The sequence below is a fragment of the Paracoccus actinidiae genome (genome assembly GCF_030863885.1).
Classification (GTDB): domain Bacteria; phylum Pseudomonadota; class Alphaproteobacteria; order Rhodobacterales; family Rhodobacteraceae; genus Paracoccus; species Paracoccus everestensis.
Window position 1 is genome coordinate 1,901,944 of record NZ_CP132956.1, and the last position, 902,498, is coordinate 2,804,441.

General features: G+C 64.4%; 845 protein-coding genes, 17 tRNA genes, 1 other RNA gene, 28 pseudogenes and 5 riboswitches (2 of these 896 only partly in view). Of the genes and pseudogenes, 459 read left to right on the forward strand and 432 right to left on the reverse strand.

Going from position 1 to position 902,498, the window contains the following annotated elements; translation table 11 throughout:
• The 6 genes and pseudogenes from Q5701_RS09530 to Q5701_RS22850 all read left to right on the forward strand — a co-directional run.
• Nucleotides 1-767, forward strand: the 3' portion of a protein-coding gene (locus Q5701_RS09530; RefSeq protein WP_306754996.1) for an isocitrate lyase/PEP mutase family protein. The gene continues 127 nt to the left of window position 1, outside the view; 767 of the gene's 894 nt are visible here — the last part of the coding sequence; its start codon lies beyond the left edge, outside the window; its stop codon occupies nt 765-767.
• A 16-nt stretch (nt 768-783) separates the two neighbouring features.
• A complete protein-coding gene (locus Q5701_RS09535; RefSeq protein WP_306754997.1) occupies nt 784-2,184 on the forward strand; it encodes an FAD-dependent oxidoreductase in 1,401 nt (466 codons plus the stop codon).
• A gap of 17 nt (nt 2,185-2,201) precedes the next feature.
• On the forward strand, nt 2,202-2,975 hold the full coding sequence (locus Q5701_RS09540) for an aspartate/glutamate racemase family protein (RefSeq protein ID WP_306754998.1): 774 nt from the start codon (nt 2,202-2,204) through the stop codon (nt 2,973-2,975).
• Complete coding sequence (locus tag Q5701_RS09545; protein WP_306754999.1) at nt 2,972-3,748, forward strand: aspartate/glutamate racemase family protein; 777 nt, start codon at nt 2,972-2,974, stop codon at nt 3,746-3,748. The genes Q5701_RS09540 and Q5701_RS09545 overlap by 4 nt, the downstream gene beginning before the upstream one ends.
• 13 nt (nt 3,749-3,761) lie before the next feature.
• Complete coding sequence (locus Q5701_RS09550) at nt 3,762-4,007, forward strand: hypothetical protein (protein WP_306755000.1); 246 nt, start codon at nt 3,762-3,764, stop codon at nt 4,005-4,007.
• Nucleotides 4,004-4,048 (forward strand): annotated as a pseudogene (locus tag Q5701_RS22850) (hypothetical protein); the annotation flags it as partial. The gene Q5701_RS09550 and the pseudogene Q5701_RS22850, both read left to right, overlap by 4 nt.
• 96 nt (nt 4,049-4,144) lie before the next feature.
• On the opposite strand, the gene Q5701_RS09555 reads toward Q5701_RS22850, so the two are convergent.
• The 3 genes from Q5701_RS09555 to Q5701_RS09565 all read right to left on the reverse strand — a co-directional run bounded on the left by Q5701_RS09555 (nt 4,145) and on the right by Q5701_RS09565 (nt 6,111).
• Nucleotides 4,145-4,924: a GntR family transcriptional regulator gene (locus Q5701_RS09555; protein WP_306755001.1), complete on the reverse strand. Its 780-nt coding sequence runs from the start codon at nt 4,922-4,924 to the stop codon at nt 4,145-4,147.
• Nucleotides 4,921-5,859, reverse strand: a complete 939-nt coding sequence (locus Q5701_RS09560; protein WP_306755002.1) for a 3-hydroxyacyl-CoA dehydrogenase NAD-binding domain-containing protein — start codon at nt 5,857-5,859, stop codon at nt 4,921-4,923. The genes Q5701_RS09555 and Q5701_RS09560 overlap by 4 nt, the downstream gene beginning before the upstream one ends.
• Nucleotides 5,860-5,955: 96 nt before the next feature.
• Nucleotides 5,956-6,111 (reverse strand): hypothetical protein, encoded by a 156-nt coding sequence (locus Q5701_RS09565; protein ID WP_306755003.1) that lies wholly within the window; start codon nt 6,109-6,111, stop codon nt 5,956-5,958.
• Between the two features lie 320 nt (nt 6,112-6,431).
• On the opposite strand from Q5701_RS09565, the pseudogene Q5701_RS09570 reads away from it, so the two are divergent.
• Nucleotides 6,432-6,596, forward strand: a pseudogene (locus Q5701_RS09570) (IS110 family transposase); the annotation flags it as partial.
• Nucleotides 6,597-7,208: 612 nt separating this feature from the next.
• Nucleotides 7,209-7,415, forward strand: a pseudogene (locus tag Q5701_RS09575) (phosphoglucosamine mutase); the annotation flags it as partial.
• 69 nt (nt 7,416-7,484) lie between these two features.
• Here the strand turns inward: Q5701_RS09575 and Q5701_RS09580 are convergent.
• Nucleotides 7,485-8,612 (reverse strand): FAD-dependent oxidoreductase, encoded by a 1,128-nt coding sequence (locus Q5701_RS09580; RefSeq protein ID WP_306755004.1) that lies wholly within the window; start codon nt 8,610-8,612, stop codon nt 7,485-7,487.
• Nucleotides 8,613-8,616: 4 nt separating this feature from the next.
• Nucleotides 8,617-9,039, reverse strand: a complete 423-nt coding sequence (gene dksA / locus Q5701_RS09585) for an RNA polymerase-binding protein DksA (protein ID WP_234853705.1) — start codon at nt 9,037-9,039, stop codon at nt 8,617-8,619.
• Between the two features lie 162 nt (nt 9,040-9,201).
• Here dksA and Q5701_RS09590 point away from each other — a divergent pair, with 162 nt between their 5' ends.
• Both Q5701_RS09590 and Q5701_RS09595 read left to right on the forward strand, forming a co-directional pair.
• Nucleotides 9,202-10,041, forward strand: coding sequence for an AAA family ATPase (locus Q5701_RS09590; RefSeq protein WP_306755005.1), 840 nt, complete (start codon nt 9,202-9,204; stop codon nt 10,039-10,041).
• Between the two features lie 141 nt (nt 10,042-10,182).
• Complete coding sequence (locus Q5701_RS09595) at nt 10,183-11,463, forward strand: O-acetylhomoserine aminocarboxypropyltransferase/cysteine synthase family protein (protein ID WP_306755006.1); 1,281 nt, start codon at nt 10,183-10,185, stop codon at nt 11,461-11,463.
• Between the two features lie 29 nt (nt 11,464-11,492).
• Here Q5701_RS09595 and Q5701_RS09600 read toward each other — a convergent pair whose 3' ends face one another.
• Nucleotides 11,493-12,608, reverse strand: coding sequence for an SIMPL domain-containing protein (locus Q5701_RS09600; RefSeq protein WP_306755007.1), 1,116 nt, complete (start codon nt 12,606-12,608; stop codon nt 11,493-11,495).
• Between the two features lie 189 nt (nt 12,609-12,797).
• On the opposite strand from Q5701_RS09600, the gene Q5701_RS09605 reads away from it, so the two are divergent.
• Nucleotides 12,798-15,659, forward strand: coding sequence for a hypothetical protein (locus tag Q5701_RS09605; protein ID WP_306755008.1), 2,862 nt, complete (start codon nt 12,798-12,800; stop codon nt 15,657-15,659).
• 3 nt (nt 15,660-15,662) lie between these two features.
• On the opposite strand, the gene Q5701_RS09610 is transcribed toward Q5701_RS09605, so the two are convergent.
• Entirely contained in the window at nt 15,663-16,670 is a 1,008-nt protein-coding gene (locus tag Q5701_RS09610) for a TraB/GumN family protein (RefSeq protein ID WP_306755009.1), read from the reverse strand.
• A gap of 196 nt (nt 16,671-16,866) precedes the next feature.
• On the opposite strand from Q5701_RS09610, the gene Q5701_RS09615 reads away from it, so the two are divergent.
• The 3 genes from Q5701_RS09615 to Q5701_RS09625 all read left to right on the forward strand — a co-directional run bounded on the left by Q5701_RS09615 (nt 16,867) and on the right by Q5701_RS09625 (nt 20,384).
• Nucleotides 16,867-17,154, forward strand: coding sequence for a co-chaperone GroES (locus Q5701_RS09615; protein WP_234853711.1), 288 nt, complete (start codon nt 16,867-16,869; stop codon nt 17,152-17,154).
• Between the two features lie 35 nt (nt 17,155-17,189).
• The gene (gene groL, locus Q5701_RS09620; protein WP_306755010.1) at nt 17,190-18,827 is read left to right on the forward strand and encodes a chaperonin GroEL; all 1,638 of its coding nucleotides are present in this window, start codon (nt 17,190-17,192) and stop codon (nt 18,825-18,827) included.
• A gap of 603 nt (nt 18,828-19,430) precedes the next feature.
• The gene (locus tag Q5701_RS09625; protein ID WP_306755011.1) at nt 19,431-20,384 is read left to right on the forward strand and encodes a hypothetical protein; all 954 of its coding nucleotides are present in this window, start codon (nt 19,431-19,433) and stop codon (nt 20,382-20,384) included.
• 71 nt (nt 20,385-20,455) lie between these two features.
• On the opposite strand, the gene Q5701_RS09630 is transcribed toward Q5701_RS09625, so the two are convergent.
• The 4 genes from Q5701_RS09630 to Q5701_RS09645 are packed head-to-tail and all read right to left on the reverse strand — an operon-like array spanning nt 20,456 to nt 26,145.
• Nucleotides 20,456-21,982 carry a Ppx/GppA family phosphatase gene (locus tag Q5701_RS09630; protein WP_373568635.1) on the reverse strand — a complete coding sequence of 509 codons (1,527 nt, stop codon included), beginning with the start codon at nt 21,980-21,982 and terminating at the stop codon, nt 20,456-20,458.
• Between the two features lie 58 nt (nt 21,983-22,040).
• Nucleotides 22,041-24,206 (reverse strand): RNA degradosome polyphosphate kinase, encoded by a 2,166-nt coding sequence (locus Q5701_RS09635; protein ID WP_306755012.1) that lies wholly within the window; start codon nt 24,204-24,206, stop codon nt 22,041-22,043.
• Between the two features lie 25 nt (nt 24,207-24,231).
• Nucleotides 24,232-24,930 carry a P-loop NTPase family protein gene (locus tag Q5701_RS09640; RefSeq protein ID WP_306755013.1) on the reverse strand — a complete coding sequence of 233 codons (699 nt, stop codon included), beginning with the start codon at nt 24,928-24,930 and terminating at the stop codon, nt 24,232-24,234.
• Nucleotides 24,931-26,145 carry an AI-2E family transporter gene (locus Q5701_RS09645; protein WP_306755014.1) on the reverse strand — a complete coding sequence of 405 codons (1,215 nt, stop codon included), beginning with the start codon at nt 26,143-26,145 and terminating at the stop codon, nt 24,931-24,933. It abuts the gene before it with no gap.
• Nucleotides 26,146-26,280: 135 nt separating this feature from the next.
• On the opposite strand from Q5701_RS09645, the gene proS reads away from it, so the two are divergent.
• From proS to Q5701_RS09680, 7 genes are all read left to right on the forward strand, one after another.
• Nucleotides 26,281-27,642 (forward strand): proline--tRNA ligase, encoded by a 1,362-nt coding sequence (gene proS / locus Q5701_RS09650; protein ID WP_306755015.1) that lies wholly within the window; start codon nt 26,281-26,283, stop codon nt 27,640-27,642.
• Nucleotides 27,639-28,130, forward strand: coding sequence for a DUF2937 family protein (locus Q5701_RS09655; RefSeq protein WP_306755016.1), 492 nt, complete (start codon nt 27,639-27,641; stop codon nt 28,128-28,130). Before proS ends, Q5701_RS09655 begins: the two co-directional genes overlap by 4 nt.
• Nucleotides 28,131-28,244: 114 nt before the next feature.
• Nucleotides 28,245-29,429 (forward strand): ABC transporter substrate-binding protein, encoded by a 1,185-nt coding sequence (locus Q5701_RS09660; protein ID WP_306755017.1) that lies wholly within the window; start codon nt 28,245-28,247, stop codon nt 29,427-29,429.
• Nucleotides 29,430-29,541: 112 nt separating this feature from the next.
• Complete coding sequence (locus Q5701_RS09665) at nt 29,542-30,324, forward strand: ABC transporter ATP-binding protein (RefSeq protein WP_306755018.1); 783 nt, start codon at nt 29,542-29,544, stop codon at nt 30,322-30,324.
• Nucleotides 30,321-31,154: an ABC transporter ATP-binding protein gene (locus Q5701_RS09670; RefSeq protein ID WP_306755019.1), complete on the forward strand. Its 834-nt coding sequence runs from the start codon at nt 30,321-30,323 to the stop codon at nt 31,152-31,154. The genes Q5701_RS09665 and Q5701_RS09670 overlap by 4 nt, the downstream gene beginning before the upstream one ends.
• Before the next feature lie 3 nt (nt 31,155-31,157).
• The gene (locus Q5701_RS09675) at nt 31,158-32,165 is read left to right on the forward strand and encodes a branched-chain amino acid ABC transporter permease (RefSeq protein ID WP_306755020.1); all 1,008 of its coding nucleotides are present in this window, start codon (nt 31,158-31,160) and stop codon (nt 32,163-32,165) included.
• A gap of 11 nt (nt 32,166-32,176) precedes the next feature.
• Nucleotides 32,177-33,508 (forward strand): branched-chain amino acid ABC transporter permease, encoded by a 1,332-nt coding sequence (locus Q5701_RS09680; protein WP_306755021.1) that lies wholly within the window; start codon nt 32,177-32,179, stop codon nt 33,506-33,508.
• An 80-nt stretch (nt 33,509-33,588) separates the two neighbouring features.
• Here the strand turns inward: Q5701_RS09680 and Q5701_RS09685 are convergent, their stop codons facing one another.
• A complete protein-coding gene (locus tag Q5701_RS09685) occupies nt 33,589-34,116 on the reverse strand; it encodes a CAP domain-containing protein (RefSeq protein WP_306755022.1) in 528 nt (175 codons plus the stop codon).
• A 100-nt stretch (nt 34,117-34,216) separates the two neighbouring features.
• On the opposite strand from Q5701_RS09685, the gene guaA reads away from it, so the two are divergent.
• The 6 genes from guaA (at nt 34,217) to Q5701_RS09715 (ending at nt 40,279) form a co-directional block, all read left to right on the forward strand.
• The gene (gene guaA / locus Q5701_RS09690) at nt 34,217-35,791 is read left to right on the forward strand and encodes a glutamine-hydrolyzing GMP synthase (RefSeq protein WP_306755023.1); all 1,575 of its coding nucleotides are present in this window, start codon (nt 34,217-34,219) and stop codon (nt 35,789-35,791) included.
• Nucleotides 35,792-35,818: 27 nt separating this feature from the next.
• The gene (locus Q5701_RS09695; protein WP_306755024.1) at nt 35,819-36,625 is read left to right on the forward strand and encodes a GNAT family N-acetyltransferase; all 807 of its coding nucleotides are present in this window, start codon (nt 35,819-35,821) and stop codon (nt 36,623-36,625) included.
• A gap of 65 nt (nt 36,626-36,690) precedes the next feature.
• Nucleotides 36,691-38,508, forward strand: coding sequence for a M3 family oligoendopeptidase (locus Q5701_RS09700; RefSeq protein ID WP_306755025.1), 1,818 nt, complete (start codon nt 36,691-36,693; stop codon nt 38,506-38,508).
• Nucleotides 38,509-38,510: 2 nt separating this feature from the next.
• Nucleotides 38,511-39,692 (forward strand): dipeptidase, encoded by a 1,182-nt coding sequence (locus tag Q5701_RS09705; RefSeq protein WP_306755026.1) that lies wholly within the window; start codon nt 38,511-38,513, stop codon nt 39,690-39,692.
• Nucleotides 39,693-39,695: 3 nt separating this feature from the next.
• Nucleotides 39,696-40,079: a D-ribose pyranase gene (rbsD, locus tag Q5701_RS09710; RefSeq protein WP_306755027.1), complete on the forward strand. Its 384-nt coding sequence runs from the start codon at nt 39,696-39,698 to the stop codon at nt 40,077-40,079.
• Between the two features lie 62 nt (nt 40,080-40,141).
• Complete coding sequence (locus Q5701_RS09715) at nt 40,142-40,279, forward strand: entericidin EcnAB (RefSeq protein WP_234853731.1); 138 nt, start codon at nt 40,142-40,144, stop codon at nt 40,277-40,279.
• A gap of 59 nt (nt 40,280-40,338) precedes the next feature.
• Here Q5701_RS09715 and Q5701_RS09720 read toward each other — a convergent pair whose 3' ends face one another.
• A complete protein-coding gene (locus tag Q5701_RS09720) occupies nt 40,339-40,587 on the reverse strand; it encodes a hypothetical protein (RefSeq protein WP_306755028.1) in 249 nt (82 codons plus the stop codon).
• Nucleotides 40,588-40,664: 77 nt separating this feature from the next.
• Between Q5701_RS09720 and Q5701_RS09725 the strand changes: the two genes are divergently transcribed.
• The gene (locus Q5701_RS09725) at nt 40,665-41,042 is read left to right on the forward strand and encodes a hypothetical protein (protein WP_306755029.1); all 378 of its coding nucleotides are present in this window, start codon (nt 40,665-40,667) and stop codon (nt 41,040-41,042) included.
• Here Q5701_RS09725 and Q5701_RS09730 read toward each other — a convergent pair.
• On the reverse strand, nt 41,039-41,551 hold the full coding sequence (locus Q5701_RS09730) for a GAF domain-containing protein (RefSeq protein WP_306755030.1): 513 nt from the start codon (nt 41,549-41,551) through the stop codon (nt 41,039-41,041). The two genes, Q5701_RS09725 and Q5701_RS09730, sit on opposite strands and share 4 nt — an antisense overlap.
• Nucleotides 41,552-41,676: 125 nt before the next feature.
• Here Q5701_RS09730 and Q5701_RS09735 point away from each other — a divergent pair, with 125 nt between their 5' ends.
• Nucleotides 41,677-42,156 carry an REP-associated tyrosine transposase gene (locus Q5701_RS09735; protein WP_306755031.1) on the forward strand — a complete coding sequence of 160 codons (480 nt, stop codon included), beginning with the start codon at nt 41,677-41,679 and terminating at the stop codon, nt 42,154-42,156.
• Between the two features lie 174 nt (nt 42,157-42,330).
• Here the strand turns inward: Q5701_RS09735 and Q5701_RS09740 are convergent, their stop codons facing one another.
• Genes Q5701_RS09740 through Q5701_RS09755 form a run of 4 tightly spaced genes read right to left on the reverse strand, consistent with a single transcriptional unit; the run spans nt 42,331 to nt 46,445 of the window.
• Nucleotides 42,331-42,984: a hypothetical protein gene (locus Q5701_RS09740; protein ID WP_306755033.1), complete on the reverse strand. Its 654-nt coding sequence runs from the start codon at nt 42,982-42,984 to the stop codon at nt 42,331-42,333.
• On the reverse strand, nt 42,985-44,784 hold the full coding sequence (gene lepA, locus Q5701_RS09745; RefSeq protein WP_306755034.1) for a translation elongation factor 4: 1,800 nt from the start codon (nt 44,782-44,784) through the stop codon (nt 42,985-42,987).
• 49 nt (nt 44,785-44,833) lie between these two features.
• Nucleotides 44,834-45,715, reverse strand: a complete 882-nt coding sequence (locus tag Q5701_RS09750; protein WP_306755035.1) for a DMT family transporter — start codon at nt 45,713-45,715, stop codon at nt 44,834-44,836.
• Nucleotides 45,708-46,445, reverse strand: a complete 738-nt coding sequence (locus Q5701_RS09755) for an HAD family hydrolase (RefSeq protein WP_306755036.1) — start codon at nt 46,443-46,445, stop codon at nt 45,708-45,710. Before Q5701_RS09755 ends, Q5701_RS09750 begins: the two co-directional genes overlap by 8 nt.
• Nucleotides 46,446-46,479: 34 nt before the next feature.
• Here Q5701_RS09755 and Q5701_RS09760 point away from each other — a divergent pair, with 34 nt between their 5' ends.
• The 7 genes from Q5701_RS09760 to Q5701_RS09790 all read left to right on the forward strand — a co-directional run bounded on the left by Q5701_RS09760 (nt 46,480) and on the right by Q5701_RS09790 (nt 52,509).
• Nucleotides 46,480-46,671, forward strand: coding sequence for a heavy-metal-associated domain-containing protein (locus tag Q5701_RS09760; RefSeq protein WP_306755037.1), 192 nt, complete (start codon nt 46,480-46,482; stop codon nt 46,669-46,671).
• A 138-nt stretch (nt 46,672-46,809) separates the two neighbouring features.
• Nucleotides 46,810-47,112 carry a hypothetical protein gene (locus Q5701_RS09765; RefSeq protein ID WP_234853741.1) on the forward strand — a complete coding sequence of 101 codons (303 nt, stop codon included), beginning with the start codon at nt 46,810-46,812 and terminating at the stop codon, nt 47,110-47,112.
• 4 nt (nt 47,113-47,116) lie between these two features.
• Complete coding sequence (locus Q5701_RS09770) at nt 47,117-47,794, forward strand: NAD-dependent deacylase (protein ID WP_306755038.1); 678 nt, start codon at nt 47,117-47,119, stop codon at nt 47,792-47,794.
• 29 nt (nt 47,795-47,823) lie between these two features.
• Nucleotides 47,824-48,016: riboswitch (cobalamin riboswitch) on the forward strand.
• A 132-nt stretch (nt 48,017-48,148) separates the two neighbouring features.
• Nucleotides 48,149-50,008 carry a TonB-dependent receptor plug domain-containing protein gene (locus tag Q5701_RS09775; RefSeq protein ID WP_306755039.1) on the forward strand — a complete coding sequence of 620 codons (1,860 nt, stop codon included), beginning with the start codon at nt 48,149-48,151 and terminating at the stop codon, nt 50,006-50,008.
• The gene (locus Q5701_RS09780) at nt 49,995-50,789 is read left to right on the forward strand and encodes an ABC transporter substrate-binding protein (RefSeq protein ID WP_306755040.1); all 795 of its coding nucleotides are present in this window, start codon (nt 49,995-49,997) and stop codon (nt 50,787-50,789) included. Before Q5701_RS09775 ends, Q5701_RS09780 begins: the two co-directional genes overlap by 14 nt.
• Complete coding sequence (locus tag Q5701_RS09785; RefSeq protein ID WP_306755041.1) at nt 50,786-51,772, forward strand: FecCD family ABC transporter permease; 987 nt, start codon at nt 50,786-50,788, stop codon at nt 51,770-51,772. The genes Q5701_RS09780 and Q5701_RS09785 overlap by 4 nt, the downstream gene beginning before the upstream one ends.
• Entirely contained in the window at nt 51,772-52,509 is a 738-nt protein-coding gene (locus Q5701_RS09790; protein WP_306755042.1) for an ABC transporter ATP-binding protein, read from the forward strand. Before Q5701_RS09785 ends, Q5701_RS09790 begins: the two co-directional genes overlap by 1 nt.
• Here Q5701_RS09790 and parA read toward each other — a convergent pair.
• Entirely contained in the window at nt 52,506-53,141 is a 636-nt protein-coding gene (parA, locus tag Q5701_RS09795; protein WP_306755043.1) for a ParA family partition ATPase, read from the reverse strand. The two genes, Q5701_RS09790 and parA, sit on opposite strands and share 4 nt — an antisense overlap.
• 60 nt (nt 53,142-53,201) lie before the next feature.
• Entirely contained in the window at nt 53,202-53,543 is a 342-nt protein-coding gene (locus Q5701_RS09800; RefSeq protein ID WP_306755044.1) for an antibiotic biosynthesis monooxygenase family protein, read from the reverse strand.
• A gap of 121 nt (nt 53,544-53,664) precedes the next feature.
• On the opposite strand from Q5701_RS09800, the gene Q5701_RS09805 reads away from it, so the two are divergent.
• Complete coding sequence (locus tag Q5701_RS09805) at nt 53,665-54,705, forward strand: dipeptidase (RefSeq protein WP_306755045.1); 1,041 nt, start codon at nt 53,665-53,667, stop codon at nt 54,703-54,705.
• A 73-nt stretch (nt 54,706-54,778) separates the two neighbouring features.
• Here the strand turns inward: Q5701_RS09805 and Q5701_RS09810 are convergent, their stop codons facing one another.
• Nucleotides 54,779-56,050, reverse strand: a complete 1,272-nt coding sequence (locus Q5701_RS09810) for a helix-turn-helix domain-containing protein (protein WP_306755046.1) — start codon at nt 56,048-56,050, stop codon at nt 54,779-54,781.
• Between the two features lie 110 nt (nt 56,051-56,160).
• Nucleotides 56,161-57,390, reverse strand: coding sequence for a 5-aminolevulinate synthase (gene hemA / locus Q5701_RS09815; RefSeq protein ID WP_306755047.1), 1,230 nt, complete (start codon nt 57,388-57,390; stop codon nt 56,161-56,163).
• 165 nt (nt 57,391-57,555) lie between these two features.
• On the opposite strand from hemA, the gene Q5701_RS09820 reads away from it, so the two are divergent.
• Nucleotides 57,556-58,941, forward strand: a complete 1,386-nt coding sequence (locus tag Q5701_RS09820) for a M20/M25/M40 family metallo-hydrolase (RefSeq protein WP_306755048.1) — start codon at nt 57,556-57,558, stop codon at nt 58,939-58,941.
• Between the two features lie 84 nt (nt 58,942-59,025).
• Here the strand turns inward: Q5701_RS09820 and Q5701_RS09825 are convergent, their stop codons facing one another.
• Entirely contained in the window at nt 59,026-59,646 is a 621-nt protein-coding gene (locus Q5701_RS09825) for a transglycosylase SLT domain-containing protein (RefSeq protein ID WP_306755049.1), read from the reverse strand.
• A gap of 302 nt (nt 59,647-59,948) precedes the next feature.
• Here Q5701_RS09825 and gatB point away from each other — a divergent pair, with 302 nt between their 5' ends.
• Together gatB and Q5701_RS09835 are read left to right on the forward strand one after the other, a co-directional pair.
• Nucleotides 59,949-61,538 (forward strand): Asp-tRNA(Asn)/Glu-tRNA(Gln) amidotransferase subunit GatB, encoded by a 1,590-nt coding sequence (gatB, locus tag Q5701_RS09830; protein ID WP_306755050.1) that lies wholly within the window; start codon nt 59,949-59,951, stop codon nt 61,536-61,538.
• A gap of 36 nt (nt 61,539-61,574) precedes the next feature.
• Nucleotides 61,575-62,015, forward strand: coding sequence for a DUF4177 domain-containing protein (locus Q5701_RS09835; RefSeq protein WP_234853754.1), 441 nt, complete (start codon nt 61,575-61,577; stop codon nt 62,013-62,015).
• Between the two features lie 4 nt (nt 62,016-62,019).
• Here Q5701_RS09835 and Q5701_RS09840 read toward each other — a convergent pair whose 3' ends face one another.
• From Q5701_RS09840 to Q5701_RS09875, 8 genes are all read right to left on the reverse strand, one after another.
• Nucleotides 62,020-62,814, reverse strand: a complete 795-nt coding sequence (locus tag Q5701_RS09840; protein ID WP_306755051.1) for a class II glutamine amidotransferase — start codon at nt 62,812-62,814, stop codon at nt 62,020-62,022.
• A gap of 60 nt (nt 62,815-62,874) precedes the next feature.
• Nucleotides 62,875-63,174 (reverse strand): DUF1330 domain-containing protein, encoded by a 300-nt coding sequence (locus Q5701_RS09845; RefSeq protein WP_306755052.1) that lies wholly within the window; start codon nt 63,172-63,174, stop codon nt 62,875-62,877.
• Entirely contained in the window at nt 63,171-65,828 is a 2,658-nt protein-coding gene (gene alaS / locus Q5701_RS09850; protein WP_306755053.1) for an alanine--tRNA ligase, read from the reverse strand. Before alaS ends, Q5701_RS09845 begins: the two co-directional genes overlap by 4 nt.
• A 177-nt stretch (nt 65,829-66,005) precedes the next feature.
• Nucleotides 66,006-67,076 (reverse strand): recombinase RecA, encoded by a 1,071-nt coding sequence (recA, locus tag Q5701_RS09855; RefSeq protein ID WP_306755054.1) that lies wholly within the window; start codon nt 67,074-67,076, stop codon nt 66,006-66,008.
• A 168-nt stretch (nt 67,077-67,244) separates the two neighbouring features.
• Nucleotides 67,245-69,329 carry a hybrid sensor histidine kinase/response regulator gene (locus Q5701_RS09860; protein ID WP_306755055.1) on the reverse strand — a complete coding sequence of 695 codons (2,085 nt, stop codon included), beginning with the start codon at nt 69,327-69,329 and terminating at the stop codon, nt 67,245-67,247.
• 80 nt (nt 69,330-69,409) lie between these two features.
• Complete coding sequence (locus Q5701_RS09865) at nt 69,410-70,552, reverse strand: RsmB/NOP family class I SAM-dependent RNA methyltransferase (protein WP_306755056.1); 1,143 nt, start codon at nt 70,550-70,552, stop codon at nt 69,410-69,412.
• Nucleotides 70,549-71,718: a nucleotide sugar dehydrogenase gene (locus Q5701_RS09870; protein ID WP_306755057.1), complete on the reverse strand. Its 1,170-nt coding sequence runs from the start codon at nt 71,716-71,718 to the stop codon at nt 70,549-70,551. The genes Q5701_RS09865 and Q5701_RS09870 overlap by 4 nt, the downstream gene beginning before the upstream one ends.
• 59 nt (nt 71,719-71,777) lie before the next feature.
• Nucleotides 71,778-71,864 (reverse strand) — tRNA-Leu (locus tag Q5701_RS09875).
• 103 nt (nt 71,865-71,967) lie between these two features.
• Between Q5701_RS09875 and lipB the strand changes: the two genes are divergently transcribed.
• From lipB to Q5701_RS09900, 5 genes are all read left to right on the forward strand, one after another.
• Nucleotides 71,968-72,612, forward strand: coding sequence for a lipoyl(octanoyl) transferase LipB (gene lipB / locus Q5701_RS09880; protein ID WP_306755386.1), 645 nt, complete (start codon nt 71,968-71,970; stop codon nt 72,610-72,612).
• A gap of 105 nt (nt 72,613-72,717) precedes the next feature.
• Nucleotides 72,718-73,146, forward strand: coding sequence for a c-type cytochrome (locus Q5701_RS09885; RefSeq protein WP_234853763.1), 429 nt, complete (start codon nt 72,718-72,720; stop codon nt 73,144-73,146).
• 148 nt (nt 73,147-73,294) lie between these two features.
• Entirely contained in the window at nt 73,295-73,732 is a 438-nt protein-coding gene (locus Q5701_RS09890) for a universal stress protein (protein ID WP_306755058.1), read from the forward strand.
• Between the two features lie 144 nt (nt 73,733-73,876).
• Complete coding sequence (gene ctaD, locus Q5701_RS09895; protein WP_306755059.1) at nt 73,877-75,553, forward strand: cytochrome c oxidase subunit I; 1,677 nt, start codon at nt 73,877-73,879, stop codon at nt 75,551-75,553.
• A 44-nt stretch (nt 75,554-75,597) separates the two neighbouring features.
• Nucleotides 75,598-76,047, forward strand: a complete 450-nt coding sequence (locus Q5701_RS09900) for a DUF2244 domain-containing protein (protein ID WP_373568637.1) — start codon at nt 75,598-75,600, stop codon at nt 76,045-76,047.
• Nucleotides 76,048-76,095: 48 nt separating this feature from the next.
• Here the strand turns inward: Q5701_RS09900 and Q5701_RS09905 are convergent, their stop codons facing one another.
• Complete coding sequence (locus tag Q5701_RS09905) at nt 76,096-76,167, reverse strand: hypothetical protein (RefSeq protein ID WP_306755387.1); 72 nt, start codon at nt 76,165-76,167, stop codon at nt 76,096-76,098.
• A gap of 83 nt (nt 76,168-76,250) precedes the next feature.
• Complete coding sequence (locus tag Q5701_RS09910) at nt 76,251-76,712, reverse strand: GatB/YqeY domain-containing protein (protein WP_306755061.1); 462 nt, start codon at nt 76,710-76,712, stop codon at nt 76,251-76,253.
• A 129-nt stretch (nt 76,713-76,841) separates the two neighbouring features.
• On the opposite strand from Q5701_RS09910, the gene carA reads away from it, so the two are divergent.
• Both carA and Q5701_RS09920 read left to right on the forward strand, forming a co-directional pair.
• Entirely contained in the window at nt 76,842-77,993 is a 1,152-nt protein-coding gene (gene carA, locus Q5701_RS09915; RefSeq protein WP_306755062.1) for a glutamine-hydrolyzing carbamoyl-phosphate synthase small subunit, read from the forward strand.
• Between the two features lie 54 nt (nt 77,994-78,047).
• Complete coding sequence (locus tag Q5701_RS09920; protein ID WP_306755063.1) at nt 78,048-80,108, forward strand: glycosyltransferase; 2,061 nt, start codon at nt 78,048-78,050, stop codon at nt 80,106-80,108.
• Nucleotides 80,109-80,133: 25 nt separating this feature from the next.
• Here the strand turns inward: Q5701_RS09920 and Q5701_RS09925 are convergent, their stop codons facing one another.
• Entirely contained in the window at nt 80,134-82,926 is a 2,793-nt protein-coding gene (locus Q5701_RS09925; RefSeq protein WP_306755064.1) for a [protein-PII] uridylyltransferase family protein, read from the reverse strand.
• A 207-nt stretch (nt 82,927-83,133) separates the two neighbouring features.
• On the opposite strand from Q5701_RS09925, the gene Q5701_RS09930 reads away from it, so the two are divergent.
• The 3 genes from Q5701_RS09930 to ilvN all read left to right on the forward strand — a co-directional run bounded on the left by Q5701_RS09930 (nt 83,134) and on the right by ilvN (nt 86,497).
• The gene (locus Q5701_RS09930; protein ID WP_306755065.1) at nt 83,134-83,973 is read left to right on the forward strand and encodes an arginyltransferase; all 840 of its coding nucleotides are present in this window, start codon (nt 83,134-83,136) and stop codon (nt 83,971-83,973) included.
• A gap of 146 nt (nt 83,974-84,119) precedes the next feature.
• Nucleotides 84,120-85,874: an acetolactate synthase 3 large subunit gene (locus Q5701_RS09935; RefSeq protein WP_306755388.1), complete on the forward strand. Its 1,755-nt coding sequence runs from the start codon at nt 84,120-84,122 to the stop codon at nt 85,872-85,874.
• A 62-nt stretch (nt 85,875-85,936) separates the two neighbouring features.
• Nucleotides 85,937-86,497: an acetolactate synthase small subunit gene (ilvN, locus tag Q5701_RS09940; RefSeq protein ID WP_306755066.1), complete on the forward strand. Its 561-nt coding sequence runs from the start codon at nt 85,937-85,939 to the stop codon at nt 86,495-86,497.
• A 6-nt stretch (nt 86,498-86,503) separates the two neighbouring features.
• Here the strand turns inward: ilvN and Q5701_RS09945 are convergent, their stop codons facing one another.
• Complete coding sequence (locus Q5701_RS09945) at nt 86,504-86,845, reverse strand: hypothetical protein (RefSeq protein ID WP_306755067.1); 342 nt, start codon at nt 86,843-86,845, stop codon at nt 86,504-86,506.
• 299 nt (nt 86,846-87,144) lie between these two features.
• Entirely contained in the window at nt 87,145-87,903 is a 759-nt protein-coding gene (locus tag Q5701_RS09950) for a M48 family metallopeptidase (RefSeq protein WP_306755068.1), read from the reverse strand.
• Between the two features lie 157 nt (nt 87,904-88,060).
• On the opposite strand from Q5701_RS09950, the gene Q5701_RS09955 reads away from it, so the two are divergent.
• From Q5701_RS09955 to Q5701_RS09965, 3 genes are read left to right on the forward strand one after another with little or no spacing between them, the layout of a single operon-like run.
• Nucleotides 88,061-88,300: a DUF8831 family protein gene (locus Q5701_RS09955; protein ID WP_234853775.1), complete on the forward strand. Its 240-nt coding sequence runs from the start codon at nt 88,061-88,063 to the stop codon at nt 88,298-88,300.
• Between the two features lie 50 nt (nt 88,301-88,350).
• On the forward strand, nt 88,351-88,923 hold the full coding sequence (locus Q5701_RS09960; RefSeq protein WP_306755069.1) for a nitroreductase family protein: 573 nt from the start codon (nt 88,351-88,353) through the stop codon (nt 88,921-88,923).
• The gene (locus Q5701_RS09965; RefSeq protein WP_306755070.1) at nt 88,920-89,636 is read left to right on the forward strand and encodes an EI24 domain-containing protein; all 717 of its coding nucleotides are present in this window, start codon (nt 88,920-88,922) and stop codon (nt 89,634-89,636) included. The genes Q5701_RS09960 and Q5701_RS09965 overlap by 4 nt, the downstream gene beginning before the upstream one ends.
• Here Q5701_RS09965 and Q5701_RS09970 read toward each other — a convergent pair.
• Together Q5701_RS09970 and mce are read right to left on the reverse strand one after the other, a co-directional pair.
• The gene (locus Q5701_RS09970) at nt 89,593-89,862 is read right to left on the reverse strand and encodes a DUF1467 family protein (protein ID WP_306755071.1); all 270 of its coding nucleotides are present in this window, start codon (nt 89,860-89,862) and stop codon (nt 89,593-89,595) included. The two genes, Q5701_RS09965 and Q5701_RS09970, sit on opposite strands and share 44 nt — an antisense overlap.
• Nucleotides 89,862-90,266, reverse strand: a complete 405-nt coding sequence (gene mce, locus Q5701_RS09975; RefSeq protein WP_306755389.1) for a methylmalonyl-CoA epimerase — start codon at nt 90,264-90,266, stop codon at nt 89,862-89,864. The genes Q5701_RS09970 and mce overlap by 1 nt, the downstream gene beginning before the upstream one ends.
• A 152-nt stretch (nt 90,267-90,418) precedes the next feature.
• On the opposite strand from mce, the gene Q5701_RS09980 reads away from it, so the two are divergent.
• Nucleotides 90,419-91,129 (forward strand): response regulator, encoded by a 711-nt coding sequence (locus Q5701_RS09980; RefSeq protein WP_306755390.1) that lies wholly within the window; start codon nt 90,419-90,421, stop codon nt 91,127-91,129.
• 6 nt (nt 91,130-91,135) lie between these two features.
• Here Q5701_RS09980 and Q5701_RS09985 read toward each other — a convergent pair whose 3' ends face one another.
• The 7 genes from Q5701_RS09985 to Q5701_RS10015 all read right to left on the reverse strand — a co-directional run bounded on the left by Q5701_RS09985 (nt 91,136) and on the right by Q5701_RS10015 (nt 98,835).
• Nucleotides 91,136-92,314, reverse strand: coding sequence for a DUF1501 domain-containing protein (locus tag Q5701_RS09985; protein ID WP_306755072.1), 1,179 nt, complete (start codon nt 92,312-92,314; stop codon nt 91,136-91,138).
• A gap of 4 nt (nt 92,315-92,318) precedes the next feature.
• On the reverse strand, nt 92,319-93,665 hold the full coding sequence (locus Q5701_RS09990) for a DUF1800 domain-containing protein (protein WP_306755073.1): 1,347 nt from the start codon (nt 93,663-93,665) through the stop codon (nt 92,319-92,321).
• Nucleotides 93,666-93,734: 69 nt separating this feature from the next.
• Nucleotides 93,735-95,510 carry an aspartate--tRNA ligase gene (gene aspS / locus Q5701_RS09995; protein ID WP_306755075.1) on the reverse strand — a complete coding sequence of 592 codons (1,776 nt, stop codon included), beginning with the start codon at nt 95,508-95,510 and terminating at the stop codon, nt 93,735-93,737.
• 62 nt (nt 95,511-95,572) lie between these two features.
• Nucleotides 95,573-96,229: a CPBP family glutamic-type intramembrane protease gene (locus Q5701_RS10000; RefSeq protein WP_306755077.1), complete on the reverse strand. Its 657-nt coding sequence runs from the start codon at nt 96,227-96,229 to the stop codon at nt 95,573-95,575.
• Nucleotides 96,202-96,960 carry a glycoside hydrolase family 25 protein gene (locus Q5701_RS10005; RefSeq protein ID WP_306755078.1) on the reverse strand — a complete coding sequence of 253 codons (759 nt, stop codon included), beginning with the start codon at nt 96,958-96,960 and terminating at the stop codon, nt 96,202-96,204. Before Q5701_RS10005 ends, Q5701_RS10000 begins: the two co-directional genes overlap by 28 nt.
• A 141-nt stretch (nt 96,961-97,101) precedes the next feature.
• Nucleotides 97,102-97,407, reverse strand: a complete 306-nt coding sequence (locus Q5701_RS10010) for a hypothetical protein (protein ID WP_306755079.1) — start codon at nt 97,405-97,407, stop codon at nt 97,102-97,104.
• A gap of 48 nt (nt 97,408-97,455) precedes the next feature.
• Nucleotides 97,456-98,835 (reverse strand): FAD-binding oxidoreductase, encoded by a 1,380-nt coding sequence (locus Q5701_RS10015; protein ID WP_306755080.1) that lies wholly within the window; start codon nt 98,833-98,835, stop codon nt 97,456-97,458.
• 147 nt (nt 98,836-98,982) lie between these two features.
• On the opposite strand from Q5701_RS10015, the gene Q5701_RS10020 reads away from it, so the two are divergent.
• Nucleotides 98,983-99,876: a glycosyltransferase gene (locus tag Q5701_RS10020; protein ID WP_306755081.1), complete on the forward strand. Its 894-nt coding sequence runs from the start codon at nt 98,983-98,985 to the stop codon at nt 99,874-99,876.
• Entirely contained in the window at nt 99,876-100,703 is an 828-nt protein-coding gene (locus Q5701_RS10025) for an NAD-dependent epimerase/dehydratase family protein (RefSeq protein WP_306755082.1), read from the forward strand. The genes Q5701_RS10020 and Q5701_RS10025 overlap by 1 nt, the downstream gene beginning before the upstream one ends.
• 54 nt (nt 100,704-100,757) lie before the next feature.
• On the opposite strand, the gene cobT (Q5701_RS10030) is transcribed toward Q5701_RS10025, so the two are convergent.
• The gene (cobT, locus tag Q5701_RS10030) at nt 100,758-102,620 is read right to left on the reverse strand and encodes a cobaltochelatase subunit CobT (RefSeq protein WP_306755083.1); all 1,863 of its coding nucleotides are present in this window, start codon (nt 102,618-102,620) and stop codon (nt 100,758-100,760) included.
• A gap of 151 nt (nt 102,621-102,771) precedes the next feature.
• Between cobT (Q5701_RS10030) and Q5701_RS10035 the strand changes: the two genes are divergently transcribed.
• Complete coding sequence (locus Q5701_RS10035; RefSeq protein ID WP_306755084.1) at nt 102,772-103,353, forward strand: NADPH-dependent FMN reductase; 582 nt, start codon at nt 102,772-102,774, stop codon at nt 103,351-103,353.
• 43 nt (nt 103,354-103,396) lie between these two features.
• Here the strand turns inward: Q5701_RS10035 and Q5701_RS10040 are convergent, their stop codons facing one another.
• The 3 genes from Q5701_RS10040 to Q5701_RS10050 are packed head-to-tail and all read right to left on the reverse strand — an operon-like array spanning nt 103,397 to nt 106,337.
• Nucleotides 103,397-104,266 carry a hypothetical protein gene (locus Q5701_RS10040; RefSeq protein WP_306755085.1) on the reverse strand — a complete coding sequence of 290 codons (870 nt, stop codon included), beginning with the start codon at nt 104,264-104,266 and terminating at the stop codon, nt 103,397-103,399.
• Nucleotides 104,267-104,289: 23 nt separating this feature from the next.
• Complete coding sequence (locus Q5701_RS10045) at nt 104,290-105,687, reverse strand: TolC family outer membrane protein (RefSeq protein WP_306755086.1); 1,398 nt, start codon at nt 105,685-105,687, stop codon at nt 104,290-104,292.
• Nucleotides 105,684-106,337, reverse strand: a complete 654-nt coding sequence (locus Q5701_RS10050) for a protein-L-isoaspartate O-methyltransferase family protein (RefSeq protein ID WP_306755087.1) — start codon at nt 106,335-106,337, stop codon at nt 105,684-105,686. The genes Q5701_RS10045 and Q5701_RS10050 overlap by 4 nt, the downstream gene beginning before the upstream one ends.
• A gap of 123 nt (nt 106,338-106,460) precedes the next feature.
• Between Q5701_RS10050 and Q5701_RS10055 the strand changes: the two genes are divergently transcribed.
• Nucleotides 106,461-106,534 (forward strand) — tRNA-Cys (locus tag Q5701_RS10055).
• A gap of 31 nt (nt 106,535-106,565) precedes the next feature.
• On the opposite strand, the gene opgC is transcribed toward Q5701_RS10055, so the two are convergent.
• The 7 genes from opgC to Q5701_RS10090 form a co-directional block, all read right to left on the reverse strand.
• Complete coding sequence (gene opgC / locus Q5701_RS10060) at nt 106,566-107,699, reverse strand: OpgC domain-containing protein (protein WP_306755088.1); 1,134 nt, start codon at nt 107,697-107,699, stop codon at nt 106,566-106,568.
• The gene (mdoH, locus tag Q5701_RS10065) at nt 107,696-109,795 is read right to left on the reverse strand and encodes a glucans biosynthesis glucosyltransferase MdoH (RefSeq protein WP_306755089.1); all 2,100 of its coding nucleotides are present in this window, start codon (nt 109,793-109,795) and stop codon (nt 107,696-107,698) included. Before mdoH ends, opgC begins: the two co-directional genes overlap by 4 nt.
• Complete coding sequence (locus tag Q5701_RS10070; protein WP_306755090.1) at nt 109,792-111,369, reverse strand: OpgD/OpgG family glucan biosynthesis protein; 1,578 nt, start codon at nt 111,367-111,369, stop codon at nt 109,792-109,794. The genes mdoH and Q5701_RS10070 overlap by 4 nt, the downstream gene beginning before the upstream one ends.
• A gap of 135 nt (nt 111,370-111,504) precedes the next feature.
• Nucleotides 111,505-113,751, reverse strand: coding sequence for a phosphoenolpyruvate--protein phosphotransferase (gene ptsP / locus Q5701_RS10075; RefSeq protein WP_306755091.1), 2,247 nt, complete (start codon nt 113,749-113,751; stop codon nt 111,505-111,507).
• 62 nt (nt 113,752-113,813) lie between these two features.
• Nucleotides 113,814-115,070 (reverse strand): aspartate kinase, encoded by a 1,257-nt coding sequence (locus Q5701_RS10080; protein ID WP_234853797.1) that lies wholly within the window; start codon nt 115,068-115,070, stop codon nt 113,814-113,816.
• Nucleotides 115,071-115,172: 102 nt separating this feature from the next.
• Complete coding sequence (locus Q5701_RS10085; protein ID WP_306755092.1) at nt 115,173-115,580, reverse strand: DUF1178 family protein; 408 nt, start codon at nt 115,578-115,580, stop codon at nt 115,173-115,175.
• A gap of 35 nt (nt 115,581-115,615) precedes the next feature.
• On the reverse strand, nt 115,616-116,806 hold the full coding sequence (locus Q5701_RS10090) for a 3-deoxy-D-manno-octulosonic acid transferase (RefSeq protein ID WP_306755093.1): 1,191 nt from the start codon (nt 116,804-116,806) through the stop codon (nt 115,616-115,618).
• A 623-nt stretch (nt 116,807-117,429) separates the two neighbouring features.
• Here Q5701_RS10090 and Q5701_RS10095 point away from each other — a divergent pair.
• Nucleotides 117,430-117,506, forward strand: a tRNA-Met gene (locus Q5701_RS10095).
• Between the two features lie 163 nt (nt 117,507-117,669).
• Here the strand turns inward: Q5701_RS10095 and Q5701_RS23085 are convergent.
• The 6 genes and pseudogenes from Q5701_RS23085 to Q5701_RS10120 all read right to left on the reverse strand — a co-directional run.
• A pseudogene (locus tag Q5701_RS23085) lies at nt 117,670-117,955 on the reverse strand (IS30 family transposase); the annotation flags it as partial.
• A gap of 260 nt (nt 117,956-118,215) precedes the next feature.
• Nucleotides 118,216-118,356, reverse strand: a pseudogene (locus tag Q5701_RS22855) (hypothetical protein); the annotation flags it as partial.
• 297 nt (nt 118,357-118,653) lie between these two features.
• A pseudogene (locus Q5701_RS10105) lies at nt 118,654-119,293 on the reverse strand (DDE-type integrase/transposase/recombinase); the annotation flags it as partial.
• Nucleotides 119,244-119,396, reverse strand: coding sequence for a hypothetical protein (locus tag Q5701_RS10110; RefSeq protein WP_306755094.1), 153 nt, complete (start codon nt 119,394-119,396; stop codon nt 119,244-119,246). The gene Q5701_RS10110 and the pseudogene Q5701_RS10105, both read right to left, overlap by 50 nt.
• A 221-nt stretch (nt 119,397-119,617) precedes the next feature.
• Nucleotides 119,618-120,013 carry a hypothetical protein gene (locus Q5701_RS10115; RefSeq protein WP_306755096.1) on the reverse strand — a complete coding sequence of 132 codons (396 nt, stop codon included), beginning with the start codon at nt 120,011-120,013 and terminating at the stop codon, nt 119,618-119,620.
• An 87-nt stretch (nt 120,014-120,100) separates the two neighbouring features.
• Complete coding sequence (locus Q5701_RS10120; protein ID WP_306755097.1) at nt 120,101-123,445, reverse strand: M10 family metallopeptidase C-terminal domain-containing protein; 3,345 nt, start codon at nt 123,443-123,445, stop codon at nt 120,101-120,103.
• Between the two features lie 140 nt (nt 123,446-123,585).
• Here Q5701_RS10120 and Q5701_RS10125 point away from each other — a divergent pair, with 140 nt between their 5' ends.
• The 7 genes from Q5701_RS10125 (at nt 123,586) to Q5701_RS10155 (ending at nt 130,471) form a co-directional block, all read left to right on the forward strand.
• Nucleotides 123,586-123,837 carry a hypothetical protein gene (locus Q5701_RS10125; RefSeq protein ID WP_306755098.1) on the forward strand — a complete coding sequence of 84 codons (252 nt, stop codon included), beginning with the start codon at nt 123,586-123,588 and terminating at the stop codon, nt 123,835-123,837.
• Nucleotides 123,834-125,030 (forward strand): M24 family metallopeptidase, encoded by a 1,197-nt coding sequence (locus tag Q5701_RS10130; RefSeq protein ID WP_306755100.1) that lies wholly within the window; start codon nt 123,834-123,836, stop codon nt 125,028-125,030. The genes Q5701_RS10125 and Q5701_RS10130 overlap by 4 nt, the downstream gene beginning before the upstream one ends.
• 174 nt (nt 125,031-125,204) lie before the next feature.
• Nucleotides 125,205-126,806: an ABC transporter substrate-binding protein gene (locus tag Q5701_RS10135; RefSeq protein WP_306755102.1), complete on the forward strand. Its 1,602-nt coding sequence runs from the start codon at nt 125,205-125,207 to the stop codon at nt 126,804-126,806.
• A 74-nt stretch (nt 126,807-126,880) separates the two neighbouring features.
• Nucleotides 126,881-127,888, forward strand: coding sequence for an ABC transporter permease subunit (locus Q5701_RS10140; protein ID WP_234855150.1), 1,008 nt, complete (start codon nt 126,881-126,883; stop codon nt 127,886-127,888).
• On the forward strand, nt 127,885-128,784 hold the full coding sequence (locus Q5701_RS10145; protein WP_306755104.1) for an ABC transporter permease subunit: 900 nt from the start codon (nt 127,885-127,887) through the stop codon (nt 128,782-128,784). Before Q5701_RS10140 ends, Q5701_RS10145 begins: the two co-directional genes overlap by 4 nt.
• Before the next feature lie 5 nt (nt 128,785-128,789).
• On the forward strand, nt 128,790-129,629 hold the full coding sequence (locus Q5701_RS10150) for an ABC transporter ATP-binding protein (protein WP_306755105.1): 840 nt from the start codon (nt 128,790-128,792) through the stop codon (nt 129,627-129,629).
• Nucleotides 129,626-130,471, forward strand: coding sequence for an ATP-binding cassette domain-containing protein (locus Q5701_RS10155; protein WP_306755106.1), 846 nt, complete (start codon nt 129,626-129,628; stop codon nt 130,469-130,471). The genes Q5701_RS10150 and Q5701_RS10155 overlap by 4 nt, the downstream gene beginning before the upstream one ends.
• 129 nt (nt 130,472-130,600) lie before the next feature.
• On the opposite strand, the gene Q5701_RS10160 is transcribed toward Q5701_RS10155, so the two are convergent.
• Entirely contained in the window at nt 130,601-131,524 is a 924-nt protein-coding gene (locus tag Q5701_RS10160) for a LysR family transcriptional regulator (RefSeq protein ID WP_306755108.1), read from the reverse strand.
• Nucleotides 131,525-131,674: 150 nt separating this feature from the next.
• On the opposite strand from Q5701_RS10160, the gene Q5701_RS10165 reads away from it, so the two are divergent.
• The 12 genes from Q5701_RS10165 to Q5701_RS10220 all read left to right on the forward strand — a co-directional run bounded on the left by Q5701_RS10165 (nt 131,675) and on the right by Q5701_RS10220 (nt 145,694).
• Nucleotides 131,675-135,064, forward strand: a complete 3,390-nt coding sequence (locus Q5701_RS10165) for an indolepyruvate ferredoxin oxidoreductase family protein (protein ID WP_306755109.1) — start codon at nt 131,675-131,677, stop codon at nt 135,062-135,064.
• Between the two features lie 86 nt (nt 135,065-135,150).
• The gene (locus Q5701_RS10170; RefSeq protein ID WP_306755111.1) at nt 135,151-135,963 is read left to right on the forward strand and encodes a glutamate racemase; all 813 of its coding nucleotides are present in this window, start codon (nt 135,151-135,153) and stop codon (nt 135,961-135,963) included.
• A gap of 19 nt (nt 135,964-135,982) precedes the next feature.
• Complete coding sequence (gene ccmE, locus Q5701_RS10175) at nt 135,983-136,432, forward strand: cytochrome c maturation protein CcmE (protein ID WP_306755391.1); 450 nt, start codon at nt 135,983-135,985, stop codon at nt 136,430-136,432.
• A gap of 425 nt (nt 136,433-136,857) precedes the next feature.
• Complete coding sequence (gene purL / locus Q5701_RS10180) at nt 136,858-139,038, forward strand: phosphoribosylformylglycinamidine synthase subunit PurL (protein WP_306755112.1); 2,181 nt, start codon at nt 136,858-136,860, stop codon at nt 139,036-139,038.
• On the forward strand, nt 139,035-140,177 hold the full coding sequence (locus Q5701_RS10185; protein ID WP_306755113.1) for a bifunctional 2-C-methyl-D-erythritol 4-phosphate cytidylyltransferase/2-C-methyl-D-erythritol 2,4-cyclodiphosphate synthase: 1,143 nt from the start codon (nt 139,035-139,037) through the stop codon (nt 140,175-140,177). The genes purL and Q5701_RS10185 overlap by 4 nt, the downstream gene beginning before the upstream one ends.
• 4 nt (nt 140,178-140,181) lie before the next feature.
• A complete protein-coding gene (locus Q5701_RS10190) occupies nt 140,182-140,679 on the forward strand; it encodes a phosphatidylglycerophosphatase A family protein (protein WP_306755115.1) in 498 nt (165 codons plus the stop codon).
• Nucleotides 140,676-141,146 carry a CinA family protein gene (locus Q5701_RS10195; RefSeq protein ID WP_306755116.1) on the forward strand — a complete coding sequence of 157 codons (471 nt, stop codon included), beginning with the start codon at nt 140,676-140,678 and terminating at the stop codon, nt 141,144-141,146. The genes Q5701_RS10190 and Q5701_RS10195 overlap by 4 nt, the downstream gene beginning before the upstream one ends.
• A 75-nt stretch (nt 141,147-141,221) precedes the next feature.
• Nucleotides 141,222-141,833, forward strand: coding sequence for a holin-associated N-acetylmuramidase (locus Q5701_RS10200; protein WP_306755117.1), 612 nt, complete (start codon nt 141,222-141,224; stop codon nt 141,831-141,833).
• Entirely contained in the window at nt 141,824-142,345 is a 522-nt protein-coding gene (locus Q5701_RS10205) for a holin family protein (RefSeq protein ID WP_306755118.1), read from the forward strand. The genes Q5701_RS10200 and Q5701_RS10205 overlap by 10 nt, the downstream gene beginning before the upstream one ends.
• A gap of 101 nt (nt 142,346-142,446) precedes the next feature.
• The gene (locus tag Q5701_RS10210) at nt 142,447-144,408 is read left to right on the forward strand and encodes a heme lyase CcmF/NrfE family subunit (protein WP_306755119.1); all 1,962 of its coding nucleotides are present in this window, start codon (nt 142,447-142,449) and stop codon (nt 144,406-144,408) included.
• Entirely contained in the window at nt 144,405-144,860 is a 456-nt protein-coding gene (locus Q5701_RS10215; protein WP_306755120.1) for a cytochrome c-type biogenesis protein, read from the forward strand. Before Q5701_RS10210 ends, Q5701_RS10215 begins: the two co-directional genes overlap by 4 nt.
• A gap of 63 nt (nt 144,861-144,923) precedes the next feature.
• Complete coding sequence (locus tag Q5701_RS10220) at nt 144,924-145,694, forward strand: enoyl-CoA hydratase-related protein (RefSeq protein ID WP_306755121.1); 771 nt, start codon at nt 144,924-144,926, stop codon at nt 145,692-145,694.
• Here Q5701_RS10220 and Q5701_RS10225 read toward each other — a convergent pair whose 3' ends face one another.
• The 3 genes from Q5701_RS10225 to Q5701_RS10235 all read right to left on the reverse strand — a co-directional run bounded on the left by Q5701_RS10225 (nt 145,695) and on the right by Q5701_RS10235 (nt 148,259).
• Nucleotides 145,695-146,429 (reverse strand): NUDIX hydrolase, encoded by a 735-nt coding sequence (locus Q5701_RS10225; protein WP_373568639.1) that lies wholly within the window; start codon nt 146,427-146,429, stop codon nt 145,695-145,697.
• On the reverse strand, nt 146,375-146,785 hold the full coding sequence (locus Q5701_RS10230) for a DUF983 domain-containing protein (protein ID WP_306755123.1): 411 nt from the start codon (nt 146,783-146,785) through the stop codon (nt 146,375-146,377). The genes Q5701_RS10225 and Q5701_RS10230 overlap by 55 nt, the downstream gene beginning before the upstream one ends.
• Nucleotides 146,786-146,873: 88 nt before the next feature.
• Nucleotides 146,874-148,259 (reverse strand): diguanylate cyclase domain-containing protein, encoded by a 1,386-nt coding sequence (locus Q5701_RS10235; protein WP_306755124.1) that lies wholly within the window; start codon nt 148,257-148,259, stop codon nt 146,874-146,876.
• 99 nt (nt 148,260-148,358) lie between these two features.
• Here Q5701_RS10235 and Q5701_RS10240 point away from each other — a divergent pair, with 99 nt between their 5' ends.
• The 4 genes from Q5701_RS10240 (at nt 148,359) to hydA (Q5701_RS10255) (ending at nt 151,860) form a co-directional block, all read left to right on the forward strand.
• Complete coding sequence (locus Q5701_RS10240) at nt 148,359-148,646, forward strand: DUF3572 domain-containing protein (protein WP_306755125.1); 288 nt, start codon at nt 148,359-148,361, stop codon at nt 148,644-148,646.
• Nucleotides 148,647-148,698: 52 nt separating this feature from the next.
• A complete protein-coding gene (locus Q5701_RS10245; RefSeq protein WP_306755126.1) occupies nt 148,699-149,214 on the forward strand; it encodes a hypothetical protein in 516 nt (171 codons plus the stop codon).
• The gene (locus Q5701_RS10250; protein WP_306755127.1) at nt 149,211-150,221 is read left to right on the forward strand and encodes a GGDEF domain-containing protein; all 1,011 of its coding nucleotides are present in this window, start codon (nt 149,211-149,213) and stop codon (nt 150,219-150,221) included. Before Q5701_RS10245 ends, Q5701_RS10250 begins: the two co-directional genes overlap by 4 nt.
• Before the next feature lie 205 nt (nt 150,222-150,426).
• Entirely contained in the window at nt 150,427-151,860 is a 1,434-nt protein-coding gene (gene hydA / locus Q5701_RS10255; RefSeq protein ID WP_306755128.1) for a dihydropyrimidinase, read from the forward strand.
• Nucleotides 151,861-151,863: 3 nt separating this feature from the next.
• On the opposite strand, the gene Q5701_RS10260 is transcribed toward hydA (Q5701_RS10255), so the two are convergent.
• From Q5701_RS10260 to Q5701_RS10295, 8 genes are all read right to left on the reverse strand, one after another.
• Entirely contained in the window at nt 151,864-152,823 is a 960-nt protein-coding gene (locus Q5701_RS10260) for a CobW family GTP-binding protein (protein WP_306755129.1), read from the reverse strand.
• Entirely contained in the window at nt 152,816-153,109 is a 294-nt protein-coding gene (locus Q5701_RS10265) for a hypothetical protein (RefSeq protein WP_306755130.1), read from the reverse strand. Before Q5701_RS10265 ends, Q5701_RS10260 begins: the two co-directional genes overlap by 8 nt.
• A gap of 6 nt (nt 153,110-153,115) precedes the next feature.
• Nucleotides 153,116-154,018: a polysaccharide deacetylase family protein gene (locus Q5701_RS10270; protein WP_306755131.1), complete on the reverse strand. Its 903-nt coding sequence runs from the start codon at nt 154,016-154,018 to the stop codon at nt 153,116-153,118.
• Entirely contained in the window at nt 154,015-155,034 is a 1,020-nt protein-coding gene (locus Q5701_RS10275) for an asparaginase (RefSeq protein ID WP_306755132.1), read from the reverse strand. Before Q5701_RS10275 ends, Q5701_RS10270 begins: the two co-directional genes overlap by 4 nt.
• Nucleotides 155,035-156,150, reverse strand: a complete 1,116-nt coding sequence (locus Q5701_RS10280) for an ABC transporter ATP-binding protein (protein ID WP_306755133.1) — start codon at nt 156,148-156,150, stop codon at nt 155,035-155,037. It lies immediately after the preceding gene.
• A complete protein-coding gene (locus Q5701_RS10285) occupies nt 156,147-156,986 on the reverse strand; it encodes an ABC transporter permease (RefSeq protein WP_306755134.1) in 840 nt (279 codons plus the stop codon). Before Q5701_RS10285 ends, Q5701_RS10280 begins: the two co-directional genes overlap by 4 nt.
• A 9-nt stretch (nt 156,987-156,995) precedes the next feature.
• Nucleotides 156,996-157,868 (reverse strand): ABC transporter permease, encoded by an 873-nt coding sequence (locus tag Q5701_RS10290; RefSeq protein WP_306755135.1) that lies wholly within the window; start codon nt 157,866-157,868, stop codon nt 156,996-156,998.
• A gap of 63 nt (nt 157,869-157,931) precedes the next feature.
• Nucleotides 157,932-159,230 carry an ABC transporter substrate-binding protein gene (locus Q5701_RS10295; protein WP_306755136.1) on the reverse strand — a complete coding sequence of 433 codons (1,299 nt, stop codon included), beginning with the start codon at nt 159,228-159,230 and terminating at the stop codon, nt 157,932-157,934.
• Between the two features lie 241 nt (nt 159,231-159,471).
• On the opposite strand from Q5701_RS10295, the gene Q5701_RS10300 reads away from it, so the two are divergent.
• On the forward strand, nt 159,472-160,500 hold the full coding sequence (locus tag Q5701_RS10300; RefSeq protein WP_306755137.1) for a GntR family transcriptional regulator: 1,029 nt from the start codon (nt 159,472-159,474) through the stop codon (nt 160,498-160,500).
• Nucleotides 160,493-161,650 (forward strand): ABC transporter substrate-binding protein, encoded by a 1,158-nt coding sequence (locus Q5701_RS10305; RefSeq protein WP_306755138.1) that lies wholly within the window; start codon nt 160,493-160,495, stop codon nt 161,648-161,650. Before Q5701_RS10300 ends, Q5701_RS10305 begins: the two co-directional genes overlap by 8 nt.
• Nucleotides 161,651-161,699: 49 nt before the next feature.
• Here the strand turns inward: Q5701_RS10305 and Q5701_RS10310 are convergent, their stop codons facing one another.
• The 8 genes from Q5701_RS10310 to Q5701_RS10345 all read right to left on the reverse strand — a co-directional run bounded on the left by Q5701_RS10310 (nt 161,700) and on the right by Q5701_RS10345 (nt 170,747).
• Complete coding sequence (locus tag Q5701_RS10310) at nt 161,700-162,428, reverse strand: SDR family oxidoreductase (RefSeq protein WP_306755139.1); 729 nt, start codon at nt 162,426-162,428, stop codon at nt 161,700-161,702.
• A 59-nt stretch (nt 162,429-162,487) separates the two neighbouring features.
• Entirely contained in the window at nt 162,488-163,213 is a 726-nt protein-coding gene (locus Q5701_RS10315) for an SDR family oxidoreductase (RefSeq protein ID WP_306755141.1), read from the reverse strand.
• 8 nt (nt 163,214-163,221) lie between these two features.
• The gene (locus tag Q5701_RS10320; protein ID WP_306755142.1) at nt 163,222-164,889 is read right to left on the reverse strand and encodes an FGGY-family carbohydrate kinase; all 1,668 of its coding nucleotides are present in this window, start codon (nt 164,887-164,889) and stop codon (nt 163,222-163,224) included.
• Nucleotides 164,890-164,903: 14 nt separating this feature from the next.
• On the reverse strand, nt 164,904-165,887 hold the full coding sequence (locus Q5701_RS10325) for an ABC transporter permease (RefSeq protein ID WP_306755143.1): 984 nt from the start codon (nt 165,885-165,887) through the stop codon (nt 164,904-164,906).
• On the reverse strand, nt 165,877-167,379 hold the full coding sequence (locus Q5701_RS10330; protein WP_234855186.1) for a sugar ABC transporter ATP-binding protein: 1,503 nt from the start codon (nt 167,377-167,379) through the stop codon (nt 165,877-165,879). The genes Q5701_RS10325 and Q5701_RS10330 overlap by 11 nt, the downstream gene beginning before the upstream one ends.
• Nucleotides 167,380-167,447: 68 nt before the next feature.
• On the reverse strand, nt 167,448-168,362 hold the full coding sequence (locus Q5701_RS10335; protein ID WP_306755146.1) for an ABC transporter substrate-binding protein: 915 nt from the start codon (nt 168,360-168,362) through the stop codon (nt 167,448-167,450).
• 96 nt (nt 168,363-168,458) lie between these two features.
• Nucleotides 168,459-169,343, reverse strand: a complete 885-nt coding sequence (locus Q5701_RS10340) for an AraC family transcriptional regulator (RefSeq protein WP_306755149.1) — start codon at nt 169,341-169,343, stop codon at nt 168,459-168,461.
• Between the two features lie 360 nt (nt 169,344-169,703).
• On the reverse strand, nt 169,704-170,747 hold the full coding sequence (locus Q5701_RS10345; RefSeq protein WP_306755150.1) for an NAD(P)-dependent alcohol dehydrogenase: 1,044 nt from the start codon (nt 170,745-170,747) through the stop codon (nt 169,704-169,706).
• 262 nt (nt 170,748-171,009) lie between these two features.
• On the opposite strand from Q5701_RS10345, the gene Q5701_RS10350 reads away from it, so the two are divergent.
• Both Q5701_RS10350 and Q5701_RS10355 read left to right on the forward strand, forming a co-directional pair.
• Entirely contained in the window at nt 171,010-171,714 is a 705-nt protein-coding gene (locus tag Q5701_RS10350) for a cytochrome c oxidase assembly protein (protein WP_306755151.1), read from the forward strand.
• A complete protein-coding gene (locus Q5701_RS10355) occupies nt 171,711-172,211 on the forward strand; it encodes a CopD family protein (protein ID WP_306755152.1) in 501 nt (166 codons plus the stop codon). The genes Q5701_RS10350 and Q5701_RS10355 overlap by 4 nt, the downstream gene beginning before the upstream one ends.
• Here Q5701_RS10355 and Q5701_RS10360 read toward each other — a convergent pair.
• Nucleotides 172,199-172,720 carry a DUF2231 domain-containing protein gene (locus Q5701_RS10360; RefSeq protein WP_306755153.1) on the reverse strand — a complete coding sequence of 174 codons (522 nt, stop codon included), beginning with the start codon at nt 172,718-172,720 and terminating at the stop codon, nt 172,199-172,201. The genes Q5701_RS10355 and Q5701_RS10360 overlap by 13 nt on opposite strands.
• A 57-nt stretch (nt 172,721-172,777) precedes the next feature.
• Here Q5701_RS10360 and Q5701_RS10365 point away from each other — a divergent pair, with 57 nt between their 5' ends.
• The 9 genes from Q5701_RS10365 to Q5701_RS10405 all read left to right on the forward strand — a co-directional run bounded on the left by Q5701_RS10365 (nt 172,778) and on the right by Q5701_RS10405 (nt 180,424).
• Complete coding sequence (locus Q5701_RS10365) at nt 172,778-173,410, forward strand: cytochrome c oxidase subunit II (protein WP_306755155.1); 633 nt, start codon at nt 172,778-172,780, stop codon at nt 173,408-173,410.
• Nucleotides 173,407-175,914 carry a cytochrome c oxidase subunit I gene (gene ctaD, locus Q5701_RS10370; protein WP_306755157.1) on the forward strand — a complete coding sequence of 836 codons (2,508 nt, stop codon included), beginning with the start codon at nt 173,407-173,409 and terminating at the stop codon, nt 175,912-175,914. Before Q5701_RS10365 ends, ctaD (Q5701_RS10370) begins: the two co-directional genes overlap by 4 nt.
• Nucleotides 175,914-176,225: a hypothetical protein gene (locus Q5701_RS10375; RefSeq protein WP_306755159.1), complete on the forward strand. Its 312-nt coding sequence runs from the start codon at nt 175,914-175,916 to the stop codon at nt 176,223-176,225. Before ctaD (Q5701_RS10370) ends, Q5701_RS10375 begins: the two co-directional genes overlap by 1 nt.
• A gap of 46 nt (nt 176,226-176,271) precedes the next feature.
• Entirely contained in the window at nt 176,272-177,213 is a 942-nt protein-coding gene (locus Q5701_RS10380) for a 2-hydroxyacid dehydrogenase (RefSeq protein WP_306755161.1), read from the forward strand.
• A gap of 182 nt (nt 177,214-177,395) precedes the next feature.
• Nucleotides 177,396-177,683 carry an Asp-tRNA(Asn)/Glu-tRNA(Gln) amidotransferase subunit GatC gene (gene gatC / locus Q5701_RS10385; RefSeq protein ID WP_234855197.1) on the forward strand — a complete coding sequence of 96 codons (288 nt, stop codon included), beginning with the start codon at nt 177,396-177,398 and terminating at the stop codon, nt 177,681-177,683.
• Nucleotides 177,680-179,161 (forward strand): Asp-tRNA(Asn)/Glu-tRNA(Gln) amidotransferase subunit GatA, encoded by a 1,482-nt coding sequence (gatA, locus tag Q5701_RS10390; protein WP_306755163.1) that lies wholly within the window; start codon nt 177,680-177,682, stop codon nt 179,159-179,161. The genes gatC and gatA overlap by 4 nt, the downstream gene beginning before the upstream one ends.
• Nucleotides 179,162-179,189: 28 nt before the next feature.
• The gene (locus tag Q5701_RS10395; protein WP_306755164.1) at nt 179,190-179,552 is read left to right on the forward strand and encodes a hypothetical protein; all 363 of its coding nucleotides are present in this window, start codon (nt 179,190-179,192) and stop codon (nt 179,550-179,552) included.
• Nucleotides 179,549-180,214, forward strand: a complete 666-nt coding sequence (locus Q5701_RS10400) for an N-acetylmuramoyl-L-alanine amidase (protein ID WP_306755165.1) — start codon at nt 179,549-179,551, stop codon at nt 180,212-180,214. The genes Q5701_RS10395 and Q5701_RS10400 overlap by 4 nt, the downstream gene beginning before the upstream one ends.
• A gap of 135 nt (nt 180,215-180,349) precedes the next feature.
• A tRNA-Glu gene (locus Q5701_RS10405) sits at nt 180,350-180,424 on the forward strand.
• A gap of 118 nt (nt 180,425-180,542) precedes the next feature.
• On the opposite strand, the gene Q5701_RS10410 is transcribed toward Q5701_RS10405, so the two are convergent.
• Nucleotides 180,543-181,205, reverse strand: a complete 663-nt coding sequence (locus tag Q5701_RS10410; protein WP_306755166.1) for a tyrosine-type recombinase/integrase — start codon at nt 181,203-181,205, stop codon at nt 180,543-180,545.
• Between the two features lie 43 nt (nt 181,206-181,248).
• Between Q5701_RS10410 and Q5701_RS10415 the strand changes: the two genes are divergently transcribed.
• From Q5701_RS10415 to Q5701_RS10430, 4 genes are all read left to right on the forward strand, one after another.
• Nucleotides 181,249-181,602, forward strand: a complete 354-nt coding sequence (locus tag Q5701_RS10415) for a hypothetical protein (protein ID WP_306755167.1) — start codon at nt 181,249-181,251, stop codon at nt 181,600-181,602.
• Between the two features lie 3 nt (nt 181,603-181,605).
• On the forward strand, nt 181,606-181,833 hold the full coding sequence (locus Q5701_RS10420; RefSeq protein WP_306755168.1) for a phage upper tail fiber protein: 228 nt from the start codon (nt 181,606-181,608) through the stop codon (nt 181,831-181,833).
• Between the two features lie 4 nt (nt 181,834-181,837).
• On the forward strand, nt 181,838-182,155 hold the full coding sequence (locus Q5701_RS10425; RefSeq protein ID WP_306755169.1) for a hypothetical protein: 318 nt from the start codon (nt 181,838-181,840) through the stop codon (nt 182,153-182,155).
• A gap of 286 nt (nt 182,156-182,441) precedes the next feature.
• Nucleotides 182,442-184,355: a hypothetical protein gene (locus Q5701_RS10430; protein ID WP_306755170.1), complete on the forward strand. Its 1,914-nt coding sequence runs from the start codon at nt 182,442-182,444 to the stop codon at nt 184,353-184,355.
• Here Q5701_RS10430 and Q5701_RS10435 read toward each other — a convergent pair.
• On the reverse strand, nt 184,352-184,993 hold the full coding sequence (locus tag Q5701_RS10435; RefSeq protein ID WP_306755171.1) for a hypothetical protein: 642 nt from the start codon (nt 184,991-184,993) through the stop codon (nt 184,352-184,354). The genes Q5701_RS10430 and Q5701_RS10435 overlap by 4 nt on opposite strands.
• Before the next feature lie 150 nt (nt 184,994-185,143).
• Between Q5701_RS10435 and Q5701_RS10440 the strand changes: the two genes are divergently transcribed.
• Nucleotides 185,144-185,416, forward strand: coding sequence for a hypothetical protein (locus tag Q5701_RS10440; RefSeq protein WP_306755172.1), 273 nt, complete (start codon nt 185,144-185,146; stop codon nt 185,414-185,416).
• Between the two features lie 77 nt (nt 185,417-185,493).
• Here the strand turns inward: Q5701_RS10440 and Q5701_RS10445 are convergent, their stop codons facing one another.
• The 5 genes from Q5701_RS10445 to Q5701_RS10465 form a co-directional block, all read right to left on the reverse strand.
• A complete protein-coding gene (locus Q5701_RS10445) occupies nt 185,494-189,081 on the reverse strand; it encodes a vitamin B12-dependent ribonucleotide reductase (RefSeq protein WP_306755173.1) in 3,588 nt (1,195 codons plus the stop codon).
• A gap of 451 nt (nt 189,082-189,532) precedes the next feature.
• Nucleotides 189,533-190,069: a 5-formyltetrahydrofolate cyclo-ligase gene (locus Q5701_RS10450; RefSeq protein ID WP_306755392.1), complete on the reverse strand. Its 537-nt coding sequence runs from the start codon at nt 190,067-190,069 to the stop codon at nt 189,533-189,535.
• A 5-nt stretch (nt 190,070-190,074) separates the two neighbouring features.
• Nucleotides 190,075-191,466, reverse strand: coding sequence for a magnesium transporter (mgtE, locus tag Q5701_RS10455; RefSeq protein ID WP_234855206.1), 1,392 nt, complete (start codon nt 191,464-191,466; stop codon nt 190,075-190,077).
• Nucleotides 191,463-192,251, reverse strand: coding sequence for an inositol monophosphatase family protein (locus tag Q5701_RS10460; protein WP_306755174.1), 789 nt, complete (start codon nt 192,249-192,251; stop codon nt 191,463-191,465). Before Q5701_RS10460 ends, mgtE begins: the two co-directional genes overlap by 4 nt.
• Before the next feature lie 133 nt (nt 192,252-192,384).
• Nucleotides 192,385-192,744 (reverse strand): helix-turn-helix domain-containing protein, encoded by a 360-nt coding sequence (locus tag Q5701_RS10465; protein ID WP_306755175.1) that lies wholly within the window; start codon nt 192,742-192,744, stop codon nt 192,385-192,387.
• 159 nt (nt 192,745-192,903) lie between these two features.
• Between Q5701_RS10465 and Q5701_RS10470 the strand changes: the two genes are divergently transcribed.
• From Q5701_RS10470 to Q5701_RS10480, 3 genes are all read left to right on the forward strand, one after another.
• The gene (locus Q5701_RS10470) at nt 192,904-193,881 is read left to right on the forward strand and encodes an NADPH:quinone oxidoreductase family protein (protein ID WP_306755176.1); all 978 of its coding nucleotides are present in this window, start codon (nt 192,904-192,906) and stop codon (nt 193,879-193,881) included.
• Between the two features lie 116 nt (nt 193,882-193,997).
• Nucleotides 193,998-194,744 (forward strand): Bax inhibitor-1/YccA family protein, encoded by a 747-nt coding sequence (locus Q5701_RS10475; RefSeq protein WP_306755177.1) that lies wholly within the window; start codon nt 193,998-194,000, stop codon nt 194,742-194,744.
• Nucleotides 194,745-194,914: 170 nt separating this feature from the next.
• Nucleotides 194,915-196,201 (forward strand): solute carrier family 23 protein, encoded by a 1,287-nt coding sequence (locus tag Q5701_RS10480; protein WP_306755178.1) that lies wholly within the window; start codon nt 194,915-194,917, stop codon nt 196,199-196,201.
• Nucleotides 196,202-196,207: 6 nt separating this feature from the next.
• Here Q5701_RS10480 and Q5701_RS10485 read toward each other — a convergent pair whose 3' ends face one another.
• Nucleotides 196,208-197,479: a hemolysin family protein gene (locus Q5701_RS10485; protein ID WP_306755179.1), complete on the reverse strand. Its 1,272-nt coding sequence runs from the start codon at nt 197,477-197,479 to the stop codon at nt 196,208-196,210.
• A gap of 135 nt (nt 197,480-197,614) precedes the next feature.
• Complete coding sequence (locus Q5701_RS10490; RefSeq protein ID WP_306755180.1) at nt 197,615-198,616, reverse strand: TerC family protein; 1,002 nt, start codon at nt 198,614-198,616, stop codon at nt 197,615-197,617.
• A gap of 244 nt (nt 198,617-198,860) precedes the next feature.
• Here Q5701_RS10490 and Q5701_RS10495 point away from each other — a divergent pair, with 244 nt between their 5' ends.
• A complete protein-coding gene (locus Q5701_RS10495) occupies nt 198,861-200,099 on the forward strand; it encodes an AGE family epimerase/isomerase (protein WP_306755181.1) in 1,239 nt (412 codons plus the stop codon).
• Between the two features lie 70 nt (nt 200,100-200,169).
• Nucleotides 200,170-201,588 (forward strand): alkaline phosphatase D family protein, encoded by a 1,419-nt coding sequence (locus tag Q5701_RS10500; protein ID WP_306755182.1) that lies wholly within the window; start codon nt 200,170-200,172, stop codon nt 201,586-201,588.
• On the opposite strand, the gene Q5701_RS10505 is transcribed toward Q5701_RS10500, so the two are convergent.
• Both Q5701_RS10505 and Q5701_RS10510 read right to left on the reverse strand, forming a co-directional pair.
• Nucleotides 201,585-202,154 carry a retropepsin-like aspartic protease family protein gene (locus tag Q5701_RS10505; RefSeq protein WP_306755183.1) on the reverse strand — a complete coding sequence of 190 codons (570 nt, stop codon included), beginning with the start codon at nt 202,152-202,154 and terminating at the stop codon, nt 201,585-201,587. The two genes, Q5701_RS10500 and Q5701_RS10505, sit on opposite strands and share 4 nt — an antisense overlap.
• Complete coding sequence (locus tag Q5701_RS10510) at nt 202,151-202,771, reverse strand: MarC family protein (RefSeq protein ID WP_306755184.1); 621 nt, start codon at nt 202,769-202,771, stop codon at nt 202,151-202,153. Before Q5701_RS10510 ends, Q5701_RS10505 begins: the two co-directional genes overlap by 4 nt.
• Before the next feature lie 203 nt (nt 202,772-202,974).
• Here Q5701_RS10510 and Q5701_RS10515 point away from each other — a divergent pair, with 203 nt between their 5' ends.
• The 4 genes from Q5701_RS10515 to Q5701_RS10530 are packed head-to-tail and all read left to right on the forward strand — an operon-like array spanning nt 202,975 to nt 205,439.
• Nucleotides 202,975-203,247: a twin-arginine translocase TatA/TatE family subunit gene (locus Q5701_RS10515; RefSeq protein ID WP_234855218.1), complete on the forward strand. Its 273-nt coding sequence runs from the start codon at nt 202,975-202,977 to the stop codon at nt 203,245-203,247.
• Between the two features lie 27 nt (nt 203,248-203,274).
• Nucleotides 203,275-203,751: a Sec-independent protein translocase protein TatB gene (gene tatB / locus Q5701_RS10520; RefSeq protein ID WP_306755185.1), complete on the forward strand. Its 477-nt coding sequence runs from the start codon at nt 203,275-203,277 to the stop codon at nt 203,749-203,751.
• Nucleotides 203,752-204,600: a twin-arginine translocase subunit TatC gene (gene tatC, locus Q5701_RS10525; protein WP_306755186.1), complete on the forward strand. Its 849-nt coding sequence runs from the start codon at nt 203,752-203,754 to the stop codon at nt 204,598-204,600. It begins immediately after the preceding gene.
• Complete coding sequence (locus Q5701_RS10530; RefSeq protein WP_373568640.1) at nt 204,600-205,439, forward strand: ATP-binding protein; 840 nt, start codon at nt 204,600-204,602, stop codon at nt 205,437-205,439. The genes tatC and Q5701_RS10530 overlap by 1 nt, the downstream gene beginning before the upstream one ends.
• Here Q5701_RS10530 and Q5701_RS10535 read toward each other — a convergent pair.
• Genes Q5701_RS10535 through Q5701_RS10550 form a run of 4 tightly spaced genes read right to left on the reverse strand, consistent with a single transcriptional unit; the run spans nt 205,436 to nt 209,453 of the window.
• Nucleotides 205,436-207,100, reverse strand: coding sequence for a thiamine pyrophosphate-dependent enzyme (locus tag Q5701_RS10535; protein ID WP_306755188.1), 1,665 nt, complete (start codon nt 207,098-207,100; stop codon nt 205,436-205,438). The genes Q5701_RS10530 and Q5701_RS10535 overlap by 4 nt on opposite strands.
• Nucleotides 207,101-207,124: 24 nt before the next feature.
• Complete coding sequence (locus Q5701_RS10540; protein WP_306755189.1) at nt 207,125-208,480, reverse strand: sensor histidine kinase; 1,356 nt, start codon at nt 208,478-208,480, stop codon at nt 207,125-207,127.
• Nucleotides 208,480-209,142 carry a response regulator transcription factor gene (locus Q5701_RS10545; protein ID WP_306755190.1) on the reverse strand — a complete coding sequence of 221 codons (663 nt, stop codon included), beginning with the start codon at nt 209,140-209,142 and terminating at the stop codon, nt 208,480-208,482. The genes Q5701_RS10540 and Q5701_RS10545 overlap by 1 nt, the downstream gene beginning before the upstream one ends.
• A complete protein-coding gene (locus Q5701_RS10550; RefSeq protein WP_306755191.1) occupies nt 209,142-209,453 on the reverse strand; it encodes a PepSY domain-containing protein in 312 nt (103 codons plus the stop codon). The genes Q5701_RS10545 and Q5701_RS10550 overlap by 1 nt, the downstream gene beginning before the upstream one ends.
• Nucleotides 209,454-209,593: 140 nt before the next feature.
• Here Q5701_RS10550 and Q5701_RS10555 point away from each other — a divergent pair, with 140 nt between their 5' ends.
• From Q5701_RS10555 to Q5701_RS22860, 4 genes are all read left to right on the forward strand, one after another.
• Nucleotides 209,594-210,256 (forward strand): calcium-binding protein, encoded by a 663-nt coding sequence (locus Q5701_RS10555; protein ID WP_306755192.1) that lies wholly within the window; start codon nt 209,594-209,596, stop codon nt 210,254-210,256.
• A 135-nt stretch (nt 210,257-210,391) separates the two neighbouring features.
• Nucleotides 210,392-213,343: a hybrid sensor histidine kinase/response regulator gene (locus tag Q5701_RS10560; RefSeq protein WP_306755193.1), complete on the forward strand. Its 2,952-nt coding sequence runs from the start codon at nt 210,392-210,394 to the stop codon at nt 213,341-213,343.
• Nucleotides 213,344-213,383: 40 nt separating this feature from the next.
• Nucleotides 213,384-213,516, forward strand: a riboswitch (FMN riboswitch).
• Nucleotides 213,517-213,591: 75 nt separating this feature from the next.
• Nucleotides 213,592-214,065, forward strand: a complete 474-nt coding sequence (locus Q5701_RS10565) for a 6,7-dimethyl-8-ribityllumazine synthase (RefSeq protein WP_306755194.1) — start codon at nt 213,592-213,594, stop codon at nt 214,063-214,065.
• A 141-nt stretch (nt 214,066-214,206) separates the two neighbouring features.
• The gene (locus Q5701_RS22860) at nt 214,207-214,320 is read left to right on the forward strand and encodes an integrase core domain-containing protein (RefSeq protein WP_373568654.1); all 114 of its coding nucleotides are present in this window, start codon (nt 214,207-214,209) and stop codon (nt 214,318-214,320) included.
• Nucleotides 214,321-214,579: 259 nt separating this feature from the next.
• Here the strand turns inward: Q5701_RS22860 and glmS are convergent, their stop codons facing one another.
• Both glmS and glmU read right to left on the reverse strand, forming a co-directional pair.
• Entirely contained in the window at nt 214,580-216,496 is a 1,917-nt protein-coding gene (gene glmS, locus Q5701_RS10570; protein WP_306755195.1) for a glutamine--fructose-6-phosphate transaminase (isomerizing), read from the reverse strand.
• Nucleotides 216,496-217,839 (reverse strand): bifunctional UDP-N-acetylglucosamine diphosphorylase/glucosamine-1-phosphate N-acetyltransferase GlmU, encoded by a 1,344-nt coding sequence (glmU, locus tag Q5701_RS10575; protein ID WP_306755196.1) that lies wholly within the window; start codon nt 217,837-217,839, stop codon nt 216,496-216,498. The genes glmS and glmU overlap by 1 nt, the downstream gene beginning before the upstream one ends.
• Before the next feature lie 114 nt (nt 217,840-217,953).
• Here glmU and Q5701_RS10580 point away from each other — a divergent pair, with 114 nt between their 5' ends.
• Nucleotides 217,954-218,628, forward strand: coding sequence for an HAD hydrolase-like protein (locus Q5701_RS10580; RefSeq protein WP_306755197.1), 675 nt, complete (start codon nt 217,954-217,956; stop codon nt 218,626-218,628).
• 172 nt (nt 218,629-218,800) lie between these two features.
• On the opposite strand, the gene bfr is transcribed toward Q5701_RS10580, so the two are convergent.
• Both bfr and Q5701_RS10590 read right to left on the reverse strand, forming a co-directional pair.
• The gene (bfr, locus tag Q5701_RS10585; RefSeq protein WP_306755198.1) at nt 218,801-219,286 is read right to left on the reverse strand and encodes a bacterioferritin; all 486 of its coding nucleotides are present in this window, start codon (nt 219,284-219,286) and stop codon (nt 218,801-218,803) included.
• Nucleotides 219,234-219,527 (reverse strand): (2Fe-2S)-binding protein, encoded by a 294-nt coding sequence (locus tag Q5701_RS10590; protein WP_234855755.1) that lies wholly within the window; start codon nt 219,525-219,527, stop codon nt 219,234-219,236. The genes bfr and Q5701_RS10590 overlap by 53 nt, the downstream gene beginning before the upstream one ends.
• A gap of 119 nt (nt 219,528-219,646) precedes the next feature.
• Between Q5701_RS10590 and queA the strand changes: the two genes are divergently transcribed.
• The 5 genes from queA (at nt 219,647) to Q5701_RS10615 (ending at nt 226,109) form a co-directional block, all read left to right on the forward strand.
• A complete protein-coding gene (gene queA, locus Q5701_RS10595; RefSeq protein ID WP_306755199.1) occupies nt 219,647-220,693 on the forward strand; it encodes a tRNA preQ1(34) S-adenosylmethionine ribosyltransferase-isomerase QueA in 1,047 nt (348 codons plus the stop codon).
• A 75-nt stretch (nt 220,694-220,768) separates the two neighbouring features.
• On the forward strand, nt 220,769-222,028 hold the full coding sequence (locus Q5701_RS10600) for an MFS transporter (RefSeq protein WP_306755200.1): 1,260 nt from the start codon (nt 220,769-220,771) through the stop codon (nt 222,026-222,028).
• A 65-nt stretch (nt 222,029-222,093) separates the two neighbouring features.
• The gene (lpdA, locus tag Q5701_RS10605) at nt 222,094-223,488 is read left to right on the forward strand and encodes a dihydrolipoyl dehydrogenase (RefSeq protein ID WP_306755393.1); all 1,395 of its coding nucleotides are present in this window, start codon (nt 222,094-222,096) and stop codon (nt 223,486-223,488) included.
• Between the two features lie 109 nt (nt 223,489-223,597).
• The gene (locus tag Q5701_RS10610; RefSeq protein WP_306755201.1) at nt 223,598-225,892 is read left to right on the forward strand and encodes a glycosyl hydrolase family 28-related protein; all 2,295 of its coding nucleotides are present in this window, start codon (nt 223,598-223,600) and stop codon (nt 225,890-225,892) included.
• Nucleotides 225,867-226,109 carry a hypothetical protein gene (locus tag Q5701_RS10615; protein ID WP_306755202.1) on the forward strand — a complete coding sequence of 81 codons (243 nt, stop codon included), beginning with the start codon at nt 225,867-225,869 and terminating at the stop codon, nt 226,107-226,109. The genes Q5701_RS10610 and Q5701_RS10615 overlap by 26 nt, the downstream gene beginning before the upstream one ends.
• A 34-nt stretch (nt 226,110-226,143) precedes the next feature.
• Here the strand turns inward: Q5701_RS10615 and Q5701_RS10620 are convergent, their stop codons facing one another.
• Nucleotides 226,144-226,620, reverse strand: a complete 477-nt coding sequence (locus Q5701_RS10620) for a pyridoxamine 5-phosphate oxidase (RefSeq protein ID WP_234855234.1) — start codon at nt 226,618-226,620, stop codon at nt 226,144-226,146.
• 229 nt (nt 226,621-226,849) lie between these two features.
• Between Q5701_RS10620 and Q5701_RS10625 the strand changes: the two genes are divergently transcribed.
• Together Q5701_RS10625 and Q5701_RS10630 are read left to right on the forward strand one after the other, a co-directional pair.
• Nucleotides 226,850-227,005: a hypothetical protein gene (locus tag Q5701_RS10625; protein WP_306755203.1), complete on the forward strand. Its 156-nt coding sequence runs from the start codon at nt 226,850-226,852 to the stop codon at nt 227,003-227,005.
• Between the two features lie 30 nt (nt 227,006-227,035).
• A pseudogene (locus tag Q5701_RS10630) lies at nt 227,036-227,703 on the forward strand (IS30 family transposase); the annotation flags it as partial.
• 71 nt (nt 227,704-227,774) lie between these two features.
• Here Q5701_RS10630 and Q5701_RS10635 read toward each other — a convergent pair.
• Nucleotides 227,775-228,206, reverse strand: a pseudogene (locus tag Q5701_RS10635) (aldehyde dehydrogenase family protein); the annotation flags it as partial.
• A gap of 29 nt (nt 228,207-228,235) precedes the next feature.
• Nucleotides 228,236-228,352: pseudogene (locus Q5701_RS10640) on the reverse strand (IS5/IS1182 family transposase); the annotation flags it as partial.
• Between the two features lies 1 nt (nt 228,353).
• On the opposite strand from Q5701_RS10640, the pseudogene Q5701_RS23090 reads away from it, so the two are divergent.
• A pseudogene (locus Q5701_RS23090) lies at nt 228,354-228,827 on the forward strand (IS30 family transposase); the annotation flags it as partial.
• Nucleotides 228,828-228,940: 113 nt separating this feature from the next.
• On the opposite strand, the gene Q5701_RS10645 reads toward Q5701_RS23090, so the two are convergent.
• The 4 genes from Q5701_RS10645 to pyrC form a co-directional block, all read right to left on the reverse strand.
• A complete protein-coding gene (locus Q5701_RS10645; protein WP_306755205.1) occupies nt 228,941-229,297 on the reverse strand; it encodes a DMT family protein in 357 nt (118 codons plus the stop codon).
• Complete coding sequence (locus Q5701_RS10650) at nt 229,288-230,775, reverse strand: replicative DNA helicase (RefSeq protein ID WP_234853311.1); 1,488 nt, start codon at nt 230,773-230,775, stop codon at nt 229,288-229,290. Before Q5701_RS10650 ends, Q5701_RS10645 begins: the two co-directional genes overlap by 10 nt.
• 105 nt (nt 230,776-230,880) lie before the next feature.
• The gene (locus Q5701_RS10655; RefSeq protein ID WP_373568641.1) at nt 230,881-231,552 is read right to left on the reverse strand and encodes an orotate phosphoribosyltransferase; all 672 of its coding nucleotides are present in this window, start codon (nt 231,550-231,552) and stop codon (nt 230,881-230,883) included.
• A complete protein-coding gene (gene pyrC, locus Q5701_RS10660) occupies nt 231,552-232,592 on the reverse strand; it encodes a dihydroorotase (RefSeq protein ID WP_306755206.1) in 1,041 nt (346 codons plus the stop codon). The genes Q5701_RS10655 and pyrC overlap by 1 nt, the downstream gene beginning before the upstream one ends.
• A 135-nt stretch (nt 232,593-232,727) precedes the next feature.
• Between pyrC and Q5701_RS10665 the strand changes: the two genes are divergently transcribed.
• Nucleotides 232,728-233,030, forward strand: a complete 303-nt coding sequence (locus tag Q5701_RS10665) for an antibiotic ABC transporter (protein WP_306755207.1) — start codon at nt 232,728-232,730, stop codon at nt 233,028-233,030.
• Between the two features lie 35 nt (nt 233,031-233,065).
• Here Q5701_RS10665 and gap read toward each other — a convergent pair whose 3' ends face one another.
• The 4 genes from gap to purB all read right to left on the reverse strand — a co-directional run bounded on the left by gap (nt 233,066) and on the right by purB (nt 236,756).
• Nucleotides 233,066-234,067 (reverse strand): type I glyceraldehyde-3-phosphate dehydrogenase, encoded by a 1,002-nt coding sequence (gap, locus tag Q5701_RS10670; RefSeq protein ID WP_306755208.1) that lies wholly within the window; start codon nt 234,065-234,067, stop codon nt 233,066-233,068.
• A 108-nt stretch (nt 234,068-234,175) separates the two neighbouring features.
• Nucleotides 234,176-234,319, reverse strand: coding sequence for a hypothetical protein (locus tag Q5701_RS10675; protein ID WP_306755209.1), 144 nt, complete (start codon nt 234,317-234,319; stop codon nt 234,176-234,178).
• 39 nt (nt 234,320-234,358) lie between these two features.
• Entirely contained in the window at nt 234,359-235,372 is a 1,014-nt protein-coding gene (locus Q5701_RS10680; protein ID WP_234853306.1) for a FliG C-terminal domain-containing protein, read from the reverse strand.
• Between the two features lie 70 nt (nt 235,373-235,442).
• Nucleotides 235,443-236,756 carry an adenylosuccinate lyase gene (gene purB / locus Q5701_RS10685; protein ID WP_306755210.1) on the reverse strand — a complete coding sequence of 438 codons (1,314 nt, stop codon included), beginning with the start codon at nt 236,754-236,756 and terminating at the stop codon, nt 235,443-235,445.
• Nucleotides 236,757-236,902: 146 nt separating this feature from the next.
• Here purB and Q5701_RS10690 point away from each other — a divergent pair, with 146 nt between their 5' ends.
• A complete protein-coding gene (locus Q5701_RS10690) occupies nt 236,903-237,610 on the forward strand; it encodes a hypothetical protein (protein WP_306755211.1) in 708 nt (235 codons plus the stop codon).
• Between the two features lie 24 nt (nt 237,611-237,634).
• On the forward strand, nt 237,635-238,660 hold the full coding sequence (locus Q5701_RS10695) for a YihY/virulence factor BrkB family protein (RefSeq protein ID WP_306755212.1): 1,026 nt from the start codon (nt 237,635-237,637) through the stop codon (nt 238,658-238,660).
• Here the strand turns inward: Q5701_RS10695 and Q5701_RS10700 are convergent.
• From Q5701_RS10700 to Q5701_RS10735, 8 genes are all read right to left on the reverse strand, one after another.
• Nucleotides 238,657-240,336 carry a peptidoglycan -binding protein gene (locus Q5701_RS10700; protein ID WP_306755213.1) on the reverse strand — a complete coding sequence of 560 codons (1,680 nt, stop codon included), beginning with the start codon at nt 240,334-240,336 and terminating at the stop codon, nt 238,657-238,659. The genes Q5701_RS10695 and Q5701_RS10700 overlap by 4 nt on opposite strands.
• 3 nt (nt 240,337-240,339) lie before the next feature.
• A complete protein-coding gene (locus tag Q5701_RS10705; protein ID WP_306755214.1) occupies nt 240,340-241,695 on the reverse strand; it encodes a hypothetical protein in 1,356 nt (451 codons plus the stop codon).
• A gap of 79 nt (nt 241,696-241,774) precedes the next feature.
• Nucleotides 241,775-242,332, reverse strand: a complete 558-nt coding sequence (locus tag Q5701_RS10710) for a gamma-glutamylcyclotransferase (protein ID WP_306755215.1) — start codon at nt 242,330-242,332, stop codon at nt 241,775-241,777.
• A 57-nt stretch (nt 242,333-242,389) separates the two neighbouring features.
• Nucleotides 242,390-243,310: a prephenate/arogenate dehydrogenase family protein gene (locus tag Q5701_RS10715; protein ID WP_306755216.1), complete on the reverse strand. Its 921-nt coding sequence runs from the start codon at nt 243,308-243,310 to the stop codon at nt 242,390-242,392.
• On the reverse strand, nt 243,307-244,398 hold the full coding sequence (gene hisC / locus Q5701_RS10720; RefSeq protein WP_306755217.1) for a histidinol-phosphate transaminase: 1,092 nt from the start codon (nt 244,396-244,398) through the stop codon (nt 243,307-243,309). The genes Q5701_RS10715 and hisC overlap by 4 nt, the downstream gene beginning before the upstream one ends.
• 99 nt (nt 244,399-244,497) lie before the next feature.
• Complete coding sequence (locus Q5701_RS10725; RefSeq protein ID WP_306755218.1) at nt 244,498-245,691, reverse strand: Hint domain-containing protein; 1,194 nt, start codon at nt 245,689-245,691, stop codon at nt 244,498-244,500.
• Nucleotides 245,692-245,880: 189 nt separating this feature from the next.
• Nucleotides 245,881-246,501, reverse strand: coding sequence for a 30S ribosomal protein S4 (gene rpsD / locus Q5701_RS10730; protein WP_234853296.1), 621 nt, complete (start codon nt 246,499-246,501; stop codon nt 245,881-245,883).
• 125 nt (nt 246,502-246,626) lie between these two features.
• A complete protein-coding gene (locus Q5701_RS10735; protein ID WP_306755219.1) occupies nt 246,627-247,733 on the reverse strand; it encodes an ROK family transcriptional regulator in 1,107 nt (368 codons plus the stop codon).
• A 119-nt stretch (nt 247,734-247,852) separates the two neighbouring features.
• Between Q5701_RS10735 and Q5701_RS10740 the strand changes: the two genes are divergently transcribed.
• The 4 genes from Q5701_RS10740 to Q5701_RS10755 all read left to right on the forward strand — a co-directional run bounded on the left by Q5701_RS10740 (nt 247,853) and on the right by Q5701_RS10755 (nt 251,447).
• Nucleotides 247,853-248,881 (forward strand): sugar ABC transporter substrate-binding protein, encoded by a 1,029-nt coding sequence (locus tag Q5701_RS10740; protein WP_306755220.1) that lies wholly within the window; start codon nt 247,853-247,855, stop codon nt 248,879-248,881.
• Between the two features lie 57 nt (nt 248,882-248,938).
• Entirely contained in the window at nt 248,939-249,994 is a 1,056-nt protein-coding gene (locus Q5701_RS10745; RefSeq protein WP_306755221.1) for an ABC transporter permease, read from the forward strand.
• Nucleotides 249,991-250,767, forward strand: coding sequence for an ATP-binding cassette domain-containing protein (locus Q5701_RS10750; RefSeq protein ID WP_234853292.1), 777 nt, complete (start codon nt 249,991-249,993; stop codon nt 250,765-250,767). Before Q5701_RS10745 ends, Q5701_RS10750 begins: the two co-directional genes overlap by 4 nt.
• A gap of 77 nt (nt 250,768-250,844) precedes the next feature.
• Nucleotides 250,845-251,447, forward strand: coding sequence for an AAA family ATPase (locus Q5701_RS10755; RefSeq protein WP_306755222.1), 603 nt, complete (start codon nt 250,845-250,847; stop codon nt 251,445-251,447).
• On the opposite strand, the gene Q5701_RS10760 is transcribed toward Q5701_RS10755, so the two are convergent.
• From Q5701_RS10760 to thrS, 4 genes are all read right to left on the reverse strand, one after another.
• Nucleotides 251,406-252,626 (reverse strand): multidrug effflux MFS transporter, encoded by a 1,221-nt coding sequence (locus Q5701_RS10760; RefSeq protein ID WP_306755223.1) that lies wholly within the window; start codon nt 252,624-252,626, stop codon nt 251,406-251,408. The genes Q5701_RS10755 and Q5701_RS10760 overlap by 42 nt on opposite strands.
• 56 nt (nt 252,627-252,682) lie before the next feature.
• A complete protein-coding gene (locus tag Q5701_RS10765) occupies nt 252,683-253,306 on the reverse strand; it encodes a DsbA family oxidoreductase (RefSeq protein ID WP_306755224.1) in 624 nt (207 codons plus the stop codon).
• 78 nt (nt 253,307-253,384) lie between these two features.
• Nucleotides 253,385-253,591 carry a cold-shock protein gene (locus tag Q5701_RS10770; RefSeq protein ID WP_234853288.1) on the reverse strand — a complete coding sequence of 69 codons (207 nt, stop codon included), beginning with the start codon at nt 253,589-253,591 and terminating at the stop codon, nt 253,385-253,387.
• Nucleotides 253,592-253,797: 206 nt separating this feature from the next.
• The gene (thrS, locus tag Q5701_RS10775) at nt 253,798-255,744 is read right to left on the reverse strand and encodes a threonine--tRNA ligase (protein WP_306755225.1); all 1,947 of its coding nucleotides are present in this window, start codon (nt 255,742-255,744) and stop codon (nt 253,798-253,800) included.
• A gap of 119 nt (nt 255,745-255,863) precedes the next feature.
• On the opposite strand from thrS, the gene Q5701_RS10780 reads away from it, so the two are divergent.
• Complete coding sequence (locus Q5701_RS10780; protein WP_306755226.1) at nt 255,864-256,604, forward strand: alpha/beta fold hydrolase; 741 nt, start codon at nt 255,864-255,866, stop codon at nt 256,602-256,604.
• Between the two features lie 88 nt (nt 256,605-256,692).
• Nucleotides 256,693-257,547 (forward strand): alpha/beta hydrolase, encoded by an 855-nt coding sequence (locus tag Q5701_RS10785; protein ID WP_306755227.1) that lies wholly within the window; start codon nt 256,693-256,695, stop codon nt 257,545-257,547.
• Nucleotides 257,548-257,602: 55 nt separating this feature from the next.
• Here the strand turns inward: Q5701_RS10785 and phaZ are convergent, their stop codons facing one another.
• Entirely contained in the window at nt 257,603-258,910 is a 1,308-nt protein-coding gene (phaZ, locus tag Q5701_RS10790; protein ID WP_373568655.1) for a polyhydroxyalkanoate depolymerase, read from the reverse strand.
• A gap of 433 nt (nt 258,911-259,343) precedes the next feature.
• Here phaZ and phaC point away from each other — a divergent pair, with 433 nt between their 5' ends.
• The 4 genes from phaC to Q5701_RS10810 all read left to right on the forward strand — a co-directional run bounded on the left by phaC (nt 259,344) and on the right by Q5701_RS10810 (nt 262,683).
• Entirely contained in the window at nt 259,344-261,128 is a 1,785-nt protein-coding gene (gene phaC / locus Q5701_RS10795; protein ID WP_306755228.1) for a class I poly(R)-hydroxyalkanoic acid synthase, read from the forward strand.
• Between the two features lie 184 nt (nt 261,129-261,312).
• A complete protein-coding gene (locus tag Q5701_RS10800) occupies nt 261,313-261,777 on the forward strand; it encodes a Phasin (RefSeq protein ID WP_234853284.1) in 465 nt (154 codons plus the stop codon).
• 160 nt (nt 261,778-261,937) lie between these two features.
• Nucleotides 261,938-262,555: a polyhydroxyalkanoate synthesis repressor PhaR gene (phaR, locus tag Q5701_RS10805; RefSeq protein WP_306755229.1), complete on the forward strand. Its 618-nt coding sequence runs from the start codon at nt 261,938-261,940 to the stop codon at nt 262,553-262,555.
• A 38-nt stretch (nt 262,556-262,593) separates the two neighbouring features.
• Nucleotides 262,594-262,683, forward strand: a tRNA-Ser gene (locus tag Q5701_RS10810).
• A gap of 408 nt (nt 262,684-263,091) precedes the next feature.
• Here Q5701_RS10810 and Q5701_RS10815 read toward each other — a convergent pair.
• The 8 genes from Q5701_RS10815 to Q5701_RS10850 form a co-directional block, all read right to left on the reverse strand.
• Nucleotides 263,092-263,853, reverse strand: a complete 762-nt coding sequence (locus tag Q5701_RS10815) for a hypothetical protein (RefSeq protein WP_306755230.1) — start codon at nt 263,851-263,853, stop codon at nt 263,092-263,094.
• A gap of 74 nt (nt 263,854-263,927) precedes the next feature.
• Nucleotides 263,928-264,341: a hypothetical protein gene (locus Q5701_RS10820; protein WP_306755231.1), complete on the reverse strand. Its 414-nt coding sequence runs from the start codon at nt 264,339-264,341 to the stop codon at nt 263,928-263,930.
• Between the two features lie 840 nt (nt 264,342-265,181).
• The gene (locus Q5701_RS10825; RefSeq protein ID WP_306755232.1) at nt 265,182-265,490 is read right to left on the reverse strand and encodes a hypothetical protein; all 309 of its coding nucleotides are present in this window, start codon (nt 265,488-265,490) and stop codon (nt 265,182-265,184) included.
• On the reverse strand, nt 265,487-265,753 hold the full coding sequence (locus tag Q5701_RS10830; protein ID WP_306755233.1) for a helix-turn-helix transcriptional regulator: 267 nt from the start codon (nt 265,751-265,753) through the stop codon (nt 265,487-265,489). Before Q5701_RS10830 ends, Q5701_RS10825 begins: the two co-directional genes overlap by 4 nt.
• 234 nt (nt 265,754-265,987) lie before the next feature.
• Nucleotides 265,988-266,797 carry a metallophosphoesterase family protein gene (locus Q5701_RS10835; protein WP_306755234.1) on the reverse strand — a complete coding sequence of 270 codons (810 nt, stop codon included), beginning with the start codon at nt 266,795-266,797 and terminating at the stop codon, nt 265,988-265,990.
• Nucleotides 266,798-267,654: 857 nt separating this feature from the next.
• Entirely contained in the window at nt 267,655-269,823 is a 2,169-nt protein-coding gene (locus Q5701_RS10840; RefSeq protein WP_306755235.1) for an AAA family ATPase, read from the reverse strand.
• A 196-nt stretch (nt 269,824-270,019) separates the two neighbouring features.
• Entirely contained in the window at nt 270,020-270,562 is a 543-nt protein-coding gene (locus Q5701_RS10845) for a hypothetical protein (protein WP_306755236.1), read from the reverse strand.
• 11 nt (nt 270,563-270,573) lie between these two features.
• Entirely contained in the window at nt 270,574-271,200 is a 627-nt protein-coding gene (locus Q5701_RS10850; protein WP_306755237.1) for a hypothetical protein, read from the reverse strand.
• A 324-nt stretch (nt 271,201-271,524) separates the two neighbouring features.
• On the opposite strand from Q5701_RS10850, the pseudogene Q5701_RS10855 reads away from it, so the two are divergent.
• The 11 genes and pseudogenes from Q5701_RS10855 to Q5701_RS10905 form a co-directional block, all read left to right on the forward strand.
• Nucleotides 271,525-271,754 (forward strand): annotated as a pseudogene (locus tag Q5701_RS10855) (hypothetical protein); the annotation flags it as partial.
• 131 nt (nt 271,755-271,885) lie between these two features.
• Nucleotides 271,886-272,095 (forward strand): methylation-associated defense system helix-turn-helix domain-containing protein MAD1, encoded by a 210-nt coding sequence (gene mads1 / locus Q5701_RS10860; RefSeq protein ID WP_306755238.1) that lies wholly within the window; start codon nt 271,886-271,888, stop codon nt 272,093-272,095.
• Nucleotides 272,088-275,138 carry a BPTD_3080 family restriction endonuclease gene (locus Q5701_RS10865; RefSeq protein ID WP_306755239.1) on the forward strand — a complete coding sequence of 1,017 codons (3,051 nt, stop codon included), beginning with the start codon at nt 272,088-272,090 and terminating at the stop codon, nt 275,136-275,138. The genes mads1 and Q5701_RS10865 overlap by 8 nt, the downstream gene beginning before the upstream one ends.
• Before the next feature lie 136 nt (nt 275,139-275,274).
• A complete protein-coding gene (locus Q5701_RS10870; RefSeq protein WP_306755240.1) occupies nt 275,275-275,847 on the forward strand; it encodes a hypothetical protein in 573 nt (190 codons plus the stop codon).
• On the forward strand, nt 275,844-279,029 hold the full coding sequence (locus Q5701_RS10875) for a site-specific DNA-methyltransferase (RefSeq protein ID WP_306755241.1): 3,186 nt from the start codon (nt 275,844-275,846) through the stop codon (nt 279,027-279,029). Before Q5701_RS10870 ends, Q5701_RS10875 begins: the two co-directional genes overlap by 4 nt.
• A complete protein-coding gene (locus tag Q5701_RS10880) occupies nt 279,029-279,442 on the forward strand; it encodes a hypothetical protein (RefSeq protein ID WP_306755242.1) in 414 nt (137 codons plus the stop codon). Before Q5701_RS10875 ends, Q5701_RS10880 begins: the two co-directional genes overlap by 1 nt.
• On the forward strand, nt 279,439-280,104 hold the full coding sequence (locus Q5701_RS10885) for a hypothetical protein (RefSeq protein WP_306755243.1): 666 nt from the start codon (nt 279,439-279,441) through the stop codon (nt 280,102-280,104). Before Q5701_RS10880 ends, Q5701_RS10885 begins: the two co-directional genes overlap by 4 nt.
• 3 nt (nt 280,105-280,107) lie before the next feature.
• A complete protein-coding gene (locus Q5701_RS10890; protein WP_306755244.1) occupies nt 280,108-282,198 on the forward strand; it encodes a 3'-5' exonuclease in 2,091 nt (696 codons plus the stop codon).
• 305 nt (nt 282,199-282,503) lie between these two features.
• The gene (locus Q5701_RS10895) at nt 282,504-282,806 is read left to right on the forward strand and encodes an ArsR/SmtB family transcription factor (RefSeq protein ID WP_306755245.1); all 303 of its coding nucleotides are present in this window, start codon (nt 282,504-282,506) and stop codon (nt 282,804-282,806) included.
• A gap of 56 nt (nt 282,807-282,862) precedes the next feature.
• Nucleotides 282,863-284,230, forward strand: coding sequence for an NAD(P)-binding domain-containing protein (locus Q5701_RS10900; protein WP_306755246.1), 1,368 nt, complete (start codon nt 282,863-282,865; stop codon nt 284,228-284,230).
• Nucleotides 284,221-285,381, forward strand: coding sequence for an MFS transporter (locus tag Q5701_RS10905; RefSeq protein ID WP_306755247.1), 1,161 nt, complete (start codon nt 284,221-284,223; stop codon nt 285,379-285,381). Before Q5701_RS10900 ends, Q5701_RS10905 begins: the two co-directional genes overlap by 10 nt.
• Here Q5701_RS10905 and arsJ read toward each other — a convergent pair.
• The 3 genes from arsJ to Q5701_RS10920 all read right to left on the reverse strand — a co-directional run bounded on the left by arsJ (nt 285,368) and on the right by Q5701_RS10920 (nt 288,487).
• The gene (arsJ, locus tag Q5701_RS10910; protein ID WP_373568656.1) at nt 285,368-286,555 is read right to left on the reverse strand and encodes an organoarsenical effux MFS transporter ArsJ; all 1,188 of its coding nucleotides are present in this window, start codon (nt 286,553-286,555) and stop codon (nt 285,368-285,370) included. The two genes, Q5701_RS10905 and arsJ, sit on opposite strands and share 14 nt — an antisense overlap.
• An 80-nt stretch (nt 286,556-286,635) precedes the next feature.
• Nucleotides 286,636-287,643 (reverse strand): ArsJ-associated glyceraldehyde-3-phosphate dehydrogenase, encoded by a 1,008-nt coding sequence (locus Q5701_RS10915; RefSeq protein ID WP_306755249.1) that lies wholly within the window; start codon nt 287,641-287,643, stop codon nt 286,636-286,638.
• A gap of 4 nt (nt 287,644-287,647) precedes the next feature.
• Nucleotides 287,648-288,487, reverse strand: coding sequence for a metalloregulator ArsR/SmtB family transcription factor (locus Q5701_RS10920; protein ID WP_306755250.1), 840 nt, complete (start codon nt 288,485-288,487; stop codon nt 287,648-287,650).
• A 159-nt stretch (nt 288,488-288,646) separates the two neighbouring features.
• Between Q5701_RS10920 and Q5701_RS10925 the strand changes: the two genes are divergently transcribed.
• The 4 genes from Q5701_RS10925 (at nt 288,647) to Q5701_RS10940 (ending at nt 290,632) form a co-directional block, all read left to right on the forward strand.
• Complete coding sequence (locus tag Q5701_RS10925; RefSeq protein ID WP_306755251.1) at nt 288,647-288,820, forward strand: hypothetical protein; 174 nt, start codon at nt 288,647-288,649, stop codon at nt 288,818-288,820.
• On the forward strand, nt 288,817-289,815 hold the full coding sequence (locus Q5701_RS10930; RefSeq protein ID WP_306755252.1) for a permease: 999 nt from the start codon (nt 288,817-288,819) through the stop codon (nt 289,813-289,815). The genes Q5701_RS10925 and Q5701_RS10930 overlap by 4 nt, the downstream gene beginning before the upstream one ends.
• A gap of 13 nt (nt 289,816-289,828) precedes the next feature.
• The gene (locus tag Q5701_RS10935; RefSeq protein ID WP_306755253.1) at nt 289,829-290,056 is read left to right on the forward strand and encodes a thioredoxin family protein; all 228 of its coding nucleotides are present in this window, start codon (nt 289,829-289,831) and stop codon (nt 290,054-290,056) included.
• A gap of 66 nt (nt 290,057-290,122) precedes the next feature.
• Nucleotides 290,123-290,632, forward strand: a complete 510-nt coding sequence (locus tag Q5701_RS10940) for a DUF2703 domain-containing protein (protein ID WP_306755254.1) — start codon at nt 290,123-290,125, stop codon at nt 290,630-290,632.
• 326 nt (nt 290,633-290,958) lie between these two features.
• Here the strand turns inward: Q5701_RS10940 and Q5701_RS10945 are convergent, their stop codons facing one another.
• Complete coding sequence (locus Q5701_RS10945; RefSeq protein ID WP_306755255.1) at nt 290,959-292,269, reverse strand: tyrosine-type recombinase/integrase; 1,311 nt, start codon at nt 292,267-292,269, stop codon at nt 290,959-290,961.
• Between the two features lie 968 nt (nt 292,270-293,237).
• Here Q5701_RS10945 and Q5701_RS10950 point away from each other — a divergent pair.
• Both Q5701_RS10950 and Q5701_RS10955 read left to right on the forward strand, forming a co-directional pair.
• Nucleotides 293,238-293,375 (forward strand): annotated as a pseudogene (locus tag Q5701_RS10950) (IS3 family transposase); the annotation flags it as partial.
• A gap of 200 nt (nt 293,376-293,575) precedes the next feature.
• Nucleotides 293,576-294,571 carry an NYN domain-containing protein gene (locus Q5701_RS10955; protein ID WP_306755256.1) on the forward strand — a complete coding sequence of 332 codons (996 nt, stop codon included), beginning with the start codon at nt 293,576-293,578 and terminating at the stop codon, nt 294,569-294,571.
• Between the two features lie 55 nt (nt 294,572-294,626).
• On the opposite strand, the gene Q5701_RS10960 is transcribed toward Q5701_RS10955, so the two are convergent.
• The 4 genes and pseudogenes from Q5701_RS10960 to Q5701_RS10980 all read right to left on the reverse strand — a co-directional run bounded on the left by Q5701_RS10960 (nt 294,627) and on the right by Q5701_RS10980 (nt 297,516).
• The gene (locus tag Q5701_RS10960; RefSeq protein ID WP_306755257.1) at nt 294,627-294,872 is read right to left on the reverse strand and encodes a hypothetical protein; all 246 of its coding nucleotides are present in this window, start codon (nt 294,870-294,872) and stop codon (nt 294,627-294,629) included.
• Nucleotides 294,873-295,189: 317 nt separating this feature from the next.
• Nucleotides 295,190-295,663, reverse strand: coding sequence for a hypothetical protein (locus Q5701_RS10965; RefSeq protein ID WP_306755258.1), 474 nt, complete (start codon nt 295,661-295,663; stop codon nt 295,190-295,192).
• Between the two features lie 48 nt (nt 295,664-295,711).
• Nucleotides 295,712-296,150: pseudogene (locus Q5701_RS10970) on the reverse strand (integrase core domain-containing protein); the annotation flags it as partial.
• A 249-nt stretch (nt 296,151-296,399) separates the two neighbouring features.
• Nucleotides 296,400-297,516 (reverse strand): annotated as a pseudogene (locus Q5701_RS10980) (IS3 family transposase).
• A 383-nt stretch (nt 297,517-297,899) separates the two neighbouring features.
• On the opposite strand from Q5701_RS10980, the gene Q5701_RS10985 reads away from it, so the two are divergent.
• Both Q5701_RS10985 and Q5701_RS10990 read left to right on the forward strand, forming a co-directional pair.
• Nucleotides 297,900-298,139, forward strand: a complete 240-nt coding sequence (locus Q5701_RS10985) for a hypothetical protein (protein WP_306755259.1) — start codon at nt 297,900-297,902, stop codon at nt 298,137-298,139.
• 13 nt (nt 298,140-298,152) lie between these two features.
• Complete coding sequence (locus tag Q5701_RS10990; RefSeq protein ID WP_306755260.1) at nt 298,153-299,490, forward strand: deoxyguanosinetriphosphate triphosphohydrolase family protein; 1,338 nt, start codon at nt 298,153-298,155, stop codon at nt 299,488-299,490.
• A gap of 460 nt (nt 299,491-299,950) precedes the next feature.
• Here Q5701_RS10990 and Q5701_RS10995 read toward each other — a convergent pair whose 3' ends face one another.
• The 6 genes from Q5701_RS10995 to Q5701_RS11020 form a co-directional block, all read right to left on the reverse strand.
• Nucleotides 299,951-302,983: a type I restriction endonuclease subunit R gene (locus Q5701_RS10995; protein WP_306755261.1), complete on the reverse strand. Its 3,033-nt coding sequence runs from the start codon at nt 302,981-302,983 to the stop codon at nt 299,951-299,953.
• 7 nt (nt 302,984-302,990) lie between these two features.
• A complete protein-coding gene (locus Q5701_RS11000; RefSeq protein WP_306755262.1) occupies nt 302,991-304,283 on the reverse strand; it encodes a restriction endonuclease subunit S in 1,293 nt (430 codons plus the stop codon).
• On the reverse strand, nt 304,280-306,730 hold the full coding sequence (locus tag Q5701_RS11005) for a type I restriction-modification system subunit M (protein ID WP_306755263.1): 2,451 nt from the start codon (nt 306,728-306,730) through the stop codon (nt 304,280-304,282). The genes Q5701_RS11000 and Q5701_RS11005 overlap by 4 nt, the downstream gene beginning before the upstream one ends.
• 279 nt (nt 306,731-307,009) lie before the next feature.
• Nucleotides 307,010-307,405 (reverse strand): hypothetical protein, encoded by a 396-nt coding sequence (locus Q5701_RS11010; RefSeq protein WP_306755264.1) that lies wholly within the window; start codon nt 307,403-307,405, stop codon nt 307,010-307,012.
• Nucleotides 307,402-308,760, reverse strand: a complete 1,359-nt coding sequence (locus Q5701_RS11015; protein WP_306755265.1) for a recombinase family protein — start codon at nt 308,758-308,760, stop codon at nt 307,402-307,404. The genes Q5701_RS11010 and Q5701_RS11015 overlap by 4 nt, the downstream gene beginning before the upstream one ends.
• Nucleotides 308,757-309,209, reverse strand: a complete 453-nt coding sequence (locus Q5701_RS11020) for a DUF2924 domain-containing protein (RefSeq protein WP_306755266.1) — start codon at nt 309,207-309,209, stop codon at nt 308,757-308,759. Before Q5701_RS11020 ends, Q5701_RS11015 begins: the two co-directional genes overlap by 4 nt.
• 1,220 nt (nt 309,210-310,429) lie before the next feature.
• On the opposite strand from Q5701_RS11020, the gene Q5701_RS11025 reads away from it, so the two are divergent.
• The 12 genes from Q5701_RS11025 (at nt 310,430) to Q5701_RS11080 (ending at nt 326,923) form a co-directional block, all read left to right on the forward strand.
• Complete coding sequence (locus tag Q5701_RS11025) at nt 310,430-311,488, forward strand: hypothetical protein (protein WP_306755267.1); 1,059 nt, start codon at nt 310,430-310,432, stop codon at nt 311,486-311,488.
• A 194-nt stretch (nt 311,489-311,682) separates the two neighbouring features.
• Nucleotides 311,683-312,525: a DUF3616 domain-containing protein gene (locus tag Q5701_RS11030; RefSeq protein ID WP_306755268.1), complete on the forward strand. Its 843-nt coding sequence runs from the start codon at nt 311,683-311,685 to the stop codon at nt 312,523-312,525.
• 101 nt (nt 312,526-312,626) lie between these two features.
• A complete protein-coding gene (locus Q5701_RS11035; protein ID WP_306755269.1) occupies nt 312,627-313,544 on the forward strand; it encodes a trypsin-like serine peptidase in 918 nt (305 codons plus the stop codon).
• Between the two features lie 77 nt (nt 313,545-313,621).
• Nucleotides 313,622-315,694: a S8 family serine peptidase gene (locus Q5701_RS11040; protein ID WP_306755270.1), complete on the forward strand. Its 2,073-nt coding sequence runs from the start codon at nt 313,622-313,624 to the stop codon at nt 315,692-315,694.
• Between the two features lie 788 nt (nt 315,695-316,482).
• Nucleotides 316,483-318,348, forward strand: a complete 1,866-nt coding sequence (gene dhaL, locus Q5701_RS11045) for a dihydroxyacetone kinase subunit DhaL (RefSeq protein ID WP_306755271.1) — start codon at nt 316,483-316,485, stop codon at nt 318,346-318,348.
• Nucleotide 318,349: 1 nt separating this feature from the next.
• Entirely contained in the window at nt 318,350-319,012 is a 663-nt protein-coding gene (gene dhaL / locus Q5701_RS11050) for a dihydroxyacetone kinase subunit DhaL (protein ID WP_306755272.1), read from the forward strand.
• 125 nt (nt 319,013-319,137) lie between these two features.
• A complete protein-coding gene (locus Q5701_RS11055) occupies nt 319,138-321,066 on the forward strand; it encodes a bifunctional sugar-binding transcriptional regulator/dihydroxyacetone kinase subunit DhaK (RefSeq protein ID WP_306755396.1) in 1,929 nt (642 codons plus the stop codon).
• A gap of 132 nt (nt 321,067-321,198) precedes the next feature.
• Nucleotides 321,199-322,182, forward strand: a complete 984-nt coding sequence (locus Q5701_RS11060) for an ABC transporter permease (RefSeq protein WP_306755273.1) — start codon at nt 321,199-321,201, stop codon at nt 322,180-322,182.
• 144 nt (nt 322,183-322,326) lie between these two features.
• Nucleotides 322,327-323,262 carry a substrate-binding domain-containing protein gene (locus tag Q5701_RS11065; RefSeq protein ID WP_205049038.1) on the forward strand — a complete coding sequence of 312 codons (936 nt, stop codon included), beginning with the start codon at nt 322,327-322,329 and terminating at the stop codon, nt 323,260-323,262.
• Nucleotides 323,263-323,341: 79 nt separating this feature from the next.
• Nucleotides 323,342-324,940, forward strand: coding sequence for a sugar ABC transporter ATP-binding protein (locus Q5701_RS11070; RefSeq protein ID WP_306755274.1), 1,599 nt, complete (start codon nt 323,342-323,344; stop codon nt 324,938-324,940).
• A complete protein-coding gene (locus tag Q5701_RS11075; protein ID WP_306755275.1) occupies nt 324,937-325,956 on the forward strand; it encodes an ABC transporter permease in 1,020 nt (339 codons plus the stop codon). Before Q5701_RS11070 ends, Q5701_RS11075 begins: the two co-directional genes overlap by 4 nt.
• A gap of 22 nt (nt 325,957-325,978) precedes the next feature.
• A complete protein-coding gene (locus Q5701_RS11080) occupies nt 325,979-326,923 on the forward strand; it encodes a carbohydrate kinase family protein (protein WP_306755276.1) in 945 nt (314 codons plus the stop codon).
• A gap of 9 nt (nt 326,924-326,932) precedes the next feature.
• On the opposite strand, the gene Q5701_RS11085 is transcribed toward Q5701_RS11080, so the two are convergent.
• Together Q5701_RS11085 and Q5701_RS11090 are read right to left on the reverse strand one after the other, a co-directional pair.
• Nucleotides 326,933-327,271, reverse strand: a complete 339-nt coding sequence (locus Q5701_RS11085) for a sugar-binding domain-containing protein (RefSeq protein WP_306755277.1) — start codon at nt 327,269-327,271, stop codon at nt 326,933-326,935.
• Between the two features lie 268 nt (nt 327,272-327,539).
• Nucleotides 327,540-328,934, reverse strand: coding sequence for an FAD-binding oxidoreductase (locus Q5701_RS11090; RefSeq protein ID WP_306755278.1), 1,395 nt, complete (start codon nt 328,932-328,934; stop codon nt 327,540-327,542).
• 111 nt (nt 328,935-329,045) lie between these two features.
• Here Q5701_RS11090 and Q5701_RS11095 point away from each other — a divergent pair, with 111 nt between their 5' ends.
• The gene (locus Q5701_RS11095) at nt 329,046-329,777 is read left to right on the forward strand and encodes a FadR/GntR family transcriptional regulator (RefSeq protein WP_306755279.1); all 732 of its coding nucleotides are present in this window, start codon (nt 329,046-329,048) and stop codon (nt 329,775-329,777) included.
• Between the two features lie 20 nt (nt 329,778-329,797).
• Nucleotides 329,798-330,793 carry an MDR family oxidoreductase gene (locus tag Q5701_RS11100; RefSeq protein ID WP_103173656.1) on the forward strand — a complete coding sequence of 332 codons (996 nt, stop codon included), beginning with the start codon at nt 329,798-329,800 and terminating at the stop codon, nt 330,791-330,793.
• A gap of 35 nt (nt 330,794-330,828) precedes the next feature.
• Here the strand turns inward: Q5701_RS11100 and Q5701_RS11105 are convergent, their stop codons facing one another.
• From Q5701_RS11105 to Q5701_RS11155, 11 genes are all read right to left on the reverse strand, one after another.
• Nucleotides 330,829-332,484, reverse strand: a complete 1,656-nt coding sequence (locus tag Q5701_RS11105) for an acyl-CoA synthetase (protein ID WP_306755280.1) — start codon at nt 332,482-332,484, stop codon at nt 330,829-330,831.
• 35 nt (nt 332,485-332,519) lie between these two features.
• Nucleotides 332,520-332,912: a rhodanese-like domain-containing protein gene (locus tag Q5701_RS11110; RefSeq protein ID WP_306755281.1), complete on the reverse strand. Its 393-nt coding sequence runs from the start codon at nt 332,910-332,912 to the stop codon at nt 332,520-332,522.
• A 1-nt stretch (nt 332,913) separates the two neighbouring features.
• Nucleotides 332,914-333,492, reverse strand: a complete 579-nt coding sequence (locus Q5701_RS11115) for a peroxidase-related enzyme (protein ID WP_306755282.1) — start codon at nt 333,490-333,492, stop codon at nt 332,914-332,916.
• On the reverse strand, nt 333,489-335,804 hold the full coding sequence (locus Q5701_RS11120; RefSeq protein WP_306755283.1) for a molybdopterin guanine dinucleotide-containing S/N-oxide reductase: 2,316 nt from the start codon (nt 335,802-335,804) through the stop codon (nt 333,489-333,491). The genes Q5701_RS11115 and Q5701_RS11120 overlap by 4 nt, the downstream gene beginning before the upstream one ends.
• Nucleotides 335,805-335,813: 9 nt before the next feature.
• On the reverse strand, nt 335,814-337,358 hold the full coding sequence (locus Q5701_RS11125) for an acetolactate synthase large subunit (protein WP_306755284.1): 1,545 nt from the start codon (nt 337,356-337,358) through the stop codon (nt 335,814-335,816).
• Nucleotides 337,355-338,848 (reverse strand): FGGY family carbohydrate kinase, encoded by a 1,494-nt coding sequence (locus Q5701_RS11130; protein ID WP_306755285.1) that lies wholly within the window; start codon nt 338,846-338,848, stop codon nt 337,355-337,357. Before Q5701_RS11130 ends, Q5701_RS11125 begins: the two co-directional genes overlap by 4 nt.
• A 3-nt stretch (nt 338,849-338,851) precedes the next feature.
• Entirely contained in the window at nt 338,852-339,529 is a 678-nt protein-coding gene (locus tag Q5701_RS11135; protein ID WP_306755286.1) for an L-fuculose-phosphate aldolase, read from the reverse strand.
• A 7-nt stretch (nt 339,530-339,536) separates the two neighbouring features.
• Nucleotides 339,537-340,583, reverse strand: a complete 1,047-nt coding sequence (locus Q5701_RS11140; RefSeq protein WP_306755287.1) for a 2-hydroxyacid dehydrogenase — start codon at nt 340,581-340,583, stop codon at nt 339,537-339,539.
• Nucleotides 340,580-341,779, reverse strand: a complete 1,200-nt coding sequence (locus tag Q5701_RS11145; protein ID WP_306755288.1) for a CaiB/BaiF CoA transferase family protein — start codon at nt 341,777-341,779, stop codon at nt 340,580-340,582. Before Q5701_RS11145 ends, Q5701_RS11140 begins: the two co-directional genes overlap by 4 nt.
• Nucleotides 341,776-342,450 (reverse strand): CoA transferase, encoded by a 675-nt coding sequence (locus Q5701_RS11150; RefSeq protein ID WP_306755289.1) that lies wholly within the window; start codon nt 342,448-342,450, stop codon nt 341,776-341,778. The genes Q5701_RS11145 and Q5701_RS11150 overlap by 4 nt, the downstream gene beginning before the upstream one ends.
• A gap of 86 nt (nt 342,451-342,536) precedes the next feature.
• Entirely contained in the window at nt 342,537-343,313 is a 777-nt protein-coding gene (locus Q5701_RS11155; protein ID WP_306755290.1) for a CoA transferase subunit A, read from the reverse strand.
• Nucleotides 343,314-343,537: 224 nt separating this feature from the next.
• Here Q5701_RS11155 and Q5701_RS11160 point away from each other — a divergent pair, with 224 nt between their 5' ends.
• From Q5701_RS11160 to Q5701_RS11180, 5 genes are all read left to right on the forward strand, one after another.
• Nucleotides 343,538-344,686 (forward strand): ABC transporter ATP-binding protein, encoded by a 1,149-nt coding sequence (locus tag Q5701_RS11160; protein WP_306755291.1) that lies wholly within the window; start codon nt 343,538-343,540, stop codon nt 344,684-344,686.
• Nucleotides 344,683-346,464 carry an ABC transporter permease subunit gene (locus Q5701_RS11165; RefSeq protein ID WP_306755292.1) on the forward strand — a complete coding sequence of 594 codons (1,782 nt, stop codon included), beginning with the start codon at nt 344,683-344,685 and terminating at the stop codon, nt 346,462-346,464. Before Q5701_RS11160 ends, Q5701_RS11165 begins: the two co-directional genes overlap by 4 nt.
• A gap of 29 nt (nt 346,465-346,493) precedes the next feature.
• Nucleotides 346,494-347,570, forward strand: coding sequence for an extracellular solute-binding protein (locus Q5701_RS11170; protein ID WP_306755293.1), 1,077 nt, complete (start codon nt 346,494-346,496; stop codon nt 347,568-347,570).
• 93 nt (nt 347,571-347,663) lie between these two features.
• Nucleotides 347,664-348,419, forward strand: a complete 756-nt coding sequence (locus tag Q5701_RS11175; RefSeq protein ID WP_306755294.1) for an IclR family transcriptional regulator — start codon at nt 347,664-347,666, stop codon at nt 348,417-348,419.
• A 24-nt stretch (nt 348,420-348,443) separates the two neighbouring features.
• The gene (locus Q5701_RS11180; RefSeq protein WP_306755295.1) at nt 348,444-349,886 is read left to right on the forward strand and encodes an NAD-dependent succinate-semialdehyde dehydrogenase; all 1,443 of its coding nucleotides are present in this window, start codon (nt 348,444-348,446) and stop codon (nt 349,884-349,886) included.
• A 280-nt stretch (nt 349,887-350,166) separates the two neighbouring features.
• Here the strand turns inward: Q5701_RS11180 and Q5701_RS11185 are convergent, their stop codons facing one another.
• Complete coding sequence (locus Q5701_RS11185) at nt 350,167-351,003, reverse strand: amidohydrolase family protein (RefSeq protein WP_306755296.1); 837 nt, start codon at nt 351,001-351,003, stop codon at nt 350,167-350,169.
• 120 nt (nt 351,004-351,123) lie between these two features.
• On the opposite strand from Q5701_RS11185, the gene Q5701_RS11190 reads away from it, so the two are divergent.
• Genes Q5701_RS11190 through Q5701_RS11245 form a run of 12 tightly spaced genes read left to right on the forward strand, consistent with a single transcriptional unit; the run spans nt 351,124 to nt 361,372 of the window.
• Nucleotides 351,124-352,422 carry an ABC transporter substrate-binding protein gene (locus Q5701_RS11190; protein WP_306755297.1) on the forward strand — a complete coding sequence of 433 codons (1,299 nt, stop codon included), beginning with the start codon at nt 351,124-351,126 and terminating at the stop codon, nt 352,420-352,422.
• 57 nt (nt 352,423-352,479) lie between these two features.
• Nucleotides 352,480-353,376, forward strand: a complete 897-nt coding sequence (locus tag Q5701_RS11195) for a carbohydrate ABC transporter permease (RefSeq protein WP_306755298.1) — start codon at nt 352,480-352,482, stop codon at nt 353,374-353,376.
• A gap of 1 nt (nt 353,377) precedes the next feature.
• The gene (locus tag Q5701_RS11200; RefSeq protein WP_306755299.1) at nt 353,378-354,244 is read left to right on the forward strand and encodes a carbohydrate ABC transporter permease; all 867 of its coding nucleotides are present in this window, start codon (nt 353,378-353,380) and stop codon (nt 354,242-354,244) included.
• A 2-nt stretch (nt 354,245-354,246) separates the two neighbouring features.
• Nucleotides 354,247-355,332, forward strand: a complete 1,086-nt coding sequence (locus tag Q5701_RS11205; protein ID WP_306755300.1) for an ABC transporter ATP-binding protein — start codon at nt 354,247-354,249, stop codon at nt 355,330-355,332.
• 1 nt (nt 355,333) lies between these two features.
• Complete coding sequence (locus tag Q5701_RS11210) at nt 355,334-356,452, forward strand: mandelate racemase/muconate lactonizing enzyme family protein (RefSeq protein ID WP_306755301.1); 1,119 nt, start codon at nt 355,334-355,336, stop codon at nt 356,450-356,452.
• On the forward strand, nt 356,449-356,778 hold the full coding sequence (locus Q5701_RS11215; RefSeq protein WP_306755302.1) for an L-rhamnose mutarotase: 330 nt from the start codon (nt 356,449-356,451) through the stop codon (nt 356,776-356,778). The genes Q5701_RS11210 and Q5701_RS11215 overlap by 4 nt, the downstream gene beginning before the upstream one ends.
• Nucleotides 356,768-357,814: a Gfo/Idh/MocA family protein gene (locus tag Q5701_RS11220; RefSeq protein WP_306755303.1), complete on the forward strand. Its 1,047-nt coding sequence runs from the start codon at nt 356,768-356,770 to the stop codon at nt 357,812-357,814. The genes Q5701_RS11215 and Q5701_RS11220 overlap by 11 nt, the downstream gene beginning before the upstream one ends.
• Nucleotides 357,807-358,253 carry a MaoC family dehydratase gene (locus Q5701_RS11225; protein WP_306755304.1) on the forward strand — a complete coding sequence of 149 codons (447 nt, stop codon included), beginning with the start codon at nt 357,807-357,809 and terminating at the stop codon, nt 358,251-358,253. The genes Q5701_RS11220 and Q5701_RS11225 overlap by 8 nt, the downstream gene beginning before the upstream one ends.
• Nucleotides 358,250-358,564, forward strand: a complete 315-nt coding sequence (locus Q5701_RS11230; RefSeq protein WP_306755305.1) for a UxaA family hydrolase — start codon at nt 358,250-358,252, stop codon at nt 358,562-358,564. The genes Q5701_RS11225 and Q5701_RS11230 overlap by 4 nt, the downstream gene beginning before the upstream one ends.
• The gene (locus Q5701_RS11235) at nt 358,561-359,757 is read left to right on the forward strand and encodes a UxaA family hydrolase (protein ID WP_306755306.1); all 1,197 of its coding nucleotides are present in this window, start codon (nt 358,561-358,563) and stop codon (nt 359,755-359,757) included. Before Q5701_RS11230 ends, Q5701_RS11235 begins: the two co-directional genes overlap by 4 nt.
• Nucleotides 359,758-359,768: 11 nt before the next feature.
• On the forward strand, nt 359,769-360,518 hold the full coding sequence (locus Q5701_RS11240; RefSeq protein WP_306755307.1) for an SDR family oxidoreductase: 750 nt from the start codon (nt 359,769-359,771) through the stop codon (nt 360,516-360,518).
• 14 nt (nt 360,519-360,532) lie between these two features.
• The gene (locus Q5701_RS11245) at nt 360,533-361,372 is read left to right on the forward strand and encodes a fumarylacetoacetate hydrolase family protein (RefSeq protein WP_306755308.1); all 840 of its coding nucleotides are present in this window, start codon (nt 360,533-360,535) and stop codon (nt 361,370-361,372) included.
• Between the two features lie 72 nt (nt 361,373-361,444).
• On the opposite strand, the gene Q5701_RS11250 is transcribed toward Q5701_RS11245, so the two are convergent.
• Nucleotides 361,445-362,527 (reverse strand): lactonase family protein, encoded by a 1,083-nt coding sequence (locus Q5701_RS11250; protein ID WP_306755309.1) that lies wholly within the window; start codon nt 362,525-362,527, stop codon nt 361,445-361,447.
• Between the two features lie 96 nt (nt 362,528-362,623).
• Here Q5701_RS11250 and Q5701_RS11255 point away from each other — a divergent pair, with 96 nt between their 5' ends.
• The 13 genes and pseudogenes from Q5701_RS11255 to Q5701_RS11315 all read left to right on the forward strand — a co-directional run bounded on the left by Q5701_RS11255 (nt 362,624) and on the right by Q5701_RS11315 (nt 375,506).
• Nucleotides 362,624-363,391 (forward strand): IclR family transcriptional regulator, encoded by a 768-nt coding sequence (locus Q5701_RS11255; protein ID WP_306755310.1) that lies wholly within the window; start codon nt 362,624-362,626, stop codon nt 363,389-363,391.
• 145 nt (nt 363,392-363,536) lie between these two features.
• Nucleotides 363,537-364,697 carry a CaiB/BaiF CoA transferase family protein gene (locus Q5701_RS11260; RefSeq protein WP_306755311.1) on the forward strand — a complete coding sequence of 387 codons (1,161 nt, stop codon included), beginning with the start codon at nt 363,537-363,539 and terminating at the stop codon, nt 364,695-364,697.
• A complete protein-coding gene (locus Q5701_RS11265; RefSeq protein WP_306755397.1) occupies nt 364,697-365,818 on the forward strand; it encodes an ABC transporter substrate-binding protein in 1,122 nt (373 codons plus the stop codon). Before Q5701_RS11260 ends, Q5701_RS11265 begins: the two co-directional genes overlap by 1 nt.
• 52 nt (nt 365,819-365,870) lie before the next feature.
• On the forward strand, nt 365,871-367,046 hold the full coding sequence (locus Q5701_RS11270) for a substrate-binding domain-containing protein (protein WP_306755312.1): 1,176 nt from the start codon (nt 365,871-365,873) through the stop codon (nt 367,044-367,046).
• 5 nt (nt 367,047-367,051) lie between these two features.
• On the forward strand, nt 367,052-367,789 hold the full coding sequence (locus Q5701_RS11275) for an ATP-binding cassette domain-containing protein (protein WP_306755313.1): 738 nt from the start codon (nt 367,052-367,054) through the stop codon (nt 367,787-367,789).
• Nucleotides 367,782-368,510: an ATP-binding cassette domain-containing protein gene (locus tag Q5701_RS11280; RefSeq protein ID WP_306755314.1), complete on the forward strand. Its 729-nt coding sequence runs from the start codon at nt 367,782-367,784 to the stop codon at nt 368,508-368,510. Before Q5701_RS11275 ends, Q5701_RS11280 begins: the two co-directional genes overlap by 8 nt.
• Complete coding sequence (locus Q5701_RS11285; protein ID WP_306755315.1) at nt 368,507-369,433, forward strand: ABC transporter permease; 927 nt, start codon at nt 368,507-368,509, stop codon at nt 369,431-369,433. The genes Q5701_RS11280 and Q5701_RS11285 overlap by 4 nt, the downstream gene beginning before the upstream one ends.
• Nucleotides 369,430-370,386, forward strand: a complete 957-nt coding sequence (locus Q5701_RS11290; RefSeq protein ID WP_306755316.1) for an ABC transporter permease — start codon at nt 369,430-369,432, stop codon at nt 370,384-370,386. The genes Q5701_RS11285 and Q5701_RS11290 overlap by 4 nt, the downstream gene beginning before the upstream one ends.
• A 166-nt stretch (nt 370,387-370,552) precedes the next feature.
• A complete protein-coding gene (locus Q5701_RS11295; protein ID WP_306755317.1) occupies nt 370,553-371,482 on the forward strand; it encodes a C4-dicarboxylate TRAP transporter substrate-binding protein in 930 nt (309 codons plus the stop codon).
• Nucleotides 371,483-371,487: 5 nt separating this feature from the next.
• Complete coding sequence (locus tag Q5701_RS11300; protein WP_306755318.1) at nt 371,488-371,991, forward strand: TRAP transporter small permease; 504 nt, start codon at nt 371,488-371,490, stop codon at nt 371,989-371,991.
• Complete coding sequence (locus Q5701_RS11305) at nt 371,988-373,298, forward strand: TRAP transporter large permease (RefSeq protein ID WP_306755319.1); 1,311 nt, start codon at nt 371,988-371,990, stop codon at nt 373,296-373,298. The genes Q5701_RS11300 and Q5701_RS11305 overlap by 4 nt, the downstream gene beginning before the upstream one ends.
• A 666-nt stretch (nt 373,299-373,964) precedes the next feature.
• Nucleotides 373,965-374,722, forward strand: a pseudogene (locus tag Q5701_RS11310) (IS5 family transposase).
• A 74-nt stretch (nt 374,723-374,796) separates the two neighbouring features.
• A riboswitch (cobalamin riboswitch) is annotated at nt 374,797-374,980 on the forward strand.
• Between the two features lie 37 nt (nt 374,981-375,017).
• On the forward strand, nt 375,018-375,506 hold the full coding sequence (locus Q5701_RS11315) for a copper chaperone PCu(A)C (RefSeq protein ID WP_306755321.1): 489 nt from the start codon (nt 375,018-375,020) through the stop codon (nt 375,504-375,506).
• Nucleotides 375,507-376,088: 582 nt separating this feature from the next.
• Here Q5701_RS11315 and Q5701_RS11320 read toward each other — a convergent pair.
• Together Q5701_RS11320 and cobO are read right to left on the reverse strand one after the other, a co-directional pair.
• Complete coding sequence (locus tag Q5701_RS11320) at nt 376,089-377,519, reverse strand: cobyric acid synthase (protein ID WP_306755322.1); 1,431 nt, start codon at nt 377,517-377,519, stop codon at nt 376,089-376,091.
• 11 nt (nt 377,520-377,530) lie between these two features.
• Entirely contained in the window at nt 377,531-378,154 is a 624-nt protein-coding gene (cobO, locus tag Q5701_RS11325; protein ID WP_306755323.1) for a cob(I)yrinic acid a,c-diamide adenosyltransferase, read from the reverse strand.
• A gap of 37 nt (nt 378,155-378,191) precedes the next feature.
• Nucleotides 378,192-378,402, forward strand: a riboswitch (cobalamin riboswitch).
• A 125-nt stretch (nt 378,403-378,527) separates the two neighbouring features.
• Between cobO and Q5701_RS11330 the strand changes: the two genes are divergently transcribed.
• The 7 genes from Q5701_RS11330 to cobJ are packed head-to-tail and all read left to right on the forward strand — an operon-like array spanning nt 378,528 to nt 386,274.
• Nucleotides 378,528-378,878: a DUF1636 domain-containing protein gene (locus Q5701_RS11330; RefSeq protein WP_306755324.1), complete on the forward strand. Its 351-nt coding sequence runs from the start codon at nt 378,528-378,530 to the stop codon at nt 378,876-378,878.
• A gap of 1 nt (nt 378,879) precedes the next feature.
• Nucleotides 378,880-379,896 (forward strand): cobalamin biosynthesis protein CobW, encoded by a 1,017-nt coding sequence (cobW, locus tag Q5701_RS11335; RefSeq protein WP_306755325.1) that lies wholly within the window; start codon nt 378,880-378,882, stop codon nt 379,894-379,896.
• Nucleotides 379,896-383,105, forward strand: coding sequence for a cobaltochelatase subunit CobN (cobN, locus tag Q5701_RS11340; RefSeq protein WP_306755326.1), 3,210 nt, complete (start codon nt 379,896-379,898; stop codon nt 383,103-383,105). Before cobW ends, cobN begins: the two co-directional genes overlap by 1 nt.
• The gene (locus Q5701_RS11345) at nt 383,102-384,205 is read left to right on the forward strand and encodes a ferredoxin-like domain-containing protein (RefSeq protein WP_306751093.1); all 1,104 of its coding nucleotides are present in this window, start codon (nt 383,102-383,104) and stop codon (nt 384,203-384,205) included. Before cobN ends, Q5701_RS11345 begins: the two co-directional genes overlap by 4 nt.
• Nucleotides 384,195-384,824 carry a precorrin-8X methylmutase gene (locus Q5701_RS11350; protein WP_306751094.1) on the forward strand — a complete coding sequence of 210 codons (630 nt, stop codon included), beginning with the start codon at nt 384,195-384,197 and terminating at the stop codon, nt 384,822-384,824. Before Q5701_RS11345 ends, Q5701_RS11350 begins: the two co-directional genes overlap by 11 nt.
• Nucleotides 384,825-384,826: 2 nt before the next feature.
• Nucleotides 384,827-385,543 (forward strand): precorrin-2 C(20)-methyltransferase, encoded by a 717-nt coding sequence (gene cobI, locus Q5701_RS11355; RefSeq protein ID WP_306751095.1) that lies wholly within the window; start codon nt 384,827-384,829, stop codon nt 385,541-385,543.
• A complete protein-coding gene (gene cobJ, locus Q5701_RS11360; protein WP_306751096.1) occupies nt 385,540-386,274 on the forward strand; it encodes a precorrin-3B C(17)-methyltransferase in 735 nt (244 codons plus the stop codon). The genes cobI and cobJ overlap by 4 nt, the downstream gene beginning before the upstream one ends.
• Here the strand turns inward: cobJ and Q5701_RS11365 are convergent.
• Nucleotides 386,253-387,017 (reverse strand): cobalt-precorrin-6A reductase, encoded by a 765-nt coding sequence (locus Q5701_RS11365; RefSeq protein WP_306751097.1) that lies wholly within the window; start codon nt 387,015-387,017, stop codon nt 386,253-386,255. The two genes, cobJ and Q5701_RS11365, sit on opposite strands and share 22 nt — an antisense overlap.
• Here Q5701_RS11365 and cbiE point away from each other — a divergent pair.
• From cbiE to cobA, 5 genes are all read left to right on the forward strand, one after another.
• Nucleotides 386,995-388,170 carry a precorrin-6y C5,15-methyltransferase (decarboxylating) subunit CbiE gene (gene cbiE, locus Q5701_RS11370; protein ID WP_306751098.1) on the forward strand — a complete coding sequence of 392 codons (1,176 nt, stop codon included), beginning with the start codon at nt 386,995-386,997 and terminating at the stop codon, nt 388,168-388,170. The two genes, Q5701_RS11365 and cbiE, sit on opposite strands and share 23 nt — an antisense overlap.
• Nucleotides 388,171-388,244: 74 nt before the next feature.
• The gene (locus Q5701_RS11375; RefSeq protein WP_306751099.1) at nt 388,245-388,535 is read left to right on the forward strand and encodes a cobalamin biosynthesis protein; all 291 of its coding nucleotides are present in this window, start codon (nt 388,245-388,247) and stop codon (nt 388,533-388,535) included.
• Complete coding sequence (gene cobM, locus Q5701_RS11380; RefSeq protein ID WP_306751101.1) at nt 388,532-389,305, forward strand: precorrin-4 C(11)-methyltransferase; 774 nt, start codon at nt 388,532-388,534, stop codon at nt 389,303-389,305. The genes Q5701_RS11375 and cobM overlap by 4 nt, the downstream gene beginning before the upstream one ends.
• On the forward strand, nt 389,302-390,609 hold the full coding sequence (locus Q5701_RS11385; protein ID WP_306751102.1) for a cobyrinic acid a,c-diamide synthase CobB: 1,308 nt from the start codon (nt 389,302-389,304) through the stop codon (nt 390,607-390,609). The genes cobM and Q5701_RS11385 overlap by 4 nt, the downstream gene beginning before the upstream one ends.
• Nucleotides 390,606-391,352, forward strand: a complete 747-nt coding sequence (gene cobA, locus Q5701_RS11390; RefSeq protein WP_306751103.1) for a uroporphyrinogen-III C-methyltransferase — start codon at nt 390,606-390,608, stop codon at nt 391,350-391,352. Before Q5701_RS11385 ends, cobA begins: the two co-directional genes overlap by 4 nt.
• On the opposite strand, the gene cobF is transcribed toward cobA, so the two are convergent.
• Nucleotides 391,310-392,077, reverse strand: a complete 768-nt coding sequence (cobF, locus tag Q5701_RS11395) for a precorrin-6A synthase (deacetylating) (protein ID WP_306751104.1) — start codon at nt 392,075-392,077, stop codon at nt 391,310-391,312. The genes cobA and cobF overlap by 43 nt on opposite strands.
• 253 nt (nt 392,078-392,330) lie before the next feature.
• A riboswitch (cobalamin riboswitch) is annotated at nt 392,331-392,529 on the forward strand.
• Between the two features lie 118 nt (nt 392,530-392,647).
• On the opposite strand from cobF, the gene Q5701_RS11400 reads away from it, so the two are divergent.
• From Q5701_RS11400 to Q5701_RS11445, 10 genes are all read left to right on the forward strand, one after another.
• Nucleotides 392,648-392,812, forward strand: coding sequence for a hypothetical protein (locus tag Q5701_RS11400; RefSeq protein ID WP_306751105.1), 165 nt, complete (start codon nt 392,648-392,650; stop codon nt 392,810-392,812).
• 42 nt (nt 392,813-392,854) lie between these two features.
• The gene (gene cobU / locus Q5701_RS11405) at nt 392,855-393,358 is read left to right on the forward strand and encodes a bifunctional adenosylcobinamide kinase/adenosylcobinamide-phosphate guanylyltransferase (RefSeq protein WP_306751106.1); all 504 of its coding nucleotides are present in this window, start codon (nt 392,855-392,857) and stop codon (nt 393,356-393,358) included.
• Complete coding sequence (gene cobT, locus Q5701_RS11410; protein WP_306751107.1) at nt 393,355-394,362, forward strand: nicotinate-nucleotide--dimethylbenzimidazole phosphoribosyltransferase; 1,008 nt, start codon at nt 393,355-393,357, stop codon at nt 394,360-394,362. The genes cobU and cobT (Q5701_RS11410) overlap by 4 nt, the downstream gene beginning before the upstream one ends.
• Nucleotides 394,359-395,096 (forward strand): adenosylcobinamide-GDP ribazoletransferase, encoded by a 738-nt coding sequence (locus Q5701_RS11415; protein WP_306751108.1) that lies wholly within the window; start codon nt 394,359-394,361, stop codon nt 395,094-395,096. The genes cobT (Q5701_RS11410) and Q5701_RS11415 overlap by 4 nt, the downstream gene beginning before the upstream one ends.
• Nucleotides 395,093-395,707, forward strand: a complete 615-nt coding sequence (locus Q5701_RS11420) for a histidine phosphatase family protein (RefSeq protein WP_306751109.1) — start codon at nt 395,093-395,095, stop codon at nt 395,705-395,707. The genes Q5701_RS11415 and Q5701_RS11420 overlap by 4 nt, the downstream gene beginning before the upstream one ends.
• The gene (locus tag Q5701_RS11425) at nt 395,704-396,477 is read left to right on the forward strand and encodes a propanediol utilization protein (protein WP_306751110.1); all 774 of its coding nucleotides are present in this window, start codon (nt 395,704-395,706) and stop codon (nt 396,475-396,477) included. The genes Q5701_RS11420 and Q5701_RS11425 overlap by 4 nt, the downstream gene beginning before the upstream one ends.
• On the forward strand, nt 396,467-397,426 hold the full coding sequence (gene cbiB, locus Q5701_RS11430) for an adenosylcobinamide-phosphate synthase CbiB (protein ID WP_306751111.1): 960 nt from the start codon (nt 396,467-396,469) through the stop codon (nt 397,424-397,426). The genes Q5701_RS11425 and cbiB overlap by 11 nt, the downstream gene beginning before the upstream one ends.
• A complete protein-coding gene (locus Q5701_RS11435; RefSeq protein WP_306751112.1) occupies nt 397,426-398,376 on the forward strand; it encodes a threonine-phosphate decarboxylase in 951 nt (316 codons plus the stop codon). The genes cbiB and Q5701_RS11435 overlap by 1 nt, the downstream gene beginning before the upstream one ends.
• A 480-nt stretch (nt 398,377-398,856) precedes the next feature.
• Nucleotides 398,857-399,387, forward strand: coding sequence for a sigma-70 family RNA polymerase sigma factor (locus Q5701_RS11440; RefSeq protein WP_306751113.1), 531 nt, complete (start codon nt 398,857-398,859; stop codon nt 399,385-399,387).
• Nucleotides 399,374-399,703 carry a hypothetical protein gene (locus Q5701_RS11445; protein ID WP_306751114.1) on the forward strand — a complete coding sequence of 110 codons (330 nt, stop codon included), beginning with the start codon at nt 399,374-399,376 and terminating at the stop codon, nt 399,701-399,703. Before Q5701_RS11440 ends, Q5701_RS11445 begins: the two co-directional genes overlap by 14 nt.
• 11 nt (nt 399,704-399,714) lie before the next feature.
• On the opposite strand, the gene Q5701_RS11450 is transcribed toward Q5701_RS11445, so the two are convergent.
• Nucleotides 399,715-400,986 carry a CAP domain-containing protein gene (locus Q5701_RS11450; protein ID WP_306751115.1) on the reverse strand — a complete coding sequence of 424 codons (1,272 nt, stop codon included), beginning with the start codon at nt 400,984-400,986 and terminating at the stop codon, nt 399,715-399,717.
• Nucleotides 400,987-401,597: 611 nt separating this feature from the next.
• Between Q5701_RS11450 and Q5701_RS11455 the strand changes: the two genes are divergently transcribed.
• Nucleotides 401,598-401,888 carry a hypothetical protein gene (locus Q5701_RS11455; RefSeq protein ID WP_306751116.1) on the forward strand — a complete coding sequence of 97 codons (291 nt, stop codon included), beginning with the start codon at nt 401,598-401,600 and terminating at the stop codon, nt 401,886-401,888.
• Nucleotides 401,889-402,041: 153 nt separating this feature from the next.
• Here the strand turns inward: Q5701_RS11455 and Q5701_RS11460 are convergent, their stop codons facing one another.
• Nucleotides 402,042-403,283 (reverse strand): calcium-binding protein, encoded by a 1,242-nt coding sequence (locus tag Q5701_RS11460; RefSeq protein ID WP_306751117.1) that lies wholly within the window; start codon nt 403,281-403,283, stop codon nt 402,042-402,044.
• A 712-nt stretch (nt 403,284-403,995) separates the two neighbouring features.
• Nucleotides 403,996-404,457: a helix-turn-helix domain-containing protein gene (locus Q5701_RS11465; protein ID WP_306751118.1), complete on the reverse strand. Its 462-nt coding sequence runs from the start codon at nt 404,455-404,457 to the stop codon at nt 403,996-403,998.
• A gap of 373 nt (nt 404,458-404,830) precedes the next feature.
• Here Q5701_RS11465 and Q5701_RS11470 point away from each other — a divergent pair, with 373 nt between their 5' ends.
• Nucleotides 404,831-405,442 carry a VPLPA-CTERM sorting domain-containing protein gene (locus tag Q5701_RS11470; protein WP_306751119.1) on the forward strand — a complete coding sequence of 204 codons (612 nt, stop codon included), beginning with the start codon at nt 404,831-404,833 and terminating at the stop codon, nt 405,440-405,442.
• A gap of 764 nt (nt 405,443-406,206) precedes the next feature.
• On the opposite strand, the gene Q5701_RS11475 is transcribed toward Q5701_RS11470, so the two are convergent.
• The 4 genes and pseudogenes from Q5701_RS11475 to prfB all read right to left on the reverse strand — a co-directional run bounded on the left by Q5701_RS11475 (nt 406,207) and on the right by prfB (nt 408,859).
• Nucleotides 406,207-406,282: transfer RNA gene (locus tag Q5701_RS11475), tRNA-Ala, on the reverse strand.
• A 189-nt stretch (nt 406,283-406,471) separates the two neighbouring features.
• Nucleotides 406,472-406,547 (reverse strand) — tRNA-Val (locus tag Q5701_RS11480).
• Between the two features lie 57 nt (nt 406,548-406,604).
• Nucleotides 406,605-407,671: pseudogene (locus tag Q5701_RS11485) on the reverse strand (patatin-like phospholipase family protein).
• A 60-nt stretch (nt 407,672-407,731) separates the two neighbouring features.
• Nucleotides 407,732-408,859: a peptide chain release factor 2 gene (gene prfB, locus Q5701_RS11490; protein WP_234853638.1), complete on the reverse strand. Its 1,128-nt coding sequence runs from the start codon at nt 408,857-408,859 to the stop codon at nt 407,732-407,734.
• Between the two features lie 98 nt (nt 408,860-408,957).
• Here prfB and Q5701_RS11495 point away from each other — a divergent pair, with 98 nt between their 5' ends.
• Entirely contained in the window at nt 408,958-409,524 is a 567-nt protein-coding gene (locus tag Q5701_RS11495; protein WP_306751120.1) for an MgtC/SapB family protein, read from the forward strand.
• Here the strand turns inward: Q5701_RS11495 and Q5701_RS11500 are convergent.
• The 3 genes from Q5701_RS11500 to Q5701_RS11510 all read right to left on the reverse strand — a co-directional run bounded on the left by Q5701_RS11500 (nt 409,518) and on the right by Q5701_RS11510 (nt 414,483).
• Complete coding sequence (locus tag Q5701_RS11500) at nt 409,518-412,070, reverse strand: penicillin-binding protein 1A (protein ID WP_306751121.1); 2,553 nt, start codon at nt 412,068-412,070, stop codon at nt 409,518-409,520. The two genes, Q5701_RS11495 and Q5701_RS11500, sit on opposite strands and share 7 nt — an antisense overlap.
• Before the next feature lie 80 nt (nt 412,071-412,150).
• Nucleotides 412,151-413,350, reverse strand: a complete 1,200-nt coding sequence (locus tag Q5701_RS11505) for an N-acetylmuramoyl-L-alanine amidase (RefSeq protein ID WP_306751122.1) — start codon at nt 413,348-413,350, stop codon at nt 412,151-412,153.
• Nucleotides 413,347-414,483 (reverse strand): pyridoxal phosphate-dependent aminotransferase, encoded by a 1,137-nt coding sequence (locus tag Q5701_RS11510; RefSeq protein WP_306755398.1) that lies wholly within the window; start codon nt 414,481-414,483, stop codon nt 413,347-413,349. The genes Q5701_RS11505 and Q5701_RS11510 overlap by 4 nt, the downstream gene beginning before the upstream one ends.
• Before the next feature lie 156 nt (nt 414,484-414,639).
• Between Q5701_RS11510 and Q5701_RS11515 the strand changes: the two genes are divergently transcribed.
• Nucleotides 414,640-415,380: a DsbA family protein gene (locus Q5701_RS11515; protein WP_306751123.1), complete on the forward strand. Its 741-nt coding sequence runs from the start codon at nt 414,640-414,642 to the stop codon at nt 415,378-415,380.
• A 59-nt stretch (nt 415,381-415,439) separates the two neighbouring features.
• Here the strand turns inward: Q5701_RS11515 and betA are convergent, their stop codons facing one another.
• From betA to betI, 3 genes are read right to left on the reverse strand one after another with little or no spacing between them, the layout of a single operon-like run.
• Entirely contained in the window at nt 415,440-417,059 is a 1,620-nt protein-coding gene (betA, locus tag Q5701_RS11520) for a choline dehydrogenase (protein WP_306751124.1), read from the reverse strand.
• A 12-nt stretch (nt 417,060-417,071) separates the two neighbouring features.
• Entirely contained in the window at nt 417,072-418,517 is a 1,446-nt protein-coding gene (gene betB / locus Q5701_RS11525; RefSeq protein ID WP_306751125.1) for a betaine-aldehyde dehydrogenase, read from the reverse strand.
• Entirely contained in the window at nt 418,514-419,080 is a 567-nt protein-coding gene (betI, locus tag Q5701_RS11530; RefSeq protein WP_306751126.1) for a choline-binding transcriptional repressor BetI, read from the reverse strand. The genes betB and betI overlap by 4 nt, the downstream gene beginning before the upstream one ends.
• Nucleotides 419,081-419,164: 84 nt before the next feature.
• Between betI and choX the strand changes: the two genes are divergently transcribed.
• The 4 genes from choX (at nt 419,165) to Q5701_RS11550 (ending at nt 423,281) form a co-directional block, all read left to right on the forward strand.
• The gene (gene choX / locus Q5701_RS11535) at nt 419,165-420,106 is read left to right on the forward strand and encodes a choline ABC transporter substrate-binding protein (RefSeq protein ID WP_306751127.1); all 942 of its coding nucleotides are present in this window, start codon (nt 419,165-419,167) and stop codon (nt 420,104-420,106) included.
• A gap of 43 nt (nt 420,107-420,149) precedes the next feature.
• On the forward strand, nt 420,150-420,998 hold the full coding sequence (choW, locus tag Q5701_RS11540) for a choline ABC transporter permease subunit (protein ID WP_306751128.1): 849 nt from the start codon (nt 420,150-420,152) through the stop codon (nt 420,996-420,998).
• Nucleotides 420,995-422,011, forward strand: a complete 1,017-nt coding sequence (gene choV, locus Q5701_RS11545; RefSeq protein WP_306751129.1) for a choline ABC transporter ATP-binding protein — start codon at nt 420,995-420,997, stop codon at nt 422,009-422,011. The genes choW and choV overlap by 4 nt, the downstream gene beginning before the upstream one ends.
• 106 nt (nt 422,012-422,117) lie before the next feature.
• On the forward strand, nt 422,118-423,281 hold the full coding sequence (locus tag Q5701_RS11550) for an NAD-dependent epimerase/dehydratase family protein (RefSeq protein WP_306751130.1): 1,164 nt from the start codon (nt 422,118-422,120) through the stop codon (nt 423,279-423,281).
• 117 nt (nt 423,282-423,398) lie between these two features.
• On the opposite strand, the gene Q5701_RS11555 is transcribed toward Q5701_RS11550, so the two are convergent.
• A complete protein-coding gene (locus Q5701_RS11555; protein WP_306751131.1) occupies nt 423,399-423,782 on the reverse strand; it encodes a DUF2147 domain-containing protein in 384 nt (127 codons plus the stop codon).
• 137 nt (nt 423,783-423,919) lie between these two features.
• Here Q5701_RS11555 and hisA point away from each other — a divergent pair, with 137 nt between their 5' ends.
• Nucleotides 423,920-424,636: a 1-(5-phosphoribosyl)-5-[(5-phosphoribosylamino)methylideneamino]imidazole-4-carboxamide isomerase gene (hisA, locus tag Q5701_RS11560; RefSeq protein ID WP_306751132.1), complete on the forward strand. Its 717-nt coding sequence runs from the start codon at nt 423,920-423,922 to the stop codon at nt 424,634-424,636.
• Between the two features lie 4 nt (nt 424,637-424,640).
• Here hisA and Q5701_RS11565 read toward each other — a convergent pair whose 3' ends face one another.
• The 10 genes from Q5701_RS11565 to gmk form a co-directional block, all read right to left on the reverse strand.
• The gene (locus tag Q5701_RS11565; protein ID WP_234853652.1) at nt 424,641-424,964 is read right to left on the reverse strand and encodes a 2Fe-2S iron-sulfur cluster-binding protein; all 324 of its coding nucleotides are present in this window, start codon (nt 424,962-424,964) and stop codon (nt 424,641-424,643) included.
• A 68-nt stretch (nt 424,965-425,032) separates the two neighbouring features.
• Nucleotides 425,033-425,569 carry a 2'-5' RNA ligase family protein gene (locus tag Q5701_RS11570; RefSeq protein ID WP_306751133.1) on the reverse strand — a complete coding sequence of 179 codons (537 nt, stop codon included), beginning with the start codon at nt 425,567-425,569 and terminating at the stop codon, nt 425,033-425,035.
• A 122-nt stretch (nt 425,570-425,691) separates the two neighbouring features.
• Nucleotides 425,692-427,248, reverse strand: coding sequence for a Do family serine endopeptidase (locus tag Q5701_RS11575; protein ID WP_306751134.1), 1,557 nt, complete (start codon nt 427,246-427,248; stop codon nt 425,692-425,694).
• Between the two features lie 173 nt (nt 427,249-427,421).
• On the reverse strand, nt 427,422-428,681 hold the full coding sequence (hflC, locus tag Q5701_RS11580) for an SPFH domain-containing protein (RefSeq protein ID WP_306751135.1): 1,260 nt from the start codon (nt 428,679-428,681) through the stop codon (nt 427,422-427,424).
• A complete protein-coding gene (gene hflK, locus Q5701_RS11585; RefSeq protein ID WP_306751137.1) occupies nt 428,681-429,943 on the reverse strand; it encodes an FtsH protease activity modulator HflK in 1,263 nt (420 codons plus the stop codon). Before hflK ends, hflC begins: the two co-directional genes overlap by 1 nt.
• Before the next feature lie 105 nt (nt 429,944-430,048).
• Entirely contained in the window at nt 430,049-431,446 is a 1,398-nt protein-coding gene (gene gorA, locus Q5701_RS11590) for a glutathione-disulfide reductase (RefSeq protein WP_306751138.1), read from the reverse strand.
• A gap of 3 nt (nt 431,447-431,449) precedes the next feature.
• Nucleotides 431,450-432,205: a ribose-5-phosphate isomerase RpiA gene (rpiA, locus tag Q5701_RS11595; RefSeq protein WP_306751140.1), complete on the reverse strand. Its 756-nt coding sequence runs from the start codon at nt 432,203-432,205 to the stop codon at nt 431,450-431,452.
• Nucleotides 432,206-432,275: 70 nt separating this feature from the next.
• The gene (locus Q5701_RS11600) at nt 432,276-433,385 is read right to left on the reverse strand and encodes a sensor histidine kinase (protein ID WP_306751142.1); all 1,110 of its coding nucleotides are present in this window, start codon (nt 433,383-433,385) and stop codon (nt 432,276-432,278) included.
• Nucleotides 433,385-433,906, reverse strand: coding sequence for a gamma carbonic anhydrase family protein (locus Q5701_RS11605; protein ID WP_306751143.1), 522 nt, complete (start codon nt 433,904-433,906; stop codon nt 433,385-433,387). The genes Q5701_RS11600 and Q5701_RS11605 overlap by 1 nt, the downstream gene beginning before the upstream one ends.
• Entirely contained in the window at nt 433,903-434,532 is a 630-nt protein-coding gene (gmk, locus tag Q5701_RS11610) for a guanylate kinase (RefSeq protein WP_306751144.1), read from the reverse strand. Before gmk ends, Q5701_RS11605 begins: the two co-directional genes overlap by 4 nt.
• Before the next feature lie 193 nt (nt 434,533-434,725).
• Here gmk and Q5701_RS11615 point away from each other — a divergent pair, with 193 nt between their 5' ends.
• Nucleotides 434,726-435,502 (forward strand): PAS domain-containing protein, encoded by a 777-nt coding sequence (locus Q5701_RS11615; protein ID WP_234853661.1) that lies wholly within the window; start codon nt 434,726-434,728, stop codon nt 435,500-435,502.
• Nucleotides 435,503-435,545: 43 nt separating this feature from the next.
• On the opposite strand, the gene rnd is transcribed toward Q5701_RS11615, so the two are convergent.
• Together rnd and tgt are read right to left on the reverse strand one after the other, a co-directional pair.
• Nucleotides 435,546-436,715: a ribonuclease D gene (gene rnd / locus Q5701_RS11620; RefSeq protein ID WP_306755399.1), complete on the reverse strand. Its 1,170-nt coding sequence runs from the start codon at nt 436,713-436,715 to the stop codon at nt 435,546-435,548.
• A 109-nt stretch (nt 436,716-436,824) separates the two neighbouring features.
• The gene (gene tgt, locus Q5701_RS11625) at nt 436,825-437,955 is read right to left on the reverse strand and encodes a tRNA guanosine(34) transglycosylase Tgt (RefSeq protein WP_306751146.1); all 1,131 of its coding nucleotides are present in this window, start codon (nt 437,953-437,955) and stop codon (nt 436,825-436,827) included.
• Nucleotides 437,956-438,078: 123 nt separating this feature from the next.
• Here tgt and Q5701_RS11630 point away from each other — a divergent pair, with 123 nt between their 5' ends.
• From Q5701_RS11630 to Q5701_RS11650, 5 genes are all read left to right on the forward strand, one after another.
• Complete coding sequence (locus Q5701_RS11630) at nt 438,079-438,432, forward strand: SUF system Fe-S cluster assembly protein (RefSeq protein ID WP_306751148.1); 354 nt, start codon at nt 438,079-438,081, stop codon at nt 438,430-438,432.
• Nucleotides 438,433-438,551: 119 nt separating this feature from the next.
• The gene (locus Q5701_RS11635) at nt 438,552-438,923 is read left to right on the forward strand and encodes a HesB/IscA family protein (RefSeq protein ID WP_234853664.1); all 372 of its coding nucleotides are present in this window, start codon (nt 438,552-438,554) and stop codon (nt 438,921-438,923) included.
• 86 nt (nt 438,924-439,009) lie between these two features.
• Nucleotides 439,010-439,756, forward strand: coding sequence for a triose-phosphate isomerase (gene tpiA, locus Q5701_RS11640; protein ID WP_306751150.1), 747 nt, complete (start codon nt 439,010-439,012; stop codon nt 439,754-439,756).
• A gap of 23 nt (nt 439,757-439,779) precedes the next feature.
• The gene (locus Q5701_RS11645) at nt 439,780-441,264 is read left to right on the forward strand and encodes an MFS transporter (RefSeq protein ID WP_306751151.1); all 1,485 of its coding nucleotides are present in this window, start codon (nt 439,780-439,782) and stop codon (nt 441,262-441,264) included.
• A gap of 31 nt (nt 441,265-441,295) precedes the next feature.
• Nucleotides 441,296-442,747 carry a TrkH family potassium uptake protein gene (locus tag Q5701_RS11650; RefSeq protein WP_306751153.1) on the forward strand — a complete coding sequence of 484 codons (1,452 nt, stop codon included), beginning with the start codon at nt 441,296-441,298 and terminating at the stop codon, nt 442,745-442,747.
• Here Q5701_RS11650 and Q5701_RS11655 read toward each other — a convergent pair.
• Nucleotides 442,744-444,045 (reverse strand): peptidoglycan-binding domain-containing protein, encoded by a 1,302-nt coding sequence (locus Q5701_RS11655; RefSeq protein ID WP_306751154.1) that lies wholly within the window; start codon nt 444,043-444,045, stop codon nt 442,744-442,746. The two genes, Q5701_RS11650 and Q5701_RS11655, sit on opposite strands and share 4 nt — an antisense overlap.
• Nucleotides 444,046-444,151: 106 nt before the next feature.
• On the opposite strand from Q5701_RS11655, the gene Q5701_RS11660 reads away from it, so the two are divergent.
• The 3 genes from Q5701_RS11660 to glyS are packed head-to-tail and all read left to right on the forward strand — an operon-like array spanning nt 444,152 to nt 447,854.
• A complete protein-coding gene (locus Q5701_RS11660) occupies nt 444,152-445,081 on the forward strand; it encodes a glycine--tRNA ligase subunit alpha (RefSeq protein ID WP_306751155.1) in 930 nt (309 codons plus the stop codon).
• Nucleotides 445,078-445,542 carry a DUF6446 family protein gene (locus Q5701_RS11665; protein WP_306751156.1) on the forward strand — a complete coding sequence of 155 codons (465 nt, stop codon included), beginning with the start codon at nt 445,078-445,080 and terminating at the stop codon, nt 445,540-445,542. The genes Q5701_RS11660 and Q5701_RS11665 overlap by 4 nt, the downstream gene beginning before the upstream one ends.
• Nucleotides 445,542-447,854, forward strand: coding sequence for a glycine--tRNA ligase subunit beta (gene glyS / locus Q5701_RS11670; RefSeq protein ID WP_306751157.1), 2,313 nt, complete (start codon nt 445,542-445,544; stop codon nt 447,852-447,854). Before Q5701_RS11665 ends, glyS begins: the two co-directional genes overlap by 1 nt.
• Nucleotides 447,855-447,947: 93 nt before the next feature.
• On the opposite strand, the gene Q5701_RS11675 is transcribed toward glyS, so the two are convergent.
• The 13 genes from Q5701_RS11675 to Q5701_RS11735 all read right to left on the reverse strand — a co-directional run bounded on the left by Q5701_RS11675 (nt 447,948) and on the right by Q5701_RS11735 (nt 457,751).
• The gene (locus tag Q5701_RS11675) at nt 447,948-448,727 is read right to left on the reverse strand and encodes a succinate dehydrogenase iron-sulfur subunit (RefSeq protein ID WP_234853672.1); all 780 of its coding nucleotides are present in this window, start codon (nt 448,725-448,727) and stop codon (nt 447,948-447,950) included.
• A gap of 11 nt (nt 448,728-448,738) precedes the next feature.
• On the reverse strand, nt 448,739-449,575 hold the full coding sequence (locus tag Q5701_RS11680; RefSeq protein WP_306751158.1) for a hypothetical protein: 837 nt from the start codon (nt 449,573-449,575) through the stop codon (nt 448,739-448,741).
• A complete protein-coding gene (locus Q5701_RS11685; protein WP_306751159.1) occupies nt 449,575-450,294 on the reverse strand; it encodes a glycosyltransferase family protein in 720 nt (239 codons plus the stop codon). The genes Q5701_RS11680 and Q5701_RS11685 overlap by 1 nt, the downstream gene beginning before the upstream one ends.
• A gap of 417 nt (nt 450,295-450,711) precedes the next feature.
• Nucleotides 450,712-451,029, reverse strand: coding sequence for a hypothetical protein (locus Q5701_RS11690; RefSeq protein ID WP_234853675.1), 318 nt, complete (start codon nt 451,027-451,029; stop codon nt 450,712-450,714).
• Between the two features lie 4 nt (nt 451,030-451,033).
• Nucleotides 451,034-451,399 (reverse strand): hypothetical protein, encoded by a 366-nt coding sequence (locus Q5701_RS11695; RefSeq protein WP_306751162.1) that lies wholly within the window; start codon nt 451,397-451,399, stop codon nt 451,034-451,036.
• A complete protein-coding gene (gene sdhA, locus Q5701_RS11700) occupies nt 451,399-453,201 on the reverse strand; it encodes a succinate dehydrogenase flavoprotein subunit (RefSeq protein ID WP_234853677.1) in 1,803 nt (600 codons plus the stop codon). Before sdhA ends, Q5701_RS11695 begins: the two co-directional genes overlap by 1 nt.
• 7 nt (nt 453,202-453,208) lie before the next feature.
• The gene (locus Q5701_RS11705; protein WP_234853678.1) at nt 453,209-453,595 is read right to left on the reverse strand and encodes a succinate dehydrogenase, hydrophobic membrane anchor protein; all 387 of its coding nucleotides are present in this window, start codon (nt 453,593-453,595) and stop codon (nt 453,209-453,211) included.
• A 13-nt stretch (nt 453,596-453,608) separates the two neighbouring features.
• A complete protein-coding gene (sdhC, locus tag Q5701_RS11710; protein WP_306751163.1) occupies nt 453,609-454,001 on the reverse strand; it encodes a succinate dehydrogenase, cytochrome b556 subunit in 393 nt (130 codons plus the stop codon).
• A gap of 222 nt (nt 454,002-454,223) precedes the next feature.
• Nucleotides 454,224-455,258 (reverse strand): MaoC family dehydratase, encoded by a 1,035-nt coding sequence (locus Q5701_RS11715; protein WP_306751164.1) that lies wholly within the window; start codon nt 455,256-455,258, stop codon nt 454,224-454,226.
• A complete protein-coding gene (locus Q5701_RS11720; protein WP_306751165.1) occupies nt 455,255-455,461 on the reverse strand; it encodes a DUF1737 domain-containing protein in 207 nt (68 codons plus the stop codon). Before Q5701_RS11720 ends, Q5701_RS11715 begins: the two co-directional genes overlap by 4 nt.
• Before the next feature lies 1 nt (nt 455,462).
• Nucleotides 455,463-456,011 carry an NnrU family protein gene (locus Q5701_RS11725; protein WP_306751167.1) on the reverse strand — a complete coding sequence of 183 codons (549 nt, stop codon included), beginning with the start codon at nt 456,009-456,011 and terminating at the stop codon, nt 455,463-455,465.
• Between the two features lie 42 nt (nt 456,012-456,053).
• Complete coding sequence (locus tag Q5701_RS11730) at nt 456,054-456,896, reverse strand: HpcH/HpaI aldolase/citrate lyase family protein (protein WP_306751169.1); 843 nt, start codon at nt 456,894-456,896, stop codon at nt 456,054-456,056.
• 81 nt (nt 456,897-456,977) lie between these two features.
• Entirely contained in the window at nt 456,978-457,751 is a 774-nt protein-coding gene (locus Q5701_RS11735; RefSeq protein ID WP_306751170.1) for a sulfite exporter TauE/SafE family protein, read from the reverse strand.
• Nucleotides 457,752-457,859: 108 nt separating this feature from the next.
• Here Q5701_RS11735 and mdh point away from each other — a divergent pair, with 108 nt between their 5' ends.
• The 13 genes from mdh to Q5701_RS11800 all read left to right on the forward strand — a co-directional run bounded on the left by mdh (nt 457,860) and on the right by Q5701_RS11800 (nt 470,173).
• Nucleotides 457,860-458,822, forward strand: a complete 963-nt coding sequence (gene mdh / locus Q5701_RS11740; RefSeq protein ID WP_306751171.1) for a malate dehydrogenase — start codon at nt 457,860-457,862, stop codon at nt 458,820-458,822.
• Between the two features lie 115 nt (nt 458,823-458,937).
• On the forward strand, nt 458,938-459,273 hold the full coding sequence (locus Q5701_RS11745; RefSeq protein ID WP_234853686.1) for a hypothetical protein: 336 nt from the start codon (nt 458,938-458,940) through the stop codon (nt 459,271-459,273).
• 172 nt (nt 459,274-459,445) lie between these two features.
• On the forward strand, nt 459,446-460,639 hold the full coding sequence (sucC, locus tag Q5701_RS11750; RefSeq protein WP_234853687.1) for an ADP-forming succinate--CoA ligase subunit beta: 1,194 nt from the start codon (nt 459,446-459,448) through the stop codon (nt 460,637-460,639).
• Between the two features lie 82 nt (nt 460,640-460,721).
• Nucleotides 460,722-461,606, forward strand: coding sequence for a succinate--CoA ligase subunit alpha (sucD, locus tag Q5701_RS11755; RefSeq protein ID WP_234853688.1), 885 nt, complete (start codon nt 460,722-460,724; stop codon nt 461,604-461,606).
• Nucleotides 461,607-461,677: 71 nt separating this feature from the next.
• Nucleotides 461,678-462,025 (forward strand): hypothetical protein, encoded by a 348-nt coding sequence (locus Q5701_RS11760; RefSeq protein WP_306751173.1) that lies wholly within the window; start codon nt 461,678-461,680, stop codon nt 462,023-462,025.
• Nucleotides 462,026-462,086: 61 nt separating this feature from the next.
• On the forward strand, nt 462,087-462,485 hold the full coding sequence (locus tag Q5701_RS11765) for a hypothetical protein (RefSeq protein ID WP_306751174.1): 399 nt from the start codon (nt 462,087-462,089) through the stop codon (nt 462,483-462,485).
• 7 nt (nt 462,486-462,492) lie between these two features.
• The gene (locus tag Q5701_RS11770) at nt 462,493-462,960 is read left to right on the forward strand and encodes a hypothetical protein (protein ID WP_306751175.1); all 468 of its coding nucleotides are present in this window, start codon (nt 462,493-462,495) and stop codon (nt 462,958-462,960) included.
• A 46-nt stretch (nt 462,961-463,006) separates the two neighbouring features.
• A complete protein-coding gene (locus tag Q5701_RS11775) occupies nt 463,007-465,973 on the forward strand; it encodes a 2-oxoglutarate dehydrogenase E1 component (RefSeq protein WP_306751176.1) in 2,967 nt (988 codons plus the stop codon).
• Between the two features lie 4 nt (nt 465,974-465,977).
• A complete protein-coding gene (gene odhB, locus Q5701_RS11780) occupies nt 465,978-467,579 on the forward strand; it encodes a 2-oxoglutarate dehydrogenase complex dihydrolipoyllysine-residue succinyltransferase (protein WP_306751177.1) in 1,602 nt (533 codons plus the stop codon).
• Between the two features lie 54 nt (nt 467,580-467,633).
• Nucleotides 467,634-467,888: a hypothetical protein gene (locus Q5701_RS11785; RefSeq protein WP_306751178.1), complete on the forward strand. Its 255-nt coding sequence runs from the start codon at nt 467,634-467,636 to the stop codon at nt 467,886-467,888.
• 4 nt (nt 467,889-467,892) lie between these two features.
• Nucleotides 467,893-468,282, forward strand: coding sequence for an MAPEG family protein (locus tag Q5701_RS11790; protein WP_306755400.1), 390 nt, complete (start codon nt 467,893-467,895; stop codon nt 468,280-468,282).
• 33 nt (nt 468,283-468,315) lie between these two features.
• Nucleotides 468,316-469,710 (forward strand): dihydrolipoyl dehydrogenase, encoded by a 1,395-nt coding sequence (lpdA, locus tag Q5701_RS11795; protein WP_306751179.1) that lies wholly within the window; start codon nt 468,316-468,318, stop codon nt 469,708-469,710.
• A complete protein-coding gene (locus Q5701_RS11800; protein ID WP_306751180.1) occupies nt 469,703-470,173 on the forward strand; it encodes a transglycosylase SLT domain-containing protein in 471 nt (156 codons plus the stop codon). The genes lpdA (Q5701_RS11795) and Q5701_RS11800 overlap by 8 nt, the downstream gene beginning before the upstream one ends.
• An 81-nt stretch (nt 470,174-470,254) precedes the next feature.
• Here Q5701_RS11800 and Q5701_RS11805 read toward each other — a convergent pair whose 3' ends face one another.
• Entirely contained in the window at nt 470,255-471,460 is a 1,206-nt protein-coding gene (locus Q5701_RS11805) for a phosphoglycerate kinase (protein WP_306751181.1), read from the reverse strand.
• Nucleotides 471,461-471,621: 161 nt separating this feature from the next.
• Between Q5701_RS11805 and Q5701_RS11810 the strand changes: the two genes are divergently transcribed.
• From Q5701_RS11810 to Q5701_RS11840, 7 genes are all read left to right on the forward strand, one after another.
• Nucleotides 471,622-472,128: a peptidylprolyl isomerase gene (locus Q5701_RS11810; protein ID WP_234853698.1), complete on the forward strand. Its 507-nt coding sequence runs from the start codon at nt 471,622-471,624 to the stop codon at nt 472,126-472,128.
• Entirely contained in the window at nt 472,121-472,711 is a 591-nt protein-coding gene (locus Q5701_RS11815) for a peptidylprolyl isomerase (protein WP_306751182.1), read from the forward strand. Before Q5701_RS11810 ends, Q5701_RS11815 begins: the two co-directional genes overlap by 8 nt.
• A 77-nt stretch (nt 472,712-472,788) precedes the next feature.
• Entirely contained in the window at nt 472,789-475,329 is a 2,541-nt protein-coding gene (locus tag Q5701_RS11820) for a putative PEP-binding protein (RefSeq protein WP_306751183.1), read from the forward strand.
• A gap of 296 nt (nt 475,330-475,625) precedes the next feature.
• Nucleotides 475,626-476,279, forward strand: a complete 654-nt coding sequence (locus tag Q5701_RS11825; RefSeq protein ID WP_234853700.1) for a cell wall hydrolase — start codon at nt 475,626-475,628, stop codon at nt 476,277-476,279.
• Nucleotides 476,280-476,321: 42 nt separating this feature from the next.
• Nucleotides 476,322-477,104 (forward strand): dihydroneopterin aldolase, encoded by a 783-nt coding sequence (locus Q5701_RS11830; RefSeq protein ID WP_306751185.1) that lies wholly within the window; start codon nt 476,322-476,324, stop codon nt 477,102-477,104.
• Entirely contained in the window at nt 477,101-478,072 is a 972-nt protein-coding gene (gene folP / locus Q5701_RS11835; RefSeq protein ID WP_306751186.1) for a dihydropteroate synthase, read from the forward strand. The genes Q5701_RS11830 and folP overlap by 4 nt, the downstream gene beginning before the upstream one ends.
• 336 nt (nt 478,073-478,408) lie before the next feature.
• On the forward strand, nt 478,409-478,816 hold the full coding sequence (locus Q5701_RS11840) for a DUF6477 family protein (protein WP_306751187.1): 408 nt from the start codon (nt 478,409-478,411) through the stop codon (nt 478,814-478,816).
• On the opposite strand, the gene Q5701_RS11845 is transcribed toward Q5701_RS11840, so the two are convergent.
• Complete coding sequence (locus Q5701_RS11845) at nt 478,779-480,341, reverse strand: helicase HerA-like domain-containing protein (protein ID WP_306755401.1); 1,563 nt, start codon at nt 480,339-480,341, stop codon at nt 478,779-478,781. The two genes, Q5701_RS11840 and Q5701_RS11845, sit on opposite strands and share 38 nt — an antisense overlap.
• A 461-nt stretch (nt 480,342-480,802) precedes the next feature.
• Between Q5701_RS11845 and Q5701_RS11850 the strand changes: the two genes are divergently transcribed.
• On the forward strand, nt 480,803-481,546 hold the full coding sequence (locus Q5701_RS11850; RefSeq protein ID WP_306751188.1) for an invasion associated locus B family protein: 744 nt from the start codon (nt 480,803-480,805) through the stop codon (nt 481,544-481,546).
• Between the two features lie 54 nt (nt 481,547-481,600).
• On the opposite strand, the gene Q5701_RS11855 is transcribed toward Q5701_RS11850, so the two are convergent.
• Genes Q5701_RS11855 through Q5701_RS11870 form a run of 4 tightly spaced genes read right to left on the reverse strand, consistent with a single transcriptional unit; the run spans nt 481,601 to nt 485,806 of the window.
• The gene (locus Q5701_RS11855) at nt 481,601-482,809 is read right to left on the reverse strand and encodes a beta-ketoacyl-[acyl-carrier-protein] synthase family protein (protein ID WP_234855764.1); all 1,209 of its coding nucleotides are present in this window, start codon (nt 482,807-482,809) and stop codon (nt 481,601-481,603) included.
• A gap of 50 nt (nt 482,810-482,859) precedes the next feature.
• Nucleotides 482,860-483,126: an acyl carrier protein gene (locus tag Q5701_RS11860; protein WP_234855419.1), complete on the reverse strand. Its 267-nt coding sequence runs from the start codon at nt 483,124-483,126 to the stop codon at nt 482,860-482,862.
• Between the two features lie 12 nt (nt 483,127-483,138).
• Nucleotides 483,139-484,239 (reverse strand): UDP-3-O-(3-hydroxymyristoyl)glucosamine N-acyltransferase, encoded by a 1,101-nt coding sequence (gene lpxD, locus Q5701_RS11865; protein ID WP_306751189.1) that lies wholly within the window; start codon nt 484,237-484,239, stop codon nt 483,139-483,141.
• Nucleotides 484,240-484,279: 40 nt separating this feature from the next.
• Complete coding sequence (locus Q5701_RS11870) at nt 484,280-485,806, reverse strand: L,D-transpeptidase family protein (protein WP_306751190.1); 1,527 nt, start codon at nt 485,804-485,806, stop codon at nt 484,280-484,282.
• A 383-nt stretch (nt 485,807-486,189) separates the two neighbouring features.
• Here Q5701_RS11870 and mepK point away from each other — a divergent pair, with 383 nt between their 5' ends.
• Together mepK and Q5701_RS11880 are read left to right on the forward strand one after the other, a co-directional pair.
• Nucleotides 486,190-486,750, forward strand: a complete 561-nt coding sequence (mepK, locus tag Q5701_RS11875) for a peptidoglycan L,D-endopeptidase MepK (protein WP_306751191.1) — start codon at nt 486,190-486,192, stop codon at nt 486,748-486,750.
• Nucleotides 486,751-486,923: 173 nt separating this feature from the next.
• Nucleotides 486,924-487,499, forward strand: a complete 576-nt coding sequence (locus tag Q5701_RS11880) for a TetR/AcrR family transcriptional regulator (protein WP_306751193.1) — start codon at nt 486,924-486,926, stop codon at nt 487,497-487,499.
• Here the strand turns inward: Q5701_RS11880 and Q5701_RS11885 are convergent.
• Nucleotides 487,496-488,113: a TetR family transcriptional regulator C-terminal domain-containing protein gene (locus tag Q5701_RS11885; protein WP_306751194.1), complete on the reverse strand. Its 618-nt coding sequence runs from the start codon at nt 488,111-488,113 to the stop codon at nt 487,496-487,498. The genes Q5701_RS11880 and Q5701_RS11885 overlap by 4 nt on opposite strands.
• A gap of 200 nt (nt 488,114-488,313) precedes the next feature.
• Here Q5701_RS11885 and Q5701_RS11890 point away from each other — a divergent pair, with 200 nt between their 5' ends.
• From Q5701_RS11890 to preA, 9 genes are all read left to right on the forward strand, one after another.
• Nucleotides 488,314-489,579, forward strand: a complete 1,266-nt coding sequence (locus tag Q5701_RS11890) for a Zn-dependent hydrolase (RefSeq protein ID WP_306751195.1) — start codon at nt 488,314-488,316, stop codon at nt 489,577-489,579.
• A gap of 65 nt (nt 489,580-489,644) precedes the next feature.
• A complete protein-coding gene (gene hydA / locus Q5701_RS11895; protein ID WP_306751197.1) occupies nt 489,645-491,096 on the forward strand; it encodes a dihydropyrimidinase in 1,452 nt (483 codons plus the stop codon).
• Between the two features lies 1 nt (nt 491,097).
• The gene (locus Q5701_RS11900; RefSeq protein WP_306751198.1) at nt 491,098-491,871 is read left to right on the forward strand and encodes an ABC transporter ATP-binding protein; all 774 of its coding nucleotides are present in this window, start codon (nt 491,098-491,100) and stop codon (nt 491,869-491,871) included.
• The gene (locus Q5701_RS11905; RefSeq protein ID WP_306751200.1) at nt 491,864-492,775 is read left to right on the forward strand and encodes an ABC transporter permease; all 912 of its coding nucleotides are present in this window, start codon (nt 491,864-491,866) and stop codon (nt 492,773-492,775) included. The genes Q5701_RS11900 and Q5701_RS11905 overlap by 8 nt, the downstream gene beginning before the upstream one ends.
• Nucleotides 492,772-493,614, forward strand: coding sequence for an ABC transporter permease (locus Q5701_RS11910; RefSeq protein WP_306751201.1), 843 nt, complete (start codon nt 492,772-492,774; stop codon nt 493,612-493,614). Before Q5701_RS11905 ends, Q5701_RS11910 begins: the two co-directional genes overlap by 4 nt.
• A gap of 22 nt (nt 493,615-493,636) precedes the next feature.
• Complete coding sequence (locus tag Q5701_RS11915) at nt 493,637-494,617, forward strand: ABC transporter substrate-binding protein (RefSeq protein WP_306751202.1); 981 nt, start codon at nt 493,637-493,639, stop codon at nt 494,615-494,617.
• Between the two features lie 110 nt (nt 494,618-494,727).
• A complete protein-coding gene (locus Q5701_RS11920) occupies nt 494,728-495,330 on the forward strand; it encodes a YitT family protein (RefSeq protein WP_306751203.1) in 603 nt (200 codons plus the stop codon).
• 227 nt (nt 495,331-495,557) lie between these two features.
• Nucleotides 495,558-496,916 (forward strand): NAD(P)-dependent oxidoreductase, encoded by a 1,359-nt coding sequence (locus Q5701_RS11925; protein ID WP_306751204.1) that lies wholly within the window; start codon nt 495,558-495,560, stop codon nt 496,914-496,916.
• Between the two features lie 12 nt (nt 496,917-496,928).
• Nucleotides 496,929-498,230, forward strand: coding sequence for an NAD-dependent dihydropyrimidine dehydrogenase subunit PreA (preA, locus tag Q5701_RS11930; protein ID WP_306751205.1), 1,302 nt, complete (start codon nt 496,929-496,931; stop codon nt 498,228-498,230).
• A gap of 4 nt (nt 498,231-498,234) precedes the next feature.
• On the opposite strand, the gene Q5701_RS11935 is transcribed toward preA, so the two are convergent.
• The 4 genes from Q5701_RS11935 to pdxH form a co-directional block, all read right to left on the reverse strand.
• Nucleotides 498,235-498,311: transfer RNA gene (locus Q5701_RS11935), tRNA-Pro, on the reverse strand.
• A 40-nt stretch (nt 498,312-498,351) separates the two neighbouring features.
• A complete protein-coding gene (locus Q5701_RS11940) occupies nt 498,352-498,852 on the reverse strand; it encodes a DUF192 domain-containing protein (protein ID WP_306751206.1) in 501 nt (166 codons plus the stop codon).
• Nucleotides 498,839-499,444 (reverse strand): cold-shock protein, encoded by a 606-nt coding sequence (locus Q5701_RS11945; protein ID WP_234855404.1) that lies wholly within the window; start codon nt 499,442-499,444, stop codon nt 498,839-498,841. The genes Q5701_RS11940 and Q5701_RS11945 overlap by 14 nt, the downstream gene beginning before the upstream one ends.
• A 158-nt stretch (nt 499,445-499,602) precedes the next feature.
• A complete protein-coding gene (pdxH, locus tag Q5701_RS11950) occupies nt 499,603-500,217 on the reverse strand; it encodes a pyridoxamine 5'-phosphate oxidase (RefSeq protein ID WP_306751207.1) in 615 nt (204 codons plus the stop codon).
• A gap of 81 nt (nt 500,218-500,298) precedes the next feature.
• Here pdxH and fabI point away from each other — a divergent pair, with 81 nt between their 5' ends.
• From fabI to Q5701_RS11970, 4 genes are all read left to right on the forward strand, one after another.
• Nucleotides 500,299-501,126: an enoyl-ACP reductase FabI gene (gene fabI, locus Q5701_RS11955; RefSeq protein WP_306751208.1), complete on the forward strand. Its 828-nt coding sequence runs from the start codon at nt 500,299-500,301 to the stop codon at nt 501,124-501,126.
• 9 nt (nt 501,127-501,135) lie between these two features.
• Nucleotides 501,136-501,747: a LysE family translocator gene (locus Q5701_RS11960; RefSeq protein ID WP_306751209.1), complete on the forward strand. Its 612-nt coding sequence runs from the start codon at nt 501,136-501,138 to the stop codon at nt 501,745-501,747.
• A gap of 11 nt (nt 501,748-501,758) precedes the next feature.
• On the forward strand, nt 501,759-502,259 hold the full coding sequence (gene gpt, locus Q5701_RS11965; RefSeq protein ID WP_234855400.1) for a xanthine phosphoribosyltransferase: 501 nt from the start codon (nt 501,759-501,761) through the stop codon (nt 502,257-502,259).
• Nucleotides 502,260-502,367: 108 nt separating this feature from the next.
• Entirely contained in the window at nt 502,368-503,207 is an 840-nt protein-coding gene (locus Q5701_RS11970; RefSeq protein WP_234855399.1) for a PRC-barrel domain-containing protein, read from the forward strand.
• Nucleotides 503,208-503,259: 52 nt separating this feature from the next.
• Here Q5701_RS11970 and trpE read toward each other — a convergent pair whose 3' ends face one another.
• From trpE to Q5701_RS11990, 4 genes are all read right to left on the reverse strand, one after another.
• On the reverse strand, nt 503,260-504,762 hold the full coding sequence (trpE, locus tag Q5701_RS11975) for an anthranilate synthase component I (RefSeq protein WP_306751211.1): 1,503 nt from the start codon (nt 504,760-504,762) through the stop codon (nt 503,260-503,262).
• A complete protein-coding gene (locus Q5701_RS11980) occupies nt 504,762-506,615 on the reverse strand; it encodes a peptidylprolyl isomerase (RefSeq protein ID WP_306751212.1) in 1,854 nt (617 codons plus the stop codon). Before Q5701_RS11980 ends, trpE begins: the two co-directional genes overlap by 1 nt.
• 66 nt (nt 506,616-506,681) lie before the next feature.
• Nucleotides 506,682-507,866, reverse strand: coding sequence for an aminotransferase (locus tag Q5701_RS11985; RefSeq protein ID WP_373568548.1), 1,185 nt, complete (start codon nt 507,864-507,866; stop codon nt 506,682-506,684).
• Entirely contained in the window at nt 507,859-508,476 is a 618-nt protein-coding gene (locus Q5701_RS11990) for a hypothetical protein (protein ID WP_306751214.1), read from the reverse strand. Before Q5701_RS11990 ends, Q5701_RS11985 begins: the two co-directional genes overlap by 8 nt.
• 105 nt (nt 508,477-508,581) lie before the next feature.
• On the opposite strand from Q5701_RS11990, the gene Q5701_RS11995 reads away from it, so the two are divergent.
• From Q5701_RS11995 to Q5701_RS12005, 3 genes are read left to right on the forward strand one after another with little or no spacing between them, the layout of a single operon-like run.
• Complete coding sequence (locus Q5701_RS11995) at nt 508,582-509,172, forward strand: anthranilate synthase component II (RefSeq protein WP_306751215.1); 591 nt, start codon at nt 508,582-508,584, stop codon at nt 509,170-509,172.
• Complete coding sequence (gene trpD, locus Q5701_RS12000) at nt 509,169-510,194, forward strand: anthranilate phosphoribosyltransferase (RefSeq protein ID WP_373568549.1); 1,026 nt, start codon at nt 509,169-509,171, stop codon at nt 510,192-510,194. Before Q5701_RS11995 ends, trpD begins: the two co-directional genes overlap by 4 nt.
• Nucleotides 510,191-510,829 (forward strand): uracil-DNA glycosylase, encoded by a 639-nt coding sequence (locus Q5701_RS12005; protein WP_306751216.1) that lies wholly within the window; start codon nt 510,191-510,193, stop codon nt 510,827-510,829. Before trpD ends, Q5701_RS12005 begins: the two co-directional genes overlap by 4 nt.
• Nucleotides 510,830-510,913: 84 nt before the next feature.
• Here Q5701_RS12005 and hflX read toward each other — a convergent pair whose 3' ends face one another.
• The 9 genes from hflX to dusB all read right to left on the reverse strand — a co-directional run bounded on the left by hflX (nt 510,914) and on the right by dusB (nt 522,982).
• Complete coding sequence (gene hflX / locus Q5701_RS12010; protein WP_306751217.1) at nt 510,914-512,251, reverse strand: GTPase HflX; 1,338 nt, start codon at nt 512,249-512,251, stop codon at nt 510,914-510,916.
• Nucleotides 512,252-512,485, reverse strand: coding sequence for an RNA chaperone Hfq (gene hfq / locus Q5701_RS12015; protein WP_020949330.1), 234 nt, complete (start codon nt 512,483-512,485; stop codon nt 512,252-512,254). It abuts the gene before it with no gap.
• A gap of 86 nt (nt 512,486-512,571) precedes the next feature.
• Nucleotides 512,572-514,200 carry a potassium transporter TrkG gene (locus tag Q5701_RS12020; RefSeq protein WP_306751224.1) on the reverse strand — a complete coding sequence of 543 codons (1,629 nt, stop codon included), beginning with the start codon at nt 514,198-514,200 and terminating at the stop codon, nt 512,572-512,574.
• A gap of 6 nt (nt 514,201-514,206) precedes the next feature.
• Complete coding sequence (trkA, locus tag Q5701_RS12025; protein WP_234855391.1) at nt 514,207-515,583, reverse strand: Trk system potassium transporter TrkA; 1,377 nt, start codon at nt 515,581-515,583, stop codon at nt 514,207-514,209.
• 94 nt (nt 515,584-515,677) lie between these two features.
• Nucleotides 515,678-517,069 carry a nitrogen assimilation response regulator NtrX gene (gene ntrX, locus Q5701_RS12030; RefSeq protein WP_306751226.1) on the reverse strand — a complete coding sequence of 464 codons (1,392 nt, stop codon included), beginning with the start codon at nt 517,067-517,069 and terminating at the stop codon, nt 515,678-515,680.
• Nucleotides 517,066-519,330 (reverse strand): sensor histidine kinase NtrY-like, encoded by a 2,265-nt coding sequence (locus Q5701_RS12035; protein WP_306751227.1) that lies wholly within the window; start codon nt 519,328-519,330, stop codon nt 517,066-517,068. Before Q5701_RS12035 ends, ntrX begins: the two co-directional genes overlap by 4 nt.
• Before the next feature lie 72 nt (nt 519,331-519,402).
• On the reverse strand, nt 519,403-520,857 hold the full coding sequence (locus Q5701_RS12040) for a response regulator (protein ID WP_306751228.1): 1,455 nt from the start codon (nt 520,855-520,857) through the stop codon (nt 519,403-519,405).
• An 11-nt stretch (nt 520,858-520,868) separates the two neighbouring features.
• Nucleotides 520,869-521,987 carry a two-component system sensor histidine kinase NtrB gene (locus Q5701_RS12045; RefSeq protein WP_306751230.1) on the reverse strand — a complete coding sequence of 373 codons (1,119 nt, stop codon included), beginning with the start codon at nt 521,985-521,987 and terminating at the stop codon, nt 520,869-520,871.
• Entirely contained in the window at nt 521,984-522,982 is a 999-nt protein-coding gene (dusB, locus tag Q5701_RS12050) for a tRNA dihydrouridine synthase DusB (protein WP_306751231.1), read from the reverse strand. The genes Q5701_RS12045 and dusB overlap by 4 nt, the downstream gene beginning before the upstream one ends.
• 229 nt (nt 522,983-523,211) lie before the next feature.
• Between dusB and Q5701_RS12055 the strand changes: the two genes are divergently transcribed.
• The 4 genes from Q5701_RS12055 (at nt 523,212) to Q5701_RS12070 (ending at nt 528,500) form a co-directional block, all read left to right on the forward strand.
• Complete coding sequence (locus Q5701_RS12055) at nt 523,212-524,594, forward strand: L-serine ammonia-lyase (RefSeq protein WP_306751232.1); 1,383 nt, start codon at nt 523,212-523,214, stop codon at nt 524,592-524,594.
• A 105-nt stretch (nt 524,595-524,699) separates the two neighbouring features.
• Nucleotides 524,700-525,557 (forward strand): COG3650 family protein, encoded by an 858-nt coding sequence (locus Q5701_RS12060; RefSeq protein WP_306751234.1) that lies wholly within the window; start codon nt 524,700-524,702, stop codon nt 525,555-525,557.
• Between the two features lie 118 nt (nt 525,558-525,675).
• Complete coding sequence (locus Q5701_RS12065; RefSeq protein WP_306751235.1) at nt 525,676-527,850, forward strand: YjbH domain-containing protein; 2,175 nt, start codon at nt 525,676-525,678, stop codon at nt 527,848-527,850.
• Nucleotides 527,847-528,500, forward strand: coding sequence for a YjbF family lipoprotein (locus Q5701_RS12070; protein ID WP_306751236.1), 654 nt, complete (start codon nt 527,847-527,849; stop codon nt 528,498-528,500). Before Q5701_RS12065 ends, Q5701_RS12070 begins: the two co-directional genes overlap by 4 nt.
• A 37-nt stretch (nt 528,501-528,537) precedes the next feature.
• On the opposite strand, the gene Q5701_RS12075 is transcribed toward Q5701_RS12070, so the two are convergent.
• The 7 genes from Q5701_RS12075 to Q5701_RS12105 form a co-directional block, all read right to left on the reverse strand.
• Nucleotides 528,538-530,010 carry a mannitol dehydrogenase family protein gene (locus tag Q5701_RS12075; protein WP_306751238.1) on the reverse strand — a complete coding sequence of 491 codons (1,473 nt, stop codon included), beginning with the start codon at nt 530,008-530,010 and terminating at the stop codon, nt 528,538-528,540.
• Between the two features lie 13 nt (nt 530,011-530,023).
• Nucleotides 530,024-531,025: an ABC transporter ATP-binding protein gene (locus Q5701_RS12080; protein WP_306751239.1), complete on the reverse strand. Its 1,002-nt coding sequence runs from the start codon at nt 531,023-531,025 to the stop codon at nt 530,024-530,026.
• A gap of 11 nt (nt 531,026-531,036) precedes the next feature.
• Nucleotides 531,037-531,861, reverse strand: a complete 825-nt coding sequence (locus Q5701_RS12085; protein ID WP_306751240.1) for a carbohydrate ABC transporter permease — start codon at nt 531,859-531,861, stop codon at nt 531,037-531,039.
• Nucleotides 531,862-531,871: 10 nt separating this feature from the next.
• Entirely contained in the window at nt 531,872-532,741 is an 870-nt protein-coding gene (locus Q5701_RS12090) for a carbohydrate ABC transporter permease (RefSeq protein WP_306751241.1), read from the reverse strand.
• A 98-nt stretch (nt 532,742-532,839) separates the two neighbouring features.
• Complete coding sequence (locus Q5701_RS12095) at nt 532,840-534,162, reverse strand: ABC transporter substrate-binding protein (RefSeq protein WP_306751243.1); 1,323 nt, start codon at nt 534,160-534,162, stop codon at nt 532,840-532,842.
• Nucleotides 534,163-534,307: 145 nt separating this feature from the next.
• Nucleotides 534,308-535,267, reverse strand: coding sequence for a sugar-binding transcriptional regulator (locus Q5701_RS12100; protein WP_306751244.1), 960 nt, complete (start codon nt 535,265-535,267; stop codon nt 534,308-534,310).
• Nucleotides 535,264-535,938, reverse strand: coding sequence for an HAD family hydrolase (locus Q5701_RS12105; RefSeq protein WP_306751245.1), 675 nt, complete (start codon nt 535,936-535,938; stop codon nt 535,264-535,266). Before Q5701_RS12105 ends, Q5701_RS12100 begins: the two co-directional genes overlap by 4 nt.
• Before the next feature lie 88 nt (nt 535,939-536,026).
• Here Q5701_RS12105 and Q5701_RS12110 point away from each other — a divergent pair, with 88 nt between their 5' ends.
• Complete coding sequence (locus Q5701_RS12110; RefSeq protein ID WP_306751246.1) at nt 536,027-537,241, forward strand: glycosyltransferase; 1,215 nt, start codon at nt 536,027-536,029, stop codon at nt 537,239-537,241.
• On the opposite strand, the gene Q5701_RS12115 is transcribed toward Q5701_RS12110, so the two are convergent.
• Nucleotides 537,213-537,716, reverse strand: coding sequence for a DUF2585 family protein (locus Q5701_RS12115; RefSeq protein WP_306751247.1), 504 nt, complete (start codon nt 537,714-537,716; stop codon nt 537,213-537,215). The genes Q5701_RS12110 and Q5701_RS12115 overlap by 29 nt on opposite strands.
• A gap of 165 nt (nt 537,717-537,881) precedes the next feature.
• Between Q5701_RS12115 and crtY the strand changes: the two genes are divergently transcribed.
• The 3 genes from crtY to Q5701_RS12130 are packed head-to-tail and all read left to right on the forward strand — an operon-like array spanning nt 537,882 to nt 541,425.
• Nucleotides 537,882-539,039, forward strand: coding sequence for a lycopene beta-cyclase CrtY (gene crtY / locus Q5701_RS12120; protein WP_306751248.1), 1,158 nt, complete (start codon nt 537,882-537,884; stop codon nt 539,037-539,039).
• A complete protein-coding gene (locus Q5701_RS12125) occupies nt 539,036-540,511 on the forward strand; it encodes a phytoene desaturase (RefSeq protein WP_234855371.1) in 1,476 nt (491 codons plus the stop codon). The genes crtY and Q5701_RS12125 overlap by 4 nt, the downstream gene beginning before the upstream one ends.
• Complete coding sequence (locus Q5701_RS12130; RefSeq protein ID WP_306751249.1) at nt 540,508-541,425, forward strand: phytoene/squalene synthase family protein; 918 nt, start codon at nt 540,508-540,510, stop codon at nt 541,423-541,425. Before Q5701_RS12125 ends, Q5701_RS12130 begins: the two co-directional genes overlap by 4 nt.
• Before the next feature lie 124 nt (nt 541,426-541,549).
• Here Q5701_RS12130 and Q5701_RS12135 read toward each other — a convergent pair whose 3' ends face one another.
• A complete protein-coding gene (locus tag Q5701_RS12135; RefSeq protein ID WP_306751251.1) occupies nt 541,550-542,509 on the reverse strand; it encodes a polyprenyl synthetase family protein in 960 nt (319 codons plus the stop codon).
• Nucleotides 542,510-542,575: 66 nt separating this feature from the next.
• Here Q5701_RS12135 and fni point away from each other — a divergent pair, with 66 nt between their 5' ends.
• Complete coding sequence (gene fni / locus Q5701_RS12140) at nt 542,576-543,637, forward strand: type 2 isopentenyl-diphosphate Delta-isomerase (RefSeq protein WP_306751253.1); 1,062 nt, start codon at nt 542,576-542,578, stop codon at nt 543,635-543,637.
• A gap of 47 nt (nt 543,638-543,684) precedes the next feature.
• Here the strand turns inward: fni and Q5701_RS12145 are convergent, their stop codons facing one another.
• Both Q5701_RS12145 and Q5701_RS12150 read right to left on the reverse strand, forming a co-directional pair.
• The gene (locus tag Q5701_RS12145; RefSeq protein ID WP_306751254.1) at nt 543,685-544,674 is read right to left on the reverse strand and encodes a YsnF/AvaK domain-containing protein; all 990 of its coding nucleotides are present in this window, start codon (nt 544,672-544,674) and stop codon (nt 543,685-543,687) included.
• Entirely contained in the window at nt 544,664-545,098 is a 435-nt protein-coding gene (locus Q5701_RS12150) for a YsnF/AvaK domain-containing protein (protein ID WP_306751256.1), read from the reverse strand. The genes Q5701_RS12145 and Q5701_RS12150 overlap by 11 nt, the downstream gene beginning before the upstream one ends.
• Before the next feature lie 509 nt (nt 545,099-545,607).
• Between Q5701_RS12150 and Q5701_RS12155 the strand changes: the two genes are divergently transcribed.
• Entirely contained in the window at nt 545,608-546,585 is a 978-nt protein-coding gene (locus tag Q5701_RS12155; RefSeq protein WP_306751257.1) for a trypsin-like serine peptidase, read from the forward strand.
• Here the strand turns inward: Q5701_RS12155 and Q5701_RS12160 are convergent.
• The gene (locus tag Q5701_RS12160) at nt 546,582-548,867 is read right to left on the reverse strand and encodes a hypothetical protein (protein ID WP_306751259.1); all 2,286 of its coding nucleotides are present in this window, start codon (nt 548,865-548,867) and stop codon (nt 546,582-546,584) included. The genes Q5701_RS12155 and Q5701_RS12160 overlap by 4 nt on opposite strands.
• 110 nt (nt 548,868-548,977) lie before the next feature.
• Between Q5701_RS12160 and Q5701_RS12165 the strand changes: the two genes are divergently transcribed.
• From Q5701_RS12165 to Q5701_RS12195, 7 genes are all read left to right on the forward strand, one after another.
• Nucleotides 548,978-550,075: a trypsin-like peptidase domain-containing protein gene (locus Q5701_RS12165; RefSeq protein ID WP_306751260.1), complete on the forward strand. Its 1,098-nt coding sequence runs from the start codon at nt 548,978-548,980 to the stop codon at nt 550,073-550,075.
• Nucleotides 550,072-551,118 (forward strand): effector-associated domain EAD1-containing protein, encoded by a 1,047-nt coding sequence (locus Q5701_RS12170; RefSeq protein ID WP_306751261.1) that lies wholly within the window; start codon nt 550,072-550,074, stop codon nt 551,116-551,118. The genes Q5701_RS12165 and Q5701_RS12170 overlap by 4 nt, the downstream gene beginning before the upstream one ends.
• The gene (locus Q5701_RS12175; protein WP_306751262.1) at nt 551,118-554,384 is read left to right on the forward strand and encodes an AAA family ATPase; all 3,267 of its coding nucleotides are present in this window, start codon (nt 551,118-551,120) and stop codon (nt 554,382-554,384) included. The genes Q5701_RS12170 and Q5701_RS12175 overlap by 1 nt, the downstream gene beginning before the upstream one ends.
• A gap of 84 nt (nt 554,385-554,468) precedes the next feature.
• Nucleotides 554,469-554,744 (forward strand): AI-2E family transporter, encoded by a 276-nt coding sequence (locus tag Q5701_RS12180; protein WP_306751263.1) that lies wholly within the window; start codon nt 554,469-554,471, stop codon nt 554,742-554,744.
• Nucleotides 554,745-554,905: 161 nt separating this feature from the next.
• Entirely contained in the window at nt 554,906-556,030 is a 1,125-nt protein-coding gene (locus tag Q5701_RS12185; protein WP_306751264.1) for an alpha/beta hydrolase, read from the forward strand.
• A 232-nt stretch (nt 556,031-556,262) separates the two neighbouring features.
• Complete coding sequence (locus tag Q5701_RS12190; RefSeq protein WP_306751265.1) at nt 556,263-556,808, forward strand: hypothetical protein; 546 nt, start codon at nt 556,263-556,265, stop codon at nt 556,806-556,808.
• A 109-nt stretch (nt 556,809-556,917) separates the two neighbouring features.
• Nucleotides 556,918-557,379, forward strand: a complete 462-nt coding sequence (locus Q5701_RS12195; protein WP_306751266.1) for a helix-turn-helix domain-containing protein — start codon at nt 556,918-556,920, stop codon at nt 557,377-557,379.
• A 188-nt stretch (nt 557,380-557,567) separates the two neighbouring features.
• On the opposite strand, the pseudogene Q5701_RS12200 reads toward Q5701_RS12195, so the two are convergent.
• The 8 genes and pseudogenes from Q5701_RS12200 to dapD form a co-directional block, all read right to left on the reverse strand.
• A pseudogene (locus Q5701_RS12200) lies at nt 557,568-558,566 on the reverse strand (IS110 family RNA-guided transposase).
• A 246-nt stretch (nt 558,567-558,812) separates the two neighbouring features.
• Nucleotides 558,813-559,007, reverse strand: coding sequence for a DDE-type integrase/transposase/recombinase (locus Q5701_RS12205; RefSeq protein WP_373568550.1), 195 nt, complete (start codon nt 559,005-559,007; stop codon nt 558,813-558,815).
• Nucleotides 559,008-559,037: 30 nt separating this feature from the next.
• The gene (locus tag Q5701_RS12210; protein ID WP_306755404.1) at nt 559,038-559,298 is read right to left on the reverse strand and encodes a transposase; all 261 of its coding nucleotides are present in this window, start codon (nt 559,296-559,298) and stop codon (nt 559,038-559,040) included.
• Between the two features lie 267 nt (nt 559,299-559,565).
• Nucleotides 559,566-559,748 carry a hypothetical protein gene (locus Q5701_RS12215; RefSeq protein WP_306751267.1) on the reverse strand — a complete coding sequence of 61 codons (183 nt, stop codon included), beginning with the start codon at nt 559,746-559,748 and terminating at the stop codon, nt 559,566-559,568.
• Nucleotides 559,732-560,019, reverse strand: a complete 288-nt coding sequence (locus Q5701_RS12220) for a hypothetical protein (protein WP_306751268.1) — start codon at nt 560,017-560,019, stop codon at nt 559,732-559,734. The genes Q5701_RS12215 and Q5701_RS12220 overlap by 17 nt, the downstream gene beginning before the upstream one ends.
• 404 nt (nt 560,020-560,423) lie before the next feature.
• The gene (carB, locus tag Q5701_RS12225) at nt 560,424-563,762 is read right to left on the reverse strand and encodes a carbamoyl-phosphate synthase large subunit (protein WP_306751269.1); all 3,339 of its coding nucleotides are present in this window, start codon (nt 563,760-563,762) and stop codon (nt 560,424-560,426) included.
• A 117-nt stretch (nt 563,763-563,879) separates the two neighbouring features.
• Nucleotides 563,880-564,341 (reverse strand): YaiI/YqxD family protein, encoded by a 462-nt coding sequence (locus Q5701_RS12230; RefSeq protein WP_306751270.1) that lies wholly within the window; start codon nt 564,339-564,341, stop codon nt 563,880-563,882.
• Between the two features lie 10 nt (nt 564,342-564,351).
• Entirely contained in the window at nt 564,352-565,173 is an 822-nt protein-coding gene (gene dapD, locus Q5701_RS12235) for a 2,3,4,5-tetrahydropyridine-2,6-dicarboxylate N-succinyltransferase (protein WP_306751272.1), read from the reverse strand.
• Between the two features lie 80 nt (nt 565,174-565,253).
• Between dapD and Q5701_RS12240 the strand changes: the two genes are divergently transcribed.
• A complete protein-coding gene (locus Q5701_RS12240) occupies nt 565,254-566,096 on the forward strand; it encodes an LOG family protein (protein WP_306751273.1) in 843 nt (280 codons plus the stop codon).
• Here the strand turns inward: Q5701_RS12240 and Q5701_RS12245 are convergent.
• The 3 genes from Q5701_RS12245 to Q5701_RS12255 all read right to left on the reverse strand — a co-directional run bounded on the left by Q5701_RS12245 (nt 566,093) and on the right by Q5701_RS12255 (nt 568,619).
• Nucleotides 566,093-566,683: a hypothetical protein gene (locus tag Q5701_RS12245; RefSeq protein WP_306751274.1), complete on the reverse strand. Its 591-nt coding sequence runs from the start codon at nt 566,681-566,683 to the stop codon at nt 566,093-566,095. The genes Q5701_RS12240 and Q5701_RS12245 overlap by 4 nt on opposite strands.
• 112 nt (nt 566,684-566,795) lie before the next feature.
• Nucleotides 566,796-567,968: a dual-specificity RNA methyltransferase RlmN gene (rlmN, locus tag Q5701_RS12250; protein ID WP_306751275.1), complete on the reverse strand. Its 1,173-nt coding sequence runs from the start codon at nt 567,966-567,968 to the stop codon at nt 566,796-566,798.
• Between the two features lie 129 nt (nt 567,969-568,097).
• On the reverse strand, nt 568,098-568,619 hold the full coding sequence (locus Q5701_RS12255; RefSeq protein ID WP_234854250.1) for an invasion associated locus B family protein: 522 nt from the start codon (nt 568,617-568,619) through the stop codon (nt 568,098-568,100).
• A gap of 153 nt (nt 568,620-568,772) precedes the next feature.
• Here Q5701_RS12255 and Q5701_RS12260 point away from each other — a divergent pair, with 153 nt between their 5' ends.
• Nucleotides 568,773-569,759: an asparaginase gene (locus Q5701_RS12260; protein ID WP_306751276.1), complete on the forward strand. Its 987-nt coding sequence runs from the start codon at nt 568,773-568,775 to the stop codon at nt 569,757-569,759.
• On the opposite strand, the gene Q5701_RS12265 is transcribed toward Q5701_RS12260, so the two are convergent.
• The 5 genes from Q5701_RS12265 to Q5701_RS12285 all read right to left on the reverse strand — a co-directional run bounded on the left by Q5701_RS12265 (nt 569,756) and on the right by Q5701_RS12285 (nt 574,460).
• Nucleotides 569,756-570,514 (reverse strand): TSUP family transporter, encoded by a 759-nt coding sequence (locus Q5701_RS12265; protein ID WP_306751277.1) that lies wholly within the window; start codon nt 570,512-570,514, stop codon nt 569,756-569,758. The two genes, Q5701_RS12260 and Q5701_RS12265, sit on opposite strands and share 4 nt — an antisense overlap.
• 397 nt (nt 570,515-570,911) lie before the next feature.
• A complete protein-coding gene (gene serB / locus Q5701_RS12270) occupies nt 570,912-571,790 on the reverse strand; it encodes a phosphoserine phosphatase SerB (RefSeq protein WP_306751278.1) in 879 nt (292 codons plus the stop codon).
• Nucleotides 571,791-571,816: 26 nt separating this feature from the next.
• Complete coding sequence (locus Q5701_RS12275) at nt 571,817-572,659, reverse strand: C40 family peptidase (RefSeq protein ID WP_306751279.1); 843 nt, start codon at nt 572,657-572,659, stop codon at nt 571,817-571,819.
• Nucleotides 572,656-574,020, reverse strand: coding sequence for a leucyl aminopeptidase family protein (locus Q5701_RS12280; RefSeq protein WP_306751280.1), 1,365 nt, complete (start codon nt 574,018-574,020; stop codon nt 572,656-572,658). Before Q5701_RS12280 ends, Q5701_RS12275 begins: the two co-directional genes overlap by 4 nt.
• Nucleotides 574,021-574,082: 62 nt before the next feature.
• Nucleotides 574,083-574,460 (reverse strand): hypothetical protein, encoded by a 378-nt coding sequence (locus Q5701_RS12285; protein ID WP_234854242.1) that lies wholly within the window; start codon nt 574,458-574,460, stop codon nt 574,083-574,085.
• Nucleotides 574,461-574,603: 143 nt separating this feature from the next.
• Between Q5701_RS12285 and Q5701_RS12290 the strand changes: the two genes are divergently transcribed.
• Complete coding sequence (locus Q5701_RS12290; RefSeq protein WP_234854241.1) at nt 574,604-575,251, forward strand: carbonic anhydrase; 648 nt, start codon at nt 574,604-574,606, stop codon at nt 575,249-575,251.
• A 15-nt stretch (nt 575,252-575,266) separates the two neighbouring features.
• Here the strand turns inward: Q5701_RS12290 and Q5701_RS12295 are convergent, their stop codons facing one another.
• Both Q5701_RS12295 and Q5701_RS12300 read right to left on the reverse strand, forming a co-directional pair.
• Nucleotides 575,267-575,866, reverse strand: a complete 600-nt coding sequence (locus Q5701_RS12295) for a DedA family protein (protein ID WP_306751282.1) — start codon at nt 575,864-575,866, stop codon at nt 575,267-575,269.
• 4 nt (nt 575,867-575,870) lie between these two features.
• A complete protein-coding gene (locus tag Q5701_RS12300; RefSeq protein ID WP_306751283.1) occupies nt 575,871-576,893 on the reverse strand; it encodes an aspartate-semialdehyde dehydrogenase in 1,023 nt (340 codons plus the stop codon).
• A 144-nt stretch (nt 576,894-577,037) separates the two neighbouring features.
• Here Q5701_RS12300 and Q5701_RS12305 point away from each other — a divergent pair, with 144 nt between their 5' ends.
• Nucleotides 577,038-577,430, forward strand: a complete 393-nt coding sequence (locus Q5701_RS12305) for a DUF6152 family protein (RefSeq protein WP_306751284.1) — start codon at nt 577,038-577,040, stop codon at nt 577,428-577,430.
• Nucleotides 577,431-577,436: 6 nt separating this feature from the next.
• On the forward strand, nt 577,437-577,904 hold the full coding sequence (locus Q5701_RS12310) for a DUF2214 domain-containing protein (protein WP_306751285.1): 468 nt from the start codon (nt 577,437-577,439) through the stop codon (nt 577,902-577,904).
• Here Q5701_RS12310 and Q5701_RS12315 read toward each other — a convergent pair.
• Genes Q5701_RS12315 through Q5701_RS12325 form a run of 3 tightly spaced genes read right to left on the reverse strand, consistent with a single transcriptional unit; the run spans nt 577,901 to nt 580,744 of the window.
• The gene (locus tag Q5701_RS12315; RefSeq protein WP_306751286.1) at nt 577,901-578,515 is read right to left on the reverse strand and encodes a glycosyltransferase family 29 protein; all 615 of its coding nucleotides are present in this window, start codon (nt 578,513-578,515) and stop codon (nt 577,901-577,903) included. The two genes, Q5701_RS12310 and Q5701_RS12315, sit on opposite strands and share 4 nt — an antisense overlap.
• Nucleotides 578,512-579,549 (reverse strand): glycosyltransferase family 4 protein, encoded by a 1,038-nt coding sequence (locus tag Q5701_RS12320; protein ID WP_306751288.1) that lies wholly within the window; start codon nt 579,547-579,549, stop codon nt 578,512-578,514. Before Q5701_RS12320 ends, Q5701_RS12315 begins: the two co-directional genes overlap by 4 nt.
• Before the next feature lie 4 nt (nt 579,550-579,553).
• The gene (locus Q5701_RS12325) at nt 579,554-580,744 is read right to left on the reverse strand and encodes an MFS transporter (RefSeq protein WP_306751290.1); all 1,191 of its coding nucleotides are present in this window, start codon (nt 580,742-580,744) and stop codon (nt 579,554-579,556) included.
• A gap of 151 nt (nt 580,745-580,895) precedes the next feature.
• Between Q5701_RS12325 and leuB the strand changes: the two genes are divergently transcribed.
• The 3 genes from leuB (at nt 580,896) to Q5701_RS12340 (ending at nt 583,104) form a co-directional block, all read left to right on the forward strand.
• Nucleotides 580,896-582,020: a 3-isopropylmalate dehydrogenase gene (leuB, locus tag Q5701_RS12330; RefSeq protein WP_306751292.1), complete on the forward strand. Its 1,125-nt coding sequence runs from the start codon at nt 580,896-580,898 to the stop codon at nt 582,018-582,020.
• Nucleotides 582,020-582,979 carry a DMT family transporter gene (locus Q5701_RS12335; protein ID WP_306751293.1) on the forward strand — a complete coding sequence of 320 codons (960 nt, stop codon included), beginning with the start codon at nt 582,020-582,022 and terminating at the stop codon, nt 582,977-582,979. The genes leuB and Q5701_RS12335 overlap by 1 nt, the downstream gene beginning before the upstream one ends.
• Before the next feature lie 48 nt (nt 582,980-583,027).
• A tRNA-Pro gene (locus tag Q5701_RS12340) sits at nt 583,028-583,104 on the forward strand.
• Between the two features lie 19 nt (nt 583,105-583,123).
• Here Q5701_RS12340 and Q5701_RS12345 read toward each other — a convergent pair.
• Genes Q5701_RS12345 through Q5701_RS12365 form a run of 5 tightly spaced genes read right to left on the reverse strand, consistent with a single transcriptional unit; the run spans nt 583,124 to nt 586,819 of the window.
• Entirely contained in the window at nt 583,124-584,050 is a 927-nt protein-coding gene (locus tag Q5701_RS12345; RefSeq protein WP_234854229.1) for an AEC family transporter, read from the reverse strand.
• 14 nt (nt 584,051-584,064) lie between these two features.
• Nucleotides 584,065-584,343, reverse strand: a complete 279-nt coding sequence (locus Q5701_RS12350) for a sulfurtransferase TusA family protein (RefSeq protein ID WP_306751294.1) — start codon at nt 584,341-584,343, stop codon at nt 584,065-584,067.
• A complete protein-coding gene (locus tag Q5701_RS12355; protein WP_306751295.1) occupies nt 584,340-584,852 on the reverse strand; it encodes a DUF2478 domain-containing protein in 513 nt (170 codons plus the stop codon). The genes Q5701_RS12350 and Q5701_RS12355 overlap by 4 nt, the downstream gene beginning before the upstream one ends.
• Before the next feature lie 5 nt (nt 584,853-584,857).
• Nucleotides 584,858-585,481, reverse strand: coding sequence for a response regulator (locus tag Q5701_RS12360; RefSeq protein WP_306751296.1), 624 nt, complete (start codon nt 585,479-585,481; stop codon nt 584,858-584,860).
• A gap of 15 nt (nt 585,482-585,496) precedes the next feature.
• Nucleotides 585,497-586,819: an ATP-binding protein gene (locus Q5701_RS12365; RefSeq protein ID WP_306751297.1), complete on the reverse strand. Its 1,323-nt coding sequence runs from the start codon at nt 586,817-586,819 to the stop codon at nt 585,497-585,499.
• A gap of 85 nt (nt 586,820-586,904) precedes the next feature.
• On the opposite strand from Q5701_RS12365, the gene msrC reads away from it, so the two are divergent.
• Genes msrC through Q5701_RS12385 form a run of 4 tightly spaced genes read left to right on the forward strand, consistent with a single transcriptional unit; the run spans nt 586,905 to nt 588,997 of the window.
• On the forward strand, nt 586,905-587,357 hold the full coding sequence (gene msrC, locus Q5701_RS12370; RefSeq protein ID WP_306751298.1) for a free L-methionine (R)-S-oxide reductase MsrC: 453 nt from the start codon (nt 586,905-586,907) through the stop codon (nt 587,355-587,357).
• Nucleotides 587,350-587,727 carry a GFA family protein gene (locus Q5701_RS12375; RefSeq protein WP_306751299.1) on the forward strand — a complete coding sequence of 126 codons (378 nt, stop codon included), beginning with the start codon at nt 587,350-587,352 and terminating at the stop codon, nt 587,725-587,727. The genes msrC and Q5701_RS12375 overlap by 8 nt, the downstream gene beginning before the upstream one ends.
• Nucleotides 587,724-588,350 (forward strand): LysE family translocator, encoded by a 627-nt coding sequence (locus tag Q5701_RS12380; protein ID WP_306751300.1) that lies wholly within the window; start codon nt 587,724-587,726, stop codon nt 588,348-588,350. Before Q5701_RS12375 ends, Q5701_RS12380 begins: the two co-directional genes overlap by 4 nt.
• The gene (locus Q5701_RS12385) at nt 588,347-588,997 is read left to right on the forward strand and encodes a pseudouridine synthase (protein WP_306751301.1); all 651 of its coding nucleotides are present in this window, start codon (nt 588,347-588,349) and stop codon (nt 588,995-588,997) included. Before Q5701_RS12380 ends, Q5701_RS12385 begins: the two co-directional genes overlap by 4 nt.
• Here the strand turns inward: Q5701_RS12385 and Q5701_RS12390 are convergent.
• Entirely contained in the window at nt 588,994-589,446 is a 453-nt protein-coding gene (locus Q5701_RS12390) for an RrF2 family transcriptional regulator (RefSeq protein ID WP_306751302.1), read from the reverse strand. The two genes, Q5701_RS12385 and Q5701_RS12390, sit on opposite strands and share 4 nt — an antisense overlap.
• Before the next feature lie 143 nt (nt 589,447-589,589).
• On the opposite strand from Q5701_RS12390, the gene Q5701_RS12395 reads away from it, so the two are divergent.
• The 3 genes from Q5701_RS12395 to Q5701_RS12405 all read left to right on the forward strand — a co-directional run bounded on the left by Q5701_RS12395 (nt 589,590) and on the right by Q5701_RS12405 (nt 590,972).
• Nucleotides 589,590-590,063 (forward strand): Lrp/AsnC family transcriptional regulator, encoded by a 474-nt coding sequence (locus Q5701_RS12395; RefSeq protein ID WP_306751303.1) that lies wholly within the window; start codon nt 589,590-589,592, stop codon nt 590,061-590,063.
• A 91-nt stretch (nt 590,064-590,154) separates the two neighbouring features.
• Nucleotides 590,155-590,763, forward strand: coding sequence for an RBBP9/YdeN family alpha/beta hydrolase (locus Q5701_RS12400; RefSeq protein WP_306751304.1), 609 nt, complete (start codon nt 590,155-590,157; stop codon nt 590,761-590,763).
• Nucleotides 590,764-590,828: 65 nt separating this feature from the next.
• A complete protein-coding gene (locus tag Q5701_RS12405) occupies nt 590,829-590,972 on the forward strand; it encodes a hypothetical protein (protein ID WP_306751306.1) in 144 nt (47 codons plus the stop codon).
• 10 nt (nt 590,973-590,982) lie between these two features.
• On the opposite strand, the gene Q5701_RS12410 is transcribed toward Q5701_RS12405, so the two are convergent.
• Nucleotides 590,983-591,576: a TetR/AcrR family transcriptional regulator gene (locus tag Q5701_RS12410; protein WP_306751307.1), complete on the reverse strand. Its 594-nt coding sequence runs from the start codon at nt 591,574-591,576 to the stop codon at nt 590,983-590,985.
• Nucleotides 591,577-591,683: 107 nt separating this feature from the next.
• Between Q5701_RS12410 and Q5701_RS12415 the strand changes: the two genes are divergently transcribed.
• Together Q5701_RS12415 and Q5701_RS12420 are read left to right on the forward strand one after the other, a co-directional pair.
• Nucleotides 591,684-592,886 carry an efflux RND transporter periplasmic adaptor subunit gene (locus Q5701_RS12415; protein WP_306751308.1) on the forward strand — a complete coding sequence of 401 codons (1,203 nt, stop codon included), beginning with the start codon at nt 591,684-591,686 and terminating at the stop codon, nt 592,884-592,886.
• 6 nt (nt 592,887-592,892) lie between these two features.
• The gene (locus Q5701_RS12420) at nt 592,893-596,003 is read left to right on the forward strand and encodes an efflux RND transporter permease subunit (protein ID WP_306751309.1); all 3,111 of its coding nucleotides are present in this window, start codon (nt 592,893-592,895) and stop codon (nt 596,001-596,003) included.
• Nucleotides 596,004-596,226: 223 nt separating this feature from the next.
• Here the strand turns inward: Q5701_RS12420 and Q5701_RS12425 are convergent, their stop codons facing one another.
• Both Q5701_RS12425 and Q5701_RS12430 read right to left on the reverse strand, forming a co-directional pair.
• On the reverse strand, nt 596,227-596,916 hold the full coding sequence (locus Q5701_RS12425; protein WP_306751310.1) for a fumarylacetoacetate hydrolase family protein: 690 nt from the start codon (nt 596,914-596,916) through the stop codon (nt 596,227-596,229).
• Nucleotides 596,917-596,971: 55 nt separating this feature from the next.
• The gene (locus tag Q5701_RS12430) at nt 596,972-597,787 is read right to left on the reverse strand and encodes an MBL fold metallo-hydrolase (protein ID WP_306751312.1); all 816 of its coding nucleotides are present in this window, start codon (nt 597,785-597,787) and stop codon (nt 596,972-596,974) included.
• Nucleotides 597,788-597,925: 138 nt separating this feature from the next.
• Between Q5701_RS12430 and hmuQ the strand changes: the two genes are divergently transcribed.
• On the forward strand, nt 597,926-598,246 hold the full coding sequence (hmuQ, locus tag Q5701_RS12435) for a heme-degrading protein HmuQ (protein WP_306751313.1): 321 nt from the start codon (nt 597,926-597,928) through the stop codon (nt 598,244-598,246).
• Nucleotides 598,247-598,267: 21 nt separating this feature from the next.
• Nucleotides 598,268-599,890 carry an acyl-CoA synthetase gene (locus tag Q5701_RS12440; protein ID WP_306751315.1) on the forward strand — a complete coding sequence of 541 codons (1,623 nt, stop codon included), beginning with the start codon at nt 598,268-598,270 and terminating at the stop codon, nt 599,888-599,890.
• Here the strand turns inward: Q5701_RS12440 and Q5701_RS12445 are convergent.
• The 5 genes from Q5701_RS12445 to Q5701_RS12465 form a co-directional block, all read right to left on the reverse strand.
• Nucleotides 599,866-600,312 (reverse strand): DUF1284 domain-containing protein, encoded by a 447-nt coding sequence (locus tag Q5701_RS12445; RefSeq protein WP_306751316.1) that lies wholly within the window; start codon nt 600,310-600,312, stop codon nt 599,866-599,868. The genes Q5701_RS12440 and Q5701_RS12445 overlap by 25 nt on opposite strands.
• Nucleotides 600,309-600,872 (reverse strand): biotin transporter BioY, encoded by a 564-nt coding sequence (locus Q5701_RS12450; protein ID WP_306751317.1) that lies wholly within the window; start codon nt 600,870-600,872, stop codon nt 600,309-600,311. Before Q5701_RS12450 ends, Q5701_RS12445 begins: the two co-directional genes overlap by 4 nt.
• Before the next feature lie 87 nt (nt 600,873-600,959).
• A complete protein-coding gene (locus Q5701_RS12455; protein WP_306751318.1) occupies nt 600,960-601,583 on the reverse strand; it encodes a GntR family transcriptional regulator in 624 nt (207 codons plus the stop codon).
• A 39-nt stretch (nt 601,584-601,622) separates the two neighbouring features.
• Nucleotides 601,623-602,168, reverse strand: a complete 546-nt coding sequence (locus Q5701_RS12460) for a DUF924 family protein (protein WP_306751319.1) — start codon at nt 602,166-602,168, stop codon at nt 601,623-601,625.
• Nucleotides 602,169-602,172: 4 nt separating this feature from the next.
• Complete coding sequence (locus Q5701_RS12465; RefSeq protein ID WP_306751320.1) at nt 602,173-603,114, reverse strand: pirin family protein; 942 nt, start codon at nt 603,112-603,114, stop codon at nt 602,173-602,175.
• A gap of 160 nt (nt 603,115-603,274) precedes the next feature.
• On the opposite strand from Q5701_RS12465, the gene Q5701_RS12470 reads away from it, so the two are divergent.
• Both Q5701_RS12470 and Q5701_RS12475 read left to right on the forward strand, forming a co-directional pair.
• Nucleotides 603,275-604,789: a VOC family protein gene (locus tag Q5701_RS12470; protein ID WP_306751321.1), complete on the forward strand. Its 1,515-nt coding sequence runs from the start codon at nt 603,275-603,277 to the stop codon at nt 604,787-604,789.
• 82 nt (nt 604,790-604,871) lie between these two features.
• Nucleotides 604,872-605,078, forward strand: a complete 207-nt coding sequence (locus Q5701_RS12475; RefSeq protein WP_306755405.1) for a GNAT family N-acetyltransferase — start codon at nt 604,872-604,874, stop codon at nt 605,076-605,078.
• Nucleotides 605,079-605,112: 34 nt separating this feature from the next.
• Here Q5701_RS12475 and Q5701_RS12480 read toward each other — a convergent pair whose 3' ends face one another.
• From Q5701_RS12480 to Q5701_RS12490, 3 genes are read right to left on the reverse strand one after another with little or no spacing between them, the layout of a single operon-like run.
• Complete coding sequence (locus Q5701_RS12480; RefSeq protein WP_306751322.1) at nt 605,113-605,871, reverse strand: VOC family protein; 759 nt, start codon at nt 605,869-605,871, stop codon at nt 605,113-605,115.
• On the reverse strand, nt 605,868-606,428 hold the full coding sequence (locus Q5701_RS12485; RefSeq protein WP_306751323.1) for an NADPH-dependent FMN reductase: 561 nt from the start codon (nt 606,426-606,428) through the stop codon (nt 605,868-605,870). Before Q5701_RS12485 ends, Q5701_RS12480 begins: the two co-directional genes overlap by 4 nt.
• 49 nt (nt 606,429-606,477) lie before the next feature.
• Nucleotides 606,478-607,419: a ring-cleaving dioxygenase gene (locus Q5701_RS12490; RefSeq protein WP_306751324.1), complete on the reverse strand. Its 942-nt coding sequence runs from the start codon at nt 607,417-607,419 to the stop codon at nt 606,478-606,480.
• Between the two features lie 122 nt (nt 607,420-607,541).
• On the opposite strand from Q5701_RS12490, the gene Q5701_RS12495 reads away from it, so the two are divergent.
• The gene (locus tag Q5701_RS12495; RefSeq protein WP_306751325.1) at nt 607,542-608,441 is read left to right on the forward strand and encodes a LysR family transcriptional regulator; all 900 of its coding nucleotides are present in this window, start codon (nt 607,542-607,544) and stop codon (nt 608,439-608,441) included.
• A gap of 63 nt (nt 608,442-608,504) precedes the next feature.
• The gene (locus Q5701_RS12500; protein WP_234854192.1) at nt 608,505-608,687 is read left to right on the forward strand and encodes a hypothetical protein; all 183 of its coding nucleotides are present in this window, start codon (nt 608,505-608,507) and stop codon (nt 608,685-608,687) included.
• Here Q5701_RS12500 and Q5701_RS12505 read toward each other — a convergent pair whose 3' ends face one another.
• Nucleotides 608,688-610,289 carry an alpha-glucosidase family protein gene (locus Q5701_RS12505; protein ID WP_306751326.1) on the reverse strand — a complete coding sequence of 534 codons (1,602 nt, stop codon included), beginning with the start codon at nt 610,287-610,289 and terminating at the stop codon, nt 608,688-608,690. It lies immediately after the preceding gene.
• A 325-nt stretch (nt 610,290-610,614) separates the two neighbouring features.
• Between Q5701_RS12505 and Q5701_RS12510 the strand changes: the two genes are divergently transcribed.
• From Q5701_RS12510 to Q5701_RS12530, 5 genes are all read left to right on the forward strand, one after another.
• Nucleotides 610,615-610,824 (forward strand): hypothetical protein, encoded by a 210-nt coding sequence (locus Q5701_RS12510; RefSeq protein ID WP_306751327.1) that lies wholly within the window; start codon nt 610,615-610,617, stop codon nt 610,822-610,824.
• Nucleotides 610,824-612,080, forward strand: a complete 1,257-nt coding sequence (glgC, locus tag Q5701_RS12515) for a glucose-1-phosphate adenylyltransferase (protein ID WP_373568551.1) — start codon at nt 610,824-610,826, stop codon at nt 612,078-612,080. The genes Q5701_RS12510 and glgC overlap by 1 nt, the downstream gene beginning before the upstream one ends.
• Entirely contained in the window at nt 612,077-613,504 is a 1,428-nt protein-coding gene (gene glgA, locus Q5701_RS12520) for a glycogen synthase GlgA (RefSeq protein WP_306751329.1), read from the forward strand. Before glgC ends, glgA begins: the two co-directional genes overlap by 4 nt.
• Complete coding sequence (gene glgX / locus Q5701_RS12525; protein ID WP_306751330.1) at nt 613,501-615,582, forward strand: glycogen debranching protein GlgX; 2,082 nt, start codon at nt 613,501-613,503, stop codon at nt 615,580-615,582. Before glgA ends, glgX begins: the two co-directional genes overlap by 4 nt.
• 151 nt (nt 615,583-615,733) lie before the next feature.
• Nucleotides 615,734-618,118 carry a glycogen/starch/alpha-glucan phosphorylase gene (locus Q5701_RS12530; protein WP_306751331.1) on the forward strand — a complete coding sequence of 795 codons (2,385 nt, stop codon included), beginning with the start codon at nt 615,734-615,736 and terminating at the stop codon, nt 618,116-618,118.
• On the opposite strand, the gene Q5701_RS12535 is transcribed toward Q5701_RS12530, so the two are convergent.
• From Q5701_RS12535 to Q5701_RS12570, 8 genes are all read right to left on the reverse strand, one after another.
• The gene (locus Q5701_RS12535) at nt 618,115-618,849 is read right to left on the reverse strand and encodes an ABC transporter permease (RefSeq protein WP_306751333.1); all 735 of its coding nucleotides are present in this window, start codon (nt 618,847-618,849) and stop codon (nt 618,115-618,117) included. The genes Q5701_RS12530 and Q5701_RS12535 overlap by 4 nt on opposite strands.
• Nucleotides 618,846-619,766: an ABC transporter ATP-binding protein gene (locus Q5701_RS12540; RefSeq protein WP_306751335.1), complete on the reverse strand. Its 921-nt coding sequence runs from the start codon at nt 619,764-619,766 to the stop codon at nt 618,846-618,848. The genes Q5701_RS12535 and Q5701_RS12540 overlap by 4 nt, the downstream gene beginning before the upstream one ends.
• Complete coding sequence (locus tag Q5701_RS12545; RefSeq protein ID WP_306751336.1) at nt 619,763-620,899, reverse strand: ABC transporter permease; 1,137 nt, start codon at nt 620,897-620,899, stop codon at nt 619,763-619,765. Before Q5701_RS12545 ends, Q5701_RS12540 begins: the two co-directional genes overlap by 4 nt.
• A 7-nt stretch (nt 620,900-620,906) precedes the next feature.
• Nucleotides 620,907-621,812, reverse strand: a complete 906-nt coding sequence (osmF, locus tag Q5701_RS12550; RefSeq protein WP_306751337.1) for a glycine betaine ABC transporter substrate-binding protein OsmF — start codon at nt 621,810-621,812, stop codon at nt 620,907-620,909.
• Nucleotides 621,813-621,887: 75 nt separating this feature from the next.
• Complete coding sequence (locus Q5701_RS12555) at nt 621,888-622,466, reverse strand: DUF1190 domain-containing protein (protein WP_234854181.1); 579 nt, start codon at nt 622,464-622,466, stop codon at nt 621,888-621,890.
• Between the two features lie 12 nt (nt 622,467-622,478).
• Nucleotides 622,479-623,705, reverse strand: a complete 1,227-nt coding sequence (locus Q5701_RS12560) for a glutathionylspermidine synthase family protein (protein WP_306751338.1) — start codon at nt 623,703-623,705, stop codon at nt 622,479-622,481.
• A 46-nt stretch (nt 623,706-623,751) separates the two neighbouring features.
• Nucleotides 623,752-624,216 (reverse strand): Lrp/AsnC family transcriptional regulator, encoded by a 465-nt coding sequence (locus Q5701_RS12565; RefSeq protein ID WP_306751339.1) that lies wholly within the window; start codon nt 624,214-624,216, stop codon nt 623,752-623,754.
• Nucleotides 624,213-624,668 (reverse strand): Lrp/AsnC family transcriptional regulator, encoded by a 456-nt coding sequence (locus Q5701_RS12570; protein WP_306751340.1) that lies wholly within the window; start codon nt 624,666-624,668, stop codon nt 624,213-624,215. Before Q5701_RS12570 ends, Q5701_RS12565 begins: the two co-directional genes overlap by 4 nt.
• Before the next feature lie 126 nt (nt 624,669-624,794).
• On the opposite strand from Q5701_RS12570, the gene ilvC reads away from it, so the two are divergent.
• Nucleotides 624,795-625,817 (forward strand): ketol-acid reductoisomerase, encoded by a 1,023-nt coding sequence (ilvC, locus tag Q5701_RS12575; RefSeq protein ID WP_234854177.1) that lies wholly within the window; start codon nt 624,795-624,797, stop codon nt 625,815-625,817.
• 139 nt (nt 625,818-625,956) lie between these two features.
• Here the strand turns inward: ilvC and yghU are convergent, their stop codons facing one another.
• Nucleotides 625,957-626,820, reverse strand: a complete 864-nt coding sequence (gene yghU / locus Q5701_RS12580) for a glutathione-dependent disulfide-bond oxidoreductase (RefSeq protein WP_306751341.1) — start codon at nt 626,818-626,820, stop codon at nt 625,957-625,959.
• Nucleotides 626,821-626,923: 103 nt separating this feature from the next.
• Between yghU and Q5701_RS12585 the strand changes: the two genes are divergently transcribed.
• A complete protein-coding gene (locus Q5701_RS12585) occupies nt 626,924-628,003 on the forward strand; it encodes a PA0069 family radical SAM protein (protein ID WP_306751342.1) in 1,080 nt (359 codons plus the stop codon).
• A gap of 238 nt (nt 628,004-628,241) precedes the next feature.
• Here the strand turns inward: Q5701_RS12585 and Q5701_RS12595 are convergent.
• The 5 genes and pseudogenes from Q5701_RS12595 to Q5701_RS12615 all read right to left on the reverse strand — a co-directional run.
• Nucleotides 628,242-628,427, reverse strand: a pseudogene (locus Q5701_RS12595) (IS66 family transposase); the annotation flags it as partial.
• Between the two features lie 196 nt (nt 628,428-628,623).
• Nucleotides 628,624-628,700: transfer RNA gene (locus Q5701_RS12600), tRNA-Arg, on the reverse strand.
• 61 nt (nt 628,701-628,761) lie between these two features.
• Nucleotides 628,762-629,784 carry a hypothetical protein gene (locus tag Q5701_RS12605; protein ID WP_306751344.1) on the reverse strand — a complete coding sequence of 341 codons (1,023 nt, stop codon included), beginning with the start codon at nt 629,782-629,784 and terminating at the stop codon, nt 628,762-628,764.
• An 87-nt stretch (nt 629,785-629,871) separates the two neighbouring features.
• Nucleotides 629,872-630,780, reverse strand: a complete 909-nt coding sequence (rpoH, locus tag Q5701_RS12610) for an RNA polymerase sigma factor RpoH (RefSeq protein WP_306751346.1) — start codon at nt 630,778-630,780, stop codon at nt 629,872-629,874.
• Nucleotides 630,781-630,923: 143 nt separating this feature from the next.
• The gene (locus Q5701_RS12615) at nt 630,924-631,946 is read right to left on the reverse strand and encodes an RluA family pseudouridine synthase (protein ID WP_306751347.1); all 1,023 of its coding nucleotides are present in this window, start codon (nt 631,944-631,946) and stop codon (nt 630,924-630,926) included.
• Here Q5701_RS12615 and Q5701_RS12620 point away from each other — a divergent pair.
• Nucleotides 631,945-632,250, forward strand: a complete 306-nt coding sequence (locus Q5701_RS12620; protein WP_306751348.1) for a DUF6476 family protein — start codon at nt 631,945-631,947, stop codon at nt 632,248-632,250. The genes Q5701_RS12615 and Q5701_RS12620 overlap by 2 nt on opposite strands.
• On the opposite strand, the gene Q5701_RS12625 is transcribed toward Q5701_RS12620, so the two are convergent.
• Nucleotides 632,241-632,489 (reverse strand): accessory factor UbiK family protein, encoded by a 249-nt coding sequence (locus Q5701_RS12625; protein ID WP_306751349.1) that lies wholly within the window; start codon nt 632,487-632,489, stop codon nt 632,241-632,243. The genes Q5701_RS12620 and Q5701_RS12625 overlap by 10 nt on opposite strands.
• A gap of 161 nt (nt 632,490-632,650) precedes the next feature.
• Here Q5701_RS12625 and lgt point away from each other — a divergent pair, with 161 nt between their 5' ends.
• From lgt to dacB, 5 genes are read left to right on the forward strand one after another with little or no spacing between them, the layout of a single operon-like run.
• A complete protein-coding gene (gene lgt, locus Q5701_RS12630) occupies nt 632,651-633,538 on the forward strand; it encodes a prolipoprotein diacylglyceryl transferase (RefSeq protein WP_306751350.1) in 888 nt (295 codons plus the stop codon).
• Complete coding sequence (locus Q5701_RS12635) at nt 633,535-634,593, forward strand: class I SAM-dependent methyltransferase (protein ID WP_306751351.1); 1,059 nt, start codon at nt 633,535-633,537, stop codon at nt 634,591-634,593. Before lgt ends, Q5701_RS12635 begins: the two co-directional genes overlap by 4 nt.
• A complete protein-coding gene (gene pgeF, locus Q5701_RS12640) occupies nt 634,577-635,341 on the forward strand; it encodes a peptidoglycan editing factor PgeF (protein WP_306751352.1) in 765 nt (254 codons plus the stop codon). Before Q5701_RS12635 ends, pgeF begins: the two co-directional genes overlap by 17 nt.
• Entirely contained in the window at nt 635,341-635,943 is a 603-nt protein-coding gene (locus Q5701_RS12645) for a nicotinate-nucleotide adenylyltransferase (RefSeq protein ID WP_306755406.1), read from the forward strand. Before pgeF ends, Q5701_RS12645 begins: the two co-directional genes overlap by 1 nt.
• The gene (gene dacB, locus Q5701_RS12650; protein WP_306751353.1) at nt 635,940-637,316 is read left to right on the forward strand and encodes a D-alanyl-D-alanine carboxypeptidase/D-alanyl-D-alanine endopeptidase; all 1,377 of its coding nucleotides are present in this window, start codon (nt 635,940-635,942) and stop codon (nt 637,314-637,316) included. Before Q5701_RS12645 ends, dacB begins: the two co-directional genes overlap by 4 nt.
• On the opposite strand, the gene Q5701_RS12655 is transcribed toward dacB, so the two are convergent.
• The gene (locus tag Q5701_RS12655; protein ID WP_306751354.1) at nt 637,317-637,739 is read right to left on the reverse strand and encodes a tellurite resistance TerB family protein; all 423 of its coding nucleotides are present in this window, start codon (nt 637,737-637,739) and stop codon (nt 637,317-637,319) included.
• A gap of 93 nt (nt 637,740-637,832) precedes the next feature.
• Here Q5701_RS12655 and Q5701_RS12660 point away from each other — a divergent pair, with 93 nt between their 5' ends.
• Nucleotides 637,833-639,416, forward strand: a complete 1,584-nt coding sequence (locus tag Q5701_RS12660; protein ID WP_306751355.1) for a lysine--tRNA ligase — start codon at nt 637,833-637,835, stop codon at nt 639,414-639,416.
• Here the strand turns inward: Q5701_RS12660 and recR are convergent.
• The 6 genes from recR to trpA form a co-directional block, all read right to left on the reverse strand.
• Nucleotides 639,413-640,012 carry a recombination mediator RecR gene (gene recR, locus Q5701_RS12665; RefSeq protein WP_306751356.1) on the reverse strand — a complete coding sequence of 200 codons (600 nt, stop codon included), beginning with the start codon at nt 640,010-640,012 and terminating at the stop codon, nt 639,413-639,415. The two genes, Q5701_RS12660 and recR, sit on opposite strands and share 4 nt — an antisense overlap.
• 3 nt (nt 640,013-640,015) lie before the next feature.
• Nucleotides 640,016-640,360: a YbaB/EbfC family nucleoid-associated protein gene (locus Q5701_RS12670; protein ID WP_234855474.1), complete on the reverse strand. Its 345-nt coding sequence runs from the start codon at nt 640,358-640,360 to the stop codon at nt 640,016-640,018.
• Between the two features lie 3 nt (nt 640,361-640,363).
• Nucleotides 640,364-642,136: a DNA polymerase III subunit gamma/tau gene (locus Q5701_RS12675; RefSeq protein ID WP_306751357.1), complete on the reverse strand. Its 1,773-nt coding sequence runs from the start codon at nt 642,134-642,136 to the stop codon at nt 640,364-640,366.
• Between the two features lie 66 nt (nt 642,137-642,202).
• Nucleotides 642,203-642,934 (reverse strand): molecular chaperone DjiA, encoded by a 732-nt coding sequence (locus tag Q5701_RS12680; RefSeq protein WP_306751358.1) that lies wholly within the window; start codon nt 642,932-642,934, stop codon nt 642,203-642,205.
• A 59-nt stretch (nt 642,935-642,993) separates the two neighbouring features.
• Complete coding sequence (locus Q5701_RS12685) at nt 642,994-643,491, reverse strand: GNAT family N-acetyltransferase (protein WP_306751360.1); 498 nt, start codon at nt 643,489-643,491, stop codon at nt 642,994-642,996.
• Nucleotides 643,491-644,288 carry a tryptophan synthase subunit alpha gene (gene trpA, locus Q5701_RS12690; protein ID WP_306751361.1) on the reverse strand — a complete coding sequence of 266 codons (798 nt, stop codon included), beginning with the start codon at nt 644,286-644,288 and terminating at the stop codon, nt 643,491-643,493. Before trpA ends, Q5701_RS12685 begins: the two co-directional genes overlap by 1 nt.
• A gap of 228 nt (nt 644,289-644,516) precedes the next feature.
• On the opposite strand from trpA, the gene Q5701_RS12695 reads away from it, so the two are divergent.
• Nucleotides 644,517-645,332 (forward strand): NF038132 family protein, encoded by an 816-nt coding sequence (locus Q5701_RS12695; RefSeq protein ID WP_306751363.1) that lies wholly within the window; start codon nt 644,517-644,519, stop codon nt 645,330-645,332.
• Between the two features lie 39 nt (nt 645,333-645,371).
• Here Q5701_RS12695 and Q5701_RS12700 read toward each other — a convergent pair whose 3' ends face one another.
• On the reverse strand, nt 645,372-646,238 hold the full coding sequence (locus tag Q5701_RS12700) for a LysR family transcriptional regulator (protein WP_234855480.1): 867 nt from the start codon (nt 646,236-646,238) through the stop codon (nt 645,372-645,374).
• 137 nt (nt 646,239-646,375) lie between these two features.
• Between Q5701_RS12700 and Q5701_RS12705 the strand changes: the two genes are divergently transcribed.
• Nucleotides 646,376-646,603, forward strand: coding sequence for a DUF1127 domain-containing protein (locus Q5701_RS12705; protein ID WP_234855481.1), 228 nt, complete (start codon nt 646,376-646,378; stop codon nt 646,601-646,603).
• Nucleotides 646,604-646,672: 69 nt separating this feature from the next.
• Here the strand turns inward: Q5701_RS12705 and Q5701_RS12710 are convergent, their stop codons facing one another.
• From Q5701_RS12710 to Q5701_RS12735, 6 genes are all read right to left on the reverse strand, one after another.
• The gene (locus Q5701_RS12710) at nt 646,673-647,155 is read right to left on the reverse strand and encodes an arsenate-mycothiol transferase ArsC (protein ID WP_234855482.1); all 483 of its coding nucleotides are present in this window, start codon (nt 647,153-647,155) and stop codon (nt 646,673-646,675) included.
• Between the two features lie 2 nt (nt 647,156-647,157).
• Complete coding sequence (locus Q5701_RS12715) at nt 647,158-647,637, reverse strand: UPF0262 family protein (RefSeq protein WP_234855483.1); 480 nt, start codon at nt 647,635-647,637, stop codon at nt 647,158-647,160.
• The gene (gene hisD / locus Q5701_RS12720) at nt 647,634-648,947 is read right to left on the reverse strand and encodes a histidinol dehydrogenase (protein ID WP_306751364.1); all 1,314 of its coding nucleotides are present in this window, start codon (nt 648,945-648,947) and stop codon (nt 647,634-647,636) included. The genes Q5701_RS12715 and hisD overlap by 4 nt, the downstream gene beginning before the upstream one ends.
• A 71-nt stretch (nt 648,948-649,018) precedes the next feature.
• Complete coding sequence (locus tag Q5701_RS12725) at nt 649,019-649,510, reverse strand: DUF2948 family protein (protein WP_234855485.1); 492 nt, start codon at nt 649,508-649,510, stop codon at nt 649,019-649,021.
• A gap of 3 nt (nt 649,511-649,513) precedes the next feature.
• The gene (gene murA, locus Q5701_RS12730; RefSeq protein ID WP_306751365.1) at nt 649,514-650,782 is read right to left on the reverse strand and encodes a UDP-N-acetylglucosamine 1-carboxyvinyltransferase; all 1,269 of its coding nucleotides are present in this window, start codon (nt 650,780-650,782) and stop codon (nt 649,514-649,516) included.
• Complete coding sequence (locus tag Q5701_RS12735; RefSeq protein ID WP_234855487.1) at nt 650,783-650,947, reverse strand: hypothetical protein; 165 nt, start codon at nt 650,945-650,947, stop codon at nt 650,783-650,785. It lies immediately after the preceding gene.
• A gap of 132 nt (nt 650,948-651,079) precedes the next feature.
• On the opposite strand from Q5701_RS12735, the gene Q5701_RS12740 reads away from it, so the two are divergent.
• Both Q5701_RS12740 and Q5701_RS12745 read left to right on the forward strand, forming a co-directional pair.
• Nucleotides 651,080-651,154, forward strand: a tRNA-Thr gene (locus Q5701_RS12740).
• Between the two features lie 76 nt (nt 651,155-651,230).
• Nucleotides 651,231-652,826, forward strand: coding sequence for a peptide chain release factor 3 (locus Q5701_RS12745; RefSeq protein ID WP_306751366.1), 1,596 nt, complete (start codon nt 651,231-651,233; stop codon nt 652,824-652,826).
• Nucleotides 652,827-653,061: 235 nt separating this feature from the next.
• Here Q5701_RS12745 and Q5701_RS12750 read toward each other — a convergent pair whose 3' ends face one another.
• Entirely contained in the window at nt 653,062-653,529 is a 468-nt protein-coding gene (locus Q5701_RS12750) for an SspB family protein (protein WP_234855489.1), read from the reverse strand.
• Nucleotides 653,530-653,670: 141 nt separating this feature from the next.
• Nucleotides 653,671-654,025: a transfer-messenger RNA gene (gene ssrA, locus Q5701_RS12755) on the reverse strand.
• 55 nt (nt 654,026-654,080) lie between these two features.
• Between ssrA and Q5701_RS12760 the strand changes: the two genes are divergently transcribed.
• Entirely contained in the window at nt 654,081-654,338 is a 258-nt protein-coding gene (locus Q5701_RS12760; protein WP_306751367.1) for a PepSY domain-containing protein, read from the forward strand.
• 47 nt (nt 654,339-654,385) lie between these two features.
• On the opposite strand, the gene gnd is transcribed toward Q5701_RS12760, so the two are convergent.
• The 4 genes from gnd to Q5701_RS12780 form a co-directional block, all read right to left on the reverse strand.
• On the reverse strand, nt 654,386-655,786 hold the full coding sequence (gnd, locus tag Q5701_RS12765; RefSeq protein WP_306751368.1) for an NADP-dependent phosphogluconate dehydrogenase: 1,401 nt from the start codon (nt 655,784-655,786) through the stop codon (nt 654,386-654,388).
• A 90-nt stretch (nt 655,787-655,876) separates the two neighbouring features.
• A complete protein-coding gene (locus Q5701_RS12770; protein ID WP_373568552.1) occupies nt 655,877-656,305 on the reverse strand; it encodes a PaaI family thioesterase in 429 nt (142 codons plus the stop codon).
• A 10-nt stretch (nt 656,306-656,315) separates the two neighbouring features.
• Entirely contained in the window at nt 656,316-657,152 is an 837-nt protein-coding gene (gene pdxY / locus Q5701_RS12775; RefSeq protein WP_306751369.1) for a pyridoxal kinase, read from the reverse strand.
• Nucleotides 657,149-657,826 (reverse strand): MOSC domain-containing protein, encoded by a 678-nt coding sequence (locus Q5701_RS12780; RefSeq protein ID WP_306751370.1) that lies wholly within the window; start codon nt 657,824-657,826, stop codon nt 657,149-657,151. The genes pdxY and Q5701_RS12780 overlap by 4 nt, the downstream gene beginning before the upstream one ends.
• 135 nt (nt 657,827-657,961) lie before the next feature.
• Here Q5701_RS12780 and Q5701_RS12785 point away from each other — a divergent pair, with 135 nt between their 5' ends.
• Both Q5701_RS12785 and Q5701_RS12790 read left to right on the forward strand, forming a co-directional pair.
• Nucleotides 657,962-659,083, forward strand: coding sequence for a Ppx/GppA phosphatase family protein (locus Q5701_RS12785; RefSeq protein ID WP_234855494.1), 1,122 nt, complete (start codon nt 657,962-657,964; stop codon nt 659,081-659,083).
• Nucleotides 659,083-659,844, forward strand: coding sequence for an RlmE family RNA methyltransferase (locus Q5701_RS12790; protein WP_234855768.1), 762 nt, complete (start codon nt 659,083-659,085; stop codon nt 659,842-659,844). The genes Q5701_RS12785 and Q5701_RS12790 overlap by 1 nt, the downstream gene beginning before the upstream one ends.
• On the opposite strand, the gene Q5701_RS12795 is transcribed toward Q5701_RS12790, so the two are convergent.
• Entirely contained in the window at nt 659,832-660,272 is a 441-nt protein-coding gene (locus Q5701_RS12795; protein ID WP_306751371.1) for a helix-turn-helix transcriptional regulator, read from the reverse strand. The genes Q5701_RS12790 and Q5701_RS12795 overlap by 13 nt on opposite strands.
• A gap of 258 nt (nt 660,273-660,530) precedes the next feature.
• Nucleotides 660,531-661,391 carry a tRNA (adenosine(37)-N6)-dimethylallyltransferase MiaA gene (miaA, locus tag Q5701_RS12800; protein WP_306755408.1) on the reverse strand — a complete coding sequence of 287 codons (861 nt, stop codon included), beginning with the start codon at nt 661,389-661,391 and terminating at the stop codon, nt 660,531-660,533.
• A 120-nt stretch (nt 661,392-661,511) separates the two neighbouring features.
• Here miaA and pyrH point away from each other — a divergent pair, with 120 nt between their 5' ends.
• The 8 genes from pyrH to Q5701_RS12840 all read left to right on the forward strand — a co-directional run bounded on the left by pyrH (nt 661,512) and on the right by Q5701_RS12840 (nt 670,042).
• Nucleotides 661,512-662,246 (forward strand): UMP kinase, encoded by a 735-nt coding sequence (pyrH, locus tag Q5701_RS12805; protein WP_234855497.1) that lies wholly within the window; start codon nt 661,512-661,514, stop codon nt 662,244-662,246.
• Nucleotides 662,247-662,362: 116 nt separating this feature from the next.
• A complete protein-coding gene (frr, locus tag Q5701_RS12810; RefSeq protein ID WP_306751372.1) occupies nt 662,363-662,926 on the forward strand; it encodes a ribosome recycling factor in 564 nt (187 codons plus the stop codon).
• Nucleotides 662,927-662,935: 9 nt separating this feature from the next.
• A complete protein-coding gene (uppS, locus tag Q5701_RS12815) occupies nt 662,936-663,670 on the forward strand; it encodes a polyprenyl diphosphate synthase (RefSeq protein WP_306751374.1) in 735 nt (244 codons plus the stop codon).
• Entirely contained in the window at nt 663,667-664,512 is an 846-nt protein-coding gene (locus Q5701_RS12820; RefSeq protein WP_306751376.1) for a phosphatidate cytidylyltransferase, read from the forward strand. The genes uppS and Q5701_RS12820 overlap by 4 nt, the downstream gene beginning before the upstream one ends.
• A gap of 3 nt (nt 664,513-664,515) precedes the next feature.
• Nucleotides 664,516-665,673, forward strand: coding sequence for a 1-deoxy-D-xylulose-5-phosphate reductoisomerase (dxr, locus tag Q5701_RS12825; protein WP_306751377.1), 1,158 nt, complete (start codon nt 664,516-664,518; stop codon nt 665,671-665,673).
• Complete coding sequence (gene rseP / locus Q5701_RS12830) at nt 665,670-667,001, forward strand: RIP metalloprotease RseP (RefSeq protein WP_306751378.1); 1,332 nt, start codon at nt 665,670-665,672, stop codon at nt 666,999-667,001. Before dxr ends, rseP begins: the two co-directional genes overlap by 4 nt.
• Before the next feature lie 105 nt (nt 667,002-667,106).
• Nucleotides 667,107-669,407: an outer membrane protein assembly factor BamA gene (bamA, locus tag Q5701_RS12835; protein WP_306751379.1), complete on the forward strand. Its 2,301-nt coding sequence runs from the start codon at nt 667,107-667,109 to the stop codon at nt 669,405-669,407.
• Nucleotides 669,407-670,042, forward strand: coding sequence for an OmpH/Skp family outer membrane protein (locus tag Q5701_RS12840; RefSeq protein WP_306751380.1), 636 nt, complete (start codon nt 669,407-669,409; stop codon nt 670,040-670,042). The genes bamA and Q5701_RS12840 overlap by 1 nt, the downstream gene beginning before the upstream one ends.
• A 1-nt stretch (nt 670,043) precedes the next feature.
• Here Q5701_RS12840 and Q5701_RS12845 read toward each other — a convergent pair whose 3' ends face one another.
• Nucleotides 670,044-670,982, reverse strand: coding sequence for a nucleoside hydrolase (locus Q5701_RS12845; protein ID WP_306751382.1), 939 nt, complete (start codon nt 670,980-670,982; stop codon nt 670,044-670,046).
• Nucleotides 670,983-671,092: 110 nt separating this feature from the next.
• Between Q5701_RS12845 and Q5701_RS12850 the strand changes: the two genes are divergently transcribed.
• Nucleotides 671,093-672,898 (forward strand): ABC-F family ATP-binding cassette domain-containing protein, encoded by a 1,806-nt coding sequence (locus Q5701_RS12850; RefSeq protein WP_306751384.1) that lies wholly within the window; start codon nt 671,093-671,095, stop codon nt 672,896-672,898.
• On the opposite strand, the gene Q5701_RS12855 is transcribed toward Q5701_RS12850, so the two are convergent.
• Nucleotides 672,895-673,869, reverse strand: a complete 975-nt coding sequence (locus Q5701_RS12855) for a zinc-binding metallopeptidase family protein (RefSeq protein ID WP_306751385.1) — start codon at nt 673,867-673,869, stop codon at nt 672,895-672,897. The genes Q5701_RS12850 and Q5701_RS12855 overlap by 4 nt on opposite strands.
• Before the next feature lie 263 nt (nt 673,870-674,132).
• On the opposite strand from Q5701_RS12855, the gene rplU reads away from it, so the two are divergent.
• The 4 genes from rplU to Q5701_RS12875 all read left to right on the forward strand — a co-directional run bounded on the left by rplU (nt 674,133) and on the right by Q5701_RS12875 (nt 676,566).
• The gene (gene rplU / locus Q5701_RS12860; RefSeq protein WP_154762834.1) at nt 674,133-674,495 is read left to right on the forward strand and encodes a 50S ribosomal protein L21; all 363 of its coding nucleotides are present in this window, start codon (nt 674,133-674,135) and stop codon (nt 674,493-674,495) included.
• Between the two features lie 12 nt (nt 674,496-674,507).
• Nucleotides 674,508-674,780 carry a 50S ribosomal protein L27 gene (gene rpmA, locus Q5701_RS12865; RefSeq protein ID WP_306751386.1) on the forward strand — a complete coding sequence of 91 codons (273 nt, stop codon included), beginning with the start codon at nt 674,508-674,510 and terminating at the stop codon, nt 674,778-674,780.
• A 109-nt stretch (nt 674,781-674,889) separates the two neighbouring features.
• Nucleotides 674,890-675,438, forward strand: coding sequence for a GNAT family N-acetyltransferase (locus Q5701_RS12870; RefSeq protein WP_306751387.1), 549 nt, complete (start codon nt 674,890-674,892; stop codon nt 675,436-675,438).
• Nucleotides 675,439-675,579: 141 nt separating this feature from the next.
• Nucleotides 675,580-676,566 carry an LLM class flavin-dependent oxidoreductase gene (locus Q5701_RS12875; RefSeq protein WP_306751388.1) on the forward strand — a complete coding sequence of 329 codons (987 nt, stop codon included), beginning with the start codon at nt 675,580-675,582 and terminating at the stop codon, nt 676,564-676,566.
• Nucleotides 676,567-676,732: 166 nt separating this feature from the next.
• Here Q5701_RS12875 and trpS read toward each other — a convergent pair whose 3' ends face one another.
• Nucleotides 676,733-677,767 (reverse strand): tryptophan--tRNA ligase, encoded by a 1,035-nt coding sequence (gene trpS, locus Q5701_RS12880; RefSeq protein WP_306751389.1) that lies wholly within the window; start codon nt 677,765-677,767, stop codon nt 676,733-676,735.
• A gap of 76 nt (nt 677,768-677,843) precedes the next feature.
• Between trpS and Q5701_RS12885 the strand changes: the two genes are divergently transcribed.
• The gene (locus Q5701_RS12885; protein WP_306751390.1) at nt 677,844-678,545 is read left to right on the forward strand and encodes a rhomboid family intramembrane serine protease; all 702 of its coding nucleotides are present in this window, start codon (nt 677,844-677,846) and stop codon (nt 678,543-678,545) included.
• Here the strand turns inward: Q5701_RS12885 and murJ are convergent.
• The 3 genes from murJ to Q5701_RS12900 form a co-directional block, all read right to left on the reverse strand.
• Nucleotides 678,542-680,071 carry a murein biosynthesis integral membrane protein MurJ gene (murJ, locus tag Q5701_RS12890; protein ID WP_306751391.1) on the reverse strand — a complete coding sequence of 510 codons (1,530 nt, stop codon included), beginning with the start codon at nt 680,069-680,071 and terminating at the stop codon, nt 678,542-678,544. The two genes, Q5701_RS12885 and murJ, sit on opposite strands and share 4 nt — an antisense overlap.
• A gap of 4 nt (nt 680,072-680,075) precedes the next feature.
• Nucleotides 680,076-682,796, reverse strand: a complete 2,721-nt coding sequence (locus tag Q5701_RS12895; RefSeq protein WP_373568657.1) for a [protein-PII] uridylyltransferase — start codon at nt 682,794-682,796, stop codon at nt 680,076-680,078.
• Between the two features lie 65 nt (nt 682,797-682,861).
• The gene (locus Q5701_RS12900) at nt 682,862-684,070 is read right to left on the reverse strand and encodes a penicillin-binding protein activator (protein WP_306751392.1); all 1,209 of its coding nucleotides are present in this window, start codon (nt 684,068-684,070) and stop codon (nt 682,862-682,864) included.
• Between the two features lie 88 nt (nt 684,071-684,158).
• Here Q5701_RS12900 and rsmI point away from each other — a divergent pair, with 88 nt between their 5' ends.
• On the forward strand, nt 684,159-685,064 hold the full coding sequence (rsmI, locus tag Q5701_RS12905) for a 16S rRNA (cytidine(1402)-2'-O)-methyltransferase (protein ID WP_306751393.1): 906 nt from the start codon (nt 684,159-684,161) through the stop codon (nt 685,062-685,064).
• A 92-nt stretch (nt 685,065-685,156) separates the two neighbouring features.
• Nucleotides 685,157-685,507 carry a YraN family protein gene (locus Q5701_RS12910; protein WP_306751394.1) on the forward strand — a complete coding sequence of 117 codons (351 nt, stop codon included), beginning with the start codon at nt 685,157-685,159 and terminating at the stop codon, nt 685,505-685,507.
• 356 nt (nt 685,508-685,863) lie between these two features.
• Here Q5701_RS12910 and Q5701_RS12915 read toward each other — a convergent pair whose 3' ends face one another.
• Entirely contained in the window at nt 685,864-686,640 is a 777-nt protein-coding gene (locus Q5701_RS12915) for an alpha/beta fold hydrolase (RefSeq protein ID WP_306751396.1), read from the reverse strand.
• Nucleotides 686,637-687,236 (reverse strand): 2-hydroxychromene-2-carboxylate isomerase, encoded by a 600-nt coding sequence (locus Q5701_RS12920; protein WP_306751397.1) that lies wholly within the window; start codon nt 687,234-687,236, stop codon nt 686,637-686,639. Before Q5701_RS12920 ends, Q5701_RS12915 begins: the two co-directional genes overlap by 4 nt.
• Before the next feature lie 86 nt (nt 687,237-687,322).
• Between Q5701_RS12920 and Q5701_RS12925 the strand changes: the two genes are divergently transcribed.
• A complete protein-coding gene (locus Q5701_RS12925; protein ID WP_306751398.1) occupies nt 687,323-688,342 on the forward strand; it encodes a ribose-phosphate pyrophosphokinase in 1,020 nt (339 codons plus the stop codon).
• Nucleotides 688,343-688,402: 60 nt separating this feature from the next.
• Here Q5701_RS12925 and purD read toward each other — a convergent pair whose 3' ends face one another.
• On the reverse strand, nt 688,403-689,659 hold the full coding sequence (gene purD / locus Q5701_RS12930) for a phosphoribosylamine--glycine ligase (protein WP_306751399.1): 1,257 nt from the start codon (nt 689,657-689,659) through the stop codon (nt 688,403-688,405).
• A gap of 62 nt (nt 689,660-689,721) precedes the next feature.
• Here purD and xseA point away from each other — a divergent pair, with 62 nt between their 5' ends.
• Complete coding sequence (xseA, locus tag Q5701_RS12935; RefSeq protein ID WP_306751400.1) at nt 689,722-691,275, forward strand: exodeoxyribonuclease VII large subunit; 1,554 nt, start codon at nt 689,722-689,724, stop codon at nt 691,273-691,275.
• Here xseA and Q5701_RS12940 read toward each other — a convergent pair whose 3' ends face one another.
• From Q5701_RS12940 to trhA, 3 genes are all read right to left on the reverse strand, one after another.
• Entirely contained in the window at nt 691,276-692,478 is a 1,203-nt protein-coding gene (locus tag Q5701_RS12940) for an MFS transporter (protein WP_306751401.1), read from the reverse strand. It lies immediately after the preceding gene.
• Between the two features lie 2 nt (nt 692,479-692,480).
• A complete protein-coding gene (eda, locus tag Q5701_RS12945; RefSeq protein WP_306751402.1) occupies nt 692,481-693,125 on the reverse strand; it encodes a bifunctional 4-hydroxy-2-oxoglutarate aldolase/2-dehydro-3-deoxy-phosphogluconate aldolase in 645 nt (214 codons plus the stop codon).
• A 101-nt stretch (nt 693,126-693,226) separates the two neighbouring features.
• Nucleotides 693,227-693,877 (reverse strand): PAQR family membrane homeostasis protein TrhA, encoded by a 651-nt coding sequence (trhA, locus tag Q5701_RS12950; RefSeq protein ID WP_306751403.1) that lies wholly within the window; start codon nt 693,875-693,877, stop codon nt 693,227-693,229.
• Nucleotides 693,878-694,111: 234 nt separating this feature from the next.
• Here trhA and rpsB point away from each other — a divergent pair, with 234 nt between their 5' ends.
• From rpsB to Q5701_RS12965, 3 genes are all read left to right on the forward strand, one after another.
• Nucleotides 694,112-694,897 carry a 30S ribosomal protein S2 gene (gene rpsB / locus Q5701_RS12955; RefSeq protein ID WP_234855635.1) on the forward strand — a complete coding sequence of 262 codons (786 nt, stop codon included), beginning with the start codon at nt 694,112-694,114 and terminating at the stop codon, nt 694,895-694,897.
• A gap of 85 nt (nt 694,898-694,982) precedes the next feature.
• Entirely contained in the window at nt 694,983-695,894 is a 912-nt protein-coding gene (gene tsf, locus Q5701_RS12960; protein ID WP_306751404.1) for a translation elongation factor Ts, read from the forward strand.
• Nucleotides 695,895-696,016: 122 nt separating this feature from the next.
• Nucleotides 696,017-696,601, forward strand: a complete 585-nt coding sequence (locus Q5701_RS12965) for a (d)CMP kinase (protein ID WP_306751405.1) — start codon at nt 696,017-696,019, stop codon at nt 696,599-696,601.
• Between the two features lie 4 nt (nt 696,602-696,605).
• On the opposite strand, the gene Q5701_RS12970 is transcribed toward Q5701_RS12965, so the two are convergent.
• A complete protein-coding gene (locus Q5701_RS12970) occupies nt 696,606-696,878 on the reverse strand; it encodes an I78 family peptidase inhibitor (protein ID WP_306751406.1) in 273 nt (90 codons plus the stop codon).
• A 78-nt stretch (nt 696,879-696,956) separates the two neighbouring features.
• Between Q5701_RS12970 and Q5701_RS12975 the strand changes: the two genes are divergently transcribed.
• Entirely contained in the window at nt 696,957-697,259 is a 303-nt protein-coding gene (locus Q5701_RS12975) for a hypothetical protein (RefSeq protein ID WP_306751407.1), read from the forward strand.
• Between the two features lie 3 nt (nt 697,260-697,262).
• Here Q5701_RS12975 and Q5701_RS12980 read toward each other — a convergent pair whose 3' ends face one another.
• Nucleotides 697,263-697,796, reverse strand: a complete 534-nt coding sequence (locus Q5701_RS12980) for a superoxide dismutase family protein (protein WP_306751408.1) — start codon at nt 697,794-697,796, stop codon at nt 697,263-697,265.
• Nucleotides 697,797-697,918: 122 nt separating this feature from the next.
• On the opposite strand from Q5701_RS12980, the gene Q5701_RS12985 reads away from it, so the two are divergent.
• From Q5701_RS12985 to Q5701_RS13000, 4 genes and pseudogenes are all read left to right on the forward strand, one after another.
• Nucleotides 697,919-698,227 (forward strand): ETC complex I subunit, encoded by a 309-nt coding sequence (locus Q5701_RS12985; RefSeq protein ID WP_306751409.1) that lies wholly within the window; start codon nt 697,919-697,921, stop codon nt 698,225-698,227.
• 130 nt (nt 698,228-698,357) lie between these two features.
• Nucleotides 698,358-699,311: an MYG1 family protein gene (locus Q5701_RS12990; RefSeq protein WP_306751410.1), complete on the forward strand. Its 954-nt coding sequence runs from the start codon at nt 698,358-698,360 to the stop codon at nt 699,309-699,311.
• A 310-nt stretch (nt 699,312-699,621) separates the two neighbouring features.
• Entirely contained in the window at nt 699,622-701,166 is a 1,545-nt protein-coding gene (locus Q5701_RS12995; RefSeq protein WP_306751411.1) for a dsDNA nuclease domain-containing protein, read from the forward strand.
• Nucleotides 701,167-701,245: 79 nt separating this feature from the next.
• A pseudogene (locus Q5701_RS13000) lies at nt 701,246-701,359 on the forward strand (IS5/IS1182 family transposase); the annotation flags it as partial.
• A gap of 267 nt (nt 701,360-701,626) precedes the next feature.
• Here the strand turns inward: Q5701_RS13000 and Q5701_RS13005 are convergent.
• Nucleotides 701,627-702,067 carry an iron-sulfur cluster assembly scaffold protein gene (locus Q5701_RS13005; RefSeq protein ID WP_234852967.1) on the reverse strand — a complete coding sequence of 147 codons (441 nt, stop codon included), beginning with the start codon at nt 702,065-702,067 and terminating at the stop codon, nt 701,627-701,629.
• Nucleotides 702,068-702,128: 61 nt separating this feature from the next.
• Between Q5701_RS13005 and hisI the strand changes: the two genes are divergently transcribed.
• The gene (hisI, locus tag Q5701_RS13010) at nt 702,129-702,485 is read left to right on the forward strand and encodes a phosphoribosyl-AMP cyclohydrolase (protein ID WP_306751412.1); all 357 of its coding nucleotides are present in this window, start codon (nt 702,129-702,131) and stop codon (nt 702,483-702,485) included.
• Here the strand turns inward: hisI and gluQRS are convergent.
• The 5 genes from gluQRS to Q5701_RS13035 form a co-directional block, all read right to left on the reverse strand.
• Entirely contained in the window at nt 702,482-703,327 is an 846-nt protein-coding gene (gene gluQRS, locus Q5701_RS13015; protein ID WP_306751413.1) for a tRNA glutamyl-Q(34) synthetase GluQRS, read from the reverse strand. The two genes, hisI and gluQRS, sit on opposite strands and share 4 nt — an antisense overlap.
• Entirely contained in the window at nt 703,309-704,646 is a 1,338-nt protein-coding gene (trmFO, locus tag Q5701_RS13020) for a methylenetetrahydrofolate--tRNA-(uracil(54)-C(5))-methyltransferase (FADH(2)-oxidizing) TrmFO (protein ID WP_306751414.1), read from the reverse strand. The genes gluQRS and trmFO overlap by 19 nt, the downstream gene beginning before the upstream one ends.
• Nucleotides 704,647-704,738: 92 nt before the next feature.
• Nucleotides 704,739-705,359 carry a 50S ribosomal protein L25/general stress protein Ctc gene (locus Q5701_RS13025; protein ID WP_306751415.1) on the reverse strand — a complete coding sequence of 207 codons (621 nt, stop codon included), beginning with the start codon at nt 705,357-705,359 and terminating at the stop codon, nt 704,739-704,741.
• Between the two features lie 65 nt (nt 705,360-705,424).
• Nucleotides 705,425-706,633: an alpha-hydroxy acid oxidase gene (locus tag Q5701_RS13030; RefSeq protein ID WP_306751416.1), complete on the reverse strand. Its 1,209-nt coding sequence runs from the start codon at nt 706,631-706,633 to the stop codon at nt 705,425-705,427.
• A gap of 56 nt (nt 706,634-706,689) precedes the next feature.
• Nucleotides 706,690-706,938 (reverse strand): hypothetical protein, encoded by a 249-nt coding sequence (locus Q5701_RS13035; RefSeq protein ID WP_306751418.1) that lies wholly within the window; start codon nt 706,936-706,938, stop codon nt 706,690-706,692.
• A gap of 75 nt (nt 706,939-707,013) precedes the next feature.
• Here Q5701_RS13035 and Q5701_RS13040 point away from each other — a divergent pair, with 75 nt between their 5' ends.
• From Q5701_RS13040 to ribD, 7 genes are all read left to right on the forward strand, one after another.
• Nucleotides 707,014-707,598 carry a TetR/AcrR family transcriptional regulator gene (locus Q5701_RS13040; RefSeq protein ID WP_306751419.1) on the forward strand — a complete coding sequence of 195 codons (585 nt, stop codon included), beginning with the start codon at nt 707,014-707,016 and terminating at the stop codon, nt 707,596-707,598.
• A 32-nt stretch (nt 707,599-707,630) separates the two neighbouring features.
• Nucleotides 707,631-709,514, forward strand: coding sequence for a DNA primase (gene dnaG / locus Q5701_RS13045; protein WP_306751420.1), 1,884 nt, complete (start codon nt 707,631-707,633; stop codon nt 709,512-709,514).
• 141 nt (nt 709,515-709,655) lie between these two features.
• Nucleotides 709,656-711,629 (forward strand): RNA polymerase sigma factor RpoD, encoded by a 1,974-nt coding sequence (gene rpoD, locus Q5701_RS13050; protein ID WP_234852975.1) that lies wholly within the window; start codon nt 709,656-709,658, stop codon nt 711,627-711,629.
• A gap of 105 nt (nt 711,630-711,734) precedes the next feature.
• The gene (locus Q5701_RS13055; RefSeq protein ID WP_306751422.1) at nt 711,735-713,165 is read left to right on the forward strand and encodes a DNA recombination protein RmuC; all 1,431 of its coding nucleotides are present in this window, start codon (nt 711,735-711,737) and stop codon (nt 713,163-713,165) included.
• A complete protein-coding gene (locus tag Q5701_RS13060; protein WP_306751423.1) occupies nt 713,162-713,584 on the forward strand; it encodes a secondary thiamine-phosphate synthase enzyme YjbQ in 423 nt (140 codons plus the stop codon). The genes Q5701_RS13055 and Q5701_RS13060 overlap by 4 nt, the downstream gene beginning before the upstream one ends.
• Before the next feature lie 120 nt (nt 713,585-713,704).
• Nucleotides 713,705-714,169 (forward strand): transcriptional regulator NrdR, encoded by a 465-nt coding sequence (gene nrdR, locus Q5701_RS13065; protein WP_234852978.1) that lies wholly within the window; start codon nt 713,705-713,707, stop codon nt 714,167-714,169.
• A 1-nt stretch (nt 714,170) separates the two neighbouring features.
• Nucleotides 714,171-715,181 (forward strand): bifunctional diaminohydroxyphosphoribosylaminopyrimidine deaminase/5-amino-6-(5-phosphoribosylamino)uracil reductase RibD, encoded by a 1,011-nt coding sequence (gene ribD / locus Q5701_RS13070; protein ID WP_373568553.1) that lies wholly within the window; start codon nt 714,171-714,173, stop codon nt 715,179-715,181.
• A gap of 259 nt (nt 715,182-715,440) precedes the next feature.
• Here ribD and Q5701_RS13075 read toward each other — a convergent pair whose 3' ends face one another.
• Entirely contained in the window at nt 715,441-717,858 is a 2,418-nt protein-coding gene (locus Q5701_RS13075) for a penicillin acylase family protein (protein ID WP_306755411.1), read from the reverse strand.
• Nucleotides 717,859-717,932: 74 nt separating this feature from the next.
• Between Q5701_RS13075 and Q5701_RS13080 the strand changes: the two genes are divergently transcribed.
• Nucleotides 717,933-718,874 (forward strand): NAD(P)-dependent oxidoreductase, encoded by a 942-nt coding sequence (locus Q5701_RS13080; protein WP_306751424.1) that lies wholly within the window; start codon nt 717,933-717,935, stop codon nt 718,872-718,874.
• On the opposite strand, the gene Q5701_RS13085 is transcribed toward Q5701_RS13080, so the two are convergent.
• From Q5701_RS13085 to Q5701_RS13095, 3 genes are read right to left on the reverse strand one after another with little or no spacing between them, the layout of a single operon-like run.
• Complete coding sequence (locus tag Q5701_RS13085; protein WP_306751425.1) at nt 718,871-719,644, reverse strand: hypothetical protein; 774 nt, start codon at nt 719,642-719,644, stop codon at nt 718,871-718,873. The two genes, Q5701_RS13080 and Q5701_RS13085, sit on opposite strands and share 4 nt — an antisense overlap.
• Nucleotides 719,641-721,050, reverse strand: coding sequence for a dihydrolipoyl dehydrogenase (locus tag Q5701_RS13090; RefSeq protein WP_306751427.1), 1,410 nt, complete (start codon nt 721,048-721,050; stop codon nt 719,641-719,643). Before Q5701_RS13090 ends, Q5701_RS13085 begins: the two co-directional genes overlap by 4 nt.
• Nucleotides 721,051-721,109: 59 nt before the next feature.
• A complete protein-coding gene (locus tag Q5701_RS13095; RefSeq protein ID WP_306751428.1) occupies nt 721,110-721,844 on the reverse strand; it encodes a 2-dehydro-3-deoxygalactonokinase in 735 nt (244 codons plus the stop codon).
• 162 nt (nt 721,845-722,006) lie between these two features.
• On the opposite strand from Q5701_RS13095, the gene Q5701_RS13100 reads away from it, so the two are divergent.
• From Q5701_RS13100 to Q5701_RS13115, 4 genes are all read left to right on the forward strand, one after another.
• Nucleotides 722,007-722,822, forward strand: coding sequence for a TIGR00282 family metallophosphoesterase (locus Q5701_RS13100; protein WP_306751429.1), 816 nt, complete (start codon nt 722,007-722,009; stop codon nt 722,820-722,822).
• A 91-nt stretch (nt 722,823-722,913) separates the two neighbouring features.
• Complete coding sequence (locus Q5701_RS13105; protein ID WP_306751430.1) at nt 722,914-724,692, forward strand: SLC13 family permease; 1,779 nt, start codon at nt 722,914-722,916, stop codon at nt 724,690-724,692.
• 131 nt (nt 724,693-724,823) lie between these two features.
• On the forward strand, nt 724,824-725,045 hold the full coding sequence (locus tag Q5701_RS13110; RefSeq protein ID WP_306751431.1) for a DUF1127 domain-containing protein: 222 nt from the start codon (nt 724,824-724,826) through the stop codon (nt 725,043-725,045).
• Nucleotides 725,046-725,182: 137 nt separating this feature from the next.
• Nucleotides 725,183-725,926 (forward strand): YebC/PmpR family DNA-binding transcriptional regulator, encoded by a 744-nt coding sequence (locus Q5701_RS13115; RefSeq protein ID WP_234852987.1) that lies wholly within the window; start codon nt 725,183-725,185, stop codon nt 725,924-725,926.
• 58 nt (nt 725,927-725,984) lie between these two features.
• Here Q5701_RS13115 and Q5701_RS13120 read toward each other — a convergent pair whose 3' ends face one another.
• A complete protein-coding gene (locus tag Q5701_RS13120) occupies nt 725,985-726,845 on the reverse strand; it encodes a LysR family transcriptional regulator ArgP (protein ID WP_306751433.1) in 861 nt (286 codons plus the stop codon).
• Nucleotides 726,846-726,923: 78 nt separating this feature from the next.
• Between Q5701_RS13120 and Q5701_RS13125 the strand changes: the two genes are divergently transcribed.
• Both Q5701_RS13125 and Q5701_RS13130 read left to right on the forward strand, forming a co-directional pair.
• Nucleotides 726,924-727,520, forward strand: a complete 597-nt coding sequence (locus tag Q5701_RS13125) for a LysE/ArgO family amino acid transporter (RefSeq protein WP_306751434.1) — start codon at nt 726,924-726,926, stop codon at nt 727,518-727,520.
• Nucleotides 727,521-727,558: 38 nt separating this feature from the next.
• The gene (locus Q5701_RS13130; RefSeq protein WP_306751436.1) at nt 727,559-728,467 is read left to right on the forward strand and encodes a DMT family transporter; all 909 of its coding nucleotides are present in this window, start codon (nt 727,559-727,561) and stop codon (nt 728,465-728,467) included.
• Nucleotides 728,468-728,520: 53 nt separating this feature from the next.
• Here Q5701_RS13130 and glyA read toward each other — a convergent pair whose 3' ends face one another.
• A complete protein-coding gene (gene glyA, locus Q5701_RS13135; protein WP_306751438.1) occupies nt 728,521-729,816 on the reverse strand; it encodes a serine hydroxymethyltransferase in 1,296 nt (431 codons plus the stop codon).
• A 168-nt stretch (nt 729,817-729,984) separates the two neighbouring features.
• Between glyA and Q5701_RS13140 the strand changes: the two genes are divergently transcribed.
• The 7 genes from Q5701_RS13140 (at nt 729,985) to Q5701_RS13170 (ending at nt 735,867) form a co-directional block, all read left to right on the forward strand.
• On the forward strand, nt 729,985-730,746 hold the full coding sequence (locus Q5701_RS13140; RefSeq protein ID WP_234852991.1) for an NAD kinase: 762 nt from the start codon (nt 729,985-729,987) through the stop codon (nt 730,744-730,746).
• A gap of 64 nt (nt 730,747-730,810) precedes the next feature.
• Nucleotides 730,811-731,827 (forward strand): alanine racemase, encoded by a 1,017-nt coding sequence (gene alr, locus Q5701_RS13145; protein WP_306751439.1) that lies wholly within the window; start codon nt 730,811-730,813, stop codon nt 731,825-731,827.
• Entirely contained in the window at nt 731,824-732,588 is a 765-nt protein-coding gene (locus Q5701_RS13150) for an MlaE family ABC transporter permease (protein ID WP_306751440.1), read from the forward strand. Before alr ends, Q5701_RS13150 begins: the two co-directional genes overlap by 4 nt.
• A complete protein-coding gene (locus Q5701_RS13155) occupies nt 732,585-733,298 on the forward strand; it encodes an ABC transporter ATP-binding protein (RefSeq protein WP_306751441.1) in 714 nt (237 codons plus the stop codon). Before Q5701_RS13150 ends, Q5701_RS13155 begins: the two co-directional genes overlap by 4 nt.
• A 61-nt stretch (nt 733,299-733,359) precedes the next feature.
• Nucleotides 733,360-734,436: a PhoH family protein gene (locus Q5701_RS13160; RefSeq protein ID WP_306751442.1), complete on the forward strand. Its 1,077-nt coding sequence runs from the start codon at nt 733,360-733,362 to the stop codon at nt 734,434-734,436.
• Nucleotides 734,429-734,923: an rRNA maturation RNase YbeY gene (gene ybeY, locus Q5701_RS13165; RefSeq protein WP_306751443.1), complete on the forward strand. Its 495-nt coding sequence runs from the start codon at nt 734,429-734,431 to the stop codon at nt 734,921-734,923. Before Q5701_RS13160 ends, ybeY begins: the two co-directional genes overlap by 8 nt.
• A complete protein-coding gene (locus Q5701_RS13170) occupies nt 734,923-735,867 on the forward strand; it encodes a hemolysin family protein (RefSeq protein ID WP_306751445.1) in 945 nt (314 codons plus the stop codon). The genes ybeY and Q5701_RS13170 overlap by 1 nt, the downstream gene beginning before the upstream one ends.
• Here the strand turns inward: Q5701_RS13170 and Q5701_RS13175 are convergent.
• Together Q5701_RS13175 and Q5701_RS13180 are read right to left on the reverse strand one after the other, a co-directional pair.
• Nucleotides 735,864-736,748, reverse strand: coding sequence for an alpha/beta fold hydrolase (locus Q5701_RS13175; protein WP_306751447.1), 885 nt, complete (start codon nt 736,746-736,748; stop codon nt 735,864-735,866). The genes Q5701_RS13170 and Q5701_RS13175 overlap by 4 nt on opposite strands.
• A gap of 76 nt (nt 736,749-736,824) precedes the next feature.
• Nucleotides 736,825-737,109 (reverse strand): SCP2 sterol-binding domain-containing protein, encoded by a 285-nt coding sequence (locus Q5701_RS13180; protein ID WP_234852999.1) that lies wholly within the window; start codon nt 737,107-737,109, stop codon nt 736,825-736,827.
• A gap of 188 nt (nt 737,110-737,297) precedes the next feature.
• On the opposite strand from Q5701_RS13180, the gene Q5701_RS13185 reads away from it, so the two are divergent.
• From Q5701_RS13185 to Q5701_RS13215, 7 genes are all read left to right on the forward strand, one after another.
• Complete coding sequence (locus tag Q5701_RS13185) at nt 737,298-737,765, forward strand: tetratricopeptide repeat protein (RefSeq protein WP_306751448.1); 468 nt, start codon at nt 737,298-737,300, stop codon at nt 737,763-737,765.
• Nucleotides 737,766-737,768: 3 nt separating this feature from the next.
• Nucleotides 737,769-740,723, forward strand: coding sequence for a helicase-related protein (locus Q5701_RS13190; RefSeq protein ID WP_306751449.1), 2,955 nt, complete (start codon nt 737,769-737,771; stop codon nt 740,721-740,723).
• Complete coding sequence (locus Q5701_RS13195) at nt 740,720-740,998, forward strand: RNA-binding S4 domain-containing protein (RefSeq protein WP_306751450.1); 279 nt, start codon at nt 740,720-740,722, stop codon at nt 740,996-740,998. The genes Q5701_RS13190 and Q5701_RS13195 overlap by 4 nt, the downstream gene beginning before the upstream one ends.
• Nucleotides 740,999-741,149: 151 nt before the next feature.
• Nucleotides 741,150-741,488 carry a ferredoxin FdxA gene (gene fdxA, locus Q5701_RS13200; protein ID WP_306751452.1) on the forward strand — a complete coding sequence of 113 codons (339 nt, stop codon included), beginning with the start codon at nt 741,150-741,152 and terminating at the stop codon, nt 741,486-741,488.
• Nucleotides 741,489-741,811: 323 nt separating this feature from the next.
• Entirely contained in the window at nt 741,812-742,321 is a 510-nt protein-coding gene (locus Q5701_RS13205) for a CarD family transcriptional regulator (RefSeq protein WP_234853004.1), read from the forward strand.
• A gap of 163 nt (nt 742,322-742,484) precedes the next feature.
• On the forward strand, nt 742,485-742,895 hold the full coding sequence (locus Q5701_RS13210) for a GNAT family N-acetyltransferase (RefSeq protein ID WP_306751455.1): 411 nt from the start codon (nt 742,485-742,487) through the stop codon (nt 742,893-742,895).
• A 39-nt stretch (nt 742,896-742,934) separates the two neighbouring features.
• Nucleotides 742,935-743,011, forward strand: a tRNA-Arg gene (locus Q5701_RS13215).
• A 103-nt stretch (nt 743,012-743,114) separates the two neighbouring features.
• On the opposite strand, the gene Q5701_RS13220 is transcribed toward Q5701_RS13215, so the two are convergent.
• Both Q5701_RS13220 and Q5701_RS13225 read right to left on the reverse strand, forming a co-directional pair.
• On the reverse strand, nt 743,115-744,584 hold the full coding sequence (locus Q5701_RS13220; RefSeq protein ID WP_306751457.1) for an APC family permease: 1,470 nt from the start codon (nt 744,582-744,584) through the stop codon (nt 743,115-743,117).
• Between the two features lie 78 nt (nt 744,585-744,662).
• The gene (locus tag Q5701_RS13225) at nt 744,663-745,559 is read right to left on the reverse strand and encodes a LysR family transcriptional regulator (RefSeq protein WP_306751458.1); all 897 of its coding nucleotides are present in this window, start codon (nt 745,557-745,559) and stop codon (nt 744,663-744,665) included.
• 185 nt (nt 745,560-745,744) lie between these two features.
• Between Q5701_RS13225 and Q5701_RS13230 the strand changes: the two genes are divergently transcribed.
• The 8 genes from Q5701_RS13230 to Q5701_RS13265 are packed head-to-tail and all read left to right on the forward strand — an operon-like array spanning nt 745,745 to nt 754,542.
• Nucleotides 745,745-746,947, forward strand: coding sequence for an ABC transporter substrate-binding protein (locus tag Q5701_RS13230; RefSeq protein ID WP_234853008.1), 1,203 nt, complete (start codon nt 745,745-745,747; stop codon nt 746,945-746,947).
• Between the two features lie 15 nt (nt 746,948-746,962).
• On the forward strand, nt 746,963-747,736 hold the full coding sequence (locus Q5701_RS13235) for an ABC transporter ATP-binding protein (protein ID WP_306755412.1): 774 nt from the start codon (nt 746,963-746,965) through the stop codon (nt 747,734-747,736).
• Nucleotides 747,733-748,437 (forward strand): ABC transporter ATP-binding protein, encoded by a 705-nt coding sequence (locus Q5701_RS13240; RefSeq protein WP_306751459.1) that lies wholly within the window; start codon nt 747,733-747,735, stop codon nt 748,435-748,437. Before Q5701_RS13235 ends, Q5701_RS13240 begins: the two co-directional genes overlap by 4 nt.
• Before the next feature lie 2 nt (nt 748,438-748,439).
• A complete protein-coding gene (locus tag Q5701_RS13245; RefSeq protein WP_234853011.1) occupies nt 748,440-749,327 on the forward strand; it encodes a branched-chain amino acid ABC transporter permease in 888 nt (295 codons plus the stop codon).
• 1 nt (nt 749,328) lies between these two features.
• Nucleotides 749,329-750,327, forward strand: coding sequence for a branched-chain amino acid ABC transporter permease (locus Q5701_RS13250; protein ID WP_306751460.1), 999 nt, complete (start codon nt 749,329-749,331; stop codon nt 750,325-750,327).
• Entirely contained in the window at nt 750,327-751,925 is a 1,599-nt protein-coding gene (locus Q5701_RS13255; protein ID WP_306751461.1) for a GMC family oxidoreductase, read from the forward strand. Before Q5701_RS13250 ends, Q5701_RS13255 begins: the two co-directional genes overlap by 1 nt.
• A 51-nt stretch (nt 751,926-751,976) precedes the next feature.
• The gene (gene ggt, locus Q5701_RS13260) at nt 751,977-753,575 is read left to right on the forward strand and encodes a gamma-glutamyltransferase (protein ID WP_306751462.1); all 1,599 of its coding nucleotides are present in this window, start codon (nt 751,977-751,979) and stop codon (nt 753,573-753,575) included.
• A gap of 7 nt (nt 753,576-753,582) precedes the next feature.
• Nucleotides 753,583-754,542: a 2-hydroxyacid dehydrogenase gene (locus tag Q5701_RS13265; RefSeq protein WP_306751463.1), complete on the forward strand. Its 960-nt coding sequence runs from the start codon at nt 753,583-753,585 to the stop codon at nt 754,540-754,542.
• Between the two features lie 54 nt (nt 754,543-754,596).
• Here Q5701_RS13265 and Q5701_RS13270 read toward each other — a convergent pair whose 3' ends face one another.
• A complete protein-coding gene (locus Q5701_RS13270; protein WP_306751464.1) occupies nt 754,597-755,967 on the reverse strand; it encodes a dicarboxylate/amino acid:cation symporter in 1,371 nt (456 codons plus the stop codon).
• Between the two features lie 206 nt (nt 755,968-756,173).
• On the opposite strand from Q5701_RS13270, the gene Q5701_RS13275 reads away from it, so the two are divergent.
• Together Q5701_RS13275 and Q5701_RS13280 are read left to right on the forward strand one after the other, a co-directional pair.
• A complete protein-coding gene (locus Q5701_RS13275; protein WP_306751465.1) occupies nt 756,174-757,859 on the forward strand; it encodes a sensor histidine kinase in 1,686 nt (561 codons plus the stop codon).
• Nucleotides 757,856-759,178 carry a sigma-54-dependent transcriptional regulator gene (locus Q5701_RS13280; RefSeq protein ID WP_306751466.1) on the forward strand — a complete coding sequence of 441 codons (1,323 nt, stop codon included), beginning with the start codon at nt 757,856-757,858 and terminating at the stop codon, nt 759,176-759,178. Before Q5701_RS13275 ends, Q5701_RS13280 begins: the two co-directional genes overlap by 4 nt.
• Here the strand turns inward: Q5701_RS13280 and cysW are convergent, their stop codons facing one another.
• From cysW to Q5701_RS13320, 8 genes and pseudogenes are all read right to left on the reverse strand, one after another.
• Nucleotides 759,179-760,009, reverse strand: coding sequence for a sulfate ABC transporter permease subunit CysW (gene cysW / locus Q5701_RS13285; RefSeq protein WP_306751467.1), 831 nt, complete (start codon nt 760,007-760,009; stop codon nt 759,179-759,181).
• Nucleotides 760,006-760,863, reverse strand: a complete 858-nt coding sequence (gene cysT, locus Q5701_RS13290) for a sulfate ABC transporter permease subunit CysT (RefSeq protein ID WP_306751468.1) — start codon at nt 760,861-760,863, stop codon at nt 760,006-760,008. Before cysT ends, cysW begins: the two co-directional genes overlap by 4 nt.
• Nucleotides 760,860-761,855, reverse strand: coding sequence for a sulfate ABC transporter substrate-binding protein (locus Q5701_RS13295; protein ID WP_306751469.1), 996 nt, complete (start codon nt 761,853-761,855; stop codon nt 760,860-760,862). Before Q5701_RS13295 ends, cysT begins: the two co-directional genes overlap by 4 nt.
• Complete coding sequence (locus Q5701_RS13300; RefSeq protein ID WP_306751470.1) at nt 761,852-762,949, reverse strand: sulfate/molybdate ABC transporter ATP-binding protein; 1,098 nt, start codon at nt 762,947-762,949, stop codon at nt 761,852-761,854. Before Q5701_RS13300 ends, Q5701_RS13295 begins: the two co-directional genes overlap by 4 nt.
• Nucleotides 762,950-763,156: 207 nt before the next feature.
• On the reverse strand, nt 763,157-765,148 hold the full coding sequence (locus Q5701_RS13305; RefSeq protein WP_306751471.1) for a capsule polysaccharide biogenesis protein: 1,992 nt from the start codon (nt 765,146-765,148) through the stop codon (nt 763,157-763,159).
• Between the two features lie 7 nt (nt 765,149-765,155).
• The gene (locus Q5701_RS13310; RefSeq protein WP_373568658.1) at nt 765,156-766,256 is read right to left on the reverse strand and encodes a polysaccharide biosynthesis/export family protein; all 1,101 of its coding nucleotides are present in this window, start codon (nt 766,254-766,256) and stop codon (nt 765,156-765,158) included.
• Nucleotides 766,257-766,395: 139 nt separating this feature from the next.
• Nucleotides 766,396-767,460: pseudogene (locus tag Q5701_RS13315) on the reverse strand (capsular polysaccharide export protein, LipB/KpsS family).
• Nucleotides 767,457-767,699: a hypothetical protein gene (locus tag Q5701_RS13320; protein WP_306751472.1), complete on the reverse strand. Its 243-nt coding sequence runs from the start codon at nt 767,697-767,699 to the stop codon at nt 767,457-767,459. The pseudogene Q5701_RS13315 and the gene Q5701_RS13320 overlap by 4 nt, the downstream one beginning before the upstream one ends.
• Nucleotides 767,700-767,890: 191 nt before the next feature.
• On the opposite strand from Q5701_RS13320, the gene Q5701_RS13325 reads away from it, so the two are divergent.
• From Q5701_RS13325 to Q5701_RS13345, 5 genes are all read left to right on the forward strand, one after another.
• The gene (locus tag Q5701_RS13325) at nt 767,891-768,508 is read left to right on the forward strand and encodes a riboflavin synthase (RefSeq protein ID WP_306751473.1); all 618 of its coding nucleotides are present in this window, start codon (nt 767,891-767,893) and stop codon (nt 768,506-768,508) included.
• Nucleotides 768,509-768,561: 53 nt separating this feature from the next.
• Nucleotides 768,562-769,050 carry a transcription antitermination factor NusB gene (gene nusB, locus Q5701_RS13330; RefSeq protein WP_234853026.1) on the forward strand — a complete coding sequence of 163 codons (489 nt, stop codon included), beginning with the start codon at nt 768,562-768,564 and terminating at the stop codon, nt 769,048-769,050.
• Between the two features lie 74 nt (nt 769,051-769,124).
• Entirely contained in the window at nt 769,125-769,436 is a 312-nt protein-coding gene (locus tag Q5701_RS13335) for a hypothetical protein (RefSeq protein WP_306751474.1), read from the forward strand.
• Nucleotides 769,437-769,847: 411 nt separating this feature from the next.
• Nucleotides 769,848-770,825, forward strand: a complete 978-nt coding sequence (locus tag Q5701_RS13340; protein WP_306751475.1) for a DUF481 domain-containing protein — start codon at nt 769,848-769,850, stop codon at nt 770,823-770,825.
• Nucleotides 770,826-771,149: 324 nt separating this feature from the next.
• A complete protein-coding gene (locus Q5701_RS13345) occupies nt 771,150-771,614 on the forward strand; it encodes an MmcB family DNA repair protein (RefSeq protein WP_306751476.1) in 465 nt (154 codons plus the stop codon).
• On the opposite strand, the gene Q5701_RS13350 is transcribed toward Q5701_RS13345, so the two are convergent.
• Complete coding sequence (locus tag Q5701_RS13350; RefSeq protein WP_306751477.1) at nt 771,595-771,813, reverse strand: DUF6324 family protein; 219 nt, start codon at nt 771,811-771,813, stop codon at nt 771,595-771,597. The two genes, Q5701_RS13345 and Q5701_RS13350, sit on opposite strands and share 20 nt — an antisense overlap.
• A gap of 100 nt (nt 771,814-771,913) precedes the next feature.
• Between Q5701_RS13350 and Q5701_RS13355 the strand changes: the two genes are divergently transcribed.
• The 3 genes from Q5701_RS13355 (at nt 771,914) to Q5701_RS13365 (ending at nt 773,200) form a co-directional block, all read left to right on the forward strand.
• Nucleotides 771,914-771,990, forward strand: a tRNA-His gene (locus tag Q5701_RS13355).
• Nucleotides 771,991-772,096: 106 nt separating this feature from the next.
• A complete protein-coding gene (locus Q5701_RS13360) occupies nt 772,097-772,531 on the forward strand; it encodes an ElaB/YgaM/YqjD family protein (RefSeq protein ID WP_234853031.1) in 435 nt (144 codons plus the stop codon).
• A 9-nt stretch (nt 772,532-772,540) separates the two neighbouring features.
• Complete coding sequence (locus Q5701_RS13365) at nt 772,541-773,200, forward strand: phage holin family protein (RefSeq protein WP_306751478.1); 660 nt, start codon at nt 772,541-772,543, stop codon at nt 773,198-773,200.
• 50 nt (nt 773,201-773,250) lie between these two features.
• On the opposite strand, the gene grxD is transcribed toward Q5701_RS13365, so the two are convergent.
• The 8 genes and pseudogenes from grxD to Q5701_RS13405 form a co-directional block, all read right to left on the reverse strand.
• Entirely contained in the window at nt 773,251-773,613 is a 363-nt protein-coding gene (gene grxD / locus Q5701_RS13370; protein ID WP_234855783.1) for a Grx4 family monothiol glutaredoxin, read from the reverse strand.
• A 44-nt stretch (nt 773,614-773,657) separates the two neighbouring features.
• Nucleotides 773,658-773,900, reverse strand: a complete 243-nt coding sequence (locus Q5701_RS13375; protein ID WP_234853033.1) for a BolA/IbaG family iron-sulfur metabolism protein — start codon at nt 773,898-773,900, stop codon at nt 773,658-773,660.
• A gap of 111 nt (nt 773,901-774,011) precedes the next feature.
• Nucleotides 774,012-774,179 carry a hypothetical protein gene (locus tag Q5701_RS13380; RefSeq protein WP_234853034.1) on the reverse strand — a complete coding sequence of 56 codons (168 nt, stop codon included), beginning with the start codon at nt 774,177-774,179 and terminating at the stop codon, nt 774,012-774,014.
• Nucleotides 774,180-774,631: 452 nt separating this feature from the next.
• A pseudogene (locus tag Q5701_RS13385) lies at nt 774,632-775,564 on the reverse strand (IS5 family transposase); the annotation flags it as partial.
• Between the two features lie 434 nt (nt 775,565-775,998).
• Nucleotides 775,999-778,263, reverse strand: coding sequence for an adenosylcobalamin-dependent ribonucleoside-diphosphate reductase (locus tag Q5701_RS13390; RefSeq protein ID WP_306751479.1), 2,265 nt, complete (start codon nt 778,261-778,263; stop codon nt 775,999-776,001).
• Nucleotides 778,264-778,324: 61 nt separating this feature from the next.
• Nucleotides 778,325-779,176: a lyso-ornithine lipid O-acyltransferase gene (olsA, locus tag Q5701_RS13395; protein ID WP_306751480.1), complete on the reverse strand. Its 852-nt coding sequence runs from the start codon at nt 779,174-779,176 to the stop codon at nt 778,325-778,327.
• Complete coding sequence (gene olsB / locus Q5701_RS13400) at nt 779,173-779,982, reverse strand: L-ornithine N(alpha)-acyltransferase (RefSeq protein WP_306751481.1); 810 nt, start codon at nt 779,980-779,982, stop codon at nt 779,173-779,175. Before olsB ends, olsA begins: the two co-directional genes overlap by 4 nt.
• A 126-nt stretch (nt 779,983-780,108) precedes the next feature.
• Nucleotides 780,109-780,288 carry a DUF3553 domain-containing protein gene (locus Q5701_RS13405; RefSeq protein WP_234855619.1) on the reverse strand — a complete coding sequence of 60 codons (180 nt, stop codon included), beginning with the start codon at nt 780,286-780,288 and terminating at the stop codon, nt 780,109-780,111.
• A gap of 39 nt (nt 780,289-780,327) precedes the next feature.
• On the opposite strand from Q5701_RS13405, the gene Q5701_RS13410 reads away from it, so the two are divergent.
• The gene (locus Q5701_RS13410; protein ID WP_306751482.1) at nt 780,328-780,951 is read left to right on the forward strand and encodes a histidine phosphotransferase family protein; all 624 of its coding nucleotides are present in this window, start codon (nt 780,328-780,330) and stop codon (nt 780,949-780,951) included.
• 27 nt (nt 780,952-780,978) lie between these two features.
• Here Q5701_RS13410 and Q5701_RS13415 read toward each other — a convergent pair whose 3' ends face one another.
• The 4 genes from Q5701_RS13415 to Q5701_RS13430 form a co-directional block, all read right to left on the reverse strand.
• Nucleotides 780,979-782,244, reverse strand: a complete 1,266-nt coding sequence (locus tag Q5701_RS13415; protein WP_306751483.1) for a glutamate-5-semialdehyde dehydrogenase — start codon at nt 782,242-782,244, stop codon at nt 780,979-780,981.
• Between the two features lie 84 nt (nt 782,245-782,328).
• Nucleotides 782,329-782,405: transfer RNA gene (locus Q5701_RS13420), tRNA-Asp, on the reverse strand.
• 26 nt (nt 782,406-782,431) lie between these two features.
• Nucleotides 782,432-782,508 (reverse strand) — tRNA-Asp (locus tag Q5701_RS13425).
• 66 nt (nt 782,509-782,574) lie between these two features.
• Nucleotides 782,575-783,702, reverse strand: coding sequence for an anhydro-N-acetylmuramic acid kinase (locus Q5701_RS13430; RefSeq protein ID WP_306751484.1), 1,128 nt, complete (start codon nt 783,700-783,702; stop codon nt 782,575-782,577).
• Nucleotides 783,703-783,761: 59 nt separating this feature from the next.
• Between Q5701_RS13430 and tyrS the strand changes: the two genes are divergently transcribed.
• Both tyrS and Q5701_RS13440 read left to right on the forward strand, forming a co-directional pair.
• A complete protein-coding gene (gene tyrS / locus Q5701_RS13435; RefSeq protein ID WP_306751485.1) occupies nt 783,762-785,006 on the forward strand; it encodes a tyrosine--tRNA ligase in 1,245 nt (414 codons plus the stop codon).
• A 121-nt stretch (nt 785,007-785,127) separates the two neighbouring features.
• On the forward strand, nt 785,128-785,265 hold the full coding sequence (locus tag Q5701_RS13440; protein ID WP_234855614.1) for a hypothetical protein: 138 nt from the start codon (nt 785,128-785,130) through the stop codon (nt 785,263-785,265).
• A gap of 72 nt (nt 785,266-785,337) precedes the next feature.
• On the opposite strand, the gene Q5701_RS13445 is transcribed toward Q5701_RS13440, so the two are convergent.
• The 6 genes from Q5701_RS13445 to Q5701_RS13470 form a co-directional block, all read right to left on the reverse strand.
• Nucleotides 785,338-786,297: an SPOR domain-containing protein gene (locus Q5701_RS13445; RefSeq protein ID WP_306751486.1), complete on the reverse strand. Its 960-nt coding sequence runs from the start codon at nt 786,295-786,297 to the stop codon at nt 785,338-785,340.
• 67 nt (nt 786,298-786,364) lie between these two features.
• Complete coding sequence (gene upp / locus Q5701_RS13450) at nt 786,365-786,997, reverse strand: uracil phosphoribosyltransferase (RefSeq protein WP_306751487.1); 633 nt, start codon at nt 786,995-786,997, stop codon at nt 786,365-786,367.
• Nucleotides 786,994-787,953: an adenosine deaminase gene (locus tag Q5701_RS13455; RefSeq protein ID WP_306751488.1), complete on the reverse strand. Its 960-nt coding sequence runs from the start codon at nt 787,951-787,953 to the stop codon at nt 786,994-786,996. The genes upp and Q5701_RS13455 overlap by 4 nt, the downstream gene beginning before the upstream one ends.
• Nucleotides 787,950-789,137, reverse strand: a complete 1,188-nt coding sequence (locus Q5701_RS13460) for a phosphopentomutase (RefSeq protein WP_306751489.1) — start codon at nt 789,135-789,137, stop codon at nt 787,950-787,952. The genes Q5701_RS13455 and Q5701_RS13460 overlap by 4 nt, the downstream gene beginning before the upstream one ends.
• Nucleotides 789,134-790,417 carry a thymidine phosphorylase gene (locus Q5701_RS13465; protein WP_306751490.1) on the reverse strand — a complete coding sequence of 428 codons (1,284 nt, stop codon included), beginning with the start codon at nt 790,415-790,417 and terminating at the stop codon, nt 789,134-789,136. Before Q5701_RS13465 ends, Q5701_RS13460 begins: the two co-directional genes overlap by 4 nt.
• Nucleotides 790,414-790,809, reverse strand: a complete 396-nt coding sequence (locus Q5701_RS13470) for a cytidine deaminase (RefSeq protein WP_306751491.1) — start codon at nt 790,807-790,809, stop codon at nt 790,414-790,416. Before Q5701_RS13470 ends, Q5701_RS13465 begins: the two co-directional genes overlap by 4 nt.
• 123 nt (nt 790,810-790,932) lie before the next feature.
• On the opposite strand from Q5701_RS13470, the gene Q5701_RS13475 reads away from it, so the two are divergent.
• The 3 genes from Q5701_RS13475 to Q5701_RS13485 all read left to right on the forward strand — a co-directional run bounded on the left by Q5701_RS13475 (nt 790,933) and on the right by Q5701_RS13485 (nt 795,773).
• The gene (locus tag Q5701_RS13475) at nt 790,933-793,212 is read left to right on the forward strand and encodes an NADP-dependent malic enzyme (RefSeq protein WP_306751492.1); all 2,280 of its coding nucleotides are present in this window, start codon (nt 790,933-790,935) and stop codon (nt 793,210-793,212) included.
• Between the two features lie 235 nt (nt 793,213-793,447).
• Nucleotides 793,448-795,343: a propionyl-CoA synthetase gene (locus Q5701_RS13480; RefSeq protein WP_306751493.1), complete on the forward strand. Its 1,896-nt coding sequence runs from the start codon at nt 793,448-793,450 to the stop codon at nt 795,341-795,343.
• Nucleotides 795,344-795,392: 49 nt separating this feature from the next.
• A complete protein-coding gene (locus Q5701_RS13485; protein WP_234855607.1) occupies nt 795,393-795,773 on the forward strand; it encodes a VOC family protein in 381 nt (126 codons plus the stop codon).
• On the opposite strand, the gene aroA is transcribed toward Q5701_RS13485, so the two are convergent.
• On the reverse strand, nt 795,770-797,098 hold the full coding sequence (aroA, locus tag Q5701_RS13490) for a 3-phosphoshikimate 1-carboxyvinyltransferase (protein WP_306751494.1): 1,329 nt from the start codon (nt 797,096-797,098) through the stop codon (nt 795,770-795,772). The two genes, Q5701_RS13485 and aroA, sit on opposite strands and share 4 nt — an antisense overlap.
• Nucleotides 797,099-797,208: 110 nt before the next feature.
• Between aroA and Q5701_RS13495 the strand changes: the two genes are divergently transcribed.
• Nucleotides 797,209-797,883 (forward strand): DNA alkylation repair protein, encoded by a 675-nt coding sequence (locus Q5701_RS13495; protein ID WP_306751495.1) that lies wholly within the window; start codon nt 797,209-797,211, stop codon nt 797,881-797,883.
• Here the strand turns inward: Q5701_RS13495 and Q5701_RS13500 are convergent.
• Nucleotides 797,871-798,377, reverse strand: a complete 507-nt coding sequence (locus tag Q5701_RS13500; RefSeq protein ID WP_306751497.1) for a hypothetical protein — start codon at nt 798,375-798,377, stop codon at nt 797,871-797,873. The genes Q5701_RS13495 and Q5701_RS13500 overlap by 13 nt on opposite strands.
• A gap of 108 nt (nt 798,378-798,485) precedes the next feature.
• Here Q5701_RS13500 and moaA point away from each other — a divergent pair, with 108 nt between their 5' ends.
• Complete coding sequence (gene moaA / locus Q5701_RS13505) at nt 798,486-799,493, forward strand: GTP 3',8-cyclase MoaA (RefSeq protein ID WP_306751498.1); 1,008 nt, start codon at nt 798,486-798,488, stop codon at nt 799,491-799,493.
• 53 nt (nt 799,494-799,546) lie between these two features.
• Here the strand turns inward: moaA and ispG are convergent, their stop codons facing one another.
• From ispG to Q5701_RS13525, 4 genes are all read right to left on the reverse strand, one after another.
• Nucleotides 799,547-800,677 (reverse strand): flavodoxin-dependent (E)-4-hydroxy-3-methylbut-2-enyl-diphosphate synthase, encoded by a 1,131-nt coding sequence (gene ispG, locus Q5701_RS13510; RefSeq protein WP_306751499.1) that lies wholly within the window; start codon nt 800,675-800,677, stop codon nt 799,547-799,549.
• 76 nt (nt 800,678-800,753) lie between these two features.
• A complete protein-coding gene (locus Q5701_RS13515) occupies nt 800,754-801,416 on the reverse strand; it encodes a thiamine diphosphokinase (protein WP_306751500.1) in 663 nt (220 codons plus the stop codon).
• Nucleotides 801,413-801,625 carry a DUF2842 domain-containing protein gene (locus Q5701_RS13520; protein WP_306751501.1) on the reverse strand — a complete coding sequence of 71 codons (213 nt, stop codon included), beginning with the start codon at nt 801,623-801,625 and terminating at the stop codon, nt 801,413-801,415. Before Q5701_RS13520 ends, Q5701_RS13515 begins: the two co-directional genes overlap by 4 nt.
• A gap of 158 nt (nt 801,626-801,783) precedes the next feature.
• A complete protein-coding gene (locus tag Q5701_RS13525; RefSeq protein ID WP_306751502.1) occupies nt 801,784-803,076 on the reverse strand; it encodes an adenylosuccinate synthase in 1,293 nt (430 codons plus the stop codon).
• Nucleotides 803,077-803,215: 139 nt separating this feature from the next.
• On the opposite strand from Q5701_RS13525, the gene ftsY reads away from it, so the two are divergent.
• A complete protein-coding gene (ftsY, locus tag Q5701_RS13530; protein ID WP_306751503.1) occupies nt 803,216-804,220 on the forward strand; it encodes a signal recognition particle-docking protein FtsY in 1,005 nt (334 codons plus the stop codon).
• Between the two features lie 65 nt (nt 804,221-804,285).
• Here ftsY and hisG read toward each other — a convergent pair whose 3' ends face one another.
• The 3 genes from hisG to hisS are packed head-to-tail and all read right to left on the reverse strand — an operon-like array spanning nt 804,286 to nt 807,502.
• On the reverse strand, nt 804,286-804,963 hold the full coding sequence (gene hisG, locus Q5701_RS13535; protein WP_306751504.1) for an ATP phosphoribosyltransferase: 678 nt from the start codon (nt 804,961-804,963) through the stop codon (nt 804,286-804,288).
• A complete protein-coding gene (locus Q5701_RS13540) occupies nt 804,960-806,021 on the reverse strand; it encodes an ATP phosphoribosyltransferase regulatory subunit (RefSeq protein WP_373568659.1) in 1,062 nt (353 codons plus the stop codon). The genes hisG and Q5701_RS13540 overlap by 4 nt, the downstream gene beginning before the upstream one ends.
• On the reverse strand, nt 806,021-807,502 hold the full coding sequence (hisS, locus tag Q5701_RS13545) for a histidine--tRNA ligase (RefSeq protein WP_306751506.1): 1,482 nt from the start codon (nt 807,500-807,502) through the stop codon (nt 806,021-806,023). Before hisS ends, Q5701_RS13540 begins: the two co-directional genes overlap by 1 nt.
• Nucleotides 807,503-807,553: 51 nt before the next feature.
• On the opposite strand from hisS, the gene Q5701_RS13550 reads away from it, so the two are divergent.
• The gene (locus tag Q5701_RS13550; protein WP_306751507.1) at nt 807,554-807,772 is read left to right on the forward strand and encodes a SlyX family protein; all 219 of its coding nucleotides are present in this window, start codon (nt 807,554-807,556) and stop codon (nt 807,770-807,772) included.
• A gap of 64 nt (nt 807,773-807,836) precedes the next feature.
• Here Q5701_RS13550 and pgi read toward each other — a convergent pair whose 3' ends face one another.
• Genes pgi through Q5701_RS13575 form a run of 5 tightly spaced genes read right to left on the reverse strand, consistent with a single transcriptional unit; the run spans nt 807,837 to nt 813,389 of the window.
• Entirely contained in the window at nt 807,837-809,447 is a 1,611-nt protein-coding gene (pgi, locus tag Q5701_RS13555; protein WP_306751508.1) for a glucose-6-phosphate isomerase, read from the reverse strand.
• 23 nt (nt 809,448-809,470) lie between these two features.
• Nucleotides 809,471-810,142 (reverse strand): 6-phosphogluconolactonase, encoded by a 672-nt coding sequence (gene pgl / locus Q5701_RS13560; RefSeq protein ID WP_306755414.1) that lies wholly within the window; start codon nt 810,140-810,142, stop codon nt 809,471-809,473.
• 2 nt (nt 810,143-810,144) lie between these two features.
• Nucleotides 810,145-811,596 (reverse strand): glucose-6-phosphate dehydrogenase, encoded by a 1,452-nt coding sequence (gene zwf / locus Q5701_RS13565; RefSeq protein ID WP_306751509.1) that lies wholly within the window; start codon nt 811,594-811,596, stop codon nt 810,145-810,147.
• Nucleotides 811,597-811,656: 60 nt separating this feature from the next.
• On the reverse strand, nt 811,657-812,196 hold the full coding sequence (locus Q5701_RS13570; RefSeq protein WP_306751510.1) for an RSP_2648 family PIN domain-containing protein: 540 nt from the start codon (nt 812,194-812,196) through the stop codon (nt 811,657-811,659).
• A complete protein-coding gene (locus tag Q5701_RS13575; protein ID WP_306751511.1) occupies nt 812,196-813,389 on the reverse strand; it encodes an RSP_2647 family RNA methyltransferase in 1,194 nt (397 codons plus the stop codon). The genes Q5701_RS13570 and Q5701_RS13575 overlap by 1 nt, the downstream gene beginning before the upstream one ends.
• A gap of 144 nt (nt 813,390-813,533) precedes the next feature.
• Between Q5701_RS13575 and edd the strand changes: the two genes are divergently transcribed.
• Complete coding sequence (gene edd / locus Q5701_RS13580; RefSeq protein ID WP_306751512.1) at nt 813,534-815,336, forward strand: phosphogluconate dehydratase; 1,803 nt, start codon at nt 813,534-813,536, stop codon at nt 815,334-815,336.
• A gap of 46 nt (nt 815,337-815,382) precedes the next feature.
• Nucleotides 815,383-815,472, forward strand: a tRNA-Ser gene (locus tag Q5701_RS13585).
• Nucleotides 815,473-815,714: 242 nt separating this feature from the next.
• Here Q5701_RS13585 and Q5701_RS13590 read toward each other — a convergent pair.
• Together Q5701_RS13590 and Q5701_RS13595 are read right to left on the reverse strand one after the other, a co-directional pair.
• The gene (locus tag Q5701_RS13590; protein WP_306751513.1) at nt 815,715-816,599 is read right to left on the reverse strand and encodes a tyrosine-type recombinase/integrase; all 885 of its coding nucleotides are present in this window, start codon (nt 816,597-816,599) and stop codon (nt 815,715-815,717) included.
• A 59-nt stretch (nt 816,600-816,658) separates the two neighbouring features.
• Nucleotides 816,659-817,045, reverse strand: coding sequence for a hypothetical protein (locus Q5701_RS13595; RefSeq protein WP_306751514.1), 387 nt, complete (start codon nt 817,043-817,045; stop codon nt 816,659-816,661).
• Between the two features lie 1,481 nt (nt 817,046-818,526).
• Between Q5701_RS13595 and Q5701_RS13600 the strand changes: the two genes are divergently transcribed.
• The 4 genes and pseudogenes from Q5701_RS13600 to Q5701_RS13615 form a co-directional block, all read left to right on the forward strand.
• Nucleotides 818,527-818,661 (forward strand): hypothetical protein, encoded by a 135-nt coding sequence (locus Q5701_RS13600; RefSeq protein WP_306751516.1) that lies wholly within the window; start codon nt 818,527-818,529, stop codon nt 818,659-818,661.
• Between the two features lie 236 nt (nt 818,662-818,897).
• Entirely contained in the window at nt 818,898-820,433 is a 1,536-nt protein-coding gene (locus Q5701_RS13605) for an ADP-ribosylglycohydrolase family protein (protein ID WP_306751517.1), read from the forward strand.
• A 26-nt stretch (nt 820,434-820,459) separates the two neighbouring features.
• On the forward strand, nt 820,460-821,623 hold the full coding sequence (locus Q5701_RS13610; RefSeq protein ID WP_306751518.1) for a metallophosphoesterase: 1,164 nt from the start codon (nt 820,460-820,462) through the stop codon (nt 821,621-821,623).
• A gap of 390 nt (nt 821,624-822,013) precedes the next feature.
• Nucleotides 822,014-822,157, forward strand: a pseudogene (locus Q5701_RS13615) (transposase); the annotation flags it as partial.
• 36 nt (nt 822,158-822,193) lie between these two features.
• Here Q5701_RS13615 and Q5701_RS22865 read toward each other — a convergent pair.
• From Q5701_RS22865 to Q5701_RS13630, 4 genes and pseudogenes are all read right to left on the reverse strand, one after another.
• A pseudogene (locus Q5701_RS22865) lies at nt 822,194-822,301 on the reverse strand (hypothetical protein); the annotation flags it as partial.
• On the reverse strand, nt 822,270-822,827 hold the full coding sequence (locus Q5701_RS13620) for a J domain-containing protein (RefSeq protein WP_306751519.1): 558 nt from the start codon (nt 822,825-822,827) through the stop codon (nt 822,270-822,272). The gene Q5701_RS13620 and the pseudogene Q5701_RS22865, both read right to left, overlap by 32 nt.
• A 312-nt stretch (nt 822,828-823,139) precedes the next feature.
• Complete coding sequence (locus tag Q5701_RS13625; protein WP_306751521.1) at nt 823,140-823,988, reverse strand: viperin family antiviral radical SAM protein; 849 nt, start codon at nt 823,986-823,988, stop codon at nt 823,140-823,142.
• A gap of 418 nt (nt 823,989-824,406) precedes the next feature.
• On the reverse strand, nt 824,407-825,033 hold the full coding sequence (locus Q5701_RS13630; RefSeq protein ID WP_306751522.1) for a hypothetical protein: 627 nt from the start codon (nt 825,031-825,033) through the stop codon (nt 824,407-824,409).
• Nucleotides 825,034-825,505: 472 nt separating this feature from the next.
• On the opposite strand from Q5701_RS13630, the pseudogene Q5701_RS23095 reads away from it, so the two are divergent.
• The 7 genes and pseudogenes from Q5701_RS23095 to Q5701_RS13665 form a co-directional block, all read left to right on the forward strand.
• Nucleotides 825,506-825,694: pseudogene (locus tag Q5701_RS23095) on the forward strand (transposase); the annotation flags it as partial.
• A gap of 340 nt (nt 825,695-826,034) precedes the next feature.
• Nucleotides 826,035-827,483: pseudogene (locus Q5701_RS22875) on the forward strand (ISNCY family transposase); the annotation flags it as partial.
• 153 nt (nt 827,484-827,636) lie between these two features.
• Nucleotides 827,637-828,089: pseudogene (locus Q5701_RS13645) on the forward strand (transposase); the annotation flags it as partial.
• Nucleotides 828,090-828,434: 345 nt separating this feature from the next.
• Nucleotides 828,435-829,928 (forward strand): ATP-binding protein, encoded by a 1,494-nt coding sequence (locus Q5701_RS13650; RefSeq protein WP_306751525.1) that lies wholly within the window; start codon nt 828,435-828,437, stop codon nt 829,926-829,928.
• Nucleotides 829,925-832,681, forward strand: a complete 2,757-nt coding sequence (locus Q5701_RS13655) for a Z1 domain-containing protein (RefSeq protein WP_306751527.1) — start codon at nt 829,925-829,927, stop codon at nt 832,679-832,681. Before Q5701_RS13650 ends, Q5701_RS13655 begins: the two co-directional genes overlap by 4 nt.
• Nucleotides 832,668-833,636 (forward strand): PD-(D/E)XK motif protein, encoded by a 969-nt coding sequence (locus Q5701_RS13660; RefSeq protein WP_306751529.1) that lies wholly within the window; start codon nt 832,668-832,670, stop codon nt 833,634-833,636. Before Q5701_RS13655 ends, Q5701_RS13660 begins: the two co-directional genes overlap by 14 nt.
• Complete coding sequence (locus Q5701_RS13665; RefSeq protein ID WP_306751531.1) at nt 833,623-835,713, forward strand: AIPR family protein; 2,091 nt, start codon at nt 833,623-833,625, stop codon at nt 835,711-835,713. The genes Q5701_RS13660 and Q5701_RS13665 overlap by 14 nt, the downstream gene beginning before the upstream one ends.
• 21 nt (nt 835,714-835,734) lie before the next feature.
• Here the strand turns inward: Q5701_RS13665 and Q5701_RS13670 are convergent, their stop codons facing one another.
• A complete protein-coding gene (locus tag Q5701_RS13670; RefSeq protein ID WP_306751532.1) occupies nt 835,735-837,228 on the reverse strand; it encodes a DNA cytosine methyltransferase in 1,494 nt (497 codons plus the stop codon).
• A gap of 125 nt (nt 837,229-837,353) precedes the next feature.
• Here Q5701_RS13670 and Q5701_RS13675 point away from each other — a divergent pair, with 125 nt between their 5' ends.
• Nucleotides 837,354-837,800: a very short patch repair endonuclease gene (locus tag Q5701_RS13675; RefSeq protein ID WP_306755415.1), complete on the forward strand. Its 447-nt coding sequence runs from the start codon at nt 837,354-837,356 to the stop codon at nt 837,798-837,800.
• Nucleotides 837,801-837,900: 100 nt separating this feature from the next.
• Here the strand turns inward: Q5701_RS13675 and Q5701_RS13680 are convergent.
• Nucleotides 837,901-838,190, reverse strand: a pseudogene (locus Q5701_RS13680) (integrase core domain-containing protein); the annotation flags it as partial.
• A 348-nt stretch (nt 838,191-838,538) separates the two neighbouring features.
• A pseudogene (locus Q5701_RS13685) lies at nt 838,539-838,814 on the reverse strand (IS3 family transposase); the annotation flags it as partial.
• Between the two features lie 404 nt (nt 838,815-839,218).
• Between Q5701_RS13685 and Q5701_RS13690 the strand changes: the two are divergent.
• The 4 genes from Q5701_RS13690 (at nt 839,219) to Q5701_RS13710 (ending at nt 848,667) form a co-directional block, all read left to right on the forward strand.
• Complete coding sequence (locus Q5701_RS13690; RefSeq protein ID WP_306751533.1) at nt 839,219-844,384, forward strand: PDDEXK-like endonuclease domain-containing protein; 5,166 nt, start codon at nt 839,219-839,221, stop codon at nt 844,382-844,384.
• Between the two features lie 674 nt (nt 844,385-845,058).
• A complete protein-coding gene (locus Q5701_RS22880; RefSeq protein ID WP_373568660.1) occupies nt 845,059-845,763 on the forward strand; it encodes an HIRAN domain-containing protein in 705 nt (234 codons plus the stop codon).
• A gap of 1,266 nt (nt 845,764-847,029) precedes the next feature.
• Nucleotides 847,030-847,569 (forward strand): hypothetical protein, encoded by a 540-nt coding sequence (locus tag Q5701_RS13705; RefSeq protein WP_306751536.1) that lies wholly within the window; start codon nt 847,030-847,032, stop codon nt 847,567-847,569.
• Nucleotides 847,570-847,641: 72 nt separating this feature from the next.
• Nucleotides 847,642-848,667, forward strand: coding sequence for a cache domain-containing protein (locus tag Q5701_RS13710; protein WP_306751537.1), 1,026 nt, complete (start codon nt 847,642-847,644; stop codon nt 848,665-848,667).
• Here the strand turns inward: Q5701_RS13710 and Q5701_RS13715 are convergent.
• The 3 genes from Q5701_RS13715 to Q5701_RS13725 all read right to left on the reverse strand — a co-directional run bounded on the left by Q5701_RS13715 (nt 848,651) and on the right by Q5701_RS13725 (nt 852,903).
• Nucleotides 848,651-850,630, reverse strand: coding sequence for a glycosyltransferase (locus Q5701_RS13715; RefSeq protein WP_306751538.1), 1,980 nt, complete (start codon nt 850,628-850,630; stop codon nt 848,651-848,653). The two genes, Q5701_RS13710 and Q5701_RS13715, sit on opposite strands and share 17 nt — an antisense overlap.
• Nucleotides 850,630-851,805, reverse strand: coding sequence for an HlyD family secretion protein (locus Q5701_RS13720; protein ID WP_306751540.1), 1,176 nt, complete (start codon nt 851,803-851,805; stop codon nt 850,630-850,632). Before Q5701_RS13720 ends, Q5701_RS13715 begins: the two co-directional genes overlap by 1 nt.
• A 90-nt stretch (nt 851,806-851,895) precedes the next feature.
• Nucleotides 851,896-852,903 carry a family 8 glycosyl hydrolase gene (locus tag Q5701_RS13725; protein WP_306751542.1) on the reverse strand — a complete coding sequence of 336 codons (1,008 nt, stop codon included), beginning with the start codon at nt 852,901-852,903 and terminating at the stop codon, nt 851,896-851,898.
• 690 nt (nt 852,904-853,593) lie between these two features.
• On the opposite strand from Q5701_RS13725, the gene Q5701_RS13730 reads away from it, so the two are divergent.
• Entirely contained in the window at nt 853,594-854,034 is a 441-nt protein-coding gene (locus Q5701_RS13730) for a YybH family protein (protein ID WP_306751543.1), read from the forward strand.
• Nucleotides 854,035-854,161: 127 nt separating this feature from the next.
• Here the strand turns inward: Q5701_RS13730 and Q5701_RS13735 are convergent, their stop codons facing one another.
• Entirely contained in the window at nt 854,162-854,476 is a 315-nt protein-coding gene (locus Q5701_RS13735; RefSeq protein ID WP_234853409.1) for an FYDLN acid domain-containing protein, read from the reverse strand.
• A 61-nt stretch (nt 854,477-854,537) separates the two neighbouring features.
• On the opposite strand from Q5701_RS13735, the gene Q5701_RS13740 reads away from it, so the two are divergent.
• Together Q5701_RS13740 and Q5701_RS13745 are read left to right on the forward strand one after the other, a co-directional pair.
• Nucleotides 854,538-855,287, forward strand: a complete 750-nt coding sequence (locus Q5701_RS13740) for a M48 family metallopeptidase (RefSeq protein ID WP_306751544.1) — start codon at nt 854,538-854,540, stop codon at nt 855,285-855,287.
• 32 nt (nt 855,288-855,319) lie between these two features.
• Entirely contained in the window at nt 855,320-855,967 is a 648-nt protein-coding gene (locus tag Q5701_RS13745; RefSeq protein WP_234855805.1) for a GntR family transcriptional regulator, read from the forward strand.
• Here the strand turns inward: Q5701_RS13745 and Q5701_RS13750 are convergent.
• Together Q5701_RS13750 and hemB are read right to left on the reverse strand one after the other, a co-directional pair.
• Complete coding sequence (locus tag Q5701_RS13750; RefSeq protein ID WP_306751546.1) at nt 855,964-856,623, reverse strand: lipid-binding SYLF domain-containing protein; 660 nt, start codon at nt 856,621-856,623, stop codon at nt 855,964-855,966. The genes Q5701_RS13745 and Q5701_RS13750 overlap by 4 nt on opposite strands.
• A 111-nt stretch (nt 856,624-856,734) precedes the next feature.
• Nucleotides 856,735-857,739 (reverse strand): porphobilinogen synthase, encoded by a 1,005-nt coding sequence (hemB, locus tag Q5701_RS13755; RefSeq protein ID WP_306751548.1) that lies wholly within the window; start codon nt 857,737-857,739, stop codon nt 856,735-856,737.
• Between the two features lie 90 nt (nt 857,740-857,829).
• Between hemB and Q5701_RS13760 the strand changes: the two genes are divergently transcribed.
• From Q5701_RS13760 to Q5701_RS13775, 4 genes are all read left to right on the forward strand, one after another.
• Entirely contained in the window at nt 857,830-858,402 is a 573-nt protein-coding gene (locus Q5701_RS13760) for a hypothetical protein (protein ID WP_234853406.1), read from the forward strand.
• Nucleotides 858,403-858,440: 38 nt separating this feature from the next.
• A complete protein-coding gene (gene mfd / locus Q5701_RS13765) occupies nt 858,441-861,887 on the forward strand; it encodes a transcription-repair coupling factor (RefSeq protein WP_306751549.1) in 3,447 nt (1,148 codons plus the stop codon).
• Nucleotides 861,888-861,949: 62 nt separating this feature from the next.
• Nucleotides 861,950-863,002 carry an aminodeoxychorismate synthase component I gene (locus Q5701_RS13770; protein ID WP_373568661.1) on the forward strand — a complete coding sequence of 351 codons (1,053 nt, stop codon included), beginning with the start codon at nt 861,950-861,952 and terminating at the stop codon, nt 863,000-863,002.
• Nucleotides 862,954-863,604 (forward strand): aminotransferase class IV family protein, encoded by a 651-nt coding sequence (locus tag Q5701_RS13775; RefSeq protein WP_306751551.1) that lies wholly within the window; start codon nt 862,954-862,956, stop codon nt 863,602-863,604. The genes Q5701_RS13770 and Q5701_RS13775 overlap by 49 nt, the downstream gene beginning before the upstream one ends.
• Before the next feature lie 125 nt (nt 863,605-863,729).
• Here Q5701_RS13775 and clpA read toward each other — a convergent pair whose 3' ends face one another.
• Entirely contained in the window at nt 863,730-866,051 is a 2,322-nt protein-coding gene (gene clpA / locus Q5701_RS13780) for an ATP-dependent Clp protease ATP-binding subunit ClpA (protein ID WP_234853403.1), read from the reverse strand.
• 212 nt (nt 866,052-866,263) lie between these two features.
• Nucleotides 866,264-867,010, reverse strand: a complete 747-nt coding sequence (gene gloB, locus Q5701_RS13785; protein ID WP_306751553.1) for a hydroxyacylglutathione hydrolase — start codon at nt 867,008-867,010, stop codon at nt 866,264-866,266.
• Nucleotides 867,011-867,068: 58 nt separating this feature from the next.
• Here gloB and Q5701_RS13790 point away from each other — a divergent pair, with 58 nt between their 5' ends.
• From Q5701_RS13790 to Q5701_RS13815, 6 genes are all read left to right on the forward strand, one after another.
• Nucleotides 867,069-867,896 (forward strand): class I SAM-dependent methyltransferase, encoded by an 828-nt coding sequence (locus Q5701_RS13790; protein ID WP_306751555.1) that lies wholly within the window; start codon nt 867,069-867,071, stop codon nt 867,894-867,896.
• Between the two features lie 481 nt (nt 867,897-868,377).
• Nucleotides 868,378-868,944, forward strand: a complete 567-nt coding sequence (locus Q5701_RS13795; RefSeq protein WP_234853400.1) for a F0F1 ATP synthase subunit delta — start codon at nt 868,378-868,380, stop codon at nt 868,942-868,944.
• Nucleotides 868,944-870,479, forward strand: coding sequence for a F0F1 ATP synthase subunit alpha (gene atpA, locus Q5701_RS13800; protein ID WP_234853399.1), 1,536 nt, complete (start codon nt 868,944-868,946; stop codon nt 870,477-870,479). The genes Q5701_RS13795 and atpA overlap by 1 nt, the downstream gene beginning before the upstream one ends.
• A 12-nt stretch (nt 870,480-870,491) precedes the next feature.
• Complete coding sequence (locus tag Q5701_RS13805; RefSeq protein WP_306751556.1) at nt 870,492-871,370, forward strand: F0F1 ATP synthase subunit gamma; 879 nt, start codon at nt 870,492-870,494, stop codon at nt 871,368-871,370.
• 17 nt (nt 871,371-871,387) lie between these two features.
• A complete protein-coding gene (gene atpD / locus Q5701_RS13810) occupies nt 871,388-872,812 on the forward strand; it encodes a F0F1 ATP synthase subunit beta (protein WP_234853397.1) in 1,425 nt (474 codons plus the stop codon).
• Nucleotides 872,813-872,821: 9 nt separating this feature from the next.
• Nucleotides 872,822-873,271 carry a F0F1 ATP synthase subunit epsilon gene (locus Q5701_RS13815; RefSeq protein ID WP_306751557.1) on the forward strand — a complete coding sequence of 150 codons (450 nt, stop codon included), beginning with the start codon at nt 872,822-872,824 and terminating at the stop codon, nt 873,269-873,271.
• Between the two features lie 52 nt (nt 873,272-873,323).
• Here Q5701_RS13815 and Q5701_RS13820 read toward each other — a convergent pair whose 3' ends face one another.
• Nucleotides 873,324-874,298, reverse strand: a complete 975-nt coding sequence (locus tag Q5701_RS13820; RefSeq protein ID WP_306751558.1) for a GlxA family transcriptional regulator — start codon at nt 874,296-874,298, stop codon at nt 873,324-873,326.
• 147 nt (nt 874,299-874,445) lie between these two features.
• Between Q5701_RS13820 and Q5701_RS13825 the strand changes: the two genes are divergently transcribed.
• On the forward strand, nt 874,446-875,852 hold the full coding sequence (locus tag Q5701_RS13825; RefSeq protein ID WP_234853394.1) for a class II 3-deoxy-7-phosphoheptulonate synthase: 1,407 nt from the start codon (nt 874,446-874,448) through the stop codon (nt 875,850-875,852).
• 18 nt (nt 875,853-875,870) lie between these two features.
• Here the strand turns inward: Q5701_RS13825 and Q5701_RS13830 are convergent, their stop codons facing one another.
• The 10 genes from Q5701_RS13830 to Q5701_RS13875 all read right to left on the reverse strand — a co-directional run bounded on the left by Q5701_RS13830 (nt 875,871) and on the right by Q5701_RS13875 (nt 887,606).
• On the reverse strand, nt 875,871-878,489 hold the full coding sequence (locus Q5701_RS13830; RefSeq protein WP_306751559.1) for a nitrate reductase: 2,619 nt from the start codon (nt 878,487-878,489) through the stop codon (nt 875,871-875,873).
• Nucleotides 878,490-878,498: 9 nt separating this feature from the next.
• Complete coding sequence (nirD, locus tag Q5701_RS13835; RefSeq protein ID WP_306751560.1) at nt 878,499-878,834, reverse strand: nitrite reductase small subunit NirD; 336 nt, start codon at nt 878,832-878,834, stop codon at nt 878,499-878,501.
• On the reverse strand, nt 878,831-881,260 hold the full coding sequence (nirB, locus tag Q5701_RS13840) for a nitrite reductase large subunit NirB (protein WP_306751561.1): 2,430 nt from the start codon (nt 881,258-881,260) through the stop codon (nt 878,831-878,833). The genes nirD and nirB overlap by 4 nt, the downstream gene beginning before the upstream one ends.
• A gap of 11 nt (nt 881,261-881,271) precedes the next feature.
• A complete protein-coding gene (locus tag Q5701_RS13845; RefSeq protein WP_306751562.1) occupies nt 881,272-882,477 on the reverse strand; it encodes an MFS transporter in 1,206 nt (401 codons plus the stop codon).
• A gap of 347 nt (nt 882,478-882,824) precedes the next feature.
• Nucleotides 882,825-882,900, reverse strand: a tRNA-Ala gene (locus Q5701_RS13850).
• A 34-nt stretch (nt 882,901-882,934) separates the two neighbouring features.
• Nucleotides 882,935-884,290: a cytochrome P450 gene (locus Q5701_RS13855; protein ID WP_306751563.1), complete on the reverse strand. Its 1,356-nt coding sequence runs from the start codon at nt 884,288-884,290 to the stop codon at nt 882,935-882,937.
• Entirely contained in the window at nt 884,287-885,480 is a 1,194-nt protein-coding gene (locus Q5701_RS13860; RefSeq protein WP_306751564.1) for a hypothetical protein, read from the reverse strand. Before Q5701_RS13860 ends, Q5701_RS13855 begins: the two co-directional genes overlap by 4 nt.
• Before the next feature lie 57 nt (nt 885,481-885,537).
• Nucleotides 885,538-886,221 (reverse strand): M48 family metallopeptidase, encoded by a 684-nt coding sequence (locus Q5701_RS13865; protein WP_306751565.1) that lies wholly within the window; start codon nt 886,219-886,221, stop codon nt 885,538-885,540.
• Nucleotides 886,222-886,260: 39 nt separating this feature from the next.
• Complete coding sequence (locus Q5701_RS13870; protein ID WP_306751566.1) at nt 886,261-887,442, reverse strand: vWA domain-containing protein; 1,182 nt, start codon at nt 887,440-887,442, stop codon at nt 886,261-886,263.
• Nucleotides 887,442-887,606, reverse strand: a complete 165-nt coding sequence (locus tag Q5701_RS13875) for a hypothetical protein (protein WP_306751567.1) — start codon at nt 887,604-887,606, stop codon at nt 887,442-887,444. Before Q5701_RS13875 ends, Q5701_RS13870 begins: the two co-directional genes overlap by 1 nt.
• Nucleotides 887,607-887,706: 100 nt before the next feature.
• Between Q5701_RS13875 and Q5701_RS13880 the strand changes: the two genes are divergently transcribed.
• A complete protein-coding gene (locus Q5701_RS13880) occupies nt 887,707-887,889 on the forward strand; it encodes a hypothetical protein (RefSeq protein ID WP_306751568.1) in 183 nt (60 codons plus the stop codon).
• Nucleotides 887,890-887,902: 13 nt separating this feature from the next.
• Here the strand turns inward: Q5701_RS13880 and Q5701_RS13885 are convergent, their stop codons facing one another.
• The 5 genes from Q5701_RS13885 to Q5701_RS13905 form a co-directional block, all read right to left on the reverse strand.
• Nucleotides 887,903-889,216: a GH1 family beta-glucosidase gene (locus Q5701_RS13885; RefSeq protein ID WP_306751569.1), complete on the reverse strand. Its 1,314-nt coding sequence runs from the start codon at nt 889,214-889,216 to the stop codon at nt 887,903-887,905.
• A 12-nt stretch (nt 889,217-889,228) separates the two neighbouring features.
• Nucleotides 889,229-890,053, reverse strand: coding sequence for a metal ABC transporter permease (locus Q5701_RS13890; RefSeq protein WP_306751571.1), 825 nt, complete (start codon nt 890,051-890,053; stop codon nt 889,229-889,231).
• Complete coding sequence (locus tag Q5701_RS13895; protein ID WP_306751573.1) at nt 890,050-890,901, reverse strand: metal ABC transporter permease; 852 nt, start codon at nt 890,899-890,901, stop codon at nt 890,050-890,052. The genes Q5701_RS13890 and Q5701_RS13895 overlap by 4 nt, the downstream gene beginning before the upstream one ends.
• Nucleotides 890,902-890,971: 70 nt before the next feature.
• The gene (locus Q5701_RS13900; protein ID WP_306751574.1) at nt 890,972-891,817 is read right to left on the reverse strand and encodes a manganese/iron ABC transporter ATP-binding protein; all 846 of its coding nucleotides are present in this window, start codon (nt 891,815-891,817) and stop codon (nt 890,972-890,974) included.
• A complete protein-coding gene (locus tag Q5701_RS13905; RefSeq protein ID WP_306751575.1) occupies nt 891,810-892,685 on the reverse strand; it encodes a metal ABC transporter substrate-binding protein in 876 nt (291 codons plus the stop codon). The genes Q5701_RS13900 and Q5701_RS13905 overlap by 8 nt, the downstream gene beginning before the upstream one ends.
• Nucleotides 892,686-892,798: 113 nt before the next feature.
• Here Q5701_RS13905 and Q5701_RS13910 point away from each other — a divergent pair, with 113 nt between their 5' ends.
• Both Q5701_RS13910 and Q5701_RS13915 read left to right on the forward strand, forming a co-directional pair.
• Nucleotides 892,799-893,218, forward strand: a complete 420-nt coding sequence (locus Q5701_RS13910) for a Fur family transcriptional regulator (RefSeq protein WP_234853367.1) — start codon at nt 892,799-892,801, stop codon at nt 893,216-893,218.
• Nucleotides 893,219-893,225: 7 nt separating this feature from the next.
• Nucleotides 893,226-893,582 carry a YigZ family protein gene (locus tag Q5701_RS13915; RefSeq protein ID WP_306755416.1) on the forward strand — a complete coding sequence of 119 codons (357 nt, stop codon included), beginning with the start codon at nt 893,226-893,228 and terminating at the stop codon, nt 893,580-893,582.
• Here the strand turns inward: Q5701_RS13915 and Q5701_RS13920 are convergent.
• The 6 genes from Q5701_RS13920 to Q5701_RS13945 all read right to left on the reverse strand — a co-directional run bounded on the left by Q5701_RS13920 (nt 893,579) and on the right by Q5701_RS13945 (nt 899,079).
• Nucleotides 893,579-894,598 carry an LLM class flavin-dependent oxidoreductase gene (locus Q5701_RS13920; protein WP_306751577.1) on the reverse strand — a complete coding sequence of 340 codons (1,020 nt, stop codon included), beginning with the start codon at nt 894,596-894,598 and terminating at the stop codon, nt 893,579-893,581. The two genes, Q5701_RS13915 and Q5701_RS13920, sit on opposite strands and share 4 nt — an antisense overlap.
• A gap of 100 nt (nt 894,599-894,698) precedes the next feature.
• A complete protein-coding gene (locus tag Q5701_RS13925) occupies nt 894,699-895,571 on the reverse strand; it encodes a lysophospholipid acyltransferase family protein (RefSeq protein WP_306751578.1) in 873 nt (290 codons plus the stop codon).
• Nucleotides 895,568-896,491, reverse strand: coding sequence for a DMT family transporter (locus Q5701_RS13930; RefSeq protein ID WP_306751579.1), 924 nt, complete (start codon nt 896,489-896,491; stop codon nt 895,568-895,570). The genes Q5701_RS13925 and Q5701_RS13930 overlap by 4 nt, the downstream gene beginning before the upstream one ends.
• 1 nt (nt 896,492) lies before the next feature.
• Nucleotides 896,493-897,458, reverse strand: coding sequence for a site-specific tyrosine recombinase XerD (locus Q5701_RS13935; RefSeq protein WP_306751580.1), 966 nt, complete (start codon nt 897,456-897,458; stop codon nt 896,493-896,495).
• The gene (locus Q5701_RS13940; RefSeq protein ID WP_306751581.1) at nt 897,455-898,912 is read right to left on the reverse strand and encodes a hypothetical protein; all 1,458 of its coding nucleotides are present in this window, start codon (nt 898,910-898,912) and stop codon (nt 897,455-897,457) included. Before Q5701_RS13940 ends, Q5701_RS13935 begins: the two co-directional genes overlap by 4 nt.
• The gene (locus tag Q5701_RS13945; RefSeq protein ID WP_306751582.1) at nt 898,909-899,079 is read right to left on the reverse strand and encodes a hypothetical protein; all 171 of its coding nucleotides are present in this window, start codon (nt 899,077-899,079) and stop codon (nt 898,909-898,911) included. Before Q5701_RS13945 ends, Q5701_RS13940 begins: the two co-directional genes overlap by 4 nt.
• A 123-nt stretch (nt 899,080-899,202) precedes the next feature.
• On the opposite strand from Q5701_RS13945, the gene Q5701_RS13950 reads away from it, so the two are divergent.
• Nucleotides 899,203-899,754 (forward strand): shikimate kinase, encoded by a 552-nt coding sequence (locus Q5701_RS13950; RefSeq protein WP_373568554.1) that lies wholly within the window; start codon nt 899,203-899,205, stop codon nt 899,752-899,754.
• Nucleotides 899,751-900,860: a 3-dehydroquinate synthase gene (gene aroB, locus Q5701_RS13955; protein ID WP_306751583.1), complete on the forward strand. Its 1,110-nt coding sequence runs from the start codon at nt 899,751-899,753 to the stop codon at nt 900,858-900,860. Before Q5701_RS13950 ends, aroB begins: the two co-directional genes overlap by 4 nt.
• Before the next feature lie 20 nt (nt 900,861-900,880).
• Here the strand turns inward: aroB and ssb are convergent, their stop codons facing one another.
• A complete protein-coding gene (gene ssb / locus Q5701_RS13960) occupies nt 900,881-901,378 on the reverse strand; it encodes a single-stranded DNA-binding protein (RefSeq protein ID WP_306751584.1) in 498 nt (165 codons plus the stop codon).
• Nucleotides 901,379-901,544: 166 nt separating this feature from the next.
• Here ssb and Q5701_RS13965 point away from each other — a divergent pair, with 166 nt between their 5' ends.
• Nucleotides 901,545-902,177 carry a lytic transglycosylase domain-containing protein gene (locus Q5701_RS13965; RefSeq protein ID WP_306751585.1) on the forward strand — a complete coding sequence of 211 codons (633 nt, stop codon included), beginning with the start codon at nt 901,545-901,547 and terminating at the stop codon, nt 902,175-902,177.
• Between the two features lie 87 nt (nt 902,178-902,264).
• On the opposite strand, the gene Q5701_RS13970 is transcribed toward Q5701_RS13965, so the two are convergent.
• On the reverse strand, nt 902,265-902,498 hold the 3' end of the coding sequence (locus Q5701_RS13970; RefSeq protein WP_306751586.1) for a homoserine dehydrogenase. 1,056 nt of this gene lie beyond the right edge of the window; the window shows 234 of its 1,290 coding nt (coding positions 1,057-1,290); the start codon falls outside the window, past its right edge; its stop codon occupies nt 902,265-902,267.

Genomic DNA, 902,498 nt, shown 5'->3' on the forward strand with positions numbered 1-902,498 from the left:
TGACCGGGGCCGGAACATCGGCCACGCGGCTGGGCTATCCCGACGTGGGGCTGCTGACCATGACCGAGATGGTGGACAACGCCACCCGCATCGCCGACGCATCAGACCTGCCGCTGATCGCGGATGCGGACAACGGCTTCGGCGGACCGCTGAACGTGCGCCGGGCGATCCAGCTTTACGAACGCGGCGGCGTGGCGGCGGTCCACTTGGAAGACCAGGTCCTCCCCAAGCGCTGCGGCCACCTGTCGGGCAAGCAGTTGATCAGCGCGGAAGACATGGTCGCCAAGGTCAAGGCTGCCGTGGATGCGCGCGTGGATCCCGACTTCGTGGTCATCGCCCGCACCGACGCCCTGGCGCTGCACGGCCGCAACGTCGCCTTCGACCGGGCCGAGATGTATCGCGAGGCAGGCGCCGACGTGATCTTCATCGAAAGCCCCCTGCCCGACGACCTGCCCCATGTCGCACCACGTTTCCCCGGCATCCCGCTGCTCTACAACATGGCGACCTCGGGCAAGACGCCGTTCCTGACGCGCACGGAAATCGAGGCGCTCGGCTTCAAGCTGATCATCTATCCCAACTGGCTGCTGCTGTCGGCCTGCGAGGCCGCGCGCAAGACGCTCGAGGTGCTGAAGCGCGAGGAAACCATCGCCTCGGTCGCGCCCCATGTGATGAGCTTCAAGCAGTTCTTCGACACCGCCCGCATGGCCGAGGTGCAGGAACTGGAAGCCCGCTATGGCACGCCGGAAAACAGCCGCACCGATTACTGACCACAAGGAAGACACCATGGCCGTTCTGTCCGCCGATGGCGTGGATTTCGACTTCGAGATGCCGGTCGTGGTGATCGGCGCAGGCGCCTGCGGCCTTGTCGCGGCGCTTGCCGCCCATGACGCGGGGCAAGAGGTGATGATCCTCGAACGCGACGACAACCCGCAAGGCTCGACCTCGCTGTCGGCGGGCCTGATCCCGGCGGCAGGCACGCGGTTGCAGCGCGAGGCCGGGATCGACGACGACCCCGAGTTGTTCGCCGCAGACATCGTGGCCAAGACGCACGGCCATACGCCGCAGGACATGGCGCTTCTGACCGCCCGCACCTCGGGTCCGATGATCGACTGGCTGATGGACAGCCACGCCGTCAGCTTCCGGCTGGTGACGGGATTCCTGTATCCCGGCCATTCGCGGATGCGGATGCACGGGCCGGACAGCCGCACCGGGGTGGATCTGGAACAGGCGCTGCTGTCAGCGGTGTCGCGCGCGGGCATCGACCTGCTGACCGGCGCCTCGGTCGAGGATCTGTTCGTCGATGCCGAGGGCCGCGTCACCGGCGTGCGCTTCCGCCGTCCTGATGGCGCCGTGGAGACCTTGGGCTGCAAGGCGCTGATCCTGGCCTGCTGCGGCTTCGCAGGCGACGCGGACATGGTGCGCCGCCACATCCCGGAAATCGCCGACGCCGAATGCTGCGGGCATCTGTCGAACACCGGCGACGCGGTGAAATGGGGCGCGGAACTGGGCGCGCAACTGGCCGACATGGGCGCGTATCAGGGCCACGGATCGGTCGCGCATCCCCATGGGTTGCCGCTGACCTGGGCCGTGGTCACGCAGGGCGGCATCCTGGTCGACACCGAGGGCCGACGGTTTTCCAACGAGATGCGCGGCTATTCCGAACACGGGGCCGAGGTTGCGGCACAGCCAGGCCATGTCGCCTGGGACATCTTCGATGCCCGCTGCGAGGAAGCCGCGCTGGATTTCCATGACTATCGCGAGATCCGCAAGCTGGGGGCGGTGAAGTCCGCCGATACAGTCGAGGATCTGGCTACGGTGACAGGCCTGCCCCTTGATTCGCTGCAAGCTGAACTGGATGGCATCGCCGCCGCTGCAGCCAGCGGCATACCCGACCGCCTGGGCCGCAGCTTCGCGCCCGACCAGGTGCTGGTCCCGCCCTTCCGCGCGGTCAAGGTGAATGGCGCGCTGTTCCACACCCAGGGTGGGCTGGTCATCGACCATGACGCACGGGTGCTGCGGACCGATGGCACGCCGCTGCCGAACCTGATGGCGGGGGGCGGGGCCGCGCGCGGCCTGTCCGGCGATTCCAACTATGGCTATCTGTCCGGCAACGGCCTGCTGTCGGCCACCGCTTTCGGGCGCCTGGCCGGCATCACCGCCGCGCGCATCGCAGCCGAGGCATGACGAGGATGGAGGAAAAGATGAAGAACATCCTGGTGATCGTCCCCTTCCCCATGGGAGACGAGGATCTTGCCCTGCGGCAGGCGCAGATGGGCGCGGTGGACCTGGGTCCGGGGATCAGGTTCGACTATCGCCCCGTGCGCGTCGGACCCGGGAACTACTCCAGCCAGCACGATATGGCGCTTGCCGATTTCTCGATCCTGGATGCGGGGCTGGATGCCCAGCTCGAAGGCTATGACGCGGTCTGCATCGACACCATGTCCGACAGTGGCATGGCGATGCTGCGGTCGGTGCTGGACATCCCGGTCATCGCGCCGGGGCGGCAGTCCATGCTGGTCGCGCAGATGCTGGGCGAGAAATTCTCGATCCTGATAATGTGGGACCGCTGGAAGATGCTTTACACCAAGACGCTGGGCGAGTTGGGGATGGAGCATAAATGCGCCTCCATGCGGTCGATCGGCGTCACGCCCGACAACAAAGCGCTGCTGTCGGGCAAGGAAGATCAGGTCTTTCCCCTGCTGCTGGATGCCGCCCGGCGCTGCATCGACGATGACGGCGCGCAGGTGCTGATCCTGGGATCGACCACCATGCATCAGGCGCATGACTGGTTGGCAAGCCGCCTGGACGTGCCGGTCATCAATCCCGGCCCGCTGACCTACAAGCTGGCCTCGGTCGCGCTTGATCTTGGGCTGACCCATTCTAAGGCCACCTGGCCCGCGCCGCTTTCCCCCAAGCACGACATGATCCGCGCCATCGGCGCCGCCGGGGCCGCCTTCCTGGAGGACCGCCCGTGACCCGCATCCTTGTCATCGTCCCTTTCGCGTTGGATGACGAGGGCATCCGCAACCGAGAGGCGCAGTCGGCCTATGTTACCCTGCCCGCCGACTGGCAGCTGACCTATCGCCCGGTCACCTGCGGGCCGACGTCCTTCATGTCGCCCCATGACTGGGGCTTGATGGATATGGCGATCTTCGAGGCGGGCTGCACCGCCCAAGACGAAGGCTTCGACGCGGTCTGCATCGACACCATGTCGGACAGCGGCATGGTCATGCTGCGGTCGGTCCTCGACATTCCGGTGATCGGCGCGGGCAAGGCGTCCATGCTCTATGCGCTGACACTGGGCGGGCGGTTTTCGATCCTGGCGCAATGGGAACCTGCCCTGCCCCGCTATCGCAAGGCTATCCGCGAATACGGCTTCGACCGGCAATGTGCATCGGTTCGCAGCTTAGACCAGCCGCCCGATTTCGCGAACCTGCTGGGCGGGAAAGAGGATCAGGTCTTTCCCCGGATGCGCGATGTCGCCCTGCGCTGCATCAACGAGGACGGGGCTGAGGTGATCTGCCTGGGGTCCACCACCATGCACCAGGCGGGCGAATACCTGGCCGAACACCTGCCGGTCCCGGTGGTGAACCCCGGCCCCCTGACCTACAAGCTGGTCGAGACCTTCCTGGCGCTTGGCCTGACCCATGGCCGTGCCGCCTATCCCGCGCCTGTCGAGCCGCGTCTGGACATGCTGCGGACGATGATGAAGGCGGGGGCGGAGGCAGAAGCGCAGGCGAAGGGCTGAGGCGGTGGAGGCGGTGCGGATTCTGTCGCTCGCAGCCGCCCGCAGCGATTTCGGCGCCCTGACTGCAGGGGATCAGGCTCTCTGGCGCGACTTCGTCCTCGATACCCTGGCGGTCATGGCTGCAGGGGCGGCGCATCCCTCGGTCAGCGCCGCACGGGGTGCGATGGCGGTTTCAGGATGTGCCGGCCCGGCCTCGGTCATTGGTCATGCACAGGGTGCTGCTGCGGAACGGCTGCCCTTGCCAACGGCATGGCGATGACGGTGCTGCAGCTTCAGGACGGTCATCGCCGCGCCCGGGGCCACCCGATGAGCCATGTCCTGCCTGCGGCCCTGGCCCTTGCCGAGGAAACGAGCGCGGCGACCGCTTGGCCGCGTGCTGCGCCAAGGCTTCGCGCCTCAGCCCGGCTGAGAGCCATCCAGCAGGAAATCCTGGCCCTGTTCGCGTTTCAGCGAGACGCGGTATTCATAACGGTCGGCGCAATACAGGATCTCGGCCGCATAGAAAGGCACCATCTGGTCGTTGAAGAAGAAGCGGTTGACGCGCATCAGCGGCGCGCCGATCGGCACCTGCAGAAGCTCTGCCGCGTATTCGTCGGCCAGTGTCGCGGTCAGCACCTGTTCCACCTGCTCGACCACCGCGCCCTCGCGCTGCACCAGGTCGATCATGTTGGTCGTGGCCAGATCCTGCCGTGTCAGCCCGGCACCCACATCGGGCAGAAGATAGGCCATCGACAGCGAATAGGGCCGCTTGTCCAGGTCGCGCACCCGAACCGACCGGACCAGTTCCGTGGTGGGGGCGATCCCCATCTGCGCGCAGATCCGGGGCGGCGCCTCGCCCCGGTCCAGGCTGACGACCCTTAGCCGCGTGCTTTGGCCCACGGTGTTGAGATAGCTGAACAGCCCGTTGATGTTCGACACCACCGCCCGGTTCAGGGCCGATTTCTGCGCCCGGTCGGTGACAAAGGTGCCGCGCCCGCGCATCCGGGTGATCAGCCCTTCGGCCGACAGCATCTCCATCGCCTTGCGGACGGTGATGCGGCTGACGCCGAAGCTGCCGGACAATTCCGCCTCGCTGGGAACAGGGAGGTTGTCGGGGTAATAGCCATTCACGATCCGCTCTCGCATGACGGCATAGACCCGATGATAAAGGGGCGTCGGAGAATTGGCTTTGGTCATGTCGGCCCCGCCTTTCCCGGCTTCAACGACCGCAAGGCCCGCTGGACCGCGATCAGCCCCGTGTCGCGTTCTGCCTCCAGCGTGGCAATGTCGCGGCCCGCGGCTTCGGACGCGATTCCCTTAACCAGCTTGGCGCAGGTGGCGGCGTCCAGCCGGGGCTGCCCCAGATCCTGCCAACGCCGTTCCTGGCTGGGACCGAGATGGGACAGGTATTGCGCCATTCCCCCTGCCCCGCCCCCCAGGTGATAGGCCATGTGCGCCCCCACTACCGACCACCGCAGGCCGGGGCCATGGACAAGCGCCGCGTCGATCTGGTCCACATCGGCGATGCCTTCGGCGACCATGTTCACCGCCTCTCGCCACAGGGCCGAGGACAGGCGGTTGGCGATATGGCCCACGGCCTCTCGCCGCAGGAAGACCGGGTGGCGGCCCAGGCTGCGATAGAAGGCGGCGGCCGCCTGGATGCGGCCGGGATCGGGGCCAAACAGTTCGACCAGGGGCATCAGGTGGGGCGGATTGAAGGGATGGGCGGTGATCAGCCGCGACGGGTCGGCCATGTCGGCGGAAAGCTCCGACCAGACCAGCGACGATGTGCTGGAGGCAATGGTGATGCCTGCCGGGGCCGCAGCCTCGATCGCGGCATAGATCGCCCGTTTCAGGGATACCTTCTCGGGCACGTTCTCCTGAATCCAAGCCGCGCCCTGAACCGCTTCCTCAAGGCTGCCCGCAAGATGCAATCGCCCCCGTGCCGGAAGGCCGGGGATCAGTTCCGCGACCTGGACGATCGGCCGCGCAACTGCCCTGGGGATTGCACGGCGCAACGTTTCCTCATGCTCGAACAGGGCGACGTCGTGTCCCCAGGCGAGAAACAGCGCCGTCCAACTGATCCCAATCAGCCCGCCGCCGATCACCGCGATTGGGTCACCCTTCCGCACCAATCCTGCCGTTTCCATCAAACACCCCCTGTTTGGCATAACTTCATGCCAATCCGAGGCAGAATTCAATGAATTAAAATCATACTTTTATGATAATCAAGCACTGTCATAAGCCAGTGACGAACTGGCTTCGGGCAGCGGGGGAGCATCAAGGCGGCCGGCCCATTTGCCATCGCCATGCACCTCGGCTGCTGGCCCACCGAGCGGGAACACCTGATGATCGTCGTCGTTGATCGAGGTGACCTTGTTCAAATCTTTGGCGACGCGGTGCCAGACGTCTTTTGCGCTATCTGGGGCCAAGCCAGGACGTGGTGTCAGGCCAGGACGATCACCTTAGCCTGGGATCACCTGATCTCCCACGGCTTTTCGGAAAGCGTTTGACGCGCCGCCGCAACAGGATCCTGATTATAGTCGTTAACGGTGATTGTGGTCCGTCGGCCAGATGCCCACCAGCAACCTTAGATGCGGCCGAGGGCAAAAATTAGTTTAAGGAACCTTCAGTAGCTGTTCTCCGGCGTGTTGCCTCACATAACTTTGCTACCGCTTGCCTCGTTGCAAGTTCGAAGGGGGATATCGCGCAAGATCGTCACAATCTTGATCTGCGCCGGAAGGCTTACACTGCCATCGCAGCCAAGATGGCGCGCACCGTTCACGCCGTGATCAAATCCGGCGAACCCTTCGAAGCGACGAGCTTAGACGGAAAGACCTTTCTCTCAAAGGGCCGTGGAGGCGCATGAGGCGACCTCGTAGGATGTTCGGGCCTTCCGCTTGGGATTTAGGATCTTGTCTTCAGGACAGTGAGGGCGGCAAACTGGTCGGCCCTTTACTCGGTTCATGGAAGAGTCCGCTTCTTGACGGCGAAGCCCGCTTTGCCAATCATCCTCGGGGTATCCGTTCGCCTAGATGCCCTGCGATCTGACGCCTAAAACGGCAAATCCTTTCCGACATAGGACGCTGTCCAGGGCCGGCATGGCAAGCCGGTGGGGACGCGCTCAAGCGCTTCAACAACCAGGGTGCCTTCCAGGACAATGATGGGTGTGGCCTCTGTCCATCCGCTGGCGATATCGGTCAGAGCAGACCATGAACGCAGCTGCCGCAGTTGACCTCCCCGCAATGCGCCACAAGGTCCATTTCCATCCCGCCAGAAGGCGCATGACATGGGTCATCTTCGTCTTCATGACGCCATCCCTCATGGCGAGGGCATCATGCCGTTGACCTGCCCCCCGGAAGTTCCCTCTCCGTGATGTAGAGTCTGCCCAACCTGAGAAGGAGCAGACGACATGAGGAAAAGCCGTTTCACCGATGAGGAGGGACCGTGGCCCCGGTGGGGCCGCGTAAGCCCGACGAACTACGCCGCAGGAGCCGATCCGCTGTCTGCGGCCAAGGTCCGCGCGGTCATCGCCGATGCCGAGGCGCGGCTGGCGGGCACCGGGCGCGTGCTGATCCGCAAGTCGGGGACCGAGCCGCTGATCAGGGTCATGGCCGAGGCCGAGAACGAAACGGTGCTGCGCGAGGTCGTGGACGGGATCGTCGCGGCGGTCGAAAAGGCCGCCTGAAGGCGGCAAGGCCGGGGGTTTCACACCCCCGGACCCCCGTGGGATATTCTTCCAAGGCAAAAAGACCGGTCAGGGCGTTTCCGCAACAGGATCGAAGTCATAGATCCAGTCGAATCGCGACAGGATCGCGTTCGGGGCAATCTTGCCGCCGATGCGCAGTGCAACATGGGCAGCCAGGCGCTTGGGTCCGGTCAGGTGATAGTTGCGCGCATTGTCATTCGCGGCGGCGACGATCCGGGCTGTGCGCGGCCTGCGCAGGTTTTCATATCGGGACAGCGCGGCTGCCTGATCGGGCGTGGCGTCCAGGCAGGCGGCAAGGGTCCAGGCATCCTCGACCGCCATGCAGGCACCCTGGGCCATGAAGGGCAGCGTGGGGTGGGCCGCGTCGCCCAGGATCGCCACGCAGCCATCCTGCCAGCGGGTTGCCACCTTGTGCCGGAACAGCCCCCAGACATGAACCGCATCCACCCGCGCCAGCCAGTCAGGGACAGGGCCGCCGAAGCTGGCAAAGGCCGCACGCACGTTGGCGGGGTCGTCGGGATGGGACCAGCCTTCGTCCTGCCAATCGCGAGTTTCCAGAACCGCCACGATGTTGCGCAGGCCGCCTGCCAGCGGATAGCTGACCAGGTGGCGCCCCGGTCCCATGAAGACCTGCGCCTCGGGGGTGGCATCCTCGTCTGCAATCACGGCGCGCCAGGCGGTCTGGCCGGTAAAGAACGGCACCTCGTGTCCATTGAGGGCGGCGCGGATGCGACTGTGAAGGCCGTCCGCCCCGATCAGGAGGGACGCATCGGGCGGGGTTTCGACGGGGCGGTCCAATTCGATCCGCACACCGGCCATGCGGGCGGCCTGTTCCAGAACCTCGATCAGCCGGGCGCGGTGGACCAGGCGGAACCGGGCCTGCGGGCGGTGGCGGGCCAGATCCAGCCGCACCACCTCGCCGCCGCGGGCATCGCGCAGGCGCACCGCGCAACTGGGAAGCGACACGGCGTCAAGCGCGGGCAGCAGGCCAAGCGCATCCAGCACGCGCAACGCGTTGGGGGACAGTTGCAGGCCCGCGCCCACCTCGGCAATGGCAGGCGCGCGTTCCAGGACGGCAACATCGGCGCCCCGCTGCCGCAGCGCGATGGCTGTCGTCAACCCCGCGACCCCGCCGCCAACGACGGTGACAGGCCGGGAATGCAAGGCCCCGGTCATGGGATCAGTCGTCGCGGTGGACCCGTTCGCGCCGTTCGTGGCGTTCCTGCGCTTCCAGCGTCATAGTGGCGATGGGGCGGGCGTCCAACCGTTTCAGGCTGATCGGTTCGCCCGTCATCTCGCAATAGCCGTATTCGCCGGTCTCGATCCGGCGCAGGGCCGCGTCGATCTTGCTGACCAGCTTGCGCTGGCGGTCGCGGGTGCGCAGTTCGAGGGCACGGTCGGTTTCCTCGGACGCGCGGTCGGCCAGGTCGGGAACGGCGCGGGCGCTGTCCTGCAGACCCTCCAGCGTTTCGGCGGATTGATCCAGCAGTTCCTGCTTCCAGGATTCCAGCTTGCGCCGGAAATATTCAAGCTGCCGGTCGTTCATGAACGGCTCATCCTCGGCGGGACGATAGTCCTGGGGCAGGAAGGTCTGGGCTTTCATAAATCCTCTCCGGCGGCGCCGGGTTGGAACGGAAACCGACACCTTGCGCGCCCCCTTAAAGTATGACGTCCTGCTTGTCACTAGGCGAAACGTTCAAGGTTGAATGACAAGCAACACCATGCGTTGTTCACCCCCAAGTGTTTCACCTGAAAGGAGAGTTTGATGCAGTTTACCGGCACCGACCGATATGTGGCCTCGCCCGACCTGGCAATCGCGGTCAATGCCGCCGTGACGCTGGAACGCCCGCTGCTGGTCAAGGGGGAACCGGGGACGGGCAAGACCGAACTGGCGCGGCAGGTGGCCCAAAGCCTGAACCTGCCGATCATCGAATGGCACGTCAAATCAACCACCAAGGCCCAGCAGGGGTTGTATGAATACGACGCCGTGTCCCGCCTGCGCGACAGCCAGTTGGGCGACGCGCGGGTCCATGACGTTGCCAATTATATCCGCAAGGGCAAGCTGTGGCAGGCCTTCACGGCACCCGGAAAGGTGGTCCTGTTGATCGACGAGATCGACAAGGCCGACATCGAGTTTCCCAATGACCTGCTGCAGGAACTCGACCGGATGGAGTTTCACGTTTACGAGACGGCCGAGACGATCCGGGCCGCGCACAGGCCGGTGGTCATCATCACCTCGAACAACGAAAAGGAACTGCCCGACGCCTTTCTGCGCCGGTGCTTTTTCCATTACATCCGCTTTCCCGATGCCGATACGCTGCGCGCCATCGTCGATGTGCATTATCCCGGACTGAAACGCGGGCTGCTGGATCAGGCGCTGCACCAGTTCTTCGAATTGCGCGAAACGCCGGGGCTGAAGAAGAAACCCTCGACCAGCGAGCTGCTGGACTGGCTGAAGCTGATCCTGGCCGAGGATCTGGCGCCCGAGGATCTGCGGCGCGATCCCCATACGATGCTGCCCCGCCTGCACGGGGCGCTGCTGAAGAACGAACAGGACGTGGCCTTGTTCGAGAAACTGGCCTTCATGGCCCGCCGCCAGCGATAAGGCCCTGGCCCCGGCTGCGGGATCGTCGGCATGACGGCGTGATCATGGGGCGGCACGGCGGGGACAAGCCTGATATTTCCCAATTGAAACCGTGGCGCCGCCGTGACCTTCTGCCCGCAACGCAATGCAGAGGAGAGAAACATGACCCAGGGCTTTGACACCACCGCCATTCACGCAGGCGCGGAACCCGATCCCGCCACGGGCGCGCGGCAGGTGCCGATCTATCAAACCACGTCCTATGTCTTCAGGGACGCCGACCACGCCGCCCGCCTGTTCGGGTTGCAAGAGGTCGGATACATCTATTCCCGCCTGACCAATCCCACGGTCGGCGCATTGCAGAACCGGGTGGCCGCCCTGGAGGGCGGCGCGGGGGCGGTTTGCTGTTCGTCTGGCCATGCGGCGCAGATCATGGCGCTGTTCCCGCTGATGACGCCGGGGCGCAACATCATCGCCTCGACCCGGCTTTACGGCGGCACGGTCACGCAGTTTAGCCACACGATCAAGCGGTTCGGCTGGTCCGCGAAATTCGTCGATTTCGACGACCTCGACGCCCTGCGTGCCGCCATCGACGACGACACGCGGGCGGTGTTCTGCGAATCGATCAGCAATCCCGGCGGCTATGTGACCGACATTCCGGCAGTTGCCGAAATCGCGAAGGCGGCGGGCATCCCGTTGATCGTGGACAACACGCTGGCCACGCCATACCTGTGCAAACCCATCGAGATGGGGGCGACCCTGGTCGTCCACAGCCTGACCAAATACCTGACCGGAAACGGCACCGTCACGGGCGGCGCGGTCGTGGACAGCGGCAGCTTTGACTGGTCGGCATCCGACAAGTTCCCCAGCCTGTCGGCGCCGGAACCCGCCTATCACGGGCTGAAATTCCACGAAACCTTTGGTCCGGCGGCCTTTACCTTTCACAGCATCGCCATCGGCCTGCGCGACCTGGGCATGACGATGAACCCGCAGGGCGCGCATTATACCCTGATGGGGATCGAGACTCTGGGCCTGCGCATGGCCCGCCATGTCGAAAACGCCCAGACTGTCGCCGAGTGGCTGGAAAACGACCCGCGCGTGACGGCCGTGACCTATCCCGGGCTGGAATCCTCGCCCTGGAATGCCACGGCGAAGCGGCTTTACCCGAAGGGGGCGGGAGCGCTGTTCACCTTTTCGGTCAAGGGCGGCTATGACGCGGCCGTCAAGGTCGTGGGCGCGCTGAAACTGTTCAGCCATGTGGCGAACCTGGGCGATGCGCGGTCGCTGGTGATCCACTCGGCATCGACCACGCACCGGCAACTGACTGCCGATCAGCAGCGCGCCGCCGGTGCGGCGCCCGACCTGCTGCGCCTGTCCATCGGGATCGAGGATCCGGCGGACCTGATCGCCGATCTGGATCAGGCCCTGGCCGCGGCGGTCGCATAAGAAAAGGGGGCGCAAGGCCCCCTTTCCTGTCAGTTTGCGGGCGCGGGGGTTTCCGGCGCCTGTCCCATCGGAACCACAGGCTCGCCCGGTTCGGGCGTGCCGGTATCGGTGCCCAGCGGCGGCGGCAGGTCGCCCGGGGGCGGGGCAAGGGGGTCGCTGCCCGGAGCGGCGGCTTCGGGACCGCCCTCGGGCGCCGGAGCCTCGATCCCCGGCACGGGCGGATGGCCCGGGGGCAGACCGCCCTGGTCATGGTCGTGGTCGTGGTCAGGGGCCTGATCGGAACCGGGGCCCTTGCCCTCCCTGCCCTTGGGGTCATGGCCCCCTTCATGATGACCGCCATGGCCGTGGCCCTTGCCACCGGCATGACCGTGCATGCCCTTTCCGCCCATCGCGCCGCAATCCTGACCGGTCAGCGCAAACTGCATCTCGACATTGGCGGTCAGCGCCACTTCGCCCGCCGCGATCGGCACCTTGGCCGAATCCGCCGCCGCGCGCGCCTCCATCATCATCGGGCGCGGGCCTTCCATCATGGGCGTGTCGCGCAGCACCAGGACCGGGCCAAGCGTCAGGTCGGCGGCCTCGGCCAGGATCTCGGCCTTGTGGCGGGCATCGGCAACTGCGGCACGCCGCGCCTCGTCCTCGGTGGCGCTGCTGTCGTCGCGGATAAAGGTGATGCCGTTGATCTCGTTTGCGCCCGCAGCGACGATGGCGTCCAGAACCTCGCCCAGCCGGGCCACGTCCTTGACCCGCACCGTGACCATGTTGCTGGCCTGATAGCCCGTCACCGTGGGCGCGCGACCTTCGGCGTAGTCCATCACCGGGTTCAGGTTCAGCCCCGAGGTCTGGACATCCGCCTGGTCGATCCCCACCCCGGTCAGCGCCTCGATCACCGCAGCCTGCTGGGTGGAGTTCTGGCGCATGGCATCGGCGGCACTGGCCGCCTGCGTGGTCACGCCCAACTGGATCGTCGCCAGGTCGGGGGCCACGCGCGCCTCTCCCTGGCCGGTCACGGTCAGGCGGGACATCCCCGGATGGCACATGGACGAACCGTCCCTGCCAGGCGCGGCTGATGCGGGGACGCCAAGCGCCAGGGCTGTCGATGCCACCAGGGCGGCCCCTGCCAGCCTGCGCGAAACCTGTGTCATGTGATTGTCCTTTTTGCCGAAAATGCCATTGCCCCATCAACACCGGGGCCAGGGGCGAAGTTCAATGCAATTCCGTTCACGCCTGCGCCAGATTCGCTTTCCCCATCGGGCAATTTCCGGTAGATCTGTTTCAACCCCACCAAATCGCGGACCCATAAAACACGCGATCGCAATCGAGCAGTCCATTACATGAACAGACATATTGCGCCGCCCGAATTCGCCATGAGCTTTACGCCCGAGGCGGTCCTGCTGGAACATCGCGACGGGCCTGGCTGGCGCGCCCTGGGTCAGGCTTCCTTCGCTGGCCAGGAAATGACCGCAAGGCTGGCCCAGTTGCGCGACAAGGCGGGAACGGCGCCCAGCCAGCTGGATACGGTTCTGGTCATTCCCGACGACCAAATCCTGTACAGCACCCTGACGGTCCCGATGGGATCGGACACCCCCACGGCCATTGCCCGTGCGTTGGAGGCAATGACCCCCTATGCTGCGGACGAACTGGCCTTTGACTGGTGCCCCGCCGCCAATGGCGACATCGAAACCCTGCGCATCGCTGCCGTCGCCCGCCGCACGCTGGAGGAGGCCGAGGATTTCGCCCGCGCCCAAGGGTTCCGGCCATCGGGCTTCGTGGCCCGGCCCGGTGACGACCGCTTCGACGGCCAGCCTGATTTCGGTCCCAGCCGCCTGGCCGCCGAACGCTTTACCCGCCCGCCCTTCAGCCAGCCGGATCTGGCCCAGGCGCGCGTGACCGACCCGGTGGTGGCGGTTCCTGCCGCCCCGGCGCAGACGCCCGTCGTCGTCAGCCGCATCGTGCCCCATGTGATGGTGCCGCCCGCCCGGGAAGGGGCCGAGCCTGCGGAAGCCGCCGCGCCTATGCCCGCCCCCGGAGTGATCCGCCACAAGGAAATCAAGGCCCCCGTCGCGGTTCCCCGCGCCTTGCCGCCGCGCGCCCAGGCCGTTCACGACCGTGCCCGCGAAGCCCGCGCCCTTGGGGGCGAAGCGACGCAGGAAGCGGCTGCCATGCCGTCGGTCATGGCGCGGCTGCGCGGGCTGGATCCGGGACGGCTGCCCGTCCTGATGGGGATGCTGGTTCTGGGCCTTGTGATCGTGCTGGCCTTTTTCGGCGCGCCATCCGGCGATGCCCCGGAACCCGTGGCCGTGACCGAACCCGTGGCGGCTCGTGCGCCGGTCGAACAGGTGGCGCAGCCTGCGCCGGTCGAAACGCCAGGCGCCCAAACGCAAGCGCCTGTCCAGACCGTGGACCTTCCGCCCTTTGTCGATCCCGCCGCGACAATCCCCGCCCCGGAACCCCGGCAAGCAGAGGCGACGGCAGATCCGCTTGCCGCCCCCCTGCCCCCTGTGGCCCCTGTGGCCCCGGAAACCGCCCCCGTGGCGGCTGTCCCGGCCCCCGCACCTGCCCCTGCCGCTGTCCCGGCCGATCCCGGAACCGCGATTGCGGCCACGCGCCCCCAGCCCGCACCCGCACCCGCACAGCAGCCTGCGGCTCCTGCCGCGCAAGGCGATGACGCCTTGAGCCAGGCGCTGACGCAAGCCATGGCCACACCGCCCGCCGCCGCCCCGCAAACGCCGATCAGCGCCGCGACCATGGGGGACGCGCCTGCGCCCGCTCCGGCCCCGGCCACCGCGACACCCCCTGCGACCGCAGCTGCCCCCGTAGCCGTTCCGGCAACACCAACGGCCCGTGTGGAACCCCCGGCACAGCAACTGGCCAGTTCGGCACGCCCGCCCCGCGTGGCCCCCGTCCGGGCTACGGTGCCCGCCCGGACCGATGCGCGCCCCGTGGTTCCTGCCAGCCCGCCGCCTTTCGCCGAACGCACGCGTCCCGAAGCCGCACGGCTGACCGGATCGCGCCCCCCCGAACGGCCCGCCGCTGCGACGCCCGCGGTAACGCCCGCCACAGCCCCGGCTGCTGCCCCCGCCGCCCCGGCTGCCGACTCCTCTGCCCGCCCGCCTGCGCGACCCCAGCGGCAAAGCCTGATCGAGGAAGGCAGCCGGTCCGAGGACGGCCAGCCCACCCGCCTGACCCGGGCCGAGGAACGCGCGCTGACAGACGTGCTGCGCGACCTGCGCACGGCCCAGGCGGGGGCAAGGGGGCTCAGCGATGCGGAACGCGGCGCGGTGATTCGGCTGGCCGACGCCCGCCCGTCCCGCAAGCCGGTCGCCGTCGGCGGTCCGTCGCAACGGGCGGTGCGCGATGCGGTGGCGGCAGCCGTTGCGGACACGCCCCGCGCGCAATCGGGGCTGGGGCAATCGGCCCGGCCCGCCGCACGACCCGGCGGGACGCGATCCGTGGCCCGCAGCGACCCCAGTCCCGGCAACGCAAGCCTGTCGGGCGGCGCCATAGACCGAGCCGTCGCCGCAGCCGTTTCAGAAAGCTCTCCCTTGCCAGGCGCCGTCGCTTTGACGGCGCTTCGTTCATCTGCGCTTCCGCCGCGCCGCGCGGCGGGCGCGGGGGCCGCTGCGGTGGCTGCCGCCGTTGCCGCCGCACCCCTTTCCCCCACGACCGAGGATCTGCGCGCCGCAGCCCAGGCCCAGTCCCAAGATGCGGCCCTGGCCGAACAGCGCCGCCAGGACGCCGAATTGCAGGCCCAGGCCGAGGCCCGCGCCCGCGCCCATGCCGCAGCCGATGCCCAGGCCGAGGCGCAGGCCCGCGCCCAGGCCGAAGCCCGCGCCCGCGCGCAGGCCGAGGCCGAGGCCCGCGCCGCCGCCGCCCGCCAGCAACGCTATGCCCCGCCCGAGGCCGAGGATGAACCCGAGGTTGCAGCCAACATTCCCGACGGGCGCACATCCACCACGGCGGGCGCGGCCGCCACGGTCAAGGACGGTATCCAGATCAGCCGGACCCAGATCATCGGCACCATCGGCGCGGGCAAGGCCAGCCGTGCGCTTGTGCGGCTGTCGAACGGACGCGTTCTGACGTTGCGGCTTGGCGACAAGATCAACGGCGGCACGATCACCGATATCGGCAACAGCCGCATCACCTTCGTCAAGGGCGGCCAAGCTCAAGCCTTGGCGGTCTTGGGCGGACGCTGAGGCCTAGCCGTCCAGGCGGGTGATCGTCCAGCCGTCCTGTTCCAGCAGATGCAGCACGCCCTGTTCCCCGGGCAGATGCAGCGCGCCGAAACCCGCGACGATGCCCTTGCCCTGGGCAGCGGCATCCTGCGCGCCCTTGGTCAGCGGTCCGATCCAGGCCTGGTTGCGCCGGTCCATCAGCTGTTCCTTGGCCAGCCGCATCTGCTGATCGACCTGGTCGCGTGTCAGACCCGAATTGCGATACGCATCGAAGCGCCCGAATTCCCAGATCGCCCAGACATCACCCGCGAAATAGGCCTTGGTCAGCGTCACCGCATAATCGTCGGCATGGGCTGCTGCGGGAAGAGCCGCGCGGATCATCTCGATTTCCTGCTGGGGCGTGAGATGGCTGAACAGGGTAAAGACCGTATCCCATGGCTCCAAGGCGCGGACGGGGACATCCAGGGCTTCGGCCCGGTTCACAAGGCGGCGGTCCAGACCCTCGACCCCGCCCTTGGCAACCTGCTGCATCATGCAGGGGCTGACCCCCAGCATCATGGCCACATACCAGGGTCGCAGCTTCGACGTGACAACGGCAGGCGTCCCGCGTTCCGCCATGGCCGCCGACAGCAAGGCCCAATCCCGGTCGTCCAGCCGTTCGGGCAGGGTCGGCCCGGTCGGATCGACCATCAGGGTGGGATCGGATGCCAAGGCCTCGGTCAGCTTGCGCTCCTCGGCCGGACCCGCCTCGACAAACAGGGCGGCGGCATCGGCGATCAGCGGTTCCAGGCGGGCGACGATCGCATCGTGACGGGGATCGCCGAAATGATAGGTGCCGACCAGGGTGATGACCTGCCGGTCCTTTGCGGCCTGCCACAAGATGCCCTTGTGATGGGAAACGCCGGCAACCGCCGCGTCGATCTCGGCCCGCTGATCGGCGGGCATGGTATCGAACAGGTTCGTGCCCAGGCATTCCGATGCCGGGGCCGCCGCCGCCCAAAGCGTGAAGATTCCTGCCAAAAACACCCGCATCCGTTGATCCCCCGCCGCCAGCCGCCGCAAGGCTGTCACAGGGGCGGACCGTTGACCAGCCGCCCCGAATACACATTTGGGCGACAGCTCGCCGTTGACAGTTCCGATCTCATGGCCTAGATCACCGCCATTGGCACTCGCTTGCCGTGAGTGCCAACAACGCAACACTGTAACCTGAAACACGGAGTGTTCACATATGGCATTCACACCGCTTCATGACCGCGTTCTGGTCCGCCGCGTCCAGTCGGACGAGAAGACCAAGGGCGGCCTGATCATCCCCGACAGCGCCAAGGAAAAGCCCGCCGAGGGCGAGATCATCTCGACCGGCGAAGGCGCGCGCAAGGATTCGGGCGAACTGATCGCTCCTTCGGTCAAGGCGGGCGACCGGGTGCTGTTCGGCAAATGGTCGGGCACCGAGGTCACGATCGACGGCGAGGAGCTGCTGATCATGAAGGAAAGCGACATCCTGGGCGTCATCGCCTGATCCGCATCCTTCAATCATAAATCTAGGAGAGTCACATGGCTGCGAAAGAAGTCAAGTTCAACACGGACGCCCGCGACCGGATGCTTCGGGGTGTCAACATCCTGGCCGACGCCGTCAAGGTCACGCTTGGGCCTAAGGGCCGCAACGTCGTGATCGACAAGTCCTTTGGTGCGCCCCGCATCACCAAGGACGGCGTGACGGTTGCCAAGGAAATCGAACTGTCCGACAAGTTCGAGAACATGGGCGCCCAGATGGTCCGCGAAGTGGCCAGCCGCACCAATGACGAAGCGGGCGACGGCACCACCACCGCGACCGTGCTGGCCCAGGCCATCGTCAAGGAAGGCATGAAGGCGGTCGCCGCCGGCATGAACCCGATGGATCTGAAGCGCGGCATCGACATGGCGACCCTGAAGGTCGTCGAGGCCATCAAGGCCGCCTCGCGTCCCGTCACCGACAGCGACGAAGTCGCCCAGGTCGGCACCATTTCCGCCAACGGCGAGACCAATATCGGCCGCTTCATCGCCGATGCGATGCAGAAGGTCGGCAACGAGGGTGTGATCACCGTCGAAGAGAACAAGGGGATGGAGACGGAAGTCGAAGTCGTCGAAGGGATGCAGTTCGACCGCGGCTATCTGTCGCCCTATTTCGTCACCAATCCCGACAAGATGATCGCGGATCTGGAAGACGCCTATATCCTGCTGCACGAGAAGAAGCTGTCGTCGCTGCAGCCGATGGTTCCGCTGCTGGAGGCCGTGATCCAGTCGGGCAAGCCGCTGGTGATCGTTGCCGAGGACGTCGAAGGCGAGGCCCTGGCCACGCTGGTCGTCAACAAGCTGCGCGGCGGGCTGAAGATCGCTGCCGTCAAGGCTCCGGGCTTCGGCGATCGCCGCAAGGCCATGCTGCAGGACATCGCCATCCTGACCGGTGGTCAGGTGATCAGCGAAGACCTGGGCATGAAGCTGGAAAACGTCGGCATCGACATGCTGGGCCGCGCCAAGAAGGTCACGATCAACAAGGACAACACCACCATCGTCGATGGCAACGGTGAAAAATCCGAGATCGAGGCCCGCGTTTCGCAAATCCGTCAGCAGATCGAGGAAACCACCTCGGACTATGACCGCGAAAAGCTGCAGGAACGTGTGGCCAAGCTGGCAGGCGGCGTTGCCGTCATCCGCGTCGGCGGCATGACCGAGATCGAGGTGAAAGAGCGCAAGGACCGCGTCGATGACGCGCTGAACGCCACCCGTGCGGCCGTGCAGGAAGGCGTGGTCGTCGGCGGCGGCGTGGCCCTGGTGCAAGGCGGCAAGGCCCTGGAAGGCCTGAAGGGCGAAAACTCGGACCAGGAAGCGGGCATCGCCATCGTGCGCCGCGCGCTCGAGGCTCCGATGCGCCAGATCGCCGAGAACGCCGGCGTTGACGGCGCCGTGGTTGCCGGCAAGGTCCGCGAATCCGACGACCGGACCTTTGGCTTCAACGCGCAGACCGAAGAATATGGCGACATGTTCAAGTTCGGCGTGATCGACCCGGCCAAGGTGGTTCGCACCGCCCTGGAAGACGCGGCCTCGGTCGCGGGCCTGCTGATCACCACCGAAGCCATGATCGCCGAAAAGCCCGAGCCGAAATCGGCTGGCGGCGGTATGCCCGACATGGGCGGCATGGGCGGGATGATGTAATCATCCCTTGCCTTTGCGGCAGACACGGAAAGGGCGCCTTCGGGCGCCCTTTTTCCAATTCCGCCTCTGCCGTATCAGGCCGAGGTCGTGTTTCAGGAAGGACAGATCAGCGACCGGATTTCATCAAGCCGCCCGGCCATGCAGGAATATCCAGCGCCAAGTGCAGCATCGTGTGGATCGGATCGACGACGATGCGCCTTCAGCGACAGCCGGCCCATGCCCCATGTGCGGCTGATGATTGCGTTCGGTGTCAACGCGAAAAGCATAGCTGTTGGATATGCTACAAGCTGAAACCTTAAGCTGCGATCAAAACCGTAGTCCGGCCCAGACTAAAGGGACTATTTTCAATTATAAGAATATTCAAGATTTTCGCGTAATCTGCCGGTTGAAAATCGGCAAGAAGGAAATTCCATCAATTTTCATTAATATATTGTATTATATTTCATTTTTTACATCGGTATTGAAAATCTTACATTCCTACTTGACGGTCTTGCTTCCAATCGGGCCTAATCGTGCCACCTAATGACCAAGCGATATGCGGCGCAGTCAAGCCGAAACATCCTTTGGTGCCAGCTGAAGTGATGGTTTCGGAGTTATTGAGGCATGACGTCGCAGAGTTTCAGTGTTGAGACAGCCTTGGATATTGAAAAAGGCGACCCTCAATACGCGGGAACCCTGCTCTACCTGGCCTATGGCAAAGGTCAGCATATCAAGGAAGCCGTCTTTTCGCTGCTCACGGCCGCTCATTTTGAGCCGTTCGGCACCGGCCGCGTCCGCTATGTGGTCTATACCGATCATCCCGAGACTTTCGCGGCCCTGGAGGGGGTAACCGTGCTGCGGATCGACAAGGCCAAGCTGGATGCCTGGCTTGAGGGAAGTGATTACACCCACCGGCGCAAGCTGATGGTCATTATCGAGGCGCTTGAGAAATACCGGGGCAAGCTGGCATTCGTCGATACGGATACCTGTTTTCAGCGTTCGCCCATGCTGCTGTTCAATCGCATCGGCCCCGGGCGCAGCTGCCTGCATGTTGCCGAGAAAAACCTCCGCCTGGCCTCGGACCGGATCACCCGGAAAATCCGGGACGGTATCCGCAACCACCCATTCACATGGAGCGACGGCACGAAGGCGGTTCTGCGCAATCATAGCAAGATGTGGAATTCGGGCATCACCGGCTTCCACTACAGCGACATCGGCGTCCTTCATGAAAGCCTTCGCCTTTGCGACCATCTCTGGCAGCAAACCCGGGTCCATACCTGCGAACAGCTTGCAGTGGGCATGGCTGCCGAACGGACAACCAGAATCTTTTCCGCGTGGGACGTCGTCTTTCATTACTGGCACAAAACTCTCAAGCTTTCGTTCCAGGACCGCTTGGAAAGCCTGCTTCCGCCCATACTGGCATTGCAGCCGCATCTGCGTCCAAAGGCGGCATATGATGCGCGGCTGAAGGTGACGCCTGTGCAATGGCTGCGGCAAAAGGCCAGATACCTTGTGGTGCACGTCGGACAACCCGCCTATGCGAGTCTTAAATCACTCAAGCGGGATCGCGGTCGATAGGGCGCCGAAATCCAAGTGGTTATCGCATGAAGGATGCATGAATTCCGCAAGGCGCTGAATCGCGGCAAGATCTAGACGATAGCGCCTTCCAGACCAAGTGCCCCGCACAGCGACCGGAACCGCGCCTCGGCCACTTCGCCCATCAGCTTGCGGCCGGTGGGGGTCAGGTGCAGGCGCAGTTCCCCGTTTTCGCAGGTCAGGCGCCCGGCATCGGCAGGATCGTCCAACGCCAGCATCGCGCCAAAGCGCATGGCCTTGCCCAGAACCTCGGCATCGTTGATCTGCGCGTCCGACAGCAGCTTGAACAAGGGCGCCATGAGGGATCCCGCACGGCTGTTCTTGTAGCGATGCAGCAGGGCCAGCCCCAGGAACACGCGTTCGGGATGAGACAGCGCGGCCATGTTGGCGCGGGTGACATTGTCGAAGCAGGCCTCGGCCCGGTAATCGGGATGGGCGCGCCAGCTTGTGTCGTGCAAAAGGCAGGCGGCGCGGATCAGGCGGTCTTGTTCCGGCGGCGTGTTTGCGAACAGCGGTTGCAGGAACTGATACAGCTTCTTGCCCGATCCCGGCATCCGGGCCATCTGGCGTTCCGTGAACCGTGCGGCCTCGATCAGGGGGTCGCGCTTGCGCAGGCTGTCGGGCATCTGTTCGTACAACAGACCCTCGCGGATGCCATAGCTGCTGACGGCCAGTTCGGTGGGCGCAAACGTCTCGGCCAGTTGCAGCAGCACCTGAGAGGCCAGCGGCACCAACTCCATGCGAGAGGTCGAGATCCCCACCTGCGCGCGCAGATCGTTCAGCTCATGCGCGCCTATCCAGGCGACCGTGTCGGCCACAGCCGCGGGCGTCATGCGGTATTCGTGCAATACCGTCATGGGATAGCCCACGCGTTCCATGTCCAGCCGGGCAATGGCGCGCCAGCTGCCGCCGACCAGATAGATGCGCTCGTGATGGGTGCCCATGACCTGGGCCAGTTCCGCCATCACCTTCCTGATATGCTTGCGCAGCCCGTCCTTGCCGCCCGGCACCTGCTGCAGGCGGAAGGGGCCAAGCTGGGACGACACGCGTCGGCCCACCTGCCCGTCCGCGACCTCGGCCAGTTCCATCGAGTTGCCGCCGATGTCGCAAACCAGCCCGCGCGCGTCCGGCCAGCCCAGCAGCACGCCCTGGGCGGACAGGCGGGCTTCCTCCTCTCCGTCGATGACCCACATCTTGATGCCGGTTTCGCGTTCGACGCGGGCCTGGAATTCGGGGCCGTCCGCCGCCTCGCGCACGGCGGCGGTGGCCACGCAGGTCAGCGGGTCGATGTCCATGCCCTTGGCAAGCGCCGCAAAGCGTTGCAAGGCGGCAAAGCCCCGCTGGACGCCTTCGGGGTTCAGGCGGCCGGTCTGGGCCATCTTGGCCCCCAACCCGGCCATGACCTTTTCGTTATAGAAATAGGCGGGCGAGCGCGCCGCGCCGTCAAAGACCACCAGCCGGATCGAGTTCGATCCCACATCGACCACCCCCACCCGCGACAGGGCCCGCTTGGGCAGGGTCGCGAACATCTTGCCGAAAGGCTCGATCTTCTTGCCGGTCGTTGTCCGCACGCCGTTCATCGCGCCTCTCCTGCATGGGTCGCATCGCATTTGTTAATGACCCGCCGTGACGGGGGCGTCAATCATTCGAATGGGTCAGTGCCGGAACGTCGCCGGCCCCCGCCGTGCCCCGCCCCGACAGCGACGGATGGTCCATGAAGAAGCGGTGACAGTTGAACAGGTCGTCCCGCCCGTCGGGAAGATAGCGCACGAACCGGCCATCGGGTTGCAACAACCAGCTTTGCGCCTCGTCCGCCATGTTGGCGGCCATGATCTGGCTGACGATCTGCGCCTTGACGGTTTCGTTCACGCATTCGACAAGGGTTTCGACCCGGCGGTTCAGGTTACGGTCCATCCAGTCGGCCGAACTGATGAACACCCGCGCCCGTTTCGACGGCAGGCCATGGCCATTGCCGAAGCACACGATGCGCGAATGTTCCAGGTATCGCCCGACGATGGATTTGACGCGGATGTTTTCCGACAAGCCCCGGATGCCTGGACGGATTCCGCAAATGCCGCGCACGACAAGGCTGATCCTGACGCCCGCGCTGCTTGCGGCATACAACGCGTCGATCACGTCCTTTTCGATCAGCGAGTTCATCTTGGCCCAGATCGCCGCCGGACGGCCCTGCCGGGCCAGTTCCGCCTCTCGCCCGATCAGGGACAGCAGCCGGTCCTTGAGGTCGATGGGCGAAATTGAAATGTTTTCCAAGCCCACGGGCTGAACATAGCCCGACAGGTAGTTGAACACCTTGGTGGCATCGCGGCCCAGTGCCGGATCGCAGGTGAACAGCGACAGGTCGGTATAGATGCGCGCCGTGATCGGGTGATAGTTGCCGGTCCCGTAATGGGTATAGGTGACAAGGTTGTCGCCTTCGCGCCGCACCACCGTGCTGATCTTGGCGTGCGTCTTGTAGTTCACGAAGCCATAGACGACATGGGCGCCCGCCCGTTCCAGACGGCGGGACTGGCGGATGTTCGCGGCCTCGTCAAAGCGGGCCTTCAGCTCGACCAGGGCCGTGACCGACTTGCCGGATTCGGCGGCCTCGCACAGGGCCTCGACGATCGTGCTGTCGCGGCTGGTGCGATACAGCGTCTGCTTGATCGCCAGCACGTTGGGGTCGCGTGCCGCCTGCGCCAGGAAACGGACCACCATGTCGAAGGTCTCGTAGGGGTGGTGCAGCAGCATATCCTTGTGCTTGATGGCCGCGAACATATCGCCGTCGTGGTCCTGAACCCGTTCGGGAACGCGCGGGGTAAAGGCGGGCCACAGCAGGTCGCGGCGATTGTCCAGCACCAGTTCGGACAGGTCGGCCACGCCCAGCAGGCCTTCGACCTCGATCACCTCGTCGGGGCCGACCTCCAGTTCCTCCATGATCAGGCGGCGCAGGCGGTCGGGGGCGCCGCGCGTGATCTTCAGCCGGATCACGCTGCCCCGGCGGCGGCGCTTCAGCGCGGTCTCGAACTCGCGGACCAGATCCTCGGCTTCCTCCTCGACTTCGAGGTCGCTGTCGCGCAGCACGCGAAAGGCGCAATGGCCCGTGTCGCGATAGCCGGGAAACAGCGACGACAGGTGCATCAGCAGCAGATCCTCCAGCCGGAAGAACCGCTCGCTGCCCGGCAGGGAAATGAACCGGTTAAGCTGCGCAGGGATCGGCAGCAGCGCCTGCATCTGCCGCCCGTCGGTTTCGCGCGCCAGTTCCAGGGCCAGCGAAAAACCGGCATTGGGGATGAAGGGGAACGGATGGGCGGGGTCGATGGCCAGGGGCGACAGGACCGGAAAGACCTTGCGTTCGAAATGATCGTGCAGGAATTCCTCCTCGGCGCGCGTCAGGCGGGACCGGGACAGGATGACGATGCCCGCTTCCTCCATTTCCCGGCGGATGCGGTTCCAGACGCCTTGCTGCGCGCCCATCAGGCGGCGGGCGTCGGCGTTGATCATCGCAAGCTGTTCGGCAGGCGTCAGCCCGTCGTCCGAGGGGGTGGCGTTCCCTTCCCGCACAAGTTCGCGCAGGCCCGCGACACGGACGGTATAGAATTCGTCCAGGTTGGTCGCGCTGATCGACACGAAGCGCAGCCGTTCCAGCAGCGGCACGCGGGGATTGCGCGCCTCGTCCAGGACGCGCCAGTTGAAGGACAGCCAGCTGATTTCCCGGTTGAAGAAGCGCGCGCCGTTCTGGGGGACGCCTTCGGGCAAGTCCTGCGGTTCGGGGAATGGGGTCCGAAGAAAATCGGCTTGCGTCATGGTCCTGGCCTTCAAAGCGGATGAATCAGGTCTCGGTGTCGGATAAACCGTGCAGCAGTTCGGCGGCAATGCGCCGCGTGATCGGCCGCTTGTCGGCCATGGCGGCCTGGTCGATGGCGGCGACCAGGCGCCGCGCCAAGCCCAGGTCGCGCGGCATATGCAGGACCAGCCAGTCGATCAGGTCGGCGGGCACCGCCTGCTGGCGGTCGGCGAACAGCTTGACCAGCACGGCGGCCAGCAGCGATTCATCGGGCGGCCCCAGCCGGACCTGGGGCATCGCGTCCATGCGCGAGCGCAGGTCGGGCAGCACCAGGCCCCAATCGCGCGGCGGGGTGCGGGCCGTCAGCAGCAGCAGGCAATCGCGCGGCGCGCACAGGTTCCACAGGTGGAACAGCGCCTGCTCGGCCCCCGCCGCCCGGCCCGCACGGTCGGCATCCTCGATCACCAGGGCACCGCCCTCGGGGGTAAGCCCGTCCGCCGCGTCGGGACGCAGGGCCGAGGCCTTGACCCGCCGCGCGCCGTTTTCCGCCGCCCAGAACGCCGCCAGATGCGACTTGCCCGCGCCCTCGGGCCCGATCAGCAGCATCCGCCCCAGCGGCCAGTCCTGCGGCGCATCCAAGGCCGCAAGCGCCGCCCGGTTCGCGGGCGCGGGCAGGAAATCGGCGCGCGAATGGGCCGGCGGCGTGGTCAGGTCCAGCGTCAGTTGCCGAGAACTCGCGCCCATCTATCCCACGTCAGGATGCTTGCGGGCGATTTCCTCGCGCATGATCTCGATCTGGCCCTGGGCGCGGTTCTGGTCGGCGCGGATGCGCGCCTCGCGGATGGTGTTGGACACGGTGCCCTGGGGCACGATCTCGACCAGCATCGGCTGGCCCGGGTCGGGGGGCAGCGCCTGGCCGGTGAACAGCGCGCTTTCCTGATACCGCTGCGTCAGGAACCGCCCGACCACTCCAAGGGCCGCGGCCAGCGGCACCGCCATGACCATGCCCACGAAACCGAACAGCGCGCCAAAGACCGACAAGGCCAGCAGCAGCCAGACCGGGTGCAGGCCGACATGGTGGCCGACGATCTTGGGTTGCAGATAATTGCCCTCGACGATCTGGCCGATGGCAAAGATCGCCACCACCAGGCCGATGAACAGCGGATCGCCCCAGAAGCTGAACAAGGCGACCCCGATCGCCGTGGCCCCCCCGATCAGCACGCCCACATAGGGGATGAAGGACAACAGCGCCGCCATTACCCCGATGAAGAAGCCGAAGGGCAGGCCCACGATCATCAGCCCGATGGCATACCAGGTGCCCAGGATCAGCATCACCAGCCCCTGCCCGCGCACGAAGCCCGACAGCGCCTCGTCGATTTCCCGCGACAGGCGGCGCAGCGTGGGCGCGTGTTCGCGGGGCAACAGCGTGTCCACCCGGTCAACCAGATGGTCCCAGTCCAGCAGCAGGTAGAAGGCCACCACCGGCACGATCACCAGGATCGCGATGGCGCTGATGATGCCGCCCACCGACGACAGCAGCCTGGAGGCCAGCGTGCCCATCTGTTCGCCCATGGCCGCGCCCAGGTCGGTCAATGCCGTGCCCACATCGCCATTGACGGGCAAAAGCTCGGGGAACCGGGCGGACAGGAACAGGCGCGCCTGTTCCAGCATGGTGGGCGCGGTTTCGATCAGAGAAGTCGCCTGGCGCAGCATGACCGGCACGACCAGCAGCACCACCCCTGCGAAGGCCAGGACGGCGGCCACGGTGATGACCACCACCGACATGACCCGCGACAGGCCCGACCGTTCCAGCCGGTCGGCCACCGGATCCAGCAGATAGGCCACGCCCGCGCCCAGGATAAAGGGCAGGATCGCATTGCCCAAAAGCCACATCGCCAGCAGCAGCACCACCGCCGATACACCCCACCACATCAGTTGCTTGTGTATCGGTATGCGCATGGCCGGTTCCTGGTGCTTCTTGTCGCGCAGACTGTGACCCTGACGGGCGTCAGTTGCAAGCGGGCGCGGGTTCTTGGCAAGGCAGGGCCGATCCGCTAACGCTGTGCGCCAAACGCTGTCAAAGGACCACGCCCCATGCGTCTGTCGCACTATTTCCTGCCGGTGCTGAAGGAAGACCCGAAAGAGGCGCAGATCGTCAGCCACCGGCTGATGCTGCGCGCCGGAATGATCAAGCAGCAGGCCGCGGGGATCTATTCCTGGCTGCCGCTGGGCTTCAAGGTGCTGAACCGCATCCAGCAGATCGTTCACGAGGAACAGCAGCGCGCGGGCCATATCCCGCTGCTGATGCCGACCCTGCAACCGGCGGACCTGTGGCGTGAATCCGGCCGTTACGACGATTACGGCGAGGAAATGCTGCGCCTGCAGGACCGCCACAAGCGCGACCTGTTGTATGGTCCCACGAACGAGGAGATGATCACCGACATCTTCCGGTCCCATGTGAACAGCTACAAGGATCTGCCGCTGACGCTGTATCACATCCAGTGGAAGTTCCGCGACGAGATCCGCCCCCGCTTCGGCGTGATGCGCGGGCGCGAGTTCCTGATGAAGGACGGCTACAACTTCGACCTGAACAGGGACGCGGCGCTGCACGCCTATAACCGGCATCTGGTCAGCTATCTGCGCAGCTATGAACGCATGGGATTGCAGGCGATCCCGATGCGCGCGGACGGCGGGCCGATCGGCGGGGATTACACGCATGAATTCCTGGTCCTGGCGGAAACCGGGGAATCCGAGGTTTTCTATGACAGCCAGATCACCGACCTGACCTTTGGCGACCGGCAGATCGATTACGACAGCGTCGAGCAATGCCAGGCCGTGCTGGAGGAGTTCACCAGCCGCTATGCCCGCACGGATGAAACCCATGACGAGGCGGTCTTTGCCCAGGTGCCGGAAGAACGCCGCCGCACCGCGCGCGGGATCGAGGTGGGCCAGATCTTCTATTTCGGCACCAAGTATTCCGAGGCCATGGGCGCCACCGTCGTCGGTCCCGATGGGGCCCGAGTGCCCGTCGAAATGGGCAGCCACGGCATCGGCGTGTCCCGCCTGCTGGGCGCCATCATCGAGGCCAACCACGACGATCGCGGCATCATCTGGCCCGAAGGCGTGACGCCCTTCCATGTCGGCATCGTCAACCTGAAACAAGGCGACAATTCCACCGACAGCGCCTGCAATGCGATCTATGCGGAATTGCAGGCGCGGGGGCTGGATCCGCTGTATGATGACCGCGACGACCGGGCAGGGGCGAAATTCGCCACGATGGATCTGATCGGCCTGCCCTGGCGGATCACCGTCGGCCCGCGCGGGCTGGCCGCCAACAAGGTCGAACTGACCAACCGCCGCACGGGCGCGACCGAGGAAATCTCGCCCAAGGACGCCATCGCGCGGCTGGAACAGGTCTATGCCCCCGTGCTGGGCCTGAAGGTGCAGGACAAGTGATCGGGCTGCTGCGGCTGGCGGTGGCGGTGTGTTGCGCCATCGTCCTGTCGCAGTTCCCGGCCTTCTCGGACCAGTATGTCCAGCGGCTTGGCGGGCAGGTCGATGCCCTGTCCCGCGTTGCGGCGGAATTCGACATCAGCGCCCAGGCCGCAGGCTTGACCCGCGATCAGGCCTTGGCGGACCTGGGGGGCAGCACCTTCCGCGATGCCCATCGGGACAATATGCGCGATGTCTTCACTCGCCTGGACCGCGCGCGCGGCGACCTGCAGATGCTGCGGATCGCGGGCCCGCTGGAACGGATGCTGCTGCCCCATCGCCTGCGCGATCCCGAAACGCTGGCAGCGGCCTGGGGCGATTTCAGGCCCGCCGTGCCGGTGACGGCTGCGGGGCTGTGGGCGGCGGGCATGGGGCTGGCGCTTGGCTGGCTGCTGACCGCCCTGCCCGGCCTGATCTTCCGCCGCCGGCAAGACAGGCTCGGCTGGCGCTAACCCTGCGTAACCCAACCATAAAGTCAGGCTTTGTTGACAATATCGTGCTTTTCTTTTGGGCAAGGCGCTTCTAACGTGCCCGTCAGGACATTGTTCCAACTGGGAGACAAAGTAATGAAAAAACTTCTTCTGGCCACTGCTGCCGGCGCATTGCTGGCCGGTGCCGCATCCGCCGAGGAGATCAAGCTGGGCATGTCGCTGGGCTTTACCGGCCCGCTGGAATCCATGGCCCCCGGAATGCGGTCGGGCGCCGAACTGGCCATGAAAGAGGTCAGCGATTCCGGCCTGCTTCTGGACGGATCGACTGTGATTCCGGTCCAGGGCGATTCGACCTGCACCGACGCCGCAGCCGCCACCGCGACCGTGGAACGCCTGATCACCGCCGAAGGGGTCAAGGGCATCGTCGGCGGAATGTGTTCGGGCGAGGCAATCGCGTCCTTGCAGAACGTGGCCGTGCCGAACGGCGTGGTGATGATCTCGCCTTCCGCGACCTCGCCCGCGCTGTCCACGATCGAGGATAACGGCCTGTTCTTCCGCACCTCTCCGTCCGATGCCCGCCAGGGCGAGGTGATGGCCGAGATCATGATGGAAAAGGGCATCAAGAACGCCGCCATCACCTATACCAACAACGATTACGGCAAGGGGCTGGCCGACGCCTTCGCGGCGGCCTTCCAGGAAAAGGGCGGCACCGTGACGGTGAACAGCGCCCATGACGACGGCAAGGCCGACTATTCGGCCGAGGTCGCGGCCCTTGCGGCGGCGGGCGGCGACGCGCTTGTCGTCGCGGGCTATGTCGATCAGGGCGGTTCGGGCGTGGTGCGCGCAGCACTGGATACCGGCGCCTTTGACACCTTCGTCTTCCCCGACGGCATGGTCGGCCAGGCCCTGGTCGACAACTTCGGCGACGAGATCAGCGGCAGCTTTGGCCAGAACCCCGCAGCCGAAGGAGAGGGCCGCGAGAAGTTCCTGGCCATGGCCGAGGAAGCGGGCTTCGAAGGCACCAGTGCCTATTCCGCCGAAGCCTATGACGCGGCCGCGCTGATGCTGCTGTCCATGGCCGCCGCCAAGTCCAGCGATCCCAATGTCTGGAAGAACAACGTGATGGATGTCGCCAACGAACCGGGCGAAAAGATCCTGCCGGGCGAACTGGCCAAGGGTCTGGAGATCCTGAACGGCGGCGGCGACATCGACTATGTCGGCGCCTCGTCCATCGAGATGGTGGGCGCGGGCGAGACCGCCGGCGTTTACCGCGAGGTGTCTTTCGACAACGGCGAAATGACTGTTGTCGGCTATCGCTGACGTGTAAAGAATGCTCTGGCCCGGCAGCCTAACGGTTGCCGGGCCATTTTTCATGACAAAAGCCGCAGAATGCGGTCACACTTCACCAATGGCGTGAAGACGGGGTGAACGAATGATCAGGGTCGAAGACCTTCACCGGCATTTCGGGGGCTTTCGCGCCGTCGATGGCGCCAGCCTGACGATCGAGACCGGCTCGATCACCGGGCTGATCGGGCCGAACGGCGCGGGCAAGTCCACGCTGTTCAACGTCATTGCGGGCGTGCTGCCGCCCACATCGGGCCGCGTCTTCATGGATGGCGAGGATATCACCGGCCTGCCGCCGCACGAGTTGTTCCACAAGGGCCTGCTGCGCACCTTTCAGTTGGCGCATGAATTTTCCAGCATGACCGTGCGCGAGAACCTGATGATGGTGCCGGGCGCGCAATCGGGCGAGACGATCTGGAAGACCTGGTTCCAGCGCGGCCGGATCGAGCGCGAGGAAGACGCGCTGCGCAAGCGCGCAGACGAGGTTCTCGACTTCCTGACCATCCGCCACCTGACCCATGAAAAGGCCGGCAACCTGTCGGGCGGGCAAAAGAAGCTGCTGGAGCTGGGCCGCACCATGATGGTCGATGCCAAGGTGGTCTTCCTGGACGAGGTGGGCGCGGGCGTGAACCGCACCCTGCTGATGACCATCGCCGACGCGATCATCCGGCTGAACAAGGAACGGGGCTATACGTTCTGCGTGATCGAGCATGACATGGATTTCATCGGCAAGCTGTGCGACCCGGTGATCGTCATGGCCGAGGGCAAGGTGCTGGCCAAGGGCTCTGCCGCCGACATCATGAAGAACGAGGCCGTGATCGAGGCCTATCTGGGCACCGGCCTGAAAAACAAGGACATGGTGGGCGCATGAGCGATCAGGACGCAGTCTTCGGCAAGCGGGGCAACCGCGACCTGTCGGTCGTGAACCCCGGCGGGCGCGGCACCATCGACGGCACCCGCCGTTCCGGTCCCGTGGGACCGGGACATTCGGGGGACCCCTTCCTGATCGGCGAAAACATGACCGGCGGCTATGGCAAGGGCGCCGATATCCTGCATGATTGCACCATTGCCGTGGAACAGGGCCAGATCGCCGTGATCGTCGGCCCCAACGGCGCGGGCAAGTCCACCGCCATGAAGGCCATCTTCGGGATGCTGAACCTGCGCAAGGGCAGCGTGCGGCTGAACGGGCGCGACATCACCGCCCTGAACCCTCAGGACCGCGTCAAGGCGGGCATGGGCTTCGTGCCGCAGGTCAACAACATCTTCCCGTCCATGACGGTCGAGGAGAACCTGGAAATGGGGGCCTATATCCGGGGCGACGACATCCGCCGCACCATGGAACAGGTGTATGAACTGTTCCCTGCCGTTGCCGCCAAGCGTCGACAGGCCGCGGGCGAATTGTCCGGCGGGCAGCGCCAGCAGGTGGCCGTGGGCCGCGCGCTGATGACCCAGCCGTCGGTGCTGATGCTGGACGAACCGACGGCGGGCGTCAGCCCCATCGTCATGGACGAGCTGTTCGACCGCATCATCGCCATCGCCCGGGGCGGTCTTCCGGTGCTGATGGTCGAACAGAACGCCAAGCAGGCGATGATGATCGCCGACAAGGCCTATGTGCTGGTGCAGGGCGCGAACGCCCATACCGGCACCGGCCACGAGTTGATGCAGAACGACGAGGTGCGGCGCACCTTCCTGGGGGGCTGAACCTTGGATATCCTCAACGCCCTTGTGGCGGTCCTGAACTTCGTCTTCATCCCCGCCGCGGCCTATGGCGCGCAGTTGGCGCTTGGTGCGCTTGGGGTGACCCTGATCTATGCGATCCTGCGGTTTTCGAACTTCGCCCATGGCGACACCATGGCCTTCGGCACCGCCGTCACGATCCTGACGACCTGGGGGCTGCAATCCCTGGGGGTGTCGCTGGGTGTGCTGCCCACCGCGCTGCTGGCCCTGCCGGTGGGGATCGCGGTGACGGCCCTTCTGGTGCTGGGCACGGACCGGGCGGTCTACAGGTTCTATCGCGCGCAAAAGGCCGCGCCGATCATCTTCGTCATGGCATCGGTGGGCGTGATGTTCGTGATGAACGGGCTGACGCGCCTGATCATCGGCGTGGACGACCAGCGCTTCGACGACGGCGCGCGCTTCATCATAAACGTCCGCGACTTCCGGGAATGGTCGGGCCTGACCGAGGGGCTGGCCCTGCGGTCCACCCAGGCGCTGACGGTGATCGTCACGGTGATCGTCTGCGCGGCGCTGTTCTGGTTCCTGAACCGCACCAAGTCCGGCAAGGCCATGCGCGCCTATTCCGACAACGAGGATCTGGCCCTGCTCTCGGGCATCGACCCCGAACGCGTGGTGCGCCTGACCTGGATCATCGCCGCGGGGCTGATGACCATCGCGGGCGTGCTGTACGGGCTGGACAAGTCCTTCCGCCCTTTCAACTATTTCCAGATCCTGCTGCCGATCTTTGCCGCAGCCATCGTGGGGGGCCTGGGTAATCCCGTGGGCGCCATCGCGGGCGGCTTCCTGGTGGCATTCTCCGAGGTGGCCGTGACCTACCCTTGGGTCAAGGTCGCGGGCTATCTGTTCCCGGACTGGCAGCCGGGCGGGCTGCTGCAACTGCTGGGCACCGAATACAAGTTCGCCGTCAGCTTCGTCATCCTGATCGTGGTCCTGCTGTTCCGCCCGACCGGGCTGTTCCGCGGCAAGTCGGTGTAAGGGGGTCCGTCATGTCAAGCAACCGTCAAGCCGCCGCATCCAATCCCTGGCGCGCGCCCATCCTGTTCGCGGTCCTTGCCGTTCTGTTCCTGCTGGAAGGCACGGTCAGGAACGGCATGTTCTCGGGGTCGTGGAACACCTCGCTGGCGATCCTGAACATGGGCCTGATATCGGCCATCACGGCCTTGGGCGTGAATATGCAATGGGGCTATGCCGGGCTGTTCAACACCGGCGTGGTGGGCTTTCTGGCCATCGGCGGGCTGGCCCCGGTGCTGGTGTCCCTCCCCCCGGTCGAAGGCGCCTGGGCCGCCGGCGGGCCGCGCCTGATCGGGGCGCTGGCCGTGGGCCTGGGCACGCTGGCCCTGGCCAAGATCGCCTATGCCCGCACCCGCCGCGCCTGGATCATGGTTCTGGTGCTGATCGGGGGCTTTGTCGCCTATCGCTGGCTGTTCGACCCCGCCGTCACCGCGATCGAGGCCAATGATTCCGCCCGCACCGGCAATATCGGCGGCCTCGGCCTGCCCGTTCTGCTGTCTTGGCTGGTGGGTGGGGCCTTTGCCGCCGCCGCCGCTTGGGCGGTGGGCAAGGTCGCGCTTGGGCTGCGGTCGGATTACCTGGCCATCGCCACGCTGGGCATCGGCGAAATCATCGTCGCCGTCCTGCGGAACGAGGATTGGCTGGCTCGCGGCGTCAAGAACGTCGCGGCGATCCCCCGGCCGGTGCCCTATGAAACCGACCTTCAGCAGAACCCTGCCTTTGTCGACTTCGCCACCAGTTGGGGCTTCAGTGCCGCCGAGGCGTCGGGGATCTGGGTCAAGCTGTGCTATATGTCGCTGTTCCTGGTGGTGCTGCTGTTGGTCATCCTGCTGGCCGAACTGGCGCTGAAATCGCCATGGGGCCGGATGATGCGCGCCATCCGCGACAACGAGACCGCGGCCGAGGCGATGGGCAAGGACGTGACCGCCCGCCACCTGCAAGTCTTCGTGCTGGGGTCGGCGGTGATCGGCATCGCGGGGGCGATGATGATCACCCTGGACGGGCTGATGGCGCCCAACAGCTATAACCCGCTGCGATACACCTTTCTGATCTGGGTAATGGTCGTGGTCGGCGGGTCGGGCAACAACTGGGGCGCGGTGCTGGGCGCGATCCTGATCTGGTTCCTGTGGATCAAGGTCGAGGTCTGGGGTCCGAACCTGATCGGCGCCCTGGTCGCACCCCTGCCCGACGGCGACATCAAGGCGCATCTGCTCAACAGCGCGGCCCATATGCGCTTCATCGCCATGGGCCTGGTGCTGCTTCTGGTGCTGCGCTTTGCGCCCCGGGGTCTGGTGCCGGAGAAGTAACGGGGTGTGCCGCGCCCTTTGCCTTGACTTGGATATGCCCGCAGGGCCGGGGGCGAAACGCCTTCGGCCCTTGTCACAGATTACCGGCAGTTGTCGCCCAGAACCACGCTGTAGTAACGCGTCCCGTCCGCGCCGGTGGCATATCCGCTGCCAACCTGACTGCTGGTCTGGCCCAGCAATTCGGTGCGCTGTGCATCCTGGCGCAGCCAGTTCGCCACCGCGTCCGCCGGGCCGCCGCCCCGCCCGACAAGCTGCACCACGCCGCAGGTCGGGTATCCGACCGCCCGCGCCCGGTCCACGACGCTGGACCCGTTCGACCCTTCCACATCGACTCGGCCAAGCGCGGCCATGTCGCAGGCATGGCTTTGCGCGACCTGCTGCAGCAAGGGCGCGCTGTCCAGCAAGGTCTTGCCCTCGGCCTGGCGGGCGGCATTGATGGCACCGTCCAGCACGGGCGCCACGGTCGCATCGCCTTGGCAGGACGCCGCCAGGGCTTGCTCGACCGGGGGTTCCGGCTGGCCCCAGGGCAGCGTCAGGGCCGGTTCCTGCCCGCAGGCAGCCAGCAGGGACAAGGCAAGGAACGGGACAAGGGGACGAATGGCGGGCATGGAAACCTCTCTGGTTGCCGGCGGAACGCGGGGTTTGCAACGCCAGTTCCGGGCTGCCAAATCCCTTGCACGACGGCATGGGCACGCTTAAAGCGCATCCATGACCCAGCACCAACGCCTTCTGATCATCGACTTCGGATCCCAGGTGACGCAACTGATCGCGCGCCGCCTGCGCGAACTGAACGTCTTTTGCGAAATCCACCCCTATAACCTGCTGACCGACGACATCCTGCGCGGCTTGAACCCGCAGGCCGTGATCCTGTCGGGCGGGCCTGACAGCGTAACCCGGGGGGGCAGCCCCCGCGCGCCGCGGGCCGTGTTCGACCTGGGCGTGCCGGTCTTCGGCATCTGCTATGGCCAGCAGGTGATGATGGAACAACTGGGCGGCGCGGTCGAAGGCGGGCACCATGCCGAATACGGCCGCGCCTTCATCGGCCCGGCGGAAGGCCACAAGGGCGACGGCATCTTCGCGGGCCTGTTCGATACGACGAACAAGGATAGGGGCCGCGAGGAAGTCTGGATGAGCCATGGCGACCGCGTTACCGCGCTTGCGCCGGGCTTCGAGGTGATCGGCACCTCCCCCAACGCGCCCTTCGCGATGATCGCCGATGAATCCCGCCGTTTCTATGGCGTGCAGTTCCACCCCGAGGTGCATCACACCCCGAACGGGCGCATCATGCTGGAAAACTTCATCCGGCTGGCGGGATTTACCGGCGACTGGACCATGGCGGGCTATCGCGACGAGGCGATCCGCAAGATCCGCGAGCAGGTGGGCGACAAGAAGGTGATCTGCGGGCTGTCGGGCGGCGTGGACAGTTCCGTCGCCGCCGTCCTGATCCACGAGGCGATCGGCGACCAGCTGACCTGCGTCTTCGTGGACCACGGCCTTCTGCGCCTGAACGAGGCCGAGGAAGTCGTGACCATGTTCCGCGACAACTACAACATCCCCCTAATCCACGCGGATGAATCCGAACTGTTTCTGGGCGCGCTGGAAGGTGTGTCCGACCCCGAGGTCAAGCGCAAGACCATCGGCCGGCTGTTCATCGACGTGTTCCAGCGTTACGCCAGCGGCATCGAGGGGGCCGAGTTCCTGGCGCAAGGCACGCTTTACCCCGACGTGATCGAAAGCGTCAGCTTCAGCGGCGGGCCGTCGGTCACGATCAAGTCGCACCACAATGTCGGCGGCCTGCCCGAGAAGATGGGCCTGAAGCTGGTGGAACCCCTGCGCGAGCTGTTCAAGGACGAGGTTCGCGCCCTTGGCCGAGAACTGGGCCTGCCTGCAAAATTCATTGGCCGCCATCCCTTTCCCGGCCCCGGCCTTGCGATCCGCTGCCCCGGAGAGATCACCCGCGAAAAGCTGGACATCCTGCGCAAGGCCGATGCGGTCTTCATCGACCAGATCCGCAAGCACGGTCTTTACGACGAGATCTGGCAGGCCTTCGTGGCGATCCTGCCGGTCCGCACCGTGGGCGTGATGGGCGACGGGCGGACCTATGATTTTGCCTGCGCATTGCGGGCAGTGACCTCGGTCGATGGCATGACGGCGGATTACTATCCCTTCACCCACGACTTCCTGGGCGAAACCGCGACGCGGATCATCAACGAGGTCAAGGGCATCAACCGCTGCACCTATGACATCACCTCGAAGCCGCCGGGCACGATCGAGTGGGAATGACCCTTCTGACCCCCTGAGAGGACCATCATGACCTGCGCCTGCGGCCATCATCATTCGCCCCGCCACCATCACGCGGCCACCGGCACGCCCGTCGCGCTGCCCAAGCCGATGGTTGCGCTGACCGGGCGTCTGACCTGCGCGGATGCGGGGCAGATGATGACCGCGCTGTCGCTGCTGCCGGGTCACGTCGCGCTCAGCCGCGATGAACCCGGCTGCCTGCGCTTCGAGTTGTGGCAGGACGACGATCCGCTGGTGTGGCACCTGTCCGAACTGTTTGTCGATGCCGATGCCTTTGCCGCCCATGGCAAGCGCACCGCAGACAGCCCCTGGGGCCGGGAAAGCGCAGGCATCGGACGCGATTTCCAGCGCCACGAGGTGATGCCGGTCATCCGCCGCGAAACCCGGCAGGACCTGGACGCCATCGACACCCTGCTGCGCACCGCCTTTGGCGGCGATGCCGAGGCGCGGCTGGTCCGCCAATTGCGCGAGGATGGCGACCTGTCGTTGTCCTTGGTGGCCGATGCGGCAGGCACCATTGTCGGCCATGCCGCGCTGTCCCCGCTGGGCGCAGATCGCCCCGCCTTTGCGCTTGCCCCCGTCGCGGTCGCACCCAAGGCGCGGCGCCTTGGCATCGGCGCGGCCCTGATCCGCCAGGCCGTGGCATGGGCGGACGAGGCTTCGGTCGTGGTGCTGGGCGATCCCGGCTATTACGGGCCGCTGGGCTTTCTGCCCGCGCCCCTTGATTCGCCCCATGCAGGGCCAGGCCTGCAGATGATCGGCGATCTGCCACACGGCAGCGCCATCCGCCATGCCGCGGCTTTTGCCGGATTCTAGGATGCCCGCAGACTTGCGCATCGGCCCGGGTGGGTTACATCTGGACCAGCAAGAAAGGGATACCCATGGCAGGACAACCGACCTTTGACGCGCGCGAGCAGGTCACGGACAGCGAATTCGGCATCCTTCCGGCATGGGATCTGTCCGATCTGTATCCCGCGCCGGATTCCGCTGAACTGACCGCCGACATCGCGCAACTGGAAACCGAGGCCGCAGCCTTTGCCGCACACTACCAGGGCAAGCTGGCGGACCTGACACCCGCCGAAATGCTGGCCTGCATCGAAACCTATCAGCATATCGACATCACCGCCGGGCGGATCATGTCCTATGCCGGGCTGCGCTATTACCAGAACACCACCGATGCGGCGCGCGCCAAGATGATGGGCGACCTTCAAGGTCGGATCACCGACATCACCACGCCGCTGGTCTTCTTCGGCCTTGAATTCAACCGCATCCCGGACACGACCTATGACGCGGTCTTTTCCGCAGCCGACGGGCCTGCGCGCTACAAGCCCGTCTTCGACCGAATGCGCGCCATGCGGCCGCACCAGTTGTCCGACGAGCTGGAACAGTTCCTGCACGACACCTCTGTGGTGGGTGCCTCGGCCTGGAACCGGCTGTTCGATGAAACCACCGCCGCTCTGGAATTCGACGTGAACGGCGAAACCCTGGGCCTGGAAGCCACGCTGAACCTGCTGACCGACCATGACCGCGCGCGGCGCGAGGCTGCGGCCCGCGCCCTGGCCCTTGTGTTCACGAAGAACGTCAAGCTGTTCGCGCGCGTCCACAACACCCTGGCCAAGGAAAAGGCCATCGAGGACAAGTGGCGCAAGATGCCCACGCCGCAATATGGCCGTCACCTTTCGAACCATGTCGAACCCGAGGTGGTCGAGGCGCTGAGGAATGCCGTCACCGCCGCCTATCCGCGCCTGTCGCATCGTTACTATGCGCTCAAGGCCAAGTGGCTGGGCCTGGACAAGCTGCAGATCTGGGACCGCAACGCGCCGCTGCCCACCGCCCCCGCCCGCACCATCGACTGGGACGAGGCGCGGACGACGGTCCTGGACGCCTATGCAGGATTTTCACCCCGGTTGGCGGACCTGGCTGAACCCTTCTTCGACAAGGGCTGGATCGACGCCGCCGTGACGCCCGGCAAGGCCCCGGGCGCCTTCGCGCACCCGACCGTGACAACGGTTCATCCCTATGTGCTGCTGAACTATCTGGGCAAGCCGCGCGACGTGATGACGCTGGCGCATGAACTGGGCCACGGCGTCCACCAGCGGCTGGCCGCGGGACAGGGCGAATTGCTGGCCTCAACGCCCCTGACGCTGGCCGAAACCGCCAGCGTCTTCGGCGAGATGCTGACCTTCCGCGCGCTTCTGGCCAAGACCACCGACCCGGCCGAAAAGAAGGCCCTGCTGGCCGGCAAGGTCGAGGACATGATCAACACGGTCGTCCGCCAGATCGCCTTCTATGATTTCGAATGCAAGCTGCACGCGGCCCGGGCCGACGGGGAATTGACCCCCGACGACATCAACGCGTTGTGGATGTCGGTCCAGCATGAAAGCCTGGGTCCGGTCTTTGACTTCATGCCGGGATACGAGACCTTCTGGACCTATGTCCCGCATTTCGTCCATTCGCCGTTCTACGTCTATGCCTATGCCTTCGGCGACGGATTGGTGAACGCGCTTTATGCGGCATACGAAGACGGGCTGCCGGATTTCCAGCAAAAGTATTTCGACCTGCTGGCGGCGGGCGGATCGAAGCATCACAAGGAACTGCTGGCCCCCTTTGGGCTGGATGCCTCGGATCCCCGGTTCTGGGACAAGGGCTTGTCGATGATCGAGGGGTTCATCGACGAACTTGAAGCCCTGGAAGCCTGACAATGCGGAAAAGGCTTCTCGGGGGTGTCGCGCTGCTGGTCGTGCTGGCGGCGGCGGCATTCCTCGTTTTCGCGCCCGGCTATGTCGAACGGGGGCTGAACCCGCTGCGGATGCCGCCCGAAGGCTGGCCTGTGTCGCCCCAGGCGCAGGCGCTGCATGACCGGCTGGTGATCGGCGACTGGCATTCCGACGCGCTGCTGTGGGACCGCAATATCCTGGACCGGGCAGACCGGGGCCACACGGACGTGCCGCGCCTGCTGGAAGGCAATGTGGCGGTGCAGGTCTTTACCACCGTCACCAAAAGCCCGCGCGGCCAGAACTACGACCAGAACAGCGCCGAAGCGGGCGACAACATCACGCCTCTGTTCATGGGCCAGCTGCGCCCGCTGCGGTCGTGGTTTTCGTTGCGCGAACGCGCCCTGGTGCAGGCCGCGGCCCTGGCGCGCGCCGCCGAGGCAGCGCCGGACCAACTGCACCTGATCCGCACGCGCGCCGACCTACAAGCCGTGCTGGACGCGCGCGCCGGCGGGCAACGGATCCTGGGGGCGGTCCTGGGATCCGAGGGCGCGCATCCGCTGGAAGGCGACCTTGCCAACCTGGATGTGCTGCATGACGCGGGTTTCCGGCTGCTGGGATTGACGCATTTCTTTGACAACGAGCTGGGCGGCAGCCTGCACGGCGAAGGCGGCACGGGTGCCGGGCTGTCGGATTTCGGGCGCCAGGTGGTCGATGGGATGATCCAGCGGGGCATGGTGATCGACCTGGCCCATGCCTCGCCCCTGATGGTCCAGGATGTGCTGGCGATCCCCGATGCGCGGCCGATCCTGTCCCATACCGGCATCCACGGCCATTGCGGCAGCGCGCGGAACCTGGACGATGCCTTGGTTCAGGCCATTGCGGCCAAGGGCGGCGTGATCGGCATCGGCTTCTGGGCCGACGTGGTCTGCGGCGGCACCCCCGCCCATATTGCCGAAAGCATCCTGGCCGCCATCGACCTGGTGGGCGAAGATCACGTCTCGCTGGGATCCGATTATGATGGGTCGGTGGGCGTGCCCTTTGACGCGGCGCATCTGTCGGCCTTGACGCAGGCGCTGATGGACGAAGGCCTGACCGAGGCGCAGATCGCCAAGGTCATGGGCGGCAACATGATCCGACACCTGTCCGAAACCCTGCCCGAAGGCTGATCCATGAAACGCACACCCCTGCTTCATTCCGAACTGTCCGGGCTGATCGCCGCGATGGGTCATGGCGACCTGCTGGTCATCGGCGATGCCGGGCTGCCCGTCCCGCCCGGCGTGCGCTGCATCGACCTGGCCGTGACGCGCGGCGTGCCCCGGTTCTTCGACGTGCTGGATGCCATACGGGCGGAACTGGTGGTGGAACGTTCCGCCTGGGCCAGCGAGGCATCGGCCGACTTGGATGCCGCACTGCGCACCCGCGCCTTGGGCGAAAACCGGACCCTGGCGCATGACGCCTTCAAGGCCCTGACGCGCGACGCCCGCGCCATCGTGCGCACCGGGGAATTCACGCCCTATGCCAATGTCGCCCTGTGGTCGGGCGTGGCGTTCTGAGCGTGGCGGAACCGCCCGCGCAAAACCGCGTTCCGTCGCAGATCATGCAAAGGAGTGGACGGATGCAGAAGACGCTTATCGGCCTCGGCGCGGTTCTTGCAATGCTGACCCTGGCCGGATGCCAGACCGCGCAGGGCCTGGGCCGCGACGTATCGACCGCGGGACAGGTGATCCAGCAGGAAAGCGCCGAGGCGATGTAGGACGGATCGACGGATCAAAGGCGGCCCCGCAGGGCCGCCTTTGTCATTTCGGGGGGTGGTCAGGGTTTCTGACGCGCGGCCGAGCGGATCGAATTGGCGATGGGCCATGTCCAGCCAATTTCGCGCGACCGGTTGGGCCGAAGATAGACCCAGTTCAGCAGCGCAGCCGGGATGCCCAGGGCCAAGCCGATGATCGCGCCCCAGATGAAGGTGGCGACAGTGACATAGCCCATCGCCAGACCCGCGATCACCACCGCGCCTGCAATCGAGGCGACCCAGATATGGATCAGGAACAGTCGAAGATGCATGATCATGCTCCGATAAGGGTGACTGCGAAACGAACGGATGGCGGCGGCGGTTCCGGCCCCCGCGACAGGAGGTTTCGATGCGACTGACGATCCTTGCGCTGCTGCTGCCGCTGCCCGCGGCGGCATTCACGGCGCAGAACGGCATGACGGCGGTGCAGACCGCACCGTCCGAGATCACGGTGATCCACGAGGTGCGGCGCGAGGATACCGATTATTGGTGCGCGGCGGGCGATCTGGTGCAACGCGAAATGGGCCTGCCGGGCAAGACGCGGCTTTGGCGCGCCTCGCCCAAGCCGCGCGGGGCGGGGGATGGGATCGTCTTCACGCTGGATCCGGCCAAGGCCGCCCCCGGCGCAGGGCTGTCGCAATTTGGCAGCGGGCCGCGCGACGGATCCATTCCGGTCGGCATGGCGGTGGGCACCTTCTGCCGGGTGATCGTGCCCTTTTTCGACTAAGCGGCGCTTGCGGGCAGGTCAACGGCGCCGCTGCCCAGCCTGTCTAGGCGCCTGGCCACCAGGGACGAATGCGTTTCGACCAGGTGAAGCGCGTCTTCGGTCAGGTCGGGGCGCGGGTGGCGGCTGAGAAAGCAGAACATGCCGAAGATGCTGCCGTCGGGACGGTGGACCGGCACCGAAAGATGGCTGCCGATGGGGATCATCTGGGTGATGGGCAAGTCGGTCGCGATCTTGTGGCGGCTGGTGTCGGGCATGAGGCGGGGCAGATTGCCGTCGATGATGTGCTTGCAGTAAACCTCTCGCAGATCCATGCTCTGGCTGGGCTGGATCATAGCTTCCAGACCCGGGGCGCTGACGGCGCGAAAGACCGCGCGGCTGTCGACGAATTCCGACAGATAGGCAACCTCCATCCCCAGCGTTTCGCGCACGGTTTCCAGAGATTGCTGAATGGCCGCGTGATCGGCGGTGTTTTCGGCGACGGTGGACAGGGCGGGCGAAAGGCTGGGCATGGCATCCTCGTTAAGCGACAGGATTGCAAGCTAGCACGGCAAAGGCCGCAGGCGAGGCCGGAAATACCTCCGTTTTTATCCGTTGTCGTTAACCGCTTTTGAACCGGAGCGCGCGATGATGGCGTATGTCGCGCTGTTTCCGCCCCCGCCTGCCCGGCGTTCCGATCTTCTTCACCGTCGCCCTGGCGCAGCGGGGGGGGCGGGTGCTGGTCGATCAGGTCGAGGTGCTGCGCGATGCGGTGCGAGCAACGCGGGGGGAACGGCCCTTCGGGATAGACGCGTGGGTCGTACTGCCCGATCACCTGCATTGCATCTGGCGGCTGCCGGATGGAGATTGTGATTATTCGGTGCGGTGGCGGCTCATCAAAGCCAGGTTTTCCCGCGCCATGCTGATGGGGCCGTTGCGCGACAGCCAGAGGGCGCGACAAGAGCGCGGCATATGGCAGCGGCGATTTTGGGAACATCACGTCCGGGATAATGAAGATCACGCGGCGAATATCCGGTATTGTTGGTTCAACCCGGTAAAGCATGGCTTGGTCGAGCGGCCAGAGGATTGGCCGTATTCGTCATTCCACCGCGACAAAGCCGCCGGAAAGGTGGCGTAGGGTGCGTTTTTACACGTACCATGCAACGGTGAAGCGGGTGGAAGGAGTAGCGGCGCAGGCACGAGCGGATCGTTGACCTTATAGCGAACCCGTAGGGTGCGTGTTCACACGCACCGTTGACACGGCGCCGAGGGCGTGGTGCGTGCAAGCACGCACCCTACGCTTGCTGGCAGGTTAAGAATTAAGTGGCTCATCAAAAGCTTCAGGTACTTCTTTTCTTACAAAATCGACAATACGTTCAAGCCGAATTCCCGCAGAACTTGCTAATCTGTCAGCATTGCGACTTTCCCTTAGAAGACTATCGTAATGCTCTTGATTAACTTCATTAAAGGGCTTGTAGCCAATTTTCTGTTCGCCAAAAATATCTTGGGGAGCAGTATCGGTAGCTAATTTGATAATTAATTTTTGTACATCTTCCATAAACGCATCAAGCATATTGGATAACTCGACATCTTGGAAAAATAATATTCCCCTCTTCCAATCTCTATGAACTTTTTTTAAAGGCTCTAGTTCCCCCGAAGAAAGCCATGACCAATACATATGATCATTTAATAGATACCCTAGAGCTCCCGATGCTGCCTTAGCTAACCCTCTCGCGACACGAACATCGTTCTTGCTATAAGTTCTTGTAAAGCCAGACTGTTCAACAACCTCTGGTATTTCTGACGTAGGACGGATCTCTGACCAAAACCAGGCACCCAATCCTGACAGTGCCGTTAACAGCAAACCTTGGTCAAATTCGCCACTGCCCAGAGTATATCCGAAAAACGACCAAGATACTCCGGCAATTAGCCCTAGCCCCAGTCGCTCTAGTGTCGCCCGCTGCACTCACCCATCCATCTTCAACGCCTGGATAAACGCCGTCTGCGGGATCTCCACTTTCCCGAACTGACGCATCTTCTTCTTGCCGGCCTTCTGCTTTTCCAGCAGCTTCTTTTTCCGCGTCGCGTCGCCGCCATAGCACTTGGCGGTGACGTCCTTGCGCATGGCCGACAGCGTTTCGCGCGCGATCACCCGCGCCCCGATGGCGGCCTGGATCGGGATCTTGAACATGTGCCGGGGGATCAGTTCCTTCAACTTTTCGACCATCACCCGGCCCCTCGCCTCGGCACGGTCGCGGTGGACCATGATGGACAGGGCGTCCACGGGCTCGTCATTGACCAGGATCGACATCTTGACCAGGAAATCCTCGCGGTATTCGCTGATCTGGTAATCGAAGCTGGCATAACCCTTGGTCACGGATTTCAGGCGGTCGTAGAAGTCGAAGACGACCTCGGCCAGGGGCAGGTCATAGACGACCATGGCGCGGCTGCCCGCGTAGGTCAGGTCCAGCTGGATGCCGCGGCGGTCCTGGCACAGCTTCAGCACGTCGCCCAGGTATTCGTCGGGAACCATGATCGTGGCCTTGATGCGCGGTTCCTGAATATGGTCCACATGGGTCAGGTCGGGCATATCGGCGGGGTTGTGCAGGTCGCGCACCTCTCCGTCGCGCATATGCAGCTTGAAGACCACGCTGGGGGCGGTGGTGATCAGGTCCAGGTCGTATTCGCGTTCCAGCCGGTCGCGGATCACCTCGAGGTGCAAAAGCCCCAGGAAGCCGCAGCGGAAGCCGAAGCCAAGCGCGGCCGAGGTTTCCATCTCGTAGCTGAAGCTTGCGTCGTTCAGGGCCAGCTTCTCGATGGCGTCGCGCAGGGCCTCGAAGTCGTTGGCGTCCACGGGGAACAAGCCGCAGAAGACCACCGGCTGGGCGGGCTTGAAGCCCGGCAGCGCAACATCGGCGCCCTTCTTTTCGTGGGTGATCGTGTCGCCCACACGGGTGTCTCGCACCTGCTTGATGGATGCGGTGAAGACGCCGATCTCGCCCGGTCCCAGTTCGGGGATGTCCACCATCTGCGGGGTCAGGACGGCCAGCTTGTCGATGCCATAGACCGCGCCGGTCTGCATCATCTTCACCCGCTCGCCCTTGCGGATCACGCCGTCCATGACGCGGATCATGACGACGACGCCCAGATAGGCGTCGTACCACGAATCCACCAGCATCGCCTTCAAGGGCGCGTTGCGGTCGCCCTTGGGGGCGGGCAGGCGGGTGACGATGGCTTCCAGCACGTCAGGAATGCCCAGGCCGGTTTTCGCGGAAATCGGGATCGCGTCCGAGGCGTCGATGCCGATCACCTCCTCGATGTTTTCCTTGACCCGGTCCGGCTCGGCGGCGGGCAGGTCGATCTTGTTCAGGACCGGCACGATCTCGTGGCCCGCGTCGATGGCTTGGTAAACATTGGCCAGCGTCTGCGCCTCGACCCCCTGGGATGCGTCCACGACCAGCAGCGATCCCTCGACCGCGCGCATGGACCGGCTGACCTCGTAGGCAAAGTCCACATGGCCCGGCGTGTCGATCAGGTTCAGCACATAGGTCTGTCCATCCTTGGCGGGATAGATGATGCGGACGGTGTTGGCCTTGATGGTGATGCCCCGTTCACGCTCGATATCCATGCTGTCCAGCATCTGGGCCTTCATGTCGCGGTCGGCGACAGTGCCCGTGGACTGGATCAGCCGGTCGGCCAGGGTGGATTTGCCGTGGTCGATATGGGCCACGATCGAAAAATTGCGGATGAGGGAAAGTTCGGTCATGGCCGGGCTATACAAGGGCTTTGGCCCTGCGGGAAGGGGATTTTACGACCTATAGTTCGGCCAGAAGCGCCCGGCGCAACCGCGCCTCTCTCCACATGGCATAGATGCCCGCGCCCGCGATCAGCGCGGCCCCCAGAAGGGTCAGCGCATCGGGCCGTTCGCCGAAGACGGTCACCGCCAGCAGCATCGCGAACAGCAGACGGGAATAGCGGAAGGGCGCGATGACCGCGATTTCCGCGATGCGGGTGGCGATGACCATGGTGATGTATCCCAAAAGGCCAAAGCACAGCGTTGCGGCCATCAGCGCCCCCTGCCCTGCTGTCGGCGCAACGGCCTGCTGCCCGCCGATCAGCAGCAGCACCAGCCCCGCAATGCCCATCGACCCGAAGGCGCCTGCAGACAGCAGGCCCGACCCCACCTCGGGCGGCAGGCGGCGGGTCACCAGGTCGCGGACGGCCAGGGTGATGACCGCGATGATCGCCAGGACGGAACTGAACTCGAAGGCCGCTGTGCCGGGCTTCACGATCAGCAGCACGCCCGCAAAGCCCGCCGCGATGGACAGCCAGCGGCGCCAGCCGACCTGCTCGCCCAGGAAAAGCGCCGCCCCCAGCGTCATCAGCAGGGGCTGCGCCTGCAGGATGGCCGAGGCGATGGACAGATCGCCGGTCGCAAGGGCGGTGACGAAGGTGATGGCGCAGATGCCTTCGCACAGGTTGCGCAGCATGACCGGGGGACGCAGCAGGTTCCGCAGCCGCAATCCCTCGGGGCCAATGGCGATCCACAGGGCAAAGACGATCATCCCGGCAAAGCCGATCACGGCCAGCAACTGCCCGGTGGGAATGGTTCCCGACAGCCCCTTCAGCAGCGCGTCTTCGCAGGCAAAGGCGGCCATGGCCAAGACCATCAGCAGGGCCGCGCGCAGGTTATGCATCGCCAGCCTCCAGCCGGGCGATCAGGGCGGGCAGATCGGCGATGCTGTCCAGCCGATGCAAGCGGGGGTGTTCTGGCGCATCCGCCTGTTCAATGGCCCAGGTCAGTGCGTGCGGGATCAAGACGCCGTGGCCGCCCAGGGTCACGACCGGCAGCACGTCGCTTTTCATCGAATTGCCGGCCATCAGGAAATCCTGCGCCGCGACATCCGCGCGAAACAGCACGCGGGCATAGGATTCGGGTGTCTTGTCGGCCAGGATCTCCACCGCCTCTAACCGCTCGGCCAGTCCCGAGGCGGCGATCTTGCGTTCCTGGTCGATCAGGTCGCCCTTGGTGATCAGGATCAGCCGCCGCCCTTCCAGGGCATCCAGCATCTGCGGCACGCCGGGCAGCAGGTCGACCGGATGGGCCAGCATTTCGGCCCCCAGGTCCAGGATGCGGCCGATGGCGCGGCCGTCGATGCGCCCGTCGGTCAGTTCGATGGCCGTCTGGACCATCGACAGCATGAAGCCCTTGATGCCGAAACCATAGCGGGCCAAGTTCGCGCGTTCCACGTCCAGCAACCGGCTGGCGATGTCGGCGCCGTCGGCATATTCGCCCAGCAGGGCCACGAATTCGCCCTCGGTCACGCGGAAGAAGGTCTCGTTCTCCCACAGGGTATCGTCGGCATCCAGTCCGATGGCCTTTATCATCGCATCCCCCGCCTTGCCCTTGGCGCCATGCAGGATCATGCTGGCAACAGCTTGTCAAACCCATAGGACTGCCATGACCTTCACCGTTCCCGACATGACCTGTGGCCATTGCAAGGCCGCCGTCGAGGCCGCCATTGCCGAGGCAGGCGGTCGCGCCACCGTCGATCTGGCGCAAAAGACCGTCACCGTCGAAGGTCTGGATGACGCCCGCGCGGCCGAGGCGATTCGCGGTGCCGGCTACGAGGTTGCCGAAGCAAGGCCTTGAAGCGGCGCATGAACCCTGCGGCACACCGCCTGATTGAGCGGGCGGGCCGTTGCTGATACCATCACTGCCGGACGGGCATCGCAGACCGGGACAACCGGCCCCCGCCAGACCCATGAGAAACCACGAGGAGACAGTTTCATGTTCAACCGCATGATCATTGCGGCCGCAGCCATCATGCTGACCGCGCCCCTGGCCGTTGCCGGTCCCATCGACAGCGCCTGCGTCCGGTCCGACCGCGCCCGAGGCAACGCGCCCTTGTGCGGCTGCATCCAGCAGGTCGCCAACCAGACCCTGTCGCGGTCCGATCAGCGCCGCGCCGCGTCGTTCTTCCGCGACCCGCACGAGGCGCAAGAGGTTCGGATGTCCAAAAGCAACGCCGACAACGCCTTCTGGGCGCGCTACAAGCGGTTCGCTTCCCAGGCCGAGGCTTACTGCCGGTAAGCCCTTGCGCATCACCGTCCTGACCGGCGCGGGCATTTCCGCCGAAAGCGGCCTTGCGACATTCCGCGCCGTCAACGGTCTGTGGGAAAACCACCGGATCGAGGATGTGGCGACGCCCGAGGGGTTTGCCAGGGATCCGGCGCTTGTCCACCGCTTCTACAATATGCGCCGCGCGGATGCTGCTGGCGCACAACCCAATGCAGCGCATCTGGCCCTGGCCGACCTGGCCCGGCGCCACGACCTGACCTTGGTCACGCAGAATGTTGACGACCTGCATGAACGTGCAGGCAGTCCGGATGTGATCCATATGCACGGAGCGCTGACCGGCGCCTTGTGCGCCGCCTGCGGGCATCGCTGGCCCGCGCCGGCAGTCATGGCCCCCCTGGATCCCTGCCCCGCCTGCGCCCGTCCCGCGACCCGCCCCGACATCGTCTGGTTCGGGGAAATGCCCTATCACATGGAGCGGATATGGGACGCGCTTGAAGGCGCCGACCTGTTTGCTGCCATCGGCACGTCGGGCAATGTCTATCCGGCTGCGGGCTTTGCCCAACACGCCCGGCGGCGCGGGGCGGATTGCGTGGAACTGAACCTGGAGGCCAGCGTGAACGCCCGCGATTTCCATCGCCGCATCATTGGCCCCGCCAGCCGCATCGTGCCCGACTGGGTTGCCTCACTGGGCTGATTGCGCTTGCCTGCCCGTCCCTGTCTGGGCTATGGCACTCCTGCCTCGGTTCCGGGCTTGTGCCCGGTTAAAAGGGAACGCGGTGAGATTCCGCGACTGCCCCCGCAACTGTCAGCGGAGAGCCGGGCCGGACAACGCCACTGTTCCCGCATGCGGGAATGGGAAGGCCCGGCCAAGCGATGACCCGCAAGTCAGGAGACCTGCCGAACGCGATCACCCTGACGGCGCGCGAGGGGCGCGCCGGAAACGGAAACTTCCGTCGTGGTGGTGTCGCTGTCCGGGGGTACATTCCCATCGGATGAACCGCATCGCGTCCGGGCCATGGGTGCCCGGGTTCCTGGAAGGACGTCATTCGTGACCCCAAGACCGCTATTTTTGACCCTGACCGCCGCCTTGGCGCTGACAACCGCCCTGCCCGTTGCGGCGCAGGACGCCGCCCGTGACGCCTTTGTCCTGGACGACATCACCTTGACCGCTAACCGCGAACCGACCGAGCTGAGCCGGTCGGGAAGTTCGGTATCCGTGCTGACCGGCGAGGATCTGCAAGGACGTGCAGGACAGCCGCTGGCGCGCAGCCTGACCAAGCTGCCAGGCGTGACGCTGCGCCAGGAAGGGCCGCTTGGCACCACCGGCTCTCTGCAAGTCCGGGGCGCACCCGGAGAGTATCTGCCGGTTTTCATTGACGGAATTGAAGTCTCTGAACCCACAGGGCCAAAGCCGCGCTATGATATCGGCGGCCAGATCAGTGCCGGTGTGGACCGGGCGGAACTGCTGCGCGGCGCGCAGTCCGCGCAATATGGCTCGCGGGCCGTTGCCGGCGTTCTGTCGCTTCAGTCGCTGCGCCCGACCGAAGATGGTTTGCATCATCACTTCGCCATCGAGGCCGGAACCTACAATACCCTGACCGCCAGCTATGGCGCCACGGTGCGCCGCGAAAATACCGACTTGGCCTTCCAGGTCAGCCATGTCCGCACCGACGGCTTCTCGGCCAGGGACGAAAGCGACGGCAACTTCGAGGACGACGGATACGAGGCAACGCGCCTGTCCTTTTATTCCGCCCATCAGTTGCAGAACGGCGTGACGATCGGCTTCAACGGCTTCTGGGAAGACAGCGCGGGGGATTTCGATGACTTCGTGGGCGATGTGCTGGGCACGCCCGGCAATGACGACTTCGAGCGCGAAAGCTATGGCCTGCGCGCTTTTGCACAGTTCAGGACCGGGGCGGTGGACCAGGACGTTGCACTGACCCGTTATCGCTTCAAGCGGGTATCGCGTCAGGACTTGACTGACTTCAACGACCCTTCTGCCGTGAACACGAGCGAGTTTATTGGCACCCGCACCAAGCTGTCTTGGCAGGGGGCCGCTGACATCGGACAAGGTATCCGCGCCGTCTTTGGCGCCGATACCGAGAAGGAAGAATACGACGACGAGGGCAGTGCGCGTATTTCCGGCGTCTTTGTCGAAACAACTTCTGCCTTGGGGGAACAGATCGACGTCACGACCTCGCTTCGCCGCGACGATCATTCGCGTTTCGGTGGGTTTACCTCGGGCCGGGTGGCGGCAGTCTATCGGCTGCAGGATGATCTTCTGTTCCGGGCGGCGCTTGGGAACGGCTTTCGCGCACCTTCGCTTTATGAACTTTTCGGCGAATACGGCGATCCTTCGCTGGAGCGCGAGGAAAGCCGCACCTATGAACTGGGCGTCGAAAAGAGGTGGGGCGACAGCCATTTTCGCGCAACGGCCTTCTGGCTCAAGGCGGACAGCCTGATCGGGTTCGACCCGGCAGCGACAGCCTGTGGCCAGCTCTTTGGCTGCTATGCCCAAGTGGACGGCACCGCCCGCCGCCGGGGGATCGAGATCGACGGCCGCTATGCCTTTGGCGCGGGCCATGCGCTGACGGCCAGCTATACCTTCATCGACAACCAGACCGATGTCCCGGAATGGGCCCGCGTGCCGGAACGCGTCCTGAACCTGGGGGCCGAAACCACCTTCGCCACCGGCACCACGGCGGGCATCGACCTGCAGCACGTGGCGGGCCGGGCGGATGGCATGGACGATTTCACCACCGTCGATCTGCTGGTCAGCCATCCGGTACGCGACAACGCGACCGCCTATCTGCGACTGGAAAATGCCCTGGACGAGGATTACCAGTGGGTCGACGGCTATGGCACTTCGGGCCGGGCGATCTATGCGGGGCTGCGTGCGTCGTTCTAGGACCATCCTGGCGGCGGCGGTCCTGATCGCCGCCGCCCTGCCCGCGCAGGCGGAACCACAGCGCGTGGTGTCGATGAACCTGTGCAGCGACCAGTTGGCGATGATGCTGGCGGGGCCGGGGCAGTTGATCTCGGTCAGCAGCCTGGCGCAGGATCCCCGCCTGTCGCCCATGGCCCAGGAAGCCGCGGCGTATCGTCCGAACAGCGGCCGGGCCGAGGAGATCTATCTGATGCGCCCCGATCTGGTGATCGCGGGCACCTATACCCCGCCTGCAACCGTGGCGATGCTGCGCCGCCTGGGCATCCGCGTCGAAACGCCGCCCCCATCCGAGGATTTCGATGCCATCCGCGCCGACATCATTCGCATGGGCGACTGGCTGGGCCGCCGGGACGCCGCGCGCGACCTGCTGGCGCGCTTTGACGCGGACTTGGCTGCCGCGCGCAGTCCCCGGGGCCGGGGCCGCGCGGCGCTGTATTACGCCAACGGCTTCACCTCGGGGTCGGAAACGCTGGCCGGGGCGATCCTGGACGCGGCCGGTCTTGGCAACATCGCCTCTGACTATGGTATCGCCGCAACGACGCCCTTGCCCCTGGAACTGCTGGTCATGGCCCGCCCGGACCGGCTGATCACCGGGGCCAAATGGCCCGGCCAGTCCCGGGGCGAGGCGATCCTCGACCACCCCGCCCTTGCCGCCGCCTCACCCGCCCGGGCGCAGGTCACGGACCTGCACTGGACCTGCGGCACGCCTTTTGTCACCCGCGCCATCCGATCCCTGCGATGAGGGCGCTGCTTCTGGCCTTGGCGGCCCTTGTGTGTGCCTTGTTCCTTGCGTCCCTGCTGACCGGTCCGGCGGGGCTGCCCGTGCTGGAGTCGTTGCGCGCCCTCGCCTTGGGCGGGGAAGGCCCGATCCCCATCGTGATGCGCGAAATCCGCCTGCCCCGCGCGATCCTGGGCGCGGCCGTCGGCGCAGGCTTGGGACTGAGCGGCGCGGCCTTGCAGGGATACCTGCGCAATCCGCTGGCCGAACCGGGGCTGATCGGCATATCCGGCATGGCGGCGCTTGGCGCGGTGCTGTCGATCCAGACCGGGCTGTCGCTGCTGGCGGTTCTGGCCCTGCCGCTGGCGGCCTTCGCAGGCGCTGCGGTCGGCGTGGCGATGCTGATGGCCCTGGCCGGACCGCGCGGCGGGTCGGTTACGCTGATCCTCGCAGGCGTAGCGATATCCGCCCTCGCAGGCGCGGGAACGGCCCTGGTGCTGAATCTGTCGCCCAATCCTTATGCCGCGAGTGAGTTCGTCTTCTGGCTGATGGGGTCGCTGGCCGACCGGTCCATGCTGCATCTTTGGCTGGCCGTGCCGCCCATGGCGCTTGGCGCCGCTGTGATCCTGTCTACTCGGCGCGCCCTGGATGCCCTGACCTTGGGCGAGGCTGCCGCCCAGGCCCTTGGCAAGGCCGGGCCGGCTCTGCGCTGGCGGTTGGTTGCGGGCACGGCGCTGATCGTCGGCCCTGCCACCGCCGTGGCCGGGGCCATCGGCTTCGTGGGACTGGTAGTGCCGCATATCCTGCGGCCTTTCGTGGGGGCGCGGCCATCGGCGCTGCTGCCTGCCTCGGCGCTAGGCGGGGCGGCGCTGCTGCTGGCCTCCGACATTGCGGTACGGCTGGTCGTGCCCGACCGTGACCTGAAGCTGGGCGTGCTGACCGCCATCGTGGGCGCACCGCTGTTCTTGCACCTGATCTGGAAAACCCGCAGCGGGGGACGCGTCTAATGGTCCTGACGCTGAACGGCCTGTCCGTCACCCGCCGCCGCCGACCGGTGTTGCACGGGGTCCGCCTGTTTCTCGGACCCGGCGAATTCGTGGGCCTGATCGGCCCGAACGGCGCGGGAAAATCGTCCCTGATGGAAGCCGCGCTTGGCCTGATCCCCTTTACCGGCACGTCCAGCCTTGCCGCGATGCCCGCCGACCGGCGTGCCCGCCACGCCGCCTATCTGCCACAAGCGCGTGAAATCGCCTGGCCCGTCAGCGTCGAGGATCTGGTGGCCCTTGGCCGCATCCCTTGGCCCGGAGGGGGACGCAGCGGCATAGACCGCATCGCCACCGACGCGGCCATAGACCGCATGGGGCTGGAGGCGTTCCGCAAGCGCACCGCCCTGCGCCTGTCGGGGGGTGAACAGAACCGTGCCCTGATCGCCCGGGCGCTGGCGCAGGACACACCCCTGCTGATTGCGGACGAACCCATCGCGGGCCTGGATCCGGCGCAGCAACTGGCCTGCCTGCGCCTGTTCCGGGATCTGGCGGCCGAGGGGCGGACGGTCCTTGCCTCGATCCACGACCTGGGGCTGGCAGCACGGTTCTGCACGCGGCTGGTCTTGCTGTCGAACGGGCGCGTGCTGGCGGATGGTCCGGCCGACAGGATCCTGCGCGACGACCTGCTGCGTCGCGCCTTTGGCATCACCGTGCGGCGGGTCGATACACCAGACGGCCCGGCGATCCTGCCGGTTTAGCCGATCGCCGCCAGAACCTCGTCGGTCAGCGCAGCGATCTCGTCCCGGGCCGGTCCGCTGCGGGCGCGTTCCAGGGCGCCGACGCCCTGGCCCAGGGTTTCCGCGTAAAGCACGCGGTTCGACACCTGCGTTTGCGCCACATCGGCCCCCAGGGCAGCGGCCTTGTGCGAAACCTCGGCCGACAGGCGGGTGTTCGGGCGCACGCGGTTCATCACCACCAGCACCGGCGCCTTTTCCCGACGCGCCAGATCCAGCACGCCTTCGGTTGCCCACAGATCCACATGGCTGGTCGCCACCGGCACCAGCACCAGATCGGCCACCCGCAGTGCCGGACGCAGGTCGCTGTCGATCTTGGGCGGCGTGTCGATGATGACGAAATCGAACCGCTTCTTCAGCTTTTCGGATTCGTAACTGGCACCCCAGGCAGAGGATGTTGAGAAATCCATAGCCTCGTCCTCGCCTTGGGCCTGCATCCGTTCGATGAACCAGCGGCCCAGGCTGCCTTGCGGATCGGTGTCGATCAGCGCAACGGAATGGCCCCTTTCAAGCAGGCTGACGGCCAGGTTGACGGCCAGCGTCGTCTTGCCCGACCCGCCCTTTTGCTGGGCGACCGTGATGATCCTGCCTGCCATCGTCCCTCCTGCCGGTTGACGCATGGGCACGGTAGCAGGCAGGCCGCGCGATTGCACAGTCTATTTCGCGGTTGCAGCATCTGTGTGAAAGACGGCCTGCACCTCGTACATCACCGGCTCGAAGCTTTTGCACATGCTGTTGATGTCGCGGTTCCGCCGCCGCATTTCCTCGTGGCGCAGCATGGCCTGGTAATCCTTGCGGTCGCGCCATTGGGAATAGGTGGCGATCCGGGTCTGCGCGTCGTTCAGGTGAATCGCGCCCGAGACAAAGCCGGGCTGGCGGCGGATCACCTGGTCCCAGGCATCGGTCAGCAGATCCAGCACGTCATGGGCGCTGCCAGGCGTCACCTCGAAGGTGGTGATGACGGTCTGGCCGTCAAAATCGCGGCGGATGTCGGGCATGGCTGGCGTCTCCTTTGCTTGCCGGGGCCAGCCTAATGCCGAATCGCGGCGGAGGCCAAGCGCAGCCATTGCCGCCCGCGCCGGGATGTGCATGGTCGGGGCACGATCCAAGGAGAAGCGGATGATCCCGGTATTCGACGGCCATAACGATTTCCTGCAACGCGTCGTGGCGGGCGGCACCGGCATCTGGCTGAAAGGCGACGGCACCGGCCATCTGGACCTGCCGCGCGCCCGGGCTGGCGGCCTGGTGGGTGGGTTCTTTGCGATCTGGATCCCTGCGCCCCAGGGACCGAACGATGCCGCCGCCGCGGCATTGATGGAAAACCCGCCCTTTGCCATGCCCCTGCCGGATGAAATTCCCTTTGCCCAGGCCCTGCCCCATGCCTTTGCTCAGGCCACGGCGCTCAAGGCGCTTGAGCGGACGGGAACGCTGGACATCGTGACCTCGGCCAGCAGCCTGCGCCGGGCTGTCGCCGCAGGCCGCCTTGCCGCGATCATGCATATGGAGGGGGCCGAGGCGATCCCCGACATGGACGCCCTGCACCTGTGGCACGCAGCGGGGCTGCGGTCGCTGGGGCCGGTCTGGTCGCGCCCCACCGCCTATGGCCATGGCGTGCCCTTTGCCTTTCCGTCCTTGCCCGATACCGGGAACGGGCTGACTGATTCGGGCCGGGCCTTGGTCCGCGAATGCAACAGCCTGCGGATCATGCTGGATTTGTCGCATCTGAACGAAGGCGGGTTCGATGACGTGGCCTCCCTGTCGGATGCGCCCCTGGTCGCCAGCCACAGTTGCGTCCACGCCATCAGCGAAAGCAGCCGGAACCTGACCGACCGGCAGTTGCGCACCATTGCCGACAGCCAGGGCCTTGTGGGCCTGAACTTCGCCTCCAGCTTTCTGCGCGCCGATGGCCGCCGCCTGCCGCTGGAAGGCTTTGACACCATGCTGCGGCATCTGGATCACCTGCTGGATATCTTGGGAGAGGATGGCGTGGCGCTCGGGTCCGATTTCGACGGCGCCCTGATGCCGCGCGATCTGCCCGATGCCGCCGCCCTTCCCGCACTGATCGGCGCGATGGAGGCGCATGGCTACGGCAGCACCCTGATCCGCAAGATCGCCAGCGAAAACTGGATCGGCGTGCTGGAACGCACCTGGGGGGAATGATCCCCGTTCATCTTGGTCCAAATATCCCACAGGGGGCCTGGGGGACGTGAAGTCCCCCAGCATTCGCGGGACGCTATTCGGTCACCGTCACAGGCGCGTCGGGGGCAGGTGCCGCCTGCGCGACCGACACGATCTGCGCCAGTTCGGGATCGGCGTTCAGATCGGCCAGGGCAAAGCTGCCGGTCACGTCATCCGGGGACAGCTTGATATTCTTGACGACCTGCGGGCCGGGGGCGGCAGGACCATAAGTCTGGCCGTTTACCGCGAAATAGACCGCGCCCGAATTGCCCGTGCGCAGCAGCGGCGGTTCCTCCAGCGCCGGCAGGGTAAAGCGCTCCCCAGCGTCCATGATCTTTTCCAGAAGAACTGTTCCATCGGCCGACGTCACACGGACCCAGGCAGGCCGGGCGGCCAGCAGTTCCAAGGCAGGCGCGTCCGGCGCCACGGTGATCGCGGCCGCGGACTGTTCCGGCAGGGGGGGTCCGAATTCGGCAGCCCCCGCCTCGGCCAATGCGCGCTGAATGGCGGTTCCAGCATCGGGGGGGGCCTGGTCCGCGGCCATGTCCTGGGCTGCGGGCACCTGCGTCAGGCCGGGGTCGATGGCGGCGATCGGACCATCGCGCGCGGTCAAGACCGGCGCTTCCAGAATCTGCGGGCGATACAGCCTGTCCAACCCCTCGGGTTGAGGCAGGGCCTGAGCCAGATCGGTGGTGTCGGACAGATCCAGGGCCGGTTCGGCCATGCCCGTCCCCTCGACCGGATCCAGGGCGGTGACGACGCCAGGCGCGTTTTCGCCCGGGGCCAGAGTGACACGCTGAACCTCTTGCAACAAGGACCAGCCGCCGTAGCCCAGGCCGCAGACCAGGGCGATCAGCACCAGAACGGCGCCGATGGCACGGGGTTCGATGTCGGACCAGAAGCTTTCCTGCTGCGGAATGAACAGCGCCTTGGGATTGGCCAGGGCCTCGACAGGGTCGGACGGCTTGCGCGCAGGTTTTGGCCCGGCGGCGGTGGGCGCCATGCCATGCGTGGGCTGGAAACCGGACTCCAGGCAGAACCGGCGAAAGGTCCAGTCGGGGTCCATGTTCAGATAGCGCGCATAGGACCGGACATAGCCCGCCACGAAGCTGGGCGTGTCGAATGCAGTGATGTCGCAATTCTCGATCGCGGCAACATAGGACGCACGGATGCGCAATTCACGCTGCACGTCCAGCAGGGACTTGCCCAGGGTCGCCCGTTCGCCCCGCAGGATATCGCCAAGGCGCGTGTCGTCGTCGAGGAAATGGCCCACTTCCCCCACCTGCACATTCTCCTCTGCCGGGTAATCAGCCCGCAGCCTGCTCATGTCTTGCCTGCCTCATCGCCCGATGCCGGTAACGTCCGAATCAGACGTTACCTTTTGTTCTTTAACGCGAGCTTATCACGCAGGCGAGAGCAGTTCACCCGCCGAATGAATCAGGCGCTCATTTCCTGGCGGTTGAGTGCGCAATGTGACCACAACTTGTCCATGGCCTTGACCAGATGGTCGATCTGGCGGGGCGCATGGACCGGCGACGGGGTAAAGCGCAGCCGTTCCGTGCCGCGCGGAACGGTCGGGAAGTTGATCGGCTGGACATAGATGCCATAGTCGCGCAGCAGCATGTCCGACAGCATCTTGCAGTGGACCGGATGGCCGACATGGACCGGCACGATATGGCTGCCATGGTCGATGATGGGCATCCCCAGCGATTTCAGCCGCATCTTCAGGATCCGGGCGTGCAATTGCTGCGCATCGCGCAGATGCTGGCCTTCCGGGCCCTTCAGCAGTGCGATCGAGGCCGCAGCCCCCGCAGCCACCGCCGGCGGCAGCGAGGTCGTGAAGATGAAGCCCGGCGCATAGGACCGGATCGCGTCCATCATCTTGGCCGTGCCCGCGATATAGCCACCAAAGACGCCAAAGGCCTTGCCCAGCGTGCCGTTGAAGATGGTGATGCGATCCATCAGCCCGTCGCGCTCGGCCACGCCGGCACCGCGGGGGCCATACATGCCCACCGCATGAACCTCGTCCAGATAGGTCAAGGCATTAAACTCGTCCGCGAGATCGCAGATCGCCTTGATCGGGCCGAAGTCGCCGTCCATCGAATAGATCGATTCAAAGGCGATCAGCTTGGGCGCCGTGGGATCGTCGGCGGCCAGAAGCTGGCGCAGATGGGCCACATCATTGTGCCGGAAGATCCGCTTGGCGCCGTCGAACCGCTTGATCCCCTCGATCATCGAGGCGTGGTTCAGTTCGTCAGAATAGATGATCAGTCCGGGGAACAGCTTGCGCAGGGTGGACAGCGTGGCGTCATTGGCGATGTAGGCGCTGGAAAAGACAAGTGCCGCTTCCTTGCCATGCAGGTCGGCCAGCTCTGCCTCCAGGCGCTTGTGATAGATGGTGGTCCCGGAAATGTTGCGCGTGCCGCCGGATCCGGCGCCAACGGCATCCAGGGCCTCGTGCATCGCCTCCAGCACCGCCGGATGCTGGCCCATGCCCAGGTAATCGTTGCCGCACCAGACGGTGATGTCCTGCTTTTCCCCATCGGGGCGCGTCCACACGGCTTGGGGAAACTGGCCCTTCGTCCGCTCGATGTCGATGAAGGTGCGATAGCGGCCTTCCTCGTGCAGCCGACCGATCGCCTGGTCCAGGGCGGCATCGTAATTCATTGCGGGCGTTCCCTTGCATAGCTGGCTGGGGCAATCATTGTCAGATCGCGCGCGGTGTGACGTTGATATATGTCAAAGGGCGCGAATGACAGGTTAAAATTGTCGCAGGTCGACCAAAAGACCATCTGGAATGCTTATAAAACGACTCGGAAAACAGAGGACAGGATGTCACAGGATACCACATTGGACGCCGTTCTGCATAGGCTCGACCAAGGGCTTGATGCCGCTGTCGACCGGCTTGCAGCCTTTCTGAGCATCCCCTCGATCTCGACCGATCCGGCCCATGCAGGGGATGTGCGCAGGGCGGCAGAATGGCTGCGTGACGAACTGGCGGGGATCGGCTTTCAGGCATCGGTCCGCCACACGGCCGGGCATCCCATGGTGGTGGCCCGGTCGCAACCCGGCGAGGCGCGGCCCCTGCTGTTCTATGGCCATTACGACGTGCAGCCGGTCGATCCGCTGTCGCTGTGGGACCGCCCGCCATTCGACCCGCAGATCGAGGATACGCCGGACGGCAAGGTGATCCGGGCGCGCGGGGCATCCGACGACAAGGGCCAGCTGATGACCTTTGTCGAGGCGTTCCGGGCCTGGCGCGAGGTCCATGGCGCCCTGCCCTCCGACCTCGTCCTGCTGTTCGAGGGCGAGGAGGAATCCGGCTCACCTTCCCTGCGACCCTTCCTGCGCGACAATGCCGATGAATTACGCGCATCGCTCGCGATTATCTGCGACACCGAACTGTTCGGGGGCGCGCGCCCCGCCATTGTCACGCAACTGCGCGGCCTGGTGGGCGAGGAAGTCATCATCCGTGCCGCGGATCGCGACCTGCATTCCGGCCTGTTCGGCGGACTGGCGGCCAATCCGATCATGGTCCTTGCGCAGGCGCTTGCGGCGCTGAAGGATGCCGATGGCCGTGTCACCCTGCCCGGCTTCTACGACGGGGTCGAAGACCTTTCGGATGACTTGCGCCGCGACTGGGAATCGTTGGGTTTCGACGCAGGCGCCATGCTGGGCCGGGTGGGCCTGTCCCATCCCGTCGGCGAACAGGGCCGGATGCCGGTGGAAATGGCCTGGAACCGTCCCACGGCGGAAATCAACGGCATCACCGGCGGCTATACCGGCGACGGCTTCAAGACCGTGCTTCCGGCCCAGGCGCGCGCCAAGGTCAGCTTTCGCCTGACCGGGCAACAGGATCCGGCAAAGGTGCGCGCGGCCTTTCGCGACCATGTGCAGGGCTTCCTCCCGCCCGATTGCAGCGTGGAGTTCCACGAACACGGCGCCAGCCCGGCCTCCGTCATGGATACTTCGGACCCCGCCTTCGCTGCGGCGCGGCAAGCCCTGGGCGAGGAATGGGGGCAGGCCGCGGCCTTTATCGGCAGTGGCGGGTCGATACCGATCGCGGGGGATTTCAAGACGATCCTGGGCATGGATTCGATGCTGATCGGATTTGCCCGCGACGACGACCGCATCCATTCCCCGAACGAGAAATACGACATCCGCAGCTTTGCCAAGGGCGCGCGATCCTGGGCGCGCATCATTGCCGCGTTGCGATAAGCGAAAAGGCGGGACACGGATCCCGCCTTCTTCTTCATCCAAATATCCTGGGGTGAGGTCCGAAGGACCGATGGGCAAAGCCCCTTAGGCTTTTGGCTGGCAATAGCTTTGGCTGCTGGTCCAGGCGGCGATATCCGCGCGCTTGGTGGCGTTGCGCAAGGGTGCCCAGTCCCGCGCGATACCGCGCCAGCCGCTGCCGTCATGGGCAACGGCATTGTCCCGCGCCACCTGCCGCGACATGATCTTGACCGCGCAGGACATGTTGTCGCCACCGTTCTTGATGTTGCCGTTGCAATCGTAATTCCGCCAGGTCGCCGGCGCGATCTGCATCAAGCCCAGCCACTTGCCGCCGCCGCCGCTGGCCTGCGGATTATAGGTGCTTTCATGCTTGGCCACTGCCGACAGCAGCCCGGCCCAAAAGGCCTTGCGCCCGGTGGTGTTCAGTTCGGCGTAATTTGGGCAGAAGGCGTTGATATCGCCCGGAACGCGCGACAGGATCGTGACCCCTTCCCGATCCAGCGCCGACAGCGTTGCCTGTGTCCATTGGTCCGATCCGGCTGCCTGACCCCAACGCATCGGCGGCTTGCTGGCCAGCTGCATCTGCTGCGCCTCGGCTGCGGCCTTGCTTTCGGATTGCGGGGACAGGGTTGACTGGCACGCGGCCAGAAACGCCAGGGCGGCAAGGGGCACAAGCGCAGCGCGCATCAGATCCTCGTGGGATTGTTTCGTCGCCTATCCCCATAGCCCGACTGGGAAATTCTGCAAGAATGCAGCAAAAACATAGGCGGCATCACGCCAAAGGGCGGAATCCCCATGGTCGGAATTCCGCCGACAGGCCCAATTCATGCCCCGGCATTAACGATTCAAAGCCGCTTTTCTGTCAGCCCAGCGATTCGCCTGCCTCGGATGCGCGAACGATTTGCGCCCGCCGCCCCCGTGACATCACCCGCGCACTGACCTAAAAGACCCGCACCACCGAAAACCCGTCCGCCTATCCGAGGTTCCCGATGCTTGACCATCTTTCCTTCACCGCGCCCCGACCCAAGACCATCGCGGGGGCAAGGGGCGACTGGGAACTGGTCATCGGGCTGGAGGTCCATGCCCAGGTCGCCTCCAAGGCCAAGCTGTTTTCCGGCGCCTCGACCGCATTCGGGTCCGAACCCAACAGCAACGTGGCTTTCGTCGATGCGGCCATGCCGGGGATGCTGCCGGTCATCAACGAATTCTGCGTAGCTCAGGCCGTGCGCACCGGGCTGGGGCTGAAGGCCGCAATCAACCTGCGCAGCGCCTTCGACCGCAAGAACTATTTCTATCCCGACCTGCCCCAAGGCTATCAGATCAGCCAGCTTTACCACCCCATCGTGGGCGAGGGAGAGGTGATCGTGGACATGGGACCGGGCATCGCCCGCCGCGTGCGCATCGAACGCATCCACCTGGAACAGGACGCGGGCAAGTCGATCCACGACATGGACCCCACCATGTCCTTCGTGGACCTGAACCGCACGGGCGTGGCCCTGATGGAAATCGTGTCGCGTCCCGACATTCGCGGGCCTGAGGAAGCGGCGGCCTATGTCGCGAAGCTGCGCCAGATCATGCGCTATCTGGGCACCTGCGACGGCAATATGCAGAACGGCAACCTGCGCGCCGACGTGAACGTGTCGGTCTGCCCCCCCGGCGCCTATGAGCGTTACCAGGAAACCCAGGATTTCAGCCACCTGGGCACGCGCTGCGAGATCAAGAACATGAACTCGCTGCGCTTCATCCAGGCCGCCATCGAATACGAGGCCCGCCGCCAGATCGCCCTCATCGAGGATGGCGGCACGGTCGTGCAGGAAACCCGCCTTTATGACCCCGACAAGGGCGAAACCCGGTCAATGCGGTCCAAGGAGGAAGCGCATGACTATCGCTATTTCCCCGACCCCGACCTGCTGCCTCTGGAAATCGAGCAGGCTTGGGTGGACGGTATCGCAAGCGCGATGCCGGAACTGCCGGATGAAAAGAAGGCCCGCTTCGTCCGCGAGATGGGCCTGTCGGAATACGACGCGGGCGTTCTGACGGCCGAGGTGGAAACAGCAGACTACTTCGAGGCAATGCTGGATGGGCCTGGGGGCAAGATTGTTGAACCTAAAAAAGCTGCTAACTGGGTTATCAACGAGATTTTAGGACGTATGAACAAGGCTGGGATCGACAAGTCGGTGTTAGCTGTCGGTCCTGACAAGCGCCTTCTTCATTCAGAAAACAATCTTTCACTCCACATTTCAGCGCTCCAGCCGCAAGCAAACAATGTAATCGTGAGCATGGTGTTAGAGAATCAGATCAGCGGCAAGATTGCGAAAGATGTCTTCGATATTCTGGCTGATGTAGGCGGCGACCCCGCCCAGATCGTTGAATCGCGCGGGATGCGCCAGGTAACCGACTTAGGCGCCATTGAAAAAGCCGTGGACGACATCATCGCGGCCAACCCCGCCCAGGTCGAAAAGGCCCGCGCCAATCCCAAGCTTGCCGGCTGGTTCGTGGGCCAGGTGCTCAAGGCCACCGGCGGCAAGGCCAACCCCGCCGCCGTGAACGACCTTGTCGCCCGCAAACTGGGAATGTGACGGCCCATCCGTCGCCCGCATCAAAGGAACAGCGCCTTGAGCCATTTCGAATACCGCGTCATTCCCGCCCCTTCGCGTGGTGAAAAGGCCAAGGACGCGAAAACGCCCACGGACCGTTATTCGGTCGCTCTGACGGCTGAACTGAACCGGATGGCGCAGGACGGCTGGGAATATGTCCGCGCGGACGTGCTGCCGTCCGAGGAACGCAGCGGGCTGACCGGGCGCAGCACAGTATATCACAACCTGCTGGTCTTCCGCCGCAATGCCCCGGCCCCTGCGGCAGCGGCGCTGCCTGTCCGGCAGCCGCAGCCGGAATATGCCGCCGCCGCCTCTCCGGTGCGTGCGCCGGAACCCGTGCCGGTCCTGCCGCAAGCCGCAGCCCCGCAGCCCAGCGATCACTCCGCCGGCACCGGGGCTGGTCCTGAATCGGCCGAGGCGACGCCCCCTGCCCCGCGCCACGCGCCGTCGCAGGCCTGAGGGGTCAGGCGGCGCGGGACTGCAGGTGCGGCAGAAAAGGCTGAACCGTCACGCTGTCCCCGTCAAAGATGCAGAAACTGCCCGGCGGCACCTCGGTCCAGTCGTTCTCGTCCGTTTCCAGCGGCTCGGACACCACCGCGCGTCCGTTGCGGGTCAGGGACCAGCGGTGGAACAGGCTGGGCGCGTGGTCGTCGCTGGCATGGCGGATCGCATAAAGCCGCCGGCCATCGGAAAAGGCGCAGGCCGCCCGCACAAAGGGGGCCGTGCCGCGCCGCATCGACAGATCGGTCAGCCGGGCCACCGCGCGTTCCATGGCACCCTTGGGATCACTGTCCAGCCCCTCGCCCAAGGCGATCAGGAACAGCGCCTCGCTGTCGGTGGCGCCCTTGCGATGGGGATAAAGATCGTCGGGGATCATCACATCGGCATCGCGGCGGAACGCGTCATAGCCGCCGAATTGCCCGTTATGCATGAAGGACCAGCGGCCCGACACAAAAGGATGGCAGTTGTTGCGGCTGGTCGCCGTTCCGGTGGATGCGCGGACATGGGCCATGAACAGCCCCGACCGGACCTGCGCCACCAGGCTGTGCAGGTTCGGATCCGACCAGGCGGGCATCACGTCGCGGTAGAGCCCCGGCTCGGGCCGTTCGCCATACCAGGCCAGGCCGAAACCATCCGCATTGACCGGCGTCAGGCAGCGGCGCGCGCCCTGACTTTGCCGGATCAGCGAATGATCCGGCAGGCTGACGATGTCTTCAAGAAAGATCGGTTGGCCCACATAGGCGGCCCAACGGCACATATCCTGTCCCTTCGTGTCTTATTTCCGTCATGGATAGCACGAAAGGATGAAGAAAATAGCCTATTTCGCCGGCGGCGGCGTTTCCTCGACGATCACAAGGTCGCGTTCGGACGCGGCTTTGGCATGGGCCAGCGCCGCCTGATATGCGCTGCTGTTATAGCAGGCAACGGCGTCGTCAAAGCTGGGAAAGCGCGCGACCACGTTGCGCGGACGATCATGCCCTTCCATCTGCTGGTAACGCCCGCCGCGCGCCAGGAAAACCCCGCCATGGGCGGCGATGGCTGGACCCGCCGCCTGGGCATATTTCGCATAGGCTTCAGGATCTGTGACGGTCACATGGGCAATCCAAAGGGCAGTCATGCCGTTTCCTCCAGCAGTTTCTCGACCTGGGCGATGGCGTCATCGGCAGCGGCCAGACTGGGCGCACCGCCCTGCGCGCGGTCGGGACGCCCGCCGCCGCCCTTGCCGCCAAGGGCCGCCGTCGCGGTTTGCACCAGCGTCACCGCGCTGATGCGGTCCACCAGATCAGCAGTCACGCCCGCCGCGACCGTGGCCTTGCCATCAGCCTCTGCCAGCACCAGAACCGCGCCGCTGCCCAGTTGCGACTTCATCTCGTCAACCAGGGCGCCCAGTTCCTTGCCGCCCACGCCCTCGACCCGGCGGCCGATGAACTTGACGCCACCGATATCCTTGGCTGCCTGCGCCTGCCCGCCACCCATGGCAAGCTGGCGCTTCAGTTGCGCGACCTCGTTGGCAAGCGCCTTGCGTTCGTCTGCCAGCGCCTTGACGCGGTTGACGACATCGCCCGCCTGCGCCTTGAGCAGGCCGGCAATTTCAGACAACTGGCTGTCAGAGGCGCGCAGATGCGCCAAGGCCGCCTGCCCGGTCAGCGCCTCGATCCGGCGCACGCCCGCGCTGGATGCGCTGTCGCCCAGCAAGGCCATGGCACCGATATCGCCCGTTCGCGCGACATGGGTGCCGCCGCACAGTTCCAGCGAATAGGTGACGCCGTCCGCGCCCTTGCCGCTGTCGGCAAGACTGCCCATCGACACGACCCGAACCTCGTCCCCGTATTTTTCGCCGAACAATGCCTGCGCACCCAGGGCGCGGGCATCGTCGGGGGTCATGATCCGAGTTTCGACCGCGCTGTTCTGGCGGATGAACTCGTTCACCTCGGCCTCGACCCGCGCCAGATCCTCGGGGGATACGGCGCTGTTGTGGCTGAAGTCGAAGCGCAGCCGGTCCGGCGCGTTCAGGCTGCCGCGTTGGGCGACATGATCGCCAAGCGCGCGGCGCAGCGCCTCGTGCAGCAGATGGGTGGCCGAATGGTTGGCCCGGATGGCGCTGCGGCGGTCGTGATCCACGGATAGCATGGCGCCTTGTCCGCGACTGATCGTGCCCAGCGTCACCTCGGCCACGTGCAGGAAGACGCCCGCGACCTTTTTCGTATCCGTCACGCGGGCCGCGCCGGTTTCCGTCTTGATCAGCCCGGTATCGCCCACTTGCCCGCCGCTTTCGGCATAGAAGGGCGACTGGTTCACGACGATCGACACGGACTGCCCTTCGGTCGCCTCGCCCCTGCCGGCACCATCAACCACGACGGCAAGGATCTGGCCCTCGGCCTCCTCGGTGTCATAGCCCAGGAATTCGGTCGCGCCGTGCTTTTCAGCCAGCTCGAACCAGATCGCGGCGTCCTTGGCTTCGCCCGAGCCGGACCATGCCGCGCGGGCCTTGGCCTTTTGCTCGGCCATGGCGGTGTCGAAACCTGCGGTATCGACCGCCCGCCCCTGCTCGCGCAGCGCGTCCTGGGTCAGGTCCAGCGGGAAGCCATAGGTATCATACAGCTTGAAGGCCGCCTCTCCGGGCAGGTTCGCCCCTTCGGGCAGGCGGGCCAGTTCGTCGTCCAGCAGCCGCAGCCCGCGATCCAGCGTTTGGCGGAAGCGGGCTTCCTCGCTGCGCAGGGTTTCCTCGATCAAGGCCTGCGCCCGGGTCAGTTCCGGGTAAGCCGTGCCCATCTGACGGACCAGGGCGGGCACCAGCTTGTGCATCACCGGATCCTGCGCGCCCAGCATATGCGCGTGCCGCATCGCCCGCCGCATGATCCGACGCAGAACGTAACCGCGCCCTTCGTTCGAAGGCATCACCCCGTCGGCGATCAGGAAGCTGGTGGACCGAAGGTGGTCGGCGATCACCCGATGATGGACCTTGCCCGGCCCGTCGGGGTCGTTGCTGGTGGCATGGGCCGATGCCTCGATCAGGCTGCGCATCAGGTCGGTGTCATAGTTGTCGTGCTTGCCCTGCAGCAGCGCGCCGATCCGTTCAAGCCCCATGCCGGTGTCGATCGACTGCATGTCCAGCGCGCGCATCGAGCCGTCCTCGAACTGCTCGTTCTGCATAAAGACCAGGTTCCAGATCTCGATGAAGCGGTCGCCGTCCTCATCCGCCGAACCCGGGGGGCCGCCCCAGATATGGTCGCCGTGGTCGAAGAAGATCTCGGTGCAGGGACCGCAGGGGCCGGTCGGACCCATTTGCCAGAAATTGTCGCTGGTGGGGATGCGGATGATCCGGTCGTCGGTCAGGCCCGCGACCTTCTTCCAGATGTCCGCGGCCTCGTCATCGGTGTGATAGACGGTGACCAGCAGCTTGTCCTTGGGGATGCCGAAATCCTTGGTCAGCAATTCCCAGGCATAGGGGATCGCCTGTTCCTTGAAATAATCGCCAAAGCTGAAATTGCCCAGCATCTCGAAGAAGGTATGGTGACGGGCGGTATAGCCCACATTGTCCAGGTCGTTGTGCTTGCCGCCCGCGCGGACGCATTTCTGGGCCGTGGTCGCACGCTTGTAATCGCGGGTTTCCACCCCGGTGAACAGGTTCTTGAACTGCACCATGCCCGAGTTGGTGAACATCAGCGTCGGATCGTTGCGCGGCACCAGGGGTGAGGAGTCGATCACGCGGTGGCCGTTGCGTTCGAAAAAGCCGAGGAACGTGGATCGGATGTCATTCAATGTGGGCATGGGGGCCTTCGCAATCTGGTGGCGGGTCGGACACGCCGGGCTGGCGAATGGTCTATAACCGGCAGGCCGCCCTGTCCAGCAATCGCCGCAGGGCCTGACGCGCCCGGCAAGGACCGGGACAAAGAAAAACGCGCGGACAATACTGCCCGCGCGTCCCGTCTTGCCGGCGCCTGCCGATCACTCCTCGGTCAGGCTGTCGTCTTCGTTGCCTGCGACGGCGAATTCAAGGCCGTGGCTGGCGCGGATCTTGTCCTCGATCGCGGTGGCCTTTTCAGGGTTGTCGCGCAGGAACTGCTTGGCGTTCTCGCGGCCCTGGCCGATGCGTTCGTCGCCATAGGAATACCAGGCGCCCGACTTCTCGACCACGCCGGCCTTGACGCCCAGGTCGATCAGTTCCCCAACCTTGCTGATGCCTTCGCCATACATGATGTCGAATTCCACCTGCCGGAAGGGCGGCGCGACCTTGTTCTTGACGACCTTGACGCGGGTCGCGTTGCCGATCACCTCGTCCCGGTCCTTGACGGCGCCGGTGCGGCGGATGTCGAGGCGAACCGAGGCATAGAACTTCAGCGCATTGCCGCCGGTCGTGGTTTCCGGGTTGCCGAACATCACGCCGATCTTCATGCGGATCTGGTTGATGAAGATCACCATGCAGTTCGACCGGCCGATGCTGGCGGTCAGCTTGCGCATCGCCTGGCTCATCAGGCGGGCCTGGCTGCCCATCTGCATATCGCCCATGTCGCCCTCGATTTCGGACTTGGGCGTCAGCGCCGCGACCGAATCGACCACCACCAGGCTGACCGCACCGGACCGCACCAGCGTATCCACGATCTCCAACGCCTGTTCGCCGGTATCGGGCTGGCTGATCAGCAGATCATCCAGGTTCACGCCCAGCTTGCGGGCATACAGCGGGTCAAGCGCGTGTTCCGCGTCAACAAAGGCACAGACGCCGCCCTTCTTCTGTTCCTCGGCCACGACATGGAGCGTCAGCGTGGTCTTGCCCGAGCTTTCCGGGCCAAATATTTCGATGATGCGACCCTTGGGCAGACCGCCGATGCCAAGCGCGATGTCCAGCCCCAGTGAGCCTGTCGAGGTCGCCTCGATCTCGGCCACCGGGTTGTCCTTGCCCAGCTTCATGATCGAGCCCTTGCCGAACTGCCGTTCGATCTGGGCCAGGGCGCTGTCGAGCGCCTTCTGCTTGTCCGCGCTGCGCTTGTCGTTCATGTCGAAAATGCTCGCCTGTGCCATATGGTCCTTACCGTTATTTCACAGCCAGGCCGACACAGCAATCTGCCGACCATGGGGGTTCATGTTCACTTCTTGTTCCTGGTCATAGATGCGTATCTCCCAAACGTTTTTCAAGCGTCATCCGTTGCCGGAAACCCGTTTTTTCGGGTCGGATTGCATATTTCGGCATCATGCATCCAGCCTCGGTGGCGGGGCTTGCATCTGCCGGGCGACGATCTGGATCAACTCGTTCAAGGTAAAGGGTTTTGACAAAAAGGCCGCGTTCGGGATCGGGTCATGGCCTTCGCCGAAAATGTCCTCGGTATAGCCGGACATGAAGACAACCCTGGTTCCGGGCCGGTCCTGCAAGGCGGCCCGCACCCAGCTTGGTCCGTCCATCCCCGGCATGACCACATCGGTGACGAAGATATCAACCGGCAATCCGCCGTTCAGCATGGCCAAGGCATCCTCGGCATTGGCGGCTTCGTGGACCTCGTATCCCTTCAAGCGCAGGGCGCGGGCGGCAAAGGCACGAACCGGGGCCTCGTCCTCCACCAGAAGAACGCTGGCGCGCTGCACGGGCTGGGGCATCGCAACAGGGGCGGGCGCGGGGCGCGCGATCTGCTGCATTCCCGCCTGGGCGGGGAAATAAAGCGAAAAGCAGGTGCCCTTGCCCAGTTCGCTGTCGCAAAAGATATAGCCGCCGGTTTGCTTGACGATGCCATAGGCGGTGGAGAGGCCAAGTCCCGTTCCCTCGCCCACGCGCTTGGTGGTGAAGAACGGCTCGAAGATCTTGTCGCGAAGCGCCGGGTCGATGCCGCAGCCTTCGTCGGTGACGCGGATGCGCAGGTAATCGCCTTTCGGCAAGGATACCTTGTCGCGGGCCAGATCTCCGTTGATCGCCAGGACATCTGTCCTGATCTCGATATTGCCGCCCGCAGGCATGGCGTCGCGGGCATTCACGACAAGGTTCATGATGACCTGTTCCAATTGTCTCTTGTCGGCCCGGATCGGGCGCAGGGCGGAATCGTGGCTGATGGCCAGGGTGATCTTTTCGCCCACCAGGCGGTTCAGCAGATGGGTCAGTTCCGCCAGCACGTCGCGCGTATCCAGCGTTTCAAGCTGCAACTGCTGGCGGCGCGAAAAGGCCAGAAGCTGGCCCACCAGGGACGCCGCGCGGTTGGCGTTCTGGCCGATCTGGTCCAGATCCGCGTAATCGGGGTCGCCCTTGTCATGACGCAGCATCAGAAGGTCGCAATGGCCCCGGATGGCGGTCAGCAGGTTGTTGAAGTCATGCGCGACGCCGCCCGCCAACTGGCCGATGGCCTGCATCTTCTGGCTTTGCACGAACTGCGCTTCCAGCGTCTTCAAGGCGCTTGCATCGTTCAGGACGGCGATAAGGCCGGGCTGCTCGACCGGATCCATGGCCAGCGTGACCTGGAAATGCTGTTCCTTGGCCGCGTCGTCGGGCGAGCGCAGGCGCAACACCTCGGCCCGGCCGTCGCTGCGCCGCGCGGCGTGGGTTTCGGCGATCCATTCCCCCGCCAGACGGCCCGGGCCGTCCAGGATGCTGCCGATGTGAACGGGATCGGTCCCCAGGGGCAGGCTCGCCCCCAGCAGTCGCCGCGCCGCCGCATTCGCGCGGCGGATATAGCCGTTGGGCGCGATGCGCAGCAGGGCCACCGGGATCGCCTCGAAGTCGTCGGGGGTCTCGGTCTCCTCCTCGGCCAGGGGGACGGCGGCTTCAGCGCCGCGCCGGTGGTAGGACCAGACCTGCAAGGGCGCATCCTCGGCCCGGCTGAGGGTCAGCATATCGCCCGAGGCAAGCGCCAGGTCGGCGCAACCGACATAGCCTGCCCTGCGCACCAAGCCGCCCATGTCGTCCAGGGCATCGGCGCGCAATTGCGACACAAGCCGCAGGATGTTCTGCCCGGCGATGTCGCCAAAGCCCGTGCGCGATGCGTCGTTCTGCATCATCACCTGGCCGTCGGCGTCGCAGATCCAGATCGGATCGGCGGCCTCGGCCACCTCGTTCCGGATGGCCGCCAGGGCACGCCGCGCCGCCAGCCGGTCCAGCACATAGCCCAGAGAGATCACGCCCCCCAGGATATACCAGGCGACTGCGATGGTGCCGATGACAAGCGCCGCCAGTCCATAGCCGCTTTGCGGCAGGATCAGGGCAGCCACGGCCGCGACCACCACCGGCAGCATCAGCAACGGAAGCGCCACGGCCGCATTGCGAGAGACGGCGGATTGCGTTTCCCCGAATGTCATCCGTCTAGCCCCCTTCCAAGCCTTCAGGATGTTCGATACCGCCAAACCGCTTAACATAGCGTTAATGGCGCCCGCCCGTTTCACACCCGTCCCATCAGCGAAAGGAAAAAGCCGTCGCTGGCATCCAGGGGCGTCCACACCTGTCGCGAAACCTCGCGAAAGGCCGGATCCTGTTGCAGGAAGCCGGCAACCTGCGCGCCGTTTTCAGAATCCAGAAGCGAACAGGTCATATAGGCCAGATGCCCGCCCGGCCTGACAAGGGGCGCCACCTGACGCAGGATCCCGGCCTGGACCGCAACCAGATCGCGCAGTCCCGCCAGGGTCAGGCGCCATTTCGAATCGGGGGTGCGCCGCCAGGTTCCTGAACCGGAACAGGGCACATCGACAATGACCAGATCGAAGCTGCCCTTCGGGGCAGTCTCGATGAAGACCTTGGCCCCTGCCCGTTCCGCCCGTTGCGGCAGATCCCGCATCCGGGCCGAGTCGGCGTCATGGGCCACCAGGGTCAGCCCAGGCGCCCGCCCCGCGATGGCCAGCGTCTTGCCGCCGCCGCCCGCACAGTAATCCAGCACCCGCATTCCTGCCGCAACCGGCAAGGCGGCACAGGCCAGTTGCGGGGACAGATCCTGAAGTTCTACCAGACCGTCGCGATAAGCACCGCTTTGCGACAGGCGCCGTTCATTGGCCGTGACCCGCAGGGCGGTAGGCAGGCGCGAATCAGGCTCCGCCAGGATCCCGTCCCGGGCAAGCGCGCCGATTGCCTGATCGGCATCGGCCTTGAGCGGGTTGACCCGCAGCCAGACGGGTGCGCGGTGGCGCATTCTGTCGGCAATGGCATCGGCCTGATCGTCCAGGGATTCGTCCCAAAGCGGACGGATCCAGCCAGGGATATCCGTGGCATCTTGCGCATCGCTCGGCTGGTCTTCGGGACGCAGGGACGCGGGTGCATGGCCTTGGCCCGTAAAGAACTCGGCCGGGTCCCGTCCTGCCGCGCGCAACCCGCCGATCATCAATCCCCGCCCGGTCAATTCTCCGCCAAGCGCCGCATGGCTGTCGCGGCAGCGCAGGGCGTCGAACACCAGGTCGCGCACCGCCGCCCGGTCCCCCGATCCCGCGAACCGGCTGGCCCGCGACCACCGCAGCAGCGCCTGTTCCGCAGGCTGGCCCGCAAGAACCTGGTCCAGAACCCCGATCGCGGCAGAGATGCGGGCGGCTGGCGTCATATGTCGCGTTGCAAAAGATCGCGGGTGAACAGCTTGTCCGCGACATCGGCCAGATCGTCGTGGCGGCGGTTTGCGATGATCAGGTCCGATTTCGCCTTGAATGCCGCCAGATCGCGTTCAACCGGGGAATGAAAGAAGTGATCGTCCTGCAGGACGGGTTCATAGACGATGCAGGCGATGCCCTTGGCCTTGATCCGCTTCATGATCCCCTGGATCGCGCTGTCGCGGAAATTGTCCGACCCTTCCTTCATCACCAGGCGATAGATGCCGACCGTTTCCGGATTCCGGGCAATAATCTGGTCGGCAATGAAATCCTTGCGGGTGCGGTTCGAATCGACGATTGCCGCGATCAGGTTCTGCGGCACGGCCGAATAATTCGCCAGCAACTGCTTGGTATCCTTGGGCAGGCAGTATCCGCCATAGCCGAAGGACGGGTTGTTGTAGTAATCCCCCACGCGTGGATCCAAACCCACCCCTTCGATGATGGCACGCGGATCCAGGCCGTTGGTCAGGGCATAGCTGTCCAGTTCGTTGAAATAAGCCACGCGCATCGCCAGGAAGGTGTTGGCGAACAGCTTGATCGCCTCCGCCTCGGTCGAGTTGGTGAGCAGCAGCGGCACGTCCCGGTCCAGCGCGCCTTGCGCCAGAAGCGCCGCAAACCGCCGCCCTGCCTCGCTCTGGTCGCCCACGACGATCCGGCTGGGATGAAGGTTGTCGTGCAGCGCCAGCCCTTCGCGCAGGAACTCGGGCGAGAAGATGATGCCCTGGAACCCGGTTTCCGCCCGCATCCGGTTGGTGAAGCCGACCGGAACCGTGGACTTGACGATGATCGGGGTGGCGGGGGCGTGCTTGCGGGCCAGGGCAATCACCGCCTCGACCGATGAGGTGTCGAAGCTGTTTGTCCGGGCGTCGTAATTCGTGGGCGTGGCGACGATCACGAAATCCGCGCCCGCCAAGGCTTGCTGCGGATTAGTGGTGGCGGACAGGTCCAGCTCGCGTTCCGCGAAGAAGCGGGTGATCTCGGCGTCCTCGATGGGGCTTTTGCGGGCCTCGACGGCGGCCACACGGCTTTCGTCGATATCCAGGGCCACCACCGTCGAATGCTGCGCCAGCAGAACCGCATTCGACAAACCGACATAGCCCAAGCCGACAACGGCAATCTTCATCGCATCCCTCGTTCAAAACGGGCGAAAGCCCGGTTTTCCTGGATGGATTCAAGGAAGGATGGTGCGGTCGAGAAGACTCGAACTTCCACTCCGGTTAAGGAACAGCGACCTCAACGCTGCGCGTCTACCAATTCCGCCACGACCGCATCCGGGCAGTGCGGCGGGTGATAGCCGAGGCGGGAAGGATTGAAAAGGGGGATTCTGACGGCTCGGCTTGACGCCGGGCGCGTGCCGGGCCAGACCGGCCGCATGGTGGAATGGATCACGGCGCAGGGCCTGACGAATTACGACGACGCGGTCGCCTTCATGGAAGCGCGGGTCGCCGCGATTCACGAAGGCCAGGCAGAGGAGTTGATCTGGCTGGTCGAACATCCGCCGCTTTATACGGCAGGGACCAGCGCGCGGGACGGCGACCTGCTGGACGCGCGCTTTCCGGTTCATGTCGCCGGACGGGGCGGGCAATACACCTATCACGGGCCGGGACAGCGCATCGTCTATGTGATGCTGGACCTGAACCGGCGCGGGCGCGACGTGCGCGCCTTTGTCGCCCGGCTAGAGGCCTGGATGATCGCCGCCTTGTCGGATTTCGGCGTCACGGGCGTGATCCGCGACGGGCGCGTGGGCGTCTGGGTGCCGCGCCCGGACAAGCCCCCCCTGCCCGATGGCAGCCCGCGCGACGACAAGATCGCGGCCATCGGGGTCAAGCTGCGCCGCTGGGTCAGCTTTCACGGCATCGCGATCAATGTGGAACCGGACCTGAGCCATTATTCGGGAATCGTTCCCTGCGGGATCAGCGGGCATGGCGTGACCAGCCTGGTCGATCTGGGCCTGCCCGTCGGCCTGGCCGATATGGATCTGGCGCTGCGCCGGAATTTCGATACGGTCTTCGGCTGACCGCCTGCAAACCGGATGCGACCTTCTGACGGGTGGCAATTGAACCGATCTGGCTTAAGTGAGTTGGTTGGGACTTCCAATTTCTTTGGAATAGCGAGGAACAGAATGAGATTTGCGATCATCGGCGCCCTGTTGGGTGCGACCCTAGCCATGCCCGCCCTGGCCCAGGATGCCGGCGATGCCACGGTCGGCGAAAAAGAATTCCGCAAGTGCAAGGCTTGTCACATGATCCAGTCGCCCGAGGGCGAGGATATCGTGAAGGGCGGCGCCACCGGACCGAACCTTTACGGGATCGTCGGGCGTCCGGCAGCGGCCCAGGAAGGCTACAAGTATTCCGAGGCGCTGGTCGCGCTGAAGGATGCGGGTGAAGTCTGGACGGTCGAGGATTTGGCGGCCTATGTCACCGACCCCAACAAATATGTCCAGGAAAAGACCGGGGACAGTTCGGCCCGCACGAAGATGACCTTCAAGCTGAACAAGAACCAAGCCGACATCGCGGCCTATCTGGCAAGTGCGTCGCCTGCGGCGCAATAGCGCAGCCTTTCTGGAACTCGTGCCGGGCCGATCCCTTGGGTCGGCCCGTTTGATTTAAATCATACTTTCCCCGCCCTCCCTGTGGCAGCGTCCGTTGCGCAACCAGGCCCGTGCCGCTGTGGCGCGGCGCCGCGAGAGGAGGAACAACGTGTTCAAGCATATCCTGATCCCGACCGACGGGTCCGAACTGGCAACCCAGGCCGTTGACAAGGGGTTGGCCCTGGCCGCCAGCGTGGGCGCGGCCGTGACGATCGTCACCGTGACCGAGCCGTTCCATATCCTCAGCGCCGACGCGATGCAGGTCGAAAGCACGCGGGCCAGCTATGACATCGACGCGGCAGCCTATGCGGACAGGATCCTGGCGGCCGCGCGGGACAAGGCTGCGGCTGCGGGCGTTCCGGTCGAAACCCATCACAAATGGCACGACAACCCCTATCAGGCGATCATCGACACCGCCCTGGAGGAAGGCTGCGACCTGATCGCCATGGCGTCCCATGGGCGGCGCGGGATGGCCGCGGTCGTGATGGGCAGCCAGGCCACCCGGATCCTGACGCATTCCAAGATCCCGGTTCTGGTTTATCGCTGAACCTTTCCTGCGGCCATTTGCCACCAAAAGCTGTCGTTCCGGCAACCTTAGGGCATTGCCGGGTCGGCACGGCTGGTCTAGAACACACCCAAAGGGAATTGCCGGTCTGCCGGACCGGATCATGATATCTGAGGGAGTTCGGGTATGGCAGACGCAGCCGTTCATGGCCACGACGACCATCACGACACACGCGGGTTCTTTACCCGCTGGTTCATGTCCACCAATCACAAGGACATCGGTGTTCTTTACCTGTTCACCGCAGGAATCGTGGGGCTGATCGCAGTCAGCTTTACGGTCTACATGCGGATGGAACTGCAAAATCCCGGCGTGCAGTTCATGTGCCTGGAAGGCGCGCGCTTCATTGCCGATGCAACTGCCGAATGCACCCCGAACGGCCATCTCTGGAACGTGATGATCACCTATCACGGCGTCCTGATGATGTTCTTCGTGGTGATTCCCGCGCTGTTCGGCGGCTTTGGCAACTACTTCATGCCGCTGCACATCGGCGCCCCGGACATGAGCTTTCCGCGGCTGAACAACCTGTCCTACTGGATGTATGTGGCGGGCGTCGCGCTTGGCGTGGCGTCCCTGCTGTCGCCGGGCGGATCGGACCAAATGGGTTCGGGCGTGGGCTGGGTTCTGTATCCGCCGCTGTCCACGACCGAGGCCGGGTATTCGATGGATCTGGCGATCTTCGCGGTTCACGTCTCGGGCGCGTCCTCGATCCTGGGCGCGATCAACATCATCACCACCTTCCTGAACATGCGCGCGCCCGGCATGACGCTGTTCAAGGTGCCGCTGTTCGCCTGGTCGGTCTTCATCACCGCCTGGCTGATCCTGCTGGCCCTGCCGGTTCTGGCCGGCGCCATCACCATGCTGCTGATGGACCGCAACTTCGGCACCAACTTCTTCAACCCGGCTGGCGGCGGCGACCCGATCCTGTACCAGCACATCCTGTGGTTCTTCGGCCACCCCGAAGTCTACATCATCATCCTGCCGGGCTTCGGCATCATCAGCCACGTCATCGCCACCTTCGCCAAGAAGCCGATCTTCGGCTATCTGCCGATGGTGTTGGCCATGGCCGCGATCGGGGTGCTGGGCTTCGTGGTCTGGGCGCACCATATGTACACCGTGGGGATGTCGCTGACCCAGCAGTCCTATTTCATGCTGGCCACCATGACGATCGCCGTGCCCACGGGCATCAAGGTCTTCTCGTGGATCGCGACCATGTGGGGCGGCTCGATCGAGTTCAAGACGCCAATGCTCTGGGCCTTCGGCTTCCTGTTCCTGTTCACCGTGGGCGGCGTGACCGGCGTGGTGCTGTCGCAGGCGCCGCTGGACCGGGTTTATCACGACACCTACTATGTCGTGGCGCACTTCCACTATGTGATGTCGCTGGGCGCGGTCTTTGCGCTGTTCGCAGGCATCTATTACTGGATCGGCAAGATGTCAGGCCGCCAGTATCCCGAATGGGCAGGCAAGCTGCACTTCTGGATGATGTTCATCGGGTCCAACCTGACCTTCTTCCCGCAGCACTTCCTCGGCCGCCAGGGGATGCCGCGCCGCTATATCGACTATCCGGTCGAATTCGCCTATTGGAACTATATCAGCTCGCTGGGCGCCTATCTGTCCTTCGCGTCCTTCCTGTTCTTCATCGGCGTCGTCTTCTATACTCTGTTCGCAGGCAAGCGCGTGACCCAGAACAACTACTGGAACGAGCATGCCGATACGCTGGAATGGACCCTGTCCTCGCCCCCGCCCGAACACACGTTCGAGCAACTGCCCAAGCGCGAGGATTGGGACCACAGCCACGCCCACTGATGCCTTATGAATGGCAAGATACGGCCCCGGATCAATCCGGGGCCTTGTCATATCGGCTGCGGCTTTGGCCTTACCAGTCCTTGCCGCGAAAGGGCTTTGTCTGGTTTATTGGCGTGACGGCGGCGTTCATGGCCCTGCCCGTGGTGGCAATGCTGGGAACCGCTGTCTTGTGGGGCCTGCTGCCCTTTGCCCTGCTGGTGATCGGCGGGCTGTGGTATGCGATCCAGCGCAGCTATGCCCAAGGCGAGATGACCGAGGAATTGTTGCTGGACCGCCGCATGGCGCAGGTCATCCGCCACGATCCGGGCGGGGGACTGCGGGAATGGACCACCAACAGCTATTGGCTGCGCGCGAACCTGCGGCGCGGACCGGTCGAGTCCTATCTGACACTGACCGACGGGCAGCGGGAAATCGAACTGGGCGCCTTCCTGACCCCCCAGGAACGCCGCCACCTGCATGACGACCTGTCGCGGCGGCTGGCCAGCCTGCGCTGATCAGCGGTCTTTATGCTTGGACCCCGCAACGTCCTCCGGCTCGCTCGCTCATGCATCGGACATATCCTTCGAGGCGCTAGTCAAATCCTGGACCTGCGCATCGCCGCGCCTGGCGGACAAGGCGGCGCCTGCCTCCTGCTGGGGGCTTTTGATTTGGCGGGCATGGCTGTGGCCTCCTGCCCGTCCTGGCGCCCATGGGCGGTTCAGTTCAGCAGGCGTGCCTTGACCATCGGTCCGACTGCCCCGAAATCCATCTGCCCTGCATGACGGTCGCGCAGTTCGGCCATGACACGGCCCATGTCGCGGATGCCGGTCGCCCCAAGGGCGGCGATGGCCCCGTCGATGGCGGTGGCGGTTTCCGCATCGGACAATTGTCGGGGCAGGAATTCCTGGATGACGCCGATCTCGGCTTCTTCCTTCTGGGCCAGTTCCAGACGGCCCCCTTCCTCATAGGCCCGGGCGGATTCCTGGCGCTGCTTGACCATCTTCGACAAGATGGCAATCAGGTCATGATCGCCCAGCGTGCCGTCGCCGTCGCCTCCGCGGGCCGCAATCTCTCGGTCCTTGATGGCGGCACCGATCAGGCGCAGCGTGGACAGGCGTGCGCTGTCCTTGGCCTTCATGGCATCCTTGGTGGCGGCTTGCAGGGTGGCTCGCAGATCCATGTCGCTTCCTTCGGGCACGAAAGCCTGCGATCTAGGGTAATGCCCGTGTCAAAGCAAGACGGCGTTGTTCTTGACCTTGCCCGCTCCGCCCCCTATTCACCGGCAGATTTCACACAAGGGGTGCTTGCCATGGCCAACAAACCGACCGCCTGCCTTGCGCTTGCCGACGGAACCGTCTTTTACGGCCAGGGCTTCGGTGCACCCGGCCAGGTCGTGGCGGAACTGGTCTTCAACACCGCGATGACCGGCTATCAGGAGATCATGACCGATCCGTCCTATGCCAGCCAGGTCGTCACCTTCACCTTTCCCCATATCGGCAACACCGGCATCACGCCGGAAGACGACGAGGCCCCCGACCCGGTCGCCAGCGGCATCGTCGTCCGCTGGGATCCGACCGATCCGTCGAACTGGCGCGCGGCGGGCGACCTGCCCGGCTGGATGGCCCGGCGCGGCCGTATCGGCATGGGTGGGGTCGACACCCGCCGCCTGACCCGCGCGATTCGCCAGCAGGGCGCGCCTCATGTGGTGCTGGCCCATGACCCGGACAGCAATTTCGACATCGCCGCAATGGTTGCCAAGGCCCGCGACTGGGCCGGTCTTCTGGGCCTGGATCTGGCCCGCGACGTGACCTGTCGGCAAAGCTATCGCTGGGATCAGGGTGCATGGGAATGGGGCAAGGGCTTCGGAACCTCGCCCGAACAGAAGCCCTTTAAGGTCGTGGCGCTTGATTACGGCGCAAAGCGCAACATCCTGCGGTCCCTGGTGGCCTATGGCGCCGACGTGACCGTGCTGCCCGCCACCGCCACGGCCGAGGAGGTCATGGCCCATGAACCCGAGGGCGTGTTCCTGTCGAACGGTCCCGGCGATCCGGCGGCGACCGGCGAATATGCCGTGCCCATGATTCAGACCCTTCTGGGCCGCGACTTGCCGATCTTCGGCATCTGCCTGGGCCACCAGATGCTGGCCTTGGCCCTGGGCGCCAAGACGGTGAAGATGAGCCATGGCCACCACGGTGCGAACCATCCCGTTCGCGACACGGAAACCGGCAAGGTCGAGATCACGTCGATGAACCACGGCTTCGCGGTGGACAGCCAGTCCCTGCCGGTGGGCGTGATCGAAACCCATGTCAGCCTGTTCGACGGCAGCAATTGCGGCATCCGCGTTCAGGACAAGCCGGTGTTTTCAGTCCAGTACCACCCCGAGGCCGCGCCCGGCCCGCAGGACAGCCTGTATCTGTTCCAGCGGTTCACGGATGCGATGCGCGCGCGCCGGGGGGCTTAACCGCTTCTTAACCGCTTTCGTGCCAGTCATGGGCGATCCACAAGGGAATCGTCCATGGTCAGTCCGCAAATTGTTGCCCGTCCCTTTCCAGCTGCGCCCGCGCAGCCGACGATGGCGCCGCGCAACCAGTTGCCGTTGGGCCAGATCCTGCTGGAGGACGGTGCGGTCGATCCCGGCAACCTGCTGAAGGCCAGCGTGATGCGCGGGCGGCAAAGCAGCCGCCTGGGCCAGATCCTTCTGTCGCAAGGCTGGGTCACGCCCGAGGCCTTGCTGCGCGCCCTGTGCCGCCAATGGCGCACCACCGCCTTGGATCCGGCAAAGACACCCGGCGATCCGCGGCTGATCGACGCCCTTGGAGCCGAATTCTGCCTGGGCCATGCCATCCTGCCCTGGCGGTGCATCGGCGGCGTCACCTGGATCGCCACCGCCCGCCCCGAAGCTTTCGCGGATCTTGTCCCCGGGCTGCCCGAAAGCTTCGGTCAGGTGCGGATGCTGTTGTGTTCCGAAGACCAGATCCAGGCCGCGATCCTCGCCTCGCGCCGCATTGCCATGATCCGCAAGGCGGAAATGCGCGTGCCGGCCGCCGAAAGCTGCCGATCCCGGAACGAGGCGCGGACCGGCCGCGTCGCGCTTGGTGCCATGGCCGCGCTGGCGCTTGGGCTTTGGCTGGTGCCGGTGGCGGTCTTGTCGGTGCTGACCCTGTGGGCCACGCTATCGCTGGTGGCGCAAAGCGGGCTGAAGCTGGCGGCGCTTGTCGCCACCCGCCGAATCCGGGCCGAGGAACGGTCCCATTCCGATGACTTGGCCCAAGGCCGCGTCGCGCGACAGGAAATGACCGGCCCGCTGCCCGTGATCTCGGTCATGGTGCCGCTGTTTCGCGAAAGCGATGTCGCGGGCAAGCTGGTGGGCCGCCTGTCGCGCCTGGACTATCCGCGCGAACTGACCGACATCCTGCTGGTGATCGAGGCCAGCGACCATGTGACGCAGAATGCCCTGAAGGGCGCCCGCCTGCCCGGTTGGATCCGCGTGGTCGAAGTGCCGAACGGCCCCATCCAGACCAAGCCGCGCGCGCTGAATTACGCCCTGAACTTCTGCCGGGGCGCGATCATCGGCGTCTGGGATGCCGAGGATCGGCCCGATCCCGACCAGTTGCACACCGTCGCGCGGCGCTTTCATTTTGCGCCCGCCGACGTGGCCTGCCTGCAAGGCGCGCTCGATTACTATAACCCGCGCACCAACTGGCTGGCGCGCTGTTTCACCATCGAATACGCGGCCTGGTTCCGGGTGATCCTGCCCGGCGTCGCCCGCCTTGGCCTGGTCGTCCCCCTGGGCGGCACCACGCTGTTCTTTCGTCGCGACGCATTGGAACAGGTGGGCGCCTGGGACGCCTGGAACGTGACTGAGGACGCCGACCTGGGCGTGCGCCTGGCCCGCCGCGGCTGGCGGACCGAGATCATCGACACCACCACCGACGAAGAGGCCAATTGCCGCGCCCTGCCCTGGATCAAGCAGCGGTCCCGCTGGCTCAAGGGCTATGCGATGACTTGGGGCGTCCATATGCGCGACCCGCGCGCCCTATGGCGGGAACTTGGCCCCCGGCGCTTCCTAGGCTTTCAGATCCAGTTCCTGGGCAGCCTGTCGCAATACCTGCTGGCGCCCATCCTGTGGAGCTTCTGGCTGTTGAGCCTTGGCTTGCCACATCCGTTGCGCGAACCGCTGGCGGGGATTTGGGGCGGTTACGCGATCCCGGCGCTGTTCGGCACATTCGTAGTATCCGAACTGCTGTCCATCGGGGTGGGCATATGGGCCGTGCGTGGCGACAAGCACCGGCATCTGATGTACTGGGTGCCCTCTTTGCACCTGTATTTCCCGCTAGGCTGCCTCGCCGGCTGGAAGGCAATCTATGAGGTCGTGGTAAAGCCTTTTTACTGGGACAAGACTGCCCATGGCATCTACGACGCGGCGGATGCGGAGGTGACGATCCCCCAGGCCACGGTGTCCATCCCCCTGTTGGGGCAGATCGGCGATCCTGTCCCTGCGAAAAGACCTGGCGCGCCCGCAGCCCCCCTGGACCTTGCCGCGCCCCAGGCTGCGCCCGTGCGGAAAACCGCCTGATCCGGCGGGGCGGCTGGCCCGCCTGTCAGCCAGCCTCGACCGGCAAGGCGGCGTCGATCAGACAGGCAGCCTCGGCGCAGTCATCGCGCAGTTGCCGGGCCAGGCCGTCCACGCTGGCCACGCCGCTTTCCCGCAGCAGGAACTCCTGTCCGCCCTGGCCGATTTCGTCCATGTCCAGCGGCTTTGCCGTCAACAGCCGCCCGGAGGCGTGAAGCCTCCACAGGAACCGCCATATCGACGCCAGCCGGTCCGCATCAGCCGCCGCGATCAGCCCGGCCCGCCGTCCTGCGCGCAGTTGCGCCAAGGTGTTGCGCGCCGGATCGCCAGACCGCAGCGCCAGGGATTGCGCCAAAAGATCGATGTCCTGCAAGCGGCCTGGTCCCACCTTCGCCTCCCACACGCCATCCAGGGGGCGGGCGGCGAAGATGCGTTCGCGCATATCCGCCAGATCGGGCATCACGCGCGGATCGCGGCCCCGCTGGCGCAAGACGTCCAGGCGCAACGCCTCGACATCATGGGCCAGCCCCTCGGCACCCGCGCCCGCCATTGCCACGACACGGGCGCGGGTCAGGGCCAGGTGTTCCCATGTCCAGGCCTCGGAGAGCTGGTAATTCCGAAAGCTTTCGATTGCGGTCGCGACCGGCCCCTGCCGCCCCGAGGGACGAAGGCGCATATCCACCTCGTATATCCGCCCCTCGGCCGTGGGGGCCGAGGCTGCCGTGATCATCGCCTGCGTCAGCCGCGCGTAATAAGGACGCGCGGCCAGGGGACGCGGTCCGTCCGAGGCGTCAGTGCCATCGGCGTCATAGATCACGATCAAGTCCAGATCGGACAAGGCGTTCAGGGTGCGTGCGCCCAGCGACCCCATGCCCAGCACCACCGCCCCCCGGCCCGGCGGGGCGCCATGCTTGCGGGCGAAATCGGCGGCGGTGACGGGAAACAATGCCCCAATGCAGCCATCGGCAATGTCGCCATATTGGCCCGCAGCCTCGTCCGCGTCGATCAGGCCCCGCAGGTGATGGACACCCACGCGGAAATGCCATTCATGCGCCCAGCGTCGGGCCGTGTCCAAGGCGGCCTCGTATCCGCCCCCCGGACCGTTCAGCGCCGCTTGCAAGACCCGGTCCAAATCCGCGCGCAGGCCGGTGGCGCCGGGCCAGGGGGAAAAGAAGCTGCCCCCCAGGACTGCATCCAGCACCGCAGAATGCCGCGTCAGATAGGCGGCAAGGCCCGGCGCGCTGCCGCAGATATCGACCAGCAGGTCGATCAGCTGAGGATTGGCCTCGAACAAGGAAAAGATCTGCACCCCGGCAGGCAGGGCGGACAGAAAGCCGTCGAACCGCTGCAAGGCCTCGGCCGGGTGGCCGGTGCGGGCCATGCGCGACAGCAGTTCCGGTTCGACCCGCCGGAAAATCTGCTGCGCGCGGGCCGAACGCAGCGCCGGATAGGTTTGCCAGCGGTCGATGATGGCCTGCGACTCAGCCGAAATCGAGGGACGAGGCACCGCCTCGCCTGGCGCAAAGAAGCTTTCGGTCAGCTTGTGCACATGATCCAGCCGCGTGCGGAGCCGGGCTGACCAGGCATCGGTATCCCCCTCGCCCATCATGGCGGCAATCACGGCCAACCCGCCCGGGTCGCGCGGCAGGATGTGGGTTTGGGCGTCGTTGACCATCTGGATGCGATGTTCGATGTCGCGGTGCTGGCGGTAATGATCCGTCAGGTCGCGGGCCACATCGGCGGGGATCCAGCCCTTGGCGGCCAGCGCCCCCAGACCGCCTGCCGTGTCCCGGCACCGCAGGCCGGGGTCGCGCCCCCCCGCGATCAACTGGCGGGTCTGGGTGAAAAACTCGATTTCCCGGATCCCGCCCCGGCCCAGCTTCATGTTGTGGCCGGGAATCTCCAGCCGCCCGCCCAGGCCCTTGTGGTCGCGGATGCGCAGCCGCATGTCGTGCGCGTCCTGGATGGCTGCGAAATCCAGGTGCTTGCGCCAGACAAAGGGGCGCAACTCGCGCAGAAAGCGTTCGCCCGCCGCGATGTCACCTGCCGCCGCGCGTGCCTTGATGAACGCCGCGCGTTCCCAGGTGCGCCCCTCGGCCTCGTAATAGGCCAGCGCGGCAGCGGCCGAGATGCAGACCGGCGTGACCGCCGCATCGGGCCGCAGCCGCAGGTCGGTGCGAAAGACATAGCCGTGTTCCGTCACGTCCGACAGCATCAGGGCCATCTTGCGCGTGGCGCGGATCAGCGCGGCACGCGCGTCCTGCTGGTCGCCATCCGCATAGGCGGCATCGTCGAACAGCACGATCAGGTCGATATCGGAACTGTAGTTCAGTTCCCGTGCGCCGCCCTTGCCCATCGCCAGGGCGAAAACGCCGCCTGCATCCGCGTCGGCGTCAGGCAGCTTTCCCCGGCGGCGTTCCTGGGCCACTTGGGCGCGCAGGGCCAGATCAACGGCGCGATCGGCAAGATCGGACAGCGCCCCCGTCACCTGTTCCAGCGGCCATACCCCGCCCAGGTCGGCCAATGCGGTATGAAGCGCGACCCGCCGCTTGGCCCGGCGCAGGGCCACGGCCAGTTCGTCGGTCCCAAGGTCGTCGAAGCCGGCGGTTTCCCGCGCCACCACATCGTCATGGTCAAGCGCGCCAAGCAGCCAGTCGGCTTCCTTCTGGAAAAGCCCCGCCAGATAGGGGCTGCATCCCGCGGCCCCCGCAATCAGGGCCGAAAGCGATGGATCAAGCGTCGGGAACAGCGCAAGCGCATGGCGTGCCCGGTCGGGATCGGCGGGGATCGGGTGGCGGGCGATGCGGGCTGCGAAATCCATGCGCGGCAGACTAGCCAAAGCCCCTGCCCCGTCAACGGCTCCGGCAGCCGGAAGCGGTCTGGGAACAGTTCAAGCTTTAACCCTTTCCCGGCTTGGCGGGTGACGCAATCATTGTTAGGCTTTCGCGCAAACAACACACGGGCATACGGATCCTTTTTGGCGCATGATCAGTTCTGGAACGACAATCCGCCGTAAGGGCCTGCGCTGATGCGTCACACCCTGCCCCATGCGCCGCAATTCTATGTGACGGCCCCGCAGCCATGCCCTTATCTGCATGGCCGGGCAGAACGCAAGCTGTTCACCGCGCTGCATGGCGACAACGCGTCTGACCTGAACAACGCGCTGTCGCGCCAGGGCTTCCGGCGGTCGCAGAACGTGCTGTATCGGCCCAGTTGCGAAAGCTGCGTGGCCTGTATGTCGGCGCGCATCCGGGTGGCGGATTTCCAGCCCTCGCGCACGCAGCGGCGGTTGATGCGGCGCAATGGCGGTCTGCGGCGGTTGGCCACCAGCGCCTGGGCTACCGAAGAACAGTTCGAATTGTTCCGTCGTTACTTGGACAGCCGCCATGCCGATGGCGGGATGGCGGACATGGATATCTTCGAATTCGCCGCCATGATCGAGGAAACGCCGGTCAAGACCCGCGTGATCGAATACCGCTGCAACGCCGACCGGCCCGAACGGCTGGCGCCCGGCGACGATTTCCTGGCCGCCGTCTGCCTGACCGACGTGCTGGATGACGGCCTCAGCCTAGTTTACAGCTTTTATCACCCGCTTTTGCAACCGGCGAGCCTGGGGACATACCTGATCCTGGACCATATCGAGATCGCACGGGCGGCCAAGCTGCCCTATATCTACCTGGGATACTGGGTGCCGGGCAGCCGCAAGATGGATTACAAGGCGCGCTTTTCGGCGCTGGAGATCTACAAGGGCGGGGTCTGGCAGAACATCGGCAACCCCGAAGATCATTCGAACGAAGCCCATCCCTTGTCAGTGGATCCGATCGTGGAGCAGGTCGCCAAGATCGCCTTGCCCCAATTCGATCGCTGACCTGCGAAAGAAAATTACAAAAATCAGTCGGAACGCGTCATTTTCTCCGCGAACCCCCATTGACCCTGCCCTGACAGGTCCATAGTTTGCGCCGACGCGCAGGCGGGATTCCCCTCGCGTCCGCTTGGTCCTGATGGAGAGAAATGATGTCCCGAATGATGACGGGTGCGAGAATGGTTGTCGAAGCCTTGCGTGATCAAGGCGTCGATACGGTATTCGGCTATCCGGGCGGGGCGGTACTACCCATCTATGACGAGATTTTCCAGCAGAACGACATCACCCATGTTCTGGTCCGTCACGAACAGGGCGCGGTCCACATGGCCGAAGGCTATGCCCGGTCCACGGGCAAGCCGGGTGTCGTGCTGGTCACGTCGGGTCCGGGGGCCACGAATGCCGTGACCGGACTGACGGATGCGCTGCTGGATTCGATCCCGCTGATCGTCCTGTCGGGCCAGGTTCCGACCTTCATGATCGGCACCGACGGTTTCCAGGAAGCCGACACCGTCGGCATCACCCGGCCCTGCACCAAGCACAACTGGCTGGTCAAGGACACCGACAAGCTGGCCGGGACGATCCACAAGGCCTTCCAGGTTGCGACTTCGGGCCGTCCGGGCCCGGTGCTGGTCGATATCCCGAAGGACGTGCAGTTCGCGACCGGCACCTATGTCGGCCCCAAGCAGATCGAGCCGGGGCGCTACCAGCCGATCCGCAAGGGCGACATTGCCGCCATCACCCGCCTGGTCGAGCTGATCGAGGGCGCAGAACGACCGATCCTTTATACCGGCGGCGGGGTGATCAACTCTGGCCCGGGGGCCAGCCAGCTTTTGCGTGAACTGGCCGAAGCGACGGGCTTTCCCGTGACCTCGACCCTGATGGGTCTGGGGGCCTATCCGGCATCAGGGCGGAACTGGCTGGGTATGCTGGGAATGCACGGCTTGTACGAGGCGAACCTGGCCATGCACGGCTGCGACCTGATGATCAACATCGGTGCGCGTTTCGACGACCGGATCACCGGGCGCATCGCCGATTTCAGCCCCCATTCGATCAAGGCGCATATCGACATCGACCCGTCCAGCATCAACAAGGTGGTCCGGGTGGACATCCCCATCGTTGGCGATGTGGGTCACGTTCTCGAGGATTTGCTGAAGGTCTGGAAATCGCGCGGCCGCAAGACCAACAGCGCCGCGCTGAACCAGTGGTGGCAGCAGATCGAGGGCTGGAAATCCAAGAATTGCCTGTCCTATCGCAACAGCGACACGATCATCAAACCGCAATACGCCCTGGAACGGCTGGAGGCGCTGACCAAGGGCCGCGACCGCTATATCGCGACCGAGGTCGGCCAGCACCAGATGTGGGCCGCGCAATACCTGCATTTCGACCAGCCGAATCGCTGGATGACCTCGGGCGGGCTGGGGACCATGGGGTATGGACTGCCCGCCAGCATCGGCGTGCAGATGGCACACCCGGATGCCCTGGTGATCAACGTCGCGGGCGATGCAAGCTGGCTGATGAACATGCAGGAAATGGGCACGGCGGTGCAGTTCCGCCTTCCCGTCAAGCAGTTCATCCTGAACAACGAACGCCTGGGCATGGTCCGTCAATGGCAGCAACTGCTGCATGGCGAACGCTACAGCCAGAGCTGGTCCGACAGCCTGCCCGATTTCGTCAAGCTGGCCGAGGCTTTTGGCTGCAAGGGCGCGGTGGTCAGGGATCCCAAGGATCTGGATGACGCCATCCAGCAGATGCTGGATTACGACGGGCCGTTCATTCTGGATGTGCTGGTCGAAAAGCACGAAAACTGCTTCCCGATGATCCCGTCCGGCAAGCCGCATAACGAAATGCTGCTGGGCGAGGCCGCGACATTTGGCGTGATCGAATCCGAAGGCGCCGTGCTGGTGTGACCGTTGCGTGGGGGCGCCGCCCCCGCATCCCTGGATATTTTATGCCAGATGAAGGCAAGACAATGAACGCTTTGAACATTCACAAGGGTGCATCCAGCCATTCGGCCTATGACTTGCGCGACCCCAATTCGCAGGTCGAGGAAAGCCATACCCTGGCCGTGCTGGTCGAGAACGAACCAGGCGTGCTGGCCCGCGTGATCGGGCTGTTTTCCGGGCGCGGCTATAACATCGACAGCCTGACGGTGGCCGAGGTGGATCACACCGGCCATCGGTCGCGAATCACGCTGGTGACGCGCGGCACGCCTGCCGTGATCGCGCAGGTGAAGGCGCAACTGGGCCGGATCGTGCCGGTCCACGAGGTTCACGACCTGACGGTCGAGGGTCCGGCAGTGGAACGGGAACTGGGCCTGTTCAAAGTGCGCGGCCAGGGCGAAAAGCGGGTCGAGGCCCTGCGCATCGCGGAAATCTTCCGCGCCAATGTCGTCGATTCGACGCTGGAAAGCTTTGTCTTCGAACTGGTCGGAACGCCGACCAAGCTGGATGCCTTTGCCGACCTGATGCGACCCCTGGGGCTGGCCGACTTGGCCCGCACCGGCGTAGCCGCCTTGTCGCGGGGGATCTGAGGCGGGTTAGCCGGCGGCGATCCGAAGCTCTGGCTGGGTCGCCAACTGCTCGCGCGCCTCAGGGGCCGAGGATACGATTCGCAGATGCGGCTCGGCCGGTGGGGTGGTGGCACGCAGCATGGCGGGCAGATGTGCGAATTCCTGTTCGGACAGCATCGTGACACGACGGGCATTGCGCAACGCGCCTATGACCTCGCTTTCCAATTCCACCAGATCGCCGGGCTGGGGCCAGCAGGCAGGATGGGCAAGATTCTCGCGTCCTTGCAGATACGCCAAGGCCGCATGATCTTCGCACCAGATCACCGCCTTTTCACGTTCCGCACTGCTCCACACAACTACGCCGATCATTCCGACACTCCAAACGGATGCCGGAGCATCGCGTCAACTTGGTCAAATACAATTGCACTTTATGTGCATGGTAATGACTACAAAAGCAGAATTCCTCTGCTCTAGCAGCTTTTTTTTCATCCACCGAGAAATATTTCTGCTGCCGCACTTGGGGACATTTGGCATTTCTAATAACGCGCTGATATTCCGTAACGATTTTTTCGTGCTTTCAGCAAGGCAAGTTTCCCCTAGGGCAATGAGATACGTCGCGTATTGCTGGATGTGGCATTAATGCCGCATCTTCACGGATTTATGAAATCTCAGCGTATTCGTCCGCTTTGGACATCCGCAACGGCACGGCGAACCTGGGCCAAGCGAGCCGCCCGAGGGGGATGGGTGCCAAGGATATGGTCGCCGGGATCGGGGATTCGTTCAAAGAATCGGGATCCGTTGATTGGGTCGAAGCCCGCGTTCAGCGTCATGACGGCGCCCAGGTAATCTGCCTGAAGTTCCCAGTCGCGGGAATAATAGCGCGACCCGACAGAGGCACCGATGCGTTGCGCGGTTTCGATTGCTTCCTGGTTATTGCCGTAAACCGAGGCGATGCTGCCCAGAATCACCGCCCCTGCGGCAGCGGCCCCGGCCTTTCGATCCAGATGGTTCAGGATGTGATGGCTGGCCTCGTGACCCACCACAAAGGCGATCTCGTCGCCGTTACGGGTCTGGGCGATCAGCGACAGGGTAAAGCCGATGATCGGACGGCCGCTGGCATCGATGGTCTGGAAGGCATTGGCTTCCTGCCCCGGGCGATCGTCCACGACGAACTGGAAATCGCAGTTGATGGGCTGGGTGCGGCGTTGCAGGCATTCGCGCTCCACTGCCGGTTCCATCCGCCGCATCACGGCCACGAACATACGGGCCGTGGATTGCGGGGTGCCGTCATTGGTCAGGACCGGCGCGGGTTGGGACTGGGGCGCGCCATAAGGACCGGTCGGAATGGTCACGGGTTCCATCGGAACCGGCGCGCAGGCCGCGATGCCCAGAAGTCCCGCCCCCAAGATTGCCGTGACCCGCTTCATTGCCTGCCCTTTGCCCCGATGCCGCGCCTTGTCCCGGCGCGGTCGTTACCTCTGCTTTGCGCCGATCTTAACCGGTCGTGAAAACCCACGCAAACCCTGCCCGCTTGCCCATGGCGTCACATCACGCGAATGTCGGCAGGAAACAAGGAGGCCCGCGATGTTTACCATCGAGCATGATTTCGACGCCACCGTCATCACTCTGATCGACGAGGCCGACCCCAACACCGGCCCCCTAAACGAGGATGTGGTTATCCTGTCCTTCGACGATCGCGTGGTGCTGGAACAGGTCGGTCCCGATGACGAGGTGGTTCGCATCACCCTGTCGATGCACCAACTGACCGAACTGCGCCTAGCACTGAACCTGCCCGAAGGAAACTACCGGATCGAGCGGGGCTAGGTTGCGCGGCCCGCCGCTTTCGTAAAAGAACGGAAGGGAAGGAGACTGCCATGACCTATCGCAACGATGCCGCACTCGATTTCCTGGCGACGCGCCGGTCGCATCCCCCCAAGATGCTGCGCGAACCCGCCCCAGACCGGGCCGAGATCCTGCGCCTGCTTACCCTGGCCGCCCGCACCCCGGACCACGGCAAGCTGGAGCCCTGGCGATTCATCGTGCTGGAACGCGCCGTGCTGGATCGCTTGGCGCCGATCCTGCGCGACCAGGTGCTGGCTGCGGGCCAGGACGGGGCGGCGGCCGACAAGGCGGCATCGGCCTTCACGTCCCCGGTGATCGTGGCGGTGGTGTCGGCGCCGGTCGCCAGCGACAAGGTGCCGGCGTGGGAACAGTTCCTGTCGGCGGGCGCGGTCTGCCTGGGGCTGGTGAATGCGGCGCTTGCCTCGGGCTGGGGGGCAGCATGGCTGACCGGGCCCGCGGTCCTGGACGAGACCTTCGGGCGCAGCCACCTGGGCCTGTCGGACAGCGAACGGATCGTGGGGCTGGTCCATCTGGGCAGCCGGGGGGACACTCCGCCCGAACGCCCCCGTCCCGATGTCGCCACCAAGACAAGCTGGCCGGAATGATCGTTTCACGCGCCCTGGTCCTGGCCTGGATGGACCTGCTGCGGCCCCGGATCCTGCGGCTGGCCTTGATGGGGATCGCGCTGACGATCCTGCTGTTCGTGGTCTTGCAATCGGCGCTGTTCTGGGTGGTCCGCACCCTTGTCCCGGGCGACCTGGTGCTGCCCTGGATCGGTACGCTGGATGTCGGGGCGGCCCTGTCCTGGGGAACGCTGGCGCTGTTTCCGCTGATGGGGTTCTTTCTGATGGCCCCGGTCGCGGCGGGCTTTGCAGGCCTTTTCGCCGAACGCGTAGCCGACGTGGTCGAGGAAGTGCATTATCCCGCCCGACGCGGCGCGTCGCTGGATTTCCTGGACGGGCTGCTGGAATCGGTAGCCGTGGTGGCCGCGATTCTTGCGGTGGCGGTGGTGTCGCTGTTCCTGACGCCCGGCCTGGGTCCGCTGGCGCCGGTGCTGCTGTTCACCGCGAACGGCTGGCTGTTGGGGCGCGAGTTCTTTCAGATGGCGGCGCGCCGCCACATGGACGAACCCGGGGCGACCGCGTTACGCCGCGCCAATGCGGGGCGCGTGACGCTGGCAGGGGTTCTGATCGCCATCGCCCTGGTGATTCCCCTGGTCAACATCGCGGTGCCGCTGCTGGCGGCAGCGGCTTTTACGCATCTGTTCCATCTTATCAGCGGAACATCCGGTCCAGGTTCGCGACATCCGCGCGGGTGATTAGCCCGCCCAGGATCACATAGGCGAGCACCGCCCAGATGAGTCCCGCAATCACCGTGGTCCAGATCAGCTTGCCCCGCAACCGCAGGTCGGCTGGCGCGCCCGCAGGGGTGCCGGGCACGACTTCGCCCGCGTCCTGCTGGCTGCGCTGCCCGATCAGGACGACGATGAACAGCGTCAGGAACCACAATACGGCGTACAGGACGATGCCTCCGGTCAGGTTCATCAGACTTGCTCCAATTCGATCAGGCAGCCGTTGAAGTCCTTGGGATGCAGGAACAGCACGGGCTTGCCATGGGCACCGATCTTGGGTTCTCCGCTGCCTAGGACGCGCGCGCCTTCGGATTTCAGGCGGTCGCGGGCGGCCAGGATGTCGTCCACCTCATAGCAGATGTGATGAATGCCGCCTGACGGATTCTTGTCCAGGAATCCCTTGATCGGGCTGTCATCTCCCAGGGGATACAGCAGTTCGATCTTGGTATTGGGCAGTTCGATGAACACGACCGTCACGCCGTGGTCTGGCTCGTCCTGGGGGGCGCCCACCCTGGCGCCCAGCGTGCCTGCGTATTGGGCTGCGGCGGCGGTTAGGTCGGGAACCGCAATGGCCACGTGATTCAGGCGTCCGATCATCATTTCCTCCGGGTTTTGCGTGGTTCTAGGGGTTTCGGGGCGGCGGCGAAAGGAAAACCCCACGGCGTTAACCGCTTCTTAGCGAATCGGCGGCTAACTGACAGGGCGACATCGGTAGGGGATATGACATGCAGAACGACATCGTGCCCGCCATGATCGACGCCTTGCCCATGTGGCGGGTGTCGCTGCCCAACCGGCCTCTGACGGGCCTGACGGTGCTGGTGGTCGAGGATTCGCGCTTTGCCAGCGAGGCCGTGCGGCTGCTTTGCCTGCGGTCAGGCGCCCGGATCCGGCGGGCCGATTGCCTGCGTTCGGCCGCGCGGCACCTGCAAACCTATCGCCCGGCGGTGGTGATCGTCGATCTGGGCCTTCCCGACGGCAATGGCGCCGACCTGATCCGCCAGATCGCCACGACCGAACCCCGGGTGCCGGTGTTGCTGGGCATATCCGGCGATCCCGACCTGGCCGATACCGCCTTGGCGGCGGGGGCGGACGGGTTCCTGCCCAAGCCCATCGAAAGCCTGGCCGTGTTCCAGCAGACCATCTTGTCGGCCCTGCCGGTCGAGGCGCGCGGCACCGGCCTGCGCATCCTGCCGGATGAGGTGATCCAGCCCGATCCGTCTGGGTTGCGCGACGATCTGGCCCATGTGGCCGAGATCCTGTCCACCGCCCAGGATACGGCGGCGGTCGATTACATCGCGCATTTCCTGGCGGGCATTGCACGATCCGCCCATGACCCGGTGCTGGAAGCTGCGGCCACGGCCCTGGCCCGCGACCACAATGCAGGGCATTCCCTGGCAAGCGACCTGGCACGGATCAGCGGGCTGGTGCAGGAAAGGCTGGCCCGCGTCGCCAGCATGTGACGGCTGTCAGGCCAGGATGCGCGGATTGTCCCCCAGGTCGAGGCCGGGAAAGACGCTGCGTTCCAGCACATCGCGCGGAATGTCGAACAGATCCCGCATGACCCAGGCGGCATGAGCACGGATATCGCGCAAGGGCATCAGGTCGCGCCCGGCATACAGGTCGCCCTCGGCCAGGCCCGGCCAGCCGCCAAGCGCGCGCCCGCCCCGGATGTTGCCGCCCGCCACCAGCATCGCGCCCCCGGTGCCGTGATCGGTGCCGCCTGTGCCGTTTTCGCGCACGGTGCGGCCGAACTCCGTCATCGCCAGCACCGTCGTACGCCGCCAGTTCGCGCCAAGATCGGCGCGCAGCGTCAGGATCGCCGCACCCAGCCGCTGCAGGGCGCGGTCGATCACCGGACCTTGGCGCGCATGGCTGTCCCAGCCCGATATCGAGAAACTGGCAATGCGCGTCTCGCCATTCAGGCGGTCGGCGGTGAACCGTGCCAGCGCCTGGGCGTCGCGGGTGGGGCCGTCGTCGGTTTCGACCCGGACAAGATCGTCGTTGATGATCTCGATGGCCTGTTCGCCCGCTGGCCGGAACAGCGGATCGTCGTGCCAAACATGGGCCAGCAGCCTTTGCCCCTGCGCCGACAGGCGAAAGCGCGTCTGGGGTGCCCAGCTTTTAGCGGGTGCGGCGCCGTCCAGGATGCGCATATCATCCAGACCCACCGAATAGGCGGTTTCCGATTGCACCCCCGGCATGGCCTGCAACAGCCGGTTCAGCCAGCCGTCGCGCAGGCGCATGGCGTCCACATCGGTGCCAGTCCCCGCTTCCAGCATATCCTGGCCGTCGAAATGGCTGCGCTTGTCGCGGTATGGGGTGGATACGGCAGGCGCAAAGGCCAGCTCGCCCGCCTGCCACAAAGGCATCAGCGGGGCCAGTGCCGGGTGCAGGGCGAAGAACCCGTCCAGGTCATGCGCGCCCCCTTCCGGCCCCGTCGACAGGGTCTTGCGCAAGGTTCGCAGGCTGGGATCGCCATAAGGCTGGAACACGTCCAGCCCGTCCATCGCGCCGCGCAGGATGATGACGACCAGGCGGTTGTCGCCCGGCATGGAGGCGAAGGCGATCGGGGACAGCAGCGGATGGGCCGCGGCCGAACAGCCGATCAGGGCCGTGGATTTCAGGAACAGGCGGCGGGACAGCATCGCGTCATCTCCGGTTGAAATCGGGCGAGGCGAGGATCAGGGCCAGCCCCTCGGCCGGGCTTTCGGCGCGCGGCACGGCCTGGCGCAGCGTATCGGACGCCGTGTCCCCAAGGGCGGTCTGAAGCACATCGCGGGGGTCGGGCAGGTCCGGGCGCAGCTTGGGCAGCCGGCGCATCGTCCAGTCGATCCGCCCGGCCAGCCCCTGCGCGGTGGCCCAGGCCGCCGCATCCTCGGGCCAGCCGTCGGGACCGCGCGGGCTGCCCCATCTCATGCCCATTCCCGCCATGCCGCTCAGCAGTTGGTTCTGAAAGACGGGTTGGTCCAGTGCCATGATGTTTCCGGGCCGGATGCCACAGGCGCGCAACGCCGCCACGATGTAATCGAAGGGCTGGCGGACCTTCTGCCGGAAACAGTCTTGCAGTTCCGGTGCTTCTGCCAGCGCCAGATAAAGGGACGGCAGATCGCCCCCGCTGTCCTGGAAAACCTGGGCCAGCCGCTTGATCAGGCTGTCGGGCGGATCGTCGGACACGAAATGCGCCGCCAGCTTGCGCGCGATGTGCCGGGCAGTCGCCGGATGCTCCGCAAGGTCATGGATCGCCTGCAGGATTGCCCCCTGCCCTTCGCCCCGGTCATAGGTCTTGCCCAGAACCTGAAAGGCGCCCGGCTCTGCCCAGTTCTTGTTGAAGAATGCCGTGGCGTCCCGGTTCGGCCGGAAGGTGAGGCCGGTCAACAGTAGCGCCAGTTGCCGCACGTCGCGCTGAGAATAGCCGGACCCGGCCCCCAGGCTGTGCAATTCGATCATTTCCCGGGCCAGGTTTTCATTGACGCCGCGCCCGCGCTTTCCTGCCGGGGAACTTGGCCCGACCGAAAGCGCTTGGTCCAGATAGGCGATCATCCGGGGATGGGTTTCGGCGGCAACCATCAGGTCGGCGAAACGGCCCAACAGGTGCGGGCGGATCGCCTCGTCCACAAAGGCGGCGGCGGAAATGCTGTCGAACAGGTTGCCCGCCGTGACGGTGAAGTGATCGGCCCAGAACTGGACCAGCCGTTCGCCAAAGCCGCCGTCGCCCACCGCCCGCGCAACCCTGATACGGGGCGCACGCAGGCCGATGTCGCGCATGATGTCCTTTACCGCCTGCAAGGCCGCCGGGTCTTGCTGCGCGCCCTGGCGGTTCAGGTCGGCATAGCGCGTCCGATGGGGCAGGTAATCGCGCGCCATTGAAAAGGCATCGCCGTCTGGAGCGGCGGATGCCACCGATTCGACCCAAGCCACCGGATCGGCGGGCGGATCGGCCCAGGGCGACAGTCCATAGCCAAGCCGGATCGCAGCCAGTTCGGGATATGCCGGCATTCGCGCCCCCTTGCAGTGCGGGGGCGATCCCCCGCGCCAAGGTTATGCACGCAAAGGGCGAATGTCAGATCACTCTTTCGGCAGGGGGCGCAGGCGCAGGTCGCGCAACTGTTCGTTGGTGGGTTCAGAGGGCGCGCCCATCATCAGATCCTCGGCCCGTTGGTTCATCGGGAACATGATGACCTGACGGATGTTCGCCTCGTCCGCCAGCAGCATCACGATCCGGTCGATGCCCGCAGCACAGCCCCCGTGCGGCGGCGCGCCATAGCGGAAGGCCTTGACCATGCCGCCGAAGCGTTTTTCCACCTCGGACGCCGGATAGCCCGCCAGTTCGAAGGCCTTGAACATGATTTCCGGCTTGTGGTTGCGGATCGCGCCGGAAATCAGTTCATAGCCGTTGCAGGCGAGGTCGTATTGATAGCCCTTGACCTGCAAGGGGTCGCCGTTCAGCGCATCAAGCCCGCCCTGCGGCATCGAGAACGGATTGTGGCTGAAGTCGATCTTGCCGTCGTCGGTCTTTTCGTACATCGGGAAATCGACGATCCAGGCGAACTTGAACTGGTTTTCCTGGGTCAGGCCAAGCTCTCGGCCGATCTCGTTGCGGGCCCGGCCCGCGACGGCCTCGAACTGCTCGGGCTTGCCGCCCAGGAAGAAGACGGCATCGCCCTCGCCCAAGCCAAGCTGCTGGCGGATCGCCTCGGTCGGCTCGACGCCCAAGGCCTTGGCGATGGGGCCGGCAGCCTCGGTCGAACCATCCTCGGCCTTCCGCCAGAAGATATAGCCCATCCCCGGCAACCCTTCGCGTTGTGCGAAGGCGTTCATGCGGTCGGCGAACTTGCGGCTGCCGCCGGTGGGGGCGGGGATGGCACGGACCTCGGTGCCTTCCTGTTCCAGCAGCTTGGCGAAGATGCCGAAGCCGGAACCGCGGAAATGGTCGCTGACCACCTGCATCTCGATCGGGTTGCGGAGGTCGGGCTTGTCGCTGCCGTATTTCAGCAGGGCTTCCGCATAGGGGATGCGCGGCCAGTTCGCATCCACCGGACGGCCTTTTCCGAACTCCTCGAACAGACCTTGAATGACGGGCTGGATCGCCGCGAACACATCCTCCTGATCGACAAAGGACATTTCCAGGTCGAGCTGATAGAAATCGGTGGGGCTGCGGTCGGCGCGGGGGTCTTCATCGCGGAAGCAGGGCGCGATCTGGAAATACTTGTCGAAGCCCGCGACCATGATCAGCTGCTTGAACTGCTGGGGGGCCTGCGGCAGGGCATAGAACTTGCCCGGATGCAGGCGCGAAGGCACCAGGAAGTCGCGCGCGCCTTCGGGCGAGGAAGCCGTGATGATCGGCGTCTGGAATTCTGTGAAGCCCTGGTCCCACATCCGGTTGCGGATCGACCGCACCACCTGCGACCGCAGCATGATATTGTTGTGCAGCGACTCGCGCCGCAGATCCAGGAAGCGATAGGCGAGGCGCGTTTCCTCGGGGTATTCCTGGTCGCCGAAGACCGGCAAGGGCAGTTCGTCCGAAGGCCCCAGAACCTCGAGATCGGTGGCATAAACCTCGATCGCGCCGGTGGGCAGCTTGGGATTGACCAGCGACGCATCGCGCAGCTTCACGCGGCCGTCGATGCGGATAACGGTTTCGGCGCGCAAGCGGTCCATCGCGGCAAGGACCGGGCTGTCGCTGTCGGCCAGCACCTGGGTCATGCCGTAATGGTCGCGCAGATCGACGAACAGCACGCCGCCATGGTCGCGGATCCGGTGGACCCAGCCCGACAGGCGGACGGTTTCCCCGGCATGGGCGGCGGTCAGATCGCCGCAGGTATGGCTGCGATAGGCGTGCATGGTCGTTCCCCGAATAATCCGCGCCCCGCATCAAGCGCGGCAAGGTCGGGAAGTCAACCGCCCTAGAACGGTCGCACCACGTTGCCAGAGTAGAAATAGGCGCCCATGCCAACGGTGAACAGCAGGTTCCCGGCTAGGGCGTGCAGCAGCCAGGCCGCCGGAAAGCCGTGCCGCAGATAGGCACGTGCAAAGATCCAGCCGCCCACGAAGGTCATCACCGCCACGACCGACGACCAATACATCAGATGCGCGAACGAAAAGATGGCCGCGTTGATGGCAATGGCGCCATGGCCGGATGGAAGCAGCGCCCCATAGCGATGAAAGAACAGCGGGCGGAAGATCAGTTCCTGGGGCAGCGCCGACAGGATCGGGTAAAAGACCCAGATCAGCGGCAGCATCCCTGATCGCACCATCGCGAACAGCCGTTCGGGATAGGTGAAATACAGGATCGCCGTGCCTGCCAGAAGGGTCGCCACCGACAGGCCCAGAACCTCTAGCCAGGGCATCCTGCTCCACCCCCTGACAAGGGACCGGAACCCGAAGCCGCCGGTGCGCCACAGCAGGAACAGGCCCACCAGCGAAAAGACCGCCAGGGCCTCGAACAGCAGATGGACCGGCATGAACAGCGCAATCGCCAGCGGCGCCCCGATATAGAGCGCCGCGAACTCGATCCCCAGCCAAAGGCGGGGTCTTACCGTGTCAGGCGTGTTTGCAACCATCGCACCCAGTCCGCCCGTGTTCCGGCAAAGGCATTGAGGTCGGTATTGCCTCGAATGCCCGGCACGATCCCGGTGCCGGTATATTGCCAGAACGCCCACTGCTGGCCGGGATAAGGAACGCTGGGATGGTTCGCGACCGAACGCAGCCAGAATTCCGCCCGCATATCGCCCAGCCGGTTGTCGCGATAGAAATCGACCGTGGTATAGATGATCGGCCGCTGACCATAGTGGCGGCCCACGATGTCCATGAAGATGGAGGCCTGCTGCTTGATTTGCGCAGGCGAAGGCCGATACGGGCAGGTCCGGGAATTGGTCCATTCCAGGTCGATGACCGGCGGCAGCGATCCGATCTCACGCGGGACCTGGCGGATGAACCATGCCGCCTGCTCTGCCCCACTGCGGCAGAAATAGTAATAGTGATAGGCGCCGCGCGGGATCCGGGCTGCTGCGGCCTCTCTCCAATAGCGGTGGAAGCTGGGGTCGTAATGATCGCCCCCTTCAGTTGCCTTGATAAAGGCAAAGCTGATCCCCGAGCCACGGACGCGGTTCCAGTCAATGTCCCCTTGCCAGCGCGACACGTCGATGCCGTGGACCGCATGGCCATAGGGGTGGCGTCCGCCCCAATCATGCGGGGCCGAATCGCCCAATTGCGGAACGGCGCCGGGACCGGGCGCGGGGCGGTATCCGCCGCGTTCAGGCGTGCGCGCGCAGGCCACCGCCAATACCAACATAAAGCCAAGCAATAGCTTAGAAAAAATCCTCATCCTGCCCTCGAATGCCGTCCTGAACCGGATCTTGTTGCGCCCCGCTTATTGCAAAGGCGTAAAGCAAAGTCACCGGTTCGTGACGGTCACGAGTGCGTCAGACGGGTCTTACTGGTCGGCAGCCTCGCCCTCGGCCGCGGGTGCGGCTTCGGTGCCGCGCACCTCGCCTTCTTCCATCTGCGGGGTTCCCTCGGGGGATACCACGGGCGGCGCCGTGCCGTCGGTTCCCTCGGCATTGGTGATGGGCGTTTCAGCAGGCGGGGGCGTGGTGGCGATGCCTTCGTTCTGCTCGTTCGTGCCGGGCATGAAGACCAGAAAGGCGATAAGCGCGGCCAGCAAGGCCACGGCAATGGCGATCAGTGCGGGCCGGTGCCGGCTGGCGGATCGTTGCGGATTGTTGTCATTATGGGACATGGGTGCATTCTCCGAATGGCTTGGAAAGGCAACGGCAGGACGCAAGGCCTAGTTCCGGTCCGGCACCAGCTTTCCAGGGTTCAGGATGTCGTGGGGATCAAGTGCCGCCTTGATCTGCCCCATCACGCCCCAGCCCTCGCCATGCTGGGCGGCCATCAGTCCCCGCTTGCCGATGCCCACGCCATGTTCGCCGCTGATCGTGCCCCCCACGGCAAGAGCGCGTTCGGCCATGCGAATGGCGACGCGCTTGGCGGCGGCCATCTCGTCGGCATCGGCGGGATCGACCAGCAGCAGCGAATGGAAGTTGCCGTCGCCCACATGGCCCAGGATCGGACCGACCAGACCTTCGGCCGCAATATCGGCGGCTGCGGCATGAACGGCGGCAGGAAGGTGCGACATCGGCACGCAGACATCCGTGATCAGCCCCGAGGCGCCGGGCCGCAGCGCCAGGCAGGCATGATAGGCGCCGTGCCGCATCCGCCACAACCGGGCGCGATCCTCGGCGGTGGTGGCCCAGGCGAACCCTTCGGCGCCGAATTCGGCGGCAATGTCCCCAAATCGGGCCGCATCCTCGCGGACAGAACCGGGCGATCCATGGAATTCGATCATGAGATGCGGTTTTTCCGGCAGACTGCTGCCCGAATGCTGGTTGAAGGCACGGGCCGAGGCCGCATCGACGAATTCGATCCGCGCCATGGGGATGCCCGACTGGATCGTCGCGCTGACGCATTCGACCGCGTGATCCAGGCTGTCAAAGGCGCAGACAGCGGCCGCGACCTCCTCGGGCTGGCCATGCAGCCGCAGGGTCAGTTCGGTGATCACGCCCAGCGTGCCCTCGGACCCGACAAACAGCCCGGTCAGGTCATAGCCCGCGCTGGATTTCGCGGCCCGCGTGCCGGTGCGGATGATCCGACCGTCCGCCAGCACCACCTGCAAGGCCAGCACATTGTCGCGCATCGTGCCATACCGCACCGCCGTTGTGCCGCTGGCCCGCGTCGCGGCCATCCCGCCCAGGCTGGCATTGGCACCCGGATCCACCGGGAAGAACAGCCCGGTCGCGCGCAGTTCGGTATTCAGCGCCTCGCGCGTGACGCCGGGCTGGACGCTGGCCTGCATATCCTCGGGCCGAACCTCGACCACCTTGTCCATGCGCGACAGATCCAGGCTGATGCCGCCCCGGACCGGCAAGGCGTGACCCTCCAGCGAGGTGCCGGTGCCCCAGGCGATCACCGGAACACGGGCATCGTTGCAGGCCGCCAGGATCGCCGCCACCTCCTCGGCGTTTTGGGGCCAGGCCACGGCATCGGGCGGGGGCGAGCGGTGAAAGGCTTCGGACTGCGCATGATGGTCGCGGTCTGCCGCTGCCTCGGACAGGCGCGTGCCAAGGATGCCGCGCAAGCGGTCGGAAAATTCGGCAGGCAGGCTCATGGATCATTCCCTTGGTTGTTGCCAACAGGTTAGCGCCAAGATGAAACTTGGCAAACCTTGCCGCGTTCTGTCATCAACGGTTTACAAAAACGCCATATCGTCGCATCTGCCGCCGTTGCCAATGTTTCGGACTTCCCAGGATCGCCCATGGACAGAAACCGGATTTCCCCGCTCTATCCCACCCCGCCGCAGGGCAGGTACGATGCCCTGCCGGATGGCCTGCACGCCGAAACGGCGGCCCGATCGGACCGGGCCTATGTCACGCTTGTGACCAATTCCGACTATCTGCCGGGGGCCGAGGCGCTGTTGCGGTCGCTGAAGCTGACAGGCACGCGGGCCGATCTGGTGGTGATGCACAGGGGTCTGGGTCCCGCCCATCTGGCGCGGCTGCGCGCGCATGGCGCCCGGCTGATCGCGGCTGACCTGCTGCCCACGTCGGACAGCTTCGACCGCACCCATGCCCGCGATGCGCTGCACGCGCGCGCGGCCTTTACCCAGGGCGGCAAGCCCGATTTCCACACGCCGCTGGACAACTTCGTCAAGCTGCGGCTGTGGCAGCTTGATTATGACCGCTGCGTCTTCATCGACGCCGATGCCGTGGTGCTGCGCCCGGTGGAAAAGCTGTTCGACCTGCCGGAGTTCTGCGCCGCACCCAACGTCTATGACGGGCTGGACGGGTTCCACCGCATGAACTCGGGCGTGTTCACCGCGCGTCCCGACGCCCGCACCTTTCAGGCGATGATGGCGCACCTGGACCGGCCGGGGGTTTTCTGGCGGCGGACGGATCAGACCTTCCTGCAGGACTATTTCCCTGACTGGCACGGCCTGTCGATCCATCACAACATGCTGCAATATGTCTGGATGAACATGCCCGAACTGTGGAGCTGGGAGGACATCCGCATCCTGCATTTCCAATATGAGAAACCGTGGCAGGATCACGACAAAACCCATCTGCTGCGCCCCTTGATCGAGTTGTGGCGCGCCATTGCCGAAGGCCAGCCCGTTCCCGACCTGGCCACCCAGGTCCGCCCGGCGGCCTGATGCGCATCGCGCTGACCGGCGCATCGGGTATCGTCGGCGACTTTGTCCTGCGCGCAGCCCGGGGGGCAGGCCACACAGTCACGCGGCTGGATCGCAGCAACGGCTTTCGCCTGGGCGATGCCCCCCACCTGACAGGCCATGATGCGCTGATCCATTGCGCCTTTGCCCACGCCCCCGGCCGGTATCGCGGCGGCGAAGGGGACGATCCCGACGGTTTCCTGCGCCTGAACCGGGACGGCACCTGTCGCCTGTTCGATGCGGCTGTTCGCGGCCGCGTGGGACGCATCGTCTTTCTATCCTCGCGTGCGGCCCATGACGGGCATCCCCCTGGCACCCCCCTGCCCGACGACCTGCCCGCCCGGCCCGCCAACCTGTATGGTCAGGTCAAGGCGGATGCCGAGGATTACCTCGCCGGCCTTCCCCTTTCGGGCACAGCGATCCGCGCAACCGGCGTTTACGGCCATTCTGGCAAATGGAGCGACCTGCTCACCGACTATCTGGCAGGCCGCCCCATCCAGCCCCGCGTCGCCACCGAGGTTCACGGCGACGACCTTGCCGCCGCGATCCTGCTGCTCCTGGGCCAGCCGGAGCCCCCTCAGCAGGTGAATTGCAGCGATCTGATCCTGGATCGCCACGACCTGCTGGCCGAAATCCGGACCTTGACCGGCTGCCCGCATCCCTTGCCTTCCCGTGCGGATCCGGCAGCCCTGCGCATCCAGACCTGTGACCGGCTAGAGGCGCTTGGCTGGCGGCCCGGCGGGATGGCGAAACTGCGCGCCACCCTGCCCCTGCTGCTGTCTTCTTCAGAAAAGTATCCTCGGGGGTAGGACGCCATCAGGCGTCCGCAGGGGGCAGACGGCCCCCTGCCACGGCGGGACGCATCAGGCGCGACGAGCCATTCCCAACACCCGCGCCCGCTTGCGCGGATCGGCGTCGAACAGCGCCGCCAGTTGCTCGGTGATTGCGCCCGCCAACTGGTCGGCATCGGTGATCGTGACCGCGCGTTCGTAATACCGCGTCACATCATGGCCGATGCCGATCGCCAACAGTTCGACCATGCGCCGCTTTTCCACCATGGCGATCACGTCGCGCAGGTGCTTTTCCAGATAGTTCGCCGGATTGACCGAAAGGGTCGAATCGTCGACCGGCGCGCCGTCGGAAATCACCATCAGGATCTTGCGCACTTCGGATCTCCGCACCAACCGCCTGTGCGCCCATTCCAGGGCCTCGCCGTCGATGTTTTCCTTGAGCAACCCTTCCTTCATCATCAGCCCCAGATTCGGGCGCACCCGCCGCCAAGGCGCATCGGCGGGCTTGTAGATGATGTGGCGCAGATCGTTCAGGCGCCCGGGCTGGGCGGGACGGCCTGCCTGCAACCAGGCTTCGCGCGATTGGCCGCCCTTCCAGGCACGGGTGGTAAAGCCCAGGATTTCCACCTTGACGCTGCACCGCTCCAGGGTGCGGGCCAGAACGTCTGCGCAGATGGCGGCGATACTGATGGGACGCCCGCGCATGGACCCGGAATTGTCGATCAGCAGCGTCACCACCGTATCGCGGAACTCGGTATCCTTTTCCACCTTGAAGGACAACGGCGTGGTCGGGTTTGCCACGACACGCGCCAGGCGCCCGGCATCCAGCACGCCTTCTTCCTTGTCGAATTCCCAACTGCGGTTCTGCTGGGCCTGAAGGCGGCGCTGCAGCTTGTTGGCCAGCCGCGACACGGCGCCCCGCAAGGGTTCAAGCTGCTTGTCCAGATAGGCGCGCAACCGTTCCAGTTCGGCAGGATCCGCCAGATCCTCGGCCCTGATTTCCTCGTCCCAAGCCTGGGCAAAGACCTTGTAATCCGCACTTGCATCGCTGACCGGAGGCGGCAGGTCGGGCGGGGTTTCCGACTCGGGCATCTCGGCCTCGTCGGTCAACTGGTCGTCGGACTGGTCGTCCATGCTGACCTGGGCCTGCCGTTCGTCCTGCTGCTGCTCCTGGGATTGCTCGGGCGAGGCTTCGGCATCCTCGCTGTCGTCCTGGTCGCGAGACTGGTTGTCGCCCGCTTCCTCGTCCTGTTCGGCATTCTCGTCGGCGTCGTCGTCTTCGGGCTGGTCGGGATCGTCGCCCAACTGGTCCGCATAGCCCAGATCGCTGATCACCTGCCGGGACAGGCGTGAAAATGCCGCCTGGTCGGCCAGCACCTCGTTCACATGGGCCAGAGATCCACCCGCCTGCTGTTCGACGAACGGCCGCCACAGATCTGCAACGTGCTGCGCACCGGAAGGCAGGGCGCGGCCTGTCGCCGCCTGGCGCACGATATAGCCTGCCGCCACCGCCAGGGGCGCATCGGCGGGCGCCTTGATCTGGCCATAGCCCTTCTTGTCGGCATCCGCGCCAAGGCGGGCGTCGATGTTGGACAAGGCGCCCGGCATATCGCGCGCGCCAAGCGCCTCGCAGCGGGCGGTTTCCATGGCCTCGTAAAGCTCTCTCGCCATCGGCCCGGCCGGGGCAAAGCGCGAATGGGTCGCCGCGTCGTGGTGGCGCATCCGCATCGCCAGGGCATCGGCGGTGCCGCGCGCCTGCAAGACCTCGTCCCGGCCCATGCGGCGGCTGACCTGCGGCAGGCGCATCGTATCGCCCGCCACGCCGGATGGATCGGCGCTGAAGGTCACGTTCAGTTCCCGGTCGTCGGCCAGAGCGCGGGTCGCCTCGGACAAGGCCTTCTTGAAGGGATCGGCGGGGTTGTCGGACTTTTTCATAGGGATTGATAGACCACCGCCAAGCGTCCCGATCAAGACCGTTGTGCGCGAATGCAGGACAGGCTGTGCGGACCGGCTTGCGGAAAAGGCTGACCACCGGCCCTGAAATGACGTTAGTCTGGCCATGCCATCCACTGAAAGGACGACGGACATGACCAAACCCCGCATCGGCGTGATTATCAGTTCCACCCGCGACACGCGTTTTGCCGACAAGCCTGCCGCCTGGCTGATGGACAAGGTCAAGGATCACCCCGACCTGGAGTTTGACCTGATCGACCTGCGCGACCAGAACCTGCCCTTCTTCAACGAGCCTGCATCGAACCTGTGGATGCCGTCGAGCGATCCGAATGCGGTGGCATGGCAGGAAAAGCTGGCGGGCTTCGACGGCTTCGTCTTTGTTGTCGCCGAATATAACCGGTCCATCACGGGGGCGCTGAAGAATGCGCTGGACCAGGCCTACAAGAAATGGAACCGCAAGCCGTTCGCGGCGCTCGCCTATGGCAGCCTGGGCGGGGCGCGGGCGCTGGAGCATCTGCGCCTGATCGGGATCGAGCTTCAGATGGTGCCGCTGCGCAACGCCGTCCATATCGGCGGGGGCGACTTCTTCAAGGTATCCCCCTTGGGGTCGGACGCCCCGATGAGCGAGATAGAAGCCCATCTGGAAGGCTCGCTGAACGCCATGCTGGACGAACTCGCCTGGTGGGCAAAGACCCTGCAGACCGCCCGGGGCTGAACCATCGCCGGGCAGCATCCGCGAGGGACGCTGCCCGATGGGATCAGAAGCGATCCAAGTGGGCGTCGATGGCGGCTGCGATTTCTCGGCGGATCACCGCGCGCAGATTGGCCGAGAAGCGTTCGCCCAATTCGCCATTCAATTCTTCCTGCACCATCTCGCGCAGCAGATCGCGGATGCCTAGTTCTTCGTCGCTCGCCGCGGCCTGGGCCTGCTGTTCGGCGGCAAAGGCGTCAGCCTCGGCGGCAAGGCGGGCGACGGTATCGACCGAAGCCGGTTCAGGCGGCAAGGCCCAGCCGGACAGGCGTTGTTCGACCGGTTTCGCCTCGGCCGAGGCGGCGGGGGCCGGTTCCTCCAGTTCGGGACGCATCCGGGCCTTCCAGTCGAAAGCCTCTGCGAAATCATCGGCATCGTCTGCGAAATCCTGGACCGGCCCCGCAAGGTTTGCGGCCGCAGGAACAGGATCGGGTTGGACCTGCGGCAGGGCTTCGCGCGCCTCGGGGCGCAACCAGGCCCGCCAGCCGGATGCCTTTGGCGCCTCGGGTTCATCGACCCGCCGTTCGGCCCCAAGCCACAGCGGAGAAACACTGGCCGCAGGCGCCGCCTCGGGTCTGGCCCGAAGGATGAATTGCGGAACGGGAGGGGCCGGTTCGGGTTCACGGGCAGCCGCCGCCGGAACCGGCCGGGCTGCCGTTTCGACCATTTGCCGTGCCAAGGCGGCATTGCCGCCGTAACGGCGGGCCAGGAATTCCCCGGCATCGTCCTGGACCAAACCATTGCGTTCGGCCTGGATGCTGTCGCGCGCTGAGGAAAGCGCGTCATCGTCGGCGATCATGCGGCGGATGGCGGTCAGGACATCGCCGATATCCTCGGACAGGCGGGCGGCGTTCTGGGAAAAGCGGGGGTCAGCCATGGTGCCCCCCGCCGTTCAGGGCATCAGTCGCGCCCGATCGCGCGCAACACGCGGTCAAGGCTTTCGCCCTGTTTGCTGGTGTAAGGCGCATCGCGCACGGCGTTGTAGTATTGCGAAGGGTCATAGGTCGGAATCCCCAGGTTCAGGTGTTCTACCGTAAGACGACCCATAGCAGCCAGAAGTTGATAATGTGCTAACTGGAGGTTGGCTTCCGCCGTAATCTTGTCGGCCCGCGCTTCCAGCAGCGACTGTTCCGCATCCAGCACGTCCAATGTGGTCCGCGCGCCAAGCGCGGCCTCCTCGCGCACGCCGTTATAGGCCTGCTCGGCGGCCGAGATTTGTTCGTCGATGGCGCGAATCTGGGCGCGGGAAACGTCGATATTGGCCCAGGATTCCCCTACCAGCTGACTGATCTGACGCGCGACGTTCAGCAGGTTAGACCGCGCCTGATCGCGGAATGCCATTGCCCGGCGATGCTGCGCAGGCAAGCGACCCCCGGAGTATAACGTTTGGCTCAACTCCAAGCCGACTGAGGCGCTGTTGCGATTGTCGTACTCCCCCGTCAACTGCTGCGGGCGGCGGCTTACCCCCGCCGCGACGTTTCCCGACAGCACCGGATTGCGTTCGGCCGCAGCCTGGGCCACCCCCAGTTCGGCGGCGGCGGCCTGACGCTGCGCTTGACCGATCAGCGGGTGACTACGCTGTCCGATGGCCCGCGCTTCACTGAGCGAAGCAGGCAGCCTGGGCAATGGCGGGGGCGCGGTCAGACCCGACGGAAGCCGCCCAGTTACCGCCAGATAGCTTTCGCGCGCAATCTCCAGATCCCCTTGGGCAGAGGCAAGGCTGGCCTGCGTCTCGGCCAACTGCGCATCTGCCAAGGCCACATCGGTCACGGTGATCTCGCCCACGTCGAAACGGTCCTGCGCCGCCTGACGTTCGCGGCTCAGAACCTCGACCGAATTCTGCTGCAAGGCCACACGCTCGGTCGCCTGCTTGATGTCGAAAAAGGCAAACGTCGCATCCCGCAAGACATCCTGTTCGACCACGACCAAGCCTTGGCGGGCCGCCAGCACCTGTTCCTTGGCCGCGTCGATGGCCAGTTGCGACCGGCCCCAATCGTAAAGCAGCATCTGCGCACCGATCTGCAGCGAGGTCGAGCGCGTCGTGGCATAGTCCGACAGCCCTTCATCGCGGCTGACCGTATGGCTGGCCGACCAGTCGACAATCGGACGCAGCGCGGCGATGGCGGTCGCGACATCCTCGTCGGCGGCACGCAGCACCGCGCGGTTCTGTTCGATCAGCGCGGAATGGCGATAGGCCGCGACCATCGTGTCGGCCAGCGATTCGGCGACCGCCGCCTGCCCGCCAAAGCCCAACAGCCCGGCGGCGGTGATCGCGGCAAGCGAACGAAGCCCCCTCATAGCGAAAAGCTCCGCACCCGTTCAAAGCCGGGCAGCAACGGCGCGCCCGCATTGAAGGCATAACGCCAGATGATACGGCTGTTCAAGAAATGTCCGATCCTGACAACGCCAAGGGCCCCTTCGACGAAAAGCGCAGCGATGCGGCCGCCTTCCTTCAACTGGGACAGGATCGCCTCGGGCACGTCCTCGACGCCGCCGTTGATCAGGATGGCGTCGTACGGGGCTTGCCGGGGCGCCCCTTCGTTCAAGGGCGCGTTCAGGACCGCGACGTTGAAAACGCCCGCCTCGGACAAACGCCGCTCGGCCTCGGCGGCCATGTCGGCGTTGTCCTCGATCGCGACAACGGTCTGGACCAGACGGGCCAGGACCGCAGCGGAGTAGCCAAAGCCGCAGCCCAGATCCAGGACCAGGTCGCCCGGCTGCAGGTCCAGCATGTCGATCATCTTGCCCAAGGTGCGCGGTTCCAGCAGCACGCGGCCCCCGCCCAGGTCCAGGTTCTCGCCCGAATAGGCAACGGCCCGGCGCGAAGGGGGGACGAAATCTTCCATCGGGACCGCCAGCATGGCCTCGATCACGGGGAACTTGGTGACATCACTGGGGCGAACCTGCGTATCCACCATCGTGGTGCGCCGCGCGGCGAAATCGCTCATCTTTGGGAACCTCTGCGAGCTGCTTTGAGGCTTATTGCCACGATTCCGGGACTCCCGCAACGCCGCACGTTCCCGTCTTGCAAGCGCCCTGCCGATCCATTATGGCATGAAAACCTTGTCAGCGGCGGGTTGGCGGAGAGGTTACGCAGCGGATTGCAAATCCGTGAAGACCGGTTCGATTCCGGTACCCGCCTCCAAGGTCTTCCCCAGCTTTGCAGCGACTGCGCGTCAGCCCTTGGCTTCGCGCCGGAAGCGCACGGACAATTGCCAAGGCGTGCCATAGGTCAGCCACAAGGCGGAAATCCACCACAGCGCGACCATGGCCCAGACATCGACCGCCATGCGCCGAAGGATGCCCTGATCCAGGGGGTTCATCTGGAAGGCATCGCCCAGAACCGACAGCAGCACGCAGGCCAGGAAGGAAAACAGCCCGCCCCGGCCGATCTGTTGCAGCGCAACGCCCAAGCGGCTGGCCGCCAGACGTTCCATCACGCGGGCCAGGGGCACGGCGACCAGCCAGCTTGCGCCCATGATCGCCAGGAAACGGGTGCCGTCCAGATCCCATTTGCCGATCTCTCCGCCATAGACGAGGCGCAGCGCGTCGCGGATGGGCAATGCGGGTTCGCCGAACTTGGCGGCGATGACGATGGCGCTGCCAAAGGCGAACATCCCCGCCGACAGGATCGTCAGCAGCCGGCGATGCGGCATCAGGACGGGAATGACCTGCTTGCGGAACAGGCCCATGGCGATGCCGGAAAAGAACAGCATCTGCCAGCCGAAAGGGTTGAACAGCAGCCCGCCAAGGCGGTGGTTGGGCACAAAGGCGTTCAGCACCGGGGCAAAGCACCACAGGACAAAGGATCCGGCGGCAAAGCTGATCGGATAGCGCAGCAACACTGGCACCAGGAACGGAACCGAGGCCAGCAGGATCACATACACGGCCAGCACGTCCAGCAGGTTGGGCTGCAACCACATGCTTGCCAGCACGCCAAAAAATCCGATCGGGTTTTCCAGAACCCAGACGGCATACTGGTGCCAGATCGCGGTGTGGTCCATGTCGAGCGCCAGCAAGCCGGCCGAGACCACGGCCATCAGCATCCCCCCAAAGACTAGGGCACGCCAAACCTCGAAGGCGCGGCGGGCGAAACGCCATTGCGCGGCGCGGCGGCCTTGTTTCGTTTCAACCGACAGCCACACCATGCCGACCAGGAAGCCCGACAACAGGACGAACAGTTCCGCCGCGTCGAAGATCGCGAAATTGGCCAGGGTGAACCACCGCAGTTCCGAAAGGGGCATATGGTCCAGCATGATGCAGACCAACGCGTAACCGCGCAGCATATCCAGGGCGATCAGCCGCTTCATGAGGAAAGGACGCTCCACTGTCGCAACAGGTCCGGGTCTGATACCAGGGCATCGGTTTCGTCGCGGGTCAGATATTCCAGCGCCTGCGCCCGAGTCCGGGCATGGGCGATCTTGGCCCCGGCGGTGATCCGGGCAAGGCGCTTGTCTTCCGGCAGGTCGGGGTTTTCGGGCAGCAGCGCGATATGGCGGTCGATCTGATCGGGCTGGGCACCGAAATGCAGCAGCCCTGCCGCGTCCCCCAAGGGGCGGGGCATCGCACGCACGACGGCACTGGCGTCTGACAGGATGGCGGGGGGATCGCGTTCTTCGGGCGTGACCAGCAGCCCCCGCATCCGCGCCCAGCGGCCAAAGATCGGGCTTGCGGAATAGCGCGAGGTGACGGGCGACAGGATCAGGCCCGCAAGGATCGGCGACAGCCAGATCAGTTGCGCGGGCGAAAACTGCGCCAGGACGATCAGCGTGCCGAGGCCTAGTCCCACATGGACCCAATGCCGCGCGATCACCACGTTCCAGTCGGGCATGGATCCGGCGCGGACCTGCGCGTTCCAGCCGCTGTCGCGACCCCGCAGGATTTCATAAATTTGCCGTGTCTGGATCAGCATCTGCACGGGGGCGATCAGGGCGGACAACAGGATCTCGAACAGGGAACTGGCGAAGATCCGCACCGGCCCGCCCGAATTGCGCGCCAGGGGCCGCGACCATGCGCGAAAGGTGGCGATCAGCTTGGGCAGCAGCAGCAGCGCCATGGCGGCCACGAATAGCCACAGCATCCGCTGCGCGTCGAAGACCGGCCAGTCGGGGAACAACTGATAAGCGGTCGGGAAATATTCCGGCGTGGACAAAAGCACCGTGGCCGACAGGACCAGGCCCACCAGGATCAGGGCCAGCCACAGGGGGCTCATGGCGAATCCCAGGATGCCGATGGCGAAATGCGCCAGCGTGACGGCACGGGCGCCGCGCATCCCGAACAGGCGGGAATGTTGCAGGTTGCCCTGCGCCCAGCGGCGTTCGCGCGCGGCCATGTCCAGCAGCGTGGGAGGGCAACCCTCGAAGCTGCCGCGCAGGTCATGGTCCAGACGGACCTTCCAGCCTGCCCGGCACAGGGCGGCGGCTTCCACGAAATCATGGGACAGGATGGTCCCCCCGAAGGGCGGCTTGCCCGGCAGGCGGGGCAGACCGCAGGCCCCCGCAAAGGCCGTCATGCGGATGATGGCGTTGTGGCCCCAGAAATTGCCGGTGTCGCCCGACCAGGCCGATACGCCGCGCGCGATCATCGGACCGTAAACACGGCCCGCGAATTGCGTCAGGCGGGCAAAGATCGTCTCGCCCCCGACCAGGATCGGCATGGTCTGGATCAGCGCCAGCCGGGGATCGGCGTTCATGCGGGCAGACAGTTCGCGGATCGTGGCGCCCGTCATGATGCTGTCGGCGTCCAGAACGACCATCTGGTCATAGCGCCCGCCCCAGCGGCGCACAAAGTCGCCGATATTGCCGGTCTTGCGATCCTCGTTGGTGATGCGGCGGCGATACCAGATCGGCAGGGGCGACATCTTGCGCGCCGCGTCGATCACCAGCGTCTCGTTCACGGCGATCACCGGATCGCGGCTGTCGGACAGCACGAAGATCTCGGTCCGGTCGGCCATTCCTTCCCGGTCCAGCTCTCGGGCCAGGGCGGTCAGCAGGCCGATGCTTTTCTGCGCATCCTCGTGATAGATGGGCATCACGACAGCAACGCGTGCGCCGTTCGGTCCCTGGGGCGTCACCAGCCGGGATGCGAACAGCCCGGCCAGCACGTTGCAGAACGAGAAACCGACCCAGGCGAATGTCGGCACGAACAACACCAGCAGCGCCCATTGCATGGGCGTCGGGTCGTCCCCGAAGCTGCGCAGCATCTGCTGAAACCCGACAACGGCCGCTGCCGCCGCGCCGCCAAAGGCCACCAGCCGCGCCATCCAGACGTGCCAGCCGTTACGCAGGCGGGGAAAGGCCGGACGGGGTCGTGCGCCGAAATCCTGCACCGGCATGGCCAGCGGCGATTCGGGCGGGGTTGCGGGCCTTTGCGCCAGGTTTGCGGAACGCGGATCGGCCAGGCTCATGCGGTCCAGCGCGCCAGCCAGGTTTCGCTCTGGGCCACCCCTTCGGGGCTGGTCAGCACCGCCTGCAAATCGGCCAGCGTGGCGTCTCCGGGTTCAAACTCGAAGGCCAGGCGCAGCACGCCCTGGTCGACCAGGGGCTTCAGATAGGCATGGACAATGGTCCCGACCGAGGTGGTGACCTGGGATTCCGGCATGGCATCGGAAAACAGCGACAGGTCGAAATCCACGATGACGCTGCGCAGGGACGGCGAATTGATCGACCGCCCGCTGCGGACCTGGCGCACCTTGGCCAGGGGCAGGTCGTTTGCCGGCAGGGGCGCGAAGATCAGGCGATACTGGAATTCGTGGCGCTTGTCCTTTTCCAGCGGCTCCTTGGGCACCCAGCAACTGACGATGTTGTCGTTGAACTCGTTCTCGACCGGGATTTCGACCAGCCGCACCTCGCCCTCGCCCCAGTTGCCCTCGGGTTCGATCCAGGCCGAGGGGCGCAGATGATACAGCGCCTCGGGATCCTGGTAGTCATCGAAATCGCGGCTGCGCTGCACAAGGCCAAAGCCGCGCGGATTGTTGTCCACAAAGGACGAAATCTGCAAGGTCTTGTGGGCGCCAAGGGTTCGCCACAAGGCCTGGCCCGCGCCGGTATGCATCTGCAAGCCGTCGCTGTCATGAACGGCGGGGCGGTAATCGTCCACCTCGCGGCGGCTGGCCGGTCCGAACCAAAACATCGAGGTCAAGGGCGCCAGCCCGGTGTTTTGCAGATCGACGCGCGGGAACAGCGCCACCCGGGTACGCACGGACGTCACCGCGCCCGGATTGACGTCGAACTGAAAGGCCCCGGCCACGGACTTGCTGTCCAGGGCCGCATAGATGCGCACCCAGCCCGACCCGTCGGTCGGTTCCTGGATCCAGAAATCGGTGAACAGCGGAAATTCCTCGCCGTCCGGGCTGCCGGTCTTGATGGCCAGCCCGCGTGCCGACAGGCCATAGATCGTGCCGCGTGCCACGGCGCGGAAATAGGTCGCGCCCTGGAAGACCAGGAATTCGTCCATCACACCGGGCCGGTTCAGGATCGTGCGCAGCCGAAAGCCGGACCATCCCATCTGCCCCTTGTTCTGCAGGTCCGCGCCATCGGGAAACTGGGACGGGTCGAATTCCAGCATCGAGGGATCGAAGTCCAGCCGGTGCGGCACGCCGTCGCGCACGACGCTGATATTGACCGGCTCATAGAAGATCGCGCCCGGCGGCAGCAAATCCATGCCAAACTGCGGATTGCCAGCGAAAGGATCGCGGTCACGGCGAAAGCGGATGGCGCGATACTGGTCATAGGTCAGGTTGGCGAAGCTGCCCACCTGCTCGGCTACCGGCTGTTCGTAAACGCGCGTGGCGCGTTCCGCCGCCAGCGACGCGACTTCCTCGAATCCAAAGGTTGTGGGCGGCGCGGGCGGGGGGGTGTCGGTTCCCGTCCCGGCTGGCGCCGCCTCGTCCGTTGCTGTCTGCGCCCCCGCAGGACCGGCGACAAGCACCCCTCCTGCCGCCAGGGCGGTCGCTGCGTTGAGAAAATGACGGCGTTTCATATCGGGTGATGGTTGCCAAAAACCGTTTCATCATAAGGGTGTTGCACCGCCACAGCAAGGCACAAGCCGAACATGGGCCGCCCAGGCCGGGTTGCCCGAATGGGCCAGGCATTGCCTGATTTCGCGGCTTTCCGCCTATTGCTGCGCCAGCCAGGCGGTGATGGGACCGCGCAGGTTCGCCTGGCCCGAATCCAGTCGGTCGTCGATCAGCTTGCGCAGGTCGGTCAGCGACACCCGGCGGATCAGATGCTTGACCGGACCGATGGAGGCCGGGCGCATGGACAGGCGCGGGATGCCCAGGGCGGCAAAGGTCAGCGCCTCGACCGGGCGGCCCGCGTCTTCGCCGCAAAAGGACAAGGGCACGCGCGCATCCTCGCAGCGCGCGATGATCTGGCGCAGAAGCAGCAGGAACGACGAGCTGAGGGTATCGTAACGCCGCCGCACCCGTTCGTTTTCCCGGTCGGCGGCAAAGAAGAACTGCTTCAGGTCGTTCCCGCCGACCGAGATGAAATCGCACATCTCGAAGAATTTCTTCGGCGCAAAGGCCAGCGACGGCGTTTCCAGCATGGCGCCCACGCGAATGTCGGTGGGCATCGGATGGCCCACCCGCTGTTCGCGCGACAGTTCCTGCATCAGGATCTTATACGCCGCCTCGTATTCGCCGATATCGGCGACGAACGGGAACATGACATGAAGGGGCCGCCCCACCGATGCGCGGATCAGGGCCTGCAACTGCATCCGCAGCACGCCGCGCTTGTCCAGGCCCACGCGGATCGCGCGCCAGCCCATCGCCGGGTTCGGTTCGTCCTGCGGCTTCATATAGGGCAGGACCTTGTCAGACCCGATGTCCAGGGTGCGGAACATCACCGGCTTGCCCTGGGCATTGTCCATGACGCGGCGATACAATTCTGCCAGCTCGCCCCGGCGGGGCACGTGGTTGCGGATCAGGAACTGCAATTCGGTGCGGAACAGGCCCACGCCCTCGGCCCCCGACCCGGCGAGGGACGGCAGGTCGGCCATCAGGCCCGCGTTCATGTAAAGCTGGACGGTGGTGCCGCAAGTGCCTGTCGCGGGCAGGCCGCGCAGGCTGGCATAGCGGTTCTGCGCCTCGGCCTGCATGGCGATCTTGTCGAGAAACGCCTTGTAGACGCTTTCCTCGGGGCGCAGGTGGACAATCCCCTGGTCGCCGTCGATCATGATCGTGTCGCCGTTCAGCGCCTCGGTCGTGATGCGGGGGGCGTGGATGACAAGCGGAATGGCCAGGGCGCGGGCGACGATGGCCGCATGGCTGCCGACCGAGCCTTCTTCCAGCACAACGCCCTTCAGGCGCCGGCCGTATTCCAGCAACTCGGCGGGACCGATGTTGCGGGCGACCAGGATCGGGTTGTCGGGCATCTCGGCCCCGGTATTGGTCCCCTGCCCCGTCAGGATCCGCAAAAGGCGGTTGGACAGGTCATCCAGATCGTGCAGGCGGTCGCGCAGGTAAGGATCGGCGGACATTTCCAGCCTGGCGCGGGCGGCGGATTGTTCCTTTTCCACCGCAGCCTCGGCGGACAGGCCAAGCTGGATGTCCTCCTCCATCCGCTTGAGCCAGCTGCGCGAATGGGCAAACATCCGATAGGTTTCCAGCACGGCGGCGTGTTCACCCTCGCCCCCCATTTCGGCGGCGGCGACCATCGTATCGACAGTGCTGCGCAGCATGGCCACGCCTTCGTACAGGCGCGCGCTTTCGCGGTCGGGATCGTCGCCCACGGGATTGGTCACGACCACGCGCGCCTCGTGCAGCCAGACACGGCCCTCGGCGGCGCCTTCCTGCCCGGTGGCCCCCCGGATCATCAGCGGAAAGCGGTGCTTGGAGGGCAGGCTGTCGGCTTGGCTGCCCTGGAAGGCGCCCAGTTCGGTCATCTCGGCCAAGACCATGGCCACGACTTCCAGGCCATAGATTTCGTCTTCGGAAAACAGCCGCGCTTCGCGGCACTGGACGATCAGCACGCCCAGCCGTTCACCCACCCGCTGGATCGGCACGCCCAGAAAGCTGGGAAACACTTCCTCGCCGGTCTCGGGCATGAAGCGGAAACCGGGTTCAGAGGGCGCATCGGCAGTATTGATGTAACGCCCGGTGCGGGCCACGCGCCCCACCAGTCCCTCGCCCAGGCGCAGGCGGGTGCGGTGGACGGATTCGGGGCGCAGCCCTTCGGTCGCGCACAGTTCCAGGGTATTCGGATCGCGGAACAGATAGATCGAGCAGACCTGCGTTCCCATCGAATCGGCGATGTGATGGGTGATCTGGTCAAGCCGGTCCTGGCCGCCGCCGGGGGCGCCCAGGATCCCCTTCAACCGTTGCAACAGCTTGCGTGAATCGCTGTCCTTGCGGTCTTGCATTGCCTGCCTTGCCCTGCCTTGCTTTTGCCCGCAGATGCCATACGGCACGCCATGGGAAGATATCAGGCCGCTTCCAGGCCAAAGGCATCATGCAGCGCCTGCACGGCCAATTCCATATATTTGCGGTCGATCAGCACCGAAATCTTGATCTCGCTGGTGGAGATGACCTTGATGTTGACGTTTTCATCGGCAAGCGCCTTGAACATCCGCGCCGCGACGCCCGCATGGCTGCGCATCCCGATGCCGACGACGCTGACCTTGGCGACCTCGGTGTCGACAACCAGTTCGTCATAGGCGATGGTGCCCGCCGACTTGGCGTCTTCCATCGCGCGCTTGGCGCGTTCCACCTGGTTGATGGGAACGGAAAAGGTCATGTCCGTGACCGAACCGGGGTGATCGTCGTAATCCTTTTCGGAAATGTTCTGGACGATCATGTCCACATTCACGCCCGCATCGGCCAAGGGCGCGAAGATGGCGGCGGAAATGCCGGGGCGATCCTCGACCGTGACCAGGGTGATCTTTGCCTCGTCGCGCGAATAGGCGACGCCGCTGACGACTTTCGATTCCATGATTTCTCCCTCATCGCAGACCAGGGTGCCTGATGTCTCGTCCGTGTCCTCGAACGAGGATAACACGCGCAGCCGCACCTTGAAGCGCATCGCCAGTTCGACCGAACGGGTCTGCAGAACCTTTGCGCCCAGGGACGCCAGTTCCAGCATCTCCTCGAAGGCGATCTTTTCCAGCTTGCGGGCCTTCGAGGTGATGCGGGGGTCGGTCGTATAAACCCCGTCCACGTCGGTATAGATGTCGCAACGCTCGGCGGCGAAGGCTGCGGCAAAGGCCACGGCGGTCGTGTCCGACCCGCCCCGGCCCAGCGTGGTGATGCGTCCGTCGGGACCAAGCCCCTGGAAGCCCGCGACCACCGCGACCTTGAAGCCTTCGGCAAACTTTGCGTCGATGTTGGCGCGCGGGATATCCACGAATCGCGCCGCCGAATGGGCGGCAGTGGTGTTGATCGGCACCTGCCAGCCCTGCCAGCTGCGCGCGGGCACGCCCATTTCCTGAAGCGTCAGCGCCATCAGCCCGGCTGTCACATTCTCGCCCGAGCTGACCACCGCGTCGTATTCGCGCGCATCGAACAAGGGCGAGGTTTGTTCGACCCAGCCCACCAGTTCGTTGGTCTTGCCGGACATGGCGCTGACGATGACGATCACGTCATAGCCGCGCTCGACCTCTCGCTGGACCTTGGTGGCGGCGTTCTTGATCCGGTCAAGATCGGCCACGGATGTTCCGCCAAATTTCATCACCAGAAGCGGCATCGCGGGCCTCCGACCTGGGGGTTGCCTGTTCGGCGCGGCTTTTATGGGCCGGGGGCCGAAACCGCAAGGGCGGAAAGGGGATAACGGCGATCGTTGTGGCGGTCAGTTGGCCTTCTGGCGCGGGATAAAGGGCAAGGGTGCCACCGGCACGCCATCCTCGACCAGCTTGCGGGCGTCCTCGATCCTCGCCTCGCCGTGGATGGCACGGCCCGGGGTGCGGCCTTCGTGCATGGCGCGGGCCTCGTCGGCGAACTTCAGGCCGACATAATCGCTGTTCGCCTCGACCTGCTGGCGCAGGGCGTGCAGCGCGGCCTCGGCCGGGGTCATGGCGGGCGCGGCCTTTTCAGGCGCCGGGACCGAGGGGGCCATCAGCGACTTTTCGACCTTTGCCGATCCGCAAAGCGTGCAGGCGACATGACCCGCCGCCCGCGTCGTCTCGAACGCGTCGGAGGAACGGAACCAGCCGTCGAAATTATGGCCCTGGTCACAGCGCAAAGCATAGCGGATCATTGATACGAACCTTTCCCTTCCCTGCCTATATCGGGTCAGCGCGGCGTCCCCGCAAGTTCCCGCAGATGCGCAATCAAGGCCGCCGGGTCGCCCGCGCGATCGTCCAGCACGGTGCGGGCCGCCTGGCCCATCCGCCGGGCCTGCGCCGGATCGCCTGCCAGCCGGATCACCTGACCGGCCAGGGATGCTGCATCGACGCACAAGGCGCCCCCTGATCCTTCCAGGGCGGCATAGGCATCGCGGAAATTGCCGACATGGGGGCCGTGCAAAATGGCACAGCCATGGGCCGCAGGCTCCCAAGGTGTATGGCCGCCCCGGTCGGTCAGCGAACCGCCGACAAGACACAGGCCCGACGCCGCATACCAGCGATCCATCTCTCCAAGCGTATCGGCCAGCAGCACGTCGCCGCCCACGCCGCCCTGCGAGCGACGATCAAAGGCGATGCCATGCCGCGCCAGCAGGCCTGCCACCTCGTCCCCGCGCGGTGGGTGGCGAATGGCCAGGATCAGCCGCAGGTCGGGACAATGCCGCCGCGCTTGCAACCAGGCATCCACCACCGCCGCCTCCTCTCCTTCATGGGTCGAGGCGGCAAGCCAGGTCCGGTCGCGTGCGGGGCTGGGCGCGGGCGCCACGACGCCGGCCGGGGTCAGCAGCTTCAAATCCAGACGCGGCAGGATGGCCCGGTCAGGCAGGCCAAGCGCGCGCAGCCGCGCTTCGCTGCCGGCGTCCTGTGCCGACAGGGCCGCAATCCGCCCCAGGACCGGCCCGATCAGGCGCGGAACACGCCCCCAACGTCCGGCCGACCGTTGCGACAAGCGTGCGCCAATCATTGCCTGCGCAATCCCCCGGGCCGCCAAAGCCTGCGACCGCAAGGGCCAGAATTCGGATTCAACCGTGATCTGCAAGCTCGGCCGCACCCCATCCAGGAACCGTTCCAACGCCCCCGGCACGTCCAGCGGGGCCAGACGCGCCTTCATCCCCCAGCCTGCCGCCATGTCCCGCCCGGTGATGCTGTTGGCCGTCACCAGGACCCGATGTGTTTGCGCCAGGGCCGCGATCACCGGACGGGCCGAGGTCAATTCCCCGACCGACGCGCCGTGGATCCAGATGTCAGCCTGTCCCGCCGGTTCCAAAGCCAACCGTTGCCGCAATGCCGCGGACGCGCCGACTAAGGCGCGCAGGCGCAGCGAGGCTTCGAGGACATGGGCAGTGGCACGATGGATCATGGAAAACCGCTGGCGACTCTGGGGCTGCTATAGCGGATAGGCCAAGGGTCATGAAGCCTGCACTTTCCTGCGGAACCCAGGGTAAGGCGCGACGTTGGCATTGCAAGTAAGCAAATTCAGGAGGTTTCCATGAAAGGACTTGTCGCCTGGTGGCTGGGCGTCCCGGTCGTCGTGATCGTGATCCTGTATCTTACGGGGATTTTCTAAGGATCAGGGATAACCTATTTCGGTCCTGGGACAGGTGGTTGGACAAGCGGTTCAACCACCTTTTCTTCTGGTTACAGCACTTGAATTTCGAATTAATCAGTCAGCTACCATGTTCTATTATAGGTAGAAATATAAATAATTCTACACCTTCTGATTTAAAGTTTTCGTCACATAATACGCAAGCACTTGTTTTCTATAAGTAGGTTTAAGACACAGAAGAATTGACAGGGTCCAGTTCCAACCAATCGACAACTAGGGCGTGTTGACGTTTGAGGATTTCCAAACTGATCGCTGGCTGATTCAAGGCTGCCAAATGGGAGGCAACCTTGATCCGCACGACCTTGACCGACACACAGTGGGCACTTATCGCTCATCTCCCTGAAAAACGATGAAAAAACCGACACCGACAACCCTGCCGCGGGGTAGAGCAGCCCGGTAGCTCGTCAGGCTCATAACCTGAAGGCCGCAGGTTCAAATCCTGCCCCCGCAACCAAACCACGCCTAAAATGACACAAGCCCCGGATAGACGCCGGGGCTTTGGCATGTCCGCGTCTTTCAGGATTGGGGGGTCTGCTTTGCGCTGCACTCTCCATTCTGAATGCACCATTCCTTCGAGGCAGGGTTTGTCATGGTGCCTCCAGTCGTATCAGTTCGTCTCAAAACGGTTCGGTGGGTGTTCGGTAGCCCAGGCACTTTCGGGGCGTAGCGTTCAACCGCTGACACATCATCCTCATCGAACGAGGTGTCAGCTGCGACACAGCAGTGTCCCGGGGCAGGCAGCGACGGAGCCGCCTGTTCATGTTCTCGACCGAGCCCCTTTGCCACGGCTTGCGCGTCGCAGAACCACGCTTTCGTGCTAAGGCCGGTTTCCAGCTCGCGCCAGGCCACGAACTCTAGGCTGCGGTCAAAGGTGATCGAGCGCCGCGCGTCGGCAGGCAGGGGGCGACATAGGCCCGCAGGGAGTTCTTTTCGTATTTGATGGTCGCGGCTGGGTGAGGCTACAGTGTCGGGACGCGACCCGCAGGTGCACGGCAGCAAAGCGTGATGTCAGATCGACGTTGCTGTCCTCGCGCCATGGGAAGGTCTTCCACACATCGGCGTTTGTGCAGCGGGCGCGGCGCAGATCTGATCGATCGCCATCTCCAGGCTCGGTTTGGAAAGCAATCTCGTCTGGCATCTTTGCTTTTTGCCGATGTTACGGATCATCCAACCAGATCACTGGAAGCCAAAGCGGCCACGCAATCGGCAAGCCCCGCCTCATTGCCAATGGAAAGACTGACTGCTATCTGGCAATAGTCCTGCTTGCCGACTTGTCCGCAATGTTGACGGGCGACCTCCCCGGAATGGTTGCCCTTTGGGGAAAGCCCATGTCACCGATAATCCGGGCCGTGACCGGGCCACCGCCTTTCATGCGGGGGGCAAGACCCGATCGCAAACGCGCCCCATCAGCGCTTCGTCTGACCAAGAGGCTTGTCCCAGAAGGTATAAAAGGAACTGGTGCCTGGTGCAAACATGCGACGGCGCCGTCACCGCGGCCAGTGGCTCCACGCTTTTGCACGGCGCCGGCATCATCAACCCCGTGCAATCATCAAGGCTCCGCACGGTCCACCTGGTCTAGCCCTTGTTTCACCGGACACTCCTCAGGCGGTTGCTGTTTGAGCTGCGATAAACTTGCGTGGCGAGCGCATCTTCGGCCCTGAGTGCGGGTGGTTGTCGTTGTAATTCTCGATTCAGCTTCCGATCAATCCAAGGACTGCCTGGGCATCCGGCAGCGGTGCCACCTGGACGTAATCGCGCTTCAGCGTCTTTACGAAGGGCGAGCCATTGTCCGCCACTGGTCCGAGGACATTGCGAGTGAGATACCATTGCTTTGTGGACTCTGCACCGGTGTGAAGCAGGGTTTCAGCCCGAGCTGGCGCGCGGAGATCTGCGTTTCCTTCGCAATGTAAGGGGAGCCCTTGTCGGACAGCATCTCAATGACCGAAGATGCGCGACATGTGGCGAAGCGACGTTCGACGGATTCGAGCATGATGTCGCGAATGTCGGACCCGCTGATGCCGGCATTGACCACAGCCCTCCACGCGATGATTTCGCGGTCATGGGCATCGATGATAAAAGCGTCCCGGACGATGTCGCCGTTCCGAGCCGGGTGAACTCAAAGCCGTCACTGCACCAGCGGAGGTTCGAGCGCATCACGATGATCCTGCCGTCATGGATGTGCTCCGGCCGCTCAGAATATTTCCGCGCCAGCAGCAGGTTGTGTGCTGTCATGATCCTGTAGGTGCTTGAGTTGATACCGCTTCAGGCCGCCATACTTCTTGCGCCCGCGATAATACATCGGCTCGGTCACGCCGATCTGCCGCACCGCGTCGGAAATCGCCATTCCTTGTCCATGAAGCACTTCAATCTGTCAAAGCTTCAGAACGATGTCTTCGGGTTCGTCCCACTTGCCTGCCATCTGCTGGTCCTCCTGAACGGGATAACCCTATCCGAGTGGAGGACCAGTTCAGGGGGCACTCCAGCCGCAGCCACAGTTATCGCATGTAAATTTTGTGCCAAGGCAAAACGCGATGCCAGCAAAGCTTGGGTGCGCCGCGCGCGTCCTTAGTACATAACGGTATGCAGGGTAATGGTGGCGGGTGCGCCTGCCTGAACCTGCGTGCTGCCCCGCGCGATCAGCCAGCCATCCGTTCGCTGCAAACGTGCAACGATCTGCCGGGGCAGGGGACCGCCTGTTGCGGATGGGGGCAGGGCTATCAACACATTCATCTGTCTTGATCCGCCATCGCTCTGGGCATTTGTCCGTGCACCGCCGGACGGCCCGCTGGCTGCTCCGTCAAGATATACGACCAATTCACCCTTCGGGATGGTCCCGCCGCCTTCGTAGGCGATGGCAACTTCGATCTGGGTCGGATGGGGCGTATCGGCCCCGGCGGTTGCCGCAATCGCCGCAGTTGCGGCGGCCAACAATATCGTCCGGCGACGGGCAAGCCGCTTCATCCTGTGTTCCCCATTGCTTTCGCTGTGCCGGATTGCCCGACCACGCGGCAGACGGGGGCGCGGTGTCGCGCCCCCTTCCAGGTTGTCTCAGACGACATAGAAATCTTCGGCCGAAAGGCCAAGATCCGTGCCCAGCCGCGCGAACCGGATCGCCGCCGTCTGACCCGATCCGTCCGCGTCATAGGACAGAAAGCCGCTGTCGCTGTCATAAAGGATCCGGTCGTCCGCATCCTGCGCTGCACCGCCTGGACCGCTGCGGAACGCCGCGAAGGCAAGGGCGCCAAGCGCGCCGATCCCGTCGAAGATGTCACCTGCAAGCAGGATCAGGTCGTCGGCCACGTTGAAGTCCGAAATGCGGTCGATGTTTCCATCCCCAAGCGCGGTCGAGAAGCGGAACGAATCCTCGCCCGTGCCGCCGATCAGAAAGTCCGCGGCCAACCCGCCATCCAGTAGGTCGCTGCCCGATCCGCCTCGAAGCGTATCCTTGCCGGAAATCCCGGGCTGGACCGGTTCGGGCGGGAACTCCACCGACACGTTCAGTTCATATGTCGAACCTTCGGGAACCGACGGCGACCAGCCGTTCCCGGGCGCGTCGGGCGACCAGCTTCCCTCGACGATATAATATGTTCCGGTTTCTTCGACGGTGAAGACGGTGCTTGAATCGCGGTTGGTGGTCGATCCGGGATCGCCGCCGCCATCGTCGTTCTCAGTGACGATGTTGCCGTCGCTGTCCAGCAGCCTGACCCAGCTGTCATGGACATCGGGATCGGCAATGCCGTCAATGTCGATGGTGATCAGCGTGCCCGCCGCCAACTCGATGCTGTAGTAACCGGCCTCGCCGGTCCCGGTGGCATTGACGGTGGTATGCAGGACCGTGGTGGAATCGAAGATGTCGGGATCGGCGGTCAGCGAGAAGTTGTCGGAAATGTCGAAGGCCGTCGCGATCGAACCGTTGGTCGCGTCCGGTCCCAGCGTGGCATGGCCGCTGCCCATGCCAGGGCGCGGCAGGGGTTCGCCCTGGGGGGCGAAATCGCCCAGCAGGGTGTCATCGCCGTTCCCGGCGCGCAGGTCGTCGGCGCCCCCCTGGCCGGTCAGCACATTGGCGCCGCCGTTCCCGCTGATCCGGTCGTTGAACCCCGAGCCAGCGCCGTTTTCGATCGAGACATAGACATCACCGTCAGGCCCGCCGCGTGCCAGGTCGATGCGGACCCCGGACGTGGCATCGGCATAATCCGCCGTATCGCGCCCCGCGCCGCCCAGCAGGGTATCGGCGCCCGCCCCGCCCGCCAGGGTGTCGTCGCCCGAACCGCCGGACAGTTCGTTGGCCACGTCGTTGCCGGTGATGTGGTCGTCGTGGAACGAGCCGACCGCGTTTTCGAAACCGGCCAGGATGTCGTGGCGAATAACCGTGCCGCGTCCGACGATCTGCACGGGACCGTCGGCGTCGCCGCCCCGGGCGGATCCGTCGGCCAGGTCGATCCTGACGGCGGCCGAGCTTCCTGCATAGACGACCGTGTCGATTCCTGCGCCGCCGTCCAGGTAATCCTGGCCCGCCCCGCCGATGATCGTGTCGTCGCCGCCTTCGCCATACAGGATGTCGCCGTCGTTGCCGCCATCCAACAGGTCGTTGCCGTCACGGCCGTTGAAATAGTCGCCGCCGCCCTGGCCTCGGAAATGGTTGGCCGCCGAATTGCCGACAAAGCGGTCGATCCGGTCATCGGATCCGATCAGGTTCTCGATGCTGTCGAAGGTATCGCCTGATGCGGTGCCGCCGCTGGCGACGTTGGTTTCCAGGTTGACCAGCAACTGGAACGGGCTTTCCCGGCTGAAATCCACCGTATCGCTGCCCGAGCCGCCCCGGAAGACATCGACGCCCGCCTGGCCCAGCAGCAGGTCGTCGCCATTGCCCCCGTCCAGCGTATCGTCGCCCGCGCCGCCAAAGATGGTATCGTTGCCATCCCCGCCATACAGCGCGTCGTCGCCGTCGTCGCTTTCGGTCTGGTCCGCCAGGTCCGCGACGTCGATCGTGTTGTTGATGTCGCGGCTTGCCAGGGAATCGCGCCCGCCTGTGATCAGGTCGTCACCGCCCAGGCCGAGGATCGTGTTGCCGCCCGCTCCACCGTCCAGGGTGTTGTTGCCTCCATCGCCCACAAGGATGCTGGAAAGGGGTGGGCCGCCGTTGCCTGCGGGATCCCCGCCGTCATTCCGGGGGTCCGGGACGGTTCCGCCTGCATAGATGATGGTTTCCACATTGGCGACGGTGCCGATGTCCAGGCCATGGGCAATCACGATGATCGTGTCGCTGCCGCCATCCGCGTCCTCGCGGACAATGTCGTCGGCGGAATCGACGAAATAGGTGTCATTGCCGCCGTTGCCCGCCATGCGGTCGGCCCCGCCGCGCCCGTCCAGCACGTTATCCCCGTCATTGCCGATCAGGATGTCGGCGAACCCGCTGCCGATCCCCTTTTCGATATGGTATTCGGTCTGGTCGGCATTGTGGCCGGCAAAGATCGATACGTTGTTGCTGTGGCCGTTCACGCTGGAAAACTGGCCCGCGCGCAGGTCAAGGATCGTTCCCGCCGTTGACCCGGAAAAGTCGATGGTGTCGTCGCCGCCCGTGTCATGGATGACAAAGCCGATATCGCGCTGCGTCCCCGTCGGTGTCAACAGATAGCCATATTCGGTGCTGTTGAAGCCGTAAACGTTGCTGCCGGTGTTCAGGGCGATCGCCTGATAGGTGCGCTGCCCGTCCGCATCCACGGTCGAGAAGAACCGGCGGATCACGGCCTCAATGTCAGCCGTCAAGGGCGTCGCGGCCGACCAGCGGCTTTCCTCGCCCACGTCGATGCCGTCGAAATAGGACATGACGCTGTATTGCTGGCGGTCATAGATCCAGGTGGCGTTGTTCAGATAGTTGATCTGCACGCCGCCCGGACCGCTGTAATTGTACAGGCCGGGGTGGTTCAGGCCGAATTCATGGCCGAATTCGTGAACGAAGGAATCAAAGACATAGCCGCCGATGTCGGTCAGGTCCGGTTCGGTGTCGTGGAACCTTTGGCCGATGCTGACATAGCGGTCGGCGGAATAGGCGCTGCCATCGTCCAACTCGCCCAGTTCGGGGCTGACAACCTCCATCCAGTCGGTCGTTGCGTCGAACCGCGCATCATCGACGATCTCGAACCGCAGCGGCGTGACCGAGGACCACAGCGCAAGGGCGCCGACGGCGGCGGCCTTGTAATCGGGATGGTCGTTCAGTTCGTGGACGTTGATCCGCAGCGGTTCTGCCGCGATGGTGGGCGTCAGGCTGCGGTCCAATGCGCCCAGGTGATCCAGGAACGCGTCGTAGTCTTCGCTTTTCCCATAAGGATTGTCGGGCGTCTGGTCGTTGATCCACCATTCTTCGGTATTCTGGGTCGCGGTCGTGGCCGGCATGATCTGGATCTCCCTGTGCAGCAACCGTGGGTGGTCCGTGCTGGATGGCTTGACGCCTTGGAGTTCGGGCACGCGCTGCGTGTATTACGTGCAGAACCTATCACCAAGGTTGATGATGATCGCGGTGCGAAAATCTGTCCATGCTTGCACAACCCCGCATTGACGATATTTTAAGCATTGCCAATCAATACTTTGTTCGGCCCATTTCGCAGGATAGGCGAAGTTCGGCCGAGATGATCGCGGGATTGGGCGCTGTTTTGCTTGCCAAACCGAAGGCGATTTTTTCGCGGAACAAAACGCAAACGGTCTTGGCATGGACCGTCAACCGCTGGGCGACTTGCCGCACGACCTGGGAAACGGATAGAACGTCGATGGAAAAGGACGTTGCATGACTGTCACAACCACCCAAGCCGCGCCAACCGATCTTGACGACGCGCTGGCATCCTTTCACCCGGTATCTGCCACGCCCATCGGCGTTGCGGCATACAGGGCGCGGCTTGCCGCCCTTCGGACCGAAGTTCGCGCGGCAGGGCTGGCGGCGATCTGGCTGGACGGATCCTCGTCGCTGACCTATTTCACCGGGCTGCGGCTGGGCCAATCCGAACGGATCCACGGCGCCCTGGTGGCCGCCGAAGGACCGCCCGCCTATCTGACACCGGCTTTCGAGGCGCCAAAGCTGGATGCCTTGCGGCAAATCCCCGGCCCGATGCTGATGTGGGAAGAAGACGAGGATCCGTTTGCGCTTGTCGCGCGATACTTGGGCGATCTGCCCGGCAGGGGGCTGGGTCTGGACCCGGCAACGCCTTTCGGCTTTGCATCGCGAATGATGGCGGCGCTGGAGGGGCAGGTTTGTTCTGCGGCAGGGATCATCGCCGGATTGCGGCAGATCAAGTCCGCCGAGGAAATCGCCATCATCCAGACCGCGATGGATGCAAGCTGGCACATCCAGCGGGCGGTCCATTCCGGCCTGCGCGCCGGGATCACCACAACCGAGATCGGCCAGTTCATCGACGCGGCGCACCAGGCGTCGGGGATGAAGCCGCTGTTCCACGCCGTCCAGTTCGGCCAGGCAACGGCCTTTCCGCATGGCGTGCCGGATCCCCAGATCCTGGAACGTGGCGACATGGTGCTGGTTGACATGGGGGGTACGCTGCACGGGTATCGGTCCGACATCACCCGCAGCTATGTGTTTGGCGCGCCCACCGCGCGGCAGCGACACCTGTGGGGGATCGAACGCGCGGCCCAGGCGGCAGCCTTTGCCGCCGCGCAGGTCGGCACGCCTTGCGGGGCGGTGGACGACGCCGCCCGCGCGGTGATCGCCGCCGCCGGGTTCGGGCCGGGTTACGCGGTGCCCGGCCTGCCGCATCGCACCGGCCACGGCTTGGGGCTGGACATCCACGAGGAACCCTGGATCGTGAAGGGGAACCAGACGCCCCTGCAGCCCGGAATGTGCTTTTCCATCGAGCCGATGCTCTGCCTTTACGGCGAATGCGGCATCCGGCTGGAGGATATCGTCCACATGACCGCGGACGGGCCGCGCTGGTTCAATCCGCCCGCCGATGACGTGGGCCAACCGTTTGGGTAAGCAAGATTGACCTTGAATCCGGCTTGTGGTTTTAAGAACAGACGTATCGTCATAACCGTTGCTGGTGGAACAATCATCCTGTCCAGGTGTATGCCTGCATAATATGCACCGCGAATCCCCGTCTGGCGACAACGCGGTCACAAGTTCAACAGAGAGCGTAAAGGATCAATCCGCATGAACCATCTGTCCCGCAGCCTTCTGGCCGTATCGGCCCTGGCGATGATGACCGCCGTGGCCGAGGCCAAGACCTTTGTCTATTGCTCGGAAGCCTCGCCCGAGGGCTTCGATCCGTCGCCCTATACCGCAGGCACCACCTTCGACGCGTCTGCCCACCCGATCTATAACCGCCTGACCGAGTTCAAGAAGGGCACGACCGAGGTCGAACCGGGCCTGGCCGAAAGCTGGGAAGTGTCCGAGGACGGCACGGAATACACCTTCAAGCTGCGCCAGGGCGTCAAATGGCAGTCGAACGACCGCTTTACCCCGACCCGCGATTTCAACGCCGATGACGTGATCTTCTCGTTCCAGCGGCAGGGCGACTCCGCCCATCCCTGGCACCAGTACATCCCTGGCATCACATATGAATACTATACCTCGATGGATATGCCGAACCTGGTGAAGTCCATCGAGAAGGTCGACGACTATACCGTCAAGATCACGCTGAACCAGCCAGAGGCGCCGTTCCTGGCAAACATCGCAATGCCTTTCGCGTCGATCGTGTCCAAGGAATATGCCGACACTCTGGAGGCCGCAGGCGCCCAGGAAGACCTGAACAACCTGCCGATCGGCACCGGGCCGTTCAAGTTCGTGGCCTATCAGAAGGACGCCGTGATCCGGTATCAGAAGAATCCCGATTACTGGGGCACGGCGCCCCTGATCGACGACCTGATCTTTGCGATCACGCCCGATTCCTCGGTCCGGCTGCAAAAGCTGAAGGCCGGCGAATGCCATCTGATGCCCTATCCCTCGCCCGCCGACCTGGAGTCGATCCGGGCCGACGACAGCCTGAAGCTGGATGAACAGCCGGGCCTCAACGTGGGATATCTGGCCTATAACACCACAGTTGCGCCCTTTGACAATCCGAAGGTCCGCAAGGCGCTGAACATGGCCATCAACAAAGAGGCCATCATCGACGGGGTTTTCCAAGGCGCGGCCGAACCCGCCAAGAACCCGATCCCGCCGACCATGTGGTCCTATAACGACAGCATCGAGGATGATCCCTACGATCCCGAAGCCGCCAAGGCGATGCTGGAGGCCGAGGGCGTCACCGGCCTGTCCATGAACATCTGGGCGATGCCGGTCCAGCGGCCCTATATGCCCAACGCCCGCCGCACGGCCGAACTGATGCAGGAAGATCTGTCCAAGGTCGGCGTCAATGCGCAGATCGTATCCTATGAATGGGGCGAATACCTGTCCAAGTCGATGGAAGCCGGCCGCGACGGCGCGGTGATCCTGGGCTGGACCGGTGACAACGGCGATCCCGACAACTTCCTGTCGGTGCTGCTGTCTTGCGATTCCGCCAAGGAAGGCGGCGCGAACCGCGCGTTCTGGTGCAACGAGGAGTTCTCGGATCTGCTGCGTCAGGCCAAGGTGACGGCTGATCCGGCGGAGCGCACGAAGCTTTACGAACAGGCACAGGTCGTCTTCAAGGACCAGGCGCCCTGGCTGACCATCGCGCATTCGACCCAATACGTGCCGATGTCGACCAAGGTGTCGGGCTTCCAGATGAGCCCGCTTGGCGATTTCACCTTCGAGACCGTTGATCTGGCCGAATAGGCCCTTCGCGTCACACCTTCGACAAATGAACGCGCGGGCTCGAGTTCCCGCGCGTTCCTCAAGGAACAAGGCACATGGTCCGTTTCCTCCTTTCGAAGCTGCTGTATCTGGTCCCGACTTTCCTGGGGATCACGATCGTTGCATTTGGCTTTGTCCGCATCCTGCCCGGCGATCCGGTGCTGTTGATGGCGGGCGAACGCGGCGTATCGCCCGAACGTCACGCCGAACTCAGCGCGCAACTGGGCTTCGACAAGCCGATCGTGATGCAGTACCTGGATTTTCTGGGACGCCTGCTGCAAGGCGACCTGGGCAATTCGCTGGTCACGAAAAAGCCCGTGCTGACCGAATTTCTGGCCTTGTTCCCGGCAACCGTCGAACTGGGCCTGTGCGCGATCATCATCGCGACGCTGGTGGGCGTCCCGGTGGGCGTGCTGGCCGCGATCAAGCGCGGCAGCTGGTTCGACCAGGTGTCCATGACATCGGCCCTGGTCGGCTTTTCGATGCCGATCTTCTGGTGGGGCCTGCTGCTGATCATCTTCTTTTCGGGTTTCCTGGGCTGGACGCCGGTGTCGGGCCGCATCAGCCTGATGTATTTCTTTCCCCAGGGCACCGGCTTCATGCTGATCGACAGCCTGATGTCGGGGCAGGACGGTGCGTTCCGGTCGGCGGTCAGCCACCTGATCCTGCCCTCGGTGGTGCTGGCCACGATCCCGCTGGCGGTGATCGCCCGGCAGACACGATCGGCCATGCTGGAGGTTCTGGGCGAGGATTACGTCCGCACTGCCCGCGCCAAGGGAATGCCGCGACGCCGGGTGATCGGCGTCCATGCGCTGCGCAACGCGATGATCCCGGTCGTCACCACCATCGGCCTTCAGATCGGCGTGCTGATCGCAGGCGCGATCCTGACCGAGACGATCTTCAGTTGGCCGGGCATCGGCAAGTGGATGATCGATTCCATTTCCCGCCGCGACTATCCCGTCGTGCAGTCGGGGCTGCTGCTGATCGCGGGAATGGTGATGGTGGTGAACCTGCTGGTTGACCTGACCTATGGCCTTATCAACCCGAGGATCCGCGCGTCATGAGCAATACCGCCGAACTTTCCACCGCCGCGATCCGCCGCCAGATGCTGTCCGAGTTCTGGTTCTATTTCCGCCAGAACCGGGGCGCCGTGGCCGGGCTGGTGGTGTTCATCCTGCTTGTGCTGACCGCGCTGTTTGCGCCGGTCCTGGCGCCGCATGATCCGACCACCCAATATCGCGACGCCTTTCTGACGCCGCCTTTCTGGCAAGAGGGTGGCCGGGCCGAGTTCCCGCTGGGCACCGATGCCGTCGGCCGGGATATGCTGTCGCGGCTGATCTTTGGCGCGCGCTATTCGCTGTTCATCGGCATCGTCGTGGTGTCGGTCGCCCTTGTCGGCGGCGTGATCATCGGCCTGATCGCGGGGTTTTTCCGTGGCTGGGTCGATGGGCTGATCATGCGCGTGATGGATGTGATCCTGGCATTCCCGTCGCTGTTGCTGGCACTGGTTCTTGTCGCCGTGCTGGGACCGGGGCTGACCAATGCGATGATCGCCATCGCCATCGTTTATCAGCCGCACTTCGCCCGCCTGACTCGCGCCGCCGTGATGGGCGAGATGCGGCGCGAATATGTCACCGCCGCGCGCGTCGCAGGCGCAGGCAACCTGCGGCTGATGTTCAAGACCATCCTGCCCAACTGCCTGGGTCCGCTGATCGTGCAGGCGACGCTGTCCTTTTCCTCGGCGGTGCTGGATTCGGCCGCACTGGGATTCTTGGGCATGGGCGCACAGCCCCCTGCGCCCGAATGGGGGACCATGCTGGCCGAGGCGCGCGAATTCATCCTGCGGGCATGGTGGGTGGTCACCCTGCCGGGTCTGGCCATCCTGGTCTCGGTCCTGGCGATCAACATGATGGGCGACGGGCTGCGCGACGCGCTTGACCCCAAACTGAAGCGGAGCTGATGCCCATGTCGTTGTTGACCATCCGCAACCTGACCGTCAGGTTCGCCACCGCGACCGGCAGCTTTACAGCTGTGGATGGGGTGGACCTGTCCGTGGATCGCAGCGAGGTTCTGGCCATTGTGGGCGAATCCGGGTCGGGCAAGTCGGTGTCGATGCTGGCGGTGATGGGCCTTCTGCCCGATACCGCCACCGTCACGGCCGATGAAATGACCTATGACGGCCAGAATATGCTGACGATGACCGATGCCGAGCGGCGCAAGCTGATCGGCCGGGAAATCACGATGATCTTCCAGGAACCCGTGGCGTCGCTGAACCCGTCCTTCACCGTGGGCTTCCAGATCGAGGAAGTCCTGCGCCTGAACCTGGGCCTGTCGGGCAAGGCTGCGCGCAACCGCGCCCTGGACCTGTTCCGTTCCGTGGGCATCCCGCAGCCGGAAGAAAAGCTGAAATCCTATCCGCACCAGATGTCGGGCGGGCAGTGCCAGCGGGTGATGATCGCCATCGCCATCGCATCGAACCCCAGGCTGCTGATCGCGGACGAGCCGACCACCGCCCTGGACGTAACCATCCAGAAGCAGATCCTGGATCTGCTGATGAAGCTGCAGGAAGATTACGGCATGGGCCTGATCCTGATCACGCATGACATGGGCGTGGTGGCCGAAACCGCGGACCGCGTGGTGGTCCAGTACAAGGGCCGCAAGATGGAGGAGGCCGAGGTGCTGGATCTGTTCGAGAACCCGCAAAGCCCTTATACCCGTGCGCTTTTGTCGGCCCTGCCGGAACACGCGACCGGCGACCGCCTGCCCACCGTGTCCGACTTTTTCATCGAGGAGGCCGCGCGATGACGCCTGTTGTCGAAGGACGCGCAATCGTCCGGGATTATCACGTTCCGGGCAATATGCTGCGCCGCGCCAAGTCAGTCCGCGCGGTCAAGGGCATCGATTTCAGCGTGCAGAAGGGCAAGACGCTGGCGATTGTCGGCGAATCCGGATCCGGCAAGTCCACCCTGGCCCGCATCATCGCGCTGATCGACGCGCCCTCGCAGGGGGAATTGCTGATCGAGGGACAGCGCGTCGACATCAACGCCAGCCGCCCCGGTCCCGAATTGCGGTCCAAGGTGCAGATGGTGTTCCAGAACCCTTATGGCAGCCTGAACCCGCGCCAGAAGATCGGCGACGTGCTGACCGAACCTTTGGTCATCAACACCGATGTCCCCGCCGCCGAACGGCGCGACCGGGCCCGGGCGATGCTGAAAAAGGTCGGCCTGATGCCCGAGCATTACAACCGCTATCCGCATATGTTCTCGGGCGGGCAGCGGCAGCGGATCGCGATTGCGCGTGCCTTGATGCTGAACCCGTCGCTGCTGGTCCTGGACGAACCGGTCTCGGCGCTGGATCTGTCGGTGCAGGCGCAGGTTCTGAACCTGCTGGCCGATTTGCAGGACGAACTGGGCCTGACCTATGTCTTCGTCAGCCACGACCTGTCGGTTGTCCGCTATATCGCCGACGACGTGATGGTGATTTCCGAAGGCGAGGCGGTGGAACAGGCGTCGCGCGACGCGATCTTTTCCGATCCGACCCATCCCTATACTCGGCAGCTGTTCGCCGCGACTCCGGTCACCGATACCCAGGCAATCCGGGCGCGGGTGGCCCGCCGCAAGGCCGCACGGCAGGCCGCAGCGGTCTGAGGGGCCATTGGCCGTCCCCGGTCCGCGCAGCGACAAGACCATGCGGCTTGGCAGGGGCCAGAAGCGTGGGATCGCCACCCTTGCCGCCCGGTGTGGGGCGCGCGGATCCGCAAATGGCGCGATGGGGGCCTAACTGGTGCCGATGGCCTCGGACAGCAGGGCTTCGCTTTGGCGGCGACGAAAGGCCTGGATTTCCTCCAGCACGAAGTCGCGGAACACGGCGACGCGGCGGGTTTGGCGCAGTTCCTCGGGATAGGCCAGGAAAACCGGCACCTCGCCGGATTCCGTATCGGGCAGCACGCGCACCAACCGCTTGTGATCGGCGGTCAGGTAATCGGGCAAGACCCCGATCCCCAGATTGGCCAGCACCGCCTGCAACACGCCAAAGTAATTGTTCACCGTCAGGGTCGATCCGATGTTCTGGGCCATGATGTCCTGGACCAGCCGCGCGCCAGCCGCCACTTGTGGCTGGTCGGGCCGCTGGCAGATCAGGCGGTGGGGCGACAGATCCGCCATCGCCTCAGGCGCGCCCGCCTTGTCCAGGTATTCCTGGGTCGCGTAAAGGCGCATCCGCACCGACAGCAGGCGCCGCCGGATCAGGTCGGACTGGCTGGGTTCCTTCATGCGGATGGCCACGTCAGCCTCGCGCATGGGCAGATCCAGCACCCGTTCCTCAAGCATCAGGTCGATCTTAAGGTCGGGATATTTTTCGTAAAGCTTGACCAGCTTCGGTGCCAGCCACAGCGTGCCGAAACCGACCGTGGCCGTGACCTTCAACTCGCCAAATACGTGTTCCTCGCTGTCGCGGATCCGGGCGGATGCCGTGTCCAGCTTGCGCGCCATGGACGATGTGGCGTCGAACAGCAACTCGCCCTGTTCGGTCAGAATCAGTCCGCGCGCATGGCGGTGGAACAGGGTCGTTCCCAAGGCTTCTTCCAGTGCGCGAATCTGCCGGCTGACGGCGGATTGCGACAAATGCAGCGTGTCGCCAGCATGGGTCAGGCTGCCCGCATCGGCAACGGCGTGGAATATTCTAAGCTTGTCCCAGTCCATGCTGTTACAATCCTGCCGTGACTGCCATGCGTTTTTTGCAGACCTAACCTGAATGCTGCATTCCAGCAAGCAAAAGCCGCACACGCATTTTTTCCTTCGTCGGTCAGCAAAGCTGACCTATAATGCCGGCAAGGTGGAGGAGACGCCAAGATGAGCAAGCAGGAATTTTCGCTAGCCGACCGGTTCGACCTGACCAAGCCGCAAGTGCTGCTGAACGGCACGCAAGCCCTGGTCCGGCTGATGCTGATGCAGGCGGCGCGCGACAAGGCGGCGGGGTTGAACACGGCAGGCTTTGTCACGGGCTATCGCGGATCGCCGCTGGGCGGCGTCGATCTGCAGATGATGCGCGAAGGCAAGCGGCTCGGGGAGGCGAACATCCTGTTCCAGCCGGGCCTGAACGAGGATCTGGCCGCCACCGCCATCTGGGGCAGCCAGCAGGCGGAACTGCGCGGCGAGGGCAAATACGACGGCGTCTTCGCGCTGTGGTATGGCAAGGGTCCGGGCGTGGACCGGTCGGGCGACGTCATGCGACACGCCAACATGGCCGGGTCGTCCCCGCATGGCGGCGTGGTGATGGCCATGGGCGACGACCATACCGGCGAAAGCAGTTCCGTGCTGCACCAGTCCGATTGGGCGATGATCGACCGCTATATCCCGGTGCTGTCGCCTGCGGGGGTGCAGGAAATCCTGGACTATGGCCTGTATGCCTTTGCGCTGTCGCGGTTCGCGGGCGTCTGGACCGGTCTCAAGACCATGAAGGACACGGTCGAGGCGACCTCGGTCGTGAACGGCGATCCGTTCCGGCTGTCCTTCGTCACCCCGGATTTCCAGAAGCCCGAAGGCGGTCTGAACATCCGCCTGCACGACACGCCCGTCGCGTCCGAGGCGCGGATGATCGACTATAAACGCTGGGCGGCCGAGGCGTTTTCGCGCGCCAACAAGATCGACCACAAGGTCTGGGGCAAACCCGGCGCCAAGATCGGCTTCGTCGCGGCGGGCAAGAACTGGCTGGATCTGGTCCACGCGCTGTCCCTGCTGGGCATCGACGAGGCCGAGGCCGAACGGCTGGGCCTGACCACCTACAAGGTCGGCCAGACTTGGCCCTTGGACATGAAGTCCTTCCAGGAATGGTCGGAAACGCTGGAACTGGTCGTCTGCGTCGAGGAAAAGCGCAAGCTGATCGAGGTGCAGCTTAAGGAAGCGATCTTCGACAACCGCCACGGCCGCCGCGTCCATGGCTGGAAGCACGACCGCACCGGCGCGGAACTGTTCCCCACCCGCTATGCGCTTGACCCGGTGATGATCGCCCAAACCATTGGCGAAATCCTGATCGAGGAAGGCCGCGGCACCGACCATATCAAGGCGGGCCTGACCCGGCTGGCCGAGGTGCGCCGCGCCGACAACGCGCCGGAAATCGCCACCCGGACCCCGTGGTTCTGTTCGGGCTGCCCGCACAACAGTTCGACCAAGGTGCCCGAAGGCAGCCGCGCCTATGCCGGGATCGGCTGTCACTACATGGTGCAGTGGATGGACCGAGAAACCACCGGCTTCACCCATATGGGCGGCGAGGGTGTGAACTGGGTCGGCGAGGCGCCGTTTTCCAAGACCAAGCACGTCTTCCAGAACCTGGGCGACGGCACCTACAACCATTCGGGATCGCTGGCGATCCGCGCGGCCATCGCGGCGGGGACCACGATCACCTACAAAATCCTGTTCAACGACGCGGTCGCGATGACCGGCGGGCAGCCCAACGAGGGCGGGTTGACCGCCCAGCAGATCGCCGAGGAACTGGTGGCGATGGGCGTCAAGCCCCTGGTCGTCGTCTATGACGAAAAGGAAGACATCGACCGCAAGCAGTTCCCTGCCGGGCTGCGGTTCGAGGAACGGGCCGAACTGATGTCCGTGCAGCGCGAGATGGCGGAAACGCCGGGCGTCAGCGCGATCCTTTACATCCAGACCTGCGCCGCCGAAAAGCGTCGCCGCCGCAAGCGCGGCAAGTTCCCCGATCCCGACCGCCGCGTCTGGATCAACCCCGAGGTCTGCGAGGGCTGCGGCGATTGCGGGGTGCAGTCGAACTGCGTGTCGATCGTGCCATTGGACACCGAACTGGGCCGCAAGCGTCAGATCGACCAATCCAGCTGCAACAAGGATTATTCCTGCGTCAAGGGTTTCTGCCCCAGCTTCGTCACTGTCGAAGGCGGAAAGCTGAAAAAGCCCAAGGCCGAGGCTTTCGACCTTCCCGACTTGCCTGCGCCCGCCCTGCCTGCCATCGACGGCACCCATAACGTCGTCATCACTGGCGTGGGCGGCACCGGGGTCGTGACCATCGGTGCCGTGCTGGCCCAGGCCGCCCATATCGACGGCAAGGGCGCCGGCATGATGGAAATGGCCGGCCTGGCGCAAAAGGGCGGCGCGGTCCATATCCACCTGCGCCTGGCCAACCGCCCCGAGGACATCAGCGCCATCCGGGTGGCGGTGGGCGAGGCCGACTGCGTCATCGGCGGCGATCTGGTCGTCACGGCAGGGGCCAAGACCATCGGCCTGATGACCACGAACCGCACCGGCGCGGTGGTCAACGACCACGAGATCATCACGGGCGATTTCACCCGCCTGCGCGATTTTCGCGTGCCGTCGGACCAGCTCAAGGTTTCACTTCAGGCGCGGCTGCGCGACCGCGTGGCTTTCTTCGACGCCAATGACCTCGCGCTGCGGATGCTGGGGGATTCGATCTATTCCAACATGCTGGTGCTGGGCGCGGCCTGGCAGCAGGGGCTGTTGCCCTTGTCGCTGGATGCGATCATGCAGGCGATCGACCTGAACGGCGCCAAGGTCGCGGAAAACCAGCGCGCCTTCCAGATCGGCCGCTGGGCCATGGCCTTCCCCGACCAGACCCGCAAGCCGGCGCCTGTCACGCAACTGCCCCCCGATCCCATCGCCTATCGCGAAGCGCGGCTGGTCGGATACCAGAACAAGCGGCTGGCGAAACGTTTCCGCAAGCTGGTCGATGCGGCCCCCGCGCCCCTGCGTGAAAGCGTCGCGCGCGGGTATTACAAGCTGCTGGCCTACAAGGACGAATACGAGGTCGCGCGGCTCCACCTGACAACGGCCGAACAGATCGCCCAGCAATGGGACGGCGATACTAGGCTGACCCTGCACATGGCCCCGCCGATCCTGTCCGGCAAGACTGCCGAAGGGCGTCCGAAGAAACGAGAGTTTGGCGCCTGGATGCTGACGGCCTTCAAGGTTCTGGCCCGGATGAAAGGCCTGCGCGGCACCCCCTTCGACCCCTTCGGCTATTCGGCTGAGCGCCGCCACGAACGCGCCATGATCCGCGAATACGAGGCGGACCTGCGCGAGGTTCTGGCGGGGGTCACGGACGCCACCATGCCCGTCGCCATCGAGCTTGCCGAACTGCCCCTGACGGTGCGCGGCTTTGGCCCGGTCAAGGAACAGGCGGCGGCGCTTGCGGCCACGCGACGCGCGGAATTGCTGGCCCAGTTCCGCAGCGGCCACGCCCCCTTCCAGCAGGCGGCCGAATGACACTTTGGTGGGCAACCTGATCTAAGTCATTTCCAAGACCCGCAATGCGCCGTAAAAAGCGCCTCGCGACAGGCAAGGATGACAGCATGGCAGTGGGCGTTTTCGATTCGGGACTGGGCGGGTTGACGGTTCACCAGGCCATCGCCGCGCGCCTGCCCGACCTGCCGCTGATCTATCTGGGCGACAACAAGCACACGCCTTATGGCACCCGCACCGCCGACGATATCTTTGACCTGACCTGCGCGGGCGTGGAACGGCTGTGGGCCGAAGGCTGCGACCTGGTGATCTTGGCCTGCAATACCGCAAGCGCCGCCGCGCTGAAGCGGATGCAGGAAACCTGGCTGCCCGCCGACAAGCGCGTCCTTGGTGTCTTCGTTCCCCTGATCGAGGCGCTGACCGAACGCCGCTGGGGCGACAATTCGCCGCCCCGCGAGGTCGCCGTCAAGCACGTCGCCCTGTTCGCCACCCCCGCCACCGTCGCCAGCCGCGCCTTTCAACGGGAACTGGCGTTCCGCGCCGTGGGCGTCGATGTCGAGGCGCAGCCTTGCGGCGGCGTCGTCGATGCCATCGAAATGGGCGACGAAATCCTGGCCGAGGCGCTTGTGTCCTCTCATGTGGAGGCGCTGCTGCGCCGGATGCCCCATCCCCAGGCCGCCGTGCTGGGCTGCACCCATTATCCGCTGGTCGAAGCCGCCTTCCAGAAGGCGCTTGGCCCCGATGTCAAGGTTTTCAGCCAGGCGGGGCTGGTTGCGGAAAGCCTGGCTGATTATCTGCAGCGCAGGCCTGAATTCCTGGGATCGGGCACGGAATCCAAGAACCTGACAACCGGCGATCCGGTGCGGGTATCGGGCAAGGCCACCCAGTTCCTGCGCCGCCCGATCCAGTTCGAGGCAGCATGAGGGTATCGACATGGCTGGCATGAAATCCCTGAAGAAACGCCGCCGCATCCAGGTGATCGTCGCGGCCGCCGTGGCCTTGCTGATTGCGGTCGGCCTGATCGGTTATGGTTTCCGCGACGGGATCAACCTGTATCGCTCGCCCGCCCAGGTGGCCCAGGCCGCGCCCGAACCTGACGAATATTTCCAGTTGGGCGGCTTGGTGAAGGAAGGCTCGATCGTCAATCGCGATGGGGTGGAATTCGATTTCGTGATCACCGACGGCGCGGCGGAAATCCCGGTCAGCTATGTCGGGCGCGACCCGCGCCCCGACCTGTTCACCGAAGGGCAGGGCACCATCGCCAAGGGATACTATCGAGAAGGCCGGTTCGAGGCCCGCGACCTGCTGGCCAAGCACGACGAAACCTATATGCCGAAAGAGGTTGTCGATACGCTGAAGGAAAGCGGCGTGTATCAGGATCCGAACAGCTAGGGTCAGGGCTGACAGCCAGATCGTCACCGTTGCGGGCAAAGGCTGACTGGGCAGGTCGGGTGTTAAAATCCTGACCTTCTCGACCTCGGCCTTCCTGCGCGGTGCCACCGGACACCATTTTGACCAGAACAAGGAGACAGCTGCATATCTGCAACTTTCGGGTGTAGCCATTCCGCGACTGCATGGCCGCTATGTTGTCCCGATGGGTTCATTGGTCTTGAACCGTTAATAACCTGCCCATAAATCAAGCGTAGAGGGCGATGGTCCGCGTAATCGCGCATCACCTTCTACCTCCCTGTTGGACTTAGGCCGGGCCTTGTGCCCGGCTTTTTTTTGGCCCGGCCCTGGGACGGGTTCGGGCGGGCCTTCCCATGCAGGGCGTCTGTGCCTAAAAGGCGCCAGACCCTTGGCAGGAAGGCACCACGATGCAGGAACCGACGATCACCCCCGACCTGATCGCCGCGCACGGGCTGAAGCCCGACGAATACGATCGGATCCTGGACATCATTGGTCGCGAACCGACCTTTACCGAACTGGGCATCTTCAGCGCCATGTGGAACGAGCATTGTTCCTATAAATCGTCGAAGAAATGGCTGCGCACCCTGCCCACCACCGGCCCCCAGGTGATCTGCGGGCCGGGCGAGAATGCGGGCGTGGTGGATATCGGCGACGGGCAGGCGGTGGTCTTCAAGATGGAAAGCCATAACCATCCCAGCTATATCGAGCCGCACCAGGGCGCCGCGACCGGCGTGGGCGGCATCCTGCGCGACGTCTTCACCATGGGCGCGCGCCCGATTGCCGCGATGGACTCGCTGTCCTTTGGCCGCCCCGAACATCCCAAGACTCCGCATCTGGTCAAGGGTGTGGTCGAGGGCATCGGCGCTTATGGCAACGCCTTCGGCGTCCCGAACGTGGGCGGAGAGGTCCGTTTCCACCGCAGCTATGACGGCAACTGCCTGGTCAACGCCTTCGCGGCGGGCTTGGCCGATGCGGACAAGATCTTCTATTCCGCCGCTTCCGGCATCGGGATGCCGGTGGTCTATCTGGGCGCCAAGACCGGCCGCGACGGGGTCGGCGGCGCGACGATGGCCAGCGCCGAATTCGACGACAGCATCGAGGAAAAGCGCCCCACGGTTCAGGTGGGCGACCCCTTCACTGAAAAATGCCTGCTGGAAGCCTGTCTTGAACTGATGCAGACGGACAGCGTCATTTCCATCCAGGACATGGGCGCGGCTGGCCTGACCTGTTCGGCGGTCGAGATGGGCGACAAGGGCGGTTTGGGGATCAAGCTGATCCTGGACAACGTCCCGCAGCGTGAAACCAACATGACTGCATACGAGATGATGCTGTCGGAATCCCAGGAACGGATGCTGATGGTCCTCAAGCCCGAGAAGGAGGCCGAGGCCCGCGCCATCTTCGAGAAATGGGACCTGGACTTTGCCATCGTGGGCGAGACGATCGCCGAGGACCGTTTCCTGATCCTACATGGCAATCAGGTCATGGCCGACTTGCCGCTGTCCAAGCTGTCCTCCTCGGCGCCGGAATACGACCGCCCCTGGGTGGAAACGCCCGCTGCCGGGGCTGCGCCGAACCTGCCCGCGATCACGCCCATCAAGGCGCTGCGGGCGCTGATCGGCAGTCCCTCCTATGCCCACAAGGGCTGGGTCTGGGAACAATACGATACCCAGGTCGGGGCCGACACGATCCGCCGTCCCGGCATGGGCGCGGGCGTGGTCCGCGTGCATGGCACGAGCAAGGCGTTGGCCTTCACCAGCGACGTGACGCCCCGATACGTCAAGGCCAACCCCTATCAAGGCGGCAAGCAGGCCGTGGCCGAGGCTTATCGCAACCTGTGCGCAGTGGGTGCGCTGCCCTTGGCCACGACCGACAACCTGAATTTCGGCAATCCCGAAAAGCCCGAGATCATGGGCCAGCTTGTCGGCGCCATCAAGGGCATCGGAGAAGCCTGCGCGGCGCTGGACTTCCCCATCGTGTCGGGCAACGTGTCGCTGTATAACGAAACCGACGGCAAGGGCATCCTGCCCACCCCCACCATCGGCGGCGTCGGCCTGATCGACGACCTGTCGAACCTGATCGCGGGCCTGCCCGTGGAGGGCAATGTGGCCATCGTCATCGGCCGGACCCGAGGCCATCTTGGCCAGTCGGCCTTGGCCGCCGAGGCCTTCGGGATCGAGGAGGGCGACGCCCCCTTTGTGGACCTTGCCGCCGAACGCAAGCATGGCGAGTTTCTGCGCGCCAACCGGGCGCATCTGAAATCCGCCACCGACCTGTCCGACGGTGGGCTGGCGCTTGCCGCATTCGAGATGGCCGAGGCTGCGGGCATCGGCATCCGCCTGGACAGCGGCGACATCGCGCAACTGTTCGGCGAAGACCAGGCCCGCTATCTGGTCGCCTGCGACGCGGCGGGTGCAGACGCCCTTCTGAAGGCGGCCGAGGCTGCGGGCGTTCCTGCCGCGCAGGTCGGCGTCTTCGGCGGCATGGCGGTGCAGATGGGCGACGACGCGGGCGACCTGGCCGAACTGTCGGACCTGTATCGCACCGCTTTCGCCCAGGCGATCCGGGGCGATATGCCCGACCACGCATGACGGTCAAGGCGCCCTCGGGCTATGCCGCCATTGTCACCGCCGCCGGTCGCGGCACCCGCGCGGGCGGCGAGCCGAAGCAATGGCGCGACCTTGCCGGGCGCAGCATCCTTGCGCGCTCGCTCGATGCCTTTGCGGGCTTTGACCGCTTGGTGCTGGTGGTTCATCCCGACGACATGGCCCGCGCCATCCGCGACTTTGCGGGCGGCGTCACCATCGTCACCGGGGGCGAGACCCGCGCGGCCAGCGTCATGGCGGGGCTTGAGGCTTTGGAAGGGCAGGCGACACACGTCCTGATTCACGACGGCGCGCGGCCTTTGGTCAGCGACGCGGTGATCCAGGGGGTGATCGACGCGTTGCAAGGCGGCGCGCTTGCCGCCGCACCTGCGTTGCCGGTAAGCGATGCCTTGTGGAAGGGCGCTGATGGGGCGGTGATTGGCACGACCCCTCGCGCCGGGCTGTTCCGCGCGCAGACGCCGCAGGGTTTCACCTTGGATCAGATAACCAAGGCGCACCGCCTGTACCCTGACGACGCCGCCGACGATGTGGAACTGGCGTTGAAGGCCGGGATCCCGGTTGCCATCACGCCGGGGTCCGAGGACAATCTGAAGATCACCTTTCCCGCCGATTTCGCGCGGGCCGAACGGATATTGGGGACCGCGATGGATATTCGCCTGGGCAATGGCTATGACGTTCACGCCTTCGGGCCGGGCGACCATGTCTGGCTGTGCGGCGTGCAGATCGCGCACGAGGTGGGTCTGATCGGCCATTCCGACGCCGATGTGGGAATGCACGCGCTGACCGACGCGATCTACGGCGCGCTGGCTGAAGGCGATATCGGGCGCCACTTCCCCCCCAGCGACCCGCAATGGAAAGGCGCGGACAGCGCGATCTTCCTGGCGCACGCGGCGGATCTGGCGCGCGAACGCGGCTTCAGCTTCGGGAATGCCGACGTGACGCTCATCTGCGAAGCACCCAAGATTGGCCCCCATGCGCACGCCATGCAGGCCCGCCTGGCCCAGATCATGGGCGTTGACGCCACCCGCATCAGCGTCAAGGCCACCACCTCGGAACGGCTGGGCTTCACCGGGCGGCGCGAAGGCATCGCGGCAATCGCCACCGCCGCGCTGATCAAGGCGTGACGCGATGATCGGGATGATCACGACCTTCTTCGGCATCGGCAGGCTGAGGCCCGCGCCCGGCACCTGGGGATCGGCGGCGGCCGTCCTCCTGGCGGTGCTGGTCTATCAGGCAGGCGGCGCGCTGCTGATCCCGCTGGGCGCGGTCCTGGCCGCGTTGATCGGCTTCTGGGCCGTGCCGCAGGCATTGCGGATGACCACGGACGAAGACCCGTCGGAAATCGTCATCGACGAGGTCGCGGGCCAGTGGCTGGCCATGTCCTTTACCGTGATCCCGCTGTGGCGGCACGGAATTTCGATCCTGGATGCCTGGCCCGGCTTTGTCGTGCCCTTCCTGCTGTTCCGCCTGTTCGACATCTGGAAGCCCTGGCTCGTGGGCCGCGCCGACCGGCAGGGCGGCGCCGTGGGGGTGATGATGGACGACCTGTGGGCCGGGTTGTTCGCGGGCATTGGGTCCGTCACGCTGGCGGGCCTTTACCACGCCCTGCTGGAGCCGATGCTGTGAGCCTTGCCGCCGATATCCTGGACGCCGCTCGTGCGCGCGGCGTGATGATCGCCACCGCCGAAAGCTGCACGGGCGGCCTGATCGCGGGCGCCCTGACCGAGGTGCCGGGATCGTCCGACGCCGTGGACCGGGGCTTCGTCACCTATTCCAACGCCGCCAAGCAGCAGATGCTGGGCGTGCGCGCCGACACGCTGGATGCGCATGGCGCCGTCAGCGAACAGGTCGCTGCCGAAATGGCCGCGGGCGCCCTGCGCTTGTCTGACGCGGGCATCGCCGTTTCCGTCACCGGCATCGCAGGCCCCGGCGGGTCCGAACACAAGCCCGAGGGCCGCGTCTGCTTTGGCATCGCCCAGCCGTTCGGCACCCGCACCGAAACCGTCGAATTCGGCGCCATTGGCCGCCGCCAGGTTCGCGCCGCGACCGTCGATCATGCGATGCAGATGCTGCTGGACGCGCTTCGCAGCTAGCAACGCGCGGCTGGTTAACAGCCCGTTAACGCAGGCCCGCCACCCTTGTGCCTCATTTGCAGGACGGGGGTATCCATGCCAAGCGTTGAGGAAGTCGCGGCCCAGATCGTTGCGCGAGAAGGCGGATATGTGAACGATCCCGACGATCCGGGCGGGGCCACCAACTATGGCGTCACCATCGGGACGATGAAATCGCTGGGCCTGGACCTGAACAAGGACGGGCGGGTCGATGCGAACGACGTCAAGATGCTGACCCGTGGCCAGGCCCAGCAGATTTTCGTCGAACATTATTTCCGCCGCCCGCGTCTGGCCGAACTGCCGCCTGCGGTGCAGGCCAGCGTCTTCGACATGTATGTGAACGCCGGCGCCAATGCGGGGAAGATCCTGCAACGCCTGGTCGCCCGGATGGGGTTTGCCGCGTCCGCTGACGGCGTGATCGGCCCCCGGACCCTCGCCGCGGCCCATGATGCCGCCGCCGCCGCGCCCGATCATTTCGCCGATGCCTATGGGATCGCGCGGCGCAATTACTACTATTCGCTGGCCGATCAGCGCCCTGCCAGCCGCAAATATGCGCGCAGCAAGGCAGGCGGGAAGGGCGGCTGGATCACCAGGGCCGAGGAGTTCATCCAGCCCCGCTATCACCTGACCGAGTCCGAGCATCGCGAAAGGACCGCCAAATGGGCATGATCGACCGCTTCATCGGCCTGGGCCAGGGCGTTACCGCCCTGGGCAGCGCCGCCACCGGCATGGCCGAGGTGTTCACCCAGAACGCCACCCGCAAGATGGAGCTTGAGGAGGAAGCCTATGCCCGCGCCATCAACCAGCTGGGCCAGGAATTCCAGACCGTCCGCCCGGGGTTTTTCGACGGCTTCGTCAATGGCTTGAACCGTCTTCCCCGGCCGCTTCTGGCGCTGGGGACGATGGCCTTGTTCATCTATGCCATGGTGGAGCCGCAAGGGTTCAGCCTGCGCATGGTGGGCCTGCAGCAGGTGCCCGAACCCTTGTGGTGGCTGCTGGGCGCCATTGTCGGCTTTTACTTCGGCGCGCGCGAGGCACATCATTTCCGCCACCGCGTCTGGCCCGCCAACGAGGTCAAGACCAGCGTCACCACGACGCAGCAGGTCGCGGTCAAGCGTCCCGACGAGGATTTCGCCGACAATGCGGCGCTGCGCGACTGGGTGGCCAGCCTGCGCGAATAGGCCGCAGCCCGGCGCACGCAAAACTGATGGCGGCGACCAAGGGGGGACTTTTCCCCCCTTTTGCATGGGCCTATGCTGTGCAGGCACCAAAGGATCGCGCCATGACAGCAGAATTCGGCCATTTCGCCCTGATCCTCGCCTTTGCGGTATCACTGTTCCAGATGGTGGTGCCAATGGTTGGGGCGTCCAAGGGCTGGGAACCATGGATGGACAGCGCCCGTCCCGCCGCCGTGGCGCAGTTCCTGCTGGTGGGCTTGTCCTTCGCGGCGCTGACAATGGCGTTCGTCACCTCTGACTTCTCGCTGAAGCTGGTTTATGAAAACTCGCATACCGCCAAGCCGATGCTCTACAAGATCAGCGGCGTCTGGGGGAACCACGAAGGCTCGATGCTGCTGTGGGTGCTGATCCTGGCGCTGTTCGGGGCGGCGGCGGCGGTGTTCGGCGACAACTTGCCCCCGGCCTTGCGGGCGCGGGTGCTGGCGGTGCAGGCGGCCATCGGGGCTGCCTTCTATGCCTTCATCATCTTCACCTCGAACCCGTTTCTGCGGCTGGCAAGCCCGCCCTTTGACGGGCGCGACCTGAACCCGCTGTTGCAGGATCCGGGCTTGGCCTTTCATCCGCCGTTCCTCTATCTGGGCTATGTCGGCCTTTCGATGGCCTTTTCTTTCGCCGTCGCCGCCCTGATCGAGGGTCGTGTGGACGCCGCCTGGGCACGCTGGGTCCGCCCCTGGACGCTGGCCGCCTGGATGTTTTTGACCATCGGCATCGCGCTTGGATCATGGTGGGCCTATTACGAACTGGGCTGGGGCGGCTTCTGGTTCTGGGATCCGGTGGAAAACGCCAGCTTCATGCCCTGGCTTCTGGCCGCAGCCCTGCTGCATTCCGCCATTGTCGTCGAAAAGCGCGAGGCGCTGAAAAGCTGGACGATCCTGCTGGCGATCATGGCATTCGGATTTTCCATGATCGGCACCTTCATCGTCCGGTCGGGGGTGATCACTTCCGTCCACAGCTTTGCCAGCGATCCGGCGCGCGGCGTCTTCATCCTGGGCATCCTGGTCGTGTTCACTGGCGGCGCGCTGACGCTTTATGCCGCGCGGGCCACGCAGATGACGGCCAAGGGCGTTTTTGCGCCCGTGTCAAGAGAGGGCGCCCTGATCCTGAACAACGTCCTGCTGGCGGTCGCGGCATTCGTGGTCTTTATCGGCACGATGTGGCCGCTGATCGCGGAAATGCTGTGGGACCGCAAGCTGTCGGTCGGCGCGCCCTTCTTCAACCAGGCCTTTACCCCCTTCATGATCGCCCTGGCCATCGCGCTGCCCCTTGGGTCGATCCTGCCCTGGAAGCGCGCAACCCTGGGCCGCGTGATGCGGCCCTTGTGGCCTGCCCTGACCCTGGCGGGGGCGGTCATGGCGCTTGTCTTCGCCGTTTCCACGGGGCGCTCGGCCATTGCCGTGATCGGTGCGGGCCTGGGCGCCTGGATCATCTTTGGCGCGGTGGCCGAGCTGGTCCACCGCACCGGCCAGTCGGGCCTGTCGCGGTTGCTGCGCCTGCCGCGCGCCGATTGGGGCAAGGCCACGGCGCATGGCGGCCTGGGCGTCACCTTTATCGGCATCGCCCTGCTGACGGCCTGGCAGGTCGAGGATATCCGCGTGGCCCAAGTGGGCCAGCCGTTCCGGGTGGCCGATTACGACATCACGATTGCCAGCGTGGACGAGGTCGAGGGGCCGAACTATATCTCGACCACCGCCACGATGGAGGTGGCGCGCGACGGACGGCCCGTGGCGGTCCTGCATCCCGAAAAGCGCGTCTATCCCGTCCAGGCCATGCCCACCACCGAGGCGGCCATCGACAATGGCATCTTCCGCGACATCTATCTGGTGATCGGGGACGCGCAAGCGGATGGGGGATGGGCGATCCGCACCTATATCAAGCCTTTCGCCAACTGGATTTGGGCGGGTTCGCTGTTGATGGCGCTTGGCGGGATCATCAGCCTGTCCGACCGCCGGTACCGCGTGGCGGCAGGCGCGCGCCGTTCGCCAGCCAAGACGGTGGCTGCGGAATGAGGCGCCTTCTGATCCTTTTGGCCCTGCTGCTGCCGGTCGCGGCCTTTGCCGTCCAGCCCGACGAAGTCCTGCCCGATGCCGGGCAGGAGGCGCGGGCGCGCGAGATCTCGCAAAAGCTGCGCTGCCCGGTTTGCCAGGGCGAAAACATCGACGAATCGAACGCGCCCATCAGCCGCGATTTGCGCCTGTATGTGCGCGAAAGGATCGTGGCAGGCGACAGCAACGATCAGGTGATCGACGCCGTGGTGGACCGTTTCGGCGAATTCGTGCTGTTCGAGCCGCGTGCGCGGGGCGGCAACCTGGTCCTGTGGCTGGCAGGTCCGGTCATGGCGCTGCTGGCCCTGCTGGGAGCCTGGCGGTTCCTGCGCGCCCGTGCGACCGCCCGCCCCGAACCTGCCGAGGCGCTGAGCCAGGCCGAACGCGACCGCCTGGACCAGATCATGCGCGACTGACGCCGGGTCGGGCTTTCCCCTTTGGCGTTTTGCGTCATGATGCGCCCCAAAAGGGGGACCGCCATGACCTATGACACCATCCAGTTCACCATCAGCGACGGGGTTGCTACCCTGACGCTGAACCGCCCGCAGGTGATGAATGCGCTGAGCAGCCGGATGCGGGCCGAGATCACGGATGCCGTTCAGACCCTGCCCGCCCATGCACGATGCCTGGTCATCACTGGCGCTGGCCGCGGCTTTTGTTCCGGCCAGGATCTGACCGACCGGGCGGCAGCCGCCGATCTGGAAGGCACGCTGAGGGATGAATACGAACCCATGCTGCGCGCGATCCGCGCCTGTCGCGCGCCGGTGATCGCAGCGGTGAACGGCGTGGCGGCGGGGGCCGGGGCGAACCTGGCCCTGGCCGCCGATGTGGTGATCGCGGCGGAAAGCGCCAGTTTCATCCAGGCCTTTGCGCGCATCGGGCTGGTCCCGGATGCGGGCGGCACCTTTGTCATCCCCCGCGCCGTGGGCATGGCCCGGGCCATGGGCATGATGCTGTTCGCCGAACCCGTCAGTGCCCGTCAGGCTGCCGATTGGGGCCTGATCTGGGAGGCCCTGCCGGATGAAGGTTTCGCCCCAGGCATCGCCGCCCGCGCGCGGCAATTGGCCCAGGGTCCGACCGCCGCCTTTCTGGCGATCCGCGAGGCCGTGCAGGCATCCACCCAGAACGACATGGATGCCCAGCTTGCCCTGGAAGCGCGGCTGCAAGGGGCGGCGGGCCGGACGGCGGATTTCGTCGAGGGGGTGACGGCCTTCCTGGAAAAGCGCCCCGCGCGATTCACCGGGCGCTGATCAGGCGATCTGCGCGAAGCGCGGGGCCGGGCTGCGGTTGTCGAAGAACGGCACCGTGTCCGGCACAGGCAGGGGCGCGTCATGGGGCAGGTCCGCGATCAGGTCGGCCAGTTCGGCCAGCACCACCTCGGTGATGAAGGGCAGATCCAGGGCGCGCGCCTGGGCCAGGGGCACCCAGTGCAAATGCGAAAGCTCGTCGCAGGCGCGGCAGAAATCGTCGGGATCGGTCGCCAGGCAAGCCGCATCGGCAAGAAAGAATCGCGCATCGAACCGGCGCGGACGCCCCGGCGGCGTGATCGCGCGGAACAGATAGGTCAGGGGCGCGGCATCGGGGGCCAGGCCCGCCTCGGCAAAGCCCGGCCAGTCGCAGCGGCCGGGGCGTCCGATCAGCTGGCCTGTTTCCTCGGCCAGTTCGCGCAGGGCGGCGGCGGCGATGGCGTGGGGATCGGTCGCGGTCCCGGGCCGGGGTTCCCGGGCCAGTCGGCTGCGATGGGGATCGGACAAGGGCGCGGCCAGCGTCGTTGTGGCGTCGGATGCATCGACCGCCCCGCCCGGAAAGACGTATTTCGACGGCATGAAGACCGCCGCCGCCCCGCGCATCCCCATCAGGACCGAGGCGGCACCGGCCTGCCTGCGCAGCAGGATGATCGTTGCGGCATCGCGGATGGGGGCAGGGTCGGTCACGATGCCAAGGGCCTTGGTTCCGCGCCGAATCCGTGCATCCGCCGCGCCCATTGCAGGCCCACGAAAGTCCCCTTGATGCGCGGCAGAAGCAGCATCGACAGGATCACCGCCCCCAGGCTGAAGGTCCAGATCATCGTCATCGCCGACGGCCGCCACGCCACATAGCAGGCCAACAGCAGGGGCGCGCCCAGATGCGAGACCAGAAGGATCGTCAGATAGGCAGGCCCGTCGTCGGCGCGCTGGTGGTGCAGCGCCTCGTTGCAGGCGGGGCAGTGATCGGCGACCTTCAGGAAGGACCGGAACAGCTTTCCTTCGCCGCAGTTGGGGCAACGGCCCATGGCGCCCCGCAGCATCGCCTGGCCCGTCGGGCGCTCGGACGAATCGATGGGGGCTGCGTGGGACGACATGGCAATCTCCGGGGTCAGGGTGGGGCGATGCCAATGTAGGGGCTGCGCCGTCCCAATGCCAGACCCAAGCCTTGCCCCTTTTGTCGCATCACCAGACGGGCTGGGTGGGCGCCATCAGCACGCGGTTCCGCCCCAGCGACTTGGCCGCCATCATCGCGCGGTCGGCCCGTTCCAGGGCGATTTCGGCCAGGATAGCGGGGCGGCTGATGCAGAAGGGGGCTTGCTCGAAGGCGACGCCGATGGACAGGGTTGCCTGAACCTCGCCCCCGCCCGAGATGGGGGGCAGCAGCGTGGGCTGGGTTTCGACCCTGCGGCGGATCTGTTCGGCCATGTGGAAGGCTTCGGCCTCGGTGGCATGGGGCAGCACGACCAGAAATTCCTCGCCGCCCAGGCGGGCGGTCAGGCCGTGGTTCGACACAATGGCTTCGACCCGGTGCGCGATGTCGCACAGGACCGCATCGCCCGCAGCATGGCCGAAATTGTCGTTGATCGTCTTGAAGCGATCCAGATCCAGCGCCATCACAGCGAAACCGCCCTGCCGCTTCATGGCGCTGCGGGCGATTTCGGCCAACCGGGGCAGGGCATAGCGGCGGTTATGCAGCCCTGTCAGCGGGTCGGACATGGCCCAGGCGATGTTGCGCTTCATTTCCTCGCGCCGGCCATCGGCACGGCGCTTGCGATCCAACTGGTTGCGCAGCGCAAGGGCCGCGATTTCGGCGTTGTTATCCTCGGCCGGGTCCAGGGGCAGAACCTCGCCCGCGCCGAGGTCCAGGGCGATGGCGCAAAGCTCCTCGCGCTCGGGCGCGACAAGAACGGCGAAGCCTGCTTCCTTCGACCCGTTGCGCGACCGCAGTTCGGACAGCAGGCGCAATCCGTCGCCCTTCCGGTCAATGTCGGCGGCGATGATGTACAAGTCCGCGCCATCGCCCTGGGCCGCGGCGCTGAGCGTTTCGTCTGGGCTGGAAATGGCGAACCGGCAGTTCAAGCGTGGTTGGAGGATATGGCGCCATCGTTGCGCGCGCCCCGGCTGGTCGGCCACCAATACGACATTGCCCGATGGCGCATGGCCGAACGCCCCTGCATCCTCGGCCAGGGCGAAATCGGGGGCATCCTCGGCCTCGGCATCGCGCAGCAATCCCCGCACCCGGGCCAGAAGCATCTGTTCCGCCACGCGGGGGTCCAGGACGGCTGCCGCGCCGGCCTCCAGCGCCTCGACCCGGCGGTGGCCATCGGCCAGCACAAGGACCGGCGCACGGGGCCGTTCGACAGACACCATCTGGAACACGTCGGCCAGCGGCAGCCCCGTGAAACCCGGTCCCAGCAGGATCAGGTCCGGGCGGCCCTGGCGCAGTTGCGACTGCAAGTCCTCGGCCGCAGCCGCTGTCAGAACGTCATAACAGGCGCCCGCCAACCTGACCTTCAGGCTGATCCGGCTTGTCGCACTGCCTTCCGCGATAAGGATACGCGCAGTCACGGATAACGCCCCCCTTTCGACGATGTTCGAACAATGGCATTGATTCCTTAACAAAGGGTTTCCACACAGGCGGCTGATCCGCCAGATCAAGGACAGGCGATGACATATACGCGAGAATCCGCACAGGACCTGGCCGTGACCATCCTGCTGTACATGGCGGAACGGCCCGACCTGATCGGGGGATTCCTGGAATCCTCGGGGCTTCAGCCGCAGGATTTGCGACAGGCCGCGGGCAATCCCGACATCGCGCTGCACGTCCTGGATTATCTGCTGGAAGACGACACGCGGGTGCTGGACGCGGCCGCCGACCTGAACATCAAGCCCGGCGACCTGATGGCGGCCCGCACCGCCCTTGCCGGGCCGGGCAGCTATGGCTGGGAGGTCTGACGTTTGCGATTTGTTCACCTGTTGCGCCTATCAAGGGCAGCGGAGGTGACATATGCACGATCTTGTCAGCCGCGCGGTCGAAAAGTTTCTGGCCGAGGAATCGGTCCCCATCCAGGCTGGACCAGGCATCCTGCCCCCCGGGCAGATGCTGCGCGATGCGGCGCTGCACCTGGACAAGCCCGTCGATGAACTGGTCGAGGATCTGGGCGCCTGGCTGGTCCGGCAGGACGAAATCTGGCGTCTGCTGCGCTTTTGTGGGCGCGATTTCCTGGATTTCCTGCTGCGGATCGAAGAACTGCCCGATCGGATCCGCCTGATCACCGACGATCTTGATGTTCCCGAGATTGCCCTGTCGCGCAGCGAGGACGGGTTGCTGTGGATCGCGCTGTCTGGCGGCCCGCTCGTCTGGACGGCCCTGCTGGGCGGGCTGTTGCGTGCCATGGCCGATGACTATGGGGCGCTGTGCGTAATTACCCCACAGGCAGGGGGGCTGTGCATCGACGTGTCGGATTCCGCCTTTGCGGCCGCGCGCACCTTTCATTTGTCGTCCAGGGTCCAGGCCCGATGACCCATGCCCTGACCCTGGGACAGGATGCGCTTGACCGGTTGATGCCGATGCATCTGTGCATCAGCCGTTGCGGCCTGATCCATTTCGCCGGACCCACCATGCGCAAGCTGATCCCGCCCGGCGCGCAGGGGGTCGAGGATGTCTTTGTCGAAGGGCGGGGCGCCGCCCTGGGCCATGTCATCGGCGCGATCCGCGCGGCGGCACCGGGGGACCGCCTGGCCCTGCGCCTGCGCCATCACCGCCAGCTGACGCTGAGGGGCCATGTGGTGACGCCCGGGTTCGGCGGGCTTTTGCTGGATTTCGGCTTTGGCGTGTCGCTGTCCGATGCGGTCGCGGTCTTTGGCCTGACCGAATCGGACTTTGCCCCCACGGAACTGGCCCTGGAACTGATGTTCCTGCAAGAAGCCAACCGGGCGATCCAGCAAGAACTGGCCCGCTTCAACCGGCACCTGATGCTGGCCCGCCAAGATGCCGAACGCGACGCGCATACGGATGCCCTGACTGGCCTGCTGAACCGCCGGGGATTGCAGGTCGCAATGCGCACCGCCCTGGATCCGCAGGACAAGATGCAGGGCTTTGCGCTGGTGCATCTGGATCTGGACAATTTCAAGCAGGTGAACGACCGGCTGGGCCACGCGGCCGGCGACAGGCTGCTGGGCGATGTCGCGCGGGTGCTGGGCCGGGCGGTGCGGGCGCGGGACCATGTGGCGCGGATCGGCGGCGACGAATTCGTGCTGATCCTTGGCGGAGCATGGACCAGCCAGGCGCTGACCGCCATCGGCACGCGGATCATCCAGGGGATCGAGGAGGCCTCGCCCGAAGGATGCGGGATCTCGGCCAGCCTGGGGGTGGTCTTGTCGGCGGGCTATGGCCGGAATGACATCGACCGGATGCTGGAGGACGCCGACGCGGCATTGTATCAATCCAAGCGGGCGGGCAAGGGTCGCGTCTCGGTCGCGCCCCTTGCCGTCGGGAACCGCCCGGAACCGCTGCCGGGACTGCGCTGATCGTGCTGGCGTTGACGCGGGTGGGCTTCCTTTCGGGCACCAATGGTCCGCCAATGTTCATCATCGCCGACCTGCTTGGCAATCAAGGGGCAGAGGCACGCTCTCTTGTCCCCTGCTGCTTGCCTTGGGAACGATAGGGGCGTTCTATCCGGACATACGCTTCGCCGGATGGCGACGATGTGATGATGCAGGGAAAGGGAACGTCATGCAGGACTTTGACCTGGTGATCCGGGGCGGCACGGTCGTGACTGCGGCGGATACCGCGCGGGCGGACGTGGGCATCCGCGACGGCAAGATCGTGACGGTCGGGCTGGACCTGGGCAAGGGCCGGCAGGACATCGACGCGACCGGGATGCGCGTGATGCCCGGTGGCATCGACAGCCATGTGCATCTGGCCCAGCCGGCCTTTGGCGGCCCCGCGATGGCCGATGGGTTCGAAACCGGCACCCGGTCCGCCATCGCGGGTGGCAATACGACCGTGATCCCCTTTGCCCTGCAGGCGCGCGGCGCGTCCCTGCGCCAGGCGGTCGAGGATTACCACAAGGAGGCCGAGGGCCAGTCCTATTGCGATTACGGGTTCCACCTGATCCTGACCGATCCGACGCCCGCCGTGCTGGGCCAGGAACTGCCCGCCCTTGTCGCGGCGGGCTATACCTCGCTCAAGGTGTTCATGACCTATGACGATCTGGTCCTGAACGACCGCGAACTGCTCGAGGTGTTTGACGCGGCGGGCGAACAGGGCGCCCTGGTGATGGTCCATTGCGAAGGCTATGACGCAATCCGCTTCATGACCGAAAAGCTGGAAAAGGCAGGCAAGGTCGCACCTTATTTTCACGCGGTGTCCCGCCCCCAGTCGGTCGAGCGTGAAGCCGCCCACCGGGCCATCAGCCATGCCGAACTGACCGGCGTGCCGATCATGATCGTCCATGTGTCTGGGCGGGAGGCGATGGAGCAGATCCGTTGGGCGCGGAGCCGGGGCCTGAGGATCATGGGCGAAACCTGCACCCAATACGTGTCGCTGACGGCCGAGGATCTGAAAGGCCTGAACATGGACGAGACGGGCGGCAAATATGTCTGTTCTCCCCCGCCGCGCGACCGGGAAAGCTGGGACGCCATCTGGAACGGCATCCAGACCGGGGTGTTCCAGACCTTTTCGTCCGACCATTGCCCGTTCTTCTTCGAAGGCGAGATGGGCAAGAAGAACCCCAAGGCCCGCACCGCCTTCAAATGGGTGCCGAACGGCATTCCGGGGGTCGAGGTTCGGATGCCGATCCTGTGGTCCGAGGGCGTGGTCAAGGGGCGCATCACCGAAAATGAATTCGTGGCCCTGTCATCGACCAATCATGCCCGGATCTATGGGCTGACCACCAAAGGGTCCATCGCGCCCGGATTTGACGCGGATATCGTGCTGTGGGATCCTTCCCGGCGGGTGACGATCAGCCAGTCGCTGATGCATCACGGGTCGGATTACACCCCTTGGGAGGGATACGAGGTCACGGGCTGGCCCCATGCGACGATCCTGCGAGGCGAGGTGGTGATGCAAGAGGGCGAGATCCTGGGCAGCAAGCAGGGCGGCAGGTTCCTGCCCCGCGCGCTGTCGCCCATGGCCGGTCGCGGCGCGGGCGCGCCGATGCAGTGACGTTCAACCGCCAAAGCGGCGCCATGACCGGGCGATCCGGTCGCCGTCCATGCCGCGTCCGATCAGCACGATCACGTCCTCCTCGGGGGGCGGGCCTGCAAGGAAGTCGTTGTCGGGCAGGATCTCGGGCGGCTGGACGACCCGGCGCACCGATTGCAGCAGCAGGCGACCGGCGGGGGTGCGCACCACGCCCTTGATGCGCACGATGTCGTCGCCCCTGGCGTGGATCAGGGCGGACAGCCAGGTGGACAAGGCCACCCATCCGCTATGCCCGACATCCAGGCGATAGGGCAGGATCGGCTGGACTGCGGACAGGGCGGGCAGGTCGAAGGGGGCCGTCCCGTCCTGCACCGGCGGCAGGGGGACCGCGACGCCCTGTTCGGCCGCCGACAGCGCAGCGGCGGGATTGATCTGGTGCAGCGTCAGCGCCAGACGCCCCAGCGTTGCGGGATCGGCCCCGGCAGGCTTGGTCAGGATCAGGTCATCGGCTGACTCGATCTGGGCGCGGGCAAGGATTTCGCCCGCCAGTTGGCTGGCGCCGTGCAGACTGTCCACCAACACCAGAGTTTGCGCCACCGCCAGGCGGCGCGTCAGTACGGGGTCGTGCCCGATCGCCGCCGCGATCCGGCCGGGGTCGGCCAGGCCGCTGGTTTCCAGCAGGATCCCCTCAATCCGGCCTGCATCCTTGCCGCTGGCCGCGTTACAGATCCCGCGCAGGGCGGCAAGCAGGGCAGGCAGCCCGGTGCAGCAGGCGCAGCCGCCCGCCAGCACGTCGATCCGATTGGCCCCCGCCAGCAGAAGGTTGTCCACCGGGGTTTCGGCTGCCTCGTTGACAAGGACATGGTGCCTTCTGAACCGGCCCATGTGCAACTGGTGGCGCAGCCAAGTGCTTTTCCCGGCACCCAGGAAACCGCCCAGGATCGTCAGCGGCAGGCGGCCGTCCGAACGCGGCAGGTCAACCATCCGCCAGGGCCAGGTCGGACAGCGGATCCACGGGTTGTCCGGCCATCCGTTCGGCAGCCGCCCACAGCGCGGCCAGATCGGACACCAGTTCGCGTTGTCCGCCCGGCGCGAACAGTTGCAAGCCGGGGGTCGCGCCGTCGTCCCAGGCCTTCAACCCATAGGGCGCCAGAAGCCGGTTCACCGCCCCCAGCCGGGCAAAGCGCAGGCGCAGCCGGTCGCCGGGGGTCTGCGCGCCCGCATCCGTCCAATGGCCGGGGGCTGCCGGAAAGCCGCAGGCGCTGCACATGGCGTTCTAGATCACCTCGGGCCGCTTGCCGGATGCGAAGGGATAGCGCGCGCGGAAATCGTCGGCGATCTCCTCGAAGGTGGCCCATTCCACGCCGTCATGGCCGTTGATATGGTCGATCAGCCGTTCCAGCATCAGCAGCACCTGGGGACGGCCCGCGACGTCGGGATGGATGGTAAAGGCGAACACGCCGTAATCCATTTCGCGATACACCCAGTCGAACTGGTCGCGCCACATTTCCTCGATATGGCGCGGATTGACGAAGCCGTGGCTGTTTGGCGCCTTTTTCATGAACATCATCGGCGGCAGGTCGTCTACATACCAGTTGGCCGCGATATCGACGAGGTCGATCTCTTTCCCGTGCTTCAGCGGGTGCATCCATTCCTTGGCCTGCTTGGTATAGTCGATGGTGTTCCATTCGTCGCCCACGCGGGCGTAGAAGGGCTGGAAATCGCGATAGCCCTGCGAATGGTCATAGCTGAAATTGTATTTTTGCAGCAGCGCGGCGGTGGAATTCGACATCTCCCACCATGGCGCGACATAGCCGCGGGGGGCGCGGCCCGTCAGCCCCTCGATCAGTTCGATGGACTTGACCAGCACGTCTTCTTCCTGCTGGGGGGTCATGGCAATGGGATTTTCATGCAGATAGCCATGCGCGCCGACCTCGTGACCGCCGTCCACGATCATCCGCATCTGGTCGGGAAAGGTTTCCAGGGAATGACCGGGGATGAAGAAGCTGGTGCGCAGGTCGTATTTCTTGAACAGCCGCAACAGGCGCGGGATGCCCACCTCGGTCGCGAAGATGCCCCGCTGGATGTCGGACGGGCTGTCGCCGCCGCCATAGGATCCGATCCATCCGGCGACGGAATCGATGTCGGTGCCGAAGGCGCAGTAGATTTTCTTGGTCATCGTGATCTCCGTGGAAAGGGGATTTCGGGATCTTCGGCCCGCCAGGACAGGTCGGTGAAATCATCGAACCGGTCTGGGCCGCCGGTCATCAGCGCCAGCATCAGTACCAGCCGGGCTTTCAGCGCGTCCAGATCGCCGCTGCCTTTCAGCCCCCGGTTCAGCAGGTCGATTTCCCCGCCCGCCTGGCCATAGGTCCGCGACAGCACGCGCCCGCCCCGCGTCCGGCTGGAAAAGACCACAGGGATGCGTTTGGCCGCAGCCGACAGCGGATCCAGCCAGGGGGACTGCACATGGCCGCCGCCCGCCAGATCCAGGACCAGCCCGGCGGCGCCTGCGTCAAGGCAAGCCTGGACCAGCAGGGGCGGATCGGACAGGCCGGGCTTCAGGATCGGCACAAAGGGCAGGGGCGCGTCGGGCGGCACGGCGAATCCAGGGCTGCGTGGCGGCCTTGCGTAAAGGGCGGGCCGCCCTTCGGCCGTCCATCCCAGTGGCGCCGGGGACCAGAAGGCCCCTGTGGACGAGGTGTCGCGTTTCTGCACCCAGGCCGCCGGATGGATCGCATCGTCAAAGGCGACAATGACGCCCAGGTCCCGGCAGCCGGGCTCCGCCGCGCAGGCTACGGCGGCCAGAAGGTTGGCGGGCCCGTCCGCACCGGGCAGCGAGGGGTTGCGCATGGCACCTGTCACCACGACCGGCACCGATCCCCGGTGCAGCAGGTTCAGCACGAACGCGGTTTCCTCGATGGTGTCGGTGCCCTGCGTGACCACGATTCCGACCGTGCCCCCGTCCTCGTGCGCGCGGATCGCCGCCGCCAGGTCGAACAGCAGCGGCAACCCGATCTCGGTCGAGGGCAGGTTCGACAGGTTCCCCGCATTGATCTGCGCCAAGGCGTCCAGTTGCGGGACGGCGGCGACCAGATCGGCACCCGTCAGGCCGGGCGCCACGCCGCCTGCGCCTGCATCGGGGGTGCAGGCGATGGTGCCGCCCAGGGCGATGATCTCGACCCGGGGCTTCATCTAATCCTCGTGCGGGGTGCCGGCCGAGTCGTTCCGGCCCGGCAGGTAATGGTTCAGGGCCGCGTCCCAGGCGGCGTGGACGGTTTCTCCCACGCGGCGGGGATGGGCGAAGTAATCCTCGTCGTTGAGATAGATCATGAATTCCTCGTGCAGGCCGGTGTCCAGGGCGACCTTGACGAAGGTGCCCTGGTATTCGACGTTGACGACGGTGCCGGAAATGCTGTTGCGCGCCGGTGCTTCCGGTCGGATCGCGATGCGGTCCCGGCGCACGGAAAAGCGCAGATCCTGGCCCGGTTCGACGCCCCTGGCGGCGGGCAGGTCATGGGAAACCCCGTTCGGTCCCGTCACAACGGCAACGTTTCCGTCGACGCGTTCGACCCTGCCGCCCAGCACGTTCTGCCCGCCCATGAAGCGCGCGACATAGGGGCTGTGCGGGCGGTTATAAACGTCTCGCGGGCTGGCGGCCTGCTCGATCAGCCCGTGGTCCATCACCACGACCTGGTCGGCCAGGGCGATGGCCTCGGGCTGGGTATGGGTCACGTGGATGAAGGTGATGCCCAGGTCGTTCTGCAACCGCTTCAGTTCCACCCGCATCTTCAGCCGCAGGAACTCGTCCAGGGCCGAAAGCGGCTCGTCCAGCAGCAGAACCTTGGGGTTGGTGATCAGCGCGCGGGCCAGGGCCACGCGCTGCTGCTGGCCGCCGGACAGTTCCGACGGCACCCGGTCGGCCAGGTGCAGAAGCTGGACCCGGTCCAGCATCTCGCGCGCGGCGCGCCGGCGTTCGTCGGCCCGCACGCCCTTGACCCGCAGGCTGAAGGCCACGTTGTCGGTTAGCGACAGATGCGGGAACAGGGCATAGTTCTGGAACATCAGCGCCGTGCCCCGGCTGCCGGTGCGGGCCGTGGTCACATCGGTCCCCCCGATGAGGATGGTTCCCGAGGTCGGCGTCTCGTGCCCGGCGATCATCCGCAGCAGGGTCGTCTTGCCGCAGCCCGACGGGCCGATCATGCAGCAATAGGCCCCGCCGTCGATGGCCAGATCGACGTTGTTGACCGCCTTCACCGGCCCGTAAAGCTTGGTGACGTTGCGGATGTCGATGCGGCTTTGTTCGGTCATTCAGTCTTTCCCTTGGCGCGCGACCGTTGTTTCTGGATAAGGGCAATGGCCACGAAGGCCGCCGCGATCACCAGGAAGCTGACAGCCGAGGTCACCGTCCCGATGGCATAAAGCGCGGGCGTGGTGACATTGGTGGTCATGTTGGAAATCTCGATGGGCAGGGTGTTCCGGCCCCCCACGGTCAGAAGCGACCGCGGCATCTCGTCATAGGACAGGGTGAATCCGAACAGGGCAACGGCAATCAGGCCGGGGAACAGGATCGGCACGGTGACAAGGCCCAGCACCTGCCAGGGCCGGGCGCCTGCGTCCCGCGCCGCTTCCTCCCACGATCCGTCAAAACGGTTCAGCACGGCGAACATGATCAACAGCCCGAAGGGCAGGGTCCAGCTGAGATGCGCGCCAAGGCCCGACATCCACCAGGACAGCCGCAGGCCAAGCAGCTGGAAGAACTGGCTGATGCCCAGGCCCAGAAGGATGCCGGGAACGATCAGGCTGACGATCGACAGATAGAAGATCGGTCCCGCCCCCCAGAACCTGCGGCGGAACCCCAGTGCGGCGAACAGGCAGACCGTGGCCGTGATCGCCATCGCCATGACGCCCAGCATCAGCGACCGGCGGAACGCCCCGCCCAGATCGCCATAGCGGCTGGAGGTCCACAGGTCGTTGAACCAATGCGTCGAAACCCCCCGCATCGGAAAAGTCAGCCCGCCCGTCGGCCCCTGGAAGCTGAGGATGAAGATCATCAGCATCGGTCCGTACAGGAACAGCACGAACAGCGCGAAGAACGCCGCCAGGATATAGAAATCGGCACCCCGCCGCGTAGATGTCTGTGACATGACCGCCCCCTACCGCGCCAGCTCGGCGCGGATGTCCACGACCCGCAGGATCGCGGACACCATCAGCACCACCACAAGGATCAGCAGCACCGCCATGGCCGAGGCCTGGGGATAGAACAGCTGGTCGATCTCGTTCTTCATGGCCGAGACGACCGATGCGCTTTGCCCCCCGCTCATCACCCGGACGACGAAGAAATCGCCCATCACCAGCGTCACCACGAAGATCGAGCCAAGCGCGATGCCGGTCTTGGACAGGGGAATGATGACGCCCGTCAGGATCTGCCAGGAATTCGCGCCCGCGTCCCGCGCGGCCTCGATGAGGTTGGGGTTGATCTTGGCCATGCTGTTGAAGATCGGCACGATCATGAACAGCGTGAACAGGTGGATATAGGTCAGCACCACCGCGAAATCGGAATAGAGCAGCACGTCCAGCGGCTGGCTGACCAGTCCCGCCCCGATCAGCATCTGGTTGAACAGCCCCTCGCGCCCCAGGAAGGGGATCCAGCTGACCATGCGGATCACGTTCGAGGTCCAGAAGGGGATCGTGCACAGCAGGAACAGCCCGATCTGCCATTTCAGGTTCCGCACGTGGAAGACCAGGAAATAGGAACAGGTAAAGCCGATCAGCACCGTGGCCACCAGGACGATGGCCGCGTATTTCAGCGTGTTGACAAACAGCGACAGCGTGACGCCAGCCGTCAGCACATCGCGGTAATTCTGCAGGGTGAAGGCCGGATAGACGGATATCCCGTCCGATTCCCAGAAGCTGAGCAGGACCACCGTGCCGATGGGAATGCCGACCATGGCCAGCATGATGATGGCAAGCGGCGCCACCTGAAGATAGGGGGTCAGGCGCGTTCCGCCCGTCGATTGCGCGGACATGACAGGATTCCTTGGCCAGATGCCGTTCCGGGATGGGGCGGCGGGTCGTGCCGCCCCGGGTCGTCAGGCCGAGATGAACTCGTTCCAGCGCTGGACCATATAGCGTTCCTCGTCCATCACGGTGTTCCAGCAGGCGACGTTGCCCATCCGGTCCTCGAACGATCCGCCGTCGCGCACGGCGCCGGCCTTGTCCATCACGGCGCCGTAGGGGTCCAGGATATCCTCGGTCGCGGGCTTGCCTTCGTACCAATAGCCCACTTCGTTCGGGGACAGGTTGGCCTTGGCGGTTTCGGGCACCGACGAATAATATCCCTGGCGCGCGATGAACGCGCCCTGCCAGCCGGTCAGGTACCAGTTCATGTATTCATAGGCCGCTTCCAGCTTCAGCCCTTCCAGATGGCCCATCAGGCCCATTCCCAGGCCCCAGCCGCGATAGCCTTCCTTGAGGCCCTGATAGACGCAGCCGATGCCGCGCGACTTTACGGCGGTCACGGCGGGCGACCACATCGACTGGATCACCACCTCGCCCGCGGCCATCAGGTTGACGGATTCGTCGAAGGTGCTCCAGAAGGCGCGGAACTGGCCTGCCTTCTTCAACTCGATCAACCGGGTGATGGTGTGGTCGATCTCGTCCCGGGTCATGTTGCCCTTGTCGCCATAGGTGATCTCGCCCATCGCCTCGAGCGCCATGGCGGCGTCCATGATGCCGATCTGCGGGATGTTGACCAGGGCGGTCTTGCCCTTGAATTCCGGGTTGAACAGCTCGGCCCAGCTTTCGACGGGCCGCCCGATCAGGTCGGACCGGATGCCCACCGTGTCGGCGTTGTAGATGGTGGGCATGGTGGTGGCGAAATCGGTCGCCTGGGCCGCAAAGGACGTGTCGCCGGGGCCGCCCGTATACATCACCTCAAGGGGCATGGTGCCTTGGCGGGACAGGTCGGATCCGTCGAAGTTCTTGCCGTCCTTCATCAAGGGCGTCATCTTCGACCAGTTGGCGATCTTAGCGATTTCGACGGGCTGCAGCTTGCCCGACCGCCAGACCTTCTGCATGGCCCAGAATTCCAGGTCGGCGATGTCGATGGTTTCAGGCTGGCTGACCACCTTGGTCATCAGCGCGGTGCTGTCGGCGGTCTGCGGGACGATCGTGAAGCCCAGGTCGGCGCTGGCCTTTTCCGCGATATCCGCGATGACGGAATAGGACGGCCCGACCTGGTTCAGCGTCACGTCCCTGATATTCTGCGCCCAGATCATCGGCGCGCCCAGGATGCCCGTCCCGGCGGCCGCCCCCGTGGCCGCAGCCGTTGTCTTGAGGAACCGCCGCCGTGTCAGGCCCGCGCGATCCTTCCCGTGTGATTGTGTCATCTCGTCTCTCCCAGTTGGACGCCGTGCGGGTCGCACGGGTTTTCCCGGTCCGGGCCTGTTCTGCGGCCTTCTCGACTCGGAAAGCAGTACGGATACGGTAGCAAACTGTTCTTGGGATGCAATGCACATTTCCATTTGCGAAGGGGGAAAGCGCGGGGCAAGATCGGGGTCAGGCATTCGCGGGAACGGGCGGCACCTGCCCGGGAAATCCGCCTGATCCTTGTGCAGGAAAAGAATTGGCATGGGCCTTGCCGGAACGGAAAAGCAGGGGGAGGGCGCGCCGCCGGGCAGCGCGTTCTTTTATGCGTCGGTCCGCGACCTGTTGGCAGGCAAGATCCGATCCGGGGAACTGCCTGCCGGCACGGTCCTGAAGGAAGCGCCGATCTCTGGCCAGTTGGGGATGAGCAGGGCGCCCGTGCGCCGGGCGCTGATCCTGCTGGCCGAAGACGGCCTTATCACCCCGGCGGCGGGGCAGGGCTATGTGGTGGGCGGATCGCGCATCCCCCTGCGCCTGTCGTCCCGCCGCCTGCACGAGATCCTGACGGCCCAGGCCGACGACATCGGCCGCACCGCGTCGTGGGAACGGATCTTTTCCCAGGTGGCCGAGGCCGTGACCGCCTGCATGCCCTTTGGCACCTTCCGCATCCAGGAAAGCGAGCTTGGCGATTTCCACAATGTCAGCCGCACCGTCGCGCGCGAGGTGCTGTGGCGCCTGATGGACCGGCGCCTGATCGAGAAGAACCGGAAGTCCCACTGGATCGTCGGCCAGATGACCGCGCGGGATCTGCGCGACACGCTGCAGATGCGCCGCCTGCTGGAACCCGAGGCATTGTCCCAGGTCGCCCCCGACTGGGCCGGGGCGCGGTCGGACGCGCTGCTGGCCCGGGTCGAGGCCGCGATCGCCGCCTTTCCGGCCTGCGGGGCGGCAGTGGTCGATCACCTGGAGGCGGCGATGTTCGTGGATATGTATGACGGCGTGCGCAATTCGCGCCTGCTGGGGTCGATCCGGCGCAACCAGTTGTCCCTGCTGGTCCCGCGCCTGTTCCGGCGGCATTTCCCGATCATCGACGACCTGCCCGCCCTTCACGAATATGCCGGGATCCTGCGCCATCTTCGGCAGGGGGACGTGCCGCAGGCACGCGATGTCCTGCACCGCCACCTGGTCCGGGTCGAAGCCTTTGTGCTGGCGCGACTGCGCGTCCTGTCGCTGCTGGAGCCGCCCGATATGCCCCCCTATATGACGCCCGTTTACAGGGACCGCGATGGCTAGGGCGTTGCGCGTCATCGGAACATCGGCCACCCTGACCGAGGCCTTGCGGCGCCAAGCCCGTGCCGATCTGGAATTTCCCATTGAATTCGAGGTGCTGGACGGCCTGTCCTGCCAAAGCCGGGGCGTGTTGTCGCCGGAAAGCTATGACGTTTACGACCAATGGTTTCATTCGCTGGACCTGTTGTGGACGGCGGGTTCGATCCAGGCCATCGACACGGGCCGCATCCGGCATTGGCCGCAGGTCCGAGCGTCGGGGGTCTTTGCAGACGGCGGGCAGGGGTTCGGGACGCGCCCGGCCGACATGCTGTTCGTCCAGCCCGATCGCAGCCTGTCGGCCACGCCCGGCCCGGCGATCTCGATGCTGCCCACGACCTATAACGTGGACAGCTTCGCCTATGCGCCGGAACTGGCCGCACGCCGCCGTCCGGGCGAACCCGAAAGCTGGGCCTGGCTGCTGGACGACCGCTGGCACGGGCGCTGCGCCCTCAGCCTGGATCCGGCCGCCAGTGCCGTGGAACTGGCGCTGGCCGTCCAGGCCGCCGGGCTGATGCGGGTCGGCGATCCGGGCTGCCTGGCCATCGAGGAGATCGACGAGATGTTCGGGCACCTGATGGCCCGCAAGCGCAGCGGCCATTTCAGCCGCTTCTGGGCATCGGCCGAGGATTCGATGCGGCTTGTGTCCGCATCGGGATGCGTCCTGTCCTCGCTGTGGTCCCCGGCCTATTACGGCATGAGGGCGCTTGGCCACGACCTGACCTATGCCGCCCCGGTCGAAGGCTATCGCGGCTGGCATTCCGGGATGTGCTTGTCGGCGGCCACGGAAGGTGAAAGGCTGGACATGGCCTATCGTTACCTGAACTGGTGGCTGGACGGCGTGCCCGGGGCGATCATGGCGCGGCAGGGATATTACATCTCGGTCCCGGAACAGTTGCGCGACACGCTGACGGACGGGGAATGGGATTACTGGTATGGCGGCCTGCCCGCCGCCCAAGACCTGACGGACAGGTCGGGCCGGATCGTCGTCCATGCGGGCGAAACCCGTGAAGGCGGCGGCTATCGCCAGCGTTTGTCCAAGGTCGCGGTCTGGAGCACGATCATGCCGGAACACAACTATCTGGTCCGGCGCTGGCACGAATTCCTTCAGGCGTAAGGGCGGGGGACGGGCAATCCGGTCGCCCCAGCCCCCCGCCAGCCCGGTGTCAGATGTCGAAGTTGCTGGGCAGCACGATCATGTCGCGGATCGTGACGTTGCGCGGGCGCGTCAGCATGAACATCAGCGCATCCGACACCTCGGTCGGTTCGATCAGCGCGCCGGCGTCCTTCATGCGTTGCAGCCGTTCCGGTTCCCAGTCCGACAGCAAGGCCGAGATGACCGGCCCGGGCGATACCTGGCCCACGCGGATGCCGTGGCCCATCAGCTGCCGCCGCATGGTCTGGACAAAGCAGGTGACGGCCCATTTCGACGCGGAATAGACCGGCTCGACATGGATCGGCGCATGGCCCGCGATGGAGCAGGTCACGACGATGTCGCCGGTCTTGCGGCCGATCATGTGCGGGGCCACGGCGTGGACGTTCTTCATCACCGCATTGACGTTCAGGTTCAGCATCCGGTCAATGGCGGCAGGATCCGTGTCGATCAGGTCGCCGCCGATATAGCTGCCGGCATTGCAGGCCATGATGTCGATATGGCTTACCTTTTCCAGGATTTCGGGCACCATCGCGTTGCAGCTGTCGGCATCCAGCAGGTCGGTCACCTGCGCCACCGCGTTTCCGCCCAACTGGCCCGTCAGGTCGGTCAGGGCGTCCTTGTTGCGGTCCACCATGACCACACGCGCGCCTGCCGCCAGCAGGGCCTGGGTCGTGGCAAGGCCGATGCCCGAAGCGGCCCCGGTGACAACGGCAATCTTGCCGTGAAGTTCTGCGGACATGGAAAGCTCCTTCATCTTGCGGGGGTGGCCCGCGGGTCTTTTCGGTTGGCAGGGTCGGGTCAGACAGCCAGGAAGCCGCCGTCCACGGCCAGAACGGCGCCGGTGACCATGGCGGCGTCTTCGGACAAGAGCAGGGCGATGGACCGGGCCACGTCCTCGGCCTCGGCAAAGCGGCCAAGGGGGTGGCGTGCCATCATGGGCGCGCTTTTGGCGGGGTCTGACCAGGCCTCGGCGGCCAGTTCGGTCATGGTCACGGTGGGCGCGACGGCCGCGACACGGATGCCGTGGGGGCCAAGCTCTCGGGCCATGACGCGGGTGGCGCCCTCCAGCCCGGCCTTTGACGCGGCATAGCAGACGTGATCGGAAAACCCCCGATGGCCCGCGATGCTGGTCACGTTGACGATGGCGCCGCCGCCGCCCGCGGCAATGCGGGCGCGGGCGAATTCCTGGGCGCAGATCAGCGCGCTGCGCAGGTTGATGTTCATCACCGTGTCATAGCCCGCATCGGTCATGTCCAGCAGGCTTTCCAGCACATTGGTGCCCGCGCAGTTCACCAGGAAATCGCAGGTGCCCGCCTGGGCCATCGCCGCGCGTGCGGCACCGGGATCGGACAGGTCGGCCGCGATGCCCTGACCGCCGGTATCCCTGGCCAGGCTGTCCAGATCGGACCGGGTGCGGCTGATCGCCACGACCCGTGCGCCGCGCGCGGCCATCAGCAGGGCGGTGGCCCGGCCGATGCCCTTGCCGGCGCCGGTGATGATGACGGATTTGCCTTGGAACTGCATGGGACGCCTTACGAATGGGACGGGCCGGTCGCGGCCTGGTCAGGGGGGAATCGGTTCAGGCAGGCCTGAGTTTGCGCGCGGATGCTGCGGGCCACGTCCTGCAAGGTGGTAAAGGCCGCGTGGCGCGCATCGTGCAGGTGGCGGACCGGGCCGGTTGCGGGATGATGGGTGGCCGCAACCGACGACATGGCGGGCATCGCGGTGCCAATATCGGGGAAAGCCTCCGCCGCGACCGCAGCCAGGATCGCCGAACCCAGCAGCACCGGTTCGTCGCAGGCGGTGACATCCACCGGCAGGCCGGTCGCATCGGCCAGGATCTGGCGGATCAGGGGATGCCTGCCCGCGCCGCCGCTGATGGCGATGCGGTCCACGCCCGCGCCATGGGCCGCTTGCGTCTCGACGATCTGGCGCAGCCCGTGGCCCAGCCCGCAGACACCCGCGACATACAGCGCCACCAGGGACTGCACGTCGCTGTCCATCCCCAGGCCCAGGATCGCCGCCCGGGCATGAGGGTCTGCAAAGGGTGCGCGGTTGCCCAGGAATTCGGGAACCACATGAAGATGGGCCGCCAGCCGCACTGCCTGGGACGCATCGCCCGCCTGGGCCAGGGCGGCGTCTGCCAGCCATTCGGGCAGGGATTTCCCGTCCGCCCTGGCAAGCGCCGTGGCGGCGTCATGGGCGGGATGCAGCGTCAGCAGATGGTCGATGGCTGCGCCTGCCGCCGATTGCCCGCCCTCGTTCAGCCAGGCCCCCGGCACCATGGCCGAGAAATACGGCCCCCAGACCCCCGGCACGAAGGCCGGATCCAGGGTCGTGGTCATCGTGCAGGACGAGGTGCCGAAGACATAGCCCAGGGTGCTGACCGGATTCTGAGGCCCGCCGTGCGCGGCGACCGTGCCGATGCCACCCGCATGGGCGTCGATCAACCCCGCCGCCACCGCGATCCCGGCAGGCAGTCCCATGGCCCGTGCCGCGTCCGGCGTCAGCCCCCGGCCCAGCGGGGTGCCGGGCGGCACCACCTGGGTGCCGATGCGGACAAAGCCTTCCTCTGCCAGTTCCCTCAGCCCGATGCCGTGGAAATAATCGGCGTCCCAGCGGCCTTCATGCGCCAGATAGGTCCATTTGCAGGTGACGGTGCAGGTGGACCGCGCCGTGCTGCCGCTGGCCTTCCAGGTCAGGAAATCGGTCAGGTCGAAGAAATGCCGGGCGGCGCGGAATATCTCGGGGCGGTGTTCCTTCAGCCACAGCAGCTTGGGCGTCTGCATTTCAGGAGAGATGCGCCCGCCCACGTATTTCAGGACGTCATGCCCGCCCGCATTGATCCGCGCCGCCTGGTCCACGGCCCGGTGGTCCATCCAGACGATGATGTCGCGTTCGGGATGGCCGGCGTCGCCCAGGCCCACCGGCCCGTCGCCCGCCACCACCAACGAACAGGTGGCGTCAAAGCCGATGCCCGCGACGCTGCCGGGATCGATCCCGGCGCGGCCCAGGGCTGTGCGCGTGGCCGCGCACACCGCATCCCAGACCTGGGCGCTGGATTGTTCGGCGATGTCCCCGCCGGGGCGGTGCATCGCGATATCGGCCTTGCCTGTTCCCAGCAGCGCGCCTTGCGCGTCGAACACCCCGGCCCTGGCGGATCCGGTGCCCACGTCGATGCCGATGAAATGCGTTCCCATGGCCTTGTCCCCGCCTAGCGCCATTCGCGGCCGATATAGATGGCCAGCAGGATGATCAGGCCCTTGATCACGTCCTGCATATAGGGGTTGATCCCTACCAGGTTCAGGCCGTTGTTCAGGATGCCCAGCAGCACCGCGCCGATCAGCGTGCCCAGGATCAGCCCGCGCCCGCCCGCGATGGCCGTGCCGCCCAGCACCACGGCGGCGATGGCGTCCAGTTCGAAGCCCACGCCCGCATTGGGCTGGCCGCTCATCAGCCGGCCGGTCAGCACGATCGCCGCCAAGGATGCCGTCACGCCCGAGATGGCAAAGACCGCCAGCTTGACCCGCCGCGTCCGCACGCCCGACAGACGCGCCGCGGTCTCGTTCCCGCCGATGGCATAAACATGGCGCCCAAAGGGGGTGCGTTGCAGCAGAACCCAGGCCAGGGCATAGACGATCACCATGATCACCACCGGAACCGGGATGATGCCGATGCGGCCCACGCCGAACCACGACACCCAGCCGGGCAACCCGCTGATCGGATAGCCGCCGGAATAGATCAACCCCAGGCCCCGCGCCATGCCCATGGTCGCCAGGGTCACGATGATCGCGGGCATCCGGCCCCAGGCGACCAGGGCGCCGTTGAACAGGCCCAGCCCCAGGCCCACCAGCAGGGCCGCGATCAGCCCCACCCCGCCCGGCAGGCCCATGTTGACCATCAGGCCCGCCGCGATGGTGCCCGACAGGGCCATGACCGCACCCACCGACAGGTCGATGCCGCTGGTCAGGATGACAAAGGTCATGCCCACGGCCAGGATAGCCACGACCGACACCTGCCGCAGCACGTTCAGGATGTTGTTCAGGGTGAAGAAGTTGTCGCTGGCAAAGGCCATCAGGATCGACACGACGATCAGCCCGACCAGGGGCAGGGCCAGCGGCGAATGGAACAGCCAGTCCAGTGCGGCGCGGCGCCCCTTGCCGGGGGCCTCGGTTGCGGTGTTGGCGTCATGCGACATGATCGACCCTCCCGGTCGTTGCGTGGGTCATGATTTCCTCGGATGTGATGGCGGCGCCCTCGACGGTGGCCACGATGCCGCCCGACCGGAACACGCAAACCCGGTCGGACATGCCGATGATTTCGGGAAGCTCGGACGAGATCATGATAATGGCGCAGCCCCGCGCGGTGAAGTCGCGCATCAGCTGATAGATTTCGGCCTTGGCGCCAACGTCGATGCCGCGCGTCGGTTCGTCGAAGATCAGGATCTGCATGTCGTGGTTCAGCCAGCGGGCGATGACGACCTTTTGCTGGTTGCCGCCCGACAGCGTATCGACGCGCGCATCCGGTCCCTGGGCCTTGACGCGGACCTGGTCCATCGCCGTCCGGGTAAAGGCGCGTTCCTTCTTGAAGTCGATGAACCAGTGGCCCTGGCGGTATTTGCCGTAATTGTTCAACGACAGGTTCTGCAGGATCGAAAAGCTGGTGATCAGCCCCTGTTCCTTGCGGCTTTCGGGCAAAAGGCCGATGCCATGGGCCAGCCCGTCGGCGGGATCGTTCAACCGGGTCCGGACGCCGTCCACCCTGACCTTGCAGCGCGCGGCGGGATAGGCGCCCAGGATCGACAGCACGGTTTCCGTCCGCCCCGATCCGACCAGCCCGGCAAAGCCCAGGATCTCTCCGGCGCGCAGTTGGAAGGACGATACCGGGCCGCCCCGTCGCAACTGAACCTCCTCGACCTCCAGCACGGTTTTGGCCGCGGGAGCGGGGGCAGGCTTGGGGGGAAAGCTGTTCTCGATCCGGCGGCCGACCATCATCTCGACCAGGCGGTCGGTGGTGATGCCCGCCACGTCGCAACTGGCGACATATTCGCCGTCGCGCAGAACGGTGATGCGGTCGCAAATCTGGAAGATTTCCTCCAGGTGATGCGAGATGAAGACAATGGCCACGCCCGCCGCGCGCAGTTCGCGCATGACCTTGAACAGATGCTCGACCTCGGTCGGGGTCAGGGTGGCGGTGGGTTCGTCCAGAACCAGGATGCGCGCGTCCAGCGACAGCGCCTTGGCGATTTCCACGAACTGCTGTTCGGCCACCGACAAACGGGCGACCGGGACATCCAGCGGCAGGTCAACCTCCAGCTTGCGCAGGATCGCCTGGGCGCGGCTGCGCATCGCCTTGCGATCCAGAAGGCCCAGGGGGGTCTTCAATTCGCGCGCCAGGAACATATTCTCGACGGCGGTCAGATAGGGGATCAGGCTGAATTCCTGAAAGACGATGCCGATGCCCGCCGCGATCGCCTCGTCGTAATTGGCGAACTTGCGGTCCTGGCCCTCGACGACGATGCGGCCCTCGCTGGGCTGGATGATGCCGCAGACGATCTTCATCAGGGTCGACTTGCCCGCGCCGTTTTCGCCCAGCAGGGCGTGAACCTCGCCCGCCTTCACGTGCAGGTCGACGCCGTGCAGAACCTCGATCCGGCCGAAGCTTTTTCGTATTCCCTTCAGTTCCAGCATGAAGGCCCCCTTGGCTGATCGAAGGGCCGCGCCCCCGGAACAGGGACGCGGCCAAGTTCACGGCTGGCTTACCAGCTGAAATCGGCGGCGTTCTCGCTGTCCACGGTGCGCACGTCGATCGGCACTTCCGCGGGGACCACGCGGGCGCCCCAGTATTGCGCCAGCGCCATGCCCAGGCCCACGCGGACCTGATCGCGGGGGAATTGCGCGGTGGTCTGGATGAAGGCGGTGCCGTCGGCGATAGCCTTGACCGCTTCCGGCGCGCCATCGACCGAGGTCAGCTTGATGTCGCGGCCCGACCCCTGGATCGCCGCGAGGGCACCCATCGCGCCGCCGTCGTTGACCGAGAAGATGCCCGCAAGGTTCGGATGCGACTGGATCATGTTTTCCACCACGCCAAGCGCGACCGAACGGTCCTGGCGGCCGTTCTGGGTGTCCACCAGCGTGATCCCCTCGCTTTCGGCCAGGGCGGCCTTGCAGCCTTCGACGCGTTCCAGGATCGGCACGACCGGGATGCCGTCCAGGATCGCGACCTCGCCCTGGCCGCCAAGCGCCTCGGCCAGGTATTTGCACGACTGATAGCCCGCGTCGCGGTTCTTCGACCCCACGAAGGTATCCACCGGGCCGCTGGCGTTGGCGTCCACCGCCACCACGATCACGCCCTGGTCCTTGGCCATGCGCACGGCCGATTCCACGCCCGCGCTGTCGGTCGGGTTCAGCAGCAGGATGTCGATGCCCTGTTGCAGCATATCCTCCACGTCCGAGATCTGCTTGGCCACGTCATGGCCCGCGTCGGTGACGATCACCTCGGCCCCGATCTGGGCGGCGGCCTCGTTCAGGGCCTCCTGCATGGACACGAAATAGGGGTTGTTCATTTCCTGGAACGTCATGCCGATCTTCAGCGCGTCGTCCTGTGCTGCGGCCAGGTTGGCCGAGGCGGCAAGAAGGGCCGCGGCGGATGCGGTCTTCAGCAGGGTCTTCATGGGTCGTCCTCCCGTTGATGGAACTGGCAGTCTTCCCCCCGGCACGTCCGGCGATGCGCGGGCCGTGTTCGGGGGGTATGGGCTTTGTGCGGCGGGTCAGCTGGCCATGCGGATCGTCTGGTTGGCCGCAAAGGTCGCGCGGAATTCCGACGGCGACATCTTCTTCAGCTTGAGGAAATGACGGTTGAAGTTCGACAGGTTCGAAAAGCCCACGTCATAGCAGATGTCGGCCACGCGGGCGTCCGGGTCGGACAGCAGCATATGGCAGGCCAGGTCGATGCGCAGCTGATTGCGATAGCGCACCAGCGTCGTGCCGGTATGGCGCTTGAAGGACCGGGAAAAGGCGCTTTGGCTTTGTCCGGTCAGCCCTGCCAGTTCGGATTCGCTGACCGTTTCCAGCAGGTTTTCGCGCAAATGGCCGATGGCCCGGTTCATGGCCGATTCCTCGGCCCGTTCCATGTCCAGCACGAAGCTGAGGCTGGCCAGGGTCTGCGACTTCGGTGCGGTCGCCAGCAGGTCGAGAATCTGGAAGAACAGCCCCAGCCTGCGCACGCCCCGCGCCTCGATCAGGGCGCGCATCAGGGGACGGACGGCGCGGCTGGTGTCTTCGCCGAACAACAGGCCCCGGCGGCTGCGCTCCAGAAGATGGCGCACTCCCTCCATTTCCGGGAAGGCGTCGCTTGCGGCGTCGATAAAGCTTTCGGGGAACTGGATCACCTCAGTCCGCTGGGGCACGATTTCGCCCGGGCGGATGGCGCTGATCCAGTTCTGCGGCAGGTTCGGACCGGTCATGATCAGCTGGCTGGGACCGAATTCGCCCACATGATCGCCGATATAGAACTTGCCCGTGGTCGCGACGACCAGATGGATTTCGTATTCGGGATGGTAATGCCACCGCACCGTGCGGAACGGATAGCCGTGCTTCCAGGCGGCAAAGGATTCGCCCTTGCGGATATGGACCAGTTCCAGATCGGGTTGCATCGGTTCCTCCCCTCCGCGCCAGCACGGCTTGCCTTGGGCAATGCCGGCCCCTCCTTGGGCGCTGCATGATTGGTATCATGGCCGGGGCGCGACCCTCCACGACGCCACGGGAAAAATTCCGATACTTTTTTGCCATATCCTGCGGAAATATCATTAGCCGGGATTTGGCAGTGCGGCCCAAGGCGATGCTGCAATGCCGCATTATGCCGCAAAGCAGCGGAAAACGGGGCGAAATTCTGGGGCATAATAGGCGATCGGGGGCAGATAATTGTTGCCTGCCGCAGATAACGGCATCAGGGCGCCTTATACTTTCCCGTAGATTTTGCTGGCGGGTTCGTATCAGGCGCCCTGCGCGGCGTTTCAGGCCTGCGGCATCTGGATCTGGATCTTCACGTCGGTTTCGCGTGCTTCGACGGCGCGGTCAAAGGCGGCGATGCTGTCGGCAAAGGGCAGGGTCGCGGAAATCAGCGGCTTCAGATCGACCTTGCCCGCCGCGATCAGCGAAATCGCCCGGTCATAGACATTGGCATAGCGGAACACGGTTTCCACCCGCAGTTCCTTGGCTTGAAGGCCGACGATGTCGAAGGGCACCGGATCGACCGGCATTCCCACCAGCACGATGGTCCCGCCCGGGCGGGCAAGCTGCGGCAACCCCAGGATCGCGGGGGCCGCGCCCGAACATTCAAAGACCACATCCGCGCCCCAGCCGTCGGTCGCCTGGGCGATTGCCTGGGCCGCGGGCGTGGTGCGGATGTTGATCGTCCCGATTCCCGGATAGGCGCCGATGATGTCCAGCTTGGGTTGCGCCAGATCGGCCACGAAAACCTTGGCGCAGCCCCCTGCCAGGGCGGCGAGGGCGGTCATCATGCCGATGGGACCGGCCCCCAGGACCAGGCCGGTATCGCCGGGCTGGATGCGCGCCCGCATCGCGGCCTGCATCCCGATGGCAAAGGGTTCGACCATGGCGCCTTCGGCAAAGGACACGCTGTCCGGCAGGCGATAGGTGAAGGCGGCCGGATGCACGACCTGCGGCGTCAGGCAGCCGTGGATGGGCGGCGTCGCCCAGAACCGCACGGCCGGATCGACGTTGTAGATCCCCAGCTTGGACGCGCGGGATGTCTGGTCAGGGATCCCCGGCTCCATGCAGACGCGGTCGCCGATCTTCAGGTGGGACACCTGGCTGCCCACCTCGATCACGGTGCCGGATGCCTCGTGGCCCAGGACCATGGGATCGGTGACCACAAAGGGGCCGATCTTGCCATGCGTATAGTAATGCACGTCCGATCCGCAGACGCCCACGGTATGCACGGCGATGCGCACATCGGTGGGCGACAGATCCTGATCCAGGTCGATGTCGCGCAACGACAGCTTGCCCTTGCGTTCCAGCACCAGTGATGTCGGCATATGGTTTCCCCCAAAAAGGCCGTGCCGCCACCATGGACGGTTTTGCGGCGCTTGACCCCCGTGAATGAAGGGCAGGCGCGCCTTGTGTAAATCCCCCGGCATGGGGAAAAGACGCAAAATTTCCGTTTTCGGAAAAAAACTGCCGCTTGCCGCGAACCGGCCGGCTTGGCGCCCGGCCCGCGCATTGCACGAAACCCATGGGCGTGGTTCGGTATTGTCGTTGGACAGCCTGCGGCATCACGCCGGCGGAAAGCGAGGTTCCATGAGCCAACCCTATTGCGGACCGGGCGTTGCGCCTGACGGGTTGTGGGCGGCCTGGAATGTCGATCCGCCCCTGCTGGTGGGGCTGGCGGTCCTTTCCGTGGCCTTGTGGCGGCAAGGGAACGGCAGGGCCGGGGGCATTGCCGTCCTGGCACTTGCGGTCGCCTTTGTGTCGCCGCTGTGCGCACTGACCGTATCGCTGTTTTCGGCCCGTGCGCTGCATCATCTGGTTCTGGCGGGGGTGGCCGCGCCCGCACTGGCCTGGGCCTGGCCCCTGGCTGCGCGCGCGCCTGCGCAGGCCGGGGCCGCGGGAATGGCCCTGGCGATGGGGGCCTGGCACCTGCCTGCGGTTTATGACGCGATCTGGCGGTCCGATGCGGTTTACTGGCTGATGCAGGCGGCGCTGTTCCTGCCTGCCTGGGCCTTCTGGTCGGCGGTGCTGACCGGCCCGCGTTCCGCGGTGCTGGGCCACAGTTTCCTGACAATGGGCCTGGCCGGGCTGATGGGCCTGCTGGGCGCGGTGCTGACCTTCGCGCCCGCTGTTCTTTACATCCAGCACGTCGATGGCGCCGCGCCTTGGGGCCTGACGTCGCTTGACGACCAGCGGCTGGCCGGTCTGATCCTGTGGGTGCCGGGCTTCCTGCCAATGGCCGCTTTTGCGGGCTGGATGCTGCGGCAAGGCTGGCGGCAGGGCTTTGCGGCATGATCGCGGCGTTGAAGGCCATTCACATCGCGGCGATGCTGTGCTGGTGCGCGGGTCTGGTCGCGCTGCCGCTGCTGTTGATGAGCTATGGCCACGCGCGGCGGCAGGTCCGCTATTCCGAATTCCGGCTGCTGACGCATTACGGCTATGTCGCCTTTGCCACCCCGGCGGCGGTGATCGCCGTTGTGGCGGGAACCGCGCTGATCTTCGCGGCCGGGGTGTTCGACCTGTGGCTGATCGCCAAGCTGGCCTTTGTCAGCTTCATGGCGCTGGCCCATGCCTGGCTGGGGCACCTGATCGAACAATCCGGCCTGCAGCGTTATGGTCGGGGAACCGATCCCAGCAAGGGTTACGAGATGCCCTATCCCGGGATCGCGCTGGCCGTGATCCTGCCCGCCATCGGGGCGATCCTGTGGCTGGTTCTGGCCAAGCCCGACCTGTCATGGGTGGCGGACCTGCTGCCCGCCTTCATGCAGGAACCAAGGGGTCAGTTGCCGTGATCCTGTTGCGTCCCGATCTGATAGTCGAAGACCAGCTTGCCGCCGTGCCAGCCGGTGATCGTGGTCATCAGCAAGCCCAGGGCGGAAATCAGGATCCCCACCGGCAACACCGCCTGTTCGGGGTCGGGCAGGCGATAGCCCCAGTTGGCGCCCAGCACCGACAAAAGCGTGCAGGCCAGAATGAAATGCGTCCAGCTGGGCGCGCGGATGCGGATGCCGGGGACGATCAGCAATTCGACCGTGCCGCTGATGCCTGCCAGGACGCCCATGACAAAGCCGATGCCTGCCGTCCAGACAGCGGCGCGCGGCCAGAATGCGTCGCCCGTCCACCAGAACATCGCGTCGGCGCCGAAGGTCAGGAACGCAAGCGCGATGGGATAGGTGATCAGCATCGCGTGCAGCGGATGGCCCGCGATCGCGAGCCTGGATTCGGTGTCGTTGAAAGCGGAATGTTCCTCGATCGGGTCGGACAAACGGCGGCGTTGCCGCCAGGTTCGCTTTGGTCGCATCGGCATCATCCTTGGGCTTTGCGCAAGGGGAAGCTTTGCACCGCCCTTGCGGTTCCCGTGCTTGCCGGGTGCGGGGGCGGGGCAAGCACGCTGGCCCCCGCGGGCCCGGCGGCGGCACAGATCGCGATGCTGTGGTGGGCCATGCTGGCCGGTGCCGCGGTGATCACGGCCTTGGTCCTGGCACTGGCGGGCCTTGCGCTGTGGCGCGGCCCGCGCCCGACGGGAGAGCGCGGCTGGACGATCTGGTGGGGCCTGGGCTTTCCCATGTCGGTTCTTGCGGTCCTGCTGGGATTTGCCCTGTGGGCAGGCGAACGGATGATCGCGCGGAGTGACGGCGCCCTGCAGGTCGAGGCCGAGGCCTACAACTGGGGCTGGCGCTTTACCCAGCCCGGCCCGGACGGGCCGGTCGTCACCGAGGGGGTCCTGTATGTCCCCGCAGGCCAGCCCTTCGACATCGTGCTGACCAGCCCCGATGTGATCCATTCGTTCTGGGTGCCGCAGTTGGGCGGCAAGATGGACGCGATCCCCGGCCACCGCAACATCCACCGCCTGATGGCCGACGCCCCCGGAATCCACGAAGGGCTGTGCGCCGAATTCTGCGGCCTGGGCCACGCCGCCATGCGGTTCGAGGTGGTGGTCTATGATCCCGCCGCCCCGCCTCCCTTCCTTTCAGCCGAAAGCCGTCCATGACCGAAGACCTGCAGCCCGTCGCGCCGAACCCGCCCCAAAAGGCCCTGCGGCTGCACCGGCAGTTAGAGCGGGTCTGGTCCGACCTGCCGGGGTGGCGGGGAGCGTTCGCCTCGGTCAATCACACCACGATCGGGCTGCGGTTCATGGCGACCTCGTTCGTGTTTTTTGCCGTCGGCGGCGTGCTGGCGATGCTGATCCGGGCGCAGCTTGCCACGCGGGACGGGGCGTTCCTGGATACCGCGCTGTATAACCAGATCTTCACGATGCACGGCAGCATCATGATGTTCCTGTTTGCCATTCCCATGCTGGAAGGGCTGTCCATGTGGCTGCTGCCCAAGATCCTGGGCGGGCGCGACATGGCATTCCCCCGGCTGGGGGCGCTTGGATACTGGTGCTATCTGTTCGGCGGCACGATCATCCTGGCGTCCTTGCTGTTCGGCGTGGCGCCCGATGGCGGCTGGTTCATGTATGTGCCGCTGTCGGGCAAGACCCATACCCCTGGCATCAGCGCCGATGTCTGGCTGCTGGGGGTGACATTCGTCGAGATTTCGGCGGTGGCGGCGGCGGTCGAGATCATCGTGACGATCCTGCGCCTGCGCGCGGCGGGGATGGCGCTGACCCGGATGCCGCTGATGGGCTGGTATATGCTGGGGACGGCCGCGATGATGCTGGTGGGCTTTCCGCCGCTGATCCTGGGGTCCGTCCTTCTGGAACTGGAACGCGCCTTCGACTGGCCGTTCTTCGACGTGCTGCGCGGCGGCGACCCACTGCTGTGGCAGCACCTGTTCTGGCTGTTCGGCCACCCCGAGGTTTACATCATCTTCCTGCCCGCCGCCGGTGTCCTCTCGACGATCATTCCGGTCTTCGCGCGCGTGCCGATCTTGGGTTACGGCGCCATCGTCGCGGCGATCGTCGGGCTGGTGTTCCTGTCCTTCGGGCTGTGGGTGCATCATATGTTCACGGTGGGCATCCCGCATATGGCGCTTGCGTTCTTTTCCGCCGCCTCGGCCCTGGTGGCGGTGCCCACCTCGGTCCAGATTTTCTCCTGGATCGGGACCATGTGGGCGGGGCGGGTAGAACTGCGGCTGCCGATGCTGCACGTGATCGGCTTCTTCCTGACCTTTGTCATGGGCGGGCTGACCGGAGTGATGCTGGCCATGGTGCCCTTCAACTGGCAGGCCCATGACACCCACTTCGTCGTGGCGCACCTGCATTACGTCCTTGTGGGCGGCTTTGTCTTTCCGATGATGGCGGGCGTCACCTATTGGATGCCGATGATCAGCGGCCGGTTCCGGGTGCGCGCCCTGGGCGAGGCTGCGTTCTGGCTGATCCTGCTGGGCTTTCACGGCACCTTTTTCCTGATGCACCTGACCGGGCTTCTGGGGATGCCGCGCCGGATCGACCGTTACCCGGACAACCCGGAATGGGAATGGCTGAACCTGATATCCTCGGTGGGCGGAATGGTGATGGCGATGGGCTTTGCCCTGTTCGTCCTGGACATCGCGATGCAATGGCTTTTCGGGCGGCGCAGCCACCGCAACCCCTGGCGAGCCGATACGCTGGACTGGGCCATGGCGCTGCCCGCGCCGTCCTATAACTTTGCCTCGCTTCCCGGACCGGGGCGGTGCGACGCAGGCGCGGTCCTGCCCCTGGCACGGGGCGAGGGGCTGCTGCCCGGTGCGCCCCGCACCCGGCGAGAGGTTCTGGTGACCGACGAGGGAACGGGCCGCCCCGACCACGTTGCGGTGGTGCCGGGCAACACGATGCTGCCGATCTGGACCGCCGCCGCGCTTGGCAGTTTCTTCCTGCTGATGCTGGCGGGGCTTTACTGGCTGACGCCGCTGGCCATTGCGGCGGTGCTGTGGGCCGGATGGCACTGGGGCGGGTTCATGGGCAGCCCGCGCGACGCCGCACCGATCCCGGTGGCGCCGGGATTGGCCCTGCCGGAACATTGGCAGGTCCGCCAGACCCTTGCCTACAGCGGCACGGTGACGCTGCTGGTCGCAGGCGGCACGCTTTATGCCTCGCTGTTGTTCGGCGTGGGGTTCCTGACGGTGATCGCCCCGAACTGGCCAGCCCCGGACAGCGGCCTGACCCTGGGCGCCCTGCTGACCGCCGGGGCCGCGCTGCTGGCCATGGCCGGGGCCACGCTTGCCGCCATCTTGGCCGAAACGCGCCGGGCTGATCCCCTTGGTGTCACGGTGGCCCTTGCCGGAGTGCTGGCTGCGGGACTGGCCGTGGCGCTGCTGGGCGTGCTGGCCTGGCAACTGGACGATCCCCGCCGCCATGCCCGCGACGCCCTGCGCGCGGTGCTGCTGGGCCATGCCGGGTTTTACGGGGTCGTCACGCTGATGCTGGCGCTGCGCAGCCTGTGCGATGCCCGGCAGGGGCGGACCAGCCGGATGCGCCGGGGCGCCGCGCCGGTCTGGCAGTTGTTCCAGGCCTTCTGGCTGGCCACGTCCGTCCTGTCGCTGGGCGTCGTGGCCTTGCAGGAGATCGGCTGATGGTCTGGGTCGCGCGGATGCTTGCCGGGCCGATGCTGTGGGGCGCGCTGTTTTCCGCAGTCTACGGGTTGCATGGCCTGGGCTGCGCTCTGGACTGGCCTGCGCGCGCAACCCCGTTCGGTCCCTTGCATCCGGTGGGCATGATCCTGCTGTGGCTGGCCGGGCTGGCCCTGCACGGCGGGCTGATCCTGTGGAACCGGATGCCGGGCACCGGCCGACAGGAACTGCTGGTCCGGTCGGGCAACTGGGTGGGCGCAGTGGCCAGTGCGGTGACGCTGCTGCCGGTCATCCTCACCTCGACCTGCGGATGAAGATCCGCCAGATGGTAATGGGCGCCTGCTGCCCGCTGGAGAATGCATGAAACCCGACATCCTGATCGCCCATCCCCTGCAACCCCGCTTCATGGACGACCTGGGCGCGCGCTATACCCTGCACCGGCTGGATCAGGCCGCCGACAGGGACGCCGTGCTGGCCCAGGCCGGGCCGGTCTGCACGGCCATGGTGGTGAACGGGCACGTGGCCGTCGATGCGGCATTGCTGGACCGGTTGCCCGCCTTGCGGCTGGCCGCCTGTTCGTCGGCAGGCTTCGACATGATGGATCTGCCTGACATGACGCGGCGGGGGATCACGCTGACCAACACATCCGTCGCGCTTGTGGATGATGTCGCCGACACGGCGATCCTGCTGATGCTGGCCGCGCGGCGGCGGTTGGTTGAGGGGGATGCCCATGTCCGTTCGGGCGACTGGGGACGGCAGGCGGCGTTTCCGCTGACCACCTCGACGGCGGGCAAGCGGGCAGGCATCCTGGGCCTGGGCAATATCGGCGCGGCCATAGCCCGGCGTTGCGAGGCGATGGGGCTGCGCATCGGCTATTCCGGCCGCAATGCCAGGCCGGGGGTGAATTATGCTTATTTCCCCAACCCCGTGGCCTTGGCGGACTGGGCCGACATCCTGATCGTCGCCACGCCCGGCGGGGCAGGGACCGCAGGGCTGGTATCGGCCGATGTGCTGCGTGCGCTTGGGCCACGGGGCACGCTGGTCAATATCGCCCGGGGATCGGTCGTGGACGAGGCCGCGCTGATCGACGCATTGCGCGGCGGGGTGATCGCCCATGCGGGGCTGGACGTGTTCCTGAACGAACCCCATCCCGACCCGGCATTGACGGCGCTGCCAAATGTCACCCTGTATCCCCATCATGCCAGCGGGACCGAGGAGACGCGCGACCGCATGGCACAACTGACGGTGGACAACCTCGACGCGTTCTTCGCGGGCCGGCCGCTGCTGACCCCGGTGAACTGAACGTTCAGGGCGCCGCCCCGCCGGCGGCGCGTCGCGACCATGCTTGATCGTTTTCAGCACGATTGCAGGCTGGACGCGGTGCCGGTCTCGGTTGGGGGCGGAACGGTGGCGATCGGGAATGAGGCGCTTCTTGCGGGGGCGCGTCGGGGGCTGTAAACCCGCGCCCAACGAAAGGAAACGTCATGTCGATCACCGAGGATCAGGCCCGCAAGGTCGCCCATCTGGCGCGCATCGCCGTCGATGACGCCGCTTTGCCCGCGCTTGCGCGCGAGTTGAACGGCATCCTGCATTTCATGGAACAACTGTCCGAAGTCGATGTGACGGGCGTCGAACCCATGACCGGCGTCACCCCCATGCGCCTGAAGCGGCGGCAGGATGCCGTAACGGCCGGCGGCATGGCCGACAAGATCCTGTCCAATGCCCCCGACGCGCGCGAGGGATTCTTTGCCGTTCCGAAGGTGGTGGAATGACTGACCTGAACACCCTGACCATTGCGGACGCGCGCGATGCGCTGCGCAAGGGCGACACCACCGCCGTCGAATTGACCGAGGCCTGCCTTTCCGCCATTCAGGCCGCAGGCGCGTTGAACGCCTTTGTCCACGACACCCCCGACATGGCGCGCGACATGGCCCAGGCCGCCGATGCCCGCATCAAGGCGGGCGACGGCACCGCGCTGACCGGAATCCCGCTGGGCATCAAGGACGTGTTCTGCGTGAAAGGCGTGCCGTCGCAGGCCGCCAGCCGCATCTTGGAAGGGTTTCGCCCCGAATACGAATCCACCGTGACGCAGAACCTGTGGAACGCGGGCGCGGTCATGCTGGGCAAGCTGAACCAGGACGAATTCGCCATGGGTTCGGCCAACGAATCCAGCTGCTATGGCCCGGCGGTCAACCCGTGGAAGGTCGATGACCGGCAGTTGACGCCGGGCGGGTCGTCGGGCGGATCGGCGGCGGCGGTGGCTGCGGACCTGTGTCTGGCCGCGACCGGGACCGATACCGGCGGATCCATCCGCCAGCCTGCGGCCTTTACCGGCATCGTGGGGCTGAAGCCCACCTATGGCCGGGTCAGCCGCTGGGGCGTGATCGCCTATGCGTCCTCGCTGGATCAGGCGGGGCCGATGACCAAGACGGTGCGCGACGCCGCAATCATGCTGGGCGCGATGGCCTCCGTCGATCCGCAGGATTCGACCAGTGCCGATCACCCGGTGCCCGATTACGAGGCCATGCTGACCGGCGACATCCGTGGCAAGCGGATCGGCATCCCGCGCGAATACCGCGTGGACGGGATGCCGCCCGAAATCGACGCGCTGTGGCACAAGGGTGCCGAGATGCTGCGCGACGCTGGCGCGGAAATCGTCGATATCAGCCTGCCGCACACGAAATACGCGCTGCCCGCCTATTACGTCATCGCGCCGGCCGAGGCGTCGTCGAACCTCGCCCGCTATGACGGTGTGCGCTATGGCCACCGCGCCCGGCTGGGCCAGGGCGACGGCATTACCGATATGTATGAAAAGACCCGGGCCGAGGGTTTCGGCCCCGAGGTTCAGCGCCGCATCATGATCGGCACCTATGTTCTGTCGGCGGGCTTCTATGACGCCTATTACAACCGCGCCCGCAAGGTCCGCGCGCTGATCAAGCGCGACTTCGACATGGCCTTTGCCGATGGCATCGACGCGATCCTGGCGCCCACCACGCCCTCGGCCGCCTTTGGCCTTGGGGCCATGGACAGCAGCGATCCGGTGGCGATGTATCTCAACGACGTTTTCACCGTGACGCTGAACCTGGCCGGACTGCCGGGCATCGCGGTCCCCGTGGGCCTGGACAAGCAGGGCCTGCCCCTTGGCCTGCAGCTGTTCGGCCGCCCCTTCGAGGAAGGCGAGTTGCTGAACCACGCGCTTGTCCTGGAACGCGCCGCCGGATTTGTGGCCAAGCCCGGTCGCTGGTGGTAGGGTCGCGTCAGTGGCATATTCAGGAGGCATGATGCGCGGCTGTCTGATCCTTTCGGTGCTGGCGCTTGCCGGCTGTGGCGAGCATCTGGGCTGGAACCCGAACTACAACTTCGGCCCGACCCGCTATGGCGAATACCGCGCTACACGAGAGGCGGCCCTGGTCACGGCCACGGAATCGCCCAAGACCATCCCGGTCGCCCGCCCCTTTTATGCGCCTACGGGGGCGGATATCGCGGGCCGCAGCCCGGTGCCGATCCCCGCGACCATGGGCGTGGACAGGGTACGGGTGGTCAAGCCTGCGATGGCCCCCGCCGCCTCCGTGCAAAGGCCCAACGCGCCGGTCGTGATCGTACCCCCTTCCATGCGCACGGGCGACCAGCCGCCGCTGTGAGCGGAGGTTTCCCCAGCCCCAATCATGGCGACAGGCGCGGCCAGCGCCCCGAACTGATCGTGCTGCATTACACGGGCATGGCCGATGCCGCCGGCGCCCGCGCGCGCCTGTGCGATCCAGCAGCACAGGTCAGCGCGCATTGGCTGATCCTGGAAGATGGCCGTGCCGAAGCCCTGGTTCCCGAACATCGCCGCGCCTGGCACGCGGGCGCGGGATCCTGGCAAGGCCGGGATGACGTGAATTCCCGCTCCATCGGGATCGAGATCGCCAACCCCGGCGACCGCCCCTTTCCCCTGCGCCAGATGGACGGGGTTGCGTCGCTGTTGCGCGGCATCATGGACCGCTGGGGGATCGGACCCGACGGGGTGATCTGCCATTCCGACATGGCGCCGGGCCGCAAGATCGACCCTGGCCCCCGCTTTGACTGGCAGCGCCTGGCGCGCGAAGGCCTGGCCCTGCAAAGGGGCCGGGGACCGGACTTGCCTCTGGACGCCAGTCTGACCCGGATCGGCTATCCCCCCGTGGACGCCGCCGCCCGCCTTGCCGCCTTCCGCCTGCGCTTCCGCCCCTGGGGGCAGGGGGCGGAATGCGCCGCCGACCGCCGCTGCGCGGCCTTTGTGGCGGCGTCCATGGGTGCTGCGAAGCGCGGCGCCGGGGTCTGAGATCACCGCCCGGAAAGCCTTTGGGGACCGCGCAAAAATTTTTGCACTGGCACCGAAATTTCCGCTTGCGCCCCTTTGCGGCTTTGCCTAAACACCGCCCCACGCCACCCGGCAAGACGGGCAGCGCAAGAAAGTGGCCCGTTCGTCTATCGGTTAGGACGTCAGGTTTTCAACCTGAAAAGAGGGGTTCGACTCCCCTACGGGCTGCCACTCCACCCTAAGAAATTTGCAAAAACAATGTTATTAGCTGATAGTTTACAGCTGTGGATCAGCGGTTTATAGCTTTCCCGGTTTGTTCACGTCCCCGAACAGCCGCGCGGCGGTTGGCTTAGCGGGTATAATGTTCCACCTCTTCGAGGGTAATGTGACCCGTCCAAGCCATGATTTGGTGGACGGTTGCCCCTGCCTCGGCCAAAGCCTTGGCGCGCGCTTTGCGCAGGCCGTGAGCAGACTTCGCAATGTCCATTTCGGTCCCGGCATCCGACATAAAATGCCCCAATGCCTTTGAGGGTCGTGACCGGCCTTGCCGCATCGCGAGAAAAGTCATTCGTTTCTCTGACCGCGCATCGAGCGCAGTGTGCATCAGCTTCCGGTCTGTGATCATGCGCGCCGCATATGCAGGCAGGGTGCACCTCCAAGGGATGAAGGTCGGCTCGCCCGTCTTCTGCTGGGTGAACTGCAAGACTCCATCCCTGCCGATCGTGCCCGGACCGATCTTCACCGCATCGCTGATCCGCGCGCCGGTCCAAAAGGCAAGCTCGAAGCACAGGCGCTGAACCGATCCGATGGGCCACCGCTTCCGGAAGGCTTCAATCTCTGTGTCTGTCCCGGCTGGGTAGCCGATGGTCTTCGGGATCGGCTTGTGCCGTGCGGCCAGCGACGGGTCGGCGCCAAAGAACCGCTTCTGCTTGCCATAGCTGCAAATCGCACGCCGCGCCTTCAGTCGGTCAGCTGCAGCGTTCGGCGCCAGCGGATCCAGGTCGTCGGCCATGTCTTCGGTCGTGAGGTGCGCGGCCATCGCAGGCACGGTGATCGTGGACAACATCGCCGCGCGTAATGCGCTGACCCCCAAGAATGCGCAGCGGGTCTATGTGGTCAATGCGACCGGAGACAGCACGGCGAATTCGGGCGGAGCCGAATACATGTGGCGGTCATCCACATCTGCATGGATCAAGCTATCGGAAGCCGAAAGCCAACCCTTGGTGCTGGCATGGGCAAACATCACCGGGAAGCCAAGCAGTGGCGTCGCCGCCATTGATGATGCCGTGGCCAAGCGCCATTCCCATGCGAACGCGACGCAATTGGACAAGATTGGCGAAGATGGCGCGGGCAACGTGACCTACGGCGGTGCCCGCCCTCGCATCGCCTGGGACAGCATGGGCTGGTGATCCATGACCCTCACCATCCATAAGGTCGTGGCGGTCCTGCCTTCCACACTGACCGCAGATGCGCTTTACGCGGTGCGGGCGGGCGAAGGCTTCGATCTGTATCTGGCGGACAGCACCGGGGCTATCGCGCACAAGGTCAATGGCAGCGAACGGCACGTCACCTTGACCCAAGCGGCCTATGACGCTCTGGCGACCAAGGATCCGGCCACCTATTACCCTATCTCGGGGTGACGCCATGCCAGTCTTGAGCGCATCCTCGATCCAGCGGCGCTTTCGTGGCGCGCAGGAAATCACCCGAACCTACAAGGGCGGGGCGCTGATCTGGCAAAAACCTGCGCCTGCGGTTGACGGACCCGAGGCCACGGGCGGGATCATCAGCACCATTGCCGATGGCGGCGTGACCTATCGGGTCCACCGCTTCACAGCATCCGACACGCTGACATTCACGCGCGGCGGAATGGTGGACTATCTCATTGGCGGCGGCGGTTCTCGCGGCTTCGGCTTTGGCGGCATCGGCGGATCGGGCGTCGTGATCGTCCGCTATCGACTCTGAATTTCAATCAATCCAACATCGGCCAGGAGGCCAAATCATGAAAATCATTGTCATCCCCGAAGACTGGTCAAACGCGGGCATTGTTCCTTCTGCTGAACTGGCGACAGCAATCGGCGCACTGGCGCCGGGCCGGTATGAGCTGGCATGGGCCGCGCCAAACGGCGGCTTCGCGGTCAACGCCGTCGGGGTTCTCGAGGAACTGCCGGTTGAGGAACCGGAGGAACCCACCGACCCGGTTGAACCGACCGATCCCGTGGACCCGCTCGCTGATCCCCTGCCGCCAATTGTGGCGCCGGGCGGCACTGGCGGAGCGTCGGTCAAGATCACCGTGCGGCGGGGCGAACAGCGTGTGGCCCCGGAGGGGATCATGTTCCGAGCAGAGGTCAGTGGATTCGATGCTCAACCGCCGGCCGATGGCACGATCCGCAACCCGGTGCTTCACGACCTGCACTACCATTGGACCTTCGGCGATCCGGGGAAGTTCAGCGCCCCGAAGAACATCGTTGACGAATGGAAGGACCAGAACTGGGCCAACTCCCCATTCCCCGCCCACGTCTTTGCCAAGCCAGGCAAGCAGGTGGTTATCGTCACCGTCACCGAACCGGCCACAGGCAAAACTGCGTGGGATTTGGTGGAAATCGAGACGGCTGACCCCCGCACGGCTTTCAACCCGGTAACCCGCGTCGTCGTATCCGACACGGACGACTTCACAGGCGCGCCGGATGCCATCGCGGCGAACCGGGTTGTCGGTTTTGATGCGGGCATCAAGCGCATCGAGGCTCTGAAATCCAAAGGTGTCCCGGTGGCCTTGCTGCTCAAGCCGGGCGTCAAGCTGGCGTCCAACGCAAGTCCGTATGTCGGTTCGCGCTGGCACAACTGCTATGTCAACACCTGGGATTATGAGACCCGCGCCGATGTGGAAATGTGGGCAAATGGCGCCGGCTTCCGGGTGTATGGCGAAAGCTGCACCGTCAAGGGCGTGACGATTGCCAACGTCAGGTTCTTGGGACCGTGGGATAGCACGACCGAAACCGTCGATCCCGCCTGGACCGCAGGCGGTCGCCCGATGGCGGTGCAGGTCTGGTCAGGCCATGCCACGATCTACAACTGCGGCGCCGATGGGGTTGGCAGCGGCTTCGGAACCAATGGTGACGCGGCCAGCCTGTGCGCGATCTTTGCCGATTGCGACGCGACGAATTGGGAGGATTACGGGGTCTATTCCACGGGCCGCGAGGGCGGTTACGCCGCCTATATCGGCATGTCCCTGTGTCAGCATCCCCGCGCCTTGCAGGGCGGCAACGGCAAGTCGAAGACTGACCTCGGCAATCGCCACGGGGCGTTCCGCACGCATGGTCCTGCAACCCTGTTCGTCTGGGCTTTAGGTGGCTTTACCCGCAACGGCTGGACAGTCGTCGGGCTGACGCCCGTTGACCAGAACATCATCCGCGACCACCGGAACAACGCTCTCTATGAAGCGTGGTTCGGCTGCATTGGGGGCGAAGGCGGCTGGCAGGGGTTCAGCAACGGCTCGGCCACGGGCAGCGGGGCAATTCCCTGCAACACGGTGCTGGACAAGTTCTACTTCATGGGGTCCGCGCGGACGGTTGGGCATCTTGGCATTTCGTCACCGGCTTTCACGGCTCGGAACGGTATTCTGCACCGCCCCAACGTCCCAACTGGTCAGGATAGTTTTGGCCGTTCAATTCAAATCGGTCATGGTAAGCCGGACAAGTTCTCTGCTGAGGCCCGCCGCGAACGAGTGGACATCTACAACGTGACCATCATCAACGAAATGGACGACGCCGCTGCGGCCGATAAGGGCTGGACGCCGGTGGATATTCGCCCGGATTGTTTCAATGACGGAGTGGTTCGCGTGGAAAACATCGTCGTGCATCAGCCCAACCGCACGGGCGGGCTGACGCCGGATGTGCCTCTGGACGATACCAGGCTGGACTTCGACCCGATGTATCTCGGTTATGCCTGGAAAGCGCATCAGGCCAATAACAAGGGCACGTCGCAGAAGCTGCCCATGGACACCAGCTTCGCCACCCCCCGCAAGCCCTGGTCGCTGTGGCGTCCGCTGCCGGGCAGCCCTGCCATCGGCAGCGCCACGGGTGATCTGGTGGCCTATGACGACATCCTGGGCAACGTGCGGCCTACCAGGGCCTCGCGCGGGGCGATTGAGCCTTTGGCGGTCTAAGCCGACCGGCGGCGCCTTCGCATCAAAGCGAGGGCGCCTAAGCCCATCGGCAGAAGGGCGGCGGTGGTCGGAAGTGGAACAGGAGCCGGGTCGATGATCGTGAAGGTCGTGACGATTGAGTCTGTGAACCCTCTGTAACCATCACCGAAGAAACTGAAGCCGGCCAAATGATGCTCGCCCCAGTTCGTGACGGTCAGGGACGAACCATACTGCACCACCATAAACGCATCGGTTGTTACACTGAATGGGTCGGTGGAAATGTATCGGTCCCACCCCCCGGTCTTCGAGCAGCCAAATCCACCGACATCACAAACCGGAGCAATGTATCCGCCGTCTTCGTCGTCAGCCTCCTCAATCTCGGCGTATGCCTCGAATATATCGCCCTTCTTGGCACCGTGATAAAGCGTAGGCAATTCCCAAGGCGACCCTTCAACGTCAAGAACACCGTCCCACAGGAGATCTTCTGTGCCGGTATCAAATATGGTGGCGCGATCAAGGACAGTGCCCTCATAGCGCAATTTGAAACTAACTGTGGTCGCTGCCTCCGCAGTCTGCCCCGCCCCAACCGTCAGGGCAGTCCCGACAAGCACCACCTTGAAGCCCACAAGTCCCGATAAAAAATGCCGCCGAATCATCATGCTCTCCCGCAAATATGGGAACCATGGCCTCTCACGCTGCCGTAAGTCTCCGCGAATACGTGCGGCGTTAATCAATCTTCGCGCGAAATTATATCCATAACAGCAAGATAGGCCCAATATGATGAATAATCGCATGAGGACTGCCCACTGATGGACGTGGCGGCTTTCATTAAAGAGGTGGGCGGCGGCCTGGCTGGCGTCGTGATTATCGTGCAGGGCTGGTTCAACTGGATCCAGTATCAACGAAACAGTGCTTTGCATGACAAGATGCTCGCTATGGCCGAAACTTTGGTCAAGGAAAGCCGCGACCTGCTGACCGACACCAACAAGACCACCAATGCCAATACCGAAATCATGCGACGCGCCGTGCAACTGCTAGAGGACCGCCGGGACGAGCGCCGGCTATTGGAGGATCGGCGATGATGGGGCGGTTCATCCGTCAACAATGAAGTGCAGGGCGGCCGGGGCGCGAAGCTGTAACTTCGCGCCCCACCCAACGATCAACTACACCCGCTCGTCCCCCCGCAGGTGTTGCACTTCATGCAGGTTCCGTTGCGCACCAGGGTATAGTTCCCGCATTCCCCGCACGGATCGCCCTCGTACCCCTGCATCTTGGCCTTCATGCGCAGGTCCATGGCCGCGGGTTCGGCCGACAGGATGGCCGTCGCCGACACCCCCGCCTGCAACACCATCAGATCCTGGGGCAAACGCTTGCGCAGGTATCCTGCGCTGCTGATCTGCTTCAGCATGGTCAGGGATTTCAGTTCCGACTGCTCGCTGACCGGGGCCATGTTCAGCCCTTCGCGCTCGCCGCCGCCCATGTCGTCGAAGCGGGCGCCTTCCGGCTTCACATGGGCCAGGTCGGTGCGATCCAGATAGGACACCGCCAGTTCGCGGAAGACATAATCCAGGATCGAGGTCGCGTTCTTGATGCTGTCATTGCCCTGCACCATGCCCGCGGGCTCGAAGCGGGTGAAGGTGAAGGCGTCCACGAACTCCTCGAGCGGCACGCCATATTGCAGGCCCACGGACACTGCGATGGCAAAGTTGTTCATCATCGCCCGGAAGCCCGCGCCTTCCTTGTGCATGTCGATGAAGATTTCGCCCAAGCCGCCGTCATCATATTCGCCGGTCCGAAGATAGACCTTGTGCCCGCCTACGACCGCCTTCTGGGTATAGCCCTTGCGGCGTTGCGGCAGTTTCTCGCGGTGGCTCCGCACGGCCTCCTTGACGATGATCCGCTCGACGATCTTTTCGGCGATGACGGCAGCCTTTTCCTGCGCGCTGCCGTTTGCAAGGATCTCCTCGGCTTCCTCGTCATCCTCAACCAGGGCGGCGGCGAGGGGTTGGGACAGCTTGGAGCCGTCGCGATACAGCGCATTGGCCTTGATGCCCAGCGACCAGGACAGCTCGTATGCCGCAAGCGCATCGGCGATGGTCGCGGTATTGGGCATATTGATCGTCTTGGAAATCGCGCCCGAGATAAAGGACTGTGCCGCTGCCATCATGCGGATGTGGCTTTCGACCGACAGGTAGCGCTTGCCGGTCTTGCCGCAGGCATTGGCGCAATCGAAGACCGGCAGGTGTTCGCCCCGCAGATGCGGCGCGCCTTCCAGCGTCATCGTGCCGCAGACATGGTCGTTGGCGGCGTCAATCTGGCCCTTGGTGAACCCCAGGTGGCGCAGCAGGTCGAAGGTCGGATCGGCCAGCTTGTCCGCCGGGATGCCCAGCGTGCCCTTGCAGAAATCCTCGCCCAAGGTCCACTGGTTGAAGACGAAGCGGATGTCGAAGGCGGTGGCCAGCGATGCCTCGATTTTCCCGATCTCGGCCTGGCCAAAGCCATGGCCTGTCAGCGCGGTGTGGTTGATGAAGGGCGCGTTGCCCAAGGAGGCATGGCCCACGGCGTAGGCCACGATCTCCTCGACCTGCGCGGGGGCATAGCCAAGCTTGGTCAGGGCCGCCGGGACCGACTGGTTGATGATCTTGAAGTAACCGCCGCCTGCCAGCTTCTTGAACTTGACCAGGGCAAAGTCAGGCTCGATCCCCGTGGTGTCGCAGTCCATGACCAGGCCGATGGTGCCGGTGGGCGCGATCACCGTGGTCTGGGCATTGCGATACCCGTGATCCTCGCCCAGGGCCAGGGCCTCGTCCCAGGCCTGCCGCGCGATGGCGACAAGGCGGGCGTCGGGACAGTTGTCGGCATCCAGGTCCACCGGGGCCACGTTCACCGCCTGATAGGCGCCGGTGCCGTGGGCTGCGGCGCGATGGTTGCGGATCACCCGCAACATATGGCCCGCGTTCTTCGCATAGCCGGGGAAGGCGCCCAGTTCGGCGGCCATCTGCGCGCTTGTCGCATAGGCGACGCCGGTCATGACAGCGGTCAGCGCACCACACAGCGCGCGCCCCCCGTCGCTGTCATATCCCAGGCCCATGTTCATCAACAGGCCGCCGATATTGGCGTAACCCAAGCCCAGCGTGCGGAAATCATAGCTGCGCTGCGCGATCTCCTTGCTGGGGAACTGCGCCATCAGCACGCTGATCTCCAGCGTGACGGTCCACAGCCGCGTGGCGTGGACATAGGCATCGGCGTCAAACCGGCCGTCCGCGAAGAAGGTCAGCAGGTTCATCGAAGCCAGGTTGCAGGCCGTGTCGTCCAGGAACATGTATTCGCTGCACGGGTTGGACCCGCGGATCGGCCCGTCCTCGGGGCAGGTGTGCCAGGCGTTCACCGTGTCATGGAACTGGATGCCGGGATCGGCGCAAGCCCAGGCTGCGTGACCCACCTGGTCCCACAGTTCCCGCGCGCTGATGGTCTTGGCGACCTTGCCGTCGGTGCGCCGCAGCAATTCCCACGGCGCGTCGTCGCGCACGGCCTGCAGGAAGGCATCCGTCACCCGGACCGAGTTGTTCGAGTTCTGGCCCGAGACGCTGACATAGGCCTCGGAATCCCAATCCGTGTCATAGGTCGGGAATTCGATGCTGTCGAAGCCTTGGCGCGCGTATTGCAGGACGCGGTTGATATAGGTTTCCGGGATCATCGCGCGCTTGGCGGCACGGATCGCGGATTTCAGGCCGTCGTTCTGCGCGGGGTCCGTTTCGCCGTCACCTTCGCGGATGGCGGCGAAGATGTCGTTCAGCCGCGCCTCGTGCGCCTTGGACCCGGCGACCAGGGATGCGACCTTCTGTTCCTCGATGACCTTCCAATTGATGAAGGCCTCGATATCGGGGTGATCCATGTCGCAGATCACCATCTTGGCCGCGCGGCGCGTTGTGCCGCCCGACTTGATCGCACCCGCAGCCCGGTCGCCGATCTTGAGGAACCCCATCAGGCCCGATGACTTGCCGCCACCCGACAGCCGTTCCCCCTCGCCGCGCAGGGAAGAGAAGTTGGTGCCGGTGCCCGATCCGTATTTGAACAGCCGCGCCTCGCGGACCCACAGGTCCATGATGCCGCCTTCGTTGACCAGGTCGTCGCTGACCGACTGGATGAAGCAGGCGTGCGGCTGGGGATGTTCATAGGCGCTGTCGGATTTGACCAGCTTGCCGGTCTTGTGATCGACATAGAAATGCCCTTGGCTCGGGCCGTCGATGCCGTAAGCCCAATGCAGCCCGGTGTTGAACCATTGCGGGCTGTTCGGCGCGGCCATCTGCCGGGCCAGCATGAAGCGCATCTCGTCGTGATAGGCGCGGGCGTCTTCCTCGGTGGTGAAATAGCCGCCCTTCCAGCCCCAATAGGTCCAGGCGCCTGCCAACCGGTCAAAGACCTGCCGCGCGCTTGTCTCGCCGCCGTGACGCTGGTCGGCGGGCAGGGTTGCCAAGGCTTCCTCATCGGCCACGCTGCGCCACAGGAATTCGGGCACGCCCTTTTCCTTGACGCGCTTCAGCCGCGCCGGGATGCCCGCCTTGCGGAAGTACTTCTGCGCGATCACGTCGCTGGCGACTTGGCTCCATCCCTTGGGGACCTGGACCTGGTCATTACGAAAGACGGTGGTGCCGTCGGGGTTGCGGATTTCGCTGGTGGTCGTCGCAAAGACGATGTCGCCATAGGCGCCCCCAGCAGGGGTGGTGAAACGCCGTTCGATCTTCATGCCCATAGCCCTTTCATGTCGTCCCTCGTTCCGCGACTTGCGCCAGGCGACACGAGGCCGCCCCATCGCAAATGCGATGGGTCAGGGCAGGAGGCTGCCCGACAGGTCTGAAACCGCGAAGCGACGGGTCTTGGTGATTATGGCTCACCTTCCACCACATCTGGTGTGACCAACGCCGCAGACCACAAAACTGATCCTATTGAGAGATCAGCGCAACGTTTTTTATCTGTGGATAATGTGACGAGAACGGTTGACTCGACCCCCGCAGCGGGTCGCAAGGATTCGTTCACAGCCAATGGCCGGGGCCAGTCGTCAACAAGGGCGGCGCGGCGATATAGGATGCAGGGGCAGGGGGTTAGGCAGACCTGTCCCAAGGTTGTCCACAGCCTTGTCCCGGGGTCGTCCGGCAGTTTTGCACAGCCGATGCAAACTTGTCACAATCGGCGGGCAATCATGGCTGTGGAAGAATGTGCCCCCTGTCGGTGACGACCAGATCCAGGGGCTGATCAAAGGGATCGGCCGGGATATCGGGCAGTTCCTGGACCGCAAAGGCCAGGCCGATCGCGGTGACTTGTCCCGATTCCCGCAGCATTTGCAGGGTCCGGTCGTAATAGCCTCCGCCATAGCCGATGCGGTTTCCCCGCCGGTCGAACCCCGCAAGCGGCACGATCAACACCGTCGGCGACAGAACGGGCTGCGAATCAGCGGGATGAGAGGTGCCAAAGGGGCCGGGCACCAGTGGCTCGCCCTGCCAGCGGCGAAAGACCAGCGGCACGGCCTTGCCGGGCACGACCGGCAGGCAGACGGGACCGTCATGGGTCGCCATGGCGGGGCGGGGGTCGGGTTCGCCCCGCATCGGCCAGTATCCGGAAAGGATCTTGCCCCCGTGCGGGGCAAGGGCAGCGATCAGGTGCCGGGTCAGCGCATCCCCATCGCCGCCCGCTGCGCGGGCAGCCAGGGCGCGGGCGCGCAGGGCGGATTTGTCCATGTCGGTCACAGCAGCATCACCGTTGCAAGGCCCAGAAAGGCGAAGAAGCCCACCACATCCGTCACCGTGGTCACAAAGGTGGGCGAGGCAAGCGCCGGATCCGCGCCCAGCCTTTCCAGCGTCAGCGGCACGAGGATCCCGGCCACGGCGGCAATCGTCAGGTTGATGATCATCGCCAGCCCGATCACCGCGCCCAGGCCAAAGCTGCCGAACCAGAAATAGGTGACGGACCCGATGGCCAGCCCGAAGATTGCGCCGTTCAGCAGGCCCACCACCGCTTCCCGCCGGATGACCCGGACCGAGTTGTCCTTGGTCAGATCCTTTGTCGCCAGGCCACGCACCGCGACCGTCAGCGTCTGTGTTCCCGCATTGCCGCCCATGGAGGCCACGATGGGCATCAGCACGGCAAGCGCGACCAGTTGCGCGATGGAATTCTCGAACAGCCCGATCACGGATGCCGCGGCCACCGCCGTCAGGATGTTGGTGGCAAGCCAGGGCACCCGCCGCCGGGCGGTCTGCATCACGCTGTCGGTCAGGCTCGATTCGTCGCCCACCCCGGCCAGGCGCAGGATGTCTTCCTCGTGTTCCTCGTCCAGGACGGCCATGGCGTCGTCGATGGTGATGATGCCCACCAGCCGGTCGTCGCGGTCCACCACGGGGGCGGAAATCAGGTGATACTGGTTGAAGACATAGGCCACGTCCGCTTCCTCGGCAAAGGCGCCGATGGTGCGGAAGCTGTCTTCGGTGATGTCGCGCAAAAGGGTCGCGTGGCTGGATGCCAGCAACCGTCCCAGCGTGACATAGCCCAGCGGGTGACGGCGCGGATCGACCAGCACGATGTGATAGAACTGCTCGGGCAGCCAATCCTCGGATTGCAGAAAGGCCACGGCCTCGCCCACGGTCCAGTGTTCGGGGGCGGTCACGACCTCGGACTGCATCAGGCGGCCGGCGGAGTATTCGGGATAGGCCAGCGACTGCTGGACCGCCGCCCGGTCGGTCGCGTCCAGGGCCGCCAGGATTTCCTGCCGTTCTGGTTCGTCCATGTCCTCGATCAGGTCGACGACATCGTCGCTGTCCATCTCGCGGACGGCATCGGCGATGACCTCGGGCGGCAGTTGCTCGATCACCTCGTCGCGGATCGCCTCGTCGATCTCGGACAGGATTTCGCCGTCGATCTCGCCCGAATAAAGGGTCAGGAAGGCACGGCGCTCGGCCGGGGTCAGGCGTTCGATGATGTCGGCGATGTCGGCGCCGTGCATCGGTTCCAGCAATGTGTTCAGCAGGCCCGCGTCGCCCGCCCCGATGGCCGCGTCGATCCGGTCCAGCAAGTCGCGGCCCGGCATGAATTCGTCGCCGTCGGAGAACTGATCGTCGGGGATGGGCGTCTGGTCGGTCATGCGCCACCCCCGTTCAGCAAAAGAAGCGCCTCGCGGTGCAGGGCAGGCGAGGCGGCGGCGATCACCTGTCCCCCGTGATGCGCCGGTCCGCCCTGCCAGTCGGTGACAATGCCGCCCGCCGCCTGGACCACTGCCAGCGGCCCGGCGATGTCATAGGATTGCAGTCCGGCCTCGATCACCAGGTCCACCTGGCCCAGGGCCAGCAGGGCATAGGCATAGCAGTCCAGCCCGTATCGCGTCAGCCGCACCTGCCCCGCGACGCGGCGAAAGGCTGCGGCCTCATCCGGTGTCCCGACCTCGGGATAGGTCGTCAGCAGCGTCGCCCCGGCCAGTTCGACCCTGCGCACCGCAAGGGGGCGTTCTCCGGCATCGCTGATCAGGCGGGACTGGCCCAATCCGCCCTCGAACCGTTCGCGGATATAGGGCTGGTCGATCAGGCCATAGATGATGTCCTGCCCGTCCCAGACCCCGATCAGCACCCCCCAACTGGCCGCACCGCACAGAAAGGCGCGGGTGCCGTCGATGGGATCCAGGATCCAGGTGAGGCCGCTGGACCCCGGGGTCGTGCCAAATTCCTCGCCCAGGATGGCATCGTCTGGCCGCAGCCGGGCCAGCACGTCCCGCATGGCGCGTTCGGCAGCGCGGTCGGCTTCGGTCACGGGATCAAAGCCGGTCTGCCATTTGTTGTCAGCGGCCAGGTTGGTGCGAAAGAACGGCAGGATGGCCGTGCGGGCGGCATCGGCCATCCGGTGCGCCGTGTCGATGATGTGCTGCGCGTCCTGCATGGCTGCCCCTTGGTCCGATCCAAGGGCAGGACTAACCCGAACGGGGTTGTCCTGCCAGTGGCGGCGCAAGGGATTTGGCAGCGGAACCGGTGTCAGGCGCGTGACGGGAACTGGTCCCGCACCTGACCGGGGATCAGGCAGCGTCCGACAGGACGCGGGCCAGTTCGAAGATCTGGCGGCGCTGCGCGACCGGCATCGTGTAATAGGCGCGCACCAGCTGCAGCGCCTCCTTGTCGGCCAGGATGTCGCCCGCGACGCCGTCGGGGATGTCGCCTTCGTGCAGCCCTTCGAAGAAGAAGCTGACCGGCACATCCACCGCGCGCGCGATGTCCCAAAGGCGCGACGCCGACACGCGGTTCATGCCGGTTTCGTATTTCTGGATTTGCTGGAACTTGATCCCGACCTTGTCGGCCAGCTGCTGTTGCGTCATCCCGATCATCCAGCGACGATGGCGAATCCGCTTGCCAACATGAACATCAACACCGTGTTTCATCGTTACCACCTCATGCAATCTAAGGAAGCACTATCTTAACCTTTCTCAATTTTCGAGTGTTAACCTGGTTAACGGCCCCGTTCCTGACCAAAAAGACAGGTCCGGCGCGCGGGTCGGCGGGCAGTAGATAAGGGGATGAAGGATTTGACGAAAACTTCCATGTCCGATGGTCCGGGGATGATTCGGGTCGCCCTGGTCGAACAACTGGGGGGTGAACCGGCGCTCAGGCGGCGGTCCGCGCCTCAGGCGGGGCCGGGGCAGGTGTTGGTGCGCCTGCGGGCGGCGGCGCTGAACTTTGCCGACCTGCTGAAGGCGCAGGGCGAATATCAGGAACGCCAGGATCCGCCCTTTGTCCCCGGCCTCGAAGGCGCGGGCGAGGTGATGGAAGCGCCCGGCGACAGCGGCTTGCGCCCGGGCGATCGGGTGGCCGTCCTGGCGCCGGGAACGCTGGCCGAACAGGTGGCGGTTCCCCCCGGCGCCTGCACCCCGATCCCCGCGGCCATGAGCTTTGAACAGGCCGCCGGGTTCCAGATCGCCTATGGCACCAGCCACCTGGCGCTTGCCGGTCGCGCGACGCTTCAGCCGGGCGAGGTTCTGGCCGTGCTGGGTGCGGCCGGCGGCGTGGGTTTGACGGCGGTCCAGATCGGGTGCGCCATGGGCGCCCGCGTGATTGGCGTGGCGCGCGGGCAGGACCGGCTGGACGTGGTGCGCGGGGCGGGGGCCGATACCGTCATCGACAGCGCCGACTGTCCCGATCTGAAAGCATCGCTGCGGGATTTGGGCGGGGCCGATGTGGTTTATGACGCCGTGGGCGACAGCGCCGGAGAGGCGGCGTTCCGCGCGATGAACCCCGGCGGGCGTTTCCTGGCCATCGGTTTCGCGGGGGGCAAGCCGCCGGTGCTGCCGCTGAACCATGCCCTGGTCAAGAACATCGCCATCCATGGGTTCTATTGGGGTGGCTATGCGAAACTGGACCCCCAGGCCGTGTCGGACAGCATGAAGGCCCTGTTCGGGATGTTCGGCGACGGCCTGCTGTCCCCCGTGCTGGGCGATGTGATGCCCCTGGACCGCATTGGGGATGCCTTTGACCTGCTGCGCAGCCGCAAGTCGGTCGGCAAGATCGTCGTCACCTTGTAACATCTGCGTAAAACTGTGCCGGTCGGGCCCCTTACCGGCATTGAATCAGGGGCGTTTCATGCCAATATGGTGGCCATACGCCGGCAGTGCCCGGCCTGTCTCATAGGGAGAGATCGATGGCAGATTACAACACGTACCGCACCACGCAGAGCATCGGCGCCCGCCAAGCGGTCGTTGACGAAGGGCTGCGGGCCTACATGAACAAGGTTTATGGGCTGATGGCGGTCGGCATGGGTGTAACCGCCGTCGCGGCCTATGGCGTCAGCACCGCTGCCGTCGATGCGTCGGGCCAGCTGACGCAGCTTGGCTATGCGATCTATGCCTCGCCCCTGAAATGGGTGATCATGTTCGCGCCGCTGCTGATGGTCTTCGCCTTCGGAGCGGCGCTGAACCGGCTGTCCACGCAGGCCGCGACCATCATGTTCTATGCCTTTGCGGCGTTGATGGGCCTGTCGATCAGCTCGATCTTCCTAGTCTATACCGATATGTCGATCGTGCAGACCTTTGTGGTGACGGCCATTGCCTTTGCGGGCCTGTCGCTGTGGGGCTATACCACGAAAAAGAACCTGTCGGGCTGGGGCACCTTCCTGATCATGGGCGTGATCGGCCTGATCGTGGCGTCGATCGTGAACATCTTCCTGCAATCCTCGGCGATGCAGTTTGCGATCTCGGTCCTGGGCGTGCTGATCTTTGCGGGTCTGACCGCCTATGACACGCAGCGCATCAAGAACACCTATCTGGAACTGGCTGGTTCTGACCGGGACTTCATCGGCAAGACCGCCATCATGGGCGCGCTGAGCCTTTATCTGAACTTCCTGAACCTGTTCATGTTCCTGCTGCAGTTCATGGGCAATCGCGAGTGATCTTCGCAAACGCCTGACTGCATCGAACCCCCGCCTGACCGGCGGGGGTTTTTCGTTGCGCAAGCCCCGTCTTGCGTGCCGGTGCGTGGCCGGAACGGCAGGCCGCAGGCGGTTGGCCTGCCCACGGGGATGGGCTAAGCCCGCCGCCAGAATCATCACAAGAGAAGACGATGGGCTATTTTCCAACCTGGCGCCCGGCCACAGGCGCGACGGTTCTTCCCGACGAACAGCTGCCATGGGCCGCAGCCGTCCCGATGAGCGTGCAGCATCTGCTGGCCATGTCGGGATCGACGATCCTGGCGCCGCTGATCATGGGATTCGACCCGAACGTGGCCGTGTTCTTTTCCGGCATCGGCACGCTGCTGTTCTTTTTCATCACCGGGGGGCGGGTGCCCAGCTACCTGGGATCGTCCTTTGCCTTCATCGCCGTGGTCATGGCCGCGACGGGCTTTGCGGGCGGCGGGACAAACCCGAACATCGGCGTGGCCCTGGGCGGGATCATCGCGGCAGGGCTGGTCTATGCGGTGATCGGCCTGATCGTGATGGCGGCAGGCACCGGATGGGTGGAACGGCTGATGCCGCCCGCCGTCACCGGGGCCATCGGGGTGTCCATCGGGCTGAACCTGGCGCCCGTTGCCGTAGGGCAGTTGAAGGGCAGCATGGCGCATCTGGGCATCGCGCTTGCCACCGTGCTGTGCATGGCGATGGTGTCGGCCTATGGCACGCGTACGACGCGACGGATCGCGGTGCTGATCGCGCTTGCCTTCGGATATGGGCTGGTGCTGGTCTTGGGCAACGGCGCGGGCATCGTGCCGGGCATCGACTTTGCCCGGGTGGGGCAGGCGCCCTGGTTCGGGATGCCCAATTTCACCGCGCCGAAATTCGACTGGACCGCGATCAGCATGATCGCCCCCGTGGCCATTGTCCTGGTGGCCGAGAACCTGGGTCATATCAAGGCGCTTGGCGCGATCACCGGGCAGAACATGGACCGTTACATCGGGCGCGGCTTCCTGGGCGACGGACTTGCCACGATGATCGCCGGGGCAGGGGGCGGGACTGGGGTCACGACCTATGCCGAAAACATCGGCGTCATGGCGATGACCCGCGTTTATTCGACGCTGATCTTTCCAATAGCGGCCGTGGCCGCGATCATCCTGGGCCTGTCGCCCAAGTTCGGCGCGATCCTGCAGACCATCCCGGCGCCGGTGCTGGCGGGGCTGGCCGTGTCGGTGTTTGGCCTGATCGCCAGCGCCATGGCGCGCATCTGGGTCGATAACCGGGTGGATTTCTCGGACCCGCGCAACCTGTTCACGGTGGGCGTGGCGCTGATCCTGGGGGCGGGGGATTTCACCGTCACCATCGGCGGCTTTGCCCTGGGCGGCATCGGCACGTCGACGCTGGCCGCCCTGGTGATCTATCAGCTTCTGGGCATCGGCCGCGACCGGCGCGCGGCCTGATCCCCCTCAGGCCTCGGCAAGCTGCGACACCAGCAGCTTGTCGATCCGGCGGCCGTCAAGGTCCACCACCTCGATCTGCCAGCCCGACACGGTGATGCGCGCACCAACGTCAGGCAGCACGCCCGCGCGGTCCAAAACCAGGCCCGCGACGGATTCATAGCTGCGATCGTCGGGCAGGCTGATGCCGATCATCTCGGCGAACTCGTCCGCAGGCATCCAGCCCGCCACCAGCCAACTGCCGTCGTCGCGCTGCACGGCCTTGGGTTCGTCGTCGCCGGGTTCTGGGAAATCGCCCGCGATTGCCTCCAGCAGGTCCATCGCCGTCACGAGGCCTTCGAAATGGCCGTATTCGTCATAAACCAGCAGCATATGGGCGGGGCTGGCCTTCAACTCCTCGATCACGTTCAGGGCGGGCAACCCTTCGCGGATCACCGGCACCTCCTGCACCAGGGGGCGCAGGTCGGTCACATCCCCGGACAAGAGATCGCGCAGGGTGATCACCCCGATGATGTTGTCGTCGGATCCGTCGCGCACCAGCAGGCGCGACCGGCGGCTGTCGCGGAACCGTTGCAGAACCTCGGCCGAGGGATCGGCCACATCGACCGTCTCGACCTCGTGGCGGGGCGTCATCAAGCCACGGGCGGACCGGTCGGCGATGCGCATGACGCCTGCGATCATCTCGGTCTCGGCGGGTTCGATCACGCCTGCGGTGCGCGCCTCGGACAGCATGACGCGGATTTCCTCGTCCGAGATGCCGCGGTCGGATTCGCCGGATTGCCCCAGCAGGCGCAGAACGACATTGCCCGACTTGTCCAAGATCCAGACGATCGGCGCGGCGATGCGCGAAATGAACAGGATCAGCGGCGAAATGCGGCTGGCGACCCCTTCGGGCGACCGCAGGGCGATCTGCTTGGGGACCAGCTCGCCGATGATGAGCGACAGATAGGTGATCAGCACGACCACGCCGCCGACGCCCAAGGCCTGGGACAGCGCAGGCGAAAGCCCGTTGGCGATCAGCAGCGCCGACAATCGCGCGCCAAGCGTCGCCCCCGAGATCGCGCCCGACAGCACCCCCACCAGGGTGATGCCGATCTGCACGCTGGACAGGAAACGGCCCGGTTCGGTTCCCAGATCCAGGGCGATTTCGGCCCCCCGGCTGCCTTCGGCGGCCATGACCTTCAACCGCGCGGGGCGGGCGGACACGATGGCCAGTTCCGACATGGCCAGGACGCCGTTGAACATCGTCAAAAGCAGGACGATGAGAATTTCCAGAAGCATCGGTTCACTTTATCCAACATGTCAGGCTTTTCGCAATCTGCACGATGCGCGCGCCGGTGCAAAGGCATGAAGGCGCCTGCCGGACAGAATCAGCAGGCAAGGCGCCCCTGCGGACGCCTTGCCGGTGGTTTCGCGTTATTCCCCCGCCGTCTGCGAGGAAATCGCTTCGGGTTTGTTTCCGTTGGTTTTCCACAGGGAAAACACGACGCCCGCGCCCAGGATCGCAAACGTGATGCCCAGCGACCAAGTGGGCGGGAATTTTTCCCAACCCATCAGGTCGGCGATGAAGATCTTGGACCCGATGAACACCAGCAGCAGCGACAATGCGTATTTCAGATAGGCAAAGCGGTGCAGGATCGCGGCAAGCGCGAAATACAGCGCCCGCAGGCCCAGGATCGCGAAGATGTTCGAGGTATAGACGATATAGGGATCGGTCGTGATCGTGAACACGGCAGGCACCGAGTCCACGGCAAAGACCAGATCCGCGATCTCGATCATCACCAGGGCCAGCAGAAGGGGCGTGGCAAAGCGGACAAGCTTGCCGGTCTTGGGATCGGGCCGCTTGACGATGAAGCTGTTGCCATGCAGCTCGTCGGTCACGCGAAAGCGTTTGCGCATGAACTGGACCAGCTTGTTGCCGCTGAGGTCATGGGATGCCTCGTCGACGAACAGCATCTTGATGCCGGTAAAGATCAGGAAGACCGCGAACACATACAGCACCCAGCTGTAATGTTCGACAAGGGTCGCGCCCAGGCCGATCATGATGCCGCGCAGCACGATCACGCCCAGGATACCCCAGAACAGCACGCGGTGCTGGTATTCGCGGGGAATGGCGAAGAAGCCGAAGATCAACGCGATGACAAAGATGTTGTCCATCGCCAAGGTCTTTTCGACCACAAAGGCCGTCAGGTACTGGGCGGCGGGTTCGGTCCCCATTTGCCAATAAACAAAGCCCGCGAATGACAGGCCCAGGATGATATACATGGCCGACATCCGCAGGCTTTCCGCCACGCCGATCTGGTGGTTGTCCTTGTGCAGCACGCCCAGGTCAAAGGCCAGAAGCGCGACCACCACGCCAATGAACAGCAGCCACATCCACAGCGGCTTGCCCAGGACCATCAATAACAGAAATTCCATCTTGCCCTCATCGTTGCTGGTTATGCTTCGATGCCAAGGGCTTCGTGAAACAGGGCCAATTGCATCGAGCACGCTCGATGCGGTTCCGACATCACGACATCGACTGTCGCCAGAGGGGCCCGGTTCCGCTGCGTGCAGAAGTGGCGCGGAGCGTCGCGGATTGCAAGGGGGATATCACGAAATCGTTTGCAAGCCGGCGGGGGCAGAGGCAATTTCCGCCCAAGTCAGCGACAGAGGGCCGCACATGGAACGGGCAGAACTGGCATCCGGGGGCGACGGGACATGGCTGCATGATCCGCGTCATCGCGCCTATCTGGTCCGCGATGCCGCGCGGTTGCTGGATTTCTTCGACGCAAGCGCCGGGCCGGATAGTGGTTTCGTCATGCTGGACCACGCGGGGCAGCCCGTGCCGGGCAGCGTGCAGGAACTGCACGCGACGACGCGGCTGGTCCACTCCCACGCCCTGGGCCACCTGGCCGGGCGCCCGGACCGGGCGGGCATCATCGACCGGGGGATGGACAGCCTTTGGCGCGGGCATCGCGACGACCGGCAGGGTGGCTATGTCTGGTCACTGCGCGGCGGGGCGGTGGCGGACGGGACCAAGCTGGCCTATGGCCATGTCTTCGTGCTGCTGGCCGCATCCAGCGCAAGACTGGCGGGCCACCCGGACGCCGACCGCCTGCTGGCCGACATTTCGCAAGTGCTGGACGATCGGTTCTGGGACGCCCGGGCGGGGCTGTTCTGCGACGAATTCACCCGCGACTGGCAGGTCTTTTCGACCTATCGCGGCATGAACGCCAATATGCACGGGGTCGAGGCATTGCTGGCCGCCCACGAGGCCACGGGCGAGGGGGAATACCTGCGCCGCGCGGGCGGGATCCTGGATTTCTTCATCAGCGGGCAGGCCGCCGCGCATGGTTGGCGCATCCCGGAACATTACGATGCCGATTGGCGGCCCGATCCCGCATACGAGGGCAACCCGATGTTCCGCCCGGCCGGCACCACGCCTGGGCATTCCTTTGAAATGGCGCGGTTGCTGCTGCAATACTGGGATCTGGCGGGGCGGCCGGATACAGAGGCCCCCGAACAGGCGCGGCTGCTGGTGGATAGGGCGCTGCGCGACGCCTGGCTGCCGGGGGGCGGGCTGGCCTATACGCTGGACGCAAGCGGCGGCGTGGCCCGGGCCGATCGTTACTGGTGGCCCGTGACCGAGGCGATCGGGGCGCTTGCGGCGCTGATCAAGCTGGACCCGCGCCCCGAGGACGAGGACTGGTATCGCCGGCTGTGGCGCTTTGCCGATGCGCATCTGATCGACCATGACCGGGGCGGCTGGTTCCCGGAACCGGACGGCCCGGCAGCACGCGGGCAGTTCGCAGGCAAGCCCGACATCTATCACGCCTTGCAGGCGGACCTGTTTCCTCTGTTTCCCGGCCTGTCGCGCCTTTCCGCCGCCCTGGCACAGGCCAAGCCCCTGAATTCCTGATCCGGGGGTGCAATTCCTGTTCTTGGTCTTATCTACGCCCTGAACGGACAGGCAAGGACAAGACGACCGGATGCTTCAGCAAAGTGGTTTCGCAGGCCCGATCCTGCACTTTCGGGGCTGCGATGCCGATGGCGTCCATCTTGCGGCGATTACCGTCCGGCCCGAGGCCGCGCCCCCGCCCGGCGCGGTCACGACAGGGGGCGGGGCGGTGCAGCCCGTGCTGCTGGCCCAGGTTGCCGGGTTGTCGGTCTGGCGGCATGATTTCACCTTGACCGAGGCCGAGGGGGGATATGCCCTGGACGGGCGCGATCATCCCGTCGCCACACGGCTGGACGGCGATGTCCGCCTCGCCTTCGTATCCTGCAACGGTGAGGAAAACGGCGATCTGGACCGCGACGGGGCGGAACGCAACCTGATGTGGGCGCGGCTGCGGGCCGATCATGCCCGCGCGCCCTTTGCCCTGCTGCTGCAAGGGGGCGACCAGATCTATGCCGACGAGGCGACGCACGGCCACCCCCTGTCCGACGGCTGGCCCGACCGGATCCCCGACGATCCCGCGCCTGCTGATCTGGACGGCCTGACGCGCCATCTGGAACGCCGGTTCGTCCAGCGTTACCTGATGGTGCTGGCGGCGGAGGGCTGCGCCGACCTGTTCGCCAGCGTGCCGTCCTTGTCCGTCTGGGACGATCACGACATCTGCGACGGCTGGGGTTCGCTGCCGGAAAGCCGCACGGGTTCTGCGGTGGGGCAGGCGCTGTTCGCGGTGGCGCGGCGAATGTATCTGCTGTTCCAGCATGGTGCGACCGATGCCGATGTGCCCGCGCTGTTCATGGATCCGACCGGCCGGAACCTTTGCTGGCGGCGCGATCTGCCGGGGGTCACGCTGTTCGCCCCCGACCTGCGGTCGGAACGCCGCCGCCACCGGGTGATGGGGGATGCGGGCTGGCAGGCGGTCGAATCGCTGCGGCCCGCGGGCGATCATGTCTTCATGCTGTCCAGCGTGCCGTTGCTGGGACCGCGCCTGTCGCTGGCCGAGACGCTGCTGATGGCGATCCCCCGGATGCAGCATTACGAGGACGACCTGCGCGACCAGTGGCAAAGCCACGCGCACCGTGACGAATGGCGCCGGATGCTGTCCCAGGTCCTGCGGATGCGCAAGGCAGCGCCGGTCACGATCCTGTCGGGCGAGATCCACCTGGCCACCCGGGCCGAGATGGGACCAGGGGAAACCCTGATCCACCAGCTTGTCGCGTCAGGCATTTCGCACCGCGCGCCGCCCAGGGGCTATGCCCGGGCACTGGGATTGTTCGCGGGCTTGGGGGACGCGCCCTTGCAGGGCCACCCGATCCGCATCAAGCCGCTGCCGGGCCAGAAGCATCGCTATGTCGCGGAACGCAACTATCTGGTGCTGGACCGCCGGGCAGGGCGGTGGCAGGCGGTCTGGCATCTGGAAGACAGCGGCCTGACCCCGCCGCTGGCGCTGGACTAGCGTTCCAGGATCAGCAGGTCGCCCTCGAAGCTGACGCGGGCAAAGGTGCGTAGATAGGACATCCCCAGCAGCGACCCGTCCAGGTCGGCGCCGATCACCCAGGCCCGGACATTGCGGTCCAGGATGTCGCCGATGGCGATCTCGTCGATGGTGACGGGAGCCGTCTGGACCCGGCCGTTCGCGGTCATGGCGGTGCCGACATAGGCCAGGCCGTCCGGGTCAAGCCCCACGCGCCGCGCATCCGCCGGGCCAAGCGCGATCGAGGATGCGCCGGTATCGACCATGAACCGCACGGGTTCCCCGTTCACCTGCGCGGTCAGGTGGAAATGGCCGTCGCGGCCCACCGGAATCTCGATCCGGCCGCCTTCCAGAACCTGCTGGCGGGGGGCGTTGCCCTCGATATACCAGTCCGCGGCCAGGGTGGCGCCGGCAAAGATGACCGCCCACAGCATGAGTTGGCGCAGCACCTGCCCGCCGCGCCCCGCAAGCTCAAAGATCATCGCCCCGCCGATCACCAGCAGCAGGACGCCATAGAAAACCAGTTGCATCGTGTCGTCGTCGGTCATGGAAACAACCCCGATCCCTTCAGCCCGTCGATCACGAACTGCACCGAAAGCGCGGCCAGCAGCATCCCCAGCAGCCGCGTGACGACCATCACCCCCGTGCGGCCAAGCGCATGGGCCAGGGGCGTGGCGACGACAAACAGCACCATCGCGATGGCCAGAACCGACAGCATCACCAGGTTCACCATGACCAAGTGGCCGATCCCCGGCGCCTCGCCCATCAAAAGGATCATCGTGGCAAGCGCCCCCGGTCCCGCCAGCAGCGGCATGGCCAGCGGAAAGACCGACGGGTCGTGGTGCAGCGGATCGCCGTCGCCCTGGTTCTCGCGCCGCTCGGTCCGGCGCTCGAACAGCATGTCAAGCGCCGTCAGGAACAGCAGCAATCCCCCTGCGATGCGGAAGGCGGAAATCGAGATGCCGATGGCCCCCAGGATCGATTCGCCCGCCAGCCCGAAGATCGTCATCAGCACGGCCGCGATCACTAGGGCGCGAAACCCGATGCGGCGGCGCTGCGCCGCACCCATCCCCGGCGTCAGCGCGATAAAGACCGGCGCCAGCCCCACGGGGTCGATCACCACGAACAGCGTGACAAAGGCGGTCAGATACAACGACAGATCCATGACCGCCTTATCGCCCGCACGCCCGGCCCTGCCAAGCCGGGCGGCCGGGGGCAGGCTCCTCAAAATAACGTCACTTTGTTCCAGATTAATGACGAAGGCGCCGAATCATGGCAGGTGGGGTTTCGCTGCGGGGGCGAAGGTCCTATATTCCGCAGATTGGTTGAACCCAGGTCATTGGCCTGACTCTGGAACGGAGAACTGAAATGCATATGCCGTCCCCCATGGCACTGCTCGTCATCGCCATCGTGGTCCTGGTCCTGTTCGGCCGCGGCAAGGTTTCCTCGCTGATGGGTGAATTCGGCAAGGGCATCACCGCCTTCAAGAAGGGCATCAACGACGGCAATGCCGAAGTGAATGCCGAACGCCCCGTGGTTGTCGAGAAGACCGTCCAGCCGGTCCAGCCGGTGCAATCGGTCCAGCCCGTTCCGGGCACCGAGGCCCGCGACGTGACCCCGCACAACGAACCCCGCGTCTGATCCCGAAACCGGGACAAGGGTTCCAGAATGCTTGATGTCGGGTGGAGCGAACTGCTGCTGATCGGTGTCGTCGCACTGATCGTCATCGGTCCCGAGGATTTGCCGAAGCTGTTTCATACCCTGGGCCGCATCACGGCCCGGGCCAGGTCCATGGCGCGCGAGTTCACAAGCGCGATGGAGGATGCGGCCAAGGGCAGCGGCATCAGTGACGTGACCAAGGATCTGAAGAACCTGACGTCGAAGAAATCCTTGGGCCTGGATGCCCTGGACCGGGCCGCATCGCGGTTCGAACAGTGGGATCCCAAGACCGCCCTGGACAAGGCCGCGCGGCCCATGCCCGATCCGGCGGCCCCTGTGGCGCCCGATACCCGTCCCATGGACGCGCCCCCGGCCCCTGGCGCGTTGCAGGCCGCGAACGAACCCGCCCCCGCCCCGATGCCGGTCGCGCAGCCCAGCCCGCGCCGCATTGCCGGTGTCCGCCGGTCGGACATGAAGGACCAATAAGTGGCATCGCAAAACGTCGATGAGCTGGACGACAGCTCGGCCCCGCTGATCGAGCATCTCAAGGAATTGCGCACTCGCCTGGTCTGGTCCGCCCTGGCCTTCGTGGTGGCGATGGTCCTGTGCTACCTGATCTGGAACCCGATCTACAATTTCCTGACCCTGCCGATCTGCGCCGCGCTTGAAGATCGCGGACAGGAATGCGGGCTGATCCTGTTGAAGCTGCAAGAAGGCTTTACGGTCGCCCTGCGCATTTCCTTTTTCGGCGGCTTTGTCCTGGCATTCCCGATCATCGCCTATCAGTTGTGGCGCTTCGTGGCGCCGGGGCTGTATCGCAGCGAAAAGCGGGCCTTCCTGCCGTTCCTGGCCGCATCGCCGCTGATGTTCGCCCTGGGCGCGGCATTTGCCTATTACGTCATCCTGCCGATGGTGTTTTCCTTTTTTCTGGGCTTCCAGCAGGGACCGCTGGCGCTGCCTGACGATCCGGCTGGGGCTGCGCCGAACACCAGCCTGGCGGGCATTGTTTTCCAGGGGTCGGTCAGCGAATACCTGAACCTGACCACGCGCTTCATCCTGGCCTTCGGGCTGTCGTTCCAATTGCCTGTGGCCTTGGCGCTGATGGGGCGGGCGGGGCTGGTGTCGGCCGATACGCTGGCCAGCACGCGCCGCTATGCGGTGATCGTGATCCTGACGCTGGCAGCCTGTCTGACGCCGCCCGACGTGGGAAGCCAGCTTGTGCTGTTCTCGGTCATCTATGGGCTTTACGAGATCTCGATCCAGATCGTCCGCCGCATCGAGAAGGTGCGGGAAAAGGATCTGCGCGCCCAAGGGCTGTGGGACGAAGACGTTTGATGCCTGATGCCCTGACCCGCATCGCCGAGGCGCTGGAGCGTCTGGCCCCGCCGCCCATCCCCGCGCCGTCCTTTACCGAGGCCACGGCCTATGTCTGGCACCCCGATCCCGACCGGCTTGAAGCAGTGCAGACTGTCGCCCGCGTCGATCTGGTGCAGCTGATCGGCATCGACCGGGCCAAGGCGATCCTGCTGGACAACACCCTGCAATTCGCGCGCGGCTTTGGTGCGAACAACGCCCTTTTGTGGGGCGCGCGGGGGATGGGCAAGTCGTCCTTGGTCAAGGCCGTCCATGCCGGTGCCGTGGCCCAGGGTTTGCCGCTGGTGCTGGTTGAAATCGCCCGCGACGACCTGGGTTCCGTGGGGCGGCTGCTGGCGATCCTGGGCCAGGCCCGCGACAAGCGGTTCCTGTTGTTTTCGGACGACCTGTCCTTCAGCCATGACGACACGCAATACAAGTCGCTCAAGGCGGTTCTGGACGGCGGGATCAGCGGCCGGCCCGCGAACGTGATCCTGTATGCCACATCGAACCGCCGCCACCTGATGCCCCGCGACATGATCGACAACGAACGCGCGACCGCCATCCATCCGGGCGAGGCGGTCGAGGAAAAGGTGTCGCTGTCCGACCGCTTTGGCCTGTGGCTGGGCTTTCATCCCTGTTCGCAGGACGAATACCTGGCGATGGTGCGGGCTTATTGCGACGCCTATGACCTGACGATCGACGACGGCACCCTGCGGGCCGAGGCGATCGAATGGCAGGCCACGCGCGGCGGGCGATCCGGCCGCGTGGCCTGGCAGTTCTTTACCGACCTGGCCGGGCGGCACGGGGTCGCGGTCTAGCCCGGCTGCTTGGCCAAGGCCGCTTCGCGCATCTGGGTCAGGGTTTGGCGCGGTGTCAGCGCCTCGGGCGAGATGTCCAGATCCAGCAGGGCTCCGGTCTTCGATCCCATGGCCCGCTGGAACGCGGCCGCGAAATCGGCGGTCGCTGGCACCCGTTCGGCATGGAAGCCATAGGCTTTCGCCAGCATGACGAAATCGGGGTTGTGCATGGTCGTGCCCGACACACGGGCCGGATAGTTGCGTTCCTGATGGGCACGGATCGTCCCGTAGATGCCGTTGTTCAGCACCAGCACGATGGGCTGCGCCCCCGCCTGCGCCGCCGTCGCCAGTTCGGCGCAGGTCATCTGGAAATCGCCGTCGCCTGCGAAGCACACCACGGTGCGCGCCGGATGCGCGATCTTGGCGGCAATCGCGGCGGGCAGGCCATAGCCCATGGCGCCCGATTGCGGGGCCAGCAGCCGCGCCCGGGGACCGAAGGCAAAGAACTTGTTGGGCCAGACCGCAAAGTTTCCCGCGCCGTTCGTCAGGATCGCATCCTCGGGCAGGGTGTTTCGCAGGTGGTCCATCACCGCGACCATATCGACGGGCGAGGGCTGGGCGGGCGCCTGCATCGACGCCAGGTATCCCGATCGCGCCGCCTTGCGCCAATCCGACCACGGCCCGGTCACTGGACGCAGCCCTGCGGCAAGCGCATTCGGTCCCGACTGGATCCCCAGGCGCGGCTGATAGATCTTGCCGATTTCCCCCTCTGACGCATGGACGTGGATCAGCACCTGTTCCGGCTGCGGCACCCGCAGCAGGGTATAGGCGTCGGTCGTCATTTCCCCAAAGCGCACGTTGATCGCCAGCATCACGTCGCATTCGGCGATCAGGCGGCGCACATGGGGCGGCATCCCGACCCCCGCTTCGCCCGCATAAACGGGCGAGGTGTTGTCGAAGCTGTCCTGGAACCGGAAGGCGGCAAGGACGGGAATGTCGGACGCTTCGGCAAAGCGTTGCAGCGCGGCCTTGCCCCCGGGCGTCCAGGTGCAGCCGCCGGTCAGGATCAGCGGGCGTCTGGCCCCGGCCAGCATGGCCATGCCCTTGTCCAGGGCGGCGGGCAGGGGGGCGGGTTCCGCGATCTCGGACGCGCCGGACAGGGGGGCCGTGTCCGAAAGGGTGGTAAGCATATCCTCGGGCAATGCGATAACGACGGGGCCGGGGCGGCCGGTGGTGGCGGTCTTCCAGGCGCGGGCCAGGATTTCAGGGATGCGGTCCACCCGGTCGATCTGGACGGCCCATTTCGCCATGCTGCCGAAGACGGCCGGATAGTCGATTTCCTGGAACGCCTCGCGTCCGATCATGTCGGTGCCGACCTGGCCCACCAGGACCAGCATGGGTGCGCTGTCCTGCATCGCGGTGTGGATGCCGATGGCGGCGTTGGTGACGCCCGGCCCGCGCGTGACCAGGCAGATCCCGGGCTGGCCGGTCAGCTTGCCCCAGGCGGCCGCCATGAAGGCCGCGCCCCCTTCGTGGCGGCACAGCACGAAATCAAGCCGTCCCCGTGTGTCGTGCAGCGCATCCAGCACCGCCAGGTAACTTTCGCCCGGAATGCCAAAGGCCTTGGTCGCGCCAAGCGCCATCAGGCAATCCACCAGCAATGCCCCGCCGTTTCGTGTCATGTGGCCCCCTTTGTTCGCGCCAGCCTATCGGCGCGGCGCGGCGACTGCCAGCGTCAGTTCCACGCGCAGGCCGGGGCGGGTGTTGGTCAATGACAACTGCCCTCCGGCGGCTTCGGCGATGTCGCTGACAATGGCAAGGCCGATGCCCTGTCCTTCGCCGGACTCGTCCAGGCGCATTCCGCGTTGGGGCAGGCAAGCCAGGGCGCCGTCCGGCACGCCCGGTCCGTCGTCGCAGATGGCGATGGTCACGCGGTCGCCCTTTTGGCCAATGACCGCCTCGACAGCCGCATCGGCGTGCTGCATGGCGTTTTCCAGCAGCGCGCCAAGCGCCTCGGTCAGGTCGTCGGGGTCGATGCGGGCGCGGGGGGCGGGGTGGGCAAGGCGGGTCTGCCAGTCGATTTCCCCGCCCTTGGGGGTGCGACGCAGGACCTTGATCAGCCGGGCCAGGATGACCGCCGGGTCGGCCTCGGCCGTGTGGCGGTCGGACTGGATGCGGGCGCGGGCCAGTTCGCGGTCCACCAGCCGACGCATGGCCGTGACAACGGTTTCGATGCTGCCGGCGATTTCAGGCTCTCCCCTGTGGCGCAGGGTGCCCGCATCGCCCAGCAGCGCCTGGAGCGGCGTCTTGAAGCCATGCGCCAGGTCGCCTGCCCGGTGCCGCGCGCGAAGCAGTTCGGCGTCACGCGCGTCCAGAAGGGCGTCCAACTGGCGGGACAAGGGCAACATCTCGTCGGGCAGGTCGGTGCCGATACGCGAACGCTGCCCTTCGGTCAGGGCCTGCACGCGGTCCGCCACCTCGGCCAGGGGGGACAGGCCGACGCGGATCTGCAGCCAGGATCCGGCCATCAGCAGCAAGGCCAGAAAGGCCAGATAAGGCAGCAGGTCGCCCAGGAATTCCTGCCGAGCGGCCGTCAGCACCGCCCGGTCCGAGGCGACGACGATCCGCAGGGTCAGGGATTCCGGCCCCCGCCCGACCAGCAGGCTTTGTTCCACCGCCAGCAGGCGTTCGCCCTGGGGACCGGGCAGGGACAGCACGTCGGATCGGCCGGGTGCGGGCGCGGGGCGGTCCATGGGCAGGGTATTGTCCCACAACGATCGCGACCGCTGCACCTGATCCCCCAGGGCAACCTGCCAGTAATGCCCCGAGAAGGGTTGTTGATACAGCCGGTCCGCCGGTGGCGCGGCCAGGCGCGGCACGCCCGTCGCGTCATGTTCAACGATCCCCGCCAGGGTAAGGGCGCGGGCTTCCAGGTCATTCACCGCCACCCGTTCGACATGGCGTTCGAACAACAGCGCCAGCCCAAGCGCGGCAGCCCCCAATGTCGCCACGATGGCAAAGGCGCCCACGACCAGCAGCCGCAGCCGCAGCGACCGGCGCATCAGCCGGGCGCCCCCAGGTCATAGCCAAAGCCGCGCCGCGTATGGATCACCCCCGGTCCCACCTTGCGGCGCAGCCGGGCGATCACGGCCTCCAGGGCGTTGGCATCGCGGGCGTCATCGTCGCCATACAGGTGCTCCAGCAGTTCGGACGGCGAAACCGTGCGGTCGCGGTGCAGCGTCAGATAGGACAAAAGCCGGTATTCCAACGGCGTCACCGCCACCGGCACGCCTGCCACGGAAACCGACATCCGGTTCAGATCGACCGACAGCGCGCCCACCTGCTGGACGGAGGCCGCCCGCCCGCCCGAACGGCGCACCAGGGCGCGGGCGCGGGCGATCAGTTCCTCCATCCGAAAGGGCTTGGACAGGTAATCGTCGGCACCCGCGTCGATGCCTTCGACCCGTTCGGTCCAGGCGCCGCGCGCGGTCAGGATCAGGACCGGGCATTCGCACCCCTCGGCCCGCCAGCGTTTCAGGACCGTCAGCCCGTCCAGGCGCGGCAGGCCCAGATCCAGAACGATCAGGTCATAGCTTTCCGTGCCGCCGCGAAACCATGCGGTCTCGCCATCCTCGAGATGTTCGACGCGGAACCCGGCCGAACCAAGCGCCCGGGTCAGATCGGCGGCAATACGACGGTCATCCTCGACCACAAGGGCGCGCATCAGTCGTCGTGTTCCTCTTCGACCTGCAGGATCTTGCCGGTAGCGGCGTCCATGTCCACCTCGATCAGCCGGCCGTCGCGGGTGATCAGTTCGACCTCATAGACGCGGATTCCATAGGCATATTCAAGCTCGACCTCGACGACGGTGCCGGGATGGTCGGTGTCCAGCTGCCGCAGGATCTGCGCCAGGGGCAAGATTTCCCCGCGTTCGACGGCCTCCTGGGCCAGTTCGAAATCGGGCAGGGTGTCTGGCTGCCCCCCTACGGTCGAGGGGACAATCAGGGCAAGGACGATGGCAAGCAGGTGTTTCATGCAGCACAGATTACCGCAGCGGTCCTGACAAATCGCTGACAGGGGCGGTCAGCCGCCTGTCAGCGCGCATGGGGTAGAACGATTCGCATCACCGGGTCGCCGCCCTTGCAGCGCGACCCCCTCAGGAAAGGATAACGCATATGGCACGCAAGACAGGCACCAACCTTGCAGACACTATCGGCGGCACTTCGTTGGCGGACTGGCTGGCAGGGTTGCGCGGCAATGACACGATCAACGGCTTTCGCGGCAATGACGACATTTATGGCGGTGCCGGAAACGACCACCTGTTTGGCGGCGATGGCCATGACGAGATCGAGGGCGGCGCCGGCAACGACCGCTTGTGGGGCCAGAACGGCAATGACGAACTAGAGGGTGGCGACGGCGATGACGGCATCGCCGGAGGAGCGGGCCGGGACGAACTGGAAGGCGGACGCGGCAACGACCGGCTGTCGGGCGGCGACGACAGGGACGATCTGGAAGGCGGCAGCGGCAATGACACGCTGTCGGGTGGCGCGGGACAGGACAGCCTGGAAGGCGGTTCGGGCAATGACATCCTGACCGGCGGATCGGGCGTCGATTTCTTTGAATTCGAACGCGGCGACGGGCGCGACCGCATCACCGATTTCCAGAATGGCATCGATCGGATCGAGCTGGACGATTTCAGCCGCGCCCAGGTCAGCCAGGTCATCGGCAATGCCCGCCAGCAGGGCGCGGATGTTGTGCTGGTGCTGGACGCCAACACCTCTGTCATCCTCGAGGATATGCAGCGCGGCCAGCTGGATCTGAGCGACTTCACGTTCTGACTCGGCCTTGTGGGGCGGCCTGGCAGGACCGCCCCGATTGATTTAGGTTCACCGGCTCCCCTGCCGCATCGTCGCAGCTTGCGGCCTGCACGATCCAAGCCTAGGTTCCGGCGCTGAATCTGGATTCTGCGGTGCATGATGACGACAGACCTGCCTTTCCGTTCCTGGCCTGTCGGCGGCGGCGCCTGCGGCGAACTGGTGCGGAAATTCGACTGGTCGCGTACTTCGCTGGGACCAATCGAGCAATGGCCCCGGCATCTGCGGATCAAGGTCAATTCGCTGGTCAATTCGCCCATCCCGCAGGTGCTGATCTGGGGGCCGGATCATGTGATGATCTATAACGACGGTTATGCCGAGATCGCGGGCAATTGCCACCCGCGCGCCCTGGGCGGCACGGTCCAGGCCATCTGGCCCGAGATCTGGGATTTCAACCGCACCACGCTGGAACGCGGGTTTCAGGGCCAGGTGCAGGCATTCCGCGAACAGCCGATGGTGCTGAACCGCAACGGCGTCCCCGAGGATGTGATCTTTGATCTGTTCTATACGCCGATCTATGACGAAACCGGCGCGGGCGTGGACGGCGTCTTGTGCACCGTCCTGGAAATCACCGAAACGGTTCGCGCCCGCGACGCCCTGGCCGAAAGCCGGGCCGAGCTTTACCATTTGTCCGACGCCCTGCCGATCCTGGTGGGCTTTCTGGACCGGTCGCTGGTCTTCCGTTTTGCCAACCGGTGCTTTCTTCAGGTGTTCGGCGTCACCCACGCCCAGGTGATCGGCCAGCGGATCGGGGACATCCTGGGCGCCAGCCAGGCCGCCCTGACCGAGGGGATGCTGGACCGCGCCCTTGCGGGCGAGACGGTGAATGTCGATGCCGCCGTGTGCCTGCCCGGCGACCGCCCGCGCACCTTTGAGATGCGCTGCCTGCCCCGGATATCGCGCGACGACCGGATCGACGGCGTCTATATCATCCTGATCGACGTCGAGGACCGCAAGCAGACCGAAACCCGGCTGCGCGACAGCAACGACCGTTTCCGTGCCGCGGTCGAGGCAATCCACGGCGTCCTGTGGACCAACACCGCCGACGGGCGGATGATCGGTGAACAGCGTGGCTGGGCGGCGCTGACCGGGCAGGCCCTCGACGATTATCAGGAATTCGGCTGGACGGACGCCGTGCATCCCGACGACCGCGCGGGCACCGTCGAAAGCTGGCTTCGCGCCGTCGCGGCGCAATCGACCTTTGACTGGGAACACCGGCTGCGCTGCGCGGATGGCGCATACCGCATCTTCATGGTGCGCGCGGTGCCGACGCTGAACGAGGCGGGCGAGATCAGGGAATGGGTCGGCGTTCATACCGACATCACCGAACAGCGCCTGACCGAGGCGCAGTTGCAGGCCCAAGCCGAGGATCTGCAACGCCAGATCGCCCACCGGCAGTGCGCCGAGGATCAGCTTCGCCGTCTGAACGAGACGCTGGAAGAACGCGTCGCGGACGAGATCGCGCAGCACCGCAAGACCGAGACCGCCCTGCATCGGTCGCAAAAGATGGAATCCATGGGCCAGTTGACCGGCGGCGTGGCCCATGACTTCAACAACCTGCTGCAAGTGATCGCAGGCAATCTTCAGATGCTGGCCAAGGATGTCGACGCCGATCCCCGCGCCAGCCAGCGGGTTGAAAATGCCCTGTCCGCCGTTGCCCGCGGGGCCAAGCTTGCCAGCCAGCTTCTGGCCTTCGGACGCCGTCAGCCGCTGGAGCCGCGGGTGATCCAGCCCAACCGCCTGGTGGGGGAAATGGACGAATTGCTGCGCCGGTCCCTGGGCGAGGCGATCGAAATCCAGGTGATCGTCCCGGGCGATCTGTGGAACATCTGCGTGGACCGCGCCCAACTGGAAAGCGCGCTTTTGAACCTGGCGATCAATGCCCGCGATGCGATGGACGGCGCCGGGCGCCTGACCATCGAGATGGGCAATACGCGGCTGGACGACGCCTATGCCCTTGTCGCAGGCGATGTCGTGGCGGGCGATTATGTGATGCTGGCCGTGACCGACACCGGCTGCGGCATGACGCCCGAGGTGCTTGAGCGGATCTTCGATCCGTTTTATTCCACCAAGCCGGAAGGGCGGGGAACGGGCCTTGGGATGTCCATGGTTTACGGCTTTGTCAAGCAATCAGGGGGCCATGTGGCCGTTTACAGCGAACCGAACGAAGGAACGACCGTGCGCATCTATCTGCCGCGATCCGACAGTGACGAAGATACCGACGCGCCGGTCCATGACGGCCCCGTGGTCGGCGGCACGGAAACCATCCTGGTTGTCGAGGACGACGAGGCTGTGCGCGCCACCGTGGTCGATCTGCTGGGATCGCTTGGCTATAATGTGCTGACGGCCCGTGATGCGCAGGCGGGGCTGGCCGTCGTGGAAAGCGGGCTTCACATCGATGTGCTGTTCACCGACGTGGTGATGCCAGGCGGTCTTTCCAGCCGCGACATGGCGCGTCGTGCGCAGGACATCCTGCCGGGGCTGGGGGTTCTGTTCACCTCGGGCTATACCGAAAATTCCATCGTGCATGGCGGCCGTCTGGATCCGGGGGTGGAACTTTTGTCGAAGCCCTATCCGCGAGAGGCCTTGGCCCGCCGGTTGCGCCATGTCATCGCCAACGCGCAGCAAGACCGCCTTTCGGTCGATGCCGAACGCACGTCCCGGCCCTCTGCCGAAGCCGTGCCGGCCACCGGCCCCGCCGTGTCGATCCTGCTGGTCGAGGACAACGCCCTGATCCGCGCCGACACCGCCATCATGCTGGAGGAGATGGGCCACACCGTCGTGCAGGCGGGCAAGGCGGCGCCTGCGCTGGCCCATCTGGAAGGCCAGGCCTTTGACCTGCTGCTGACAGACCTGGGCTTGCCCGACATGAACGGCAACGACCTGGCGCAGCGGGCGGTGGGCCTTCAGCCGGGGCTGGCCGTGGTTTATGCCACGGGCGACAGCCACCTGCCTGCGGGCTGCCCGCAGCAGGCGGTTCTGCTGTGCAAGCCCTATGGCGAGGATGACCTGCGCGGCGCGGTCGAGGAAGCCCTGGCCCGGATCGCCTGATCCAGGCTCTTGGCGGGTGGCGTTTTGCGTGCTATGCAATGCCCGTTCTCAGGGCGGGGTGCAATTCCCCACCGGCGGTTACAGCCCGCGAGCGCCTTTCGGCAACGAAAGGGTCAGCAGATCCGGTGAAACTCCGGGGCCGACAGTTACAGTCTGGATGAAAGAGAACCGTGGCCGCGTCCTTCCCAAGGGACGGTCATGGCTCGATGTCCTGGGACCATACGCAAGCAACGTAAGGTTCCTGAAAGATGACCCACAAGACCCCTCGTATCGCCTTTATCAAGGCCCGCTGGCATTCCGATGTCGTGGACCGCGCGCATGAAGGATTCCTGGCCGAACAGCGCCGCCTGATCCCCGGCGCCCAAGTCGTGGCCTTTGACGTGCCCGGCGCCTTCGAAATGCCCCTTCTGGCCAAGAAACTGGCGCAGACCGGCAAGTATGACGCCGTGGTCGCCGCCGCCTTGGTGGTGGATGGCGGCATCTATCGCCACGATTTCGTGGCCGCCGCCGTCGTCAACGGCCTGATGATTGCGGGCCTGGACACCGGCGTGCCGTGCTTTTCGGTGTCGCTGACGCCGCATAACTATCAGGAAACGGAACTGCTGACCGGCTTTTACCGCGACCATTTCGTCCAAAAGGGCGCCGAGGCCGCGCAGGCCGTGCATCAGGTTCTGGAACTGGACGCCCGGATCGCCGCCGAGGGCCGCGCCGAGGTCGCCTGACCAGCGTGGCGCGCGGGTCCGGCCCGCGCGCCTTGTCGTCATTCAACCGTGACGGATTTCGCCAGGTTGCGGGGCTGGTCCACGTCGGTGCCCTTGGCGACCGCCGTGTGATAGGCGAGATACTGCATCGGTCGCAGGGGGATCGGCGCCTGGATCAGCTATTACAACGAAAAACGTCCGCACTCATCGCATGGGTTGCTGACGCCAGCTGAGGCCTATGATACCGCCAACCAGAACCTGAAAGCCGCCGCCTGACATGAAACCCATGCCAAAGTTTAGCGGAGCGGCAAACTGGTCGAAAATCCCGGACCACCTCTCTTCTCGGCCGAATGTCATAAGGTGCTGCGTGTTGATGCGCTGTCCCTCAGAAGGAAAGATTAACCGAAAACTCCAGTTTCAAACGGTCCAGGTTTCAGGGGGCAGAGCACAAAATTCACTGGCCGCATTGCGGCCGAAGGGTGCGCAGGGGCTGCATAAGGAAACGGCGCGCGGGTCCGGCCCGCGCGCCTTGTCGTCATTCAACCGTGACGGATTTCGCCAGGTTGCGGGGCTGGTCCACGTCGGTGCCCTTGGCGACCGCCGTGTGATAGGCGAGATACTGCATCGGGATCGCATAAAGGATCGGCTGGAACGCCCCCCCGCCCGACGGCATCTGCAGGCTTGCCTGAACCCCGTGGCTGGCCGAGGCCAGCCCCTCGTCATCCGACAACAGCAGGATCGGGCCATGGCGGGCCATGACTTCCTGCATATTGGACACGGTCTTTTCGAACAGCGCATCATGCGGGGCCAGCACGATCACTGGCACGTCGCGGTCGATCAGCGCGATCGGCCCGTGCTTGAGTTCCCCCGAAGCATATCCCTCGGCGTGGATATAGCTGAGTTCCTTCAGCTTCAGCGCCCCTTCAAGGGCTACGGGATACAGCGCGCCTCGTCCCAGGAACAGCACGTCGCGGGCCTGGGACAGCCATTCGGCCTGATCGCGGCAGGCGTCCGACATGGACAGGGTTTGCTGCATCAGGCCGGGGACGCTGCGCAGGTCGGCCAGATGCGCGGCCAAGGCGTCGTCGTCCATGCGGCCCCGGTCATGCGCGGCCTTCAAGGCCAGGATCGCCAGCACCGTCAATTGACAGGTGAAGGCCTTGGAGGATGCGACGCTGACCTCGATCCCCGCAAGCGTCGGCAGGGCAATGTCCGCGTCCCGCGCGATTGCCGAGGTGCCGACATTGACCAGGCCCACCGTGCGGGCCACATGAGCGCCCGCATAATGCAGCGCGGCCAGCGTGTCGGCGGTTTCGCCCGACTGGCTGACAGCGATGAACCAGCTTTTGGGGGACAAGGGCGGTTCGCGATAGCGGAACTCGGACGCGACGTCGATGTCGCAGGGCAGGCCCGCCAATTGCTCGAACCAGTATTTCGCCACATGGCCCGCCAGATGCGCGGTGCCGCAGCCGACCAGGCTGATGCGGTCAACATCGTGGAAATTCATTCCATCAGGCAGCACGATCCGGTCGCCCTTGACATAATGGTTCAGCACATCGCCAATCACCACCGGCTGTTCGGCGATTTCCTTGGCCATGAAATGACGGTATCCGCCCTTGTCGATGGCGGTCGCGCCGGTGTCGATTCGGGCCTCGACCCTGTGGGTCTGGTTGCCTGCCGCATCGAAGATCTGGACGCCCGCGCGGGTCAGGACGGCATGGTCGCCGTCCTCCAGATAGGTGATGCGGTCGGTAAAGGGCGCCAGCGCCACGGCGTCGGATCCCAGGAACATTTCCTTGTCGCCATGGCCGATGGCCAGGGGGCTGCCCTTGCGGGCCGCGATCATCAGGTCATCCTCGCCATCGAAGATGAAGGCCAGGGCGAACGCGCCTTCCTTGTCGCCATGGCCGATGGCCAGGGGGCTGCCCTTGCGGGCCGCGATCATCAGGTCATCCTCGCCATCGAAGATGAAGGCCAGGGCGAACGCGCCGCGCAGCCGCGCCAGGGTGCTGCGTGCGGCCTGGATCGGGGATTGGCCTTGATCCATGTAATGCGCCGTCCACAGCGCCACGGTTTCCGTGTCGGTCTGCGATTGCGGCTGGATGCCCAGCGCGCCCAGTTCCTCGCGCAGGTCGCGGAAATTCTCGATGATGCCGTTATGGACAACGGCCACGGGACCGGACTGGTGGGGATGGGCGTTCACCTCGGTCGCGGCGCCGTGGGTGGCCCAGCGGGTATGGCCAATGCCGATATGGCCGGGCAGGGGCTCGTGGACCAGGCGGTCCGCCAGGTTCACCAGCTTGCCCACGGCGCGGCGCCGCTCCAGCCGCCCGGTGGCGTCCACCGTTGCGACGCCCGCGCTGTCATAGCCGCGATATTCCAGCCGCCGCAGCGCATCGACCAGTTGCGGGGACACCTCGTGCGAGCCCAGGATACCGATAATGCCGCACATCAGCGGGCCTCCTTCTTCGCGCGCAGGGCTGCCATCAGGCGGGTGGCAAGGCCGGGCTTGGTTGCCTGGCGCGCCCGGCCAATGGCCAGGGCACCGTCGGGCACGTCTTCGGTGATCACGGACCCCGATCCGGTCATGGCGTCGTCGCCTACCCGCACCGGGGCCACCAGCATCGTGTCGCTGCCGATAAAGGCGCGTGCGCCGATCTGGGTGCGGTGCTTCATCACCCCGTCGTAATTGCAGGTGATGGTGCCTGCGCCGATATTGGTGTGTTCGCCCACATGGGCATCGCCCAGATAGGTCAGGTGGCCGACCTTGACGCCCTCGTCCAGGACCGCGTTCTTGATTTCGACAAAGTTGCCGACATGAACGTCGCCCCCCAGTTCGGCGCCGGGGCGCAGCCGGGCAAAAGGCCCGACGGTTGCGCCCGAGGACACATGGCAGCCTTCCAGATGGCAGAAGGGCAGGATTTCCGCCCCCGATTCCACCGTCACGCCGGGCCCGAAGACGACGCTCGGACCTACCACCGCATCCCGTCCGATCACGGTGTCCAGGGCGAACCAGACCGAGGACGGGTCGCACAGCGTCACCCCGTTCTCAAGCGCCCGAAGACGCGCGCGGTCCTGAAAGGCGGCTTCAGCCGCAGCCAATTCGGCGCGAGTGTTGATGCCCAGCGTTTCCCCTTCGTCGCAGGTGACGACATCGGTGCTGCGCCCCTCGGCCCGCGCCAGGGCCACCAGGTCGGTCAGGTAATATTCCCCCGAGGCGTTCTGGTTCGTCAGCCGCACGATCAGTTGGCGCAGCAGGGAGGCGTCAAGCGCCATGACCCCGGAATTGCACAGCGCGATGTCGCGCGTCGCCGCATCCGCGTCCTTGTATTCGACGATCCGTTCCAGGCCCCGCCCCGTCACGATCAGGCGGCCATAGCGGCCCGGATCCTCGGCCTCGAACCCCAGGACGACCAGATCGGACGGGTGCGCCGCAAGCGCGGCCAGCGTTTCTTCGCCAATGAATGGGGTGTCGCCGTAAAGAACGACCACCTTGCCCTCGAACCCTTCCAGCTCGGGCAGGGCCTGGCGGACGGCGTGGCCGGTGCCAAGCTGTTCGGACTGCAGCACGATCCGGGCTTCGGGGTCGATCCTGCCCACGGCCTTCGTCACCTGGTCGGCGCCATGGCCCGCGACAACGATCACCTGTTCGGGTTCCAGCGTCCGGGCCACGGACAGGGCATGGCCGATCAGCGGCGCGCCGGCCAGCCGGTGCAGCACCTTGGGCAGATCGGACTGCATCCGGCTGCCTTGTCCGGCCGCCAGAACCACGATCGCCACGGGTTTGTCCGCCATGCTGTCTCCAATGCCTGTTCAAATTCTTTGCCCGGCGTTCTAATCGGGGCCGCGCGCCTGCGAAAGCCCTGCGCGTTCACCTTTGGTGTCGAATCGTTTCGGGAAGGATTGTGCATGGCGGGAACGGTGGTCTTTGATCTGGACGGCACGCTGGCCGATACATCGGCCGACCTGATCGCGGCGGCGAATGCCTGCTTTGCGGCGCGCGGCATCGACGTGATGCTGGACCCGGTGGCGGATGCGCTGACCGCGTTCCACGGCGGCCGGGCAATGCTGCGGGCGGGATACGGGCGGATGGGTGCCGACCTGCTGCTGCCCCCAGGGGCCGAGGAGGAGGATTATCCCCGCCTGCTTGACCATTACGGGCAGAACATCGCGGTCCATACGAAGCTGTATCCGGGGGTCGAGGCAACCTTGGACCGCTTGCAGGCCGACGGCCATATCCTGTCAGTCTGCACCAACAAGCCCGGCGCCCTGGCGGAAACCCTGCTGGATGCGCTTGGGGTGCGGGGGCGGTTCGCGTCGATGGTCGCGGCGGATACGCTGCCGGTCAGAAAGCCCGATCCGCGTCCCTATCGCGCGGCGGTGGAACGGGCGGGGGGCAGCGTGGCCGCATCATTTCTGGTGGGCGATACCGAAACCGACCGCAAGACGGCCACGGCGGCGGGCGTCAGGGTTGCGCTTGTGTCCTTTGGCCCGGAAGGCGAGGCGATTTCCCGCCTCGCGCCGGACGCGCTGATCGGACATTTTGACGAATTGCCCGATCTGGCACGGGCCTGGCTGGGTTAAGGGCACCCGCGCCGGGTCCTAGGCTGGCCGTTTAAACATATCCCCATCCACAGATCGTCGGTTCCTCTGCCCGACGCCGTGCCATTGCCGATTGCATCTCTGCTGGCTTTTGCAGTGCTTCGTCGCGCCGGACGACAGGGTCGCCGTCCCCTCTCAGGGGACGGCGCCGGGATCACTTCGCCTCGTCTGCAGGATTTGCGTTCAGCTGGCCATAGTTCTGGGCGCCGATGGTGTCGAACAGCTGCAACTGCGTTTCGAGGAAGTCGATATGGCCTTCCTCATCCTCGATCAGGTCGTCGAACAGCGACTTGGACACCTGGTCATTGACGCTGGAACAGTATTCGCGCGCCTCAAGATACAGGGTGCGGGCGTCGTGTTCGGCCGCCAGGTCGGATTCCAGCGTTTCGCGCAGGGTCTGGCCGATCCGCAGCGAGTCCAGCTTTTGCAGGTTCGGATGGCCTTCCAGGAAAATGATTCGCTCGATCAGGCGATCGGCGTGGTGCATTTCCTCGATGGATTCCTCGCGCGACTTCTTGGCGATGCGGCCAAATCCCCAGTCTTCCTGCAAGCGATAGTGCAGCCAATACTGGCTGACCGCGGTCAGTTCAGACCGCAACGCCGCGTTGAGATATTCGATGACCTTTGCGTCGCCCTTCATGGTGGCTGTCCTTTGCAATCTCTGATTTTGCCCGCAAAATCGGCGGGGCTATGCCCAGATTATCGCAGTGACGCATGGTGTCCAGAAAGAGCGGCATACATCCCCCGCAATCGGCGCGTTTGCCGAGCGCGTGGTATATCTTTCCCGGTGTGATGATCGTCTGGGGGTCTGCCATCCGCATCCAGTCGATGGCTGCCTTGATCTCATGATCCGAGATTTGCGTGCAATGGCAGACAATCATCGCGAAGGCTCCTGTTTGGCGAAGAAATAGCGATTCTGTCGGAATTGTAAAGGTGACTTTTTTGGTTGGTGATCCCGGCATTCTTGACCCCGGGGCGGGGCGGGCGCAAAAGCGCGGCCATGAAGCTGTCCGATTTCGATTTCGACCTGCCCCTGTCCCTGATCGCCACGCGTCCGGCACGGCCGCGCACAGCCGCGCGACTTCTGCTGGCGGAAGGCGCCGGGATCCAGGACCGCCGGGTAAGCGACCTGCCGGACATCTTGCGGATGGGCGACGTTCTGGTGCTGAACGACACCAAGGTCATTCCTGCGCGTCTGACGGGCACGCGGACCCGCCAGACCCCCCAGGGCGAGGCCGTCGCGCGGGTCGAGGTGACGCTGCTGGAACCGGCCGCCGATGGCTGGCGCGCGCTGGCCAAGCCCCTGCGCAAGCTGCGCGAGGGAGAGGTGATCCGCTTTGGCGACGCCCTGTCCGCCGAAGTCGCCGCCATTGCGGAAGGCGAGTTGCGGCTGCGCTTCGACGCGCAGGGCGATGCCTTCGACACGGCGCTTCAGCAGGTGGGCGCCATGCCGCTGCCCCCCTATATCGCGGCGCTTCGCGCGCCTGACGATCAGGACCGGCAGGATTACCAGACCGTCTGGGCCGCGCGCCAGGGGGCCGTCGCCGCCCCCACGGCCAGCCTGCATTTCGATGCGGCATTGCTGGATGCGTTGGCCGCAAGGGGCGTGGAATTCGTTCATGTCACCCTTCATGTCGGCGCGGGAACGTTCCTGCCCGTCAAGGTCGATGACGTGACCACCCACCGGATGCACGCCGAATGGGGCGAGGTGGGGGCAGAGGCGGCGGATGCGATCAACCGGGCCAAGGCCCAGGGCCGCCGCGTGATCCCCGTCGGAACCACGGCGCTGCGGCTGATCGAATCGGCGGCGCTTGGGGATGGCACGGTTCGGCCATTTCAGGGAACGACCGACATCTTCATCTATCCCGGCCATCACTTCCGGGTGACCGACGGGCTGATGACGAATTTCCACCTGCCGAAATCGACGCTTCTGATTCTGGTATCCGCGCTGATGGGGCGGGAAAGGATCAAGGACATCTATGCCCATGCGGTTGGGCAGGGCTATCGCTTCTTCAGCTATGGCGATGCGTCGCTGTTGATCCCCTAGGGTCGCTTTCCGGGTAGCCCCTCCGCGCCGGATGGGCGAGACAAGACAATTCCTGCGACCGGAGTCGAGACGACCATGCTTTCCGTGCTGCGAACCACATGGCCGCTGTTCCTGGGCATCCTGCTGCTGATGGTCGGCAACGGGATGCAGGGCACGCTGCTGGGCATTCGCGGCGGGATCGAGGGGATCCCGACATTCCAGATGTCGGTCGCCATGTCGGGTTATTACGCGGGCTTCCTGTTGGGCAGCCTGTCGGTGCCGGCGCTGATCAAGAACGTGGGCCATGTGCGGGTCTTCGCCGCACTTGGGTCGATGATTTCATCGGTGCTGGTGCTGTATTCGGTCGAGCCGAACTGGATCTGGTGGACCCTTCTGCGGGTCATTATCGGATACTGCTTCTGCGGGGTCTACATCACGTCCGAAAGCTGGCTGAACGCGGGATCCACGAACGAGAACCGGGGCCAGACCCTGTCGGCCTATATGATCGTGCAACTGCTGGGGATCGTCGCGGCGCAGGCGCTGCTGAACCTCAGCGATCCGGGCGGCTATACGCTGTTCATCGTCGCGTCGGTCCTGGTGTCCTTTGCCTTCATGCCGATCCTTTTGTCCGCGCGTCCCGCGCCGCAGTTCCAGACGATCAAGCGCATGACCTTCGGCCAGCTTTACCGCGCCTCGCCCCTTGGCTGCGTCGGCATCTTCCTTATCGGGGGGGTCTTTGCGGTGCTGTCGGGAATGTCGTCGGTCTGGGGCGCCACGATCGGCCTGTCGGTTGCCCAGATCTCAATCTTCGTGGCGGCAAGCTATGCGGGCGGGTTGGTGATGCAATATCCCATCGGCTGGATCTCGGACCGCTATGACCGGCGCAAGCTGGTGCTGATGCTTTCCGCCGTCGGGGCGGTGACGGGCATTGCCGTCCTTGCAAGCCAGCCCGGCACCCTAGGGCTTATCGTTGCGGGCGCCCTGATGGGAGGGCTGGTGAACCCGATCTATGCGCTGCTGCTGGCCTATACCAACGACTACCTGGACCAGTCGGACATGGCTGCGGCATCCGCCGGGCTGTTGTTCATCTATGGCATTGGGTCCATGGGCGGGCCGATCATCACCGGCTGGCTGATGGAGTTGATCGGCCCGGACGGGTTCTGGCTCTATATGGGTGTGTTATTGGGGATGCTGGCTGTCTATGCCGGATGGCGCACGACCCGCCGCCGCGCCCTGACACCGGAAGAACAAGGCAACTTCGCCGTGATCACACCCAATGCCACCACCATCGCCGTCGAGGCCGCATTGGATGAAAAGCAATCGGACCCCGACAAACGGGCGCCCGACGCGGCGTAACTGGCCTGCTTGTTCCCCTTTGCGGAATGGTTTAACGCTCAACTATCGTGACCAGACGAGGATAGCTGATGGCCCAGAATTTCGACATGGTGGTGATTGGTGCCGGGCCGGGCGGCTATGTCGCCGCGATCCGGGGCGCGCAACTGGGCCTGAAGGTCGCCTGCATCGAGCGTGAACACCTGGGCGGCATCTGCCTGAACTGGGGCTGCATCCCCACCAAGGCCCTGCTGCGGTCGGCCGAGGTGTTCCACCTGATGCACCGGGCCAAGGATTTCGGGCTGTCGGCCGACGGGATCGGCTTTGACCTGGAAAAGGTCGTGGTCCGGTCGCGCGGGGTCGCCAAGCAACTGACCGGCGGCATCGGCCACCTGTTCAAGAAGAACAAGGTCACCACCATCATGGGCGAGGCGCGTCTGGTCGCCCCCGGCAAGGTCAGCGTCAAGACCGACAAGGGCACCGAGGAGGTCACGGCGAAGAATATCGTCCTGGCGACCGGCGCCCGCGCCCGCCAACTGCCGGGGCTGGAGCCGGATGGCAAGCTGGTCTGGAACTACAAGCACGCGCTGGTGCCGCCGCATATGCCGAAAAAGCTGCTGGTGATCGGATCGGGCGCCATCGGCATCGAATTCGCCAGCTTCTTCAACACCCTGGGCGCCGATACCACCGTGGTCGAGGTGATGGATCGCGTCCTGCCGGTCGAGGATGCGGAAATCAGCGCCTTCGCCAAAAAGGCTTTCGTCAAGCAGGGCATGAAGATCCTGGAAAAGGCCACGGTCAAGAAGCTGGACCGCAAGGGCGGCACCGTGACCGCCCATATCGAAACGGGCGGCAAGACCGAGACGCAGGACTTCGACACGGTGATTTCCGCCGTGGGCATTGTCGGCAACGTCGAAAACTTGGGCCTGGAAGATCTGGGCGTGAAGATCGACCGCACCCATGTCCTGACCGACGAATATTGCCGCACCGGCGTCGAAGGGCTTTATGCCATCGGCGACGTGGCGGGCGCGCCCTGGCTTGCGCACAAGGCCAGCCACGAGGGCGTGATGGTGGCCGAACTGATCGCGGGCGGGCATCCGCATCCGGTCAAGCCCTCCAGCATCGCGGGCTGCACCTATTGCCATCCGCAGGTCGCATCCGTCGGCCTGACCGAGGCCAAGGCCAAGGAACTGGGCCACGAGGTCAAGGTCGGCCGCTTCCCCTTCATGGGCAACGGCAAGGCCATTGCCTTGGGTGAGCCCGAGGGCATGATCAAGACCGTCTTCGACGCCAAGACCGGCGAATTGCTGGGCGCGCATATGGTGGGCGCCGAGGTGACGGAACTGATCCAGGGCTATGTCATCGGACGCCAGCTTGAGACGACCGAGCAGGATCTGATGGAGACGGTCTTCCCGCACCCGACACTGTCCGAGATGATGCACGAGTCGGTGCTGGACGCATACGGCCGGGCGATCCATTTCTGACACCCGTTGCGCGGGGCAGGGCTGCAACGCCCGCCCCGTCAATCCTGCGTTAACCGTTTGGTAACTATCCCTTCACCCATGCGCCTGCCGCGGCTGAAGGAGATAGGTCATGAACATCGCGATCACCAACGGGCCTGTGCTGATGCCGCCCGCGTTCCGGGGTGGGCTGAATGCCTGGTCCACGACGAACGGCACGCCCGGCAGCCCAACCTGGGGATCGGCGGACAACGGCGCCCTTGTCCCGGCGGACCAGGATTTCGGCACCTGCCTCGAGGTGATGAAGCAGCAGACCACCACAAGCATTCGCTTCAAGGGCGAGACGCCCATGATCCCGGGCGTCTATCTGCGCGTCTCGGCCCGGATCAAGGCCGTGGCGGGCGCCTTGTGCAGCGTGCGGATCGCCGGATGGGCTGGGGACGGGTCGCGCAACCGCGTCGCCGGCCTGGTCGAGGCCGGGCCGACCCTGCCCCTAACCGCCTATGGCGAGGTGGTGGAGATCAGCGCCATTGTCGGTGTTGGATCGCGTCGCGGGGTGGACATGGCCTGGGGAACAGCGCCGGTCTATGGCCATTTCGGGCTGGATCTGGTGGGCGCGAACGGCGGGGCCTTCCGCATCGAATCGATCCGCATCGAGGACGTGACATCGGCCTTTATCCCGTCGCTGATCGACTGGGTGGATGTGCGCGATTTCGGTGCCAAGGGCGACAACGAGACCAACGACCGCGCGGCGTTCATTGCCGCCGACCAGGCGGCGAATGGCGGCTGGGTGGTGGTCCCGGAAGGCACCTTCTTCATCAACGGCGATCTGGGCATCAACAGTCCCATCCGCTTCAAGGGCACGATCCGCACGCCCACGGAAACGCGCGTGTCGTTGATGCAAAGCTTCGATTTCCCGACCTATGCCGATGCCTTCGGCAGCGAAACGCTGGGCATGAAGAAGGCCTTGCAGGCGTTGTTTGGATATACCGACCATGTGTCGCTGGACCTGTGCGGGCGGCGCGTCGATCTGGAGGAACCGCTGGATGTCGGCGTCCTGGCCCCCAGCCTGACCGGCTTTGCCAATCGCCGCGTGATCAGCAACGGCAGCCTCAGCGCCAAGCCGGGCGCCGCCTGGGACACCGGCAAATGGACCAGCACGGCGACCTATGACCCCGCCCAGCCCTTGCGCCTGTCCAACGTGGCCAACGTCGCCGCCATCGAGGTGGGCAGCCGCGTGATCGGCAATGGCGTTGGCCGAGAGGTGTATGTGAACGCCAGGGACGTTGCCGCCCGCACGCTGACCCTGTCGCAGCCCTTTTACGGCGGGGCAGGGACGCGAAGCTATTCCTTTGAACGCTATCGCTACCTGTTCGACTTTTCGGGCGTCGAGCAGATGTCGCGGCTGAATTTCGTCGATCTGGACCTGAACTGCGAGGGCGTTGCCAGCGGCATCATGCTGCCCCCCAAGGGCGAGATGATTGCGCTGCGCGACTGCTATCTGACTAAGCCCAAGGACCGGGGCATCACGTCCATCGGGCGGGGATGCCAGGATATGCTGGTGGACCGCTGCCAGTTCCTGTCCAACGAGATGGAATTGCCTGCGCAGCAGCGGAAAACGGTCGCGATCAACGTCAACGCCAACGATGTGAAGATGCGCGACAACCGCTTTGTGCGTTTTGCGCATTTCATGGTCGCCAATGGCGGCGGGCATATCATTTCCGGCAACCATTGGTTCCAGGGGGACGGGTCGGGCGAAGGGCTGCGCTATGCCGGGCTGGTGCTGACGCGGCCCAATGTGCAGACGACGATCAACGGCAACTACATCGACAATGCGTCGATCGAATGGACCAACGAACACAGCGCCCTGCCGAATTACACGGGAGACGAGTTCAGCTTTGGCGGGTTGACCATCAACGGCAACACCTGCCTGTGTTCCAACACCGCCGCATGGTTCACCTGGCTGACCGTGAAGCCCTATGGCACGGGGCATTTCATCCACGGGCTGACCGTGACCAGCAATGTCTTCAAGGCGCTGTATGGCGACATCGACCGGATCGAGCGGGTCGATACCTCGATCGCCGATCTCAACTACAACAATATGCGCAACCTGCAATTCGAGGGGAACACCTTCAACGGCGTGAAAAGCTATGTCTCGAACCCGCTGATGTTGCAACACAACCAGACCTCGGCCGCGACCACATGGACCTTGCCGGTGATCGACGGGCTGCCCTTCAAGGGCTGGGCCAAGTCGGTGCAGTCGGTGATCGCGGAATCGGCCATCGTCAACGCCAGCGGCGCGCGCGTCGATGCCGCCCCCTGGGTGCAGACCGAAATCGGCACCACCAAGCGTCAGATCCGGCTGAACTGGCCATCGGGGGTAAAGGGCAAGGTCTCCATCTATGCGCGGATGGACCGCCCGCAATAGTCCGCTGATCGACGGGCTGCCCTTCAAGGGCTGGGCCAAGTCGGTGCAGTCGGTGATCGCGGAATCTGCCATCGTCAACGCCAGCGGCGCGCGCGTCGATGCCGCCCCTTGGGTGCAGACCGAAATCGGCACTACCAAGCGTCAGATCCGGCTGAACTGGCCATCGGGGGTAAAGGGCAAGGTCTCCATCTATGCGCGGATGGACCGCCCGCAATAGTCCGCCTGACCGCCGCGCCCGTCGCGGCGGTTCTTCATCGCAACCCCAGATCGGCGGGCGTCAACCGGAACGCCGCGCCGAAACCGGCGTTCAGAAAGCCCGACAGCGGCACCAGCCGCCAAAAGCGGAAATCCGGCAGGTCGATAAAGACCGCTGCCTTGGGATGCGCATCCAGCCAGCGATCCCGCAGTCCGGCGGGATCGTCGATCACATGGGCCGCGACCTGCAAAGACAGGCGCGGCCAGGTCATCGGATCGCCCCGATCCCCCTGCGCTTCCACCAGCAGCGCCGCGCGGTCATCGGCGGCCAGCGCATGGCTGTGGACCGCCAGCCCCGACAGCAGCGCAACAGGCACGCCGGATGCGTCGATCTGGCAGGCGATCTTGGACAGGTGCGGGTGGCCGGTTGGCCGGTCATTCACCGCCAGCACCGCATGACGCATTGCGGCCAGCATTCCCCGCGCGCTGTCGCGGGCGGCGTCGGTGATCGTGCGAACGGGATCCTTTGTCATGCGCAAACGCTGGCGCCGGTCGGTGCGGTTTGCAAGGCTTGTGAATAATTTACCGATACCCCAAAGGTTTCGTCAATTAATTTTCAAAATTATCGTTTCGATAAAAACACTTAACAGGCTCGCTGCAATGTGATTAACATTCCCCCAGGGCGCGCCGAAAAGCCCTGCTGCGACCAGCCGAAGGGTAGAGGCCAGCAGCATGGCACTAAAAAGCGAGGAGGGGACCACGATGACCGAAGCGATTGAAAAGCATCCAATTCCGGCGGGCTTTGAAAAGGCCCATGTAGGGCCAGCCGATTACGCCCGCCTTTATGCCGAATCGGTCAGCGATCCCGAATCGTTCTGGCGCCGCGAGGGAACGTTCATTCCGGAATGCATCGCCTGACAGCTTCCTGAAGCACTTCAGGAGGATGTGATGCGGCGCCCTTTCACCAACCTGACGCTGGACGAACGCCGCGTGATAGCGCGGCTGCTGCAGGCCAAGGTGCCGAAGACAAAGATTGCTCAGATGCTCGGCCGCAGTCGCTCGACCATCACCCGCGAAGTCAGACGCAACTGGTGGCATGACAAGGATGTCCCCCAGGCTGATGGCTACTGTCCTATGACCGCTCAGTCCCAGGCCGACCGCAGGCGTTCTCGCCGGCGCAAGCTTGAGCGTCTTCCGGACTTGCGTGCCGAGGTGATCCGCTGTCTGCACGAAGGCTGGTCGGCGGAACAGATTGCAGGCCGGCGCAGGGTTGAGCCCGGCGCCCTGCACCGGCTCTGCCACGAGACGATCTGCCAGTATGTCCATTCTGCCGAAGGACAGTCCGCGCAACTGGCACCCCTTCTGCCCGAGCGGCGGCGGAAGCGGAAGCCCCGCCATGCCCGCACGCCGCGCAACCGGGTCTTTGCTGCGAAAACGAGCATTCACAACCGGCCGCCCGAGATCAACGATCGCAGCCCGTTGGGGAAATGGGAAGGCGACTTGATGATCTTTGAGCGGGTTCAGGGCAACGCCAATGTGGTCACGCTGGTCGAACGGAAGACCCGCTACACTGTTCTGCTGCGCAACAACGATCGAAATCCAAGCCCCTCATGAACCCGGCAACTGATGGTGTGGATACCTCACCCCAATACGGCATCGCGCTGTGCCAAGATGGTGATAGATTCTTTCAGTAAGGCGCATCAACGCTTCCCATGCCCACATAGACTGACTTCAACTGGGAGTTATGATTGATTGCGGCAGCAGAGTTCTCGCGCCCAAGGCCTGACAGCTTGCTGCCGCCTCAAGGCGCTTCGATTGGCATTAGATTATAGGCGTTGATCCAGGTCGTACCTGCCTGCAAAACTGCGGCCATCCGGTGGCCTCGGGACAGATCAGCTGTGAAAATACCTGCCGCCAACCCGTAAGGGGTAGCATTAGCACGGGCAACAACCTCGTCTTCGATGATAAAGGACAGCACTGTCATCACTGGCCCGAAGATCTCCTCATGCGCGATGAACATGTCATCTGTCGCATCAGTAAAGACTGTCGGTGGCACGAACATCCCCTCACCTATGCCGCCGCAGACGAGGCGTGGCCCTTCAGCTTGGCCCTGCTCGATAGCGCGCGAATTTCGGCGACTTAGAACACCTAACAAAACCGTCTGATCTGGTTGAGGCAGATGAGAGCGCAGCCGAGGATCACGAAGGCCTCGTGGATGTCGGCGCGCCGCTCGTAGCGGATGGCGAGGCGGCGAAAGCGGTTCAGGGGGAAATGGGAAGGCGACTTGATGATCTTTGAGCGGGTTCAGGGCAACGCCAATGTGGTCACGCTGGTCGAACGGAAGACCCGCTACACTGTTCTGCTGCGCAACAACGATCGAAATCCAAGCCCCTCATGAACCGCCTGATCCACGAGAGTCGCCCCATGCCCGCCGATGCGCGGCGCTCGATCACCTTTGACCGCGGCCTGGAGTTCGTGGCCTGGCGCTAGCTGGAAACCGGCATGGACACGAAGGCGTGGTTCTGCGACCCGCAAGCGCCGTGGCAAAAAGGCTGGGTCGAGAACATGAACAGGCGGCTCCGCCGCTGCCTGCCCTGGGACAGTGCTGTGTTGCCGCTGACACCTCGTTCGATGAGGATGATGTGTCAGCGGTTGAACGCCACGCTCCCGAAAGTGCCTGGGCTACCGGACACCTACCGAAGCGTTTCGAGATGAGCTGATACGATGGGAGGCACCATGACGAACCCCGCCGCAGGACGGGTGCATTCAGAATGGAGAGTGCACACGTATTTGGTGGTAGAAATCCCTGCCGACAGCACGAACTATGCCCGAACACCACGGGGCCGGGGTCCGCTAGCCGAAATCGTGAAAGATGAACCAGGCGCCCAGGCAGATCAGGCTAAAGCCCACCCCGTGCTGCCAGCCGATCTTTTCGCCCAAGTAAACCCAGGAAAACAGGGCAAAGACGGACAGGCTGATGACTTCCTGAATTGTCTTCAACTGCGCGGCGCTGAAATGCCCGTGGCCGATGCGGTTGGCGGGCACTTGCAGGATGTATTCGAACAGCGCGATGAACCAACTGATCGCGATCACCGTGACCAGGGGTGCGGCCTTGAACTTCAGGTGCCCATACCAAGCCACCGTCATGAACACGTTCGACGCGATCAGCAAACCGATGGTGACAGCCGGGACAGGCAGGCCTAATCCCATTGCGCCTGCCGGTCCTTGGCCAGGTTGCCGAAGCGGGTGAACTGACCTTCAAAGGACAATTCGACCGTGCCGATGGGGCCGTGACGCTGCTTGCCCAGGATCACTTCGGCCTTGCCGTGGCATTGTTCCATGACCTGCTGCCACTTGGCCATCGCGTCCAGGTCGCTGTCGGACGGCTTTTCACGTTCCTTGTAATATTCCTCGCGAAACACGAACATCACGATGTCGGCGTCCTGTTCGATCGAGCCGGATTCGCGCAGGTCGGACAGTTGCGGGCGCTTGTCCTCGCGGTTCTCGACCTGGCGCGACAGCTGCGACAAGGCAATGACCGGGATATTCAGTTCCTTGGCAATGGCTTTCAGGCCTTGGGTGATCTCGGATACCTCGTTCACGCGGCTGTCCTTGGCCGAGGCTGCCTTCAGCAACTGCAGATAGTCCACCATCAGCACGTCCAACCCGTGCGTCCGCTTCAGTTTGCGCGCGCGGGCGGCAAGCTGGTTGATGGGCAGGGCGGGCGTGTCGTCGATATAAAGGGGACAGTTCTGCAGGGCGTGCGCGGCTTCGACAAAGCGGCGGAATTCGCCTTCGTCCATGTTGCCGCTGCGGATCCGTTCGGATGGCACCTCGGCTGCCTCGGACAGGATCCGGGCCGCGAGTTGTTCGGCAGACATTTCCAGGCTGAAAAATCCCACGACGCCGCCTTCGACGGTGCCGGTCGTGCCGTCAGGCCGTTCCCCGATCTTGTGGGCCTTGGCAATATTGAAGGCGATGTTGGTGGCAAGCGAAGTTTTCCCCATCGAGGGTCGTCCCGCCAGGATCACCAGGTCGGAATTGTTCAATCCGCCCATCTTGCCGTCAAGGTCGATCAGCCCTGTCGAAATTCCCGACAGCTTGCCGTCGCGCTGATAGGCGGCGTTGGCTGCCTGAACCGCGCCGGTCACGGCCTTAAGGAAGGATTGGAAGCCGCGTTCGGCGGTCCCTGCCTCGCCCAGCTTATACAGCGTCTGTTCGGCGGCCTTGATCTGCTCCTCGGCCTCATCGCCCACTTCGACGGTGGCTGCGCGGGCGGAAATGTCCTGCCCCAACTGGATCAACTCGCGGCGCAAAGCGAACTCGCGGATCATCTGGGCATAGTCGCGGGCGGCATAGGCGCTGATGGCAGCGCCAGCCATGCGCGCCAGATAGGCAGGCCCGCCCAGTTCCTTCAGCCCGTCGTCATGTTCCAGAAAGGCCTTGATGGTGACGGGGCTGGCAAGCGCGTTCTTGCGGATCCGTTCGGAACAGATGTCGAAGATGCGCGCGTGGACCGGGTGATAGAAGTGATCCGGCTTGATGATCTGGCTGACGCGGTCGAAGACGTCGTTGTTCGTCAGCAGCGCGCCCAGAAGCTGTTGTTCCGCTTCCAGCGAAAACGGGATCGAGGGCGTGTTTTCCGCATCCCCAGCCTGGCCTGGAATGATGACGCGCAGATTGGTCATGTGCTGCCCCCTTTGTTGCCATCCGTTCTACACCTGATGACCCGTGCGGGGAACGCCGTGCGATGCGATTTCAGGGGGCCGATCTGTGGATTGCTTGTGGATAACTCAGGCGTTCGCGGCCTGCCAGGCGCGGGGGTCGGTCAGGAAAACCTCGACCTCGGCCAAGGTTTTATCGTCGAACGCCGCTTGCGACCTTGCCTCGGCCAGGACATCCCACCAGGTGCATAAATGATGCAGTGCGACGCCGTGATCGGCCAGCCTCTGCGTGGTTTCCGGGAAGATGCCGTAATAGAAAATGACCGCCGTATGCGCGCAGGATGCGCCAGTGTCGCGAATCGCATCGACGAAGGACAGCTTGCTGCCACCATCCGTTGTCAGATCCTCGACCAGCAGGACACGTTGGCCTTCGGTCATGACCCCTTCGATCCGGGCATTGCGGCCATAGCCCTTGGGCTTCTTGCGAACATAGGTCATCGGCAGGCCCAGCCGTTCCGCGACCATGGCCGCAAAGGGGATCCCCGCCGTTTCACCGCCTGCCACATTGTCGAAAGCCTCGAAACCCGCATCGCGCATGACGGTCGCGGCCATGAAATCCATCAGCGTGGCGCGTACACGGGGATAGCTGATGATGCGGCGGCAATCGACATAGGTCGGCCCTTTTAGTCCCGAGGCATAGGTAAACGGCTTTTCCGCATTGAAATCAACAGCCTTGATCTCCAGCAGCATCCGGGCGGACAGGCGGGCGATTTCCTCGCGCGTGGGGAAGGGCAGGTTCATCAGTCCTCCAGATGCCAATAAAGCGGAAAGCCGGGATCGAAAACGGTGACAGTCTCGCCGCCTGCCGCGATTTGCGTCGGGTATTCGGCAGGGGTGTCGCGCTTGACCAGGGTGATTCGGTCTTCGTTCGGCGGCAGGCGATAAAAGGCGGCACCGTTGAGGCTGGTGAATCCTTCAAGCCGGTCCAAGGCGCCCTCGTCCTCGAACACATGGGCCAGGATCGACAGGGTGTTCGGCGCGGTAAAGCAGCCTGCGCAGCCGCAGGGCTGCAGCTTGGCGGCATCAGTATGAGGCGCGCTGTCAGTGCCCAGGAAAAACCGCGCCTCGCCACCGGTGGCGGCTTCGCGCAGGGCAAGGCGGTGAGATTCCCGCTTGGCGACAGGCAAGCAGTAATAATGTGGCCGGATACCCCCGGCCAGGATGGCATTGCGGTTGATGACCAGGTGATGCGTGGTGATCGTGGCCGCCAGATTGTCGCCACTCGCGCGAACATAGGCAACGCCCTCGCTGGTGGTAATGTGTTCCATGACCACCCGCAGTCCAGGAGTGCGGCGGCGCAGCGGGTCCAGCACGCGGTCGATGAACACCGCTTCCCGGTCGAAGATGTCCACGGTCGGATCGGTGACCTCGCCGTGGACGCACAGGGTGACGCCTGCTTCGGCCATCGCCTCCAGCACCGGCTGGACACGGTCGAAATCGGTCACGCCGCTGGCCGAATTGGTCGTGGCGCCCGCCGGATACAGCTTCACAGCCCGGATGATGCCGCCACGGAACGCAGCCACGACCTCGGCAGCTTCGGTCGCATCGGTCAGATACAGGGTCATCTGCGGCTGCAGCGCCGCGCCATGGGGCAGGGCTGCCATTATCCGGTCGCGATAGGCGGCTGCCTGGGTGCCCGTGACCACTGGCGGAACAAGGTTCGGCATGATGATCGCGCGGCCGAAACCGGCGGAATGGGGGGCAACTGCTGTCAGCATCGCGCCGTCGCGAAGATGCAGGTGCCAGTCGTCGGGGCGGCGAAGGGTAATCCGGTCAGTCATGGCCTGCCTCTATACATGGCAAGGGCCGGTTGCCAAGCGGGCCATGCGTAAAATGGCGCGCATCTATTCCAAGGTCGCACTTGTAGTAGCACCAGGGTCGGCCCAGATTGAAAGGAACGCTCAAAGGATTTTTCAATGCCATCTCGCAAGATTTCGAACAACCCCGTGCGCCTGTGGGCGCAATTCGCCCGAATGGGCATCGAGGCGCAGATGGTGATCGGCCTGCGGACCGCGGGCATGATGGGCATGATGGCCCAAGCACCGGGAGAGCCCTTCCGCATGGTTGCCGAAAAGCAGGCAGCCGCGACGGAATCGCTGTTCGCAATGGCCCAGGCGGCGGGCCGGGGCGCCAGTGCCGAACGCGTGATGGCGGCCGCGTTGCGTCCCTATGGCAAGCGGACGCGCGCCAATTCCCGGCGATTGTCGAAAGCCGGCTGAAGAAACCGGCGGGGTTGCCCCCGCCGTGCCTCGTTTCAGATCAGCTTGCCCATGGCGACAGCCGTATCCGACATCCGGTTGGAGAAGCCCCATTCGTTGTCATACCAGGTCAGGATCCGGCACAGCCGGCCGTCCATCACCTTGGTCTGATCCATGTGGAAAACGGACGAATGCGGATCGTGGTTGAAATCCGAGGACACCAGCGGTTCATCGGTATAACCCAACACCCCTTTCATCGGACCGTCGGCGGCAGTCCTGATGACAGCGTTGATTTCCTCGACCGAGGTGTCGCGGCCAGCCTCGAACACAAGGTCCACGACCGAGACGTTGGGCGTCGGCACCCGGATCGCCACGCCGTCCAACTTGCCCTTCAGTTCGGGCAGCACGAGGCCCACGGCCTTGGCAGCCCCGGTCGAGGTCGGGATCATCGACAGGGCAGCGGCGCGGGCGCGATACAGATCCTTGTGCATCGTATCCAGCGTCGGCTGGTCGCCGGTATAGCTGTGGATGGTGGTCATGAAGCCCTTGGCGATGCCGATGCTGTCATTCAGCACCTTCGCCACTGGTGACAGGCAGTTCGTGGTGCAGCTTGCATTTGACACCACCAGATCGTCGGCGGTCAGCGTGTCGTCGTTCACGCCAAAGACGATGGTCTTGTCGGCATTGTCACCGGGGGCAGAGATCAGCACCCGCTTGGCACCGGTCGACAGGTGCGGCTGGACCTTTTCCTTGGACGCGAAGATGCCGGTGCATTCCATGACCACATCGACATCGCCCCAGGGCAGATCGGCGGGGTTGCGAATGGCCGTGACCTTGATCGGGCCGCGGCCCACGTCGATGGAATCACCGCTGACGGTTACGGTTGCCGGGAAACGGCCATGCACGCTGTCATAGCGCAGCAGATGCGCATTGGTTTCGACCGGACCCAAGTCGTTGATCGCAACCACCTCGATATCGGTGCGGCCCGATTCGATGATCGCGCGCAGCACGTTGCGCCCGATGCGCCCGAAACCGTTGATCGCAACTTTGACAGCCATGGTTCTCTCTCCCGACCAAGTGACGTTGGCCCCTCGTATCGCGCTGTCCGGGGTGATGCAAATGCGCAGTGGCGCCTGTCTTGCCTGGATATGATCAGGACGGGGATGTTAGCGCCAGAAGCTAAGGTGGTCGATGAAATCGTCCATCGAACGGGCCGCCAGCAGCGGTAAATCCCAGTGCAGCCAGATCTGATCGGCGGCAAAAAGCGCGCCGATCAGGACCAGAACGGCAATGGCGATGGAATTGGTCATACCTGCTTATCCGCCCACCGAAACGTCTCCGCAAGCCTGTCAGTCGTCATCGTCCTGCGGAAGGATCAGGGTGATTTCCCCGGCTTCTTCAAGACGACGGATGGCGCTGACAACCTCGGTCATGGCTTCCTCGATGTCGGATGCGCGAAGCTTGCCCAGATCGTTGCGTTCCTCGCGCAGGCCGTCGGACATACGTTGCGACAGGTTCGACAAGATGAAGTCGGCGGCCGCAGCTTCGGCCTCGCCCTGGGCTGCGAGGGCGCGGACGAGGATGGGCTGATCGACCTCTCGAATGATGCGGGGAACGTCACGGGGCAGGACGCGGGCGGGGATATGGGCGAAGATGAAGATCGCCTTGCGTACGCTGCCTGCGAAGTCGGCGTCATGCCGATCCAGGCTGTCCAGCACGTCGTCCCGCAAATCGGCGGTGGCAAAGTTCAGGATCGCGCCCATCCGGTCTGTTGCGGGGGTGGAAATGGCGGGCCGGGGCAGCGCCTCGGCTGCTTGCAGCAGGATCACTCCGACGCGGTGCAGTGATTCGGGCGTGACACCGGCCGTCATGGACATGGCCTGCGCAATGGCCCGTGCCCGTTGGCGCGGCAGGCCCACGAACAGTTCCGACGCGCGTTCCACCGGCAGCTTGGACAGCATCAAGGCGACCATCTCGACCGCTTCGGAATTTGCAAGCGCCGTGACGGCAGAAGCGGGCAGGGCCGCTATGCGGGGCCAGGGGTCGCCCCGGCCCAGTACCACGGCGCGGCGGCGCAGCCGGTCGGTGCTGTCTTCGGACAGTTGCGCGCCCAGCATCGCCAGCGTGCCATCCAGGTCGCCGGGAAAGGTCACGCCAACTGATTCCAGCCGGTCACAGAATTCCGTGATGATCGCGTCGCGCGTGTGGCGGTCGATCAGTTCCATTCCCGCCATTTCCTCGGCCAACAGCGTCTGGCTTTCGCTGTTCAGCCGCGACAGGCCGGAAGCCGATTCATCATCCAGAAGCAGGCGCACGATGACCGCCGCCTTTTGCCTTTGGTTCAATCCCGTTTGTATTGTCATGGCCCCACCAGATCGACCGTTCCATGCTGTCAATCTGGCAGAGCTTCCCTAACATGGCGTTTACGCGCGGCTATTTCTGGCTATCTTCGAATACCCGGCGAAAGATCGTATCGACGTGCTTGGTGTGATAGCCAAGGTCGAATTTCTCCTCGATCTGGTCGGGCGACAGGACGGCCGTCACCTCGGCGTCGACCAGAAGTTCCGATTTGAAATCAGCGCCTTGTTCCCAGACCTTCATCGCATTTCGCTGCACTAGGCGATAGGCATCCTCGCGCGAGACGCCAGCCTGGGTCAGCGCCAGAAGAACCCGCTGCGACATCACCAGGCCTTTGAACTTGTTCATGTTCTTCAGCATGGTGTCGGGATAGATCACCAGCTTGTCGATCACGCCTGCCAGCCGGTTCAGCGCGAAATCCAGCGTGATCGTGGCGTCTGGGCCGATGGCACGCTCGACCGATGAATGGCTGATGTCGCGTTCGTGCCACAGAGCCACATTCTCCATCGCCGGAATCACCGCCATGCGGACCAGGCGGGCAAGGCCCGTCAGGTTTTCGGTCAGGACCGGGTTGCGCTTGTGGGGCATCGCGGAACTGCCCTTCTGGCCGGGGCTGAAGAACTCCTCGGCCTCCAGCACCTCGGTCCGCTGCATATGGCGGATTTCGATGGCCACGTTCTCGATGCTGCTGGCAATGACGCCCAGGGTTGCGAAGAACATCGCATGGCGGTCGCGCGGGATCACCTGGGTGCTGATCGGCTCGGGGCGCAGGCCCAGCTTGGCGCAGACATGCTCCTCGACCGCGGGATCGATATTGGCGAAGGTGCCCACGGCGCCTGAAATGGCCCCGGTCGCGACCTCCCACCGGGCTTTTTCCAGGCGGTTCCGGTTGCGGTCCATTTCTGCGTAAAAGCGCGCGAAGGTCAGGCCCATCGTGGTTGGTTCGGCATGAATGCCGTGGCTGCGACCGATGCGGACCGTGTCCTTGTGTTCATAGGCGCGGCGTTTCAGCGCCTCCAGCACACGGTCCAGATCAGCCAGCAGGATGTCGGCCGCGCGCACCAGTTGCACGTTCAGCGTGGTGTCCAGAACGTCGCTGCTGGTCATGCCCTGGTGGACAAAGCGGGCCTCGTCCGAACCGATATGTTCCGCCAGATGCGTCAGAAAGGCGATCACGTCGTGCTTGGTCACGGCCTCGATCTCGTCGATGCGGGCCACGTCGAATTCCACGTCCTTGGCGCGCCACACGGCCTGCGCGTTTTCGCGCGGGATCACGCCCAGGTCGGCCTGGGCATCGCAGGCATGGGCCTCGATTTCGAACCAGATGCGAAAACGGGTTTCCGGCGACCAGATGGCGGTCATCTCGGGACGGGCATAGCGCGGGATCATGGCAGGCCTCTTTTGCAGTTGGGGCGGGCATAGCGGGGCCATGACGCAGGAGCAAGATTTCGATTGGCCCGCACCGTGCCAGGGAACATTCCGACTGCACAATTGGTTGGGGAAGCGAACCGATCCGATAACGCCGGAGAGCAGCGATGAATCCCACCCCGAATGACAATCATGACGACAACCGCCCCCTGACCGAGGCCGACCGCACGACCGAAACCCGTTTCGGCCCACGTCCAGTGCCCCCTGGTCACCAGATGCCGCATTCCCGACGGGTATTTCCCTCGGGCCGCGTTTCCCCTGATGGCCGTTCGTCCTATCCCAGCCCCGCAACGGGCACCAAGATTGCCGTCTGGGGCGGAATTGCGCTTGGCGTGGCAGGCGGAACGGCAGCTGCGGTCTTTGCAGTCCGCAAGATCGCCGAGGCCTTGTCCGACGATTCGCCGTCGTCGCACCACAGGCCCCGTCGCCCGGTGCCGCAATTTGCCAAGCTGGACGATGACGAACGCGACGCAATGCGCAGCCGTGTCCACGACCAAGAGCGTCATGACAGCCGAGAGGTCGCCCGCCTGCGGCAGGAGGCGTCGCGCCGCCGCCCGTCGTCCCAACGCAAGGCCAAGAAGGGTAATTTCGCCGAAAGCCTGATCGAAACCTCGACTAAGCTGTCCGAAAGCCTGGAAGGCGTGGCCAAGTCCATGGCCATGGCAGTCGAGTCCTTCCGCGGGGTTGCGGGCCAGGCCACCGGCATTGTGCAGGAGTTCGCGGGGGCGGCAGATCAGTTGCGGTCCGCATTGCGGGGCGAGAATCCCTCGGCGTCGCGCCGTTCGGACGATGACGACCGCGCCCACCGGCTTTGATCCAGGACTGAGCGAGGACGGACGATGAAAAGCAGCACGCCCGGGGTCATGGATGCGTTGTTCGGCGATCTGGATGACCCGACCCGCGAACGCTTTGGCCTCAAGACCGAAGGCGATCCTGCCGCTGTCACGGAACGTCCCATGACAACAGCGCCGCGCGCGAACGTGGGACTGCGCGATCTGGGAAAGGATGACATCTGGGCGATCGCCAAGTCCACCCTGTCCCAGATCGGCACCGACAGGGTGACGGCCGTTGCCGGAGGCATCACCTTCTTCGGGCTGCTGTCACTGTTTCCGGCGCTGACCGCCTTTGTGTCGATCTATGGACTTGTTGCGGATCCTGCCACGATCGCGGGTCATCTGGATATGCTGGAAAGCTTTCTTCCCCAAGGTGCCCTTGGCATAATCCGGGATCAGGTGCAGGCGATCACCTCGTCGCCCGGCACCGCCCTGTCGATTGCAGGGATCGGCGGTTTGCTCGTGGCCTTTTATTCGGCCAATGGCGGAATGAAGGCACTGCTGTCGGCACTGAACGTTGCCTTTTTCCAGACCGAAACCCGGGGCTTTCTCAAGCTGAACCTGTTGTCCATGGCCTTTACCCTGGGCGGACTGGTGATGATCATCCTGATGCTGGGCATTATCGCGGTGATTCCAATCCTCCTGCAGATGCTGCCGCTGTCGGAATCGACAAGCACCTGGGTGGGGTTGATCCGATGGCCGATCATGTTCGGCGTGCTGATCCTGGCGCTTGCCGCATTGTACCGGTGGGGACCGGACGCCCCGGATTCCCGGTGGCGGTGGATTTCGCCGGGTGCCGTGATTGCGGCGATAGGGCTGGTGCTGACCTCGATCCTGTTCAGTTGGTATGCTGCGAACTTCGCAGATTACAACGAAACCTATGGGTCGTTGGGTGCGGTGATTGCGCTGATGATGTGGCTGTGGTTCGCCTCGACCGTGGTCCTTGTCGGGGCCGAGGTCAATTCCGAGATCGAAAGCCATCTGAAAAAACTGGCAGGTGTGCCCGACAAGCGCCAAAAGGAACAGGTCTAGCGTTCCGTCAGCTTCAGTTCGATCCGCCGGTTGGCAGCCAATGCATCGGCGGACGTGCCCTGTGCAACAGGCCGCGTGTCGGCAAAGCCGGTCGCGGCTAGGCGATTGGCCGGAAAGCCCAGTTCGTCGATCATGTAGCGCACGACTGCCAAGGCGCGGCCTTGGCTGAGTTCCCAGTTGTCGCGGTAACGGCCGGTGCCCGAAAGCCGGGTGTCGTCGGTATGGCCATCGACGCGAATGATCCAGTCGATCTCGGGCGGGATGTCGCCGGAAATGTCGGACAGCATCCGGGCTACGCGGGCGACCTGATCCTGGCCTGCGGCAGACAGCATCGCCTCGCCCGGGGCGAACAGCACTTCGGACTGAAAGACGAAGCGATCGCCCACCACCTGGACGCCTTCGCGGCCCGACAGGATCTGGGACAGGCGGCCGAAGAATTCCGACCGATAGCGGGCCAGATCAACGGCTTCCTCCTCGGCCTTCTGTCGGGCCTGTTCTTCCAGCGTCAGGCGGCGGTCCTTTTCCTCGGCCGCGCGCAGCAGGGCGGCGTTCAATTGTCGGCCCAGATCCTCGACCCGCAATTCCGCCTGTTTCTGATCGTCGCCTGCCGTGTCCAGCAAGGCTTGCAGCGATCCCAACTGGGCCGTCAGCGACGCGACCTGTTCGTTCAAAAGCGCGACCCGCCGTTGTCCGTCGTCAGACAGGGCTTGTTGATCCGCCAAGGCTTTTTCGGCCGTTTCCAGCAATGCTGCTTGACGTTCAGCTTCGGTGAGGGTGCGTTCGGCTTGGGCAGTCGCCTGGTCGCGCGCGGCCTCGGCTGCGGCCAGAAGGGTAAGGGTTTCCTCGGCTCGCTTGCGGCTTTCTTCCAGCGACAGGGTCATGGCAGTCAGTTCGGCATCGGCGCTTTCCAGGCGCTCGCGCAAGGCCCGCGCGGCCTCGGCATCGGTCAGGCGGGCGGCCTCGGCCTCTGTCAGGTCGGCCTGCAGGGCGTCAGCGCGCGCGGCCGTCGCCTGGTTCTGCTGGCGCAGATCGGCGATCAGAGCCTCGAGCGCCTCGCGGCGGGCGGCGGCAAGACGAGCTTGTTCAGCCTGGGTGTCGATTTCCTGGCGCGCCGCCGCCACGGCCAGTTCGGCGGCACTGGCGCGGCTTTGCTGTTCGCTCAGTTGCGTCCGCAACTGCTGCTGCTGGGCGTCGGCTTGGTCGCGATCCGCCACGCGCGCGGCCATCAGGGCAGCCACCTCGGCCTCGAAATCGGTCAGGCGGCTGCGGGCCTGGGCCAGTTCGCCCTGGCTGTCTTCCAGCTGGGTCGACAGCCGGGTGATCCGCGCGGCCCTGTCGCGGGCCTCAGCCTCGGCATCGGCAAGCTGGCCTTGCAGAACACCCTTTTGATCCTCGGACACGGTCAGGGCGTGTCCCAGGGCGGCGACCTGCTGGCCCAACTGTTCCAACCGCCGTTCCTGGCCGGAAATCACCCGGTCCTGGCTGGAAATGACCTGATCCTGTTCGGTGATGGTGTCGTCCTGGTCGGTGATCTGGTCGCGCAAGACCGATTGCATCACCGTGAAAATGGTCAATACAAAGACCAGGACCATCAGCAGCGTCGCCAAGGCATCCACGAAACCCGGCCAGATGTTGGTCGAGAACCGATGCCCCGATGCGGCGCGACGCAGGGCCATGGGTCAGTTCCTGTCCCGCGACACCAAGGGATCGCGCAGAAGATCGTCGCGGAACGGGTCGTTGAACCGTGCCGCGCGCACCGCACGGGTCAGCACCAGGATGTCCGACCGCAGTTCCGCCACCATTTCGTCGCGCCCTTCGGTCAGGTCGGCTGCCAGCCGGTTCAAGGCAGCCTCGATCCCCGCCATGTCGGGGGGCGGGGACGCCGGGCGCTCTGCCTGGCTGCGGGCAAGATCGACCAGCCGGTCCTGGCCCTGCGCCAGCCGGGACAAGGTTTCGGTCAGGGCCGCAACGCGGGATTGCGATTCCTGGTGATCGGTCTCGCTGCGTTGGACCAGGGCTTCGACGGCCTGCGCCATCACCACGACGCGTTCATCGGCCATCGCGGCCGCCTCGTCGCGTTGGAGGTCGCGACCGGCTTGGATCTGTTGCAAGCGGTCCATCTGGCCCGCCATCTGTTCCAGGAACCCGGCCAAGGCGGCCTGATCGACGGCGTCGCCTTCGTTCCCCGCCAAGCTGACGCGGGTAAAGCCCGACATCCATTCCTCGAGCTCGCGGTAAAAGCGGTTCTGGCCATGGGTGGCGAACAGTTCCAGCAGACCGACCACCAGCGACCCCGCAAGGCCCAGCAGAGACGATGAAAACGCCGTGGCCATGCCGCCAAGCTGGGCTTCAAGACCGCTCATCAGCTTGTCAAAGACCTGGAGGCCGCTTTCCCCCTGTTGCGGAGCCAGCGTGCGGATGGTTTCGACGACCGCCGGAATGGTCGTGGCCAAGCCATAGAAGGTGCCCAGAAGACCAAGAAAGATTAGTAGGTTGGTGAGATAACGTGTGATGTCGCGAAGTTCGTCGATGCGGGTTGCCACCGAATCCAGGATCGACGACGCGGCCCCGGTCGAGATCACCCCGCCCACGGGCCCGCGGGTCCCCAGCAGGGCCGCCAGCGGCGCAAGCAGGCGCGGCGGCTGATCGCCGGTATCCGCCTCGCCCCGCGCGGCGATGCCCTTTTCGACCGCATGGCGGCGGCGTTCGGCAAATCTTTCGATCCAGCTGACCGACCGGATCAGCTGTCCGACCTGCCAGAAGCAGGCCAGGATGCCAAGCCCGAAGACCCCAAGGATGAACCCGTTCAGCCACAGGTTCGCCTGAAAGATCGGCAGGATACGACCGTAGGCGACCCAGCCGCCCGCCAGCACCAGGGCCAGAACCGTCACCATCAAGACGATCTGGCGGATGGGCTGCGAAAATCTGGGATTGGCGGGGCTGGTGTCGGACGAACGGGTTGCGGTGATCCGGCGAGGCGGGCGCTGTCCCAGGGTGGATGCATCATGCCGCTGGCTGCTGGTTGGTTCGCTCAACTGATCGCCTTCCCTGACCAGGACTGTCCTTGGGGCCAACTGTAGGATGCAGCCCGCCACTTGCCAAGCGATCCGACGGTCAGGTGCCGCAGTTTCTGTCCGTTTCCAGCAGCTTGCGCACCTGCCCGGACAGATGATCCATCACCGCGTCGCCCAGGCCGATCTGCGTCAGGTGGGCGGCGGTATTGAACAGATATTCCGCGTTCGGCCCGCGCCCGCCATGTGCCCGGGCGATGATGCGCGCCTGTTCTTCCAGGGGCAGCCCGCCTGCGTATTGGACGTGATCGCGGCGCATGACATAGGCCAGGGCCTCGACCTGGCGCCCGTCTTCCAGGCGCAAGGGCAGGATCGCTTCCTGATAGGCGTCTGTCACCAGTTCGCGGGCGCGCAGATAGGCCAGAACCTCGTCATGGTCGGAATCTGCGATGCGCAGGGCCAGGCCGCCGCATTCGGCATCGGATTGTTCGTCCAGGCCCAGGACAAGGCCGGGCCGCGTCCTTGTGCCGCGATGCTCGATCGACCGCAGGCAGAAACTGCGGGCAAAGCCCGCCGCCCAGGCCCGCACCGATTCCGCCGGGGCAAAGCCCGGATCCCAGATCAGGGAACCATAGCCGAAGACCCAATCAACCTTTCGCATCTGCCCCAATCCGTTCGTCCCCCAACAGTTAGGGCAGCCCGGTTCAGGATGAAAGCCTTACCGCGCCGGGCTGACGCGGCCGAAATCGGGCGCGGCGGTGTCCTGTCCCGCCTCGATGATGCCGCGACGGATCGCCCGGGTGCGGGTGAAGTAATCGAACAACTGCTGGCCGTCGCCCATGCGGATCGCGCGCTGCAAGACGAACAGTTCCTCGGTAAAGCGGCCCAGGATGTCCAGCGTGGCATCCTTGTTGTGCAGGAACACGTCGCGCCACATGGTCGGGTCGCTGGCGGCGATGCGGGTGAAATCGCGAAAGCCGGCGGCGGAATACTGGATCACTTCCTCGTCCGTGACGCGGCGCAGGTGGTCGGCTACCCCCACCATCGTATAGGCGATCAGGTGCGGCGCGTGGCTGGTGACGGCCAGCACCAGGTCGTGATGGGCAGGCTCCATGTTGTCGGTCTTGGCGCCCATCGCGCGGACCAGAGCAGACAGGCGGGCAGCGGCGGCGGGATCGGTGTCGGGCAAGGGAGTCAGCAGCCACCAGCGGTTCTGGAACAGGCTGGCAAAGCCCGCGCGCGGCCCGGAATGTTCGGTCCCCGCCAGGGGGTGGCCGGGCACGAAATGGACGGCGGGCGGGACGTGCGGGGCCACCGCGTCGATCACCGACTGCTTGACGGAACCCACATCCGTGACGGTCGCCCCGGGTTTCAGATGCGGCGCGATTTCGGCGGCTATCGCCCCCATTGCGCCAACCGGCACGGCCAGGACGATCAGGTCCGCATCCGTCACGGCATCAATCGCGCTGTCAGCGATGCGGTCGCAAAGGCCGATGTCGCGGGCAATGTCGCGGGTCTCACTGCTGCGGGCATAGCCCACGACCTCTCTCGCCAAGCCCTTTTCGCGGATGGCATGGGCCATGGACCCGGCGATCAGGCCCAGCCCGATCAGGGCCACGCGGTCATAGATCACGCTCATGCGCCCCTCCGATCCGCCATGAAGCGGCCAAGGCTGTCTAACACGCGGGTCACGCCGTCCTCGTCGCCCACGGTGATGCGCAGGGCGGCGGGAAGGCCGTAGCCTGCGACGCGGCGGACAAGGATGCCGTCGTCGCGCAGGGCAGCATCGGCAGCTTCGGCCTGCGCCGGGTCCGCAAATCGGGCCAGTACAAAGTTCGCGAAGCTTTCGTCGCAGCCGATGCCCATCTGGATCAGCGAATTGCGCATCCGCTCTCGCATCCGGGCGTTCAGGTCGGCGCAGCGGTCGCGAAAGGCCGTGTCGAGGATGGCGGCCGCGGCTGCGGCCATCTGGGCATTGGACAGGTTGAAGGGCTGCCGGATCCGGTTCAGCACGTCGATGATCTGGCGGCTGGCATAGCCCCAGCCGATGCGCAGCCCGCCAAGCCCGTGGATCTTGGAGAATGTGCGGGTCATGATGACGTTCGGATGCAGGTCCACCAGATCCGCCCCACCATCGGCGCCGGCTGCAAATTCAGTATAGGCGCCGTCATGGACCAGCAGCACCGACGCGGGCAGGCCGTCCACAAGGCGCTGAACCTCGCCCGGGGTCAGCATGGTGCCGGTCGGATTGGCCGGGTTGGCGATAAAGACCACGCGTGTCCGGTCCGTCACGGCATTCAGGATGGCGTCCACGTCGATGCGGCGGTCTGTCTCGGGCACGGTGACGGGCACGGCACCCACCATCCGGGCCAGGATCGGATACATGGAAAAACCATGCTCGGTCGTGATGACCTGATCCCCCGTGCCCGCAAAGGCATGGACGACGAATTGCAGAACCTCGTCGGAGCCAACGCCGCAGATGATCCGGTCGGGATCAAGGCCGTGGACCTGCCCGATCGCGCGGCGCAGGGGTGCGTGGTCGGTGTTGGGATAGCGATGCAGATCGGCCGCCGCCGCAGCATAGGCCGCGCGGGCCTTGTCGCTGCAACCCAGCGGGTTTTCGTTCGAGGACAGCTTCAGCACCTTGTCGCGCCCGGCCAGCTTGCTTTCGCCGCTGACATAGAGCGCAATGTCCATGATGCCGGGTTTCGGCGTGATCTGCGTCATGTTCATATCCTTTGCGCGCCCCGTCTAGTCCATCGCGGCGCGCCAAGGAAGTATCATGCGCGGGAAATCCGGCAGCCGTGGCCGCCGGATGTCAGCCTGTCAATGCATCGTCACCAAGGGCTTGCCGTTCTGAAGATGGCGCATCGCCAGCTTGCGGGCCATGCGGCCGCTGGCCAGTTCCCGCGCCGAAGGCGGCAGGGCGGTCGCCCGTTCCAGTTCGGGGAACAGGGCGAAGATCTCCTGCCTCGCGGCACGGCCGACCGCGCGCAGGGCCTGCGGCCCGGTGTACAAGGATTCCGTTTCGGTCCCGTTGGCAAAGACGATCTCGTGACGGTCGAACAGGACGTGAAAATACTCGACCGTTTCCAGATCCTGCGCGATGTCGATCCCCTCCAGCGGCAAAAGCTGCTTGGCCGCCACCAGGATTTCGACCGCGCCGAACATACGCTGCGCGATGGCAGAGCGGACAAGAATCCGGTGGTGGGGGGATACCAGAAGGGGCTGGGCCGGAAGGTTCGGGCCAAGGGCGCCCGCCGCGATGCGGATCGGGCGCAGGTTCGGCTGGGCACGCAGGCGTTCTGCCGAAAGGGTCACCCGACCAATCCAGCGGACCGGCTGGAGCGCATTGTCGCGAGTCAGGACCATCGTGCCAACCTCGACCGCCACGGGACCATCGGCGGTCAGGATCATGGTGCCGCGTGTAAAGCAGGGAACGATCTGGTCCTCAGCCAGGGCAAGCGTGCCGGCGGAATTATAGCTGTAGGATTCAATTACCGTGTCAAGAAGTCGCTGCACTTCATTGTTAATTGGCGTCAAAAGCTCGCCAAGCTCCAATGGAAGTGCATCCGCGATCTCGGAGATGGGGACATTCAATGTGATGTCGGGCAAAAGAATTGCATCAATCGTGATCGTCACCCCAAGCCGATCTGCGCTCAAAGGCTCATCGGTGATCATATAGGCTTGGCCGTTCTCGTCGACATAAACCGGGGCGGTGATGGGATTGATCTGGATTGTCGCACCCGCAAGGCCGAGAACGCTCACGCCTCCGGTGGCGGTCGTCAGGGTCGCCGTTCCCGCGAACGTACCCGCATCAACCGGATTGCCGTCGGCATCGACAAGGGTTAGTTCGTCGCCTGGTTCCAGCGTCGTGGCAGATGTTGCCTCGACATCGTACTGGGCGAATTCGGTCGAGTTGCCCAAGTCGTTCAACACGAAAGTCGGCGGCAGCGTCAGTATCGGCGTTTCCGCACTGAGGTCGAGGAAGCTATCGGGGAGAGGAGTCATGTAAGGCATGTCGTCTTCCTATGGGCAGACTCGGACAGCGCGCCGAATCAATAAGGGATCGCGAGAAACATGCGGACGAGTAAATGGACATATCAACTAGACGTGACCAAGCGTCGGAAGCAAATGGTTAATTAACCAGAAAATGAAAAAGGCCGCATCCCGGAGGATGCGGCCCGATTTTGTGCAGAACCGGAAGGATCAGTTCTTGGCGTAGTATTCGACGACCAGGTTCGGCTCCATCACGACGGCATAGGGCACGTCGCCCAGGGCCGGGGTGCGCACGAAGGTGGCGGTCATTTTGTTGTGGTCGACTTCCAGGTAATCCGGCACGTCGCGTTCGGTCAGGCCCACGGCTTCCAGCACGATGGCCAACTGGCGCGAGCGTTCGCGGATGGCGATCACGTCGCCTTCCTTGACGCGATAGGACGCGATGTTGACGCGCTGACCGTTCACCTCGATATGGCCGTGGTTCACGAACTGCCGGGCAGCCCAGATGGTGGCCACGAACTTGGCGCGGTAAACAACGGCGTCCAACCGGCGTTCCAGCAGGCCGATCAGGTTTTCACCGGTGTCGCCCTTGATGCGCTCGGCCTCGGCATAGATGCGGCGGAACTGCTTTTCGGTCAGATCGCCGTAATAACCCTTGAGCTTCTGCTTGGCGCGCAGCTGGGTGCCGAAATCCGACAGCTTGTTCTTGCGGCGCTGGCCGTGCTGGCCGGGACCGTATTCGCGGCGGTTCACCGGAGATTTGGCGCGGCCCCAGATGTTTTCGCCCATGCGGCGGTCAAGCTTGTATTTGGCAGAGGTGCGTTTCGTCACCGCTGATCTCCTTCTTTGATTTATCGAAGGGCGTTGTCCTTTGGTCCGAAGACCCGACAGGCTTCCCCTTGCGGGGTCCGCCAACACCAATGAAGTGCGCGCTTATAGAGGCCGGGGCGCCGGTGTCAAGCCGGGGTGCCCCCCGGTTCGAAGAAATGCGCCAGCGGCAGGGCGGCAGCCCCAAGGATACGGGCGCTGCGCGACAAGCTGCCTTCAACGATCCGGGGGCGGTCGATGCCCGCGGCAGGCAGGTGGGCCAAGGCGGCCCGGGTGGCGTCGGCCAGGGCGCGGCGGGTCGCGGGCGGCACGGCGCCGTCGATCACCACCACCGGAATATCCAGCAACGCCGTGGCCGACAAGGCGGCGAAAGCCAGGGCATCGGCAGATTGCGCAATCCAGCGCGCTTCGATGTCCGGGGGAACCAGCCAGCCGGAATCGTCAGGAGGCAGGGGATGCCCCAGCCGCTCCTCCAGCGTGGAAACCGAGGCCAGGTCCAGCAACTGCCGACCGCCCGGAATGGGCATCGACCCAAGCGCCCCGGCATTGCGGTGCGGCCCGACGCGCAGGCGACCATCCAGCACCACACCCCCGCCGGCAAAATGGGCCACATACAGGTGAACGAAGTCGCGGGGCAGGGACAGGCGCCCAAAGATCAGTTCCGCCGCGCAAGCGGTGCTGGCATCGTTTTCCAGAAAGACCGGAAAGGGCAGTTCCTCGGCCAGACGGGCAGCCAGATCGAAGCCGTGCCAATCCGCCATCTCGGCCCCCCAATCCCAAAGTCGAAAGGGCGTAGCCACGCCAAGTCCCGCGATTCGCAGCGGCTGCGGTGTCGATGCCAGGATCGTGGCAATCCCGTGCCGGGCGAATGTCGTGATCCGTTCGGGGGTGGGATGGGGATATATCTCTTGCCGATGGATCTTTACCGTTCCGACGAAATCCACCAAGGCCAGTTCGACCAGCCTGCGGCCCAGTTTCAGGCCCAGGAACAGCGCCCCTTCCGGGGCCAGGGACAGGGGCGTCGAGGGCTGGCCCACCCTGCCGCGAACCACCGCGTCGGCTTCCAGAAAACCATTCTGGATCAATTTCCTGGTCAGGTTCGTGATGGCCTGCGGCGACAGACCTGTGGCCTGGGCCAAGGCGGCGCGCGGCAGGGGACCGCGCTTGCGGATCAGCGACAAGATCGACCGCTCGTTTTGGCTGAGATCAGCCCAGTGATGAGGGTGGTTCAGCATTGCAGACGCCTCCTGCAGCACATTAATCAACATGATTGACTTATTGACAAGAGGAAACGCTTCGTGCTTCCTGATAAGGCAAGGCGGAGGAGGTGCCGCCATTCGGAGGAGTTTCAGGAATGATCATCAAGTCTTCGCTTCGCTTGTCGCTGGCCGCGTCGGTGCTGGCGCTGTCGGCAGGCGTTGCCGCCGCGCAGGATCCCGTCAAGGCCTGCATCATCACCAAGACCGACATCAACCCGTTCTTCGTGAAGATGAAGGAAGGCGCCACCGCGAAGGCCGAGGAGCTTGGCATCGAGCTTATGAGCTTTGCGGGCAAGATCGACGGCGACCATGAAACCCAGCAACAGGCCATGGAAAGCTGCATCGCGGCGGGGGTGAAGGGCATCCTGATCACCGCGTCCGACACCAAGGCGATCACGGAGTCGGTCAAGCAGGCCCGCGATGCCGGCATCCTTGTCATTGCGCTGGACACGCCCCTGGATCCGATCGACGCGGCTGATGCAACCTTTGCAACCGACAACCGAGAGGCGGGCCGCCTGATCGGCGCCTGGGCCGCGGGCAAGATGGGCGATGCGGCAGCGGATGCCAAGATCGCCATGCTGGATCTGTCGGCAAGCGCGCCTTCGGTCGATGTGCTGCGCGACCAGGGTTTCCTAGAAGGCTTTGGCGTCGACGTGAAGGATGAAAACGTCATCGGCGACGAGGAAGACCCCCGCATCGTCGGCCATGACGTGACCTCGGGGAACGAGGAGGGCGGTCGCCAGGCGATGGAAGCCCTGATGCAGATGAATCCAGGGATCAACCTGATCTATACCATCAACGAACCGGCTGCCGCAGGGGCCTATGAGGCGCTGAAGTCGTTCGGCATGGAAGGCAATGCGACCATCGTGTCCGTGGATGGCGGCTGCCCTGGCGTGGAAAACGTCAAGGCGGGCGTGATCGGCGCCACCTCGCAGCAATATCCGCTGAAAATGGCGTCCATGGGGATCGAGGCGATCGCCGCCTTTGCCAAGGACGGCACCAAGCCGCAAGCGACCGAAGGGCTAGATTTCACCGATACCGGCGTGAACCTGGTCACGGATCAGCCGGTCGAGGGCGTGGCCTCGATCAGCGTGGAAGACGGCCTGGCCCAGTGCTGGGGCTGACCTGATCATGCGGGCGGCGGGCCGAACCGCCGCCCTTCCTGAACATCGGAGGGCCTGATGTCCGACACTCCCGACCCCGTGGTCGCACGCAATCCGTCCGAGGCGGTCGCGAGCTTCGATCATCATTCGCGTGGCACGCTTGACCGGCTGCAGCATTTCCTGCACCGCTATCCGACCATGGTCCCGGTCATCGTGCTGGTCCTGTCGGTGGCAGCATTCGGGCTGATATCACCCAACTTCTTTTCGGCCTTCAACCTGTCGCTGATCCTGCAACAGGTGGCGGTGGTGGGGACGTTGGCCGCCGCGCAGTCGCTGGTGATCCTGACGGCGGGCATCGACCTGTCCGTTGGCGCCGTCATGGTGATGGTGTCTGTCATCATGGGCAAGCTGTCGGTGGATTTCGGCATCCCGGTGCCGATTTCCATCCTTGTCGGGCTGGCCTGCGGGGCAGCAACAGGCGCGCTGAACGGCGCGCTTGTGACGCGGCTGAAGCTGCCGCCCTTTATCACCACCCTGGGGACATGGAATATCTTCCTAGCGTTGAATTATTACCTGTCGAACCGCGAAACGATCCGCAGCCAGACCCTTGATGCCGAGGCACCGCTGCTCAAGTTCTTCGGCGAACGCTTTACCGTGGGCGGCGCGGTGCTGACCTATGGCGTGGTGCTGATGGTCGTGGTCTTTGCGGTGCTGTGGTATGCGCTGTATCAGACCGCCTGGGGCCGACGGGTCTATGCCGTGGGCGACGATCCCGAATCCGCCGCCTTGGCCGGGATCCAGACCAAGCGCGTGCTGATGTCGGTCTATATCGTATCGGGCGTCATCTGTGGGCTTGCCGCCTGGTCGTCCATCGGGCGTGTGGGATCGGTTAGTCCGACCTCGTTCTTCGAGGCCAACCTGGAATCCATCACCGCGGTGGTGATCGGCGGCATTTCCCTGTTCGGCGGCCGGGGGTCGATCCTGGGGCCGCTGATCGGGGCGCTGATCGTGGGTGTGTTCAATTCAGGGTTGCGCCTGGCCGGGGTGGACGTGCTGTGGCAACTGTTCGCAACCGGCTGGCTGATCATCATCGCCGTCGCCATCGACCAATGGATCAGGAAGATTTCATCATGACCCAGCAGCCGCTTCTGTATGCTCGCAACCTGGTCAAGCGTTATGGTCGCGTGACCGCGATGGACCATGCCGACTTCGATCTGTATCCCGGCGAGATCCTGGCCGTGATCGGGGACAACGGCGCCGGCAAATCCAGCCTGATCAAAGCGATATCCGGCGCGGTCCAGCCTGACGAGGGGGAAATTCGCCTGGACGGCCATCCGGTCAGCTTTGCCAGCCCCCTGGAAGCCCGCCGCGCGGGGATCGAGACGGTCTATCAGACGCTGGCCCTGTCGCCCGCGCTGTCGATTTCCGACAATATGTTCATGGGCCGCGAAATCCAGCGTCCTGGCATCATGGGCAAGTGGTTTGGGATGCTGGACAAGCCCGCCATGGACGCGTTTTCGCGCCAGAAGCTGTCGGAACTGGGCCTGATGACGATCCAGAACATCAACCAGCCGGTCGAAACGCTGTCGGGCGGTCAGCGCCAGGGCGTGGCGGTGGCCCGCGCTGCGGCATTCGGCAGCCGGGTCATCATCCTGGACGAACCGACCGCCGCCTTGGGCGTCAAGGAAAGCCGCCGCGTGCTGGACCTGATCCTGGACGTGCGGTCGCGCGGCATTCCCATCGTGCTGATCAGCCACAATATGCCCCATGTGTTCGAGGTGGCCGACCGCATCCATATCCACCGCCTGGGCAAGCGCCTGTGCGTGATCGACCCCAAGGAACATACCATGTCTGATGCGGTGGCCTATATGACGGGCGCCCGCCTGCCAGAGGGGATCGCTGCGTGACCGTTGCAAGAGGGGGGCCTTGCCCCCCGTCCTTCGGACTTCCCCCAGGATATTTCGATGAAGAAGAAGGGCAGGAGTTGCTGGCCCGGGTCCGTGGGATAGGGGGCGCGCGGGTTCTGGTTGCCGTGGCAGGCGCCCCTGGATCGGGCAAGTCCACCTTGGCCGAAGCCTTGGCGGCGCGCCTGGACGATGCCATCCTGGTGCCCATGGACGGGTTTCATCTGGACGACCGGGTGCTGTCTGCACGCGGCCTGCTGGCCCGCAAGGGCGCGGTCGAGACCTTTGATGCCGAAGGGTTTGCGGTTCTGGTCGAACGGCTGGCCGTGCCGCGGTCCGAGGTCATTTTTCCCGTCTTTGACCGCAGCCGGGAAATCGCGGTCGCCGGGGCAGGCGTTGTTGCACCCGATCACCGAATCGTTGTGGTCGAGGGAAACTATCTGCTGCTGGATACCCCACCCTGGAACCGGCTGCGGTACGACCTGAGAATTTGGCTGGATGTTCCCGAGGCAGAGCTTGAAAGGCGGCTGGTCGCCCGCTGGCAGGGCTTTGGCAAGGATGCGCACCGGGTCACGGAGCATCTGGAAAACGACCTTGCCAATGCGCGCTTCGTGACCCGGCGGTCGGGCCGGGCCGACCTGTCAGTCGCGCAGAAAGCCCATCAGGAACCAGGCAAGGGCTGAACAGATCAGCGTGGCCATGATCGCCGGGATTGCCGTGCCGTTGTAAAGCAGGCCGACAGGGGCCGCGGTCAGCGTGGCCGCGATCGTGGATAGGGCCGCGATGATGGACGCGGCCATGCCCGCGATATGGCCCATGCGCTGCAAGGCCAGGGCATTCAGGTTGCCAAAGGTCACGCCCGCCATGAAGAACACGCTGACTGCCCAAAAGAAGAACGCCGGAAAGCGCAGCCCGGCGGGCAGGACATCCGCCAGGACCAAGACCAGCATCACCGACGACACGCAGGTCTGCATGACATAGGCCCATTTCGCGATCCGTCGCATTCCGAAGCGCATCACAAAGGTCGCGTTCAAGAGCGTTCCAATCCCCGACAGGATCGCCATCAGTGCAAACCAAGCCGGAAAGTTATCGCCCTTGCCGTAAGCCTCGCCGAACAATTGCTGGGCCGATGACAGCAGGGCGAACATTTGTCCAAAGCCCAGCGTCAGGATCAATGTGCAAAGCATGACCTGATGGTCAGACAGAACCTCTCGTGCAGCCGCACTGAGCGGCGCGATGTGCAGCGGCCGGCGTGCGGCGGGGGGCAGCGTTTCGGCCTGGCGCAGGCCCAGCCATGCAGACCCGACCAGGGCAAACAGGATAAAGGCCACGAACACGCCATGCCAGCCCGAGAACCAGATGATGCCGGCCCCGATAGAGGGTGCAAGGGCGGGAATCAGGATGAAGACCATCATGACGAAGCTGGAAATCCGCGCCATTTCCCGGCCTGCATACAGGTCGCGGATCAATGCCATGCCAACGATCCGCGGACCCGATGCACCCAAGCCCTGGACAAAGCGGGCGGCCAGCAGGAACTCGATCGAATGGGCAAAGATCGCGACCACGGTCGCGACGATATAAATCGCGGCACCCAGATAGATCGCAGGCTTGCGCCCGATGGCGTCGGAAATGGGACCGGCGAACAGCGTGCCAATCCCCATGCCCGCCATGAAGGCCGTCAGGATCAACTGGGCACGGTTCACGTTGTCGGGCGTCAGTTCGGCAGCAATATCGGGCAAGGCAGGCAGCATCGCGTCGATGGAAAAGGCAACGGTGGCGAACAGAAAGGCCAGCATCGCCACGAATTCGGGCAGGGGCAAACGGCGGTGCGGCGCGTTCACGTCAGGGGCAATCACGGACATCGGGGGCCTTTCGTCAGGCAATTCCTCTAATCCGAAATTGCACATTGTGCAAGTTCTTACGAGGGTGCGTTCGTCAACTCGTCAATCACCTGTTGCCACAGGCTTGCAGGCTGCGCGCCGCTGATCGCGTGCTGGTTTGCCACGATGAATGTCGGGACCGAGGTAACGCCACGATTCCGGGCGTGCTGTTCGCGGGTCGCAACCTCGTCCCGGTCGGCGTCAGTGGACAGAAGGCGCGACACAAGATCGCTGTCCATTCCCGCCGATCCTGCAATCAGGGCAAGTACGGCAGGGTCGCCGATGTCACGGGCTTCTTGCCAATGCGCGCGCAGCAGGCCCGACATGACCCGCGTCTGCGCGCCCTCCAGGCCGGCCCAGTGCATCAGCCGATGCGCGTCGGTCGTGTCCGGTTCGCGGGCCGATGGGTTCAGGTTCAAACCCAGCGTCGACGCCCGTTGCGCGACCATGCGGGCGGCCTCTTCGGCGCGTGGCCCCAGCTTGGCTTGCAGATATTCGATCCGGTCCATGCCGCCCCTGGGCATCTGCGGGTTCAAGCGAAAGGGATGCCAGGCGATCTGGAACGGATGCAGCGGGCGGCTTTCCAAGGCGCGGTCCAGTTCGACCTTGCCGATCAGGCACCAGGGGCACACGGGGTCCGCAAAGATGTCGAGCGGGATCATGGCAGTTCTTTCGGCAAGGGAACGCAAATGAAAAACGGCCCGCGATGGCGGGCCGTTCCGCAACCTGGGGAAGTTGGATCAGAGCAGCTTCAGATCGCTGGCCGATGCACGGCCGTCGCGGCCGGACTGCAATTCGTATGCGATCTTCTGGTTGTCCTTCAGGCCCGTCAGCCCGGCGCGTTCCACGGCCGAGATGTGGACAAAGATGTCCTTGCCGCCGTCATCGGGGGCGATAAAGCCAAAGCCTTTAGTGGCGTTGAACCATTTAACCGTTCCGGTCGCCATAACCGTTCTCTCCTTCAAGTCCTCCTGGCGCAGGATTGCGTCAGGCCGTGCAGCCCGCTTTCGATTATTCCGGCTGCCCGTAAAAGGGAGGCGGTAGAAAGGCTTCGCTCACGCTGCTGAAAGGATGGACGAATCGTTAAAAAAGGCAAGCAGGAAACGTGCGCAGACGGGGGCCTGCGCATGATAAACGTGCGGGAAAACAAAATTCAGCGCAGGTCGGGCGAGGTGGATTCGTCTTTCAGCATCGCCACGGCTTCGGTTAACGGTAACAAACGCGACCCTTGCTGGTCCAGGCGCCGGAGCGATACGGTGCGATCCTCTACCTCTTTCATGCCGATGGCAAGAATCGCAGGCACCTTCGCGACCGAATGTTCGCGGACCTTGTAGTTGATCTTCTCATTGCGGGTATCCGCCTCGGCCCGGATGCCTGCCGCACGCAGTTCGGCGACCACTTCGGCGACATAGGCGTCGGCGTCGGACACGATGGATGCGACGACCACCTGGCGTGGGGCGAGCCAAAAGGGCAGCTTGCCCGCATTGTTTTCGATCAGGATGCCGATAAAGCGTTCGAACGATCCCAGGACTGCCCGGTGCAGCATGATGGGACGATGCTTCGCGCCGTCCTGGCCCACATATTCCGCATCCAGCCGTTCCGGCAAATTCGGGTCAACCTGCAGCGTGCCGCATTGCCAGTCGCGGCCGATGGCGTCGCGCAGCACGAATTCCAGCTTTGGCCCATAAAAGGCGCCTTCGCCCGGGAACAGTTCGTAATCGTATCCGGCAGCCTTGCAGGCATTGCCAAGCGCGGCCTCGACCCGGTCCCAGCTTTCGTCCGATCCGATGCGCTTTTCAGGCCGCGTGGACAGCTTGATCCGCCAATCGGAAAACCCAAGGTCGGCATAGACGCCTGCCAGGAATTCGATGAACTTCTTCGTTTCCGCCTCGATCTGGTCCTCGGTGCAGAAGATATGGGCGTCGTCCTGGGTAAAGCCGCGCACGCGCATGATCCCGTGCAGCGCGCCCGAGGGTTCATAGCGGTTGCAGGATCCGAATTCCGCCATGCGCAAGGGCAGGTCGCGATAGGATTTCAGGCCGTGATTGAAGATCTGCACATGGCAGGGGCAGTTCATCGGCTTCAAAGCGTTGACGGTCTTGGCCCGCGCGTGATCCTCGTCCACCTCGACGATGAACATATTTTCCTGATAATTTTCCCAATGCCCCGACGCTTCCCACAGCTTGCGGCTGACGACCTGAGGGGTGTTCACCTCGACATAGCCGTCGGCCCGCTGGCGGCGGCGCATATAGTCTTGCAGCGTGGTATAGATATTCCAGCCGTTCGGGTGCCAGAAGACCTGGCCCGGCGCCTCCTCCTGCATATGGAACAGGTCCATTTCCCGGCCCAGCTTGCGGTGGTCGCGCTTGGCGGCCTCCTCCAGCATGGTCATGTGGGCCTTCAATTCGTCGCGGTTGCGAAAGGCCACGCCATAGATGCGTTGCAGCATCGGACGGCTGCTGTCGCCCAGCCAATAAGCCCCTGCGATATGGGTCAGCTTGAAGGCGTCGGCGGGCAGTTGGCCGGTGTTCTGCAAATGCGGCCCACGGCACAAATCCTGCCAGTCGCCGTGCCAGTACATCCGCAAATCCTCGCCTTCCGGAATGCGGTCGATCAGCTCCAGTTTGAAGGGCTCGCCCCGGTCCTTGTAATAGGCGACGGCGCGGTCGCGGTCCCAGACCTCGGTTCGAACGGGGTCGCGGGCGGCGATGATGTCGCGCATCTTCGCCTCGATCCGGCCCAGATCCTCGGGGGTGAAGGGGTCGCTGCGATCGAAGTCATAGAACCAGCCGTAATCCCGCACCGGGCCAATGGTAACCTTCACATCGGGCCAGATCTCTTGCACCGCACGCGCCATGACATGGGCGAAGTCATGGCGGATCAGTTCCAGGGCAGGGGCGTCGTCCTTGATCGTGTGGATGCTGATCGCGCCCGAGCCGTCGATGGGCCAGGCGAGGTCGATGTGCCGCCCGTCAAGGCTGGCCGAGATCGCGCGTTTCGCCAGGCTGGGCGCGATGCTTTCGGCGACCTGCGCGGCAGTGATGCCTGCGGGATAGTGGCGCGCGTTGCCATCGGGGAAAGTCAGGGAAATCTGGGACATATGTCCTCCTCGTCGGTTTGGCGCCCACGGAACGCCCGGTTGCGGGTTATCTTGCCGCTGTCCTTGGACCGGGGCGGGAAAACTGTCAAGGTAAGCAGGCAGACAACGAAAGGCGGCAGATGAGCGGATATCTGGAAACCCCCACCGGCCGGCGCATCGCATTCCACCGCAGCAACGGGCGGGGGCCGGGCGTGGTGTTCCTGGGCGGGTTCAAGTCTGACATGACCGGCACCAAGGCGCTTTGGCTTGACAACTGGGCGCGAGAACGCGGGCGCGCCTTTCTGCGCTTCGATTATTCCGGCCACGGGGACAGCAGCGGCACATTCGAGGAAGGATGCATCGGCGACTGGTTCGCGGACGCCTGCCATGTGATCACGACACTGACCGACGGGCCGCAGGTGCTGGTGGGATCGTCCATGGGAGGCTGGATCGCCCTGCTTGTGGCCCGCGCCATGTCGCAACGCGTGGCGGGGCTGGTGACAATCGCCGCCGCACCCGATTTCACCGAGCAGGGGTTCTGGTCGGGGTTCACCGACGCGCAGCGCCGCACGCTGATGACAGCGGGGCGCATCGAATTGCCCAGCGAATATGCCGGTCAGCCCTATGTCATCACCCGCCGCCTGATCGAGGACGGGCGCGACCATCTGGTGATGACCCAGCCCCTGCCGTTGCCTTTTCCGATTCGGATGCTGCAAGGCACGGCAGACGCGGATGTTCCCGTGGACTGGGCCATGCGCCTGCTGGACCACGCGGACGGGCAGGATATGCGGCTGACACTGGTCAAGGGGGCGGACCATCGCTTTTCGTCGCCCCCATGCTTGTCCCTGATCGGCCAATCCATCGACGATGTCCTGGCTTAGGCTTTCGCTTGCCCTGCTGGCCGCGCTTGGGATGCTGTGGATCCTTGTCCCCAGGGAAAGGTTGCGCCCCGGCCAAGGTTTCGCGCCAATGCCGGCAGACCTGCAGTCCTGGCTGGCCGCGCGCGAGACAGGAATCCGGCCCGAGGTTGCGTCGTATCTGCAATGGGCCGGACAGCCGAGGCAGGTCACCGATCTGGCCATCCTTTACATCCACGGATTTTCGGCCAGCCCTGCGGAACTGCGGCCCTTGCCGGAACAGTTGGCGCACGACCTGGGGGCCAATCTTCTGGCGATCCGGTTGACGGGGCATGGCACCGACGGGGCCGATCTGGCGGCAGCGACGGCGCAGGACTGGTGGCGGGATCTGGGGCAGGGCCTTGACGCCACGCGACGCCTGGGCCGCCGGGTAGTGGTGATGGGAATGTCCACCGGCGCCACCTTGGCTGCCCTTTCTGCACGCGACGAACAAACGGGACGAATGATGGACGGAGTGGTCCTGATCTCGCCCAATTTCCGGCTGCGGGCGCGGACCGCCCGGTTGCTGGATCTGCCTTTTGCGCAGTCGATCATCCGCCTTGCAGGAGATCCCGGACGGTGCTTTGTGACGCGAAACGACAGGCACCGTGACCGATGGACCAGTTGCTATCCATTGTCCGCGACAATGGCGGTCGGCACGCTGCTGCGGCAGGCACGCCGGGGCGGTTTCGATGGTGCCGGGGCGCCTGCCTTGTTCATCTGGTCGGATGCGGACAGGATCGTGGATCATGGCGCGTCGGCCAGGATCGCGGCGGAATGGGGCGGCGCTGCGACGGTGCTGAAGGTCGTGCCGGGACCGGAAGATGATCCAGACGCCCATGTCATCGCGGGCGAGGCACTGTCGCCCGGCCTCACCCCGAAACTGACCGCAGCAATTGCCGACTGGATCAGGCAGGCGCTGCGCTGACGACGCCCGGCCTGTAATAGCCCCCGATGTCAGGAGACTTGATGCAGGGCAACTGCTAGACGGCGATCTTGCTGCTGTCGGTGAACGGATCCGTCACGCCGCAATCGGCCGCAATGCCGCCGCGAACCCGCTGCTTGCGCGGCATGACCGCGTCGGGCAGCGCCATGTGTTCGTCGATGAAATCCAGCACCAGGGGCCGGATGTTAAGACGCCATGACTTGCCCGCGAAGATGCCGTAATGACCCGCGCCCTGTTCCAGGTGTTCCTTTTTGCGTTCGCTGGGAACACCGGTACACAAGGCCAGTGCCGCGACGCATTGGCCCGGGGCGGAAATGTCGTCGTTCGATCCCTCGACCGTCATGATGGCCACGTCGGTGATCTTGCCGATATCGACAGGGCGCCCATTGACCACGAACTGGTTCTTGGCGACCTCGCCCTTTTTGAAGATGCGATCGACCGTGGACAGATAGAATTCCTCGGTCATGTCCATGACGGCCAGGTATTCGTCATAGAATTTATAGTGCTTGTCCCCCTCGGACCCGGTGCCGCGTGCTTCGGCCCAGATCTTGTCGATGAAGGCCTTGGCGTGGGTTTCGGCATTCATGGCGATGAACGAGGACAACTGCGCCAGCCCTGGATAAACCATGCGCCCGGCTCCGCGATACTTGAAGCCCACGGACTGGATCATGGTATGTTCCAGTTCGCCCATGGTCATGCGGTTGCCGAAATCCGTCACCTCGGTCGCTGCCGCATCGGGATCGACCGGTCCGCCGATCAGGGTCAGCGTACGCGGCTGGGATGCAGGATCGTCGGCGGCCAGGATGGCAGTCGCGGCTAGGGCCAGCGGCGCGGGCTGGCAGACGGCGATCACGTTCGTATCCGGTCCCAGGTGGCGGATGAAATCGACCAGATACTGGGTATAATCCTCGATATCGAACTTGCCTTCGCTGACCGGAATGTCGCGGGCGTTGTGCCAGTCGGTGACGTAAACCTCGCAGTCAGGCAGCAGGGATGTCACCGTGGACCGCATCAGCGTGGCGTAATGGCCCGACATCGGTGCGATCAGCAGCACCTTGCGGGGTTGGACATCCCGCCGCGCGACGCGGAAATGGATCAGGTCGCCGAAGGGCCGCTTCATCACGGGTTCCACATAGACGATGTGGTCCTGGCCCTGTTCCCCGGCGATGGGCGGGATTTCCCAGTCCGGCTTGATCACCATGCGTGCAAAGCTGCGTTCGGTGACGCGGCCCCAGGCGCTCATCAGCTTGAACATGGGATGGGGGTTCAGCGCGAATATGGGATAGGATGCGATTGCCCGGGCCGATGCCCCCATCCATTCGTTGGTGTTCCGAATGGTTTCCATCGCGTCATAGGACACGATGCCCTTGATACCCTTGATCGCCACCGGGGCCATCCTTTCGTTGCTGCGTCATGGCGGAACGCATCGCTGGGGCAATTGGGTCCGAAAAACCCTTGTTTGCGCATTGCCCGCCCTGCGCCTATTATGATTCTGGTCATAGGGGGGAACCAGGATCATGGCAAGAAGTGCAGGATCTGGAGGCAAGAAAGTTGCCGGGGCGCGGCGCAAATCGCACGTTACGGAAAAGTCTTCGCCAGCGATTGACGACAAGACGGGCAATGCAGGCACACAGACGGCCACTGGACAGCCCGCGCCCGCAGAATCGGCCCCGGCCCCGGATACCCCCCCGCAGGTAGCGGCGCCCCGGCTGCAACTGGATCAGGCCGCCCCTGTGCCATCGGATCCAGCCGCCCCAACGGGCCGCGCGCCCCAGGCTATGGCCGAAGCCCTGGCACGCGGATCCTCGGGCGCGACTGCCCGCAAGCTGGCCGAGAACATCGAAAGGATCGAGGCGCTGGGTCAGCGGCTTGTGGCCGCGCTGGCAGCCCGATCCCGGCCAAATCCGGGCATCGAGGCGCCAGGCCCGGATCTGTTGATGACGGCTGCCAATGCCTGGGTCAAGACGATGTCCGAGCAGCCGGGGCGCGTGATGGAAACCCAGGTCAATTACTGGGGCGAGACCCTGAAGAACTATGCCCAGACGCATCGGGCGTTGACGCGGGGGCACGCGGATCCTGCAGCCGAGGATACCGGGTCCGACAAGCGGTTCGCCAACCCGCTGTGGAGCAGCCATCCTTATTTCAGCTTCGTCAAGCGGCAGTATCTGATCAACGCGAAGGCCTTGAAGGATGCCACGCAGAACCTGCAAGTGTCAGACGAAACCGACCGGCGCCGCATCACCTGGATGACCGACCAGATCGTTGACATGATGGCGCCCACGAACTTTCTGGCCACCAATCCCGATGCCTTGGAACGCGCGGTCCAGACCGAGGGGGAAAGCCTGGTCCAAGGGCTGGAAAACCTGGTCCGCGACGTGGAACGCAACAATGGCGACATTGTCGTGTCGCTGGCGGACCGCGAGGCTTTTTCCGTGGGCCAGAACATCGGCACATCGGAAGGGACCGTTGTCCATCGCACGCCGCTCTATGAACTGATCCAGTACAAGCCGACGACCGATCAGGTGTTCGAAACGCCGCTGCTGATCTTTCCGCCCTGGATCAACAAGTTCTATATCCTCGACCTCAAGCCGCAGAACAGCCTGATCAGATGGCTGACCGAACAGGGCCATACGCTGTTCGTCGTCAGCTGGAAGAACCCCGATTCCACCTATGCCGATACCGGGATGGAGGATTATGTCGCGGCCTACCTGGAGGCGATGGACAAGGTCCGCGACCTGACCGCGCAGCCCCGGCTGAACGTCGTGGGCTATTGCATCGCAGGCACCACGCTGTCGCTTGCCTTGGCGCTGTTGAAGCAGCGGGGCGACGACCGGGTCAAATCCGCCACGCTGTTTACCAGCCTTACCGACTTTTCCGACCAGGGCGAATTCGTCAGCTTCCTGCAAGACGATTTCGTGAATGGCATCGCCGACGAGGTCAAGCGCCATGGCATCCTGCGCGCGCAACTGATGTCGCGCACCATGAGCTTTCTGCGCCCCAATGACCTGGTCTGGGGACCGGCCATCCGCAGCTACATGATGGGCGAAGCGCCGCCCGCCTTTGATCTGCTGTTCTGGAACGGCGACAGCACCAACCTGCCGGGCAAGATGGCGATGCAGTACCTGCGCGGCCTGTGCCAGAGAAATGCCTTTGCCACGGACGGTTTCGATTTGATGGGCCACAAGCTGCATCTGTCCGACGTGACGACTCCAGTTTGCGCAATTGCCTGCGAGACCGATCATATTGCCCCTTGGAAGGATTGCTGGCGCGGCATCGCCGGGATGGGGTCCAGCGACAAGACCTTCATCTTGTCGGAATCGGGCCATATCGCCGGGATCGTCAATCCGCCGACCAAGAAGAAATACGGCCATTACATGGGCAGCACCGACTTCAGCGGCGGGTATCAGGCCTGGAAGGAATCAGCCAGCTTCGCGCCGGGCACCTGGTGGACCCGGTGGAGCGATTGGCTGGCAGAAAGGGCAGGGCGCATGGTTCCGGCGCGCGAACCCGGCAATGGGCTTGGTCCGGCACCCGGCACCTATGTCCACGAAAGGGCAGCCTGAGGGTTGGTATAACAATCACTTGCAAGAACAGGTTGCTTGCAAGGCAAGAAATTTCTGCGGCGCAGCATAAAATACTTGAAATGCCGCGCCGCAGCATTCATATTCCCATCACGAGAATGGCTTTGGCTGCGGAAACCTCTCTCATCGAACACGTCCTTCCGCGGCGTTGACAGGAGTGAATGACATGGCAAAGACCCCCGATTTTGCAAAGACCTTCCAGGACATGATGGCCAACTTCCCGATCGACACCTCGTCGTTCCAGGAAGCGTTCAAATCGCAAGGCGTTCTGGGCGAGAAACTGGCCCGCGTTGCGCTGACCGCAGCCGAGCGTTCGACCGAGATTTCGGCCCAGTGGGCCAAGGACGCCATCGCCCGCGTGGGTGAACTGGCTGCCGTCAAGCAGGAACCGGCCGATTACGCCAAGTCGCTGACCGACTTTGCTTCCGCTTCGGCCGAAGTTGCTGCCGAACACATGGCCGCCTACGCCGAAGTTGCGAAAAAAGTGCAGATGGACACCGTCGATCTGATGCTGACCGCAGGCAAGGACGTGGCTGTCGAGGCCCGCAATGTTGCGGAAACCGTTGTCCGCGACAACCAGCTCGCCGTGAAGAAAGCCGCGACTGCTGCGACCACCGTCGCCGCGAAGTAATCGCATCGACAGACGATCTTGAAGGAAGGGGCGGCATCGCCCCTTTTTTCATGTCCAGGGGATCCGATCCTGACCAGTCTCTTGGCAAGTGCAGAAAATTGCTTTGCCTTTTGCGGATGCAGCACCCATCATGCGGGAAATTGCATGACCGGGGTCCGCCATGCCCGCACCGAACACGCCGCTTCTGATCAAACGCTATGCCAGCCGGCGGTTGTATAATACCGAAACCAGCGATTATGTGACGCTTGAAGACATCGCTTCGTTCATCCGCGATGGCCGAGAGGTCAAGATCGTCGACCTGAAGTCCGGTGACGAACTGACGCGTCAGTACCTGTTGCAGATCATTGCCGAACACGAAGGCCGGGGCGAAAACGTCCTGCCCATCGACGTGCTGACTGACTTGGTCCGCAGCTATGCCACAAGTGCCCATTCCGTCGTTCCGCAATTCCTGGCCGCCAGCTTCGAGATGCTGCGCGAAAGCCAGTCGAAGCTGATGGAAAACATGGCCGTCATGCCGAACCCCATCGCCCGGGTGCCCGGCTTTGATGCCATGCATCGGCAGCAGCAGGCCTTTCTCAAGGCGCTTCTGGGCGGATGGTCTGGCACGTCAGGCCCCGAACCCGAGGATCTGGAAGGCGACTCCGTGCCTGCTGAAGGCACCCCTGCGCGCAAGCCGGCTTCCAAGCATCGTGCGGTATCCGGGGCTGAGGGAGCGGAGGACATGGCAGAAATCCGTCGTCAGCTTGCAGAACTTCAGCAACGTATCGCAAAGCTCTGACTTGCGCCTGCCGCCGACACAAGCTAGACCGCGCGCACGGACAGTTGGCCGAGTGGTCGAAGGCGCACGCCTGGAAAGTGTGTAGGCGGGGAACCGTCTCGAGGGTTCGAATCCCTCACTGTCCGCCAAACTATCTTCCTGATGCATTGTTATCGCTGCGTTTTCCCAGCCTTCCGCCGTTCAGGGTAGCGCACAAGGTAACAAACGGCGCGTGCGGCTGGGGACCGATGTGGTCTCCCAGAAACTTAGGCATGATCATCCGCCCATGGAAGATCCTTCAAGCCAAGTCCGTCATTTCGTCTTTGGGAGGTCCGGCGAATGGCCCGGGGGCCGTCATTCGCAGTCTCTGTCTTGTTACTAACACCGCTACTCTCGGAGAACCGCCAGAGTAAGCGGAATGGGGGCAACGTCTTATGCCTGACACAGTCTTGTCGGGTGCCGTGTCAGGGATAGAGGAGAGCTGCAACGCCCGCTCCCTGGAACGATGTGCCTGAAGCGATGGGCGGGCGCGGGCGAATGGACAGACGTTACGGTTCTTACCCCAAGTCGAAGCCGTCTTTCTCGGGCCCTTCCGTATCCTCCTCGAGCAAGATGGTCGATTCGTCACCCGGTGCCGCGATGCCCCTTCCGTTCTCCTCAGGATCGTCATCTCCAGGATCATGCTGCTCCAAAAACCCTTTGGGGCCAAGATGACGCCCTTCCGCACCCGGCAACGCATCCTCCTGAAAGATGGACGGCTTGGTAACCTCCAACTTGAGGCAGGACAGAACCTCCGCCACTGTCCCAAGCACCGTAATCGCCCCCTTCTCGTCCACCAACAAAACACCGGCCTTGGGGATGTCCTGCACCAAGTCTCCCAAACGCGGGGTCAAGCGGGGCTGCTTCCGGAGATCAGCCAGGCATGCCGGCGTCAGGACAAGGAAAGCCTCGGGTGAGGTGCAGGTGTCGGGGAATGCATCGCATGCTTTGCTCTCCATCGCCTTCTGCAGCAGGTCCTCGCCCCGCCCCCTGCGCGCCATGCTGCCGTCAAGCCAGTAAAGGCGGGCAGACTGCAGCCTGCGTGCGACCGCCGCCTGTGTGGTCTTTCTGTCAGCGGCCAGGAGTTGCCCCGGCTCGGGAAACTTGGGAAAGGGCCAGCCGGGCGTGATCTGCGGCCATCCCAGCCGGGCGGACAAGGCGCTGGCAAACCGTTGGACTTGGGCAATGCCTGCGTGTCCCAGCCTCTCAAACCAAGCCCGGCTTCTCGTGATCCGCACTGCAGCACCATCGGCGCAGGCGACGCCCACGCTCTGGTCCATCGGGCGAATGCGCGCCGTGGTGACCGCGATCCCCGCCGCGCGGGCAGCCTTCAGGACCTGCTGGCGGAGCCGGATCAGTCCGTTGCTTTTTCGAGCAGGCCGTCCTGCAGCTCGACAATCCCCGCCTGGCTGCGGCGGGTGGCCGCGCGCAGCAGCTCCATATCTTTCATGATCTCCGCCTGCTGGGCGAGCATCGCCGTCAGCGTGTCCTCGATCCGGGTGCCCTGCTCCTGCCCGGTAATCATGGCCTGACGCATCGAGCGCATCTGTGCGGCGATCTCCTTCAGGGTTTCGGAAAGCTCGCGGCCCAGATCCTGCGCCTGATCCTCCGGCCGGTTCAGCAGGTCCAGCAACTGGGCCAGCGGCAGGAGCCGCTCCAGGGTTTCCTGGGCCACTCCATGCGTCCTGCCCTGCTGGTCGAAGATCAGGCGCAACTGGTGCAGGATAGTGGGCGAGGACGGCGTGATGCTGGTGTCGTTCGTGGTCATGGGCAATGTCCTTGAGAATGGGGTGAAGGTGATCCCGCGCCGCATCGAGATCGGTCAGAACGCGTCTCAGATCGAGAGCGGCGCGCAACAAGCGCATCCGTGCATGGTGATCGAAGATCGCGGCAAGGTTCCTGGATCGAAGCTCCGGGCTGAGCTCGTCGCCTGCCACCGACGTGTTGCCATGGGCGAACCACCAGTCCCGATCGCCCTCGGTCAGGGCGATGCCGTGCCGCTGCAATGCCGCAGCCAGTTGCCCAGCGTCCTCGGGCTGGCACCCGATCAGGCTTTGGCCGATCCCGTGCGCGAGGGTCTGGCGTGCCTTCGAGGTCTGCCGGCGGATAGGCAGCAGAATGCCGGACCGGGGACCCATGCCAGGCCGTGGATAGTCGGGGGGTGTCAGGCCGAGATGGTGGCAGAGCCGGATGTCGGCCTGCTCGCAGCACGCCCTCTTGCCATCGAAGGGGATCGGGGCACCGGTAAAGGTCAATGGAAGCGCCACGATATGAGCATGGTCGCAGGCCGCATCTCGATGCTGAAAGGCGAGCCATGGAGCCCTCCGGTGCGGAAGACCCAGTCCATCGAAGGTGACGGATATTGCACGGGTCCACTCCGCGCGGTCCAGCCGCATGCTCCTGGGCAGGGAGATCACGATGTGCAGGGTCTCCACTGGTGCCGCCCTTGGGACCGCGTCCAGGCAAGCCTGTGTCCGGCGGGGTCCCCGCCATGGCACGGTGCCGCCGAGGAAGCGCGGTTCGGGGGCCGCGCCGTCAGTCTCGCGGGTCCGGCTGGCATAGCGCAGGGCCACCATGACATCGCGGTGGTGATGGATATAGGGGCGCGTCATGCGCGCCCCTTGAGGATGATGATGGTGTCCTGCAGCTGGCGCAGGGCGCGCCAGTTGCGCGCGATCAGGCGCTCGACGAGCGGAGTGTCCCACCCTTCCACGGAAACCCGGGCGATCAGATCGCTCAGGCAAAGCCCCAGCTGCCCCACTTCATCGTCGAGGCGGCCGGGGTCGGCCGCGCCCAGGCCGAGGATGCAGGTGCGGACGTAATCCGCCTTGCTGGAGACCCCGAGGCGCGCCATCCGGGCATGGACTTCCGCAGCGTCATGGGGCTCCAGGCGGACCTCGAAGCGTTCTTTCGTCACGCCTCCCTCTCGTCGTTAGGATCGAATCCGTGGTCGTCGTAGGCGACGACCGGCAACCCTTCGAGAAACATCCGCACCTCGCTGCGCTTCCAGCGGATCGAGCCGGGTGCAAGGCGGAAAGCCTGCGGGAAAGTGGCGTCGCTCCGCATCCAGCGGTCGACGGAGGCTTCGCTCACGGAGAGAATTTCGCAGACCTCGGATTTCTTGAGCAACTTGAGGTCAGGCGGCGCGGCCGATGCCGCGCCGTCGGGGGTGTGGGTCATGGTATGGTCCTCTCGTATCGATTGACATCACCGACCGGCGGATGCAGAGAGGATGTGTTCAGGATCCCTCGCGCGGCCGCCGACCGGTAGCCGCGCGATCTTCGTGCGGCCAAGAGTAAAGTTATACACATCCCACGCAGGGCGCTATGCTGGCGGCCCCAAGTTGCCGCACGAACCTGTGGATATCGATTTCGTCAGCCTGCTCTTAAGATGCTGAGGCGGATGGACAGAGCTTCATGCCGGTCTGCCATTCTCAATGAGCCCGCGCAGGAGCAAGGCTCTTGCCTCCGTCACGCTCACTTCGTGTGGAAAGCCTAGGGCCACGTCGCGCAGACGTGTCACCCCGATCTGCGCGTCGCGCCGGCCATGGATATGACCACAGATCCAACTGTCGGGCTGGTGGCGGCGAATAAGAGGCTCGAGATTGGATGCATAGGCAGGGCGGAGGCGGTCGAGGAGGTCGAGGCTGTCAAGCAGCTCCGGGTGGGGCGCATGATGTGTCACCACGATCGTCCGTCCGGGGAACGGTTCTGCGAGGGTCCGGTCGAGCCAGGCCAGGTGATCCTCGTGCATCTGAAGCACGTCACGGGGGCGAAGCCGCCTGTGTGCCTCTCCCACTGTAATCCTGCTGTAGTCCATCAGCCGATCCTGCGCCGCGATCATTCCGGCCGTCACATCACCATTGAGACCAAAATCGGTCCACAAGGTGCAGCAGACGAACCGGCTCCCGTCCAGCCTGATGACCTGCTTCTGAGCGTAGCGGATCCCCACTGCCTCGGCCATCGCCGCCAAGCCGTCATCGTCCAGGATGTCCCATCCGTGATAGTCGTGGTTCCCCGGAAAGATGGCCACCTTGCGCAGGTCGATGAGGTCGCCGAGAACCTTGAAGAAAGCCGGCCAGTTGGATGCCGGATTGTCCGCGATATCTCCCGCGATGATCAGCGCGTCGACTGTTTCAAGTTCCTTGGCCACTGAGGCGAACGGGTCGAGCCCCGCGCGACGCCAGGCGTCGGCATGGACATCTGCCCAGACAAGAACCGTCATTGGCTTTCGATCCTTTTCTGCTCGTTTGGGCATCGCGTGCCTGCGGCCTCCGCTTGTTTGCCGGGAGGCTGCGCCCTGGCTGCATGCCATGTTGCTGGCCGGACAGCTGACTGCCGAGGTGCCGATGCCGGAGGATATCGTCTGGCGCGGGTGACGGAAAGCTGGCGGAGGACGGAACTGGCGGCGGCAGCCCAACGATGCTCTCCAGCGTAGAACCAGCAGGATTATCTCGGTGGCTGGATGGCGCGCTTCCGCAGTCCCGGATCGGGCATCTGTCTTGGATGAGGCCGCCACCTACGGCTTAGGGCTCCTCGGGTTTGCGGCATGCTCTAGGTTCTATTTTGTCAGACCCTTTCCAAGCGCGAGATAAACGGATTTTTGGTGTGCTCTCCGCAAGTCGGCTTGGAGCAGGCGATGGCGGTCGGCGGGATGGGCACTCGAACTGGTGTGAGGTGCAAAAGGCCTCAGCCCTAAGCTCAGGCCGCTCGGGATCCAGCGCGGCTGTCGTGCCCAAGCCTGTCAGTCCGAAGCCAGCTCCAGCACCCCCACACCTGGCCACTCCGCAACCGTCAGCCTCGGCCATAAAATTCACCCTCCTGCGGCCTCCGCAGCGTCGGCACCGATCTACTCCTAGCCTTCGCAGCTCGGAGCGCAGCGTTTCCAGAACGCGCGCGTCTCGTCCCGTGCTCCGCTGGTGTGGCCTGCGCCGGCGGTGGAGCACTGCGTGTGCAAGCCGGCCTCCGCTTACGGAGTTCAAACATGAGGCGGAGACCTCCGCCAGGCTCCACGGCCTCCGCATGCCCTAGGTCTGGGGTGGCTCCGGTCTCCGCAGTCTGAACCCAGGCGGCACCTCTGCCTCAGGGTGAGCGCTCCACCTTGGCCAGCCACTGCGCCAAGTCGTTCCCGTCCATCAGGCCAACCTCCACGAGGGCGTCGGCCATGGCATTCAGGAGCGGCCTGTCACGGGCAAGGAGGGTTCGAGCTCGTTCCTCGGCCGCCTCCAGCCGCTCCCGGACGCGGAGGGCATTGGCGGGGTTGGCGAGATAGAGAGCGGGATCGGCGGCATGCCAGAGGGGTCCCTCCGCTCCCAGGCCCATCCGGGTGTCGATCTGAACAGCCAGACGCGTGGCCAGACTGAGGTCCGATCCCATCGCGCCGCCCGCGCCTGAGGAGACGGAGCCGAGGACCAGACGCTCGGCCGCGCGTCCGGCGAGCAGACGGGTCAGTTCTGCCTCCCAGTCGCCCAGCAGGCCTTCATGGGAGGCCGGTCGGGTCCAGGCCTCACCGCTGCCTGAACGCAGCACCAGGCGGGTTACCTGTCCGAGGCCAAGGGCCGTGGCGATGATGGCATGGCCACATTCGTGCAGGGCGACGCGACGCTCCACATGCGGCTGCCGCGCATCGCCGGCAAGGGCGCGCAACACATCGTCCGGTCGCAGGGCCCGACGTTCCGACCGGGCCCCGGCTCGGGCGGCGCGCAGGGCGGCGTCAATCGCCGCCGCGGTCTGCCCACTGGCCGCGCGAATGAGCTGCGCCATGACAGCCGCATCCGAGGCAAAGCCGTTCCCCGGAAGAGCGTCCTGCAGCATCCGCGCGATCGCCCGGCAACCTGGCGTGGGAACTTCCACCTTCATATCGAACCGACCTGGCCGCAGCACGGCCGGATCGATCGTCCCTGGGTGATTGCATGTCCCGACCACAAGAACACCCGGCATCCGGACAAGACCATCAAGTTCCTCCAGGAAGGCATTGATGACCTGCCGGCGGTAGTTCTCGTTGTGGGGGTCCGGACTCTCGCGGCTGCCGACCGCGTCGATTTCGTCGATGACGAGGATCGCCGGCGCCGCCAGGCGGGCCTCGGCGAAGGTCTTGCGCATCGCCGCGAGCATCAGGCCAAGATGGCCGGCCGCCTGCCAAGCCGCAAAGCCCCCGCGCACCAGCGCAACCCCCGCGCTTCCAGCCATGGCCAGCGCTAGGAAAGACTTGCCCGTTCCCGGTTCGCCGAAGAACAACACGGAACGCTGCACCTCCGACCAGGGAACCTCGCCTTCCTGCCAGGCCAGAAGATCGGCCACCATCTGCCGCGCGACGGCTTCGGCAGCGCCGTAACCCTCGAAGCGTTCGAGCGTCGGCCGGGCCGGATCGGATGGCACTTTCAGCAGGGCTGTCACGCGTTCCGCCACAACACCGGCGGTCGGCGCACGGAGGGCGAGAAGGAGGCCGGCGTCACCGAGCCGGGCCAGGACAGGATCATCTGGCAGGCGCGCCACGACGTCCAGCTTGCCGGCCGAGGCGGAATGAGTGACCCCCAGGAGGACCGAGAGGATCTCCCTGTCGAGGGGCGGCAGGAGCCGAGCTTGCGGCAGGATACGCTTCAGATCGTCAGGCAGATCGTGGGGATGGGGCACCAGGATCAGCACAGCTCGGCCCTGGCCAAGCAGGGTCGTGATGCTGCCGTCCCGAACTGCGCGTCGTGCCATCTCCACGGTGCCAAGAGACAGGGTGGCCAGGTCCCCTGCGGCAACGGATTTTGTCGCCCAGCTTACCGTGGTCGTCCGACCGTCCGGAAGCAGGGCCTCATCAAGGACATGACGCACGTCCCCCTCTGGCACATCGCCATGCGCAAGGACCGTAACCGCTCCTGACCGCAGGATCGCCCTAACTGCGGAGACCCTGCCGAAGAGAACCGACAAGCGCAGCGCCAGGACAAGACGGTCAAGGGGAGGCAGAACCTTGGGTTGCGGAATGTCGGGCTGACGGACCACCTCGTCACCGGGGGGTGTGTAAACCTCTTCGCCACGTGCCAACGCCTCGCCCTCGTCACAGGGCGCAAGCACGGCGGACGGCACGCGGGCGAGAGCCGCCGTGGGCGAGAACCCTTTTTTGCGTCCGGGTTCATGGACCTCCCAAGGTTCGGGAGAGTGCGCGGATGCACTGGACCACTGCGAAGGCTGATCGTCCGCGGCAAGGCGTTCAAGCCGCTGGATGGCGAGTGTCGCGAGGGGGAGCCAGGATGGCTGTGTCATGGAGGAGCTCCTGCACGGGATCCGGTTGCTCACGGCCAGGAGGCCGGGCCGCGGATCGCCATGGTTGAAGGATGTTTCGAATGGGATCGGGCGCCTGCCGCCGCCATTCTGGAGCGGGCGATGTCCGCGTCGAGTGATGCGGCATCATCGCCCGTCAGAGCCGACGGCAGCGCAGTTTCCGGTTCGGCCGGATCGGTCAGCCTATCGGGGCTATGGTGGACGATGCGGACAGGCCAAGATCGCCTAGCGCCTGGTGCAGGCTGAGGTAAGGGTTTCGGCGCAGGGCTTCGATCTGGGCGCGGGTGATCACGTGCGTCTCGGCGGCTCCCGCTGAGAACAGCACCGCATTGTGCGGCAGGATGACCAGGGCCGCGAGGTCGTAGGCATCGGGGGCGTAAAGCTGCACGCCGTTTGGATTGCCGCGATACCCCCGGCGCATCCGGAACCGGTAGAGGCCGTTCTGCGCATTGGTCTTGGTCTTCACCTGCATCCGGAGGGCCGCTTCAGGATGCATCAGCAGGAGATCGAAAGCCTCCTCCTCAGCGGCGGGATAGCAGCGCTCGCCGATCCGGGTCAGCAGCGACTGGACGAGGAGCTCGCCTGCACGCCCGATTTCCTTCGCCCGGTGCTGCAGAATGTCCGGATCGACGTCCGGATAGGCCGCGAGGTCGGTGGAAGGTGCGGCGAGGGACAGGCCCGGCGCCTGGGTGAAACCGGGCAGCATCATCTGGAGTGCCATGTCTGTCTCCCTTAAGCCGCCAGGATAGTCAGCGCGGCCGGCATGTTTCCTGCTGACCAAGCACCGGCAGGGGTGGCGACATTCGCGCCGACATGGGCCTTGCGACGTGCGTGCTTCAGTAATGGCTGCGCCGCTTGGGGCTGGCCAAGGATGCCACCGTCACCTGAAGCCACGCGGTTGAGTCCCGAAACCGCTTCGAAAAGGCCCATCGCCTCTTGAACCAGCAAGCTTGCCTGCCATGCAAGACGGCTCTCGCTCTGCGGCATCAGCAGGACGCCCCTGAAGTTGGGTGAGGCCCCCGGGATGCGTCGATCCAGAGGCGCCCGCACAGAAAGCCCGGTTCGCATTACCGTGGCTGCCTGGATCAGCATCCCGTTCGGATGCCCGGGCGTGAACGGAAGTTCGTCGATGAACTCAAGGCGAATTGCCAGTTCCGCCCAGCGCTCCTTCGCTGTAGTCAAACTTGCTGCATACGAGGGATCGGCCAGCGAGGTCGCCAGAACCTTGTCATCGGCGCATCGCACAGCGCGAAGGCAGAGGATAACCCGCGCAAAGGCCTGCGCAAGTTCGCAGCGCGACAGCGCAGGGTCAGACACTTCACCCGCGCGGCGCAGGATGGTAGTTACGGCATCAGCCATGATCGTCTCCCATAAGACGGTTGTGGTCAGAGTGAGTGCGAGGGGTAGGATCCTTGCACTCACTCGACATTATGATATCTTGAAATTATAAGCAATGGGATAATTTCATGATATCGAAAAATCGTGGCCGACCAAGCGTCGACACGGAGCCAGTGCTGGTCAGAATGCATGCCGGCCTCATCAAAAGGATCGACGAACTTCGGCGGGAGGCACCCGACCTTCCATCCCGACCCGAAGTGGTGCGCCGACTTGTTGAGAAGGCCCTTGCCAGCGGCTTTGATGCAACTCAGCCTGACTGAGGTTCCTACCGCGTCTTAACGTGCTCGGGCGACAACCAACGTCGTTGGCACCGAGCGGGTCAAAAACGCGGCAAGTGGCGAACGGTCGAGTTGCTGGCCTGCCCGATCACCTAACGACCGCATCCTAAGTATCCATCAGCCCGGCGCGGTTATGCCGACTGGTGGAAGGCGCTGGGCTGGGTCTGGGACGGGCTAATCGCAGGCGGCATGTTGCAGGGGCTTGAGGTGACGGCAGCGATGCCGAAGGCGCGGCCGCTTGATCCTAGCTATCGCCACGCGCCGAAGAACCTGATTGGCCCGCATGCAACCTGCAGCAATCAATTCCTAGTAATGTCTGGTAAAGTCTGGCAATTTCACCTTAATTACATTCGAGAGGGAGCAGGTCCATGACGGACCCCATTCTCACTTTGCCAGAGGTCGCCGTTTTGTTGAAGGTTGCAGAGAAGACTGTCTACACGATGGCGCAAACGGGCCAGATCCCTGCTTTCAAGGTGCGTGGCCAATGGCGATTCAAGCACGACGACATTGATCGGTGGATTGATGAGCAGAAGGCCGTCGTGAAAGGGAACGTCGCGAAGGACACGCTGAATGTCTGAGCAGTTCTTTGAGAAGCCGATCCTGAATTCTCCTTACGAGTATCCTGGCCGTCATTGGGAACTAGACGCAGATGGCCAGCCGACGAACCGCATCCTCGAGTCGCGGCGCCGCTCCGACTTGATCACGCCTGTTCCCAAAACCAAGAAGCAGCGCCAAAATCAGAAACAGGGTGCTTTGGTTCTCGGGGGAGGCGATGACCTCTCAACCAAGGATCAGGAATATAACCCCACCCCGATCATCAACGAAGTCCGGGGATATGTCGAAACTTGGCGTAACCTGCCGAACCCGGACCAGTGGCTGGTAACACCAGAAACGGCGCGCCTGCTGCAACATTGGCGTCACCACACATTCGAGGGCGTCCGACCCTTCTTCTGCCAGATCGAGGCCGTCGAAACGGCGATCTGGTTGACAGAGGTCGCGCCGAAGATGGGGCCACGCGTCACCAAGTTCTGGGCGCACATCAAAGGTGCTAACGAGCAGGCCAATCCGGAACTAATGCGCCTTGCGTTGAAGCTCGCTACAGGGGCGGGCAAGACCACCGTCATGGCAATGCTGATTGCCTGGCAGACGGTCAACGCCGTGCGTCACCCGAACAGCAAGCAGTTTTCCAGCCGGTTCCTGATCGTCTCACCCGGCATCACGATTCGCGACCGGTTGCGCGTCCTGCTACCCAACGATCCCGAAAGCTACTATCGGAGCCGCGAGATCACGCCGCCCGACATGCTGCGAGATATTCAAAGCGCCAAGATTGTCATCACCAACTATCACGCCTTCAAGCTGCGCGAAAAACTGGTAATCGCCAAAGGCACCCGACAAGCGCTTGAGGGCTGGCGCGGCGAGAAGGTCCAGACGCTGGAGACCGAAGGCGAGATGATCCAGAGGGTCATGGGCGACCTGATGGGCCAGAAGAACATCGTCGTTCTGAACGATGAGGCGCATCACTGCTATCGCGAACGGGTGAAAGACGCCGTCGGTGAAACCGAGGACGATCTAAAGGGCGACGAGAAAAGCGAGGCCAAGGAAAACAACGAGGCCGCCCGGATGTGGATTTCCGGTCTGGAAGCGGTCAAGCGCAAGCTCGGCATCAACCTCGTCTACGACCTGTCGGCTACACCGTTCTTCCTACGCGGATCGGGCTACATCGAAGGGACGCTATTTCCCTGGACGATGTCCGACTTTTCGCTGATGGACGCCATCGAATGTGGGATCGTGAAGCTGCCGCGCGTGCCGATTGCCGACAACGTGCCGGGCGGCGACACGCCCAAGTTCCGCAATCTCTGGGACCACATCGGCAAGAAGCTCCCCAAGAAGGGACGTGCGGCAGGCAAGGCGCTCGATCCATTCAGCTTGCCGGTCGAACTGCTGACTGCGCTGGAAGCGCTCTACGGTCATTACGAGAAGACCTTCCAGCTTTGGCAAGACAGGGGGATCGGCGTTCCGCCGGTGTTCATCGTCGTCTGCAACAACACGGCGACGTCAGAATTAATCTACAAATACATCTCTGGCTTTGATCGGGTCAGCGATGACGGCACTGAGACAACCCTTGAAAACGGGCGCCTTGCCCTGTTCCGGAACTACGATGATTTCGGCAACCGGATGCCGCGGCCAAACACGATTCTGATCGACAGCGCTCAACTCGAATCCGGCGAGGCGCTCGACAAGGATTTCCGCGAGATGGCGGCGGTCGAAATCGAGCAGTTCAAACGCGAGATGGTTGAACGGACGGGCGACATCACCGCAGGCGACAAGATCGACGAATCCACCCTGCTGCGCGAGGTCATGAACACCGTCGGCAAGAAGGGCCGCCTCGGAGAACAAATCCGCTGCGTGGTCTCAGTGTCGATGCTGACCGAAGGTTGGGACGCGAACACCGTCACCCACGTTCTGGGCGTGCGCGCCTTCGGCACGCAGCTTTTGTGCGAACAGGTAATCGGCCGCGCGCTGCGACGGCAGTCCTACGAACTGAATGACGAAAGGCTGTTCAACGTCGAGTATGCCGATGTCCTGGGCATTCCCTTCGACTTCACGGCGAAGCCGGTGATCTCGCCCCCTGCGGCTCCGCGTGAGACTGTCCGTGTCCACGCGGTCAAGCCTGACCGGGATGCGCTGGAAATTACATTCCCCCGTGTCGAGGGGTATCGGGTCGAGCTGCCAGATGAACGGGTGGAAGCAAACTTCGGCCCCGATCACGTTCTGGAACTGACCCCGCAACTTCTGGGACCATCCAGCACCACCAATCAGGGCATAATCGGCGAAGGCGTGGACCTGACGTTGGAGCATCTGGAGGACATGCGCTCGTCCACCATCCTGTTCCATCTGGCGCGGCACCTCCTCTACACCAAGTATCGCGACCCCGGCGCGGAACCAAAGCTGCACCTCTTCGGTCAGCTAAAGCGCGTCACCCGCCAGTGGCTGGATGGTGGCTACCTGAAATGCTCCGGCGGCACATATCCGGCCCAGCTCGTCTACAAGGAGATTGCCGACATGGCCGCCGAACGGATCAAGTCGGCCATCACCGAAACCCTGAAGGGGGAAAACCAGATCAAGGCAATCCTGGATGCCTACAACCCCACCGGCACCACCGCCTTCGTCAACTTCACAACCTCTAAGGCGCTGCGCTGGCAGACCCGCCCAGACAAATCCCATGTCAACTGGGTGGTCTGCGACAGCGACTGGGAGGCCGAGTTCGCCCGAGTCGCCGAAAACCACCCCCAAGTGCTGTCCTACGTCAAGAACCAAGGGCTCGGACTCGAGGTGCCCTACCTCTCCGGCTCCACCCCGCACAAATACCTGCCCGACTTCATCGTGCAGATCGACGATGGAAGACTCGATCCGCTGAATCTGATTGTCGAGATCAAGGGTTACCGGGGCGAGGATGCCAAGGACAAGGCCAACACGATGCGCGCCTACTGGGTGCCCGGCGTGAACAACTTGGCCAAGTTCGGGCGCTGGGCATTCGCGGAGTTTACAGCAGTCTACGAGATTGAAGCGGAGTTCGCCAAGTTGGTTGAAGGGTTTAGGGTGCTTGATGCAGCCCAATGATCTACCCGATCGGACGCAAGGCCTCTTTTGGGCTGTTGTCGGCTACTCACGATGGTGGCTTTCTACCGACGCACCGTTTCTGAAAAGAGTTGCTCGCAATGGCGGTCGACTTGACGTCCTTACAGCCTCGAAGATCATGACGAACTACAACGTGGCGCGAGGGTTTGCGAAGAATAGCTCGACCCAGTTCAGCCAGGCAATCGAGATTGCCAATGATCGAGCGCCCAGTTGGCCCATAGGCCTTCGCAACCGACACCTGTTCTGCGAGTCCTTGGCCGATGAGTGGAAGGCAATCGACCCCACACGCAAACGCCAGATTTCCGCAGCAACCAAGATAATGTGGTTTCTTCGACCAGATGGCTGGACGATGTTCGACAGCAATGTCGCAAGGGGCATGGGTGTTTCTTCGGCGAAACATTTCTATGCTGCCCTGGATTCAAACGGCTTTTCCAGGGTCGTCGATCAACTTGGTGCTGTGATTACACAAAGCGAATGGACGTCGCTGCCCGCCAACAAGGTGATCGACTTCTATCTGATGGAACGTGGCAAATTCGGCAGCACGGATGAGATCATGGATGCGGCGGTGTATCTTGATGCTCTTCCGACGACAGCACGGGATACCCTCGTCTGGCTCGCCAACACAGCCCAAGCCCAAATGGGCGATGATTTCCTCCCGGCGATTGCGCCCAAGCGACGGAACAAGAAATGAGCAAGAAACCCATCTCCGTCGAATCCCTGACCCACGACGCCACGCGCAAGAACATTCCGACGGCGGAGTTCGAATCCCTCATGCGCGAGCAGGACAAGACGCCGATCCAGCTCGCCTACGAACGCCGTAACCGCGATCTTGACCCGCAGATGGTCTGGCGCGGCAAGGATGAACAGGACTGGTCTGACCTGATCGTCCAGGCGCCGCCGCTCTACATCCAGGAAAAGGTCCACCCTAAGGCAATCATCGATGACCTGAAACGCGACAGCAGCACGCGGGCGGCTGCGCAGGCAGATGGTAGCCAGTTCGACATGTTCGCCGATTTCAACGGCCTTCCCGATGCCGAGGCCGCGACCGAGTTCTACCAGCACGATCAGCACTGGTCGAACCGGATGATCTCGGGCGACAGCCTGTCGGTGATGGCCTCACTGGCCGAGCGTGAGGGGCTGCGGGGTCAGGTGCAGTGCATCTATTTCGACCCGCCTTATGGCATCAAGTTCAACTCCAATTTCCAGTGGTCGACTACCTCGCGCGATGTGAAGGATGGCGACAAGACCCATGTGACGCGCGAACCCGAACAGGTCCGCGCCTTTCGCGACACCTGGAAGGACGGCATCCATTCCTACCTGACCTACCTGCGCGACCGGTTGACCGTGGCGCGCGACCTGCTGAGCGACAGCGGCAGCATCTTCGTGCAGATCGGCGACGAGAACGTCCACCGCGTGCGGGCACTGATGGATGAGGTGTTCGGGGATGACAACTTTGTCAGCCAGATCACCATCGTGAAAACGGCAGGGAGGTCAGCAGACTATGTCCCCAACAACTCCGATTTCATTTTGTTCTTCGCAAAGAATAAGGCCACGCTTAAGTATCGAAAGCCTCTGGAGGAAAAAGGACTCAAGGAGGACAATGCTGGAGTCTATCGCAGGATCAGGGACCTACAGGTTGGTGATCGAGCTCTGAACTTCGAAGATCCGGCCGATCTTTCTGAGAAGAACGGTTACATCTTCCGTTTAGACAATTTTACCTCCCAAAAGCCACCAGGTGATTTTCCAATAGTCCATCAAGGCATCGCGAAGAAGCCAGGTCGGCGATTTTGGTCCACAGGCGAGACTGGCTCGGCTAGAATACTCAAAGCTGATCGACTGGAGCATTCAGGAGTTTCCTATTCATACATTCGCTTTATCAACGACTACAGGGCGAAGGATATTGGGAATACTTGGACGGACACAGGAACGGGCAGTTTTACCGACGACAAACTGTATGTTGTCCAGACCGGAACCAAGGTTGTCGCCCGCTGCATCCTGATGACCACCGACCCCGGCGATCTGGTGCTCGATCCCACCTGCGGCTCGGGCACCACAGCCTATGTCGCCGAACAATGGGGGCGGCGTTGGATCACCATCGACACCAGCCGCGTCGCCGTGGCCCTCGCCCGGTCCCGCCTGATGGGCGCGCGCTATCCCTATTACCTGCTGGCCGACAGCCCCGAAGGGCAGGCGAAGGAAGGCGAGATCACCCGCACCCCACCCAAAACCACGCCCACCCATGGCAGCATCCGCCAAGGCTTCGTCTACGACCGCGTGCCTCACATTACCCTGAAATCCATTGCCAACAACGCAGAGATCGACGTCATCTGGGACCGGATGCAGCCCGCGGTCGAGGCCGCCTTGGCAGGGTTGAACGATACCATGCTAGGCTTTCCCTGCGGTCATCGGATCACAACGGGCGGCAGGGTCGGCAAGACAATCGACTTCCTGACCGAGGGTTGGAAAGAAATGCCCTCAGGCGAGGAAGCGCCGATCAACGGGTTCATGGAGTGGGAGGTGCCGCGGGACCATGGGACGCCCATGTCCGGCGAGCTTCTTGAGCAATGGCAAAAGCTGTTGCGGCTGCTTGGCTACCGACCTGCCCCCGGCGGCATCAAGCGGTGGGTGAAGGCGTCGAAGGGCCGCGATCTGGACGACCTGACCAGCGACCAAGGGTTCGAGGTCAACAACCGGCTGGATGTCATGAACGGGTTAATGTGCGGCGAAGGCAGCGGCGGCTCGTATCATATCGCAACGCCTGGCTTCCACTTCACGGCAGAGAATCTGCTGGAATTGCCTATGGGTCCAGGGGGAGAACCGATCGTGCCTTGGCCGCAAGAGGCACAGGCTTACCTGAAGGCGTTCTGGGAGGCCCGCATCGCACGCCAGCGCGAGATCGACGCCTCCATCGCCGCCAAGGCGGATTTTGAATACCTCTACGACAAGCCATTTGTAGACAAGGGCAAGGTGCGCGTCGCCGGCCCCTTCACGGTCGAGAGCCTGTCGCCGCACCGCACGCTGGCCGTGGACTGGGACGACGAGCTGATCGACACGCACGAGGCCGCAGAGAGCAAGCGCAAGGCCGCCGAGGCCCCGCGCGACTTCACCGACTTCGCCCACATGATCCTGGAGAACCTCAAGGCCGCGGGCGTGCAGCAGGCCCACAAGGAGGACCGCATCACCTTCACCAGCCTGACCGGCTGGCCCGGCAAATGGGTCGCTGCCGAAGGCACTTTCATGGAGGGTGACGTCCAGCGCCGCGCAGGCGTCTTCATTGGCCCTGAGTTCGGCACCGTCAGTCGCCCCGATCTAGTGGCCGCCGCCCGCGAAGCGGGGGATGCCGGGTTCGATGTCCTGATTTGCTGCGCCTTCAACTATGACGCCCACAGTTCCGAGTTCGACAAACTGGGCCGCATCCGCGTGCTGAAGGCCCGGATGAACCCCGACCTGCACATGGGCGGAGATCTGAAGAGCACCGGCGCGGGCAACCTGTTCGTGATCTTCGGCGAGCCGGACATCCGCATCACCGATGCGAGTGACGGCATGGTGCAGGTCCAGGTTTTCGGCGTGGATGTGTTTAAGCCGCAGACCGGCGAGGTGCAGAGCGAGGGAACTGACGGCATAGCCCTGTGGATGCTGGACACCGACTACAACGAGGAGTCGTTCTTCGTCCGCCACGCCTATTTTTTAGGCGCCAACGACCCCTACAAGGCGCTTAAGACGACGCTGAAGGCCGAGATCGACGAGGAAGCCTGGGAGAGCCTGTATTCCGACACGTCGCGGCCGTTTGCGAAGCCGAAGTCGGGCCGGATCGCGGTGAAGGTGATCAACCACCTTGGCGACGAGGTGATGAAGGTGTTTGCGGTGGAGTGATGAACGAAGAAGACTGGCGAGAAATTGTCCAACTTATTCAGAATGAACTGCGGAGCATCGGCCACGACGAAATCGCCGAACTTAGAAACTACGAAAAGAGGGAAGGATCAGGGCGATTTCTTCCGCAACCAAAATACCTAGCAAATGAAATGCTTGAAGCCCTGCGTCGCGATATTTCTGTGCGATCACCAGCAACGCTTCAAAGGTCGTTTGGAATGCTGGGAGAGCTGATAGATGAGGGGGAACGACCAAAGGAAGCAATTGTTTGGGTTGATCCTGAGCGCGCACTTGTTGAAGGGCGTGATCCCCGAGAGCGTCTCGAGGGAAGTGAGGGCGCATGGCAGGCTCTTAAAGAACTGGAGGAGCTAATCGGTCACCTCATTGAGATCGGTGATAGAGGTGACCTCAAGTGACCTGGGATAAGGCAAAGGCAAAGGCTGAGATACGAAAGTTCTTCATCAATCACCAGATCTCTGCAAAGAAAGCAGTGTCATCATCCACCGATGGGAAGGTGTATGAACTCTATTGCTTGGTTCAGACCCTTGATTGGCTGAAATCGCACTACCCTGTAACTGTAAGGTTTAAGGGGAAAACGGTTGACTTCAAAGCAAGTCCGGGCAGCATAGATCGCTCAAGATCGTATTTCGAGATAATGGGTCGCGGATCGATGCTTGAACTACACACAGACATCGAAATTGAAACGTTGGGATCAAAGTTGCTGGGGGGTAGCAGCGACAACAGCGGATACCACGAGATCGACTTAGTGCTGATAAATTCGTCTGTACCAAACAAAACGATGCCGCGACATGATCAGTTGTTTTTGGGTGTGGAATGTAAGTCCAGTGCCAATTTCGGAAAAGGAATAGTCAAGCAAGTGCTGGGGGTCCGCAGAGAACTATCCTTTTATAGAACTTCGCGTTGGACCTTGGACAAAATATGGGGAACCAGCCACCGTCGAATGCTTGGAGCGGACCCTGCATCCTTATACTGGCTGGCTTTTGCAGATCCTAAAGGGCTAAGTTATGCTCAAAGCCCAGGAAAATTCGGAATTCATTTTAAACATTGGAGTCCTTAAGCTTTGCAATTCCGGATCGCTGACAGTTTTCAAACGAGCCTTGCTAAGCTTACCGCTCAGGAGCAGAAGGCGGTTAAAACCACTGCTTTTGACCTGCAACTGGACCCGACCTCGAACGGCCTGTCCTTCCACAAGCTGGACCGCGCCAAGGACTCGAGTTTCTGGTCGGTGCGGGTGAATGCTGACATCCGCATCATCGTGCACCGCACGGCCTCTAGCATCCTGCTGGTCTATGTCGACCATCACGACGACGCCTACAAATGGGCCGAACGCCGCAAGATTGAACGCCACCCGACCACGGGCGCCATGCAATTGGTCGAGGTGCGGGAGCGGGTTGAAGAGGTGGAAATCTTCAAGCCCAAAGAAGTGGCCACTACACCGGCGCCCACTACAAAGACCGCGGCCCGCCTTTTCGACAATCTGCGCAAGTTCGAACTGATGGCCTTTGGCGTGCCCGAGGAATGGGTGAATGACGTCCGGGCGGCCACCGAGGACACGTTGTTCGACATCATCGAGCACTTGCCGGAAGAGGCGCAGGAAGCTCTGCTGAAACTGGCTGTGGGCGAGAAACCGCAACCGCCCGAACCTGCTCCGGTCGAAGCCGATCCCTTTGGTCATCCTGACGCCCAGCGCCGCTTCCGCGTTCTGACCAACGCAGAAGAACTGAAGCAGGCGCTCGACTATCCGTGGGACAAGTGGGCGGTCTTTCTGCATCCAGCCCAGGCTGACCTTGTCGAGCGTTCCTTTTCCGGTCCAACCCGGGTTTCGGGTTCGGCCGGGACGGGCAAGACCATCGTGGCGCTGCATCGCGCAGTCCATCTTGCCCGCGCCAATCCTTCCGCCAAGGTCTTGCTTACGACGTTCTCCAAGCCGCTGGCTAATGCCCTGCGCAGCAAGTTGACCAGCCTCGTGGGCAATGAACCCCTCGTTTCGGTGCGGATCGTCGTGAAGGCGGTGTTGTCCGTCGGGTATGACCTTTACACCGAACGCTTCGGGCAACCTCAAATCGCCCCTGCAGCGCTGTTGGAATCGCTGATCACAAAGGCAGCGGCCGAGGTCGAAGGGCACCGGTTCTCCAAGCAGTTCCTGATGGGAGAGTGGAACGACGTCGTGGACGCCTGGCAACTTCGGTCGTGGGAAGATTACCGTGACGTCTCGCGGCTGGGCAGGAAGACACGGATCGGCGGCAAGCAGCGCGAAACCCTTTGGACCATCTTTGAACGCGTCCGTGCTGGGCTGCGGGAACGCGGCGTTGTGACATGGTCGGACGTCTTCGGCCGTCTGGCAGACAGTTTCGCTCATGGCAGCACACGCCCCTACGACTTCGCCGTGATCGACGAGGCGCAGGACTTGGGTGTAACCGAGGCGCGGTTCTTCGCCGCCATGGCAGCAGAGCGCAGCGACGGTCTCTTCTTCGCCGGGGATCTTGGCCAGCGCATCTTTCAACAGCCCTTCTCTTGGAAGGCGCTTGGCCTTGATGTCCGCGGTCGCTCTTTCACGCTGCGCATCAACTACCGCACCTCGCACCAGATCCGCACACATGCCGACCGGCTACTGCCGTCAACCGTTTCGGATGTAGACGGAAATACGGAAGGGCGGCGCGGCACAGTGTCTATGTTCGACGGACCTCCCCCCACGGTCATGGCCTGCAACGACGTCGATCACGAATGCCGTGTGGTTGCTGGCTGGATCTCAGACCGACTGAAGAAAGGCTGTGCGCCTCGCGAAGTGGGCGTTTTCGTGCGGTCGGACGCGGAACTGAAACGTGCGCGTGCTGCTGCGAAAGCTGCAGGCGTTCGCGCTGTCGAGCTGAGCGAGAAGAACGAAGTAGAAGAGGGTGCCGTCGCCATCAGCACGATGCATTTCGCCAAGGGCCTCGAGTTCCGGTCTGTAGTGGTCATGGCCTGCGACGACGAGGTGATCCCGCAATCCGAGCGGATCGAGTCCGTTGCCGACGACGCCGACCTCGAGGAAGTCTACAACACCGAACGGCACCTGCTCTATGTGGCCTGCACAAGGGCCAGAGATCACCTGCTGGTCACAGGCGTTGCCCCAGTTTCCGAGTTTGTCGGCGACTTCCTCAAGGGGGGCTGACCAAAGCAGCAGGCTCCCTTCGGCATGGTTCCTCCTCGGCGCTGATCGTATTCGGGGCGCGCGCCGCAACGTTCGCTAGGTTTTTGATCCCACTGTTTGATGGTGCGATCCTTTCTCATGAATGTAAGGATACGCCAGTGTTCTGAATCTGACGCTTGCTACCTAGCCGGATACCATCGAGCGCTCCTGCCGTCCGGAGACGGATTATTGGACCAAGACGATTGCGCCGAGTCCTTGCGCCCCTCGCGCTCAATACTTGATTATACATTTCGGTTATTCTAGTATTATGGCTTAAGGAGTTCTTCATGGATATCGATCTTGCCGCCTCCCGCCTTGCCGCGCTTGGTAATTCCACGCGGCTACGACTTTATCGGCTGCTTGTTCGGGCCGGCGATCCAGGGCTGTCGGTGGGACAGATCCAGGAAAGGCTCGGCATCCCGGCCTCGACGCTGTCTCATCATTGTCGCGCCTTGGTTCAGGTTGAACTGATCCAGCAGGAGCGGGTTGGCACCTCCCTGATCTGCCGAACGAACTATCCTGCCATGCGCGAGCTGATCGACGACCTAGCATCGGAATGCTGCGCCGATACCTGCGACCCGAGGACCTGACCCATGCCTTTCCACGGGCCATATTTCGATTTTTCTAGAAGAAGGGGAGCTTCGTGATGACAAGGACAGTTGCCATTCTTGGGGCGGGGCCAGTCGGGCTGGCGGCTGCGGCGCATGTTCTGGAACGTGGGATGCAGCCACTGATCCTGGAACAGGGCGCTGACGTCGGCCATTCCATCCGGGCCTGGGGTCATGTGCCGATGTTCTCGAACTGGCGGTTCAACCTCGACGCTGCCTCGGCGCGGCGGCTGGAGCAAGCGGGCTGGCAAGCGCCCGACCCCGAGGCGTATCCGACAGGAAAAGAGCTTGTAGAGCGGTATCTGGGACCGCTCGGACAGACGCTTGCCCCCTGGCTGCGCCTGGGACGCCATGTCGTGGCGGTCTCCCGGGAAGGGATCGACAAGGTCAAGGATGCGGGTCGCGCAACGGCGTCGTTCATGATCGAGACCGAGGGCGCGACGGGGGAGGGGCGGCATCGTGCCGATGCGGTCATCGATGCCACCGGGACCTGGTTCCAGCCGAACCCGGGCGGTGCCGGCCGTCCTGTGCCGGGCGAGATGGGTCATCCCCGGATCAGCTATGGCATGCCGGACGTCACAGGTCGGGAACGAGAGCGCTATTCAGGCAAGCGGGTTGCGGTGCTGGGCGGCGGTCATTCTGCCATGGGGACGCTGATCGCGCTGTCGGGTCTGCCTAACACGACGGCGCTTTGGCTGTGCCGCGCTTCTACCACGGCCCGGGCACTTGGAGGCGGCACGGCGGACCAACTCGCGGCGCGTGGAGCGCTTGGCACCGACATGGCAAGACTGGTGGACAGCGGCAGCATTCGGCTTGAAAGCGGGTTTCATCTCGCCGCCGTTGAAGGGTCTACCCCGCTGAGGGCCGTATCGACGGATGGCCGGGTCATCGAGGTGGATGAGTTGATCATCGCGACCGGCTTCCGTCCGGACCTGTCCTTCCTGCGCGAACTTCGGGTGGCGCTCGACCCGGCCCTGGAATGCCCGCCCGCCCTGGCCCCCTTGATCGACCCGAACCTCCACTCCTGCGGCACGGTGCGTCCGCATGGCGCGGCGGAACTGGCCCATCCGGAGCCGGGCTTCTACATCGCCGGCATGAAGTCCTATGGCCGCGCGCCGACCTTCCTTCTGGCGACAGGGTATGAGCAGGTCCGCTCGATCGTCGCGGCCCTCGCGGGGGATCATGAAGCCGCTGCCCGGGTAGAGCTTTCCCTTCCGGAGACCGGCGTCTGCAGTGGCCCCGGTCCACGGGCTGCAAAGGCAGTGACCGCCACATGCTGCGGCGGCCCTGCCCTGACGCGTGCCGATGCCTGCTGTGCTGCGGACGAAGCGGCCAAGGACAGTGGGGCGTCGGGCTGCGGCTGTGACACGTCGGCCAGACCTGTAAAAGCCGCCGCATGCTGCTGAGATTGCCGCAGGCGCGGCGCGGTGCGGTCGTAGCTTGCCTCGGCACAGCGCAGACCGTTGGCTGGGCCGCAAGCTACTACCTCCCTGCCGTTCTCGCGACACCGATGGCTGCCAGCTTCGGCTTGTCGCCGGTCTGGGTCTTCGGCGCTTTCTCCATGGCAATGGTCGTCTCAGCAATCGTTGGTCCCTGGGCAGGCGCGCGGATCGACCGGATCGGCGGGCGGGGCGTGCTGATGCTGTCGAACCTCGTCTTTGCCGGTGGCCTGACCTTGCTGGCCGTGGCGCCGTCGCCAGCGGTTCTGTTCCTGGGATGGGCAGTGGTCGGGCTTGGGATGGGAATGGGGCTTTACGAGGCTGCCTTCGCCACGCTGGCCGGCATCTATGGCCGCGCGGCGCGCGGCCCGATCACCGGGATTACCCTGATCGCCGGATTTGCCAGCACCGTGGGCTGGCCCCTGTCCGGGCTGATGCTGGCGACCTGGGGCTGGCGCGAGGCCTGCCTGGGATGGGCGCTGATCCACCTTTGCGTCGCCCTGCCGTTGAACGCCCTTTTGCCCAACAGGGCTGAACGGATCACCGCATCGGCGCCAGCAGAACCCGAGGGTCCACCGCCACCACGCTTTGCCTTGTGGCTGCTGGCCTTCGTCTTTGCGGCCACCTGGTTCAACTCCACCGCCATGGCGGCCCATCTGCCTGGCCTGCTGCAGGCATCAGGAGCCAGTCCGGCGGTTTCGATTGCAGCGGGCGCCCTGATCGGCCCCGCGCAGGTCGTGGCGCGGATGCTCGAATTCGGGCTTCTGCGGCGGTTTCATCCGCTGGCCTCGGCCCGGCTGGCGGCGTTTTCCCATCCGGTCGCCGCCATCTGCCTGACGGCCTTTGGTGGACCTGCGGCCTATGCTTTTGCCATCCTGCACGGGGCGGGCAACGGCATCCTCACCATCGCCAAGGGAACGCTGCCCCTCGCGCTGTTCGGAGCGGCAGGCTATGGCGCGCGCCTTGGCTGGCTGAATGCGCCCGCGCGCGTGCTGCAAGCGGCGGCGCCATTGCTGTTTGGCGCGGCCTTGGCAAGCTGGGGCGCCTCGGCGATCTGGTTGACGGCGGCGATCGGCCTTCTTGCGACGCTGGCGCTGTTCTTGCTCAGGCGGAACTGAGCCGCCGCGCGGCAAGCCAACTGGCGAGTGCCATCACCCCGGCAGTGGCAAGGCAGAGCGGCAAGCCGCCAAGCTGGTAGCTGAGCCCCGACAGCAGCGTGCCGATCAGGCGGCCCGCCGCATTGGCCATGTAGTAGAAGCCCACATCCCGCGTGATCCGTTCGGCCGATCCGAAGGCCAAGATCAGGTAGGAGTGGACCGATGAGTTGATGGCGAAGACAAAGCCGAACAGCATAAGCCCGGCGATCAGCGTGCCGGTTAGCCAGGCCGAGGGCTGACCTGCAACCCAAGCCGCCCCGGCCAGCAGGAAGGGGATCGGCACCAGCAAGCCCGACCAGAAGATCGCCTTGCGGGTGGTCTCGGCCTCGGGCTGGCCCTTGCCGCCCAGCAGACGCGGCGCAATGGCCTGCACCGCGCCGTAGGCGATAATCCAGAGCGCGAGGGAGCTGCCGATCAGGAAGAACGCCTCGCGCCGCCTTTCGGCCGTGCCGTCCGACAGGACGGACTGGAAATAGACCGGCACGCCCACGACGAACCAGACATCGCGGGCGCCGAACAGGAACATGCGGGCAAGGCTGAGGCGGTTGACGCGGACGTCCTTCGACCGCCAGCCGCTCCAGGCCTCACTCGATTTCATGCGGCCCGGCAGTCCCGCGGGCAGGAACAGGACGACCGCGATCAAGATCAGGGCCAGCACTCCGGCCATGCCCCAAACCGCCGCCTCGAAGCCTGCCAGTGCCAGCAGCGCCGCGCCGAGGAAGAAGCCAAGCCCCTTCACCGCGTTCTTCGACCCGGTCAGCGCCGCCACCCAGCGGAACAACCCGCCCTCGTCCTGGGGTGCCAGCAGCTTGACGGCCGATTTCGACGACATCTTCGCCAGATCCTTGGCCACGCCGGACACGCCCTGCACGGCCATCACGAAGGCGACCGACGCCGCGACACCCCAGCCGGGGTCCAGCTGCGCCAAGGCAATCAGCGCCCCGATCTGCAGCGCCAACCCGCCATAAAGCGTCGCCGCCAGCCCGAACCGGGCGGCCAGCCAGCCGGCGGCCAGGTTGGTGACGATGCCCGCAACCTCGTATAGCAGGAACAGCCAGGCAAGCTGGACGGGCGTGAAGCCCAGCGTGTTGAAATGCAGCAGCACCAGCATCCGCAGCGCGCCGTCCGACAGCATGAAGGCCCAGTAGGCCGCCGTCACGGCCGCATAGGCGCGCAAGGGGTTGGGCGGCGGCGCAGCCTGGCTCACGGCGCTGCTCACAATGACCCCGCCACCATCCGCGCAATGTCGGCCAACCGGCAGGCATAGCCCCATTCGTTGTCATACCAAGCGTAGATCTTCACCTGCGTGCCGTTGATCACCATGGTGGAGGGCCCGTCGATGATCGACGAGCGCGGGTCGTTGGTGAAGTCGCAGGACACCAGTGGCCGCGTCTCAAACCCAAGGATGCCCTTCAGCGGACCCTCTGCGGCGGCGGCGAACAGGGCGTTCACCTCCTCTGCCGTCGTCGCCCGCTCCACCTCGAACACGCAATCGGTGAGCGAGGCGTTCAGAAGCGGCACCCGCACGGCATGGCCGTTCAGGCGGCCCTTGAGTTCAGGATAGATCAGCGTGATCGCCGTGGCGCTGCCCGTCGTCGTGGGGATCAGGTTCATCAGCGCCGACCGCGCTCGGCGCATGTCCTTGGCTGGGCGGTCCACGATGGTCTGGGTGTTGGTGACATTGTGGATCGTGGTGATCGAGCCGTGGCGGATGCCAAGGTTTTCGTGGATGACCTTCACCACGGGGGCCAGGCAATTCGTGGTGCAGGAAGCCGCCGTGATCAGGCTCTGCGAGCCGTCGTATAGGTCATGGTTCACCCCGTAGACGAGGTTCAGGGCCCCGCCATCCTTGACCGGCGCGCTCACGACGACCTTCTTCACCCCTGCCGCGTAGTAAGGCGCCACCTTGGCCGCCGTCTTGAACACCCCCGTGCAGTCAATCACCAGATCGACGCCAAGTGCGGCCAGCGGCAGGGCCTCGATGGTCTTCTCATGCGTCAGGCGGATGGATTGGCCGTCCAGCACCAAGGCGCCCTCCTGATGGCTCACCGGCGTGCGCCAGCGGCCATGGACCGAGTCGAACTCCATCAGCAGGGCGTGCTGTTCGGCATCGCCCACCGGGTCGTTCAGCAGCACGATCTCGCCAGCGGCACCGGTGTCGATCAGATCGCGCAGGACAAGCTTGCCGATCCGGCCAAGGCCGTTCAGAGCTATGCGGGGCATGGGGTCAGCCTTTCACGGGAAGCTCGGTGCCGATGGCATCGACATGGGCTTGCAGGGACATTCGGCTCAGGCTGGCGAAGGGCAGCTCGACAAAGGCCCCGATCCGGCGACGCAGGGCGGCATAGGTCTGGGCAAAGGCCAGCGCCTTTTCCGCATCCGTTCCGGTGGCCTTCACCGGGTCGGGCAACCCCCAGTGGCCGGTGATCGGCTGGCCCGGCCATGGCGGGCATTCCTCGGCCGCCGCTGTGTCGCAGACCGTGAAGACGAAATCCATCACTGGGGCGCCCGGCTGCTGGAACTCCGAGATGTGCTTGGAGCGCAGCCCGGCGGTGTCATGGCCGTTGCGTGCCAGAACCTCCAGCGCAATGGGGTTTAGCGTGGTGCCGGGGCGCGTGCCGGCCGAGAAGGCCTGAAACTTGCCGCGGCCCAGATCGCAGAGCAACGCTTCGGCAAAGATCGAGCGGGCGGAGTTGCCCGAGCAGATGAACAGCACGTCGAAATCCGTATCGCGCATGGCCGCGGCCTTTCGAGAAGTCAGGAGGGGAGCGAGGAGATCGGGCCGGGCCCGGCCCACATCGAGGACGAGGTAGCCGATCAGCCCCTCGGCCGCATCAAGATCGACCGCGTAGAACAGCGACCGCCCCTGACGCTCGACCTGCACCAGGCCAGACGCGGTCAGGTCGGAAAGGTGATGCGACAGCGTGTTCTGCTTCAACCCGAGCGACTCGGCAATCTCGGTCGGGCGCACGCCGCGCGGCGCGAAGCGCATGAGCAGGCGAAACACGGCCAGGCGGCCGGGATGGCCAAGAGTAGCGAAGGCATGGGCGGCACTGTTATGTTCCATGTTTCCTGATTCACGGAAATCTGTTCCTGTGTCCAGTGAAGCTTTGATGACACTTTGGCCGCCATCCCCTCCTGAAACTGATCAGGATCAAGGCGGCGGGCCTCTGAATGTGCGCAGATACGCGTGCGGCGGCATCTGGAGGAGCATCGGGGAATGGTGATGACGATCCTGAGGGCCGAAATTGATACGACTGGCGCGGCGCGGAGTCAGCCGGGGCGGCACATGCAGGCCCTGACGCACCGCAGACTGCCGGGGGTTCAGCGAGACGCGCCCTCGGTCCGCTGCCTGAAGCCCGGTCATCTCGGACCGGCGGCCCCGGAAACCACGGCATGAACGTCTTCGGGTGGATGAACGACCAGTTCCTGCGGATGACCTGGCTCAATGATCTGGTTGGCGAGGGGGTGGCGGGCATCGGCCTCGACCCCGCTTCGCGGCTTGGCGGGTCGGTGCAGTTCTTCGTCTATGACGTGATCAAGATTTTCCTGCTGCTGTCCGTGCTGATCTTCACCATCTCCTATGTGCAAAGTCATTTTCCGCCGGAACGGACACGGGCCATGCTGGGCGGCCGCTCTGGCCTTGGGGCGAATGTCCTTGCGGCCCTGCTGGGCACCCTGACGCCCTTCTGTTCCTGCTCGTCGATCCCGCTGTTTATCGGCTTCACGGCTGCAGGGCTCCCGCTGGCGATCACCTTTTCCTTCTTGATTTCCTCGCCCCTCGTGGACTTGGCCTCGGTGATCCTGCTCGCCTCGATCTTCAACTGGCCCATCGCCCTGGCCTATGTGGTAGTCGGATTGGTTGTGGCAGTCATTGGCGGCACCGTCATCGGAAAGCTGGGAATGGAAAGCCAGGTAGCCGACTTTGTGCGGACTGTTCCTGTCTCCGGCAACGTCGAAACGATGACTCGCACCCAGCGGGTGGCTTACGCCCGCGATCAGGTGGTCGAGATCATCCACCGCGTCTGGCCCTTTGTCCTGATCGGCGTCGGCATCGGCGCCGCGATCCATAACTGGATCCCTCAAGACGCCATCACGGCCCTGCTGGGTCCGGACAAGTGGTGGGCCGTGCCGCTGGCCACCGCGATCGGCATCCCCATGTATGCCGACATCTTCGGCACCCTTCCCATCGCCGAAGCGCTTGTCGGCAAGGGCGTGGGACTGGGCACGGTGCTGGCCTTCATGATGGCAGTGACGGCGCTCTCGCTGCCCTCGATGATCATGCTCAAGCGCGTGGTAAGGATGCCGCTCCTGCTCACCTTTATCGGGGTAGTCAGCGCGGGCATCCTGACCATCGGCTTTACCTTCAATGAAGTCACCCACTGGTTCATCTGACAGGAGATCTGCCATGATCATCAAGATTCTCGGTTCGGGCTGCAAGAAATGCCTTGCCCTCGGTGAAAATGCCAAGGCCGCTGCAGCAGCCGCGGGCAAGGAGGCCGAGATCGTCAAGGTCACCGACATGGTCCAGATCGCGGCCTATGGGGTGATGTCGACACCTGGGCTTGTCGTCGACGAAAAGGTTCTCTCGACCGGCAAGGTGCTGAGCGCCGAAGAGATCGGAAAGCTGCTCTGACGGGGCGGGACGCCTGCGTCCTTTCGGTTTCAAGAGGCGCAACAGTTTTTGCAACCGTCTGTCTGCATGACAGCCTATGATGATGAGATCCACAAGATGCGCACTCTCCCGATCGTTTGGCGGCGTCTGGTCGGCGCGCGGGGCACCACCTGTCCGCGATGTCATGGCACGGGCGAGGAGGTCCGGCGCGCCGTTACGCAACTTCGCACAGCCCTGGAGCCCTGGGGAATTGAGCCCGTGCTTGAAGAGCGGGAGATCGATCAGGCTGCGTTCCTTCAGGACCCGCTGCAGTCGAACCAGGTGCTGATCTCGGGCAAGCTGCTGGATGACTGGCTTTCCGGCCAGACCGGCAGCAGCCGGTGCTGCAACGAATGCGGCGACAGGGATTGCCGCACCCTGGAGGTTGAAGGCCAAACCTACGAGATCATTCCGGAGGGATTGGTGGTTCGGGCGGGGCTGATCGCGGCAGCCCACTTGCCCGATGCAGCCCCGAGCCCACGGGCCTGCTCTGCGGCGTGTTGCGATACAGCGAAAGCGTCTGACGATGCTGTCGCTGGGAGAGGGAGGCCGGGTTGAAGTCGTCCTCTGCAGGAGTGTCTGCCGCGTCTTGAGGGCGCGGCCCATGCTTCCTAAATCTTAAATCTGTAGCCGACAGAAGGAATGAGCTGATCATTCGGTGTTGGCCGCCCTAAGCGCACAAACATCAACGTATCATACCCCCAATCGATCATCCCCTGTATACCCGAGGGAAATGCCCCAAGTGCGACTGGGACGCTGGCGACGTTTCATGCGCGCTCCACCAGGTGGGGGACGGCACATGTCACCTGATGTCATAACGCTCAACAACGCGAAGCTGCTTTGACGACGTGCCGCTCCAGCACTTGCCTTATCTGCTCAGCCTGTCACTGGCCGACATCCACAATCCTTCCGATCGCTGCTGCTTCAGTCATGAAGTCCGACCAGTCCTGCATCAGTGGCCGCCGCTCCTCGAGCAGGTCTTCACGGAAATAAGCGGCCTCCAGCGGCGGCAGGCTGTGGGCCAAGGCGAACTCGATAGCATCTTTCTGATACCGCCTTTGGGATCGCGCCCATCCTTTGAACGTGGCCCTAAACCCATGGGCGGTAATCTCGGGATCAAAGCGCTGGACCAGCTTGAGGACGGTGTTCTCGGACAGCACCCCGGACTTTGTCCTCGCCTTTGCGAATAAGAAATCCCGCCCGCCATTGAGGCAGCGCAGGTTCTCGTGGACGATTAATGCCTGCTGGCTGAGCGGCACCCGATGCTCCTGGCGCATTTTCATCTTCTCCGCGGGAGTGGTCCAGGTTGCCATCTCGGCATCGATCTCGTCGAAGCGGGCGAAACGGGCCTCACCGGTGCGCTTGGCAGTCAGCACGATCAGCATTGCCATTTGCCGTGTCACCTCGTCACAGGGAACCTCGCACAGCCACGTCCAGAACTCGGGCATCCGCTGCCAGGACAACGACCCGAAGTGCCTGGTCTTCCGCTGCACGCGCCCGTAAGCGATCTCAGGATCGAACTGTGCCGGATTTCCTGCGAGACCGTGTTTTAGCCGGGCCAGTTCGAAGACCTCACGAGCACGGGCAAGAGTGCGTCGTGCCGTTTCATGCTTGTCGCGCCAGATGGGGCGCAAGCACTCGACAATGTCATTGGTGGTGATCTCGTCCACGGGTCTGCGGCCCAGCACTGGGAGGACATACGTCTGGAGGGTCGTCCAGTTCTGGGCGATATGCTTCCCATTGCTGAGGCCCTGGCTTTTCTGCTGGAACCAGAGCTGGGCGACGTCAGCAAAGGTGGATTTCGGCGCCGCCACCGCGACCGCCTTCGGCTTTCGCCGTCCCTGCCGTTCGGCAGGTGCTTCCAACGCATGTCTGGATGAGCCCTCAGACCTGCGCACCTCGGTGTCTTCCAGATCACCCCGGACAGCCGCACGGATCCTCTCAGCGCTCCAGCCCCGGGCAGACTGGAGCCGTGCCCAGGATGCGCGTTCACGCGCTTCCTTCAAGCTCGTGGCCGGGAAATCTCCGACGGAAACCCAGACCCGACGCGCGATGCCGGCCTCCGCAGGCAGAAGAACCTGGAAAATCTTGCTGCCCGATGGATAGAGCCTGAGAAACAGGCCTGATCCATCGCCGAGGCGTTCCTTGCTTCTGCCGAATGTGGCGGCTTCGATCTGCTTTACTGTCAGCGGCATGGCTTTCCTTTCAGGCGCTACCCTGGTCAGGAAATGGTAACAGGCGGCGGTGGGCTGGGCTAACGAGCCATGAGAGCCGATGAGGACGCGTGATCGATATACGGCAGGAGCATCAATGACTTGCCTGCATGCAAAGAAGCCAGATGATACCCTGTTAGGGACGATTACCGACCCCTCACTGTCCGCCATTTTTCCTGAACAAACTTATCTCCAGAGCCTGCATCAGCCGAATTTTCCGGTTGATTTCGAGGGTTATGCAAGTGGGCCTGTTCACTAGTCACGGCGCAGGTAAGCCTCAGATTACTCTCTGATACCCATGTTTCTCCGCAGCTGATGACTGCTCGAAAACGGTGAACAGCTTCAAGCCATTGAAATGGGGCAATATCATGGGAGCTCTTTGTGACGTTGGATCTGAGGGGCTTCTGAGGCTGAAGGTTCTGTAATCGAACCATATCTAACTAGCACAGCGCACGTTCGGCAGATCGCGAGGGCGGCACCCTTCTAGGCGGAGGTGACTTTAACCTCACGTTCGCATATCCCCCTGCACTACCGGCCGATATCTGACACAGAAGACAAGCAATAAGCCGGGAGTGACGCTAAGGGCGGAAAGCGGGCTGACGGCAGTGCAGCAACGCAGCTCCAGCAAACCCTGTAAGCCGCCATTCACCCATGCATAAGAGAACAACCGAAAGGACAGCCGCAGCTCGCGCCGCTGAATTTGCCGAACCTGGTGGCTTCCACTGCCTCCGCCCCTATCCGGGCCAGGCGTCAGGCAACGGCAGCTTCAGCAGACAGACCACCACCTTCCCGAACAAGTTCTTCTACAAGAACATCTAGGTCGTCCCGCGTCGTCTTATGATTGTTTATCACGGCGCATAGACAGTGCCGGCCCTGCACGGTCGTGTCAGGGACTGCGGCAACGCCTGCCTCTTGTATCCTCATCATGATCTTAACTCAGCTTCTTCAGCCCTGAGGAGCTGGAAGACCGACTGTCACGGCCCTTTAGGGTCTGGAACCGCATTCCCGACGCTGTACGTGATTAGATTGTCGCTCCGGTGCTTGCAGAGCCTGACCCGTCGCCACGGGAGCTTGCGGTCCGTTTCACGGTTACGGTCACCGCAATGAACGAGCCGCCGGAGATGCGCATCGACCCGGGTCCCGACGTCGGCAATCTGGATGGGTTGCATCTCGGCATCACAATGCTGTCGGGCAAAAGAAGGCGCTGAAACTTAGATTTTCGCCTCCGTCCTTGCGGGTGAACAGGATACATCACAGACTTAGTTGGAAATCATAAGCCGGTGCATCCATGTCAGACAGCAAGTCAGCTCCGCTTAATTTCCGAATTACCAAGGTGCTCCCTTACGACCAGGCCCTGCAGCTGGCACGAGACTACGTTGCGTCCCCCTCCGTTCGTTTCGCACGCCGGAAGACCGTCGCGCTGATTGATCTCTACGGCATCTACCGCGGCGTGACCCAGTGGATGGGGAAACATGATGTTCCCCCCACCACCGCTGAGCTTCCGGCGCGGATCGCAGGGCACCTTCTTTGGAGTGCGATGCGGCAGGTCCGGGAAAGGGAGCAACAGGAACTACCGTTCTCAGGAAGGGACTTCGACAGCCTAGTAGGCAACTTCATGATCACGATGGAGGGCCAGGACGCCCCGAATCCAGACTGTGTTACAGAGCTTGATATGCGATGGGAGTTGTTCTACGCCCCCTCCCCGCTAAAGCAGGTAGAGAGGGCACTGATTGCGCGGCGGAGGCATATTCCTGATATCGATCGCAAACTGGAGAGGCTCCAGACCGGCGTAATCGACACCCAGCATGAACAGCGTGACTATCGTATCTACGACGATTTTATCCATGAGCTGACGACCTGGCTGGGCGCACGAAACGAACAACCGGGCTTCTACAACATCATCGTCAAGCCCCAAGTGGTCTGCCTCGATGAGAAGGAGGTCGACATCCGCCTGGCGATTAGGGCAATGGACATCATGGCGGGCAACGAAGCGGATGCGATCTGTATAGTGTCATCTGACCAAGATTATATGCCCCTTCATGAGCGTGTAAGGGACGCCGGCTTGAACACGTACCACGCCGACGTGGCGAAGTTTGACAATCCGAGGAATATTGGTCGTCGGATCCAGGGCATGGATGAGCAGGCAATACAGGCCAGGATGACAAAGGAAATCACCGGCGTGCTTATCCAGGAGTATGTGGGCTCACCGCAGATGCTCCACCTTACAAGTGAGCAGTATAGTGCGCTCTGGCGCATCCACCATGAGCTAGGGGGCAGGTTCTAATGCCCGAGTGTCATGCTTATGGGCATGCTCCGTAGGTAGCCGCGATTAAAATGTCTCAAAAGCTTCTTACTGCCGCGATACGAAAATTGTAGGCTTTATAAGTTAGTCGCAGCGGGGTTCGATTAGCTTCCGCGGCGATCTCGTCTCGATGGCCCCGGAACGCCGGATGCCCTTCCAAGTCCGCGTTGAACACGTCCCACCGGGCAGAGAAGAACTCGTTGTTAGTGAAGCCTTGAAACTCAAGCCCTTCATCGAGATCAACCACCTGATGTACAAGCCCCTGGGTAGTGGCGAGGGTCATCCGCTTAACGCGTGCGGCCAGCCAGATGGCCGGGATGTGTGGGGCCTGCAGAACAGGGGGGAGCGTCGTCCTTGTCCAGCAGTGAGGTTTCCGAGGTCACATTCGTTTTCCCTGACCGATGCCGCGGACCTGACGAATGTTTCTCCGCCCATGGCCCTTGCGTGAACCGTTTGTGCGGGATCCCCGCGGCCTGCCCTGCTGCCGATATGCCGCAGATGGGACATCATCGGCTGCCGGAATACCCCGTGGGGCATTTCCTGTGGAAATACAGTAATCGATCAGGCGATCCGAGGCGCACCATAAACAGGTCTCGAGGCTTAGCGCGGCGGATAGTAGTTGAACGTACCGCAGAGGCCCTCGGAGTCTATATCCGCGGGCGGAGTCTTCCCGGAGAAGACGGCGATCGACACGATCTGCTCGTTGAACCCCCATGGATCAGTAAAAACCACGTAGTGGGCTTGCCCGGAGCAAAGCGTGTTTCCGTTCAGCAGAGTCCCTGGATCCTTTGCAAGTTCGAAGGTCTCGGCTGTCAGTGTATCGCCGCCGACGTCCCATTTTCGCCAGGTAGCGCCAACGGATACGAGATCAATTGGCTTCTGGCTTGCAAAGGAAACGGTCATTTTCGACCCGGGCGCCGCAAAGTCTGGATTGCCAGAGAGCACCATGTCTCCGGTGATCGCCTGAGCTGTCCGGCTGTAAGGCTCGAACGTGCCTGCTTCCTGCCACAGGTGACGTTCCTGGGAGGTCGCCGGCACTGCGGACGCCAGCAGTGCAGCAATAATCTTGATCATCCTGTTCGTCCAAGTGGCCTGCCCCCATCGGGTGGTCCGCTTCAAGTCTTAGGGCATGACGGGGGCTCGTGCCAAGGCGGGCGCCGACGGGGGAGAAGTCACGTTCCGCCTTGACGGCCAATGGATGACCTCCGGTGCGGATGGTCGATAGCCCAGGGACGAGCGAGGCCGCGTTGTATTGTAATGGACGCGCCATGCCTCAATCACGACGCGAGCCTTAGCGAGGGAGTAGAAGATCTCGCCATTCAGCAGCTCGTCGCGGAGCTTCGAGTTAAAGCTCTCGCAGTTACCGCTCTCCCAAGGACTACCCGGTTTGATAAATGCCGTCTTCGCTCCCACGACATCGATCCCGTCCCGAACAGCTTGGCGATGAACTCCGGACCGTCGCCCATCGGGCTTGAACCGATGGCGCCACGATGGGCAACTCCGAGCGAACATGACCGGGCACACCTCGCAGGATGAAGAGAGCGGTCAGGACGCCGATCACCGCGAATTCCTTGCGCCATCGGTAGTAGGTGAACTGCGTCACACTGATCGATCGCACCGCCTCGACTGCCGACTGGCCTTGCAATACCAGCACGTCGACCTGCCGAAGCTTCGCGACGATCTCTTCCGGCTTGTGTCTCTTCTGGGGCATTCCTGCATCCTCCAACTGGCTCGTAAGCCATACTTCAGGGAGGACGACTTTTCAGGGGCATGAGCTACTCCCCGATCCTTGGACAGTTTTCCGGCTGATTTAAGCTACTGCCTGCGCCTCCTGATCGGTTTCTATGCTGTTGAAGTAGACCACGGCGGGCGGCTGCCCGCCATGGGCGGTGTGTGGCCGCCGATGGTTATAGAAGGTGATCCAGTGGTTGATTGCGGTCTTGGCCTGCGATCCTGTTTCCCAGGCGTGCAGGTAGACGCATTGATACTTCAGCGATCGCCACAGACGCTCGATAAAGACGTTGTCGATGCAACGCCCTTTGCCGTCCATCGAGATCCGAGTGCCAACGCGCTTCAGCCGGTCGATCCAGCCGAATGATGTGAACTGGCTGCCTGATCCGTGTTCATGATCCCCGGCGCGCCGAAGCGGTGGATGGCCTCGTTCAGCGCCTCGACGCAGAAGTCCGCCTCCAGCGTGTTCGATATCCGCCACGCCAGCACCTTGCGGGTGAACCAGTCCATGATGGCGACGAGATACAGGAAGCCGCGCCGCATCGGCAGGTAGGTAATGTCGGCGCACCAGACCTGACCGGGGCGATCGACCCGTAGCCCGCCCAGCAGATAGGGATAGGTCTTGTGCTCCTTCTTCGGCTTGCTGGTGTTAAGCTTCTGGTAGATCGGCATCAAGCGCATGAGCCGCATCAGCCGCCGGATGCGCTTCTGATTCACACCGTGGCCCTCGTTCTGCAGATGCCAGGTCATCTGCCGGACGCCGTAAAAGGGCGTATCCAGGAACTGCCGGTCGATCAGCTGCATCAGAGCCAGGATCACCTCCGTCTCACCCAATGGCTCGTGGTAGAACGACGAGCGCGAGATCGACAGCGCAGGATGGTCCCGCTCAATCATCCCGCGCCTCACTTGCCGGTCCACGGCTTGAGCTTTCGTGACAAAAAATCGTTGGCGACAGCCAGTTCTCCGATCTTGGCATGCAACGACCGGACCGTTTCTTCGTCCACCTCCGCGGGCTTTCGGCTGCCCCGCTCGAAGATGTCCGCCGCACCGTCGAGCAACGCCTTCTTCCACTGATGGATCGTTGTCGGATGCACGCCGTATTCGGCCGCCAGCTCCGACACCGTGCGCTCGCCCTTCAAAGCCTCCAGCGCCACGCGCGCCTTGAAGCCCGCGTCATGGTTTCTGCGTTTCCGCATCCCTGATCTCCTCGTTCTTGGAGACCAGCAAACGTCAGATCGTAGCTTCCGTCACTGTCCGATTTCCGGGGAGTAGCTCAGCAGGCCAGGAGGCCCAGCGTCGAAATCGCGGGTTTCCTGCCGTGGTATCACAAGCCTCAAGAATCCTGGCTGCAGAAAAAAAAAAGAGCTACAGGAAACGACCGCGCAGACCCCATGCCTTCTACAAGCATCTTGCATGCTCAAGCGATAATGTGCCAAGATTTAGCTACAGCTCTAAGTATCGACGCCCGACGTTGCCTTCATTATATGGTAACTTGTATCTTGCACGCTGCACGGCACCGTCGCGTTGTGGGAACAATAGAGTGCCGCCAAGGTTGGTAGTCTAGAGAAAAAGGTAGGGGATGATCATGACCTCGAGAGATCGGGCTAGTTTGTCAGTTGAGCTCAGCGAGAGGCTCGCCGTTTTTTTCGATCGGGCAGGGGGCAGCCTTGAGGCGGGGGATCTGGTTCGTCAGTTTTGCAACAGCGAGGGGGCCAAACTGGCAGACGCGGAGATCGCCCTGTCACTTCTTTTGAACCAACATCGCCTTGTTGTGGCCGAAGACATGAAACTGGAATCAGCGCTCGCACACGCCGCTTAAGATAGAGATTATCTTGAATACAGACAGAGCAAAGCGGCGGCATTCTGCCTCAGACGGTGACCAAAGAACTGCGTTCCAGCGTGACCGAGACAGAGTTCTATACTCAACGTCGTTTCGCCGACTGGATGGAGTGACACAAATCGTTCGAGCTGGCGAGGCTGATGTCTTTCACAATCGCCTTACGCATTCGATGAAGGTGGCTCAAGTTGGTAGGCGGCTTGCTGAGCACTGCCTACGAGAGCAGCCAGAAGCTTCTGCTTTCCATGGCCTGGACGTTGAAGTTGTCGAAGCTGCTTGCTTGGCGCACGACTTGGGCCATCCACCGTTTGGACACGTCGGGGAAGAAACTCTCGACGACATCCTCACCCGTAAGGATGTAGGAGGTATGTGTCTCGACGCCGAGGGTTACGAAGGGAATGCACAATCCTTTCGCATAGTTACCAAGCTTGCTATCCGCTTTCCTCAGTGTGACGGACTAGATTTAACGGCCGCAACCATGTGCGCCTTGCTCAAATACCCTTGGGCAAGAGACACTTCGCATGCGGGTGTTGCGGCAGGGAAGGCCAAGAAATGGGGCTTCTACAAGAGTGAAGAAGAGGACTTTCAGTTCTGCCGTCAACATCTGCCCGAAGACAAGAGGTCGCTTGAAGCAGAGTTGATGGATTGGGCCGACGATATCGCTTATTCAGTGCATGATCTTGAGGATTTCCATCGGTGCAACTTTATCCCGTGGGCTAGAATCATGGGGAAGGATGCGCCTGATCTTGAGCGCATCGTGGGTAATGCCGTCTCGAAATGGCACGGTGCCCCAACAGATGCGGGCGCGCGCATGCGTGAGGCACATCGGCGGCTTTCTGGACTGTTCGAGGGGTTCCGCGCAACGATCCTATTCGGCACGTACGAGGGCACGCAACAACAGCGGCTCGCAATCAGGACGCTGACTTCAACGTTGATCGGACGGTATGTGCGAGCTACCAAAATAGTTGAGCCCGATGCATACGATCCTGCCAAGACTGCCATCTGCCTTGATCAAAAACATGAGGATGAAGTTCGCTTATTGAAGCAGGTTGCTCGCGACTATATTTTGTCATCCCCCTCGCTCGCTGGGCAGCAGCTCGGCCAACGTCGGATACTTGAGAGTCTGTTCAGGGACTTTCTTGATGAAATCAGCGACCGGAAACCAAAAGTGTTACCTCGCCGTTTTCATCACTTCGTTGATGATAGCAGCCAGTCTGCTGCTCGTATCGCAGCGGACTGCGTGGCATCTCTCACGGAAGGTGAAGCTATCGCCCTCCATCAGCGCCTAAGCGGCCAGTTCAGCGGATCAGTACTTGATCCCATAGTCCGTTAAAGAGCAAACGAAAGCAATTATGGCTACTTAAGCTTCGCAGCGGCAGGTCGCAGCAGGCGAACCAAGTGTAAGTACGCCGCTCGCTCCCCATCTTAGTAGTCTTCACCGGAAGGACTGATATCAGCCCGCGGCTTCGACTGTCGCGCCCTCGCACGGACTGGCTCGGGACAAGACAGGCGGCGCGGGGATTAGGCGTAAAGGAAGGGCAGGCTCGAGGCAAAGCCCTTCTACAGCCAGCCGAAACTTAGACGCGTTCATGCTCTACCGTACCCATCCCGAGGACTTGGCGCAGACATTATTGTAATATATGTCTTACGCTATAACTTGAGCCGGCTGCGTTATCACCATGTGAGGACCGTCTAACATCCGCTTTCAGTAAGCTGCAGTGCACGCCTACGATACCCGAACGGCGGCTTCCGGCCTTACGAGCCAAGGTCGAGACAAAAGGCAGTGTGGATAATTACGTGCTTGCCTGCTGCTGAGCAAGAACCTTTTCGATGCTCTGGCTCAGGGCAACCTTGAACGCAGGATCGTTTGCAAAGAGCTTATAGAACTCCAGCTCCTCCTTCCGCCGCTTCAGCATGACATCCTGCAGAATTTTCTCCAGCGCCAGCTCGCGATTGTACGGATCAGGATTTTCCTCGTACTTCTTCGTGTAATCCGGATGCGAGCGGATGCTGTCTACCACGTTGATAAATTTGACCCGTTGCTCTTCCGGCGTGGCGCTCCAGCCCTGAAACCAGCGTTCATTGAACGTCTGGATAATTGCATCGAGCGGATCTTTCTCGGGTACGCCGTCACGATACCCTCGGGGGTTGGGGTTCTGCGGCTCCAGCTCTGTGGCTGAGGAATCAAGCTCGAGGCTGTGATTAAGCTTGGTGCGCTCGAGACCGTATGAGGACAGATCGACCGCCTCCAGCAACTCGTCAAGCATATCCTGCTCCGGATCCGTGATCTTCAGCTTCGGTACCAGAAACTTCAGGAACCAGAACAGCTTTTCCCAATCAACGACCTCAAACGGCATAATGGACGCCATCTGCCCATAGATCTTCACGAACTGGCGCGCCTTAATCTTGAAGTCGATTTTATCTTTGTCAGAAAGATCCAGCTGCTTGTCGAACCGGTCAGCCGCAACATCGATCAACGGGCTCAGCGTCTGTGCGTCCTCGCCTGCGAAATAGCGAAGAACAAAATCTTCGATCTCCTGCGCCTCATACACGCCGACCTGATCGAGCGCCGCTTTAAGTTCATGCAGGACATTCACATCGGTCGCCGCGGAAAGTGTCGTTACAGTGTAGAAAGGATCAAAGGCCGATTTGATGTCAGACGCCTCGTTGAAAAAGTCCAGGACGAACAGATCCTCGGTCCGCTTTCCAAGCTTCGATGCTGACCTGTTGATCCGGGAAAGTGCCTGTACGGCCAGAATGTGTTGCAGCTTCTTGTCGACATACATTGCGGTTAGCTTGGGCTGGTCAAAGCCGGTCAGGTACTTGTTGGCAACAATCAGCAGCCGATGGTCGTCACCATCGAACCGATCGCGGGTGTCGGCCTCGGGGAAGCCGTTCATGTCGGCTTCCGTATAGGTCACTCCATCGACGACTTTCTCGCCCGAAAATGCGATCAGTGCCTTGAACGGGTTTCCCCGACTTTCCAGCAGCTTCGTCACCGCCTTGTAGTAGCGGATCGCTGCCTCGATGTTCTGGGTGACGATCATGCCCTTTGCCCGACCGCGCAGCTTCTTAGGCGTGACCACATGCTCGACGAAGTGATCCAGCATGATCTCGGCTTTGGTGTTGATCGTCTGCTGACTACGCTCGACATAGGCCCGCAGCTTCTTCTGCGCCTTTTTCGTGTCGAACAGCGGGTTATCGGCAATCGACTTCTGGATTTCGTAATAGCTTCTATAGGTCGTGTAATTGGCGAGAACGTTCAGGATGAAGCCTTCCTCGATAGCCTGCTTCATGCTGTAGAGGTGGAACGGGGCATAGCTGCCATCCGCCTGCCGCTCGCCGAACTTTTCCAGCGTCGTGTTCTTGGGGGTGGCGGTGAAGGCGAAGTACGATGCATTGCCGCGCATCTTGCGCGACTGCATTGCGGCGAGGATTCGGTCCTGCGGATCGTCCTCGTCTGGGTCTGCGCCCCCTGCTCCCATCGCACGATTCATGTTGTCATGGGCCGTGCCGCTTTGGCCGCTATGCGCCTCGTCGATGATCACAGCGAACCGCTTGTCGCTCAGGTCCGCAATGCCGTCGATGATGAAGGGAAACTTCTGGATCGTCGTGATGATGATCTTTTTGCCATTCTCCAATGCCGATTTCAGATCTGCCGAGCGCATGGCCGGAGCGACGATGTTCTTGACCTCAGAGAAGTCCTTGATGTTCTCGCGCAATTGCTTGTCCAGCAGCCGCCGGTCGGTGACAACGATCACGGAATCGAACAGCGGTTGGTCAACCCCTTTGGCACCGGCGACGCCAGCACATGCCGGATAGGTATCGATCAGCTGATAAGCCGCCCAGGTAATCGAATTCGATTTCCCCGAGCCCGCCGAATGCTGGATCAGATAGCTGTGCCCCACGCCGGTATCCGCGGCATGGGCCAGCAGGCGTCGGACGACGTTCAGCTGATGATAGCGCGGAAAGATCAACGTTTTCTTCGCCAGCGGCTCGGTCGTCTTGCCCTCCAGCAGAACGAAATGCTGGATGATGCCGGCGAGGCTCTCCCGCGTCAGCACCTCTTCCCACAGGTAAGCTGTTTTGTGGCCGTTCGGATTGGGCGGATTGCCTTCACCCTCGTTGTGGCCCTTGTTGAAAGGTAGGAAGAATGTCCCTGCCCCGGCCAGCTTGGTGGTCATGAACACTTCGTCGGTGTCTACCGCCATATGCACCAGCGCTCGACCGAACTGCAGCAGGGGCTGTGTGGCGTCGCGACCGTCGCGGTATTGCTTTTGGCCATGATAGCGGGCGGTCTGGCCGGTCCAAGCGTTCTTCAACTCTGTGGTGATCAGCGGCAAGCCGTTGAGGAAAATGACCATATCGATCTCTTCCAGCGGATTGATCTGCGAATAGCGGACCTGCCGCGTGACGCTGAAGATATTGGCGGCGAAGTTTTCATGCACTTTGGCGGCCGAGCTCGCCAGCGGCGCGGGATACATCATCGTGAAATGTGCATCATCGACGGGGAGGCCCTTTTTCAGAAGGTGCAGCACGCCGTCCTTTTTCATCAGCCGGTCGAGGCGTTCGAGGATCTTGCGCTGCCAGTCGGCCGGGTTGCGGTCCCGCAGCTTTGCCAGTTCCTTGCCCTGCGTGGCTTCCAAAAACTCCCAGAATAGCTTTGTGTCCAGCGCGAATTGCGGGTCGAAGTCGCCGGGCTGACCAAGGCGGAAGGGGCCGTGACCCTCCGGCGCGGGCTGACCGGCAAGGCCTTCGGTCGTCAGGCCCGTCATGTACTGCTGGATCGCCTGCTCCAGAGCGACTTCCTTCGTATTGCTGACCATGATTTCCCTACACCACCTTGATCTTGCCCGTGACCGCCGCGTTGATCAGGCTGGTCTTGTATTCCTTGAGTGCAGCGATTTGGTCTTCCTTCAGCCGCACAGCGTCACGGATCTCCTCGGACAAGTTGTTGATGTGGATTACAATTTCCGTCTGTTCGGTGGTCGGCGGCAGAGCAACCGAGATCGCGCCAAAGTCGTCAGTATAGAGCCGCATGAAGCCCGAAGAACCTGTTCCAAGGCCGCGCGAGGCGTTTCTGAACTGCTGCCCCATCACCCCAGTCTTGAACAGCTGGAGAAAGAAAACCCCGTTTGCGCGCGCGGCGATGTCGAAGATGGCATAGTCCGGGCTTACGATCCCGGTGGACGTGACAATCCCAAAAATCCCGATGGACGCTCTCATGCGGTTCATCACCAGCTGACCTGGAAAGACCTGCTTGTAGTCCTTCAAGGCATCTGCGCCGATAGGCTTGTCAGAGACATCGTCATGGGGGACGAGCCCTTCATTCATCCTCAACGACAGAAGCGTCTCGCCACCGGTCGTTGAGCGATCATTTCGCTCTCTGAATAGACGCTTGAGCGGCACTATCTCCCAGTGGGCGGGGATTTGGCCGATCCAGTCGATGCCGCTGTCCTTCATAGGGGCGTCGGGGTTCAGGCCGCGGGTGACGGCCTGCTGGATCAGGATCTGCCGCCGCTCGCGCAGCAGCGCAATCTGCTCTTCCTTGATCCGCACCGCCTCCTCGATCTTGGCGCATTTTTCGTCAAGGAACGATGTGATCGCAAGTTGCTCCGCAAGGGAGGGAACGGCAAGTGCCAGATCAGCGAAATCGTTGTATCGAAAATCAGTTGATCGCTCCCGGATTCCTTTAGCGAGGGAAACTAGAAGCCCCGAGAGCGCGATATTTCGGATGTAGTAAGCGTAGAAGTGTGGATCAGCAGCGTCAGCGTTCCGAGGGACGCAAGCAGAATATACTGGCGTCGCCTTTCCGTCCGAGTCAGAGACGCCGATTGCTCCAGCAAAAGCATCCATTGCATGGATTACCAAGTCACCCTTCCTAATCCCTTGGTAACCGTGCTCCTTTAAAGCGTTAGTGAAACCATCGGTCCTCCGGTTTGAGCGCAGCGTAACTTCGCCATCCCGGAAGCAGGTGACAATATCGTCTTCCGCACGAACCGGGCGGTCCTTCTTGATGAAAAGCCACTTGCCACGCTCGACGGACCAGCTTGAAGGGACATCACCAATCCACTCAACACCGCTGTCCTTGTAGCTATCATATGCCGGAAACGCTGCGATGTTCATTCCGCCGGCTCCAGCTTCGTGGCGACCTTCACGCCGAGGATATCCGCGATCAGCCCATCGGCCCGTTCCTCCAGCGCCAGAATATCCTGCGTCACATCCTCAAGGCTGCGCAGCGGTTTGTGGCGGTAGAAGTACTTGTTGAAGCTGATCTCATAGCCGATCTTCACGCTGTCGAGGTTGATCCAAGCCTCATTGACATGCGGCTTCACCTCGGCCCGGAAATAGCGGTGGATGCTGTCCTTCAGCGGCACGGATTCACTGTCGCGCAGGTCGCTACTGGTTTCATAGGTCAGCCAGCTGCCATCGGGCTGAGCGTAAAGGCCGAAATCATCCAGATCCTCGACAGGGCAGCCAAGCCGCGCGGCCAGATCCTCGAGTTCGGTCGGCGTCAGGTTGAAGGACTTTTCGATCACCTTCTCTGCGTCCTCGGCGTACCAGCTGACCGCGTTCAGGATCGCGTTCTTCTCGGTCGCCGAAAGCTTGATCTTGCGCGCCTTCATGACCTTGGTCACGCGGTCGCGGAAGGCGTTGAAGTCGGCGGTTTCCTCGGTGCCGACGGCCTGCATCAACTCGTGCCCTGTCTCCAGCAGATCGCGCAGGCGCTTCCACATGCCGGTGTCAATCAGCTTGCTGCGCTGCTTAGCATTCAGCGCGATCTCCTGCCCCTCGCACCAGGACTGAATAGCCTTGGCGTGGGATTTTAGGAAGCCCGGCTCATACACCTGATCGCCATGCTCGGCCCACAAATGCTCCATCGGTTCGCGTAGGGCTTTGTCAAAGCGCAGCAGTTCCAGCCGTTCCGCGCTGAACTGCGCGCGGCGGCGGTCGGGACGTTCGATGGTGACCTTATAATAGCCGAAATCAGTGTTGTCGAAGATCTGCACTGCGATGCCGGTCGGATTGCTGTTCGCGTCCAGTTCCCGCTCAATCGGCTGGAAAGCCAGATATGCGGCGGTAATCTGTTCGATATGCTCGGGCGAGAATTCGCAGTTCTTGTCGCCAAGGTTCTTGCGCAGCTTACGGAACATCAGGTTCGCGTCGATCAGCTGCACTTTGCCGCGCCTCGCCTCTGACTTGGCGTTCGTGACTAGCCAGATGTAGGTCGTGATGCCGGTATTGTAGAAAAGGTTGTTTGGCAGCTGGATGATCGCGTCCAGCATGTCATTTTCAATGATATGGCGCCGAATGTTGGATTCGCCACTGCCCGCATCACCGGTAAATAGGCTGGACCCGTTATGGACGCTGGCGATGCGCGAGCCAATCACGCTATTTGCGATGGGCTTCATCTTGCCCACCATCTCCATCAGAAACAGTAGTTGCCCGTCGCTGGAACGCGGGGTGGCATCGACCGTTTCCACCTTGCCCCAGTAGTCGGTCAGTTCGACCTGAAAGCGTGGATCAATGACGTCATTGTCGACCCTGATGTGCTTGGCATCGCTTTTCCAGCTTTTGCCATAGGGCGGGTTCGACAGCATGAAATCAAAGCGTTGACCAGCAAACTCGTCCTTGGCGAGGGTCGACTCCGGCTTGATGTTCTCAGGGTTGTTGCCCTTGATCATCATGTCCGATTTGCAGATGGCATAGGTCTCGTCGTTGATTTCTCTGCCGTAGAGGTAGATGTCGCCGGCCGCGGCGATTGGCCCTTCCGGTTCCTTAATGTAATTCTGCGCCTCGGTCAGCATCCCGCCGCTGCCGCATGCGGGGTCATAGATCGTCATAACGGGCGGCAGCTGACCGCTGATCGGGTCGAAGATGAGGTGCGTCATCAGGTGGATCACCTCACGCGGAGTGAAGTGTTCGCCCGCCTCTTCGTTGTTTTCTTCGTTGAACTTGCGGATCAGCTCTTCGAAGACATAGCCCATGCCGAGATTCGACAGCCCGGGCATCATGTTCCCGTCCGGATCCTCAAGGTCATTCGGCGTCAGGTTGATGAACGGCGAGACGAACTTTTCGAGGACAACATGCAGAACGTCCTTGTTCGCCATGTGCTGTATCTGTTCAAACAGCTTGAAGCGGTTGATAATCTCTTTCACGTTGTCGCTGAAGCCGCGCAGGTATTCCTCAACGTTAGCCAGCAGGATCTTGTCGTTGTTCGTCGCGGTGGAATGGAGGCGCTTGAGCGTCCACTTGCTGGTGTTGTAGAACACATAGCCCGAGGCAGCCATCAGCGGCGCATCGTCAAGTTCGGTCGACTTCATGTCCTCGCGCTGAAACTTGACCTCGTCGAGGACGGCGTCTTTTGTCGGCTCCAGCAGCGTATCCAAGCGGCGAAGGACAACCATCGGTAGAATGACGTCACGATATTTGCCTCGGACATAAACGTCGCGCAGGCAGTCGTCGGCAATGGACCAGATGAAAGAGATGATTTTGTTATGAGCTGCCTGGTTCATTTCCGATGCACTGTCCTCAATATCGCCGGGCATGATCCAGCGCAGGAGTCCGGTCATGCAAAGGCACTTTTTTCCCGAGACAGTATTTCGGATTGATGACCTGGGCAACGGAGGATCGACCAACGGTGAGGGAAGTTATGATCTTCGTGTGGACCTGGTCGGTGGCCATCGGGCTTCTTGAGGGGGCCAGATTAATGGTTCGAGTTGCTGCGATTCCCACAGCCTCGGCAGTCAGCTTGTGGTCTGTAATCTGCACCAGTGCAGCAAAGGCTTCTCGAGCTCGCTTTTACAGAGCGGTATGCATTGGCAGAAAGTCACACCACCTCTAGGCCGCTGCTATTGCAGCGCCGCAATCCAGAACGCCCGCTGGGCAGACCAGTCCGCCGGGAACGGCTCCAGCAGCCGGGGAAGCGTCAGTTCGGGCGTCTGCTTGCCGTCGAGGATCTCCTCGATGATGTCTGGCGCGAGCAGAGTGAGGCGCAGCACCCGGGTCATGTAGGAATGGGCGATGGCTTCGTGCTCGGCCAGCTCACTGATGGTCGCGAACTCACCGCTCTCCAGCATGCGCTTCCAGCGGAAGGCGCGGCCCAGCGCCTTGACGAGGGTGCTGTCGCTCCGGCGAGTCTGCGGCGCGTTTTCCGGCAGCTGGATCTCCTTGCGCCCGCCGCGCTTCACCACGCGGAACGGGACGTGCAGGATCATGGTCTCAGGAACAGGGGATGCGTGGATCATGCTACACGCTCCACGCTTCCGGAAAGCATTTCGTGCGCCAGCCCGCCCAGCCCATCAATCCGCAGCCGGACATTCAGGCCCTCGGTCCCGACATCGACCCGCTCGATCAGCAGCGCCGCAATGCGCGCCTGCTCGGCCGGGAAGAGTTCGTCCCAGAGCGGATCGAGCTGGTGCAGCGCGTCGCGAACATCGGCATCGCTGATGCCGCTGCCGCTGCTGATGTTGCCCTCGCTCTCTTGCGCCTGCGCCGATTTCCACGTGCCGGCAATGATCTCCGGTTGCCGGAACACCGCGCGGAGCTGGTCGATGACGGCCGCTTCAATCTCGCCCGCAGAGACACGGCCGACGGGGCAGGCGCCTGCGCCATGCTTGAGCACCGCCTGGCTCACGTAGTAGCGGTAGAGCTTGCCGCCCTTGCGGGTGTGGCTGGGCGAGAAGGCAGCGCCATCGGGCCCATAGACCAGCCCCTTCAGCAGCGCCGGCGTCTGCGCCCGGGTGCGGGCAGCCCGGGTGCGCGGGCTGTCGGTCAGGATGGCATGGACCTTGTTCCAGGTGCTGCGGTCGATGATGGCCTCGTGTTCGCCCGGGTAGCTCTCACCCTTGTGCACCGCCTCGCCGATATAGACGCGGTTGTTCAGCATCCGGTAGAGCGCCTTCTTGTCGATCCGATTGCCCCGCTTGGTGCGAATGCCTTGGCTTGCCACCTCGCGGGCCAGTTCGGTGCAGGAGCCGAGTTCAAGGAAGCGCGCGAAGATCCAACGCAGGTGCCGGGCATCCTCCTCTTCGACAACCAGCTTGCGGTTCTTGAGCGCATAGCCAAAGGGTAGGGGTCCACCCATCCACATGCCCTTCATCCGGGAGGCGCGCACCTTGTCGCGGATGCGTTCGGCCGTGACCTCGCGCTCGAACTGAGCGAAGGAGAAGAGGATGTTCAGCGTCAGCCGGCCCATGGAGGAGGTGTTGTTGAAGGACTGGGTGACCGAGACGAAGGTGACATCGTGCTGATCAAAGACTTCTAGCAGCTTCCAGAAGTCGGGCAGCGAGCGCGAGAGGCGGTCGATCTTGTAGACCACCACGACATCGACCAGCCCGTCCTCGATGTCCGTCAGCAGCCGCTGCAGGGCAGGGCGCGCCAACGTGCCCCCGGAGATGCCGCCGTCATCATACTCATCGCGCACCAGCACCCAGCCCTCGGAGCGCTGGGAGGCGATATAGGCCTCGCAGGCCTCGCGCTGGGCGTGCAGCGAGTTGAACTCCTGCTCCAGCCCTTCCTCGGAGGACTTGCGGGTGTAGACCGCACAACGCAGCTTGCGGACGATCGGCTTCGTGTTCGTTTTCTCGAGCGCGCGCGTCATGCCCGGCTCCTGTGGTTCTTGAGGCCGAAGAATACCCAGCCGTTCCAGCGGGTGCCGGTGATGGCGCGGGCAATGGCCGAGAGCGACTTGTAGGGACGGCCCTGCCACTCGAAGCCGTCGGCCGTGACGGTCACCACGTGCTCAACCCCTTGGTACTCGCGGATGAGGCGCGTCCCAGTGATCGGCATCAGATCGGCACGGATGCGGCTCTTCGTGCGGTCACCGCCGTCCAGCTCCTCGCCCAGCCGCTCCAGACGGCGGATGGTCTCTGGCTTCAGGCCACCATAGGCCAGCTCCTGGATGCGGTAGGCGAGGCGGCTTTCGAGGTAACGGCGGTTGAAAGGCGCCGGGGCAGTGTTGAACAGCTCTCGCCACTGCTTCTTAAGATCTACGGCCGAGGCGGTCTTCAGGGCCGCCAGCCGCGCGGGAATGGGATCAACATGGGTCATGGACATCTTCTCTGCTTCCATCGTCCAGCACTACCGCTCTGTCTGGACCGGATGTGTAGCCATGCGATCTCCACGGAAGCGAACTGTCTCCGTAAAGTCGCTGTTGCGCACCCTGAGCCTGACCAGGCCCAGCCCGAGGAGAGCGCAGAGCTCCTGGCGGCGTTCGGTTGCGGTCATTCGGCCAGCGGGCAGGGGATTGGAGCCGCGGGTCATCTTACGAGGCTCCATTCATGCTGACGCGCACCGGCTGCTGGTAATGGGGGACAGGGTGATGGCGCAGAGGGTGGGGCCGGAAACCGGCCTGGAAAGCGCTATCCCGGGTGGAAACCTGCGGAGTGGAAACCGAGGTTTCCAAGTGGAAACCCCAATCTTTTACCTGCAGCTGGCGAATGTGCGGGACAACGCCCACCGCATACTGAGGTGGGCGGAAAGGACCCAAGAGGGCCCCTGAGAAGTCGAAGCCGACGTGGGCATTCAGGAAAGAAGTGCCGCCTCACCTTGCGCCGCCGCCCTCGCAAGTCGGGTCCTGAGGCAAGTGTTTCAAGCCGTCTTGGAACAGCGTATTCAAACTGGTGCCGCCTTTCGGCTTTTGATCTTGGACGCAATTTGTGTTACCTTTACAATCGTAGACCTTGCATGGAACTTTTCCTATGGGCAAGAATACTGACGACTCTCGCTCGAGGGTAGTACGCGAGCTCCAGGCGGCCGCAACGCTTCCGGACCTCAACAACGAGCCCGGGCCCGAAGACCCCGACATTTTTCGACCGAGGCTGCCGCCGATAGCTTCGATAATATCAAGTAGCCCGCAGACGATAGAAAATCACCAGACTACAGCTATGTCGCCGACGAGCGGAATGTGGCCCGCTTCACCCTTGCTGGGGGTTCAGTGGAGCGATCGACAACCGGTATTGTTTCGCCCAATCCTCGAACGACAAGGTCGATAATATTGGAGTCGGTGTCAGGATGTGGTCCACGGCCTTTAGCGGTGCGGTAAGGGCGGGCGTGGGCACCATTATGGCGGGGCCGCAAGTGGTCGGGGGGTAGCGAACTCTGGACGGAGATACTGGCAGCATCGGGGTTCCGTCTGCTCCGTGCAGATGCCGGAACGAATGAAGTCTGTCGGCGGGCCGATCCTTGGGCTGGGCGTGCGCGAAGTGGGCACTGTTCTGGCCTAGGCGTCTCAAGTCGCGTCAGATGGAAGGCACTCAGAGGGAGAAAGCATGCCTGACCTGTATCTGGACGAAGGCTTTCTGGAAGCGCCATTCGGCGAAGCGCTGCGCGGCTTACCGATCAGCGAGATCGAGGCCGACAGCGAACCCCTGCCAAGCAAGCCAATGGACGTGGCTGCGGGGGCTGAAGCCGCGGATGGTCCGGTGCGTTTCCGGGTGGCCCCCAGCGGAGAGCCGCAGGCGGGGGGAACCGAATACTTGGTCTTTGACGAGGACACAGGCGAGACGTTGTTCGCGGGCAAAGTGTTGAAGTTCGGCTTCAGTCGCGGGCTGTCTCGGTCAGGCACGCTGCTCGAATACGATCGTAACGAGAGCGAGGCGGAAATGAGGCTATGGGCGCATTTTATCTGGCCCATGGTCATGGCAGGGAGCAACGGGCGCTACATCTCGATCAATGCCTGGGACTGTGCGCATTTTGCCGGGGGCTTCCACCAGCTGGGAGACAACCTGATCCTGCTGATGCGCGAACTGGTGCAACTACCCTCTGTGCACCGTCACTTTCCCGACCTGACGCTCGTGGACGGAAAGGTCGCCCGCAAGACAAGTTCAGGGACGGTCCCGTTTGAACGTGAAGAACTCGTTCAAGTCAGCAACGGCCGTACCGAAATGCAGCTGCCGGACTTCATGGCGCACCTGAACCCGACATCAGTTCGGGTCGAGGAACGAGAGGTGCTGACTGCGGCGAAGTTCGCGGGCTGGGCGCTTGACGACGAAGCCATGCGAGATGCGACGGTGCGCGTTTCCGTCAGTATCACGAAACGAAAGATCAAGGCGAGTGCGCAGATGTTCGGCTTCATCGGCAAGCGGCCAGAGCTGGCGATCTGGGTTTCCGACATCTTCCACCATGGCCGGGGGAAGGCGAGCCTGGTTCTGGCCGCCCTTGCGAAGCCGACCTTTTCCGAACAGCTCGACGCACAGTCGGGGCGACACGACAGGCCATTACGCGCCCCGGTTAGACAGCCTCAAGCACCGCGTGGGGATCTTGATGGAAGAGAATTGCTTCGCCGGTATCAACTTCGGCGAAGGCGGATTAGCGCTCGATTAGGCTAGCTCAGTCGCGATCTGCAGGGCGGCAGCCGTATGAAGGGGAATTTATAATGCATTCAACACGACTCTTAGCAATTGCGTTATGCACGGTCATCTTCGCCCACCCTGGGCAATCGGCCGGGACGGTCATCTACACCGGCATCTGTGAACCTTCAGGGGCCGTAGCTCTACCCGGATCGGTCCTCGCAGACTCATTCTTGGTAGCGGACGACGAAGACAACATACTGCGCATCTATCGCACCCTTGAGGGTGGGGCCCCGGTCGCCACATTCGACCTAGACGCCTCGATCCAGCCTACGCCCCAGCGCGAAGCTGACTTTGAAGGCGCGACATGGCTCGATGGCAAGATTTACTTGATCGGCTCACACAGTCGCAACGGAGATGGCGAGCGCCGCAAGGATCGCCGGCAGTTCTTTTCGATTGGCATCGCTGCGGGGACAGTGCCGACTATCACTCTTGATCCGCCGGTTTCCTTGCACAGTCTAGCAGAGAGCCTGTCCGAGTTGGACACAACTCTGAGTGACACAATCCGCCTCGACGTCGAAGAGGACGTGAGTCTTGCGCCGGACAATGGAGGCTTTAACATCGAAGGCCTCAGCGCGACGATTGACGGCGACAGTATTTTTATCGGCCTGCGTTCCCCGCAGACCCCTGCCGGTGAGGCCATCGTCATCTCTTTCGCCAATCCGACGGAGGCGTTAGCCGGCGGAGCACCCCAATTTGAGCTTTTCGCAAAGTTGGACCTCGACGGACGCGGAATTCGAAGCATGGAAGTCGTCCCTGCGCTCGGGACCTATATCATTGTAGCCGGCCCAGGCGGCGGTGCCGCGCCTTTCGCGCTTTACCGCTGGAGCGGAGTCGCCAACGCCGATCCAGTTGAGATTCCCGGCTTTTCTATTGCTATTGCCGGCCTTAGCGACTTCACGCCCGAGGCGATGATCCCGTCACAAGACGGAACACAGATGCTGGTCCTTAGCGACGATGGCGACGTGTGCCCATCCCCACCAAGCTTCCGCGGGATCCAGGTCGAAATCGATTGATTGGAGTGGATCATGCAGTGTCACCGTTCAAGTGGATTGTGTCCGGGTTCGGACTACCTAACTGGCCCGGCCTCATCGAGAAAATGAAACGGGAGGTTCCCATGTCGAACAAGCAACACTCTGTCTGGTTTCTCGTGGCGCTCGCGGTCGGGCCTGCATGCGCCGAAACTCCGGAATTCAATTCGAGACCCGCGCTTCCTTTCCCCGACGGTCTCTCCCTGGAGTCTCAGTGCGGTCTGGTTGACGATCTGCAGCATGTCGAATTCTACGACGGCTCGCTTGGTATAGCCGAGAACTATGTGGCGCAGCACGAGAAGACGACTGTCCAGCTTCAGTGGCTAACCGAGCCAGAGATCGCGGCCAAGTTGCCGGATCACGCACCGGGAAACGTCGCAGGGGAGCGTTGGTGCACAGCGACGTTGGTTAATCCAACGACCCTACTGACCGCTGGACACTGCTTCGACATCGGCCAAGGCGAAGTTGGTTGGGTAACACCGTTTCGGTTCAGCTCCAACGGCCTACCGGAGTTTGCTGAGCCTGAGGTGCTCGCGATGCTGTTTGTCGCAAACTTCGGTTATCAGCTTTCAGTCCAAGACGGCGCTATGCGCGATCCAGACGTCTTTCCCGTGGTTGCGCTGAAAGAGTATCGACTCGGGGGTCTCGACTACGCAATTGTCGAGATCGGCGAAGACAACGAGGGCCGTCTTCCGTCAGAGTTGAACCACCCGGTGGGAAAGACCGACGTCCGTGACGTGTCCGCTACCGAATTGCTCGCCTTAATCCAGCATCCACAAGGGGACCCAAAGAAGATTGAGGCTGGCTCAGCGCGAGAGACAGTCGGCAGCAGCATCTTCTATGACAACATAGACACACATGGAGGATCTTCTGGGTCAGGTGTTCGGGACGCCGATGGCGATGTCGTCGCCGTGCATACGAACGGAGGCTGTTCACCGTCAGGTGGCGGGGCCAATCGAGGCGTCCTGATGAAGTCGATCGCCAGCGTGTCGTCACATTTCTGACTGAACACATGCTAAAGACAGCAAGAGATCGAGTTACTCTAAATCTCGCATCGCTCCTCGTGGCGATCCTTCTACCCATGACGGCGTCGCCTCAGGTTGTATTCGAGAGCGGGGAGATCGCGGAGGGCTTCACCTTGCGCGGTGTCGCCGAACTGCCAGAACCGGCGCGCATTGACTTCGCCCGGTTGGGTGAGCCGATCTGGAAGATCGTCGACGAACGGGGAGAGACTCTCGAGTCGATTGTGATCGATGTTTGCGGATCGCAACCGCCGACGACCAACGACTATTTAATCAGCCGCGCAATGAATTATAACGCTGTCCAAGATGCAGGCTACACATTCTTGCCCGGTCAAGCAGTCGCCGTTCCATTCTGCCTGAAGGTAGATGAGCAAGTATCAGTTACCGTTCTAGCTGGTGATACGCCAAGCGGCATTCTCAAGCGCGAGTACGGAGTTTTCGGCAAACGCACGACCGAAAGCTTCTACGAGCTTAACCGCAGCGACGACTACCCAACGTTTGATTCTTTCGCCGAGTCCTTGCAGGTGGGCGACCAGCTCCTCATACCTTTTGGGTCAGAAGAGCGCGTGTTCGTACCGATAGCTCCTGGCGGAACCGGCCTCTCCCAGGTTCTGGCCTCAGTGTCAGACACTTCAGTTCGCGAGCAGATCTCAATGTCGATTGCTCCAGTCGAGCGCGATCAGCAGCGGGAGAGTTTCAGACTGCGCTACGTCGATCCCGTGGTGTTCGCGGACGTCGACACCTCGGTCGCGTGCAACGGCGATCCCGGTCAGGTCGCTCGGATTGCGGACGAGGCCGCGTTGCGTAACCGCTTCGAAGCGGAACGGCAAGCGCGCGCGGCATTCTTCGCGGCGAGTGCAGGTCAGGATCTCGTGCCATCCACCGTGGGCCTGATCGACAGCGGACTGGCAGTTATTGGCGACGACTTCTTCGACCCGAAGTTCTTTTTGCCAAACCTTGACGAGTTGCATGGCACAACTGGCGAGGATGACGACAACGACAGGGATAACTTGGTCGACGATGTCTATGGCCGAAACTACTACAGCCCGACGGAGCACGGCCGGGTCGAGCCGTTCCTGCCCAATGCACCGGGCGCGGCACACGGAACGAAAATGGGGGCCTTGGCGCTCGGTGGAATGGACCTCGCCCCGACTTGGACGGGTACATTCGATCCGCCGCTCGTCCGCCTCAAGGTCGTGAGCTTCGCCGACGGCGCCCCTTTCAACCCCGAGGGGACAGCCGATTCCGCGCTGCTGCCCAATGCCATCACGTACCTGGAAGGGTTGGACACAAAGATCGTCAACCTGAGCCTCTCCACCAAACGGCGCATTGCCGGCCTGGAGCTTCAGGTGCGGTCGTCTAAGGACATGCTTTTCGTCGTGGCCGCAGGGAACGAAAGGACGGGCGAGGGCAATGACCTGCGTTCATTCGAGCTGTACCCCGCGCGTCTGGGCGGGAACCGCGGCGAGGAGAATCTACTCACCGTCGCAGCACACGACTTGTCGGGTGCTCGCGCAAGTTTCTCAAATTTCTCGAGCACGCATGTGGACCTTCTCGCCCCGGGTTGTGCCGTCAAGACAAGGACCCACCTTGGAGAGAGCGTCCTCGAAAACGGAACGTCGCCGGCCACGGCGATCGTCTCGTTCGCCGCCGGCCTTGTCCATGCGCTCGGGGTGAACCAGCCCAGCGACATTAAGCTACGGCTGCTGGCAGGGACAGATTTTGATGCTGCGCTCAAAGACGATGCCTATTCGTCGGGGCGGTTGAACATCGTCAAGGCGATCAGCGTGTTCCATGATGTGGTGGAACTCACCGGCGGCAGTTCGCTTCTTCCATTGACGGGCAACCCGTTGCTGTTCGGCACCGTCAACGATCCTAATGAGCTACTCGGCGCCTGCGTTCAGCAGGCAAGCCCCGAGAGTCGGATCCTCAAAATCATCCCAAACGTCGGTCTAGCGCCCGCGCAAAAGCTCGAGTACTGGACTGAGATCGCAGAAGAGTTGATCCGACACACCTGTCAGCAATCTACGGATGCGTTCGACCTAATTGTCGAAATCGACGGTCAGGAACGAAGGGTGCCAATTGCGGACATTAAGGAGGTGATCTTCGGAACACATATTTCGCGTCGATGATCGGCCAGTCAGCGTTGGTTGATGAACTGTCCGCCCGGTTATTCAGCAAAGGAGGTAGCGTCAGAGCAAGTATCCATTTGTTGGCGTCCTGTAGCGCGTCAACCACCTTGTCCTTCGTATCACCGCATGAGGATATATTCCCGAAGCGGTTGTTGTCGCCTCACCTGGAATATTGGCGAGCACCTACTGTCAAGCACCATAGAAACCGCGTTGGCCTTAGGCGCGTTGGTGGGCGCGGGGGAGTTTCCGACGAGGAGCGGAGCCCTCAACCAGCGTAGCGCCTCGTCGGATGCTACCTCGCTGGTGCTGGCTGTGTCCATCGTGCCCATCAACAGCGTTGACCTGCCCCCGAATGCGTATTCCACGGCATGCGACCGCGCTTATTCTAGAGCGTGTCGCGGGCATCGAGATTCAGGATTCCCAGCTTGCCTATGATGTGCTTCCCTTCTGCTGAGGCAGGTATGGGGGGTCTGATGGGCAAGCCACATCCAATGGAGCTTCGGACGTCGCCTATCTCGGCGATCGGCTCGGAATCAACGGGACCGCCGAGCGCGTCCCCCCGCTGCCCGATCTAGTGGGCGCGCAACCGGCGTAAACTCACCCCGCCCCGCAATCTGCCCCGGTTACGGCCTAGGTAACTGGAGCAGATTTCCAGGCAGCTTGGTTCAGGCGGGCCGAAGGGCAAAGCGCTCCGGAAGAAACGAGATGTAGCCCCTTAATGCCAAGCAGTCTCCCATTATCGACAATATTCAGATACAAGTTGACAACTGTGTAAACTAGAAGGATTGATGCGCTTGCGAGCAATGCTGGAGGAGCAACTCGCAAAAAGGGGAGTGCCTGACGACCGTCGTAGTTGCCGCCTGCCTTTGGTCTGGCGGGCCTCAGATCGTCATTCGTTCCACGCAAGGAGAGGCAGGAGCATGCAAAGGTTCATCAACAATCCGGATGACGTTGTCGACGAGACAGTTGCAGGGTTCGTCCGTGCACATCGCAACTTGGTACGCCTGTCTCCCGATAACCCGCGCGTCGTCATTTCGACGGCGGCACCACAGCCGGGACGGGTAGGGATTGTGACAGGCGGTGGTTCGGGTCACGAGCCAGCTTTCATTGGCTATACAGGCCATAACTTGGTCGATGCCGTCGCGGTGGGCGAGCTTTTCTCCTCTCCGACAGCAAAGAGCTTTGCCGATGCAATCCGCGCGGCCGACGGTGGCGTGGGCGTTGCGGTGCTGTACGGTAATTATGCCGGCGACAACATGAATGTCCGCATGGCGAAAGAAATGGTGGCGCCCGACGGGATCGAGGTCGCCACGATCGTGGCCAACGACGATGTCTGCTCGGCCCCCGCGTCCGAACGCGAAAAGCGTCGCGGCGTCGCGGGTGAGATATTCATGTGGAAGATCGGCGGGGCAAGGGCCGCGCAGGGTGGGTCACTGTCCGAAGTCGTGGCGGCGGCGCAAAAGGCGGTCGATGCTTGCCGCTCAGTTGGGGTGGGGCTTGCGCCCTGCACGCTTCCTGCGGTCGGCCATGCCAATTTCGCGATTGAGGCGGGCATGATGGAGGTCGGGATCGGCCACCATGGTGAACCGGGCGTACGTGTGGAGCCGCTGAAGACCGCCAACGACGTCGCCGACGACATGCTGCAGATCGTGCTGGATGATCACGACCTGCCACCGGGGGGCGAAGTGGCTGTCTTGCTCTCCGGCCTCGGTGCAACGCCGGTGAACGAGCTTTATGTCCTTTATGACCGAATCGAAAGCCAGCTTGATGCCAAAGGGGTTCATGTCCACAAGGCATTCGTCGGCAACTTTTTCACTTCGCTGGAAATGGTTGGCGCAACGCTGACCGTGATGGTGCTGGATGCCGAACTCAAGGCGCTTCTCGACCACCCCGCCGAGGCGCCGGGGATAACAACCGGCCATGTGGCGCCCCAAGCGAATGCGGGCGCAGCGCACAGCCGCCATGCAAATACAGACCACGGGCAGGAAAGCATCGCGACGAAGAACATCGCGATCGCCGGGCCATCCGTTTGCGTTGCTGGGACCGGCGCGATCGTGCGGGAACTGGCCGAAGTGATCGTTGCGAACAAGGCGCATCTGTCGGAAATCGACGGGCTGATCGGAGATGGCGATCATGGCATCAACATGGCCAAGGGCTTTGGACGCACCACCCAGAGGATCGCGGAAACAGACCTTTCACTGGATCAAGCATTGCGGATCCTTTCTGATGTCCTAATGGGTGAGATTGGAGGCTCGATGGGGCCGCTTTATGGCTTCATGTTCGCAGGTATGGCGCAAGAGGTTGCGGGCCGTCCCGCTATTGATGCGGCGGGTTTCTCGGCATTGATGAACGCGGCACTGGCAGGTGTACGGCGCACCGGGTCGGCCAAGGTCGGTGACAAGACCCTGATCGACTGCCTTGTCCCGGCGGTCGAGGCCTTCGATGCCGCGCGTGATACTGGCTTTGCCGCGGCGTTGGGGGAAATGAGCAACGCGGCCGTCAAGGGCCGCGACAGCACCGTTGATCTGGTGGCCAAGGTTGGTCGTGCAAGCCGGCTAGGCGAACGCTCGCGCGGGGTGCCCGACGCAGGCGCGACCTCTTGCTGTCTGATCCTGACAACGCTCGCCGCATCGTTCCGGAAGCGACTGGCCTGACATGGACGGCCTGGACGCCCAGCAGTTGATAGCTTTGTTCCGCCTGATCTCGTTGCGGCTCGACGAGGCGCGACAGATGCTCGGCCAACTGGATGGCGCGATTGGGGATGCCGACCACGGCAATTCCATGGCCGAGGGGTTTGCCGCAGTGGTCCGTGCGTCAGCCCAGGCTTCCTCTCAGGGTGCGGGGGTGGATGACCTGTTTGACATTGCCGCCGAAAGCTTTCTGGAGGCCGTCGGGGCAACCACCGGGCCTCTTTACGCAAGCGCCTTACTGTCCGCGGGCCAAAGATATCATGGCATGCAGAGCCTGCACATGGCTGAAATACCCGATCTAATCCCTGCTTTCGCAAGGGGTATTGCGGCGCGGGGTAAGGCAAGCGCGGGCGACAAGACCATGCTGGACGTATGGGCTCCCGCTGCGCGTGCCGTGGTTGATGCACAAGCGGCGGGCTCTGCCCCTCTGACCGTACTCGATGTCGCTCTGAAGGCCGCGGAAGAGGGGCGTGAGGCCACCCGCGCCATGATTGCTACCGTTGGCCGTGCCTCCCGGCTGGGCCAGCGTAGCCTGGGTCATGTGGATCCGGGCGCCGCATCTGCTGTTATCATCATTGCCGCGTTGCGTGACGGACTTGCTCTGCATCTGAGGCAGGGGGCCGGCTGATGGCTGCAAGGGGAGAAGCTGGTGTTCTCGCGGAAATGCCGATGCCGTTCGGTGATGACGCTCTGTTGTGGGCGACCTGGCTGTACTACGAAGAAGGGCTGACCCAGGGCGAGGTCGCCAAAAAGATGGGCCTTTCGCGTGCGTCAGTGAACGCTTGGCTGGCCGAGGCACGCAGCCGCGGGATCGTCAACATCCAGATACAGCCCGAGCGCTTTCGGTCGGTTTCGATCGCGCGCGCGCTGAAGAATCAGTTCGCGCTGCAGGATTGTCTGGTGATTCCGTCCGAGGGGGAGGGCGGATCGCTGACCGACCGGCTGGGCCGGGCAGCGGCGCAGGTGTTGAAGCGGCTGGTCCGGTCGGGCGACACCCTGGCGGTGACATGGGGGCGCACTGTCCTTGCGGCGGCTGAAGCGTTTGATCATCGCGGACTTGCCGACATTCGCGTCGTGCAGGCGACCGGATCAACGACGGCTCGGATCCCTTGGACACCTGAAGCCTGCGCCTCGCGATTGGCATCTGCGCTCGGCGCGCGATGGATTCCCCTTTCAGTCCCGGCAATCGTGTCGTCCCCCGAAATACGCGACCTGCTGCTGGCCGAGCCGGTTCTGTCTGAACAGTTCGAGGTGCTGCGCGAGGCGAATCGCATCCTCATGGGCATTTCGTCTATGCGACCGGAAAGCACGATCCACACATCTGGTTTCTTGGACGGGATCAATCGCCACGCCCATTACCAGGACGCGGTAGGCAGCCTGACGGGTCGCTTCATATCTGCGCGCGGGGCAGCGGTTGCCGGGCCGCTGGACAACTGCACCATCGGTCTTGATCTTGGCCAGTTGCTGACGGTCCCGCAAAAGATTGCGGTGGCGGGTGGGATTGACAAGGTGGCGGCAATCCTTGCCGCCTTGCGCGGAGGCTATGTGGATGTTCTGGTCACGGATGCCCTGACCGCGCGCGGTGTGTTAACAGCAGATGGCTGGCAGGAGCAGCCGCGCCGCTTTGAACCCTTGCAAGAGGCTGGCAAAACTCTGCCGCGCAGCACCGGCAAGAAGTTGATGAATGCCGCGAAGGATCTGGTGGACGAATCTTTGGCTGGGGCACTGGTGGCGCACGAGGCGCTGATCGCTCCGGTCCCTGGCACCAGCCGCGCGGTCATGTCCCGTGCAGGCCTGCGTCCCGGCAAGGTCGGCATCGTGATAGGTGGAGGGGCAGGGCACGAGCCAGGCTTCTGGGGGTATGTCGGCAAGGGCTTGGCCGATGCCGCCGTTGTCGGCAATATCTTCGCGGCGCCGCCGCCTGGCCCTATCCTTGCCGCCAGCCGGGCAGTCGATGGTGGTGCAGGAGTGCTCTATATCTACGGCAACTTTTCCGGCGATGTCATGAACTTCAGCATGGCGTGTGAGATGGCCGAGGCGGCAGGCATCTTAGTGCGCCAGATTGTGACGAACGACGACATCGCATCCTCGCCGCCTGACAATCGAGGCGCGCGCAGGGGTGTGGCAGGCAATGTGTTCGTCTTTCGCATCGCCGGCGCGGCGGCTGATTTAGGTGCGTCGCTGGACGCCTGCGAAGCCGTTACCCGGCGTGCGGCGCAGCGAACCTATACGATGGGCCTGGCGCTGGAACCTGCGCGCCTTCCCGATACGCAGCGCCCCAGTTTCGATCTGGATGCAGACCAGATGGAGATCGGCGTGGGGGTGCACGGAGAACCCGGCGTAGAGCGAAGGCCAATGGCCAGTGCGGACGATGCCGCCGATCTGCTGCTGGACCGTATCTTGGCTGAAATGGCGCCCTCGACCGGCGACCGTGTTGCGGTACTTGTGAACTCGCTTGGTGGCACGCCTGCGATGGAGCTCTATGTCCTGACCCGCCGTATCCGCCAACGCCTCAAGGCGCATGGCATCGGCGTACACCGCACCTTGGTCGGTCCGTTCTATACATCGATGGACATGGAAGGTGTCTCGCTATCGATGATCCATCTGGATGACGAGCTTGCCGCCCTTCTAGACCATCCCTGTCAAGCGCCGGCGCTAACGATCGCAGGACAGTCGACATGATGGGCATTGGAAAGAAGCGCGCTCCATATCCATCCGGGCTGTTATTGAGTTTTGCCACTCATAAATGTCGAAATACAAAAGGAATAGCGGTGGTGGAAACAGCGTCCCCGAAACCGATTGAGGGAGAGAGACATGCCGCATATTGCTGATCGCCAGGCGGTGTGTCTGGCCTTGATCAACGTGATCGTGCTTGTCGCCGGCGCCTTGCTGGCAGGATCGAACTTCGTTGACAGCTATAATTTGCAGATCATGGCTGCGCAGGTGCCGGAGCTTGGTCTGTTGGCTCTTGGCGTAACGCTGGCGATGATCTCGGGGAATGGTGGCATCGATCTGTCAGGAATCGCACTCGCCAATCTTGCGGGAATCACCGCCTTTCTGATCGCGCGCCAGATCGTGGTTCCGACAGAGGCACCGATGGCCTTTGCCTGGACCTTCGCGGCCATTGCCCTTTGCGTCGGGGTCATTGGCGGGCTGCTAAACGGCTTAATAATCGCTTTTGCCGGACTAACGCCGTTGATCGCGACGCTTGGCACGCAGTTGCTGTTCACAGGAGTTTCAGTCTGGCTGACGAACGGATCCTCGGTCAGCCTCGGGTATATCCAGCCGCTTGACGATTTCGGCAACCTGCCTGTGCTGGGTGTGCCATTGAATTTTACGCTGTTTTTGCTGATCGCCGGGCTGGTTGGCTATGTGCTGCGCTGCACGCCTTTCGGGGTCAAGCTGACGCTGCTGGGATCGAACGCGAAGGCAGCGCGCTATGGCGGCATTCCGGCTCGTCGGATGCTCGTCACCACTTATATGATCGCGGGCATTCTTGCTTCAGTTGCAGGGATCGTGATCGCCTCGCGCAATGCTTCAGTTAAGTGGGACTACGGTAGCTCGTATGTCCTGATTGCTATCCTTATTGCGGTGCTGGGTGGCGTGAAGCCCGAGGGCGGTTATGGCCGCGTCCTGTCCGTGCTGCTGGCTGCGACGGCGCTGCAGATCCTGTCGAGCCTGTTCAACTTCCTCGGCATCTCGAACTTCTTCCGCGACCTGGCCTGGGGGGTGCTGTTGTTGGCTCTGCTGGCCTCGGCGCGGATCGACCTGTCGCTCTGGCTCAGGCCGACGCGATGACGGATGTGCCTCCTGTCGCGCAGGGCAGGCAGGGCGGCACCAAGTGACAACGCCCCTGAAAACGGGAGGAGGAACCCGATGAAGACTTTGGCTAAACTGGCAGGAAGCGCCGTTCTTGCAGGCTCCATGGCTGCAACTGCAGTCATGGCACAGGACGATCAGTCCATTACCACGGTGGTGAAGATCACAGGCGAGGGCTGGTTCGTGCGCATGGACGAGGGCGTGAAGGCCTTTGATGCCGAGCACGACGACGTCACCGCCGTTCAGGTCGGCCCGGCCCAGGCCGATGCAGCGCAGCAGGCCCGGATCATTGAGGATCTCGTGGCAAAGGGCGTGTCGGCGGTCGCGGTCGTGCCCATGGATCCTTCGGCGCTGGAAGGTGTGCTGCGCCGTGCGCAGCAGCGCGGCATCAAGGTCATCGCGCACGAGGGCGACTCAATCGTCAACGCCGATGCGGATATCGAGGCATTCGACAACGCAGCTTTTGGCCGCAGGATCAACGACGGTCTCGCCGAATGCATGGGCGGCGAGGGCAAGTGGACCAGTTTCGTCGGCTCGCTGGGCAGCCTGACGCACAACATCTGGGCTGATGCCGGGGCCGAAAGCGCCGCCGCCAATCATCCGGGAATGGAACTGGTGGCTGCGAAGAACGAGTCCTTCAACGACGCCAACAAGGCCTATGAGAAAGCCAAGGAGATCCTGCGCGCACATCCCGACATCAAGGGCTTCCAGGGTTCGTCGGCTATCGACGTGATCGGCATTGGTCGCGCGGTCGAGGAAGCCGGCCTTGTCGGCAAGGTTTGCGTCTTCGGCCTTGGCCTGCCCAAGGATACCGGCCCCTACCTGGAGTCGGGCGCGGTCAACCGGATCTACTTCTGGGATCCGAAGGATGCGGGCTATGTGATGAACGTCGTGTCGAAAAAGCTCCTCGACGGAGAGGAAATCACCGATGGCATGGACCTCGGAGTTCCCGGTTACACCAACGTCAAAGTCAGCCAGGGCCCCGGCAAAGGCATCATCATTCAGGGCGAAGCCTGGGTTGATGTCGGCAAGGACGACTACAAGAACTATCCCTTCTGAGGCCCTCCCATCCTGATACAACCAGGCAAGGGCAGTCTTGACAGCCTGCCTTTGCCGCCACCAAAGCCACAGGACTCGCATGATGCAGTTTCAGCCTGACGCGGCGGGCACCCGCCCCATGTCTGCGCCCTTTCTGGAGGTTCGCAACGTCCGCAAGTCCTTTGGCGGCGTGCAGGCCCTGAAGGATGTCAGTCTGACCCTGCAGGCGGGTCAGATCTATCATCTGATGGGCGAGAACGGCTGCGGCAAGTCCACCCTGATCAAGATCATCTCAGGCGCACAGCCCGCCACCTCGGGCCAGATCCTGATCGATGGCGAGCCTACCGGTCCGTTGGCGGGGGATCTTGGCGCGATCGGCGCGCTGAAGGCAGGGATCGAGACGGTTTACCAAGACTTATCGCTGCTGCCGAACCTGTCTGTTGCGGAAAATGTCGCGCTGACTGGACAGTTGGTCGAGACTGGCGGCAGGCTGGCGCGGCCTCTGCGCCGGGCTGCCCTGCATGACACGGCCGCCCGGGCGCTGGCACAGGTGCACTTGCCGACCAGCCGTGCCTTTCTGGCGCGCCGCACCGAGACGCTGCCACTTGCTACACGACAGTTGGTTGCCATCGCCCGTGCCATCGCTGCCGAGGCGCGGCTGGTCATCATGGACGAGCCGACGACGTCATTGACTCGGCAAGAGGTCGAGAACCTGCTTGCGGTCGTACGCCGCCTTCTGGATCAAGGCGTGACCGTCCTGTTCGTCACCCACAAGCTGGATGAAGTGAAGTCACTGGGGGGCGATGCCATCATCATGCGTGACGGCCAGAAAGTGGCCGAGCGCAAAGTCGCGACGACCCCGAAATCCGAGATCAGCCAGCTGATGACCGGGCGCGAGATTTCTGAGGCGCGCTATCGCATTGAGCCGAAGATCGGTGATGTCATGCTGGAGATCCAGAACCTGACGCAACCCGCGTCATTCCATGACCTTTCCCTGACGCTGCGCAGGGGTGAAATCCTGGGCGTCACTGGCCTGTTGGACTCGGGTCGCAATGAACTGGCGCTGGCCCTGTCGGGCGTGGCCCCGGCGCATTCGGGCACCATGCAGCTTGAAGGCCGCATCATCGATCTCAAATCCCCAGCGGACGCGATCCGCGAGGGGATCGGCTATGTCCCCGAAGATCGCCTGACGGAAGGGCTGTTTCTGGAAAAGACAATCCAGGACAACGTCACGCTTCCTGTTTTGGACCGGCTCAGGAACGCATTCGGCATGATCAGCGGCAGGCGTGCGCGGGCCCTTGCGCGCGAACAGATCGCCGATCTGCAGGTCGTTGCGCCGAATGTCCAAGCGCCCGTGCAGTCGCTGTCGGGCGGCAATCAGCAACGGGTCCTGATCGGCCGCTGGCTGACGATCAACCCTCGCCTGCTGATCCTGCACGGGCCGACCGTCGGCGTCGATGTTGGCTCGAAAGACACGATCTTCCGCATCATACAAAGGCTTGCCGACGAGGGGATGGGTGTCATCATCATCTCGGACGACCTGCCCGAGCTTTTGCAGAATTGCGACAGGATCCTGGTCATGCGTCAGGGCGCCATCGTTGCCATGCATGACGCCGCCACCGCATCCGAGGATGAGATCTACCAGACCATGGCGGGCGGCGCTGCCGCGCCAGCCACAGGCAAGGACGCAACTCCATGACCGAGACAACGATCGCACCGGAGGCCCGTGGCGCGGCGGGCCGGATCTGGGATCTGATAGGACAGCGCCCCGAACTGTTCACGCTGGCGCTGATCGTGGTGACCGCAATCGCTGTTGCGATTGCAAATCCAGAGTTCTTCGCGATGAACAACCTGTTCGACATCCTGCGGGCCTCGGTTGTTCGAGGGATCTTCGCAATGGGCGTGCTGGTGGTGCTGGCTGCGGGGGGCATCGACGTGTCCTTCACCGCCATCGCGGCCTTCGTCATGTATGCGCTGACGATGTTTGTCCACAATGTGCTTCCCGGCATGCCCTTGTGGATCATCATGCCGCTTGCGGCGGCAGGTGGTGCGGCATTTGGGGTGCTGAACGGTCTCCTGGTCCATGCCCTGCGTGCGCCCTCGCTGATCGTGACTATCGGCACGCAATACATCATCCGGTCGTTCCTGCTGACCTTCGTCGGCACCGCGCTGTTCATGAATCTGCCCGCCTCCATGGAGGCATTCGGCAAGGCCTCGCTGTTCAGTTGGCAAGGTGCGAACAGGGTTGTGTCTGCCCTTCCCGCGACGGTGCTGGTGCTGGTTGCCGTGGCCTTTGCCACATGGTTCATCCTGGAACGGACGCTGCTTGGGCGGGCCATCTTCGCATCGGGCGGCAATTCAGGCATCGCCGAAAGGCTGGGCTTCAACCTGTTCCAGATCCGGCTCTTTGTCTTTGGCTGGGCCGGGCTGCTGGCGGGAATCGCGGGCATCGTCCATGTCGCCTCGAACCGGCTGGCCAATCCGTTCGACCTTGCAGGGATGGAACTGGAGATCATCGCGGCCGTCGTCCTTGGTGGCGCGCGCATTACGGGCGGATCGGGCACCGTCCTTGGGACGCTTCTGGGCGTCTTGCTGATCACGCTGGTGAGCAACGTGCTGGTCTTCGTCGGTATCCCCAGCACCCTGCAGCGGGGGATCGTCGGCATCTTCATCCTGATCGCCGGAACCATCTTCGCGCTGCGCCAGCGCGCCTGACACATCCTTGGGAGAGGACAGCATGACCCACAACGTTTCCGTCATCGGGCTTTATATTCTTGACGTCTTGGGGCGTCCGGTCGACGCCATCCCGCAAGGCGGCAATGTCGACTTCATCGATGAAATCCGCCTGACCGTCGCGGGTACTGCAGGTGGCACGGTGGTGGACCTGGCCAAGCTGGGCCTGAACTGCCTTGCCGTCGGCGCCGTGGGCGACGATGAGAAAGCGGATTTCGTTTTGGCAACGCTGCAGCGGTTCGGCGTGGACACGGCACAGATGCAGCGGCTGACAGGCGTGCCCACCTCGGCCACAATCCTGAATGTCCGTCGCAACGGAGACCGGCCTGCGCTGCATCAACGCGGCGCGTCAGACCACTTTGATGTTCTGCCTGAAACGCTGGATACAGTACTTGCCCCTGCCATCATTCACCTAGGCGGCACCGGCTTGCTGGCAAAGCTGGACGGCGCGCCAAGCGCACGGTTGCTGGCCGAGGCAAAGCGCCGGGGTCGCACGACCACCTTCGACCTGCTGGGTGCGAACAAAGGCACGATCGACCTGCTGTCACCCTTGTTTCCGCATATCGACTATTTCATGCCCTCCATCGACGAGGCGATGGTGATCTCGAGGACGGGCAGCGTCGAGGAAGCGGGGCGTTTCTTCTTGGATCGCGGGGTTCGGCAATGCGTCTTCACGCTAGGAGGAGACGGGGTCTGCTTCATGGATCGCACCGGCGAAACTGTCAGGCAGCCGGCATTTCAGATCGACGTCGTGGACACGACCGGTTGCGGGGATGCTTTCGATGCAGGGTTCATTACCGCGCTGCATCACCGCATGGACCTGAAAACCGCGTTGAATTTCGCGCAGGCGGCTGCTGCGTTGGTGGCAACGGGCCTGGGCTCCGATGCAGGAATCCGGTCATTCCAGGACACGATCGACTTCATGAATACTGCCAAGGTCAAGGCCTAGCGGGCGGGATCAATCCAGTAGCAATGCCGCCGTGTCCATGTCGGTCACCAGATGGGTGGCATAGCCGCCCTTCAGCGCGGCGCGCAAGGCAGCGACCTTGGTCGGGCCGCCGGCAATGCAAATGCGGCGCGGAATGGCGCGAAGTTCGTCCAGTTCAATCCCCATCATTTGCCGGTCCAGATCGCGCCGAACCTGTTCCCCCTCGGCATTCAACAAGCGGCAGATCAAGACAGCCTGGGCTCCGTGGCCGACATAGGCGTTAATTTCCGCCTGGCTGGTGATGTTTGCTATCCACATGGTGCTTTCGGAACCGAGACCCCCAAGCCCCGAAGACGATCGTCTGTGCATTGCGGATCAGGTCGAACTGGTATCGCAGGGCCGGTTCGCGCTTCAGCGCCGTGCAGAGTTCGGCAGAGGAAAGAACTGCAGACGCATGCAGGTTCGTACTGATCGCGCGGAGGTTTGCCCGCCATGATCGCGCTGCACAGTGCAGCCGAGAATTTGGGTTTGCCAATCGCGGCGCCGGTGAACTAAACGACTGTAATGTCGTCCAACCGGACAGCTATACGACATTTCTAATTGGTGCACAGCGCGATACTTTAACGTGTGACAAAATTCAGAATGCGAAGATTCTATCACGATTTAAGATACCCTTGGGATCCAACACGCCTTTCAGTGCTCGCATTACTGCAAGTTCGGTAGGAGACCGCGCCAGCGGCAACCAGGTTTTCTTGTCAAGACCTATGCCATGCTCGGCCGAGATCGAGCCACCATACACTGCCACCAGATTCATCAGGCAGGTCACGGCCTGATCCTTGTGCACGGTTTGGAAGACGTAATGCAGATTGCCATCCGCAACATGACCAAAGACCAAGAACCGCGTTTTGGGATCGATCACGGAAAGCTGGCGCTGGCTTTCCCTAAGAAACTCGGCCAGGCGCGGCACTGGCACGCTGACATCACCATTGGCAATGTTGTCCTGACCGCGCAGGTAGTCCGCGCAGGCATCGCGCATTTCCCACAGGCTCAGGAACTCGCGCTGCGACTGCGCAAGCACGGCATCCAGAGCGACCTTGTCCTCGATGGCTTCGGCAAGGCAGTCCATGAATGACCCCGCGATATCCTCGCCGTCGGTTTCCGACTGAATCTCGGCCAAAACATAGACGGGCGCCACAGCGGCAACGGGAGGGGCGATGCCCAGGTGGCCACAAACCCCGCGATAGATTTCGTCCTGCATGATCTCGTAAGCCGAAAGTATGCCGCCTACCCGCCTGCGCAAACGCTGCAGCAAATCCAATACTGCCTCGGCTGAGGGGAGCGCGAGCAAGGCATTGGTCTCGAAGGCCGGACGCGGATGCAGCCTTAGAAGCGCTCGCGTCACAACGGCCAATGTCCCCTCGCTGCCGATGAGAAGCTGCTTCAGATCATAGCCGCTGTTGTCCTTGTCCAGTCCGCGCAGCGATGACAGGATTGATCCATCCGCCAGCACGGCCTCCAGCCCCGCCACCTGCGCGCGAAACATGCCATAGCGCATCACGCGGATGCCGCCTGCATTGGTGGCAATATTGCCGCCGATGGTCGCCGTGCCGCGTGCGCCGATATCCACCCCAAACATCAAACCGGCCTGGTCGGCTGCCTCCTGCACCCGCTGCAGGGGAACGCCCGCGCCTGCCATGATCGTGCGGCTGTCAGGATCGGGCGGAGCCAGATCGGTCAGCCGTTCCAGCGACAGCACGGCTTCACCCAGCTGCACCCGATGTGCACCCGCCAGCCCGGTGCGACCGCCCTGCACGACCAGCCTCTGACCGAAATCATGGCAGGCCGCTAAGGCGATGGAGACCTCGGCCGTATTGCCTGGCCGTAGTACAAAGCGGGGCGGGGCGGAAAAACGATTGCGCCGATCTTCTTGATAGCGGGGCTCGATGGCATCCCCGATCAGGAGTGCCGCCGGAGGCAGAGCGCGCGAAAGACATTCCAGCAGCGCGGAATCGCATTGGTCGGTCGGATGCATCTTAGCCGATACCTTTCTTCTTGCCGGAAGGCTGAACGCAATTTTATATTTGTCAAACCTTTTATGTTTTTCTGAACCTGCTATTCTTTTTCCAAGCCAACAGGGGGACGCATGGCCCTTCAGTATGACGAGATCGTCCGCGGCGGCCTGGCCCGACAGGTATCCGACCTGATCCGCATGGCCATTCTCGAGGGCCGGCTTGCACTAGACGAACGCCTGCCGACCGAGGAGGAACTGGCCCGCCGTTTCGGCATCTCGCGTCCCACGGTGCGCGAAGCCCTGAAGGTGCTGGCCGCGCAGAACCTGATCCGGTCGCGCCGGGGACCTACAGGGGGAACCTTTGTCAACCGGCCTGGGGCCGCTGGCGCTGCGCGGGCCATCACTGACGCGGCGACGCTGCTGGTCGGCATGGGTCATTTCAACATAGACGAAATCGTTACAGCCCGCGTCGAGACCGAGGCATTGTGCTGCCGCCTTGCCGCGCTGAACCGTGGCGATGGTGACCTGGCTGCCCTTGCATCAGAAATCGCCCTGCAACAGGATCAGGCACTGTCGGACGAGGATTTCTGCGGCTCGGACGTGCGGTTCCACCGCGCGGTGGTGCAGGCGACCGGCAACGGTCCGCTGCAAATGATGATGCACGCCATGATCGAGAGTTTTATCCCCATCACAAACATGCTGATCTACCGCGACCACGAACGTCGCCGCACGGTCGCCGCTCATGAAAAGATCCGCGCGGCCATAGGTGCCCGCGACGCAGACAAGGCGGAACAGTTGATGCGGGGCCATGTCCGGGGCATGCGTGTCGTGCTGGATCAGGCGCTTGCGCGCCGCAATGCATAAAAACCCGGAGGAGAGAGCAGATGACCGACACGTTCCGCGCCCTTGTGATCGAGGATCAGGACGGCAAGCCCAAGGCAGGTTTTCGCGAGCTGACGCGCGATGCACTGCCCGATCACGATGTGCTGGTCGAGGTCGCGTACTCCACCCTGAATTACAAGGACGGGCTGGCGATCAGCGGTAAGGGCCGGATCGCCCGTCGACTGCCTATGGTGGCCGGCATCGATCTGGCGGGAACAGTGGTGGAAAGCCGCTCGGATCAGTGGCAGCCTGGCGACAAGGTCATCGTGAATGGCTGGGGTCTGTCCGAGACCGAATGGGGCGGCTACAGCCGGTTCCAGCGCTTGAAACCCGAATGGTTGACGCGCCTGCCGGACGGATTTTCCTTACAGGACGCCATGGCCATTGGTACGGCCGGCTATACTGCCGCACTGTGCGTCAATGCCTTGGAGGATTGGGGCGCGATCCAGCCCAGCGGGGCTGAGGTGCTGGTAACGGGCGCGGCAGGAGGCGTGGGCTCAACGGCGATCAGCCTACTGGCGGCGAAGGGCTATACCGTTACCGCCGCCACCGGACGACCCGAAACGCATGACTATCTGGCCGAACTGGGGGCCTCGCAGTTCGTGGACCGCGCCGCGCTGGCAGACAAGGGCGGCCCCCTGCAAAAGGAGCGATGGGCAGGGGCGGTCGACAGCGTGGGCTCCACCCCGCTTGCGAATGTGCTGGCGCAGACGGTTTACGGCGGTGCGGTAGCGGCCTGCGGGCTAGCGGGCGGTTTCGATCTGCCGGCGACGGTGATGCCGCATATCCTGCGCGGGGTGGCACTGCTGGGCATCGACAGCGTCATGGCGCCGCAGGCCAAGCGCGACCGCGCTTGGGCCACGCTGGCCGCTCATCTGGACAAAGCGCAACTTGGCTGCATTGCTCGAGTCGAGCCGATGACAAAGCTTCAGGAGCTGGCGTCCGACATCGTGGCGGGGCGCATCCGGGGCCGGGTTGTCATCGACGTGGCGGGCTGAGGCCCGTGGGACCGGGCAACCCCGGTCCCCTTCCTTCAGGCGGAAACCCGCGCCATTTCCGCCGCCCGCGCGCGCAGGGCAAATTTCTGGATCTTGCCGGTTGAAGTCTTGGGCAGCGGGCCGAAGACCACCCGCGAGGGGCACTTGTAGGACGCAAGCCCGGCGCGGCAATGCGCCACCAGGGCAGCTTCGGTTTCCTTCGCGCCGTCGCGCAGTTCGACGAAGGCGCAGGGGGTTTCCCCCCATTTCTCGCTGGGCATGGCGACCACGGCGCAAAGCACAACCGCCGGATGGCGGTAAAGCTCCTCCTCAACCTCGATGGAGGAGATATTCTCGCCGCCCGAGATGATGATGTCTTTGGACCGGTCCTTGAGCTGGACATAACCGTCGGGATGCATCACGGCCAGATCGCCGGAATGAAACCAGCCGCCGGCAAAGGCTGCCGCCGTGGCCTCAGGGTTCTTCAGATAGCCCTTCATCACCGCATTGCCGCGGAACATGACCTCGCCCAGCGTCCGACCATCGGCGGGCACCGGTCGCATGGTTTCCGGGTCCATCACTGTCAGGTCGTCCAGCGACAGGTAGCGCACGCCCTGCCTTGCCTTGCGCGCTGCCTGCTCTGGCGCGGGCAGGGCATCCCAGGCCAAATTCCATTCATTGACCACAGAGGGGCCATAGGTTTCGGTCAGGCCGTAAAGATGCGTGACGTGGAAGCCTGCTTCCCCCATGGCCTTCAACACGGTTTCCGGAGGCGGCGCAGCGGCGGTGTTGAAGGCCACTTGCTGGGGAAAGCTGCGCTTCTGGTCGGCTGGCGCATTCAGCAGGGCGGACATGACAATGGGCGCGCCGCAGAGATGCGTGACTCCGTGTTCGTGGAGGGCGTCATAGATCGCCCCCGCCCTGACCCAGCGAAGACAAACCTGCGTGCCCGCCTGCACCGGCACCGCCCAGGGGAAGCACCAGCCATTGCAGTGGAACATCGGCAGGGTCCACAGATAGACGGGATGGCGCCCCAACCCCGCGTGGATCACGTTGTTCAGCGCCATCAAGGCCGCGCCACGATGATGACAAACCACCCCCTTGGGGTTGCCGGTTGTCCCGGAGGTATAGTTCAGCGCAATGGCATCCCATTCGTGGACAGGCATTGCGCCGGGAAGATCCGGGTCGCCTTCGGCCAGCAACTGGTCATAGTCCAGGCTGCCGATGGCCTTGCCCTTGGGATAGGGCGCGTCCTCGGGGTATTCGGTGTCGTCGAAGTCGACCACCAGCGGCCGGACCTTCGCCAGCGCCAGGGCCTGCGCCGCCACGCCCGAGAATTCGCGATCCACGATCAGCACGCAGCTTTCCGAATGGTCCAGCCGAAAGGCGATCGCTGCCGGGTCCAGGCGTGTGTTCAGCGAATGCAGCACCGCGCCGCCAGCCATCGGCACGCCGAAATGGGCATGGATCATCGGCGGAGTGTTCGACAACATGACCGATACGGTATCGCCCCTTCCGATGCCCCGCTGCGACAGCCCCGAGGCCAGGCGACAGCAATCGGCCCAAAGCCGGGCATAGCTGTGGCGCTGGCGCCCATGGATCACCGCAGGGTGGTTGGGATAGGTGACCGCCGCCCGCTGAAGATAGGAAACCGGCGTCATCGGCTGGTAGTTCGCCTGCCTTCGTTCCAGACCCTCATCGTATTTGTTCATGATCCTGCTCCTGTTCCCCCTTTCAAGTCCGGCGTTCAGCGCCTGGCGGGATATTCGGCGACCGGCTGGCCGGACTTGCGCCATTCGCCGAAGCCGCCCCGCAGCGAACGAGCCTCCAGTCCCATGTCCTGGGCCAGCCTCGCTGCAAGAAGCGAGCGCCAGCCCGAGGCGCAGTAGAAAACATAGGTTTTGCCCTCGCCGAAGCGAGACTTGTGATAGGGGCTTTCGGGATCGATCCAGAATTCCAGCATCCCGCGCGGGGCGTGGAACGCTTGGGGGATCATGCCCTCACGCTCAAGCTCGCGCGGGTCACGAATGTCGACCATGATCACTTGCGGATTGGTCTTCATCGCCGCAGCCTGATCGACAGAAACCGATTGCACCACGGCATCGGCATCCGCCAGCATCTGCTTGTAACCCTGTGCCATGTTATCGTCCCATCGTGTAGAATTCGTCATTGGGCCGCATGCTGGTCACGTTCGCCAGCCGGTTCGACATGCCGAAGAAGGCAGAGATAGCTGCAATATCCCAGATGTCGCTGTCGTCGAACCCATGACCGCGCAGCGTTTCGAAATCGTCCTCACCGACTTCTTGCGCACGCGCTGAAACCTGCATCGCGAAATCCAGCATCGCCTTTTGCCGAGGCGTGATGTCGGCCTTGCGATAGTTGATTGCCACCTGGTCGGCGACAAGCGGGTTCTTGGCCCGGATGCGCAGGATCGCACCATGGGCGATGACGCAGTACTGGCATTGGTTCATGGTCGAGGTGGCGACCACGATCATCTCGCGCTCGGCCTTGGTCAGGTTGCCGGGCCGATCCATCAGGGCGTCGTGATAGGCGAAGAAGGCGCGGAATTCATCGGGCCGGTGGGCCAGGGTCAGGAACACGTTGGGGATGAAGCCCGATTTCCCTTGCACCTCTTCGATACGGGTGCGGATGTCCTCGGGCATGTCGGCCAGACGAGGGACGGCGAAGCGGCTGACAGGAGCTTCAGTAGTGTCGGTCATGGTGTTTCCTCCAGAGCAGGCAGCATGTCTGCCAGTTGCGCTTCATAGGTCTGGATCGGGTCGCGGTTATCGCCGGCATAGGGCGCGACCCGGATCAGGCAGGTATGGGCGGCACAGCCCTGTCCAAAGGCCGAACTGCCTATGTCCAGTGTGAGCACATTCGGGTTACCAGAAACTTCGGGTCCGTCCGCGACAGGCGTAAACCATGCGCCGGTCGGCAAGACCGCCACGCCCGGTGCGGTGTCAGCGCTGATACAGGCAGTGGCAAGGCAGGCGCCCCGCATGTTCCAGAGCCGCACCGTTGTTCCGTCGGCAATGCCGCGCGCCTGTGCATCCGCTGCATTCAGGCGCAATTGCTCGCGGCCGTGGCGCTTGTCCGCCATGCTGGCTGCGCCGGTTTCCAGCTGGCTGTGCAGCCGACCCTGCGGTTGGTGCGAGATCAAATGCAGTTCGCCTGGCGCCGCACCTCCCAGCCATTCGGCAGGAGCCATCCATGCGGGGTGTGAGGGGCAGTCGTCATAGGCCAGCCGCGCCAGCGTCCTGCTGCCCAGCACAATGAGCCCGGTTTCGGTATCAAGCGCATGGCGGGCCGGATCGTCGCGGAAACGCGCCAGATAGACGTGGTTGCGCTGCACCGGCACTGGCGCATGCCCGCGCTCCCAGAAGGTTTCAAAGTCCGGCATCAGGAAGCCATGAGCGCCCAAGGCATGACTGCGGCTTTCATTGTAAAGATGCCGGATCCAGGCCATCTCATCGCGGCCCTCGCTGAAGGCCGGACCAACGCCAAGTCTCTGAGAAATCGCATCAAAAATGTCGAAATCCGCGCGCGACTGGCCCAAGGGCGCAATGGCCTGACGCATTGCCAGGATCATGTCGCAGCGCTTGTTCCCGGCCAGGTCGTTGCGCTCGATCGAGGTCGAGGCAGGCAGAACGATGTCTGCCCGTCGCGCGGTTGCGGTCCACATCGGGTCCTGCACGATGATGGTTTCGGGGCGGGTCCATGCCTCGGCTAAGCGGTTCAGGTCCTGGTGATGATGGAAGGGATTGCCGCCCGCCCAATAGACCAGCCGCGTATCCGGATAGGTCCGCGCTTCGCCCTGATACGTGAAGGGCGCCCCCGGGTTCAGCAGCATGTCGCTGATCCGGGCGACCGGAATGAAGCTGTCTATGGGCTTCACGCCTTGCGACATGCCGGGAGACCTGCCCACCGCAAAAGGCGCCCCGACGCCGCCCAGAGAGCCATAGCCATAGCCCACGCCGCCGCCCGGCAGGCCGACCTGGCCCGTAACGGCTGCCAGCCCCAAGGCAGCCCAGAAGGGCTGTTCGCCATGATGGGCGCGTTGCAGGGCCCAGCTGACTGTCAGCATGCTGCGGGTTCCCGCGATCTGTGCCGCCAGCGCGCGAATGGCATCAGCGGGCAGCCCGGTGATGGCCGATGCCCATGCAGCGTCCTTGCGCTGACCATCGGCATTGCCACGAAGATAGGCAAGGAACTCTTCGGACCCGCTAGTGCAGCGGGCCAGGAAGTCGGTGTCGTGGCGCCCAGCCGCCACGATTTCGCCCGCAAGACCCAGCATCAGCGCCGTGTCGGTATTGGGCCTTATCGGCCACCACTCCGCCCCGACCCAGTCCGGCAAATCGTCGCGTAGCGGCGAGACATGGACCACCCGCACCCCGCGTTCCGCGATCCGGCTCAGGTAGCCTTCAAGGTAATGCCCGGCGATGCCGCCGGCCTCGCTTTGCGCGGTGCGGGGCGACATGGCGCCAAAGACCACAAGTGTTTCGGTATTTTCAGCGATGTCGTCCAGCGTGTTGGACTGGCCGCCGCAGGCGCGGTCATCGCCCAGCACATGACGCAGAATCACCGGTCCGGCGGCGATGGAATAAGTATCGACATGGCCCGTATAGCCGCCAACCAGGTTGAGCATGCGCTTCAATAGCGAAGACGCGTGATGAAAACGTCCGCAGGATGTCCAGCCGTAGCTGCCAGCAAAGATCGCCTCATTCCCGTGCGTGCTGGCGACGCGGCTGATTTCCCCGGCGACCAGGTCCAGCGCCTCGTCCCAGGGCACCGACAGGAAGCGTTCGGATCCGCGCCCGTTCCGATCGCTGTGCTCACGCTTCGCCAGCCACCCTTCGCGAACCATCGGGCGCAGCACCCGGCGGTCAGGCTTTGCCCATTCTACAATCGAATGGATCACAGGTGAGGGAGCAGGGTCGTCGGCAAAAGGCTCGACGCCGACAATGCCGCCATCTTCGACCAGGATCGTATAGGCGCCCCAATGGCTGCAATGCGGAATGCGGTGGATCATGGATTTCCCCTAAAGCACGGCTTCGATCAGGAACGGTCCCTTGCGAGACAAGGCGGTGCGCAGCAAGTCGAAGAAACTTTCGGCGGTGTCGGCGCGCGCCGCTTCGACCCCCATTCCGTTCGCAATCCGAACCCAGTCGAGCGCCGGATCGTCAAGGTCCAGCATCCGCCGGGCGTTCTCGCCAGGAGCGCCCGCGCCGACATTTCGCAACTCTCCCTGTAGGATCTTGTAGAGGCGGTTAGCAAAGACGATGGTCACCACGTCCAGCCGCTCGCGTGCCTGCGTCCATAGGCCCTGGACGGTATACATGCCGCTGCCGTCGGCTTGCAGGCCGATTACCTTGCGGTCTGGGCAGGCCACGGCGGCGCCAGTCGCCATGGGAATGCCCGCACCAATGGCCCCCCCGGTCAGTTGCAGGAAGTCATGAGGCGCTGCGCCATGGGTGGAGCGGAAGAAATCCCGGCCCGAGGTCACCGATTCGTCGCAGACGACAGCGCCTTCGGGCATCAGATGCGCCAAGGCAATGGCAACAGCATCTGGCGTCAGCGCACCGGACGGCATGTTGGGCGCGGCGCGATCCGCTACCCGCGCGGCGGGCGTCATGCCGACTTCCTGTGCTAGGGCGGCGATAGTTGCGGGCAGGTCGTCGTCGGCGCCCGCCATCTCGATCACGCGGCAGCCCTCCGGCAGCATGCTGCTTGGCTTGCCCGGGTAGGCGAAGAAGCCGACCGGGGCCTTGGCACCGATCAGGAGCAGCTGTTCAGTTTCCGCAAAAGCCGCCAGAGCCTGATCGATGACATAGGGCACGCGATCCAAGGCGACACGGCCTGCGCCACGCTGCATGCGGCCATTGGCCTGCTGCGCAATGATCCGGGCGCCGGTCTTCTGGGCGATGCGGTCCAGAACGTCGGTCTGAGCCGCGCGCAGGGCGCGACCGGTGACAAGGATCGCCGTCTGCTTGCCGTTTCGCAGCGCATCGGCCGCTGCGCGGATGCGGGCCGGTTCTGGCGCCGCGGAAGCGGGGGGAACCACCACGGCGGGCACCGGAGCGAGAGTTTGTGTCCATGCCGCGTCAGCATGCAGGATCAGCGTGGCGATGCTACCTGCACCCGTCCTTGCTGCGGCGATGGCCTCCGCTGTGCGGTCTCCCACGGCATCTGCAGACTCGGCACGACCAACCCAACGCGACATCGGCCGGGCGAGGCTGTCGATATCGCTAGTCAGCGGTGCATCATATTGCAGATGATAGGTGGCATGATCGCCCACCACATTGATAATGGGCGAATGGGCCCTTCGCGCGTTGTGCAGGTTTGCCAGACCGTTCGCCAGACCCGGACCCAGGTGCAGCAGCGTCGCGGCGGGTTTTTCCGCCATGCGGGCGTACCCGTCGGCAGCGCCGGTCACCACGCCCTCGAACAGGCCCAGAACGCAGCGCATCCTGGGCTGGCGGTCCAAGGCGGCAACGAAATGCATCTCTGATGTGCCGGGATTGGCGAAACAGGTGTCGATGCCGTTTGCCAGCAGGGTTTCACACAGAAGGTCAGCGCCGTTCATGGGATCTCCATCAGTCGTTCGGCCTCGGCGCCAAGATCCGAAAGTCCGGCCCAGAACGGGGCCGCAGCTTCGATCAGCGCCGAAAATAAGCGATATTTGTGATCAGCATAGGCTGCGATAGGGCCAGAATCGGGTGCAATACTCTGCTGCGGGCTGCCGATCCAGACAGCGTGGTCGGGGGCATCCAGAAGAAAGCGCGCGGCGACGGCGGCAAGCCCGCGAAGTCCTGCGTGTATGCCGGGGCTGCGCTGCACCGTACAGCCAGTCAGCGTGGCCACAAATTGCGCGAAATGCTTATCCCCAGCAAGCCCACCACCAAGAGACAAGGCGCCCTCCGGCGCCCTCATCATGGCGTGGCTGGCGTGGGTGACAAAGGCCAGCGCCTCGCGTCCCGCCCAGGCAATCTGGGCCGAAGTGGTTGCAGCGTTCAGTCCGAACAGCGCGCCGGTAGCGAAGGGGTCGGTCCACGGCGCACGTTCTCCGCCGGGCTCAAGAAAGGGGTGCAGGATCAATGGAGAATATTGGGGCTCCGGTGCTGCGGGAAGGTCCGCGAAGCGGCGCGACAGGTGATGTAACACGCTGGCGCCATTGAAGCAGGGATGAAAGCACAGGTAGCCGGGTTGCAGCGCAAACTGTTGAATCATTGCGCCCGCTGGTGCCTGCGGCATGGCTGCGGGTTCGTCCACTAGGCAGGCATGGATTGCGCTCGTCCCAAAGATTGAAGCGCGAGCGACGCCCTGTCGGCTGCCGAGGCCAAGACCGATCAATGTGGCCTGCACATCGCCCGGACCGATCAGCACAGGCAAACCTTGCGGCAGGCCAGTGGCCTGCGCGGCAGTTGCCGATAGCCCCGCCCGTGCCGCGCCAATCGGCACGAGTTCAGGCAGAAGCTCCAGCCCGCGTGACAGGCCCAGGATGTACGGCACCTCTGTCGCCAGCGCGCCGCTGCGCCAGTCTCCCCAGACCGGCAGCAGTGCGGTCGGTTCGGCAAGCAGGCGACCAGTCAGGGACAGGAAAAGCCATTCCTTCAGCCGCAGAGCATGGGCGATGCGGACATGCCGAGCAGGATCGTTCCGCTGCACCCACAGGAGTTGCAGGCTGGCCGAGGCAGCAGTCGGCCGCGACCCGGTCGCTGCCTGCACCGGATCAAGCGCCTGCGCCATTCCGGCCACCAGCCCGCGTGCGCGACCGTCCAGCCATGTCAGCGCCCGCCCGACCGGCTTACCTGCACTATCTACAGGCCAAAGTCCATCGCCTTGCCCGGTGACAATCAACCCGGTGATCGGTTCCGTTACCTGTGCCGCACAGTCGCGCAGCACCGCCAGTGCCTCGTCACGCGTCAGGTCCATGTCCTGCTCGACCCGCAGCCCGTCGCGGTGTAGTGCACCGTTCGGCCGCTCGGCGCCAGCCAGCAGGCGGCCATGCCCGTCGAAGGCCGCTGCCTTGACAGAGGTCGTGCCGGAATCAAGACAGAGAAGGACGGGTGCCATTGTTCAGGACGCTTGCCTTAGTCCTTCCAGCGCGGCACTGCTTTGCTGGCCGTAGGTCTTGAACTTGACCAAAACCTCAGCGATCTGTTCATCAGATAGGGCCGGCGGCTCGCCTAGGGGCAGGCACAGCAGATACTGCTTGGCCAGTTCCTCGACCGTGACGGCCAGGGCCAGGGCACGGGCGATATTCACATGTGCTGCGATGACGCCGTGATGGGCCATAAGGCACGCGCGCCGGTCCTTTAGCGCGACGATCACCTGGTCGGCCAATTCCTGCGTTCCGAACAGTTCGTATGGGGCGCAGCGGATCGTGCTGCCGCCAGCGGCGGCGATGACGTAGTGAATCGCGGGAATGTCGCGTCCCAGGATCGACAGGGCCGTGGCATGGGTAGAATGGGTATGGACTACGGCGTTCAGATCGGGTCGCGCCTGCAGAATATCGCGGTGAAAGCGCCATTCCGACGAGGGCTGAACCTCGCCTTCGTAGGTGGCGTCCCAGTTCATCGCCACGACATGTTCGGGCTGCAGCTTGTCATAGGGAATTCCTGTGGGCGAGATCAGAAAGCCGTCACCGTAACGGACGCTGATATTGCCCGAGGTTCCCTTGTTGATGCCCAGGCGGTTCATGCTGCGGCAGGATTCAATTACTTCGCTGCGCAGCGCGCGTTCTTCGTTAGTCATTGGAGCCTCATTTACAAGGATAGAGCGGCGGCTTGCCGGCAAGGATCAGCGCTATGTCGCCAGCGATCATATTCGCGGCCTTGATGGCAGAATAGCGCGAAGCGCCTGCAATATGGGGCGACAAGGTGACATTGGACAGCTTCAGCAGCGGCCAGTCTGGCGGCGGCGGTTCGGGCTCGAACGTGTCAAGTGCGGCACCCTTCAACTGCCCCGACACCAAGGCATCATACAGCGCCGCGTAATCCAGCACCTGACCGCGCGTGGTATTCACAATGTAGCCGCCCGGCTTCATCATCGCGATCCGCTGGCGCGAGATCATGCCCTTGGTTTCCGGCGTCACTCGGGGATGCAAGGTCACCACATCCGCGCGGACCATCAGGTCGTCCAGATCAGCCTTTTCAAAACCGGCGGCCTTGTCGGCATCGGTCAGTTCCTTAAACGGGTCATAGATCAGGATGCGGCAGCCGAACGGCTGCAACAGACGCGCCACCCGTGTCCCGATATCACCGAATCCCACAATGCCCACAGTCAGTTCGCACAGTTCCGGGCCGGTATTGGCGTAATGATAAAAGTCGCGCACGAACTTGCCGCTGGCCACGCTTTGATGGCCCCGGATCAGGTTACGGGTTTCCGCCAAAAGCGACGCGACCGTGAATTCCGCCACCGCCGAGGCATTGCGTCCTGGGGTGTTGACCACCGGAATACCGCGCGCACGGGCCGCCGCCATCTCGATGTTCACAGGGCCGCCGCGTGATACTGCGATCGCCTTCAAGCGCGGGGCATGTTCAAGGCTGTCTGTCGTGATCGGCGCCAGATGCGTGATTAGAATGTCCAAATCACCGAGGAAGCCAAAATAATCCTCTGGACGGCCGACGAATTCCGCGACCGGCAGCGTCGGATCGTATTTGGTTGATTTCAGTCGCAGCGGCCAATCTATTTCCATGCTGCGGATATTCAGATCGCGACCCCGCAGCGTGTTGCGCAGTGCGGCCTCGAAGAAAGACGGCTGCATGAAGCCGTCCCCGATGATGCCTATGGTCAGTGCGTCCGTCATGCTTGTCTCTTACCTTGGGGTTCGGAGGTCAGGCCCGGGAGCACGTCCTGGTAACGGTCGGTGTCCAGGGCATGTTCGGCCATGACTTCGGCGCTGTGCTGGGCGAATGCAGGGGGCGCGCGGCGGTAGCTGGCCGGGGTGCGCGACAGCTTGATCGGGCTGCCGGTGCCGCGATATTCACCGATATCGACGACCATTTCGCGATGGATAGTATGAGGATCTGCGATCACCTGGTCGATGCTGCGCACCGCGCCACAGGGCACGCCCGCCTTGATCAGCCGATCGGACAGGTCAGCGCAGTCGAATGTTGCCAGGGCAGCTTCAAGGTGCTGCTTCAGGGCTTCTCGGTTCAGGTTTCGCTGGCTGTTGCTGACATAGCGCGAATCTTCGGGTAGATCGGGACGCCCCACGATCGCGCAAAGCGTGGCAAACTGGCGGTTGTTCCCGACAGCCAGAAAGATCGGATCGGTCCCTGTGGCGAAGGTGTCATAGGGGCAGATGTTCGGATGGGCATTGCCGGAAGGCTCGGCCACCTTGCCCGACAGATAGTAGTTCGGCAGATGCGGATGCAGCAGAGACACCCCGCAGTCATAAAGGCTAGCCTCCACGAATTGGCCCTTGCCGCTGGTGTTGCGTTCGTTCAGCGCCATCAGGATGCCGATCACCGCATTTAGGCCCGTCACCATGTCCACCACGGGCAGGCCCACGCGCAATGGCTGGCCACCCTGCTCCCCATTCACGCTCATGATGCCGCATAGAGCCTGAATGGCGGCGTCATAGCCGGGCAGGCCCCCCATCGGCCCGTCAGCGCCGAAGCCAGACACGCGACAATGGATCAGCCGCGGAAAACGGCGCGACAACTCCTCATGGCCAAGGCCCCAACGTTCCATGGTGCCGGTCTTGAAGTTCTCGATCAGGACATCGGCGTCATCCAGCAACGCCAACAGCAATTCGCGGCCCATGTCATGGGACAGGTCCACGGCGATGCCGCGCTTGTTGCGGTTCAGTCCCAGAAAATAGCTGGCCGCATCGTCCAGGAACGGCGGCCCCCAGCCACGGGTTTCGTCCCCGGCAGGAGGCTCCAGCTTGATGACGTCCGCGCCGTGGTCCGCCAGAACTTGCCCGGCATAAGGTCCCCCCAGCACCCGGCTGGCATCGATCACTTTTAGATTGGCCAGTGAGCCGATGTTGATCATGCGGTCGCCCTTTCAGAGGTTTTGGCCGCCAGATCGCTGCGCCATTCGGCGGCAAAGGCGGGATAGGTTTCAGCCAGCTCGTCCAGAACCCGGCCACGCAGCAGCGACAGCGTTGCAGCATCGGGAATTAGCGTGATGGCAGGTTCATCGGCATGGGCGAAGGCAAACCCGGTTGCCGTCCGGATGTCGCCAAGATTATGGCCAGGGTGGATACTTTCCAAAACGAATCCTGGCCGCGCCTTGTCGAAGGTGAACAACGCCTTGCCCGTCAGCAACGCCACTGGGCCGCCGGGGCGATGGACCTCAGGGTCGCTGATACCCGGGGCGCTTATGAAATCCACTTTGTTCACGAACACGCGCGGGGAATGTTCCTCTCGAAACAGGATCACCCGGGGGACCATATAATACAGATAGGATGATCCGAATGACCCAGGCCAGCGCACCTTGCTTTGTGGATACTCTCCGGTGCCGACAAGGTTAACGTTGGCGTGGCCATCGATCTGCCCGCCCCCCAGGAAAAAGGCGTCCAGCCGCCCTTGGCCGGCGCAGTCGAACAGTTCGGCCGAACCGTTGGTGAAAAAGTTATGCTCGACCGATCCGAGGATCGACAGCCGCACTTGCCGTTGCCCGTCATCAAGGGCCCGGCGCAGCATCGAGCCGGCGGCAGGCATGGGCGAGGATGCCCCAACTGCCACATGACTCACTCCATGGAGCAGGCGCGCGATGGCGCAGACTAAAATTTCTCGAGGTAGGACGGTCATGCCGGAACCTCATAAGCCATATATTCGGCGAAGCCCTGATCCGTGCGGGCTGCTGCGGCATACCGGCTCAGTTCGGCCGTGTCGGTGGGATACTCGCCCCAAAGCCCATAAGGCCAGGCACCGCGCGGCGCTATTGCCACCGCAGTCACGTAAAGCGCAGGCAGGGTGCCGGCGGCCGTCGTCTCGTCGGCCAGTAGGCTATGCTCCACGACGCGCTCGACCGTGACCAGTGTTTCGGTCGCGGCATACGCCATGGCGGCCAGTTCCCGTCTCCGGCCGATCCAGACGTTTCCCTGCCGGTCGGCCACCGGGGCGTGAAAGATCGCCACGTCGGGACGAATTGCCGGGATAAGGGCGATGGGATCGTCCTTTCCGAAGGGATTATCAATTAGCTGCCAATCGGCGCGGTTCGCCAGCACATCCGAACCGATCAACCCGCGCATCGGCATAAACGGCACGCCTTTCTGCGCAGCCATCAGTCCGGCATGGATGGCGGGACAGGTTGCGTCCAAGACGTCAATACGGCCTTCGCGAACAGCTTGGTTGAAGCGCGGTGCGCCACCGGCTTCGCCCAATGAGACGGCGCTCGTCTCAACCTTTCGAACCAATCTGGCGCCGATCAGTTGATCGACCTGCAAGCCTCCAGTCGGGACGCAGATCAGATGCAGTTCGCCTGCGCCATGATCAATCAATGGTCGCGTCATCGCCATGGAAACACCTGCGTAATCGACCGGCAGAGCAACCGACATCCCGGAACTGATTCGGGCGACCATGGAATGCAATTGGTCTGCCATGGCGTCTCCGGAGCTCCCCCAGTCGGATGTTCTGTATGGTAGAACAGCTTTCTAAATTAAGCATAGGGCTAGTTTTATAAGCAAGTCAATTCGTCTGCATTTCAGAGAAAAAATGTGCCTCGACAGATTTTCTTGACAGACCAAAGATACGCTGAATTATAATATACAGAATGACGTTCTATAATGTGGAACGAGGAGGGGCTATGGCGGAGACAATGGCGCGGCGCGAAATGCGTCTCGGTAAGCCAGCAACAGCAGCGGCCGAGACCATACGCTCACCGGATACGATCGGCGCGGGCATCGCGATCCGTGATGTTGTTAAAAAGTATGGCGCCTTTGTGGCCGCAGACCGCATCAGCCTGGATATCGAACCCGGTGAATTCATCACGTTGCTTGGCCCTTCGGGCAGCGGCAAGACGACCTTGTTGAACCTACTCGCGGGGTTCCAGACCATTGATGGAGGGCAGATTCTTGTCGATGGCGCCCCCATCCAGAACGTTCCAACCCATCGTCGCGGCTTCGGAATGGTGTTCCAAAGCTATGCGCTGTTTCCGAACATGACGGTGGCGCAGAACGTGGGCTTTCCGATGCGCATGGCGCGCATGGATCGTGCAACAACCGACCGCCGCGTAGCAGAAACGCTGGAAATGATGCGCCTATCCGAACATGCGGCCAAGCTGCCTGCGCAGATGTCGGGCGGACAGCAGCAGCGCGTGGCAATCGCCCGTGCTATCGTAATGCGTCCACGCGTCGTGCTGATGGACGAACCTCTGAGCGCGTTGGATCGCCGTCTCCGCGAGTCGATTCAGATCGAGATCCGCGATCTGCACCAAACCATCGGCAGCACAATCCTGTTTGTGACCCATGATCAGTCCGAAGCGCTGACCATGTCCGACCGGATCGCGGTGATGGATGCAGGCCACATCGTCCAGGTCGCCCGACCGGCCGAAATTTATCGCCGTCCGCAAAGCCGTTTTGTCGCGGGGTTTGTTGGGGAAAGCAACCTGATCGACACGCAGGTAGTAGGCCGCAACGGACGGATGGTGACACTGCGCACACCCGGCGGACACATTTTCGAGGCGGAGTCGCGCAATGGCGTCCAGGGGGACAAGGCGACCGTGCTAGTCCGTCCCGAGCGGATTGCCTTACATGATGGACCGGTCCCTGGCTGCCTGCCCGCGACTGTTACTTCTGCCTTGTTCCTGGGCGAGTTGCTGCGCATCGAGGTTGTGCTGGACGACGGGCAGACTCTTCTGATCCGCTGCCCCGACATCGCGGCGCGTGACCTGCCACCGGTTGGCACGCGCCTCCATATCAGCTGGGGCGCGGGCGAGAGCTGGGTTTTGTCATGAGCGATATAAACCTTGCTCTGGCTGAACGATCCGGGTTGGCGCAGCGGCTGAGATCTCCAGTGCTGCTGCTGGTACCGGCGGTGCTGTTTCTGTCCGTTATCTACCTGTTGCCGCTGATCGACCTATTCCGGGTCAGCATGTCAGGGCCCACATGGCTTACCCACTTTGAGCGGGTGTTTTCCATCCCGCTTTATTGGGAATCGCTGTTGCGGACCATGCAGATCGCGTTCACGGTCGCTTGCTTGTGTGTCCTGCTGGGCTATCCAACGGCGCTGCTGATTCACAGTACGCGGGGCATCTTGCAGATGCTGATCGCTGTTGCGGTCATCCTTCCCTATTTTATTGCGATCCTGATCCGAACCTATGCCTGGATGGTGCTGCTGGGTCGCAATGGTCCGATCAACAAGCTGCTGCAGACACTGGGCCTGATCGACACGCCGCTCGCGCTGCTGTTCAATCGGGGGTCCGTCCTGCTAGCCATGACGGCGGTGCTGCTGCCGCTGATGGTCTTGACGATTTATGCCTCGGTTGCCCGGCTGGATCACAGTCTAACACGCGCTGCGTTGGCCTCAGGGGCGGGGCCGCTGGCGGTATTCTGGCGCGTCCTGCTGCCCCTCACTTTGCCGGGGATCGGCGCGGGCTTCCTGTTGGTCTTCGTGGCTGGGTTGGGCTTTTTCATCACGCCGACGCTGCTGGGCGGCCCGGGCGACCAAATGTTCGCCATGCATATTACCCAGCAGGCCGATTCCATCACCGGCGAGGGATTCCTGCAGGCCTTAGCGGTTGTTCTGCTGGTCATTACGCTAATCGCGGTGGGTATCGCAGGCCGCATCATGGGGTTCGAGTTCATCTGGGGCGGCAACAAGCTAGGTGGCGGAGCGGCCCAGTCTAATAGCACACTGGTGAACCGCAAGCGTCAGCAGCGTCGCGGACCGGCCATGATACTTGCCGATCTGATTGGTTGGCCACTGCTGCGCCTGATGGGGCAACTGCCTGCCGGATGGGGGCACTGGACTGTGCGCATCATGGGTGGGTTCGTGATCGCCACCCTAGTCGTACCAATTATCGTCGTTATGGTGATCTCGTTTAGCAAGGCTAGCTATCTGACCTTTCCGCCACCCGACTGGTCGCTGCGCTGGTACGACAAATTCTTCTCAGACAGCAACTGGATGGCGGCATTCTGGAACTCGGCAGGTATTGCGTCGCTGTCGGCCGTGATTTCGGTCTTTCTGGGTGCTACGGCCGCCATGGGGATCGTGCGCAGCAACATCCGCTACAAGTCCGCCTTGATGCTGCTGCTGGTCAGCCCGATGATCGTACCGCCCGTCGTTCTGGGCCTGTCGCTCTACGCGCTGTTCCTTCATCTGGGGCTAGTGGGAACCTATCTAGGCCTTGCTGCCGCCCACGCCATAGGTGGCATCCCGATCGTCGTTGTGATCGTCGCAGCGTCGTTGCAGGCGGTGGACCAGCGTTTGGAGCAGGGCGCTGCCGTCCATGGCGCATCGCCGCTGACGGTGTTTCGCACTGTAACCCTGCCCGCCATCGCGCCCGGGCTGGCAGCCGCCGTGTTCTTTGCTTTTCTGCATTCGTTCGACGAGCTGGTATTGTCGCTGTTTCTCTCCAGCCCTCGCATGAAGACTCTGCCGCTAATGTTATGGGCAGACATCAACTATCAGCTAAACCCGGTCCTGGCCGTCGTTTCGACGCTGGAAGTGCTGCTGGTCGTGGGTGGAATCATCTTGGCCCGGCCCGTGCTGACCAGGGGACGAGCCGCCTGAATCACGAAAATTCAATGGAGGAGGATAGAATGTTGCGTATGAACAAAATGACGGGGATGGTCTCGGCGTTAGCGATGACCGCGCTTTTGCCTGGCGCTGCGCTGGCGGAGGGCGAAGTGGTCATGCAGGATCCGGGCGGCGCCTACGGCGACGCGCTTCGTGAAGTCATGTATGATCCCTTTGAAGAAGAAACTGGTATCGACGTGGTGACCGTGCAAGAGGCGCGATCAGGCCCCCGTATCAAGGCTCAGGTCGAGGCGGGCAAGACTGAATGGGATCTGACCTTCATCTTCGACCAGGAAATCAAGCTGCTAGGTGACTGCTGCTTGGCAGACATCGACTATGCCAGGTTGTCGGAAGGCGCGCAGAAGACCCTGGCCACAATGCCGGACAACCTGAAGCGACCCAAAGGAGTGGCATTGCAGGTTATCGGTGTTGCTATGGTCTATAACACGGATGTCTATGCCGAGGCCCAGCCCGCAAGTTGGGCTGATTTCTGGGATGTGGAGAAGTTTCCGGGCAAACGCTGCCTGCCTGCGTGGCCGCGGTTCGTCATGGAGGCGGCGCTCATGGCAGATGGGGTAGCCAAGGAGGATCTTTACCCCATAGACATGGACCGTGCGCTGAAGAAGATCGAGGAGATCAAGCCGCATGTGTCGAAGTGGTGGACGACCTCTGCTCAGGCCCCGCAACTGCTGCTGGATGGTGAGGCTGACATGTGCATGGCCTACACCGGATCGTCCTCGATCCTTGCTCTTGAGGGTGCGCCACTGGATGTCGAATGGAATCAAGGCTTCGTGTATTACGACTTCTTTGCTATTCCGAAGGACGCCCCGAACTATGACAACGCACTGAAGCTGCTTTCTTGGCGTTTGGAGGCTGAGCGCGCAGCAGAATTAACCTCGACCTATCCAGTTGCACTGCCCTCGCCCCTAGTGTTCGAACAGGCCGACCCGGAAATTAGCAAGTACTGGGCCAACAACCCCGAGAACCTTGCCAAGGCAATCGAATGGGATCCCAACTATTGGGGTGCAGCATCGGGGCAGGGGACGACTACCAATGAAGAACATGGTCAAGAGCGTCTGAACTCGCTGTTGGCCGGTTGACCTCCAAGCCAACTTGCTTGCAACGGCTCCAGCCTTTGAATGAACCTTATCGCGGGCCAACCGGCCCGCGACTGCAAAGAAAGACCAGACTCTATGGACAAGTCATTCATCAAGGGTTTGCGGTTGATAGAGGCGCTTGCGTTAAGTGACCAGCCTCGCGGCATAACAGAACTGGCCAGTGATTTGGAACTGACGAAAAGCAACGTGCACCGTTTGCTCGCGACCTTGGTTTCCCAGGGTTATGTTCGCCAGGTGCCGCCACAGAATCACTATGTGCTGACGACCCGGATTTGGGAACTTGGAAATAATGTCATCCGGCGCATGGATCTGACCCAGGTAGCCCGCTCGGCCATGATCCGGCTTGCCGAACAGACGGGAGAGACGGTGCATTTGTCGATGCTGGAAGGTGTCGAAGTCATTTATCTGGACAAGATCGAAAGCGCCCATCACATTCGGGCCCATACCAGCGTCGGTGCCCGAGCACCGGCCTATACAGTTGCCACTGGCAAGGCGATGTTGGCCTACATGCCAGATGAATATCTAGACCGTTTTGATGGCCATATGGTGCGCTATACGGACACGACGCGGACGAGTGTAGCTGAACTGCGACAGGATATCCGTCTTGCACGGGAGCAGGGTTATGCTCTCGTATCGGAAGGTGAGTGGCGCGACGGTATCGCAGCTTGCGCCTGTGCCATCCTCAACAGATCGGGAGAACTGGCGGGAGCCATTGGCATGTCCGGACCAGATTCTCGTATCAAGCGCAAACAGCTGAAAGAGATCGCACCTCATGTAGTCGCCGCAGCGCGGGCGATTTCCGCGGCGTTGGGCTATGTCCCCCGCCCATAATGTCGTCTGAACAAAAGGAACCTTATGACCTCCGAATATCCCAACACGCTATTGTTCATCGACGGCACATGGCGCCGGGCCAAGGGCGGCCGCACCATTGAGGTGACCGATCCGTCCACGGGTGACGTGATCGGTACGGTTGCACATGCAGAAACCGCTGATCTCGATGATGCAGTGGCTGCGGCCGAACGCGGCTTTAAGACTTGGAGCGGGATCGGCGTCTTTGGTCGCTATCGCCTTATGCGCAAGGCAGCAGATCTGCTGCGCGACCGTGCCGACGGAATTGCGGCAATCATGACCGGCGAACAGGGTAAGCCACTCAACGAGGCCAGAGGCGAGATTCTAGCAGCCGCCGACATTGTCGACTGGTTTGCTGAGGAAGGCCGCCGCGCCTATGGCCAAATCATCCCGTCGCGGTCCACGACGGTCACTCAGATGGTGCTGAAATTGCCTGTTGGACCTGTGGCTGCCTTCACGCCTTGGAATTTCCCAATCAACCAAGTGGTCCGCAAGCTTTCGGGAGCTCTGGCCGCGGGCTGTTCGATCGTTATCAAGGCACCAGAGGAAACGCCGGCTTCACCGGCCGAACTGATCCGCGCCTTTGCCGATGCCGGTGTTCCTGCAGGTGTAATCAACCTTGTCTACGGCGTGCCAGCCGAGATTTCAGAGTATCTGATCGCACATCCGGTCATCCGCAAGATTTCCTTTACCGGGTCAACCCCCGTTGGAAAGCATCTTGCAGCGTTGGCGGGTCGGCACATGAAGCGTGCCACCATGGAACTTGGGGGACATGCGCCTGTCATTGTTTGCGAAGATGCTGATATCTCCCGTTCGGCTAAGGTTATGGCGGCCAGCAAGCTGCGCAATGCAGGACAGGTGTGCGTCTCACCGACGCGCTTTCTGGTGCAAGGCGATGCGTTCGAGCCGTTCTTGCAGGATTTCAGTGCGGCGCTGGCTGGTGCCAAGGTTGGCAACGGATTTGAAGAAGGAGTCCAGATGGGGCCACTGGCTAACGACCGGCGGGTAGCGACATTGCAGGCCTTGGTTGGAGATGCGGTTGAGCAGGGCGCGCGTCTAGTCACAGGGGGCGAGCGGATCGGCAATAGCGGAAATTTCTTTGCACCTACGGTTTTGGCTGAAGTGCCATTGTCGGCGCGGATTATGCATGAGGAGCCTTTCGGACCTATAGCGGTAGTCAACCGCTTCGCAACGTTGGACCAGGCTATCACCGAGGCAAACCGCCTGCCGTTCGGCCTTGCCTCTTATGCGTTTACCCGCTCGGCTGAAGCAATGCAGAGGCTTGGACTGGAAATTGAAGCTGGTATGACGTCCATTAACCACTTGGGATTAGCTTTACCTGAAGTGCCCTTCGGCGGTGTACGCGAATCCGGCTATGGTACCGAAGGGGGCTCTGAGGCGATCGGCGCTTATCTAGTTACAAAATTTGTAACACAAACAACGAGCTAATTGCTAGATCTGATTGTTTTTGGCTCTATGGTCGCAGGGTCATAAAAGGCAATGTGCCGCAAGGTGCGCTAGCAGACACCCCCTCAGCTGCTCCATAACACCCGTTAGGAGCCGGAGGCAGGGCTCACTCCCGTTCCAGGTCCCAAGTCTCGCAACCCAAGCCTACTCCAAAAATTGACGGTGACCGCCAGCGCTTCCGAAGACCGCGCGTATTGCATTGCGCCAAGGGTTCCGGATGCGGCCTCCTGCACGTGTGCTGGAACGCTGCATTGCCGAGACGTCAAGGCACGATCTGCCAGAGCCGTCGTGCATTATCCTCGAGCATGGCCGCTCGTTCACCGTGCGAGAAAGCGGAAAGCAGTGCATGGCTGGTTGCGACCCACTCTTCCAAGGACGATTGTAGATTGCAGACCGGGCTGTCCGAACCCCAGACCACGCGGGCCGGCCCAAAGCAATCGATGATGTGCTGAACCCAGGGATGCAGGGTTCCAATGGTCCAGTCGCCTCCCGTATAGGCAGTGATCCCGGATAGCTTGACATTGACATTGGGGCGCTTAGCCAGCGTCGCGATATCCGCAGCCCAGGAGGCGAACTGCTGGCCTGCGATGTCAGGTACGCCGCAATGATCCAGGATGAAGATCGTGTCGGGCGCGGCGTCGGCCAAGGCAATGCCAAGCAGCAACTGCCGTGCCTGCACGCATAGGTCAAAGGTTAGCCCGGCCGGGCCAAGTCGCCGGATGTTGTCGCGGAACAGGGGCTGCTGCGACAGGTCATCTGGCATAACGTGGAGCACCCTGCGCACTCCCTTGACGATTGTCCGGTCCACCGACTCCAGCCATGACGCGAAACTCGGAAATTCTGGCCTTGCGGCGCTGATTGCGCCCCGGATCAGGCTGCCCGGCTGCGTCATCATTTCAGCAACCCAGGCAGTTTCAGCGGCGATGTCGGTTTCGGCGACATCGACCTCCATATGCAGCGCGTCTGTGATGCCAATACGTCTTGCTATCGCTTGATATTCGGCAAGCGACCAGTCGCAGTCCAGCGCGGGAACGTCGCCGAGCCATGGATAGCGCAGCCGTTTTCGATCGATCAGATGCAGATGCGTGTCAAAGATCATCGGTCCTCACAAAGGCTGCTTGACTTGCCGCCTCAAGTCCCGTTTAGTCATAAAATAAAATTCTGTATATGAAATTATTGGCCGTGGGGGATAGGCCAGCAACCGGGAGGGGGAAGACTAATGAGAAGACTTGTATCCGTAAGCGTGCTGGCAATGGTCGCGGCCACCAGTGCGTCGGCTCAGGACCAGTTCGCTGGCATCACCATCGAGGCCAAGCTGATCGGCGGCCAGCAGTACGAGGCGCTGTATTCGCGTATCTCGGACTGGGAGGCTGCAACTGGCGGCAAAGTCAGCATCATCAGCCAGAAGAACCACTTCGAGCTCGACAAGGAATACAAGGCAGACATTGCGGCCAACACGATCGGCTGGTGCGTCGGCTCCAATCATTCGTCCTTTGCCTCGCAGTATCCGACATTGTTCACCGATCTGACGGCGCTTGTTCCTGCCGAAGCGATTCAGGGGTTCGTGCCCGGCAACATCGCCGCCGCCACGCTTGATGACCGGTTGGTGATGCTGCCCCGGGCGCAGTTCGACGTGTCCGCCCTGTACTACCAGAAGTCGCTTTATGAGGACGCGGAGCGGGCTACGGCCTTTTCCGCCAAGTACGGCTATGATCTTGCCGTTCCGGAAACCTGGGCGCAGGTCAAGGATCAGGCCGAGTTCTTCGCCGCCCCGCCGAATTTCTATGGCACGCAGTTCGCCGGCAAGGATGAAGCCATCGTCGGCCGCTTTTATGAGTTGCTGGTTGCCGAGGGGGGCACCTTCCTGAACGAGGACGGTTCGCCCGCCTTCAATTCGCCGGAAGGTGCGAAGGCACTGCAATGGTTCGTCGAGCTGTACAATGCCGGTGCCGTGCCGCCCGGAACCACGAACTATCTGTGGGACGATCTGGGCAACGGATTTGCCTCTGGAACGGTTGCGCTGAATCTGGATTGGCCCGGCTGGTCAGGTTTCTTCAACGACCCGAAATCCTCGAAGGTGGCGGGCAACGTGGGTGTGGCGCCGGCACCCAAGGGCGAAGCCGGCGTACGATCCGGCTGGTCGGGCTTTCATGGCTTTTCCGTGACCGAGAACTGCCCCGACAAGGAGGCTGCGGCGTCGCTTGTCGATTTCCTCACCAACGAGGACAGCCAGAAGCTGGAATCCGCGGCAGGCCCGCTGCCCTCGCGCACGGCAGTTTGGGATTACGTCATCGAACAGGCCAAGGGCGATCCCTATAAGTCCGAGGTTCTTGCGGCCTTCCAGGAAACCGCCGCGACGGCCTTCGCTGTGCCGCCGACGCCTTATTGGATCGAGGCGACGAACCTTGTCTATCCTGAACTGCAAGCCGCGATCCTGGGCGATAAGACGGCCGAACAGGCGCTGGCGGATGCTGCCGACGCAGTGGACGACCTGATGCAGGAAAACGGCGTCTATTGACGCATGACCGGGCGGCACTTGCCCCGCCCGCCTTGTCCGCCCAAGCACGGAAATCCTATGACGCGCGTGAAGCTGCCACCCTGGCTGGTCCTCTTGCTGCCGGCCTTCATCATCATTGCCGCGGTGGTGCTGATCCCGCTGCTGTTGTCGCTGTATTCCAGCTTTACGCCTTATCACCTGACGCGCCCGGACAGCCTGTGGAAGATCAACTTTCCATTCAACTACGAGAAGGCGCTGACGGATGCCAACTTCTGGGCGGCCTTCGGGCGCACGGTGCTGCTGCTGACGATCGCGCTGAACCTTGAAATGTTGCTGGGCCTCGGCCTTGCCTTGATGGTGTCTAAGGTCACGCAGGGCCAGCGGCTGCTGCGCACGGCGATGATGTTTCCGATGATGTTCTCGCCTATCCTGGTGGGCTTCCAGTTCAAGTTCATCTTCAACGACAACGTCGGGCTGGTGAACAACGCGCTGCAGTCGCTGGGCCTTACCGATGTGGCGATCCCGTGGCTCGTCGATGGCAACCTGGCTTTGTTCGCGATCATCTGCGCCGAGGTCTGGACCTCGACCTCCGTGTTCGCGATCCTGATCCTGGCGGGGCTTTATGCGATCCCGCAGGACCCGCTGGAGGCCGCGAAGGTCGATGGCTGTTCGCCCTGGCAGAGCTTCCGTTTCGTGACGCTGCCGTTCCTGATGCCCTTCATCTATATCGCCATGGCAATCCGTTCGCTGGACGTGGCGCGGGCCTATGACATCGTGCAGGTGATGACCAACGGCGGCCCGGCGCGGCGGACCGAGCTTTTGTGGACCCTGATTGGGCGAACCGGCTATGTCGATGCCCGTATGGGCTATGCCAATGCCATGGGCTATGTCGCGATCCTGCTGTCCTTCGCCTTTACCGTTTATTTCTTCCTGAAGCTGCAGCGCGCCCGGCACGAACTGGGGATGGCTGACTGACATGGCAACCATATCCCGCCACCGCCTGAACAAACGCCTGCTGCGCGCGGGCCATCTGATCGGGCTGTTCCTTGCGATGACGATCATCTGCCTGCCGGGCCTGTGGGTGGTGCTGAATTCGTTCCGTCCCACGGTCGAGATCATGGCCAAGCCGCCCGTCTGGATCCCGAACGAACTGAACCTGGACCACTATCGCGCTATGTTCGGTGGCGCGGGCGAGGGCGGCGTGCCGGTCTGGTCCTATTTCCGAAACTCGCTGATCGTGTCCATCACCTCCACGGTGATTGCCCTGCTGGTCGGGATGGCAGGCGGCTATGCCTTCGCGCGCTTCAAGTTCAAGCGCAAGGCCACCGCCTTTGTCGTGCTGATGGCTTCGCGTGCGGTGCCGGGGGTCGCGTTGTCCCTACCGTTGTTCATCCTCTTCGGGCGAACCGGCATCATCGACACGCATTTCGGGCTGATCCTGGTCTATGTGGCGATGAACGTGCCCTTTACGATCTGGCTGATCGACGGTTTCTTCCGGCAGGTGCCCAAGGAACTGGCCGAGGCCGCCGAGATCGACGGCTGCACCCGCTGGCAGGCCTTCTGGAGGGTGGAATTTCCCGTGGCTCGAGCGGGCATCGCTTCGGCCGGCATCTTCGCCTTCCTGACCAGCTGGAACGAATACGCGCTGGCCAGCCAGCTGACTCGATCCGTCAACTCCAAGACCATGCCGGTGGGGCTGCTGGATTTCACGTCGCAGTTCACGCTCAACTGGGGCGGCATGTGTGCGTTGGCGGTCCTGATGATCCTGCCCGCGCTGGTGCTGACCTTTATCGTGCAGAAACACCTGATCGCCGGTCTGACCTTTGGCGGGGTGAAAGGATAATCATGGCCCAGGTTCACCTGAAAGATGTCGTCAAGCGCTATGGCGCGCTGGATGTCGTGCATGCCATCAACCTCGACATTACACACGGCGAGTTTGTGGTTCTTGTGGGACCGTCCGGCTGCGGCAAATCGACGACCCTGCGCATGGTCGCGGGACTGGAGGAAATATCGGACGGCCAGGTCGTGATCGGCGACCGGGTGGTGAACGACCTGCCGCCGCGCGACCGCAACATCTCGATGGTGTTCCAGAACTATGCGCTTTACCCGCATATGACGGTGCGGGAAAATCTGGGCTTCAGCCTCAAAATCGCAAGGCGCCCGCAGGCCGAGATCGATTCAGCCGTGGACGAGGCCGCAGGCATCCTGGCGCTGACGCCGCTGCTGGACCGCAAGCCCGGCGCGCTGTCGGGCGGGCAGCGCCAGCGCGTCGCGATGGGACGCGCCATCGTCCGCCAACCCGATGTTTTCCTGTTCGACGAGCCCTTGTCGAACTTGGACGCCAAGCTGCGCACCCAGATGCGGGTCGAAATCAAGAAGCTGCACCAGAAGGTCGGCTCGACCGTGATCTATGTCACGCATGACCAGGTCGAGGCGATGACACTGGCCGACCGCATCGTCATCATGCGCGATGGCCACATCGTGCAGGTGGGCACGCCCCTGGAGGTGTTCGAGGATCCCGCGAACAGCTTTGTCGCGACCTTTATCGGATCGCCTCCGATGAACCTGCTGCCCGGGACCGTTCAGGCGGGCCGGGTGCTGCTGGCAGATGGCACGCCGATCCCTGTGCCGCCGGCCTTGCAGGTTGCCGAAGGCCGTCGCGTCCAGCTGGGCATCCGCGCCGACAACATCATGCCCGAGGGGCATTCGCTGCCGCCGACCGCCCACATGGCCTACATCGACATGCCGGTCACGCTGACAGAACCGCTTGGCACGGAGACGCTGCTGTTCGCCACGCTGGCCGGGACCGAGGTTCAGGCGAAGATGCTGAACCCGCGGCCCGTCACCTCGGGCGAGCGCCTGCGCTTTGGCATCACGCTGGACAAGTGCCACCTGTTCGACGCCGACACTGGCGCCAGCCTGAGGACCTGACATGCCGCGCATCACCCAGGCTGAGGCGTTTCTTGTCGATCTGGAGCCGAAGGTCCGCCGCACCGACGCGATCCAGAGCTTCAAGTCCCAGGAAACCATCTTCATCCGCGTGACCGACGCCGAAGGCGCCTCGGGCGTGGGCTATTCCTATACCATCGGCGACGGCGGCCATGCGATCTTGTCCCTGCTTGAGCGTACGCTGCTGCCTGCCCTGATGGGGCGCGACGGCGACTTGATCGAACAGGTCTGGCGCGATCTGCTGTTCTGCAGTCATGCAACGGCAGTCGGACCGATCATGTCGCTGGCCTTGGCCGCCATCGATACCGCGCTGTGGGATCTGCGGGGGCGGCGCACCGGCCTGCCGCTGCATGTGCTGGCGGGCGGGGCGAAATCCGCCGTGCCCATGTATTCGACGGAGGGCGGCTGGCTGCATCTGGAGCCTGCCGCCCTGGTCGATGACGCGCGGGCCATGCGCGAGGCGGGCTTCCACGGGTCCAAGATCAAGATCGGCAAGCCCTCGGTCGCGGGCGATGCGGCGCGGCTGTCGGCGGTGCGCGAGGCGGTTGGCGACGACTACGAGATCATGACGGATGCCAACCAGTCGATGACGGGGCCGGAAGCCGCCCGACGGCTGCCGCTCCTCGAATCGCTGAACATCGCCTGGTTCGAGGAGCCGCTGCCCGCCGACGACCTCGCGGGCCATGCGCGCCTGACCCGCCAGTCTCGCGTTCCCATCGCGGTGGGCGAAAGCCTTTATTCGCCGGGCCAGTTCGCGGATTACGTCGCCGCCGGGGCCTGCGGGATCGTGCAGGCAGACGTGGCCCGGGTAGGCGGGATCACGCCTTGGCTGAAGGTCGCGCATCTGGCCGAGGCCCATAACCTGCACATCTGCCCGCACTTCCTGATGGAGCTTCACGTCAGCCTCGTCTGCGCGGTGCCGAATGCGCCCTGGCTGGAATATATCCCGCAGCTTGATGACATCGCGGCACCCATGACCCGCAACGGCGGCATGGCGATCGCGCCGACCGCGCCCGGCCTTGGGATCGCATGGGACGACGACAGCCTGCGCGCGCGGACCATGGAAGGGTCGCGCCTGACCATCACGGAGGATGCCGAATGAAGCGCTACGCATCGGTTATCGGCCTGTCCGAAGACGGCAAGGCCCAGTATCGCGCGCTGCACGCCGCTGTCTGGCCCAGCGTGCTGGCCAGGATTGCCGCGTGTAACATCCGCAACTACTCGATCTTCCTCAAGGAACCCGAGAACCTGCTGTTCTCCTATTTCGAGTATCACGGCAGCGACTACGAAGCCGACATGGCCCGAATGGCCGAAGACCCCGCAACGCAGCGGTGGTGGGCCATCAACAAGCCGTTGCAAAGACCGCTGGACACTCGTCCGAATGGCGAATGGTGGGCCGAGATGACCGAGGTCTTCCATGCCGATTGACCTGCGCCAGACTGTCGCCACGCCATCGCGCAGCCTGCCCATCGTCATCTTCGGGGCGGGATCCATCGTTTCGGACGCGCATCTGCCGGCCTATCGGGCAGCGGGTTTCACTGTCGCCGGCATCTTCGACCTCGACCACACCAAGGCCGCGAAGCTGGGCCATGCCTTTGACTGTATGGAGCAAGCGTTGGCGCTTGGCACCCGGGCAGTCTATGACCTGGCCGTGCCGCCTGCCGCCATTCCCGGCATCCTGAACCGGCTTCCCGAAGACGCGGTTGTCCTGATCCAGAAGCCAATGGGCAGCGATCTGGCGGCGGCGAACGACATCATCCGCATCTGTCGCGCGCGGAACCTGAAGGCAGCCGTGAACTTCCAGCTTCGCTTCGCCCCCATGTCGCTGGCGCTCAAGGACGCGATCGGCAGGGGCCTGCTGGGCGATGTCGTCGATTTCGACGCCTGGCTGGCGCTGGACACGCCATGGCACCTGTGGGCCTTTCTGGCCGACCTGCCGCGCGTCGAAATCCTGCTGCATTCCATCCATTACCTTGATCTGGTCCGGGACCTGCTGGGCAGCCCTCAGGGTGTTCATGCGAAGACAATGGGCCATCCGTCTTCCACTGTCTCGAACACGCGCACGGCCATGATCCTGGACTATGGCGACCGCGCGCGGGCGGCTTTGTCGATCAACCACAACCACACCTTTGGCCGCAAATTCCAGGCGTGCGAGTTCCGTATCTGCGGCACGAAGGGCGCGGCCTGGATGAAGCTGGGCGTGAACCTGGACTACCCGAATGGTGAGCCGGACGGGCTTTGGCTGAACGTCGATGGCGACTGGCGGCAGGTGCCTTTGGCGGGCAACTGGTTCCCGGACGCCTTTACCGCCCGCATGACGCAGGTGATGCGCTTTGCCGTGGGCGAGGACGCAACCCTGCAGGGCAGCGTCGAGGACGCCTGGCACACCATGGCCTTGGTCGAGGCCGCCTATGAAAGCAGCGCCAGACCGGCGCATCCGATCAGGACTTCACCCGATGCTTGAGCAGACGACATATTTCGAGGACTATGAAATAGGGCAGGGCCGCACCACCGTCGGCCGCACCATCACGGAAACCGATTTCGTGGTCCATGCGGGCCATTCGGGCGACTTCTTTCCTCACCATCTGGATGCGGAATTCTGCAAGACGCTACCGTTCGGTCAGCGCATCGCCCATGGAACAATGGTCTTCACCATCGGCGTTGGGCTGACCGCCACAATCATCAACCCGGTCGCCTTTTCCTATGGCTACGACCGGATGCGTTTCGTGAAGCCGGTCTTCATTGGCGATACCATCCAATCAGCGGTCGAGATCATTGCAAAGGAGCCGATGGAGAAGCGCCCTGGATATGGCCGCGTCGTGGAACGCCTGACCGTCACCAAGCAGACGGGCGAAACGGCCCTCGTGGCGGACCATATCTACATGGTCGAGATGCGGCCATGACCGGGCCCTTCCTGCTGCTGTCGGACAAGGATAATGTTCTGGTCGCCCGTGCCAATGCACCCGAAGGAATGCAGATCGCGCTTGAGGGCGGCACCGTGACCCTGTCCCGGACGATCCCGATGGCGCACAAGATCGCCCGCCATCCTATTGCGGCACACGACGTGATCCTGAAATACGGCATGCCGATCGGCCTCGCCACTGCCGACATCGCGGCGGGCGATCACGTCCATGTCCACAACATCCGTTCCGCCTATACGGCGACACACGCTTTGCAGGATGCGGACGGCATATCAGCTGGGGTGTCGCTATGATGCAGGGCTGGCTACGCGCTGACGGGCGCAAGGGAATCCGCAACACGGTGATCGTGGCCTATCTGGTCGAATGCGCGCATTTCGTGGCATCGGAAATCGTCGCGCGCTTCCGTGATCGGGACGTGCAACTGATCGGCTTTCCGGGCTGCTATCCAAATGACTACGCAGCCCGAATGATGGAGCGTCTTTGCACGCATCCGAATGTTGGCGCGGTTCTGTTCGTCAGCCTGGGCTGCGAAAGCTTCGATAAGGTGCGGGCTGCCAATGCGGTGGATGCTTCCGGGCGGCCGGTGAAGACGCTGGTGATCCAGAAGGCGGGCGGAACCCGTTCGACCGTTCAGGCGGGCGTAGACTGGATCACGCAAGCGCTGGACCAGATTGCCTATGTGCCGCGCGTGCCGATGGCCGTGTCGGACCTGATTATTGGCACTGTGTGCGGGGGATCTGACGGCACCTCGGGGATCTCGGGCAATCCTGCGGCGGGTCGTGCCTTCGACCTGCTGGTGGCCGAGGGTGCCGCCTGCATCTTCGAGGAAACCGGCGAGTTGATAGGCTGCGAGGACATCATGGCCGACCGTGCAGTGACACCGGAACTGGGCCAGCTTCTGCGTGAAAGCGTGCAGAAGGCGGAACGCTACTATGCGACGCTGGGCTACGGCTCCTTTGCAGCGGGAAATGCTGCCGGCGGGCTGTCGACCATCGAGGAGAAATCGCTGGGCGCATACGTCAAATCCGGCGACAGCCCGATCTCGGGGCTGATCAAGCCGGGGGACATTCCACCGGCGGGCGGGCTTTACCTGATGGACGTGGTGCCCGACGGAGAGGTTCGCTTCGGCTTTCCGAACATCAGCGACAATGCGGAAATCGTCGAGATGATTGCATCCGGGGCACATTTGTCGCTGTTCGTGACCGGGCGCGGATCGGTGGTCGGGTCCGCGATTTCGCCTGTCATAAAGATCTGCGCGAACCCCGACACTTATCGCGCTCTGGCCGAGGACATGGACGTCAACGCGGGCGACATCATCGAGGGCAAACGCAGCATTGACCAGGTAGGTCAGGAAATTCGCGATCTGGTCGTGGCCGTGGCCAGCGGTCAGCAGACCAGGTCCGAAGAGTTGGGCCATCGCGAATTCATACTGACCTACAAGTCATTCGAACCGATCGGCCCGGCCTGCCTGCCGTGCGCAGCATGAAGGATCACGCAATGCAAGGATTGTTGGGGCAAAGACTGTCGGGCAAGCGCGCCTTGATCACCGCCGCAGGTCAGGGGATTGGCAGGGCCACCGCCCTCCGCATGGCCGCCGAAGGCGCGGAGGTTCTGGCAACGGACGTGGATGGCGACCTGCTGGCCGATTTGGCGGGCCAAGGAATGACGACCAGGGTGCTGAATGTCCTGGACCCGGGCGCGATCGCGGCAATCGTCGAGGAAGCGGGCCGCATCGACGTGCTGTTCAACTGCGCGGGCGTGGTCCACGCCGGCGACATCCTGAAATCCACCGAAGACGACTGGAATTTCGCGTTCGATCTGAACTGCAAGGCCATGTACCGGATGATGCGGGCCGTTCTGCCAGGCATGATCGGTCAGGGCAGCGGATCGATCATCAACATGGCGTCGGTGGCGGGTCCGATCACGGCGCCGGTCAACCGCTTCATCTATTCCGCGTCGAAGGCCGCGGTCGGAGGCATGACGAAGGCAGTCGCGCAGGACTATGTCAAGCAGGGCATCCGCTGCAACGCCGTTTGTCCCGGCACGGTCGACAGCCCCTCCATGCACCAGCGGTTGCGCGACACGGGCGATTACGAAGCCGCACTGGCGGCCTTCATCGGGCGCCAGCCGATGGGGCGCATCGGCACGGCCGAGGAAATTGCCGCCCTTGTCGCCTATCTCGCGGCTGATGAGTCAGCCTATACCACCGGCCAGTTGATCGCCATCGATGGCGGCTGGACCATCTGACGAAAGGACCAATCATGAAGCTTGTCCGCTATGGCGAACGTGGTGCCGAAAGACCCGGCTTGATCGACGCCGAGGGCCGCATCCGCGACCTGTCGGCCCATGTGTCCGATATCGCCGGCGACGTTCTGGCCGATCTGTCCGGCCTGTTGTCCATCGACCCAGCCAGTCTACCGCTGGTAGAGGGCGATCCGCGCCTTGGAGCCTGCGTGGGTCAGGTCGGCAAGTTCATTTGCATCGGCCTGAACTACTCCGACCACGCCGCTGAATCCGGCATGGAGGTTCCGCCCGAGCCGGTAATCTTCGCGAAATACACGAGTGCGATCTGCGGCCCGCACGACCCGATCATCATTCCCCGCGGATCGGAAAAGACCGACTGGGAAGTCGAGCTGGCTTTTGTTATCGGCAAAAAGGCAAAGTACGTCTCCGAGGCCGATGCCATGAATCATGTCGCGGGCTACTGCGTCTGCAACGACGTGTCCGAACGCGCCTACCAGATCGAACGCGCGGGGCAATGGTCCAAGGGCAAGTCTTCCGACAATTTCGGCCCCCTCGGCCCGTGGCTGGTGACGCGAGACGAGGTGGCCGATCCGCATGACCTGCACATGTGGCTGACTGTGAACGGCGAAACGGTCCAGGACGGATCCACCGCGACGATGGTTTATCAGATCCCGTTCCTGGTCAGCTATCTGTCGCAGTTCTTCACGCTGCATCCGGGGGACGTCATCTCGACCGGGACGCCCCCGGGTGTGGGGCTGGGCATGAAGCCGCCGCGCTATCTGAAGGCGGGCGACAAGGTCAGCCTGGGCATCGCAGGCTTGGGCGAACAGCACCAGGTCTGCATCGACGACGACTGAGGGCAGGAGAAAGACGGGGGCTCCATGCCCCCGGGTTCCCGCCTGCCATTATGTTAACGTCTCTTGGCTGCGTCAGGTCGCAAACCTGATGCACATCGGTGTGCCGATGTCGATCGATGTTCCGGTGTCGGTCAGCGCCCCGCTGTCGCCATTGCGCGCAAGGATGCTGATCCGATCGCTGTTCTGGTTTGCAACCAGCAGGTGACGGCCGGACGGCGTCAGGGCAAGGTTTCGCGGTGTCTGTCCGCCGGACGGCACCGTCCCGCGCGGCGTTAGGCGGCCTGCATGCTCGACCGCAAAGACGGCCACGCTGTCATGACCCCTGTTGCCGACATAAAGAAAGCGCCCGTCGGCCGAGAGCCCGATATCCGAGCAGTGGTTGCCAGCACCCGCGCCCTCCGGCACCGTCGGCTGCGCATCGACAAGGGTCAGCGTTCCGGTGCCCGTGTCCAGCGCGTGGGCGGTAACGGTTGAGTTCAACTCATTTGCGGTAAAGACAAACTGCCCGCGGACTGCCATGTGTCGCGGCCCGGAAGCAGGCGCGGTGTTGGTCGCTGCCATCCGTTGCAATCCATCGCGGGTGGCGCGATAGGTCACCAGCTGATCGCAGCCTAGGTCCGCAACGATCAGCAGCCCGTCCGGCATTTCCGCAACGCTGTGGGCATGGGCGCGTTCCTGCCGCAGCGGGTCCGGCCCTCGGCCCGCATGCGCCATGCTGGCAGCGGCAGGCGACAGCCGCCCATCGGGCAGCAGGTCGAAGATCGCAATGGACTGGTCCGGTCCACCTTCGCCGACGGTATAGTTGACGACGAACAACCGCTGCCCATCGCGCGAAATCGCATTGTGGGCCGTGATGCTGCCCAGCGTTGGCTGGCAGTTCAAGTAATCCAGTCGACCCGCCGCACGGTCGAAGGCCAAGGCGGTTACCAGACCCTCGCGCCATTCGGCAACCTCGGAATTGACATAGATGCGGCTTCCGTCGGCCGTCACGGATAGATATGTCGGATTATCCACATGCGGCCATCCGGCAATGTCACGGGTTTGCAGTGTTGTCTCATCCAGGCAAAGGACGCGCAGCCCGTTTCCACGCGCACCTTGGAAGTAGGGCGTTTCGCGGTTCAGCGTACCCACGAATAGAAGCAGGTTCTGCGACATGTCTCATTCCATATGTGAAAACAGTGATTGCACTTGAACGCGATTGACCCCAAGGCGTCAATCACCAAGCATCCTCCACCCAACAAGGGAGAAGTCATGTCCGATTCCGAAGAAGAAGGCCGCTATCGGGCCCCTGCACTGGACAAGGGCCTGGACATGCTCGAACTGCTGGCCACGACCGAACAGGGCATGACCCTGAAGGATATTGCATCCGCCCTAGACCGCAGCCCGACCGAACTTTACCGGATGTTGGACCGGCTGTCGCGGCGCGGCTATGTCGCGCGCGAGGGCGACAGCTATGCCCTTACCATGAAGCTGTTCCTGCTTGCCCATCAAAGCCCGCCGATCCGGCGCCTCATCGGGCAAGCCATGCCTGCTATGCGCCGCTTCACGAGCAAGGCCGAGCAATCCTGTCATCTTGTCCGCTACGACCGTGGCGACCTTGTGGTCATAGCTCAGGTCGAGGCGGCAGGTTACTGGGGCCTGACCATCCGGGTGGGCGCGCGGATCGGACTGGTCAATTCGGGATCGGGTCATGTGATCCTGGCCCATGCCTCGGCGGAAGAACGCGTGCTGATGTTCCAGGAACACGAGGCCATGCCCTTTGAAAGCCCTCCGCCCGACCTCGATGCACGTCTTGCCTCGGTCCGGTCTAAGGGGTTCGAGGCGATGGAAAGCCAGCAGACGCCCGCGGTCTGGAACCTGTCGGTCCCGATCCTGGATGCGAACGGCGCTGTCATGGCGGCGCTGACCTGCCCTTTCGTTGCCAGATTGGACCGCCCGGGCGCGGTGGATCGCAAATCCGTGCTGAAGATGCTAATTGCTGCGGGTCAGGAGATTTCGGGTCATCCCGCATCGCCGTGACAAGGCCTTTCATCGTGGCATTCGCTCCGGCTGTTGCAGCCGGAGCTTTTTTAATGGCCAAGCACAAATTAAGCTTGCCTCACTGTTCCATAAATGAAAATATCATTTACAGACAAAATATAACCTCTCGGGAGGAGAGATCAAGTTGAGTGATTGCGCAAGCCTGCCGTTGCAGGGTTTGACCGTGCTCGACATGAGCCAGTTCCTGTCCGGACCTTACTGCTCGCTGCGGCTGGCGGACATGGGTGCGCGGGTCATCAAGATCGAACGGCCCGACGGGGGCGACTTGTCACGCAGGCTGTATCTGTCCGATACCGAGATCGGCGGGGATTCGACCATCTTCCACGCCATCAACCGGGGCAAGGAAAGCCTTGCCATCGACCTGAAAAACCCTGCCGACCTGGACGCCCTGAAGCGCCTGATCAGTAAGGCAGACGTGTTGATCCAGAACTTCCGCCCCGGTGTCATTGAACGGCTGGGTCTGGATTATGACACGGTGCAGGCGATCAATCCTCGGCTCGTCTACGTCTCGATCTCGGGTTATGGCGACGAAGGACCTTGGGTCGCGCGACCGGGACAGGATTTGCTGGCGCAAGCGCGGTCGGGCGCCATGTGGCTGAATGGGGACGAGGATCAGGGGCCGGTCCCCTTCGGCCTTGCCATCGCCGACATGCTGGCAGGTGCCGCCGCTTGCCAAGGCATTCTGGCTGCATTGGTGCGGCGGGGGGTTTCAGGGACCGGCATGCACGTCCAGACCAGCCTTCTGGAGGTTCTGGTCGATTTGCAGTTCGAGGTGCTGACGACCTATCTCAACGACGGAGAACGTCGGCCGCGAAGATCGTCCTTTCGCAGCGCGCACGCCTATCTGTCCGCGCCTTATGGCGTGTATCAGGCCAAGGACGGTTTTCTGGCCATCGCCATGACGCCGATCGCAAGATTGGCCGACCTCATGGGGATCGAGGCGCTGGCCCGCTATTGCGACGATCCCGCAAGCTGGTTCACCGAACGCGACGAGATCAAGCGCCTGATCGCCGCCGTTGTCGCGACGCGGGCCGTGGGCGAATGGATGGCAATCCTGGAACCTGCGGACATTTGGTGCGCCAAGGTGCTGGACTGGCCGGAGCTGATGGCGTCGGAGGGTTTCAAGGTTCTGGACATGCTGCAGACCGTGACTCGCGACGACGGCGTGTCGATCCGCACCACCCGCCTGCCGCTGCGCCTGAACGGCCAGCGTCCCCGCGTGCAGGATGCAGCACCCCTGATCGGCGCCCACAGCGCCGCAATCCGAAAGGAGTTCGGCCTGTGATGACCTTGAAGGGCATGACCTGGAACCACCCGCGCGGCTATGACCCGATGGTCGCATGCTCGGCCATCTGGGCGGAAAGGACCGGAGTCCGGATCGAATGGGATCAACGTTCCCTGCAGGACTTCGAAAGCTATCCGGTCGAGGATCTGGCTCGCGCCTATGACCTGATCGTCATCGACCATCCGCATGTCGGGCAGATCACGCGCGAGAACTGCCTTGTGCCGCTGGACGTGCCAGAGCGAGAGGCCGAGCTTGCCGCGCTGGCGCAGGGAACAGTGGGACCGTCCTTTCCCAGCTATGAATGGCAGGGAAGGCAATGGGGCTTTCCCATCGACGCCGCATCGCAGGTGCTTGCCTGGCGACCCGACCTGCTGGAGCGCGCGCCCGCAACCTGGGACCAGATCATGGAGCTGGCGCGCGAGGGGCGCGTGATGCTTCCGCTGCGTCCGCCGCATTCGCTGATGTGCCTTTATTCGCTTGCAGGGAACCTGGGAACACCTTGCGCCGTGACAGGCGACCGGTTGATCGATCCGCAGGCGGGCGCGAAGGTCTGGCAGATGTTGAGGGAACTGGCCGACCTGGTCGACCTTGCCTGCGCCACCATGGACCCCATCGCCGTGTTCGAGGAGATGGCCCGACCCGGGTCTCGTATTGCCTGCGTGCCGCTGATCTATTGCTATGTCAGCTATGCAATCTCTGGGTTCCGGCCGAACCTGGTCCGCTTTGCCGACATGCCCGTGGCGGGCAGCAACGGCCCGGTCGGCTCTGCGCTTGGCGGAACAGGTATCGCGGTTTCGGCCTTTTCGGATCATCGCCAGGCCGCTATGGATTTCGCCTACTGGATCGCGGGCCCCGAAGCTCAGACCGGTCCTTATTCCGCATCCGGCGGTCAGCCCGGCCTTGCGGCGGCGTGGGAGGACGACCGCGTCAATGCCGTTACCAGCAACACCTATCGCGCGACCCGCGCAACATACGAGGGCGCATGGCTGAGGCCTCGACACGATGGTGGCATGGCCTTCCAGCAATCGGCAGCGCAGCGCGTCACGGACGGGCTTGTGGCGCGAGAGGACGCGGGCCCGGTCATCGACGACATCAACCGCATGTTCCGGGACAGTTTCTGACGCAATGACGAACGACCCGGCAAGACCGGGGCTCAAGGGGAGGAGGAACCCGATGCCGAGATTGTCCATGGTTGCCTTGGCAAGCCTGATGGCCGCCGCGCCTGTGCTGGCGGATGTGACCGACGTGATCGCCGCTTTGCCCGCAGACCTGAAGGTGCTGTACGACAATGCGCCGCAGACCGTGCTGCCCGGCCCGCTGGAAGGCTTCACGCCGAAGACCGCGCCTTATCGCTGGTGCCATTCGGAAAGCTTCCAGGGCAACCCTTGGCGCGTCAGCGTCACGAACGAGTTGCGCCGGCTTGTGGACGGGCTGATCGCGGACGGCATCGTCTCGGAGTTCGAGGTATCGGATTCGAACAACGATGTCGGGCAGCAGATCAACCAGATCCGGTCCTTCATCGACAAGGATTGCGGCATCATCACCACCATCCCCGGCTCGGCCACCGGGCTTGATGATGCCATCAAGGCGGCGACCGATGCTGGGATCCCCGTAGTCACGGCGGCCGGATCGGTCACGGCGCCCTCGGCGGTCAACGTGGACAGCAACTATTCCCGCTGGGGATACGAGATGATGGACATGATCGGCAAGGCGCTACCTGACGGCGGCAATGTGCTGATCGTCGAAGGGATCGCCGGCCATCCTATCGTTGCGCAGGAACGCGCGGGCGCCGACGCCGCCATGGCCCAGTATCCACAACTGAAGCTGTCGCGCGTCGTCAATGGCGACTGGACAGCCAACGTCACCAAGACCGTTGTCCTACAGACGCTTGCCACGAACCCGGCGCCCATCGACGCAGTCTGGTCGGCGGGCTCCGAAAGCCGCGTGATTGCGGAAGCCTTCGCTCAGGCAGGGCGCCCGGTGCCGCTGATCACGGGATCGATCACCGGTGATGCGCTTGGCTACTGGAAGGCAAATCCGGACAGCTATCGCTTCTCGGGCCATGCGGTGCTGCCGGGATGGACGGCGCAGACACTGTTCCGGGTGGGTGCGCGGATCATGGATGGGCAGAAGCCGGTGCTGAACACGCTGATGATCCCGCTGCCCCCCGTACAGGAGGCCGAACTGGGCAACTGGCATGCGGACTGCATGACGCCTGACGCGGTCTCGGTCTTCCCCTTGCCACCCGCAGACCCCATGCCCGAGGAATGGCTGGACGCCTATTTCGCCGATCCCGCGCCAAGCCCGGCCTGGGACTATGCCGCGGTCCCCGCCGCCTGCGCGCAATAGGCGCCATGCTGACCATCGAAGGGCTGTCGAAAAGGTATGGCGAAACGGTGGCGCTGGATCGCGCCACCGTCACATTCCGCTCCGGAACCATTCACACGATCCTGGGCGAAAACGGATCGGGCAAGAGCACGCTGGTCAAGCTGCTGTCGGGCATCGTTTTGCCCGACAGTGGCACCATCATGCTTGACGGCTCTCCCGTTACGGCCCACAACCCGGCCGGCTTCCAGGCACAGGGCTTCGCCACGGCCTTTCAGGAAGTCCTGATCGCCCGAGACCGCAGCGTGACCGACAACATCCTGCTGGGCCTGGACGGTTTGTTCACCCGCCAAATCCCGCGCCATGCCCGCCGTGACCGGGCCGCCGCCATACTGGCGCAATTTGCCCGCACGCCCATCGATCTTGACGCCCCGGCAGGCATGCTGCCCTTGGCCGCCCAGCAACTGGTCGTACTGGCCCGTGCGGTTGCCCGTGATCCCCGCGTGCTGATCCTGGACGAGATCACCGCGGCGCTCGACTTCAATGATCGTGAAACCGTTTTCGACTTCATGCGCGACTGTGCGGCGGCGGGTTGCCTGATCCTGTTCATCACCCACCGCATGGACGAGGTCATGACGCTGTCCGACGATATCACGGTCTTGCGTTCGGGCTGCGTGGTCGCGACACAGGCGCGGACCGCAACGACGCCGGCCGAGTTGCTGCGCCTGATGGCGCCCCAGACCGCCCGGGAACTGCAGAATGGCTGATCGGAGAAACCTGCACGCCCGAAACGTCGTGCTTTGCCCTGGCGCGCCCCCCGTGACCACGACTGTCATGCCCGGCGAAATCCTGGGATTGGCAGGCCTAGATGGGCATGGGCAAGACCGCTTCCTGGAGGTCCTGGCAGGGTTGGAGCCAGCGCCCGGGCATGTCATGCTGGACGACCGACGCATTGCGGGATTTCGAGGCGCAGAACGCTGCGGCGTCGTCTATGTCCCCCGCGACCGCCGCACCACCGGCATCTTTCCCAGTTTGTCGATCCTGGACAACTTCGCGATTGCCACGGCGGGTCGCGATCTGCGTGGACCGTTCATTAGCAAGAAGGCGCGAAACGCACGGTACGAGGTCTGGCGGGACCGGCTGAAGATCGTGGCGCCGCATCCGGGCGCACCGATCACCGCATTATCGGGCGGCAACCAGCAGAAGGTGCTGCTGGCCCGGGCACTGGCCCGGGATCCTCGCGTCCTGCTGTTGAACGATCCGACGCGGGGCGTGGACGTGGCGACGCGGCATGTCCTTTACGACCTGTTTCGTGACCTGGCTGCCGAAGGCATGGCACTGGTCATCTTGTCGTCCGAGATCGAGGAAGTTCTGGTGTTGTGCCACCGCGTCCTGGTCTTTCGCGACCACCAAGTGGCCGCCGAGATGACCGGCGGCGAGATGCGGACCGACGCTGTTATCGCCGCGATGTTCGGAAGGACTGCATGATGGGCCGGAACATGCTCGCACTGGCAATCCTGGCCGTGCTCCTGGTGGCGAACCTTGCCATGAACCCAGCTCGGTTCCATCCGGCCGCTTGGGGCACGCTGCTGGGCATGGCCGCGCCGCTGATCGGGGCGGCGCTTGCCTCGACCCCCGTGATCCTTGCGGGGCGAGGGGGGATCGACATCTCGGTTGGGCCGGTGATGGCACTGGTCGGCGCTATTGTCATCAAGGTGCTTTATCTGGATCTGGGGATCAGTTCGGCACTGGTCCTGTGGCCTGCGGCCCTGCTGACGGGCGCGACGATCGGCGCCTTCAACGGCTTCATGGCGACGATCGTGCGGATCCAGCCGATCGTCGCGACGCTGGGAACCTACCTGATCCTGACGGGCCTCACCCTGACGATCCTGCCTGCTCCCCTCGGTCCCGCGCCGGAGTGGCTGCGCGCGATGTCGGGCGCGTGGTCCTTCCTGCCGCTAGGTGTCATTGCCTTGCTGTGGTGGACGCTTGGCCGCACCCCATTCGTCGGGCAGTTGATGGCCGTCGGCAGCGACGACCGCGCCGCCTATACCGCCGGGGTCAACGTCACCGTGACACGGTTTCTAGCCTACGTGATGACAGGGCTGCTGGCAGGGGCGGCCGGGATGATGCTGACCGCGCTGATCGGCTCAGCCGATCCCAAGGTCGGCGCGAACTATACGTTGATCGCGATCGCCGCGACGGCGCTTGGTGGCGTCAGCCTAGCCGGAGGACGTGGCGGGCTACTGGGCGCGGCGGTTGGTGCCATCGACATCTTCCTGCTGCAAAGCCTGCTGACCGCCTTCAATGTGTCCACCTATGTCCTGCAGGTCGCCTATGGCGCCATTCTTGTCGCGGCCGTTGTGCTGATTGCCTTGCAGGATCGCAGCCATAGCAGGGGAGCCGCATGAAATCCGACCGCATGGGCCTACGCATCGCCGCTGCCTTTGTCATCGCCGCCGCCTTGCATCTGATCGGAACCGCACTGATACCGGGCTATTCCGCACCATTCGCCATCCGTGCCATGCTGGTGATCGCCTCGCTGCTGGCGGTGGCGTCTGTAGGCCAGACGCTAGTGGTTATCCTGGGCGGAATCGACCTGTCCATTCCCTTTGTCATCGGGTTCGCCAATGTGGTGGCGGCCCAGCTTTACGGTCAAGGCTGGAACTTCGCTCTGGTCTGTGTAGTCGTGGCAGGGCTTGCCATCATCATTGGCGCTATTAACGGTGCGCTGTCCCGAGGGCTAAACATCCATCCGCTGATCGTCACACTGGGCATGGGTATGATTGTTCAAGGGCTGGTGCTGATCTGGACTAAGGGTTTTCCGTCCGGATCTGCACCGAAGGCAGTATCTGACTTCGTGTCGATTGGCGGAACAACTGGCCCGTTGCCGGTCCCGCCGCTGATACCGGCGATTCTGGTCCTGACCGTGCTGATCGTGCTGGTGCTGGAGCGTACCCTCTACGGTCGACAGCTTTATGCCCTGGGCGCCAACCCGGATGCGGCGCCCTATGCGCTGATACGTCCGGTCAGGGTCTGGGCGCTGACCTTTGCCGCATCGTCCTTTTTCGCGGCAACAGCCGGCGTGCTGCTGCTGGGCTTCACGGGGTCGGCTTATGGGGACGTGGGCCAGCCCTATCTCTTCCAGACCATCGCTGCAGTCGTCGTGGGCGGCGCCGCGCTGATCGGCGGAAGAGGCAGCTTTGTAGGCACCCTGGCCGGCGTGCTGGTTCTTACCCAGATTAACACGCTGTTGATCGGCCTCGGTTTTCAGCCGGCGTCGGTGCAAGCGGCCTTAGGCGCGATCATCCTGCTTCTGGTGTCGTTTTATGGGCGCGAGCGGCATCTCCGCACAACCGTCTGAGCAACGCGCCGCATTTTTCTTTGTGCATGTAAAATCATGTGTTACTGGTGAAATCTAGGAGAGGCCGCCTAACCTGGTGAAATAGAGGCGGCGCACTTTGGGGGGAAACAGGATGAAGTCTCATGGCATTCTCGCGGCGGTTGTCGCGATTTCAACGACATTTGGAATGTCCACTGCGGCTGATGCGCAGAAACTGCGGTTCACGACTTCGCAGGTCAATCCTGACGAACCCATCGTTGTGGCAATGCAGACCTTTGCGGAACGGGTCGCGGAACGCACCGGGGGCGAGCTACAGATCGAGGTTCTGACTGGCGACCAGCTAGGACCGCAGAAGAAGGTCAACGAGATGGTCCTGTCCGGCGCGGCGATCATGAGCGCCACCGACTACGGACAGTTGTCCACTTTCGTTCCCGACGTTGCGGTCGTTGCCGGACCCTATGTGTTCCGCGATGTCGCCTCGGCCGAGCAGTTCTTTGACTCGGACGTCTACAAGGGCATGTCCGACCAGCTTGAGGCGAAGGGGTTGAAGGTCATCATGCCCGATGGGCTGTTCGGCCTGCGTCATGTCATCGGCAGCAAGCCTTATCGCAGCCCTGCGGACATGGCCGGCGCGACGATCCGTGTGCCCACCTCGCCGGTCATGTTGGCCACCTTCGAGGCGTTCGGCGCGCGACCGACCGAACTGCCTTGGGGCGATGTTTACAACGCGCTGCAAACCAATGTCGTAGACGCGGCCGAGGCGCCCTTCGGTTCCATCGCAGGAGCCAAGATCCAGGAAACCCGCAAGGTTATCTCGAAGACGGGCCACCAGATGATGTTCACCGCCTGGGTGACAAGCACCCGCGTCTTCGACAGTCTTGATCCGAAAATCCAGCAGGTTCTGCTGGAAGAAGGCGAGAGGATAGCGGCCGAGCTGACCGCGATGACCCAGGAAACTGACGAGCGCTATGCATCCGAACTGCGCGCCCAGGGAGTCGAGATCATCGAGGATGTCGATGTCGCCGCCTTCCAGCAGGCAGCGAAAGGTGCTTTCGACGCCGTGCCGGGCCTGACACCCGGGATCGTCGATCGGGTTCGCGCAACCCTGCCGCAATAAACGTCATGACGCTGGACAGTGAAGGCCGCCTTCTGCAATGGCGCCGCTGGGACGAAGTGATCGGCGTTGTGGCGCTGGTTGCAATCGTCGGGTCGATCGCATGGGGTGTTGTCAGTCGCTATGTGCTGCCAAGCCCTGCCGCCTGGACCTATGAAGTCGCCTCGACGGCCTTTGCCTATCTTGTCTTTTTCGGGGCGGTGGCAGGCATCCGGCTGGGCAGCCATGCGGCCATCGATGTGGTCGTGGATGCCTGGCCGATGCGTGCGCGGATCGTAGTGGCCTGGTTCAACTATCTGTTGCTGGCTGTTCTTTTCGCCGCAATGACGGTGCTGTTCGCCCAGCAGGCCATCACTTCGGCTGGGGTGCGCAGCATCGCGCTGAACCTGTCCCGAGCTTGGTACTACGGGCCGCTTGCCGTCGCCTCTGCCGGCATGTTCGTCCAACATCTGATATCCGATCGCCCATGGCGGTCCGAGACACTGGAACGCCACGCGGACCCGATCATATGAGTTTTCTCCATCTTGCCGGACCATCGTTGATTGTGACGCTGCTGTTCGTGCTGCGCACGCCGATCACCTGGTCGCTGGCGATCGGCGCCATGTCCTTCTTTCTTCTAAATCTGGACATGATCCCGCTGTCGAACTTCGCGCAGGAAATGGCTGAGGGCACGCAATCGGTATCCCTTCTGGCGTTGCCGCTGTTTGTGCTGGCGGGCTGCATTATGAATGCATCGGGTGTGACGCGGCGGCTGATCAACTTGGCCGACGTTCTGGTCGGCCATCTGATCGGCGCCCTGGCGCAGATGTGCACGATCCTTGGGGTGCTGCTGGGCGGGTTAACCGCATCCAGCAACGCCGATGCCGCGATGCTGGCAAAGACACTGGGCAACCAGATGACCGCAAAGGGCTACTCCGCTGCATTTGCGGCGGTCATCACGTCGTCCGCATCCATCATCACGGCGTTGATCCCGCCATCTATCGGCCTGATCATCTATGGCTTTCTTTCCGAAACCTCGATTGGACGCCTTTTTGCGGCCGGCCTGTTGCCCGGGCTGGTGCTGGCAATAGCGCTAATGATGACTACGCGGATTGTCGCAGGACGCCGGGGCTATGCTCCGCAACGCGCCGTCCGTGCGTCGGGATCTGAAATCCGCCGCGCTCTGATAGACGGACTTTGGGCACTATCAATCCCGGTCGTGATCCTGGGTGGCACACGATACGGTTTGTTTACGACCACTGAGTCGGGCGCAATTGTGGTACTTTACGTACTGTTCATCGCCATCTTTGCTTATGGTGAGTTCCGCGTGAAAGACATTCCGTCTGTTCTGGCCGAAGCCGTGCGTGACAGTGCTACGGTTATGATGATGATCTGCGCCGCTGCCGCCTTCGGATTTTATCTCAGTTGGGAGGCCGTCCCTCAGGGTATGTCGGGCTGGTTGGAAAACGCCACGGACAACCCCGTACTCTTGCTATTGATCATCAATGTCGTCCTGATAATCCTTGGAACCGCCATCGAGGGATCGGCCGCACTGATCATCCTGACGCCTGTTCTGATGCCCATTGTCACGAAGGCCGGCATCGATCCAGTGCATTTCGGGATCGTCTTCATTACCAACCTGACCATCGCAGGTGTCACGCCGCCGGTCGGAGGCATGATGTATATCGCTTCCCAGATCCTGCGTGTCCCTATGATGGACTACGCTCGCGAGGTCTGGCCCTTCCTGCTGGCGCTGATGGGCGTCCTAGTATTGTTGAGCGTCTTTCCACAGATTTCACTGCTGCTGCCGGACCTGATCTACGGCACCGCATCGCCGTGAAGAGCCATCAGCGATCGATGATGTACGGGAGTCGTTTTGCACTTGGAACGCTGCAGGTATTTCTTAGGTGATTCCATAACACCCGGTATAACCCGAATGGCAGCCGGAAGACTGACAAAGGTGCGTGCGGGAGAAGGCCGGGGGGAGTTGAGCCCAGACCTGCCTTCGAATACCGAAGCAAGTTGAAAAACGGACCTTCTGAAGGAACAGATGGTCTTCGAACACTTGCTTCAAGTAGCAGGCAGTATCGATGCTGCTAGCACGTTAGCTCGAAGGAAGGGAGCAGGCCATGGATCTGGCAGATTTGTCGGCACGGCCGCGTCCCGCGCGGGCGCCAATGGAGGGGCGTTATGTGCGGTTGGAGCCGTTGGAATAGGGGCACGCCGACACGCTCTATCAGGCGGCATCGGCGGATGGCGCGGAAGATCGTTTCCGATGGCTGTTCGAGACGCTGCCCCGGGACCGCGCCGAATTCGATGCCTGGATCAGCACCGCATCAGCCTCGACTGATCCGTCCCGCACCAGCTTTCGGATTGGCGGAGCCGGGCTCGCGAAGGACTTCTTGCGAACTGCAGTCATGGAAAGTTGCATATGCTAAGGCCCGTGGACATTCATGGTTCACATGCCGTCTGATTTCTGCTTCAGGCTTCCAAAATGGAGGTCTGAATGGACGAGCAGCGGTTTGTGGTGACGAATAATATCTGGGCGCGTCTTGAGCCCCACCTTCCCGGCAAGAAGAGCGACAGCGGTGTGACAGGCAAGGACAATCGCCTGTTCCTGGAGGCCGTTCTCTGGCGGGTACGCACCGGTCTGCCCTGGCGTGATCTGCCATCGGCGTTCGGCAACTGGAACAGCGTGTTCCGCCGGTTTCGCCGATGGGCCAAGGGTGGTGTTTTCGAGCGCCTCTTCAAAGAGACCCGCGGCGAGCCCGATTTCGAATACGCGCTGATCGACGGCAGCATTGTCCAGGCTCACCAGAAGGCGAGCGGCGCAAAAGGGGGACTCAGGCTCAGGCCATCGGGCGCTCACGCGGCGGACTGACCACGAAGATCGTGGCCTTGGTCGATGCCTTGGGCAACCTGTTCGACTTTCATCTCCTGCCCGGCCAGGCTCACGACCTGAAAGGCGTTGCCCCGCTGATCGAGGACGTCGCCTTTGACGCCCTTCTGGCGGACAAGGCGTTTGATGCCGATTGGCTGCTTGCAGAACTGGACGCGCGGGGTGCGAGCGCAGTGATCCCACCAAAGGCGAACCGCACAATCAAGCGTGACTACGACAAGCATGCCTATAAATGGCGGCACATGGTCGAGAACTTCTTCGCGAGAATAAAGGAGTTCCGGGCCATCGCCACGCGCTACGAAAAGACCGCATGCAGCTACGCCGCCAATTGGCATCTCGTTGCCACCATCATCGCCTCACGATGAATGTCCACGGGCTATAGCTCGATCAACGCGCCACATGCCCGACATGTTCCGCCGAGCAGCACGTGATTGCCATCTCTGGAATTACTGCTAGGTTTCCGCCGTCCGGAATGATGAGGGAAGTCGGTTGGAAGCCGACGCTGCCCCCGCAACTGTGTGCACCGAGCCGGTCTTCGCAATGCCACTGGCCCTATGGCTGGGAAGGTGAGGATGAGGTGATGACGTGCGAGCCAGGAAACCTGTCACTGGGCGCAAAGGAAACCACAATCGGGGCGGTGGGCCCCGAAAAGGAGAAAGCATGCTTCGCAACGCAGTTCGCACTGCGGCATTCCTGGCCGCTTCCGTCATGCCGGCAATGGCGCATCATGACGGGGATACCTTCAGACTCAACGGCATTGTTGTCAGCCATGCCCACACCACTGAGGTCAGCGCAACGGCCCATTCGATGGACGTCTTCCTGACGATCGAAAACATCACGGATCAGCCAGTGACGCTGACTGGCGCCTCGGTCGATTTCGCCGCTGCCGGCGTCTTCCAGGTGCCTTCGGTCAGCGACACTGGCACTTTGTCCGTCAGGGAGGTCACGGCCGTTGAGATTCCTCCAGGGCAGACCCTGACCATGCAGCCGAGCGGCGTGCATATTGTGTTTCATGACGTCCAGCAGACTTTCGAAGAGGGGGGCCATTTCCACGCTACCCTGATGTTCGGGAATGTGGGAGAAGTTGAGGTGGAGGTCGAAGTCGAGGACTCCGGAGACGATCACCATCACGATGAGCAGACCAGCTAAGCCGCCATTCAGTATCGACAGATAGCGATAATGGCCGGTGGTGAAATCGCCGGCCATTGCCATGCGGCACTTCCCTGGAGGGTGACGCCAGCATAAAGGGCGGGTCCAACCGCGCCTGCACTGCGGCTCGACAGCCAAAGCCTGAATCTACCGCTTATCGCATGCGTCGACGGTGCAGATACAGCAACTTAAAAGGCTCGGTGCTTTCCTGTGAGGAGAAGCCTTCCCGGCTGCAGATCAGTCGATGACGGCGTTGTCTGACCTTCAGGTGGCGCGGTCCAGGTGCTTGTCGAGACTACTTGTGGCTTAAGACGAGATCAACGTACCCCTGCCTCTCGGAAAAGCCTGCATCTTGCAAATCAGGGACGAACCGCATCCAACTGTTAAGCTCAGCTTCAGAATGATGCAGCTCTGCTTCCTAAAAACGAGATGGTTCGACGCCGGAGTTTCACCATGGCGTCGCGACAGTGACCGGACCGGCATCGTTAGGCAGGTGCGGTGTGACACGGTCCGACCCTCTCCAACAATCCGTTCAAGCTGTGTTAGCGGCTCGGGCGTTCTCCAGTAAGGAAAGAAAAATATCTACTGCGCTAATCCGAAAAGGCCATCCACATCGAGATGAGCTTCAAGATGAGCCGCAAGTTGGTCGAGCACATCATCGACCTTGGCTGCATATGAATAATTGCTTGTTCTTGCGCCTAGTCCTTGAAGCCAAGCGCTGCGAAAAGCGTCGGAGGTCAACAATCCGTGCAGGTAGGTGCCCTCTACCAGCCCGTCGTTCGAACGGGCGCCGTCCGTGAGATCGCCGACCTGAGCGAAGGGCCTTATACAATCAGGACCATCAGTCTGGCCCACGTGTATCTCATAACCCGCAACCTGAAGGCCGGAAACAGCGTGGACGGCGGTAACGCGGGTCAGGCGCTTGTCGGCAGCCAGCACCGTGTGGACATCGAGGTAGCCAAGGCCTTCGGTTTCCCCGGCCACTCCTTCGATGCCATGCAAATCCGCAATGCTGCAGCCCAGCATCTGGAACCCGCCACAAATCCCCAGAATTCGGCCGCCGCGGCGGTGATGGGCCTTGAGGTCGATGTCCCACCCTTGCGCCCGCAGAAAGGCAAGGTCGGCCCGTGTGGACTTCGTGCCCGGAATAATGACCACGGCTGCATCGCCCGGAATGGCATGTCCCGGCCGAACCATTTGGAGCCTGACGCCGGGATGCATTTTCAACGGATCGAGATCGTCGAAATTCGCGATGCGGGACAGGGCGAGGCAGGCAATCTTGATTGCACCGTCCCCAAAGGGTTGCAGGTCGAGCGCGTCCTCGGCAGGAAGCAGGGCGGCCCTGGCGAACCATGGAAGCACGCCGAAGCCTTGCCACCCCGTCTGCTCGGCGATCATCCGATAGCCGTCGTCGAAAAGAGAGGGATCGCCGCGAAATCGATTAACGAGGAAACCCTTGATGCGTGCGGCGTCCTCTGGATCGAGGACGGCCTTGGAGCCGACAAGCTGCGCAATCACACCACCGCGGTCGATGTCGCCAATCAGAACGACGGGAACGTCTGCGGCGGCGGCAAAGCCCATGTTGGCAATATCGCCTTGGCGCAGGTTGATCTCGGCCGGGCTGCCTGCGCCTTCGACGATCACGAGATCGGCCTGAGCCTTCAGCCGCTCGAAGCTTTCCAGAACCGACGCCATCAGCGCCGGCTTCAGCCGGGCATAGTCGCGGGCCTTCAGCGTCGCGCGCCGCCTACCCTGAACGATGACCTGCGCGCCGATGTCCGTCTCAGGCTTCAGCAGGACCGGGTTCATATCAGTATGCGGCTCGACCCCACAGGCGAGAGCCTGAAGGGCCTGCGCGCGGCCGATCTCGCCGCCATCCACCGTCACGGCGGCGTTGTTTGACATGTTCTGCGGCTTGAACGGGCGCACAATGAGCCCGCGCCGGACAGCGGCCCGGCAGAGGCCCGCCACCAGAAGCGACTTGCCGACGTTCGAGCCGGTTCCCTGCAGCATCAGCGCCCGTGTCAGAACTCGATCCCCGCCTGTGCCTTGATCCCTTGCCGGAAGGGATGCTTCACCACGGTCATTTCCGTCACCAGATCGGCGATCTCGATCAGCTCCGGCTTGGCATTGCGGCCCGTGAGCAGAACATGGGTCATCTCGGGCTTCTCGGACCGGAGGAAATCCACGACCTCGGCGATATTGAGATAGTCATAGCGCAGCGCAATATTGATCTCGTCCAGCAGAACCAACCGGTTGCGCGTATCGCGGATCAGGTCCTTCGCCTTGACCCAGGCACGGGCAGCGGCGGCACGATCACGCTCCAGATCCTGGGTTTCCCATGTGAAGCCTTCGCCCATAGTGTGAAATTCGCAGAGGTCGGGAAAATGGGTCAGCAGGAAATTCCGCTCACCCGTCGCCATTGCCCCCTTGATGAACTGGACGACCGCCACCGGCATCCCGTGCGAGATCGCCCGCATCGCCATGCCGAAGGCCGAGGACGATTTGCCTTTTCCCGGGCCTGTCAGCACCAGGATCAGACCCTTCTCGCCGGTCTTCTCTGCCATCATCCGGTCGCGGGCCGCCTTGATCCGCGCCTTTTTCTCGGTATGGCGCGCGGCCTCGTCGGGGACTGTTCCTTCCGCCATGGCTCCCTTTCTCTTGACAAGCGAGGCTGTCTCGTGGCTTCCCTCGCGCATCGTTGGTTCTCGCACAGAGCGAGCTAAGAGGGAATGCGATAGCTGGTTTCCAGCGAAGCGCAGCCGCCCCCGCGACCGTGACCGGAGAGGTCACCCGGATGCCACTGGGCCAAACAGCCTGGGAAGGTCGGGTGACCGTCGGGGAAAAATCCCCGTCATCCGCAAGCCGGGAGACCTGCCAGCGTGCGGTGCGAGTTCTCGCATCCGCGTTGTGTTGCGGTCGGGGTGAACCGTGTGCAAGCCATGATGGCGGCAACCGGGCCTCCGCATGTCCTGCGCGCAAACTCTAGCCCCCGCGTCCATTGGCTTGCCGGGAGGGCAGATGGCCAAGAAGAATGCGCTGACGGTCTGCGTCACCTGCAGGCGCGCCAGCACCGATCCGCAGGCACCGCGCGACGGGGCGCGACTGTCCGATGCCCTGGCTGCGCGCGGCGTCCCCCATGACCAACAGGAATGTTTCTCGGCCTGCGAGCACTCCTGCGTCGTCGTGTTCCGTGGTGCTGGCCGCTGGACCTATGTGCAGGGGGGCCTCGATCCCGATTTGCATCCGGACGACGTCGCCGAGATGGCCCGCGCCTATGCGGCAACGCCAGATGGCATCGTGCCCTGGCGCTCCCGTCCCGAAGTGATCCGCAAGAACACCATTGCCCGCATTCCCCCGATCGAGGTCTGAAATGTCCCTGGAAAAAACCCCCGTTACCATCGTCACCGGTTTCCTTGGTGCAGGCAAGACGACGCTGATCCGCCATCTGCTGCAAAATCCCGAAGGGCGCCGGCTGGCGGTGCTGGTCAACGAATTCGGCGATGTTGGTGTGGATGGCGACCTGATCCGCGCCTGCGCCGATGCCAACTGCCCTGAGGCGAACATCGTCGAGCTGACCAACGGCTGCATCTGCTGCACCGTCGCCGATGAGTTCATCCCGTCCATCGAGCGGCTTCTGGCGCTCGATCCCAAACCCGACCACATCGTGATCGAAACTTCGGGGCTGGCCTTGCCAAAGCCCTTGCTCAAGGCCTTCGACTGGCCGGACCTGCGCTCGCGCATCACCATCGACGGCGTGGTTGCCGTGGCCGATGCCGAGGCCGTAGCGGCAGGCCGCTTTGCGCCCGACCCGGTTCATCCCGGCGACACAAGCGAGGTCAACCATGAGACACCGTTGTCCGAGGTGTTCGAAGACCAGATCGCCTGCGCAGATATCGTGCTGCTTTCCAAGGCCGACCTGGCTGGCGAGGATGGTCTGGCTGCTGCCCGCGAGATCATAGCGGCCGAGGCACCGCGTCCTCTGCCCATGGTAGCCCTGATCGAAGGCCTGATCGATCCTCGCGTGGTTCTGGGAATCAACGTGGCGGCCGAGGACGACTTGGCCGCACGTCCTTCGCACCACGATGGGGAGGAGGAGCACGACCATGACGACTTCGCCACGGTGGTGATCAACCTGCCCGAACAGGCCGATCCGAAGGCGCTGGCAAGCCGGATCGCGAAACTGGCCGAGGTGCAGAAGATCCTACGGGTCAAGGGCCATGTCGCGGTCGAGGGCAAGCCATTGCGGCTTTTGGTCCAGGCCGTGGGCGCGCGGGTGCGCCACCAGTTCGACCGTCCGTGGGGGGATCAGCCCCGACAAGGCCGCCTTGTCGTGATTGCGGAAAAAGGAGATATCGACCCCGTTGCCATCCGGGCCGCGCTGACCTGATGCATGTCCTGTTCCGCGAAAGCCATGGGCTGGATGAAAACGCCCAGCCGGAGGATCTGGGGCAGACGCCCGCGGATCTGGTGGTACTGTCCTTCTCGGATAGCGACCTTGGGGTTTTCGCGGCAGGCTGGCGGCGGGGCAGGGAGCGGCTGCCCACCTTACGTCTGGCCAATCTCTCGCGTCTTCGCCATCCGTTGTCGGTCGATACTTATGTGGAGCGCACCCTGTCAGCGGCCAAGGGCATTCTGGTGCGCCTGATCGGCGGCAGAAGCTATTGGCCCTATGGCGTTGACGAGCTTTCCCGCATGGCGCGCGAGAAGGGGATCGCCTTGGCCTTCCTTCCGGCGGATGGTCAGCCGGACCCTGTGCTCGACCAGGCTTCGACGCTACCGGTTCCCGTCCTGCGGCACCTGACAGAGCTGTGCGAGGCCGGGGGCGAACTTGCCGCCCATGATGCGATGGCCCTGCTTGCCTCGGCCGCGGGGCTGGGAACGGCGCCGCTGCATGGCGTCACGATGCTACCGAACCACGGTTTCTGGCACCCTAAATCAGGTCCGACCAAAGAGTTTCGACGGGATGATCGCCTTCTGGTCCTCATTCCCTTCTATCGCGCTTGGGCGGCTTCCTCCGACACTGCCTCGATCAACGCACTGATCCGCGCCTTTGAGACTGAAAATGTGCAGGCTGTCGGACTTTTTCTTCCCAGCCTCAAGGATGCAGCTGCAGCCGATTGGCTGCGGGCCATGCTGCCCCGGCTCGCACCCGCAGCCATCGTCAACGCCACCGCCTTTTCGGGCCGGGTAGGGGATGCGTCGCCCCTCGACGTCCCCGGCGTGCCGGTGTTCCAGGTCATTCACGCGACGTCCGATCATGCCGCATGGGCGGGGTCAGAACGCGGCCTTTCCGCCGCCGATCTTGCGATGCATGTGGCGCTGCCTGAACTGGACGGGCGCATCCAGGCCGGTGTCATCTCCTTCAAGGACGTGACGGACACCGACCCCGCGCTGCAGTTTCGGCTTCAGCGTCACAGCCCGGATGCGGAACGGATCGATGCCGTCGTTGCCCGGGTGATGAACTGGCGGCGTTTGCAGGAACTGGCATCGTCCGAACGCCGCGTGGCGCTGATCCTGTCCACCTATCCCGGCAAGGAGTGGCGGATGGCCCATGCGGTCGGGCTTGACGCACTGGCCTCGGCGGCGGCCATTGCCCGGCAGCTTGGCCGGGAGATGACACCCGAAGACATCCTGCGCGACCTCAAGGGCAACCGGCTTCGCTGGTCCTTGCCGGACTGTGAAGCGGCACTGTCCTCTCTTTCTGAAAGGCTGCGCGGGAACCTTGAAGAAGCCCACGGCAAGATGGTTGCCGAACCGGAGTTCCAGGCCTTCTGGGCCGGCAACCTGCTTCTGGCCTTGCAGCCTGAGCGGGGCGAGGCCGCCATGCGCGAGGCCGATTACCACGACCTGTGTCATGTGCCGGGCCATGACTACACCGCCTTCTATCTCTGGCTCAGGCATGGTGCCAAGATCGATGCGATCATCCATGTCGGTGCGCATGGCACGCTGGAATGGCTGCCGGGCAAGGCCGCAGCCCTGTCGCGGGATTGCTGGCCTGGCGCGCTGCTTGGCGGGCTGCCCGTGCTTTATCCCTTCATCGTCAATGATCCCGGAGAGGCCGCGCAGGCGCGGCGCAGGCTTGGTGCGCTGACGCTGGGGCATCTTCCGCCTCCGCTCGTCAGGTCGGGAATGCCCGAAAGACTGCTGAGGCTGGAAAGCCTGCTTGACGAATATTCGACTGCGGATGGGCTGGACCCGGCCCGTCGCCTGCGGCTGATCACGCTGATCCGAGCGGAAGCGCGCAGGCAGGATCTGGAGACGGATCTGGGGATCAACCCCGAGGCCTCTGCCGCCGTGGCGATCACCGCCATCGACCGCTTCGTCTGCGATCTCAAGGAAAGTCAGTTTGGCGACGGCCTGCATGTCTGGGGCGAGGGAACCCCCGATGCGACGGGCGCGATGCAGGGTGATCCTGTATGTCTTGCGTCGGAACACGCCGCGATCCTTTCTGCCCTCGACGGGCGCCGGATCGCAGCCGGCCCTTCTGGTTCGCCCTACCGGGGTCGGCTCGATGTGCTGCCGACGGGGCGCAATCTCTATGGCGTTGATCCGCGCGCGGTGCCCTCGCGCGTGGCATGGACCCAGGGCGTCCGGTTATCCGAGGAGCTCGTCCGCGGCCATCTGCAGGATCACGGCGACTATCCCGGGGGTCTGGTCGTGAACCTGTGGGGCTCGGCCACAATGCGGACTGCGGGGGAGGATTTCGCCATGGCGCTGCACCTAGCCGGGCTTGCGCCGATCTGGGATGCCGCGTCCGAGCGCGTCACCGGCTTCGAGGTCACGCCGCTGGCGCTGATGGACCGGCCCCGGATCGAGGTGACGCTGCGGGTGTCGGGGCTTTTCCGCGACACCTTCCCGGAACTGGTCGCCCTGTTCCAGCAAGGCTGCACTGCACTTGCCGCGAGGGAAGAGGCCGCGGACATGAACCCCTATGTCGCAGCAGCTCCCGGCGCGCATGTCTTCGCCCCTGCACCGGGCCGCTTCGGCACCGGCATCACCGACGACATGAGCGCCGAGGCCGCGGGAAGGGCATGGCTACGGAATTCGGCCTTCGGTCCCGACGGCACACCCGACCGCGCGGGGCTCGAGGCGCGGCTTCGGGCGGCCGATGGCTTCGTGCTGACGCAGGACCTGCCTGAAACCGATCTTCTTCTGGCGATGGACTACGCGTCGCATGAAGCCGGGTTCGCGGCTGCCCGCACTGCCTTGGGACTGGAGCCGACTGCGCTTTACCATCTGGACGCAACGCGGCCCGACACGCCCCGCGCGCGGCTTCTTCCCGAAGAAATCGCCCGCGTCGTCCGGGCCCGCGCCACCAACCCCCGCTGGCTGGCGGGCATGATGCGCCACGGCTTCCGAGGTGCGGCCGAGATCGCGGCCACGCTGGAGCACATGGCAGCCTTTTCCCGGATGGCGCATGCCGTTCCCGAGCATCTCTTCGCGCTCTACCATGAAGCGACCCTCGGCTCAGTCGAGGTGCGGGACTTCCTTGCGGAGGAAAATCCGGGTGCGCTGGCCGCGATGCAGGCCATTTTTACCGAGTTCGGGATCGGGAGCGAACTGCGCCGCAACTCTGTTGGGGGGCTTCCCGCATGACGCGCAAGGGCTGGTGCCCTGGCGCGCTCCGCCCGATGCCCGCGGGCGATGGCCTGCTGCTGCGGGTCCGCCCCCATGGCTCGCGTCTTCAACCCGCCCAGGTGGCCGGACTGGCCAGGATTTCCGCGGCGTTCGGCAATGGGCAACTCGATCTCGGCTCAAGGGCCACGTTGCAGGTGAGAGGCGTCCGGGAGGACAGCCTGCCCGAGGTACAGTGCCAACTGCGGGCGTTGGAGCTGCTGGACGCCGATCCGTGGGTCGAGGCACGGCGCAACATCATGACGACGCCCTTCTGGCGTGAGGGTGACGGGACACCGGAGCTGGTCCGCAGGCTCGAGGAGGCGTTGCGGAATGCGCTCGATCTGCCGCCCAAGTTCGGCTTTGCGATCGACACGGGAGAATGCCCAGTGCTGCAGGGCGCCCCGGCGGATATCCGGATAGAGCGAGCCGGGGGTGATTTGCTGCTGCGCGCCGACGGAATGGCCCTGGGGGAACGGGTTGGTCCAGGAACGGTGTTCGCTCGCATCATCGAATTGCTGGAATGGTTTTCGGCGACCGGACAGGCCCGAATGGCGCAGGCAGTGGCCGCAGGCATTGTTCCCCCAATCCATGCGGATTCGGCACCCGACCCGCAAGCGTCCTTAGGCAAGATCCTGCACTCTGCTCCGTTCCTGTTCGCGCCCTTCGGGGCAGTGACATCGCAGGCCCTGTCCGAACTCTCGGGCAGCGCCCTGCGTCTGACGCCTTGGCGGGCGGTTCTGCCTGAGGGTCATGCGCGCGGCGAACTGTGGCTGACCGATCCCGGCGATCCGCTGCTGCGCGTCAGTGCCTGCACTGGCGCGCCGGGTTGCGCCTCGAGTAGCGTCGAAACCCGCGCCCTGGCGCGGGAACTCGCCGCCATTGTGCCGGCAGGGCGGCATCTGCATGTCTCGGGCTGTGGAAAGGGCTGCGCCCATCCTGCGCCGGCGCATGTCACCCTGACAGGGCGCGAGGGGCGTTTCGACCTGGTCCTGAATGGTCCCGCAGAGGGGAAGCCCAATCTGTGCGGACTAACCGGAATAGACATTCCAGATATGATGAGAGGCCACCTTGGCTCATAGCTACGAAACCGACGGCGCGGCCATCTACCGCGCATCATTTGCCACCATCCGCGCCGAGGCAGACCTGGCCCGTTTTTCGCCTGAGGAGGAGGTCGTCGCAGTCCGCATGATCCATGCCGCGGGCATGGTGGAACTGGCGTCCCTGATCCGCTTTTCCCCCGGTTTTGCCCGCGCGGCGCGCCAGGCGTTGCAGGATGGCGCGCCCATTCTCTGTGATGTGCGCATGGTGTCCGAAGGGGTGACCCGGGCACGTCTGACCGCGGACAATCAGGTCATCTGCACCCTGCAAGACCCGCGCGTGCCTGCCCTTGCGCTCGAGTTGGGCAATACGCGCTCGGCGGCGGCCGTTGAGCTGTGGCGGCCGCATCTGCAGGGCGCGGTCGTGGCCATCGGCAATGCGCCGACCGCCTTGTTCCACCTTCTCAACCGGTTGGCCGAGCCGGACTTTCCCCGTCCGGCCGCCATCATCGGCTGCCCGGTAGGCTTCATAGGCGCAGCAGAATCCAAAGCCGCGCTGATCCAGGACGACCCCGTGCCGTGGTGCGTCGTCCAGGGGCGTCCGGGCGGCTCGGCCATGACAGTGGCCGCGGTCAACGCGCTCGCCTCGGCGCAGGAATAAGCATGACCGGCAAGATCATCTGCATCGGCCTTGGCCCCGGCGACCCCGAGCTGATGAGCGTCAAGGCCCATCGCTATCTGACGCATGCGCGGCAAGTGGCTTTCTTTCGGAAGGCGGGCGCCATGGGCGTGGCGCGCAGGCTCGTCGAGGGGCTGCTTTCGCCAAAGGCGGTCGAGATCGCGATGGAATATCCCGTGACCACCGAGATCCCCGTTTCGGATCCGCGCTACAACGCCGCGCTTGCGGGTTTCTACGAGCATTGGACGGCTAAGCTTCTGCGGCAGTCCGAGGATGACGACGTGGTCGTGCTGTGCGAGGGCGACCCCTTCTTCTACGGCTCGTTCATGCATCTTTATGCCCGCCTTCCGCGCGAGCGGGTGGAGGTGGTCCCGGGCATTCCCGGCATGGCCGGCTGCTGGACCGCGACGGGCCTTCCGATTACCTGGGGCGATGACATCCTTACGGTTCTGCCTGCGACTTTGCCCGCTGATGAGTTGGCCCGCCGTATCCGCGACACCGATGCTCTGGTCGTGATGAAGATTGGCCGCAATTTGCCGCGCCTGCGGGCGGCGCTGGCGGCTGCAGGTAGGGCGGACCAGGCATGGCTGGTCGAATACGGCACCATGGCCGAGGAGCGGGTCCGCAAGCTTTCCGAGGTCGAGGGACCGGTGCCCTACTTTTCGATCGTGCTGGTTCATGGACAAGGACGCAGGCCGTGACGGGCTCTCTTGTTATCGCCGGTCTTGGTCCCGGCGCCGAGGGGATGGTCACGCCCGAGGTTTCGGCGGCGCTGGAGGAGGCGACCGACGTCATCGGCTATATCCCCTATGTGTCCCGCATTCCCCCGCGCGACGGCCTGCGCCTGCACCCGTCCGACAATCGGGTCGAGCTTGACCGCGCCTGCCACGCGCTGGAGCTTGCGGCGAAAGGCTACCGCGCGGTGGTCGTATCTTCGGGCGATCCCGGCGTCTTTGCCATGGCCTCGGCGGTCTTCGAGGCCGTCGAGAACGGCCCCGCCCCTTGGCGCGACCTGGATATCCGCGTCCTGCCAGGCATCACGGCCATGCTGGCTGCCGCTGCCGCAGCCGGCGCGCCCTTGGGTCATGACTTCTGCGCCATCAACCTGTCGGACAACCTCAAGCCCTTCGATCTGGTGCTCAGGCGGGTGCATCTGGCGCTGGAGGCGGATTTCGCAATGGCCTTCTACAATCCGCGCTCGGCTTCGCGCCCGCATCAGTTCGCATCCGTGCTGGACCTGCTGAAAGCCCAGGCTGAGCCCGAGCGCCTGATGATCTTTGCCCGCGCGGTCTCGACCCCCCGACAAGAAATCCACGTGATGCCTCTGCAAGAGGCCCGCCCTGAGATGGCGGATATGCGCACGATGGTCATCCTGGGCTCGTCAGCCACGCGCCGGGTCGGGCGCTTCGTCTATACGCCGAGGCGGGTATGAAGCCAGTCCATGACCTCGGCAACGGTCCGGCGCACGGGACGATCGGGCAGTTCCGGCCGGTCGATCACGATGACGGGGATGCCCAGCGTGCGGGCAGCAAGGATCTTCGCCTCGGCTCCAGCCCCGCCTGCGTTCTTGGCAACCAGCAGCTCGGTGCGGTGCGCGCGCATCAGTTCCAGATCGTCCTCAAGGCGGAAGGGTCCGCGTCCAACGACCACCTCGGCGTCTGGAAGGGGGAAGTCCGCGGCGGGCGCATCGACCAGCCGGGTCAGGAAACGATGCTGTCCGAAGTGGGCGAAGCTGGCGAGATGTTGTCGACCGATCGCCAGAAACACCCGCTTGCCGGGGCGGTCCAGTGCAGCAGCAGCCCCCTCCATGTCGGGGACATGAGTCCAAGCATCGCCCTCTTTGGCCATCCAGGGCACTCGTTCCAATGCGCAAAGCGGCACTCCGGCGCCTGTGCAGGCAAGCTTGGCGTTCCAGCTGATCCCGGCAGCAAAGGGATGGGTCGCATCGACCACCTGCCCGATGCGGTTTGCCCTCAGGAAGGCCGCAAGCCCCTCGGCCCCGCCGAAGCCGCCGCTGCGGACGGGCATCGGCTGCCTGCGGGGGTTGGCGACCCGTCCCGCATACGACAGGATCGCGGGCAGGCCCGCGTCGGCAACGGCCTGCGCAAGGCGGTTCGCCTCGGTGGTGCCACCCAGAATGAGGGTGGTTCGGATGTCTGAATGGCTGTCGATCATCGGCATTGGGGAAAATGGCCTGAAGGATCTGTCCGAGGCAAGCCGCAATGCGCTGGAACGGGCTGAAGTCGTCTTCGGCAGTCCCCGCCACCTGGCGATGGTGGCCCACTCCTGCAAGTCGCCTTGGCCGGTGCCTTTTTCGCAGGCGCCTTTGCTGGCGTGGCGTGGCAGGCAAGTGGCGGCGCTGGTTTCTGGCGATCCCTTCTGGCACGGTGCTGGCGGCAGCCTCGCGCAGGAACTGCACGCTGGAGAATGGCGCGCCTATCCCGCCATCTCGGTCCCGTCCCTTGTCGCCGCACGCCTCGGCTGGCGGCTCGAGGAGGTGACATGCCTCGGCCTCCATGCCGCGCCGGTCGAGAAGCTGCGCCGCCACCTGTCCGAGGGCGCAAGGCTGATCGTCACCCTTCGGGATGGAGGCGCGCCGGCGGGTCTGGCGGGCTACCTGTTCTCGCTTGGCTTTGGTGCCTCCACGCTGCACGTGATGGAGCATCTGGGTGGCCCCAAAGAACGTGTTCGCCGGTATATCGCCCAAGACGTTTTGCCGAGATGCGAAAACCTTGTTGCCTGCGCCATCGAGGTCAGAGGTGCGAAGGGACTGCCGCATTCCTCGGGTCTGGACGATGATCTTTTCGAACATGATGGCCAAATCACCAAGCGCCCGGTCCGCGCCTTGGCTCTTTCCGCGCTTGCCCCCCGCCCTGGGGAACTGCTGTGGGATCTTGGCACAGGCAGCGGCTCGGTTGGCATCGAGTGGCTTCTGTCGCATCCCCGTAATCGCGCCGTGGGCGTCGAGCGCGATCCGGCCCGTGCCGTCCGTGCGCGCGCAAATGCCATATCTCTCGGCGTGCCGCATTTTAAGATACGGCAGGGCAGCGCGCTTGACCTGCTGCCAAGCCTTCCCGCGCCGGATGCCGTCTTCATCGGCGGTGGTCTGGACAGTCCGCTGCTCGACGCCTTGTGGGGCGCCCTTCCCGCCGGGAGCCGCATCGTCGCCCATGGGATCACGCTGGAAACCGAAAGCCTGCTTGCCTGCGCGCAAGCGCGGCTTGGGGGCATGCTTTTGCGGATCGAACTGTCGCAAGCGGCGCCTTTGGGCAGCAGGCGCGGCTGGAAGACCAGCTATCCGGTCGTGCAATGGAGCGTTACGCGATGAGGGCCGTCGGACTTGGCCTTCGGGCAGCAGCGAACCTTGAGGGCGTTCAGGACCTATTTCTGCGGATGCAGGTCATGCCCCCCTTGACGCTTGCCGTGCCTGCCTTCCGGCAGACCCATCCCGTCGTGGCCGACCTACAGGCGGCCGGCTTCAAGCTCGTCCCGATCCCTGAGGCTATGCTGCTGGGCGTAAGCACGCCCACCCGCAGCCCCCGCATCCTCGCCCGTTTCGGGACCGGCAGCCTTGCCGAGGCTTGCGCCATTATCGCGGCCGGCCCCGGTGCGCGCCTTGTCGAGCCGCGCGTGATTTCGGCCGACAGATGCGTCACTGCCGCCCTTGCTCAGTCCGAAAGGCCCGATCCATGACCGTTCACTTCATCGGCGCAGGCCCCGGCGCGCCCGACCTTCTTACGCTGCGGGGTCGGGATCTGATTGCAGCCTCGCCTGTCTGCCTTTACGCCGGGTCCCTGATCCCGGAGGAAATGCTGCAGCACTGTCCTGACGGTGCGCGGATCATCAACACCGCGCCCATGAGTCTCGACGGTATAATCGCCGAGATTGTGGCCGCCCACGCGCAGGGGCTGAACGTGGCGCGCCTGCACTCAGGCGATCTGTCTGTCTGGTCGGCCATGGGTGAGCAGTTGCGCCGGCTGCGCGCGTTGGGCATCCCCTATGACATCACGCCAGGCGTCCCTTCCTTTGCGGCGGGCGCCGCCGCCCTGGGGGCAGAACTGACCCTGCCAGGCATCGCTCAGAGCGTGGTGCTGACCCGGACGTCGGGCCGCGCCTCGCCCATGCCGTCGGCGGAGACGCTTGCCGCCTTCGGGGCCACCGGGGCGACGCTGGCGATCCATCTTTCCATCCACCGGCTGGAAGCGGTCGCCGCCGAACTCGGCCCGTATTACGGCATGGACTGTCCCGCCGCCGTGGTCTGGCGGGCGAGCTGGCCGGACCAGCGGATCGTGCGGGGGACGCTTGGTTCCATCGCCGCCGACATGGGCGAGACGATGGAGCGGACGGCCCTGATCCTTGTGGGCCGCACATTGGCGGCAGAAGGATTCGACGAAAGCCGGCTCTACGCGGCCGATTACGACCGCCGCTTCCGCGCAGGCCGTGCCAATGCGGTGAAGGAATGAGCCAGGCCACGATCCCCGGGCTGATCGTCTCGGCCCCACGCTCGGGCGCGGGCAAGACCACGGTGATGCTGGGGTTGCTGCGCTGCCTTGCCGAGGATGGGGTAAAGGTTCGTCCCTACAAGTGCGGACCGGACTATATCGACCCGGCCTTCCATCGCGCCGCCTGCGGCGAGGATTCCCGCAATCTCGACAGTTGGGCGATGGACCCAGGGTTGCTGGCCGACCAGCTTGGGGTGCCGGGCGAGATGGCGGTCGCTGAGGGTTCGATGGGGCTGTTTGACGGGGTGGCCCGGGCAGGGGCCTCTGGCAACGGATCGACAGCGGATATCGCGGCGGCGACGGGCTGGCCGGTGGTGGTGGTCATGGACGTGTCCGGCCATGCCCAAACCGTCGCCGCGCTGTCCCTGGGACTGCGGCACTTCCGACAGGACGTGCAGGTCGCAGGTGTCATCCTCAACCGGGTCGCCTCGCCTCGGCACGAACGGCTGTGCCGTCTGTCCCTGGACAATGCTGGTATACCGGTTTTCGGGGCCTTGCCACGACGTGGCGACCTGACGCTGCCCGAGCGCCACCTCGGGCTGGTTCAGGCGGTTGAGCATGCAAATCTCGATGCGGCGATCGTCGGGTATGCCAGTTTCCTTCGGGCGCATGTCGATCTTGTGGCCCTTCGCGCGCTGGCGGCGGGCGGTAGGCCCCTGCAGCCGCCAAGGGGCATCCGCCCGCCGGCCCAAAGGATCGCACTTGCTCGGGACGAGGCGTTTTCCTTTGCCTATCCACATCTTCTCGCCGGCTGGCGAAACGCCGGGGCCGAGATCCTCGCCTTTTCCCCACTCGCCAACGAGCCGCCGCCGGATGCCGAGTGCTGCTGGCTTCCCGGCGGTTATCCGGAACTTCACGCGGGTCGCCTGGCCGGGGCACAGAACTTCCTTGCGGGTTTGAGGCGTTTTGCGCGGGACAGGCCCGTTCATGGCGAATGCGGCGGATACATGGTGCTTGGCGAAAGCCTGACAGACGCAGACGGGCAGACCCATCGCATGGCGGGGCTGTTGGGCCTGGAAACGAGCTACGCGTCTCGCCGGATGCATCTTGGATACCGGCAGGCGAGGCTCCTTTCCCCGCTGCTGGGCCAGGGCGCCGGCCAGAGGCTGCTCGGCCATGAGTTCCACTATTCCACCATCCTCTTGCAGCCTGACGCCCCTCTCGCCGAGGTTCTCGATGCGGATGGCAATGCTGTCCCGGAAACAGGCTCTCGCCGGGGGAACGTCACCGGCACGTTCTTCCACCTGATCTCGGAGGCGTCATGAGAGAGGCGGGCTTTGTCAGCTTCGTGTCCTCCGGTCCCGGTGATCCTGAACTATTGACTATTCGGGCCATGAAGCGCCTGCAGGCGGCTGAGGTCGTGCTTTACGACGACCTTTCCTCGGGGCCAATGCTTGATCTTGCCCCGACGGGTGCAGAGCTGATCTCGGTCGGAAAGCGCGCAGGCCGGTCCTCAGCCCGGCAGGATGACATCAACCGCCTGCTGGTGGATCACGCGGCAGCGGGCGCCCGCGTGGTCCGGCTAAAATCCGGCGATGCGGGCATGTTCGGGCGTCTGGAGGAAGAAATCGCCGCCGTTACAGAGGCCGGGATCGGCTACGAAATCATTCCGGGCGTGACGGCTCCGGCTGCGGCCGCTGCGGCTGCGGGCATCCCGCTGACCCGGCGCCTGACCGCGCGGCGTGTGCAGTTCGTGACCGGGCATGATGTTGCCGGTGGTTTGCCTGGCGACCTGAACTGGGCCGCACTGGCCGACCCGCATGCGGTAACGGCCGTCTACATGGCGCGCGCCACTTTTCCAGCCTTTGCCGCCCGGCTGATTGCGCATGGACTTTCGGCAGAAACTCCGGCGATCTTGGCGGCAGGCGTGTCCACCCCTGCGGAGGCGCTGCACCGGGCGACGATTGGCAAGCTGGTCGATCTTTGCCACGCGAATACGCGTTCGACAGCCCCAACGCTGATCCTCTACGGCGCGCTCGCGGAGGAGGTCTCGCGGCGCAGCAGGTAGATGTCCATGATCCAGCCCCGCCGCTCCTGTGCCTCGGCACGGGCCGCGAGGATGCGCGGGCCGGCTTCGGACAGCTCGCCCTGATCGAGGATTTCGCCCTCCATGCCCAGATAGGCGCCCCACCAGATCGAGACCCCAGCCGGATCGAGCGTGGTGAACGAACATTCGCCGTCGAGCATGACCACAAGCGTATCGATGCCTGAAGGCCAGCCATGCTCGCGCAGGTGCCTGCCGGTGGTCACGAGGAACGGCTCGGCCAGGCGGTTGAGCGGGATGACGTGGGATGCGGCAAGCACCTGCAGCGACGTCAGGCCTGGCACGACCTTCAGCTCTAGCGGATGGGCCTTCCTGATCCGCCTGGAAATCCGCAGCGTGCTGTCGAACAAGGCCGGGTCACCCCAGACGAGCAGCACGATCTTCCGCGCTTCAGGATAAGGGGCTAGCGCGTCAAGCCAGGCTTGCGCGATGGCATCATGCCAGAGTTTGACCCGCGTCTTGTAGTCGGGCACTTTGGGATCTCGCTCGGGCATGGCAAAGGACAGAACCTTGACGCCGTCATCCTCGACACAACCGGCGACGATCCTGCGGCGCAGGTCCGCGAGCTCCTGCTTGCCTTCGCCCTTGTTGGGGATCAGCAGGAGGTCCGCCGTCCGGATCGCCTCGACCGCCTGCAGGGTCAAATGGTCCGGATTGCCGGTCCCGATGCCGACGAGTGTCAGTTCCATGGCAAGGCTCCCCAAGGCTTCCGGCACGGCCTAGTGGGAAATGTCTCCCGCCCGCAAGAGCAAGGGCGTGCATCAGCGTCGGTTGATTGCAGACCCGTCTTGACAGCCAGCGTGTGCCCGGCGCAGAACTCAGGCGTCGTGGTGTCGCGAGAGCGGCTTACCTAGTGGGAAATGTCTCCCGCCCGCAAGAGCAAGGGCGTGCATCAGCGTCGGTTGATTGCAGACCCGTCTTGACAGCCAGCGTGTGCCCGGCGCAGAACTCAGGCGTCGTGGTGTCGCGAGAGCGGCTTAATATGGGAACCGGGTGCGCCTCTTGCAGGCAAATCCCGGACTGCCCCCGCAACTGTAAGCGGCGAGCGACGGTCAATTTGCCACTGTGCCTTCGGGCATGGGAAGGCTGGCCGGAGCGATGACCCGCAAGTCAGGAGACCTGCCCCGACGATCACCCATCCTCGGCGCGGGGTGCGTCCGAGGAGCGGCAATTCCGCAGCGGTGACAATGAAACCGTCTGCGGGTGCACCCCACAGGCAGATCGTCATGCGGCCCATTGGGCCAACCGGGGAGGGAACCATGCGGTTCTCGTCGCTATCCATTCTGGCCATCGCCGCGGCGGTGCCGGCCATGTCTAACGATGCGCAGGACGCCGTTCTTCTGGAAGAAATCATCATCTCGGGTGGGCTCACGCTGATCGAACAGGCGCGCTATGGCCACGCCATCTTGCAGATGACGGTGTGAAGGGTGGCTTCCGGTCTGGGGAACAGAAGGGATAGAATGTCCATGGGTTCGATCATCCTTGTCACAGGGGGTGCCCGATCAGGCAAAAGTGCGATCGCGGAGAGCCGGACACTCTCGCTTGGCGAGGCTGCGATCTATATCGCCACTGCGCAGCCCTTCGATTCAGAGATGGAAGATCGGATCGCCACCCATAAGGCGCGGCGCGGCGCGGCGTGGCGCACTCATGCGGAACCCCTGGATCTTTGCTCTGCGCTGACTCTCACCGACGGCGTTCCTCGTTTGGTGGACTGCCTGACCTTGTGGCTGTCGAACCTGATCCTGGCTGGGCGCGACTGGCGCCCCGAGGCTGTCCGGCTGGTCGAGACGCTTCGCGCACAGGCTGCGCCCGTGGTGCTGGTCACCAACGAGGTCGGCGCGGGGATTGTGCCTGAGAACCGGCTTTCCCGGACCTTCCGGGACGCTGCGGGGACGCTGAACCAGCAGGTCGCGCAGGTCGCAGACGAGGTCATCCTGGCCGTGTGCGGCCTTCCCATGAAAGTGAAATGATGCAGCTGGAAACCCTGGCCCAGATCGCCGGTCTCGCCGACACCCTGCCAGTCGCCGACGAAGCCACCCGCGCCGGCGCCGCGCGCCGCCAAGACAGCCTGGCCAAACCGCCGGGCTCGCTGGGGCGGCTGGAGGAGATCGCGCTGTTCATGGCCGCGTGGCAAGGGAAAGATCGGCCCGGGATCGTCAAGGCGCAGGCACTTGTCTTCGCCGGAAACCACGGGATCTGCGCTCAAGGGGTCAACCCCTTCCCACAGGAGGTCACCGCGCAGATGGTGGCGAACTTCGAGGCGGGCGGTGCAGCGATCAACCAGCTTTGCCGGACGAATGGTGCCGATCTGTCGGTGATCGCGCTGGACCTCGACCGTCCGACCGCCGACTTCACCGCCGGCCCGGCCATGACCGAGGCCGAGACACTGGATGCCCTGAACCGTGGCGCGGCTGCCGTCGATCCGCAAGCCGACATCCTGACCCTGGGCGAAATGGGCATCGGCAACTCGACCATTTCCGCGGCGCTCTGTGCTGCGCTGTTCGGGGGCGAGGTCGCGGACTGGGTTGGCCGGGGCACCGGCTCGGACGACAACGGCGTCCGGCGCAAGATTGATGCGATCGCGTGCGGGCTTGCGCGCCATCCGGGCCTTGCCCCGCTTGAAACCCTTTCGACCCTCGGCGGCCGCGAACAGGCGGCGATCTGCGGGGCCGTCCTTGCCGCACGGGAAGCCCGTATTCCGGTGATCCTGGATGGTTTCATCTGCACCGCCGCCGCCGCGCCCCTGTTCGCGGCGGACCGGCGGCTTCTCGATCATTGCCTGGTCGGCCACGTCTCGGTCGAGCCGGGACACAGGAAGCTGCTGTCGGCCATGGGCAGGACGGCCATCCTCGATTTCGACATGCGGCTTGGCGAGGGGTCGGGGGCGGCGCTGGCCCTTGGCGTCGTGCGCTCAGCACTGGCCTGCCACAATGGTATGGCCACGTTCGCCGACGCTGGGATCAGCGGCGCATGAGGCAGCGCCTTGCCGAGATGCAGCTAGCGGTCATCCTGCTAACGCGCGTGCCGTTCGGACGCCTGCGCGACCCCGTCCCTAGGCTGGACGCAGCGGCCTGGGCCTTTCCCCTGGCCGGTCTGCCGGTCGGTCTTATTGCAGCGGGGGCGATGGTGGCGGCTCTGGCGCTTGGGCTGTCCCCACCGGTCGCGGGCGGGCTTGCGCTTGCCGCCCAGGTCATCACGACCGGGGCGCTGCACGAGGACGGGTTCGCCGATCTCTGCGACGGCTTCTGGGGCGGCACTACGCCCGAGCGGCGGCTTGAGATTATGCGAGACAGCCGGATAGGCAGCTATGGGGCGGTTGGGCTGATCCTGTCGTTCGGGCTGCGCTGGCTGGGGCTGGTGGCCCTGGCCGAGCTTGAGGCCATCGGTGCTCTGATCGCCGTCGCTATGGCAAGCCGCGTGGCGCCGGCCGCGCTTATGGCATGGCTGCCGGCCGCACGCCCTGACGGGCTTGGAGCGCAGGGCAAGGCCGTGGGGACTGCAAGCGTCATCCTGGCGGGTCTACTGGGGGGACTGCCGATGCTGCTTCTGCCCCAAGGCTGGGCCGCACTTGTCGTTGCCGCCTTTGCCATCGCGGCATTGGCCCTGATCGCCTGGAGGAAGCTCGGCGGACAGACCGGGGACGTGCTAGGGGCGGGCCAGCAGATCGCCGAGGTGGCGCTGCTGCTGACACTCGGCATCCATGCGTGAACAAGACAACGAAACTGACGGGAGAGCCGTGGGCAGTGCCTGACCTACGCCATGCCGAGATGTTCCTGATCCGCCATGCCCCAGTGGCAGGGGCCGGGCGCCTTGCCGGCCGCCTCGACCTGCCGGCGGATCTGTCGAACCATCCGGGCTTTTCGGCACTGGCGGCTCACCTTCCGGAAGGCGCAATGCTGACCAGCTCTCCGGCCCGGCGCTGTCTGATGACCGCCGAGGCGTTGATGCCTGGACTGGCCGTGAGGACGAACGAAAGGTTGTGGGAGCAGGACTTCGGGGAATGGGAGGGACTGGACCATACAGCGCTCCCCGACCTTGGCGCCCTCGCCCCCGAGGCTCTGGCCGATCACCGCCCCCCGCAAGGCGAGAGCTTTCGGGACCTTTGCGCCCGGACGACCCCCGCCCTTCTGGATCTTGCCCGCGCAGGGGGCACACAGATCGTCATCGCCCATGCAGGCACCGTCCGGGCAGCGCTTGCCCTTGCCATTGGGTCGGTTGCCGGCGCCCTGTCGTTCCATGTCGCGCCCCTGTCGCTGACCCGGTTCTACGTCGGACCGCACGGCCACTGGTCCGTTGCCGAGGTCAATTGGCAGCCATGAGGACCGTCAGCATCCGCGGCCATTTCGGGGAATATGTGCAGGGCAGGCTGGGGCCGAACGGCGCGCTCGGCCTGATCACGGTTCCCTGCTCGAGGACCGGACTGCAGGCGGAACTGCGGTGTGGGAGCAGACACGTGGACGATCCACTTGCCGGCTTCCTGCAGACCTTAGGGCTTGCCGGCCAGGGAGAGGTGGTCGTCTCGACACTATCCCCTCCAGGGGCCGGCACAGGCATCTCGACCGCCCAGTTGATCGCGGCGGCCCTGCTTCATGGCTGGCAGGGGCCGGCAGGGCGCCTCATGGCGGCCTGCGTGGCTGAGGAAGGGGCTTCGGACCCGCTTGCCTTCACCCGCCCCGAACGTCTGCTCTGGGCCTCCCGCGAGGGCCGCATCCTGCAGCAATTGCCTGCACTACCTGCCCATGAGATCGTCGGTGGCTATTTCGGTGTGCCCCGTTCCACCGATCCCGCTGACGTGGATTTTCCGGATATCTCAGATATCGTCTCGGACTGGCAGCGAGCCAGCAAGTTGAACGCCTTCGCCGAGCTAGCCTCTGAAAGCGCCCGGCGCTGCCTGAGGATGCGGGGACCGGTGGGCGATCCAACGGAAGGACTGGCCCGCCACCTTGGGGCGACGGGTTTTCTTATGGCGCATACTGGCTCAGCCCGCGGTCTGATCTTCCCGAAGGGCGAGGTTCCGCCCGACGCGGCCTCTGTGCTGGAGGCTGCCGGGGTAGTCGGCATTCTGAAGTTCGGCAGCGATGATTGCTGAGTTCCCCGCGATGATGTTGGTGGCGCTTGCCCTTGACCGGCTGATAGGCTGGCCGGACTGTCTATATGCGCGGATTGGCCATCCGGTGACATGGGCAGGACATCTGATCGTCTCGCTTGACGCAAGGCTGAACCAGTCCGCTCTGCCCCAGAAGCTCATGGGGATGCTGGCCCTGATCCTCTGCACCGGCGCAGCCCTTCTGCCCTCCGCCGTCGCGCAAGCTCTGCTGCCCGACAGTGTTCCGGGTATTCTCGTGGGCGGCTGCCTCGCTTGGCCCCTGGTCGCGATGCGCTCCATGCAGGACCATGTCGCCGCAGTGGAATTGCCGCTGGTTGCAGGGGAACTGCCTGCCGCTCGGCAGGCCGTGTCGATGATCGTCGGGCGTAATCCCGATGCTCTGGACGAGGCGGGCGTCGCCCGCGCCGCGCTGGAGAGCCTGGCCGAGAACAGCTCGGACGGCATTGTCGCACCGGTCTTCTGGGGCGCGGTGGCCGGGCTGCCGGGGATTGCCGTCTACAAGATGATCAACACGCTGGATTCAATGATCGGCCATCGCAGTCCGCGCTATCTGCAGTTCGGCTGGGCTTCGGCCCGATTGGACGACCTGGTGAACCTGATCCCTGCACGGGCTACCGGTGCGCTGTTCGCGTTGGCCTGCGGCAAGCCCCTGCGCGCAGGCCGGGTCATGCTGCGTGACGCAAGCCGGCACCGTTCTCCGAATGCCGGCTGGCCCGAGGGTGCCATGGCGGGAGCCCTGGGCGTTCGCCTGTCCGGCCCCCGGATCTACGACGGCCTTGTCGCCCCCGAGCCTTGGCTCAACGAGGGCGCGCCGGATCCCTTGCCCGCCTCTGTGACGCGGGGGGTCGGTCTCTATAAGCGGGCCATGCTTCTGCTGGCAGCTGGCCTGATGGTCTGGTCGCTGCTTCCCATCATCACCGGGGCATCCTGATGCGCGACCATGGCGGAAACCTTGACGAAGCACAGGCAAGATGGGGGCAGGGGGACTGGATCGACCTTTCCACCGGCATCAACCGCCAGCCCTACCCGGTGTCTTGGCTTTCCCCTGGGGCATGGACCAACCTGCCCACGGCAAGCGCCACGGGCGCCCTGATGGAGGCCGCCGCCACGGCCTTCGGTACCGCCGCCCCGGGGCTGGCGATGGCAGGCGCGCAGGCGGCGATCCAGATGATCCCCTTGCTGGAAAGGCCCGGCCTCGCCCGCGTGCTCGCCCCGACCTATAACGAGCACGCGGCCTGCCTGTGGCAGGCGGGCTGGCATGTCGAGGAGGTGGCTCGGCTGGAGGACCTGTCAGGCGCCGATCTTGCGGTCGTCGTAAATCCCAACAACCCGGACGGACGGATCTGCCGCAAGGAGAGCCTCCTCACCCTGTCGGTCGGAAGGCTGGTTGTCGATGAAAGCTTCGCGGATCCGGTTCCGGCAGAAAGCCTTGTTGCTAAAGCCTCCGACCGTCTGCTGGTTATGCGGTCTTTCGGCAAGTTCTGGGGGCTTGCCGGGCTGCGGCTTGGCTTTGTTTACGGGGGCGCAGATGTGATCCGGCGGATGTCCGCGCTTGCTGGCCCTTGGCCAGTCTCGGGCCCTGCACTCGAAATCGGACGCCTGGCGCTTGGTGACCGGGACTGGCGTGACAGGACTGTCAGGCGTCTTTCCGGTGAAGCCGAAAGGCTCGACCGCTTGGCTGCAAGCGCCGGTTGGATCCAGGCAGGCGGTACGCTCCTTTTCCGCCTTTATGACACCTCCAATGCGCAACAAGCGCAGGGCGCCCTCGCGGGCCATCACATCTGGACGCGCCGCTTTCCATATTCCGGCACATGGCTCCGCATGGGGCTGCCGGGAAACGAAGGCGAATGGAAGCGGGTGGCCGCAGCTCTGGGCACTTGATGCCGTTGAATGGTCCGGACCCTTCTGGGGGAGCCAGGAGACGGCCGGAGGCTTTGACCACAAGGCTTTCCGCCGGGACATGACCCTTGTACCAACGAAAGACGAGACATGAGCTTCCACGACAACAAGCCGGCTGCAAGCCGGATGCCGCCTGGTAGCCTGACGCCAGAATCCAAGGGACCCTCTCCTCTAAGCCACCAGTCACCGACGGCTTCCGGACACGTCCAGTCCGGAAGGACCATCCTGCTGAACTGGTGCATCATGATTGTTGGCTTTGGCACCGTTGCCTTTGCTGCCCATTGGCTGCTTGGGAAGACCCCCTGCGGATCACAACCGCAGGGGCTTTGAGGCTGATACAGGGTGGTGTTGGCGTCGATGTTCGAAGACAGATTTCCCCTCAAGTGATTGACCAAACAGATAGCGCAAAAAAATTGCATCGCATGGAAGGAAACCGCCACCGGCTTCGTCTAACTATGCAAGATGACCCGCCGTGACCCGATCCATGCCCTTCTGACGCCCTTGCGGCGTTACGCCTATGCCCTGACCCGCGACCGGGCCGAGGCAGATGACCTTTTGCAGGACGCCCTGCTGCGGGGCCATGAACAGCGCCGGCAACTGGCCGCGGGCAAGGCGCCTGGACCCTGGCTGCGTGCGATCCTGCGCAACCGCTTCCTGGATCGCCGCCGGCAGGCGCAAAGCGAGACCCGGCGCGAGGCTGCCTATGCGGAGCTGAGCCCGCAGGTCATCGAGGCCCCGCAAGACAGCGCCCTGCGGCTGGCCCAGCTGCGCCAGGCATTCCTGGACTTACCCGACGATCAGCGCGAGGCGCTGCAACTCGTCGCGGTGGATGGCCTGTCCTATGCCGAGGCCGGGGCCTTGATCGGAGTGCCACCTGGTACGGTGATGTCACGTGTCTCGCGCGCCCGCGCCCAACTGCGCGCCTTCGAGGATGGCGAGGCGGTACGCAAGCCGGCGCTCAAACTGGTGCGAGGTCACGATGCTGAACACTGACGCGCAGATCACCGATCTGGATCTCAACGCCTATGTGGACGGCCAGTTGACCGCTGAAAATCCTCGCGCCCTCCCTGCTGCCGCAGAAAGGGAAAAGGTGGACGACTTTTACGCCGCCCGCAGCAGCTCCATGCCGCCGCTTCCGTGGACTAGTTTCTCACCGCCGTTCTCACATCTGCGCTTCCTTCCGGTGCGACCTTCGGCCTGCGTCCGGCCGACTTCACCTGCCAGGAGTGCTTCGTTTCGGCGGCATGACGAGTGGGCATTCGGTTCGCTCTTGGCGGCACGTGATCTTGGTGCCGCTAAGATGATTTGAGAGACCGTCGATCAGAAGAGCAGGATATCGTCTGCCACAGTTTCTGCTGTCAGCCCCCGACCTACGATGGTGATCTTGTTCCCATTCCCGAACTCCAGCACAACTCCGGAGGCAGTTTCACGGACGATGTCGTCGTAGAATTTGGCGACAGATCGGCCCAGCAGGGCATCATCGATCAAAAGCCGATCAACCCCGACTTCATAGTCAGAAATCCTGTCGAAACCCTGGCCTTTGCGGAACATGAAGGTGTCGGGCCCACTTCCGCCGATCAGCAGGTCGTTGCCTTGTCCCCCCTCCAAGGTGTCTCTCCCGGCCGATCCCCGAAGGGTATCATTTCCGGCGCCTCCCACCAGGAAGTCATAACCATATCCGCCCGTCATCTGGTCGTCACCGCCGCCCCCGATGAGCGTGTCGTGGCCACCGTGGCCCGCCAACTCATCGTGACCATAGCCGCCTCGCAAGAGGTCATTGCCCTGAGCGCCTTTCAGGCGGTCGTCGCCCCCCTGTCCGTCCAGCACATCGTCTCCATAGCCTCCCCGCAGAAGGTCGTCTCCGGTTCCGCCGGTGAGCCGGTCAAAGCCTGCGCCCCCTTCGAGAGTGTCATTGCCTGCGGCTCCGTTCGTCCAATCATTGCCGGCAAAGCCGCGCGCAAAGTCAGAGGCAGAAGACAGGCGGAAATCGTCCGCGTCTGCCGTGCCGGTCACGACGCTTCCATCATTGGAGGAGGATCTTAAGGCTCCATCAAAAGTCTCCACCAGCCAGTCTGCTCGACTTTCAACGCCCAGGTCTGGCTTGAGGTCACGCCCCTTTGGGAACAGCCCGGTGTCAATTTCCGGCTGCCCAGTGGTCCTTCCGAAGTTCTGGGTTGCCATGAGGACCGTGTGGCCGCTGTAGCGGCCTACCTCCAGGCCTATGCCGATGTATTCAAGATCGGGGTCAAGGATGTTTTTGCAATGGCTAGGGCTATCCAGCAAATTTTGGTGCATCTGCCTGATCTCATCGCGAAGGTCAGCGCCGCCGGTCACTTCAATATATCCCAGGTTGTCGCGGGTGCCCCAGCTTTCGCCCTCCATGGGAAAGCCTGCTTCTTTAATGCGCTCTGAGGCGCGTGAGCCGCCCTCTCCGGTGTGCGAGAAGGTATCGGTATCCAGCATCCATTGGGTATGGCCGTCTGCAGCTTCGTTCAGGGACTTGGCTATCTTGAGGGGATCAAGGCCCAGTTCTTTCCGAGTGCTGTTCACGAGACGTACGAAGTAACGCTCGTCGGCAGTTGCAAAGCTCATCGTTCTATCCTTTCTGCATCAGTGATCCCAACTGGTTACAAAAAGTCCCCTACCGATTGACGACGGCCAACGATTTCTCGTCAAGATTGTTCCAACCTCTCGATGATGAGACGGCGACGGAAAATGCAGCCTTACACTTGTCGTTTGACGGGATGTAGTGTCGCTCCACCATTTGTGATCCCAAGTCTTGTAAGGATCGGCCGAAGCACTTTGAATGGCCGCAAAAGTCGACGCAGTGCTGCAGCCGCGTGCGATGAACTCCACCTCCTAGCCGACTTGCTGACAGCCCCAGTGCATCTGAAGGCCAGCATTTATTGGCTTGGTGGCGGATTGAGGATCAGCGTGGCCGGTTTCGGAACGGCTGACTTGATGGCGAGAATTCGCACCCTCCTTGCACCCTTCCGCCGCTGCGCGCGTGTCTACCAACTCCTATGCCTTCTCTGTGTGACGAATAGAGCGCGCTCAGGCTGGAAGGCCTTCTGATAGCGATGCTGGGTAGGAGAGATCTAGCGGGCCGGGGCGCAGCCCCAGCCGTATGCCTCAGGCACCGTCTGTATCCGCACCAACGCCTGAGGGCTGCACGTTAGTGCTGCACCGATGACCCGGCAGTCATGGAGTGCATCACCGGCAATGGCATGCAGCACGGCACAGGACTAGAACTGCCGCGCGCGACCGCTTCCAGTTCGGATCGCAGCCTGGATTTGGCTATAGGTATTCAGAACGAGGACATCTCTCCCATCAGCAAACACAAGGAGTGCGGCATTCTGATCGCTTGGGTGCGGCTTAACTTTCACCACATAGTCGAAGTTGATGAGTTCAAGTGCGTCGCCTGGGACGGAAATCTCGATGAACATGGCGCCTCTGTGGTTTGTGTCGCCATGACCATACCGCAGGCGACCTGACCTGCAATTACTGAAACCCCGCACGAAATGCACCTCGCAGCAGATGCGGGGGGCGATGCTTCATGCCGGGGGGTGGTCCTGAACTTTGCCTTAATGGCCGCGGCCTACCCCTTGGCCGATCGTCCCCGCCGATTGCTCAACGGGGTGTAGGGATTACAGCAGGAAGTCGTTTTCGCTCAAGCGCGTAGCGCCATCCATCCAGATTGCGAAATCGGCTGTCTGATCACCGTTGATATCGCCGCGAACAATCACCCCGCCAGCCTGTTTGGCAAACCAGACTGAATAGTCGTCGGCTGCTGTTCCAGAAAAGTCAAAGGCTTGGTTTCCTGCGCGTTGCTTGTTGGCGTCGATCCCCGAAAGGTGGATATCGTCGCGTCCCAGCTGGAAGTCGAATATCTGATCTCTCTGCGCTCCAACCCGGCTCTCCATGGCGCTTTTGAAGACGAAGACATCGTGCGACGCCCCGGCCCCGCCATACATCGTGTCCTTCCCAGCCCCGCCGATCAGCGTGTCTGCACCCACGCCGCCCTTCAGCATGTCATTGCCAATCCCGCCCAGTAAGCGGTCATTGCCTGCATTCCCAAACATGCGGTCGTTGCCAGCCCCGCCATTCAAGGCATTGCTGCCGGCATTGCCGTTCATCGTATTGGCGAGACTGTTTCCTTTGCCGCCTAGATGGGCGGTACCGGCGAAAGTCAAGTTTTCGATGTTGGCTGAGAGGTTCCAGTTGATCGCAGAGTGCACCCGGTCAATCCCGCCATTGGCGTCTTCGGCCGTAGAATCTCCAGCCGTGACAATGTAAACATCGTTGCCCCGACCGCCGATCATATGGTCGCGTCCAACACCGCCGCCCAGGCGGTCATGGCCTGCGCCGCCCTGAATGGTGTCGGTGCCGCTCCCTCCAAGCAAGGTGTCGTTACCTCCGCCGCCAAACATCAGGTCGTTCCCGCCCCAGCCCTCAAAGCGATCATCAAAGGCGCTAAGCTGGATCGTATCGTTCCCGCTCATCACGGAACTCATAAGTGCGCGATCATCGGCATTGCTGGCGGTCAGCGCGACGCTGTTCAGACGGGATGCTGAAGCAGAAATGTTCTGAATGCTCCAGATTTCTTGACCGGTGTAAGCCTCTTCGCTGTAAGTCACTTCGCCCAGCGCGGTTACGGTGCCCCGATCTGCTTGCCCCGCAGAGTTGAAGCCGAACCCGTAGCCCAGGAAGGCAATAACAAGGTCGGTGCTGCCATTGTAGCCATTGATAAAATAGACGTCTTCATAAGTTTGGCCGCCATATCGATAACCGACGTTGTTGTCGAATTCGTCGTCGTAGAAATGACGAGAGTAGAAATTGAGGTCTATGGAAAGGCTGTCGATGCCTTGCTGTGCCCGAATCAATGCCATGGCTGATTTCCAAAAGGGGTTGTAGCTGCTTCCCTTTTTGCATCGGCTGTAAGAAAGTCAAAGAAGTTCGTGCAGGCGCAGTAAATGGAAAGTTGCTCCACTCTGCGCAGTACCCCGAACTTCCAGCGGGCAGAAAATTTCTCGCGGGCTCGGGCGCCTGCTTTTGGGGTGCGTTTTGGACTATCCAGGGAGGGGCCGGGGGCACGGCCAGGGGCACGGGACCGCCGGGCGGCACACGCGCGCCGGCGCCGGCCCGGTCGCTCCCCCGCTATCCTGCATCGCATCGGCATAAGCGAGCCGCCGGCCCTCCCTCTGTCGTTATGTGGACGCCCCGGGACCGGCGCGGCTCCGTGCCGTTGTCCCAATAGAGCAAGCCCTAGAGGGACGTTTCAGCGCAATTTGCCCTGTTTTCCGAGTGCTGCCTAAGGACCCTGAGGGCAGGAGTGGTTTACGTCGGGTTTGTCCTGCCATTGCCGGCACGGAACCACTCCACCTTTCTGCGGCGAACATGAATGACAGATTTGTGGAAGCTGCACTGCAGCAAGATGTCTGGTCTTAACGTCTGCTTTGAGCCGAGCCGCACGCTGCACATGCAAACCGCGCTACCATGCTGCGGCTTGCCTGAATGTCTCTGTTGGGCTCGAAGCCGTCATTTGAGTGCTTCGCTCAAGGCTGTCGGCTCCGACGCGATACCCTGCTTCCATCGGGGAGCTTACATCGGGTGGAGAACACCAGTGTCTGGCCCCGCGTCCTTGCTCTTGATCTCAACAATCCGCGCATTTGGAGGCACGAACTCATAGCCGCCATGGTGGGTGGTGCTGGCGTCGACATGAACCGAGACAGTCGGGGCTTTCCCATCTTGCGACAGGATCTCGATCAGCTTCACCTTCACCCGGTCATCGGTCCTGTCGCTGTTGAGCATCTCCATGGCGACGTCCAGCGCGCGGGCCCTATGGAGAGCACGCTGGGAGTTCACCTCCGCCACGAAGCGCGCCTGGGTCTGGCTGAGCAGATCGGCCACCGCAGGACGTTGCAGCGCCTTGGCAAAGCCTGTGCGGGATAGACCGGCCTCCTCGGCCGCGGCGGCTATGGAAAGGCCCTTGCAGACGCGCGCCTCAATGGCGTCTCGGACCTTTGGCGAAATGCGGGGCGCGGGGCTGGGCTGATCTGTCATGCAGCCATATAGGCTCGCGGCGTCGATGGAGAGGATGCACGAAGGTCAGGTGCCACTTCATTAGGGCACCCGGAAAACGCTTGTGGGTGATGTGCAGCATCACTCGCGTCCCTTGCTGGAATTCACCGTCACATGCTCCATCTCGGCGCCAGCTGCCCTCCTTTGTGGCCATTCCGACTAAAGGTTGCCCTGTTGCCTCTCCTCGGCCCCAACAGGCAACAAGTGGCTTAACACGAAACTCCTACCTTGGAATTCCACTCCTAGGAGAGCAATCTGCCCTAGCGCCTGACGTGCGAATAAATCACGAGTTTTGGAGGGAAGTTTGATGTTGTTGAATGGAGCTCGAGCTTGCTGCTGTGCAGTTGCACTTGCGGTGACCGTTGTGGGTGCACCTGCTTGGAGCGCTACTGTAAGGGTGCTGTCTAAGGCTCCACAGAACGCCACGCCCCTTGTCCTAAACACCTCTGATTTCCAGCGTGTCGGCCACTGCGGAAGCGGAGAGTCGGTCGTCAACAATGGGTGCTCGACCGTCATCAAGCGCAACCCAGATGCACCTCATGCCTTTGGCCGCTTCGATCCTCTGACCAATGATTACTGGATCGACAGCCAAGACATCGACGAATTGAAGTGGACCGTTAACGCCCCGGTGCCGTTCTCGTCCCTGATTTTCGCACTGACCGATGCTCATGATCAGCCGGACAGCCACTTTGCTATGTCCATTCAAGAAGGGGAAGGCTGGACCTCTCTCTGGGAAATTCCCGATCGGCAGGAAAATGGTAACCTTTACTGGCTGTCGGTAGACTTTGCCGAGCCAGTGACCTCCACTGCGCTCCTGTTCTCAACCAGGTCGGACGACGGATATGGGATCCGGGCTGCGAGCATCTCTGATCAGCCAGCTCCTGTTCCGCTCCCTGCTTCGGCCGCATTCCTTTTGGCCAGCGTTGGTGGTCTTGCGATGCTCCGCCGCCGAAAGACGTCAGCATAAATTTCCAGTTTATGATGGCTATGGCAGTTGCGCGGAGGACACTTGGGTGCTTCGCCTGGCCTTTCTAGTAGAACCCTAGATCGGCAGCGATGCCCGCGCCCAAGATAGCGACACCTCAGCCGTGCCGTTCCTAAGCAACGGCCGGTAGAGATGAAGGGCGACACCGTTGCCAGACGCCTTCTCCGGCTTTGGCGCCGCCTGTGTTGCGCCTCGGTAGGCGATCATGGAAACCGCTCCAGAACGAACTTTCAGATTGCTGCGGCTTTGGCACGAGCCTCCGCTTCTGATGCGCAGCCCCCCGTGAGATCGTCGGCAGGAATGGGTGGACCGCAAGATGCTCGATCCATAACCGACCGAGTATTGGATCACGTCAGGTGTAGCCCACTCGTGCGGGTCAGCGGACTACTGCGCATGATTTTCAAAGAAAATAAAAAAATGCGCAATCCGCCCGAGGCCAACACGAGTAGAGGATCCGCGCCGTCGGATTTTACCCCCACCCCCTCCCCTCGATGACCCCCTACCCCATCAGCCCCCCCCTGCCCTGAACTACACGACCAGGTGCTAACTTGGCGCGGCAGCAGCCAGCCGATCAGTGTGATTAAGAGAGGCTGATCGTGCAGCAGATCGAGAGCGGACCATAAACAGGCCGCATCGCACGTCCCGGCAAGGAGCCAGCTTGAAGCCCACTGGAGGGATAATTGGTGGGACAGCACAAATCCTCAGAAGAATTATGCAGCAATATCAATAAACTAAAGGGATTGCTTTGGTGGAGCCAAGGGGAGTCGAACCCCTGACCTCTTGAATGCCATTCAAGCGCTCTACCAACTGAGCTATGGCCCCACCGGAGGTCTGCCGCGTCTTTCGATGTGGCGTGCGGGGTCTATAGGGGTGCTTGCGACAGGGCGCAAGCGGAAAATATGCGCGTCGGGCCAAGTTTCTGGGCGTTGCTGCATAAGGCCTGAAAACCACGGCAAAGCTTGCCCAAGATGAAAACAGAACCAAGGGACATGGCTTCAGGTGAGGGATGAATGGTGGGCGGTGAGGGACTCGAACCCCCGACATCCTCGGTGTAAACGAGGCGCTCTACCAACTGAGCTAACCGCCCGCCGGGCCGGGTTCTAGCGCCTGATGCGAGCCTTGGCCAGTGGTAACTGCACAGGTCTTATCCGATGATCCCCGAACCCGCGAACAGCGTGGACAGATCCACCGTGTCGTGGCGGTTCAGCGCATCGGCATGATCGTTCAGGAACGTATCGGCCGCCGCCTGCCCCGCCGCCTTCATTCGGGCCAGCAGGCCAGGCGCGGGCATGAGCTTGGACCGGGCGGTCAGGTCGTTCATCAGCACTTCGTCCCGGATCATGTGGATCAGGGGTTCTTCATCGTGCGGTTGTGCAACCGGCCTTCCGCAAACAGGCGCTTGACGAAGTTGATGGCCCGCAGGTCGGCCATCAGGGATGCGTTGAAGCTGACCTCGTTCACGCGGTCGGCGATCTGGGCGGGGCTGCGGGGAATGGCGTCGCGCAGCAGCGGGTTGATGTTCACGATGACGATGTCGCGTGGCAGGTGCTGGCGATACAGCGGGAACATCGCCGGATTGCCGGTAAAGCCACCATCCCAGAAGGCCTCCAACTGTCCGGTTTCGGGGTCGCGGATCTCGACCGCGCGAAACAGGGTGGGCAGGCAGGCCGAGGCCATGACGGCGTCCGGCGTGGCGGCCGCATGGGTAAAGACCCGGATCCGGCCAGTGCGCACATTGGTGGCCGCGACGAACAGTTGCGGACCGCGGTCGTTGCTGAAATCGGCAAAGGGCAGGTCGCGCAGCACCGCGCCCAGGGGATTCACGTAAAAGGGACCATAGTCGTAAGGGCTGAAAATGCGCGTCAGGTTGTCCAGCCAGGCCAAGGGGGAAAACAGTTCGGTCAGACGGTCCATGCCCTGCGGGGCCGGAAAGACCGAATGCAGCCACCGGACCATCCGGTTGTCGCTGCGCTGCCCGACCTGCGCCCAAAGGTGGTCCAGGTTGTCCCGCGCCGCCCGGCGTCCCGCCTTGCCGTTGTTCCGCGCCAGCCCGCCCTTCAGCGCGGCCCCGTTCAAGGCCCCTGCGGACGTGCCGCTGATGGCCGAAATGGTCAGCCAGTCCTCGTCCAGCAACCGGTCCAGGACGCCCCAGGAAAAGGCGCCATGCGCGCCGCCGCCCTGCAAGGCCAGGTTGATCCGCCGTTCATCCATCGCCGCCCCCGCTTTTGCGGTGCAGCATAACGGGAAAGCCCGGGCGGTCCAGATGGCGGATCAGTCGGCGGCGTTCGCCTCGGCCCGGCTTTTTCCGGCCACGTCCAGGGCCAGGGTCGCGGCCATGAAGGCATCCAGGTCGCCATCCAGCACGCCTTGGGTGTCACTGGTTTCCTCGGAGGTGCGCAGGTCCTTGACCATCTGGTAGGGGTGCAGGACATAAGACCGGATCTGGTTGCCCCAGCCCGCATCGCCCTTGGCGGCGTGCTGGGCGTTCACCTCGGCGTTGCGGCGGTCCAGTTCCATCTGGTACAGGCGCGACTTCAGGGCGGCCATGGCGTTGGCGCGGTTCTGGTGCTGCGATTTCTCGGAACTGGTCACGACGATGTTCGTGGGCAGGTGGGTGATGCGCACGGCCGAATCGGTGGTGTTGACGTGCTGCCCTCCCGCGCCGGACGACCGATAGGTGTCGATGCGGATGTCGCGGTCGGGAATGTCGATCTCGATGTTGTCGTCCACGACCGGATAAACCCAGACGCTGCAGAAACTGGTGTGCCGCCGTGCCGCGCTGTCATAGGGGCTGATGCGGACCAGCCGATGCACGCCCGATTCCGATTTCAGCCAACCATAGGCATTGTGCCCGCTGACCTTATAGGCGGCGCTGCGGATGCCTGCCTCGTCGCCCGCGGTTTCGGACAGAAGCTCCACCTCGTAGCCCTTCTTTTCCGCCCAACGGACATACATACGCGCCAGCATCGACGCCCAATCGCAGCTTTCGGTGCCGCCTGCGCCCGCGTTGATTTCCAGGAATGTGTCGTTGGCGTCCGCCTCGCCGTTCAGCAGGGCTTCCAGTTCCTTTTGCGCGGCCAGTTCCGCAAGCGTTTTCAGGTTCGCCTCGGCCTCGGCCACCAGGTCGGCATCGCCTTCCTCCTCGGCCAGCTCGATCATCTCGGCATTGGCGGACAGATCCCCGTCGATGCGGCGATAGGTTTCGATGGCGTCCATCAGGGCCTGGCGTTCGCGCATCAGCTTCTGCGCGCGGGCCGGGTCTGACCACAAATCCCCCGCCTCGATCATGGCGTTCATTTCCTCCAGGCGGTGCGGCGCGGTCTGCCAATCCATCCGCTGTCCCAGCAGGGTCAGCGACTTGCGGATGGCTTCGATGGTGGACTGCGTCTCGGCGCGCATGGGCGGATCCTCAGGGCTGGCGTCAGGTCAGGGGTGATACCGTGCGCGGGGCTGTGGGGCAAGGGCGGCGCAACCAAGGCGCATGAAAGGCGTTTGGCGTGAAGGTTTCGAAAGCGACATCCATGTCAACCTTTGCCGCCACGTTCGCCGATCTGTTTGCCCCCTTGCAGACGATCACCTATCCCGCCGCATTCGCGCGGCTGGTGCTGGCCTTGCTGCTGGCCGGAGCGATCGGCTGGGAACGAGAGATCACCGCACGGTCCGCCGGGTTGCGCACGCATATGCTGATCGCGGTCGCCGCCTGCATGTTCACCCTGGTGGCGATGGAGTTGGCGCATTTCCCCACCCAGGATCCCGAAACATTGCGCATCGACCCCCTGCGCCTGATCGAGGCCGTGACGGCCGGCGTGGCCTTTCTGGCGGCCGGGTCGATCATCACCAGCGGCCGCACGGTGCGGGGCATCACCACGGGCGCCTCGATGTGGCTTGCCGGGGCCGTTGGCCTGGCCTGCGGGACGGGCGACGGATCGCTGGCCGTGATGGGGACGGGGCTTGCGCTTGTGGTGCTGTGGCTTGTGCGGCTGATGGCCGAGCCGCTGAAGGAGAAGATGACGAGCACCGGCCATGGACAGCGTGGGTCGCGGAGCGGCGACCTGGATCAGTAAAGCCCGCCCGACGACATGGTGCCGAAATCCGTCTGCCGCGGAATGACCTTGCGTTCCCCGGTGGATGTCGTGATGGCCGTCCCGGACCCCGATCCCGCCCCCGCTTGCCACGGCAGGACAACGGCGCCGTCGCCAAAGCCCGACACGACCAGCGGCGATCCCCAATCGGGATCGGTGCCGTTGCGGAAATATTCGGCCACCACGTTCGGGCCTGACGCGTCGTCCGACAGCCGCTGCCCCGTGCTGCGGTCGATCTTGACCCAGTAGCCGCCCGGCGGAACGGTGAATTCGGAGCCGCCGAATTCCGCCACGGCCTTGCGCATGAAGGCGTTGAAGACCGGCACGCACAGCGTCCCGCCATAGGCGTTCCTGCCCAGGGTGCGCGGCTGGTCGTAACCCAGGTAACAGCCTGCGACGATGTTGCTGGAATAGCCGATGAACCACACGTCCTTGGCGTCGTTGGTGGTCCCCGTCTTGCCCGCGATGGGCACCGGCAGGTCCACCCCGCTGCCCGACCCGCGCGTGACCGCCCCTTCCAGCATCGAGGTCAGCTGATAGGCCGTCACCGCGTCCATGACCCGTTCGCGGTTGGAACTGTCGATCACCGGCCCCTGCCCCGCCGGCAGCGCCTGCTGACCGCAGGTTTCGCAGACCCGCTGGTCATGGCGATAAACGGTGCGCCCGCGCCGGTCCTGCACGCGGTCCACAAGCGTGGGTTCGACCCGTTCGCCGCCGTTGGCGAACATCGCATAGGCCGCGACCATCTTGAACAGCGTGGTTTCCTGCGCGCCAAGGGCATTGGCCAGGAACGGCTTCAGGTCGTCATAAACGCCGAAGCGTTCGGCATATTCGGCCACGCGTTCCATTCCGATGTCTTGCGCGATGCGGATGGTCATCAGGTTGCGCGACATCTCGATGCCGGTGCGCAGGGGCGTCGGGCCATAGGTCTTGCCGCTGGAATTCTTGGGTTCCCACAAACCGAAGGGCGTGTTCAGCGTGATCGGCTCGTCCACCACGATGGTGGCGGGGGTATAGTTGTTGTCAAGTGCGGCGGCATAGACGAAGGGCTTGAAGCTTGACCCCGGCTGGCGCTGCGCCTGCGTCGCCCGGTTAAAGACCGACGACTGATAGCTGAAGCCCCCCTGCATCGCCATCACGCGCCCGGTGTTCACGTCCATGGCCATGAAGCCGCCTTGAACCTCGGGGACCTGGCGCAGGGTCCAGCGGATGAAGCTGCCGTCGCTGTCCTGCGTCATGGCCCGGACCAGGACCACATCGCCCACGGCAAGCAGGTCGCCCGCCACCTGGGCACGCGGGCCAAGCCTGCCGTCAGGCCCGCGCTTGCGCGCCCATTGCACGTCGGCGGCCGGGATCCAGTGGCCGTCGGGGTCTTCCTCGATCCCCTCGATGCCGATGCGGGCGTCGCTGTCGCCGACCTCCAGCACAACGGCGGGGTGCCAGCCGGGAATGTCGCGCGGAATCTGGGCCTGCCACAAGGCGCCGCGCCAGACGGCCTCGTCGTTCAGTTGCTCGGCGGGGATGGTTTCTGGGGTGCCGCGCCAGACGCCTGTGCCGCGGTCGTAATCCTCCAATGCCTCGCGCAGGGCGACCGCCGCCGCCGATTGCAGGTCGGGATCCACCGTGGCGCGGATGGTCAGCCCGCCGCCGAAGAATTCCTCGTTTCCGAACTGCGCCGACAACTGTCGGCGGATTTCGTCGGTGAAGTAGTCGCGCGGCGGCAATTGCTGGCGAAAGGCGGGGTAATCGCCGTTCTGGACCGATTTCAGCGGCAGCTTGGCCTCGGCCTGATAGGTCGCCTCGTCGATATAGCCGTTCTGCCACATTTCCCGCAGGACATAGTTGCGCCGTTCCGTCACGCGGTCCTTGGCGGTCACGGGATGATACCGGCCCGGCGCCTGCGGCATCGCGGCCAGCATCGCGGCTTCGTGCGGGGCCAGTTCGGTCAGCGACTTGTTGAAATAGGTTTGCGATGCGGCGGCCACGCCAAAGCTGTTCTGACCCAGGAAGATCTCGTTCAGATACAGTTCCAGGATCTGTTCCTTGGACAGGGTGCGTTCCAGCCGGGATGCCAGGATCAGTTCCTTGACCTTGCGTTCCACGCTGCGGTCCGAGGACAGCAGGAAGTTCTTCATCACCTGCTGGGTGATGGTCGATGCCCCGCGCACGGACGATCCCCGGGACGCGACCGCCTGCCAGGCCGCCCCCACGATGCCGCGCACGTCATAGCCGGGGTGGCTGTAGAAGTTCTTGTCCTCGGCGCTGATGAAGGCGTGCTTGACCAGGTCGGGAATTTCCTCGACCGGGACGAACAGGCGGCGTTCCTCGGCGAATTCGTCGATCAGGCGGCCCTCGCCCGAATAAACCCGGCTGATGGTCTTGGGCGTGTATTGCGCCAGCGTTTCATGGCTGGGCAGGTCGCGTGAATAGATCCAGAAGATCGCGCCCAGGGTCAGGGCAATGAAAAAGCTTGCGGTGACGAACCACGAGAAGATGGCACCGAAAAAGGACAGGACGCTGCGCAGCAAGGGGGGGCCTTTCGTGGACTTGGCCCCGTCTATAGAGGCGCAGCGCGTTCCGGTCAAAACAACACTGGGCGATCCCGCAGCTATTGCCGCAGCATCGCGGCCCGTGCGGCCTCGTCGCGCGCCCAGCCGACGATGGCGTCCGACACGACCCGGACCATGCCTTCGCGCCACAGCGGATTGAGCAGGTTCGCCCGGTCGTTGTGATCCGAGATGAAGCCAAGCTCCAGAAGGACCGATGGGATGTCTGGCGATTTCAGAACCGAATAGGTGGCCCGCTGCACCGGCCGGTCGTGCATCCCGATCCCCATCAGCGCCATGCGCGATGTCAGCCAGCGGGCGAAGCTTTCCGACCGGGGCTGCGTGTCGGTGCGCACGAAGTCCATCAGAACCCCGGTCAGCGCGTCGTCCTGCCCGCTCAGGTCCGTTCCGGTCAAAAGGTCGCCGCGGTCGTGACGCAGCACGAGTTGTTCCGCCGCACGGGCATCGGCTGCGGGATTCCAGACATAGATCGTGGCCCCCGCCGCCTGTCCATCCGGCAGCGCGTCCGCGTGAAGCGAGATGAACAGATCCCCCCGCGCCGCCCTCGCCGTGGTCATGCGCCGTTCGAGGGCCACGAAGCTGTCATCCGTCCGCGTCATTTCCACGGTGATGCCACGCGCCTGCAAGGCCGCGCGCAGTTCCAGCGAAAAGACCAGAACCAGGTTGGCCTCGGTTTCGCCCTCGGCCAGGGCGCCGGGGTCGAAGCCGCCATGGCCCGGATCCAGCACGACGGTAAAGGACTCGTCCGCCGGAAGCGCGGGCAGGTCGGCGGGTTCCGGCAGGTCGCGCAAGGCGGCGGTCGCCGATGGGCGGGGCGCGAAGTCATCGGCGCTGACCGGGGCCAGGGTCACGGTGATCTGCGACAGCGCCGCGCGCGACCGTTGGCCCGCGCTGTTGATGCGGTAGGGGCCGGGCAGTTCCACGACCACGCGCGACCAGCCGGGCTTGTATGGACCCCAGCGGATGGCAGGGGCCAGATCGGCGCCGAACAGATCCTGCGGCCGCGACAGGCCAAGATCGGCGCCCTTCAGATCCAGGATCAGGCGCGGCGGGCCATCCACCAGATAGGTGCGATAAGGCACCGCCTTGGTCAGCGACAAGCGCAGTTCCAGCGGCTTTGGCCCGCCCCAGCCGCGCCCGGTCGTCACAAGCGCCGACCCGCCCAGATCCAGCCGCGCCGGTTCGTTCGCGAAAGCCGGCAGCGACAGAAGCAGCGACAGGATCAGCGCCAGCCATTTCATCGCGCGGCCATGAACTCCGTCAGGCGGCGCAGGCCCTCGGCGATGTCGGCGGTGGCGCGGGCATAGGAAAAGCGCAGGGTCCGCGTCCCGCGATCCGGGTCGAAATCCAGCCCCGGCGTGACCGCGACACCTGCCTTTTCAAGAATTTCCGCCGCGAAGTTCACCGAATTGTCGGTCAGGTGCGACACGTCGGCATAGATATAGAAGGCCCCCTCCGGCGGGGCGATGCGGTCGAAGCCCGCCTTGGGCAGGCCTTCCAGCATCAGCCGGCGGTTTTCGGCATAGACGGCCAGGTTGACATCGGCCTCGGCTGCGCAATCCAGGGCGGCAAGGGCCGCGACCTGGCTGGCATGGGGCGGGCAGATGAACATATTCTGGGCCAGCCGTTCGACCGTGCGGATGTGATCCTCGGGCACGACCATCCAGCCGACGCGCCAGCCGGTCATGGAAAAATACTTGCTGAAAGAGTTGATGACGAAAACGTCGTCCGTCACTTCCAAAGCGGAATGGCAGCGGTCGCCATAGGACAGCCCGTGGTAAATCTCGTCCGAGATGAGCGCCATGCCCCGCGCCCGCGCGGCATCCGACAACGCCCGCAATTCATCCGTGCGCAGCACCGTGCCAGAAGGGTTTCCGGGCGAGGCGAGGATCAGCCCCGCGCAGCCATCGGGCAGATCCTGGGGCCGCGGCTGATAGCGATCCTCGGGCCGGGTGGGAATGCCTATGGGTTCCAAAGACATGGCCCGCAGGATCTGGCGATAGCTGGGATAGCCGGGATAACCCATCGCCACCTTGTCCCCGGCGTCGAACAGCGCCGAGAAAGCCAGGATGAACGCCCCGCTGCTGCCCGGCGTCACGACCACGCGGGCCGGATCCAGATCGACGCCGTACCAGCGGCGATACAGATCCGCGATCCCCTGGCGCAACGCGGGCAGGCCAAGCGCCACGGTATATCCAAGCGGTTGTTCCAAGGCCGCCGCCAAGGCACGGCGCGCGCCAAGGGGTGCGGGCGTGCTGGGCTGGCCCACCTCCATATGGATGATGTGGCGGCCTGCGGCCTCGGCCTGGGCGGCGGCTTCCATCACATCCATGACAATGAACGGATCGACCTGACCGCGTGCGGATTTCCTCATGCTGCTCATCTTTGGGCCTTTTGTCTTTTTCCCTTGTCTTACGCCTGCGGCGCGCGCGCGGAAAGCCCCCGGTCACGCAGCTTTGTCAGCGGCTTTCTTGCCAAGACCGTCTGCACGGGCCAAGGTTGCAAGAAGCCTTTTTCCCCGAGGATCCCGATGAAACGCCTGATCGCCGCCCTTCTGCTGACCGCGACCCCTGCCCTGGCCTTCGACATTTCCGCCATGTCGGATGCGGAAAAGGCTGCCTTCGGGGATGCCGTGCGCGAATACCTGATGGCCAATCCCGAGGTTCTGGTCGAGTCCATCAACGTGCTGGAAGAACGCCGCGCGGCGTCCGAGGTGGAAAACGACGGCGCATTGGTCGCCGCGAACCGGGAGGCGATCTTCGACGACGGGCACAGCTGGGTCGGCGGCAACCCGGACGGCGACGTGACGATCGTGGAATTCGTCGATTATCGCTGCGGTTATTGCCGCAAGTTCAACGACCAGATCCATGACATTGTCGAGGATGACGGCAATATCCGGTTCATCCTGAAGGAATTTCCGATCCTTGGACCCGAAAGCGAAACCTCGGCCCGGTTCGCGGTTGCCGCCAAGCAGATCGGCGGGAACGAGGCCTATGTCCAGGCCCATGATGCGCTGATGGCACTGCGCGGCGAACCCTCGCCCGAGGCCTTGCAGAAGATCGCAGCCGAGATCGGCATCGACGGAGAGGAGGTTCTGAACACCATGAACACCGAATCCGTGTCGGCGGTGCTGCGCGACAACCGGCAACTGGCCGAACGCATGGCGATCATGGGCACGCCCACCTTCGTGATTGGCGATACGCTGCTGCGCGGGATGCCTGCGGACGGACTGGAAGCAACCGTGGCCGCCGCGCGCGAAGGGAACGGCTGACGCGCCTTGTGGCACGGGCAGCAGCCTCCGGCGGGGATATTTAAGTGAAGAAGAAGCGGCTATTCGGCGGCCATGTGGTCGGTGTCTGATCGCATGGCGCGACCCAGGATGTGATCGGCAGCCTTTTCCCCCACCATGATCGAGGGGGCGTTCAGGTTCCCGTTGGTGATGCGCGGAAAGGTCGAGCTGTCGGCGACGCGCAGCCCCTCGACCCCGATGACCTTCAGGTCGGGATCGACCACCGCCATGGGGTCGGTGATTGCGCCCATGCGGGCCGTCCCGCAAGGGTGATAGGCCGATTCGGCGTGATCGCGGATAAAGGCGTCGATCTGGTCGTCCGTCTGGACCCCCGCCCCCGGCTGGATTTCGTCGCCCCGGTATTCCGTGAACGCGGGCTGGTTGAAGATCTGGCGGGTCAGTCGCACGCAGGCGCGGAATTCGGCCCAGTCGTCTGGATGGGACATATAGTTGAAGCGGATTTCCGGGGCGGCGGCCGGATCGCCTGACGCCAGCCGCACCGTACCGCGCGATTTTGACCGCATCGGGCCGACATGGGCCTGGAAACCGTGGCCCTGCGCGGCAGCCTTGCCGTCGTAACGGACTGCCAGCGGAAGAAAGTGATACTGGATGTCAGGATAATTCACCGCATCGGAGGACCGGACAAATCCGCAGCTTTCGAACTGGTTTGACGCGCCAAGCCCGGTCTTTTGCAGCAGCCATTCCACGCCGACACGGCTTTTGCCCAGAAGGTTATAGTATGTATAAAGCGTGACCGGTTTCAGCGCCTTGTATTGCATATAGATTTCAAGATGGTCCTGCAGGTTCGCACCGACCCCCGGCCGGTCGGCCAAGGGCGTGATGCCGTGCTGGCGCAGGTGGTCGGCAGGCCCGATTCCCGACAGCATCAGGAGTTTCGGCGTGTTGATCGAACTGGCCGAAACGATCACCTCTCGTTTGGCGCGGATTGCCTCGATCCGGCCTTGCCGTTCGATTTCAACGCCATGGGCGCGCTTGTCCTGAAACAGGATACGGCGGGCAAGGGCGCGGATCAGGGTCAGGCGGCCCGTCTTCAACGCCGGCCGCAGATAGGCATTGGCGGCGGACCAGCGGCGGCCCTTCCAGATCGTCGCCTCCATCGGGCCGAAGCCTTCCTGCTGTTCGCCGTTGTAATCGGGGGTATAGGGCCAACCGGCCTGCTGGCCGGCCTCGACAAAGGCGTTGAACAGGGGGTTCTTGCGCTTGCCCCGTGTCACGTGCAGCGGGCCGTCGGTGCCGCGAAGGGGGGATCGGCCGCCGTGCCAGGTTTCCATCCGCTTGAAATAGGGCAGCACGTCGTCGTAACCCCAGCCCGCCGCGCCGCTGTCGCGCCAATGGTCGTAATCCTTGCGGTGGCCGCGCACGAAGACCATGCCGTTGATGGACGACGACCCGCCCAGCACCTTGCCGCGCGGCGTGGCAAGCCTGCGCCCGCCCAGATGCGGCTCGGCCTGGGTCGCGAATCCCCAGTCGTATCGCGGCATGTTCATCGGGTATGACAGCGCGCCGGGCATCTGGATGAAGATGCCGATATCGCTGCCGCCATATTCAATCAGGGTGACGGAATGCCCCGCCTCGGTCAGGCGATAGGCAAGCGCGCAGCCGGCGGAACCGGCGCCGACGATGACGTAATCAGCGGTCACGGCTGGTCCCCCTTAATATGGCGCCTCGACGGCGCCCATGCCGACATAGACGGTCTTGAGTTGCGAATAGTGCTCGATCGCGGCGGTGCCGTTCTCGCGGCCCAGGCCCGACATCTTGACGCCGCCGAAGGGCATTTCCACCGGCGTCAGGTTATAGGCGTTGATCCAGCAGGTGCCTGCCTCCAGCGCGGCGACGACGCGATGCGCGCGGGTGATGTCCTGTGTGAACACGCCTGCCGCAAGGCCAAAGCCGGTGGCGTTGGCGCGGGCCACGGCCTCGGCCTCATCCGTGAAGGTCAGGGTGGTCATCACCGGGCCGAAGATCTCATCGCTGGTGATCGCCATGGCGTCGGTGGCGTCGGCAAAGACGGTGGGCGGGATGAACGCCCCCTCTCCCGCGCCGCCGCAGACCAGCCGTGCGCCTGCATCCCGGCCCGCTGCGATGGCCGCGCGGATCTTGCCCGCCTGCGTGGCGTTGATGATCGGGCCGAACTGCGTGTCGGGGTCCAGCGGGTCGCCGATGCGGACCTGCGCCAGCCGTTCGGCCAGCCGGTCCAGGAACCGCGCGGCGATCCCCCGTTGCAGGAACACCCGCGTGCCGTTGGAACAGATCTGGCCCGAGGAATAGAAGTTCGCCAGGATCGCCGCACCCACGGCATCGTCAAGGCTGGCGTCGTCAAAGACGATCAGGGGCGACTTGCCTCCAAGTTCCATGGTGACATGGCGCATCCCCTCGGCGGCGGCGGCATAAACGCGGCGGCCGGTGGGCACGGAGCCGGTCAGCGACACCTTGGCGACACGGGGATCGGTGACAAGCGCGGCACCGACCTGCCCGCGCCCTTGGACGACGTTGAAGATGCCGGGCGGGGCACCGGCCTCGACCAAGATCTCGGCCAGTTTCAGGGCGCCCAGCGGCGTTTCCTCGGAAGGCTTGAAGACCATCGCGTTGCCCATCGCCAAGGCGGGCGCGGCCTTCCAGCAGGCGATCTGGCTGGGATAGTTCCAGGCGCCGATGCCCGCGCAGACCCCCAAGGGTTCGCGCCGGGTATAGGCCCAGTCGCGGCCCAGCGGGATCATCTGGCCGGTCACGGTTGCAGCCAGGCCGCCGAAATATTCCAGGGCGGCGGCACCGGATGCCCAGTCGGCCACAAGCGTTTCCTGGATCGGCTTGCCGGTATCCAGGGTTTCCAGCCGGGAAAGCTCCTCGTTGCGGTCGCGGATGATGGCGGCGGCGCGGGACAGCACGCGGCCCCGGTCAGCGGGCGTCATCGCCGCCCATTCGGGCTGCGCGCGGGCGGCAGACTGGCAGGCCAGGGCCACCTGATTCGCCGAAGCCTCGCGCAGGGACGCGATTTCCTCGCCCGTATAGGGGTAGAGGACGGGCAGCGCCGCGCCCTCTCCTTCGACAAAGCGGCCGTCGAGGAACAGGCTGGCCGAAGGTTGGGCATTATGGGTCACGACAGGGCCTCGTCCAGGTAATCGAAGATCATCTTTTCGGCGGCCTCGGCCTCGATCCCGCCGGGGGTCAGGACCGCGCGCAGGTAAACCCCGTCGATCAGGGCGCCCACGGTGTCGGCCACCCGCGCCGGATCCTTGGTCAGGGGCCGCAGCGCCAGCACCAGATTCGACCGCAACCGGCGGTGATACACACGCAAAAGGCGCCCGGCCTCGGGGTTGATCAGGGCCAATGCATAGAAATTGATCCAGGCGCTGACGGTTTCGCGCTGGAAATTCTGGGGAGCGAAACTGGCCCCGACGATGGCGTTCAGCCGCCCCCGCACCCCATGCCCCGGCAGGCGTTCGGCGACCGACCGGCCATAGACCCGCAGGATGTAACGCATTGCGGACAGGAAGATTTGCTCCTTGGAGCCAAAGTAATGATGCGCCAGGGCGGGCGACATGCCTGCGCGCCGGGCGATCTGCGCCACGGTGACATCCAGCGACCCCGCCCGCCCGATCTCGAAGATCGTGGCGTTGATTAACGCGGCTTTTCGGATAGGCTCGGCCCCAATCTTGGGCAATGTGGCACCTGTTCAAAGAAACTGTTGCTATTCGAAGCCTGTGTAACTTTAATTGAGCGACCAATCAAGAACAGGGAGCCTCGCATGATCCGCAAAAGCCTGACCCTTTCCGTGGTGATCGGCGCCGCGCTTGCCGGACCCGTCTTCGCGGCAGAGCCGGACGATTGCCGCCAGGTCGTCCTGTCCGATGTGGGCTGGACCGATATCACCGCCACGACCGCGCTTGCCTCGACCGTGTTGCAGGCCCTGGGCTATGAAACGGAAACCAAGCTGCTGTCGGTGCCCGTCACCTATACGGCGCTGTCCACCGATGACGTGGACATCTTCCTGGGCAACTGGATGCCCACGATGGAGGCAGACATTGCCCCCTATCGCGACGCGGGAACCGTGGACACGGTACGCACCAACCTGACGGGCGCGAAATACACGCTGGCCACGAACAAGGCGGGCGCTGATCTGGGCATTACCGATTTCAGCAAGATCGCGGAACACAAGGACGCCTTGTCAGGCCAGATCTATGGCATCGAACCGGGCAATGACGGCAACCGCCTGCTGCTGGAGATGGTGGCCGAGGACAAGTTCGGCCTGGGCACCTTCGAGGTGGTGGAATCCAGCGAACAGGGGATGCTGTCCCAGGTCGCGCGCGCCGATGCGGCAAGCCAGCCGGTGGTCTTTCTGGGTTGGGAACCCCATCCGATGAACGCCCAGTTCGCCATGACCTATCTGACCGGCGGGGACGAGGTTTTCGGTCCCGACCTGGGCGGGGCCGAGGTTCGGACCAACACCCGCCACGGCTATGTCGCGGAATGCCCGAATGTGGGCAAGTTCCTGCAAAACCTGGAATTCACCCTGACCATGGAAAACGAGGTCATGGGCATGATCCTGAACGACGGGCAGGATCCGATGGACGCCGCCAAGGAATGGCTGACGGCCAATCCCGATGCCGCAATGCCGTGGCTGGACGGCGTGACGACATTCGACGGCAACGATGCGGCATCCGCCCTGACCGAGGCGCTGTCCGGCTGACCCCCCGGCCCGCCCGCTTTTCCAATTCAGCAAGGAACCGCGCATGGAGCAGTTGACGGCTTGGGTGACGGACAACAAAATTCCCGTGGGACGCACTGCCAAGGCGATCTTCGACTGGCTGAACGCCAATGCCGCGGGGCTGTTCAACACGATAGCAGGGGTGTTGGAATGGCTGATTGGCGGCATCCTTGCCGGGCTAGAAGCCCCGCATCCGCTGCTGTTCATCCTGCTGGCCGCAACGCTGACCTGGGCCTTGCAGCGCAGTTGGAAGACCTGCCTGCTGGTCGTGGCGGGCCTGCTGTTCGTCCTGAACCAAGGATACTGGGACGAGATGATGCAGTCCCTGACCCTGGTGCTGGCGGCCTGCCTTGTCTGCATGGCGTTGGGCGTGCCGGTGGGGATTGCCGCGGCGCACCGCCCCCGGCTTTATGCCTGGATGCGGCCGGTGCTGGATCTGATGCAGACCCTGCCGACCTTCGTTTACCTGATCCCCGCGATCGTCTTTTTCGGCATCGGCATGGTGCCGGGCCTGTTGGCGACCGTGATCTTCGTGTTGCCCGCCCCGATCCGGCTGACGCAGCTTGGCATCGCATCCACCCCGCCTGCCCTGGTCGAGGCCGCGACGGCCTTTGGCGCCACGCCGCGCCAGTTGTTGTGGAAGGTCGAACTGCCAAGCGCGCTGCCGCAAATCATGGCCGGGCTGAACCAGACGATCATGCTGTCGCTGTCCATGGTCGTGATCGCCGCGCTTGTCGGTGCGTCGGGACTGGGGGTGCCGGTCGTGCGGGCGCTGAACAGCGTCAACACCTCGCTGGGGTTTGAATCAGGCTTCGTGATCGTGGTCGTGGCAATCCTGCTGGACCGGATGCTCCGGATGGAGGGCCGGAAATGAACAACCACCTCAATGCCGTGGAATTCGACAGAGTCAGCATCGTCTTTGGCGACCGGCCTGAAACAGCCCTGCCCCTGATGGACCAGGGCAAGGAACGCGGCGAGATCCGCACCGCCACGGGTCAGGTCCTGGGGGTCCACGACTGTTCCCTGAACGTGCGCCAGGGCGAGATCCTGGTTTTGATGGGTCTGTCCGGTTCCGGCAAATCCACGCTGCTGCGCGCGGTCAATGCGTTGAACCATGTCTGTCGGGGCGAGGTGCGGGTGTGGGACGGCAATGGCATGATTTCGGTCAGCGGGGCTGGGCGGCGGGCGCTGCGCGATATCCGCCTGCGCCATGTCGCCATGGTGTTCCAGCAATTCGGCCTGCTGCCTTGGCGCAGCGTGCGTGAAAACGTGGGCCTGGGGCTGGAACTGGCGGGGATGCCTGTCGCGGAACGCCGCGCCCAGGTCGATCACCAGCTGGAAACCGTGGGCCTGGCCGAATGGGCGGAACGCAAGGTGGGCGATCTGTCGGGCGGGATGCAGCAGCGCGTGGGCCTGGCCCGCGCCTTTGCGACCCAGGCGCCGATCCTGCTGATGGACGAACCCTTCAGCGCCCTGGACCCGCTGATTCGCGCCCGCTTGCAGGACGAGTTGCTGGAACTGCAGGCCAAGACCCGCCGCACCATCATCTTCGTCAGCCACGACCTGGACGAGGCCTTCAAGCTGGGCAACCGCATCGCCCTGATGGAGGGCGGGCGCATCGTCCAGATCGGCACCGCCCGGGAAATCATCGCCAACCCGGTCAGCGCCTATGTCGCCGATTTCGTGGCCCACATGAACCCGCTGGGGGTGCTGACGGCCGCCGACGTGGTTCAGCCGGGCGATGCGCCGGGCGATCCCGTCCCCCGCGATATGCCCGTGCGCCAGGTGATGGGGTTGCTGTCCGACCGCACCGCCCTGCCCGTCCAGGGCGGCGGCTGCATCACCCGCGACGCGGTGCTGGCCCGTCTGATCGACCCGCGGGGCTGACAGGCGGCCGATTGCGACGGTCCCGTGTCACCGGCATGGCGGCACTGGCATCCGCGAGATTGCCCCTTTAAAAGGCGCCGAAACGCGGTCCTATAAAGGCAGATTCATGAAGATCATCGTTCTGGGCGGAGACGGTTTCTGCGGCTGGCCGACGGCGCTGCATCTTTCGGCGCGCGGCCATGACGTGGTGATCGTGGACAACCTGTCGCGCCGCAAGATCGACGTGGAACTGGAAGTCAGCAGCCTGACCCCGATCCGCCCCTTGGGCGAACGCGTCCGCGCCTGGCACGAACTGACCAACCACACCATCCGGGTCGAGAACTTCACGGTGGGCAAGCATTACCATCGCCTGCTGACCCTGCTGCGCGACGAACAGCCCGACGCGGTGATCCATTTCGCCGAACAGCGCGCCGCGCCCTATTCGATGAAATCCAGCTGGCACAAGCGTTACACCGTCAACAACAACCTGAACTCTACCAACGACGTGCTGGCGGCCATCGTCGAAAGCGGCCAGGACATCCACCTGGTCCACCTGGGCACGATGGGCGTCTATGGTTACGGCACGGCCGGGATGAAGATCCCCGAAGGCTATTTGGACGTCCTGGTCGAGACCGAGAACGGTCCCCATCGGCAGGAAATCCTGTATCCCGCCAATCCGGGATCGATCTATCACATGACCAAGACCCAGGATCAGCTGTTCTTCTTTTACTATAACAAGAACGACGGCGTGCGGATCACCGACCTGCACCAGGGCATCGTCTGGGGCACCCAGACCGAAGAAACGCGCCTGGACGACCGGCTGATCAACCGCTTCGATTACGACGGCGATTATGGCACGGTGCTGAACCGATTCCTGATGCAGGCGGCGATCGGCTATCCGCTGACGGTGCATGGCACGGGGGGGCAAACGCGTGCCTTCATCCACATCCAGGACACCTGCCGCTGCATCGAGCTGGCCCTGACGAACCCGCCCGCGCGCGGCGACCGGGTCAATATCCTGAACCAGATGACCGAAACCCACCGCGTCCGCGACTTGGCCCGGATGATCGCCGACCAGACCGGGGTCGAGGTCGCGTTCCTCAAGAACCCCCGCAACGAGGCGGACGAAAACGACCTGCACGTCGCCAACGACCGCTTCCTGGGCCTTGGCCTCGATCCCATCAAGCTCGAGAACGGGTTGCTGGCCGAGGTGCAGGAAATCGCCCGCAAATACGCCGACCGCTGCGACCGGGAGAAGATTCCCTGCGTGTCGCAATGGCGCACGGCCTGAGGGTGGATGCCGCCGCGCCCGAACTGCGGCGGCGCGGCGTCTGGTCCATCAATCCTGGTCAAGGCTACCCTTGAAGGCAACCCGGCAGGCACAGGAATACGGGTTCGACCGCGCGTCCTACTGCACCCGCGCCCAGGTCTGGCTCTTGCAGATCAGCCCGCCCGCGACGCAGCCCGACAGGCTCATCCGGTCGCCCTGGACGCTGGCCTTGCCGTTGTAGATCTTGTCGTTGGCCGGGCGCCAAACCTTGCCGGCATAATTCCCGCCGCCCTGCGGGGCCATGTCGATGACGATCTGGCGCCCGACATTGGGCGACCGGTATTCGGCCTGGTCCTTGAAGGCGCGGGTGATCGTACCGCAAAAGGCTCCGCCGCAGGGGGCGATCGTGACATGGGCGAAAGCGCCCTCGTCCGGCTGGGTCTGCCAGATGCCCTCGATCGGGTCGGCTGTTGCAGCAGTGCCCGCCAGGGCAAGAATGGCGGCGGCGATGATGTGGCGCATGGGGTTCCCTCCTCGTGATGGCGGGATGCTGCGCAGGCGCCACAAGTCTGGCAAGCATGACGTGAGGTCGCGGCACCCTTCCGTTCCGTTCGCCCCCGTGGCAAAGGATGCGCGACTGCAATGCCCGGAGACGCGCCATGATCCTCTATCCAGCCATCGACCTGAAGGACGGCAACTGCGTCCGCCTGCTGCGCGGGAAAATGGAGGCGGCGACCGTCTTCGGCACCGACCCGGCAGCGCAGGCGCGGGCCTTCCAGGATGCGGGCGCGGAATGGCTGCACCTGGTGGACCTGAATGGTGCCTTTGCAGGCCGTCCGGTCAATGCGGCGGCGGTCGAAGCGATCCTGGCCGCCACCCAAATCCCCGCCCAGCTTGGCGGCGGCATCCGAGACATGGCGATGATCGAAAACTGGCTGTCCAAGGGCCTGTCGCGCGTGATCCTGGGAACGGTCGCGGTGGAAGACCCGGACCTTGTTCGTCAGGCTGCGACGGCCTTTCCCGGCCAGATCGCGGTCGGCATTGACGCACGCGGGGGCCGCGTCGCGACCCGTGGCTGGGCGACCGAGACAAATGTCATGGCCACCGACCTGGCGCGGCAGTTCGAAGACGCGGGCGTCGCCGCCATCATCTATACCGACATCGACCGCGACGGCGCCATGGGCGGCCCGAACATCGCCGCGACGGAAGCACTGGCCCGGGCGGTCAACATTCCGGTCATCGCATCCGGCGGAGTGTCGTCGCTGGACGACCTGCGGGCCTTGGCGCAAACGCAGGTGATCGCCGGGGCGATTTCTGGCCGGGCGCTTTACGATGGGGCGATCGACCTTGGCCAGGCCTTGGCGCTGCTGAAATAGCCGGTCAGATCTGGCGTTCGGGCATCTGCACGACCAGCCCGTCCAGGGCGTCCGTCACCTTGATCTGGCAGGTCAGCCGGGACCGTTCCGGGTCGGGCTGATAGGCAAAGTCCAGCATATCCTCCTCCATCGGATCGCGGGGGGGAAGCTGGTCGATCCAGGCCGGATCCACATAAACATGGCAGGTCGAACAGGCGCAGGCACCGCCGCAATCGGCGTCGATGCCCGGCACGCCATTGTCGCGCGCGCCTTCCATCACCGTCATGCCGGGCTTCACGTCAACCTCGTGGCGGGTTCCGTTATGCTCGATATAGGTGATGCGGGCCATGGCTGTGTCCTTTGCTGTGCAGGGGGCAGATAGGCCATCGGTCCCGCAATGAAAAGGGGCGTGGCCCGTCAGGCGGTGCCGAACCCATCGGCGGGGCCGTCAAACAGGAACTGGCCCGCCCTGTCCCATGGCCCGCCGCGATAATGCCACAACAGGAACCCGGTGGCCTTGAACGCAAAGGGCTGAAACCCGGCGCCAAGGTCGTCGAACAGCCTGCGGGCCTGGGGTGGGGCGACCTTGTTCTGGATCGTCACATGAGGCCTGATCCGCTGGCGGTCCTGCGGGGTCAGCACATCGGCAAAGACGCCCGACAGCGCCGCCCGCATCCGTTCGAGTTCGGGGCAATCGAGATTATAGGCCACGCCCTTGCCAAGATGGCGCAGGCCCGTCACCCGGCCTGTCAGGACTGGCGTGGTGCGGGCCACCCGGTCCAGTTCCTGCGCGATCCAGCCGATGCGTGCCCCCGGAAGGTGATGGAACAACGTCAGATGCGCGGGAATGTGGTTGCGCGCGGGCGGGAAATGCCGCTGCCGCATAGCCTGGAAATGGGCAAAGCTGGCATCGTCGAACCGGACCGTCACGATCAGAGGCGGGTCGTCCGTCATCAGCCGAATCCCTTCGTTCTACGCATTTGCAACTTCATGCGCTGCCATGAAAAGGGGCGGCCCGCGCCTGCGAACCGCCCATTGCCGTCATGCCTGGCAGGATCGCCCCCAGGCTTGTGCCCTCAGCCTTTGTCGACCGGCAGGGCCACGAAGCGCGGCTCTCCGTCGCGGCGCACCAGGACCAGCAGCGACTTGCGGCCCGCCTCGCGCGCCTCGTCGATGCGGGCGTTCAGGTCGCCCACCGATGCAACGGGTTGCTGGCCCGCCTCGGTGATGATGTCGCCGGGGGCTAGGCCCTTTTCGGCGGCTTCGCTGGCCGGATCGACCTCTTGCACCAGCAAGCCCTGCGCATCGTTCGGCAGGCCCATGTCCGCGGCCATTTCCGGGGTCAGAACGGACAGCGACATTCCCAGGACGTTCTGCTGGCGGGGACTGTTGTCCGAACCGCCAGGCGTCTCTCCGGTGCCTTCGGCGGTTTCGCGGCGACCCAGCGTCACGGACAGCGTGACCGGACCGTCGGTCCGCTGCACCACGACATCCACCGGTTCCCCGGCAGGCGCCTCGGCCACGCGGCGGACCAGGCCGCGCGTATCGGCGACCTCGGACCCGGCAAAGTTGGTGATCACGTCGCCCGCACGCATCCCGGCCTCTTTCGCGGGGCCTTCGGGAACATCCGTGACCATGGCGCCCGATTCAGCGGCCAGGCCAAGCGCCTCGGCCATGTCGGGGGTCACGTCCTGGATCTTGACACCCAGCCAACCACGACGGGTTTCCCCGAATTCACGAAGCTGATCGACCACGGTGGACACAACGTTGGACGCCATCGAAAAGCCGATGCCGATGGATCCGCCATTGGGCGACAGGATCGCGGTGTTCACGCCCACGACCTCGCCCTTGAGATTGAACAGCGGGCCGCCGGAATTGCCCCGGTTGATGGCCGCGTCGGTTTGCAGGTAATCGTCATAGGTTCCCGACAATTCGCGGTTGCGGGCCGACACGATTCCCGAACTGGCCGAAAAGCCCTGGCCCAGCGGGTTGCCAAGCGCCAGCACCCAGTCGCCCACGCGGGCCTCGTCCGAATCGCCGAATTCCACAAAGGGCAGCGGATCGGGGCTTTCGACCTTCAGCACGGCCACATCGGTGTTGGGATCGGTGCCGACCACTTCGGCGGGCAGGGTTTCGCCGGAATAGAACTCGATCTCGATCTCGTCCGCGCCTTCGATGACGTGGTTGTTGGTGACGATGAAGCCATCAGCCGAAATCACGAACCCTGACCCGAGCGCGTTGGACCGCTGGGGCATACGGGGACCGCCCCGACCTTCCTGCCCCGGCGCTCCGGGAAAGCCGAAGTCGCGGAACAGGTCGGAAAAGGGGCTGCCCTCGGGAAGCATCGGGCCGCCCTCGCCGCCGGTGGGCTGGGCCACGACGGCGGTGGTGGTGATGTTGACCACGGCAGGGGCGACCTGCTGGACCAGATCGGCAAAGCTGTCGGGCATGACCTGCGACGAGGCCGTTTCCGGCGCCGACAAAGGTTCATTGTTCTTCGCCGCCTCTTGCGCCTGCTGGCTGGCCTCGGGCGAGATATCGGGCTGCGCGTCCTGCGCGGCCGCAAAGCCAAGCCCGACGGTCAAGGCCAGTGCCGAGGCGGTCAGAAGGTGCCGAGGAGAAAGCGTCTTCATGCGGATGTCCTCATCTTTCGCGTGCTTCGGTCCTGACAGGGGCCGGGGACCGCCGGTGATATGAAGAAGAAATAGGGCGGCGTTGCAAATAAACCACGCTCTCGGACAGTGAACTGATCGTGATTTTTATTGCAGAAAGGGCGGATGGTCTGCCATCCGCCCTTTTTCGTTTCTTATTCCTGCACCGGCGCGGCCTGGTCGGCCCCGTCGCCTTGGTCAGGCGCCGGCTCGGCTGTTCCTTCGGACGCCGGCTCTGCCGCCGTCTCATCTGCCGCGGGCGAAAGGTCATCCGACTGCGGCGCTGCAGGCGCGGCAGTGTCCTCGCCCTGCGTGGCAGGGGCCACCACGCCTTCGGTTTCCTGCGGCGGCGTGGTCAGCATTTCCGGCACGGGGGTCAGGGTAACGCCTGCGCTTTCGCCAAGGCGGTTGCCGTCACGGTCGGTTACGGTAGGCGTGACCAGGCCTTCCTCCTCCTCGGGGGCATCGGGGGCCAGGGCCGCGCCTGCCGAATTGCCCGCAGGCACCGGCGTGGGCGAAGGGTTCGCGCGGCTGGATCCGTCGTCGCGCAGATAGCTGAAGAACTCACCGTCCGGCTGCAACACCATGGTACTGTTTTCACCCCGGATCGCGCGCTCATAGGATGTCATCGACCGCGTGAAGGCAAAGAACTCCGGGTCGCGGCCAAAGGCGTCGGCATAGATGGCGTTACGCTGCGCATCGGCCTCGCCTCGGGCGATCTCGGCCCGCTTTTGCGCCTCCGAGGTCAGTTCCGTGACGGTCCGGTCGGCGGCGGCGCGAACGCGCTGCGCGGCCTCGCCACCCCGTGCGATCTCGTCCGCGGCTTCGCGCTGGCGTTCGGCGCGCATCCGGGCATAGGTCGCGTTCAGGTTCTGCTCGGGCAGGTCGGTGCGGGTCAGGCGCACGTCGATGATCTCGACCCCCAGCCCTTCCGAGTTGTTGCGCGCCTCGTCCCGGATCTGGTTCATCAACGCGGTCCGGTCGTCAGACAGGACGCTGGTCGACGGGACCGTGCCCAGAACCTCGCGGATGGCGTTGCGCACGATGGGTTCCAGACGGCCCTGCGCCCCTTGGATCCCGCCCGCGCCAACGGCCTGGCGGAAGCGGACCACATCGGTGATGCGCCAGCGGGCGAATGCGTCCACGATCAGGCGGCGGTCATCCAGCGGCGTGACCTCCAGCGGGACGGTCGGCAGGCCCAGGATGCGGCTGTCGTATTTCTCGACATTGTCCAGGAACGGCACCTTGAAGCCCAGGCCCGGGTCTTCCTTGACATCGACCACGCGGCCCAGGCGCAGGACCAGGCCTTGTTCGCGTTCGTCCACGATGAACAGGGACGAGGCGACCAGCACGGCCACCGCGATCAGGGCGGGAATGGCCAGCGTCGCGGCCGTTATTCTGCGAGCGGCGGCCATCAGTTGGTCCCCCCGATATTGGTGTTGCCCTGAACCTGGTTCTGACCTTGGGACTGGTTCTGGCCTTGGCCTTGGCGCTGACCTTGGCCTTGGCCCGGGTCACTGCGGCGCAACTGGTCCAGCGGCAGATAGGGCACGACGCCCGATCCCTGCCCCTCGACCCCGTCGCCCAGGATCACCTTGTCCACGCCACCCAGAACATTCTCCATGGTTTCCAGATACATCCGGCGGCGGGTCACCTCGGGCGCCTTCACATATTCCTCGTAGATCGAATTGAACCGCGCGGCTTCACCCTGGGCGGTGTTGACGGCTTGGGCGCGGTAAGCCTCGGCCTGTTCCAGGGCTTGGGCGGCATCACCGCGCGCTTGTGCCAGCACGCGGTTGGCATAGGCGTCAGCCTCTTTTTCCAGCCGGTCGCGTTCCTGCTGGGCGGCCTGCACCTCGCGGAAGGCGTCGATCACCTCGGCGGGCGGGTCTGCGCGGTCAAGGTTGACGCGGACCACGTTGATCCCCGACTGGTAGGCGTCCAGCGTTTCCTGGACCGAGGTTTGCAGGTCGTTGGCGATGGTGCCCCGATCGCGGTTCAGGATCGGCGCCAGTTCGCTGCGCGCGATGATGTCGCGCATCGAGGATTCGGCCACGGCGCGCATGGTGTCGGCCGGATCGGCCAGGTTGAACAGGAATTTCTCGGGGTCAGAGATGTTCCAAACGACCTGGTATTCCATGTCCACGATGTTCTGGTCGCGCGTCAGCATCAGCCCGTTGTCCATTTCGCCCTGACGCCCGGTGCCGATTTCCGTCACGCGTTCGTTGGTGACGGGAATGACCTCGGCGGTGACGACCGGCCAGGGCGCAAAGTTCAGGCCTTCGGTTCCCACGGCCACGGCACGGCCGAACAGGAACTCGACGCTGCGTTCGTTGGTCTGCACGCGATAGAAGCTGGCAAAGGCCCACAAGGCCAGCAGGATCAGCCCGCCGATGGTCAGGGTGGACCGGTTCAACTGGAATCCCGGCGCCTGGGGCCGACGCGGACCGCCGCCGTTCGGCCCAGGGCCGCTGCCGCGCCCGCCCATCAGCACGCGCAGACGTTCCTGGCCCTTCTTCATCAGTTCCTCGATCTCGGGCATCTGCTGCGGACCGCCGGGGCGCTGCGGCCCTTTCGGCGGTTGCTGCTGTCCCCAGGGGCGGTTCGTGGGACGCTTGTCGCGATCCTCGTCATCTCCTCCGCCGTTTCCGCCGCCCCATGGGCCATGACTTGCCATCAGTGGTCCTTCTTTCTTCTTCGGAATTCCGTTGCTTGAAAACTGGTGCCATGGGGGGAAATGTCAACCCGGACAACCCCCGCCCGCGCCCATCTGTCGCAATTGTCAGGCGGTTGCAGCCCGTGCAGGAACCGCCAGCCGGTGCTGCCGCGCAGGCTGGCGCATCGTCACCAGTTCCTCGGCAGCAGTGGGATGGACCGCCATGGTCGCGTCGAAATCGGCCTTGGTCGCGCCCATGGTGATGGGGATCGCGGCAAGCTGGATCATCTCGCCCGCGTCGGGACCGAAGATGTGACATCCCAACACAAGGTCGGTTTCGGGATCGACCAGCAGCTTCATCATGATCTTAGCATTGCTGCCCGCGAACATCGACCGCATCGGGCGGAAGGTGGTGGCATAGACATCCACGTCGCCCCGCGCGCTGGCCTGTTCCTCGGTCAGGCCGATGGATGCGGCCTCGTGCGGGCGCAGATAAACGGCGCTGGCGATATTGGAATGGGCGACCTTGCGCGCCCGGCCGCCGAAAACGGTGTCGGCAAAGGCATGGCCTTCGCGGATCGCCACGGGGGTCAGGTTCACCCGGTCGGTCACGTCGCCCACGGCAAAGATCGAGGGGACCGAGGTCTGGGACCATTCGTCCACCTGAATCGCCCCATTGGGCCTCAGGTGGACGCCGGTCTTGTCCAGCCCCAGGCCGCCGGTATAGGCATCGCGCCCGGTCGCCCAGAACACCGCGTCGAAATCGTCGCGGCTGTTGTCGGTAAAGGTCACGCGGGTCCGGTCGCCTTCGCGTTCCAACCCGGTCGGGTTAAGGTTCAACCGCAGGTCGATGCCCACTTCGCTAAGCTGCAGGGTCGCCAGATCGCGCACCTGCCGGTCGAACCCGCGCAGCACCGCATCGCCGCGATAGACCTGCACCGTTTCGCAACCCAGGCCCGCAAGAATGGTCGCGAATTCACAGGCGATATAACCGCCGCCCACCACAAGCACCCGGCGCGGCAGGCTGTCCAGCAGGAACAGGTCGTCCGAGATCAGGCCCAGTTCCTCGCCGGGAATACCCGGCAGCACGGGACGCCCGCCCACGGCGATCAGGATGTGCTTGGCCGTCTTTTGCGTCCCATCCGCCAGGGCGACGGTGTGGTCGTCGACGATGGTGGCCCGCTGGTGGAAGATCTGAACCCCGGATTTTTCCAGGTTCGCGGTATAGATCAGTTCCAGCCGGGTCAGTTCGGCATCCAGCTTGTGCCTGAACACCGGCCAGTCAAACCGCCCCGCCTGGGCGCCTTCCCAGCCATAGCCGCGCATCTCCTCGGCCATCAGCCCGGCCTGGGACGCGAAGATCATCAGCTTTTTCGGCACGCAGCCGCGAATGACACAGGTGCCCCCCATGCGGCTTTCCTCGGCCAGGGCCACGCGCGCGCCATGTTCGCCCGCCGCGATCCGCGCCGCCCGAACGCCGCCCGAGCCGCCGCCGATCACGAACAGGTCAAAGTCGAAAGTCACGGTTCAATCTCCTTCGCCGGCCAGCATGTCGGCGTCTATATCGGCATTGCGGTCCAGGCGGACAACCGTGCCGTCCGGCTTGCCGATGATGGCCAGGTGGCACATCCCCAGGAACAGGCCGTGTTCCACGACCCCCGGAATGGCCGACAAGGCGCGGGCCAGGGCGACCGGGTCGGGGATCGCGCCCAGATGCAGATCCAGGATCCAGTTGCCCTCGTCCGTGACCCAGGGATCGCTGCCCTTCAGGCGATGCAGCACGTCGCGCTCGGCCAGGTCCAGATCGCCAAGGGCGCGGCGGACCAGGGTGCGGGTGGTTTCGAACCCGAACTGCACCACCTCGACCGGCAGGGGAAAGACGCCCAGTTGCTCTACCACCTTGGCAGGATCGGCGATCACCACCATCCGGTGGCTGGCCGCGGCGACGATCTTTTCGCGCAGATGCGCGCCGCCGCCGCCCTTGATCAGGTGCAGGTCGGGATCGACCTCGTCGGCGCCGTCGATGGTCATGTCCAGCCAGCCTATCTGGTCCAGGCTTTCGATGGTCAGCCCCAGGCTTTCCGCCAGGTCGCAGGTCGCCTTCGAGGTGGCGGCGCAGCGCAGCGACAGCCCCTCGGCCCCCGCGCGCGCGGCCAGTTCGCGCACCATGACGCTGGCGGTCGATCCGGTGCCCAGGCCCAGCTTCATGCCGTCCCGGACCAGGGCCACCGCGGCACGGGCGGCGGCCAGCTTGGCGGGATCGGGTTGAGGGTTCTGGGTCATGGCAGCCTCCGGTCCAAAGCGTTGCAAAGGTTATAGGCCAGCGGCGTGCTGCCCGCCACCGGCAAAACCCTCAGCCCCGGCTGGCGCTTTCGGGCAGGATCACCGTGAACGTGCTGCCCTGGCCGCGCGTGCTGTCGATGCGCAGGCGGCCGCGGTGGCGGTTGACGATATGCTTGACGATGGCCAGGCCAAGCCCGGTTCCGCCCTGCGCACGGGACCGGTGCGTATCGACCCGGTAAAAGCGTTCGGTCAGGCGCGGCAGGTGCATCCCCTCGATCCCCTCGCCCCGGTCCCGGATCTCGACGGCCCAGGCCGGGCCGCGCAGAAGGGGTTCGTGGTCGATGCGGCGCATGACGACGCCAAGATACCCGCCGTAGCCCCCGTATTTCAAGGCGTTCTCGATCAGGTTCTGGAAGATCTGGACAAGCTGGTCGGGATCGCCCGGCACCACCTGGCTGCCGCCAAGGCCCTGGGTTTCCACCGTGACGCCCGCCGCCTGGGCCGCACGGTCCATGGTTGCCAAGACGCCTCGCAGCAGCAGGGGCAGGTCGACCTGGCCCGAAGGACGGCGCCGTTCCTCGGCCTGGACGCGGCTCAGGGACAAAAGGTCGCTGACCAGGCGGTTCATGCGTGCGGCCTCGCGTTCCATGATGTCCAGGAAACGGTCTCGGGCGCGGGCATCGTCGCGGGCCGGGCCGCGCAGGGTTTCGATGAATCCGATCATCGCTGTCAGCGGCGTCTTCAGCTCGTGGCTGACATTGGCGACGAAATCGCGGCGCATCTGCTCGGCTTCCTCGGTCACCGAGCGGTCGATCACCGCAATCGTCGCCCCCCGCCCAAGGGGCGAAGGCAGCCGCGCCACGGTGATGTCGGCCGCGATGTCGCGCCCGTCGGCCACGATCGCCGCGTTCAGCCGTGCCACGCCATCGATGGGCGGGAGCGCCGAGGGGTCGGGCGCAGGGGCGGGATGGCGGTCGGGATCCAGCACCCAATCCACCGCCGCGAGGACGCCCGGATGGCGCACCACCGTGACAAAGGGCCGGTTCAGCAGATCGCCGCCGCCGAACAGGGCCACGGCCGCCCGGTTGGCACCGATGGTGCGGGCCTTGTCATCGACGGCCAGCATCGGGACCGGCACGCCCTCCAGCAGGTCCGAGGCCCCGCGGTGGCCGTCCTGCATCACCCGACCTGCCGCAAGCCCGCGCGAAAGCGCGCGGCATTGGCGCGGTATCGTGCGGCGGACTGGCGAAGGCCGGCCTGCGCCGCGTCGTCCAGCACCCGCACGACCTTGCCGGGGGCGCCCATGACCAAGGCGCCGGGCGGGATTTCCTTGTTCTCGGCGACCAGGGCGCCCGCGCCGATCAAAGCCCCTGCCCCGATCCGGGCGCCGTTCAGGATCGTCGCGCCCATGCCGATCAAGGCGCCCTCGCCGATGGTGCAGCCGTGCAGGATCGCGCGGTGACCGATGGTGCAATCCGCGCCGATCACCAGCGGACAGCCGGGATCGGTGTGCAGGACGCAGAGATCCTGGATGTTGCTGCCCCGCCCTACGCGGATTTCCTCGTTATCGCCGCGCAGGACCGCGCCCCACCAGACCGATGCGCCGTCCTCCAGCACGACCCGGCCCATCAGTTGCGCGTCGGGCGCGACCCAGGCATCCGCCGCAAGCTGCGGGGCGATGCCATCCAGTTCCCAGATCATGCGTGTTCCTCCATCAGATCCTTGACGAAGCGGCCCAGGCCCCCCTGCCGGTCGCGGCGCAGGCGTTCGGCGGTCAGGATGGCGCGCAGGTTGTGTTCGGTCCGGTCCAGATCGTCGTTGACCAGGACGTAATCGTATTCCGCCCAATGGCTGATCTCGGCCCGGCTTTTCGCCATCCGGCCCTCGATCACCCCGTCGCTGTCCTGCCCACGTGCGCGCAGGCGGCGTTCCAGTTCCGGCAAGGACGGCGGCAGAACGAAGATCGACACGACATGGCCGCCTAGGGCCGATGCGCGGATCTGCTGGCCGCCCTGCCAGTCCACGTCGAACAGCGTGTCGCGCCCGTCGCGCATCGCGGCCTCGACGGGCGCGCGGGGGCTGCCGTACAGGTTCCCGAACACCTCGGCGTATTCCAGCATCTGCCCCTGCTCGACCATTTCGTGAAAGGCCCCGGGCGAGGTGAAGACGTAATGCTGCCCGTCCACCTCGCCCGCGCGGGGGGGACGGGTGGTGGCGGATACCGAAAAGCGCAGCGAGGGATCCCAATCCATCAGCCGCCGGGCCAGCGTGGATTTCCCTGCGCCCGAAGGCGATGACAGGATGATCAGCAGGCCGGTTCTGTCCATGGGGCGTCTTTCTTTTGGCTTTGGGCGCGGGATGGACCAGCGATGCGGGACGGTCAAGACCCCGGCCCCCCTTGCCATCTTAACCATTCGTTAGGAAAACGACTCGGCATGGGGCGAAGTTATGTTTATCATGCCATTGGAGAGTATAGCGTGTCCGCGTTCCTGGACGCGCGCCAGTGACGAGGGTTCAACAGTGTCGGAATGGCAGGACGACAAGGCGTCGCATCCGCCCCGGGCGGATGGCACGGGACAGATTTTGCAACTTGCGGATTTCAACCCGGCGCAACCTGCGCGAATTCTGGCCGATATGCGCGCCTATTGGGACAGCCTGCGGCGCGGCCGGGCCGTGCCCGCGCGCTCCGACATCCAGCCCCAGGGCATCCACCGCGCCCTTGATCACGCCTTCATCCTGGAACGAATCGCCCCCGGTGCCGCGCGCTTTCGCCTTGCGGGCCAGCACCTGATCGACCTGATGGGGATGGAGGTGCGGGGCATGGCCTTTTGTTCGCTGGCCAATCCCAGTTCGCGCGGCCGCTGGTCGGACGTGCTGGAATCGGTCTTCCGCGCCCCGCAACTGGCGCAGATGACGCTGCACGCCAAGGCGGAATATGCCCGCCCCGAACTGTCGGCGCGGCTGCTGCTGCTGCCCTTGTCCTCGGACCTGGGCGACGTGACCCGCGCGCTTGGCTGCATCATCGCCGAAGGCCAGATCGGCATCGCGCCGCGCCGTTTCGACCTGGTTTCCGACGAGGTCATGCCGATCATCGAGGGGGGCAAGACCCTGGCGCCCTCGGCTTCGGATTTCGGCCGCGACTGGCGCGGGGCCGGGCCGGGCAAGGCCCTTGACCTGCAACCTTCCGAACGCCCGGCGAAACGGGCGGACAGCGCGGAATCGCGGCGGGCCAAGTTCCGGGTGATCACCCCGAACCCCGCCACGCCGTCGCTGCCCTCGGGTGCGACCAGAAGCTAGGCGGACTAGCGGGGCGGACGGCCAGGAACGCCGCCGCCCGTCCTTATCCCACCGGCACGACGCGCACTGCGCCGCCCTTAGCCGACAGCGCGATTTCCCCTGCCGCCAGGCGCAATGCATCATGGCCGAACACCTCGGCCCGCCAGCCTTTCAGCGCGGGCAGATCGCGGTCGCCCTGGGCGATGGCGTCCAGTTCCGAGGACGAGGCGATCAGCTTGGGCGCCACGCCCGACGCGTCGGCCTTGGCCTTGAGCAGCACGCGCAAAAGGTCGGATAAGGCCGCATTGCCGGGCTTGCCGGGTTCGTCGGCCTTGGGCTGGGGCAGATCCTTGGATTCGATCCCCGCCTTGACGGCGGCCAGGATGCCATTGGCGATATCGCCCTTGCGCGCTTCCCGCAGCAGCAGGCGGGACCGGCCCAGGTCGGCCTCGGTCAGGGGCTTGGTCGAGGCGACCTCGATCATCGCGTCGTCCTTCAGCACGCGGGTCCGGGGAATGTCGCGTTCCTGGGCATAGGTTTCGCGGAACCGGGCCAGTTCGCGCAGGATCGCCAGGAAGCGCGGCGAGTTGGTGCGGGTCCGAATCTTCTGCCAGGCTTCCTCGGGACGGGTGATATAGGTTTCGGGGTCTTCCAGGACCGCGATTTCCTCGGCCAGCCAGCTTTCGCGGCCGTTCTTGCGCAGCTCGGCCGACAGGAATTCATAGATGACCCGCAGATGCGTCACATCGGCCAGGGCATAGGCGGCCTGAGCGTCCGACAAGGGCCGGCGCGACCAGTCGGTAAAGCGCGACGACTTGTCCAGGTTCGCCCGCGCGATCCGGCGCACCAGGGTTTCATAGCCTGCCTGTTCGCCAAACCCGCACACCATCGCGGCCACCTGGGTGTCGAACAAGGGCTGCGGGAACAGGCCCGCGTCGTGAAAGAAGATCTCCAGATCCTGGCGGGCGGCGTGGAACACCTTGAGCGTACCGGTGTGGCGGAACAGGTCATAGAGCGGCTCCAGCGACAGGCCTTCGGCCAAGGGATCGACCAGAACCGCCTCTCCTCCCGGGGTGCCGGGGGTCGATGCGGGCGGAAGCGCAAGCTGGATCAGGCACAGCTTGGACCAATAGGTCCGCTCGCGCAGGAATTCGGTATCGACCGTGACATAGGGGGCGGTTTTTGCGATCTCGCAGAAACGTGCCAGGTCTTCGGTCCGGGTGATGGTGGTGATGTCGTCGCTCATGTGGGTCTTTCGCGCGGGGCGGTTCGTCCGCCAATTGGGAACGGATAAGGCGAAGCTTCCCCGATGAAAAGCGTTTTTGGTCAGCCGGGCTGACGGATCACAGGGCGTCGATGTCGCCCTGCGCCCGGACCGCATGAAAATCGGCCACGAACGCGTCCAGCCGCCCTTCGGCAATGGCGCCGCGCAGGCCCGCCATCAGTTCCTGGAAATAATGCAGGTTGTGCCAGGTCAGCAGCATCCCACTGATCATTTCGCCTGCACGGAAGACGTGGTGCAGATAGGCGCGGCTGTATCCGGTGCAGGCTGGGCAGGTGCAATCCGCGTCCAGCGGGCGCGGATCGTCGGCATGGCGGGCATTCTTGATGTTGACCTGGCCCCGCCGCGTCCAGGCCTGTCCGGTACGCCCGGACCGGGACGGCAGCACGCAATCCATCATGTCAACGCCCCGCTGCACCGCACCCACGATGTCATCGGGCTTGCCCACCCCCATCAGGTATCGCGGCTTGTCGGCGGGCAGGAAACCCGGCGCGTAATCCAGGACGCCGAACATCGCCTCCTGTCCCTCGCCCACGGCAAGGCCGCCGATGGCATAGCCATCAAAGCCGATGGCCTTCAGGGCCTCGGCGGATTCCTCGCGCAGGTCAGGCGTGACGCCGCCCTGCATGATGCCGAACAGCGCATGGCCCGGCCTGTCGCCAAAGGCGTCGCGCGACCGCTGCGCCCAGCGCATCGACAGGCGCATGGACTGGGCCACGGCGTCGTCGGTCGCCGGCAGCGCGGGGCATTCGTCAAAGCACATCACAATGTCGCTGCCCAGCAGGCGCTGGATTTCCATGCTGGTTTCGGGCGACAGCATATGCTTGGACCCGTCGATATGGGATGAAAAGGTGACGCCGTTTTCGGTCAGTTTGCGAAGGGCGGCCAGCGACATGACCTGGAAGCCGCCGGAATCCGTCAGGATCGGCCGGTCCCAGTTCATGAAACGGTGCAATCCGCCCAGCCGCGCGACCCGGTCCGCGCCAGGGCGCAGCATCAGGTGATAGGTGTTGCCCAGCAGGATGTCCGCGCCCGTGGCACGCACCGATTCCGGCAGCATCGCCTTGACCGTGGCCGCGGTGCCCACCGGCATGAAGGCGGGCGTGCGGATCTCGCCCCGCGGCGTGTGGATGGTGCCGGTGCGGGCACGGCCGTCGGTCGCGTGAAGGGTAAAGGAAAAACGCTCGCTCATCGGGGGGCCTGTCGCTGGAACCGGGCGTGTTTATCCAATGCGGAGGGGGATCGCAATGCGCCCCCTCTCTGGACCTGGGGGGGCGGGGTGCCTATATGAAAGCAAATTCGACAGGAACACGCCATGACTGAACCGCAGGAAGGCGCCCCGCTGATCGCGCCCTCGACCACCGACCATCCGCTGTATGACAGCGTCGTCGAAGCCTGCAAGACTGTTTATGACCCGGAAATCCCGGTCAACATCTTCGATCTGGGGCTGATCTATACCATCCAGGTCAACCAGGAAAACGAGGTGCGGATCATCATGACCCTGACCGCGCCGGGCTGCCCCGTCGCGGGCGAGATGCCGGGCTGGGTCGCCGACGCTGTGGAACCCTTGCCGGGCGTCAAGCAGGTCGATGTGGAAATGACCTTTCAACCGCAGTGGGGCATGGACATGATGTCCGACGAAGCGCGGCTGGAACTGGGCTTCATGTAGGAAGACGGGGGGCTGTCTGCCCCCCGGCCCCCGAGGATATTTGGACCAAGGCAAAACAGCTACGTCTTGATGGGCGGGGGTTGCGGGATTATCTTTGGGGTGAACAGAAGGAACGCGCCATGTTTGCCATTCCCGGATCCGTGCCGGTCACGATCACGCCCGCCGCCGAACGCCAGATTGCGCGGCTGATGACGGGCAAGAACGCCTTTGGCCTGCGCATCGGGCTGAAAAAGGGTGGTTGCGCAGGCATGGAATACACCATGGACCTGGTCGAGGCGGCAGAGCCGCACGAGGAAGTCGTGCAACAGGGTGCGGCCCGCGTGTTGATTGCGCCCCGCGCGCAGATGTTCCTGTTCGGCACCGAGATCGACTATGAAACGGGGCTGCTGGAATCGGGCTTCAAGTTCCGCAATCCCAACGTGACCGATGCCTGCGGTTGCGGGGAATCCGTGCGGTTCGAGCCGCTGGATGGAAGCCGCGCCGCAGGGTGACCGGCTTTCCGTCGCAGTTGCGGCGCTATCATGATTGCGAACCGGGCGTCATGGTCCTAAGCCGTTTCAAACGCTTGGAGGATGGCATGGCACCGCGCAAACTGGCAGCCGGAAACTGGAAGATGAACGGCGATCTTGCCGCCCTGGCCGAGATCGACGCATTGACGGCGGCCCAGGCGGCGCCGGGCTGCGACGTCCTGATCTGCCCGCCTGCCGTTCTGATCCATCCGATGAGGGCGCGCATCGGCGCGGGCGCCATTGCGGTCGGCGGGCAGGATTGCCATGCAAAATCCTCGGGCGCCCATACGGGCGATATCTCGGCTGCGCAGTTAAGGGATGCGGGTGCGTCCCATGTGATCCTGGGCCATTCCGAACGCCGCGCCGATCATGGCGAAACCGATGCGATGGTGGCGGCCAAGGCCGCGGCCGCCCACGCCGGCGGCTTGACCGCGATCATCTGCGTGGGCGAAACCGAGGCGCAGCGCGATGCCGGGGAAACCCTGGCGGTGATCGCCTCGCAACTGGACGGGTCCATCCCCAAAGGCGCGACGGCGGTCAATACCGTCATCGCCTATGAGCCGGTCTGGGCCATCGGCACCGGGCGCACGCCGACCCTTGTCCAGATCGCCGAGGTTCATGTGCTGATGCGCGAGCGCCTGGAGGACCGGGTCGCAGATGCGGCGCAGGTCCGGCTGCTTTACGGCGGCAGCGTCAAGCCCGCCAATGCGGCCGAGATCTTTGCCATTCCCCATGTGGACGGTGCCCTTGTCGGCGGGGCCAGCCTCAAGGCGGCTGATTTCGGCCCGATCATCGCGGCCCTGGCGGCAGCTTAGCGGGCGAAGGCGACCTGAAGCCCATGACCGCCCGTTCCCCCTGGCTTGTGCTGGCCATCGTGTCCAGTGCGCTGTTCCTGATCGTGATCGACATGACGGTGCTTTACACCGCCTTGCCGACGCTGACGCGCGACCTGGAAGCCTCGGCCACGGAAAAGCTGTGGATCGTCAATGCCTATTCCCTGGTCGTAGCGGGGCTGCTGCCGGGCGCGGGCGCGCTTGGCGACCGTTACGGGCACCGGCGGATGTTCACGATCGGCCTGGCGATCTTTGGCGCGGCATCATTGGCGGCAGGCTTTGCGCCCACATCCGCCACCCTGATCGCGGCGCGTGCGGGCCTGGCCGTGGGCGCTGCGGCCATGATGCCCGCCACGCTGTCGATCATCCGCCACACATTCGAGGATCCGGACGACCGCGCCCTTGCAATCGGCATCTGGGCCGCCGTCGCATCGGGCGGCGCGGCGCTTGGCCCGGTGATCGGCGGCGCGCTGCTGGAACATTTCCATTGGGGCGCGGTGTTCCTGATCAACCTGCCGGTGGTGCTGGCGGCGCTTGCCCTGACGGCCGCCTTTGTGCCCCGGGGCCAAGGTCACGGGCACCATCCCTTTGATCCTGTCGGATCGCTGCTGGTCCTGGTCGGGCTGGTCGGCGTGACGCTGGCCATCAAGGAAATCGCCAGGCCGGACCCGTCGCTGACGGTGCTGCTGTTGTCCGCCCTGGCGGGCCTTGCCGCCTTGGTGCTGTTCTTTCGCCGCCTGCGCCGCAGCGCCAATCCGATGATCGACCTGACGCTGTTCCGCGACCCCCGATTTGCAGGGGGCGTGATTGGCGCCCTTGTTTCGGCTGCGGCCCTGCTGGGGGTTCAGCTTGCCATTACCCAGCGCCTGCAGCTTGTCCAGGGGCTGTCGCCGCTGCAAGCGGGGCTTTTCGTCCTGCCGATCCCGCTGGCGTCGTTCTTGGCCGGGCCGGTCGCGGGCATGATGCTGGGCCGGGTTGGCGCAGGCCGCCTGCTGGCGGCGACGCTTGTTGTCAGCGGGGCGGGCATCCTGGTTTACTGGGCAGGCGTAGGCCACCAAGGGATCGAACTGGCGAGCTTTGCCATCATGGGCGCGGGCATCGGGGCTGCGATGACGGCGGCCTCGTCCACCATCATGCTAAGCGCGCCTGCCGACCGGGCGGGCATGGCGGCATCGGTCGAGGAAGTGTCCTATGAACTGGGCGGCGCGCTTGGCATTGCCGTCCTGGGCAGCCTGATGGCCGGGATTTACAGTGCTGCGTCCAGTGCCGCAGGCTTGGGAAGCAAGGCCTCGGATTCGCTGGATGGCGCCCTGGCCCTGGCCGCGACCTTGCCCGCGCCACAGGCTGATCGCCTGCTGTCCATCGCCTATGCCGCCTTCGACCGGGCCACGGGGGCGGTGGCCCTTGCGGCGGGCCTGGCGCTCTCGGCGGCAGGCGCCTGGGTGGGCCGCATCAACCGCATGGATGGCCGCGTCCAGCAGGGCGCTTGACGCCCGACCGGGCGCGGGGCAAGCAATCGCCATGATCGACCTTCGCCCCGTGGCCCATCCGATCGGCAAGATCATCGTGACCCTGGGGGTTTCGATGCTGGCGCCCATGGGGGTGGACTGGTGGCACGGCGATCCGCACTGGGCGGTCTTTCTGCAATCCGCCGCGCTCACGATGGTCGTGGGCACGCTGGTATCGGTCGCGACCTGGGGCAATTACCGCAACCTTTCGATCCAGCAGGCCTTCCTGCTGACTTCGGGGCTGTGGGCAGTCTTGCCGCTGTTCGGCGCCCTGCCCTTCATGCTGGGCCAGCCCGACGCCCGCTTCGTCGATGCCTATTTCGAGGCGATGTCGGGCGTCACCACCACCGGCACCACGGCCTTTCCCCAACTGGACGGCCTGCCCCGGGGCACGCATTTGTGGCGCGCGATCCTGCACTGGATCGGCGGGTTGGGGATCGTGGTGGTCGCCATGGTGTTCCTGCCGATCATGAAGGTCGGCGGAATGCAGTTCTTCCGGTCCGAGGGTTTCGACACCCTGGGCAAGATCATGCCCCGCGCCGGAGAGATCGCGGCCGAGATGACGCGCATCTATGTCATGCTGACGGGATTCTGCACGATCACCTATCTGTTGCTGGGCATGAACGGGTTCGACGCCATCGTGCAGGCCTTCGGCACGGTCTCTACCGGGGGGTTCTCCAATTACGACGCCAGTTTCGGGGCATTCCTAGGTCCGATCGAATGGGCTGCGTCGTTCTTCATGATCCTGGCCTCGATCCCGTTCATTCGGCTGGTGCAGGGGATGCGGGGGGATTTCACGCCGATCTGGCGGGACTTGCAGATCCGAGCCTATCTTCGCTGGATCTTCTATGCCTGCGCGATCATCATCGCCTATCGCGTGGTCTTCCTGCAGCATCAGGGCAATGTCTTCGACATCACGCGGGAAACCGTGTTCAACACCGTCTCCACCTTTTCGGGAACGGGGTTCTTTTCGACCGATGTGATGACCTGGGGCCACCTGCCGCTGGCGATCCTGATCATCTGCGGGCTGATCGGCGGATGCACGGGATCGACCGCCTGTTCGGTCAAGGTGTTCCGATACCTAGTTCTGTTCCAGGCCGTGCGCGCACAGTTGCGCCGGATGCATTCGCCGCACCGCGTCTATGCCCTCCGCTACGAGGGCCGTCCCCTGGACAAGGACGTGATCGATTCCGTCATGGCCTTCTTCACGCTGTTCATGCTGACCTTTGGGCTGCTGATCGTGGGCCTGTCCCTGACCGGGCTGCATCCCCGCACCGCGCTGACCGGCGCCTGGACCGCCATTGCCAATATCGGCCCGATCTGGGGACCGGAAATCACCGCGAACGGTTCCATCGCCGAATTTCCCGACAGCGCCAAATGGCTGATGACGCTGGGAATGTATCTGGGCCGGCTGGAGCTGGTTTCCGTGCTGGTCCTGCTGCTGCCGCGCTTCTGGCGGGGTTAAGGATTGCCCAGCGGTTCCGTAGCAGGCTGAGCAGGCGCATCATTCGCCGCTGGCCCCTTGCGCGCAAAGCTGTCCGACATTTCTGCCGCGATCCGCGCCTGGCCTTGCGCATCGGCTGCGGGCCAGATGAGGACAAATCCCTCAGCCCGGCCATCGCGGACCCAGCCCTCGGCGCGGCCGATATGGGCGTCATTGGCACCTTCCAGCAGGACATGGCCGGGCTTGATGGTCCGGGTCGGCTGCGGCACCCAGCCAAGCGCGGTCACAAGGCCGGACAGATCCAGCAATTCCTGCTGACCGCCGGGCTGGCTGAACAGGATCAGCGCAGCCCCCGACCCGTCCTTGGGACCATAGATCGACAGCGCCCGTTCCGTCCGGTCAAAGGCCAGCCGGTCCATCGGCGCCATGACTGACAGCCCCGTGGCCTGGTCGTCCAGCATCGTCAACCCGACCTCGGATCGCCATGCGTCGCGGCGAGCGATCAGTTCGGCCATCGCGGTGCCGGGATCGATGGACAGGCGTTCGGCCAGGATCTCGGCCTGGATGGCGTCGCGGGTGCGGGGGCCGGACTTGCCGTCGATGTCCCCGTCGTAAACGCCCGCCCACCGCAACGCGCGCTGCACCTGGTCCAGCGGCGGCATGGCGGCGGCGGTGGCGGGCGGCGCCGGCAGGTCGGGGGACTTTCCCGCCTGAACCACCGCGCCCAGTTCGGATGCGTCCGACACGAAGGCGTCGTCCGGCACCACGTCGCCATCCTTGAAGATCCGCAGCCATGCATCGGCAGCAGGCCGGTCCACCGGACCCAGCACCACCCCGAACCAGCCGTTCGGCAACTGCGCCAGCCCGGCGTCGGGGAAGGTTTGGCGCCATTCCGTCAGGGCCGCATCGGCGTCCGCCCGCGCCTGCACCGATTGCAGGCGGATATAAGCGCCCGGCGCAGGCAGGTCCGGCTGCGGGGCGGGCTGCGCCGCCTGGGCCACGGGGACGGCGTCGCCCACAGGGGTCAGCACCACGTCATCGCCCGGCACGGTGACAAAGCTGTCGGGCGGGATCCGGCGCGCGTCCTTCAACTGGCCGATCCGTTCGCCCGCTTCCTCGGGTGTCAGCGGGCCTATGGCAATCGCGGTCCAGCCGCCCGGCAGCGGGAATGTCACCACCTCGCCCAGCTGGCTGGCCCAGCGTGCGGCGGCTTCTGCCACGTCGTCGCCCTGCTTGGCCTCGATGCGGATCACGGCGTCCTGCGCGAAAGCCATCACGGGCAGCCCAGCCGCCAATACCACCCATGCCAAGCGCCGCATCCCCGTTCCCCTTCGCTGGCCGTTCTTGCGGCCTTTATTGACCCTGTTCCCTGCCCCGCCTAGAAGGCGCGCAAGCTTGTGCTGATCTATGCAAAGGACGGCCCCGATGACCAGCCCCAACCGACCCCGCTGCTTTCAGGAAATCATCCTGCAGTTGCAGAACTACTGGGCCGCACAGGGCTGCGCCGTCCTGCAACCCTATGACATGGAGGTTGGCGCGGGCACGTTTCACCCGGCAACCACCCTGCGCGCGCTTGGCGGGCGGTCCTGGGCCGCGGCCTATGTCCAGCCTTCGCGCCGCCCGACGGATGGCCGCTATGGCGAGAACCCGAACCGCCTGCAGCATTATTATCAGTATCAGGTCATCATCAAGCCAAGCCCTGCGAACCTGCAGGATCTGTATCTGGGCAGCCTGCGCGCCATCGGCCTGGACCCCCTTGTCCACGATGTCCGCTTCGTCGAGGACGACTGGGAATCCCCGACCCTGGGCGCCTGGGGCCTGGGGTGGGAGGTCTGGTGCGACGGGATGGAGGTCAGCCAGTTCACCTATTTCCAGCAGGTCGGCGGCCACGATTGCCGCCCGGTGTCGGGCGAGCTGACCTATGGCCTGGAACGGCTGGCGATGTATGTCCTGGGCGTGGAACACGTCATGGATATGCCCTTCAACGATCCAGACGCCCCGATCCCCCTGACCTATGGCGACATCTTCCGCCAGACCGAACGCGAATATTCCCGCTGGAACTTCGATCAGGCCGACACGGACACCCTGTTCCAGCACTTCAAGGATGCCGAGGCCGAATGCGCCCGGATCCTGGCCGCCGATCCGGTGGACGCCGCCGGCCGCACCATCCCCATGGCGCACCCGGCCTATGACCAGGCGATCAAGGCCAGCCATATCTTCAACCTGCTGGACGCGCGCGGCGTGATCTCGGTCACCGAACGGCAGGCCTTTATCGGTCGCGTCCGCGCCTTGGCAAAAGCCTGCGCCGACCTGTTCGTCACAACCGAGGCCGCCCAGGCCCCCGCCGCGTCATGAACGGCAAGATCGTCGGCATCGGGCTGCTGGCCATTGGCGCGGTCGCGGGCGGCGGGATGTGGTATTTGCAGGAATACTATTTCTACGACAGGATCCCCGCCGCCGATGCGATCACCGTGCAGACTGCCGCTGGTCCGATCGCCGTGCCGGCCAGCGATTTCCAGGGCATCGACGGCGACAGCTCGCCCCTGAAATGGCGGGCCTGCGCGGTGCTGGCCGAACAGCCCGCCGACCCCGTGCCGTTCAAGGGCGCGACGCCCATCGGCGCGCCCCGCTGGTTCGACTGCTTCGACCACGGCCAGATCACGACCGACCTGGAATCCGGTGCGGCCCAGGCCGTGCTGGGCCAGGCCGAGATCCGCCCCGACGTGGACCGCGTGCTGGCGATCTATCCCGATGGCCGCGTCTATGGCTGGCACCAATACAACGACAAGACCCCGGAACGCGGAGTGATGGACTGATGCCCGACCTGTTGATCGAACTCTTTTCCGAGGAAATCCCCGCCCGGATGCAGGCCCGCGCCCGCGAGGATCTGAAGAAGCTGGTGACGGACGGACTGGTCAACGCCGGGCTGACCTATGCCAGCGCCGGTGCCTTTTCCACGCCCCGTCGCCTGACCCTGGCGGTCGAAGGACTGACTCCCAACAGCCCAACCACGCGCGAAGAACGCAAGGGCCCCCGCACCGACGCGCCTGAGGCCGCGCTTGAAGGCTTCCTCCGCTCCACGGGCCTGACCCGCGACCAACTGGTCGCCCGCGACGACAAGAAGGGCCAGGTCTGGTTCGCCACCATCGAAAAACCAGGCCGCCCCGCATCCGAGATCGTGGCCGAGGTGCTGGACGCCACCATCCGCAACTTCCCCTGGCCCAAGTCGATGCGGTGGGGCGCGGGTTCGCTGCGTTGGGTCCGCCCGCTGCATTCGATCATCTGCCTGCTGTCCGACGAATCCGGCGCCACCGTGGTCCCCCTTACGGTCGAGGGCATCACCGCTGGAAACGCCACGCGCGGCCACCGCTTCCTGTCGCCCGATGCCTTCACCGTCACGGGCTTTGACGACTATGCCGCGAAACTCCGCCGCGCCCATGTGATCCTCGACAGCCATGAACGCGAGGAAGCGATCCGGCAGCACGCCGCCAATCTCGCCTTCGCGCGGGGGTGGGAAATCGTGCCCGACGACGCCCTTTTGTCCGAGGTTGCGGGCCTTGTCGAATGGCCCGTCCCCCTGATGGGCGTGATTGAGGAGCGTTTCCTGGACCTGCCGCCCGAGGTGCTGCAAACCTCGATGAAGGAACACCAGAAGTTCTTCTCGGCCCGCAATCCCAAGACCGGCCGGATCGAGGGCTTCGTCACCGTCGCCAATATCGAGACCCCCGACGACGGCGCGACGATCCTGGCCGGAAACCAGCGCGTTCTGGCGGCGCGGCTGTCGGACGCGGCGTTCTTCTGGGAAAACGACCGGCGCGAGGCGAAGGCGGGGATGGGCGCCTGGCCCGAGGGGCTGAAGTCGGTTACCTTCCACAACAAGCTGGGCAGCCAGGCTGACCGGATCGCCCGTATCGCTGCCCTTGCTAGCGAGATCGCGCCGCTGGTCGGTGCCGATGCAGATCAGGCCGAGAAGGCCGCAAAGCTGGCGAAGCTGGACCTCCGCAGCGCCATGGTCGGCGAGTTCCCCGAATTGCAAGGCACGATGGGCCGGTATTACGCCCTTGCGGCAGGTGAGTCCGAGGCCGTCGCTGACGCCGCCCGCGACCACTATTCGCCGCTTGGGCCGTCAGATGATGTGCCAACTGCTCCGGTGTCGGTGGCGGTGGCGCTTGCGGACAAGATCGACACGCTGACCGGGTTCTGGGCGATTGATGAGAAGCCTACAGGATCGAAGGATCCCTATGCGCTGCGGCGTGCGGCATTGGGGGTTATCAGGCTTCTGTGGAACAATGGCCATCACATTAACCTAATTCCGCATCTTAGAAACCTGATTAGTAAGTTCCTCGAAGGTGAAAGAATAAAAACAGCTCGGGATCTTATTCGCGGTCTTACGTTAATAATTGAACAAGAACCTGCGCTTGAAGAACAATACGATCCTCTAGGAGTGTTAGATCAGCATGGTAAAGACTTAAGCGCTTATAATCACCAGCGGCTTGAAAAGTTCACAAACCAAAACCCTCTTACTAAGCTCTCCATGGCTGGTGCCCTAAATCAAATGGAACTTTGGTATGCGGAAACCATTAATGAGTGCAACCGAAAGGCCACCGACCTCCTCTCCTTCCTCCACGACCGCCTCAAGGTCTATCTCCGCGATCAAGGCATCCGCCACGACATCATCGACGCCGTGCTGGCGCAGCCCGGCAATGATGACCTCGTGCTGGTGGTGAACCGCGCCACCGCCCTGAACACCATGATGCAGACCGACGACGGAAAGAACCTGACCCAAGGCCTCAAGCGCGCCGGAAATATCCTTGCGCAGGCCGAAGAAAAGGACGGCGTCGAATACAGCTTCGGCGCCGATGTGAAGTTCGCCGAAACTGATCAGGAACGCGCCCTCTTCACCGCTCTCGACACAGCCGAACCGGCGATAAAGGCCGCGATAAACGCCGAGGACTTCCCCGCCGCCATGACCGCCATCGCACATCTTCGCGCGCCCATCGATGCCTTCTTCGACACCGTGCAGGTCAATACCGACCATCAGATCGTCCGCCGCAACCGCCTTAACCTGCTGCACCGCATCCGCGCTGCAGGCCAGCAGATCGCGGATTTCACCAAGGTCGAGGGATAGCCAAAAGGGCCAGGAAATAAATCCCGGCCCTTTCGCTCTGGTCCAAATATCCCACAGGGGGCCTGGGGGACGTGAAGTCCCCCAGCGGTGCCGTCACACCATCCGGTCGACCATCATATGCTTGATCGAGGCAATCGCCTTGGCCGGGTTCAGGCCCTTGGGACAGGTATTGGTGCAGTTCATGATCGTATGGCAGCGGTACAGCTTGAAGGGATCCTCGAGTTCGTCCAGCCGCTCGCCCGTCGCCTCGTCGCGGCTGTCAATGATCCAGCGATAGGCGTGCAACAGTGCCGCCGGGCCAAGATACCGGTCGCCGTTCCACCAGTAGGACGGGCAGGCGGTCGAACAGGACGCGCACAGGATGCACTCATACAGCCCGTCCAGCTTCTTGCGGTCCTCGATCGACTGCTTCCATTCCTTGCCGGGGGTGGGCGACTTGGTGATCAGGTAAGGGTTCACCGAGGCGTGCTGGGCATAGAAATGGGTCAGGTCGGGCACCAGATCCTTGACCACCGGCATATGCGGCAGCGGATAGATGGAAATGTCGCCCTTCACCTCGTCGATGCCATAGATGCAGGCCAGGTGGTTGCCCCCGTCGATGGTCATCGCGCAGGATCCGCAAATCCCCTCGCGGCAGGACCGGCGGAACGACAGGGTCGGGTCGATGTCGTTCTTGATCTTGATCAGCGCGTCCAGGATCATCGGCCCGCATTTGTCGGTATCGACGAAATAGGTGTCCAGCCGCGGGTTCTCGCCCGTATTGGGATCCCAGCGATAGATCGTGAACTTGCGGACATTGGTCGCGCCCTCGGGCCGGGGCCAGGTCTTGCCGACGCGGATCTGGCTGTTCTTGGGCAGGGTGAACTGGACCATTGGGTGCTCCTTTACGAAGTGCCTTGCGGCGCATCCGCCGCGAAAAGATGCTCGGTGCGCGCGACCAGATCGACGATCCGGCCATGTGCATGGGGGTTCAGCGACAGGCCGTTCAGCCTGCGCAGGAATTCGGTGGCGCCGTCGTTCAGGCGGCTGTTGGTCGGCCCGTCCAAGGGGTCAAGCGAGTCGATCAGGGCATAGTCCAGCCCCGCATGGCGCAGCAACTGGCGACCGGGGCGCAGCAGGTCATCCTCGTCCTCCAGCTTGAAGCGGGTGACGCGCCCGCCGGTTTCGGCGTTCAGGCGACAGATCAGGTCGCCCCAGCCAGGAAGATCGGCAGTCTCGGCCTCGAATTCAACCAGGCTGCGCTCATAACCGTCGGTCCGCACTGCCTGCGCCCAGACCGAGGGCCGCCAAGTCTTCTGCTTGCGGGTATAGACCACGAAATCCACCGCGAAATCCCGCGCCTCGGCCACCAGCAGCGCGGCGATCTGCGGCAAGGCGGGGTAAAGCCGGACCTCGCCGCCATTGCCCGGCATGGCGCCCGCCAGGTTTTCATGGCTGATCAGCACCGGCACATCCGTCTGGGGAAGCCCGTCCAGCACCTCGCGGAAGGCCTGCTTCAACGCCTGTTCGCGATCCTTGTCGGGGGCCAGGCTGAATCCGACCGCCGCCCGGCCCAGGGGCCGCATGGGCGACCCTTCCTCGGGCGTGCGGACCACCAAATCCCCTGCCAGCGCATCCTCGTTGCGCCGCAGGTGCCGCTGGATCGAGGTGCTGCCGGTTTTCTGAACGCCCATGTGGACGATCAGGCGCCGCGCCTTTCCCGCATCCTGTTTCCCTGGCATCAGGACAGCCTTTCCTGCTGCAGATCGGCTGTCACCGCACTGCGGTCCAAGGTTTTCAGGCGGACCTGCGAAAGGATCCGATGCACCTGCAAGGTGACAGCCTCGGTGGACAATCGTGAAAGGGCCGCGTCATGGGCCGCGTCCGCCATGCGGTTTCGCGCATCCGGGTCCGCGATCAGGCGGCATATCGCATCCGCCCATATCTTGCGATCATTGCTGACGATGCCCGATCCGGCGGCAAAGAACAGATCATGGTCCGCTTCATCGCTGCAGATCACCGGCACGCGTGCGTCGATATATCCCAGGATCTTCCCGAATGACTTGCCCAAGCTGAAGTTGCGGCCCGCCAGGGGCGACAAGCCGATGGACACGTCCCGAAGGGACACAAGAAACTGGGCGTAATCCATGAAGGGCAATATTTGCAGGCGGACACCCGCCGTGGCCATTTCCCTCAGGATCGGGTGGTTCTCTTGTCCGACGCAGCGATAAAGGCGGAAATCGACCGGGCCTATCCGTGACACGACATCCAGCATGACATCGCGGCAAAACCGCATTTCATCGGGATAGCCAAGCGGGTCGGCCTGCGCCCAGGTGATGATCGGCTGGCGTGCGTGATGATCGGGCCGGGGCGCGGTCGACAAGGGCGTTCCCGTCCAGACGATCGACACGTCGTCGTTGAACTGCACCGCCCAGTCGTGCAGGAAGCGGCTTCCCGCCATGACCGCCCTGGCTTGCCTGGCAACATCTTCAAGGACGGATGACAGGGTTGGATCCAGGAAATCGGCATCGTCAATGTCCAGGACGAGCGGCCAGTCCTTAAGGTATTCAGCCCGGCTGAACGGATTGCGGCATTTTTGCAAGACCACCACGTCCGGCCGGAATTGCCGCAGGATACGATTGTGCCGGCCAAGGCCGAGGCCTGGGTCGAGGACAATCGATGTCCACCCGTGCCCGGCCAAGCCATCTGCAATCTTATGGGCGCGAAGCAATCCCGACATCGCTTTTCCGTTGCTGGTCAGGAAAGCGACCCGGGGCCGCGAACCTGCACGGAAAATGGCTGGATACAATTGCATTTCCCGGATGACCGGACCCAGCAACCGTTTTGTCGAAGACAGAAGACGCGCCGCCGCCATGTCTCAGCCCGTCCAGCCCGGCTGGTCGGTCAAGGGGCGGCGCGGGGGCTGGCCGGATCGCCGCTGGACGCAGCGGTCATAAACCAGCGAGGGATCGCGCCCCATCAGGTAATCGCCCGATAGATCGACCGAGACGCTGCCAAAGCCGCGCGTGTCCCCGTCAAAGCCGGTGCCGACGCCCACGGCGACATTGGTGCGCGGGCGCACAGCCAGTTCGGCGTCGCGCAGGCAGGTCAGTTCGGCCTGCTCGACCGGAACCGGGCCGCAGGCGGCCATGGTTCCGACGAAAGCCAAAGCCAGATGTCCCGCCCGCGCGCCCATCAGGTCACGCCGTGCGCGCCGCCGCAGCGATGCACTGCGTGGTCGCGGGGCGCGAAACGATCGCCGCCACGCTGTCGGCCGTTCCCGTCACACCGGCGCGGGATGCCTGGGCAATGTCGATAAGTTCCGCCGTTGTGGCGTTGTTGACGACGCAATCGGTATAGGGCGCGACATTGGCGCCGGGCAGGCGCTTTTCCATTTCCGCGTTGATGACCGTGCGGGCCACCTGGCGCGAGGCCGCGTCAAGCACGGTGGGCGTGGTGATCACGGATGGCGCCGTGGTGACGGTCGTGGCGGGCGGTATCGGGGCGACGCAGCCGGCCAGCGTGGCGGCGGCAAGTCCAAGAACGGCGAAAGTCTGAAAACGCATCAGTAAACCCTCTTTTTCGGAGCAATCTTCTTCAGGTCGATCCCGCCATCTTCTTCTTTTGTCAAAGGATCCAGATGGACGGGGCGGTAATCCAGTTTAACCGCGTTTCCATCCACCCATGCAAGCGAGTGCTTGCGCCAGTTGGCGTCGTCCCGCTCGGGCCAATCCTCATGCGCATGGGCGCCCCGGCTTTCCTTGCGCGCCTCGGCGGCGACGATGGTCGCAAGCGCGTTGGGCATCAGGTTGGTCAGCTCCAGCGTTTCCATCAGATCCGTGTTCCAGATCAGGCCCCGGTCCGTGACGCGGATGTCGTCCATCTTGGTGGCGATGGCGGTCATCTTTTCGGCGCCCTCGGCCAGGGTCTTGTCGGTGCGGAACACCGCCGCGTCGGCTTGCATGGTGCGCTGCATCTCCAGCCGCAGGTCTGCGGTGGGCGTGCCGCCATTGGCGTGGCGCAACGCGTCAAAGCGCGCCAGGGCCTTGTCCACCTGAGCCTGGTTCGTGGCAGGGATATGACCTTCCCGGTCAACCACCTGCCCCGCGCGGATCGCGGCGGCGCGGCCAAAGACCACAAGGTCGATCAGGCTGTTCGATCCCAGGCGGTTCGCGCCATGCACGGAAGCGCAGCCTGCCTCTCCCACGGCCATCAGGCCGGGGAAGATGGCGTCGGGGTTGTCGGCGGTCGGGTTCAGAACCTCTCCCCAGTAATTCGTCGGGATGCCGCCCATGTTGTAATGGACCGTTGGCAGGATCGGGATCGGCTGCTTGGTGACATCGACGCCCGCGAAGATCTTGGCCGATTCACTGATGCCGGGCAGCCGTTCGGCCAGCGCCTCGGGCGGCAGGTGCATCAGGTTCAGGTGCATATGGTCCTTGTCGGGACCGACGCCCCGGCCTTCGCGGATCTCGATAGTGATGCAGCGGGAAACCACGTCACGCGACGCCAGATCCTTGTAGGTCGGCGCATAGCGTTCCATGAAACGCTCGCCTTCGGAGTTGGTCAGGTATCCGCCCTCGCCCCGCGCGCCTTCGGTGATGAGGCAGCCCGAACCATAGATGCCGGTCGGGTGGAACTGCACGAACTCCATGTCTTGCAAGGGCAGGCCCGCGCGCGCCACCATGCCGCCGCCGTCGCCGGTGCAGGTATGGGCGGATGTCGCGCTGAAATAGGCGCGGCCATAGCCGCCGGTTGCCAGCACGACCATCTTGGCATTGAAGACGTGGATGGTGCCGTCGTCCAGCTTCCAGCAGACCACCCCCGTGCAGGCGCCGTCCGTGACGATCAGGTCGATGGCGAAATATTCGATGAAGAATTCCGCGTTGTTCTTCAACGACTGGCCATAAAGCGTGTGCAGGATCGCGTGGCCGGTGCGGTCGGCTGCGGCACAGGTCCGCTGAACCGGGGGGCCTTCGCCGTATTCGGTGGTGTGGCCGCCGAAGGGACGCTGATAGATCTTGCCCTCCTCGGTCCTGGAAAACGGCACGCCGTAATGTTCCAGTTCATAGACGGCCTTGGGCGCCTCGCGCGCGAGGTATTCCATCGCGTCGGTGTCGCCCAGCCAGTCCGACCCCTTCACGGTGTCGTACATATGCCATTGCCAGCTGTCCGGTCCCATGTTCGACAGCGACGCGGCAATGCCGCCCTGGGCCGCGACGGTATGGGACCGCGTGGGGAAGACCTTGGTCACGCAGGCCGTGCGCAGGCCCTGTTCGGCCATGCCCAGCGTCGCGCGCAGGCCAGCCCCGCCCGCGCCCACCACGACCACGTCGTAATCATGCGTATGGATATCGTAAGCTGCCATGTTGCCCTCAGATCGCGACGGTGATCAGCGTCATCTTGGCCAGCGCAAAGACCGCCGCCGCGATGACCGCCCAGGAAAAGACCACCGAGACGATGATCGCCACCTTGCGCGCCGTGTGTTGGAAATAATCGTCGATCATGATCCGGGTGCCCTTGATGAAATGCACCATGCCCACGACGATGAACAGCGCCGTGATCAGCGCCGGATAGGGGCGGCCGAAATAGGCCACCAGTTCGGGATGCGGCAGGCCGATGGCATTGCCGATGACCAGCATGAAGGCCGGGACCAGCAGGACCAGGGCGCAGGAGGTGACGGTCATGAACCAGTGGTCGGCCGTGCCGCTGTGTGCGGAACCCAGGCCCATGGCCGCCTTGCGGGGGGTGATATAGCGCATGGTTCGCGTTCCCTCAGGCAAAGAAGAACAGGATCAGGGACAAAAGCGTCAGCACGATCGATCCGATGATGATGGCCCAGCTTGCACGCTCGGCCTCCTCGATCCGCAGCAACTGGCCTGCGTCATAGAACAGGTGCCGGATGCCCGACAGCGTGTGGAACCACAGCGCCCAGGCCGACCCGGTCAGCACGATGAACCCGATCCAGGACCGCACCACCCAATCGGCGGCGGCGAATGCGCGGGGGCCGCTGACGGCGGCGGTCAGCCACCAGACCAGCAGAAGGATACCCGCGACAAGCGCGTGCCCGGTGATCCGCGTCATGATCGAGGTGATCGCAGCCATGGGCATACGATAAACCTGCATATGGGGGGAAAGCGGCCGGTTGCCCCGGTTCACATCGGCCATGATGCGGCGCTCCTTTAAACGGTTGACCCGTCCCGTCGCAGGCAAGGCTGGCCTCGCGGGCTGGCGATTGGCGTGTGTTTGTCGGCATTTCTGGCATCTGTCACCCGCAGATACCAGAGGCGTCTGCGATTTTCAGCGCTTTCCGGGCTTTGTGATCACGACCTGCGGGCGTGTGATCACAACGGATGCTGCGGATGCGAGATGACCCGAGTCGCCTGGCCGTCAAACCGGCATCAGTGCCCAGTAATCCAGATCCAGCAGAACTTCGGGCAGATAACGCCCGTCCCCATCCTTCAATGCGAATGCGCCGCTGTCGCCCTTGGTCGCGACCAGCCGCAGCCGGATCGCGCCGACGCCGGGCGCATCGGTTTCGGCCTTGTCCAGCACCTCGGACCAGGCGCGCAGGGTATCGCCGGCGAAGCAGGGGTTCGCATGGGCGCCGCCATTCAGCGCCACGATCATCTGCGCATTGGCAAGCCCGTTGAAGGACAATGCGCGGGCCATGCTGATGACATGGCCGCCATAGACCAGCCGCTTGCCATCCTCACGGTTGGTGGCGTCGAAATGGACCTTGGCGGTGTTCTGCCACAGGCGGGTGGCCAGCATATGCTCGGCCTCCTCTATGGTGACGCCGTCCACATGGTCGATCTTTTCGCCGATGTCATAGTCACCCCAGCGATGCGGTTCGCCCGCAAGCTCGAAATCATAGCCGGTGAAGTCCAATCCTTCGGGGATCACCAGATCCTCGGGCGCCACCACCGGCGGCAGGTTGGGCGTCACCGTTTCCGGCGCTGGGGCTGCCGCGTCGCGCTTGCGCACCATCACCCAGCGGACGTATTCCAGCACGGGTTCGTCCATCTGGTTCAGGCCGCGCGTCCGCACCCAGACCACGCCAGACGTGCCGTTCGAGTTCTGCTTCAGCCCGATCACCTGCGACTCCGACCGCAGCGTGTCGCCTGGCCAGACCGGCGCCAGCCAGCGGCCCTGGGCATAGCCCAGGTTTGCCACCGCGTTCAGGCTGACATCGGGAACGGTCTTGCCAAAAACGATGTGAAAGGCCAGCAGGTCGTCCAGGGGACTGCTTTCCAACCCGCAATTCGACGCGAATTCATCGCTGGAATACAGCGCATGGCGTGCGGGATAAAGCGCGTGGTACAGCGCCCGTTCCCCTTCCGCCACGGTGCGCGGAACGGCGTGGCGGATCACCTGGCCCAGGCGGTAATCCTCGAAGAAGCGGCCCGGATTGGTCTTGGTCATTGCTGCCCCAGCTTCATGTCGGGATGGTATTCGGCCTGGACCTGCTTGGTGACGGCCTGGCCCATGCGCATGACGCCCTTGACCGGATCAAAGGCCATCGAGGGGCTGCCATGAAGCGACCACCCCTTGGACAGCGCCTCGCTGATGCGGTGGCAGAACTGGACGGTGTCGTCCTCGGTGATGCAGCGGTAAAGGGTGGTCACGTCAGCCTCCGAATGGCCAGGGTCCGATCCAGCCGTGGATCAGGCCCACGACCAGCATGACGACGACCGCGCCCACGGCCGCCATGATTTCCTTGCGCGCGGGGAACGGCCCCGTGCGGCGCTTCCAGGCGCCCGCCCGGTTCAGCAACATGATTTCGACAAGCGCCCAGGCCAGCAGCCCGCCGAACAGGACAAACGAGGCCAGATCGCCGTTCACCAGCAGATGCGCGACCGCCCAGAGCGAGAAACCCGTCAGTTGCGGATGATGGATCCAGGCGGTGACGCGCGTTCCCATCCCGTCCGCTGCGTAAAGATAAAAGGCCAGCAGCATCAGCAGGTTGTTGATGCCTGTGGTCGCAGGCGACCTGCCCCACCAGACCGGGCCCTCTGCCTGCCCATAGCCCCGCGCCATCAGGAAAACCGACAGCACCAGCAGGACCGCGACCAGCCCCTTGCCTTTGTCGCCCAGGGCGGCGCGGCGTTCGGGGGCGACGCGCTTGAACAGATGCGCCGCCCACCAGAGCGCAACGCCCGAAATCAGCAGAACCATCTGGCTTTCCCCTCGCTGGATATGTTGGCGGCCACCCTGCCCTTATCCGGCCACCGCCGCAATCGCCTTGGCCCGGTCCAGCGTCTTGCGCGCGGTTTCCGCGTGCAGGTTTTCCACGATCTTGCCATCGACAACGGCCACGCCCTTGCCTTCGGCAGCGGCGGCGCTGAAGGCTTCGATCTGGCGCCGGGCCAGGTCGATCTCGGCATCCGTGGGGGCGAAGGATTCGTTGGCGACGGCAAGCTGGGCGGGATGGATCAGCGTCTTGCCGTCAAAGCCCATGTCCCGGCCCTGCTCGCATTCGGCGCGCAGCCCGTCCTCGTCCTTGAAGGCGTTGAAGACCCCGTCCACGATCACCTTGCCATGGGCCTTGGCGGCCAGCAGGCACAGGCCCAAGCCCGCCTGCATCGGCAGCCGGTCGGGACGAAAGCGGCTGTTGAGTTCCTTGGCCAGGTCGTTGGTGCCCATCACCATCCCCTCCAACCGGGGATGGGCGGCGATTTCCGCGGCGTTCAGCATCCCCAGCGGTGTTTCCATCATCGCCCAAAGGGGCGTGTCGGGGATCAGGGCGGCCACGCGGTCCAGATCGGCGGCGCTGTCCACCTTGGGGATCAGCACCGCATCCGCCGCAAGGGTCGCGCAGAACCGCGCGTCGTCCTCACCCCATTCTGTCGCCAACCCGTTGATCCGCACGATCCGGGCGCGGGGACCATAATCATTGCCCAAAGCCGTAGCCAGGGCATCGCGCGCGGCAGGCTTTTCACCGGGCGCGACCGCATCCTCCAGATCGAAGATGATGGCATCGGCGGGCAGCGTCTGCGCCTTTTCCATCGCCCGCGCATTGGCGGCGGGGATATACAGAACCGAACGATAGGGACGCGCCATCAGATCCTCCTCGCAACAATCTTGCGCGACGCTGCATTGCGGCGCCAGTTTTGGCAAGCGGATTTTTGCTGCGCTGCGGCGTCAGGCAAGCGCCTGCCAGACAAGCCGCAGCGACACCGCCAGCAAGCCCCAGGTGATCAGCTTGTAGAACAGCGCCTCGGGGATGATCTTGACCAGACGCAACCCGACCCAGACCGCCACAAGGGCCGCAGGCATCAGCACCGCAGCGGCCTTGAGGTTCGCCGAAGACAACTGTCCCAATGCGGCATAGGGGATCAGCTTGATCCAGTTGCAGACGGCAAAGAACCAGGTGGTCGTCCCGGCATAGACCAGCGCGGGCAGGCGCAGCGGCTGGACATAAACCTGCCAGGGCGGCGCGCCCGCGTGGCTGATGAAACTGGTATAGCCCGACAGCAGCCCCCATCCCGTGCCCCGGCCCAGGGACGGCTGGCGCGGCTTGCCCGACAGTTGGGGCCGGACCAGCGCGTTCAGCGCAAAGATCAATCCGATCGCCCCCACGATGAAGGTCACGCCATCCACCGGAACCACATGGGCCCCGGCCCAGCCGATGCCGATCCCCGCAATGGCGCCGGGCAGCGCGGTTGCCAGCACCCGCAGGTCGAAATTGCGGCGAAAGGCGATCAGGCCGCCGATGTCCGACACGACATAGATGGGCAGCATCAGCCCCGCCGCCTGCACCGGCGACATGACCAGCGACAGCACCGGGACCGAGATCATGCCCACCATCGCCAGCCCGCCCTTGGCCAGGCCCACCGAGATCGCGGCAATGAAGGCCAGCACCCAGCCTCCGGTCGTCAGATCCAGCATTTCCGCCCCCTTTGTGTCGGCAGCCATGCGTCCCGACGCGCGAAATGGCAAGTGTCAGCGCCAACAGTGGCTTGCGATTTCATGCGCGACCCCGTAACCACCCGGCAACATCATTCCATTGATCGGAGGTTATCCATGGCCCGACCCAAAATCGCACTGATCGGTGCGGGGCAGATCGGCGGTACGCTGGCGCATCTGGCCGCGATGAAGGAACTGGGTGACGTTGTCCTGTTCGACATCGCCGAGGGCACGCCCCAGGGCAAGGCTCTGGACATCGCGCAGTCGGGTCCGTCCGAGGGTTTCGACGCCGACATGAAGGGCGCCAACGATTACGCCGACATCGCGGGCGCGGATGTCTGCATCGTCACCGCCGGCGTGCCGCGCAAGCCGGGAATGAGCCGCGACGACCTGCTGGGCATCAACCTCAAGGTCATGAAGTCGGTGGGCGAGGGCATCGCCAAGCACGCGCCCGACGCCTTTGTCATCTGCATCACCAATCCGCTGGACGCGATGGTCTGGGCGCTGCGCGAGTTTTCGGGCCTGCCGCACGAGAAAGTCTGCGGCATGGCGGGCGTGCTGGATTCGGCGCGCTTCCGCCACTTCCTGAGCCTCGAATTCGGCGTGTCGATGCGCGACGTGACGGCCTTTGTGCTGGGCGGGCATGGCGACACGATGGTTCCGCTGACCCGCTATTCGACCGTTGCAGGGATTCCGCTGCCGGATCTGGTCAAGATGGGCTGGACCACGCAGGAGAAGCTGGACAGCATCGTGCAGCGCACCCGCGATGGCGGCGCCGAGATCGTCGGCCTGCTCAAGACCGGCAGCGCCTTCTATGCGCCCGCGACAAGCGCGATCGAGATGGCAGAAGCCTATCTCAAGGACCAAAAGCGCGTGCTGCCCTGCGCGGCCTATGTGGACGGCGCCTACGGCCTGAACGGAATGTATGTGGGCGTGCCCACCGTGATCGGCGCGGGCGGCGTGGAAAAGGTCATCGACATCACGCTGGACGACGATGAACAGGCGATGTTCACCAAGTCGGTCGATGCGGTGAAGGGCCTGGTCGAGGCCTGCAAGGGCATCGACAACTCGCTGGCCTGATCGGATCGCACAAGTCTGGCAAGGCGCGTCCCCAAGGGCGCGCCTTTGCATTTGATGATGTTCATCTTTCCGGTTCCGATGTAGCATTCGCAGGGTAGTTGAACCGGAGGCGACAATGACCCGAACCGTCCTGCCTGCTGCCCTTCTGTCTGCCCTGTTGATCGGTGCCTGCTCGGCGCCCCCCACCAGCCCGCGCCCGACCGACCAGTTGCCCTTCATGGGCACATGGGACTGCGGAACCACGGTGATGACCTTCACCCCGGATAGTTATCAGCCGTCGAACACCACGCTGCCGATCAAGATCAGCAAGTTCTCGACCCAGAACCGGGTCACCACCATGACGCTGGCGGACGGGGCGGTGATCCAGGTGCAGTGGCAGAACGACAACCGCATCAACTGGATGTCCGAAAGCACCGGCGACAGCCTTAGCTGTTCCCGCGTGGCAGGGTAAATCGTTAAGCGAATCCTGACTTCTGGACCTTTGTGATCACGGCATTTCCGGCTGTGATCACAATAAGCGACTTCTTGCCCCTTTCCGGGCTTTTCCTGCAAAATCGTTTCCTGACCTGCCTCTGATATGGCAAGACCCCGGCAAATCTGTCGAACCGAAAAAGGGGGTCAGGATGAATATCCACGAATACCAGGCCAAGGCGCTGTTGCGTCAATACGGCGCACCGGTCAGCGACGGCCGGATCGTGATGAAGGCCGACGAGGCCAAGACCTGCGCCAGCGAGATGGACGGCCCCCTGTGGGTGGTCAAGGCCCAGATCCACGCGGGCGGCCGCGGCAAGGGCAGCTTCAAAGAAGCCGAGGCCGGTGAAAAGGGCGGCGTCCGCCTGGCCAAGTCGGTCGAGGAAGCCGAGGAACTGACCCGCCAGATGCTGGGCCGCACCCTTGTGACCCATCAGACCGGTCCGGTCGGCAAGCAGGTCAACCGCATCTATATCGAAGACGGTTCCGACATCGCGCGCGAACTGTACCTGGCGCTACTGGTGGATCGCCAGACGTCCCGCGTCAGCTTTGTCGCCTCGACCGAAGGCGGCATGGACATCGAGGAAGTGGCCGCCCACACGCCCGAAAAGATCGTCAGCTTCAGCGTCGATCCGGCGTCGGGCCTGTCGGACTTCCACGGCCGCCGCGTGGCCTTTGCCCTGGGTCTGGAAGGCGCGCAGGTCAAGCAATGCGTGGCCCTGGTGAAAAACCTGTATCGCATGTTCATCGAGAAGGACATGGAGATGCTGGAGATCAACCCGTTGATCGTCACCCCCGAAGGCCAGATCAAGTGTCTGGACGCGAAAATGGGCTTCGACAACAACGCCCTTTACCGCCAGTCCGACATCATGGCGCTGCGCGACGAGACCGAGGAAGATCCCAAGGAACTCGCCGCGTCGAAATTTGACCTGAACTATATCGCCCTTGAGGGCGAGATCGGCTGCATGGTGAACGGCGCGGGCCTGGCGATGGCCACGATGGACATCATCAAGCTGTATGGCGCCGAACCCGCGAACTTCCTGGACGTGGGCGGCGGCGCGACCAAGGAGAAGGTGACGGAAGCCTTCAAGATCATCACCTCGGATCCGAACGTCAAAGGCATCCTGGTCAACATCTTCGGCGGCATCATGCGCTGCGACATCATCGCGGAAGGCATCATCGCCGCCGTGAAGGAAGTCGGCCTGCAGGTTCCCCTGGTCGTGCGGCTGGAAGGCACGAACGTCGACCTGGGCAAGGAGATCATCGCGAAATCCGGCCTGAACGTGATCGCTGCCGACGACCTGTCGGATGCGGCCGAGAAGATCGTGAAAGCCGTCAAAGGTTGAACCGCAGGGTGCGTGGTTTCACGCACCTTCCCCTGAGCATTGGTGCGTGAAACCACGCACCCTACGTCAAGGAAAGCCTTCAATGGCCGTTCTCGTTAACAAAGACACCAAAGTCATCTGCCAGGGGATCACCGGATCCCAGGGCACCTTCCACACCGAACAGGCGATCGCCTATGGCACGCAGATGGTCGGCGGCGTGACGCCCGGCAAGGGCGGCAGCGAACATCTGGGCCTGCCGGTATTCAATTCGGTCCACGAGGCCGTGGCGAAAACCGGCGCCACCGCGTCGGCGATCTATGTCCCGCCCCCTTTCGCGGCGGACTCGATCCTGGAAGCCATCGACGCGGAAATCCCGCTGATCGTCTGCATCACCGAAGGCATCCCGGTGCTGGATATGATGCGCGTCAAGCGCGCCCTCCAGGGGTCGCAGTCGCGCCTGATCGGGCCGAACTGCCCCGGCATCATGACGCCGGACGAATGCAAGATCGGCATTATGCCGGGTTCCATCTTCCGCCGCGGCAGCGTCGGCGTCGTGTCGCGTTCGGGCACCCTGACCTATGAAGCCGTCAAGCAGACCTCGGACGTGGGCCTGGGCCAATCGAGCGCGGTCGGCATCGGCGGCGATCCCATCAAGGGGATGGAGCATATCGACGTGCTGCGGATGTTCCTGGACGACGACGAGACCACCTCGATCATCATGATCGGAGAGATCGGCGGTTCGGCCGAGGAAGAGGCGGCCGAGTTCCTGGCCGAGCAGAAGAAGAAGGGCCGCTGGAAGCCGACCGCAGGCTTCATCGCAGGCCGCACCGCGCCTCCGGGCCGTCGCATGGGCCATGCCGGCGCGATCGTGTCGGGCGGCAAGGGCGATGCGGAGTCCAAGATCGAGGCGATGAAGCGCGCAGGCATCGTCGTGGCCGACAGCCCGGCCGGCCTGGGCGAGGCCGTGCTGAAGGCCATCAAGGCCTGACGCAACCCCCGGCGCGGCGCGCGCGTTCCCCCCAGAGAGAGCAACCGCTCTGTAACCACAGGAGAATCAAGATGAAGATGCTTTCCGCGACCATCATCGCCTCGACTGTTGTTCTGGGGGCCTGCGCGCCCGAGCCGATCACGCGGGTCGAAACGACCGTGACGGTGGATTCGGTCCCGAGCGCCGCGCTTGGCGCAGCGACGGGCCTGCCTGCGGACGCCGTCGTCGCCGCCTCGCGCACGGGCAACCAGTACACGGTGTTCTATCGCGGGAACGCGGTGACTGCCGACCAGGTAGCCGCCGCGCCCGCGATCATCTGTTCGAACACGGCCTCGCAGGTCTTTTCCGCCGAGGCGGTGGATACCTCTGCCCCGCAATTCGGCGGTGGCGTGCAAAGGATGACCGTCACCTGTGCGTGACGCGGTTTGAAAGCCGGTGCCTCCGACATAGGTATGGGGCACCGGAAACCAGGGGGATGACGTGGAAGACCAGCCGCCGCGCGCAGCAGCCAGACCTTCGGACGGGGCACCGGCCCGGACCGGCGGCTGCATGGCGCCCTTGTCCCTGGCCGCCCTTCTGGCGCTGACCGCCTGCGGACGTGCGCCCACCGACGACATCCTGCGCGGCGGCATCCCCGCCCTGACGAACCTGCACCAGGCCAGCACCCTGCCCCCGGACTCCGTGCGCACCGTGGCGCGGCGCGATTTCGGCTGGCGGCTGATCTATCACCCTGCCCGCGCGCCCGCTGGCGCCGACCAGGGCGCCGCCCGTGCGCTGTGCGGGCTGGAACGCCGCGCGGTGGCGCGGATCGAACGCATCCCGCGCGTGGATCCCTATGCCGATCCCGGCGCGGCCATCATCGACGTTTATTGTGCCTGAGGCGGTCATGACATCCAGAATTCCAGCGGCCAGTTTCCGCAACCTGCCCCGGCTTTCCGCCCTTCTTGCGGTTTGCGCCCTGACGGCCTGCATGGCACCGGCCGGGGGGCCGGCCCCGGTTCCCACCCCGGTGGCCCCCGCCGCCCCTGCCCTGCGGCGCGCCGTGGCGCCCGCTGCACCCGTCGCCCCGCCTGTCGCGGCACCGGCGGCGCCCGCCGCCGTGCCCACCGGCCCCGTGGATGGCCGCACCGGGTTGCACCAGGCCTCGGTGATTGCAGTCAGCGGCGACGCAGACAGCCGCTTCACCGTGCTGTTCCGCCCCGCCCAGACAGACGCATCCAAGGTCGAGGCCGCGCCCGCGCAGCTTTGCCGCAACGCCGGGCGCGACCTGGACAGCAGCCGCACCAACAAGCCGGGCGCGGGCAGCGCGATGCCCGGCGTCCAGATGATGATCGTCACCTGCACTGCCGCGTGATGCGGCCCCAACCCGTTCCCCCATTGCGTCAAGGACGCGAGACACAATGACCGACCAACCCAACAACGCCGATTTCCACGATTCGTCCTTCCTGCAAGGACACAACGCGGCCTATATCGAACAGCTTTACGGCCAATGGGCGCAGAACCCGGGTGCCTTCGACGCCGCCTGGGACGCATTCTTCCGCAGCCTGGGCGATACCGGAGAGGATGCCGCACGCGAGGCCAGCGGCGCCAGCTGGAAGCGCGCCGACTGGCCGCCGGTGCCGTCGGATGAAACCACCGCAGCCCTGACCGGCGAATGGGCGATGGCCTCCAAGGTCGAGGCCACCGCCGCGATGAAGAAGATCGCCGCCGTGGCCGAGGAAAAGGGCGTCCGCCTGACCGAGGACCAGATGCGCCAGGCGGTGCTGGATTCGATCCGCGCCCTGATGCTGATCCGGGCCTTCCGCATCCGGGGACACCTGCACGCCAACCTGGATCCGCTTGGCCTGCGCGACGTGCCCGACCATGGTGAACTGAACCCCGCCACATATGGCTTCGGCCCCGGCGATCTGGACCGGCCGATCTTCATCGACAACGTGCTGGGCCTGGAAATCGCGTCGATCCGCCAGATCACCGAATTGATGCAGCGGACCTATTGCGGCACCTTCGCGATCCAGTTCATGCACATTTCCAACCCCGACGAAGCCGCCTGGCTGAAGGAACGGATCGAGGGTTATGGCAAGGAAATCCAGTTTACCCAGGAAGGCCGCCGCGCCATCCTGAACAAGCTGGTCGAGGCCGAGGGCTTCGAGAAGTTCCTGCACGTGAAATACATGGGCACCAAGCGTTTCGGCCTTGACGGGGGCGAGGCGCTGATCCCGGCGATGGAACAGATCATCAAGCGCGGCGGTGCCTTGGGGATCCGGGAAATCGTCGTGGGGATGCCGCACCGGGGCCGCTTGTCGGTGCTGGCCAACGTGCTGTCGAAACCCTATCGCGCGATCTTCCACGAATTCCAGGGCGGCAGCTTCAAGCCCGAGGACGTGGACGGTTCGGGCGACGTGAAATACCACCTGGGCGCATCCAGCGACCGGGAATTCGACGGCAACACCGTCCACCTGTCGCTGACCGCCAATCCGTCCCACCTGGAGGCTGTGAACCCGGTCGTGCTGGGCAAGGCGCGCGCCAAGGGCGACCAGCTGGGCGACACGCATGATCGCACCGCGGTCCTGCCGATCCTGCTGCATGGCGACGCGGCCTTTGCGGGCCAGGGCGTGGTGGCCGAATGCCTGCAATTGTCGGGCATCAAGGGCCATCGCACCGGGGGCTGCATCCATATCGTGGTGAACAACCAGATCGGCTTCACCACCGCGCCGCATTTCAGCCGCACCTCTCCTTATCCGACCGACATCGCCCTGATGGTCGAGGCGCCGATCTTCCACGTGAACGGCGACGACCCCGAGGCCGTGGTCCATGCCGCCAAGGTCGCGACCGAGTTCCGCCAGAAGTTCCAGAAGGACGTGGTGCTGGACATCTTCTGCTATCGCCGCTTCGGTCACAACGAAGGCGACGAGCCGATGTTCACCAACCCGGCGATGTACACCAAGATCAAGGGCCACAAGACGACGCTGCAGCTTTACACCGAACGCCTGGTCGCCGACGGCCTGATCCCCGAGGGCGAAATCGAGGACATGAAGGCCGCGTTCCAGAACCACCTGAACGAGGAATTCGAGGTGGGCAAGGCCTTCAAGCCGAACAAGGCCGACTGGCTGGACGGCAAGTGGTCGGGCCTGGACCGCGAGGGTGCCGAATACGTGTCGGGCGAAACCGGGATCGAGCCGTCCACCATGGCCCAGATCGGCCGTGCGCTGACCACGGTTCCTGAAGGCCACAGCCTGCACAAGACGGTGGGCCGCCTTCTGGATGCCAAGCGCCAGATGTTCGAAACCGGCGAAGGTTTCGACTGGGCCACGGGCGAGGCCTTGGCCTTCGGATCGCTGCTGGTGGAAGGCAAGACCGTGCGTCTGGCCGGCCAGGACAGCACGCGCGGCACCTTCAGCCAGCGTCATTCGGCATTCATCGACCAGAAGTCCGAGGATCGTTACTATCCGCTGAACCACATCGCCGACGGCCAGGCGCATTACGAGGTCATCGATTCGATGCTGTCGGAATATGCGGTCCTGGGCTTTGAATACGGGTATTCGCTGGCCGAACCGAACGCGCTTGTGTTGTGGGAAGCCCAGTTTGGCGATTTCGCCAACGGCGCGCAGATCATGTTCGACCAGTTCATCTCGTCGGGCGAGAAGAAATGGCTGCGCATGTCGGGGCTGGTGATGTTGCTGCCCCACGGCTTCGAGGGCCAGGGGCCGGAACATTCCTCTGCCCGCCTGGAACGGTTCCTGCAGATGTGCGCCGAGGATAACTGGATCGTCGCCAACTGCACGACGCCGGCCAACTATTTCCACATCCTGCGCCGCCAGATGCACCGCCGGTTCCGCAAGCCGCTGGTGCTGATGACGCCCAAATCGCTGCTGCGCCATCCCAAGGCCACCAGCCGGGCCGCGGATTTCCAGACCGGCTCCACCTTCCACCGCGTGCTGTGGGACGATGCGCAGCAGGGCAGTTCCGACATCACGCTGGTGCCCGATCACCGCATCCGCCGCGTCGTGATCTGTTCGGGCAAGGTCTATTACGACCTGCTGAAGGCGCGGGACGAGGCCGGGATCGACGACATCTATCTGATGCGCCTGGAACAGTTCTATCCCTTCCCCGCGCAGTCGATGGTCAAGGAACTGGCCCGCTTCAAGGACGCCGAGATCATCTGGTGCCAGGAAGAGCCCAAGAACCAGGGCGGGTGGAGCTTTGTCGAGCCCTACCTGGAATGGTCGCTAGACCGGCTGGGCGCCCGACATAACCGCGCCCGCTATGTCGGGCGCAACGCCGCCGCATCGGTCGCCACGGGTCTTGGGTCGCGCCACAAGGCCGAGCAAGAGGCTCTGGTGTCCGAGGCGCTGTCGCTTGAAGGATGATCTGATGCCCACCCAAGTCCGCGTGCCCGCACTGGGCGAATCCGTCACCGAGGCGACCGTCGCCACCTGGTTCAAGAAACCGGGTGACGCGGTCGCGGTGGACGAAATGCTGTGCGAGCTGGAAACCGACAAGGTGACGGTCGAGGTGCCCAGCCCGGCTGCGGGCATCCTGGCCGAAATCGTCGCGGCGGAAGGCGAAACTGTTGGTCCCGACGCGCTGCTGGCCCAGATCTCTGACGCCGGCACCGACATCCCCCAAGAACAACCGAAGGCCGAGACGGCCCAGAAGACCCCGGAAGGACAAAAGATGAGCGGCAAATCCGTTGACGTGATGGTCCCCGCGCTTGGCGAAAGCGTGACCGAGGCGACCGTGGCCACCTGGTTCAAGAAGCCCGGCGACACTGTCGCCGTGGACGAGATGCTGTGCGAACTGGAAACCGACAAGGTCTCGGTCGAGGTGCCCAGCCCCGCCGCCGGTGTCCTGGCGGACATCCTGGCCGAGGAAGGCGCGACCGTCGATGCCAAGGCGCGCCTGGCGATCATCACCGAGGGCGCGGCGGGTGCAGCGCCCCGTCCGGCCGAACGGGCCGCCAGCGGATCCCCCGACAACAAGGGCGCCTATGGCAATGCCGCGCCCCCGGTCGGCTCCGCATCGGGCGGCGAGGACGGGACCACGGCAGGCGAGGTCGGATCGCCCGGCGCCGGTCCCGAACAGATGCAGCCCCGTTCCGATGTCGAGGATGCGCCCTCGGCCAAGAAAGCCATGGCCGAAAAGGGTGTCAGCCGCGACCAGGTGACGGGTTCGGGCCGCGATGGCCGGATCATGAAGGAAGACGTGGCCAAGGCCCAACCCGCGGCCAAACCGGCCGCCCCTGCCCCGGCGGCCCCCCGCCCGGCCGAGGATGCCGCGCGCGAGGAACGGGTGAAAATGACCCGCCTGCGCCAGACCATCGCGCGCCGCCTGAAGGACGCGCAGAACACCGCGGCGATGCTGACCACCTATAACGAGGCCGACATGAGCGGCATCATGGGCCTTCGCAACGAATACAAGGACGCCTTCGAGAAAAAGCACAAGGTCAAGCTGGGCTTCATGTCCTTCTTCGTGAAGGCCTGCTGCCACGCCCTGAAGGAAGTCCCCGAGGTCAACGCGGAAATCGACGGCACCGACGTGGTTTACAAGAACTATGTCAACATGGGCGTGGCCGTGGGCACCCCCTCGGGTCTGGTTGTCCCCGTGGTCCGCGACGCCGATCAAAAGGGCTTTGCCGCGATCGAGAAGGAAATCGCGGAACTGGGCACCAAGGGCCGCGACGGCAAGCTGACCATGCAGGAAATGCAGGGCGGCACCTTCACCATCTCGAACGGCGGGGTTTACGGCTCGCTGATGTCCTCGCCCATCCTGAACCCGCCGCAGTCGGGGATCCTGGGAATGCACAAGATCCAGGACCGCCCGGTTGTGGTGGGCGGGCAGATCGTCATCCGTCCGATGATGTATCTGGCGCTGTCCTATGACCACCGGGTCGTGGACGGCAAGGGCGCCGTGACCTTCCTGGTGCGCGTCAAGGAAGCGCTGGAGGATCCGCGCCGCTTGCTGATGGATCTGTAACACCACAGGGCACCTCCGCACGCGCGGCGGTGCCTTTTTGCGAAAGGCCAGGCCATGCAACTGATTGCCCATTACACCGTCGCCGATTACGCGGCCTTTCGCGCCGCCTTTGACGCCGATGCCGAGGATCGCGGCCATAACGGGCTGTCGCTGCTGCAATTGTGGCGCGAGGATGGCCGCAATGCCTGGGCACTGTATCAGGTGAACGACGCCAAGGCCGCGCGGGCCTATCTGTCCGGGGGCGCCGCTGCCTTCAATGCGCAGGCAGGCGTGAGCGCGACCGATTTCCACTTCCTGGAAACCGCCTGACATGATGACCCCCGAACTGACCGTTCTGGCGCTTGCGGGCCTGGTGCAGGCCATCCAGTTTGCCGCCTTTTCGATCACCGCGAATCTTCAGGTCGGCCCCAAGGTCGCCATGGGACCGCGCGACAATGCTCCGGCCCTGAAGGGAACGGCCGGGCGCCTGCAACGTGCGCTGAACAACCATTTCGAAGGGCTGATCCTGTTCACTTTGGCGGTGGTCGTGGTCACGCTTGGCGGGCATTCGTCCGGCGTCACCGCAACCTGCGCATGGATTTATCTTGCCGCGCGTATCCTTTATGTCCCCGCCTATGTTCTTGGCTGGGTGCCTTGGCGCTCGGCCATCTGGGCCGTGGGGTTCGCGGCAACGATGTTGATGATATTGGCCGCGCTGTTCTAGGCAGCGGCCGTGAGGGACAAGAAGGAACAAGCCATGTCCACCTATGATCTGATCGTGATCGGCGCCGGGCCGGGCGGTTATGTCTGCGCCATCCGCGCAGCCCAGCTTGGTCTGAAGGTCGCCTGCGTCGAGGGGCGCGAAACCCTGGGCGGCACCTGCCTGAACGTGGGCTGCATCCCGTCCAAGGCCCTGCTGCACGCCAGCCACATGGCGCATGAAGCCCATGAGAACTTCGAGAAGATGGGCCTGAACGTGGGCCATGTCGAGGTCGATTGGCAGAAGATGCAGGGCTACAAGGCCGACACGGTCGCGGGCAACACCAAGGGCATCGAGTTCCTGTTCAAGAAGAACAAGATCGACTGGCTGAAAGGCTGGGCAGAGATCCCGGCGCCGGGCAAGGTCAAGGTGGGCGACACCACGCACGAGGCCAGGAACATCGTGATCGCCACCGGATCGGTCCCGTCGGCGCTGAAGGGTGTGACGGTGGACAACGACGCGGGCGTCGTGGTGGATTCCACGGGCGTTCTGACCTTGCCGAAAATCCCCGGGTCCATGGTCGTGATCGGCGCGGGCGTGATCGGGCTGGAACTGGGTTCGGTTTATGCCCGCTTGGGGACACAGGTGACCGTGGTCGAATACCTGGACGCCATCACCCCCGGCATGGACGCCGAGGTGCAAAAGCAGTTCCAGAAGATCCTGACCAAGCAGGGCCTGAAATTCGTCATGGGCGCCGCGGTGTCGGGGGTCGAGGCTGCCGAAGGCGGGGCCAAGGTCAACTATGCCTTGCGCAAGGACGACAGCCAGCACAGCCTGGACGCCGAGGTCGTGCTGGTCGCCACCGGCCGCCGCCCCTATGCCGACGGCCTGGGCCTTGACGGCCTGGGTATTCAGGTGACCGACCGGGGCTATGTCAAGGTGGACGGCCATTGGCAAACCTCGGTTCCCGGCATCTATGCCATCGGCGACGCGGCCCCCGGCCCGATGCTGGCCCACAAGGCCGAGGACGAGGGCATGGCCGTGGCCGAGGTGATCGCAGGCAAGCATGGCCATGTGAATTATGACGTGATCCCCGGCGTGATCTATACCATGCCCGAGGTCGCGGCAGTCGGCCTGACCGAGGAAGCCGCCAAGGCTGACGGTCGCAAGATCAAGGTCGGCAAGTTCCCCTTCATGGGCAATGCGCGCGCCAAGGCGGTGATGCAGGCGGACGGTTTCGTCAAGCTGATCGCCGATGCGGAAACCGACCGGATCCTCGGCTGTCACATCATCGGCCCGAATGCCGGCGAGATGATCCACGAGGTCTGCGTGGCGATGGAATTCGGCGCGGCCGCGCAGGATCTGGCGCTGACTTGCCATGCGCATCCGACCACTTCGGAAGCCGTGCGCGAAGCGGCGCTGGCCTGCGGCGACGGCGCGATCCATGTCTGATCTTGGCCGACGCGGGCTGATCCTGGCGACGCTTGCCCTTGCCGCCTGCGGCGGGGGCGGCGCCCCGATGCCCGGGGGCCTGGGCCGCAACGGGCTTTACCCGAACGAGACGCCGGAACTGCGCGCGCGCATCAATTACTGGTCGCGCCAGTATCAGGTGCCGTCTGCCATAGTGCAACGGATCATCCTGCGGGAATCGCAGCATCGACCCAGTGCGCGCAACGGTTTGTATTACGGGCTGATGCAGCTGAGCCCGCAAACCGCCCGCACCATGGGCCATCGCGGATCGCCGGCCAGCCTGCTGGATGCGGATACGAACCTGCGCTATGGCGTCAAATACCTGCGCGGCGCCTGGATGGTGGCCGAGGGCAATCCCGACAAGACGGTCATGTGGTATTCGCGCGGCTATTACTACGAAGCCAAGCGCAAGGGCCTGTTGAAGCAAACCGGCCTGCGCGGCTAAGGCTTCTTCTTCACGCAAATATCCTCGGGGGGTGAATTGCGCCCCAGGCGCAAGAGGGGGCGCGAGCGCCCCCTTTCTTCGTCAACCGTGCCGCGCAGCCTTCAGCGCCGCGACGCCAGGCAGTTCCTTGCCTTCCATCCATTCCAGGAAGGCACCCCCTGCGGTCGAGATGAAGGTAAAGTCCCCGGCCACGCCCGCCTTGTTCAGCGCAGCCACCGTATCGCCGCCCCCTGCGACCGAAATCAGCCTGCCGTCCCGCGTCAGCCCGGCCGCCGCTTGCGCCGCCGCATTGGTGGCGCGGTCGAACGGCTCGATCTCGAAGGCGCCAAGGGGGCCGTTCCAGATCAGCGTCTTGCACCGCGCCATCGCCTCGCGCAGCGCATCGACGGTCGCGGGACCGGCATCCAGGATCATCGCATCTGCCGGGCAGTCCTCGACCGGCAGCACCTGGGATTCGGCGCCCGCCTTGAATTCGCGCGCCACGACGATGTCCAGCGGCAGGTGGATCACGCAGCCCCCCTGGTCGGCCTTTTCCAGGATCTGGCGCGCAGTGTCGGCCATGTCGCGTTCGGCCAGGGACTTGCCGACCTCGACCCCCTTGGCCACCAGGAAGGTGTTCGCCATGCCACCCCCGATCACCAGATGGTCGACCTTGTCCACCAGGTTCATCAGCAGATCCAGCTTGGTCGAAACCTTGGCCCCGCCAACCACCGCCATCACCGGCCGCTGCGGCGTTCCAAGCGCCGCGTCAAGCGCCTTCAACTCCGCCTCCATCAGGCGCCCCGCACCCGACGGCAACAGCCGCGCCAGCCCCTCGGTCGATCCATGCGCCCGGTGCGCGGCGGAAAAGGCGTCGTTCACGTAAGCCCCGCCCAGGGCCGCCAGCGATGCGGCAAAGGTGGGGTCGTTCGCTTCCTCGCCTTCATGAAAGCGCGTGTTTTCCAACAACGCCACGTCGCCCGGCTTCAGCCCGGCGACCACCCGCTTGGCAGGCCCACCGATGCAATCGTCGGCAAAGACCACCGTTTGCCCAAGCGCCGCTTCCAGCGCGGGCAGGATCTGCTTCAGGCTCATGGCATCGACGCGCTTGCCCTTGGGGCGGTCGAAATGCGCCAGCAGGACCGGAATGCCGCCTCGTGCCTGGATGTCCTTGACGGTCGGCACGATCTTTTCGATCCGCGTCGCATCGGTCACCCGGCCGTCTTCCATGGGCACGTTCACGTCCACGCGGGTCAGGACGACCTTGCTGTCCATGTCCAGATCGTCAATCGTCTTGAAATCGGCCATCTGTGGTCCTTTCGGGCTTTTGAGCGTCGAAGGCTTGTCCCGCATGGGGCCGTTCGCGTCAACTCTCGCGTAAGGGTGATCCCGCCGTGATCGGGTTTGCGCGTTGCCCTTGGGGCGCCGAAGCCCTAGACCAAGACGCAAACCTTGCAAAGGAGAGCCGCATGGCCGAGATCGCCGATCCCGAAAACACCATCATCATCGAATTGAAGGATGGTCCCGTCGTCATCGAACTGCTGGCCGATGTCGCGCCCAAGCACGCCGCGCGCATGAAGGAACTGGCCCGCGCCGGGAAATACGACAACGTGGCCTTTCACCGCGTGATCGACGGCTTCATGGCCCAGACCGGTGATGTGCAGCACGCCAACATGGAAAACAACTATGCCCCCGGCCGCGCGGGCACCGGCGGTTCGGACCTGCCCGACCTTCCGGCCGAATTTTCCAAGCTGCCCCATGACCGCGGCACCCTGGGCGCGGCGCGGTCGCAGAACCCGAACAGCGCCAACAGCCAGTTCTTTATCAACTTCAAGGACAACCATTTCCTGAACGGCCAGTACACCGTTTATGGCCGGGTGATTTCCGGTATGGAGCACGTGGACAAGATCGCCAAGGGCGAACCGCCTGCAAACCCCGACCGCATGATCTCGGTCAAGGTGGCTGCCGATGCGTAAGATCCTGATCCCCGCACTCGTCCTGGCCGCATCGGCGGCCTCTGCCCAGGCCCCTGCCCATGAAGACGGCCCCGGCCCGAACATGGTGATCGAGGTGGCCGGTGCCGACGGCACCGCCAAGGGCACCATCACCCTGGACCTGCTGGCCGACAAGGCGCCGAACCATGTCGCGCGCCTTGTGGAACTGGCGAAGGCCGGCGCCTATGACGGTGTGGTCTTCCACCGGGTCATCGACGGCTTCATGGCCCAGACCGGCGATGTCGAAAACGGCAAGCATGACGGTGCCAGCACCGCCATGGCCGGCATGGGCGGATCCGACCTGCCGGATCTGGAGGCCGAGTTCAACGATGTCTCGTTCGGGGCGGGCACCGTGGGCATGGCGCGATCGCAGGATCCGAACAGCGCCAACAGCCAGTTCTTCATCGACCTGGCGCCCGCGACCTTTCTTGACGGGCAATATACCGTGGTCGGCCAACTGGTCGACGGCTGGGACGTTCTGAACCAGATCAAGAAGGGCGATGCGAACGCCAACGGCGCGGTCGAGGCGCCGGACTATATGTCCAAGGTCACGATTGTCGAATAAGTCGGCATGAAGGGGGCCTCGCGCCCCCTTTTTCGCACTTGCAGCATCGGCTGCCACGCGCCTATCGTTCCCGCGACATGGAACCGCGAAACCTTCCTGATGTGACAGAGATCACGCCCTCGGCCGGGGTCGAACGCGCCTGCCACGGCTGGCGCGCGAAATGCCTGCAACGGCTGGTCAGGATGCAGTTGCCGGTGCCGCGCAGCTTTGCGATCCCGGCAGAATCGGTGCAGTCGATCGCGACGGGCAAGCCGGTCGATCTGGGAACCTTGTCCGGGTTGTTCGCGCAAGGCGACGGGCTGGTCAGCGTCCGTCCTTCCGCCTTGATGCCGGAATGGGGCGGGCCGGGCACCGTGCTGAATGTCGGCATCAACGACCAGACCCATGACCGGCTGGCCCGCCGCATCGGCCGCGCCAATGCCGACACACTGTATCGCAGCTTTGTCCAAGGCTATGCCATCCATATCGCGCGGCTGGACCCCGATATGTTCGCGCAGGAAGGCGACAACGCCCTGGCCGAGGCGCTGCACTGTTACCGCGATGAAACCGACGAGGATTTCCCCCAGGATCCCGCCACCCAGCTGGCCGAGGTTCTGCGGTCCATGGCGCGTGCCTGGGAAGGCCCGACCGCACGCCTTCTGCGCCAGGCCAAGGGCGCGCCCGCCAATGCGCCCCTGGGCCTGGTCGTCCAGCAGATGGCGCTTGGCATGGGGCCGGGGTTGTGCGGATCGGGCAGCATCCAGTTCGTCGATTCCGTCACCGGCGCGCCGCGCATCACCGGGCGGTTCCGTCCCCAGCATCACGGCGGCGCGTCGGGGTCGGGGGCCGAAAGCTTCTATCTGGCCCATGACGACCGCGGCCCGTCCTTGCAGGACACCGCCCCCGAGATGTTCGCCGACCTCATCCGCTTCGGCGTCGCCGCGCGCGAACGCCTGCGCGAGGAGATGCAGATCGAGTTCGTGGTGGTGGACGGCCAGATCTCGATCATCGACGCCACGCGGGTGCAGCGCACGTCGCGCGCCGGTGTCCGCATTGCCGTGGCCCTAGCCCGCGACGGCATCATCCCTGAATCCGAGGCGGTGATGCGCGTCGAACCCCGCGCCCTGGCGGATCTGCTGCACCAGCAAGTCGACCCCACAGCCCCGCGCGAGGTGATCGCGCGCGGCATCAACGCAAGCCCCGGCGCGGCGACCGGGCGGATCGTCTTTACCGCCGCCGCAGCCCAGGCCTTTGCCGCGCGGGACGAGGCCTGCATCCTGGTGCGCCGCGAAACCGTCCCCGAGGATGTGCGCGGGATGCACGCATCGGTGGGCGTCCTGACCGAACGGGGCGGAACCACCAGCCACGCGGCGGTGATCGCGCGGGGCATGGGCCTGCCCTGCATCGTGGGGGCCAACGGCATCAGCATCGACACCCGACAGCGGACCCTGCTGGCCGGCGGCGCCACTTTGCGCGAAGGGGACGAGATCACCATCGACGGATCCTCGGGCGAGGTTCTGGCAGGCCGCGTATCCCTGCTGGAACCGGCGCTTGACGAGAATTTCTCTCAGTTGCTGGACTGGGCCGATGCGGCGGGGGGCATCGCCGTGCGCGCCAATGCCGACACGCCCGAAGACGCGCGCACCGCGCGCCGCTTCAATGCCCAAGGCATCGGGCTGTGCCGGACCGAACATATGTTCTTCGACGCCGACCGCCTGCCCGCCATGCGCGAGATGATCTTTGCCGACAAGCCTGGCGACCGTCGCCTGGCCCTCGACCGCATCCTGCCTATGCAGCGCCAGGACTTTACCGCGCTGTTCGAGATCATGGCGGGCCTGCCCGTCACCATCCGCCTGTTCGACCCCCCCTTGCACGAATTCCTGCCCCATGACCGCGAGGGGATGCGGGAACTGGCCGATTCGCTGGACCTGCCCTTGTCCGACGTGACCCGCCGGGTCGAGGCCTTGTCGGAATTCAACCCGATGCTGGGGATGCGCGGGGTCAGGCTGGGGATCACGGTTCCCGAAATCTATGACATGCAGGCCCATGCCATCTTCGAGGCAACGGTGGACGCCAGCCGCAAGGGCGCGCCGGTCGTGCCCGAGATCATGATCCCCCTGGTCAGCGCCATGCGCGAGGTCGAGCTGGTCAAGAACCGCATCGACGCCGTCGCCGCCGCCGTCAGGAACGACCGCCGCACCGATTTCGCCTATCGCCTGGGGGTCATGGTCGAAACGCCGCGTGCCTGCCTTCGCGCGGGCGACATCGCGGCCCATTCGGCCTTTCTGTCCTTTGGCACGAACGACCTGACGCAGATGACCTATGGCCTGTCGCGCGACGATGCGGGGCGGTTCATGAGCACCTATGTCGGCCAGGGCGTGTACGAGGAAGACCCGTTCCACTGCCTGGACCAGGAAGGCGTCGGGGAACTGCTGCTGATAGGGGCGCAGCGCGCACGCCAGCAGCATCCGGGCATCACCATATCGGTCTGCGGCGAACATGGCGGCAATCCCGAATCCATCGGGTTCTGCCATGATGCGGGCTTCGATTACGTTTCCTGTTCGCCTTTCCGGGTGCCGGTGGCACGCCTGGCGGCTGCACATTCGGCATTGCGCGCCCGGCTTCGGCACGAGGATTGATGCCGTTCCGGCAGGAAACGAATCACTCGGACCCGCAGACAAGCCCCTGAAATTCGGTCCGAAACGGACCTAGTCAGGGGCCGGCGTGCTGGTTTCCGCCAATTAACCTTTTCCACGTCGGCAGGATGCTGCCGGAAATGGCGGATTTCGGGCCAATCCGGGCTTTAGCGGACAAGTGGCATAGTCCGGGCAATCGTTAAAACCGTAAGCATTCCGGTAACGCCGCAGGGCCATTCGGTTCGGTTTCGGCGGCCCTGTTAACACCCCGTCCACCCGGCACGGTTATAGGATTGCATATGAAAACGCTGTTTCAGCGGATGGCGCCGTCTTGTCTGTGCGCCGCCGCCCTGACCCTTACGGCCACAGGCGCCATGGCGGGCAACGGATCGCTGTTCTCGTCCGATGCGGGGCTGTTCTCGGCCGCCGCCCACAAGGGCGATGCCCCCCGACCGACGCCGCTTCTATATACGGATGCCGAGCCTGTGAAGGTGGAAAACCCCGTCGCGGAAGAAATTCCCTCGGCCCAGGTTTTCCTGGCCAGCAGCCGGGGCCGGTATAACGAAAGCGACCTCAACTGCATGGCCGAGGCCATCTATCACGAGGCACGAGGCGAAAGCACGCGCGGCCAGGCTGCCGTGGCCGAGGTGATCCTGAACCGCGTCGAAAGCCGTCAGTTCCCCTCCTCGGTCTGCGCGGTGATCAACCAGCCTAGCCAGTTCAGCTATACCATCGGCGGGAAGAAACGGATCGGCAACAAGGCCGCCTATCTGCGCGCCCGCGACATTGCCCGCAACGCCCTCGCAGGTGCGCCGCGCGTCCTGACCGGGGGGGCCACCTATTTCCATACGCCTGCCGTGCGCCCGTCATGGTCGCACCGGTTCCAGCGGACGGTGCAAATCGGCCAGCACATCTTTTATCGTCCGGGCGGGCAACGGGTCGCCTCGAACTAAGCCGGGCTTGCCTGCCGCGCGGATTTCAGGTGAATGGCGGGCATGACCCAACCCGACCGCATCCATCTGCGCGACCATGTCGTCACTGCCGAAATAGGCGCCTTCCAGTCCGAGCGTGGCCGTGAACAGCGCCTGCGCTTCACCCTGACCGTCGATCTGCGCGATCCGGTCGGTGCGGCCGACGATCATGTCGATCATATCCTGTCCTATGACGTTCTGGTGCAGGCGGTTGACGCGGCCTTGGCCGATCAGCGCTATAACTTGGTCGAAACCCTGGCCGAACGCATCGCCGCCGAGGTGCTGGCCGATCCCCGTGCCGCGCGGATCACCGTGACGGTCGAAAAGCTGGATCGCGGCCCCGGCGCCCTGGGCATCACCATCAGCCGCGATGCGGGACGGATGCCTGTGACGGCGCAGCATCTGCCTGTGCGGATCGTCGTGGGACAGCCCGCGACGCTGCCGCCGGGCGCGGTGGTGATCCTGCCCGACGCTCCGGTCCTGCCGCTGCCCGGGGGGGGCGATGCACGCCGCCTGGCGCTGCTGGGCTTGGACCAGGCCGCCTGGATTCTGGCACGAACCCTAGGGATCGAGGTGGCCGAGACGCGCACCGAACTGGACGCCGCGATCCGTTCTGAACAGGCGGTGGTCTGGGCGCCCGTGCGGCTGGCGGTCGAGGCCCCCGCCGTCGCGGCCGAAGCCCCTGCCCTGGCCTTCTGGCTGGCCGCGCGCCTGCTGGCGACCCGCGTGGATTTCGCCACCGCCGCCCCCCTGCTTGCTGCACCAGAAGGGCTGGCCGTGGGCTGTGTCGCGGGGGTCGGGGCATGACCCGATATTATCGTCCCCTGCCCGCTTTCCATGGCCGCCATATCCTTGCCGGCGGCTGGGTCCGCTTTTCGCAGGTCGAGGTTCTAGAACGCGGCCATCCGCCCCGGATCAGCGATGACATCCCGGCGGATGTGCTGGACCGGCTGACCGCGCCGCGTGCCGACCTTGTGGGGCTGTCGCTGGATGCCCCCCGCATGATGGGCATCGTCAATGCCACGCCCGACAGCTTTTCCGACGGCGGCGCCTATGATCCCGCCCGGCACGGCGATCAACTGATCCGCGACGGCGCCGACATCCTGGATATCGGGGGCGAATCGACCCGCCCTGGCGCGGCCGAGGTGCCGGTGGCCGACGAGATTTCCCGAATCCGTCCCGCGATCCGGGCCTTGTCCCATGCGCCCATATCCGTCGATACGCGCAAGGCAGCGGTTGCGCGCGCGGCAATCGACGCCGGTGCGGCGATGGTGAACGACGTGTCAGGTCTTGATTTCGACCCCGCCCTGGCGCCGCTGATCGCTGCCGCAAAGGTGCCGGTCTGCCTGATGCACGCACAGGGCCTGCCCGCGACGATGCAGGACGATCCGCGTTATGGCGACGTGCTGCTGGATGTCTATGACGCGCTTGAGGCGCGCATCCGCCGGGCCGAGGATGCAGGTATCCCGCGCGACCGCATCGTCGTGGATCCCGGCATCGGCTTTGGCAAGACGCAGGCGCATAATCTTGCCATCCTGCGGCGGATTTCGCTGTATCATGGGCTGGGCTGCGCGATCCTGCTGGGCGTGTCGCGCAAGCGCTTCATCGGCACGATCGGCGGGGCCGAGAATCCTGCGGACCGTGCGCCGGGAACGCTTGCGCTGACGCTGGCGGCCGTGGCCCAGGGCGTGCAGATCCACCGCGTCCACGATATGCGCGATCTGGTTCAAGGACTGCGGCTGTGGCAGGCCGCCAACAATGAAAAGGCAGAGTAGATGAGCAGAGGCTTGTTCGGGACAGACGGCGTGCGCGGGCGCGACATCCATGGTGAGGCGCGGCATCCTGATAAACTGCGGTTTTTGGCGTAGGAACCATAAAACTACAGTTCTTCAACTGGTTAAGCCAGCCTCACCAACCCCTCACGAATAATCCGGGCTAACTACCTTGGGTTGCGTTAAGCGTGGTTAATGAACGGCTGCTATCAGCAGATAGCCGCAACATTCCCTAACAAACCCTAAAGATACGTTGCCTCAGCGCACGCTGCGATAAAGGCAACACCCGTCATGGTTGTGTGAAGGTGATTTCGCCAACCTGAATGGGACAGTTCAAAAATGAGCTATATGCCGAATGTGATCGCCTTCCGCCCCCGCACCGTGTCGGAACCGCTACGCCGTCCCAGCATCCTGATCCGCGCCGCGCGCGAAGGTCAGGCCGGCTGGCGCCGCGACCGCGACCTGAAGCGCCTGCTGCGCCTGGATCACACCCCTGCCGCAGGCAACGCCCTGCCCCGCCTGAGGGCCGAGGAGACGTTGCTGAACGATGCACGCCTGCAACGCACGGCAGATTATGATATGCACCGCCATGTGCTGTTGATGATCGCCATCCTGGCCGAAATGCGGGCGGCCGTGGCCGATGCGCCAGTGCCGGTTACGACGGGCACGCGAATCGGTGCGGCGATGCTGGCGCAGATGGGCGCAGGGTTCAGCGCCCACGGAACAGCGATCCCAGCACACCCCTGACGATAGCCTGGCCGGATTTCGTGCCAAGCTGGCGGGCCAGGCTTTTGCCAAAGGTTTCCACGATCGAATCGCTGCGGGACGATCGGATGCGTGTTTCGTCCCGCGGCTTGTACCTTCGGGCATTGCGGTATTCGTCGCGGGTCATGTCGAACAGGGCATCGGTATCCCTGGCCTTTGCTTCGGCTGCGGCGCCTGCCTTCGCGGAATCTTCCGCACGCCGCGCCAGAACCTCGTGGGCGGATTCGCGGTCCATCGCCTGTCCGTATTTCAGCGCCATGGGAGAGGCGTCCATGACCTGCGCCCGTTCGGCCTCGGTGACCGGGCCGATCCGGCTGAAAGGCGGGCGAACCAGGGTGCGCTGCACCATGCCCGGGATGCCCTTGGCCTCCAGCAGCGACGTCACCGCCTCGCCCGCGCCGACATTCTGGATGGCATCGGCGGTGTCGAAGCCCGGATTGGCGCGATAGTTTTCGGCAGCCATCCGCAGGGCTTTCTGGTCCTTGCCGGTAAAGGCGCGCAGCGCGTGCTGGATGCGGTTGCCAAGCTGTCCCAGGACGCCTTCAGGGATGTCGGTCGGGTTCTGGCTGATGAACCAGACGCTGACGCCCTTGGACCGGATCAGCCGCGCGACCTGTTCGACCTTTTCGACCAATGCCTTGGGGGCATCGTCGAACAGCAGATGCGCTTCATCGAAAAAGAACGCGACGCGCGGGCGGTCCGGATCGCCGACCTCGGGCAATTGCTCGAACAGTTCGGACAACAGCCACAGCAGGAAGGTCGCGTATAGCCGGGGCGACTGCATCAGCCGGTCGGCGGCCAGGATGTTGATCATCCCCTTGCCCGATGCGTCCTGGCGGATGATGTCGGACAGGTCCAGGGCGGGTTCCCCGAACAGGCTGTCGCCGCCCTGGTTTTCAAGAACCAGCAAGGCCCGCTGGATCGCCCCCACGCTGGCGGTGCTGACATTGCCGTAACGCAACGAAAGATCAGCGGCGTTCTGGCCCACCCAGACCAGCATCGCCTGCAAGTCCTTCAAATCCAGCAGCGCCAGCCCCTGTTCGTCGGCCACCCGAAAGGCGATGTTCATCACCCCTTCCTGGGCATCGGTCAGGTTCATCAGCCGCGACAAGAGCAGCGGTCCCATGTCGGCGGGCGTGGTGCGGACGGGGTGGCCCTTCCTGCCCCAGACATCCCAGAACGTGACGGGAAATGCCTGGTATTCCAGCGCCAGCCCGATCTGCGCCGCGCGTTCGCCAAAGGCTTGATGCAGCTTGCCGTTCGCATCACCTGCGCGCGACAGGCCTGCCAGATCGCCCTTCACATCGGCCAGAAACACCGGAACGCCCGCCAGCGACAGGCTTTCGGCCAGGGTTTGCAGGGTGACGGTCTTGCCGGTGCCGGTCGCGCCGGCAATCAGGCCATGACGGTTGGCGTATTTCAGCAGCAGGGTTTGCGGGACGGCATGGCCGGGACCGCCGCCGCCCAGAAAGACCGTATTCGCCTGGCTGTCCACCACGCCTGCCATGCCTGCCCCCGCCTTGTGTTGCGCCCCGCGCCGTTGCGGCGTTCGGTCCGACAATACAATGTTAAACCCCTCATGCCAGTATCGGAATCGTTCGGCATCAAGGTCGTCGATGCGCGAACCTTCCTCCCTGTTGAACTGCCGCGCCTTCGGGCGCGGCTTTTTTACTGGCGATGAACCCTGACCATCTGGACAGTTGACGGATTACGCCGCCGCGATTAGCGTGCAGATCAATGATGACCGGCCAGTCCGGCAGGGAGAGGTTCGCCGTCAGGCGTCAGGGTCGTGGTTCGCGCCACGACCCTTTGAATTTCATTCACCTTCTTACGCCGGATCAGGCAGAAGTTCGCCACCTCCGCTTAGAGTCAAGCCATGTTGAACGCGGGGATTTCCGTTGCCGCCTGACAAATGAAATCGGACATGATACGCCCGCCCGACGCTTTGAGCAAAGGGACGAAACAACCATGCCTATCAAACCCTCGCAGGCAGTTTTGGCCGCGCTTGCCCTGATTGCGGCCCCGGCCTTCGCGCAGGACAGCACCGCCCCCACCACGCCTGAAACCCCAGCTACTGAAACTCCGGCCGCCGATGCCCCGGCGCCTGCCGCCGACGCGGCAACGCCGCAAGCCCCTGCGGCAGACGCTCCGGCAGCGGCACCCACTGCGACCGCCCCAGCCGCCGATGCGGGGCCGCAGGTCGGTCAGTATTATGCCAAGGAAACCCACCAGGATTGGACCACCCGCTGCCTGAAGGCAGAGCAGGGCAAGGATCCGTGTGAGCTGTATCAGCTTCTGAAGGATTCGGAGGGCAATTCCGTGGCCGAGATGACCCTGATCCCGCTGCGCAATGGCGAGGTTGCGGCAGGCGCGACCATGATCGCCCCGCTCGAAACCGATCTGGTTCAGGGCCTGGGCTTTGCCGTCGGCACGGGCGAGGCGCGCGGCTATCCCTTCAATTTCTGCGCGCCGGTCGGCTGCATTTCGCGGATGGGCTTTACCCAGGCCGAACTTGCCAGCCTGAAAGGCGGAAAGGACGCAACGATCTCGCTGCTTCCCTTTGGGGGCGACCGTGAAAACCCGGTGCAGCTGAAATTGTCTCTGGCGGGATTCACCGCAGCCTTTGACGCCTTGGCCGCTTACGCCGAGGCGCCCGCGCCTGCCGCTGACCCGGCCCCTGCGGCAGCACCTGCGGAAGCACCGGCCAACTGATCCGATTGACGGCATTGCAAACCGCGCCCATTCTTGGGCGCGGTTTTTTGATGTTCAGACCCGGCGCAGCGCGATCACCGCGTTCAGCCCGCCAAAGGCAAAGGCATTGGACAGCACCGCATCGACCCGCGCTTGCCGTGCCTCGTTTGGAACCACATCAAGCGCGCATTCGGGATCGGCTTCCTGATAGCCGATGGTCGGCGCGATCACCCCGTCGCGCAGCGCCATGATACAGGCCAGCAGTTCCACTGCCCCCGTGCCGCCGATGATATGGCCATGCATCGCCTTGGTGGACGATATCATCAAACGGTCGGCGTGGTGGCCGAAGGCATGGGCAACGGCGGCGCATTCGGTCTTGTCATTGGCGGCCGTGCCGGTTCCATGGGCATTGATATAGCCTACATCCTCGGGATTGAGGCCTGCGTCCTGCAAGGTTGCCGTGATGGCCCGTTCGGCACCCTGGGCGGAGGGCATGACAATATCCTGGGCATCCGACGACATGGCAAAACCCACCACCTCGGCCAGGATGTCCGCACCGCGCGCGCGGGCGTTTTCGTAATCCTCGAAGACAAAGACGCCCGCGCCCTCGCCCTGGACCATGCCGTTGCGGTTGGCGGAAAAGGGGCGGCAGGCGTCCTTGGACATCACGCGCAGCCCTTCCCAGGCCTTGACACCGCCGAAACACAGCATCGCCTCGGACCCGCCGGACAGCATGACCTGTGCGGCGCCAGACCGAACCATCTGGAACGCCAGGCCCATCGCGTGGTTGGAACTGGCGCAGGCGGTGGCGACCGTAAAGGCCGGGCCGCGCAGGCCGAACTCCATGCTGACATGGCTGGCGGCGGCGTTGTTCATCAGCTTGGGGACCACGAAGGGATGGACGCGGTTCTTTCCTTCTTCGTAAACGGTCCGGTAATTTTCGTCCCAGGTGTTCAGCCCGCCGCCCGCCGTGCCCAGGATGACGCCCGCCCGCAGCCCGAGCGCCCCTTGGAAATCCAGTCCCGACTGCGCCACCGCCTGCTTGGCGGCCAGCAGGGCGAATTGCGTGAACTTGTCATAGAGCAGAATTTGCTGGCGGTTGAAGTAATCCTCGGCCCGCCAGGGATGGACCTGCGCGCCGATCTGGATCGACAGCCGGTCCACGTCGCGAAATTCCAAGGGTCCGATGCCGCAACGCCCGTCGCGGAATGCGGCCATCGTTGTCGGCACGTCATGGCCAAGCGCGTTGATCGTGCCCGCACCGGTGATGACCACCCGCCGCAGCCCGACCGGCCTTGCCGATTCCTCGGCCTTCTTTCCCGCCTTTTTCGGACTCATGCGGCCTTCTGCGCCACCAGCCGTTCGACGGCGGCAATGATCGTGCCCATGGTCGAGATGTCGAAATCCGACTTGTCGGGTTCATTTGCGTTGAAGGGGATGGAAATGTCGAATTCCTCCTCGATCGCGAAGATCGCCTCGACCAGCCCCAGGCTGTCGATGCCCAGATCCTCCGGGGTCGAATCGTCGCTGATCTGGTCGGGCTCCAGCATCGCCTGTTCGGCGATGATTGCCCTGATGCGGTCTTGCGTCCGGTCGGTCATGAAGCCTCCTGCTCAGCCCTTTTCCAACAATCGTGTAACAGTTTCCTGAAGCCGCGCCAGTTGCTCGGCATAACGCGGCAGGCGGCGGACGGCCTTTTGGATCTCCATCTGGGTTTCCATCTTGACCGCCGGATTGCCCAGGATCACGCGGCCAGCCGGGACACGGGTGAAAATCTTGCTGGCCCCGCCGGCGATCACATCGTCGCCCACGTCGATATTGTCGTTGACCCCGACCTTGCCGGCCAGCACCACGCGGTTGCCGACGCGCGCCGACCCGGCAATGCCCACCTGCGAACACAACAGGCAATCGTCGCCCACCGAGACATTGTGGCCCAGCATCACCAGGTTGTCGATCTTCGTGCCGTTGCCGACGCGGGTCGCACGGATGGTGCCCCGGTCGATGGTGGAGTTCGCGCCGATCTCCACGTCGTCGCCGATTTCCACCCCGCCAAGCGAATGGATCCGCGTCCAGTGCTGCTGCTTGATGGCCTCGCGTGCGCCAAGGGTGCGGCGGATTTCCTCGATCCCCGATTCCTCGGGCGTGACAAAGGAAAAACCATCGCCCCCGATCACCGCGTTCGATTGCGCGATCAGCCGGTGGCCCGCGGTGACGCCATGCGCAATGCGCACACCCGCGTGCAGCAGCACGTCATCGCCCAGACGCGTCCCGCGGCCAATCGACACGTGTGGCCCGATCCGGGCGCCTGTCCCGATCTGGACATCCGCGCCGATCACCACGAACGGCCCAATGGCCGCATCTGCCCCGACCTGGGCCGAGGGGTCGATCACTGCGGTGGGATGGATGCCGGGTGCGATGTCGGGACCGGGATCAAAAGCCCGCGTCAACCCCGCCATCAACAGCCGCGGGCGCGGCGCAAAGATCGCGGCCCTGAGGCCGAGCGCCTCGGGGTCCATTCCTTCGGCCAGGATCGCCATGCCGCCGGGTTGCAGGGCCGCGGCATATTTCGGGGACATGGCCATGGCGATCACCCCGCCCTCGGGGCCGACCGGGCCGGTGGCCTGCGGTTCGGCCGCGCCCGTCACCGGCAGATCCAGGTCGCCCCAGCCCCTTGCGTCCAGTGCCTGCGCCAGTTGCCCGATGGTGAATGCCATGATCGCCCCCTTGTCGGAATGGGGCTTAGACTTTTCGAGCCTATGAATCCAGCCCGGCCTTCTGGATCGCGTCCCACAAGGGCGCGTCGCGGCCATAAACATCCTCGAACCGGCGGATGGTGCCGTCGGCATCGGGAAAGGCGGTGAAATAGACCAGGTGCACCGGGACGGCAGGCGTCAGCTTCAGCCAGGCTTCCTTGCCGCGATCCAGGGCGCGGTGGAACATGGCCTGCGGATCGGCGGTCTGTTTCGACAGCAGCGCATAGGCCAGGTCAAAGGGATCGCCGATGCGGATGCAGCCGTGGGAATAGGCGCGGGCCGCGTTCGCGAACAGATGCTTGGTGGGCGTGTCATGCAGATAGATGTTCCAGGGGTTCGGAAAGATGAACTTGACCAGCCCCAAGGCATTGTCGTCGCTGGCCTTCTGCCGCATCCGATACGGGAAATTCGCCGCCGTATAGCGGCCAAAGTCGATGCGGTTTCGGGCGATCACATTGCCGTTGCCGTCCACGACATCCAGATGCGACACGGCATTGCGGTTGGCCTGCAGTTTCGGCAGGTATTCCTTGACCGTAATGGAACGGGGCACGTTCCAGCGGGGGTTTGCCACGACATATTCGATTTCGTCCGAGAACTCGGGCGTTTGCCGGTCGTGATCGGTGTGGCCCACGACGACGCGGGTACGGAATACCTCGGCCCCGTTTTCCACGATGCGGGCGGTGTATTCGGGGATGTTGACCCAGACATGACGGGCAGACAGATCCTCGGACCCCATCCACCGCATCCGTTCCAAGGCCACGACGATCGCGCGGTTGCGGGCATCGGACGGCACGTCGCCGTTCAGATGGCCGATGGTCTTCGGCCCAGCCACGCCGTCGGATGGCAAGCCCGCCGCGGCCTGAAAGCGGGCGACGGCATCGGCCAGTGCGGCATCATAGGCCTGGGGATCCGCCGCTGGGGCGCCAAAGCCGATGGATTCCAGGCGCGCACGCAGCGAAACGATCCCGGGATCGCGCATTCCGGGCCTCCACAGCCCCTCGGATGCGCGAGGCAGATGGGCGGGGACGGCCAGCCCGCTATCCGCGCCCAAGGCACGCTGCAGCGCAAGATAGGCCGGGTGGCGGGGCTGCAAATCCAACAGGAACTGTCCGGGATCGGGTGCCAGGGTAAAGTCTCGGATCAGCCGGTCGATCGGGGGACGCGCCACCTCTCGCTTGATCAGCGGATCGACAGACGTGGGGCGAACCATTCCCCCAGTCATGTCGCGCAGATAGCGGACAAGGATTCGCGCCTGTCTGACCTCGGCGGTCACGTCGGCGGCATCGGATGAGAGGGATGCAGCAGCATAGCGCCCTGCCGGGATGCCGTGCCGGGGGGCCATTGCAGTCGCCTGGACCAGGGCCGCGCGCAATTCGCCCGCCCGCTCCCCCAAGAAGATCGGCCGCAGCCCCTGCGATCCGTAATAGGCCGCCAGTTCTGGAACAGCCGCCGCTTGGCCGGCCAATTCCATATCCTGCGCACTGAAATCCAGGCGTGGTGCGGCGGCAACACCCACGGCCGGGGCCAATCCGACCTGCGACTGTGCAACCGCCGATTGTCCAGCCAAGATCAATACAATAGCAGTAAAAAATCCCCAACCGCGCATCAATGATCTTCCCTTGATTGACCTGGATTCTGCCAGTTTCGAAAGGCTTCCACCAGCAAATGCAGGACAATGAACGGGCACCGTCCGGCAACGGTTGCAGCCGCGCCACAGGGTCGCGACCATCGCGCCACAGCGCGTGGACATCGGCAGGATTTCGCCTAACTTTCTGAAATTATGCCGATGAATACAGGAATCTGTTTCTGACCCCACGGGCTTTTGACATATTGTTAGCTAACCGAGGATAACCTTGGCGGCGTCGCAAGGATTGTGGCGGAAAAAAGACGAAGCGGGACAGGCGATCTGACATGACATTCGACCTTCTTTCACGTCGCGGCATTCTTGGTGTGTTCGCGGCTACAACCGTGGCGGCAGCACCGGTTATGGGCAACGCCTTTGGATTGCTGCGGGGCGCGGGCGATATGCGCCGCATTCGCATGTATTCCGGCCGAACCGGAGAAAGCCTCGACACCGTTTACTGGGTCGATGGCAAGTACATCCGGGAATCCCTGAACGAGATCAACATCTTCATGCGCGACTGGCGCAGTGGGGAAGTGATCGGCATCGACCCCCGCACGGTCGACGTGGCCGCCGCCTCGCACCGGCTGCTGCAAACCAACGAACCCTACATGATGCTGTCGGGCTATCGCTCTCCGCGCACGAACGCGATGCTGCGGCGGTCCTCGAGCGGCGTCGCGCGCAATTCGCTGCACATGGTGGGCAAGGCCGCCGACCTGCGGTTGAAGTCTCGCTCGGTCGGCCAGATGTACAACGCCGCGATGTCCTGCCGCGCCGGGGGCGTGGGCAAGTATTCACGGTCGAACTTCGTCCATATGGATTGCGGCCCGGTCCGCAACTGGGGCGCCTGAAACGCAGCCGTCCGACCCGCCCGCCTTCAACGCCGCCCGCCCTGCGCGCGCGGCGTTTTTCGTCATGCGCCTTACCGAATCAATCGCATGAGGGAAGCGCCTTGACGGCGGCGCGTTATTACTGACACCATTTCATTGCAATAAGCGACAACCGGAAGCTGCAGATGCCGCACATGACCCGTCGTTATCGAACTGCCAAGAAGATCCAGGCAACAGCGATCCAGTTGGCGGTGCGCGACGGGCTGGCAAACGTCACGACCGAGGCGATTGCAAAGGAAGCCGGGATCAGCACCCGCACGTTCTTCAACTATTACCCCTACAAGGAAGCGGCCATGATGGGTCCGCCGCCCGATTACCCGGCGGATGCGTCCGAGCAATTCGTGAACGGCGCCGGCACGATGATCGAGGATCTGGACCGCCTGATCACCGTGCATCTGACGCGTTTTCTGGATGAACGGGAACTGCTGGCTCATATCCTGGCGCTGTCCAACACCGACCCGAAGCTGGACGCCCTGCGCAATTCGACCATCCTGTCGCGCCGCGCGCAGATGCGCGACCTGCTGCGCCGCCGCTGCCCCGATGCAAAGCCCGCCCAGATCGAGATCCTGGCTGCCGCCATCGTCGCCGCCACAAATGCCGCCACCAAGGACTGGGCCAGCGGAGAGGTTGACGATTTCGTGGCCGCCGCGCGTGAAAACCTGTCCCTGATCCAGCCCGCCGCAGGGATGCTGACGCAACGCCCGGCCTAGACGCGCAGCATCGTGCGGTAAAGATTGTCCAGGAAAGGCTCGGCTTCGACGAACGGATCATGGCCCGGTCCAAGAACGGCGCGCACCTGCACGTCAAAATCCGCGTAATGCTGGGTCAGCGCCCAGATCGAAAAGATCAGGTGGCGTGGCTCCACAGGGGCCAGGCGGCCCCCGTCCATCCAGCCTTGCAGGATCGCCGCCGCGCGGTCCACCATGTCGCGCAAGCCCCCGCCTAGGATTTCGGTCAGATGCGGCGCGCCTTGCAGGATTTCATAGGCAAACAGGCGGCTTTCACGGGGGAAGCGGCGCGACATCTCCAGCTTGGCGCGGACATAGGCCATCACCTCCTCCAGCGGGTCGCCCGCGGGGTCGATGCGGATCATGGGGGCCAGCCACATATCCAGCAGGGTCGTCAGCAGGGTCTTGTGGATGTCGTCCTTGGACGCGAAGTAATACAGCACGTTGGGCTTCGACAGGCCAGCAGCCTCGGCGATCTGGTCGATGGTTGCGCCGCGAAAGCCGTTCACGGAAAAAACCGACAGCGCCCCTTCCAGGATCAGGTCGCGGTTCTTCTGCTGGATGCGGGTCAGGGGCGGCTGCACGCGATCTGCCATTCCGATGTCTTCCCCCATGGCGCGTTTTTCGGCACCAGGCAGGCCACCCCGTTCGGGACGCTTGACTGAACCCTGCCCCGTGCTAGCGTGATCCTGACCATTTGGTCAATAAAGGAAGGGCTTACGGGTGAATGCCCGTGTCCGGGCCAATCACGCCAACCCCGCGCCAGAACGGGGCAGCCAGACAGGAAGGACAGCGGATGAGCGATGCCAGCGGGGCTTTTGCGACCGCCAATATGCGGATCGACAGCGAAAGGCTGTGGGACAGCTTGATGCAGATGGCCCGGATCGGCCCCGGCGTGGCGGGCGGCAACAACCGCCAGACCCTGACCGATGCCGATGCCGAAGGCCGCGCCCTGTTCCAGCGGTGGTGCGAAGATGCGGGAATGGCCATGGGTCTGGACCGCATGGGCAATATGTTCATGCGCCTTGAAGGCGCGGAACCCGACCTGGATCCGGTTTATATCGGCAGCCACCTGGATACGCAGCCAACGGGGGGCAAATACGACGGCGTGCTTGGCGTGCTGTCGGGGCTGGAGGTGATCCGATCGATCCGCGACATGGGGCTGACCACGCGGCGCCCCATCGTGGTCGTGAACTGGACGAACGAGGAAGGCAGCCGTTTTGCGCCTGCCATGCTGGCATCTGGCGTGTTCGCCGGCGTCCTGACCGAGGATTACGCCAACGGCCGCACCGATGCCGAGGGCAAGCGGTTCGGCGACGAACTGGACCGCATCGGCTGGCGCGGGACCGAGGCTCCGGGCGACCGCCGCATCCATGCGATGTTCGAATACCATATCGAACAAGGCCCGATCCTCGAGGCGGAAAACAAGCAGATCGGTGTCGTCACCCATGGCCAGGGGTTGTGGTGGCTGCAAGTGACGCTGACCGGAAAGGACGCGCATACCGGATCGACCCCCATGACCATGCGCGTCAACGCGGGCTTGGGCATGGCGCGCATCATCGAGGCCGTCCACCGCATCGCCATGGACCACCAGCCCGACGCGGTGGGGGCCGTGGGCCAGGCAAATGTCTGGCCGAACAGCCGCAACGTGATCCCGGGCCGCGCGGTCTTTACCGTCGATTTCCGTTCGCCCGATCTTGCCAAGCTGACCGCCATGCGCGCCCGGCTGGAGGACGAGGCGCCCCGGATCGCCGCCGACCTGGGCCTGGGGATCGACATCGAACCGGTCGGTCACTTCGACCCGGTGGCCTTCGATCCGGGCCTGGTTCAGACGGTTCGGGCTGCGGCAGAGCGGCTTGGATACAGCCACATGAACATCGTCTCGGGCGCGGGCCACGACGCCTGCTGGATCAACCGCGTCGCGCCCACCGTGATGATCATGTGCCCCTGCGTGGACGGGCTGTCCCATAACGAGGCCGAGGAGATCACACCGGAATGGGCAAGCGCTGGGGCGGATGTGCTGCTGCACGCCGTGCTGGATGCGGCCGAGATGGTGGGGTGAGATCGAAGGCCGGGGGCCAGCCCCCGGACCCCCGGGATATTTGGACCAAAGTGAAAGGGACGACGATGAGTACGGTCATTCGAGGCGGAACGGTCGTCACCGCCGATCTCAGCTACAAGGCGGATGTGCTGGTCGAGGGCGGGCGCATCGCCGCCATCGGCCAGGGGCTGACCGGGAACACGGTGCTGGACGCCACGGGCTGCTATGTCATGCCGGGCGGCATCGACCCGCACACGCATCTGGAGATGCCCTTCATGGGCACCTATTCCGCCGATGATTTCGACAGCGGCACCCGCGCAGCATTGGCAGGCGGCACCACGATGGTGGTGGACTTCGCCCTGCCGTCCCCCGGCCAGGGGCTGCTGGACGCGCTGCAGATGTGGGACAACAAGTCAGGCCGCGCGCATTGCGACTATAGCTTTCACATGGCGGTGACCTGGTGGGACCAGCAGGTCTTCGACGAGATGGCGCAGGTGGTGGATCGCGGCATCACCAGCTTCAAGCATTTCATGGCCTACAAGGGCGCGCTGATGGTGAACGACGACGAGTTGTTCAGCAGCTTCCGCCGGGTGGGCGATCTGGGCGGCGTCGCGATGGTTCATGCCGAGAACGGCGACGTGGTGGCCGAACTGTCCGCCCGCCTGCTCGCCGAGGGCAATACCGGACCCGAGGCCCATGCCTATTCCCGCCCCCCGCAGGTCGAGGGCGAGGCCACCAACCGTGCCATCATGGTGGCCGACATGGCGGGCGTGCCGCTTTATGTCGTCCACGTGTCCTGCGAGGACAGCCACGAGGCAATTCGCCGCGCCCGCGCCCAAGGCAAGCGCGTCTGGGGAGAGCCGCTGATCCAGCACCTGACGCTGGACGAAAGCGAGTATTTCAACGCGGACTGGGACCATGCGGCACGCCGCGTCATGTCTCCGCCCTTCCGCAACAAGCTGCACCAGGACAGCCTATGGGCCGGGTTGCAATCGGGGTCTTTGTCTGTGGTGGCGACCGACCATTGCGCCTTTACCACGGCGCAGAAGCGGACCGGAGTGGGCGACTTCACCAAGATCCCCAACGGCACGGGCGGTCTCGAGGATCGGATGCCGATGCTGTGGACGCATGGGGTTGCGACCGGGCGGCTGACGCCCAACGAATTCGTGGCCGTCACGTCGACCAATATCGCCAAGATCCTGGGAATGTATCCGCGCAAGGGCGCGGTACTGGTGGGCAGCGACGCCGATCTGGTCGTCTGGGATCCCGAGGCCGAGAAAACCATCAGCGCCGGCAGCCAGCAATCGGCCATCGACTACAACGTGTTCGAGGGGCAGCGGGTCAAGGGCCTGCCGCGCTATGTCCTGACGCGGGGGGTGGTCGCGGTGACGGACGGCACGCTGGACAGCCGCGAGGGCCACGGCGAGTTCGTCGCCCGGGAACCCCGCGGCACGGTGAACCGGGCGCTCTCGGCCTGGAAGGAACTGACCGCGCCGCGCCCGGTAGAGCGGACCGGCATTCCGGCAAGCGGGGTGTGAGTTGACCGCCATCGAGGCCCGCGACGTCTCCCTCACGTTTTCCACCGCCGATGGTCCGGTCCACGCACTGAAGGATGTGAACCTGACCATAGAGCGGGGCGACTTTGTCAGCTTTATCGGCCCTTCGGGCTGCGGCAAGACGACCCTCCTGCGCGCCATTGCCGCACTCGAGGCACCGACCGCCGGCACTCTGGCGGTCGCAGGCATGACGCCCGATCAGGCAAGGCGCCAGCGCGCCTATGGTTACGTTTTTCAGGCGCCGGGGCTTTATCCCTGGCGGACGATTGCCGGGAACATCAGCCTGCCGTTGGAGATCATGGGCTTTTCCCGGCCCGACCGCGCGCAGCGAATCGCTCGGGTGCTGGATCTGGTTGACCTGACCGGCTTCGGGGCCAAGTATCCCTGGCAGTTGTCCGGTGGGATGCAGCAGCGCGCCTCCATCGCCCGCGCCCTTGCGTTCGACGCAGACATCCTGCTGATGGACGAACCCTTCGGCGCCCTGGACGAGATCGTGCGCGACCGCCTGAACGAGGCGCTGCTGGATCTGTGGAAGAAGACCGGCAAGACCATCGGCTTCGTCACGCATTCGATCCCCGAGGCGGTGTATCTGTCCACCAGGATCGTCGTCATGTCGCCGCGTCCGGGCCGGATCACGCGGGTGATCGACAGCCCCCTGCCCCGCGACCGCCCCCTGGAGATGCGCGACACGCCCGAATTCATCGCGCTTGCCCAGCAGGTGCGCGAGGGCCTGCGCGAAGGGCACAGTTATGACTGAGGCCGCGATCCCCTTTGGACCGGGCGCCCTGGGGCGCGGGTTCGGGCGCGTCCTGCCGATCCTGACCGTGCTGCTGGCCATTGTCGCGATCTGGTATCTGGCCGCGATCTGGATGAATTCGACCTGGGTTCAGGATCAGGCGGCGCGGGCCGATACCGTTCTGACTACTGGGGATCTTGTCCACCAAACCCTGACCCTAGAACGCCCGGTCCTGCCTGCGCCCCACCAAGTTGCAATGGGTTTGTGGGAAGGCGTCGCAGGGCAGAAGATCACCTCCAAGCGCAGTCTGGTCTGGCATGGCTGGGTCACGCTGTCGGCCACCCTGGCGGGCTTTGCCATCGGAACGGCGGCGGGGATCCTGCTGGCCGTGGGCATCGTCCACAACCGCGCCATGGACCAGTCGGTGATGCCCTGGGCGGTCGCCAGCCAGACGGTGCCGATCTTGGCGATCGCGCCGATGGTGATCGTGGTCTTTGCCAGCATGGGCGTGACCGGGCTGCTGCCCAAGGCGATGATCGCGGCCTGGCTGTCGTTCTTTCCGGTGCTGGTCGGGATGGTCAAGGGGCTGCGGACGCCCGATGCGATGCAACTGGACCTGATGCACAGTTGGAACGCGTCCCGCAGGCAGCAATTCTGGCGGCTGCGCCTGCCCAGTTCGGTGCCCTACCTGTTCGCCAGCCTCAAGGTTGCCATCGCCGCCGCCCTCGTCGGCACCATCGTAGGCGAGCTTCCGGCAGGGGCCACGGCGGGGCTTGGCGCGCGGCTGCTCTCGGGCAGCTATTATGGCCAGACCGTGCAAATCTGGTCGGCGCTGTTCGCCGCCGCAATCCTGGCCGCCGTGCTGGTCATGCTGATCGGCGTGCTGGAACGCCTGGTGCTGCGCCGCATGGGACTGGCGCGATGAGCGCGCTGCCCGTTATCGCGGTCTGGCTTGGCGCACTGGCCCTGAATACCTGGCTATCGGGCTTTGACACCCGCGCGACCCGCCTTGCAGTGGCGCTGATCTTTGGCGCCACGATCCTGATCCTGTGGGAGATGATCGTCCGCATCCATGCGATCCCTACGGTGATCCTGCCTGCCCCCAGCCAGATCGGCGCCAGCTTCGCTGCCAATACCGCGATCCTCTGGACCGATTTCGTGCAGACCATCCTGAAGGGCGCACTGACCGGCTGGCTGATCGGGGCGGGTGCCGCCGTACTGACCGCCATCGCCATCGACCGCAGCCCCTTCCTGCAACGCGGGCTGCTGCCCATCGGCAACTTCGTCGCCGCCCTCCCCATCGTCGGCATCGCGCCGATCCTTGTGATGTGGTTCGGCTTCGACTGGCAATCCAAGGCCGCAGTGGTCGTGGTGATGGTGTTCTTTCCGATCCTGGTGAACATGGTGGCGGGCCTTGCGGCGACCGATCCCATGCAGCGCGACCTGATGGCGACCTGGGCCGCGCCATACGGGGCCAGCCTTTGGAAACTGCGCCTGCCCGCCGCGATGCCCTTCCTGTTCAACGGCCTGAAGATCACCACCACGCTGGCCCTGATCGGCGCCATCGTGGCCGAGTTCTTCGGCAGCCCGACCAAGGGCATGGGCTTTCGCATCTCGACCGCGGTGGGGCGTCTGGATCTGCCGCTGGTCTGGGCGGAAATCCTTGTGGCGGCCATTGCCGGGTCGCTGTTCTATGGCATCGTGGCGCTGATCGAAAAGAAGGTAACGTTCTGGCACCCGTCGCAGCGCCGACAACGGGGGTAAGCCCCAACACAGGAGAGGGAAGATGAAGACACTGATGCTGGGCACCGCCATCGCTCTGGCCGCCGGTTCCGCCGGTGCGCAGGAACTGACCCTGCAACTGAAATGGGTCACCCAGGCGCAGTTCGCGGGCTATTACGTCGCCAAGGACAAGGGCTTCTACGAGGAAGAAGGCCTGGACGTCACCATCCTGCCCGGCGGCCCGGACATCGCGCCGACCCAGGTGCTGGCGGGCGGCGGCGCGGACGTGATCGTCGAATGGATGCCCGCTGCCTTGGCAGCCCGTGAAAAGGGCCTGCCACTGGTCAACATCGCCCAGCCCTTCAAGGCGTCCGGCATGATGCTGACCTGCCTCAAGGAAAGCGGCATCACCGACCCCAAAACGGACTTCAAGGGAAAGACCCTGGGCGTCTGGTTTTCCGGCAACGAATACCCCTTCCTGTCCTGGATGAGCCAGCTTGGCCTGTCCACCGAAGGCGGGCCGGATGGCGTGACCGTCCTGAAGCAAGGCTTCAACGTCGATCCCCTGCTGCAAAAACAGGCAGCCTGCATCAGCACCATGACCTATAACGAATACGGCCAGGTTCTGGACGCCGGCATCGCACCCGACGATCTGGTGACCTTCAAATACGAGGACCAGGGCGTCGCCACGCTGGAAGACGGCCTCTATGTCCTGGAAAGCACGCTGGAAGACGACGCCAAGGTCACCGACCTGGTCAAGTTTGTCCGCGCCAGCATGAAGGGCTGGAAATACGCCGAGGAAAACCCCGAGGAAGCCGCCCAGATCGTTCTGGACAACGACGAGACCGGCGCCCAGACCTTGGACCACCAGGTCCGCATGGTCACGGAAATCGGCAAGCTGACCGCAGGATCCAACGGCACCCTGGACGAGGCCGATTATCAGCGCACCGTGGACACGCTGATGGCGGGCGGATCCGATCCGGTGATCTCGAAAGCACCGGAAGGGGCATTCAACCACATCATCACCGATCGCGCCTTCGACTAGGGCTTCTTCTTCATGCAAATATCCTCGGGGGGAATCTCTGAAGGAGATGGGGGGCAGACAGCCCCCCTTCTTTCTTGCAAGCGGTGAAACAGCACGCCATAGCACCTTGCATGAGCCTGCCATCCCCCAGACACAGCTTTTCCGAGGACGCCCAAGGCATTGCCTTTGGCAGCTTCATGGCCGCCGTCAGCGTGGTGCTGTTGACACATCTGGGATTTGTCACCGGGCAGACGGCGGGGCTGGCGATCCTGATCTGCTATGGCACCGGATGGGCCTTCGGCCCGGTATTCTTTGTCATCAACCTGCCCTTTTACTGGCTGGGCTGGAAACGCTTCGGCCCGACCTTTGTCGCCAAAAGCTTTCTGGCCGTTGCTATCCTGTCGGCGCTGTCGATGGTCCTGCCCGAATACCTGCATTTCGGGGAAACCCATCCCGCCGTGGGGGCCGTGCTGGTGGGCTGCCTGACCGGCGTGGGGCTGATCGCGCTGTTCCGCCATGGATCGTCCCTTGGCGGCATCGGCATTGTGGGACTGTATGTCCAGGACGCAACCGGCTTTCGGGCGGGCTGGGTGCAGCTGATCTTCGATGCAGGCCTGTTTCTGGTCGCCCTGTCCTTGCGCGACCCCATTACCGTGGGGTGGAGCTTTCTGGGCGCGGTTATCCTGAACCTGACGATTGCCGTCAACCACCGCAAGGACCGCTATATCGCCTGAACGCAAGGGGGCTGCTGCCCGACCCGTTGCGCAGTCCTCAGCGCGGTTTCGCGGATCACCTCCCTTGGCAGTCCGGTCCAGCCTCACCCATTTGCGCTGCCGGTTTGCCGACGGCCTCCGTCTGCCCGAAATATCCGCAAGGCCTGGCGGCGCAAGTTTTACCATTTGATAAAAAATCGGACCTGTGCCAGCCTGATTCTTGCCAACAGGTGAGCCAGGAGACGCAAATGTCCCAAGCAAGACTGGCGCCGGGCGTTGTCCCCGGTCGCCTTGCACCCCACGAACTTGCGGCGAATTTCGTCGATGTCGCGCCGCCCTTGACCGATCACGAAGCCCGCGTCGCGGCAGACCGCTGTTACTTCTGCCACGACGCGCCCTGCGTCACGGCCTGTCCGACCAGCATCGACATCCCGCTGTTCATCCGCCAGATCGCCACCGGCACGCCGGATGCAGCGGCCATGACCATCTTTCACGCCAATATCCTGGGCGGCATGTGCGCCCGCGTCTGCCCGACGGAAAACCTGTGCGAGGGATCCTGCGTCCGCATGGATGCCGAAGGCGACCCGGTGGAAATCGGCGCCCTGCAACGCTATGCCACCGACGGGCTGATGGCCCAGGGCGCACATCCCTTCCGCCGCGCCGCGCCCACTGGCAAGCGGATTGCCGTGGTCGGCGCAGGTCCGGCGGGCCTGTCCTGCGCCCATCGCCTGGCCGCCAAGGGCCACGAGGTTACGATCTTCGAGGCGCGGCCCAAGCCGGGGGGGCTGAACGAATACGGCATCGCCAGCTACAAGGCCGTGGACGGCTTCGCCCAGGCCGAGGTGGACTGGATCCTGGGCGTCGGCGGGATCGAGTTGCGTCACAACCACCGGTTGGGGCACGAGATCACCCTCGAGGCGTTGCGGGCCGAATATGATGCGGTCTTCCTGGGCATGGGGCTGGGCGGCGTCAACGCCCTGCGGGCCGAGGGTGAGGAACGGCGCAATGTCCTTGATGCGGTCAGCTTTATCCGCGACCTGCGCCAAGCCAGTGACCTGACCGCCCTGCCGGTGGGCCGCGACGTGGTGGTGATCGGCGGAGGCATGACAGCGGTGGATGCCGCCGTTCAGGCACGCCTGCTGGGGGCGGAAAACGTCACCATCGTTTATCGCCGCGACCAGTCGCAGATGGGTGCCAGCCGCCACGAACAGGACCATGCCACCAAGGCCGGGGTGCGGCTTGTCTGCAATGCCGCCCCCGTCAATATCCACGGCAATGGCGCCGTGGTCGAGGTCGAGTTCGCCTATACCGCCGTTGATCCCGATGGCGGTCTGCACCTCACCGACGACCGCTTCCGCCTCAGGGCCGACCAGGTGTTCCGCGCAATCGGCCAACGCCTGGACGGCGTGCCCGACACCCTGGCCCTGGATGGCGGCAAGATCGGCGTGGCCGGTCCGGGCCGTACCAGCATCCCCGGCGTCTGGGCAGGCGGCGACTGCGCGGCGGGCGGCGACGACCTGACCGTCACCGCCGTGGCCGAAGGGCGCGACGCCGCCGAAGACATCGACGCCCACCTGACCGGCCGCCCGGTCGAAATCCCCGGCTGAGGAGTTTCCATCATGGCAGACCTGCGCAGCGATTTCATCGGCATCAAGTCCCCGAACCCCTTCTGGCTGGCATCAGCGCCCCCCACGGACAAGGAATACAACGTCCGCCGCGCCTTCCAGGCCGGCTGGGGCGGCGTGGTGTGGAAGACGCTTGGTTCCGAAGGCCCGCCCGTCGTCAACGTGAACGGCCCGCGATATGGCGTGATCCACGGACCCGACCGCCGCGTCCTGGGGATCAACAACATCGAACTGATCACGGACCGCCCGCTCGAGGTGAACCTGCGCGAGATCAAGTCGGTCAAGCGCGACTATCCCGACCGCGCCTTGGTCATTTCCTTGATGGTGCCTTGCGACGAACAATCCTGGCGCGACATCCTGGCCCGGATCGAGGATACCGGCGCCGATGGCGTGGAACTGAACTTCGGCTGCCCGCACGGGATGTCCGAACGCGGCATGGGCAGCGCCGTGGGCCAAGTGCCCGAATACATCGAGATGGTGACGCGGTGGGTCAAGCAATACAGCCGGATGCCCTGCATCGTGAAACTGACCCCCAACATCACCGATGTGCGCCAACCAGCCGAGGCCGCGATGCGCGGCGGCGCCGATGCGGTCAGCCTGATCAACACCATCAACTCGATCACCTCGGTCGATCTGGACCTGTTCGCCCCCGAACCCACCATCGACGGCAAGGGCGCGCATGGCGGTTACTGCGGACCGGCGGTCAAGCCCATCGCACTGAACATGGTGGCCGAGATCGCGCGCAACCCCGCCACCCACGGTTTGCCCATTAGCGGCATCGGCGGCGTGACGACCTGGCGCGACGCGGCCGAGTTCATGGCGCTTGGGGCGGGCACGGTGCAGGTCTGCACGGCGGCGATGACCTATGGCTTCAAGGTGGTGCAGGAAATGATCTCGGGCCTGCGGGATTACCTGGACAGCCACGACATGGCGATGTCGGACCTGATCGGGCGGGCGGTGCCCAATGTCACCAACTGGAACCAGTTGAACCTGAACTATGTGACCAAGGCCCGGATCGACCAGGATCTGTGCATCAAGTGCGGGCGCTGCTATGCCGCCTGCGAGGATACCAGCCACCAGGCCATCGCCATGAAGCCCGGCCGCGTCTTCGAGGTGATCGAGGAGGAATGCGTCGCCTGCAACCTGTGCCTGGACGTCTGCCCGGTGGAAAATTGCATCGACATGCGCGAACTGGCCGTGGGCGAGATGGACCTGCGCACCGGCATCCGCCGCGGCACCTATGCCAACTGGACCACGCATCCGAACAATCCGATGGCGGTCAAGGCGGCTGAATGAAAGATGGTCGGGGCGAGAAGATTCGAACTTCCGACCTACGGTACCCAAAACCGTCGCGCTACCAGGCTGCGCTACGCCCCGACGCGTTCCGTTTAGCGGATCGCGTCGCCAGTGAAAAGCCCTAGCCGCAGGGCAGTTCGGCCAAATCCTGGCGCAGCCGGGGATGGGCCATCGGCTGCCCGACGGCCAGGCCCATGCGTTCCGCCTCGCCCCCGCCGATTTCGAGGATCATCTGGCGGTCGGGGTCGGGATCGCCGGGGGCAGCGCCCGGAATGGGCGTTTCGTCCAGCGGCACGGCGTTGGGATGGATGTGGCGGATTACCCCCGCCTGGTCCAGAAAGACCAGATCCAGCGGGATATAGGTGTTGCGCATCCAGAAACTGACCGCGCGCGGCGTGTCATAGATGAACAACATGCCACTGCCCTGCGCCAGGGTGCGGCGATACATCAGGCCCTGCGCGCGCTCGGCTTCGTCGTCGGCCAGTTCCACCTGAAAGGCAACCGGGCCGCCATCTGTCTGGAAAATGGCCTCGTCGGGAGAGCAAAGGATATCGGCGGCGCAGGGGGCTGCAAAAGCCGCCGATAGAACAAAGAAGGCAACCGCCGCCCTATTCGGCGACATGCGCCATGAAATCCTTGATGTCCTGGACCTGGTCACCCAGATTTTCGTCCGCAAGAGAGCTTGCGCCCTGTTCCGTGCCCCGGTCCCAGCTTGTGACCTGCGCCGCCATCAGCCCTCGCGGACCCTCGACCACACGGATCCCGATCGCCTCGCCGATGGCAAGGTCGGCAAAGCCGGAATGGCGCAAGACTTCCACATGGAGGAAAACATCGTCGGGATGGCCGAAGATATTGGCAAAGCCAAATCCCTTGGCCTTGTCGAACCACTTGACCCGGGCCGGCCGCAGCGGCAGCGCCTCGAGATGTTCGATGATGCCGTTGTCCAGATCCGCAATGGGTGCCGACCCGTCCGAAATGGGCGGTTCGATCGACACAACCTCGGTCGCCTGCAGCCCGCGCTGCGTGGGCTGCATCCAGACTGTCACGCGCGACTGGTCGGCCACAGAACTGCGCCCGAAATTCCTGAGAACGTTGGCGTGCAGCAGAATGTCCGCGCCGCCTTCCTCGTTCAGGATGAAGCCATAGCCCTTGGTCGGGTCAAACCATTTGACCAGTCCGGAAACAAGCTTCAGTCCCTTCTCATCCGTCATCATTCCACCACATGCGCTCAGCGCGTCTTGTCCTGCCCCGAATTCAACCAACCCAACCGTTCAATACCTGCGCCTGCGATCAGCTGTCGTTCACGGAAGACAACGGCGCAAAATCTGCGCCCATCAACCATGGTCAGCCACCAAGACCCTTTCGTCAAGCCCTAGGGTGACAGCCGCTTGGCAAACCATGCACCGGAGGCCTCTTTGTCCCAGCGGAACCGGTCATGCAACCGGAAAGCGCCATCGGCCCAGAACTCGATCTGCTGGGGCGCGATCCTGAACCCGCCCCAGAACGGGGGCCGGGGCGGATGGGTGCCATGGCGCAACCCCTGCCGAGCGGCTTCGGCCATCAGCGCCGCGCGGCTTTCCAGCGGTTGCGATTGACGCGATGCCCAGGCGCCGATCCGGCTTTGCAAGGCGCGGCTGTTGTAATAGGCATCGGCCTGTTCGCCTTCGACGCGGGTGACAGAACCGCGCACCCGGATCTGCCGGCGCAGGGATTTCCAGTGCATCGCAAAGGCGGCGTTCCCGGTAGCCGCGATCTGCTGGCCCTTGGCGCTGTCATAGTTGGTGTAAAAGACAAAGCCGCCGTCCGCGCCCTGCCCCTCGATGTCCTTCAGAAGGACCATGCGCACGTCGGGCATCCCGCCGCTGTCCACGGTTGCAAGGGCGATGGCGTTGGGGTCGTTGGGTTCGGTCTTTTCCGCCTCGGCTAGCCAGCGGCGTGCGATGTCGAACGGGTCGTCGCCCGCGAACAGTCCGTCTCGATCAGCCATCTGCGTGTCCTTGCGCTTGATGCTTGCAACCCTTTGGCCTAAGCACCTTTCACAAAGGGTTGAAACCGCGAGAGACCGCACATGTCAAGCGAGCAGAAGCAAGGGTTGATGGCTGGCAAGCGCGGCCTGATCATGGGATTGGCGAATGACAAGTCCATTGCTTGGGGCATCGCCCGGGCCGTGGCGGCCCAGGGCGCGGAACTTGCCTTCTCCTATCAGGGGGAGGCGCTGAAGAAACGCGTCGATCCGCTGGCAGCCCAACTGGGATCGTCCCTGGTTCTGCCCTGCGACGTCAGCGACGAGGCGTCCATCGCGACACTGTTCCAGACTCTTGGCCAGGAATGGGAATCCCTGGATTTCGTGGTTCATGCGATCGGCTTTTCCGACAAGGACCAGTTGCGCGGCCGCTACTGCGACACGACCCGCGACAACTTCATGATGACGATGGATATTTCCGTCTATTCCTTCACCGCGGTTTCGCGACACGCCGCAGCCATGATGCCGGACGGGGGCAGCTTGCTGACGCTGACCTATTACGGCGCCGAACGGGTGATGCCGCATTACAACGTGATGGGCGTGGCCAAGGCGGCGCTGGAGGCATCGGTGCGTTACCTGGCAGAAGATCTGGGCAAGGACAGGATACGCGTGAACGCGATCAGCGCTGGCCCGATCAAGACCCTGGCTGCCAGCGGCATCGGCGATTTCCGCTATATCATGAAATGGAACGAACTGAACTCGCCCCTGCGCCGCAATGTCACGACCGAGGATGTGGGCAATTCGGCGCTGTATCTGCTGTCGCATCTGGGCGCGGGCGTCACGGGGGAAACGCATCACGTCGATGCGGGCTATCATGTAGTGGGCATGAAGGCCGTGGACGCGCCCGACATTGCGACGGTCAAGAAGGACTGACCGGGCGCCATGACGATCACCGCCGACCAGCTTGCCTTGTTCGTGGGCACCTTGTCGGTGGCGATCCTGTCGCCCGGCCCCGGCGTCATCGCGGTCAGCCAGGGAGCCTTTGCCCTGGGCCGCAGGCGCGCCCTGCCCTATGGCTGGGGGTTGGCGATCGGGGCATCGGTATGGTGCATCTTCGCGCTGCTGGGCCTGACGGTGGTCTTTCGCACCCTGCCCTGGACCTATGTGGCGCTGAAAATGATCGGCGGCGCTTATCTGGCATGGATCGCCTTTAAGATGTGGCGCCACGCCGCCGACCCCTTGCCCGACCCGGCGGAAAGCAGCCGGGGAATGGGCTTCTTGGGCGGAATGATGCTGAATCTGTCAAACCCAAAGCCCGCGCTGTTCTATTCGGCCGTGCTTCTGTCGATCTTCCCCGCGCTGCTGTCGGCAGGCGACAAGCTGGCGATCTATGCGACGGCGGTTTCGGTGGAACTGGCATTTTATACCGCCCTTGCGTCGCTGATGGCTTTGCCTTGGCTGCGGCGCAGGTATTATGCCGCCAAATTCTGGATCGACCGCGTGGCGGGACTGGCAATCGGGTTGCTGGGCCTGTCGCTGATCCTGCGCCATTGAAAGGGAACGCCATGATCGACCGCCTGCCCCACGAAAAAGGTTTCCATGTCAGCTGGGACCAGTTGCATCGCGACGCCCGCGCCCTGGCCTGGCGCCTGGACGGGACCGACTGGCGCGCCGTCGTGGCCGTGACGCGCGGGGGCCTGGTGCCCGCCATGATCGTCGCGCGCGAACTGGACATCCGCACCATCGATTCGATTTCTATCCGGTCCTACAAGGGCGTGGGGGCCGAGGCGGGCCAGGGCCAGCTTGAGGTTCTGAACCATCCCGACCCCGCCCTGATGGGGGATGGCGAAGGAATTCTGGTCATCGACGACCTGGTCGATTCCGGCCGCACCCTGGAACTGATCCGCGATATGTATCCCAAGGCGCATTTCGGCACCGTTTATGCCAAGCCCAAGGGCAAGCCGATGGTCCAGACCTATGTGACCGAGGTCAGCCAGGACACCTGGATCTTCTTTCCGTGGGACATGGCGCTGCAATACGTCCAGCCCTATCGCGGCGAGGACTAGGGCCCGGCAGGGCGTTTTTGGGCCTGCGGCCGGAACCGACAGGCCCACAAGGCATTGTCTCCTCAATCGCGCATCGCTTGTTATGCGCGGCATTTCAGGAGGAAAGACATGCACAAGCTGATGTTGAGCACCGCCCTAGTTCTGCCGTTGATGATGGGCCAGGCGATGGCTCAGGACACCGCAACGACGCCTGCCCCCGCCGATCCCGCGACCGATGCGACCACCATGGGCGCCGATACTGCGCCCGCCGCCGAAGTCCCCGCGTCCGAGAACACCGAGGCTGCAGCAGATGAAGCTGACGCGGCCGCCGTGGCAGCCAGTGGCAAGGTCGAACAGCAGCAGGCTGAAAACGAACTGCGCATCGACTGGATCACCGATGCCACCGTCAATTCTCCCGACGGCAATGCCATTGGTGAAATCAACGACGTGATCGTCGATGCAGAAGCAGGCACGATGAAAGCCGCCGTGATCGGCGTGGGCGGCTTCCTGGGGATCGGCGAAAAGCAGATCGCTGTTCCGTGGGATCAACTGACCATCAACTATGACGCCCAGCAGATCTCCAGCGACCTGACCCAGGAAGAAGCCGAGGCTGCGCCGGAATATGTCTTCCGCGAACAGGAAGCAGCCCCGGATGCCATGGCCGGTGGAACAACTGCGGGTGGTGGCATGGCCACGGACGGCACCGCAGCCGATGGCACGATGACAACGGCGCCCATGCCCGGCGCACCGGTTGCCACCGATCCGGCAATGACCAGCGATCCGGCAGCAACCCCCGTGGCCACGCCTGATTCGGCGGCGTCCACGACCACCGATCCCGCCATGGCCGATCCTGCCGCGACCGGCGCCCCTGCCCCGGCGGATACTGCGGAAACCCCGGCCACCCCGCCGATGGGATCCGATGCGGCGGCACCGGCGGCGGACGGCACGACGCCTGCGCCCGCCAACTGATTTCCTGTCGCACCACGACGCGGACGGCCCCCCTGCGGGGGCCGTTTGTCGTTCAGTTGCCCCGAACGAAGCGGGCCGCGCCCTCGGCGGCGCGTTGCAGGGCGCGGCTTTTGTTCACCGTTTCCATGAACTCGGACTCAGGGTCGCTGTCATAGACGACGCCGCCCCCTGCCTGGATATACAATGCGCCGTCCTTCAGCACGCCGGTTCGCAGGGCGATGCACATATCCATCTCGCCATTGGCCGCGAAATAACCTACCGCGCCCCCATAAACGCCGCGCTTTTCGGGTTCCAGTTCGTCGATGATCTGCATCGCGCGGACCTTGGGCGCCCCCGACACGGTACCAGCGGGCAGGCCCGCCAACAAGGCGGACAGCGCATCCTCGTCGTCGCGCAATTCGCCAACCACGTTGCTGACGATGTGCATGACGTGGCTGTAACGCTCGATCACGAACTGTTCGGTGGGTTTCACCGTTCCCGGCCTTGCCACGCGGCCCACATCGTTGCGACCCAAATCCAGCAGCATCAGGTGTTCGGCCAGTTCCTTGTGATCGCCCAGCAGGTCGGCTTCCAGGGCGCGGTCCTCGGCCTCGTCGGCGCCGCGCGGCCTTGTTCCCGCGATGGGGCGGATCGTCACCTCTCCGTCGCGCAGGCGCACCAGGATCTCGGGGCTGGCGCCGACGATCTGAAACCCGCCCAGATTCAGGAAGAACATGAAGGGCGACGGATTGGTGCGCCGCAAGCTGCGATACAGCGCAAATGGCGGCAGCGGGAAATCCATGCGCCAGCGTTGGCTGGGCACGACCTGGAAAATGTCGCCCGCGCGGATGTAATCCTTGGCCTTGTCCACCGCCGCCAGATAACCGGCCTTGGAGAAATTCGACACCGGTTCGCCGATCCGGGCGTCATGGCCCAACGCCCGAGGCTCGGACGGCTGGCGGTCAAGCGACCGCAGCGCATCCATCACCCGTTCCGCGGCCTGGGCATAGGCGGCGCGGGCATTGTCCGTCCCGTCGTGCCAGGCGGGGGCGCACAGCGTCACCTCGCCCTTCACGCCGTCCAGGACCGCGACCACCGAAGGGCGCAACAGCATCGCGTCGGGCAGGTCCAGCGGATCGGGGTTCACGTCCGGCAGATGTTCGACCAGCCGGATCATGTCATAGCCCAGGTATCCGAACAGCCCCGCGGCCACCGGCGGCACGCCGTCGGGCATCGCCTCGATCCGGCTTTCGGCGATCAGGGCGCGCAGGCTGTCAAGCGCGGGGCGGTCGTCGGGCTGGAAGTCGTCCGAAAACCGCGCCTGCCTGTTGATCCGGGCGCGGCCATCGCGGCAGTCCCAGATCAGGTCGGGCTTCATGCCCACGATGGAATAACGGCCCCGAACCTCGCCCCCCGTAACCGATTCCAGCACAAACGACATCGGCGCGGCATCCGTCAGCTTCAGCATCAGGCTGACGGGCGTATCCAGGTCGGCGGCCAGTCGGATGGTGACAAGCTGGTTCTGCCCGGCCTTCCACGCCGCCTCGAAGGCGGCGAAATCGGGTGTCAGATCCATCACTGGACCTGCGCGTTGATGGCGTTGATGGCGGATTGGTCCAGCGTGATCCCGGCCTCGCGCTGCACGGCGCGGGCGTAATAGTCGAAGATGTCCGATTGCAGCGATTGCCCCAGGCGATCCTGGACCGCGCCGGTGATGCGCTGCCCGTCCTCGCCCGTCAGGTCCGCCTCGTCTATGGCGTCAAGGCGCAGCAGGATCACCCGGTTTTCCGCGTCCACGATCTCGACCTCGCCCACCTCGGCGATGGCAAAGGCGCGGGCCACGGCATCCGCCGGGACGCCCTCGATCCAGCCGTCACGGGTGATATCCTTCACCTCGGTCCATTCGGAGGCGGGCTGGCCCTGGTCGGGGGCGGGGGACAGGCGCTGTTCCTCGGCCAGGGCCAGAAGCTGGCGATGCGTTTCCGCCCGGCGCCAATCGGCCTCGACCTCGTCGCGCACATCCTCGAAGGGGCGCAGGGTCGGCGGAACGACCTGGTCCAGGCGCAGGGCAAAGACGCCGCCATCGTCCAGGCTGACCAGTTCGGGGAAATCGGCCTCGGATGTTTCCGCCGCACGGGCGCGGAACGCCTCGTAACCGGCGATGCTGCCTTCGGCGGGCGCGGCGTCGGCAAACCATTCAAGGGTGCCAAGCTGCAACTCGGTTTCCTCGGCCACCTGTTCCAGCGAGGCGCCGCCTGCCAGCAGATCCTCGTATTCGGCGGCGCGATCCTCGATGATCCGGGCGGCGCGGTCCAAAGCGGCCTCAGCGCGCAGGTCGTTCTGCGCATCCTCGAACGCGATGTCGACCGGCTCCAGGATGGCATGAATCGCGAACAGTGCGGGACCAAGGTCGGTGTCGATCGGGCCGACGACCCCGGTTTCACCCGGTGCAAAGACCGCCGCGCCCGCCGCGCCCAGATCGGCCTGGGTCACCTCGCCCAGTTCGGCATCCTCGGGCCGCAATCCGCGTTGCAGGACAAAGGCCTCGAAGGGCGCGGTGCCTGCGTCGATCTGGGCCTTTGCGGCCTGGGCATCATTGGATGTGGGAAAGACAAGACGGCTGACCAGGCGGCGTTCGGGCCGCTGGAATTCGTCGATCCGCGCATCATAGGCCGCGCGCAAGGCGTCCTGATCCAAGTCCACATCGGGCGCGAGCATTTCCGGCGTCAGCCAGACATAGGTGATCTTGCGCATCTCGGGCGCGGTGAAGCGGTCGGCATTGGCGCTGTGCCAGGCCGTCAGCGTCGCCTCGTCCGGCTCGGCAATGGGGGCGGGCAGCATATCTGCCGTCAGTTCGCGCCAAGCCACATCACGGCGTTCCAGGATCCATTTCGCAGTCGTCTCAACCGCCGGTTCGGGCGCGGCAACACCGCCGGCCACGGCACGCTGGATCAGCAGCCGGGCTTCGTCCATGCGGATTTCCCGTTCGAACTCGGCCTCGGACAGGTTCTCGCGGCGCAAGACCTCGGCATAGGCGGCGCGGTCGAAGCTGCCGGTCGGACCGCGGAAGGCAGGGGCGTCCAGGATCGTCTGGCGCACCCGTTCGTCGCCCACGGCCACGCCGATCCGGCGGGCCTGTTCTTCCAGCGCGGCGGCGGTGACAAGCTGCGACTGGACCGCCTGGGGCAGGCCGATGGCCTGGGCCTGCGCCATGCTGATCGCCTGGCCGGTCTGCTGCTGATAGGCGTTCATCTGGTTGCGCAGCGCGCGGGCGTAGTCATCGGCGGTGATCGTCGTGCCGCCGACGGATCCGATGGCGGTCGATCCGCCCGAAAAGCTGGTCACGCCGAACCCGCCCAGGCCCAGAACCATCAGGCCCATCAGCACCCAGACGATAGTGGATTTCCCGTGTGTCCGCAGGTTCTTCATGGCCCGGCCTTCCTTCGTGATCGTGTCGGGTTTCTTTAGGGCGCGCGCGGCCCCGCGACAAGCCTGTCAGCCGGAAAGACCGCGCAGCCGGTCAGCCAGGGCAGCGACCTGGACCGCGTCGATATTGGCAAAGGCGATGCGCAGGTGGCGGGAACCGGCGGGATCGTCCGCTGGCATGAACATGGTTCCCGGCAGCGCCAGCACGCCGATATCCGTCACCATCCGCCGGGCCAGATCGGCCGAGAATTCGGCCAGCGGATGCTGCAACCAGGCGAAATAGGCGCCTGCGCTTTTCACACGCCAGCCCGGCAAGGCGGACAATGCGGCCACCGTCGCATCGCGGCGCGACAGGATTTCGGCCCGTTCGCCCGCCAGCCAGTCGCGCAGATTCCCCATCCCCCACAACGCGCCGATCTGGCCCAGTTGAGACGGGCAGATCGCGACGGTGTCCAGGAACTTCTCGACCTGTGCCATCCGCGTTTCGGACGCGACCAGGGCCCCCACCCGATGCCCGGTCAGCCGGTAAGCCTTGGAAAAGCTGTAAAGCTGGATCACCGTCCGGTCCCAGCCGGGACGCGTCAGCAGATCATGGGGCAAACCGCTGCGGCTGTCGAAATCGCGGTATGTTTCGTCCAGGATCAGCGCCAGGCCCCGGCTTTGCGCCAGATCGAAGAACCGCGCGACCAGATCGGCGGGATATTCCGCCCCCGAGGGATTGTTGGGCGTCACCAGCACGATGGCCCGGCAGCGTGGCCCGATCAGCCGGGCGGCCAGGTCCGGATCAGGCAGCAGGTCGTCGCCGCAGGGCAAAGGCACCGCCTGGATGCCCTGCATATCCAGCCACATCTTGTGATTGAAATACCATGGCGTCGGCAGGATCACCTGATCCCCCGCTTGCGCCAGCGTGGTGATAGCGGCGCAAAAGGCCTGGTTGCAGCCCTGCGTGATCGCCACCTGCGCCGGCGCGACCGCCCCGCCATAGCTGCGCGAAAACTCCTCGGCGACGGCGCTGCGCAGGTCCGCGTTGCCCAGCACCGGACCATAAAGATGCGCCTCGGGACGGTTCAAGGCCGCCTCGGCCATCGCCTGCCGCAGCGCCATCGGCGGGGGATCCACCGGGGCGGCCTGGCTGACATTGATCAGGGGGCGGCCGGGGGGAAAGCTTACGCCTGCCAGCCACCGCCGCGCCTCCATCACCGGGGGTGCAACGGTCGCGGCAAGGGCGGGGTTCAGGCAGGCAATGTCAGTCACGCGGCAATCCTTGCAGGTCAGACAAATCGGGAGGCAGCGACAGGTCCAAGGTGGGGACAGCCGGCCCCGGTGTCGTGCGGCCGGGCAGGTCCAGCGGCATCGCGGGTGCTGCATCGGGGGCGTCGGCGGCCATGGCGCGGTCGGGCGCGGCAGGCAGGCTGGGTTGCGCCAGGACGGCGGGACGATCCAGTTGCGGCGCATCCTCGCCCGTATCTGGGGCCGCCTGGACCGGGCCGTCCTGCCCTCCTGCCGGCTGGGGGCGCGGTTCGGCGGCGGTTACGGCCACTGGCGCCGGTTCGGATGCGGGGGCCATGACGGCAGGCGCCTCGGCGGGGATGGGACGCTCGGCCGTCAGGGGCGTCGGCAGGCGCGGCGCCGCGTCCCCGCCGCGCCCGAATTCGGACCCGAGCGGCAGATCGACCGACCCGGCCTGCGGGGCGTCGCCGGCTTGCGGCGCCGGCCCGGGTTCGACTGGCGCGGCCTGGGGTGTCGGTTCCACGGCAAGCTCCGCCTCTGGCCGTGGCAAGGGCGCGGCCAGCGACAACACGGCCACGGCGGCGATGCTGATGACACCGCCATGCAGAAGACCTGTCCAGAAACCGCGTGCCATGTGCCCCTTCGCATCCGTGCCGGTCTTGACCCCCCGGCGCGCTTTGGCCCATCTATAGCGGACCCGTTCCGGCGGGGAAACCGCCACCATATCAGGGCGCCCATCATGATCCTTCTGATCGACAACTATGACAGCTTCACCTGGAACCTCGTGCATTACCTGGCCGAGGCCGGGGCCGAGGTCGTGGTGCGCCGCAACGACGCCCTGAGCGTGGACGACGCCCTGGCAATGAAGCCTGACGGGATCGTGATATCCCCCGGACCCTGCGATCCCGCGCAGGCAGGCATCTGCCTGGACCTGATCCGCGCGGCCGCCGACCGCGCCATTCCGCTGTTCGGCGTCTGCCTGGGCCACCAGGCCATTGGCGAGGCGTTCGGCGGCAAGGTGGTGCGCGCCCACCGCATCATGCACGGCAAGACCGATGCCATCAGCCATGACGGCACCGGGGTCTTTGCCGGGCTGGCCTCGCCCCTTACCGCCACGCGGTATCACTCGCTGACAGTGGAACCCGAAAGCCTGCCCAACTGCCTGCGCGTCACGGCGACATCCGATGACGGCACCATCATGGGTCTTGTCCACGAGGCGCTGCCCATCGAAGGCGTGCAGTTCCACCCTGAATCCATTGCATCCGAACACGGGCACGAGATGATCCGCACCTTTCTGGCCCGCTGCGCCCCGCGACAGGCCGCCGCATGAGCGTGACCGACATCCGCCCGCTGATCGGCATCGCCGCAACCCGACCCCTGACGGCGGACGAAGCCGAGGCGGCGTTCTCGGCCCTGTTCGACGGTGCTGCAACCCCGGCCCAGATCGGCGGCCTGCTGATGGCGCTGCGCGTGCGGGGCGAGACGGTCGATGAAATCGCCGCCGCCGTCCGCGCCATGCGCAAGCGAATGAACCGCATCACGGCGCCCGAAGGGGCCATCGACATCGTCGGGACCGGCGGGGATGGCAAGGGCACGCTGAACATCTCGACCGCGACGGCATTCGTGGTGGCCGGGGCGGGCGTGCCGGTGGCCAAGCATGGCAATCGGAACCTATCGTCTAAATCGGGTTCGGCCGATGCCCTGACGCAGATGGGCATCAACGTGATGATCGGCCCGCAGGTGTCCCAGCAGGCGATCAACGAGGCAGGCATCTGCTTCATGATGGCCACGATGCACCATCCGGCCATGCGCCATGTCGGCCCGCCGCGCGCGGAACTGGGCACAAGAACCGTTTTCAACTTGTTGGGACCGCTTACGAATCCGGCCTCGGTCCGGCGGCAGCTGACCGGCGCCTTCAGTGCCGACTGGATACGCCCTATGGCCGAGGTGCTGCGGGATCTGGGCAGCGACGCCGCCTGGCTGGTCCATGGGGCCGACGGCACGGACGAGATCAGCATCGCCGGCGAAACCCATGTCGCGGCGCTGAAGGATGGCCGGATCAGCGAGTTTGTGGTGACGCCCGAGGATGCCGGCCTGCCCCGCCACCCGTTCGAGGCGATCATCGGGGGCGAACCTCATGAAAACGCCGCCGCCTTTCGTGCGCTGCTGGGCGGGGAACGCAGCGCCTATCGCGATGCGGTTCTGTTGAACGCGGCGGCGGCGCTGTTGATTGCCGGTCGCGCCGCGGACCTGCGCGAGGGCGCTGCCATGGCCGCCGAATCCATCGACAGCGGCGCGGCAACGGACCGTCTGACCCGCCTGGCCCAGGTCACCGGGATGCCCGAGGCATGAAGCCGCCCAAGGCCTGGGACCACCTGCCCTTCTTCCAGCAGGACTGGCCCGCGATCCGCGACCGGCTGGAGGGACTGGACGACTGGCTGCCCGGCCCCGCCCTGGTCTTTGCCGCACTGGGTGCAACGCCGCCGGACCAGGTGCGCGTGGTGATCCTGGGCCAGGATCCCTATCCCACGCCGGGCCATGCGAACGGGCTGGCCTTCTCGGTCGCGCCCGAGGTGGCCCTGCCCCGGTCACTGAAAAACATCTTTGCCGAACTCCGCGACGACATCGGCGCGGCCCCTTCCACGGGCGACCTGTCGGGATGGGCGCGGCAGGGCGTGCTGTTGCTGAACACATCCCTGTCGGTGCCGCCGGGTGATGCGGGGCGCCACGCGTCCTGGGGATGGGACCGTCTGGCCCGCGACGCCGTGACCGAGGCGCAAAAGCACGGCCCCCTGGCATTCCTGCTGTGGGGCGCGCATGCGCAAAAGGCGATGGCGGGCCTGCCCCGCCCGCAGGATCTGGTGATCGCGACGGCGCATCCCTCGCCCCTGTCGGCGCGGCGGGGGTTCTTTGGCAGCAAGCCGTTTTCGAAGATCAATAAATGGCTGGAACAGCAGGGCCGCCCGCCGGTGGATTGGGCCGGCTGAAAGGGGTGCCCCGCTTTCGACCGTAGGGTGCGTGCTTGCACGCACCATGGTCCGCCTCAACAAAGGTGCGTGCAAGCACGCACCCTACGCGTCGTCGTCCCGCTCGGGTGCGCTCAGAGCCTGGAAACCCGTCTTCTGACGGTCGGTCCACAGCAGGTGCAGCGTCAGGCCATTTTCGCCGCTTTCCTCGCGCTCGACGACGCCTGCCTCGTGCAGCCAGGCCCGGCGGCGGCCGTCCGAAAAGGGAAGCACGACCAAGGCAGATGTCTTCGGCTCATCCAGGGCTTCGGTCAGATGCGCGTCGATGGCGGCGACCAGGTCGTCCAGGCCCTCGCCGCTCAGGGCACTGACGGCCTGGATGCCCTGGGTGCGTGCATCGGTGCGGCGCAGCGCGGCGCGCGTGTCGGCGGACAGCGCGTCGATCTTGTTCCACACCTCGATCAGGGCCACGTCCTCGTCCACGCCCAGGCTTTCAAGGATCTCGGCCACGTCGGCGGCCTGTTCCTCGGTCTCGGGGTGGCTGATGTCGCGGACGTGCAGGATCAGGTCTGCTTCCAGAACCTCCTCCAGCGTGGCGCGGAAGGCGGCGACCAGTTCCGTGGGCAGGTCGCTGATGAAGCCCACGGTGTCGGACAGGATGATCCTGCGCCCCTGCCCGCCCCCGGCGCCCGGCAGGCGGATCGCCCGCATGGTCGGGTCCAGCGTGGCGAACAGCATATCCTTCGCAAGAACCTCGGCCCCGGTCAGGCGGTTGAACAGCGTCGATTTTCCGGCGTTGGTATAACCGACAAGGGCCACGATGGGATAAGGCACCTTGGCGCGCGCGGCGCGGTGCAGCGTGCGCGTCTTGACCACCCGTTCCAGCTGGCGGCGAAGGCGGGTCATCTGTTCGTCGATGGCGCGACGGTCGGCCTCGATCTGCGTTTCGCCGGGACCGCCCACGAAGCCCAAGCCACCGCGCTGCCGTTCCAGGTGGGTCCAGGCGCGGACCAGCCGCGTGCGCTGATAGGACAGCGCGGCCAGTTCCACCTGCAACACGCCTTCGCGGGTGCGGGCCCGGTCGGCAAAGATTTCCAGGATCAGCCCGGTCCGGTCCAGCAGCTTGACGCCCCAGTCCTTTTCCAGGTTTCGTTGCTGCACCGGGGATACCGGGCCATCGACCAGCACCAGATCAACCTCGGCCGCGGCCAGCCTTTCGCCGATTTCAGCCAGCTTGCCCTTGCCGAACAAACGGCCCGGATCGGGCTTGCGCAGGCGCACGACCTCATCGCCGGTTATCTCGATGCCCGGCAGGGCATGGGCGAGGGCCACGGCCTCGGCCAGGGCGTGCTCGGGTTCGCGCCGCTGGTTGCGGGCGGCCAGATCGGGATGGATCACATAGGCACGGGTTGGCCGTGCCTCGGTCGCGGTAAGTTCCGCCAATCAGTCCTCGCCTTCATAAAGCGAAATGGGTTGGCCCGGCATGATCGTGCTGATGGCGTGCTTATAGACCAGTTGGGACTGGCCGTCGCGGCGCAAAAGCACGCAGAAATTGTCGAACCAGGTGATGACCCCCTGTAATTTGACGCCGTTGATCAGAAAGATCGTGACGGGCACCTTCGCCTTGCGGACATGATTGAGAAACGCGTCCTGCAAGTTTTGCTTGTCGCCAGCCATTCTTTTTTCCGTTTTTAACTGTCCCGGTCGGAACTCACCATTATGCGGTTGATGGGACGCTTGCAAGCGCCCGAGGTTTTCGGCGCTCAACGCCTCCAGAACTGCGGCGAAAACAGCGCAAGGACCGCCAGCGTTTCCATGCGCCCGACGATCATCGCACCGGCCAGCACCGCCTTGGTAAAGGGGGGAAGCCCGGACCACCCTTCCCACGGGGCAGAGGCAATGCCCGCCGTCGCCTGGAACGCCGGGGTCAGCGGGATCGCGGCGGCCAAGGGGCCGGTATTGGTCAGCGCGGCGATGGACAGGATCGTCGCCGTCTCGATCTCGATCCGCTGGATGGAGACCAGGGCCACCACGGCGGCGATGGATGTGGCGAACAGCATGAAGAAGATGAAGGCTAGGTATGCCCCCTCGCGCCGCAGCCGCCGCGCGATCTGCCCGCCGCCGGCGACGGAATTGGGATGGACGATCCGTTCCATTTCCCGCTGCCCATGCCGGGCCAAGGCATAAACGCGCAGCAGCTTGACGCCCCCCGCCGTGGTGGCGACCCCGCCCCCCATCATCGCCAGCCCCGCCAGGATCAGACCGGGCGAGGTCAGGCCCGACCAGGCCCGCGCGCCCTGCCAATCGATCGAGGTCCACCCCGTGGTGGTCAGATAGCTGAGACCGTTGAACAGCCCGCCCCAAAAGGCTGCAAGCCCGTTCCTGAGGTCATACAGGATCTCGGACGAACCATCCGGCGCACGGGCGCTTTCGATGGCGCCCAGGAAATGCCGGGCGAACAGCGACAGCGCGACCAGGGCCACGAAACCGCCCGCCATCTTCAGTTCGGGATCGTCGATCAGCCGGTCGCTGGCGCGCAATTCGCCGCCACCGGGCCAGAAGCGGCGCGACAGGGCCGGGATCAGGAACAGAAAGACCGCCATTTCGCCTGCGAGGCCCGAACTGGTGCCGGGGGGGCCGAGGACCGGGGAAATCCCGCTGGTGGACAGCGTGCCCATGGCCCGGCACAGGGCGATCAGCCCGGGATCGCCCAGCATCAGCAGGATCAGCCACAGGGCCAGGGTCAGGCCTGCATAAACGGGAAAGACCGCGATCGCGGACCGCATAAGCCGGTAATGGGGATGGAAAAGCACCGTCTGGAAACCGGGGGCCGACAGGTGGGGGTTCCTGTCCAGCGGATCGGCAGACCGGGGCAGGCGTTCGTAATGCTCGCGCCGCCCATAGGGTTGGGCCATGATCTCGAAGCCGCCGATGTGCAGGGGGGCCAAGATCGCGGTCGCGGCGACCAGGATGAAGAAGCCCCCCATCCAGCCCGCCATCGCGCGCCACAAGTGCAGGGGCATGGGCAGCAGGTCGGCGGAATAAAGCGATGCCCCGGTTGTGGTCAGCGCCGAGGTCATTTCCCACCAGGCGTTGAACAGGCCCGTGTCGGGCATGGCCTCGGCGAAAGGGACTGCCATGATCAGCGGCATCCCCGCATAAGCCGCCAGCATGGTCAGCAGTGCGTCACGCGGCCGCGCCTGATGCGGATTAGCGGATGTCGCCAGCCCGATCAGCCCCGCCATGACCAGCACCAGCAGTCCCGAGTAAAGGAAGATGCGCGCCAGTTCGTCGTTGTTGTTGACCGAGGCATAGGCCGCGGGCAGCATCATCGATGCCCCGATCATCGCAGCCAGCAGGACAAACAGCGGCAGGCGCAGCAAGGCGTTCATGGCCGGTCAGAAAAAGTCGATCGAGACCTGCAACAGGCGCTCGACTTCTGGGACGTCCTTGGTCAGGGCGAACATCAGGATCACGTCGCCCTCCTCGATCCGGGTGTCGGGTGCGGGCTTGACGATGCGGTCGCCCTTTTGCACGGCGCCGATCAGCACGCCTTCGGGAAATTCGATGTCGCGGATCGCCCGGCCCGATATGGGGGACGTGGACAGGGCCTGAGCCTCGATCACCTCGGCCTCGGCATCGCCGATGGAATAGATGTCGCGCACCCGGCCATGGCGGATATGGCGCAGGATCGTGGACACGGTGGTGGCGCGCGGGTTGATATAGGCGTCGATGTCCAGCACATCCATCAACGGCACCATGGTCGGATCGTTGATCAGCGCAATGGCCAGCTTGGCCCCCGCCTGCTTGGCGCGGACCGATGCAAGGATATTGGTCTTGTCGTCGTCGGTCACCGCCAGCACCGCGTCGGCGGTGGGGACGGCGGCTTCCTCCAGCAATTCGGCGGACAGGCCGTCGCCGTTCAGCACGATTGTCCGTTCCAGCCGGTCGGCGGCATATTCGGCGCGGGAACGGTCGCGTTCGATCAGCTTGGCGCGGATTCGATCGGGCCGTGCCTCCAACGCCTGCGCCACGGCCAGCCCCACATTGCCCGCGCCGATGATGGCGATGCGTTCCTGCTTCAAGGGCGGCTTGCCAAAGATTTCCAGCGTGCGGCCCACATCCTCGCGATGGGCAAAGACATAGATCTGGTCGTGGGCAAACAATTGGTCCCCCGGCTCGGGCGCGAACAGCCGCGTCTGGCGGCGCACGCCCACGACGATGGCGCGCAGGGTGGAAAACAGCTCGTTCAACTGCCGCAGAGGCGTGTTCAATGCGGGGCAGTCATCCTCCAGCAGGATGCCCAGAAGCTGCACCTTGCCGCCCATGAAGGTTTCCACGTCAAAGGTGGACGGCGCCGACAACCGTTGCAGGGCCGCATTCGCGACCTCTCGTTCCGGGCTGATCACCACGTCGATGGGCAGGTGGGACGTGCTGTAAAGATCCGAATAGATCGCATCCAGATAGGCGCTGCTGCGCAGGCGCGCGATCTTGCGCGGCACCTGGAAGATCGAATGGGCAACCTGGCAGGTGACCATGTTCACCTCGTCCGAATGGGTCGCGGCGATGATCAGGTCGGCATCGCGCGCCCCTGCCTGGTCCAGAATGTCGGGATGGCTGGCAAAGCCCGTGACGCCCTGCACGTCCAGGGCATCCGTGGCGCGGCGGATCAGGTCGGCGTTGTTGTCGATGACGGTGACGTCGTTCCTTTCGCCCGACAGATGGCGGGCAATCTGCCAGCCGACCTGACCCGCGCCGCAGATGATGATCTTCATGGCCGTTCCCTTGCCGCCCGCAGTGCTGCGTCACGCCATGCCTATGCCGATGGTCTGCGGCGCGCAACTGCCCTGCGGGCGGGATCGCCTGCGCCTATTTCCCCATCAGCATTTCATCCTCGGCCCGCATCCCGCCGACGACACCCAGCGATTTCAACTTGCGGTGCAGGGCGCTGCGTTCCATGCCCACGAACTGCGCGGTGCGGCTGATATTGCCGCCGAAACGGTTGATCTGGGCCACGAGATATTCGCGTTCGAACATCTCGCGCGCCTCGCGCAGGGCCATGGCGGTGATCTGGGGGCCCAGCGCAAGGGCGTCGCTGTTGTCGGGCGTGGCGCCCTGGGGTTCCAGTTCGGCGGGCTGGATCGGGCCGGTCCCCTCGGCCAGGATCAGGACGCGCTCGATCACATTGCGCAACTGACGGATGTTGCCGGGCCACCGCATGGATTGAAGGGCGGCATTCGTTTCCTCGGGCAGATCGCGCGGGGTCAGGCCCTGCGTGCGGTGGCAGATGTCGATGAAATGGCGCGCAAGCAGGGCAATATCGTCGCGACGTTCCGCAAGCGACGGCACCGCCACCGGCACCACGTTCAGCCGGTCGTAGAGTTCCTGGCGGAACCGGCCCGCAGCGATTTCCGCCGGAAGGTCACGGTTGGTCGATGAAATTACCCGCAGATCGACACGCACCCGATCCGCGCCGCCTGCCCGCACGAATTGCTGTTCTGTCAGAACGCGCAGGATTTTCGGCTGCGTTCCCATGGGCATATCGCCCACTTCGTCGAAATAGATGACGCCGCCGTGGGCCTGTTCCAGCAGGCCGGGTTCGATCCCGCGTTCGGGCGTTTCGCGGCCGAACAGAACCTCCTCCATCCGTTCTGGCTCGATCGTGGCGCAGGGAACCGTGACAAAGGGCGCGCTCGCGCGCGGGCTGTGGGCGTGGATATAGCGGGCGGCCATCTCCTTGCCGGTGCCCGGCTCGCCTGCCAGCATGACGCGGCCATTTGATTTCGCCACCTTGTCCAGGGCGTCGCGCAGGCGCTTGAAGGCAACGGAATGACCCAGCATTTCCGCCACCCGGTCGCCGCCGCGCCGCAGGGTGCTGTTTTCGCGGCGCAGCCGGCTGGTTTCCATGGCGCGGTTCACCACCACCATCAACTGGTCGATGTTGAAGGGCTTTTCGATGAAGTCGTAGGCGCCCTGCTTGATCGCGGCCACCGCGATCTCGATGTTGCCGTGGCCGGAAATGATGATCACCGGCACGTCGGGATTGTTGCGCTTGACCTGCTTGAGGATGTCGATCCCGTCCATCCGGCTGTCCTTCAGCCAAATGTCCAGAACCATCAGCGCAGGCTGGCGGTCATTGAGGGCGGCAATCGCCTCGTCCGAATTCGCGGCCAGGCGCGTCTCGAACCCCTCGTCCTTCAGGATATCCGCGACCAGTTCGCGGATATCGCGTTCGTCGTCAACGATCAGGATATCGCTCATATCGGTGCTGCCTCATCTTCTTTTGTTTTTGTCTTGCGTTGTGCGCCGCGCACGGGATGGCGTTCCCGCGGCAGGCGTATTTCGGCCATCGCCCCCTGCCCATCCGGCCTGTCGGACAGGGACAGGCTGCCGCCGTGTTCCTCGACGATCTTCTTGACGATGGGCAGGCCCAGCCCCGTGCCCCCGGATTTCAGGGTCACATAGGGTTCGAACAGGCGCGACCGGTCGGCGGGCAGGCCGGGGCCGTTGTCGGAAATGCGGATCGTCACTGCATCGTGGTCGGCCTGCATGGCGACGGCGACCCTTGCCGACCAGCCTTCCGGCGGATTTCCCCGAACTTCGTCAACGGCTTCCCCCGCGTTCTTCACCAGGTTCGTGAAAGCCTGCCGCAGCATTCCCGCGTCGCAATCGACGATCACCGGCTCGGCGGGGATCTGCGTGGTCAGCGCGCCTTTCAACGCGTCCTGTTGCAGCAACGCAACCTCGCGCAGCAGCGCGGCAAGATCGGTTTCCGCGCGGTCGGGTTCGGGCATCCGGGCAAAGCGGCTGAATTCATCCACGATCCGGCGCAGATCGCCCGTCTGGCGGATGATGACATCGGTGTACTGGTCCAGGGACGCCTTGTCCTCGGGCGATGCCAGCTTGCCGAACTTGCGGCGCAGGCGTTCGGCGGACAACTGGATCGGCGTCAGCGGGTTCTTGATCTCGTGCGCCACGCGCCGCGCCACGTCGCCCCAGGCCGCCATGCGCTGCGCGGTCACAAGCTCGGTCACGTCGTCAAAGGCCACGACATAGCCTTCAAGATCGCCATCGGTGCCGCGACGGACGGCCATGCGGACCAGCAGGCTTTCGACGCGGCCTTCGCGCATCAGCCGCACCTCGTCCTGGACGGTTTCCGCCACGGATGCGGACAAGCGGTCGAACAAGGGTTCGAATTCCGGCACCAGCTCGGACAGAAGGGCGTCGATGTCGCGCTTGGGATCCAGGCCCAAAAGGCGGCTGGCGGACCGGTTCACGAAGTCGATTTCCCCCGCTGCGTCCAGCCCGATCACCCCCGATGTGACGGACGACAGCACATTGTCGAACAGCCGCCGCTGTTCGTCGCTGATGCGATAGCTGTCGATCAACTCCTCTCGCTGGGCCTTCAACTGGCGGGTCATGCGGTTGAAGGACTGGCCGAGGGTCTGGATCTCGTCCCCGGTGTCAGGTTCGGGCACCTGCACATCCAGGTTTCCATGGCCCACCTGTTCGCTGGCAAGCGCCAAAAGCCCGATAGGCCGTGACAGGCGGGATGCGAACCACAAGCCCAGCATCACGGCGGCAGCAACCAGCAGCAGCGCGAAGGCCAGATAGACCAGCGAGAATTCGAACAGAACCTGGCTGCGGGTTTGTTCCAACTGGCGATAGCTGCCGACGGTCGCGCGCGTGTCGTCCACCAGGCCCAGCAGGGCGCCGTCCACGTCGCGCGTCACATACAGGTAACGGTCGGCCAGCGGCGGCAGGGCCACCAGGGCGCGGAACTCGTTGTTGTCCCAATCCTCGATCAGCGCGACGCCCTCGGATTGGGCGCGGTCCAGATCGGCGCTGCCCGGCGCCTCGTACCAGAACAGATAGGACCGTTCGCCGCGCGCGCGGATTTCGCCGGTGCCGCTGATGACATAGGCCTCGCGCAGGCCCCGCTGGATCAGCCCTTGGCCTTGGACCAGAAGCTGGCGCATTTCCCCGTCCTCGATCATTGGGTTGGCGCGTCCGGCCTGGGTCAGGATATTGGCCAAGGCACGCGCATCCTGGGTCAGGTCGCGGCGATGTTCCTCCTGATAGGCCTCGGCGGCGGCCTGGGATGTCGTGACCACCTGCTGCACCCGGCCCGAGAACCAGCCCTCAAGCCCGATATTGACCAAGAAGCCCGCGAACAGCGCGACCAGCACCGTGGGGATCAGGGCCAGCCCGGCAAAGACCAGCACAAGGCGCGCGTGCAGCCGCGATCCGGCGGCGGTCTTGCGCCGCGCGGTGATCAGCCGGGCCATGCGCAGGACGATAAAGCCGATCAGCACGATCAGATAGGCCAGATCCAGCAGCAGGATCAGCCGCAGCATCCGGCTTTCGGCGCCTTGGGCCAGCGGCCCAAGCACGGTCATGGTGGCGCCCGCCAGCATCATCCCGATCACCAGCACGCCAGCGGCCAAGGCCCCCCGCCAGTGACGCGGCAATGTGATGCTTGCGAGCCTGTCCCAGCTCAGCCCTGACGTGGCGCCTGCCATTGCCCCCACCTGCCGTCTGACGCGGCTTTCTGTTGCAGCGCCGATACGCTGACGCTGCCCCCTGTGGCGGTTTTACATCAGTTTGCGGCGCCGTGTCACCTCGATATTCAGATCGGTCAGCTTCTTGCGCAGGGTATTGCGGTTTATTCCCAACAGATCGGCGCATCTAAGCTGGTTGCCACCGGTGGCGTCCAACGCAACCTGCAGCAACGGGCGCTCGATCTCGTGCAGGATGCGATCATACAGGCCCGGCGGCGGCAGGCTGTCGCCGTGCAGGTCGAAATATCGTTGCAGATGCGCCTGGACCGAATCCGACAAGGGGCCGTTGCCGCTGCCCAGGTGAAAGCCTGCTGCGGGGCTGTCGGCGGCCAGAGGCGCCACCGGCATCGGCGTGACAGGGAGGGCGGCTGCGCGGGTGCCGCCCCCCTGGCTCAGCGCCTCGCGCATCTCGGGGGCGGTGATGGTGGGGCCGCTGGCGGTCAGGGCCAGGCGGCGCATCATGTTTTCCAGTTCGCGCACGTTGCCGGGAAAGGCGTGCGCGCGCAAAAGGCTTGCCGCATCGTCGCCCAGGGTGCGGTCGGGCAGGCCCTGGGTCGCGGCGCGCGCCAGCAGATGGCCTGCCAGCGGCAGGATGTCATCGACCCGGGCGCGGAGCGGCGGCACCGTCACCGTCACCCCTGCCAGCCGGTAGTAAAGATCGGACCGCAGCCGCCCTGCCGCCACGTCGGCTTGCGGGTCCGGCCCGGTGGTTGCTACGATGCGGGGTGCCATGGCGCGGTCGGGTCCGCTTTCCAGCGATTCGATCAGACCGATCAGGCGGGCCTGCGCGGCGGGATCGAAGCCCGCCGGATTCTCGATGACGATCGTGCCGCCCCGCGCCTTGTCGGCGGCGCGGGTGATGGCCTCGTCCCCGGCATCCGCGGATGTCAGGATCGCCAGACCATTGTCGCGGCGGTCCGACAGGTCGTGGAACGACCGCGCAATGGTGGTCTTGCCGACGCCGGGCTCGCCTGCGATCAACACCGGCAGGTCGGCGTTCAGGATGCGGGCCACCATGCGGAACAGGGCCTGCATCGCGGGCGCATGGCCGATCAGCGGCATGGCCGGATCGGCGGCGGGGCGCGGGGCCAGGGTGATGTCGGGCACCGGATCCGACTTGCGCGGGCGGCGCGACAAGGCCTGGTTCGCCTTGGCCATCAGGTCCGGCAGGTCAAAGGGCTTGGGCAGGTATTCAAAGGCCTCCGCCTCGGTCGCGCGGATCGCGGTAACGATGGTGTTCTGGGCCGAGATCACGATCACCGGCAGGTCGGGGCGCACCTCGCGGATGGCGGGGATGCGGTCGATGCCGTTGCCGTCAGGCATCATCACGTCGGTGATGACCAGATCGCCGCGTCCTTCCTCCACCCATTTCGACAGTTGCGCCAGGCTGCCCGTGGCATGGACCCGGCAGCCGGCGCGGGTCAGGGCCTGGGTCAGCACCGTGCGGATGGTGCGGTCGTCGTCGGCGATCAGAACGGTTCCGTCCATGGCGTCGGTCCTTATGCCTTGGGCAATGAGATGCGGAAAACGGTGCGGCCAGGGCGGCTGTCCACCCGGATCAGCGCGCTGTGGTCGGTGATGATCTTGCTGACAAGCGCCAGGCCCAGCCCGGTGCCGTTTTCCCGGCCCGAGACAAAGGGCTCGAACACCTGGTCGGCGATGGCGGGGGGCAGGCCGGGACCGTTGTCCTCGATCTCGATCTGCAAGGGCAGCGGGCGGCCGGTCGGGTCAGCCTCGTCGGGGGGCAGGCGCAGGGTATGGTCGTAAAAGCTGCGCAGCCGGATCGCCGGGCGGTCGGTGTCCGTCAGCGCCTCGGCCGCGTTCTTGACCAGGTTCAGGCAGACTTGGGTCAACTGGTCGGCATCCGCCAGCGCCTCGGGCAGGGAGGGGTCGTATTCCGCAACAATGCTTATGGATTTTGCAAATCCCACCGTTGCGGACCGGCGCACCTTTTCCAGCACGTCATGGACGTTGATCGCGCGCAGATTGGGGGCCGAGGTGTCGCCGAACCGTTCCACCTGTTCCAGCAGCGACACGATGCGGCGCGATTCGCTGACGATCAGCTCGGCCATCTCGCGGTCCTCGGGCGTGGCGTTCATGCCGATCAGCTGGGCCGCGCCCCGAATGCCGGCCAAGGGATTCTTGATCTCGTGCGCCAGCATTTCCGCCATGCCGATGGCGCTGCGTGCGGCGGTGCGCACGGCGCGGTTTTGCGACTGCAAGCCCGCCTCGTCCTGCGGCACCAGCAACAGGGTGACGGCCCCGCCCACCTGCGCCGCCGGCCCTGCATGGACCAGGGCGCGGCGTTCCTGATGGCCGCCCGCGCGGTCGCCGATCTCGAATCGGACATTGGGCTGATACAGCGCCTCGTCGCTGTGGACGACGCGAAAGACCAGCGGCGACAAGGACGGATGGATGCGCAGCCGCGTCTGCATCTCGTCCCCGTCCAGCGGCCGCCCGACGGTCGAGTTGCGGGACATATTGAGCCAGACTTCCGCTGCGTCGTTCATGGCGGCGACACGGCCTTGATCGTCCAGCACCAGGGCGGGCAGCGGCAGGCTGTCCCAGCCCGGGCCGGGATGCACTTCGTCAAACCCGGCCGGGCTGTGCCGGGTCATGCGGCCACCGGCGCATCAGCAAAGGACAGGCGGATCAAGGCCAGGGTTTCGGCAGGGCTGCCCGCGCGCAGCATCCGGTCGCGCAAGGGCGCCCCGTTCGCATCGGCATACCAACCCAGATGCTTGCGCGCGACGCGCAGGCCCAGGTCGGTGCCATAGAAATCCAGAATATCCTCGTAATGCTCGGCCACCGCATCGGCCAGGGTGTTCCCCTGCGGAACATCCGGCGCGGGGCTGCCCACCAGGTCATGGGCGATCTGCGCCAGCCGCCAGGGCGCGCCCTGCGCCCCCCGCCCGACCATCACCGCATCGGCGCCCGATGCCGCAAGCGCCGCGCGGGCGGATGCCCCGTCCACCACGTCGCCATTGGCGACCAGCGGCGGGCGGCCCGGCAGGTTCGCCACCGCCCGGATCCGCGTCCAGTCGGCCTGGCCCTTGTAGAACTGCGCCCGCGTCCGGCCATGCACCGTCAGCATCCTGACACCAGCGTCGCGCGCACGCCGGGCCAGATCAGGCGCATTCAGGCAATCGTCGTCCCATCCCAGCCGCATCTTCAGCGTCACGGGCACCGAGACCGCCCCCACAACCGCATCGATCAGGGTCAGCGCATGATCCAGGTCGCGCATCAGCGCCGCGCCCGACAACCCGCCCGTCACCTTCTTGGCCGGGCATCCCATGTTGATGTCGATGATCCGCGCACCCATTCCCTGGACGATGCGGGCGGTTTCCGCCATCGCCCCGGCCTCGCGTCCGGCGATCTGCACGCTGACAGGCAACGCGCCTTCGGTCAGCGCCTTGGCGCGGACCGCGGCGCGGGTGGACGGGCGCGGCGTCACCATCTCTGTCGAGGCGACCATCTCGCTGACCATCAGCCCCGCGCCGCATCGTGCAACGGCCCGGCGAAACGGCAAATCGGTGATTCCCGCCATGGGCGCAAGAAACACCGGCGGGCCAAGCCGCGTATCGCCAAGAATGATGGGGTCGCCAATCTGCATGACCTGTTCCTTCGCCCTGCCCCGAGCCGCCCGCAAGACGGCGTTGCCGACCGGATATGCCGCATATTCGACCATTCGCGTCCTTGCCTGAATTTATCGCAGATTGCCTGTTGAATAGGCAATGCCCGCCTGGGACAAGGTGTCGCCAAGATCCCATCCGAGTGTCGCAATCCGAATGGTCTTTGGCCATCCAAATGCTTAGATGGTAGTTAAAATACAAGGGGGACTCATGTTCCTGTCGGTCTTCGATCTGTTCAAGGTGGGCGTCGGCCCCTCGTCGTCCCACACCATGGGCCCGATGGTCGCGGGTGCGCGCTTTCTGGACGAGTTGCGTCGGCAACCGTTCCGGGCGCAGGGGCTGAAAGCCAGCTTGCATGGCAGCCTCGCCTTTACCGGCAAGGGTCATGCCACCGACCGCGCGACGATCCTGGGCCTTGCGGGGTTCGTCCCCGCAACCCTGGATGCCGAGGCTGCCGAGGCTGCCCTGGCGCGGAACCGCGAAACCCATGTCCTGTCCCCCGAAGGCTTGGGCGATCTGGTCTTCGATCCCGACCGCGATCTGCGCTTCGATTTCGACCACGCGCTGCCCGGCCATGCGAATGGCATGACCCTGTCGGCCACGGACGCACAGGGCGACGTGATCTTCCACCGCATCTATTATTCCATCGGCGGTGGCTTCGTCTTGACGGACGAGGAACTGGCCGGAAAGGGAAACGAAAAGCGCAGCGACGACGCACCTGCGGTGCCCTTTCCCTTTGCAAGCGCCGCCGAGATGCTGGCCATGGCCAAGGCGTCGGGCAAAAGCATCGCGCGGATGAAGCACGAGAACGAACGGGTTTACCGCAGCGATGCCGAGATCCGCGATGGCCTGATGCGAATCTGGCAGGTCATGCGCGACTGCATGGACCGGGGGCTGACCACCGACGGCATCCTGCCCGGCGGGCTGTCGGTCAAGCGCCGCGCCAAGGCGATCCATGAAAAGCTGCTGGCCGAACGCGGCATGAACCTGACCGCGCCCCATGTCATCAACGACTGGATGTCGACCTATGCCATGGCCGTGAACGAGGAAAACGCGGCCGGCGGCCAGGTCGTGACCGCCCCCACCAACGGCGCGGCGGGAACGGTGCCTGCCGTGATCCGCTATTGGCTGGACCATGTGCCGGGCGCATCCGAACGCGACATTCCCGAATTCCTGCTGACGGCTGCGGCGATCGGCGGTCTGGTCAAGCACAACGCCAGCATTTCCGGCGCCGAGGCGGGCTGCCAGGCCGAGGTCGGCAGCGCCTCTGCCATGGCAGCGGCGGGATTGGCGGCGGTTCTGGGCGGCATCCCCGAACAGGTGGAAAACGCCGCCGAGATCGCCTTGGAACATCATCTGGGCATGACCTGCGATCCCGTGCGCGGCCTGGTGCAGGTGCCTTGCATCGAACGCAACGGGCTTGGCGCGATCAAGGCGGTCAGTGCGGCCAGCCTGTCGCTGCGCGGCGACGGCACGCATTTCGTGCCACTGGACGCCGCGATCGAGACGATGCGCCAGACCGGCCGCGATATGTCGGACAAATACAAGGAAACTTCCCTGGGCGGCCTGGCGGTCAACGTCCCGAATTGTTGATGGTCAATCCGGCGGGCAGTCGCCGCAGCGTTCCGCGCGCGCTTGCCCCGCCGCCCGGCGGTTGCTAACGCTGGCGCGACAGTGATCCCCAAAGAAGGCTGACCGATGACCCCGCGTCTTGCATTCATCGCGCTGATGACCCTGCCGCTTGCCGCCTGCGATGGCGCGAACCTTCCCGGCCTCCGCACGGCCGAGCCTCAGGTCCAGGGACACAAAGGCCCGCCGGGCGTGTCGCCGCTGGAACAGCCCATCGAAACCGGGGCCGAAATCCGCCCCGTTTCCACGGCCGAGGCCACCACCTATAATACCGCAGCCTTCAGCGCGCGCGGAAACGAGCCGTTCTGGGCCGTCGATGTGGCAGGCAGCACCGCGATCTACAAGACGCCCGACAACCAAAAGGGCCGCCCAATCCGCGTGAACCGCCTGGCCTTTGCCCAGGGCGTCGAATACGTGGGCGTTCATGCCGGCCGTCCCTTTGTGCTGAACATCCGCGCGGCGAAATGCGAGGACAGCATGTCCGGCCAGGACTTTCCCTTTACCGCGCGCCTGACCGTGTCGGGCAATTCGGAAACAGGTTGCGCAAGCGCGGCCACCGCCGAGGTCGCTCAGGCAGTCGCCGCCATCCGCGCACCTGCCCCCGCCGCGCCGCGTGCAGCGCCCGTGGCGACCCGTCCGGCGGCCACCCGCCCTGCCGCAGCACCTGCGGCAACGCCTGCCCCGGCCTCGGAAACGCCTGCCGCCGCAAACCCGGCGATAACCCCTGTGCCGGAAGCCGCGACCCCCCCGGCTGCGCCTCCGGCGGCAAGCAGCACCCCTGCGGCCCCGGCATCCGAAGGCACCGCCGACCTGCCGCCGCCGCCCGCCGCCGACGCCCCGGCGGCCACGCCCATCGTCCCGGAACTGCGCACCCTGCCGCCTGCCGGAACCACTGGCGCAACGACCACGACCGAACCCGCCGAATGACGGATTGACCGCCCTGCGGCATCCGGGACGCACCATGCAGGCATGATGCGTTGCCAGGGTGTCCGCGGGGCAGTTTGCCGTCTATGATCCGGCCAAAAGCCTAAAACGAGGACACGCCATGCGCCGATCCCCCCTTATCAGACGCCTGATGGCGACGACCCTGCCCGTGGCCCTGGTGCTGGGGTCGGCTGGCACGACCGCGGTCGCGGAACCGATGTATGCCCGGAATATGTCCACCTATGGCTTGGCGGGCGGCATCGACACGCCGACGGCGGAAACGCTGCCCGACGGCACGCTGGGCGCGACGGTGTCCTGGTCGGATTACGGGCGCCGCAGCAGCGTGGTGTTCCAGGCGCTGCCGAGGCTGACCACCGTCCTGCGCTATTCGCGGGTCCGTGGCATCCCCGAGGCGGACAATGACAGCATCACGGACCGTTCGCTGGACCTGCGTTATCAGGTGCTGGACGAACAGGGATGGCGTCCGGCAGTCGCAGTGGGCTTGCAGGATTTCCTGGGCACCGGCGTATATTCGGGCGAATACATCGTCGCCACCAAGTCGGTGACACCCACAGTCCGCGTATCCGCCGGTTTGGGCTGGGGGGTTCTGGCTGGCAAGCCCCGCATCATTTCCGTCGATGACAATGGTGGCACGCTTAATGCCGATGAATGGTTCGGGGGCGGGGCTAAGCCCTTTGCCTCGGTCAGCTGGCAGGTCAATGACCGGCTGAACCTGGTCGCGGAATATTCGAACAACGATTATCTTGCAAAATACAGCGATGGCGCGGTTTACCAGCAGGGCGAGGAACCGGGCAGCAATGTGAACCTGGGCGCCTATTACCGCTTTGGCGAGAATTACGAGGTCGGGCTTTACACGATAGGCGGACAGACCTTTGGCGCACAATTCTCGTTGCTGCTGAACCCGCGTCAGGCGGCCTTTCCATCGGGCCTGGAAAAGGCCCCTGCCCCGGTGCGGCCGCGTCCCTCGCCGCAGGCCGATCCCGATGGCTGGTCGGGCGTCTGGGCGCAGGATCCCACGGCGCAGCCCGCTATCCAGACCGCCCTTGGCGATGCCATGGCCGACGAAGGCCAGATTCTCGAAAGCATGGCGCTGTCGTCCAATCGTGCCGAGGTTCGGCTGCGCAACCGCCGGTACATCAGCCAGGCCGAGGCCATCGGCCGCACCGCACGCTTGATGACCCGCGCCCTGCCCCCCTCGGTCGAGACGTTCGTGATCACCTCGACCGCAGACGGGGTGCCGACATCCTCGGTGACCGTGCGGCGATCAGACATCGAACGGCTGGAAAATACCGAGGCAGGCCAGATCGCCAATGCCTCGACCCTGACGGATGCCCCGGCCAGCGCACCGGGCCTGGTGCGCAGCGAAGGGGTTTATCCCCGTTTCCGCTGGTCCATCAAACCTTATCTCAGCCTCGGCATCTTCAGCGCCAATGACGGCGTGACGTATGAAACCGGCGCGCAGGCCCGCGCCAGTTACGAGATCGTGCCTGGTCTGGTCCTGACCGGCGCCTTGCGCCAGCGAGCCTTTGGCAATATCGAACGGCGCGGCCCCACCATCGATGGCAAACGCGTCAGCTATGAGGAATACCTCGCAGATCCGTCGCTGGAAACCACGCCCGAAGGCGTGCCCCGGGTACGGTCCGACTCGCGGATGTATGCTGGCAACACTGACCCGGTGATCCCGGAACTGACCCTGGCCTATTTCGCCAAGCCGACGCCGACCGTTTACACCCGCGTCACCGCAGGCTTGCTGGAACGAGCCTTTGGCGGCGTCTCGACCGAGGTGTTGTGGAAGCCCGTGGGGTCGCCGCTGGCCCTTGGCGCGGAAGTCAACCATGTCAGAAAACGTGATTTCGACCAGTTGTTCGATTTCCGCGACTATGAGGTAACAATGGGCCACGTTTCGGCCTATTACGAATTCCCGCAGGGCTTCACCGCGCAACTGGATGTCGGCAAGTATCTTGCGGGCGACAAGGGCGCGACCCTCAGCGTGACGCGCGAATTCGCGAATGGCTGGCGGATCGGGGCCTATGCGACCAAGACGGATCTCTCGGCCGAGGAGTTCGGCGAAGGCAGCTTCGACAAGGGTGTCACTCTGTCGATTCCGCTTGGCTGGGCGACCGGGCAGGCGTCGCGCGAACGGGTCGGTGCCAATTTGCGGTCTTTGGCGCGCGACGGCGGCTCACACTTGAATGTCAGCGATCGGCTGTATGAACGGGTTCGCGAAAGCCATTCCGTCGAACTTTACGAAGGCTGGGGGAGGTTCTGGCGATGATGAACGGCGCGTTGAAGATCACGCTGGCGGCGTCCCTGATGGCCGGACTTGCGGCCTGCGGCAATGACGACCGGGGCATCGGGGCGCTGGGAACACTGGCCCAGACCGCCGCCCAGGTGGTCGCAGAACGGCGCGCACCCGATCAGCCGGCGGCGCCCGCGAAGTCCCTCGAGGAGGCAGCAGCCGAGGCCTTGCGCATCAATTCAGGCCCGCTGATCCAGGCCGGGTTCGAGAACCTGAACCGCACCCAGATCATGGCGATGACCGGGCAGAACGGCGCCATGCGCACCTATATGACCCCGGCCGAAGAAGCAGTGATCCTGCGGAACGGAATGCTGGTCGGCACCAAGGGGCTGGGCAACGACCTTTCCGTGGCCGAACCGGGAACCGAAGCCCTTATCCGTGCGGGCGCATCGGGCAGCGGCACGCGCATCATGCGCCATCTTTCGGGCGACGGGCTGGAACGGCCCTTGCAGTTCACCTGCACGGTGGGCGCAGGTCCGAACCCCGGCGTGACGGTGGAGAACTGCGAGGGCCACGGCACCAGCTTCCAGAACAGCTATATGGTGCAGGGCGGCCAGATCGCCGTGTCGCGCCAATGGATCGGCCCTGCCTTGGGCTATGTGACCATCCAGACCCTGCGGCCCTGATTGCCGGGGAACCGGCCCTTCGCAGGGCCGGTTCCTGTCACGCGCCCGACAGGTAGGCGTCGATTGCCGCGCGGACGCCTTGGGTTTGCACCAGCTTCAGCTTGCGGGCAAAGGCGTCCTGAAAGCGCGGATTTGCGGCAAGCGGTCCAAACACCGTTTCATTCGCCAGAAATGCCAGCGGATCGTGGCGCGCGGCGATCGCGTATTTGCGCAAGGCGTCGCTGTTGTCGTCATTCGGCGCGATCTCGTTTCCGGCCTCGTCCCTGCGTTCGCAATACCGGCACCAGAAGGCCACCTCTTGCGCCAAGCCGTCGATGTCGCCGTCGTTCTTCAGCTTATCGGCCAGTGTCGGCAGGATGAATTTCGGCTGCCGGTTCGACCCGTCCAGGCACAGGCGGGGGATGGTGTCGCCGACCTCGGGATTGGCAAAGCGGCTGACGATCAGGTCCAGGTAATTGTCATAGCTGACGCCTGGGATCGGCTGCAGGGTCGGGATGATTTCCCGCTCCTCCAAGGCGCGCAGCCATGCGGAGATCTGCGGATCGGCCATGGCGTCATGGACGAAGTGGTGGCCCAGCAGCGCGGAGGGATAGGCGATGGCCGCATGGCCGCCGTTGAGAATCCGCAGTTTCATCAATTCGTGCTGGCTGACATCGCCGACAAATTCGGCACCGACCTTTTCCAGCGGCGGACGGCCTTGGGGGAAATGATCCTCCAGCACCCATTGGCGGAATGGCTCGCACACCACGGGCACGGCGTCAGAGATGCCAAAGCGGTCGCTGACAAGCGCGCGTTCCCGGTCGGACGTGGCGGGGGTGATGCAATCGACCATGGAATTGGGGAATGCCACCTTGCGCCGGATCCAGTCGGCCAGCGCAGGGTCGGACAGTTGCGCCAGTTCGGTCACGGTGCGCGCGCAGACATGGCCGTTTTCCGGCAGGTTGTCGCAGGACATGACGGTAAAGGGCTCGGACCCCGCATCGCGCCTGCGCCGCAGCGCGGCCAGGATCATGCCGAACACCGTTTTCGGCGCATCTGGATGGGCCGCGTCATGGGCGATATCGGGATGGGCCGCGTCGAAGCCATCGGTCTTGGCATCGACGTAATATCCGCCCTCGGTGATGGTCAGGGACACGATGCGGATGACGGGATCGGCCATGGCGGCGATCACTGCCTGGGGATCGACCGGCACGAAATCGACCATCGACCCGATCACGCGTGCGTTCAGCCCGTTCGGGTCCAGTTCGACAACCGTGGTCAGCCAATCCTGCGCGGCCAGCCTGTCGCGCATCGCCGCATCGCCGGGGCGGACGCCCGCGCCGATCAGCGCCCAGTCCTGGCCCTCGCCCATCTCGAACAGCTGGTCCAGATACCAGGCCATGTGGGCGCGGTGGAAATTGCCGACGCCGACATGGACAATGCCGGGACGAAGCGCGGCGCGGTCGTATCCGGGGCGGCCGACCGCATCGGGCAGGTTGGCAAGGGTGGATGCGTTCAATGTCACGGCCATGGCCGAACCTTTCCTACAGACGGTCCCCTGTCGGGCCAAAGCGGTGAATCCTGTCCTCGTCCGGTGTCAGCCAGACATCATCGCCGTGGTGCAGGGCGATATCGCCGCTTGACCGGACGGTGACGGTTTCGGCAAGGCCAGTGTGCTCGACATAAAAGAAGCTGTCGGAACCCAGGTGTTCGCTGACCCCCACCCGGCCCTTCCACTTGCCGCCTTGGTCCGAGATGAGAAGATGTTCGGGACGGATGCCGATGGTGGTGGCACCGTATTCGGCAGCCACGGCGCCGGAAAACAGGTTCATCCGGGGACTGCCGATAAAGCCCGCCACGAAGACGTTGCAGGGGCTGTGATACAAATCCAGCGGCGTTCCGACCTGCTCGATCCGGCCCGCTTGCAGGACCACGATCTTGTCGGCCATGGTCATCGCCTCGACCTGGTCATGGGTGACATAGATCATCGTGGTCTTCAGGCGGTTGTGCAGCTCGCTGATTTCCAGCCGCATCCCCACGCGCAGCGCGGCGTCCAGGTTCGACAGCGGCTCGTCGAACAGGAAGGCCGCCGGCTCGCGCACGATGGCCCGCCCGATGGCCACGCGCTGGCGCTGCCCGCCCGACAGCTGGCCTGGACGGCGGTCAAGGTAGTTGGTCAGGTTCAGCGCCTTGGCCGCAGCCTCAATCCGGCGTTCCTGTTCGGCCTTGGGCATCCCGGCCATCTTCATCGGAAAGGCGATGTTCTTGCGCACCGACATATGCGGATAAAGCGCATAGGACTGGAACACCATCGCCAGACCGCGCTTAGCGGGGGATGCGTCGGTGGCATCCGCCCCGTCGATCACGATGCGCCCGCCGCTCACGTCCTCCAGCCCGGCGATCAGGCGCAAGAGGGTGGACTTGCCGCAGCCGGACGGGCCGACGAAGACCACGAACTCGCCGTCCTCGATGGTCAGGTCAAGGGGCGGGATCACCTCGACCTCTCCGAACCGCTTGGCCACGCCTTGCAGGGTTATCTGTCCCATGAATGTTCCCCTTATTTCACGGCGCCAAAGGTCAGGCCGCGGACCAGTTGTTTCTGGCTGAACCAGCCTAGGACCAGGATCGGCGCGATCGCCATCACGGACGCCGCCGAGAGTTTCGCCCAGAATAGCCCCTGCGGGCTGGAAAAGCTGGCGATGAAGGCGGACAGGGGCGCGGCGTTCGTGGTGGTCAGCTGGATCGTCCAGAACGCCTCGTTCCAGGCCAGGATGATGTTCAGAAGCAGCGTGGAGGCGATGCCGGGGATCGCCATCGGCGTCAGCACATACAGGATCTCGTCGCGCAGGGTCGCCCCGTCCATCCGCGCCGCCTCCAGGATCTCGCCCGGAATTTCGCGGAAATAGGTATACAGCATCCAGATCACGATCGGCAGGTTGATCAGCATCAGCAGAACCGTCAGCCCAATGCGGGTATCCATCAGTCCCGTGTTCAGGAAGATCAGATAGATCGGCACCAGCACGGCCACGGCGGGCATCATCTTGGTGGACAGCATCCACATCAGGATGTCCTTGGTCCGCTTCGTGGGCGAAAACGCCATCGCCCAAGCCGCCGGGATCGCCACGATCAGCGCCAGGATCGTCGATCCCACCGCCAGGATGACCGAGTTGGTGAAAGGCCGCCAGTAATTGTTCTGGCTTTGCACCGTCTGATAGCTTTCCAGCGTGAAGGACGGAATCAGGTTGAAGCCCGCGATGGCCTCTTGTTCCGTCTTCAGGCTGGTGATGATCGTGTAGAGGATCGGGAAGAAGATCAGCAGGGCCACGAACCAGGCCGCTATGGTCCAGCCGACCCGGGCGTTTCGGGATGTTGCGCGTGCCATGAGTTCCCCCTCAGTCCAGGTTCTTGCCAACGGCGCGCATCAGGAAGATGGCGATGATGTTTGCAAGGATGACGGCGATGATGCCCCCCGCCGCCGCGCCGCCGATGTCGAAGTTCAGCCGGGCGGCGCGATAGATCAGGAAGGTCAGGTTCGTTGAAGCAAAGCCCGGACCGCCGTTGGTGGTCACCAGGATTTCCGCATAGATGCCCAGCAAGAAGATCGTCTGGATCAGGATCACCACGGTGATCGCACGGGCCATGTGCGGCAGCACCAGATACAGGAAGCGGCTGTATGCGGGCGCGCCGTCCATCTCGGCCGCCTCCATCTGCTCGGTGTCCAGCGATTGCAGGGATGTCAGCAGGATCAGCGTGGCGAAGGGCAGCCATTGCCAGGCCACGATCAGGATGATCGAGAACAGCGGATATTGCGCGAACCAGTCGACCGGGCTTGCGCCGAAAAACTGTGCCACATCCGCCAAGACGCCATAGGACGGGTGCATGATCATGTTCTTCCAGATCAGCGCGGCCACGGGCGGCATCACGAAGAACGGGCTGATCACCAGGATCCGCACGATCCCCTGCCCCCAGATCGGCTTGTCAATCAGCATGGCGATAAAGGTGCCGCCCACTACGGTGATGAACAGCACGCCCAGGACCAGAACCAGCGTGTTCCAGATCGCCTCGAAAAAGGCCGGATCCGTGTAGAAATACTGGTAATTGAACCAACCCGCCCAACTGGTTGTGCCGGGACTGAGCAGGTTGTAGTTCAGGAACGAATAATAAAGCGTCATGCACAGCGGCACGATCATCCAGACAAACAACAGGATGATCGCCGGTGCCCGCATCAGGCGGGCAAGCCCTTGGGTCTGGCGTGTGGCCATGACAAAATTCCCTTACCGGCGCGGATGCGCGAGAAACCCCAGAGGGGGCACCGCCCAGAGGAGGGCTGGGCGGTGCCGGACAGGTAACGGTTAACTCGTTACTTGATGTAACCGGCCCGCGTCATTTCGCGGGTGGTATTGGACTGGGCTGCGGCCAGGGCATCCTCGGCCGACATCTGCCCGGCCAAGGCCGCCGAGAACTGCTGTCCCACCGCCGTGCCGATGCCCTGGAATTCCGGGATCGCCACGAACTGCCCGCCGGTATAGGGAACGTCCTGGACCGACGCCTTTTGCGTATTGGCCGCGTTGATCGAGTCGATCGTCATGGCCGCGAAGGGCGCCTCGGCCTGATAGTCGGCGTTTTCGTAAAGCGAGGTCCGGGTTCCCGGCGGCACCGCGCGCCAGCCCTCGCGTTCAGCGACCAGTTCCGAATATTCCTTGGACGTGGCCCAGGCGATGAAGGTCTGGGCGGCCTCCTTTGCGTCCGAGGATGTCGGGATCGCCAGGCTCCAGGCCCAAAGCCAGTTGCCCCGGTTGTCCACGCCCTCGCGGTTGGGGAACTGCGCAAATCCCACGTTGTCGGCCACGGTCGAGGTTTCGGGATCGGTCACGAAGCTGGCAGCGACCGTGGCGTCGATCCAGATGGCGCATTTTCCCTGCTGGAAAAGCGACAGGTTTTCGTTGAAGCCGTTCGACGACGCGCCGGGCGGGCCGTATTCGTTCATCATGGCCAGATAGTCGGTCAGCGTGGCCTTCCATTCCTCGCTGTCGAACTGCGGCTTCCAGTCGGTGTCGAACCAGCGGGCGCCATAGCTGTTGGCCATCGCGGTGATGAAGCCAATGTTCTCGCCCCAACCCGGCTTGCCACGCAGGCAGATGCCGTATTGTTCCTTGGACTTGTCGGTCATCTTCGCCGCCGCGTCGCGGATGTCGGCCCAGGTCGGAGCGTCGGGGATGGTAACGCCCGCGGCCTCGGCCAGGTCGGTGCGATACATCACCATCGCGGATTCGGCATAGAAAGGCGCGGCATACAGCTTGCCATCGACCGACAATGCGTCGCGCACGGCCGGGACCAGGTCGTCGACATCATAGGCGTCACCCAGTTCCAGCGGCACCAGCCAATCCTGCTTGGCCCAGATCGGAACCTCGTAGGTGCCGATGGTCAGGACGTCATACTGGCCGCCCTGGGTCGCGATGTCGGTGGTGACACGTTCCCGCAGGATGTTTTCTTCAAGCGTCACCCATTGCACCTGGATGTTTGGATTGGCCGCGGTGAATGCATCGGTCAGGCCCTGCATCCGGATCATGTCGCCATTGTTCACGGTGGCGATGGTCAGCGTCACATTGTCCTGCGCAGCGGCGATACCGGCGGTGGCGCATAGCGCCGTCGCACCCAACAGGGCGCGCCAAGTCGTGGTCATGCTATCCTCCCCTTGTCGTTTGGGCATTTGCCACTTCGACGGGCAAATACTCACAAAGCTGTTGCCGTCTGTCAATAAACAAAGTTTGCCATGCTTGGCCGTTCCGCCAAAGCGGCAAATTTCACGCCGACAAAACGGGTAGGTCTTAAAGGGCCAACAGACGCTCGGCCGTGGCTTCCGAGGTGATCAGTCCGTTCACCAGATGCCCGACAAGCGCGGCCTCGATTGCCGGCACCTTTGCCTCGCCCGTCGCGACGGCAATCATCGGTCGGTCGGCGGCACGCGGCAAAAGCGCCGAGGCCACGCGTTCATTGAAGGCGCAGTCGATGATCTGGCCGTCCCGATCATAGACCCAGCTTGTGATTTCACCCACCGCGCCAAGAGCGACCAGTTCGTCCATCTCGGCCGCACTGGCGAAACCGTCCAGGAACATGGGCGCGCTGCGGTCCATCTGGCCGATGCCCACCAGCGACAGGTCGGCCCGTTCGCACAGGCGGATCGTGTTCAGCACCGCTTCCTGGTTGCGCATGGCGGCCAGTTCGGCAGGGTTCCGGGCCAGCACCGGCAAGGGATAGGGGTAATGCGGTGCGCCGACCCGTTCCGCCAGGCTGATCGTCGCGTTATAGGGCGAGGCCGATCCGTCCTGCATCATGTTTCCCAACCGCGAGACGACGACGTGCTGCGGACAGGACAAGCGCGGCAACTGTTCCACGGTAGCCTTCAGCGCCCGGCCCGTTCCCAAGCTGACGATGCGGCGCTCCGGGGATTTCAGCACCCGTTCCAGTTCCGCAGCCGCCGCGATGGCAACGCCTGTCAGCAGGCCCGGCGCCTCGGGGTCCGAGGGAACGACCTCGACCGACAAAAGGCCAAACCGCTCCGACAGCGCGCCCGCCAAGTCCATGCAGCGGGCGATGGGGTGATCGACGCGGACCTTGATCAGCTTTTCGCTGACGGCCATCGCCACCAGCCGTTGCGCCGATTGGCGGCTGACACCCAGCTTGCGGGCGATTTCGTCCTGGGTGTTGCCCGCCACGTAATACAGCCACCCCGCGCGGGCCGCATCGTCCAGTCGCACCGCATTCGGGCTGAATCGTCCTGCGTTCACGGGGTCGCCGCCTTGTCCTGCATCTCTCTCAACAGTTGCGAAAAACTGCCCCAGTTGTCAAAGGCCCCGACGCCTTGCGGCAAGGCCATTGGATCAGTCCCGCGCAGATGCGCCCCGCCCGCATAATGCAGGACGCGCATTCCCGCGGCCACCGCCGACGCGATGCCCGGGCTGCTGTCCTCGATCACAAGGGTCGCCTCGGGCGGGCAGCCCATCTGCCGTGCCGCCAGAAGGAACAGATCGGGCGCGGGCTTGCCACGGCTGACCTGGCTTGCGGTAAAGACCCGGTCCTGGAACCGGTCGGCCAGTCCCAGGATGTTCAGCGTATGGGCAACGCGAGGCGGGCTGGATGATGTGGCAATGCAGGCGGGGATCCGCAGCCCGTCCAGCATCGCCATAAAACCGGGGGTTGGTCCCAGTTCGGCGGTGAAGCGGTCCAGCAGGCGGGCGCGGTAATCGGCCTCGAAACTGTCGGGCAAGGGGCGGGCGTGATTTTGGCGGATCGTCTGGGCAACGGTCGGAAAGCTGCGCCCCAGGAAGTCGCGGCGCACATCGGCGGGCGTCACCGCGATGCCAAGGGCGCCCAACTGGTCGATCAAGACGGCGGACGACAAAACCTCGCTGTCGGCGATCACGCCGTCGCAATCGAAGATGATTAGCCTGATGTCCATCCCTCATCCCCCGGCAGCCCGCGCAAAAGCACAAGTGCAACCCGGCGGCGGTTATGGCAAGACCGATGGACCATCGACCCGAGGTTTCATGCGCGCCGTTCTGATTACCCCGCCCCTGCACAGCCACCTGCGCGCCTTCGAGGCACTGGCACGGGAACTGGCCCGCCGGGGACACCAGGCGATCTTCCTGACGGAACCGGGCGTAGCGCTGCATGGCGACGCGGCGCAAGTCGCCCTGCCCGGCCCACCCGCGCACCCCCAACCCCGCCGCCTGCTGGCCGAGATCGTGGCAGGCGCGCGCCGCACCGACCGGCTGTGCCGCGATGGCTTGGCCGTGCTGCGCGGCTTGTCCCCGGACCTGATCCTGGGCGACCAGATGGAGCCTGCTTCCGGCCTGCTGGCGCGCGCGCTTGGGGTGCCGCTGGTATCGGTGGCCTGCGCGGTGCCGATGGATCCAGAACCGGGCATTCCCCTGCCTTTCCTGGGTTGGTCCCATGATCCCACGGCAGCGGGCCTGCGCCGCAACGCGGGGGGCGAGCGCGTGGCCGACCTGCTGATGACGCCGCAATCCCGCGTGATCCGGCACTGGGCGCGGGCCTGGGGCCTGGGCGACCTGCGGCGCCTGCAGGATTGCCTGTCGCCCGATCTGGCGGTGTCGCAGATGGTGCCGGGATTCGACTATCCCCGCCCCGCGAACGGCGGCCATATCGCCCAGGTCGGCCCGTTCCGGCAGGACCAGGAAGCGGGGAACTTTCCCGCCGACATCCTTCCCGAGCCTGGGCGGCCCTTCGTCTATGCCTCGCTTGGGACGTTGCAGGGTCACCGCGCGGGCCTTCTGGCGCGGATTGCGCGGGCCTGCCAACAAGCTGGCGCACAGGTTCTGGTATCCCATGCAGGATCCCTGACTGCGGATCAGGCCCGCGCAATCCCGGCCGACTGGGTGCGCGCCTTTGTCCCGCAACAGGCGGTTCTGGCGCGCGCGGACCTGTGCGTGACCCATGCGGGCCTGAACACCGCGCTTGAATGCCTGGCGGCAGGCGTGCCGATGCTGGCGCTGCCCCTGACCCATGACCAGCCGGGCGTGGCGGCGCGCATCGCCCGGTGCGGCGCGGGCCTGCGGTTGCAGCCCTGGGAACGCGGCACGGCGCGAATCGTGGACAGCGTGCGGACCCCGCTGGCCGATGCCCGTTATCGCGACAGGGCGCGGGGCTTTGCGGCGCAAGCCGGAGGCTGGGAAGGGGCGCCAGGCGCCATCGACCGGATAGAGGCGATGCTCAGAACCCCAAGGCACGCAACAACGTGATCAGATAACCGTCGCCGATCCACAGCGACAGGCCCAGCTCCACCGCCGCGCCACCTACGGCCACCACCCATCCCGCCAGGGGCAGCGCCAGGACCGCGCCCAACGTCGCGGCAGCTGTGTCGCTGAAGGAATTGACGATGCTGTCGCCGTGATAGGCCAGCGGATCGCCGGACGAGTATCCGAACAGACCAATGGACAGGGGCAGGTTCTCGGCCACTTCCCAGATGGTGCTGCTGACGATCACGGCGGCCAGCAGGGTCCACAAGGGCCAGTCCGGGCGCTTCCACCGCACCAGCTTGAACAGCACCGCGCCAAAGACCAGGTGCAGCAGGCTATAGGGATCCAGCAGGGTCCGCGAATTCAGCCCCGCCTGGTCCGGCATCGACCATATCCGGCCGCAATCGCAGCCCAGCGGGCGGTCCAGGATCGTCAGCATCGCCAGCTTGGCAGCCAGCGCCAGCCCGATCAAAGCCATGGCCTGCCGTCCCCATCCGCACCGGCGCGGCAATTCGCTTGCATCCAGCATCAGGCTGGCAGATCGTTTGGAAGAAAGCGGCGGGGCGGAACGGTTTTCATCTGTCATCGTTGCCACAGTAAAGGCAACGCCCGCCATGACAAGGGACCGCGAGATCCAGGGGTTATGACAGAACAGACAGCCCAGATCGTGATTGCCGGCGGGGGCCTTGCGGCGTCGCTTGCGGCGTTGCGGCTGGCCCCTGCGGCGCGCGTCCTGCTGATCGACCAGCGGGCGGATCCGCTGGCCGGGCATACCTGGTCGTTTCATTCCGGCGACATCGATGCTGCCCAACGCGCCTGGCTGGACCCGGCGATCCGCCGGGCATGGGACGGGCAGGATGTCCGCTTTCCGGGCCGGACCCGTACGCTGCGCTCAGGCTATGCCTGCCTGGACGCGGACAGCCTGGGGGCGGCCCTGGCGGGCGTACCGGGGGTGACCCGGCTGACCGCCCGCGTGGCGTCCATCGACGCAGGGGGCGTGACATTGGCGGATGGGACGCGCATCGGGGCGGAACTGGCCATCGACGCGCATGGATTTGCACCCCATCCCGCGATCCAAGTGCGGTCCCAGAAATTCCTGGGTCAGGAACTGCGCCTGACTGCCCCCCACGGTCTGACCCGGCCCGTCATCATGGACGCGACCGTTCCGCAAATGGACGGATACCGTTTCTTTTACCTGCTGCCCTTTGACGACACCCGCCTGCTGGTCGAGGCGACCTATTATTCCGACGGCGCCACCCTTTCGGCCGACGATCAGCGCGCGGGCATTGCCGATTACGTCGCCAGCCAGGGCTGGCAGATCGCCGGGGTGATCCGCGAGGAAATCGGCGTCCTGCCCATCGCCCTGCGCTTTGACGCGGATGCCTTCTGGCGCAGCGTGCCGCGCGACGTTCCCACCATCGGGCTGCGCGCGATGCGGTTTCACCCGTTGACGGGCTATAGCCTGCCCCATGCGGTGCGCGGCGCGGACCTGATCGCCCGGCACTGGCGGCAAGGTCCGCTTGCCCTGGCCCGTGCCCTGCGCCGCGATTCGCTGGCCGACGCCAAGGCGCAGGGCTTTTACCGCCTTTTGTCGCGGATGCTGTTCGAGGCCGCAGCCCCCGACGAACGCCGCCGCGTGATGGACCGTTTCTATCGGCTGCCCGAACCGTTGATCGAACGGTTCTATGCCGGCCAAAGCACGCTGGCTGACAAGGCCCGCATCCTGACGGGCCGACCGCCCGTCCGCGTCAGGCGCGCCCTGCGCTGCCTGCCCGAATCCTTCAAGGTGAACCCTGCATGAAACAAGACAACGGCAAGACCGCCGCCGTCATCGGCGCGGGCCTGGGCGGCCTTGCGCTTGCGATCCGGCTGCAAAGCGCAGGCATTGCGACAACGGTATTCGAAAAACGCGACAAGCCGGGCGGGCGGGCCTATGTTTATCACGACGCGGGCTTTACCTTTGACGCAGGCCCCACCGTCATCACCGACCCGGAATGCCTGAAGAAACTGTGGCGCCTGTCGGGGCGCGACATTGCCGGCCATGTGACCCTGCTGCCGGTGGATCCCTTCTATCGCCTGTGCTGGGAAGACGGGACCGTCTTTGATTATGCCGACGACCAGGACGCGATCGAGGCCCAGATCCGCGCGATCAACCCGCCCGATGTCGAAGGCTATCGCCGCTTCCTCGCCTATTCGCGCGACGTGTACCGCGAAGGGTATGAAAAGCTGGGATCGGTCCCCTTCCTGCATTTCAGCGACATGATCCGGGCCGCCCCGCAACTGGCGCGGTTGCAAGCCTGGCGGTCCGTGCATTCGATGGTGGCACGCAGCATCAAGGACGAACATCTGCGCCAGGCCTTCAGCTTTCACACGCTGCTGGTGGGGGGGAACCCGTTCTCGACCTCGTCCATCTATGCGCTGATCCATGCGCTTGAACGGCAGGGCGGCGTCTGGTTCGCCAAGGGCGGGACCGGTGCCCTGGTCGCGGGCATGGTGCAACTGTTCCAGGAGCTGGGCGGGACGATCCACCTGAACGCGCCCGTGGACCGGATCGAGACCGAAGGCAACCGCGCCACCGCCGTCCACGCCATGGGCGCGCGCCATCCGTTCGACATGATCGCCAGCAATGCCGACGTGGTCCACACCTATCGCAACCTGCTGAATGACCCCAAGGGCGACAAGCTGGCGGCGAAGCGCCATTCGATGTCGCTGTTCGTGATCTATTTCGGCCTGCGTGGACTGCGGCCAGACCTGCGCCACCACATGGTCCTGTTCGGCCCGCGATACCGCGAACTGATCGGCCAGATCTTCGGGGGCAAGGACCTGGCGGAGGACTTTTCGCTGTACCTGCACGCGCCGTCGGTGACGGACCCCGACCTCGCACCCGAAGGGTGCAGCGCCTATTACGTGCTGGCGCCGGTCCCGCACCTGGGAACGGTTGACATGGACTGGGACAAGGCGGCCGAAGCCTATCGCGACCGGATCCTCGATTACCTGGAAGAACGCTATATCCCCAACCTGCGGCGCGACCTGATGACGGTGCGGCATTTCACGCCGCTGGATTTCAAGACCGAGTTGAACGCCCATCTGGGATCGGCCTTTTCCATTGAGCCGATCCTGACGCAAAGCGCGTGGTTCCGCCCCCACAACCGCGACGAGCGGCTGGAAAATCTGTATATCGTGGGCGCAGGCACCCATCCCGGCGCGGGCATCCCCGGTGTGGTCGGATCGGCCGAGGCGACCGCATCCCTGATGATCGGGGAACCGGCATGACGGACGCGACCCTGGACCAGGCACGGCAATCCATCGCCGTCGGGTCGAAAAGCTTCGCCATGGCCTCGCGCTTTCTGCCCCAGGGGATGCACGAGGATTGCGTGATGCTCTATGCCTGGTGCCGTCACGCGGATGATGTGATCGACGGGCAGGACGCGGGCTTTGCCACGGGGGCCGTGGGCGACCCTGCCGCGCGGCTGGCCGAACTGCGCGAGCTGACGCACCGCGCCCTGCGGGGCGATGCGGCCGCCCCGGTTTATGCCGGGCTGGCGCGCGTGGTGGCGGCGCGGGGCATCCCACATAGGCACGTCGAGGAATTGCTGGACGGTTTCGCCATGGATGTGGAGGGGCGCGTCTACCACACCATGGGCGATCTGCTGGAATACTGCTATCGCGTAGCAGGCGTCGTGGGCGTGATGATGGCTCGGATCATGGGCGTCCGGGAAGAGGCGGTCCTGGACCGCGCCAGCGACCTGGGCCTTGCCTTCCAACTGACCAACATCGCCCGCGACGTGATCGACGATGCGCGCATCGGGCGGACCTATCTGCCGCGCGATCTGCTGCAGGCCGAAGGGATCGAGGCCATCCATCCCGACGACATGAGCCAACGTCCTGCCTTGCACCGCGTCGCCCTGCGCCTGCTGGACGAAGCCGAAATCTATTATCGCAGCGCGGATATCGGCATCAATGCCCTGCCCCGCCGCCCGGCGCTTGCGATCACGGCCGCGCGCAACATCTATCGCCAGATCGGCGTCAAGCTGCGCGCGACGGGACCGGATGCCTGGAACGGGCGGCTTTCCACGACAAAGGCCGAAAAGCTGCGCCTGGCTGCCCGCGCCGTGGGATCGACGATCCTAGCTCCGCGCCGCCGCGCCAGGTTCCTCAGCCGCGACGGTCTCTATCTTCGGCCTTAGCGGGGTGGTGTTGCTGCGATCAAGCTGCGTGACCAGCGTGGCACAGATGAAGTCGAAACCGACGCAGCCGTCCTTGCCATCGTGGCGACGATAGCCATGACGATCAGCAAGAGAGCAAGCCAGGTTATCGTGCAGCGCCCGCCTGGGCGTGGAACGCGGGAACGCGGTCCAGCATGGGGGTAAAGATCGCGTCGATCATGCAGCGGAAGGGATCGGGCGACAGGCCAGCGCTCACCAGGGCGTCATCGGCGGATGCCAGAAGCGCGCGGCAACGGCGCAGCGCCTCCTCGGTCCCAAAGACGGCCAGATAGGTTTCCTTGCCGATGTCCTGCTGGCAATCCTTGCCCATCGCGGCGCTGTCGGACAGCATATCCACCAGGTCGTCGGCGATCTGGAAGGCCTGTCCCAGATCCTCGCCGAAGCGGCGCAGCAGGCTGCGTTCATCGTCCGTGCGCCCGCCCAGGATCGCGCCGACCTCGACCGCCACACACAGCAACGCCCCGGTCTTCAGCGCATTGATGCGGGTGACCCGATCAAGGGCGCCCTCCGCCTGATCGGCATCGGAAAAACCGTTCAGATCCAGTTCCTGTCCTGCGACCAACCCTTGCCAGCCCATGACGCCCGACAGGATCGCGACCAGGGCGCCCCGCTGACCGTCGCCCAGACCCGCCAGCCCGTTGGCGATGGAAATGGCGTGGTTCAGCAGGCCGATGGCGGTCAGGATGGCCGTGGCCTCGCCGAACCGGGCGTGGGTGGTGGGGCGTCCGCGCCGCAGCATGGCATTATCCATGGACGGCAGGTCGTCGACGATCAGAGAAGCGGTATGCACCATTTCCAGGGCGACGGCCATGTCCAGCACCGCATCGCCATTGGCGGCATCGCCCGCCACCAGATGCAGCAGATAAGGGCGCAGCCGCTTGCCGCTGCCCATGGCATCGCGCGCGGCTTCGATCAGGCGGGCCGGGGCGGGGGACAGTTGCGACAGATGATGGGCGATGCGACCGTCAAGCTGGCGGACAAAGCCAGCCTGCGCGTCGGGATGGGTTGGCGCCGCGTTCAGCTTGTCTATTGCCTGCTGGTGCATGAGACTGTCCTTCAATTCTTGCGCTGTTCGAACAGGGACAACGCGAAACGACAAGGGCTGACAGGCATGACCCACCCCGATCCGTCGCTTGAGACAGACAATGATTGCGGACTCACACTCACCTCTCGAAAGGAACAACATCTGGATGTCGTGCTTGCGGGGCAGGCAGGCGCGACGGTAACGACCGGGCTGGAGACGGTCTTGTTCGAACACATCGCCTTGCCCGAAGTTTCGTGGCACGAGGTCGATTTGTCCACCGAATTTCTGGGTCACGCCATTGACGCCCCCGTGATGATCGGATCGATGACCGGCGGACCGCGCCGGGCGGGGGCGATCAACCGCACGCTGGCGCAGGTATGCCAGCAGTTTCGCCTGCCCCTGGCGGTCGGATCGCAGCGCGTGATGATCGAAGGAGGAGAGACCGCGGGCTTGGACGGCAGCCTGCGCCGCCTGGCCCCCGACATCCCGATCCTGGCCAATTTCGGCGCCGCCCAGTTGAACCGGGACTTTGGCCGCGACCAGGCCCTGCGGGCGATCGAGGCCATCGGCGCGTCCGCCCTGATCCTGCACCTCAACCCCCTGCAAGAGGCGGTCCAGCCCGAGGGCGATCGCGACTGGCGCGGCCTGATCGCCAAGATTGGTGCCCTTGCACGCGCCCTGCCCGTGCCTGTTGTGGTCAAGGAAGTCGGGGCGGGCCTATCCGCCAGCGTGGTGACCCGGCTTGCAGCAGAAGGCATCACGGTCTTTGACGTGGCCGGCGCGGGCGGAACGGATTGGGCACGGGTCGAGGCCGCACGTACGCCCGACCCGGCCGCCGCGCAGGTCGCCGCCTGCTTTGCCGGCTGGGGGATCCCAACGGCGGACGCGATCCGGGGGGCACGACAGGCAGCGCCCGAGGCGACGATCATCGGATCGGGCGGCATCGTCACAGGACTGGACGCGGCGCGTGCGATCAGGCTGGGGGCGGATGTGGTGTCACTGGCAGGCGCAGTGCTGGCGTCGGCCTTGGACGGACCGCAGGCCTTGGAACGGCAGTTGACCATTGTCCTGCAACAGTTGCGCACCGCCTGTTTCTGCACCGGCAGCGCGGACTTGTCGGCCCTGCGCCGGGCGCGGCTGCGCAAGTAACCGGAGCAAAGGAAGCGGCGCCCGATGAGGGCGCCGCCTTGGAGTTCTTAGACGATCCGGTCATCCCGGTCGGTATCGCGGCGTATCGTGCCCGACCCATCGCGATCATCCTCGATCTCGACCTCAGTGCGGCGCACGGTGTCGGACACCGTTTCGGTATGCGTGTCGCTGGTCTTGCGCAGGCCGATTTCCTCGACCACGCGGGCTTCTTTCTGGACCACCGCTTCTTCGCGGTACTCCTCGGCCTCCAGGGTGCGGTCCTGGAAGGCAACGTCGGCGCCGCTGACGGCGCGGTCCACGGGACGGCGCTCGATCTCGACGCGTTCTTCGCGCAGATCGACGCTTTCATTCACCGGCTCCTCGACGGTGTAGGCGCGAACGCGCACACGGCCGTGGCTGGTGTCGCGCTTGCCGATGCGGATGCGTTCCTCGATCACGGGGATCGTTTCATCGTCGGACCGGATCCCCATCTGGCTGCCTTGCGCGCCGTATTCCGTCTGCCTGTCCAGATCGCCAGTGCGCGTGCCGGTCAGGGAGCCGCCAGCCATGGAACCACCCATCGTGCCGCCCGCCAGGGATCCGCCTGTGGCCGAGGTGGCATAGTCGCTGGTTTCGTATCCGCCCCAACCTTCCGACCGCCAGCTTTCGGTGCGCTCGTCCAGGTCAACGCTGCCTTCGTCATCCAGGATGTCGAGCGCCTGATCGTATTGCGCCGATCCCAGGCCGGTGACCGTCACGAGATAGCCGCCGCGCGACAGCCCTTCGGCATAGGCATAGCGATCCTCGTCCGGGAAGAAGAAATCGCTGAGGCTATCCCAGAAACCCTTGTCATCGTCGGTCCGGGTGGTCGAGGTCGTGGTGGTGCTGGCCGATCCGCCCGATACCATCCTGACCTGGGCCATGGGAATACCCGCCTGCACCAGCCTGTCTACCGCGCGCTGCGCATCGTCATGGCTGTCGAACATTGCGGACAGAGACGTTCCGCCGACAGTGCCCATACGTCCGCCCGTGGTGCCAAAATCGTTGTCATAGGTCATCGTGATCGTCCTTGCTGTTGGATGGGATCGGATCAAGGGCTTCGCCGTCTGGCGAAAGACGCTCGATCCGAACGGTTTGCCGGCGTGTTTCCGCCGGTATCTCGACGGACTCCTGCCGTCTGATGCGTCGAACGTGGACCTCCTCTCGAAGATACAGTTCGCGGGTCACGACCAGCCGTTCCTCGACCACGGGGATGATGGTCAAGTCGCCTTCGGTGGTCATCTGCGGCATGGCATCGACCCGGCGATCGACCGGCACCCGCACCACCTCGATTTCCTCGCTGGAAAGTTCGGCGGGAAGGCGCTGTTCGATGGTTTCGGTCTGGGTCGCGATGCGCACACGGCCGGTCAGGACCGCCTGCTTTGTCACTGACACCTGCTCCTCGACCAGGGAAATGGTATCGGTCTTTGGATCGTCGGGCATTTGTTCCCCCTTGGCTAAGTGGTCCCGGCGACCAGGTGAAGACACAACAAACTTTGCCCCCAAGCGTTCCATTCACATCGGCGCGATAAGCGCAGGATCGAAAATATGCAGCGGGGATCTGGTCTGCCGGGGGGCACGGACGAAGGCTGCGCATTCGACAGGATGACCAGCCAACTTGCGAGCCATGGGCGGAGGCACTTGTCAGCCTTTGAAGGATTGGCTGTCGAGGCAGGACAATTAGACGTCGCTTTATTCTGTTTTCAAAACAATGCGCGTCTTTTGAATTGCAAAAGAAAATGCCAAATAGATCGTCAAATTGTATTGTTTACTTTTTTCCGATATAAAGTTATCAAATAAAAGATATTCCATTGTTTCCTCATGTTAGGGACCGCACATTGCGGGCCTGACCGTTCATGGGTGTGCAGGATGCTGTCATTGATACTGCAGCCGGGTTACGGCAAGATCCAAGTCGGCCTCCGTGACAGAGAGGCCTTTGACAGGCGCAGAACGTGCCGCGCAAACGGGATTGGGGCCGCCCCCTTGCCCGGATCACCGTGGGTCGGCTGGCGTTGATGGGCATGGACCTGTTCAGCGTCAGCAACCGGGCCTTCGATGCCCCTATCCCTGCGCCCGAACCGCCTGCGCCGGTCGAGGCCGGACAGGTCGCGTCCGGCGCGGCCGTTGGCCCGGTTCCCGCGACAGGCTTCCAGCCCCCCCGCCCCGGCCCCCGCGCGCCCAACCCCGTGACCGGGTTGGAAACCGTGATCGGTCACGACGAACGCCAGCGGGTGCCGGATGCGGGCGGCGATCCGTGGAAACGGATCTGCCAGCTTGACCTGATCGGCGCGCGCGGCACCTTCAAGGGCACCGGCTGGCTGGCGGGACCGGCGACCATCATCACCGCCGGACATTGCGTTCATTACCCGGCCTTTTTCCACGGCTGGGCAGACCGCATCGTGGTGGCGGCGGGCCGGACCGGCGACAGCTTCCCATTCGGTACGGTGGAAGCCACGCATTTCTCGACGCTGAATGTCTGGGTTGAGGGACAGGCCGCCGACCACGACATCGCCGCGATCCACCTGTCAGAACCGCTTGGGGACCGGACGGGAATTTTTCCGATCCGGCAGCTTGCCGACGCGGATCTGGTGGGGCGGATGGTCAACGTCTCGGGCTATCCGACCGACAAGGAACTGGCCAAGGCGCAGTATCACCACGCCAACCGCATCATGGCGGTCACGCCCAGGCGGCTATTTTACGACATCGACACGGTCAGCGGCCAATCGGGCGCGCCGGTCTGGGCGCAGGATACGGCTGACAGCCCTCCGGTTGTCGTCGGGCTTCATGCCTATGGGGTGCCGGGCACGCCCATCGACCTGCACATCACCGCCAATTCCGCGCCCCGGTTCGACGACGCGGTGCTGGCGATCCTGCGGGACTGGGTGCGCAGCGATTGCGACCGGCTGGGACTGGCGATGCCCGCGATCTAGCCGATGTTCAATGTCTTGAAAACCGCTTCGCGGCGCGCTTGCAGTCCCTGGATCACGTCGGGCAGGTTCAGGTTGACAAAGAACCCCCACAGCAGCGGCGCCAGCAACCCCCACCAGCTTGTCAGCGGCACGACGGAAAAGACCGCCGCCCCCGACAACAGCGCCAGCACCGCCGCGGCCGCGACGGCAAGGCGGTCGGCCTTGCGCAGTTCCGTCGTCAGGGCGGGAATAGCATGGTCGGGGGCGGGCTGGACAGTCAGAGTGGTGGATTGACGCGACAGGGCATGGCCCTGGGCATCGGCCAGCACGATTTCCACCGGAATCAGGCCGGGATAGGGTGGGCGGATGGTCAAGGCGGGGTCGTTCCCGCCTGCAACGCGCGCCGATCCATGCGGGGTCCAGATGCGCACAACGTGATCGGCAGGAACATCCACCAGGCGGATTGTCACGTCGCGCCCGGCCACGGGCAAGGCGGGATCCGTCTCGATCACCAGGGCGGGCGGTTCCGGCGGTTCGATCCGGCGTTCCACAGGCGGGATCGGAACCACACCGCCCTCAACACCCGAGGGTTTGACATCGGCCAGATCCTCGAAGGATGCCAGCCGGGCCGTCTGCGCATGGTTGCCGTAATCCCGGACCAGTTCGGAAAGCTGTTCCAGGGCCGCAACAGGGGTGCGGTCCAGGTCGCGCAGGATCGCCTCGGTCCGGTCGGCGGCACTTGCAAAGCCGCAGTTCGACGCACCCCTGGCCTGCGCGCGCAACAGCGCGGCGATGGCAGGGTGCCCGGTCGCCGCAGCCCGGCGCAGGGCGTGATGGGCGTCACGGATCGTGGTCAGGAGGGTCAGGGGCGTGGCGCCGGGGGGCAGCAGGAACCCCGCGCTTGCGGCTTGCAGCGGGGCAAGGGCCTGCCGGGCGGGATCGCGCGTCCAGTCCCCCAGATCGTGGATTGCCGCCCTGGCCCGGTCCGCGAAACCGGACAACGCGGTCAGCGCGATGCGTTCGGCCTGTGCCACCTCGGTTTCGATCAAGCCTTCGGGGCGGGCGATCTCTCCCGCCTCGATCAGGGTCTGGGCCTTGTCCAAGGCCGAGGCCCAGGCATCAAGCGGTTGCACCGGCAGTTCCGCTACTGCAGGCAAGGCGCGCAGGGCCGCCAAAAGGGGGGCAACGGCCGCAGCCAAGGCTTGACGGCGGGCATCGGCCGCCTGCAACCGGTCGCCTAGCGACTGGTTCAACCCCTCGACGGCCTGCGCGACGGCCGTCTGGTCAAGGGCGGAACGGATCTGCTGGCGTTGCCGGTCTATCAACTCGTTCAAGTCCTGGGCCAAGGGCTTGTCGCGCTGCCCGTCGCGCAGCCCCGCTGCCGTGACAAGGGCGCGTTCCGCATCCAGCCGCGCGCGGGCAAGCGCCTGGCGCGGCACGATATGGCGGTGGACCAAAGCGCCCATCGCAATGCCCAGGGCCAGCATCGCCAAGACCGACAGCCAGCCGATCCGGCTTGTCGCGCGGATCGTCAGCGGAACGGGCTGCACCAGTTGGGGCGCCGTGACCCAGGCTTGCCCCGACAGCGCGCCAAGCGCCGGAAAGGCCCCCGCCGTCCCGGGGGTCGCGGTCAGTTCGGCAAAATGGCTGGCGGTGACAGTGGCGCCGCCCGGCAGGTTCAGCCGAACGGGAACCGCGCTGCCCCGGCGGTCGCCCGCGTAAAGGCTGGCCTGCGACGATACCATCAGGGGACCGATTGCGGATTGGCCGGGCGCGGGAAAGACCGGCTGCACCAGTGTGGTCCCCGAAACCTGCCCGAACAGGTCCACGTGCAGGACACCCAGGTCCAAATCCCCCGGCAGGGCCAAAACGCTTGCTGGACGCTGCACCACCAGGGCCTGGTCGCAGACCAACGGCGCGCCGGGCCGCGCAAAGCCGAAATGCAGCGTCGCGGGGGTGGCGGGCGGCACCTCTCGCAGGGGATGGAACAGGATCGTCATCCGCCGGGTGCTGCTGTTCGCGATGGGCTGCACCGGCGCTGTATCCACCCGAACGGCCTGCGCCCCGAAAGGTGGCAGGGTCCAGCAGGCGACAGGGGGCTGGTCGCCGTTGAACAAAACCTCGACGCAGCCTCGGTCCGGATCCTCGGGGCATGGGACAATGGGCAAGGTCCCCTCGGCCAGGCGTTGCAGGACGGGGGGCGGGGTTGGCGCGGCCGGGACCGTCTGTCGGGGCTGGGCCATCAGCGGACCTGCCGTCAGACCCGCCGCAACGGCCAGTGCCAGGTCCAACCGCGCGCCCATGCCGCCACCCACCGCCCTTGATGCGGAAATGATGACATAAAAGCCGATTCGCGTTAAGATTTCAGTCAGGTGGTCAGGCGCAAGCCTGGGGGTGATGTGGGTGGTTCGACGTGAACAGGTCCCGACTGCACAAGGCTCTGCTGGCCGCGTTTCCGTCCCGGTCGAAATTTGCCATGCTTCTGGGACAGCGGTTCGACGTCCTTTACGACACATTGACGCCGCAGGACGCGATCGATGTCGAATACTGGAACATCCTGGTCCAGGTCGAGGCCCAAGGGTGGCTGGAAGCCCTGGCCCGTGCCGCCCACGAGGCCGTTCCAGGCAACGGCCAGCTGGCCGACCTGATGCTGGACGATGGCTTGACCAGTGGCGCGCGCATTATTGCCGCAGCCAACGGCACGCCGTCCATCCTTGCCGAAACACCCAAGGTCCGGCTGGAACGGCTGGTGCGCGACAACAGCAATTTCATCGACATCACCCAGTTCTTGGGCCGCCTTTCCGCCCTGGAAGGCCAGACCTGCCGGATCGAGCTTGAGGGCGTCCCGCCCCGCGCCATCGGCACGGGCTTTCTGGTCGGTCCCGACCTGGTGATGACCAACCAGCACGTGATCGACGGACAGGCCGCAGGTGCGCCGATGATATGCCGGTTTGATTACCTGGTCGATGCAGGGGGCGTGCAGGTCCGCGAAGGGGTCGCGGTGCCCGTGGCGGCTGACTGGCTGGTCCAGGCAAGCCCGCCCGACCCTTCAGACGAAAGCCTGGACGAAGGCGACGCCCCTGCCCCGGACAACTTGGATTTTGCGCTGATCCGCCTGTCCAGGCCGGTCGGGGACACCCCCCGCGCGGGCGACGAAGGCCCTGACAATCGCCCGCGCGGCTGGATCGGCATAGACCCCACGCTGCATGTAGGCCAGGGTGACGACCTGTTCATCCTGCAACATCCCGAAGGCACGCCCTTGAAACTGGGCGTCGGGCGGCTGACCGGGCTGCATGGCGGCGGGTTGCGGTGGCGCCACGATGTCGCGACCGAAGGGGGATCGTCGGGTTCCCCCGTCTTCAACCGCAAGCTGGACCTGGTCGGGCTGCATCATGCGGGCGATCCGAATTACTTCCGCACCGCCCTGTTCAACCAGGCGATCCCGATAGACCGCATCGTCGGCTGGCTGCAAGGCAAGGTCGATCCCTTCTGGACGCAGGCGCCGCCATGAAGCTGAGCCATGCCGAGGCCACGCAACTGTTCAAGGGGCTGCTGGCGGCGTTCCCCAACCCGGGAAAGCTGGACATCATCCTGGGACAGCCGCCGATGAATACCTCGCTTGCCCGGATCGTCACGGGGGGGACGCTGGACGACGATTATTTCCAGCTGGTGACGGCGGCCAATGCCGAAGGCTGGATCGGGCAATTGCTGGACGGGCTGCGCGCCGCCGACAAGATCAACCCCGACCTGATCGCGCTGATCGACGGCTTTGCCGGAACGCGCGCGCCTACGGACGTTCCGGCGCATCTGGAACTGCTGCTGGACGGGACGCCCTTCGTGAACCAGCATCCGTTGCGCCACGCGCTGCTGACGATGACCCAGCCCCACGGGCCAAAGGTCTTGCAGGTCACCGGCGCCCCTGCCAGCGGCAGGACATACAGCCAGTATCTGATCGCCCATGTGGGCCGCCGCATGAACGCCCGTGTCTATCTGTCGCCCCCTATCGAGGCGACGACGACCGCCCGCGACGTGATCGAGGATCTGGCGCTGATGATGCGCCTGGGCAGCCCGCCCACCCTGGCCGATGCCCCGCAGGATTCGACCGCCGTCACGCGCATGGTCCGCTGGTTTGTCGCCGCAAGCCAGGATCTTCAGCATGATTGGTGGCTGGTCTTCGACGGCTTCGACACCCAGAAGATCGACGACAGCGTGCTGATGCTGATGCACGGCCTGGCCCAGACGGTGGGACTGGGCCAGCCAGACCGGATCCGTCTGTTCCTGCTGGCCTGGGACCGCGTCATATCCGGACCCCCTCCGGGCCGGGTGTTCGAACAAGGCGTCCAGTCCTTCGATAAGCCGCACGTCAAGGATTACCTGGAGGAATTGGTCAGGCAGTTCGCCATGCCCCCCGGAATGACTTCGACCGACGAGATCCTGACGCTGTGCTATGACGGATGGGACAAGGTGGCCGATCCCATTGCCCGGGCCGTGACCCTGACAACGCGGATCCAGAAGATCGCGCAGGCAGCGCTTGCCGCCAAGGCCGGGGTGTGATGGACCTGCGCCAGGCCCTGTCGGAATCGGCGTTCGACGCCGTTCCCGCGCCTGCCGCGGATGCCGCCCTGCCTTGGATCGAGGCGGCGGCGGTGCTGACCCATTTCGAACCGCTGACCTTGAATGCGCGCTCTGGCACCCTGTCGCCCCGGTCGCCCGCGATGGTGGATCTGCTGGATGCGTCCACCCCCAGCCGCGCATCCCGCCATGCCCGCCGGCTGCGTCAGGGCATCCGCAGGCAGGCGCTTGCGCGGCTGGGCACGCGGCAGGCGATGGTGGCTCAGCTTGCACTGAACCCCGCCCCCGATCATCCCACTCAGGCAGCGTTCCAGGCGGTCTTGCAAGACCCGGACGCGGTGCGCGCGCTGATCGAATCCAGCGATCCGGTCCAACTTGCCGCCTTGGGCGAGGCGATCGGTTGGGTCGAAGGCATCCTGGACGGCCTGCCCAGCGCGGACGAGGTCAACGAACGGATGTCGCGCGCGCGCCTGCTGGCGCCCCTGCGCCGCCTTGTGGGTGAACATTTCGCAGGACGCGAGGATGTCCTGGCCGAAATCGCCACGCATCTGAATCTGGCCCCCGAAGGTTCCGTGCTGATGCTGCAAGGACCGGGCGGGGTCGGGAAATCCACGGTCCTGGCCAAGTTCATCCTGGACGCGGTGGAAAAAAGCCCCTGTCCGCCGACCGTGATGGTGCTGAACCTGGATGACCCGCAACTGGTCATCGACGATCCCTTCACCTTGCTGCAGGAAGCCGGGCGCCAGTTGCGCATCCAGCATCCCGACCTGAACCCCCGCCTGGACGAGATGCGAGGCTATATCGCGTCGCTGCAACGGCGCAGCCGGTCGATGGAGGTGTTCGAATCCGTGTCGGGCGGGACGGTCGAATGGAGCGCAGTCACCCAGATCGCCCGAGAGATCATGGCACTGATCCCCGGCCAGCAGCCTGTCCTGCTGGTGATCGACACCTTCGAGGAAGCGCAGACCACCGGCCCAAGCGCCGTCAACCGCCTGCTGCAACTTGTCGAAAGCCTGCGGTCGGGAAACCCGCGCCTGTCCGTGGTCATCGCAGGGCGGGTGGACGAAACGTCGACGCCGCGCCATACCCTGACCCTGGGCGCCCTGGATCCGGTGGCGGCACGGGCGGTTCTGGAAAAGGTGGCGGGCATCGGTCCCCTGCCCGAGGACCTGGCCGACCGGATTTTCGCCGTGGCGCAGGGCAACCCGCTGGCCACCCATCTGGCGGGGCGGATTCTCGCGGCCGAGGGGGCGGATGCCTTTCACCGCGACGCGGATCTGGCGCGGCTGATCGGGCAGATCAGGACGGAAAAGGTCCAGGCACAGCTTTACGGGCGCGTCCTGGGCCATATCCGCGACCCCGAGGTGCGGCGCCTGGCCTATCCCGGCCTGGTCCTGCGCCGCATCACGCCCGATGTGCTGCGCCATGTCCTGGCCGAACCCTGCGGCGTCACGATCCCCGACGATGCCGAGGCCGGCCGCCTGTTCGACCTGTTCGCATCCGAGGTCGCCCTGGCCGAACCCGAACCCGGCACCGGTGCCCTGCGCTACCGCGAGGACGTGCGGCGCGTGATCCTGGCCGATCTGCGCGCCGACCAGCCGGAACTGACGGCCCGGATCGACGATGCGGCCATCGCCCATTACCGCAGCCAGACCGGTCCCGTCGCCCGGGCCGAGGAAATCTATCACCTGCTGGCGCGCGATGCCGATGCGGCCGATATCGACGCCCGGTGGGAGGACGGCGTGCAGCCCTATCTCGTCCGGTCCGTGGACGAACTGCCGCCGCGCGCCCAAGTCTATCTGGCGACCCGCCTGCACATGGATCTGCGCCCCGATCTTCAGGATGCCGCCGACCAGCAGCAATGGGAACAAAGCGCCGAACAAACCGCTCGCGCCCTGATGCGAGACGACCTGCCCGAACAGGCGCTGTCGGTCCTGAACCAGCGTGGCGCCCGCTTGCCCGGATCGCCCCTCTACCTGACCGAGGCCGAGGCGCTGACCATGCTGGGCCAGCCTGCAAGCGCGTTGCGGGTCATCGACGACGGGTTGGTCAGTGCGAAATCCGCAGGCGACCGGCTTCTGGTCGTGAACCTGCGCCTGCTGGAAAGCCTGGTCCGCGAAGGGGATCGAGGCACGCCGGACACCGCAAGGCCCCTGCCTGTTGACGGGTCCGCTCCAGAATCCAAGGCGGCATCAAAGCGGCGGGGTGCTGCACCGGGCAAGCTGCTGCTGGGCCTTGCGGCGGCCTTGGCCGTGCTGATGGCCGCATTTCTGTCGATCCAGTCCACGACCGAAGAACCAGCGATCGACGCCATCGGCGAACCTGCGGCAATGTCCCCGCCCACCTCGTTGCCCCGGCCGGACGGGATTGCTCGGCGATCCGCAATACGCGTTCCGGCAACGTCATCCCCTGCCGAGGATTCGCTTGCCCCGCCGGAGATCCCACAAGCGCCCGACACAGTCATCCCCGTGCAAGCACCGCAGGAAAACCGGTTGCCCTGGTTTCTGGTGACCGCGTTTCTTGTTCTGTCAGGGGGCGGTTGGTTGTGGACAAGGGCGCGGGGCGGCAGGATTGCCACGACCGACACCCCTTCTGCTGGATCTGTTCCGGTGGAAGTCCCGCAGAAAGACGGTCAAGCCGTCCGCCACGCCGCCGCCGAGGCGTATCGCGTCGCCACCCTGACCCATAACGACATGGCACGCCTGCGGTCCATTGCCAGCCTGCTGCGCCTGCACCGGGGCGCCATTCCTCCGGGCGGACCCGATCCGGAAGCCCTCGTGGCCGAGGCAGAGGATATCATCGACCGGATCGGCCTGTCCGCGCTTTACGATGCGCCGGGATTGATGCGGGAACTGGCCGCCGAACTGGGAATGCGAAATCCGCAATTGCTGGCAACCGCGCTGCGCGTGACCGGCGCCTTTATCACCCTGCCCCCGGATCTGCGCGGAGACGGTCCGGGCAGCGCCGCAGCAGCGACATCGGACCCGCGCGCGCAGGCGATCCTGGGCGACATGGCCTTGCCCGAAGGGGGAATGGTCAATGCGCTGACATTGATCGCCGAGGCCCGGACGCCGGATCGGCGGTATGCTACGATGGCGCTTGCAACCGACCTGCTGGCCGCCGAGCTGGATGCCAGGCGCGGCGCCCCGCCTGGCCCGGATATTCGCCAACGCCCCCTGCCTTGGCGCCAAAGCGCAATGGCGGTTCAGGAAACCGACTGGTTCAACATGACCAAGGTGGCGTTCTAGAGCGTGTCGCGGGCATCGAGATTCAGGATTCCCAGCTTGCCTATGATGTGCTTCCCTTCTGCTGAGGCAGGTATGGGGGGTCTGATGGGCAAGCCACATCCAATGGAGCTTCGGACGCCACAAGCGTTGCTGTTGACAGCGATACTGGTGCCGCTCACCTTGATGGACAACGTGCTGAAGCCCATGCTGATGGGCCGAGGCCTTAGCACGCCCACGCTGGTCATCTTCATGGGGGTTATTGGAGGAACGCTGAGCTACGGGCTGATCGGACTGTTCGTGGGGCCGGTGGTGCTGGCCGTGTTCTACGATCTGCTGGTGAGCTGGCTTCAGCACGATCCCGACGCCACGACAAAAATCTGACAGCGGCAGCAGGTTTATGCCGCATGCAGCCCCGCAAGGCGGGGCTATATATCCCGGAGGGCCGAGAACTTCTCGACGGTCTTGTCATAGCAGGCTTACCATGTCGCCAGGCAAAGTGCGAACTTGGGGAATGTAACGCTCAATCAGCATCCGAGGACATCATGCGCAAAGTGACCCTCTCCATTAGCCGACACTTTGCGTCCGCGATGTTGCTGGCTGCAACCCTGATTGCCGGATGCAGTCGCCCGCCGGAAATCATCGGTGTGGAACACGCCCAGATCCCGGTAGAATCCCTTGCGGATGTCAGTCGGCACAAGATGTTCATCGCGACCACTCGCCAGGCTTCGGAAGTGGTGGGGGCGTTCTATTCGGGCCGCCGGGCGCCGGAACTCGGCCTGGCCTCGGTTGTCGCGACGGTTCCCCCGACCCACAAGGTGGGCCAGATCGAAAGGCCAGACGCCATTCCCCCCGACCCAAGAATCGAGTTCTCGATCGTTGATCCGGCCATTTATCGCACGGACGCCTCCTTCATCGCCGAGATCAACCGGGAACTCGCCCGCCGACCTCCGGGACAACGGAAGCTGCTGCTGTATGTGCATGGCTACAACAACACCACCAGCGACGCCATTCTGCAACTGACGCAGTTTGTTGAAGACTCTGATTATCCTGGCGTACCGGTCCTGATGACCTGGGCCTCGGCAGCCAGTTTGACCCGCTATGTCTACGACCTGAACAGTGCCCTGATTGCGCGTGAGAAGCTCAAGGAGGTGTCCGATATCCTGGTTGGCACTCAAGCGGAGAGCGTGGATATCTTTGCGCACTCCATGGGGACACTTCTGACGATGGAGGGGCTGGTAGATGCCCAGAACGCAGGCACGCTGGGCAAGCGCGGGACGATCAACCATATCGTGCTTGCATCGCCCGACATCGACATTGATCTTTTCCAAAGCCAGATCCAGCAGCTTCCGCCTGCCATCCGCAGCAGAACCTATGTTCTTGTCTCACGCGACGACCGTGCTCTGTTGGCCTCCCGCCGGATCGCGGGGGGCGTGCAGCGCGTAGGCCTGGCGGATGCGGCGCAGTTGGAAGGTCTGGGCGTCACGGTCATCGACCTGTCGCAGATTGCCGATTCGACTTCGGGCAGTCATTCAAAGTTCGCGGGCTCGCCGCAAGTGGTGCAACTGATCGGCGCCGGCCTGAATCGCTCCGGCGGCATCGTGCGGGGCCGGACTCCCGCACTTGACGAACTTTTGTCGGGCGTTCCTATCCTGATTACGGGAGGGTGAATGGTTGTGGTGCTTCCGTGACGAACTTGCCCCATAATGCTTTCTTCCATTCCCAGGAAAAGATCGCACCATCAACTGTGGGATCAAACACCTTGTGTGTCCCGCGCGACTTCGGGTATTCGCGATTTCGATATATTTCTGGGGCCGAGCGCAAGGCTCCTGCGTTCCACTTTGTGGCCATCCACGAGATGGGTGCCGCCCTGCCCTTTCTGGCCATGGCCCGGCAGGGCTGATGACCAAGCAGATCCTCTACATCGACAGCGGCTATCACACCATCGATCGAACCGCCCTGCAATCAAGTCGGCAGATCGAAGGCCTGGCCTGCCGCGCGAAGCTCGTCAAGCGTCTTGCCCTGGCACGAACCGGGCCGCTCGCCATCAATGCGCTCCGCGACACCGTCAAGGGAGATGACACCCACTTGCTGCTCATGAGTCATATAGACAGCGCGTCCATCTGGTTGGAGCTGCGAGAAATAGTATGCACTGGTGATCTGCTTATATTCGCAGAAGATGAGATAGGGGAAATCCCGAAAGCTGGGCTGTTGGGCCAGAGCGCGCAGCCCGGGGAGGCCAAGGCAGGCAATCCCCGAAAGGGTAAAGATCAAGGCGACACGGCCAAATTGGGATATCCAGAGCATACTATACCTCTCCACTGGTTGTCGTCGATTGGACCTCGTGTTCCAAGCTTTCGGAGAATGCGAATCGTCGTGGAAGCGATCGGTTCAAAAAATAGCTTAACTCATTTCTTCGGCCGGCACTTATCCCCCGCTTCACCATGATCTCCTCAAGGTCCCGGTAATACCAGCGGCATGAACCATCGACTCTGAAGGTGGTTTGCTTTGCGGCCGACCTCTGATTCACTCCCTTGCAAGGCGGAGGAGGATCAGGATGGCAGTGGGCATCACACGCACGGAGCTTTCAGCATCGGATCTGCGGCGGGAGGCGGCTCGCGTGAAGGATGCGCGAGCGTCGCGCCGGATGCTTGCGCTGGCGCATGTGCTTGACGGGCGAAGCCGGACGGAAGCGGCACAAAGCTGCGGTATGGATCGGCAGACGCTGCGTGACTGGGTTCACCGTTACAATGCCGAAGGGCTGGCCGGCCTTGTCGACCGGCCGCTGTCCGGGCGGCCAGCGCGGCTCAGCGCCGAGCAGATGCGCGAACTTGCCGTGATCGTCGAGACGGGGCCTGACCCGTCGACGGATAAGGTCGTGCGTTGGCGTCGGATTGACCTCTGCAACGTGGTTGAGCAGCGGTTTGGCATTCGCGTGGCGGAGAGGACCATGAGCGCGATCCCGTGCGGGGCCGGACTCCCGCACTTGACGAACTTTTGTCGGGCGTTCCTATCCTGATTACAGGAGGGTGAATGGTTGTGGTGCTTCCTTCCATTCCCAGGAAAAGATCGCAGCATCAACTGTGGGATCAAACACCTTGTGTGTCCCGCGCGACTTCGTCCATGGAGAGCTTCACCTCGGCGTCCAGCAGCACCTTGATAAACTCGGTCGATGTAAACTGACTGCCTTGGACGCCCTTCTGTTTGTCAAGCGGCGATGCGGGTCGTGTTGATCTCTTTCTGGCGACGCATGATGATGCCGTAGACTTCGCGGGCGATATAGCGATTCAAGGCCCGGACTGCCTCCAGTGTGGAGTGTCCTTCGGCGACGCGGCGCGCCCCATAGGACTTGGTCTTTTCGTCGGTCCTGAGCTGGCCGATGGCGATGATGTGCAAGGCACTGTTGGCAGCGCGGTCTCCACTACGGTTGAGCCGATGCCGGATGGTCTTCCCTGAGAATGCGGACACAGGGCTGACGCGGCACAGGGCAGCGAAGCTTGCCTCTGATTTAGGGCGCTCGGGATTGTCGCCCGCTGTGAGCAGGAGCTAGGCTGCGTTGTTGTGACCGATGGAGTTGCACGCAACGAGATCGGGGGCCGGTTCCTCCACGATCGCGCGGATCATCATGTCCAGGTCGGCAATCTCATCATGCAGTTCCAGGTAGCGCTGTGCCAAGGATTTCAGGCTGATGCGATATACCGCTTCAAGGTCGCGATAGGTGCTCAGATCAGGCCGCAAGGGATCGGATCATCTGCAGGGCAATCCGCTAGGCATAGACCGCCGTTTTCCGGCAAACACGCAGGACTCTCAACGACTCTACCATCCCGTCCCGGCTTCGGGGCGTCACGGTGCGATGTCCCGCAAAGGCAGCATGGGCCGCATTTTGGCATCCAGATCGTCGTTCTTGCCTCGCTTGCGCCGGTCCTGCCGATCGGATGCTGCGACCTCCATCACCTCGACATGGGCGGCCTGCATATAGCGCGGAAGTCCTGCGCCATAGCTACCCGTGGATTCAATGCCGATACGGCGCAGCTCTCCGAAGGTGCGCATCCAAGCGAGCATCTGGCGATAGCCTTGCCGGGTCGTCGGAAAGCTGCGTGTGACGAGAACGCGATCACGCTCATCAACAACCGCAGCAACGTGAAGATCCTTGTGGGTATCGATGCCGCCAGTGATGTGGGCTGCCGTGCTGTTCGTTCCGTCCATGCCTCGCCTTCAGGTTTTCAACCATCTGCTGCAGAGCCGGGGCCGATGCATGGACAGGACAGTCACGAGACCGATATGGTCAGGCCCTTCTCGGTCACAGGCAACGTCTGAGGCTGTGCCTCACCGCAAGGCGTTCTCAGGCGACCGACAGGTTCAGGGAAAGACACGCCGGTCAATCGGAGTTAGGGTCAGGCCACACCGAGACCCCTTACGGCGCCAGTCTACTGCGGCCGATCGCTGTTTGGGTCACACCGCCCGAGAACTGACAATCATCTTTTGACTATCCGTGTTGAAGATTTCGGGCGGTCCGTATTTGGCCATCCCCTCCTTCAGGGCTTCGACGCAGAGGCTCGCGTCCATGGAGTTTGAGAGCCGCCGCTTACGCATCCTGCGGCTGTGCCAGTCCATGATCGCCAGCGGGTGAAGAAACCCCCGGCGCACAGGTATGTAGCTGAGATACTGTCGGCAAATTCAGGCGGCGGCCAACGCAGCAAAGCGAGTCACCCGTGTGTCGGCGCGTTGCACGCCGTCGAGCCAGTTGACGACCCGTGCCACGTTCATGGCAGCGGCAATGCAGATCTGCTGAAGACTGGTCTTCGCCAGCCCGATGTAGCGGCTGCGGCGCATGCCAAAGGCACGCACGCCTTGAGAGAGTGTGCCTTCGATGCCGGCGCGCACATGGTAGTGCTCCTTCCACTCAGGGTCGTCCATGCGGTCCCGTGCGGCGTTCAGCGCCTCGTACTTGGCCTATGGATGGAAGTAGATGGAGCGACGTCCTCCTTCGCTCGCGTCCAGAGCGCGCGGGCGGCGCAGTCGGTGCGGCTGAAGAGAGTGCGGATGCGCGACGCCCCGACATTGTCGAGCCCGGGCCGCCAAGTCACCGGAGTCTTGCCTAAGGGACACGTGACCTGCTCGCGCGCCGAGTCGATCACGAAGTGGCGCAGTTCATAGGCTTGCTCCGCTTCAGAGCGCCACTTTGGGATGGCCCGCACAGGTACCTTAAAGGGTGATCCCGTGGTCGCGGTGGCTGGCCACCAGCAGGGCTGCGTCGACACAACCGTCGTCAATGGCGTCTAGGCGCTCATAGACTTCGGCGGTGCAAGTCATGTCAGGCTGCATCGTCTGGTCGGTTTTTACACGAGTGACCAGATGCGCGGTTTCCGCATCACAGGTCTGGGTCACATGCACCTTGCGTTATGCCGTCCTCCCGAGCGACTCCCTGTTTGCTGCGGAAATGTGCGGGCTTGATGGCAGGCGCGACCAGTTCACTGACGTCGATCAGTGCCACCAAATCGACCTGCGGCGATCCCATGGTCATGCAGGCGCAAACAACCGGAATGAACCTCCACCTCTCCCCGACATGGCAGAATGAACGGGTGGTTGGCATCGGGCGGAAGGGAGATTTGCCTTGTTTGAGACTGGAACGAATGCCGAGACGGCGCTGTGGCAGCATCGGATTGTCAACCTAGTGCAGTCTTCCCTTGCCATCAGGTTCCGGAATCGCCAGCCCATAATGATAATGCATAAAAGGGGTGGCGCTTGCCAAAACGGAACAACTATTCCGCCTGTCTTGGCTGCTTCCAGATCAGGGGCCGAAACGCCCAAACTGTCCTATATACGCCCGACCTGTGCAGGTTGCGCTGAACGGGAATTCCAAGGTCATGTCCCTCGGCCTGGGACAATCCCAGAGGATCGTCTGATCAGGCGATCTTCGCGTTCATTCCGGGACGGGATCAATTTCCTTGTCGATCCGGACAAGAGTTTGATTTCCCAATGGAACGGCTCGGGTCTGCAATTCGTCGGGCGGTCACGACCGACAGTTATGTGCACTGTCGGTCGGTCGCACCTAATATCCCCTCAGGCCTGCAGGCTTCTGACGCCGACCTCGCCTTCCTCGCGCGACTTGACGGCTGCGACGGCAGCGATGCTGCCCGCGGCCGTGGTGAAGTAGGGGATCTTGTCATACAGCGCCACCGCACGGATCTCGCGGGAGTCGGCGATGGCCTGGACACCCTCGGTCGTGTTCAGGACCATGGCGATTTCACCATTCTTCATCCGGTCGACGATGTTAGGGCGGCCTTCGTAAACCTTGTTCACGCGGGCAGTCTCGACCCCCGCAGCCGCCAGGAAGTCGGCAGTGCCGCTGGTTGCGATCAAGGAAAAGCCCATCGATGTCAGGTCGCGGGCGGCGCTGGCCAAGGCCTCGGTCTTGTCGGCGTCCTTGACGGAAACAAAAATGCGGCCTTCAAAGGGCAGGTTCGATCCCGCGCCCATCTGCGCCTTGAGGAAGGCGCGGGCGAAATTGCGGTCCCAGCCCATGACTTCGCCCGTCGAACGCATTTCCGGGCCAAGCAGCGTATCGACGCCTGGGAAGCGGGCAAAGGGCAGCACGGCCTCCTTGACGGAAAACCAGGGTGTGATCGGATCGGCCAGGGTCATCGGATCGGCGAAGGGCAGGTCGGTTTCCGGGCCGACACCTTCGGGATAGGGCGCGCGGAGGGGGAAGTTCGACATGGGCTCCCCCGCCATCAGCCGCGCCGCGATCGAGGCAATGGCGCTGTCGGTAGCCTTGGCGACAAAGGGCACGGTGCGGGACGCGCGCGGGTTCACCTCGAGCACATAGATCGCGCCGTCCTTCAGCGCGAATTGCACGTTCATCAGGCCCTTGACCTTCAGCGCACGCGCCATCGCCACGGTCTGCTTTTTCAGTTCCTCGATGGTGGCGGCATGCAGGGTATGGGGGGGCAGGGAACAGGCGCTGTCGCCCGAATGGACCCCCGCTTCCTCGATATGTTCCATGATGCCCGCCACATGGACGTTTTCACCGTCCGACAAGGCGTCCACATCGACCTCGATCGCGCCGGACAGATAGCTGTCCAACAGCACCGGATTCTTGCCAGACACCTTGACCGCCTCGGTGATATAGCGGCGCAGGTGGTCCATGTCGCGTACGATCTCCATCGCGCGGCCGCCCAGCACATAGGACGGGCGGATCACCAGCGGAAAGCCGATGCGCTCGGCGATCTGAATGGCCTGCTCGTCGGAATGGGCGATGCCGTTGATGGGCTGGCGCAGGCCCAGATCGTTCAGCAGATGCTGGAACCGCTCGCGGTCCTCGGCCAGGTCGATGGCATCGGGGGTGGTGCCCAGGATCGGGATCCCCTCGGCTTCAAGCGCATTGGCCAGCTTCAAGGGAGTCTGGCCGCCGAACTGGACGATGACGCCGTGCAAAGTGCCGTTTTCCTGTTCCACGCGCAGGATTTCCAGAACGTGTTCCAGGGTCAGCGGCTCGAAATACAGCCGGTCGCTGGTGTCGTAATCGGTGCTGACCGTTTCCGGGTTGCAGTTGACCATGATCGTCTCGTAGCCCGCATCGGTCAGCGCGAAGCAGGCGTGGCAGCAGCAGTAATCGAACTCGATCCCCTGGCCGATCCGGTTCGGCCCGCCGCCCAGGATGACGACCTTCTTGGCATTGGTCGGGCGCGATTCGCATTCCACGTCGCCCATCGCCGGGGCTTCATAGGTGGAATACATATAGGGGGTTTGGGCCTCGAATTCGGCGGCGCAGGTGTCGATGCGCTTGAAGACGGGAACCACGTCCAGCTTGCGGCGGATGCGGCGGATGTCATGTTCGTCGCGCTTGGTCAGGCTGGCCAGGCGGGCATCGGTAAAGCCCATCATCTTGACGGCGCGCAGCCCTTCGGCATCGGCAGGCAGGCCATTGTGGCGCAGCTTGTGTTCGGCATCGACGATTTCGCGTATGCGGGCCAGGAACCAGGGGTCGAAGCTGGTGATGCGCCCGATTTCGTCATCGCCCAGGCCAAAGCGCATCGCCTCGGCAATGACGCGGATGCGGTCGGGGGTGGCTTTCGACAAGGCGGCGATGACGGCGGGCTTGCCTTGGTCGGCGGCGCCTTCGATGGCGATCTCGTCCAGGCCGGTCAGGCCGGTCTCCATCGAGGCAAGTGCCTTTTGCAGCGATTCGTGGAAGGAACGGCCGATGGCCATGACCTCGCCTACGGATTTCATCGCCGTGGTCAGTTCGGGCTTCGATCCGGGGAACTTCTCGAAGGCAAAGCGCGGGATCTTGGTCACGACATAATCGATGGAGGGTTCGAAGGACGCGGGCGTCACCTTGGTGATGTCGTTGTCCAACTCGTCCAGCGTATAGCCCACGGCCAGTTTCGCGGCGATCTTGGCAATGGGAAAGCCGGTTGCCTTCGATGCAAGTGCCGAGGATCGCGACACGCGCGGGTTCATCTCGATCACGACCATGCGGCCATCGGCCGGGTTGATCGCCCATTGCACGTTGGATCCGCCGGTTTCCACGCCGATTTCGCGCAGCACGGCGATGGAGCCGTTGCGCATGATCTGGTATTCGCGATCGGTGAGCGTCAGGGCCGGGGCCACGGTGATGGAATCGCCGGTATGCACGCCCATCGGATCGACGTTTTCGATGGCGCAGACGATGATGGCGTTGTCGTTGCGATCCCGCACGACCTCCATCTCGAATTCCTTCCAGCCCAGCAGGCTTTCATCGACCAGAACCTGCGCCACGGGGCTGGCGTCCAGGCCGGACCGCACGATCCGTTCGTAGTCGTCGCGGTTATAGGCAACGCCGCCGCCGGTCCCGCCCAGGGTAAAGGCGGGACGGATGATGGCGGGCAGGCCGATGTCCTCCAGCGCGTCCATGGCCTGCGCCACGCCCGCGTTGACGTCGTATTTGCCGCTGGCAAGTTTCGGCGCGGCGACGATGGTGGCCTTGGGGTTTTCCAGGCCGATCCGGTCCATCGCCTCGCGGAACAGCTTGCGATCCTCGGCCATCTCGATGGCGGCACGCTGCGCGCCGATCAGTTCCACGCCATAGCGGTTCAGCACGCCCATGTCGGCCAGCGCCAGGGCCGTGTTCAGCCCGGTCTGCCCGCCCATCGTCGGCAGCAGCGCGTCGGGGCGTTCCTTGGCGATGATCTTTTCGACGATCTCGGGGGTGATCGGCTCGATATAGGTGGCATCGGCCATTTCCGGGTCGGTCATGATCGTCGCGGGATTGGAATTCACCAGGATCACCCGGTATCCTTCCTCGCGCAGCGCCTTGCAGGCCTGAGCGCCGGAATAGTCGAACTCGCAGGCCTGGCCGATGACGATGGGGCCTGCGCCGATGATCAGGATCGACTTGATATCGGTTCTTTTCGGCATGGCTTGGTCCTTCGGGCTTCGCGGCGGCGGGCGGCGGCTAAATCGTCCGGGGTTATAGCCATGCGCGGTCGGGGCGCAAGGTGGCACGGGCCGGCAGATGCGGGTTTTGCCGAAAGGCTATCGCGGTGGCTGGCGCAGCGCCGCCGCCAGCGCCCGGTCCAGCGATTGCAGGAACCGCGACCGGTCCGCCTTGGAAAACGCCGCCCCGCCGCCCTGCATGAACGGATTGGAGGCGCGAAGATCCGCCATCAGGTCGCGCGTGGCAAGCCGCGGGCCGATATTGGCAAGGCTCAGCACCTCGCCGTCATGGGTTACGACCTGCGCACCCCCCTTGAGGCAACGGTCCGCCAGCGGCAGGTCGCCCGTCACCACCACGTCGCCCGGCCCGCACTGGTCGGCGATCCACTTGTCCGCCTCGTCCGGGCCTTCGGCGACGATCTTCAACGTGACCAGCGGGTTTGCCGACGGCCGCAGCCCGCCATTGCAGACCAGCACCATCGGCACCCGCAGGCGCGTCGCCACCCGTTCAGCCTCGGCCTTCACCGGGCAGGCGTCGGCGTCAATGAAAAGCGTGGTCACCCGTCGCGCCTCAATCGCGCAGCAGTTCGTTGATCGAGGTCTTGGACCGCGTTTTCGCATCCACGCGCTTGACGATCACGGCGCAATACAGGTTCACGCCGTTCTTCGAGGGCATCGACCCCGCAACCACGACCGACCCGGCCGGAACCTCGCCATACATGACGGCGCCGGTTTCGCGGTCCACGATCTTGGTGGACTGGCCGATGAAGACGCCCATGCCAAGGACCGATCCTTCGCGGATGATGCATCCCTCGACCACCTCCGACCGGGCGCCGATGAAGCAGTCGTCCTCGATGATCGTCGGCCCGGCCTGCAGGGGTTCCAGCACGCCGCCGATGCCGACTCCGCCCGACAGGTGGACGTTCTTCCCGATCTGCGCGCAGGAACCGACGGTGGCCCAGGTATCGACCATCGTGCCCTCGCCCACGCGGGCGCCCAGGTTCACAAAGGACGGCATCAACACTGCCCCCGGCGCGATAAAGGCGCTGCGCCGCACGATGGCGCCTGGCACGGCGCGGAAACCGGCCGCGCGCCACTGGTTGTCGCCCCAGCCTGCGAATTTTGACGGCACCTTGTCCCACCACTTGGACCCCTGCGGACCGCCCGACATCTCCTCCATGTCGTTCAGGCGGAAGGACAGCAGCACGGCTTTCTTCGCCCACTGGTTCACGTGCCAGTCGCTGCCGCGCTTTTCGGCCACGCGCAGGTTGCCGCTGTCCAGTTGCGCCAGGGTTTCCTCCACCGCCTCGCGCACGAAGCCGGTCGTGCTGGCGTCGATGTCGGCGCGGGCTTCCCACGCGGCCTCGATGGCGGTCTCAAGTGCTTGGGTCATGGCCTCTCCTCTGCGGCGGGTGGAAACTGGTTCACCGGGGCTATAAGCCTGGGACAAGCCCCGTGCAATCCGAGGATCCGATGAACGACGCGACCAAGACCACCGAGGACCGCGCCCACCCCTTTCCCCACAGCGAGGAGGATGCGGTCCGCGCCGAACAGATCCCCGACACGCCGCAGACCCGCTCGCCCGCCTATCAGCTGGCCTTCACCGACCGCGACTTCCTGCTGCGAGAGGAGTTGCGCCCCATCCGCCTGCAACTGGAACTGCTGAAGCCGCAGATGCTGCTGGACGAGGCCGGGGTCGAATCGACCGTGGTGATGTTCGGCGGCGCGCGCATTCCCTCGCCTGAAAACGCGGCCGATGCGCGGACCCCCGCGCTGGCCGGGCTGTCTGCCTATTACGAGGAAGCGCGGCTGTTCGCGCAGGAAATGACCCGCCGCAGCCTGGAAACCGGTGGTCGTGAATTCGTCATCACTACCGGCGGCGGCCCCGGCGTGATGGAGGCGGGCAACCTGGGCGCGCACGAGGTCGGCGGCAAGTCCATCGGCCTGGGCATCGTGCTGCCCCACGAACAGGCCCCGAACGTCTATGTGACGCCGGAGCTGTGCTTCAACTTCCACTATTTCGCGATCCGCAAGATGCATTTCCTGATGCGCGCCCGCGCGATCACCATCTTTCCGGGCGGCTTCGGCACCCTGGACGAGTTGTTCGAGACCCTGACCCTGATCCAGACCGGCCGCATGGCCCGTGTGCCCCTGCTGATGTTCGGCAGGGAGTTCTGGGAGGGGATCGTCAACTGGCGGGGACTGGCAGACGCGGGGACGATCTCCGAGGAGGATCTGGGCCTGTTCCGCTATGTCGAGACAGCGGAGGAAGCGGTGGAGATCATCGACGGTTGGGAACTGCTCGGCCGCAACTAGAATCGCAGCCGGAGGCCCACGACATTGGCATTGGTGGCGCCGCGCATATTCCCCAGCGTCTGTCCCCCGCCCGAACGGTGATGAAGCCGCCAGAAGACGGACCAGTCCGTGTCGGGGGCGGCAAGCTCCAGTTCGGGTGAAAGATAGAACAGCAGTTGCGCGTCGCCGTCATCGCGCGCAACTTGTTCGGTTTCCCGGCCCAGATGCGCCGCATCGACATAGCTGAGGCCGAAAATGATCGACGGGGTCAGCACAAGATCGCGCATCAGCCTGTACCGGCAGCAGCGGATGCCGATCCCCGCCCAGGCTTCGGTGGTGGTGTCCCGGCCAAAGCGATGCGCCAGACCGCCCTCGTAGCCGATATCCACATGGCGGCCCCGCCAGGTCCAGCGCTGAATGCCGATCCCGAGGATCCCGTTGTCCTCATAGGAAACACCGGGGATGTTGACGCTTTTGGGCATGGCCTCGGCGGTCATGCGGCCGCCGAAGGCGAACAGGTTCCGGTCCCCGGGGGCAACGGGTTCGGCCAATGCGGTTCCTGCGGCAAGGCTCCAGGCAAGAAGCCACAGGACAAGCGCATGGGGCATCCAGAACCTCCGCCACGGGCGACGGCGTCACCGGCCCAGATCTTCCTTGTGTCGGACAAATCCTAGCAGCCGATTGCCTACCCGGCAATGGGCTGGACAGGGCGTATCCGGCTCAGGCGCCTGCCTCTGCCGCAATCTCCGCGCGCGACTTCCGCCCGCGCTCCGTGGCCGATTTCAACTGCCCGCAGGCGGCCATGATATCCTCGCCGCGCGGGGTGCGGATCGGGCTGGCATAGCCCGCCTTGTAGATGATGTCGGCGAAGGCGTGGATGCGGTTGTTGCTGGATCGCTTGTAAGGCGCGCCGGGCCATTCATTGAAGGGGATCAGGTTGATCTTGGCAGGGATGCCCCGGATCAGTTCGATCAGGCGATGGGCGTCGTCGTCGCTGTCGTTCACGCCAGCCAGCATCACATATTCAAAGGTGATCCGCTCGCTGTTAGACAACCGCGGATAATCACGCAACGCGTCAAGCAGCGCGGCAATGTTCCAGCGCTTGTTGATTGGCACCAGAACGTTGCGGACTTCGTCGGTGGTGGCGTGGAAGCTGACGGCAAGCTGGCAGCCGATCTCCTCGGCGGTCCGGGCGATCTCGGGGACTACGCCGCTGGTGGACAGGGTGATGCGGCGGCGCGACAGGGACAACCCCTCGTTGTCCATGCAGACGCGCATCGCGTCGCGCACGGCGTCAAAGTTGTACAAAGGCTCTCCCATGCCCATCAGAACAATGTTGCTGACAAGGCGGGTTTCGTCCTTGGGGGCACCGGGAACCGGCCATTCGCCCAGATCGTCGCGGGCCAGCATCAACTGCCCGACGATCTCGCCTGCGGTCAGGTTGCGCACCAGCTTCTGCGTGCCGGTGTGGCAGAAGGAACAGGTCAGCGTGCAACCGACCTGGCTGGACACGCACAAGGTGCCCCGACCTTCCTCGGGGATATAGACCGTCTCGACCTCGTGGCCGCCGGCGATGCGGACCAGGTACTTGCGCGTCCCGTCCTCGCTGATCTGACGGGTCACGATCTCGGGCAGCACGATCTCGAACCGGTCCGCCAGCAGGGCGCGGTAATCCTTGGCCAGGTTGCTCATCGCGGCAAAATTGCGCACGCCCCAATGGTAAACCCATTGCCACACCTGGCCCACGCGCATCTTGGCCTGCTTTTCCGGCGTGCCCGCGTCAATCAGCGCCTGGCGCAATTGATCGCGCGTCAGCCCGACGATGTTCACCCGCCCGGTATCCGGCAGCTTGCGGGGAAGGGTCAGGACATCGGGCGTGAGGGGCGCGTTCATGGGACTTCCGGTGTTATGCGAAGACCCGCAGATAAGCAAAACGAGGCCGAAAATCAACCGGCCTCGCCTTTGCCTTGGTCCAAATATCCCGGGGGAGTCCCGAAGGGACGGGGGCAGCGCCCCCAACCCTTACTGACAGCGCGACCGCGCCGTGTTCGTGGCCGCCGTGATTCCCGCCAGGCTGAACGTGTCCTTTGTCACGGTGCCGCGCGATGACCGCCCGGTAATGACCGCGTTCGTGCCGCCGCGCAGGGCGGCAATCAGCTTTTCATCCTCGGACGCGCTGCCGGTCCAGGCGCTTTCGCCTTCGGTGAACAGGTTGAACTTGGTCCCGCCGATATCGACCTCGACCGTGCTGTCGGGGGCGAAGGGATAGCCGCCGCTGAAAGACACCTCGCCGTTGCCGCCCCGATACGCGACATACAGGCGGATGTCGCCGCGCGTCACCTCTCTCGGGGCGCCGTTCGCGTCGGTGTTCTGCGTGGCCTTGGGCGGGGAGACTGCCCAGCATTCCTTGGGATTTTCCGCCGCAAAGACCGTCCAGTCGCCTTCGGTGGCAACGACATTGGTCGATTCCTGTGCCGCTGCGGATCCAAGTCCGGCGATCAGGACAAGGGCGGCGGTCACGCCGCGCAGCGTGGTGTTGGTCATGCTCTGGCCTCCTGCCATGGGTTTCGCCACATCAGGGGCGTTCTTTCCCGATTGCTGTGGTCTTTTCAACCGTTCGCGGTCACGATAGCCAAAATCATTGCGCAAGAAAGAGCGCAAGGCAGGAAATCGCGCAATTGTCAGGGGGGACAGGCGATGCGTTCGGCCGAATTGATCGAATTGTGGCGCGGCGGGCAACGCGAAAGCCTGCATTCCGGCCATGCCGTTATCTGCGACACCAAGGGTGTGGTCGAGGCCTGGGGCTGTCCAAGCGAAATCATCTTTTCCCGCTCGTCCTGCAAGATGATCCAGGCACTGCCCCTGATCGAAAGCGGCGCGGCCGATGCCGCCGGGCTGACCGACCGGCAGCTTGCGCTTGCCTGCGCCAGCCACAGCGGCGCGCGGATGCACGTGGACGCCGTGGACCAGTGGCTGCACGCATTGGACTTGGGCGAATCCCACCTTCGCTGCGGCTGCCATATGCCGAGCGACCGCGATGAAAACCGCCGCCTGACCTGCGGGGACGAGGCACCCGGCCAGTTGCACAACAACTGTTCGGGCAAGCACGCGGGTTTCCTGACGCTGAATCGCCACCTCGGTGGCGGGACCGAGTATGTCGAACCGGACCATCCCGTCCAGCAGGCCGTGAAAGCCGCGTTCGAGGAGGTGACGGGTGAATCCAGCCCGGGCTATGGCATCGACGGCTGTTCGGCCCCGAACTGGTCCTGTTCGCTGGCGGGCCTGGGCCGTGCCATGGCGGCCTTTGCCGATCCGGCCGACGACGGGCGGGGCCGGGCCATGCGGCGGCTGGTCGATGCCATGCGCGCCCATCCCGAAATGGTTGCAGGCGAAGGCCGCGCCTGCACGGTCCTGATGCGCGCCAGCGGTGGCCGCGTCGCCACAAAGACCGGGGCCGAGGCCGTTTTTGTCGCCATCCTGCCCGATCAGGGCCTGGGCGTGGCCTTGAAGGTGACGGATGGCGGCACCCGCGCCGCCGAGGCTGCCATTACCGCCTTGCTGGTCCATCTTGGCGTGCTCGAGCGGAATCACCCGGCGGTGGGCCGGTTCCTGACCGACCCGATCCGCAACTGGCGCGGCATCGTCACCGGGGAAATGCGGACCGCCCCCGGCTTTCCCGCCTAGATCATCTGCCAGATCAGCCGCAGCGCAAGCGCCAAGGATGTCGCCACCAGCAGCGGCTTGATCAGCCGCGCGCCAATCCGCGTGGCCAGCCGCGCGCCCAGCATCGCGCCCACGATTTGCGCCCCACCCATCACGATCCCCACCAGCCACAAGGGCTGCCCAAACAGCGCAAAAGCCGCAAGCCCCCCCAGATTCGAGGCAAAGTTCAGCAGCTTGGTATGCGCCGTGGCTTTCAGCACGCCGTATCCCGCCAGCGTGACAAAGGCGATCATATAGAACGAACCGGCCCCCGGTCCCAGGACCCCGTCATAAAACCCGACCAGCGGCACCGCCGTCAGGGCAAATGCTGCGGGTGCCACGCGCTGCACCCGGTCCAGGTCGTTTAGCCCCGGCTTCAGTGCAAAGAACGCAGCGATGGCGATGAGGATCACCGGCAGGATCAGCCGCAGATCGTCGGTCGGAAGATAGCTGACCAAAGCCGCCCCCAGGGCGCCTGCCGCCCCCGCAATCAATGCCGATTTCCACTGGCTTCGCAGATCGACCAAGCCGCGCGAGGCATAGCTGACCGCCGCCGTCGCCGCGCCAAAGACACCCTGCACCTTGTTCGTGGCAAGCGCCTGCGCCGGCGGGATCCCCGCCAGCATCAGCGCAGGCAGCGTGATCAGCCCGCCGCCGCCGGCGATCGAATCGATAAAGCCGGCAGCGAAGCCAGCAAAGGCGAGAAGCAGGAAAAGGTCCAGGGAAAGGTCGATCATGGCCGCGCCATGCGCCTTTGACAGGGGTTTGTAAAGACTGGGGGTTTCACACCCCCAGACCCCCGTGGGATATTTGGACCAAGGCAAGGGCAAGAGCAGCACAGGTTCGTCGAGTGGACCAACAGGTTGCGCCCCTTCTTCAGGCGTTTCAGGGCGGAACCGCCTGCAATGTTGTTCGAGATCTATCCCGGACTTCGCAGTAACCAGCCATGCTGTTGGTGCTGTTGGCGGAAAGGCCCGCCATCCTCGGCTGCCACTTCGCCCTGTCCATGCCGGATCGGATCGGTGCGCTGAAGGGGCAGGCTGTTGGCAACTACCCCCTCGGTCGCAGAAAGGCAGGCGATCATGGACCGCATTGCTGCCTGTGCCCGGTCTGTGGCGGAAACGGTTCAGGCGATCAGTCCGTGACGAAATCCTTGGCGGAATAACCCTGCAAGTACAGCAGCGATGTCAGGTCGCCGTTGTTGATGCGGATCTGCGCCTGCGCGGCGACCGAGGGCTTGGCGTGCAGCGCAACACCCGTCCCGGCAAGCTGGATCATGCCCAAGTCGTTGGCGCCGTCGCCCACGGCAATCACATCGGCAGGCGTCAGGCCGCGCGCCTTGGCGATCTGGATCAGCGCCTCGACCTTGGCCTCGCGGCCCAGGATCGGCATCCCGACCCGTCCGGTCAGCAAGCCGCCCTCGGCCACCAGGGTATTGGCACGGTGTTCGTCAAAACCCAGCCTGTCGGCAACTGCTTCCGTAAAGGCCGTGAACCCGCCCGAGACAAGCGCCGCATAGCCGCCGTTCGCGCGCATTGTCGCCACAAGTTCCGCCCCGCCCGAGGTCATGGTGATCCGCGAGGCCAGCACATCCGCGATCACACTGTCCTTCAGCCCGCTCAGCAGCCCGACGCGTTCGGTCAGTGCGCTGTCGAAATCCAGTTCGCCATTCATGGCCCGTGCCGTAATGTCGGCCACGCGCGGTCCAACGCCCGCCATGTCGGCCAATTCATCGATGCATTCCTGCCCGATCATGGTCGAATCCATGTCGGCCAGCAGGATCGCCTTGCGGCGACCCTGGGCCGGTTGGATCGCCAGATCCAGGGTTTGCCGCTGCATATCGGCCCAGGCATCCTGAAAGTCGGCAGGCTGGGTTGCCACGTCGAATTCCGCAGCGATGGCGGGGTTCAGCCAGCGGATCGGTTCGCCCCCCCAGCGGGCGGCCAAGCCCTCGGCCACGGCTTGGGTCAGGTTGGCGCGCAGGGGCGATGCGATCAGCGAAACGGTGAACATGGGCCGCAACTCCTTTGCGCGGCGGTCTAGGCCAAAGTGGCGGGCTGCGCCAGAGGCGGGCGGCGGATGCCAAGGAACGGGCCGTCGCCTGCCGCATCGATTCGGGCGATGGCGTCGGGGATGGATTCGACAATCACCGCCATGGCAAAGGCGGTGGCATGGATCATCCGGCCGGGCGACATCGCCAGGGCCACGTGACCCGGCCAGAACAGCAGATCGCCCCTTCGGATTTCGTTTGCCACCGGAAAGGCAGCGCGCTGCAGGTCGCTGTCGCCTGGGCAGGGGATGTCGCAGGCCGTCAGCGCCGCCTGGACCAGGCCCGAACAGTCAATGCCCGCACGGCTGTTGCCCCCCCACAGATAGGGCGTGCCGGACAGGCTTTCCGCGACCGGCACCGGATCGGTGGCGGGCTGGTCGCCGATATGCTGCACAGGAACGAAGCCGCCGGTCGCAAGACGGGCGAACCCCCCTTCGACCCCCGTGACCGAAAGGCGGGCGCCCAGGGACAGGCTGACAATCTGCGGCTGCTTCATGTCGGGGGCGGGATAGACATGGGTGGCAGGGGCGGTTACCCGATGCGTGATCGGCGGCAGGTCATGGCCCAGCGAGGAGGCCGCCAGCCAGCCGCAATAGCCGTCCAGATCCGTTTGCACGAAACACCACTCGCTCCGCGTCTCGATCACCGTCACGTCGGCGCCGAAATTCACCTGCCGGTCACGGCGCCCGTCGGGTGCGGTCATCAGGTCGGCCAGGGGCACGACCAGCCGCGCGGCATTGCCAGGCGTATAGGCGGGGCGTTCCAGCACCCCTGCCAGGCATTCCAACGCGATCCGGTCGGTTGCCGGGGTCAGGCGGCGGTCCAGCGTCATGGCAAGATCTGCGGCAATGCGGCCAGGATCGCCCGTGCCCCCTGGCCCACGCCCCCCTTGGGCCTGCCGGGGGCCAGGACCGGCTGCCAGCCATAGATGTCCATGTGGACATAGCGCCCAACGCCTTCCGCGAAGCGGCGCAGGAACAGAGCGGCGGTGATCGACCCCGCCATCCCGCCCGAGGGGGCGTTGTCCAGATCTGCAATCGAGGGTTCTATCTGCGATTCGTAGCCGTCCCAGAAGGGCATCCGCCACAACGGATCGCGCACGGCCATTGCGGCACGCGACAGCGCATCGGCGGTGGCATCGTCGTCGCAATAAAAAGGCGGCAGGTCCGGCCCAAGCGCCACGCGAGCGGCGCCTGTCAGCGTCGCCAGCGAGATCATCAGGTCGGGGCTTTCCTCGGCCCCCAAGGCCAAAGCATCGGCCAGGATCAACCGGCCCTCGGCGTCGGTGTTGTTCACCTCGACCGTCAGGCCCTTGCGGCTGGTCAACACGTCGCCTGGCCGGAATGAGCTGGCCGAAACGCTGTTTTCCACGACCGGCAGCAGCAGCCGGATCCGCATCCGGTCCGCAGCGCCGGTCAGCGCCAGCATCTTCAGAAGGCCAAGCGCGGTGGCCGCCCCGCCCATGTCCTTTTTCATCAGCAGCATGGATGCCGAGGGCTTGATGTCCAGCCCGCCGGTATCAAAGCAGACACCCTTGCCGACGACCGTCAAGCGCGGGCCTATGTCGCCCAGTCGGATGTCAATCAGGCGCGGCGCCTGTTCGGCCGCGCGCCCGACCGTGTGGATCATCGGCAGGTTGGCGTCCAGCAGGTCCGGCCCGGTCGTGACCGTGACGCTTGCGCCCACCTCCTTGGCCAGGGCGCGGGCGGCGTCTTCCAGATCAATCGGTCCCATGTCGTTGGCAGGGGTGTTGATCAGGTCGCGGGTCAGGAACTCTCCTGCCGCCTGTGCATGGATCCGGGCGGCATCCGCACCCTGGGGGCAGGAAAACTGCGGGCCGGAATAAGGTGTCCCCTTGTACCGGGTAAAGCGATACTGGCCCAGCAGCAGCGCCAAGGCAGCCTCATCCGGGTCAAGGCCGTCGGGCAGGATCGCGCGCCATGTTCCCGGTGGCAAGGCCGTGGCATGGGACAGGGCAAAGCGGTGGCGGGGGGCGGTCGTTCGATCCCCCAGGCCCAGCAAGGCCCCCGCAAGCCCGCCCGAAGGATTGGGCAGCAGGCAGATTTCCCCCATCTTTCCCGAAAATCCGCTGGCGCCCGGCCAGGGACCGGCCTGGTCGACCAGGGGGTCGCCCTTCCACACCCCCCACAGCGGCAGGGCATCGGCGGAGTCGGGGGCAAAATCGGGGATCATGGGCCTGTCCTTGGTCTGTCGAACGCCAGACTACAAGTTGGGCGCGCGCCCGCAAGCCCGGCTCAGGCAAGCTGGCTGCGGTCCCAGATCGCCGTCAGGGACCGGTTGCCCACCCGCATCAGCCGGGCATGGACCGCGGCAATGGCAACCCGATCGCGCTTGTCCGCGCAGGCCCCCAGATCCATCGCCACGCCCGCAAGCGACAACAGCCCGATCTGCCAGGCCAGCCGGGCCAGCAGGTCGCATTGGCGCGCGCCCTCGGGCAGGTCGCTTGCGCGAATGGCCTTGTCGGCGGCGGTCAGGGCGGCTGCCAGTTGTTCCAGGGCCAGGCCGATGACGTTCTGCGCCGCCGTTTCGCCCAGTTCGGTCACGATGTCGCCCAGGCGGCGGGAATCGACCCGAACCGGCTCTGATACGGCCAACGCCATGATTTGTGCCATCTGCCTTAACCCTTGTCTTCCTGAACGTCCGGTCTGTGCAAGATGACCGTCTGCGGTGAAGAAAGGCTTGATGGCGCCAAAAGAAACCTCTCGAATTTGTTTCAATCTCCGCCTATCAAGCGGCGTGATGACAAGGGTGAGCCATGCATAACATTCGTCCTTTGCCGCAATATCTGGCAGGCCGCTTTCACGGCTGGAAGGCCACGTCCTATGCCGAAAACAGCGCCTGGTATCGACGCCTGGCCACCGACGGGCAGCGCCCGCGCGCCATGGTGATTTCCTGCTGCGACTCGCGCGTCCACGTCACCAGCATCTTTGGCGCGGATACGGGCGAATTCTTCATCCATCGCAACATCGCGAACCTTGTGCCGCCCTATGCCCCGGACGGGTTGCAGCACGGCACCTCGGCGGCGGTGGAATATGCGGTGCAGGCCTTGAAGGTCGCGCATCTGATCGTGGTGGGCCATACCATGTGCGGCGGCGTGGCGGGCTGTCATGCGATGTGTTCCGGCCATGCCCCCGAACTGGAGGAAAAGACCAGCTTCGTCGGCCGCTGGATGGACATCCTGCGCCCCGGCTATGACCGGGTGAAGGATCTGCCCGAGGACCAGCAGGTTGCCGCCCTGGAACGCGAGGCGGTGCTGGTATCGATCGAGAACCTGATGACATTCCCCTTTGTCCGCACGGCGGTCGAGGCGGGGCAGATGTCGATCCACGGCCTTGTCCACGACATCAGCGAGGGCACGTTGTTCCAGGCGCTTGAGGGCGGGAAAACCTGGGCGACCATCTGACAGGGCGCCCGGCGTTCAGGCGTCGGGCTTCCAGCGGATCACGCGCCAGACATACAGCGCAATGATGCCTACCACGACCGCCGTGGAGACCGGGTTGATCCAGTGCTCGACCCGTTCATACTGGTCTTCCAGCAGATAGCCCGCAAGCGCCAGCCCGCCAGACCAGATGAAGCTGCCAAGGGCGGTGAACAACAGGAACTGCGCCTGCAGCATCCGCTCGATCCCGGCGGGGATCGAGATCAGCGTGCGCACGGTGGGGACAAAGCGCCCAAGGAACACGATCTTGCGGCCATGGCGTTGAAACCATCCCTCGGCCGCTTCGAATTCCGACAGGGTCAGGGTCAGCCAGCGGCCATGGCGCGCGATCAGGCGGCGCAGCCGGTGCGCCCCAAAGGCGCGACCGACCAGATACCACAGATAGGCCCCCGCAAGCGATCCCAGGCCACCGGCCAGGACCGCCAGCCACAGGGGCGTGCCGCCGCGGGCGGCGTTGAAGCCCGCCAGCGGCATGATCAATTCGGACGGGATTGGCGGAAAGACGTTTTCCAGCAGCATCAGGGCGGCGATGGCCCAGGCCCCGCCGCTGTCCAGAAAACCCGTGATCCAGTCGAACACCGGGTCAGCCCTTTTTCAGGACGCGGTTGCCCAGCAGTTCCGCGATCTGCACGGCGTTCAGGGCGGCGCCCTTGCGCAGGTTGTCGCTGACGCACCACAGGTTCAGGCCGTTTTCCACCGTCACGTCCTGGCGGATGCGGCTGATGAAGGTCGCGAACTCGCCCACGCATTCGACCGGGGTCGTGTATCCGCCCGGTTCGCGCTTGTCGACGACCAGAATGCCCGGCGCCTCGCGCAGGATGTCGCGGGCCTCGTCCTCGTCCAGGAAGTCCTCGAACTCGATGTTGATGGATTCCGAATGTCCGACAAAGACCGGCACGCGCACGCAGGTGGCCGTGACCTTGACCTTGGGGTCGAGGATCTTCTTCGTCTCGGCCACCATCTTCCATTCTTCCTTGGTGTCGCCGCTGTCCAGGAAGACGTCGATCTGCGGGATCACGTTGAAGGCGATCTGCTTGGAAAACTTCTTGGGGGCGACTTCCTGACCCGGCACATACATGCCCTTGGTCTGGTTCCACAATTCGTCCATGCCATCCTTGCCCGCGCCCGACACGGACTGATAGGTGCTGACCACGACCCGCTTGATGCGCGCGCGGTCGTGCAGTGGCTTCAACGCCACCACCATCTGCGCGGTGGAACAGTTGGGGTTCGCGATGATGTTCTTGTTCTTGTAATCGTGGATCGCATCCGGGTTCACCTCGGGCACGATCAGCGGGATCTGGGGGTCATAGCGATAAAGCGACGAATTGTCGATCACGATGCAACCCGCCGCCGCCGCCTTGGGCGCATGGATTTTCGTCGCATCCGACCCGATGGCGAACAGCGCGATGTCCCAGCCGGTCCAGTCGAACTGCTCGATGTCCTTCACCTTGAGGGTCTTGTCGCCAAAGCTGACCTCGGTGCCCTGCGACCGGCGCGAGGCCAGCGCGGCAATCTCGTCCACGGGGAACATGCGTTCCTCCAGGATGTTCAGCATTTCGCGGCCCACATTCCCCGTGGCGCCGGCGACGACGACTTTATAGCCCATCTGAGGGGGACTCCTTTTCTGGCGGTCAGGGGCGTTTAGCGCATGGGTGGACCAAGGGGAAGGGGGCGCCGCCGCACCGCCCCGGGTAACGCCAATGTCATCAAGGACCCGGCCAAAGCGCGATACCCTTGCGACAGGATCGTCATGCACACGAGGCTTGCCATGCGCCACGGCTTCAAGGGGATCGTCGCCGGACTGATGGTGCTGGCCGCGCCGGTGGCCGCGCATCACGGCTGGTCCTGGGCCGAGGGCGACCAGGTTCGGCTGGACGGCCTGATCGAGGGGGTGTCGATGAACCCGCCCCATCCCAGCCTGCGGGTCCGGGCGGCGGATGGCACGGTCTGGTTCGTCGAACTGGGCAATCCGGGCCGGACGGCGCGGTCGGGCTTTGACGGGGATACTGCCAGCATCGGCGATGCGGTCACGGTGATCGGCAACCGCGACCGCGATCCCGCCGAGGCGCATATGAAGGCGGTGCGCATCGTGATCGACGGCCGGAACTATGACATGTATCCCGAACGCATCCAGGCCGACTGACAGCTGATGGAGCTTGCGGCCTGGATCGAAGCCTCGGGCCTGGCGCGGATGCTGCGCGGGTCGGGCGATCTGTACATGGTGCTGAACGCGCTGCATATCCTGGGGATCGGGCTGCTGCTGGGCGCGATCCTGCCGCTGGATCTGCGGATCCTGGGGGTTCTGCGCGGCCCGTCCTTGCCGGTGATCGGACCGTTCCTGTCGCGGATGGCGGGCATCGGGTTGGGACTGGCGGTCCTGACGGGCGCCTGCCTGTGGTCGGTCAGTGCGGCCGAGTATCTGGGCAACGCGGCCTTTCGCTGGAAACTGGTCCTGCTGGCCGTGGCCTTGGGCAATGTCGTCCTGATGCACAGGCTGGGATGGGAACAGATGATCGCCACGGGGCGGCCCGGCCCGGCCGCCCGGATCCTGGCCGCCCTGTCGGCGGTGATCTGGCCCGGCGTGCTGCTGGCCGGGCGTTGGATCGGGTTTCTTTAGATCAGGCTCAGCCGCCCATCGCTGCGCCGCAAATCCGCAACCCAGGCCGCTTCGGCGCCGAAGTCATGGGGCACCTGATCGGCGGTGCGGCGGCCCGACAGGCTTTGGCTGGCGAAGAAGTCAAAGCCGTAAAGGGTCAGGCTGCAAAGGCCGGACCGCAGCAACAGGTCGATCATCATCGCCCCGGTGGTGGGCGGCGCGGCAAGGCGGTCCTTCAAGGCCAGATGATCGGCCAGCGGATGCAGATAAAAGCCGTCGCCCTGCGCGATGCGATAGCCCAGGCGCTTGCGCTTGGGCGACATCCACAGGATCCGCCGGGGCGCGATGCGGGCCAGATCCTCATCGGACAGCCGCACGGCCAGGGCCAGCCAGTCGGTGCGGGTGCCATGGCTGCCGGGCGCGGGCTGGGGGGCGCGGTTGATGCGGATGACGACATCGGCGGCGTCGATGGCCGCGCCCTGTGCGCTGTCGGCCAGCGACCGGGCATTGCCGACCAAGGCAACCGACTTGCCGTCCAGATCAGCCAGCAGATCGGCCTGGGGAACGGACAGGGCTTGCAGCGCAGCTTCATCGCGCAGCGTCCGGGCGGCATAAAAGCGCAGCTTGTTCATGGCCGGGCCAGCAGGTCGTTGTAAATGGCGACCAAGGCGCGGGCCTCGCCCTCGATGGCATGGTTGGTGGCAACGTGATCGCGCGCGGCCCGGCCCGCGGCATCGCGCGCGGCGGGATCGTCCAGCCAGTGCCGCAATGCCTCGGTCAGCGCCTCCCCATCGTCAGCGGGCACCAGGCTGCCGGTCACGCCGTCGCGGATCAGGGTTTCATAGGCACCAACGCGGGCGGCCACGGTGGGAACGCCGCAGGCCATCGCCTCCAGCGGCGTCAGGCCAAAGCCTTCCCAGCGGGCAGGGGCCGCGAACAGATCGAGCGCCTGGTAATGCCGCACAACCTGGTCCCAGGGCAATTCCCCCAGGAAACGGATGCGGTCCCCCAGGCCCGCTGCCGCGCTTTCAGCCAGCAACCCCTCGGCAAAGGCGCGGTTGTCCGGCGTGATGCGCCCGGTAAAGACGATCTGCACGCGCGGCCTGTCGGGCAGCAGCCGCAGCCCTGCGCGGACCAGCAGATCGACGCCCTTCTGCGCGCGAACCCGGCCGAAGCAGCCGATCAGCACCGCATCGGGGTCAAGGCCAAGGGCGCGGCGCAACGCGGCCCGGTCGGCGGGCGGCTGGAACACCTTGGTATCCACCCCATGCATCACCACCGTGGCGCGCCGGTCCAGATAGCCTGCGGCCTTGTCGGATGTGGCGACAAGCGCATCCTGCTGCCCGATCAGCCACTTGGTAAAGCCGGTGTGGCGGCGTTGGGCAGCGGATGTGAACATCAGCCGGTATTTTCGCCGCAGCACCCGCCGCAGCACCAGTCCCAGGGCCATTTCCGTGTTGCGCCGGGCGTGCCAGACGCGCCAGCGGTCGCGCGGCATCAGGGCGGCGCGGGCCAACGGGATATGCGGCACATCCGGCGGCAGGCCGGGACCGGTCGCGCGGATCGCGATCATCCGTGCCTGGACCGGGATCAGCCGGACTACGGTCGCAGTGACGCCCGACAAGCGGCGCTTGAGGTTGGGGGCGATGACCAGCGGGTCAGTCATCGGATCAGGCATTGCGGGCCTCGGGCGTCAGGAAATACAGGGCGAAGCCGATGGCAAGCGGGATCAGGAAGAACAGGAACAGCATCGCGAAGGCCTGCGGCGGGGGAAAGGCCCCGGACGCCGCTTGGAAGACCGGGCGCGAGGCGAACTGCATCACCCCCACCCCACCGATGGAAATCATGTTCAGGAATGTCACCCCCCGCCCGACCAGATGATCGGGCAGGAAGGACCGCCCATGCGCCATCAGCAGGACGTATCCCGCCCCTGACAGCCCGATCAGCGCCAGCAACGCCACGGCCAGGCGCAGGCCGGGATCCGGGTTCAGGACCAGGAACCCCATCACCACCAGCGTGGCGCCGGTAAAGATCAGCACCGTCCGGCGCAGGCTGCCCACCAGCCGCACGGCGGGGGCCACCAGGAAATTGCCCAGGATCATGGCCACGCCCATGGCAAGGGTCGCCCGCCCGATCACGACGGCATCCGCGTCGAAGACACGTTCCAGATAAGGCGCGGCCCAAAGCCCTCGGATCGCGCCCGAGGCCGCGTAGTTCACGAAGAACAGCGGCAGGATGAACCACAGGGCGCGCAGGCGCAGAACCTCGGCCAGGGATCCCTGCGGATGATCTGTGCCCAGCTTCGCAGGATCGCGCACGGTGCCCGCGATCAGCAGCGCCACGCCGACCGTGGCAAGGCCCAGGCCCGCAATGCTGGCACGCCAGCCCAGGGTCTCGATCGCCCAGACCAGCGGCGTCGCGCCCAGGATGTTGCCGAGCGAGCCGAACCCCACGATCATCCCCGCCAGGGCGCCAAAGGCCGCGGCGGAGTATTCGCGCGCGATGATGTAATAGGATCCCATCAGGGCCGGCGCGCAGCCCACGCCCAGCAGCGCCATCGCAAGATGCAGGTGCCAGGGCGCCTGGGCTAAGGCAAAGACCGCAGCCCCCGCGCCCCCCGCGCCCCCCAGCAGCAGGGCCACCGTCAGGCGCGGCCCGATCCGGTCCAGCATCCGCCCGACCGGGATTTGCATCGCCGCGAATGTGGCGAACCACAGCCCTGACGACAGCGCCAGATCGCCGGGCATGGCCCCCAGTTCCGTGCCCAGGACCGGCGTCAGCACTGCCAGAAAGGCGCGATAGAACTGGCTGAGGACATAGGCCAGCACCAGGCTGACAATGCCCACGGATAGGACTGGCATTCGCGGCGTTCCCCCCTGGCGGTTCGGGCGCAGGCTGGGCCATCGCCGCGAAAGGTGCAAGACGTGCAATTGCCCGCCTGCGTCAACTTGACCAGCCCCAGCGGGGGGGCTAGCACCGGACGCGATGCCGCGACCAAGGACCGGAGGAACCATGTCCGACAGCTATTCGCTTCTCATCCTGCCCGGCGACGGGATCGGTCCCGAGGTCATGGCCGAGGTGGTCAAGGTCATCGACTGGTTTGGGGCCAATCGCGGGATGTCCTTCGACATCAGCGAAGGTCTGGTCGGCGGCGCTTCCTATGACGCGCATGGCACGCCTTTGACGGACGAAACGATGGCAAGGGCGCAGGCGGTAGACGCGGTGCTGCTGGGCGCGGTCGGCGGGCCGAAATACGACGTGCTGGATTTCAGCATGAAACCCGAACGCGGCCTGCTGCGCCTGCGCAAGGAGATGGACCTTTACGCCAACCTGCGCCCGGCCCAGTGCTTTGACGCGCTTGCCGATTTCAGCAGCCTCAAGCGTGACGTGGTGGCGGGCCTGGACATCCTGATCGTGCGCGAACTGACCAGCGGGGTCTATTTCGGCGAACCGCGCGGCATCCATTCGGACGACAACAACCCCGACAACGAAGGCGGGCGCGTGGGCATCAACACGCAGCGCTATACCAGCGGAGAGATCCGGCGCGTTGCCCGGTCGGCCTTTGAACTGGCCCGGCGGCGGGGCAACAAGGTCTGTTCGATGGAAAAGGCCAATGTGATGGAATCCGGCATCCTCTGGCGCGAGGAAGTCCAGTGGGTCCATGACAACGAATATCCCGACGTGGACCTGACCCATATGTATGCCGACAATGGCGCGATGCAGCTTGTGCGCAACCCGCGCCAGTTCGACGTGATCGTGACCGACAACCTGTTCGGCGATCTGCTGTCGGACGCCGCCGCGATGCTGACCGGCAGCCTGGGAATGCTGCCCTCTGCCTCCTTGGGCGCGCCCATGGCGAATGGCCGCCCCAAGGCGATGTACGAACCCGTCCACGGATCGGCACCCGACATCGCAGGGCAGGGCCGCGCCAACCCGATCGCCTGCATCCTGTCCTTTGCGATGGCCCTGCGCTATTCCTTCGATGAAGGGCAGGCGGCCTCCGATCTGGAACGCGCGGTCGAACGGGTGCTGGCCGATGGCGTGCGCACGGCCGACCTGATGGGACCGGAAGGCGGCACCCCCGTCACCACGTCCCAGATGGGCGATCGCATCGTCGCGGCCCTGTCCCAGGGCTGATGGAGTCCGCATCGAACGTCCGCGGAGCGGCCCTGGCCTTGCTGGCCATGGGCATCTATGCGACGCATGACGTGGTCATCAAGGTGCTGGGGGCGCAGTATCCCGCATTGCAGGTGCTGTTCTTTTCCTCGCTTCTGTCCTTTCCGCTGGTCACGCTGATCGTCATGCGCGACCCCACCCCCGGCACGTTGCGCCCGGCCAATCCCGGCTGGGTGGCGCTGCGCACCGCCATGGGCGTGGTCGCGGGAATGGGCAGTTTCCTGGCCTTCTCGCATCTGCCGCTGGCACAGGTTTATGCGATCCTGTTCGCCGCCCCCCTGCTGGTGACGATCCTGTCGATCCCGATCCTGGGGGAACGGGTGGGGCCGCATCGCTGGGCCGCCGTGGTGATCGGCCTTCTGGGCGTGCTGATCGTGCTGCGCCCGGGTGCGCAGGCCTTGGAATGGGGGCATCTGGCGGCGCTTGCCTCGGCCATCGCATCGGCGACGACCGCCGTCATCCTGCGCAAGCTGGGTCGGGCCGAACGTCCGCTGGTTCTGCTGATGTGGCCGATGCTGGGCAACTTCGTGGCCACCGGTGCGTCCCTGACACTGGCTTACCGCCCGATGGATCTGCCGGATCTGGCCCTTGCCGGGGTGATTGCCTGCCTTGGGCTTGTGGCGGGCTTCCTGCTGATCCTGGCCTATCGCGCGGGCGAGGCCGCGATCGTCGCCCCCATGCAATATTCCCAGATCCTGTGGGCCACCGCCTATGGCTGGTTCCTGTTCGACGAGGTTCTGGACGCCCCCACCGTCCTGGGCGCCACGGTTATCATCGGGTCGGGCATCTATATCGTCTGGCGCGAAGGGCGGGGCGGCAATTCCGCCAACCGCCCGGTGATCGCGTCCCGCATCCGGGCGGAAACGGTGACGGCGCCGCGCATCTCGCTGCTGCAAAGAATATGGCCGCCGCGTCCCTGACGGGGCTTGCAATCCGCCCCGCCTCGCGCTACCTGCCCCACCTACGGTCGGAGCGTAGCGCAGCCTGGTAGCGCACCTGCTTCGGGAGCAGGGGGTCGGAGGTTCGAATCCTCTCGCTCCGACCAATTTTCCCCGAATTTCGTTTCAGGCTTGGCCGATCAGAAGCATGACCAGCGGGATCGTCACGATGCTGGCGGTGGTCGATATCAGGATCGCGGCGGAAACCCGTTGCTGCGCCACGCCGAAATATTGCGCCAGGATATAGACATTGCCCGCCACCGGCAGGGCTGCGGCGGCAACCATCACGCCGGCGGCAAAGGGTTCCACGCGCAGACCCCAGGCCGCCAGACCCACGGCCAGGGGATGGATGACCAGCTTGGCAAAGGACAGCCATCCCGACGCCGCCAGCCGCCCGATCCGCCTCCCGGCAAGGCTGGCGCCGATGGCGAACAGCGCGCCAGGGGTGGCGGCGGCCCCCAGCATGACCAGGAATTCATCCAGGGGACCGGGCAGGGGCAGGCGCATCTGCGCCCAGGCCAGGCCCGCTACCATCGACAGGATCATCGGATTGGCGACGATGCCCCGCCCGATCGGGACCACCGTGGCAAGACGCAGCCCGCCACTGCGGCCCGCATGGATGATCAGGGTGATCAGTGTCGAAAACACCAGCATGTCGATGGTCAGAACCATCAGCACCGGCCCTACGGCCCGTTCGCCCAAAAGCACGACCAGCATCGGCACGCCCAGAAAGCCCGTGTTGCCGATCATGCAGCACTGCGCCTCCATCGCGGAATCGGACAAGGGCAGGCCGCGGACGCGGGCGGCGGCCATGCCGACCAGCCAGACCGCAAGGGATCCGGCCAGATAGGCGCCTGCGAACCGCGCATCGAACAACGCTGCCAGATCCAGCCGGGCGGCAAAGCGGAACAGCATTGCCGACAGAGCGAAATAGAAGACGAACTTTGTCAGCCACACCGCCCCTTCCTGGGGAAAAAGCCGCGTCCGTGCCGCCAGCCACCCGAGGCCAATCAGCCCGAAAAAGGGCAGCGTCTTCAGGAATACGGCAAGCATGCCTTCTTCTTCACTCAAATATCCTCGGGGGGTGAGGCCGCGATGGCGGCCGAGGGGGCGGAAGGCCCCCTTTCGACGGTGAATTCATGAACCCCGCCGCCAATGTCGCGCTGCCCGACCAGCCGGTGCCCCGAGCCCTCGCAGAAATGCGGCACATCCACCAGGGCCATGGCGTCAGAGGCCCACAGCCGCACCCGCGCGCCCGGCGGCCGGTCCCCCAGCAGCTTGCGCAGCCGCAAGACCGGCAGCGGGCACAGCAACCCGCGCGCGTCGATCACCGGATCTTCGGTCACTGGACGCCCGTAACCTGATCCAGGCACCATTCGGCCAGGGCGCTTGGCGGGATGCGCTGTCCCATTCCCTCGCGGAATCGGTCAAAGTCGGCGCGCTGTTCAGGGGGCACGTGCAAAAGGACCGGCACGTCCTGGGCCAGGGCTTGCGCGATCACGCTGCGAAAGCCCCGGCCGATGGCTTCCTGCCTGCCGAACTTGGGCAGGATCAGCAATTCGGCACCCGCCAGCCGTGCCTCGACACGCGCCGCCGCCATTTCCAGGGCGCCGGGATCCAGCCGGCACCCGGACGATCCGCTGCCCAGTGACTGGGAAATGCGGATCGGCGCGTCTTCCTCGCCAATCACCAGCACGTCCATGTCGCAGGCGCAATCCGCGCCCAGGTCCGTATTGCGCTGGACGGCGCCCGCCAGCCGCAGCCCGGCATCGGCAAGACCTGTTGCCAGCCGTGCCAGGATCCGGTCGGCTTCCCCGTCAGGGGCGTCGTCTTCCAGGCTGAACCATCCCAGCATCGCCGTCATACCCCGCTGTCCAAGGCGAATTTCATCAGCCCGTTGATGCCGTCCACGCCCAGCTTCTTTTTCAAGGAGGATGAGGTGTTGGCTGCCGTCTTGTAGCTGACGTCCAGCTCGTCCGCGATGGCTTGCAGGCCAAGCCCCCGGCCGATCAGCGCCAGCACCTGCCGTTCCCGGTCCGACAACGCGCCCAGAGGATCGGCGGATGCCCCCACCCGCAGCGTTGCCAGCGCCATCGCGTGCTTGGGCGACAGATAGAATTCGCCCCCTTCCAGCATCCGCACGGCGTCCCGAAAATCGGCAGGCGGCGCGTTCTTGGACAGGAATCCTTGCGCACCTGCCTGCAAGGCCCGGGCGGCAAAACCGGTCTGGTCGTTCATCGAAAAGACCAGGATGCGTGCATCGGGCGCGGCGTCGCGCAAGGGTGTCACCAGATCCAGCCCGCCCCGCCCCGGCAGGCTGATGTCCAGGACGATCAGGTCGGGCGCATCTCCGCCGGACAGTTGCGCCAGGGCATCCTCGCCCGACATGGCTTGGCCGATCCGCTCATAGCCCAGTTCGCGCAAAAGGCGGTTCGCGCCCAGGTGGGTGATGGGGTGATCGTCGATGACAAGCGCGGATTTCATCGTGATGTCGAACCTTCATTCCGGCTGCTGCAAGGGCAGGCTGGCGCTGATGGTGGTCCCCCCCGACCCCGAGGACAAGGACAAATCGCCGCCCAGAAGCGTGATCCGTTCGCGCATCCCGGTCAAGCCGGTGCCTTCCCGACTGTCCGGCGCCATCCCACCCCCGTCGTCGGACAGCACGATCCGCCAATGCGCGGGATCTGTCCACAGACGCACCGTCACGCGGTCGGCCCCCGCATGGCGCAGGGCGTTGGTGGTGCCTTCCTGCACGATGCGGAACAAGGTCAGGGCGGTCGCCTCGTCCGGCTCGGCCAGGCCAGGAGCCAGGTCCAGGTCAATGTCCAGGTCCGGAAAGCGCCGCCCCAGATCGGCCACGTAATCGGAAAGCACTGTCGCGAGCGGCAGCTGGCCGATGGCGGCAGGCCGCAGGTCGCCCAGCAGCGCGCGGTTCACGCGGGCAATTTCCTCGGCGATGTCGGCAATGGCCTGGGCATGGGCGGCGATGGCGGGGGTGGCCGCCGCCTCGCGCAGGGCATCGGCCTCGACCCGCAGGCCGAACAGACAGGGGCCCATCTCGTCATGCAGGTCGCGGGCCACGGCCTTGCGTTCCTCGTCCCCGCGCGTGACCACGCGGCGTTGCAGCCGGGCGCGGTCCGCCTGGGCCTGTTGCAGGGCCTGGGCCAGATCGTCCACACCCGCGGCAATGGGGATCAGGTCGCGCTGCGCCACAGGGCCGACCCGCGCCGACAAATCCCCCCGGCGCAGGTCGGCCAGGCGGCTGGCGATCGTCGTGACCGGGCGCAGCGCCTGTCGGGTGGCCAGCAGGATCAGCAGCCCTTGAACCACCGAAGCCAGGGCGGCCAGGCCCAGAAAGGCCGACAGGTTCCGCCAGGCCAGGGCAATTTCGGCCTCGGGGTCGGTGGCGATGAAGACATAGCCGCGCGGGCGGCCCTCGATCACCACGGGCAGCCGGGTTTCCAGCAGATTCGGCGCGACCAGGGCCGCGAACCATACGGGTGCGGGGGCCTGGGCCTGCGTCGGCGCGCGGGCGCGGCGCACCACGCCGTCCAGGACATCGACGGTTCCCAGCGTCACATGGCGCGGCACCACCAGCCGTTCAGGCAAAAGCTGCATGATCCGGTCGGGCGGCACCGCCCCATGCATGGTGCCCACCGTCGCCAGCACCAGGGCGCGCGCGGTTTCCACCGCCAGACGCGTTTCGGCGGCGATGTCGCGGCGCGCGCCCTCCAGGCTGGCAAACGCCAGAGCCGCGAACAACGCCGCCTGAACGGCCAAGATCACCAGAAGAATGCGCTGCGTCAGGCTGATGCGGGTCATGGTCCGCAGATTGGCCCAGGGCCGAAGGGCCGTCCATGGCACAATCGCGGCTTTTCGCGGCCCGTCGCACGGCATAGAAGAAGCCATGACCGATTATGACGCCCTGACCGCCCGAATCCGCGCCCTGACCCAGGGCGAAACCGACGAGGTCGCGCTGATGGCGACCCTTGCCTGCGAGATCCATCATTCCGACGACCGCTTCGACTGGACCGGCTTCTACCGGGTGGTCGCGCCCGAATTGCTGAAGATCGGCCCTTACCAGGGCGGCCATGGCTGTCTGGTGATTCCCTTCTCGCGCGGGGTCTGCGGGGCTGCGGCACGCACGGGGCAGGTGCAACTGGTGCCCGACGTGGATGCTTTTCCCGGCCATATCGCCTGCGCCAGTTCCACCCGGTCCGAGATCGTCCTGCCGGTCCATGGCAACGGCGGGCGGCTGATCGGCGTTCTGGATATCGACAGCGACCGGCCGGACGCCTTCACCGACGAGGATGCCACCCGACTGGCCGCCATTCTGGAGGAGGTTTTCGGTCATGTCTGACTTTACCGGGCGTTGCCTGTGCGGCGCGGTCACCTTTACGGGCCGCTGGGGCGGCGATCCCTTGCGGGCCTGCCATTGCAGCCAGTGCCGCCGCTGGTCGGGCCATGTCTGGGCCGCCGCCCAGGCCGTCGATCTGACGATCGGGGGCGAGGTCAAGTGGTTCCGATCCTCGGCCGAGGCCGAGCGCGGCTTTTGCCCCGACTGCGGCAGCAGCCTGTTCTGGCGCCGCCAGGGCCATGGCGGGATCGAGGTCGCGCCGGGCGCGGTGGACAATCCCACCGGCCTGCGGATGGCGGGGCATATCTATGTGGCCGACAAGGGCGATTATTATGACATCGCGGATGGCCTGCCGCAGGATCCGCAGGGATGATCTGGGACACGATCGCCGCCATTCCGCTGGCGCAACTGGCCACGTTCGTCGCGGGCGGGCTGATGCTGAACGTGGCGCCGGGTCAGGACGTGTTCTTCGCCAGTGCCTGCGGGATCCAGGGCGGTCCGCGCGCGGGGGCCTTGGCGGGCTTCGGGGTGGGCCTGGGCGTGCTGATGCACGTGACGCTGGCGACCGTGGGCCTGGGCGCGGTCGTCGCCGCCCATCCCGGGGCGCTGCTGGCGATCAAGTATGCGGGCGCGGCCTATCTGTTGTGGCTGGCCTGGAAAAGCTGGCGGGCGGGTCCGGCCGATCCTTCGGCGCGCGGCAGCGTGCGGCCCTGGAACATCATCCGGCGCGGTTTCCTGTCCAACGCCCTGAACCCCAAGCCGGTGCTGTTCCTGCTGGCCTTTCTGCCGCAGTTCACCAGCCCTGCCTGGGGTCCGATCTGGCAGCAGATCCTGGGCCTGGGGCTGATCTTCGCCTTTACCGGCACGCTGGTCACGATGGGCTATGGCATCGTGGCAGGCTATGCGGGTCATGTGATCGGTCAGCGCCTGGGCCTGATCAACAAGATCGCCGCCGTGATGTTCGCGGGCCTGGCGATCCGGCTGGTCGCGAAGTGACGGTCTTTACCTATGCCCCGCCCCCTGACGCGCCGCAGGTGATCCATGCCGATCACGAAATCCTGGTGGTCGCCAAGCCTGCGGGCCTTTTGTCCGTGCCGGGCCGGGGCGAGGGCAAGGACGACTGCCTGATCAACCGGCTGCGCTGTGCCTTTCCGACCGTGCTGCTGGTGCATCGCTTGGACCAGGATACGTCGGGGGTAATGGTCTTTGGCTTGACGCCCCACGCGCAGCGCACCTTGTCAAAGCAGTTCGAGGATCGCCGCGTCAAGAAAGTCTATGTCGCCCGCCTGGCCGGGCGACTGGAGCCGAAGACCGGCACCGTCGATCTGCCGCTGATCGTCGACTGGCCGAACCGTCCGCGCCAAAAGGTCGATCACGACACGGGGCGCCCGGCGCTGACCGAATGGCGGGTGATCCGCGCCAGCGATGCCGAAACCCGCGTCCGCCTGTTCCCGCTGACCGGACGCAGCCATCAGTTGCGCGTCCACATGGCGGAAACAGGCCATCCGATCCTGGGCGATCCTTTGTATGCGACGGGCGCTGCGGCGGATCACCCGCGCCTGATGCTGCACGCCGAAAGCCTGCGCCTGCGCCATCCCGACAGCGGCGCGCAGGTCAGCTTCAGCCAGCCCGCGCCGTTCTAGGCCCCGATCACCTGGCCCGCCACCTGTTCGGACCGCAGCATATCCTCCAGCGTCAGCGACTCGATCAGGATCAGATAGGACCAGAAAATCTCGGCGAAAACTTTGCGGATGCGGCAGGACGCCTCGTCGCGGCAATCCTCGCAGCGTTGATAGGCGCGGCGCGACAGGCAGGGCAGGGGGGCGATCGGTCCGTCGATCAGGCGCAGCAATTCGGAAATGGAAATGTCGCTGGGCCGCTTGATCAGCAGATAGCCGCCCGACCGGCCGCGAATGGAACTGACCATGCCCGCGTTCCTGATTTCCAGCAGGATCTGTTCCAGGAACCGCTTGGGGGTGTCTGACCGGCGGGCGATCTTTTCGATGGCCAGCGCCTCGGGGGCGGGCTGGGCGGCTTCGTCCCCCAGCACCAGCATCGCCTTGAGCGCGTATTTCATCTTCTGCGTGATCATGGCCCACCCTACGGCGATAAAACACCCTCATCAAGGTCGAGATTTGTCGCAGGTTATGCCGTTCCAGATATATACGACAAAGCCGGTGGACATTTGATGTTTTTCTGGCAGTCTGCACGAAAGACCTGCCGCCGAGGATACGCATGACCAGCCTGGACCTGATCGACCGCAAGATCGTCGCCGCCCTGATGGCCGATGCAACCCAGCCGATCGCGCAGATCGCCGATCAGGTGGGGCTGTCGCAAACCCCCTGCTGGAAGCGCATCCAGAAGCTGGAATCGACAGGCGTGCTGACGGGCCGCGTGGCCCTGGCCGATCCGGCAAAGCTGGGTCTTGGCCTGACCGTCTTCGTGGGGATCGAGGCCGCCGATCACGGCGCGGCCTGGCGCGACGCGTTCATGGCCGCCGTCAGGAAATTCCCCGAGATCATGGAAGCCTATCGCATGGCCGGGGAAATGGATTACCTGCTGCACGTTGCAGTGGCCGACATGGCTGCATACGACGATTTCTATCGTCGGCTGACCGATGCGGTTCCGATCAAGAACCTGACCTCGCATTTCGCAATGGAACGGCTGCGCCACAGCACCGCCTATCCGGTCAATACCCGCGACCGCTGAGGGAACGGCATTCCCTTTGGCAGGGGATCTTTGGGAACCAAATCACGACAGGGATTGTAGTGTTATAGGAACGGATGAAAGGAACCGCCCCATGTCCAAGACCCTGATCGTTCCCGGCCTTGACGGATCGCCCAGCCCCCATTGGCAGGACTGGTGGGCGCGCACCGATCCGAATGCCATGCTCATCGATCTGCCGGACCCCCGCCGTCCCATCCGCGAGGCCTGGGAGGCTGCCTTGGCCGTGATGATCCTGCGCCACCCCGGCAGCATCCTGATCGGCCATTCCTTGGGGTCGGTGCTGATCGCGCAGATGCTGGACCGCTGGTCGGGGCTGCGGGTGCGCGGCGCCGTTCTGGTGGCCCCGGCCGATCCGTTTGCGGGATTTGACGACTGCAGGCGCATCCGCCGCTTTGGCCCGCTGCCCGACAGGGCCTTGGACGTGCCCACGGTGCTGGTTGCCAGCCGCAACGATCCGTGGATGTCCTTTGACCGAAGCCGGGATCTGGCGGACGACCTGGGCGCGGACCTGATCGACCTGGGCCATGCGGGCCATGTCAACGTGGCCTCGGGCTTTGGTCCCTGGCCGGGGGGCAAGGTGATCCGGGACCGGCTGCTGGACCAGACCGCGCGTCCGTCGATGCTGCGCAGGTTGCTGGGCCAGGCCACGTCCCCGCGCCGGGCGCCCCCGGCGGGCGCATGATGCCCGCCCACAGTATCAGGCGCCGCAGCGATCCCTGCCCCCTTGTCCATTTCGGAGTGCCTTTTATGTTCGATATCCAGACCGAACTGCATTTGCGCCGCATCGGGCAGGACGCCTGCACCCCCGACACTGGACGCGGCATGGCCCGCGTGCTGCCGGTCCTTGCCACCCTGTCGGGCCTGGTCCTGCTGGCCGCAGCCCTGGGCTGACCGCCGGACTTCAGGCTTGGGCCAGATACCCGCGCAAGACCTGCAACTTGGCGGCGGCAACATCGACGATGCTGTCTGGCGACATCGCATCGTCATTGGCCCAGATGCGGAACGTGTCGGCCAGGGCGTGCGAGATCGCCTGGGCCAGCAGTTCGGCATCGGGACGGGAATCCTCGCCCAGGCGGGTGACGGCCAGGTCGGCGATCTGGTCGCCCAGGCGTTTCAGCGACCCGTAAAAGATCGGCAGCAATTCCGGCGCCCTGTCCAGCAGCCGGTCGATCAGCTGTGACGTTTCCCGGTTCAGGTCGCTGTTACACAACAGATGCCGCAGCGCCTGCAACAGATCGTTCAGCAGCGGGCCGGACGAATTGCGGAACCAGGCCACGGTCGCCTCGTCGAAGCTGGGCGCCGTGCCGATGATCGCGGCATTCTTGTTCAGATAATAGTTGAAGAAGGTCCGCTGGCTGATCCCCGCCTCGGCCGCGATCATTTCCGTGGTCACGTTGTCGTATCCCTGGCGCAGCGCCAGCGACAGCGCCGTCCGCTGGATTTCCCGCGCGGTCTGGATCCGCCTTCGGTCACGAAGCGTTGTTTTCACGACCATGCCAGTCTCCCAGATTCATTTCAAGCAAATATTGCACACTGTGCATGACCGTGCAACAAGGCCACCAAGCATTGCCGTTCTGGCGCCCTTTCAAGAGGAATCATCCGATGTCCCGAATCCGCCCAGTGGTATGCGTTTCCTTTCTTGCCTTGTGGTTTCTGTCCCTGCCGGCCCAGGCGCAACAGGATCAGACGCCCCCGACCCAAGTCGGCGTGGTCCAGGTGCAGCCCCAGCTGGTGCCGCGCATCCTGACGCTTCCCGGTCGCGCAGTGGCGCAATCCGAAGCGGCGATTCGCCCCAGGGTCGGCGGGCTGGTGACGGAAATCCTGTACAAGCCCAGCACCGCACTTGAAACGGGCGCGCCGATGTTCCGCATCGACCCGACCACCTACGAGGCAAACCTGAAAAGCGCCCAGGCCCAGGTAAGCTCTGCCCAGGCGGCGCTGACGCAGGCGCAGACCTCCTTTGGGCGGACCGAACAGTTGCTGGGATCGGGCACCACGCAGGCGCAGGTGGACGAATCGCGCGCCACCCTGGAACAGGCCGAGGCCGCGCTGCAAGCGGCCGAGGCCGCGCTGACCCTGGCGCAGGCCGAACTGGGCTGGACCACCGTGACCAGCCCCATCGACGGCATGGCCAGTGTGGCGGCGGTGTCTGTGGGCGATCTGGTCACGGCGGGCCAGGCCCAGGCGCTTGCCACCGTCACCAGCCTCGACCCGATCGAGGTGGATATGTACGAGCCCTCGGCCCGGATGCTGTCCTTGCGCGAGGACATCAGCGAAGGGAGGCTGCAACTGAACGAACGGCTGCAAGCCACCCTGACGCTGGAAACCGGCGAAACCTATGCGGCGACCGGGGAACTGGTCGCGCCGGGCTTTACCGTCTCGACCTCGACCGGGGCGGTGGACACGCGGTTCCGCTTCGACAACCCGCGCCGCCTGATCCTGCCGGGAATGTTCCTGCGCGGCCAGATCGACCTGGGCACGACCGAGGCTTTCCTGGTCACGCAGAACGCCGCAACGCGCGGCAAGACCGGCCAACTGACGGCTTGGGTCGTGCGCGACAACAAAGCCGTGCAGGTGAACCTGACCGATGACGGCAGCTATCGAAACCACTGGATCGTGACCGACGGGCTGGAACCCGGCGACCTGCTGGCGGTCGACAACCTGGCCGCGCTGAGCGAAGGCGCGGCGGTGACGGCCGTGCCGGTCACGCTGGACGAAAACGGCGTGGTCCGCGAACAGCCCGATCCCCCGGCCCCGGATGCCCCGGCCCAGCCCAAGGCGGCCGAAGCTGCCCCGGCAGAGTAACCGCGCATGGCCCGCTTTTTCATCCACCGCCCCGTCTTTGCCTGGGTTCTGGCCTTTGTGACCATGCTGGTCGGCGCCCTCGGCTTGCAATCCCTGGCGATCGAGCAATATCCCCAGATCGCCCCCACCACCGTCCGCATCAGCGCGAGCTATACCGGCGCATCCGCCGAGATCGTGGAAAATTCCGTCACCACCGTGATCGAGGACGGGATGACAGGGATCGACGGCCTGATCTACATGACCTCCAATTCGACGCCGGGATCTGCCTCGGTGTCGCTGACCTTTGACGACACGGTCGATCCCGACATCGCGCAGGTCCAGGTCCAGAACAAGCTGCAACTGGTCACCAGCCAACTGCCCGACATCGTGCAGAGCCAGGGCGTGAACGTGTCGCGCTCGACTTCGTCGATCCTGCTGGTGGGGGCGCTGACCAGCAGCGATGGCAGCCATTCGACGGTCGAACTGGGCGACCTAGTGTCCCAGATGATCGAGGATCCGGTCAAGCGGACGCCGGGCGTCGGATCGATCAACACCTTCGGGTCGGGCTATGCGATGCGCATCTGGCTGGATCCGATGAAGATGGCGCAATACCAGGTCACGCCCGCGGATGTGACCGCAGCCGTGTCCGAACAGAACAGCAATGTCACCGTAGGCGACCTGGGCGCCGAACCCAGCGCCGAAGGGCAGCGGCTGACCATGACCTTGTCGGCGCAGTCGCAGTTTTCATCCGTTCCCGAATTCGAGCGGATCCTGTTGCGGGTGGACCCGGATGGGTCGACCGTCTTCCTGGGGGATGTCGCCCGGATCGAGATCGGGCAGGAATCCTATGGCGGGGCTGCGCGGTACAACGGCAACCCGGCGGCGGGTTTCGGCGTGAACCTGGCGACGGGGGCGAATGCGGTCGATACCGCCCATGCTGTGCGCGCAGTCATCGACACCGTTGCCCCGTCCCTGCCAGCGGGGGTGCAGGTCGTCTATCCCTATGACACCGCGCCCTTTGTCGAAAAGTCGATCCACCAGGTCTACAAGACCTTGGCCGAGGCCGTGGTGCTGGTCTTCCTGGTGATCCTGGCCTTCCTGCAAAGCTGGCGCGCCACCATCATCCCGGTGGTCGCCATCCCGGTCGTACTTCTGGGCACCTTTGGCGTGCTGGCGGCGGCGGGCTTTTCCATCAACACCCTGACCATGTTCGCCTTGGTGCTGGCCATCGGCCTGCTGGTCGATGACGCCATCGTCGTGGTCGAAAACGTTGAGCGCGTGATGGAGGAGGAAGGCCTTGGCCCCGTCGAGGCCACGCAGAAAAGCATGGACGAGATCACCTCGGCCCTGGTCGGCATCGTGATGGTGCTGTCGGCGGTGTTCCTGCCCATGGCCTTCATGTCGGGGGCGACAGGGGTGATCTATCGCCAGTTCTCGCTGACGATCATCACCGCCATGGTGCTGTCGCTGGGCGTGGCCGTGATCCTGACGCCTGCCATGTGCGCCAGCCTGCTGCGCCCGCGCAAGCATGGCGACGGGATCGCACCCGCCCGCTGGTTCAACCGAAACCTTGACCGCGCCACCAACGGCTATGGCGCAGCGGTGTCGCGGCTGGTGCGCCGTCCGTTTCGGATGCTGGTGGTGCTGGTGGCGATCGGCTTCGGGGCCGGGGCGCTTTACGGCAAACTGCCCGGATCCTTTCTGCCGGACGAGGATCAGGGCGTGATGATGGTGATGATCCAGACGCCCGACGGATCCACCACCGCCGCAACCCAGGCCCTGGTCGAAAAGGTCGAGGAATACCTGCGCGTCCAAGAATCCGACACGGTCGAATCGACTTTTTCCGTCCTGGGCTTCAGCTTCGGCGGGTCGGGCCAGAACAACGCCATGCTGTTTGCCAAGCTGCGCGAATACGAGGATCGGCCGGGCCTGGACGTGGCATCCCTTGTGGCGCGCGCGAACGGGTATTTCTTCATGAATAACCGCGCGGGGCAGGCTTATTTCCTGCAACCGCCCTCGATCCCCGGCATGGGTGCGTCGTCCGGCTTTTCCATGTATCTGCTGGACCAGTCGGGCCAAGGCCAGGAAGCCCTGTCCGCCACCGCCGACCAGCTTGTCGCCACCGCGCAAGCAGATGGGCGCGTCACCAACCTGCGCGGGAACGAGGCGCCCTTCCAGACCTCCCTGCGCCTGGACATCGACCAGCAGAAGGCTGCGGCCTTTGGCCTGTCCATATCCGAGGTGAACGCGATGCTGTCCGTGATCTTTTCGGGCCGGGACGTGAACGATTTTGCGCTTGGCTCTGAGCTGCGCCCGGTGATCGTCCAGGGCGAGGCTTATGCCCGGTCCCAGCCCGAGGATATCGACCGCTGGTTCGCCCGTAATTCGGACGGCGACATGGTGAATTTCGGGGCCTTTTCCACCCAGGTCTGGGATCAGGAACCCCAGGCCCTGGCCCGCTATGGCGGCACCCGTGCCCTGGAACTGTCGGGCGCCTCGGCCCAAGGGCTGTCGTCCGGCGCGGGCATGGACGCGATGGAGGAGATGGTGGCCGGAATGGACGGCGGTTACGGGACCGCCTGGACGGGCCTCTCCTATCAGGAAAGGCTGTCGGGCAACCAGGCGCCGGTGCTGTTCGCGCTGTCTGCCCTGGTCGTGTTCCTGGCGCTTGCCGCGCTTTACGAAAGCTGGACGGTGCCGCTTGCGGTGATGATGACCGTGCCGGTGGGCATCCTGGGCGCCCTGGCTGCGGCCTTGTTCTTCGACCAGTCGAATGACGTCTATTTCAAGGTGGGCTTGCTGACGACCATCGGCCTTGCCGCGCGAAACGCCATCCTGATCGTGGAATTCGCGCAATCGCTGGTGGCGCAGGGCCGCCCCCTGCTGGAGGCCTCCATCGAGGCATCCAAGATGCGCCTGCGTCCGATCCTGATGACCACCTTTGCCTTTATGCTGGGCGTTCTGCCCCTGGCCATCGCCAGCGGCGCGGGGGCGGGGGCGCAGAACTCCATCGGGATCGGGGTTCTGGGCGGCATGGCGTCATCCGCCGTGATCGGGATCTTTCTGGTGCCGGTCTTCTATGTGGCCGTGCTGAAGGCGGTCGAGCTTGTGAAGAAAAGAAGGCGGAAGCCCGCATGAGTTTCCGAATGCACCGCCCCGCGCTGGCTGATTCCGTTTAGGACGCTGGGCCTGCGCAGCGGTCCGGCCAGATCCGAGTGCCTTGCCTGGTCCCGTGCCGGTGCCCGCCGCTCGGGCCGGTTTGGCGAAGGATGGTGCGTGTGAACACGCACCCTACGGGTGGCGATCGGCGCAGGGAAATGCACCGTAGGGTGCGTGCTTGCACGCACCTTTCGCCTGCCCGTCAGACGATCCGCGTCACCAGCGGCGTCAGCCCTTTGATCTCGACCGTCACGACCTGCCCGTGCGTGACCGCCCCCACCCCTGCCGGGGTGCCGGTGAAGATCAAATCGCCCGGCTCCAGCCGCACCGACTGCGACAGATGGGCGATGACATCGGCGACGGGCCAGATCATCTGCGACAAATCCGACTCCTGCCGGATGGCGCCATCGACCGTCAGCGCGATCCGCCCGCCGTTCAGCGCGCCTGTCTGGCTGGCGGGATGCAGCAGCCCGCAGGCTGCCGACAGATCGAAGCCCTTGGCCAGATCCCAGGGCCGCCCGGCGTTCTTCGCCGCCGCCTGCAAATCGCGACGGGTGAAGTCGTTGCCGGCGGCATAGCCCCAGATCAGCCCCTGCGCGTCGTCAGGTGCAATGTCCCCCCCGCCTGCGCCAAGCGCCACGACCAGTTCCGCCTCGAAATGAAGGTCGCCCGTCTGGGGCGGATAGGGCAGGTCGGCGTCCCCTGACAGCAGCGTGTCGGCTGGCTTGGAAAAGAAGAACGGGGGTTCGCGATCCGGGTCATGGCCCATCTCGCGCGCGTGGTCGGCATAGTTGCGGCCCACGCAATAGATCCGGCGCACCGGAAAGCGGCGGCTGTCGCCTGCCACGGGCAGGGACGGAATGGCTGTGGGCGGAATGACGAAATCGGACATGGGGCGCAGGCCTTCGCTGGTTCGGCGGGCAGAGTGTTGCCGCGCCCCGTCCCCGTCAAGGCCAGCTTCGCCCCAAGGATGCCGGTTCCAGCACCACCACTGTCGGCCTGTCCGGCAGCCCGCGCAGGGATGCCAGGTAATCGCTGCCCCCCGGTCGCTGGATGGCGAACTGGCCCGACATGCCGGTCAGGAAAGTTTCCAGCCGTGCGGGGCCGAACCAGTGCATCGGGATCACCACGGAACTGTTCAGGCGGCTGACGACGCGCATCATCGCCGCCTGCTCCATCGTATAGCTGCCGTCCACCGGCACCAACAGGACATCGACGCGGCCAAGGCGGGCGTAATCCTCGTCGGTGGGTTCGTGATGCAGGTGGCCCAGATGCGCGATGCACAGCCCGCCCGCCTCGAAGACGAAGATCGAATTGCCGCCTTCCTCGACCGTGCCAAAGGACCGGATGTCGGTCGGCACGTTGCGGATCAGCGTGTCGCCCAGCGTCAGGTAGTGATCGGCAGCGATGCCGAACTGGTCCGACCAGCCGCGCAGCACGTGTTCGATCCCGTCGATCTGGTCTGTCCAGTGGCTGGAATGGGCGCGGTTCATCGTCACCACGTCCGGCACTGGCGCGTCGGGATGTAGGTTGCCGTTGAAGTCGGTGACGATGTCCAAGCCCCCCGGCGTCTGGATCAGGAACATCGCATGTCCCAGGTATGACAGCCTGACCGACCGATCCGGCACCGGATCGGACCAGGCTGCCTGCTGGACATGCTCGGGTCCGTTGGCAATCGCGATGCAATGGCTGGGCCTGCGTTCCTGACCCTGCGCGGCCAGCGGCAGAACGGCGATCACGGCAGCGGCAAGGGCAAGGCGCATGGTCGTCCCCTGGAAAGATCGCGAAAAGCGTAACGCGGAACGTCCGCGTGCCCCGTCACAAGCGCGTGACAGGCGCCGGGTCGGGGCTTATCCATGACGGCAAGATCGGCAGGATCGCCGGCAAAAAGGAGTGTCCCCATGTTCATCGCCATGAACCGCTTTACCGTCCCCGTCGAGAATGCCGAAGAATTCGAGGCGCTGTGGCTGTCGCGCGACAGCAAGCTGGACAGCCTGCCGGGCTTTGTCGAATTCCATATGCTGAAAGGCCCCGAGGAGAACGGGCGGCGGCTTTATGCCTCGCACACGGTCTGGGAGAGTGAGGAACATTTCATCGGCTGGACCCGCAGCCAGCAGTTCCGCGACGCCCATGCCCGGGCGGGCGAGACGAAAAAGCTGTATGAAGGCGGTCCCCGCTTCGAAGGCTTCACCGCGATCCAGCATATCGGCCGGGCTGGCTGACCGCATAAAAGGGGAGGGGACATGACCAACACCATCTTTGACCAGGGCCTCGACGCCTGCGCGGCCAATTTCACCGCTCTGACGCCCTTGGATTTCCTGGCCCGCACCGCGGCGATCCATCCCGACCGGCTGGCCCTGGTCCATGGCCCGGTCCGGCGGACCTGGGGTCAGATCCATGACCGCTGCCGCCGCCTGGCCTCTGCGCTGGCGGCGCGCGGGATCGGGCGGGGCGACACGGTGGCAGTGATCGCCCCCAACATCCCCGAGCTTTACGAGGCCCATTTCGGCGTCCCCATGCTGGGGGCGGTGCTGAACGCGATCAACACGCGGCTGGACGCGGAAACCGTCCGCTTCATCCTGCAGCACGGTGAGGCCAAGGCCCTGCTGGTGGACAGCGAATTCGCCCCTCTTGCGCGCGAGGCGCTGAAGGGCTGCGACAACAAGCTGGTCGTGGACATCCTGGATCCCACGATCACCCATGGCGATCCCATGGGCCACCTGAATTACGAGGCCCTGCTGGCCGAGGGCGATCCCGGCTTCGACTGGCAGCCGCCTGCCGATGAATGGGATGCGATCGCGCTGAACTATACTTCGGGGACGACCGGCAATCCCAAGGGCGTCGTCTATCACCACCGGGGGGCGGCGCTGAACGCGATTTCTCAGCTGCAGGACTGGGGGATGCCCGCGCATTCGGTCTATCTGTGGACGCTGCCGATGTTTCACTGCAACGGCTGGTGCTTTCCCTGGGCGATGGCCGCGAATGCCGGAACCTCGGTCTGCCTGCGCGCCGTCCGGGCAGAACCGATCTTCGACCTGATCGCAGGCGAGGGCGTCACGCATTTCTGCGGCGCGCCCATCGTTTTGAACATGCTGGCCCAGAACGCGCATCTGAAGCGCTTTGATCATCCCGTGAAGGTGATGACCGCCGGTGCCTCGCCCCCCGCCGCCGTGATCCAGGCGATGGAGGATATGGGCGTCGAGGTGACCCATGTCTATGGCCTGACGGAGGTTTATGGCCCCTCGGTCGTCTGCGTCTGGAAGCCGGAATGGAACGACCTGCCGCCGGATCGGCGGGCGCGGCTGAAGGCGCGGCAGGGGGTGCGCAATGCGGCGCTTGGCGGGCTGATGGTGGCCGATCCCGAGACACTGGCCCCCGTTCCCCATGACGGCCAGACGCTGGGCGAGATCTTCATGCGCGGCAACAACGTGATGCGCGGATACCTGAAGAACCCCGAGGCGACCGCCAAGGCCTTTCGCGGCGGCTGGTTTGCCACCGGCGATCTGGGCGTGATGCATCCCGACGGTTATGTCGAGATCAAGGACCGCAGCAAGGACATCATCATCTCGGGGGGGGAAAACATCTCGTCGGTGGAAATCGAGGACGTGTTGTACCGCCACCCGGCGGTGAACGAGGCCGCGGTGGTCGCGCGCCCCGATGCCAAATGGGGCGAAACCCCTTGCGCCTTCGTGGACCTGCGCCCCGGCAAGGATGCGTCGGAAGCCGATATCATCGCCTTCTGCCGCGACCACATGGCCCATTACAAGGCGCCGAAGTCGGTGGTGTTCGGGCCGCTGCCCAAGACCTCGACCGGCAAGATCCAGAAGTTCGTGCTGCGCGATCAGGCCCGCAGCCTGTCTGGCTGAGGGGCGGGCAGGACCGCCCCTGCAAAGCCGTCATCGGCGATGTCGCGGCACAGGCCGGACCATTCGCAGCCCGTGCAGGCGGTGCGGATCGCACCGCCCGCGAAGGCCCGGCGCATCCGGTCCAGCGTGGCAGGGTCCAGCACCAGCCGCTGCCCGGCCGATAGCGGGTGGCCCACAAAAGCACCCACATCGCGGGCAGCCTGCGCGTCACGCCGCGCCACGCTGCCGCCCCGGCAATGGCAGCCGGGATCGTCCAGCATCGGCGCGCAGACATCGTCGGGGCCGTCCACCAGCACCACCGCCTCGCCCGCCGCGATGCGGGTGGCAATGGTGGTGAACCCCGCCGTGAAGGCGGGGCTGTAGCCCTTGCCCGCCCAAGTCAGCAGGCAGAGCAGGTGATGCGCGCGAAGGCGGACCGTCATGCGCGGCGCGCACGGCCCAACTGGCGCAGCGCAAGCGCGCCCACGGCGGATTTCAGCGCCCCGCCGATCAGGAACGGCAGCACGCCATGGGTGATCGCCGCGTCCCAGCCGATGCCGCGCGACAGCCAGGCCGCGCCCAAGGCCAGGCAGATCAGGTTGCCCGCCAGCATCGACAGGAAGGCCAGCGCGGCCCGGTCGCCGTTCCAGCCGCGTTCCGCCAGCCAGCCAATCTGCGCGGCCATCACCGCGAAGGCCACAAGATAGCCGCCGGTCGGTCCCGCGAAATGGGCAAGACCCCCCGCGCCGCCCGCCAGAACCGGCAGGCCCAGGGCCGCCTGTCCCAGCCAAGCCAGCACCGTCAGCGTGCCCAGCCGCCAGCCATACAGCGCGCCGATCATCGCCACGGTAAAGGTCTGCATGGTAATCGGCACCGGCACCATCGGCACCTCGATGCGCGACGAGATGGCCAGCAGGACCGTGCCAATAGCCATGGCAAGCAGGCGGACGGGCAGGGACCGGGTGTGAAGATCCACGGGGCTGAAAAAGTTCAAGGCTGACATGATCGTCCCTCTGTCTATTTTATAGATAATTATGGAATAGTCGTGATCAGATAATCCATGAATTATCTATTCCATCAAGAGGGGCGTTCAGCGTCGTGTCCAGGGCCGCTGGCCGCTGAATTGCAGATGCCGTGCCAGCACGGCGCAGGCGCGGTCCAAGTCGCCCGACCGCAGGGCGTGCAGGATGGCGCGGTGGTCGCGATCAGTCGGCGCCTCCCATTCCGCGCGCCATCCGGAAAACAGGAACCGCGCGCTTGCACTGTGCAGATCGGCGATGGATTTCAGCAGGCGCGGCATCCCGCAGGGACCCAGGATCAGCCGGTGAAACTGGCGATTGGCCTCTTCCCAGGCCTGGATATCGCCCGCATGATCGCCCGCCCGCGTGGCCTCCTCGGCCCGGTCCAGGATCGCGGGAGTCAGGTGGGGCGCGGCATGGCGCAAGGCCAGAACCTCGAGGGCTGCGCGCATCTCGGCCACTTCGCGCACCTCGGCGGGGGAAAAGCCCGCGACGCGAAAGCCGCGCCGGGGCTCGCTGACGGCAAGGCCCCGGCTTTCCAGGTGACGGAACGCCTCTCGCACGGGAACATGGCTGGCGCCGAACTCGGCGGCGATGTGATCCTGGCGCAGGCGTTCCCCCGGCGCGATCTGGCCGGATATGATGCGGTCAGCCAGTTCCTGACTGATGCGATGGGCAAGGGGTTCCTGTGTCATGGATTATAGATAATCCGGTCACCGCTTGCCGTCCAGCGGTCAGAACCCCTTGTGGGTTTTCAGGAATTCATCCTCGTCCGGGGTGTTCGGGCGATCCAGGGCAGCATTGCGATGCGGAAAGCGGCCGAACCGTTCAACGATGTCGCGGTGCTGGATGGCGTAATCCAGGTTGTTTGCATTGCCCAAGGCCTCGTAAAGTTCCACCGACCGGGTCTGGTCGGGCAGATCCTCGCTGTGCATGAAGGGCAGATAGAAGAACTGCCGTGCCCTTGCATCCACCTGTTGGTCAAAGCCCGCATCTAAGGCCTTGCGGGCGTGGTCCAGGACGATGTCGTTTGACTCGAAGGCCCGCCCGCTGCCGCGGAAGATGTTGCGGGGGAACTGGTCCAGCACGATCACCAGGGCAAGCGCGCCTTGGGGCGTTTCGGCCCAGCCGTCCAGTTCCCGGCGATGCGCGGCCTGATAGGTGTCGGCGAACCGGTCCCGGATCGCGGCGTCGATGTCATCGGACTTGACGAACCAGTTCGGCGCCACGTCTTCGGAAAACCAGAAGTCCAGCACGTCTTGCGCGGTCTTTGTTGTCATGGGTTCAGTTCCTTTCCGGCAAGGGGATATGTTCGGCCCGGTCGGTGGGCGGCAGGTCGAACAGGCCCTGGCCCCAACGTTCCGCCCGCCATTGGCGTTTCGCCTCGTCTATGCGTTCGCGCGACGATGCCACGAAGTTCCACCAGATATGGCGCGGCCCGTCCAGCGTTTCCCCGCCAAGGGCCATCAGGCGCGCGCCCCGGTCGCCCGCCTGCACGGTGATCGCGTCGCCTGGGCGGAACACCATCATCTGCCCGGCCTCGAAGTCCTGTCCGGCGATGCGGATGCTGCCCTGGGTGACATAGATGCCGCGATCCTCGTGATCGACGGGCAGGGGAAAGCGGGCGCGTGGACCAAGCACCACGTCCAGATAGAAGGTGTCGGAATACAGCGTCGCAGGCGCCGTTTCACCATAGGCCCGGCCCAGGATCAGCCGCGCCTCGATGCCCTGATTGCGGATCACCGGCAGGGCGTCGCGCCCATGGTGTTCAAAAACGGGCGCCATGTCCTCGTGCGTCTCGGGCAGGGCGATCCAGGTCTGGATGCCAAACAGGCTGTGCGGCCCTTCGCGCCCAGCGGCGGAGGTGCGTTCGGAATGCGTGACGCCGCGCCCCGCAACCATCCAGTTCAGCGCGCCCGGCGTGATGACCTGATCGGTGCCGATGCTGTCGCGGTGATGAAAGTCGCCGCGATACAGATAGGTGACGGTGCCCAGGCCGATATGGGGGTGGGGACGCACATCGACACCGCGCCCGGTCAGGAATTCCGCCGGTCCCATCTGGTCGAAGAAGATGAACGGCCCGACCATCTGCCGCTTGGGGGCGGGAAGGGCGCGGCGCACCTCGAACCCGCCGATGTCGCGGGCGCGGGGGATGATCAGCGTCTCGATGGCGTCCGGGCCGACCTCGTCGGGGCAGCCGGGCGTCAGGGCGGGGTTCCAGCTCATCGGGGCCTCCTGTTGCTGCGATCAGGATAGGTCCGATGCGGCAGAACCCGAAGGTAAAAATCGTTCGCCCTGGCCGAACGCCGTGTCAGCAAGGGGACGGATGGCGGACAAGGGTCAGGAACCGCATCTTGGGGGCAACTGTTTGAACCAGAGGTGTGCGATGCCCAGCGGAATCCATCATGTCACGGCGATCACCCGCGACGTTCAGGCCAATGTTGATTTCTGGATGGGCTTTCTGGGCCTATCCCTGGTCAAGCAGACCGCCGGGTTCGAGGATGCGGAGCAGTTGCACCTGTTCTATGGCAACCCCGCCGGCAGCCCCGGCAGCCTGGTCAGCTTTCTGGCCTGGCAGGACGGCGCGGCAGGACGGGTGGGCCATGGCCGCGTGACGGAGATTGCCCTTGCAATTCCCCGCGCCCGGATCGGCGACTGGCTGACCCGCGCCATGCAGCGCGGGTTGCGCGTCGAAGGCCCGGTCCGCGAATGGGACGAGCCTGTGCTGCGGCTGAAGGATCCCGACGGCATCATCGTCAAGCTGACGGGTACGGACACCGCCGATACCGGCTGGCCCGCCGCCCCCGCCCGCATTCGGTCCGTCACGATCTGGTCCGGGGTGCCCGAACAGACCGCCGCGTTCCTGCGGCCCTTCGGCTATCGCCATGGCGGGGCCGAAGGCGGGTTGACCCGGCTGCTGTCCGACACCGACGCCATCGACATCCGCGACGCAACCGGCTTTGTGCCGGGCATCCCGGGAACGGGCGTGATCGACCATGTGGCGCTGCGGGTGCCCGATCTTGCGGCATTGGGGGACCACCGGCGTGCCTTGCGGGACATGGGCGATGTGACGGTGCATGACCGCAAGTATTTCACCTCGCTTTACGTTCGCGAACCGGGCGATACCTTGATCGAACTGGCGACCGACGGTCCCGGCATGGCGGTGGACGAACCGGGCGGCCTGGGCCGGACCCTGATGATCCCGCCCCATGTCGCGGATACCGTCGACCTGCACCTGCGCTTGCCGCAATTCGCCCGCCCGGGCGAGGAAAGGACAAGGATGAGACAACTTCCCTTTGTGCATCGGCTGCGCCAGCCCGATCAGCGGGACGGCTCGGCCATGGTGCTGCTGCACGGCACCGGCGGGACCGAGGCCGACCTGATGCCCCTGGCCCACCGCATCGCGCCCCATGCCACGTTGCTGGGCGTGCGGGGCCGTTCGACCGAGGAAGGCGTGGCGCGGTTCTTTCGCCGCATTTCCATGACCAGCTTCGATCAGGACGACATCCGCGCCGAGGCCGAGGTTTTCGCCGGTTTCTGGACCGGCGCGCTTGCCGCCTATGACCTGGATCCGGCGCGGATCACGGTGATGGGATACAGCAATGGCGCGAACTTCGCCGCCGCTGTGATGGGGTTGCAGCCGGGGCTGATCCGCCGTGCGATCCTGATGCGCCCCATGGCGGTGCTGGAGGATCTGCCGCAAGCCGACCTGACCGGCCTGTCGGTGCTGACGCTGACCGGGGCGCGCGACCCCTATGGTCCCCATGCGCCGCGCCTGAACGACTGGCTGTCCCGGCAGGGGGCCGACCTGGATGCCCGCGTCGTGCAGGCGGGACATGACCTGACCGCCGATGATCTGGCGGCGGCGGCAGACTGGATGACAGGGGCAGATCATGGCTGAAGTGACGATCACCAGGGAAGACACCGACGCCCGCCACGGCCGCTATGTCGCCCGGATCGCGGGAATCGACGCCTAGGCTGAACTGACCTTCACCCGGCACGGCCCGGACCGGGTCAGCGCCGACCACACCGGCGCGCCCGAGGCGCTGCGCGGCACCGGCGCGGCGGCGGCCTTGGTGGATGCCATGGTCGCCGATGCGCGCAAGTCGGGGTTTCGGATCGTGCCGCGATGTTCCTATGTCGCGGCGCGCTTTGCCCGGCATCCCGAATGGGCGGATGCTTTTGCGTAAGGTAATGCGTTACCACACCATGCCGTGAAGGCCGTCAGACGAAGCTGAACGGGGTTCCCCAGGGATCGGCAATCTGCTGTCCCGCGCGGGCGGGATCGTGAACGGCCACCTCGGCCAGGCCCGCCATTCCCGCATCGCGCATCCCTGCGCCCTGGCTGTTCCAGGTATTCCCGGCAAGGTGGTGGTGATAACCGTTCCAGCCGTACCAGGCGCCGCCATGGGCATCAAAGGTGCGGGTCAGGCTAAGGTCGTCCGAAAAGAAAGCGTCCGCCCGGTCAAGATCGCCGACCTGCAGATGGACATGGCCGATGGCGCTGCCCTGGGGCAGGCCTTGCCAGGGGGCCTCCGGGGCCGACAGCAGGTCGTCCAGATCCAGCCTGTGCGTGAACATTTCGATCCGGTCGCCATCGCGGATCCAGTCGGACGGCGGACGGTCCCAATAAATCTCGATGCCGTTGCCCTCGGGATCGTCGAGATAGAGCGCCTCGCTGACACCGTGGTCGCTGGCACCGGTCAACGGAACGCGTGTTTCCGCCGCATGGCGCAGCCAGCGGGCCAGATCGGCGCGTTCGGGCAGCAGGAAGGCGGTGTGGAACAATCCGGCCTGGCGCGGATCGCAGGGCCGGGCAGTGCGGTCGCCGCGCAATTCCAGCAAGATGCGGCCACCCGCGCCAAGCCGCGCGCTTTCGCCGTCGCCGCCCAGCGAGGTCAGGCCAAGCGCGTCGCGATAGAACGCCGTCATGGCGGGCAGGTCGCGCACGGTCAGGGCGACATGGTCGATGGCGGGGGTCATGGCCGATCCTTTCCCTGGGACAGGCTGGCGGCAAATCCCGCCACGAAATCCGCGACAAGCGCCCGGGTCTTGTCGTCGGTCAGGTTGCCATCCGCGTCGAACAGCCCGCCCGCGCGCGACACCATCAGGCGGCCGTCCCACCAGGGCCGGGTCTTCAAGGTCCGCAGCACCGGCCACCAATGGGTTTGCGCCTGGGTGGTCCCGAACCCGCCCGGCGATGCGCCCATCACCGCGACGGGCTTGCCTGCGAACAGCGCCAGCCCCTCGCCCCGCGACATCCAGTCGATGACGTTCTTGAATACGCCCGGAATGCCGTTGTTGTATTCGGGCGTCGCCAGCAGCAGCCCGCCCGCCTGCGCCAGTTGTTCGTGCAACGCCGCGACTGCAGGGGGCGTGCCACGGGCGGCTTCCTCGTCGCCATTGTAAAGCGGCACCTGGGTGATATCGCCGATGATTACCTGAACGCCGCCCGGCGCGCTGTCGCGGGCCGCACGCAGCAGCCCTCCGTTCAACGAGGCGCGGCGCAGGCTGCCCGACAGGCCGAGGATGGTGGTCATGCGCGTCCTTTCGGTGAAACCCGGGAACAGGGTGCCCCCGGGACTTTGCTTAGTCCAGCGGTTTCAACCCTGCCTCGATGGCGGCGCGCCTGCCTTCCAGGAAGGGCGGCAGGGACAGGCCCTGACCCATGGTTTCGCGCGGCTCGTCCACGTCGAAGCCCGGCCCGTCCGTCGCCAGTTCGAACAGGTTTCCGCCCGGCTCGCGGAAATAAAGCGAACGGAAATAGAAACGCTCGACCTCGCCGGAACTGGGCAGGCGGAAGGTGCGGACGCGGTTTGCCCAGTCGGTCAGCGCCGCCGTGTCCGGCACGCGGAAGGCGACGTGGTGGACCCCGCCCGCCCCCTGTTGCGCAGGGGGCAGTCCCGGCTGCACCGCGACGTGCAGTTCCGCCGCAGCCCCGCCCGCGCCCATCGCGAACACATGGACCGTCCCCTGCCCGTCGGGGCTGGGGTAATCGCGCAGGCGGGTCATGTTCATGACCTGGGTCAGCAACGCTTCGGTCGGGGCCAGGTCGGGGACGGATATGGTGATCGGGCCAAGCCCATGGATCTGGTGCTGCGCCGGGACGGGGCTATGATCCCAGGGCTGCCCCGCCGGGTCGGGCGCGCCCACAAGGCGCAGCCGCTGGCCTTCGGGATCCTCGACATCCAGGCTGGCGCGGCCATCCAGCATCGTGACCTTGCCAGTCGTCACGCCCTTGTCGGACAGGCGGGCGGCCCACCAGTCCAGGCTGTCTTCCGCCACGCGCAACCCTGTGCGGCTGATCGAATGCGTGCCGCGCCGTTCGCGGGCCGCCGGCCAGTCGAAGAATGTGATGTCCGTGCCGGGCGTGCCCGCCCCATCGGCGAAGAACAGGTGATAGGCCGAGGTATCGTCCTGGTTCACCGTCTTCTTGACCCGGCGCAGGCCCAGGGTGTCAGTATAGAAACGGTTGTTGCCTGCCGCGTCGGCGGTGATCGCGGTCAGGTGGTGGATGCCGGTCAGTTGCATGATGCGGTTCCCTTCCTTGCTCCATCCCAATATGGCGCAGGCAGGCCGTTCGGGACAGCCGCCTGACAGGCAATGCGGCGTTCGGTTCTTGCGAACGGTCGGGCGCTGGGTATGGTGCACGCATGGATTGGTCGATCAGCGACATTCGGACGTTTCTGGCCGTGCTGGACGCGGGCAGCATATCGGGCGCTGCGGCGCGGGCGGATCTGTCGAAATCCGTCGTCAGCAAGCGGATTAGCGATTTCGAGGCGGCCTTGGGCGTGGCCTTGTTCACCCGCCATGCGGGCCGCATCGCGCCCACGGACGCCGCCCTGGCCCTGGCCGACCGGCTGCGCCCGGCCTTGGCCGAACTGGTCGCGGCGACCGAAAGCGTGGGCGCCCAGACAGATCTGCGCGGTCGCCTGGCCATCGCCGCCCCGATGAGCTTCGGCATCCGCCATCTTGGTCCGGTGATCGCCGATTTTGCCCGTGCCCATCCGGGGCTGGAAATCGTGCTGGATTACGACGACCAGTTGGCCGACCTGAGCCGGGCCGGGTTCGATGTGGGCCTGCGCATCGGCGTGATGAAGGACAGCAGCCTGATGGCCCGCCGGGTCTGCGCCGATCCCCGCGCGCTGGTGGCAAGCCCGGATTACCTGGCCCTGCACGGCGCGGTCGAGACCCCCGCCGATCTGTCGCGCCACCGCGCCATCGGCTATCTCAACGCGCGGCTGGGCGATATCTGGCCCTTTGGAGACGTGCCGCCCCCTCCCCTAGGCCGGATCACGGCCAATAACGGCGAGGCGATGCGCGACATGGCGATTGGCGGGCTGGGACTGGCGCTGTTGCCGATGTTCATCGTCCATGACGCACTGCGCGACGGGCGGCTGGTGCGGCTGTTGCCCGGCCTGGCACAGGAACCCCTGCCCATCAGCGTGGTCTGGCCACAGGTCCGGCCGATGCCCAGGAAAACGCGCGCCTTTATAGACCATGTGGCGGCTGCCCTTGCCGATGCTCCGCCTTGGCTGGCGGGGTTGGGATAGCCGGGGGCCAGCCCCCGGACCCCCGGGATATTTGAACCAAGGCAAAAGCAGGAGCCGTACAAGATGCTGGTTGATCCGAATGCACCGTTTTTCCGCCACCTGTGGGTGCGGGTGTTGTGCGTGGTGGTGCCGCTGGCCTGGGCGGGGGTCGAAATCTATACCGGCAGCCCCTTCTGGGCGCTGTTGTCGGGGGCTGCCGGTCTTTATCTGGCCTATGAACTGTTCCTGCGGCGCAACCCCGACTGATCAGGCCAGCAGGCCGACCGGACCGTCCAGCCAGGCGAATCCGTTCGGCGGGAGGCTCAGCACCCTGCCCGACAGGGTGGCTTGCGATGGTCCGGTCAGGTCCGCCTTGTCCGACAGGGTCAGCGTGGCCGGATTGGGGGACAGGTTGAAGACGCAGGTCAGCGCCTGGTCCCCGGTGCCGCGATGAAAGGCCAGGATCGGTTCGGGCAGGTCCAGGAATGCGGTATCCCCCACCCGCAGCGGCATCTGCGATTTACGGAAGGCGATGGTGGCGCGATAGGCTGACAGCACGCTGTCGTTGCCGTCCTGCTGTCCGGCCACGGCGCGGGCTGCCTGGGGTTCCTTGACCGGCAGCCAGGGCTTGGCCGTCGAAAAGCCCGCATGGGGGCTGTCGTCCCAGACCATGGGGGTGCGGCAGCCGTCGCGGCCCTTGATCTCGGGCCAGAAACGCAGGGCAGGGGGGTCGGTCAGTTCGTCATAGGACAGGTCGGTTTCGGTCTGGCCCAGTTCCTCTCCCTGATAAAGGCAGATGGTGCCGGGGAATGACAGCAGCATCGCCGCCGCCTGCCGGGCCATGGCTTCGGGCGATTCCGCATGGGGCAGCCAGCGTGTCACGTGGCGGAACACGTCATGGTTGGAAAAGGACCAGCAGGCATGGGCGTCGGGCGCGCCTTGGTGGACGCCTTCGATCGTGTGGCGGAAATGGCGGGCCGTGAACTCGTGGCTCAGCATCTCGAAGCTGTAGCACATATGCAGGCGGTCATCCCCCGCCGTGTATTCGGCCATGATGCGGATCGAGGTGTCGCCGCTTTCGCCCACCTCGCCCACCATCATGCGGGCGTCGTAGCCGTCGGTCAGCTTGCGCATCCGCTTCAGGAAGGCGATGTTTTCCGGCCGGTTCTTGGAATAGACATGGCGCTGGTAGTTATAGGTATCCGGCGCAGCGTGGTTGGGACTGGGCGGATTGTTCCGCAGCCTGGTATCGTGGAAATAGAAGTTGACGGTATCCAGCCGGAACCCGTCCACGCCCCGGTCCAGCCAGAAGCGCATCGTGCCCAGAAGCGCGTCCTGCACGTCGCGGTTCCACAGGTTCAGGTCGGGCTGTTCGATCAGGAAGTTGTGCAGGTAATACTGGCGCCGCCGCGGCTCCCATTCCCAGGCCGGGCCGCCGAAGACAGAGGGCCAGTTGTTGGGCGGGGTGCCGTCGGGATTGGGATCGGCCCAGACATACCAGTCGGCGCGGTCGTTGTTCCGGCTTTGGCGGCTTTCGGCGAACCAGGGATGCTTGTCGCTGGAATGGCTGATCACCTGGTCGATGATGACCTTCAGCCCCAGGTCGTGCGCGCGGGCCACAAGCGCGTCGAAATCGGCCAAAGTGCCGAACAGCGGGTCGATGTCGCAGTAATCGCTGACATCATAACCCATGTCCTTCATGGGCGAGGTGAAGATCGGCGACAGCCAGATCGCGTCCACGCCCAGCGATGCGACATGGTCCAGCCGCCGCGTGATGCCGGGCAGGTCGCCGATGCCGTCGCCGTTGCTGTCCTGAAAGCTTCGGGGATAGATCTGATAGATCACCGCGTCGCGCCACCATTCCGTCATTCGCCGCTCCTGTTTCGTTCGGGGGGATTGAACACGACCGGCATGGCACCGGAAAGGCCGTTTCGGCGTTAAGTGACGGATTGCCCTGATGCGCGGGCGGGTTAAGGTGGGTGCATGGGACAACTGCCTGACATCTTGCAAGTGGCGAATGGCGGTATTTCCGCCTTGTCCGGGGGGCGTTGCGACCGTCCATTCGACAGCCCGGGGCTGGATGGTGTCTGGGCGACCGTGTATAACCCCGACGTGCCCGCCGTCAGCGCGGTGACCGACCGGGCGATGTTTTCCCTGGGCCGAATTCATGGCGACACGCCCATGCCCCGCACCCATGTCCGCATCGGCGTGCCAGCCGGGCCGTTGGCACAGGGCGATCAACATCGATGCCGGGCCGCATGGGGGCTCAGGCGCTGGCAACCTGGGCGGGGTAAAGGCCCAGGCAGAACCGCAGGACGGCCAGCCCGCCTTCATGGAGGTGCCGCCGCCCTTGCTGGTCGTAATCTTTGTGGCAGGCAAGGATGATAAAGGGGAGGATGTTTGATGGCCGAGATAAGATTGACCCGGCGCGCGATGGCCTTTGTGCTGGCCGGCGGGCGGGGCAGCCGCCTGAAGGAACTGACCGACCGCCGCGTGAAACCGGCGGTCTATTTCGGCGGCAAGACCCGCATCATCGACTTCGCGCTGTCGAACGCGATGAATTCCGGCATCCGCAAGATCGCCGTGGCCACCCAGTACAAGGCCCACAGCCTGATCCGCCACGTTCAGCGCGGCTGGAACTTTTTCCGGGCCGAGCGCAACGAGTTCATGGACATCCTGCCTGCCAGCCAGCGGATGTCCGAGGACCACTGGTATCGTGGCACGGCGGACGCCGTGACCCAGAACATCGACATCGTGGACAGTTATGACGTGGATTACATCGTGATCCTGGCGGGCGATCACATCTACAAGATGGATTACGAGGTGATGCTGCGCGAGCACTGCGAAAGTCGCGCCGATGTCACGATAGGCTGCCTGACCGTGCCCCGGATGGAGGCTGTGGCATTCGGCGTGATGGCGGTGGATGAAACCGGGCGCATCACATCGTTCCTGGAAAAGCCCGCCGATCCGCCTGGGATGCCCGACGATCCCGACAGTGCGCTGGCATCCATGGGGATCTATGTCTTCAGCTGGCCCTTTCTGCGCGACCTGCTGCTGAGGGATGCCGAGGATCCCAATTCCAGCCACGATTTCGGCCACGACCTGATCCCCGCCATCGTCAGGAACGGCAAGGCCATGGCGCACCGCTTTGACGTGTCCTGCGTGCGCGATCCGGGCGCGCCTGCCTATTGGAAGGACGTGGGCACGGTCGATGCCTTCTGGCAGGCCAATATCGACCTGACTGATTTTGTCCCCGAACTGAACCTGTGGGACCGCGACTGGCCGATCTGGACCTATTCCGAAAGCGTTCCGCCCGCCAAGTTCATCCATGACGAAAAGGACCGCCGGGGGATCGCGGTGTCGTCGATGGTGTCGGGGGGCTGCATCATCTCGGGGACGGAAATCCGCAATTCGCTGCTGTTCACGCAGGTTCACACCAACAGCTATGCCCAGTTGGATCATGTCGTGGCGCTGCCTTATGTCACCGTGCAGCGTCGCGCCCGGCTGACCCGCGCGGTGATCGACCGGGGCGTGGTGATCCCCGAAGGGCTGGTCGTGGGCGAGGATCCGGCCCAGGACGCAAGATGGTTCCGGGTCAGTGACGGGGGCATTACCCTCATCACCCAGGATATGCTGGACCGGCGGGCGGCAAGCCTGTGACCCGAGTCCTGTCGGTCGCTTCCGAATGCGCGCCGCTGGTGAAGACCGGCGGTCTGGCGGATGTGGTGGGTGCCCTGCCTGCCGCGCTGCGGGACCAGGGGGTGCAGATGCGCACCCTGGTCCCGGGCTATCCCGCCGTCATGGCGGCCCTGCAGGACGGCGCCGAGGTGGCCCATTTCCACGACCTTTTTGGCGGCTGGGCCCGGATCCTGTCGGGTCAGGCGGCGGGGCTGGATCTTGTGGTGATCGACGCGCCGCATCTGTATGCACGGGCGGGTTCGCCCTATATGGCCCCGGGCGGGCAGGACTGGCCTGACAATCCTGAACGTTTTGCCGCGCTGTCCTGGATCGGCGCGCATCTGGGCATCCATGGCGTGGGCGGCTGGCATCCGCAGGTGCTGCACGGCCATGACTGGCAGGGGGGCCTTGTGCCCCAATACCTGCGCCAGATGGGCGGCGGCCCGGCCACGGTGCTGACCATCCACAACATCGCCTTTACCGGATCCACCGATCCCGGCCGGATGCATTCGTTGCGCCTGGATCCCTGGCATTTCCACCCGCACGGCTATGAATTCTATGGCGGCATCTCGGCGCTGAAGGCCGGGCTGATGGGCGCGGACGCCCTGACCACCGTGTCCCCCACCTATGCCGAGGAACTGATGACCCCCGAATACGGCATGGGCCTGGACGGGGTGATGCGGCATCGGCGGGAATCGCTGACGGGCATTCTCAACGGCATCGACACGGACGCCTGGAATCCGGCGGCGGATCCGGCGATCCAGCCCTATGGCGCCCCAGGCGGGAAGGCCCCCAACAAGGCCGCCCTTCGGGCCGAGATGGGCTTGCCCGACGCGGACGGCCCCTTGTGCGTGATCGTGTCGCGCATGACGCATCAGAAGGGCCTCGATCTGCTGCTGGAGGCACTGCCCGCGCTGCTGGATCACGGCGGGCAACTGGCGCTGCTGGGATCGGGCGACCCGGGTCTGGAATACGCCTTCCGCATGGCGGGCGAACGGAACCCCCATGTCGCGGTCCGCATCGGCTATGACGAAGCCTTGTCGCATCGGCTGATCGCCGGGGGCGACGCGATCCTTGTGCCGTCGCGGTTCGAACCCTGCGGGCTGACGCAGATGTATGGCCTGCGCTATGGCGCGGTGCCGGTCGTGGGCCTGACCGGGGGGCTGGCGGACACGGTCATCAACGCGTCCCCCGCAGCCCTTGCGCGGGGGGTGGCGACGGGGCTGCAGTTTTCCCCGGTGACGGCGGATGCGCTGCGCGGCGCGTTGACGCGGCTGTGCCTGCTTTACAGGGACGCCGAAACGTGGTCCCGGCTGCAGGACAATGCGATGGCGCATCCCGTGGGCTGGGACCAGTCGGCACGGGCCTATGCCGCGCTTTATGCAAGGCTGACGGCCCCGCGATGACCCAGGCAATCACCGCGGGGCACCCCTTCCCGCTTGGCGCCTGCTTCGACGGGGGCGGCGTGAACTTCGCCATCTTTTCCCAGCACGCCGATCAGGTGGTGCTGTGCCTGTTCGACGACCGGGACCGCGAAACCCGCATCCCGCTGCCGGAACGCGAAGGACATATCTGGCACGGATACATCGCCGGTCTGGCCCCGGGGCAGCGGTATGGATACCGCGTCCACGGCCCCTATCGCCCGCGCGACGGGCATCGCTTCAACCCCAACAAGCTGCTGATCGACCCTTATGCAAGGCGCCTGACCGGCAGCCCCCAGCCCCACGACGCGCTGTTCGGATACCGCGCAGGCCACCCGGATGCCGACCTGTCCTTTGACCGCCGCGACAGCGCCGCCCGGATGCCGCGCTGCGTGGTGGTGGACCCGGCCTTCGACTGGGGCGAGGACCGCCCCCTGCGCCGCCCCCTGACGGAAACCGTGATCTACGAGGCCCATGTCAAGGGGCTGACCATGCTGCATCCCGGCGTAAACCAGCCGGGCAGCTATCTGGCCATGGCCTCGGATCCGGTGCTGGACCATCTGACCAGCCTGGGCGTCACGGCGGTCGAACTGCTGCCGGTCCATGCCTTTGCCGACGACCGGTTCCTGGCGGACCGGGGGCTGGCGAATTACTGGGGCTATATGTCCTATGGGTTCTTCGCCCCCGAGCCGCGCTATATGCAGGGCCACGACATCGCCGAGTTCCAGCAGATGGTGGCGCGGTTCCACCAGGCGGGGATCGAGGTGATCCTGGATGTGGTTTACAACCATACGGCCGAGGGAAACGAGCTTGGCCCCACCCTGTCCCTTCGCGGCATCGACAACGCGGCCTATTATCGCCTGGCCGACGAGCGGCGGTTCTATGTCAACGATGCCGGAACGGGCAATGTCCTGAACCTCGACAGCCCGTTCGCGCTGCGGCTGGTGATGGACAGCCTGCGGTATTGGGTCACGGTGATGCGCGTCGATGGCTTCCGCTTCGACCTCTGCTCGGTGCTGGGCCGCACGCGGGGTGTCTTTGACCGGGACGGGCCGTTCTTTCGCGCCGTGCAGCAGGATCCGGTCCTGAACCGCGTCAAGCTGATCGCCGAACCTTGGGATCTGGGGCCGGGGGGATATCAACTGGGCGCATATCCGGCGCCCTTTTGCGAATGGAACGACCGGTATCGCGACGGAGTGCGTGCCTTTTGGCGCGGCGATGCCGGGGTGACCGGCCGCCTTGCCAAGCGAATCGCGGGATCGGCGGCGCGGTTCGACCATGACGGCCGGGCCGCCACGTCATCGGTCAATTTCATAGCCGCCCATGACGGCTTCACGCTGATGGACACCGTCAGCTATGCCCGCAAGCAGAACGAAGCCAATGGCGAGAACAACCGCGACGGCCACGATCACAACATCTCGGACAACGGGGGGGTCGAAGGCCCGACCGACGATCCTGCCGTCCGTGCCCGGCGCGACCGCCGTCGCCGCAACCTGATCGCCACCCTGATGCTGAGCCAAGGCACCCCTATGATCCTGGCGGGGGACGAACTGGGCAATTCCCAGAACGGCAACAACAACGCCTATTGCCAGGACAATCCCCTAGGCTGGGTCGGTTGGGACGGGGCGGACCCGGCTTTCCTGGATTTCTGCCGCCAGGCCATCGCCTTTCGCAAGGCCCATCCGATCCTGCGGCAGCGCCGCTTTTTGCACAGCCACCCGCGCGAACAGGACGGCCTGCCCGACCTGTTCTGGCGCCGCGCCGACGGGTCGCCCATGACGCTGGCCGACTGGGCCGACCCGGACCTGCGCCTGCTGGCGGCCGAGATGCGCATGGCCTCCGGCACCCCCGCCTATGCCGCGCTGCGGGGGGCGGTGTTCCTGGTCTTCAACAATGGCGGGGACACCAGTGTTCGGATGCCCGATCCCGCCCGGGGCGCCCACTGGCGCAGGCGGCTGGACAGCGCGCGCGACCGGATGCCCGACGATCCCGCAGGCCCCGTCGAACGGATCGAGGCCGAAAGCGTGGCAGCCTTCGTCTTGTGCGATCTGGCAGGGGATTGATCGAAACGCCCGCCCGGCGGGCATTGCCGCATCGTAATGCACGCCCAGCCCTTTCCAACCGTCGGTAAAGCTGGCAACAAAATTAACCCTTGGGCGCTATTCTGGCGGCCATGGCATTGCCCCATGATTTCCCGCCGCTACGAGGCTTGATTTGCACACCATTCCTTCGGCCCAGGCCCTGCACGACCAGATCCTTCACCACCTGACCCACAGCCAGGGGCGGGGGGCGGAATTCGCGACGCCCTTTGACTGGCGGATGGCCGTCAGCTTTGCCGTGCGCGACCTGATGGCGGGCACCTGGGTCGATGCGTTTCGCGCCGCCCGCGACCAGGGGGCCAAGCGGGTCTGCTATCTGTCGATGGAATTCCTCATCGGGCGGATGCTGGGGGATGCGATCATCAACCTGCGGCTGGAAAAGCCCATGGATGAGGCGCTGCGGATGCTGGGCCTCGACAAGCAGGAAATCCTGGACAACGAACCCGATGCGGCGCTTGGCAACGGCGGGCTGGGGCGGCTGGCGGCGTGCTTCATGGAATCGCTGTCGTCGCTGCAATGCCCGGCCTTCGGATATGGCATCCGTTACGAACACGGGCTGTTCCGCCAGCGGTTCGAGGGTGGACAGCAGGTCGAAACGCCCGAGGACTGGTTGAACCAGCCCCACCCCTGGGAATTCGTCAAGGTCGACTACAGCTATACCATCGGGTTCAAGGGCCATGTCGAGACGGTGGATGGCCGTGCCGTCTGGCGTCCGGGCAAAAGCGTCATCGCGCGGGCCTATGACACGCCGGTGGTGGGCTGGGGCGGCAACTGGGCCAACACGCTGCGCCTGTGGGGGGCGCATCCGACGACGTTGCTGGATCTGCACCGCTTCAACGCGGGCGACCATACGGCGGCGGCCGAACCCGAGGCATTGGCCCGCGTGCTGTCGCGCGTCCTTTACCCCGACGACACCACCGAATCGGGCAAGGAACTGCGGCTGAAGCAGGAATATTTCCTGACCTCGGCTTCCTTGCAGGACATCCTGCGCCGCTTCATGCAGGAACATGGCGAACTGAGCCTGCTGCCCGACAAGGTGGCGATGCAGTTGAACGACACCCATCCCGCCATCGCCGGGCCGGAACTGATGCGCCTGCTGATGGACGACCACGGGTTGCCCTTCGACCAGGCCCGCGACCTGGCGCAGGGAACGCTGAACTATACCAACCATACCCTGATGCCCGAGGCCTTGGAACGCTGGTCCACCTGGCTGCTGGGCGGCGTCCTGCCGCGCCATATGCAGATCATCCAGATGATCGACGACGATCACCGCAAGGCCACCGGGCGTCCGCCCCATGTGGGGATCGTCCAGCACGATCAGGTGCGGATGGGCGAACTGGCCTTTATCATGGCGGGCAAGGTGAACGGCGTATCCGCCCTGCATACCGACCTGGTCAAGGACACCGTCTTCGCCGACCTGCACCGGCTGCACCCGGACCGGATCGTGAACCAGACCAACGGCGTCACCCCGCGCCGCTGGCTGCGGATGTCCAATCCCGGCTTGGCCCAGCTTATGGACGACACCATCGGCGAGGGGTGGACGACCGACCTGGACCAGTTGCGCGGCCTTGAAGCCCATGCCGGGGACGCGGCCTTCCGCGAGACGTTGGGACAGGTCAAGCGCGCGAACAAGGTCTGGCTGTCGGACGGGCTGCTGGCCGATCTGGGCGTCAAGGCCGACCCGGACGCGATCTTCGACATCCAGGTCAAGCGCATCCATGAATACAAGCGCCAGCTTCTGAACATCCTGGAAGCCATCGCCCTGTGGCAGCGCATCCACGACGATCCGAACGGGGACTGGACGCCCCGGGTCAAGATCTTCGGCGGCAAGGCGGCGCCGGGATACTGGCTGGCGAAATCCGTGATCCACCTGATCAACGACGTGGCGGCCACGATCAACAACGATCCGGTCACGTCCCGGTATCTGCAAATCGCCTATCCGCCGAACTACAACGTCTCCATGGCCGAGGATCTGATCCCGGCCGCCGATCTGTCCGAACAGATCAGCACCGCCGGAAAAGAGGCGTCGGGCACCGGCAACATGAAGTTCACGCTGAACGGCGCACTGACGATAGGCACCCTGGACGGGGCCAATGTGGAGATCCGCGACCTGGTCGGGGCCGAGAACTTCTTCCTGTTCGGGATGACGGCGGATCAGGCCGCAGCCGAGGTCGCGACCCCCGGCCATGCCCGCCGCGCCATCGAGAAAAGCCGCGATCTGAATGCCGCGCTGCACCTGATATCGGAAGGCCGCTTCGGCCGGGCCGAATCCTATTATGCCTTGCTGGACCGGACCTGGAACGACGATCCCTTTCTGGTCGCCAGCGATTTCGACGATTACTTCGCCACGCAGCGCCGGATCGACGCCGTTTATCGGGACAGCGCAACCTGGGACCGGATGGCGGCTCTCAACATCGCGCGGTCGGGGTTCTTTTCGTCGGACCGCACGATCCGGGGATATATGACCGATATCTGGAAGGTTCTGCCGGTGGCGATCTAATCCAGGCCCATTCGTGCCCTGATCCGGAATTCCAGCGCCTGAAAGCCGTGATGGATCAGCACGGCCAGGATGCCCACCACCAGCCCGCCTTGCAGCACAAAGGCAGTGTTGGATGACAACAGACCGGCGATGATGACCTCTCCCAATGTGCGGGCGGCCACGGTCGATCCGATGGTGGCCGTTCCAAGCGAGATCACGGCGGTCAGCCGCATCCCTGCCAGCAGCAGCGGCAGGGCCAGGGGCAGGTCGATCTGCCACAGCCTTTGGCGGGGCGTCAGGCCCATGGCGCGCGCGGCCTCGGCCACAGGCGGGGGCTGGCCGGTCAGCCCGGCAACCGCGTTTTCAAAGACCGGCAGCAGGCCATAAAGGAACAGCGCCACCAGCGTCGGGCCGGTGCCGAAGCCCAGGATCGGCACGGCCAGGGCCAGCACGGCGACAGGCGGAAAGGTCTGGCCCACGGCGGTGACGGTCCGCGCTAGGGGCAGGAATTCGCGTCCCTCCGGGCGCGTCACAAGGATCGCCAGGGCCAGCCCCACCACGGTCGATGCCGCCACCGCCACGGCGACAACGGCCAGATGCGACAAGGTCAGCGACAAAAGGCTGGTCTGGGCATAGATCGCGGGCGCATTGTTGCGGGTAAAGGGCTGGAACAGCGGCGCAAGGGCGGCAGGCCAGATCAGGAAGGCCAGCAGGAACGATGCCGCCCCTGCCAACAGGATCCGCCCGGTCATCGGGGGCGGGCCTGCGCGCGCAGGGCGTCCAGCGTCACCACCCCGCCCCCCTGGACGGGCAGGGCGTCACGCCCGCTCCACAGGCATTCGGCCAGGGCGTCGCGCAGGCTGGCCCCGGGCGCAATGGCGGGACCATCGGCCCGGCCTGGCCGCGCGATGTCCCCCACCCGCATCAGCGACAGCAGCCGCAGCGCCCGGTCCGTCGTTCCGATCAGGTCTGCCACGAAGGGGGTGGCCGGTTGGGTCAGGATGCGCGTGGGCGTGTTGTATTGCAGCAGTTTGCCCCCCTGCATGACCGCGATGCGGTCGCCCAGATCCACCGCCTCGGCCATGTCATGGGTGACCAGGATCAGCGTCGTGCCCAGCCTTTGCTGGATCTCGCGCAGGTCGTCCTGTGCCTTGGCGCGGATCAGCGGGTCGAGCGCGCCGAAGGGTTCGTCCATCAGCAGCAGGTCGGGTTTCGCGGCCAAGGCGCGGGCGACGCCCACGCGCTGCGCCTGCCCGCCCGACAACTGGTGCGGCATCCGGTCGCGGAACGTGGCCGGATCCATCTGGAACAGTTCCAGCAGTTCATCGACGCGCGCGCCGGTCTGCGCGCGGGACCATCCCAGCAGGCGGGGAACCGTGGCGATGTTCTGCGCCACGGTGCGGTGCGGAAACAACCCGTGGCCTTGGATGGCATAGCCGATCCGGCGGCGCAGCAGATGCGCGGGCAGGGTGGCGGTGTCCACCCCGTCGATCAGCACCTGCCCCGAAGACGGCTGCACCAGGCGGTTGATCATCCGCAGAAGCGTTGTCTTGCCCGACCCCGAGGTGCCGACCAGCACCGCCAGTTGCCCGGTTTCCACCGTCAGGCTGACATCGTTAACCACGGCCAAGCCGTCATAAAGGCGGGTCAGGTTGCGGATCTCGATCATGCGGGATCCCTGCGCGCGGCCTGGACCAGCAAGTCGAGCGCGATCCCCGCCACAAGCGCTAGGGCGATGGTCGGCAGCGCCCCCAGCAGCACCAGATCCATTGCCGTCTGGTTCAGGCCCTGAAAGACGAAGGTGCCGAAACCGCCGCCGCCAATCAGCCCGGCGATGACCGCCAGGCCGATGTTCTGGACCAGCACGATACGCACCGCCGCCAGCAGCACCGGCAGCGCCAGCGGCACCAGCACCTGCGACAGAACCTGCACGCGGGTCATGCCCAGGCCCAGGGCGGCTTCTCGCGTGGCGGCAGGGACGCCCGACAAGCCGGCCAGGGTGTTCGACACCACTGGCAGCAGGGAATACAGAAACAGCGCCACAAGCGCCGGAAAGGTGCCGATACCCGATATCCCCAGCTGCGCGGCACCGGGCAGGGTCGCGGCGATCCAGCCAAAGACCGGGATCATGATGCCGAACAGCGCCAGCGACGGAATGGTTTGCAGGACGTTCAGCACGCCCAGCACCGGATTCCGCCAGCGGGGCATCTGAAAGACCGCAATGCCTGCCGGGATACCCGTCAGCAGCGCCAGCCCCAGCGATCCGAAGGCCAGCATCAGATGCGCCTGCGCCTCGCGCAGGAACAACTCGCGGCGGGTGGCGTATTCGCGCATCACCGATACGCCGTCCAGCAGGCCTGACGCCAGGATCGCGGCCAGCAGCCCAAGGGCCGCCGCCAGCAGCAGCCACCGCATCGGCAAGGACGGACGCAGCCGGCTGACGGCATCGGCCAGCATCAGCCCGAAGGCCAGAAGCAATAGCCAAAAGCCCGAGGCGGGAGAGACTCGGGCCAAGGTATTCCCCTCGGGCGTCAGGTGGATCGCGGCCAGGCCAAGCGACAGGATCACCGCGACAATCCCCGTGACCGCAACCGCCAGGCGTATCGCGGCAGGCCACAGCGCCAGGCAAGCGGCCAGCAGCAGGCCGCCAAGCGCCGCCGTCAGCGGCAGGCCAAGGGGCAGCGCCGGCAGGCCGATCCCTTCGCCCGGAACGATCCGGTTGGCCTTGAACTGGACCAGCGGCAAGGCCAATCCTGCCCCGCCGATCAGCGCGAACAGAACCGGCGGGGGCGACAGCCGCACGGCAGGATCAGTCCAGGAAGCCCGCCTGCGTCAGGTAATCCTGCGCGACCGCCGCCGCCGGCTCGCCCCCGACCTGGATGCGGCCGTTCAGCGTTTGCAGCGTTTGCAGCGTCAATGAGGCGAAGATCGGCTCCAGCACCTCGGCGATCCGGGGATGGGCTTCCAGCACCTCGGACCGAACGATGGGGGCGGGCTGATAGACGGGCTGGACGGCCTTGTCGTCCTCCATCACCAGCAGGCCCGCTTCGGCGATCGCGCCGTCGGTGCCATAGACCATGGCCGCGTTCACGCCCGATGTCTGCTGCGCCGCGGCCGCGATGGTCGCGGCCGTGTCGCCGCCCGCAAGCTGCACCAACTGGTCAGGCGTCAGCGTGAAGCCATAGGTTTCCTGAAACGCCGGCAGCGCGGCCGGCGAGGTCACGAATTCCGTCGAGGCCGCCAGCTTGACCTGTCCGCCGCCCGCGATCCATTCGCCCATCTGCGTCATGGTGGTCAGGCCGTTCTCCTCGGCCACGTCCTGGCGCAGGGCGATGGCCCATGTATTGTTGGCAGGCGATGGCGTCAGCCAGACGATGTCGTTCTGTTCGCGGTCCAGTTCGGCCACCCGGGCATAGCCTTGGGCCGCGTCCTTCCACACGTCGCTGTCGGCTTCGTTGAAGAAGAAGGCACCGTTCGCGGTGTATTCGGGATAGATGTCGATCTGGCCTGCGACGATGGCGTCGCGCATGATCGGCGTGCCGCCCAGTTGCAACCGGTCCTGCACCGGCAGGCCCGCATCCTGCAGCGCCAGCAGGATCATGTTGCCCAGCAACCCGCCCTCGGTGTCGATCTTGGACGAGACGACGATATCCTGCGCGGCCAGCGGCGTTGCCGCGATCAAAAGAGCGGCGACAAGCGGGGCAACACGGGACATGGCAGACTCCTGCAGGGATAAGGGCCAATCAAGACGCCCCGGTTCGGCAAAGGTTCCCCTAAATCCCGGCGGCGATCAACCGCCGAAACCACGGCTGGCGCCGGTGGACCCGATTCCCCCGCGCGAGGCCGCGGTAGCCCGCGACATCGGTGCCTGCCCGGCAGTCGCGGCAGGGCGGGCGAACTGGCTGCTGTTCAACGCCGCGCGGCCGGTATTGCTGGAAAACGTGCTGGTGCGCGCGGCGTTGGTATAGCCGCCCTGGGGCGTGCGGTACATCGGCTGGGACCGCGACAGCCCGCCCCCGCCCAGCATGGACCCGATCAGGTATCCCGCCAGCAGCGGCATGAAGATGCTGCCCGACCCGCCGTTCGAGACCTGCTGGTCTTCCGATCCGCAATTGCCGACGCCGTGCTGTTCCTCGCAGACCTGCAGGCTGTCATAGCGGGGCGCGGATTCGACATGAAGCTGTTCGGCCTCGGCAAAGGACTGCTGGCATTCGGCCTCGGTGAACAGTCCGCCCTGGGCCGCAGCGGCCTGGCAGCTTGCCAGATCGGGAAAGGCCTGCGCGTCCACCTGTTCCTCGCGGCAGCCCGCGATGGCAAAGCTGGCGGCGCCAAGGATGGTCAGGGCGACGGCTCTGGAACGTTTCCTCATGTCTTTCCCCCTTTAGTCCGCGATGAAATGCGGCTTGAAGCGCGACAAATCCTGCGTGATGCGGGACTTGTCCTCTCGCAGGCCCATGCCCACGCAGGCATCGCCCACGATCCAGGCCCCGACGATCGGCTTGAAGCCGTCGAAGTCGGACAAGGGCGCATAGGCCTGCACGATGCGCGGATGCTGGTCATAATCGGTATTTGGGGACGCTTCGGTGATCTCGCCACCCTCGACGATGCTGATCGAGGCGCCTTCGCGTGAAAAGATCGGCTTGACCACATGGGCCTGCCGGAACTGGTCGGCCACGCGGCCAAAGGCATCGGCCACCGCAGGCACCGCACGCCCCCCCGCCACAAGCGCATCGGCCACGTCGTCGGCGAAGAAGGCGGGCAACAGGTTCGGATGGCCCTCGAACATCTGCCACAGCACGGGCAGGATCCCCTTGTTCGACACAAGCGCCTTCCAGGCAGGCTCCAGGAACAGGCAACCCGACCCTGCAATATGGCGCGCGTAATCGTCGCGCAGCAGGTCTTCCCACGGGTACAGCTTGAACAGCGTGCCGATCACGCGGTCCTCGGCATCGACGAACTGTCCCTGCTTGGTCACGCCCAGCTTGTCCAGGTCGCTGTAATGCGCCCCCATCCCAGCTTCCCGCGCGGCCCAGGCCATGGCCTCGACGGTTGCATAATCCTCGGGATTGTCGGCGACGGCGGTGAAGTGGATGTCGGTGTTCCGGTCGAACAGCGCGCGAAAGCGTTCGACCAACGCCTCGTGGATGCCGTTGAACTGGTCGGCGCCGCGCGGCAGCACGCCCGCCGCCAGCTGGTCCTCCAGCCATTGCCACTGGAACGACGCGCTTTCGTAAAGCGAGGTCGGCGTGTCGGCGTTGTATTCCAGTAGCTTCGCAGGCCCCTTGCCGTCATAGGCCAGATCCAGGCGGCCATAGATCTCGGGCTCGTTTCGCCGCCAGCTGTCGGCCACCAGGTCGCGATGCTGGTCGGGGATGCCCAGACGCTCCATCATTTCCTGGCTTTGCACGATCTCGGCCACGGCGTCGCGGCACATATTGTGCAGGTCGGTCGAGGGATCCTCGATGTCGTCCTCGATCTGGCGCAGCGTGAACCGGTATGCCGAGCTTTCCTCCCAATAGGGTTCGCCATGCATGTCGGCAAAGGTAAAGCCCACCTCTTTCGCGGTGTCGCGCCAATGGGGCCGTTCGGGAAGCGTGATCTTTTGCATTTGAAATCTCTAGCGCGGGATGCAGGGCGAGGCCAGAAGGAACGCTTCACATTGCGCCGAGCGGCCCGGGCCTTCGCTCCTCGGACAGCATCACGTTCGCCTCGACCTGGCCCACGCCGGGCAGGGTCATGATGCGGCGGCGCAGGATGCGTTCGAAATCGGAAATGTCGCGTGCGGTGATGCGCAGGCGATAGTCGAACTGGCCCAGCACGTGCTGGACGGTCTGCACCTCTGGGATGGCAGTCACGGCGCGTTCGAAATCCTCCAGTGACGTGCGACCCTTGGCGGCAAGGCGGATGCCCAGGAAAACGGTGACGCCAAAGCCAAGCGCCGCATTGTCCACAATCACGCGGCGCCCGGCAAGGATGCCGCTGTCGGTCAGCCGCTTGATGCGCCGCCAGGCGGCGGGCTGGCCGATGCCAACGGCACGCCCGATCTCGGCCGCGCTCTTGGTGGCGTCCTGCGCGAGGATCCGCAGGACCGCCAAGTCGGTCGCGTCCAGCCCGCTCACAATGCCAGTTCCCCGCTGTCCTTGATGGTGGACACCAGCATCAACGCGTCGCTGTCGGACACGTGCGGCAGGCGCAGGATCCGGTCGCGATAGATCTGCTGCCAATGGGCCATGTCGCGCGCGATCACCGACAGGCGCAGATCCACGCTGCCCAGGAAGGTCTGGATTTCCGTAACCTCGGGCACGTCGCGCGCGGCGGCGATGAATTCGTCAAAGGCGCGCGGGCTGGTCTTGTCCAGGGTGAATCGCAGGCTGACCTGCACCTCGTATCCCAGGGCGCGCCAGTCGATGCGGGTCTGTATGGCGGCGATGACGCCGGTGCCGCGCAGCTTTTCCAGCCGCCGCCACAGGCTGGCGGGGGTGACGCCAGCCCGCTGTGCCAAGATGGCATTCGCCGCCCCGGGGTCGGCAAGAAGGTGGCGCAGAATGCGATAGTCGGTTGCATCGGGCATGACATTCAAACGATCAATAATATTCGGGCATGATTATTTCACCTAAATACTCTCCTTCGGGAAAATTGAACATCCCTTCGCGACAGTTTCGGCTAGAACCATGGTAATCGAAGGAAAGGAAATCCCATGCGCGTTTACTATGACCGCGACTGCGACGTGAATCTGATCAAGGACAAAAAGGTCGCTATCCTGGGCTATGGCTCGCAAGGCCATGCCCATGCGCTGAACCTACGCGATTCGGGCGCCAAGAACGTGGTTGTCGCCCTGCGCGAAGGCAGCCCCTCTGCCAAGAAGGCCGAAGGCGAAGGCCTGAAGGTCATGGGCATTGCCGAGGCCGCCGCCTGGGCGGATCTTATCATGTTCACCATGCCGGACGAATTGCAGGCCGAAACCTACAAGAAATACGTCCACGACAATCTGCGCGACGGCGCGGCGATCGCATTCGCGCACGGCCTGAACGTGCATTTCGGCCTGATCGAGCCAAAGCCCGGCGTCGATGTCATCATGATGGCCCCCAAAGGCCCCGGCCACACCGTGCGCGGCGAATACGTCAAGGGCGGCGGCGTGCCCTGCCTGGTGGCCGTCCACCAGGACGCCTCAGGCAAGGCCATGGATCTGGGCCTGTCCTATTGCTCCGCCATCGGCGGTGGCCGGTCCGGCATCATCGAGACGAACTTCCGCGAGGAATGCGAAACCGACCTGTTCGGCGAACAGGCTGTGCTGTGCGGCGGTCTTGTGGAACTGATCCGCATGGGCTTTGAAACCTTGGTCGAGGCGGGCTATGAGCCCGAGATGGCCTATTTCGAATGCCTGCACGAGGTGAAGCTGATCGTCGACCTGATCTATGAAGGCGGCATCGCCAACATGAACTACTCGATCAGCAACACGGCCGAATACGGCGAATATGTTAGCGGCCCGCGCATCCTGCCCTATGACGAAACCAAGGCCCGCATGAAGGCGGTGCTGAAGGACATCCAGTCGGGCAAGTTCGTGCGCGACTTCATGCAGGAAAACGCCGTCGGCCAGCCTTCGTTCAAGGCGACGCGCCGCATCAACGACGAACACCAGATCGAGCAGGTCGGCGCGAAACTTCGCGAGATGATGCCCTGGATCTCCAAGGGCAAGATGGTGGATCGCGCGCGGAACTGATCTGCGTCCCGCGAAAGCCGGGGGCTGACTGCCCCCGGACCCCCGTGGATATTTCGGACCAAGGCAAAAGACGCCTTTCACTTTGGTCTAAATATCCTGGGGGAATCGCCACAAGGCGATAGGGGCAGCGCCCCCGGTCTTACTTTTCCAGCTTGTCCTGGGTCCGGGTCTGGAAATCGCTGGCATCGTGGCGTTCCCACAATTGCTGCGACGGCTCTCCGCTGGTCTTGTTGACCATGATCCCGCGCTGCACGGCGGGACGGGCGGCGATATCGTCATGCCAACGGCGGACATTGCCATAGATATCCGCGTTCAGGAAGGTTGCGGCGTCCCCATAAAGCTTGCCTGCCACGATCTGCCCATACCAAGGCCAGATCGCCATGTCGGCGATCGAATATTCATCGCCCGCCATGAAGCGGTTGTCGGCCAGATGCCGGTTCAGAACGTCAAGCTGGCGCTTGGCCTCCATCGTGTAGCGGTCGATGGCATATTCGATCTTGACCGGCGCATAGGCATAGAAATGCCCAAAGCCGCCGCCCAGGAAGGGGGCCGAGCCCATTTGCCAGAACAGCCAGTTCATCGCCTCAGTCCAGGCGTCCGGGTCGGCGGGCAGGAAGGCGCCGTACTTTTCCGCCAGATAAACCAGGATCGACCCCGATTCGAATACCCGGCGCGGCGGGGTTGCAGAATGGTCCATCAACGCGGGGATCTTGGAATTGGGATTTGCGGCCACGAAGCCGCTGCCGAACTGGTCGCCGTCGCCGATGCGGATCAGCCAGGCGTCGTATTCCGCGTCAAAGCCCGCCTCCAGCAATTCCTCCAGCAGGATCGTGACCTTTTGCCCGTTGGGCGTGGCCAGCGAATAAAGCTGCAAGGGATGCTTGCCGATCGGCAGATCCTTGTCATGGGTCGGGCCGGCCACGGGACGGTTGATGCTGGCAAATTGGCCGCCATTCTCGCCCTTCTGGCTCCATACCTTTGGCGGGGTGTAATCGTCGCTCATGATCCCTCCTGATGCTGGGTTGGTGGCAGGATGGAGGCGGGGAGCGTGAACATCAACCGCCAAAGCACTGGCAAATGTTCTTGTATCGTTCTAGCGTGATGCCATGCTGCCGCCCCGCAATCCCGATGAACGCCTGAAGGCCCGTGGCACGGACACCCGTCCCGATGGGCGGTTCGAACGGCATCAAAGAACGTGCGAATCCGACGGCTGGGACATTCCCGAGGAGGTGCGCCTTTTGCGGACCGAGGTCACGATGGAACGTCCGCGCAGCATCATCACGCGAAATACCTCGCCCGATATTTCCTTTGACCGCTCGATCAATCCGTATCGTGGTTGCGAGCACGGCTGCATCTATTGCTATGCGCGGCCGACCCACAGCTATCTGGGCCTGTCGCCGGGCCTTGATTTCGAAACCCGGATCACGGCCAAGCCCGATGCGGCGGTGCTGCTGGCGCGCGAACTGGCGCGGGCCGGCTATCATCCTGCGCCGATTGCGTTGGGGACGAACACCGATCCTTACCAGCCGGTGGAATCGAGGCTGGCGATCATGCCGGGGATCCTGCGGGTGTTGTCGGACTGGAACCATCCGGCGACGCTGGTCACCCGCGGGCAAACCGTGCTGCGCGATGTGAACCTGTGGGCCGACCTGGCGGCCCGGCAAATGGCGGCGGTGGGCGTCAGCATCACCACATTGGATGCGGATCTAGCCCGCGCGATGGAGCCGCGCGCCCCCACGCCCGCGATCCGGTTGCGGATGATCCGCACCCTTGCCGCTGCCGGGGTGCCGGTGCGCGTCATGGTCGCCCCGGTGATTCCGGTCCTGACCGAACCTGAAATCGAGGCGATCCTGGCTGCCGCGAGAGAGGCGGGGGCGACGACGGCCAGCATGATTCCCCTGCGCCTGCCGCTGGAGGTGGCCCCGCTGTTTCGCGACTGGCTGGACCGCCACCGCCCCGGCATGGCGGCCCATGTGATGAACCGGGTGGGGGCCATGCGCGGCGGGCGCGACAACGATCCGCGTTTCGGCCATCGCTTCCGGGGCGCTGGGGTCGCGGCGGAACTTGCCCTGCAGCGGTTCCGGCTGGCCCGCAGGCGGCTGAACTATCACAAGGAAAGCGCGCCCCTGGATTGCAGCCGCTTTGGCCCGCCGCCCAAGGCCGGAGACCAGTTGTCGCTGTTCTAGAGCCTGTTGCATTCAATCGACCTCGTACCCTGCGGCTTTGAAGTAGTTGTAGCATTCCTCGTCGGAGAACAGATCGCAGACCTGGCCGACCGCAGCCCATAGTTGATCGTAGGTTCGGGGGCCAATGCGCCATGGCACGCGCCAGCTCTATGGTAAGCGCGCGCGCCATGGCGCAGGCCACCGCCACCTGGCCTGGTTTTACGCCGCCGCGTGGCCGGGTTTTGCACCGACGTTGACAGTAGGTGTAGGGTTCGACGCCGTTCGTCTTGCAGGTGCCGATCAAGCTGGCGAAGCGGGCCCAAATCCTGCCCCCTTTATCGTGACCGGCGAAGAGCGCAATTCGGCGGTTCATGGCTGAGCTTCTGATGACATTTTCCACCAGGTTGGAGTCGATCTCGACACGGCCGTCGCGGAGGAAGGTTTTGGCGCAAAATTTTTATCTCGAGGACTTGGCACCAGCCAATTTGGCGCAGTCGTCGAACGAAGAAGGTAATGAGAGAGGCTGGTGACCTCCTCAAATCAAAGCCCAATTGTTGAGTATAATTTACAGTTTCGTTGCAGCAAACATTGCAATCGTCAAACTTAACGTTGCCGATCTTCTCCTAAGAACTTGATTTCAATGGTGCACCCGACAGGATTCGAACCTGTGGCCTCTGCCTTCGGAGGGCAGCGCTCTATCCAGCTGAGCTACGGGTGCCTTGGGGTCTGAATAACCGCAGCAGGGGCGGGGCGCAACGGCGAAAACGATGCGTCGGGCGTCAGCCTGCGCAGATCTGTTGCAGCGCCAGCCATTGTTCGTCGGTCAGCAAGGGGCGGGCGGGGGGTGAGGTGCGGAACGGATCGCCCTCGATCAGGGGCAGGACCGATTGCCCCGTCGGGTCAATGGTGCGTGCATAGGGTTCGGCCGGGATGCCGCGGTCGGCCAGGGCTGCCAGCAGGTCGGCATCACCGGGGCGCGGCACGGGGTTCAGCAGCAGCGCCGCACCGAAACCGCGCATCGCGTCTTGCGGAAGGTGGCCCAACGTCATCAGCCGCAAGGATGCCAGAAACCCCGCATGACGGGCAGCGGCGTCACGCAGGCCTTCGTCCGCCGTGGCAAGACGTGCGGCAATCAAATGGGCCGCCGCAGCCTCTGGCCCAGGGGCGGTGCGCAGCAGGTCGCTGCCGATCACATAGATGTCCCCCGGAAGACGGCGCGCGCCGCCCAAGGGGCCGGGAACGACCCGAATGGCCGCGTCCGGGCCAAGCAGCTGCGGGGCAAGCCAGTTCAGCACGGCCTGGCCCGATTCCCGCTGGCACACCGCGCCCGAGCCTTGTTCCAGATCGGCCAGGATCGCCCATCCCATGTCCCGGGCCTGGGCAGGGGGTGCGATGCGGGCGGCATGGACGACCAATGCGCCCGGCAGCCAGAAGACCAGCCAGCCCAGCACGGCCAGGATCGCCAGCACCAGCAATCCGCTGCGCAGCCGCCCGGTATGGGCGCGGTGGCTGGCGACGGCGCCTTGGACGCGGGCAATCGCCGCGATCATCAGGGGATCGTCGATGGCGACCGTTTCATCGGTCCCGGCCGCACCGGGCGCATAGACCGCAGGCAGAGCGCCGGGGTTCAACTGGAACACGGCGGGCAGGGACCAATGCGACAAGGGCCGGTCGGTGCTGGGATCGGACAGGATCAACGTTGCATCGCCCAGGGACACGATCACTTCGCGCAATGGCGCATCGGGCGCTGAGCGCCACGAGCCTTGGGCTTCGAGCCGTTGAAAATCCGTAAGCGCGGTCATGTTGTCTGATCTGCCAGCCTGCCCCCGAACCATAGCGGGCGCGCCCGGCGGGTTCAATCGCGCCCGCCGGTCAAGGCGAGGCCAGGATCACATCGCCGTGTCGGGCACCTTCATGCCCTTGTCGCGGGCCAGAACGCGCATCCGGTCCTGCAGCTTTTCAAAGGCGCGAACTTCGATCTGGCGGATGCGTTCGCGCGATACCTCATAGCGCGCCGACAGATCCTCCAGCGTCAGGGGATCGTCGCGCAACCGGCGTTCTATCAGGATGTCCTTTTCCCGGTCGTTCAGCACATCCATGGCCTGCATCAGCATCTGGCGGCGGGTGTCCAGTTCCTCGGACTCCGCGAAGGCCTCGGCCTGGTTGGCGTCCTCGTCTTCCAGCCAGTCCTGCCATTGGGATGCGGAATCCCCCTCTCCGCTGCCTACCGTGGCGTTCAGCGACGCGTCCCCGCCCGACAGGCGACGGTTCATGTCGATGACTTCCTTTTCCGTGACGTTTAGGTCGTTGGCGATCTGGGCCACATTTTCAGGCCGCAAATCGCCTTCCTCAAGTGCGCCGATCTTGGACTTGGCCTTGCGCAGGTTGAAGAACAGCTTTTTCTGCGCGCTTGTCGTGCCCATCTTCACCAGGGACCAGGACCGCAGGATATATTCCTGGATCGAGGCGCGGATCCACCACATGGCATAGGTCGCCAACCGGAAGCCCCGTTCGGGATCGAATCGCTTGACCGCCTGCATCAGGCCGACATTCGCCTCGGATATGACTTCGGCCTGCGGCAGGCCATAGCCGCGATAGCCCATGGCGATCTTGGCGGCCAGCCGCAGGTGAGAGGTGACCATCCGGTGCGCGGCCTCGCTGTCCTGATGGTCGGCCCAGGCCTTGGCAAGCATGTATTCTTCTTCCGGCTGCAACAGCGGAAATTTGCGAATTTCCTGCAAATAACGGTTCAGCCCTTGTTCAGGGCTAGGGGCGGGAAGGTTTCCGTAATTCGCCATGGTTCTAGCCTTTCGCAACTATTCGGGGAACGCCGCCTGCAAGTGCAGGGTTCCGGGTGGTGGGATCAACCCCGGAAGGCGCTTTCGGTATCATTCTGATTCAAAATCCTGAACGGGACAGCAACAGCGCTTTCACGTTTGTGTCAGGGTATGGCGCGCAAGCGGTCCAGCAGCGCCTGAATGTCCGGTGGCAGGGGACTGTCGAACGCCAAGGGATCGCCCGTGACTGGATGATCAAAGCCCAGATGCGCCGCGTGCAGCGCCTGCCGCCGGAAATCCGATATTGCCTGGGCAGCAGCCCCCAGCGACTTGACCGAGGCGCGCCGCGCGCCGCCATAGACCGGATCGCCGATCAGCCCCAGGCCCGCATGGGCCATGTGGACGCGGATTTGATGGGTCCGCCCCGTTTCCAGCCGGCATTCCACCAGCATCGCGGATGGGGGGGTGCCAAAAGCCTCGATCATCCGCGCCCGCGTCACCGCATGGCGGCCCTTGTCGAAATAGACCGCCTGCCGCTGACGGTCCGTCGCATGGCGCGTCAATCGCGAGGTGATCTTCAACACCGCGCCGTCTTCGAAGCTGACGCCCGGCGTGCCGCGCAGACGGGCATCGGCACCGTCGATGACGCCATGGGCAAGCGCCAGGTATCGGCGCTGGGCGGTATGCGCCTCGAACTGGGCGGCAAGACCGTGATGGGCACGATCGGATTTCGCAACGACCAGCAGGCCCGACGTGTCCTTGTCTATCCGGTGGACGATTCCGGGGCGCTTCTCTCCTCCGATACCCGACAGCGTGTCGCCGCAATGGGCCAGCAGGGCGTTGACCAATGTGCCATTAGGCGATCCGGGCGCGGGATGGACAACCATGCCCGCAGGCTTGTCGATGACGATCAGGTCTTCGTCCTCATAGGCGATAACAAGGGGAATCGCCTCGGGACGTGTCTCGACAGGTTCGGGATCGGGAACGGTGATCAGGTAATCCTGCCCCTCGGCCACGCGGGCCTTGCCGTCGCGCACGATGCCGCCCGGGCCGCTGACCGCGCCCTCGGCGATCAGGCGGGACAGACGCGACCGCGACAGGGCCGCCGCCTCTGGCACCGCCAGTGCAAGCGCCTTATCAAGCCGGTCGGGCGGATTGGCCGGAATGGTTACCACAAGGTTCGACATGGATCACGATGATAGCGACTGGAAACGGGCGGTGAAAGCGGTGCCGGAACTGCGGCTGCTTCGGGGGCTGGTGACGGGGCTGGCCCTGGTGATGGGCCTGGGCATGATCGCAATCGTTGCGCTGTTGTGGATGCGCCTGGGTCAGCCGACGCTGCCTGACCTGCCCGAAGGCATGGTGCTGCCCGACGGCGCGCAGGCCCAGGCCGTAACCTTTGCCCGCGACTGGATCGTGGTCGTGACCGATGCGGGCGAGGTCTTGCTGTATGACCGCAGCGGCGCGCTGCGCGACCGCGTTCAGCCCTGACGGCCTGCCTGCATCGCGTCCAGCCGTGCCTTGAGTTCGGCATTCACGGTCCGCGCCTTGATGGCCATTTCGCGCACGGCCTCGAACTCCTCCCGGGTCACGAAGTCGCGATCTGCCAGCCAACGGTCGATCCAGCCTTTCATGGCTGTCTCCGCCTCGGACTTGGCGCCGTGGGCCACGCCCATGGCGTTGGTCATCAGCTTCGAGATATCGTCAAAGAACTTGTTTTGCGTGGTCATTTGGCCTTGGCCCCTGATGCGTGCTTGGCGTCCTATATGGGCCGGGCGGCGTCGGGGTTCAATGCGGTGGCCGTGGCAATCGGAAAATGTCGCGCGACGGGGCGCAGGTTGACACCGCGCCCCCGCGGACTAGCGTGCGCCCGTCAACGCGCCGAGGCCCCATGATCCCGTTCCCCGACATCTCGCCCGAGATTTTCACCCTCCACCTGGGCGGGCTGACATTGTCGCTGCGGTGGTATGCCTTGGCCTATCTGGCAGGACTTCTGATCGGCTGGCGGATCATCATCGCCATGATGCGCCGCGATGGGCTGTGGGGCGACCGCGCGCCGATGCGGGCCGACCGGGTGGACGATCTGCTGACCTGGGTGATCCTGGGGGTTGTTCTGGGCGGGCGGCTGGGCTTCGTGCTGTTCTATGAACCCGGATATTACCTGTCCAACCCCACCGAGATCCTGAAGGTCTGGCAAGGCGGGATGAGCTTCCATGGCGGCTTCGCGGGCGTAATCCTGGCGACATGGGCGTTCTGCCGCGCGAACGGCATCCCGCCTTTGCGGCTGGCGGATGCGATGGCGGTCGTGGCCCCCATCGGCATCTTTTTCGGCCGCATCGCCAATTTCATCAATGCCGAATTATGGGGCCGTCCCACCGACCTGCCTTGGGGCGTGATCTTCCCGGGCGAGGCTGCGCAGGCTTGCGCCGGCGTGACCGGTCCCTGCGCCCGCCACCCCAGCCAGCTTTACGAGGCGGGGCTTGAAGGGTTGCTTCTAGGCCTGATCCTGTTCGCCCTGGTCCGGGCAGGGGGCTTGCGCCGTCCGGGCCTGGCCTTCGGGGTCTTTCTGGCCGGATACGGGCTGGCGCGGATGTTCGTGGAATTGTTCCGCCTGGCCGACCCGCAATTCATCACGCCGGACAATCCGCTGGGCCATGTGATCGGCGGGCCGGCGGTCGGCCTGACCATGGGCCAGGTTCTGTCGCTGCCGATGGTGCTGATCGGACTGGTCCTGATCCTGCGCGCCGTGCGCCGTCCAAGGGTGGCCGTCCCAGGATGACGCCGCTGGCTGAAATCATCGCGGGACGCATCCGGGCGACAGGGCCGATCACTCTGGCCGATTACATGGAAATCTGCCTGCTGCACCCGCGATACGGTTACTATGCCACCCGCGATCCCTTTGGCATCCAGGGCGATTTCACCACGGCGCCTGAAATCCACCAGATGTTCGGGGAACTGTGCGGCCTTGCCCTGGCGCAAGCCTGGATGGATCAGGGCTGTCCGACGCCCCTTGCCCTTGCCGAACCGGGACCAGGGCGTGGAACCCTCATGGCCGATATGCTGCGCGCGATTCGCAAGGCCCCTGGCATGACCGAGGCCGCCGAAGTCATGCTGATAGAGGCATCGCCGCATCTGCGGCAGATCCAGCGGGACAGGCTGGGAAAAGTCACGCATCTCGACGGTGTCGAGGATCTTCCCGATAAGCCACTGTTCCTATTAGCTAATGAGTTCTTCGATGCCCTGCCGATCCGGCAGTATCAGCGCGTATCCGGCGGCTGGGCCGAACGCATGGTCGGCCTGTCGGACGATGGACTGCGCCTGGGCCTTGGCCCCGTGGTGGACCTGCCGCGCGAGGGCAAGCTTGGCGACGTGGTCGAGGAATGCCCTGCCGCCCCCGCCATGGTCGAGGCTATTGCCCGCCGCATCGCCGCCCATGGCGGGGCGGCGATCCTGGTCGATTATGGCGGCTGGAACGGATACGGCGACACCTTCCAGGCCTTGCGCAACCACGCGCCCGTGGATCCGATGGAACGTCCGGGCGAGGCCGATCTGACAGCCCATGTCGATTTCGCCCCCTTGGCGGCGGCGGCGATCCGGGCGGGGGCCGTGGCGTCCCGTCCGGTTCGACAAGGCGACTGGCTGTTGTCGCTGGGCGCGGCGCAACGGGCGGAACGGCTGGCGGCGGCGGGGGACGCAGGCGCGATGACTGCGCTTCGGCGCTTGACCCACCCGGATGAAATGGGCCACTTGTTCAAGGCGATGGCCATCTGGCCGAAAGGGGCGCCCCCGGTGCCCGGATTTGACGCGCTGAGGCTTCATGCAGACAATGCTTGAGATCCTGACACATCCCCTGCTGCGCGGCGTGAAGCATGGGTTCTTCACCCGCAAGGGCGGGGCATCCTCGGGCCTGTTCTCGGGGTTGAACTGCGGCCGCCGGTCCACCGACCAGACCGAGATGGTGACCCTGAACCGCGCCCGCGTCGCCACTGCGATGGGCGTTCCTGCGGACGCGTTGGCGACCGTGAAACAGGTCCATTCGGCAGACGTGATCACGCTGGCCGAAGGGCACGACATCCCCACGGTGGCCAATACCGAGGCCGATGGGATTGTCACCACCCGGCGTGGCGTCGCGCTTGCCGTCCTGACCGCCGATTGCCAGCCGATCCTGCTGGCCGATGCGCAGGCGGGCGTGATCGGTGCCTGCCACGCAGGCTGGCGCGGTTCATTGGACGGCATCATCGAGGCGACGGTTGAGGCGATGCGCGCCCTGGGGGCCACCCGGATTCGTGCCGTGATCGGTCCGACGATCAGCCAGCGCGCCTATGAGGTCGGTCCCGACTTCATGGACAGTTTCCTGGCCGAAGGCCCGGAACACGCGCGGTTTTTTAGCGGTGGCCCCAATGGGCGGCCGATGTTCGACCTGCCGTCCTTTGGCCTGATGCGTTTGCGTGATGCAGGGGTCGATGCGGAATGGTCCGGCCACTGCACCTATTCCGACCCGGACAGGTTCTTCAGCTATCGTCGCGCCACGCATGAAGGGCAGGTCGATTACGGACGACTGATCTCGGCCATTACGCTTTGATCCGGGCAGGGCTTCCCCTGGCCCTGCGGGGGATGCGGGTCGGCCTGCTGGGCGGGTCGTTCGATCCCGCGCATCAAGGCCATGTCGCCATCACCAACGCCGCGATGCGGGCTTTTCGACTGGACCGGGTCTGGTGGCTGGTGTCGCCCGGAAATCCCTTGAAGGCGCGCGGGCCTGCCGACATGACCCAACGCATTGCGCAGACCAGCGGGATGCTGACCGATCCGCGTGTGATCGTAACCGATATCGAACGGCACCTGGGCACGCGAAAGACGGCCGATACCATCGCGGCGCTGAAGCGGATCTATCCAGGCGTGCGCTTCGTCTGGTTGATGGGGTCCGACAATCTGGAACAGTTCCATCGTTGGGACCGTTGGCAAGTGATTGCAAAGGCCGTGCCCATCGGCGTCCTTGCCAGGCCAGGGACGCGGCTGTCCGCGCGCCATTCCATCGCAGCCCAAGTGATGCGCCCTTGGCGGCTGCCGCTGGCGCAGGCGGGATCCCTGGCTGCGCGAAGGCCACCGGCCTGGGTGCAGGTGAACCTGCCGATGTCGGACCAGTCCTCGACCGCATTGCGGTTGGCGGAAGGAAAGCGTGCATGATGTTGTCGCGGCGCAGCCTTCTTGCGGGCCTCGCGGCCATGCCGCCCGCCCTGGCCCTGGCGCAGGGGCGTCCCCCCGCCAAGCCCGCCGTTCCGGCCCGCCGCGTTCTTGGCGCCGCCGGGTTGCCGGGAACCGTTGCCTTTGCCCTGCTGGATCCGAATGGTGCGTTGGCCGATGCCGCCCTGGCAGGCGCGCCGATGATGCCCGCCAGCACGCTGAAGGCGGTGACTGCGCTTTATGCCCTGTCCCGGTTGGGTGCGGGACACCGGTTCCGCACGCGGATCATCAGGTCGGGCGATACCCTTGTCCTGGCCGGGGGCGGGGATCCGGTGCTGAGCACCGACGATCTGGCGCGCCTTGCAGGCGATCTGGCGGCCACCGGACAACCCGCGCCCGCGCGTTTCGCCGTCTGGGGCGGGGCCTTGCCGCAGGTGGCCGAAATCGCACCGGATCAGGCCGACCACCTGGCCTATAACCCGGCACTGTCGGGAATGATCCTGAATTTCAACCGCGTGCATCTGGGATGGCGGCAGGCGGGCGGCGCGGTGCAGATGTCGCTGGAAGCGCGGGGGGCGGCGCATTCCCCCCGCGCCTATACCATCACGGCGGCCCCCGGAAATCAGGACGATCTGTTTTCCTATCGCTCGGACATGGACCGGGAAAGCTGGACTATCGCCCGTTCGGCCCTTGCCCGGCCAGGCAGCCGCTGGCTGCCGGTGCGCAAGCCGGAACTGTATGCGGGCGACGTGTTCCAGACGCTGTGCCGCGCCAAGGGCCTGGTCCTGCCCACGCCCGAGGTCATTGCAGACCTGCCCCAGGGCCAGGCGGTGGCCAGCCATTCCAGCCCGCCGCTGGCCGACATCCTGCGCGGGATGCTGCGTTTCTCGACCAACCTGACGGCCGAGGTGGTGGGCCTGCACTCCAGTGGGGCGCGTGATCCCGCAGGCTCGGCCCGGGCAATGCAGGCCTGGCTGGGCACGCAAGGGCAGGGGACGGATTTCACCCTGGCCGATCATTCCGGCCTGTCGTCCGACAGCCGGGTCACGGCGCAGGGCATGGCGCGGCTGCTGGCCGGACCGGGCCTTGCGGCGGGCCTGCCGGATCTGCTGAAACCCGATCCGCTGGACGATGATCTGGGCAAGGGCGCGACCGAACCGGGGGCTGTCCGGGCCAAGACCGGAACGCTGAACTTTGTGTCGAACCTGGCGGGATATGTGAGAGGGGCGGACGGCGTGCCCCGCGCCTTTTCGATCCTGTGCGCCGATGCGCCCCGGCAAACCGCCACGGCGGGGCAGGAATTGCCGCCCGGCGTGCTTACCTGGACCCGCGATGCGAAACGGCTGCAACGCGACATCCTGAACGGCTGGACCTGACTATAGCACCCGGTGGCGCACCTGCGCCGACAGCTCGATGGCGGCTGCGTGCAGGCGGGGGATGTTCAGCTGGTGGCGGATCTCGGCCAGCATGGCGACCTCGCCTTCATACAGCCGCCCATCCGCCGCGCCCACGTCGCACGCCAGGGCATAGGCGGTTTCATACAGCTTTTCCGGCAACGCGGCCCGGACAAGACCGAAAAGGGCGTCGATGCCCTCCTCGTCCTCGAACAGGGTCATGACCGTCTGGCTGATCGCCCGGATGCGGTCGGCGTCGTATTCTGCAAAGACAGGCGCGTGATCGACACTGCGCTGGATCGCCACCAGTTCCGAGGTGCGATAGGTCTGGTCAGATGCCAGCATGGCCACCATCACCGCCACCAAGGCATCGCAGGGCGAGAACGAGGGCAGTTCGGTAATCATGGCGCATCCTTTGGCGTCGGGGTTAGGCGCAAATTATTGACGATTCAACCTGCTTTCAATAAGGCGTCATATCTTGCCAAAGGAGAAGACGCGATGACCACCCTGCGCGACGCCGCAATGCAATCGAAGGCCTGGCCGTTCGAGGAGGCGCGCCGGGTGCTGAAACGTTACGAAAAGAAGGATCCCGCCAAGGGCTATGTCCTGTTCGAGACGGGCTATGGACCGTCCGGCCTGCCGCATATCGGCACCTTTGGCGAAGTCGCGCGCACGACGATGATCCGCCGCGCGTTCCAGATGATCAGCGACATCCCCACGCGTCTGTTCTGCTTTTCCGACGACATGGACGGGATGCGCAAGGTGCCCGAAAATGTCCCGAACCAGGATATGCTGCGCCAGCATTTGCAGGAACCGCTGACCACCGTGCCCGATCCCTTCGGCGAATACGACAGCTTCGGCGCCCACAACAACGCCATGCTGCGCCGTTTCCTGGACACCTTCGGGTTTGAGTACGAATTCATCAGCGCGACCGAATTCTATAAATCCGGCCAGTTCGACGAAACGCTGCTGCTGGCGGCCGAACGCTATGACGCGATCATGGGGGTGATGCTGGCCAGCCTGCGAGAGGAACGCCAGCAGACCTATAGCTGCTTCCTGCCGATCAGCCCGAAGACCGGCAAGGTGCTGTACGTGCCGATCAAGCACGTGGACGCCAAGAACGGCACCATCACCTTTGACGACGAGGACGGGCATGAACTGACCCTGCCGGTCACGGGCGGGCAGGTGAAGCTGCAATGGAAGCCCGATTTCGGCGCCCGTTGGGCCGCGCTGGATGTCGATTTCGAGATGTATGGCAAGGATCATTCGACCAACACGCCGATCTATGACGGCATCTGCGAGATCCTGGGCGGCCGCAAGCCGGAACATTTCACCTATGAACTGTTCCTGGATCAGGACGGCCAGAAGATCAGCAAGTCCAAGGGCAACGGGCTGTCCATCGACGAATGGCTGACCTATGCGGCGACGGAAAGCCTGTCCTATTTCATGTATCAGAAGCCGAAGACGGCCAAGCGGATGTATTTCGACGTCATCCCGAAAGCCGTGGACGAATACCACCAGCAATTGCGCGCCTATTCTGACCAGAACCCGGACCAGCAGCTTGCGAACCCGGTCTGGCACATCCACGGCGGCGAGGTGCCTGCATCCGATATGGTTGTCCCGTTTCAGATGCTGCTGAACCTTGCCTCGGTCGCGGGGGCCAAGGACAAGGACGGCTTGTGGGGTTTCATCCGCCGCTATGCACCTGACGCTTCGCCCGAAACGCATCCGGGGCTGGACCAGGCGGCGGGATTTGCGGTGCGCTATTTCACGGATTTCGTGGCGCCGACCCGCCAGTTCCGCGCGCCCAGCGACGTCGAACGCCGCGCCATGGAGGATCTGGCCGGTCGTCTGGCCGCCTGGAACCAGCCGGCGGATGCCGAGGCCTTGCAATCCCTGGTCTTCGCCATCGGCAAGGACCACGGATTCGAGCCGCTGAAGGATTGGTTCAGTGCGTTGTACCAGGTGCTCCTGGGGGCCGACCAGGGACCGCGTTTTGGCGGGTTCATCGCGCTCTATGGCATCGACGAGACACGCGCGCTGATCGAAAAGGCCCTGACGGGGGAATTGGTGGCGGCTTAAAGCCGCCGCCGGGCGCGCAGCGCTGCGCTGATCGTGCCGTCGTCGAGGTAATCCAGTTCCCCGCCAATGGGCACGCCTTGCGCCAGAACGGTGACGGCTGCGCCGGAATCGCCCAAGGCGTCGGCGATGTAATGCACGGTCGTCTGGCCATCCACGGTGGCGTTCAGCGCCAGGATCACCTCGCGGATCTTCTCGCGGTCCACGCGGTCGATCAGGGCGGGGATGCCCAGGTCGTCGGGGCCGACTTCATCAAGGGCCGACAAGGTGCCGCCCAGGACGTGATAGCGTCCGCCAAAGGCCCGGCCGCGTTCCATCGCCCACAGGTCGGCGACATCCTGCACCACGCAAATCTCTCCGGTCGCGCGGGCGGGGTCGGCGCAGATCGCGCATTCGTCGCGGTCGGTGATGTTGCCGCAGGTGACGCATTCGCGGGAATTGATCGCCACCCGGTCCAGAAGCCCCGCCAGTTGCGACATCTGCCCGCTGCGCTTGCGGATCAGGTGCAGAACGATGCGGCGGGCGGACCGGGGGCCAAGCCCCGGCAGCCGCGCCATCAGCCCGACAAGCGCCTGGATGTCGTCGCTGCCTTCAGCCATGGTTCAGAACGGCAGCTTCATGTCGGCGGGCAGGCCCATGTCCTGGGTGATGCGGGCCATTTCGGCCTGCATCCTGTCCTGCGCCTTGCGCTGCGCGTCCTTGATGGCGGCCAGGATCAGATCCTCGACCACCTCTTTCTCGGATGGAACGAAGATCGACGGGTCGATCTCCAACGCCGTCAGATCGCCCTTGGCAGTGGCCGTCGCGCGGACTAGGCCCGCGCCGGATTCACCCGTCACGGTGATAGTGTCCAGGCTGGCCTGCATTTGCTGCATCCGGTCCTGCATATCCTTTGCGGCCTTCATCATCTTGGCCATGTCGCCAAAGCCGCCCAAGCCCTTGATCATCGCTTATTCCTCATCCTCAAAGGGATCCCATTCCTCGACCTCGGCCACGGGGCCTTGGGTCAGTTCGTGCGGGTTCACCGCATCCTCGGCAAGATCGGCAGATTCGACCGCGACGGGCGAATGGCGCACCTGCTTCAGCGTCGCGCCCGGAAAGGCGGCAAGCACCTGCTGCACGATGGGCAGTTGCAGGGCGCGGACCTCGCGCTCCCGCTGCTCTGCCGCCTGTTGTTCGGCGATCGTCGGCGCGCCGCCTTCGTTCGTGACTGTGACGGTCCAGCGTTGCCCGCCCGTCCAGCCGCGCAGGCGTTCGGCCAGTTTTTGCGCCAGATCGCGCGGGGCGTCGCCGCGCGGCTCGAATTCGATCCGCCCGGGGCTGTAGCGGACCAGGCCGACATGACGTTCCACCTGAACCAGCAGCAGCATATCGCCCATCCGGCGGATCAACTCCATCACGGACGCAAAGTCGGGCCAGGCCGCGAAGGCGTCGGGGCTGACCGCAAGCGCCGTGGCCGCGCCCGACCGCTGCGCGATGATCGGCGCGGGACGCGCTGCGCGCGGCGCCTGCGACGGTGCCGCAGGGGCGGCAGACCGCGTGAAATCGCCCGCAGCCTGCGCCTGTTGGACGCGCCGGATCAGCGCCTCGGGGTCGGGCAGGTCGGCCACATGGGTCAGGCGGATGATCGCCATCTCAGCCGCCATCATCGCGTTCGGGGCGGCAGACACCTCCTCCAGCGCTTTCAGCAACATCTGCCACAGCCGTGTCAGCACCCGCATCGCCAGCTTGTCGGCCAGTTCCTTGCCGCGTACCCGTTCGTCGGGCGCGATGGTCGGATCCTCGCCTGCGTCGGGCGTGATCTTTACCACGGAAATCCAGTGGGTGATTTCCGCCAGGTCGCGCAGCACGGCTATGGGGTCGGCACCATCGGCATATTGCGATTGCAGTTCCGTCAGGGCGGATGCCGCGTCGCCGCGCAGGATCATCTCGAACAGGTCGATGACGCGGCCCCGGTCGGCAAGGCCCAGCATCGCGCGGACCTGTTCGGCGGTGGTTTCCCCCGCGCCGTGGCTGATCGCCTGGTCCAGCAGGCTGGTCGCGTCGCGGGCGCTGCCTTCGGCGGCACGGGTGATCAGCGCAAGGGCATCGTCGGTGATCTGCGCGCCCTCGGCGCCGGCGATGCGGCGCAGAAGGGCGATCATCACCTCGGGCTCGATCCGGCGCAGGTCGAAACGCTGGCAGCGCGACAGGACCGTGACCGGAACCTTGCGTATTTCCGTTGTCGCAAAGATGAATTTCACATGGGGTGGCGGTTCTTCCAGCGTCTTCAACAGTGCGTTGAAGGCATTGGTGGACAGCATATGAACTTCGTCGATGATATAGATCTTGTACCGTGCAGAAGCCGCGCGGTAATGCACGCTTTCGATGATCTCACGGATATCGCCAACACCTGTGCGCGATGCGGCGTCCATTTCCAGCACGTCGACATGGCGGCCTTCGCTGATCGCCACGCAATGTTCGCAGACCCCGCAGGGTTCGGTGGTGGGACCACCCTGGCCGTCGGGACCGACGCAGTTCATGCCCTTGGCGATGATTCGCGCCGTGGTGGTCTTGCCGGTACCCCGGATGCCCGTCATCACAAAAGCCTGCGCGATCCGGTCGGCGGCAAAGGCGTTCTTCAGCGTGCGCACCATCGCATCCTGGCCGACCAGGTCGGCAAAGGTTTCGGGCCGGTACTTGCGAGCCAGAACCTGATAGGCAGGCGCTGCGTCTTGGGGCATCTTGGGGTCCGTCAGAGGGTCAGGGCGAACCTAGTCGCTGGCTCCTTGCGCGGCAAGGGCCAGGGGTCACTCGGCAGGATGGGGAACCGAGCCGCGGCGCATCTGGCGGAACTTTTCCCAGGCCTCGTTCAGGCGGCGGGTGCGGGCTTCGGCCAGGCGCACGGCCTCGGGCGGCAAGCCGCGCGCGATGGCCCGGTCGGGATGGGATTCTAGGATCAGCGACCGGAACCGCTTGCGCGCCTCCGGCAGGGGGGTGTCCAGGGGGATGCCCAGCACGTCGCAGGGCGGGCAATCCGACTGGCGATCGTGACGCAGGCGGATCGCGGCCACGCGTTCGGCAGACAGGCCGAAAATCCGGCCGACCTCGTCTATGAACAGGATCTCGTTTTCATGCATCCCGCCATCGGCGACCGCGATGATGCACAACCCTTCGATCACGTCGGCCAGGACGGGATCGCCCGGCGGGAACATGGCGGCAATGCGCCGCGCCCAGGCGTCAAAGCCCGCCACGTCCTGCCGTGCCAGATCAAAGACGCGGGCGGCGTTCTTTTCCTCGGACCGGGGGATGATGAAGACGCGGCGAAAGGCCGCGACCTCGGCCCGGCCCACGGTGCCGTCCGATTTCGCCAGCTTGGCGCCAAGCGCGATCACGGCGATGGTAAAGGCCACGGACCGCTCGGGCGGGATCGCGGCCCTTCGGCTGCCCCGCATGGCTGCCAGCCGGTCGCCAATGCGCTGCCAGAAGCTGCGAGGCTTTGGCAAGCAGGGGCAGGGAGTGTTGGTCGTGCGCGTGTCCATGATGGCAGGCTATCCGCTAACGGGCGGCAAGGGTAGAGGCAGGGTGTCGCGCCCGCTTATCAGCCCGCCAGCTCCTTGCCCATCAGCACAAGGTCGTGGAATGCGCCGAATTTCCAGCCGGCACAAGGGATGCGGCCCCATTCGGCATAGCCCGCGCGGAGGTGGAAGCGCAGCGATCCTGCGTTGGATGCCGTAATGCCGCCGATCAAAAGGCGGTGTCCAGCGGCGCGGGCATCGTCTTCCAGGGCTTTCAGCAGCAGATGGCCGGTGCCGCGGCCCCGCGCGTCAGGCGCCAGATGGATCGTATGTTCCATGCTGCGCGCATAGCCGCCGCCAGTGCGGAACTGACCATAGGTCGCAAAGCCCAGGACTTGGCCCGCATCCTCGGCCACAGTGAAGGGGTGGCCCATGGCCTGCCGGTCGCGGATCAGCGCAGCGATTTCCGCATCCGTGCGTTCGGTCGGCCAGAGGGTGATGACCGTATCGCGGATGATCGGGTTCCAGATCCGCGCAATGGCTGGCACGTCGTCGGGCATGGCATCGCGAAGACGGATCATCAGCCTCGATGCGCCCCTGCGGCAAGGTCGCGCACGAAATCCAGGATCTCGGGTACCGGGCGGCCTTCGCCGATCTTTTTGACGATGGCACTGCCCACCACGCAGCCATCCGCGACGCTTGCAATCTGTTCCGCCGCATCGGGGGTCGAGATGCCAAAGCCCACCACGACGGGCAGGTTTGCGGCGACCCGGATGCGCGCGACCTCGGGGGCGACCTCGGCGGCGTTGGCGGCGGGGCCGCCGGTGATGCCGGTGACGCTGACATAGTAAACAAAGCCCGAGGTGTTCTTCACCACCGTAGGCAGGCGCCGGTCGTCGGTGGTGGGGGTGGCCAGGCGGATGAAGTTCAGGCCGACGCGGGTGGCGGGAATGCACAGTTCGGCATCCTCCTCGGGCGGCAGGTCGACGACGATCAAGCCGTCCACGCCTGCTGCCTTCGCCTCGGACAAAAAGGTTTCGACGCCGCCGGGGCGGGCATAGATCGGATTGTAGTATCCCATCAGCACCACCGGCGTGCTGTTGTCGGTTTTGCGGAACTCGCGCAGGATTTCGAGCGTGCGCGTCACGCTGCCACCTGCCGCAAGCGCCCGCTGCCCCGCCGCCTGGATGGTCGGTCCATCGGCCATCGGATCGGTAAAGGGCATCCCCAGTTCAATGATGTCCACGCCCGCGCCGGGCAGGCCGCGCATGATGTCCAGCATAGTGGCGTCGTCGGGATCGGATGCCATGATATAGGTCACGAAGGCCTTGCGCCCCTGGGCCTGAAGGCGCTGAAAGGTATCGTCGATCCGGGTCATGGTCATCCTCCTGCGAGCGCGATCTGTGTGTCCCAGTTCGGCAGCGGGATCAAGTGGCCTGCCAAGGCGTTTGAAGCCTCAATTCCGGGTAGAGCGACAGCCTGATCCGGCACCTAGAAATTGATAGTGGCTTTAGACTAAAGAATAAATTTTCCGTTATGGAAAAAGCTGCTATTTGTTCATAGGCAACGGATGTTGCGATGATCCTTTCAATAGTGGAGTTTTTTGATGATCAGCAGAACCCTTCTTGCATCGGCGGCCATGACCGCCATGCTGGCCTTCGGGGCGCAGGCTGCCACGCTTCCGTCCGGCTGGACGGCCGTGGGCAACGCCGGCACCGGCGACCCGAACGGCGTTGTTTCGGCGCCGCCCGCACAGGGGCCGGGGTATTATTATGTTTCTACAGACCAAGGCGTAACGGACGGCGGTTCGCTGCCCGGCGTCGGTGGCAACGGTAACCCCACGAACGGCAGCAATGTCATCACTGCGGCATTCACGGCGGCTGCGGGCGACGTGCTTGAGTTCTACTTCAATTATGTGACCAGTGACGGATCCGGCTTTGCTGATTACGGCTGGTCCAGGCTTCTGGATGCCGCAACCAGCGATGAGGTTGCCCTGCTGTTCACGGCACGGACAACGCCTTCCGGGTCCAGTGTTCCGGGCTTTGGAATGCCGGCCCCTGCAGCCACCCTGGATCCCTCGAACGTTGACATCAATGACGGCGCGACGGTCTGGGATGTCCTGGGAGCCAGCAGCGGTACTTGCTATAATGGCGTGGGCGAGGGCTGCGGCGCGACCGGATGGGTCAAGTCGACCTATACGGTTGCAGCAGCAGGCAGCTATACGCTTCAGTTCGGTGTCACCAACTGGAGTGATACCCTTTTTGACAGCGGCATGGCTTTTGCCGGGGCCAAGATCGGCGACGTGATCATCACCCCGCCGGTCGATCCCGCCGCTGTTCCGCTGCCTGCCAGTGCGCTGCTGCTGGGCGCGGGGGTCGGGGGCCTGGGTGTCCTGCGCCGCCGCCAGAAGGCCAAGGCCTAAGCAAAGCCGGCTGATCCGCGCCATGCGGGTCAGCCATGTTCATGCCGCCATCGCGGCCACTTCGCAGACGGCCCGTCGAAGGTAGCCTGCGAACTCGGTCGCCTCGCGCCGTGCCGGGCCGTCGGCCACATAGACGTTCAGCCAGGTCGGCGGCAGGGGAGGCAGGGCGCCGCCGTGCTCCACAGGCTCCAGCCCTGCCTGGGCGATGCCGCGCGGCAAGATCGTGATGCCCAGGTCGGCTGCGGCGCTGACCCGCCAGGTATCGCTGCCTCCATCGGCCACCGCCTGCACCCATTCGATGCCCGCCCGGTCCAGGGATGACAGCCCGACAGGATAGTATGCGCAATGCGGTGAATTGGCCAATGGCAAGGGGCGCTGTTCCCAGGCGGTGCCGCCGACGGCGCCGAACCAGGCAAGGTCCACCTTGGACAGATGGATCGCGCCGGGTGGCGTTTCGAACTCCGTGGTCAGGATCACGTCATGTTCGCCGCGCTTCATCTGGTGGCGCAGATCCTTGCTGCGACCGTCGTTGATGACCAACTCGACGCGCGGATTGGCCTGGCGAAAGGCCCGCACGGCCTGGGCAACCTTGGTGAACAACCAGTCGCTGGTCAGGCCCACGCGCAGCCGTGCCTCGGGGCGTTGACCGGTAAAGCGGGACAGAATGGCGTCGTTCAGGGCGACCAGCTTGCGCGCCTCTATCAGCAGTTCGGTCGCGAAATCGGTCAGCACCACGCCGCGGCCCTGCTTTTGCAGCATCGATTCCCCGAACAGGTCGTCCAGGCGCTTGATCTGCATGGACAGGGCGCTTTGCGTCATGTTCAGCGCCTCGGCCGCGCGGGTGACGGCGCCGTACTCAGCCACTGCCTGAAGCGACCGTAGAGTCGCGATATCAAGATTGCGCATCGTTCGATTTTCCTGATGCAAGTGATCAATAACATTCGTTTCAAAGATACGACAAAGAGCGCTATTTATCAATCACGGAAATTCGAAAGCAATCTAGCATCACACAGATTGATGCATTTCATCACCGGAGACGAACGATGTCCTTCAAGACAGCCGCTTCGCTTCCCATAGTTGCCGGGCTCGGCCTTTCTGCGCGCCCGTCACTGGGCAAGCGTATCCTGACCCTGCTGAGCCTGCGCCGTTCGCGCACCGATCTTGCGCATCTAAGCGATGATCAACTGCGCGACATCGGCCTGACCCGCGACCAAGTCGCGGAAGAGATCGCGCGCCCCATCTGGGACGTGCCTGCCAACTGGCGTCGCTGATATTACCCCGTCAGGATTGCCACACTGCCGCGCCGTCCCCTTGCAGGATCGGCGCGGCTTTTTCATGGATCAGGACGCCGCGTCCCCATCGTCGGGCAGGGTGGGCGGACCGAACCGGTCGGTCATGCGTGCCTGGATCTGGTCGCGGGTCTGGCGATAGGCGGCGAGCTTGGCCTCGCGCCCTTCGGCCAGGCCGGTGGGGTCCATGATCGGCCAATATTCCACGTCCAGGTGAAACACACGGGTCAATTCCAGGGCCTGCCGCTGGCTGGCGGGGGACAGGGCCACGATCAGGTCGAACCCGCCCAGGTCATCGCCCCAGTCCTTCATCTCGTCAAAGCTGCGGCTGCGGTGGTTTTCGATCTTCACGCCGATCTCGTCGCAGACGGCGATGGCAAACCCGTCCACTTCCATGTCGTTCTTGACCCCCGCCGACTGGACATAGGCGGCGCGGCCATAGAATTTCTTCATCATGCCTTCGGCAATAGGCGAGCGAATGGAATTATGGTCGCAGCAGAACAAAACCGAGGCGGGAATCCTGTTCTGCGTCATCGTCAGCCCTGGGGTACCAGGGCGCAGATCAGGGTGAACAGGCGCCGGGCGGTGTCGATGTCCAGTTCAGCCTTGCCTTCCAGCCGTTCCTGCAAGGTCCGCGCCCCTTCGTTATGGATGCCGCGCCGCGCCATGTCGATCGCCTCGATCTGGGCAGGCGGCAGGCGCTTGACCGCATCGAAATAGCTTTGGCAGATCTGGAAGTAATCCTTTGTGACCTGCCGGAAAGGGCCAAGCGACAGGTGGAACTCGGCCACCTTGTCGCCCCCTTCGGCGGCCACGTCGAACACCAGGCGGCGTTCGCGGATGCACAGTTCCAGACGGAACGGACCTTGCGGCGCCGCCAGGCCGTCACGGCCTGGAACGGCAAAGCTGTTATCCTCGATCAGGTCGAAGATCGCGACGCGGCGTTCCTGTTCCATTTCAGGCGTGGCGGGCGGGGCCTCGGAGTCGTTGATCTGGATATGGATGATCCGGCTCATTCCGGCGCCCTTTCGTTCAAAAGGTCCAGCCGCACGCGAATGGATTCGCCATGGGCCTGCAACCCTTCCGAGGCCGCCAGCCGCATTGCGGCATGGCCCACGGCGTTCAGGGCGCCGGGCGTCAGCCGTGCCATCGTCGTGCGCTTGAGGAAATCCATCACCGACAAGCCCGAGGAAAACCGCGCCGAACGCGCCGTCGGCAGGACATGGTTCGGGCCGCTGACGTAATCGCCCACCGCCTCGGGCGTGTGGGCGCCCAGGAAGATGGCGCCGGCATGGACGCATTTCGCAGCAAGGACTTCAGGGTCGTCCACGCACAGTTCCAGATGCTCGGGGGCGATGCGGTTCGACAGGGCGGCGGCCTCGTCCAGGTCGCGGACAACGATGATGGTGCCATAGTCGCGCCAGCTTGCCCCTGCAATGGCTGCGCGGGGCAGGGTGGGCAGGATGCGGTCCACCGCGCCTGCGACCGCATGACCCAAGGCCGGATCGGTGGTGATCAGGATCGACTGCGCATCCGCGTCGTGTTCGGCCTGCGCCAGCAGGTCCAGCGCCAGCCAATCGGGATGCTGGTCGCCTTCGGCAATCACCAGCACTTCGGACGGCCCGGCGATCATGTCGATGCCGACGCGGCCAAAGACCTGGCGCTTGGCGGCGGCGACATAGGCATTGCCTGGCCCGGTGATCTTGTCCACGGGCGCAAGGGTATCGGTCCCATAGGCCATGGCGGCAATCGCCTGCGCCCCCCCGATGCGATAGATTTCGGTGACGCTCGACAGTTGCGCGGCCAGCAGCACCAGCGGATTGATGTGCCCCCCCGGCGTCGGCACGCAGATCACCAGCCGTTCGACCCCCGCCACTCGCGCGGGGATCGCGTTCATCAGGACCGACGACGGATAGGCCGCCTGACCCCCCGGCACATACAGTCCCGCTGCCGATACGGGCGTCCACCGCCAACCCAGGGTCGCCCCCTCGGGGTCGGTCCAGCTTGCATCCTCGGGCATCTGGCGGGCGTGATAGGCGCGGATGCGTTCGGCGGCCAGCGTCAGAGCGGCGCGATCCTGGGGCGTGACATGAGCCACCTGGGCTTCAATCTCGGACGCCGAAAAGCGCAGGCGGTCGGGCGTCAGGTCCAGCCGGTCAAAGCGGCTTGTCAGTTCGCACAGCGCCGTATCGCCGCGCTGCCGCACATCCTTGATGATTGCGGCGACGACATCGTTCACATCGGTCGAATCCTCGCGCTTGGCGGACAGCAGGTCGCCAAAGCGCGTTTCGAAATCGGCATTCGATGTGTTCAACGTGACCGGCATGATCTATCCTCTGCAATCACGTCTTGTTAGCGGCAAGACCAGCCCGGCTCAAGCGGGCGACGGTTGCCCGTTCAGTCAGGATGAACCGGCGCCTTGCCCGAGACTGCGCGATAAGGCCGCGTCACGTCGCGCAGTTCGACATTGATGCATTCAACCTCGGTCGCCAGGGTGCCATCGCCCGCGAACTCCAGCAGCAGACGTCCGGTCCCATCCGTTCCGGGTTGCCAAGCCATCGTCAGCAGTTCCAGGACCGTATCGGCATCCCGGCTGATTCCGTCGGACAGCACGCGCTGCACGTCGCGGATCAGCAGGACCGACCGGACGCGTTCGTAATCGCGCCCCTCGGCTGCGGCCTGTTCCGCATCTTCCCAGCGAAAACGGTTCAGCAGCAAGGCAAGCGAACGCCCCCGGTGGTCATAGGACATTTCCGAGGCGGGCAGGATGGCGTCCTGTAACAGCGCCGAAAGGATGCGCAGATCCTGTTCATCCTCGGCCATCAGGGCCAAGGGGGCTGGATCGGCATCGGCGAAACGGGCGTCGGCGGTCCGGGTTTCGGGGGCCATGGCTTACTCCTCTTTCACGCGTTCGATCTGGGCGCCAACGCCGCGCAGCTTGCGCACAACGTGTTCATAGCCCCGATCCAGATGATAAACCCGGCTGACGGTGGTCTGGCCTTCGGCGGCAAGCCCCGCCAGGATCAGGCTGACGGATGCACGCAGGTCGGTCGCCATCACGGGCGCGCCGCGCAGGCTGTCCACGCCGCTCACGGTGGCGTGCCCGCCATGGACCTCGATCCGCGCGCCCATGCGGGTCAGTTCCGGGGCGTGCATGAAACGGTTCTCGAAGATCGTCTCCTCCAGCACGCTGGTGCCCTCGGCCACGCACATCAGGGCCATGAACTGGGCCTGAAGATCGGTGGGGAAGCCGGGAAAGGGTTCGGTCGTGACGTTGACGGCGCGGATGCCGTTCCTGCGGCCGACCCTGAGTCCGCGGGCGGTTTCCGTGACGCTGATCCCCGCCTCGTCCAGCTTTTCGCAAAAGGCAGAAAGCAGTTCGATCCGGCCACCCAGGCACTCGACCTCGCCCCCGCAAATGGCTGGCGCCAGCATATAGGTTCCAAGCTCGATCCGGTCGGTGACGACAGGATGGGTCGCGCCGTGCAGGGCATCGACGCCCTGGATGGTGATGGTGCTGGTGCCCTCGCCTTCGATCTGGGCGCCCATGGCGCGCAGGCAGCGGGCCAGATCGACAATCTCGGGTTCGCGGGCGGCGTTCTTCAGGACCGTGGTGCCGCGTGCCAATGTCGCCGCCATCAGCGCATTTTCCGTGGCCCCGACCGAAACGATGGGGAAATCCACCACGGCCCCCCGCAACCCGCCCGCAGGCGCCTTGGCATGGACATAACCGTCGCGCAGGTCCAGTTCCGCGCCCATGGCCTCGAACGCCTTCAGATGCAGATCCACCGGACGCGCGCCGATGGCGCAGCCGCCCGGCAACGACACCTCGGCCCGGCCGTCGCGGGCCAGCATCGGTCCCAGCACCAGGATGGAGGCGCGCATCTTGCGCACGATGTCGTAATCCGCCCGATGGCTGGTCAGGGCATGGCTGGACAGCGCCAGAACCTGGCCATCCTGCAGGCTGGCAACTTCGGCCCCCAGGGATTGCAGCAGTGCGGTCATGGTGCGGATGTCGGAAAGGCGCGGCGCATTGGTCAGCGTCAAAGGCTGATCGGTCAGCAAGGTCGCAGGCATCAGCGTCAGGCAGGCGTTCTTGGCCCCGGCAATGGGAATTTCCCCCTGAAGCGGGCCGTTCCCGCGAACAATGATCTGGTCCATTTATTCGTCGTCCTTGCCTGTGTCACTGTCCTGTTGCCCGTCGCCGTCCTGCGTGGCACGGGCGCGCGCTTGCGCCTTGCGCCGTTGCAGATTGGCCCGCAAGGCGGCGCGCAGCCTTTCCTCGCGGTTGTCTTGCTTCTTCTTGTCGTCCGGGCGGTCGCTCATCCGAAACCTGTTATCGCCGGAAGCAGCAACAGTCCAGCAAAGCCCATGCGGGCGACGGTGCGGGCGTGCGCGGATTTTTCGCCGATCCCCCTTGCGCGGGGCGGCGGCATTGTCTAAACGCCCCTCCACGATGCTGTGGTAGCTCAGTGGTAGAGCACACCCTTGGTAAGGGTGAGGTCGAGAGTTCAATCCTCTCTCACAGCACCATCTTCCAGAACGCCTGCACCATGACGCCAAAGCCTTGGCGATTGCGCATTTCGGTTTCGCAGGCTACAGGCCGCCCATGACAAACCGCCCCGATCTTCCCCCCGAAATCGCCCGCCGCCGCACCTTTGCGATCATCGCGCACCCGGATGCCGGCAAGACCACGCTGACCGAAAAGTTCCTGCTGTTCGGCGGGGCGATCCAGATGGCCGGGCAGGTGCGCGCCAAGGGCGAGGCGCGGCGCACGCGGTCGGACTTCATGAAGATGGAACAGGACCGGGGCATCTCGGTCAGCGCGTCGGCGATGTCCTTCGATTTCGACCGCTATCGCTTCAACCTGGTCGATACGCCGGGCCACAGCGACTTTTCCGAGGACACCTATCGCACCCTGACTGCCGTGGACGCGGCGATCATGGTCATCGACGGGGCCAAGGGCGTCGAATCGCAGACCCGCAAGCTGTTCGAGGTCTGCCGGATGCGCGACCTGCCGATCCTGACCTTCTGCAACAAGATGGACCGCGAAAGCCGCGACACCTTCGAGATTATCGACGAGATCCAGGAAAACCTGGCCATCGACGTGGCGCCTGCAAGCTGGCCCATCGGGTCGGGCCGCGATTTTCTGGGCTGCTACGATCTGCTGCATGACCGGCTGGAACTCATGGACCGCGCCGACCGCAACCGCGTCGCCGACTCGATCAAGATCAGCGGGTTGGACGATCCAAAGCTGGCTGAGCATATCCCCGCAGACCAGCTTGCGAAGCTGCGCGAGGAGGTCGAGATGGCGCGCGAACTGCTGCCCGCCTTCGACCGCAAGTCCTTCCTGGAAGGGCACATGACGCCGATCTGGTTCGGCAGCGCGATCAACAGCTTCGGCGTGAAGGAGTTGATGGTCGGCATCGGAGAATTCGGTCCCCAGCCGCAGCCGCAGAACAGTGCCGACCGCGAGATCGCGCCCGAGGAAAAGTCGGTCACCGGCTTTGTCTTCAAGGTCCAGGCCAACATGGATCCCAAGCACCGGGACCGGGTGGCCTTCGTGCGCCTGGCATCGGGTCATTTCGAACGCGGCATGAAGCTGACCCATGTGCGGTCGAAAAAACCGATGGCGGTGACCAACCCGGTGCTGTTCCTGGCCGCCGACCGCGAACTGGCCGAGGAAGCCTGGGCGGGCGACATCATCGGCATCCCGAACCACGGCCAGTTACGCATTGGCGACGCGCTGACGGAAGGCGAGGGGCTGCGCTTTACCGGCATCCCGTCCTTCGCGCCCGAACTGCTGCAATCGGTGCGCGCCACCGATCCGATGAAGGCCAAGCACCTGGAAAAGGCGCTGATGCAATTCGCCGAGGAAGGCGCGGCCAAGGTCTTCAAGCCGATGATCGGCTCGGGCTTTATCGTCGGCGTCGTGGGCGCCCTGCAGTTTGAGGTTCTGGCCAGCCGGATCGAGATCGAATACGGCATCCCCGTCCGCTTCGAAGGCTCGCAGTTCACATCCGCCCGCTGGGTCGCAGGCCCCCGCGACAAGGTCGAGGCTTTCGTGAACAACAACAAGGGCCACATCGCCCAGGACCACGACGGCGACATGGTCTATCTGACCCGGCTGCAATGGGACATCGACCGCGTGGCGCGCGATCACCCGGAACTGCGGTTGACGGCAACGAAAGAGATGATGGTCTAAGGCAGGGCGGCGCTTTCAACGCTTGTATTGCTGCATCCGATTTGACGGATGCGGCGCGAAAGTGCCGCTTACGTCCTTAAGCGCACAGAGGACATCGAGGGTGTAGATCCCTATTCAGAGTTCGCACGCGGTGGATTTTCGAACCAAAGAAATGTTCCGCCAACTTCCAGTTCGAGACGCCTTGGTTCCTGACAATGACAACGCGCTGGATCATTCCAGCCGGGAAGCGGCCCCCCTACTTCCGCCACCGGTCCAGCTGCACGACCTCGCCACCGCCATTGGGCGCGCCGTCAGGGTTGTCGTCGCCGTCCTCATTGCTGTCTTCGTCTTCATCCTCGTCTTCGGATTCCTGCGTCTCGAAACGCAGGCCGAATTCCACGGAAGGGTCCACGAAGGTGCGCAATGCGTCAAAGGGGATGCGCATCGGTTCGGGCGAGTTGCCGAAGTTCAGGGTGACGGTGAAGCCTTCGTCATCGACGGTCAGGTTGTCGAACCAGTGCTGGATGACGATGGTCATTTCCTCGGGGTAACGCTCTCGCAGCCAGTCGGCCATTTCGACCCCTTCGTCGCGCGTGTCGAAGGTGATGAAAAAATGATGCTCGCCGGGCAGACCGTGTTCCGCCACGCGTTCCAGCACATCCGCGATCAGCCCCTGCATCGCGCGATGCATCATCCCGCCATAGTCGATTCCCGATCGCGCCATGCCCGTCCCCTTCGAATTTCGGCCAGCATAGGCATATGACCGACGATGAAAAGGGGGGCGGCGGACGCTTGGGCAAGAAACCGGCCCAGCCCGATCCGAGGCATACAACGCGCCAGAAAGCCGAAAGGATAAGGGGATGAAAGTGCAGGATTCTGTTGCCAGGCTCCTGCGGGCCCCGCCTTACGCTGCTAGGCGCAAGGGCTTAGGTTTCGATCACTCGAACTGCTTACGCAGCCAGAGCAACCGGAGCACGGTTGTCGTTGGCAACTGTACATTTCGCACCGATAACGGTGGTAGCTCACCGAGACAAAGCAAACATCTTTAGACGTTCGTCGATCCTGTTTCGACCCCATTGTCCCCCAACGAGGGTGATCTGGTGGAGTCGCCGGGTACCGCCCCCGGGTCCGATCCGCTTATTACATGCGCGTTTATGTCCATAGCCCGGCTTGCACCGGACAAGGGCAATATAGGGGCGCGCCATCCCGCCCGCAAGCCCTTGGAACCTCGCGCGCCGCGCGCCGTTCGTCCGGTCCAAACCAAGGAGATGACCCATGACGATTCGCATGATTGCCCTGGCAGGACTGATCGCGGCCCCTTCGGCCCTGATGGCGCAGCAAACCCCTCCTGCAGGGTCGATGTCCTTGTCGCAGGTCGTAGCCAAGCTGGAAACCGATCTGAGCGATCTGGGCCATATTTCCGAAATTTCCTGGGAAGACGACGGATATTGGGAGGTGGAATATCAAACCACCGACAATCGCGAGGTCGATATCCGCGTGGATCCCGCGACGGGCGAAACTCGCGAACGCTGATTGCCAGAAAGGGGGAGGGCATCCGGTCCTCCCCCCCCCTTTTTCTCTCATGACTGACGGTTCCAGGGACCATGCGGGTCGTCCAGCCCGTCGATCCGCTGAAACCCGTGCGCGCCAAAGAAATCGCGTTGTGCCTGGATCAGGTTGGCGGTGCCGCGCCCCGTGCGCATCAGGTCGAACCACATCAAGCCGGACGCCAGCGCGGGCAGGGCATGGCCCGATGCGGCGGCTTGGGACACGACTTGGCGCAGGGCAGGCATGGCGGTGTCGATCAACCCCCCGAAGAAGGGCGCCATGATCAGGTTGCGTGCGGGATCCTGGGCCAAGGCGGCGGCCATGTCGTTCAGCATGGCCGACCTGATGATGCAGCCCGCCCGCCAGACCCGTGCGATCTCGGGCAGATCGAGCATCCAGCCAAACCGGCCGGAGGCGGCCGAGATCATTGCGAAGCCTTGGGCATAGCACAGGATCTTGCCTGCAATCAGCGCCTGTTCCAGGACATCGGGCGGCAGGTCGCAGTGCTGGGGCGCAGGTCCGAACAGCGCCTGACCCGCCAGCCGTTCCTCAAGCCGGGCGGACAGGTTGCGTGCCATCACGGCAGCCTCGATCACGGGAATGGGGGCAGAAAGGTGCTGCGCCTCGATCGCGGTCCACCGGCCGGTTCCCTTTTGACCTGCGCGGTCCAGGATCACGTCCACCATCGGGCGACCGGTATGAGGATCGGCGGCAGCCGTGACCTTGGCCGAGATTTCGATCAGATAGGATTTGAGCAGGCCGTTGTTCCAGTTGGCAAAGGCCCCGCTGATCGCGGCGGCGTCCATGTTCATGCCATCGCGCATCAGGCCGTAAACCTCGGCGATCATCTGCATATCGGCATATTCGATGCCGTTATGGACCATCTTCACGAAATGCCCCGCGCCCGCATCGCCCATGCGCGCGGCGCAGGGGGTGCCGTCCTCGGCCCGTGCGGCGATGGCGGTCATCACATCGGCCACGCGCGCCCAGTCGGCGGCATCGCCCCCGCCCATGATGGCGGGACCATGGCGCGCGCCGTCCTCTCCGCCCGACACGCCCATGCCAAGGAAGCGGAAGGGCAGGCCGGCGGCGTTGCGGCGGTTGGTGTCGTGGAAATCGGCATTACCCGCGTCGATGACCAGATCATCCGCATCCAGCAGAGGCGCAAGCGCGGCAAGCTGGTCGTCCACGGGCTGACCGGCGGGCACCATCAGGATGATGGCGCGGGGCGGGGTGATTGCCGCCACCAGATCGGCCAGCGATTCGGCGGGCAGGATCCGGCTGGCCAGATCGCCGGCATCGGCGGCAAAGCTGCGCGCCACACCGGCCGTGCGGTTCCAGACGGCGATGGGGAACCCCTTCTCGGCGTTGTTCAGCGCCAATGCCGCGCCCATCGTCCCCAAGCCGATCAGTCCGATCCGAGCCTGCGCCATGCCGCATCCTTTCGCAAATCCGCATATCGCAGGTGTTTACGCAAACAGGCCGCGATTGTCACGGCAGGGTCAGGCGGGCCTGCCCTGCACTCACATCAATGTCTGAAGTCCGGTCGCGACATGGATTTTCCGTTCCGGGGTGATCGCCCAGACATCAAGCTGGCAGATCGTCAGCGTCCGCCCCGGTTTGACGACGCGGCCTACGGCTTCAAGGTATTCGCCCTGTGCGGGGTTGATCAGGTTCAGCTTGAACTCCACCGTCAGGACCGAACTGTCGTCGGGAAACAGCGTGAAACCCGCATATCCGCCTGCCGAATCCGCGATGGACGCCGTGCCGCCCGCGTGGAAATAGCCGTGCTGTTGGGTCAACTCAGGGCGGAAGGGCAGGCGGATCGTCACCACGCCCGCCTTTACCTCCTCCAATTTCGCGCCCAGCAGGGACATCAGCCCTTGCCGGGCAAAGCTGTCGCGGATGCGGTCCAGGGTTGCGTCGGGCAGTTCGCTGCCAATCTCCATCATCTTCTCCGGGTTACAGGGTCAGCAGGGCGGCACGAAAATCGGGATCGGACAAGACCACCTCGCGTGCGCCGATGAGGCCTGCACGGGCAAGCGCAACCGAGGTCAGGTCTTGCGCCACATCGACGGCCTGGGACAGGCTGCGGCCCTTGCCCAGGCCCGCAACGATCAGCCCCGCGAACAGGTCGCCGGTGCCGGGAAGGGCCACGGCCAGCCGGCGGGTCGGATGGCGCGTCATGCCGCCGGGTCCAAGGATCACGCTTTCCAGATGATCGGCGGGACTGTCGTCCAGCACGCAGCCGGTGGCGATCAGCGTGGCCCCCGTCGCCAAGTGCAGACCGGCGGCAGCGGCTTGCAGATCCGCCATTCCGCTGATCGCGCGCCCGGCCAAGTGGCCCAGTTCAAAGGAATTGGGCGTCGTCAGGTCGGCCAGCGGCAGCAAGCCGTCGCGGATGACCTCTGCCAGTTCGGCAGGCACATACAGCCCCGGCCCGTGATCGCCCATCACCGGGTCGCACAGATAGCGCAGACCGGGATTGGCCGCCTTGGCGCGCGCCACGAAATCCGCGACAAGATGCCCGACCTCGACCGAGCCGATATAGCCCGTCATCAGCCATGCCGCGCGCTGCGGCAAACCCCGTTCCCATGCCCCCCGCAGCAGGTCGGCAAACAGGTCAGGCGGCAGGGGCGCGCCGCGCAGGGTGGGATAGGCCGGTTGGTTGGAAAACAGCACGGTCGGGATCGCCGCGACCTCCAGCCCCGCGGCCTGCATGGGAAACACGGCGGCGGAGTTTCCGACATGGCCGAAGACCACCTGGCTTTGGATGGACATGACCAATGGCGGCATCATGCCTTGCCCTCCAGCCGGGGACGCCAGTCCTCGACCCGGCCGCTGTCCAGGCGACGCTGGGCATAGCGCCGCCACCCCTCGGCCAAGACATCCAGGGCGGCGATGGCCTGCAGTTCTGTGCGGTTCAAACGGTCCACATACATGGCCCGCCACAGCCTGTGCAGGGTCCATTCCGGGGCAAGGCGGTCAATCAGCACCAGATCATCACCCGGCGCGACCATGCCGGGATCCAGCACGCGATAATACCAGCCCGTCCGCCCGGTATCCTGAACCCGGCGAGCCATGTCCGGGACGCCGAAACGATGGTTCAGCTTCCAGCAGGGCTGGCGACCCTGGGACACCTGCATCAAGGCGCCGCCCAGCCGAAAGACATCGCCCACGGCCACCATGTCCTCGGTCATGCCGGTGATCGAGATATTCTCGCCGAACGCCCCCGGCGCGTCCAGCAAGGGCAGCGCCCCAAGATCGGCACGCCACGCCGCGTAATGGTCGAAAGGATAGTGGTGCACGGCTTTTTCCGGCCCGCCATGGACGCGCCGGTCGGCCTGCGCGTCGCTCTCGAATCCTCCGGCCCCCAGCCACAGACGATCCGCCACCGGAACCTTGGCGATGGCGCTTGTCGCGGATGTCCCCGCCAGGGGGGCTATGGGTCCGGTCAGCAGGGTGGGGGTCATGGCATTCCGCGTGCAAACTTGCGGCCTTTATCAACCGATTGACCCAGCCGGAGCAATCGTCCTTTCGCCGCCCCTTGATCGTGCGGGGGGCGCGCGTTACGTTTTATCCAACTTGATATCGGAGGGCGTGTTGTCATGACGCCCAAGCGTCCCGCGGGTGCGGACGCGTTCCCGAAAACTGCGGTAGAGCCGTCTGGCACCCGACACCCCGAGGAGGGGGCGCTTTATGCTGCCCTCGACCTCGGTACAAACTCGTGCCGGATGCTGATTGCCCGACCGAAGGGCAGTCAGTTTCAGGTCATCGACAGCTTCTCCAAGCCGGTGCAGCTTGGGCAGGGGCTGGAAGCTTCGGGACGCCTGTCCCGCAGCTCGATGGCGCGCACGGTTCACGCATTGCAGGTGTGCCGGCGAAAGCTGGAACAGCATCGCGTGCGCAATATGCGCCTAGTCGCGACCGAGGCCTGCCGGCGTGCGCGAAACAGCCGCGATCTTTTGCGCACGATCCGGCGCGAAACCGGGCTGCAGATCGAAACCATCGGGGCCGAGGAAGAAGCCAGGCTGGCGGTGATTTCCTGCGCGCCGCTGGTCAGCCACAAGACCGAAACGTTGATGGTCGTCGATATCGGCGGCGGATCGACAGAACTGGTCTGGATCGACCTGGAGGACGTGGAACCCAAGGAACGCCCCCGCGCGATCATGCGGCTGTCGGACGGCTTCGGCAATCCGCAGCCCGGCGGTGCGCGCGTGGTGGACTGGATCAGCGTGCCTTTGGGCGTGGCGACCCTGCGCGACCAGTTTGCCGATGTCGAGGACGACCAGGGCCGGTTCGCCCTGATGAGCTGGTATTTCGAGGAGATGCTGTCCGGTTTCACCCCCTATGCCGACGGATCCCCGGACGAAGGCTTTCAGATCATCGGCACGTCCGGCACGGTCACGACCGTTGCGGCCAGTTTCCTGGGGTTGCGCCGCTACGACCGGACCAAAGTGGATGGGCTGGAAATGACCAGCGGCCAGATCGACCGGGTGATCCATTCCTATCTTCAGCTTGGTCCCGACGGGCGCCGCGCCGATCCCCGCATCGGGCGCGAACGCCATGCGCTGATCATGTCAGGGGCGGCAATCCTGCAAACCCTGATGCGGATCTGGCCCACCAGCAAGCTGTCGGTGGCGGACCGTGGACTGCGCGAGGGGTTGCTTTACGCCCAGATGGTGCGCGATGGGGTGCTGGCAGCCGATGGATTGAACGGAGTGGCATGATGACAAAGGCACCAGGCAGCCGCGAGGGGAAATCCAGCGGACGCGGCGCGCGCGATTTGCGGGTGCGGGTCAAGACCGCCAAGGGGCGCAAGCTGTCCAGCAAGCTGTGGCTGGAACGACAGTTGAACGACCCCTATGTGGTCCGGGCCAAGCGCGAAGGGTACCGGGGCCGTGCGGCCTACAAGATCCTCGAACTGGACGACAAGTATCGTTTCCTGGTCCCGGGCGCACGGGTCGTCGATCTGGGCTGCGCGCCCGGCGGCTGGTGCCAGGTGGCCGTCAGCCGCGTCAATGCGCTTGGCGAAAAATCCGGCAAGGCGGTCGGAAAGGTTCTGGGAGTCGATCTGCAAGAGGTCGATCCGATCGCCGGGGCCGAGATTTACCAGTTGGATTTCCTGGAAGATGGCGCGGATGCAAAGGTCAAGGATTGGCTGGGCGGTCCCGCGGATGTGGTGATGTCGGACATGGCGGCATCGTCATCGGGGCACAAGGGCACCGACCACCTGCGCATCGTGGCCTTGGTCGAGGCGGCGGCGGCCTTGGCCTTTGACATCCTTGAACCCGGTGGAACTTTCGTGGCCAAGGTCTTGGCAGGCGGGGCGGAAACCGAAATGCAGGCCTTGCTCAAGCGCAACTTCGACAAGGTCGCGAACGTCAAGCCGCCCGCCAGCCGCAGCGATTCATCAGAGAAGTTCGTGATCGCCACCGGCTTTCGCGGCAGGGGGCAACAGGACGACGGGCAGGACGTTCAGCAGGACTGAGCGCGGAACCTGTCCGGCGTCCGTCCTGTCGCCGCGACAAAGGCGCGGATGAAATGCCCGTGGCTGGAATAGCCCAGATCGGCGGCAATGTGCAGCGTGGGCCGGTTGGTGCCCCGCAGCAGAGCCGCCGCGCGTTCCAGTTTCAGATCGTGGATCACCTCCACCGCCCGCTTGCCCCGCGCCACCATGCATGCCTGGTCCAGGGCGCCCGTGGTGCTGTGCAGTGCGGCAGCCAGTTCGGCCACCGTCCCGTTCGATCCAAGCCGCTGTCCCGCAAGCGCCAGGAACTGGTCGATCAGCGTGTGATCGGGACAGGTACGCGGCTGGCGCGGCATGGCATCGTGGTCCCAGGTGAAGTCGTGCAGGAGCAAAAGGCGCGGCCCCTGGTGGCCCCAGACGGGACGGTCTTTGTGCGGGGCGGGGTGCATGGAAGCCGGGGTCTGGGCGGGCAAGACAGGCTCTGACCCAGGATCATTGGCAACAGGAACCAGGGCGTCAGGGATGAAGGGGGCGTTTACGCTGCGGTCCGGCCCCTTCTGTCCAGTGCGAATCTGGCTGGGAGAGAAGGGAAAGCCATCCCACCGGGAATGCTCGAACGCCGACATAAAACCTGCCTGACACAACAATAGATAAGCGGATTATTGCCGAAAACTAACCGGCACTCAACCATAAGATGTGAAATCACTCTATGCGCGTGTGTCTGGATCTGCCGCGGATGCCTGCCAGTCCTTCATCCGCCCCCGAAACCAGATGCGCTGCGCTTTGGCATATTGCCGGGTGGCGATGATGGCGCGTTCCGCCGCAGACGGCAGGTCGATCTCTCCTCTCAGATACGCGACCAGATCCGGCGCCCCGATGGCCCGCGCCCATTGTTGTGCCGGATCCCAACGTGGCAGCATGGCCCGGACCTCATCCACTGCGCCCTGCTGCATCATCAGGTGAAAGCGATGTGCGATCCTGTCGGCCAGCCAGTCCCGGTCCGCCGTAACCAGGACGCGTTGCGCAGCCGCAGGCGAGATGAGGGGCGGCGGAGTGTCGGCCTGCCAGTCGGCGAGGCCCCGCCCGGTCGCAGTCAGAACCTCCCACGCGCGCTGGACGCGGGCGGGGTTCAGCGTGTCGATGCGTGCGCGGGTCGCCGGGTCAAGGTCGGCCACCATCCGGTCCAGGCCGCCTTCCGCCGCCAACCGCGCGTCGCCCTCGGCCCTGATCGCGGCAGGGGTTGGCGGGACAGGGGCAAGACCCTGCGTCAGCGCCGTCAGATACAGCCCGGTGCCGCCCACGACGATCAGCCGGCGGTCCCGCAGGTCCGCGACATCGCGCAGCCAGTCGCCCACGGAATAGGGTGTGCCCGGTTCGACATGGCCATACAGCGCATGGGGGGCAGCCGCCTCCTCATCGGCCGAGGGACGTGCGGTCAGCACCCGCCAGCAGGACCAGACCTGCAATGCGTCGGCATTCACGATCAGCCCGCCCTGCGCTTGCGCGACTGCCAAGGCCAATGCGGACTTGCCGCTGGCCGTCGGGCCTGCGATCAGCAGATGGCGCATGGGGTCGATCTGGTCCGGGCGGATCACGGCTGTTCGGCTTTCGGGCGGTTGAACAAGCCCGCCTTTTGCGACATTTTGCGCCGCGATGAAAGCGACCGGCGCTGACACGAAGGAATCGACATGAACGATCATGGGGGCGGCGCGCCCGCGCAATACGGCAGGGTAATGCTGAAAATCTCGGGCGAGGCGCTGATGGGCGATCAGGGCTATGGCCTGCACCCCCCGACCGTCGCGCGCATCGCCAACGAGGTCGAATCGGTCCAGGCGATGGGGGTCGAGGTCTGCATGGTGATCGGCGGCGGCAATATCTTCCGCGGGTTGCAAGGCAGCGCCCAGGGGATGGAACGCACGACCGCCGACTATATGGGGATGCTGGCAACCGTGATGAACGCGCTTGCGATGCAATCCGCGCTGGAAGCCAAGGGCCTGCATTGCCGCGTGATCAGCGCCATCCGAATGGACGAGGTGTGCGAGCCCTACATCCGCCGCCGCGCCATCCGGCACCTGGAGAAAAAGCGCATCGTGATCTTTGCGGCGGGAACAGGAAACCCGTATTTCACCACCGATACGGCCGCCACCCTGCGCGCGAACGAGATGAACTGCGAGGCGATCTTCAAGGGCACGAAGGTCGATGGCGTTTACGACAAGGATCCGGCAAAGCACGGCGACGCAAAGCGTTACGACCATGTCAGCTATGACGAGGTGCTGCAAAAGCACCTGGGCGTGATGGACGCATCCGCAATCGCGCTTGCCCGGGACAACCGTTTGCCCATCATCGTCTTTTCGCTGGACGAACCGGGCGGCTTCCGCGGTATCCTGGAAGGGCGGGGCACCTATACGCGGGTGCACAACTAGGTCCGTTCCAGGTCGATGCCGACCGGCAAGGGCTTGCCCGAAGACGGGGCAAAGTCTTTGCCAAGGTTTGCATCTGTGGTTACAAGCAATCGAAATTCAATACAAAGGCGGTTCCCATGGCAGAGGATATCGAAATCGACATCGACGATCTGGAACGGCGGATGAAAGGCGCGATGGAAAGCCTGCGCCAGGAATTTTCCAGCCTGCGCACGGGCCGGGCCTCTGCATCCATGGTGGAACCCGTGCAGGTTGACGCCTATGGCCAGATGACGCCGATCAACCAGCTGGGCACCGTCAACGTCCCCGAACCGCGCATGGTCACGATCAACGTCTGGGACAAGGGCATGGTCGGCAAGGTCGAAAAGGCCATCCGTGAATCCGGTCTGGGGATCAACCCGCAGTTGAACGGCACCATCATCATGCTGCCGATCCCCGAACTGAACGAGGAACGCCGCCGCGAACTGACCAAGGTCGCCGCCCAATATGCCGAAAGCGCCCGCGTCGCGATCCGCAACGTACGGCGCGACGGCATGGACCAGATCAAGAAGGGCAAGGCCATCGGGATGCCCGAGGACGACCAGAAATTCTGGGAAACTGCCGTGCAAGAGCTGACCGACAAGATGATCGCGAATATCGATCAGGCGCTTGAAGGCAAGCAAGCCGAAATCATGCAGGTCTGAGGAACGACCATGGCCGCTGAAACCGCACCGCTGCTGATATCGGGCGGGGTCGATCAGCGGCCCCGGCACGTCGCCATCATCATGGACGGCAATGGCCGTTGGGCCACCGATCGGGGCTGGCCCCGCCTTGTCGGCCACAGGCGGGGGGCCGAGCGCGTCAAGCAGATCGTCCGCGCCTGTCCCGACCTGGGAGTGAACTGGCTGACGATCTATGCCTTCTCGACCGAAAACTGGAAGCGGACGACCGAGGAAGTCCTCGGCCTGATGAAGATCTTCCGCCGATATATCCAGTATGAGGCCGAGGGCATGGCCGCTGAAGGCGTAAGGCTGCGTTTCATCGGCGGGCGAGACCGGCTGGACGACAAGTTGCAGGCCCTGATGTCGTCGATCGAGGCGCGGACGGCGGGCAACAGCCGCCTGAACCTGACGGTGGCGATCAATTACGGCGGACGGGACGAATTGACCCGCGCCACGGCTCGGCTGGCGCAGAAGATCGCCCGGGGCGAGATCGCCGATCCGGTCGAGGCCGACCTGGCCGCCTGCCTAGATACGGCGGGCCATCCCGATCCCGACCTTGTGATCCGCACCTCGGGCGAGACGCGGACCTCGAACTTCCTGCCCTGGCAGGCGGCTTATGCCGAATATGAATTCACCCCCACGCTGTGGCCCGATTTCACGCCCGACCACCTTGCGCAGATCCTGGACCGCTTCGGGATGCGCGACCGGCGTTTCGGCGGCGTATGAAGGCGCGGCGCATCAGCGCGCTGAAGCCCCCGCCGGGCAAATGGGCAGACCTGTCGCGCCGCGTCGCCTCGACCCTGGTGCTGCTGGGCATCGGCATCATGCTGGCGGTGGCAACGGGGATTGGGCTGCGGCTGTCGATGGCGTTGATTTCCGCGGTGACCTTTTGGGAACTGGCGGCCATGACGGGATGGCGGCACCCGCGCCTGCATCCCGGCATCTTCGGGGCTTGGCGGCCTTTCGCCCTGGCCGTCATCGCCTTCATGTCGCAGTTCGTGGCGCAGATGTTCGATCATCCTGCAGCCATCCTGGCGCTGCTGTTTCCGTTGGTCGCGGGCCTGCCCGGCGCCGCGACGCGGGACCGCTGGACCTATGCGATCTTCGGACTGGCGATCATGCTGGTGGCATACGGGCTGGTGGGATTCCGCGAAACCTATGGGCTGAACTTCGTGCTGTGGCTGATGGGGATCGTGATCATCTCGGACACGGCGGGGTATTTCTTTGGCCGGATGATCGGCGGGCCGAAGTTCTGGCCGTCGCTCAGCCCCAAGAAGACATGGTCGGGCACCATAGCGGGGTGGATCGGCGCCCTTTTGCTGGGCGTGCTGCTGTGGCGGCTAGGGCGCGGCGATGTCTCGTTGATCTGGTGTTCGCCCATTGTCTGCCTTGCGGGGCAAATGGGCGACATCGCCGAAAGCTGGCTGAAGCGGCGGGCGGGAGTCAAGGACAGTTCCAACCTGATCCCCGGCCACGGCGGCTTCATGGACCGCTTCGATGCGGTGACGGGGGCGGTGCTGGCCACGATGCTAATCGGGTTGTTGACGGCGCTGCCGGCGGTGAACTGACGGATGCGGCGGATTTCGATCTTCGGGGCCACTGGGTCCGTGGGCGCGAACGGCGTGGACCTGATCCGTCGCGCGGGCGGTCCAGAGGCCTATCACACGGTCGCGCTGACCGGCGGGCGCAACATCCCCCGCCTGGCGCAGATGGCGCGGGATTTGCGGGCCGAGGTGGCCGTGACCGCGCATCCCGAACTGCTCGACGACCTGCGCGATGCCCTGACGGGCAGCAGGGTCCAGGCAGCAGCCGGGCCGCAGGCCATGGTCGAGGCAGCAGCACGCCCGGCGGACTGGGTGCTGTCGGCGATCGTGGGCGCGGCGGGGCTGGCGCCGGGACTGACCGCACTTGCGCAAGGGCGCATTCTGGCGCTTGCCAACAAGGAATCCCTGGTCTGTGCCGGGCCGCTGTTGCGTGGTGCCGCCAAGGTCAGCGGCGCCCGCATCCTGCCGGTCGATTCAGAACATTCCGCCATTTTTCAGGCGCTTGGGGCAGATAAGCTGGAATCCGTCAAGGATGTGACCATTACCGCCTCTGGCGGTGCCTTTCGCGACTGGCCGCTGGAACGGCTGGCGGCGGCCACCGTGGCCGAGGCGTCGACGCATCCCAACTGGGCCATGGGACAGCGGATCACCATCGACAGCGCATCCATGTTCAACAAGGCGATGGAAGTAATCGAGGCAAAGGAATTCTTCGGCCTGCGACCCGACCAGATCACCGTTCTGGTCCACCCTGAATCGATCATCCATGCCATGGTCAGCCACGTGGACGGGGGCACCATCGCACATCTGGGCGCCCCCGATATGCGCCACGCCATCGGCTATGCGCTGCACTGGCCCCATCGCGCGCCCTTGCCGGTTGCGGCCTTGGATCTGGCGGCGCTTGGAAGCCTGACCTTCCGCGCCCCCGACGAGGCCCGCTGGCCCGCCCTTCGCCTCGCGCGAGAGGTGATGGCGGCAGGCGGCATGGCGGGCGCGGTCTTCAACGCGGCCAAGGAACAGGCGCTTGACGATTTCATTGCCGGGCGGATCGGGTTCACGGCCATGGCACCTCGCGTGGAAATGACCTTGCAGGGGCTGTCCGGTCGGGATGGCTTCGGCGATGATCCCGGCGATTTGGAAACCGTCCTTCATTGGGACTGCGAAGCACGCAAGGAAGCCGCCGCATGAGTGACCTGATTCCGCAATTCGGCGGCACGCTGTGGACGCTGGCGGCGTTCTTCGTGGCCCTTGCGGTGATCGTCACCGTGCATGAATTTGGCCATTACTATATGGGCAGGCTGTCCGGCATCCGGGCCGAGGTCTTCTCGGTCGGGTTCGGCCCACGGCTTCTTTCGCGCCGTGACCGGCGGGGAACGCTGTGGCAGTTGGCCGCGATCCCGCTAGGGGGCTATGTCCGTTTTCTGGGCGATGCCAATGCGGCCAGCGCGGGGACGGGCCGGCCCGTCGATCCGGCGCTGCGCCGGCAGACGCTGACCGGCGCGCCGCTGTGGGCGCGGTTTGCCACCCTGCTGGCCGGGCCGGTGTTCAACTTTGTCCTGTCGATCCTGATCTTTGGCGGCTTTGCCTTGTTCCAGGGTCTGCCGACCGAGGAACCGCAGGTCGGCACGATTGCCGAGGCACCGCCCGGCACCGTCAACGACCTGCAGCCGGGCGACCGGATCCTTGCGCTGGGCGGCCAGCCCGTCGAGACATGGCGCGACATTGGCCGGGTCGCGGAAACGCTGCCCGTCGCCAGCCATCAGGATTGGCACGTCCTGCGCGACGGGGCCGAGGTCACGGTACGGGGCCCCGACCCGATGCCGGCCCGGATCAGCGGGGTCGCCCCCCGCAGCGCGGCGGCTGATGCCGGATTGCAAGCGGGGGACGTGGTCCTGGCCATAGACAGCCAGCCCGTCAGCCGATTTACCCAGATGCGCCAGGCCGTCGAGGCGGCCGAGGGGCAGCCCCTGGTCCTGCAAGTCTGGCGTCCGGGCACGGGCATCGCCGACTATACCCTGGTCCCGAAGATGCAGGATCTGCCCGCCGAGGCTGGCGGCTATGAACGTCGCTGGCTGATCGGCGTGACGGGCGGCGAAAGCTTCTTTTCCCCTGCGACCCGCAGCGCCGGGCCGTTGGAATCGCTGTGGCTGGGCACGCTTCAGACCTGGGGGATCATCACGTCATCCTTGTCGGGGATGTGGGCGATGATCTCGGGGCAGATCGACAGTTGCAACCTTGGCGGCGCGATCAGCATTGCGGAAAGCACCGGGCAGGCGGCAAGCGCGGGTGGCGGCAATTTCCTGTGGTGGATCGCGGTGCTGTCGGCGGCCATCGGTTTCCTGAACCTGTTGCCGATCCCCGTCCTAGATGGCGGGCATCTGATGTTTTATGCCTGGGAAGCCGTCACAGGCCGCCCGCCCTCGGACAAGGCACTGAATCTGCTGACCGCCATCGGCATGGCGGCGGTGCTGTCGCTGATGATTTTCGGCCTCAGCAACGATCTTTTCTGCCCCTAGGGCGCGATGCGCTTTTGACAGGGCAGGTGGTTTGATGCACAAGCTTGACGCAAAAGAAGGCGCCGCAAGCAGCGCCAATGCAGGCTGACGACAAGAGGGGCAGCAATGAAACGGAAACTGGGCAGGGGCGCGGTCGCCCTGGTGACGGCCTTGACGATTGCGACCCCTGCGGCGCTGATCCCCGGCGCAGCGGCGGCCTATGTCTTCAACGACGTGCGGATCGAAGGGTCGTCGCGGGTCGAACCGGCCACCGTGCTGTCCTATGCCAATATCGCGCGCGGCCAGGACGTTTCGGCAGGCGAGTTGAACGACGCCCTGCAGCGATTGCAGAATTCCGGCCTGTTCGAAACGGTCGAGATCGTGCCGCAGGGCAATGTCCTGGTGATCCGGGTCAGCGAATACCCGACGATCAACCAGATCAGCTTCGAGGGCAACCGCCGCATCAAGGACGAGCAACTGGCCGAGATCGTGCAAAGCGCGTCCCGCCGGGTTTATCAGCCCAGCCAGGCCATCCAGGACGCCAACAACATCGCCCAGGCCTATGCCGCGCAGGGCCGTCTGGCCTCCCGCGTCGATCCGCGCATCATCCGCCGCAGCGACAACCGTGTCGATCTGGTCTTCGAGGTCCGCGAAGGCAACGTCACTGAAATCGAGCGCATCGGCTTTACCGGCAACCGCGCCTTCAGCGACCGCCGTCTGCGCAACGTGCTGGATACCAAGCAGGCGGGTATCCTGCGCACCTTTATCCGCCGCGACACGTTCGCGCCGGAACGGCTGCAACTGGATGAACAGCTACTGACCGATTTCTATCGTTCTCGCGGTTATGCGGACTTCCGGGTTCAGGCGGTTGCGCCTGAACTGGCGCGCGAACGCGACGCCTTCTACATCACCTTCAACATTCAGGAAGGCCCGCGTTACCGCTTTGCCCAGGTCAACACCGTGTCCGAGATCCCGGGCGTCGATGCAGGGGCCTTTGCCGCGCAGAACCGGGTGGGCCGGGGCGATGTGTACAACCCCGCCGCCATCGACAACACCATCCGGCGGATGGAGACCATCGCGATCCAGCAGGGTCTGAACTTCGTCAACATCGAACCCCGGGTGACGCGCAATCCGCAGAACCAGACGCTGGATCTGACATTCGCCATCACCCGCGGCCCGCGCGTCTTCGTCGAACGCATCGACATCGAGGGCAACACGACCACGCTGGACCAGGTGATCCGCCGCCAGTTCAACACGGTCGAGGGCGACCCTTTCAGCCCGCGCGAAATCCGCAATGCCGCCGAACGCATCCGCGCGCTTGGCTATTTCAGCGACGCCCAGGTCGAAAGCCGCCCCGGCAGCAGCGACGAACAGGTGATCGTCGATGTGAATGTCGAGGAGCAACCGACCGGATCGCTGTCCTTTGGCGCGTCCTATGGCGTGGCCTCGGGCGTGGGCCTGAACGCGTCCTTGCAGGAAAACAATTTCCTGGGACGGGGCCAGACGGTCGGCCTGTCGATCTCGACCGCCGATGGCGACCAGTCTTCGTCCCTGACCTTTATCGAGCCGTATTTCCTGGGCCGCGACCTTCGGTTTGGCTTCAACACCTATTACAATGTCACCGAAAGCCTGAATTCGGACTATAACACGCGGTCGGTAGGGGTTCGCCCGTCCATCGAGTTTCCGGTCTCTGAGAATGGGCGTCTGGAACTGCGCTATCGCCTGTCCAAGGAAACCTTGGGCGGGGTCGAGGAAGACAGTTCCGAACTGCTCCAGGCCGAGGAAGGGCAGCGCGTCACCTCGGCGCTTGGCTACAGCTATCTGTGGGACACGCGCATCACCGGGCTGGATCCGCTGACCAGCTACAAGCTGCGTTTCTCTCAGGATTTCGCGGGTCTTGGCGGGGACACGAAAAGCGTGACGACCTCGGCGCTTGCCGGGGTGGAAAGCAACGCCTGGCGCGAAGAAGTGACCCTGCGCGCCGAGTTCGAGGTTGGCGCGATCTATTCCTATAGCGACTATTCCACCTGGATTCTGGACCGTTATCGCAACGGCACCCGAATCCGAGGCTTTGAACCCAACGGCCTTGGCCCCCGCGATCTTGCAGCCGAGAACGAGGACGGCCTGGGCGGCAACTATTTCTGGGCGATCCGCACCGAAGCACAATTCCCTGTGGGATTGCCGGAAGAATACGGCATTTCCGGCGGCCTATTCGCCGATGTCGGCTCGATCTGGGGGCTGGACGAGACGGTCGGCACAAACGGCTTCATAGTGGATGATTCAATGAACATCCGCGCATCGGTCGGGGCTTCGATCTTCTGGACCACGCCCATCGGCCCGCTGCGGTTCAACTTCTCGAAAGCGGTCAAGCAGGAAGACTATGACGAGGAGCAGAACTTCGACCTGACCATCTCGACGCGGTTCTGATGGTGCTGTTGCGGCGGCTTGCGGTCTGCGCGCTGTTGGTCCTGCCGGGGCAGGGCCAAGCGCAGCAGACCCCAAGCGATGTCGTTCCGGTTCCGCCGGAACTGCCATCTCGCACAATCCAGACGCCTGACGACGCCGCACCCGTGGCAGGCTCGCCGATCCTGACCGTGGATCAGGATCGGCTGTTTACCTTGTCCGAGTGGGGCAAGCGCACGCAGCGTGTTCTGGACGAGGAAGGCGGCAAGATCGAGGCCGAAAACGAGCGTCTGGCAGCCCAGCTTTCCACCGAGGAAACGACCCTGACCGAACAGCGCGGCACCCTGGATCCGGCCGAGTTCCGCCGGCTGGCCGAAGCTTTCGATACCCGTGCGACCGAGGTCCGCCGCCAACGTGCGCAGGTTGTCCAGGACCTGAACGCCTGGGCCGAGGCTGACCGTGCCGCCTTTTATCGAGCCGCGCTGCCCCAGATGGGCGAAATGATGCAGGAACGTGGCGCCGTGGCGGTTCTGGACCGGCGCACGGTCTTTGTGTCCATGGATGCCATCGACATGACGCAGGCCCTGGTGGTGCGCCTGAACGAAAATCCGGGCGACGGGTCGGGAACCGTCCCGATGCCGGATCTGGACGGGAAATAGGTCAGGGCAGGCGAGCCAGGCGGTCGGCCAGCATCGTGAACAGCGCGTCCCGGTCCACGTGGCGGATGAAGTTCGCATTTGCCGGGCGGTCGCTCACGCGCCACCAGTCGGCAACCGTCATGCCGGTGGTGAACTGGCCTGCCGTCTCGATTTCCACATTGATGTGGCGTCCGGTGAACAAATCGGGGCGCAGCAGCCAGGCGATGGTGCAGGGATCGTGCAGCGGCGCCCCTTCGCTGCCATATTTTTCCTTGTCGAAGCGTTCGAAGAAATCGGTCCAGCTGGCAATGGCGGGACCGCAGCGGCCGGGCAGGGCGCGCATCCGATCGATCCAGTCGCGCGATGTCACCGCCTCGTGCGTGGCATCCAGGGGCATCACCACCAGGGGCGCGCCTGCCGCGAAAACCTCGGCCGCGGCTTCGGGATCCACGAAGATGTTGAATTCGGCGGCCGGGGTGATGTTGCCCACCTCGAAATAGGCGCCACCCATCAGCACGATTTCCTGGACCCGGCCAATGATGTCGGGCGCGCGGCGGAATGCCTGGGCGATATTGGTCAGCGGCCCGATGGGCACCAGCGTCACCGTGCCTGCCGGTTCGCGCCGCAGTGTGTCGATGATGAAATCGACGCCGTGCTGCGATTGCAGGGCAACCGAGGGCGTGGGCAGTTCGGTCCCGTCCAGACCGGATTTTCCATGGACGTGTTCCGCCGTGATCAGCGGACGCACCAGGGGGCGATCGCAACCCGGGAAGACCGGAATGTCGGGCCGACCCGCCAGTTCGACGATCTTGCGCGCGTTCAGTTCGGTCAGCGCCAGCGGCACATTGCCCGCAACGGCGGTCAGGCCCAGCACCTCAAGTTCGGGACTGGCAAGCGCCAGCAGGATCGCGACGGCATCGTCCTGGCCGGGATCCGTGTCGATGATGATCTTGCGCGTCATGCGAACCTCTTGAACTGTCGCGTTGTTGTGAAAGGGAAGTTCCGGCGGCGCAAGCCCCCTTGGTTCGGGGATCCATTGACCCCCCGCGCTGCCCGCGCTAGGGGCGCAGCATGGCACGCGCACCCCTTTTACAACTGACCGACATTTCGCTGACCTTTGGCGGGGATCCCGTATTCGAGGGGCTGTCCCTGAACATCCAGCCGGGCGACCGGGTGGCCCTTGTTGGACGCAACGGATCGGGCAAATCGACGCTGATGAAGGTCATGGCGGGCCTGGTCGAGGTCGACCGGGGCGAGATCGTGGTCAGCGCGGGCGTATCGACCGGATATATGGAACAGGATCCCGACCTGTCGGGATTTGCGACCCTTGGCGATTTTGCCGCTGCTGGCCTGCCCGAATCCGAATCCTATCGCGTCGAGATGGCGGCCGAAGGTTTGAAGTTCGATCCCCTGCGCCCTGTCGATACCGCATCCGGTGGGGAACGCCGCCGGGCGGCCCTTGCCCGGCTTCTGGCGCAGGCGCCCGAACTGATGCTGCTGGACGAACCCACCAACCACCTGGACATCCAGGCGATCGGCTGGCTGGAGGATCACCTGTCCCAGACCCGCGCCGCCTATGTCCTGATCAGCCACGACCGCGCCTTTCTGCGCCGCCTGACCCGCGCGACCTTGTGGATCGACCGGGGCGAGGTCCGCCGCCAGGAACGCGGCTTCGAGGGGTTCGAGGACTGGCGCGAAGCTGTCTGGTCTGCCGAGGATGACGCCCGCCACAAGCTGGACCGCAAGATCAAGGCCGAGGCCCGCTGGGCCGTCGAAGGCATCAGCGCACGCCGCAAGCGCAACCAGGGCCGGGTCCGTGCCTTGGCCGCGTTGCGCGCCGAACGCAGTGGCCAGATCAGGCGCCAAGGCACGGCGGCAATGGCGTTTGATTCGGGCCCGCAGTCGGGCAAGAAGGTGATCGAGGCCAAGGGCATCGCCAAGGTCTTTGGCGATCGCACCATCCTGCGGCCTTTCGACCTGCGGGTGAACCGGGGCGATCGGGTGGCATTCGTCGGCCCGAACGGCGCGGGCAAGACCACGCTGATCAAGATGCTGACCGGCGAAATCGCCCCCGACGAGGGGACGGTCAGCCTTGGCACCAATCTAGAATTGGCCGTCTTTGACCAGACCCGTTCGGCGCTGAACCCTGACCAGACCTTGTGGGAATCGCTGACGGGCGATCCCGATATGCGCGTGTCGGGCCGGGCCGACCAGGTCATGGTGCGCGGCCAGCCCCGTCACGTGGTGGCCTATCTCAAGGATTTCCTGTTCGACGACGCCCAGGCCCGTGCGCCGGTGCGCAGCCTGTCGGGCGGCGAAAAGGCCCGCCTGTTGCTGGCGCGGCTGATGGCGCGCCCGTCCAACCTGCTGGTGCTGGACGAACCCACCAACGACCTGGACGTGGAAACGCTGGATCTGTTGCAGGATCTGCTGGGCGATTACGACGGCACCGTTCTGCTGGTCAGCCACGACCGTGACTTCATCGACCGCGTGGCCGATACCACCATCGCGATGGAAGGCGACGGACAGGCGACCGTTTATGCCGGCGGGTGGTCCGATTATCGCGCCCAACGGGGCGAGGATGGGCCGGTCGCGGTCGAGGTGCCGAAAAAGGCTGACGCGCCGACTGAACGACAGAAAGTCGCCAAGTCCGGCCTGTCCTTTACCGAACGCCACCGCCTGGACGCGCTGCCCGCCGTGATCGAGCGTCTCGAAGCCGAAATCGCCAAGCTGACCGATTTTCTGGCCCAGCCCGGCCTGTTCCAGACCGCCCCCGCCAAGTTCAAGAAGGCGACCGAGGCCCTGACCGAACGCCAGGAGGCCCTGGCTGCCGCCGAGGAGGAATGGTTGCTGCTTGAGGAAAAGGCCGACCCCTAGGCCCCGCGCGCGGCGTGATCGCTGATCCAGCCATGGGCGAACTTGATCTTTTCGCGGATCCTCGGCGTCAGAATAAAGGGATACAGGTCGGAATTGTCCAAGGCGCGGTTGATGTCGTTGATGGCGATGGCGACCGAGGCCGCGATGTTCAGCAGGTTGTCGCCGTTCCCGTCGGCATAGGGCTGATACCCGTCCGGCACCCCCTTCATCGACAGGCCCGCGCTGACGAAGCTGTCGGTGAAATCCACCATGTGCAGCAGATGGGCCACGGTTTCGGCCCAGTCCTCGTGCGGATGGGACGTGGCATAGGCGGTGATGAAATCCTCTCCCGGGGCCTTGGGATTGGCGTAATGATCTTGCAGGGCGGCGTTGTAATCGGCGGTCTCGTCCCCGAACAGCGCGCGGAATTCGTCAAGGAAGCCGGGCGCGATGGCCAGCCGGTCGAACAGGAAATGCGCCAGTTCGTGGCGGAAATGGCCGACCATCGACCGGTATTGCTCGCCCATTTCCCGCTGGCGTTGGACACGGATCAACTCGTCCGCCTCGGTCACGTTGATGACGATTTCTCCGTTGTCATGGCCCATCATGATCTGCACTGCGCGTCCGCCGCCGGTATTTTCCGACAGCATCTGGAAACGGGGTCGCATCCCGCCATCGGCGTCGGTGAACCAGTTCCAGTTCGACAGGTTGGCCAGCACCCAACGTTTCGCCCGCTCGGCCCGTTCCAGAAGCTGCCGGTTATCGCCGACATTCAGGGCGGGCACGACATCGGACATGGCGCAGGACCGGCACAGCGTCTCGCCGGGGACCGCGACCCAGTTGCACTGGATGGCATCGCGGTTGGCGCAAGGCTCTGCCTCGTTCCACATCGCACGGGCCTCGGGCTCATAGAATAGCGGTTCTCCGCAGGCGCAGAACATGTTGTCGAAGTAAACACGAGCATTGCAAGCGGGGCAGGTGAAGCTTTGCATGATGGATGTCCTTGGAGGCTGCTGACCAAGCCGCGTCCGGTGCCAAGGTTCCATGGCGCAACCAAATTTCGCATGGGCAAGGCTGCTTGACTTGGGCCGGGGAATCCGCCATATGCAGGCGGACCGGCCGGGCGAACGCCTTGGGCCGGTGTGTTATTTTCAATGACATCCCCATGCGCGGGATGCGCTGTCCGAAGGCGGGAAAACCCCTGACGCCGGAGCGATCCGGGGCCAAAGGACGCGGAAACGAAGGAAACGAAGCGATGTTCGCGGTTCTGAAGACAGGCGGCAAGCAATACAAGGTGCAGGCGGGCGACGTTCTGCGCGTTGAAAAGCTGAATGCCGCGGCTGGCGACAAGGTCCAGTTCAACGAAATCCTGATGGTCGGATCGACCCTGGGTGCGCCCATGGTCGATGGCGCCTGCGTCCAGGCCGAGGTGATCGACCAGATCAAGGCCGACAAGGTCATCACCTTTGTCAAGCGCCGCCGCAAGCACAGCTCTCAGCGCACGCGCGGGCATCGCCAGCAGCTGACCCTGCTGCGCGTGACGGATGTTCTGGCCGAAGGCGCTGCCTCGACGGGCGTGAAGACTGCCGTCGGCGCGCGCACCAAAGAAAACGCGTAAGGAGACTGAGCCATGGCACATAAGAAAGCAGGCGGTTCGTCCCGCAACGGTCGCGACTCGGCTGGCCGCCGTCTGGGCGTCAAGCTGTTCGGCGGGCAGGAAGCCATTGCCGGCAACATCATCGTGCGTCAGCGCGGCACCAGGTGGTGGGCGGGCGTCAATGTCGGCATGGGCAAGGATCACACCTTGTTCGCCCTGACCGATGGACAGGTGACCTTCAAGAAAGGTCTGAAGGGCCGCACCTTCATTTCGGTGGTTCCCGCGACCCTCGAAGCAGCCGAGTAACCCGAGCTTAACATTTCAGTGTTACAGGGGGATCGGCGAAAGCCGGTCCCTCGCCTGTTTTCCGGGAGGGAAAATGGTCATGTCAGCACCGATGAGGGAGGGGACGCGTTTGGACGACCTGAATATTTCGGACGCCACGCTGAACCAGCCCGTCATCGCCACCGAACGGTTTGTTCTTCGCCCGCTGCGTCCTTCGGATGCGGGGATGATCGCGCATTATACCGGCGACAAGCGCGTGGCTGAAGGGACGCGTGCCATTCCCCATCCCTTGCCGCCCGGCGCGTCGGAAGCCTTTGTCGCGCGCGCCTTGTCCGCTGATCGGACCGAGGATGTCTGGGCCATCGACGGATCCGCCAACAAGCTGGCCGAACTGCTGGGCGTCGCGTCCCTGACCCGGATGGAGGGGGATCAGTCGGAACTAGGCTTCTGGATTGGCGCGGGATTCTGGAACACCGGCTTCGCGACCGAGGCGGTCGATGCCCTGGTCAAGGCCAACCCCCACAAGGCGCGGACCTTGTTCGCCGAAGTGTTCCAGGACAATGCCGGATCGGCCCGGGTTCTGACGAACTGCGGCTTCGTTTACCTGGGCGATGCCGAAAGCTGGTCAGTGGCACGCAATGCGCGGGTGCCGACCTGGACCTATCTGCGCAAGATGTAAGGCCGGGGGCGTTCGCGCCCCCTCTGGCGCGCAGGGCGCGCCATTCACCCCCCGAGGACATTTTTTTGAAGAAGAAAGCGGGTTGGCGTTTCTGTCCCTCGCGGGATTGCAATCCGTGCCAAGCGCCATACCTCGGGTGGCATGAGCATTCCGTTTTCCCTTCTCGATCTTTCGCCGGTGCCCGAGGGCTTCGAGGCCGCTGACGCGATCCGCAATACCCTTGATCTGGCGCGCCATGCCGAAAACTGGGGCTATCACCGGTTCTGGCTGGCCGAACATCACAATATGCCTGGCATCGCCAGTGCCGCCACGGCGGTGCTGATCGGGCTGGTGGCCCAGGTGACAACCCGGATGCGGGTTGGCGCGGGCGGGGTCATGCTGCCCAATCACGCGCCGCTGACCGTGGCCGAGGCGTTCGGCACGCTGGCCACCGCCTTTCCAGACCGCATCGACTTGGGACTCGGCCGTGCGCCGGGCGGCGACGGCGCGGTGATCCGGGCGCTCCGCCGCGATCCGATGGCGGACAGCTTTCCGCAGGATGTGGTCGAACTGCTGGACTATCTTGGGCCGGAACGTCCGGGTGCTGCGGTCCGCGCCTTGCCGGGCGAGGGGACGAACGTGCCCGTCTGGATCCTGGGCAGCAGCCTGTTCGGGGCGCAGTTGGCCGCGCATCTGGGCCTGCCTTATGCCTTTGCCAGCCACTTCGCGCCGTCCGACATGGAACGGGCCATCGCCATCTATCGCGAGCGGTTCCGGCCCGGGCCGTGGAACGACCGGCCGCAGGTGGTGATCGCCATCAACGTCTTTGCTGCCGATGATGCGGATCAGGCGCGCTATCTGCGGACCTCGATGCAACTGGCCTTTGCCCAGTTGCGCACCGGGGTGCCGGGCAAGCTGCCCCGGCCGGTGCATGACCTGGATGCCGCCATCGGTCCGCAGATGCGGCGCATGGTCGATGAGGCGTTGAAGATCAGCGCGGTAGGGGATGCGGCGGCCGTAGGGGAGCAGATGCGCGCTTTGATCGCAGCCTATCGCCCGGACGAAGTGATCCTGACCGGGCAGATCCACGACCATCAGGCACGCCTGCGCAGCTTCCAGATCGCGGCTGACGTGATGGCGTCCATGTAAAGTCAGGGCTGACAGGATGGCACGTGCTGTCTGGCGGGGGATTCGGAGCCCGCGTCGGGCAGGATGCGTGCGGGAAGCTCAAGCTGTTGAAGCAGTAAGAAATTCGCACCAGCCATGAAAGCGCCGCCGATGCATCCACATCGGCGGCTTATCAATGGCCCGGATATCAGGAACGGGTGCGCAGCAGGCCCATGATCTCTTTGGTGCGTTCCAAAATCGGGGTTGCGATCTCGTCCGCCCGGATCGCGCCCTTTCCCAGGAGGCGGTCGATTTCGGCAGGGTCGGCCAGGTAATCGTTCATCCGTTGCGTGATCGGTTCCAGCGAGGCCACGGCCAGTTCCGCTAGCGCGGGCTTGAAGGCGCCGAATCCCTGGCCTTCGAACTGCGACAAGACCTGGTCGGGCGTCTGGTCCGCCAGGGCGGCATAGATGTTGACCAGGTTCTTCGCCTCGGGCCGGTCTTTCAGGCCGTCCATGCTGCCGGGCAGGGGGTCGGCATCGGTACGGGCCTTGCGGATTTTCTGGGCGATGGCATCGGCATCGTCGGTCAGGTTGATGCGGCTGGCGTCCGAGGGATCGGATTTCGACATCTTCTTGCTGCCATCCCGCAGCGACATCACGCGGGTCGCCACGCCCTCGATCAGCGGTTCGGTGATCGGGAACTGCTCGACCCCGTAATCGTGGTTGAACTTGGCCGCGATGTCGCGGGTCAGTTCCAGATGCTGCTTCTGATCCTCGCCCACGGGAACGGCGGTCGCCTGATAGGTCAGGATGTCGGCCGCCATCAGCGCCGGATAGGCCAGCAGCCCCAGGCTGACGTTTTCGGTGTTCTTGCCCGCCTTGTCCTTGAACTGGGTCATCCGGTACATCCAGCCGACGCGCGCCACGGTATTGAAAAGCCAGGCCATTTCGGCATGGGCAGAAACCTGGCTTTGGTTGAACAGGATGGATTGCTGCGGGTCCACCCCAGATGCCATGAAGGCCGCCGCAGCCTCTCGGATATTGCGGCGCAGCTTTTCGGGTTCCTGCCAGACGGTGATCGCGTGCAGGTCCACCAGGCAATATATCGTCTCGGCCTCGCCCCCCTGCAGGGCCGCGAAACGCTTCAACGCCCCAAGGTAATTGCCCAGGGTCAGCCCGCCAGAGGGTTGTATCCCCGAAAAGATACGCGGCGTGAAACGGGTTTTCGTCGTCTCGGTCATATGCGGGCCTGCTTGGAATTTGCCTGCGCTTGGCTTAGCCCTTGGCCGCAACGACCGCAACCGCGAAGGAAATCCGATGCGTCAGGCCATGCCCGTCTCGCCCCTCAACCCGCTGCCGGCGGTTCTTTGGGCCTTGGCCCTGCCGGCCATCGCAGGAGAGGTCGTGTTCCTGCTGGGCCAGACCGGGCTGATCGGCGGCGCGCAAGGTATCGGACTGCGGCTGAGCGCGCTGCAGATGACTGCCTTCGCGCCCGAGATGGTGCAACGGATGTGGCAGGTCGGAGCCCTTGATTGGGACCAGGCCTATCGCATCCTGTCATACAGCTTCGTCAATTCGTCCTTTACCCATGCTCTGTTCGTGGTGGTCTTCACGCTGGCGCTTGGCAACATGATCGCGCGGGAATTCCGTCCCTGGGCGGTTGTCGCGCTGTTTCTGGGGTCGGCCATCGGCGGGGCGTTGGTTTACACGGCAGCGATCTCGGTCCTGCCGGGACGGCCTGGTCCGCTGATCGGCGGCTATCCGGCGGTCTATGGGCTGGTCGGGGCCTTCACCTTTCTGCTGTGGTCGCGGCTGGGGGCGGTCCATGCCAACCGGATGCGAGCCTTCACGCTGATCGGAATGCTGCTGGCCTTCCAGCTGGTCTTCGGCATCGTTTTCGGCGGCGCCGGATATGGCTGGATTGCCGAGCTTGCGGGGTTCGGAGCAGGCTTCCTGCTCAGCTTCGTGCTGGTTGATGGCGGCGTGCAGCGGGTCTTGCGCCAGATCCGGGCGCGTTAACGGCGCCGGACGGCTGCCTTCAGTTCTGACAGCCGATAAGCGCGGGTCAGGAAGCTGAGCGTGAAATAGACCGCCGCGCCCCCGAAGACAAGGATCGCCAGGCCCGGGACACGGCCGATTCCAGCATCGTCAATCCAACCCATCATTGCCCAGAGGGCCGCCGCCATCAGGGCAGATGACAGCACGATCAGCGGCGTCTTGCGGCGCAGGCGGTCGTCGGCGCGCGCGGCATCGCCCATGGCCCGGGTGCCCCACCACAACTGCACGACCATGATCCAGGCGGCAATGGTGGTGCCAAGAGCGGCGGCCAGAAAGCCCAGCCAAGGCATCAGTCCGAACGCCACAAGCGCATTCACGACCATCGACCACAAGGCATAGCGGAACGGAGTCCTTGTATCCTCGCGTGCGAAATACAGCGGTTGCAGGATTTTTTGCAGCACGAAGGCGGGCAAGCCGAAGGCATAGACAATCAGTGCGCGGGCGGTCTGGGTGGTGTCATAGGCAGTGAACTGTCCGCGTTCGAACAAGGTGCGCACCATCGGCTCGGCGATGACGGCGATGGCGAAGGCGGCGGGCAGGGTCAGGAACAGGCCGAATTCGGTCGCGCGGGAATAGGCGGACTGGCCGCCTGCGTGATCGCCCGCCCGCAAACGGCGGGCCAGTTCGGGCAGCAGGACCACGGCCACGGCGGCACCCACCACGCCTAAGGGCAACTGATACAGGCGGTCGGAATAGGACAGCCAGGAAATCGCACCCTCGAAATGGCTGGCGACCTGGCGGCCCACCAGCAGGTTGATCTGCACCACGCCACCCGCAAAGGCGGCGGGCAGGGCCACGGCCAGCAGGCGGCGCATATCCGGCGTCAGGCGCGGACGCTGCGGACGGAAGGACCAGCCGGTTCGACGCGCATCCCACCAGACAAGCGCAAGCTGGGCGACCCCCGTCAGCGGCGTGGCCCATGCCAGCGTCAGGCCCACGTCCCATCCCTGCCACCAGGCCACCGCCATGGCCGCGATGAACAAAAGGTTCAGCAGCACCGGCGCGGCGGCCGCGGCGGTAAAGCGGCCATTCGCGTTCAGCACGCCCGAGATCATCGAGGCCAGCGAGATCAGCAGGATATAGGGAAACATGATCCGGCCATACTGCACGGCCAGCGGAAAGCGTTCGTCGCCCGAAAATCCCGAGGCCATCAGCCAGACCAACCCCGGCATGAAGACCATGGCCATGGCGGACAGGACCAGGACGGCCATCAGCAGGCCCGAAAAAGCCTCGGAGGCAAAGCGTTGCGCATCCGCGCGGTCGTCCAGCTTCTTGGAAAACATCGGCACGAAGGCCGTGTTGAACGCCCCTTCCGCGAAAAAGCGGCGGAACATATTGGGCAGGGACAGGCCCACGAAGAACGCATCCGCCACCGCGCCGCTGCCCAGCCAGGCGGCCATCAGGATGTCGCGGACAAAACCCGAAACACGCGACACGAAGGTCCAGATCCCCACGGAAAGGAACCCGCGCACCAATCCCGATTTCATGTATTCAAGCCTCTGCCCGTTTTGCCCCGTCGGCGATCGCCGCACGCAATTTCTTTTCCAACGCGTCGCGTTTTGCTTCGCTGTGCAATTTGAGGCCGAACATATCCTTGACGTAGAAACTGTCCACCACCTGCGCGCCGAAAGTGGCGATCACCGCGCTGACGATCTGGATATGGTTCGCGGCCATGGTGCGCGTCAGGTCGTACAGCAGGCCGGGGCGGTCGCGGGTGTCTACCTCGATGATGGTATAGATGTCGCTGCCTTCGTTGTCGAAGGTGACATGGGTCGGAAACCTGAATTCCCGCGTGCGTTTCTTGGGCTTGTCGCGGCTGGCGAAGGCTTCCCGGGCGACGATTTCCCCCATCAGGATGCTCAGGATTTTCTGGCGCAGCCTGGGCATCCGGTCCTCGGCAAAGGGGCTGCCATCGGGATCCTGGACCCAGAAGACGGCGGTGGCAAAGCCGTCGCGGGTCGTATAGGTGCGCGCGTCCACCACATTCGCGCCCATCAGCGTCAGCGCCCCGCACAGGCGCGAAAAGATGCCCGGATGATCGGCCAGCACAAAGGCCGCGCGCGTCGCATCGCGGTGAGGATCGGCGCGCAGGTCGATGCGTATCTCGTCCACGCCGATGTCGCGCAGCAATTCGGCAAAGCTGGCCTGTGTTTCGGTCGGAAGACCCGACCAATAGCTGTCGTAATGCCGCCCCAGTTCCGCACGCAAGGCGCGGGGATCCCAGCCCTTGGCCGTCAGCAGGTGGCGCAGGCTGCGCTTGGCCTCGTTCTGGCGGCGGTCGCGGTTCAACTCCTCCAGCCCGTTTTCCAGGACGGCGGCTGTTTCCTCGTGCAGCTTGCGCAACAGCGCCGCCTTCCAGTTGTTCCACGTCCCCGGCCCGACGCCGCGGATGTCGCAAACGGTCAGCACCAGCAGCATGTCCAGCCGACGCCGGGTCTTCACCGCCTTGGCGAAATCGCGCAGGGTGCGGGGGTCGGCGATGTCGCGTTTCTGCGCCACATCAGACATCAACAGGTGATTGCGGACCAGCCATTCCACCGTGTCGACATCATCCTGCGGAAAGCCGAAGCGCGCCGCGATTCGCCGCGCCAGCCGTGCCCCCAGGATCGAATGGTCTTCGCGCCGCCCCTTGCCGATATCGTGCAACAGGGTCGCCAGATACAGAACGCGGCGGTTGATGCCGGTTTCCATGATCTCGCTGGACAGGGGCAGGTCGTCGGGATGCTCGCCCCGCTCGATCTCGGCCAGGGCGGCGACGCATTGGATCGAATGTTCGTCCACCGTGTAATGATGATACATATTGAACTGCATCATTGCCACGACGGGTTCGAATTCCGGGATAAAGGCCGCCAGCACGCCCAACTCGTTCATCCGCCGCAGGCCCCGTTCCGGGTTTCCGTGTTTCAGCAGCATATCCATGAAAATCCGCGTGCCTTCGGGGTCGCCACGCATCTTGTCGTCGATCAGGTCCAGGTTAGCCGCGACAAGGCGCATCGCGTCGGGGTGGATCAGGATGCCCGTGCGCAGCGCCTCCTCGAACAGGCGCAGGATATTCAGGGGATCCTTGAGGAATTCGGTGTCGCTGGTAATGCTCAGCCGGCCATGATTGTCGGTAAATCCGTCCCGCATCTTGCGGCGGCGGCGGAACAGGCGGCCCAGAAAAGGGGCGCTGCGGACATGGCGGGCCTCGAGTTCGGTCAGGAACACGCGGGTCAACTCGCCCACATGGGTCGCGTGGCGGAAATAATCCTGCATGAAGTATTCAACGCCGCGCCGTGCCGAGGTGTCGCGATAACCCATGCGTCGTGCCACCTCGACCTGCATGTCGAAGGACAGGACATCGACCGGACGGCCCGCGATCAGGTGCAGGTGGCAGCGCACGGCCCACAGGAAATCCTCGGCCTGCCAGAAGGCCAGATGTTCCTCGCGCGTGAAGACGCCCAGATCGACCAGTTCGACGGCGCGGTCCACGCGGTGGATATACTTTGCGATCCAGTAAAGCGTCTGCAGATCGCGCAGGCCGCCCTTGCCCTCCTTGACGTTGGGCTCAAGGACGTATCGCTGACCGCCCTGCCGCTGGTGGCGGGCGGCGCGTTCTTCCAGCTTGGCCTCGATGAATTCCGGGACGGTCCGGGAAAACAGGTCAACCCACAGGCGCTCGCGCAAATCCTCGGCCAGGGGGGCGTGGCCCGTCACTAGGCGGTGTTCCACCAGCGATGTGCGGATGGTCATGTCGGAGGTGCCAAGACGGATGCAGTCGTCAACGCTGCGGATCGAATGGCCGATCTTCAGCTTCAGATCCCACAGCATGTACAGCATGGATTCGACCACGCTTTCCGCCCAGGCAGTGATCTTCCACGGTGTCAGGAACAGCAGATCGACATCGGATGCAGGTGCCATCTCGGCCCGGCCATAGCCCCCCACGGCCAGCACGGCCAGCCTTTCGGCCTCGGACCGGGATCGCTGGGGATGCAGCCAGGTCGTGGCGACGTGATGGGTGGCGATGACGATGCCGTCGGTCAGACCGGCGATGGCACGCACCGTTTCACGGGCGGCGCGGGGGTGGCTGGACAGGCTGGCCTCGATCGCCTGCATGGCCTTGGTGCGGGCTGCGGACAGGATCGCTACGGTGCGCGCCCGGATCTCTCGCCCTTCGGTCAGGCCGGAAAGCGCATCTTCCAGGATCGGCAGGAAACTGGCGGGGTCAAAGATCGGATGCGCCCCGGACAAGGCCGGGGCGCTTTGCAGGATCGTCTTGTCGGACAGGTCGGCCAAGATCAGAACCCGGCGCGACCAAATCCGCTTTGTGCCGGATCCAGGATCACCACCCGGTTGCCGCGCAGGGTGGCGACTGCCAGGGCTCGTTCCGAGGTTCCGTCCGGCCGCAAGCGAAACACACCGCCCACGCCCGCAAAGCCTGCCCGCTGTGTCAGCCCGGTGGTGGTCAGGGCATTGCGCTGTCCGCCCCGCACCAGCGATGCAATGGCCGCCACGCCGTCATAGGCCAGGCTTGCCAGTTCATGGGGTTGTTCGCCATAGGCGCTGCGATAGCGCGCATCGAACTGTGCCCGCAGGCCTTGATCGGGAATGGCAAACCATCCTTCCTGCAACTGCGCCATTCCTATGCGCGCGGGCGGCTGGTCCCAGCGGGTCAGGCCCATCATCTGCGTGACCGGCGAACGCACCCCGGCGGCGGCCAGCTTCTCGGTCAGATAGGGAAGGACGGCCTGGTTATTGGCGGTCATGAACACCGCATCGACCTGGCCCGATTGGGCGGCCGCCGCGATCTGGGGGGCGACGGCATCGATGCCGGTCACGGATACCGGGTGGTTGATGCGACCTGCCAGCCGCGCGCCGTTGCGGGCGATGGCTGTCTCGATGGCCCGCCCGCCCAGCTGGCCCGCGATGTCATCCTCGGCCACGACATAGATATTGCGCTTGCCTTGCCGGACGCCATAGCCGACCAGCCGGTCGGCGATATTGGCAAAGCTGTTGCCCAGGATGAAGACGTTGCCGCCTGCGACCTCGGCATTGTTGGAAAAAGACAGGACGTTCACGTTGCGCGGGCGCATGGCGTTGCCCACGGCATTCGCGCCCTCGGCGAACAGGGGACCGACGATGATCTGCGCGCCTGCGTCCACGGCCGCATTGGCCTGAGCCACGGCCTGTCCCGTGCTGGTCCCGGTGTCATAGACACGAAGGTCGATATTGGCGCCCTGTGCATCGGCCGCGGCCATGCGCGCCGCGTTCTTCAGGCTGCGCGACAGCCATTCCAGATCGGCCGATCCGCTGCCGCCCGGCGCCAGAAGGGCAACCCGAACCGGTTCTCCCGGGTTGATCAGGGGACCGATGGCGGGACCGCTGGCCTGTTGCGATCCCCCGACGGGGTCACAGGCCGCAAGAACAAAGGCTGACACAATGGCGGCGGCCTTGGTGACGACGCGGCGCAATCCGGTGGCGGGCCGGGCTGTAGCGGAAACGACCATATGAAACTTCCCTGCTGTAGGATATCGGCGAGGTGCGGGCAGCCTAGGACCAACGGCCCGCCTTGGCAATCAGTCGGAGGAAAAGGCGATGACCGGCAAACACGAAGACCCCCAGCCTGCCCGTCGCCTGACTGCCCATGTCGAGGCGCCCCGGCTGGACACTGGACTTTATCTGGTGGCAACCCCCATCGGCACTGCGCGCGACATCACGCTGCACGCGCTTGATGTGCTGAACGCCGCCGATGTGTTGGCAGCCGAAGATACGCGCGTCCTGCGTCACCTGCTGGACATTCACGGCATTCCGCTGCGGGGCAGGCGGATCGTTCCCTATCACGACCATAACGGGGAACGCGCCCGGCCCGGGCTGATGGCGGCCTTGGCCAATGGCGCCAGCATCGCCTATGCCTCGGATGCGGGAACGCCCCTGGTGGCCGACCCTGGATACCGCCTTGCGCGCGAAGTGGCTGAGGCGGGCCACCGGGTCCACGCGATCCCCGGCCCCTCGGCCCCCCTGGTCGCGCTCAGCCTGTCGGGGCTGCCAACTGACCGCTTCCTGTTCCTGGGCTTTCCGCCCTCCACCAGGGGCGCACGGATGACATGGCTGCGTGACTGGATGGCGGTCGATGCGACGCTGATCCTATTCGAAAGCCCCCGGCGCGTTAATCAAACATTGAAAGAGATGTGCGAGGTTGATCCGAATCGACTTACAGTGGTGGCACGGGAACTAACCAAGAAGTTCGAGGAGGTGATCCGGGGAACCGCCGCAGACTTGGCCCAGGATCCGCGCATGGCTTCGCTGAAGGGAGAGGTCGTGATGCTGGTCGATCGCCCCGGCGCGGTCGTGGCCGACGACCAGACCATTCGTCAGGCGCTGCGAACGCGTCTGGGTTCGATGACGGTGAAGGATGCCGCGAGGGACGTGGCAACGGAATTGGGAATGGCGCGGCGCGATGTTTACCAGATCGCGCTTGGGCTGGGTGAAGAAAAGGACTGAACATGGGTCATGCCGTCAGATCGCCGGACTTGCCATGGACGATAACGGCACAGCCCACGCAGGTTTCAGCAGCCCGGCGAACACGGGGCTGCATGGCGCATCTTTCGGGCGCCTTGGCCGAAGACAGCGTGGCTCGCCTGCTGGAACGTAAGGGCATGACGATCCTGGCCCGACGCTGGCGCGGCAAGGCGGGGGAAATTGACCTGATCGCCCGCGACGGCCCCTGCCTGATCTTTGTCGAGGTCAAGCAATCCGCCACCCATGAGGATGCTGCCCAAAGGCTGGTCGCCGCGCAGCAGGGCCGCATCATGCGCGCGGCCCTGGAGTATTGCGACGCTGCGGGACTGTCGGCCCTGCCGGACATACGCTTCGACGCCGCGCTGGTGGACAGTCAGGGCCGGGTGGAGATCCTGGAACGCGCCTTCGAGGAAGCCTTTGCCTGACCGACCGCTGGACGGATCGATGGAGTCCAGTGCAATCAGCTTATGCCTTTGGGAAGGTTCCAGCGTTTGCGCCTTTTCAAGGGAGAAGTTGGCAAAGAAAAGGTTTCGGCTATCACGCAGGGGGCATCTGCCAGGGATCGGCCGGGGTTTCTTCAGCGTTTGAGGATCAGGGTCCAATGCGGTCGGGCGTGGGGCTGAGCGTGGTTCGCCGGCCAAGCCAATCAACGGGCCGATGTCCGCCGTGAAGGCATCACGAGAACGGTTTTCGCGTTGTTTTCCAGATTCCGGTAAATACCAGAATATTGCAAGTAGGCGCGCCATCAGCACACCATTATGAACAACGGCAACTCCGCGATCTAGGCCCGATCCAGGTTCAGGGCGATCAGTCCGGCAGTCTGGTCGGGATGGGTCAGGGGCAGCATATGACCCGCATCCGGCACGACCGCCCGGCCGACATCGGCCAGCCTTGCCGCAAGGGCATCGGCGATCCGGTGGATCACGGGCGGAGAGTTTCCACCCGCCACGATCAGCACCGGTGCGTCGATGGATTCCAATCCTCCTTCGCGCAGGATGTTTGCCTTGTCCCTGGTCAGGGTATCGTCCGTCTCGGCCACCAGGCGGATCTGGCGGGTCATCGCCTCTCGTGCGGGTTGGGGCAGGCTGTCAAAGGGCTGCGCGCCCCAGATGTCGATGAAGCCACGCGCGGCATCATCCGGGCGGCCATGGGCCAGATGGTCCGCCATTGCCTGGTCTCGGGCAGTCTGGTCCGGGTCGTGGGCAGCGGCAAACAGGACGGGTTCGATCAGCGTCAGGCTGCGCACGGCATCGGGCGCGGCCACGGCGATGCGCAGGGCGACGGTCGCGCCCAGGCTGTGACCGATCAGATCCAGCCGTCGGTCGATGAAGCTGGCGGCGATCCGGGTCACGGCGGTGTGGAAATCCGGTCCCTCGGACTTGGCTGTCCAGGGACCGCTGCGGCCATGGCCGGGCATATCGAAACCTTTCAGATCGACCCGGCCCTCAAGCCGCCTGGCGATTGGTCCCCAATAAGCCCCGTTGCCCATCATGCAATGCAATGCAAGGGCCGGGCGGTCCTTGTCTCCCGGCCAGTGTCGCTTGTGGATGCCGGTCATAGGCTGGCAAGGTGCCGGTCAAGGAAGTCCAGCCGGTCCTGGCCCCAGAATTTCTGACCGCTTTCCCGCACCACATAGAAGGGCGATCCAAAGATCCCGGCCTCGACCGCCTGTTCCAGGTTGCGGCCATAGGTTTCGGCGCCGACGAACAAGCCCCTGTCGGCCAAAGCGGGGTCAAAGCCGTGGGCGGACAGGATGTCGCGGATGACCGTATCGTCGCTGATGTCGCGATCCTCGGCCCAGACGGCGCGCAGGAAACCTTGCACCAGACCGCCCGTGTCGCCGCCGCCCGCCCCTTGCGCCGCAATGATCGCATAGGACGAAGGCGCCATGTTCGCCGGCCAGAAGGCGGGCTTCAGGTTCAAAGGCAGGCCCAGATGATCGGACCAGCGGGGCAATTCCTGCGCGCGGTAGTCCATCCGGCTGGGATGGCGGTCGGCAGGGCGGACCCCGCCCGTGCGGTCGAACAGTTGCAGGATGTCCAGCGGTTTATAGGTGATCGCCGCGCCATGGCGGGCGGCGATCCGTTCCAGCCGGTCGCCAGCCAGATAGGCAAAGGGACTGATCGTCCCGAAATAGTAGTCGATATTGGCCATAAGGACGATCCTTCGCGGTTTGCCCGCAGGCTAACCGGGTGGTAAGGCGGGCGCAATCTGGCGAATCCCCGCGAAAAGGCCCCCATATGCCCGTCATGACCGAACCCAAGCTGATTTCCGGCAATGCCAACCGCACGCTGGCCGCGTCCATTGCCCGGCGCATGTCGATGCACCGGGGCATGAATGTCAGCCTGTGCGATGCCCGGATCGAGCGGTTCAACGACCAGGAAATCTTTGTCGAGGTGTTCGAGAATGTCCGGGGCGAGGATATGTACATCATCCAGCCGACCTCGAACCCGGCCAATGACAACCTGATGGAACTGATGGTCATGACCGACGCGCTGAGGCGGTCGTCGGCGGCCCGGATCACGGCGGTCATTCCTTATTTCGGCTATGCCCGGCAAGACCGCCGGGCCAAGGCCCGCACGCCCATCAGCGCCAAGCTGGTGGCGAACCTTCTGACCGAGGCAGGGATCGACCGCGTGCTGACGCTGGATTTGCACGCGGCGCAGATCCAAGGGTTCTTCGACATTCCGGTGGACAACCTGTATGCCGCGCCCGTCTTTGCCCTGGACGTTCAGCATCATTTCCGGGGCCGGATGGGCGACCTGATGGTGGTGTCGCCCGACGTGGGGGGCGTGGCCCGCGCCCGGGAATTGGCGACCCGAATCGGTGCGCCCCTGTCCATCGTGGACAAGCGGCGGGAAAAGGCAGGCGAAGTGGCCGAGATGACGGTTATCGGCGATGTCGCGGGCAAGGTCTGCATCATCGTTGACGATATCTGCGACACCGCAGGCACGTTGGTGAAGGCCGCGCAGACCCTGACGGACAGCGGCGCCACCGAGGTCCACGCCTATATCACCCATGGCGTCCTGTCCGGCCCTGCGGTCGAACGGGTCAGCAAGTCCGTGATGAAATCGCTGGTCATCACCGACTCGATCCAGCCCACCGATGCGGTGAAATCGGCCCCCAACATCCGTATTGTCCCTACGGCGCCGATGTTTACGCAAGCCATCCTGAACATCTGGAACGGCACATCCGTCAGCAGCCTGTTCGAAACGGACACCCTGCTGCCGATCTATGAAGGATTGTATTCCAACCTGTGACGTTTGCGGCTGCGATCCCCGTCGGATGCCTCCGGCGGGGATATTTAAATGAAGAAGAATTCAGAGCGCACGCCAGCCTATATCCCGGCGGCAGAATCCGTCCGGCCAGGTGATGGCATCGACCTGGGCATAGGCGCGCCGATGCGCCTCGGCCAGGGTGGCGCCTCGGCCGGTGCAGGTCAGGACGCGGCCGCCCGTGGCGATGACCTGGCCGTCCTTGATGGCGGTCCCTGCATGAAAGGTCATTTCGAAACTGCTTTCGGCCAGCTTGTCCAGTCCACTGATCATGCTGCCTTTTTTGTAGGTGCCGGGATAGCCGCGCGCAGCCATCACGACCGTCAGGGCATGATCGTCAGCCCAGTTGACCGAGGTTCCGGCCAGCCGCCCCTCGGCGCAGGCCAGAAGCAGGTCCAGCATCTGTCCGCCAAGCCGCATCATCAGCGCCTGGCATTCCGGATCGCCGAAGCGGACGTTGTATTCGACCAGCCGCGCCCGGCCTTCGTGGATCATCAGCCCCGCGTAGAGGACACCTTGGAAGGGCATTCCCCGCGCCGCCATCTGGGCCACGGTCGGGCGCACGATCTGCGCCATCACCTGTTCCTGCAAGGCGTCCGTCAGGACCGGCGCGGGGCTGTATGCGCCCATGCCGCCAGTGTTGGGGCCGTTGTCCCCTTCGCCCACGCGCTTGTGGTCCTGGGCTGTGCCAAGGGGCAGGCAGTCGGTCCCGTCGCACAGGATGAAGAAGCTGGCTTCCTCGCCCGCCATGAATTCTTCGATAACCACCGACATCTCGCCGAATTCCCCGTCGAAGATCGCGTCGATCGCCCCCTGCGCCTGTTCCACGGTTTCGGCCACGGTCACGCCCTTGCCTGCGGCCAGCCCATCGGCCTTGACCACGATGGGGGCGCCATGGGCGGTGACATGGTCGCGTGCGCTTGCGGCATCGGTGAATCGCGCCCAGGCTGCAGTGGGCGCCCCGCAGGCATCGCAGATTTCCTTGGTAAAGGCCTTTGACGCCTCGAGCTGGGCTGCGGCCTGGGAGGGACCGAAAACCAGGAAACCGGCATCGCGCAGGGCGTCGGATACACCGGCGGCCAACGGCGCCTCGGGTCCGATCACCACAAAGTCGACGGCGTTTTCCTGGGCGAATTCCAGAACCTCGGCGCGCGACAGGATGTTCAGGTCGGCGCATTCCGCGACATTGGCGATGCCCGCATTGCCCGGCGCCACGATCAGCCGGTCGCATTTCGGGTTCTGCCGGATGGCCCAGGCCAAGGCGTGTTCGCGCCCGCCGCCGCCAAGGATCAGGATGTTCATGGGCCGCCCTTTCGCTTCTGGTGGCGGCGTTCTAGTCTGGGGCGGACAAGGGAACAAGACGCATGGATTTGCTGGAAGACGTGCCGGGCAGCAATGCCCATGAATTTACGGTTTCGGAACTGTCGGGCGCGGTCAAGCGCAGCTTGGAGGATCAGTTCGGCCGCGTCCGCGTGCGCGGAGAAATCGGGCGGGTTTCGCGGCCGTCGTCGGGGCATATCTACTTCGACCTCAAGGATGATCGATCTGTCTTGGCCGCCGTGACCTGGAAAGGGCAGGCGGCCAAGCTGGCGCAGCGTCCCGAGGAGGGGATGGAAGTCATCGCCACCGGTCGCATCACCACCTTTCCGGGCCAATCCAAATATCAGTTGATCGTCGATCAGATCGAACCGGCGGGACTGGGCGCGCTGATGGCAATGCTGGAAAAGCGTCGTCAGGCCCTTGCCGCCGAGGGGCTGTTCGATGAAGGGCGCAAGCGTCCGTTGCCAAGCCTGCCACGTGTGATCGGGGTCGTGACCTCGCCGTCGGGGGCGGTGATCCGCGACATCCTGCACCGGCTGCGGGACCGCTTTCCCACACGCGTGCTGATCTGGCCGGTGGCGGTTCAGGGCGAAGGCTGCGCGCCACAGGTGGCGGCGGCGATCCGGGGGTTCAACGATCTGCCGCCTGGGGGGCCGATCCCGCGTCCCGACCTGCTTATCGTCGCACGGGGTGGCGGCAGCCTGGAGGATTTGTGGGGCTTCAACGAGGAGGCCGTGGTCCGTGCCGCCGCCGAAAGCCGCATTCCGCTGATTTCCGCCGTGGGCCATGAAACCGACACGACGCTGATCGATTTTGCATCCGACCGCCGTGCGCCGACGCCCACGGCTGCGGCGGAAATGGCGGTGCCGGTCCTGGCGGAACTGGCCGCGCGACTGGCGGAATCGCAGGCGCGGCTGACGCGGTGCAGCCAGCATCACATCGACCGCCCACGCCAGCGGCTGCGCGACCTGTCCCGCGCGCTTGGCCGCCCCGGCGCGCTGACGGAAGCGGCGCGGCAGCGGCTGGACCTGTGGGCCGGACGGCTGGATCCCGCGCTGCATGGCTTGGTGCGGACGCGCAGGCACCAATTGGCCGCGCGCCCCATGCCGGTGGCCCTGTTGCGGCGGTTCACGGATCGCAAGGCGCACACGCTGCATGGGCTGGAACATCGGCTGGATGCGGCTGCGGCCCGCAGGCTGGAACGACGTCGCGATCGGACAACCGCCATGGGGGAACGGCTGGACGCCTCGCTTGTGCGGGTGATGGCCACCACACGGCGGGCGATTGCCCAGCAAGATGGGCGGCTGGCAGACCTGACGCGGCGGCTTGGCCAAGCTGTTCAGCGGTCGATCAGCAGCCGCGAGCAGGCCATGCAACGGGTGGACCGGCTGCGTCTTTCGCTAGGCTACAAGGAAACGCTGAAGCGCGGTTTTGTGGTCGTCCACGGTCCTGAAGGCGTGATCACCACCGCACAGGCGGCGCGGCAGATGCCGCAGGTCGATCTGGAGTTCGCCGATGGCCGCGTGACGGTTCGCCCCGAGGGCGCGCCGAAACCTGGCCGGAAACCCAAGCCGCCCGAGCAGCAGACCTTGTTCTGATCAGGCTTCCTTCGGGCGCAGCATCAGCCAGATCAGCGCCGCGCCCGCCAGCACAAGGAAAGGCAGCATTGCCAGATTGACCGCGTTCCAGCCCGCGACGACCGAGCCTCCGCTGCAATTCATCAACCCGCCCGACGACAGCGAAGCCAGGAAAACCCCGCCGAAGACCACGGCGTCGTTCAGGCCTTGGACGCGGCCCCGTTCCTCGGGGGCATGGGCGCGGGTCAGCATGGTCGTCGCGCCGATGTAACCAAAGTTCCAGCCCATCCCCAGCAGGACCAAGGCGGCGAAGAAATGCGACAGCTCCACCCCTGACAGGGCCGCGGCACCCGCCAAGGCCAGCAGGAACAGGCCAAGGGCAACGATCCGTTCGGCGCCAAAGCGCGCAATCAGGTGCCCGGTGAAAAAGCTGGGGGCAAACATCGCGAGCACGTGCGCGCTGACGATATTGGCGGCATCCGTGGGGGCGAACCCGCAGCCTACGACCGCCAGCGGGGTCGAGGTCATCACCAGGTTCATCAGCGCATAGGCGACCATGCCGCAGATCGTTGCGACCGCGATCTGCGGTCGGCGCACCAGTTCGGCCAGCGGACGGCCTGCGGGCTGGCTGCCCGCTGCGGCGGCAGGCCTGGGGCTGTCGAGGAACGCGAACAGGAACGGCCCAAGCGCGTTCAGTCCGATCACCGCCAGATAGGCCGCCAAGAATGGGACCGCCGTCAGGCCATCCGTCGCGCGCACAATGGCGGGGCCGATGATCGCGGCGGCCAACCCCCCCGCCATGACCCAGCTGATCGCACGGGGGGCATAGTCGTCGGGCGCAAGATCGGTCGCAGCAAAGCGATAGAACCCTTGGGCTGACATATAGACGCCGGTCAGCAGGGACCCCGCCATGAACAGCCAGAACGACCCCGCCCAAAGCCCCCATGCCGCCAAGGCCGCACCCAGCCCGCCCGCCAGAACGGCCAGCAAGAACCCCGCCTGCCTGCCGTGATCCTGCATGAATCGTGCCAAGGGCCGCGCAGTCAATGCAGACCCCATGACGATCATAGACAAGGGCAGGGTGGCGACGCAGGGTTTGGGCGCCAGGATCTGGCCCGCAAGTCCGCCGACAATGAAGATCACCGACATCTGCGCGCCCAGGATCGCTTGCGCCGCGACCAGCACGATCACATTGCGCCGGGCCTGCGCCAGATCGGCGGGCAAGATCAGCCCCGGCTCAGCCGGGCGGCAGCATGGGCGCGTTCCTGGATCGCCCCCCAGTTTTCGGCGTTGACGTCGGCGTCGGTGGCAATCCAGCTTCCGCCGACGCAAACGACATTCGGCAGGGCAAGGTAGTCGGCGGCATTACCCAGGGTGATGCCGCCTGTCGGGCAAAACCGGACCTTGGGCAACGGCCCGGCGAGGGATTTCAGCGCAGGCGCGCCCCCGCTCGATTCGGCCGGAAAGAACTTAACCATGTCATAGCCTGCATCAGCCGCGCGCATCACCTCGGATGCGGTAGCGGTGCCGGGCAACAGGGGCAGTTCCAATTCCTCGCAGGCGGCGATCAGCCGGTCGGTCAGGCCAGGAGAGACGGCAAAGCTTGCCCCCGCGTCCTTGGCCCGTTTCGCATCGTCCGGGGTCAGCACCGTGCCCGCGCCGACGTGACCGCCCGAGACACCGGACATGGCGCGGATCGCATCAAGGGCCGCGTCCGACCGCAGCGTGATCTCCAGCACCGGCAGCCCGCCCGACACCAGAGCCCGCGCCAGGCCTGCCGCGCGTTCGGCATTCTTGATCACGATCACCGAAATGACCGGGGCCAGGCTGCACAACGCCCGTGTCTTTTGTGACTGGATTTCAGGGTTCATGGCGCCACCTTTCGTTCCGCGATCTGCGGGCAAACTGCCCGCTGGCGGGTGGCGATGCAAGCGGTTTGCCGCCCTGCGCCACAAATCACGTTATCGCTAACCTATATCGCCGACAGCACTGCGACATAGTGGATGGCGGCGGCTGTGACCACGAAACCGTGCCAGATCGCGTTTTGAAAGCGCAACCTTTCCCAGACATGAAAGATCACGCCCACCGTATAGATGATGCCGCCGATCACGATCAGCAGCATGGACAAGGGCGGCAGGTTGTCGGCGATAGGGCCGATGGCGACAAGCCCGCTCCACCCCATCAGAATATAGAGCAGGATCGCCAGCCGGTCATACCGCCCGGGCAACAGGCATTTCAACGCAACGCCAAGGGCAGCCATGGTCCAGATGCAGACCAGCAGCACAAAGACCACCGGATCGGCGGATGCCTTGTGCAGGAACGGCGTGTAGGTGGCCGCGATCAGGATGAAGATCGCGGAATGATCGGCCCTGCGCAATTTCCATTTCAGCGCGGAATGCGGCAACATATTATAGACGAACGACACTGCAAGCGACAGGATCAGCCCGCCGCCATAGATCGACACGGCCAGAACCTCGGCCCCCGTGGCGGTGACTGCGGCCTGGAAGACCAGCACCGCCACCCCCACGACTGCCAGGACGACGCCGATGGCATGGACGATGCCGTCCGCCATTCTTTCGTGGAAATCATAGTGCCGCCCGAAGCGGAACTGGCTGTCAGTCATGAAGAACCCCTTGATCTGCTTATCCTGCCTGACCTGCCTCATCCGGGCAATTGACAGTTCGTTCAAATGCCGCGTGATCTGAGTGACCCCTTGCAAATAGGACGCGAAGGGTCTAACTGCGCGATCACTTCACAGGCAGGGGCGGGCCTTTTGCGGGAGAAATCCGCAAGGGTCCACCGGTTGGGGCATCCGCCCTGAATCCCCTGCCAAGGCGCAAACCGGAAAGGACATGGAATGGCGCTTCCCGAATTCAATCTGCGTCAGCTCTTGGAAGCTGGCGTTCACTATGGTCACCAAACGCAACGCTGGAATCCGCGCATGGCGGAATTCATCTATGGCGACCGCAACGGCATCCACATCCTGGACCTGACCCAGACCCTGCCGATGCTGGACGCGGCGCTGCAAGTCGTGCGCGACACCGTTGCCAAGGGCGGCCGCGTGCTGTTCGTGGGCACCAAGCGCCAGGCGCAAAAGCCCGTCGCGGACGCCGCCGAACGGTCCGCGCAGTTCTATATGAACCACCGCTGGCTGGGTGGCACGCTGACCAACTGGAAGACCGTTTCCCAGTCGATCAACCGCCTGAAAGCCATTGACGAGACGATGGCCGGCGGTGCCGAAGGCATGACCAAGAAAGAGCGTCTGCAGCTGGAACGCGAACAGGCGAAACTGCAAGCCTCGCTTGGCGGCATCCGCCACATGGGCGGCCTGCCGGATCTGCTGTTCGTCATCGACGTGAACAAGGAAGACCTAGCTATCCTGGAAGCCAAGAAGCTGGGCATCCCGGTCGTGGCCGTGGTCGATACCAACTGCTCGCCCGAAGGCGTGGATTACATCATCCCCGGCAACGACGATGCGGCCCGGGCCATTGCGCTGTATTGCGACCTGGCCAGCCGTGCGGCGCTTGACGGCATGTCGGCCCAGATGGGCGCCGCCGGCGTCGATGTCGGTGCGCTGTCGGATGCGCCCGAGGAACTGCTGGATGAGCCTGCGGCCGAGGAACAGGCAACCGCCGACGCCTGAGCGGCGCCTGCGTCCCAAGTATTCATGGAATTGTCGTCAGGCGGGAATATTTCCCGCCTGACGCGTTGATCAAAGGAGACGGATCATGGCTATCACCGCCGCGATGGTGAAAGAGCTGCGCGAAACGACCGGCGCAGGGATGATGGACGCCAAGAAGGCATTGACGGAAACCGACGGCAACATGGAAGCGGCCATTGACTGGCTGCGCACAAAGGGTCTGGCCAAGGCCGCCAAGAAGGCCGATCGCGTCGCTGCCGAAGGTCTGATCGGCGTGCAGGTCACGGATGGTCGCGGCATTGCGGTCGAGATCAACTCGGAAACCGATTTTGTTGCCAAGAACGCCGATTTTCAGCAGCTTGTCCGCGACATCACCGACATCGCCCTGACCACCGCGACGGATGTCGAGGTTCTGAAGGCCACGCATCTAAACGGCAAGCCCGTGTCCGAGGTGCTGACCGACGCCATTGCCCGCATCGGCGAAAACCTGACCCTGCGCCGGATGCACCTGCTGGAGGGTGATACGGTCGTGTCCTATGTCCACAACGCCGCTACCGAAGGCATGGGCAAGATCGGTGTTCTGGTCGCGCTGAACGGCGACAAGGACAAGGCACAGGCGATCGGCAAGCAGTTCGCGATGCACATCGCGGCGACGAACCCCGTGTCCCTGTCTGAAGCCACGCTGGACCCGACGCTGCTGGCACGCGAGTTGGAAGTGCAGACCGCCAAGGCCCTGGAAGAAAATGCATCTTCCGCCAAGCCGAAACCCGAGGCGGTGATCCAGAACAACATCATCCCCGGCCGGATGAAGAAGTTCGTGGGCGAAAACACCCTGCTGGGCCAGCCGTTCGTGATCAATCCCGACCTGACGGTCGAGCAGGCCGCAAAGGAAGCCGGGGTCGAGATCACCGGCTTTGCCCGCGTCGCGGTTGGCGAAGGGATCGAGAAGAAAGAAGAAGATTTCGCAGCCGAAGTCGCAAAGACCCTCAGCGGCGCCTGATTTTTCGAGACAAATGCCAAGCGCCGGTCCCTGGGGCCGGCGCTTTTCTTTGCCCGATTGCCTGTGGACCTTTGGCGCGGCGCCATGCGATGGAAGGGCGCGAAACCAGATCTGCGTGCCCCATGCCATTCATCATCGCCATCGACGGACCCGCCGCCTCGGGCAAGGGCACCATTGCCCGCGCGCTTGCCTCGCATTTCGGATTTCACCATCTGGACACCGGGTTGCTGTATCGGGCGACTGGAGCCAAGGGAGGCGATCCTGTCGCGGCGGCCCGGTCGCTGCAAGCCAGTGACCTGGACCGCCCCGACCTGCGCAGCGCCGAGGCGGGTCAAGCCGCCAGCCGCATTGCCGCGATCCCCGAGGTGCGCGAGGCCCTGGTGGCATTCCAGCACCGCTTTGCCGCGCAGGAACCCGGCGCCGTTCTGGACGGGCGCGATATCGGAACGGTGATCTGCCCCGACGCGGCGGTCAAGCTGTATGTGACCGCATCAGATCAGGTACGTGCCCTGCGCAGGGCTGCCGAACTGGGGGCCGACGCGGACGAGATGCTGACGCAGTTGCAGGAACGGGACCGACGTGACAGCGAGCGTGAAACGGCGCCACTAAGGCTCGCCCCGGATGCGGTTCTTCTGGACACCAGCCACCTGACCATTCCCGAAGCCATCGCCCTGGCCGTCGCCCAGGTTGACAGAGTGCGGGGCTAGGCCGTCAGCCGCAGCTTACCCGCCCAATCCACCCCTTGGGATCCAGGAAGATGTTCAGGCGCCCCGGCTGATATTCCTGCGTGACAACCTGACCAGGGCTGATTTCCCGATAGTGCAGTTGCGGCGGCAGATAAACCTCGCCGATATTCATGCCGACCAACGCCTGATGCCGGGCCGGATCACAGCGCGTCGCAGAGACAGTCGGCGCATAACCGGTGGCGCAGGCGGCCAATGTGAGGGTCAGGGCGGGCAGGGCCGCGCGCGGGAAGATGGGCATCCGATCACCTTTGTGTTTGTGTCAGAACGATATGCGGGGCAGATGCGTTCCCCATCCCATCCTCGAGGGAGACGAAAGATGAAACAAAGGGTTATTGCGATTTCCCTGGCGCTCATGCCCGCCATGGCCATGGCCTCCAGCGAGGATGCCTGGGAGGAATTTCGCGACAAGGTCGAAACGGAATGCCTGGCCTTGGTGGATGTGCCAGAGTCCACGTCCGTCTCGGTCGAAGTCAATCCCTTTGGGTCGGAAACCTATGGCGCGGCCTTGGTGACAGCGGCCTATGCCGGCGGCACAGAGCGGATGATCTGTATCTTTCACAAGCAGACTGGACTTGCCGAGATCACGGCGCCCTTCACGGACGCCGCGCCTGTCGAATAGAGCCTAGTTTGCCTGGGCAAAGGTGCCGCAGCCGATGCGACCACCTGCATGCCCCGATGGTTGGCCGACATAATCGTCGGGTTGCTCGTGGATGATGATTGCCGATCCGTCTTCGTCGGCCATCAGGTCCGGCGTCAGCCCTGCGGCAAAATGCTCCACCATCAACGCACCGCTTTCCGGGACATGGATGTTCGGCAGATCGCCCGGATGGGGGCCGTTTGCCGCCATGATGCCATGTTCCTTGTCGCCTGCCAGGTGACCCCCGGCGGATTCGAAATCGGGCGGTGCGCATTCGCCGGTTTCATGGATATGCGCACCGTGGATGCCCGCAGGAACACCCTGCAATTCCAGCGTGACCAGCATCACGCCGGACGGTGTGGCAACCGCAGTCGCGGTTCCCAGACTTTGACCCTCGGCGGTCTTGATTTCGGCGATCATGGGTGCTTGGCCCTCGGTCGGAGCGGGGGCGGCGGTGTCTTGCGCAGCGGCGGGAAAGGCCAGCAACAAGCCCAGGGCGGCAGCGGTTCGCAAGGGCATCGGATTCTCCTGTTTCTTACGGTCCCGGTTCAACGCAAGGGCGGCGAAGCCGTTCCGGGTCTTGATCAGTGCGCCCCGATTGGCGATAAGTCGCAGGACTTCCGACCGAAAGGCAGCCTCGAATGCGCGTCCGCATCTATCAACCCGCCCGCAATGCCATGCAGTCCGGCAATGCGCGGACGAAAAAATGGGTGATGGAATTTCCGCCCCAAGGCCGCGACATCGATCCGCTGATGGGCTGGATCAGCGCCGACGATACGCAAAGCCAGGTCCGCCTGCGCTTTGACACGCTGAAGCAGGCCGAGGATTATGCCCGCGAACGTGGTCTGGATTATGTCGTCCAGCCTCCGCACAGCCGCGCGACCAATGTCCGTCCGCGGGGCTATGGCGAGAACTTCGCTACAGACCGGCGCGCGCCCTGGACGCATTGACTGGTGTGTTGTTCGGAGCATAGTTGCTGCCGGCTAGGGGTATATTTGTTCAGTTCGGGGCAAAGATTTCGTAACCCATTGATTCTCTTCTGACCGCCTCCGGGCGGTCATCTCTTTTCCAGGACATGCCATGACTATTGCGCATCTCGTCACCCATTCCGGTGGCTTTCACGCTGATGAGCTTCTCTCCTCCGTTATCCTGACGCGACTTTTCTCAAAAGCGCGGATTACGCGGACGCGTGATGCGGCTTGGACCACACCGGCGCCGGACCGCGTGATTTATGACGTCGGCCGCGATCACGATCCGGAGCGGCTGATCTTCGATCACCACCAGAAGAGCCCACCCCTGCGCGGCGAGGGCCAGCCCTACAGCTCGTACATGATCCATGCAGCATTCGACGCCGATTTCGTCCTGCCCATCGACTTGGTGGACAATGGTGCCCTGTCGCCAAGCGGCCTGCTCGCGGACCTGTCCTTGCCGCTCCTGCTGGAAAGCCTCAAACCCGTCTTCGACGATCGCAGCCCGGGTGCCGATGATCGGGCCTTCGACCACGCGTTGACCATCGCTCGTGCCTTTGTCGAGGCGGCGGTTGCACGAAAGGCCGCCAAGCTGCGGGCCGAGGCCGTCGTCATGGAGGCCATCGGCGCCGCCGGAGAAAGCCGGATCCTCGAACTCCCGATGGGCATGCCCTTCCGCTCTGCCATCGAGAAGGCGGCCGTCGTCATGGAGGCCATCGGCGCCGCCGGAGAAAGCCGGATCCTCGAACTCCCGATGGGCATGCCCTTCCGCTCTGCCATCGAGAAGGCGGGCGCCGATCACCTGCTGTTCGTGGTTCACCCCCGAGAAACAGACTGGACCCTGACCGGCATCCGCCGCGAGCCCGAGGATTTTGCCCTTCGCGCCGACCTGCCGGAAGCCTGGGCGGGACTGACCGACGCAGCGCTTGAAGCCGCCTCGGGCGTTCCAGGCGCGCGCTTCTGTCACAACGCCCGCTTCATCGCCGTGGCGGCAGATCGGACGGCTGCTCTGCAGCTTGCCACTCTGGCAGTTCAACATGCGGAGGCACTGCGAGGAACAGCTTGAAGCCTGCACTTGTCCCAGGTGGAAGCATCTCATCATTAACCAAAAGGGCGGGGAGCGGTTGTTCGCTGCGTTCAGCTCGATCGTCCGCTGTGTGTGAACTTAGTAGAATTGGGGGTATGAACCGGGTGAACCAGTATTCGCAGCGTGCGTCGATTGAGTAACCCGTCCTTGCGCCACAAAGCGGCCAAGTCCTTGCTTCATGTGCCACTGGCGACACAATATCCGCATTTCGCTGCCTTCGAGATGAGGGTGGAGGTCAACAGGTTGCGATACGCGTGAATTATGCGCCTATACTATGGACATGAGTTGAGTGAGCGCTGCCGTGACGTTGGACGTTCTTATCGATGATCCATCAAACGCCGGAGGGGTCGCCGCCAGGGCGGGCTTTACATACCAGGATCAGGTAGGGGTCGGTTTCCTGCTCGATATGTTGGAAGACGCAACAATCGTCGCAGTGGAATTCGAGACGGCGGATGACATCACCTTGCGCATCCTCGAAGAGGACAGAAGCATCAACGAGTATGTTCAGGTAAAGACCACCGAAGACGACAGGAAGTGGTCAATTAAAGAAATAACGGAGCGAAGCAAGTCGAGCACGAAGACGCTCCCCGGAACATCACTATGCGAAAAATCTCTAGCGTGCGACCGCTGCGAAGCCGAACCACGTTTCCGCATCGTGTCGCGGCGCGATGTCGCTTCCGCTTTGAAGCCATTTTGTGCGCCTCGGGGGCGAAGGAAGGCTGTTACGGAAAAACTAGCTGCGCTGAAGGAGAGTTTCTCTAACAAGCATAAATCATTCACATCAAAGAACAAGCGCAACCTTGGTCATTGGGCGGAAACCCTCTACTGGCAGGTCGCTGGCTCGAGTGACGGGCTTGAGCGCGATGGTATCAACAAGATCCTTAGGATGTGTGAGGCTCAAGGCTCGATTCCGGGCATAACGCGAGCGGAAGCGATGTATAAGGAACTGCTTTTCCAGGTTCGGGAAGCTTCAGAGGCTGACCGAGCAACAGACGGGGACAAGAAAAGCCTCGCGAGGGCGACGGTTCAGCAGTGGTGGAAAGAAAAGCTTGCCGACATCCGGGCCAACGCACGGCTGGACCTCAAGGTCTACACCACTCTGCCGGAACCGTTCCTAAAGGAGATTGCAAAGCTTGACGAGGTCGCGATCGCGCGGTCTATGAGAAGCTTCGATGTCGAGTTCGATGACGGAGAGTGGCGCTCGGAAGCCCTGTGTGACTATCTCGTGGATTGGCTGCCCGAAATCGCGCTGCCTTCGCACACGCTTGCCCAATTTGACAGGTTTTCTGCAAGACAGCTGCTCCCGAGAGCGCTGGACGCTTTGAAAGGTCGGCGCATTGATGTCGACACGCTCCTGGCCGAAGTTCTTCTCCACGCGGTCATGAGGAACCATCTGAACAGCGAGCCTATGCCTTGCCGTCTGTTCAATATGGAAGACGGAACTGCCACCAGTGCCCATATCGTTTTCAACGACTCGGGAGATCAGCTTTGGCTTGGACGCCCTCATCTGCTGCGAGCAGATCAGCGCGACGATATCCTTACTGAGATCGCTGAAGGCCTACACGAGGCAGTGTCGTCCGGGGTCCTGAAGGCGGAGCGCCGCTTCATCATGACGCTCCGCGAGCCGCATCACGCTAGACCGTCATCAATCGATGGACTCTTCACGGACCGCGCAAAAATTGAAGACCTTCGTAGAGCGGTTCGGCTACCGATCCTGCTCGCCTACGAAAGTCCACATCTGGCTACCGGATTTTATAACGCATACCTGAGCGACCTAATTTCTGAAGCTTGTCTGACGTCAGCGCCCATGGGACAGATTAGGCAGATTGCGTGATGGAGGGTTTTTGGCTCATCGTAGCCCTTATGGAGCGAAGATGAGCAAGAAACCCATGACGACGAAAGCCGAGGCTGTGAACCGCTTTCGCCGCCTCGCCATCCGGTATGAGCGGCGCGCCGACATCCATGAGGCCTTCGTGATCCTCGGCTGCGCTCTCATCTGCCTCAACCAGATCAGAAGGTTTTGTTAGGTGTTCTAAATGTTCTTAAAATGTTCTTTACGAATCGTTCTGAAAATGAGAACAAATAGGCAACACGAAGGAGTTGCCCATGTCCCGTGATTTCATATGCGATCTTCTGGGTGTGACCGCCTTGACCGTCACCACCATCATTGTCCTGTGGTTGCCTGCGATCCTGCAGGCCTGATCTCTGCCCCGCGTTGCCCTGACGGCGCTTGCCTGTGCGCCCGTCGATCCCCAGCACGCGCACCTGCCGGTCCTGTCACGGGACCGGCTTTTTCATAACTGCGTGGCTTGGTCGATGGCATCCAGCGTGGCATCCCAGGCCAGCAGGATGGATGCATGGCGATTGGGGTAATCCCGCGCGGGCAACAGCGCCTCGAGATCCGCAAATGGCGCGGCGGGGGGATCCCCCGCATCCGTCAGCATCGTCCGCAAGGCATCGCGAGTGGCGGCAACTTCCGCCCGGCTTCGCCCGACAACTGCCTGCCCCAGGACCGAGGCCGAGGCTTGGCCAAGCGCGCAGGCCCGCACCTCTTGCCGAAAATCGGCGATTCGGTCGCCATCCATCGCCACATAGGCCGTGACAGACGATCCGCATTGCGGCGACCTGCGCATGGCCTTGCCGTCGAAGGCGGGCAGCGCCCCCAGGTGCGGGATGGCGGTCGTCAGCGCCAGGATCCTGCGGGAATAAAGCTGCATCAGGTCGCTGTCGGCCATCGGTCTTTCCCCTGCGCTGCACTTTGCCTAGATAGGGACGCGATCCGCGAAAGGAAACCCGATGTTCGATCCTGCCCGCCTGAAATACGACGCCCATGGCCTGATCCCGGCCATTGCGCAGGATGCCGACGGGGGCGAGGTTCTGATGATGGCCTGGATGAACGCGGAAAGCGTGGCGCGGACGCTGGACAGCGGACGGGTCACCTATTGGTCGCGATCGCGGCAGGCGTTCTGGGTCAAGGGTGAAAGCTCGGGCCATGTGCAGGAACTGGTCGAACTGCGGGTGGATTGCGACAGCGATTGTCTGCTGGTGCTTGTGCGCCAGACCGGACCCGCGTGCCACACCAACCGGCGCAGTTGCTTTTACACCGCAATCCGTGACGGGGCCGAGGTCGAGATCCTGGCGCCCATGAGCTAGAACCCCACCAGTCGGCGAATGTCCTGCGGGGTTGCGCCGTCATCGCGGTAATGGCGGATGGCGCGGGCATCGTCGCGCTTGGCCAGCCGCTTGCCGGCATCGTCGCGAATAAGGCGGTGGTGGTGATACTGCAACGTGGGCAAGTTCAGCAGTTTCTGAAGAAGCACATGGATATAGGTTGAATCGAAAAGATCTTTTCCCCGCGTGACCATGGTGATGCCTTGCGTGGCATCGTCCACGACCACCGCTAGGTGATAGGACGTTCCCATGCCACGCCGCGACAGGATCACGTCGCCGATGCCGTCCAGGAACTGATCGCGCGACAGTGCGTGATCTTGGCCGGGCAAAATGGTTTGGTCCCGGAAGGCGACGCGGCCGATGCCCAGGGTATCCAGCGCGCGAGCCGCGTCCAGGCGGATCACATCGTCCGGCCCCGCATCCGCCATGCTGCGTCCCCGACAGGTGCCGGGATAGACAAGGCCGTCAGGCCCGGCGGGCAGGGCGCCTTCCTGCGGGGCCGACAGCGCGGCGCGGATATCGCCCCGACGGCAGCGGCAGGGATAGGTCAGGGATGCCAGCTGCTTCAGCGCGTTTCGGTAAGCCGCCATCCGATCCGATTGCCGCATCACCGGGCGCTGCCAGGCCAAGCCCAGCCAGGCCAGATCTTCGTAAATTGCGGTCTCGTATTCCGGGTGGCAACGGTCGCGGTCGATATCCTCGATCCGCAGCAGGAACTGTCCGGGATCGGCCAGCCGTTCCGCCACAATCGCCGCATAAGCATGGCCCAGGTGCAGCAATCCCGTGGGCGAGGGTGCAAAGCGGGTTACTGTGCGGCCAGCCATGCGCTGAAATCGTCCTTGGCCCGCTGGGTATAGGCCGGGTATCGGTCCTTGCGTCCCTTCCTGCCGCTGCGCATTTCCTCCAGGGGCGGGAACAGGCCGAAATTCACGTTCATCGGCTGGAATGTCTTGGCCTCGGCCCCGCCCGTGATGTGGCTGACCAAGGCCCCCATCGCGGTCGTGGGGGCCGGGGGCGGCAGGTCGCGGCCCTGCGCTTGCGCGGCGGCCATCCGGCCCGCCAGCAGACCCATCGCCGCGCTTTCGACATAACCCTCGACCCCGGTGACCTGGCCCGCAAAGCGCAGGTTGGGACGCAGGCGCAGGCGCATCCGGTCATCCAGCAGCGTGGGCGAGTTCAGGAACGAGTTGCGGTGGATTCCACCAAGCCGCGCAAAGCTGGCATTCTCCAACCCGGGGATCATGCGGAACACCTGGGTTTGGGCACCATATTTCATCTTGGTCTGGAAGCCTACGATATTATATAGCGTTCCCAAAGCATTATCTCGGCGAAGTTGAACCACTGCATAAGCTTTTTCTTCAGGCTTGTGGGCATTGGTAAGCCCCACCGGCTTCATCGGCCCATGGCGCAGGGTTTCGCGCCCGCGCTCGGCCATCACCTCGATCGGCAGGCAGCCGTCGAAATAACCGGCGGTCTCGCCTTCGTGGAACTCGGCCTTGTCGGCGGCCAGAAGGGCGTCGATGAAAGCCTCGTATTGATCGCGAGTCATGGGGCAGTTGATATAGGCCTTTTGCTCGGCCTCGGTTTCGCCCTTGTCATATCGGCTTTGTTCCCAAGCCACCGACATATCGATAGTGTCGGCATGAACGATGGGGGCGATGGCGTCGAAGAAGGCCAGGGCATCTGTGCCCGTGACCGACCGGATCGCCCCCGCGAGGCTGTCCGAGGTCAGCGGCCCGGTCGCCACGATCCAGTTGCCCGTGTCGGGCAGGCCCGGTACTTCGCCCGGGACGATCTGGATCAGCGGTTCGGCCTGCAAGGCCTGGGTCACGGCCGCCGAGAAAGCGTCGCGATCGACTGCCAGGGCACCGCCCGCGGGTAGCTTGTGGCGGTCGGCAGTGGCCATGATCAGCCCGCCCGCAGCCCGCATTTCCCAATGCAACTGGCCCACGGCGTTCATCACGTCATCGTCGGACCGGAAGCTGTTGGAACAAACCATTTCCGCGCAATCGCCGGTCTTGTGGGCGAAGGTGCCCTTGGCCGGGCGCATTTCGTGCAGGATGACGGGGATCCCTGCGCGGGCGACCTGCCAGGCGGCCTCGGACCCGGCCAGGCCTGCGCCGATGATGTGGACTGGTTCCATGACAACCTCCTGCGGCGGGGCTAGCAAAGCGGCCCGCAAATGAAAAGGGCGGCGCCAGCGGCACCGCCCGATATTGCCTGCGGCAGCCGGGATCACTCCTCGGTTGCGGCTTCGGCTTCTTCCTCGTCACCGCCCGAGCGCAGCGCAGAGGGCGCGGCGATGTTGGCAATCACGAAGTTCCGGTCGATGGTCGGCTTCGCGCCTTCGGGCAGCGTCACGTCCTCAATGTGGATCGTGTCGCCGACGTTCAAGCCTTCCAGATCGACGGTGATGTGATCGGGGATGTCACCCGCCGTCACGACCAACTCGACCTCGGGGCGCACCGTCACCAGCGTGCCGCCGCGCTTGAGGCCGGGGCACTTGTCATGGTTGATGAAGTCCACGTGGATGAACAGGTTCACCTTGGACGTGCGGCGCAGGCGCATGAAGTCGATATGGATCGGCAGATCCTTGACGACATCCTTCTGCACGCCGCGGCAGATGACGCGCACGTCTTCCTGGCCTTCAACCTGAAGGTTGAACAGCGTGGACATGAAGCGACCGGCGCGCAGTTGCGTCAGCAGCTTGTTGAAGTCGAACTGCACGTTGACCGGGTCTTTGCCGTCGCCATAGACGACTCCGGGTACCTTACCGTCGCGGCGAGCTTGGCGGGCGGCCCCCTTGCCTGACCCCGCGCGCGGCTCGGCCACCAGATCAGGGATCTCTTTGGCCATGATATTTTCCTAACTCAGTTGTGGACGCCGCCATCCTCCAAGGGTGCATGGCAGCAGGTCGCGGCCTATACGGCAACAGGGGCGATTCGTGAAGCCCTCATCGGCGCCTGCACGTCGTATTCGTCCAGGAAGCCCTGGGGGATCATCACGTTCTGCGGCCCGATGTCCTTGACGTTGCGTTCGCCGCACAGCGCCATGCTGATGTCCAGTTCCTTGCGAATGATTTCCAGCGCCTTGGTGACGCCCGCCTCGCCCATCGCGCCAAGGCCATGAAGCCAGGCCCGCCCGATCCAGGTCGAATGCGCCCCAAGCGCAAGCGCCTTCAGCACGTCCTGGCCTGACCGGATGCCGCCGTCCATGTGGATCTCGACCCGGTCGCCCACGGCCTTGACGATATGCGGCAGCATCCTGATCGAGGACAAGGCCCCGTCAAGTTGCCGCCCGCCATGGTTGGACACGATGATCGCGTCGGCCCCGAAATCGGCGGCAATGCGGGCATCATCGGGATCCAGCACCCCTTTCAGGATCAGCTTGCCGCCCCACAGATCGCGGATTCGCGCGATCTTGTCCCAGTCCAGCCGTTCGTCGAACTGTTCGGCGGTCCAGCTCATCAAGGACGAGGTGTCGCCGACGCCCTTGGCATGGCCCACGATATTGCCAAAGCCGCGCCGCCTGGTCTGCAGCATCCCCATGCCCCACCGCCAACGAAAGGCAAGATCCAGCAGCGTTGGCAAGGTCAGCTTGGGCGGGGCGGACAGGCCGTTCTTCAGATCCTTGTGCCGCTGGCCCAAGATTTGCAGATCCAGCGTCAGCACCAGGGCGCTGCAATTGGCCTTTTTCGCGCGCTCGATGATGGCGGCCAGGAAATCCTGGTCCTTCATCACGTAAAGCTGGAACATGAAGGGCTTAGTCGTATGTTCCGCCACATCCTCGATCGAGCAGATCGACATCGTGGACAGGCAGAAGGGCACCCCGAACTTTTCCGCCGCGCGGGCCGCATGGATTTCCCCGTCCGCGTGCTGCATCCCCGTCATTCCGACGGGGGCCAGGGCCACGGGCATTGCGGCGGGCAGACCTACGACGTCGGATGCCGTGCTGCGGTTCGACATATCCACGGCCACCTTTTGCCGCAGCTTCAGCCGGGCAAAGTCAGTCGTGTTTTCCCGGAAGGTTTGTTCGGTATAGCTGCCTGATTCTGCATAATCATAGAACATCCGGGGTGCGCGGGCGCGGTGCATCCGCTTCAGATCCTCGATCGAGGTAATGACTGGCATGGCGCTACTCCGCAGATTGGTCAAATTTCTTTACCAGAGCGGCGGGCGGTCGGCAATCATTGCTGCGCGCGGATGCGCGCCAGGGTTTCAGGCTCGATCACTGGGCCGCGCAGGGCATCGGCACGCCGCCGCAGCGCATCTGCCCGGGCCTCGGCCTCGGCATCGACGGCGGCCTGGGGCGTATAGTCGGGCAGGGCGGGTTCGGCCAGGATTTCGTCGGTCGGCAGCAACCGGGGATAAGGCTCTGCATCGCCCGTGCAGGCGGACAGGATCGCGGCGCAGGTCAGGATCAGGGCGTGTTTCATGGCGCCATGATTACGGCGGGGCTGACTGCGGGGCAACGGACTTTCCCGCCGCCGCCGCGCGCGCTAGAAGACCCCATGGCCCGCACCCAAGGTTCCCGTGCCGATGTCACCGGCCCCCTGATCCGCACCCATGCCCGCCGCCTGTTCGCGCGGCAGGGCTTTGCTGCCGTATCCATGCGCCAGATCGCATCGGCCGTTGGGGTGCAGGCAGGGGCGCTCTATGCCTATACCCCCGACAAGCAGGCGCTGCTGTTCGACCTGCTGGAAGCCCATATGCAGGAACTGCTGGGCGCTTGGACCGATGTTCCCGGCGATCCCCTGGCGCGGCTGGAACATTTCGTTCGCTTTCACATCGACACCAGCCTGGATCATGCCGACGCGGTGTTCCTGTCCTATATGGAACTACGCAACCTCACGCCCGACAATTACGCCCGCATTGCTGCCCTGCGCGGCGAATACGAGGCGGCGTTGGAATCCATTCTCCGTGACGGGGTGGCGGCGGGCGTGATGCGCCTTGACGATCCAAGGCTTGCGACCATGGCGCTGATTGCCATGCTGACGGGAGTGACCAACTGGTATCGCGAGGGGGGGCGCCTGGACCGCCGCCGGATCGGCGACATCTACTGGGGCCTTGCGCGGGGGGCTGTCGGCGCGCATTGACGCTGATGCCCGCCAAGCCCGATAATCACCCCATGAGTCTTCCCCCCGGCTTTCTTGACGAGATTCGCAACCGTGTCCCGATCAGCCGCGTGATCGGGAAGAAGGTCGTGTGGGATCTGCGCAAGTCGAACCAGGCGCGCGGCGACTGGTGGGCGCCTTGCCCGTTCCACCAGGAAAAATCCGCAAGTTTTCATTGCGATGATCAAAAGGGCTTTTATTACTGCTTTGGCTGTCACGCCAAGGGCGACGTGCTGACCTTCCTGAAGGAAGCCGACGGAATGGAGTTCATCGAGGCCGTCAAGCTGCTGGCGGCCGAGGCTGGGCTTCAGATGCCGGAACCCGACCCCCGTGCCCGCGAAAGGACCGACCGGCGCACCCGTCTGCTGGAGGTGACCGAGGCTGCCTGCCGCTGGTTCCGCCTGCAATTGCAGACAGGTGCCGCCGCCGAGGCGCGAGACTATCTGGCCCGGCGCCGCCTGGATCAAGCGGCCCTGGAGAGATTCGAGATCGGCTTTGCCCCCGACAGCCGCACTGCGCTGACCAGTGCCTTGCGCGACAAGGGCTTTGACGAATCGCTGATCGTCGAATCGGGAATGTCGGCCCGGCCGGACAATGGCGGCGCGGCCTATGACCGGTTCCGCGGGCGCATCATCTTTCCGATCCGCGACGGGCAGGGACGCTGCATTGGTTTCGGCGGCCGCGCGATGGATCCGAATGCGCGGGCAAAATACCTCAACAGCCCGGAAACGCCGCTGTTCGACAAGGGACGCAACCTTTACAACCTTGGTCCTGCCCGCGCGGCGGTTGCCAAGGGTCAGCGGTTGATCGTGGCCGAAGGCTATATGGACGTGATCGCCCTGGTTCGTGCGGGGTTCGAGGGCGCCGTGGCCCCTCTGGGCACCGCCATTACCGAGGATCAGTTGCGCCTGATGTGGCGCGTTTCGCCCGAACCGGTGATTGCGCTTGACGGAGATGCGGCGGGACAGCGGGCGGCGCAGCGGCTGATCGACCTTGCCTTGCCCATGACCGGGCCTGGGCAGGCGCTGCGGTTCGTCATCCTGCCCGCAGGCCAGGATCCCGACGATCTGATCAAGGCGGCAGGTCCGGGTGCCATGGGCGTGCTTCTGGATGGGGCACGTCCCTTGGCCGATCTTCTGTGGTCGCGCGAAACCGAAGGTCAAAGCTTTGACAGCCCCGAACGCAAGGCGGCGCTGGACAAGCGGCTGGCGGATGCGGTCGCGAAAATCCCGGATGAACGGACACGGAATCACTACACCGAGGAGTTCCGGCGCAAGCGGTGGGAACTGTTTGGCAGCGGTGCACGCCGGGGGGATCGAAAGTTCACCGGTCGGGGCGGCGCGAAAAACCAACGCCCTGCGCTCCCCATTTCTGTCACCCCCATCGATCCTTTGGCCGCAGGCATCCTGCTGGAAGGCGCCAGCCTGCTGATCTGCGCGCTGCATCCCGAACTGATCGAACAGGTGGAAACGCGTTTGGAACGTCTGGCACCTCAACACCCGGAGCGCGCGGCCCTGCTGTTCGATCTGCTGAGCAATACCCGAAGCGTCTTGGGCAAGCGCGGCCTTGAAACACTGCAGGCCGATCCCAACTTGATCCCGATGCAAATAGCCGAGAAGACCCCGGCCGAGGCGTCCGCCTATCTGCATGAGGCACTGGATCGCCTGGAAGCCAGGAAGATTTCAGAAAAGGAAATCCTGCGGGCAGAGAATGAAATAAGCGGCGAGGCCGACGAAGGACTGACTTGGCGCTTTCGGCAGATAGGGCAAGCGCGTCACCGGATCGAAAGGTTCGATGACGACGACGCAACGGATTTGGACAAGGATCAGAAGGCCTTGTCCGACCAGTTGTCGCAGTTCGTCGATGGCCAAATCTGGCGCAAACCACCGCGCCGCTGATCATTTGCGGCTGATTCGCTGCTTGCACGAATCAGCCGCATCGCGTGCCCTTTGATTCGGGGGGTCGCCACGCTAAATATGAGACAGATTTTCAGTGATTCGCCGTTTCCGCGAATCGCCGCCTGAAGAAGGGAGCCGTTGATGGCCGCCAAGGACGACGATCACGACAAGACCGACAAGGATGACAACGCCCATTCGCTGGACATGAGCCAGGCAGCTGTCAAACGCATGATCGCCGATGCGCGCGAACGCGGTTACATCACCTATGACCAGCTGAACGCTGCCCTTCCCCCCGAACACGCCTCGTCCGAACAGATCGAGGATGTGATGTCGATGCTGTCGGAAATGGGCATCAACGTGATCGAGGACGACGATGCGGCCGAGGAACCCGAGGGCGGGGCCATCGCCGTGGTCGGATCGACCTCTCGCGAGGTGGCGGTTTCGACGTCGGAAACCGAAAAGCTGGATCGCACCGACGACCCGGTGCGTATGTACCTGCGCGAAATGGGTTCGGTCGAATTGCTGTCGCGCGAGGGCGAGATCGCCATCGCCAAGCGGATCGAGGCCGGCCGCAACACAATGATCGCGGGCCTGTGCGAAAGCCCGCTGACCTTCAAGGCCATCACCATGTGGCGCGAGGAGCTTCTGGACGAGGAGATCCTGCTGCGCGACGTGATCGACCTTGAAACCACCTTCGGCCAGTCGCTTGAGGACGAGGAAGGCGACGAGGAGGAACTGTCCGACGAAACCGCCCCTGCCGAAACCGGTCAAAAGCGCGAGGAACTGGATGCCGACGGCAATCCGATCCTGGGCGAGGAGGACGAGGACGAGGACGAAGGCGCCAACCTGTCGCTGGCCGCGATGGAAGCCAGCCTCAAGCCCAAGGTTCTGGAAACTCTTGAGCGGATCGCACATGATTATGAAACCCTGGCGGCGATGCAGGACCAGCGGATGTCGGCCACGCTGAACGAGGACAACAGCTTCTCGGCCAGTGCGGAAACCGATTATCAGGTGCTGCGGTCGCGCATCGTGGGCCTGGTCAACGAGTTGCACCTGAACAGCAGCCGGATCGAGGCCCTGGTCGATCAGCTTTACGGCATCAACCGCCGGATCGTCACGATCGACAGCGGCATGGTGAAGCTTGCCGATGCCGCGCGGATCAACCGCCGCGAATTCATTGACGCTTATCGCGGGACCGAACTGGACCCCGCATGGGTCGATCGCATGACCCAGCAGGCGGGCCGTGGCTGGCAGGCGCTGTTCGAACGGTCGCGCGACAAGGTCGAGGAACTGCGCAACGAAATGGCGCAGGTCGGCCAATATGTCGGCGTCGATATCGAGGAATTCCGCCGGATCGTGTCCCAGGTCCAGCGGGGCGAAAAGGAAGCCCGCCAGGCCAAGAAGGAAATGGTCGAGGCGAACCTGCGCCTGGTCATCAGCATCGCCAAGAAATACACGAACCGTGGCCTGCAATTCCTTGATCTTATTCAGGAAGGCAATATCGGCCTGATGAAGGCCGTGGACAAGTTCGAATACCGGCGCGGCTATAAGTTCAGCACCTATGCGACCTGGTGGATTCGCCAGGCTATCACCAGGTCCATCGCGGATCAGGCGCGCACGATCCGCATTCCGGTCCACATGATCGAGACGATCAACAAGCTGGTCCGCACCGGCCGCCAGATGCTGCACGAGATTGGCCGGGAACCCACGCCCGAGGAATTGGCCGAAAAGCTGCAGATGCCGCTGGAAAAGGTTCGCAAGGTGATGAAGATCGCCAAGGAACCGATCTCTCTCGAAACCCCCATCGGGGACGAGGAAGACAGCCAACTTGGCGACTTCATCGAGGACAAGAACGCGATCCTGCCGCTGGAAAGCGCCATCCAGGAAAACCTCAAGGAAACGACGACCCGCGTTCTGGCATCCCTGACGCCGCGCGAAGAACGGGTTCTGCGGATGCGGTTCGGCATCGGCATGAACACCGACCACACGCTGGAGGAGGTGGGCCAGCAGTTCAGCGTCACCCGCGAGCGGATCCGCCAGATCGAGGCCAAGGCGCTGCGCAAGCTGAAGCATCCGTCTCGGTCGCGCAAGCTGCGGTCCTTCCTGGACCAGTGACCTTTAATCCACGGCCTTGCCTTCACGGGTGGGGTCGTGGGCCACGCTGCTTGCAAGTTCGGCACAAACCATGAACATTATCCCTGATTGTTCGTGAGGGCACTGATGCCAACCCTGCTTGAAGACCCCGCCGTCCTTCGCATCTTGCTGATTGCCGTCGTGGCGATGCTGGCGGCCTTGTCGGTTCTGGCGATGGGCTGGCGAAAGGCCCGGCATTCAGCGGAAACCCGCGCCTCTGATCTCGCATCGCAGTTGTCCGCCTTGGGTGAGGAGTCTCGGGCCTTGGCGCTCCGCGCGGGTCAGCACGAAGCCCGGCTTGACGGCCAGTCCGCCCGCCTCTCCGAACTGTCCGAGGAACGCGACGGTCTTGCCGACGCCCTGCACCAAGCCCGGCAACAACTGGCCGCGTCCCGCACCGAACTGGCCGAGGCGCGGCTGCGCGCCGAAAAGGACGGCGAGGCTGCGGCTCGTGAAATCCAGACCCTGCGCGAATTGCGCGCGGAAATGACCGATCAGTTCAAGCTGATGGCGACGGAAACCCTGCGGGTCCAGCAAGGGGATCTGCAAAAGGCCCAAGGCGAACAACTGTCCGCTCTGCTGAACCCGTTCCGTGAACAAGTGCATCGGTTCCAGACAGAATTGCAAGCCAGAAACAAGGTCTTGGACGAGGAAGGTGCAAGACTGCGCGAACAGATCGTCTTTCTGCACCAGCGATCCGAGGATATCTCTCGCGAGGCGGTGAACCTGACCCGTGCCCTGAAAGGTGACAAGCAACGGCAGGGCGCCTGGGGCGAGATGGTGCTGGAACGGTTGCTGGAGGATTCGGGCCTGATCGCGGGCACCCATTACGACACTCAGTCCAGTTGGACGGACGAGGACGGCAAGCGGTGGCGCCCCGACGTGGTGGTCAGGATGCCGCGCGCCAAGGTCATGGTGATCGACAGCAAGGTGTCGCTGAACGATTACGAGACTGCGGTCAATGCCGAGGATCCGGCCGAGGTTCAGGCTGCCCTGCGCCGCCACGTCGCCGCCGTCCGCAACCATGTGGTGACACTGGGCGACAAGGGCTATCACCGGATGGACGACGGATCGGTCGATTACGTCCTGATGTTCATCCCCATCGAAGGCGCCTTTTCCGAGGCGTTGCGGGCCGATCCGACGCTGGCCAGCTTTGCCATGGAACGCCGCGTGGGCCTGACGACGCCCACGACCCTGATGCTGACCCTGCGCACCATCGAGCATATCTGGGCCGTCGAACGGCGAGAGGCGAATGCGACCGAGATCGCCAAGCGGGCGGGCCAGCTTTACGACAAGGTGGCGGGCTTCGTGGAATCCATGGAAGGCGTGGGCCGCGCCCTGGACCAAGCAGGCCGGGCGCATGGCCAGGCCATGGACCGGCTGTGCCGGGGATCGGGCAATGTCATTCGCCAGGTCGAGATGTTGCGCGAACTGGGCGCGCGGACCCAAAAACGCATCGAAACCAGCCATGACGACGACAATGCCTTCCGGCTGGAGCCGCCCGAGGCCGCCGAATGAACCGCATCTTCACCATTGGGACGCGCGGCCCCGCCTGTCACGATTTCACCTGGGACGTGGCGGCCTGGCTGTCCGACCTGGGTGCCGGGGACGGGCTGCTGACCCTGATGGTGCGTCATACCTCCTGTTCGCTGCTGATCCAGGAAAATGCCGATCCCGATGTGCAGACCGACCTGCTGGGCTGGCTTGACCGCATTGCACCGCCCGCCGATCACCCGACCATGTCATGGCTGCGCCACCGCGATGAAGGCCCCGACGATATGCCGGCCCACCTGAAGGCGGCGGTGCTGCCCGTCAGCCTGCAAATCCCGGTGGCCGGGGGCCGGATGATGCTGGGCACCTGGCAGGGCATCTATCTGGTCGAACACCGCCGGGCGGCCCATAGGCGAGAGGTTGCAGCCCTGTTCCAAGGCAATTGACCCCGAGGCATTCCAGTCACAGCCCACCCCAGGAACATCTTGTGCCTTGCCGATAATACTACCCATATCCTGCCGATATCCTATAGTGCTGGTGATTGTCGGGGCGAAGGGGACAACTGGATGCGCTGCCCGTTTTGCGGAAATGTCGATACCCAGGTCAAGGATTCACGCCCCGCCGAAGACAATGTGGCCATTCGCCGCCGCCGTTTCTGCCCCGCCTGCGGGGGCCGGTTCACGACCTATGAAAGGGTGCAGCTGCGCGATCTGGTCGTCGTCAAGTCCAGCGGCCGGAGAGAGGATTTCGACCGCGACAAGCTGGCCCGGTCCATTCGCATCGCCATGCAAAAACGCCCGGTGGAACCCGAGCGTATTGAACAGATGATCAGCGGCATTGTCCGGCGCCTGGAAAGCACGGGCGAAACCGACATCCCCTCCAAGATGATCGGAGAGATCGTGATGGAATCCCTGTCGCGCATCGACAATGTCGCCTATGTCCGCTTTGCCAGCGTTTACAAGAACTTCCAGGACGCGGACGATTTTGACAAGTTTGTGTCCGAACTGCGTCCCGTGCCCGGCAACGACTGACGTGACCCCCGCGGAAGACCTGCGGCACATGGCCCAAGCCCTGCGGCTTGCGCGGCGAGGACTGGGCAATGTCTGGCCCAATCCGGCGGTTGGCTGCGTAATCGTGCATGGCACGCGTATTGTCGGGCGGGGCTGGACGCAGCCTGGCGGGCGCCCCCATGCAGAACGAATGGCCCTGGACCAGGCCGGCCCCTTGGCGCGAGGGGCGACAGCCTATGTCACGCTGGAACCCTGCGCCCATCATGGCCGGACGCCGCCTTGCGCGGATGGGCTTGTGGCGGCGGGGATCGCCCGCGTCGTGTCCGCCATGACCGATCCCGATCCGCGCGTCGCCGGACGCGGGCACCGGATCCTGCAAGATGCAGGGATCGCTGTGACCATGGGCATCCGGCAGGTCGAAGCGCAGGAACTGCAGGCGGGGTTCCTGTCGCGGGTCCTGACCGGGCGGCCTTTCGTGACGCTGAAGCTGGCGACCAGCTTTGACGGCCGCATCGCCACGGCCAGCGGTGAAAGCCAGTGGATCACCGGTCCGCAAGCGCGGCTGCACGTTCATGCCATGCGGATGATCCATGATGCGGTGATGGTCGGGGGAAACACCGCCCGTGCCGACCGTCCGTCGCTGAACGTGCGCGGGCTGACCACGCCCCGCCAGCCGGTACGCGTGGTGCTGTCCTCGGCACCCTTGCCCGATCTGCCCGGGGAAGGCCCGATGCACGGCGCCTTGTTGCGGATCGACGCCCCCCCGCAGGATGCCCTTGCGCAGCTTGCGCAGCAGGGCATTACACGGGTGTTCTGCGAAGGCGGAGGGGTTCTGGCCGCGTCCCTGTTGCAGGCGGGGCTGGTCGATCAGGTGATCGGTTATACCGCCGGGATCGTTCTGGGCGGGGACGGACGGACGGCAGTCGGCCCTATGCCGCTTGCGCACCTGTCCGACGCCCCCCTTTTTCGCCTGGTCGAGGTACGGCGCCTGGGCGACAACCTGTTCCACCGCTGGCGACGCTTTACAGGATGAAGCAGTCCCCTTACTGGCCATAGGCCTCTTCGCCTTCACGGCGACAGCCGGATTTGCCGCGCCGCTGGCTGACCCCCATTGAAGGGTCGCTATATGGATTCATGCGATATTCTGCGGTTGATCCGAACGCAACGCGCAGGCTTTCTGCCAATCAACCTGCGGCTGACGCTGACCCTGACGCTTGATCAGATCAACGAGGGGGTTCGACCTGCTTGATCGGGGGCGAGGCGATCCGCCAGGTCGTGCTGTTCGAATGTCCCTAGGGCGCGGGTTCCAGGCGGGTGACACCGGTGGCTGCCGCGCGGGCAAGTGCGGGGTCCAGCGACATTCCGATATATTCGCCCCGCCGCCACAGACCGGCCAGATCGTCGTAATGGCGCGACAGGGGATGGCCCGATTGCCCGGTCGAGGTGATGAAGACCGAACTGTCGGGATCGGCCAGGTCGTAAACGCCGCGATAGCCGGGACCGGTGCGCGCCTCGAAGCGGTCCGTCCCGGTCCCCAGCATTCCGGTATGGGACACCGTGAAGGCGCCCCCGGAAATCGCTTGCGACAGGTTCACGATCCAGCCAAGCGCCGGGATTTGGCCCAGCCCCGGATGGATATGGCGCGCCTGATGCGCGTCGCCCCAGCGCCAGCTTGTCACATCGGGACCGAATTGCTGCGTCAGATCCAGGATGGCACGGTCCAGGGCCTGCCGCGCGACGGTTGTGCAATCCTCGGGCGGGGCGCTTTGGACGACATCGCACCATACGCCTGCGCCTTCGCGGTTGCGAAAGACGGAATCGATAAAGCCCGGATGCAGGATGCGAATGTCGTCTGCCAAGGGGCCAAGCTCGTCCCGGATCAGGCGGTCTTGCAGGGCGGCCATCCAGGCGGAATAGATCAAGGGCTCCGGAAGATGCTCGCTCATGGCGCCGTCCCATTCGGCCAGCAGGTTCAGCGCATCCTGCCGCTGGCGTTCCGGGGTGCCTGCAGCGGCGGGTTCGCCCGTGAACCAAAGATCGGCGCCGACCAAGGGCAGCAGGGCGCGCGCGGCGGGGCTGACGATGTCCAGTTGCGCCGCGATGAAGCTGTCGCGGGAATGAACCTCTCGGTCGTTCAGCAGATGCGACAGGCGGGCGCGGCGCAGGGCCAGGGGGCCGCGCTCCTCGGTCGCATAGGCCAGGTTTTCCGGGGTCGGGCTGTCCTGGGTGACAGGCACCATACCGGCCCATTCGCCCTCGGCCAGCCAGCCGGGAACCGGCAACGCGCCACCGGTGGGATGGTTCGCCGCCCGTTGCGGCATGGCGCCAACCGTCACCTGCCGGATGCCATCCCCATCGGCTAGCGTGACTGCCATCGCAGGCGCCACGACGCGGCCAAGCGCGGTGGCTGCGCTGTCGGCATCGGTGGCGCGCATCAGTCCGATCAGCGCCGACATGGTGGTGTCCGTGGTCGACAGCCCCGTCCACCGCAGCGCGGGGACATGGCCCAGCGGCGTCACATCGGCAAGACCGGGATCCAGCGCCGGCACCAGGGGTCCGTTGCGGCTGCTGCGCAGGGTGATGGCGCGGGCTGGTTCGCCCAGGATACGGATCAGCTCTCGTCGCGTGGTGAATTCGGTCCAGCCTTCGTCGCCGCGATAACGGTCGGCTTTGCCGGGCTGGATTTCCTCGATGGCGATGTCGGCGTCGTCGGTGGCAGCGGGGGCTATGCCCCATGCCAGTTGCGGATTGCGCCCCGAAAAGATCACCGGCATTCCCGGCACCGTGGCCCCGATCACCCCCCCCGGCGTCAGTTGCAGCCGTGCAAGGTAATAAAGCGAGGGCGCGATCAGCGGGCTTTGCGGATCGTTTGCCAGCAACGCGCCGCCCGCAGCCGTGCGGTCGGCGCCGGCAGCAAAGGCATTGGCGCCAAGCCCTTGGTTCGGGCGCAGGAAGCCGGCGGCGTCGCGCACGGAGGCCTCGCCCAGCCGCGCCTCGGGAGGGGCAAGGCGGGCGCCGGGGAACAGGTCGGCATAGCGGGGCAGGGCGGCGGGGGAATTGCCTTCGCCGAACAGCAGATCCGGCCCGCGCTCCGGCCATGTCAGCGACAGGCGCGCCCGCAGTATCTCCTCGGCCGCAGAATTGCTGGTGGCTGCCGCCAGCAGCTTCAGGATCGCCAGCGAATCGGCGGGCTGCCAATAGGCGATTTCCTGGGGAAGGATGAAGAATTCCGGTGCGCCCCGCCCAAGCGCGCCTTTGTTGACCTGGGCGATCCACTGGTTCACGCCCTCGGCATAGGCGCGCAGCGCCGCCTGGGTGGCCTGGTCCTGGGAATCCACCGAGCTGGCGGCGTTGCGGTAAAGCTCCAGGCGCCGGGCCAGGTCGTCGGCGGGGAAGGCGCCGGGGCCGTAAACCTCGGACAAGCGTCCCTGTGCTGCGCGGCGCAGCAGGGTCATCTGGAACAGTCGGTCCTGGGCATGGGCCAAGCCCAGGGCAAGGAACACATCCTCGTCCGTCTGGCCGAAGATATGGGGGACGTTTTCGGTGGACCGCACGATCTCGACCGGGGCCAGGATGCCTTGGACCTGCACGGTGGCGTTATAGTCGGGCAGGGACCGGACCGCGAAATACCATGCCAGGACCGCGGCCAGCACCAGCAGCACGATCAGCCCGACAGTCAGGCGCAAAAGCCAGCGGAAAAGGGTCAGCATGTCGGAGGATGATCCATGGGCCGGTCCGCTGCCTGTCGTGGGGGTGCCTGTGCGCTTGACCATGGCGCGCGGGAATGTTGGGGTGCTGCATAAATCAGGCGCGTCACCAGTTCAATGTGGGGTGCCATCCACTGCGGCAGATCGAGAGACATATGGCAAAGCTGGCATTTCTGGGACTTGGCGTCATGGGGGCGCCGATGGCGGGGCATCTGAAGCTTGCGGGCCACGACGTGACCGTCTTCAACCGCACCGCCGTCAAGGCCGAAGCCTGGGTGGCCCGGCATGGCGGCGCCCGTGCCGAAACCCCGCGCCAGGCTGCGCAGGATGCCGACTTTGTCCTGGCCTGCGTGGGCAACGACGACGACCTGCGCCATGTCTGCCTTGGTCCCCATGCCGCATTCGCCGGGATGCGGCCCGGCGCGATCTTTGTCGATCACACCACGGTGTCGGCGGCGGTCACGCGCGAACTGGCCCAGGCGGCGCAGGCAATGGGCCTGGGCTATGTCGATGCGCCCGTCTCGGGCGGACAGGCGGGGGCTGAAAATGGGCAGCTTTCCGTGATGTGCGGCGGTGCCGAGGCGGATTTCGACGCGGCTGCCCCCGTGATCGCGGCCTATGCCCGGATCTGCCGCCGCATGGGCGATGTCGGCGCGGGCCAGATTACCAAGATGTGCAACCAGATCGCCATCGCCGGGCTGGTCCAGGCGCTGTCAGAATCGCTGGCCTTTGCCAAGAAGTCTGGACTGGAGGTCGAGAAGGTGGTCGAGGTTATCAGCCAGGGCGCCGCCGGAAGCTGGCAGATGGCCAACCGCCACAAGACCATGGACCAGGGCCATTTCGAACATGGTTTCGCGGTGGACTGGATGCGCAAGGATCTGGCGATCTGCCTGGCCGCCGCGGACGAAGTGGGGGCGTCCCTGCCCGTGACCGCGCTTGTCGACCAGTTCTACAAGGACGTGCAGCGCATGGGCGGGGGCCGCTGGGACACCTCGTCCCTGATCGCGCGACTGGGTTAGGGACGCTTCGCCTCGAACCGCTTCAAGGCGGGTTCCGCGCGGGCCAGGGCTTGGTCGATGTGGTGTGGAAAGCTGCCCGGCGCGATTGTCAGCGTCGCGGAATGGGCGGCGCAGACGGTCTGGACATCGCCCCATTCCCTTGCAATCCGCAAGGCCCAGGCGCGGAAATCCTGCGCCGCACCGGGGCGATCCTGCAAGGCCTGTCCCAGGGTCGGGTGAAAGGCAAGGCGCGGCAGGCGCAGCAGCCGCCGCACCAGACCGGGGATCGGCAGCACGTTCAGCGTGTCATCGACATGGAGGCTGCGGCTTGTGGGGTGAAAGGCCAGCAGCGACCCGGCATGGACCCGTTCGTTCTGGCAGATGTAGTCGATCCCGTCCGGCAGCGAAAAGCGCAGGTCGGGGAACCGTGCCGCAGCCTCGGGCGATTCGACCGCCTGCGGCTGCCAGGGCAGGTCGGGCCATTTGCGGCGGTGGCGGTCCGATCCGAACAGTTCGGCCTGCGGGAACATCCGGTGCATCGTTTCGCAATGAATGGTGTGGAACGGATGCAGGTTCAGGATCGCCTGCACCGCCCGGCCTTCATCTGTCAGGGCCATGACCTGCTGGGTCACTTCATCGGCAAAGCCGTAGGAATCGAGGAACACGAACCCACCGGATGACAGGCGCACCAGCGAAGAATGCGTGCCGACATTCACCACCCCGCCGATCCGCAGCGTGCCGCGGATGTTCCAAAATCCGTTCCCCAGATCGATCATGCGTTCAGACATCATGCCCCCGGCGGGTTGCCGCTGTCGCGGCTGATGGACAGATCAAGGCTTGCCGCCTTGCAGATGGCGCGCAGGGCGGGCTTCATCCCTTCCTCCAGCGTGGGGTGGTAGAAGGGCAAGTCCAGCAGGTCACTGGCCGTGCTGCCGTTCATGACGGCCGCGACCAGCAGATGCGCCAGGTGATCGGCCCCCGGGACGGCCAGGTCGGCGCCGGTCAGCCTGCCTTGGGCATCGGCGCCAAGACGCAGCATTCCGCCGGCCCGCGCCTCGATCCGCGCGCGGCCTTGGTCGGAATAATCGGCAAAGCCGTGGATCGCGGTCTTGTCAGGCGCGGCCCCGATGGCGGCGACGGGCGGATCGGTAAAGGTGATGGCGAACAGCGGCGGGCGGCCGGCAGGCGCCACATCGGGATAACGGGCCGCATTGGCCCCTGCGATGGCGCCTTCCAGCGATGCCTCGTGCAGGACCGGGGCATCGGCATCCGCGTCGCCTGCGATGAAGATGGCGCTGTTCCCGCATTGCAGGGTGTCGCGGTCGAAATCGGGAACGCCCTTGTCATCCAGCCTCAGGTCGGCCGCATCCAGGTTCAACCCGTCCAAGGCAGGCGCGCGGCCCGTCGCGACCAGCACGCAATCGTAATCCTGATGCTGGCCGTTCCAAGCCAGACGTATCCCGTCGCCCTGCGCCGAAGGATCGGGCGCGCAGCCCAAATGCAGCGCGACATCGCGGGCGTAAAGGTCGCGAAACGCATCATGCACCCGGTCGCAGCGGATCTTGGCCAGCCGGTCGCCTTGGTCGAACAGCGCTACCCGAACCCCCAGCCGCCCGAAGGCCTGCGCCAGTTCCGCACCCAGCGGGCCAGCGCCGATCACAGCCATGCTGCGGGGCAGGTCCTGCATTTCGAACACGGTGTTGTTGGTCAGCACTCGGGATCCAAGATCGCGATAGGGCTTCGGGATCACCGGGGCCGATCCGGTGGCGATCACCACCGCCTTCGCGGCGATCTGGCGGCCATCGTCCAGTTCCAGCCGGTCGGGGGCCGCAAACCGCGCACGGGCGTCGATCCGGGCGCCATCGGGCAAGCTTTCCATCCCCTTGCGGGTTGCTGCGGCAAAGCGGTCACGTTCAGACCGCAGCCGTTCCATGACCCGCCGCCCGTCCACCTGCGCCGCCGGAATGTCGATGCCCATCAGCCGGGCCTTGTCCAGGTCGGCATGGGCGCGGGCGGCAGCGATCAGCAGCTTGGACGGCATACAGCCGGTCGTGGCGCACAGCGTGCCGGTGAACCCGTCGTCGATCAGCAAGGTACGTGCGCCCGCCCGCCGCGCCGCCCGTTCCGCAGCCAGTCCCGCCGTGCCTGCGCCGATGATCGCCACGTCGCAGGACAGATCGGGCTTGGTATCGGGCATGGTCTTCTCCTGCTGGTTCGGGAATAGAACCGCAGACCGGGGCAGGGGTTCCTTGCCGCTTACAACGCCCGGTGGGCAGACCGCATCCCGTCCAGCCAAGCCTGGGCCGGATCGGCACGTCCCGCAGTTACCCCTTGCGCCGTCAAGGCACCGGCATAGCAATCGGCAAGCCAGCCCGTGCCGATGACCGTGACATTCTGTCCCAGCCACCATGGCCGGGCCGCAGCCAGTTCCGCGCCGATCAGCAGTCCGGCCATGCGGGCCTGGGCTGCGGCAGGGCCGATCCGGGCCAAGGCACGTTCCGCGCGCACCGAGGCCAGTTCCGCCGCAAGTGCCGCCGGGCGAGACATGGCTTGCGCGACGGCTTCGGCGAAACCGGCGCTGTCAAGTCCATCGGCCGGATCGCACAAGGCCGACAGGATCTCGACCGTCAGGAAGCTGCGAAAGCTGACGACCTCACCCGCGCTGATCTGCACCCAGGCCGAGGGTCTGCCGGGCAGGCACAGCACACCGTCGAAATCCGCGTCTTTGGCCAGAGGACCCATGATCCGGGGAACGGCATTGTCGATCAGATCGGCAGGGCGGTCCTGAACCAGGCCGGGCAGGGGGTGCAACCGGATCTGCGGGTCGACTGTCACGGACGGACCGGGCCTCGGGGGCGGGCAGGGAACGCGCTGCGGTTCCACCCCCGGCCAGCCGGATGCAATAACGGACACGACCTGCCCCCGAGCCAGCAAGGGCAGCAGCAATTCGCGCAGCACCGCCGCCGGATCATCGCGGCAGGGCGCCGTCACGGTCCGGTCCCCTTGCCACACCCGCAACTGCCCGTCTGCCCATTCAGCCGCTGCCCAATCCATCCGAACCCCCGTCGTGACGACGCGCAAGATGATCGCCTGGCAGGGCCCTGTCCAGAGACGACCCTTGAACCGCCGCGATCATGGGCGTAACGACCCCCTATGCGGATTGTTTTTCTTGGCGATGTGATGGGGCGGGCCGGGCGGCGCGCGATCGTTGAACGGCTGGCCCCCCTGCGGGCACGGCTAAAGGCCGACCTGGTGGTGGTGAATGCTGAAAACGCCAGCGGCGGGCGCGGCTGCACGGCGGGACACGCCCAGCTTTTGCTGGAATCGGGCGCGGATTGCCTGACGCTGGGGGATCACGCTTTCGATCAAAAGGACATGCTGGCCTTTATAGACCGCGAGCCGCGCATCGTCCGCCCGCTGAACTTTGCGAAAGAGGCGCCCGGGCGTGGCAGCACGATCATCAGCGACACCCGTGGCCGAAAGCTGCTGGTGACCCAGGCCCTGGGGCAGGTGTTCATGTCACGCCCTTACGACGATCCGTTTTCCGCCCTTGATGCGGTGCTGCGCGCGCATCCGCCGGGCGGAATGGTCCAGGCTTCGCTGGTCGATATCCACGCCGAGGCGACCAGCGAAAAGATGGCCGCGGGCCATTTCTGCGACGGGCGCGCAAGCATCGTGGTGGGCACCCATACCCATGTCCCTACGGCGGACGCCCAGATCCTGCCGCGTGGCACGGCATACCAGTCGGACGCCGGAATGTGCGGCGACTACGACAGCGTCATCGGCATGGACAAGGTCGAACCTCTGCGCCGCTTCATCACCGGCATGGCCCGAGATCGCTTCACCCCCGCCGAGGGCGAGGCGACCCTGTCAGGCGCCCTGATCGTCACCGACGACCGTACCGGGCGCGCCACGGCGATCGAACCCCTGCGCGACGGCGGGCGCCTGGCCCAGACCCATCCTGCCTGAGGAACAACGGCTTTCGCTTGCGGTCGCGGAGAAAACAATTCTATCTCGCCCCACGATCCGCCGGTGAACGGCGCCCAACGACAGGGGCTTCATGCTTGGATTTGACCTGACCGGAACGAATGCGTCGATCGCGATGCTTGTCATCGTGACGATCACCTTCATCCAGTTCATCCGCGAAAAGCAGCCGCCCGAGGTTGTGGCCATCGGTTCCGCCGCCACCATGCTGGTGTTGGGCCTTCTGCCTGCCGACGATGCGGCGGGCGTGTTGTCCAATTCGGCGCCCTGGACCATCGCCTTCATGTTCCTGATCATGGGCGGGCTGCTGCGCACAGGTGCGTTGGAGATGATGTCCCGGATCGTGACATCGCGGGCTGCCACAAATCCTGCCTTTACCGTTTGCGCACTGTTCGGGTTTGTGATCGTCGCCTCGGCCGTGATGAACAACACCCCTGTCGTGGCCGTGATGATCCCGATCTGCATCCAGCTTGCCAGCCGCCTGAAGATCGCGCCGTCCAAGCTGTTGATGCCTCTCAGCTACTTTACCATCCTGGGAGGCATGATCACCCTGATCGGCACCTCGACCAACCTGCTGGTCGACGGCGTGGCGCGCGAACAGGGCATGGAGCCCTTTACCATTTTTGAAATCGCGCCGGTCGGAATCGCGATTACCTTGGCGGGGATCGCCTATTTTGCCCTGTTCGGCCGCAAGCTGCTGCCCGACCGCACCTCGCTGGCGGGGTTTTTGGGGTCGCGCCGGGGCATGAAGTATTTCACCGAACTGGCGGTCCCGCAGGATTCCAGCCTGGTGGGCCAAAAGGCCGTCGACGTAACGCTGTTCAAACGCGAGGCCGTGCGCCTGATCGATGTGCTGCGCGGCGATGCATCCTTGCGCCGCGATCTGGCAAGCGTCGTCCTGGAACCCGGCGACCGGGTGGTGCTGCGGTCCGAAATGGCCGACCTGCTGGAACTTCTGGGCAACAAGAACCTGCAAGTCGTGGACAAGCTGAGTTCGGTGGCCACCGATACGGTCGAGGTGCTGATCTCGCCCGGGGCGCAACTGATCGGGCGGCGGCTGGGCGATATGCGGCTGCGACGCCGTTACGGCATCTATGTGCTGGCGGCACACCGGCGCGACCAGAATCTGGGGCGGCAACTGGACGACCTGGTCGTGCGCGTAGGCGACACCCTGCTGCTGGAAGGCGCGCCCGAGGATATCGCCCGGCTGGCCGTGGACATGGGCCTGGTCGATGTGACCCGGCCGTCGATCCGGGCCTATCGCCGGGAACGCGCGCCCATCGCCATTGCCTGCCTGCTGTCGGTGGTGACGCTTGCCTCTCTGGACGTGGCACCGATCATGGTGCTGTCATTCCTGGCGGCGGCCGTGATCCTGCTGACCCGCTGCATCGACGCCGAGGAAGCGTTCCAGTTCATAGACGGTCGGCTGATGGCGATGATCTTTGCCATGCTGGCCGTGGGCGAGGCCCTGGAACATACCGGCACCGTCGGGCTGATCGTCGATTTCGTCACCCCTTGGCTGCGCGACCTTCCGCCCTTTGCAACGCTCATCGCGATCTACTTCCTGGGCCTGGTGATGACGGAAATCCTGTCGAACAACGCCGTGGCCGTGCTGCTGACCCCCATTGCCATCGCGCTGGCCCAATCGCTGGGCCACGATCCCCGCGCCTATGTCGTGGCAGTGATGTTTTCGGCCACCGTCGCCTTTGCCACGCCCATCGGATACCAGACGCACATGATGGTCTATGGGCCGGGCGGCTACAAGTTCAGCGACTTTGTGCGCGTGGGCGTTCCCTTGGACATCATCTGCGGCATCGTGGCCTGTCTTGTGATTCCTTTCTTCTGGCCCCTTTGATCTTCAGTTAACCCGTCCCGCCCTGCCTGCAATGCTGCCATGCAGCATTGGACGTTGAGAAGCTGATGGGGGCCGGCCATATGAAGAACAAGGGGAGGAAATCGCCTTGTGCTTCTTGAAAGGGTTTTCCCATGGCCAACATCACCATCGACACACCGCGCGGGTCTTTCCTGGAGCTTATCGCCGCGCCCTTTGCTGCCCTGGGCCGGTTCCTGGTCCTGATCGCCGAAGCCAATTCCACGGTCCGAGAGCTTGAGCGCCTGAATCTGCGCAGCGATGCCCAACTGGCGGCCCGCGGCCTGACCCGCGACGGCGAAATCCGCCGCATCATGGGCGTGTCTGCCGCTCTCTGACGCTGAATGCCTGACCGGTTGCGCAGCGCCCGCCCCTAAGGGGGATCGGGCGCTTTTGCATTTGCATGGTGTCTTGCGAGGGACCGCCGGGCTGGACTAAAAGCGGCCGAAACCTGAAATGCGAAGGACGACCGATCATGGCAGGCCATTCCAAATGGGCCAACATCCAGCATCGCAAGGGGCGGCAAGACAAGATCCGTGCGAAGCTGTTTTCCAAGCTGTCAAAGGAAATCACGGTTGCCGCCAAGATGGGCGACCCTGATCCCGACAAGAACCCGCGCCTGCGCCTGGCGGTGAAGGAAGCCAAGTCCAGTTCCGTGCCCAAGGACGTGATCGACCGCGCGATCAAGAAGTCGCAAGGCGGCGATGCCGAGAACTATGAAGAAATCCGGTATGAGGGTTATGGCCCGAACGGCATCGCCCTTGTGGTCGAGGCGATGACCGACAACCGAAACCGTACCGCCTCCAACGTCCGCAGCTATTTCACGAAGGCAGGCGGCGACCTGGGGCAAAGTGGCTCGGTCAGCTTCATGTTCGACCGCGTGGGCGAGATCATGTATCCTGCATCAGTCGGCGATGCCGACACCGTCATGCTTGCAGCCATCGAGGCGGGTGCCGACGATGTCGAGACCGACGAGGAAGGCCACTGGATCTATTGCGCCGATACTGCGCTGAACGAAGTGTCCACCGCGCTTGAGGCATCGTTGGGCGAGTCCGAGACCGCCAAGCTGATCTGGAAGCCCCAGTCGCCCACCGAGATCGCCGATCTGGAAACGGCGCAAAAGCTGATGAAGCTGATCGACACGCTGGAGGACGACGACGACGTTCAGAACGTCACCGGAAACTTTGATCTGTCCGAGGCAGTTGCGGCGCAGTTGTAGACAGCAGCGGGGCCAGCCCCCGCGCCCCCGGGATATTTGAACCAAGGCAAAAAGGCCGTCAGGGCAGCAATGCTGCACGGGCGGCCTTTTTGATGGCATCGGTCAGGGGTGCGAGAGCAAGTCCAGTGATGCGGCTGAACTGCCAGTAAAGCGGCACCTCCAGCGGCAAGGCGGGGGCCAGATCGACAAGGCGGCCTTGGGCCAGATCCTCGCGGACCAGCATTTCCGGGTTCATGCCCCAGCCAAGGCCCAACCGCGCAGCATCGGCAAAGGCGTGCGACACGGGGATACGGTGCATGGGCAGGGCCAGCCGCTTGCCGGTCAGCGCCTGCACCCAGCGGCTTTGCAGCGCGTCCTTGCTGTTGAAGCACAGCGCCGGGGCGAGGGCCAGTTGAGCAGTTGTCACGCCGCGGGGAAAATGGCGGGCGACGAAGTCCGGGCTGGCGGTCGCGCGATATCGCATGGCGCCCAGGCGCAGGCTGTCGCAGCCGGGAACGGGACGGCTGTGACTGCTGATCGCAGCCACTACCAATCCACCACGCAGCCAAGCAAGCGCGTGGTCCTGGTCGTCAATGGTCAGATCCAGCAGCCCTGGCGTGGCGGCAAGGGCGGGCATGACCCAGGTCGCCAGGCTGTCTGCATTGACAGCCAGGCGCAGCACGGGCTTGTCCGGGGACAGTTCTGCCAAACCAGATTCCAGAAGCCGGACCTGATCCAGATGCACGGCAAGCCGCAGGCCCTGCGCCGTTGGCCTGACGGGCGGTCCCCGGTCGATCAGGACGCTGCCTGTCCGATCCTCGAGGCTGCGGATCCGTTGAGAGATGGCAGAGGGCGTGACCCGCAGCGCGGCGGCTGCGGCGTCAAAGGAACCGCGCCTGATGACCTCGGCCAAGGCGGCCAGAGCGGGATAGTCGAACATTAGCGGCGCTTCATCAGAGTGAGGAATTTTCATTTTATCTGATCCGCGGGCTGTGCGACAGGGCGGATCGGAGGTGCCATGATAATGTCCTATGCCGCCGGGCTTGGAACCGGGTTGTCGCTGATCGTCGCCATCGGGGCGCAGAATGCCTTTGTCCTGAAGCAGGGGCTGATGCGGCGCCATGTGTTCTGGGTGTGCTTGTTCTGCGCCTTGTCCGATGCCGCCTTGATCCTGCTGGGGGTGACGGGCATGACGCACGTGGTCGCACTAGCCCCTTGGCTTGCGGATGCAATGCGGTGGGCGGGGGTGGCGTTCCTGGTCTGGTATGGCGCGAGATCCTTTCGCGCGGCCTGGCATGGGGGCCATGCGCTGCGCCCCCAGGGGGACGGGGCGACCTTGGGCCGGACCCTGGCGACGATCGCGGCCCTGACCTGGCTGAATCCCCATGTCTGGCTGGATACGGTCGTGCTGCTGGGGGCGGTGTCTGCGCAGTGGCCCGATCCGCTGGCCTTCGGCCTTGGCGCCATGGCCGGTTCGTTCCTGTTCTTCTTTGCCTTGGGTTACGGGGCACGACTGCTGGCGCCGGTCTTTGCCCGGCCCCGGGCCTGGCAGGTGCTGGAACTGGGGATCGGCATCGTGATGTGGTCCATCGCCCTGACCCTGATCGTGAATTGACCTTGCGTCCCTGTGGCAAAGCGGTCCAACTGCACATCATGCAAATGGACGCGCAGACACGCCGCGATCTTGCGGGAATCGGATGGATGCTGGCGACGGGCCTGTGCTTCGTTGCCGTGAATGGCATCGTGCGAAGCCTGGAGGGCGCGGTACCTGCGGCGCAGGCAGCCTTTATCCGCTTTGCCTTTGGCTTGCTTTTCGTCGGCCCCTTGGTGATCCCGGCGCTGCGAACCGGATTTTCTCGCCGCCTCTGGCAGCTTCTGACGGTGCGTGGGGGGCTGCATGTCCTGGCGACCGTCGCCTGGTTTTATGCCATGTCGCGCATCACCGTGGCCGAGGTGACGGCCATCGGCTTTCTGAACCCCATTGTCGTGACCGTGGGCGCCGCGCTGTTCATGGGCGAGCGTCTGGCCGCGCGGCGGATGATGGCGGTCGGCGTCGCGCTGATGGGCGCGCTGATCGTGCTGCGGCCGGGATTGAGGGAACTGGATCCGGGCCATCTGTCGCAGATCCTGGCCTCGGCGGCATTCGGGGCGTCCTACCTTGTCGCCAAGCGCATCACCGACCATGTGTCGCCTGCGGTAGTCGTCGCCATGCTGTCGCTGACGGTGTCGGTCGGTCTTGCGCCCTTGGCCTGGATGGTCTGGGTTCCGCCAACCTTGAGCCAAGTCGCGTGGCTGGGTCTGGTCGCGGTCTTCGGGACGGCGGGCCATTACAGCATGACCCGCGCCTTCGCGGTCGCGCCGATGACGGTAACGCAGCCGGTCACCTTCCTGCAACTAATCTGGGCCAGCCTTGTCGGCGTCTTCATCTTCCACGAGCCGCTGGACGGCTGGGTGATCCTGGGCGGCGGGCTGATGATCGGGGCGATCTGCTATATCACCTGGCGGGAAGCGCGGCGGCGGGCGCGCGCAAGTGCCACCATCGTGGCGACTGCCGCCGAATAGGCGTGAAAAAACCCGCAGTGCGATGCGCGGCGGGTTTCAATCCGTTCAGCCGATCACATCCCGGCATACAGCGGGAAGCGCGCGCACATCTGGGCGACCTCGGCCTTGACCTTGGCCTCGACGGCGGCATTGCCTTCCTCGCCATTGGCGGCCAGGCCGTCCACGACCTCGACGATCCAGCGGGCGATCTGGCGGAATTCCTCCTCTCCGAAGCCGCGGGTGGTGCCGGCCGGGGCGCCCAAGCGGATGCCCGAGGTGACGAAGGGCTTTTCGGGATCGAAGGGAACGCCGTTCTTGTTGCAGGTGAGATGGGCGCGGCCAAGCGCTGCCTCGGTCGCCTTGCCGGTGACGCCCTTCGGACGCAGGTCGGCCAGGCAGAGGTGGTTGTCGGTGCCGCCCGACACGATGTCGATGCCGCCCTTCATCAACTCGTCCGCCATGGCCTGCGCGTTCTTGACGACCTGCGCTGCATAGGCCCGGAATGAGGGTTGCAGCGCCTCGCCAAAGGCCACGGCCTTGGCGGCGATCACGTGCATCAGCGGGCCGCCCTGAAGGCCGGGGAACACGGCGCTGTTGATCTTTTTCGCGATGTCGGCGTCATTAGTCAGCACCATCCCGCCGCGCGGGCCGCGCAGGGACTTGTGCGTGGTGGTGGTCACGACATGGGCATGGGGCAGGGGCGAGGGATGGGCGCCGCCCGCAACCAGCCCCGCGATATGGGCCATGTCCACCATCAGATAGGCGCCAACCTCGTCCGCGATCTTGCGGAACGCGGCCCAGTCCCAGGTGCGGCTGTATGCCGTGCCGCCCGCGATGATCAGCTTGGGCTTGTGCTGGCGGGCGCTTTCGGCAATTGCGTCCATGTCCAGCAACTGGTCCTGCTGGCGCACGCCGTAGCTGACGACGTTGAACCATTTGCCCGACATGTTCACCGGCGATCCATGGGTCAGGTGGCCGCCCGAGTTCAGGTCCAGCCCCATGAAGGTATCGCCCGGCTGCAGCAGCGCCAGGAACACGGCCTGGTTCATCTGCGAACCGCTGTTTGGCTGCACATTGGCAAATTCGCAGTCGAACAGCTGTTTCGCCCGCTCGATCGCCAGAGTTTCGACGATATCGACATACTGACAGCCGCCGTAATAACGCTTCCCCGGATAGCCTTCGGCGTATTTGTTGGTCAGGACCGAACCCTGCGCCTCGAGCACGGCCTTGGACACGATGTTTTCCGAGGCGATCAATTCGATCTCGTCACGCTGGCGGCCCAGTTCCTGGGTGATGGCCTTGGCGATTTCGGGATCGCCGTTGACAAGGGCTTCGGTAAAGAATCCGGTCTCGCGGGTCGGGGCGTTCATGGTCTCGCGTCCTTTCGTCAGGCCAGGGGACAGGCTGTTCCGGGCCGTCATACCCCAGGGTTGACGGTGCGGAAAGCCACAAAAGCGACGAGACGGGGGTCGATGGCGACGGGGCTTGCAATGCCGGGTGACGCATCGGATGCTGCCCGCCGACAAGCAAGGACCATCATGGCGCCGAAGATCCACTTCACCGCAAGCGAGGCCGAGATTGCGCAAAACGCCCTTGCGGCGTTGTCGGCGCGTTACGGCAGCGTGTCCCTGGATCAGGCGGATGTGGCCGTGGCGCTTGGCGGCGACGGATTCATGCTGCAAACCCTGCACGCGCTGACGAACCGCGATGTGCCGGTTTACGGGATGAACCGGGGCACCGTGGGGTTCCTGATGAACAGCTATGCCGAAGGGGGGCTGATCGAACGGCTGGTGGCGGCCGAGGAAACTGTCATCAACCCCCTGCGGATGTGCGCGTTCCGGGCCGACGGATCCACCCACGAGGCACTGGCCATCAACGAGGTCAGCATGTTGCGCGAAGGCCCGCAGGCCGCCAAGCTGCGCATCCATGTCGATGGCAGGATGCGGATGGAGGAACTGGTTTGCGATGGCGTGCTGATCGCCACGCCCGCGGGTTCGACGGCGTATAACTATTCCGCGCATGGTCCTATTTTGCCGATCAATTCCGAGGTTCTGGCCCTTACTGCAATCGCGCCGTTCCGTCCCCGCCGCTGGCGTGGCGCCCTGCTGCCCAAGGGCGCGCAGGTCGAGGTCGAGGTGCTGAACCCCGAACGCCGCCCCGTCATGGCCGACGCGGATTCCCGGTTTGTGCGCCATGTCGTGCGCGTCCAGATCAGCAGCGCGCAGGACGTGCGCCACCGGCTGTTGTTCGACAGCGGTCATGGGCTGGAGGAACGGCTGCTGCGCGAACAGTTCGTCTGATCCGGGCTAGAAGCGCGGCGGAATTTCTGGTTTTAGAGGCGCGATCACCACAGGACGGCCCGCTATGACCCTGCATATTGACCTGCAAGCCATTGTCGCCAACTGGACCGCGCTTGCCGCCAAGGCCCCCGGCGCCCGTGCCGGTGCCGTGGTCAAGGCCGATGCCTATGGCCTGGGCGCCGCCCGCGTGGCCCCCGCGCTGTACGAGGCAGGGGCGCGGGATTTCTTCGTGGCCCTTGCGTCTGAAGGCCGCGTCCTGCGTCCACATCTGCCCCGCGACGCGCGCATCAATGTCCTGTCCGGCCATATGGAGGGTGCGGACCTGACCGGTCTGGTGCCCGTCCTGAACAGCCCCGAACAATTCTTCCGCGACCGCGCCATGCGGCCGGGCAAGCCTTTTGCGATCCAGCTTGACACCGGCATGAACCGGCTGGGCCTTGAGGCGGGCGAATGGTCTGCCATCCGCGCCGAGGCACTGGCTGCTAAGCCCGATTTCATCATGTCGCACCTGGCCTGCGCGGACGAACCCGGCCACCCCGCCAATGCCAGCCAGCTTGCCGCGTTCCGCGCCATGACCGAGGGCTGCGATGTGCCGCTTTCGCTGTCTGCAACGGGGGGGATCCTGCTGGGACCGGATTATCATTTCGACCTGATCCGCCCAGGCGTGGGTCTTTACGGCGGGCTGCCCTTTGCCGATGCGCAACCGGTCGTGCGGTTGTCGCTGCCAGTGATTCAGACGCGCACCGTCCAGGCGGGCGAATTCGTGGGCTACAGCGCCACTTGGACTGCGGATTCCCCGCGCCGGATTGCCACGGTCACGGCGGGCTATGCCGACGGGATCCTGCGGTCGATCTCGTCCAAGGGGGCCAGCCTTTATGCGGCACGAACGGCCTGTCCCATCGTCGGGCGCGTGTCGATGGACCTGATCACTGTCGATGTGACCGGCTTGGCGGATATCCCGGCGGAACTGGACCTCATTTGCCCCGCGCAACCGGTGGATCGGGTCGCGGATTATGCGGGGACGATCGGCTATGAAATCCTGACCTCGCTTGGCCGCCGCTACGACCGGACCTGGCGGTGAACCCAGTCCGCCTGATCGGCCGGGCCGCGCTGTCGCTGACGCGCGGCATTGGCGCGGCAGCCTTGTTCACCATGCGCGGATTGTTCCTGCTGCGGCCGTTCCATGGACGCGCCTTTGCGGCGCAACTGGTGCAGATCGGCTGGTTGTCGCTGCCGGTGGTCGGCCTGACCGCGCTGTTCACCGGTGCGGCGCTTGCCTTGCAGATCCATTCGGGCGGCGCGCGGTTCCAGGCCAGCGACGTGGTGCCCGCGATTGTCGCCATTGGCATGGTGCGCGAACTTGGCCCGGTCCTGGGCGGGCTGATGGTGGCGGCACGCGTAGCAAGCTCCATCGCGGCGGAAATCGGCACGATGAAGGTCACGGAACAGATTGACGCGCTTGTGACGCTGTCCACCGACCCGATGCGATGGCTGGTCACGCCGCGCCTGTGGGCGGCCGTGCTGACCGTGCCCGTGCTGGTCGGGGTGGGCGACATCATCGGCATCATGGGCGGCTGGCTGGTCGGCACGCAGTCGCTGGGCTTCAATTCCGCGTCCTATCTGGCGAACAGTGCGGCCTATCTGGAACGCTGGGATGTGGTGTCGGGGCTGCTGAAGGGCGCGGTTTTCGGCCTGATCGTTGCGGTCTGCGGCTGCTGGTTCGGGATCCATTCCGGGCGCGGCGCAGCGGGCGTGGGGCGGGCTACCAAGTCTGCCGTGGTCGCCGCCGCCGTAGGGATTCTTGCCGCGAACTTCATGCTGACCGGGCTGTTCTTCGAATGATCCAGATCAGCGGTCTGCGCAAATCCTTCGGCGGCAAGCCAGTTTTGGCGGCCGTCGATCTGGCCGTGGAACAGGGCGAAAGCCTGTGCGTCATCGGCCAGTCGGGGACCGGAAAGTCCGTGTTGCTGAAATGCATCCTGGGCCTGACGGCACCCGACGCGGGACAAATCCTGTGGCAGGGAAAGGCGCTGGATCCCACCACCCGCCCGGCCTTCCTTGCCCGCTTCGGGATGCTGTTCCAGGGAGCGGCGCTGTTCGACAGCCTGACCGTCTGGCAGAACGTGGCCTTTCGCCTGCGCCAGCGGATGCCCGATGCCCGGGCCCGCGCCATTGCCTTGGAAAAGATGGCCCGTGTCGGCCTGGGGCCGGAAACCGCCGAACTGATGCCTGGCGAATTGTCGGGGGGCATGGCCAAGCGCGCCGGCTTGGCCCGCGCCATTGCCGACGATCCGGCGGTGATCTTTTTCGACGAACCCACGACTGGCCTTGACCCGATCAGGGCGCGGCGCATCAACGACCTGATCCGGGGCATCGTGACGGAAACCGGCGCCACGGCCATCACCATCACCCATGACATGGTATCGGTGCGCGCCATCGGCGATCGGGTGGCGCTGTTGCAGGACGGGCGCATCGCCTGGGATGGTCCGGTTTCACGGATGGACCACGCCGCGCCTCTGGCGGGGTTTCTTGGCAACACCGCGCCACTATGACCTTGTGCGAATCCCCTTGGATCGCCACCATTATGACAAGACGCCTGAGCAGGAGAAAGATTTGGGCCTTACGCCTACGCCCCCCGTCGCGACCCCTTCGAATGAAACCCTGCTGGAATTTCCCGACAACAGGCTGCTGATCGACCTGTGCGGGGCCAATGAACGTCACCTGGCCCGGATCGAGGAGGCGCTTGGCGTCCACATCCTGCGGCGCGGCAATCAGTTGGCCGTGGTCGGCACCCCCGAGGCCCAGGCCGAGGCTGCGCTGCTGCTGCGCGGCCTTTACGCGCGCCTGGAACAGGGCCGCCCCGTGTCCCTGGCCGAGGTCGAGGCCGCGTTGCGCATGGGCATCGACGATGCGGCGCCCGCCACGCCTGCGGAACAGATGGAGATGTTCGCGGCGGGCGATTACGAATTGCGCACCCGCAAGAAATCCATCGAACCGCGCACGGACGCGCAAAAAGCCTATGTCCGGTCGCTGTTCCAGAACGAACTGGCCTTCGGCATCGGCCCCGCAGGCACGGGCAAGACCTATCTGGCCGTCGCGGTCGGCGTGACCATGCTGATCGGCGGCCATGTGGACAAGATCATCCTGTCGCGTCCCGCGGTCGAGGCGGGGGAGCGCCTGGGCTTCCTTCCGGGCGACATGAAGGAAAAGGTCGATCCCTATATGCAGCCGCTTTATGACGCGCTGAACGATTTTCTGCCCGCCAAGCAGATGCAGAAGCTGATGGAGGAAAAACGGATCGAGATCGCGCCCCTGGCCTTCATGCGCGGGCGCACGCTGGCCAACGCCTTTGTCGTCCTGGACGAGGCGCAGAACGCCACCACCATGCAGATGAAGATGTTCCTGACCCGGCTGGGCGAAGGATCGCGGATGGTCGTCACCGGCGACCGCACCCAGATCGACCTGCCGCGCGGCATAAACTCGGGCCTTGTCGATGCCGAACGCATCCTGGATGGGGTCAAGGGCATCAGCTTCAGCTACTTCACCGCCAAGGATGTCGTGCGCCACCCGCTTGTCGCGCGCATCATCACGGCGTATGACGCGGAAGATGCCGCCGCCCTTGCGCGCGGCGAATCAGAGGGACCGCGCGGACAATACGCACCCCGCCGGGCAATGCGAGGCGATGCCTGACGACATATCAACCGATTGCGTCATCGAGGATGACCGATGGGACGGCCTGGGGCTTGAAGCCCTGGCCGAACGCGCCATCTTTGCCGCGCTGACCTGGCACGGCATTGGCGGAGAGGTCGTGGTCATGGGCTGCGACGACGCCCGCATCGCGTCCCTGAACGCCGATTTCCGGGGCAAGCCGCGCGCGACGAACGTGCTGTCCTGGCCCTCGACGGAACACATTCCCCATGAACCCGGCGTCCCGCCAGACCTGCCGGATACCGAGGAACTGGGCGACATCGCCATCGCCTATGAAACCTGCCTGGCCGAGGCAGAGGTCCAGTGCAAGCCCGTGGACCATCACGTCACGCATCTGCTGGTCCATGCGACCCTGCATTTGCTGGGCTATGACCATGGCAACGACGCCGATGCGGAAACCATGGGAGCTGCCGAGCGTTCAATCCTGGCGCGCCTGAATATCCCCGATCCCTATCACGAGAAGGTCTGATGAATTCCGAGTCTCGATTACCTGCCCAGCCCCTTGGCGCCGATGCTGCAAGTGCTTCGGATGGCGTCGGAGGGGAGGGGCGGGATCTTCCCGCCTCTCGCGGTTTCCTGGGACGTTTCTTCGATGCCCTGACCGGCGGGGATGATGACACGGACGATGCCCCGGACAGGTCGGCGCCCGTCATGCCCGGCATGGTCAACCTGCGGCGGATGCGCGTCGATGACGTGGCGGTTCCCAAGGCGGAAATGGTGGCTGCGTCTGACACCAGCAGCCTGGACGACCTGGTTGCGCTGTTTCGCGAACACGGATTTTCGCGCCTGCCGGTCTATGCCGAAACGCTGGACAGCCCGCTGGGCATGATCCACCTCAAGGATCTGGCGCTGAAGCATGGGTTTGGGCAGGCGGGCGATTTTCATCTGCGGCCCATGCTGCGGCCCTTGCTGTATGTGCCGCCGTCGATGCCTATCGGCGTCCTGTTGCAGCAGATGCAGCAGAAACGCATCCACATGGCCCTTGTGATCGACGAATACGGCGGCGTGGACGGCCTTGTGACCATCGAGGATCTGATCGAGCAGGTTATCGGAGAGATCGAGGACGAGCATGACGAGGCCGAGGGCAGCCTGTGGGTCTTGGAGAAGCCCGGTCAATGGCTGATCCAGGCCCGTGCTTCCCTTTCCGATGTCGAGGGCGAAACGGGCCTGGCGCTGATGGGGGAAGACCAAGGCGAGGATATCGATACCCTGGGCGGCCTGGTCTTTGCCCTGGCAGGCCATCTTCCGTCCGAGGGCGAGGTGATCCCCCATGCCTCTGGCGCGGAGTTCGAGGTGGTGGATGCCGACCCGCGCCGGATCAAGCGCGTGCGGCTGCGTCTGCCGGCGGCATCGGCGGCCGACAAGGTGATGCCGGTCCATATTCCCCGGCCAACGCCTGACAGGGGCGCCTAGACCCTGTCTTGAAACAGGTCCAGCGCCGCTGACAGAAAAGCGGCGCGGCGGTCAGGGCGGCACATCATGACCTCGTGCCTTGCGCCTTCGATCTCCATCAGCGAAGCGGCGGGCCATCGGGCGGCGCGGTCACGGATTGCCGTGGGCGAGACGATCTTTTCCCCGCTGCCCAGGCTGATCAGGGCCGGAAGGTCAGGCGATGCCATTCGGGAGAGGCGCAGGCATTCGTTCAACGCCTTGCCCACCCAGTCGAAGCTCGCGCCGCCCAAGGTCATGTCGGGCCAGGCCGCGGCCTCGCGCACCATGCGGCACCATTGGTCGGCATCTTCGGTCAGCAGGTTGGCGCTGAAGCATTCGTCCAGCACATAGGTGCCCATGGCGCCACCGCCGCTGCCCGGCGCCAGACGACCGCCCCGGCCCAGCCGCCCTGCCAGATAGGCCATGCCAACTGCCACGCCATGCGACATGGGCCGCAGGTTGATGCCCCACATGGGTGCCGAAAAGGCCGCCGAGGCAACCGGCAGGCCCCCGTGCAGCGCCGCAAGGCCGATGCAGCCGCCCATCGAATGGGCCAGCAGATGCCAGGGCTTGGGCAAATTCCGTTCGGTCGCGGCCACAACCATCTCGACCACGTCGCGCTGATAATCGCCGAATTGCGTGACATGGCCCAGCCGCACATCCGGCAACAGGCGGTCTGACAATCCCTGGCCGCGCCAGTCGATCGCCAGGACATCATAGCCGGAATCCGTCAAAGAGGCCGCAATGCCGGAATATTTCTCGATATACTCAGTGCGGCCGGGGAACAGCAGCACGCTGCCCCGGCTGTCCGACGCAGCAGGCCAATGGGCCAGCCGCAATGTCACGCCGTCATCGGCCTGCATCCAGAAAGCCTGCGCCGGACGAAGGATATCGCCCGGCAATTGCCTGAACGGTGCCGCCTGACCGCGCATCGGTGAATCAGGACAGCGCCTGGCCCAGTTGCATGGCCACGCCCATGGATCCGTCGATCTTCAGCTTGCCCATCATGAAGGCAGTGGCGGGATTGACGCTGCCGTTCAGGATGCCTTCAAAGGTGTCGCGGCTGGCGAACAGCGTGACCTCGGCTTCCTCGTCGCCCGCGCGAACCCCGTTTTCGTCGATCATGATGGCGCCCTCATCCTCGATCACGAATTTCGCGGTCGAGCCGAAGCTGCCGATCTTCTCGTTCAGTTTCTCGACGGCGGCGTTCACAACATTGCTCATTTTCAGGTCTTTCGTTTCAGGTGGGCTGGCGCCCGGCAGGCGGGCTGGATAACATCCCCCATATGCGCCCGCTCCGCCACATTTTCCATAATGTCGTCGCGGCAATATGCCACCGAATAGTTACGGTTTTCTTCATTTCCACGACATTTCTATCAGCCGGTGCTGCGTGTGCCCAGGATCGGCCTGATATGGACGATCTTTTTCGCCGCCTGGCCGAACCCCAGGGCGAAGCCTGGCGCATAGCCGAATCGGATATCCTGCGTGAATGGTCGAAATCCGGGTCCGCTGCCATGGACGTGCTGCTGCAACGGGGCGAAAAGGCCCTGGACGAAGGGGACGCGGCGGCTGCCGTGGGCCATCTCACGGCGCTGACAGACCACGCGCCGGATTTTGCGACCGGATTTTACACCCGCGCGGCAGCCTATGCGACCCTGGGCCAGTTTGGCCCGGCCTTCCAGGACCTGGCCCGAACCCTGCAACTGGAACCCCGCCACTTCCCGGCGCTGACGCAACTGGCCGTCATGCTGGAGGAAACGGGCGATACGGAACGCGCGCTGGCCGCCTATCGCCAAAGCCTGACCATCCACCCCCATCAGCCAGAGGCGATAGATGGCGTTGCCCATCTGGAACGCCAGCAGGACGGCACCGATATCTAGCCCATGACAGTTCATGAACGCGGCCGCGTAACGGCCATCCTTGGTCCCACCAATACCGGGAAGACGCATTACGCCATCGAGAGGATGCTGGCGCATCGCACCGGCGTGATTGGCCTGCCGCTGCGCCTGCTGGCGCGAGAGGTTTATGACCGGATCGTCAAGGCACGCGGTCCATCCGTCGTGGCCCTTGTCACCGGCGAGGAACGCATCGTTCCCGAACGCGTGCAATACTGGGTCGCCACGACCGAGGCGATGCCCGAGATCGGCGCGGATTTCGTCGCCATCGACGAGATCCAGTTATGCGCCGATCCCGAACGCGGGCACGTGTTCACCGACCGCCTGCTGCGGATGCGGGGCTTGCACGAAACGCTGCTGCTGGGCAGCGACACCATGCGCCCCGCCATCGCGGCGCTGATCCCCGGTGTCCAGTTCCAGCGGCGCGACCGGCTGTCGCAACTGTCCTGGTCGGGGTCGAAGAAGCTGTCGCGGATGCCCCCGCGGTCCGCCATCGTCGGGTTCAGCGTCGATGATGTCTATGCCATGGCCGAGCTGATCCGGCGCCAGAAGGGTGGCTGCGCGGTCGTCATGGGCGCATTGTCGCCACGCACGCGCAACGCCCAGGTGGCGATGTATCAGGCCGGAGAGGTCGATTACCTTGTCGCCACCGACGCCATCGGCATGGGCCTGAACCTGGATATCCGGCACGTCGCCTTTTCGGCGACCCATAAATTCGATGGCCGCCGCGTCCGCCCGCTATTTCCCCACGAGATCGGCCAGATTGCGGGCCGCGCCGGACGCCATACCGAATCCGGCACCTTTGGCGTGACGGGCGAGGCCGAGATCCTGGACGAGGGCCTGATCGATGCCATCGAGAACCACCGCTTCGCGCCCATCCAGCGGCTGACCTGGCGCAACACGGACCTGCAATTCGGCACCATGGACCGGCTGGTGGAAAGCCTGGAATCGCCTTCGGGCCACGCGCTGCTGGGACGGGGGCGCGATGCCGACGACGTGCAGGCGCTGAAGACCTTGCGCGAGTTTCCCGAAATCCGCGACCGGGTAGGGGGCGGAAAGGATGTGCGCCTGCTGTGGGACGTCTGCCGGGTGCCCGATTTCCGGGGCATCTCGCCTGCGGAACATACCACGCTTCTGGCGCGAATCTTCGGCTTCCTGCAGGATGGGGCAATACCTTCGGACTGGCTGGCCAATGCCATCAAGCGCATCGACCTGACGCAGGGCGACATCGACGCGTTGTCGAAACGGCTGGCCTATATCCGCACCTGGACCTATGTCGCGCAGAGATCCGGCTGGGTTCAGGACGAAAGCCATTGGCGCGGGGAAACGCGCGCGGTAGAAGACCGCTTGTCGGACGCGTTGCACGCGGCACTGACCCAACGATTTGTGGACCGGCGCACATCCGTGCTGCTGCGCCGGCTCAAGCAGAAGGAGAGCCTTGTGGCCGAAGTGAACGACAAGGGCGAAGTGACGGTCGAGGGCGAATTCGCCGGCCGTCTGGACGGTTTCCGTTTTCGCCCCGACCAGACCGGATCGGCGGACGAGGCCCGGATGCTGAACCGCGCCAGCTACGAGGCGCTGCGCCCCGAGTTCCACCTGCGGGCCGACCGCTTCTATAACGCGCCGGACACCGAACTTGATTATACCGAGCAAGGCGGTCTGATGTGGGGCAATGCCGCCATCGGCAAGCTGGTGCGCGGATCTGATGCCCTGCATCCGGGCGTCGAGGTCTTCGTGGACGAGGAGGCAGGGTCCGAGATCGCCGACAAGGTCAAGCGCCGCCTGCAGCATTTCATCGACCGCAAGATTGCCGCGCTGTTCGAACCCCTGCTGACGCTGCAGAAAGACGAGGCGCTGACCGGCCTTGCACGCGGCTTTGCCTTTCGCCTGGTGGAATCGCTGGGCATCCTGCCCCGCGACGGCGTGGCCCACGAGGTCAAGGAACTGGATCAGGACGCGCGCGGCGCGCTGCGCAAGCACGGCGTCCGCTTTGGCCAGTTCACGATCTTCATGCCTGCGCTGCTGAAGCCCGCACCGACCCGGCTTCGGTTGGTGTTGTGGTCGCTGGCTGAAGGTCTGGACACCTTCCCGGAAAGCCCGCCCCCCGGTCTGGTGACGATCCCGCATATCGCCGAGGTGCCGGAACAGCATTACACGCTGTCGGGATACCGACCGGCAGGCGAGCGTGCCATCCGCATCGATATGCTGGAACGGCTGGCCGACCTGCTGCGCACCCAGGAAACGCGTGCCGGGTTCGAGGCCAATCCCGATATGCTGTCGATCACGGGCATGACGCTGGAACAGTTTTCGCGCTTGATGGAAGGCCTGGGCTATGCTGCCGAAAAAGGTGAGCGGGCCAAGGTCAAGGCAGCCGAGGCGCCCGTTGTGTTGCCCGTGCCCGAGGGCGAGGCATCCGACGCCCCGCTGACCGAGGAGGAAAGCGTCCTCGCCGCTGAAACCCGCGCCCGCTGGGAAGCCGAGCAGGCCGAGAAACGCCGCGCCGAGGCCGAGGCGGCGGGCGAGGTGGTCGAGGAACCCGCCCCTGAAATGGAGGTGTTCTATACCTTCCGCTGGGCGCCCAAGCCCCGTCCGAACCGCCGTCCGCAGGGCGAGGGCCAAGGCCGCCGCAACGGTCCGCGCCGCGACACGGCCCCGCAGGACGCGCCGCGCGAGCCCCGTGCCGAACGCCAGGACCGGGGTCAAGGCGAACGCCCTGCCCAGGGCGAGCGTCCCGACCGGCCCGAGGGCGGTCGTCCGAACCGGGAACATCGTGAAAAGCGCGATTACGGCGATGGTGGCAAGCCGCGCGGCAAGGACAACTTCAAGAAGGGCGGCGGCAAGCCGCAGCACAACAAGCCTGCGACCTTTTCATCCCGGCCTGAAAAGAAGGCCGATCCTGATAGCCCCTTTGCGATCCTTGCGGCCTTGAAGGACAAGAAGTGACGGAAGGCCCGGACGGGCTTCGTCTGGACAAGTGGTTGTTTCTCGCGCGGGTCTTCAAGTCCCGCGCGATTGCCGTCGAACGGATCGAGGGGGGCGGAATCCGTGTGAACGACCAGCCCTGCAACAAGCCGGGCAAGCTGGTGCGTCCTGGCGACCGGATTGTTGTCTCTGCCTTCGGCCAGGTGCGCGTTCTGGAAATCACCGCGCTTGGACAGCGGCGCGGCCCTGCTGCCGAAGCCCAGGGCCTGTATCACGACCTGGACGCAACGGCCTGACCAATCTTGTTCGGTCCTGCGGCTGAAGTGATGCGCAGGAAAGACTTTTGCCCCTTGCGGCCTATGGGGAACCGCAGTCTTTTCCAAAGCTGCGGCCTTGAATGATCGGATGCCGGGGCGTAACTAGCCTTCGGACGGAATGGAGCCTGCAATGACCTATGTCGTGACCGATAATTGCATTATGTGCAAATACACCGACTGTGTCGAGGTCTGCCCCGTGGATTGCTTTTACGAGGGCGAGAACACGCTGGTCATCCATCCCGACGAATGCATCGACTGCGGCGTGTGCGAACCCGAATGCCCCGCAGATGCAATCCGCCCCGATACCGAACCGGCCATGGATGAATGGGTCGAGTTCAACCGGAAATATTCGGAAATCTGGCCGGTCATTACGCAGAAGAAAGAACCCCTGCCCACTGCCACTGAAATGGACGGGGTGCCGGGCAAGCTGGCGAAATATTTCTCCGAAGCTCCTGGCGAAGGCGACTGATTGTCGCGATTCGGAGCATCCGGCAGGGCCGGAATGTTGTCAGCGATTCGATAGCCTATTGAATCCGAAAGTTTCTTTCTGTTTTCACCATGAATGAAATACGTTCCCACAGGATGCTTTTTTTAGCGCCTTGTTTGTGATATGTTCAGCAAACATTCGCATCTGATGGGAGTCAGAGGCCCAGACGATGTGCGCCCCGAACTGTCGATCCCTTGCCTTCTGCCAGGCAGGGATAACATCCTGATCAATACACGGACCGAAGGTGGCATATGCCGCTTTCGGTTCTTTGTGTCCTTCTAAAGACACTATCCAGAGGAAGCCAGATGTCCAAGACCAAGAAAAACGAATTCCGTCCTGACGATTTTGTTGTCTATCCTGCCCATGGCGTCGGCCGTATCGTGTCGATCGACGAACAGGAAGTTGCTGGCCTGCGGCTGGAGATGTTTGTGATTTCCTTTGAAAAGGACAAGATGACCCTGCGGGTTCCGACCGCCCGTGCGTCCGAAATCGGTATGCGCAGCCTGTCCACGCCCGACCTGATCGACCGCGCCCTGGAAACCCTGAAGGGCAAGGCCCGGGTCAAGCGCGCCATGTGGTCGCGCCGTGCGCAGGAATACGACCAGAAGATCAATTCGGGCGACCTGATGTCGATTGCCGAGGTCGTGCGCGACCTGCACCGCAACGACGATCAGCGCGAACAGTCCTATTCCGAACGCCAGCTTTACGAAGCCGCCCTGGATCGGCTGACCCGTGAAGTCGCGGCAGTCAACGGCTTGGACGAAGGCACCGCCCAGAAGCGGGTCGAGGAAGTCCTGCTGTCCCGCGCCGCCTGACCAGGCCTTGACGATGCGACAAGGGCGGCCATTGGGCCGCCTTTTTGCTGCCCGATTGCCGACCCCTGCAATCCCGGCTAATTTTGCCGCATCCAGCGAGGTCGACGTGACAGAAACCCTTTCCTTTGCCTTGGAATCCCCTCTCGCTGACGATCTGGCTCTGATGTTTGGGCGTCACACGGCGGAAATGCACGCCGATACCCCGCCCGAATCCATTCACATGATGCCGCGCGAAACGCTGGTCTCGCCCGACATCGACTTTTTCGTGCTGCGCCGGGCAGGCGTGCCGGTCGGAATGGCCGCACTGAAACGACTTGACTCGACGCATGGCGAAATCAAGTCCATGCACGTCCTGACCGAAGCGCGGGGGGTCGGTCTGTCGCGGCTGATGCTGGATCGCCTGATCGACCATGCGCGCAGGTCCGGCCTGGCGCATCTGTCGCTGGAAACCGGCGCCCAGCCCAGTTTTGCTGCCGCGCGCGGGCTGTATGGACGGGGCGGTTTCGTCGAATGCCCGCCCTTCGGGACTTATCATCCCGATCCCAACAGCGTCTTCATGACCCTTGCGCTGTGACTTGCACATCGGCCCGCGATCCCGCAAAACTGCCGTAACGGTCCCGTAGCTCAACTGGATAGAGCAAGTGACTTCTAATCACTAGGTTGGGCGTTCGAGTCGTCCCGGGATCGCCACCACTTCTTCACATTGCCTGCTATATCCTCCTCAAACGAGGACACGCGTTTGTGGCCGCGGCACAGGCATACCACCGTTCCGATCGACGAAAGAATCCGACCCTCAGTTGCGGGGTGAATCGCCATGATGTTCGCGCATCTGCTCGATGTCGCCCAGGCTGCCCGGATGGGGTTTGCGGCGTGCCTTGTTCCAAAGCCATGTCGCGGCCCACAACACCACACCCAGGCCCAGCAGCCAGCCCGCGATGCGGTATTGGTCCATCTGTGCCGCGCTGCGCGCCCATGGTCCCACCAGAAAGGCGCAGGTCACGGCACCGATCCACGGCGTGATCCAGGGCGCGCGAAAATGGTCACGCCCGGAGGGCTGGCGGCGCAGCACGATCAGCGAGATGTTGACTACGGTAAACACGCACAGCAACAGCAGCGATGTCGTGCCGCCCAGAAGACTGACGGCAGGCAGGTCCGAACGCGTCACCACGAACCAAATCAGCCCAAAGGCCAGCACGGTCGTGAACAGGATCGCCACCCAGGGCGTGCGCCGCTGCCGATGGACCAGCCCCAACCCGTGCGGCAGCACCCCCTGGCGCGCAAGGCCATAGATCAGACGGCTGGCCATCATCATGTTGATCAGCGCCGAATTGGCTACCGCGAACATCCCGATGAACGGGAAGATCGTGTCAAAGGGCAGGTTCGGAGCGCCTGCGCGGACCACCTGGGTCAGGGCCGACCCAAGTTCGGGGTTCGACAAATCGCCCACCGGCACCAAGGCCACCGCACAGATCGACACAAGGACATAGATCACCCCGGTGATCGCCAGCCCGGTCAGCATGATGCGGGGAAAGATGCGGACGGGATCCTTGACCTCCTCGGCCATGTTGACCGAATCCTCGAAGCCCACCATGGCGAAGAAGGCAAGGGCGGTCGCTGCGGTGAGGGACAGGAAGGCGCCCTTTTCGTCGGACGACTGAAAGACCATCACCTCGGAAAAGTCGGCGCGGCCTTGGGCCATGGCGTAGAAGCCCACGAAGATGATCATCAGCAACCCGGTCAGTTCGACGCAGGTCAGGATGACGTTCGCCTTGACGCTTTCGCCCACCCCGCGCAGGTTGATCGCCGCGACAAGGGCCATGAAGCCCAACGCGATCAGCAGGATCCCCGCGCCTCCCTTCTGGAAGCCCAAGCCGAAGCCGTCGTTGAGGAACCCCGCGAAGGCATTCGATGCAGTCGAGGCCGAGGTAATCCCTGAACACATCACGGTAAAGGCCACGAGGAAGGTCAGGAAATGAACGCCGAATGCGCGATGGGCATAAAGCGCCGCGCCCGCGGCCTGGGGAAAGCGGGTCACCAGTTCAAGATAGGACAGGGCGGTGATGGTGGCGACCAGGAACGCGATCAGGAAGGGCGCCCAGGCAGCACCCCCCACCTCGGCCGCGACGGTGCCGGTCAGGGCATAAACACCGGTTCCCAGGATGTCGCCGACGATGAACAGCAACAACAGCTTTGGCCCCATGACCCGGTGCAGTTCGGGCTGATGCGGCGCGGCAGCTGCCCCGGCTTGAAGTGCGTCTTGCATATCCCACCTCCCTTGACATCACATTAATGTCAAAGTTGATCCTCCGGTTGCACCGCAGCAAGCGGAATCGCGCAGGGCTCAGGCCGGGCGCACCAGTTCGGACCCTCGCGCCCGCAGGCTGTCGGTCAGGAATGCAATCACCGCACGTTCCCGGCGCATCGTCCGCACGTCGCGGTGACAGGTCAGCCAATAGCTGCGGTTCAAGGTGATTTCGTCGGGAAGGACGATCCGCAATTCAGGATATTTCGACGCGATGTAATGGGGCAGAACAGCAATCCCAAGATGGTTCCGCACAGCTGCCAAATGATTGAAAACGCTAGAGCTTTTGATTGACGCGCGAATCCCTGGCAAGACTTCGTTCAGATAATCCAGGCCGGGGGCAAAGATCATTTCCTCGATATAGCCGATGATGCGGTGGCGGCGCAGATCCTCTCGGCTGGCGATGGGGGGGTTGGCGGCCAGATAGGCGGCGGTCGCGTAAAGATGCAGGGTGTAATTGGCCATCCGTTCGGACCGGTATGGCCCGCTGGAAATCGGATCCAGCGTCACCGACATATCCGCCTCGCGCCGAGACAAGGACAGGATCTGCGGCATGGTGATCAGCTCCAGCGAGATCAGCGGGAATTGCGCGATGAAATCGGGCCACAGGTGCTGGGAAAACAGGCTGGCAAAGCCTTCGGGCACGGCCAGCCGCAGCGGCCCGGCCTGGCGGGATGCGGCGCCCTGATCGACGGGGATCTGGTCGGCCGCTTCCTCCATCCGCTCGGCGGTTTCCACAAGGCGGCGGCCGGCGGGGGTTGGTTCGTATCCGCGCGGGTTGCGTTCGAACAGTCGGGTGTTCAGCGCCTGTTCAAGACGGTCGATCCGCCGCGACACGGTGACGTGCGACGTGCCCAGCAGCCGCGCGGCCCGCGACAGCTGTCCTTCGCGCGCGACGGCAAGGAAGAACTGGAGATCATCCCAGCTAAGCGTCATTGTTCAAATTTGTTCATAACCTGAACGAAATTAGACTGCATTGAACGCTTGTGTCAAAGTGACTTTGAGGTCATCCTTTCGTCGAACGAAGGCTGGTGGAGAGGCCTTCGTCATTATGGACAGGACATCATCCCAAGCCGCGGCACGAACCGCAGCATTGATGGATCATGCCCAAGGGAGGTTGAATGCGTAAACTCTTGTTGTCGGCCGCGTCTGTCGGCCTGATTGCCGCACCTGCCGTGGCCGAGATATCGGACGGCACCGTCAAGATCGGCATTCTGAACGACCAATCCGGCGTTTATTCCGACTTTGGCGGTAAGAATTCCTATGAAGCCGCCCTGATGGCGGTCGAGGATTTCGGCGGCAAGGTTCTGGACGCGCCGATCGAGGTCGTGACCGCCGACCACCAGAACAAGGCCGACATCGCGTCGAACATCGCGCGCCAGTGGTATGACACCGAACAGGTGGACAGCATCATGGAGCTGACCACTTCCTCGGTGGCGCTCGCCGTTCAAGCTTTGTCCACCGAGAAACAGAAGATCACCATGACCACGGGGGCTGCGACGACCGAGCTGACCGGCGCGCAGTGTTCGCCCTATGGTTTCCACTGGGCTTATGACACCCATGCCCTGGCCGTGGGCACGGGCGGCGCCCTGGTGCAGGAAGGCGGGGACAGCTGGTTCTTCCTGACCGCCGATTACGCCTTTGGCTATTCGTTGGAAGAACAGACCAGTGCCTTTGTCACGGAAAAAGGCGGCACGATTGCCGGTTCCGTCCGGCATCCGCTGGCGTCCACCGATTTCTCGTCCTTCCTGTTGCAGGCGCAGGCGTCCGGGGCAAAGGTCATCGGTCTGGCCAATGCGGGGGCCGACACGCAGAACGCCATCAAGCAGGCAGCCGAATTCGGGATCACCCAGGGCGGGCAAAAGCTGGCCGCGCTGCTGTTCACGCTGGCCGATGTCCACGGCTTGGGGGCCGAGGCCGCGCAGGGCCTGAACCTGACCGAAAGCTTCTATTGGAAGCGTAACGCCGAATCCGAGGAATTCGGCCGCCGCTTCATGGAACGCACCGGGTCGATGCCGAACATGATCCATGCCGGCACCTATTCGACCGTCATGTCCTATCTGAAGGCCATCGAGGCTGCCGGGACCGATGAAACTGAGGCCGTTGCCGCCAAACTGCATGAACTGCCCGTGAACGACGTCTTTGCCCAGGACGGCAAGGTCGGCGCCAACGGTCGCCTGATCAAGGATGTCTACCTGATGGAGGTGAAGGCCCCCGCCGACATCACCGAAGAATGGGACTATTACAACGTCCTGGCGACGATCCCCGGGAGCGAAGCCTATCTGGATCCGGCTGAAAGCGGCTGCCCGCTTGTCACCCAGTAAGGCGCGCAAATGACCATTGCGCCTGCCATGACGCAAACCGAACCGCGGGTGGTGCTGACCGCCCGCGGTCTCGGCAAGGATTTCGCCGGCTTCACCGCTGTCAACAATGTCGATCTGGATGTGGAACACGCGCGCATCCATGCGCTGATCGGACCGAACGGCGCGGGCAAGACCACGGTCTTCAACCTGCTGACCAAGTTCCTGCAACCCACGCGCGGCAAGATCGCGCTGCTGGGCCAGGACATCACTCAGACCAAGCCTGACAAGGTGGCGCGGATGGGGCTGGTTCGGTCGTTCCAGATCTCGGCGGTGTTCCCGCACCTGACCGTGCGGGAAAACGTCAAGGTCGCGTTGCAGCGTCCGGCGGGCCTGGCGGTGCAGTTCTGGAAACCCCTGTCCTCGCTGGACCGGCTGAACGCGCGTGCGGATGAACTGATCGACCACCTGGGCCTGACCCCATACCGCGATCATCGCGCCGCCGACCTGTCCTATGGCCGCAAGCGCGTGCTGGAGATTGCGACGACCCTCGCCCTTGATCCCGAGGTTCTGTTGCTGGACGAACCGATGGCGGGAATGGGTCAGGAAGACGTGCGCATGGTGGCGGACATCATCCGCGACGTGGCGCGCACCCGCGCCGTGCTGATGGTCGAACATAACCTGACCGTGGTCGCCGACATCTGCCATCACGTCACCGTGCTGCAACGGGGCGAGATCATCGCAACCGGCGATTACGCCTCTGTCTCTGCCGATCCGCGCGTTCGCACCGCCTATATGGGAACCGAAGCATGACGGCCCCGCTTCTGGAAACCGCCGGGCTGCAAGCCTGGTATGGCGAAAGCCATGTGCTGCACGGCGTCGATCTGCACGTCAACGAAGGCGAGATGATCTGCATCCTGGGCCGCAACGGCATGGGCAAGACCACGACCCTGCGCACGATCATGGGCATCCTGCGCAAGCGCACGGGCCGCATCACATTCGCGGGCCGCGACATGATGTCCGTGCCGCTGCACAAGACCGCCCGCGCGGGCCTGGGCTTCGTCCCCGAGGAACGCGGTATCTTCGCAACCCTTTCGGTCGAGGAAAACCTGATGCTGCCTCCCAAGGTGGCGGATGGCGGCATGACCGTGGCCGAGATCTATGACCTGTTCCCCAACCTGCAGGAGCGCCGCAACAGCCCTGGCACCAAGCTGTCGGGAGGCGAACAGCAGATGCTGGCCATGGCGCGGATCCTGCGCACCGGGGCGCGCTGCCTTTTGCTGGACGAGCCGACCGAGGGGCTGGCCCCGGTCATCATCAACGCCATTGGCGACGTGCTGCGCAAACTGAAACAACGCGGCATGACCGTGGTGCTGGTGGAACAGAACTTCCGCTTTGCCGCCAAGGTCGCGGACCGCTTTTATCTGATGGACCATGGCACCATGACCGCCGAATTCCCGGTATCCGATCTGCCGAACCGGATGGACCTGCTGCATCAGGAACTGGGGGTGTAACCATGACCATGATCTTTGGCATCCCTGTTCAGGCACTGATGGGCCAATTGCTTGTCGGCCTGATCAACGGATCCTTCTATGCGCTGCTGTCGCTTGGGCTGGCCGTCATCTTCGGCCTGCTGCGAGTGATCAACTTCGCGCATGGTGCGCAATATATGCTGGGCGCCTTTGTCGCGCTGCTGCTGCTGACGGTCGGCGGCATCAACTATTGGCTGGCGCTGATTGCCGCGCCGCTGATCGTCGGCCTGTTCGGGGCGATCATCGAACGCACCATGTTGTCGCGCCTGTACAAGCTGGACCATCTTTATGGACTGCTGTTCACCTTTGGTCTTGCCTTGGCGATCGAGGGCACGTTCCGTTATTTCTATGGGGCGTCCGGGATGCCTTATGCCCCGCCGTCGCAACTGACAGGCGCGGTCAACCTTGGCTTCATGTTTTTGCCGATCTATCGCGGCTGGGTGGTGATCGCCTCGCTGATCGTCTGCCTGGCGGTCTGGTTCATGATCGAGAAGACGAAGCTGGGCGCATACCTGCGCGCGGCCACGGAGAACCCGACCCTGGTGCAAAGCTTCGGCGTCAACGTGCCGTTGCTGCTGACGCTGACCTATGCGCTGGGGGCGGGGCTTGCGGCCTTTGCGGGGGTGCTGGCGGCGCCGGTCTATCAGGTCAGCCCGCTGATGGGATCGAACCTGATCATCATCGTCTTTGCCGTGGTCGTCGTGGGCGGCATGGGGTCGATCCTGGGGGCCATCGTCACCGGCTATATGCTGGGCGTGGTCGAGGGGCTGACCAAGGTCTTCTACCCCGAGGCGTCCAACATCGTGGTCTTTGTCATCATGGCGATCGTCTTGATCCTGCGGCCTGCGGGCCTTTTCGGAAAGGATGCCTGACATGGCCGGCAAATCCGAACCCATCGCGACCGAACAGATCGTCATCCACCCCAGGGCCGGGCAAGTCCAGCTTGTCCTGCTGGCCGTGATCGCGGCCGCGCTGCTGCTGGCGCCGCAGTTCCTGTATCCGATCTTCCTGATGAAACTGCTGGCCTTTGGGCTGTTCGCTGCGGCCTTTAACCTGCTGCTGGGCTATACGGGGCTTCTGTCCTTTGGCCATGCCACCTTCTTCGGGGGCGCGGCCTATTTCACCGCACACGCGGTCAAAGTCTGGGGCTGGCCGCCCGAGGCGGGCATCCTGCTGGGCGTTCTGGGCGCTGCTGCCCTGGGCTTGGTCATGGGTGCTATCGCCATCCGCCGCCAAGGCATCTATTTCGCAATGATCACGTTGGCCCTGTCGCAGATGTTCTTCTTCTTCTGCCTGCAGGCGGGCTTCACCCATGGCGAGGATGGCATCCAGTCCGTCCCGCGCGGCACCCTGTTCGGCATCTTCGACCTGAGCCAGCCGATGACCATGTATTACTTTGTCCTGGCCGTGTTCATCCTGGGGATGCTGATCATCTGGCGCTTCGTGAATTCGCCTTTCGGGATGATCCTGAAATCAATTCGCGAAAACGAACAGCGCGCGATTTCGTTGGGCTATTCGGTCAGCCGCTACAAGCTGGGGGCCTTCGTGATGTCGGCGGCGCTTGCCGGCTTGGCGGGGGGTGTCAAGGCGTTGATCTTCCAGTTCGCGACACTGACCGACGTGGCCTGGCAGATGTCGGGCGAGGTGATCCTGATGACGCTGCTGGGCGGCATCGGCACGCTGGCGGGGCCGGTCGTCGGCGCGGGTCTGGTGGTGACGCTGCAGAACTATCTCGCCACCTCGGACTTTCCGGTGACGATCATCACGGGCGTGGTCTTCATGGTCTGTGTGCTGGTGTTCCGGCGCGGCTTGATCGGCGAATTCTTCGCCAGCAAACTGGGCCGCAAGCTGGGCTTCAGGTCGGAAAGCTGATGGAAAGCTATGATTATATCGTCATCGGCGCGGGCAGCGCCGGTTGCGTTCTGGCCAACCGCCTGTCCGCAGATCCCAGGACGCGGGTCCTGCTGCTGGAAGCTGGGGGCCGCGACAATTACCACTGGATCCATATCCCGGTCGGATACCTGTATTGCATCGGAAATCCGCGCACAGATTGGGGATTTCGAACCCAGGCCGAGGAAGCGTTGGGCGGTCGCCAACTGCTCTATCCGCGTGGACGGGTGCTGGGCGGAAGTTCGTCGATCAACGGCATGATCTATATGCGCGGGCAGGCGGCGGATTATGACGGCTGGCGCCAGATGGGCTGCACCGGCTGGGGCTGGGACGACGTCCTGCCCTTGTTCCGCGATCAGGAGGATTTCTATCGCGGCGCCGACGACGCGCATGGTGCTGGGGGCGAGCTGCGGGTGGAAACCGCGCGGGTCCGCTGGGCCGTCTTGGACGCCTTCATGGAGGCCGCCGAACAGGCGGGCATCCCGCGCACCGAGGATTTCAACCGGGGCGATAATGAAGGCAGCGGATATTTCGACGTGACCCAACGCGCCGGCTGGCGGTGGAGCGCGGCCAAGGCCTTTCTGCGCCCGGTCCTGTCCCGTCCGAACCTGCGGGTGCTGACCGGGGCCGAGGTTGAACGCTTGGTAATCGAAGCGGGCGAGGTCACGGGTGTCGCCTTTCACCATGGCGGGCAGCGGCGCGAAGTACGGGCCATGCGCGAAACCGTGCTGTCGGCAGGTGCCGTCGGGTCCGTGCAGATCCTGGAACAGTCGGGCATCGGGCGCGGCGACGTGTTGCAGGAAGCGGGCATCACGCCGCAGGTTGAGGCGGCTGGGGTGGGTGAAAACCTGCAAGACCACTTGCAACTGCGCCTTGTCTACAAGGTGCATGGGGTGCCGACGCTGAACGAAAAGGCCTCGCGTCTGCTGGGCAAGGCGTCCATTGGGCTGGAATACCTGCTGAAACGGTCCGGTCCTATGTCTATGGCACCCAGCCAGTTGGGGATCTTCGCGAAATCCGGCCCCGACAAGGCGACCGCAGATCTGGAGTTTCACGTCCAGCCCGTCAGCCTGGACAAGTTCGGCGATCCGGTCCACGCCTTCCCGGCCATGACCGCCAGCGTCTGCAACCTGCGGCCCGAAAGCCGGGGATCGGTCCATGTGAGCGGACCGGACTTTCGCGCGCATCCGGCGATCCGGCCCAATTACCTTTCGACCCCCGGCGACCGGGACGTGGCGGTCCGCGCCATTCGCCTGGCCCGCAAGATCGCGGCGCAACCGGCCTTTACGCGCTTTGACCCAAGCGAGCACGTCCCCGGCATCGCCTTCCAGACCGACGACGATCTGGTCAAGGCGGCGGGCGCGGTGGGCACGACGATCTTCCACCCGGTCGGCACCTGCCGGATGGGTGCGGATGACGCCTCGGTCGTGGACCCGCGCTTGCGGATGCGTGCGTTGGGGCGGTTGCGGATTGCGGATGCCTCGGTCATGCCGACAATCACCAGCGGCAACACCAATGCGCCGGTGATGATGATCGCGGAAAAGGCCGCTCGCATGATGCTGGAGGATGCGCGGGCTTGATGGCCGCTTCGTCCCTTGCCTAAGCTGGCCGCGAAGAACGGAACGATCAGCATGACCTTGCCTTTTGTTTGTGAAAAGCGCCCGGCATCGGGATCGCAGGGGGTGGTGGTGACGAACGCCCCCATGGGCACCATGGCGGGGTCCGAGATGCTGGCCATTGGCGGCAACGCCGTGGATGCGGCGGTTGCGGCGCTGCTGACCCTGACGGTGGTAGAGCCGATGATGGTCGGCATCGCGGGCGGCGGCATCGCGCATCTGCGGCTGGCTGACGGACGCCATGTCGTGATCGACGCGCTGTCGGTGGCGGGGCAGAACGCCCGGCCCGATATGTTCACGCCGGTATCGGATCTGCCCGACAGGTATATGGACACCAAGGGGCGGCGGAACACGGTGGGACCGTCCGCCGTCGCGGTGCCGGGCAACCTGCGCGGCTGGTATCTGATGCAGCGCCGATACGGGCGGCTGCCTTGGGCCGATGTGGTGGAACCTGCAATCCGCGTCGCGGCGCGGGGATTTGTGGTCAGCCCCTATCTGCACGGCGCGATCGTCGAACACGGGAACGACCTGCGCGCGGATCCTGAAATGGCGCGGATGCTGCTGCCCGACGGCGCACCGCTGGCCCCGGGGTCGCGCCTAGTGATGAGCGATTACGCCGAAAGCCTGCGGCTGATCCAAGCCCAAGGCGACGCGGCCCTGCACGGCGGCGAACTGGGCCGCGCGCTGGCGGACCGGCTGGCCAAGGGTGGTCACGTCACGCTGGCCGACCTGACTGCGGCAAGCGCCATCGAACGGCAGGCGATCACCGGCACCTATCGCGGCCATGTCATCGTCGGCCCGCCGCCGCCTGCATCCTCGGGCGTTCACATTGTGCAGATGCTGAATATGCTGGAACCCCACGACCTGCGGACAATGGGTTTTGGCAGCCCCGGGGCGATGGACCTGATGGCGCAAGCGATCGCCCTTGCGTTCGAGGATCGCCGCGCCGCATCAGGCGATCCCGACTTTGTCGATGTGCCGGTGGACCGCTTCACGTCCAAGGATTACGCCCGCCAGCGGATGCCATACGAAAGCCGCGACACGACCCATGTGACGGTGGCCGACGCGGATGGCACCATCGTCAGCGCCACGCATACGATCAACGGGCTGTGGGGTGCCTGCTTCATGGTGCCGGGAACTGGAATCATTCCCAACAACTATATGTTGAACTATGACCCCCGGCCGGGGCGGGCGCTGTCGATCGTGCCGGGCAAGCGGGTGCCGACATCCATGGCGCCGATGATGGTGCTGCGGGACGGGCAGCCGGTCTATGCGCTTGGCCTGCCGGGCGGCCTAAGGATTTTTCCGTCGGCCATGCAGGCCATCGTCAACCTGATCGACCACAACATGACCCTGCAACAGGCGGTCGAGGCTCCGCGTTTGTGGACCGAAGGCCATCACCTGGAACTGGAGCCTGCCTATGCGGCCCAAGCCGATGCCATGCGCGCCAGGGGCCATGACGTGCGGCTGGTCAAGACCATCGGCGGCGGCATGAATGCCATCGGCTTTGCCCCCGACGGCACCATGACCGGGGCAGCCTGCTGGCGGGCGGATGGCACCGTCATGGCGCAGGGCGGCGGGCTGGCCCGCCCCGGCATTCGATTTGTAATCTGAGAGAGCCATGACCAAGCTTGTCCTTCTCGACCCCTCGGCCCCCGAACGGCTGGACCGTCTCTGCCCCTTCCTGCCGCCGGGATGGGTGCTGACCACCGCAGCCTCTCGCACGCCCCAGGACCAGCTTGCCGCGCTGCAAGGCGCCAGCTTTGCAATCACCGGCGATATGCCCGTGACCGGGGCGATGATGGCCAGCCCCGGGCTGCGGGCAATTCATAAATGGGGCGTGGGCTATGACGGGATCGACCTGGATGCCGCGAAACGGCACGGGGTGCGGGTCTTGCGGACCACCGGATCGAATGCGGTTGCGGTGGCCGAAACGACGCTGGGCCTGATCCTGGCCGTGAACCGCAACATCGTGCGCGGACATGTGGGCATTTTGAATGGGGGCTGGCCCAAGGGGCAGGTCGCCCCCAGTTCCATCACCCTGTCGGGTCGCACGATGGGCATCGTCGGCATGGGCTGCATCGGCAAGGCCCTGGCCCGGCTGCTGGGCGGCTTTGGCTGCACGACCTTGTACACCAAGCGAAACCCGCTGCCTTCGGCCGAGGAAGCGGACCTGGATGCCCGCTTTGCGCCCTTGGACGAGCTGCTGACGGCGTCCGATGTCGTGACGCTGAATTGCGACCTGAACGACAGCACCCGCAACCTGATCGACGCCCGCCGCCTGGCGCTGATGAAGCCCGACGCAATCCTGGTCAACGCCGCACGGGGCGGGGTTCTGGTCGAAGCCGACCTGGCCCAGGCGATCCGCGAGGGCCAGCTGCGCGGTGCCGGGATCGACGTGTTCTCGGTCGAGCCGATCACGCCTGACAACCCGCTGCTGGGCCTGGACCGGGTTGTCCTGACCCCCCATCTGGGGGCGTTGGATGCAAACGGCTTTGCGCCGTCGGTCACGCGGATGATGGACAACCTGCTGGCGGTGCAGAACGGCACGCCGCCGCGCGACATGGACATTCTGGTCTGACAAACGGAAAGGCACCGCAGCGATGCGGTGCCCTTATGTTGGCGATAAAGCGCGTCAGTCGGCGCTGCGTTCGCCCAGCTGCAGGCCGGCGGGCGCCATGGCAAGCCTTGCGGCGGGGACGACGAAGTCTTCGGGATCCTGCCCGCCCATCACGGCATCGAACCGTTCGCGATCCAGCGCGCCATGCCAGCGGCTGACGACAACGGTCGCGACCGCATTGCCAATGAAGTTGGTGATCGACCGGCATTCCGACATGAAGCGGTCCACGCCCAGGATCAGCGCCATACCGGCGACAGGCACGGTCGGCACCACCGACAGCGTGGCGGCCAGGGTGATGAAGCCCGCACCCGTGACGCCCGCCGCACCCTTGGACGACAGCATCGCGACCAGCAGCAGCAGCACCTGCTGTTGCAGCGACAGGTGGGTGTTCGTCGCCTGTGCGATGAACAGCGCGGCCAGCGTCATGTAGATGTTGGTGCCATCCAGGTTGAAGCTGTAGCCGGTCGGCACGACAAGGCCCACTACGGGACGTGCGCAGCCTGCCTTTTCCATCTTTTCCATCAGCGAGGGCAGGGCGGATTCCGACGACGACGTTCCCAGGACCAGCAGGATTTCCGCCTTCAGATAGGAAATCAGCCGGAAGATCGAGAACCCATTGACCATGCACACGGTGCCCAGGATCACGATCACGAACAACGCCGAGGTCAGGTAGAACGTCCCCACCAGCATCGCCAGGTTCATGATCGACGCGATGCCGTATTTGCCGATGGTAAAGGCGAAGGCACCAAAGGCGCCGATAGGGGCTGCCTTCATCAGGATGTCCACCACGCGGAAGATCGCAAAGCTGGCCGATTCCAAGATGTTCAGCACGGGCTTGCCCTTGTCGCCCACCAGGATCAGGCCGATGCCGAACAGGATCGCAACGAACAGCACCTGCAGGATGTTGCCTTCGACAAAGGCCGACACCAGCGTGGTCGGGATGATGTCCATGACAAACCCGGTCAGCGATGTTTCATGCGCCTTTTCGGTATAGGTCGCCACGGTCGACGAATCCAGGGATGCCGGGTCGATGTTCATTCCCGAACCCGGCTGGATCACGTTGGCCACGATCAGCCCCACGATCAGAGCCAGGGTCGAGAAGGTCAGGAAATAGGTGAAAGCCTTGCCCACGACGGACCCAACGCCGCGCAGCGATCCCATGCCCGCCAGGCCGGTGACGATGGTCAGGAAGATGACCGGGGCAATGATCATCTTGACCAGCTTGATGAAGCCGTCGCCCAGGGGCTTCAGCGCCTCGCCCGTTTGCGGATAGAAATGACCCAGCAGGGCGCCTGCCGCGATGGCGATGATGACCTGGAAGTAAAGGTGACGATAGAACGGCCGTTTTTCATGGGCCACGGGATGCGCGGAAGTGTCCAACTGCATGGAAAGGCCTCCTCCTGCCTGTATGTCGATGCGATGGGGACATCCTACGCGGGCCGCATGATTGCCCAAAAAACTTGCGGCATAGCGGCAATGCGCTGAAAACATGGCTGTTTTCGGGTGTCAGCCCTGAAAAGATGTGTGGTTTTCCGCACAGGCTCAAGCTGCTAGTGTGGGATTTGAAACACCATTCCGGGGGGCGCCAGGGCTTGGCGGACACAGAAGGCACCGCATTGAGTGCTGGCGATTCGCCAGCCCTGCCACGCGTGGCGGGATGGCTTGCGATGCTGGCGGGCTTGGCGTTGCTGGTCCTGGTTCCGGCCGCAACCTTCTGGGCCGTCCGTGCAGGCGCGTTAGAGGATCTGCGCAATGAAGGGCTTGCCGCAGCCCAGTCACGTGCCCTGACGCTAGAAAGCATCCTTGACCGGCAGCGCGCGGTTGTTGCCATCCTGGCGGACGACGCCATGGTCAAGGCTATCTTGCGCGCATCGGCGCGCGAAGGGCGCGATGCGGTATCGGCCAAGCTGGAGCGCCTGGGGGCCGAGACGCAAAGCGCGGTCCTGTATCTGCTGGATGCCGATGGCCGGACCATTGCCGCGTCGAACTGGAACCAGCCGGACAGTTTTGTGGGCCACGATTACAGCTTTCGCAATTATTTCCGCCAAGCGCATCCCACGGCGATGGAATTCGCGCTTGGCACCGTCAGCGGGCAGCCGGGGCTGTACCTGTCCCACGATGTGCGCGACGGCGCGGCGGTTTTGGGGGTCGTGGTTGTCAAGGTGCAATTCGATGCCCTCGAGTCAGCCTGGGCGCGCAGCCCGAACGCCACCCATGTGACCGAAGGCGACGGCCGCGTCATCATCACGACGGATACCGCGCGCCGCTTTGCGGTCGCGGTTCCGTCGGCGCCTGACAGCCTGCCCATCACCCTGCCGGTCCGGGGGACGAGATGGACCGTGACCATGCTGGTCCCGCTGCGCGAGGTCCAGCAGACGGCAGGCTATGCCGCAGGTGCGGCAGGCCTGGCGGTGCTGCTGTTGCTGGCGATGGCCGATCAGGCCCGCCGGTCGCGCCTGCGGTCGGTTCGAAAGGCTGCGGCCGACCGCAGCTATCGCACGGAACTTGAACGCGCGGTGACAGAACGCACCCGCGACCTGTCCGAGGAGATGCGCGAACGCCAGGCCGCCCAGGCAAGGCTGTCGCAAATGCAGGCCGATCTGGTCCAGGCCAATAAGCTGGCAACGATGGGCCAGATCACCGCAGGCGTCGCGCACGAGATCAACCAGCCGCTGGCGACGATCCGGCTGCTGGCGGAAAACGCACAGGTCATGCAGCCATGCGGTCCTGCAAGCGACAACCTGACCCGCATTGCCCGCATGACCGACCGGATCGGCCAGATCACCGACCAGCTTCGCGGCTTTGCCCGCAAGGCGACTGGTCAGGTCTCCGCCGTTCCCCTGCGCCCGGTGATCGAGGCGTCCTTGCTGCTGACCGCCAGCCGCCGCAAGGCGGGCGACATTGCCATCCATCTTCCCGAGATGCCCGAAGGACTGGCCGTCATGGGCGAACAGGTCCGGCTGGAACAGATCCTGGTCAACCTTCTGACCAATGCCTTCGAGGCCCAGGAAGGTTGCCCCGATCCCTGGATCCGTATCGAGGTCGATGCACGGGCGGATCGCGTCGTGGTGACGGTTGCCGACAACGGACCCGGCATATCGCCAGATGTGATGAAACAACTGTTCGCGCCCTTTGCGACCGGCAAGGCGCAGGGGCTTGGCCTTGGCCTTGTCATTTCCCGCGACATCGCCCGCGATTTCGGCGGCGAATTGACGGCGGACGAACCGGTCCCAGGCCGCGGGGCGGCGTTTCACCTGACGCTGAGGAAAGCCGCATGACGGGACTGGTCCGGCTGGTGGACGATGACGAGGATTTGCGCGCAGCCCAGGTGCAGACCCTGAAAATGGCGGGTTTGCAGGTCGAGGATTTCGGCCTTGCCGCCGATGCCCTGAAAGGGATGACGCGCGATTATCCGGGCGTCGTTCTGTCCGATGTGCGAATGCCCGGGATGGATGGGCTGCAATTCTTCGGCCACCTGCACGCCATCGACGCGGATCTGCCTGTGATCCTGCTGACCGGGCATGGGGACGTGCCGATGGCGGTGGCCGCGCTGAAGGCAGGGGCTTATGACTTCCTGACCAAGCCCGTGGCGCGCGACGGGCTGCTGGCCGCGCTGAACCGCGCCTTGTCGGCCCGCGCCCTGGTGCTGGAAAACCGCGACTTGCGGCAGGCCAGCCACGACGCATCGGGCAGCTTTCCCGAACTGTCCGGCAGCAGCGAGGTGATGGCCCATCTGCGCGCAGCCCTGGACCGTGTGGCCGGCGCCGGGGGCAGCGCCCTTCTGACCGGACCTGACGGCGCGGGCAAGCTGGTCCTGGCCCGCGCCATCCACCGCCAAGGCCCGCGCCGCGCCCGCAGTTTCGTGCATCTGGCTTGCGACGCCCTGGACGATGCGCGCTTTGAAGTCGACCTGCTAGGGGGCGAAGCGCCAGGACCGCGCGGCACCCGGCAGACGGGCCAGTTGGAACGGGCGCAGCGCGGGGTGCTGTTCCTGGACCGCGTGGACGGGCTGTCGCCTTCCATGCAGGCGCGGTTGGCCTCGGTGCTGGAGGCAGGTGAGTTCTGGCCCACTGGCGCCGCCGCGCCGCGCCCGATGGATGTACAGCTTCTGGCCTCGACCAGCGCCGATCTTGCGCGGCTGGCGGCGGAGGGCCGGTTCGACACAAGACTGTTCTATCGCCTGTCGGGCACGGTGCTGCCCGTTCCGTCGCTGGCAGAGCGTCGAGAGGACATCCCGGCGCTGTATCGCCATTTCCTGCTGGCTGCCTGTTCGCGGCTGGATCGGCCAGCGCCCGCGATGACGGGCGCGGTCAAGGCGCGGCTGTCGGGGCATGGCTGGCCGGGCAACCTGCCAGAACTGCGGGGATTTGCCGAAAGCCAGGCCCTTGGCGTGACGCCCTTTGACGCGCAGGGCAGCAACGATGCACCGGGAGTGGCCGAACTGGTGGCCGCATACGAGGCCGAACTAATCCGTGACGCCCTGCGGCTGGCGGGCGGGAATGCAACGGCTGCGATGGGACGGCTGCAACTGCCGCGAAAGACGTTTTACGACAAGCTGGCCCGGCACGGGATCAGGCCCACGGATTTCCGGCGCTGATCAGCGCGTCCGTCCCTCGATGATGGTTTTCAGGACCAGCACAATGAGGGCGATCAGGGTCAGGGTCGATGCGGCGGCAAAGGCGCCGACGGTATTCAGGTCGTTGAACAGCAGTTCGATCTGCAAGGGCAGGGTGTTCGTTTGCCCCCGGATTGCGCCCGACACGACCGAAACCGCGCCGAACTCCCCCACCGCCCGCGCCGTTGCAAGCACCGCGCCATAAAGCAGCGCCCAGCGGATATTGGGCAGCGTCACCCGACGGAAGATCTGCCAGCCGGGCGCGCCCAATGTAAGAGCCGCCTGTTCCTGTTCCGACCCCTGGGCCTGCATCAGGGGCAGAACCTCTCGGGCAACGAAAGGGCCGGTCACGAACAGCGTCACCAGGACGATGCCGGGCAGCGCGAACAGGATCTTGATGTCGCCCGCCGCAAGGACGGGACCAAGCAACCCTTGCCGGCCGTAAAGCAGCAGATAGCAGACCCCGGCGATGATGGGTGAGATGGAAAACGGCAGCTCGATGATGGTCAACAGCAGCTTGCGACCGGGGAACGTGAAGCGAGCGATCAACCACGCGGCACTGATCCCGATGGCCAGGTTGACCGGCAGGGTGATCACGGCGACGACCGAGGTCAGCCAGATCGCGTGCAGCGTGTCGGGCGCCAGAATGTTCTGGGCAAAGACCGCAAAGCCTTCGGACAGCGCACGCCAGAAGATATAGATCAGCGGCACGACGACGATGAACAGCGTCAGCGCCACGGCCAGGCCGATCAGCAGCCGTGCGGCGCCGCGATCGGGGCGGGGGGCAAGGGCTGCGGGGGCGAGCGCGTTCATGCCGGAACCCTCCGCCGGGTCAGGCGCGCTTGCAGCCAGTTCGACAGCGCCAGCAGCACAAGGGCGATGGCGACCAGTGTCAATGCGATGGCCGCAGCACCGTTATAGTCATATTCCTCCAGCCGGATGACCGCCAGAAGCGAGGCGATCTCGGTCTTCATGGGCAGGTTCCCGGCAATAAAGATCACCGCGCCGAATTCGCCCAGCGAGCGGGCAAAGGCGATGGTGGTGCCAATCAGGAAGGCAGGCAGGATCGCCGGAAAGATCACCCTGGTGAAGATCTTGAACGGCGTCGCGCCCAGCGTGCGGGCGGCTTCTTCCTGGCCGGGGTCCAGATCCTCGAGGATCGGCTGGACGGTGCGGACCACAAAGGGGATCGAGGTAAAGGACATCGCGATCGCAATGCCCCAGATCGTATAGACAACCGAAATTCCGGAGGGGGCCAGGATCGCGCCATACCAGCCATTCGCAGAAAACAGCGCCGTCAGCGCCAGACCCGCCACGGCGGTGGGCAGGGCAAAGGGGATGTCCATCATCGCATCCAGCAGCCGCCGACCCGGAAAGCGATAGCGGACCAGCACCCAGGCCATCAACAGCCCGTATGCCGCATTGAACACCGTCGCCAGGGCGGCCGCAGTGATGGTCAGGCGCAGCGCGGCCAGCGTGCGGGGGGCGGTCACGATCTCCCAGAACCGGGTGGGGCCGATTTCTGCCCCCTTCAGCACCAGGGCGATGACGGGCAGCAGGACGATGATGCCGACATAGGTCAGCGTCAGGCCCATGGTCAGGCCAAAGCCCGGAAGCACCCGTTTTTGCCGCCCGGCAGGGGCGCCGATGACCGCCGCAACGCTCATTGGTTCACGAACACGGAATCAAGGATCCCGCCTTCGGCGAAATGTTCTTCCTGGACCTTGTCCCAGCCGCCGAACACCTCTTCGACCGTGACCAGCTTCACCTTGGGGAAGTTTGCGGCGAATTCGGCGGTAATCGCCTCGTCATGCACGCGGTTGAAGTTTTGGGCAAGGATACGCTGCGCATCGGGCGAATAGAGGAAATCGAGATAAGCCTTCGACACCTCGGCGGTGCCTTTGCTTTCCGCGTTCTCCGTCACGACAGCGACTGGGAATTCGGCCAGAACCGACAGCGATGGCGTGACCCGTTCCAGTTTCGCATCGGCATATTGGCGGGCAATGCCGCCGGTTTCGGCCTCGAAGGTGATCAGCACGTCGCCGATGCCGCGTTCGGCGAAGGTTGCGGTGGCCGCACGCCCGCCCTGGTCGAAGACCGGCACGTTGGCAAAGACCTTCTTGACGAATTCCTGCGCCGACGCTTGGTCCCCGTTGTTCTTGTCCAGCGCATAGGCATAGGCCGCAAGATAGGTATAGCGAGCGTTGCCGCTGGTCTTGGGGTTCGGGAAGATGACCTGAACCCCTTCCTGGACCAGGTCATCCCAGTCGTCGATGTTCTTGGGATTGCCTTCGCGCACCAGGAATGCGGGCAGCGAATAATAGGGCGACGCCTGGTTCGGGAATGCCTCGCGCCAGTCGGCGCCGACCAGGCCGTCCTTGGCCAGCACGTCGATATCCGTCACCTGGTTGAAGGTCACGACATCGGCGGGCAGCCCTTCCAGGATTGCGCGCGCCTGTTTGGACGAACCGCCATGGGACTGGTCGATGGTCACGCTGCGGCCCGTTTCCGCCTGCCATTTCTCGGCAAAGACCGGGTTCAGTTCGGCAAACAACTCGCGTGCGATGTCATAGGATACGTTCAGGATCGCGTCCTGCGCGGCGACGGGCGATGCAAGGCCCAGAACAAGGGCAAGGGCAGTGGTCAGGCGGGTTTTCAAGAGCGGGCCTCCTTGAGGGTCTTCGGGGTCTGGATCGGCAGGGCGGATTGCGACGCGCCGCCGGGAAAAATCTGGCCTGCCACGGCGCGCAAGGCCACGGGCTGGCCCTGGCGCAGCCCGCGGCCGTCGCGGCGCGGAACCTCGGCCTCGATCCGGCAGCCGGTGCCGTCCTCGGCCGCGACCCGCAGCAGCGCGCCGGTCGTGGCGATCTCGGTCACGCGGAACGGCGCGGCGGGGTCGGGGATGGGCTGGATGTCGGCGGGCCGCAGGAAAAGCCAGGCCGGTCCGTCAGGCAGCGCCCGCCGGGGCAGGGCGGCCAGATCCAGTCCCGCCGCATAGGCCCGGCCTGCCCCCATCGTGACAGGCAGATCAACCGTCAGGCCCAGGAAACGCGCGACAAAGGGCGTCGCAGGGTGGTCGTAAATCTCGTCCGGCTGGCCGATCTGTTCGACAACGCCGCCGTTCATCACGACCGCGCGGTCGGCCAGTTCAAAGGCTTCTTCCTGGTCATGGGTCACGAAGATCGTGGTGGTGCCGGCGCTGTCGTGGACCCCGCGCAGCCAGCGGCGCAGGTCGCGGCGGACCTGGGCGTCAAGCGCGCCAAAGGGTTCGTCCAGCAGCAGAACACGCGGGTTGATGGCCATGGCGCGGCCCAGGGCGACCCGCTGGCGCTGCCCGCCCGACAGTTCGGCGGGATATCGGTCGGCCAGCCCGTCGATCTGCAGGAAGCGCAGCAGCCCGTCCACGGTCGCCGCGATCTGCGCCTTGCCGGGGCGCTCGGCGCGCGGCAGAACCGTCAGGCCAAAGGCGATGTTGTCGCGCACCGTCATATGGGGAAACAGCGCGTAATGCTGGAACACGAAACCGATGCGGCGTTCGGCGGCGGATTTCGCCAGCCAGTCCGTGCCGTCAAAGGACAACGCGCCCGCATCGGGCCAATCCAACCCGGCGATGATGCGCAGCAGCGTGGTCTTGCCCGACCCCGAGGGGCCAAGAAGCGCCACCAGTTCGCCCTCGGCCACGGTCAGGTCGATGCCGCGCAGGACCTGGGTCGCGCCAAAGCGTCGGGCAAGATGCGAAACGGCAAGGGACATGGGTGGACTTTCGTGTTTGCGGGCAACAGTTAACAACGCACACCTCACTTGCCAAGGAAGCCCCCCCGGCGTTCCGGGCGCGTACCAGAGAACCGCATTCTTCGCCGGCACGACTGCAGAAAATCCCGGTCTGCAACACGCCGCACAGCGCAAGTGGCGTTCGGGATAGCCGCAGATGCCGCGCGACGTTTTCCCTTTTTGCAATTCTCAGCGCCGCCAGATCCAACTGTGCCCGGCAAGCCGCCCCTGTACCTTGGCAAGCACGCGCAGCGCCGGCTGACGCGGGCTGATGCCGTCACGCAGGCGATCCACCGCGACCTCGGCAGGGCAGGGCAGGCCTGTCACCGGATCGCGATAGCGGCGATAGGCGATCAGGCAGGCATGGGCCAGATCCGTTATGCCGGGCCGGGCGGTGCGTCGCCGTGGGACCGGACCCAGATCCCGGGTCAGGCCCCAGCCCGCATAGAAGGGCGCGCCAAGGGTCGTCACGGGGATGCCGCGCAACAGCGCCTCGAATCCCAACGTCGAGGTGATCGTCCAGACCTCGTCCACATGGGACAGCAAGAAGATGGGATCGGCGGCGACTGCCACCTCGTCGGCATGGGGCGTGGCGTCCACCGCGCCGGGACGCAGGCCGGATTCGACGTCGGGGTGGGGCTTGAAGATCAGATGCGCATCCGGGTTTTCCCGGCGCACACGGCGCAACAGATCCTCGTTCGTGCGTTCCGCCCCGGCGCCCAACCGGATCGAGGCATCGTCCTCGACCTGGCCTGGAACAAGGATGCGGCGGCGATGAGTCGCGGTGGGCCGATAGCTGCCGGTCAGGTTGTACTTGGACAATCCCGCCGCGCGAATGGCCGCAATCAGCCGCTCGGCCCGTGCGGCGCCACCCGGGGCCGGACCCTCTGCGATCAGGCGTTCCAGGCGGCTTTCACGCGTCGGGTCGTAATAGATGCCCAGATTGTCGGCCACCAGCGACAAGGGCGGCATCAACGCAGCCCCCAGACCACGCGACCGCAGGAACCCGTCTTCCACCCGGATCGCGCCCGGCACCCGCCCTGCCTTGCCCGCCCAGGCCAGCGTCACATCGGGCGACGGCTTGGCAGTAAACCGGACCCCCGCGCCGTCGCCGAAGGCGAGCGATATGACGGGGCGTTTCCATAGCCGCATCCCATAGGCCAAGTGCCCGTCTCGGTCCTGCCGGAACGCCTTTGCTTCCGCCTCGATCTGGGCCAGGGCGCCTTCGAAATCGGTCAGACGGTCGCGGCAGGGATCATACCAGACCGGCGCCAACAGATGGCTGGCGGCGAACAGCGCCTGAACTGTTGCAGGGCCGCGCCGTTCCGGGGGCAGGGGATATTCGTCCTGTGACAGGCCCCATCCGGCATAGAATGGCTGGCCGAACAGGCGGGGGCGGTGCCCGGCCAGCATCGCCTCGTATCCCAGTTGCGAACTGACGGCATAGACGGAATGGGCGTTCTCCAGCAGCTTCCAAGGGGATATTTCCCGGTCGCACAAGATGTCCCCCGGCCGCAGGTCGTCGCGGGTCAGGTGGCCGGGCCGCAGGCCTCGGATCGTTTCAGGGTGGCTTCGCAGCAGGATGGGACGGTCCGGGTGCTCGCGCCGGGCCGTGTCCAGCATCGCCAGAAACCGGTCGCGCCCCGCGCCCATCAGGGATGCGTCACCGCGCGTCTGGTCGATCACCAGGACATAGCCCGGATCAGGGACGGGCAGATCCGGGCGGTGGCTGTTGTATTTGGACAAATCTGCCGCACGCAGCCGACCGATACCGTCACAGGCGCGCTGTTCCAGCCCTTTGGTTGCGCCCTGGGTGATCAGCCGTTCGATCAGCGAGGGGCGGGTGGCGTCGAAATGCACCCCGAACGGGTCGATCTGCAAGCCGATTGGCCCGCGCCGCGCAATGTGGCCCCTTGCCCGGCCGGGCAAGATGGATCGCAGGAACGCATCCTCGACCGTCACCAGACCCGCCTTGGTGCGCCGCGCAATGGCGCGGCCGCGCCAGGCGGTCGGACTGCTGCCCCAGATCGCCACGCTATCGTACGGGCCAGGCAGGCCCAGTCGCAAATCCCAACCCGCCAGCGTCAGGATGCGGCGCAGGCGCGGCGCCTGCCAGAACCCGCCGTTGAATGCGAAAAGCCGCCGGTCATGTTTGCCGGCGGCTTTCAGGTCATCCGTCATCCGCAGGTCAGTTGGACAGGTTCTGGATCGAGTTCGCAGAGTTGATCGGCCCGATCAAGGCTGCCAGCCGCTTTTGCCACTGAACATAGGGCGCCTCGGTCACATAGACCGTGTCTTCGTCCCGGATCAGGAAGTCGCGGGCCAGGAACAGCCCGTTGGGCCGTGTCAGGTCCAGGACATAGGCGATGCGCTGCGATCCTTGCACCGTCTTGCCCAGAACCCGAGAGGCCACCTGCTCGGGCTCGTCGCGCAGGATGAAGACGCCGGTCGGGTCGGCGAGGTTGGAATTGAGACCGCCGACCATCGCCACCGCCTCGACCGCGTTGATCATTTCGTTGCCCAGGGGCACGCGGGTCTGGCCGCCAAGCGCGCCAAGTGCGGTAAAGCTGCGCTGATCTTCCTCAACCAGGATCACGTCGCCGGGGCGCAGCGCGATGTCGTTGCTGGAATTGGAATAAAGATCGGTCAGCCAGACCTTGCCGTTGTTGTTGCCGCGCTTGACCGTGATCACGGCGATCTCGGGCTCGATGGAGACGCCGCCTGCACGGGCCAGCATGGCCGACAGCGACCGTGTGGGCCGCTCGATCGGATAAACGCCCTGGGCCGTGACCTTGCCCATGACCGATACCGTGGCGCCGTCGCCTGCCACGCGGGTTACAGTCACCTGGGGGTCGGGCGTTTGCGTCGCCAACCGCTCGGTGATGACCTGGCGCAACTGGTCGGGCGTGTTGCCCGCCGCCTGCACCCGGCCCGCATAGGGCACGAAGATATAGCCGCCGCTGTCCACCTGGATTTCCTGCAAGGCCGTCGAACTGGCCCCCAGCGAGGTTAGCAACCCGTCATCGACGTTTTCCCAGATCGCCAGTCCCAGCACGTCGCCCGCCCGGATTTCATCCGCGCCAACCTGTCCCGCGCCCAAGAAGCTGTTGGAAAAGCCATAGGATGGGGTGAAGTTCGTGGTGCGCGCAACGTGATCGTTCACATAGATCACATGGGTGTTCCCGCCCTTCTCGACGGCGCCCGAATAGATCTCGGACTTGCTGGGACCGGACCGGGGCAGGCTGCACGCTGCTAGCAGAGCCATGGCCACGATCAGGGTCAGGCGCATGGCCAGACCTGCTGCCGGACGGGCAGGAGAAAGCTTCACTGTCACCTTTCGAAACTCCTGTTCCTTGTCCCGGACTTGCCGCCCGGTTGTGCGCGCAATCTAGACCCTGCGCCGCACGGATGCCACACCTTCCTGAACCCTAGTCCAGAACTTCGCCGATTTGCTGGCGGCGGTGGACACGCCCCCTAGCTAGGGCTTGATAGGGATCCTCGGGTGCAAGGATCAGGTCTGCGACCAGCCGCAGGGCATGGGCGCGCGAACGGCGGGAATAAAATCCTCCCGGAACCTGGCTGGTTTGCAGCAGATAGTCACGAAAGATGCGATAGGCCGCAGTATCGGGCCGCTGTGGATGGGCCATGAAATCGGCCAGCGTCTGGTCCGACACCAACCCAGGCTTGCAATAGACGGCGCGGCCCAGGGCCTTGACCGGCAGCCCGCGCCACAACGCCTGCTGGGCGGCCGTCGAATTGACGGTGATTACCGCGCGGGCATGGGCCATCATGTCGGCTAGCTTGCCGCCCCGGAAATAATGCACCCGGTGTGCCACGCCATGCCGGGACGCCGCATCGCGGATGGCGCGGCGGTTCCTGGCACGGCCGTCCTCCAGCGGGTGCGCCTTGAACAGCAGGTGATGATGCGCCGGCGCGGACCGCGCAAACTCTGCCACCATCTCCTCCACGAAGTCGCGGTTCCGGGAAAACGGCGAATGCCCCAGCATATTGGAATCATGTTCCAGTTGCATCGGCACAAGCAGGTAAGGATCACCCGTCAATCTGAAACGCCGCTATTGAATCGCCCGCGCCGCCGCATGACCCGGGGTCAGCATCAGGCGGCGCAGGTTCAGCCGGAACTCGGCAAAGATCGGCAAGGCGCGGTGGCTGGCGAACTGGCGATAGCGGCGGTTCGCCACCAGAACTAGGAAATGATAGAACGCGCCATAGGCCTTGTGCTGGCGCATATCGCCCCAATGAGCAGGCGGGCGGCGAACCTCGGATGCGGTGTCGCGCAGGGTTGCGCGCATCTCGGTCGGGGATATGTCCAGAAGCGCCGAATGTCCGTTCGACCCGCCGCGTTCATAGCTGATCCAATAGGGGCGCAGATAGCCTTCCTCGAACACGTGCAGGCGCAGGTCCATGGCTTGGGCCGCATGGCGCGCGGCCGCGTGGATCGGGCGCACATCGCCGTAAAGGACGATGTCCGTCACCCCTTTTTCGGCCAGGATCCGCGCCAGGAACGCGGGCCAGTGATCCGCGCCAGGAACGCGGGCCAGTCTGCGCTGCTGCCGGTATGGCGCAGCAGATGCGCCGGATCCGACCAGAAGAACTCGTCCCCCGCATTGAACGCGCATCGCCAGACTTGCGCACCCGCAGCCCGCAACATCTGGCCCAGCCGGTCAAAGAACGGGCCGTGCGGACCCTGCAATAACAGAAAAACGCGCGGCATGGGATCGGACGCAACGGCCGTGTGCGACGAAAGGGATTGTCGGTTTTGCAGCACCATACCATTCCTGTTAACGGCGGGGCGTTTCTGTTGGCACCTGGTACAATGGGGAATACAGACGGCAACGGGCCGTGCGATCCTTGCGCTGTACCATGCTATCGCCTAGGTCTTTGCCGAAGAAAAGAGGTTTTCGCGTGTTCACAGGCATCATCACGGATATCGGCACCGTAGCCGCGGTTGAAATGCGGGGCGACATGCGTGCGCGGATCGACTGTGGCTATGACATGGCGACCGTGGATCTGGGCGCCTCGATTGCCTGCGACGGGGTGTGCCTGACTGTGGTGGACAAAGGCCCGGGCTGGTTCACCGTCGATATCTCGGCCGAGACGCTGTCCAAGACCAATATCGGTGCCGGGGGCTGGCAGGCCGGGCGCCGCCTGAACCTGGAACGCGCCCTGCGCGTGGGCGACGAACTGGGGGGCCACATCGTCAGCGGCCATGTCGATGGCGTGGCCCGTGTGGTTGATCTGCACGACGAAGGCAGCAGCCTGCGCCTGACATTCGAGGCTTCGTCCGCCTTGGCCCGATATATCGCCCCCAAGGGATCGGTCGCGCTGAACGGCACCTCCTTGACGGTGAACGAAGTTGCAGGCAGCCGCTTTGGCGTGAACCTGATCCCGCATACCCGCCAGGTGACGACCTGGGGCGGGGTTGCCATGGGCGACGAGGTCAACCTGGAGATCGACACCCTGGCCCGATACGTTGCCCGCCTTGCCGAGGCGATGAGCGCCCCCCTGCCTGCCGGGGCTTGACGCGGGGCGGCTTTCACGACATTGCAGCCGGTCTCTTTGACAAGGCCTGATCCATGAACCCGAACGACGACAAGCAGAACGACAAGCGTGCCGACCGCCGGGCGAAAAGCAGCGGTGCGCGCTTTTACGCCGTTCAGGCCCTTTACCAGATGGAGGCTGCGGGCCAGTCTGCCGAACGGGTGATGCGGGAATTCGAAACCCACCGCCTGGGGGCCGAGGATGAGGATGGCCGGTATCTGCCCGCCGACGAAGGGCTGTTTACCCGTGTCGTCGACGGGGCGGTGAATTGGCAGTCGCGGATCGACCAGGCGACCGATCGCGGTCTGGTGGCCAAGTGGCCCATCGACCGGATCGACCCGGTGCTGCGCGCCTTGTTCCGCGCGGCGGGGGCCGAACTGGTGACGCCGCAGACCCCACCCAAGGTCGTCATCACCGAATATGTCCGCTTGGCCGAGGCGTTCTTTCCCGAGGGCCGCGAACCGAAGTTCGTCAATGCCGTCCTGGACCACGTTGCCCGAGAGTTGCGTCCCGAGGCGTTCTGACGCAGCACGCTCTTTCTGCTGCACTCCTTGCATAAATGCCCTATATTCGGGCTTTCATGCGTCCGAGGTGCATCATGCCGATGATGATTCGCGTCTATATCCGAAGCGTCTGGATCGGCGCCGCACTGGCCTGTTGCTTTGTTGCCGCTTTGATGGCCCTGGACGTTGCCCATTTGCGTCACCTGATCCTGAACAGCAGCGTAGGCTGGCTGGCAGTCATCATGCTGATCGTTTTCAACACAATTGTCTTTGCAGGGGTTCAGTTCGCGATTGCCGTGATGGGGCAGGCAGAATCCCCGCCTTCATCGGGCCGCCGATTATCTGTCGGGCGTCCTCGTCCGATGGCCAGAGTCCATGTCCCAGTGGCAACGACACGGCGAAAATAAGAGAAATCAGGCAAGCACGACGCAATTGCTTTGTGCATCGTGTCCATTCTGCAACATCTTGCCCGGCTGGAACACGCCGCCTTGCTGTCTAAAAATTGGGCATTCACGTCTTTGTTTCAAATCGAATAATATCGATGAAGCCTTTGTTTCGTGCTTCGAAAGAAGATTTTATTAGCCTTGGCATATACTTCCCATCTATTCAGTTTGGTTCCTTCGTTTGGTATCACTGACGTATTTCGGCAAGTTTTGGCCCAAGTAGCTCGGCGGCATTTACCCTCACGTTTTTGGGAGTCGTGGACGTTCTTTAGGGGTCTATGAACCAAGACAGGGCAGGATTACTTCATCTTTCGCAGAGATGCTCTGGCGTCTGACAGTCGTCCAGAACAACGAAACTCAGCTCGCGAGGATGAGATGAAAAAAATTACGTTGCTGACCGGCACCGCCGCTCTGATTGCCGCTCTGTCCGCTCCGGCTTTTGCCCAGACGGAAATCGCCGCCGGCGCCGATGCTACCGGTGTTTCGGATGTCAATGACCGGATCATTGATGTCGAGGACGCCGTTCAGGACGATTTCGACCGCGACAATGACGACGCGCGTTTCGGCAATCCGGATCGCCGCGAAGGCCTGTTCGGCTCGTTGGCCCTCACCTATGCGGGCAGCACCGGCAATGACGAAAGCCAAGATTTCTCGTTGGCTGGCCGTGTGTCGAACAACGCTGGACCCTGGCAGCAGTCGGTCGGCATGTTGCTTGAATTTGGCGAAGACGAAGACGGGGACAAGGACAAAGAGGAAACGTCGGTCATCTATGACGGCGCCTATTACTTCAACGACCGCTTCTATGCCTTTGTTCTGGGCCGCTTCAGCATTGACGGACTCGCCAATGGTGACCAGTTGGGTATCGACGACGATGGCGACGTTGCCGACGATCTGAGCGATTTTGCACGTGACGGCTTCATCGGTGTGGGTCCGGGCTATCGCGTGATCAATACCGAGCAGACTGCATGGCGCGTTCAGGCCGGTATCGGCTATCGCTACACCCAGACCGGCGCGCAGAAGTCAGGCTTCGATCTGGTTGAAGTTGGTACAGACCCAGTGACCGGCGATGCCGTTTATGACACCGTGGCAGTTGATGACTCTTCGGACAGCGGTCTTGGCTACATCGTGTCGTCACGCCTGTATCACCGTTTCAACGACATGGTCTTCATCACCAACGATACAGATTATCTGTCGTCGGAAGACTCGGATGATGTGATCACCAACCAGTTCGGCGTGAACTTCCAAATGTCGGACCAACTGGCGACCCGCGTCAGCTATACCACCGAATACCAGGAAAACCGTGACATCCGCACGGACAATACCTTGGGTGTGTCGGTCGTTTACGGCTTCTGATCTGCTTCGCAGGCATAAAGAAGGGCGGTCGCAAGGCCGCCCTTTTCGCATGGAAAACCGCCGCTGCAGGGCAGTTTGAAAGGTGGCGGGAACCGCAGCAACCGCGGCAGCGCGAGATTTCCCGAAAGCCTGGATTACCAGGTGGGCGCCGGGTAACGAGACCAGGGTCACGCCAGAGCCAGCCCCCTCGGAAAGATTATAGGCCAGTGGAAAAATGGCCGCACGCAAGAGGAGCAGAAACCCGCCGTGATGAAAGATAAGGGCGTGGAGGGGGCTGTTCAAGCGGGTTGTGGAATGTTGCCGCTTCGTTCTATAGATCGCGCCATGACCGACCTTGAACCCGTTCTTCCTGCGATGCCCGGCCAGCGTCTTGCACGCGGCGTGGGGCGGCTGCTGCGCAGCATGGATCATGCCGTGCTGACGGAGTTCACACCCATCCGGGGGTTGCGGGTCGATGTGATCAGCATGGGGCCAAAGGGAGAGTTCTGGATCGTCGAATGCAAAAGCTGCCGGGCCGATTTCATGGGCGACCGCAAGTGGCAGGGTTACCTCGAATGGTGCGACCGCTATTTCTGGGCAGTCGATTGCGACTTTCCATCAGAATTGCTTCCCGCCGACACCGGCCTGATCTGCGCCGATGCCTATGGCGCCGAAATCCAGCGCATGGCGCCCGAAACGCGGCTGGCCGGCGCGCGGCGCAGCAAGGTCATGCGTGATTTCGCCCGCGCATCAGCCCTGCGCCTGCAAGGGCTGACCGACCCGGATGCATTCACCGCCGGGGCTTTTTAGGCTTTCCGCTGGTTTTCCCCATGTCGCGTGCCGCTTCGGCCGCAGCAAGCAGTTCCTCGGCTATTTCTGCCGCTTCCTCGGGGTCGAAATCCAGAGGCAGGTCGATCCCTTCGCCTTGCAGGTAAATCCGCACCATGCCCTGATCCGTGGGCCCGATCTGCAGATTGGCCGCAATGTCGCTTTGGCTGTTGATGCCCATGGTCCTGATCCTTCCTTGATGGCTTTCTGTAGCCTGCATGAAATTTCCGGGCAAGACAGGCTTGCAACCACGCGTGCTGGGGTTTACAGAACGCATCCATGCCGCCTTAGCTCAGTTGGTTAGAGCGCTAGATTGTGGATCTAGAGGTCGCCCGTTCGAACCGGGCAGGCGGTACCATCCCCCCAAGCCTTTGCCTTTCAATTATTCTTCCGGTCTGCGGAACAATGGTCTTGGTCCGTGTGTTTAAGCCTTGATGGTGACAATCACACCGGAGGATATTCCCATGGCTGAACACAACCCTACTGCAAACGACATGAAGAAAGACGCCACCGCTGCTGGGCAGCAGGCGAAGAAGGACCTGAATGAAGGCGCCAAGAAGATCGGCGACGACATTCGCGATACCGCCAGCAACCTGTCGAACAACGCGGGTGCCGAGAATCTCAAGGACCGCGGGGCCAATCTGGCACAGAAAGCCACGGAAACCGCGCAGGAATATGCCGACCGGATGCGCGACATGGGCGGCGAATATGCCGGCCGCGCCAAGGCCGAGGCTGAACGGTTGTATCAGACCAGCCAGCAGAAGGCATCCGAAGTCGCCCACTATGCCGAGGAACGGTATGACGAGGTGTCTGAAATGGTCCGCCGCAACCCGGCGCAGGCCTTGGGCATCGCCGCCGGTATCGGCTTCTTGGTCGGCCTGATCCTGGCCCGTCGCTGAGGTTTCCCCATGTTCGACTATGCGCAGCGTCTTCAACTCGCACTCAAGGACACGGCGCGTCGGTCGGCCATGAAGGCAGCGGCTGGGATCGTCCTGGCCGTCGCCGCAGGCTTTCTTGTCGCCGCCTTGTGGTCCTTCTTGGCACATAACCTGGGCTGGGGTCCGGCCTTGGCGTCGCTGGTCGTGGCTGGGCTGTTCATTCTGGCGGGGCTGATCCTGTTCGGAATGTCCAAGGCCACCCACCATGAGATGCCCACGACAGATGATCTGAAGAAGGAAGTCGAGGCCCGGGTCAGCCTGGCAAGGGACGCGGCTATCGAGAAGGCAAGGGCCGAAGCCGAACGGGTCGTCGACATGGCAGGGAACAAGGTTTCGTCTTTGATGGACGAGGCCAGCTACAAGGTGACTAAGCTGGCCGACGATACGGAACGCCGTGTCTTCGGGGTGGCCCGCAATGCCGCACAAGCCGTGGGCCTTACCCAAACGAACATGGATTCCGTAAGGTCCAAGGTCGAAGGCGCAACGGATACCCTGTCACGCGCCAACAGCAGCAATGCTGGTAGCATGGCAAAGCTGTTGGGGGCCTTCGCAATCGGGGTCACATTGGCGGCCAAGTTGCGAGAGCGCGAAGACGAGGATGATTACGAATATCAGGACGATATCCTGTAAAGAAGCGGGCCGCCCATGGCGGCCCATTTCATGTTAAATATCCTGACTGATCAGGCATTCGCCTCGCGGATTTTCTCGGCAGCGGCCTTGTCATAGGACACGCCCTTCTGGTCGAACAACTGGTCCAACTCGCCCGACAGGGTCATCTCTGTCACGATGTCGCAGCCGCCCACGAATTCGCCCTTGACGTAAAGTTGAGGAATGGTCGGCCAATCTGAAAAATCCTTGATGCCTTGGCGAACGTCATCGTCAGCCAGAACGTTCACGTCCCGATAATCGACGCCCATATAGTTCAGTACGCCGGCAACCCGGCTGGAAAATCCGCATTGCGGCATTTCCTTGGTGCCTTTCATGAACAATACGACATCCGCGTTGTCCACCAATCCTTGTATCTTGTCAGTTACTTCCGTCATGTCTTTCATCCTGTGTCTGATGGTCTGGCCAAGGGGCAGGGGCCTCAGTCAGGCGCTTTGGTGGTCAATGCCAAGGCATGAAGGGCGCCCGATTTTCCCGCCATCTTGTCTTGCAATGCCGCATAAACGGCACGCTGCTGTTGAACGCGGTTCTGGCCCCGAAAGCTTTCGTCGATGACCTCGGCGGCGTAATGGTTGCCGTCGCCCGCAAGGTCAGTGATCGTGATCTGTGCTTGCGGAAAGGCCGCACGGATGAGGGCCTCGATGTCATGCGCTTCCATGGCCATGGAATTGTCCTTCTGCCTTTGCCTATATGATGTAAGGGAAGGCTAAAGCACCCGCAAGGCCAACGGGAAACGGCCGCGACAAGCGCGGCCGTTGAGGCAGTGATAGCAAGATCAGTTGGCGGTTGCCGCCCCTACAGTTCCACCAACCACCGCGCCTGCAGGCCCGGCAATCACCGCACCGCCCAGCCCGCCGGTCGCCGCGCGTTCCGTCGCCGTATTTCCGCAGGCCGCCAGCATGAAAACGATGCTGCCGCAGAGGGTCGCTGTCATTAGTCGCATCAGACTATCCTTTCTGCGCGCCCAATTGCGCTGCTGTTCGAGAAAGGTCTGGAAGGAATAAAAGTTCCGCGACGGGGGAGGAAATCTGTGGACTCACGCCGAAGCGCAACCTCGCTCGCAGCATCATGCTGCCCAATCGCCGGGAAATTGATCCACCAGATCAATTTCTGGCCCGGCTCAGACGCGGAAAATCCACCTATCCCAGCCGTTCAGATTTCCTGAACCACCTCTGTCACTATGGGACCTTTGGTATCTATCGGGGACTTCGCCATTGCAAATTCCCACCAGCAATACTCCAACTTCACGATGATAGAGGGGGCAGATCAAGCCAAATCTATCTATGACAGATGAGTCGAAGGGTAGTTACGTCCCGCACAACTGACTACGCCAACACGAGGCTTTGTCGCGCAAAAGGCGTGAAGCCTGAAGGTCGCCTTTCCCAGACGGACTTGTCCTGCGGGTCTTGTGACAGGTATGCCGCGCGCGGTGTAGCCGTTCAGGACGGCGGCGCGGACCTGGAGTTCAGCGATCTGGCGGGCGAAGTCGCGCGCCATGAGGCTTTGTTCCAGCAGCTTCACGCAATTCCTCTTTGCCTCGGCGCGGCTTCGGCGGTGATAGCCGGTCCATTTTCGCCAGATGGCGCGGCCGAGATATTTCGAAGCTCGCAGCGCCTCGTTGCGGGCGATGGCTCCTGTGGTCGAAGGGTTCCATGGCTTGGCGTTCCTGCGCCGCGGGATGACCGCGTGCGCGCCGCGGTTCGCGACGGCGTCGTGGGACTTGCGCGTATCATAGGCGCCGTCTGCGGTGACCGATCCGATCTCCACATTGGCGGGGATCTGGCCCAACAGTTCGGCCAGCATTGGCGCATCCCCGGCACTGCCTTCCGGTGACCTCGATGGCGCTGATTTCCAGCGCCTGTTCGTCGACACCAAGGTGGATGTTGCGCCATGATCGGCGTTTCGTGCCGCCATGCCTGCGGGCGTTCCACTTGCCTTCACCTTCGGCCTTGATGCCGGGGCTGTCGATCAGAAGGTGCAGGAGACCCCTCCGAGCCACGAGAGGGGACAATCACCGCCAAGGTCTTCTGACGCCTGCTCAGAGTGCTCAAGTCGGGAACCCCCCAGTCCAGGCCGACCAGGCGCAGAAGGCTCTCGACGAAGCCTGTGGTCTGCCGGAGCGCCATGCCGAACAGAACCTTTATCGTCAGGCAGGTCTGGATCGCGGTATCGCTGAATTGGCGCAGACGGCCGCGCTTGCCGGTCGACGGCGCCACCCAGATCATCTTTGGATCAAACCAGATCAAACGGCAAACCACGCTGCTTCAGAGCTTCGTTGTAAGGCGGCCAGTTGCCAGTCTTGTAGCGCGGCGGAAGGGGGCTGCTCATGGAGGTCAGCTACCACGCTGGGTTTAGCAGACGAATCCTATTGGCATTTACGCAACAAAGCCCCACCACAATCTTGTCGCTCCGAATCTTAAGCTTCGTTTCGCGGGCTGCTTTGCAGCACATGACAGAGAATGGTTGGCCGGTATGGGCCAACCTTCGTTGCACATCTTTGCCCAGCACTGTGCTGCGGCGTGCCTGTATATTCTGTTGGACTTGGAGCCATCACCGCACCCGTCTACTATAGGTAGTCGGGCCCGAGCCAAAACCCCGCTTCAAGCAGGATATTGTGCCAGGCGGGAATATTAAGTGGTAGCGCCAGCCATAACTTTTTCTTTTTCCGTTCCGAGGAAAAGTTTTGGCTTGCAAAAGGACAAATTATGACCGGCTGACGGAAAAGTTTTGGCTGGCGCGACAACAAGCCTACCCTATCCCCTCTACCCGCATTTCGAATGCCCGCAATTGGGACAGGTCATGCAACCTTCGTTCATGCGCATTCCATATTGGCCGCAGCTCGGGCAGGCCGGGCCAAGGGGGCGTTCTCCCACGGCCACTGCTTCGATATGCGGGTCGGACTTCAGGCCCATTCCCTCGCCTGCCAGAAAGCCGATGGCGATCATGTGGCGCTCGATAACCCCGCCGATGGCGGCCAGGATCGAGGGGACATAGCGGCCGCCCATCCAGGCCCCGCCGCGGGGGTCGAAGACGGCCTTCAATTCCTCGACCACAAAGCTGACATCGCCGCCGCGCCGGAAGACCGCGCTGATCATGCGGGTTAAGGCGACGGTCCAGGCAAAATGCTCCATGTTCTTGGAGTTGATGAAGATCTCGAAGGGGCGGCGATGGCCTGCCTGGATGATATCGTTGATGGTGATATAGATCGCGTGTTCGCTGGCGGGCCATTTCAGCTTGTAGGTCGCGCCTTCCAGGGCGGCCGGCCGGTCCAGCGGCTCGGTCAGATAGACGACATCGGCCCCGGTATCGGCCTGGGGGACCGCCTCGGCCTGTTCGCTGACCGACAGGACGCTGCCCGTCACGTCGTTCGGGCGATAGGTCGTGCAGCCCTTGCAGCCCAGATCCCAGGCGGACAGATAGACGTCCTTGAAATCTTCGAAGGAAATGTCGGGGGGGCAGTTGATCGTCTTGGAAATGGAACTGTCCACCCAATCCTGGGCTGCCGCCTGCATGGCGACGTGATCCCGGGGCGTCAAGGTCTGGGCATTCGCGAAATGGCCCGGCAAGGGGGCATCGCCATGCAGGTCGCGCCACATCTGGACGGCGTAATCGACGACCTCCTCCTCGATCCGCGATCCGTCCTTTTGAAGAACCTTGCGGGTATAGGCATAGGCAAAGACCGGCTCGATCCCGCTGGACACGTTGCCCGCATAAAGGCTGATCGTCCCCGTGGGCGCGATGGAGGTCAGCAGGGCGTTGCGAATACCATGGGTCGCAACCGCCTCGCGCACATCCCCGTCCATCCGCCGCATGAAGCCCGAGGCGAGGAACTCGTCGCGAACGAACAGCGGAAACGCCCCCTTTTCCCGCGCCAGATCCGCGCTGGCCAGATAGGCCGACCGCGCAATCGCTTTCATCCAGATGCGCGTCTGGTCCACCGCATCCGGGGCGCCATAGCGCAGGCCCAGCATCAGCAGCGCATCGGCAAGGCCAGTGACGCCCAGACCGATGCGGCGCTTGGCCTGCGCCTCGGCCGCTTGCTGCGGCAGGGGAAAGCGCGAGGCATCCACCACGTTGTCCATCATCCGCACGGCCACGCGGACCAGATCGTCAAGCGCCACCATGTCCAGCCGCGCCTGCGGGGTAAAGGGATCGCCGACCAGCCGTGCCAGGTTCACCGATCCCAGAAGGCAGGCGCCATAGGGGGGCAGCGGCTGTTCCCCGCAGGGATTGGTGGCAGCGATGGTTTCCGCATAATGCAGGTTGTTCTGCTGGTTGATGCGGTCGATGAAGATCACGCCCGGTTCGGCATAATCATAGGTTGCGCGCATGATCCGGTTCCACAGATCGCGCGCGGGAACGGTCTGATAGACCCGCCCCCCGAAAACCAGATCCCAAGACCCGTCCGCCTTGACCGCCTGCATGAAGGCATCCGTCACCAGCACTGACAGGTTGAACATACGCAACCGCGCGCTGTCCCGCTTGGCCCCGATGAAATCGCCGATATCGGGATGATCGCAGCGCATGGTCGCCATCATCGCACCCCGGCGCGACCCCGCCGACATGATCGTGCGGCACATCGAATCCCACACATCCATGAAGGACAGCGGGCCGGATGCATCGGCCGCCACTCCCCGAACCTCGGCCCCCTTGGGGCGCAGCGTGCTGAAATCATAGCCGATGCCGCCGCCCTGCTGCATGGTCAGCGCAGCCTCCTTCAGCGCATCGAAGATGCCCGCCATGCTGTCGGCGATGGTGCCCATGACGAAACAGTTGAACAACGTGACCGACCGCCCGGTGCCTGCCCCTGCCAGAATCCGGCCTGCGGGCAGAAACCTGAAATCCTGCAATGCGGCATAGAAGCGATCTTCCCATTCCGCGGGATTCGCCTCGACCTGCGCCAGATCGCGTGCGACGCGGCGCCAGCTATCCTCGACCGTGGCATCAAGGGCGCGGCCCTCGACATCCTTCAGCCGGTATTTCATGTCCCAGATTTGTTCGGCAATGGGCGCGGCAAAGCGGGTCATGACGGATCCCTAGGGGCTGCGAAAGGTTATCCTACCAAATATGGTCCAATTGGTTGCGCGATCAAGCGACAAGACCATGGCGCACGGCTTCTTCGCAAGCAAAGGCCAGCGTCTTGCGCGTCTGCCCGGCGACCGGAATGGGATCATGCAGGATAACCGTCGCGGTTCCCTGACGCCGCGCCGCAAGCACGGCCAGCAGATGCGGCCCCAGGTCCATGTCGCCCCACCAGCCATAGAAACGCGGATCGGCCCGTTCGGGCGCCTGGTAAACCGTGCTGGCCGGCTGGATCGCCAGTCCCCGTGGCAGCGCGGGGTCCAGGAACCCCTGAAACAGCGTCGGCTTGAAGGGCAGCAGGCGCCGCCCGTCGGTCGATGTGCCTTCGGGAAAGAACAGCAACCGGTGGCCTGCGCTGATGCGCGCCGCGAATTCACCGGCCTGAGCCTGGGCCAGCCGGGGATCGCGGACAACGAAATGGGTATTCGTCACCCGCGTCAGGATATTGATGCCGGGCCAGCCCGCGACCTCGGACTTGCTGACGAAAAACACCGGCATGGCGGCGTTCAGGACCAAGATGTCCAGCCAGCTTGAATGGTTGGCCACGACCGCGCCGGGGCCGCGCATGGGCACCCCCAGCCGCTGCCAGCGGATGCCGATGCAGGCGAGAGCCAGGCGGCAGACGATCTGCACCAACGGTCCTGTCCAGGGGCGCCGTTGACCGTGGAACAGACGCTCGATCCCGCGCAAGGGCAGGATCAACAGCACGCCTGCCAGCAGCGCCAGAACCGCACCTGCACCCCGGCGCAGAACCCGAATCCAATCACGCAGGCCTTGGGGCCGGGCCACAGGCGGCGGCACTGCGTCGCGCCAGGTCGCATCGCCTCGCCCTGGATCAACGGAAGACGGCGGGATCATTGCGGCTGCCAGCGGCTTTCATAGAACTGCCGGTGCTTGTCCGACATCGCGGCGGTGTCCATCAGCAGGAACACGTCGGTGGTGTTGAAGGCGCGATCGATGAACGCCCCCTCGCCCACCATTCCGCCCAGCCGCAGATAGGCCTTGATCAGCGCGGGCATCCCGATCAGCGCGGCGCGCCGGTCCAACCGGTCGGCGGGGATCAGGTCCATGCTGTGAAACCCCTCGGGCTGCGCGCGGGGGCGCAGATCCGAGGGCGCAAGATGATGATGGTGCAGCCAACTGAGCGAAGGCGCCAGCGTCGCGGGATCCGTGCCATGAAAGCTGGCCACGCCGAACAGGATCTGGATCCCATGGTCCAGCACATAATCGGCAAGCGCATTCCACAACAGGAACATCCCCGACCCGCCCCGGCAGGACGGATCGACGCAGGACCGGCCCAGTTCCAGCAGCGGCCGCCCGGACTGGCGCAGCGGCGTCAAATCGTATTCCGCATCGCAGTAAAAACGCCCGAAGTCTTGGGCCCGGTCGCCGCGCAGCAGGCGATACACGCCCACCACATGGTCCAGGTCGTCCGCAGACCGGCGGTTGTCGATCAGGCACAGGTGGTCCACGACGGGATCGAAGTCGTCGCATTCCAGCCGTCGGTCGTGATCGACCAGGGGACCGTCGCCGCCCAGTTCCTCGACGAAGACGCGATAGCGCAGGCGCTGCGCAGCCAGCAAATCCTGTTCCGACACAGCCAGGCGGATGTCGAAAAAGGATGGGTCGGATTTGGTGCGGGCGGCAGCGGCGGACATGGGCATCGCGGTCCTTCTATGGCGCGGGGCCGGGTATTGCAACGATGCAGCAGGCTGGCACAAACGTCATGGACAGCCGCAAGACGGCTTGCGCAGGACAATCAAAGGTTGCAATCGTTCCGCATGAACCGCTTAGCCGCCGTGCGACCAGACGATATCCAGTGAAACCCGCCTGCCGTCTATCACCTGCTTTCCGGCTTCGGCGAAATTGACCGTGATCCGGTCGCCGATGCGTGATTGCACCTGGCCTTCCCCCCATTCGGGCGCGCCGGGATGTCTGACGATCATGCCGGGTTCCAGGATTTCGTTCACGGCAAACCCCCTTCGTGACTTCGTGAAAGGTAACGCCGCATGACCCCCGATACAACGCGCATCGCGCAGGCCGATCTGGCGCAACTGCTTGGCTCGCGGCTGTGCCATGACCTGGTCTCACCTTTGGGGGCCATCGGCAACGGGGTGGAACTGCTGGAAATGTCGCCGGAATTTCCGGGCATCGGCGCCAGTCCCGAACTCATGCTGATCGCGGAATCGGTGGCGGCGGCACGCGCGCGCATCCAGTTGTTCCGCGTGGCGTTTGGTCAGGCCCAAGGCGATCAACGGGTGTCTCGGGCAAGTCTGGCGCAGCTTCTGGACGGCTTTTCCGGCCAGGGCCGCCTGCGTGTCCAGCTGGAGGCCGAGGGCGATTTCGCCCGCGTGGAACTGCGCATGATCATGCTGGCAATGATGTGTCTGGAAAGCGCCCTGCCTTGGGGAGGTGCCGTCACGGTGGTCCATGACGGGGGCCGGTGGCGTCTGGTGGGACAGGCTGACCGGGTCAAGCAGGATCCTGCCCTGTGGGCTTGGCTGGGCGGCGACGATCCCCGGGCGCCCGCCCCGTCCGAGGTTCACTTTGCCCTTCTGGCCCAAGCCCTTGCCGATGCGAACCGCCAGCCTGCCTGGGATATGGACGAAAAGGGGGCCGAGATCGCATTCTGATCCCGGCCACGGTCCAGGCCCAGGGAATCAGGCGCGAATCGCCCCGTCGCCCCGGACCAGGTATTTGAAGCTGGTCAGCTGTTCCGCCCCCACCGGACCACGCGCGTGCATCTTGCCCGTGGCGATGCCGATTTCCGCGCCCATTCCGAATTCCCCGCCATCGGCGAACTGGGTCGAGGCGTTGTGCATCAGGATCGCACTGTCCAGTCCGGTCAGGAACCGCTGCGCTGTCGCGTCATCTTCGGTCAGGATCGATTCGGTATGCTGGCTGCCATACCGGCGGATATGGGCAATGGCCTCGTCCACGCCATCGACCAGCCTTGCGGCAATGATCATGTCCAGGAATTCACGCCCGAAGTCGTCGGGCTGCGCCGGGACCGTGCCCGGTATCCCCGCCAAGGCTTCATCCGCGCGGACCTCGACCCCCGCCTCCAGCAGGGCCTGGATCAACGCGGGACCGTGCTTGGCATGATAGGCTTGGTCGATCAGCAGGCATTCCGCCGCGCCGCAGATGCCGGTGCGACGGGTCTTGGCGTTCAACACCACGCGAAGCGCCTTGTCTGGGTCGGCGGCGGCATCGACATAGATGTGGCAGATGCCTTCCAGATGCGCAAAGACCGGCACCCGCGCCTCGCGCTGAACCAGCCCGACCAAGCCCTTGCCGCCGCGCGGAATGATCACGTCGATCAGTCCTTGCGCTTGCAGCATGGCGGTTACGGCGTCACGGTCGCGGGTCGGCACAAGCTGGATCGCGGCTTCGGGCAGGCCCGCCTGGCGCAGCCCTTCGACCATGCAGGCGTGGATCGCACGGGCGGAATGCAGGCTCTCCGACCCGCCCCGCAGGATCACCGCGTTGCCAGATTTCAACGCCAGGGCGCCCGCATCTGCGGTCACGTTCGGACGGCTTTCATAGATGACGCCGATCACGCCGATGGGGGTGCGGACCCGCTGGATATGCAGTCCGTTCGGACGGTCCCATTCCGCCACGACCTTGCCCACCGGATCGGGCTGTTCGGCTACGGCGCGCAGCCCGTTCTCGATGCCGCGCAGGCGGTCGGGGTCCAGGCGCAGCCGGTCCAGCATGGATTCGGCCAGGCCCTTGTCGCGGCCGAACTGCATATCCTTTTCGTTCGCGGCCAGAATGTCGGCCTGACGATCCCGCAGCGCATCGGCGGCGCGGATCAGGGCCGTGTGCTTCTGCCCGGCTGTGGCCTGCGCCAAAGCCACCGCCGCCGCGCGCGCGGCCTCGCCCATCCGGTCGATCAACGCCGTCGCGTTGTCTTGGTCGGTCATGCCAGTGTCCATTCGCAATCCTCCGCCAGCGGGGTTACGTCTTAGCGGACAAGCACAGGAAAGGTTAGATCAAAAAGGGGGATATGGCGCGGTTGACGGGGCTCGAACCCGCGACCCCCGGCGTGACAGGCCGGTACTCTAACCAACTGAGCTACAACCGCGCATATATCCGGGCGAAAGTTGTGTGTGGCGCGGTTGACGGGGCTCGAACCCGCGACCCCCGGCGTGACAGGCCGGTACTCTAACCAACTGAGCTACAACCGCACACTCACCACCCCGACAGATCGCCCTTCGGGGTGAGGGGCGGTTTACGCAGACACATCGCCCCCGTCAAGGGCGCGTCGGAAAAAATCGGCGCGTGCGGCGCGGATAACTGATCCGCCCGCCGCAACAGGGTGCGGGAACACCGGTCGTGGAAGGCCCCGAGGTCGGCAATCCTTGCAGGACACGCGCAGCCAGCCAGCCAAAGGCCTGCGCTTCCAGCATATCACCGTCCAGGCCCGCAGCCTCGACCTTCTGGACATCGCAGGGCAGCGCCATCGCCAGGTGTTCCATGATCACGGGGTTATGCCGCCCACCGCCGCAAACCAGCACGGCGGCAGGAACGGAGGGCAGCCAACGGAACCCGGCCGCGACCGCGCCTGTCAAGGCGGCAACCAAGGTGGCGGCGGCATCGGCATCGGACAGCGGTTCCACGGCAGCAGCAAGGCCCGCGAACTGGTCGCGGTCTAGCGACTTGGGCGGTGGGCGGTCGAACCAGGTATGGCGCAGGAAATCCGCGACGATGCCGTCATCCGCCCGGCCCGCGGCGGCAAGCGCACCATTCGCATCGTGACTGCGGCGCAGCCTGCGCCGTGTCAGGTCGTTGATCGGCGCATTGGCGGGTCCGGTGTCGAAGGCGAGGCAGGCCCCCGCCGCTTCAGGCGCTGGCGCCGTGGGATCGACCCAGGTGATGTTGCCCACCCCGCCCAGGTTCAGGAAAGCCACCGGCTGCGCGGGCAGCAGCCCCTGCCCCGCAGCCCAGGCCGCGCAGGCCCAATGGAAGAACGGCGCCAAAGGTGCGCCTTCGCCACCCTGGCGCACATCTTCGGTCCGAAAATCCCAGACGACCGGGCGATCCGCCTGCCGCGCCAGCAGCGCGCCGTCGCCCGCCTGATGCGTCCCCCGGCCGTGCGGATCATGGGCCAGGGTCTGGCCGTGATAGCCGATCAACCCGGCTTCGGGAAAATCGGCGGCCAGGGCCATGTGGCTTTCAACCGAGATTGCAGCGGCGCCTGCCACCCCTGCCTCTCCCGGCCAGCGGCCAAGCGCCCCGTGCAGCACGGCGGATTCGTTGTGAGAGTAAGCGCGGAACCCGCTGCGGCCAAAACCGCCGATCCGCACGCCGTCGGTTTCGATCATCGCCGCATCCACCCCGTCCATCGAGGTGCCCGACATCATTCCCAGAACCCGGATCATCGCGCTTTTCCTTCCCTGCCCCAGCCGGTATATCCGCCCCGACCAGAAGGAAGAAGCCCATGACCTTTCAGCCCAAGTCCGATTTCCTGCGCGTGATGATCGAGCGCGGCTATGTCGCCGATTGCACGGATTACGCGGCACTGGACGGGGCGCTGCTGGAGGGGCCGGTCACGGCCTATATCGGCTATGACGCGACGGCGGCGTCGCTGCACGTCGGCCACCTGCTGAACATCATGATGCTGCGGTGGTTCCAGAAGACCGGCAACCGCCCGATTACGCTGATGGGCGGGGGCACGACCAAGGTGGGCGACCCGTCCTTCCGGTCCGAGGAACGGCCCTTGCTGGACGATGCCGCGATCCAGTCCAATATCGACGGGATGCAGCAGGTTTTTGCGCGCTATCTGTCCTATGGCGACAATGCGGCCACCATGCTGAACAACGCGGAATGGCTGGACGGGCTGAACTATCTGGAATTCCTGCGTGACATCGGGCGGCATTTCAGTGTCAACCGGATGCTGTCCTTTGAATCGGTCAAATCCCGGCTGGATCGCGAACAGTCGCTGTCCTTCCTGGAATTCAACTACATGATCCTGCAGGCCTATGATTTCCTGGAACTGCACCGCCGCTACGACTGCCGGTTACAGATGGGCGGGTCGGATCAATGGGGCAATATCCTCAACGGCATAGACCTGACCCGGCGGGTGGACGATGCGGTGGTCTGGGGGCTGACCTCTCCGCTGCTGACAACCAGCGACGGGCGCAAGATGGGCAAGTCCGCCGGTGGTGCCGTCTGGCTGAACGGGGCGATGCTGTCGCCCTATGACTTCTGGCAGTTCTGGCGCAACACCACGGATGCCGATGTGGGGCGGTTCCTGAAGCTGTACACCGAGCTGCCGGTCAGCGAATGCGACCGTCTGGGCGCCCTGCAAGGGTCCGAGATCAACGAGGCCAAGATCCGCCTGGCAAACGAGGTCACGACCCTGCTGCACGGAGCGGACGCCGCCGCACGCGCCGAGGCAACCGCGCGCGAGGTCTTTGAACAGGGCGGCGCGGGGGGTGATCTGGAAACCGCGATGGTTCCTGCCGATGTGCTTTCAGGCGGCCTGACCGTGGCGCAACTGCTGGTGCAGACGGGCATCACGGCTTCGGGAAAAGAGGCCAAGCGCCTGATCGCCGAGGGCGGGTTGCGGTTGAACAACCAGGCAGTGTCCGATCCTCAGATGGCGGTGGACGCGGCGCTGATCGGGGACGGGCTGAAGGTGTCTGTGGGCAAGAAGAAGCACCGGATGGTCCAGGTCGGCTAATGCATCTGCTGCATGGCAGCATTGCAAGGGTGGTTTACGCTGCGTCGCAGCAATGGACACCATGGCATACCGCCCCTATTTTTCATCGGGGGAGAACCACTTCGACCCGAAAGACAGGACAATGGCACAAGACACACAACCCCTCAGCATCAGCGCCCGCAAGTTGCAGGCCCAGGCCGATGCCGTGCTGGATCAGATGTTCGCCTATTTCACCCGCGAGGAAGCACCGCGCGTGATCGAAACGCGCCGCGCAGCCTAAGCGCGACACCCTGACCAGCAGTATTTCCCGGGGGCGTTCGCGCCCCCTTTGCATATCTGTGCCTCGGCATCACTAGCGAGCCACGGCGCGGGGCCAGCCATTTGCTCGCAGCCGTGCAAGTGCCGCCACCAAGGCCTGCCTGTCCGCAAATGGCCCGGCAAGGATCGCCTTGCCAAGATTATCCTTCATCTTCTGATCGCGTTGCGCCGTGCGATAGCCCATGCCTGCCAAGCGTCGCAATGCCGCCATCGCATTGGCCTCATCGGCATAGGTGCCGATCTCCACATACCGGGCATTGGCCGGGATCATCTCGACCATGGCTGATTTCTCAGCCTTGGAGACTGCCGACCTGCGAGCGACGACCGAGGCAGGCCCAGGCCCCGATTCACGCGGGCGTACAGCCTGGCGGGCCGTGGTATCGGCTGCCACATTGTCGGGTGTTTCAGTTTCCACTGCGGGGGTCGATGTCGCGGTCGTTCCTGTGATCTGCGGCATGGGCTCGGGCGCTGTCATGCCTGGGCAAAGGCCCTGCGTCACATCACCCCCGATGATCGCTGTCGGACCCACCCCTGGACGATAGCCAAGCCGCGCGCAAAGGCCATCGGGCGCTTGCCCTGCCATGGCGCTGCGCAGCCGGGCCTCTATGTCGATCTGGTCCTGCAAGGTCGCATCCAGCACCGCCTGCGCGGGATCGGGGACGATATCGGCCATGGGCGTCGCCGGGACATCCGTTACCAGATCGCCGGATTTCAACCCTTGGGCCAGAACCTCGGCCAAGGCTTCCTCGGGCGACGGCGGGGCGTCAACCGGCGTCGTGTCGGCCAAGGCCGGCAGGCTGGGGGGAAAACCGCAGATCGGTGCGCCCTGCTTGTCCGTCCGGGGTTCCCAGGCTTCGCCCTTGCGAACAAAGACGCAGCCGGACCTGTCGATATATTGCGCGCCCGGGAAGTCCCCGGGCGGGGGCGGCTCGGGCATTGCCCAGATCCGTCCCGGCAGCAAAATCACCAGTACCATCCAACGCAAGACCCACATTCGCCACCCGCGATTCGACTTCACGGATCCTGCATAGGGACAAAGCCTGAAGCGCCGGTTAACGCGGCTACTTGGTGCCGAACATCCGGTCGCCTGCATCCCCCAGGCCCGGCACGATATAGCCGTGGTCGTCCAGCCGTTCGTCCAGGGACGCGGTAAAGATCGGCACGTCAGGATGGGCCTGGCGCATCCGTTCGACCCCTTCGGGCGCGGCCAGCAGGCACAGGAAACGCAGGTTGGTGGCACCACGCGCCTTGAGCATGTCGATCGCCGCAACGGAGGAATTGCCGGTCGCCAGCATGGGATCCACGACAATGGTCAGCCGCGCGTCCAGTTCTTTGGGAACCTTGCAGTAATATTCCACGGGTTGCAGCGTTTCGGGATCGCGATACAGGCCCACGAAGCCCACGCGCGCGCCGGGAATCATTTCCAGGATTCCGTCCAAAAGTCCGTTCCCCGCCCGCAGGATCGAGATCAAGGCAAGCTTCTTTCCTTCCAGCGTCGGGGCATCCATCGCGCAGACCGGAGTTTCAATACGCGTCATGGTCAGTTCCAGTTCGCGCGTCACCTCATAGGCCAAAAGCAGGCTGATTTCGCGCAGCAGACGCCGGAATCCGGCGGTGGACACGTCCTTCTGCCGCATGATCGTCAGCTTGTGCTGGACAAGCGGGTGGTCGATGACGGTCAGGTGCTGGTTCACGGAAACTCCTTCAAAAGCCGGTCGCGGGTCGCCTGGTCGCAGAATGCGGCATCGGCGGCCCAACTGTTGATCTGCGCGAACTCCGTATCGCCCCAACCGAAGGCATCGGCAAGCCGGTCGTATTCATGACGCATGGTCGTGTGGAAGAACGGCGGGTCGTCGGTGGACACGGTAACGCGCAGGCCTGCGTCGGCCAGCCGGGCAATGGGATGGGCAGGCCAATCGGGATAAAGGCCAAGCGCCACATTCGATCCGGGGCAAACCTCCAGCGTGATGCCGGATTCGGCCAGATCGCGGACAAGGGCCGGATCCTCGATGGCGCGGACGCCGTGTCCGATTCGGCTACAGCCAAGTGCCAGGGCGTCGCGGATGCTGTCGGGACCGCGCCATTCGCCGGCATGGCAGGTCAGGCCCAACCCAGCTTCCCGCGCGCAGTCGAAGGACCAGGCATAATCGGTCGCGCGGCCCACCGCCTCGGCCCCGCCCATGCCGAAGCCTGTGACCCAGGCGCCCGCTGTTTCAGCCGCGCAAATTGCCGTCTTCCTGGCCCGGTCCGGACCGAAATGACGGATGGCGGTCAGGATGGCACGGCTGTCGATGCCCTCGCCCCGCGCCTTTTCAGCGACTTCGGCCATGGCGGCCAGGTAGTCGCGCCAAGCCGACAGGTCGCCGCCGCCGCAGAATTCGGGCGAAACGAACAATTCAGTATAAACCACGCCCTGTTCGGCAGACCGTTCCAGAACCTCGGCCAACAGGCGGGCATAGTCCCGGGGCGTTTGCAGGACGCTGCTTGCCGCCTCGTAGCAGCGCAGGAAACCGTCGAAGCCGTCATAGGCGTAATCGCCGCGCTCATCGAAAACGCCTGACAGGTCGGCGTGCTTTTCCGCCGCAAGGCTGCGGATGAAGGCAGCGGGGGCCGCGCCTTCCAGATGCAGGTGCAGTTCGATCTTCTTCACAGGAACGACCTTCCATGATCGGGCGGCGGCAGGCCCAGATGCGCGAGGGTCGAGGCGCCGATGTCGCTGAAACCCACCAGCCCGATATTCTGCGCGCCAAGACCATGGCCCAGGACCGCAACGCGTTCACGCGTATGGTCGGTGCCCGCCCAGGACGGGTCGTTACCATGATCGGCGGTGAAGATCGCCAGATCGCCGGGGCGAAGCGTGGCAAGGAACCGGCCTGCCACCCCGTCGAACCATTCCAGTTGCGCGGTATAGCCGGGAATGTCGCGGCGGTGGCCAAAATTTGTGTCGAATTCGACGAAATTGGCAAATGTGAGGCTGCCTGGTTCGGCATCGCGCCCCAGACGGATCAGGTGATCGGCCAGATCGGCGTCGGACTTGCCCTTGTGCAGACGGGTGATGCCACGATGGCTGAAGATATCGCCGATCTTGCCGACGGCGTGGGTGACGCGGCCCGCCCCCTGGGCAATGTCCAGAATCGTGCGGCCGGGGGGCGCGATGGCAAAGTCCCGGCGGTTGCCGGTGCGGCGGAACGTGCCCGGCCCCTCGCCCAGGAAGGGACGGGCGATCACGCGGCCCACGCGCATCGCGTGCAGGCTGGGGGCAAGCGCCTCGCACAACCCGATCAGGCGATCCAACCCGAAATGATCCTCGTGCGCGGCGATCTGCAACACGCTGTCAACCGAGGTATAGCAGATCGGCCAGCCGGTGCGGATATGGTCGGCCCCGAAATCCTCGATCACCTGCGTTCCTGGGGCATGACAGTTGGCCAGGATCCCTTCGGTCCCCGCCAGGGCGCAGATCCGTGCTGTCACCTCGGGCGGAAAGGCGGGGGTCGAGTTAGGGAAATAGTGCCAATCCCAGGGCACCGGCACGCCCCCGATTTCCCAATGCCCCGAGGGCGTGTCCTTGCCGCGCGAGATTTCGGTCGCTGCCCCCCAAAGCCCCTGCGGCGTGACCATCAGCCCCGGGGCATCCTGCCCTGACGCAAGCCGCACGGCCGCGCCAAGGCCAAGCCGCGCCAGGTTCGGCATATGCAGCGGCTGCGCCTGTGCGATATGGGCCACGGTATTGGCGCCGGTATCGGGCAGGTCGCCGTTGAAGAACTGGTCCGCATCGGGTGCGCCGCCGATGCCCACGCTGTCCATGACGATCAGAAAGGCGCGCTTGTCCGTCACGGCGCGATCCTGTCGCGGACCAGGGGGCCGGGCGCCGCGCCATCGCCCAGCCGATATGCAGCGGTGACGGCGGCAATGGCAACCTCGGCTGCAGTGTCGTCGGCGGCGTGGACAAGGGCCAGCGGGCGGCCTGGGCCGACCTGTTCGTCCAGCTTGGCCAGCATGGACAGGCCCACGCGCGGGTCAATCGCCTCGCCCGCGCGGACGCGGCCCCCGCCCAGTGCGACAACGGCATGACCAAGCGCGGTCACGTCAATCTGTGCCACCCGGCTTTCGGGAGCAGGAACGGGACGGATCACAGGCGCGGGGATCAAATGCGCTTCGGGGCGGTCCAACAGGTCGAACGGCCCGCCCTGGGCGGCAACCATGCGGCCGAAAATTTCAGCCGCGGCACCGGAATCCAGCAGGTCGGACAGGCCCGCATCCCCCTGCCCCACCAGCCGCAGCACCTCGGACCCAAGGGCCAGCGTCAGGTCGCGCAAGGCACCTGCCTCGCCTTTCAGGACGCGGATCGACTCGGCGATTTCCAGGGCATTCCCGGCGCTGCGGGCCACGGGCTGATCCATGTCCGTAATCAGCGCCGACGTAGCGCACCCAGCGCCATTGGCGGTTTCCACCAGGGCCTGTGCCAACCGCCCCGAGGATTCGGCCTGTCGCAGGAACGCGCCCGACCCAGCCTTCACGTCCAGCACAAGCGCCTGCAAGCCTGCCGCCAGCTTCTTGGACAGGATGGACGCGGTGATCAGGTCGATGGATTCCACCGTGGCCGATTCGTCGCGGATCGCGTACAGCCTGCGGTCGGCAGGCGCGAAATCGGCGCTGGCGGCCACGATGGCGCAGCCCGTGGTGCGGACGATGCGGCGGAAATCATCCTCGGACTGGTCGCAGCGGTATCCGGGGATCGCCTCCAGCTTGTCCAGCGTGCCGCCGGTATGGCCTAGACCCCGACCCGAGATCATCGGCACGAACATTCCCCGCGCGGCCAGCAGCGGCGCCAGAACCAGGCTTGTCGCATCGCCGATACCGCCGGTCGAGTGCTTGTCCACGACAGGCCCCGGCAGATCCCAATGCAGGACATGGCCCGAATCGCGCATGGCCCGGGTCAGCGCCACGCGTCCCGGCACGCCGATCCCCTTGACCAGCACCGCCATGGCAAAGGCCCCTGCCTGGGCATCGCTGATCGACCCGTTCGCCAGGCCCTGCGCAATCAGCGCCGCGCCCGGCCCATCCAGCCCGCGACCGTCTCGGATGGCCGTGATAACGGGACGCGGATCGGTCATTCAGTCCTGGCCATGTGACCGGCGTCAAAGCGTCCCGGCAGCAGTTCACCGACCGTTGTCGCAAGCGTCGCACCCTCGGTCGTGGCCAGCAGGACCGGCGTATCGCCGCGCCCGAATTCCGCCAGCTTCTGACGGCACCCGCCGCAGGGCGGCACGGGCGAAGGGCTGTCGGCGATTACCGCAACCTCGATCATTTCTGTTTCGCCCGCGGCGACCATGGCGGCAATGGCCCCTGCCTCGGCGCAGGTTCCTTCGGGATAGGCTACGTTTTCCACGTTGCAGCCGCGATAGACAGCGCCCGATGCCCCCCGGATGGCCGCGCCCACCTTGAACCGGGAATAAGGAACATAGGCCATTTCTCGCACGGCGCGGGCGGCATCCAGCAGCGACATCCGGTTCTCCTGTAATGGTTGCGACAGTTTCGCGCAGCGTTGCCGCTAACGCAAGGTGAACCCTTCTGTTCCCCGCCGCCGGAATGGTTTAACGGTGAACCAGTTTCGACCAAGGGGGCCAAGATGGACGATCGCAGGCAGGACAATGCCCGGCAAGAGGCGCTGGATTATCACGAATTCCCGCGCCCGGGTAAGCTGGAAATCCGCGCGACCAAGCCCTTGGCCAACGGGCGCGACCTGGCCCGTGCCTATTCCCCGGGCGTGGCCGAGGCCTGTCTGGAAATCCAGGCCGATCCCACCAATGCCAGCCGCTATACGTCGCGCGGGAACCTGGTCGCTGTGGTTTCCAACGGCACGGCGGTCCTGGGCCTGGGCAACATCGGCGCGGCCGCGTCCAAGCCGGTGATGGAAGGCAAGGCCGTCCTGTTCAAGAAATTCGCCAATATCGACTGCTTCGATATCGAGGTGAACGAATCCGACCCCGAAAGGCTGGCCGACATCGTCTGTGCGCTGGAACCCACCTTTGGCGCGATCAACCTGGAAGACATCAAGGCCCCCGACTGCTTCATCGTCGAAAAGCTGTGCCGGGAACGGATGAATATCCCGGTCTTTCATGACGACCAGCATGGCACCGCCATCGTCGTGGGCGCCGCGGCGACCAACGCCCTTCACGTGGCCGGCAAGCGGTTCGAGGATATCAAGGTCGTGTCCACCGGCGGCGGGGCGGCGGGGATCGCTTGTCTGAATATGCTGCTGAAGCTGGGTGTCAAACGGGAAAACGTCTGGCTCTGCGACATCCACGGTCTGGTCTACAAGGGCCGGGTCGAGGATATGACAGTCCAGAAAGCCGCCTTTGCGCAGGAAACCGACGCCCGCACCCTGGCCGAGGTCATCGACGACGCGGATCTGTTCCTGGGCCTGTCCGGTCCCGGCGTCCTGAAGCCGGACATGGTGGCGAAAATGGCCCGCGGCCCGATCATCTTCGCGCTTGCGAATCCCTCGCCGGAAATCCTGCCGGACGATGCGCGCGCAGTTGCCCCCGACGCAATCATCGCCACGGGGCGCAGCGATTTTCCGAACCAGGTGAACAACGTCCTGTGCTTCCCCTTCATCTTCCGCGGCGCGCTTGATGCGGGCGCAACCACGATCAACGCGGAAATGGAGTTGGCCTGCATTGAAGGCATCGCGGCCCTGGCACGCGCCACCACGGCGGCAGAAGCTGCGGCAGCCTATCGGGGCGAGACGCTGACCTTTGGTCCCGAATACCTGATCCCCAAGCCCTTCGACCCGCGCCTTGTAGGCGTGGTCAGTTCCGCGGTAGCCCGCGCTGCCATGGAAACCGGCGTCGCCACGCGTCCCATCGCCGACCTTGAAGCCTACAAGCGCAAGCTGGACAGTTCCGTCTTCCGCTCGGCCCTGATCATGCGCCCGGTCTTCGAGGCTGCGGCCACCGCCACCCGCCGCATCGCCTTTGCCGAGGGCGAGGACGAACGCGTGCTGCGCGCGGCCAATGCCATGCTGGAGGAAACGACCGACGTACCGATTCTGATCGGCCGCCCCGAAGTCATTGCCATGCGCGCCGAACGCGCGGGCCTGCCGATCCGCCCCGAACGCGATTTCGAGATCGTGAACCCGGAAAACGACCCGCGCTATCGCGATTACTGGGAAACCTATCACCAGGTCATGGCGCGGCGCGGCGTCAGCCCAGACATTGCCCGCGCGATCATGCGCACCAACACCACCGCCATTGCCGCCGTCATGGTCCACCGGGGCGAAGCCGACAGCCTGATCTGCGGCACCTTCGGGCAATATTCCTGGCACCTGCGCTATATCCGGGAAATTCTGGCGCGCGATGGCTTGTCCCCCGTAGGGGCACTTTCGATGATCATCCTGGAAGACGGGCCGCTGTTCGTTGCGGATACGCAATGCCACGACGATCCGACGCCCCATCAGGTGATGGAAACGGTGCTGGGCGCCGCGCGCCATGTCCGCCGCTTTGGCCTGACGCCCAAGATCGCGCTGTGCTGCCATTCGCAGTTCGGGAACCTGGACACCTATACCGGCCGCAAGATGCGCGAGGCGCTGGCCTTGCTGGATGCGAAAAAGCCCGACTTCATGTATGACGGCGAAATGCACGTCGATGCGGCGCTTGATCCCGCCCTGCGCGAACGCATCTTTCCCGGATCGCGGCTGGAAGGCGTGGCGAATGTGCTGGTCTTCGCCGGCACGGATGCCGCATCGGGGGTGCGCAACGCGCTGAAGATGCGTGCCAACGGGCTAGAGGTCGGGCCTATCCTGATGGGCATGGGCAACCGCGCCCATATCGTCACGCCCTCCATCACCACGCGCGGCTTGCTGAACATGAGCGTCCTGGCCGGAACCCCGGTGGCCCATTACAGTTAAACCCCGCGCCCGGGCGATTCGGTCCACCGGTCGCCCGGATTGCTGCAACTGCATTGCTGCATTTGCAAAATCGTTGTCCTCGCATGGCGTGGTTTGCAGCCATTTCCAGTTTGCAAACTGATCCGGTGTCTATTTGCTATATTTTGCCGCGCCTGCCTTACCTGTTCCGCTAACATCGTTGCGCGAAGCCCGTGTCGCTGCGTAACACATGGAACAGGAGTGAGGAGACAACACCATGTCGTATCGCGACACCTATGCCGCCTGGCAGGCGGATCCCGAAGCCTTCTGGATGGAAGCTGCCCGCAAGATCGACTGGGACCGCCCGCCAAGCCGGGCTTTCTTCGATCAAGGTCCGGCAGGCGAATGGTTCGCGAACGGAATGCTGAACGCTTGCTGGAATTGCGTTGACCGCCATGTCGAGGCTGGGCGCGGCGACCAGCTTGCCATCATCCACGACAGCCCGATCAGCCGCTCCATGCGCGGCATCACCTATGCCGAATTGCGCGACCGGGTGGCCAACCTTGCGGGCGCGCTGCGGGCCAAGGGTATCCAGAAGGGCGACCGGGTCATCATCTATATGCCGATGGTCCCCGAGGCGTTGGAGGCGATGCTGGCCTGCGCACGCCTGGGCGCGATCCACTCGGTCGTCTTTGGCGGCTTTGCGGCGCATGAACTGGCCGTCCGCATCAACGACGCCACCCCGAAGGCGATCATCGCCGCGTCCTGCGGCTTGGAACCGGGGCGCATCGTCCCCTACAAGCCGCTCTTGGACCGCGCGATCGACGAGGCTGTCCATAAGCCCGACTTCTGCGTGATCTTCCAGCGCGAACAGGAGGTTGCCCATCTTGTCGAAGGACGGGACGTGGCTTGGCACAGCTTTCAGTACGGCGTCGAACCCGCCGAATGCGTCCCGGTCGAGGGCAATCATCCAGCCTATGTCCTTTATACCTCTGGCACCACGGGCCAGCCCAAGGGCGTGGTGCGCCATACCGGCGGGCATCTGGTCGCCCTCGCCTGGTCGATGAAGAACGTCTATGACATCGACCCAGGCGACGTGTTCTGGGCGGGGTCGGATGTGGGCTGGGTCGTGGGCCACAGCTATATCTGCTATGGCCCGCTGTCGGTCGGTGCCACGACCATTGTCTTCGAGGGCAAGCCGGTCGGCACCCCCGACGCCGCCGCCTATTGGCGGGTGATCCAGAACCACCGGGTCAAAAGCGTCTTCAGCGCGCCCACCGCGATCCGCGCCATCCGTCGCGAAGACCCGGAAGGCAAGCTGATCGGGGAATACAACCTGCGCCATTTCAAGACCCTGTATCTGGCAGGCGAACGCGCGGACCCCGACACGATCCAATGGGCCGAGGAAAAGCTGGGCGTGCCCGTGATCGACCACTGGTGGCAGACCGAAACGGGCTGGCCCATCGTGTCCAACCCCGTGGGCATAGAACTGCTGCCGGTAAAGCGCGGCAGCCCCTCGGTTCCCTTGCCGGGCTATGACGTGCAGGTGCTGGACGAGGCCGGGCACTCCGTGGCAGCGGGCACCCTGGGCGCTGTGGCGATCAAGCTGCCCCTGCCGCCCGGCACCCTGCCGACCCTGTGGAACGCCGGGGACCGGTTCGCCAAGTCATACCTGTCGCATTTCCCCGGCTATTACGAAACAGGCGATGCCGGGTATATCGACGAGGACGGATACCTGTATATCATGGCGCGCACCGACGACGTGATCAACGTCGCAGGCCACCGCCTGTCCACCGGCGCGATGGAGGAGGTTCTTTCCGCCCATCCTGCCGTCGCAGAATGTGCGGTGATCGGCGTGGCCGACAGTTTGAAGGGGCAGATGCCGGTGGGATTCCTTTGCCTTAAAAAGGGCACGAATACCCCGGATATCCAAGTCGTGAAGGAGGTCGTCGGCATGGTCCGCGACCAGATCGGCCCCGTGGCGGCCTTCAAGACCGCCTGTGTCGTGGATCGCCTGCCCAAGACCCGGTCGGGCAAAATCCTGCGCGCCACCATGGTCAAGATCGCCGACGGAGAATCTTACAAGACCCCTGCCACCATTGACGATCCGGCCGTTCTGGACGAGATTGCCACGGCCTTGCGCGCGGTCGGATATCCTCAGCACACAGCGTAATTTACCGAAACCATCAGGGCGCTTCCGCGTTGCGATCACGGAGGCGCCCATGACTGAAAAGAAATTAAAGGTTATCGATCATATCCACCTGAATGCTGCCGATTTTGACACGGCCGCCGCGTTTTATCACGCGTTGTTCGAGGCGCTTGGGTGGAAAAACGATGTCCGCAGCGGGCGCGACTGGATGGAACTGGACGGGTTCTATCTGGGACAGGCCGAACCTCATGCTCCGCCAACCCATATCCATCTGGCCTTCGTCGCCCATTCGCGGAACGAGGTCGAGGCTTTTCATGCCGCGGGGCTGAAAGCCGGGGGCAAGGACAACGGCGCGCCAGGGCTGCGCGATTACCACCCTGGCTATTACGCCGCCTTTCTGCTGGATCCCGACGGCAACAACATCGAGGCCAAGTTCGACGAACGCGCAGCCTAGCCCAGATCGCCGCCCAGTCCCTGCATCAGCGGCAGGAAGTCGGGAAAGGATGTTGCGATGGGCGATCCGTCATCCACGGACACCGGCGCCTCTGCCGCCAAGCCCAGGATCAGGAAGGACATGGCGATGCGGTGATCCAGATGCGTCGCCGCCGTTCCGCCGCCCGGCACCTTGTCCATGCCATGAACGGTCATGCTGTCCTTTGTCTCCTCGACCCGGACGCCGTTCGCCTCCAGGCCCCGCGCCATGGCGTCGATCCGGTCGCTTTCCTTGACGCGCAGCTCGGCGACGCCGTTCATGACCGTCGTCCCCTCGACAAAGGAGGCGATCACCGACAAGATCGGGAATTCGTCGATCATGCTGGCCGCGCGTTCGGCGGGAACCGTGATCCCTTTCAGCGGGCCATGGCGGACGACAAGGTCGGCCACCGGCTCTCCCCCTTCCTCGCGTTCGTTTTCAAAGACGATATCCGCACCCATCTCCAGCAGCGTGACATACAGACCGTCGCGCGTCGGATTGCGGCTGACGCCCGGCACGCGAATCTCGGATCCCGGCACGATCAGGGCGGCGGCGACCGGAAAGGCCGCGCTTGAGGGATCGCGTGGCACCGCGACCGGCTGCGCCCGCAGTTCGGGACGGCCCTGCAGGGTGATCACATGGCCTTCCTGCGTGGTCTCGGTGCGGATGTCGGCACCAAAGCCCGCCAGCATCCTTTCGGAATGATCGCGGGTCGGCTCCGACTCGATCACCACCGTTTCGCCCGGCACGTTCAGGCCAGCCAGAAGGATTGCCGACTTGATCTGCGCACTTGCAACCGGGGTGCGGTATCGCACGGGCAGCGGATCGGCCGCGCCCTGGACGGTGATCGGCAGCAGCCCCCCTTCGCGCGCGGTGATCTGCGCACCGAACAGGGCCAACGGATCGGTCACGCGCCCCATGGGGCGGCGCAACAGGCTGGCATCGCCGGTGAATGTCGCGGTGATGGGGGTCGTGGCCATGGCGCCCATGATCAGCCGCACCCCGGTCCCTGAATTGCCGCAGTCGATCACGCCTTCAGGTTCCCCGAAGCCGCCGACGCCCACGCCATGCACGGACCATTCGCCGGTCCCCAGCCGTTCCACCTGCGCGCCGAATGCCGCCATTGCCTTGGCGGTGTCCAGAACGTCCTCGCCTTCCAGCAGCCCGGTGATCCGGGTTTCACCCACCGACAGCGCACCCAGGATCAGCGCGCGATGGCTGATCGACTTGTCGCCCGGCACAGTGGCCACGCCCCGCAAGGGTCCGCTGCGGCGGGCGGTCATCGGGAGGGGTTCGGAATGGGACATGGGCACACCTGTTGATTGCGCGGTTCTTTTAGCGCCACCACCCCCCTGGGGCCACCCCGTTCTTGCGCCCGCCGGCCTGCCTTCCTAGAACCGGCGGAACGGAGGATCCCATGACCGAACTGGATGCGCTGCGGGCGCTTGCGGATGCCGACAAGGCCGAACAGATGGCGGCCTATCACAAGGCGCCCAGACCCTATCTGGGGGTATCGAACCCGCAGATCGACGAATTGGTGGCCGAATGGCGTGGGGGCTGCGATCTGGACGGCCGCCTCAGGCTGGCCTCTGACCTGTGGGCCAGCGATATCCACGAGGCACGGATCGCCGCGGCAAAGCTGCTGACCCAGGCCCGCATCCGGCCCGACGACGCGGTCTGGGCGCTGATCGCGTCATGGGTTCCCGATTTCGACGGCTGGGCCATTGCCGATCATGCGATGATCGCGGGGCAAAAGCGGCTGGTGGCCGAGCCCGCCCGGCTGGATCAGGTGGAAACCTGGCTGGATCACCCCAACACATGGACGCGGCGCGCGGCCCTGGTCGGCACCCTGCCCTGGGCCAAGATGAACAACCCCAAGCCCGGCGACCTTGCGGCGCGCGAACGCATTCTGGACTGGGCCGCGCGCTTGGCGGACGACCGGGACACGTTCATTCAGAAATCCATCGCCTGGTGGTTGCGCGACCTGTCCAAACGTGACGCGCCCCGCGTCAGGGCCTTCCTGGCCGATCACGGGCCGCGCCTGAAGCCCTTTGCGCGCAAGGAAGCCGCGCGGCTGGTTCAGGACCGATAAACCTCGATCGTGGGCAGGTCGGTCAGCGACACGCCCAGCAGTTGCAGCGCAGGCAGCGATACCTGCGATCCGCCGCCGGCCGGGCCGTCCAGCGGGATCAGGTCAACCTTGGCCGATTTGCCGGTCGCGGGATCCACGATCCGGCCCAGCCCCCGTTCCTTGACCAAGGGCGTCTTGATCCAGAACCCCCCCTCAGACGGATTGCCCAGCGATGCGATGGTGGTCCCCAGCCGCACCTCGGCCGCCTGGGCCGGCTGCGCCGCCGCAGCGCGCTGTTCGGGCGTGGTGGTATCCAGTTGCGCGGGCGTCGCGCGGGCCGCCGGACGGGGGGCGGGCGCACGGGTCACGGCAGTTGCAGCAGCGACCTGTTCGGTGGTCATCCGGGTCGTCGGTGCCGCGGCAACGGTGCGGCTGGTCGTCATGGCCCCTTGGGTGCAGCCCGCCAGCAGCCCTGCGGTCAGGATCAGCGTCGGCAAGGCGGTGGTGATACGCATGGGTTGTCCCTTCTGTCCCGTCTCCGGGCCAACCCTAGCCTGCAGGGCGCGACCGCGTCCAGCCGGTCGCCGCTTGTCTGCGCCGGTCGGCGCGCCTAGATTAAGGTGATGCAACAGGCAGCCCCCCTTATCGACCCCTTCGCGCGACCAATCACCTATCTGCGGGTGTCGGTCACGGACCGCTGCGATTTCCGCTGCGTGTACTGCATGGCCGAACATATGCAGTTCCTGCCCAAGGCAGATCTTCTGACGCTAGAGGAGCTGGACCGCCTGTGCAGCGCCTTCGTGGGCCTGGGGGTCCAGAAGCTGCGCATCAGCGGGGGCGAGCCGCTGGTCCGTCGCAACATCATGACCTTTTTTCGGGCCATGTCGCGGCACCTGGGCGCAGGCCTGGACGAACTGACCCTGACCACCAACGGCAGCCAGCTTGGCCGATACGCCGCCGAACTGGTCGATTGCGGCATCCGGCGGGTCAATGTGTCGCTGGATACGCTAGATCCTGACAAGTTCGCCGCCATCACCCGCTGGGGCCGGTTGCCGCAGGTGCTGGACGGCATCCGGGCCGCCACCGCTGCTGGCCTTCGGGTCAAGATCAACGCCGTCGCGCTGAAAGGCGTGAACGACAGCGAATTCTTCGATCTGGTCCGCTGGTGCGGCAACGAGGGCCACGACCTGACCTTTATCGAGGTCATGCCGATGGGCGATCTGGGGAACGAGGATCGGCTGGACCAATACTGGTCCCTGTCCGACCTGCGCGCGCGCCTGTCGGAACGGTTCACGCTGCTGGATCTGGCTGAACGGACCGGCGGACCGGCCCGCTATGTCCGCTTGCAGGAAACCGGGCAGAAGATCGGCTTCATCACGCCCTTGACCCATAATTTCTGCGAAAGCTGCAATCGTGTCCGCCTGACCTGCACGGGCGAATTGTTCATGTGCCTGGGCCAGGAAGACCGCGCCGACCTGCGCGCGCCCCTGCGGGCGTCTTCTGAAGACGAGGCGGTAAAGGACGCGATCCGCGCCGCTATCAGCCGCAAGCCCAAAGGCCACGACTTCGACTATTCCCGCCAGACCGTCGCGGGCCAGATGTCCCGCCACATGAGCCATACCGGGGGGTAGAGTGCGTGCTTGCACGCACCCTGGTCAGCCGGTGGTGCGTGCAAGCCCGCACCCTACTCCGCCGCAGTCTGCGCGCTTGCCTCGGCCTCGATCTTTTCGGCGCGTTCCTCGACCAGTTGCACGATGTGGTCGATCATCTGGTCGTTGGTCATCTTGTGGCTTTGCCGTCCGGCCAGATAGACCATGCCGCTGCCCGCGCCGCCGCCGGTAAAGCCAATATCGGTCATCAAGGCCTCGCCCGGGCCGTTGACCACGCAGCCGATGATCGACAAGGACATCGGCGTCTTGATATGTTCCAGCCGCTTTTCAAGGGATTCAACCGTCCGGATCACATCAAAGCCCTGCCGCGCGCATGACGGGCAGGAAATGATCTGCACCCCCCGCGTCCGCAGGCCCAGCGACTTGAGGATCTCGAACCCGACCTTGACCTCTTCGACCGGATCGGCGGACAGGCTGACGCGGATCGTGTCGCCGATGCCCATCCACATCAGGTTGCCAAGCCCGATGGCCGACTTGACCGTGCCACCGACAAAGCCGCCTGCTTCGGTGATCCCCAGGTGGATCGGCGCGTCCGTCGCATCCGCCAATTGCTGATAGGCGGCGGCGGACAGGAACACGTCGCTGGCCTTCACGCTGATCTTGAATTCGTGGAAATCGTTGTCCTGCAGGATCTTGATGTGATCCAGGCCCGATTCCACCATCGCATCCGGGCAAGGCTCGCCGTATTTCTCCAGAAGATGCCGTTCCAGCGACCCGGCGTTGACACCGATGCGGATCGAACAGCCGTGGTCCTTGGCCGCCTTGATGACCTCGCGCACCCGCGCCGCATCGCCGATGTTGCCGGGATTGATGCGCAGGCAGGCCGCGCCCGCCTCGGCCGCCTCGATCGCGCGCTTGTAGTGGAAGTGGATGTCGGCCACGATCGGCACCGGGCTTTCGCGGCATATCTCGCGCAGCGCGCGCGTGGTTTCCTGGTCTGGCGCGGAAATCCGCACGATGTCGGCCCCGGCATCGGCGGCCCGGATCACCTGGTCCAGGGTTGCACGCACGTCATGGCCGTTGGTGTTGGTCATGGTTTGCACGCTGATCGGCGCGTCGCCGCCCACGGGGACGTTGCCCACCATGATCTGGCGCGACTTGCGACGCTCGATGTTGCGCCATGGACGGATGGGGTTCAGCGACATGGATGCCTCCGGGGTTCGCCTTCCAGATAAGCCATCCCGGCCAAGGCGGCAACCGCCGCACGGGGCTGTGATGCCATCAGGCCGGCAAACGCAACGCGGTCATGACGCTGGCCAGCGTGCTGCGCGGCAACATCAGCAGCATCTTGCCCTCGATCCGCAGGGTCACGACGCCGTTGGCCATGTTGGATGTCCCGACCCGCCCGCCCGGCGCGAACTCGATCCCTTCGATAGGCCACTCAAGGCCCGTGCTGATCCCGCGCGCCGGACCCATGGGATACAGCGACACCCGAGTTCCCGGCATCAGCGGCAGGGTTAGCCGGGGTGGCGCCACGAAAACCACGTCATCGGACGCCAGCATGATCACAAGGGGCCGGGCCGTGCTGGCCATGGTGGTCAGCGCCGACAACGTATGGTCCAGCCGCAGCCCGGCAAAGCCCACCACCATGACAAAGGGGGCGGCGATGCGGGTCAGGCATTTGGTAAAGTCGGTGCTGTCCTGTTCGGCGACGTGATGGATGCGCCCCGCGGGAATCAGCCTGCGCGCCCCAGAGGTGATGCTGTCCAGGTCGCCGATCACCCAGTCGGGCGGCTGCCCCAGGGCAAGCGCCCGGTCCGCCCCGCCATCCGCCGCCACAAGGGTCGGCGCCACCGCAAGCGCTGTTTGCAGATCATAGGGGGACGTCGCGCCCCCGCCGATCACGGTCACACCCCGGTCGGAAATGACCAGGGGCGCGATCATTCACCGCGTCCGATGCCGGAAAACACCCGTTTGAACGGCAGGATCCACAGAAATCCCAGCAGGACATAGATCCCGGCCTCGATCAGGATCGGCTGGCGTCCGAAACGAACATCCATCCAGTTCACCAACGTCACCGCCGCCACGACATAAAGCGGCATCCCGACAACCAGGATTAGCAGCGACAGCCTCTTGCGCGTCTTCAGATTCATGCCCGCCCCTCCCCTTTCAGCTTGGTGTCAAATATCCCACGGGGGTCCGGGGGTGTGAAACCCCCGGATTGCGTCAGTCCTCGAAGGGATCCGTCACCAGGATCGTATCGTCCCAAATATCCCACGGGGGTCCGGGGGTGTGAAACCCCCGGATTGCGTCAGTCCTCGAAGGGATCCGTCACCAGGATCGTATCGTCCCGCTCCGGGCTGGTCGAGAGCAGCGCGACCGGGCACTGGATTAGTTCCTCGACGCGTCGCACATACTTGATCGCCGCAGCAGGCAGGTCGGCCCAACTGCGCGCCCCGTGGGTGGATTCGTGCCAGCCGTCCATTTCCTCGTAGATTGGCGTGACCTTGGCCTGCAACGCAGCCGCCGTGGGCAGGTAATCGTATTTCACGCCGTCGATCTCATACCCCACGCAGATCTTCAGCTTGTCGAACCCGTCCAGCACGTCCAGTTTCGTCAGGGCGATACCATTGACCCCGCTGATTGCGCAGGTCTGGCGCACAAGCACCGCGTCGAACCAGCCACAGCGCCGCTTACGTCCGGTGACGGTGCCGAATTCATGGCCCCGCTCGCCCAGGCGCTGCCCGTCCGCATCGTGCAATTCGGTCGGAAAAGGCCCTTCGCCCACCCGCGTGGTATAGGCCTTGACGATCCCCAGCACAAAGCCGATGGCCGACGGTCCCATGCCGGTCCCCGAAGCCGCCATCCCCGACATCGTGGTCGAACTGGTGACATAAGGATAGGTGCCAAAGTCGATATCCAGCAGCGACCCCTGCGCGCCTTCAAACAGGATGCGCTTTCCGGCCTTGCGGGCGTCGGCCATGACTTTCCACACTGGCTGGGCATAGGGCAGCAACCTCGGCGCGACTTCCATCAGCTTGGCCTTCAACGCGGCCCGGTCGATGGGTTCGGCCCCAAGGCCCTGCCGCAGCGCATCGTGATGGGCCAACAGCCGGTCCAGCCGCGCGTCCAGCGTTTCCTCGTCACCCAGGTCCGCCACGCGGATGGTGCGGCGGCCCACCTTGTCCTCGTATGCTGGCCCGATGCCACGTCCCGTGGTGCCGATCTTCGAGGCGCCGGCGGCTTCCTCGCGCAGCTTGTCCAAATCCTGGTGCAGCGGCAGGATCAGGGGCGTGTTTTCCGCGATCATCAGGTTGTCGGTGCTGATGGCCACACCCTGCGCTGACAGCTTCTCGATTTCCGAAAACAGCGCCCAGGGGTCCAGCACGACGCCGTTGCCGATCACGGCCAGCTTGCCCGCGCGCACGATGCCCGACGGCAGCAGCGACAGCTTGAAGACCGTGTTGCCGATGACCAGCGTATGCCCGGCATTATGGCCGCCCTGGAAACGGGCGATCACATCGGCCCGTTCGGAAAGCCAATCGACGATCTTGCCCTTGCCCTCGTCGCCCCATTGCGCGCCGACAACCACCACATTGGCCATGAACGGTCCTTCCATTCCTCGAAAAAGTCCGCCGCCGGGTCTAGCGCAAGCCCAGGCCGGGGGAAAGCCGGGATTTGCCGCCCTTTTCCTTTCGCCCCGCAGCGATTAGGGTCGCCCGCGGACTTGAAAGGTGCGGACCATGTCGTTTTTGTCGAAACTGCGCGAAAGGCTCACGCGATCCTCAACGAAGATCGGCGAAGGGCTGGACGGCATCGTGGACACGGCGCCCCAGGCCATGCCGGAACCCGCGCCCGCACAGCCCACCGGACTGGTCGGGCGCCTGTTCGGCACAACACCCGCAAGGCCCGAGGAACCCCGCCGCGCCCTTGACGACGAGATGCTGGAGGAGTTGGAGGATATGCTGGTCCAGGCCGACCTGGGCGTCGATACCGCGCTGCGCGTGACCGCCAATATCGCCGAAGGGCGGATGGGCCGCCGGATGTCCTCGACCGAACTCAAGGAACTGCTGGCGGACGAGATCGCGCGGATCATGACCCCGGTCGCCCGTCCCCTGCCCCTTTATCCGAAAAAGCCCCAAGTCGTGCTGGTCGTGGGCGTCAATGGCGCGGGCAAGACCACCACCATCGGCAAGCTGGCCAGCCAATTCCATGCGGCGGGCAAGTCGGTGATGATCGCGGCGGGCGATACCTTCCGTGCCGCTGCCGTCGAACAGTTGCAGATCTGGGGCCAGCGCGCCGGCGTGCCGGTGATGGTTGCGGCGCAGGGCAGCGATCCCGCCAGCCTCGCCTTCGACGCCATGACCCGGGCTGAATCCGAAGGCGCCGATCTTCTGATGATCGACACGGCGGGCCGCTTGCAGAACCGCCAGGATCTGATGGAGGAACTGGCCAAGATCGTCCGCGTGATCCGCAAGAAGGATCCGACCGCGCCTCACAACACCCTGCTGGTCCTGGACGCAACCACGGGCCAGAACGCGCTGAACCAGGTGGAAACCTTTCGCCAGCTTGCCGATGTCTCGGGCCTGGTGATGACCAAGCTGGACGGCACCGCGCGCGGCGGCGTGCTGGTGGCCCTGGCCGACCGCTTCGGCCTGCCCATCCATGCCATCGGCGTGGGCGAGCAGATCGACGACCTGGACGCTTTTGACGCAAACGATTTCGCCCGCGCCCTGGTAGGCCTTTAAGGCTTCTTCTTCACCCAAATATCCTCGGGGAGTCTCCGCAGGAGACGGGGGCAGACAGCCCCCGGCTACGCCTCCAACCCAAGCTGTGCAAGGAACGGCCGGACATCCGCCAAGGCCGCACGATTGGCAAACAACGTCGCCTGCGACCGCAAGATGGGATCCCCCGCCAGGATCTTCAGGTTGTTCGCCCGCAGGGTCTCGCCCGACGAGGTGATGTCGGCAATAGCTTCGGCCGTCTGATTGGCGATGGTGCCCTCGGTTGCCCCTTGGGAATCAACCAGTTGATAATCCGCGACCTCATGCGCCGCCAGCCAGGCCCGGACCAGCCGGTGATACTTGGTCGCGATCCGCAGCCTGAAACCATGGGCCGCCCGAAAGTCGCGGGCGATGGATGCCAGATCGTCCAGATCCTCGCAATCGTGCCAGCAGTCCGGCACGGCCAGGATCAGATCGGCATGACCGAATCCCATCGGCGCAACCTCGGCCACATCAGACCGCCAACCCGCCAGCTTTTCGCGCACCAGATCGGTGCCTGTCACGCCCAGTTCAATCCGGCCCGCCGCCAGTTCGCGCGGGATTTCCCCCGCCGACAGCAGAACCAGCGATACGCCGTCCACCCCCTGCACCCTGCCCGCATATTCGCGGTCCGACCCGCTGCGCGACAGCGTGACCCCGCGCGCGGCGAACCAGCCAAAGGTTTGTTCCATCAGCCGTCCCTTGGACGGCACGCCCAGCCGGATCATGCGGACTCCAATTCAGCAACAAGGCCCGGCCGGATGATGCCGCCCACGGCAGGGATCGCCCGCCCGCCCCGCCCCAGCACGGCGGTCAGCGCGTCATAGCGTCCGCCCGTCGCAACCGGGGGCCAGTCAGGGCGGCTTTCGGCCACGAAGCTGAAGGTGAAGCCGTCGTAATATTCCATCGTGCGGTGACCGTGGCTTGCATCGAACAGCACGGTTTCAGGCGAGATGCCCAGGTCCGCCAGCATCCCTGCCCGCTTCTCGATGCGGCGAATGGCCGGAACCAAGGCGGGCCAGTCCCGTGCCAGGTTCGCCAGTTCCTTCGTGGCATCCGGTATGGAGGCGCTGATCGTGAACAGCCGGTCCAGCCGAGCAATCCAGACGCGATCCAAGGCCGCGGCGTCCCCATCCGCGATCAGCCGGGCGATGCGCCGGTCCATCTCGTCCCTTGTCCGCAGCCCAGCCCAGGGGGCGGCGCTGTCGGCAAAGGCGCGCGGGGCCACAGGGCGAGAAAAACGGTCCAAAAGCCGCCCGAAGCGTCCCGGCCTCCAGACGTGATGCAACAGCGCATCGCGCCGTGCCTCTGACAGCGGCAGCGCGCGGACCGCATCCATCACCAGCCCCATGTCGCCCGTCACGGCCCGCAGCCCGTAAGGCGCCAGCTGCCGGTGGAACAATGCAAAGACCTCGGCATCGGCCTGGGGATCGTGGGCGAACAGTTCGAACCCCGCTTGCAGGTATTCGTTGTCACGCGGATTGGCAGGACGCTCCTCGCCCGGATCCTGCTTGCGGAACACCTCGCCCAGATAGCAATAGCGGGCAGGTTCGGCCCCACCGGCCATGTGCATCTGCACCACCGGTACGGTAAAATCCGGCCGCAGCATCACCTCGCCCCGCAGCGGATCGGTCGAGGTATAGGCCCGGGCGCGAATATCCTCGCCATACAGATCCAGCAGGGTATCGGCGGGCAGCAGGATATCGGGCGCGACTTCGACCGCACCCGCCTCACGGAAGGCGGACAGGAAGCGTTGGCCGACGGCCTGCTTGTCGCGCTTGGGAATCATGAAAGGATCCGACGGACTTCCGCGACCAGATCAGCGCGGGGAACCTCGGTCTGGGCAGGCTGGGCCTTCCATTCGTCCAGGCTGGCCTCGGCGGCAATGCGCGCGCCCAGGACCAGATCCTTGACCTGCACGACGCCCCGCGCTGCCTCGTCACCCCCTTGGATGATCGCCACGGGTGCGCCACGCTTATCGGCATATTTCAACTGGTTGCCGAAGTTCTTCGGATTTCCCAGATAGACCTCGGCCCGGATGCCCGCCGCGCGCAGTTCAACCGCCATGGCCTGATAATCAGCCATCCGGTCGCGGTCCATGACCGTGACGACAACCGGCCCCTGCGCCTGCGTTCCCGTCAGCCCCTTTGCCCGCAACGCGGCGATAAGCCGGTCCACACCGATGCTGACACCGGTCGCGGGCACCTTCTGGCCCGTGAATCGTTCCACCAGCCCGTCATAGCGCCCGCCCCCTGCGACCGATCCGAACTGCCGCTTGCGGCCTTTTTCATCCAGGATCTCGAAAGTCAGCTCGGCCTCGAAGACGGGTCCGGTGTAATAGCCCAGGCCGCGCACGACCGAGGGGTCGATGACCGCGCGGTCCTTGTCCATGCCCATGGCGCGCAGCATCCCGGCGATCTCGGCCAACTCGTCCACGCCTTCAGCGCCGATGGCCGAAGCGCCGACGGCCGAGCGCAGGTTCTCCAGCGTGGCCGTGTTGTCCGATCCTTTCGAGGTCAGGAAGGCCAAGACCGGCCGGGCCTGCGCCTCACTCAAACCCACGCCTTCGATCATTGCGCCGCTGTCGTCCTTGCGGCCCGTGGTCAGCAGCGACAGCACGCCGTCGCGGCCCACCTTGTCGAACTTGTCGATCTGGCGCAGCACGTCCTCGGCCTGGTCGGCGCGCACCTCGGCAGCCTCCAGCACGCCGTTCAGGACCTTGCGGTTGTTGATCCGCACGAGATAGTCGCCGCGCGCGATCCCCACGGCCTCCAACGCATCGGCCAGCATCGCGCAAATCTCGGCATCCGCCGCCACCGACGCAGACCCAACCGTGTCCGCGTCGCATTGATAAAACTGGCGGAACCGCCCCGGCCCCGGCTTCTCGTTCCGCCAGACCGGACCCATGGCATAGCGGCGATAGGGGATCGGCAGGTCATTGCGAAACTGCGCGGCCACCCGCGCCAAGGGCGCCGTCAGGTCATAACGCAGCGCCAGCCACTCGCCGGAACCGCCGCCGGGCACCGCTTCTTCCTGCCAGGCAAAGACACCCGCATTCGGGCGGTCCACGTCGGGCAGGAACTTGCCCAGGGCCTCGACCGTCTCGACCGCGCTTGTTTCAAGCGGATCGAAGCCATGCAGTTCGTAAACTTTACCGATGGCATCCAGCATCGCCTTGCGTTCCGTCACGTCCGCGCCGAAATAGTCGCGAAAGCCCTTGGGCGTTTCCGCCTTGGGACGGGGCTGTTTTTTCTGATCTTTCGCCATGGTCCTGCCTTTCCGGCCAAATCCGTGGCTGCCTTAACCGAAGGGGCCGATATGGACAAGGATACCCACGCGCGAATCCAGCAGGCCGAGGAAGCCTTGGCCCACCTGGCCAGGACGGTGGACGATCTGAACGAGGTCATCGCCCGCCAGGATTCCGAGATCGCCCTGCTGACCCGCCGGGTCGAGATGCTGCTGCGCTTTGCCGCCGAACAGCAGGCGGGCACCGAAGGCCAGATTCCGCTGGCCGATCAGCGCCCGCCGCACTGGTAGGCTTCTTCTTCACGAAAATATCCTCGGGGGGCCTGGGGGGCAGACGGCCCCCAAGCCTTCGGGCCTATCCGCGCATCTGCCGGAACAACCCCGCCAGATGCTCGGTCGAGGGATCGTGCCCCGGCGCATCATCGCCCTTCAGCAGCGGTTCAACCTTCAGCGCCAGTTCCTTGCCCAGTTCAACCCCCCACTGGTCAAAGCTGTTGATCCCCAAGATCACGCCTTCCACGAACACCCGGTGTTCATACAGGGCGACGATCTGGCCCAGGGTAAAAGGCGTCAGCTTTTCGATCAGCAGGGTGGTCGAGGGCCGGTTTCCGGGAAACACCCGGTGCCGTGCCTGGCGGTCCAGTTCAGCGCCTTCCAACCCCTTGGCCTGCATCAGGGCGCGCGCCTCGTCCAGGGTGCGACCGCGCATCAGTGCCTCGGACTGGGCCAGGCAGTTCGCAGCCAGCAGGATGTGATGATGCGCCAGGTCGTCCTCGTGACCCTTGGCGGCCAGGATGAATTCGCAGGGGACGGGCGTGGTGCCCTGGTGGATCAACTGGTAAAAGGCGTGCTGGCCGTTTGTTCCGGGCTCGCCCCAGACCACCGGGCCCGACATCACGGCAAGGTCGCTGCCGTCCATGGCCACGCGCTTGCCGTTCGATTCCATTTCCAGCTGCTGCAAATAGGCAGGAAGCCGCAGCAGGCGGTTGTCATAGGGCAGCACCGCGCGGGTCGGATAGCCGCAGACCTGGTGGTGCCAGATGCCCACCACGGCCAGCAGCACCGGCAGGTTTTCCGCCATCGGCGCAGCGCGGAAATGCGTGTCCATCGCTGCGGCACCGCCCAGGAATTCGTCGAACCGCCCGTCGCCGATCGCCAGCATCAGCGACAGGCCGATCGGTCCCCAGACAGAGTAACGCCCGCCCACCCAGTCCTCGAACCCAAACACGCGCGCGGGGTCGACTCCGAATTCCGCCGTCTTGCGGGTGGCCGAGGACAGTGCCACAAATTGCGACGCGGGGTCGGTGACGACCTTTCCCATCCAGTCGCGGGCGGTCTGGGCATTGGTCATCGTCTCGATGGTGGTGAATGTCTTTGACGCCACGATCACCAGCGTCGTCCCCGGATCCAGCCCCTTCAAGGTGTCGGCAATGTCCGCACCGTCCACGTTGCTGACGAAATGCGTGCGCGGCCCGTCGTGATAAGGCGCCATCGCCAGCACCGCCATGTAGGGGCCAAGATCCGAACCGCCGATGCCGATGTTGACCACATCTGTGATCTTGCCGCCCTGTCCCGTAAAGGCGCCCGACCGCACGTCGCGGGCGAAATCGGCCATGCGGTCGTGGGTTTCGCGCACGGCGGGCATCACGTCCTGGCCGTCCACCGTGACGCTGCCGCGCAGGTTGCGCAGGGCGGTGTGCAGCACGGCCCGGCCCTCGGTCTCGTTGATCTTCTCGCCGGTGAACATCGCCTCGCGGCGGGTCGCCACGTCGGCGCCCTTGGCTAGTTCCAGCAGCAGATCGCGGGCATCGGCGTCGATCATGGTCTTGGACCAGTCGAAGACCAGGCCGTCGGCCTGGGTCGAAAAGGCGCGCGCGCGGGCGGGATCGGCGGCGAACAGGTCGGTGATGCGGCGGTCGCCTTGCGCCTGGCGATGGGATTTCAGGCGGGTCCAGATGTCGGTCATTCGGAAAGGCTCCTTCGGGCGGCCTATTCGGCCCAGTGAACGGTCGCGTTGTCCAGGAATGCCCTGATCGGCGCCTCGACCGGATCCAGCTTTTGCGCGCGGTCCAGGGCTTCGCGCTTTTCCGGTCCCATGATCAGGACGTGGACATTCATTGCGTCGGCAAGGGCCGGCCGGGTCAGGGTGATGCGCGGTTCCTCGGCGCCCTCGGCGCGGATCGGCAGGACCAGCGGGGAATTGGCGGCCAGCCCTTCGGCCAGCCGGTCCGCGCCGGGGAACAGGCTTGCCGTGTGCATGTCATTGCCCATTCCCAGAAGAACCACGGTGATCGGCAGATGCGGCCGGATCGCCTCGGCCAAGCTTTCGGCAGCCTCGTCCGGGGTAGGGTCGCCGGTGTAAAGGTCGATGTATCTCGCGACGGCTGCGCGGTCGCGCAGCAGGTGGCGACGAAGCAGGCGGCCGTTCGAACGCTTGTGGTCCCCATCGACCCAACGTTCGTCGCCCGGGAAAACCGTCACCCGGCTCCAGTCGATATCCGCCCCGCTCAGCGTCTCGAAGACCAGGGTCGGAGAGGTGCCGCCCGGCACGCACAGGCTGGCGACATCCCCGGTGCGCAGCTGCTGCGCCAGTTGCGAGGCGATCTGGTCTGCCAGCGACAAGGCCAGCATCTCGCGGTCGGGATATTCCTTGAAGTCCATGCTCATCCGCGAATCTCCCTCCATCGGCGATTGTCGCGATGCATCAGGCGCAACGCTTCCTCGGGACCGGACGACCCCGCGTCATAGGGTTCGGGCCGCCGCTTGCCGTCTTCCCAGGCGGCGATGATGGGATCGGTCCAGGACCAGGCGGCCTCGACCTCGTCCCCGCGCATGAACAGGGTCTGGTTGCCCCGGATCACGTCCATGATCAGCCGTTCGTAAGCATCGGGCATATCGCTGCCATCCGTGCCAAGCGCATCCGCGAAAGACATATCCAGCGGCACCTGCACCAGCCGCATCCCGCCCGGCCCCGGTTCCTTGATCATCACCTTGAGGTTCATACCCTCGTTCGGTTGCAGGCGAATGACAAGCTCGTTGGCCTTGGGGGCGCCGCTGTCGTCAAAGATCGAATGGGGCGGCTCGCGGAAGACGATGGCGATCTCGCTGGTGCGGGCGCGCAGCTTCTTGCCGGTGCGCAGATAGAAGGGCGTGCCCTGCCACCGCCAGTTCGAGATGCAGACCTTCATCGCCACATAGCTTTCGGTCCGGGAATCCGGGTTTTCCGAATCCTCCAGATAGCCCGTGGACTTGCTGTCTGCCTGGTACTGCCCGCGCACGATGTCAGCCGGTTCGACGGGTTGCAGGGCACGGATCACCTTGAGCTTTTCATCGCGCACGGCGTTGGGGTCGAAGTGATAGGGCGGCTCCATCGCGATGAGGCACAGAAGCTGCATCATGTGGTTCTGAACCATGTCCCGGATCGCGCCGGATTTGTCGTAATAGCTGCCGCGCCCGGCCACGCCCACTGTTTCGGCCACCGTGATCTGCACGTGATCGACGTATTGCGAATTCCACAACGGCTCGAACAGGATATTGGCGAACCGCACCGCCATCAGGTTCTGGACGGTTTCCTTGCCAAGGTAATGGTCGATGCGATAGATTTGTTCTTCCCGGAAATGGCAGGCCAGCGTGGCGTTCAGCGCGCGGGCGGTTTCCAGATCGCGGCCAAAGGGCTTTTCAACCACGATGCGGCTATCCTGGTCCGCGATGCCATGGCTGGCAAGGCGGCTGGCGATATCACCAAACAGCGATGGCGCGACCGAGAAGTAAAAGGCATGAACCGCACCGGGCCGCATCCGCGATTTCAGATCGACCCAGCCGCCATCGCCCCTGGCGTCGATGGGGGTATAGCCCAGCAGGTTCAGGAATTGCCCAAGGCGTGGATCATCCTGACGAATGCGGCCGAATTCCACGATGACATTGGCGGCCTCGGCCCGGAACGCGTCGTCGTCCTGGTCCGTCCGTGCCGCCCCGATGATGCGCGAGGTTTCCGGTATCTGCCCTGCGACAAAGCGCCGGAACAATCCAGGCAGAATCTTGCGTTGCGCCAGATCGCCTGTGGCACCAAAGATCACCAGATCGAAGTCATCGACCGGAATGACACGAGAGACCATGCTTTCCTCCTTGCGGGCAGGGATCGCCATATCTCTTGTTAGCGTTAACAGCAACTCGGTTCAACCTTTCACGGCTTTGGCCAAGCGGGGCAGGCGGCTGCGTTTCAGCATATCCCCTACCGTCATGTTGCCGCCCATGGCCGCAGCCTTGTCGCGCGCTGCTTGAACAGCCGCCGCGACTGCCGCAGGATCGGCGGCGAACAAATCCAGCACAAAGGCGTCGGGATGAATCGCACGCAGCCCCAGCCCTGTCATCAGGTGTTGAGGAAAATCGCGCAGGTTGGCCGTGACGATCAGCGACGCGTCCCCTGCCAGGGCGGTTTCCGCCACATGGCGGTCGGCCGGATCGGGGAAATCCCGGTCGATGGCCTGGCAACCGTCGTCCGGCAGTTCCGCCTGCGGGAACCTGATGCGCAGCAACGCAATCTCGGCCCCCGCGACGGCATCCTGATCGGCGCCCAGCCGGGACGCCGCATGACGCCATTCGGCCAGGATCCGGGCCGACCACAGGGGAACGTAAAGCCCCGCCCCCGCCAGATCGGTCAGGATTTCCCGCAGGATCGTCGGGAACAGGACATTGGCGTCAAGAACCGCGCGCATCAATCCAGCCGAAAGAACAGCGCCTTGAGATAGCCGGTTTCCGCAAGCTGAGGCAGCGTCGGATGATCGGGCCCCGCCTGGCCCGTATGGATCAGCACTCCACGCCGCCCGCCGCGCCCGATGCCCCGCGCGCTGACATTGCGGAACGCCGTCAGGTCGGCGGCGTGCGAGCAACTGCACAAAACCAGATAGCCCCCAGGCGCGACCAGGGGCGCGGCCAGCTTTGCCACCCGTTCATAGGCGCGCAGGCCTGCGTCCAATGCAGGCTTGGCAGGCGCAAAGGCAGGCGGGTCGCAGACCACCAGGTCGAACCGGCGGCCCTCCTCGGCCATCTTCTCCATGGCCTTGAAGGCATCGGACTGGAAGGTTTCCAGACGGTCCGCCGCGCCCATGCGTCCTGCCCCGCCTTTTGCCAGATCAAGGGCCGCGGCACTGCCATCGACGCAGGTCGCGTGGGCCGCGCCCGCCGCCAGGGCGGCAAGGCCGAAGCCGCCCACATGGCTGAACACGTCCAGCACCGCCGCATCCTTGGAAAGCCGCTGCGCAAAGGCCTGGTTCGGCCGCTGGTCGAAGAACAGCCCGGTCTTTTGCCCACCCATCAGATCGGCCAGATAGGTGGCACCGTTCATCGGAACGGCCACGGGTTCCGTGGGCGCCTGTCCGCGCAGAACCTCCATCCGTTCGTCCAAGCCTTCCAGCCCGCGCGCGCGGCCCTGCCCGTTCAGGATCACGGTGGACACGCCCGTCACCCGGATCAGCGCATCCGCCAGGTCATCCGCCATCCGGTCCGCCCAGGCAGCGTTCGGCTGGATCACCGCCGCATCGCCGAACCGGTCGATCACCAGGCCGGGCAGCCCGTCGGCCTCGGCATGGACGAGGCGATAGAAGGGTGCGTCATACAGCCGTTCCCGCAACTGCAAGGCGCGCGTCAATTTTGCGGCCAACCATTCGGCGTCGATCACGGCCTCGGGGTCGGGGTCCATCACCCGGCCCACGATCTTGCTGTTGGGGTTGACCGTCACCAGTCCCAAGGGCTTGCGCTCGGCATCCTCCAGCACCGCAAAACCGCCCGGCGGGATCGCGCGGCTGCGGCGGTCCAGCACGGATTCGTCGGCGAAGACCCAGGGAAATCCGTGGCGGATCGCCTGGGGCTTGGATTTCGGGCGCAGGCGCAGCACGGGCAGATCGGTCATCGGGTTCATCCTTTTCGTGCCCCGGATCTGGCATGGCGACCCGCCCGGCACAAGGCCGTCGCTGGGTCAATGCCATGCCTGCGACATGCCCCGTTGATCCGTTATCGCTAACAACGTATATTGCCGCGCAAGAAGGAGCCAGCCATGACCCTGCACGCCACAATCGACTGCGTCACCGACAGGATCCGCGCCCGGTCCCGCAACACGCGCGACGCATACCTGACAAAGATCGCCCGGGCCGCCGAGGAAGGCCCGCGCCGCGCCCATCTGTCCTGCGGCAACCAGGCCCACGCCTATGCCGCGATGCCCGACAAGGACGACCTGGCCCTGACGCGCAAGCCGAATATCGGCATTGTCACCGCCTATAACGATATGCTGTCGGCCCATCAGCCTTACGAGCGTTATCCGGACCTGATCCGCCGCGCGGGCAATGCGGCGGGCGCGACCGTGCAAGTCGCGGGCGGCGTGCCCGCCATGTGCGACGGCGTGACGCAAGGCCGTGCGGGAATGGAACTGTCGCTGTTCTCTCGCGACGTGATCGCCTTGTCGGCAGGCGTGGCGCTGTCGCACGATTGCTTTGACGCGGCACTATACCTGGGTGTTTGCGACAAGATCGTTCCAGGCCTGGTCATGGCCGCCGCTACCTTTGGGCACATCCCGGCGGTGTTCCTCCCCGCCGGCCCCATGCCCTCGGGCCTGCCCAACGACGAGAAATCCCGCGTCCGCCAGCAATTCGCGGCCGGCGAGGTCGGCCGTGACGCCCTGATGGCGGCGGAGATGGCGTCCTATCATTCCCCCGGCACCTGCACCTTTTACGGCACGGCGAACAGCAATCAGATGCTGATGGAATTCATGGGGCTGCACCTGCCCGGATCCAGCTTCGTGAATCCCAACACCCCCCTGCGCGACGCCCTGACCGTGGCGGGCGTTCAGCGTGCCGCCGCAATCACGCGGCTGGGCAACGACTTCCTTCCCGCGGGCGAGGTGCTGGACGAAAAGGCCTTCGTGAACGGCATCGTGGGCTTGATGGCGACGGGCGGATCGACCAACCTTGTCATGCACATACCCGCCATGGCCAAGGCCGCCGGCATCCTGATCGACATCGGGGATTTCCATGACATTTCCGAAACCGTGCCGCTGATGGCGCGCGTTTACCCCAACGGCCTGGCCGACGTGAACCATTTCCACGCGGCAGGGGGCATCGGCTACATGATCGCGCAGTTGCTGGACGCGGGTCTGCTGCACGAAGATGTCAAGACGATCCACGGCACCGGCCTGGACGGCTATACGACCGAACCCCGCCTGGACGGGGATGCAATCCGGTGGGAGGCAGGCGCGCGCGATACCCTGAACGACAAGATCCTGCGCCCTGTCCACGACCCGTTTGCCAAGACCGGCGGGTTGAAGCAGTTGGGGGGCAACCTGGGCCGGGGCGTCATCAAGATCAGTGCCGTGGCCCCCGAACGCCACGTCATCGAGGCCCGGGCCCGTGTCTTCAGCGACCAGGAACAGGTAAAGGCCGCCTTTAAGGCAGGCGAGTTCACGGAAGACACCGTGGTGGTCGTCCGCTTCCAGGGTCCGCGCGCCAACGGAATGCCCGAACTGCATTCGCTGACCCCAATCCTGGCCGTCCTTCAGGATCGCGGATTCAAGATCGCGCTGCTGACCGATGGCCGGATGTCGGGCGCCTCGGGCAAGGTGCCCGCCGCCATCCACATCTCTCCCGAGGCGTCGGTGGGCGGCCCTCTTGCGCGCGTGCAGGACGGAGACATGATCCGCCTTGATGCAGTCGGCGGCACGATCGACTGCCTGGCCCCGGATTTCGAATCCCGCCCTGCGGCCGTCCATGATCCCGTCCCCAGCAGTCAGGGCATGGGCCGGGAACTGTTCGCAGCCTTCCGCGCCGTCGCCGGTCCCGCCACCGAGGGCGCAGGCGTGGTGGTCTGACAGTTGGACCTTGGCAATCTCTTTGCCAAGGTTTACCGAAGCCCACGGAGCAGTGGCCGAGTGGTCTAAGGCAGCGGTCTTGAAAACCGCCGGGCCAGTGATGGTCCCGTGGGTTCGAATCCCACCTGCTCCGCCATTAAGGTTTTGAAAAAGCTCGGCAATCTCGGTTTGTGGGCGCACAACGTACAATGGAAGATCATACGCTCTGAGCCATAAAGTGTCATACTATGACCCCTTTCGAGCCTTCGAGGGGATGCCGGTTATGCTCTTTGAACGTCATCTATGCTTCGATTAACCGTTCCGGTCCTGATCAAGACATAGCAAAAAGGGGACCCAGCTGACGCAGGATCCCCTCGGCGATGTGGCTCGGTTCAAATCTTATCTGAAGCCGTTATCTCCATCAGAGCGCGCGCGCTCTTGTTGCTTTTGAGACAGGTATCGGAAGTAGTAACGTTCCGTAGTGAGGACCGACCCGTGCCCAATGTATTTCTGCACCTTGTAAACGGACCAACCGTCGCGCAGCCGTTCAACCGCAAACTTGTGACGCAGATCGTGCATGCGCGCGCCGAACCCGGTTTCCTGACCGTACTCCCAGAACAGGCTTGAGGGATCTTTGTAGTAGCCATGATCGCTCACGTTCCAGAAAACGTAGTCCGAGGCATTCGATAGTGGAATTTGCAACAGGATGTCGATCGCGTCTTGGGTGAGTTCGATTGTCCTAACCTTTCCACCCTTGGTGTTTCTTAGTGTGGCGAAGACATTACCCTGAATGGGATTCTCCATCCCGGAGATGTCCGTCCGTTTCAGACGAGCCATTTCCGTGACCCGTCCGCCCGTGGCATCGAGGAACGCAGGAAAATAGGTCAGCGTGCCGGGAGCTCTGGCTGACAGCCTGGCGATTGCAGACTCGGTCGGCATTACGATATCAGGTAGAACTTCCTTCATGCCCTGTTTTTCAAACTGCTTGACCGGATTTTCCTCAATCCAACCGTCGTTCCTCATCGCCGTCATCAGCTGGCCGAATGCCGTCAGGTCTCGGTTGATTGTGGAAATCGTCACGCCATCGGAGCGACGCCGGGACACAAATTCAGACACGGTCGCGACTTTAATTTCAGCTGCCATGACAGTCCTAACATCCTGGCCGAAATCTTCGCAGATTTCCTCAATCACCCGGAGGATTTGGCGGAGGCTGGTCCGATAGCGCTTCCGGGTTTGCGCGCCCCAGCCGGAATTTTCTTGGTCCAAGGCCTCGTAAAACTTCAACAGGCCGGTAGAGAAGGTCCAATCTAACTCCCCGGCCTCCGCGAGTCCCCTGAGCTCCGCTATGCGGCTTTTGGCCCTTTTCGCCGCGACGCTTTGAGAAGTTGTTCGAAGCGATTCTCTGTGTGGGACGCCGTTGATTTTGACACGGAGCCAGTAGAATTTGCTGTTGTTCGGCTTGAAGATATTCTTGAGGTTTGTTTTACTTCTTGACATTTGCTGCCTTCGTTTATCCAAAGAAGAGCCAAATCGTGATCAAATGTCCAAAGACCACCGTGTTTGGCGGCCCCTGGAATACAGTTATTCGTTGCATGCTGCGTGATTACCCGCTGTGATAGACCGCTCAGCTTTGCAATGATCGACGCCTTGAGCCTTGGTTTCATCGTTTCCAGAACATTGGCCATTTCTTCGGAAGCTGAAGTTTGGGTTTGACTGGCTTTGTGGGTCATCTGCATTTCTCCTACACTTACTGCTTGCGTGAGAAAAATGAGCTTGCTTCGATTGGGAAGAAATTGGTTTGAATCCCCAGTTCAATTCACCCAGTGAATGGCCAATAGTCGACCAATCTCCCTCGAGAGAATTGATCTTTTTTTCATTCAGAGAGATAAGCGGCAGTGGGCTATCGGGAGGTCGCGGAGTTCCACAGCGGCTGAACGAAGCCGCGCGAGGTTGGCGCCGGCGTCGCAGAGGCACTCGAACTTAATCCCGTTGAGCAGCCGCAGGGTTGGACCGAGCAACGTACGTCCGCTCAGCAGCACCGCAGCACGGTGAAGTAGGTCGCTACGTATGTCGATATAGGCGCGTAGTACCCTTGCAGCTATTGATCATTCTATTTGATATACCATAGTGCTGTTTCTTGTTCTAATCATATGCCCTACGCTGAATGCACAGGGTGACAAGCTGGGCGACCTTTTTCTGCCGATAGGACTGGTGGGTTATGGCTCTCGCGGCTCGGCATTTGCGTCACCATCAGCAAATAGGTGGCGCAAAAGCCGAGGCGGAATGCCATCCCTGCTCTTTGACGTCATTCGGGCTAAATTCCCAGAGAACGACATCTTTCTTGTTGCTGACTTACCTGAAAAAAGTGGGTGCAGAAAAACCCAGCATGCCAGATGACGAAAAAGTCGAAGTGGCGAACTCTGTTCAGGAGCGCAATTATGATGGCTTTCGGCCAATCGGGCTCCGGGGGTGAACGCTTTTTCGGGTTTTCAGACTTATAACCCACATGAGAAATAGGTCTTTTCGAAAAAAGCTTAAATGCGACAACCTGCTCCCTTCTTTCCCACAATTTTGGAGAGCTCTCACGCCGAAACTTTCAACTGTTCTGCAGTTTCAGAAGAGCGATCGTGTATATGTGGCTGTACCGCCAGACATCTCGGCACTCGCACGCGAAGCACGCCCCTCTAAAGTCTGGTCTGCGGAACTAATCGCCGTGAGAGGAACCAAGTGGGTGTCCCGCCGGTTGCCATAGCGGCGGGCTGACTGAGCTACCAATACTCCCGGAGCCATCGTCTGGAGCAGATCGGCCGCTTCTCGCCGCTTCGTCCGACGCGCCACGCTCCCACCATAGTGTCCAACATCTATAGCGGACACTATCTCCCGCGCTCACCACACGGCAGAGCAGTAACGCCGAACGGTTAGAGCTAAAGTGGCAGCCCGTAGGGGACTGTCAGAATCAAGATAAACCCGATGACTTCAATGACCAAGTGTCCCACGACAAGGACGAATAGGGGTCAGCAAGACCAATGGGTTAGCACTGCGGTGTCCCACAGGCTCTGAGCTTCATTCATGGCATCAGCCTGAGGGAGATCCCCGCTATGGGGAGGCCTGATCCCCTCCGATGACTGTGCTATCTGACCGAACCTGGGCTTTCTCCACAAATCATCTTTTGTGTGGGAAGCCGCCCATCTGACTGCCATTGAAAGGCCGCTTGACTAAGTTCAGCCTGTTTAAAGAAAGCGGGCAGCAGGAAGAAAATTGCGAAGATGCCCTCGCAGCCACCCGTATGGGTGATGAGCGCGCGCCTTTCAACATTGCTCAGGGACTGCAGAAAATACGTTGGTAGTGATGAGCGTCACCGGTGTGCTGATCCCTGCCCTCGGGAATCTTAAGTCTTAAGGAACGGCATGTTCGGGTAAGGCCCGCATGAGGCGCCAAGCTACGGTGTAGTTAAAGCCACACACTTTAACCAAGTCCCAAGTGGGCACATCCAGAGGTTGAACTTTCTGAATAGCCGAAGGACGATCCAGCAAGACAGTTTACACAAGAGCCACCATGCGAACCTCCCAAAGCCATCCCCTGATGATCGACAGCTTTGATGTCGCGGCCGGCAGGCTTGGCATGACACTTTGTCCGGGACGTCGAGGTGCGGCGGAGCTGGGGAGCGATTGGGCCCGCGACCTTGGCATGGATGTGCTGAGGTTGAAGTTGTGGCGGACCGACATTCTTGTTTCGCTCATCGAAGATGCCGAACTGCAGCGCCTGGTCGATCCCGAAAGCAACATGGATCAGCAGCTCCGAGAAGCCGGCATCCTGTGGCTCAGGTTACCCATCCCGAAAGGGCAAGCGCCCGATGCTGATTGGTATCAGGGATGGCGAGCCATCTCTCCCGTCCTGCACCAGCGGCTCGAGGCGGGAGGGCGCGTGGTTGTCCACGGCCTGTCCGGGCGGGAGCGGACCGGCCTTGTCGCGGCCCTGATCCAGTGCGAACGCGGGGAGCGCGTGGCCGAGGCGCTGGCTCATGTGGCTCGCACGCGCAAGGGCGCCGGGCCGTTACCGGTCCAGCGTCGGTGGCTGGAGGCGCTGATGGCCGAGGATGACCCGGTGCTCGGCCATATCCGGGCCAGTCTCTATGGAGGTGCCATCGGCGATGCCTTGGGTGCCGAGATCGAATTCTGGTCGCTCGACAAGATACGCACCCAATTCCCCGACGGGGTTGATCGGATCCTGCCTCATGATGGCGTGCAGGCAGCGATCACGGACGATACCCAGATGACGCTATTTACCGGCGAAGGGCTGGTCCGGGCCATGGTGCGCGCCGTGTCGAAAGGAATGTGTCATCCGCCGGGGGTCGTGCATCACGCCCTGCTGCGGTGGTACCTGACACAAGGTGGGCGCAGCCCGATCGACTGGATCGACAGCATCGGACTGATCCGCGACCCGCGTCTGCACCGCCGACGTGCACCGGGCACCACCTGCCTCTCGGCACTCTCTGCCAGCCGGGCATTCGGCGATCTGGCGCAGAACGACAGCAAAGGCTGCGGCACGATCATGCGGGTTGCCCCTGTCGGTCTGTTTCAACGCGACCACATCGACGCACTGGCTGACGAGACCTCGCATCTGACCCATGGGCACCGCACTGGAAGGGACGCAGCACGGGCATTTGCCTGGCTACTGTCGTTCCTGCTTGAAGGCGAGACATTGAGCCGTGCCCTCGACCGGCTGCAGGGCAAGAACTTGGATCTCCGGGTGATGACGGCCATTGATGCTGCACGCGCTGCCCGCCTCGATGGCCTCCCTGGGACCGTCGAGTCACTGGGCGGCGGTTGGGTGGCAGAGGAGGCCCTGTCGATCGCCATCTATGCGGCACTTGCAGCCCGCGATTTCGAGGAAGGTTTGCGCATCGCCGTGACCCATTCCGGTGACAGCGACAGCACCGGCGCAATTGCCGGCAACCTGCTGGGGCTGCTCTACTCCGAGCAGGTCATGGGGCATCCGTGGCGCCGGCAAATCGAGTGCCCTGACCTCATCGGCCGGATAGCCATGGACCTGCATCGTGCGCGGTGCCCGGACGCAGACTTCGCACGCGACCTGTGGCGCTTTTATCCGGGCGTCTGAGCCGACCTCTCATCGAAAGATTTCTTATGTTCACGATCATTCCCGACATCCATGCCGACTGGCGTCGTCTCGAAGCGAGCCTATCCATGGCCGCTGGCACAAAGCCGGCTTTCCTGGGCGACTTCATCGATGCCGGAAAGGGGGATATGGAGCAGGCCGATGACCGCCGGGTCCTGCAGCGCGTGCGAGGCCTCATCGATGGGGACCAAGCCATCGCGATCATGGGCAATCACGAGCTGAACGCCATCCTGTTTCACCGTCGCGGTGCCGATGGCCAGCCCTTGAGGGCGCAGACCAAGAAGAATGCGGGTCAGCACGCCAGCTTCATCGAAGCCATCGGCGTGGAAACACCTGAGGCCTTGGCATGGACAGACTGGTTCCTTGAGGCACTGCCGCTCTGGTATGACCGGCAAGGCTTGAAACTGGTCCACGCCTGCTGGTTCGAGCCGGAGATTGAACTGATCCGGGTTCGCCGCCCTGATGGTCGGCTGCGGCCGGAGGATTTGCCCGAGATTGCGCGTGAGGACACAGATTTCGGCCGTGCGGTCAAGTTGATTACTTCCGGGCGGGAGGTTGCCCTTCCCAGGGGCGTATCCTTCCTCGACAAGCGCGGTGACCGACGCCAGGATGTTCGCCTTGCCTGGTGGCGTCAGGACAAGACTTGGCGCGATGCGGCCCTTTCTGTTCCAGACCGCAGCAGTCTGCCCGACAGTCCGCTTCCCGGCGATATCGTCACCCCCGCTCATCCCGCGGGCGCGGCGCCCGTTTTTGTGGGCCACTACAAGATGGACGGCCAGCCGCGCGTCGAAAGCAAACACGTCCTGTGCCTGGACTACCCCGCTACTCCCTGTGTCTACCGCTGGAGCGGAGAGACCCAGATAGACCCTACGAGGCTCCAAGAAATTCCGGCACACAAGCTGGCGCTTGCAGGCAACAAATTGATTTCCACGGGCTGGGGCACGTTCGTCCTCGAGATCCGGTTGCGTACGCCGCGTGGCTTTGAAGATGACGTCCATGCCGCCCTTGGTCTCAAGCCATCCTATCGGGAAAGCGATCCGGATGGAGTCTATTACACTTGGTCCCCCACCCACGTGAAGCGGAGGGACGACGAGACCATTGTCTATACTCTTGCCAATTATCTACCCGCCCACATCCCACGGGCAATTGTTTGGGAAGAGTCGCGCTATTGAACGCTGCTCAGTCGGCCGAAAAAGATTTTTTTGCCAATTGCAGGCCTCTGAGCCGACATGCGAATTGCGATACAGTTGAGTCCAGTAGAAAACAACGAATCAGATAGAACAAACATTTCTAAACGGGACAGGCATCTAAGGAATTCCTAAATGAAGCCCTAAATCGCCGGGTGCACCCCATTGCTTAGAGCATTCTTCTTTCAGCTGCCTTACTTATCGTCGCAGTGCTGGGAATTGGGCTGTTCTCGATGGCGTCCGTGCAACTCATCGACTGGTTATCTCGGAACGGCCTGATGGTACAAAACGGAACGTCGGGCACTTCCTGGCAGTGACAGTGTCCAGTGCGTCCTCTGTCAGGCATGATAGCTGGCCAGCACTCATGGGAGAGCCGAGTGGCTGGTGCCGGAATTCTCTACGCTGAGCCGCAAACAGAAGACCTTTGCCGTTCAGATATCAAGCCGCCGCGCGCCGGGACTGCGGAACTTGCTGGTCCACAGCACCAAGATCAAGTTTCAGAGCGACGGAGAATGGCTCCCAGCACAAATGCAATGTACTGGGGTGTCCAAGACGGATCGATTTCTCCCGAGCATACGCCGCATTGATCGCCTTGAGCGGATGGCGACTTCGATCAACTTCTTCTTGTAGATCATCGGAACTTTCTGCTCGACTCGATTTCATCAAAAGCGGTCTCGAACGCGACAAATCTTGCGTTCGCCTCGCCAGGGTCCATATCGCGACACTGGTCGGGGTGATAGGCCTTCTGATACACACGCCGCAACGCCTTCAGCGCGAAATCTGGAAGGTCTGGCTGAACCTGAAGCAGGTCATAGGCCTTCAAGCTGCCGCTGCCTGCAGCTTTTTTCCGCTCAGCGGCCAAGCTACGGGCCAAAGATGCGTTTTGGTCCTGCAGCGTAGAAACTTCCCGCCTGCGAAGCATCAGTTCGGCACGCAGGCGCTTGACCTCCTCAGACAGGTCGTGGCCGTCCTGTGGGTTGCGGCGGGAGTCACCAGAACCGCTCCCGGTGTTTTGGCTTCGGCTCCCCTCCGCTATAAGCTGCTGGACACGCAACCGCAGAGACTGCGCGCGGGAGGTAGTCCGGTGCCCCAGTTCGCTGAGGAGTTCTCTGAGCTTGGTTGGATCATTCGTCCAATGCGCTACAAGGCTTTCAATTTCATCAATGCGTTTTTTTGAATGCGGTCTCACGACATAAATGCTCTGAGGAAAGTAACTATCTGACGCAAGATATCATTGTGGGATGACAGAACGCACAAGCAAATGCTTCAAATTGACCTGGATGGCAGTGTGGCTCAACATTGAAAGTTTCCGGCAGGCGCCTCGCCTTGACCTCCGAGACATGGAATTGTGCCATTCGACATTAGTATGTCGAATGGCGGCCTTCTCCAGATCATTCCGCAGCCATTCTTCGTGGGGTGTGCAGTTCGCCAGCTGGGCGAGGCGTGACGACCGGTGAACCAGATTAATCGTCCCCTGCACCATTTGCCTGCCGAGATGTGGTCAATATCTCTTAGCGTAGACGCCCACACTGAACTCAACACCGCGCAGTGCTTCCATGGCGCCGACCTCCGTAATTGGAGGGGAACGCAGATAACCAGATCCCTCACGCTGGTAAAAGCGCGCTTGGGGGTCGATCATTATGTAGGATCTGTGCATATCATCATTATCCTCCACTACCGCGCCAGGCACATCCCGATGGCGCGCCACGAATGCCTTAAATTCCTCGTCTGACACAGCGCGTCCACCGTGGATTGGAATGACCCGCAGCATCTTCCATCTCTTCGGCCTAAGCTCTGAAAGGCCCATGCGCATGTCTTCGTTTACATTCTCGGGGCAAACGACAGTGTTGATCTTGAGGAGAGTTTTTGGTGACTTGACTCGGAAGATCTCGAACACTCTCTTGAGATCAGCCGCCTTGACCTCTTGCCCTTGGCGCGAGACACGGCCGATGGCCCTGTTGGCATCGCTCGAGAAGCTATCGAGGCTAAAGCCCGCTACTGCGATCATTGGGCCGTAGCGATGCACGAAAGCTTCAGTGATCATGCTGCCATTGGTGATGAATGATGGCGCAAGGCCGAGCTCGAATGCCAACTCAATGGCTGGCTCCAACTGCTTGTCAAGGAATGGCTCTCCTCCGGCAAAATTTATCCTGATGCGCTCCGCACGGATTGGGACAGGATGCAGATCGATCCGCTTTCCGGCAAGGCGCGCGAGATCGCGGAGGACAAGATCATAGGACCGGCGAAACGAAGAGTTCTGATCATACTTTGCATAGCAAAAGTAGCAGTCAAAATTGCATTCTTCTCGGATGTGCCAGTTAATAACGAGCTCGTGAACCTCAACTACCATTTAGTCGTCTCCATGGCGTTTCTTCTTAGCGACAGCCATTGTCGAGTCTTGGATTGCTCAATGCGCTTTGCAGTTGGCCGCGCGGCTGCTCATTCTTAGTACGATATCTCCACTGCTTTTCCGGAGAGTTTCCGGTCGCAAAGTCCAGAAAATCGTCCCGGCCTACGCGATCGATCACTTGTATGGCCAAGAACCCTCAGAAGGTACATGACGTCTGCTTTTCCAGTGAAGATCCAAATGTTTTTGGGAGAACAGTTTTTGCTGGGCAGAGCAGTAGCTCAATCCATAAGCGCCTTAACGTGGCCGCCCGATGGATGTAGCCTACGTCGTATTATCGTAGCCTTGCGTCTAACGGTAAAGAAGCTGGTTCGATCAGCTCCTAAGGGCACCTTTCAGCACATTTGATGTTGATAATTGACTATTCATTCCCCACCGAGCCCACCTCGTTGTCTGAGGAGCTCAGTGGCACGATCCCGTAAAGGACATCTTTATTGGCATGAGCAATGTCGAACACGAAATCTGCGAAGACTTGCTCACTGCCTACCTCGTCAGGCCCGCTCACCCTCAGCTTTAGAAACCGGCCATTGATCCCCGTGCTACATAGAAAAGACCTTCTGCTGTCAAAATTTTGAAATAGTCGCATGTGAACGCAATCAAAGAGCCCGCCTGTCTCCGGAGTTCCGAGTACACCCTGGTTCAATACCGTTACCTCCCGGCCTGCGACTGCATGGACGTCACGAAATGCCTGCGCCATGTTTCTTTTGTTAAGGTCCGATAATGGACCCTCCGGAATACTTGGCAAACTGAGGTCATAGACGTAAGCTGTAGCGCTGAAATCCAAGTCCGAGCTGTAGGATATCGTTTGGCCGAGACCAGGATATGCGGATTCATCATCGGTAACCTTGGTGCGAACGAAAGTGCCAGCGGTGTGTGGCAGGACAACACCTTCGATGATCAAGTTCTTGGCCTCACTTAGCGAACCGCTGAACGCGGTGCCTAATAGTGCAAGCACGAAAATGGATTGAAGGCTTCCGGATAAAAGCATCAAACTTTCTCCACAAGCTGCCGCGGCGCTGTACTTCTAAGAGAATGCCACCGAGTTTTTACAAGGAAATAGCAGGCGCAAATCGAAGAAGGATCTCTATAAGAGCCACTTCGGCCCTGCAACCCGCCTACTCTCGGAAGCAACATATTCTTAAAGATCATCTGTGTTCCTTCTCCAAAGCAGCCGGCTTTAGCCCGGCAGTATCTGACGGAGTATCAGAGAAAACGTTTCTGTGAAGTTAACATCGCCTCCGGTGCTTGTGGCATCTCCCACTCGTGCGATGACTTGGTCTTAGAATCTACAGTGGCAAATCTCTGTTTCTGGGCGGCTGTCATACGTGACGGCCCACTTTTCCGCTGCCTTCCTGAGCATGAGCTTAAGCGTATTCTGCTCCCCACCTTCCGACTTGCATCCTAATCGGTTCGTTGGACCGGGATGATTGTTCGAATGGAGTTTCTCCGAGGAGCCTGCATTGGAGTTTCTCCCGGCTGACGGACGCAGCCGCCGGAGCCAGAAGTGGCCGGATGAGGTGAAGGCGCGGGTTGCGGCGGAGACGCTGATGCCGGGGGTCACCGTGAATGAAGTGGGGCGACAGCGCGGCATTCCTGCCAACCATGTTTCTTCTTGGTGGACGCTGGCGCGAACAAGGCGGCTGGAGCTGCCCGCTCGAGAAGGCCCGGTAGAGTTCGCCGGCTTGATGGTGGTCTGCCGAGCCTGCGTCGCATGCAGATGGTGGTGCCGTGGTCCGGCCGGAGATTCTCATCGGCGGAGGGGTGATCCGTCTGGAAGCCGCGGCGACGGCCGAACGGATTGCGTCGATCGTGCGCGCCTTGGTGGCCAGCCTATAATCTTCCCATCCAATCGGTTGCGGTTCCTGGTGGCGGCAAAATGCTGCACGACAAACAGGATGAGATTTGCAATGTCTCGCCAGAATTGTTCCCCACGGATGACTTGTTGCGTCACTAAAAATGTTCCCGAAGCAATTTCGTTCGGGGGCGAGCATGAGGCGGGTCAGCATGGGAACGAGAGACGAACTCTTGGTAGCGGTTGCGGCGCGGTACCGCGGCGCCACGCGTGGCGAGAAAAGGCCGCATCTTGTCCGAATTCGCCGAAATCACCGAGTATCATCGCAAGCACGCGGAACGGCTACTCCGGAAAGAGCCCGTTGTGGAGAGATCTCGGCTCCGACCGGAACGGCGGGTCTATGACCAAGCGGTCAGGGAGGCTCTGGTGGTCCTGTGGGAAGCGTCCGACCGGATCTGCGGCAACCGGTTGAAGCCGCTCATTCCAATATTGATCCCTGCCATGGAACGGCATGACCATCTGAAACTGGACGAGGCGGTGTGCGCGGCTCCTGCAGATCAGCGCCGCCACGATCGACCGCGCTTTGGCTGCCGTCCGCTCGACCGCCTCTGGTGGCCGGCACCGTCGGAATGCGCACGCCTCGGGCGTGCGCCAGAGTGTGCCGGTCCGCACCCACGCCGATTGGGATGATCCGGCACCGGAGTATATGGAGGCTGACCTTGTGGCGCCCAGCGGCCCGTCCGCGAGCGGCAGCTTCGTGCAGAGACTGACCCTCACTGACGTGGCGACAGGCTGGACGAAATGTGCGCCGTTGCTGTTTCGTAAACAAAGTCTGCTCGGCGAGGTGCTGACCGCTCTGCGCCCGATCCTGCCGTTTCCTTTGCGCGGCTTCGATACGGACAATGACAGCGTCTTCATGAACGAAACGATCAGGGACTGGTGCGAGGCCGCGGGCGCCGAGTTCACCCGATCACGGGCCGTATCGAAAGACTGATCAGGCCCATGTTGAACAAAAGAACGGGGCCGTAGTCCGTCGAATGGTCGGCTACCGTCGGTATACCGGGTTTGCCGCCGCCCGCGAACTGGCGTGCCTGTATCGCAGCATGAGGCTCTTCGTGAACTTCTTCCAACCGTCGTTCAAGCTGGTGGAGAAGACCCGCGACGGCGCGCGTGTGACGAAGCGTTACCACGCTCCCCTGACACCTTTCCAGCGCGTGCTGGCACATCCAGCAGTCTCGGCAGCTGCCAAGGCTGAACTCTCAGAGCAGTTTGCACGCCTTGATCCGGTCGTGCTGCTGCACGACATCCGGCAATCTCAAGCCCGGCTGACGGCGCTGACCGACACGGAGTCTTTCGCTAATGATAGGGCCCCCAAGCAAGCAGATGTCGAAGACTTCCTCAGCGGTCTCCGGCATGCCTGGAAGGAGGGAGAGGTCCGACCCACGAGGGCGGCGGCGTCCGGATCCTCTCGCGAGAGTGACCGATGAGCTGAAAGCATGGTTCCTGGAAGACCAGTCACAGACGGGGCATGATCTTCTCAGGAAATTGCAGGCTGCTTATCCAAACATCTATTCCAGCGCGGATTGCTCCGAACCGTTCAACGTCGTCTGAAGGTATTGAGAGGCGAGCTGGCACGGGAACTGGTGCTTGGGGTCGGTCCCTGCGCGACACCGCTGATGGGCTGTGACGCGCTGCGCAATGTGGAAGCTTCGCGCGACAGAGGCCATCCGCTCTCGTCTCTCAGGAAGGAAGCAGGAACCGCTCGGGAACATTCAGTTGACGCAACGGCCTGGGCGATCAGGAACATTACCACAGGCCCGAATCCGACGGATCATGAGCCAACCGGGCACGAAGCACGAAGCGCCTGTCTGAGGTCGACCGTCGGGGCACACTGCTCAGGGTGCAGCTGAGCCCGGCCAACCGGCACGACAGCCTGATGCTGTCCCCCGCGCGACGGTGGTGGTCGTGTGCGCAAGCGGCCTGACAAGCTTCACGCCGACAAGGCCTATGACCATCATCGCTGGCGCGTCGAATGCCGGAAACGCGCCATCAGGCGTCGCATCGCCAGACGCCGCGCCGACAGCAGCGAAACGCTGGGCGGGCATCGCTGGGTTGTCGAACGAACGTTGGCTTGGCTCAACCGCTTTTGCCGCCTCGCCATCCGCTACGAGCGGCGCGTCAACATCCACAAGGCTTTATTGATCCTCGGCTGCGCCCTCATCTGCCTCCGCCAGATCAGAGGGTTCTGTTAGGTGTTCTTACAGATCAACTGACGTAAGGTCGTAGCTTCCGTCAGTGTTCGACTATCGGGGAGGTGCTCATTGGGTTACTCGTCTGCTGCACCTTCTCAAATGCATTTGATGATGTAGAGGTCCAGCCCCTTGTGCCGGACCACTTGCTGGTGCGACCTGGAGCAATGGGCAGGTTCTGCCTTCAGGATTCTTACGGAATACAATTCGGCTTAACGCTGAAAAAGGTACATATTTTAATTGACCCCCTTCATCTTATCGCAATTGTGTGAATGTACAGACTTGTGCAATGCCCAGTTCCTGTCCGAGATGGGCGACTGAACGTATTGACTTTTTGGCATAAGAATCATGGTTGGCAAGGCAAAGAAACGTCAGGCTGACGCGACCCCGCACGCGGCCTCGCTGATCGAGGGAATGAGGGATTTTGGCTATACCTTAGAGACAGCAATGGCGGACGTCATCGACAATTCGGTGACGGCAAAGGCCTCCAAAGTGGAGATACTCGCAGAGACAGCGACCGACGAACCTTGGATCGCGATCGTTGACAACGGGATTGGCATGACCGAACCCGAATTGATTGAAGCGATGCGGCCAGGCACCAGGAACCCGCTTCAGGAGCGTGAAGGGCATGATCTCGGGCGGTTCGGGCTGGGTCTGAAAAGTGCAAGTTTCTCGCAGTGTCGGCAGTTGACGGTCATTACCCGAAAAGATGGCATGATCTCCGCCGCTACTTGGGACCTCGACAAGGTGGCGAAGACAAACGACTGGCGCGTAGACCTCGAGGACGACCTGACCGACATTCCCACGGCATTGCGATTGCCGGAACACGGGACAATAGTCCTCTGGCGCAAGTTGGACCGCCTTTCGACCAATTTCCGACATGACACCACAAAGCGCTCTGCCGAGATCAACAAGGCCATCGCCGGGGCGGAGCGGCACCTGCGGCTCTGCTTTCACCGCTACATGGAAGGCAGCAAGCCTGCTCTGCTCATCTTGCTGAACGAACGAAAGCTTTCTCCGATCAACCCCTTTGCGACGGATCATCCCGCTACACAGCGGGGGCCGGTAGAACCATTGCCACTGCTCAATGGCGAGGTTGTCACCCAATGCTTCACGCTTCCTCATCACAAAAAGATGTCGAAGGCGGCGTGGGAAGAACTGGGCGGTCTTGAAGGACACTTGCGGTCCCAAGGCTTTTACATCTACCGCGAGCGACGGCTGATCATCGCCGGCAGTTGGCTGGGACTTGCCCGACAAACGGAACTGACAAAGCTGGCACGGGTTCGTGTCGACATCCCGAACACCATGGATTCTGACTGGAAGATTGATGTTCGGAAAGCTTCGGCGCAGATGCCGCCGGTGGTTCGGGAACGGCTACGCAAGATCGTGGAGCGTCTTCAGGGTACCTCGAAACGCACATATCAACGTAGAGGCCGCAAGTTGGTGTCAGCGGAATACCTCCCGCTTTGGCACCGTATCCAAAAAGACGGCGGCATTGTCTACCGTCCGAATGCCGAACACCCCTCGATCACTGGATTTGCCGCAACTTTGCCAGAAGAGTTCCGACATGGTTTCCGGAACTGCATCAACCTGCTCGGCAGCGGTCTACCCATTGCAGCGTTGCACGCGGACATGCTTGGCGGGGCCGAGGACGTGACATCGGACGAGAGCGATTTCGTGGACTTGGCCGGCTCAGCGGAGCTGGCCATCCGGGCACTTCTGGCCTCGAGCATTGCAGGCGGTGATGTGGTGCGAGTGCTATGCTCCACGGAGCCGTTCATCCACCACAAAGATGCGATCCGGCAGCTTGTCGAAGACATAAAACAGGGAGAATCCTCGTGACCGCACAACTCAGGCATCTTGATGATGTCGTTTCGCAATCACTGGCTCATCACCGGAAGAGCGGGGTAGAGCTGCGGTCATTCATCACCACGATGAACGCAGCGCTAAACGTGAATGCCCCGCCAGATGCGCTGGAACAACTCGCGCGCGATATCGAAGAACGGTTCGGTATCACCATGGGGCTCGGAGCCGTGGTCGACGACGACAGTTTCAGCCCTTGGCTGGACGAGGCGAAGGCAACCATCAACCCATTCTATTGGAGCCGATACAAAAAGCTTCTGCACAAGAACGGCCTTCCGCAGGACGTCATCACGACTACGGACGAATTGACGGACCGCATCCTTGGCCGCCTTGGAAATCCAGGTCTTGCCGAAAAATGGGATCGTCGCGGAATGGTGGTCGGCCATGTGCAGAGTGGGAAAACGGCGAACTACACGGGTCTGATCTGCAAGGCAGCAGACGCGGGCTATCGACTAATCGTGGTAATTGCCGGCATCCACAACAACCTGCGGAATCAAACCCAAGAGCGGATCGATGAAGGCTTTATTGGTCGCGATACGGGGCGGCTGGCAACACAGGGAAAGAAAGGCAATCGTGCGATTGGTGTGGGGCTATTCGATGACCGCCATGTGCCGGTCAGCCTGACCAACACGCTTGCGGATTTTCGAAAGGACACTGCATCGACCAATACGAGTCAGATCGACTCCTACAAGGTGCCTGTTGTCCTTGTTATCAAGAAGAACCACAACACGCTACGAAATCTCCTGGACTGGCTTCGCGAGAACAGCGCCCGAGGCGATGACCAGATGATCGATCAGCCGATGCTTCTGATCGACGACGAAGCCGATAACGCTTCGATCAACACGAAGTACTCGAAGGACGAGATCACCAAGATCAACGGCCAGATCCGGGATCTTCTGAACATGTTCCATCGAAGCTGTTATGTCGGCTACACGGCAACACCTTTCGCAAACATCTTCGTCGATCCTGACCAGTACGATGATGCGTTGAAGGAGGACCTGTTCCCGAAGCACTTCATCGTGGGTCTGGATGCGCCGTCGAATTACTTCGGGGCCAAGAAGATCTTCATCGACGGCATCCCGGATGACGGCGATCCGATCTGGCTGCGCTACATTACGGACAACGAAGACGTTCTTCCGATGAAGCACCGCATCGATCAGACAGTCGAGGAGCTGCCCGAAAGCCTTAAGGAGGCGGTGCGCGCCTTTCTGATCGCCCGAACGATCCGGAACCTGCGCGGCCAAGCGACAAAGCATTGCTCGATGCTGGTGAACGCCAGCCGTTTTACCGCGGTGCAGGGGCTGTTGCGCAACCGACTGCATCAATACGTTGCGGCAATCCAAGATTCCCTGCGTGTCAACGGTGCTCGTGGCGCGGCGGCATTGAGGGACCCCCAGATTGCCGCTCTGCATGAGACTTGGGAACTGGAATATTCGGGCGCCGAACCGGATTGGTCGAAGGTCCTCGCGGCCATGCTCGAAGCGGTCGCGGCCGCCAAGGTTGTCGAAGTGAACAGCCGCGCCAACGGACTCGATTATTCTGGTGACTCGAGCGTCGGCCAGACGGTCATTGCGGTGGGCGGCTTTTCGTTGTCGCGAGGGCTAACCCTCGAGGGCCTGACCGTCACTTGGTTCCTGCGCAACACCATGATGTACGATACGCTCATGCAGATGGGGCGCTGGTTCGGCTACCGTGGCGGCTACGAGGACCTGTGCCGTATCTGGATGCCCGCCGAGGCCGTCGACTGGTATGCTCATATTGCCGAGGCCAGCGAGGAACTGCATCTCGAGCTCAAGAAGATGGAGAAAGCCAAGGCAACGCCTTCGGATTTCGGTCTGGCTGTGCGCAGCCATCCGGCGTCGCTTCTTGTGACAGCGCGCAACAAGATGGGCTCTGGCCAGAAGCACATACTGATCGGTCTGTCGAACGCTTGGGTGGAGACCGCCAAAATCACCGCCAGACCAAAGGAACTTCAGGCCAACGAGACTGCCGCGGAGCAACTGCTTCAGGAGATGGCGGCGCAAGGCTTTGCTCCTGATAGGGCTGTCCCGGTCAACGGTGGTCATCTGCTGCGAGAAGTTCCCGTCAATCTGATCGACCAGTTTCTTCTTGGATGGCGCAACCACGACCAGGCTTTCCTCACCCAGCCCGGACCAATCCGCACCTACATCCATGATCGTCAGATGGATGAGTTAAAGTTCTGGGATGTCCTTATCACCAGCGTGAAAAGCGAGGCGGCACCGTTCACCATCGCCGATTGGACCCTCGGGCCCCAAATGCGACAGATCGGTTACGCCGATCTATCAGACCATTTGTTGTCGATGAGCGGCAAGCGGGCACGTATCGCATCTCGTGGCGTGGAACGCATTGGTGTTGCCGAAGAAATGGCCAAGCAGGCCGAGGCTGACTATCTGGCGCAAGAGAAACTCGACGACAGCGACCCAGATAAAAGGCCGTCTTTTCCGGACCGCATCTATCGCCAAGTCCGGGACAAGCCTCTTTTCGTCCTACACGTAGTGCAGGTGCGCCAGCCGAAAGATGAAGATATTGATCGGCTTCCTGACAAGAGCGTGCTTGAACGTCTGCCCGAACGTCCGGTGATCGGCTGGAGCATCAGCCTGCCGCCATCAGGCAAGCCGAACGACCGAGTGGAATACATTATCAACATGGTCAAGTTCCGCGAGATTTACGGGACCGAAGAAGACGACGAGGGCGCTTATGAAGACGACTGACGGACCGTGGGGCAGTCTCGGCGAGAAGGAGGCACGACGCGTTGACAGCAAGGGGCGTTTCGATTTCTTCTGGGTTAGGATGTACGACAGCTCTCCCGGTCTCGTCTTGGGCCTGTCGACTGAAACGGAAGAAGTCCGTCCTCTTCCCAAGCTCAAGCATGTCGGCGTCTTCTATCGGATGGTTGATGGCCGATACCACTTCTGCCTCACGCTTTCCGAACTGTCACATCTCGATCTATTCGAGACGCTCTGCAGGGACGTAATCTCTGCGGCGGAACAGGCGGAAGATGTTCAAGGGGCACTCGCCCGTGCTGTCCGGCGGGCCACGCGTTGGCATCACCTGTTGCGTGGAGGAAAACCGGAAATGCCACTGGAGATCCAGCGCGGCCTTGTCGGCGAGTTGGCATTCCTGCGCGAACTCGTGAATGTCGTCGGACCGACCAAGGCCGTTGAGGCGTGGAAGGGCCCGGACGATAGCGCGAAGGATTTCGAGTTGCCTGGCAGGTTTTTCGAGGTGAAAGCGCGCAGAAGCGCCGCCCATCCAAAGATCCGGATCTCGTCCGAGGCGCAGCTGATGGACATTGCTGGGGCACGGCTGTTCTTGCGCGTCCAAGATGTCGATACCTCGCTTGAGGCCGAAGGAGACAACTTGAAGGATCATGTGGACAGAACTGCGGCGCTGTTCGAAGATAATGTTGCGGCTCTGGATATCTGGGAACAGCGCCTCGCGGAAAGTCCCTATGCCGAGGATGCCGTCGAGCAGGAGCGGCGGTGGCACTTGGGTGCTGCGCGGCTCTTCGAAGTCTCGGACGCCTTTCCGCGGATTGTTCCTCCCCTTCCTACCGGGACCGAAGACCTTTCCTATTCGATACAACTTGATGCCTGCACCGATTTCGAGAGGACAACTGACTTGAAAACATTGCTCTTGGAAGAGGGCGGGCATGTCCGAACTTGAAGAGTTTCACCAAAACCTCATTGCGGATGTTCAAGGCGACGCCGATGCAACGGGATCTTATATTCAGGAAGCTTTCTTTGAGAAAGTTGGGGAAATCCTGAACGAAGCCGGCGAGATCGAGGAGTGCGACTACTGCCATTTCGAAGGTAAACGCGGCAAGGTAACATTGCAGATTACCGGATACAGTGGCGACCCGCGCGACACCGGAGGTGAACTGGGACTCATCCTCACCGATTTCCAGATCACGAGTGATGTCAGGCGCACGGACGGCAAACACCTAAAAGGACAATTTGCGAAGCTTGTAGAATTCTTAAGACATGCCCGTAGGGAAGATTTCCTCGACGAACTCGAAGAAACCAGCAATGCGGCGCAGTTGGCTGAACTCATCCAAGTCCGTTGGTCAGTGATCGAGAAGATCAAGCTGATCTATGTCACTAATTCCGATAGTCGCGCGAAGGTCGATGCGAAGCCTGCCGGCACCATTGATGGCAAGACGGTCACCTACAGTTCTTGGGATTTGAAACGCCTTCAAGCCTATATCGAGCAGGGTCGGGCGCGTGAGGATCTCACAATCGATTTTGCTGAGGATTTCGGTGGCGGCATCCCGGTTTTGAAGGCTTCCGGCGCTGACACGGCACTCGAGAGCTACATTGCCGTCATTCCCGGTGCGCAGCTCGCGCAGCTCTATGATCGCTGGGGCGCCCGCCTTCTGGAAGCCAACGTTCGCAGCTTCCTGCAAGCGAGAGGAAAGGTGAACAAGGGGATCAGGGAGACCATCATCAAGGAACCGCACATGTTCCTGGCATATAACAATGGCCTCTCGGCGACTGCCGAGAAGGTTGTTCTGAAGCGCACTGATGATGGGCTTGTCATTACCAGTGCCGACAACCTGCAGATCGTCAATGGCGGGCAAACAACCGCCTCGATCCACGCAGCCCGCAAGCTGGCCGGAGAAGGTCTGAAGGACATCTTTGTCCAGATGAAACTGAACGTCGTCCCCCAAGTGCTGGCGGCAACCGTGGTGCCGCTGATTTCGGAGTTCGCCAACAGTCAGAACAAGGTTAATGCGGCAGACTTCTTTGCCAACCATCCCTTCCATATTCGAATCGAGGAACTGTCGCGGAAATTGCTCGCGCCGGCTGGATCCGAAGGCTATCGTGAAACTAAATGGTTTTACGAACGTGCTCGTGGGCAGTTCGCCGACGAACGCAGCAAGAAGACCCCGGCGCAACGGAGCAAATGGGACGCGGAATTTCCTAAGTCACAGTTCTTCACCAAGACCGATCTGGCCAAGTTCGAAAACTCTTGGAACGGCCGACCACATGACGTTTCGAAGGGAGCCCAGAAGAACTTCGCCGAATTCGCCAAGGTGATTGAGAAGGTCTGGGTTCGGAGCGGCGCTCGCGTCGACGAAGTTTGGTTTCGTCATTTAATCGCCAAAGCCATTATCTTTCGCAGGTTGGAAAAACTGGTTTCCGCCCAAGAATGGTACGAAGGCGGCTACCGCGCCAACATCGTCACCTACGCAATTGCCAAGGTTGCAAATGATGCAGAGGCTGCAGATAAGGCTGTCGACCTTGGACGGGTCTGGCGCATGCAGACGGTTCCTACTGCCCTTGAAGAGGCCCTGCTGGTCGCCGCTGCCGAAGCTCAGGCCATAATCACGGCTCCGCCCGACGGCATCAGGAACATGAGCGAATGGGCCAAGAAGCAGGCCTGCTGGGAGCGGTTCCGTAAGACCAAGTTGAACTACTCCGAGGATTTCGAGGGCATGCTGATTGCCGCGGAAGAAGCTCGGAGTGAGGATGACGCGATCAAGGATGACGCGGAACTGACGAAAAGCGTTGAGAACCAAGCAAGAGTATTCGAACTTGGAGCCAAGTTTTGGCAACAGGCCCGCGATTGGGGGCGCCTGCATAAGCTGCTTTCGCCGATGGAGTATCAGGTGCTTGATACTTGCGCTAAAATACCAACCCGCATTCCCACCGAAAACCAGACCGCATTTGCCATCAAGATCCTCGCCAAATTGGAAGGCAGTGGCTTCGGAGTGAACCAAGAGAAGACAGCAGCCGAGTGATGAGCTATGATGGCAAGTCACTCACGAAAGCAGCTGCCTCACTGCACTGCCGATCTGGTAGGCGAGGTAGGGCGGCACTGCGTTGCCAACTTGGTGATACTGCATCGTCCGGGGGCCGCAAAACCAGTAGTTGTCCGGGAAGGTCTGCAGACGAGCGGCCTCGCGTACGGTCAGCGCCCTGCATTGCTTCGGATCCGGGTGGATGAAGTAATGGCCGTCTTTCGAGATGTGGCTGGTCACGGTAGTCGAAGGGCGACTTGCCGCTTGTGTTCGAAAACGGTCCGCGAAATCACCTGAACCGCGGTTTTTGTGTTCAGGCTGCAGAAAACACGGGAACTCTATTAGCTTCGGAGCTTTCTGGAACACATGCGTGTACGCGGCTGAAAATATGTAGCGCCCCAAATCCTCAGAGATATGGCCACGCGTCTCGTGTTGCAGCGTCACGCGCAACCGCTCATCGGCGAACCACTGTTTCAGGTATCCCGGCATCTGGGCCTTGTCGCCTTTCCAGCGGCTCGTTCGCAGATGCGGGAGATCATTCGCTGTGGCAATTGCCCGTGCAATTGCCTGTACCTCTTCCGGAACGTTTGACGCCGCGGCTATGGCAGCGGCCTGTTCTCGAACCGCCTGTTGCCACGCCTCTGTCGTGTCCTTCCGGCTTAAACCGCTCCGCAGCTGCCACATGCCCGTGATCGCTTCGCCGACTGCAACTGGAGGCTGAGGTTGACCTAAGATCGGACCTTCAAGCTTGAGACCGGCCGCCAAGTCCTTACGAATTCCCAAGACAATAACCCGATGCCGCGCTTGAGGAACACCATGGTCCTCAGCCCGTATCAGGAAGTCCCGAGCGTTCGCCCGGCTGCCATCGATTGGCGCAGGGCGACTCAAGGGGAGCAGGCGATATCCGTCCCCCGACCCCTCAAGATCATCAAGAACACGGCTAAAGATGCCCCCGCCATCGACCTTGCTCGAGAGCATTCCTTTGACGTTTTCCATAACAAATGCAGCGGGTTTCAGCCGATCGAGAATGCGAACGTATTCTCGATAAAGGTAATGTCGCTGATCATGTTCCGGGACGTAGTCAGCTTTCCCTTTGTTCCGTGAGCGACCTGCAAGCGAATAAGCTTGGCAGGGAGGGCCACCGATTAAGATCGTATTTCCGGCATGGGATTCGCGGGCGTGATCCAGTTCCAGTGCGAGTTCATCGAAAACTCCTGTTCCACCCAGAACCCGCTGACGGACCTCCTGCTCCGCCAGCTTCCAGTTCGCGGGGTAAAGTGCCGACCAATCCGGGAATTCTGCTCCTCGGTGCAAGGCGTCGTAGTACTCCTGAGGAAACTCGTCGAACGATCGCAGGAAGGCGCGCAGGCGTAGCGTCTGAACGGCGCAGCTGTCCATCTCCACCGAAAGGTGGATCTTCATCTGCGCGTCCGCGGCTCGACCGGCTTGCGAGAATCCTTCGCCCAATCCGCCCGGACCAGCGAAGAGATCGATTATAGCGAATTCCTGGGTCATGTCGTTCCTACTTGGGTGGACACCTCTACCAGGTTTCACGGTCTGCGCCAGGTGGAAAATGCCGGTTGGCAATATACATTCATTCTATGACCGATGTTGTGGATCAGAAAACGCGATCGCGCATGATGTCAGCGATCAAAGGCGCGAACACAAAGCCTGAGATCCTCGTACGACGAGCCCTGCACGCGCACGGCTTTCGCTACCGTATTCACTATCGCCACCTCGCGGGCACCCCGGATATCGTGCTTCCGAAATGGCGCGTGGCGGTTCAGGTACATGGGTGCTTCTGGCACCGTCATCATGGTTGCCCCAAAGCCACGATCCCAGCGAACAACTTCAACTTTTGGCGGAAGAAGTTCGACGCCAATGTCGCGCGAGATGCGAAAGCCGCCAAATCCGTTCTTGAACAGGGTTGGCGCCTTCTTGTCATTTGGGAGTGCGCGGTCGGAAGGAACGTGCAGGGCGCCTTGATGGATGCAATGGTGAGTTTCATTACGGCAAGCCCAAACACTGCCCTGCGCTATGCCGAGATTGGCGTCGATCATACCTTACATGAAATACCATGTCAGTGAACTGAGGCGGACGATAGTTCTCGGTCCATCCACTGCGGTAGATCTCTCTTGCAAATTGGAGGGTAATCCTCCCCGTTTTAGTGGGGCGCAGCCGTCGAATTCACGCGGCCATTCTCAGATGCATGGCAGGGGTGATCCCGCCAATGCCCATATCGGGGCGTTCGTTGTTGTAAGACCAGGTCCACTCGGTAGCAATCTGCTGCACCACCTCAATCCTTCCGAAGATGTAGAGGTCCAGCCACTTTTGCCGAACCATCCGGTTATTGGCTCGACGTAAACGTTTTGATGCGGCTTTCCGGGCGGAATAGAGGTCAGAGCGATACCCTTGTTCGCGGCCAACTCCATGAGACGGCCACTGATATATTCCAAGCTGTTATCAACCCTGGCCGCGCCCGTTCCTGAAATATCTTGGCAAAGATGCCCATCCGGAACCAGCGGGCGTACCGGTTAAACAGGGTCTTGTAGGGCCAAAGACTACGGAAGCATCTTGCCAGCGAAGCCCATACCGTTTGACGTAGATGATGCTGCTCAGCACCTTGCAGTCGTCGGATCGGGCTCGCCCTCGGACCTTGGGTAAGAGGGGCTGAATGCGCCGAATCTGCTCCGCGCTCAACCAGAGTATCTTGTACTGCTCTGGTTCATCGCCGACATAAATTCGTCAACATGTTGGCAGAAGAAGGAAATTTGCGGGAACTGGTCCTAAGCCCACATGGGTATGCCTGAGTGTCCGGTCGAAATAGGGGCCAGTTCAAGCCCCTCCTCGCTGTAGAGCCGGCAAGTCCGCTTGTGGTTCAGGTGCCAGCCTCTTCAGTGCAGCAGGACATGCAGCCGTCGAGTGCCGTAGCGCACCCGCGCCTCGGCCAACCTCTTCAGCCGCATCCGCAACATGACGGCCGGATCGCGCCGGGATCGATATTTGTGGGAAGCCCGCCCGAAGCCCATGCGTCGGCATGCCCGGCGCTCCGACAGCGCGAAGACCCTCTGGTCGTGGCAGATGACTTCGTGGCGACAGGCTGCGCATCACACTGGCGCGGTTGTCTTGCAGAGATGCAGCTTGGACGGCGTCGAATGCCAGCGGTAGGACCTCGTGTTGTCATGGGCCTTCTCCGATCAAGGCCCGTCCAGTGTAGCAGTTGCACAAGGTCCTTTGGTCCAGCCCGAGGGGCTCACTCCACTTGCCGCTTGCTACCGGCCCCCAGCGCCACGTCTGTCTTTCGTATTGTGCTTGTCATGCGAACGCCGGATCCTCCTGCCCCGGTTTGTGTCAACTGGTCGCAGCGCCAGTTTCCGCAGCATGCCCAGAGTATTGGAAGATGTGAGATTTTCTGTTTCTGCCTGCCCCGATATGGCTATTTAACATAATGGAAAGAATCCTGTCAGACAAAGGACGTCGACAGAACGCAAGGACAGGCCGAGGCATGACGAAAGCCACATCTGGCAGCTATGGCGACGGCGTTCCACTCGAGGATCGCCGGAAACTCGCAGGTATACTCGGCTTTTCCAGGGAGCTCCTCAACGCCCGCACGAAGGTGCAGATGATGATGGGTGCGGGCCTCGGGCTTTTCCGGGAGGCTGACCTCGGGGATGTTCCCGGCCTTCACCTGGATTGCGGGGACGGCGCCTGGATGCGCATCGACCGACTGCGTGAGACGCGGCCGCCGGAGCCGCCCCAGCACGTTCTCGACTTCCTGGTGAGCTTTCCCGCAGATCCGAACAAGCCGCCCCAAGTCAAGCCGTCTGCGGCCTTCGAGTTCTCTGTCGATGAAGCCGCCGATCTGCTCGAATACGGGCTGGTGCATCAAGATAATGTCTACCCGATCACGGAAAAAGGCGTTGCGGTCGAAAACCGGGTGAAGGCAGTCATCCACCTCGAGGATCTCGAAGAGACAGCGGTCGACCTCGATCGTTACATCCGTGGGCCATGGGCGGACTGGGCGGCCAGGGAGCGGCCGGTCCGCCGTTCGATCGGGCTTTATAACAATCTCTTCAAAATCCACTCCGCAATCCACACCGCCGAAGCAACACCACCTGAACTCGTCTGGGGTATTGGCCTTGGCCGATGGGACGTGCGTGACCAGCAGATCGACATGCCGCTGATCGAGCAACTCGTGGACATCGAAATCGAGGCCGGCAGCTCCATCTCGATCCGCCCCCGCAACCTGCAGCCTGTTCTTTCGCTCAAGCCCTATCTCGAACTGGAAATTGACGGTGCCGCGACCCTTCAGCGGAGCCTCCAAGTGGAACTTGCGCGTTTTCTCGAGGGCGATTTCGAGTTCAGCCCCTTCACCACGGGCTGGGAGCCGCTCCTCGCGACGGCCAGTGCGCAGCTTTCCGAGACCGGGCGCCACCTTACCCGGACCGAGATCGACACAGGGACGGCAACCCCTGCCCTGGCGACGACGCTGACCTTTTCCTCGACCTGGGCAATCTACGGCCGGCCCCGGTCCAGCGAAGCCCGCGCCCAGGATCTCGAGGCGCTCCTGAAACAGGTCGATAACGAAGAACGGGACATCCCGAAATCGATCCGCGGCTATGCCGCGACGCCGTCCCGCAAGTCGAATGATGACGACAACGACTGGGGGATCGACACAGCAGTCATCGGAGGTGCCGGTCGCAATACCTGGACCGCTCCTGCCTCAGGATCGCGGGAAAGTGGCGCGTCTTCTGGAGCCAGCCGCGCCGCAGCCCGGCCCGGCGCTCAGGAAGACCCGACCAGCCGGCGCGTGCACTTCTTCCCCCTGCCCTTCAATGAGGAACAGGGCAAAATCAGCAACATGATCGACGATCCCAAGATCGACGTGGTCTGCGTCTCGGGTCCTCCGGGAACAGGCAAGAGCCACAGCATTGCCAACATCATCAGCCACCAGATGGCAACGGGCAAACGCGTGCTGGTAACCGCGCGCACCCCAGAGGCTATCGCAGCCGTCCGCGAGAAGCTGCCGAAGGCCCTTCAACCGCTGGTCATTGCCTCAACCGGCACGGACCGCGACAGCGCCCAGCAACTCCAGGACGCCGTCACGGAGCTCTCGAACACGGTGGTGTCTCTCGACAAGGCCGCCGCGCGGGACGAACAGATCCGCCTGGAGAACAGCATTCTCGACTGCGACCGAGAAGCCGAGGAAGCCGATCTCAGGCTTGCTGAAATCGCACGAGCCAATTTGGCGCCGCTGACCTGGATGGGCAAGGAACACCCGCCCATGGAGCTTGTCGAGATCCTGCGAGAGGGGTCGTCCGAGCATGGCTGGTTCACCGATCGGCCGAAGAACGCCCCTCCCGCACAGCTTGCCGATGTCATCCTGAGGCTCAGGAAGGCCCTTCCCGAACTGGCCGCCGATATCGTCTATGCGGGAGCAAGCCTTCCTGCACCGAGCGACCTTCCTACAACCCCTGACCTGATCGAGGCCCATCAGAAAGAGCTCGCCTGGAACACGCGCGAAGCAGTGGACTACAGCGGCGCCCCTGTGATGGCGCTCGACACGGTGGGGGCCGCAGGACAGGCGCGGATGCTGCTCAACGAGATCGAGGCCTGTGCCGATCTGATCGGGAAGATGAGCGAACGGGAGAGGATCCTGGCAATCTCGGCCATGGGCGCCAATGGCGCTGCGTCCTGGCATGAGATCGTGCAGGTGAGAGACTTCATTGAAGCCCGCAAGGAGCTCGATCTGGTCGAGCAGGTGCGTTTCTCCCTTGGAGCCTGTGCTGAGGCAGATTTCGCCGCGGCAGTGCAGCGCGGCGCGGCCGGACAGAAGCCCGTCGGCTTCTCGCTCTTCAATGGCGCCCTGAAACAGGCAGTCGCCAGCGTCACCTTCCGCGGCGCGGCGCCGCAAAACCGCGAGGGTTGGCAGGCGGTTGCCGCCGCGTGTCGCATAGGTCGCGATCGAGACGAGATCGCCGTGGCGCTCAAGCCGCTGGTCGACGCGGAAGCTGCACCTTCGCTGCCCGAGACGCCTTGGGATACCGCCAGCTACCTCAAGAACAGGCAGGGGGAGATCGCCACGGCGCTCTCGACTGCGGAGCGCCTGATCCCTTGCGTCGGCACGCTGACGCAGCTCTTTCCATACGGCCTCGACATCCTCGACATCACCAAGAGGATCGATTGCAGCAGCGCCATCTTAGCGCTGAAGGCAAACCTGCCTGACGACTACCAGACGCCGAGCGCCATCCTGGCGCTGAGGGCTATTGCCGGAAAGGGCGACCTGCCGGTTCTCTCGGCCATGGCGGACCTTGCCGCAGCCCTCGGCCAGAAAGAGACCGACCCACGTGACATCATCACCCTGCGGGGCGAGATCACTGCGGAGCTGACGCGCCTCGCGGATGTTGCAGGCAAACTCGATGCACTTGGCCGCGACCTGGACTTGCTGGCGGAGTGCGGTGCGCCGCAATGGAAGGCACGGCTCATCTCCGATCCCCTGGCAGCTACGGAACTCATCCCCGAAGGCTGGCAAGCCGCCTGGGCCTGGGCCGAGATGTCGGGGCGGATCGAGCGGATCATCGAACTCGGCAATGGCGATGATCACCGCGCCCGGAAGGCTGACGCGATGCAGCGCCGTCGCCGGCTCTTCGAGGAGCTGATCCGCATCCGGACGCTCCTGGGCCTGTCGCGGCGCATGACGCCAAGCGTGCGTTCGGCCATGGAAGCATTCTCCCAAGCCGTCCGCCGGATCGGCACCGGCAAGGGGAAGAAGGCGCCGCGCTACATCCGCGCGGCGCAAGAGGCTGCCTTGGAAGCCTCCAGCGCGGCACCGGTCTGGATCATGCCGGAATATCGCATTCCCGAGCAGCTGCCTCCGGTATTCGGGGACTTCGACCTTGTGATCCTCGACGAAGCGTCACAGTCGGACATCACCGCCATTGCAGCCCTTGCGCGCGGCAAGAAGATCCTGATCGTCGGCGACGAGGAGCAGGTCAGCCCCACTGCCGTGGGCGTGCCCATGCAGAAGATCAACGCGCTCCGCGCCCAGTATCTCGATGGTGTACCGAATGCCGGGCTTCTCGACGAGAACAGCTCGATCTTCGAGATCACCAAGCGCATGCATCCCGACAGCCATGTCATGCTCAGGGAGCACTTCCGCTGCGTGGCGCCGATCATCCAGTTCTCGACACGGTTCTACAACAACGCATTGGTCCCGCTACGCGTGCCGAAGGCCTCCGAGCGCTTCGATCCGCCGCTTTGCGACGTCTTCATCGAAGGCGCGATCCGGCAGGGCAAGACCAATGCCTCGGAAGCCCAGTGGATCGTCGACGAGATTGCCAATCTCATAAAAGACCCGGCCCATGCCGGACGCGACATCGGGATCATTTCGCTGATCGGCCCTGAACAGGCGGAGAAGATCGGCCGGATGCTGATCGAAGATCCGCGCATCGGCCCGGAGGTGATCGAAGCGCGCCGTATCATCTATGGTGATGCGCGTACAATGCAGGGCCAAGAGCGCTCGATCGTCTTCCTGTCGATGGTGGCAACCCCCGGCAAGGTGGTCTCCCAGGCGACGAAAGACGCTCAGCAGCGCATCAACGTGGCCATGAGCCGCGCGCGCGACCGCCTCTACCTGGTGCGCTCCGTGAGCCTTGGCGATCTGAAGTCCGGGGACATCAAGCGCGACGTCATCCAGCACTTCATGGACCCGATGCCCGATGGGCGTGTCTCCATGGCGCATGAGGCGGCCGACCTTCTCGATCGCTGCGACAGCGGCTTCGAGCGGGAGGTTCTCTCGATGCTGATGGAGGCCAATTACCGGGTGCGGCCGCAGGTTCAGGCCGGTGCCTTCCGGATCGATCTCGTGGTCGAGGGCGATGACGACAGGCGGCTTGCCATCGAACTCGATGGCGACAGCTATCACGGCCCGGAGGTCTGGGAGCGCGACATGCTGCGCCAAGCGCAGCTGCAGCGCGCTGGCTGGACCTTCTGGCGGGTCTTCGGCAGCCAATGGAACGCCAACAAGGCGTTCTGGTGGAAGAACCTGCAGGAGGCGCTTGCGCGCATGCAGATCGGCCCGATCGGCGCGGCGGCGCTGGACGAGCGGTTCACCCACAGCATCACGATCAATGCTTTTGGCGCAAGCGGAGCCGAGGTGGAAGAAGAGACAGATCTGGGCGACCTGTCGGCCATGCAGGATACCTTCTTGCCCGCTGGGCGCGCGGAGGGCCAGACGGAAATGCGTACGCATGAGTTGTTCGCGCCCGCGCCCGCCGCACCGGAACCGGCGGCGCCGGCCGTGGATGGCACCATGCCATCTATCCACCAGAAACCGAGGTCCGCGGGCCGCGATGTCGAGAAGCCGGCACTGCAGCGAGAGCGTCCGCCAGTCAGGCCCGCTCGTTGCGATCATCTCCAGATGGATCTCCTCGGCCGGCTCGAGGCTTCCCCGCTGGTATCGGTCGGACGAAAGGTGGCGCTCGAGGGTCTTCGCGCCGAGGGCGGCAAGACCGAGATCACCATCGTCGAAAGCGGCCACGATCCGGATATGGGGCTCATTGGCGTGCATACGCCGCTCGGCCAGGCGCTGATCGATGCTCAGGTGGGCGAGGATGTCGAATATCTCGTCAGCGGCCAGCGCCGCGAAGTGCGCGTGCTCGCGGTTCTATAGCAGGTGGGCTTCGGCCTGCAGAATGTCCTCTGCGGCTCAATACGACCCAGCATTTCTCTGTGAGGCCGCGCCACACAAAATCCGGGCTGACATGATCGCTGCGGGCTATCTCGATTGCGGACATTCCGCATATCATCGAGGCATGTCGACGGGGGCGGCCCCTAAAACCATCGCTCCGATGGACCAGAGGCCAGTCATGTATTAACTTTTAAACTGGACCACCAAAGTAGGGGTGATCAGCATTGCAATTCGGACCCCGCACAATGGGAGATTGGCGAATCAATTCGGTCCGGATTATCGAGTTTTGCCGAGATAGTGCCATCGAGTCGATCTCAAGCGCGACCAAGCTTTCGGCGTCGCGGGATCGAGCGGCGGTCCTATTACTGGCGTTTTAGTCCGGGTCGAAGTGCACGGGATTCCTTCTGGTGAATGGGACTATAGCAGGCACTCAGGAGTACGGGAAACTTGCTCTGGGGCAGATATTTTGTTCTCCTGTCAAAAACATGAGGGCAGATATGAGCTTATTGGATTGGCTCTTCGGAGGACGGCGTAGCAAGCCTCAACAAGATGTGCCGGCTTCTTCTATCACACCTCTGCCCGCAACAATCCCACATGTCTCAGCTTCTCCGTCGTGCTACGCTCCGATGATCAACTGGCGTGACGACAGCTACCCCATGAACGCCGTAGGGGAGTCGCAGTACCAAGGCGCCCTACAGCGGTTGTGTGGGCCGCACAGTCGATACGGGCACCACCTCGAAGTGACTGCAACGCTTGTTCGGGAACCGCACAACCCACACGATCAAAACGCTGTCGCCGTGGAAATCCAGAACATGAAAGTCGGCTATCTCTCGCGAGATGATGCCAGGCGCGTCGGCGGCCAAATGGACGAGGAAGGCCTTGTTCGAGTCGATTGCAAAGCCCTCATCGCCGGCGGTTGGCGCACCAACCAGCATGACGAAGGATCGTTCGGCGTCCGCCTTGCAATCCCAAATTGGGGATGGATCGATATGGGGACAGGCAAAACCCCTCCCCCAGCGCCAGTTGTCGAGCGAAAGCGCCCTGCGCCCCAAGACCGACCCAAGCCAGCAAAGGAAGGCCCAATGGTAGGTCAGCGGGTCGTTCTCTGGGGGCTAAGCGACACAGGACCCGAAGCAATCGAATTGGCCAATCTGGGCGCCAAGATTCTGGCTGATGTCGGTAAGTCGACCACCCTCATTGTGAATGCAACAGACACTGTCGCCGCTGAGTCAGTGGGCAACGCTGCATATCGGATGCTACAAGAGCGCAAGGCTGCGGGGTCACCGATCGAGATTGTCTCGCTCAGGGCGTTACGGGAGCGGCTTGCGCGAGAGGGTAGCCAACAGAATGCCTGTGAGTAGATGTTTTCTGAGCGCAACGGTTTGGGAGCTACTCATGGTAGGTGGCCATGCGTGCCTGCTCAGCATCAAATAGGCATCAAGCCTCCTGATAACTTTGTTGTCCCTGCCTACGCCATAGTGCCTCGTGTTGAGGGAAGAACGGCAGTGGGGGGAAAATGTTGAAGACGCTCTGACAGCACCCCGTGCGGGTGATGAGGGTATGTTTTCAACATGGTTCGGAAATTGAAGCAAATACAGTGGGCAGCGGTGACATCATCGGTAGCTGCGTCAGATCCTTAAAGGAAGATGGTGCCACCGGCTATGTCCTTCGAGCCGCCACGCTGCCTTGACTAATTCGTCCTGTCGTCGGCACCGCACTCCCAATCCCTAAGTTCTTCCTCGGTCATAGGGAAAAAAATTCTTCCGGCGGCGGCTCGACAGTGCCTTTGAGGGAGCCAATGCGAAACCGCTTTACTTTAGAGCCTGTTGCACTCAATCGGCCTCATAACCTGCGGCTTTGAAGTAGTTGTAGCATTCCTCGTCGGAGAACAGATCGCAGACCTGGCCGACCGCAGCCCATAGTTGATCGTAGGTTCGTGCTCTCGCACCCCAAACCTTTTCCGAAGATCGGCGGTGACCGCCAGCGTAACCCACGGCCGCGCGGCTCGCGCTACGCCAAAGGCTCCGCGCGCGGCATCCTACACCACGTGCGGAAACACTATCCCCGGAGATTGCGCCGTCTTCGAATTTCCACCACTTCCGAGACCCTACCTCGTGAAGCGGTCGGCAACTCTGAAAGCAGGCTGACCGGCCCCATCCGGCAGCACTATGTCGAACAGCGGGGCCTGACCTTTTCGTCAGTTGGCTGATGCAGTACTGATGCAAGTGCCAGGCAACTGATGGAACGGATGCAAGTCCGAAGAATACCTTTTTATGCCAAAAGCATGATCGAAAACGAAGCTCATATCCGCGAGGAGCCGATCACCCGAGAAGGCCTAACCCATGGCCTCGAATGATTAAATTACTGAAGGGTTTTATACTTGGTGCCCTGCTGACGGTTCGGACCCTGGGCGCCAGTGACGTAAGGTAACATCAGCGCGGTCCTCCAATTCTGAAATCACCCGAAGGTAGCGAATTGCCTGACGTCAATGCAGCAGGTCAGTGCAGCAGCAAGCAAGCAAGCTTATCCACTGGGATGTATCGACCTATTATGCTTAAACTTAAGCGTGTGTAACGCTGAGGCTGGTGATGAACCAAAGGTTCCTACTTCCGTATGCTGTACTTGTTATGGCTGGCTTGTCGCAAGCGGCGGTTGCGGACGGCTATTTCCTGCAGACTGATATTGGCGAGGAGACGCAATCCTTTGTTGCCTCGGCCAGCCGTGGGCAATTGTCCTACGGGCTGAACCTTTCGGACTATCAGGGCGGCCGCTCGGGTGCGATTACTGGAGCCTATGCATTTTCCCTGCCAGCGGACATCACGCTCAAGGCAGGACCGACATTCGGGTTCACACGCGACGACGGTGGAGAATGGGATACGGAGTTTGGCGGCCGGGTCGCCATCGACCGCTGGAGCGCGACATCTTTCGGCTCTACCTATTTCCTGGCAGAGGCGGGCACGCCGCAACGTTCGTGGTTCCTTCTGTCTCAGGTCACGTTCGCTCCTGCAAATGTCGGGATTGAGCTCTCGCGCGGCGGCAGCGACGATTATCACGAGACCACGCTCGCTGTTCAGCGGCGTGTTGGCGACGGACCGGTGAGCCTGCGCCTCGGCTACAAGCTCAGTTCCGATGAACTGTTCGCCGGTTTTTCTATCAACACGTTCTGAGGAATCATGACCGATCTGCCACGCCTGACCCTTCGCAAGGCCGCGATCGCATTCGGGATCGCCTGCCTTCTGGTGATGCTGCTTGTCCCAGCAGCTTTCGCACTGCTGCGCGCTGACCGCTTCCATGACAGCACGCTGGACTATGCTGCGCAGTTCCGAACGGGCGCGGCCGCTGAGGATCTTGCACGCACGCTGCTACGAGACTGGCAAGACCTGCAAGCGCTTGCTGAACGGGTGCCCGGGATGGAAACCAGTCAGTTGGACGCCTTGCTGACCGGCGCCAGCGGCGACGGCAAGCGCATCTCATGGATCGGTTATGCCGATATCAGCGGTAGGGTGGTGGCCGCTACGAACGGGCTGCTGGTGGGGCAGGATGTCAGTCAGCGCCCATGGTTCCGCGGCGGACTGTCCGGCGGCTTTGCGGGCGATGTCCATGATGCGGTCCTTTTGGCGAACCTGCTGGGCGGCGAAGGGGACGAGCCGTTGCGCTTCATCGATCTGGCCTTGCCGGTGACCGACCGGAACGGTGATCCAGCCGGTGTTATGGGCCTGCACACGAACGCCGACTGGCTGGCAGGCGAACTGCGCGAGTCTGCCCGGATCTATGGGCTGGACCTCTATCTTCTGAACCCGGCGGGTGAAATTTCGGCCAGTTCGACGGGTGAAGCGCCCACGGCGGGCGAACTGCAGATCCTACGTGCGGCGCAGACGGGGATTGAGACCGGCGGGCGCGAACAATGGCCGGATGGAAAGGACTATTTCTCGTTTCTCGTTCCGCAAGTGACCTCCGGTGATCTGCCGAACTTTGGTTGGAGAATGGTCGGTCGGCTGGAGGCCGGGGAACTGACGTTCGGAATCGACTTGATGCGAAACGGCGCACATTGGGCGTTGCTGGCCATGACCGCCGCCCTCGGGCTTCTCACGCTGTTGTTCGTTCGGGCTGTGGCTGCCCCGATCAGCCGTCTTGCGCAATCGGCCGAGCGCATCTCCGAAGGCTCTGAGGAATATCCTGCCAACTCGCGCGTGACGCGGGAAGCCGCTCAGCTGTCGCTGGCGCTGACGCGGCTTCAGCAGGACCGTGTCAACGCCGAGCATTGAAGGACAGGCGCCGCCCCAGACCGAATAAAAGACCGCCCAGCTGCGACCGGGCTGTGCCGGGCGCAGCGCCCTCGGCATAGAAGCGGACAAGCAGAGCCTGACGCTGCTCGGCAGTCGGCATAAGCCGCACGCGCATGCCGTCCACCGTTGGTGCGATGATCTCGACCGGGATGTCGCCAATGTCGCGGAGACGCAAGCTGCCTTGCTTGCCCGTGGCTTGAGGCCGTCCGCGAAGCCGGGCCTCGTCAATGGTCAGGGAACTGATCCAGTAACGGCGGATGTCGCTTTCAAGTGTCAGGAGGCCGCGGTCGGGTAGGTCAGCAATGTGGCGCTCGCGCCGTGGCAGTTCGATACAGGCCAGGACGGTCATCGACAGCACGAGGAGGTTGTAGATGGTCCAGAACAAAACCACCCATTTTCCGTCTCCCGCATCCTGATACGAGAAGCGGTCAAGGAAGACCCCCAGAAGCAGCGCGACGACCGTCAGGACCAGCAGAATCAGGAACGGCATCATCAGTTGCCACTGAACGGTGATCTTCGTCCGGTCGCCGCCTTTGGCCGTGACCGAGAAGGGATGCCCTTTGGGTTTGAAAAGCCCGGTGAAGGCGGCACGGCTGATGGGAATGGCGCCAATCAACTGGCCCACGTCATGCAGGATGGGCACGACCATGCCCGGCATCAGCACGCGCTGTACCATCTGTCCCCAAAGATAGAATGCGCCGAAATAGGTCAGGACATCGGCCAGTTGGGCATCGACGACGATCGTCCCGAGATACCAGTAGAACAGCGGAAAAACGACCACGGCGATGCGGAAGGGAAAGCTGGTGGTCCAGAAAAGGACCGAGTCGATGACGCTCCACCGGTCGCGGAGTCGCAGGTTGTTCCGTGAAAGAGGGCCAAGACGCGAACGGGCAATTTGCATCAGCCCCAGGCACCAGCGGGCGCGTTGCGTGACGTATTCCTTAAGCCCCTCAGGGGCCAGCCCTTCGGTCAGCGGCTCGGACAGGTAGACGGTTTTCCAACCCTTGTCCTGCAGATCCAGCGTCAGCATGAAGTCTTCGGTCACGCTTTCCGTCGGCAGTCCGCCGATGTCGCGCAAGGCGTTCCAGCGGCAAACCGAGGAGGTGCCGCAGCAGAAGGCGATCCCCCAGCCATCGCGCGAGGGCTGCATGTGGTCGAAGAAGAACCGCTGTTCATCGGGATAGGAGTGGCTGATCCCCAAGTTGTGCTGGATCGGGTCCGCGTTGAAGAAGTGCTGCGGGGTCTGAACCAGCCCTACTTCGGGATCGTGGAACAGCGCCAGGCAGCGCGAGATGAAGCCCCGATGAGGCACGAAATCGGCATCCAGAACGGCGACGAAGTCGGGTGGCACCGGGTCTTCCGCCAGACGTTCAAGGCAATGGTTGATGTTGCCGGCCTTAGAGCCCTTGTTGTCAGGACGGCGCATGTAGCGCACGCCCTGCTGGGCGCAATAGTCGCGCAACCAGTCCCGCCGGCTGTCGTCCAAGACCAGCACCTCCTTGTTGCGATGCCGCAGCGCCACCGCCCCTACGATCGTGCGTTCGAGAACGTCCAGGCCCTCATTATAGGTGGCAATCAGGATGGCGACCCGGGGCTCCTTGTCTCCCCACCAGTGGTCATGGGCATCCGCCTCTTCCGAGCGCAAGCGGAGGCGGGACATGATGACATAGGAACTGACGGTCCCGACCATTGCCAGAAGCTCGAAGCCGAACAACGAATAGCTGGCAAGCATGTCGAAGGACATGCCCGCAGGCGCCAGCGTCTCGGTCCCGCGCCACCAGATATAGCGCAGGGCCAGAAGAAAGGTGGCAGTCAGCAGGACTGCCCGATGAAGGTTGTTCCGGATGTCCACCCAATATGGCAGCGTGATCCCGATCCCCAAGGCCAGCAACAGATGCGCCGTGCTGGAACCGAGTTCGGAGAGAAGGGGAAAGTCCAGCATCACGGCAGCAGGCGGCGCAGCCAGTCCAGCGGTCGGCCGTCGAAGAAGACGCGGCCAGTGCGACCGATCATGCAGCCTTCGACCCCCAGCTGCCCCAATTGCGGCACGATCAGGGTGACGTCATAGCGTTCCAAGTGACGCTGGCTGGGCGCGACTGCAAGGTTGCGGTAGATCGTCTCGGCGCCGCTGCCTGCCAGTCGCGCGACGGTGGCATCATAGACGGTGGATGTGCCGCCAAGCCGGAAGCGCGCGGCGTCCCCGACAGCGAGCGAATTGTAGATCCTTTCCGTCACCGAGGCCGTCACCATCGTGGCCTGGCAGTCAACCAGCCGCAGAAGCGGATCGCCGCGCTGGACATTGACACCGTCGGCTTCCAGAACCTCCCACAGAAGGCCGGTCACGGGCGAGCGGATGTCTCCGCCCGTCAAGCCGTTCACACGCAGCCGCTCTCGGTCCACGCGTTCGCCGACGGCGGCAACACGCGTTTCGGCTTCTGTCAGGCGGGTCTGGAGGGCGGCCATCTCGCTGGCCAGCTCGACCGCACGCTGTTCGGCATTTGGGGAATCGTTGTAGCCGTCGCCCAAGAAGACATTCTCCTCTGCGGCTTGCAGCGCGATCTGCAGGACTTCGACCCGTTCGCGGGCGTGATCCAGCACCAGCCCATCCAGCCGAGGCTCACCCGGCAGGCGCTCGGCGCCCTGTTCGACGACATCCAGAAGCCGCTCCTGACCCTCCTCGGCAGGCGCGCCCGAGGCTTCTAGGATCGCCAGCCGTGTCTCGGCGTGCGACAACCGGCTGCCAAGTTCCTCCAGGCGGCGCGCGCGGAAAATCTGCGTCCGCTCCAACAGCGCGTCCCGGCTGGCCATTGTCTCGGCCAGTAGCGCCTCGATCTGAGCGCGCGTGGCCTCTTCGAGGCGCGCTTCCATCAGCAGATCGTCCAGTCGGATGCGGTCAACGACCGGATCCTTGATGCTGGCAATCACCTCACCCTCTGCCGTCCTTGCGCCCAACTGGCGGGACGGTACCGAAAGATTGCCCGCCACCGTGGCACGGACAGTCACCACCGGGGCATTCACGACGGCATCGGCGCTTGCGCCCGACATCTGTTCCCCCACGATGATCCAGAGGGCGACGACAATGGCGATCAGGCCAAGGATCAGTCTTCTGTATCTCATCGGCTGGCAACTCCGGCTTTATGGTTAGGTTTCAGTCAACTTAAGGATGTTCCAAGCAAAGGCCAGTCGCTTTATGCGTGACCCCTTGCGTCATCTGCGGTTGCAGCCGCCCTCGCGCAATGCCGTCTGCGCCAGCATCATCAGGGTGGCGGGATAGTAGCTGCGCCTGTCTGCCGACCAGTTCGGCAGGGGCTGGCACCGGGCGGGGCTGGCAAGCGCAAGGAAACCAGGATGATCGCTGTAAGCCTCTGGGCGACCGGCAGCCGTGCGTTGCACCACGACGCGTCCGGGTGGCGAGCCCTGTTCCAGAAGGCGCAGTCCCGCCGCCAGGGCCGGATGGGCGCGAAGGCCCGACCAAGCCAGATACAGCGGCACGCGCAACGCGTCATACCCCCAGCCCGCCCTGTGTTCGCCTGGTTCCGCAAATCCCGAGGTGGTGACGTCGATCCAGTTCCACAGCTGTCCAGTCGCTGCCAGTTCGGCCAGAATCGTTTCGCCGTGATCGGCGGCTCGGACAAGACGGGGCTCGCCCGCAGCCATGCCCAACTCTCGCAGCGCGCGGGGCATGATATAGGACGGGTTCACCAGCACTCTCTCGTTACCGCGCCGAGCCTCGGCACCGGGAACCAGCAATAGCTCGGCCGGGGCGCGGGGGTCAGGGACAAGGCAGTGCGCCGCAATATCACGGGCAATCGCCAGTGCGGTGTCAATGTGGCCGGGCCAAACTGAATCGCGTCCAGCCCGAAGCAGCGCCCAAGCCCGGAAAAGATCGCCATCAGTGGCATTGCGCCAATCGATCCGGCCATCCTCAGGCTTGCGGCTCCATGCCATCAGCCGATCCTCTCTCACCGCAAGGTTCGTCGCCGTCCAAGCCTCGATCTGCTCGAATGCCTCACGGTCGCCGGCCGCCTGCGCCAGAAGGAGTCCCCAGCCCTGACCCTCGGAATGGCTGATCCCGTTCTGCTGCCAGTCGATAACCCGGCCTTGCCGCATGTAACTTGAGGCCCAGGAGCGAAAGTCTGCCAATACCGCGTGGGCTGGAGTGGCTTTCAAAGCCAGCCCGCCGAACATTAGCCTACAGAAGGTTCGTCGCCGCATTCGCCCAATTCAGCCATCCGTGCCACCACGTCAATGGTTCAGGCATGGCGACACTGTCAAATGGCCAAGCGCGCATGTGCGACCTCCCGATATTGGGGCTTGGCACCGGTACCCGCGTCAGCGCCAATCCGGGCGTCATCAAGCTGATGAAACGAGGAAAGCTTCGGTCCGACAAACGGAAGCCATGGTGCCGATCAGAGGGCCGAGGAAACCTGGGCTTGATCGGCTGCTGAATGCGGAGTGGTAGCCCAGATCATGAAGCGGTCGCCAACCTTGAATATGGTCTGACTGGCCTCTGTTGCCATCGATTTGATACAGGAGAGCGATGCAACTGCATCAGTCGACGGATGCTGCACTGATTTAGAAGCACCAGGACTGATGTGACTGATGCATCGTCAAATCTTATGAAAGGATTTCAGCAGTATAAGCTGAAACGAAGCTCATATCCACGACGTGCAGATCACGCGGGAAAGCCCGAACTATCGGATGGGCTGACCAGCCTTACACGGGATCGGGCAGGGTGCTGGTCGTCCTTTCGCGGCATATTCTGAGGAGCCGCTGATTCACCACGGCCCGGACGGACGCCAGCCGCGGCACCCTGCGCCATGGCTGGCGGCAGATGGGTGGCGAGGATGTATGATGGGCTGGGGCGCCGTGATGGCGTGCCCCGGAAATTGCAGGGAGGAAGTCATGGTCAAATCTCCGACCTCGATGTCTGCGGTGCTGTGTGCTTGCCTCTTGGCCGCCACTGCCGCTGGTGCCGATCCCGCCAACGATGTCAGCGCCGCCTATTCCGCATGGGACGCAGCCTTCAACGCGGGTGATGCGAAAGCCGTTGCGGCGCTTTATGGGCCGGATGCGATCTTTCTGCCCGCCACCCATGACGTGATCAAAGGCCCTAAAGGGATCGAGGAGTTCTTTGGCGGACTGTTCGGCATGGGGGTGACGGGACACAAGCTGGAACTGATCGAGGCCGAGGGCGACGACGACCTGCTGGTCGGCACGGCCAAATGGTCGGCCAATGGCAAGGACGCCCAGGGCGCCGACCAGCCATGGGCAGGGGTGGCGACCCATGTCTTCGAAAGGCAGAAAGATGGCAGCCTGAAGCTGAGGGTGCATACCTTCAACTGATCAAGGGCTGGATAGGAAAGCGATGCCAACGGGCTGTCGAGACAAGGTCGAGGTTCACCCGGCGCGGCCTGGATTATCGCCCGGCTGCTGCTGAACAAAAAGGCCGGTCCTGGGACCGGCCTTTTTCTTAATCCTCGTCGCTTTCGGCAACGTCGGCGATGTCGTCCAGCGACACGTCGCCGTCGTCATCGTCTTCTTCCAGCAGATCGTCGTCCAGTTCGCCTGCATCGTCGCCCAGATCCTCCTCGTCATCGACAAGGTCGTCGGTGTCGCGGGCGACGGTCTTTTCGGTGACAAGCGTCTTGCCGCTTCTGTCGGTCAGGCTTTCCAGCGAGAACTGGTTGGCGCAGGCCGGGCAGGTCATCGGATTGGCGCGCAGGTCATAGAACCGCGTGGCGCAGTGCGGGCACAGGCGTTTCGTGCCCCATTCCTCTTTGGGCATGGCATTTTCCTTCCGCCGCGTTTAGGGAAATCGGTGGTCCCCCTGCCACAGGTGCCGGGGGGTGTCAAAGGCTTTTCTGACAGCAACGGCGGGGCAGGGCAAGGGCAGGCGGATGGCCGAGGCGTTCACCATCGGCAACGGGATACGGATCATGTGCCGGCGGTCGGGCCGTGCCCGGCGCATGACGCTGCGCGTGCCGCGCGACGGCGGGCCTGTCGTGCTGACGCTGCCCGTCCATGTTGCGCTATCGGATGGCGCGGCATTTGCGGAATCCAAGGCAGAATGGCTGCTGCAAGCCGCGGATCGCCGGCCCGCCCCCAGCATCGTCCGACACGGCGCGGTGGTCCCGGTGTCGGGCGAGGGGCTGGCGCTGTCCCCTGCCGCCGTCCGGGCGGCCCAGGTGGCGGGCCATGCGCTGTTGCTGCCCGCCAGCCGCCCGGCGGGGCCGGTGGTGCAGGCCTTTCTCAAGCACAAGGCGATGGGCCATCTGCGCGCGGCCTGCGACCGTCATGCGGCGGCGCTGGGCCGCAGTTATCAGGCGATTGTCCTGCGCGATACGCGGTCGCGGTGGGGCAGTTGCACATCGGACGGACGGTTGATGTTTTCCTGGCGTCTGGCGATGGCCCCGCCCGCCGTGCTGGACTATGTCGCCGCGCACGAGGTCGCGCATCTGCGCCACATGGATCACTCACCGCGTTTCTGGGCGGCCGTGGCCGGGCTGGTTCCCGATTACGCGCAGCACCGCGACTGGCTGCGCCGGCATGGGTCGGAATTGATGGCCTGGCAGTTCCGCGATCCGGCGGGGGATTGACGGGCGCACCCTTTGTGATCACAACCGCGGCCATGAACGCCCCCGCCCGATCAACCGATCCATCCGCCCATGAAAAGCTGTATCGCAACCTGCGCAGCCGGATCATGCTGGGCGAACTGCCCCCCGGCAAGCCGCTGACCCTGCGCGGCATCGCCCGCGAATACAACCTGTCGATGACCCCCGCGCGCGAGGCTGTGCGCCGCCTGGTGGCCGAAGGGGCGCTGACGATGTCCGCCTCGGGCCGGGTGACCACGCCTGCGCTGTCGGACGACCGGATCGAGGAACTGGCCGCCCTGCGCGCCCTGATCGAACCGGAATTGGCCGCCCGCGCCCTGCCGCGCGCGCATTTCGCGCTGATCGACCGGCTGGCGCAGATGAACGCACGCATTGCCGATGCGGTCGAAAACCACGATGCGGTGGGCTATATCCGCTGCAACCTGGAATTTCACCGGATGCTGTATCTGCGCGCCCAGGCACCCGCGATGCTGGCGATGCTGGAAACCATCTGGCTGCAACTGGGTCCGACGATGCGCGCGCTGTATGGCCGGGTGAAACGAAACGAACCCCCGCGCCACCACCGGATGATCCTGGCCGCGCTGCGGGCGGGTGACGAACCCGCGCTGCGGCTGGCCGTGCGCGCCGATGTCACGCACGGGCTGCGGCACCTGACCTCGGGCTAGTAACGGCCCATCTGGGGCATTTGCGGCATCTGCATCTGCGGCAATCCCATGCCGCCAAAGCCCAGGGTCGGGATTTCGGACGGGATGACGCGGGTGTATTTCGTGCCCTCGATGGACGCGCCCGCCATCAGTCCCGCTTGGCCGAAGATCATCGCCACGACCGGCAGTTGCGCGGTGATCGTGTCCGCGCCAAGCGCCATGCCGCCCTGCGGGATCGCATAGAAGGCGTTCGCCCCCGCCAGCCAGCCCGGCGAGGCGCGGAAGGATGCAAGCGCGGCATCGGTCTGGAAGATCAGCACATGGGCATATTGCTGCGCGCCCGCCTGCAGGCCCACGGTCGCGCGGGTCGCGGAATAGTAATCCACCGTCGCCCCGCCGATCCGCAGCGCCCCCTGGCCATAGGCGCCGCCGACGCCAAGCGCGGCCTCGGTCATCAGGGGCATATACAGGACGCCACGCGCGTTCTGGACCAGGGCTTGCGCCGAGGGATAGTTCTGGATCAGGTAGTTGTGGGTCGCATCGACCCGCGCATCCAGTTCCGCCCCGGCATTCGTGCCCACGGCATTGCTGCATCCCGCCACGGCCAAGGCTGCAGTGCCCGCAACGCCCCTCAGCAGCACGCGACGGTCGATCCTGGTCTGGAAAAGGCTGCTCATCACGTGTCCCCGCGTTGTCGCCGGATGCGCCGGCATTTTGCCGGGAATGTAGGGTATTCCAACGTGCCTGTCACCCGCCCCGATGGAGGCGGGCGACGGTTCGCCTGCCGCCTAGGCACGGGCCGCAATAGCCTCGGCCACCTGGGGCGCGAAATAGGTCAGGATCCCGTCGCAACCCGCCCGGCGGAAGCACAAAAGGCTTTCGAACATGGCGTCGCGCGACAGCCAGCCGTTGCGGATCGCGCCTTCCAGCATCGCGTATTCCCCGCTGACCTGATAGGCAAAGGTGGGTGCGCCGAACTGGTCCTTTACCGCGCGGCAGATGTCCAGATAGGGCAGGCCGGGCTTGACCATGACCATGTCCGCGCCCTCGGCCAAGTCGCGTGCCACGCAGCGGATCGCCTCGCCCCGGTTGGCGGGGTTGACCTGATAGGTCTTCTTGTCGCCCACCAGCCGACCGGATGCGCCCACCGCATCGCGGAACGGACCATAGAAGCTGGAGGCGAACTTGGCGGCATAGGACAGGATCGCCGTGTGCTTGTGACCCGCCCCTTCCAGCGCGCCGCGCAGCGCGCCGATGCGGCCGTCCATCATGTCCGACGGCCCCAGGATGTCGGCGCCGGATTCCGCCTGGACCAGGGCCATGCGCACCAGGGCCTCGACCGTTTCGTCGTTCAGGATCTCTCCGTCGACGACGATGCCGTCATGTCCGTTCGCGTTATAGGGATCGAGCGCGATGTCGGTCACCACCGCCAGGTCCGGCGCGGCTTCCTTGACCGCGCGAATGGCGCGGTTGCCGATGTTGTCGGGATCCCATGCGCGTTCGCAGGTTTCGGTCTTAAGATTCTGATCGGAATGAGGAAAAATGCAGATCGCCGGGATGTTCAGCCGCGCCGCCCGTTCCGCCGCCCGCCGTGCCCCGTCCAGCGTCAGCCGTTCGACGCCGGGCATGGAGGATATTTCCCCCTCGGCCCCCGCGACCTCGGTCACGAAGATCGGCCAGATCAGGTTGGCGGGCGTCACGTCGCATTCCGACACCATGGCGCGGATCGCAGGGGTCCGGCGCAGGCGGCGCAGGCGCGAAGCGGGGAAGGGGGCGATGATCGGCGTCGGCATGGCAGGCTTCCTTTCCGGGGTCGCAAGACGGCTTTTCCTTCTGCAACAGCCGTTCTAAGGTCGCGCGCGACCAAGGACAAGGAAGCCCGCGTGCCGCAATTCGACAGCCTGATCGGCTTTCTGGACAGCCGGTCCTTTGGCACGGTCTGGTATTGGCTGGTGGTGATCGGCACCTGGTCGCTGACCGGTCGCGGCGTGATCGGGGTTCCGGTCGAAATCCTGGGCCGCGCCCGCACGGCGATCCAGGCGGGCGAGAGCGAATCCCCTGTCGTGCTGCACCTGCTGGACTGGCTGTCGCTGGTCCTGCCCCGCTGGCGCCTGGGCGCGCGGGAAGGCGCGGTGTTCCTGGGGGCTACGGGATTTGCGCTGACCTCGCTTGCGATCATGGGACTTGGCTATGGGCTGGAACTGGCGCTTGCCGGTTTCCTGCTGCTGTTTCCCTTTGCGATCCTGTTCTGGATGCGCGTGGCGCTTGCCCGCCGCCTGGTGCCCTTGCTGGACGCCGCGGAACAGGGCGCGCAGCCCGTTCCGGCCATCGCGGCCGAGGCCGTGCGCCGCATGGTGATCCACCGGCGGCTGGTCACGGTCCTGTCGATGGCGGCGGTCGCGGTGACGGCCTTGCTGGGTGCGCTGTGGTCGCTGATCCATCCCTATGGCTTCTGACGCCTTGACTCCGCCGCGCGGGGCTTTACCTCAACCGCATGGCCGAACACCTGATCCTTTCCGGCGCGCCCGAGGGCTATGACGCCGCGTTGCTTGCGCGCGAGGCTGCGCGCGGCGCGCCCGTGATCCACATCGCCCGCGACGACCGCCGCATGGCCGCGATGCGGGCATCCCTGTCTTTCCTTGCGCCCGATCTTGTCGTTTTGGATTTTCCGGCCTGGGATACGACGCCTTACGACCGCGTCTCGCCCTCGCCCGATATCCAGGCGGCGCGCATGGCGACATTGGCGGGCCTGGTGCAGGGGGCGGTCAAGGGACCGTTCGTGCTGCTAACCACGCTGAACGCCGTGCTGCAACGGGTGCCCGCCCGCAATGTGGTCCAGGGCGCCAGCTTCGTGGCCCGCGTGGGCGACCGCATCGACGAAGGCGCCTTGCGCGATTTCCTGGTGCGCATGGGCTTCACACAGTCGCCCACCGTGACCGAACCCGGCGATTATGCGGTGCGCGGCGGGATCATCGACATCTTCCCGCCCGGTGAATCCGGCCCTGTGCGGCTGGATCTGTTTGGCGACGTGCTGGACGGCGCGCGCCGGTTCGATGCGGAAACGCAGCGCACCACCGAAAAGCTGTCCCGGATCGAGCTTGCGCCCATGTCCGAGGTGATCCTGGATCAGGACGCCATTACCCGGTTCCGCCAGAACTATCGCACCGAATATGGCGGGGGCACGAACGACCCGCTGTATGAAAGCGTCAGCGCGGGACGCAAGACGGCGGGGATGGAACACTGGCTGCCCTGGTTCCACGACCGGATGGAAAGCCTGTTCGATTACCTGCCCGGTGCATCCATCCTGCTGGACGACCATGTGGGTCAGGTCATCGACGCCCGCCGGGGCATGATCAACGAACAGTTCGGGGCGCGAAAGGCCGCGATGGCTGCCAAGGGGCGCAGCGACACGGTCTATAAACCCGTGCCGCCAGACGCGATGTTCCCCCCTGAAGGCGAATGGTCCGCCTGGCTGGCCGCGCACCGGGTGCTGCGGCTGTCGGTCCTGCCGCAGCCGCCGGGACCGGGGGTGCTGGACGCGGGCGGGCGCGTGGGCCGCAATTTCGCGCCGGAGCGCCAGGCCGAAAGCATCAACCTGTTCAAGGCCCTGGCCGATCATGTGAAGGCATTGTCCAAGGACCACCGGGTCGTCGTCGCCAGCTTTTCCGAAGGCGCGCGGGAACGCTTGGCCGGCTTGCTGGCGGATGAAGGCATGGCCGTTGCCAAGCCCGTCACCGACATCCGCGACCTGTCGGACAAACCGGGCACCGTTGGTCTGGCGGTCTGGCCGCTGGACGAAGGCTTCGTGGCGGACGGGCAGGCGCTTGGCAAGCTGGCGGTGATTTCCGAACAGGACGTGCTGGGCGACCGCCTGATCCGGGGCGCCAAGAAGCGCCGCAAGGCCGACAATTTCCTGAAGGACACGACCAGCCTGACGCCGGGCGATCTGGTCGTCCATGTCGAACACGGCATCGGTCGTTACACGGGGCTGGAAACCATCAAGGCCATGGGCGTGCCCCATGACTGTGTGGCGCTGGAATATGCGGGCGGCGACCGCCTTTACCTGCCGGTCGAGAATATCGAACTGCTGTCGCGCTATGGGCACGAGGAAGGGCTGCTGGACCGTCTTGGCGGCGGGGCCTGGCAGGCGCGAAAGGCGCGCCTCAAGGAACGTATCAAGCTGATCGCCGACAAGCTGATGCGGGTCGCCGCCGAACGCCTGCTGCGTGCTGCCCCCGTTCTGGAACCCGAGGATCACGACTGGCATGCCTTCGCCGCGCGCTTTCCCTATAGCGAAACCGACGACCAACTGTCCGCCATCGAGGACGTGGCTGAGGATCTGGCGGCCGGCCGCCCCATGGATCGCCTGATCGTGGGCGACGTGGGCTTCGGCAAGACCGAGGTCGCGATGCGCGCGGCCTTTATCGCGGCAAGCCAGGGGATGCAGGTCGCGGTCGTTGCACCCACGACCCTGCTGGCGCGGCAGCATTTCAAGACCTTCGCCGAACGCTTCCGGGGCACGGCCATTGTGGTTCGCCCCTTGTCGCGTTTCGTTTCCACCAAGGATGCGGCCAAGACGCGCGAAGGGCTGTCCGACGGCGCGGTCGATATTGTCGTCGGCACCCATGCGGTGCTGGCCAAAGGGGTGCGCTTCAAGAATCTCGGCCTGCTGATCATCGACGAGGAACAGCATTTCGGCGTCGCCCACAAGGAGCGGCTTAAGGAACTGCGCAGCGACATCCACGTCCTGACCCTGACCGCGACGCCCATCCCGCGGACGCTGCAACTGTCGCTGACCGGCGTGCGCGACCTGTCGGTCATCGGCACGCCGCCCGTGGACCGCCTGTCGATCCGCACCTATGTCAGCGAATTCGACAGCGTCACCATCCGAGAGGCCCTGCTGCGCGAGAAATATCGCGGCGGGCAAAGCTTCTTCGTGGTTCCGCGCCTGTCCGACCTGCCGGACGTGGAACACTGGCTGCGCGAGAATATGCCCGAGGTCAGCTATCTTGTCGCCCATGGCCAGCTTGCGGCGGGCGATCTGGATGGGCGGATGAATGGCTTTTACGACGGCAGCCATGACGTGCTGGTCGCGACCTCGATCGTGGAATCCGGCCTGGATATCCCGACCGCCAACACCATGATCGTCTGGCGCGCCGATATGTTCGGGCTGGCGCAGCTTTACCAGATCCGGGGCCGGGTAGGCCGGTCCAAGACCCGCGCTTACTGCTATCTGACCACCAAGCCGCGCCAGCCGCTGACCCCGCAGGCCATGCGGCGGCTGAAATTCCTGGGATCCATCGACGGGCTGGGGGCGGGCTTCAACCTGGCCTCGCAGGACTTGGATCTGCGCGGCGCCGGCAACCTTCTGGGCGAGGAACAGTCGGGCCATATCAAGGAGGTGGGTTTCGAACTTTACCAGCAGATGCTGGAGGAAACCATCGCCAAGCTGAAATCGGGCGAGATCGAGGGCACCCCCGAGGACGAATGGGCGCCGCAACTGAACCTGGGCGTGCCGGTGACGATCCCGGAAAGCTTCATCCCCGACCTGGACGTGCGCCTTGGCCTGTACCGCCGCTTGTCCGGCCTGACCACCAAGGTCGAACTGGAAGGCTTTGCCGCCGAGCTGATCGACCGCTTCGGTCCCCTGCCGCGAGAGGTGAACACCCTGCTGCTGGTGATCCGCATCAAGGCGATGGCCAAGCGGGCCAATATCTCGCGGCTGGATGCCGGGCCGAAGGGGGCGACGGTGCAGTTCCACATGGACAAGTTCCCCAACCCCTCTGGCTTGGTTGAATTCCTGACCGAACATCGGGCGCGGGCGAAGGTCACCGACAACAAGATCTTCGTGGCCAACGACTGGAAGACGGATGCCGACCGCATCAAGGGCGCCTTCGCGGTGGCCCGCGATCTGGCGGCCAAGGCCAAGGCCACCAAGTGACCGGGCAAATCCGGTTCGACCACGGCCCCTTGCCCGGCGGCACCCTGTTCGCGGCGCCCCGGATGGTGATCCGCGCCGACACGGCGGCGGGCGTCGCCCCGGCCTTGGCTGCCATCGAGGCCGCGCGGGCGCAGGGGCATTGGATCGCGGGCTGCCTATCCTATGAATTAGGCCATGCGCTGACCCCGAAACTGGCCCCGCTGATGCCTGCGGGGCGCAGCCATCCGCTGATCCTGATGGGGGTCTTCGACCGCCCCCGACCCGTGCCGGCCTTGCCCGAATCCACCGCCGCCATCGGCCCCGCGCAAGCGCTGTGGTCGCGCGCGCGCTATGACGCGGCCATTGCCAGGGCGCGGGACTACATCGCTGCGGGCGATTGCTATCAGGTCAACCTGACCTTCCCGATGCAAGCCGATGTGGCCGGCGAACCCTTGGCCCTTTACGGCGCCCTCGCGGCGCGGCAACCGGTAGGCGAGGGGGCCTTTGTCGATCTGGGAGGGCCGGTCGTCTTGTCGCGCAGCCCGGAACTGTTCTTTGCCGTTGATGGGTCGGGCCGCATCGAAACGCGGCCGATGAAGGGCACGGCCCCGCGCGGGGGCGACGCCGCCCAAGACGCGGATCGCGCGGCCGCCTTGGCCGCGTCCGAAAAGGACCGGGCCGAGAACCTGATGATCGTCGATCTGCTGCGCAACGATCTGTCGCGCATCTGCCTGCCAGGCAGCGTAAGGGTGCCGCAGCTGTTCCATGTCGAAACCTATGCCACGCTGCACCAGATGGTTTCCGCCGTGACGGGGCAGTTGGCGCCTGGGGTCGGTTTCCCGGATATCCTGCGGGCGCTGTTTCCTTGCGGGTCCATCACGGGGGCGCCGAAAATCCGGGCGATGCAGATCATCGCGGAACTGGAACAGGCCGCGCGGGGCGTTTACTGCGGGGCGATAGGCTGGATGGATCCTGCGGGGCCGATGCGCTTTTCGGTGGCGATCCGCACGCCGGTTTTGGACCGCCCGGATCGCCTGCTGCTGAATGTGGGCGGCGGCATCACCCATGACAGCCGCGCCGGATCCGAATGGGAGGAAGCATTGTGCAAGGCCGCATTCCTGGACCTGTCCCCCTAGGCCTGACCGTTTTCGAAACAATGCGCGTCGAGGCGGATGGCCGGATCGCGCTGTGGCCGCTGCACCGTGATCGGCTGCGGCACGGTTGCGCGCTGGTTGGCTTTCCGCTGAATGAGGATGCGGTCCAGGCCGCGCTGGGCGCCGTGCCGAAGGGCCAAATCCTGCGGGTGCGGCTGGCGGTCGATGCGGTGGGGGCGATTGGCGTGACGCACCAGCCGCTGCCTGCCAATCCGGCCTTCTGGCGGGTGGTCATGTCGCGGTTGCGGCTGGACAGCGGCGATCCCTGGCTGGGGATCAAGACCTCGCATCGACCCGTCTATGACCAGGCGCGTGCGGCCTTGCCCGAGGGGGCGGACGAGGCGATCCTGCTGAACGAACGCGGCGAGGTCTGCGAAGGGACCATCACCAACCTGTTCATGCGGCGGGGAGACCGGCTGCTGACGCCGCCGCTGTCCTGCGGGCTGCTGCCGGGGGTGCTGCGCAGGTCGCTGATCGACGCGAGCAGGGCCGAGGAGGCGCGGCTGATGCCCGCCGATCTGGCCGCGGGCGATCTGTTCATGGGGAACGCCTTGCGCGGGCTGATCCCGGCGCAACTGGTCTGAGGGGAAGGGCGTTTCCAACCCCCATCGAGGGGGCCGGAAACGCCAAGCCTTCGGCTTGCCGCCCGCCGCAAAAGAAAAGCCCCGCCGCGACAAGGTCGGGCGGGGCTTCGTTCCTGTCGGGCCGATCACTCGGCGGTCAAAAGCGGCGTCTTGGACTTGCCGATGCGCGGGGCGTCCGGGCCGGTGATGTCGAAGGCGGGCTTGTCGTCCTCGATCTTCACGCGGACCACGCCGCCCTTGGTCAGCCGGCCGAACAGCAGTTCCTCGGCCAGCGGCTTCTTGATGTTCTCCTGGATCACGCGGCCAAGGGGACGCGCGCCCATCTTGTCGTCGTAACCCTTTTCGGCCAGCCAGTCGGCAGCCTCGGGGGTCAGCTCGATATGGACGTTGCGGTCCATCAGCTGCGCTTCCAGTTGCAGCACGAACTTTTCGACCACATGGACCACCACGTCGCGCGACAGGGCAGCAAAGCTGATGACAGCGTCCAGACGGTTGCGGAACTCGGGCGTGAAGGTCCGCTCGATCGCGGCGGTATCCTCGCCCTCGCGCTTGTCGCGGCCAAAGCCGATCGCGGCCTTCTGCATATCGGACGCACCCGCGTTCGAGGTCATGATCAGGATCACGTTGCGGAAATCCACCTGACGGCCGTTGTGGTCCGTCAGCTTGCCGTGATCCATCACCTGCAACAGGATGTTGTAGACATCCGGGTGCGCCTTCTCGATCTCGTCCAGCAGCAGCACGCAATGCGGATGCTGGTCCACGCCGTCGGTCAGCATCCCGCCCTGGTCAAAGCCGACATAGCCCGGAGGTGCGCCGATCAGACGGGAAACCGCGTGCTTCTCCATGTATTCCGACATATCGAAGCGCAACAGTTCCACGCCGAGGGTGCTTGCCAACTGCTTGGCAACCTCGGTCTTGCCGACGCCCGTGGGTCCGGCGAACAGATAGTTGCCGATAGGCTTTTCGGGTTCCCGCAGGCCCGCGCGCGCCAGCTTGATGGCTGACGACAGCGCCGTGATCGCCGCGTCCTGACCGAAAACGACCCGCTTCAACGAGGATTCGAGATCGCGAAGAACCTCGGCATCGTCCTTGCTGACGTTTTTCGGCGGGATGCGGGCGATCTTGGCCACCACGGCCTCGATCTCCTTGGGGGAAATCGTCTTGCGGCGCTTGCTTTCGGAAACCAGATGCTGCGCCGCCCCCGCCTCGTCGATCACGTCGATGGCGCTGTCAGGCAGCTTGCGGTCATTGATATACCGGCTGGCCAGTTCCACCGCCGACTTGATCGCCTCGTTGGTATAGCGAAGATCGTGGTGCTTTTCGAAGGACGGTTTCAGGCCCATCAGGATCTTGATCGTGTCGGGAACCGAAGGTTCGTTCACGTCGATCTTCTGGAACCGGCGCGCAAGGGCGCGGTCCTTTTCGAAGTGCTGGCGGAACTCCTTGTAGGTGGTGGATCCCATGCAGCGCAGCTTGCCGCCCGACAGCGCGGGCTTGAGCAGGTTCGAGGCATCCATCGCCCCGCCCGAGGTCGCGCCTGCGCCTATGACGGTGTGGATCTCGTCGATGAACAGGATCGCGTCGGGATGGTTTTCCAACTCCTTCACGACGGCCTTCAGGCGTTCCTCGAAATCGCCGCGATAACGGGTGCCTGCCAGAAGCGCGCCCATGTCCAGCGAAAAGATCGTCGCGCCCGCCAGAACGTCGGGGGTTTCCCCGCGCGTGATCTTCAGCGCCAGGCCTTCCGCAATGGCGGTCTTGCCCACGCCGGGATCGCCCACCAGAAGCGGGTTGTTCTTGCGGCGGCGGCACAGAACCTGGATGGCGCGTTCAACCTCGGGTTCGCGGCCAATCAGGGGGTCCACGTCGCCTTTCTTGGATTTGGCATTCAGATCGACGCAGTATTTCCCAAGCGCGGTTTCGTCCTTGGCCTCGGGCGCGGATTCGGCCTGTTTCTGTTCAGGCTCGTCCGATCCGACCACCTTGCGGTTTTCGTTGAAGGACGGGTTCTTGGCCACGCCATGGGCAATGAAGTTGACCGCGTCATAGCGGGTCATGTCCATTTCCTGCAGGAAGAAGGCCGCATTCGATTCGCGTTCGGCAAAGATCGCGACCAGGACATTGGCGCCCGTCACTTCTTGCCGGCCCGAGCTTTGGACATGGATCGCGGCGCGTTGGATCACCCGCTGGAAGGCGGCGGTGGGAACGGCCTCGGATCCCTCCACGTCGGTGATAAGGGTGGACAGGTCATCTTCGATGAAATCGATCAGCAGCTTGCGCAGTTCGTCCAGATCGACATTACAGGCGCGCATCACCTTGACCGCGTCCGGTTCCTCGGTCAGGGCCAGAAGAAGATGTTCGAGCGTGGCAAGCTCGTGTCGATGTTCGTTCGCCAGCGCAAGCGCCTGGTGAATGGCCTGTTCCAGTGAGGTCGAGAAACTTGGCACGTTCGTCTCCTGTCAGTCGACTGGCGGTATGGGCATATCTTGAGGCCCACCTGCCCAGACTGTCACGATACAGTTAAGATTCGGTGGATTTCAGTCAGCATCAAGAGCTTTCTCGTCCCGATGCCACGTTTTTCCCACGGTTGAGGCAGATGTGATGCGCCGGGATGCGGATTTCAAGCACGACCCCCGGCGCTGCGGTTTTCACTTGCCCGTCAGAACCTGTCCTTCATGGCGCGCAGCCGGGCGAAAACCTCTGCGTCGGGGGCCTCGTCCATGCCCAGCGACGCGCGCAGGGCGGCGACCCGCAGGAAGGGATTCGTTTCACGCTCCATGGCCAGGGTCGCGGGGGCGCATGGCTGTTCGGCACGCTGGACAGCATCCAGCCGGTCGCGCAGGGCCGGGTTGTCGGGATCGACCGACAGCGCAAAGGCCCCGTTGCCCATGCAATAATCATGGCCCGAACAGATCAGCGTGTCGGCGGGCAGGGCGTTCAGCCGCGACAGGCTGGCCCACATCATCGCGGCCGACCCCTCGAACAGGCGGCCGCAGCCAAGCGCCATCAGGCTGTCGGCGGTAAAGGCAAAGCCGGACTGGGGAAAATGAAAGGCAACATGGCCCACGGTATGGCCGGGCACGTCGATGATCGCGACGGGTTCGCCCAGAACCTCCAGCGGTTCGCCCGGCGTGATGCGCAGGTCCAGCGGCGGCAGGCGGTGGGCATCGGCTGCCGCGCCGATCACCATGGCGCCGGTCGCCTCGACGATCTCGGCCACGCCATCGACGTGATCGCCGTGGTGGTGGGTCAGAAGGATCGCCGACAGGCTCCGGTCGCGGGCGGCCAGTTCGCGCAGGATGGGGGTCGCCTCGGGGGCGTCGATCAGGACGGTGCCGTCGGCGCCGTGCAGCAGATAGGCATAGTTGTCGGTCCGGCAGCGCAGCGTGACCAGTTCCAGCGGCATTGGCAAAGTCCCTTTCCTGTGTTGTGTTCAAGCCTGTCAAAAGCCGGGCCGGGGCGCAATGCACCACGATATCGCGGACCTTCGCCAGTTCTATTACCAGCGGTCGCTGGGACGCGTGGTGCAGCGAATCCTGCGCGACCGGCTGGTGTCGCGCTGGCCGCCGGGGGGATGCACCGGCATGACGGTGGCGGGCTTTGGCTTCGCCGCCCCGATGCTGCGGCCGTTCCTGCATTCCGCGCGGCGCGTGACGGCGCTGATGCCAGGTCCGCAGGGGGTGATGGCCTGGCCTGCCGGGATGCCCAATCACAGCGTCTTGTGCGACGAGACAGCCTGGCCGCTGGAAACCGGCAGCGTGGACCGGCTGGTCATGCTGCACGGGCTGGAAACCAGCGACGATCCCACCGCCCTTCTGGCCGAGGCCTGGCGCGTCCTTGGTCCCGGCGGGCGGATGATGGTGATGGTACCGAACCGGGCGGGCCTGTGGGCCGCGTCCGAGCGCACCCCATTCGGCCTGGGCCGAAGCTATACGACCGGCCAGATCGAAACCCAGGCCCGGCGAGCGGGTTTCGTGCCGGAATGGCATGGATCGGCCGTCTATATCCCGCCTTCCGACCGGCGGTTCTGGCTGGGCAGCGCACAGATGTGGGAACGCACGGGCACGCGCATCAGCCGCGTCCTGATCGCGGGCGTCGTGCTGATCGAATTGTCAAAGCAGGTGCGGGCGATGATTGGACCGGAACAGCGCGTCCATGTCCCTAGCCCACTGGAGATCCTGGACGGCGTTGCCAGGCCCCGGCCTGCCCGCGCGCCGCTGGGGCGACATCTGCAACATTTGCAAGACGACCGACCGCGCTGGCCGGTCGAATCGCGGCAGACCTGTCCATAAGGTGAACTGCCCCCCGGCGAAGATTTCGCATATGCCGGATTTGTACCTGGTAGCCTGCTGTTTGTGTTCATCCGTTCAATCGATCCCGATATCGACGAAGCGGACAAGCCCCTCTGTTCCGTTCCCAGTTGCGCCCGGCGCACGGGGTCAGTTCCTGCTGGCCGCGCGCGCCGGGTTTTTTTTGTTTGTTTTGGGACCAGGGGGGCAGGGGCCGCAACAGCCCTGCATCCCGTCCTGCCCCCGCCTGCGACAGCCTGCCGCACCCTGTCCGGCGTTTTGCGCGGCGATCCGCACGGCGCGGATTCTTAGGTCGCAAGCCTCTCATTTCCGTGCGCTATCCGGTTGCCCGGGCCGCATTCACCTGCTAGAGACGCCGCAGATTTCCGAACGGCCCTCCATAAGCCGTGCGACTGCGACCCGCACCCCGCGACAGACCGGCAGCAAACCGGCCCGCCAGTGGGGCTTGCGCAAACCGTAAAGGATGACCGTGGCCAACTCTGTTTCCATGTCCCAGAGCATCGCCGGGCGCTATGCGCAGGCCGTCTTTGACATCGTCAAGGAAGACGGGGGCCTCGACGGCCTGGCGCAGCAGACCCAGGATCTGGGCGCCGCGCTGCATGACAGCGCCGATCTGCGCGACCTGATCAGCTCGCCTATCTATACCCGCGACGACCAGGCCCGCGCCATTGGCGCCTTGTCCCAGAAGATGGGCTTGTCGCCTGTCCTGGCCAACACGCTGCAACTGATGGCCCGGAACCGCCGCCTGTTCGTGCTGCCCCAACTGGTGCGCCAGCTGCAGGCGCTGATCGCCGACGAACGCGGCGAGGTCACCGCCGACGTGACAAGCGCCATCGCCCTGAACGACGACCAGCAGGCACGCCTGCGCGACACGCTGGCACGGAAGTCCGGCAAGAAAGTCAAACTGAACACCCGCGTCGATGAGGCTCTCATCGGCGGCATGATTGTCAAGCTGGGTTCGCAGATGATCGACAGCTCGATCCGCTCGAAGCTCGCTTCCCTCCAGAATGCTATGAAAGAGGTCGGATAATGGGAATCCAGGCAGCCGAAATTTCGGCCATCCTCAAGGATCAGATCAGGAATTTCGGCCAGGAAGCCGAAGTGGCCGAAGTGGGCCAGGTGCTGTCCGTCGGTGACGGCATCGCCCGCGTCTATGGCCTCGACAAGGTGCAGGCCGGCGAGATGGTGGAATTCCCGGGCGGCGTCCGGGGCATGGTTCTGAACCTCGAGACCGACAACGTCGGCATCGTGATCTTCGGCGACGACCGCGAGATCAAGGAAGGCGACACCGTCAAGCGCACCCGCTCCATCGTGGACGTGCCGGTGGGCAAGGCCCTGCTGGGCCGCGTCGTTGACGGCCTGGGCAATCCCATCGACGGCAAGGGCCCGATCGAGGCGACCGAGCGCCGCATCGCCGACGTGAAGGCGCCGGGCATCATGCCGCGCAAATCGGTGCACGAGCCGATGGCGACCGGCCTGAAGGCCGTGGACGCGATGATCCCCGTTGGCCGCGGCCAGCGCGAACTGATCATCGGCGACCGCCAGACCGGCAAGACCGCCATCGCCCTGGACACCATCCTGAACCAGTTGAACTACAACGGCCGCGAAGGCGACGGCATGAAGACGCTGCACTGCGTCTATGTCGCCGTGGGCCAGAAGCGCTCGACGGTGGCCCAGCTGGTCAAGAAGCTGGAAGAAACCGGCGCCATGGCCTATACGACCGTTGTGGCCGCGACCGCGTCCGATCCTGCGCCGATGCAGTTCCTGGCGCCTTATTCCGGCACCGCGATCGGGGAATATTTCCGCGACAACGGCATGGACGCGCTGATCATCTATGACGACCTGTCCAAGCAGGCCGTGGCCTATCGCCAGATGTCGCTGCTGCTGCGCCGTCCGCCCGGCCGCGAAGCCTATCCGGGCGACGTGTTCTATCTGCATTCCCGCCTGCTGGAGCGTTCGGCCAAGCTGAACGAGAACCACGGCGCAGGTTCGCTGACCGCGCTGCCGATCATCGAAACCCAGGCAGGCGACGTGTCGGCCTATATCCCGACCAACGTGATCTCGATCACCGACGGCCAGATCTTCCTGGAAACCGAACTGTTCTTCCAGGGCATCCGTCCTGCCGTGAACACCGGTCTGTCGGTGTCCCGCGTGGGTTCGGCCGCCCAGACCAAGGCGATGAAATCCGTCGCCGGCCCGGTCAAGCTGGAACTGGCCCAGTATCGCGAGATGGCGGCATTCGCCCAGTTCGGGTCCGACCTGGACGCGGCCACGCAGCGCCTGCTGAACCGCGGTGCGCGCCTGACCGAGTTGATGAAGCAGGCCCAGTATCGCCCGCTGACGAACGCGGAGATCGTGATCGTGATCTATGCCGGGACCAAGGGTTACATCGACAACGTGCCGGTGCGCGATGTCGTGGCCTGGGAAGAAGGGCTGCTCCAGTTCCTGCGCAACCAGAAGTCCGACCTGCTGGACGACATGACCCGCAACGACCGCAAGGTGTCGGGCGACCTGGAAGCCGCGATCAAGGCCGCGTTGGACGCATACAACAAGACCCGCGCCTGAGAGGGGGAATAGATGCCCAGTCTCAAGGATCTCAAGAACCGGATCGGAAGCGTCAAGAACACGCGGAAGATCACGAAGGCGATGCAAATGGTCGCCGCCGCGAAACTGCGCCGTGCGCAGGACGCGGCGGTTGCCGCGCGTCCCTATGCCGACCGGATGGCGGCGGTGATGGCCGGGCTGACCGCGAATGCGGCCGGTTCGGCATCGGCGCCGCGCCTGCTGGCGGGAACGGGTGCGGACCGCAGGCATCTGCTGGTGGTCATGACCTCGGAACGCGGCCTGGCAGGCGGCTTCAACAGTTCCATCGTCAAGCTGGCCAGGCAGCACGCCGACCGCCTGCGGGGCGAAGGAAAGGAAGTCGCGATCCTGACCGTCGGCAAGAAGGGCCGCGAGCAGCTGAAGCGCGACTATGGCAGCCTGTTCGTCAGCCATGTCGATATGTCCGAAGTCAAGCGCGTGGGCTATGACAATGCCCGCGCCATCGCCGACGACGTGCTGGACCGGTTCGAGGCCGGTGACTTCGACGTGGCGACGATCTTCTATAACCGGTTCGAATCGGTGATCAGCCAGATCCCGACCGCGCGCCAGATCATCCCGGCCGAAATGCCGGAAGGTGAAGCGGCAGGCGGCGCCTCGGCCTTGTATGATTACGAACCTGGCGAGGATGCCATTCTTGGCGAACTGCTGCCGCGTTCGATCGCGACGCAGGTGTTTGCGGCGCTTCTGGAAAACGCGGCCTCGGAACAGGGCGCGCGGATGACGGCCATGGACAACGCCACGCGCAATGCGGGCGACATGATCGACCGTCTGACAACGGTGTACAACCGCTCGCGTCAGGCAGCGATTACCAAGGAACTCATCGAAATCATTTCGGGCGCCGAGGCGCTCTGACACGCAGGGGTAATCACATGGCAGAGGCCACTGGTAAAATCACGCAGGTGATCGGCGCCGTCGTTGACGTGCAGTTCGACAGTCACCTGCCGGCAATTCTGAACGCGCTGGAAACCAGCAACAACGGCAAGAAGCTGGTCTTGGAAGTGGCGCAGCATCTTGGCGAGAACACTGTGCGCACCATCGCGATGGATGCGACCGAAGGCCTGGTCCGGGGCGAGCCGGTCAGCGACACCGGCGGTCCGATCACCGTGCCCGTGGGCGACGTGACGCTGGGCCGCATCCTGAACGTCGTGGGCGAACCGGTTGACGAAGGCACGCCGCTGAACGTCACCGAACGTCGTGCGATCCACCAGCCGGCCCCCGAATTCGCCGCGCAGGCCACTTCGTCGGAAATCCTGGTCACCGGCATCAAGGTCATCGACCTGCTGGCGCCCTATTCCAAGGGCGGCAAGATCGGCCTGTTCGGCGGCGCCGGCGTGGGCAAGACCGTTCTGATCATGGAACTGATCAACAACATCGCCAAGGTGCACTCGGGCTATTCCGTGTTCGCGGGCGTTGGCGAACGCACCCGCGAGGGCAACGACCTGTATCACGAAATGGTCGAATCCGGCGTTATCGTTCCCGACAACCTGGTCGAATCGAAAGTGGCCCTGGTTTACGGCCAGATGAACGAGCCGCCGGGTGCGCGGATGCGCGTTGCCCTGACCGGCCTGACTGTTGCGGAACAGTTCCGCGATGCCTCGGGCACGGATGTTCTGTTCTTCGTGGACAACATCTTCCGCTTTACCCAGGCGGGTTCCGAAGTGTCGGCGCTGCTGGGCCGCATCCCGTCCGCCGTGGGATACCAGCCGACGCTGGCCACCGACATGGGCGCGATGCAGGAACGCATCACCTCGACCAAGAACGGCTCGATCACCTCGATCCAGGCCGTCTATGTTCCGGCCGACGACCTGACCGACCCGGCGCCTGCCACGACCTTTGCCCACCTGGACGCCACGACCGTGCTGTCGCGTGCGATTTCGGAACTGGGCATCTATCCGGCCGTGGATCCGCTGGATTCCAACAGCCGGATCCTCGACCCCGCCGTCGTGGGCGAGGAGCATTATCAGGTGGCCCGCGACGTTCAGGGTATCTTGCAGAAATACAAGTCGCTGCAGGACATCATCGCCATCCTGGGCATGGACGAACTGTCCGAGGAGGACAAGCTGACCGTGGCCCGCGCCCGGAAGATCCAGCGCTTCCTGTCCCAGCCCTTCGACGTGGCCAAGGTGTTCACCGGGTCCGACGGGGTCCAGGTGCCGCTGGAAAAGACCATTGCCTCGTTCAAGGCCGTGGTTGCCGGTGAATACGACCACCTGCCGGAAGGCGCCTTCTACATGGTTGGCGATATCGAGGACGTGAAGGCGAAAGCCCAGCGTCTTGCGGCAGAAGCCGCGTAAGGGGGCATCATGGCCGATACCATGCAGTTCGACCTCGTGTCGCCGGAACGGAGCCTCGTCTCCATTCCCGTGCGCGAGGTGCGCCTGCCGGGCACGGATGGCGATCTGACCGCCATGCCCGGCCATGCGCCGACCATTGTCACGCTGCGGCCCGGCCTTGTCACCGTGGTCGGGGCCGACGGTGCGCAGGCCGACTTCGCCGTAACCGGCGGCTTTGTGGAAATCAGCGCCGACTCGGTTAGTCTGCTGGCCGAACGCGGCCATCGCCGCGAGGAGATCACGCAAGAGATCTTCAACGAGATGATGGCAGATGCACATCGCAATCGTCGTTCGGTGGAAGCAAAGCGGGATACGGCGGGCGACGATGTCGTAACCGCAGCCGCCAAGCTGTTGGCAGATATGGAGGCACTCGGCACCCATATCGGCCTGGACCCGAATCATTCGAACTTCCCGGACTGATCGTTCCGGCTTTCGAAAGGACCCCGGTGCGGTAGTCCCGCGCCGGGTTTTTTTATGTCTGCGCCGCCACCCCGGTCCCGCGTTCCCGGTAAGGGGTGCCGCCGTAAAGCGCCCGGTAGCATTTGGAAAAATGCGACGGGCTGGAAAAGCCGGATGCCAGGGCGACCTCGATGATCGACATCTCGGTCTGCATCAGCAGGTTGCGGGCGCGGGCCAGCCGGGTTTCCATGTAATACCGCTTGGGGCTGCGGTTCAGGTAACGGCGGAACAGCCGTTCCAGTTGCCGCGTGGACATTCCCGCATCGGCGGCCAGCTGGGCCGGGCTGATCGGGTCTTCCAGGTTGCCTTCCATCCGCGCGATCACCGCGGCCAGCCGGGGGTGGCGCACGCCGATCCGCGTGGGGATCGACAGCCGCTGGCGATCCTGGTTGGTGCGGATCGTGGTGTGCAGCATCTGGTCGGCCACCTCGGTCGCCAGGGCCTCGCCCTGCGCTTCGGCGATAAGGTGCAGCATCATGTCTATGGACGACGTGCCCCCCGCCGCCGTCAGCCGATTGCCGTCGTTGACAAAGACCGACCTGTACAGATCGACCTGGGGGAAAGCCTCGGCAAAGCCGTCGTGGTTTTCCCAATGAATCGTGGCCTTTCGCCCGTCCAGCAGCCCTGCCTCGGCCAGCACCCAGGCGCCGGTGCAGACCGCGCCCACCGTCGCCCCGCCGCGCGCCTGCTTGCGCAGCCATGTCAGCACGGGCCTTGTCGCCTCGCGCGCGATCTCGGTGCCGCCGCAGGCGATCACCACGTCGTCGCGTTCGGGCAAGGTGTCGTCCAGGCCGCCGTCCAGGGCGACGCGGGCGCCGTTCGAGCACGTGGCCCAGTCCCGGCCTGGCCCGACCAGGCGCCAGGAGTACAAATCCCGGCCTGCCGCGCGGTTGGCAAGCCGCAGCGGCTCGATGGCGGCGGTAAAGGGAAGCATGGTGAACCGGTCCAGCAGAAGGAACGTGAACCGGCGGGGCTTGTCGGATGGCATGGAGGCAGTCTTTGCGCGCGTGATGGGGCCACATCATCAGGGATTTCCCGCTGCCGCAAGGGGATCCGGCACCTTCCCTCCACCACCTTTCCCTCGGCATCATTCCCGTCTATATCGTCCCGATCATTTCCCCAAGGAGTCCGTGCCATGACGCAGGAGAACCGCAAGACCGCCACCCAAGCCTGGGACAAGGCCGGCTGGCGCGCCTATCCCCGCGTGCAGATGCCGGATTATACCGATCCCGACGCCTTGCAGGCGGCCGAGGCGCAGCTGCGCCGCTACCCCCCCCTGGTCTTCGCGGGCGAGGTGCGGCGCCTGAAAGCTCAGCTTGCCCAGGCCGCCCAGGGCCGGGCCTTCCTGTTGCAGGGGGGCGACTGCGCCGAAAGTTTCGCCGAATTCAGCGCCGACAACATCCGCGATACCTTCAAGGTGCTGTTGCAGATGGCGGTGGTGCTGACCTGGGGCGCGCAGATGCCGGTTCTGAAGGTCGGCCGGATGGCTGGCCAGTTCGCCAAGCCGCGCAGCGCGCCCACCGAGGTGATGGACGGGGTCGAGCTGCCCTCCTATCGCGGCGACATCATCAACGGCTTCGACTTCACACCCGAAGCGCGCATTCCCGATCCGCAGCGGATGCTGGCGGCCTATACCCAGGCGGCGGCGTCCCTGAACCTGCTGCGCGCGTTCTCGACCGGCGGTTTCGCGGATATGCATCGGGTCCAAAGCTGGATCGCCGATTTCGTGGGCGGACCCGAGGCCGCGAAATACCGCGACATCGCGGGCCGGATCAGCGACGCCATGGCCTTCATGCAGGCCGCAGGGGTCAGTTCCGACACGGCGCATCAACTGTCCCAGGTCGATTTCTATACCAGCCACGAAGCCCTGCTGCTGGAATACGAGGAAGCGCTTGCCCGCGTGGACTCGACCACCGGCCTGCCGGTAGCGGGTTCGGGCCACATGATCTGGATCGGCGACCGCACCCGCCAGGTCGATGGCGCCCATGTGGAATTCTGCCGGGGCGTCCAGAACCCCATCGGGCTGAAATGCGGCCCGACCACCACGGCGGATGACCTGAAGGTCTTGATGGCCAAGTTGAACCCGGAAAATGAACCGGGCCGGCTGACGCTGATCGCGCGCTTTGGCGCGGGCAAGGTCGGCGATCACCTGCCGCGCCTGGTGCAAACCGTCCAGTCCGAGGGCGCGAATGTGGTCTGGTCCTGCGACCCGATGCACGGAAACGTCATCAAGTCCTCGACCGGCTACAAGACGCGGGCCTTCGATTCGATCCTGCGCGAGGTGCGCGAGTTCTTCGCGATCCACAAGGCCGAGGGTACCATCCCCGGCGGCGTGCATTTCGAGATGACCGGCAAGGACGTGACCGAATGCACCGGCGGCGTCCGCGCCGTCACGGACGAGGATCTGTCGGACCGCTATCACACCGCCTGCGATCCGCGGCTGAACGCCAGCCAATCGCTGGAACTGGCCTTCCTGGTGGCCGAGGAATTGCGCAACCGGCGCGAGGCCGCCGTTCGGGCCCCGGACGCCCTGGCCGTCTGACCTTTCCGCAGCCGCCCCTTACCGGGCGGCTGCTTTCGTTTGAGCCGCCGCCAGCAAGGTCCGCAGTTCCGGGCGGCAGGATCCGCAATTCGTGCCCGCGCCAAGCGCTTGGCCGATCGCCTCGACCGTCATCAGCTTCTGCGAGGCGATGCCGCGCAGGATGGTGTTGATCCCCAAGCCCAGGCAGGCGCATACCAGGGCGCCTTCGTCCGGCTGGCCGGTTCCCGCCCGCCCGGCCAGGACCGCACCCGTGCAATCCGTCCCCAGGGCGGCGGCGACATGGCTGCGCGACAAGGCGGCCGGTTCACGGGCCACGAACAGCGCAGACTGAAGCCTGCCGTCTTCGACAAAACCCATGCGCAGGATGCCATGGCGTTGGTCGCTGACGGTCAGCGGTTCGCCCCTTGCGCCCAGCATCGCACGGGCCGCAGCGGCCCAGTCCGGGGGTTCCGCCAAGCCCGCAAGCTCGGCCTGCTGCCCCGTGGGCAATGCGGCGCGCGCCCAGTATGCGCAATCGGGCCGGATGGTTCTGGTCGAGACGGCAAAGCCATACCAGGCCGCCGCAAAGGGCCGGATCGCCACGGCAGCCGACTTCAGCGCAGGCTGACCCGAGATGGGATCGGTCAGCCCCGGCACCAGGGTATCGATGCGCCCGCTGGGGGCTGTTTCCCCTGTCCAATGGATCGGCGCGAAGGGATGACCGGGTGCCACGCGATCCGTGACCAGCACGCGCAGGATGGCGTGGCCATGGGGGCTGGATACCTCGGCCAATGCGGCCGGGACCAGGCCCAACCGGGCGGCGTCGGCGGGGTGCAGTTCCAGGAAGGGCTCGGCCAAATGGCGCGACAAGCGCGGCGACAGGGCGGTACGGGTCATCGTGTGCCAATGGTCGCGCACCCGCCCGGTGTTCAGGCGGAAAGGATACGCCCCGCCGACGGACTGCGGCAGGCAGGGCGTCACCGGAACCATCCGCGCCTTGCCCGATGGGGTATGAAACCGCCCGTCCCCGAAGAACCGCCCGCCCTGGCGCAAGGCCGATTGCGGCCATAGGAACGGCTGCATCGCGTCGTATTTCGCGGGCGTGATCCCGCCAAGGGCTGAGATGTCGAAGTCGCTGCCAAGCCCGCCCGCGATCCCCGACAGGGCGGCGTGTTCGGCAAAGACCTGCGCCGGGCTGTCCCAGGCAAAGGCATCCCCCCAGCCCATACGGGCCGAAACATCGGCGATGATGCGCCAGTCGTCGCGGGCCTGGCCAGCGGCGGGAAGAACGCGCCGCTGGCGGCTGATGCGGCGTTCGGAATTGGTGACGGTTCCGTCCTTTTCACCCCATCCCGTCGCGGGCAGCAGCACATGGGCCAGCCGGGTCGTGTCGGTCCGGGCGGTCATGTCGGACACGACGACGAAATCGCAGCGCGCGATGGCGCGGGCCACGCGGTCAGCCTCGGGCATGATGGCGGCGGGGTTGGTGCAGATGATCCACAGCGCCTTGATCCGCCCATCCTCGACCGCGCGGAACATATCCACGGCCCTGAGGCCCGGCTTGGCGGCCATGCGGGGGGCGTTCCAGAAGGCCTGCACGGCATCCCGGTGCGCAGGGTTTTCAATGTCCAGATGACAGGCCAGCATATTGGCCAGTCCCCCCACCTCTCTGCCGCCCATGGCATTGGGCTGGCCGGTGACGCTGAACGGTCCCATGCCGGGGCGTCCGATCCGGCCGGTCGCCAGATGGCAGTTCAGGATCGCGTTAACCTTGTCCGTGCCGCTGTCTGACTGGTTGATGCCCTGGGAGTAAATGGTGACGACCCGTTCGCTGCCGCACCACAGGTCCATGAACTGCCGCAGCGTGCTGTGGGGCAGGGCGGTGGCGGCAGGCAGGGTGGCTTGTGCCGCCGCAATCGCATCCGCCAGGCCATCGGGGTTTTCCGTTGCAAGCCCGCGCCGGTGGATCTCGGCCAGCAGCAGGTTGAACAGCACCCCATCCGATCCCGCCGCCAGTGGCAGGTGCAGATCCGCGATGTCGCAGGTGGCGGTGCGGCGGGGGTCCACGACAACCACCTTGGTCCCCCGCGCCTGTCGCGCGGCGGCCAGGCGCTGATACAGGACCGGATGGCACCAGGCCAAGTTCGATCCCACCAGGACCACGCAATCGGCCTGTTCCAGATCCTCGTATAGACCCGGCACGGTGTCGCTTCCGAAGGCACGGCGATGGCCCGCAACGGATGACGCCATGCACAACCGCGAATTCGTGTCGATATTGGCGCTGCCGATGAAACCCTTCATCAGCTTGTTGGCGACATAGTAATCCTCGGTCAGCAACTGGCCCGAGACATACATCGCCACCGAATCCGGCCCGTGTTCCGCAATGGTGTCCGAGAACCGTCGTGCCACCAGATCAAGCGCGTGATCCCAGCTTGCCTCTCGCCCGCCGATCCGGGGGGCGAGCAGTCGTCCCGCAAGTCCCACCGTTTCACCCAGAGCGCTGCCCTTGACGCAGAGCCGTCCGAAATTCGCGGGGTGGCGGGGATCGCCCGCGACCGCCAATCCGCCCGCGCCGTCCGGGGTTGCCAGAACCCCGCAGCCGACGCCGCAATAGGGGCAGGTCGTGCGGGTGGCGGGGCGGGGGGGATGGATGGTCATGGATGTTCCCTATGCGGCGGCGCTGCGGCGGATCAGGCTGGCGTCGATAAGGATGCGTCCCCCCTGCACCTTGACGGGATAGGTGCGCACCATCCCCTGGTCCGCGCCTTGCGCCTGCCCGGTGTTCATGTCGAAAACCCAGTTGTGCAGCGGGCAGGTGACAGAGGTGCCGTGGACGATGCCTTCGGACAGCGGCCCGCCCTTGTGGGGGCAACGGTCCTCCAGGGCGAAGACCCGGTCGTCGGCTGTGCGGAACACGGCCACGCAGCCCTGCGCGGCCTTGACCAGGCGCGCGCCCTGCGCAGGGATGTCGTCCAGCGATCCGATATCGACAAAGATGGTCATTCCGCAGCCTCCAGCGTCAGGTCGGCAAGGGGCGCCCATTTGGGCGTCTCGGACGGGGTGGAGAGATCGGCCCAGGGGTCGCGGCGATAAACGGACTGGCTGATCTGGAACCGTTCGACCAGGGCGCGGCGGTTTTCCAGATCGTCCACGACCTGCGCGCGGATCCAGTCAAGGCCTACCTTGCCCATCCATTTCCAGATGCGATCCAGATAGCGGGCGTTTTCCCGGTAAAGCTGGGTCACGGCCAGGATGATCTGGATCGTTTCCTCCTCGGACGGGGTCGAGGCCAGGGGCACGGTCTCGCGCACCTCCATTCCCGCGGCCCCGCCGATGGAAATGTTATAGCCGCTGTCCACGCAGACCACGCCGATGTCCTTGCAGGTGGCCTCGGCGCAATTCCTGGGACAGCCGCTAACGCCCAGCTTCAGCTTGTGGGGCGTCCAGGATCCCCACATCAGCTTTTCCAGCCTGATGCCCAGGCCGGTCGAATCCTGCGTGCCCACGCGGCAGAATTCCTTGCCGACGCAGGTCTTGACCGTGCGCAGCCCCTTGGAATAGGCATGGCCGCTGACAAGGCCCGCCGCATTCAGGTCGGCCCACATATGCGGCAGATCTTCCTTGCGCACGCCCAGCAGGTCGATCCGCTGCCCGCCCGTCACCTTGACCATCGGCACGTCGTATTTCTCGGCCGCGTCGGCGATGGCGCGCAGCTCCGCCGGGGTGGTCACGCCGCCCCACATCCGGGGAACGACCGAGTAGGTGCCGTCCTTCTGGATATTGGCGTGGTTTCTTTCATTGACAAAACGCGACTGCCGGTCGTCGCGGTATTCCAGCGGCCATTCCGCCAGCAGATAGTAGTTCAGTGCCGGGCGGCAGGAATGACAGCCCCCGACAGACCGCCACCCCAGGTCCTGCATCACCGCTGGGATCGACTTCAGCCCCATGGACCGGATCAGGCGGCGCACATCCTCGTGCGTGTGGTCGGTGCATTTGCACATCCCTTCGGGGGCGTCCTGAACGGCGCCGCCCAAGGCCAGGGCCATCACCTGCTGCACAAGGCCGGTGCAGGTGCCGCACGAGGCGCTTGCCTTGGTGCAGGACCGCATCGCATCCAGCGTGCAGGCCCCGCCTGCCGCCGCATCCATGATCGCGCCCTTGGAAACGCCGTTGCAGCCGCAGATTTCCGCCTCAGGCGGCAAGGCTGCAACGGCCGCCATAGGGTCCGGGGCGGCACCCCCCTGGAAAGCCGGGCCGAAGATCAGCGTGTCGCGCATCGGACCGATGTCGGTGCCGTCCTTCATCAGCCCATAGAACCAGGCGCCATCCGCGGTGTCGCCATACATCACCACGCCGATGATGCGGTCGTTTTCCAGCACCAGGCGCTTGTAGATGCCGCGCCCCGGATCGCGGAACACGATATCCTCGCGCCCCGGCCCGTCGGCAAAATCGCCTGCGCTGAACAGGTCGCAGCCCGTCACCTTCAGCTTGGTCGCCGTCTGGACCGGGACGAAGGCCGCATCCTGGTCCAGCAGGGTCCGGGCCAGAACCTTGGCCTGGTCGTAAAGCGGCGCGACAAGGCCAAAGACCTGGCCGCGATGTTCCACGCATTCGCCAAGCGCAAAGATCGCCGGGTCGCTGGTGCGCAGCGCGTCGTCCACCACAATGCCGCGCTCGACCTCCAGATGCGCGTCCACCGCAATGCGGGTTTCGGGGCGGATGCCCACGGCCATGCAGACCAGATCGGCGGGATAGACGGTGCCGTCCTCCAGCAGCACGGCCTCGGCACGGTCGGTGCCAAGAATGGCCTTGGTCGCGCCCTTGCAATGAACGGCGATGCCGCGCTTTTCCAGATCCTTCTGCAACAGATACCCCGCCGCCGGATCAAGCTGGCGTTCCATCAGGTGCCCCATCAGGTGGATCACGGTCACGCGGGCGCCGCGCGCGGCCATGCCGGCCGCGGCCTCCAGCCCCAGCAAGCCGCCGCCGATGACCACGGCGTCCTTGCCCGCCGTGTCCATCATCGCCTGCGTGTCCTCCAGGTCGCGATACGCCACGACGCCGGGCAGATCCTTGCCCGGCACCGGGATGATGAAGGGCGCCGAGCCCGTGGCGATCACCAGGGCGTCATAGGGCGCCCCGCCGCTGTTCGAATAAACCACCCGGTTCTTGCGGTCGATGCGGACCACCGGTTCTCCGAACCGGCAATCGACGCCGTGGGCAGCATACCAGGCGTCGTCATGGGTGACGATCTGGTCATAGGTCTTTTCACCCGACAGTACCGGCGACAGCATGAGCCGGTTATAGTTGCCGCGCGGCTCGGCGTTGAACAGGGTTACGTCCCAGGCGCCGGGCGCGGCGTCGAACAGGTGTTCCAGCATCCGGCCCGAGGCCATGCCCGCCCCGATGACGACAAGTTTCTTTTTCATGGCTTTTCCCTTCAGGCGGGTTGCGGGGCGGTGCGGGACTGGCGGATCGACAGGTGCATCCACAGGGTGCAGCCCGCCACCAGCACGAACAGGACGGCAAAGCAGCTTGACCAGGATCCGGTCTGATCCTTCAGCCAGCCGAACAGCAGCGGCAGGACGAACCCGCCCAGGCCGCCGATCATCCCGACCAACCCACCGACGGCGCCCACGTTCTGCGGGTAATAGGTCGGGATGTGCTTGTAGACGGCGGCCTTGCCCAGGCTCATGAAGAAGCCCAGCGTGAAGATCACCGCCAGGAACCCCGCCACCGGCAGGCCGGGGATCAGCGCCAGGATGCCTGTCGCCGCCAGTGACACCAGGAAGGTCGCATACATCACGCTGCGCGCGCCGATCCGGTCGGACAGCACCCCGCCATAGGCGCGAAAGATCGAGGCGGGGATCGAATAGGCCGCGCCGATCATCCCGGCGGTTTTCACGTCAAAGCCGTAAACGCCGATCAGGTAATGAGGCAGCCACAGTGCCAGGGCGACAAACGCTCCGAAGCTGAAGAAGTAATAGGCCGAGAAACGCCAGACCCGCAGGTTCTGCAGCGGCGCGAATTCCGTCCGCAGGCTGCGCAGGGGCGCGCGGGCGCCGCGCCGGGCGGCGGTGACGGGATCGTCCTTGGACAGCGCCCAGAAGGCAAGGGCGGTCAGCGCCAGCACCCCCGCCCAGATCTGCGCCGTGGCCTGCCAGCCGAATGCGATCATCACGAAGGGCGCCGCGAATTTCGTGACCGCCGCGCCGACATTGCCGACGCCGAAGATGCCAAGCGCGGTGCCCTGCCGCGCCCCCTCGAAGAAGCGCGACACATAGGCCACGCCCACGGCGAAGCTGCCGCCCGCGATGCCCACGCCCAATGCCGCCAGCAGCATCTGCGGATAGGTGGTGGCCCAGGACAGCAGGAACGTGGCGGCGGCGGTGGCCAGCATGGTCAGCGTATAGACCAGCCGCCCGCCCATCCGGTCGGTGGCGACACCCAGCACGATGCGGACCAGCGACCCGGTCAGGATGGGCATCCCGACCAGCAGGCCGAACTGCGTATCGGACAGGGAAAGCTGGTCGCGGATCTGGATGCCGATGATGGAAAAGATCGTCCAGACGGCGAAGCAGACGGTAAAGGCTGCGGTGGACAGGGTCAGGGCACGGCCTGAGTCGGGATGTGGGAATGCGGACATGGATGCTCCGAGGGCGGCTTGGGGTGGCAAGTGGCTGTCGGAAAGCGCAGGGGCGCGGACCCGCAGGACCGGGACGGAACCGTCACGCTTTCAGGATTGCCGCATCGTTGCGAGCGGACCATTGGCGCGCCATTGCGCCGGGCCATAAGCGCAGACTGGCTGAATCGCGCGGCACTACCAAGGGCGCATTGATCGCAGCAGTGCGCTCCGGCCCCGTTCACGCAACAAGCGCAAACGGTTTGTGCGCGCTGCCTGCCGATTAGTCAGTTTGGCGACAGGCAAGATGGACAAGTCGTGAAACGGCAGCCAAGCAGGGGCTGCATCGGATTATTTGCGGGTGGTGAAATTGGTGGAGCCGAGGGGAATCGAACCCCTGACCTCGTCATTGCGAACGACGCGCTCTACCAACTGAGCTACGACCCCACTGGCGTTCTTTTTCCCGTGTCGGCCCGGAATGTCAAGCCGATGAATCGCGGTCCGCGCGCGGGGTCAGGTGGATGTGGATGCCGTCTTGGCCACGGACGGTCAGGCGGGCAACGGGGACGGGGGCCAGCGGCCCGGGGCGCAGGGTAAAGGCCTGGGCCACGCGGGCCAGCATCGCCACGCCCTCGATCATCGCAAGGCCAGCGCCGGGGCAGACGCGTTCGCCCGCGGAAAAGGGGATAAAGGCGTCGCGGGCGCTGCTGCGCGTTTCAGGACAGGACCAGCGGCCCGGATCAAAGGCATCGGGGTTGTCCCACAGGCGTTGATGGCGGTGCAGGTGCCAGGGCGACAGGATCAACTGCGCCCCGCGCGGGACGGGCCGGCCGCGCAGGGTTTCCGGCCGGGCGGCTTCGCGTACCATCATCGGGACCGGTGGGTAAAGGCGCAGGGCCTCTCGGAACACGGCGCGGGTGGTGCGCAGGGCATTGACGCCCGCCATGTCGGGGGTCAGGGACGCGGCCTCGGCGGCGACGCGGTCCTGCCATTCGGGATGGGCGGCCAGCAGCCACAGTGCCCAGGCCAAGGTCGATGCGCTTGTCTCGTGGCCCGCCAGAAAGAAGATCGCCACCTGGTCCACCATCTGGGGTTCGGAAAAGCAGTGGCCCGTCTGGGGGTCCGGCGTGGTCATGATCCGCGTGGCCAGATCGTCGGGGGCATTGCCCAGGCGGATCGCAGCCATGCGGTCGGCGACCAGACCGGCGATCAGGCCGCGGATCTGGGCGGCTGTTCGGCGGGTGCGGCGGGAATGGGGATGCGGCAGCCAGGCGGGCCAAGGCAGCAGGGCAGCCCAGTTGACGACGGGCTGGGCCTCCTGGTGGGTGCGAAAGGCCGCAAAAACCTGCGCCGCCGTTTCATGTTCGATGGGCATGGAGAACAGCGCCCGAAAGATGACATCGGCGGCGGCAAAGCTGGTCTCGGGTTCGATATCCTGAAGGCCCGGGCGCAGGCGCGCGACCAGGGCGTCGGCAGCACCGAGGATCGCGGGCAGGGTCTGGTGCAGCCTGCCGCCCTCGAACGCGGGGTCGATGATGCGGCGCTGTGCCGCCCATTCGGGACCGTTGGTGACGAACACGGAAGCGCCCAGCAGCGGCGCAAGGCCCGCGCGCAGGCGGTTCGATTTCGGAAAATCGCCGGGCCGGTCCTTCAGGATCAGGCGGATCAGGGCAGGGTCGTTGCAAACAAAGCTGTGGATCAGCGGGCTGCGGAATTCGGCCATCCAGGCGCGATACAGACGTTCGGGCAGGGCCGACAGCAGGTCCTGGCGGAACGCCCGGGCAAAGCGCCACAGGCTGCCCCGGCCTTCGGTCGTGTGGGGGCGCGGCGGGATCATGGCAGACCCGGTCCCACGGGCGTGGCAATCCGTCCGGGCGAATGCTTGCGGTCCTTGAAGCGGTCAGCCAGCGGCTGCGGCCCGGCGGTGATGGCAAAGTAATCGTAATCGCCAGGACGGTCGAAAGCGCACAGGTATTGCAGATGCAGCCGGAACCACCGCCCCCGCAGTTCCCGATGCTGGGCAGGCGACAGCGTCCGGCTGAAGGCCGCCGACAAGACCAGAGGCCACCGCTGGCACCGTCCGGCGACGCCGGTGACCGCCACCGAATCGCACAGGGCAAAGCTGCACGGATCGCCCGGTGCGGTCACGTCCAGCCAGAACAGCTCCCGCCGTTCCGGAAGGAAGGCGAGGTCGGCCCGCAATCGCTGCGCGCGCGGCAGAAAGGACGCCATGGGAATGACATGACCCAGGGTCATCAGCGACAGCGCCGGGCCCCCGGGCGCAACGCCCCGGCGGCGGATCAGGTCGGCCAGGATCGACACCGCCAGATAGGCGCCGGATGAATGGCCGACCACCAGGACCTCGTCCCAATCCTGACTCATGGCATCGGATAGGCGGTCGGTGAACAAGGCCAGCCGGTCTTCCAATGCGGGCGGATAGGCACCGTGCAGGTTGGCCGTGAAGGCGTAATCCTGCATCAGGTAATATGCGAACAGGCGGTGATCCTGGGATCGCGCAAAGGCCAGGACGGCCCAGCCCGCCAGCAGGCCGGGCAAAACCGCAAGCCAGCCGATCCCCGAAAGGGCAGCAATGCCCCAACCCGTCAGCCCTCCTGCCAGCATCGCACAGGCCAGTTGACCCATCAGCATCGCCAGCGGATAAAGCGCCGCCAGCACCGGTCCCCGCCGCAGGCGCATCATCCGCAGCAAGGCCCCCGACCAAAGATAGAGCCAGGCCACCCGCAGCATCTGCCCATAGGTGGCCATGATCCCGCCGCGCATCGAGGCCTGGACCAGATCGGCCCAGACCAGAACCTCGATCCGTGCCTGGGCCTCGCCCGTGGGAAAGCGGGCGCGGGTGGTCCAGCCAAAGCCGGCCGCGCCGTCCAGACGTTCCATCGCCAGGTCATAGCCGCTGATCATCGCTTGCTTGTGCGACTCGCGACGATACAACTCTCGGTAGCGACGCGGGGGCATGGGATCAAAGCCTGGAACATACAGAACCAGGCGGCGGAAGGGGCGGGTCATCGTTTATTCCGTTGGGGCAGCCCCAGCATAGGCGCCCCGTCCGATCCCGCAAGGGGGTCAGCCCCCCTGCCAGCGGCCTTGCAGCGCCTCGATCGCGGCGATGCGGCGGGCGGTGGGGGGGTGGGACAACAGCCAGGCGGGGGCCGCGCCGCCGCGACTGCCCGTCAAGCGTTCCAGCTTGCGGAAGAGGGAAATCTGCGGTTCGGTCCCCAGGCCCGCGCGGATCATCAGGGCGCTTGCGAAACGGTCGGCCTCGAATTCGTCGTCGCGCGACAGGCGGGCGGCGACGGCGGTGGCGATCAGTCCGGCGATCCATGCGCCCAGGCCGGGAATGATGCGCCCCAGCACCCCGGCAAGCGCCATGCGGATCGCGTTCTGGCCCGCAAAGTCGATCATCCTCCGCCGGGCATGGCCGTGGGCGACATGGCCCAGTTCATGGGCAATGACGCTGGCCAGTTCCTCGGGCGTGACCTCTCCCGCATCCAGCTTGCGGATGAAGCCGCGTGTCAGGAAGATGCGCCCGTCGGGGGCGGCAAGGCCGTTGACAGGGTCCACCTCATAGACATGGGCGCGCACGGGCGGCAGGTCCATCGCCCGGCCAAGCCGTTCCAGCATGGGCGTTAGGCGGGGGTGGTTCAGCGGCGTCGATTTCTGGTTCAGTTCCTGCCGCAGCCGCCACAGGGAAAAGAACCACATGGCGGCCAGATACAGAACCAGCAGGATGATCGGCAGGTACTTCATGGGACCAATATGGCCCCGCCCGGCCGCTCGCGCCAGAGGTCAGCCGAGGATCCGCATGGCCTGCGTCAACCCGTCCAGCGTCATGGGCATCATCCGGTTTTCGAAGATTTTTCCGATCATGGAGATGGATTGGGTATATCCCCAATGCGCCTGCGGGACCGGGTTCAGCCAGATGTGATCGGGCCAGGTCTCGGCCGCGCGGCGCAGCCAGACCTCGCCCGGCTCGGGGTTCCAGTGTTCATTGGCCCCGCCGGGAACGGCGATCTCGTATGGCGACATGGACGCATCGCCCACGAAGATGCATTTGTAGTCGCGCCCGAAGCGGTGCAGCACATCCCAGGTCGGCGTCTGTTCGGTCCAGCGGCGGCGGTTGTCGGTCCACAGGCCTTCGTAAAGGCAGTTGTGGAAATAGAAATGCTCCATGTGCTTGAACTCGGCCCGCGCGGCCGAGAACAGCTCGTCCACGACGCGGATATGGTCGTCCATCGACCCGCCCACGTCCAGAAACAGCAGCACCTTGACGGCATTCCGCCGTTCAGGCCGGGTCTGCACGTCGATATAGCCGTGATCGGCGGTGGCGCGGATGGTGGCGGGCAGGTCCAGTTCGTCCGCCGCGCCGTGGCGTGCCCATTGCCGCAGGCGTTTCAGCGCGACCTTGATGTTGCGGGTGCCCAGTTCGACATTGTCGTCGAAGTCGCGGAACTCGCGCTTGTCCCAGACCTTGACGGCGCGGCGGTGGCGGGATTCGTCCTGGCCGATCCGCACGCCTTCGGGGTTGTAGCCATAGGCACCGAAGGGCGAGGTTCCCGCGGTGCCGATCCACTTGGACCCGCCCTGGTGGCGCCCCTGCTGTTCGGCCAGCCTTTCGCGCAGCTTGCGCATCAGATCCTCGAAGCTGCCGCCGCCTTGGATTTCCGCCTTTTCAGCGTCCCTCAGAAGCTTTTCGGCCAGCTTTTCCAGCCAATCGCGGGGAATCGACTGTTCGGTCACAAGCGCCTCGACCGGGATCGCCTCCAGGCCCGAAAAGGCTTCGGCAAAGGCGCGGTCGAAGCGGTCGATGTGGCGTTCGTCCTTGACCAGCACCAGCCGGGCAAGGTGATAGAAGCCGTCCACGGACCAGTCCGTGACGCCAGCCTGCATCCCGCCCATCAGGTCCAGCCATTCCCGCAGCGAGACCGGCACCCCTTGCCGACGCAGGCTGTCGAGGAACGGGATGAACATCACATCATCCGATCCAGGATGACGGTGGCAAACAGGCCCAGCACTGCCAGCGCCATGGCAAAGCCCGCCGCATATTGCGCGCGGTCGCGCCGGGTGCCGCCCAGTTGCCCGGCACGGCGCCAGCCCAGGGTTGCACCGATAATGGCGGCGGCGATGACGATCATGACGGTTCTTTCCGGTGCGGCTTTCTTCCTCAGATAGCCGCTGGGCCGGGGGGGTGCAACCAAGGCCATGGAACAGGCGCCCCCCTGCGGGGTTGAACGGATGACGGAAACGCAGGAGGACGCCATGACCGACAAGGAAAACCCCGACGCCGTTCCGCCCGGCACCCCCGGCGCGGGCGAGAACATCTGCCGCAAATGCGAAGGCAGCGGCCGGGCCGAGGGCAAGGAATGCCCCGAATGCGGCGGCACGGGCAAGGTGACGACGGGGATCGGCGGGGGCTGATCCGCTTTTCGCATCACCCTTTCAGCATGGTGCGGAACGCCTGCCAGCTTGCCTTGGGGGTGCGGGCCATCGTGTTGTAATCGACATGGACCAACCCGAAGCGGGGGCCGTAACCCCAGCCCCATTCAAAGTTGTCGAGCAACGACCAGTAAAAGAAGCCGCGCAGGTTCACGCACTGGTCCATGGCGGTACGCGCGGCGCGCAGGTGATCGCCGATAAAGGCCACGCGACGCGGATCGCTGGTGATGTCCGCGTCTGCCGCCTCGGCCATGCCGTTTTCCGTGACCATGACCGGCAGGTTGCCCACATGGTCGCGGGACAGGCGGACCAGGAACTCGGTCAGGCCTTCGGGCCGCATCTCCCATCCCATCTGCGTCTTGGGCAGCGGCCCGTCCACCCCTTTGCCTTGCGGCCACAGCCCGTCGCCCGCCGCATAAAGCTTGCGGGTGTAATAATTCACGCCAAGCCAGTCGATCGGCTGGGCGATCCTGTCCATGTCATTGTGCCAGCCCTGGGGCAGGTGCGGTTCCAATCCGTCAAGCGCGGCTTGCGGATAGCCTTGGCCCATGACCGCTCGGATGAACCATTGGTTATAGATGGCATCCTGGACCGTTGCTGCGCGGATCGCGCCGGGGCTGTCGTCGGCGGGATGGGCGGTTTCGAAATTCAGCACGATACCCAGGTTTTCCGCGCCGCCTGCGCGCAAGGCATGCATGGCTGTTCCATGGGCCAGCAGCACATGGTGCATGGCGCGGGCCGCGGCGCGGATGTCGCGCAGGCCGGGGGCGTGCTGGCCCAGGAAATGCGACAGCCAGGTGATGCACCAGGGTTCGTTCAGCGTGGCGGTGCTGGCCAGGCGGTTGCCCAGCCGCGCGTGAACCGCGGCGCAGTAATCGGCAAAGCGTCCGGCGATGTCCCGGTTCTGCCAGCCGCCCATGTCCGACAGCGCGGCGGGCAGATCCCAGTGATAGCAGGTCAGGTGCGGGGCCAGCCCGCGTTCCATCATCCCATCGATCAGCCGGTCATATAAATCCATGGCTTGCGGATTGATCGTCACCCCGTCGGGCATGACCCGCGCCCAAGAGGTCGAAAAGCGATAGGCTGAAAAGCCCGCATCCCGGATCAGATCCAGATCCTCGGGCCAGCGATGGTAATGATCGCAGGCGAGGGTGCCGTTGCTGCCGTCCGCGATATTGCCCGGGGTGGCGGCAAAGCTGTCCCAATGCGACGGCCCCGCGCCGCCATGGGCCGACCCCTCGATCTGATAGGCCGAGGTGGCGACGCCGAAGACGAAATCCGCAGGAAAGGCCGAACGGTCGGGCAGCATGGTTTTTCCCCCTTAAGCGGCATCCCGGTGGGGGGTCATCTGCCGCCAAAGAAAGACCAGCGTGAACAATCCCGTCATCACGACGACAATGGTCGGCGCGGGCGCGCTGTCCAGCCAAAAGCTGATCCAGATGCCGGCAAGGCTTGATCCTGCCCCGATGACCACGGACAGCGCCAGCATCGCCTGCAACCGTCGGGTCAGCAGGAACGCGATGGCCCCCGGCGCGATCAGCAGCGCGACGGACAGGATGATTCCCACCGCCGACAGCATCGCCACCACCACGGCGGAAATCATTGCCAGCATACCGTAATGCAGCCAGGTCACGGGCAGGCCCGCCACCCGTGCCTGCACGGGGTCAAAGACCAGCAGCGCGAAATCCCGCCATTTCAGGATCAGCACCAGTCCCACCACCGCCGAGATCGATCCCGCCGAAAGAAAGTCGTCCCGCCCGATACCCAGGATGTTCCCGAACAGGATATGGTCCAGATGCACGTCGGTCGGGAACTGCGTATGGATCACGATCCCCAGGCCGAACAGGCCCGACATGACGACGCCAAGCGCAGTGTCGGGCTTGACCCGGCTGTTGGCATCCAGCCATCCCGCCGACAGGGCGCAGATCATCCCGGCGATGAAGGCGCCAATCAGCAGCGGGATCCCGGCCAGATAGGCCAGGACGATCCCGGGCAGTACCGCATGGCTGATCCCGTCGCCCATCAAGGCCCAGCCTCTCAGCACCAGAAAGCAGCTGAGCAGGGCCGCGGGAATGGCGATAATGACGGCGATCAGCGCGGCCTCGACCATGAAGGGAAAGGCGAGGGGGGCGGTCAGCCAGGTCATGGGCGCGCCTGCCGGATGCGGCGGCGGCTGGCAAGGATGCCGTGTGTGGGCGCAAGGACAAAGGCCGCCAGGAAGATCAGCGTCTGCAGGACCACGATGATGCCGCCTGTCGCGCCGTCCAGGAAAAAGCTGAGATAGGCGCCGCTGGCCGAGGTCAGCGTGCCGATGGCCACCGACAGCGCGATCAACCGGGGAAAGCGGTCTGTCAGCAGATAGGCCGTGGCGCCGGGCGTCACCACCATGGCAATGACCAGGAAGGCGCCCACGGTCTGCATGGCCGCGACGGTGGACCCGGCCAGTAGGGTGAAGAACAGGACTTTCAGCCGTCCCGGATGCAGGCCGATGGTGCGCGCGTGGCTTTCGTCAAAGAACACGACCATCAGGTCGCGCCATTTTGCCAGCAGGACCACCAGCGACACGCCCCCGATGATCGCCAGTTGAACCGTGTCGCCCGGCGAGATCGCCAGGATATTGCCCATGGTGATCGCCTGCAGGTCGACAGAAACCGGATTGAGCGAGATCATGAACAGCCCGATCCCGAAGAAGCCGGTGAAGATCAGGCCGATGATCGCGTCTTCCTTCAATCCCGTGCGGCTGTTCAGGAACAGCATGGTCAGCGCCGCCAGCCCGCCCGACAGGAATGCGCCAAGCGCGAAAGGCAGGCCCAGCATATAGGCGCCAGCCACGCCCGGGACGATGGAATGGGAAAGGGCATCGCCGATCAGGCTCCATCCTTTCAGCATCAGATAGGCGGACAGGAAGGCGCAAACCCCACCAACCAGGGCGGACACCCAGATGGCGTTCGTCATGTAGCCATAGGTGAAAGGGATCAGCAGGGTTTCCAGCATCAGGCGCAGCAAGCGGGGGTTTCACACCCCCGCGCCCCCGTGGGATATTTCGGCCAAGGCAAAGCGGCTGTCATTGGTCCTTCCTGCGGGGGCGCTGGTCGTAAAAGACCAGGGGACGCTCGTCGTCGGTGAACACGTCCACGCTGCGCTGGTCCGCGTCGTCGTGCAGCGCCGTGCCGCCCAGGACGAAATGGCGCAGGACGCCGCCAAAGGCGAGGCGCAGGTTTTCGGGGGTAAAGGTCGTCTCCGTCGGGCCGCTTGCCAGGACAGTGCCTTTGACCATCACCACCCGGTCGCAGTATTCGGGAACCGATCCGAGGTCATGGGTGGACACCAGCATCACCCGGCCTTCGTCGCGCATCGCCATGAGCAGGGCAATGATCGCCTGTTCCGTCTGCACATCGACGCCGGTGAAGGGTTCGTCCAGCAGGATCACCTTTGCTTCCTGCGCGATGGCGCGGGCCAGGAAGACGCGTTTCTTCTGGCCCCCCGACAACTCGCCGATCTGGCGGCGGCGGAAGTCGGCGATGTTCACGCGGGCCAGGGCTGCATCCACCGCTTGCCGGTCAATGGGGCGGGGGCGGCGGAAAAAGCCCATATGGCCGTATCGGCCCATCATCACCACGTCTTCCACCAGGACGGGAAAGGTCCAGTCCACTTCCTCGGCCTGGGGGACATAGGCGACGAGGTTTCTGGAAAGTGCGTCCTCGACCGTGCCGCCGCCGATGCGGACCTGGCCCGAGGCATGGGGCAAAAGGCCCATCAGCGCCTTGAACAGCGTCGATTTGCCCGCCCCGTTGACGCCCACAAGCGCGGTAACGGACCCCAGGGGAACGGTGAAACTGGCATCCCGCAAGGCGGTGACGCCGTTGCGATAGGCAACGGTCAGGTTCTGGACCTCGATCCCGTCAGTCATTCCGCAGGCCGTTCACGATGGTTTCCGATGTGACACGCAGCAGGTCGAGGTAGGTGGGGACAGGGCCGTCAATCTCGGACAGGCTGTCCACATAGAGAACGCCGCCATAGGTCGCACCGGTTTCCGAGGCCACGCGGCGGGCCGGGCGGTCGGATACGGTGGATTCCGAAAACACCACGCCCACATCGTTGTCGCGCATCACGTCGATCACATGGCGCACCTGCTGCGGCGTTCCCTGCGCATCGGCATTGATCGGCCAAAGATACAGTTCGCGCAGCCCGAAATCGCGGGCCAGATAGGAAAACGCGCCTTCGGACGTGACCAGCCAGCGGCGGTCTTCGGGCAGGGCGCGGGCGGCGTCGCGCAAGGGGGCGATGGTCGCGGTGATCTGCGCCTTGTAGGCATCCGCATTGGCCTGGTAGGCCGTCGCGTTGTCCGGATCGGCGCCAGCCATCGCCGCCGCGATATTGTCCACATAGATCAGCGCGGATTCCAGCGACATCCAGGCATGGGGGTTTGGCTTGCCGTCGTAATCGCCGCCGGTGATCGACATGGGCTGGACCCCGTCGCTGACAACGGCCACGGGAGTGTCGCCAAGCTGGTCGATGAATTGCTGGAACCAGGATTCAAGGTTCAGCCCGTTCACCAGGATCAGGTCCGCATCCGTGGAGCGGATCAGGTCGCCGGAGGTGGGCTGGTAGTTGTGAATTTCGGCCCCCGGCTTGGTGATGGATTCCACGTCGGCCGCATCGCCCGCGACGTTGCGGGCCATGTCGGCGATGATGGTAAAGGTGGTCGCAACCTTCAGCCTGTCGGCATGGGCGGGCAGGGCGATCAGCGCCAAGGCCAAAGCAAGGGGCAGTTTCATCGGCGGATATTCCAACGGCTTCTGTCCATGGGACGGTTATGTGCGAGCGATTCGCAACTGTCAATAGTTGAGAATTAGTTGCAACTGAACGCCGGATGCGGCATGACGGTTTCATGGAAAATCGTGCATCCCAGCTGGAACAGGCCTTGCGCAGGGCGGGCGTGCGGGTCACCCGTCAGCGCGCCGCGTTGTTGCGCGTGATTGCGGGCAGCGAGGATCATCCCGATGCCGCCGAACTGCACCGCCGGGCCGAGGCTGCCGGGGCGGGGGTGTCGCTGGCGACCGTGTACCGCACGCTGACCACGCTGCAGACGCAAGGCGTGATCGAGAAGCTGGAATTCCAGGGCGAGCCCGCCCGGTGGGAGGCTGCCGACCAGCGGCACCACGATCACATGATTGACGTGGACACGGGCGAGGTGGTCGAGTTCATCAACGACCGGATCGAACGTTTGCAGGCAGAGATCGCGGCCGAGATGGGATACGAGATCGTCCATCACCGGCTGGAGCTTTATGTGCGGCGGCGGGGTGGCTGACCCCCCGATGCAGGTCTTCGACAAGATCATCGCCGACCGGGGATCGCGCTATGCCGTGTCGGGCGGACCTGCCGCCAGCCAAGCCGAGGCCGCGGCGCTGCTGGCCGAACTGAAGCGAAGCAAGCGGTTCGCCAAGGCGACCCACAACAGCTGGGCCGCGATCCTGAGCGGCGAGGCCGTCAAGGACGACGACGGAGAGGCAGGCGCGGGGGCGCTGATCCTGCAGATGCTGGACCGCGCGGGGCTGCAAGACCATGTGGTGATCGTGACCCGGTGGTATGGCGGCAAGCCGCTGGGCGGCGACCGCTTCCGCCATGTGGCGGATGCGGTCAGGCTTTACCTGCGCGAAACGGGCCAGGGTTAGCGCCAGCCAAGGGCCGGGGCGACATGGCGCAGGATGCTGTCGATGACATGGACGTTGTAATCCACGCCCAGCATATTCGGGACCGTCAGCAGCAGGGTATCGGCCTCGGCCACAGCCTCGTCCTCGCGCAGCTGCTCGATCAGCCGGTCGGGTTCGTCGGCATAGCTGCGTCCGAACACCGCGCGATAGTTGTCGATATTGCCGATCTGGTCGCTGTCCTTGCCGCCGCGCCCGAAATACCGCCGGTCCATGTCGTTCACCAGGGCGAAGATCGACCGGCTGACCGACACGCGCGGGGCGTGAGCATGGCCCGCAGCCGCCCAGGCCTTGCGATAGGCGCGGATCTGGCGGGCCTGCTGGACATGGAACGGTTCGCCCGATTCATCGACCTTGAGGGTCGAGCTTTGCAGGTTCATGCCGATCTGCGCCGCCCATTCGGCGGTCGCATCCGAGGCCGAGCCCCACCAGATGCGATTGCGCAGGCCGGCCGAATGGGGTTCCAGCCGCAGCAGGCCCGGCGGGTTCGGGAACATCGGGCGCGGGTTGGGGCGGGCAAAGCCCTGGCCTTCCAGCTGTTGAAGGAACACCTCGGTATGGCGGCGGGCCATGTCCTGGTCGCTCTCGCCCTCGGCGGGCTGATATCCGAAATATCGCCAGCCATCGACGACCTGTTCAGGGCTGCCCCGGCTGATGCCCAGTTGCAGGCGCCCCCCGGAAATCAGATCCGCCGCGCCTGCATCCTCGACCATGTACAGCGGGTTTTCATAGCGCATGTCGATCACGCCGGTGCCGATCTCGATCGTCTTGGTGCGGGCGCCGACGGCGGCCAGCAGCGGAAAGGGCGAGGCAAGCTGGCGGGCGAAGTGATGCACGCGGAAATAGGCGCCGTCCGCGCCCAGTTCCTCGGCGGCCACCGCCAGGTCGATGGATTGCAGCAGCACGTCCTGGGCCGTGCGGACCTGCGATCCCTTTTCGGGCGACCAGTGGCCGAAGGACAGAAAGCCGATCTTCTTCATGATATCCCTTTGGTGCGCGTCATGCGCGTCAAAGGGGGATGTGGGACCGAAGCGATGGTCCGGCAAGGTTCACGGGCGCGCAGGGGTTGTGCGCCCGTGCCTATTTCCAGCGGCGATGGACCCAGAACCATTGGTCCATGTGCTGGCGCACCAGCATTTCCAGATCGTCGTTCAGCGCCTGCATCATGGCCGCCGGTTCGCCATGTTCGACGGGTTCGCCCACATGGACGCGAAAGCGCAGGCCATCCGGGCAGCGGATGCCATGGACCGGGATCAGGGCCGCCCCGTATCGCAGCGCCAGTTCGGCGGGCGTCAGCACCGTGCGGCTGGGCAGGTCGAAAAAGCGCAGTTCCGGGGCATGGCGGTCATATTGGTCAAAGCCGAGCGCCAGCCAGCCGCCGCCCTTCAGAAACCGCAGCATCGAGGCGAGGCCGGACCGACCGCGCGGGAACAGCGGTTCGGCAATGGCCGTGATGGCGGGGATGTAATGGCGGTTGAACGCCTCGTTGTTCATGGGGCGATACAGCGCGCCGACCGGCCAGCCGCGCCCGGCAAGCGCCGCGCGCATGGCGTCGTAATTGCCGAAATGGGCGCAGGCGATGATGACGGGGCGATGGGCGTCGAAAGCGGCTTCCAGGGCGGGCAGGCCCGGACCTTCCAGCGGGTCGGCGTCGCGGATGCGGGACGTGAATTCCTCGCCCGAATAGATCTCGGCCACGGACCGGCCCGCGTTGCCGGGAACGGCGCGGACCAGGGCCTTGACCTCGTCGGTCGACAAGTCGGGGCGGGCCAGGGCCAGGTTTTCGCGGATGCGGCGGCGCCAGCCCGCCACGGGGCCCAGCACATGGGCGAACAGCCAGCCCACGGCGGGAATGCGCTTGTCATAGGGCAGCAGCCGGGCAAGCCCGATGACCGACAGAAAGGCGGTGTTGGCGATGCGGTCGGACATGGGGGGCTTCTCGGACTGGCTCATGAGGGCTTTCGTGCCGCGCGGGCTTCTCGGGACCAGACATAAAGGCCCGCTGCCACGATAATCGCGGCACCCGCGACCGTCCACGCGTCGGGCAACTGCCCGAACAGCAGCCAGCCCCACAGGCCCGCCCAGACCAGCCCGGTATAGCCAAAGGGGGCCAGAACCCCGGCCTCGGCCGTGGCAAAGGCGCGGACCAGCAGGTATTGGCTTAGCGTGCCAAAAACGCCCAGCAACGCAAAGGCCCAAAGATCGGCCATGGCGATGGGCTGCCAGACAAGGGGAACCACAAGCGAGGTCAGCACGCTGCCCACCACCGCCGACCACATGACCGATGTCGCAACCGAATCCGCCCGCGCCATCCGCGTCAGCAGCGCCCCCGTGGCATAGGTAAAGGCCCCGACCAGCGGCAGCAGGGCGGCAGGCTGGAACACCCCCATGCCGGGACGGATGATGATCAGCGCGCCGATCAGCGCGACGGCGATGCCCGCCAGCCGCCGGGGGCCGATCGCCTCGCCCAGGAACAGCGCGGCGCCAAGGGTGATCAGGACCGGGTTCAGGTCCATGATCGCCGTCGCCTCGGCAAGGCCGATGAATTGCAGGGAAGTGAAGAACAGCCCCACCGATCCAAGCTGCATCAGGGCGCGGGAAAATTGCAGGCCGGGGCGTCGGGTGCGCATCAGCGGGAACATCGCGTCCCGGAAGATCAGCGCAAAGATCACCAGGTTGCCGACAAAGCGCGCCCAGACCACCTGCGCGGGATGATAGGTTTGCGTCAGGTGCTTGGCCGTCGCATCCATCATCGTGAATCCCAGGATCGCGGCCAGGATCAGCGCGATGCCCGCGGTCTGGGCGTTGGCGGGGCGGCGCATTGCACCGCGTGTCCGTCCCATCAGGGCCGAGGCCCATGCCAGAACCTGCATCCTAATCCCCTGTCTTCTCGACAACGGCAGGGATCCGCGCCAAGGGATGATGGGTCAGAACCAGGTCGCGCATCCGTTCGTCCAGGACGTGGGTATAGATCTCGGTCGTGCCCAGGTCGGCGTGGCCCAGAAGGGTCTGGATGCTGCGCAGGTCGGCCCCGCCTTGCAGAAGATGGGTGGCGAATGCGTGGCGGATGACATGGGGCGTGACCCGGGACGGGGAAACACCAGCAGCCACCGCCACGTCGTTCAGCAGCCGCCCAAAGGTCTGGCGCGGCATATGGCCCGCGGCACCGGGTGCGGGGAACAGCCAGCGGGCGCCCTTTCCTGCCACGAGGCGGCCAAGCGGGCTTTCCTTGGGCGCGTCGTCCCGGATCGCCAGCCATGCCGACAACGCGGCCCTTGCCGGAGGCGTCAGCGGCACCATGCGTTCCTTGCCGCCCTTGCCGCGGATCAGCAACACCTGCGGATCGCCCCGGCAGGCGGCGGCGGGCAGGGCCACCAGTTCGCTTACCCGCATTCCCGTGGCATAAAGCATCTCGATCAGGCACAGGTTGCGCGCGCGTTCGGGGCCGGTCCGCCCGACCTGGGGGGCGGTTGCCAGCAGGGCGTCGATCTCGGCCCGGTCCAGGGTCTTGGGCAGTCGCTTGGCCCGGCCCGGCCCGCTGATGCGGATGGCAGGGTCGTCGTCGCGCCAGCCTTCCTCCAACGCAAAGCGCGTGAACTGGCGGATCGACGACAGCCGCCGCGCCCGCGTGGCCCGCGACAAACCCTGGGCGTCGCAATGGGCCAGGTAATCCTCGACCCGTTCGCGGGTCAGTTGGGCCAAGGCCAGCTTGTGCGTGGACAGCCAGTCCGACAGGTCGCGCAGGTCGCGGCCATAGGCCAGCACCGTGTTCAAGGCCGATCCCGATTCTGCGGCCTTGGCGTCCAGGAATGCGGAAATGGCGCGGTGATCGGCGATCATGGATCGGCCCGCATCATCGGCAACAGCGACAATTGCGCAGCGGCCAGGTCGGCGTCAGCCCCCAGGCCAAGGGCGCGCAACATGGCCAGGCCCCGCCCCGCGCGAGGCAGGTCGCCATCCAGGCCCGCATCGACATCGGCCATTGCGGTCAACAACGCCTCTCCCTGCTGGGTTTCTGGTGCTTGGACCGGATCGGCCTTCAGGGCCAGATCCAGGACCAAAGGCACCGGCACCGGCAGTCCCTGCCATTGGCGCAGCCCTGTCGCGATTTCGGCCGAACGCCCTTCGCCGCCCGGGGGCAGGTCGGCGGCGATCATGGCGGCCAGCACATCGGCCATGTCGGCCTTGCGAAATTCGTCAAAGGCAGCGGGCAGGGCGGGCAGGGGATCACCGCCCGCCAGGGCAGCCTCCAGCGTGCGCATGGCGCCGGCCCGTTCCCAGACCCCGCCCGAGGCCGCAGGCTTTTGTTCGCTATACAAGGCGCGCAGGTCGGCAGGGGACAGGGCCCCCGCCCGGGCCAGCCGCTCGGCGGCATCCAGCCGGGCCTTCCAGCCATTGTTCGGGCGCAGGTCGGAATGGGCGAATGCGATGGGCAGCGATGACGTGGGCAGCGGCTGGCCAATCGCCTCGTGGATGCGGAAATCCAGGGGCGTCATGCGGTCGGCGGGGGGCAGCATCTGGTCGCTGTCCACATAGGCATCGTCCAGGAAGTGCGTCAGCAGAATCGCCTGGCGCTCATCCAGCAGGCCCAGGCTTTCCGCCCCGTGCAGGCTGATCGCAGCCGCCGCCCAGTCGCCGGTCTGCGCCAGGCAAAAGATGCGCGCGGCAAAGCTGGGGGCGATGCCGGGGGTTGTGTTCATGATGTCGCACGCCCGTCCTTCGTCCCCTTCCAGCAGCGCGATGTCGAACAGGCGGCGAAAGATCTCTGGGTTGCCTGGCCCGGCGGCAATCAGCAATGCCTGCACCCGGTTCACCGCGCCCGCGTCAAGCAGCCGGTCGGCACGGGCCAGAAACAGCGTGCCCTGTGCCGCATCCGCCTGGGCGGGCGGGACCAGTTGCGTGGTCAGCACCCGGTCCAGCAGCGTGTTCATGGCGGGCAGCCGGGCGGGGGTGCGCAGGATCAGGTCGGCCAGTCGAGCCGTGCTGCTGCCTTGCCACAGATCGGCCGGAATCCCCGTCTTGCGCGGCGTCCTCAGGCCCACGGTGTCGGGATTGCCGATGCCCAGGCGGGTGACTTGGACGCTCCCGACCTCGCCCGTGGTGGCGACGGGTTTCGGGCCTTGGGCGCCGGGAATACCGGGGGGGGGCGCGTCGCCCGGCCGCCAGGCCGAACTTTCGCGATCCGGCCCGCGCACGCTTCCCGACAGCCAGTCGCTTGCGGACAGCGGCTGCTGGGCATGGGCGGGCCAGGCAAGACCCAGCGTCAAGGCAAGGGGCAGCAAAAGGGGCTTCACTCGGTCTCGGCCTCGGTTGAGGCGGGTGCGGAAGGTGCTGCCGGGGCACCCGCGACAGGGCTGCGCACCTCGGACCGGACCGGCTCCATGTCGCCGAAATAGGCATAACCGGCAAGGCCGATCACCGCCGCCAGAATCAGCACCACCAGAACCTTGAGCAGCCGCATCGAATTCGCCTCGTTTCATCGTTGTTTGATCTTTCGGCCGGTCTTTCGCCAGCCTTTCCGGAATATATATGGCATTTTCCGAAAGATCACGCCATTCAGTCGCCCAGGAAACGGGGGACGGACATGAGGCAGCGCCTTGGGCGCCATATCGTGCTGATCGGGATGATGGGGGCGGGCAAGACCGCGCTCGGGTCGGAACTGGCCCGGCGGCTGCACGTCCCCTTTACCGATTCGGATATCGAGATCGAAACGGCGGCGGCCATGTCCATTTCCGAAATCTTCGCCCGCGACGGCGAGGCGTTCTTTCGCGACCGCGAGGCGCAGGTGATCGCCCGGATTCTGCGAGAATCGCCGCGCGTGATCTCGACCGGCGGGGGGGCCTGGATGCAGGACCGCAACCGTGCGGCCATCAAGGCGGCAGGCTTGTCGGTCTGGCTGGATTGCGACTTGGACACGCTGTGGCACCGGGTCCGTCAGCGCAGCACGCGCCCATTGCTGCAAACCGCCGATCCCAAGGGCACGCTGGCCCGCCTGCTGGCCGAACGCAATCCGACCTATGCCATGGCCGAACTGACCTTTCCCGCCCGCCCCGGCGACACCGTCGATGCCGCCACCACGCGGCTACTGGACGCGATCCGCACCGCCGATGCAGACCTTCTGAGCGAGACGCCATGACCCCTGATCCCGTCACCGTTCATGTTCCCCTGGGCGACCGCGCCTATGACGTGCGCATCTGCGCAGGCCTGATCGGCCGCGCGGGGGCCGAGATCGCGCCCTTGCTGCGCCGCCCGCGCGTGGCCATCGTCACCGACGAAACGGTCGCCGCCCTGCATCTGCCGCGCCTGCAAGCCGCCCTGGCGGCCGAGGGGATTGCATCCGAGGCCCTGACCCTGCCTCCGGGCGAGGGGACGAAAAGCTGGCCGCATCTGACCACCTGCGTCGAATGGCTGCTGGATCAGCGGATCGAGCGGCGCGACATCGTGGTGGCGTTTGGCGGCGGGGTGATCGGCGACCTGGTGGGATTTGCCGCCGCGATCCTGCGCCGGGGCGTGCGCTTCGTGCAGATCCCCACGACGCTGCTGGCCCAGGTGGACAGCAGCGTCGGCGGCAAGACCGGCATCAACAGCCCGCACGGCAAGAACCTGATCGGCGCCTTTCACCAGCCATCCCTGGTGCTGGCCGATATCGCCGTGCTGGACACGCTGGCCCCGCGCGACTTCCTGGCGGGCTATGGCGAGGTCGCAAAATACGGGCTTCTGGGGGACGGTGATTTCTTCGAATGGCTGGAAGCGAACGCCCCCAGCCTGCGCGACGACATGGCCCTGCGCCAGCACGCGGTGGCCCATTCGGTCGCGATGAAGGCGGGCATCGTCACGCGAGATGAAACCGAGCAAGGCGAACGTGCGCTTCTGAACCTGGGTCATACCTTTGGCCATGCCCTTGAATCGGCCACCGGCTATTCCGCCCGTCTGCTGCACGGCGAAGGCGTGGCGATCGGCTGCGCCCTGGCATTCGACCTGTCCGCGCGCATGGGTTTGTGCAGCCAGGAAGCGCCTTCGCGCGTGCTGGAACATCTGCGCCAGATGGGAATGCCCGCCGCGATCCGCGACATCCCGGGCGACCTGCCCGACAATGCGGCGCTGATCGCGCTGATGGGACAGGACAAGAAGGTCGTGGACGGCCGCTTGCGCTTCGTTCTGGCGCGCGGCATCGGCGAGGCCTTCGTCAGCGACGACGTGCAGCCCGATACGCTGGCGGCGGTGCTGCGGGACGCGCGCTAGGCCCGCGCCCCGCCGTGGGATCAGAACGGGATTTCGTCGTCGTAATCGCTGCGGCTGCTGCCGCCACCGCTCTGGCTGCCGCCGCCCTGGCTGCCCGAGGACGAGCCGCCGCGGTCGTAATCGTCATAGCCGCCCCCGTCACGGCTACCGCCGCCACCTGCACCGCCCCGGCCTTCCAGCATCGTCAGTTCGCTGCGATAGGGGCGCAGCGCGACCTCGGTCGAATAACGGTCGGCGCCCGACTGGTCCTGCCATTTGCGGGTTTCCAGTTGCCCCTCGACATAGATCTTGCTGCCCTTCTTCAGATACTGCTCGGCCACGCGGACCAGGGGTTCGGAATGAATGACGACCGTATGCCATTCGGTCCTTTCCTTGCGCTCGCCCGTGTTGCGGTCCTTCCACGTTTCGGACGTGGCGATGCGCAGGTTCGCGATCTTGCCGCCATTTTGAAACGTGCGGATTTCGGGGTCGGCGCCCAGATTGCCGATCAGGATGACCTTGTTGACGCTGCCTGCCATGACGTTTTCCTGCAAATATGTCCTTGTGGAATGCTCTAGCGCAGGCCCCGCCACGATGCAAATGCGCGCTTTGCCGCCACGTGCAGCCTGGCCGAAAAGCGGTGCTGGCGATGCGGCTCGATTTCTGTATAGTCCCCTCAAAACCCATAACAACGAGGGCGGGGACATGACATTCTTCCCAACCATCAAGGCGGGTCTGTGCGCGATCCTGATCGCAGGACTGGCCTTGCCAGCAGGGGCCGAAGGGCTGCGCCTGTCAGGCAGTTCGTCGAAATCGCGCGCCGAACAGTTCGCCCGCCAGACCCGCCTGATGGATTCGCGGCTGGCTACCCAGTATCAGCAATCGGCGCGGTTGCAGCCCAACGGCCGCAGCAGCAGCGGCGGCAGTTCGGTCGATATCCAGCTATCCGCCAACATCCCCGCCTATCGCGGCAAGCGCAGCGATTTCATTCCCCATGCCCGCGCGGCCGCCCGCCAGCACGGCATCCCCGAGGATCTGTTCCTGCGCCTGGTCCAGCAGGAATCGGGTTGGAACCCGCGTGCGCGGTCGCACAAGGGCGCGACGGGCCTTGCCCAGCTGATGCCGGGAACGGCGGCCAAGCTGGGCGTGAACCCGAACGATCCGGTGCAGAACCTGAATGGCGGTGCGCGCTATCTGCGAATGATGTACAACCAGTTCGGCAACTGGCGCCTGGCGCTTGCAGCCTATAACGCCGGACCGGGCGCGGTGCAGAAATACAACGGTATCCCCCCTTACCGCGAAACGCGCAACTATGTGCGGATCATCGCGGGAAGCTGAGGCCGCTTCTTCTTCACTCAAATATCCTCGGGGGTGAATTGCCTCGGGGACCGAGGCAAGAGGGGGCGCGAGCGCCCCCGTTCTTTGTCACACTTCCTCGATCCGCAATTCGACCGGCTCGCCCGCCAGCACGCCGGTGCGGGGCAGCGCCTCGATGGCAAAGTCGATGGCCTCGGGTGTGGTCTTGTGGGTCACGACCAGCACGGGGACGCTTTCGGGGCTGTGCTGCCCATATTGGCGCATCCGGTCGATGGAAATGCCCGCATCGCCCAGAACCGTCGCGACCTTGGCAAGCGCGCCGGGCTTGTCCTGCAACTCCAG

What these genes read in the sequence shown, in the direction of transcription:
- Q5701_RS09535 (WP_306754997.1), top strand. Translation starts at nt 784, where the DNA reads ATGGCCGTTCTGTCCGCCGATGGCGTGGATTTCGACTTCGAGATGCCG.
- Q5701_RS09540 (WP_306754998.1), top strand. Translation starts at nt 2,202, where the DNA reads ATGAAGAACATCCTGGTGATCGTCCCCTTCCCCATGGGAGACGAGGAT.
- Q5701_RS09555 (WP_306755001.1), bottom strand. Translation starts at nt 4,924, where the DNA reads ATGACCAAAGCCAATTCTCCGACGCCCCTTTATCATCGGGTCTATGCC.
- Q5701_RS09580 (WP_306755004.1), bottom strand. Translation starts at nt 8,612, where the DNA reads ATGACCGGGGCCTTGCATTCCCGGCCTGTCACCGTCGTTGGCGGCGGG.
- dksA (WP_234853705.1), bottom strand. Translation starts at nt 9,039, where the DNA reads ATGAAAGCCCAGACCTTCCTGCCCCAGGACTATCGTCCCGCCGAGGAT.
- Q5701_RS09590 (WP_306755005.1), top strand. Translation starts at nt 9,202, where the DNA reads ATGCAGTTTACCGGCACCGACCGATATGTGGCCTCGCCCGACCTGGCA.
- Q5701_RS09595 (WP_306755006.1), top strand. Translation starts at nt 10,183, where the DNA reads ATGACCCAGGGCTTTGACACCACCGCCATTCACGCAGGCGCGGAACCC.
- Q5701_RS09600 (WP_306755007.1), bottom strand. Translation starts at nt 12,608, where the DNA reads ATGACACAGGTTTCGCGCAGGCTGGCAGGGGCCGCCCTGGTGGCATCG.
- Q5701_RS09605 (WP_306755008.1), top strand. Translation starts at nt 12,798, where the DNA reads ATGAACAGACATATTGCGCCGCCCGAATTCGCCATGAGCTTTACGCCC.
- Q5701_RS09610 (WP_306755009.1), bottom strand. Translation starts at nt 16,670, where the DNA reads ATGCGGGTGTTTTTGGCAGGAATCTTCACGCTTTGGGCGGCGGCGGCC.
- Q5701_RS09615 (WP_234853711.1), top strand. Translation starts at nt 16,867, where the DNA reads ATGGCATTCACACCGCTTCATGACCGCGTTCTGGTCCGCCGCGTCCAG.
- groL (WP_306755010.1), top strand. Translation starts at nt 17,190, where the DNA reads ATGGCTGCGAAAGAAGTCAAGTTCAACACGGACGCCCGCGACCGGATG.
- Q5701_RS09625 (WP_306755011.1), top strand. Translation starts at nt 19,431, where the DNA reads ATGACGTCGCAGAGTTTCAGTGTTGAGACAGCCTTGGATATTGAAAAA.
- Q5701_RS09630 (WP_373568635.1), bottom strand. Translation starts at nt 21,982, where the DNA reads ATGAACGGCGTGCGGACAACGACCGGCAAGAAGATCGAGCCTTTCGGC.
- Q5701_RS09635 (WP_306755012.1), bottom strand. Translation starts at nt 24,206, where the DNA reads ATGACGCAAGCCGATTTTCTTCGGACCCCATTCCCCGAACCGCAGGAC.
- Q5701_RS09640 (WP_306755013.1), bottom strand. Translation starts at nt 24,930, where the DNA reads ATGGGCGCGAGTTCTCGGCAACTGACGCTGGACCTGACCACGCCGCCG.
- Q5701_RS09645 (WP_306755014.1), bottom strand. Translation starts at nt 26,145, where the DNA reads ATGCGCATACCGATACACAAGCAACTGATGTGGTGGGGTGTATCGGCG.
- proS (WP_306755015.1), top strand. Translation starts at nt 26,281, where the DNA reads ATGCGTCTGTCGCACTATTTCCTGCCGGTGCTGAAGGAAGACCCGAAA.
- Q5701_RS09660 (WP_306755017.1), top strand. Translation starts at nt 28,245, where the DNA reads ATGAAAAAACTTCTTCTGGCCACTGCTGCCGGCGCATTGCTGGCCGGT.
- Q5701_RS09665 (WP_306755018.1), top strand. Translation starts at nt 29,542, where the DNA reads ATGATCAGGGTCGAAGACCTTCACCGGCATTTCGGGGGCTTTCGCGCC.
- Q5701_RS09670 (WP_306755019.1), top strand. Translation starts at nt 30,321, where the DNA reads ATGAGCGATCAGGACGCAGTCTTCGGCAAGCGGGGCAACCGCGACCTG.
- Q5701_RS09680 (WP_306755021.1), top strand. Translation starts at nt 32,177, where the DNA reads ATGTCAAGCAACCGTCAAGCCGCCGCATCCAATCCCTGGCGCGCGCCC.
- Q5701_RS09685 (WP_306755022.1), bottom strand. Translation starts at nt 34,116, where the DNA reads ATGCCCGCCATTCGTCCCCTTGTCCCGTTCCTTGCCTTGTCCCTGCTG.
- guaA (WP_306755023.1), top strand. Translation starts at nt 34,217, where the DNA reads ATGACCCAGCACCAACGCCTTCTGATCATCGACTTCGGATCCCAGGTG.
- Q5701_RS09695 (WP_306755024.1), top strand. Translation starts at nt 35,819, where the DNA reads ATGACCTGCGCCTGCGGCCATCATCATTCGCCCCGCCACCATCACGCG.
- Q5701_RS09700 (WP_306755025.1), top strand. Translation starts at nt 36,691, where the DNA reads ATGGCAGGACAACCGACCTTTGACGCGCGCGAGCAGGTCACGGACAGC.
- Q5701_RS09705 (WP_306755026.1), top strand. Translation starts at nt 38,511, where the DNA reads ATGCGGAAAAGGCTTCTCGGGGGTGTCGCGCTGCTGGTCGTGCTGGCG.
- rbsD (WP_306755027.1), top strand. Translation starts at nt 39,696, where the DNA reads ATGAAACGCACACCCCTGCTTCATTCCGAACTGTCCGGGCTGATCGCC.
- Q5701_RS09715 (WP_234853731.1), top strand. Translation starts at nt 40,142, where the DNA reads ATGCAGAAGACGCTTATCGGCCTCGGCGCGGTTCTTGCAATGCTGACC.
- Q5701_RS09720 (WP_306755028.1), bottom strand. Translation starts at nt 40,587, where the DNA reads ATGCATCTTCGACTGTTCCTGATCCATATCTGGGTCGCCTCGATTGCA.
- Q5701_RS09725 (WP_306755029.1), top strand. Translation starts at nt 40,665, where the DNA reads ATGCGACTGACGATCCTTGCGCTGCTGCTGCCGCTGCCCGCGGCGGCA.
- Q5701_RS09730 (WP_306755030.1), bottom strand. Translation starts at nt 41,551, where the DNA reads ATGCCCAGCCTTTCGCCCGCCCTGTCCACCGTCGCCGAAAACACCGCC.
- Q5701_RS09735 (WP_306755031.1), top strand. Translation starts at nt 41,677, where the DNA reads ATGTCGCGCTGTTTCCGCCCCCGCCTGCCCGGCGTTCCGATCTTCTTC.
- lepA (WP_306755034.1), bottom strand. Translation starts at nt 44,784, where the DNA reads ATGACCGAACTTTCCCTCATCCGCAATTTTTCGATCGTGGCCCATATC.
- Q5701_RS09750 (WP_306755035.1), bottom strand. Translation starts at nt 45,715, where the DNA reads ATGCATAACCTGCGCGCGGCCCTGCTGATGGTCTTGGCCATGGCCGCC.
- Q5701_RS09755 (WP_306755036.1), bottom strand. Translation starts at nt 46,445, where the DNA reads ATGATCCTGCATGGCGCCAAGGGCAAGGCGGGGGATGCGATGATAAAG.
- Q5701_RS09760 (WP_306755037.1), top strand. Translation starts at nt 46,480, where the DNA reads ATGACCTTCACCGTTCCCGACATGACCTGTGGCCATTGCAAGGCCGCC.
- Q5701_RS09765 (WP_234853741.1), top strand. Translation starts at nt 46,810, where the DNA reads ATGTTCAACCGCATGATCATTGCGGCCGCAGCCATCATGCTGACCGCG.
- Q5701_RS09785 (WP_306755041.1), top strand. Translation starts at nt 50,786, where the DNA reads ATGAGGGCGCTGCTTCTGGCCTTGGCGGCCCTTGTGTGTGCCTTGTTC.
- Q5701_RS09790 (WP_306755042.1), top strand. Translation starts at nt 51,772, where the DNA reads ATGGTCCTGACGCTGAACGGCCTGTCCGTCACCCGCCGCCGCCGACCG.
- parA (WP_306755043.1), bottom strand. Translation starts at nt 53,141, where the DNA reads ATGGCAGGCAGGATCATCACGGTCGCCCAGCAAAAGGGCGGGTCGGGC.
- Q5701_RS09800 (WP_306755044.1), bottom strand. Translation starts at nt 53,543, where the DNA reads ATGCCCGACATCCGCCGCGATTTTGACGGCCAGACCGTCATCACCACC.
- Q5701_RS09805 (WP_306755045.1), top strand. Translation starts at nt 53,665, where the DNA reads ATGATCCCGGTATTCGACGGCCATAACGATTTCCTGCAACGCGTCGTG.
- Q5701_RS09810 (WP_306755046.1), bottom strand. Translation starts at nt 56,050, where the DNA reads ATGAGCAGGCTGCGGGCTGATTACCCGGCAGAGGAGAATGTGCAGGTG.
- hemA (WP_306755047.1), bottom strand. Translation starts at nt 57,390, where the DNA reads ATGAATTACGATGCCGCCCTGGACCAGGCGATCGGTCGGCTGCACGAG.
- Q5701_RS09820 (WP_306755048.1), top strand. Translation starts at nt 57,556, where the DNA reads ATGTCACAGGATACCACATTGGACGCCGTTCTGCATAGGCTCGACCAA.
- Q5701_RS09825 (WP_306755049.1), bottom strand. Translation starts at nt 59,646, where the DNA reads ATGCGCGCTGCGCTTGTGCCCCTTGCCGCCCTGGCGTTTCTGGCCGCG.
- gatB (WP_306755050.1), top strand. Translation starts at nt 59,949, where the DNA reads ATGCTTGACCATCTTTCCTTCACCGCGCCCCGACCCAAGACCATCGCG.
- Q5701_RS09840 (WP_306755051.1), bottom strand. Translation starts at nt 62,814, where the DNA reads ATGTGCCGTTGGGCCGCCTATGTGGGCCAACCGATCTTTCTTGAAGAC.
- Q5701_RS09845 (WP_306755052.1), bottom strand. Translation starts at nt 63,174, where the DNA reads ATGACTGCCCTTTGGATTGCCCATGTGACCGTCACAGATCCTGAAGCC.
- alaS (WP_306755053.1), bottom strand. Translation starts at nt 65,828, where the DNA reads ATGCCCACATTGAATGACATCCGATCCACGTTCCTCGGCTTTTTCGAA.
- recA (WP_306755054.1), bottom strand. Translation starts at nt 67,076, where the DNA reads ATGGCACAGGCGAGCATTTTCGACATGAACGACAAGCGCAGCGCGGAC.
- Q5701_RS09860 (WP_306755055.1), bottom strand. Translation starts at nt 69,329, where the DNA reads ATGACATTCGGGGAAACGCAATCCGCCGTCTCTCGCAATGCGGCCGTG.
- Q5701_RS09865 (WP_306755056.1), bottom strand. Translation starts at nt 70,552, where the DNA reads ATGACGCCAGCCGCCCGCATCTCTGCCGCGATCGGGGTTCTGGACCAG.
- Q5701_RS09870 (WP_306755057.1), bottom strand. Translation starts at nt 71,718, where the DNA reads ATGAAGATTGCCGTTGTCGGCTTGGGCTATGTCGGTTTGTCGAATGCG.
- lipB (WP_306755386.1), top strand. Translation starts at nt 71,968, where the DNA reads ATGGTGGAATGGATCACGGCGCAGGGCCTGACGAATTACGACGACGCG.
- Q5701_RS09885 (WP_234853763.1), top strand. Translation starts at nt 72,718, where the DNA reads ATGAGATTTGCGATCATCGGCGCCCTGTTGGGTGCGACCCTAGCCATG.
- ctaD (WP_306755059.1), top strand. Translation starts at nt 73,877, where the DNA reads ATGGCAGACGCAGCCGTTCATGGCCACGACGACCATCACGACACACGC.
- Q5701_RS09910 (WP_306755061.1), bottom strand. Translation starts at nt 76,712, where the DNA reads ATGGATCTGCGAGCCACCCTGCAAGCCGCCACCAAGGATGCCATGAAG.
- carA (WP_306755062.1), top strand. Translation starts at nt 76,842, where the DNA reads ATGGCCAACAAACCGACCGCCTGCCTTGCGCTTGCCGACGGAACCGTC.
- Q5701_RS09920 (WP_306755063.1), top strand. Translation starts at nt 78,048, where the DNA reads ATGGTCAGTCCGCAAATTGTTGCCCGTCCCTTTCCAGCTGCGCCCGCG.
- Q5701_RS09925 (WP_306755064.1), bottom strand. Translation starts at nt 82,926, where the DNA reads ATGGATTTCGCAGCCCGCATCGCCCGCCACCCGATCCCCGCCGATCCC.
- Q5701_RS09930 (WP_306755065.1), top strand. Translation starts at nt 83,134, where the DNA reads ATGCGTCACACCCTGCCCCATGCGCCGCAATTCTATGTGACGGCCCCG.
- Q5701_RS09935 (WP_306755388.1), top strand. Translation starts at nt 84,120, where the DNA reads ATGTCCCGAATGATGACGGGTGCGAGAATGGTTGTCGAAGCCTTGCGT.
- ilvN (WP_306755066.1), top strand. Translation starts at nt 85,937, where the DNA reads ATGAACGCTTTGAACATTCACAAGGGTGCATCCAGCCATTCGGCCTAT.
- Q5701_RS09945 (WP_306755067.1), bottom strand. Translation starts at nt 86,845, where the DNA reads ATGATCGGCGTAGTTGTGTGGAGCAGTGCGGAACGTGAAAAGGCGGTG.
- Q5701_RS09950 (WP_306755068.1), bottom strand. Translation starts at nt 87,903, where the DNA reads ATGAAGCGGGTCACGGCAATCTTGGGGGCGGGACTTCTGGGCATCGCG.
- Q5701_RS09955 (WP_234853775.1), top strand. Translation starts at nt 88,061, where the DNA reads ATGTTTACCATCGAGCATGATTTCGACGCCACCGTCATCACTCTGATC.
- Q5701_RS09960 (WP_306755069.1), top strand. Translation starts at nt 88,351, where the DNA reads ATGACCTATCGCAACGATGCCGCACTCGATTTCCTGGCGACGCGCCGG.
- Q5701_RS09965 (WP_306755070.1), top strand. Translation starts at nt 88,920, where the DNA reads ATGATCGTTTCACGCGCCCTGGTCCTGGCCTGGATGGACCTGCTGCGG.
- Q5701_RS09970 (WP_306755071.1), bottom strand. Translation starts at nt 89,862, where the DNA reads ATGAACCTGACCGGAGGCATCGTCCTGTACGCCGTATTGTGGTTCCTG.
- mce (WP_306755389.1), bottom strand. Translation starts at nt 90,266, where the DNA reads ATGATCGGACGCCTGAATCACGTGGCCATTGCGGTTCCCGACCTAACC.
- Q5701_RS09980 (WP_306755390.1), top strand. Translation starts at nt 90,419, where the DNA reads ATGATCGACGCCTTGCCCATGTGGCGGGTGTCGCTGCCCAACCGGCCT.
- Q5701_RS09985 (WP_306755072.1), bottom strand. Translation starts at nt 92,314, where the DNA reads ATGCTGTCCCGCCGCCTGTTCCTGAAATCCACGGCCCTGATCGGCTGT.
- Q5701_RS09990 (WP_306755073.1), bottom strand. Translation starts at nt 93,665, where the DNA reads ATGCCGGCATATCCCGAACTGGCTGCGATCCGGCTTGGCTATGGACTG.
- aspS (WP_306755075.1), bottom strand. Translation starts at nt 95,510, where the DNA reads ATGCACGCCTATCGCAGCCATACCTGCGGCGATCTGACCGCCGCCCAT.
- Q5701_RS10000 (WP_306755077.1), bottom strand. Translation starts at nt 96,229, where the DNA reads ATGGTTGCAAACACGCCTGACACGGTAAGACCCCGCCTTTGGCTGGGG.
- Q5701_RS10005 (WP_306755078.1), bottom strand. Translation starts at nt 96,960, where the DNA reads ATGTTGGTATTGGCGGTGGCCTGCGCGCGCACGCCTGAACGCGGCGGA.
- Q5701_RS10010 (WP_306755079.1), bottom strand. Translation starts at nt 97,407, where the DNA reads ATGTCCCATAATGACAACAATCCGCAACGATCCGCCAGCCGGCACCGG.
- Q5701_RS10015 (WP_306755080.1), bottom strand. Translation starts at nt 98,835, where the DNA reads ATGAGCCTGCCTGCCGAATTTTCCGACCGCTTGCGCGGCATCCTTGGC.
- Q5701_RS10020 (WP_306755081.1), top strand. Translation starts at nt 98,983, where the DNA reads ATGGACAGAAACCGGATTTCCCCGCTCTATCCCACCCCGCCGCAGGGC.
- Q5701_RS10025 (WP_306755082.1), top strand. Translation starts at nt 99,876, where the DNA reads ATGCGCATCGCGCTGACCGGCGCATCGGGTATCGTCGGCGACTTTGTC.
- cobT (WP_306755083.1), bottom strand. Translation starts at nt 102,620, where the DNA reads ATGAAAAAGTCCGACAACCCCGCCGATCCCTTCAAGAAGGCCTTGTCC.
- Q5701_RS10035 (WP_306755084.1), top strand. Translation starts at nt 102,772, where the DNA reads ATGACCAAACCCCGCATCGGCGTGATTATCAGTTCCACCCGCGACACG.
- Q5701_RS10040 (WP_306755085.1), bottom strand. Translation starts at nt 104,266, where the DNA reads ATGGCTGACCCCCGCTTTTCCCAGAACGCCGCCCGCCTGTCCGAGGAT.
- Q5701_RS10045 (WP_306755086.1), bottom strand. Translation starts at nt 105,687, where the DNA reads ATGAGGGGGCTTCGTTCGCTTGCCGCGATCACCGCCGCCGGGCTGTTG.
- Q5701_RS10050 (WP_306755087.1), bottom strand. Translation starts at nt 106,337, where the DNA reads ATGAGCGATTTCGCCGCGCGGCGCACCACGATGGTGGATACGCAGGTT.
- opgC (WP_306755088.1), bottom strand. Translation starts at nt 107,699, where the DNA reads ATGAAGCGGCTGATCGCCCTGGATATGCTGCGCGGTTACGCGTTGGTC.
- mdoH (WP_306755089.1), bottom strand. Translation starts at nt 109,795, where the DNA reads ATGAGCCTGGCCGATCCGCGTTCCGCAAACCTGGCGCAAAGGCCCGCA.
- Q5701_RS10070 (WP_306755090.1), bottom strand. Translation starts at nt 111,369, where the DNA reads ATGAAACGCCGTCATTTTCTCAACGCAGCGACCGCCCTGGCGGCAGGA.
- ptsP (WP_306755091.1), bottom strand. Translation starts at nt 113,751, where the DNA reads ATGCAAGACCGCAAGGACAGCGATTCACGCAAGCTGTTGCAACGGTTG.
- Q5701_RS10080 (WP_234853797.1), bottom strand. Translation starts at nt 115,070, where the DNA reads ATGCCGCTTCTGGTGATGAAATTTGGCGGAACATCCGTGGCCGATCTT.
- Q5701_RS10085 (WP_306755092.1), bottom strand. Translation starts at nt 115,580, where the DNA reads ATGATCCGCTATGCTTTGCGCTGTGACCAGGGCCATAATTTCGACGGC.
- Q5701_RS10090 (WP_306755093.1), bottom strand. Translation starts at nt 116,806, where the DNA reads ATGATCCATCGTGCCACTGCCCATGTCCTCGAAGCCTCGCTGCGCCTG.
- Q5701_RS10110 (WP_306755094.1), bottom strand. Translation starts at nt 119,396, where the DNA reads ATGGCGATTTCCGACGCGGTGCGGCAGATCGGCGTGACCGAGCCGATG.
- Q5701_RS10115 (WP_306755096.1), bottom strand. Translation starts at nt 120,013, where the DNA reads ATGAAGCGGCTTGCCCGTCGCCGGACGATATTGTTGGCCGCCGCAACT.
- Q5701_RS10120 (WP_306755097.1), bottom strand. Translation starts at nt 123,445, where the DNA reads ATGCCGGCCACGACCGCGACCCAGAATACCGAAGAATGGTGGATCAAC.
- Q5701_RS10125 (WP_306755098.1), top strand. Translation starts at nt 123,586, where the DNA reads ATGCTTGCACAACCCCGCATTGACGATATTTTAAGCATTGCCAATCAA.
- Q5701_RS10130 (WP_306755100.1), top strand. Translation starts at nt 123,834, where the DNA reads ATGACTGTCACAACCACCCAAGCCGCGCCAACCGATCTTGACGACGCG.
- Q5701_RS10135 (WP_306755102.1), top strand. Translation starts at nt 125,205, where the DNA reads ATGAACCATCTGTCCCGCAGCCTTCTGGCCGTATCGGCCCTGGCGATG.
- Q5701_RS10140 (WP_234855150.1), top strand. Translation starts at nt 126,881, where the DNA reads ATGGTCCGTTTCCTCCTTTCGAAGCTGCTGTATCTGGTCCCGACTTTC.
- Q5701_RS10145 (WP_306755104.1), top strand. Translation starts at nt 127,885, where the DNA reads ATGAGCAATACCGCCGAACTTTCCACCGCCGCGATCCGCCGCCAGATG.
- Q5701_RS10150 (WP_306755105.1), top strand. Translation starts at nt 128,790, where the DNA reads ATGTCGTTGTTGACCATCCGCAACCTGACCGTCAGGTTCGCCACCGCG.
- Q5701_RS10155 (WP_306755106.1), top strand. Translation starts at nt 129,626, where the DNA reads ATGACGCCTGTTGTCGAAGGACGCGCAATCGTCCGGGATTATCACGTT.
- Q5701_RS10160 (WP_306755108.1), bottom strand. Translation starts at nt 131,524, where the DNA reads ATGGACTGGGACAAGCTTAGAATATTCCACGCCGTTGCCGATGCGGGC.
- Q5701_RS10165 (WP_306755109.1), top strand. Translation starts at nt 131,675, where the DNA reads ATGAGCAAGCAGGAATTTTCGCTAGCCGACCGGTTCGACCTGACCAAG.
- Q5701_RS10170 (WP_306755111.1), top strand. Translation starts at nt 135,151, where the DNA reads ATGGCAGTGGGCGTTTTCGATTCGGGACTGGGCGGGTTGACGGTTCAC.
- ccmE (WP_306755391.1), top strand. Translation starts at nt 135,983, where the DNA reads ATGAAATCCCTGAAGAAACGCCGCCGCATCCAGGTGATCGTCGCGGCC.
- purL (WP_306755112.1), top strand. Translation starts at nt 136,858, where the DNA reads ATGCAGGAACCGACGATCACCCCCGACCTGATCGCCGCGCACGGGCTG.
- Q5701_RS10185 (WP_306755113.1), top strand. Translation starts at nt 139,035, where the DNA reads ATGACGGTCAAGGCGCCCTCGGGCTATGCCGCCATTGTCACCGCCGCC.
- Q5701_RS10190 (WP_306755115.1), top strand. Translation starts at nt 140,182, where the DNA reads ATGATCGGGATGATCACGACCTTCTTCGGCATCGGCAGGCTGAGGCCC.
- Q5701_RS10200 (WP_306755117.1), top strand. Translation starts at nt 141,222, where the DNA reads ATGCCAAGCGTTGAGGAAGTCGCGGCCCAGATCGTTGCGCGAGAAGGC.
- Q5701_RS10205 (WP_306755118.1), top strand. Translation starts at nt 141,824, where the DNA reads ATGGGCATGATCGACCGCTTCATCGGCCTGGGCCAGGGCGTTACCGCC.
- Q5701_RS10210 (WP_306755119.1), top strand. Translation starts at nt 142,447, where the DNA reads ATGACAGCAGAATTCGGCCATTTCGCCCTGATCCTCGCCTTTGCGGTA.
- Q5701_RS10215 (WP_306755120.1), top strand. Translation starts at nt 144,405, where the DNA reads ATGAGGCGCCTTCTGATCCTTTTGGCCCTGCTGCTGCCGGTCGCGGCC.
- Q5701_RS10220 (WP_306755121.1), top strand. Translation starts at nt 144,924, where the DNA reads ATGACCTATGACACCATCCAGTTCACCATCAGCGACGGGGTTGCTACC.
- Q5701_RS10225 (WP_373568639.1), bottom strand. Translation starts at nt 146,429, where the DNA reads ATGGGCGCGGCGGATGCACGGATTCGGCGCGGAACCAAGGCCCTTGGC.
- Q5701_RS10230 (WP_306755123.1), bottom strand. Translation starts at nt 146,785, where the DNA reads ATGTCGTCCCACGCAGCCCCCATCGATTCGTCCGAGCGCCCGACGGGC.
- Q5701_RS10240 (WP_306755125.1), top strand. Translation starts at nt 148,359, where the DNA reads ATGACATATACGCGAGAATCCGCACAGGACCTGGCCGTGACCATCCTG.
- Q5701_RS10245 (WP_306755126.1), top strand. Translation starts at nt 148,699, where the DNA reads ATGCACGATCTTGTCAGCCGCGCGGTCGAAAAGTTTCTGGCCGAGGAA.
- Q5701_RS10250 (WP_306755127.1), top strand. Translation starts at nt 149,211, where the DNA reads ATGACCCATGCCCTGACCCTGGGACAGGATGCGCTTGACCGGTTGATG.
- hydA (WP_306755128.1), top strand. Translation starts at nt 150,427, where the DNA reads ATGCAGGACTTTGACCTGGTGATCCGGGGCGGCACGGTCGTGACTGCG.
- Q5701_RS10260 (WP_306755129.1), bottom strand. Translation starts at nt 152,823, where the DNA reads ATGGTTGACCTGCCGCGTTCGGACGGCCGCCTGCCGCTGACGATCCTG.
- Q5701_RS10265 (WP_306755130.1), bottom strand. Translation starts at nt 153,109, where the DNA reads ATGTGCAGCGCCTGCGGCTTTCCGGCAGCCCCCGGCCATTGGACGGAT.
- Q5701_RS10270 (WP_306755131.1), bottom strand. Translation starts at nt 154,018, where the DNA reads ATGACCAAGAAAATCTACTGCGCCTTCGGCACCGACATCGATTCCGTC.
- Q5701_RS10275 (WP_306755132.1), bottom strand. Translation starts at nt 155,034, where the DNA reads ATGAAGCCCCGGGTCGAGATCATCGCCCTGGGCGGCACCATCGCCTGC.
- Q5701_RS10280 (WP_306755133.1), bottom strand. Translation starts at nt 156,150, where the DNA reads ATGACCGAACAAAGCCGCATCGACATCCGCAACGTCACCAAGCTTTAC.
- Q5701_RS10285 (WP_306755134.1), bottom strand. Translation starts at nt 156,986, where the DNA reads ATGTCACAGACATCTACGCGGCGGGGTGCCGATTTCTATATCCTGGCG.
- Q5701_RS10290 (WP_306755135.1), bottom strand. Translation starts at nt 157,868, where the DNA reads ATGTCCGCGCAATCGACGGGCGGAACGCGCCTGACCCCCTATCTTCAG.
- Q5701_RS10295 (WP_306755136.1), bottom strand. Translation starts at nt 159,230, where the DNA reads ATGACACAATCACACGGGAAGGATCGCGCGGGCCTGACACGGCGGCGG.
- Q5701_RS10300 (WP_306755137.1), top strand. Translation starts at nt 159,472, where the DNA reads ATGGGCCTTGCCGGAACGGAAAAGCAGGGGGAGGGCGCGCCGCCGGGC.
- Q5701_RS10305 (WP_306755138.1), top strand. Translation starts at nt 160,493, where the DNA reads ATGGCTAGGGCGTTGCGCGTCATCGGAACATCGGCCACCCTGACCGAG.
- Q5701_RS10310 (WP_306755139.1), bottom strand. Translation starts at nt 162,428, where the DNA reads ATGTCCGCAGAACTTCACGGCAAGATTGCCGTTGTCACCGGGGCCGCT.
- Q5701_RS10315 (WP_306755141.1), bottom strand. Translation starts at nt 163,213, where the DNA reads ATGCAGTTCCAAGGCAAATCCGTCATCATCACCGGCGCCGGCAAGGGC.
- Q5701_RS10320 (WP_306755142.1), bottom strand. Translation starts at nt 164,889, where the DNA reads ATGGGAACGCATTTCATCGGCATCGACGTGGGCACCGGATCCGCCAGG.
- Q5701_RS10325 (WP_306755143.1), bottom strand. Translation starts at nt 165,887, where the DNA reads ATGTCGCATGACGCCAACACCGCAACCGAGGCCCCCGGCAAGGGGCGC.
- Q5701_RS10330 (WP_234855186.1), bottom strand. Translation starts at nt 167,379, where the DNA reads ATGCTGGAACTGAAGGGAATACGAAAAAGCTTCGGCCGGATCGAGGTT.
- Q5701_RS10335 (WP_306755146.1), bottom strand. Translation starts at nt 168,362, where the DNA reads ATGAAGACCCTGCTGAAGACCGCATCCGCCGCGGCCCTTCTTGCCGCC.
- Q5701_RS10340 (WP_306755149.1), bottom strand. Translation starts at nt 169,343, where the DNA reads ATGCAACCCGATCTGGAACTGGTCCATATCCGCAAGGGCGAATCCTTT.
- Q5701_RS10345 (WP_306755150.1), bottom strand. Translation starts at nt 170,747, where the DNA reads ATGCCGACATCACTGGTGCTGGAACGCAAGGGCAAGCTGTCGTTGCGC.
- Q5701_RS10350 (WP_306755151.1), top strand. Translation starts at nt 171,010, where the DNA reads ATGAGCCAACCCTATTGCGGACCGGGCGTTGCGCCTGACGGGTTGTGG.
- Q5701_RS10355 (WP_306755152.1), top strand. Translation starts at nt 171,711, where the DNA reads ATGATCGCGGCGTTGAAGGCCATTCACATCGCGGCGATGCTGTGCTGG.
- Q5701_RS10360 (WP_306755153.1), bottom strand. Translation starts at nt 172,720, where the DNA reads ATGCGACCAAAGCGAACCTGGCGGCAACGCCGCCGTTTGTCCGACCCG.
- ctaD (WP_306755157.1), top strand. Translation starts at nt 173,407, where the DNA reads ATGACCGAAGACCTGCAGCCCGTCGCGCCGAACCCGCCCCAAAAGGCC.
- Q5701_RS10375 (WP_306755159.1), top strand. Translation starts at nt 175,914, where the DNA reads ATGGTCTGGGTCGCGCGGATGCTTGCCGGGCCGATGCTGTGGGGCGCG.
- Q5701_RS10380 (WP_306755161.1), top strand. Translation starts at nt 176,272, where the DNA reads ATGAAACCCGACATCCTGATCGCCCATCCCCTGCAACCCCGCTTCATG.
- gatC (WP_234855197.1), top strand. Translation starts at nt 177,396, where the DNA reads ATGTCGATCACCGAGGATCAGGCCCGCAAGGTCGCCCATCTGGCGCGC.
- gatA (WP_306755163.1), top strand. Translation starts at nt 177,680, where the DNA reads ATGACTGACCTGAACACCCTGACCATTGCGGACGCGCGCGATGCGCTG.
- Q5701_RS10395 (WP_306755164.1), top strand. Translation starts at nt 179,190, where the DNA reads ATGATGCGCGGCTGTCTGATCCTTTCGGTGCTGGCGCTTGCCGGCTGT.
- Q5701_RS10410 (WP_306755166.1), bottom strand. Translation starts at nt 181,205, where the DNA reads ATGGCCGACGACCTGGATCCGCTGGCGCCGAACGCTGCAGCTGACCGA.
- Q5701_RS10420 (WP_306755168.1), top strand. Translation starts at nt 181,606, where the DNA reads ATGACCCTCACCATCCATAAGGTCGTGGCGGTCCTGCCTTCCACACTG.
- Q5701_RS10425 (WP_306755169.1), top strand. Translation starts at nt 181,838, where the DNA reads ATGCCAGTCTTGAGCGCATCCTCGATCCAGCGGCGCTTTCGTGGCGCG.
- Q5701_RS10435 (WP_306755171.1), bottom strand. Translation starts at nt 184,993, where the DNA reads ATGATGATTCGGCGGCATTTTTTATCGGGACTTGTGGGCTTCAAGGTG.
- Q5701_RS10440 (WP_306755172.1), top strand. Translation starts at nt 185,144, where the DNA reads ATGGACGTGGCGGCTTTCATTAAAGAGGTGGGCGGCGGCCTGGCTGGC.
- Q5701_RS10445 (WP_306755173.1), bottom strand. Translation starts at nt 189,081, where the DNA reads ATGAAGATCGAACGGCGTTTCACCACCCCTGCTGGGGGCGCCTATGGC.
- Q5701_RS10450 (WP_306755392.1), bottom strand. Translation starts at nt 190,069, where the DNA reads ATGGACAAATCCGCCCTGCGCGCCCGCGCCCTGGCTGCCCGCGCAGCG.
- mgtE (WP_234855206.1), bottom strand. Translation starts at nt 191,466, where the DNA reads ATGACCGACCAGACGCCCATCCCCGACGATCAGTTCTCCGACGGCGAC.
- Q5701_RS10460 (WP_306755174.1), bottom strand. Translation starts at nt 192,251, where the DNA reads ATGCAGGACGCGCAGCACATCATCGACACGGCGCACCGGATGGCCGAT.
- Q5701_RS10465 (WP_306755175.1), bottom strand. Translation starts at nt 192,744, where the DNA reads ATGAAACACGGTGTTGATGTTCATGTTGGCAAGCGGATTCGCCATCGT.
- Q5701_RS10470 (WP_306755176.1), top strand. Translation starts at nt 192,904, where the DNA reads ATGTCCGATGGTCCGGGGATGATTCGGGTCGCCCTGGTCGAACAACTG.
- Q5701_RS10475 (WP_306755177.1), top strand. Translation starts at nt 193,998, where the DNA reads ATGGCAGATTACAACACGTACCGCACCACGCAGAGCATCGGCGCCCGC.
- Q5701_RS10480 (WP_306755178.1), top strand. Translation starts at nt 194,915, where the DNA reads ATGGGCTATTTTCCAACCTGGCGCCCGGCCACAGGCGCGACGGTTCTT.
- Q5701_RS10485 (WP_306755179.1), bottom strand. Translation starts at nt 197,479, where the DNA reads ATGCTTCTGGAAATTCTCATCGTCCTGCTTTTGACGATGTTCAACGGC.
- Q5701_RS10490 (WP_306755180.1), bottom strand. Translation starts at nt 198,616, where the DNA reads ATGGAATTTCTGTTATTGATGGTCCTGGGCAAGCCGCTGTGGATGTGG.
- Q5701_RS10495 (WP_306755181.1), top strand. Translation starts at nt 198,861, where the DNA reads ATGGAACGGGCAGAACTGGCATCCGGGGGCGACGGGACATGGCTGCAT.
- Q5701_RS10500 (WP_306755182.1), top strand. Translation starts at nt 200,170, where the DNA reads ATGCTTCAGCAAAGTGGTTTCGCAGGCCCGATCCTGCACTTTCGGGGC.
- Q5701_RS10505 (WP_306755183.1), bottom strand. Translation starts at nt 202,154, where the DNA reads ATGACCGACGACGACACGATGCAACTGGTTTTCTATGGCGTCCTGCTG.
- Q5701_RS10510 (WP_306755184.1), bottom strand. Translation starts at nt 202,771, where the DNA reads ATGGATCTGTCGTTGTATCTGACCGCCTTTGTCACGCTGTTCGTGGTG.
- Q5701_RS10515 (WP_234855218.1), top strand. Translation starts at nt 202,975, where the DNA reads ATGCATATGCCGTCCCCCATGGCACTGCTCGTCATCGCCATCGTGGTC.
- tatB (WP_306755185.1), top strand. Translation starts at nt 203,275, where the DNA reads ATGCTTGATGTCGGGTGGAGCGAACTGCTGCTGATCGGTGTCGTCGCA.
- Q5701_RS10530 (WP_373568640.1), top strand. Translation starts at nt 204,600, where the DNA reads ATGCCTGATGCCCTGACCCGCATCGCCGAGGCGCTGGAGCGTCTGGCC.
- Q5701_RS10535 (WP_306755188.1), bottom strand. Translation starts at nt 207,100, where the DNA reads ATGACACGAAACGGCGGGGCATTGCTGGTGGATTGCCTGATGGCGCTT.
- Q5701_RS10540 (WP_306755189.1), bottom strand. Translation starts at nt 208,480, where the DNA reads ATGCGCCGGTCGCTGCGGCTGCGGCTGCTGGTCGTGGGCGCCTTTGCC.
- Q5701_RS10545 (WP_306755190.1), bottom strand. Translation starts at nt 209,142, where the DNA reads ATGCGCGCCCTTGTGGTCGAGGATGACCGTCGTATTGCCGCCGATCTG.
- Q5701_RS10550 (WP_306755191.1), bottom strand. Translation starts at nt 209,453, where the DNA reads ATGAAACACCTGCTTGCCATCGTCCTTGCCCTGATTGTCCCCTCGACC.
- Q5701_RS10555 (WP_306755192.1), top strand. Translation starts at nt 209,594, where the DNA reads ATGGCACGCAAGACAGGCACCAACCTTGCAGACACTATCGGCGGCACT.
- Q5701_RS10560 (WP_306755193.1), top strand. Translation starts at nt 210,392, where the DNA reads ATGATGACGACAGACCTGCCTTTCCGTTCCTGGCCTGTCGGCGGCGGC.
- Q5701_RS10565 (WP_306755194.1), top strand. Translation starts at nt 213,592, where the DNA reads ATGACCCACAAGACCCCTCGTATCGCCTTTATCAAGGCCCGCTGGCAT.
- glmS (WP_306755195.1), bottom strand. Translation starts at nt 216,496, where the DNA reads ATGTGCGGCATTATCGGTATCCTGGGCTCGCACGAGGTGTCCCCGCAA.
- glmU (WP_306755196.1), bottom strand. Translation starts at nt 217,839, where the DNA reads ATGGCGGACAAACCCGTGGCGATCGTGGTTCTGGCGGCCGGACAAGGC.
- Q5701_RS10580 (WP_306755197.1), top strand. Translation starts at nt 217,954, where the DNA reads ATGGCGGGAACGGTGGTCTTTGATCTGGACGGCACGCTGGCCGATACA.
- bfr (WP_306755198.1), bottom strand. Translation starts at nt 219,286, where the DNA reads ATGAAGGGCGACGCAAAGGTCATCGAATATCTCAACGCGGCGTTGCGG.
- Q5701_RS10590 (WP_234855755.1), bottom strand. Translation starts at nt 219,527, where the DNA reads ATGATTGTCTGCCATTGCACGCAAATCTCGGATCATGAGATCAAGGCA.
- queA (WP_306755199.1), top strand. Translation starts at nt 219,647, where the DNA reads ATGAAGCTGTCCGATTTCGATTTCGACCTGCCCCTGTCCCTGATCGCC.
- Q5701_RS10600 (WP_306755200.1), top strand. Translation starts at nt 220,769, where the DNA reads ATGCTTTCCGTGCTGCGAACCACATGGCCGCTGTTCCTGGGCATCCTG.
- Q5701_RS10610 (WP_306755201.1), top strand. Translation starts at nt 223,598, where the DNA reads ATGAACATCGCGATCACCAACGGGCCTGTGCTGATGCCGCCCGCGTTC.
- Q5701_RS10615 (WP_306755202.1), top strand. Translation starts at nt 225,867, where the DNA reads ATGCGCGGATGGACCGCCCGCAATAGTCCGCTGATCGACGGGCTGCCC.
- Q5701_RS10620 (WP_234855234.1), bottom strand. Translation starts at nt 226,620, where the DNA reads ATGACAAAGGATCCCGTTCGCACGATCACCGACGCCGCCCGCGACAGC.
- Q5701_RS10625 (WP_306755203.1), top strand. Translation starts at nt 226,850, where the DNA reads ATGACCGAAGCGATTGAAAAGCATCCAATTCCGGCGGGCTTTGAAAAG.
- Q5701_RS10645 (WP_306755205.1), bottom strand. Translation starts at nt 229,297, where the DNA reads ATGGGATTAGGCCTGCCTGTCCCGGCTGTCACCATCGGTTTGCTGATC.
- Q5701_RS10650 (WP_234853311.1), bottom strand. Translation starts at nt 230,775, where the DNA reads ATGACCAATCTGCGCGTCATCATTCCAGGCCAGGCTGGGGATGCGGAA.
- Q5701_RS10655 (WP_373568641.1), bottom strand. Translation starts at nt 231,552, where the DNA reads ATGAACCTGCCCTTCCCCACGCGCGAGGAAATCGCCCGCCTGTCCGCC.
- pyrC (WP_306755206.1), bottom strand. Translation starts at nt 232,592, where the DNA reads ATGACTGACCGGATTACCCTTCGCCGCCCCGACGACTGGCACCTGCAT.
- Q5701_RS10665 (WP_306755207.1), top strand. Translation starts at nt 232,728, where the DNA reads ATGCCATCTCGCAAGATTTCGAACAACCCCGTGCGCCTGTGGGCGCAA.
- gap (WP_306755208.1), bottom strand. Translation starts at nt 234,067, where the DNA reads ATGGCTGTCAAAGTTGCGATCAACGGTTTCGGGCGCATCGGGCGCAAC.
- Q5701_RS10675 (WP_306755209.1), bottom strand. Translation starts at nt 234,319, where the DNA reads ATGACCAATTCCATCGCCATTGCCGTTCTGGTCCTGATCGGCGCGCTT.
- Q5701_RS10680 (WP_234853306.1), bottom strand. Translation starts at nt 235,372, where the DNA reads ATGACAATACAAACGGGATTGAACCAAAGGCAAAAGGCGGCGGTCATC.
- purB (WP_306755210.1), bottom strand. Translation starts at nt 236,756, where the DNA reads ATGATCCCGCGCTATGCCCGTCCCGAGATGACCGCCATCTGGTCGCCG.
- Q5701_RS10690 (WP_306755211.1), top strand. Translation starts at nt 236,903, where the DNA reads ATGAATCCCACCCCGAATGACAATCATGACGACAACCGCCCCCTGACC.
- Q5701_RS10695 (WP_306755212.1), top strand. Translation starts at nt 237,635, where the DNA reads ATGAAAAGCAGCACGCCCGGGGTCATGGATGCGTTGTTCGGCGATCTG.
- Q5701_RS10700 (WP_306755213.1), bottom strand. Translation starts at nt 240,336, where the DNA reads ATGGCCCTGCGTCGCGCCGCATCGGGGCATCGGTTCTCGACCAACATC.
- Q5701_RS10710 (WP_306755215.1), bottom strand. Translation starts at nt 242,332, where the DNA reads ATGCGAAAGGTTGATTGGGTCTTCGGCTATGGTTCCCTGATCTGGGAT.
- Q5701_RS10715 (WP_306755216.1), bottom strand. Translation starts at nt 243,310, where the DNA reads ATGAGCGTGATCTATGACCGCGTGGCCCTGATCGGGCTGGGCCTGATC.
- hisC (WP_306755217.1), bottom strand. Translation starts at nt 244,398, where the DNA reads ATGACGCAGATCACGCCGAAACCCGGCATCATGGACATTGCGCTCTAT.
- Q5701_RS10725 (WP_306755218.1), bottom strand. Translation starts at nt 245,691, where the DNA reads ATGCCTTACATGACTCCTCTCCCCGATAGCTTCCTCGACCTCAGTGCG.
- Q5701_RS10735 (WP_306755219.1), bottom strand. Translation starts at nt 247,733, where the DNA reads ATGCTGAACCACCCTCATCACTGGGCTGATCTCAGCCAAAACGAGCGG.
- Q5701_RS10740 (WP_306755220.1), top strand. Translation starts at nt 247,853, where the DNA reads ATGATCATCAAGTCTTCGCTTCGCTTGTCGCTGGCCGCGTCGGTGCTG.
- Q5701_RS10745 (WP_306755221.1), top strand. Translation starts at nt 248,939, where the DNA reads ATGTCCGACACTCCCGACCCCGTGGTCGCACGCAATCCGTCCGAGGCG.
- Q5701_RS10750 (WP_234853292.1), top strand. Translation starts at nt 249,991, where the DNA reads ATGACCCAGCAGCCGCTTCTGTATGCTCGCAACCTGGTCAAGCGTTAT.
- Q5701_RS10760 (WP_306755223.1), bottom strand. Translation starts at nt 252,626, where the DNA reads ATGTCCGTGATTGCCCCTGACGTGAACGCGCCGCACCGCCGTTTGCCC.
- Q5701_RS10765 (WP_306755224.1), bottom strand. Translation starts at nt 253,306, where the DNA reads ATGATCCCGCTCGACATCTTTGCGGACCCCGTGTGCCCCTGGTGCCTG.
- Q5701_RS10770 (WP_234853288.1), bottom strand. Translation starts at nt 253,591, where the DNA reads ATGGCGACCGGAACGGTTAAATGGTTCAACGCCACTAAAGGCTTTGGC.
- thrS (WP_306755225.1), bottom strand. Translation starts at nt 255,744, where the DNA reads ATGTCCCAGATTTCCCTGACTTTCCCCGATGGCAACGCGCGCCACTAT.
- Q5701_RS10780 (WP_306755226.1), top strand. Translation starts at nt 255,864, where the DNA reads ATGAGCGGATATCTGGAAACCCCCACCGGCCGGCGCATCGCATTCCAC.
- Q5701_RS10785 (WP_306755227.1), top strand. Translation starts at nt 256,693, where the DNA reads ATGCCGGCAGACCTGCAGTCCTGGCTGGCCGCGCGCGAGACAGGAATC.
- phaZ (WP_373568655.1), bottom strand. Translation starts at nt 258,910, where the DNA reads ATGGAAACCATTCGGAACACCAACGAATGGATGGGGGCATCGGCCCGG.
- phaC (WP_306755228.1), top strand. Translation starts at nt 259,344, where the DNA reads ATGGCCGAAGCCCTGGCACGCGGATCCTCGGGCGCGACTGCCCGCAAG.
- Q5701_RS10800 (WP_234853284.1), top strand. Translation starts at nt 261,313, where the DNA reads ATGGCAAAGACCCCCGATTTTGCAAAGACCTTCCAGGACATGATGGCC.
- phaR (WP_306755229.1), top strand. Translation starts at nt 261,938, where the DNA reads ATGCCCGCACCGAACACGCCGCTTCTGATCAAACGCTATGCCAGCCGG.
- Q5701_RS10815 (WP_306755230.1), bottom strand. Translation starts at nt 263,853, where the DNA reads ATGGACCAGAGCGTGGGCGTCGCCTGCGCCGATGGTGCTGCAGTGCGG.
- Q5701_RS10820 (WP_306755231.1), bottom strand. Translation starts at nt 264,341, where the DNA reads ATGACCACGAACGACACCAGCATCACGCCGTCCTCGCCCACTATCCTG.
- Q5701_RS10830 (WP_306755233.1), bottom strand. Translation starts at nt 265,753, where the DNA reads ATGACCCACACCCCCGACGGCGCGGCATCGGCCGCGCCGCCTGACCTC.
- Q5701_RS10835 (WP_306755234.1), bottom strand. Translation starts at nt 266,797, where the DNA reads ATGACGGTTCTTGTCTGGGCAGATGTCCATGCCGACGCCTGGCGTCGC.
- Q5701_RS10840 (WP_306755235.1), bottom strand. Translation starts at nt 269,823, where the DNA reads ATGACACAGCCATCCTGGCTCCCCCTCGCGACACTCGCCATCCAGCGG.
- Q5701_RS10845 (WP_306755236.1), bottom strand. Translation starts at nt 270,562, where the DNA reads ATGGCACTCCAGATGATGCTGCCCGGTTTCACCCAGGCGCCGGGCCTG.
- Q5701_RS10850 (WP_306755237.1), bottom strand. Translation starts at nt 271,200, where the DNA reads ATGGCTGATGCCGTAACTACCATCCTGCGCCGCGCGGGTGAAGTGTCT.
- mads1 (WP_306755238.1), top strand. Translation starts at nt 271,886, where the DNA reads ATGACGGACCCCATTCTCACTTTGCCAGAGGTCGCCGTTTTGTTGAAG.
- Q5701_RS10865 (WP_306755239.1), top strand. Translation starts at nt 272,088, where the DNA reads ATGTCTGAGCAGTTCTTTGAGAAGCCGATCCTGAATTCTCCTTACGAG.
- Q5701_RS10870 (WP_306755240.1), top strand. Translation starts at nt 275,275, where the DNA reads ATGACGAACTACAACGTGGCGCGAGGGTTTGCGAAGAATAGCTCGACC.
- Q5701_RS10875 (WP_306755241.1), top strand. Translation starts at nt 275,844, where the DNA reads ATGAGCAAGAAACCCATCTCCGTCGAATCCCTGACCCACGACGCCACG.
- Q5701_RS10880 (WP_306755242.1), top strand. Translation starts at nt 279,029, where the DNA reads ATGAACGAAGAAGACTGGCGAGAAATTGTCCAACTTATTCAGAATGAA.
- Q5701_RS10895 (WP_306755245.1), top strand. Translation starts at nt 282,504, where the DNA reads ATGGATATCGATCTTGCCGCCTCCCGCCTTGCCGCGCTTGGTAATTCC.
- Q5701_RS10900 (WP_306755246.1), top strand. Translation starts at nt 282,863, where the DNA reads ATGACAAGGACAGTTGCCATTCTTGGGGCGGGGCCAGTCGGGCTGGCG.
- Q5701_RS10905 (WP_306755247.1), top strand. Translation starts at nt 284,221, where the DNA reads ATGCTGCTGAGATTGCCGCAGGCGCGGCGCGGTGCGGTCGTAGCTTGC.
- arsJ (WP_373568656.1), bottom strand. Translation starts at nt 286,555, where the DNA reads ATGCTGTCGGACGGCGCGCTGCGGATGCTGGTGCTGCTGCATTTCAAC.
- Q5701_RS10915 (WP_306755249.1), bottom strand. Translation starts at nt 287,643, where the DNA reads ATGCCCCGCATAGCTCTGAACGGCCTTGGCCGGATCGGCAAGCTTGTC.
- Q5701_RS10920 (WP_306755250.1), bottom strand. Translation starts at nt 288,487, where the DNA reads ATGGAACATAACAGTGCCGCCCATGCCTTCGCTACTCTTGGCCATCCC.
- Q5701_RS10925 (WP_306755251.1), top strand. Translation starts at nt 288,647, where the DNA reads ATGACGATCCTGAGGGCCGAAATTGATACGACTGGCGCGGCGCGGAGT.
- Q5701_RS10930 (WP_306755252.1), top strand. Translation starts at nt 288,817, where the DNA reads ATGAACGTCTTCGGGTGGATGAACGACCAGTTCCTGCGGATGACCTGG.
- Q5701_RS10935 (WP_306755253.1), top strand. Translation starts at nt 289,829, where the DNA reads ATGATCATCAAGATTCTCGGTTCGGGCTGCAAGAAATGCCTTGCCCTC.
- Q5701_RS10940 (WP_306755254.1), top strand. Translation starts at nt 290,123, where the DNA reads ATGACAGCCTATGATGATGAGATCCACAAGATGCGCACTCTCCCGATC.
- Q5701_RS10945 (WP_306755255.1), bottom strand. Translation starts at nt 292,269, where the DNA reads ATGCCGCTGACAGTAAAGCAGATCGAAGCCGCCACATTCGGCAGAAGC.
- Q5701_RS10955 (WP_306755256.1), top strand. Translation starts at nt 293,576, where the DNA reads ATGTCAGACAGCAAGTCAGCTCCGCTTAATTTCCGAATTACCAAGGTG.
- Q5701_RS10960 (WP_306755257.1), bottom strand. Translation starts at nt 294,872, where the DNA reads ATGACCCTCGCCACTACCCAGGGGCTTGTACATCAGGTGGTTGATCTC.
- Q5701_RS10965 (WP_306755258.1), bottom strand. Translation starts at nt 295,663, where the DNA reads ATGATCAAGATTATTGCTGCACTGCTGGCGTCCGCAGTGCCGGCGACC.
- Q5701_RS10985 (WP_306755259.1), top strand. Translation starts at nt 297,900, where the DNA reads ATGATCATGACCTCGAGAGATCGGGCTAGTTTGTCAGTTGAGCTCAGC.
- Q5701_RS10995 (WP_306755261.1), bottom strand. Translation starts at nt 302,983, where the DNA reads ATGGTCAGCAATACGAAGGAAGTCGCTCTGGAGCAGGCGATCCAGCAG.
- Q5701_RS11000 (WP_306755262.1), bottom strand. Translation starts at nt 304,283, where the DNA reads ATGAACATCGCAGCGTTTCCGGCATATGATAGCTACAAGGACAGCGGT.
- Q5701_RS11005 (WP_306755263.1), bottom strand. Translation starts at nt 306,730, where the DNA reads ATGACCGGACTCCTGCGCTGGATCATGCCCGGCGATATTGAGGACAGT.
- Q5701_RS11010 (WP_306755264.1), bottom strand. Translation starts at nt 307,405, where the DNA reads ATGATCCACGCATCCCCTGTTCCTGAGACCATGATCCTGCACGTCCCG.
- Q5701_RS11015 (WP_306755265.1), bottom strand. Translation starts at nt 308,760, where the DNA reads ATGACGCGCGCGCTCGAGAAAACGAACACGAAGCCGATCGTCCGCAAG.
- Q5701_RS11020 (WP_306755266.1), bottom strand. Translation starts at nt 309,209, where the DNA reads ATGACCCATGTTGATCCCATTCCCGCGCGGCTGGCGGCCCTGAAGACC.
- Q5701_RS11025 (WP_306755267.1), top strand. Translation starts at nt 310,430, where the DNA reads ATGCCTGACCTGTATCTGGACGAAGGCTTTCTGGAAGCGCCATTCGGC.
- Q5701_RS11035 (WP_306755269.1), top strand. Translation starts at nt 312,627, where the DNA reads ATGTCGAACAAGCAACACTCTGTCTGGTTTCTCGTGGCGCTCGCGGTC.
- Q5701_RS11040 (WP_306755270.1), top strand. Translation starts at nt 313,622, where the DNA reads ATGACGGCGTCGCCTCAGGTTGTATTCGAGAGCGGGGAGATCGCGGAG.
- dhaL (WP_306755271.1), top strand. Translation starts at nt 316,483, where the DNA reads ATGCGCTTGCGAGCAATGCTGGAGGAGCAACTCGCAAAAAGGGGAGTG.
- dhaL (WP_306755272.1), top strand. Translation starts at nt 318,350, where the DNA reads ATGGACGGCCTGGACGCCCAGCAGTTGATAGCTTTGTTCCGCCTGATC.
- Q5701_RS11055 (WP_306755396.1), top strand. Translation starts at nt 319,138, where the DNA reads ATGGGCCTTTCGCGTGCGTCAGTGAACGCTTGGCTGGCCGAGGCACGC.
- Q5701_RS11060 (WP_306755273.1), top strand. Translation starts at nt 321,199, where the DNA reads ATGCCGCATATTGCTGATCGCCAGGCGGTGTGTCTGGCCTTGATCAAC.
- Q5701_RS11065 (WP_205049038.1), top strand. Translation starts at nt 322,327, where the DNA reads ATGGCACAGGACGATCAGTCCATTACCACGGTGGTGAAGATCACAGGC.
- Q5701_RS11070 (WP_306755274.1), top strand. Translation starts at nt 323,342, where the DNA reads ATGATGCAGTTTCAGCCTGACGCGGCGGGCACCCGCCCCATGTCTGCG.
- Q5701_RS11075 (WP_306755275.1), top strand. Translation starts at nt 324,937, where the DNA reads ATGACCGAGACAACGATCGCACCGGAGGCCCGTGGCGCGGCGGGCCGG.
- Q5701_RS11080 (WP_306755276.1), top strand. Translation starts at nt 325,979, where the DNA reads ATGACCCACAACGTTTCCGTCATCGGGCTTTATATTCTTGACGTCTTG.
- Q5701_RS11085 (WP_306755277.1), bottom strand. Translation starts at nt 327,271, where the DNA reads ATGCACAGACGATCGTCTTCGGGGCTTGGGGGTCTCGGTTCCGAAAGC.
- Q5701_RS11090 (WP_306755278.1), bottom strand. Translation starts at nt 328,934, where the DNA reads ATGCATCCGACCGACCAATGCGATTCCGCGCTGCTGGAATGTCTTTCG.
- Q5701_RS11095 (WP_306755279.1), top strand. Translation starts at nt 329,046, where the DNA reads ATGGCCCTTCAGTATGACGAGATCGTCCGCGGCGGCCTGGCCCGACAG.
- Q5701_RS11100 (WP_103173656.1), top strand. Translation starts at nt 329,798, where the DNA reads ATGACCGACACGTTCCGCGCCCTTGTGATCGAGGATCAGGACGGCAAG.
- Q5701_RS11105 (WP_306755280.1), bottom strand. Translation starts at nt 332,484, where the DNA reads ATGAACAAATACGATGAGGGTCTGGAACGAAGGCAGGCGAACTACCAG.
- Q5701_RS11110 (WP_306755281.1), bottom strand. Translation starts at nt 332,912, where the DNA reads ATGGCACAGGGTTACAAGCAGATGCTGGCGGATGCCGATGCCGTGGTG.
- Q5701_RS11115 (WP_306755282.1), bottom strand. Translation starts at nt 333,492, where the DNA reads ATGACCGACACTACTGAAGCTCCTGTCAGCCGCTTCGCCGTCCCTCGT.
- Q5701_RS11120 (WP_306755283.1), bottom strand. Translation starts at nt 335,804, where the DNA reads ATGATCCACCGCATTCCGCATTGCAGCCATTGGGGCGCCTATACGATC.
- Q5701_RS11125 (WP_306755284.1), bottom strand. Translation starts at nt 337,358, where the DNA reads ATGAACGGCGCTGACCTTCTGTGTGAAACCCTGCTGGCAAACGGCATC.
- Q5701_RS11130 (WP_306755285.1), bottom strand. Translation starts at nt 338,848, where the DNA reads ATGGCACCCGTCCTTCTCTGTCTTGATTCCGGCACGACCTCTGTCAAG.
- Q5701_RS11135 (WP_306755286.1), bottom strand. Translation starts at nt 339,529, where the DNA reads ATGACTAACGAAGAACGCGCGCTGCGCAGCGAAGTAATTGAATCCTGC.
- Q5701_RS11140 (WP_306755287.1), bottom strand. Translation starts at nt 340,583, where the DNA reads ATGACGGACGCACTGACCATAGGCATCATCGGGGACGGCTTCATGCAG.
- Q5701_RS11145 (WP_306755288.1), bottom strand. Translation starts at nt 341,779, where the DNA reads ATGATCAACATCGGCTCACTGGCCAATCTAAAAGTGATCGATGCCAGC.
- Q5701_RS11150 (WP_306755289.1), bottom strand. Translation starts at nt 342,450, where the DNA reads ATGCCTGCCGCCGGCTCGATGCTGCGCCGGGCCCTTGATGACGGGCAA.
- Q5701_RS11155 (WP_306755290.1), bottom strand. Translation starts at nt 343,313, where the DNA reads ATGGTCGCCCGAATCAGTTCCGGGATGTCGGTTGCTCTGCCGGTCGAT.
- Q5701_RS11160 (WP_306755291.1), top strand. Translation starts at nt 343,538, where the DNA reads ATGGCGGAGACAATGGCGCGGCGCGAAATGCGTCTCGGTAAGCCAGCA.
- Q5701_RS11165 (WP_306755292.1), top strand. Translation starts at nt 344,683, where the DNA reads ATGAGCGATATAAACCTTGCTCTGGCTGAACGATCCGGGTTGGCGCAG.
- Q5701_RS11170 (WP_306755293.1), top strand. Translation starts at nt 346,494, where the DNA reads ATGTTGCGTATGAACAAAATGACGGGGATGGTCTCGGCGTTAGCGATG.
- Q5701_RS11175 (WP_306755294.1), top strand. Translation starts at nt 347,664, where the DNA reads ATGGACAAGTCATTCATCAAGGGTTTGCGGTTGATAGAGGCGCTTGCG.
- Q5701_RS11180 (WP_306755295.1), top strand. Translation starts at nt 348,444, where the DNA reads ATGACCTCCGAATATCCCAACACGCTATTGTTCATCGACGGCACATGG.
- Q5701_RS11185 (WP_306755296.1), bottom strand. Translation starts at nt 351,003, where the DNA reads ATGATCTTTGACACGCATCTGCATCTGATCGATCGAAAACGGCTGCGC.
- Q5701_RS11190 (WP_306755297.1), top strand. Translation starts at nt 351,124, where the DNA reads ATGAGAAGACTTGTATCCGTAAGCGTGCTGGCAATGGTCGCGGCCACC.
- Q5701_RS11195 (WP_306755298.1), top strand. Translation starts at nt 352,480, where the DNA reads ATGACGCGCGTGAAGCTGCCACCCTGGCTGGTCCTCTTGCTGCCGGCC.
- Q5701_RS11200 (WP_306755299.1), top strand. Translation starts at nt 353,378, where the DNA reads ATGGCAACCATATCCCGCCACCGCCTGAACAAACGCCTGCTGCGCGCG.
- Q5701_RS11205 (WP_306755300.1), top strand. Translation starts at nt 354,247, where the DNA reads ATGGCCCAGGTTCACCTGAAAGATGTCGTCAAGCGCTATGGCGCGCTG.
- Q5701_RS11210 (WP_306755301.1), top strand. Translation starts at nt 355,334, where the DNA reads ATGCCGCGCATCACCCAGGCTGAGGCGTTTCTTGTCGATCTGGAGCCG.
- Q5701_RS11215 (WP_306755302.1), top strand. Translation starts at nt 356,449, where the DNA reads ATGAAGCGCTACGCATCGGTTATCGGCCTGTCCGAAGACGGCAAGGCC.
- Q5701_RS11220 (WP_306755303.1), top strand. Translation starts at nt 356,768, where the DNA reads ATGCCGATTGACCTGCGCCAGACTGTCGCCACGCCATCGCGCAGCCTG.
- Q5701_RS11225 (WP_306755304.1), top strand. Translation starts at nt 357,807, where the DNA reads ATGCTTGAGCAGACGACATATTTCGAGGACTATGAAATAGGGCAGGGC.
- Q5701_RS11230 (WP_306755305.1), top strand. Translation starts at nt 358,250, where the DNA reads ATGACCGGGCCCTTCCTGCTGCTGTCGGACAAGGATAATGTTCTGGTC.
- Q5701_RS11235 (WP_306755306.1), top strand. Translation starts at nt 358,561, where the DNA reads ATGATGCAGGGCTGGCTACGCGCTGACGGGCGCAAGGGAATCCGCAAC.
- Q5701_RS11240 (WP_306755307.1), top strand. Translation starts at nt 359,769, where the DNA reads ATGCAAGGATTGTTGGGGCAAAGACTGTCGGGCAAGCGCGCCTTGATC.
- Q5701_RS11245 (WP_306755308.1), top strand. Translation starts at nt 360,533, where the DNA reads ATGAAGCTTGTCCGCTATGGCGAACGTGGTGCCGAAAGACCCGGCTTG.
- Q5701_RS11250 (WP_306755309.1), bottom strand. Translation starts at nt 362,527, where the DNA reads ATGTCGCAGAACCTGCTTCTATTCGTGGGTACGCTGAACCGCGAAACG.
- Q5701_RS11255 (WP_306755310.1), top strand. Translation starts at nt 362,624, where the DNA reads ATGTCCGATTCCGAAGAAGAAGGCCGCTATCGGGCCCCTGCACTGGAC.
- Q5701_RS11265 (WP_306755397.1), top strand. Translation starts at nt 364,697, where the DNA reads ATGACCTTGAAGGGCATGACCTGGAACCACCCGCGCGGCTATGACCCG.
- Q5701_RS11270 (WP_306755312.1), top strand. Translation starts at nt 365,871, where the DNA reads ATGCCGAGATTGTCCATGGTTGCCTTGGCAAGCCTGATGGCCGCCGCG.
- Q5701_RS11275 (WP_306755313.1), top strand. Translation starts at nt 367,052, where the DNA reads ATGCTGACCATCGAAGGGCTGTCGAAAAGGTATGGCGAAACGGTGGCG.
- Q5701_RS11280 (WP_306755314.1), top strand. Translation starts at nt 367,782, where the DNA reads ATGGCTGATCGGAGAAACCTGCACGCCCGAAACGTCGTGCTTTGCCCT.
- Q5701_RS11285 (WP_306755315.1), top strand. Translation starts at nt 368,507, where the DNA reads ATGATGGGCCGGAACATGCTCGCACTGGCAATCCTGGCCGTGCTCCTG.
- Q5701_RS11290 (WP_306755316.1), top strand. Translation starts at nt 369,430, where the DNA reads ATGAAATCCGACCGCATGGGCCTACGCATCGCCGCTGCCTTTGTCATC.
- Q5701_RS11295 (WP_306755317.1), top strand. Translation starts at nt 370,553, where the DNA reads ATGTCCACTGCGGCTGATGCGCAGAAACTGCGGTTCACGACTTCGCAG.
- Q5701_RS11300 (WP_306755318.1), top strand. Translation starts at nt 371,488, where the DNA reads ATGACGCTGGACAGTGAAGGCCGCCTTCTGCAATGGCGCCGCTGGGAC.
- Q5701_RS11305 (WP_306755319.1), top strand. Translation starts at nt 371,988, where the DNA reads ATGAGTTTTCTCCATCTTGCCGGACCATCGTTGATTGTGACGCTGCTG.
- Q5701_RS11315 (WP_306755321.1), top strand. Translation starts at nt 375,018, where the DNA reads ATGCTTCGCAACGCAGTTCGCACTGCGGCATTCCTGGCCGCTTCCGTC.
- Q5701_RS11320 (WP_306755322.1), bottom strand. Translation starts at nt 377,519, where the DNA reads ATGCTGCAGGGAACCGGCTCGAACGTCGGCAAGTCGCTTCTGGTGGCG.
- cobO (WP_306755323.1), bottom strand. Translation starts at nt 378,154, where the DNA reads ATGGCGGAAGGAACAGTCCCCGACGAGGCCGCGCGCCATACCGAGAAA.
- Q5701_RS11330 (WP_306755324.1), top strand. Translation starts at nt 378,528, where the DNA reads ATGGCCAAGAAGAATGCGCTGACGGTCTGCGTCACCTGCAGGCGCGCC.
- cobW (WP_306755325.1), top strand. Translation starts at nt 378,880, where the DNA reads ATGTCCCTGGAAAAAACCCCCGTTACCATCGTCACCGGTTTCCTTGGT.
- cobN (WP_306755326.1), top strand. Translation starts at nt 379,896, where the DNA reads ATGCATGTCCTGTTCCGCGAAAGCCATGGGCTGGATGAAAACGCCCAG.
- Q5701_RS11345 (WP_306751093.1), top strand. Translation starts at nt 383,102, where the DNA reads ATGACGCGCAAGGGCTGGTGCCCTGGCGCGCTCCGCCCGATGCCCGCG.
- cobI (WP_306751095.1), top strand. Translation starts at nt 384,827, where the DNA reads ATGACCGGCAAGATCATCTGCATCGGCCTTGGCCCCGGCGACCCCGAG.
- cbiE (WP_306751098.1), top strand. Translation starts at nt 386,995, where the DNA reads ATGTCTGAATGGCTGTCGATCATCGGCATTGGGGAAAATGGCCTGAAG.
- Q5701_RS11365 (WP_306751097.1), bottom strand. Translation starts at nt 387,017, where the DNA reads ATGATCGACAGCCATTCAGACATCCGAACCACCCTCATTCTGGGTGGC.
- Q5701_RS11375 (WP_306751099.1), top strand. Translation starts at nt 388,245, where the DNA reads ATGCCCCCCTTGACGCTTGCCGTGCCTGCCTTCCGGCAGACCCATCCC.
- cobM (WP_306751101.1), top strand. Translation starts at nt 388,532, where the DNA reads ATGACCGTTCACTTCATCGGCGCAGGCCCCGGCGCGCCCGACCTTCTT.
- Q5701_RS11385 (WP_306751102.1), top strand. Translation starts at nt 389,302, where the DNA reads ATGAGCCAGGCCACGATCCCCGGGCTGATCGTCTCGGCCCCACGCTCG.
- cobA (WP_306751103.1), top strand. Translation starts at nt 390,606, where the DNA reads ATGAGAGAGGCGGGCTTTGTCAGCTTCGTGTCCTCCGGTCCCGGTGAT.
- cobF (WP_306751104.1), bottom strand. Translation starts at nt 392,077, where the DNA reads ATGGAACTGACACTCGTCGGCATCGGGACCGGCAATCCGGACCATTTG.
- Q5701_RS11400 (WP_306751105.1), top strand. Translation starts at nt 392,648, where the DNA reads ATGCGGTTCTCGTCGCTATCCATTCTGGCCATCGCCGCGGCGGTGCCG.
- cobU (WP_306751106.1), top strand. Translation starts at nt 392,855, where the DNA reads ATGGGTTCGATCATCCTTGTCACAGGGGGTGCCCGATCAGGCAAAAGT.
- cobT (WP_306751107.1), top strand. Translation starts at nt 393,355, where the DNA reads ATGATGCAGCTGGAAACCCTGGCCCAGATCGCCGGTCTCGCCGACACC.
- Q5701_RS11415 (WP_306751108.1), top strand. Translation starts at nt 394,359, where the DNA reads ATGAGGCAGCGCCTTGCCGAGATGCAGCTAGCGGTCATCCTGCTAACG.
- Q5701_RS11425 (WP_306751110.1), top strand. Translation starts at nt 395,704, where the DNA reads ATGAGGACCGTCAGCATCCGCGGCCATTTCGGGGAATATGTGCAGGGC.
- cbiB (WP_306751111.1), top strand. Translation starts at nt 396,467, where the DNA reads ATGATTGCTGAGTTCCCCGCGATGATGTTGGTGGCGCTTGCCCTTGAC.
- Q5701_RS11435 (WP_306751112.1), top strand. Translation starts at nt 397,426, where the DNA reads ATGCGCGACCATGGCGGAAACCTTGACGAAGCACAGGCAAGATGGGGG.
- Q5701_RS11440 (WP_306751113.1), top strand. Translation starts at nt 398,857, where the DNA reads ATGACCCGCCGTGACCCGATCCATGCCCTTCTGACGCCCTTGCGGCGT.
- Q5701_RS11445 (WP_306751114.1), top strand. Translation starts at nt 399,374, where the DNA reads ATGCTGAACACTGACGCGCAGATCACCGATCTGGATCTCAACGCCTAT.
- Q5701_RS11450 (WP_306751115.1), bottom strand. Translation starts at nt 400,986, where the DNA reads ATGAGCTTTGCAACTGCCGACGAGCGTTACTTCGTACGTCTCGTGAAC.
- Q5701_RS11455 (WP_306751116.1), top strand. Translation starts at nt 401,598, where the DNA reads ATGGAGTGCATCACCGGCAATGGCATGCAGCACGGCACAGGACTAGAA.
- Q5701_RS11460 (WP_306751117.1), bottom strand. Translation starts at nt 403,283, where the DNA reads ATGGCATTGATTCGGGCACAGCAAGGCATCGACAGCCTTTCCATAGAC.
- Q5701_RS11465 (WP_306751118.1), bottom strand. Translation starts at nt 404,457, where the DNA reads ATGACAGATCAGCCCAGCCCCGCGCCCCGCATTTCGCCAAAGGTCCGA.
- prfB (WP_234853638.1), bottom strand. Translation starts at nt 408,859, where the DNA reads ATGCGCGCCGAGACGCAGTCCACCATCGAAGCCATCCGCAAGTCGCTG.
- Q5701_RS11505 (WP_306751122.1), bottom strand. Translation starts at nt 413,350, where the DNA reads ATGAAATGGCTGGCGCTGATCCTGTCGCTGCTTCTGTCGCTGCCGGCT.
- Q5701_RS11510 (WP_306755398.1), bottom strand. Translation starts at nt 414,483, where the DNA reads ATGAGGAAATCCGCACGCGGTCAGGTCGATCCGTTCATTGTCATGGAT.
- Q5701_RS11515 (WP_306751123.1), top strand. Translation starts at nt 414,640, where the DNA reads ATGAAACGCCTGATCGCCGCCCTTCTGCTGACCGCGACCCCTGCCCTG.
- choX (WP_306751127.1), top strand. Translation starts at nt 419,165, where the DNA reads ATGATCCGCAAAAGCCTGACCCTTTCCGTGGTGATCGGCGCCGCGCTT.
- choW (WP_306751128.1), top strand. Translation starts at nt 420,150, where the DNA reads ATGGAGCAGTTGACGGCTTGGGTGACGGACAACAAAATTCCCGTGGGA.
- choV (WP_306751129.1), top strand. Translation starts at nt 420,995, where the DNA reads ATGAACAACCACCTCAATGCCGTGGAATTCGACAGAGTCAGCATCGTC.
- Q5701_RS11550 (WP_306751130.1), top strand. Translation starts at nt 422,118, where the DNA reads ATGAAGATCATCGTTCTGGGCGGAGACGGTTTCTGCGGCTGGCCGACG.
- Q5701_RS11555 (WP_306751131.1), bottom strand. Translation starts at nt 423,782, where the DNA reads ATGCGCCACATCATCGCCGCCGCCATTCTTGCCCTGGCGGGCACTGCT.
- hisA (WP_306751132.1), top strand. Translation starts at nt 423,920, where the DNA reads ATGATCCTCTATCCAGCCATCGACCTGAAGGACGGCAACTGCGTCCGC.
- Q5701_RS11565 (WP_234853652.1), bottom strand. Translation starts at nt 424,964, where the DNA reads ATGGCCCGCATCACCTATATCGAGCATAACGGAACCCGCCACGAGGTT.
- Q5701_RS11570 (WP_306751133.1), bottom strand. Translation starts at nt 425,569, where the DNA reads ATGACGGACGACCCGCCTCTGATCGTGACGGTCCGGTTCGACGATGCC.
- Q5701_RS11575 (WP_306751134.1), bottom strand. Translation starts at nt 427,248, where the DNA reads ATGAAGACGCTTTCTCCTCGGCACCTTCTGACCGCCTCGGCACTGGCC.
- hflC (WP_306751135.1), bottom strand. Translation starts at nt 428,681, where the DNA reads ATGGCCGCCGCTCGCAGAATAACGGCCGCGACGCTGGCCATTCCCGCC.
- hflK (WP_306751137.1), bottom strand. Translation starts at nt 429,943, where the DNA reads ATGGCAAGTCATGGCCCATGGGGCGGCGGAAACGGCGGAGGAGATGAC.
- rpiA (WP_306751140.1), bottom strand. Translation starts at nt 432,205, where the DNA reads ATGACCCAGAACCCTCAACCCGATCCCGCCAAGCTGGCCGCCGCCCGT.
- Q5701_RS11600 (WP_306751142.1), bottom strand. Translation starts at nt 433,385, where the DNA reads ATGCAGGACGGCCACCGCGGGGCCTCGGACCTGCTGGAGGGCGTGCCG.
- Q5701_RS11605 (WP_306751143.1), bottom strand. Translation starts at nt 433,906, where the DNA reads ATGATCTGGGAACTGGATGGCATCGCCCCGCAGCTTGCGGCGGATGCC.
- gmk (WP_306751144.1), bottom strand. Translation starts at nt 434,532, where the DNA reads ATGGACAGAACCGGCCTGCTGATCATCCTGTCATCGCCTTCGGGCGCA.
- tgt (WP_306751146.1), bottom strand. Translation starts at nt 437,955, where the DNA reads ATGAGCGAGCGTTTTTCCTTTACCCTTCACGCGACCGACGGCCGTGCC.
- Q5701_RS11630 (WP_306751148.1), top strand. Translation starts at nt 438,079, where the DNA reads ATGACTGAACCGCAGGAAGGCGCCCCGCTGATCGCGCCCTCGACCACC.
- Q5701_RS11635 (WP_234853664.1), top strand. Translation starts at nt 438,552, where the DNA reads ATGTTTGCCATTCCCGGATCCGTGCCGGTCACGATCACGCCCGCCGCC.
- tpiA (WP_306751150.1), top strand. Translation starts at nt 439,010, where the DNA reads ATGGCACCGCGCAAACTGGCAGCCGGAAACTGGAAGATGAACGGCGAT.
- Q5701_RS11645 (WP_306751151.1), top strand. Translation starts at nt 439,780, where the DNA reads ATGACCGCCCGTTCCCCCTGGCTTGTGCTGGCCATCGTGTCCAGTGCG.
- Q5701_RS11650 (WP_306751153.1), top strand. Translation starts at nt 441,296, where the DNA reads ATGATCGACCTTCGCCCCGTGGCCCATCCGATCGGCAAGATCATCGTG.
- Q5701_RS11655 (WP_306751154.1), bottom strand. Translation starts at nt 444,045, where the DNA reads ATGCGGCGCTTGGCATGGGTGGTATTGGCGGCTGGGCTGCCCGTGATG.
- Q5701_RS11660 (WP_306751155.1), top strand. Translation starts at nt 444,152, where the DNA reads ATGACCAGCCCCAACCGACCCCGCTGCTTTCAGGAAATCATCCTGCAG.
- Q5701_RS11665 (WP_306751156.1), top strand. Translation starts at nt 445,078, where the DNA reads ATGAACGGCAAGATCGTCGGCATCGGGCTGCTGGCCATTGGCGCGGTC.
- glyS (WP_306751157.1), top strand. Translation starts at nt 445,542, where the DNA reads ATGCCCGACCTGTTGATCGAACTCTTTTCCGAGGAAATCCCCGCCCGG.
- Q5701_RS11675 (WP_234853672.1), bottom strand. Translation starts at nt 448,727, where the DNA reads ATGGTCCAGTTCACCCTGCCCAAGAACAGCCAGATCCGCGTCGGCAAG.
- Q5701_RS11680 (WP_306751158.1), bottom strand. Translation starts at nt 449,575, where the DNA reads ATGCCAGGGAAACAGGATGCGGGAAAGGCGCGGCGCCTGATCGTCCAC.
- Q5701_RS11685 (WP_306751159.1), bottom strand. Translation starts at nt 450,294, where the DNA reads ATGGCGGGAAGCCGCTTCCTGCACGACTGGGCGGTGCAGTTCAACGAC.
- Q5701_RS11690 (WP_234853675.1), bottom strand. Translation starts at nt 451,029, where the DNA reads ATGGGCGCGCGGGCGGGACATCTGGCTTTGGCTTTCGTCGGAACCATG.
- Q5701_RS11695 (WP_306751162.1), bottom strand. Translation starts at nt 451,399, where the DNA reads ATGCGTTTTCAGACTTTCGCCGTTCTTGGACTTGCCGCCGCCACGCTG.
- sdhA (WP_234853677.1), bottom strand. Translation starts at nt 453,201, where the DNA reads ATGGCAGCTTACGATATCCATACGCATGATTACGACGTGGTCGTGGTG.
- Q5701_RS11705 (WP_234853678.1), bottom strand. Translation starts at nt 453,595, where the DNA reads ATGCGCTATATCACCCCCCGCAAGGCGGCCATGGGCCTGGGTTCCGCA.
- sdhC (WP_306751163.1), bottom strand. Translation starts at nt 454,001, where the DNA reads ATGGCCGATGTGAACCGGGGCAACCGGCCGCTTTCCCCCCATATGCAG.
- Q5701_RS11715 (WP_306751164.1), bottom strand. Translation starts at nt 455,258, where the DNA reads ATGACCAAGACCAATCCGGGCCGCTTCTTCGAGGATTACCGCCTGGGC.
- Q5701_RS11725 (WP_306751167.1), bottom strand. Translation starts at nt 456,011, where the DNA reads ATGGTTCTGCTGATTTCGGGCGTTGCGCTCTGGTGGGCGGCGCATCTG.
- Q5701_RS11730 (WP_306751169.1), bottom strand. Translation starts at nt 456,896, where the DNA reads ATGGCGCGTCCCTATCGTTCGGTTCTGTATATCCCCGCCGCCAATGCG.
- Q5701_RS11735 (WP_306751170.1), bottom strand. Translation starts at nt 457,751, where the DNA reads ATGGCTGCCGACACAAAGGGGGCGGAAATGCTGGATCTGACGACCGGA.
- mdh (WP_306751171.1), top strand. Translation starts at nt 457,860, where the DNA reads ATGGCCCGACCCAAAATCGCACTGATCGGTGCGGGGCAGATCGGCGGT.
- Q5701_RS11745 (WP_234853686.1), top strand. Translation starts at nt 458,938, where the DNA reads ATGACCCGAACCGTCCTGCCTGCTGCCCTTCTGTCTGCCCTGTTGATC.
- sucC (WP_234853687.1), top strand. Translation starts at nt 459,446, where the DNA reads ATGAATATCCACGAATACCAGGCCAAGGCGCTGTTGCGTCAATACGGC.
- sucD (WP_234853688.1), top strand. Translation starts at nt 460,722, where the DNA reads ATGGCCGTTCTCGTTAACAAAGACACCAAAGTCATCTGCCAGGGGATC.
- Q5701_RS11760 (WP_306751173.1), top strand. Translation starts at nt 461,678, where the DNA reads ATGAAGATGCTTTCCGCGACCATCATCGCCTCGACTGTTGTTCTGGGG.
- Q5701_RS11770 (WP_306751175.1), top strand. Translation starts at nt 462,493, where the DNA reads ATGACATCCAGAATTCCAGCGGCCAGTTTCCGCAACCTGCCCCGGCTT.
- Q5701_RS11775 (WP_306751176.1), top strand. Translation starts at nt 463,007, where the DNA reads ATGACCGACCAACCCAACAACGCCGATTTCCACGATTCGTCCTTCCTG.
- odhB (WP_306751177.1), top strand. Translation starts at nt 465,978, where the DNA reads ATGCCCACCCAAGTCCGCGTGCCCGCACTGGGCGAATCCGTCACCGAG.
- Q5701_RS11785 (WP_306751178.1), top strand. Translation starts at nt 467,634, where the DNA reads ATGCAACTGATTGCCCATTACACCGTCGCCGATTACGCGGCCTTTCGC.
- Q5701_RS11790 (WP_306755400.1), top strand. Translation starts at nt 467,893, where the DNA reads ATGACCCCCGAACTGACCGTTCTGGCGCTTGCGGGCCTGGTGCAGGCC.
- lpdA (WP_306751179.1), top strand. Translation starts at nt 468,316, where the DNA reads ATGTCCACCTATGATCTGATCGTGATCGGCGCCGGGCCGGGCGGTTAT.
- Q5701_RS11800 (WP_306751180.1), top strand. Translation starts at nt 469,703, where the DNA reads ATGTCTGATCTTGGCCGACGCGGGCTGATCCTGGCGACGCTTGCCCTT.
- Q5701_RS11805 (WP_306751181.1), bottom strand. Translation starts at nt 471,460, where the DNA reads ATGGCCGATTTCAAGACGATTGACGATCTGGACATGGACAGCAAGGTC.
- Q5701_RS11810 (WP_234853698.1), top strand. Translation starts at nt 471,622, where the DNA reads ATGGCCGAGATCGCCGATCCCGAAAACACCATCATCATCGAATTGAAG.
- Q5701_RS11815 (WP_306751182.1), top strand. Translation starts at nt 472,121, where the DNA reads ATGCGTAAGATCCTGATCCCCGCACTCGTCCTGGCCGCATCGGCGGCC.
- Q5701_RS11820 (WP_306751183.1), top strand. Translation starts at nt 472,789, where the DNA reads ATGGAACCGCGAAACCTTCCTGATGTGACAGAGATCACGCCCTCGGCC.
- Q5701_RS11825 (WP_234853700.1), top strand. Translation starts at nt 475,626, where the DNA reads ATGAAAACGCTGTTTCAGCGGATGGCGCCGTCTTGTCTGTGCGCCGCC.
- Q5701_RS11830 (WP_306751185.1), top strand. Translation starts at nt 476,322, where the DNA reads ATGACCCAACCCGACCGCATCCATCTGCGCGACCATGTCGTCACTGCC.
- folP (WP_306751186.1), top strand. Translation starts at nt 477,101, where the DNA reads ATGACCCGATATTATCGTCCCCTGCCCGCTTTCCATGGCCGCCATATC.
- Q5701_RS11840 (WP_306751187.1), top strand. Translation starts at nt 478,409, where the DNA reads ATGAGCTATATGCCGAATGTGATCGCCTTCCGCCCCCGCACCGTGTCG.
- Q5701_RS11845 (WP_306755401.1), bottom strand. Translation starts at nt 480,341, where the DNA reads ATGGCAGGCGTGGTGGACAGCCAGGCGAATACGGTCTTTCTGGGCGGC.
- Q5701_RS11850 (WP_306751188.1), top strand. Translation starts at nt 480,803, where the DNA reads ATGCCTATCAAACCCTCGCAGGCAGTTTTGGCCGCGCTTGCCCTGATT.
- Q5701_RS11860 (WP_234855419.1), bottom strand. Translation starts at nt 483,126, where the DNA reads ATGACCGACCGGACGCAAGACCGCATCAGGGCAATCATCGCCGAACAG.
- lpxD (WP_306751189.1), bottom strand. Translation starts at nt 484,239, where the DNA reads ATGGCATTCACCATCGGGCAACTGGCGCAGGCACTGGACGCAAGGGGC.
- mepK (WP_306751191.1), top strand. Translation starts at nt 486,190, where the DNA reads ATGACATTCGACCTTCTTTCACGTCGCGGCATTCTTGGTGTGTTCGCG.
- Q5701_RS11880 (WP_306751193.1), top strand. Translation starts at nt 486,924, where the DNA reads ATGACCCGTCGTTATCGAACTGCCAAGAAGATCCAGGCAACAGCGATC.
- Q5701_RS11885 (WP_306751194.1), bottom strand. Translation starts at nt 488,113, where the DNA reads ATGGCAGATCGCGTGCAGCCGCCCCTGACCCGCATCCAGCAGAAGAAC.
- Q5701_RS11890 (WP_306751195.1), top strand. Translation starts at nt 488,314, where the DNA reads ATGAGCGATGCCAGCGGGGCTTTTGCGACCGCCAATATGCGGATCGAC.
- hydA (WP_306751197.1), top strand. Translation starts at nt 489,645, where the DNA reads ATGAGTACGGTCATTCGAGGCGGAACGGTCGTCACCGCCGATCTCAGC.
- Q5701_RS11905 (WP_306751200.1), top strand. Translation starts at nt 491,864, where the DNA reads ATGACTGAGGCCGCGATCCCCTTTGGACCGGGCGCCCTGGGGCGCGGG.
- Q5701_RS11910 (WP_306751201.1), top strand. Translation starts at nt 492,772, where the DNA reads ATGAGCGCGCTGCCCGTTATCGCGGTCTGGCTTGGCGCACTGGCCCTG.
- Q5701_RS11915 (WP_306751202.1), top strand. Translation starts at nt 493,637, where the DNA reads ATGAAGACACTGATGCTGGGCACCGCCATCGCTCTGGCCGCCGGTTCC.
- Q5701_RS11920 (WP_306751203.1), top strand. Translation starts at nt 494,728, where the DNA reads ATGAGCCTGCCATCCCCCAGACACAGCTTTTCCGAGGACGCCCAAGGC.
- Q5701_RS11925 (WP_306751204.1), top strand. Translation starts at nt 495,558, where the DNA reads ATGTCCCAAGCAAGACTGGCGCCGGGCGTTGTCCCCGGTCGCCTTGCA.
- preA (WP_306751205.1), top strand. Translation starts at nt 496,929, where the DNA reads ATGGCAGACCTGCGCAGCGATTTCATCGGCATCAAGTCCCCGAACCCC.
- Q5701_RS11940 (WP_306751206.1), bottom strand. Translation starts at nt 498,852, where the DNA reads ATGTCGCCGAATAGGGCGGCGGTTGCCTTCTTTGTTCTATCGGCGGCT.
- Q5701_RS11945 (WP_234855404.1), bottom strand. Translation starts at nt 499,444, where the DNA reads ATGATGACGGATGAGAAGGGACTGAAGCTTGTTTCCGGACTGGTCAAA.
- pdxH (WP_306751207.1), bottom strand. Translation starts at nt 500,217, where the DNA reads ATGGCTGATCGAGACGGACTGTTCGCGGGCGACGACCCGTTCGACATC.
- fabI (WP_306751208.1), top strand. Translation starts at nt 500,299, where the DNA reads ATGTCAAGCGAGCAGAAGCAAGGGTTGATGGCTGGCAAGCGCGGCCTG.
- Q5701_RS11960 (WP_306751209.1), top strand. Translation starts at nt 501,136, where the DNA reads ATGACGATCACCGCCGACCAGCTTGCCTTGTTCGTGGGCACCTTGTCG.
- gpt (WP_234855400.1), top strand. Translation starts at nt 501,759, where the DNA reads ATGATCGACCGCCTGCCCCACGAAAAAGGTTTCCATGTCAGCTGGGAC.
- Q5701_RS11970 (WP_234855399.1), top strand. Translation starts at nt 502,368, where the DNA reads ATGCACAAGCTGATGTTGAGCACCGCCCTAGTTCTGCCGTTGATGATG.
- trpE (WP_306751211.1), bottom strand. Translation starts at nt 504,762, where the DNA reads ATGGATCTGACACCCGATTTCGCCGCCTTCGAGGCGGCGTGGAAGGCC.
- Q5701_RS11980 (WP_306751212.1), bottom strand. Translation starts at nt 506,615, where the DNA reads ATGAAGAACCTGCGGACACACGGGAAATCCACTATCGTCTGGGTGCTG.
- Q5701_RS11990 (WP_306751214.1), bottom strand. Translation starts at nt 508,476, where the DNA reads ATGGCACGCGGTTTCTGGACAGGTCTTCTGCATGGCGGTGTCATCAGC.
- Q5701_RS11995 (WP_306751215.1), top strand. Translation starts at nt 508,582, where the DNA reads ATGATCCTTCTGATCGACAACTATGACAGCTTCACCTGGAACCTCGTG.
- trpD (WP_373568549.1), top strand. Translation starts at nt 509,169, where the DNA reads ATGAGCGTGACCGACATCCGCCCGCTGATCGGCATCGCCGCAACCCGA.
- Q5701_RS12005 (WP_306751216.1), top strand. Translation starts at nt 510,191, where the DNA reads ATGAAGCCGCCCAAGGCCTGGGACCACCTGCCCTTCTTCCAGCAGGAC.
- hfq (WP_020949330.1), bottom strand. Translation starts at nt 512,485, where the DNA reads ATGGCTGGCGACAAGCAAAACTTGCAGGACGCGTTTCTCAATCATGTC.
- Q5701_RS12020 (WP_306751224.1), bottom strand. Translation starts at nt 514,200, where the DNA reads ATGAACGCCTTGCTGCGCCTGCCGCTGTTTGTCCTGCTGGCTGCGATG.
- trkA (WP_234855391.1), bottom strand. Translation starts at nt 515,583, where the DNA reads ATGAAGATCATCATCTGCGGCGCGGGTCAGGTCGGCTGGCAGATTGCC.
- ntrX (WP_306751226.1), bottom strand. Translation starts at nt 517,069, where the DNA reads ATGAGCGATATCCTGATCGTTGACGACGAACGCGATATCCGCGAACTG.
- Q5701_RS12035 (WP_306751227.1), bottom strand. Translation starts at nt 519,330, where the DNA reads ATGGCAGGCGCCACGTCAGGGCTGAGCTGGGACAGGCTCGCAAGCATC.
- Q5701_RS12040 (WP_306751228.1), bottom strand. Translation starts at nt 520,857, where the DNA reads ATGGACGGAACCGTTCTGATCGCCGACGACGACCGCACCATCCGCACG.
- Q5701_RS12045 (WP_306751230.1), bottom strand. Translation starts at nt 521,987, where the DNA reads ATGACCCGGCACAGCCCGGCCGGGTTTGACGAAGTGCATCCCGGCCCG.
- dusB (WP_306751231.1), bottom strand. Translation starts at nt 522,982, where the DNA reads ATGCAGATTGGCGACCCCATCATTCTTGGCGATACGCGGCTTGGCCCG.
- Q5701_RS12055 (WP_306751232.1), top strand. Translation starts at nt 523,212, where the DNA reads ATGTTCCTGTCGGTCTTCGATCTGTTCAAGGTGGGCGTCGGCCCCTCG.
- Q5701_RS12060 (WP_306751234.1), top strand. Translation starts at nt 524,700, where the DNA reads ATGACCCCGCGTCTTGCATTCATCGCGCTGATGACCCTGCCGCTTGCC.
- Q5701_RS12065 (WP_306751235.1), top strand. Translation starts at nt 525,676, where the DNA reads ATGCGCCGATCCCCCCTTATCAGACGCCTGATGGCGACGACCCTGCCC.
- Q5701_RS12070 (WP_306751236.1), top strand. Translation starts at nt 527,847, where the DNA reads ATGATGAACGGCGCGTTGAAGATCACGCTGGCGGCGTCCCTGATGGCC.
- Q5701_RS12075 (WP_306751238.1), bottom strand. Translation starts at nt 530,010, where the DNA reads ATGGCCGTGACATTGAACGCATCCACCCTTGCCAACCTGCCCGATGCG.
- Q5701_RS12080 (WP_306751239.1), bottom strand. Translation starts at nt 531,025, where the DNA reads ATGGGACAGATAACCCTGCAAGGCGTGGCCAAGCGGTTCGGAGAGGTC.
- Q5701_RS12085 (WP_306751240.1), bottom strand. Translation starts at nt 531,861, where the DNA reads ATGGCACGCGCAACATCCCGAAACGCCCGGGTCGGCTGGACCATAGCG.
- Q5701_RS12090 (WP_306751241.1), bottom strand. Translation starts at nt 532,741, where the DNA reads ATGGCCACACGCCAGACCCAAGGGCTTGCCCGCCTGATGCGGGCACCG.
- Q5701_RS12095 (WP_306751243.1), bottom strand. Translation starts at nt 534,162, where the DNA reads ATGACCACGACTTGGCGCGCCCTGTTGGGTGCGACGGCGCTATGCGCC.
- Q5701_RS12105 (WP_306751245.1), bottom strand. Translation starts at nt 535,938, where the DNA reads ATGGACATCAGGCTAATCATCTTCGATTGCGACGGCGTGATCGCCGAC.
- Q5701_RS12110 (WP_306751246.1), top strand. Translation starts at nt 536,027, where the DNA reads ATGCGCGCCGTTCTGATTACCCCGCCCCTGCACAGCCACCTGCGCGCC.
- Q5701_RS12115 (WP_306751247.1), bottom strand. Translation starts at nt 537,716, where the DNA reads ATGGCTTTGATCGGGCTGGCGCTGGCTGCCAAGCTGGCGATGCTGACG.
- crtY (WP_306751248.1), top strand. Translation starts at nt 537,882, where the DNA reads ATGACAGAACAGACAGCCCAGATCGTGATTGCCGGCGGGGGCCTTGCG.
- Q5701_RS12125 (WP_234855371.1), top strand. Translation starts at nt 539,036, where the DNA reads ATGAAACAAGACAACGGCAAGACCGCCGCCGTCATCGGCGCGGGCCTG.
- Q5701_RS12130 (WP_306751249.1), top strand. Translation starts at nt 540,508, where the DNA reads ATGACGGACGCGACCCTGGACCAGGCACGGCAATCCATCGCCGTCGGG.
- Q5701_RS12135 (WP_306751251.1), bottom strand. Translation starts at nt 542,509, where the DNA reads ATGCACCAGCAGGCAATAGACAAGCTGAACGCGGCGCCAACCCATCCC.
- fni (WP_306751253.1), top strand. Translation starts at nt 542,576, where the DNA reads ATGACCCACCCCGATCCGTCGCTTGAGACAGACAATGATTGCGGACTC.
- Q5701_RS12145 (WP_306751254.1), bottom strand. Translation starts at nt 544,674, where the DNA reads ATGACCTATGACAACGATTTTGGCACCACGGGCGGACGTATGGGCACT.
- Q5701_RS12150 (WP_306751256.1), bottom strand. Translation starts at nt 545,098, where the DNA reads ATGCCCGACGATCCAAAGACCGATACCATTTCCCTGGTCGAGGAGCAG.
- Q5701_RS12160 (WP_306751259.1), bottom strand. Translation starts at nt 548,867, where the DNA reads ATGGGCGCGCGGTTGGACCTGGCACTGGCCGTTGCGGCGGGTCTGACG.
- Q5701_RS12170 (WP_306751261.1), top strand. Translation starts at nt 550,072, where the DNA reads ATGAAGCTGAGCCATGCCGAGGCCACGCAACTGTTCAAGGGGCTGCTG.
- Q5701_RS12175 (WP_306751262.1), top strand. Translation starts at nt 551,118, where the DNA reads ATGGACCTGCGCCAGGCCCTGTCGGAATCGGCGTTCGACGCCGTTCCC.
- Q5701_RS12180 (WP_306751263.1), top strand. Translation starts at nt 554,469, where the DNA reads ATGGGCAAGCCACATCCAATGGAGCTTCGGACGCCACAAGCGTTGCTG.
- Q5701_RS12185 (WP_306751264.1), top strand. Translation starts at nt 554,906, where the DNA reads ATGCGCAAAGTGACCCTCTCCATTAGCCGACACTTTGCGTCCGCGATG.
- Q5701_RS12190 (WP_306751265.1), top strand. Translation starts at nt 556,263, where the DNA reads ATGACCAAGCAGATCCTCTACATCGACAGCGGCTATCACACCATCGAT.
- Q5701_RS12195 (WP_306751266.1), top strand. Translation starts at nt 556,918, where the DNA reads ATGGCAGTGGGCATCACACGCACGGAGCTTTCAGCATCGGATCTGCGG.
- Q5701_RS12220 (WP_306751268.1), bottom strand. Translation starts at nt 560,019, where the DNA reads ATGCTGCCACAGCGCCGTCTCGGCATTCGTTCCAGTCTCAAACAAGGC.
- carB (WP_306751269.1), bottom strand. Translation starts at nt 563,762, where the DNA reads ATGCCGAAAAGAACCGATATCAAGTCGATCCTGATCATCGGCGCAGGC.
- dapD (WP_306751272.1), bottom strand. Translation starts at nt 565,173, where the DNA reads ATGACCCAAGCACTTGAGACCGCCATCGAGGCCGCGTGGGAAGCCCGC.
- Q5701_RS12240 (WP_306751273.1), top strand. Translation starts at nt 565,254, where the DNA reads ATGAACGACGCGACCAAGACCACCGAGGACCGCGCCCACCCCTTTCCC.
- Q5701_RS12245 (WP_306751274.1), bottom strand. Translation starts at nt 566,683, where the DNA reads ATGCCCCATGCGCTTGTCCTGTGGCTTCTTGCCTGGAGCCTTGCCGCA.
- rlmN (WP_306751275.1), bottom strand. Translation starts at nt 567,968, where the DNA reads ATGAACGCGCCCCTCACGCCCGATGTCCTGACCCTTCCCCGCAAGCTG.
- Q5701_RS12255 (WP_234854250.1), bottom strand. Translation starts at nt 568,619, where the DNA reads ATGACCAACACCACGCTGCGCGGCGTGACCGCCGCCCTTGTCCTGATC.
- Q5701_RS12260 (WP_306751276.1), top strand. Translation starts at nt 568,773, where the DNA reads ATGCGTTCGGCCGAATTGATCGAATTGTGGCGCGGCGGGCAACGCGAA.
- Q5701_RS12265 (WP_306751277.1), bottom strand. Translation starts at nt 570,514, where the DNA reads ATGATCGACCTTTCCCTGGACCTTTTCCTGCTTCTCGCCTTTGCTGGC.
- serB (WP_306751278.1), bottom strand. Translation starts at nt 571,790, where the DNA reads ATGTTCACCGTTTCGCTGATCGCATCGCCCCTGCGCGCCAACCTGACC.
- Q5701_RS12275 (WP_306751279.1), bottom strand. Translation starts at nt 572,659, where the DNA reads ATGACGCTGGACCGCCGCCTGACCCCGGCAACCGACCGGATCGCGTTG.
- Q5701_RS12280 (WP_306751280.1), bottom strand. Translation starts at nt 574,020, where the DNA reads ATGATCCCCGATTTTGCCCCCGACTCCGCCGATGCCCTGCCGCTGTGG.
- Q5701_RS12285 (WP_234854242.1), bottom strand. Translation starts at nt 574,460, where the DNA reads ATGGCACAAATCATGGCGTTGGCCGTATCAGAGCCGGTTCGGGTCGAT.
- Q5701_RS12290 (WP_234854241.1), top strand. Translation starts at nt 574,604, where the DNA reads ATGCATAACATTCGTCCTTTGCCGCAATATCTGGCAGGCCGCTTTCAC.
- Q5701_RS12300 (WP_306751283.1), bottom strand. Translation starts at nt 576,893, where the DNA reads ATGGGCTATAAAGTCGTCGTCGCCGGCGCCACGGGGAATGTGGGCCGC.
- Q5701_RS12305 (WP_306751284.1), top strand. Translation starts at nt 577,038, where the DNA reads ATGCACACGAGGCTTGCCATGCGCCACGGCTTCAAGGGGATCGTCGCC.
- Q5701_RS12310 (WP_306751285.1), top strand. Translation starts at nt 577,437, where the DNA reads ATGGAGCTTGCGGCCTGGATCGAAGCCTCGGGCCTGGCGCGGATGCTG.
- Q5701_RS12315 (WP_306751286.1), bottom strand. Translation starts at nt 578,515, where the DNA reads ATGAACAAGCTGCGCTTTTATGCCGCCCGGACGCTGCGCGATGAAGCT.
- Q5701_RS12320 (WP_306751288.1), bottom strand. Translation starts at nt 579,549, where the DNA reads ATGACTGACCCGCTGGTCATCGCCCCCAACCTCAAGCGCCGCTTGTCG.
- Q5701_RS12325 (WP_306751290.1), bottom strand. Translation starts at nt 580,744, where the DNA reads ATGCCAGTCCTATCCGTGGGCATTGTCAGCCTGGTGCTGGCCTATGTC.
- leuB (WP_306751292.1), top strand. Translation starts at nt 580,896, where the DNA reads ATGTCCGACAGCTATTCGCTTCTCATCCTGCCCGGCGACGGGATCGGT.
- Q5701_RS12335 (WP_306751293.1), top strand. Translation starts at nt 582,020, where the DNA reads ATGGAGTCCGCATCGAACGTCCGCGGAGCGGCCCTGGCCTTGCTGGCC.
- Q5701_RS12345 (WP_234854229.1), bottom strand. Translation starts at nt 584,050, where the DNA reads ATGCTTGCCGTATTCCTGAAGACGCTGCCCTTTTTCGGGCTGATTGGC.
- Q5701_RS12355 (WP_306751295.1), bottom strand. Translation starts at nt 584,852, where the DNA reads ATGCTGGGATGGTTCAGCCTGGAAGACGACGCCCCTGACGGGGAAGCC.
- Q5701_RS12360 (WP_306751296.1), bottom strand. Translation starts at nt 585,481, where the DNA reads ATGAAATCCGCGCTTGTCATCGACGATCACCCCATCACCCACCTGGGC.
- Q5701_RS12365 (WP_306751297.1), bottom strand. Translation starts at nt 586,819, where the DNA reads ATGACCCGCATCAGCCTGACGCAGCGCATTCTTCTGGTGATCTTGGCC.
- msrC (WP_306751298.1), top strand. Translation starts at nt 586,905, where the DNA reads ATGACCGATTATGACGCCCTGACCGCCCGAATCCGCGCCCTGACCCAG.
- Q5701_RS12375 (WP_306751299.1), top strand. Translation starts at nt 587,350, where the DNA reads ATGTCTGACTTTACCGGGCGTTGCCTGTGCGGCGCGGTCACCTTTACG.
- Q5701_RS12380 (WP_306751300.1), top strand. Translation starts at nt 587,724, where the DNA reads ATGATCTGGGACACGATCGCCGCCATTCCGCTGGCGCAACTGGCCACG.
- Q5701_RS12390 (WP_306751302.1), bottom strand. Translation starts at nt 589,446, where the DNA reads ATGATCACGCAGAAGATGAAATACGCGCTCAAGGCGATGCTGGTGCTG.
- Q5701_RS12395 (WP_306751303.1), top strand. Translation starts at nt 589,590, where the DNA reads ATGACCAGCCTGGACCTGATCGACCGCAAGATCGTCGCCGCCCTGATG.
- Q5701_RS12400 (WP_306751304.1), top strand. Translation starts at nt 590,155, where the DNA reads ATGTCCAAGACCCTGATCGTTCCCGGCCTTGACGGATCGCCCAGCCCC.
- Q5701_RS12405 (WP_306751306.1), top strand. Translation starts at nt 590,829, where the DNA reads ATGTTCGATATCCAGACCGAACTGCATTTGCGCCGCATCGGGCAGGAC.
- Q5701_RS12410 (WP_306751307.1), bottom strand. Translation starts at nt 591,576, where the DNA reads ATGGTCGTGAAAACAACGCTTCGTGACCGAAGGCGGATCCAGACCGCG.
- Q5701_RS12415 (WP_306751308.1), top strand. Translation starts at nt 591,684, where the DNA reads ATGTCCCGAATCCGCCCAGTGGTATGCGTTTCCTTTCTTGCCTTGTGG.
- Q5701_RS12420 (WP_306751309.1), top strand. Translation starts at nt 592,893, where the DNA reads ATGGCCCGCTTTTTCATCCACCGCCCCGTCTTTGCCTGGGTTCTGGCC.
- Q5701_RS12425 (WP_306751310.1), bottom strand. Translation starts at nt 596,916, where the DNA reads ATGTCCGATTTCGTCATTCCGCCCACAGCCATTCCGTCCCTGCCCGTG.
- Q5701_RS12430 (WP_306751312.1), bottom strand. Translation starts at nt 597,787, where the DNA reads ATGCGCCTTGCCCTTGCCGCTGCCGTGATCGCCGTTCTGCCGCTGGCC.
- hmuQ (WP_306751313.1), top strand. Translation starts at nt 597,926, where the DNA reads ATGTTCATCGCCATGAACCGCTTTACCGTCCCCGTCGAGAATGCCGAA.
- Q5701_RS12440 (WP_306751315.1), top strand. Translation starts at nt 598,268, where the DNA reads ATGACCAACACCATCTTTGACCAGGGCCTCGACGCCTGCGCGGCCAAT.
- Q5701_RS12445 (WP_306751316.1), bottom strand. Translation starts at nt 600,312, where the DNA reads ATGACGGTCCGCCTTCGCGCGCATCACCTGCTCTGCCTGCTGACTTGG.
- Q5701_RS12450 (WP_306751317.1), bottom strand. Translation starts at nt 600,872, where the DNA reads ATGTCAGCCTTGAACTTTTTCAGCCCCGTGGATCTTCACACCCGGTCC.
- Q5701_RS12455 (WP_306751318.1), bottom strand. Translation starts at nt 601,583, where the DNA reads ATGACACAGGAACCCCTTGCCCATCGCATCAGTCAGGAACTGGCTGAC.
- Q5701_RS12460 (WP_306751319.1), bottom strand. Translation starts at nt 602,168, where the DNA reads ATGACAACAAAGACCGCGCAAGACGTGCTGGACTTCTGGTTTTCCGAA.
- Q5701_RS12465 (WP_306751320.1), bottom strand. Translation starts at nt 603,114, where the DNA reads ATGAGCTGGAACCCCGCCCTGACGCCCGGCTGCCCCGACGAGGTCGGC.
- Q5701_RS12470 (WP_306751321.1), top strand. Translation starts at nt 603,275, where the DNA reads ATGCCCAGCGGAATCCATCATGTCACGGCGATCACCCGCGACGTTCAG.
- Q5701_RS12480 (WP_306751322.1), bottom strand. Translation starts at nt 605,871, where the DNA reads ATGACCCCCGCCATCGACCATGTCGCCCTGACCGTGCGCGACCTGCCC.
- Q5701_RS12485 (WP_306751323.1), bottom strand. Translation starts at nt 606,428, where the DNA reads ATGACCACCATCCTCGGCCTGTCGGGCAGCCTGCGCCGCGCCTCGTTG.
- Q5701_RS12490 (WP_306751324.1), bottom strand. Translation starts at nt 607,419, where the DNA reads ATGCAACTGACCGGCATCCACCACCTGACCGCGATCACCGCCGACGCG.
- Q5701_RS12495 (WP_306751325.1), top strand. Translation starts at nt 607,542, where the DNA reads ATGGATTGGTCGATCAGCGACATTCGGACGTTTCTGGCCGTGCTGGAC.
- Q5701_RS12500 (WP_234854192.1), top strand. Translation starts at nt 608,505, where the DNA reads ATGCTGGTTGATCCGAATGCACCGTTTTTCCGCCACCTGTGGGTGCGG.
- Q5701_RS12505 (WP_306751326.1), bottom strand. Translation starts at nt 610,289, where the DNA reads ATGACGGAATGGTGGCGCGACGCGGTGATCTATCAGATCTATCCCCGA.
- Q5701_RS12510 (WP_306751327.1), top strand. Translation starts at nt 610,615, where the DNA reads ATGTCCGCATCGGCGTGCCAGCCGGGCCGTTGGCACAGGGCGATCAAC.
- glgC (WP_373568551.1), top strand. Translation starts at nt 610,824, where the DNA reads ATGGCCGAGATAAGATTGACCCGGCGCGCGATGGCCTTTGTGCTGGCC.
- glgX (WP_306751330.1), top strand. Translation starts at nt 613,501, where the DNA reads ATGACCCAGGCAATCACCGCGGGGCACCCCTTCCCGCTTGGCGCCTGC.
- Q5701_RS12535 (WP_306751333.1), bottom strand. Translation starts at nt 618,849, where the DNA reads ATGACCGGGCGGATCCTGTTGGCAGGGGCGGCATCGTTCCTGCTGGCC.
- Q5701_RS12540 (WP_306751335.1), bottom strand. Translation starts at nt 619,766, where the DNA reads ATGATCGAGATCCGCAACCTGACCCGCCTTTATGACGGCTTGGCCGTG.
- osmF (WP_306751337.1), bottom strand. Translation starts at nt 621,812, where the DNA reads ATGTCCCGTGTTGCCCCGCTTGTCGCCGCTCTTTTGATCGCGGCAACG.
- Q5701_RS12555 (WP_234854181.1), bottom strand. Translation starts at nt 622,466, where the DNA reads ATGAGGAAACGTTCCAGAGCCGTCGCCCTGACCATCCTTGGCGCCGCC.
- Q5701_RS12560 (WP_306751338.1), bottom strand. Translation starts at nt 623,705, where the DNA reads ATGCAAAAGATCACGCTTCCCGAACGGCCCCATTGGCGCGACACCGCG.
- Q5701_RS12570 (WP_306751340.1), bottom strand. Translation starts at nt 624,668, where the DNA reads ATGCCCGATGCAACCGACTATCGCATTCTGCGCCACCTTCTTGCCGAC.
- ilvC (WP_234854177.1), top strand. Translation starts at nt 624,795, where the DNA reads ATGCGCGTTTACTATGACCGCGACTGCGACGTGAATCTGATCAAGGAC.
- yghU (WP_306751341.1), bottom strand. Translation starts at nt 626,820, where the DNA reads ATGAGCGACGATTACACCCCGCCAAAGGTATGGAGCCAGAAGGGCGAG.
- Q5701_RS12585 (WP_306751342.1), top strand. Translation starts at nt 626,924, where the DNA reads ATGCTGCCGCCCCGCAATCCCGATGAACGCCTGAAGGCCCGTGGCACG.
- Q5701_RS12605 (WP_306751344.1), bottom strand. Translation starts at nt 629,784, where the DNA reads ATGACCGCGCTTACGGATTTTCAACGGCTCGAAGCCCAAGGCTCGTGG.
- rpoH (WP_306751346.1), bottom strand. Translation starts at nt 630,780, where the DNA reads ATGGCGAATTACGGAAACCTTCCCGCCCCTAGCCCTGAACAAGGGCTG.
- Q5701_RS12620 (WP_306751348.1), top strand. Translation starts at nt 631,945, where the DNA reads ATGGATCACGATGATAGCGACTGGAAACGGGCGGTGAAAGCGGTGCCG.
- Q5701_RS12615 (WP_306751347.1), bottom strand. Translation starts at nt 631,946, where the DNA reads ATGTCGAACCTTGTGGTAACCATTCCGGCCAATCCGCCCGACCGGCTT.
- Q5701_RS12625 (WP_306751349.1), bottom strand. Translation starts at nt 632,489, where the DNA reads ATGACCACGCAAAACAAGTTCTTTGACGATATCTCGAAGCTGATGACC.
- lgt (WP_306751350.1), top strand. Translation starts at nt 632,651, where the DNA reads ATGATCCCGTTCCCCGACATCTCGCCCGAGATTTTCACCCTCCACCTG.
- Q5701_RS12635 (WP_306751351.1), top strand. Translation starts at nt 633,535, where the DNA reads ATGACGCCGCTGGCTGAAATCATCGCGGGACGCATCCGGGCGACAGGG.
- pgeF (WP_306751352.1), top strand. Translation starts at nt 634,577, where the DNA reads ATGCAGACAATGCTTGAGATCCTGACACATCCCCTGCTGCGCGGCGTG.
- dacB (WP_306751353.1), top strand. Translation starts at nt 635,940, where the DNA reads ATGATGTTGTCGCGGCGCAGCCTTCTTGCGGGCCTCGCGGCCATGCCG.
- Q5701_RS12655 (WP_306751354.1), bottom strand. Translation starts at nt 637,739, where the DNA reads ATGATTACCGAACTGCCCTCGTTCTCGCCCTGCGATGCCTTGGTGGCG.
- Q5701_RS12660 (WP_306751355.1), top strand. Translation starts at nt 637,833, where the DNA reads ATGACCACCCTGCGCGACGCCGCAATGCAATCGAAGGCCTGGCCGTTC.
- recR (WP_306751356.1), bottom strand. Translation starts at nt 640,012, where the DNA reads ATGGCTGAAGGCAGCGACGACATCCAGGCGCTTGTCGGGCTGATGGCG.
- Q5701_RS12670 (WP_234855474.1), bottom strand. Translation starts at nt 640,360, where the DNA reads ATGATCAAGGGCTTGGGCGGCTTTGGCGACATGGCCAAGATGATGAAG.
- Q5701_RS12675 (WP_306751357.1), bottom strand. Translation starts at nt 642,136, where the DNA reads ATGCCCCAAGACGCAGCGCCTGCCTATCAGGTTCTGGCTCGCAAGTAC.
- Q5701_RS12680 (WP_306751358.1), bottom strand. Translation starts at nt 642,934, where the DNA reads ATGGACACGCGCACGACCAACACTCCCTGCCCCTGCTTGCCAAAGCCT.
- Q5701_RS12685 (WP_306751360.1), bottom strand. Translation starts at nt 643,491, where the DNA reads ATGATCCGTCTTCGCGATGCCATGCCCGACGACGTGCCAGCCATTGCG.
- trpA (WP_306751361.1), bottom strand. Translation starts at nt 644,288, where the DNA reads ATGACCCGGATCGACGATACCTTTCAGCGCCTTCAGGCCCAGGGGCGC.
- Q5701_RS12695 (WP_306751363.1), top strand. Translation starts at nt 644,517, where the DNA reads ATGATCAGCAGAACCCTTCTTGCATCGGCGGCCATGACCGCCATGCTG.
- Q5701_RS12700 (WP_234855480.1), bottom strand. Translation starts at nt 646,238, where the DNA reads ATGCGCAATCTTGATATCGCGACTCTACGGTCGCTTCAGGCAGTGGCT.
- Q5701_RS12705 (WP_234855481.1), top strand. Translation starts at nt 646,376, where the DNA reads ATGTCCTTCAAGACAGCCGCTTCGCTTCCCATAGTTGCCGGGCTCGGC.
- Q5701_RS12710 (WP_234855482.1), bottom strand. Translation starts at nt 647,155, where the DNA reads ATGACGCAGAACAGGATTCCCGCCTCGGTTTTGTTCTGCTGCGACCAT.
- Q5701_RS12715 (WP_234855483.1), bottom strand. Translation starts at nt 647,637, where the DNA reads ATGAGCCGGATCATCCATATCCAGATCAACGACTCCGAGGCCCCGCCC.
- hisD (WP_306751364.1), bottom strand. Translation starts at nt 648,947, where the DNA reads ATGCCGGTCACGTTGAACACATCGAATGCCGATTTCGAAACGCGCTTT.
- Q5701_RS12725 (WP_234855485.1), bottom strand. Translation starts at nt 649,510, where the DNA reads ATGGCCCCCGAAACCCGGACCGCCGACGCCCGTTTCGCCGATGCCGAT.
- murA (WP_306751365.1), bottom strand. Translation starts at nt 650,782, where the DNA reads ATGGACCAGATCATTGTTCGCGGGAACGGCCCGCTTCAGGGGGAAATT.
- Q5701_RS12735 (WP_234855487.1), bottom strand. Translation starts at nt 650,947, where the DNA reads ATGAGCGACCGCCCGGACGACAAGAAGAAGCAAGACAACCGCGAGGAA.
- Q5701_RS12745 (WP_306751366.1), top strand. Translation starts at nt 651,231, where the DNA reads ATGACAAACCGCCCCGATCTTCCCCCCGAAATCGCCCGCCGCCGCACC.
- Q5701_RS12750 (WP_234855489.1), bottom strand. Translation starts at nt 653,529, where the DNA reads ATGGCGCGATCGGGAATCGACTATGGCGGGATGATGCATCGCGCGATG.
- Q5701_RS12760 (WP_306751367.1), top strand. Translation starts at nt 654,081, where the DNA reads ATGACGATTCGCATGATTGCCCTGGCAGGACTGATCGCGGCCCCTTCG.
- gnd (WP_306751368.1), bottom strand. Translation starts at nt 655,786, where the DNA reads ATGGCGCAGGCTCGGATCGGACTGATCGGCTTGGGGACGATGGGCGCG.
- Q5701_RS12770 (WP_373568552.1), bottom strand. Translation starts at nt 656,305, where the DNA reads ATGATGGAGATTGGCAGCGAACTGCCCGACGCAACCCTGGACCGCATC.
- pdxY (WP_306751369.1), bottom strand. Translation starts at nt 657,152, where the DNA reads ATGATGCCGCCATTGGTCATGTCCATCCAAAGCCAGGTGGTCTTCGGC.
- Q5701_RS12780 (WP_306751370.1), bottom strand. Translation starts at nt 657,826, where the DNA reads ATGACCCCCACCCTGCTGACCGGACCCATAGCCCCCCTGGCGGGGACA.
- Q5701_RS12785 (WP_234855494.1), top strand. Translation starts at nt 657,962, where the DNA reads ATGACGCCCAAGCGTCCCGCGGGTGCGGACGCGTTCCCGAAAACTGCG.
- Q5701_RS12790 (WP_234855768.1), top strand. Translation starts at nt 659,083, where the DNA reads ATGACAAAGGCACCAGGCAGCCGCGAGGGGAAATCCAGCGGACGCGGC.
- Q5701_RS12795 (WP_306751371.1), bottom strand. Translation starts at nt 660,272, where the DNA reads ATGCACCCCGCCCCGCACAAAGACCGTCCCGTCTGGGGCCACCAGGGG.
- miaA (WP_306755408.1), bottom strand. Translation starts at nt 661,391, where the DNA reads ATGCGCCATCTGCTGATCGCAGGCCCGACGGCCAGCGGCAAGTCCGCA.
- pyrH (WP_234855497.1), top strand. Translation starts at nt 661,512, where the DNA reads ATGAACGATCATGGGGGCGGCGCGCCCGCGCAATACGGCAGGGTAATG.
- frr (WP_306751372.1), top strand. Translation starts at nt 662,363, where the DNA reads ATGGCAGAGGATATCGAAATCGACATCGACGATCTGGAACGGCGGATG.
- uppS (WP_306751374.1), top strand. Translation starts at nt 662,936, where the DNA reads ATGGCCGCTGAAACCGCACCGCTGCTGATATCGGGCGGGGTCGATCAG.
- Q5701_RS12820 (WP_306751376.1), top strand. Translation starts at nt 663,667, where the DNA reads ATGAAGGCGCGGCGCATCAGCGCGCTGAAGCCCCCGCCGGGCAAATGG.
- dxr (WP_306751377.1), top strand. Translation starts at nt 664,516, where the DNA reads ATGCGGCGGATTTCGATCTTCGGGGCCACTGGGTCCGTGGGCGCGAAC.
- rseP (WP_306751378.1), top strand. Translation starts at nt 665,670, where the DNA reads ATGAGTGACCTGATTCCGCAATTCGGCGGCACGCTGTGGACGCTGGCG.
- bamA (WP_306751379.1), top strand. Translation starts at nt 667,107, where the DNA reads ATGAAACGGAAACTGGGCAGGGGCGCGGTCGCCCTGGTGACGGCCTTG.
- Q5701_RS12840 (WP_306751380.1), top strand. Translation starts at nt 669,407, where the DNA reads ATGGTGCTGTTGCGGCGGCTTGCGGTCTGCGCGCTGTTGGTCCTGCCG.
- Q5701_RS12845 (WP_306751382.1), bottom strand. Translation starts at nt 670,982, where the DNA reads ATGACGCGCAAGATCATCATCGACACGGATCCCGGCCAGGACGATGCC.
- Q5701_RS12850 (WP_306751384.1), top strand. Translation starts at nt 671,093, where the DNA reads ATGGCACGCGCACCCCTTTTACAACTGACCGACATTTCGCTGACCTTT.
- Q5701_RS12855 (WP_306751385.1), bottom strand. Translation starts at nt 673,869, where the DNA reads ATGCAAAGCTTCACCTGCCCCGCTTGCAATGCTCGTGTTTACTTCGAC.
- rplU (WP_154762834.1), top strand. Translation starts at nt 674,133, where the DNA reads ATGTTCGCGGTTCTGAAGACAGGCGGCAAGCAATACAAGGTGCAGGCG.
- rpmA (WP_306751386.1), top strand. Translation starts at nt 674,508, where the DNA reads ATGGCACATAAGAAAGCAGGCGGTTCGTCCCGCAACGGTCGCGACTCG.
- Q5701_RS12875 (WP_306751388.1), top strand. Translation starts at nt 675,580, where the DNA reads ATGAGCATTCCGTTTTCCCTTCTCGATCTTTCGCCGGTGCCCGAGGGC.
- trpS (WP_306751389.1), bottom strand. Translation starts at nt 677,767, where the DNA reads ATGACCGAGACGACGAAAACCCGTTTCACGCCGCGTATCTTTTCGGGG.
- Q5701_RS12885 (WP_306751390.1), top strand. Translation starts at nt 677,844, where the DNA reads ATGCGTCAGGCCATGCCCGTCTCGCCCCTCAACCCGCTGCCGGCGGTT.
- murJ (WP_306751391.1), bottom strand. Translation starts at nt 680,071, where the DNA reads ATGAAATCGGGATTGGTGCGCGGGTTCCTTTCCGTGGGGATCTGGACC.
- Q5701_RS12900 (WP_306751392.1), bottom strand. Translation starts at nt 684,070, where the DNA reads ATGGTCGTTTCCGCTACAGCCCGGCCCGCCACCGGATTGCGCCGCGTC.
- rsmI (WP_306751393.1), top strand. Translation starts at nt 684,159, where the DNA reads ATGACCGGCAAACACGAAGACCCCCAGCCTGCCCGTCGCCTGACTGCC.
- Q5701_RS12910 (WP_306751394.1), top strand. Translation starts at nt 685,157, where the DNA reads ATGGCGCATCTTTCGGGCGCCTTGGCCGAAGACAGCGTGGCTCGCCTG.
- Q5701_RS12915 (WP_306751396.1), bottom strand. Translation starts at nt 686,640, where the DNA reads ATGACCGGCATCCACAAGCGACACTGGCCGGGAGACAAGGACCGCCCG.
- Q5701_RS12920 (WP_306751397.1), bottom strand. Translation starts at nt 687,236, where the DNA reads ATGGCCAATATCGACTACTATTTCGGGACGATCAGTCCCTTTGCCTAT.
- Q5701_RS12925 (WP_306751398.1), top strand. Translation starts at nt 687,323, where the DNA reads ATGCCCGTCATGACCGAACCCAAGCTGATTTCCGGCAATGCCAACCGC.
- purD (WP_306751399.1), bottom strand. Translation starts at nt 689,659, where the DNA reads ATGAACATCCTGATCCTTGGCGGCGGCGGGCGCGAACACGCCTTGGCC.
- xseA (WP_306751400.1), top strand. Translation starts at nt 689,722, where the DNA reads ATGGATTTGCTGGAAGACGTGCCGGGCAGCAATGCCCATGAATTTACG.
- eda (WP_306751402.1), bottom strand. Translation starts at nt 693,125, where the DNA reads ATGAACCCTGAAATCCAGTCACAAAAGACACGGGCGTTGTGCAGCCTG.
- trhA (WP_306751403.1), bottom strand. Translation starts at nt 693,877, where the DNA reads ATGACTGACAGCCAGTTCCGCTTCGGGCGGCACTATGATTTCCACGAA.
- rpsB (WP_234855635.1), top strand. Translation starts at nt 694,112, where the DNA reads ATGGCGCTTCCCGAATTCAATCTGCGTCAGCTCTTGGAAGCTGGCGTT.
- tsf (WP_306751404.1), top strand. Translation starts at nt 694,983, where the DNA reads ATGGCTATCACCGCCGCGATGGTGAAAGAGCTGCGCGAAACGACCGGC.
- Q5701_RS12965 (WP_306751405.1), top strand. Translation starts at nt 696,017, where the DNA reads ATGCCATTCATCATCGCCATCGACGGACCCGCCGCCTCGGGCAAGGGC.
- Q5701_RS12970 (WP_306751406.1), bottom strand. Translation starts at nt 696,878, where the DNA reads ATGCCCATCTTCCCGCGCGCGGCCCTGCCCGCCCTGACCCTCACATTG.
- Q5701_RS12975 (WP_306751407.1), top strand. Translation starts at nt 696,957, where the DNA reads ATGAAACAAAGGGTTATTGCGATTTCCCTGGCGCTCATGCCCGCCATG.
- Q5701_RS12980 (WP_306751408.1), bottom strand. Translation starts at nt 697,796, where the DNA reads ATGCCCTTGCGAACCGCTGCCGCCCTGGGCTTGTTGCTGGCCTTTCCC.
- Q5701_RS12985 (WP_306751409.1), top strand. Translation starts at nt 697,919, where the DNA reads ATGCGCGTCCGCATCTATCAACCCGCCCGCAATGCCATGCAGTCCGGC.
- Q5701_RS12990 (WP_306751410.1), top strand. Translation starts at nt 698,358, where the DNA reads ATGACTATTGCGCATCTCGTCACCCATTCCGGTGGCTTTCACGCTGAT.
- Q5701_RS13005 (WP_234852967.1), bottom strand. Translation starts at nt 702,067, where the DNA reads ATGGCCGACAGCGACCTGATGCAGCTTTATTCCCGCAGGATCCTGGCG.
- hisI (WP_306751412.1), top strand. Translation starts at nt 702,129, where the DNA reads ATGTTCGATCCTGCCCGCCTGAAATACGACGCCCATGGCCTGATCCCG.
- gluQRS (WP_306751413.1), bottom strand. Translation starts at nt 703,327, where the DNA reads ATGGCTGGCCGCACAGTAACCCGCTTTGCACCCTCGCCCACGGGATTG.
- trmFO (WP_306751414.1), bottom strand. Translation starts at nt 704,646, where the DNA reads ATGGAACCAGTCCACATCATCGGCGCAGGCCTGGCCGGGTCCGAGGCC.
- Q5701_RS13025 (WP_306751415.1), bottom strand. Translation starts at nt 705,359, where the DNA reads ATGGCCAAAGAGATCCCTGATCTGGTGGCCGAGCCGCGCGCGGGGTCA.
- Q5701_RS13030 (WP_306751416.1), bottom strand. Translation starts at nt 706,633, where the DNA reads ATGCCAGTCATTACCTCGATCGAGGATCTGAAGCGGATGCACCGCGCC.
- Q5701_RS13035 (WP_306751418.1), bottom strand. Translation starts at nt 706,938, where the DNA reads ATGAAACACGCCCTGATCCTGACCTGCGCCGCGATCCTGTCCGCCTGC.
- Q5701_RS13040 (WP_306751419.1), top strand. Translation starts at nt 707,014, where the DNA reads ATGGCCCGCACCCAAGGTTCCCGTGCCGATGTCACCGGCCCCCTGATC.
- dnaG (WP_306751420.1), top strand. Translation starts at nt 707,631, where the DNA reads ATGAGTCTTCCCCCCGGCTTTCTTGACGAGATTCGCAACCGTGTCCCG.
- rpoD (WP_234852975.1), top strand. Translation starts at nt 709,656, where the DNA reads ATGGCCGCCAAGGACGACGATCACGACAAGACCGACAAGGATGACAAC.
- Q5701_RS13055 (WP_306751422.1), top strand. Translation starts at nt 711,735, where the DNA reads ATGCCAACCCTGCTTGAAGACCCCGCCGTCCTTCGCATCTTGCTGATT.
- Q5701_RS13060 (WP_306751423.1), top strand. Translation starts at nt 713,162, where the DNA reads ATGAACCGCATCTTCACCATTGGGACGCGCGGCCCCGCCTGTCACGAT.
- nrdR (WP_234852978.1), top strand. Translation starts at nt 713,705, where the DNA reads ATGCGCTGCCCGTTTTGCGGAAATGTCGATACCCAGGTCAAGGATTCA.
- Q5701_RS13075 (WP_306755411.1), bottom strand. Translation starts at nt 717,858, where the DNA reads ATGCTGACCCTTTTCCGCTGGCTTTTGCGCCTGACTGTCGGGCTGATC.
- Q5701_RS13080 (WP_306751424.1), top strand. Translation starts at nt 717,933, where the DNA reads ATGTTGGGGTGCTGCATAAATCAGGCGCGTCACCAGTTCAATGTGGGG.
- Q5701_RS13085 (WP_306751425.1), bottom strand. Translation starts at nt 719,644, where the DNA reads ATGATGTCTGAACGCATGATCGATCTGGGGAACGGATTTTGGAACATC.
- Q5701_RS13090 (WP_306751427.1), bottom strand. Translation starts at nt 721,050, where the DNA reads ATGCCCGATACCAAGCCCGATCTGTCCTGCGACGTGGCGATCATCGGC.
- Q5701_RS13100 (WP_306751429.1), top strand. Translation starts at nt 722,007, where the DNA reads ATGCGGATTGTTTTTCTTGGCGATGTGATGGGGCGGGCCGGGCGGCGC.
- Q5701_RS13105 (WP_306751430.1), top strand. Translation starts at nt 722,914, where the DNA reads ATGCTTGGATTTGACCTGACCGGAACGAATGCGTCGATCGCGATGCTT.
- Q5701_RS13110 (WP_306751431.1), top strand. Translation starts at nt 724,824, where the DNA reads ATGGCCAACATCACCATCGACACACCGCGCGGGTCTTTCCTGGAGCTT.
- Q5701_RS13115 (WP_234852987.1), top strand. Translation starts at nt 725,183, where the DNA reads ATGGCAGGCCATTCCAAATGGGCCAACATCCAGCATCGCAAGGGGCGG.
- Q5701_RS13120 (WP_306751433.1), bottom strand. Translation starts at nt 726,845, where the DNA reads ATGTTCGACTATCCCGCTCTGGCCGCCTTGGCCGAGGTCATCAGGCGC.
- Q5701_RS13125 (WP_306751434.1), top strand. Translation starts at nt 726,924, where the DNA reads ATGATAATGTCCTATGCCGCCGGGCTTGGAACCGGGTTGTCGCTGATC.
- Q5701_RS13130 (WP_306751436.1), top strand. Translation starts at nt 727,559, where the DNA reads ATGCAAATGGACGCGCAGACACGCCGCGATCTTGCGGGAATCGGATGG.
- glyA (WP_306751438.1), bottom strand. Translation starts at nt 729,816, where the DNA reads ATGAACGCCCCGACCCGCGAGACCGGATTCTTTACCGAAGCCCTTGTC.
- Q5701_RS13140 (WP_234852991.1), top strand. Translation starts at nt 729,985, where the DNA reads ATGGCGCCGAAGATCCACTTCACCGCAAGCGAGGCCGAGATTGCGCAA.
- alr (WP_306751439.1), top strand. Translation starts at nt 730,811, where the DNA reads ATGACCCTGCATATTGACCTGCAAGCCATTGTCGCCAACTGGACCGCG.
- Q5701_RS13155 (WP_306751441.1), top strand. Translation starts at nt 732,585, where the DNA reads ATGATCCAGATCAGCGGTCTGCGCAAATCCTTCGGCGGCAAGCCAGTT.
- ybeY (WP_306751443.1), top strand. Translation starts at nt 734,429, where the DNA reads ATGCCTGACGACATATCAACCGATTGCGTCATCGAGGATGACCGATGG.
- Q5701_RS13170 (WP_306751445.1), top strand. Translation starts at nt 734,923, where the DNA reads ATGAATTCCGAGTCTCGATTACCTGCCCAGCCCCTTGGCGCCGATGCT.
- Q5701_RS13175 (WP_306751447.1), bottom strand. Translation starts at nt 736,748, where the DNA reads ATGCAGGCCGATGACGGCGTGACATTGCGGCTGGCCCATTGGCCTGCT.
- Q5701_RS13180 (WP_234852999.1), bottom strand. Translation starts at nt 737,109, where the DNA reads ATGAGCAATGTTGTGAACGCCGCCGTCGAGAAACTGAACGAGAAGATC.
- Q5701_RS13185 (WP_306751448.1), top strand. Translation starts at nt 737,298, where the DNA reads ATGGACGATCTTTTTCGCCGCCTGGCCGAACCCCAGGGCGAAGCCTGG.
- Q5701_RS13190 (WP_306751449.1), top strand. Translation starts at nt 737,769, where the DNA reads ATGACAGTTCATGAACGCGGCCGCGTAACGGCCATCCTTGGTCCCACC.
- fdxA (WP_306751452.1), top strand. Translation starts at nt 741,150, where the DNA reads ATGACCTATGTCGTGACCGATAATTGCATTATGTGCAAATACACCGAC.
- Q5701_RS13205 (WP_234853004.1), top strand. Translation starts at nt 741,812, where the DNA reads ATGTCCAAGACCAAGAAAAACGAATTCCGTCCTGACGATTTTGTTGTC.
- Q5701_RS13210 (WP_306751455.1), top strand. Translation starts at nt 742,485, where the DNA reads ATGTTTGGGCGTCACACGGCGGAAATGCACGCCGATACCCCGCCCGAA.
- Q5701_RS13220 (WP_306751457.1), bottom strand. Translation starts at nt 744,584, where the DNA reads ATGCAAGACGCACTTCAAGCCGGGGCAGCTGCCGCGCCGCATCAGCCC.
- Q5701_RS13225 (WP_306751458.1), bottom strand. Translation starts at nt 745,559, where the DNA reads ATGACGCTTAGCTGGGATGATCTCCAGTTCTTCCTTGCCGTCGCGCGC.
- Q5701_RS13230 (WP_234853008.1), top strand. Translation starts at nt 745,745, where the DNA reads ATGCGTAAACTCTTGTTGTCGGCCGCGTCTGTCGGCCTGATTGCCGCA.
- Q5701_RS13240 (WP_306751459.1), top strand. Translation starts at nt 747,733, where the DNA reads ATGACGGCCCCGCTTCTGGAAACCGCCGGGCTGCAAGCCTGGTATGGC.
- Q5701_RS13245 (WP_234853011.1), top strand. Translation starts at nt 748,440, where the DNA reads ATGACCATGATCTTTGGCATCCCTGTTCAGGCACTGATGGGCCAATTG.
- Q5701_RS13250 (WP_306751460.1), top strand. Translation starts at nt 749,329, where the DNA reads ATGGCCGGCAAATCCGAACCCATCGCGACCGAACAGATCGTCATCCAC.
- Q5701_RS13255 (WP_306751461.1), top strand. Translation starts at nt 750,327, where the DNA reads ATGGAAAGCTATGATTATATCGTCATCGGCGCGGGCAGCGCCGGTTGC.
- ggt (WP_306751462.1), top strand. Translation starts at nt 751,977, where the DNA reads ATGACCTTGCCTTTTGTTTGTGAAAAGCGCCCGGCATCGGGATCGCAG.
- Q5701_RS13265 (WP_306751463.1), top strand. Translation starts at nt 753,583, where the DNA reads ATGACCAAGCTTGTCCTTCTCGACCCCTCGGCCCCCGAACGGCTGGAC.
- Q5701_RS13270 (WP_306751464.1), bottom strand. Translation starts at nt 755,967, where the DNA reads ATGCAGTTGGACACTTCCGCGCATCCCGTGGCCCATGAAAAACGGCCG.
- Q5701_RS13280 (WP_306751466.1), top strand. Translation starts at nt 757,856, where the DNA reads ATGACGGGACTGGTCCGGCTGGTGGACGATGACGAGGATTTGCGCGCA.
- cysW (WP_306751467.1), bottom strand. Translation starts at nt 760,009, where the DNA reads ATGAACGCGCTCGCCCCCGCAGCCCTTGCCCCCCGCCCCGATCGCGGC.
- cysT (WP_306751468.1), bottom strand. Translation starts at nt 760,863, where the DNA reads ATGAGCGTTGCGGCGGTCATCGGCGCCCCTGCCGGGCGGCAAAAACGG.
- Q5701_RS13300 (WP_306751470.1), bottom strand. Translation starts at nt 762,949, where the DNA reads ATGTCCCTTGCCGTTTCGCATCTTGCCCGACGCTTTGGCGCGACCCAG.
- Q5701_RS13305 (WP_306751471.1), bottom strand. Translation starts at nt 765,148, where the DNA reads ATGACGGATGACCTGAAAGCCGCCGGCAAACATGACCGGCGGCTTTTC.
- Q5701_RS13310 (WP_373568658.1), bottom strand. Translation starts at nt 766,256, where the DNA reads ATGCGCCTGACCCTGATCGTGGCCATGGCTCTGCTAGCAGCGTGCAGC.
- Q5701_RS13320 (WP_306751472.1), bottom strand. Translation starts at nt 767,699, where the DNA reads ATGCCGCGCGTTTTTCTGTTATTGCAGGGTCCGCACGGCCCGTTCTTT.
- nusB (WP_234853026.1), top strand. Translation starts at nt 768,562, where the DNA reads ATGAACCCGAACGACGACAAGCAGAACGACAAGCGTGCCGACCGCCGG.
- Q5701_RS13335 (WP_306751474.1), top strand. Translation starts at nt 769,125, where the DNA reads ATGCCGATGATGATTCGCGTCTATATCCGAAGCGTCTGGATCGGCGCC.
- Q5701_RS13340 (WP_306751475.1), top strand. Translation starts at nt 769,848, where the DNA reads ATGAAAAAAATTACGTTGCTGACCGGCACCGCCGCTCTGATTGCCGCT.
- Q5701_RS13345 (WP_306751476.1), top strand. Translation starts at nt 771,150, where the DNA reads ATGACCGACCTTGAACCCGTTCTTCCTGCGATGCCCGGCCAGCGTCTT.
- Q5701_RS13350 (WP_306751477.1), bottom strand. Translation starts at nt 771,813, where the DNA reads ATGGGCATCAACAGCCAAAGCGACATTGCGGCCAATCTGCAGATCGGG.
- Q5701_RS13360 (WP_234853031.1), top strand. Translation starts at nt 772,097, where the DNA reads ATGGCTGAACACAACCCTACTGCAAACGACATGAAGAAAGACGCCACC.
- Q5701_RS13365 (WP_306751478.1), top strand. Translation starts at nt 772,541, where the DNA reads ATGTTCGACTATGCGCAGCGTCTTCAACTCGCACTCAAGGACACGGCG.
- grxD (WP_234855783.1), bottom strand. Translation starts at nt 773,613, where the DNA reads ATGACGGAAGTAACTGACAAGATACAAGGATTGGTGGACAACGCGGAT.
- Q5701_RS13375 (WP_234853033.1), bottom strand. Translation starts at nt 773,900, where the DNA reads ATGGCCATGGAAGCGCATGACATCGAGGCCCTCATCCGTGCGGCCTTT.
- Q5701_RS13380 (WP_234853034.1), bottom strand. Translation starts at nt 774,179, where the DNA reads ATGCGACTAATGACAGCGACCCTCTGCGGCAGCATCGTTTTCATGCTG.
- Q5701_RS13390 (WP_306751479.1), bottom strand. Translation starts at nt 778,263, where the DNA reads ATGACCCGCTTTGCCGCGCCCATTGCCGAACAAATCTGGGACATGAAA.
- olsA (WP_306751480.1), bottom strand. Translation starts at nt 779,176, where the DNA reads ATGATCCCGCCGTCTTCCGTTGATCCAGGGCGAGGCGATGCGACCTGG.
- olsB (WP_306751481.1), bottom strand. Translation starts at nt 779,982, where the DNA reads ATGCCCATGTCCGCCGCTGCCGCCCGCACCAAATCCGACCCATCCTTT.
- Q5701_RS13410 (WP_306751482.1), top strand. Translation starts at nt 780,328, where the DNA reads ATGACCCCCGATACAACGCGCATCGCGCAGGCCGATCTGGCGCAACTG.
- Q5701_RS13415 (WP_306751483.1), bottom strand. Translation starts at nt 782,244, where the DNA reads ATGACCGACCAAGACAACGCGACGGCGTTGATCGACCGGATGGGCGAG.
- Q5701_RS13430 (WP_306751484.1), bottom strand. Translation starts at nt 783,702, where the DNA reads ATGATCCGGGTTCTGGGAATGATGTCGGGCACCTCGATGGACGGGGTG.
- tyrS (WP_306751485.1), top strand. Translation starts at nt 783,762, where the DNA reads ATGACCTTTCAGCCCAAGTCCGATTTCCTGCGCGTGATGATCGAGCGC.
- Q5701_RS13440 (WP_234855614.1), top strand. Translation starts at nt 785,128, where the DNA reads ATGGCACAAGACACACAACCCCTCAGCATCAGCGCCCGCAAGTTGCAG.
- Q5701_RS13445 (WP_306751486.1), bottom strand. Translation starts at nt 786,297, where the DNA reads ATGTGGGTCTTGCGTTGGATGGTACTGGTGATTTTGCTGCCGGGACGG.
- Q5701_RS13465 (WP_306751490.1), bottom strand. Translation starts at nt 790,417, where the DNA reads ATGACCGATCCGCGTCCCGTTATCACGGCCATCCGAGACGGTCGCGGG.
- Q5701_RS13470 (WP_306751491.1), bottom strand. Translation starts at nt 790,809, where the DNA reads ATGTCGCTGCTGGATGCCGCCCGCGCCGTGCGAGAAATGGCCTATGTT.
- Q5701_RS13475 (WP_306751492.1), top strand. Translation starts at nt 790,933, where the DNA reads ATGGACGATCGCAGGCAGGACAATGCCCGGCAAGAGGCGCTGGATTAT.
- Q5701_RS13480 (WP_306751493.1), top strand. Translation starts at nt 793,448, where the DNA reads ATGTCGTATCGCGACACCTATGCCGCCTGGCAGGCGGATCCCGAAGCC.
- Q5701_RS13485 (WP_234855607.1), top strand. Translation starts at nt 795,393, where the DNA reads ATGACTGAAAAGAAATTAAAGGTTATCGATCATATCCACCTGAATGCT.
- aroA (WP_306751494.1), bottom strand. Translation starts at nt 797,098, where the DNA reads ATGTCCCATTCCGAACCCCTCCCGATGACCGCCCGCCGCAGCGGACCC.
- Q5701_RS13495 (WP_306751495.1), top strand. Translation starts at nt 797,209, where the DNA reads ATGACCGAACTGGATGCGCTGCGGGCGCTTGCGGATGCCGACAAGGCC.
- Q5701_RS13500 (WP_306751497.1), bottom strand. Translation starts at nt 798,377, where the DNA reads ATGCGTATCACCACCGCCTTGCCGACGCTGATCCTGACCGCAGGGCTG.
- moaA (WP_306751498.1), top strand. Translation starts at nt 798,486, where the DNA reads ATGCAACAGGCAGCCCCCCTTATCGACCCCTTCGCGCGACCAATCACC.
- ispG (WP_306751499.1), bottom strand. Translation starts at nt 800,677, where the DNA reads ATGTCGCTGAACCCCATCCGTCCATGGCGCAACATCGAGCGTCGCAAG.
- Q5701_RS13515 (WP_306751500.1), bottom strand. Translation starts at nt 801,416, where the DNA reads ATGATCGCGCCCCTGGTCATTTCCGACCGGGGTGTGACCGTGATCGGC.
- Q5701_RS13520 (WP_306751501.1), bottom strand. Translation starts at nt 801,625, where the DNA reads ATGAATCTGAAGACGCGCAAGAGGCTGTCGCTGCTAATCCTGGTTGTC.
- Q5701_RS13525 (WP_306751502.1), bottom strand. Translation starts at nt 803,076, where the DNA reads ATGGCCAATGTGGTGGTTGTCGGCGCGCAATGGGGCGACGAGGGCAAG.
- ftsY (WP_306751503.1), top strand. Translation starts at nt 803,216, where the DNA reads ATGTCGTTTTTGTCGAAACTGCGCGAAAGGCTCACGCGATCCTCAACG.
- hisG (WP_306751504.1), bottom strand. Translation starts at nt 804,963, where the DNA reads ATGATCCGGCTGGGCGTGCCGTCCAAGGGACGGCTGATGGAACAAACC.
- hisS (WP_306751506.1), bottom strand. Translation starts at nt 807,502, where the DNA reads ATGGCGAAAGATCAGAAAAAACAGCCCCGTCCCAAGGCGGAAACGCCC.
- Q5701_RS13550 (WP_306751507.1), top strand. Translation starts at nt 807,554, where the DNA reads ATGGACAAGGATACCCACGCGCGAATCCAGCAGGCCGAGGAAGCCTTG.
- pgi (WP_306751508.1), bottom strand. Translation starts at nt 809,447, where the DNA reads ATGACCGACATCTGGACCCGCCTGAAATCCCATCGCCAGGCGCAAGGC.
- pgl (WP_306755414.1), bottom strand. Translation starts at nt 810,142, where the DNA reads ATGGACTTCAAGGAATATCCCGACCGCGAGATGCTGGCCTTGTCGCTG.
- zwf (WP_306751509.1), bottom strand. Translation starts at nt 811,596, where the DNA reads ATGGTCTCTCGTGTCATTCCGGTCGATGACTTCGATCTGGTGATCTTT.
- Q5701_RS13570 (WP_306751510.1), bottom strand. Translation starts at nt 812,196, where the DNA reads ATGCGCGCGGTTCTTGACGCCAATGTCCTGTTCCCGACGATCCTGCGG.
- Q5701_RS13575 (WP_306751511.1), bottom strand. Translation starts at nt 813,389, where the DNA reads ATGACCGATCTGCCCGTGCTGCGCCTGCGCCCGAAATCCAAGCCCCAG.
- edd (WP_306751512.1), top strand. Translation starts at nt 813,534, where the DNA reads ATGACCCTGCACGCCACAATCGACTGCGTCACCGACAGGATCCGCGCC.
- Q5701_RS13595 (WP_306751514.1), bottom strand. Translation starts at nt 817,045, where the DNA reads ATGACCCACAAAGCCAGTCAAACCCAAACTTCAGCTTCCGAAGAAATG.
- Q5701_RS13605 (WP_306751517.1), top strand. Translation starts at nt 818,898, where the DNA reads ATGATCGACAGCTTTGATGTCGCGGCCGGCAGGCTTGGCATGACACTT.
- Q5701_RS13610 (WP_306751518.1), top strand. Translation starts at nt 820,460, where the DNA reads ATGTTCACGATCATTCCCGACATCCATGCCGACTGGCGTCGTCTCGAA.
- Q5701_RS13625 (WP_306751521.1), bottom strand. Translation starts at nt 823,988, where the DNA reads ATGGTAGTTGAGGTTCACGAGCTCGTTATTAACTGGCACATCCGAGAA.
- Q5701_RS13630 (WP_306751522.1), bottom strand. Translation starts at nt 825,033, where the DNA reads ATGCTTTTATCCGGAAGCCTTCAATCCATTTTCGTGCTTGCACTATTA.
- Q5701_RS13650 (WP_306751525.1), top strand. Translation starts at nt 828,435, where the DNA reads ATGGTTGGCAAGGCAAAGAAACGTCAGGCTGACGCGACCCCGCACGCG.
- Q5701_RS13660 (WP_306751529.1), top strand. Translation starts at nt 832,668, where the DNA reads ATGAAGACGACTGACGGACCGTGGGGCAGTCTCGGCGAGAAGGAGGCA.
- Q5701_RS13665 (WP_306751531.1), top strand. Translation starts at nt 833,623, where the DNA reads ATGTCCGAACTTGAAGAGTTTCACCAAAACCTCATTGCGGATGTTCAA.
- Q5701_RS13670 (WP_306751532.1), bottom strand. Translation starts at nt 837,228, where the DNA reads ATGACCCAGGAATTCGCTATAATCGATCTCTTCGCTGGTCCGGGCGGA.
- Q5701_RS13675 (WP_306755415.1), top strand. Translation starts at nt 837,354, where the DNA reads ATGTCAGCGATCAAAGGCGCGAACACAAAGCCTGAGATCCTCGTACGA.
- Q5701_RS13690 (WP_306751533.1), top strand. Translation starts at nt 839,219, where the DNA reads ATGACGAAAGCCACATCTGGCAGCTATGGCGACGGCGTTCCACTCGAG.
- Q5701_RS22880 (WP_373568660.1), top strand. Translation starts at nt 845,059, where the DNA reads ATGAACGCCGTAGGGGAGTCGCAGTACCAAGGCGCCCTACAGCGGTTG.
- Q5701_RS13705 (WP_306751536.1), top strand. Translation starts at nt 847,030, where the DNA reads ATGGCTGGCTTGTCGCAAGCGGCGGTTGCGGACGGCTATTTCCTGCAG.
- Q5701_RS13715 (WP_306751538.1), bottom strand. Translation starts at nt 850,630, where the DNA reads ATGCTGGACTTTCCCCTTCTCTCCGAACTCGGTTCCAGCACGGCGCAT.
- Q5701_RS13720 (WP_306751540.1), bottom strand. Translation starts at nt 851,805, where the DNA reads ATGAGATACAGAAGACTGATCCTTGGCCTGATCGCCATTGTCGTCGCC.
- Q5701_RS13725 (WP_306751542.1), bottom strand. Translation starts at nt 852,903, where the DNA reads ATGCGGCGACGAACCTTCTGTAGGCTAATGTTCGGCGGGCTGGCTTTG.
- Q5701_RS13730 (WP_306751543.1), top strand. Translation starts at nt 853,594, where the DNA reads ATGGTCAAATCTCCGACCTCGATGTCTGCGGTGCTGTGTGCTTGCCTC.
- Q5701_RS13735 (WP_234853409.1), bottom strand. Translation starts at nt 854,476, where the DNA reads ATGCCCAAAGAGGAATGGGGCACGAAACGCCTGTGCCCGCACTGCGCC.
- Q5701_RS13745 (WP_234855805.1), top strand. Translation starts at nt 855,320, where the DNA reads ATGAACGCCCCCGCCCGATCAACCGATCCATCCGCCCATGAAAAGCTG.
- Q5701_RS13750 (WP_306751546.1), bottom strand. Translation starts at nt 856,623, where the DNA reads ATGAGCAGCCTTTTCCAGACCAGGATCGACCGTCGCGTGCTGCTGAGG.
- hemB (WP_306751548.1), bottom strand. Translation starts at nt 857,739, where the DNA reads ATGCCGACGCCGATCATCGCCCCCTTCCCCGCTTCGCGCCTGCGCCGC.
- mfd (WP_306751549.1), top strand. Translation starts at nt 858,441, where the DNA reads ATGGCCGAACACCTGATCCTTTCCGGCGCGCCCGAGGGCTATGACGCC.
- Q5701_RS13770 (WP_373568661.1), top strand. Translation starts at nt 861,950, where the DNA reads ATGGTGATCCGCGCCGACACGGCGGCGGGCGTCGCCCCGGCCTTGGCT.
- Q5701_RS13775 (WP_306751551.1), top strand. Translation starts at nt 862,954, where the DNA reads ATGGGAGGAAGCATTGTGCAAGGCCGCATTCCTGGACCTGTCCCCCTA.
- gloB (WP_306751553.1), bottom strand. Translation starts at nt 867,010, where the DNA reads ATGCCGCTGGAACTGGTCACGCTGCGCTGCCGGACCGACAACTATGCC.
- Q5701_RS13790 (WP_306751555.1), top strand. Translation starts at nt 867,069, where the DNA reads ATGCACCACGATATCGCGGACCTTCGCCAGTTCTATTACCAGCGGTCG.
- Q5701_RS13795 (WP_234853400.1), top strand. Translation starts at nt 868,378, where the DNA reads ATGACCGTGGCCAACTCTGTTTCCATGTCCCAGAGCATCGCCGGGCGC.
- atpA (WP_234853399.1), top strand. Translation starts at nt 868,944, where the DNA reads ATGGGAATCCAGGCAGCCGAAATTTCGGCCATCCTCAAGGATCAGATC.
- Q5701_RS13805 (WP_306751556.1), top strand. Translation starts at nt 870,492, where the DNA reads ATGCCCAGTCTCAAGGATCTCAAGAACCGGATCGGAAGCGTCAAGAAC.
- atpD (WP_234853397.1), top strand. Translation starts at nt 871,388, where the DNA reads ATGGCAGAGGCCACTGGTAAAATCACGCAGGTGATCGGCGCCGTCGTT.
- Q5701_RS13815 (WP_306751557.1), top strand. Translation starts at nt 872,822, where the DNA reads ATGGCCGATACCATGCAGTTCGACCTCGTGTCGCCGGAACGGAGCCTC.
- Q5701_RS13820 (WP_306751558.1), bottom strand. Translation starts at nt 874,298, where the DNA reads ATGCCATCCGACAAGCCCCGCCGGTTCACGTTCCTTCTGCTGGACCGG.
- Q5701_RS13825 (WP_234853394.1), top strand. Translation starts at nt 874,446, where the DNA reads ATGACGCAGGAGAACCGCAAGACCGCCACCCAAGCCTGGGACAAGGCC.
- Q5701_RS13830 (WP_306751559.1), bottom strand. Translation starts at nt 878,489, where the DNA reads ATGACCATCCATCCCCCCCGCCCCGCCACCCGCACGACCTGCCCCTAT.
- nirD (WP_306751560.1), bottom strand. Translation starts at nt 878,834, where the DNA reads ATGACCATCTTTGTCGATATCGGATCGCTGGACGACATCCCTGCGCAG.
- nirB (WP_306751561.1), bottom strand. Translation starts at nt 881,260, where the DNA reads ATGAAAAAGAAACTTGTCGTCATCGGGGCGGGCATGGCCTCGGGCCGG.
- Q5701_RS13845 (WP_306751562.1), bottom strand. Translation starts at nt 882,477, where the DNA reads ATGTCCGCATTCCCACATCCCGACTCAGGCCGTGCCCTGACCCTGTCC.
- Q5701_RS13855 (WP_306751563.1), bottom strand. Translation starts at nt 884,290, where the DNA reads ATGATCCCGCCGCGCCCCCACACGACCGAAGGCCGGGGCAGCCTGTGG.
- Q5701_RS13860 (WP_306751564.1), bottom strand. Translation starts at nt 885,480, where the DNA reads ATGACCCGCCCCTTCCGCCGCCTGGTTCTGTATGTTCCAGGCTTTGAT.
- Q5701_RS13865 (WP_306751565.1), bottom strand. Translation starts at nt 886,221, where the DNA reads ATGAAGTACCTGCCGATCATCCTGCTGGTTCTGTATCTGGCCGCCATG.
- Q5701_RS13870 (WP_306751566.1), bottom strand. Translation starts at nt 887,442, where the DNA reads ATGTTCATCCCGTTCCTCGACAGCCTGCGTCGGCAAGGGGTGCCGGTC.
- Q5701_RS13875 (WP_306751567.1), bottom strand. Translation starts at nt 887,606, where the DNA reads ATGATCGTCATCGCCGCCGCCATTATCGGTGCAACCCTGGGCTGGCGC.
- Q5701_RS13880 (WP_306751568.1), top strand. Translation starts at nt 887,707, where the DNA reads ATGACGGAAACGCAGGAGGACGCCATGACCGACAAGGAAAACCCCGAC.
- Q5701_RS13885 (WP_306751569.1), bottom strand. Translation starts at nt 889,216, where the DNA reads ATGCTGCCCGACCGTTCGGCCTTTCCTGCGGATTTCGTCTTCGGCGTC.
- Q5701_RS13890 (WP_306751571.1), bottom strand. Translation starts at nt 890,053, where the DNA reads ATGACCTGGCTGACCGCCCCCCTCGCCTTTCCCTTCATGGTCGAGGCC.
- Q5701_RS13895 (WP_306751573.1), bottom strand. Translation starts at nt 890,901, where the DNA reads ATGCTGGAAACCCTGCTGATCCCTTTCACCTATGGCTACATGACGAAC.
- Q5701_RS13900 (WP_306751574.1), bottom strand. Translation starts at nt 891,817, where the DNA reads ATGACTGACGGGATCGAGGTCCAGAACCTGACCGTTGCCTATCGCAAC.
- Q5701_RS13905 (WP_306751575.1), bottom strand. Translation starts at nt 892,685, where the DNA reads ATGAAACTGCCCCTTGCTTTGGCCTTGGCGCTGATCGCCCTGCCCGCC.
- Q5701_RS13910 (WP_234853367.1), top strand. Translation starts at nt 892,799, where the DNA reads ATGGAAAATCGTGCATCCCAGCTGGAACAGGCCTTGCGCAGGGCGGGC.
- Q5701_RS13915 (WP_306755416.1), top strand. Translation starts at nt 893,226, where the DNA reads ATGCAGGTCTTCGACAAGATCATCGCCGACCGGGGATCGCGCTATGCC.
- Q5701_RS13920 (WP_306751577.1), bottom strand. Translation starts at nt 894,598, where the DNA reads ATGAAGAAGATCGGCTTTCTGTCCTTCGGCCACTGGTCGCCCGAAAAG.
- Q5701_RS13925 (WP_306751578.1), bottom strand. Translation starts at nt 895,571, where the DNA reads ATGAGCCAGTCCGAGAAGCCCCCCATGTCCGACCGCATCGCCAACACC.
- Q5701_RS13930 (WP_306751579.1), bottom strand. Translation starts at nt 896,491, where the DNA reads ATGCAGGTTCTGGCATGGGCCTCGGCCCTGATGGGACGGACACGCGGT.
- Q5701_RS13935 (WP_306751580.1), bottom strand. Translation starts at nt 897,458, where the DNA reads ATGATCGCCGATCACCGCGCCATTTCCGCATTCCTGGACGCCAAGGCC.
- Q5701_RS13945 (WP_306751582.1), bottom strand. Translation starts at nt 899,079, where the DNA reads ATGCGGCTGCTCAAGGTTCTGGTGGTGCTGATTCTGGCGGCGGTGATC.
- Q5701_RS13950 (WP_373568554.1), top strand. Translation starts at nt 899,203, where the DNA reads ATGAGGCAGCGCCTTGGGCGCCATATCGTGCTGATCGGGATGATGGGG.
- aroB (WP_306751583.1), top strand. Translation starts at nt 899,751, where the DNA reads ATGACCCCTGATCCCGTCACCGTTCATGTTCCCCTGGGCGACCGCGCC.
- ssb (WP_306751584.1), bottom strand. Translation starts at nt 901,378, where the DNA reads ATGGCAGGCAGCGTCAACAAGGTCATCCTGATCGGCAATCTGGGCGCC.
- Q5701_RS13965 (WP_306751585.1), top strand. Translation starts at nt 901,545, where the DNA reads ATGACATTCTTCCCAACCATCAAGGCGGGTCTGTGCGCGATCCTGATC.